Below are 922,746 nucleotides of genomic sequence, written 5' to 3'. Positions count from 1 at the left end.
CCACCTCCACATAGTCTTCGCTTTTGATGTACAGCGTGAGCGGGATGCCCGCCGCGTCGACAATCCGGGTAAGACCCGCTTCAACGCCCTCCGACGTCGTAAAGCCGGCGAGCGGCAGCACCATTGCCGTGCGATAGCGGGTCTGCGCGAGGATACGCGCCTGGTCGAGCATCTTTCCGTAGTCCGCCCCGATTGCCGGGATCACGCGCGTGTCGGGGCCCGCGGCATCGGCCAGCAAATCGAGTAAATCGCGATATTCGCTGACTGCTGTGTGATAGAGGTTCGCGTTGCCGCCATAGAGCAGTGTGCGTACGCCGCCTGCTTCGATATGGCGGATCAGCGTGGCATTCTGATCGGCGTCGAGTGCATGGTCTGCGCGGCGTGCCAGCGGCGGCACGGCCATGACCGAGGCCGCGAGTTCGCGATCGTCAAACGGAGATTCGTTCATCAGTGGACACCGGAGGAGTAGTAGCGTCTACGGTAGCATCTGCCCGGAAAAGTTGTCAAACAACTTTGCATGCGCGAATTGACAAGCCGACGCGTCCAACAAAAATGTCGAGGCGCAGCGGGAGACTTTTTGTATGACAATAGAAGAATAAGCGCCATTCGCGCTAAGCGATGATTTAGGCAGTAGAACCCAGCAGGTCCAGGTTAAGACACGGCATGGCGAATGGAGTGGTTTTGCCTGTTTATTTGGCATTCGCGGAATGCGACGTCAGGGCAATGGTCGTGCGGAGCCGAACCCCTTGCTGCTTGGGGGTTACGGCGTGGGTTCGCGGTATACGTAAATCCCGGGAGGGTGAATGCCCGCGTGCCGGTTTATTCGCGCCCGGTTAAACGCGGGTTAAAGCTGCGTATAGAGCGGACGGCCCCCGCTTGCAAAACAATTTTTAGTGATAGATTGTCCGCACTAAAGCAGTTGCACATAAAAACCTGTGCAAATAACCACAAAGGCTATTTGCGAGTCTGAGAGAGTGGAAATTGGCGCTACATTTTATCGAGCAGATGGCACCGCTACTGGACGCCGCCGACGAAGCGGAATGGTTTGGCGCGGTCGCGGGTCTCGCGGAGAGTTGGGGATTCGACCGGCTTCTGATCGCAATGCTTCCGCGCCCAACCATCAGGCTCGAAGACGCTTACATTCGCAGCACGTATGCACCCGCGTGGCGCCGTACCTACGACGAGCAGGGCCTCGTGCATATCGACCCAACGGTCGCACATTGCGCGGCACGCTCCACGCCGCTAGTGTGGTCGCCGGAAATTTTCACGACCGCTCCACAGCAGTCCATGTACGAAGAAGCGCGCGCCCACGGTTTGCGTGCCGGCGTGACACTGCCGATTCACGGCCCGAATCAGGAAGCCGGCATGATGTGCTTCGTGAACGACGCCAACCCAACGGACACCTTCTGGCGTCATATCGACGTGGTCTTGCCGAATCTGGTGCTGCTGCGTGATCTCGTGATCGACACCAGTCAGCGCCATTTGCATACACACACGCAGACTTTATTGCCCAAGCTGACGCCGCGCGAACGCGAGTGCCTTCAATGGACCGCGCGCGGCAAATCCACGTGGGAGATTTCCCATATCCTGAACTGTTCGGAAGCCGTGGTGAACTTCCACATGAAGAACATCAGGACCAAACTCGGCGTGAATTCGCGGCGCGCAGCAGCCGTGATTGCAACACAGCTGGGGCTTATTGACCCGGGTTGAGCAACGCCGCGGCGTCGCGGCTGTGAAGCACCCGCTCGGCGCGGCCGAGGTCGGCGTCGGAAACGGTTTTCGTGAAGTACAGGCCCAGCAGGATCGAGACGGGCGCCGGGATTTCCGCCCCGGACTCAAAGCGGCTGCCGCGCGACTGCGTGACGCCGAAGCGAGCCCAGAAGCGGCGCTGGCTTTCTTTTTTCTTTTTGCGGTACGCGATGATCAAGACCCGGTCTACCGCCGTGGACGGCTCCGCCGAACGCGTTTGAAGACCGGTTTGCGGTTGCCAGTGATTGTCTAGATGTTCCATTTTCGTGTCCGTCGGTTGAGTGCTGTTTCTGTCTCAAATTCTCCGATATCCGATAAGCATGCACACCTATCCAGGTAGATAGGTGGCGGAACGATTCAGAATGCATAAGTTTTCCTGCGTATTGGTTTCCCCAACACGTTCAGGAGAACGTCATGCAAACAGCGATCCGGATCGGAATGCGTCAAGAGTTCGACAACGAGGACATCAACGAGATGTACCGCCTGCGGGCACGGGTGTTTCACGGGCGGCTCGGCTGGGATATTCCGACCATAGCGGGCATGGAGATCGACGGCTACGATGCGCTGGGACCGCATTACATGCTGATCCAGGCCGACGACCGGCGCGTGCGCGGCTGTTGGCGTCTGATGCCGACCGAGGGGCCGAACATGCTGAAGGACACCTTTCCGCAGCTGCTGCATGGCGCCGCGGCGCCGGTCGGGCGGCATATCTGGGAACTGAGCCGCTTCGCGATCGACACCAGCGGCGAGGAGAAGTCGTTCGGCTTCGCCGACGTGACGATGCAGGCGATTCATGAGCTCGTGACATTCGCTGACCGCATGGGTATCACGCGCTATGTGACGGTGACAACGACCCCGATCGAGCGGCTGTTGCGCAAGACCGGAATCGAGATTAGCCGCCTCGGCTCACCACTGCAGATCGGCGTGGAACGCGCGGTAGCGCTGGATATCGCGGTGAGTCCGAAGACCCGCACGGCGCTCTTCGGGCCGATCGCCGCAGCCGCTTAGCTACTCTTCGCTGCTCCGCTGCTCTCGGCCGGCCGGGCTTCACCGTGGTGGTAACGGCCGGTCAGCCGGCGCACAGCGAGTCATGCGAAGCTTGCCTCACGAACCAAACATCCGTTCGAGCGCGTTTTCCAGGTGCGCTCGCATTGCCTGCCCCGCCGCTTGCGGGTCCTTGCGGCGGATGGCGTCGAGCACCGCCCGGTGTTCCGCCTGCACGAGACGCTGCCGCTCCACCGTTTTCACGAGCGACAGGTTGCGTGACAGATTCATGCTGAAGACGATCTGTTCCTCGATGAACGACATGACCGTGATGAAAAACGGGTTCTTCGACGCGCGCGCCACTGCCAGATGGAACATGAAGTCGTCGGACGCACCGATGCCGCGCGTCTCAATGATCCGTTCGAGCTGATTCCATGCGTGCTCGATAGCGGCAATGTCGTCGGCGTCGGCTTTGAGCGCCGCGTGCTCGGCCGCGCCCGCCTCCGTGACAATGCGAAATTCATAGCAGCGGCGGATGTCGGACAGCGTTTCGAGCGGCGCGAAACGCCGCACGTCCGGGTCGGGCCGCCGCGCGACTGTCGTTCCCGACCCATGACGCGTCACGATGATGCCGTCGGCCCGCAGCCGGGCCAATGCCTCGCGCACCGTGGGCCGCGAGGTCGAGAAGCGTTCGGCGAGCGCATGCTCGGTAGGCAGCCGCTGCCCTTCCTTGTATTCGCCTTCGAGAATGCGATTCAGGATGTCGCCGTAAATTTTGTCGGGCAAGCCCGTCGTTTTTCGCTCATTCATCGGCCGGGCGCATGCAGCTTGTCAGAGTAGATCCCGATTGTAAGGCAAACCCGAGCGGCATTCGCCGAGCTTCGGGCTCGCAGCATCGAGCAAAAAGCCGCCCGCGCGTCTTGGGGAACCGGCTGTCGTCCAGCGAGAGCAACGTCAAAATTTGTGAACCGGTTGATTTACATCCTGGCTGAAGCACGGTTTCTGAACGATTATTAAAGCTCGCAACCTGACCTGGAGCGGAAATGTACACTCGCATTCTTGTAGCGGTCGACGGCAGCCAGACTTCTCGCCGTGCTTTCGAGGCAGCGCTCGCGCTCGCAAGATCTAACGGCGCTGTTTTGCAGCCCCTGTACGTCGTCGAAAATACGCCAATGTATTTCGAGGCGCCGGGCTATGACCCTTCAATACTTCGCAATCGTCTCATCGAACAAGGGAAGGAACTCGGCGAGGAGTTTGCGCGCGAAATGGACGCGCAAGGTGTGAAGGGAGAGATCGTCGTCACCGAAGCGCCGTCGCTCGACGACGTTTCCACGGCCGTGCTGAAAGCCGCCGCCGACTTCAATGCGGACCTGCTCGTCATGGCACGCACGGCCGGCGCGGATTTCAGCGCCTGATTCTCGGCAGCGTCGCGGAGCGTTGTGTGCGCCAGGCTCGCTTGCCGGTGCTGCTGATCCCGTCCGCGGCAAGCAAAGCATCCGACGACGCGCAAACGCGAGACTGACGCCGCGAGCGCCATGCCAGCGCGCAACCGAGACTTTGGGAAGCCGGGGGCGCGATCGATGCTACGTCGGTCCGCCTCGCTGCAATGCGCGATGACTGACGTGGTCTTCGAGCAGGCGCCGCATGGTGGCCAGCAACGTGGGGCCGTCCACCGGCTTGCGCAGAAACCCGTCGAAGCTGACGAAGGCGGGAGGGCTCGGCTCTCCCGAAACGAGTATGAAAGCGACGTCGGCAAGCCCGGGCAGTGTGCGCAACCGGTGACACAGCTCACTGCCCGACATGGTCGGCATGCGCCAGTCGGCCACCACGACGTCGACAGGCGAAGCCATGAACTGAGTTAGCGCCGACTTACCGTCCAGCGCAGTTTTTACTTCGTAGCCCTCGGCGGAGCAGATCGCGCTCCATGCGTCCAACGCCTCGGCGTCGTCATCTACCAGCAGTACGGTTGCCATGTGCAATTGTCCTATCGCTTCGACGAACTGCTTCGCAACGTGCATGCCAACGTGCGCTACTCAGTTCGCGCCAATCGGCTTACGCGCCGCAAATATGATTGCGAAGCGGGAAACGGCGAGGCGGTCGCGTTGCAGCATGGTCATTGCCGCGCACGATAACCTCGCCTATTTCTGTTAACAATAGCAACTCAATTGCAAGCCGGCGGGCAAACTGCTTGACGGCGCAACTTCAGGCGCGTGCCAATGCGGCCACCACCAGGCGCTGCTGTTCTACGCGATGCGCGCGTATAGACGAATCCGCGCCCGATGGACTCTCGCGCCGGCACACGTCGAACACGCGGCAGTTCGCCGGAACCGCTCCCTCTATGTCATCGCGCACGAAATGCCATGCACCATGCTTCCGTTCCTCTTCCTGGGCCCACACCGCCTCGGCAAGGTTCGGATAAGCAGCGAGCGCAAGGGCAAGCTCGCTCGCCGGGAACGGGTACAACTGTTCGATGCGGACAAGCGCAGTCTGTGTGTCGCCGGAAGCATCGCGCGCCGCCTGCAAGTCGTAGAAAAACTTGCCGCTGCACAGCACGACGCGCGTCACGTCTTCGGGCGAAGCCGCACCACTGTCTTGCAGCACCGGAGCAAATGCACCGCCGATCAACTCGCCGACAGGCGAATGCGAGCGCACATTGCCATGGAGCTGCCCCTTCGGCGACATCACGACAAGCGGCTTCGGCTCGACGCTCAGCGCCTGCTCGCGCAGCATGTGGAACCACTGCGATGACGTCGACGGCATCACGACCTTCATGTTTCCGCCTGCGCACAGTTGCAGGAAGCGGCTGAGATACGCGCTCGAGTGCTCGGGACCGACACCTTCATGACCATGCGGCAGCAGCATCGTCAGTCCGGACGGTTGGCCCCACTTGTACTCGCCGGCGGCGATATATTGATCGATGATCACTTGCGCGCCGTTCACGAAGTCGCCGAACTGCGCTTCCCAGATAGCGAGGTGCGACGTGGACTGAACGCTGTAGCCGTATTCGAAACCCAGCACGGCCTCCTCGGTCAGCGGTGAATTGATGATGTCGAACTCACCCTGATGCACACCGAGATTTTGCAGCGGCACATGAGGCTCGGGCGCATCGGAAGTCGCGCCCTGCGAGTGCCACACTGCATGCCGATGCATGAAGGTGCCGCGGCCCACATCCATGCCGGAGATGCGCACACTGTGCCCGTCGTCGAGCAGACTTGCGTAAGCGAGGTTCTCGGCGAAGCACCAGTCGGCCGTGGCTGTTTCCGCTTCTACGCTCTTGTGCCACTTCGCCGTGATGTCGCGCACGAAGTCATGTAGCCGCAGCCCGGGCGGCGTGCGAGTCAACGCCGCGGTAAGCGACTGCACGCGGGCGAGCGACAGCGGCCGCGTGCGCTTGGTCCGCTTCGTGCCGTTCTCGCGCTCGGGGCGCTGCCGCGACAACGTTTGGGTGGGCGGCGTCAGAAGGTCTCTCAATGCATCGGCGCGCAACACGTCGAGTGGTGTTTCCTCGCCGATGGCCGCGTGATAAAGCTCGGTGACGGTCTGATGCGCCGAAATTGACGCTTGCTGCGACGGCTGCGTCAGCGCGGGAATATCGTGCTCCGAGTGACCCAGGCGCCGATAGCCGATCAGATCGATCACGACATCGGCTTCGTGCTCCATGCGGTACTGCAATGCGAGCTTCGCGGCGCGCAGGACCTCGTCGGGACGGTCTGCGTTCACACGGATCACGGGCGCGTCGATCATTCGCGCGACGTCCGTGCAATATGAATGCCCTTCGGCGTCCATGCGGTTCAGCGTCGTAAAGCCGATCTGATTGTTCACGATGACGTGTACCGTGCCGCCCAACGCGTAACCGTCCTTGCGCGTCATGTTCAACGTTTCCATCACGATGCCCTGGCCCGCGAATGCCGCATCGCCATGCACGACCACCGGCAGGCATCCAAAGCCGCGATGCTCGTCCCGGTATGCACGCGCCATCCCGCTCACGACCGGATACACGCTTTGCAGATGCGACGGATTGTGCGCAAGGAACATCGCGACATCGCCGTCGAGCGTCCGTCTGACGGTGCTGCCGCCGAGGTGATAAGGCAGATCGCGTTGCATGGCTGCGACATCGGAATCGGGATCGAGGCAATCGACGAGCTTCGCCGGATCGAAGCCCATCACGTTGACGAGCACATTGAGGCGCCCCCGATGCGGCATGCCCGCGAACACCTGCTGAACGCCTTGAGCGGCGGCGTGATCGACGATCGCTTCGAGAAGCGGCACGAGGCTCTCGCAACCTTCGAGCGAAAAGCGCTTTGCATGCTCGAAAACCGCCGCCACATGACGCTCCCACATTTCCGCGGCAATCAGGCGGCGCAACAGAGCGCGGCGCTGCTCGCGGGCGGGCAACGGCGCAAGCTGTTCCGACTTGAGCATTGCGGATAAACGCGCACGGCGCTGCGGATCGCGAATACCGGTCAGATCGAGGCCGATCGCGCCGCAATAAATGCGCCTCAGTTGCCGCTCCAGTTCATGCACCGCAGCCGACGGCGGCAGCAGTGGATTCTCGGCGCCGATCGGCTGCGCCGGGTCCAGCCCATGAAACACAGGGTCGAGCTCAGGCACTTCGGGCACGGGCGTGAGGCGCAGCGGGTCCAGCGACGCCTGACGATGACCGTGTTGACGAAACGCGTCGATGAAGCGCCGGACCTGCAACGTCCGCGCTACCGGCGACAGGTCGCCTGCCTGTTCGATATCCGCGCTGGCCGGTGAGCGTGAAAGAACAATCGATTCGGAAGAGACGTGGGACATGTTTGATAGCGTGCGGAAGAAACCGTTAGTCGGATTTCGCTGTCCGCATTGGGATGCTCGGGGCGCAAGCCCTCGACGGCAACATGACAGTTGGCCGCGATTTTCGGCAGACAGCGAAACGGAAAGGAACGCGATGCGGATGCGGGCTTGCAGAGCGCTCGGTCTTCTGTTGTTATCGAGCCGGTCCGCGCGACCGGCTCGTGTCTCCGTCCGTTGTCCGCCTGGCTTCTACTGCGGTGACATGCTCGCGTTGAGCCACGCGCCGGCCTCGCTCATGCCGTTCGTGTCGTTCGTGCGATGTGCGTGCGGTTGGTTCGCGGCGCGCCGTTGCTTCGCCGTGTCGCCGTTCAGCTTGAACGTGCTGACGGTATCGGTGAGCTGTTGCGCCTGGTCCTGCAAGGCCTGCGCGGCAGCGGCGCTTTGCTCGACGAGCGCGGCGTTTTCCTGCGTCACCTTGTCCATCTGCGTGACCGCATGGTTGATCTGCTCGATGCCTTCGCTTTGTTCCTTGCTGGAGGAGCTGATCTCCGCGACGATCTCCGTCACGTGGCGAATGCTCTTGACGACTTCGCTGATGATCTGCCCCGCGTCCTCCACCATCTTGCCGCCGGTACCGACCTGATTGACCGAGTCGGCGATCAGCTCCTTGATTTCCTTCGCCGCGACGGCACTGCGTTGCGCAAGCCCGCGCACTTCGCTCGCGACCACCGCGAAACCGCGGCCGTGCTCGCCGGCACGCGCCGCTTCGACGGCTGCGTTGAGCGCAAGAATGTTCGTCTGGAATGCAATGCCGTCGATCACGCCGATGATCTCGACGATCCTGCGCGACGATTCGTTGATCGCGCTCATCGTGCTCACGACCTGATTCACCGCGTTGCCGCCCTTCACCGCGACGTCCGAAGCACTCGACGCAAGCTGATTCGCTTCACGCGCGTTGTCGGCGTTCTGCTTGACCGTCGACGTGAGTTGCTCCATGGCAGCCGCGGTTTCTTCCAGCGAACTCGCCTGATGCTCCGTGCGGCTTGACAGGTCCATGTTGCCGCTCGCCACTTCGCGCGTTGCCTGGCTGATCGTGTCCGTGCCCTGGCGCACTTGCGCGACGATGCCGTGCAGATTGCCGGTCATGCGTTCGAGCGCGGTCAATAGGCGCCCTACTTCGTCGGTCGTATCCACATGCAGGTGATGCGTGAGGTCGCCCGCCGCGACCGCTTCCGCGAGACTCACCGCGCGGTTGATCGGCCGCGTGATGGTGCGCGTGATGAAGATGCCCGTGGCAATCGCAATCAGCGTCGCGATCAGTGCGAGCAAAATCATCTGGATCTTCGCGCGATGCGCTTCGCCAACCGCATCGGCCACGTCGCGCGCCATCCGCTCCGCCTGCACGTCGACCATCTTGTCCACGAGCAGGTAGTACGCGTCCTGAAGCCGCGCCATGTCGCCCTGATAGACATCGCGCGCTTCCTGCTGCTGGTTCTTGCTCACCAGATCGAAGAAAGTTTTCACGCTCACGCCGTAGGCCGAGCGTGCGTCGAACTGCTGCTTGAACAACGCCTTCGTGTCATCGCTCGTCAGATGCTTTTCAAGTTCCCCGTAGGCTTGCGCATTCGCTTTGCGGATGGCCGCATAGTCGTCCATATACTGCTTGGCCCTGTCCGGCGACGTAGTCAGCAGCAGATTGCTGAGAATGCCGTTCGCCTTGTAGCCGTTGCTCTTGATCTGATTGCTGAGCGCAATCAGCGTGTAGCGGTTACTGACGATCTCGTCCATCTTCGTGTTCGTGGACTCGAGATGCTCGATGCCCACGATAGCCGTGCCGACGAGCAGCGCGACCATCAGCGCGAAGGCGGAGCCGAGCCTAACCCCGATTTTCATATTCGAAATCTTCATGTGTCTAATTCCTTGCCCTACCGCACGATAAAAGTTGTCGCGAAGCAGCCGGCGCTTCAGCGTGAAAGGATGCGCCCTGTCTCGAGGCGGTTCACTTCGATGACCTTTGAACCACCGGCGCGCGCCGACGCGGGCGCGTGTGAATCCGCCCCTTCTCGTTGCCGCCGCTTTCTTCAGACAATATGACGACACAATCCGCGAAACCTTGAGAGTTGGTCGCAAGAGAAAGTGAAAATTTCGCCAAACGTTTGCGTCGACGTGGGAAAGGCGCTGTTCAGGCGAAAGGATGAGTGAGCGTAAGTGCCCCTCTGCGGAATGCGTGAGGACGCTTCAGACCCGTCGTCGAGGTCTGATATCGCTCAAGAGGCCTGAGCGCCGAAGCGCGTCATTTTGCCGCGAAACGGGGGACAGAGCCGGTGGGACAATCGGGGCATTACCCCTGACATTGGCTCAGACATGCTTACTTCTACCGCTGTTGTACACTCCGCCGGCGCCGCCGACTCCGTTGTTTCCCCCGGCCCCGCTGTCGGTTCGCCGCCCGCGCAGCGCAGCCGCCGCGCCACGCCGCGGGCCGCCGGACGCACCAGCACGCGCAGCGCCGCGCGCTGCTCCAGCTGTGCGATGCGTCAACTGTGCATGCCGCAAGGGCTGTCCCCCGACGAGTTGTCCAAACTCGAAACGCTGATCTGCTCCGCGCGCTCGGTGCATCGCGGGGACGCGCTGTACCGCAGCGGCGACCGTTTCGACAATATCTATGCGGTGCGTTCGGGCTCGATGAAAACCGTCATGGCGCATCGGGACGGGCGCGAACAGGTCACCGGGCTGCGACTTGCGGGTGAAGCGCTCGGCCTCGACGGCATCAGCGACGACCGGCACGCATGCAGCGCGCTGGCGCTCGAGGACAGCACGGTGTGCATCGTTCCGTACACGGCGCTCAAGTCACTGTGCCGCGAAATCGGCTCGATGCAGGAACGCCTGCACAAAATGCTGGGCGAGCAGATCGTGCGCGAAGCGGCCCAGATGATGGTGCTCGGCTCGCTTTCGGCGGACGAACGAGTCGCGGCATTCCTGCTCGACGTGTCGGAGCGCAATGCTCAACGCGGTTATTCCTGGGCGGAATTCAACCTGCGAATGACGCGCGAAGACATGGGCAGCTACCTCGGCATGACGCTCGAAACCGTGAGCCGCACCCTGTCAAGATTTCAAAAGCGCGGCCTGATCGACACGCAAGGCAAGCACATTCGCATCGTCGATCTGGACGGCTTGCGCCAGGTTTAAGCTCGACACGAGGGGCGCGGACCGCGCGGCCGCGTCCTTTGCCACGTTTTTTCGGCGGACCTTGCGCCTTGGCATGGCATCTGCAAGCGGGTACAGTCTTTGTTTAGTCCGTCCCCCGCAAGGAGACCCGGCGAAATGAACCGCGACCCCGGTCCACATCATCCGCTCGTCCAGCGTCTGAACGACGCGCGTCAGGTTACCGACGCCCTCTTTTCCATCGTCAAGCCCGAGTTCCTTTACGAGCGACCGATCCGTGAACGGCACCGGATCGTGTTCTATATCGGGCATCTCGAAGCTTTCGATCGTAATCTGTTCGATAAGCGCCTGTTCGATCTGCCCGCGTTCGATGCACAGCTCGATCAGCTATTCGCATTCGGTATCGACCCGGTAGACGGTGGTTTTCCCACCGATGAGCCTGGCGACTGGCCTTCGCTCGATACCGTGCGCCAGTACGGTTTGAATGCCCGCGGACAGATCGACCGCGAACTGCGGACGCTTACCGATTCCGCGCGAATCGATGCTTCGGGCCAATTGCTCAACGTGGCAATCGAGCATCGACTGATGCATGCCGAGACGCTTGCCTACATGCTTCACCAATTGCCGCTCGAGCAGAAGGTGACGGATCTGCGCGAGCCTGTGGTGACGGGTCCGGGGCGCGCGAACAGCCTGTCGCCGGTGGTCAGCGTGCCTGCCGGTTCGGCCGTGATCGGCATGCCGCGCGACGGCGGCCGCTTCGGCTGGGACAACGAGTTCGGTGAATTGCACGTCGACGTGCCTGCCTTCGAGATCGACCGCTATATGGTCACGAACGCCGCGTTTTGCGAGTTTATTGAAGCTGGCGGTTATCGCGAGCGGAAATGGTGGTCGGAAGAAGATTGGGCCTGGAAGGAAGCCGAGCACATAGAGCATCCCGCGTTCTGGTCTCGACGCGAGGCGAGCGGCCAACGCGGCGAATGGACGCTGCGCACGATGTTCGACGAAGTACCGCTTCCACCGGACTGGCCGGCGTACGTGAGCCACGCCGAGGCGAGCGCCTATGCGCGCTGGGCGGGGAAGGCGCTGCCGACAGAAGCGCAATGGCAGCGCGCGGCGCAGGGCGCGCCGCATGCCGGCTCGGGCAACTTCGACTTCCGCAGTTGGGACCCGCGTCCAGTCGACGCTTATCCGGACAATGTCAGCGCGTTCGGCGTGGAAGGCCAGTACGGGAACGGCTGGGAGTGGACTTCGACTTTGTTCGACGGGCTGCCGGGCTTCGAGCCGTTTCCGTTCTATCTGGGTTACTCGGCTAACTTCTTCGACGGCAAACATTACGTGCTGAAGGGCGGATCGGCGCGCACCGCACAGTGCATGCTACGACCGACATTTCGAAACTGGTTTCAGCCGCATTATCAGTACGTTTATGCGGGGTTTCGGTGCGTGAGTTGATGACGAATTAAACACGCACACGTCCCACGTTGAATACCTGCCCGCCTAACGAGCGCATAGAGAACGCTCAACGGGGCGGGCACTCGGGCCCGCGTTGCCGGGACGATCCATACGGTCTTCGCGCGGAGTCTTCCGTTTCGAAGCGGTTTGAAGCGTTTCGAAGCGGTTCGAAGCGCCGAGGCAAATCAGGTCACGATAGCGCGCCGTCCATGCCTTACCGGTCTAGTCATTTCGTAGCACCACTCGAGACTCTGTGCGAACCGTGGCTTCGCTCAGGTCATCATGCTTTTTCATGTCCCGCATCACACGAAAGAGATCGCGCATGGAATCGATATCAAGCAGCCTCGCGAACGTGAAGGTATCCTCGTAGGCCCGCATCCAGGGGATCATCGCGGACGCCACAGTTTTTCGACCTTGTGCGGTCACGACAAGCTGACGTTTCCGTCGATCTCTTTCGTGGGTGCTCGTAGAGATAAGCCCATGGCGAAGCAACGGTGCCAGATTGGCCCACATCTGATTTTCCATATCCGCGTTTGACAGAAGGATTACGCTCCCGCTTGGCAATATTCCGATGCTGCGGCGGGGCCGGTTGCAAGGCACCGAAATCGTCGTGACCATCGAGGTCTGAAAGCGAGCCACTGGTTAGCACGCTCCTGGCGATGCGAGCGTGACGGGCCGGCGCGAATTGCCGCGCGGAGTCACGAATCATGCAAGCCCGAATGTTTTCCTCAGACTTGCATCGACGGGGGCTGCCGGCATGAAACGCCGCAATCTCCTCAAAAGAGACGCCTGTCCCGCCGGCGTCAAACGCATTCGCCAGTTGCCTAGCGCGGCTTCAACAATTGTGTCTGCCACGCCATCGGGCGCGGGCGCACCTTTGACACTGTTGACGACTGCGCCGGATGCAAGTGCACGCTCGCAGTCATAGGCGGTGATTTTCAAACCCACCTGAGGCGCATTGACATCGAGATTGGTTCGGGTAAAGGACGGCTCGATGAGCGTTGCGCGGATGCCGAACTGGCGCATCTCGTGATCCAGCGTCTCGGTCAACCCCTCGACGGCATGCTTGGACGCCGCATAGAGTCCCATGTATGGCGCCGGCAAAAAGCCGAGCACCGAACTGATATTGACGATCCTTCCGCCACGTTGCGCCCGCATGTGCGGAAGCACTGCCTGGCTCGTACGCAGAATGCTGAATACGTTGGTGTCGAACAGCGCGGCAGCTTCGGTAACCGACGTTTCCTCCACCGCTCCGATCAGCGTCGTGCCGGCATTGTTGACGAGCACGTCGATGCGCGCGGCGCGATCGATGATCCTATGAATCGCGGTTCGAACGGAAGCATCGTCGCGCACATCCATCTCCACCAGTTCGACGCCGGCCAATGGCGGCGTCTTTGCAACGCTGCGCACGGTCCCGAATACGCGGCACCCGCGCTTCGTGAACTTCTCTGCTGTCGCGCGTCCGATACCAGACGACACACCGGTCACAACGACCACTTTGGAGTTGGGCATGACAGTTTCCTTCGATACAGTAAATTGATTGCGCTTTAACTGCGCGCGTCGAGCGCGTCCTGCAGCGTCAGTTCGGGAGGAGAGGCGTGCTGGTGGCTGGCGTTGTGCGAACCTGGTGGGCTGCCTGGCCGGATCCCGAACCAGATCGAATACATGGCCGGCAGGAACACCAGCGTCAGTACCGTCCCCGCGAACGTTCCGCCGATCAGCGTGTAAGCGAGCGTGCCCCAGAACACCGAATGGGTTAGCGGAATGAACGCGAGGATCGCGGCCATCGCTGTGAGGATCACCGGGCGCGCACGCTGCACGGTGGCTTCGACGACCGCGTGGAACGGGTCGAGTCCCGCCTGCTCGTTCTGGTGAATCTGTCCGATCAGGATCAGCGTGTTGCGCATCAGGATGCCCGACAGCGCGATGAGGCCGACCAGCGCATTGATGCCGAACGGCTGCCGGAACAGGACCAGCGTCGGCACGACACCGATCAGGCCCAGCGGACTCGTCATGAACACCATCACCATGGCGGAGATCGAACGCACCTGAAAGATGATGATGATCAGAGTGATCGCCAGCATGATCGGGAACAGCGGCAGCATGGCGGTCGTCGCCTTGCCCGATTCTTCGATAGAGCCGGCTTCCTCGATCCGATAGCCGCCCGGCAGCCTGGCCATGATGGGCTGAAGTTGCTTCGTGATCGCGGTCGAGACGTCCGGCGGCTGCAGGCCATCGGCGATATCGCCGCGCACCGTGACCGTGGGCACGCGATCGCGCCAGCGCATGATCGGCTCCTCCATCCGCACGTCCACCTTGCCGACCTGCGACAGGGGGATGCGCTGCCCGTTCGCGCCGGCCAGCGTGAAGTCGCCGAGCCGCGCGGGGTCGAGCCGCACATCGCCGGCCGAGCGGGCAATGACCTGCACGGTACGAATATCCTCGCGCACAGCGGTGACGGGCACGCCGGTGAGCAGAAACTGGAGCTGTTGAGCGACGGCGCTGGACGTCAGTCCCACCGCCTGTAGACGGTCCTGCTGCAACGTGAAGTTCAGCGTCGGCGAGCGCGTGCCCCAGTCGGCATTGACCGTGCGCATCATCGGACTGCCGTCCATCACCCGCTGAACTTCCGCGGCGATGCCACGAAGCTTGTCGGAATCGGGGCCTGTGACGCGATAGGCCACCGGGAACGGCGAATACGGCCCGAACACGAGTTGTGTGACCCGCACGCGCGCTTCCGGGGCGAGGCCGTGTGCGATGGCCTGACGCAACCGCTGCTTCAATGCATCGCGCTCGTCCTGGCTGTCCGTGCGGACCACGATCTTTGCGAACGACGGATCGGGTAGTTCCGGTCCCATGGCCAGATAGAAACGCGGCGCACCCTGCCCCACATAGGCGGTGACGATCTTCGCTTCCTTTTGCTTCGCGAGCCACGCTTCGACTTTGTCCGTGATAGCACTCGTCTGTGAAATCGACGTGCCATAGGGCATCTGCACCTCGACCAGCACTTCGGGGCGGTCGGAGATCGGGAAGAACTGTTTTTTGACGATCGCCATGCCGAGAATCGCGAGAACGAAGAGGCCGACGACCGAACCGGCGACGAGCCATTTGCGCGCGATCACGCGCGTCAGTAACCGGCGGAAGCGGTTGTAGCGCGGCGTATCGTAGATTGCGTCGTGACCGGCTTCGAACTTCCGGAAGTCCGGCAGCATCTTCACGCCGAGATACGGCGTGAAAACGACCGCGACGACCCACGATGCGATCAGCGCGATCCCCACGATCCAGAACATGTTGCTGGACGTGATGCTGGGTTCACAGCCCGGCACGCAACGGGCGGAATTGCTGGAGGGCGGCAATATCCCGGCCGCCCCTCGAATCGCGGGCACCGGATCGCCTGGTGAGTTGCTCAGGCGTCGGCCCGATCTGATCGTGGCCGAGCGTCGCCTTGCTGCATCCGACGCGCGCATCGGCGTGGCAATCGCTGAGTATTACCCCAAGCTGTCGCTTAGCGGACTGATTGGGAGCGCCACCTCAGTGGCCAGCGGCAACCTGTTCAGTAGCGGCGCCAATCAGGCTGCCGGCGTGCTGGGACTGCGCTGGCGTCTATTCGATTTCGGCCGCATCAATGCGCAGATCAATGAGGCCAAAGGGCAGGAAGCCGAGACGCTCGCCGCGTATCGGCTTACCGCATTGCACGCAACGGAGGACGTCGAGAATTCTTTCTCGGCACTCGTCAAGCGCGAGGAGCAGGCTGCCATTCTCGCGCAGGGTGTGAGCTCGCTCGGCCGCGCGCGGGCGGCCTCGTTCGCCGCTTATCAAAAGGGTGTAGTCAGCCTGATCGAAGTGCTGCAGGCAGACGACAACCTCTTACGCACCTCAGACGCGCGGGTGCAGGCGCAAACGGAATCGGCGCGCGCAGCGGTCGCGGCATTCAAGGCGCTCGGCGGAGGTTGGCAACCCACTGATCCAGAGGCCGTTGCAAGCCGATAGGCCCGCCGCTCCGGGTGGGCGCCATTGGCAGGCAGTCATGCTCGTCGGGCCACTGGAACTTGTCACAAAGCGGCTTGGCCGTTTTTTGCTTGCATCGTTAACGCGCGGCGTGCTCATGCTCGCGCAGCTCACCGGGAATCAAAGCGCGCTCGAGGCCACCATCGCTAAGCCATGCACGCGTCTTCTGCGCAGCTCGGTCGATCAGTTGCGCGCACTGCGTATAGTCGTAAGGCGAGACATCGAGTGGACACAACGGCGGAACGACATAGATCTGCGCATGCGTCGAATAGAACTCAAGGTCGCGCACGAGCTGGCGTGCGATGACGAGCGTCAGCGCATGCATAGCCTGCGCGATCACGCTACGCGGCGGCGCATGCAACGCACACGCGAAGCCGGCCGGCAGCACAATAATGCGCGTTGCACCAAGCGCGACCGCCACCGAGATCGGCGTGTTGTTGGCGACGCCGCCATCGATGAGATCCACGCCGTCAATACGCACCGGCGGGAACACGCCGGGAATAGCTGCGCTCGCCAGCACGGCGTTCACCACAGGACCGGTAGAAAGAACGATTTCGCCGCCGGTAAGCATATCGGTCGCGGCGATGTGAAGCGGCAAGGTCGCCTGCTCGATCCGCTGATACGAGAGATGCGTCTCCAGCAACTGACGCAACGCGTTCGCCTCGACGAGGTGCGCACGACTGCGCAGAATCATCGCGAGCAGTCCGAGCATGGAGAAAGGCATGATGTCCTGCCGCCGGATCTTGCACCAGAGCGCTTCGAGCATTGCTACGCCACCGGCGTCCGGTTGTCCGGCGAAATACGCTGCGTTGATCGCGCCTGCCGAGGCGCCCACCACGCAGCCCGGATGCTCACCGCGTTCGAGCAGTTCGCGCAGCATGCCAACCTCGATCGCGCCGAGGCTGCCACCGCCAGCAAACACGAAGGCGGTCAAACCCGAAAGATGGGAGTTCATGGTTGATTCGCAGTTCCCTGCATCAGTGAACTCACTCTCCCGACACTCAGCCGCCGCTCAGGATTCAAGCCAAAAACGTACATCGGCATGGTTGTCGTGTACCGAGTGCTGACTTCCGGCAGAACGTTGATTCGCTCCGCCATTAGCGATACCTTTACATCTATCCTAGTCGTCGAGTCCTGGTCAACGAGAGGAGAATCGTTTCGTGAAGAGCGCTTCGGCTTTCTCCTGCATCGTCGCCTTGAGCGCGATCCTCGGCGGATGCGGCAAGGAGGGTTCGCAAAACGCCACTGAGGCATCGGGCGCATCGGCGAGCCAGGCGCCGGTTCAGCCAGGGCTGAGCGCGAGCGGTCCACTCACCGCGTCGGGCGCGCAAGTGGCGGGCGCGCTGGGTACCGTGACCAGGACACAGTTGCCAGGGGAAGCAGCCGAGACACTGCGACTGATCAAAGCGGGCGGCCCCTTCCCCTTTGGGGACGACGGCGTACTGTTTCGTAACAGTGCGCTTTTGCTGCCGAAGCATCCGCGCGGCTACTACCACACATACACGGTTCGCACCCCGGGCTCGACGGATCGCGGGCAGCGCCGGATCGTGTGTGGTGGACCGCGCAGGCACACCGACGACTGCTATTACACCGACGATTACTACGCCAGTTTCAGGCGCATCGCAGGATGAGGACGGACGCTGATCCGCGAAATGGTCGACCTGTATAGCCAGGAGCGTTACCGCTGACTACAGGGGACCGTTGTCGACACTTGAGTGGAAAAAGGTTCGGGGCAATGACCCGGTCCATTCTGGATATTTGTTTCCTTTTCAACGCCTCGGGCAGTCCAGTGTCAAGACTATCCGTGCTCCCGATGTCCCGTCTGAGGGAAATCCCTGCCCTTTTATTCCCATTAACCGGGAATATGATTTTTGAAATTCCAGAACGGTCTGGCATTCTGCGCTCTTGATGGATGGTGGGTGGCGTGATCGTGAATGTGGAACGGGGTGTGACAGGGGCCGAACGGGTGTTGCTGGTGCTGGCCGCGCTCGCCAGTCATGGCAAGGCGATGTCGGTCAAAGATCTGCTAGCCGTGACCGGGCTTGCGCAAAGCACACTGTACCGTCAGATCGCGCTGCTCAAGCGCTGGGGTTTCGTCGCCGAAAACGCCGGGTACTACGCGCCCGGTCCGATCAGCTTGCAACTCGCGCTTGGCTTCGATGTGAATTCGCTGCTCGTCGAAGCGAGCCGCAGTGAGATGCAGCAGCTCGCGCGCGCGTCGCAGGAAAGCATTGGGCTGGTGGTCGCGGTCAGGCATCAGGTGATGTGCCTTGAGATGGTCGACAGCCAGCATTCGTTGCGCTGCTCGTTCGAGAAAGGCCGCGCCGTGCCGCTCAAGGCGGGCGCCTCGGCGAAATCCCTATTGGCATTCATGGCCGACCGGGCGCGCGCCGAAGTGCTCGACAGCGTGTTTGACAACGACCCCGTCGGCCGTGCCGCGATCGAAGCAGAACTTCAACAGATTCGAGCCCAGGGCTACGCCGTTAGCGACAGCGAAGTCGACCCGGGCGTGTGGGGAGTCAGCGCCCCGATCTTTCATCACAGTGGACGCAGCGCCGGCAGCAGCGCGTCGATCACGTTGATGGCGCCGTCAACGCGCGCTACCGGACGAGAAAGCCAATTGATAGACGGGACGCTACGTACGGCCCGCGCCATTTCCGAGCATATGCAAGTCAATTAACGGGACGAAGCTTTTCAATTTCATCCTTCAATTCGGGTCTCAAATCAACCGCATTACTTGATAGAACAACAAGGAGCCTACCCCATGAAGCTGCAACGACTGTTGTCCCTCGCATGCGTCACCTTCGCTGTGACGTTTGGCGGATTTTCCGGCGCGGCGTCAGCACAAACGCCGGATGTGCTGAACGTCGCCACCGACGCCACTTTCCCGCCGATGGAGTACACCGAGAACGGCGCGCGCACCGGCTTCGACGTCGATCTCATGAATGCGCTCGCGAAAGCGATGGGCAAACGCGTGCAATGGACCGACATTGACTTCAAAGGGCTGATTCCAGGTCTGATCGCGCATCGTTTCGACGCTGCGATCTCCGGCATCTACATCACGGACGAGCGCGCGAAAGTGGTCGACTTCACCGATTCGTACTACGCGGGGGGGCTGGCCGTGCTGGTCAAAAGCGATTCACCGATCAAGACGGTGACCGATCTGAACGGCAAGAAAGTCTCAGTCCAGGTGGGCACGAAGTCCGTGAACTTCCTACGCGATAACTTCCCGCAGATCAATCGCGTCGAGGTCGAGAAGAACCAGGAAATGTTCGACCTTGTGGGCGTCGGCCGTGCCGACGCTGCTGTGACGGGTAAGCCGGCTGCCTATCAAGTTGCGAAAACGCGCACCGGCTTCCGTGTACTCGACAAAACGCTGACGACCGAAGCCTACGGCATCGCCGTGCGCAAAGACGAGCCGCAGCTGAAGGCAGCCTTCAACACCGCGCTCGCCAAGATCAAGGCTGACGGCACGTATGCGGCGATCGTCAAGAAGTGGTTCGGCGCGAGTGCGCAGTAAGCGGCTGGACACACGAAATGGAACTTGATTTCTCGCCGGTGATTGCCGGTTGGCCAGACATCATGCAAGGCGCGTTGGTGACGGTCGAAGTGACCGCCGCGTCGCTCGCGCTCAGTTGCGCGCTTGGCCTGTTGATCGGCATCGGCCGGCTGACGCCGCAGCGGCGCATCGTGTACGGCTTCTGCACCGGTTACCTGACGTTCTTCCGCGGCACGCCGTTGCTTGTACAACTCTTCCTGCTGTTCTTCGGCCTCCCGCAATTCGGCATTCTGCTGCCGGCGTTCTTGTGCGGCATGCTGGGGCTCGGTCTGTATTCGGCCGCTTACGTATCGGAGATCGTGCGCGGCGCGATTCAGTCGGTCGATCGCGGGCAGATGGAAGCAGCGCGTTCGATCGGCATGTCGTCGGGGCAGGCGATGCGCGCGATCATTCTGCCGCAGGCCATCGTGCGGATGATCCCGCCGCTCGGCAACGAATTCATCGCGTTGATCAAGAACTCGGCGCTGGTGTCGCTGCTCACGATCGACGATCTGATGCATGAAGGCCAGAAGATCATCAGCGTGTCTTATCGTTCGCTCGAAGTGTATCTCGCTATCGCGCTGGTATATCTGGTATTGACGCAGGCGACCAATTACGCGCTGCATCGCGTCGAACGTCGTTTGCGCGTGGGAGGAATGGTGCAATGAATACCGTGGCCAGAGTCAACGAGCCCATCGTTAGCATTCGCGGTCTGACGAAATCGTTCGGCTCGCATACCGTGCTCAACGGCATCGATTTCGATATTCAACCGCAGCAGGTCGTGGTGGTGATCGGGCCGAGCGGCTCGGGCAAGAGCACATTTCTCCGCTGCTGTAATGGACTCGAACAGGCAGAAGGCGGCACGATCGACATTTGCGGGCATCGGTTAGTCGACCACGGCGAGATGCTCAAGGAGCGTTCGCTGAATGCTCTGCGCACCGAAGTCGGCATGGTGTTTCAGTCGTTCAATCTGTTTCCGCACCTGTCGGTGCTGCATAACATCACCGTGGGGCCGCGCATGTTGCGCGGCGCCAGCAAGGCGCAGGCCGAAGCGGCGGCTATGGCGTTGCTGGAGAAGGTCGGGCTCGCGCACAAAGCGCATGTGATGCCGGCGAGTCTGTCGGGCGGTCAGAAGCAACGGGTTGCGATTGCTCGCGCGCTGGCGATGCAGCCACGGGTGATGCTGTTCGACGAGCCGACGTCCGCCCTCGATCCCGAACTGGTAGGCGAAGTGCTGCAAGTGATGAAGCTGCTCGCGAGCGAAGGCATGACGATGGTGGTCGTCACACACGAAATGGGCTTCGCGAAGGAAGTGGCCAATGTGGTGGTAGTCATGGACGGCGGTGTGATCGTCGAAGCGGGGCCGCCCGCGGAGATTTTCTCTGCGCCATCACAGCCGCGCACACGCGCATTCCTGCAGGCGGTGTTGTCGCGCACATGAGAGTCCCATTCGATGACAAGGTGTGGGCGGGCCGTTCCGACGACGGCGAACCCGGCGACACGCGACGTGTTTTCAATCAGGTGACGCCGTTCGGTAACGCTGTGGACGTGCAGCGCGATGCGCCGGTGATCGTCGGCTTCGGCTCCGATGAAGGCGTGCGCCGCAATCAAGGCCGGATTGGCGCAGCGCATGCGCCGAAGGAATTGCGCCGTGCGCTGGCAGGCTTGCCGGCCAAATCGGCGATGGCGGCACTTGCCGACGTAGGCGACGTGGTGTGCGACGACGGCGACCTCGAAGCCGCGCAAGTGGAACTGGCCCAGGTGGTTAGCGAAGTGCTGGCGAGCGGTGGGCGGCCGTTGGTGTTCGGCGGCGGTCATGAGGTCGCGTGGGGTACGTATAGCGGTTTGCGGCTGCATCAGCAGCGTGAAGCCGACAATGCAGCTACGCCATTCGCATTGCGCAACTTGCTGATCATCAACTTCGACGCTCACTTCGATCTGCGCCAGAAGCGTCCCGCGAATTCCGGCACGCCGTTCGATCAGATCGCGCTTGACTGTGCGGAACGAGGGGTGCCATTCAACTATGCGTGCTTCGGTATCAGCGATCTCGGCAATACCGCTTCGCTATTCGCGCATGCGGAGCGACTCGGCGTGCACTACGTGTTGGACGTCGATATGCAGGAAACGCAACTGCCGCAGCGCCTGAATGAGCTTCAGAAGTTGCTCGACGCGGCGGACGACGTCTATCTGACGATCGATCTCGACGTGTTGCCGGCCGCCACGGCGCCGGGTGTGTCGGCGCCCGCTGCGCTGGGTGTACCGCTATCGGTTGTCGAAGCGATGGTGCTGCGCGTGCGGGCTACGGGCAAGCTGCGCGCGGCGGATATCGCGGAGTACAACCCGGCGCTCGATCAGGACAGGCGCACCGCGAGAGCGGCCGCCCGACTGGCGTACCGGTTGCTTTAAATCACGTCATCGCGGAATGGCCCGCTGAACACGAAGGCGAACGGCTGCAACTGGCCGACTTCCGTCTGATTGGCCATCCGCATTCCGTCAACCGCCATCAAACTATCTGGCGCGCCATATCGACTGGAACTGCGAGGTACGTGCATAAAAATCCCCGCCGCACGAGCCACGTGCAATTGGTCAGTACGACGAGGCTTTACGTCCCGCCACGGTCCATCCTGGAACGAACCGCCTCGATATGCGTGCAATCACTGCATCGGACACGGCGCGGGATGTGAACCGTCGAAACGGTTAAGGGATTCGATAGCTGCCGGTTTTCTTGCCAATGTAGTTGTACGTTCCTTTGTCGGAGGGCAAAGCGAGCACCTGCTGCCAGTTGAAGTGTCCTTCGATACCTTTGTATTTCCCGGTGCCGGAGCCGAGCGTTCCCTTGCCGATGGTCGAGCCGCCTTGATAAGTGAAAGCCTCAATGAACTTGTCGCCGTCCTTGTCCGAATACACGCAGTAACCGGTCGCGGTACCCGCGCTGAAACCCGCCTCCACGCAGCGCGCGGTCACGTTCCTCATCAAGGGTGAGTTGTTGTTGCTTGCCATCAATAGCGTCGCTTCAAACAGATAGACCGCGTCGTCGCCGCTGACGCTGATGTTCCTCACGTCGGCGCCGGCCGCGGTGTAGGTTGCTTCGATGTTGCCTTGCTTTGGAAGCGCCTGAGCCGATGCGGACGATACCCAGACAAGGTCCGCTATCAGTATGGCAATCAATCTGCCAGCATTGCTGTTGTTCATCATGGTCGTCATCCTCCACACTGTTTCATTACGTGCGCGGTCATATGAACAGGCGTGTGGCGTCCTCCGGCCCGACCGCTTCCCGGGGACGATGAATGCATATTTGACTGGTAGTTGATCGGACCGTGACGAGCGAATCGGCGGGTGAATGTCCGAGTGATTACGCACTTTCTTTTTATAGAGCTTTCCAACTGAAAGGTCTAGCGCATCCACTTCGCGCCCAGCGTTTCGGCCGACGTTCCCGGCACGGTGGCCGAATCGTACTAGGCAGAAGGCGAAGTCCGTGGAACCCGCGCGTCAGCGCGCCCTTTATCGATTGGAGCGCTCATGACAGCGCGTCAAGCAGTCCGTACCACGCCACTCCCACACTGATATAGAACCGCTGCAACGCGTGAAACGGAACCGGCTCGATCGACGTGGGTGGAAGCGGTAAGCCGCGTGTCGTCCCGCCGATTAAAGCGGCCAGATGTTTTCCTAGCGTCGTCGCCATCGCAATGCCGCGTCCGTTGTAACCAAGCGCGATAGTCATGCCTTCTGCCGGCACGTGCACGTGCGGCAAAAAATTGCGTGTGATGGCGATGCGACCGGCCCATCGGTATTCATACTCGATGTTTTTCAGCTGTGGAAACATCAACTGGGCGGCACGCTCGAGATGCACCCAATCCGCGGCGCTGCGAGGCTCGCGAAAGGGTCCACGCCCGCCCATCAGCAGACGCCCATCCGCATCCTTGCGAAAGTAGAGCAACAGTCGTCGTGAATCGGAAGCCACTTCGCCACCGGGCAGAATCGTTGCGCCAACGTCTTTGGGCAGCGGCCTCGTTGCGACGATGAAGCTATTCGCTGCGATCACTGATTGGGCGAGGCGCGGCCAAAGGCCATCGGTATAACCGTTGGTTGCCAGCAGCACCTGCTTCGAATCGATGAGCGAACCATTCGCCGCACGGATCCGCCATCCTTTCGGGCCGCGCTCGACGCTCGCGGCACGGGTTCCGCTGTGGATCGCCGCGCCTGCGGTTTGCGCCGCACGCGCGAGCCCACGTGCGTAGCTCAACGGATGCACGCTGCCCGCGCGCCCATCGACCCATCCGCCAACGAATGCGTCCGTGCCGAGCCGCCTCGCTATCTGCGTACGGTCGAGCAGTTCAACGGGCGCGCCGCGCGATTCCCACTGCCGCGCCCGGGCGTGAAGCACGCCGAGCAGCTTGCTCGAATGGGTGGGCTGAATCCAGCCGGCGCGCGTCGCATTGCACCGAATGCCGTGGCGCTCGATCAGGTCGAAAACCGAATCTGCGGCGCCGCCCGCCATTTGCACCAGTGCATCGCCATCGTGTGGGCCGTAGCGTCGAACGAGTTCATCGGGATCATATTTCAGGCCAGGAATCACCTGACCGCCGTTACGGCCGGACGCCCCCCAACCAGGCTCGTTGGCGTCGATCACACAGACCCGTATGCCCTGCTCCGCCAGATGCAAGGCCGTCGACAAACCCGTGTAACCGGCGCCGACGATCGCAACGTCCACCGTGACGGAACCATCGAGCGGCGGCGTATCGACGGCGGGTTCCGCCGTTGCCGCCCAGAGAGAGGGAGGCAACGGCTTTGCAACTTCAACCAGGCTCATGATGGTATTCAAATCCGGGGTGCTTCGGTAAGCGCGGGCATCTTGCCGAGAAACTCGCGTGTGCGAGGATTGCGCGGACGTTCGAACAGATCGGCGGCGGACCCTTCCTCATGGATCGTGCCGTCATGAAGAAAACACACACGGTCTGCCACTTCGCGCGCAAAGCCCATTTCATGCGTGACGACGATCATGGTCATGCCGTCGTCGGCAAGCTGGCGCATGACGCCGAGCACTTCGCCGACCAGTTCCGGGTCAAGTGCCGAGGTCGGCTCGTCGAAGAGGATCGCTTTTGGTTCCATGGCCAGTGCGCGGGCAATCGCCACACGCTGTTGCTGCCCGCCCGACATTTCGGCCGGGTAAGCGTCCATCCGGTGCGCGAGACCGACCTTGTGGAGCAGCTGCCGCGCCCGTTCGCGTGCCCGTGCACGCACTTCCTTCTTGACGAACACTGGACCTTCAAACACGTTTTCCAGCGCGGTTCGATGTGGGAACAGATTGAAGCGCTGGAACACCATGCCGACCTGCGCACGCAGTTCGTGGATCTGCTTCGAACCCGCGTCGACGGCGCAGCCCTCGACGGTGATCGCGCCGGCGTCATGGCGCTCCAGTCCGTTGATGCAGCGCAAGAGCGTGGATTTGCCTGAGCCCGAAGGACCGATCAGACACACGACCTGCCCGCGTTCGACGTTCAGACTGACGCCCTTCAGCACGTGCTGATCGTGAAATCGCTTGTGAATCGAATCGACCTTGATCATCGTTTTCCCTTCTGTCCGAGGCGGCTTTCGAGCCGCCGCAATCCAAAGACGAGCGGCAGGCTGAGTCCCAGATAAAGCATCGCGACCAGCGTGAATACCGTCATGTTCTGAAACGTCGATGACGCGATGAGCTGCCCGGCACGCGTCATTTCCGCGACGGTGATCGTCGAGGCGAGCGACGAGTCCTTGAGCATCATGACGAGCGTATTGCCGTATGGCGGCAGTGCGATCCTGAACGCTTGCGGCAGCACCACGCGCCGCATGATCATTGCGCCGCGCATGCCGATGGACTGTGCTGCTTCGATCTGCCCGTGATCGATCGCCTGGATGCCGGCGCGGAAGTTCTCCGCCTGATACACCGAGTATGCGATGCCAAGTCCGATGAAGCCGGCCTGGAACGCCGACAACTGGATGCCGAGATCAGGCAGCACGAAGTAGATATAAAACAGCTGAACGATGATTGGCAGTCCGCGAATCACGTTGATAAAAGCGGCTGCGGCGTGCGACACGATGCGGTTGCCGGACACGCGCATCAGCGCGAGCACCAGGCCGAGCGCGGTGCTCAGAATGAACGAGCAGAAAGTGATCTCGATCGTGACGACCGCGCCTTTCAGCAGGATCGGCAAGAATTCGACGGCGTTCTGGAAGAACATGGCGGGCAGTCCTTACTCTGAAGACAGCGTCATTCCACCTGCCACTTCTTGACGATCTGCGTCAGCGTGCCGTCGGCCTTGATCTTCTTGATGCCGGCATTCAACTGCTCCAGCGTGGCCGTGTCGCCCTTGCGCACGACGAAACACAATTGGCCTTTCACCGACGGTTGATATCCACTGACGAGGCGCAATTGCGGATTCGGATTGTGCTGAAGCTGATACGCAATGATCGGATGGTCGCCGAAGCCCGCCTTGATGCGGCCGAGCGCGACATCGCGCATGATGTCGGCAACTGAATCGTAGGTACGGACCTCCTTAAAGATGCCTTTCTTATTCAGCGCGTCGACGAACGCGGTGCCGACCTGGGCGCCGACGACCTCGCCCTTGAGGTCGTCCATTGACGTGTACTGGGCTTTGTCGTCGGCGCGCACGATCAGGCCTTCGCCATAGGAGTACACAGTGTCGGAGAAATCGACGACCTGCTCGCGCGCCGGCGTCTTCAGCATGGCCGCCGAAATGATGTCGATCTTCTTCGTGGTCAATGACGGAATCAGAGAGGAGAACGTGGTCTGCTCGATTTTCACGTCGAAGCCCGCAGCCTTGCCCGTCGCGGTAATCGCATCGACCAGAAGGCCCTGAATCGAATTGCTCTTCACATCGAGAAAGGTGAACGGCACACCGGTGGCCGTCGCTCCAATCTCGTAGGTGGTGGCGGCTACCGACAAGGCCGGCGCACCGGCGAGCAGCAAACCCGTTGCAAAGACACCGGCGAAGCGTTTGGCGAACTGGAACATGAGTCTCTCCACAAGTTGGACGACGGCCGATCAAAGGATCGGCGCCCGTTAGGTAACACATGGTATTCGAACCACAAATATCGATCCGAGTACTTTGTGTATCGATATGCGATATGATAGAGTCGATCTCAGGCGGAAACAATTAGGTGATTCCATGACCCGCAAGAACGTCGGCGCTGAGACGGAAGCGCCCCCGCAGCTCGAAGAAACGCCGGACGCACTGTTCAATCAGTCGCTGGAGAAGGGAATCGCCGTGCTCCGCGCGTTCACCGCACAGCGAAGGTCGATGACGCTGCCCGAAGTCGCGGAGGCAACGGCTATTACCAAAAGCTCTGCGCAGCGCATGATCTACACGCTGGAAAAGCTCGGCTATGTGAGGAAGCATCCGCGTACCAGGCGATATCAACTGGCGCCCCGCGTGATGCAGATCGGGTTCAACTACCTGGCCGCCGACACGCTGATCGACGTCGCCAATCCGTTTCTGTCCGAACTCACCAATGTCACCGGCGAGACGACTAATCTGACCGAGCCGGATGGTGTCGACATGGTCTACGTGGCGCGATTCGTGTGTACGAAATTCGTGCCGATTCATATGCCGATCGGCAGCCGCATTCCGATGTACTGCACGGCGTCGGGACGGGCGTATCTCGCGGCGCTACCTGAGAACGAGTCACGCACGCTGCTGCTGGCCAGCGATCGCGTCGCGCATACGCAGTACACCATCACGGATCTCGACGAGATCGAGGCGCGGCTCGCGCTGGGACGGCGTAATGGCTATGCGTCGAACCGCGAGGAACTGTTCATCGGCGATATGACGATCGCCGCGCCCCTGCTCGACGGGGAGCGCCGACCGGTCGGTGCGGTTCACGTCGTCGCGCCGACGAGCCGGTGGACGCCGGCGGAAGCGGAGGCACGGTTGGCACCCGCAGTAATCGATTGCGCACGTGGTATCAGCAATTCGATCAGGACGCTTGCCTAAGGGTGCGCCCACGTTCGGCTCGTCGCCGACACGCTGCAAGGAGCCGTCTGCGCGTCGGAGCGAGAAGCGCGGAGGAAGCTTCGGGCAGAAGCCTCACACCGCGCCGTTCTCTAGCATGCTTGCCGATAAGCACCAGGAAGAACTACTTCGAGCTGCGAACGAACCGAACCCCGCTCTCTGCGAGCCATCGATTTTGAATCTTATCCAGCAGCGGTCACTCATGAAGCGCCCACGGACGCCTGCGGTAAGCATCGCTTCGGACGGCGCCTTGCCCATTGCCAATTGCAGGTCCTGCGATGAACGTTCTTCAGTGCTTTCGCTGCAAACCGGACCGCACGCGACGACTGGGCTGGTATTCCCACCAATTGCGGCGACTCAGGCACACGGCACAACTGCACAGCACGGATAGCGCTTATGCAGCAGAATCACACGTGCGCCGCAATCAAGGGCATCCGGCCTCTGAATCCGAACCAGAACGAGCCACCGCACCTGACCCGCCGACATTCTTCCTAAAATTTGACCCCGAGGCGCCTTGTGGCACCGTACGCCGCCCGTACTGCCCGCAGAAACTGCTGCACTGCACATATTTTGTGCCCGAGAACATCAATAGGGGTTACCCGAATGCAAAAAACTATCAGAATATCGTCCTATCGCGTGTAGTGAAATTTTGCGGCAACGACTATCCTTCGATCCATGGAAGGCGGTGAGAAGACCGAACAGTCCGTCGGCACAGACGGCAGTTCATGGAGACAGACGTGAAGAACGACACGATCGATGCGGCTGAACGCGGCACTCGCCGTCGTGCCCGTGTTGCCCAGCCCGACCTCGAGCTGGTTGCCGTGCCGCGCGACGAATCGTTCAAGGTGTGGTCGCACGGCTATCCCTACAGAACTGTGCGCTGGCACTTTCATCCCGAGTACGAACTTCATCTCATCACCGCCACGACGGGAAAGTACTTCGTCGGCGATTACATCGGCGACTTCGCCGCCGGCAACCTCGTCATGACCGGTCCCAATCTGCCGCACAACTGGGTCAGTAATGTGCCGCGCGGCGAGCAGGTGAACGAGCGCTGTCTGGTGCTGCAGTTCGATTCCGAATTCGTCCTGCGCGCAATCGATGCCTTTCCCGAGTTCAGGAAGGTGACGGGCCTGCTCGAAGCATCGCGTTGCGGCGTGTTGTTTCCACCGGAGACGGGCGCCGCCGCCGAACCGATCATGCGGGAGATGCTGCACGCGCAAGGGATGCGGCGCATTGCGCTGTTCGTGTCCTTGTTCGGCCTGCTTCTTCAGAGCAGCGAACCGGTCAAGCTGGCAAGCGCGGCCTATCGAGCCGATCCGGCGCGCTACGCCGAGACGCGCATCAATCATGTGCTGACGTATATCGGCAAGAACCTGGCCCAGGAACTTCGCGAAGCCGATCTGGCAGGACTGGCGGGCCAAAGCGTGAGCGCATTCTCCCGGTACTTCCGCCGCCATACCGGCGTGCCCTTCGTGCAGTACGTGAACCGGCTGCGCATCAACCTTGCGTGCCAGTTGCTGTTGTCGGGCGAATTGAGTATCAGCGAGATCGGCTATCAGATCGGATTCAACAACCTGTCGAACTTCAACCGGCAGTTTCTGATGCTCAAGGGTATGTCGCCCTCAAGATGGCGCGCATACCAGCAAATCAACGCTGCAAGCGGGTCCACCGCGCCGAGTATGGCGTCACAACACATGGCGGCAATCGCCGCCACCCAATAAACAAAGGAGACACTCAATGAAAAAGCTTTCGAAAATCGTCGGCAGCATCAGCGCAATTACATTAGGGATGCTAAGCGGATCGGTGCTGGCGGCACCTTCAGGAACCGTCGCGTTTCTTATGCCCGATCAGGCATCCACCCGATATGAACAGCACGACTTTCCGGGCTTCAAGGCGACGATGAGCAAGCTGTGTCCCGACTGCAAGGTGCTCTATCAGAACGCGAACGCGGACGTCGCGACCCAGCAGCAACAGTTCAACTCGGTCATCGCGCAGGGCGCGAAGGTGATCGTGCTGGACCCGGTGGATTCGACTGCCGCGGCGTCGCTGGTTCATCTGGCGCAAAGCCAGGGCGTGAAGGTGATTGCCTACGATCGTCCGGTTCCATCGACGCCGGCTGACTACTACGTGTCGTTTGATAACGAAGGCATCGGCCGCATGATCGCCCAGTCTCTCGTGCAGCATCTGAAAGACACCGGCGTGCCGACCAGCAAAGGTGGCCTTCTGGAAGTCAACGGCTCTCCCACCGACGCCGCAGCGGGGCTGATCAAGAAGGGCATCCATTCCGGCCTCGCGTCCAGCGGTTACAAGACGCTCGCCGAGTACGACACGCCGGAATGGGCGCCGCCGAAGGCGCAGCAATGGGTCAGCGGACAGATCACGCGCTTTCAGTCGCAAATCGTGGGCGTCGTGGCCGCAAACGACGGCACCGCCGGCGGAACGGTCGCGGCCTTCAAGGCGGCCGGCGTGAATCCGGTGCCACCCGTAACGGGCAATGATGCGACGATCGCCGGTCTCCAACTGATCATTGCCGGCGACGAGTACAACACCATCCTGAAGCCGAGCGAGATCGTTGCGGCGGCGGCAGCCAAGGTCGCCGTCGGCTTCCTGTCCGGGCAGGCCGCGAAGGGCGAAACGACGCTCTTCAACACGCCCACGCAACTCTTCACGCCGACGGTCATCACGGCGAAGAACCTCAAGGCCGAAGTGGTCGACAAGGGTTTCGCGAGCGGGAAGACCTTGTGCACCGACCGTTATGCGGAAGGCTGCAAGAAGCTGGGCATCACCAATTAAACCGGCGCCGCGCCGGACGAACGGCGGCGCCGCATCGGTTTTTCATTCGTTCAAGCAGAGGTACGGTCCATGACTGACAACTCCACGAAGCCGCCCGTCCCGGGAAAGCTGGTGCTTAGTCTGCGCAACATATCCAAGCACTTCGGAGCGGTCTCGGCCCTGACGGACATCGAACTCGACGTACATGCCGGCGAAGTCGTCGCGCTGGTGGGTGACAACGGCGCCGGCAAATCGACGCTCATCAAGGTGCTGGCGGGCGTGCATCAGCCGAGCTCGGGCACGATCACCTTCGACGGCAAGGAAGTCACGCTCGCCAACCCGGCTGCCGCGCTCGATCTGGGCATTGCCACGGTGTTTCAGGATCTCGCGCTGTGCGAGAACCTCGATGTAGTCGCGAACATCTTCCTCGGGCGTGAACTGAGTCCCATGCGCCTGGACGAAGTTTCGATGGAGATGCGGGCATGGACCCTTCTGAATGAATTGTCAGCGCGCATTCCCGATGTGCGCGATGTGGTGGCATCGCTATCCGGCGGGCAGCGGCAAACCGTGGCCATCGCGCGTTCGCTGCTGCTCGACCCGAAACTGATCATGCTGGACGAGCCGACGGCTGCGCTGGGCGTGGCGCAGACCGCGGAAGTCCTGAACCTTATTGAACGAGTGCGCGACCGCGGGCACGCGGTGATCATCATCAGCCACAACATGGAAGACGTGCGCGCCGTGGCGGATCGGATCGTCGTGCTTCGACTCGGCAAGAACAACGGCGTCTTCTATCCCGACTCGTCGAATCAGGAGCTCGTCGCCGCGATCACGGGCGCGACCGAGAACGCAGTCTCGCGCCGCGCCGACCGGCGTCAGGCTCAAACGAATGCCGAGTGGGAGAATTAATCATGGGTAACCAGGTTCCGGATGCTCCGCAGGGAAAGCCGCAGAAGCCTGATCAGCCTTCTGCATTGCTGGATCGCAGCGACGTGCGCGTCAAACACGCCGCGGGCATCGGAGGCGCGATCTCGGCGTTCGTCGATCAGGTGAAGTCGGGTGATCTGGGTTCGTTGCCCGTCGTCGTTGGCCTCGTCATCATCTGGACCGTGTTCACGAGCCTGAACCCGGTCTTCCTATCGGCCAACAATCTGGTCAACCTGCTCTTCGACTGCTCGACCATCGGCGTCATCTCGCTCGGTATCGTGTGCGTGCTGATGGTCGGCGAAATCGACCTGTCCGTCGGTTCGATGAGCGGCTTTGCTTCAGCTCTCATGGGCATGCTCTGGGTCAACGAAGGCTGGCCGGTGGGACTGGCGATCGTTGCGGCCATCGTCGTGGGCACGATCGTCGGTGCGCTGTATGCCTCCTTGCTCAACCGCCTCGGGATGCCCAGCTTCGTCGCAACGCTGGCCGGATTACTCGCATTGCTTGGGCTGCAGCTGTATGTCCTCGGTTCAAGCGGTTCCATCAATCTGCCCTATGGTTCGGCGATGGTTAACCTCGGGCAGCTGATTGTGCTTCCGCCTGTCGTGTCATATGTGATTGCGCTCGTGCCGGGCGTCGTGACGCTGGTCCTCGGGATGCGAACGTACCAACGCCGCCGGGCATCGAATCTGTCGGCGCCGTCGATGAGCAGTCTGCTGACGCGCTGCATCGTCATTACCGTGCTGCTGGAAGTGGTGGTGGCGTATCTGAACCAGGGACGCGGCGTTCCGCTTCTGTTCGGCCTGTTCCTGGCGCTTGCGGTGGTGATGGACTACATGCTCAGACGTACGCGATGGGGCCGTTCGATGCAGGCAGTCGGCGGCAACAAGGAAGCCGCCAGACGCGCGGGGATCAACGTCAAGCGCATCTATATGAGCGCCTTCGTGACCTGCTCCGGTCTGGCGGCGCTCGGCGGGGTCCTGTCGGCAGCGCGCCTCGCGTCGGCCAGTCAGCAGGCCGGCACCGGCGACGTCAACCTCAACGCGATCGCAGCGGCGGTGATCGGCGGGACCAGTCTGTTTGGCGGGCGCGGCAGCGCGTACTCGGCGGTGCTTGGCATCATCGTGATCCAGTCGATCGCCAGTGGACTGACGCTGCTAAACCTGTCGTCCTCGCTGCGTTTCATGATCACGGGGGCAGTGTTGGCGATTGCAGTCATCGTCGATTCGCTTGCCCGGCAATCGCGCGTCTCTCACGGTCGCGCCTGAATTCAGATTTCCAGGAGACAGATGAATGACTGACACCATCAAAGGAAAAGTCGCGGCCATTACCGGTGCAGCGTCGGGCATCGGTCTTGCCTGCGCGCGTGAGCTGATCGCTCACGGTGCGAAGGTCGTGCTGATCGACCGTGCCAGGGAGCGCCTCGACACGCTATGCGCGGAGCTTGGTCCCGATGCATTGCCGATCGTCGCCGACCTGTTGAATCCGGCGGAAGTGTCGGGCCTGCTGCCTCGCATCCTTGATGCGGCCGGCGGCCTCGACATCTTCCACGCCAACGCCGGCGCGTACGTGGGCGGCGAGGTTGTCGAAGGCGATCCGGACGCATGGGACCGCATGTTGAACCTGAACATCAATGCCGCGTTCCGTTCGGTGCATGCCGTCCTTCCGCACATGGTCAAGCAGCAGTCCGGCGACATCATCTTCACCAGCTCCATCGCGGGCATGGTGCCGGTGGTCTGGGAACCCATCTACACCGCTTCGAAGTTTGCAGTGCAGGCTTTCGTGCACACGACGCGGCGTCAGCTCTCGAAGCATGGTGTGCGCGTAGGATCGGTTTTGCCGGGCCCGGTGGTGACGGCGTTACTGGACGACTGGCCGAAAGCGAAGATGGATGAGGCACTCGCATCCGGAAGCCTGATGCAGCCGAAAGAAGTCGCCGATGCCGTGCTCTTCATGCTGACACGGCCGCGCAACGTGACCATTCGTGACCTCGTGATCCTTCCGAATGCGGTCGATCTCTGAGGCCAGTCGGCCATGCCAGGGGCGCCGGTGCGCCTCGACTTCGACCCCAACGCTTCCTCAGGCAGTGAGCCATGACTTCTGATCACACGACCTTCGACGTAACGAACGCGCGGTTTGTCGTCGGAGTAGATGTCGGCACCGGCAGCGCCCGGTGGGCGCCGAAGGCGAGCCGGAAGCCTGTCTTGCTTATGTGTTCGGAACGTCGTCCTGCACAATGACGACAACCCGTGAGCCGGTGTTCGTGCCTGGCGTCTGGGGACCGTATTTCTCTGCGATGGTCCCGAACGCCTGGCTCAACGAGGGCGGCCAGTCCGTTGCGGGGGCGGCCATCGAAAGGCTGCTCACGCTGCACCCCGCAACCGCCGAGGCGCGAAGCCGTGCTGAAGAAGTGGGACAGTCGCTGCCGGCGATGCTGGCCAATCTCGCGACGCAGGCGTCCCACACATTGTCGGACGTCGTGAAGCTGGCGCAGGGCGTGCATGTGGTTCCCGAATTCCTGGGCAACCGCGCGCCGTTCGCCGATCCGCATGCGAGAGCGGTGATTGCGGGCCTCGGCATGGAGACCGACCTCGACAGTCTGGTATCGCTGTATATCGCGGGTATCTGCAGTATCGGATATTGCTTGCGCCAGATCATCGAGACGCAGGCGTCGGCAGGCGCACCGATCGAGCGCGTGATGATCAGCGGAGGAGCGGGGCGACACGATCTCGTACGTCAGTTGCTCGCCGATGCGACCGGCAAGCCGGTGCTGGCCACGCGGGCGGAAGAGCCGGTTCTTCTCGGCGCAGCGATTCTGGGCGCCGTAGCGGGCGGGCAATTCGGCGACGTGCAAACGGCAATGGGCGTCATGTCTCACGTTAACAAGGTCTATGAGCCCCACGGCGATATCAGTGCGTTGCACAATGCGCGGTTCGGTGCGTTCACCCGCTTGCAGGCGGTCGCCAGGGAGATTGGTTAGCCAGCCGTCGCGGGAAGTGAGATGACGGGTGTGGCCTGGAACGTGATGAGGGTGACGTCATCGAGCGCCGATGGAGTGGCAAACCGACGCAACATGCTCGACCGCCGAAGCATCGTGCCCCTATCCAGGAGCCAATTGCTTTCACGGAATGAGTTCGCCGCCACGCGTGTCCCTAGGCCGCCCGAACTCGACATATCGAACGTCTTGCCGACAGCCGGGAGCCGTCACGCAGTCGGTCGAACGAGTTGGATCGACGAGCTTGATTTCGTAACCCAAAGTGCTAAACAGCCCGCTCGAGTTCCCCACCCTGCGGAGCGACAGGTAGTCACCCGAACGGGTACAGCGTCCCGTTACTGCACCGCCGGACGCATCGTCGCAACCTGTTGTTCCTGCCGTGTTGAGCGAGAAGGTCACGTCGCTGGAGGTGGTGATCCAGACCACGAAGTCGCCGAGGAATCCGACGGCATGATTCAAATAGAAATTGCCCCCACCGCCCCACATCAATGAAATGGCGACTTCCGATGTCGCGGAGTTAGCAGCTAGTGCAGGATAAGCGTAAGCGTTGTTTGAGTTCCACACTTCGAGCTCGCTGGTGACGTTGAAGCTGCTATCGCTCAGTTTTGCGATGATCACATACGGTTGGGCGAACGTTGTGTCGCGCGCTGCGGTCCAGGCGAACCACAACTCGCCCGGTCGATGCACCGCGCTGGTGATGTTATCGCCCTTTGGTCGCGGCGCGTACCAATACTGGCCGTCTGGAGCCTTCGAGGTGTAGTCTGAGTTAGCGTAGCTATTGTGTGGCCTTGGCGCGCTCCAGAAATAGCGGTTGGATCCATCCGCCCAACTGAACACTCGCAAGTGACTATTGTCGTCATGGCCCGCCCAATACATCGTCCCTGTCGCATTCTGAGTCAGGTGAGAAGCTACCGCTGACTTTCCATTTTTGGGAGCCGTGAAATCCCAGGTCACAGTATTACCGGCGGGAAGCTGCATGTCCTTGTAGGAGATGCGCATGACGACAAGGCCGCCCGCTGTCACATCGTCGACTGATGCGTACAGGTAGCCATCCGATGTCGACAGATCGGGATAGTCCAGCCAGTCACTGCCCAATCCGAGGAAGTTTGAAGTGACATCGAACCAAGTCCAGGCCGTGTTGAAGTTGGCGGCAACATCGGCGGGTCTCGCCTAGGCTATCCGCAAGCGGTTTCCACCAGTCGGCTTTCCCGCTGAATCTTTGGGCTGGTTCGTCTGAATCAGCCAGACCACACGATCGATGCTCGGGATGTAATGAACCACCTGATCGCAGCAGTACCCGCCGTCGGGCTGATCGCCGAATACGGTTGACAAATTGGAAACGGTCGTAAATGTTGAACCACCATCAGTCGAGTACTTGAGGTAGAGATTCGCGGTAGCCAGAACCAGATTCGATGAAGTTCCCGATCCAACGGCGCTCGGGTCCGGCGGGAAACGATCTGCAATTCCGTTCGCGTTCGTGTTGATGATGAAGCCTACCGCTCCGTCGGGTGATGCCCCCGGATAAGACGTCAATTGCAGCGCTTGTGGGCTAGTTCCGGTGGCAGTATGAGGGAACAGAAAGCTCGGGGATCCGATCGGCGTGGGTGCGCGGTCTTCGTTATTCTCCGTTTGCGGCGGCTGTGGCAGCAGCGGGTAGGGCCCCTGCGTTGCACGGGTGGGACCAGTGTTGCTAGATGAAGTGTCCGATCCCGGTGCGGGCGGCGGTAGTTGCACATCAACTACGAAGTGAAATTCGTGACCATGCTCGCCCTTACCCCTTTCGTCCTCGTCTTTTCCATTCTCGTGCCGATCGTCGCGGTCATTGCCGCGATGCGTTCTGCCGAAGGTTCGTCCATCATATCGGCCTTGGACGAGCACCCTGTAAGTTTTTGCTGGATCGAGCTTGCGAACGATGAAGCTCAGATTAAGCACCTCCCGCTCGCCCGACGCAATGGTGCCGAGCGACACAGGCAAACGGGCCGGGCTCTCGAGATGTGCGCCTAAAAGTACGACGTCACGAATCACGACATTGCTAGCGTCAGTATCGCCAAAATTTTTGATGGGAAGCGCGACGAGTAGTACGGTGCTGTTTTGTACCGCCGCACCCGGCAACGTAGGACCCAGCGAAACGGTCGCGAATGCGTGGGTGCTCCATATAAACAATAGGAATACTAACTGATGTGAAAGCCGCGCAATAGGAACTCCGATCGTGCTCATCGCGGTCTCTCCTTTAATAATTGCGCGAAAGCATGCTACGCACGCTTCATCCATAAAGCAGCAAAACCGATAGCCTCAGGCATTCGCCGGCGCTTTCCGGTTCCTGTTGCCGAAATGCGTAAGCTACACGTTATGCGAACCCAAGGAAAGCGCAAGCCAGTGAGTTGTCGTGCACGCGCCAATATCCTGTCGGCGTCAGCCACGCACTCTGCTGTGATTGAATTTTGATTAGGGATAGTGTGCGGATCTCCGGAAGCGTATGTCGATTTCGCTCTGTTTGCCGCCAGGCGAACCAATGCCAATGCGACGAGATTCGGATGCAACCTTTGGGCCCACTTTCGCGCCGATCGCGATGATCCGTTTCATGGTCTCTCGCTCAAGCCTCGAGAGACGTTGCTGCAAAGTTTCTGAACTGCGTCGACGAGGTCCGGGGAAAGGCGCGCGAAAGAATGAGATGTTGAGTTAGCGTTGAAGTGGCCTACCGACCTGCGCTCGGCTCCTGCGCGCATAAATCACCACCGCTTTCTTGTCTTTCAGCAAGCCCTGCAGCCCACGCTCATCGAATGAAAACAGGATGTTCCGCTGAGAGACGACGTCGATGAAATGCTTCAGCTTGTAGGGAATGGAGAAATTCCACAGCGGCACGGAGAACAGCAGCGTATCCGCGTCGTGCAGCCGCTGCGCGAGATGCCGGATGTCCGCCCACGCCTGCTGCTGACCTTCGCTGAGCGGCGTACCGCTCAGGTCCGCGTACTTGGCATCGAGCGCGTCGCCGTTGAATTCCGGCAGTTCGGTCGCCCGCAGGTCGAGCATGCCGATCGGATGATCCGGGTGAGCGCTACGGTAGGTCTCCAGATAGGCACGTGCTACGTCGAGCGACGCAGTCCGCAGTTAGCGCGCATCTGCGGCGTCTGGGAAAATCAGACCGGCCGCAACCCGCTCGCGCGCACCACGCGCTCTGTCGCGCTCACGGCGGACGGCGAACTGCTGTTGGGCTACGCGCGCGCCATCCTCGCGCTCAACCGAAGTCGAGATCTAGTCACTCGTGGGATTGCTGCCCGCGCTGAATGCTGCCTGAACTTCGGCCACCGTCTGTTCAGGCGCCTGCAGATGCGGATAATGGCCCAGTTTAGGGAGAATCGTAAGCTTCACACCATTACGGTTCGCGTACTCAAGGCCCATCTCCTTCTTGATGTACATATCCTGTTCGCCCCACACAATCTTCACGGGTACCTTGAGATTTGCCATATTGGCTTCAAAGTGGTCCTGGTCGCGGGTAAACCAGGAGTAGTAGTGGTAGAAGGCATCCGCCGATGTGACATCGCCGCCCCAACCTTTCGCCATGTCATCCCTGAACTCCTGGCGCAACGAGTAGCGTTCCTCCGCCGACATGCCCCTGAAAAATGTGTTGGCCAGAATCTCGTCGCGGTTCCTGTTCATCGCGGCATGCACGGCGTCGGACGAAGGTTTAGCCTTCAGGCCCTGCAGGCTTCCATACATGTACTGTGGGCGATTGAACGGGGCAAAGTCGCCAACGATGATCTCCCTGGCGATATCCGGTTGTTCCAATGCCGCCAGCAGCGCAGGCAAGGCTCCGATGTCGGTCGCATAGATCACCAGCTTCGAACTGTCGATACCGGACGCGCGGATGTAGTCCTGCAGAACACGGGCGTAATCTTTCGGCGCATAGGAAAAGCGATCGGCGCCCGGACGCGAAGACTGTCCGTAGCCCGGCCAGTCAAACGCATGCACCTCATACTCGCTGGACAGGGATTCCGCGATCGGCTTCCACGCATACATCGTCTCCGGGAAGCCGTGCAGGAACAGTACCGTGCCCTTCGCATGCGCAGGCCGATAGACCATGTATCGCAGTCTGATGTCGGGATTGACCTGCAAGTCGCCGACTTCGATTTTTGGGGACGATGAAGAAGACGCCGGCACAATGCTGCAGGCGGATACGCCCATAGCGACCGCGGAGAAGATTGTCGCCTTCGTTAAAAGTTTGAACATGATCGTGGTTCTCGTCTAATGCTCACCTGACGCATACAGTGCGTAATGGCTGTTCAATGTTTCGGACTTCGAGACGTCTACACGACCCCAGCCCGGTCCTGCGGTGAATACCACTGGTCAATCTCGTCAGCCATAGCGGCGGACTGCAGGCGGGGCCCGTCACTGGGGCTGTATCGTTGAATTTCATGGTAGGCGCTCCTGTTATGGTTTGCTCGTGATACCCGCGTTAGCGGCATCGGTGAAGATCGATCCGAAGTTGTAGGCCAATACAGCGATCCTCGTCACCACGGACGAAGGTGGTGGGTACCACGATTCAGGCTACATCCAGCCCGTCGGTTTTTTCGGCGACGGCTCACGTATTCCCATGATCGCAGTTTCGAAGTATTCCGTAGGAGGACGAATTTAGCACGGCTACGCCGACCACGCGTCGGTGGTCAAATTCATCGAACGGAACTGGGGACTTCCGACGATTACAGAACGCAGTCGTGATAATCTGCCAAATCCTGTCCAGTGCCGCGATAACCCGTATGTGCCAGTAAATTCCCCCGCCACAGGGGACCTGTTCGATCTCTTCGAACTCCGACCAATTGTGATCGGTCCGCCTGATCGATGGGCGGCCGGTAGCAGATCAGGTGCCCGCCCGGGACCCAGAGGAGTTCGTTCGGCACTGCAGGCGCAACAAGCACGTAATGACCTCGTCCGCCGCAATTTCTTACGGGATAGGCGCGAGCCGGACGCTGCAGAGGCAAAAAGCCATTCGCCATACCTCGTGAAACCAGGAATGACGTCAACGGACCCCTTGAAGTGGGCAGCTACGGCCGTGGCCCGGTCCCCGCAAGATCAACAGATGCCGTCGCGCCGTCCGGTGGATGCGCGTCGCGGATCTCGCCCTCAGCAAGGTTTGCTGCGTCGCCCACGCGCCGGCAGCCGGCTACGAGGTAGTCCTGACCGAACTTCGATTCAGGTTCTACCCGGGCAACTTTGCCGCCAACACGTCGACCTTCTCGATCGTAGGCGGTTGCGCGAAGAGTTCTGGCGCCTGCGCCATCAGCGCCGCGGCGACACGCCCCGACAGGTGTGCTTGCCGACCTGCCTCATCGGGGAAGGCGTCGAAGATACCAAACGTCGACGGTCCCAGTCGAAGCCCGAACCACGCGATCGTCGACGGCTCTTCCTGGACGATCGGCAGACCGTCACGAAGGAAGCTTTCTACATCGGCTTCCCTCCCCGGCTTGGCTTCCAATCGAACGAACAAGGCGACATTGACCATTTTCAATCTCCTTCGAGTGTGTTGGTGATGCTACGCCACTTTGGCGGCGTAAGCATCCGTGACTCGCACCGGGTAGACCAGCGCGGCACCGACATTGACCGCAATCGCGACCTCCAAGGCCTCGACGATATGTTCGCGGCTGCCTCCTGTTTCACAGCCCGTCGTCCCCGTCGTGTAAACGCCGTTTCCCGGGTATTCTCGTCAAAGTCGGGAATTTCATAGTTTTCCGAACTTGCGGCAAGCATTGCTGCGTATTCAGTGGAAAACGGAATGGAGTGCGTATAGACCTCGCTGCCCTCTTCGTCGATCCAGACGAAGGTACGCACCGTTTCGAGCTGGACTTTGATCGCCTCGACGACGGGCAGAAAATCGGTGTGAACGAACAGTATCTCCACGCCAGCGTGATTGATCGTATAAGCGATCTCTTCCTGTGACAGGCGCACATTGACCGTCTGCAGGACGGCGCCCATCATGGGAACCGCGAAAGAGCATGCAAGATAACGGTGACTGTCCCAGTCCATCACTGCGACGGTGCGACCCGCATCGAAACCGGTCGGCGTTGCCCGTCCGGTCATAGCGTCTGACTAGTGCAATCAATGCGCGCCACCGGCGCGCATTGCCCGGTACTCCCGTCGCACGATGTCCATGAGTTCGGACACGGAAGTAAGCGCACTCTTCTGCTCGTAGGTCACCCGGCCTCGCTGCATCAACATGATGCGATCGGCGATATCGAGCGTCTGCGCATAGTTGTGCATGATCATGATGATGGAAAGGCCGCCCTTTTCCTTCAAGCGCGTCAGGAGGTCGACGATGAGCCCCGCTTCGCGTGCGCCCATCGCGGCGAGCGGCTCGTCGAGCAACAGAATCTTCGCATTGGAATACACGGCGCGCGCCACGGCGATGGCTTGACGCTGACCGCCCGAAAGGCGCTCCACGGGCACGTCCACCGAAGGCACATGCACGCCAACCGGAAACGGTGAGCGAGTGCCCTTGTATTGGCCGACTCGCGCGATACTAACTTCTACTCGAAAACAAATCGGCCACAACGGATCGCAACCAGCGGTTGCCTGCCTCGTGATGGTACTTCGCGTGCCAATGCTGCCGCACCGCGAATTTATCGACCGGAAACGGACAGGAATGGACCGCAATATCGTTCACTCTTGCCAGTGTTTCCCCGATGTTTCGCGGCAACGTGGCAATAAGATCCGTCGACTTGATGATTGACCCCAGACCGAGCATGCCCGGAAGCTCTAGCACTACATCGCGTTCTATGTTCTCGCGCAACAGCGCCTGCTCCAGCAATTGCGCGCCCGTCCCAGCGGCGATGATCACGTGCCCCTCGCTAGAGTACTGCTTCATGCTCAGTCTCGAGCGCACGCGCGGGTGATTCGGATTGGCGAGGCACACCCAATCCTGCATATAAAGCTGTTGCTGATACATCCCGCTGCCGAGCCACGGTACATGCCCGATCGCCAGATCGGCCTCGCCGGATTCCAGCGCGCGCTCCGTATTTCCATCGATTCTCGCGGCTTCCAGCCGAATGCCCGGTGCATGCGCGCGTACATGTGCCAGCATGCGCGGAAGCAGCGTGATGTGACTGGCATCGGTCATGCAAATGCGAAAGCGGCGCTTCGCCGTAGTCGCATCGAATGAAATTTCCCATGCGGAAAATCGGCGAAGCGATTCCAGTATCTCCCTGCACGGTCCGATCAGCGCGTCCGCCTGGGGTGTCGGCGTCATGCCGCCCGGCGTGCGGACGAACAGTGGGTCTTGCAGATGTTCGCGCAGACGTCCCAGCCAGATGCTAACCGTGGGCTGACTCTGTCCGAGTTGATCTGCAGCCCGCGTGACGCTGCGCACGTCGTACAGCAGATCGAATAGCTGGAGCAGCTTGAGATCGGGTAGCTCGGATGTGCTCATGGCGGTATTGTCCAACGCAATGCCGTCATTGTATCCATTGCATTGCGCCTAGGGGTCCATCCCCGTATCTTGATTTGGGCACGAAAGCGCGCCGTCGCTTGCGAACGGCCACGTTCGAGCCGCCAGAGATGCAGCCGACGATGCTGCTCCAGTCAATTCAAAATCAGGAGACGTTCATGGACAAAGGAATGCCGCGGCAAGGCGGCGCAATCGACGGGCGCCTGGATGAAAGAGCGCGCAAACAGGCACGGAAAGCGAGAGCGAGCGGCTGGATAGGTTCCGCGCTCGAGTACTACGACTTCTTTATTTACGCGCAAGCTGCGGCGCTGATTTTTCCTCAGATCTTCTTTCCCAAAGGCGATCCAAAAATCGCGATCGTGGCCTCGCTGGCGACGTATGGCGTGGGGTATGTGGCGCGGCCCATCGGCGCGTTCGTTCTCGGACATTGGGGCGACACCCACGGGCGCAAGACCGTGCTCCTGATTTGCATGTTCCTGATGGGCTTTTCCACGATGGCCGTTGGCTTTCTGCCCACGTATCAATCGGTCGGCATGCTCGCGCCCGCGCTGCTGGTGATTTTGCGCCTGGTTCAAGGCTTTGCCGTCGCGGGCGAAATCTCAGGCGCCAGTTCGATGATCATGGAACAGGCCCCATTCGGCCGACGCGGCTACTTCGCGAGCTTCACGTTGCAAGGTGTGCAAGCCGGTCAGATTCTGGCTGCCGCCGTCTTCCTGCCGCTTGCGTACTACATGCCGGAAGACGCCTTCGTCGCATGGGGCTGGCGCATTCCGTTCCTGCTCAGCGCGGTCGTCCTGATCGCAGGTTTCATCATTCGACGTGAGGTCGACGAAACGGCCGCATTCGCGAAGGAAGATGCGAGCGGTCAGGTGGCGCGTGCGCCAGTCCTCGAAGCGTTCAAGTACAGCTGGCCTGACATGCTTCGCGTCATGTGCATGGCGTTCATGAACGTGATACCGGTCGTCACCACGATCTTCGGCGCTGCGTATGCCGTGCAGCCCTCCTACGGCATCAACTTCCATGCGAGCGTGTATTTGTGGATTCCGGTGGTCGGCAACATCGTGGCGGTGCTCGTCATTCCGTATGTCGGCAATCTCTCGGACCGCATCGGGCGGAGGACGCCGATGATTTTCGGTGCGCTCTGTTCCGGTCTTCTTTCGTACGCGTATCTGTATGGGATCAGCATTCACAACCTGCCAGTTGCCTTTGTGATGTCGATACTCATGTGGGGCGTGGTGTACCAAGGCTATAACGCGGTCTTCCCCGGCTACTATCCGGAACTGTTCCCCACGCGCTTTCGCGTCTCCGCGATGGCGATCGCACAGAACATCGGCACGACCATTACCGCGCTGCTTCCCGCGCTCTTCGCGGCTGTCGCGCCGCCGGGATCGCACAATGTGCCGCTGATGATCGGCTCGATCACGCTGGGCGCCACGATCGTCTCGGCGCTGGCCGCATGGAGTGCGCGAGAAACGTATCGCGTGCGTCTCGACGACCTTGGAAAGAAAGACGCGGTGCCGATTCCGAAGGAACAATACGGTCAGCTTCGCGAAGAGGCATTGGGCGAAGCAAGACTCGCGAAAGCGCTCGTGCAAACGCGCTGATGCGCACGAACGGGCGCATCAGTCGATGCGCCCGTCCCCGCTCTTTTGTAAATGCAACACCAGGAGCCGCGAATGCGGCATCAAGTTCGATCCCGTCACATCAATACGAGAAAGCGCCGTGTTCCTGCGCCGGGCATGGGCCGAAGCATCAAATATCAGGCGGCGGCCGACACCGCCGCCCGCAGTCCGAGCGAATAGCTGTCGATGCCAAAGCCGCAGATCTGCCCCTTCACGATTTCGGCGAACACCGAATGATGGCGGAAGGCTTCCCGCGCGTGGATGTTCGACATATGAATCTCGACGATGGGCACCGTCAGTATGGCGAGCGCGTCGCGGATGCCATAGCTGTAATGCGTCCACGCGCCCGCGTTGATAAGCACGCCATCGACTTTATCGACGAAGGCTTGATGGATTCGCGAACACATGTCGCCTTCGCTGTTGGTCTGATAGCTTTCGACCGTGACGCCAAGCTCGTTGGCTAGCGCCTGAAGTTGAGCATCGATGTCGGCGAGCGTGGCCGTTCCGTATTGAACGGGATCGCGCTTGCCGAACATGTTGTGGTTGATGCCGTGCAGCATGAGGAAAGATTTCATCGGTTATCCGTATCCAGGTTTAGAGTGGCGTCGTCTCGACGACTGCGCCGGTTTTCGCGGCTTTCACGATCGCCTCGGTGATGCGCAGATTTTGCAGGCCGTCGCGCGCGGTGACGATTGGCTTTGCTTCGCCTCGCACGACTCGCCCGAAGTGTTCCATTTGATACTTGAGCGGATCGCCGCGCGTCATGTCGGCCACGCTGACATTGAACGGCTTCCACCAGGATCGATCCTCGGCTTTTGCGTAGGTCTTGAGGCGCATCGTCGGAATCGATAATGATCCGAAAGTGCCGGCGATCACATAGCAGTCTTCATCGGCATACGACGTATAGGCCGTGTTCTCTTGCGAGGTCTGTTCCCAACTGCGTGTGCTGGCGGCGGTATCCGACAAAAGAAACGTGCCGAGTGCGCCGCTCGCGAAACGCAAATTAACAGCGACGGTATCCTCGACTGCAAAACCGCGCGTCGCGTTTGACGAAAACGCCTGCACCGCCACGATGTCGCCGCACAGCATCCGCAGGTTGTGGATCTCGTGAATCATGTTGAGCAGGATCGGGCCTGCGCCCGGTTCCTTCCGCCATGGCGCGTCCGCGAAGTACTGATCGGGCTTGAAGAACATTGCGCTACCCATCACCGCGACAAGCGAGCCGAGCCTTCCTTCGTCGATGATCTCCTTCGCGCGCGCCATGATCGGACTGTGCGCGCGATGATGACCGATCAATACGCTCGCGCCGTAGCGGTCGACGTCGGCAACGAGTGCTTCCGCCTGCTCCACCGTGGGGGCGATCGGCTTCTCCAGCAGCATCGGCACGCCGGCCTGCATGCTCGAGCGCGCGTGGTCTACGTGAAGGGTGTTCGGCGTTGCAAGGACCACACCGTCGGGACGATCCTTCTCGAAGAGTTCGCCGAGCGAGCGGTAATGGGGCACGCCTGCTTTCGCGGCAATGGCGGCCGCCGCGTCGGACGGATCTACCACCGCCGACAGGACGCAAGTCCCGCTTTCGCGGGCGACACGAATATGGTCGAGACCGATGTATCCGGCACCCGCTACGGCGATACGCGTTTTCTTCATATCACTCTCCATGGCTTTCGGGGCCAGCGCGAATCGCCCACATCGAAATCAGATCGAACACGATACTGAATACAACGATCGGTCAGGTCGCGCCATTGGTATGTGCCTGAATCAACGTCGCGGCGAACGGCGCCCTGCTGCAATGACGACCGCGAGGTTGTAAGCCACGGCCGAACCGCGGCGTTTCCTCGTCACATCAATCGAGCGGAACGGTGAGACGGTCGATGATCGCGTGCGTGCGCGGACGAACGCCCCGCCACCATGCGAATGCTTCGGCGGCCTGTTCCACCAGCATGCCGACGCCATCGGCGATGCCTTGCACACCAGCGTTGCGCGCGAGCCGCAAGAACGGCGTGAGGCCCTTTCCGTACGCGAGTTCATAGGCTGTGCCGCTCGCGCTGAAGACGCCCGGCGGAACGGGCGGCAGTTGCCCGGTCAGGCTCGCGGACGTCGCGTTGACAACGAGGTCGAACTGTTCCATCGATTCAAGCTCCGCATAGCCGCACGCGGTGAGCGTTGCGTCCGCCGCCACCTCATCGACTAGCGCCTTCGCTTTCTCCACGTGCCGGTTGGCGATGACGAGTCGCGCAGGCCGCGCCGCGATGAAGGGGAGCAACGCGCCGCGCACCGCGCCGCCCGCGCCCAGGACAAGCACGCGCTTGCCCGCCATAGGCTGATGCAGGTTGATTTCGATGTCACGCACAAGGCCCACGCCGTCGAAGTTCTCCGCCACGATGCGGCCGTTCTCGAACTTCATCGCATTGACGGCCCCCGCCAGCGCAGCCCTTTCGCTGCGCTCGTCGGCCATGGCGAACGCTTGCAGCTTGAAGGGCGCGGTGACGTTCATGCCCTTGCCGCCCGCCGCGATGAGGGTTCTCACCGTATCTGCGAAGGCATCGGCCGGTTCCAGCGGCGCTTCGATGGCGCCATACGTCATGTCCTGTCCGGTCTCCTCTGCGAAAAGACCATGGATCAGGGGCGATTTCGTATGCCCGATCGGATTGCCGATTACCGCGTATCGATCGCTCATCACGCACCCGGTTTCGAAAACAGCACGCCATCGGTCTGCATCGCGTCGATTTCCGCTGCGCTAAAGCCCAGCGATTGCGCGACTTCCGCGTTGTGCTGACCGAGGTCGGGGCCGACTTCGCGGATGGACGTATCGCAGTCGGAGAAGCGGAACGGCAGGTTCGGAAGCCGCAGTTTTCCGAAGCGCGGATGCTCCTGCTCGATCACCATGCCGCGCGCGACGATCTGCGGATCGGCGACGACCTCATCGATGCGCTGAACCTTTGCGCTAGGGACATCGACGCTGTCGAGCAGCGCCAGAACCTCCGCAACGGAGCGCGCCGCCACCCACGGTTTCACGACCGCCAGAATGGCTTCACGATTTGCATTGCGGCCGTTCAGGCTATGAAATCGCGCATCGGCGCCGAAGCCGGCAGGACCGCCGTGCTGCTCGACGACCGTTGCGAATCGCTTCCACGAATCATCCACCTGGGCGGCGATGACGAGATCGCCATCGGCCGCGCGGAACACGCCATATAACGTCGATGTCGGCATGTCGTGACCCGTTTGCTCCGGCACCACGCCTTGCATCGTGTAGCACTGGACCGCGTATTCGTGCATGGAGAACAGCGTGTCGTACAACGCCATGTCGATATGCTGACCGCGTCCGCTCTTCACCCGGCCCAGCAGCGCGGCGTTAATCGCAGCAACCGCGTGAATGCCGGTGTACATGTCGCCGAGCGAAATGCGCATGAGCGGCGGCGGCTCGCCGGGATTGCCGATCATCTGCATGATGCCGCTCTTCGCCTCCGCGATGAGACCAAAGCCCGCGCGATGCGCGTCTGGTCCAGTGTGTCCATACGCCGAAATCGAGCAGTAGACGAGGCCCGGATTGCGTTCGGACAGCGCGGCATAGCCGAGGCCGAGCTTGTCGAGCGCGCCCGGCCGATAGTTCTCGATGAACACATCCGCCGAATCGCACAGACGCTGCACGAATGCCTTGCCGCGCGGATCTTTCATGTTGACGCTGACGCCGCGCTTGCCCATGTTGAGCTGCAGGAAATAGGCGCTCTGCTGATCGTCGAGAACCGTGGCGTGCTGACGACCGGCATCGCCGCTGCCGGGACGCTCGACCTTGATGACTTCCGCGCCGAGTGCCGCGAGGCATCGTCCGACATAAGGGCCGGCAAGAAAGTGGCTGTAGTCGACGACGCGAATACCTTCGAGGGGACGGGCTTGCATCAGTTCGCTCCCGGACGGCGCGGGATCATCAGACGATGCTCGCCGCGTTGAACGACTTCGCCGTTCTGGTTGATCAACTCGGAGGGCAATACGACGATGCCCCAATCCGGCTTGCTCTTGCTCGCACGCATGGAGCCGACGCGGAACTTCACATGCAGCACGTCGTTGACCTTGATCGGCAGCAGAAAGTCCCAGGTCCAGCCGAGCGACATGCCGGGCAGAAACCGATAAGCGCTCTGCGTCTTGAGACCATCGGCGATCGACAAGCCAAACAAACCGTGCGCGACGATGCAACCGAAGTGGCTCGCGTTCGCGTATTCCTCATCGACGTGGACCGGAGTTTGATCGCCCGTAAGATCCGCGTAGGCTAGGATGCGTTCTTTCGTGACGGTGTAAGTGGGGCTTACGCACTCGTCGCCTTCGCGCGCATCGTCCCAGTATTTTTCAGTGATGGTGCTCATGCTCACGCCTCCGCGCGTGGATCGATCGCCAGCGCCTGCGCGACGCACCTCGCCGGTTTAGCTTGAATGAGTTCGACGGCGAGGCCATCGGGCAGACGCAGCCAGTTGCGTCCCTGCGGCATTTCGGAAACGCCGAACGCTTGCGCGGCGGCAAGTGCGGCCTCCAGGTCCTCACACATCACGCCGAGATGCGCGAGCCGGCCTTCGGGGCCCTCATGCTGTGGCGCGCTGACGAACTGCAGACCGCCCAGCGTCCAGTACTGACGCGGCTCCTCGCGCGTGCCGTCGACTTCTCGCATCGTCATGCCGAGCACGTGTTCGAAAAAACGGATATGCCAGTGGATGTCCTTCACCCAGATGGCGACGTGTTCCAGATACGCTTTTGGTGCGCTCATGCTGCGGCTCCTTCGTTCTGGCGGTCCGTCATCGCTCGTTCGATACCCTTGATACAGGCGACGAGCGTCGAATTCACCGGCGTCGGCACGCCAAGCCGTTCGCCCCAGCGCACGACCGCTCCGTTGATAAAGTCGATTTCGGTAATCGAGGACTTTTCGAGGCTTTGCAGCATCGATGTCTTGAATGCGGGCGAAAGCCCTTCGGCGGCCATGGTCCAGGCGTCTTCGGCATTAGTGATTGAAAGCGTGACGCCGGCGGCTTTCGCGGCAGTCATCGCTTCATTGATCGCTGCGAGCGACGTCGCTTTCAGAACGGGCTCGTCGTAGAGCTGTCCGTAGGTGAGACGCGTGATGCCCGTGATCGCGCCCGTCGCGACATTGATGAGCAGCTTGTCCCACATCGTGCCGAGAATGTTGTCGCTGACGGTGGTGGTCAGGCCGGCGCTGTTGAGTGCATCAGCGATCGCTTGCGCACGGCTCGTGATGCGGCCATCGAGTTCGCCGATGATCGTGAGCTTGCCCGTTACGCCGGACTGGATATGGCCCGGCGCACGCAACACACCGCCGACATACGTCTTGCCAGCGAGCACGCGCTCACGTCCGACGATTTCGCTCAGCACATCTTCGTGGCCGAGGCCGTTCTGCAACGACAGCACGAGCGTTTCGGGACCGACGAGATCGAGCGCGCCGCGCATCGCCTGAGCGGTATGAAAGGACTTGACCAGCACGATCACGAGGTCGACGGGGCCGGCTTCCGCCGGATTCATCGTAGCGCGGACCTTCACGCGGCGCGTGCCGCGCTCGTCGTCGACTTGCAGGCCGTCACGGGACATCGCCTCGACGTGCGCGGCGAACCGGTCGACGAGCCATGTCTCATGGCCGCCTTCGATCAGCGCGGAGCCGATGGCGCAACCTAGCGCGCCAGCGCCGAGAAATGCGATCTTCATATCCGTCTCCTTGAATGGAAACGAAGATACGGCTCCGCGGCACATATTGGCAATGCAATGGCTTTAATAGCGGCATTGCATTTTGCAATATTGAGGTGGGTGGACAGGACAAGCTCTTTTAGTCGTTCAACCTTGACAACCACGTACCGCAATCGCAGCTGTTGACAGGCATCGACCGTTTCCTTGATCTACGAGATCTGCGCCAGCACATCGCACCGTTCTATAACCCGATGGGTCGTCCATCGATTGCCCCGGAGCTCATGGTCCGCATGTTGATGGTGGGTTATTGCTTTGGCGTCAGGCGCGCCCAGGTCGGCTTACGGTTTTTGGCAAACGTGCAAGATCGTCGCCGCTCGCGCTTATGTGCCCGCCTGCTTTGAGTACTCGTCCTATGCCAAGGCACAGAACAACCAGACCAGGGCGGGAGGAACCACCTTCGCTTACCGCGAACTGGGCCCGCACGGCGGCATTCCGCTGATCCTGCTCAACCACTGGGGCGCCGTGCTGGACAACTTCGACCCGCGCATCGTCGATAGCCTCGCCCGCAAGCATCGCGTTATTGCGATCGACTACCGGGGAATCGGTTCTTCCGGCGGCATTGCGCCCGTGAGCGTGGACGAGATGGCGCGCGACACCATCGCGTTGCTTCGCCAGCTCAAGGCGATCAAGGGCTGGGGCCAGCAGGCGCCGCAGGACCTCACTCACCTGCACATGCCTGTCCTGATCGCCAATGGAGACAAGGACATCATGGTGTCCACCGCCTTGAGCCACGATATGGCCCGCCGCATTCCCAACGCGCAGTTCGTCATTTACCAGGACGCCGGACACGGAGGCATCTGTCAGTATCACACTGATTTCGTGATCAAAGCGCTGGAGTTTCCGGCGCAATGAAGCCTTCGCGGTCGGCGACAGGTACCCAATATTGGATTTAGAACACCATGAAAGCGCTCACCTTCAAACGCTACGGCAAGTCACCCGAGATCGGGTTCACCGAAGTGCCCCGCCCCGCGCTAAAGCCTGATGAACTGTTGGTCCAGGTCCACGCGGCGGGGTTGAACCCAATCGACAACATGATTCCGACGGGAACGTTCAAGCCCGTCCTCAAGTTCGAGTTGCCCGCTACGCTGGGCAGCGATATTGCCGGTGTCGTGACTGAGGTCGGCAGCCGTGTGACGCGTTTCAAGCCGGGCGACGCAGTCTTTGCCAGCCTCTTCGACCTCGGTAGGGGCTCGATCGCCGAATTCGCGGCGGTGCCGGAGAGCGTTGCCGCGTCAAAGCCAGTCAATCTCGACTTTGTGCAGGCTGCGGCCGTTCCGATGGTCGCGCTCACCTCCTGGCAGGCGTTGAAGGAGCGCGCCAATCTTCGAGCTGGCCAGAAAGTGTTCATCCCTGCCGGGTCAGGCGGTATTGGCACGTTTGCGATCCAGTTGGCAAAGCACTTCGGCGCCAGCGTGGGAACGACCACCAGTACGGGCAACGTCGAACTGGTAACCAGTCTGGGCGCAGACGAGGTCATCGACTATAAAAAGCACGAATTCGAGAAGCTGCTGCGCGGCTACGACGTGGTGCTTGGCACTATCAGAGGTGATGCGATTGAAAAATCCATAGGCATCCTCAAACCGGGGAGCACGATTGTGTCTCTCATCGGGCCGCTGGATGCAGCGTTCGCCCGTGCCCGCGGGCTGAACTTTATTCTGAGGCTGGTATTCGGGCTGATGAGCCGCAAGATCATGCGGCTTGCGAAAACGCGGGATGTAACCTATTCATTTCTCTTCGTACGCCCCGATGGAACCCAACTCGCCCAAATCGGCAAACTCCTCGGGTCGGAACAGGTTCGTCCAGTGATTGACAAGGTGTTTCCGTTTGCGCAAGCGAAGGAGGCGCTTGAATACCTGGCCCAGGGACGCGCCAGGGGCAAGGTCGTCGTGAGGATCAAGTGAACTGCCAAACGGGTGACGGTTGACTGTGCCGAAACTTGCCCTGGCTTTTGAAGTGGCGAAGCGGCGACTGGGTCAAGGCTTAGTGGGAGCGTTGGCGCAAGGGCGATTCTCTGCAGAAGAGCCCTCCAGCTTTTTCATCGTAACCACTCGTCGGTCCAAGGGGTTCTGTTTGAGACAGGCGGGATCCAGCCACCGCAAAGGCATCGATCGAGATCGGCATTAGCGCTGGAGGCTGTGCGGCAGCGGCTGCAGCCAGATTGCGACGCTCGCCGAACGCCAGACGCGTTACGTCATGCTGGTCAAGATAGCCAGCAACGATGGCGAGACGGTCACCAACGCACTCATCAAACACGCCTCCAAACTGCCGCAGGAACTCTATAAGTCACTGACATGGGATCGGGGAACGGAGATAGCCGGGTACAAACGCTTTACTGTGGCCACTGATATCCCGGCGTACTTCTGCGATCCCCAGCATTCATGGCAGCGCGGCTCGAACGAAAATACGAATGGCTTGTTAAGGCAGTACTTCCCCCAACGGCACCGACCTGCCAATGTATTCGCAGGCCAAATTCAAAGCAGCGGCAAGGCGACTTGAACGAGCGTCCAAGAAAGACGCTGACCTACGAGACGCACGCCGAGGCGACAAGCGACACCGGGTCCTCGGGAAGACTTCTGAAAACCGGACGGCGTCGGAATTCGTCAGGGTCAGGTGACGATGGCAGGCCGTGGGTCATCGGATTACTATTCCGAAAAGTCGGCGAAAATTGGCGCGAGGTAACGATTTCGCTTGCCTGGTGACAACCTTCATAACAAGGCAATGCCTTCCCGCAAGCTTGCCCGGTCAGCTCCAGGCCACTGCCAGTGGACACACCATGCTTGGACCTTTGAGATTATTCATACTGCTTTGGTCGTTGGCGGGGATCGTGCCCACCGTGCATGCGATCACAATCGGTGTCGTCCTACCGGGCTCATCGCTTGTTTTCTACCAGACAATGCTCAAGGGAATACAACAGTCGGCCCATGATCGTCATGTAGATCTGCTGGTCCGCAGCCCGTCCGATGGTGAGTCGCTCAATACATCGAATATCCAGTTGCGCATTATCGATTACATGGTGACGCAGGGAGTCTCGGGTGTGCTACTGGCACCGGAACCATTGGGCAGCGACACGCGGGTTTCAATCTCTGTCCCTGTGGTCCTTGTCGATCGGTATAACGCCGACTACGACGGCCTCTCGACGGTATACACAGACAATTACGGCGCAGGCAGGAAGGCCGCGCTCAGCCTCGTACCGGTTTTGAAAAAGGGCGCCAAGGTGGCAATGCTGCGGCTCGCGCCCAACGTGAGTTCGACTTCCGCGAGAGAAAGCGGATTCTTAAGCGTCGCCCGCAGAGAGGGATGGGATGTGGTGATCGATACCTACGTCGGGTATCGACCACGCGATGCCGAAGCGCTGATCGCCGAGGCGATCAGCGCCTACCCGGGCCGCCTGGACGCCGTTTTCGCGCCGGCCGAACCCATCGCCTACGGCGCACTGCGGGTAATTGAAAACGCGGCAATCGGCCAGCGCCCGCGCCTCGTGATATTCGACTGGCGCCCGGAATTCCTGGAAGGCCTCAAAAGAGGAATCGTCTACGCCGCCATATTGCAGGACCCTTACCGCATGGGTTACCTCGCCTTGGCGTCGCTAGTCGAGGCACTGCAGGGCCATCCGCCGCCCCGCACTATATTCGTCGACGTGGTCACCGTTACGCCAAAAAACATGAACGACCCGGCGATCCGTTCGTTGCTGGCAAAGTACGCCAAATAAGCGGCGTGAGCCACGAGCGTGTTGAGTACCGCTTGACGGGGCAACCGTTGCCGCCGCTTGAATCCAGATGTCTGCGGCGATGCAAAGCGCCCATGTGAGACGTTTACCCGCTGCGAGTGCAGCCCGTCGCGGAGAGCACCTGAGCACGCGAACTCAGGATATACGCCGACATTGCCAGGTGCTGCTCACGCACCAGCGAGCATCGTTCCGCGACATCGCCGGTGCCCACAGCGGCAAGCATACTGCGCGCGCACTGCTGCCGAGGCACGCCCTTCTGTCGTGAGACCGTAAGCGATGAAGAGTTCCTCGCCCGGCTGGATATCCGACACCGCCTGAATGTAGACCCTTCCCTGATCCTCGACGGCCTCACAGTTGGCGACGCAGGCATGGTTGAGCCAGCGCGCGCTGTTGCCGCCAAGCGAACCGTCAATGACGCGTCCATCAGAGAGTCCAAAGAGGAACGTATGGCCCTCCTCCCCGAACCGGCGATGGCGACTTATCGCGCGCTTCCAGCTCATAACCGTGCCCGTGTACTCGAGGATGAGCTCGCCGGCACATAGGGGCTGCAGCGCGAAGACGCCGCGACCATGAACGCTCGAGCGGCGGACAGAAATTCTTTTCATCGATTGTTGAGACTGCAAATGTCGAAGTTGAGCTACCGCGGGGGAGGACTGGAACGAACATAGCGCCTCGCGCCTGCAAGCCCCGGTCGGGCACTTGACAGCGATCCGCGCCTGGTTCGTCCATCATCCCCAACGGAATTTTCAACATAATGGCACGATACAAAGAGAGCCGGCGCTTGAACTTATCACGGTCGAGCGCCTTTGCCCGTTTTGCGACGACGACCCTACTCTGACGCTCGGCGTTTGGCCGTCTCAATGTCTCCTATCAAAGTTCAACGGTCGCGCAAATGACGGTGCGTCGACGAAGGGAAACGGCTGGAGTTGGTCGGTCCCAGCCAACTCCGCGTGCTATCAGCCGTCCACTCCCAGTTCGCGCAGATCGCGACCGAGTTTCCGGCGAAGCAGATTCCTCAATGTGGAAGCATCAACGTATCCAACGCGCTCGGCCACGGTGTCGAGGTCGCAACCGTCCAGAACGAGTTGACGCGCACGCTGGACGCGCAGGTCCTGAAAGAACGCTAGCGGCGACTTGCCGAGCACGAGTTCCGTCCGGCGCTGCAACGTGCGCGTATGGACGTGGAGCGCATTCGCCGCATCGTGTAGTGAGAAACCGTTCGGAGGTTGTCGCGGGCCCATCGTTCAAAACGCTCGACCAGCGGATCGGCATGCGCCAAATAGTCCGGGATGCTGTATTGCGCTTGGGACGTTCGGTTGTCAAGCCCACCGCCACTGGCAGCCTTTACCTGATTAATCCGCAAGGCATCGTCGTCGGGCCCTCGGGCGTTGTCAGCACGGGCGGACGCTTCGTCGCGTCCACCCTGGATATCTGCAACGACGCCTTCATCAACGGCGGCGATGCACTCACGCTGGCGGGCAAGTCGGACGCGAGCGTGGTCAACCTCGGCAGGATCAGTTCCAGCGGCGGCGATGTGTTCCTGATCGCGCGTCAGGCAGTCGTCAACGCGGGCACGGTAAAAGCGCCCAGCGGCACGGTTGAACTGGCGGCTGGCGAAACGGTCCTGATGTCGGGCGAAACGGGAACCGTGATGGATGCATTGGCCTGTGCCATTTCGCTCCTTATGCGTTGGCCGGCAGCGGCGCATTCGCCGCCACCAGACCTTGCTCGCGCAACTCGCGCCAGAAGTCCGTGGGAATGACTTCCTTGACGGCCGCATGGTCTTCCGCGATGCGTGCCGGTTTGCTTGCACCGGGAATCACCGCCGCGACGACCGGGTTGGCCAGCACGAACTGCAACGCAGCCGCCTTCACGCTCACGTTGTGGCGCGCGGCGACGGCCTTGATGCGTTCGACCTTCGCGAGAATCTCCGGCGACGCCTTCTGGTATTCGAAGTTCGCGCCGCCTGCCAGCACGCCGGAACTGTACGGACCACCGGCGACGATCTCGACGTTCTGCGCGGCGGCGGCCGGCATCAGGCGCTGCAACGCACGCTCGTGATCGAGCAGCGAGTAACGTCCAGCGAGCAGAAAGCCGTCCGGCTTCGACTCAGAGAGGTCGAGCAGCAGTTCGCAAGGTTCGACGCGGTTCACGCCGAGCCCCCAAGCCTTGATGACGCCTTCGTCGCGCAGCCGCGTCAGCGCACGGAACGCGCCCGTACGCGCCGATTCGAAAACCGCAAGCCATTCGTCGCCGTAAAAGTCCTGCGCGACGTCGTGCACCCAGACGATATCCAGGCGGTCGGTCCCCAGGCGCTTCAGACTGTCTTCGACCGAGCGCAGCGTGGCGTCGGTCGAATAGTCGTTGACGATCTTGTTGGGAAGGCCAAATTCGAACACGCCGCCCTTCTCGCCCAGATCGCGCGCGCTCGCATCCTCTATTTCGTCCAGAACGACACGGCCGACTTTGGTGCTGAGCACATATTCGTCGCGCCGATAGTCGGTCAGTGCTTTCCCAAGGCGGATTTCGGACAGGCCCGCGCCGTATAGCGGGGCCGTGTCGAAATAGCGGACGCCCTGATCCCAGGCGGCCTTGACGGTCGCCAGCGCCTCCTCTTCCGGAATGTCCCGATACATGTTGCCCAGCGGGGCTGTGCCGAAACCGAGCTGCGTACCAGCCGGCAACTTATCCTTGATACTCATCGACTTGCTCCTTGTGTTGAGTTGGCAGCAAAAGTCTAGGTTGCAGGCTTAAGTCTGTCCAAGACATAATTAGATAGACTTGAGTCCCAGAAGGTCTTGCATGCTCGATATCCGACAGTTGCATTATTTCGTGGCCGTGGCTGAGGAACAGCACGTCGGCCGCGCTGCGGAACGGCTGCACATCTCGCAGTCGCCGCTCAGCCGCCAGATCGCCCAGCTAGAAGAACACCTCGGCTTGACACTGTTCGAGCGCTCGCAGCAGCGCATTCGTTTGACGACCGATGGACGGACATTTCTCGCCGAAACGCAGGCGTTTCTCACGCATGCGAAGCGCCTCGAATCGCTCGCGCGGCGGCTTGGGCGCGGCGACGAAGGCGGTCTGTGCATCGGCTATCTGGAGAACGCGATGCACTCCGGCGTGCTGCCCAACGCGCTGCGGCAACTCCGCACGGACAGGCCCGATGTGCACATCGCGCTCTACAACTACCACTCGGCCGAACAGCTGACAGGCCTGCGTCAGCGCAGCCTCGACATCGCACTCGTGTGCGATCCGCCACCGTCCGACGACCCGGATCTCGAAGCCGCGCAGGTGCTTGACGACCCGATGCTGCTCGCGATTCCGGTGGGCCATCCGCTCGCCGAAGCGGACCGTTTCACGCCTGAAGACCTGGCGGCGCAGAAGTGGATTGGCGTAATGCACACCGAAGGCGCGCTACGGCACGACAACTTCATCGCAGCATGCGCGAAGGCGGGCTTCACGCCCAATATCGCAATGGAAGCGACCGAGCCGCTGGCCGCGCTCGGGCTCGTCGCCGCCGGCCTGGGGCTCACCATGATCCAGCAAAGCCTGCGGCATCAGGCGCCGGCCGGCGTCGTGCTGCGCGAGCTGTCATGGTTCAGCTACCGCACGGCGCTTTGGGCGGCATGGCACAGGGTCAACCTGAGACCACTAGTCGAACATTTCCGCATCACGTTGCTGCATTCCAGCGGCAATGCAGACTGAGCAGACAGGTCATGCGATCGAGCGGCACGCACGGAGAAACGGTTATTCGGTCGTGAGGGAATATTGTGGGCACGGCATCGGACGCGAAATGCACGAGCTTCCTCAGGTGCTGCATTGGGGAAAGCCGCGAACCGGTCTGCTGCTGCAAGAAGGCATGGTATTTACCATCGAGCCGATGATCAACCAGGGCCGACATGCGGTTCGGACCGAAGACGATGGCTGGACGGTCGTCACGAACGATGGAAAACTCTCCGCACAATTGGAGCATACCGTCGCCGTGACCCGACACGGTGTGCGAGTCTTGACGTTGCGTCCGGAGGAAAGAACGTTGAACTGAAGTCCGCCGGGCGACAGAGATATCTTCACTTAAAGCGGGCCCGTCTCAACGGACGTCCGGCTCGATTGTGAAGGGCCATGCCTGAGCCAGTGCACCAGGAAGCTATCGCGCTTACCTCGCCCGCTACACGCCACGGGACAATATTAATTTCCTCAACACCGGCGACGGAAACCTGTGAAGTCGCGAACGATCATAGCGGCGAGCGCTCACGAGGCGGCAGTTTCGTATGGCTGCCCACAGACCGGGCACCTCCGTCCATGCACAATCGGTGCGTCGCTCAGCGCGGCTTGGCACTCACCTCGTCTCCTGGATATGCAATGGAATGGAAAAGCTTGCTAACTGAACTGCCGGTCTGGGTGATTGGCCGCTTGACCCCGCAGCGGCATGACCCTCATCGCAGTACGCCGCGCGAAATTCTTGTCCTTCGGCCGAACGATTTTGGTGAATTGCTGACTGCGACGCCGATCTTCGAGGCGCTCAAGAAACGCTTCCCGGCCACCCGTATCGTTGCCGGCATCGGCAGCTGGGGGCGTCCGATTCTCGAGAACAATCCCTTCGTCGATGAGATCGTCGAGATCGATGCACCATGGAACAACAAGATCGTCGAGAACCGCTCGCCAGGTAACGTCGTGCGTTTCCTGCTGAAATCGCCACAAGTCGCCGCACTGCGTAAGCGAGGTAGGTTCGATGTCGGCATCGACGTCCTCGGCAGTTACATGGGGGCGCTTCTAATGATGCGGCTTGGTGTGCGATACCGCATCGGCGTGCGCGGCTACCGCGGCGGCCACAGCGGGTGTCACGCTTACATTGAATTTGCGCGCCGTCAATCCGGTCGCGCCGCGCTCGCACAAGCAGAGTTGCTAGGCGCAACCGACCTTCCAGACGCTCGACCACAACTTTTCCTCACGGCAGCAGAACGAGCAAGCGCCATGAGGATCTGGTCCAGTGACTCCCCGGACATTCGCACGACATGGCGAGTGCTGGTCGGCGTGGGGGCGGGCGTGCCCACCAAAGCTTGGCATCCCCGTCAGTTTGGGGCAGCTCTCTTGCAGCTTGCGTCCGCATTGCAACGGTCGGGCGACCGCTGTGACATTCTTATAGTTGGCAGCGAGGCCGACAAGGCGCGTGCCAACGAAGCTATCGCCGCCGCCGGACCTGATGTTCCGGTGCGTTCGGTGGCAGGCGAGGTGTCGATGCGAACGGTCTTTGCGCTCGCCGAAAACGCGAATGTCGTCTTGACCAATTCTTCGATGCTGATGCATGTGGCTGCCGCCTCCCACCGGCCGACTGTCGCAGTGCTCGGCGGCAGTATCACGAGGCCGACGGTTCACGATGCGATCTGGGGATATCCGGAACACTATAAGAGCGTCTCACCGGATGTTTATATCGAAGGCCAACACGAAAAAAACTGGCCGAGCGTCGAGCGGGTTGTGGACGTCGTGCTGAGTGCATTGCGAACGCAGCGCACTTGCGTGAGTACGATGTAAGTTGAGCGTCCCTTCAGCGCCGAAAGCGCGACGACGTTCGACGATTTAACCAGTCATTAGCCAAACGGCCCTGCCCGATCCCAGTGCCCGTCCTATCGCACGGTCGCTCAAGGAGCCGTAGGTGGCGTCTCATCGGCCAGCGTGCGGCGCCCTGCTTCGAGGATTTCGTCGGCGAAGGCAGGATCGGCATCTGCAATCGCACGCGACAACACGAGCGCCCCGACCATCTGACTGAACGCCGCAATGGCATCCTGGCGGGTTTCTTCCGGCGTCGCGCCTTCCTTGGAAATCATGGCTGCAAACCGGTTGAGATACGCCGCCAGGCCGCGAGCGTAGGACACACGCGCGGCGGCGGACATCCGGGGAGCGTCGCCAACGAAGCCGGCCAGCGGGCACCCCGCCTCGATGTTGTCGCGGTGCCGGGTCGACAGATACCGCGCGGTTTGCTTGACGAGGCTACCGGCGTTCGGCGAATCCCCATAGTCTTGCATCGCCTTTTCCATCACCGCGGCGACCAGCGCGTCCTTCGACTTGAAGTGGTTGTAAAAGCCACCCTGCGTGAAACCGGCTTCTTTCATCAACTCCGCGAGCCCCACGGCGTCGACGCCGTGAACGCGAAACAGCCGCTCGGCGGCCGCGACAATCGCGCTCCGGTTTTCGGCGGCCTGTTGTCGAGACACACCCATCGCTTTCTCACTTAACCAGACAATCGCATCGATTAACACGCACAATGTCAATCACCATTGACATACCCGGGTCGCGTCGACACAATGCATTAAAAGACGATGTCGATCGACATTGACATAAGTCTAGCGGACTTCCGGGTGTGATGTGAGGCAACGCCGACGGCACGGTACACAAGGCAACACATGCAGATGTGCAAGGAAGTCTTTTAATCAATTCCCATGCGCCCGTTGAGCTGGCGCGCCTGCGATTAACCCTATGAAGGATTCATCATGAAAATCGACGGTTCTGTTGTTTTCGTAACGGGCGCGAACCGCGGCCTTGGCCTCGAGTTTGCGAAACAGGCGCTCGAAAGAGGGGCGCGCAAGGTCTATGCAGGCGCGCGCGATCCGGCCAGTATGACGCTGCCGGGCGTCGTGCCGGTGAAACTCGACGTGACCGATCCAGCGGCTGTCGCCGCTGCCGCCGAGGCGGCGGGGGACGTCACGTTGCTGATCAACAATGCGGGCATAGCACGGCTTGGCAGCCTGACGGACGACGGCGCGATCGACGCGTTGCGCGATCACTTCGAAACCAACGTGTTTGGCATGCTGGCGATGTCGCGGGCGTTCGCGCGCAACCTCGCCCGCAACGGCGGCGGCGCGATTCTGAACGTGCTTTCGGTCGCGAGCTGGGTAAACCGGCCGATCCTCTCTGGTTACGGCGTGTCGAAGTCGGCCGCGTGGGCGCTGACCAACGGCCTGCGTCATTCGTTGCGCGAACAGCATACGCAAGTTGTCGGGCTTCATGCCGGCTTCATCGATACGGATCTGACGCGTGGGCTGGAAGTGCCGAAGGCGACGCCGGCCGACGTCGTGCGTCAGGCATACGACGCAATTGAAGCCGGCGCGGAGGAGGTATCCACCGACGAGTTCACGCGAGAGGTGAAAGCCACGCTGTCCTCGGGCGTCTATCTCAACGAGCCGGTTGCTCACTAACGGCATCGAGAGCGCTCGTCTGTCGCATGCGAAAGCGTGCGACGGGCAGCATGACGAACGTCCACGTCAAATGACTCTTTGTGGCAACGGCAGCAATTAGCGGCGCCGGTCCCGCTCACGCACGCGCCCTTGAAATCTTCGCGAGTGACTGCTGTTTCCGGATGATATTGATCAAGCTAAGTAACGCCGGGTGGTTGTATCGACGGCCGCTGTAGTAAATGTGGAAAGGATCCTCAGCGCACGCATGCTCTTCCAGGACAACCCTCAGGGTATGCCGTGCCAGTTCATCGGCGATTCGGGCTTCGAGCAGATACGCTATGCCCATTCCTGCCTTGCACGCGCTGATCGTGGTCGCGGTATCGTTGATCGTGATCGACCCGGGCACTCGCACAGGGGTCGTCTTACCTGCAACGTTGACCTCCCAACGGTAGCTCGAATTGTCGCCGAGTAAAAGCTGAAGGCAGTTGTGATCGGCCAGTTCGCTGACATGACGGGGAGTGCCGTGTTTCTTCAGATATGCGGGCGACGCAGCCATCACCCATCGCTGCGGGCCGGTAAGCGGCACCGCAATCATGTCTTCCGGAACATGGTGACCGTAGCGCATTCCAGCGTCGTATCCTTCAGCAACGATGTCGATTGGCCGGTTATCGACCACGACCGTAAGCTGCACTTCGGGACACAGACGCGCGAATTCCGGCAATGCCGGTGCAACCAGCAAGTGGGCGGCATCCGCGAAAACATTGAGACGCAAAGAGCCGAGCCGCGCGGTACCCGGCGCTTCAAAACTCTCCAGAGCCGAGCCGATCTGATTGAAGCCTTCTTCCAGCCGGGAAGCGAGATCGAGCCCGGCCTCCGTGGGCGAAACCGCCCTGCTTGTGCGGTTGAGCAGCTTTGCGCCGAGGCGATCTTCCAGCCGCCGCATCGCGTGACTGACTGCCGACGGGGTCTGCCCTAGTTCAATGGCAGCAAGCCGGAAACTCCGGCACCTGACTATCGCGAGAAACAACCTTAAGTCTGCAAAATCGATCCGGTCGTTCTTTGCCATGGTGAATGCCGTTCATCGCTCCAGTGAATCCGTTTCATTCTACGGTATGTAATCATTTTCTTGGGCGGCGAACACCGCGCTCATGTTTGATCCATTCGGAGGAAATTCCATGCATGGACTTGAGCAAATACACATTGGCGATCTGAAAGATACGAGGGTTCTCGTCACGGGCGGGTCGACTGGAATAGGAGCGGCTGTTGTTCGCGCATTTGCCGCACACGGTGCGCACGTGGTCGCGCATTTCAACGAGAGCGAAGCGGCCGCGCAAGCGCTGCGAGCGGAATCACCGGAGCGCATTCACCTTGTCCAGGGCGACGTCAGCGAGCCGGGCGAAGCATCGCGGGTCGTGAAGGAAGCGGCGCAACTTCTAGGCGGACTTGACGGGCTCATCAATAACGCCGGCGGCATGTTGGGGCGGTTGGCATCTATAAGCGCCTCGGCCAGCCACTTCGAACAGGTTGTCAATCTGAACGCGAGATCGGTTTGGGAAGCAACCTCGGCTGCCCATCCGTTTCTCAAGGAATCCGGTGGTTACGTCATCAATACGTCGTCCATTGCTGCACGTACTGGCGGCGGCGCGGGAGCGGTGCTTTACGCTGCTTCAAAAAGCTTTGTCAGCAGTTTGACCCGTGGCCACGCAAAGGAATTCGTACACGACGGAATACGGGTCAACGCGGTAGCACCAGGACTCATACAAACGCCGTTCCACGACAAATACACGCCGCCGGAAATCCGGGCGTCGCAGACAGCCACGGTGCCGATGGGCAGAGAGGGCTTGCCGGAGGAATGCGTCGGTGCGTTCCTGTTCCTCGCGTCTCCCGCCATGTCGGGATATATCACGGGGCAGGTCATTGAGGTCAACGGCGGACAACTCATGCCATGAACGGAGAATCAAGATGAAACAGCGGAAATTCGGACACGCGGAAAGTAGCGTCTCTGAAATCGGGTTTGGCGCTTGGGCGATTGGAGGCTCATGGGGCGACGTCGCCGAGAGTGATGCAAAGGCCGCCCTGCATGCAGCGCTCGATAACGGTACAACCTTCATTGATACCGCCGACGTTTACGGCGACGGGCGTTCGGAGCGGATCATCGCGGACGTGCTCAAAGAACGATCAGGGCCGCGACCCTTCGTTGCGACCAAGGCCGGGCGGCGACTGGACCCCCACGTGGCGCACGGCTACACCGCAGCGAATCTGAATGCTTTTGTCGACCGGTCTTTGAAGAACCTGGATATGGAGCGCCTCGATCTGGTACAGCTTCATTGTCCACCGACCGAGGTCTATTACCGGCCGGAGGTTTTCGATGCGATGGACCGCATGGTCGCATCGGGAAAGATCAGCAGCTACGGCGTGTCGGTCGAGAAAGTCGAAGAAGGTCTGAAAGCGATCGAATATCCGGGCGTAAAGTCGGTACAGATCATCTACAACATTTTCAGGCAAAGGCCAGCCCGCTTCATTCAGGAAGCTCGTGACCGAGGCATCGCGGTCATTGTCCGGGTGCCTCTTGCATCGGGCCTGCTCACGGGAAAAATGACGCGCGAGACGACGTTTGCGGCCAATGACCATCGCCTTTTCAATCGTAATGGCGAGGCTTTCGACAAGGGCGAGACCTTTGCCGGCGTTCCTTATGACGTCGCTCTGGAAGCCGTCGACGAAATCCGCTCACTCGTTCCGCAGAACGCCACGATGGCGCAGTTCGCGCTTCGCTGGATTCTCATGAACGATGGAGTGACGACTGTCATCCCAGGGGCAAAGAACGCAGCGCAAGCCAAAGCAAACAGCGAGGCGAGCGAACTGCCGCCGCTGACTGATTCGGCCATGGCGGTCCTTCGCGCGCTATACCTGGAAAAGATCGCGCCGTTTGTCCATCAGCAGTGGTAAAGCCTCGTTGAGAACGTGAGACGATTCGGGGACCCACGCTACTCTCGATCGCTGCCCCCAGCGCACAGGGTTCGTCGTCGAAGCACCAGAAACCGTCGTCAACTGGCAGCGAGCGAAAGCCCGGGCAGCCCGCGTCACGCGAGGAACGCATTCATTGCCCGCCCGGCTGCTGCACGTCACACCGCAAACGCGGCTCAATGTCCGAAGTAAATCCGCCCGGCACCGTGCACCGATGCGGGCGCGCCTGCTTGCGACGTACCGTTCGTCGACACGCCCCAACCGACGTCGTATTCGCAGCAGTCAGTCCGGCTGACACCTTCGCCTCTGCGGTCTGGATGTCCGCGGGACACTGCGCGTCCGTCTGATGACCCAGCAGTATGCGGGCCGCTCCTTTGCGGCGACCGTCGCGCGCAGCGCCGACGCAATCGATTCTGTCAGCCGAACGCTGCGCGTGGAGATCGATGTCGACAATCGCGACGGCGCGTTGTTGCCCGGCGCGTATGCGCAGGTTCATCTTGCGTTGCGCACGCAACACCCCGCGCTTGAACTGCCGGTGAGCGCATTGCTGTTCAGACCCGATGGCGTCACGGTTGCGGTCATCGGACAGGACGGCCGCGCGCACCTTCGCAAGGTGACGATCGGCCGGGACTTCGGCACCTACGTTGAAATCGCGACCGGTGTCACGTCGACGGATCAGGTGATCAACAATCCCGGCGATGCACTCGCGGACGGCCAGCCGGTGCGCGTCGCCGCGCCCGCGGCACGGCACGGTTAAGCGATCCAGGAGACGGATCACGCTCACTCTTCTTCATCCATTCGCCCGCCGCAGCGCGGCTATCGTCACTGCCTGCGCGTTGACCGCGTGTTCGACCCTGCCCGCATATCACCAACCGCAAGCGGCCGTGCCCGCTCGATACGCAGGCGCGGCGGCGCCCGGCTGGAGCGTCGCTGCGCCAGCCGATGCCGAGCCGCCCGGCCCACGGTGGACGCTCTTTCACGACGCCGAACTGGATCAGCTCGAAGCGCGCGTCGATGTGTCGAATCAGACCGTGGCGAAAGCGGTAGCGCAGTTGCAGGCCGCCCGAGCGATGCTCGACTACCAGCGCGCCGGCTATGCACCCACGGTGACGGCGGGCGCGGCGCAGTCGCGCCTGGAGTCGCACCTCGCTCGGTGAAAGCGGGAACACAGCAACGAATACGTCACCGAACGCGCCGCCTACGCGGCCGCAAACGTCAGGATGAAGCGTGTGCTGGCCGCATCGCTTTCGGCATGCGCGCTGCCGCCGTGCAGTTCCATGATGGTTCGCACAATGGCAAGACCCAGCCCCGCGGAGCCGGACGCGTTCGGCTCGCTTTTGCGCGACGGGTCCACGCGATAGAAGCGGTCGAACACCCGCTCGAGCAAGGCCGGATCGATCGGCTTGCCCTCGTTCGCCACGGTCACACGCAGCGTATGGGGAGCCTCGGCGGGCGTCTGTGCACTCAACGTGATCATGGCGCCGCGCGGCGTATAGCGGAGTGCATTCGCAAGCAGATTGTTGACGGCGCGCCGAAATAGCTCGACGTCGGCGCGCAACTGGCCGCCGCCTGTCACGCGAATTTGCACGCCGGCTTCGTCGGCGACGCCCTCGAAGTATTCGGCGATGCGCGAAAGCTCTTGCTGTGCATCGACCTGCGTCAGCGTCTTGACGAATTGCGGATGCTCGGCACGGGCTAGAAACAGCACGCTTTCGATCATGCGGGACAACCGTTCGCACTCTTCGAGATTCGACGCGAGCACGGACTGATATTCATCGGCCGAACGTGGGCGTGCCAGCGCGACTTCAGTTGATCCGCGCAGATTGCCAAGCGGCGTGCGCATATCGTGGGCGAGGTCCGCCGTGTATTGCGACATCCGTTCGAAGCCGCCGTGCAGGCGGTCCAGCATCGCGTTCAGCGACACGATGAGCGCCGCCAGTTCATTCGGCGCACCATCGGCTTCGATGCGCGTGTCCAGTTTGTCGACGGTGACGGCGGCCGCGCTGCGAGCCATCGCGCGCAATGGACGCAACGACTCGCGCACCAGCAACCAGCTCATCAGGAACGCGAGCAGCATGCCCGCGAGACCCGCGACATGCAGCCGGTCGCGATACCGGTCGAGCAGAAGCCAGCGATCCGCCATGTTGCGCGCGATGATCACCGTCACCGGTGTGCCATCGCGCAACACCGCATCGGCGGCGAGTCCCCGCACGGGCACGCCCTGCGCGGTGCGCCACTCTGCGATGTCGGCTTCGGTGATGCGTTGAGAGGCGCCGATTCGTTTCATGAGCGCGGGCGACGGCGTCGCCGTGTCGGCAATGGCCGCCGTGTTGTGTTCGAGCAGCAGCTTGCGCTGCGAATCCCGCACTTCCATGGATAGCGCAAGGTTGCCCAGCACCTGGCTGGTCAGCCGGTCGCCGTGGCTGCGCAGTTCGTCGAGCGTATCGAGTTCTTGCGCGAGACGCCGCGTGTGCCGCGCGATCAGCACGATGTCGAGGTCGTCCTGCTGTTTAACCTGGCGGTCGATCGCGAAGTACAGCACGCTGCCGACCAGCGCGAACACGAGCAGCGTCGTGCCAGCGAACGCGAGTGCAAGCGTGGTGGTCAGCGAACGTGCGGCCATCAGTCCGGCTCTTTCGCTTCGATTACATATCCGACGCCGCGCACGGTCTGGATCAGCTTGACGGGAAAAGCGTCGTCGATCTTCGCGCGCAAGCGGCGAATCGCCACCTCGACCACGTTCGTATCGCTGTCGAAATTCATGTCCCACACATATGAGGCGATCTGCGTGCGGCTCAGCACCTCGCCCTGGCGGCGCAGGAGCAGTTGTAACAGCGAGAACTCGCGTGGCGTCAGATCGATACGCGTTGCGCCGCGTTTCACGCGCCGCCGGTTGACGTCCATCTCCAGGTCGCCGATGGCCAGCAGCTCGCTCTCCCGCGGCGGACCGCGCCGCGCCAACGTACGCACGCGTGCAAGCAGTTCGACAAATGCGAACGGTTTGACGAGGTAATCGTCGCCGCCCAGTTCGAGGCCGCGCACGCGGTCGTTCACGTCGTCGCGCGCGGTAAGGAACAGCACCGGCGTGGCATGAGTCGCGCGTAGTACTTTCAGCACGGCCCAACCGTCCATTGTCGGCAGCATCACGTCCAGTACGATCACGTCGTAGTCCTGCTCCTGCGCGAGCAGCAGGCCGTCGGCGCCGTCGTTCGCGAGGTCGACGGAATAGCCCGATTCTTCCAGGCCCTTTTTCAGGTACGCGCCTGTTTTCGGCTCGTCTTCGATCACCAGGATACGCATCACCAGCTCCGACGTCATTGGGTCAATCCCGGCATTCTAAGGGACTGGCGAATGTTACCGAAATGTACCGCCGAGCCGCAGTGTTCGACAGGCGCCGCCTCGCTCTGGCTCCCTCGGCGAGTGCCTACCGATATGTGCACGCCTTTGGCAATGGCTGTTGCCATGATGAAGCGGGCGAATGGGACGTGGACTGCTTCCGCGCCCCGTCAGCACGACACCGACAAAGGCGCGCAGCGCTACATCTCACCCGGGGGCAACGGAACTCGCGCCGAGCAAAGGCGTATGTCCGGTATAAGACGGCAACCCCGACAACACGCCTTTGAAATCGCTCAACACATCGCCCACTTCGAGCCCCTTGTCGCTTAGCCGGAATTGCCGAATGGAGCGTTCATGCATGTTGGTCCGGCTTTTGACGACGGACACCGCAGTCAACACCGAGCCTTCTGCTTCGAAGAACCTGAACAGCAGCAACGCATCGCTCAGGTAGCTCACGTCGAGATTGCTCTGGGTCTCTCCGATGATGCCGTGCTGACCGAGAACGAGCAGGGACATGACACCCCGCTGGTTCAGATAGGTCAATAGCTCGTGCATCTGGAGCATCAGGTATTTTTCGCCAGGCATCGCCTGCAGATACGCATTGATGCTGTCGATAGCCACCACGCGCGCACCGTGCGTCTCGACCGTCACCTGGACGCGGTGAGTGAATTCGCCTGGCGACAGCTCTGCTGGGTCTATCGGCTGGATCGACAGCAGACCGCTTTCCAGATGAGGCGAAAGATCCATGCCGAGCGCCGCTGCGCGACGCAGTAGCGTGCCGAGCGTTTCGTCGAAGAGATAATAGACGGCGTGCTCGCCCCGTTCGAGTGCCGTCTGTATGCACCTGAGCACGGTAGTGGTTTTGCCCGCGCCCGACGGGCCCACCAGCAAAGTATTCGTTCCGCGTGCAAGGCCGCCGCCCAGCAGCGCGTCGAGTTCCGGCACACCGGTGGAAAGGTTTTCGTAGTCGAACTCTGCGTGTCGATGCCCGGCCACCAGCGTCGGAAAAACCTGGATGCCCCCGCTTTTCAACGTGAAGTCATGAAAACCTCCCTGAAAGGCCACGCCGCGCATCTTGACGATGCGCAGACGCCGACGCTGCGTGCCGTATTCGTGCGTCATCTGATTCAGGTTGATGACTCCGTGCGCCAGACTGTGCAACTGCACGTCGCCGGCTTCGGAGGTTTCGTCGTCGAGGAGCAGCACGGTGCAATTCCGGTTGCCCAGAAACCGCTTGAGCGCGAGTAACTGCCGGCGATAACGCAGTGGACTCAGCGACAGAAGCCGTAGTTCGGACAGGCTGTCGAACACCACGCGTGCAGGACGAAGTTGCTCGACCTGTCGCATCACGTTGCGCACCGTTTCGCCGAGTTCGAGCTCGGCCGGATTCAGCACTGTCTGCTGGTATGCAGGCGTGAGCCCTTCGTCGCTCAATAGCTCGACGAGTGCCAGGCCGTCGAGTGACCATCCGTGCGTCGCGGCCACCGAACGCAGCTCCGTAGCGGTTTCGGACAGCGTGACGTAGAGACCGGTGTCGCCCTGGCGCTGACCTTCGAGCAGGAACTGCAGTGCAAGAGTCGTCTTGCCCGCACCGGGCGGCCCTTCGACCAGATAGACCCGGCTTGCCGTAAGACCGCCGGCCAGGATCTCGTCGAGGCCGGCAACGCCGGTCGATACGCGGTGGTCCATGTGACTGCCACGGAGGTCAGAACTTTGATTTTCCATGAGAGGTAAAAAGACGCCGGCTGTCCCGGCCTCAGAGTCAGGAAGAACGTCGGGAACCGCGTGCCGCAGGACGTGTGCTTGCAACGCCGCCAGCCGGCAGGCCATGTTCGCGCGCCCAGATGATCGCCTCGCTGCGGCTGTGCACACCGAGCTTTGCGTACAACGTACTCACGCGACTGCGGACGGTGTTCGGAGCCACGCCAAGTCTCGTGGCAATTTCCTTGTCGGCAAGGCCCTCGCAGATCAGCGCGAGAACGTCGCGCTCGCGCGGTGTCAGGTCGGAGATCGCCGCATCGACCTTACCGGGTGCCGTACCGCTGCGGATATGGCGAAGCTTGTCCAGAATCGACCGGCTGAACCACGAAGCGTCCTGCATGACGGCTTCGATCGCGAGAAGAAGTTCGACCTCGGTGCGTTTGCGCTCGGTGATGTCCTGAAACACCATTAGCACGCAGTCGTCGCCATGAATGGGCACCGACTCGGCGGAGATCAGGCAGTCGACCGCAAGCCCGGCCCGGGTGCGCACCTTGAACTCGACGTTGCGCAGATTTCCCGACGTGGCGAGCGTCCGCTCTATGTTCGCGTGCGCATCCGCCGCGTCCCAGAAGGTCGATTCCTCGAGCGTGTGACCGACAAGTTCTTCAGCCGCGAAACCCGTGGCATCGACAAACGCCTGGTTCGCCTCGAGCAGCGTAAGCGAATCGCGGGCATATACGATGGTCGGGATCGGGGCCATCCTGAACGCATTGGCAAATTGTTCCTCGCTGCGCCGCAGCGCTTCTTCGGCCTTTCTGCGCGGCTCCAGATCCATAAACGTGAAGAGCATGCACCGTTCGTCGGCGAGATCGATCGGCTGTCCCGCGACGATAACCAGCTTGGACTCCGAGTCCGCGAGGCGCAGCAACGCTTCCATTTGCGGAATGGTCTGCCCTGCTGTCAGGCGCTCGACCGCCAGTTCTTTTTGCGACGCATTTTCGAGGACATCGAGTTCATAGACTGAACGCCCGATTACCTGCTCGCGCGTATAGCCCGTCATCTCGACAAAGCCGCGATTGACCTTGATGAAGCGAAGATCGCTGAGCCTGCAGATCACGGCAGGCGCTGGATTTGCGCCGAAGGTCTTTTCGAAGCGCTCCTCGGCACTTGCCCACTCAGTCGCATCGTGCAGGATGAGCACGAGACAGTCAGGCTCGCCGTTCGTATCGGTAATCACCAGACTTCGCACGCGATGAACCCAGCGAGGCTCGACTTGCCCGGCGGGTGCGACCTCCACCAGTACGTCGCTAAAGGATTCACCGGCGACCACGCGGTCGATCGGATAGCTGCCTGGTTCGATGCGGTGATTGTTCCGGTAGCGAAGCTGAAACCTTTGCCGGTACTCGGACACGTTTCGCCCGAGTTCCTCGATGCTGCTTGCTCCATGCATGTCGAGGGCGGCCTGGTTGGCCCAACGAATGCTCTGGTCGGGTTCTATGAGAATGACCCCTTCGCTCAAGCCTGCGATGATCTGCTGGAGCTGACGGCGGTCGGTTTTCGGGCGTTGCACGGAAGCGTCCATCGCGGCTGCCTGTTCTGTTCGGGCGCCGCGTCGCGGCAAGGTTCAAGGACGAAAGCGCCTGCGGCGGCACACCGGCGGGCTCGCCGGTTGCGACCGCCTGTCGAGTCGCGCAGACGCGTTGGGAATCATCAGGAAGCGTATGCGCAGCAACATGCAGCACGTGCGGACATGGTGTTCCGAGCACGTTCGTTATTGCGAGATTATCAGGGATGTAATTACCGACCGGTAGCCGCAAATGCACCCAGAGCCTGGGAGCAATTGCATGTTGACATCGAATGATTCGCCCCTCTTAGCGTGCGAAGTGCCGGTCCGCGCGTGTTCGGGGAACTTTCCCCGCGCCGCTCTTCCTTACCTTATGAAAGACAGCGATTTCGGTTGACGTAACACGGGAGGCAAAAAATGGACAACCGACGAGGAAGGACGGCACAGACCAGTGAAGCGCGAGGCTCCGTGAAGGAGGCGATCGGCAAGGTGATCGGCGACGCCCATGCAGAGGCGGAGGGTGCGGCCGAAAAAAAGGCCGCGAAAGAACGACGCAGGCAACGACTCACGCGTGAAGAAGAGAGGCGCGCCCACGCAGGACCTCGATCACGCTCGTAGCGTTGCGCTGCCCTCGGTACGCTCGGGCGCACCTCATTGGGAACCTAAACTCGGAGCAGTTCCCGAATGGCTCTGAAGAGGCCCCTCGGCTCGACGGGCTTCGGCATATGCAAGTCGAAGCCCGCCTGCAATGCACGCGACCTGTCTTCTGGGCGCCCGAACGCTGTCACCGCGATCGCCGGCGTTCGATTGCCCTGCTGCCGCAGTGAGCGGATAAGCGAATAGCCGTCTTCGTCCGGCATGCCGATGTCTGAAAGAATGACGTCGAACTGCTCGTCAACGATCTGCTGACGCGCTTCGGGCGCCGATTCCGCACCGCGCACCGCCGCCCCAGCGGACTCCAGTACGGCAAGCATTGCATCACGCACCTCCGCTTCGTCTTCGACCAGGAGCACCCTGATGCCGGTGAGCGCCTCGTCGCGAGACGATGACACTATGTCTGCCAGAGGGCGTCCAGCCGGTGCTCCCCTATCTTCGGCCAGCAGAGGAATGTGAACGACGAAAGTGCTCCCGCGCCCGTCGCCTTCACTATGTGCCGTGATCGATCCGCCATGCAGAGTCACAATGCTCTTCGCTATTGCGAGGCCAATACCGAGCCCGCCGAAGCGGCGTGTCGTTGCCTGTGAAGCTTGTGCAAATGGCTCGAATACGTGGTTGATGAAGGAAGCCGGAATACCCGCGCCATTGTCCTCAACCCGTATCTCTGCCCAGTTGCCGGCGCGAATGGCAACGATATCTATTTTCCCTTCAGCGCCCGAGTATTTCAGCGCATTGCTGAGGACATTGGAAAACACCTGACGAAGCCGGAGCGGGTCGCCCTCCACGAGCAGTGTGTCTGCCAGCCGCGGCACGATCTCGACTCGTTTAGCGCCCGCGGCCAACTCAACGTCGCTGATCTCGGCGATAAGCAGCGGCACGAGGTCCACCTCGCTCGAGTTGATGAACAGCTTGCCGGCGGCGATGCGGCTAAGGTCGAGCAGGTCGTCCACAAGCCGCGTTTGCAGTTCGACGTTGCGGTCTATCGCCTCGATGCCGCGAGCGAGCAGGTCAGGATCGGCGTTTTCGTGTTTCAGAAGGTAGAGCCACGATTGCATCGCGTTAAGTGGCGTTCGCAACTCGTGAGACACCGTAGCAAGAAAGGCGTCTTTGAGTTGATTGGCATGTTGCGCCTCGAAGCGCAACAGCCGCTCGTTTGTCAGAAGCCGGTCGCGCTCCATTTCAAGCGCTTTGTGCGATGAAACGTCGATGGTGATGCCGTCGAACTGCAACGGCCGGCCAGCTTCGTCGACATGTGTCCGCCCCTTGGCACGGATCCATCGGATATCACCCGAGGGCGAAGCAGTTCGGTACTCGATGTCGTAAGGGACGCCTTCGTTGACAGCCTTCTCGATAGCGGCTCGCGTTTTTTGCCGATCGTCCGGGTGAATCCTTGCATAGAAGAGGTCAAAGCCCACCTCGGCGTTCGCAGGCAGCCAGAAGTGTTCCTTGCACTTGACGTTCCAGATTATTCGGTCCAGCGGGATCGGACAGTGGAATGTGCCGATTTCGGCCGCCTCGATCGACAGGTCCAGACGCTCGCGTTCTTCCGTGAGACTTTGCGCATTTATTAGCGTTTCTTCGACATCGGTAATCATCCCCACCCATTCGTAGATCGCGCCGCGCTCGTCGTGCGAGCCCGCCGCGCGTATCTGGCAACGCCGGTACGTCGAGGATGCGGCGTGCCACAGTCGCACGTCCGCGCGGTACGGCCCATCTGTCTCAAGTGACTTATTCAGCGCTGTCTGTGCCGCAAGCCGATCGTCCGGATGGATCATCTCGGCCCACCCATAACCTTGGTGCTTTTCCCACGGCTGCCCCGTATAGCTTTCCCACGAAGGTTGCGGCACCACGAATCTGCCCACAGCGTCGCACACGTAGGCCGCCGAGCTGGCCACCTTCACCAGCGCGTGATATCGGGCCTCCAACAGCAATCGGCGCAATTCCGAATCGTCACGAGCGTCGACATGGGCCGTCGCCGTCGAAGTGTCATCGCTCCGGGCCGCGGCGGCGCCCTCGCACTTTCTGCCCGCCGGTGAAACTTCGCCCGGCGCGTCTTTGGACTTGACTAGCACCAGCATTGCCGGCGCGATGCCGATGGCATCTCCAACGGAGAGAGGATTGAATTCGACGCACCATGTGACGCCCGATTCAAAACCAGGAGCGTCCGGCGCGACGTCCGCATCGATCGAAGCGTCGGCAATGATGACGCTCTCCGTCCGATGTTCTTCGAGTGCTCGCGTCGCGGCCGCCAGGAGTTTTCCTCGCCACGCCTCTCTCGACAGAACCGGCAGCTTCTCGATGACGAGCGAAACAAACTCCTTGGACACCGGCGGTGACGGGCGGTAGTCGAACAGGTCACTGAAACGAACGTTAGCTTCAATTACGGTTAGGTCGCGAGCGAGCACTGCACATGCAGCGGGGTTCGCCTCTAATAGCGCGACAGCCAATGCTCTAGTGTTACCAGACATACCCAGTTCCACAGCAATCGAAATCTTTCAAAAGTTGCCTGCTCAACGGTCTCCACCACCTGCACAACGCGTTCGCGGGTGCCGTTGGCGCTGGCATGATTGAACGTATCCACCACCGGCCGAGCTCGATAGGCGCTGCGCTTCGTCATGTGTCATTGCGCACAGACAATTGCGGTCAGCACCATCGGAATCACCGAATGAGTGATGGCGCGGCTGCCCGCCGCAGCCAGTTCACGCTGCACCGACTCGGACGAACCGAACACGACCACGCCATAGATTGGTGCGGACGCTGGCTTGCCGGTGCCGGCCTCGAAAAGCGGATCGTCGGGCTGATATCCAAAAATCGCCTTCACCCGGAAACCGAACGCAGTCAGATGTGCACCGCGGGTGGGACGAAACGCGTTGACTGAATCCTGCTGAACGCGGCTCGCTGGCGTTTCTATCGATTGCAGATTGAGCAGTTCCTCGACGAATTCATGCGGCGTGCCCTCGCATGCCATTTCCTGGTCCAGTGCATGACTGAATGCCGGTGTCGGTAAAAAGAGGACGGGCGTCAGCAGCCACGAAAAGAGTCGCATTGGGTACTTTTTCAAAGTCATGGTCACCGCCGGTTGTAGTCCTTGTCTCGCATCAACGATAACCGCATGCAACCGGCCTGGCTGCAAGGCCAGCATTATTTGTACCGTCTGGCTATCGTCCGTCGCAATCGGGCAAACATTCGCGCCCACCTATCGACAAACCCACGCATGACGCGCGTTATCGGCCCGGTGCGGCAGTGGCCTGCACGGCGCGCTGCCGGGCTCCTTGCGCATGCAATGAATTGTCTGATGACCCTGGTTTTCAGGAGCGCAACCGACTTTCAGCGATTTCCAGGTGACGCACTGTTCGACGGCAAGCAACACAAACGCCCTTCCACAGCCCCCTCCGCTCGCGTCCATTATTGATCGACCTCGAATGCAGATGTCCATCTCCCGCTCTTTATCTCAAGACGGACAACGACAAAAATGCGGTCAGTCATGCCAGTCGTCTCGCTGACTTCTGTTTCGCGGACCGCCCCGGCGCCACGACATGCGCCTCGTTAACGAGAGCTATGGATCTCGACACGCAAGAACTCGAACCCCGCAACGCGAGTCAGACGGCTCCGAAGCTGATCATCCCGCAACTTGGCCGGCTCTATCGACTCTTCGATCCCGTGTCATACGCCGTACTGCGACTTGGTTTCGGCCTTGTCCTGCTCACCCACGGACTTCCGAAGGTGCTCGGCCGCTCTCATGGGTCAGCCTTGCCGCGACGTTCACCAGCGAGCGCCCACGAACCGGTTCTTCATCGCTGCGTCGCGATCGCTTTAGCGGTTTGTCCGCACGCACGACGTCACGACCAACCGACGTGAACCCGGGTAAACGCCCATTTGATCTGGCGATGCCGCGATTTACTGTATCGATACACTAAATCGATACAGTGGCGCGTTCCGTCGTGCCGCGCTCGACAACTCGTCCGCCCTTAGAGCGGCATCCAGGAGACAACACCATGCATTCCATTTCCCGGCGACGGTTCCTACAGACGGCCTCGGCAGCCTCGCTCGCCGCCGCGGGCGCGGGCTTTCCCGCGATCGTGCGCGCCCAGCCCGCGGCCACGTTACGGCTGTCATCGTCGATGCCTCCGAACGAAAACGCCGCGCATTACGTGTGGTATCAAAACCTCGCTGCGAACCTGAAAGCGAGCGTCGGCGATCAGATTCGAATCGACTATTTCCCGAACAACCAGTTGGGCAAGGAAAGCGACGTGGTTCAGCAGGTGAAGGTCGGCGCGGTCGACATGATGGTCACCGGCTCGTCGATCTGGGCGACCGTGCTGCCGGAGCTCGGCATGCTCGATCTCGGCTATGTGTTCGACAGCTTCGACCATGTCGGGCGCGCCATGGACGGCACCGTCGGCAAGTCGTTCGACACGATGCTGCAACAGCGTGCGGGCTGCTCGGTCGTCACCTGGGGCTATTCGTTCGGCGCGCGCAACGTCTTCACGAAGAAGCCCACTCAATCGCTTGCCGATATCAAGGGCGTGAAGCTGCGCGTGCTGCCCACGCCCGCCTTCATGGAAACCTTCAAGCTGATGGGCGCTGTACCGACGCCCATTCCCATCGGCGAGTTGTACATGGCCGCGCAGACAGGTGTCGTGGATGGCTTCGAGCACGACTGCGCGACCGTGCTCGCGAGCAAGTACGACGAAGTCGTGAAGTCGTGCTGGCAAACGCAGCACGTCTTCAGCCCGCTCGTCGTCGCGATGGGCCGCCGCGCGCTGGCGAAGATTCCGGAGAATTTGCGCCCCGCGTTCCAGAAAGCCGCGCAAGACGCGACCGTGAAGCAGCGCGTCGCAGCCATCCAGACGGCGGCCCGCGCAGAGCAGGAGTTGAAAAAGCGCGGCATGACGTTTTATCCGATGTCGAAAGCCGACCGCGACACCGCGCGCGGAGAGATGCAGTCGCAGTTGTACGCGAGCTTCTCGAAGCAGTATCCCTCGACCGCGCCGCTCTTCACCGTCATCGCCGCAGCGCGCGGCTAACGAGGCAGGCACACCATGACCACTTTCTCCGCGACGCCCGGACCGGAAACGCAACTCGCCGCACCGGGCTTCGGCCATGAGACCATGCTCGCGCGCGGCCTCGCACGTCTCATGCGCTGGATCGAATACCTGTGCGCGGCCGTGCTCGCGGCCGATGTGCTCGTGGTGTTCCTCTCCGTGATCTACCGCTACTTTCTGCACGATCCTTTCGACTGGGCCGAGGAAGTCGCCGGCGCGCTGCTGATCGTGCTGGTGTTCTTCGGCGCCGCCACGGTGCTTGCGCGCAGCCAGCACGTCGGCGTCGACCTGTTTCGCGGCATGCTGCCAAGGCGCTGGCAGCCCGCGCTCGTTCATGTAGGGCACTGGGTGATCGTGGGCGTCGCGGGCAATCTGTGCGTGTCGTCGTGCCTGCTGCTGGTCGATTCGTACGGTCAGATGACGCCGAGCGGACTCCGCGCGTGGATCAACGTGTATCCGCTCGTCATTGGCAGCGTAGTCATGGCGGTGTTCGCGCTCGCCAACGCGGTGAACGGCGCACGCAAGACCGTGCTCGGCACATTGATAGGCTGCCTGTTGCTCGCGGCGGCCGTGTTCGCGTGGAACGCGTTCGTGCCCGCTCACGCGATCAAGCCCGGCTTCCTGCTGATGGCCGGCTTCGTCGGCGCACTGGTGCTCGGCGTGCCGATCGGCTTCGTGCTCGCGTTCTCGGCGCTGCTGTACTTCCTCGCGGAACCGTCCCTGCCGATGCTCGTCTATTCGCAACAAGTGATGGCCGGCACCGACCATTTCGTGCTGCTCGCAATTCCGTTCTTCGTATTAGCCGGCCTGTTGATGGAAACCAATGGCATGTCGTCGCGCCTCATCGAACTACTGCTGCGAATTTTCGGGCGCGTGCGTGGCGGGCTCGGCCTCATCACGATCATGGCCACGGCCTTCTTCTCGGGTGTGTCCGGTTCAAAGCTTGCGGATATCGCGGCGGTCGGCGGTGTCGTGATGCCGGCTGTGCGCCAGAGCAAGGAAGATCCGAACGAAGCCGCAGCGTTGCTCGCCTGCAGCGCCGTGATGGCCGAAACCATTCCGCCGTGCGTGAACATGATCATCATGGGCTTCGTCGCGAACATTTCGATCGCGGGCCTGTTCCTCGCGGGCGTGGTGCCGGCCGCGGTGCTTGCCGTGGCGCTGGCGATCGTCGCGGTGATTTTCGGGCGCCGCATCAATCTCGCCGATGCGCTCACCAATCCTCGCGCGTGGATGCCGCTGCTCGGCGGCGCGCTGGTCGCGCTCGTCATGATCACCATGATCGGCAAGGGCGTGACGTCGGGCATCGCGACGTCGACCGAGGTGTCCGCATTCGCCGTGGTCTATGCGCTTATCGTCGGCTGGCTGGCGTTTCGCGAGCTCACGCCGAAATCGGTCGCACGGGTAATCGTGCGTTCGGCATCGATGGCGAGCAGCATTCTGTTCATCGTCGCGGCGGCCTCCAGCGTGTCGTTCGCGCTGACCATCGAGCAGATTCCGGCGCTCGTCTCCGATTCGATGATCGCCTTCGCGCATCAATACGGCCCGACGATGTTCCTGCTGCTTTCCGTGCTGATCATGATCGTGTTCGGCGCGGTGCTGGAAGGCGCGCCGGCGCTCATCATCTTCGGGCCCCTCCTTACCCCGATCGCCACACAGCTCGGCATCAACCCGCTGCATTTCGGCACGGTGATCGTCGTCGCGATGGGACTGGGTTTGTTCGCGCCGCCGGTCGGCCTTGGCCTGTTTGCGACCTGCGCCATCACCGGCACGGAAATGAAGGCCGTTGCGCGTCCTATGCTCAAATATCTGCTGGTGCTGTGCATTGCACTGGTGGTGCTGATTCTGGTGCCATCTTTTTCGTTGTGGTTGCCGACCCGGCTCGGCCTGTAGCCGGCAGATGCAAAACCTTATGAGCACCATTCAGGATGTCGCCCGCGAGGCCGGTGTTTCCGTGAGCACGGTATCGAACGTGCTCAACGGCCGCACCGACCAGATGCGCCAGGAAACGCTCGCGCGCGTGCAGGCCGCGATGAATTCGCTGCAATATCGGCCGAGCACGCTCGCACGTCAGCTCAAGACGGGACAGACGCCGCTCATCGGACTGCTGGTGCCGTCCATCGCCAATCCGATGTATGGCTATATCGCACGTGAGGTCGAAACGTACGCACAGGAGCGCTACGGCTATCGCGTGATGATCGGCAACACGTATCGCGATCCGGCGAAGGAAGCGTCGTTCTTCGAAGATCTGCTGTCGCAAGGCGTGCGGCGTGTGATCGTGATCTCGTCGCTTGCGAACGAGCGCCATCTGGAAACCGCCGTCGAACGCGGCATGGTTGTCGTCAGCTACGACCGCCGCGCGACCGAAGGGGAGACGACGCGCGTCGAACACGTCACGCCGGACAACTTCGAAGCAGCGCGCATCGCGACGCGCCATCTGATCGCGCACGGCCACACGCGGCTCGCCTTCGCCACGTTGACCGGCGTGACGATGAGCCGCCGCGACAAGATCAACGGGTTTCTCTCGGCAGCACAGGAGGCAGGGCTAGCAGAGGAGGCGCGCGTGCTCGACAGCGGCCCGGTGAACGAATACGGCGATTCGATGATCGCGGAGAACGGCCGCGCGCTCGCGCGCCTGCTCTCGCAAGACGGCGCGCGCCCGACCGGCATCGTCGCGGTCAACGACCTGATGGCGCTCGGCCTCATGGCAGGCTTGCGCGAGTGCGGATTGCGCGTGCCGGAAGACGTATCGATCGTCGGCATGGACGGGCATTTCCTCGCGGCGATCTCGAACCCCGCGCTCACGACCGTGCAACTTCCGGTGCCGGCGATGGCCGCCGCGATGGTCGAGCGAGCGATGCGTCCGCACGACGAACCCATGCCCGCATCGGAGCAGGCGCTCTTCGGGGATATCACGCTCGTGGAGCGCGAATCGGTCGCGCGCCCGGGCAAAACTGCGGCGAAAGCGAAGCAAGCCAGAAAGACAGGATAAGGACATGAACAAGGTATTCGTGAGTCATCCCCGGCACATGCTGGATCATTACTTCGGCGCGCGCGCGGCGGCGGCGCTCGCGAAGTTCGCCGACGCCACGTACAACCCCGAAGATCGCGAGCTGACGCTCACCGAACTCGTCGACGCCGCGCGCGATGCCGATGTCATCATCGCTTACCGGCAGACGCCCGCGCCGCGCGCGTTGTTCGAAGCGCTGCCGAAGCTGGCCGCCTTCGTGCGCTGCGCGGTGGATATCCGCACCATCGATATAGATGCCGCGAGCGAACTCGGCGTGCTCGTCACGCAGGCGAGCGCAGGCTTCGTACCGGCTGTGTCGGAGTGGGTGATCGGCGCGATGCTCGATCTCGCGCGAGGAACGACCTCGTATGCGCAGGCGTATCACCGGCATGAAGCACCTGCTCCGAAGATGGGCCGCGAGTTGCGCGGCAGCACGTTCGGCGTGATCGGTTATGGGCAGATATCGCGCTACCTGTGCCCTCTCGCTTCGGCCTTCGGCATGCGCGTGATCGTGTCCGATCCATTTGCGACGATCGACGATGCGCGCGTGCAGCAGGTCGGCCTGGACGATCTGCTCGCCGAGTCGGACTTCGTCGTATGCCTTGCGCCCGCCACGCCGCAGACAGCGAACCTCATGAATGCGCAAGCCTTCGCTGCAATGAAAGCTGGCGCGTACTTCATCAACGCGGCGCGCGGCGAACTCGTCGACGACGCCGCTCTGCTCGCCGCGCTGGAGCGGGGTCATCTGGCAGGATGCGCGCTCGACGTGGGCCGCGCAGCGGATCAGATGCCATCGCCCGTGTTGGCGGCACATTCGCGCGTGATCGCGACGCCGCATATCGGCGGGCTGACGCCGGGCGCCATCGAGCATCAATCGGTGGAAACCGTCGCGCAAACCGAAGCACTGTTTCAGGGCCGCATGCCCGCCGGCGCGGTGAATGCGGCGCACGCATTTCGCGTCTGGGGCTTTGCAATGCCGACGGACGCCCGATGACCCGTCCGATCGATTTCGAAGGCGCGTGCGATTGCCACATCCACGTGTACGAGGAAGGCTATCCGCTCGCGGCGAGCGCGACGTTCACGCCGCCGCCGGCACCTGCTTCGGCATATCGCGAAGTGCAGCGCGCGCTCGGTTTGTCGCGCGCGATCGTCGTGCAGCCGACGGGGTACGGCTTCGACAACCGCTGCACGCTCGCGGCCATTGCGCAGCTCGGCAACGGTGCGCGTGGCGTCGGGGTCGTGCCGCCCGACGTCAGCGATGACGAATTGCAGCGCCTGCACGACGCCGGCATACGTGGCGTGCGTTTCATGATGCTTCCGGGCGGCGTGCTGCCGTGGGATGGGCTCAAGCCTATGTCGGCGCGCATCGCACCGATGGGATGGAATATCAACCTGCAACTCGACGGCCACACGCTGCCTGATCATGAAGCGCTGCTGGCGAGCTTGCCATCGAATCTCGTCATCGATCATCTCGGCAAGTTTCTCGCGCCGGTCACACCGGAAAGCGACGGGTTCGCGTCATTGTGCCGCCTGCTCGACGGTCCGCGTTGCTGGATCAAGCTGTCCGCCCCATATGAAAGCTCGCGCAACGGCGCGCCTGATTTCGACGACGTGTCGTGGCTCGTGCGCACGCTCTCGACGCGTTTTCCGGAGCGCGGCGTGTGGGCATCGAATTGGCCGCATCCGAACGTAAAGCCCGTGCCCGACGACGCGTGCATGCTCGACTGGACGATGCAGGTAACGGAAAGCGACGAGGTTCGCCGCAAGATACTCGTCGATAATCCGGCTGAGTTGTACGGGTTTTAGGCGAGGCTGCAGCGCATCTTGAGACGATTGCGCAATTTGTTGAGCGCGCCCAGCGTTCAGTATTTGCGGGCCGGGTTCTACAGTACGTCATCGATCGCGCGAAACCGGAACAGCGGAGCGCGACGCAACTTCTGGAGGATCGGTGATGGACAGCAATCGTGGCTCGGTACCAGTTGCATTCTTCGGGATCGCGGTGGGCGCGCTGGCGCTCGCCAACCTGTGGCGCGTGGCGATCAGGCTATGGCACTTGCCGGCCGCCATCGGAATCTTGACGACGGTGGCCGCGTTAGTCGTGTGGCTCGCCATTCTCGTCGCCTACGGGCAAAAGTGGCTGACCCGCACTGCCGAGGCTCGTGCGGACATGCAGCATCCCGTGCAGTCGTCGTTCGCGGCGCTCGGACCGGTGTCGAGCATGCTGGCCGCGCAGCTTTTGCAGCCGCACGCATATCGCCTGGCGCTCGCGCTGTTCGGCGTTGCCGTGGTCGCGCAACTGGCACTCGGCGTGTATCTGCATGGACGACTCTGGCAAGGCGGACGCAAGCCGGAACTCGTCACGCCGGCTATTTACCTGCCGACCGTGGCGCCGAGTTTCGTTGCGGGCACGGCGGCGGCGGCCTTCGGTTTTCATCAACTGGCCGGGCTATTCTTCGGTGCGGGCTTGCTGTCCTGGCTTGCCATCGAATCGCTGATTCTGCATCGTGCAGCCGTGCATGAACCCCTGCCTGAAGCACTGCGTCCGACCCTCGGCATTCAGCTCGCGCCGCCGGTGGTGGGTGGCGTGACTTACCTTGGCCTGACGAGCGGCACGCCTGATCTGTTCGCGCTGATCCTGCTCGGTTATGGCCTTTATCAGGGGTTGTTGCTGTGGCGGTTGCTGCCGTGGATTCGTCAACAGGCTTTCGTCCCTGGTTACTGGGCCTTCAGCTTCGGTGTCGCCGCTTTACCGACGATGGCGCTGCGTATGGTCGAACGAGGCACAACAGGTGCAGTCGAATGGGCCGCACCGGTTCTGTTCATTCTGGCCAATGTGATCGTCGCGATTCTGGCGGTCAAGACGCTTGCCTTGCTGCTGCGAGGCAAGCTGATTCCGCCGGCCGCGGCGCCGGTTGTGGGCTCTCAATCGGCAGTGCAAACACCGGCTGATTTGCGAGTGACGCGGGCGGGTTAGGCCGACGGCGCGTTTGTTACCGGATAACTCCGTCGATAGCAAGATCGGTCGACCGACGCAAGATGTTGAGGGACTCGGCGGACCACTACAACCGTCCAGAGCTACTGAGTCACCTGATCGATCGCACACCGACTCCGCACATTCATGGACGTGTCGCTCACGGCAAGCCGATCCAGGAGCAAGGCCCGGACGAGCTGCGCACCGCATTTGCCTGAAAGCATGGCGACTTAATCACGGCGCGCGCATTAACCGTACATGTCTTTCTTTTAATTAACCCTCTACATGCGACGACCGCACATTGGGTGGTTTGCGTTCAAGCATGTTAGGAGCCGCCGGGAATGGCTGCTGACCCGTCAGATTCAGGTGGAACACGACTGCATATTCACCTACTTTTTAGTGCATCCGCCCGCAGTAGATGTGTCAGACCGCGCAGTGTGCGAGCGTGCGTACACATGCGGGACTTCGTGAAACTCCACTGCGCTGAGTTCACTCGCGGTGTAGCCACGGCTCGATATCCGAGCAGTCCCTGCGCACGCGGTTCATCTTTCTATTACACAGCGCCCTGGTACATGCGCTTGGAAACCTCACTTCCTGGAAACAGGCAATACAACTGTGCCTATCACTACGCACGCATCCCGCTCATCGTCATAGACGGCGCGCGCGATCGCGTTGCCATTGATTGTGAACCTCGCTTCATCGCCAGTCGGAGAACCTATGTCAGACACCATTCCGCAATCGCTATCTCGCCGCCGCTTTGTCAGCTTGGCAACGGCTGCCGTTGCTGCGGGCTCGCTCAGTCCGCTTGCTTTTGCGCAAACGAATCGACCGATCATTGACGTTGCCCAGGCGACCGACGGCGACACGACCGCTATTCGTGCGCTACGCGTGCATGTACCTGAATCGCAACTGAGCGACTTGCGACGACGCATCAAGACGACGAGATGGCCAGAGCGTGAGACGGTCGCCGACGACTCTCAAGGCGTACCGCTCGCCATGCTCGAGGAACTCGCGCGTCATTGGTCGACCGATTACGACTGGCGCAAGGTCGAGGCAAGATTGAACGCGCTACCGAATTTCGTCACAGAGATCGATGGGCTGGACATCCACTTCATCCATGTTCGTTCGAAACATGAAAACGCGATGCCGCTTGTGGTCACGCATGGGTGGCCCGGGTCGGTTATCGAGCAGTTCAAGATCATCGATCCGTTGACCAATCCGACGGCGTATGGCGCGAGTGCATCGGACGCCTTCCATCTAGTGATTCCGTCCTTGCCGGGTTACGGATTTTCGGGCAAGCCCACGCAAACGGGCTGGGGTCCCGAGCGTACGGCGCGTGCCTGGGCGGTGCTGATGAAGCATCTTGGTTACGCGAAATTCGCGGCGCAAGGCGGCGATCTCGGCGGTGTCGTCTGCAACGTCATGGCGAAACAGGCGCCGGCTGAATTGTTAGGTATCCATGTGAATTTTCCCGCAACCGTGCCGCCCGAAATCGTCAAAGCGCTTCAGGCGGGCGACGCGCCCCCGCCCAACCTTTCCGCTGACGAACGGCATGCCTACGAGCAGCTCGCCAGTGCGGCAATGAAGCGACGCGCCTACGCACTGGAGATGGGTACCCGTCCGCAGACGTTGTATGGCATCTCTGACTCACCCATTGGCCTGGCGGGCTGGCTGCTCGATCACGGTGACGGGTACACGCAGCCGGCGGCGGCGTTGACCTCAGCGGTGTTCGGTCGGGACGTGAACGGTGAATCGGCAGGCGCAATGACACGGGACGATGTTCTCGACGACATCACGCTCTATTGGCTGACCAACACGGGGATCTCCGCGGCGCGTTTTTACTGGGAGTCGCACTTCAATTTCACTGCAGCTGCCGACGTGTCGGTGCCGGCCGCAATAAGTGTCTTTCCGCGTGAGAACTATCAGGCGCCGCGCAGTTGGGCAGAGCGGGCGTATCACAACCTCATCTATTACAACCGTCCCGAGAAAGGCGGACACTTTGCGGCGTGGGAGCAACCCCAACTGTTCGCGCAGGAGGTTCGCGCCGGTTTGAGACCTCTGCGCGCGTAATCGGACTTGAAGGCGAAGGCCGGGTATGCCGACCGCATGAGACCCAGGCTCTGATGGCGGCTAACGGTCTTAAGCCCGCCGCACTGCAAAATCAGACCACCCTGAGTGCCGCCGCAGCAACGCTTGCGAAGTACCAGCAGGCGCTCGAGAGCAATGCCCGTACGGGCGAGGACGCGCAGGCGGTGGCGACGGCACTGGTGTCGTCAAATGCAACAACTCATTCTCCAGCGGCCCGATCTCGCCAATGCACAGTTCGACTTCCAGTCGGACAACGGCGCAATCAAGGTAACGTCGGGCACACTAAGCGACAGTGACCGGGCGTGGCTGCAAAACCTGATGAACAGTAACGGAGCCCTTGTTCAGGCCGTCCGGTCATTTCACAGCGACCTCGTGGGCGGCTATTCGGCCTGGGCAAACGCTGACGGCAACCCATTGACGGACGCGCAGTTCGACGCGGTCAGCAAGCGAGCGGACGGACTCGTCAGCTTCGTTAGCCTGTTCAGGCAGATGGGGGCCAACAGCAAGGTGCCCAACGCTGACGACAAAGACATTTACGCCCTTAACGGAGCGAAGATCGATCTGACGCAAGATCCCGGCAGTGCAGTGGGTCTTCCCGGCTTCATGCAAAGTGCGCAGGCAGTTGCGAACGGGGCCGACGTAGCAAAAACGCCTTTCGGAAACTTTTATGGGGCCGAAAAATTCAACATCTTCGAGCAAAACGTAAGCAACACCTGGTCGATACAGATTCCGTTTTTCCCTTCTGATGCGACCTCGCTCGGCATGCATGAGACTGCCTGATGCGGCAACTTGAGATTTGCGGAGCAAAGTTCCTTCGTTATATGTGCTGCTGCTTGCAGAACCTTCAATAACAACGCCGGGGCGCAACAGGACATTCATGATGACCGCGCCGCCGCCAGCCACCCGATAAACATCATGCGTCTTCGTTATATCGCTGCGGTTTGCGCAGCCTTTCCTTTGCTTAGCTGCGTCAGTGTGCACGACCACCGTACCGGGGAACAACAGTTGTCCGATCTACGCGCGGCAACCGACGCATTGGTCGGCACTTACGAAGTAGTGGACAGCCGGATGAACAACCATAACTTCACGAGCGTAGTGGTTCGGAAATCCATTGGCACCTACGGTCCAAACGTAGCAATGATGGTTGGCGCCTCTCAGGCTGCCGTCTTGTACGGCAGCAAGAAATGCCGTGGGTATGTTGCGCAAGCTGCGTCGGATGCATCCGTTATGTGCGACGCACCGGCGTACGGGATCAGTTTCTACACCCTCGGCCCAGTGCCGGACTGGGACCGAACGATCAGAAGCGGTGGCGTCATCAAATCGTTTTCGGACATGACAGTGCCGCCTGGCGCTCTTCTTCTGCAATACGACGAAAGCAGGACCGGTCGGGCGCATTATCTGGTGCTGGCGAAGAAAACGGCGCCGTAGGACGTTGACACCGGTTTTGTAGGCCGGAGCAGTTTCCCGATTGGAGCAGCCCCAAGAATCCTCCGGCACATCCATGCGGATTTATTTGCATGGAGCCACGCCCCGTAAAATACTTCGGACCCGGTAATTAATTTAGCCAAACGTTTGCGCGCCTGCTTTGCCCCGGAACAGCGCCCAACTGCAGGCAACTGATCCCAGGTGCGGCGGCAAAAAATGAGGAGCGGAAACGAATGCCCTTCCGGTAGCCGCCGAAAGTTTTTTTTCGGAAACTTACTGACGCTCGCGGTCTACCGCTAACAACCCCCAACACTGTTGCGAGCGGACGACACCTCGCAAAGAGTCAGCGTCCGTTTAATTTAACCGAAATATGATTGCGCCCGCGCCCACGAACGCGCTATCCCCGCGGGCCGCCGACCATACATGGCGACTCGCTCGATAAACAGGCACACGGAGATTCCCGGTGAATAAGACTATTACGAGCGCCATCGGCGGCGCACTTCTGGCCATCGCTGCGCAATCCGCTTTCGCGCAAAACTCGGTCACGCTGTACGGCATCGTCGACACCAGCATCCGCTATCTGACCAATGCGAATGCAAACAACGACAGTGAAGTCGCGATGGGCGTCGGCCCGATCACCGGCAGCCGTTGGGGCCTGAAAGGTAACGAGGATCTGGGCGGCGGCCTATCCGCGGTCTTCCGGCTCGAGAATGGTTTCAATCTCTGGAACGGCCAGTTCGCGAGCTCCGGCACGCTCTTCAACCGGATGGCCTATGTGGGCTTGTCCAGCAACAAGTACGGCATGGTCACGTTCGGCCGTCAGAACACGCCGCTGTTCGATCAGCTCGGCAACGTCTACGACCCGCTGACGGTTGGCAACTACGACCAGGATGGATGGCTGCCGGGCGCACTCGGCTATGGACTGCGTCAGAACAACTCGGTCAAGTACAGCGGCCAGTTCGGTGGTTTGAATGTGGAAGCCATGTACAGCTTCGGCGGCGTGGCAGGCAGCACCGGCGCGAACAACATGTATGGCCTGACGGCGTCGTACACGTACGGCGGCCTGTCGCTCGACGCGGGCTACCAGCAGAACAGCGACGCGAACAACCGCAAGTTCAACGTGGTCAACGTGAGCGCGGTCTACGCATTCAGCACGGTCAAGGCATACGCCGGCTGGCTGCACGCGCAGGACAACACCGGCATGGTCGACCTCTTCATGGCTGCGGCAAACTCGCCGGCAGCAGGCTGGACGACGCCGGTGACCAACACCAATCGTATCGACGACGGCTTCTATCTCGGCACCACGTGGCAAGTCACGCCGCCGCTGCTGCTGACCGCCGCGGCCTACTACGACCACTCGCGCAATGCGCTGAACGCTGATCAAACCACGCTTAGCCGGGGCACGCGCTACTCGGGCGTGCTGCTCGCCGAGTACTCGCTGTCCAAGCGCACTGAAGTGTATGGAACGGTCGACTTCATCCGCGGCACCGGCGCGGCAACTGCGGACTTCCCGGGCCGCAACAACCAGACAGGCGTCGCCGTGGGTCTGCGCAACATCTTCTAACGCCCCGGTCCACTCCCGGACCGCTGCCGGAGATGATGCATACGCCGGCGGGCGAGTGAAGCGCGGCATAGCTGCTCATGTGCCGGGTTTCACGGCAGCATGATTGCGGTGACGCGTGGAATTACCCCTTTGCCAGAAACTGCAAAAGCTCCTCGATGGCCACGGGCTTCGAGAAGAAGTGGCTAAACCCGGCCTCGGCTGCTTCAGTCCGAAACGGCGCAGTGGAATAGCCGCTCAAAGCAATTAATTTCAGCGTTCCCAACGCGGGCTTGGCGAGCAATGCCCTCGCCACGTCGAATCCCGACATATCGGGCAGGCCGAGGTCCACCACGCCGACCGTCGCAGGGAAGGTCTCCGCGAGTTGCAGCGCCGACGCACCGTCGTATGCGACTCTGCACTGGTGCCCATGCATGTCGAGCAGCGCAGCGAGGGCATCGGCCGAATCGCGGTTGTCGTCCACCACCAGCACGTTGTGCTCGACCCTCGCCCACGGCGTTTCCGCGCCGTCGACAGGATCGTCGCGGGTCGCCTGCGCCTCGACGACCGGCAGCGACACGACAACCCGCGTTCCCTTGCCGGGACCGTCGCTGTACGCTCTCACCGATCCGCCGTGATCGTGCACGAGCCGCTGCACGACGGTCAGCCCGATGCCGAGTCCGGCATCCTGCCTGCCGATTCCAATCGTCGCCTGGGCGAAGAGATCGAACACGTGAGGCAGCATGTCGGGATCGATCCCGATGCCGCGATCCGCAACCGCGATCGTAACCTCGCTGTCCGTGTTGGTGACCGTGATTGCGATGGTGTCCGGCTGCGGTGTGTATCGCGCCGCGTTGTGGATGATGTTGTTGAACACTTGCTTCAGCCGCGCGATATCCACGCGAACCGAGACAAGCTCCGCTGGATAGTCGATCCGTACTGTGTGACCCCGCCGTTTGATTTCGGCCAGAGCCATCTCGATCCCGCCGTCGATAAGCGAATCGATACGTACCACTTCAGTCTGAAGTTCGACCTTGCCGCGCGTAAGCCGTGACACGTCGAGCAGATCTTCGACCATCCGCGACAGTTGCGCAGTCTGCCGTGCGATCACAGCAAACGTGTGGCCGGACTCGCTCGTCCCGGCACGCGCTTCCAGTTCGAGCGACAACGATATGGCTGCCAACGGATTTCGCAGCTCGTGGGCCAGCATGGCGAGAAACTCGTTCTTGCGGAGATCGGCTTCCTCGAGTTCGGCACGCTTGCGACGAAGCTCTTCGAGCGCGAGAAGCATTTCGCGGTTCTGCTGCTCGAGTTCTTCAACGGGAGTCTGAGCTTTGCGCTGAGTGAGTTGGCCGACGAGCGCGCCGAGTGCCCGCACCGAAAGACGTGCCGTGCCGCGAGGCAGGAACATCTCGAGCGTTACGGTGGTACCTTTGCCCGCCTGCGACTGCACAAAGAAGCCATCCATCATGCGTTGACTGCCCGGGATACCCACCCCCGTGACGCCCGGCCGAGCGCTGGGATCGACCAGCAACGCATCGAGATTCGCGATGCCCGGCCCGTTGTCGCTAATTTGCGCGACCACGCACTGGGTCTCCGCCGCATCGGTGGCGTCGCCGACAAAAAAGGTCAGCATGCCGCCGCCGGCAAACTGCACCGCGTTGCACGCTATCTCGGAGACGGCGGTGATAAAGCGCGTGCGCTGCAAATTGTCGAGGCCGAACAGTTCGCCGATCTGACGTGAACGATCGCGCACCGTGACGAGGCTCAGATTGGAACTGACGGGCGTCGCGAGGATTCTGTGTCGCATGTCAAATCGCCTTTACGACAACGACTGTCGCGTCGTCCGCATCGCGGGCGAAGTCGCGGTGCAGCACGCTGGCGATCAGGCTCGGGTGCCGGTTCGTCAAACCGGGATGGCGGCTCAGATTCCAACGCGTGGACAGGCCGTCCGTGGTGGCGATGAACACACTGCCCGGTATCCAACGGGCTTCCCCCGGGCGAACGGCGCGCATGTTGTAGCCGACGGTGCCGTCCATGGAAAGCAGGTGCTGCGCGCTATCGCCGGTATGAACGACGCTCACGATATTACCGATGCCCGCGAACGACAGAACCGCGCTTGCGGGTTCGAATTTCGCAATCGCCATGACTGCGCCGCGCGTCGCCTTGATGCCGGAATGAACGTCGCGCATGACGTCCGCGGGCAGTGCGACCGGATCGGCTGCCATGAAAACGTCGACGGCACGGCGCGACGCCTCCGCCGCGAGCGGCCCATGACCGAGGCCGTCGAGCAATGTCACCCACATGCTGTCCGGCGTATGGCGCACGGCCCATGCGTCGCCGCTTACGTCCTGGCCGAGCTTCGGCGTGGACCTCGCGCCAACCTGAAAGGGGGAAAGCTTTGTGGCTGGCTTATCGGCAACCCGCGCGAACAGAGCCGTGCCGTTACCGGTGACCGAATAGATGTCGAAGAGCGCCGAATGACGGGCGATCGTTCCGAGACCGGCGCCAAGGCTGCCGCCCGTCGAGAATCCGTCGGAACACGCGGCGCCGAGATTGACGATACCCGGACCGCGGTCGAGTGCGATCACGTCGAGACTGCTCGCGCCGCCTTCCTCGGCACTCTTCAGCACGATTTCGCCATGCCCCGCGTACTTGAGGATGTTGGTGGCCGCCTCGGTGACGATCAGCGCGGCGTCGGCCTGCGCTTTTTCGGCCAGGCCGAGCGACTGCGCCATCTGAACCGCGCGCCTGCGCGCGTCTGCCACGCCGCTCTTGTCGGCCAGGGTTAGCGTCGTTTCCATTGAATGATGCTCACTTTGGTCCCCACGCCCACTGTCGACGTAATGTCGAACTCATTGACGAGTCGGCGTGCACCGCCTAATCCCAGTCCCATGCTTTTGGCGGTGCTGAACCCGTCCTGAAGCGCCCGCTCGATATCCGGAATACCCGGCCCCGTGTCTTCGAAAACGAGCTTGATGCCAATACGGCCGTCGCGCTGGACTTCGGAGATGGTGAGTTTGCCCCCTCGCCCGTGCACAAGCGTGTTTCGCGCAAGCTCGCTCGCCGCCGTGACGAACTTGGTTCGATCGAGCGTGCCGAAGGCCAGCCGCGTCGCCCACTCCTGAACCGTCTTGCGTGCAAGGTTCACCTGATCGGCCGTTCGAACCTCGAGGATGGATTCGCTTAAGGTAACGATGAGGGATCTCCCGCGTCTTCGAGCGACCTGCGCAGCAAGGCCATTCCCTTGTCCACGTCGAGCGCCGTGCGGATACCGTGCAACGACATGCCCAGTTCCACCAGCGTAATTGCTACAGCAGGCCGCATGCCCACCAGCACTGTGGTGGCGTCCATTACCCGCGCCATCGCTGCGATATGCCCCAGCGTGCGGCCAATGAAAGAATCGACGATCTCCAGTGCGGAGATGTCGATCAACACGCCTTTTGCATGCGTACGCTCGATCCGGGACGTCAAATCGTCCTGCAAGCTCATCACCAGCTCGTCATGCAGCTCTACTTGAATCGAGACGAGAAGGAATTCGCCGAGCTTGAGGACCGGGATCTGCTCCATCTCAGTTGTCCTGCTTTGCGGTAGCGATTTTTGTGACCGTCATGCCGACTCGTCGCAAAGCGATTTTCAGCGCTTCGGCGAGCGTTGCCTTCGTGACGACGTCACCGAGGTCGACGCCAAGGTGGACGATAGTTTGCGCAATCTGCGGACGAATCCCGCTGATGATGCACTCCGCGCCCATTAGCCGAGCGGCCGCGACGGTCTTGAGCAGATGCTGCGCGACCAGCGTGTCGACGGTCGGCACGCCGGTGATGTCTATGATCGCGATCGCCGCCTCGTTATCGACGATGGAGTCGAGCAGGCTTTCCATGACGACCTGGGTACGTTCGCTGTCGAGCGTGCCGATTAGCGGCAGCGCGACGATGGAGTCCCACAAGCGCACCACCGGTGTTGTGAGATCCAGCAATTCTTGCTGCTGGCGCTCGATGATCTGCTGGCGGCTCGCCTGATACGCTTCAATCGTGACGAGCCCGAGGCTGTCGAGAGTCTGAGTAAGCTTCCACAACTCGTCGCCGAGCGCTTCCAGGTTCTTGCCGAGTGACTTGCGCAATGCTTCGAACAGCGGCTTCTTCAATGAAAAAATGAAAGTGGCAGTTTCTACCGGGGAAAAGCCTTGTATCACGCGCTCCCGGGACAACGCAGTCAGATGAGCGCGGACCGCTTCCCAGGCCTCTCCGGACAACTGCTCGTCGTAGGCGCTTTTGACTGCGCTGGCAAACAGCGCGAGAAACGCACGCGATGAGTCGCGCACGGTAGCTTCCGAGACGACACCTTGGCGCACTCCGCCGGACATCTGCCCGGCCACCCACGCTTTCAGAACGGCTTCTTCATCTTTTTCAAGGATCGTTGCCAAGTCATTTTGTTCGGTCAAAGTCCGCTCCTGTATTCGTGTCAATTGGACAGAGCGACATCATACCTGCGGGCTGTCGGTTCCGTTCCATTCAACCCGTCCAATATGTTGGGCGGAACCACACAACGTGCTGACCGCTCGATGAACGTGTTTCCCTGACAAGCGGTGCGTGTGTCATCCCGCCGACGGGGCACGGCCCTTGCGCCCTCTGCATTGCTGCGCCGCGTGACATCGCGCCGGTTCGCATCGCCGGTAGACGCCGGAGAATTTCCGGCACACGCAGCCACGTGCCGCGGGTGGTGACCGTGTCACACCTTCACGCGTCCACCACTTATTGAACATCCGCTTCGCCTGGAGGCAACTGATGGATATGCCTGAATCGGCCAAACCCGAGGCGCAATCCGCCGACCGCGCGGAGCCGTCTGACGCACCCGATGCGTCCGACGAATTGCGCCTCACTGCCGTGCAAGAACAACTGAACGTTGACGTCGACAGAATCGAGACTGGTTCAGTCCGGGTCCGCAAGGTCATCCAGGAGGAGACCAAACCGGTTTCCGTCACCCTGCGCCAGGAGCACGTTGAAGTCCGGCGCGTGCCGATCAGTCGGCCCGTCGATGAGCGCTACGCGCCGCGGCAGGAAGGCGACACGCTCATCATTCCGGTCTTCGAGTATGTGCCGGTAGTAAAAATGCAACTCATGTTGAAGGAAGAGGTGCACGTAACGACCATCGAATCACAGCAGGAAGCAGTTCGCGAGTTCACTTTGATGTCCGAAGAATTAGTGATTGAGCGGCGGGAAGGCACGGACGGCGAGTGGAAACCAGAAACGGACACCGAATAGCGCGTCCTGGGAACGGTCGTTGCGCGACAGGCGACACGCGTTCCACTTGGACTTGCGTAGGACTGGTTCATTCTTTAGGGAGATCGGCAATGACTCACACTATCATCGGCGTATTCGATTCGTTCGCGCAGGCAGAAGCCGCAAAGAGCCGCCTGGAAGCAGAAGGCGTTGCGGCTGCGAACATGGCCGTCCATGCTCAGGACGCAGGATTCGGCGCGTCCGCCGCGACCGATACGGGCCTCGGGACGACACCGGTCCCCGCAGCAGACGTCACTGGCCACGAGCACGAAGGCGCAATGGGCCGCATCGAACATTTTTTCAAGCGGCTCTTCGGCGACGACGACCGCCCGGAAGAAGCCGGCCACTATCAGGAAGCCGTACGTCGCGGCGGTGCATTATTGTCTGTGGAGGTGAATGACGAGTCGTCTGTGGAGAGAGTGCAAGAGGCGTTGTATGCCGCGGGCGCTGTCGACATCGATTCGCGCGTCGCACAATGGCGCGGCGCGGGCTATGCCGGATACGACCGCAATGCGCCCGCATACACGAGCGATGAAATTGCTGCCGAACGCCAGGCGTTTCCGGTCGTACAGGAATCGCTCGAAGTCGGCAAACGCGAAGTGTCAACGGGAGGCGTACGCGTTTATTCGCGCGTCACCGAAACACCCGTTAGCGGAGCGGTTACCCTGCGCGAGGAGCACGCCACAATAGAACGGCGAGCGGTGGACCGCCCCGCAACTACGGCCGATCTGACCGAAAGTTCTGTCGAGGTTCGCGAAACTGCGGAGCAGGCCGTGGTCGCGAAGACAGCCAGAGTCGTTGAGGAAGTGGTGGTTGGCAAGGAGTCGAGCAGCCGCACTGAAACTGTCAACGATACAGTGCGTGGCACTGAAGTCGAGGTCGAGCGGGTGGAAGGGACCGACAAGACCGCGCGCCTCGATGAGGTCGGGAAGAAGCCCCTCTAACGTGTCGCTGGGAGCAAGCGGACAGTAGCCGCTTGCTTCGCAACGGATGGCCTTCCCCAGACATGCCGTCATCGGGCATCGACTCTTCAAAGAACGGTGAGGCCGGTTGCGAAATAGAGAGATCGAACCGGCCTTGCCTGCTCCCCAAAAAGACCGACGCGGTAGATGCCACTCCGACGCATTCAAACTGACGAGCCTGTGCCGAGCTTCCGGACGTACCGCCGCTTCGCTTCACCGAGCGCGTCTCATCCTCCGAGTTGCTGGACGTCCGCAAAGTCGGTCTTTGCGGTGCTCTCATTGCCGCTCCGTCGCGCCCTCATCATCTGGTTACCCTCCGAGTCAATGGAGTGCGCAACTCCTGCAGTTGGCCGTCTTAGCTCGCTGGGATCACGAGAGGTTCACTGTGCCAGCATGGACCATCGGGCACAGACGGTGCGTCAATAGGGGCGTACTGGAGCCATTCTCATGAACATTCCAAAGCTATCCGACCGGGCACCCCGGCCATGGACTGCGCGCCGGGTGCCGGTCAATGGAGCACGATTGCGCGTGCTCGTCGTCGACGACAACCACAATGCGGCCCTTGCGCTGGCCGCCTATCTGTCGCTGGAGGACCTGGAGTCCCGGGCTGTTTTCGGCGGCAGCGACGCAATCGAGGTCGGCATTGCATGGGTCCCGCACGTCATCCTGATGGATATTTCGATGCCGCACTGCAACGGCTATGAGGCGGCTCGCGCGCTGCGGCGCCACACGCGTACCACCGGTATTGCAATCGTTGCCCATACCGCGTTCGACGAAATCGAAGTGCGCCGGCATCTGACCGACAGCGTGTTCGATGGTTACGTGCAGAAAGGCTGGCCGCCCGGCCACTTGCTCGCACTCATCACAAAGCTCGCGCAGTGATTAAACGGTCCGACCGCAAGCTACGTTTCGCGAGCCCGGCGACGGCGGGCAGTGCGATTGAACGGCATTAGCGCATAGTCCTCCATGTTCGACGGCATAGGGTATGAGCCGCTCCCTGACTTCACTTGCTGATCTCGCTGCGCATGGTCGAGACGTCGCGCGTTGCAACCGGCCGGGCCTCGTTACCCCAGGCAGTGCGCACGAAGCTCAACACTCTGGCGATCTCTCTGTCAGTGAACTGATTCCTGAACGCCGGCATCTCGCGATGTATCGGTCCATTCAACGTCTGCGGACTGCTGCCGCCCTCGAGAACGAGCCGGATCAGCGACGACGTGTCCGACGCGAGTACTGCCGGATTGCCCGCCAGCGCCGGAAATTTTTGTGATTCACCGCGCCCGTCGGCTTGATGACACTTGGCGCAAAACGACATATAGAGTCCGGCCCCGGGGCGCTCCACCTCACCCGCCTTCAACGACACAGCCGTCTCCTGTACCTTCTGCGTGTTTGGCGTGTAAGCACCGGACGTCTCGCGCGCGGGGAGGCTCTTAAGATATCGTGCGACCGCGTTCAGGTCGTCGTCGCTGAAATATTGCCCGCTGTCCTCGACCACTTCCACCATGCTGCCAAATGTCACGACATGCACATCCACACCGTGGCCGGACCTGAGAAAAGAGGCGATGTCGCGCGGCGATAGACGCCCTAGTCCGGAACCCGGGTCGCCGGTGAGGTTCGGCGCGAACCAGTGATCGTTCGTTCCGCCTGTGAGGTACAGCTTCGACGACTCGTCGTAGCCGCGCTCCTCGAACCCGGGGCCACGAGGCGTGTGGCACGCGCCGCAGTGGCCGAGCGACTGCACGATGTAGGCGCCTCGATTCCATAGCGCGTCGTGCTTGCCGTCGGGAATGAAGCGCTCGTGCCGTACGAACGCAAAATCCCAGAAGGCCAGGCCCCAGCGCTGGCTGAACGGGAACGGCAATTTCGTTTCAGGCGGCCGGTGCGCGACCGGCTGCACGCCATGCATGATGTACGCGTAGAGGGCGTGCATATCCGTGTCGTTTATCTTGGTGAACGACGCATAGGGCATGGCCGGGTAAAGCCGCTTGCCGCCGGGGGCCACGCCGTCGCGCAGCGCGCGCTCGAAGTCGGCATAGCTGTAGCGGCCGATTCCGGTTTGCGGGTCCGGAGTGATGTTCGTCGAATAGATGGTGCCGAACGGCGAGCCCATCGCGAGGCCACCGGCGAACGGCGCGCCGTGCTTCGGCACGGTATGACAGCCAGCGCAATCGCCAAGCTTCGCGAGATATGCGCCACGCGAAATCGACGCGGGGTCTGGCAGTGCAACAGCATCATCGATGTCGGGCGAAGCTGGCTGCGCAAGGCTGTATGCGCACAGCCCGACCACCGTCATCATGGCGAGCGTCAGAACCAGGGCGGTGAACGCGGCGCGCGGCCGGATCCGTTTCATATCGGTCATCGCCACGCGCTGCAAGGTGAGACGAGCAGTACGGCCAATCCCGCCGTGACCACGCCGACGAGAAAGAGCAGGCTGAGTATGAGCCCTGCCATCGCGAGAAAACGTGTTCTCCCCGCTGCTGTGTCGGACTCGGAAGCAGCAGAATCGGGGCGGGCGCCGCGCGCTATCCGCCAGCTTCGCCACGCCACCCACACACCCGCGATACCGACCAGCAGCGCGACGATACTCATCACGTTCAATGCCGGCACCAGCCACGGCCATTGAGGCGCCGGGAGCGCAGTCCGATGCGGGAAACACGCCTGGGCGGCAAGCGTCTCGCCAATTTCCGTCTGCAACCCCCATGCTGCGGCTGCGCCCAACAGACCGAACAGCATCATCAGCGCCCCGCCACGCCGTGGATATGGGTTCAGACGTGCGGACGTGTTGCCGGCGGCTCGCCGCGCGGTCGCCGGGTCCGGCTCCGCGGGCGACTTCTGATAAAGCTCTGCGGCTAACATCATCGCGCTCCTAGAAAAGAAAAGGCGTGACGTACAGCGTGGTAAAAATAAAGAGCCATACGACATCGACGAAATGCCAGTAAAGGCCGCCGATTCTCAGCGCAGCACAACGCTTTTCGTCAAGTAACCCAGCGCTGTCCAACCCAGCAGGCAAGACAGCACGACAAGTCCGACTAGCACGTGGATCACGTGAAAGCCAGTGATCGTGAAGTACAGCGATCCGTAAATATGCGTCGCGATGCCGTACGGGTGGTCGTGCCACTCCTTCATCTGAATGCCGACGAAGACGACGCCGAGAACAATCGCCAACGCCATCGACGCCACTGCCCAGCGGATTCTGCGCCGGCGCACCAGGCGCTCGCACAACCAGACGAACACACTGCTCGAGAGCAGAACACAAGTATTGAGCGCGCCGATGCCGATCTTGGGCAGTCCTTCCGGTGGCCAGTGCATCTCGGTCTGCGAGCCGAGGTACAGATATGAAAAGATCAGATAGCCGAAGAGCGACGCTTCGGTGATGACCGTCGCCATCATGCCCCACCAGCCGCTCGATAATTTGCCTGCGCTGCCGACAGGAAGAACCGGCACGCTATCCGTGAGCTCACTCATGACCGGCTCCCGAATCCTGCACCGGCTCCGGTTCCCGCTGTATCAGCAATCGCTCGGGCCACAGCCAAAGCAGAATCGCCGCGCCGCACGCCGCCACCATGGCCCCCGCAAAGATCCAGGTGCGCAGCAGCATGGCGACGAACAGCAGCGCACTGAACAAACCGAGGAAAAACGGGGCGTAGGAATCTGTCGGCATCTTAAGGATGATGTCCGGCCTGGCATCGAGCGATGTCGTGCCGAGCGCCTCCCGGCCATGGTCGAGCAGGAACCCTTCATCGAGCTTTGAACGGCCGCCCTCTCCGATCCGGTCTTCCCACAGCGGATTGCGGCTCGCCACGACGGGCACGACAGCGAAGTTGTAGGGCGGGGGCGGCGACGGTACAGACCATTCGAGCGACGCGCCGTCCCAAGGATTGTCGCCGGCCGGCGCACCGCGCCGCAGGCTCACGGCCATGTCGATCAGAAAGATGAGAATGCCAATAGCGAATATGAACGAGCCGACGGTGGTGATCATGTTGGTCGTGTCCCATCCCATGTTCGCCGGGTAGGTATAGATCCGACGCGGCATGCCGAGGAGGCCCGAGATGTGCATCGGGAAAAAGCCGACGTTAAAGCCGATAAAAGTGACCCAGAACGACAACTTGCCCAGCCGCTCACTGGTCATCCTGCCGGTGAACTTGGGAAACCAGTAATAGATGCCCCCGAGCACGGGAAATACGTTGATGCCGAGCAGCACGTAGTGCAGGTGAGCCACGACAAAGTAGGTGTCGGTCAGCTGCCAGTCGAATGGCACCGCCGCGGTCATCACACCGGAGACGCCGCCAATCACGAACATCAGCACGAAGCCCGCGAAAAACAGGAACGGCACGCGATAGATCGGCCGTCCAAGCCAGATCGTTGCAATCCATGCGAAGGTGGCGACGGCGCTCGGGATCGATATCAGCGTACTTGCGGCGCCAAAGAAAGCGAGCGCGAGCGGCCCGATCCCTGTCGCGAACATGTGATGAATCCAGACCACGAACCCGATCATCATCGTGGCGACGGTCGAGATGGCAACGGGTGTGTAGCCAACGAGTGGCCGGCGGCAAAACGTCGGCAGCGCATCGGAAACGATGCCCATGGCCGGCAGCACGACGACATATACCCACGGATGAGCGAACATCCAGAACATGTGCTGCCATAGCATCGGCCGGCCGCCATCGGTGACGTCGAAGAAGTGCGTGCCGACCTGGCGGTCCAGCCACAGCATGAGAAACGCAAGACTGACCGAAGGCACCGCCACCAGGTTAGCCGCCGACGCAGTCAGCGTGCCCCAGACCAGAATGGGCAACCGGTCGATAGACATGCCCGGTGCACGCATGCGCAGTAGCGTAGCGACGAAGTTGACCGATCCAACCGTTGTCGACACACCGAGCAGCACCATACCGAGCGCGTAGACGTCGATGTTCGGTCCGGTGTTGTATTCGAGACTCGCGAGCGGCACATAATTGAACCAGCCGGCGTTGGGCGCCTGACCGAGCGGAAAGCTCGCATAGAGAAAAATGCCCGCGAAGAGGAAGACCCAGAATGACAGCGCGTTAAGACGTGGAAATGCCATGTCCCGCGCGCCGAGCACGAGTGGCCACAGGTAGTTCGAAAAGCCGGACAGCACTGGTAGTGCGTACAGAAAAATCATCGTGATGCCGTGCATCGTGAAGAGCTGGTCATACTGCTCCGGCGACAGCAGATGTGCGTTCGGCCGCGCAAGCTGTACGCGCATGATGAGCGCCTCGATGCCCCCCGCGATCAGAAAGACAAAAGCGGTGACGATGTAGCGCAGGCCGATCTGCTTATGGTCCACCGTCGAGAGCCAGCCGCGCCAGCCAGGTTCGCTTTCCCACAGTTCGCGCAGACGCTGCTCGCGCTGCGAACCTTCCGGCATGCGGCCGATTTCCGGTCGGCGTGCAAGCCGCAGGTCGGGCGTGTCGGGTGCAAGGTCGGCCATGTTCTTCCTTGTCGGATAGGGACGCTCTAGTGGAGCGTCGCGAGATAGGCGGAGAGCGCAGCGGCATCCTGCACGTTCAGCGTAAAGCTGGGCATCAGCGAATCCGGTTTTATCTGTTGTGCGTGCTGGATCCAGTCGAGCAGGTGCGTCGGAGTATTGGTCAATGTGCCCGCTGCAAGCTGCTGGCGCGAGCCCACATGCGTGAGGTCCGGGGCCTGTGCACCGGCCGCGTCGCTACCCCGTACCGCATGGCAGCCTGCGCAGCGATCCATGAAAAGCTTCTGACCGGTTCGCATCTGGCCGTCGGCCGGGAGAGCCGCCTGACGGATCTGCGTGCCACGCCACGCATCGAAATCCGCCTGCGGCTGCGCGATGACATCGAATGCCATGTGCGCGTGCTGCGGGCCGCAAAACTGCGTGCACTGACCACGGTAAACGCCTGGCGCGTCCGCCTCTATCCATTGCGTGTTGACCTGCCCCGGAATGGCCTGGGTCTTGCCGGCAAGGCGCGGAACCCAGAACGCGTGGATCACGTCCGCGCTTTTGAGACTGATCTTGACCGGCACGCCAACCGGAATGTGAATTTCGTTGGCTGTCACGAAACGATGCGCCGGCTCGGCGTCGTCGCCGTAGTCGATCTTCCACCACCAGTCGTACGCGGTGACGGTGATAGTCAGGCCCGGTGTGAGCGAAGGTTGCGCGACCGCCTCCAACGTGACGAGCGTGTAGAACAGCGACACCAGCAATGCGAGCGTAGATACGCCCACGCCGATGTAGACCCACCCCATTCCGCCGCCTTCCTTGCCCAGCACTCGCTGCGCGGTAGCCGGTCGCCGCCGCATAAGTGCGCCTGCCAGCAGGACAGCAATGATGACGACAACCGCGACACACATGGCAGTCAGCCCCCAGCCAAGATGCATGGTCGGTGTCGCCGCGGGGCCGGCGGAATGCAGGAAATATTCGAGAGGCGCTTCGGCGTGCGCAAGCGGCGCGGCAGTAAGCGCCGTCAAAAGTGCAAGCTTGCACCCGCTCGGAATCAGCGCGCGCCGCAAGACAACTCTCCACGCGCGGCGAGCGCTTCGATACGATCCGCGGTGCGGTAGGCGATCGCCTGAATCGTCAGCGACGGATTGACACCGCCTACGGTAGGAAACACCGAACCGTCGCAGATCCATAGGTTCGGTATGTCCCAACTGCGGCAATCGCTATTGACCACGCTCGTGCCCGGATCGTCGCCCATACGCGCGGTGCCGTTCAGATGGCAGGTATCGTTTTCCTCCTTCCAGATTTCATGTGCGCCCGCAGCCTGCAGATGCCGGTCCATGAAGTCGAGCGCGTGCCTCACGAGGCGCTTGTCGTTATCGCACAGTGAATACGTGACGCGGGCGATCGGCAGGCCGTATTGGTCTTTCTCGTCAGCGAGCGTCACGCGGTTACGCTCCTGCGGCAGGGTCTCGCCTACGATCTTCAGGCCTGCCTGGTGATTGTATTTCCCCATCTCATGAAACCCCACGGATAATTGACGGGGCCGGAGATTTTCAATGCGTCTTCGACCCAAGCGTAGTAGTGCCACATCTCGCGCCAATCGAGCGGCCAATCCGCGCCGTAACCGAGCTTCGTGCGCGCCTTGAACCATTCGGGCCGAAAACGCAGCGACACCATTGCAAAATGCACGGTGCTGCCGCCGACCGCCTTACCGCTGTTATTTTTGCCGAGGCGCAGTGGGGTATCACCGTCGACGATGCGCTCGTCGGTCCAGTAATCCTTCTCCTGATGCGTTTCGTCCGAGGCAAACTCTTCGAGTGGACGCCACCAGGCGCCGGCGTCGAAGGCGACAACCGAGAAGCCCTTTTGCGCGAGCCGGCACGCCAGCGTGCCACCGCCCGCACCGGTGCCGACGATCACGTAGTCGACGGCTTCGTTCTGCGGATACTGCCGCATAGGCAGCCATCCGCCGGCCCGGTGTACGTCCGGCGCCCGGCCGTCCTTACCGCGAGGCGTGTGCAACGCGTCATCGAACACGTTCGTTCTCCTTGCGGGCCTGGTCTTCGCCGCCCGGCGCGGCTTCGACCGCTTCCCACGGATCGCGTCTTCCGGCGACCAGCCGCACATAGCCGCGCGGACTCGCGGGCCCGCCAAAACCTATCTCGCTCCACGAAGCAGGATGCGAGTAGTACGCGCCGCAAATGTCGTGCAACACCCGATCCGCAAAGAAGAGTTGCGGCGGCATATCGCGCCAGGCAGCGTGGGTCAGCTCTGCCTTCTGCATTTTGGTAATCAGCGTGTCCTGCTCGCAGTTGTCGAGCTGATGAAACAACAGGTCATATCACAACGTGATGCATTGCAAAATTCTTGCCTGGGACCGCGAGTAGCCTCTTGCGGCGTGGCGGCTTGCGGCAAGCGCTTGTTTCGGCTTCGCATGACGTAGCGGCTGAGTAAAGCCCTGCGTTGCGCTTGTAAAAACCGTCGAACGATGTAACTTCGATGGAGTATGCGCTCACCGCACGAGCCGTAGGGGCGTCGTTGCGCTGCGGAGGTGGTTCAGGTTTAGCGACTGCGCCGGACGCATAGCCGGGCTCAATGTGATGCGAGCTCTATTCGCGCTGCGCAATCTTTCCCTATCAGCCAATTGGCACCGACGCTTATCAGCTATGCTCGCCGCTGCCTGCACGAGACCTCGGTACCGATCGCACGAAATAAAATGTAAGGATTTGAGCGATGCTGCCAGTGTTCGGAGCATCTCGACTCGTCTCGATGGTTGATCATTGGCGACAGTTGAGCTTTGCAATGCCGCGTCGCCCCGCATCTTTCGAACGGAATACGCCCTCTAACGCGGGCACGCCACTTTCAAATAGAACTGAAGAGGAACCCGTGAACAGGTTGATTCAACCAGTCATCATATTGGCTGCCACACTCAGTTCAAGCATCGACTGCGGCGCGATGGCAGTTGCTTCGCAGCATTTCGGCCTCGCAGGATCGGACTCGGCCTATGCTTCGCAGCAGGACCAGGTACGGCCGAAGTTTCAACAAGCTGACGCGGGGAAGCGCTCATCTTCCCAACTATCGACGTGGATCTCCGCGGCGCCGCCCGCTGTGGCGGTTGTTGAACGGCCAACGCTGGTCAACCTCCGGCAAGACCAAGGTGAGGCTCTGGGTGCCCAAGCCTGGTTCCCCTCTCCGGACCACCAATATTGGAACCGCCCAACCACTTCGCCGGATGACTCGCTCTCGTTCGAAAACGCGCCCACGTATCTGCGTTGGGACTGCATTGCGTTCTCGGCATGGTCCATTGTCTTGCTGTCTATTGGTTTCGGATTTGCAGCGAGCTGGGCAATAGGGCGGCCGCTACGCAGTCTGTCGACAGCCTTCAGCAAGGTTGGCAGCGCATACCGTTCCCACGAAGTCATTCCGGAAAGAGGCCCAAAGCAGTTACGGCAACTGGCGCGGATATCCAACCAATTGCTCACTCGCCGCATCGACTCAAGTGCAGAGCAATCGTCTACCCTCGCGGCCCTGGAACTTCATCTCGAATCGCACGCGGCCCGCCTGCGTGAGCGTGCACTTCTGGTGAAAGAATGGCAGAAACGCGTAGCGCTCGTAGAAGATATCGACCTGTTCTCGCATCTTGCCAAGCAGTTCGTCGAAGGGACTTGGTCCTCAACCAGGCGGCATACCGATCTGTGCGTGGAAGCATTCATCCATGATCGATTCGTGATGACAAGCTCGCTGGACGCCGACCTGTTCATCTGCACTTTCGAGGCGGGCGCAGGATTCACGCTGCCGCGCCCGCTTCTGGAGCGCGTCATGTTCAATCTGGTCGACAATGCGCTGGATCATGGAATTCCGCCGATCGAAATTAGAACCTCGCGAACGCGTGCCGAGTGGATATTGAGCATAAGGGACCACGGTGCAGGAATCACGCAGTCCAGGTTGGCAGATGCAACTGCAGCGTTCGTACGCCTCGGCAGCGGCAACGAAAGCGGACGTCATTGGGGACTGGGGCTGGCTCTGGTCAAAAAACTCGTCGCAAGCGCGGGAGGCCATCTTATTCTTGGCAATCATCCCGGCGGCGGACTGATAGCGCGCCTGGTGTTCCCGAGAGGCGAACGGATATAGCCGGCATGTTCTCGTCTGCTGACAGGATCGGGAATCAGAAATCAGCATGATTTCGGCTGATCTCGCGAAAGATCGACTGCCGGCAACTTCGAAAGCGAACCGGATCTGCACGCCGCCGTGCAATGTCTCCACACGATGTGCCCTCGACCGGGTAAACAGCCGCGCCACAAGCAGACTTCCATCACCTTGCGCCTCTGCACCGACCGATAGTTGAAGCTTCCTTTACACAACAGGCCTACACTGAAAGGAGTACAGATCTGAGGAGCAAAGCCATGGTCGAAGCTACCCCACAAAGCACCTTTCACGGCCTTCCATTGACTCCGGAGCAGGATGCAGAGGTCAGGCATTACATAAAGAGGAAAACGCAGCACGGCACGCCGTGGGACACGGCGGAGTTGAAGGCCATGCTTGACGACATGCTGCAACCTCCGAGCGACGAAGACGGAGGATCGGGCGCAATTGTCAGTGAAACCAGGGCAGCCACGGAGCGCGCGACAGCTTCCGTCGACGAGGCCATGGAACCCATCGAGGCAAGCGAGGAGCGTCATGCTGCCGCCGAAGCGGAAGGAATGAAGGGATTCCGACTCTAAGTATTAACCCGTGCGGCCAGTAGGCTGGCGCGATCTACGGTTCAAAAACTGCATGAAAAGCTGTCGTGGTACTCCGGTCCGATCCCAAAGCGGACCGGGGTCCAACACATCGAGGTTTCGATCCGTTCGCAGAACTGCCCGGCAGTGTCGTGAGCATGCGCCCACCCGCGCCCCGGAGACTGATAGCGAATGTCGGCAGAAGTATGAAGCCCCATCAAATCGAATAGTGATTTTGTGGACCGCGGACATACTGCGTTTTCGCAATTTCCAGTAGTTTCTCGCGATATTCGTCGAATGCCACGAGAACCGACCGTTCGTCGGATCCGAGTGCCGGCTGCATACCTTTTAGCGTTGCGCAGTCAACCTGAAACGTGATTTCCCGGGAATCGTCATATCCCCAGAAAAGTACGCAATGCCGCACGGGATCGTAGCTACGGCTCGGATTCGGAAAATGGAGAGCCACGACTAGTCCTTTGCCGGCTTCGCTGAATATCGCCACTTGTCCGCGGTAGAGTCGATAAATGAATAACTGACGCGCCTTTGTTCTGCCCGGTTAGCGTCGGCCGCCTCGAACGCCTGAGCCTGCGCCCGGCGGTCCCGGTGATAGGCGGTCTCATTCGCCGCGGGAACAACGAGCTTTTTTATTTCTGATCGCATGATTACCTCTGAAAGACCGGTCCATCTAATGCCACCGGTCTATTCACTGTATACCCCTTCCCGCCGTCCGAACTCCTTTTATTGCCTTGCGCTTGTACGTCTCGTGCTGTGCCGGCCCGTGAAAACGAGCTGTGTCGATGCCAGTAATCCCGCCGAAATAGTAGACGTCTGCCCGCAGCGGGAACGCGGGCAACGGCAGGAGGCGGAATCGTATTTGCGGCCGAAGCAGCAGGCTTACCAGCAGAGTCCAATGCGGACCCACACACTCAACCGCCCATCATTGCGGAGTGCTGGCGCGGATTTTGCTGCCGTGCCAGTGGCACAGGCCTTGAGGCCCGCGTGACAAACCGCTGACAGGGCGCTGCCCGGCACAAACACAATGACTGATTTCGCACCGCCCCTCGGGGATCTTTCAGGAGAGGAGTCTTTCCAGCTTCTCGTGGCAGGCGTTAGGGATTACGCGATCTTCATGCTGGACGCGGAAGGTTTTATCAAAACGTGGAATGCAGGCGCCCAACGCTTCAAAGGCTATGAAGCCAAGGAGATTCTGGGCCAGCACTTTTCCGTTTTTTACACGGGGAGTGACCGGACTGGCGGCCGGCCGGCTCTGGCGCTGCGAACTGCGCGCGACGAAGGGAAATTCGAGGACGAAGGCTGGCGGGTCCGAAAGGACGGCAGCCAGTTCTGGGCGAGCGTGGTGATCGATCCGCTGCGTGACGATTCCGGCAACCTCATCGGCTTCGCCAAGATCACGCGCGACATCACGGACCGGAAGATGGCCCAGGAAGCGTTGCGTGAAAGCGAGGAGCAGTTCCGGCTGCTGGTTCAGGGCGTCACGGACTACGCGATCTACATGCTTTCGCCAGCCGGCGAGGTGACTAACTGGAATGCCGGCGCCGAACGGATCAAGGGTTACACACGCGACGAAATTCTCGGCAAACATTTCTCGTGCTTCTATACCGAAGACGATCGCGCGAGCGGCCTGCCCGCGCTGACGCTCTCGACCGCCGCCGCGGAGGGCCGGGCCGAGCGCGAAGGATGGCGGGTCCGCAAGGACGGCACCCGCTTCTGGGCCCACGTGGTGGTCGATGCAATCCGCGACGGCGCAGGCGAGCTCGTCGGCTTTGCGAAAGTGACGCGCGACGTGACGGAACGCAAACAGGCAGCCGAGGCGCTCGAGCGCGCCAACGCCGCGCTGTTTCAATCACAGAAGATGGAATCGCTGGGCAAGTTGACTGGCGGCGTCGCCCACGACTTCAACAACCTGCTGGCGGTCATGTCGAACGGACTCGACGTGCTGTCGCTGCGTGTGCAGGACCACGCCGATCTGAGGATGCTGGAAACCATGCAACGCGCCGTCGCCCGGGGCGCGACGCTGACGCAGCAGTTGCTCTCATTCGCGCGGCAGCAGCCGCTCAAAGTCGAAAAATGTAATCTGAACGCGGTGATCCGCGGCTTTGAAGCGGTCCTTCGCCGCGCGGGAAACAGCACGATCGAGCTGGAAATAAGACCGGAGCCGCGGCCCCGGCCTGTCTTGCTGGACGTAGCCCGCTTCGAGTCCGCGCTGCTGAACCTGATCGTCAATGCGCGCGACGCAATGCCCTCCGGCGGAAAGATCGCGATCACCGTTGAAAATGTCGAAGTCCGCGAAGGCACGGTTGGCACGCTCGTGCAGGGCCCGTATGTCAGGGTCTCCGTGGCGGACACCGGCTCGGGAATGCCTCCCGAGGTTGTGGCGCGTGCGTTTGAACCGTTCTTTACCACCAAGGAGGTGGGCAAGGGCACCGGCCTTGGCCTGAGCCAGGTGTACGGCTTCATCTCGCAGTCTGGCGGCGACGTGGTGATCCGCAGCGAACCGGATCAGGGTACGGTCGTGAGCATGTATCTGCCCATAGCGAAAGGCGCACCGGGCGACGCGGACCCCTTAGCGGGCCCGACGCTCGATACGGTGCTGGTCGTGGAAGACGAACCGGATCTGCTGGACGCGACGGCGGCGCTGTTCCGCAGCCTCGGATACGAGGTGCTGACTGCCAGCAACGGGGCCGAAGCAATGAACGCGTTGGGTCGTCGCGAAGATATCCGCGTTTTGTTCACCGACGTCGTGATGCCCAAGGGAATCGATGGCATCCAGCTCGCGCGTTCAACGCGCGATCTCCGTCCTGAGATCAGGATCGTGCTTGCATCGGGGTATCCTCTGCCCGCCCTCAAGGCACAGCACGGCAATCTCGACGACTTCGCGTTTATCCACAAACCGTATCGGCTAGCCGATCTCGTGCGAACGCTGGGCATGGCGACGTAGCCGCAGGCTGCGTTGCGGGTTCCGTAATATGGCCGTACTGTTGACGCACGCGTTACGCGGCGCGACCACAGCGAGGAAACGGAACCGCTAATCTGATATGACCTTCCGGAGGAAAACATGGCAAACGTCGAACAATTCAAGGACGATCTGGAAAATAACGCTGACGGCCTGGTGGGCGGAAGCCGGGGCGACTTCATGGAAGCGGTGGGCGAGGCCGTGTATGCCCGCGTCGAAAGCCACCAGCTGGATGGCATCATTTCAGCGTACCTGACGCTGCAGGAGGTGCTGGATGAGAACGCGGACAACCTCGACGACGAGGCCGACGAGGCGATCCAGAACGCTACCGACGAATTCAATGAGACGGTCGGCAAAATCCTGGGTGTGTAGTCGTCGGCCGCCCGTGATAGCCCGCTTCTGACAGAAGTCGTTCGTGACCGCGCCGAGCGGTCATTCACACATCGGCACGGGCGCCAGGTCAGCGCAAAGACGAAAAGCTTGCGCGAATTTCCTGCGTGAAGATCTGAGGCTGTTCCCACGCCGCGAAGTGCCCGCCCTTGGGAAGGCGGTTGTAATGCATCAGCTTAGGGTACGCCTGTTCCGTCCAACTGCGCGGCGCGGCGTAGATCTCGTCGGGAAAGACGCTCACGGCGACCGGAATCGGTACATGTTTCGGCGCGAAAAAATTCAACTTGTTCTCCCAGTACAGCCGCGCCGACGAGATCGCCGTGCCCGTCAGCCAGTAAAGCGTGACGTTGTCCAGAACGTCGTCGCGTGTCAGCCCTTCCGGCTGTCCATCGAAAACGCGCGCGATCATCGCCTGGCTGCTCGCGTCGTGATCCAGCATCCATGCGGCAGAACCGATTGGCGAGTCCTCGATGCCGTAGAGCGTCTGCGGACGGTTCGCCATTTCGAGCGCATAGCCGAGCCCGTGCTTGTAGAAGAAATCCAGCTGATCGAATGCATGCTTCTCGTCTTCTGACAGACCGGCCGGCGCGGGCTTGCCGTATTTCAGCGCATCGGCGATGTCGTCGGGCACAGTGGCCGGCATGTTCGTGTGAATCGCAAGCAGACCAGGCGGCGTCAGCAGCGCCATCTGCTCGGTCACGGCATTGCCCCAGTCGCCGCCCTGCGCGACATAACGCGTGTAGCCGAGCCGCTGCATCAGCACGACCCACGCACGAGCGATACGCCCGGGATCCCAGCCGCTCGACGTCGGTTTGCCCGAAAAACCATATCCGGGCAACGACGGGATCACGACATCGAACGCGTCCGCTGCAGTTCCGCCATGAGCGGTCGGGTTCGTCAGCGGATCGATAATCTTCATCTGCTCGATGATCGAACCCGGCCAACCATGAGTGACGATCATCGGCAAAGCGTTCGGGTGCCTGGACCGCACGTGGATGAAGTGAATGTCGAGCCCGTCGATTTCGGTGACGAACTGCGGCTGAGCGTTGAGTTTCGCTTCGACCTTTCGCCAGTCGTAGTCAGTGGTCCAGTAGCGCGCGAGGCGCTGCATCGTCACGAGCTGCACGCCTTGCGTTGCGTCGGAGACAGTTTCGCGCGTGGGCCACTTCGTCGCCTTGATGCGCCGTCGCAAGTCCGCGAGTTGCGCGTCCGACGCGTGAACGCGCAACGGACGCAGAGCAGTCTTGTCGCCGCCGCCCGGCTGCGAGGTGCTCGTGATAGCCGTATCGGCAAACGAGAACCGTGGCGCTGAACCCGCGGCGGCGACGGCTGCCGCCGCACTTATGAATTTGCGGCGCGAAGAGACTTCGGGAAGAATGTCGTCTGACATGCCGACTCCTGCTTGAGGTTCGATTGCCTGCTGCGATGGACGATGCGCAATGCACGACGGACTATGCTTTCGCCGCCGCAAGCAGCACGTCGACGATCTGACTGGTGAACCGGGTGTCGCCCGCTTCGACATGCGCCGAGAGGCGCGCAGTCACTTCACTGCACGAACCAGCGGTTGCGATGCGGGTCGCTGAACGTGGCGAACGAGGCATAACTCTTTCGCTCGGGTTGGGCGCCGCTCACGCGATTCTCTCCGTCGCTGCGATGGAACACGCCGCCCGCGTCATGGCACGCTTCGCCGATTTCCACGCTCCGGCGCAGCAAGTCGGCGCGCGCGGCTTCTATGTCGGCCACGACAAGGTAGTGCCCGCGGGCCGACGCCGGCGCCGCACCGATTACATTACTCCCAAACATGACGAGCATCCAGAACCTGGCGGCCTGAACTCGATCACGCGGTAGCTGTTATCCGCTTTGAAGTCGACGTCGAGCCGCCATCGCAGCCCGTCATAGAACGACTTGGCGCGATCCGCGTCGGACACGGGACTCACTACGAACTCGAGATTCATGCCGATCGGGCGTGATCTCCTCGTTCGAGTCATTGACGGTCCGCGAGAAGGAAGTAATGAAAACGGGTCGTTACAGGCATGTTGAACAAGCAGATTGCCTATGAGCCGAACCTCAGCGAGATCACCGTGAAGATCTATCGCGGGCACGTCATGAAGAAGATGGCGTCGCACACCTGCCCGATCTTGTCAGAAAGGCCGAGGCGCTCGGCATGGAAGCCACGCGCGGGAATTCATCGGCACTTCTCATGGCCGCGAGCGGCATAGCAGCGGCAATCTGCCAGATTCCTGCCGGCCTGATCGTCGACGCAGTTCGCGTGAAGCGCATGTTGATCGCGATATCGGGTTTGCTGGTCGGAGCCGGATGCATTCTGATCGCGTTTTTCCCGAAGCTGCCAACCGTGCGCGCCGCGCAGATCACGCTCGGCGCAGCGTCTGCGATCATTCCCCCCTGTCTTGCCGCGCTGAGCCTTGGCGTGGTCGGTCACCGTCTGATGCCCGCGCGAATAAGCCGCAACGAAGGGTTCAACCACGCAGGGAACTTCACGGCCGCGATCCTGGCGGGCGGGCTTGGACAGTATGTCGGCGTCAGATGGCTGTTCTACCTCGTATGCGGGTTCGCAGTAGTGAGCGCCCTCGTGGTCCTGTTGATCCAACCGAAAGAAATCGACCATGAGCTTGCGCGCGGTGCAGACAGCACTTCGGATGAGCACACGCGCCACAATCCGCTTCCGTTCTCGACGCTATGGAAGAAGCGTGACCTGAAGGTGTTCATCGTCTCGGTGCTGCTTTTTCACTTCGGCAACGCGGCTATGCTGCCGCTCGCGGGCCAGGTCATCGCCAAGGTCCATCCGGGAATGGATGTCATCGCACTAAGCGCGTGCGTGATCGCGGCGCAACTCGTCATGGTCGCAGTCGCTGCGGGTGTGGGCCGAGCGCTACGCAGGGGAATTGGACGCAAGAGCGTATTCCTCGTTGCGCTGGCTGTCTTGCCGGTGCGAGGTGTCTTCTTTTATATGACGAGCAGCCCCTATGCGGTGGTCCTGATCCAGTTACTCGACGGGATTGCTGCCGGCATCTTCGGCGTGATCGGCGTGGTCATCGCGTCAGACGTGATGCGAGGAACGGGGCGGTTCAACCTCGCTCAGGGTCTGATGGCGCTTGCGGTCGGGATAGGCTCGGCGCTCAGCAATGTCACGGGGGGATATGTCGTCGAGAAGTTCGGCTTCGCGACGGGCTTCCTCACCCTGGCTGCAATCAGCGTCTTCGCGCTAGTCTTTTTCGCAGTGTTCATGCCAGAAACGCGGCCCGACGATGCTACCGAAAGCACTCCGGGCGCGCGGCCGTCAGAATTGGTTTCTGCTCGCGGCTGATTGCACAAAAAATGAATGCATGTGCTTGTGATTGCGGTTGGCCAAGACTCAGTCATAACTTGTTATATGCAATTTCAATGGTTACAATTTAAATCAGGTAACTGGAGAACGCCTGATGCCCGCCCAAGAATTTCTGATACTTGCCGACGACCCCGCGCTGGATTTTCTCGACACTCTCGCGCAAGGTGAAGAGGGGCCGGTGGAGTACCTGGCAACCAATAAAGACGTGATAGCCTGGTTGAAGAGAATGGGATATCTCGGCGAGCGGCACCAGCGCGCCTTTCCGCGTGACGTTTTGGCGGACACAGCGCGGGCGTTGAGGGAAATGATCCGGAAACTGGTTATGCAGCGCAAACTTGGCAAGAACGTTGATATCGGCGCGCTTAACTCTTTTCTAATGCACGGCAGATACACAGTGCAGCTCGCGCGGGCAAGCAACGGCACTTTGGAAGTAAGAGATCACTTTGATATCGACACGCCTGAACAGCTTTTGGCGCCGATAGCCCGGGCTGCTGCGGAACTGATCGCGACGGGCGACTTCGATCTTGTTCGCAAGTGCGAGGCAGACGAATGCGTACTATGGTTCTATGACAGAACCAAAGCACATCGTAGACGGTGGTGCAGCATGGCCCTTTGCGGGAACCGTCACAAAGTAGCCCAATTTCGCCTGCGTCAGAAGGACAACGCGGAACTCGAGTAAAGCGCTCGGTGGGCAAAACCTCCTTCCCCACCGCGACCTTCCGATAACGAGAACCGCGTCATTCACTTTTAAAGCACGCTCGGCCTTTCTGACAATAGGCTGCTGCGCCCTGTTCGTCGTGCATGTCGCCCATTTCTCTGTTCGCTCGGTTCGTCCCGGCTGCGGCCAGTCCGAACGACGATACACCGCGAATCACGAAAGTTTGCCAAGCAACTCGTTGATCGCAGACGCAATCTCTTGCGCATGCGTTTCAACTGCGAAGTGTCCGGTATCGAGCATCGTTACCGTTGCTTGTGGGATATCACGGCGGAACGCCTGAGCGCCAGGCGGAATAAAGAACGGATCATGCCTGCCCCAGATAACCAGCGTGGGCGGTTTCACGTCGCGGAAGAACTTCTGGAACGTCGGATACATCTTCACATTCGACGCATAGTCCAAAAACAGATCCAGCTGGATATCTTTCTGGCCTGGACGCTCGAGCAGCGCCGCATCGAGTGTGTAGGACTCCGGCGCGATCGAGTCCGGATCCGATACGCCGTGCATGTACTGAAACCTGGTTCCTTCGAAGTTCAGCACTGCGTCGTGCACCACTTGCCGGTTCGCCGCCGAAGGTTCGGCCCAATACTTTCTAATCGGCGCCCAGGCGTCGCCCAAACCTTCTTCGTACGCATTGCCGTTTTGCGAAATCAGCGCGAGCACGCGGTCAGGGTACTTCAGTGCCAGACGAAAGCCGGTCGGCGCTCCATAGTCGAACACGTAAATCGCGTAACTGGTGAGTCCGAGCTTGTCGACAAATGCCGCCACTGTCTCCGCCAGTGCATCGAACGTGTATTTGTAGCCACGCGACGCCGGAACGTTCGTAAAGCCGAAGCCCGGTAAGTCTGGCGCGATTACCCTGTAGCGGTCTGCGAGTCGTGGAATCAGATCGCGATACATGTGGGATGACGATGGAAAACCGTGCAGAAGCAGGACAACCGGTGCGTCCTTCTCGCCTGCTTCCCGATAGAACATATCGATGCCATCCGCCTCGACACGCTTAATCGATACAGATGGAATGTGATTTCCGTTTGACATGGTAGACCTCCAGTAGAGACGCAAGATCGAGTCGGCTACGCTGCGAGTTGTGGTCTCTATCCTAGACGTCTCTTGTAACTTTTCAAAGCGGTTTTTAATGGTTACGACACATGGGACTGTACCGTTGCCCCTGGATCAACGTCTTTGTCATGCCCTCGCATTGACCGCCGCTTCAGCCGTTGCGATCACCAATGAGCGAAGCGCCAATGGACAAGGGTCAATCCAGCGATGAATGCGTCGGACCGGCCGGATTCTGCAATCCATACTTCGGCGGTGAGCAGCGGTGTTAGTGACTACAATCACAACTTGATCCGCGTATTGCTCACCGCAGGGGGCGAACGATGTCGAATGGAGAAATGAGCGTCGATCGGCTGACCGCATTCACGGACGCAGTCTTCGCGGTCATAGTCACGATCATGGTGCTGGAGTTGAGGACCCGATCACGCGACGTTCGCGGCTCTTAGGCCTTTATGGCCGTCGGCCGTCAGTTATGCGGTGAGCTATGGGTTCATTATCATTATCTGGATCAACCATCATCACCTGATGCAATTCGTGCGTCGCGTCCGACGCTGCGATTGTTATGGATTAACTTCATCCATCTTTTCCTCGTATCGCTGCTGCCTTTCGCGACGGCGTGGATCGCCGCACCACGCTTGCCTCATCGCCCGTAACGTTTTACGCAGGACTGTTTGTCTGCCTCGACATTGCCTACAATGTTTTCGAGCGCAAGATATTGCGCTCACCCAGATGCCTCGGAACTGCGTGCATCCACGCGGCACATGACGAGGCGCAGGTCAGTCGCAGCCCTTGTGGGCTTCGCGACCGCTACGCTGGTTGCGAGCTTCGCGCCGCGCGTCAGCTTCGGTCTGATATGTGCTGCCCTCATGCTTCACTTGCGGCCAGGTATCTCTGGCCGTGGGTAAGGTTCGTCGAGGTACGCATCCATCAACCGCGCCCGATCGTTCAAAGATCGATCACCACGTTGCCCCGCGGTCTGCAGCAGCAGATCAACACGTTCCCGCGTGCCGGTGGATCGAGCGGATCAGGGTCGTAACTGATGGAACCGGAGACTAGTCCGCTCTCGCAGTTGTGACAGACGCCCGTGCGGCACGACCATCTAACGGGCACATCGCATGCCTCGGCCAACTCCAGAATGCTTTGATAAGTCGAGCCATTCCAATGTGCAGCAATGCCACTGCGTGCGAACGAGACTAGTGGACCGGTGTTGGCCTCGTCTACGGGACGATGTGGCGTTCGTTTCTGCGAATCGACGATACCAGGATTCAACGACTCTCCGCCGTTGAAGGTTTCGGCATGGAGCCGCTCCGGCGCGATGCCCAAAGCAGCCAGCGCTTTTTTCATGTCCACCATGAAAGGCGCCGGTCCGCAAAGATAGACGTCCGCTTCAGGAGGAACGCCGATCTCGCTGAGGATGTGTTGCGACAGTCGCCCGGTCGCGTCGAAATCGTCACCGAGCCGGTCATGCGGTCCCGCCGCGGTATAACAAACGTAGCTGCGGCCATGCACGAGCGCGAGCATAGAGCGCCGCGCTTCCGCGGCAAATGGATGATGCTGCCGGTCACGCGCCGTGTGCAGCCACAAGACCTGCCGCGTCGAGTGTTGCGACGACAGCGCGTGCAGCATAGCCAGAACAGGTGTTGCGCCGATTCCTGCGCTAAGCAGCACTATCGGGCCGTCTCCAGGTTGCAGGACAAAGCTTCCACGCGGCGAACTGACATCGAGCGTATCGCCTGCCCGCACGTTCTGGCGCAACCAGGCTCCAGCCAACCCATTGGGCTCGATTTTCACGCTGATCCGGTAACTTCCTGTCGACAGCGCGCTCGATAGCGAGTAGCTGCGAAAGAGCGGCGGCCCGTCCGCCGTCGGTTGAAGACGCAGCACAACATACTGGCCTGGCAAGGCCGGTTGCAGTTGCCCGTCCGCACTTTTCAGCGTGAACGACACGACGTCTGCGGACTCCTCTTCGATAGTGGCCACCGTGAGGGGCCGGAATCCCGGCTGAACCGCGTGGCGCGCCGCCGCGGGCGCCAGCCCGGCGTTTCCACTGGCGGAGCCCGTCGTGCGGCTTTCGAGTAACGCCTCGAACGAGGAACGCCATCCCGGCGACAGCGCTTCGATCCGCAACGCCCGTTCGAGTAGATTCCGCGGATGATCCGGCGAATAGAGCAGCGCGTTGATCTGCGCGACGGTCATTTGCTCCTTTGCCTCGTCGACTTTCACTATCTCATCGGCCGCGCCCACTTCGCCCTCATGCACGACGCGGAAATAGAACCCAGGTCTTCCACTGGATGTGAGCAACGCCGGCATTCGCGGCTCGTTCGTTCGGATGCCGACGCGATAGCAGGTGACGCGCGGTTGCGTCACCTCGAACAGCGCGCTGCCGATCCGATAACGGTCGCCAATGCACACCTGCGTGTCGGGCAGTCCTTCAACCGTGAAGTTCTCGCCGAAGTGTCCGTGCACGAAGTCGGACCTGTTCAGCTCCTGCTGCCAGTGTCGATACGAATCGATCTGATAGACGAAGACAGCGCGCTGCTCGCCACCGTGCCCCGCCAGGTCACCTTGACCGTCGCCCGCCAGATTCAGCCGCGCCGCCCAGCAACGACCTTGCACGGGACTCTTCCAGATGCCGGTGTGAACAGTACGGCCTTTCCACTCGATGTCTCGCGGAAGTCCAACATTCACCGATAGCAGTCGAACCATTGTTTGCTCCGCAGTTGGGCGAGCTCGCGACTGCACGCCGCCGTCAATGACGTTTGCGACCGGGCAAACACCTTGTCGACCATCAGGTCGCGATCGGGGCCGTGCGCAATCGCTGTCTGGCCTGGTTCAAGATGGAGTTGCCGGCCGTCGAGATGCAAGATGACCATGTCCGGCGCAAAAGAACATGATGTCGGCAATGCGGCGCACCTCGCTGTAGCTCTCGCGGTAGCACCATGCTGCGAGACATGCCTCGCCGATGCCGCAGTAACTACAGATCCGGTTGTAAGAGTAGAACGCCTGGTATGCGACGGGCTTGAGTTCTGCCGACTTCGACCGTGAATAGTAGGCGGCACATAGAGCCGGCGCAACGACGGCCGCTAAGCGCTATGGTCAAAGGGCGTCGTCACGTAGGGCCCAGGCGCCTGATAATTCCGCTTGATCGAAAAAGTAGTAGACGACTGGTCTACTGGTCTATATAGTCCACACATGGCTACCGCAAACATCACTGAGTCGGCTGACACTCGCGAGAACATCATCGCCGTCGGACAGCGAATCATCGGCGCGAAAGGTTTTTCAGCCGTGGGGCTGAACGAGATCCTGTCCGCCGCGGGCGTGCCGAAGGGTTCGTTTTATCACTACTTCGGTTCGAAAGATGCGTTCGGCGTGGCGCTGCTCGAAAGTTACTTCGACGAATACCTGGCGGACCTCGACAGTACGCTGGGCGAGCCCGGTTTGACGGTGGCGCAACGCCTCATGAATTACTGGCAGATCTGGCAGGACACTCAATCATTCTCCGACTGTCAGGGCAAGTGTCTTGCTGTCAAGCTCGGCGCGGAAGTTGCGGATATGTCCGAAGCCATGCGCGCCACGCTGAAGCGCGGCACGTCGGGCATCATCGAACGGTTGGCACGCGCTATTCAGGCCGGCGTGGAGGAAGGCTCCCTTTCGGTCAGCGAAGACCCGTCGAGCGTCGCGCAAAGTCTCTATCAGCTTTGGCTAGGCGCGAGCGTGATGGTCAAGATTGTGCGCAATCTGCAGCCGTTCGAGACAGCCATGGCGAGCACCCGGCTGATGCTTCACCCGGTTTCCGGCTGAGAAGCAGGTAACAAGCGGCACTTCGGCGAAGTGTCTTTCTTAGGCTTTTTACCAGACGACTGGTCTACTATGTAGCAGGCTCAACGTCCCACTCAAAGGAGAAGCAACATGAAAGTACTGATGGTTCTGACCTCGCACGATCAGTTGGGCAACACAGGCCGCAAGACCGGATTCTGGCTCGAAGAACTGGCAGCGCCTTACTACGCTTTCAAGGACACCGGCGCGGAAATCGTGCTTGCGTCGCCGCAAGGCGGGCAGCCGCCGCTCGATCCGAAGAGCAACGAGCCGGCCAATCAGACCGACTCCACCCGTCGCTTCGAGACCGATGCAGCGGCGAAGGCGCAACTTGCGGCCACGGTTCGCCTCGACAGTGTTTCGCAGGCGCAGTTCGACACGGTCTTCTATCCCGGCGGCCACGGGCCACTGTGGGATCTCGCGGAAGACCGGCATTCCATCGAATTGATTCAGTCGTTCATCGCAGCCGGCAAGCCCGTTGCGCTTGTGTGCCACGCGCCGGGCGTGCTGCGCCATGTCACCACTCCGGATGGCAAGCCCCTGGTTCAGGGCAAACAGGTGACGGGCTTCACGAATTCAGAGGAAGCCGCGGTGGGGCTGACCGAGATCGTGCCGTTCCTCGTGGAAGACGAACTCAAGGCCAAGGGCGGCATCTATTCGAAGACCGAAGACTGGGCGCCGTATGTCGTCACAGACGGTCTTCTGATTACCGGTCAGAACCCTGCTTCGTCGTCGTCCGCGGCGGCGACTCTGATGAAGCACCCGGCACTCGTTGCGCGATGACGAAAGCAGACTCGGCGGCGCGGGCTGTCATATGCCGGCCATATGACAGCCCGCGCCGCCGTATGGCAGCTTATGGCGGTCGCGCCGCCAACGTTGTCGCCGGTGTCGCCCGGAGTGGCACCCCGCTTTCACTTACCGCCGGTGACATCGAGGAAAGTGCCGGTGATGAAAGAGGCCTCGTCGCTTGCGAGCCATAGGATTGCCCGCGCAACCCTCCTCGGGCTGCCCGCCTCTTCCCATTGGAATCGAGTCTTTGACGCGATCCACTCGTCCTGGCTCGCCGCCGCTAGCATGCATGTCAGTGTAGATGTGGCCGGGGCGAATACAGTTGACGCGTATCCCGTCCCGCGCAACTTCCTTGGCGAAGCCGGTAGTGAACGTTTCAACGGCGCCCTTCGATGCAGCGTAGTCGACATATTCTTTCGGACTGCCAAGCCGGGCCGATGCCGATGAAATGTTGATCACGACGCCGCCTCGTCCTTTGTAGCGATGCGACATCCGCTTCACCGCCTGTTGCGCACAAAGGATCGGGCCTATCGAGTTGACCGCAAAGATACGCTGCATCCGGGCGAAATCGAGATCCTCTAGTCTGGACTGCTGCGCAATCATCGCGGCGTTGTTCACCAGTACATCGATCCTGCCGAACTTCCGGTCAATCGCGGCAAATAGCTGAGCGACCTGCTCGGGATCCGCGCTATCTGCACGCACGGCTAAAGCCCGGCGCCCGACAGCTTCGACATCGGCCGCGACGGTAAGGGCGGCAGACTCATCGGAGACGAAGCTGATCGCTACATCGTAACCTCGTGCGGCAGCAAGCCGCGCAGTCGCCGCGCCTACGCCACGCCCTCCGCCCGTTGTCAGAATCAACGGGGCCTGCGAAACACTATCATCGAGTGAACCTCCATATGATGGTGCGATATTGATTGGGACTGAGACCGGGCCGATGCGGGCTGTTGACCAGGAGCCAAGCGTGCGCCGCGAACGAACTCACGTCGTGCGCAAATGCTGCCGAAGGGCAAGCGCCAGTGGCAAGACGGCCAGCGCCGTGGCCGCCGTCGCAATGGTGGCACCGTGCACACCGATTTGATCGCCGAGAAACCCGTAAGCGACCGGAGAGAGCGCTCCCGACGCGATGGTGCCGGTATAGAAAAGCGCAAACGCTCGCTCGGTACGCTCGACCGAAGTCAACTCCGGCACCGTGCCGTATAGAACGGACGACGTCCCGTTGAGCATCGCGCCAAGCAGCGGCAACAAGACCATGGCGGGCGTCAGTGGGAGGTAAATCACGGCAAGAATCAACCCTGCAGTACCGCCTTCGGTCGCGAATACAGTACCGATTACGCCCACGCGAGCGCCGAGCCAGCCACAAACGAACTTGCCGGCGGCGCCCCCAATGAAGACGAGCGCGAGCGCCGTACCCATCATCGGTTGCGGTATGCCTTTCGTTTTCAGGAGAAATGGCAGGAAGGTCAATAGGCCCATCCGCACGGCTGTGTCGAGCACGCCGATCGTGAAGAGCAGTGAGAAGCCGGATCGCGAATCGTTGCTGTGCTGCGTTGACGTTTTCTCCATGGAAGCACCGTCGCGCGGTATCGATGGGAGAAAAAGTGCAATCACTGCCGCCGCTAAAACGCCAACGATCGACACGGCCCAAAGCGCATGGCGCCACGGCATGATGGTAATGAGAAGCGAGATAGCCGCCGGAAGCGCGGATTTTCCGAGGTCGCCCGAAAAATTGTAGACGCTGAGCGGACCTCGGGCGTTGCGTCCATACACGCGCGAGACTGCTCCTGAAGCCAGCGGATGCTGCGTGCTTGAGCCACCTCCGGAGATGGCGAGCGCGACACATAAGCCCACCAGGGTTCCAGACATGCCGGCGACGGCATAGCCGAGCGCGGCGAGAAACGTGCCGAACGCAAGTGTCGCGCGCGTGCCGAATGTGCGGGCGAGGCGTCCAGCGGGCAATTGCAGCGTCGCCATGGTTCCGGCGTAGACGCCGCGCAAAATCGCCAGGGCGCCGTAACCGAGTCCGAACTCCGCCTGCCATACGGGCAGCAACGCGTAGATCATGTCGGTGTACCCGTCGTGCAGCGCGTGCGCCATGCACGAGAGCCACAAGACGCGCGTGCGTGAGACGGAACTCGACTGACCGGGTCCGTCAGTTACATCCGTCGTAGGGGAGGAGAAAGAGAAAAGTCTCATAGTCCAATGGAATGGCGCAAGGTCGGGCCATCGCGACAGCTGGCGAGTTTCGTTACAGGAGACCCCTAGTCTAGGTTCGTCCAGAACCCGCCACAACTGACGTAAAATTGGGTCAGACGGGAGAAAAAGTCACCACATGGGTACAAACAAACGCACAGAGAAAGACGCGGAAAAGTTGCCGCCATTGAATGCGTTGCGGCACTTCGAGGCGGTCGCCCGCCTTGGGAGTTTCGCCGCTGCGGCGAGCGATCTGCACGTCACCCACTGGGCAGTCGGCAAACAGATCCGGTTGCTGGAAGACTGGTTCGGCGTTCCGCTCTTTGAGCGCCGCTCTCGCGGCGTCGTTCCTACCGACCAGGGCGCGGCTCTGCTCAACGATGTAGAAGGTGCATTTGCGCGGCTGAGCAGCTCGGTCACCCGGTTGCGCCACAAATCGGTTACGCGTCGTATAACCGGTGTAGTACGCGTGAATACGCTGGCGAGCTTCGCGTTGTGCTGGCTGATACCGCGCCTGGCAGATTTCCAGGCGCGCTACCCGGACATCGAAGTTCGGCTCTCGACGACCTCACGCAAGTTGCGTTATGTCGGCGATGCCTTCGACGTCGGAGTGCGCTCAGGGCCCGAGGACGCAGCAGGCCTCATGTCAACCACGCTGATGCCCGACTTGCGTCTGCCCGCGTGCAGTCCAGCGGTGCTGAAAAGCCACCCGATCAGGACGGTCGCCGATCTGCGAAATCACACGCTCCTTCACTCAACGAGCACCCGTACAGCCTGGTCCGACTGGTTACGGGAGGCCGGCGCACCAGGCTTGCAGGGTGCGCACCATCTCGACTTCGATCATGTTTTTCTCCAACTGGGCGCAGCAGCTGAAGGCCTTGGCGTAACGTTGGCGTCGCTGCCACTCATCGAGCGCGAGATAGCCACTGGGCGTCTCGTATGTCCGATCTCAGAGCCGGCAGGGCGCGGACCCGATTACACGTTGGTCGTGAACACGGATCGCGCGGACGACGACGCGGTCATTGCATTCAAGAAGTGGATCGTGACGGCGGCGGCGCAGAATTCGGCGGAGCCAGGTCCAAGCGAACGTGCGCGAAAAAATCGTCCAACTACGCCTCGCACGGAACGATCGCGGCGTTAGTTGTCGACGCGGGACGTGACATCGTCGACAATCGTCAATCGATCAATCGATCAATCGGTCAATCTGCGACATAAGGATTCGCCGAAAATGCTTGTACGTCTACTTTGCAAACAGGACGCACCTTCGTTCCACTCGCTTCGCCTGTGCGGACTCAGAGAAGCACCCACGTCTTTCGCGTCCAGCTACGAAGAGGAAGTAGACCGTTCGGCTGACGTCATTGAAAGCCAGCTGGCGACACGCAACGACCGCGGAGTATTCGGTGCTTTTGAAGGCTCGCGTCTGATAGGAATAGCCGGACTCGGACGCGAGAACCGGCGAAAACTGAATCACAAGGCCTTCCTGTGGGGCGTATATGTCGCGCCCGACATGAGGGGTTCAGGCGTTAGCAAAACGCTCGTCGCCGAGGTGCTCGCCTTCGCGCGGTCCATCCCTGAGATCACACAGGTGAACCTGACCGTGAACGCAAACAACCCGGCGGCAATTCACGTTTATACGTCGCTCGGGTTCGAGCAGTTCGGGCGGGAGCGAAACTCCTTGATGGTCGACGGACACACGTACGACGAGGTACACATGTCACTGCATTTCGGCAGTTAAGCGCAGTTGACCTATTGGAGTCGGGCACAGGTTGGACGGTTTCAGCGCCCGCCTGTCTACTCGAGTACATTTACTGCACGGTAATCGTCTCCTTCATATTCGGATGTATGCTGCAAAAGACCTTATAGACTCCCGGCTTATCGAACTTGAACTGGTAAGTGTCGTTCTGATCGAGCGCGGCTGAGCGGAAGAGACCCGCATCGTTGACAACAACGTGCGGTTCGCTATCGAGGTTTTTCCAGGTCACGGTCGCCCCGGCTTTGACCGTAAGCGACATCGGCGAGAACATAAAATCCTTGATGACAACAGCGTTGGACTGCTGAGCTTGCACGACGGCGGAAATAGCACACATTGCAATGAGCATCGCCACTCCGACACAGATAACAAAGGCGTAGCGAAAGGTAGTCGTTTGCATGATTGGATCCTCGTTGGTAGCCAGGGTCTTGCGCTCAGACGAGCGTCGTATCGGCGAGCGTCGCTCTCACTGGATGCCGCATGATCTTGACGCTCGTTACGCCCAGCATCCGTGGGAGTTCTGCACTGGACACCGTAAGCGGCCCGGGTCCGGGCCCGTTGCCAGCTGTCGGCTGCGGATAGGCTGTCGAGCGAGCGGTATGGAAAGTAACGTTGCCTTCCACTTTCGATACGATCTGATGGATATGGCCGTTTAGCACGGTCACCGACCCGAAGCGCTTCAGATAACTCATGGCCTGCCCCGCATCGCCAGTACCCCAACCCCACGGTTCGTAGATCGTCCACATCGGCATGTGCGCGAAGACAACGATCGGCGTGCTCGAAGAGCGGCCCTTCAGATCTTTCTCCAGCCACTCGAGTTGCTCGTCGCCCAGGCTTCCCAGGCCATTAGGCTTGAAGTGCATGACGTTGACGAGACCAACAAAATGCACGCCACTGTGGTCGAAGCTGTAGTAACCCTTGTTGTCCGACGCTTGACCGAAACGTTTGAAATACTCTGCCCCGGGTCCATCGGTAACATCATGCTCGCCCGGCACGGTGTGCAGTTCGGTAATGTTCAGGCCCGACATCAGCTGCGCCGCGAGGTCGAACTCCTCAGGCTTCGAAAGATGCGTGATGTCGCCTGTATGAATCGTCAGCGCCGGTTTGACGGGCATCGCGTTGACGAAATCGATCGTCTGCTTGAGCGTCCCCGCGACGTCCGGATTCGCTTCCTTTTTGAAGCCAATGTGTGAGTCGCTGATCTGCAGGAAGAGCGGGACTCCTCCCGAACCTGCTGAAGCGTCCTTGGGTGTGGCCGCGAGGGCCAAATCCACCGGCAAAAGAACACCGCCGGTTAATACGAACACGGTGCCCACGCCACCGAACGCTAAACATTTAAGTACGCCCCGGCGCGACGGATCGGATGGATGATCTGACGACATATTCACCTCACAATGGATTGACGAGGCAGGCGGCTGGACCAGCCGGCTGCGTTCAATCAGTAGACTGCGGGGGAATGTGATTTATTCCATGGCGGTCGCTGCGTCGGATTGGGGATGCCGCAGTTCAGCATGTCAGTGCATAGCAGAGGCGTGTTGCACGTCATTATCTTTAGCAACCCGAAATAATAAAGATCCGTTTGACATTACGCGTTCCGTTTCGGAATGTTCATGACGACCGGCGCAACAACGCAATGGCCGGGATTCCGTCGCACCGCTGCGATTACAACGCGCGTGCAGCGCTGCGGCTACAAAGCGGGATGCGCAAGCAGAGTCGTTACGAAGCCGTTCAGTTCCGCTTTACCGGCGTCGGAGATCGCCCAGTAATTCATCCCCGCGACGCTCCAGTGGGCGACGTGATAACCCTTCTCCTCGTAAATGCGCGGCGGCGGCGCGCCTGCATCGTTACCTGGCCACACGTAAAGATTGACCGGGTGCAACTTGTAGCGATACACCATCACCGCAACCGACCGGCCGTTCAGATAATCGAGCCGGCCACCGATCAGCGGATATCCCTGCTGCGCGAGATCGACTACTGGTGGCGCAAAATCGAGCTTCCCGTCGAACCAGGGCTTGACCGTATGCCGGTCCGTTGAGATCACGTCGGAGAGATGGTTGACCTGCAATGAGCGAACATGACTGTCGACGAGCTCCTCCGTCAGGCGCGTCTCGCCGGAGGGCGCCGCGACGAACAGACTCGCGCCTCCTACAAGCGCGACAATGCTCAACGCCATCGCGCCAACCGGTGACCAACCGAGCGACCGGCCCGCGGACCGCCCGCCGAACCGATCGCGCAGCCGTTGCCAGAGCGAGGGGCGCCCAGGCAGCGCAGCCTTGATCCGTTTCACCAGCTCTGGCGGCGCATCCATGCGCAAATCCGCCTGCCTGAGCTGCGCGTTGACCTGACGATCTTGCTCGTAAATCCGTCGGCATTCCTCGCAGGTTGCGAGGTGGCGTTCGAAATCAAGCGATTCCGACAGGCTCAGTTCCTCGTCGATATAGCCTGGCAGCAGTTGCAACGCCTGTTCGTGATCCATCATGCCTCCTCATCCGTCGGTGCGAGCAGTAATGCGAGTTGCCGGCGCCCGCGCCCGAGGCGAGACATCACAGTGCCCATCGGAATGCCCACGATGGCCGCAATCTCCTTGTACGACAAATCTTCCAGTTCGCGCAGCACGATCACTTCGCGGTACTCCAGGCTCAGACTCTGCAATGCCTTGTGCACCCGTTTCCGGCTTTGACTGCGGATCAGCACGGCTTCCGGACCGTCGTCCCGATCAGCGGTGCCGGTTTCCAGGCTATGCATTTCTTCCTCGAACATCGTGGTATCCGCCGTGTGACTCCGGTTCTGGAGGTACCACGTGTAGAAGGTATTACGCACGATGCTCAAGAGCCACGCGCGCGCGTCATCCCCGCGAAATCCGCCAAAGAACCTGAACGCGCGAAGGTACGCCTCCTGGACCACGTCCTGTGCATCCTGGTCGTTATGCGTGAGCCAACGCGCAACGTTGAAGGCCGAATTCATATGAACTAACACGAGCTTCTCGAAGCGCTGCACGGTAATCGGATCGGCCATCTCTCGGAATCCCTGCTGTAACGGCAAAGTGTGACCGACCAACAGCAGACTGCCGGCGTGTCACTTTTATTCCCGAAGTGCAAAATCCATCTGGTGCTCGTACGAGACTAGCCTAACGGCTACGGAAGGCACAAGGCTGATTGCCTGATCGGCGCCGCCGTACTATAAGGCGACGCTTTCCAGCCGCGCCGCCAGAAACTCCACGAACAGACGCGTGCGCGCGGGCAGACGCCGCGTGGGCAGCCATAGCGCCTGCAACGGCAGGGGAGACAGTTCGTAGTCGGTCAGAACAAGTTCCACGCGGCGCTGCTGCACGAGGTCGCCGATCTGCCAGTACGCGGCCCGGCCGATGCCGAGACCACTCGCCACCGCGTCTTTCAGCGCCGCCGTGCTGTTGCTTTCGAAGCGGCCGCGCACCTGCACCGACTCGTCCTCGCCGCGTTTGCTGCGGTAACGCCACAACGAGGCCTCCGGCAGCGCCGAACGCACTACGCAATCGTGCTGCTTGAGATCCGCAGGCCGCACCGGACGCCCGCGCGCTTCCAGATAGGCAGGCGAGGCGAACGTCACGCGACGGATCGTGCCGAGCCGCCGCGCAATCAGATTCGAGTCAGGCGTCGCAGGGATTGGTCAACGATCTCGCCACCTCGGTGGGACTCGGCCGTTGGGCCAATCTCGTGACCATGCTTACGCTCGCCGGCTACTCCGCCGGGCTGCTGCTTCTGGTACCGCTCGTCGATCTGTTGCCGAATCGCCGGCTCATCATCGCGACACTCGGTGCGCAGGTGGTGTCGTTGAGCGTGGTCGCCGCCGCCCGCGAGCCGGTAGCATTCCTGATCGCGTCGTTCTTCGTCGGCTTGACGTCGAGCGCAATCCAGATGCTCGTGCCGGTAGTCGCTTCGCAGGAGCAGGAGGCGGATCGCGGTCGCGTGGTCGGCGACGTGATGAGCGGGCTGATGCTCGGCGTGCTGCTGTCGAGGCCGGCGGCGAGTCTGATCGCCGGCGCGCTCGGCTGGCGCAGCTACTATGCAATCGACGCTGCCGCGCTCGCAGCGATGACCGCGTGGCTCTGGACGCATGTACCGGAACGGCGTCCCGTGCACCGTAGCTCATATGCGGCGCTGATCGGCTCGCTGCTGCATCTGATTCGCGACGAGCCCGTGCTGCGGCGCCGCGCGCTCTATCAGGGCCTGCTGATGGTCTCGTTCAACCTGTTCTGGACCAACGTCGCACTGAAGCTCGCGAGCTGGCCGCTTCGCCTCGGCCATACCGGCATCGGCCTGTTCGCGCTCGCCGGCGCGGGCAGCACGATCATCGCGCCGGTTGCGGGACGCCTCGGCGATCGAGGTTTCGACCGACAAAGCACGATCGCCTTCCACACGATCGTCGCGCTCGCGGCCGGCATTGCGCTACTCGGAGGCAGCGACCGCTTGTCTCCTGCCGCTTCGCTGGCGCTGCTAGTCGTCGCTGCACTGCTGCTCGACCTCGGCGTGATCGGCGATCAGGCGTTGGGGCGCCGCGCGGTCAACCTGCTGAACCCGCATGTTCGCGGCCGCGTGAACGGCCTTTTCACTGGACTTTTTTTCGTCGGCAGCGCAATCGGCGCGCTGCTCGCCGGACCGGCGTGGGCGCATGGACACTGGACAGGTGTGTGTGTCGCTGCCGCCCTGTTCGCCGTGGCGGCCGGTGCTCTGCATGTGCTGCAAACGCCGGCATCCGCACAACCTGCACCGCCCGCACCGCCCGCAAGCGAGCATCGGCCCTGAAACCGAACTCTTAAACTGGAGGACCCGACCATGGACGCAACCCGCTCTACCTTCCGCTATCCGACCGTCAACGTGGATGGCGTCGATATTTTTTATCGCGAGGCCGGCCCGAAAGATGCGCCGACTGTTCTGCTGCTGCACGGCTTTCCGTCATCCTCGCGCATGTACGAATCGCTGATGCCGTTTCTCGCGCGCGAGTTTCATCTGATCGCACCGGACTATCCGGGCTTCGGCAACAGCGAAGCGCCCCCGCCGCATCGCTACGCGTACACGTTCGACAATCTCGCGCGATCCATCGAACAGTTCACCGACGCGCTCAAGCTCGATCGTCATGTGCTCTTCATGGCCGATTACGGCGGCCCGGTGGGATTCCGTCTTGCGATGGCGAGGCCGGAGAAAGTGACCGGCATCGTGGTCCAGAACGCAGTCGCGCATGAAGAGGGGCTCGGGCCGTTGTGGGAAACGCGCAAAGCGTTCTGGAAAGACCGCGCCCAGCACGAAGACCGCTTATGGCTCAATCTCGCGTCGCCGGATGCATTGAAGGGGCGCCACGTGGGCACGAGTCCCGATCCACAACGCTACGATCCGGACAACTGGCGCGACGAGCAACACTTTCTGGCGCGCCCCGGACAGGCTGCGATCCAGACCGATCTCTTCTACGACTACCGCACGAATCTGGAATCCTATCCACGCTGGCAGGCCTGGTTGCGGGAACACCAGCCGCCGACGCTCGTGACGTGGGGCAAATACGATCCGTCGTTCACGGTGTCGGGCGCGCATGCTTACCAGCGCGATGTTCCGGACGCGGAAGTGCATGTGCTCGATGCGGGCCACTTCGCGCTCGAGGAGGCGACTGACGGGATCGCCACGTTGACGCTCGACTTTCTGCGGCGTGTGCATCGCACAGAGTGATGACGTGCTTACAAGAGCGTGCAACGGTGCCGGCGTCTCGTGGCTCGGCATGGTGAACACTTTTCGCTATCTGTGCGCGTCGACCTCGTTTCGGGTCAGTGAGGCAACCAGCGCGGCCACCGTCGCACGGCTATCGCCGCCGGCCCCGGCGGCATAGTCGCCTCCTAGACGCGCACCGCGACTTTCTTCACGAAGGTATCAACCGGCGCCAGCGCCTCTCCATCCGCGCTGCGCAGTGTCACCTTAGGCACCGGTCTGCCGCTTGCACGGTCGATCAACTGCGAGCGCTTTTCGCCGCGTCCGAACAGGTTGCCTTCGCCCCACTGCCGCAACGTGACGATCACCGGGAAGAGCGCTGCACCCTTCGGCGTCAAAATGTACTCCTGATATGCGGACCCGTCAGATGCGGCGACAACTTCAAGCACTCCCGCTTCGACGAGGCGCCGCAGCCGGTCGGTGAGGATGTTGCGCGCAATATCCAGGCTCTCCTGGAATTGCCCGAAACGGCGCACGCCGTCGAATGCGTCACGCACGATGAGCAGCGCCCACCGGTCCCCTACGATATCAAGTGCTCGTGCGACCGGGCACGACGAATCCGCAAGACTCTTACGCGCAGCCATCTGCGACACCTCCTTTTGACCGAGCCATTATCGTTCAGCCCGCGCGCCACACGAAGAGGTGAAAACTCCGCCGCGCTCGAACCAGTTGCATTTTAAAACAAGCGTGAATACACTTCACCTAGTTTCATTGTGCAACTACATATCAGTTTGCGTAAAGGCGATACATGGATTCTGGATGCACACAGTGCGTTGTGAAGGACCGGCCCAAGTCAGGCGAAGTGCAGGTGCGGCATGCCATACCGGCAGCGCTGGTTCTACTCCTCGCAGTGTGTTGCGCGATGAGCGTCGCCAATGTCTACTACGCGCAACCGCTTCTCGACGCCATTGCCGCAGACTTTGGTATCCAGCAGGCCGCGGTCGGCGGGGTGATCACCGCAACGCAACTCGGTTGCGCGTTGGCGTTGCTGCTTCTCGTCCCGCTCGGCGATCTCCTGAACCGGAAACGCTTGATCTGTGCGCAACTGATACTGCTGGCCACCGCATTGACCATGACCGGAATGGTGGGCTCGCCGCTCATGCTGATGATCGGCATGGTCGGAGTCGGCATGCTCGGTACCGCCATGACGCAAGGACTCATTGCATACGCAGCGGCGCTTGCGCACGAATCGGAGCGCGGCCGCGTGGTCGGCGCTGCTCAAAGCGGGGTCGTGGTCGGTCTGCTGATGGCTCGCTGCTTCGCGGGCCTCGTTACCGATCTTCTCGGCTGGCGGTCGGTCTATCTGATATCGGGGCTGTTGACAATCGTCATGCTGATCGTGCTGCGGATCGCGTTGCCGGCGCCACGCGTGAACCCCGTCAAAATGAGCTACCCGAAATTGCTACGGTCGATGGTTACCCTGCTTGCGTCGGAACGGGTTCTACAGGTTCGTGGCACCATCGGGCTCCTCATGTTCGGGGCATTCAGCACCTTCTGGAGCGCTCTTGTATTACCGCTCAGCGCATCACCGTTTGCTATGTCGCATACGCAGATCGGCGCCTTCGGGCTGGTTGGCGCAATCGGGGCGTTGGCGGCAGCCAGAGCCGGGCGCCTTGCCGATCGCGGCCTTGGGCAATGGACTACCGGGGCGGCGCTCGTCTGCCTGCTCATGTCGTGGATACCGATTGGCTTCATGCAACACAGCATGCTGGCGTTGATCGCGGGCATCGTGTTGCTCGACATGGGTGGCCAGGCGGTTCATGTCATCAACCAGAGCATGATCTTCCGGCTTCGGCCTGAAGCACAAAGTCGCCTGGTCGGTTGCTACATGCTCTTTTATTCGGCGGGAAGCGGTCTCGGCGCGGCAGCTTCTACCTACGTATATACGCGCACGGGGTGGGTCGGAGTCTGCACGCTTGGCTTTGCGCTCAGCATGGCCGCGTTCCTGATGTGGGCTGTAACGCTGGCTCTCGCGCAGGCGCGTCTCGCTCGATAACTGAGGCTTTCGTTTCGCAACCGGTCGTTGCCCGGGCAAGCCAACTCGACTTTGAGCGCCGACTTGTTCACCACAATCGGCCAGGTTCGGTGAACGGCGCGATCAAAGCCGCGGTCGCTCGAATCGCCGCGCGGCATTCCGCACTCCTCTGCCGACGCACAGGCAATATCGTGCGCTTGCTGACTCATCCGCCGCGCAAAACGCCCGTACACTTACGGTTCCGGACGCACGTCCGCTACGGGAGACCCGCGCATGCCGACGATTGCCCTGATTATCCTGACGGTCGCGGTAACGCTCGTCGTCGTGCTCGTAGTCGCGAACCTGACGAGCGGCGAGAAGAAGATCGAGCACAAGATCGAAAGGCTCTACGCGAGCGACGATCCTCAGTTCACCCGCTCAATGGGGCTGCTGCTCGGGCCGCCCGTTGTCGGGGGCAATCACTTCCAGGTGCTCGTGAACGGCGACGAGATCTTTCCTTCGATGATGGAAGGCATCCTCTCGGCGCAGCACACAATCACCTTCGAAACTTTCATTTACTGGTCCGGCGCGATCGGCGAAAAGATTGCGCATGCATTGTCCGAGAAGGCGCGTGCGGGTGTCGCGGTGCATGTGCTGCTCGACTGGGTCGGCTCGTCGAAGATGGATAAGCGCTATCTACAGATGCTGCGCGATGCGGGTGCCGAAGTCATCCAGTATCACAAGCCGCATTGGACGGGTCTCGGCCGTATGAACGATCGCACACACCGCAAGCTGCTCGTGATCGACGGACGCATCGGCTATACGGGCGGCGTGGGTATCGCCGACGAATGGACCGGGCACGCGCAGGACGAGAAGCACTGGCGCGACACGCACTTTCGCGTCGCAGGCCCGGCGGTCGGACAGATGCAGGCTGTCTTCATGGACAACTGGGTCAAGGCAACCGGAAACGTGCTGCACGGCTCGCCATACTTTCCAGAGATCGACGCCGCGGGCGACGGCCTCGCGCATATGTTCAGCAGCTCGCCCTCGGGCGGCAGCGACGACATGCAGCTGATGTACCTCATGGCGATCACCGCCGCGACGCATTCCATCCACCTGTCGAGCGCGTACTTCGTGCCCGACAAGCTGACCATCAACGCAATTGTCGAGGCCGCGAAGCGCGGCGTGAAGGTGCGCATCATTACGCCGGGCAAGCATATCGACACGCGCACGGTGCGCGAGGCGTCGCGTGCCTGCTGGGGCGACCTTCTTGAGGCAGGCGTCGAGATATACGAGTACCAGCCAACGATGTTCCACTGCAAGCTGATTGTGGTAGACGAGTATCTGGTGTCGGTCGGCTCGACGAACTTCGACAGCCGCTCGTTCAAACTCAACGACGAGGCCAATCTCAACATCTACGATCGCGATTTCGCGCGCCAGCAGACGGCGATTTTCGACAACGACGTCGCTCGCGCGAAACGCATCACGCTCGACGACTGGCGCCGTCGTCCGCTCGCCGAAAAGCTGCTGGAACGCGCCGTCGCGCTGCTCGATCCGCAGCTTTGACGATTGGGTCGCCGCGTCGCACTCGCCTACTTCGACCTGCGGGCGCCGTGATATGCCGCGGTCCGCCGCTTGCTGCAACTATGCTTTAAACGGCGCGCCGCCTGAGCAATGGGGAGACGCGCTTCGTTCCCGGGTAAAAGGCGGTAAAGGCAGTTAAAGCCGGTCGCAGAACCGCCCGGGTCGACAGGAATTCACTTACTTGGCTATCTCCCTCATGGAAAAACGCGCAATCATCATCGGCGCAAGCGGTATCGTCGGCAGCAATCTTGCCAACCAGTTGCGCTCGACCGGCTGGAACGTGGCGGGCCTCTCGCGCGGCCGCACGGCCGTGCCGCCCGGCATGGAAGCCATCACCGCCGACCTGACCTCCGCGCAATCCGTTAGCGCGGCGCTAGCCGGCAAGACTTTCACCCATGTGTTCTTCACCGCGTGGGCGCGGCAAGCCACAGAGCAGGAGAACATCCGCGTGAACGGCGGCATGGTGCAGCATGTGCTGGACGCGCTCGGTACGACGGGCACATTGCGGCACGCGGCACTGGTTACGGGGCTCAAGCACCATCTCGGACCGTTCGAGGCATATGCAACGGGCGCCGTGCCCATAACACCGTTTCGCGAGGAGCAGGGACGTCAGAACGTCGATAACTTCTACTACGAGCAGGAAGACCGCCTGTTCGATGCCGCCGCGCAATACGGCTTCAGTTGGAGCGTGCATCGTCCGCACACGATCATCGGATTCGCGATCGGCAATGCGATGAACATGGGCATGACGCTCGCCGTCTATGCAACGCTGTGCAAACACACGGGTCAGCCGTTCGTCTTCCCGGGCTCCGCCGCGCAATGGGAAAGTCTCACCGACATGACCGACGCCCGCCTTCTCGCACGTCATCTCGAATGGGCCGCCACATCGCCGAATGCGCGCAATGAAGACTTCAACGTGGTCAACGGCGACGTGTTTCGTTGGAAATGGCTGTGGCCGCGACTCGCGGAATACTTCGGCGTTGAAACGGCACCGTTCGACGGCGTCGTGCGTCCGCTCGAAAACCACATGCAGGATGCGGGCAAGCAATGGGCCGACATTGCCGCACAGTTCGATCTGCGCGAAAGCGATATCGGCAAGCTCGCGTCCTGGTGGCATACAGACGCAGATCTGGGGCGTCCAATGGAAGTGCTGACCGATATGACGAAGAGCCGCAAGGCCGGATTCCTCGATTATCAGAGCACGCCTGACGCTTTCTTCGAACTGTTCGACCGGCTCAAGGCCGAGCGGCTCATTCCGCGTTGAGCCGAAGCGCGAGAGCGGCTGCGCCGCGCCGGTCACGTCATCAACGTCGGCGATCGAATAGTGGCGATGCGTGGCTTGCGGCCGCCAGTTCGGCGGCTGCCGCGATTAGCGTCGAGCCGAGGCTCGCCATGCGCTTCTCGTCGAGCCGCACGAGCGGTCCCGCTATGCTGATCACGCCCATGGCGGGATAACCGCGTCGCAGGACGGGCGCGGCCATCGCCGTCATGCCGGGCGCAAACACTTCGTTGATGGTTGCATAGCCGCGCTCGCGCGCGGCGTGAACGAATTTCAACAAGCCGGCAATTGTAGTCGGCGCGTTCGGGCCGTACTGTTTGGGCTGCCCGAAGCCTTGCCGCGAGACGAGTTCCAGCGCCCGCTCGTCGGTCATCGTCATCATCCAGGCGTGGCCCGTGGCGCTGCACGACAGGATCGTGTCCATGCCCATGTCGGGGTCGTAGCGCAGGCCTTTCAATGCGCCTTGCGACTTGGCGACCCACGTCAGCCTGTCGCCGTCGACTATTGCAAGCCGCACCAGTTCGCCCGATTTTTCGGCGAGGCGATCAAGGACGGTCTGCGCGATATCCACGATCCCCGATGTCGCGAGATACCCCAACCCCAAGCCGACGAGCTTGGTGGTCAGCACATAGTCGCCGTGCTCGCGCAACTGCCGCACATAGCCGCAATTCTTCAAATCGACCAGCAGGCGGTGACACGCGCTGCGCGGAATATCGAGCTCATCCGCGATCAGCGCGAGCGGTGTGCCTTCCATCTGCGTGGCCAGAAATTCAAGGACCGCCATGGTGCGTTCTGTGACGCCGGGCATATCTATCTCCAGAGATCCGCGTGCTTCAGCGGAGTGCGGTGAAGTCGAATGGTTGCACGATATGAAACGAAATTCCACCCTGGAATAGCGTCCCAACCACCAATGCTAATCTTGGTTCACGAGATTCCCGAAGCACCCCGGAGTCCCGGCAAACAGCAACGTATAAAGCGCGGGAGCAGTGGACGGCGGCGGCCGTCCGCGCTTCCGCCATATTCCGCACGGCATGTTTCGCACGGCGGCAGGTCAAGGAGACAACATGGCACATGACGCACAACACAGCTCGTCTGCGGCGATGCGCACCCGCGCGGTAACCGCCGCCGCAGTCGGCACCGCGCTGGAGTGGTTCGATTTCACGCTCTACGGCGCATTGGCCGCAACGGTACTTCCCAAACTGTTTTTCCCGTCGATGGACTCGACTTCCGCGTTGCTGGCTTCGCTGGCAACGTTCGGCGTGGGTCTCGCCGCGCGTCCGCTCGGCGCGATCATCTGCGGACACCTCGGCGACAAGCTCGGGCGCCGCAACCTGATGCTTGGCACGGTCACGGTGATGGGTCTGGCGTCGATGCTGATGGGTTTGCTGCCGACCTATGACAGCATCGGCGTATGGGCGCCGATCCTGCTCGTCGTACTGCGCATTCTGCAAGGCTTCGCGCTGGGTGGCGAATCGACTGGCGCGCAGCTGATGGCCATCGAACACGCCAGCGCGGATCGCCGCGGCAAGTATTCCGGCCTGCTGGGCTTGTGCTCGCCGCTGAGTCAGATCATGGCGAACGGCGTGCTGCTACTGCTCGCCTCCACGATGTCGGCGAGCGCGTTCGACTCGTATGGCTGGCGCATACCGTTTGTGCTGAGCTTCGAGCTGGTGATTGTCGGCGTATATATCCGCCTGAAGGTCAGCGAGACGCCGGCCTTCGTCGAGTTGCGCAAAACGGAAGTTGTGCATGTGAGCAGTCCGCTGCGTGACGCGCTGCGTCTGCACTGGCGAACCGTGCTGCGCTGGATGCTGTTCTTCTGCGGACCGGCCGCGATCTTTTATCTGATCGTCGTGTTCTCGCTCAGCTACATCACGAAGACGCTTGCCATCCCGAAGCAAACCGGCTTTCTGCTGTTGATGGGCGCGAACGTCTGCGCGATTGTCGGAGCGCTCGCGGGCGGCATGCTGAGCGACCGGATCGGCCGTCGCAAGGCGCTCGCCATCGGTTCCACGGCGACCTTGCTGATGCTGTTCGTCTACTTCCAGATTCTCGACACGAAGAGCTTCCTGCCGATGCTTGCGGCCATGGGCTTTTTCCTGGGTTTCACGCAGTTCCAGAGCGGCATTCAACCGGTCGCATTCGCGGAAGCCTTCCCGACTAACGTGCGCTATTCCGGTTCGGCCCTCGCATATACCGGCGCGAACCTCATCGCAGGTGGTCCGATGCCCGTGCTCGCGGTGTGGCTGTTCTCGGTTTGCCACGGTTCGCCGTGGGGCGTGGTGGCCGTATGCGTCGCGTTCAACGTCATTTCGCTGATCGCGATCCTGACGGCGCGCGAAACGCTCGGCATCGACATGAATCGCACCGATTCCACTTCCGCAGTGACGGGCGATTCGAACTATGTATCGGCTGGCATCGGCAACGGGCGCCACACTTGATGCCCGTCGCGCCTTCGCATCACGCATCACGCAACGTCCGCTTTTATGAAACAGGCAAACCGATAATGACTGACCTCGTCTATGTGCTGAATGGCTCGAACCTGAACATGCTCGGCAAGCGCGAGCCGCATCTCTACGGCGCGATCACGCTTGCGCAGATACAGCAGCGGGTCGAGGCGCTCGCTGAGCAACTGGCGCTGACATGTGACTTCCGCCAGACCAATAGCGAAGCGACGCTCGTCGACTGGTTGCAGGAGGCGTTCGAGCGCAACGCCGCAGTGATCATCAATCCGGCGGGCTTTTCGTTTGCGTCGGTGCCTGTCTTCGATGCCGTCAAACTTATCCAGCAACCGTTGATCGAGCTGCACATCACCAACATTCATAAACGCGACGAAACCTATCGGCACTCGCTGATTTCGCGCGCAGCCACGGGCGTGATCTGCGGTCTCGGTGCGAATGGCTACCTGGTCGCATTGCAGGCGATGGCAATGGCGCTTGGGAAAGCGCCGGCATTCGACTAACGGACATTACCGTCCACGGTCAAGCTTGCGTGCGCGGGCAACTGCCTCGATATGCTGGTCCCACGGAGCCGGAGATGGAAAGATCTCGGCGAGAAACGCAACGAACGCCTTCACGTTCGGATTGCCGCGCCGGCTCTCCGGCCATAGCGCGGTCAGCGGAAAGCGGGCGTGCGCGAACTCGTACATGACCGGCACCAGTTCTCCGCGCTTCATATACGGCGCCGCGATATACGTTGCTGAAAGGCCGATGCCGCCGCCCGCCACCAGCACCGCTGCAACTGCGTCGCTGACGTCGATGGTAATGGGCGCGTCCGGCGCAATCTCCAGCACACTCTTGCCCGTCTGGAATGGCCAGCGCGCTTCCTGACCGGTGCTCTGGTAACGGAAATTCACGCACTCGTGTGCCTGAAGCTCGTCCGGATGCCGGGGCTCGCCGCGTCGACGCAGATAGTCGGGCGATGCGAACGTGCATAGCCGGTGCGGCGCAAGGTGACGCGAGATCAGCCGCGAATCGCCGGGGTCGCCAGCGCGTATTGCGATATCGACGCCTTCCGCTATGAGGTCCACATACTGATCGCCGAGGCGCAGATCGACATTGACCTTTGGATACCGCGCGCGAAAGGCGGGCAGCGCTGGCGCGAGGATATGAACGCCAACCGGCAGCGGTGCGGTGACCTTGATGGTGCCGGCGGGTTCCGCGCGGGCGGCGACCACCGCCTGCTCGATGTCTTCGGCTTCCCGCAGCAGGCGCTGCGCGCGCTCGAGCAGGTCGCGGCCTTCCGGGGTCAGCGTGAGCGAGCGCGTGGTCCGGCTGAAGAGTCGCAGCCCGAAATGCTGTTCGAGCCGCTGCACGCTCTTGCTGACCGCCGACGGCGAAACCGACAGCGCCCGCGCCGCCGCTGTGTAGCTGCCGAGCGAAGCAGCTCGCGCGAAGGCAATCAAGCCCGTTAGCCGTTCAAGTCCGATTTGTTCCATGATGGCACGATTAAAGCGAATTTCAGCTCAATTATCAAGGCAGCAGCTTCAATTTAATCTGTTCTCCAACGACGCCGCAGTGGCGTCTTCAACGGAGAACAACATGAGCAACGCATCGAGCATCGGCACTTCCAGCAACCTCGCAGGCACGACCGTGGTGATTGTCGGCGGCACGTCGGGCATCGGTCTCGCGGCCGCGACTCAGGCCAAGGCCGCCGGCGCACAGGTGATCGTGGTCGGGCGCAATGCGGCCAACACGGAAGAAGTGGCCGCGAAGCACGGCTTCGACGGCTGGCGCGCGGCTGACGTTACCGACGGCGCTGCGCTCGAAGCCGCGCTGCGCGACATCGCGCGAGTCGATCATCTGGTGCTGCTCGCTGGCACCTTCGTAGCGGGAAAGATTCGCGAGGCCGAGGTCGACTATCTGCGCCGCGCCTTCGACGAGCGGATCTGGTCCGCGGTCGATGCGGTCCGCGCGGTTGGCGACCGCTTGAGCCAGGACGGTTCGATCACGCTGATTTCAGGCGCGCTCGCCGACCGCCCCACCGCATATGGGACGGCAGTGCTCGCCGCTGCTTCCGCCGCGATGGAGGCTTTTGCCCGCGGCCTTGCGCTGGAACTCGCGCCGGTCCGCGTCAACGCGTTGTCGCCCGGGCCGATCGACACACCGATCTTCAGCAAGGCGCTCGGCGCCAACCGCGACGCAGTTGTCGAGTCAATGCGCAATTCGCTGCCGCTGAAGCGGTTAGGCACCGCGGACGAAGCAGGCGCGGGCGTCCTCTTCCTCATGGCCAACGGCTGGATGAACGGGGCGACGCTTAACCTCGACGGCGGATCGCGGCTTGTGTGAAAGCGTGCGGGCCAAGCGCATGCGAACTGGTCGCGCTCGTTTTGCTCGACCAGGCGTTCCTGAATGGCATCGAGCGATTTCGTTCGACGGTAGCCGGTCAGCGAGCCGCGGCCGCCCATGCTTCGGCATCGGCACCAGCCGGAATGTGCATCGGGGCTGACGGATCGGTCGCGGCGCGCCACACCGCTTTGGCGACGTCCTCCGCATACGTGATCTGCGAGGACGTATCCGCGAACTGCGCAAAGACCTTCTTGCCGAGATCCTCGTACGCCTCATGCTCAAATCCGTGCATGTTGGTGCTCGCGTTCTCGCCGAAGCGGGTATCGGGCGCGCGGCCCGGCAACACCAGACGCGCCCGCACGCCGAATTGCTCGAGTTCCAGCGCCATCGACTCGGTAAAGGCATTCACCGCTGCTTTGCTTGCGCGATACGCGGCGAGCAGCGGCAGTGCCCTCAGCGTGACGCTCGAGGTCACGTTGACGACCACGCCGGCTCCGCGCTGCCGGAGTTGCGGCAGCACTGCCTGCGTCATTGCGATCGTGCCGAAAGTGTTGGTCTCGAACACCTCGCGCACCGTTGATAGTGGAGTCAACTCAGCCGGAGATGCCGCGCCGACACCCGCATTGTTGACGAGCACGTCGATCGGTCCCGCCGCCTCTACGGCCTCGCGGATGCTGTTCGGGTTCGTGACGTCCAGCGCCAGTATGCGCAGGCGCTCCGAAGGCGGCAGCACGTCCGCGCGCGGCGTGCGCATGGTCGCGACGACGCTCCAGTCATGAGCGAGAAAATAGCGGGCAATCTCGCGACCGAAGCCGGAAGAGCAGCCAGTGATAAGCACGGTTTGCATCGAAACTCCTGTGGGAAAGGTTGGCGACTGCTCGCATGATAGATTGCCCGCGCCGTACTCGCTACAATCAAACGTCCGAAATTCATTTGCGAGAGTCCGACCGTGACCGACCCACTGGCCGAAGTGGTGACGCTGCTGCAACCCAGTGCGCGGTTCTCGAAACTGGTTTTCGGCGCGAGCCCCTGGCGCATCAGTCGCTCCGACGCGGGGCAACCGTTCTATTGCGTAATACTGGAGGGCGGATGCCGCATCGCCATCGACGGGCACGATCCGATCGAACTCACGTCAGGCGACTTCGTGCTGATTCCCGCGGCCTACGGCGTCGCGATGTCGAGCCTCGAGCCTCCACCGCGGGGCATCGAAACGCCCGCGCCCGTCGCGCTCGGAAATGGCGAATTTAGAATCGGCGCGCCTGGCAACAGCATCGACGCACGAATGATGGCGGGGCACTGCATCTTCAGTTCACCGGATGCGTCGCTGCTGGTTTCGCTGCTGCCGCAACTCGTGCATGTGCGTGGCGAACAGCGGCTCGCGACGCTCGTTGACCTGGTGCGGGAAGAATCGCGCGAGCAGCGGCCCGCGCGTGAAGTCGTGCTCGCGCGGCTGCTGGAGGTGTTGCTGATCGAGGCGCTGCGCTCGTCCGCAAAAACGAACGCATCGCCTGGTCTGGTTTGCGGGCTCTCGGACTGCCGACTCGCTGCCGCGATTCGCGGCATGCACCAGCGCCCTACGCACTCGTGGACGGTCGCCGAGCTTGCGAAAGAGGCGGCGCTCTCGCGCTCGACGTTCTTCGAACGCTTCAGTCGAGAGGTCGGCGTAGCGCCGATGCAATATCTGCTCACCTGGCGCATGGCGCTCGCAAAGGACATGCTGCGACGAAACGCGGGGCGTATCGCGGAGATTGCAGAGCGCGTCGGCTACAGTTCCGCGAGCACGTTTAGCGTCGCCTTCACGCGGCACGTCGGCCGGCCGCCAACCCAATATGCGCGCGACGAGCAGGCCGCCGCGGACAAGGATGCATAACGGGTTGTGCCTGCAGGCCTCGCGCCGCATCGGTCAATGATCTTGACAAGCCATGCCCCGCCGTCTAGTTTACCGGAAAATCACCTCCAATAAACTGGAACATGGACGTTCATCAGATCATCGCGCGACGCATTCGCGAACTGCGCGACGCAAAAGCGTGGTCGCTGGAGGCGCTTGCGGAGCGAAGTTCGGTGAGCCGCTCCAACATCTCGCTTATCGAGCGCGGGGAAAGTAGTCCAACCGCAGTCGTGCTCGACAAACTCGCCACCGCACTCGGCGTTCCGCTGGCATCGCTCTTCGAGCATCCAGATAATGCTTCAGCAACCGAGCTTTCGCCGCATTCGTCGCTGCGCGATCAGCCGGTATGGAGAGACCCCGTATCAGGATACATACGGCGTAACGTGTCGCCGCCCGCCTGGTCGCCTATCCAGTTGGTCGAAGTAGATTTTCCGCGCGGCAAGGAAGTGAGTTACGACACGAGCGCGCGCGACGCCGATATTCATCAACAGATATGGCTCATAGACGGCTCAATGGAAATCACCGTGGGAGATCGGCAATGGCAGCTCGAAACCGGCGACTGTCTCACCATGAAACTGGACAGCCCGATTCGTTTTCGTAACACGTCGCGCCGGCGCGCCCGCTATCTCGTAGCGCTGTGCAGTTTGCCCCTCGACTCACGGAGCGCAAGATGACTGAAACAATAGCCGTTCGGCGTATTGGCGCTGACGAAGCAATGAGCTACGCCGATCGGCTCGCCGATCTACTGATCGACTGCGTTGAGGGAGGCGCGTCAGTCAGCTTCATGTTGCCCATTTCGAAAGAGACTGCGTTGCAATTCTGGAAGCAGGTGGCCAATGGCGTGGCGCGCAACGAACGAATTCTTCTTGTCGCTGAATCTCCAGACGGCAAGCTCGTCGGCACTGTGCAACTGGTCACTGCGCTACCTGAAAATCAGCCGCATCGCGCGGACGTCGCGAAGATGCTCGTATGCCGTGCAGCGAGGCGCCAAGGCATTGCCGCGCGGCTCATGACCGCCGTCGACGAAGAAGCGCGGCGTGCCGGCAAGTCCGTGCTCGTGCTCGACACGGTCACGGGCGGAGACGCCGAGAGACTTTACGAACGTGCGGGCTGGCAGCGCGTGGGAGAAGTGCCCAACTATGCGTTGATGCCCGACGGAGAATTTTGCGGTACGACGTTCTTCCATAAGCAACTGCCGTAGGCATTCAGCGCTGAATCCGATACCGCGTTACTCTGTACACCGGCACAGGGCAACTCGCGGAGAGAACATGATTGAAGCAATGGACATTGGCGCGCTCGCAGCCCGCACGCTTCGCGGGTACTCGAATCAGATACTGATGGGCGCTAACGATCACGATGTGCATCTGAGCGTCATGGATGCGCCGTTTGTCTGGCACTTCCATCCGGATTCGGACGAAACGTTTCTCGTGATCGAAGGCACGCTTATCATCGACTTCGAAGACGGCCCGGTGGAATAGCGAGCCGGTCAGTTGCTGACAGTGCCCGCGGGCACGCGACATAGAACGCGGCCGTTAGGGGCGCGTTCCGTTAATCTCACGTTTGAAAGGGCCGATGCGGCCACCGTTGAATGCGATGCGCCCTTTGAGCATCGAATAACGGATCAATGATCGGCGAGACCTGATACTCGTTGCACGCGCCGGCTAATAGCGTTGCATCCTTGCGGCTATCTAGCCGGCGCGTCGACAACAGACCCTCACGCTTCGCCAGGCTTCTGCAATCCGTCTTATGGAAGCTTGCCGAGACACGCGCTGAATTCATCCTTGGAGAAAGCACGAAGCGTTTGGGTTTTCACATTTCCCGCTGAACCTAGCGCAAGGCCGAACGACAAAAAGCTCTGCTCGTCCGGTGCTTCAACGATGGTGACAATGTCGAATTGCCCCATCGTCCAATAGATCTCCTTCATTTCACAGCCGAAGCTCCTGGCCATTTCCGCTGCCTGACCAGCGCGTTGCGCGCTGTTCTTTACGTTGCGTATGCCTTGGTCAGTAAATTGTGCAAGAACAACATATGTCGCCATGACGTTTCCCCTTACTTCCAGCCGGGACCCAGACGCGCAAGACGAACGCGAACGGCTCCGCGCTCACGCTCCTTTGCCAAGCATCCCGCGCGTAAGCCAAGTATATGCAACCGATCTAGTGAAAAATCGTCGATTGCTAGTCATCAGTTACGCTAAGTAATTGTCTTCCGATTAAAAATGTGCTGCGCAGAATCGCTTGCGCGTTAAGTGCCGATCGAAACGTAGAGAAGCACCATCGGCGCTTTCGAGCCGCCCGGCGTCGGCGCACGTAGCGGCACGCCGTAAGTGCAGCGGAAATCGACGAAACGCGACCATTGGAAACGCACCCCCGCGCCGACGCTGACCAGTGACCCGTTACTCATCTCAGCAGGTTGATCGATTCGATTCCACACATGGCCGGCGTCGATAAACACAAAGGGCTGCGCCGCCGCGCTGCTTGTGCCGAACGGCAGCGCGGGCGCGCGCAATTCGGTCTGCACGTTCCAGCCACGATCGCCCAGCACGACATACGGCTCGTAACCTCGCACGCTGGACTCTCCGCCCAGCCCCATTTCCTCGCTTGGCAATAGCGTATTCGGCGTCCACTGGAACGCGCCTCGCCCGCTCAATGTGAATCCGCCGCCGAGCGCGAAAGCTCGCTGAGCAGCGAGTTGCAGATACGCGTAGCGCACTGTCGCGCCGTGCCGCGCCGTGGCGAACGCCGCGTCGTTGTTGGAGCTGTCCAATCTGCCGGGACTTGCCACAAGCGTTGCGGAGGCATGTGCTGCTCCCGCATCGCCCGGCTTGCTGAAGTCGTACGTCAGCAGAAACTGGTGTATGTGCGTGTTCGAGTTGAACACCTGAAAGCCGCCGAATTCCAGATCGTTATTACTGCGCTTGAAGTCGTACCCGAGCTGGACGAGTTGCGCCGCATCCGTTGTCGTCGGCAAACGCCAGTCGTAGCGGAAACTCATCTGCGCCGAAATGCCGGTTTGCCCATAACTGTCCGGCAGGCGCGGCGTGCTTTGCGCATAGACGCCGAACAGTTCGATACTGTTGTGCCACGGCAGCGGCGCGATATAGCTCAGCGCGTGGGCCGCGAAACGCGCGCGGTTGGCGCGTCCTTCAATGTCCGGATTGCCGCTGAAAAAATCATTGCTGGCCGTGAATTGATATGCAATGTGCTGGTCGAGCCCGAACAGATTGCCGTAGTCGACGCCTGCGAAAAAACGGTCGCGACCGAGGTCGCGCACGCCCGCGTTGTCGTAGCCGGCGTTCACCCGCAGCGGCAGACGGTCGTCGGTCTGCAAGATGACGTCGGTCGAATTCGCCGCTTCTCCGGGCGCGAAGACGGCATCGACGCGTCGATAGGGATTTGCGTTGAGTACGGCCAGACCCAGCGACACGTCCGATTGCAGGATCGGGCCGCCCGCTTCGAGCGGCATTTCGCGCTTCAGCAGATCGTCGGAGAAGTAGCGGTTGCCGCTCGTGCGCAGTTGCCCCAGGCGAAATTCCGCGACCGCGATATGCACGACGCCCGAGCTTACGTCCTGCTCAGGCACATAGACATCCACGAGCGGCTTGCCGGCCGCGCGATAACGCTCGACCACGGCGCGGCGGATCTCGGCAAGCCGTCCGAAGGTGAGGGGCTTGCCGAGATCGGTCTCGAACGTGCGGAGAAAAGCCGCGTCCAGTACCGGCAAGGATTCAGCGGCAATGCCTGGCTGTGCGGCTGCCGCTGGCGCGGTCGCGCCCGCGGGTTCGAACACCAGACCTTCGAGCTTCGTCACCGCGATCTGCGCGGAATCCGCTTCGGACTGCGCGGGAGGTTGCGATGGCGCACTGCGCGGAGTCGGCGGCGCCGGCCGCGGAGCAACGTCGCGCCAGGCCTGCGCGAACACGGGCGAAGGCTGAAGAGCCGCGACGACGCACGACGTCAGCAGCGCCCAACACGCGGGCGACACGCGCGCCGGTTCATCCGCGAATGAAGCGCGCCGCCTAATGCGCAAGCTGCCAGCGCAACACGGGTTGCGTCGCGCCGGACGGCATCGCCCACACGCCGTTCGCTCCGAAGTCATAGCCCGCGAAATTCGCCGGGTCGCTCATCTGCGCGGTGGTTAGCCCGTTCGACGGCGGCAAGCTCCCGCCACTCGCGGGCTGCCCTGTCGTCTCCTTGTTCCAATAGACGTCCTGCGCGAGCGTGCCCGAGCCGAACGCACTCACGCCATGCGTCGGCATGCTTCGCGTTTGAACCGCGCCTGTCGCAAACGACTGCGTAACGGTTCCGTCGTTGATACCGACAAGTGCGCCGCCGTACCCCGTCAAGAAAACCGGACTCACGCTGCCCGTTGCATACGACTGCGCGATGGAACCGAGGTTGTAGCCGACGAGTCCGCCGTTCGCGTCCGAGCCAGAGATCGCGGCACTGCTCCACGAGCGCTCAATGCTGCCTTCGTTGCGGCCTACCAGCCCGCCGAACGTGGTGCCGTTCTGAAAGAGTTCCGAGGCCGCGCCGGTCGAATGCGCGTTCGCGATGACGCCCTGGTTCACGCCGGCGAGCAGCCCGCTGCCCGAGTGGCTCGTGTTCACCGAACTGTCTTCCACGCCGACGTCGCGCAACACGCCGGCCTGGCCGACAAGACCAAAGAGACCCGACGAATAATCCTTGCTGAAGTCGGCAATCTCGATCTTTGCGTTACGCACGTTGTGCCACATGCCGTCGAACTGGCCGGTGAAGGGCGTCGTATGGTTGCCGATCGGTGTCAATGTATAGCCGGTCGCGTCGATGTCCGTGCCAAGCGCGTAATTACCCGCCAGGTCCTGCGAAATGTTCTGGAGGTCCGTTACGTTATTGACCAGCTTGTAGGCCGTGATCTGCGTGACCTGGCCGCTGCCGGCCGGGGCGGTCCATGCCGGATTGCCCAGCAGCGTGCCGGCGCTGTACGTCCCGTTCATGTCGTAGAGCGCATTGACGATACCCGTGCTGCGTGACCAGTCGATCACACCGCGATTCGCCACGCTGCCGCCGTTGTCGACACTCGCGGAGTCCGCGCGCAACGTCAAACTTCCGCCGCCCTGATTGCCGATGGTTGCACCTTGCGCGACCGTCAGGTTGCGATACGCCGCAAGCGTCAACGAGGCGTTGCCCTGCCAGCCGATTCCCGAGTTCACGTCGATGTCGCCGGTGCTGCCGTTCGCGCCGGTCGTCTGCAGGTTGACCGATGTGCCGGTGCCGAGGCTCGCGGAGAGCGCTTGCGCCGCGTTGCCGTCTACGGTGAATGCAGGCGTCGCAATGTTCCATTGGTTTGCCCGCACCGTCGCGCCGCCGGTGGGAAACGCCAGCGTGTCCGCGCTCATGTCGACGGTGCCGCCGGTTGCCTCGATCGAGCCGCCCGGCTGCAGCGTGCCATGTCCCGCGACCAGCCAGACATGTCCGTCGCGTGTGGTCGTGCCTGTCGCACGGATCGCTTCGTGATTGCCGGCGAGCGCGTAGATGTTGCCGTCGACGGCCTGCAGGCTGACCTGCGCCGCCTGGATCAAGCCGCGATTCGTGATGGTCCCGCCCGCCCCCTGCTGGTCCGGTTGCACGAAGACCTGTCTGCCCGAAGACGAGTCCTGCAGCAACACCTGCTGCGCGACTGCCAGTTCCACCGTGCCGTTCGGCGCGCTGATAGTGCCGGAGTTGGTGACCTGTTGTCGCGCGATGAGAAACACGTCGCCGGTGCCGGATGCGATCGTGCCCATGTTGACGATGCTCGCGCCGGAGTTGCCCGCGAGTGTCAACGGGTGGCCGTTCATGAAAGCGTCGGTGTCGACGACGTCGAGCGTCGACGCGACGAAACGACCGTTCGTCGAAATCACGCCCCTCGATCCGACAACGATGCCTTGCGGATTGATCAGGTAGACGCTGCCGCTGGCCGTCAGCGTACCCATGATGACGGACGGAGAGCCGCCAGTGACCCGATTGAGCGTCGCGCCGTTACCGTTGGCGAACACGACGCGGTTGCCGGCGCCTATCGAAAAGCTGTTCCAGTCGACGACGCCCCGGCCCGGACCCTGATTGATGGTCAACGTCGTGCCGTCGCCGCTGATGGAGCCGTTTCCGCGGACGAAGCTTCCGCCCGCAGGCAGCGCACCCGCGCCGCGCGCTTCGATTGAAGCGACGCAGCACAGCAGCGCCGCGGCAAGCGGCAGAAGCGCAATGCGCGCGCCCCGCCGACGTGAGTTTCCCAGGTCATACCCTGCCGGCGAAGTCTTGATCATCACGTCTCCTGTCCCACTCGATGGGCGCCGCATTGTCTGATGTCTTGCGGTTATGGCGCGTCAGTACCGCTGCACGCACGACGTATTATTACAGTCGGTTTCAGGAGCACAATGAGCAGAGGTGAGCGGGATATCCACGGATCGTGCCTAAACGTCTGCAGAATTGGCCACCGCATGAGCAGTGAGTGCGGCACTGCAACGCGCAATCCCATGATTTCCCCTATAGCAGTCAGGCACCGTGCAAACGACGATTAACTTCGCGTAGCCCGTGCAGGGCGGCGCTTCAATCTCACTTGGATCCGAGCAGACGTCCTCCTGGAAGCAGTACGAACAGTGCGATTGATAACGCAATGAGCAACAACGATATTGCCGATCAGGTTCCGGCCCTGGTGTGGACTGCCGAAGCGCGCGGAATCGTCACCTATGCCAACCTCGCCTGCCGCACATATCTCGGCAATCCGTTCGCACCCAATACAACGTTGCACTGGGACCAGTTCGTTCTCGAATGCGACGTCAAGAAAGTGCACGATGCATGGCGCACCGCGCTTACCGATGGGGAGAGCGTGAAGGTGAATGCGCGCCTGCAGCGTTTCGACGGCAAATACCGCTGGCACAAACTGCGCATACGGCCGATCTTCGACGACGCGCGCATCGTGTCCGGCGCATGCGGCATCGCGATGGACATCGACGACTTCGTGAAGGCCGGCGAAGCCTACGAGGTCGGCGAACGGCGTCTGCGCTTCGCGCTCGACGCGGCGCGTGTCGGCGCGTGGGAATGGGACATGGGCAGCCGCACCGCGCGAATCAGCGCTCAATTGGCGCAGATCTACGGCCTCGATCCCCAGCAGGCGGAAGTGCCGCTGCAATGGTTGTTCGACAGAATCCCCGAAAGTCATCGCGCCTGGTTCGCGCGCGAGCTGACCGGCCGCTTGCATCAGTGCGTGCCTTTCGAACTGGACTTTCCAGTCCAGCTCGCCAATGGACAGCGCTTGTGGCTTCGAACACGCGGCGAAACCGACTGCGGAACCGGCTCGGAAATCGAGCGCGTATTCGGCGTGACATACGACATTACGGAACAGCACGACGCGCAGACAGAACGCGAACGCAGCGAACAGCGCTATCGCGCGCTCGTCGAAGCGAGTTCCGAACTAACCTGGATAGCGGACGCACAGGGGAATACGCATCAGCTTGGCAACTGGCAGTCATTCGCGGCGCAGGACGGGCTGAGCGCGGGCTGCGAATGGCTCGACCTCGTTCATCCCGACGACCAGGAAAGCGCCCGCGAGCAGTGGTCGCGGATCGTGAAGGCCGAGATGCCCGCCTCGATGACGTTCCGGCTGCGCCGGCGCGATTCCAGTTGGCGGACCCTGGTCGCGAGGGCCGCGCCTTTACGCGATGACGACGGCACGTTGCGCGAATGGTTTTGCATGGCGACGGACGTCACCGACGAGCGTGTCGCAGCCGCCGCGCTCGAAGAGCGCAATCTGCGTCTACAGGTCGCTATGCGCGCCGCCAGAATGACGATTGGTTATCTGTCGCTCGATTCATGGACGGTCTGCTGGGACAGCGTAGACGCAGTGCCCAGCATGCCAGCCGCGCCGAGCGCGCTCACCTACGACGCAGCGCTTCATCGCGTGCACGCCGAAGACCGCGCGTCGGTGGACGCAGCGATGCGCCGCGTCGCGCTCACTGGCGAATTCGACAAGCCGCTGGAATTCCGCATCTCGTTGGGTAGCAGGGAAAGCTGGCTGCAAAGCCAGGCCGTGTTGCAGCGCGACGCCGACGGCCGCCCGTGGCGCGTAATCGCGAGCGCGGTGGATATCACGCAGCGCAAGACGCTGGAACTCGCATTGCGCGAAACGGACCGCCGCAAGGACGAGTTTCTCGCGATGCTCGCGCACGAACTGCGCAACCCGCTCGCGCCGATGCGCAATGCCATTGCACTACTGCGTCGAGAAAAAGAAGCCGGCATGAAGGCCGGCGAACTGGTTGGCATGCTGAGCCGGCAGGTCGATCACATGGCACGACTCGTCGACGATCTGCTCGAAGTCTCGCGCATCACGCACGGCCGCATCGTGCTTCGACGCGAGCCGCTACTGGTCGGCACCGCGGTTTACGGCGCGCTCGAAACGGTGTCGTCGATGGCGAGCTCGCGCGGCCAGCACCTCACCGTGCGGCTGCCGCCCACGCCGGTCTGGCTGCACGCGGACCCGCTGCGCCTGTCGCAGATTCTCGTCAACGTGCTGAACAATGCGTGCAAGTACACCGACCCCGGTGGCAACGTGTGCGTGACCGCGCTCGCCGACGAACGCTTCGCGACCGTCACCATTGAAGACAACGGCAGCGGCATCTCGCCCGATCTTCTGCCGCATATTTTCGATCTGTTCGCACAGGGCGAGCGAACGCTGGACCGGGCGCATGGTGGCCTCGGCATCGGCTTGTCGCTCGTGAAGAAGCTTGTCGAATTGCACGGCGGCTCGATCGACATTACGAGTCCCGGGCCCGGCCGCGGCGCCACGGTTTCGATCAGGCTGCCGCTCTGTCACGCGCCCGAAGTATCTGCGCCGTTGCACGACGAACCGTCGGTTGCGGGCCTGTCGCATGCGGAGCGCGCTTCGCTGCATGTGCTGATCGTCGACGACAACAAGGACGCCGCCGACTCACTCGCACTGCTTTGCGAGAGCGAGGGTTATCGCGTCAACGTTGCGTATTGCGCCAACGACGCCCTCGCGATAGCCGAGGCCGAGCCCGTCGATGCAGCGTTGCTCGACATTGGGCTGCCCGATACGGACGGCTATGAACTCGCCCGGCTGATCCGCCTGAAGGGCGAGGTCCGGCCGGTGCTGATCGCGGTAACGGGGTACGGCCAGGCGGACGATCATCTGCGCGTGCAGGCCGCTGGATTCGACCATCATCTCGTCAAGCCGGTGGACATTGAATATCTGATGTCGCTGCTCGCGGAAATGTCGCCGGCTGCGGCGTCGCCCCACGTGGAGTGACCTGCTCACTTTTGCGCAAGACACGCTCCCGCCTTCGCGACCTGGTCGGCGCTGACGGCGGGCGCCCGATTACCCCCAGCTCGAACGCACGGACGCGGCTTTGCGACTCGCTGTATGAAACGCCGGCGGCGCGTGGCGGTCCAATTGACGTTCAAATGGGAGCACTGCGCCAAGGGAGTTTATGACTCACACGAGGGTACGCTTGCGCAACACCTGGCGCTTGCTGGCCGCGCTCGTGCTCAGCGGATCGGCCATGTGGATCGCGAATCCTGCGTGCGCCGTCAACGCCATCGCGCAATATGGCGAGCCCAGGTACCCGGCGGACTTCAAGCACTTCGAGTACGTGAACCCCGACGCACCGCGCGACGGCACGCTTGTCCTCGCGAACCCGAATCGCCTGACGAGCTTCGATAAATTCAATCCATTCACGCTGCGCGGCAATCCCGCGCCCGGACTCGGGCTAATGTTCGAGAGCCTGACGACCGGCAGTTCCGACGAAGTCGCGAGCGCGTACTGCCTGCTCGCCGACGACATCGACGTAGCGCCGGATGGCTTTTCGACAACCTTTCACATCAATCCGGAAGCGCGCTTTTCGAATGGCGACGCAGTCACGGCCGAGGACGTCAAGTTCTCGTTCGACACGCTGAAGAGTCCGCAGGCTCTGCCGCAGTTCTCGGTGTACTTCGGGCAGATCGCGCGGGCCGTGGTCGTCGACCGGCTCACGATCCGTTTCGAGTACAAGGTCGCGACGCGCGAAATGCCGCTGCTCGCGGGCGGAATCCCGGTGTTTTCGCGCAAGTGGGGCATGAGGCCGGATGGCACGCGTATTCCCTTCGACCAGCTCGCGTTCGAGAAGCCGATTGCGAGCGGAGATTACCTGATCGACAAATACGACAACGGTCGCACCATCAGCTATAAGCGCAACCCCAACTACTGGGGCGCGTCGCTGCCGGTGCGCGTGGGCACGCACAACTTTGCACGCATCGAATACAAACTGTATGCCGACGCGGTCGCGAAGCTGGAAGCGTTCAGGGCGGGCGAGTACGACGTTCTCGTCGAGAACGTCGCGCAGAGTTGGGTGCGGCGAGATGTCGGCAAGCGCTTCGACAGCGGCGAGCTGATCAAACGCGAGTTTCCTCACCACAACGGCGCGGGCATGCAAGGCTTCTTCATCAACTTGCGACGGCCCATTTTCCGCGACGTGCGGGTACGTCAGGCACTCGATCTCGCGCTCGACTTCCAGTGGCTTAACCGTCAGCTTTTTTTCGATCAGTACAAGCGTACCGGCAGCTTCTTTGCCAACACAGACTTGCAGGCGACAGGAAGGCCAGGCGAAGGCGAGCTAGCGATTCTGGAGCCCCTGCGCAGACAGCTGGACCCGGCCGTGTTCGGTGACATGCCGCAACAGCCCGACACCGACCCGCCAGGTTCACTGCGCGCCAATCTCGTCAAGGCGCGCCAACTGCTGGCGCAGGCGGGCTGGACGTATCGCGACGGTGCGCTGCGCAACATGAACGGGCAGCCGTTCGAGTTCGAACTTCTCGAGGACAGTGGCGGCGGCACGTCAATGGAGCCGGTCGCCGCCGCGTTTGGCCGCAATCTGCAGAAGCTGGGGATTACGATGAATTTCCGCACCGCCGATTTCGCGCTCGTTCAAAAGCGTCTCGACGCGTTCGACTTCGACATGACAACCGTGCGTTTGCCCGATGTCCAGGTGCCGGGTACCGAACAGCTTTCGCGTTTCGGCAGCAAGTATGCCGATCAGCAGGGCTCCGATAACCTGGTCGGCGTAAAGTCGCCGGCTATCGATGCCATTCTGCAACGGGTCGTATCGGCGCAAACGCATGAGCAACTTGTTGACGCGACACACGCGCTCGACCGGGTATTGATGAACGGCTATTACGTGATCCCGCACTGGTATTCCGCAAGCCACCGCATCGCATACCGTAACGACCTCGGATATCCCGCGAAGCTCCCGCTTTATTTCGCCGCCGACGAATGGGTGCTGTCGACCTGGTGGAAAAAGCGTTCGGCTAATGCGAAATAGAGGCACGATACTCAGTGCCCGTTGCGCGGTTTCTAACGGTTAGACGGGGGCATCCACTGATGGATGCCCCCGTCCTTCCTTACCGGTCGAGCTGCTGAATGCCCGCGAGCCGCCACGCCTGGTCGCCCTGTGCGCCGCGGACAATGTTCCACACTTCCTGGAACGGCTGGGCAGTCGCTGCGCCGTCTTCGCGCATCTGACCGTAAAAGCGCACGCTGACGAGTGTCTCGTCCGCGGTGCTTTCCACGCCCAGCACTTCGGCATCCAGTTGCGGTACTTCCGTACGATTCGGCTCGCTACCGCGGCTTTCCAGATCACGCTTGATCTGCGCGAACATCTCCGGCGTGGTCAATTCGAACAGGTCACCTTGCTCGTTGCGGTCCCATGCGCCTTGCAGACGCATGAACGTGCTTTTCGCCGAAGCCACCAGCTCGGCCTGATCGAGCCCGAGCGGTTGCACGGGCGCCTTCACCGTGCCCGCTGCTCCGGCCGGATTCGTCGCGGCGCGTCGCATGCCGAAAAAGTTCGTGTCCGGCCGCGCGTGACCGGCCTGGTTGTGGAGCGGCGAGCCATTGGTCTGCGACCGGTTCGTGGCGCCGTGTCCATAAGCCAGATCCGGGCGGCGCCGATTGGCGATGAACCTGAACAGCATCACACCGGCAACGACCACGAGGCCGATCAACAGCACGTTCGACAGCATTTGCGCGAGCCCCGCGCCGAGGCCAAGTGACGACAGCAGCGCGGCAATACCAAAGCCGGCGGCAAGGCCTGCCAGCGGACCGAGCCAGCGGTTGCGCGCCGGAGTGGCGGCCGGCGCCTGTGCGGACTGTTGCGTCGGCTGAGCTTGCTGGCTTCGTTGCGCCGGAGCGGACGGCGACGCCATCTGCGACTGGCGCCCAATGCTTTGACTGCCGCCGACGCGCTTCGCTTGTGCGTCGTTGGCCGCGAGCGCGCCTAGCGCGAGCACGCCCGCGAGACCGAGCGCTACGGTGCCGCGTGTCACCTTGCCGGCAACGCGCCGCAAGTGATCGACAGTTTGCTTGTACATATAAACCTCTCTTGATGTGTCAGGGGCCGCCCGCGCCGCGCGTCATCTTCTCGCGACTACCTTACGGACAGTAAGACTTTTCGAACGCAGAAACTGTGCAACGAATGACATAGGTCACCTGTGTCAGCTTCGATGAGCCGCCCGCTGACGCCTCGGGACGAGCCTTGAATCTAACCGAACGGGAGACAACGGAAAATTCGTATTTTTGTTGCTGATCGTTCGCAAAAACCGTAACGTCGCGTAATCGCGGGAGGACGCGTGAACTTCAAGCATCTGTATTACTTCTGGGTTGCGGCACACGCGGGCGGCATCGTCCGTGCGGGTGAGCAACTGCACATCACGCCGCAAACGCTGAGCGGGCAGATCAAACTGCTCGAGGAAGCGCTGGATAAAAAGCTCTTCAAGAAAAGCGGGCGCACGCTCGAACTAACCGATGCCGGCCGGCTCGCGCTCGATTACGCCGACGAAATATTCTCGCTAGGCTCGGAACTGGAAAGCGCGGTGCGCCGCGAGCAGGAGGCCGGCACGCAATCCCGGTTTCGCGTCGGCATTGCGGACTCGGTGCCCAAGGCGATCGCGTACCGGCTGCTGGAACCGGCGCTGAGCGCGCCCGCTTCGCTGCGGGTGATCTGTCACGAAGGCAAGCTGCACGCGCTGCTCGCTCAACTGGCCGTGCACCGCCTCGACCTGATCATCGCGGACGCGCCCATTCCCGCCGACGTCAATATCAAGGCGTTCAATCACCGGCTCGGCCGTTCGACCCTAAGCTGTTTTGGCGCTGAAGCGCTACTGCATGGCGTGCGGAAACGCTTTCCCATGTCGCTCGGCCAGTTGCCGCTGCTGCTGCCCGGCACCGAATCGGCGGTGCGCCGCAAGCTGGATCACTGGCTCGCATCGCGCGCTATTTCACCGCGCATCGTCGGCGAGTTCGACGACAGTGCGATGGCACTTGCGTTCGGTCGTGAGGGCCGCGGCCTGCTATTCGCGCCGACGGTCCTCGAGAACCAGTTGCAGGCCGAACATAAACTCACGACCGTCGGGCAAATCAACACCATCGTCGAGGAATTCTTTGCGATCTCGATCGAACGCCGCATCAGCCATCCGGCTGTCGCGACGATCATCGACGCGGCGCGCAGCGAACTATTCAATGCGTAGCGTCGCGCGCTCTTCGACGCAAACCATGTGACCACCGCGCAACTATTTGATTTATCTGGCGTGCGGTGCGGACTCGACCGTCGGGCAAGGGATAAAGAATCCGCTTGGACAGCCGTTATGCGAACTATGGCGCTGCCTGGCAAGCGCCCCTATCTCGCGCTTAACGAACCGTCGAATCCAATAATGAACCGTCTGACATTGAAACAGAAGTTATGGGTGCCCCTGCTGCTTTGCTGGGCGGCGCTGCTGATCGTCACCGTAGTGAATGCGTTCGAAGCACGTAGCGCACAGATGGACGCACGGCGCTCCGCGCTGGCCGATGTGACCGACATGGCGGCGTCGATTGTCGCCGACTACGCGAAGCAGGCAGACGCCGGCAAGCTTTCCGTCGACGAAGCGAAGCAGCAAGCCATCGCTCGCGTCAATGCGCAGCGCTACGGCACCTCGGGCTACGTGACGATTGTGCGCAGCGACTCGGTGATGGTCGCGCACCCGATGAGCCCGCAACTCAACGGCAAGGACATGAGCGGCTTTCGCGACGCCAAGGGCAATGCGCTGTACCACGACATCGCCGCGGCGGGCGGCTCGGCGGGCGGCGCCGGCTATCTGCGTTACTGGTGGCCGAAGCCCGGCGACACGAAGCCGAGCGAGAAAATCGGCTACGTGAAGCGCTTTGCGCCGTGGAACTGGGACTTCATCGCCGGCGCCTACATGGACGACATCCAGGCGCAGTTCTACGCGACTCTGCTGCGCTCCGGCGGCATGCTGCTGGTGCTGGGCGTGCTCGTGTCGTTCGTCGCGTCGCGCGTCGTGCGCAACGTGTCGCGCTCGATTGGCGGCGAGCCGTCCGCCGCGGCCGAAATCGCCATGCGCATTGCCCGCGGCGATCTGGCCACACCTATCGACTTGCGCCGCGACGACACCTCCAGTTTGCTTTTCTCGCTGCGCGAAATGCGCGATCAGCTTGCGGCCACCGTCGCGCGTATCAAGAATTCGGCTGAAACGATCACGGTCGCCTCGAAGGAAATCGCCGCGGGCAACCTGGACCTGTCGAGCCGTACCGAAGAACAGGCCGCGTCGTTGCAGCAAACCGCCGCCAGCATGGACGAACTCACCAAGACCGTCACGCAGAACGCCGGCAACGCGGCAACCGCGTCCGAACTGGCGAAGGACGCATCGAGCATTGCCGCGCGCGGCGGCGAAGTCGTCAACGACGTCGTTCAGAAAATGGCCGGCATCACGGACAGTTCACGCAAGATCGGCGAGATCATCAGCGTGATTGAAGGTATTGCGTTCCAGACGAATATTCTCGCGCTCAACGCAGCTGTGGAAGCTGCACGCGCCGGCGAGGAAGGCCGCGGCTTTGCGGTCGTCGCGGGTGAGGTCCGCAATCTCGCGCAGCGCAGCGCGACGGCCGCGAAAGAGATAAAGGTGTTGATCGACCAGTCGGTCGAGCAGGTCGGCGAAGGTTCGACGTTGGCCGGGAAAGCAGGCAGTACGATTGGCGAAGTGGTCGAGGCGGTGCGCCGCGTCACGGCGATCATGAACGAAATCTCCGCGGCGTCGAAGGAACAGAGCTCCGGCATCGGCGAAGTGAACCTGGCGATTCGACAGATGGACGACGTCACGCAGCGCAACGCCGCGCTCGTCGAACAGGCCGCGGCCGCAGCGGGTTCGCTCGATGAGCAGACCGAGCACTTGCGCGAGGCTGTCGCGGTGTTCAAAGTCGGCCAGCACGCCTGATCTGGCTGTTGCGTTCAGGCGGTCCGCGCATAAAAAAAAGGTGCCGCGAACGGCACCTTTTTGTACAACAAGCAGCTTCTGCTGAAGCTTAGAAGCGGTGACGCAGACCGACCGTAGCAGCCGTCTGGTTCTTCGACGACGACGGAGCTTGCGTGATGTCGCCGCTGTAGATCGAAGCAACACCGCCGTCGCCCATTGCGTGCTGGTACACGGCTTGAGCGTACACGTCCGTACGACGCGACAGCGAGTAGTCAGCCTGCAGGCCGATCTGGTGGTAGCGAACCGACGTCGAGCCACCGTTTGCGGCAGTGCCATAGCCCTTGCCGTCGGTGAACGTGTACGCCACGCCCAGGCCGAGAGCCGGGGTCAGGTTGTACTTGCCGTTAACTTCGTAGTTGTTAGCGCGCAGCGATTGCTGAACGCCTGCAACGTTGTCGATACGCGATTGCGTCCATGCCAGACCGACAGTTGCCGGGCCGAAAGCGTACGAACCTGCTGCGCCGAATTCACGTTGACGGAAGTTGCCCGTTGCGCCCAGGAAGCCGCCGTCGGTCGCGCCGCCGTTGCTAGCCGTGCCAGCAGCGTTCGTTGCGCCCGGGTTGTTCTGCTGTGCGTAAGCAGCGCCCAAACGCAGACCTTGCCACTGGTAAGCAGCACCGAGGCTGTATTCGCGGTTGTTTGCGAATGCGCCAGCCTGGTTCGAGAAGCCGTACGTGCCGCCGAACGTGAAGCCAGCGTAGTTAGCGCTCGAGTACTTGACCGAGTTGTTAACTGCGAAGCCGCCGTTCGTGTTCAGGTTGTCGTTGTTGAACGGGTGCGCGAAGTACGTGCCGCCCCAGCTGCCCGTTGCGGTCAGCGGTGCCAGGAAGTCTTGCGCTGCGTCGTATTGACGGCCAAGCGTGACCGAACCGAATTGCGCGCTCGACAGACCGACGAATGCCTGACGGTTGAACATGCCGTTGTTGTTCGCGAAACGGCCGTTGTTGACGTTAAAGCCGCTTTCCAACGTGAAGATTGCCTTCAGACCGCCGCCCAGGTCTTCCGAACCGCGCAGGCCGAAACGGCTCTGTTCGATGCCGCCGCTGCCGGCTGCCCACTTCGAGTTGTGAGCAACGTTGCTCGTGTAGGTCACGCCAGCGTCCAGCAGACCGTACAGGGTGACGCTGCTTTGTGCGTGAGCGACGGAAGCGAACGATGCGGCAACCGCAACGACGATGAGACTCTTTTTCATGCGTGGGACTCCTGTTCGATAAATTTCGCGGGGGAGCGGGACCAGCCTCGGCAGTACGCGAACGTGCCGCCGCCCTTGTCGCCGAACCGTTCTGGCCCGGCCGGGGCACCCACTAAACGAAGCGTGAGTGTAGGGGGCCACCCTGGTAGCGAGCGCCCGCAATTCGCACAACACGGTCTTGCCGATTTGGCAATAATCGATTGCCCTTAGGGGCTAAGTCTTTGTTTTTGGGAATTTTATTCGAATGAGGGACAGGGCATTCGCCTGCGCCGGACATAAAATCTTTGCAACTTTTCAATAACTAAAGTTGTGCGAATGCAACAGCTTGTAATACGCGCGAAGTAATGCGCGGCGTGGAAAACCGCACTTCTAAACGTATTGCTGATGTTTAATTGAGCAGTGCCGCAGCCGCTATGGGCGAGCGATCAAACGTTTGCAATTCCGGGGAACTTAATCGCCCCAATATAGTCCGCTTAATCCGCGCTTATTCGTATAATCGGTTATCACGGCATTCAGAGGCTTTGATTAGCGCGGTTATTAGCCCCGAACCGCGGGTGATGTGCGCAATCAGTATGTACGGGGCTCAATGGGCTCCGCCTGGGCCAATAACAAACCGCCCCTAAGGCGGCCGTGGCTAAATTGCGGCGCAGATGCCGCATGAAATTACATATGTATGGCTGGTAAGTGAAGCCTTCAGCACGGGTGTGTCCGGAGGTGAACTGCGGCGCCGACCGCCGCGTGACCAACCCTGTGCTGAAAGCGGACGGCAATGCATCGAACAGCCTTCCATCTAAATTAACGGCACGGCCGTGCGCCTTTTCACGCGTAGTTTCCCTAATTCCAGCAGCGCTGCTGCCATGGTCTACGGTCGCGGGCGCGATCGCCCTACCGAGCCGTCATCGTCTGGAGCGCTGCCGGGGGCCAGCGGATCGGTGTCCGGCGGCGTGCCGGGCAGCGCACGCGGCTGATCTTCGGGCGCGTCCAAGGGTTGGTTCGAAGGGTCGGCTACGGGATCAACGGTCGGGTCGGTTTGCATGACAGGCTCCTGGGGACGGGAAGGGCTCCCGCTAGCAGCATCGCACCGATATTCCTGCGAAGGGCGCTCGCGGCGCTTCTGGTGCCCGCCGTGGCCACCAATGTAGAAATTGCCCTGCTCGCTAGTGAAACGTTCACGCGCCGTCAGTTCGGCAGCGCGCACGCATCAACGGCGATCCCGACCGGGGTGCGATGGATCGCTGGCGACGCCAGTGAGAAACGGCTCCAGACCGAATAGCCACGCAAAGCAGAACGTCACGCGCACAAGCAGGCCAAGCTGGCGGCGAGGCGCCCGCTCGCTCACGCCCGCAAGCGGAGTCGCGAGCAGAGGTCGAGACTGGGAAAAATCAGTAGCGGTCTGGTCAGGTTGCATGGTTGTTCTCGTTATTAATACTGTGTGGGCACACGGCCTGAGCAAACACTGTGCCACTTTCGACGTGGCGGTTCGCGCGCCTAAGAGCACCATGCGGCGATGGTCAGTGTTTACCCGTCAACCGTGTTTTCGAGCTTGCGCGTGCAAGCGAGGCGACACAGAATGTAAGCGCTATCATTCTTATCTGTGAAAAGGCTTGCCCGGAACGGCCGTCGCAACAGCTGCGGCTTCCGCCTTCAATGTAAGCGCTAACATCAAGTGATGGTCATCTGCATTGGAAGCACAACCGCAACGGAATCAAGCGCCGAACGCCACACCCGAAGGGGCCACAGACCCTAAGCCAGCGCCCGCCAGATGCGCCGCGCAACTCCCGGCCGCCCGACATCGCATCGGTGCGCCCCGCCTAGCTGAAACGCAACATGAAACGGAGACAACGATCATGAGCGCAACCCCGAGCCACGAGCAGCCCCCTCCGAAAATTCGCCGCGCCCAGGTCGTGGCGCTCACGCTGCTGATGGTGAGCGGCATCGTCAACTATCTCGATCGCGGAACGCTCGCTGTCGCCAATCCGTTGATCCGTCACGACATGGGCCTGACGCTCGGGCAAATGGGACTGCTGCTGTCCGCATTCTCGTGGAGCTATGCGCTCTTCCAGTTGCCGGTCGGCGGGCTTGTCGACCGGATGGGACCGCGCAAGCTGCTCGGCATGGGGCTAATCGTGTGGTCACTCGCGCAGGCCGCCGGCGGCTTTGTCTCGACATTCGGCTGGTTCGTGCTTGCGCGGATCGTACTCGGCATCGGCGAAGCGCCGCAGTTTCCGTCGGCGGCTCGCGTGGTCAGCAACTGGTTTCCGTTGCGCGAACGCGGCAAGCCGACCGGCATCTTCAACTCGGCGTCACCACTCGGAACCGCGCTCGCGCCGCTCTGCCTCTCGGTGCTCGTCGTGAACTTCCACTGGCGCTGGGCGTTCATCGCGACGGGCGCGGCCGGTCTGATCGTTGCGGCCGTTTGGTTCGCGGTTTATCGCGACCCGGTCAAGGCGACCATGAGCGAGACGGAGCGCCGCTATCTGGAAGGCGATGAAGCGGACCGCAAGCCGGCACCGGCCGTCACATTCGCCGAATGGCGCTCGCTGTTCTCGCACGGCACCACGTGGGGCATGCTGATCGGCTTCTTCGGCTCCGTTTATCTGAACTGGGTCTACCTGACATGGCTGCCGGGCTATCTGACGATGGAGCGTCACATGAGCCTGATGCACACCGGTATCGCCGCATCGGTGCCGTTCTTCTGCGGTTTTCTCGGCTCGCTCACAGCCGGCTGGTTTTCCGATCTCATCACGAGCCGCAGCGCGAGCCCGGTGGCGAGCCGCCGTAACGCCGTGGTCATCGCAATGCTCGGCATGGTCGCGTTCACGATTCCGGCCGCGCTCGTCGAGAGCAACGTGCTGGCAATCGTGTGCATCTCGGTCGTGATCTTTCTGGCCAACGCCGCATCCGCGAGTTCGTGGGCGCTCGCGACGGCGGCCGCACCGCCAAACCGCGTCGGCTCGCTCGGCGCGATCCAGAATTTCGGCGGTTTTCTTGGCGGCGCACTCGCGCCGATTTTGACCGGCTATATCGCGCAAACCTGGTCGTTCGTGCCGGCTTTGCTGACTGCCGCGGGCATCGCGTTTATCGGCGCGATGAGTTATCTGCTGCTGGTGCGCAAGCCGATCGCCGACGCGCCCGCCGCAAACGAGACGCTCCAGGCACCAGCATGAGCCGTTTGCCTCTCGCCCGACCAATCAATATCTTCTGGAGTACAACAGCATGACAATCGCGAAGCAACCCACCGTGTCAATCGAAGGCATTGTTCCCGTGATGCTGACCCCGTTCGACGACTCGGGCGCGATCGACTATGCCGGCCTTGAACGTCTGATCGAGTGGTATATCGCGCAGGGGGCCGACGCGCTCTTTGCGGTCGCTCAGTCGAGCGAGATGCAATTCCTCACGCTCGCGGAGCGCGGCGCGCTCGGGCGGTTCGTCGTCGAGAAAGTCGCGGGGCGGATTCCTGTCGTGGTGTCCGGCCACATCAGCGACGATCCGGACGCGCAAGCCGAAGAACTGAACGTCGCAGCAGCGACGGGCGCACAAGGCGTTGTGCTAGTCACCAATCGGCTCGATCCCGCTCGCGAAGGGACGCAGGCGTTCGCCGCGAATCTGAAGCGGCTGCTCGCGCGTCTTCCGTCCGACATGCCGCTCGGTCTCTACGAGTGTCCTGCGCCGTATCGACGACTTCTTTCGGATGACGAACTAAAGCTATGCATCGACACCGGCCGCTTCATCATGTTAAAGGACGTGAGCTGCGATCTCGCGACCGTCAAGCGCCGTGTCGCGCTAGCGCAGGGCTCGCCGTTGAAGATCCTCAATGCCAACGCGGCGATTGCGTGGGACGCGATGAAAGCCGGTTCGGCAGGCTTTAACGGCGTGTTCACGAACTTTCATACGGACCTGTACAAATGGCTGCGCAACGACGCCGCCCAGGACCCTGCCCTCGCAGATGAACTCGCGACGTTCCTCGTGCTCGCCGCCGTCTCCGAATCGCTCGGCTATCCGGCGCTTGCGAAGATGTATCACCAGCGCATCGGCACGTTCAACTCGATTCGCTGCCGCGTAATCGACTACGACGTGCGCGAAAGGTTCTGGGCGGTGGATGCGATACTCGACAAGATCGTGGCCGGCACCGAGCATTTCCGCGCCCGCATCGCGGCACTGGAGTCGAGCCGCTAGCGCTTGCGCGATCCTCGCGCGATCGCCGCGACTACGCTACGAGTGACGCGACGGTAAGATGTCAGGCTTCCAGCTTCACCCCTGCTTTCCGAACTCATGTCCGACACGCCCGACACACCAGACACAGCCGGCTTCGCCGCCACAGCCCGATCCCAGACGAGCCGCGTGCGCCGCGGAACGGGCCGCACAGTGCTGTCGGATGTCGCGAAACTCGCGGGCGTGTCGACGGCGACCGTATCGCGCGTCTACAACGAGCCGGAGAAAGTATCGGCTGCGGTGCGCGAGCGCGTCGAACAGGCGGCGCTCGCGCTGAACTGGTTTCCCAACGCCGCGGGGCGCGCGCTTGCGTCCACGCGCAGCCACATTGCCGGCATCATCATTCCCACGCTCGACGACCAGGTGTTCGCCTCGCAGGTAAGCGGCATGCAGGCCGCGTTTGCGGCGCGCGGCATCACGCTCGTTCTCGGCTGCTCGAACTACGATCCCGCGCAAGCGCTCGTGCAGGTGCGCGCGATGCTCGCGCGGGGCGTCGAGGCGATGGCAATCGTGGGCGAAGCTCATCCGCCAGAACTCTTCGATGCGTTGCGGCTCTACCGAGTGCCGTATGCGGTGACTTACGCGTATCGCAAAGAGAGTCCACACGTTTGCATCGGCTTCGATAATTTCGCAGCGTATGTGCAGATGACAGAACATCTGATCGCGCTCGGTCATCGCTCATTCGCGGTGTGCATTCAGCCGACGCGCGACAACGACCGGGTGCAGGCGCGCGTCGCCGGCATTCGCGCGACCCTCGAACGCCATGGCCTCGCGGTGCGGCCCGAACACATGTGCGAGGGCGAATCCACAATCGCATTCGGGCGCCGCAGTCTGCGCTCCATCTGGCAAGCGGCGAGCGAACGCCCGACTGCTGTTATCTGCGGCAACGATCACATCGCGCTTGGCGTGCTGCGCGAAGCGGAAGAACTCGGCATTGCGATACCGCACGAGCTTTCCGTAACGGGCTTCGACGATCTCGAGATCTCCAAAGAGATTCACCCCACGCTCACCACGATGCGCGTGGATACCCATGAAATCGGAAAGCTCACCGCGCAACATCTGCTCGACATGCTGGACGGCAAGCGGGCGCAACGCGGCCACGAAGTACGCGCGCTACTGCAGGTTAGAGAGTCGACGGGGCCGGCGTCACGGTAGGACAACGTTGAGTGCCGCCATGCGCGCAGGTACATGGATCAGATGACGCAGCAGAACGCTGCGCTAGTCCAACAGGCGACGAGTCCGCTTGCCACCGTCGCGCAGCTTCATCTGGCGTGAGCGCGCGACAAACAGCGACTGCAACGACTCATACACTGTCCGCGGCTGCCATGTCGTATGCGCGCCGCAACCGCTTTGCGCCTTCTTCGATATCGGCAATACCGGGCGCCGCGAACGACAAACGCAGCGATGCAGGGTCGAGCCTGTCCGCGAAAAATGCCTTGCCCGGAACGAACATGACCTTGTTGTCGATCGCCCGCTGTAGAAGCGCGGACGCGTCGATGCCTTCGATACGCGCCCAGACGAACATGCCGCCCTCGGGCCGATGAAACTGCAGCGTATCGCCGAACTGCGAGCGCAGCGCTTCGCATAGCGCTTCGCATTTGCGCCCGTACATTGCGGTAATGCGCGGCAGGTGTCGTTCGAGCGCACCGTCAGACAGATATTCGGCGGCAATGGCTTGCGTCCACGGGGCACTGCACAAGTCGACTGTCTGCTTTGCAATCACACAACGGCGCGTGATTTCGGCCGGTGCAATTGTCCAGCCCACGCGCAGTCCAGGCGCGACGATCTTCGAAAGGCTCGCGAAATGAACGACCCAGTCACGTGAGCCCTCCACTTCGGCCGCAAGGGAGATGATCGACGGAACCGCGTCGCCCGAAAAGCGCAGATCGCCGTAGGGATCGTCTTCGACGATAAGGAACCTGTATTGCACCGCAAGCCTGAGCAAGGCGATGCGGCGCTCCCGCGTGATCGTTGCGCCGGTCGGATTCGCAAACGTCGGGACCGTATAGAGCAGCTTTGGTCGCGCGAACGTACCCGACGCCAGAAGCGTGGCGAGGCGGTCGACGTCGAGGCCGTGTGCATCGACAGGCACGGTAACGACTCTGGCCTGCTGGAGCTTGAGCGCCTGAAGCGTTGCCGGATACGCAGGCTGTTCGGTTAGCACGACATCGCCGGGACTCACCAGCACGCGAAGCAGCAGATCGAGCCCCTGCTGGGAGCCCGTAGTCACCAGCATTTCGTTCAGCGCGCATGGCACGCCGCGATGCGCCATCAGGTTCGTGAGCTCGTGCTTCAGACGCGGCAACCCGTCGGTCGGCCCATACTGCAGGCAGCAGTTCGGGTCCTGATAAGCGCGCGCTGCGGCCTGCTGCAAACCGTCGACGTCGAACAGATCGCTAGCGGGATACCCGCCGGCGAATGAAATCATGCCCGGCTCGCCCAGATACTTGAACAGTTCGCGAATGGGAGAGCCAGAAGGATTCTGGAAAGGCGCGGTGAATTCGTACATGTTATCGGCGGCTGAGCCCCGGTCGTTCAGGCATTGTCGTGGCCGGCCTACACCACGTTTTTTTCCACGATGGGACGGTTTTCGAGCAAACGGTCCCAGTTCAACGAAGAGAGATCGAGCGACACGTATCGTCCATTCAGAATCAGTTCGCTCACGCCGCGGCCCGTTGCGGGGCCTTGCTGAAGACCGTGTCCGCTGTAGCCGTTTGCGAACACGCAGTTTTCGATTTGCGGGTGATAGCTGATGATCGCGTTGTGGTCGAATACGTTGTACTCGTAGTAGCCTGACCAGCAGTTCTCGACACGCAGCGCTTCGAACTCAGGCACGCGATGCGCAAGCGCCGGCCAGATGACGTCGTCGAAAAGGCGGTGATCTACCTCGTCGAGCGGCAGATCGTCAGGATCGTTATCGGCGGCCGGCGATGTGCCGCAAATGTAGGTCTTTCCTTCCGGTCGGAAATAGACGCCGGTCGGATCGATCAGCAACGGACAGGCCGCGAGGCGAGCCGGAGACGACACATTGAAAATGCTGCGACGGCGAGCAAAGACCGGAATGTCGATGTCCATCATTCCGGCGATCTTCCGCGTCCATGCGCCTGCCGCGTTCACGACCGTATCGCATGCATAGCGCTCGCCATTGCTGTCGATTATGTGAGTGATCTTGCGGCCCTCGCGAACCACACCGGTCACGTCGGCGGCAATGTAGCGCGCGCCAAGCGACTGCGCTTTCTTGCGAAGTGCCTGCACGAGGCCATAGCCGTCGAACCATCCTTCACCGCTCTCGCCGAAGGCGCCCGACATGAGATCGGCCACATTCAGCCACGGGAACCTGGCCTTCAGCACTTGCTGGTCCATCAGATTGATGTCCGCGCCAAGGCTCTTCTGCAACGCGTGATTTTCACGCAGCGTTGCGTCGCCGGCGGCCGTGGCGAGGAACAGGTAACCGCCTTCGTGCAAATCGATCGAAGGCTTGTTACCGTCCACTTCAAGAAGCTCGCCGATATTGCGCAGAAATTCGATACCGTACAACGACATCTGAATAGATAGCGGCGTGGAGAACTGCTGCCGGATCGAAGCAGCCGATAATGCCGACGACGACTTCGCGTAGCTCGGATCACGTTCGATAACGGTCACGGAAACCGTCGGATCGGAAGCGCGCAAGAAGTAAGCAATGGAACTGCCGATAACGCCGCCACCGACAATAACGACTTGTGAACTCACGACTCGCTCCAGGTTGCACATGACCGGGCGGCCCCGGACAAGGGCCCGCCGACATACAGTGGCCGACTTGTCCGACAGGGCCGCAACGACAGCTTGCAGAAAAAACGGCCGTGGTTAAACAGCCGTGTACATGCAGCGCAAAACGCTCAGCCGATGTTGAAATCGATGCCCTGAGCGAGCGGCAGTGCCGACGAATAGTTGACGGTGTTGGTCGCGCGCCGCATATAGGCCTTCCACGAATCGGAGCCCGATTCGCGGCCGCCGCCCGTTTCCTTTTCGCCGCCGAACGCACCGCCGATTTCCGCGCCGCTCGGTCCGATGTTCACGTTGGCGATACCGCAGTCGCTGCCCGACGCCGACAGGAATCGCTCTGCTTCACGCAGGTCGGTCGTGAAGACGCATGACGAAAGACCATGAATCGCTGCATTGTTTCCGCCGATCGCGTCAGCAAAGTCGCTGTACTTGAGCACGTAGAGAATCGGCGCGAAGGTTTCCTTCAGTACGACCGACGTTTGCGAAGGCATTTCGACGATTGCCGGGCGAACATAAAAGCCCTTCTCATTGCCGGCCACCGCATGGCGCTCGCCGCCGAACACCTTGCCGCCTTCGCTCTTTGCCTCTTCGAGCGCCGCTTGCATGCGGTTGAACGACTGTTCGTCGATCAGCGGCCCCATCAACACGCCCTGCTCCAACGGATTGCCGATCACGACCTTGCTGTATAGCGCCTTCAATCGTTCGACGGCCTTGTCGTACACGCTTTCGTGAACGAACAGGCGGCGCAGCGACGTGCAGCGCTGACCGGCCGTGCCGACCGCAGAAAAGACGATGCCGCGCAGCGCCAGTTCCATATCGGCGCTGCCGGAGACGATGCCCGCGTTATTGCCGCCGAGTTCGAGAATCGAGCGGCCAAAACGGCGCGCCACTTCGACGCCGACCGCGCGGCCCATTTCCGTGCTGCCCGTCGCGCTCACGATATTGGAACGCGGATCGGCAACCAGCTTGGCGCCGACATCGCGGCCACCGTTCACGACGCGCGTGAGGCCTTCGGGAGCGTCGCCGAATTCCTTCAACGCGTCTTGCAGGATCTTGTCGACTGCAAGCGCGGTGAGCGGTGTCTTTTCCGACGGTTTCCAGATGACCGCATTGCCGCAAACCAGCGCAAGCGCCGCATTCCACGACCACACGGCTGCGGGAAAGTTGAACGCGGAAATGACGGTGCACACGCCGAGCGGATGCCACGTTTCAGCCATGCGATGGCCCGGCCGCTCCGACGCGATGGTCAAGCCGTAAAGCTGACGCGACAGCCCGACTGCGAAATCGCAGATGTCGATCATTTCCTGCACTTCGCCCAGGCCTTCCTGAAGAATCTTGCCCGTCTCGAGCGTGATGATGCTGCCGAGCGCGTGCTTCTGCTCGCGCAGCTTGTTACCCAGAAGACGCACCAGTTCTCCCCGGCGCGGCGCCGGCACGTTGCACCAGCTTGCGTAAGCCTTTTGCGCGTCGGCCAGTGCGGCGTCGACCTCGGCAACTGTCCTGCTCGCTACGCGGCCGATGAGTTCACCGTTGATCGGCGAATGAACGGCAATATCGCCCGCTTCCGCGAGATGGGAAATGCCGAGTTCCGAGAGAATGGCGGATGCTTTCACGATTGAGACCTCTTTGAATTTCCAATACGAAATTTTGGTACGTTCGGAAACTATACACGCGCGGGTTTTTGCCGGCAACACCAACCACTCTCGGTGCGGCCCTTGGTTAGCAAGCAGAATTTCTGATAGGAAATGACGGCTTGCGGTTGAATCGGCTTGAGATACGCCCTACTGTGCCGCGTTTGCGGTCATTTTGAAAATGCCTTGTGCATTACCGGCGTCAAAACGCAGGTCCGTGACCCAGCTACGCGATGTCTGATCGAACGTGCGCTTGCGAGTAATGAACTCATAAAAGGAGCCGGGCACCGTACGCGTGACGAGCTTGTCGCCAGCGGATCGGAATTGACGCTCGACCGTATCCGCACGATAGGCGGTCTGGAATACGCGGCCGGAGCGCGAGCGCTCGACCTCGGGCTTCATGGGACGCCCCTTGCCTTTCTCTTCGTCCGACAGCGTGAACACGTCTTCGACGCGATCCGTCGCGTGATTGAAGGCGTTGCCTTCGGTAGCGATCCACGCCATTTCCGCTGACTCGCGCAACAGGACTTCGTAGTCCGCTTCGCTCGGCAGAGCGTGCTGGCGAGCGAACGCGCCGACAATGACCGGCAGCAGCTTGTGAGCTGCGTCGATAGGAAGCGAGCCTTCACGCTCAAGCTCCCAGAGTTGCGAAACGGCGAGCGGCGTCAACGGATCTTTCGACGAATTCACTACGTTAGTGACCGCCTGCTGGAATTCGCTGGAGAAGCGCTCGGGATGCAACTCGCTCACGAAGAACTGCGCGATTTCATCCGGCGCGTCTTCATGCGCATACGCGCGGCCGGTCATGCCCAGCTTGTCGAGCGGATAGCGGCCATTCAGCCTGAACCCAAGCGGACGCAGGATGCGGGTGAACGCCGCCTCGCCAGGCGGTAGCGCCCCATTGCTCTCCCACCGCACGGTGCGCAACGCGCCATGATCGAAATACACAGATCCGCCGTTCGCGATTGCTTCGGTCGTATAGGCGCGCCCATTCGGCGAACGCTCCAGCAGATCCTCGAACAAGGCCATGTTCATCGCCTGCGCGAGTTCGGCGCGCGTCACGGTGCCGTCTTCCCAATCCGCGAGCGCGCTGGGGAATCTGAGCGTTGTAAAGAGCGACTCCGTTTTAGCGGGACCAAGCAGTTTCAGTAACAGGCGTTCAACGTTCGAATTGCGCATTTGCTTTTCTCTCGGGGCGCACCGCCGCAGCGGAAGGTGTTCAACGACGGCATACCAGAACCGGTAGCCAAAGGGACAAACCAAGGAATAGCCAAGCTTGTGTAAACCGCATTATTCAAAGTGTTGCAAGCGGCGTAAAGCGAGATTAAATTGCCACTTGATGACTTTTCGGAATTAACATGCGCAAGTTCAAGATTCCCGGCACGAGCGCGTTGCTGGCCTTCGAGGCCGCGGCGCGGCACGAAAGCTTCACTCATGCTGCGAAAGAGTTGTTCCTCACGGAGAGCGCGGTCTCACGGCAAATCGCGACGCTCGAATCGAATCTTGGCGTGCGCCTGTTCGTTCGCTCGAAGCAGCGCGTGATGCTCACTCGTGCCGGGCGTCTGTATGGCACGCAGGTGCGCCGCGCGCTGGAGAATCTGGATCGCGACACGCTGTCGATCATTGCGCACGGCAGCGGCGGCGGTTACCTCGAACTCGCGGTGCTTCCCACGTTTGCGTCGCAATGGCTGATTCCGCGAATGAAGGACTTCAACGATCGCAACCCGGACGTTCGAATCAACATGGGTGTTCGCACCGACCCGTTCCCCTTCGATGAGTCGCATTTCGAGGCCGCCATTCACTATGGCAAGCCGACCTGGCCGGGCACCTCGTCGGACTATCTGTTCGGCGAGGAAGTGGTGCCGGTCTGCGCGCCGTCACTGCTTGCGAAGCCCGTCAGGAGAGCACACGAATTACTGAACTACCCGCTTCTCCATTCGACCACGCGCCCCGACGCCTGGTCCCGCTGGTTCGCGAATCTCGGCGTAGAAGATAACGCCACAATGCAAGGCGTCCGGTACGAACTGCACTCCATGCTGATCAGTGCCGCTGCCGCTGGGCTCGGCGTCGCCCTCGTTCCAAAATTTTTCGTCGACGAACAGCTCTCGCAACTCGGCCTCGTTATTCCGTTCTCGGCCACCACGGTCGAGGAATCCGCGTACTACCTGGTCTACCCGACAGAGCTAAGTCACGGCAAACCACTCGAACTCTTCAGGACCTGGCTGATCGAGGAAGCCGGCGCTTATAGCGCGCCAAGGCGCTGACGCGGCGCGTCACGGGCCGTTCACGGCATGGCGCTTGCGCAAGCGGAAGTGCCGGGCGATGTGCTCGGCACCAGGCGACCTCTTCCCTCTCTGCAGGAGACATCATGAAACTTCTCACGACACAAGACGGCCTGCCTCGGCTGTCATGGGGCCCGATTTTCGCGGGCGTTATTCTCTCAATGATCGTCTATCTGGTCATGAGCGTGCTAGGCACGGCTATCGGCGCGTCGTTGCTCGCGCCGATGTCCAAACCCGACCCGCTGCAAGGCTTCGGCTTCGGCTCCGGCGTGTGGGTAATCATAACGACGGTTCTCGCGGTCTTCGTCGGTTCGTACTACGCAGGACGGTGCGCGCCCGTGCTGGGGTGGCTGCACGGCCTGCTAGCATGGGCTGTGATGACGCTGTTCATCCTCTACGGGATGACTTCGCTCATCACGGGCGCCGTTAGCACTGCGGGTAGCGTCGCGGCAACGAGTGCGCAAGTCGGCGCGACCGCGGCCAACCAGGGAGGCGGGACCAACTCCATGGTCGACACCGCCAAGCAGCAGATGCAGTCGGCCATCGCGTCGGCAGCGTCGATGGCGTCCAGCCCCGAAGCCGGACAACAGGCGCGCGAAGCCGCTGATACGGCTGCGCGCGGCGTCGCTCGCGCGAGCTGGTTCTCTTTCGCGGCGCTGATCGTCGGCGCGATTATCGCGATCGTGTCGGGCAGTGCGGGTTTCCGCCATCAACCGCCCATTGAAGAAAGCGGCGGCTCGGCCGTTGGCCGCAACGCAGTACCGGGCAACAATCGCGTTGTTTCGCCGCGAAGCAGAGCCTGAACTGCAACTGAGAGAGACAGCGTGCGGCCCGCGTTGGGTTGCATGCCGTCGTATGCACTCGTGTGTCGTTGTGTGTCATCGCGTGTGAAGATGTGTTAAGCCTGACTGTCGGCAAATCGTGTAAATTGCAACGATCGGTAACCAGGAATATCTAACAGTTGCTGTCGCAACGGAAAAGACCTCGGCTTCCGCTTGCGCCTGATGCTGTGTGCATTTTTCCAAAAGAGCGCTGCAGGCATTACCCATCTGCCAATAATCGACCTGATTGGTTATTTGTCGCATTTGGACTAATGTTTAAATAGCTCTTGGTTAGACAACAAGAACGAACGTTGCGAGGTGGGGCATGGTCACTTTAATAGACCTGGAGATCGCGCATCTTGCGCGAGTAATGAGCGCGTCAATGGCAGGAGATCTCGCGGGGCCGATCCTGCCGGCCGCCTACTGGCGCCTGCGGCTTCATCGGCTGCTCGATTCGCAGCACCTTACGAACGCGCAATTGCGTTCGCTCGACCTTCTTCTGCTGCGGCTCGACGAACTCGAAGCGCAAGCTTCGAATAGCACCGCCCCGCAGATTGCAATCAGCACGAGCTAGCAGACACGGTGCCGCGATAAGCCGGCATCGGAGAATTTTCAATGCATTTTCCCGATGCATGGCATGGCTTTGAATCGCGAATTCGCGGCAAAGCGTAAGGGAACTGCGGCTGTGCGCCACGCGAATGCACGCAAAACATTGCTAGTTGTGCGAGCAACAGTCGGCAAGATTTCGTATGCGCGCCGGTGACTGCGGCCAGCTAACATACAAACCTGACGGATTTAGCTCTGGTTGTCCGTTTCAGTGCCCCGCAACCTTCAACCTGCTAGTTCCCAGGAGATAGTCAATGAGTAAATCCCGCATATTTCTCGCGTCGATGATGAGCGCGGGTATGCTGGCTTCGTCGCTCGTTCTCGCACAACCGCCGCACGACAACCCCGGCAAGGGCGGCGACCACGGTCACGGAGAGAGTCACGGCCATGGGTCCAACCATGGTCACGAATCGAATGGTCATGGCCACAAGCAGGTGCCGCCCGGACACAGTCCCGACGGCCCAGGCAACTCCGCGAACGCGCCCGGACACTGGCGCAAGGGCGATCGCCTGCCTCCCGAATACCGCGACCGTCAGTATGTGATCGACGACTGGCGCGCGTACCGGCTGGCTCCGCCGCCGCGTGGCTATTCGTGGGTCGGCGTTGGCGGCGACTATCTGATGGTGCAGATTTCCACGGGAATCGTCCTGCGGGTCGGGCCATAAGCACCGATTGTCCGGCCGTTGCATCGGTCGGTCATAATGCAACGCGAGCATGGCGATCAGAGATCGTTAGGCTCGTCTATCGCTGTCGCCGACCCGAGGCGATTTCATAAATCCAATCCTGCGCGTCAATGCGCAACAAAGCTGCATCCAACTGGCTGTTCAACCACCTTCGCCTCACATCGCGGGCCCGGCAGTGGCCACACGCACACCCCTGCACACGATGTACGCCACGCGCAGCCATTAAAGAACCGTTGGCGCGGCGCCGTTATACCAACCACGTACCGTGAGCCGGCGTGGCGCGCTTGCGCCGCGGCGGCCACCCGTCTTCTCATGCTGTTTCGATGCGCGATGAAAAGCGCATAAGTACTGGCGCGAGGATTATTTTCGAAGGACAACATCGACAACTAGCCTTCATACTCTGTCACTTCTTAGGCGGACTATTCCGACAGCGGAATCGGAAGTTCGTCAGACACCGGATCGATGCATGACTGCCGTCCTTGCGACGGCCATTTCCGCGTAGCGCCGCACGCGGATCATGTGGAGCCTACTTTGTAATGAGTTATACCCCAGTCGTTCCGTTCGCCCACGACAAGGCCGACTCCGGCTCTTTCGTCGGCGGCGCACCAGCCTTTCGCCAACTGGTCCGGATGATCGATCGGGTTGCTCCCACCGATCATCCGCTGCTGATTTTCGGGCCGACCGGTTCTGGCAAGGAGCTCGTTGCGCGCCGTGTTCACGCGCACAGCCTGCGCCAGGATCAACCATTCGTCGACGTCAATTGCGGCGCGATTCCCGAACATCTCGTCGAAGCCGAATTGTTCGGGCACGTCAAAGGCGCATTCACCGGCGCGGGCGAAAACCGCCAGGGGCTTTTCCAGCAGGTTGGCAAGGGCACGCTGCTGCTCGATGAAATCGGCGAATTGCCGCTCGCGATGCAGCCGAAACTGCTGCGCGTACTTGAAACGCGCACATTCCGTCCGCTGGGATCGTCGACCAGTCTGCACTTTGCCGGACGCGTGGTTGCCGCGACGCACCGCGACCTGCGCGAACTCGCGCGCGCGGGACTCTTCCGCGAGGATCTGTTCTATCGGCTCGCGGTCTTCGTACTCGCTGTGCCGGGACTCGAGCAGCGCGTCGAGGATATCCCCGCGCTCGTCAACCACTTCGCGTTGCAACACACGCGCCGCCTGGAGTTTGCGCCGGCTGCGCTGCGGCGTCTTGCGCAGCACTCGTGGCCTGGTCATATCCGGCAATTGCGGAACCTGATCAGCCAGTTGAGCGTGCTCGCCGAAAGCACGGTCATCGACGTGGATACGCTCGAGCCGTTTCTCGCCAACGAGACCAGCGGGCCGGTGTCGCGCGCGAGTCTCGCCGACATGCTGATGCAGCTCGAAGGCCGCGACAAGCTCAGCGCCGCCGAGGACCTGCTGATCGACCGCGCGCTAGAACGGACGAGCGGCAACAAGAGTGCGGCCGCCGCAATGCTCGGCGTGGGTCGCAAGACAATCGAACGACGTCTGAAGTCGCGAGAGGAACATCACCGCGAAGCGCGCAAGTGCCTGGAGCATGCAAGCGCGTTGATCGAAGAATCGAAATTCGCCGAAGCAATTCCGCCGCTGCGCCGCTGTCTCGACGTGCTGCAAACGCCGAACGAACAGGATGCCGTGCGCCGCCTGCAGTTCGACGCCTACCGCCTCCTAGGCATGAGCTTGCGCAGCGTGCACGGCTGGCTGTACGCGGAGGCCACGGCCTGCTACGCCGCGGCACTGGCGGTAGGCGAAGGCGTCTGCACCCCCGCTGAAATCGCCGCGATCCAGTTCGGCATCTGGACCACGCAGTTGACGACGCTGCAACTCAAGCAGGCTCGCGCAACCGCGCAGAACATGCTGGAGCGCGCGCAGAACGGCGGCGATCGCGTGTCGCTCGACGAAGCCCACGTCGCGATGACAAACACGCTGTTCTGGCTCGGCGACAGCGAAGAAGCGCTCGCCTGTCTCGCGCGCGGCAATCTGCTCGGCGTGGGGCGCAACGACATCCGCACCGGCTCGCAAGGGATCGACCTCGCGAGTCTCGCGTTGACTTTCGAAGGACTCGCGGCCTTCCAGATCGGCGCCTTCGGACAGGCACGCCGCGCCATGGAAATGCTGATCCTGCGCACCTCCGAACCGGGCGTGCACGCGCTCGCTCACGTGGTCAATCTGCAGGGCGCCGCGTGGCTCGCCGCATTGTTCGATGACGTGGACCGGCTGGGTCGGCTTGCGAGCGAACTGGAGTCGGTGTCGATCGCGCACGGCTTCGCGTTCTATCGGGGCGTCGGGCAGGTGTTGCGCGGCTGTCATCTCAGCGCGCTCGGGCAGTCCGACGAGGCGGAAACTGTCATGCTCGACGGCTACGATAACCATGTCGTTTGCAATGGCGGTGCGCTGTTCTATTCGTTCAAGACGTGGCAGCACGGGGAATTGCTGCTGCGCGCCGGCCGCGCGAAAACGTGCGAGGCGATTCTGGCGACGGCCATCGACGAGACGCTCGCCCGTCAGGAGCGCGTGTATCTGGGCAAGCTGCTCGTCACGCGCGCACGCGCGCAGTGGGCACTCGGCGACGTGAACGCCGCGGAACTCGGTCTGCGCACGGCGCTGTCGACGGCACTCGCATTCGGCTCGGTACCTGGGCGCGTGGATGCCGCGCACCATCTCGCCGACTTGCTACGCTCGACTGGCCGCGTCGCCGAAGCTATCGAGACGCTCGAACGCGGCCTGCGTTCGTTGCCGACGGATGCAACGCCCCGCGTCGCCGGCGCCGCGAATCTGCTTGCCGAACTCCAGCAACATGCTTCGTTCCACAACTACACTAAAGGAATCGTAAATGGCATATGAGCTAAGCCGGGAAGATCTGGAACCGCTGCTACTGGGCGCAGCTTTCTTTGGCAGCGGCGGAGGCGGCACCATCGAATCCGCACGGCATCTGGCTGCGCATTTCGTGGCCGGCGACTACTACCGACCGACACCGTCAAGGTCGTCTCCGTCGATGAAGCCACCGAGGGCGCGGCAGTCATGGTCGCCTATCTCGGCGCGCCCGAGGCGATCAACTCAGCGACCTACCCGCTCGGCCCCGTGACGGCGGTGCAGAACGTTCAGACCCGGCTCGCCTCGCAATCCACGAAACTCGCCTATGTGATGCCGCCGGAAAGCGGTGCGCTGGGCTTCACGGTGGCCGCGCTGGTGGCGGCGAAACTCGGCCTTGCGGTCATCGACGCCGACGGCGCCGGGCGCGCGGTGCCCTCGTTGCCGATGCTGACCTTCGCCGCTGCGGAGATCGATCCGCGGCCCGCGTTCCTCGTGAGCCAAGGCGGCCTGTGCGTCGAACTGGACGTGACGCCGCGCGGCGGCAGCCAAGGCGCGCCGACTCATCAGCGGGACGTGTCGGCGATTGTCGAACAGATGATGCGCCCGGTCGTGGCCGATCCGGAGTTCGGCCAGTTCGGCGGACTCGCGATGTGGGTGATGACGCCGGGCGATATCGGCCGCGCGACGCCGATTCGCGGCACACTGACACGCGCGCTGGACCTCGGGCGTGCGCTGCTAAGCGGAGAGATCGGCAGCGCCCGGCAGATGACCGGCTATCTCGCCGAACGTTGCGGACTTGCGGCGCGGGCAGTTTCCGAGCCGGGCGAACTGGTCTCGGCCAAGTCGATACGAGCGGCGGCTTCGACGTCGGCAAGATTCGCATTCAGGCCGGGCAGCATACCTACACGGTGATGTATCAGAACGAGTCGCTACTCGTATGGGACAGCACGTGTGCGCAACCGGTCGTGCTTGCGCCCGACAGCGTCGCGTATTTCGTCGGCGGCGAGGGACAGTCCATCTTTAGCAACGGCGACCTCGTGAATGGCGATGGTTCGCTGAATCCGGCGATCGGCAAACGCCCCGTGACGCTGATCGCCTGGCGCCCCGAAGCCGAATTGCGCAAACCGGGCCTCATTCTCGACAGCTTCATGCAGTTGCTGAACTCGCTTGGCTACCTTGGCCCTTACGTGCCGCTTGAATCGCTGCAGTCCGCACGCAAGGTAGACGCATCTTGAACTCGCCCATCCGCATCTGCGTGCTCGTGCCCGTCGCCACGTCTCAGTACAACGACCGCATCATGAAGGCGATTGCGCCGGTCGTGCCGCCCGACGTCGAGGTGGAGATTCGCAACATTACCGCGGGCCATCCCGATATCGAGAACCGCACGAACTGGCTGCAGAACGGCATGCCGGTGGTCGAGCTGGCGCAGACCATCGCAAACGACGGCTTCGACGGCATCTGGCTGACCGACTTCGATATGTGCGGCGTCGAAGCTGCGCGCGAAGTGATCGACATTCCGATCATCGGTGGTTTTCCGGCGTCGGCGTTTACGGCCCTCGCGCTCAGCCAGCGCTTCTCGATCGTCACGATCCTGCAAAGCACGCTCGCGATGCAGCGGGGTCATCCGCAAACTTACGGCATAGAGAACACCTTCGCGTCGATTCGCGTGATCGACTGTCCTGTCGCGCAGCTGGAAAACATCGACGTCGTGGTGGTCCGCACCTTCGAAGCGGCGTTAAAAGCAATCAAGGGACGACGGCGCCCAGGCGATTCTGCTCGGCTGTACGGGATTCGTGGACGTCGCGAGCCGGGTCTCGACGCTGCTCGGTGAGGCGCTCGGCGCTTATGTGCCGGTGATCGATCCCAATCAGGCGGGGTTCAGCTTCCTCGTGTCGCTGGTGCGTATGCGCGTGCGCCCGAGCAGGCTGACGTACAGCAAGGTCAGCCTGCAGGCGTAGGTGCGTCCCTCCTCTGTCCGCTTTCGTCCGGCGCGGCGTGCGTTGCCGCGCCGGATGTCCCCTCCGCGCCTTTCGTGGTCCCCGCGTTCTTCCACCAAGCTGCCGAGTGTCCTCCCGCACCGGACGAAATCGCCCCATTACGCGCGCCGAGTGTCCATCTGGACGAAAACGACCAACTTTGACCGTCCATCTGGACGGGATCGACCAACATACGCAAAGCGGATGGGCCGACGCGCCCGCGCATATGCCATCTCAACATATGGCACGACCATTGCTTATACGAAAGCAGGTGGCCGGAAAGCTGCGAACGAACTTGTCCGAATGACCGGGGAGCCTGAGAGACCAAACAAGATCGCGCGTTGCAATGTGTTCGGCGTTCTACGCCCGCGTGGCCGCGTCCGTTACGGGACCGCCGACACCGCGGATCGTGCGATCGCGATTCATCGTTGCAAGCCGTCGTTTAGTCATACGAACGAATGCGTGCAACGCCGATCGACGCCAAGGGCAAGCGCCGTTGGCGCCAGACTGAGAGAGGGCTGTGCTGTTGTAGCGGTGACCGTGTAGAAAGATGGCGACCATGCTCCCCCAGAGGAGCGGCTCGCAATGCGTGGCACTGAATAGCGGAAAATCTTTTGGCTATGCACCGAAGATCCGCTGCGGGATTGGTCCGGCCGTCGTTGCCTTTCCTCCGGGAAAAGGCTGCGACGGCTCACCCTGTTGTAATGAGTCGCGGAAAACGAGCTGCTTGAGCAGCCCTACGCGGCGTCAGATTTCAACGACGTCGTGACCAGACCAGACTGGCCATCCACGGGGGTCAACAATGCACCACCACATTTTCGAAAGCGAGCTTGTTCACCTCGAGCGCGTGATCTCATGGGCGTCCCAGAAGCCTTTTCCAGCTACCTATTGGCGCGACCGCGTCGAACATCTGAAGACGAGTCCGCAAGCACCCATGTACCGTAACCGCATCGCCCGCCTGGCGCGCCTCGTCGCAGAACTCAACGGATAACTGCGGCCTTTGGTCACTGTTTGCTCGTCAGCGGGTCGCTGCGCGTGTGTCGGGTGCCTTGCCGGCTACCAGCAGCGCGATTGTCGCGACGCAGAAAACGACGCCTGCATGGAAGGTAGCCGCAGCCCCGAACTTGTCCCACAACTCACCGGCAATGACGCTCGAAAGCAGTGTGACGACGCCGCCCAGCAGGTTGAAGAAGCCGAACGCAGTGCCGCGTAATTGCGCCGGCGCGGTGTGAGAAACCATGGTCGCGAGCAGCCCTTGCGTCATGCCCATATGCAAACCCCACAATGCGACGCCGAGCAGCACGATGCCCCAGTGGCTGCCGTGTGCGAGCACGAGGTCCGAAGCGCTCAGCACGACGACGCCCGCAATCAGCAGCCACGTGTGACTTGTCGTGTCCGCGAGTTTGCCGAACGGATAGGCCGACAGCGAATACACGATATTCATCGCCACCATGACGAGCGGAACCAGAGCGATGGGTACCCCACTGCCCATCGCACGCAAAACGAGAAATGCTTCGCTGAACCGAGCGAGGGCAAACACAGCGCCAATGGCGACGACCCACCAGTAGCGAGCCCCCAGCTTCTTCAGATTCTCGAGCCGCACAGGATTGACGCGCTTCGCTCCCGCTTCACGCGCCGGCTCGTGGATGCCGAACGTCAACAGCGCGACGGCCAGTACGCCAGGTATGACGGCGAGCCAGAAGGCAAGCCGGAAGTTGTCTGCCCACACCGACATGATGACCACCGCGCACAGCGGGCCCAACACCGCACCGATGGTATCGAGCGACTGACGCAAGCCGAACGCCGCGCCTCTCAGGTGGACAGGCGTGACGTCCGCCACGAGCGCGTCGCGCGGGGCACCGCGGATCCCCTTGCCGATTCTGTCGATGACGCGCGCGCTCACCACCACGCCGACGGTCGGCGCAATCGCGAAGAGCGGCTTGCTCAACGCGCCCAATGCATAGCCGGTCACCGCGAGCCACTTGCGGTTCCCTAGGTAGTCGCTAAGCGCGCCGGAGAACACCTTCACTATCGGTGCGGTTGCTTCGGCAATGCCTTCTATCAGGCCGATGGTCGCCGCGCTCGCACCGAGGCTCACTGTCAGGAACATCGGCAAGAGGCTATGGACGATCTCCGACGAGATGTCCATGAAAAGGCTCACACCGCCGAGTACCCAGACGCTTCGAGGAATGCTCGCGAGCACGTCGATTCGGAATCTGGCTTGCATGGGCGAGTTACCTTTGCAATAGGAATCGCGACAGCGCGCTAAGCCGGCAGAGCCAGATCACTTACTCCTGACACTGCACGTCTTTCCTCGGCACGGCGATAAGCACCGGATACGTGCCGTGATCCAGCTCCACGCGCGCGACCACGGTGATCATCGTGCTGTCAATCTGATCGTACACGCTCACCTGTTCGCGCTTAAGCGTGGTGATGCCGGTACATGCGGACGCCCGGCCTTCGTCGGAAATGCGGCACTGAATCGGGTTGTCCGCGATGTAGCGGTATTTGTCCCGCTCAGGCGTCGCGAGATATTCGCGAACGCTCTGTTCCGACCCGCCCACACCCGTCACTTTTCCGATCGCACATTGCAGTGCGGCTGTCTCGCCGTTCGCGGACGTTTGAGCGTTCGCGGCAGTACTCGCGGCGGCGGCCGCAAGGATCAATGCAAAGTGGTATCTCATCGCACATTTCACGTTTATCGGATTCAAGTGCTGAATTGTAAAGGCACCTAGGGCCAGCGTGCCGCGAAGCCAGCGGCTGCATCAGCGTGTCACGGTCCGGAGCGCCGTGGCGACGCGCGATCCGCGCGATCCACTGGCACGACGATGCGGGCGAATCTGCATTGCGCTCGCGCGACTCGTTGGCACACGTGATGCTGCGCACACGATATGGCCCACCGTTCGCAAACAACCCAGAAGGAGTCACCAATGACCGAAACGCCAACGCCTCAAAAACCCGATCCGCAACAGTCCGAAATTGGTCGCGGCACGCCGCCCGCGCGCACGCCGGAGTCGCTTCCCGAAACCGACGTGCAGCCAGACCAGCAGCCGGTGCGTGACATACCGGGCGTAGGTGCGCCCGGCAGTCAGTCGCCGGCCCCGTGAAGCGCCGCCCATAAGCGCTTCGGCATGCCGATTGCGCATTCACAAGACACACGCGATGGCGGCATCGCGTGAACATTCCGCTTAACGCCGGAGGCACTCATGGCGAACGACAAGACCGAAGGAATCAAGGAAGAGCTGAAGGGCATGATCAACAAGGGAATCGGCTCGATCACCGGCAACGAAGACAGGAAGCTCGAAGGCGAAGCACAAATCACCGAAGGCGATAACCGCAAGGATCTCGGCGATCAGCGTGAAAACGCCGAAAAGGGCAAGACGGACCCGGGCAACCCGTCGAATCTTTGAATGCGTTGTCGCGCTTCGGCTGCCCCCGGGCATTTCACCGACCACCGAACTGGCTCGACGGCTCTTCGTACACGTCAAGGTGGCGGCGCCGAGGTAGGCGAGCCAGGCATGATCAACCTGCGCGAGCATAACCGGGTAACGCACATACCAGCATAAACGCTTGCCTAGTTGCGCTCGCGCGCAGTGGCTACGATGGGGCGCACCGTCCAAACGAATAACCATCACGGAGCCCATCATGAAGCGTTTTCACATTGCACTCGCTGTTGCGAGCCTCGACGAATCGATTGCCGACTACAGCCGCCGGCTCGGACATTCGCCCGACGCCGTCGTGCCAGGCAAGTACGCCATGTGGCGAACCGACCTGCTCAACTTCTCGATCAACGAGAAGCCGGAGCAGGCGGGTCAACTGCGGCACGTCGGATTCGAAGACGATACCGCCGACGCGTATTCAAGCAGCGTCGATGTGAACGGACTCGAGTGGGAGCTGTTTTCAGCCGCTGAACAGGATGCGCGGATCGTCAGCACGTATGGCGTAGCTGTGCGCTCGACGCGAACGTAGACAGCAGCGTCACGCGCGTGCCGGCGGGAATGAGTCTCCGGCTCACGATCGAGCTGCCCGGAACGTGGCATAACTCTATACATCGCGCGTGACCACCCCAGGCACGCACTCCTGGCGCAGAAGTTGCATCGTGCCACGCCAGCACGACCCCGGCAAAACGACCGGGTCCCAACAGGAGGAGACAATGCGCGGTGACACTTATCACGCTGTAACGCCAATCGCCCCTCACGGGGATTGCTGGCTCACGCCGTCGATTCAAAAGTCCCATGAACGCTCGGAAGTCTTCGGTTTGAGCGCTTCTACGCGCCCCGACTACGACGTGCTGCCCGCCGCCGACCTCGCATTGAAGCTGGAGCAGAACCGCATTCTGTGCGCGCACGCGACGCCCGTCATGGAGACGCTGCATGAGCAGATTGTGAACACCCAGAGCATGATCGTGCTAACCGACGCCGAAGGCCTGATCCTTCATTCGATCGGCGACGACGACTTTCTGCGGCGCGCGGAGAAAGTCGCTTTGCGCCCGGGCGCGAACTGGGCAGAGGACCGCCAGGGCACCAATGCGATCGGCGTGGCGCTCGCCGAGCGCAGCCCGACCGTCGTGCACGGCCAGCAGCACTATCTCGCGGCTAACCGGTTCCTGACCTGCTCAAGCGTGCCGATCCTCGATCCTTACGGCGATCTGATCGGCGTACTCGACGTCACCGGCGACCACCGCAGCTATCATCAGCACACCATGGCGCTGGCGAAAATGTCGGTGCAGATGATCGAAAATCACCTGTTTGCAAATACTTTTCGCGAGACGTTGCAGATTGCTTTTCACGGGCGCCCCGAGTTTCTCGGCACGTTAATGGAAGGCATTGCCGCGTTCACCTGCGACGGCCGCTTCCTGTCCGCGAATCGCAGTGCGCAGTTCCAACTGGGTCTGCCGCTGGCCGGACTGCGGGCGCATACACTGTCGTCGCTATTCGGCCTCACCAGTGCACAGTTGATGGACCGACTGCGCATGCACCGCGACCGCCATCTGTCGCTGAACTTGAGCAACGGCGCGGTGGTTTGCGCGCATGTTCAATTCCGGCGCACCACGCTCGCCGACGAGCCGGCGGCGCCGCGCGCGCAGGCCGAAGCGATACCGCAGCGCCGCGACCAGTCGGCGGCGTCTGCGACTCCGCTGTCGAGGCTCGGCTACCTCGACACCGGCGATCCACAGGTCGCAGCGGTAATTGCGAAGGTGCGCAAGGTGATCGGCAAGAACATTCCGATTCTGATCACCGGAGAAACAGGCACCGGCAAGGAACTGCTCGCTCAGGCGATCCACAACGATTCGCCGCGCCGTGCAGCGCCCTTTGTTGCGGTGAACTGCGCGTCGATACCCGAAACATTGATCGAATCGGAACTGTTCGGCTACGAAGAAGGCGCATTCACCGGCGCGCGGCGCAAAGGCGCGGTCGGCAAGCTACTGCAGGCCGACGGCGGAACCCTATTCCTCGACGAAATCGGCGACATGCCCTATCCGTTGCAAGTGCGGCTACTGCGCGTGCTGCAGGAGCGCCTCGTGAATCCGCTTGGCTCCGCAAAGTCGATCCCGGTCGACGTCGCCATCATTTGCGCAACCCATCGCGATCTGCGCGCCATGATCGCGGAGAACCGCTTTCGCGAAGACCTGTATTACCGGCTCAATGGACTGGTGGTCAAGTTGCCTCCGTTGCGCGAGCGCACCGATCTGTCGGCGGTGATTCAGAAGATGCTGCATTGTGCGTCGGCCGAGAACGCCGACGGCCAGCCGCTCAGCGTTGCAGACGACGTGATGAGGCTGTTCGAGCGATGCGCGTGGCCAGGCAACTTCCGGCAACTCGGCAATCTGCTGCGCACTGCGGCCGTCATGGTGGATGCCGACGGCGAAATCCGGCGCGAGCATCTTCCCGATGACTTCTTCGACGATCTGCGCGCCGTTGGTCCGTCGTCACCGCGCCCCGTCGATGCGCCGCCGCTCGCGAGCGGTCGGCTTCACGACGTCGCGGCCAGCGTGATCGCGAACGCGGTGGCGCAGCATGGCGGCAATGTGTCGGCGGCGGCTCGCACGCTTGGCATCTCGCGCAATACGATCTATCGCAAGCTGCCGGCGCAACACGCGAACAATAGCGAAGACGCTGCGTAAATCGCGCTGCAGCACTGCACGCGTTGCGTTGCGTTGCGTTGCGTTGCGTTGCTCCATTCTGGAACACTGCTGTGCTGCAATTGAGCAGCGCGTGACCTTCGAGCCAGACGCAACGCGCCGCATCGGCGCGTTGCAAAGCGCGTTGATCCACCGTCATGTTTTCGGTCGAGATGCAGCGCTTTGTCCGGTGTTTCGATAAGGCCGAAACCCATGCTGACCTGCTCGGCATAGACCTTGCGTTTGATACATGACCGCTTGCACGAAGCGGTTCTTGAATCACTTGTCATATCCAAGGAGACATCCATGCAGTGGACTACACCCGCCTATACCGATCTGCGCTTTGGTTTTGAAATCACGATGTATATCGCCACTCGCTGAAGCAACGAGAAAACGCCGCCAGGCGAGTCATGATGCGCGACTCGCCTGGCGGAGTCAGTAGGATAGCTTATCAAATCAGAGGTCCGCGCTTCGATTGCAGCGCCTCCTTCTAACCGATGCACCTACTGCGAAGTACCGGCGTTCAGCGGTCTCGACGACGCTCTCGCATTGTCGTCCGTCAGCTTGCTGCCGCCAGCGCTGTAGCCGTTCGAATACAGCAGGAACGCCATGATGTCCGCGTAGTCTTGCGGCTTCATCTTGCCCGGACGATCTGCTGGCATGTTAGTCGCCATGTATCCGTAAACGCCGCCGATGGTCAGCTTCGCATTCGCCGCCGGCGCGAACGACGGACCGCGCAATGCGGGCGCATTCAAGCCTTGCAGATCCGGACCATGGCACTTAGCGCACGCGCTCGAGTACAAGGTCTTGCCGTGCGCCACCTGCGACCGGTCGAAGCCAGGCGCGTCCACTGATACGGTTGCATCGACCTTGATGAATCCGCCTTGCTCGAGTTCACGACCGCCGGCACGCGTGATTCCCCACGCGGTATCGGCATGGCGCGGACCGTCGCGATAAGCAAACCCGGCAACCGCGGCAACCGCCGCTGCGTCCGGCACCTTCGCGTGCGCTGCGCGAGGCAGCGTCCAGGCGCGCGTCAACGTTGCAAGCCTGCCGTCGGACTCCATCTTGCGTAACGCCGCGTCGATACGCGGCTGCACCGCGGCACCGCTCTTGCCGAACGCGAATACCAGATGCCAGTCGGCATACGCAGAAGCAGCTTGCGCGATCCTGAAGCGCCGCTCCGGATGCGTTTTCGTATAAGCGACGACAGCCGGATACCAGACGATCGCACGTTGCGCATGGCCTGTTGCGACTGCATCGACGGTAAGCTCAGCGGTGTTCTCCAGATCGAGCCTGACGTTCGGCTGCTGCACGGCGATCAACTGCGCGGGGCTCGCATAAGTTGCCGCGACGATCTCGGCACCGCCTGTCTGCGCGGCCGGCTCATGCAGGGTCACGCTCACATAGCCCGAGTGCAGGTAAGCGCGTGAGAAGGTCAGCTTACTGTCGGAGCCATCCGCGACCGTAGAGCGCGGAAAGCCGGCAATCACGTCGCATTTACGCGCGAGCGCCTTGTCGAGTTCTTTCAGCGACACACCGTCGTCGTCGCTACTGGCGAAGCCGCCGGGAGCGAGCGCGAGCGCGATCCCCGCCGTGCGGAACGCTTCGCGCGCAACCGCTTCGTCGAGTACTGTCGACGGGCTGCCCGGGAACGTGCAAACACGCACGCCGGCGCTGGCAAAGACCGGCATGGATGCGCCGGTGGCCAGCAACACACTGGCGAGAGCAAAGGAATTGAGTCGAGTCGTCATGATCTTGCTTCCGGGAAAGGCGTGGCCGCTGCGCTCCGTCTGCTTACGCTAATGCACTGGGCAGTCGGGTGCGGCGGCCGCATCAACATTAGCTGTGGTTGAGTGCGAACACGTAGAGCGTGCCGCCGCGTGGGATCTTCTCCGCGGCCTTCGCCATCGGACCGCCCCAGATCGGATTCGCGCCACCGTAGCCGGCGAGAATGGCGACATACTCCTTGCCGTCCACCTCGAATACCGACGGCTGCGCCACGATTCCGCTTGCGAGTTTCGGGCTCTTCCATAGCACCTTGCCGGTCGCCGAGTCGAATGCGTACAGATAGCCGTCGAGCGAGCCGCTGAACGCAATGCCGCCCGCGGTCGTCGCCACGCCGCCATTCCATGGCAGCTTGCTCCAGTGACTCCAGAGTTTCTTGCCCGTGCTGACGTCGATCGCCTGCAGTTCTCCGTAGCCCTTGCTTCCCGGTTCCGGCTTGATCTCGAAGCCCTCGCCGAGGTACGGCAGCCCTTCCATGTAAGTCACCGATTTGCCGGACAGCGACATACACGCATGCAACGCGGGAACGATCGCGATGTGCTTGTCCGGATCGTATGAAACCGACCACCAGTTTTTGCCGCCGAGGAAGCTCGGACATGTTTCGATCGTCGTGCCGGTCTTCGGATATTTCGACGGGTCCTGAATCGGGGCGCCGTCGGCTGTATAGCCAGTGACAGTAGTCGCTTTGACGAAGGGCTTGGCGTAGATCAGCTTGCCGGTGCCGCGGTCGATTGCGTGAAAGAAGCCGTTACGGTCCGCGTGGAGAATTGCGTCGTAGTCCTTGTCCTGATACTTGATGTTGGCGAGCACCGGCGTGTTGACGCCGTCATAGTCCCAGGTGTCGTGTTTGGTGTACTGGTAGTGCCATTTGAGATCGCCGGTTTTCGGATCGAGCGCGAGCAGCGAGTCCGAGTACAGATTGTCACCCGGCCGCAGATCGGCGAGCCACGGTCCGGGATTGCCCACGCCCCAGTAGAGTGTTTTCGATGCCGCGTCATACGTGCCCGTGAGCCACGCAGGGGCGCCGCCATGTTCCTGCATGCCGTCGGGCCATGTGTCGGCTCCCTTCTCTCCAGCCGCTGGTACGGTGAACCGCTTCCACAGCACGTTGCCGTTGTCCGGATTCAATGCCGCGATGAAACCGCGCGCACCATATTCCCCGCCTGCGCTGCCCACCACCAAGGCGCCGTCGAGCGCGAGCGGCGCAAGAGAGAACGCGTACCCGAGCCCGGGCTCGAACATCGCCTTGCGCCAGGCCAGCGAGCCCGTTTGTGCATCCAGTGCGACGACGTCGCCGTTGAGCATCGCGACATAGACGTTCTTGCCGTACAGCGCGACGCCTCGGTTGATCACGTCGCAGCACGCCGTCTTGAACGACTCGGCGCCGAGCTTCGGCTCGAATTTCCAAAGTTGTTTGCCGCTTGCTGCATCGAACGCATAGACGTTGTCTTTCGGCGTGGTCACGAACAGATAACGGCCATTGACGATCGGCGTCGCTTCAAAACCCTGTTGAAGCTCTGCTGGAAACTTGTAGCTCCAGACCTGTCTCAGCTGCTTCACATTCGACGTGTCGATCTGCTTGAGCGGCGAATGCGCCTGCCCGTTATAGGTGCGGTAGTACGTCAGCCAGCCTGGGTCGCTTTGCGCGGCTGTCAGACGCTCATAGGTGACGGCCGGATAGTCGTCGGCCATGGCGACCGGTCCGCATAACAGATTGACGGCCGCGGCGACACTTATCGCAAGCGTCGCTGGCCGCATCGTCGAAGTAGAACGAGCTTTCATCCTTGTCTCCTTGTCGACCAGAGTTCGCGCCTTGGCGCGTTACTCTGGTCCCATGCAACCGGTTGCGGTCGACCAGAGTTCGCACAAAGCAGTTGCTCCGGTTGATGCCACATGGTTGATGTTGAGTTATCGACGTGAAGCCGCGGTGGCGTCATCGTCTGGGGAACGCAGGCTGGCTGCGAGTCGTTCAAGGCAAGTCGCATGCCATTGGGGCAGCGCTACGGCGCAAGACGCGCCAGGCCGGGAACGATCGGGAGTGACGATAGGAATAAGCACGCTTCGCAACGTGACTAACGTTGTTGCACGCTGACGCAATAGACGGTTGATGTGTTGCTAAAAAAGACAGCGCCGCAACGCTGTTCCTCGCCGATGTGACGACTCACGCCGACAGTTGCTTCGACAAGGCGCCGCAAGACTTCGCTCAACGACAGCGCACAACTCGTTCCGAGCGGTCGAACCTAGCAGAGGCTTCGACGCCTCACGTAACCGACGACGCCAGCGCAAACGCCTTCTGCAGGAAGTTCGCTGTCTTTGCCGGCGCGGCTTCGATGCGTGAGGCCAGCACGAGCCGGATCGAGATGGCGTTGCCGAGCACGTCGGTATAAGCGACGCCTTCCACCTGTATCTGACACACAGAAGCCGGCACCAGCGAGACGCCAAACTCCGCAGCAACCAGATTCACCACCGACGAAAGCTGCGGCGCCTGCTGTCCCGCGATCGGCTCGAACCCGGCTTCCCTGCATGCTCCGACAATGACGTCGTGCAGCGTGGGGCTCGCCTCTCGCGGAAGCATCACGAACGGGTCTTCAGCTAATGCGGACAGCGCGATTTTGCGTTTCTTCGCGAGACGATGCGTTGCCGGCAATACGACCCGCATCGGCTCGATCGCAATGTGGTGGAACTGCACGCCCGCCGGCGACTGGCTGCCGAGACGCACGAAGGCGACGTCCACGCGGCCGTCGCCGAGATAGGCGAGCAGTTGTGCGGTGTTGCCTTCGGCAAGCGTGAGGGTGACGTTCGGATAGTCCTGCCGATAGCCGCGAATCAGCTTGGATACGACAGGATTGAACGCTGCGGACCCGGTAAAGCCGATGTTGAGCTGCCCGATTTCGCCACGGCCCGCGCTCTGCGCCTTTTCGACCGCAAGCCGGGTGTCGTGCAGGATGCGCTTTGCGTCGGCGGCGAATGCCTCGCCGGCCTCTGTCAATACGACGCCGTGACCGGTGCGGCGAAACAGCCGCACGCCCATTTCGTCTTCCAGAGCGTGGATCTGCTGGCTGAGCGGCGGCTGCCCAATGCCAAGTCTTTCGGCCGCGCGAGTGACGTTGCGTTCTTCGGCGACGGCGAGAAAGTAGCGAATATGACGCAGTTCCATCTGATATCTAAAAAAGCTATTTCAGTAAGACGCGATAGATATTGGACAGTATATCAGCGGTGCGACAAAATATCGCTATCGCGCGGTCCGTCCTATACATCCTCCCGCAATACAGCGCCGTTCGATCATTAAAGGATGAGGTAGGACACGATTCGCGCCTATATCGGAGCGAGCGGCGGTGAGCGCCGTTGTGTTTATCTAAAGAGGCAAAGGGGGTCTACTGTGGCTGACACATTAAAAAAACCGAGGCCGGAATTCCGGAACATCGGTATCGGGCAGATATTGACGGCGTACCGCCTGCCGCTTGCGGGGCGCGTGTCGATTCTTCATCGCTTGAGCGGTGGTCTGCTGTTTGTTTTCCTTCCGTTCCTGCTGTACCTCTTCGACCAGAGCCTGACTTCCGAGCTGAGCTTCGAGGTCTTCAAGGCCTTTCTCTCCGGCATCATCGTCAAGCTCATCACGCTGGTGCTCGCCTGGGCGTTCCTGTTCCACTTCTGCGCAGGCATCCGTCACCTCGTGATGGACACGCACCGCGCGGTCAACAAGGAAGGCGGCAAGCAGACCTCCATCGTCGTGTTCGTCGTGTCCTCGCTTCTCACGATCGCCTTCGCGGCGAAACTCTTCGGAGCATTCTAAAAAAATGGCAGCCCCTAACCGAATCGGTCCGAAGCGTCTTGTCGTCGGCGCGCACTACGGTCTGCGCGACTGGCTCGCGCAGCGTATCACCGCCGTCGTGATGGCCATCTACACGGTGATCCTGCTCGCCTGGTTCTTCGGCGCGCGCGACTTCTCCTACGAAGGCTGGGCCTCGATCTTCGCCACCCAGTGGATGAAGCTCGCCACCTTCGTCACGCTGCTCTCGCTGTTCTATCACGCGTGGGTCGGCATCCGCGACATCTGGATGGACTATGTGAAGCCCGTTGGCATGCGCCTGTTCCTTCAGGCGCTGACCATCGTCTGGCTGCTCGCGTGCGCGGGCTACGCTGCGCAGATTCTCTGGAGAGTGTAAAAGAATGGCTGCAATCAGGAATACTCTGCCGCGTCGCAAGTTTGACGTGGTCATCGTCGGCGCGGGCGGCTCGGGAATGCGCGCGTCGCTGCAACTGGCGCGCGCGGGCCTGTCGGTGTGCGTGCTCTCCAAGGTGTTCCCCACGCGCTCGCACACGGTCGCGGCGCAAGGCGGCATCGGCGCGTCGCTGGGCAACATGAGCGAGGACAACTGGCACTACCACTTCTACGACACGATCAAGGGCTCCGACTGGCTCGGCGACCAGGACGCGATCGAGTTCATGTGCCGCGAAGCGCCGAACGCCGTGTACGAGCTCGAACACTTCGGCATGCCGTTTGACCGCAACGCCGACGGCACGATCTACCAGCGCCCGTTCGGCGGCCACACCGCGAACTACGGCGAGAAGCCCGTGCAGCGCGCGTGCGCTGCCGCTGACCGCACCGGTCACGCGCTGCTGCACACGCTGTACCAGCAGAACGTCGCGGCGAAGACGCAGTTCTTCGTCGAATGGATGGCGCTCGATCTGATCCGCGACGCCGAGGGCGACGTGCTCGGCGTGAGCGCGCTCGAAATGGAAACGGGCGACGTCTACATCCTCGAAGGCAAGACGACGCTGTTCGCCACGGGCGGCGCGGGCCGCATCTTCGCGGCCTCGACCAACGCGTTCATCAACACCGGCGACGGGCTGGGCATGGCGGCGCGCTCGGGCATCGCGCTGCAGGACATGGAGTTCTGGCAGTTCCACCCGACGGGTGTGGCCGGCGCGGGCGTGCTGATCACCGAAGGCGTGCGCGGCGAAGGCGGCATCCTGCGCAACTCGAACGGCGAGCGTTTCATGGAACGCTACGCGCCCACGCTGAAGGATCTGGCGCCGCGCGACTTCGTTTCGCGTTCGATGGACCAGGAGATCAAGGAAGGCCGTGGCGTTGGTCCGAACAAGGACCACGTGCTGCTGGACCTGTCGCACATCGGCGCGGAGACGATCATGAAGCGTCTGCCGTCGATCCGCGAGATCGCGCTGAAGTTCGCCAACGTCGACTGCATCAAGGAACCGATTCCGGTGGTGCCGACCATCCACTACCAGATGGGCGGCATTCCGACGAACATCCACGGCCAGGTGGTGGGCACGGCGAAGGGTCACGAGGAGCCGGTCAACGGTTTCTATGCCGTGGGTGAATGCTCGTGCGTGTCGGTGCACGGCGCGAACCGTCTGGGCACGAACTCGCTGCTCGATCTGGTGGTGTTCGGCCGCGCGGCGGGCAATCACATCGTCAAGCACGTGCAGGAAATCAAGAACCACAAGCCGCTGCCGGCGGACGCGGCGGACTTCGCGCTGTCGCGTCTGGCGAAGCTCGACAGTTCGTCCTCGGGCGAGTACGCGCAGTCGGTCGCCAACGACATCCGCGGCACGATGCAGAAGCATGCGGGCGTGTTCCGCACGTCGGCGCTGCTGTCAGAAGGCGTGGAGGCGATCCGCGAGGTGGCCGCACGAGTGGACAATATCCACCTGAAGGACAAGTCGAAGGTGTTCAACACCGCGCGCGTCGAGGCGCTGGAAGTGGCGAACCTGATTGAAGTGGCGCGCGCGACGATGGTGTCGGCCGAGGCGCGCAAGGAAAGCCGCGGCGCGCATGCGCAGAACGACTTCGAGCATCGCGACGACGAAAACTGGCTGCGCCATACGTTGTGGTTCAGCGAAGGCGACCGCCTCGACTACAAGCCGGTGCACATGCAGCCGCTGACGGTCGAATCGGTGCCGCCCAAGGCGCGGACCTTCTAAGGCACAGATCAAGGGAATTCAGAAATGGCCAAGCGTACATTTGAAATCTACCGCTACGATCCGGATAAGGACGCGGCGCCGCGCATGCAGTCATACGAGATCGAGATCGACTCGCACGAGCGCATGCTGCTCGACGCGCTCGTCAAGCTGAAGGCTGTGGACGAGACGCTGTCGTTCCGCCGTTCGTGCCGTGAAGGCGTGTGCGGTTCGGACGCGATGAACATCAACGGCAAGAACGGTCTGGCGTGCCTGACGAACCTGAACGACCTGCCGCAGAAGATCGTGCTGCGACCGCTGCCGGGGCTGCCGGTGGTGCGCGACCTGATCTGCGACTTCACGCAGTTCTTCAACCAGTATCACTCGATCAAGCCGTACCTGATCAACGACACGCCGCCGCCGGAGAAGGAGCGTCTGCAGTCGCCGGAAGAGCGCGACGAGCTCGACGGCCTCTACGAATGCATTCTGTGCGCGAGCTGCTCGACGTCGTGCCCGAGCTTCTGGTGGAATCCGGACAAGTTCGTGGGCCCGGCGGGTCTGTTGCAGGCGTACCGTTTCATCGCGGACAGCCGTGACGAGGCGACCGGCGAGCGGCTCGACAATCTGGAAGACCCGTACCGTCTGTTCCGCTGCCACACGATCATGAACTGCGTCGACGTCTGCCCGAAGGGGCTGAACCCGACCAAGGCGATCGGCAAGATCAAGGAATTGATGGTGCGCCGCGCTGTCTGAAAGCGCTGTCTGAAGCACTTCCGATAGAAGTCATCGGCATATCATCGCGTTTGCCCTGGGGTCTCGTTCTGAGACTCCAGCGCCACCCACATCTCGCAGCCACAGTCTGATCGCCCGCAACTCGAAGGCGGTCAGACGCGGCACACGCTCAAGCTCTTACAGATAGCTGCAAACGTAGTCGAGCGTTTCGATCACGTCGATGTCGAAGCGGCTCTTACCTGGGACCGAAAACGACTCGCCCGCGCCATAGGTTTTCCACTCGTCGCTGCCTACGAGGCGGATGCGGCACTGGCCGGCTTGCACTTCCATCAGTTCGGGCGCGTCCGTTCCGAAGTTGAGCGTGCCCGGCAAAATCACGCCCAGCGTCTTGCGCGTGCCGTCCGCGAACAGAACGGTGTGCGAAACGCACTTGCCGTCGAAATAGACGTTGGCACGTTTGATAACGGAAACCTGATCGAATTGCGTTGCGGCCGTCATGGCGGTCTTCCTATGAATCGTCGTGAAGGGATGCGTTGGCGCCGCGTTGCGGCAGCCTGCTGTGCGCGATCTGCGCCGACCGTCCGCTCAAGCTTTCAGTCGGGCGCAACCCGCCATCATACAGACGTCGCGCAATGACATCGGCATGACGCCGAACATCAATCAGGCTTACGCCAGCGCCCCGAATCCGGACACACGACTACCGGTTCGCCATTCAGCAATACTTGCTCTTCATCCGGCTGCGAAGTGCTCAAAGGCGCAACGTCGAACTCGATTTGAAGCGCGCGTGCGACATGTACGTCTTCGATAGGAAGCTCCCACGTCAAGAATATCTGCACGCTGTCCCGATCCGGCGTGAAGTCCTCAATGTTGAAGCCGCTGTTGCCGCGTCGGATCACACCATGCGGCTGGCCTGTGTCGAATATCACGGCCGTTCCGCGGGTCAACGGAATGCGTTGCCCGGTAGAGGCGAAATGAAGGTCGAGCCCCTTGTCGGCGCTCAGGAACAAGTTGCAGAACGCCGCGCCGCCATATTGCATGGCGTCATGGTGATACCTCGCGCCGCGGCAAGCCATTAAGGCCACGTCGCTGGAGGCGAGTACGCCGGGCAATCCGAGCGAGCGCGTCCAGTCCGACATCGCCTGAACGCAGAGCGTGTAGTCCGGCCAACGCATACGTGTTCGCGCGAAAGGCATGACTTCGACATCGCCGGGATCGAGAACCATGCGCGACGACGTCTCCCTCTCCCAATCAACCAGCACACGCTGAGGTGGCTCGGGCACGTCGACGATGCTCGACAGCACGATGTCGCTTACGCGTCGCGTGCGGATGGCATCGCCACTCGAAAAACAGGAGATCAGCATGTGTGGCGCTCAATGCATTGGGAGGACCAATCATCCGCACATTGTAACGATAGTGAGCTGTTCGCTCGCGCTGCGGCGACAGCCAAGCGCGTGAATGCCGCCGCGAAACCGGCGAGACTGCATGTGGCGGGCGCGCTGACGCTTCATTGCTGCGCATGCTTCGCTGCGTCTTCGATCACCGCGGCCACTTCCTTGGGACGCGATTCATAGACCGAGTGGCTTGCACCCGCCAGTACCGTGGTATGGCTATGCGCGCGCTGGTAGTAGAAGCGCTCGAGGTCCGGATTGATGATCTTGTCGTCGGCCGCCACGATGCCCCAACTCGGCTTCATGGTCCAGGCGGCGACCGTGATCGGTGCGGAGAAGACCTTGGCCGCCGTGAGAATCTGCGAGCGTGACTCGAACTGCGCTTCCTTGAGCGGCAGATCGGCTGCGAAATCTTTCGCGAAATCCGCGGGATTCAGATACGTGTAACCGTCGTCCGTCTTCTTGATGGCGCCTGCCTGCTGCGACGTGTAGCTGGGCATTCTCTTGCCGAGATCGCTTTCGTCTTCGCCCACTGCCGGCGCATGAGCCGCGACGTACACCAGCCCCGCTACTTTCGGATCGACGCCGGCCTCGGTGATTACCGAGCCGCCATAACTGTGCGCAACCAGAATGGTGGGACCGTTCTGCATGTCGATGACCCGCTTCGCTGCGGCCACGTCGTCGTCGAGCGAAGTCAGCGGCTCCTGCACCATTGTGACGTGGTAGCCGTCTTTGGTCAGGATGTCATAGACCGGCCTCCACCCCGAGCCGTCGACCCACGCGCCATGAACAAGAACGATATTGCGGATCGGCGCTTTGGCGGGTTGTGCGTCCTGCGCCATTGCGCCGGCGGACGCGAATATGCATGCGGACAAGGAAAGAACCGTTGCGGCTAAAGGCAAGATTTTCACGGCGAAACTCCATTGATAACGATCGGATAGCGAGTTCGGATCCTGTGCACGACTGCATGGTCCACAGGACCCGACTAGCGGCACTTAACTACCGGCGTAAAGGTTGCAGAAGCTAACGGGGCCGACGCAGGCGGACTGCATCGCGGTGTGCGACGGAGCGCCCGACGCCGAGCTGCCACTTTGTGTGACACCGCCGACGGACTGCATCGTCAGTTGCTGATCGCTTTGTGCCGCGACCTTTGCTTCCGCTGCCTGGACATCTGCCGGGTAGTTCACATCGTCACCGCTGGTGGGCCGATATCCGGCATGCTCGACCCGCACGAGATCCGCACGAACTTCCGCACGGGTGACCGGAGCGCTGCTTTGAGCGAAGCTGAGGACCGGGGCGCCGAGAGTGCAAACGGCGAGAGCGAGACTTACGAACAATTTCGACATGATTGATACTCCTTCATTAAGTTAACGGTTCGCGGCGGGAAGCCGCGGATCAAATCATTCTGCACAGACCGGCAGGATCATTCCCGTCGGACATAAATTACTATCGGACTCCTAACTATCCAACCTTCCAGTGTCACGGGTCGGCGTTCGTTCCTTCGAACTTCTTTCTCGTGGGGTTCCGGATTAATGCGTTTGCATCTGGCTACATAGGGGCAAACACAAGGCCTCGACGTTTATTCCAAAGTTTTTCGAAATCGATCGACCGCGGCGCTCACCTCCCGGCGAAGCGTTAGCGGGCGGCGCTCAAGAGCGCATAAAGGAAAACGCAAGGAACGGGATTGCGAGCCCGCGCACGATAATCTAACGCCTGTTCGTTTCCGCGACTCAGTGGCAGAATCGGCATGGTCTTATGCCGTGGAGCATCAATGTATGGAAGATCTCAACGATCTGGTGGCCTTCATGGCCGTGGCACGTGAGCGAAACTTCACGCGTGCGGCTGCGCAACTGGGTGTCTCTCAATCAGCGTTGAGCCGCACAGTACGCGGTCTCGAACAGCGAATGGGCATGCCGTTGCTGATGCGCACCACGCGCAGCGTGTCGCCCACGGACGCCGGCGAGAGATTGCTGGCATCCATCGGACCGCGATTCGAAGAGATAGAGGCGGAGCTCGATGCGCTGCGTGCGATGACCGACCGGCCCGCTGGAACCGTGCGGATCACGACGACCGATTACGCGGCAAACACGTACGTCTGGCCGCGGGTGCAGACGCTGCTGCATCAGTACCCGGAGCTGAAAATCGAACTGCTGAACGACTATGGGCTATCGGACATCGTCGCTGATCGCTACGACATCGGCGTGCGGCTCGGCGACCAGGTGGCCAAGGACATGATCGCAGTGCGGATTGCACCGGATATGACGATGGCAATAGTCGGCTCGCCCGGCTACCTTCGCTCAAGGCCCGTGGCGAGGAAGCCGCAGGATCTGACACTGCACAGTTGCATCAACCTCCGACTGCCGACAAGGGATTCGTTGCTCGCGTGGGAACTGAGCAAGGGACGGCGCGAATTGCAGGTTCGGGTCGAGGGTCAACTGACCTTCAATAACGTCTACCAGATGGTCGACGCGGCGCTCGCGGGCTTCGGACTCGCTTACGTGCCCAAGGATCTTGTCGAACAACACGTCAAGGCCGGCCGCCTTAGTTTCGTTCTCGAAGACTGGTTTCCCACGTTCGTGGGGCATCACGTCTATTACGCAAGTCGCCGTAAATCGTCCACGGCAGTGCAGCTCGTCGTGGACGCGCTGAAGTCGGGCTATCGCCGCGTGGCAAAGTGAAAATGTCGCGTTTATCTAGAACTGCGCGACTTGCGGAATCATGGCAGCCTGGCCACGCAACACGCCTGAGTCGTCGAACAATTGCCACACCGTTGCGTGCTCGATCCAGAAACGCTGCCCGGACTTCGTAATGCGAATACCACGATACCCGGTGACGAAACCGTCACGCGCTACCTGGTCCAGGAACGCCTGGCGCTCCCCACGTTCCGGAAGTTCCGCCGACAGCCGCGAGCGCAGAGAAGTGATCTCGTCCCAATCGTATCCGAAGACCGCTTGAGCTTTGGAGTTGCCATAGATGAATACCGGGTCGGCCTGCGTATCGTGCGCGAGAAGGCCAAAAGGCGCCGATACGTAGAGCCATGCAGCGCCCTCGGCGTCGCTCATATCCGCGGGCACCAGCGATTCACCGAGCAAACGGCGATAACTGTTCGTGAGGAGGCGGAAAAATTCGACATCCGTCTTCAGTGACATAGTGTGTTGCTCCAAATCTGTTTCCCAAAAGCAGTGCAGTGGGACCATGTAAATACCGCCCGTCGTTACACGTGCGAGCTTACGCAAATCACGTCCGCGATACAACCTTGGGCGAGGTCAGATATGGAGCAGTTACGACGCGATGAACCGTGGACTCGCGGCATGACGCAATCGCGGCGCTGTTGCCGCTGCAAGACCCTGGCGTGGTGAAGTCTGTTCACAACGCCTGGTTATCCTTATCGAATCGCATCGATCAAATTCGACGTGCCATCGTCATGCACTCGCTGTCTCTTGCGGATAGCGGTAATATCGCGAGACCGGCCGCCTCAATCCAAGGTTTTCGCGCAGCGTGCGTCCCTCGTATTCGCTGCGGAAGAGACCGCGCCGCCGAAGCTCGGGCAGGACTAGTGCAATGAAATCATCAAGACTACCGGGCAGCAGCGCGGGCATCACGTTATAACCGTCTGCGCCGTAGTTGACAAAGCGGTCCTCGAGCGCGTCGACAATCTGTTCCGCGGTGCCGACCAATTGCCAGTGCCCGCGCGCGCCCGCAACGCGCAGATACAGTTCGCGAATCGTCAGATTCTCTCTACGCGCGAGTTCGATCGTGAGCGACTGACGGCTCTTGCTCGCGTTCGTCTCCGGCAACTCGGGAATGGGACCGTTGAGCGGATAGCCGGATAGATCGAAGCCTCCCGTCAGCGTCGATACGAGCGCGAGCCCTACGGCAGGATCGATCAGCGACTGCAGCATATCGAACTTCTCGCGTGCCTCGTTCTCTGTCTTGCCGACAATCGGCATTACGCCCGGCATGATCTTCAGATCGTCCGGTTCACGACCGTATTGGGCCATGCGTCCTTTCACGTCTGCATAGAACTCGACCGCGTCGGCCAGCGTCTGCTGCGCCGTGAAGATGACCTCCGCCGTGCGCGCCGCGAGCGCCTTGCCCGCGTCTGACGAACCCGCCTGCACGACGACGGGCTTGCCCTGGGGCGAGCGCTCCACGTTCAGCGGTCCGCGCACGTTGAAGAATTCTCCGCGATGATCCAGCACATGACGCTTCTCCGGATCGAAGTAGCGACCCGCATCCTTGTCGCGCAAGAAAGCGTCGTCGTCCCAGCTATCCCACAGTCCGTCCGCGACTTCGGCGAACTCGACGGCACGCTCGTAGCGCCTGGCATGCGCGAGATGCTCGTCGAAGCCGAAGTTCTTCGCCTCGTGCGCGCTCGACGATGTGACGAGATTCCAGCCGGCCCGCCCTCCGCTGATGTGATCGAGCGAAGCGAATTTGCGTGCGATGTGATACGGCTCGTTGAACGTCGTTGATGCCGTGCCTACCAGACCGATGCGCTCCGTCACTGCAGCGAGTGCCGACAGCAGCGTAAGCGGCTCGAACTGCGCGACGTAGCTATGCGCGGTGCGGCTAAGAAAGTCGACATTATCCCCGCGCGTGCCCGCGCCATCGGCAAGAAAGATCAGGTCGAACTTCGCTGCCTCGGCGGCTCGCGCGAGCCTCACGTAATGCCGGAAATCGCTACCTGCGCCCGCGTGTGAGTCGGGATGACGCCAGGCGGCGATGTGATGTCCCGTCGGGTAAAGAAAAGCGCCGAGGTGCAGTTGTCCGTTGCGTTCGCTCATGACTTTCCTGATTCGTTAGTTATGTTAACGTTTCGAATTCTGCGGCTGCAAGACCGCGCGCGTGACTGCGGATATGTCGACAGGTCAAGCATCCGAGTATAGAAACCGTACCGCTTACCGATAACAACCGATTTGCGCTTACGTTATTCACGTGAGTGCAATTACGCGCCAGCGCACCGCCGCGTCTCTGCCTGATGGATGACGAAGCAAATCACGCCTGCGCGCTTAACGATCGCTGGATTCGTTCTTTGACCCCTGCGTTTTCGCGTCACCATAATTGGCGTCCTCCGCGTTCTCCCTTCAGGACAGGAAACCGATCATGCCAACCCTCGCTCTATTCAAGCGTCTTGCCGTCACGGCGGCGTGCGCAACGTCGATGTCTGTTCAGGTCGCTCAGGCCGCCGACAGTCCCGCAGCAAAACCGCAGCAGACGATACACATTGGCTTCGTACCGGGACCGTACGCAGACGAGTTCCGTCAGGGCGTCGAGCCGCAACTGGTCCGCAAGGGCTACACGGTGCGTTACGTGGAGTTCATCACGGGCCTCGAAGCGAATCAGGCTGTGTATAGCGGCGAAATCGCCGCCGACGTGATGCAGCGCAGCGTGTATCTGAAGTCGTATAACGACCGCAACCGAACTGATCTGGTTCCCGTCGTTCAGGTGCCGACGCCGCCAATGGGGCTCTATTCGACAAAGCACCGCACGCTTGCCGACGTTAAGCACGGCACGACTGTCGCTGTCCCAAACGATCCGGTGAACCTGGAGCGGGCGCTGAAGATCTTGCAGAACATCGGCTGGATACGCATTCGTCCGAACCCAAATCCGGTGGACTTGACCGAGCACGACGTCATTGCAAATCCGGCGGGCATCCGGATTGTGCCGCTCGAATCGGCACAGGCCCCGCGCGCGCTCGAAGATGTCGACTACGCGGCAATCCAGGGCAACTTTGCGATCGCGAGCGGTCACAAGCTATCGGATGCGCTCGCGCTCGAGCAGATGACCTCGCCGTATGTAAACCAGGTGGTGGTGAAGGCAGCAAACCGCAATTCGCGCGCGATAACCGACATTGTCACGGCGTACCAGTCGCAGGAATTCCGCAATGCGATTCTGGGCAACCGTTTCTATGACGGCTTTCGGATGCCGGACTACTTCAACCGATAAGGGGGCGCGAGAAGCGCTTGCGATTGTACCGACACACGAGGCGCCCTAAAAAACCAGAACGTTCGACGCAAAGAAAAAGCCACCCATGAAGGGTGGCTTTCAAATGTTTGGTGGGCCTCCCGTGAGTCGAACACGGCACCAACGGATTATGCTAACCAGCTACGGCTTTCGCCGCCCCTTTCGGGTTTGTGGTCTGGACTGTCTCTTGTCTTTACGACCTGCCCGTTCAGTCTCTACACGTTCTCTCAAAGAGAGCTTCGCTCGGGATTGCCACGCTGCGAGAACAGCAGAGGTTTCCCCGAATTTGAGCAGTTCTACCAAGGGGCAGAGCTAACTTACCCCAAGGCAACCCATTCATGACTCACCATGCCGTGCTGCGTGGTTTAGGTGAGTCTTTGCTAAGTCCGCTGCTCTAACCAAGCATGAGCTAGAGGCCCTGAGAACTCGAGATTTTACCGTATCTGAAGCTATCAACGTACAGGATGTTGCGCGGCCTGTTCGTCGATTGGCCGCCATACTACACGAAAAAGGGGCCTCCGCAACCGCTCCGCTTTTACGGAACAACTGGGAGACCCCTTCAAACTGCTGCTTACTAGCGGCTACGTCATTTCCGACTAACCACGCCGGCCAACCTGTCGATCAGTTCCCCTCAAGGAACGACTTGAGCTTGTCCGAACGGCTCGGATGACGCAGCTTACGCAGCGCCTTTGCCTCGATCTGACGGATCCGCTCACGCGTGACGTCGAACTGCTTGCCGACCTCTTCGAGCGTGTGATCGGTGCTCATCTCGATACCGAAACGCATGCGCAGCACCTTCGCTTCACGCGGCGTCAGCGAATCGAGCACGTCTTTCACGACGTCGCGCATACTCGCGTGCAACGCGGCGTCTGCCGGCGCCACGGTGTTCGTATCTTCGATAAAGTCGCCCAGATGCGAATCGTCGTCGTCACCGATCGGCGTTTCCATCGAGATCGGCTCTTTCGCGATCTTCATGATCTTGCGGATCTTGTCTTCCGGCATTTCCATCTTCTCGGCCAGCGTTGCCGGATCCGGCTCGAGGCCGGTTTCCTGCAGAATCTGACGCGAGATGCGGTTCATCTTGTTGATCGTTTCGATCATGTGAACCGGAATACGGATCGTGCGCGCCTGGTCCGCGATCGAACGTGTAATGGCCTGACGGATCCACCACGTTGCGTACGTGGAAAACTTGTAGCCACGACGATATTCGAACTTGTCCACCGCCTTCATCAGGCCAATGTTGCCTTCCTGAATCAGGTCGAGGAACTGCAAACCGCGGTTCGTGTACTTCTTCGCAATCGAGATCACGAGACGCAGATTCGCCTCGGTCATTTCGCGCTTCGCCTGGCGCGCCTTCAGTTCGCCGGCCGCCATCTGACGGTTGGTTTCCTTCAGGTCCTTCAGCGGCAGCACCACACGCGCCTGCAGATCCAGCAGACGTTGTTGCTGCTCGCGAATGGCCGGAATATTCCGCGTGAGGATCGCGCTATACGCATGACCTTCGCTGACGATCTTGTCAGCCCACTCGAGGTCCGTTTCGCTACCCGGAAAACGCGCGATGAATTCCGCACGCGGCATGCCGCACTTGTCGACCACCGTATGCAGAATCTGACGCTCGACCTGGCGCACCTCGTCCACCTGCGCACGCAGCGTGTCGCACAAACGCTCGACAGTACGGGCGGTGAAGCGGATCGTCATCAGCTCGTTCTGGATGGTTTCCTGCGCCTTCAGGTACGACTTCGACTTGTAGCCTTCCTTCTCGAACGCGCGACGCATCTTGTCGAACCATTCGCTGATCAGGGCGAATTTTTCGAGCGACGCACGCTTGAGCGCTTCCATTTGCGCTGCGTTGGCCGTGGCCTGCGCGGTGCCGTCGTCTTCTTCCTCGTCCTCTTCGGCTTCTTCCTCTGCTTCCTCGTCCTCGCTTTCGATCGCTTCCGCTTCCTGCACGGAGAAGCCGTCCGCGTCTTCAGCGTCGGCGTCGATCAGGCCGTCGACCAGTTCGTCGATGCGGATTTCCTCGTTCGCGACGCGCTCTGCCATGGCCAGAATGTCGGCGATCGTAGTCGGACACGCGGAAATGGCCATCACCATGTGCTTCAGGCCGTCTTCGATCCGCTTCGCGATTTCAATTTCGCCTTCGCGCGTGAGCAGTTCGACCGTACCCATTTCACGCATGTACATGCGCACCGGGTCGGTCGTGCGGCCGAATTCCGAGTCGACGGTGGAAAGCGCAACTTCGGCTTCTTCCTCGACTTCGTCGTCTGACGAAGCGGCGGGCGCGTTGTCGTTCAGCAGCAGCGTTTCGGCGTCGGGCGCCTGCTCGTACACAGCCACGCCCATGTCGTTGAACGTGCTGATGATGCCTTCGATCGCCTCGGTCTCGGTGAAGTTGTCCGGCAGGTGATCGTTGATTTCAGCGTACGTGAGGAAACCGCGCTCCTTGCCGAGCTTGATGAGCGCGCGCAATTTGGAACGGCGCTCCTCGAGTTCCTCCACCGTGCCGGGCGCCGACGAAGAGAACGCGTCTTTCAGGAGCGCCTTTTCCTTGGCACGACGGTCGCGAGCCTTGGCCTTTTCCACTTTGCCGGAAGCGGCCACAGGGGTTTCTTCGCTCTGGGTTGCGTCGTCATCGACGGGTACTTCATTCAGCTTTTTCGTCATGGAGTTCGCCGTACCGGCTGTAGTCTCGACTCGCGGCTGGTGGACAACAGCCGGTTGAACCGTGGATACTGGAGTCTCGCGCACTGCCGCATCGTCCTGCGCGACAGCCGCTTCCCTTGCGCTTCTGACACCCGGTCGTTTCGCGGCCGGAGGTGGTACAGTTTTCGCCGCCTTCGCGACCGCCTTTACGACCCCCGCCGGCTCCGCTCGCGCGGCCAAGGTGGTCGAAGACTTCTTCCCGGCAGCCGGTGTAACGCTAACGGCAGACGCTTTCCTGGCGGAAGAATCTAACCTGGCCGAAGTGACTTTTGTGGTCTGCTCCCTGGAGCGTGGGCCGGGTGTGTTCTTTCCGCCTGTAGTCTTTGCCATCGCATCGCCTTTTCGCCTTTGCTAGGAAAACCCTTTGAAAAACAAACCGCTGGAAACCTTTTATTATACCACTCAGGTTTCTGCGCTTCCCGCTACAAGCCAAGCTGGCGCTTCATGTCAGCCCGCTTCCGATTGAGTTCCGCAAGCTCCGCGAACTCTTCCGGCGTGTGCCGGGATTGTCGTGAAAGCTGATCGAGACGATCGCAATAAGCGTCGTATCGCATCTTCAGAATCGCCGCTTTCAGCTCCTCCCCGACGATTCTCTCCTGCTCGCGCCGCTCTTCTATGACGGTCGCATCTTCCGGGTCCTTCAGCAACAAATCCCGGACATTTTCATCATAGTCCAGAATTTTGCGAAAGATTTCCTCGAAAGTTGGGGCGTTTGCGCCGTTTCGCAATAGGTCGGAGAGCAATTGAAACTCCGCCGAATCGCCGAGTGCGCGCGCATGCGTCGTCACTTCTTCGAACAGTTCGCCATGCCGCGTCACGGTGACAAGCGCCTGTTCGGCTTCCTCGTCGAGCACCGCGACCGTGCGCGGATACATCACAAGATTGCGCAGCGTCTTCTCTTCGATGCCGGTCACGCTGCGCCGGTCCTTACGAGCCGGCGCCGAACGCGCCGCCGCCGCGATGCGCGAGTCGACCTCACAGAGCGCGGCGACCTCGTCGAACGGCACGTCCAGCCGGTCGGCGAACATATGCATGATCTGCGCGCGCAGCGCATTGGCCGGCAGCGCCTGCAACAGCGGCTTCGCGTCGAACAGCGCGCGCGCACGGCCTTCCGGCTGGTCCAGCTCCTTGCCGGCGAGCACCTCGTTGAGCATGAACTGCGAGAGCGGCATGGCGCGTTCCACCTGGTCGGCGAACGCCTCGGTGCCAAACTCGCGGACGTAGCTGTCCGGGTCGTGTTCCGCCGGCAGAAACAGGAAGCGAATGGTCCGGTTGTCAGCCGCGTGCGGCAAACAGGCGTCCAATGCCCGGCGCGCGGCGCGCCGGCCCGCTGAATCGCCGTCGAAACTGAAGATGACCGTGTCGGTCTGGCGCATCAATTTCTGCACATGAATCGGTGTGCAGGCTGTGCCGAGCGTGGCGACCGCGTTCTGAAATCCCAATTGAGCCAGCGCGACCACATCCATATAACCTTCGACGACCAGCACGTAGTGCTGTTCCCGAATCGCGAGACGGGCCTCGAAGAGCCCGTACAACTCGCTGCCCTTGTTAAATAGAGGCGTTTCCGGCGAATTCAAATACTTCGGCTCGCCGCCGTCCAGCACCCGGCCGCCGAAGCCGATTACCTGTCCCTTCACATTGCGTATCGGGAACATGATCCGCTCGCGAAAGCGGTCATAGCGGCGATTCTGGCCCTGCGCGTCCGATTTCTCGCTAACGATCACCAGACCCGATTCGACCAGGGAATCGTCGCGATAGTTCGGAAAAGCCGCTTCCAGGTTCTGCCAGCCGTCCGGCGCGTAGCCCAGCCCGAAGCGGGCGGCGACCTCGCCGGTCAAGCCGCGTTTCTTCAGATATTGAATCGCGACAGGCGCGCCGCGCAATTGCTTGCGGTAGTAGTCGCAAGCCGTCTGCATGACGTCGGAAAGCGCGGTGGTAACTGCCTTGGAGGCCGCCGGTGCATAGCCGCCCGAACCGCCGCCTCCATAGCCGGGCGAAGGCTCGTTCGGCACCGTCAACCCGACGGATTGCGCCAGTTCGTTGACCGCCTCGGGGAACGACGCGCCGACGTGCTCCATCAGGAAACCGATTGCCGTTCCATGAGCGCCGCAGCCGAAGCAGTGATAAAACTGCTTGGTCGGGCTCACCGTGAACGAAGGGCTTTTCTCGTTATGAAACGGACAAAGCCCCATGAAGTTCGCGCCGCCCTTCTTCAACTGCACATACCGCCCCACCACGTCGACGATATCGACGCGGTTGAGCAGATCCTGCAGGAATGACGGAGGGATCACGGTAAATGACGCCAGCTTAGGAGCTCGATACCGCGCGCGCCGCCCATGGCGGCCGCGCGGGCCATAACGCGCGGTTTACTTGGCGAGCGCAGCTTTGACTTGCGCGGAAACGGCCGTCATGTCGGCACGCCCGGCGAGCTTCGGCTTCAGCACGCCCATCACCTTGCCCATGTCCTGCGGGCCGGCCGCACCGGTTTGCGCGACCGCGGCCTGCACTTCGGCGACTATTTCCGCCTCGGACATCTGCTCGGGCATGTACGCCGACAGAATAGCCAACTCGGCCTTTTCCTTGTCGGCGAGGTCCGTGCGGCCGGCGCCTTCGAACTGGCTGATCGAGTCTTTACGCTGCTTGATCATCTTGTCGATCACGGCAGTGATCGCCGTGTCGTCGAGCGTCACGCGCTCGTCGACCTCACGTTGCTTGATCGCGGCGAGCAACAGGCGAATCGTGCCGAGACGCTCCGTTTCACGTGCCCGCATGGCGGCTTTCATATCGTCGTTGATCCGGTCCTTGAGGCTCATCACTCACCTGAATGCGTTGAAGATTGAAAAACCGGCCGAGTGGACTGCATCGACATGCACCAACACGAATACCCGCTTGGGACAGCTTCCTCAAGCGGGTTGGCGCAATGTGCGTAGTGGATGCGACCCTGCCGGCTGGTCCGATAAGACCGTGTTTTCCGTGGCAGCACCCGTTGTGCCGTCACCGGTTGGATGTCGCCGCTCCGTTTGACCAGAACAGCGGCAACGCCAGAATCAGTAGAATTTCTTTTGCAGCATCTGGCCACGCAGACGCTTGAAATGACGCTTCACCGCAGCCGCCTTCTTGCGCTTACGCTGAGCCGTAGGCTTTTCGTAAAACTCGCGCGCCCGAAGTTCCGTCAACAAACCGTTTTTCTCCATGGTGCGCTTGAAACGGCGCATGGCGACTTCAAACGGCTCGCTGTCTTTTACGCGGATCGTCGTCATTTTTCAATAACGGAACTTTGTAAAGGTTCAGGAGTATAGCAGAGCTTTCGCACAAAGCCATTGCGCCGTCAAGCCCCCCGGGCGTACTCCGCAGCGGCCTCACCGGCCGCCACGCCTGACGCCCAGGCCCACTGAAAATTGTAGCCGCCGAGCCAGCCAGTCACATCGACCGCCTCGCCGATGAAGTACAAGCCCGGTGCGCGGGCGCTCATCATCGTGGTGGACGAAAGGTCGCGCGTATCCACACCACCGCGGGTCACTTCGGCCTTGCGGTAGCCTTCGGTGCCGTTAGGCGTGAGCGTCCAGCGCGACAATGCTTCACCGACACGGCGAAGCACCTTGTCCGGCAGGTCGGCCACGCGAGCTTCGGCGGGAATCTGATGGGTCTCCAGCCACACGTGGGCGAGCCGCTGCGGCACCCATTCCGACAACAGATTCGCAATCTGACGCCGCGTCCCGGTCTTCGCTTCGAGCAAGGCGGCGGCGGCGTCCCGGTCCGGCAGCAGATCGATGTGGATCGGCTCGCCCGGCTGCCAGTAGCTGGAGATCTGCAGCACGCCCGGCCCGGAAAGGCCGCGGTGCGTGAGCAGCAGGTCCTCTTCGAATTCAGCGCCGGATTTCTTGTTGCCGGTCGCGATCCGTACCTCGAGCGACACGCCGGAGAGCGCCGAAAACGGCTCCCAGTCGGCGGCGGCGAAGGTGAGCGGAACGAGCGCGGGGCGCGTGTCGATGAGCTTGTGGCCGAACTGCTTGGCAAGACGATAGGAAAAATCGGTAGCGCCGATCTTCGGAATCGACAACCCGCCCGTAGCGACAACAAGCGCCCGCGCCGCGATTGGACCGGCGTTGGTGTCGAGCGTGAAGCGGCCTTCCACGTCCTGCCTCACATGTTCGACCGACAGCGGCGCACGCCATGCGACCCGTCCCGCGTCGCACTCGTTTTTCAGCACGTTGATGACGGCGTCGCTCGACTCGTTGCAGAAAAGCTGCCCTTTATGCTTCTCGTGCCACGTCACATGATGCCGCTTGAGCAGCGCCATGAAGTCGCGCGGCGTGTAGCGCGCGAGCGCCGAGCGGCAAAAATGCGGATTCGCCGACAGATAATTGGCCGGGCCCGCATACAGGTTCGTGAAGTTGCAGCGGCCGCCGCCGGAGATCCGGATCTTCTCCGCGAGGCGCTGCGAGTGATCGATCAGCACCACGCGCCGGCCCAGTTGCCCGGCCACCGCCGCGCACATCATGCCGGCCGCGCCCGCGCCGATCACCGCAATATCGTAGGATTCCATGGGGCCGCATTGTACCTGCGCGCCTGCGGCGACTTGCCTCGCACTGCTATACTTTGAAGCTTACCTTTTTGGATTTCGGGTGCGTCCAAGCGCCCGTTTCAGCCCACCAGACATGCTCGTTCTCGGCATCGAAAGCTCCTGCGACGAAACCGGCCTCGCGCTCTACGACACCGAGCGCGGCCTCCTCGCGCACGCGCTGCATTCGCAGATCGCAATGCATCGGGAGTACGGCGGCGTGGTGCCCGAGCTGGCATCCCGCGACCATATCCGGCGCGCGCTGCCCTTGCTCGAAGAGGTCATGGAGCGCGCGGGCACGGCGCGCGGCGACATCGACGCGATCGCCTACACGCAAGGGCCGGGGCTCGCGGGCGCGCTGCTGGTGGGCGCGAGCGTCGCCAACTCGCTCGCCATGGCTTGGGACAAGCCGACCATCGGCATTCATCACCTTGAAGGGCATTTGCTGTCGCCCTTGCTGGTCGACGAGCCGCCGCCGTTTCCATTCGTCGCGTTGCTGGTGTCCGGTGGCCATACGCAATTGATGCGCGTGACAGACGTAGGCGTCTATGAAACGCTGGGGGAAACGCTCGACGACGCTGCGGGCGAAGCCTTCGACAAAACCGCCAAGCTTCTCGGCCTCGGCTATCCCGGCGGGCCGGAGGTGTCACGAATGGCCGAATTCGGCACGCCAGGCGCGGTGGTGCTGCCGCGCCCCATGCTGCATTCCGGCGATCTGGACTTCAGCTTCAGCGGCCTTAAAACGGCCGTGCTTACGCACGCAAAAAAGCTCGGCGGCGCGAATATCTGCGAGCAGGCGAAAGCGGATCTGGCGCGCGGCTTCGTGGACGCTGCCGTCGAAGTGCTGGCAACAAAGTCGCTCGCCGCGCTCAAGCGCACGAAGCTCAACCGTCTGGTCGTGGCGGGTGGCGTGGGTGCGAACCGGCAGTTGCGCGAGGCACTTTCGGCCGCCGCGCAAAAGCGCAACTTTTATGTGCATTACCCGGACCTGTCGCTGTGCACGGACAACGGTGCAATGATTGCGCTCGCAGGCGCGTTGCGGCTGCAACGCTGGCCGGATCAGTCGGGCAAGGACTACGCGTTTACGGTCAAACCGCGCTGGGATCTGACGTCGCTCGCACGCTGAACGCTTCGCGAACCGCGCGTTACGCCGAGAAAAAAGCCGCTCGTTAGAGCGGCTTTTTTGTTGCAATCAAGAATTCAAGGCGACGGAGGCGACGCGTCAACCCAACCGCTTATCGCGCTCGATCACGGCATACGCGCTGTGATTATGAATCGACTCGAAGTTCTCAGCTTCCAGCACGTATGCGACGATCCGCTCATCCGCGTTCAGACGCTGTGCGACGTCGCGCACCAGGTCCTCGACGAACTTCGGTTTTTCATACGCGCGCTCAGTCACGAATTTTTCGTCCGGACGCTTGAGCAAGCCCCACAGTTCGCACGACGCCTCTTCCTCGGCGATACGGATCAAATCTTCCACCGCGACCTCGCCCGCCAGTTCCGCGTTGATCGTCACGTGCGAGCGCTGGTTATGCGCGCCGTACTGGGAGATTTTCTTCGAACACGGACAAAGGCTCGTGACCGGCACGAGCACCTTCAGGAACAGACGGGTCTCGCCGTTACGCGTGTCGCCGGTCAGCGTCACTTCGTAATCGAGCAGGCTCTGCACGCCGGACACCGGCGCCGTCTTGTTCACGAAGTAAGGGAACGACACTTCGATGCGGCCCGCCTCGGCCTCGAGTTTCGTAAGCATCGCGGCGAGCATCTTGCGGAACGTAGCCGGTTCTAGCGGCGCCTTGTTCTCTTCGAGCAATGCGACGAAGCGCGACATATGCGTGCCCTTTTGCTCTGCGGGCAAATGCACGTCCAGGTTCCACGTGCCGATGGTCGGTTGCGCCTCACCGCTTTGTGCGCGGACCGTCAGTGGATGGCGCACCGCCTTGACGCCGACCCGCTGAATCGGAATCTGGCGGGTATCGGGCGTGCTTTGCACGTCTGGCATCACGAAGGCGGGGTTCATCTGATTCATGTTCTTGTCCTTTCAGGAAGACGCCGACCCGCCGCAGGCGTGCAGCTCCGCAGACATCCCCGCCCCGGGAGCAACTTCCCTGCGGTTGAGGCTAGCCCATGACGGGCTTTTGCGGAGCGGCGGGTTCGGGAGTCCTCAGCGGCCGCGCGGAGCAGAAACCGCAACGGCAAACGCCGGCCCCTGCCGGCGTTCGATGATGAGCCACGCACGGGCCCATCGACTCAGGTTAGAGGCTCCTATTGCCACCATGGCAGGCGACGGCGCAATACGCGGTGCGGGGCTTTGCGGCTTCGGCACGCTCAATCGACACACTCAATCGTGCTGCTCGATCAACCCGCCTTAAGCGACACGCTTGACCGACGACTGGCCTGCCACGGCACCGCTCGACAAAAAGCGTTCGCGAATCGACTTCGCGATGCCCGTGGCGTCGAGGCCGCACGCGGCGAGCAGCTTGGCCGGATCTCCGTGATCGATGAAGCGGTCAGGCAGGCCCAATTGTAGTACCGGCCGCATGACCCCACTCTCGAGCAGGGCTTCGACGCATGCCGAGCCCGCACCGCCCATCACGCAGCCTTCTTCGACGGTGACGATAGCGTCATGCGTTTCGGCGAGTTGACGCACGAGGTCGGCGTCGAGCGGCTTCACGAAACGCATGTTGGCCACGGTGGCGTCGAGTTGCTCGGCAGCTGCCAGAGACGGCGCGACCATCGTGCCGAACGCCAGAATCGCGATGCGCTTGCCCGCGGGTTGCGACGTTTCGCGGCGCACCTCCCCCTTGCCGACAGGCAGCGCCGCCATTTGCTTGACGGTGGCCACGCCGGTGCCCGCGCCGCGCGGGTAACGCACGGCCGTCGGACACGACTGCTGCAGCGCCGTGTACAGCATCTGCCGGCATTCGTTTTCGTCGGACGCGACCATCACCATCATGTTCGGGATGCAGCGCATGAACGCGAGGTCGTAAGCGCCCGCGTGCGTCGCCCCGTCCGCGCCGACCAGACCCGCGCGGTCGATCGCGAACACGACCGGCAGATTTTGCAGCGCGACGTCGTGAATCAATTGATCGTAAGCGCGTTGCAGGAACGTCGAGTAGATCGCGACGACAGGCTTCATGCCCTCGGCGGCGAGACCGCCAGCGAAGGTGACCGCGTGCTGCTCGGCGATACCCACGTCGAAGTAGCGGTCCGGGAAGCGTTTCTCGAACTCCACCATGCCGGAGCCTTCGCGCATGGCCGGCGTGATGCCGATCACGCGCGCATCCAGTTCCGCAGCGTCGCAAAGCCACTCGCCGAACACCTGGGTGTAGGTTTTCTTCGACGGCGCGACAGCCGGCTTGATGCCTTCAGCCGGATTGAACTTGCCCGGGCCGTGATACAGCACCGGATCAGCCTCGGCGAGCTTGTAGCCCTGGCCCTTCTTGGTGACCACGTGCAGGAATTGCGGACCGCGCAGTTCCTTGATGTTTTGCAGCGTGGGGATCAGCGAATCGAGATCGTGACCGTCGATCGGGCCGATATAGTTAAAGCCGAATTCCTCGAACAGCGTGGCCGGCACGATCATGCCCTTCGCGTGCTCTTCGAGCTTGCGGGCCAGATCGAGCATGGGCGGCGCGACGCGCAGCACGCGCTCGACGCCCGCACGCGCCGCGGCGTAAAAGCGGCCCGACATGAGACGCGCGAGATGGCGATTGAGCGCGCCGACCGGCGGCGAAATCGACATGTCGTTGTCGTTCAGGATGACGAGCAGGGGCACGTCGTCTTCGACGCCGCCATTGTTCAATGCCTCGAAGGCCATGCCCGCCGTCATTGCGCCGTCGCCGATCACGGCGATGCCCATGCGGTTATCGCCCTGCAGCTTGCTAGCGACCGCCATGCCGAGTGCCGCCGAAATCGACGTGCTCGAATGCGCGGTGCCGAACGTGTCGTACTCGGACTCGTCGCGTTTCGGGAAACCGGAGATGCCGCCCAACTGGCGCAGCGTGTGCATTCTGTCGCGGCGGCCCGTCAGAATCTTGTGCGGATACGTCTGATGGCCGACGTCCCACACAATGCGGTCGCGCGGCGTGTCGAACACATAATGCAGAGCAATGGTCAACTCGACCGTGCCGAGGTTGGACGAAAGATGGCCGCCCGTCTGCGACACGCTGTCGAGCACAAAGGCGCGCAACTCGTCGGCAAGCGGTTGCAATTGGCGGCGATCGAGGCGGCGCAAGGCTGCCGGGTCGTCGATGGTTTTCAGCAAGTCGTACATCGTCGTTCCATTGTAGGAAAACTTACGCGCCCGCACTTCATACATGCGCCTTGTGGGGACGGCGCGCGGCGGCGGGCTTTCGCGTTCAGCTGACCCGGTTCACCACCAGATCTGCCAATTCGGCAAGGCGCTGCGCGCGCGCACCGAACGGCGCCAGCGCGGCGTGCGCGTCGCTGCGCAACTGCGCTGCGAGCGAACGCGATGCGTCGAGCCCAATAATCGACACGTAGGTCGGCTTGCCGTCCTTCGCGTCTTTACCTGCTGTCTTGCCGAGCGTCGCGGAGTCGGTCGTGACGTCGAGAATATCGTCGACGACCTGAAACGCGAGGCCGACCGCGGCCGAGTATGCGTCGAGCGAACGCATTGCGTTCGCGTCCGGCGCTTCACCCGCCAGCGCGCCCATGCGCACCGCTGCGCGCAGCAACGCGCCGGTCTTCATGCGGTGCATGGTTTCGAGTTGCGTGCGCGTGAGCGTGTGACCGACGCTAGCAAGGTCGATTGCCTGACCGCCGCACATGCCGATGGAACCGCTAGCAAGAGCCAGTTCGCGGACGAGCGCCGCCTGCTGCGCGGGCGCCAGAACCTCGGAAGTCAACGCGACGAACGCCTGCGACTGCAACGCGTCGCCGACCAGCAGTGCCGTAGCTTCGTCATATTTGACGTGTACCGTGGGTTTGCCGCGGCGCAGGGCGTCGTCGTCCATGCAGGGCATGTCGTCGTGCACGAGCGAGTACACGTGGATCATTTCCAGCGCCGCCGCTGCCGCATCCAGGCACTCGGCGCGCGCGCCGGTCAACTCGCCTGCTGCATGGCACAGCAGCGGGCGAACCCGCTTTCCGCCGCCCAGCACCGCGTAGCGCATCGCCTCGTGCAGCTTTGCGGGCTCCGTTGTTTCAGCCGGCAGGTAGTGTTCGAGTGCCGTTTCGACGCGCTCGAGCACCGAGCGCGTCCATTGTTCGAATGTCATAGGTCGTCCCCGCTTTCAGTAGCGGCTGTTCCTGCGGTATTCACGGGCAGTGGCTTGAGCGTCTCGCCGTCGAGCACGCGCACCTGCTGCTCGACTTTCTCGAGCTGCTGCTGGCAAAACGCCACCAGAGCCGCGCCGCGCCGATAGGCGGAGAGCGACTCTTCGAGGCTGAGATTGCCGCTTTCCATGCGCGCAACGAGCCCTTCCAGTTCTGCCTGCGCCGCCTCGTAATTCTCAGGCAGCGACGTGCTGTCGACGCCTTCGGCCGGCGCCGCAGCAGTATCGTTCGACGCGGTCTTCGCCATGAATAGTCGCAAAATTAAAACAAGTCGGACATTCTACGGCAAAAGAGACAAATCCGACTCGCCAGCCGACCTTCAGGCCGCCCGTACGCCCCTCGCCGCTCTGTCAGTCTCGCAGAAAAAAAACTATTGGTCTGCGGCGAAAAGGCCGAACTTTCTCGACATTTTTGACCCAAATCAGTGACTTAACTGTCCCAGGAAGGGGGAAACAGGTATAATCTCGGGCTCCCTAAATCGAATCTTCGATGGTTGGGTTGTTCACTGCTTTCACGTCTTCATCGGGAGTGGGAATGTCCAATCTGAGCAATGCATTGCAGTTGCGGTCTGTTCACAGCCAACTGCCAGTCACGGCTTACTTTGACGAAGCGCTTCTAACGCGCGAAATCGAAACCCTTTTCAAGAAAGGTCCCCGTTACGTCGGGCACGATCTCATGGTGCCGGAAGTGGGGAATTATTTTGCCTTGCCCAGCGAGAGCGAGGGGCGGGTGCTCGTTCGTAACCAGCAGTCGCAAGTGGAACTGCTGTCGAACGTGTGCCGCCACCGGCAAGCCATCATGCTCAACGGCCGCGGCCAGGCGGAGAACATCGTCTGCCCGCTGCATCGCTGGACGTACGATCTGAACGGCCAGCTTCTAGGCGCTCCTCATTTTGCGGACAATCCTTGCCTGAATCTCGGCGCCACGCCGCTGCAGAACTGGCAAGGGCTGCTATTCGAAGCGCAGGGCCGCAACGTCGCACGCGATCTGGCCAGCCTCGGCACGAAACAGCACTTCGACTTCTCGGGCTTCATGTTCGACCATGTCGAAGTGCACGAGTGCAACTACAACTGGAAGACCTTCATCGAGGTCTATCTGGAGGACTACCACGTCGCGCCGTTCCATCCGGGCCTCGGCAGCTTCGTCAATTGCGACGACCTCACGTGGGAATTCGGCGAGTGGTATAGCGTGCAAACGGTCGGCGTCCACAAGGACCTCGAGCAGCCGGGCAGTCCTACCTACCGCAAATGGCACGACGAAGTGCTGCGTTTTCGCGGCGGCAATCCGCCGGAGTTCGGCGCGATCTGGATGGTGTACTACCCCGGCATCATGATCGAATGGTATCCGCACGTGCTGGTCGTATCATGGCTGATTCCGCGCGGACCGCAGAAAACCACCAACGTGGTCGAGTTTTATTACCCTGAGGAAATCGCGCTGTTCGAGCGTGAGTTCGTCGAAGCGGAGCGCGCTGCCTATATGGAAACGGCTCGCGAAGACGACGAAATCGCCGAACGCATGGACGCAGGTCGCCGCGCGCTAATGGAGCGTGGCGAGTCACAAGTGGGCCCGTACCAGAGTCCAATGGAAGACGGCATGCAGCACTTCCACGAGTTCCTGCGGCGCGAGTTGGGCACGATCTGACTGCAGCCTCGCTGCAACTCACTCGCGTTTGCATCAACGCATGGAAAGACGGGCTTCGGCCCGTCTTTTTTTGTTTAGACTAACGAGGTAGCCCGGCCATCCGGTCGCGTCACGAGACCGCCGGCAACGGAGCCGCCATCGCCCGCATCGAGGAGACATCATGCCCCACACTCACTACACCACTTTGATCTCCGCGACGAATCTCGCCGAACGACTCGCCGAGGCGCCGGGCAGCGTGTTCGTCATCGACTGCCGCTTCGACCTGGCCGACCCGGAAGCCGGTGAAAAAGCCTATCTCGCGGGACACCTGCCCGGCGCGCATTATCTGCATCTGGACCGCGATCTGTCCGGGCCGAAGAACGGCGCGAACGGGCGTCACCCGTTGCCCGACCGTGCGCGGCTCGTCGAAACGCTCGAATCGCGCGGGTTGAAGCAAGGCCAGCAAGTCGTCGCCTATGACGCGCAAGGCGGCATGTACGCGGCGCGCGCCTGGTGGCTGCTGCGCTGGCTCGGCCACGACGCGGTGGCGCTGCTCGACGGCGGGCTGCAGGCGTGGGAAGCCGCCGGCCAGCCGTTGACGCAAGACGTGCCGCCGCAAAACACCGGCGACTTCAAAGCTGGCGCCCCGCTTTCCGTCACCGTCGACGCGAACATGGTCGAGCGCAATCTCGGTTCCAAAGAGCGCGTGGTGGTCGACGCACGCTCGGCCGATCGCTATCGCGGCGAGAACGAGACGCTGGATGCCGTTGGCGGTCATATTCCGGGCGCGCTCAATCGCTTCTTCAAGGACAACCTGACGGCTGACGGCCGCTTCAAGCCGGCTCACACCCTGCGCGGCGAGTTCACCGCGCTACTAGGCGATACGCCGCCGGAACATGTCGTCCTGCAATGCGGCTCGGGGGTGACGGCCTGCGTCAATGCGCTGGCGATGGAAGTCGCCGGTCTGCACGGGGCAGCGCTCTACCCGGGCTCCTGGAGCGAATGGAGTTCTGATCCCAAGCGGCCCGTCGCAACCGGCCCGAATCCCTAAGCGAAGCAAAGCGCCGCCAGGAAAGCAGAAGGCCGTTGCCGCTCACAAGCGGCAACGGCCTTTTTATGCGTTGCATGCGGGGGAACGCGGCAGCCCGAACGAGTTGCAGCGGCAAGTTCACGCGCGAAGCCAAAGCCGCACATGCGAAGCTCAAAGGCGGGAGTTCAAACTTCAAACCACTCCATGCTGCTTGAGCCAAACCAGCGTCCGACGCCAGCCGTCTTCCGCGTCGGCCTTCTTGTAGCTCGGCCGGTAGTCCGCGAAAAACGCGTGGCCTGCATCGTCGTACACAACGAATTGCGAACCGCGCGCTACCTGCGGCCCTTGGGCAATCGCCTGCTTCATCTGCTCGAGCGAATCCTGCGGAATGCTCTGGTCCTGCAAGCCGTAGAAACCGAGCACCGGCGCATGAAGATCCGCCACGCGGTCGAGCGGATTCGTGGGCGTAGTTGCCGTTCGATCGCCGGTAACGCGCCCATACCACACGGCCGCCGCCTTGAGCCGCGGATTATGCTCGGCGTACAGCCACGCGATGCGGCCGCCCCAACAGAAGCCCGTCACGCCCAGCCGGTTCAGATCGCCGCCGTGCCCGCCGGCCCACGCGACCGTCACGTCGAGATCGGCCAGCGCCTGTTCGTCCGGCACTTTGTTCAAGATCTGCTGACTGATTTGCTGGATGCTCGGAAGCGCCATCGGATCGCCTTCGCGGACGAACAGATCTGGCGCGATAGCCAGATAGCCGAGCTTGGCGAAACGCCGGCACACGTCGGCGATATGCTCGTGCACGCCGAACGCCTCATGAATGACGATGATCACCGGCAGATGCGTCTTGCCCTTCGGCTGCGCGCGGTAGGCCGGCACGAGCGTGCCGCCTGAACGCACGGCGATCTCGCCGGCTTCCAGACCTTCGCTGTCGGTATGGATAGTTTGCGCCGACACCGGCAACACGGCGGCAGCAAAGCCGGTGCCGATCGCGGCCTTGATGAAAGTACGTCGGTTGAAGGGAACGTGCGGGACCAGGCTGTCGACATCGGGATTCAGCATGCGGGCGCTCCTCGTTGAACGGTGGAGGCAACAGGATACGCCTCGCGCGCGTCCTGTTGCAGATGCAACCTCTCTGTAAGGCGCGCCGTCAGTGCAGCTTGACCCGCGGTAAGGTCGTGCGCCGCAGCCAGTGCGCGAAGGTGTCGAGCACCATTCGAGCGTAGCCGTGTAGCGCGGCAATGTGCAGCCGGTACAGCGACATGTACATGAAGCGCGCGAACAGTCCTTCGATCAGCATATTGCCGCCAATCACGCCGCCCATCAGATTGCCGACCGCGCTGAAGTGTCCGAGCGAGACCAGCGACCCGAAGTCGCGATAGGTGAATTCCGGCAGCGGCCTGTTTTCAAGCCGCGCGGCGAGCGCCTTCAGCAGAAAACTCGCCTGCTGATGCGCGGCCTGCGCGCGCGGCGGCACGTTCCTCTCGTTACCGGGCCACGGGCAAGCAGCGCAATCGCCGAGCGCGAAGACGTTGTCGTCGATCTCGGTTTGCAGCGTGCGGCGCACGTTGAGCTGACCGAGCCGGTTGACCGGCAAGCCGTCGAGCTGGCTCAAAATAGCCGGCGCCTTGATGCCTGCCGCCCACACCGTCAGATCAGCACGCACTGTTTTTCCGCTCGCGGTGCGGATGATGCCGGGCGCCACCTCGGCCACGGTCTCGCTCGTCATAAGCTTTACGCCGAGCTTGGTGAGCAGCTCGGCGGTGGCCGTCGATACACGTTCCTGCAGAGCCGGCAAAATGCGCGGCCCTGCTTCGATCAACACAATGCCCACGTCGTGCCGCGGATCGAGTTTGTGCAGACCATACGCGGACAACACCTGCGCCGTATTGCGCAACTCCGCCGAGAGTTCGACGCCCGTCGCGCCGCCTCCGACAATCGCCACCTGAATGCGCGGCTCGGAAGAAGGCGAAGTGCCCACTCCGGATTCGACCGGCTCATGCGCCTGATGCTCGGCCCGCATGCAAGCCGCGATAAGGCGCTTGCGAAAGCGCTCGGCCTGACTGACGGTGTCGAGTGCCAGAGAGAACTCGGGCGCGCCTTTCACGCCGAAGAACGCCGTCGTACTGCCGATCGCGATGACCAGCGTGTCGTACTCGAGCTGGCGTTCGGGCAGGAGTTCGGCGCCGTCGTCGTCGACTACGGTGCCGAGCGTGAGACGCCGGTTCGCGCGGTCGAGGCCCGTCAGCTCGCCCTGCTGAAACTCGAAGCCATGCCAGCGCGCTTGCGCGGCATATTCGAGTTCCTGCGTGAACGGGTCCATACTGCCGGCCGCCACTTCATGCAGCAGCGGCTTCCAGATGTGGGTCGGATTGCGGTCGACGAGCGTGACCTGCGCCCGCGTACCGGCTTTGTTCTTGTGACCATAGCGATCGCCCAAGCGAGTTGCCAGCTCCAGTCCTCCTGCGCCTCCGCCAACGACGATAAACCGATGCATTGAACTCTCCGTATTTGCCGATGGGTTGTGCGTCGTGATCGCGCGCGAGAGGCACGCGTCTTTACCGATTGTCCGCGAGCAGCACGGTTTGTCACAAGCCGCCAATACGCATATGTGACATGCACACGACGATATCGCGCGCCGTCACACAGGCGTCAATGTGCTTCCTCCCAGTTGAGTCCCGCGCCCACTTCGGCGACCAGCGGGACTTTCAGCGCGGCGACACCGCACATCAACTCGGGCAGACGCTGGCGCACTTCGGACAGTTCGGCGTCCGGCACTTCGAGGATCAGTTCGTCGTGGACCTGCATGATCATGCGCGTGCCGATCTTCGATTGTTCGATCCACTTCTGCACCGCGATCATCGACAACTTGATCAGATCGGCGGCCGTGCCTTGCATTGGCGCATTGATGGCCGCGCGCTCCGCGGCCTGGCGACGCGGACCATTGCCGCCGTTGATCTCCGGCAGCCATAGCCGGCGGCCGAACACCGTTTCGACATAACCCTTCGCCTTCGCACTCAAACGCGTCTCGTCCATATAGCGAGCGACGCCCGGATAGCGCGCGAAGTAGCGGTCGATATAGAGCTTCGCGGCGTCGCGCGTAATGCCCAGGTTCGACGCGAGGCCGAACGAACTCATGCCATAGATCAGACCGAAGTTGATGACCTTCGCGACGCGCCGCTGATCGTTCGACACTTCGAGCGGCGTCACGCTGAAAATCTCGGACGCAGTCGCGCGGTGAATGTCTTCTCCTTGCGAGAACGCGCGCAGCAACGATTCGTCGCCGGAAATGTGCGCCATGATGCGCAGTTCGATTTGCGAGTAATCCGCCGAGACGAGCTTGTGCCCCGGCGGCGCAATGAAGGCCTCGCGAATACGGCGGCCTTCGCCGGTGCGCACGGGAATGTTCTGCAGGTTCGGATCGTTCGACGCAAGGCGCCCCGTGACCGCAACGGCCTGTGCGTAATTTGTGTGCACGCGACCGGTTGTTGCGTTGACCATGCGCGGCAGCTTGTCGGTGTAGGTCGACTTAAGCTTCGACAAACCGCGGTGTTCCAGCAGGATTTTGGGCAGCGGATAATCTTCGGCCAGCTTCTGAAGTACTTCTTCGTCGGTGGACGGCGCGCCGCTCGGCGTCTTCTTCACGACTGGCAATTCGAGTCTCTCGAAGAAGATCTGACCGATCTGCTTCGGCGAGCCGAGATTGAATTCGCCGCCGGCGAGCACATACGCCTCGCTCTCCAACTGAATCAGACGCGCGGCGATTTCGCTGCTTTGCTGACGCAATTTTTCCGCGTCGATCAAAACGCCGGTACGCTCCATCTTGCGCAATACGCGCGACGTGGGCACTTCGATGTCGCGATAGACATGCTGCAGCGCCTGCTCCGCAGCAAGCTGCGGGTACAGCGCCTGATGCAGACGCAATGTAACGTCGGCGTCTTCCGCGGCGTATTCGGCGGCTTTGTCCAGTGCGACTTCGTCGAAACCGATTTGTTGGGCACCCTTGCCCGCGACGTCTTCGTACTTGATCGTCTTGATGCCGAGATGGCGCAACGCCAGGTTGTCCATGTCATGCGGACGATGCGATTCGAGCACATACGATTGCAGCAGCGTGTCATGTTCGACGCCGTGCATCTCGATGCCGTAATTGGCCAGCACCTGCTCGTCGTACTTCAGATGCTGACCGACCTTCTTGTGCTCCGCGCTTTCGAGCCACGGCTTGAGCCTTGAAAGCACTTCGTCGCGCGGCAGTTGCAAGGGCGCGTCGGGTCCGCGATGCGCGAGCGGCACATAAGCGGCATGGCCCGCTTCTACCGACAAAGACAGACCCACGATTTGCGCGATCATCGGATCGAGCGACGTGGTTTCGGTGTCGAACGAAGTCAGCTCCGCAGCGTTGACTTTTTGCAGCCACGCATCGAACTGTTCCCACGTTTGCACGGTTTCGTAGTGGCGCTCGTGATCGACGCTAAGCGCGGGCGGCACGTCGGTTTCCGGCCCTTCCACCGCATCGGCAATTTCGACCTCACGCAGCCAGGTCTTGAACCCGTGGCGCGTAAAGACATCGCGCAATTCTTCGCGCGATTCGGGCCGGCTCTGCAAATTCTCCTCGATCGACGTGAGATGCCCGGTCAGATCGCAATGACGCTCCACGGTGACGAGCTTGCGCGCCATCGGCAGAAAATCCAGAGCACGTCGCAGATTGTCTCCTACCGCACCTTTAATCTCGTCTGCATGTGCGACGATGCCATCTAGCGACTCAAATTGCGACAGCCATTTGAGCGCGGTTTTCGGCCCGCATTTTTCGACGCCGGGCACGTTGTCGACGGTATCGCCGATCAACGACAGGTAGTCGACTATGCGCTCCGGGGGGACGCCGAACTTCGCAAGAACGCCGGCGCGGTCGAGTTTTTCGTTGGTCATCGTATTGATGAGGGTGACATGATCCGACACGAGCTGCGCCAGATCCTTGTCCCCGGTCGACACGATCACGTTCATGCCACGCTTTTCCGCTTCGGTGGAAAGCGTGCCGATCACGTCGTCGGCTTCCACGCCGTCGATCATCAGAAGCGGCCAGCCGAGCGCGCGCACGGCCACATGAATTGGCTCGATTTGCCGCGAGAGATCGTCCGGCATGGAGGGACGATTCGCCTTATAGTCCGGATACCAGTCGTCGCGAAACGTTTTGCCCTTGGCGTCGAACACGCACGCGCTATACTCTGCTGTGACTTCCTTGCGCATGCGCCGCAGCATGCTGATCATCCCGTAGAGCGCACCTGTGGGACCACCATCGGGCCCGCGCAGATCAGGCATCGCATGGTAGGCCCGGTACAGATAACTCGAACCGTCGACCAATAGCAGGGTCTTACCTTCAAGGCTTCGTTCTTCAGGCATTATGACTAAGAGAAAAGTGATTCCGAGTCTGCGATCACTCGCAGATCAAGAGCGCGCAACGGCAAAAAAGGCCCGCGCATCGTGGCAGATGTTCACGATTATGGCAGAGTTTATCGAGGCGACCGAGTACCTCTCGGAGATCCGCCCCGCTGTCAGCATCTACGGTTCAGCGCGCCTGAAACCCAGCTCGCCGTACTACAAACTCGCCACGCAAATCGCCCGCAAACTCTCCGATGCAGGCTTCGCCGTGATCTCCGGCGGCGGTCCAGGCATCATGGAAGCCGCAAATAAAGGCGCTCATGCAGGCAAGGCGCCTTCGGTCGGGTTGAATATCGAGTTGCCGCATGAGCAGTCCGGTAACCAGTGGCAAGACATCTCACTGCGCTTCCGTCATTTCTTCACGCGCAAGGTCACGTTCGTGAAGAATTCCGATGCCGTGATCGTGATGCCCGGCGGCTTCGGCACGCTCGACGAACTCGCGGAAGTACTCACGCTCATTCAAACCAAGAAGTCGCGCCACGTGCCGATCATTCTGGTGGGCGCGGAGTTCTGGGAAGGTCTGCTTGCGTGGTTCAAGAACTCGCTCACGCCCATGGGCCTCATCAATCCGACGGACATCGACCTGATGCAGGTGATCGACGACCCGGACCAGGTGCTCGAAGCGGTGCTCAAGTTCTACGAAGATCGCGAAGGCGCCGAGCCGCAGCCCACCAAGTCGGAAGAAGACCGCATGTTCTATCTGTAACGTGCGAGCGCAGCGCTCGCGCGCAAAACTGCTTGATCACTCATTCAAGCGGGCGGCCTCAGGGCTGCCCGTTTGCGTTTGCGCCTGATCAGTTTGATCGCCTTGCGCCTGCAACCATTCGCAGAATTGCGCAACGAGCGGCGCATGGGCAACCTCTCTTCTTGCGACCCACCAATAGCCGCGCGCGTCGATGCGCGGCCCCGCCAGCGGCATCACGAGCCGGCCGGACGCGAGTTCGTCGGCAAGTAACGGCAATGGGCCCAGTGCCACGCCGAGTCCATCGACTGCGGCCTGCAAGGCCAGATAGAAGTGATCGAACGATTGCTTCTTCCGGCATTTCGCCGTCACGCCCGCCGCCGATAACCAGTTGCCCCAAGCATCGGGCCGCGTGTCGGAATGCAGCAGCACGTGTCGCGCGAGGTCGTCGGCCGTCTTGATCGGCGAGCGCTGCAGCAGTGCGGGACTGCACACAGGAAGCTCGCTCTCGCCAAGAAACCGGCCGCTCACACAGTTCGGCCAGTGAGCCGGGCCTCGCCTCACCGCGACGTCGAAACTATCCAATGTTTCAACCGGCGCGTTCGACGTCGCCAATCGCAACTCTACGTTTGGCACCTTGCGCTGGAATTGATGCAGGCGCGGCAGCAGCCATTTCATCGCGAACGTGGGCAGCGCATTCACCCGCAGAACGTGAACGACGCCGGTGTCGCGCAATTGGTCGGTGGCGTGCGCGATGCTGTCGAACGCAGCCTGCACGGTTGCCAGATAGCGGCGGCCGGCGGCTGTCAAGCGCACGCGCTTGCCGTGACGCTGAAACACCTGCACGCCGAGCCACGACTCGAACGCGGCGACTTGCCGGCTGATTGCACCGTGCGTCACATGCAGTTCGTTCGCCGCGGCGGTGAAGCTTTCGTGCCGCGCCGCTGTTTCAAAGGCGCGCAGCGCGGGGAAAGGCGGGAGATTACGTGCCATGCTTGTGATTGTAGATCACAAAGACGCGCGCAAAAATCGTTTTGCCGCGTGGCGTTTCGGAGCTAACCTCTTGAGCTTGAACGGAAAGCGAAGCGCCATGGACCACAATCTCACCTCACTCGACTCCGCCGCAGGGCCGAGGCCCACTCTGCGGGAAATCTTCGGCGGTTTTCTGGGCTTGGGGCTCATCTCATTCGGAGGCGCGCTGCCGCTCGCGCGCCGCGCGCTTGTCGAGCAACGCCGCTGGTTGAACGTGGAAGATTTCACCGATCTGCTGGGGCTTTGCCAATTTCTGCCGGGCGGCAATGTGATCAATCTCTCGGTAGCCGTCGGCATGCGTTTTCGCGGAATCCCAGGTGCGCTCGCTGGATTGCTCGGATTGATCGCCGGGCCGTCGCTGGTGGTGATCGGTCTTGGCGTGCTGTACGAGCGCACGCAAGACGACCCGCACGTGCGTCATCTATTCGCGGGCCTTGCGGCGGCCGCGGCCGGCCTTCTGATTTCAATGGCCGTAAAAATCTTGCTGCCGCTGCGCAACAAGCCGATGGCCGCGCTCATCGCCGCCCTCGGCTTCATTGCTATCGCGATCATGCGGCTGCCGCTGTTGCCCACCATGCTTGTGCTGACGCCGCTCAGCATCTACGTTGCATCGAGGAGCGCACAATGAACGACACGCTCGTTTCCCTCGCCATCATTTTCAGTCAGCTTTCGCTGCTCGCATTCGGCGGCGGCAACACCATTCTTCCGGAGATGCAGCGTCAGGTAGTCGAGGTGCATCACTGGATGCCAGCCAGCGAATTCAGCGCGCTCTTCGCGCTTGCCCAAGCCGCGCCAGGGCCCAACCTGATGATCGTCACACTGATTGGATGGCACGTGGCCGGCTGGCCTGGCATGCTGGTGACGTCGATCGCGAAGTTCGGGCCGTCGTCGATCGTGACGATACTCGCGCTCCACGCATGGGACCGCTTCAAGGACCGGCCGTGGCGACGTTATGCGCAGTTGGGGCTGGTGCCGGTCACGGCAGGCATCGTCGCGGCGAGCGCGGCGCTGATCGCGCAAGCGTCGGATTCGACGGCGATTGCGTGGGCAGTCACGGCGGCCACAGCCGCAGTCGCACTCAAGACACGCATTCATCCGCTATGGCTGCTGGCCGCCGGCAGCGTGATCGGGCTGACCGGCTTTGGGCAGTAGACACTCGGCTGATGCACCTCGCTCACCCGCCGATCCCACGCGCAAACCGGAAAACCGCAGGCTGAAAAACGCCCAGCGCCCCGCTTACTGAAACGCCACCTCGGCAAAGCTGCGCAGCTTGCGACTATGCAATCGATGCAGCCCGTTCTCGCGCAAAAGCTCCATGGCTTTTACGCCGATCTGCAGATGCTGGTCGACCTGCGCGCGATAGAACTGATCGGCCATGCCGGGCAGCTTCAGCTCGCCGTGCAGCGGCTTGTCGGACACGCATAGCAAGGTGCCGTAAGGCACACGGAAGCGAAATCCGTTTGCGGCAATGGTCGCGCTTTCCATATCGAGCGCGATCGCGCGGCTTTGCGACAGCCGTTGAACCGGCTCACGATGATCGCGCAACTCCCAGTTGCGGTTGTCCACACTCGCTACAGTGCCCGTGCGCATAACCCGTTTGAGTTCCACACCGTCAAGCTGCGTGACCTGCGCAACCGCGCGCTCCAGCGCGACCTGCACTTCAGCGAGCGCCGGAATCGGCACCCATAGCGGCAGATCGGCGTCGAGTACGTGATCTTCGCGCACATAGCCGTGCGCGAGCACGTAGTCGCCGAGGCGCTGCGTATTGCGCAGTCCCGCGCAGTGGCCCAGCATGATCCACGCATGCGGACGCAGTACGGCGATGTGATCGGTGATGGTCTTCGCGTTCGACGGCCCGACGCCGATGTTGATCATCGTGATCCCGCTGCCGTCCGCGCGCTTCAGGTGATACGCGGGCATTTGCGGCAGACGCGGCGGCGCCGTGCCTTCCTGCGCCTGCTCGCCGAGATTCTCGTTGTACATCACCACATCGCCCGGTTCGACAAACGACGTGTATTCGCTGCGATAGGCGCGCAGTTCCTCGTCGTCTGTACGGGCCATCATGGTGCGGCCGAGTTTGACGAACTCGTCGATATAAAACTGGTAGTTCGTGTACAGCACGTAGTTCTGGCAATGCGTGGGCGAAGTCGCTGTGTAATGCTTCAGCCGATGCAGCGAGAAGTCCACGCGCGCCGCCGTGAACAGCGCGAGCGGATGCGGCTCGCCCGCCAGCGGCTCATACGTGCCGTTGACGATACGGTCGTCGAGCAGTGCGAGGTCGGGCGTGTCGAACACGTCGCGCATCAGGAAGAGGCGCTCGCGATCCAGATCGCCTTCGAGGTGAATGCCCTCGGCAAACGCAAAATGAATTGGAATCGGCTGATTCGACACGCCGACTTCGATCTTCACATGATGGTTCTTCGCGAGCAGACGCAATTGCTCGCGATAGTAGTTGCCGAACAGATCGGGCCGCGTAACAGTGGTCTCGAACACGCCGGGGCCGGCGACAAAACCGTACGAGCGGCGCGAGTCGATATGCGTGTTGACTTCCGTGCAGACGCGCACGAACGGGTAGCAGGCACGCACGCGGCGTTCGAACAGTTCGTTGCGGCGATAGCGCGCGAAGGCGTCGCGCAAGAAAGACGTATTGGCTTCGTAAATGGCCGACAGGCGTGTGACGGCCTCGGCAGCGTCGTCGAAGGATTCGGTCGGGAAGCTGTTGGCGGGAGTTTGCACCGCACGTTGATTGGTATCGTTGTTCATCTTCATTCGCCTCTATTGATGAGACGACATTACCACGGAACCCATGATCGCCAAATGACGTCGCCGCGCCCGCAGCACGCGCCGCCGCGGGGGCGCGCGAGATTGCGGGCGCGCCGCGCTAAAGCGGCGCAAAATAAGGCGATTGCGCCCGTGGCAGAAGCTGGATTTGCTAGAATCGGGGCACCATTCCGGAGAATCACCATGAAGCCGCTCCTTCCCGTCGCCGTTGCACTGGCCCTTGCCTTTGGCAACGCCGCGATGGCTGCCCAGCCTGTCGACGACACTCCGCCCCCGGGCGCGCCGCAGTCCGCCAACGAACGCGCCGGCCTGCCCGATCTGGAGAAGATCAACCGGCCGGCAGCCGAGGTCAGCTCGAAGGTGGAAATCAACGTCCCGCGCACGCCGAGCTTTCACGAGCGCAGCGGGAACGGCACAGAAATCACCGAATACCGCGACAAAGGCAAGCCCGTCGAAATCAACGTCCGTTCGAACCTGGGCACGCGCTACCAGATGAGCGCGCCGCTCGATACGTCGCCCACCGTGCGCGACAACGGACGCGCGAGCACGCGTCTGCCCTCGGTGAACCTGAGGTACTGATGCATGGCGGAGCGCCGGCGCCGCTCCTTATCAATGCCCTCCGCCGGCGCGCGTCGCCGGTGCTGTGAGCTTGAGTTCCGCATCGCGCCAGGGTTGCGCTGAACCCCGCAACTGTTCCACCGACCCGCCTGAACGCACGCTCCACACTGCTTTCACCACCGCACGTAGCCCGCTGGCCGCACCGCGCCAGCCCGACCAACCTGACCTGACGTTTCCCGCATGGCTGTCTTCACCGCTGTCACCGAATCCCAACTAGCAGACTGGATGCGCCATTACGATCTCGGCGAAGTCGTCGAATTTCGCGGCATTACGTCCGGCATCGAAAACAGCAATTTTTTTCTGACGACGACGCGCGGCGAATACGTCCTCACCATCTTTGAAAAGCTGACGGCCGGGCAGTTGCCGTTCTATTTGAACCTGATGCGCCATCTTGCGGCGCACCGCGTGCCCGTGCCGGACCCGATGCCGCGCGAGGACGGGTCGCTGTTCGGCATCCTGCACGGCAAGCCCGCCGCTATCGTGACGAAACTCGAAGGCGCGCCGGAACTGGCGCCGGGCGTCGAACATTGCATTGAAGTCGGACAGATGCTTGCCCGCATGCATCTAGCCGGGCGCGATTACACCGGCTATCAGCCGAACCTGCGTAGCCTGCCGTGGTGGAAGGAAACAGTGCCGACCATCCTGCCGTTCCTCGAAGGCGAGCAGCGTGAATTGCTGTCGTCCGAGCTCGCGTATCACGAGGCGTTCTTCGCGTCGGCGGATTACGCGGCGCTGCCCGAGGGCCCCTGTCACGCCGACCTGTTCCGCGACAACGCTATGTTCGCGCATGCCGCGCCCGAGACCGGTCACGAGGTGCGCCTCGGCGGCTTCTTCGATTTTTACTTCGCCGGCTGCGACAAGTGGCTGTTCGACGTCGCCGTGACCGTCAACGACTGGTGCGTCGATCTCGCCACGGGCAAGCTCGACCACGCGCGCACCGAGGCCATGCTGCGCGCGTATCAGACCGTGCGTCCCTTTACCGTCGAAGAAAACCGTCACTGGGGCGACATGCTGCGGGCGGGCGCATACCGCTTCTGGGTCTCGCGCCTGTATGATTTTCATTTGCCGCGCGCGGCCGAACTGCTCAAACCGCACGATCCCGGCCATTTCGAGCGCATTCTGCGCGAGCGCCTGTCCGGCGTAGCACTACCAGGCATTCATACCTCATGCAACTGATCGAAGTCCCCGCGAAAACCGGCTATGTATGGTTCCGGCAAGGTATCTGGCTGTTCCGCAAGAATCCGCTCGCGTTCCTCACGCTGTTCTTCACCTATCTGCTGGTGATGACGCTCGTTGCGCAAATCCCGCTGATCGGCAGCGTGTTGCCGCTGGCGTTTATTCCAGGCGTCGCCGTCGGCTTCATGGCCGCATGCCGCAATACGATCGCCGGCAAGCCTGTCTTTCCGACAATCCTCGTGGATGGCTTCCGTTCGTATGGACCCGTGGTCGCCCGGCGGCTGATCGTGCTCGGCGTGTTCTACGTAATCGCGATGGCGGTCGTACTCGCGGGTTCGGCACTCGCTGACGGCGGCATGTTGCTGAAGGTGATGCTTGGCGCGGGCGCGGCAATGGACCCTCAGGCAGTCGCCAACAGCAATATGCCGCTTGCCGTGGTCACGGCCTTCGCGTTCTACATTCCAGTGGCCATGCTGTTCTGGTTCTCGCCCATTCTCGCGGCGTGGCACGATGTACCGCCCATCAAGGCGATGTTCTTCAGCCTCGTTAGTTGCTGGCGCAATCGCGGTGCATTCATCGTGTTCGGCGCGCTGTGGTTTGCAGTGGCCATGACGGTGTCGCTCGGCTTGTCAGCGTTGATGCAGGCGCTCGGCGCGGGCGACTTCGCGTTCGCCGTATTGATGCCCGCCACGATGATCGTCACGACCATGCTGTATTGCTCGTTCTACGCGACATATCGCGGCTGCTACGGCGTGCAGACGCCGCAGACGCCTGATCTGCCGACTACACCGGCCGCTTGAAAGCCTGGCGCCGGTTGCTGTTCGCAGCACGGGCGCTCGGTTGCCCACGGGCCGGCTGCTTCCGTCGCCGCGCCCGCTTCTCGTAGCCCGCCTTTGCGTCTCATAGTCGTCAGTGTGCGCCGATTTGCGGCACAATGGTTTGCACTCAATCTATTTGCGTGCACTCCTTTGACACGAGATGCATCATGACCCAGCGCCCCGCTTTGCCATTCACGCTCGACGAGCAACTGTGCTTCGCCCTCTACTCCACGTCGCTGGCGATGACCAAGGCCTACAAGCCGCTTCTCGACAAGCTCGGTCTCACGTATCCGCAATATCTGGCGATGCTGGTGCTATGGGAGAGCGACGACGTCACGGTCAAGGGCATGGCCGCGCGCCTGAACCTCGATTCGGCGACTGTCACACCCCTGCTCAAGCGCCTCGAGACGCAAGGTCTAGTGGAACGGGTGCGGGGAGTGGAAGACGAGCGTCTCGTCTACATTCGGCTCACCAAGGCCGGCGCAGCGCTCAAGCGTCAGGCCCGCGAGGTGCCCGCCGAAATCTTTTGCGCCACCCAACAGTCGCCCGAATTCCTGCTGCGTTTGCGCGACGATCTGACTCGCCTGCGCACCACGCTTAACGACTACATGGATAACGAGTAGCGCCGAGGCAAAAGGCTTGCCTATCGACGCGATGCAAAATTTCATTTGTACACAAATGATTTGTGTACTATTCTTATCACATGCCGCTTCATTAGCACCGCGCCACGACGGCGGGTAGCGCGAAGCGGCAACATGCAGACCTTCATAACCCAGATCAAGGAGCAGCGCGATGAACATACTCTACAAAGCAAGTGCAACGAGCACCGGTGGGCGCGACGGCCGTGCAGTATCGTCGGACAATGCGTTGGACGTTAAGCTCGCGGCGCCGCGCGAACTGGGCGGCAACGGCGCAGCAGGCACGAACCCCGAGCAGTTGTTCGCGGCCGGCTATTCGGCATGTTTTCTCAGCGCAATGAAGTTTGTCGCAGGTCAACACAAGCAGACGTTGCCTGCCGATACTCAGGTCACTGCAGAAGTCGGCATCGGTCCGAACGACAAGGGCGGCTTCGCACTGGACATCGATCTGCGTATCTCGCTGCCGGGTCTGGATGCAGATGCGGCTAGAGAACTGGTCGACGCCGCTCACCAGGTTTGCCCGTACTCGAACGCTACGCGCAACAACGTCGCGGTTCGTCTGCAAGTCGCGTAAGCTGCCACGTCGGCGAGTCGCTAACGGCTCGCCGGATAGGCGCGGCGCATCCAGGCCGGCCTCATCCGCGCCCGCCTCTCGACGCCGAGGGCGGGCGCGCAGCCATTTTCAGCTCAACTTGCCGATGACACGCGTCCGACGACTGAACGACACCTTCGACACCGGCCTGGTCTGGTTCCGCCGCGACCTGCGCAGCGCCGATAACGCCGCGCTCTACTACGCGCTCAAGCATTGCGAGCGCGTCTGGTGCGTGTTCGTGTTCGATACGACGATCCTGCAACCGCTCATTGATAAATGGCAGACGCGTCATCCGGGCACTCAGGCGCAAGATCGCCGCGTCGAGTTCATTCTTGCGTCGCTGCGCGAACTGGACGAAGCACTGCGCGCTCGCGGTGGCGGGCTCGTCGTGTTGAGCGGCGATCCAGCCGATCTCGTGCCGAAGCTCGCCAACGAGCTTCAGGTCGATGCCGTATTCGCGAACCACGACTACGAACCCGTTGCAATCGAGCGCGACGAGACCGTGCGCGAGCGTCTCGCCGACGCGGGACGCCAATGGCTGACCTTCAAGGACCAGGTGATTTTCGAGCGCGCCGAATTGTTGACTGGCCAGAACAAGCCATTCACGGTTTTCACGCCGTACAAGAACGCGTGGCTCAAGCAACTGACGAGCTTCGATCTGAAGCCTTATCCAGTCGAAACCTACGCAAATCACCTGGCAAAGCCGCCGGCAAGGCTAGACCGGCAGCTACCGACGCTCGATCAACTGGGCTTCGCGCCCAGCAATCTCGGGGAGCTCGAGTTGCCCACCGGCATGAGCGGCGCCCGGCTTCTGCTCGACGACTTCCTCACGCGGATCGACAGCTACGCTGAACGGCGCGACTTTCCGGCGGCCAAGGGTCCCAGCTATTTGTCGGTGCACTTGCGCTTTGGCACTGTGTCGATTCGCACACTCGCGCGGCTCGCTCATGAAATGTCCCTGCAACCGGACGGCCGGGGCTCGGCCACGTGGCTCTCGGAACTCGTCTGGCGGGATTTCTACTTCATGATCCTGTCGCATCACCCCAGGCTGGCGGGCGGCGCGTCGTTCAAGGAAGAGTACGACCGCCTGCGTTGGGAGCAGGGCCCGGAAGCGGATGAAGCGTTCGCCGCATGGTGCGAAGGCCGCACCGGCTATCCGCTGATCGACGCGGCCATGTTGCAGCTCAACAGCACCGGCTACATGCATAACCGTCTGCGCATGGTGACCGCGAGTTTTCTGGTGAAGGACCTGGGCGTGGACTGGCGGCTCGGGGAGCGCTATTTCGCCGACCAACTGAACGACTTCGACTTCGCGGCGAATAATGGCGGCTGGCAATGGGCTGCGTCGACAGGATGCGATGCGCAGCCCTATTTCCGGATCTTCAATCCGGTCACGCAGTCGGAGAAATTCGATGCCGACGGCCGGTTCATCAAACGCTATTTGCCGCAGCTTGGGAAGCTGCCGGCCAAATGGATCCACGCGCCGTGGCTGGCAGGCGCGGAACGGCTCGCACAATGCGACGTTGTGTTGGGCAAAGATTACCCGGCGCCGATCGTCGACCACGCGCAGGCAAGAGACCGGACGCTAGCTCGTTTTGGAAAGTGAGCGCACGCTCACAGTAGCTTGTGACACAGCCGGAAAGCGGCTGTCTGTAGCAATACTGGCTTGGAGCCGACACTTAGGCCCTTCGCCCGGCACCGGCGTCATTCGCTACCGCCGATGCTTCAACTAGCGCGCAGCTTAGTGCTGGCTCATCCACGACGGCTGACGAAAGTTCGCGTCGCGATCCAGCTTGCGCATGCGGAATTCGAGGTCGTATAGATCGGTCGCTTCGGCGAGGAATGCGTCAGCGCGTTCTTTCGCGAGTTGTTCGGGCGACTTGGTCAAAAACAGGAACAGGCGGGTAAGCAGGTACATGATTAGAGCCTCGGCAATGAGTGTAGGCATTAACGCCTAGGGGATAACCCGTATTATAGGGAAAACCCTAGGGTTACGCCATCACTCATTTCGAGGTGTTGCTCAAAAGTCACCGTGCGGGCGCAGAGGCCTCTGCCGCAATGCTTTCGTCGACACCCGCGCCCACCCGGCGCTGATGCTTGAAGAACTCCCACACCATGGCGCTGGCGTCCGGGCCCTTCGCGGAATGGAACGGCACAGAATCGTCGCCGCCGCTCCAGGCGTGCCCCAGGCCTTGCACATGACACACGCGCACGACGCGCCGGCCGCTCCGGAAATAGTCGCGCAGCGTCATGCCGCCTTTTCGGTCTTCGCGCATTTCACCCGATTTGCGCGCGCCTTTTTGATCGATCATCCGATTCAGACGCAGAAACTGCGTCACAAGCTGGTCGGCGTTGACCGGCGCAACGACATGATCGGCGTCGCCATGGATGATGAGCGCCGGCATGCCAGGATAGTGCGCCACGTCCGCGATCTCGTCGACGAGTTCGGCCGGATCGCGCCGCGCGCCGCGCCGCATCACGTCCATCGCCGTAATGCCGGAGCGAGCCTCGCCAAAAGCCGGCCCCGAGTGCAGCGCGACCGCCGCAAAGCGCTCCGGAAAATGCAGCGCCAGCAGCGCCGTGAGCCCCGCCCCCGCAGAAATTCCAGCGACATACACGCGCTCGCTGTCGAAACCGTGCTGGGCCACCAGCGCATCGACGAGCGACACCACCGCCCGCGCCTCGGCACCACCCGCGCTTTCGCCCGCGTCGTACCAATGCCAGCAGCGGTGCGAATGCGCATGCTTCGACTGTTCAGGATAGACGACGGCAAAGCCGTAGCGGTCCGCCAGCACGTTCATGCGCGTGCCTTGCGCGAATTCGTCGATGGATTGCGTGCAGCCGTGCAACATCACAAGCACCGGCATGGTTTCGAGAGCGTGGCCCGACGGAACGTAGAGGCCATATTGGAGATGATTGACCAGCCGGCCCGGCGCCGCGGGCGCCGAATGGAACGAACGTGTCCACGATCCGCTCGCCCAGGCCGCAGCGCGCGGACGCACTCGCGATTCGCGCGCGGCCGCGTGCGGCACTTCGCGTTTGACGGGCGAACGTAGCGCGGCAGACTTCAACGGGCGAACTTTCGTCGACGGCTTGGTGGACGCCGGGCGGGCCGGGCGCTTGGTGGCGCGCTTGGCGGTCTTGTTGGCGTGCTCGGTTTGAATCGCAAGCAGGCGCTTGAGGCCGCGGAGCCAGATCTTCGATAAACTTTTTGCCATCGGCGCAAAACCTCGCAAAAAGGGCAGGATTGACGAATGCAAATGCATTTCTTGTGCAATGCACAATAACATCAATCCTCAGGCGATGCAGAAGCTGCCTGGCGAGTCCGCCAACGCTGCTTACTGCACTAAACCTTGTCCCCGGCCGCCATCAAAGCCTGTTAGCGCCTGTTAGCCGCCTAACATCCGGGAGCAAAAAGCGTGTCTGGGCGGCGCGAGCCGTCGCTAGCCGCCGTCTATACTGGCGGTTGCCTGAACGCGTCGGCGCTTAGCCTCGCTCGCGCGTTTAGTGAGATATCAACGATTCTATGCGGCTCTGACCGCCTTTTCTCGATGCCCGACCTACCAGCCCAACTGTGGTACTCGATCACCAGCCTCGGCGGCGCCGGCATGACGCTGCCGCTGGCGTTCGCCATCGCGTTGTGGCTCGCGGTCGGCTATACCTGGCGCATGGCAGCGGGCTGGCTGCTGCTGCTCGGCGCGGCAATCGGCGTGGTGACGGTCACGAAGCTGGCGTTCCTCGGCTGGGGTGTGGGCGTGCGCGAGCTCGATTTCACGGGCGTAAGCGGCCATGCAATGCTCTCAACGGCCGTCTATCCAGTCGCCCTGTTCCTGATGTTGCTGCGCACGCGGCCGTCCGTCCGCGTGCTGGGCGTTTTACTCGGCCTGGCTGCTGGCATGGCGGTGGGCTTGTCGCGCGTCGTGCTGAGCGCGCACTCGCCTTCGGAAGCAATCACCGGGTGTCTCGTCGGCGCGCTAGCCGCGCTGTTGTTTGTGCGGATGGCATGGAACGCCGTTCCCGAGCGGCTTTCCGTGCTTCCAGTCGCGGTCAGTCTGATGGCACTTGCTGTACTGATGCACGGCGTTCACGTGCCGACTCAGCGCTGGGTGACGCACATCGCGCTAAAAGTGTCCGGCCACGACCGGCCATTCATCCGTGCAAAGTGGAAGGCCGTGCGCAATGTCCGGCCGGCCGCTGCGCCAATCTCGCAGACGCAGACGCGAAACGCGCTCGCGCCGCCGCGCTCGCTCGAAATCTAAGCCCTTTCGCGCCTCACCATCTGCCTTATTTGCGCCGCGGCATTCTCGTCATGCCAGCGCTATAACCTCGTCTATATTACGATGTGGGTTTAATCACCGTTCCGGCGCGCACCGGACTTTCAGACGTTCATGACACTGCCCCGCCGCCTGCTGAAACAAGCGCTGCTTATGACCGGCGCGATTTCTATTGCCTTTAGCGTCAACGCGCGCGCCGATGAGCTGGTAGTGTCCGCCGCCGCCAGCCTGACCAATGCGTTCACGGCAGTGAGCGAAGCCTTCGAAAAGCAGCACGCCGGCACCAAGGTTCTGCTCAATTTCGGCGCTTCCGACGTATTGATGCAGCAAATCGCCAAAGGCGCGCCCGCCGACGTTTTTGCGTCAGCAGACCAGAAGGCCATGGACAAGGCCGCAGCGGACAAAGTCATCGTACCGGCCACGCGCAAGGACTTCGCGGCCAATTCGCTCGTCTTGATCGTGCCGGCCGACAGTCGTTTTGCGCCGACCAGTCTCAACGAACTGACATCGTCGAATGTGAAACGGATCGCGTATGGCGATCCGGCCTCCGTGCCGGTCGGCCGCTATACGCAAGGCGCGTTGCAGGCCGCCGGCGTGTGGGATGCCGTGAGCGCCAAGGCCGTGCTCGCGGCGAACGTGCGTCAAAGCCTCGACTATGTGTCGCGGGGTGAAGTGGACGCCGGTTTCGTGTTCGGTACCGACGCCGCAATCGTGCCCGGCAAGGTTAAGGTCGCGCTGACCGTGCCGACGCAAACACAGATCACCTACCCGATCGCGCAAGTGGAGGGTAGCCGTCATGCAGCGGTCGCGCAGGCCTTCGTAAGCTTCGTGTTGTCGCCGGCCGGCCAGGCGGTGCTGGCGAAGTATGGTTTCAAACCGGCCCACTAACGTACCAATCCCGCTTCCTCGATCAACGTCGACAACGGACCGCAGACGATCATGCAACAGGCCTGGATTCCGCTGATGCTGTCACTCAAGGTGGCGGGCTGGGCAACCGCGCTCAATCTGGTGTTCGGTGTCGCCGCCGGATTCGGCCTGTCGCGCTGGCGCTCGGGCGCCCGTGACGTCGTCGATTCGTTGCTGACGCTGCCGCTCGTCATGCCGCCCACGGTGCTCGGTTATTACCTGCTCGTGCTGCTTGGGCGACGCGGCGTGGTCGGCGCCTGGCTCGACCGCTTCGACATCCAACTGGTGTTCACCTGGCAAGGCGCGGTGATCGCGTCGACGGTGGTCGCGTTCCCGCTCGTGCTGAAGTCGGCGCGCGCCGCCTTCGAAGCCGTCGATCCCCAGCTCGAACGCGCCGCGCGCACGCTCGGCGTCAGCGAAACAGCGGTCTTCTTTCGCGTGAGCCTGCCGCTTGCCGCGCGTGGAATTCTCGCCGGCGGCCTGCTCGCGTTCGCGCGAGCGCTCGGCGAATTCGGCGCCACGCTGATGATCGCGGGCAATCTGCCGGGCCGCACGCAGACGCTTTCGGTCGCGGTCTATTCAGCCGTGCAAGCGGGCGACGACGCCACGGCGAACTTCCTCGTGATCGTGACCTCGGTAACGTGCGTCGTGATCCTGCTGCTCGCCGGCCGCCTCGTGCCGCAACGCACGCTTCTCGCTTACCGCTGACATGCCACTCGACGTCGACGTCCGCAAGACATTCGTGAGCGCCGAGCGCCGCTTCACGCTCGACGTCGCCTTTACTGCGACCACGCAGCGCGTGGTGCTGTTCGGCCCGTCCGGCGCGGGAAAGACTCTGACGCTGCAGGCGATCGCCGGCCTGTTACGTCCCGACGAAGGCAAGATCACGCTGCACGGCAATGCGCTATTCGACAGCAAGCTCGATGTAGATCTGAAGCCGCAGGCGCGCAAGGTCGCGTACCTTTTCCAGGACTACGCGCTGTTTCCGCATCTGAACGTGCGCCAAAACATCGGCTTCGGCTTGCAGCGCGGCTGGTTCAATGCGCGCGCGCGCAGCGGCCATGCGCAGATCGATTACTGGCTCGACGCGCTGGAGTTGCGCGGTGTCGCCGGGAATTATCCGGCGCAACTTTCCGGTGGACAGAAACAGCGCGTCGCGCTTGCGCGCGCGCTCGTCGCGCAACCTCAACTTCTGTTGCTGGACGAACCGTTCTCGGCGTTGGACAGCACGCTGCGTCAGGGCATGCGGCTGGAGCTGTCAGAGCTGCAAACACGGCTTGATATTCCGATGGTGCTTATCACGCACGATCCCGACGACGTGGCCGCCTTCGGCGATCAGGTCGTGCAGATCAGCGACGGCCGCGTTCGCGAAAACCAGGCGTTCAGCGGCTACGCACGCAGCGAGACGTGATGGGCGCGCTTTGCCCTCGCCTTTGCCCGAACCTTCAATCTTTCACGCCAAGTATCACGCTGGATGCCTTGAACACGGCGACCGCGCTCGCGCCTTGTGCGAGACCGAGTGATTCAGCGCTCTGGTTGGTGACCACGGCAGTGATGACCGCGCCGCCTTCGAGCACGAGTGACATCTCCGCATTGACCGCGCCCCGCTTCACGCTTTGCACGGTGCCCCGTAACTGGTTGCGAGCGGACAGTTTCAGCGGCGCGCCGCTTTCCCCTTCGACTAACAGCACGACCCACGACGCCTTGATCAGCGCGAACGCCGCAAAGCCGACCGCGAGGCCCAGCGCTTCGGTGCTTTCGTGCGTGAGGACGGCGACGATCGTGTGGCCGCCGGGCAGCGTCAGCGAGACTTCGTCGTTGATCGTGCCGCGCGCGATATGCGATACGGTGCCGTACAGCTGATTGCGCGCGCTGGTTTTTACGCCGATACGGCCGATCAGATCCCAGTCCGTCGCGAAACCTTCGATCGCAGCGCCCGCGCGCTCGAGAAAGCGCCGATGTTCGCGCTCGACCGCGCGAAAGGTCTCGATAAGCTTCAGCGCGCGCGGCGTCAGCGTGGTGCCGCCGCCGCCCTTGCCGCCAGTCAGGCGCACCACGAGCGGCTCGCCGGCGAGGTTGTTCATTGCGTCGACGGCGTCCCATGCGCCCTTGTAGCTCATGCCGACGGCCTTCGCCGCGCTGGTGATGGAGCCGGTCTCGCCGATCGCCGCGAGAAGCGCGATTCGCGACGCGCCACCGAGCGTATTGGCGCCCGCCTGGAACCAGACGGAACCGCCGACTTCCAGCGGTTCGTGGGACGGATCGTTGAGCTCGGGTGCCATGGCGAGGAGCGGTCGTTGAATGATCGAGGACAGCGGACCATTATAGCTACCGGGTGCTGCGCGCCTCGAAGGCTAAAGGCTGCGGAGGCCTGCGCGTCCGCCTTGTCGCCGCTTGCGCAGCGCGCCCGGCGGGCACGCGGGCATCGCGCAAACCGTAACGGCAAAAAACTGCCGCGACGCCCCGGCGGCACCGGTCGAAGCGCCGCCGCTCAAAGCGCGTATTGGGCGATCCCGTTGCCGAACGACCAGTTCTCTTTCAAAACTTCGACGAGGTTGATCAGCACATCCTCGCGCCTGAGCCCGGGCGACTCATGCAACTCGTCGACCATGCGCTCGTAAAGCGCCTTTTTCTGCTCCAGCGTGCGCGTGTTGTTCAGCGTTATCTGAATCATCACGAGGTCATCGGTTCGCTGGACGTTCAGATACTGGTTGTCGTACACAAAATTGTCCGGCTCGTGCTCGGTGATCAACATGAAGATGTCGTCTTTCGGCACGTTGAATGTGGCGACGAGCGCGCGCTGGATGCTGTCTGTAAGTGCCTTCCGATATTCGGCGGGCTTGCCGGCGCGCAAAGCGATTCGGGTAAGCGGCATGACTATCTCCTCAGGTGGTGGATACGTGAAGACAGCTTAGGCCGGCTGAGCCATAATGAACATATATTGCTGGCTATTTCATCTATGTTCGATCGAAATGAAGGTCCTTGATCTCGATGCCGTCCGCGCGTTCGTGCTTGTCGCCGATCTGTGCAGCTTCACGCGCGCCGCCAATGCGCTCGACACCACGCAATCCGCCGTCAGCCTCAAGCTCAAGCGCCTCGAAGCGCATCTGGGCAAGCAGTTGCTGGAGCGCACGCCCCGCGTGGTGCGTCTTTCCGTCGATGGCAAAGCGTTTCTCAGCGCGGCCCGCGACCTGTTGAACGCGCATGAGCGGGCGCTGGGGTCGCTGTCGGTTGAGCGTCGGCGGCTTGCACTCGGCTTGAGCGAACATGTTGCGGGGCCCGAACTGCCGCAACTGCTGGCGCGACTGAACGCGCACGATCCGGGGCTCGTGGTCGAGCTGCACCTTGGCACGTCCGCTGCGCTGCTCGCCCATTTCGACGAGCGCCGTCTCGATGCGGTGATCGTCCGGTATGGCGCGGACGAGCCTCCGCGCGACGACGCCCAGGTGCTGTTCAGCGAGCCGCTCGAATGGCTGGCAACGCCGGCGTGGCTGCCGCGGGTCGGCGAGCCATTGGCGCTCGCGCTGTTGAGCCCGCCGTGCAATGTGCGCGATGTCGCGCTGCGTACGCTGACGGAGGCGTCCGTGGCATGGCAGGAGGTTTTCGTCGGTGGCGGCGTCGCGGTTGTCGGCGCGGCGGTGGCCGCGGGACTCGCGGTGTCGCCACTTGCGCGCAGAGTAGCGCCGCGCGGTTTGATCGATGTCGGCGCCCGGCTTGGGCTGCCGCGACTGCCTGAATCCCGCGTGACGCTGCACTCTCGCGTGAGGGACGAGCGTTCGAAGGAAACGCTGCGGCTGGTGACGAACGGGCTGGCGAGCGGGTGAGCGGCTAGAGGACGCGGTGCGCGTGGGGTTGGCCCGCTAACACCTCGCCGCCGATGGCCTACACCCGCGCGTTCACAACTCAGTGCAAAATCGGCGGGAGAGAGCCGCTGCGGGCTGTCGCCGGATTCCCGGCTGCTGCCGTCTGATCAGCGCCGGCATTTGTGACGGGCGCCGAGGAACGCGGCTCGATCCCCGCCGACGTTCCCGCCGCACTCCGCCTGCTCCCGGCGTCATTAATCGGACCGGCATCCGCGGCGTGATTTTGCACCGTATCGGCGCGCATGGCCTTCGACTGACCGGGTTGCGTCTGCACCACGTGCGCACGGGCTTTCGTGCCTTGCGCGACGACCGCTGCCTTCTGCTTCGCCTTGCCTCCCGCCGCGTCGGAAGCTTTGTTCGCGCCGGTGGCCGTCACATGCTTGACGCCACCGTGCTTGCTCGACTTCTCCGCCCGACCGGCCGCCGACGCCGACGCCGATCCAGATGCAACGCCCGACGTCGCATGCTTTCCAGCGGTCTTCGTCGCCGTCTTCGAAGCGCCCTTCCCATCCCGCACGGACTGCCCGGTGCCCGCGCCGTGCTTGCCATGCGCGCTTGCCTCAGGCAGATTCCACACTTCCGTATAACCGCCCGCCATGGCCGCGCCGGACACGCACCACACCGCAATCGCCGTTGCTGCTACTCGAAACCACATCTGCTGCATCTCCTGAAATCTTTGCTTTCGTGACGAGCCGGGATTATATTCCCTTGCAAAAATCCGGTTTTGGACTAGTATAAGCAATAAGTACATATAAGGACTTACCCGCTCATGGCACATGCCGCCCGCGCCACCCAGCCCGAAGCGCCTCTGCGTCGGCCGAATTCGGAACCGTCGTTTGCAGAAATGTCTGCGGCTGGTTTGCGCGCGTTCTTCAGAATCGCGCAAGATTGGGATCTAAGCGCCGACGAGCAGATCATGCTGCTCGGTTCGCCAGGCCGCTCCACTTACTTCAAGTGGAAGCAGGCGCCGGAAGCGGCGCGCGTCGGTCGCGATACGTTGGAGCGCCTGTCGCTGCTGCTCGGCATCTACAAGGCGCTGCAAATCCTGTTGCCGCAACCGGGCACAGCGGACACCTGGATCAAACGCCCCAACAGCGCACCGCCGTTCGGCGGCCGTCGCGCACTCGACCGCATGCTGGCGGGCAATGTCAGCGACCTCGTGGCCGTGCGCCAGTATCTCGACGCAATGCGAGGCGGCTGGGCGTGACAGAATTGCATTGGCAGGACCGCTGGCGCAGCGCGCCTCTGGATTGGTCGCCCGCGTATCGCGTTATTCCCACCCGTTTTCCGGCCGTCAATCTGTTCGATCGGGTCGCATCGCCGGAAGATTTCGACGCGCTATACGCGCTCGAAGCAATGACCAACGACCGTCTGCGCACCGAAGTCGGCGAACTCGATCTCGTGCCGCGCGAAGAACGGCGCTTTGGGCCGGGCTACGGACCGATCATGGCCGCGCTCACGCATCTGAATCCACTGGGCAGCCGCTTTTCCGACGGCACCTACGGCGTGTTCTATTGCGCCCGCTCCCGCGCCACGGCCATAGCCGAAACGCGCTATCACACGGGCAAATTTCTGGAAGCCACCGCCGAGCCGCCAATGCGTCAGCAAATGCGTCTCTACACTGTCGTGGCGCAAGGGGAAGTGGTCGACCTTCGCGGCGATCCGAAGCTCGATCTCGCAGTGCTCTCTCCCGACGACTATCTCGCCGGTCAATCGCTCGGCCGTGCGGTGCGCGAGGCGGGAGCGCCGGGCATCGCGTATCCATCGGTGCGGGACGCTGAAGGCGAATGCCTTGCTGCATTCAGGACAACGCTGTTGCGCGACTGTCACCACGCGGCGTATCTGGAATACAACTGGAACGGCACGAGCGTGGATATGGTGTTTGAGCTCAACCAGGTCGGCTGACAGCTTCTTGATGAGCGCCTCGTCAGGGCAGCGCCAGCGCCGCCGCTCCTTCAGCCCGCGCCTCTTCCACTGAAATGGACCAGCGCCGCAGCGCTCGGGGCTCGACGATAGTCAGCCTGCCGCCAGGGCCGAATGCGCCCGTGTCGATGAACACCTGCGCGCCGATCTGCTTGATGTCGCGCATCGGCGTATGCCCGCAGTAAGTCAGCGACAAACCACGCTGCCGTTGCGGATCGCCGTTGCCCATCGCGAGATCACGTCCCCATAGCAATTGCTGGCGCGTGTCCGCGGAGAAATTGCCCGCGTCGAGCTCGGCGTCGGTGCCGAAAAATTCGGCATGCAGAACATTGAAGCGCTCAGGCCCGCTGCCCACCACGCGTGCGAGCGGCAGCGTGCGCAGCCGCTCGGCGTAGCGACGCAAACTCTCGTCGGGCAGATTGGCTGCCCACGCGCCGCCAATGCCGTACCACCATTGCCGCCGCAAGCGGCCATCGGCGACGGCGCACAGCGCGTCTTCGTGATTGCCGAGCACGGCGAAAAACCACGGCTTGTCGAGCAGAGCCAACGCCTGTTCGGAATGCTCGCCGCGATCCACCAGATCGCCGACTGAAAAGAGCCGGTCACACGCGGGATCGAACGAGACGAGGCGCAGCAGATAGCGCAATGCATCGACACAACCGTGCAAGTCGCCGACTACGAAGTCGCGGCCGCTCCGGTTGGCCGGATGGTGCTGAACAGAGGTGTCGAGTACGGAAGCCATAGGTTCATGATAATGCGCAATCCCCAATGCGTATGCGCGCTGCCTCTCGTAGCGCGGCAGGAGAAAGCGCAAAGTTGACAGGAAACACGCGAAAACCCACGCGTACGCGGCAGAGTTTGCCGAAAACAGCCTGTTTGCGGGCGCCCTCTTGCTGGCTTCGCGTTTTGGCAACTTCCGTTGCCTGAGAAGCCAATGTCACGCCCGCACGAACAGGAGTCCGACCAGGATTCGCGGCTGAAAGTTGCGCTGGCAAATGGCGCGGGGGCCTGCATACGGGTTCGACTGAAAGCCGCACGCAAAGCCGTTGTAAGCCGCTATGCGTGCGAAGCGCCCGTTCGTCAGCCGACGCAGCACACGCGAGTAGAATCCGCGACACGCCCGCCCTCCCGCACTCCTTTTATGCTCACAAAATATTATCCGCAAACGCTTCGCAATCGTCCGCGCATGCTGATCGCCCTCGCGATCGGCGTCGTCGCTGCCATGTTGACGCCGGAACACACGCGCCCGATGGTCCGCGTGCTGGTCGGCTGGGACACGACGGTGTGGACTTACCTGGTGCTGATCTGGGCGCACATGGCCGCCGCCGATACAGGCCGCGTGCGGGACTTCGCGCGCCGTGACGACGAAAACGCAGGCGTCGTGCTGTTCGTGATCTGCATGGCGACCATTGCAAGCATTGCCGCGATCGTGCTCGAACTTGCATCGGCCAAAGGCACGGCGGGCGCGTCGACGGTATGGCACTACGCGCTGACCGGGCTCACGCTGATGGGCGCGTGGTTCCTGATTCCGACCATCTTCACCCAGCACTACGCACGGCTCTACTACGATACCGACGCACCCGAGACGCCGCTTCTGTTTCCGGATCATTCGCTCACGCCGAACTATTGGGACCTTCTTTATTTCTCGTTCACGATCGCGGTTGCCTCGCAAACCTCCGATGTCGTGCTGCGCTCACGTCCCATTCGGCGAGCCGCGCTCGCGCAATCCGTCTTGTCGTTCTACTTCAACGTCGCCGTGCTCGGCTTGTGCGTGAACATCGCGGCCGGCCTCCTCGGTTCCTGATGTTCGGATGTTCACCGCCGCGCGAAGGCGGCACACATCAACACGACGTGGAGCGCCACGGCGAGCCATGAGGCGCGCTTGCCTCTTCCAGTGACGGCGCTTGCCCGTCCCACAGCAAGTCTCGTGTAAAACGCGGACCACCTCCGCCCGTTTTACACGCGCCCGCAGCCTTCTCCGGCGCCGCGCCGACTTTGTTGCCGCAGACCTTCCCATAGGGGCACTCCATCGCCCTGCATCGCCCCCTCGCGACAATCCACTGGCACAGGCCTTGCTGACCTTCGCAGACGGTTCTGGCCGGCTCGCCCCGACGCCTGGCGTCTGTACACCCGTAACTGGCCAGCGGCGTGACGATCTTTGCACTACATTGACCAGTACGCGCCCCCGTCTTCGGAACGCGCGGCCTCCGGCGGCCTCCGGCTCTGGAAGCCCAATGAGCGCTGTGATCGCTTGCCACTTGCATCCACACCGCAGCAGGACAAATCTGGAAACGACCGATGGAATCTCCAAACGGGTACGCGCCGCGGATCTATTTTTTTCATTCACTTCTGGTTGGACCGCTTGACGCGTGGCCTGCGCAGTTCGCCCACGCGGCCGCGCTGGGCTTCGATCACGCGTTGATCGGCAGTCTCTTCGAACCGGGCCAGGCGAGCCACGGGCAGGTCGTGGGCAACCATGCGCGGCTGCATCCCGTGTTCGAAACCGAGCAGCCCGCCGTCGACGCTATCCGCACGCTCGCAGGCGAGGCGCGTCAGCAAGGCCTCACGCTGCTGGCCGATCTGGTGATCGACCGGGTGGCCGCCGATGGCGCACTCTACGCGGAGCATGCGGACTGGTTCCATCCGCTGGAATCCGAAGAGGCGCGACTAGACCCACGGCATGTGCATCGAGAGGACAACGTCGCCTATGCGAATTTCGACGACGCCGGCAAGCGTGCCGCGCTAGCCGACTGGTGGACGCAGCAACTGCTCGCGCTCGCCGACGCGGGTATCGGCGGTTTCCGGTTCGATTCACCGCACCGCGTCCCCGCCGAGGTCTGGCGGCAGTTGCGCGATGCCGTGCGCACCGCTCATCCTGATGTGCGCTTTCTCGCGGCGACGCCCGGCCTTGCCCGCAGCGATCTGCTCGGGCTCGAGGGCGCGGGCTTCGACAGCGTGTTCTCGTCGGTGCGCTGGTGGGACTATCGCGCGAGCTGGATGGTGGAAGAGCATGCGGTGCTCGCGCGCATCGGCGGCCCGATCGCGTTTCCCGAAGCGCCTTACGGCACTCGCCTCGCCGCCGAGTTGAGCGATCCGCACGATTCGAGCATCGTCGAACGCGCCTATCGCCGCGCGTTGTTCACGGCGTCCGCCATCGGCACCGGCTGGTTGATGCCGATGGGCTTCGAATACGGCGTGAGTGAACCGATGTCGCAAACCCGAGGCGACGCGTCGCAATTCGCACTGGCTTGCCAGGCCAAAAAATTCGACCTGACGCCGCAGATCAAGCGCGCCAATGAACTCGCACGCACCGCAAGAGCGCTGCACGCGAACGGGGAATTGCGCGCGTTGAGCGGGCCCGGCGCACCTGCCGCGGTGCTGCTGCGCGCCGATCAACCCGACCTGCGCGATGCCAGCGAGGCGGTTCTCATCGCGATCAATCCCGAACTCGGCGCGCCTGTGCGCGTCGATCCGGCGCGTTTTCTCGCCAGCGTGCCCGGCAATTTCACGCGCTTTGTCGCTCTGGATGCGCCAGGCCGCGCCGCGCCTGCGGCTTTGACGCCGTTCGCGCTGGCACCCGGCGCCGTGCGCCTCTTCCAGGCGTTGGCGGAGAAGCCGATCTGTCTTGCGCCGCCCATCGACAAAGCGAACAGCAAGCGCAGCGGCCGCAAGACCGTGCTCGAAGCGATCAATGCGCCGCGCGTGGCAATCGAAAGCGTGACGCCTTCCGTCGACAATGGCCGCTTCGCCGCCAAGCGCAGCGTCGGCGAGCGTGCTGAAGTCAGCGCCGCGATTTTCGCCGAAGGTCACGACAAGATCGCCGCCGCCGTGCTGTGGCGCGCCGCCGACGAGAACACCTGGCACGAAGTGCTGATGACCCCGGCGCAACCCGCGGGCCTCGACATCTGGAAGGCGCGCATTCCGCTCGATCGCATGGGGCGTCACGAATTCACCGTGATCGCCTGGCGGGACGACTTTGCTTCGCTCGTCGAACATGTGGAGAAGAAGTTGAAGGCGGGTCAAACCGTCGAGACCGAACTCGATGAAGCCGCGCATCTGTTCGCGCTCGTACTGGCCGAAGTCGAAACGACCGAAGGTGCGGTCATCGAACCGCTCAAAAATATCGTCGAGCATTTCGCCAAGGCCGACGACGAAACCAAACTCAAGCTGCTTCTCGATGCGGGCACCGCGAAGGCGATGATCGCCGCGCGGCATCGTCCGTTCCTGAGCCGCGATCCGGTGACGTACAAGATCGACGCCGAGCGCACTGCCGCGCGCTTTGCAAGCTGGTACGAGATCTTCCCGCGCTCGATGAGCGACGACGAATCGCGCCACGGCACGTTCGCCGATGTCACGACGAAGCTGCCGCGCATTCGCGACATGGGCTTCGACGTGCTGTACTTCCCGCCGATTCATCCAATCGGGCAGTCGAATCGCAAAGGCCGGAACAACACGCTGAACGCACAGCCCGGCGACGTAGGCAGCCCGTATGCGATCGGCGGGGCAGAAGGCGGACATACCGCCGTGCATCCGCAACTCGGCACGCTCGACGACTTCAAGAAGATGCTCGCCGCCGCGCACGCCCATGGCCTCGAAATCGCGCTTGACTTCGCGGTGCAGTGCTCGCCGGATCATCCGTGGCTGAAGGAGCATCCCACGTGGTTCGCCTGGCGTCCCGACGGCACGCTGCGATATGCAGAAAATCCGCCGAAGAAGTATCAGGACATCGTCAATCCCGACTTCTACGCTCACGACGCGAAGCCCGACCTGTGGCTCGCATTGCGCGACGTGTTCCTGTTCTGGATCGACGCGGGCGTGCACATCTTCCGCATCGACAACCCGCACACCAAGCCGCTGCCCTTTTGGGAATGGGTGATCGCCGATGTGCGTTCGCGCCATCCAGACACGATCTTCCTGGCCGAAGCATTCACGCGTCCGCGCATGATGAACCGGCTCGGCAAGATCGGCTTCTCGCAGTCGTACACGTATTTCACGTGGCGCGAGTCGAAGCGCGATTTCATCGAGTATCTGACCGACCTCACGCAAACCAGCGCGCGCGACTTCTACCGGCCCAACTTCTTCGTGAATACGCCGGACATCAACCCGCGTCATCTGCAATCGCAGGGACGCACGGGCTTTCTGATTCGCGCGGCGCTCGCTTCCACGCTTGCCGGTTTGTGGGGCGTGTATAGCGGCTTCGAACTTTGCGAGGCGGCTGCGTTGCCGAACAGCGAGGAATATCTCGACTCCGAGAAGTATCAGTTGCGCGCGTGGGACTGGAACCGGCCAGGCAACATCACGGCGGAGATCACCGCGCTGAACCGGATTCGCCGTGCGAATCCCGCGCTGCAAACGCACCTCGGCCTCACGTTCCTGCCCGCGCACAACGACAACATCCTGTTCTTCGAGAAGGCAACCGAAGCGCGCGACAACGTGATACTCGTCGCCATCAATCTCGATCCGTTCAACGAACAGGGTGCGGACATCGAGTTGTCGTCGGAGACATTCCAGAAATGGAATCTGCACGATCACGGCGCACTCGAAGTGACCGATCAGATGACGAGCGCGCGTTTTACATGGCACGGCCGCTGGCACCATGTGCGGCTCGGCCCCGGCCAGCCTTTTTCCATCTGGCACATTGCGCCGCTCGGGGGCCTGCCCGCCGAGCGTCCCGATGAAGCCGACAGCGACTCGACCAGCGCCCTTCACGCAGACGCTGGCAACCCTACCCCGACGGAAGGTGCGATATGAAGCGTGACGATCCCTCACAGAGCACGTCGCAAGCGCATGCAAGCTCGACAACCGCCGCCGCAGCAAAGGCGCGCGCGCGCCGCCGCGGCAAGCCGGCCACATTGAGCGACGATCCGCTCTGGTACAAAGACGCAATCATTTACCAGGTGCACATCAAGTCGTTCTTCGATGCGAACAACGACGGCGTCGGCGATTTCCCCGGCCTTATCGCGAAGCTCGATTACATCGCCGAGCTCGGCGTGAACGCGATCTGGCTGCTGCCGTTCTATCCGTCGCCGCGTCGCGACGACGGATACGACATCGCCGATTACCGCAACGTGCATCCTGACTACGGCCAGCTCTCCGACGTCAAGCGCTTCATTCAGGAGGCGCATGCGCGCGGCATCCGCGTGATTACCGAGCTCGTGATCAACCACACATCGGATCAGCACCCGTGGTTTCAGCGAGCGCGCCGCGCGAAGCCGGGTTCGAACCATCGCAACTTCTATGTGTGGTCCGATACCGATCAGAAGTATCAGGAAACACGGATTATCTTCATTGACTCGGAGCCCTCGAACTGGACGCACGATCCGGTTGCGGGCGCTTACTACTGGCACCGCTTTTACTCGCATCAACCCGATCTGAATTTCGACAATCCGGCCGTGCTGCGCGAGGTGTTGCAGATCATGCGCTTCTGGCTCGACATGGGTATCGACGGGCTGCGGCTCGACGCGGTGCCCTATCTGGTCGAACGCGAAGGCACGAACAACGAAAACCTGCCGGAAACGCATGCCGTTCTGAAGAAGATTCGCGCGACTATCGACGCGGAATATCCGAACCGCATGCTGCTCGCCGAAGCGAACCAGTGGCCGGAAGACGTAAAGGAATATTTCGGCGACGAAGACGAATGCCACATGGCATTCCACTTCCCGTTGATGCCGCGCATCTACATGTCGATTGCGAGCGAGGACCGCTTTCCGATCACCGACATCATGCGGCAAACGCCGGACCTCGCCGCCTCGAACCAGTGGGCAATTTTCCTGCGCAATCACGACGAGCTGACGCTCGAAATGGTCACGGATTCCGAGCGCGATTACCTGTGGAATACCTACGCGAGCGATCGTCGCGCGCGCCTTAACCTCGGCATTCGCCGCCGCCTCGCACCGCTGATGGAGCGCGACCGCCGCCGCATCGAGTTGATCAATTCGCTGCTGTTGTCGATGCCGGGCACGCCCGTGATTTATTACGGCGACGAGCTAGGCATGGGGGACAACATCCACCTCGGCGACCGCGACGGCGTGCGCACGCCGATGCAATGGTCGTCGGATCGAAACGGCGGCTTTTCGCGCGCCGATCCCGAACAACTCGTGTTGCCGCCCGTGATGGGTTCGCTCTACGGCTTCGACGCGGTGAACGTCGAAGCGCAAAGCCGCGATCCGCATTCGCTCCTCAACTGGACGCGGCGCATGCTCGCCACGCGTCGCGCGAAACAGACTTTCGGACGCGGCACGATCCGCTTCCTGAAGCCGGAAAACCGCAAAATTCTCGCGTACCTGCGTGAGATGCCCAACGAGCCGCCGATTCTTTGCGTGGCGAATCTGTCACGCGCACCGCAAGCAGTGGAACTCGACCTGTCGGAATTCAACGGCTCGGTGCCGATTGAAATGACCGCCGATTCTGTGTTCCCCCCGATCGGCCAGTTGACTTATCTGCTGACGTTCCCGCCGTACGGCTTCCTGTGGTTCATGTTGTGTCCAGGCGGTCAGCGTCCGACCTGGTCGCAGGCGCACCCGGAGCCGTTGCCCGAATTCGTCACGATCGTGATACGCGAGGGCCAGGTCGGACCGACGCCGGAAAACGTGCGGCTGCTCGAATCCGAAGTGCTGCCTTCGTGGTTGAGCCGCCGCCGCTGGTTTGCATCGAAGGATCAGAAGATGCATGCGGTACGGCTCGCCGCGTTGACCACGATCCCCAACGGAGGCTTCGCCTTCACCGAGATCGAAGCCGATGTCGGCGATCACACGGAACGTTATGTGGTGCCGATCGCAATCACGTGGGGCGGCGAGACCACCACGCCGCTGTTCCTTCAACTTGCGTTGGCGCGTGTGCGGCGCGGCCGCAATGTCGGGCATTTGACCGACGCATTTGCGTTGCCGATCTTCGCGCACGGCGTAATGCGCAAGTTGCGCGAACGCGCGGTCATACCGACCGTGCAGAAAAGCGAGATCAGGTTCATTCCGACCGAGCGTTTCGCTGAACTCGAGAATCTCGGCGAACGCCCTGAGATTCGCTGGCTCGCGGCGGAGCAAAGCAACAGCTCGCTCATCATTGCAGACGCCGCGGTGCTGAAACTGGTGCGGCGCCTCGTGAGCGGCATTCATCCGGAAGCGGAGATCAGCCGCTATCTGACGCAACTCGGCTATGCGAACACCGCGCCGCTCTTTGGCGAAGTGGTGCGCGTCGATCCGCAGGGGGTGCCGCATACGCTCGCGATTCTGCAAGGGTATGTCGACAATCAGGGCGATGCCTGGAACTGGTCGCTCGATCATCTGCGCCGCTCGGTGGACGAACTCGCGATCGCCGTCGACACAGACGCGTCGTCGACGCCCGACCGCGGCAACGAGGTTATTCTGCTGGAAGGCTACGCGTCGTTGGCCGGCATCATCGGCAGACGCCTTGGACAGCTGCACGTCGCACTCGCTTCGCCGACCGACGACCCGGCGTTCGCACCCGAAGCGGCGAGCGCCGATCAGGTGAAGGCATGGGTCGACGGCACACAGTCGATGCTCGCGAGCGCGCTCGACCTGCTCGCGCCGCGCGTCGAACAGATGCTCGATGCGGAGACGAAAGCCCTCGCGCGAAGCCTGGTCGACCGGCGCACCGCGCTCGTCGAGGCCGTCAACAAACTGGTTTCACCCGACACGCAAGCACAGCGCATTCGCATCCACGGCGACTTCCATCTGGGCCAGGTGCTGGTCGCACAGGGCGACGTCTATCTGATCGACTTCGAGGGCGAGCCGGCGCGCTCGCTCGAAGAGCGTCGCCAGAAGTCGAGCCCGCTGCGCGATGTGGCCGGCCTGATGCGTTCGTTGTCGTACGCGAGCGCCGCGGCGCAGTCCACGATGGAAAGCGCGCCGCAGCAGACCGCGGATCGCAAACGTACCCTGTTCGACCGTTTCCGCGTGCAAGCCACGGAGACATTCCTGAAGGAATACCGCGCGGCCATCGCCGAAGCGCCGACGCCGCTCGTCGCGCCGGAGGCGGAACAGGCGCTACTCGATCTGTTCCTGATCGAGAAGGCCGCGTATGAAATCCGCTATGAAGCGGCCAATCGCCCGGCATGGCTCAGTTTGCCGGTGCGCGGACTAGCCGCGCTCGCAGGCCGTTTGCTCGGCGACAAGAGCACGTCGCACGATCCGTCAACCCAGGCGCCAGACGCCGCCACACCGCCTCATCCGGCCGAGGGCGACTATGAGTGAACACGATCCGGCCGCAGGCCTCCAGCCGCTCGATATGGACGCGCTCGTCGAAGCGCGTCATCCCGATCCTTTCTCGCAACTCGGCCTGCATCAGACGGACGTCGGTCCGGTGGTGCGCGCGCTGTTGCCCAATGCGACGCACGTCAGCGTGATTTCGCGCGCCGACGGCTCGTTGCTCGGCGAACTTCAGCAGTTGCGTCCGGGCCTTTTCGCAGGCCGCGTGAGCGCGGCGGTGCCATATCGTCTGCGCATCGACTGGCATGGCACGGAGCAGGAAATCGAGGACACGTATTCGTTCGGCCCCGTTCTCGGCGACGAACCGCTCGGGCGTCTCGCGGGCGGCGATCCTTATGCCGTGCTCGAATGCCTCGGCTCGCGTCCAATGGAAGTGGACGGCGTGCCCGGCGTGCGCTTTGCCGTATGGGCGCCGAACGCGCGGCGCGTCTCGGTGGTGGGCGACTTCAACGCGTGGGACGGCCGGCGTCATCCGATGCGCCTGCGTCATCAGGCGGGCGTGTGGGAATTGTTCGTGCCGCGAGTCGGGCCGGGCACGCGCTACAAATACGAGCTGCTCTCACGCGACGGCCATCCGCTGCCGCTGAAGGCCGACCCTTGCGCGATGCAGACCGAGAAGCCGCCAGGTACGGCGTCGGTCGTCGCACATGTCGACGAGATCGAGCAGTTTCCGTGGAGCGATCACGAATGGATCCAGTCGCGCGGCGAAAAGCAGACGCCGCGCTCGCCGATTTCGATCTACGAGGTGCATGCGGAGTCGTGGTTGCGCATCGCCGAAGAAGGTCAGCGCGGCCTCAATTGGGAAGAACTCGCCGAGCGTCTGATTCCCTATGCGAAGACCATGGGCTTCACGCACGTCGAGTTCATGCCGGTCGCGGAACATCCGTTCGGCGGATCGTGGGGCTATCAGCCGCTTGGACAGTTCGCGCCGTCCGCGCGCTTCGGCAAACCCGAGCAGTTCGCCGCCTTCGTCAACAAGGCGCACGAGGCCGGACTCGGCGTGATTCTCGACTGGGTGCCAGCGCACTTCCCGAACGACGCGCATGGCCTCGTCCAGTTCGACGGCACGCCGCTCTACGAGCATGCCGACCCGCGCGAGGGCTATCACCAGGACTGGAACACGATGATTTACAACCTCGGTCGCAACGAGGTGAGCGCGTTCCTGGTGGCCTCGGGCCTCGCCTGGCTTAAGCGCTATCACGTGGACGGCTTGCGCGTGGACGCCGTTGCGTCGATGCTGTACCGCGACTATTCGCGCGCAGCCGACGAGTGGGTGCCGAATATTTACGGCGGGCGCGAGAACCTCGAATCGATCGCGTTCCTGAAGCGCCTGAATCATGAGGTGGGTTACGTGCCTGGCGTGCCCGGCGCGATCACCATCGCCGAGGAATCGACCGCCTGGCCGGGCGTGACGGCGCGCGTCGAGGACGGCGGTTTGGGTTTCCACTTCAAGTGGAACATGGGCTGGATGCACGACACGCTGCACTACATGCAGGAAAATCCGGTCTATCGGCAGTACCACCATCACAACATGACGTTCGGCATGGTCTATGCGTACTCCGAGCGCTTCGTGCTGCCGCTTTCGCACGATGAAGTGGTGCACGGCAAAGGCTCGTTGCTCGGCAAGATGCCCGGCGATATGTGGCAGAAGTTTGCCAATCTGCGCGCGTACTTCGGCTTCATGTGGACGCATCCTGGCAAGAAGCTGCTTTTTATGGGCTGCGAGTTCGGCCAGATCGCGGAGTTCGATCACGACACGTCACCGCACTGGCATCTGCTCGACGACCCTCATCACCATGGCGTGCAATTGCTGGTGCGCGACCTGAACCGTCTGTACAACCAGGAGCCGGCGCTGCATCTGCTCGACAGCGAGCCCGGCGGCTTCGACTGGCTGGTCGGCGACGACAGCGCCAACAGCGTATTCGCGTATCGCCGCACGGACGGCGCGGGCCGCGAACTCGTCGTGGTGTGCAACATGACGCCGGTGCCGCGCGTCGGCTATCGCATCGGCATGCCGCGCGAAGGACGCTGGTCGGAAGTGCTCAATACCGACGCCGGCGTGTACGGCGGCTCGAATATGGGCAACGGCGGCGTGATTCATACCGAGGCGATCTCGAGCCACGGCTGGCCGCATTCCGCCCCCCTGACCCTGCCGCCGCTGGCGACGATCGTGCTGCGCGCCGATTGAGCGGAGACTGACAGGGAACCGGCTGCGATCGGGCGCGTCCCGATCATGCCGAAGCGAGCGCGCGGCCGCGTGATAACCGGGCCGCGCGCTCGTTGCATGAAGGCCCGCGATAGCGCTGCATCAAACAGAACAAGGAAGGGGAACCATGTCGCATGCAATGCCCGACCGGCTTCTGCCTGGCTCGCCGTATCCGCTCGGAGCCAGTTGGGACGGCCTTGGCGTCAACTTTGCAGTGTTCTCCGCGAACGCGCAGAAAATCGAGCTTTGCCTGTTCGATCCCACGGGCCGCAAGGAAATCAGGCGCTACGCGCTGCCCGAATGCACCGACGAAGTGTGGCACGGCTATCTGCCGAACGCGCATCCGGGCACCGCTTACGGCTTTCGCGCGCACGGCCCATATCAGCCGCAGCATGGGCATCGTTTCAACCCGCACAAGCTGCTGCTCGATCCGTACGCGCGCAAGCTCGTCGGGCAATTCCGCTGGTCGGATGCGTTGTTCGGTTATCGCGTGCATTCGAATCGCGCGGATCTTTCAATCGACCGGCGCGACTCGGCACCCGCGATGCCCAAATGCGTCGTGATCGACGAAGCGTTCGACTGGTCGCACGACAAGCGCCCAAATGTGCCGTGGGGCGAAACCGTTATTTATGAAGCGCATGTGCGTGGCGCGTCGATGCTGCGCGCCGATTTGCGTCAGCACGAACGCGGCACGTTCGCGGCGCTGTCGTCGCCGGAATTTATCGAGCATCTGCTGAAGCTCGGTGTGACCGCCGTCGAACTGCTTCCCGTGCATGCGTTTCTGAACGACCGCTTCCTGGTTGAACGCGGCCTGCGCAACTACTGGGGCTACAACACAGCGGCGTTCTTCGCGCCCGAGCCGTCGTATCTGAGCACGCACCGGCTCGACGAAATGCGCATTGCCGTGCGCCAGTTGCACGCGGCCGGCATCGAAGTGATTCTCGACGTGGTCTACAACCACACCTGCGAAGGCAACGAAATGGGCCCGACCGTCTCATGGCGCGGCCTCGACAACGCAAGCTACTACCGGCTGATTCCCGGCGACGAACGGCACCATATCAACGACACCGGCTGCGGCAACACGGTGAATGTGCCACATCCGCGCGTGCTGCAAATGGTGATGGATTCACTGCGCTACTGGTCGACGGCGTTCAATATCGACGGCTTCCGTTTCGATCTCGGCGTGACGCTCGGGCGCGAGCAGCATGGTTTCGATCCGGGCTCGGGTTTCTTCGACGCGTTGCGCCAGGACCCGATCCTCTCGCAACGCAAGCTGATTTCAGAGCCATGGGACATCGGTCCGGGCGGTTATCAGCTTGGCAATCATCCACCGGGTTTTGGCGAATGGAACGACCGTTTCCGCGATACTGTGCGCCGTTTCTGGCGCGGCGACGCGGGCCTGCGGCCGGATCTCGCAGCGCGCCTGACCGGTTCCGCCGATTTCTTCAACCGGCGTTTCAGGAAGCCGTGGGCGTCGATTAATTTCGTCTCGTCGCATGACGGTTTTACGCTTGCGGACATTACTGCGTACGAGCACAAGCACAACGAGGCGAATCGCGAAGGCAATAACGACGGCCACAACGAGAATTGCAGCAGCAACTGGGGCGTGGAAGGACCGACCGACGACCCGGCGATTCTCGAAACCCGGAGACGCGTGGCGCGCTCGATGATGGCCACGCTGCTCGTCGCACTCGGCACGCCGATGATGCTCGCCGGCGACGAATTGTTGCGCACGCAGAACGGCAACAACAATGCGTACTGCCAGGATAACGAAATATCCTGGATCGATTGGGAAGCCGCGCAATCGCCGGTCGGCCGCCAGATGACCGACTTCGTCGCGCGCGTGATCGCGCTGCGCAAACAGCATCCGCTGCTGCGCGAAACGCGTTTTCTGTTCGGCGACCGTGAAGTATTGCCGGGGCTGTTCGACATCGGCTGGTTTGACGAGAAAGGCGATCCGCTGACGATCGAAGCCTGGCAGGATCCGGAAGGACGCGCATTCACATTGCGGCGCGCGGGTCCGGGTCTTAACGGCGAAACGGAAGTATTGTTGATGATGCTCAACGCGAGTGCAGAAGCGCTGCGTTTTACTCCTCCGGCGCCGCACCTGGAATGGCACGTGCTGTTAGACACTGCGGATACGGAAAGCGCGCCGCGCCGGCTCGCCGCGTCGGATATCGAAGTCGCGGCGCATGGCCTCGTGATACTCGCCGCGCAACCGGTCGGCGAGGCCGATTGGCAAGCGGGATGGAAGGCCGGCGCGCAGCATGGGCCACGTCTGTTGACCGCCCTGCCTCCCGATCCCGGCGAGCATCCGCCGACGAGCGACTCGTCGCCGACCACGTAGATCGCGGCGGCGACGCGCCAACGGCGTGTGAGCAATCCGACAGCAAAACCGAATGGTGAAGAGTCATGTCAGAAAATCCAATCGACCCACACGCGCATCATTACGCTCATTGCCTGCCATTTGGCGCGCAATTGCTGGGTCCCAAAGGGACGAGCCCGCGCACGCGGTTTCGTTTCTGGGCGCCGTCGTGCAAAAGCGTTCAGGTGGAAATCGAGAACGGCCCCGCGCAAGGCGCGCATGAAATGACGCCTGGGGGAAACGGCTGGTTCGAAACGAGCGTAGAAAGCGGCGCGGGCACGCTCTATCGCTTCCGTCTGGACGACGGCAATGCGGTGCCCGATCCGGCGTCGCGCTTTCAGCCGCAAGACGTGCATGGTCCGAGCGAAGTCATCGACCCGCGCGCGTATCGTTGGGAACATACGGACTGGCATGGCCGTCCGTGGGAAGAAACGGTGCTGTACGAACTGCACGTCGGCGCAATGGGCGGCTATGCAGGCGTGCAGAAGCGCTTGCCGGCGCTCGCCGCGCTTGGCGTGACGGCCATCGAACTGATGCCGTTGAACGATTTTCCCGGCAAGCACAATTGGGGCTATGACGGCGTGCTGCCGTACGCGCCCGACTCCGCATACGGCCGTCCCGAAGAACTCAAGGCGCTGATCGACGCCGCCCACGGTCTCGGCCTGATGGTGTTTCTCGACGTGGTCTACAACCACTTCGGACCGGACGGCAACTACCTGCATGAATACGCGCGCTCGTTTTTCCGCGAAGGCACGCATACGCCGTGGGGTCCCGCAATAGACTTCGCCCGCACTGAAGTCAGCGACTTCTTCACGGATAACGCCATCTACTGGATCAACGAATATCGCATTGACGGGTTGCGTTTCGACGCCGTCCACGCCATCGACAATCACGCGTGGCTGCGTGAGCTTTCCGACCATATCCGCGCGCACGTACAGCATGACCGCCATGTGCATCTCGTGCTCGAAAACGAGCACAACAGCGCGAACCTGCTCGAGACGCACTTCAACGCTCAGTGGAACGACGACGCGCACAACACGTTGCACGTGCTGCTGACCGGCGAGACCGAAGGCTATTACCACGCCTACGAAGATCAGCCGATTCGCCGCCTCGCGCGCGTGCTGTCCGAGGGCTTTGCGTATCAAGGCGATCCGTCGCCGATTCATGACGGTGCGCCGCGGGGCGAATCGAGCGGGCATTTACCGCCGACGTCGTTCGTGATGTTCCTGCAGAACCACGATCAGATCGGCAATCGCGCATTCGGCGAGCGCCTGCGCAAGCTGACCTCTGACGACGCATTGCGCGCGGCGACCGGCTTGCTGCTGCTGTCGCCGCAGATTCCGCTGCTGTTCATGGACGAGGAATACGGCTCCACGCAGCCGTTCCTGTTCTTCACCGACTACACTGGCGATCTCGCCGATGCCGTGCGCGAAGGACGCCGCCGCGAGTTCGCGCGCTTCTCGTCGTTCAGCGATGAAAAACGCCGGGCGCAGATTCCCGATCCGAACGACGCCAGTACGTTCGCCGCATCGTCGCCGCCGGAGCCCGCGACCGCGACGGCACAAGCGCAGGACGACGAAGCGAAAGACCGGCTCGACTGGATGCATTTCTACAAGTCCGCGCTGACGGTACGCGCAAAACTGATAACGCCGCGACTGAAGCACGGCAAGTCGCTCAACGCAACGGTGCTCACCGACGAGAACGGCGCTGACGCGAATGCGTTGATTGCGCGCTGGAAACTCGGCGACGGCGAGACGCTGTCGTTCGCGCTCAACCTGTCAAAGCAGAGTGTGCCGTTCAACGACGTGCCCGCGGGCAAGGTCATTTTCGAAACGCCGCCGCGCGTGCGCGAACAGATCGATGCGAACGTACTGCCGCCCAATGCGTTCGTCGCATGGCTGACCGGCGACATCAACGACTACGCGAGCGGACACGATGCTCGCATTGTCGGCAAAGAGGAGCGCCGCACGTGAGTACCCGACGCCCTAACGATACGATAGCCACACTCGCGACGCGCGCCGGCTTCGAGGTGGAGTGGGAAGACGCGCATCGCAAGGTGCATCGTGTGCCCGAGAACACGCTTGCAGTGCTGCTCGAACGGATGGGTTTGCCATGCGGCAATGCCACGCAGATCCGCCAGAGCGCCGCCGCGCTCGACGCCGAACTGTCGGGCCGCAAGCTGCCGCCGCTCATGACCGCCGAAGTCGGGCGCGGCATAGCATTGCCTGCGTCGGCGCTGAAGTCGGGCAGCCACTACCGGATCGAACTGGAAAGCGGCTCGATCATCGACGGACGCTTTACCGCGCCCAAAGGCGAGCAGGCCTTGCTCGCGCCAATCGACGAACCCGGCTATCACACACTCGTCATTCACGAACAGCGCGTGACGCTCGCGGTCGCGCCGTCGCGCTGCTATACCGTCGCCGACGCGTGGCGCGCCTTGCGCAACGACGACGGCGATGACGACGCGAAGGCTCCGCCGCTGTGGGGCATCGCCGCCCAGCTGTACGGTCTGCGACGCACGGGCGATGGCGGCATCGGCGATTATTCGGCGCTTTCGCAAATCGCGGCGCAAAGCGCGAAGCACGGCGCGCATGCGCTTGCCGTCAGCCCGACGCACGCCATGTTCAGCGCTGAGCCAAGTCGCTTCAGCCCGTATTCGCCGTCGTCGCGTTTGTGGCTGAACGTCACGCATATCGATCCGGCCGCCGTGTTCGGAGCAGACGCTGCACGCGCCGCGATAGAGGCCGCGCAGGCGGCCGACGCATGGACGCAACTCGAAGCCTTGCCGCTGATCGACTGGCCGAACGCCGTCGTGCTGAAGCTGAAAGTCTTGCGCGCGCTGTTCGAGAATTTCTGCACCCAGGAGCGTGCGCAAGGCGGCGCGCAGGACACACCGCGCGCGCTGGAATTTCACGGATTTTGCGAACGTGCGGGACGTGCGCTCGAAGACCATGCGCGTTTCGAAGCGCTACAGGCAGCGCAACTCGCACAAGGCGGCAACGGTCATTGGCGCAATTGGCCCGAAGCCTTGCGCGATCCGCGCAGTCCCGAAGTCGAGGCGTTCGCCGAAGCGAATCGCCATGAAGTCGACTTCCATCTGTTCTTGCAATGGCTCGCGGCCAAGGGTTTGTCGCACGCGCAGCACACGGCGCGCGAGGCAGGCATGGCCGTCGGTCTGATCGCCGACCTCGCGGTGGGATGCGACAGCGCCGGCAGCCATGCGTGGTCGTATCGCGACGACATGCTGCAAGGCGTGTCTGTCGGCGCGCCGCCCGACCTGTTCAATCAGGCCGGTCAGAGCTGGGGCCTCACCACTTTCTCGCCGCGGGCGATGCGCACGCAAGGCTTCTCGGCTTTCATCGACATGCTGCGCGCCGCCTTTGCGCATGCCGGCGGCATTCGCATCGATCACATTCTCGGTTTGCGGCGTCTGTGGCTCGTGCCCGAAGGCGAAAGCGCGCGCGACGGCGCTTATCTGCGCTATCCGCTCGAAGACCTGTTGCGTCTGATCGCGCTCGAATCGTGGCGACATCGCGCAATCGTGATCGGCGAAGATCTCGGGACCGTGCCGCCCGGCTTCCGCGAACGGCTCGACGACCATGGCCTCGCCGGCATCCGCGTGCTGTGGTTCGAGCGTAGCGAGGACGGCACCGGCTTCAAGCCGCCGCAGTCCTGGGACCGCAACGCGGTCGGCACGACCACCACACACGATCTGCCGACCGTCGCCGGTTGGTGGCTCGGCAGCGACATCACATGGCGCAACAAGATTGGGCAGACGACGGCGCGCGCCGATGGCCGAGATCCGGAAGAAGCCGCGCAGGAAGAGCGCGCGAGCGACCGCGCCGAACTGTGGCGCGCATTCCAGCAAGCCGGCGTCGCCGCGCCTGATGTTAAAGCGCCGCCGCCCGAGAGTCCGCCCGTCGATGAAGCCCTCGCATTCGTTGCGGCGACGCCAGGTCCGCTCGTCACATTCCCGCTCGAAGACCTGCTCGGTCAGTCCGACCAGCCGAACCTGCCGGGCTCGATCGACGAGCATCCGAACTGGCGCCGTCGCGGAAACCTGTCCGTAGACGAGATGTTTGCAGACGACAATTTCTGCGACCGGCTTCTCGCCGTCGACCGGGCTCGCAGCACCGCGACCGTTTCCACTCCATCAGCCAACACTTCTTCGGGGCCTGACACGCCATGACCGTCCCGCGCTCCACTCTTCGCCTCCAGTTTCACCGAGGCTTTACGTTCGACGACGCCGCGAAGCACGTCGACTATTTCGCGGCGCTCGGCATCAGCCACGTGTACGCGTCGCCCATCACCACCGCCGAGCCCGGCTCGATGCACGGCTATGACACCGTCGACTACACCCAGGTCAGCGCCGAATGCGGCGGCGAGGCGGGCTTGAAACGCCTCGTCGACAAACTTCACGCGCATGACATGGGGCTGATCGTCGACATGGTGCCGAACCATATGGGCGTCGGCGGGTCGAGCAACGCATGGTGGCTCGATATCCTTGAATGGGGGCGCCATAGCGCCTATGCCCGTCACTTCGATGTCGACTGGCATTCGCCCGATCCGGCTTTGCGCGGCAAGGTGTTGCTGCCGACACTCGGCGGACCCTATGGCGACGAACTCGCGTCGGGCCGCATCGCGTTGCACTTCGCGGCAGATAGCGGACGCTTTTATGTCGGCTACGGACCGCACGTGTTTCCGGTATGCCCGACCGATTACGCGTCGATTCTGCAGAGCGCCGACCGCGCCGATCTCAGCGCACTTGCCGAGCGCTTCCATGGACTGACGACGCAGCCCGCCGACCAGCCGCGCGCCGCCGAAGGGCGCGACATCCTGCGTGAGTTCGTCGCGCAAAACGGCAAGTCCGCAATCGATGCCGTGATCCAGACGTATTCCCCCGAAGATCCGCTCACGCGCGATCGCCTGCACCGGCTGCTCGAGCGTCAGCACTTCCGTCTCGCGTGGTGGCGCACCGCCGCCGACGAAGTCAACTGGCGGCGCTTCTTCGATATTTCGACGCTCGCCGCTGTGCGCGCCGAGCGGCCGGAAGTGTTCGAGGCCACGCATGCGCTCGTCTTTCGCCTGTATCAGGAAGGCACAATCGACGGTCTGCGGATCGATCATGTGGACGGGCTCGCAGAGCCGCGCGAATACTGTCAGAGGCTGCGGCAACGTCTAACAGAGTTGCGCGACACCACGCCGTATGTGGTCGTCGAAAAGATTCTGGCGCGCGGCGAACCGCTACGCGACGACTGGCCGGTGGACGGCACTACAGGCTACGATTTCATGAACGACGTGGGCGCGCTGTTGCACGACCAGGCAGGCGCAGAGCCGCTTGCGCAGGCATGGACCGAACTCACGGGCCGCAGCGCGAGTTTCGCGGACGAGGCACTCGTCGCACGGCGCAAGGTTCTTGCGGAGAATCTCTCAGCGGAACTCGACCGCGCGGCGCGAGCGCTGCATCGCATTGCGCGCGACTCGCTCGCCACGCGCGATTACACCTTCACGACATTACGCCGAGTGCTCACCGAACTGGTCGTGCATTTTCCGGTGTACCGCATCTATCCGCAAAACGGTCTGCGCAGTGCCGCCGATAATGTGTTCTTCGAGCAGGCGCTGGCCGGCGCGCGCGCGGCGCTTTCGCGCGCCGATCATGGCGTGCTCGAGCGCGTCAATGCATGGCTTGGCGGCAGTGTGGACGAAGCGCCCGCAGGGCGACATGCCCATGCCCAGCAAGGACAAAACGGCGCGCCGCCGAACCATGCGGGTTCGGCACGGCGCACCGCGCAGACGCTGTTCTCGCAGTTGACCGCGCCGGTTGCCGCGAAGGCCGTCGAAGATACCGCGTGCTATCGCTACGGCCGGCTGTTGTCGCGTAACGAGGTGGGGGCCGATCCGGGCGAATTCGCGTTGTCGGTCGAGCAGTTTCATGCGGGCAATGTCGAGCGCTCACAGCGCTTTCCTCACGCAATGCTCGCAACAGCTACACACGATCACAAGCGCGGCGAAGACGTGCGCGCACGGCTTGCGGTACTCAGCGAAATCGCGCACGAGTGGAGCGCGACCTCGCGCGCATGGTCGACGTTGAACGCGCCGCACCGGCGTTCGCTCGAAGGCAAGCCGATCAGCAGCGTTGGCCAGGACACTAGCTACGACTGGGCGCCCGGCCCCGCCGCTGAAGCGATGCTGTATCAGACGCTCGTCGGTTGCTGGCCACCCGATCTCAAGCCCGACGACGAAGCGGGCGTCAAGGCATTGGCCGAGCGCGTCGCGCAATGGCAACTGAAGGCGCTGCGCGAAGCCAAGCTGCAAACCAACTGGTTCGCGCCCGACGAAGCGTATGAAGCCGGTTGCCGCGACTTCCTGTTCGACATTCTTGCGCCGCAGCGGCGCGACGGCTTCCTCAAGGAGTTGGCCGCGTTCGTCGCACGGATTTCACGCGCCGGCGCGCTCAACAGTTTGCAGCAAACTGTCTTGCGGCTCGCATCGCCTGGGATTCCGGATCTTTATCAAGGCACCGAGTTGTGGGACTTCAGTCTCGTCGATCCGGACAATCGCCGGCCCGTCGATTTCGAGCAGCGTGCAACCTGGCTTGCGCAAGCGCCGCCGTCGGAGTTTCTGTCGATGTGGCGCAATGGACGTGTGAAGCTCGCCGTCGTGCAGCGAGTGCTCGCACTGCGTGCGCATCTGCCGGAGTTGCTGAGTCAGGGCACGTACCAGCCACTGACCGTGCGGGGCGCGCATGCGACGAATGTGATTGCGTTCGCGCGGCGGCATGGCAATGCGTGGGCTGTCGTCATAGCGAGCCGGCTCGCGGCCGGCTTGCTCGGCGTAGAAAGCGATCTGCCGATGGTCGATCCGGTGAAATGGCAAGACACGGCGGTCGAGATGCCGTCTGATCTGTCCGCGCGAGCCTTGTTCGACTGGCTGAGTCCGGCCGCGCCGAAGGTCGATGAAAGCGGCCTGCTGTACTTGCGCGACGCGCTTGCGGCAATGCCAATTGCGGTGCTCGTCGAAGACGGCGTGCCGCGCAGTTGAGGGCGTCCTGACTGTCGGCTTGTCGAACCAGAACGAAGGCGTTGGAGTCGCGAGACTCTAACCGCCTTCGTCGTCGAACACCTTCGGGTACACGCGTACCAGCACGATGCGCGGACCCTTCATCTTTTTCACGACGACGTCGAAGCGATCGAACTCGACGCGCTGCCCTTCTGTGGGCAGATCGTTGAGGGCCTGAATGACGAGGCCGCCAACCGATTCGGCCTTGCCTTCGTCAATGTCGATACCCAACGCGCGCTCCAGCGACACCACCGGCAAGCTGCCCTTGCCCATCAACGTGCCGTCGTCCATGCGGGTCCAGTCGGCGTCGCCCTGACGGAATTCGTCGTGAATCTGGCCGACCAGCGCGCCGAGCAGGTTGTCGAGCGTGAGGAAACCGATAGGCTTCGAGTTCTTGTGACCGACCAGCGCAAAGTGCGGCGCGCCTTTGCGGAAGCGGCGAAACAGTTCGAGCGCCGGCATTTCCGGCTTGACGTATTGAACGGGGCGCGCGTACTGCGTGAGATCGTCGAGCGTACTGCCGGCATGGCGCGCCAGCAGCAGATCCTTCAAATGGATCATGCCGGCCACGCGCTCGCCGGAGGCGTCCTCCAACAACGGATAGCGGCTAAAGCGATGCCGCGCCACAACCTGCATGTTCTCCCGCAGCGGCAAGTCGAGCCGCAAGCCGATCATTTCATACGACGGGCGCATCAGGTCGGACACCGTCATGCGCGAAAAATCCAGCGAATGCGCGATGGTGTTCCACTCGTCCTGGCTATACGCGTCTTCCGGCGCGCCGCGTTCCGACGCAACGTTCGTGCGGCGGCTGCGCAGGATCAGCTTCAGTTCGTCGGTGGAGTAGTGCGAGTCGTGTGCATGGTCGGCGTTCAGGCCGGCGAGCTTCAGCACCGCATTGGCACTCGTGTTGAGCACCCAGATGGCCGGATACATCGCCCAATAAAAGCCGTACAACGGCGTGGCGGCCCACAGCGAAACCTTTTCCGCTTCGCGAATTGCGAGCGACTTCGGCGCGAGTTCTCCCACCACGATATGCAGAAACGAAATGCAGGAGAACGCAAAGAAAAGCGAAATGCCGTGGATCAGCTTTTCGGATTCCACGCCGGCGAGGCTGAAGAGCGGCGTGAGCAGTTCGGCAAACGCAGGCTCGCCGATCCAACCCAGGCCGAGCGACGCGAGCGTAATGCCCAGCTGACAGGCCGAGAGATAGGCGTCGAGGCGGCCATGCACCTTGGCGAGCAGACGGCCGCGCATGCCATGCCTTTCGGCGAGGCTCTGCACGCGCGTCTGCCGCAATTTGACCAGACCGAATTCGGCGGCAACGAAGAAACCGTTCAGGGCGACGAGAAACAATGCACCGATAAGGGCGACAACCTGGATCAAAGCGGACGGCTCCGGCGACAAAAGTTGTCAGTATAGAGGTTGAAAGCTCGCCGAAAAGTTAAACGCGAACCACACGCGCGGGGCGTGGCCGTTCATCTGGCCGACGACGCGCTCAACGGAACGCGCAATGCGAGCGTGGCCGGCGCGGCTTCAGTGGCGTCATGCTGATCGAAGCTGCCGCCATGCGCTTGCGCGACACGCTTGCTGAGCGCAAGTACCCACGCGATGCGATTCGCTTCCCGCGTTTCGCGGGCCTGCTTGCGCGCGAACGCTTCGAGCACATGAGGCAGCGATGGATCGTCCAGTGCGGCGCTCGTCACGTACGTGACAGCCGCATGCCAGCTGGTTGCATCCGCGCGCGATTCAAGCGTGACAGTCGCACCTTCTGCGCTGGATTCGACGGCAAACGTGAGCATCAGCCACAGCGCGGCGGCGAGCCGCTCCCGATCGCCATTCAGTTGCTCAGTGGCGAGCTGCGAGTTGATCGCGATCTCCACGCGTCGCGAACGCGCGAGTCCCGAGCGCACCTCTTCGGCGGTTTCATGGAGTAGCGGATGAAGCGGGAACGGCTCATAAACGAGCGCGAGCGATTTGGTCTCGGCGCGCGTGGCGTCGACGATCGTCTCAAGGAGCTTGACCTGCTGGTCGACGCCATTGCGGATGCCGGTGACCGCGCGCTGCGAATTGGGATCGTTGGGGTCGAGCTTACGCTCGAGCACGTAAGCCCAGCTATGAATAGCGTTCAACGGACCACGCAGATCGTGCGATACCAGCGAGAGCACGTGGTCGCGCATGAACAGCGCGGATTCAGCGCGCAAGTGCGCGGTGCGTTCGGATACGGCGAAGCCGGAAGTCACCGGTTGTGCGCCAGGGGACCCGGTTGAAGACGTTGTCACGATCGACCTCTCTGGCAATGCATGATGATTGGGAAAGCCCCATTATAGGCATGCCGCCGGGCGCCACCACCCTGGCCGGATGGACGGCTGGAACGCAATCGTCGTGCCACGCGGCATTGTTCGACCGCACTGCGCCAACGCGCCTACAATGTCGGTTTTACGTTTTTGAACTGAGGAGCGACACATGTCGACTGTGACTACCGAATCCGGCTTGAAGTATGAAGACATCGTTGAAGGAACGGGCGCGGAAGCGGTTGCTGGCAAGACCGTCAGCGTGCACTACACCGGCTGGCTGACCGACGGTCAGAAGTTCGACTCGAGCAAGGACCGTAACGACCCGTTCGCGTTCGTGCTGGGCGGCGGCATGGTCATCAAGGGCTGGGACGAAGGCGTGCAAGGCATGAAGGTCGGCGGCACGCGCAAGCTGACCATTCCGCCGCAACTCGGCTACGGCGTGCGGGGCGCGGGCGGCGTGATTCCGCCCAACGCAACACTCGTGTTCGAAGTCGAATTGCTCGACGTCTGAATCGTCGTTTGCTTTTTGCCATTGCGCATTTCCGATGACGCACGCCGCCGTTACCGCACCCAGCGTTTCGCTGCGCCGCTTCGAAGCGGCGCAAGCGTCGGACGTGCACGACTTTCACCAGGTCGTGCTCGGGCTCCACGGCGCGATGGTGATGTCGGTGGACGGTGTCGCGCAACAAATCGACGCGCACTGCGCCTGGCTCATTCCCGCGGGCGCGCGGCACGATTACGCCGGGCTCGGCGAGAACCGGCAGTTGGTGCTGGATCTTCCGGCTACGACGCTCGCCGTGCCCGAGCGTCTGTTCGACCGCGCGCGGGCCGTCACTGTCGACGCGCCGCTCACTGAACTCATTCAGCGCATTGCGTCGCGCGCCGCGAACGGTTTGCCGGCGGACGATCTCGACGCCCGTCGTTTCCATTGGGACGCTGCCGCACGCCTGGGCGCAGCCCTGGTGGCGGGCGCGGCGATCAAAGGCACTGAAGCCCCGGCCGCCGGACTCGACTTCGCCAGAATCGACCGCTGGCTGCGCGCGCATTTATCAGACCCGCTGCGTATCGCCGATCTCGCCGCGCATTGCGGCTTCGGCATGCGGCGCTTTCACCAACTTTTTATCGAAGCGTTCGGCGAAACGCCGCATCGTTATTTGCAGCGGCTGCGGCTCGATACGTCGCTCGTGCTACTCGCCGATCCACGGCTCTCGCTGACTGACATCGCGTTGGACATCGGCTTCGGCGATCAAAGCGCTTATACGCACGCGTTCACGCGACGGTTTGGTCTCGCGCCCGGCCAGTGGCGCGCGTTGCGGCATTGAGCGTCGCGCCGCTGAGCGTTGACCCAATGACGCGGCGAACCGCCAGGCATTGACGCATGAAAAAGGCGCGCTGACTGACAAGCTCAGCGCGCCATGTACTCACACTTTTCGATAACGCAGACTGCCTCAGCCTGCTAGACCGCGCTCCAGATCGGCGCGGATATCCGCTGCGTTCTCCAGCCCCACGGCGAGACGAATCAAGCCTTCGGTAATGCCTGCGGCAGCGCGTGCTTCGGGCGTCACGCGGCCGTGTGTCGTCGTCGCGGGATGGGTGATGGTAGTACGCGTGTCGCCGAGATTGCCGGTGATCGAGCAGATTTTCGTGCTGTCGATCACACGCCAGGCGTTCGCTCGCATCTGTTCCGGCGTGTCGCCCTCTAACTCGAACGAGACGATCGCGCCGCCGGCCTTCTGCTGACGCATGGCCAGCGCGTGTTGTGGATGCGACTCGAGGCCAGGATAAAACACGCGATTCACAGCGGGATGGTTATCGAGCCAGCGTGCGATTTCAAGCGCATTCGCCGACTGCTTTTCGACGCGCAGCGACAGCGTTTCCATGCCCTTGAGCAACACCCATGCGTTGAAGGCGGACAGCGTCGGCCCGGCGCTCCGCACGAACGGAAACACCTTTTCCATGATGAACTTCTTCGAGCCGACCAGCGCGCCGCCCAGCACGCGCCCCTGGCCGTCGAGGAACTTGGTGGCCGAATGCATGACGACGTCGGCGCCAAGCTTCAGCGGCTGTTGCAAGGCCGGGCTGCAGAAACAGTTGTCGACCACGAACAACGCATTTGCGGCTTTGGCGATCTTGCTGATTGCTTCAATGTCGGCGATCTCGGTCAGCGGATTCGACGGCGTTTCGAGGAAGAACATCTTCGTCTCCGGACGCACGGCGTTTTTCCACGCGTCCAGATTCGTCGGATCGACAAACGTCGTCGTGATGCCGAACTTGCTGAAAATCTGCGAGAACATGCCGAGCGTCGAACCGAACAACGCCTGCGAACTGACCAGGTGGTCACCCGCTTGCAGCGTGGACATCACCACGGACATGATCGCGGCCATTCCGGAAGCAGTCGCCATGCACGCTTCGCCGCCTTCGAGCGCGGCAAGACGGTCCTGAAACATCGAGACGGTAGGGTTGGTGAAGCGCGAATAGGTGTAATAGTCCTCGGAATTCTTGAAGCGCTCGGCTGCGTCCGCGGCACTCGCGAAGACGAAGCTCGACGTCAGGAAAATCGCTTCCGAATGCTCGTTGAAGTCGCTGCGCACCGTGCCCGAGCGGACTGCCAGCGTGTCGAAGTTCAGGGAGTCGTCCATGTTCGTTGTGGTTTCCAATGTTCCATGACTGCGTTCGGTGCGCGGTTTGTATGCGGTTGATATGCGGCGAAACCGCGGCCGAACGGCAGCAACAAAAAAGCCCGCTTCTGTGCCGGCGCTTTTGCGTCGGTACAAGCGGGCTTCATGTGCGGGGCAAAGCTGGAGCGGAGGCGGATGGTTGCAGCTTGTCCACCATTCGCTTTAGCTGTTTTGGGTTGCCCCGCGTCCGCAAGCTGAGATCAAATCGACGCAAGCTGTCATGCTAACACGCTCGCGGCGCGGCGTGCAGCGAGGCGCGCCATGCCGCGAACGGCAGTTCTGAAGTCAGCCCACCGACAACTGCAAATGCAGCTGCGAGCGCGCTGGGCCGCCGCCGTCGATCGCTTCGCTCGCGGCGTCGCGATCAGACTGCGACGACGGTGCGAGACGCGCGGTTTCGATGCGGTCGAGATACTCCGTGGTCACGTCACCGGTCACGTAGTTGCCGTCGAAACACGACGCTTCGAACTCCTTCAGCGCCGGGTTGATGTCGCGCACGGCTTGCTTGAGCGCGTCGACGTCCTGATAGACGAGATGGTCCGCGCCGATCATGCGTGCCACTTCTTCGTCCGAGCGGCCATGGGCGACGAGTTCACCACGCGTCGGCATGTCGATACCGTAGACGTTCGGGAATTTCACCGGCGGCGCCGCCGAAGCGAAAATCACCTTGTTCGCGCCGGCATCGCGCGCCATCTGCACGATTTCATGCGAAGTGGTGCCGCGCACGATCGAGTCGTCCACGATCAGCACGTTCTTGCCCTTGAACTCGATGCCCATGGCATTCAGCTTCTGGCGCACCGACTTCTTGCGCACCGCCTGGCCCGGCATGATGAACGTGCGGCCGACATAACGGTTCTTGAAGAAGCCTTCGCGATACTCGACGCCCAGCTTCTTCGCCACCTGCATTGCGGCCGGACGGGACGAGTCGGGAATCGGCATCACAACGTCGATTGCGACGTCAGGCAGCTCGCGCCTGATCTTTTCGGCGAGGTAGTCGCCCATGCGCAGACGCACGTTGTAGACCGGCACGCCGTCGAGCACTGAATCCGGACGCGCCAGATACACGAGCTCGAAGATGCAGGGGTTCAGGCTCGGGTTCGTCGCGCACTGCTGCGAATGCAGATTGCCTTCGATGTCGATGAAAATCGCTTCGCCCGGCGCGATATCGCGCACGAACTCAAAACCGATACCTTCGATCGCCACCGACTCCGACGCGAGAATCCACTCGACGCCTTCCGCCGTTTCCTGCTTGCCGAGGCAAAGCGGGCGAATGCCGAACGGATCGCGGAAGCCGAGCAGGCCGTAGCCGGCGATCAGCGAAACGATCGCATACGAACCCCGCACCCGGCGATGCACACCCGACACGGCCTTGAAGAGGGCAGCCGGATCCAGTTGCAGGCCCGAGCTCGAAAGCTGCAATTCGTGCGCTAGCACGTTGAGCATGACTTCCGTGTCGGAATTCGTGTTGATGTGGCGGCGATCGATGCGGAACATCTCATCTTTCAGCTGCTGCCAGTTGGTCAGATTGCCGTTGTGCGCGAGGATGATGCCGAACGGCGCGTTCACGTAGAACGGCTGGGCTTCTTCTTCGCTCGACGCCGAGCCGGCGGTCGGGTAGCGCACCTGGCCGATGCCGGTGTTGCCCGGCAGGCTGCGCATGTTGCGCGTGCGGAACACGTCGCGCACCATGCCGTTGGCCTTGTGCATGTGGAAATTGCTGCCGTTCGCCGTGGCGATGCCGGCGGCGTCCTGACCGCGGTGCTGCAGGAGCAGCAGGCTGTCATAGATCAGCTGGTTGACCGGAGAATGGGAAACTACGCCTACGATGCCGCACATGGCATGTCCTTCAAAGGTACGAAATTCGTCAGAGCGGCCGGTGCCTCGCAAGCGCACGATATGACGCGACGGGTTCGCGACATGATGTAGAGGCAGCCGGTTTGAGCCGGATTCCTGCGGCGTTCCTTGGACACTCATTTGCTCGTCACACGCGGACGTAGGCAGCGAGCGTCTCCGGAAGCAGCGGTTTCATTACGTGCACGCCCTCTACCGCATATGGCCGCAGCAAGGCGTTGCGCCAGAATTCCTGTTGGGGCAATTCGGTCAAGCCTGCAAGGGCGACCAGAATCAGCACCAGAACGACCCCACGCACGAGGCCGAACATCAAACCGAGCGAGCGGTCCACGCCGCTCAGGCCGGTAGCCTGCACGATGCGGCTAAGCAGCGCGTTCAGCACGCTCGCCACCAGCACCGCACCGATAGCCACCAACGCGAAGGCCAGCAGCCACTGCGTCAACGCGCCGCCCGGCCACGTGGACGGAATATACGGCACGACATAACCGACGAAGCGGCACGCAATGAAAAACGCCGCGATCCAGCCAATGAGCCCGAACACCTCGGACAGAAAACCGCGCCATGTGCCGCGCAAGGCCGATAAACCGATTACCGCCACTACAGCGTAGTCGAAGGCAGTGAACATCGCTCGCTTACTGTGCCGCGCCGTTGTTCACGCCCGACGCCAGGCCGGCCTCGCGAACCTTTGCAATTGCGGCACTTGCCGCTGCCCGGTCCGCGAACGGCCCGGCACGCAAAAGCGTGAGCGATGTGCCGTCAGCCTGCTTCCGATGTTCGGTATATGCGGGCACTCCGGCCGCTTTCAACTTGGTCGCCCAACTGCGCGCGTTCGCTTCGTTTGCAAAAGCGCCGAGCTGGACGGCAAAACGGCTGCCAGGCGGCGAGGCCGGCGTGCCGGAATTCGCATCCGTACTGGCGGCGGAGTTGGATTCCTCCGCCGATGGCGCCGCGGCCGTTGCATTGCTGTGCGGTGCCGGCTTGGCGGCCGGCTTCGCCGCAACTGCTGGCGCTGCGGTGGCCGGCGCGGGTGCGGGCGCAGGCGCGGAGTTGGCGGCGACGGCGGGCGCCTGCGGCTTCGCAGCCGCTCTGGCGGCAGGCGCCGGATTCGGGTTCGCTTCCGCCGGCTTGGCGTCCTGCTTTGCTTCCTGGGTTGCGTTCTTCTTTGCGCCGCCTGACTGCGTTTGCGCGGCGGTGGTAGCGGGCGCAAGGCCCGAAGCCGCGAGCGCTGCGTCGGGCGTCGGATTGTCCGGCGCTACGCCCGCCTGAGTGTCTTCTTCGCGCCGCGCGAGCTTGGGTGCCGGGCGACTCGGAATGTCGATGGAGATGTCGTCGGTAACAGGTTTCGGATGCGAGTCCAGCACCATGGGCAGCACGACCACCGCCGCCACGACCATTGCGATTGCACCAACCAGCCGACGCCGCGCGCGCTGCTTTTCGGGCAACGTGGGGTCGAGCAGCATCGCATCGGCTTCAACGGTGCGCTCCGTGCGGCGGGTCCGCCGCTCCACGCGCTCGCTACGGGCAGCCCGGGTGGAACTGGTGTTTGCGTCGCGCCGGCTGCGCGCGTCGTCTTTCTTGCCGAACGAGAAAATTCCCATGAATCGCTTGGTTCGAGCGTGGCGCCCGTTCAGTGTTGCTGCGATTTACGGTAGGACATGACGCCCGCTACCGTATAGAAGCTGCCGAAAACCACGATTCTATCATTCTCTGACGCCCGCTTTAGCGCATCTTGGTACGCCTCGGCGGGCGTGGCGTAGCGCGTCACCGTGCTGTCGGCGCTGTCGCCCACGCCTTGCGCGTGCAAGGCGGCTTCCAGTTCTTCCGCCGATGCCGCTCGCGGCGTCGGCAGATCGGTCACACACCAGTGATCGATCTCGCCCTTCAGATGCGCGAGCACGCCGGCAATGTCCTTATCGCCCATCATGCCGAACACACCGTAGGTGTACGGGAAAAAGCCCATATTGCCGAGGTTCTGGCTCAGCACGGCGGCCGCATGCGGATTGTGACCGACGTCCAGCACGACTGCCGGCTTGCCCGGCAGAACCTGGAAACGCCCGGGCAATTCGACGTTCGCGAGACCGAGCCGGATGTCCTGGGCCGAGACCGGCAGACGATCGCGCAGCGCCTCCAGACCGGCCAGCGCCGCGGACGTATTGATCAATTGATTCGCGCCCCGCAACGCCGGATAGGCGAGCGCGGACCGGCGCAGCGTCGGGCCGACGTAGCTCCATTGCTGGCGCTCGCTGCCGGCCTGCCCTTCGTAGCGAAAATCGCGGCCGAATAGCCACAATTCGGCGCCAATCTGCTGGGCATAGTCGATGAGCGTTTGCGGCGGAACCGGGTCCGCGCAGATCGCCGGCCTGCCCGCCCGGAAAATGCCAGCCTTCTCGAGCGCTATTTTTTCTCGCGTGTCGCCGAGATATTCGGTGTGGTCGATGTCGATGCTCGTGATGATCGCGCAATCGGTATCCAGAATATTGACCGCGTCGAGGCGGCCACCCAGGCCGACTTCGAAAATCACCGCGTCCAGTCCGCGCGACGCAAAGAGGCTCATGATCGCCAGCGTCGTGAATTCGAAGTAAGTGAGCGAGACGGGCTCGGGAAGGCTCGCTCGTGCGGTTTCGACCTTCTCGAAGTGCGACAGCAGATCGGCGTCGCTCGCCATCTGGCCGTTTATCCGCGCGCGCTCGTTAAACGACAGCAAATGCGGCGAAGTATGACAACCTACGGCAAAACCGGCGCGCAGCAGGATCGATTCGAGAATCGCGCACGTCGAGCCTTTACCGTTCGTTCCGCCAACCGTGATCACCGGGCACGCGAACGACAGCTGCATCGCGTCGCGGACCTGACTGATGCGCGCGAGACCCATGTCGATGCCGACCGGATGCGCGGATTCAAGGTGCGTGAGCCACGCGTCGAGGGTGGGGAATGTGGTCATCGGGAGAATCGCGAGAAAATCATTGAGCGGTGCGACGAACATGCGCGGGACGGCACATGGTGCTGCAGGTGAGACCGTGATTATCCCGGAAATGACAGCGCGCCGCTTGATTGCTCACGCGGCGCGCTGTTTTTACTGCTTTTCGACGAGGACGGCGTTCGACGGACCGTGCCGGTCAAGCGCCGCTTACGCGACGGCGTCCGCCGGCTGATGGCTCAACAGCGCCATTAATTGCGCGAGTTCTTCGCGCAGCTTGCGACGGTCGACGATCATGTCGATGGCGCCCTTCGTCAGCAGGAATTCGGCGCGCTGGAAGCCTTCCGGCAGCTTTTCACGCACAGTTTGTTCGATCACACGCGGGCCGGCGAAGCCGATCAGCGCCTTCGGTTCCGCAATCACGACGTCGCCGAGGAAAGCGAAACTCGCCGAGACGCCGCCCATGGTCGGATCGGTCAGCACCGAGATAAACGGCAGCTTGGCTTCGGCAAGCTTGGTCAGCATGGCGGTGGTTTTCGCCATTTGCATCAGCGAGAGCAGGCTTTCCTGCATGCGCGCGCCGCCCGAAGCGGTGAAGCAGATGAACGGCACTTTTTGCTCGAGCGCGTTCTGGGCGCCGCGCGCGAAGCGCTCGCCGACCACCGAGCCCATCGAACCGCCCATGAACGAGAATTCGAAACAGGCCACGACGACTGGCAGCGTGTGGATCGCGCCGCCCATGACGACCATTGCGTCGGTTTCGTCGGTGTCGTCCATCGCCTCTTTCAGGCGGTCGGGGTACTTGCGGCTGTCCTTGAACTTGAGGGCGTCGACCGGAACGATTTCCTGGCCGATTTCATAGCGGCCTTCCGGATCCAGCAGGCCGTCCAGCCGCTCGCGCGCGCCGATACGCATGTGGTGATCGCACTTCGGGCAAACGTGCAGATTGGCCTCGACGTCGTTGCGGTACAGCACGGCTTCGCACGACGGGCACTTGATCCACAGGCCTTCCGGAATCCCCTTGCGGTTCTTCGGGTCGGTTTGTTTGATTTTCGGCGGTAGCAGCTTATCGAGCCAGCTCATATTCAATCCTTCTGGGGTCAACGGTCGAGCAAACGGCGGGACAAACCCCGCCGCTCGCACTACAGACGACAAAATTACTGTTATCGGGCGGTCGCGACGCTATCGAGCGCCTCGCGCACTTCGGCGACGAAGCGCGTGAGCGTCCCGGCGGCGGCTTCGGGAGCCGTCTGCTCGAGCAATTGCACGATACGGCTGCCGATCACAACGGCATCGGATACTTCGGCCACGAGACGCGCCGTTTCGGCGTCACGGATGCCAAAACCGACGCCCACCGGCAGGGGCACGCGCGACTTGATCGCCGGGATTTTACTCGCGATGCTGGAAACGTCCAGATTTGCTGCTCCGGTCACGCCTTTCAAAGAGACGTAATAGACATAGCCGCTGGCTATTTTGCCGACTTCCGCGATACGTTCGTCGGTCGAAGTGGGCGCCAGCAAAAAGATCGGGTCGATGCCCGCGGAACGCATTTTTTCGGCGAAGTTAGCGCATTCTTCCGGCGGATAGTCGACCACCAGCACGCCGTCGACGCCCGCTTCGTTCGCTGCCTTCGCAAAGGCTTCCGCGCCCATGCGTTCGATGGGATTGGCGTAGCCCATCAGCACGACCGGCGTGGTGTCGTTGGTCTCGCGGAAGCGTTTGACGTCCGCGATCACGCGGCGCAGCGACACGCCGTGTGCGAGTGCCCGCTCGGACGATTGCTGGATGACCGGACCGTCCGCCATTGGGTCGGAAAACGGCACGCCGAGCTCGATCACATCGGCGCCGCCTGCGGCAAGCGCGTGCATGAATTCGACCGTGCGGGCCGGATCGGGATCGCCGGCCGTCATGAAAGGAATCAGGCCTTTTTTGCCTTGCGCGGACAGCGCGGCGAACGTGTTCTTGATACGGGACATGGAGTTATTCTCGATTGAGCTACTGCGCTGGCGCTCGGCGCGTTGCGTCATTGGACTTCGGTTTGCCGCTGAGCCTTGGCTTTGGCCGGCCGACGCGTTGCGGGCGCGGCAGCAGCCGCGCTCACGCGTTCGCGCGCTATCGCGCAGTAGCTTTCATTGATCTCATAGCCGACGAATTCGCGCTGCTGGCGGGCGCAAGCGACTGCGGTGGTGCCGCTGCCCATGAAAGGGTCCAGCACGCGGCCGCCCTTCGGACAACTTGCCAGCACCATTCGCTCGACAATCTCCAAGGGCTTTTGCGTGGGATGATCGACGCGCTCGGCGTGTTGCCGGTGCAGCCTCGATACAGACCAGACGTCCTTCGGATTATAGCCAAGCTCGAGCCACTTACTGCCCTCGAACAATTTTCGCGAACGCGCCTTCTTCGTGACTGCATCGTACGGGATGCGGACGGGATCGAGGTCGAAATAGTAATCTTTCGACATCGCGAAAAAGCCGATGTTGTCATGCACCGAAGTAAACCGGCGCACCGTTCCGCCCATGCTCGGCACGCGCCGGTCCCAAATGATTTCGTTGATCATCGTGAGTTTTGTCTTCAGGAAGCTGAAGATTTCCGGCGCGTACTGCCACGTGCAAAAGATATAAAGCGAGCCCGACGGCTTGAGCTTCGGGATTGCCAGCTCAAGCCAGCCGCGCGTCCAGGCCAGAAAATCGTCGCCGGTTCGCATGTCGGAGTCGTTGCCGTAATCCTTGCCGAGCCCATATGGCGGATCGCATAGGATCAGGTCGATCGACCCGTCAGGAATGTTCGCTACATCGATCAGAAAATCGCGGTTCAACAACTGGATGCCCGCAGGCACCTGCGGCAAAAGCAAAGCAGGCGCCTCCGGCGTCAGAAGTTCGCCGGCCGGCGTTATTTCAGCGGTCGCCGGTTGCGGCTCGTCGAACTCGTCACGCATCGTTGCGGCGCTCAGAACTGAATGCCCGATCGCTCGGCGACCGTGTGCATGTCCTTGTCGCCGCGGCCCGACAGATTCACCAGAAGGTGCTTGTCCTTGGGCAACGTCGGCGCGAGCTTCGTGGCGTAAGCCAGCGCGTGGCTGGACTCCAGCGCCGGGATGATGCCCTCGATGCGGCAGCAGTCGTGGAACGCCTTGAGCGCTTCTTCGTCGGTGATACCCACGTATTGGGCGCGGTTGATCTCTTTTAGCCACGCATGCTCTGGCCCGACGCCCGGGTAGTCGAGACCCGCCGATATCGAATGGGTCTCGATGATCTGGCCGTTCTCGTCTTGAAGCAGATAGGTACGGTTGCCGTGCAGAATCCCGGGACTGCCGCCGATCAGCGAGGCCGCGTGACGGCCCGACTCGATGCCGTCGCCCGCTGCTTCCACGCCGATAAGCTGGACCGCCGTGTCGTCGATGTACGGGTAAAAAATGCCCATTGCGTTCGAACCGCCGCCAACGCACGCGATTACCGCATCCGGCTGGCGCCCGATGAGTTCGGGCATCTGCACCTTGCACTCATCGCCGATCACACGCTGGAAGTCCCGCACCATCATCGGGTAAGGATGCGGCCCCGCCACCGTGCCGATGATATAGAACGTGTTTTCAACGTTCGTCACCCAGTCGCGCATTGCTTCGTTCAGCGCGTCCTTCAGCGTGCGCGAACCCGACTCCACCGGCACTACCGAGGCCCCGAGCAGCTTCATCCGGTAGACGTTCGCGGCCTGGCGGCGCACGTCTTCGGCGCCCATGTAGACCACGCATTCCATGCCAAAGCGCGCGGCGATGGTCGCCGTGGCGACGCCGTGCTGGCCGGCGCCGGTTTCGGCGATCACGCGCGGTTTGCCCATGCGCTTGGCCAGCAATGCCTGGCCGATCACGTTGTTGATTTTGTGCGCGCCGGTGTGATTAAGGTCTTCGCGCTTGAGGAAAATCTGCGCGCCGCCCAGCAGTTCGCTCCAACGCTGCGCGTGGTAAATCGGCGACGGCCGGCCAACGAAGTACTTCAGTTCGCGCTCGTATTCGGCGACGAACTCCGGGTCTTTCTGGAATTTCTCGTAGGCAGCACGCAGCTCGTCGAGCGCGTGGACCAGCGTTTCAGCGACGAATACGCCGCCAAACTGGCCGAAGTGGCCTCTTTCGTCAGGCAAGTTGTACATGTGATCACTCATATCTGGCGCGCGGCATTCTGCTGAGGCGCCGCGCCGCGAAATCATCCGGCATCCGCCGCGCGCACCGCGCGCACGAATGCCGCCATCCGGGCGTGATCTTTCACGCCCTTGGCGCCCGGTACTTCGATGCCGCTCGAGACATCGACCGCGTACGGGCGCACGCGATGGATCGCGTCACTGACGTTTTGCGCGTTCAACCCACCACTCAAAACGGCCCGACGCGCGAGCTCTGCTGGAATAAGTGACCAATCGAAAACCTTCCCGCCGCCGCCATAGCCTTCGACATGGGTGTCGAACAGAAAGCCGTTGGCGGCTGAATAGTTGAGAGCCGATTTTACCAAATCGGCCGGTTGAGTATCCGCCGCAACTCGCAGCGCGCGCAACCAAGGCAAACCCGCAACGCTGGCGAGCGATTCGCATTGATCCGCCGTCTCGTCGCCGTGGAACTGCAACAGCGAGAGCCCGACGTTGCTGACCACCTCGTGCATCCAGTCGGGCGTGGGGTTCACGAACAGGCCGACCACCGAGACAAACGGCGGCACTTGATGCACGAGCTCGACGGCCTTCGCGACGCTCACTGAACGCGGGCTCGGCGGATAGAACACGAGGCCGATGGCGTCGGCGCCGAGATCTATCGCGTGGCTGATGTCGGCGGGTGTCGACAGCCCGCACAGCTTGATGCGCGTGCGCCGCGGAATGGCTTGCTCAGGCGCGCCAGCGGCGGCTTCATTCGCGAGGCTGTCGGACCCGTGATTTTCAGAGTTCATGATTGTGCCTGCTCGTTCCATACGGTACTCCACGGCACGCTGCCGGTACGCGGCGCGGGCACCGCGAAGTGCTCAGGATAGCCCACTTCCGCAAGATACAACCCGTCCGGCATGAAGGTCGGCGCGGCGCATTCGCGGTCGCGGCTCGCGAGCACTTCGGGCATCCACGCGACTGGCCGTCGACCCTTGCCGACATAGACGAGGCACCCCATCAGGTTGCGCACCATGTGATGCAGAAACGCGTTCGCCCGGAAGCGGAAATGAATGAAGTCGCCCTGTTGCTGAATATCGATCTGGTACAGATGCTTGACCGGCGTCTTGGCCTGACACTGCGACGAGCGGAACGCCGAAAAATCGTGTTCACCGATTAAGTGGGCCGCTGCCGCCCTCATCGCGTCTATATCTAGCGGCGTGTGCACCCAACCGGCGCGCGCTGCCAGCATCGGCGAGCGCACCGGATGCACGTACAACAGATAGTAATAAGTGCGCTCGAAAGCCGAAAACCGCGCGTGGAACGCTTCGGGCATCGGCTTCGCCCACTGCACGGAGATCGTCTTCGGCAAAAACGAGTTCGTGCCGCGGATCCACGAAATGTCCGCTCGATCGAGCTCTGTATCGAAATGCACGACCTGGCCGAGCCCATGCACGCCCGTATCCGTGCGGCCGGCTACGACGGTATGCACCGGCGTCTGCGCGAATTCGCGCAGTGCCTTTTCGAGCTCGTCCTGAACCGTGTTGCCATGCGGCTGCGACTGCCATCCGCAGAACGCCGAACCGTCGTACTGAACGCCTAAAGCAATCCGCTTCACGACAACGGAGCGAGCGTCGAGAGCAACGCGCGGGCATCGTTGCGCGTGGCCGGATCGTTTGCCTCGATCACTTCGTTAATCAGCGTGCGTGCGCCGGCCAGATCGCCCAGTTCGATGTACTCGGCCGCCAGGTCCAGCTTGTTGCGAGCGATGCGGGCAAGGTCGGCGGGCGTGAACGCCGGCAGCGGCTGAGCCGGGCTTGGCGGCAACTCCAGGTCGAAGTCGAGCTTCAGCGCCCCGAAGCCCGCTGTGCCCAAGGTGCCGGCACCGAGACCTGCCACGGCAGCGCGGCCGGCGGTCCCGGCTGCGATTTCGTCGGCGGCATGCGGGGCTTGCTCGGCATCCGGCGGCAAAACGGCTTGGCGCGCCGTCGCTTCCTGAGACGCGACGGGCTGTGTGCTCAGCGACTCCGGTGCATGAATGGTTTCTGCCGCCGACTCCACGCGCGGCGGCAAGGGCATATCGAGACTGCCGAATGCATCGAGGGCGTCGCGCGGGAAGTCTGCCGGCGCCTGGACACGCGGCTGGTCGGCCGCTGCCGGCTGCGCGGGCAAGTCGATGTGGTCGTCGTGGACTTGCGTGGTCGTCGACGGAGTCTGAGGAGTCAACGGCTCCATCGGCTCTTGCGGCAACGGCTCGTCGTCCCATTCCAGACGATGCGAAAGCGGTTCCGGCTCCCACGCGTCGTTGACCGGTTCGAGCGGCGCACGCGGCAGCGCGTCGGCGCCTAGTTCGGCGGCGGCGTCGAGGCTGGCGATCGTCGTCGCGTCGTCCAGTTCATGGTGGTGCTGGGCTGGTGCCAGTTCGGATTGTTCCAGCGCAGCGGCTTCCCCCGGCGCGGCGTGGCCGGCGCTCGGCTGGGCGTTCGGCGCTGACAAGTCCGCCGATGGCTCGTGCTCCGCGGCTGGTTGCGCCGTCTCGCGTGCGACCGCAACCTCTTCAGCTGCGCGTTGCGCAGTATCCGGCTCCGCTGCTCCTTGCTCTGCCGCTTGGCGCGCTTCAGCTTCGCGCGAAGCCGCCGCGCGAATTTCCGCCTCACGCTCTGCGGCGACGCGCTCCGACATTTCACGAGCGGCGGCTTCGCCCTCGGCAGCTTCCCGCTCGGCGGCGGCCATCGCGGCCGCATGCTGCGCGGCGGCGGCGTCCGCGTCGGATAGATTGGGCTCGACCACGTCGTCTGCAGGCACAACCCGATTTGGCGGCTCAGCCGCCCCAGGCGCCGCTATGCCGTCCACTGACGCATCGCGTTCCGCCTCTGCCAGCCGTTCACGCTTGCGCCGGCCAAGACGCAAGGCGGTCAGCAGCACGACCAGCGCGGCGCCGATCGCCGCGCCGACAGCGAGGTTCGTCTGCGAAATGCCAGTGTCATTCGACGGGGTCATTGCAGTGCCCGGATGACCGGGCACGACCGCCGCAGACGACGCGCCCGCCGCCGGTTGTGCGCTGCTTGCAGGCGGCGCGACCGGTGCTGCTGGGGACTTGCCGATGCCGTGCTTCTGCAACTCCATCAGCACGCGATTCTTGAGCGCCAGCAACTGCTGCAAGCTCGACACTTGCGCGCGCGGCTGCGAGGCCCCAGCGGCTGCGGTTGCCTCGCTTGCCGAGGGCTGGACCGAGCCGGCCCACACATGCGTGCCGCTTGCAGCCGATGCAGCTTGCGACCCGGCAGCTGGCGCCGACGATACCGCGTCGCTCGACGCAACGGAGCTTGCGTCGCTCGCCGAGCCTTGAACCGCAGGCGCGGCCGGCGTCGCAGCTCGTGTAGCGGTGCTTTGCCCGCCCGCCGCACTTGCCGTTGCTGCATTGCCCGGCGCAGCGCCACTTGCGACAGCTCCGACTGCTGCATTCGACGACGAGCCACTGTCAGCAGCCGGCGCCGATGCCGGACCCGCTGCAGACGCGGCAAACGCGCCCGACGCGTCCAGCGCCGGCACGCTCAGCACGGCGACCAATCGCATACGATTCGGATCGTGGCCCATGAAGGCGTTCGGATTCGCGTCGAAGAGCGCGCGGGCCGCGCGTGCGAGCGTGGCGCGGTCGTGTGACTGGGTGACGGCAATCGCCACGTCGTTGAGCGACTGACCGGGCTGAACCGTATATTGGCCGCCAGTCGCAGAGGAGACAGACGCGGACCCGGAAGCGGATACCGAAGCGCCGCCCGGCGCACTCGCGGCGTCGCCGGGCGCGGCTATGGCGGTGCTCGAAGCGGCGCCCGTCAACATCAACGCCAAAGCGGCTGCGACCGCAAGGCGGCCGGTATCTGGGCGCGCAAACATGGCCCGAAGGGAAGAGAGTCGAAGATTCATCGGGACTCCTGGCGCGTCAGCGCGCGGCCCTTTTTTGCGGTTATAAAAAGACAAGATATTCGGAGCACACAAATGAAAAAAGCGCCGCGCAAGCGCGACGCTTCTTGAGTTTTCTACGCGTCGTGACCGCGTAGTTTACTTTACTTGTCGAGCACAATGCGAAGCATGCGGCGCAGCGGCTCGGCTGCGCCCCACAACAGCTGGTCGCCGACCGTGAATGCCGACAGATATTCGCCGCCCATGGCCAGCTTGCGCACACGGCCGACCGGCACCGTAAGCGTTCCCGTCACCACTGCCGGCGAGAGGTCGCGCATGGACGCTTCGCGCTCGTTCGGGACAACCTTGACCCAGTCATTGCCCGAAGCGAGGATGCTGTTCACTTCGTCGAGCGGCACGTCCTTGTTCAGCTTGATGGTCAACGCCTGCGAGTGGCAGCGCATTGCGCCGATCCGCACGCACAGACCGTCTACTGGAATCGAGCCCGGCGTACCCATGGCCGGCTTGCCGAGAATCTTGTTGGTCTCGGCGCCGCCCTTCCATTCTTCCTTCGACATGCCGTTGCCGAGATCCTTGTCGATCCACGGAATCAGCGAGCCGGCGAGCGGCACGCCGAAGTTGTCTGTCGGCATGCGGTCGCTATTCATGGCGGACAACACGCGGCGGTCGATATCGAGAATCGCCGACGACGGATCAGCCAGATCTTCCTTGGCTGCGCCGTATAGCGTGCCCATTTGTTGCAGCAGTTCGCGCATGTTCTGCGCGCCCGCGCCCGACGCGGCCTGATACGTCATGGCCGTCATCCAGTCGACGAGGTTTTCGCGGAACAGGCCGCCGAGCGCCATCAGCATCAGGCTGACCGTGCAATTACCGCCGATGAAATTCTTTTGCCCCTTGACCAGCGCGTTCTTGATCACGTCGAGGTTGACCGGATCGAGAATAATGACCGCGTCGTCCTTCATGCGCAGCGACGAAGCCGCGTCGATCCAGTAGCCGTTCCAGCCGGCCGCGCGCAGCTTCGGGAACACTTCGTTCGTGTAGTCGCCGCCCTGGCAGGAGATGATTGCTTCGCACTTCTTCAGGTCTTCGATGCTTGTTGCATCTTTGAGCTTGGTCTCGTTTTTGGCGAACGACGGCGCGTTGCCGCCCGCGTTGCTGGTGCTGAAAAACACCGGTTCGATCAAGTCGAAATCGCCTTCCTGTTGCATGCGTTGCATCAGGACGCTGCCGACCATGCCGCGCCAACCTACGAGACCTACGTTCATGACTTCATACCCTTCGAGTGGAAACTTCCCCGCATCTTTGCCCGCAGTGACCGCGCGGGGAAGATGAGCGGGCACGACGGACGATCAGCGCTTCGTGATCGTTTTCGGGGTAATCGTTTTAATGGATGTTGCGGTGGTAATGGCGAGCTCAACCACACGGGCCGTTTTGCCGTGCAGTTTCGAAATCGAGGAGATTTGAGCCATTTGTGCCATCGCTACAATATACACGAAAACCGGAATCCGGCGACGTCAATGTCCGTCGCTGCCGTCCGTATAACGCGCGAATCGGCCTTTTTGAAGGCCGATTCGCGTTTTTGAGGCTGGTTAATGAGCTGACTGATGTTTCGTCAAGCCACGCGCGCACCCGGAAGCTGGTCCGGGCGTGAGCGGTAGTTACAGCGCCGCGACAACGGCGTCGCCCATGGCGACAGTGCCGACCTGCTTGCAACCGGGCGTCAGAATGTCGCCGGTCCGGTAACCTTGTTCAAGCACCTTCTTCACCGCATTTTCGATGCGATCCGCCTGCCCGGCCTTGTTCAGCGAATAACGCAGCATCATGGCAGCCGACAAAATGGTTGCCAGCGGATTCGCGACGCCCTTGCCCGCGATGTCCGGCGCGGAACCGTGCGACGGCTCGTACAAGCCTTTGTTGTTCTTGTCGAGCGAGGCCGACGGCAGCATGCCGATCGAGCCCGTGAGCATTGCCGCTTCGTCGGAGAGAATGTCGCCGAACATGTTGCCGGTCACGATCACGTCGAACGATTTCGGCGCCTTGACGAGTTGCATCGCGGCGTTGTCGACGTACATGTGCGACAACTCGACGTCCGCGTATTCCTTCGACACGTCGATCATGACGTCTTTCCAGAATTGCGACGTTTCGAGTACGTTGGCTTTATCCACCGATGTGAGCTTCTTGCCGCGCTTTTGCGCCGCTTGAAACGCGACGTGGGCGATGCGGCGCACTTCGGGCTCCGAATAGCGCATCGTGTCGAAGCCTTCCTTCGAGCCGGCAAACAGGCCGTCCGGCGCTTCGCGCACGCCGCGCGGCGCGCCGAAGTAGATGTCGCCGTTCAGTTCGCGCACGATCAGGATGTCCAGACCCGAAACGATCTCTTCCTTCAGCGACGAAGCACCGGTCAATTGCGGATAGCAGATCGCCGGCCGGAAGTTCGCGAACAATTGCAGATGCTTGCGCAGACCGAGAATCGCCTGCTCGGGACGCAGCGCGCGCTCGAGCGTGTCGTACTTCCAGTCGCCGACGGCGCCGAACAGAATTGCGTCGGCTTCCTTGGCGAGCGCGAGCGTGGAATCGGGTAGCGGATGACCCTTCGCTTCGTAACCCGCGCCGCCAACCGGCGCTTCTTCCAGTTCAAACTTTTCGCCAAGCACGTTCAGAACCTTCACGGCCTCTTTGACGATTTCGGGACCGATGCCGTCGCCCGGCAGCACTGCGATCTTCATGCGAATTCCTTAGTGATTTTCTTCCAGGCTTCGAGCCTGAGCTACAGACGCGCCTCAAGCATTCAAGCGCATTCAAGCGCATTCAAGCGCGCAAGCCTTAACCGACGATGCGATGAGCGAGCCACGGCTGCTTCGCAATACGCTCGGCTTCGTACTGGCGAATCTTGTCCGCGTGACGCAGCGTGAGGCCAATGTCGTCGAAACCGTTCAGCAGGCAGTACTTGCGGAACGCCGCGACTTCGAACGGATACTCGGTGCCGCCGTCCGAGGTGCGTACGACTTGCGCTTCGAGGTCGATGGTCAACTGGAAACCGTTGAACGCATACGTTTCGTTGAACAGGTGATCGACCTGCTGTTCGCTCAGCACGATAGGCAGCAAGCCGTTCTTGAAGCAGTTGTTATAGAAGATGTCGGCGAAACTCGGCGCGATGATCGCGCGAAAGCCGTATTGCTGAAGCGCCCAAGGCGCGTGCTCACGCGAGCTGCCGCAGCCGAAATTCTTGCGTGTGAGCAGCACCGAAGCGCCCTGATAACGCGGCTGGTTCAGCACGAAATCCGGATTCAGCGGACGCTTCGAATTGTCCTGACCCGGCTCGCCGTGATCGAGATAACGCCATTCGTCGAACGCATTCGGACCGAAACCCGTGCGCTTGATCGACTTCAGGAATTGCTTCGGAATAATCGCGTCCGTGTCGACGTTCTCGCGATCGAGCGGCGCCACGACGCCGGTGTGTACGGTGAATTTATCCATGACGCTTGCGCCTGTTTCAGGACCGGGCGATGCGCGTGGCGGCATGAAAGCCGCTCGCCGCATCGCCGGCAAAAATCAAAAACCGGTTATTTTTCAGCGTGATTGCTGATCGAATTGCCGAGGTGCGACATGTCCTGCCCAAATCCGTGCACCGTGTTGCAGCCGGTTAGACCGAGCAGTAGCCCAGCCAGAGTACCGAGCGCGAAGCGGCGCAGTAGAGCGGTGCGATTCATGTTCTTCATCATGCGATTTATCCCAGCTTGCGAATATCGACAAAATGCCCTTCGATGGCCGCGGCTGCGGCCATGGCGGGGCTCACGAGATGGGTACGGCCACCGGCGCCCTGACGACCTTCAAAATTACGATTCGACGTGGACGCGCAACGCTCGCCCGGATCCAGCCGGTCGGCGTTCATCGCGAGACACATCGAGCAGCCTGGCTCACGCCATTCGAAACCGGCGTCTGTGAAGACCTTGTCGAGGCCTTCACGTTCCGCCTGCGCCTTCACCAGACCCGAACCCGGCACGACCATGGCGAGGCGGATGTTCGGCGCGACGGGACGACCCAGCTTCTTCACGACGTAAGCCGCGGCGCGAATGTCTTCAATGCGCGCGTTGGTACACGACCCAATGAAGATTTTATCCGGCTTGATCGACTCGATCGGCGCGTTCGGTTCGAGCGCCATGTATTTGAGCGCGCGTTCCATTGCATCGCGCTTGCCCGGGTCTTTCTCGCGCTCGGGATCCGGCACGCGGCCGTCTACGGCGGTGACCATTTCCGGCGACGTGCCCCACGTGACTTGCGGCACGATGTCTGCCGCGTTGAGTTCGACAACGCGGTCGAACTGCGCGCCTTCGTCCGACTTGAACTGTTTCCAGTACTCGACCGCGTGATCCCACTCCGCGCCTTGCGGCGAGAACGGGCGGCCTTTCAGATATTCGATGGTAGTGTCGTCGACCGCGACCATGCCGGCGCGCGCGCCCGCTTCGATCGCCATGTTGCAGACCGTCATGCGGCCTTCCATGGACAGCGAACGGATCGTCGAGCCGCCGAATTCGATTGCGTAGCCCGTGCCGCCCGCCGTGCCGATCTTGCCGATGATCGCGAGCACGATGTCTTTCGCCGTGCAGCCGCGCGGCAGCGGGCCCTCGACCTTCACCAGCATGTTCTTGCTTTTCTTCTGCAAGAGCGTTTGCGTGGCGAGCACGTGCTCAACTTCCGACGTGCCGATGCCGTGCGCAAGCGCACCGAACGCGCCGTGTGTGGACGTATGCGAGTCGCCGCAGACGATCGTCATGCCCGGCAGCGTGGCGCCCTGTTCCGGCCCGATGATGTGCACGATGCCCTGACGCAGGTCGTTCATCTTGAACTGCGTGATGCCGTAGGCGTCGCAGTTCGAATCGAGCGTATCGACTTGCAGCTTCGAAACCGGATCGGCGATGCCGTGGCTGCGGTCCGTGGTGGGCACGTTATGGTCCGAAACGGCCAGGTTCGCGCTGATGCGCCACACCGGACGCTGAGCCAGCTTCAGACCTTCGAACGCCTGGGGGCTGGTCACTTCGTGCAGCAAGTGACGGTCGATATAGAGAATCGTCGTGCCGTCTTCTTCCGTGTGGACCACGTGTGTGTTCCACAATTTGTCGTAGAGAGTCTGTGCCATGGTATTCGGGGTAGTAATGACTGCGGGCTGACTGTGTCGATCGATTATGCCACGCAAACTCTCGCCCTGGGCCGTCCAGCAACGGAAAAAAGCGATAGAAAACAGAGAGTTGGGTGGTAGTGTCGATACCTGTATCGACGTTACCCTGATGAGCGAGGAGATCTTGGTGGTTGTTTGAAGGCGTTTGATCGCGTCGAGAAAATGCTCGTCTGGGCGCTAACATGGACGAGTCGCGAACAGCAATGAGAGGCTGCTCCATGAATGCATCGATCATCTCCGCACTGGCTGCACTCGTTGGCGCTGCAATCGGCGGCCTCACTTCCGTTCTGGCGTCATGGCTGACCCAACGCACCCAGGTTCGCGCGGAGTGGCGGGCGCATGACCGCGTCCGGCGTCAGGAACTCTACAAGGGGTTCATCGAGGAGGCGACCCGGTGCTACGTTGACGCGCTGCAACACAGCAAGCCGGATCTGAACGCGCTTGGCAGCCTCTACGCCAAAATCGGCCGGATGCGAATCCAGTCGTCACGCGATGTCGCAGACGAAGCCGACGTGATCGGACGCAAGATCGTCGACAGCTACCTCGCCCCAGACAAGTCCTTCCTCGAAATCCGCGAGATGCTCGCGGACGGCTCGGTCGATATCCTCAACAACTTCAGCGACGCATGCCGCGCTGAGTTTGCATCGCTTCGCGCGCAACTGGATTGACGCCCGCTCGCACCGTTCAACGCGGCATGAGCTCGACGGGTGCTTCGGCGCGATAGCCGCCGCCAAGCGACTTCGTCAACGCAATTTCCTGACTGAGCATCTGCCCTTTGAGCGTGAGCAGTGCAACCTGCTCGGCGATCACCGGCTGGCGCGCTTCGAGCGCCGCGAGCCGGCTTGTCAAACCTCGTTGATAATGGGCTTCGACGCTGTCCCTTGCGAATGCAACCGATTCGATCCGCTGCTTCTGCAATTCGGTCTCCGCATCGAGCGCCTGCAGGCGGCTGCCTGTCTGCGCGACATCGCGTACCGCGTTGAGAACAGCCTGGTTGTACTGCTCGATCAGCAGGTTGCTGCCCTCGCGCGCGCCGCTCAGGTTGGCGTTGAGCCGGCCGCCGTCGAAGATCGGCAGATACAGGCCCGGTATCAGGTTGATCTGCTGGCTTGCGTGCGTAAAGAGGTCCGCCAGATGCAAGGCGTTGTAGCCGAAGAACGCCTTAATGTCGAAACTCGGATAGAACGCCGCTTTCGCGGCGTCGATCCGGTCGAACGATGCTTCGACATACCAACGCATCGCCTGCAGATCGGGCCGCCGCGCAAGGAGTTCGTATGAAAGCGTCGTCGGTAAAGCCGGCTTCGAGCGTGGCAGCGCGACAGGCTCGATCGCCGGCAAGCCGTTGGGTCCCGCACCAGCCAGCGCTCGCATCGATTCGCGAAACTGCCTGATCTGTCCTTGCGCCGCCACAGTCTGCCGTTCAATGGCCAGTTGCTGAGCTCTTGCTTCTTCCAGTAGCGTGCGGGATTCGAGGCCCCGCGCCGCACGAGCTTCGTGCGCCTCTACCGAAAACTGCGCCACTTCATGCGATTCGTCTAGCAGATCGAGAAGCTGGTAAGTCGTCTGAATGCCATAGTAAAGCTGCGCGACATCCGTCGAGATTTCGAGTTCGACGGCGGACGTCTCGGCGAGCCGGGCATTGCTCACGCCGAGCGACGCCGCGACTTGCGCGCGTTGCTTGCCCCAGATGTCGACCGTGAGACTTGCGCCAAGTCCGACGACGCCCTCGGTGTACCACGGGCCCGTCAGCCCCAACGCCGGTTCGTTCATCGCGAACGGGCCGATGAAGCCGTTCGCGGAAACATGCTCGCGATCCAGCAAGGCGAGTGCGACTACCTGAAGGTTCGACCCTGTCCTGACAAGCTCGACATCCGACCTCGCTTGGGCGACGCGCGTGCGCGCAATCAACATCGTCGGCGCATCGCTGAGCGCCTGATCGATCAGCGCGCCGAGCTGATCGTCGTGATAACGCGTCCACCAGCGCGCCGCGGGCCAACCATCTCGCGCGAGATGGATGTCGTCGGCGAGGTTGATCTGCTCCGGCGAAATCGCGGGATACGGCGTGCCGTTGTGATGGATCAGCGCACAGCCCACCAGGCTGCTGCACAGCCATCCTGCGACGCAGAAGGCGGCGCCATGCCAGGACGACACGCGAGAGACCGATTGCGCTTTCATGATCCTACGGCCTGTGAAACAGGCGCCTTAACGGATGCCGCAACGCTCCAGTCCGGCAACCCGGCGACCTGCCGAGCCAGATGTTCCGCTGCAGCAACGAGTGGCATATCGGCCAGTTGGGCCGGTTCGGCGGCTCGCGCGGCGAACTCCATGCGGCGCGGCGCGCGGGCGTCGGGCGGGCTGGCCGCGAGTTCATCCGCATACCGGTTCAGTTCGACGAACGCCTGTTCCCAGGTCGAGCGCACGGCGTCGATCGTTGGTGGGCTCCACGATCCCGCTTGCGCCACCAGCGTGTTGCGCAACGCATCGCCCGCCAGCATGATCTCGCGCCCCTGCGCGAGAACCGTTTGTGCGCGCAGCGTCAGTTGGGTCTGTTCCGTCTCCTGCCAGCCCGGCTCGAGGGCGACGCGCGAGAGCGTCGCCTCGCAATCGGCCAGCACAGCCCACGTCTGCAACTGGCGCTGGGCGTAGGGAAATTCATCGCGCCTGTCGGCGTCTGCACGCGCTGCGCTCAGATGTGCGGCAATCGCGCGCAACATGGTGGCCAGCTTCTGCCGCAGCACGTCACCTTCGCCCTCGCGCCAGAACGACATCTGCACGAAGGTCGCCACGCCGACGCCCAGCAGAATACCCACCATCCGGTCGCGGATTTCAGTGAGATTCGTGGTTGGGCCGAACCGTTCGAGCAGCGCGAGCGAGAAGGTGGACATCAGCTGGATGCTAGCGTAGCCGATCCGCTCCGACCCAGCCGAGATCCATGCCGCGAACGCGACGACCGGCAACGTCATCAGCAACAGGCCGACGATGTCGTCCAGATGCGGAACGACGAACACGACCATGAACAGCGCGAGCGCACTGCCGGGGACGGCCCCCGCCAGCCTAAGCAACGCGCGCTGCGTCGATGCGCCGAGGCTCGGCAGGGCGACGATCACGCAGGTCAGCATGATCGTATGAATGCCCTGCAGTCGACAGCGTTGTAGAACACATAGCAGATCAGAACGGCGAGCAGCGTCTTGAGCGAAAAGCGCATGTACGCGGGATTGGTCCATGCGTCGGGCGCGAGCATCGGCTCGCGCGCGGACGGCTTGCCGGGTTCCTCGCCGCTCGCGACGAGATCCGCGTAGGCATGCAGCGCCCGCTGCAACTCGGCTAGCGCGGGCACCAGGTCGACTGCACTGCGTTCTTCCGGTGCAGCGGCGCCGACGTAGCGATAAGCCTTGCCCGACGTCACCGATTCGTCGAGCGCCCTAACGTTCGTGTGCAGCTCGCGCAATATCGCGAGTCGCGCCGCAGATGTCCCGGCTAACGTATCCGGCAATTCGCTCGCGCCGCGATAGAGACGGGACACGGTCGCGACGCATGCCAGCTGCAACGCCTGATGCTCGCAATAGTGCGGATCGCGCATCGTCGCAAACCGCAGCAGCTTCTGCAGCGCGAGCGCGCCTTGCTGAACGGCGGCTAGCGCGATTGGCGCCGCGTTCGTGGTGCCGTCTATCAGTTGCGTCAGGCGCGTTTGCAGCGCCGTGAGTTGCCGATGGATTTCCGCCTTGAGCTGCAATTGCGGCTCCGCGGGTAACAGCAGCGTATTTACGACGAGCGTTAGCGCGATCGGATAGTTCACAGCGACCCAGACCCACAACACCGCGCGGATCAGGACGTCTGCCTGATCGGTGCGATCGACGAAGCTCTGCACATAAATGACGACGATAGCGACGATGAAGAACACCACGCCGATCTTGAGCACACGAATGAGATACACGCTGCCGAAAAAAAGCAGACTCGCGGCCACGATGCGCAGCAACGGGTAGTCGAAGGTGAATTTCAGCAGCAGGATCGACAGGCCGATGGCGAGCGTCGATCCGACGATGAACATCGCATCGACCAGCCGCGTCAACACCACGTTCGATTGCGTGACGTAGAACACCACCAGCAGCGATAGCGCGAGCTCCGGCACTTCGAGCGTCATCGACCCGATGATCACGATGGCGCTCGTCAACATGCAGCGCAACATCACGTTGAGCCGCCCTAGAAAAGGCGCAAGCTCGCGCTTCAGGAAATCGCCCGCGTCGCCGAGCGTGGCAGGCATAGGCGGCAGATATTGGGTGGCGGCCATGGGCATCTCAATGGCCTGCGCCGTCGTTGCAGCGTCCGCGTTCCAGCACGGCCACCGCCGACGTACCGACGCGAAACAGTTCAGGGTTCGGATTGTCGACCCGGATCTTGACCGGAAAGCGCTGCGACACATGGACCCAGTTAAGCGTGCGTTGAATGCGCGGTAATCCACCGGGTAGTGCCAGGCCGCCTTCATCGGGCGCGACGCCATAGCTGATCGAATCGACGCTGCCCTTGAAGCGCTGACCTGTATCGCTCATCAGATAGACGGTGGCGGGCGTCCCGCTCCTGATGCCCTTAAGTTCCGTCTCGCGAAAGTTCGCGACCACGTACCAGCGGCGCGTGTCGATCAAGGTGAAAACGGGTTTAAGCACCGACGCGAACTGTCCGGTCGATGTCTTCAACGCCACAATGCGTCCGTCGAAGGGCGCCCGCACCGTCGCATATTCGAGGTTCAATTCGGCGATCGCGATCTCCGCCGTCACGACGGCACGTTGCGCGACCAGCGCGTCGACGCCGCTTACCGCCGCTGCCGCCTGCTGGGCCTGTAGTTGCGCGGCGCTGAGTTCGGCTTGCGTCGCGCGTTGCGCGGTGCGCGCACGGTCGACGTCTTCCGCCGACACATAACCATGGGACAACAGCGGCTCCATGCGGTGCAGCGTATCGGACGCCTGGCCGGCTGCGGCTCGCGCGCGCTCGACGGCCGCGCGCACCGACTGCGCGTTGTACTGCTGCGCATTGACCGTGCGCTGGGTCAGCTCTATCTGGCGGTCGAGCGCGACGAGGGATGCCTTGCCTCGAGTGAACGCATCCTGATACGGACGCGGATCGATGCGGAACAGCAGATCGCCCTGTTTCACCGCCTGGTTGTCTCGCACAGCCAGTTCGACGATGCGTCCGTTGACCTCGGGCACGACGTCGATCGTATCCGCGTAGACGTAGGCGTCGTCGGTGCGAGGCGCGCGGTCCAATTCCCGGATGACGAACAACGCCAGCAACAGCGTCAATACGACGAGGACGATGGCAGGCCATGCTCTCTTCTTTGTGCTGCTGACAGTTGTCGCCATTGCATCACCTGAAGGAGAGTCAACGTTGGAACAGCATCAACCAGACAGCGAGCGACAGGAAAGCGACGAGCGCGGGATACGCCACGGCTGATGGCGTCATCAGATGATCTGCCTGCAAGCGCCTGAGAAGCAGATAGATGATGACACTGAGTACAACGCCCGCGACGATACAGAACAGCCAGTCGGGGAAGTACGCGCCGAGCAGGCTAAAAGATGGCGAACCGGAACAACCCGATATGAAAACAGCCGTGATCGCGGTAATGCCCGTCGTCAACTTCGGACATTCGCCTCCGACAAGTGGCATAGGTTGCTCCAAGTCGTCAGTGTCGTTGGAATCGATGTCACGCTTTACGGCTTCATCAGCGCATTCTGCCCCAACTTTCCACGTTACGGACCGCCATGGACGCTCCCATTCGGGGTTTATACCGCACACGATGTTTGTCTGCCCGGCCACTGCCGAAGCGCGGCATGAGCCATACAAGGAAGTCCGCTGCTTTGTGCCGCGGCTTGAATTCAGCATTCAGCGTTCGGATATCAGTAAGTGTCTCCTTCATATCTCCCCGATATGGATATAGCTTCGCCCGGAATAGATATTCTTTGGAGAATTTTGATGGGCAAGAAATCGTTTTTGACGATGCCAGCGATAGCCGGTTTGCTGCCAAACTCGTCAAGCGGTTGAAGAAGGAAGCTGATGCGGAAATCGTGGGATTGCACGTCAAGCATACAGCTCGCAGGGGAGCGCGATGCGTGCCTCTCGATGCGAGCGGTCGCGCGCAAGCGTTACGTTTTGAGACGGTCGAGCAGTCACTCGCGGCTTGAACCGGATCGTCATGGGCTGCAAAACTTGGAACTTTGCGGCGCATGACGGGGCAACGGTGTTCGCGCCTGGTCGCCCGATTCATTGGAAACGCAATGCACGATGGATGACCACCTTACCTCAGGGGCAGCATCATGCCCGTCGGAGGCCATCGGGGCGCGACAGTTCCGATGTTCGAAGCGGTGCAGTGCGATTAGAATGCGATGAACCCACGGTTTTCGCACGAGCGACGCCTTTTGATCCGACGCGCATAGAAGGACAAAAAAATGGAACGACAGTCCGACTCTCGTCCGGCCCGCCCGACAGATGCCGGCCCCCGACAGCCTGCACCGGCTCACCTCGCTGACATGCTTGATAGCTTGAGCGACGGATTCATGTCGATCGACAGGTCGTGGCGCTTCACCTATCTCAACCATACAGCTGAACGATTTTTGCAGCGGGACCGGCAAAACCTGCTCGGACGCGACGTATGGCAGTGTTACCCGGACCTGGTAGGCTCCGGCTACTATCGCGTCTATCAGGAGACGGCGGCAACGGGTCTCCCCGGCCGGCACACTGACTACTACGCACCGCTCGGCACGTGGTTTGAGGTTCGCTCATTTGCCCACGACGACGGCATTACAGTACTCTTCCGCGACGTCACCCGCGAACGCGAGCACGCGGCGCAACTGGAGTTCGAAGCCAGTCACGACTACCTGACCGGTTTGGCCAACCGGCGCAAATGCATGGAAGTCCTATCACGCGCGGTCGCTGAGGCTGCTTCATCGGGCTCCAGGCACGATGCTTCCGAAGCGGTGCTGTTTATCGACCTGGACCATTTCAAGGAAGTCAACGACGCATTCGGTCATGCTATTGGCGATGAACTGCTGCGCGGCTTTGCGAAAAGGCTGACAGCAATTCCCGACCCTGCTTTTTTCGCCGCGCGCGTAGGGGGCGACGAGTTTGTTCTGTTGTTACGCAACACTACTGAAAGCGCGGCAGAAGCGTTCGCGCATGCGCTGCTTGGCGAACTTGCAGCGCCATTCGAAGTATCCGGGAGATCCGTCTCACTGTCGGCTAGCATCGGTATAGCGCTGCTGAGAGAAGCGCCGGGTTCAGCCGAGACGTTGCTGAATCATGCCGACGCGGCCATGTACGCAGCGAAGTCATCTGGCCGTTTTCAGGTGCGCTCGTACGACAGAGCACTCGACCGGGGCATGCGTGAGCGCCTTGCCTTGCGCATGGAACTTCGTGAAGCGTTTGAGGCGAACCAGTTCGAGCTTCATTTCCAGCCTCAGATAGCACTCTCGAACGGCTCTGCAATCGGTGCCGAGGCGCTGCTTCGCTGGCGTCATCCTGAACGAGGCTTGCTCACTCCGCACGCATTCCTGGGAGTGTTACTTGAGTCCCCGTATGAAGGAGCGCTCGTCGAATGGCTGCTCAATGCAGTTTGCCAGCATATTGCTGCATGGCGACGGCAGAGCATATCCGTACCGCGGGTCAGCCTCAATCTGTCGGCTCGGCAACTTCTGAGTGTGGGACTTACAGATAGGATTCTCGATATCGCGAGGGAATACGACGTTTCCCCCGCAATGCTCGACATTGAGGTCACGGAAGATTGCCTGGTAAGCGATATCGAAAAGGCAACGTCCGTCCTATCTGCGCTGAAGCAAGCGGGCATATCCACATCGCTGGACGACTTTGGCTCTGGATACTCCAGTCTCGGCTATCTGGTCCGACTGCCTATCGACACGCTGAAGATCGACAAGTCGTTTGTTCGAGCACTGGCCGAGTCACAGAAGGCGTCGGCGGTCATTCGAGGCATTGTCGGTCTCGCGCGTTCGCTGGGCATGAAAACTATCGCGGAAGGCGTCGAGTGCCAACGCCAGATCGCAGAGTTGAAGGACGCCGGGTGCGATGCCATTCAAGGTTATCTAGTCAGCCGCCCGCTTGACTCGAAGGCTTTGGCGGAATTCATGCTGCGCTTGTCATAGCGCCAAATTGAAGTGATGTTCGCGCGCTGTCGGCGCCATGCGATTCGCAGGGCCCCGAACGGAAGCGCAGCAACTGCTGGCGGCCGCCTTCATGCTCACCTTCAGTATCCGGCTCAGCAGATTGACGAAGTCGAGCGGGACTTGAGCTTGCAACTGCGTGACGCTGACAATGCGGCCCGCCTGCCGTGGCGGTGTCGTCGGCGGTCTACAGGCGAAACACCGCGACCGTTTCGTTCAACTGCCGCGCCTGTTGCTCGAGCAACTGCGCCGCTGCCGCCGCCTGCTCGACCAGTGTTGCATTCTGTTGAGTCGCCGTATCCATCTGCGCTACCGCGTGAGCGACCTGTTCGATACCCGAGCTTTGCTCGGACGAGGCAGCCGATATCTCGCCCATAATATCGGCCACGCGCTTTACACTGGTAAGGATTGCCTGCATGCGGCCGCCTGCCTGGTTGACCAGCGCGCCTCCCGCCTGCACCTTTGCGCTCGACGTCTCGATCAGTTCCTTGATCTCCTTCGCCGCCGCCGACGAGCGCTGCGCAAGTGTACGCACTTCGGAAGCCACCACTGCGAATCCCCGTCCCTGCTCACCCGCACGCGCGGCTTCGACAGCCGCATTGAGCGCAAGGATATTGGTCTGAAACGCGATCCCTTCGATGATGGCGATAATGTCGCCGATGCGCGCAGAACTCTGATCGATCTCGGCCATAGTCGTCACCACCCCCTCCACCGCGCTGCTGCCATGGTGGGCCGTTTCTGTAGCGGTGGTCGCGAGCGTCAGCGCCTGCGACGCGTTCTCGGCATTCTGCCTAACGGTACCGGTCAGCTCTTCCATACTTGCCGCCGTTTCCTGCAATGACGCCGCCTGCTGCTCCGTGCGCGAAGACAAATCGAGGTTGCCAGAGGCGATCTGTCGTGCGGCCGTTGCGATGGTGTCGCTCGCCCGGCGCACAGCGTTCACCGTGCTCGCGAGACCGTCGCGCATTTGCGAAAGGCCGAGTAGTAGCGCGCCCATTTCATCTGGATAACGAACTTCTATTCGTTGCGACAGATCACCCGCCGCGATCCGGTCAAAGTGTTTCAAGGCCTCGTCGAGCGGGCCGCTGATCGCGCGGCGCAGCGACACGAAGGTCAACGCGCCGGCGAGCAAGCCGAGCACCGCAGTACCAATCGTTATTGCGCGAAATTGCCGGAAGCCAGCTTCGGCGTCAGCGTATCGTGCCTTTGCCTCGTCGCGTTGCAACTGCTTGAGATTCGCACTTGCCGTGACATAGTCGGTATTGGCCAAAGCGATCTTCTTCAACGCAAGTTTGACGGCAGCGCTGTCCATGCCCTTGACCGAATCCGCGAAAGCATCCAGGTCATTCTGCACCTGGCTGCGCTTTGCGTTGACCACAGCAGCGAGACTGCTTTCAGTCGACGTGGCGGGCAAAGACAGGTATTGCTGCCAGGCCTCCATGCCTTGCCCTTTGAGCATGCGATAAGTAGCCACGTCTTTGTCGACGGTCGGTGCTGTCGGATCGAAAGCGATCCGGTCGACGGTCGTCCGCTCGCGGCTGATCGACAGTTCCGCATCGCCGATCAGCCGTGTGCTGACGAGCCGGTTTTCGTACGTCTCGCGGTTGGCGTCGTTGCTGCGCGCCATACCGGTCACGCCGAGCGCGCCGATGACGCTCAGCAGCACCGACAGCGAAAGTATCGCGACGCCAAGTCGCGTGCGTATGGACAGTTTTGGCATCTTGTTACCCTCGTGGGACGCTCGAACCGTCGAGCGGGCGCTGCGTCATTTCTCCATCCACGAGCCGCATCAGCCCGAGCGGATTGCCGTTCTGCAGCGCCTGCGGCAGCAGTTCGTCCGGGTAATTCTGGTAGCACACCGGCCTCAGGAAGCGGTCGATAGCGAGCGTGCCGACCGAGGTGCCGCGCGCGTCGGATGTAGCGGGCCACGGTCCACCATGGACAATAGCGTCCGACACTTCGACGCCGGTCGGATAGCCGTTCACGAGCAGACGGCCAGCCTTTTCCTCAAGCCGCTCGATCAGCGTGCGATGCGCCCGGAGATCGTCGGGCGAGGCAATCAGCGTGGCCGTCAGTTGACCGCGCATTGCCGATGCAAAGCGCGATAGCTGGTCGGCGTCATCCACTTCGACGACGACCGTCGCCGGCCCAAAGATTTCTTCTTCGAGGGGTCTGCCGGGATCGAACAGCAGACTCGCGTCGGCAATGAGGAGTTGCGGAGCAGCTTGCCGGGCGTCACTTTGCGCGGATGCGTGGATCCGGATGCCGGCATGGCCAGAGGCGCGCTCGACCGCCGCGTTGAAGTTCGCGAAAATGCCTGGGTTCAGCATGGTCTGCGGCGTCTGCCGCTGGATCGCGCGGCTCAGATGGCCGACAAACGCGCTGAAGTGCGCTGAACGCACGCCTAGAACCAGCCCAGGGCTCGTGCAAAGCTGCCCGCAACCGGTCGCCACCGAGGCCGCCAGTTCGTTGGCGATCGCCTCGCCCCGCTCCTCCAGTGCGCCATTCAGCACGAACACCGGATTTACGCTCGACATCTCCGCGAACACCGGAATCGGCTGCTCGCGAGCCGCCGCGAGATCGCAAAGCGCACGCCCGCCACGCAGTGAACCGGTGAAGCCTACCGCCTGAATGCCGGGCGCTTGCACGAGGCGCGCGCCAACGCGTTCGCCGTAGATCATGTTGAAGGTTCCCGCCGGCATGCCGGTGCGTTGCACCGCCCGTTCGATCGCGTCCGCCATGTATTCGGCTGTGACGAGATGGCCGGAGTGGGCCTTGACCACCACGGGGCAACCGGCCGCCAGCGCGGACGCGGTATCGCCGCCCGCAACCGAAAACGCCAGCGGAAAATTGCTCGCACCGAACACCGCCACCGGGCCGAGACCGATCCGGTACTGGCGCAGATCGGGACGCGGAATCGGCTGCCGCTCGGGCAAGGCCCGGTCGATGCGCGCACCGTAAAAGTCGCCGCGGCGCAGGACCGTGGCGAACAGCCGCATCTGATTGCTGGTGCGTGCGCGTTCGCCGACAATCCGGCCGTTGGGCAGTGCCGTTTCGCGCGTCACCTCGGCGATGAAATCGTTGCCGAGCGCATCGATCTGTTCTGCAATCGCGTCCAGGAAGTCGGCGCGGGCGCTGGCAGGTAACGCGCGATAGCGCGGAAATGCTGTGGCCGCGGCTTCAACCGCGGCGTCAATTTCTTCAGCGGTCGCTTGCGCGAAGGCTACAGGATAAGTCTCGCCAGTCGAGGCTGAGAGGCTGTGCAATGCGACGTCGCCACAGGCACTGCGCTGGCCGCCGATGTAGTTGTGGCCGAGAACGGTTGCTGTCATTGGCTTTTTCCCTGGGAAATGGCAGAGACCGGCCCGCGCCGGCCGTGACATGGCCGCGCGACGCCAGAAGAGGATGAAAGTGAGGGCGGCTGAATAAACTGTGGCGTCAGGCCGTCAGCAAGAACGGCGCGCCCGCCGCCTGCGCGACCTCGCGGATCTTCTCGCGCAACGAATCGGGCATCGGTATGCCCTGCTCGCTGCGCTCCACACGCGTAAGACGTTCAGGATCCCCTGGGATCAACACTGGCTGAGAAGGGTCGGCTGGCTGGCTGCCGCGCAACGCGTCGATCACAGCGTCGAGATCGGCGTGGTATTCCTCGATTGGACGGAATGCCGCAGGATTCATCGCCAGAAAAAAATGTCCGATGTTGTCGGGCTCGTCGCTCTTTTGCGTACGGTTGCGAATCGGGGAGAACGAACCGCCACCCAGTGTGCTGCCGAGAATCTGCGCAAACAGACCCAAGCCGTAGCCCTTGTGGCCACCAAGCGTGCGGCCCTCGCCGCCGAGCGGCGCGAGGCCTCCGCCCAGGCGTTCGAACAGCAGCCGGTAGGCTTCGGCGGAATCGGTCAGCGTGTTTCCGTTCGCGTCTAGGGCCCAGCCCGGCGGCAATGGCTTGCCCTGCAACGCATAGACCTTGACCTTGTTCGAGGCGACCACGCTGGTCGACATGTCGAGGATCACGGGGGGATGCCTCCCTGCAGGCGTCGCGAAGGCAAACGGATTGGTGCCGAGCATCGGCTCGGCACCGAAAGTCGGCACCACCGTCGCAAGGCGCGTCGAGCACGACACCATTGCGATCAGACCGCGGTTTGCCGCCATCTCGGCGTAGTAACCGGCCGCGCCGAAATGCTGCGAATTGAACACGGAGACCGCGCCCATATCGCACGCCAGCGCTTTTTCGATTGCCAGTTCCATCGCCATGCGCGAGGTGGGATGACCCATTGCGGCGTTGCCGTCGATCAAGGCGGTGGTCGCCGTCTCGCGCACGATCCGCGGGCTCGCCTTCATGTCGATCTGGCCCGCGCGATACAACTGATCGTAGAACATCAGCATCGAAATGCCGTGCGAGTCGATGCCCTTCAGATCAGAGTCGATCAGGATGTCGGCCGACGCCGCGACCTGTTCGGGCGACATGCCCCAAGCCTGCAGGATGACTTCGATTTGCTGCTGTGCGATTGCGGCCCCGACGCGGGGCATAGTGTCTGCCATGACTGACCTGCTAAACGAAAGAATTGAATCGGAAAATTCGGCCGGCGTGCCGCGCAGCCAGCCGGTGTGTCGCTTCAACGCTATTGGGTGACGGACGCCGCCGCGGGTCCGTTGCGTCCGGCAAGCCCAAGCCGCACCCAGACCACCAGCGCGCCAGTGCCGAGCAATAGCAGGCTGAAGGCCGGTACCAGCATCGGTGCGGATGTGCTGCCCGTCACCTTGCCGACCCATGGCATGATGTTTTGCGCGAGAAAACCGCCGACGCTGGAACCCGCGGCAATCACCGCGAGCGCCGCAGCGCCGCCCGCGCCCTTCATGAACGACGCCGGCAGCAGCCGCGGCGGCAGCGCCCAGAAACAAGGAATCATCAGATACAGACACGGCGCGCCGAGCGACAGCGCTGCAAAACGGATCACATTGCTGAACGGCCCCACGCTCGCGACAAACAGCAGAATGCCGAGCAAGGCCGCGCAGAAGGCGGCGATCAGCACACGGCGCGGCGTTTTGAGCCGGCGCGGCAGCCAAAGCAGCATCAGCGAAGTGATGAACCACGGAATCATGTTCAGCAGGCCGTTGACGCCGCTCGTCACGCCGAAGCCTTTGACGAGTGTGGGCAACCAATAGGCGATGCCGTAGATCGCGATGGATATCGTCCCGTAACCGATGCTGAACAGCGCAACGGTGAAGAGCGCGGCCCACGACCAGCCAGTGCCGCCTGCAAGTCGGGCCGCGGGCGGGTCGGCGCGCAGTCGGGCTTCGACGATCTCCTTCTCGGAGGTGGTGAGAAACGCTGCGGCCTTCGGACCATCCGGCAGGCAGTACAGTGTGACGAAGGTCAGCAGCACCGCCGGCGCACCCGTGGTCAGGAAGACCCACTGCCAGCCAGCGAGCCCCGCCACGCCGTGCAATTCAAGTGAGAAGCCGCCGATCAGCGAGCCGAGCATATTGCCCATGCTGCTGCCGAGCGTCAGCAGGCCGACTATGCCCGTGCGCTGCCGTTCCGGAAACCACATGCCCAGATAGAGGATGATCCCGGGATAAAGACCTGCTTCGGCTGCGCCGAGAAGAAAACGCAAAATCTGGAACGCGAGAACCGACGGCGTCCAGGCCAGCAGCAACGTGGCGACGCCCCACGTGAACATGATCCTCGAGATCCAGCGGCGCGCTCCGAAGCGATGCATCATCAGATTGCTCGGCACCTCGAACACCAGGTAGCCGATGAAGAACAGCGACGACGCAAAGCCGTACGACGCCTCGCTCATCTTCAAGCTGCCAAGCATCTGCAATTTCGCAAAGCCAATGTTGGCGCGGTCGATATACGCGATCAGAAATATTGCAATGAGCAGTGGCACGAGCCGCCACGCTATGCGGGTAAAAAGTTGTTCTTCACTGCTTCGGTCAGTCACTGTCGCCTCCATGGCGGGCCGCTGTTGCGCGGCCCATCGTCAATACGAATAGGGTGTGCGGTCTCGCGCGGCGAGCCGCACGGACCTCACTGTTCTGAGCGGACACCGTTGCGCGGCATCGGGCATCTTCGCGGCTCAGGTGCCGTTTTCCTTTCTCATAGACCCGAGCCGTTGCCGGCCAGGCTATCCTTCCACGCCTCGAATTCGACGCGCGTCGCGTCGTCCGGCGGGTACAACCCGAAGGTGGGGCGGCCGGCGCGCACCTGTGCGTCGACCCAGTCTTCGAACACGGTCATGGCGGCCGCTTCTTCGGCGATCTCGTTGGCCAGATGCGCCGGAATCACCACCACTCCTTCCGCGTCGCCGACGATGATGTCGCCCGGGTACACCGCAACGTCGCCGCACGCGATTGGCACGTTCAGATCAACAGCATGGTGATGAATCAGGTTAGTCGGTGCCGACGGCCGCGCCGCGTAGCATGGAAAGTCGAGGTTCCGCAGATCCGGGGTATCGCGAAAGCCGCCGTCGGTGACGACGCCCGCGACACCGCGCATCATCATTCGCGTGATCAGAATGCCGCCCGCGGACGCCGCGCGCGCGTCCTTGCGCGAATCGACCACCATCACGTGACCAGGCGGAATTTCCTCCACGCCACGCCGTTGCGGATGGCCGCGATCCGAGAACACGCCAATGTGATCGAGATCCTCGCGGGCCGGAATGTACCGCAGCGTGTACGCTTCCCCCACCATGCGCGCTGCCGCCGGGTTGACCGGCAGCACGCCTTGCACGCAGACGTTGTTCAAGCCACGCTTGAAGAGCGCAGTGGTCAAGGTTGCCGTGCTGACATTGCGCAGGCGGGCGCGGTTCTCGTCGGACAGCGGGCTCGCGAAAGTCTCAGAGGTCACAGATTTGCTCCTGGTTTCGGTAAGTGGTGGCGTTGGCGGGCTTTAGAACTTGTGGCGAACCGCGAAACGCACCGTCGCCTGCTGATTACCCGACGAAGGAGTCAGGCCGTTGAGCGACGCGCGCGCCGCATGGCCCGTCGAATCGGTGCCGGACGCATGCTGGAGGACGCCGATCAGGTAGAAGTCGGTGCGCTTTGAGACAACGTAGTCGGCGCTCAATGCACCCTGGTGATACTTCGCATCGTTCGCTGCGCCGCCGTCGGTATAGTTGTAGGCTGCGCCGACCGACAGTGCCGTCGTCAGCTGATACTGGAAGCTGAGTTCCGCGCTATTGAATGTCGCGGTGCCGCCCATCCCAGCCGGATTGAGCACCGAAGCCGCGCCGCTCAAATGCTTGTACTTCGTGTTGGAGTAGATCGCACCGACGGTTGCCGCGCCAATGGCGTACGTCGCGCCCGCGCTGATGATTTCTTCGCTTTGTGCCGACGCATACCCGTTGATGACCGGGGAGCTGCCGAAGTTGTTTGTGGCCGCTGTAGCGCCGACTGCGGTGCCAAAGAACGATGCGTTCGGGTTGCGCGCGCTCAGGTAGCCGACACCGACATTGAGCGGGCCGCGCGCATAGCCGGCGCCGATCGAGTAGATCTGGTTGCCCGCCATGCTGCCCGGCACGCCACCGAAGCTATACATGCCTTCGGCCGTGAGACCTGCGTAGCTGGGCGTGCGGTACTTGACCGCGTTGTTCACGCGATTGGTATTGTTGAGGTTGTCGAGGTCGCCCGGATGCGCGCCGATGCTGCCCGAGAACATCGCACTCGGCATGAGCGGATGGATGTAGTCGACCACAGGGTCGTACTGGCGGCCGAGCGTCACCGTGCCGAACCGGCCCGACAGTCCCACGTAAGCCTGCCGACCGAACAGCAGCGAGCCCTGTCCCATTTTGCCGTTGTTCACGTCGAAACCGCTCTCGAGCACGAACAGCGCCTTCAGGCCCCCGCCCAGATCTTCGACGCCTCGCAGACCCCAGCGGCTACCGCTCAGAATTCCGCTCGACAGGCTGTACAGATTGTGGCCGTGACCCGGACTTGTTTGTACATTGCTCGTATAGTTAATGCCCTCATCGATGATGCCGTACAGCGTCACGCTGCTTTGCGCGTGAACCGGCGCCGATGCCGCTGCGGCAAGCGCCGCGAATGCAAGGGCCGCACGCGCGGAAAATGGCTTCGATGATGATGTCGTTGCGAAAGGCTTATGCACTGCCAGGTCTCCAGTCACTTTTGTGGTTCCAACGAGGGAAGGATTGCGCTTTGCCGATGCCCGGCGCACGCAACAGAGGATCGGATGAGGCGATGACCCGCCTCATCGGCGAAAGTAAATTTTTATTCAGTAATCCTTCTTGTCACGCGGGCTTCAGAATGCGGTCGGCGATCATGGCGCCGATCGGTATCGCGGACGTCGCCGCCGGCGAAGGCGCGTTGCATACGTGCACCATGCGAGGCGTGTCGGCGAACAGGAAATCATGTACCAGCGTGCCGTCGCGCATCACGGCTTGCGCACGAATGCCGGCTTCGTACGGCAGCAGATCGTCGACGGTCAGCGAGGGGCAGTATTTGCGGCACTGTTCGAGATAGCCCCGCTTGAACAGCGAGTTCTTCATCTCGCCCATGCCCGACGTGAAATTGCGCCCAATCGTTTTCCAGAAGCCCGGGAAGGTTGCGTATTGCGCAACGTCACGCAGATTGACGGAGAACTTAGGATAGTTTTCGCGGCCGAAACCGAGTACGGCGTTCGGTCCGACCGTAACGCTCCCGTCGATCATCCGCGTGAGATGCACGCCGAGAAACGGCAGATCCGGATCGGGAATCGGATAGATCAGATGCCGCACCACATTGTTTTTGGAGGCCGGCAAGCGGTAATACTCGCCACGAAACGGCACTATCTGATGATCGATCTTCACACCCGCAAGCCGCGCCAGCCTGTCTGATTGCAGCCCTCCGCAGGCCACCAGTCTTTTTGCTTGCCAGTGAGCATCGTCCGCGCCGACCGTGACGCAATCGCCACTTTCTGCTATCGAAGTAACGCGCGTGCCGAGTCGGATTTCGCCGCCTGACTTTCTGATGACTCGCGCCATCGCTTCGCATACCTGACGATAATCGACGATCCCAGTCGTGTGGACAAAGAGCCCGCCCATACCAACGATGTTCGGCTCGCGCCGCTGCAGTTCCGCGGCATCCAGCCGCTCGACGCGCAAACCATTCTGCTGCGAACGCGCGTGAAGAGCCGTCATACGCGACAGTTCGAGCGGATTGGACGCGACCAGCAACTTGCCGCACACCTCGAAAGGGATGCCGTGCTCGGTGCAGAACGTCTTGGTCGCCTCGGCGCCGCGCTTGCACAACTCGGCCTTCAGGCTGCCCGGCTGATAGTAGATGCCCGCGTGGATCACGCCGCTGTTGTGCCCGGTCTGATGTTTCGCGAGCGACGTTTCCTTCTCCAGCAACAGGAGTGAGGCCGAGGGCTCCCGCCGCAACAATTCCATGGCCGTCGCAAGTCCGACAATGCCGCCACCGATGATGCAAAAGTCGTAGGTCATATTGCTTTTTTGCGAACGAAGCGTACGGCTGCTTTTTCGTCCGTTTATCAGGTTGTCAGACTAAGTAAAGACAAAAAGAGACGTCTCTCGGCACGGGTTCGAAGCACCCACGCGAGGGAGCCTGTAGGTTTCAATCGCCGGAAGGTAACTCGATCTTCTGACGCTTCGCAGCAGCACGCAGATGCCGCTCGGCAAACTCGGCGGCCGCAAGATGGTCGCGACGCTTGATCGCGTCGTAGAGTTCACCGTGCTCCTGGCGCGCGTAGTCCCCCGCCTGACTCGCAGTGTTGGCCCACTGCGCGCGACGCACCGCGACCAGCTGGCCGCGCAGGAAATCATGGAACGCAACGAAATACTCGTTCTTGGTAGCTGCGGCTATGGCCCTGTGAAACGCCACATCGGCCGCGGAAGCAGCGTCGAAATCATTGCGCCTGGTTTCCATCTCGCGAATCGCGTCGCTCATCCGCTTCAGATCTTCCGCCGTGCGCCGGCGCGCTGCGGTCATTGCCGCCTGCGTTTCGATCCATAAACGCATTTCAAACAGCTGTGCAAGGTTCAGTTTCTGGCTGCCGCCGCCCGGCAGCCGGAAAACCGTGCCGGACGGTGTCTGCGATATAAACGATCCTGCTCCCCGCCGGGCCACCAGCACGCCGTCGGACTTCAACTGGGCGATTGCTTCGCGCACCACCGAGCGACTCACGTTGAGCCGCTCCGAGAGTTGCTGCTCGGTCGGCAGACGCGATTCGGCGGGGAAATGACCTGCGTCGATCTCCGCGCGGAGCGCACTTACCACACGTTGCACGAGCGAATCAGGACGTTCCAGTTCAAGCATCAACATTGCCTCATTGATCAGGTTGTCAGACAATATCGGTAACTTCGCGGGATGTCAAGGGCAGGACGTGCGTCCAATGCAATAGGAATCGGTCGTCGAGGATTTCTTCCTTGTCCTAATCCGACTTCGACGCGCCCTTCTTGCTCGCCGACTTGCCCTTTTGTTTCCGTGGGCTTTGGTTCAGCTTCGACTGTGGTCAGCGTCGCCTTGTCTGCGCTCTTGTGGAAGGCGCCTCCGCCCCGCGCCGCTGCGGTCCGCACTCCGCGATCTATCTGGATTTGCACAATCGCCCGGATGTGCTCGCGCGAAGGCCCGGTGAAAAACAACGACCTCGTCTATCCGGTTCAGGAATTCGGGACGAAAGTGCGCCTTTGACCCGTCCATTAGCTTCTCGCGGACATCCTTCTGCAAAGCGATTCTTGTCTCTTTTCTCGAGGTTCTCCATGATGATCGACGCATCGAGATTGCTGGCCGAATGTTCACCGTGTTGCTAAAGTCGGCTACGCAGCCCTTGCATCGGTGAGCCTGCCGTCGCCGAAACTTGCAGCAGCGCGTTGCTCACATCCCGATGCGCCTTCTCGATCTCGTCGCGGCAGTTCTCTGGCGGAATCCGGGCATTCACGGCTCTTCTTATAGACCACGTCGTAGTCTGTCACTGGACGCCCCGGTCGAATCCCCACGCCTGATACGCGCCGTTCGCATTGATTGTCTTGCACTCAAGGAGTAGCAAATGCCTCGCGAAATCATCCGTGTCGAACCATTGTCCAGCTGGCTCGAGCGCTGGAAGGCGCCGACCTCCGTCGCAACGCGTCATGGCGACACGCTTTATGTGTCCGGCTTGCCGCCATTCGATCCGCAGACCGGCGAGGTGCTCGATACCCCGATCGAACAGCAAACTCAACGCGTGCTGGACCAACTGAAGCTCTGCGTTGAGACAGGAGGATCGTCGCTCGATCAGGTGCTCAAGTGCAATGTCTACTGCACATCGGTCGAGATGTTCCCGGTCGTCAACGAGATTTATGCGCGTTTCTTCGGCCCACAGCCGCCGGCACGAATTTTCATTAACGTGCCAGCGTGGCCGGGACGTTTCGACATCGAGATCGACTGCGTAGCAGCGGTTTGATTCACTGAACGCGTGATCGTGAGGCCGCCTGGTTCGAACACACGGGCGAGCATGACGTTCGGCATGATCGCGGCGATTCGCGTACATCCAGCATCTTGCACGCGGGATTCGTTATCGAACCGATCGATTTATCGTGAAGTTCAGAAAGCCCGCGCGGCTCGGCTCTTAAGCCGCCCCGTCCCAGCGAAGATCGAAGTAGAGATGCCGCAACCAAACGCGTCCGGTGGGGCGAAGCACATCACTTGCGCGGCTGGATGATTGCCAGGGCGAGCCCCGCTCCCGCGAACGCGCATGCAGCGGACACCAGCGCGACGGCGCGCAGCGCGTCGACGATGGCGCCGGCTTCCGCCTGCGCCGCGAGTGTCTGCTGCGGCGTAGGGGCATCGGTGGCTGCGGCGCCCGCTTGCGCGTCCAACCGCAGTAACGCGGTCTGGCGTGCATCGTGAGGAACGTGCAGTTCGTCTAGCCGCGCCGACAGCGCCGCGTCGTGCGACCACACAAACACAATGCCGAGTACCGCAACCGCCAGCAGGCTCGCGACGCGTGCGACCGCGTTGTTGATGCCGGAGGCGACGCCTGCGCGGTGGCCCGGCACTGAGGCCATCACGGTCGTCGTGAGTGGTGCGACCGTGATGGTCATGCCGAGCCCGAGCACGGCGAGCGCGGGGAGAAACCCGGCCCAATAGCTGCCTCGCACGAACGGCAGCGCGAGCATCGCAAACCCGATTCCGGCGATGCCCGGGCCAGCGCTCAATAGGGCCCGCGAACCGAAGCGGGTCGTCAGACCGCCAGTCAAGCGCGACAACACGCCGATGATGACCGGCACCGGCAGCAACGCCGCGCCCGCTTCGGTGGCGGTGTAGCCATGCGCGCGGATCAACGTGAATGGCAGGAAGAAAAATGCGCCGCCCAGACCGAAGTAAAGCAGCAGTGTGACGAGGTTCGCGCCGGTGAAATCGCGCGAGCGGAACACCTCGAGCGGCATCATCGGGTCACGGCTCTTCGCTTCGATCATCACGAATGCCGCCAGCACGAGCACGCCAACGCCGATCGCGCACATTACGAGCGAATGCGCGAAGCCACGCGCCGATGCCTCGGTCAGGCCATAGGTGAGTGCGGCGAGCCCCGCTGCCGCACTCAGCGCGCCAGGCCAGTCCAACTGTTGAGGCGCATCGAGCTTGCGGCTGTTCGGCACCGACGAAATCGCGAGCGCAATCGTCGCCGCTGCGAGCGGGACGTTGAGAAAGAAGATCGCGCGCCACGACAACGCGTCGACGAGCAAGCCGCCGGCCACTGGCCCCAGCGCCGAGGTAATCGCGCCGACACCCGCCCAGGTGCCGATTGCCCGTCCGCGCTCTTCGCCGTCGAATACGGCACCGATGATCGCGAGACTGCTGGGCACGAAGAGCGCAGCGCCAATGCCCTGCACCGCACGCCCGGCGATCAGTGAGCCCGCGTTCGGCGCGAGCCCACAAGCGGCCGACGCCAGCGTGAAGACCGCGATGCCCGCGACGAACACTGTACGGCGGCCGAGCTTGTCGCCCATCGACCCGCCCACCAGCACGAGCGACCCGAGAAAGAGAAGGTAGGCATTGACGATCCACTGCATCGCCGCGACGCTCGCGCGGAGCTCGGTCTGAATGGCGGGCAACGCGACGTTGACGACGGAGCCGTCGATAAACGCCATGCTCGAGCCGAGGATCGTCGCGGCGAGCGCCAGACGCTTGCGCCGGCACGGACTGTCGAGCGCGGCGGGCTGCGTGCGGACGATGAGCTCGTCGCACGGGCTCGCTTGCGCAGCGATGACGTGCGCGGCGTGTGGGTCGTTACGAAGAACTCGCGGGCCGGCCATGCTCGCTCCAGTGCAGGTCGATGGTGACTAGCATAGCAACTGGGGCGTGCGACCGCAGGCGCGACCTGTTGGTCGCGGCATACTCATCTGCGCGGTCGTCAGACCTGGAGCGCTGCCCGCTTGTGCGCACCCTGTGCTGCGCTGGCAGCTAGCGCACCGAACCTGACCCGCGCCGTCCAGTCACCAAAGGTCACACTTCGGTTGCTCAACCAAGAAACTCGATCACCATCCGGTTGAAGCGGTCCGCATGCTCCCACTGCACCCAGTGTCCGCAGCGGCCGAAATATGCATCTCGGCGTTCTGCATGCCGGCAACCAGACGCAAGCCGACATCCATCGGCCGATCGGTGCCGTTGCCGTTGCCGTTGCCGTTGCCGTTGCGATCGTATCGCGGGAACGTGTACTGGCAAGCCTGAATGTCGTGTTCCTTTCACGGGCAGTCACGCTCGCGGAGGCGAAACAGCGCTACGTATCAGAACTCCAAACGGCGGCACGCGAAATGGTAACGGCGCTGGAATCAGAGTCTGCACCGGACCGTGCGAAAGAAGACTGATGAGGTCACGTTATCCGCGACGCCATGATTGATGCAACGCCAATCGCGCAACCTGGCCGATTCTTGTACTCACCCTGGCGGATCCCGCTTTCGATGTGCACCACCCACGCGCGTGCGGACAATTGGAAGAATCGGTGCCGATGAATCGCTGGATCTTTCCGCTCGCCCTGACATCAGTAGCGGTCCGGAAGCATGAGGACACGATCGGAGGCATTCTCGATCTTGCCGGATTAGCGGGGGTCAATTGTCGCCCTGCTCGCCTTCGGCGGACCGTACCCCTTGCTGTCGCTGCGCGTGCGCCACACGATCACGCTCCGCTTGGGCGGCGGCCGTTGCGTCGACCGGGTCATCACGCTGCCGCATCAGCCAGTAGACGCTCCCCAGCGCCACCAGCGCAAACGCAAGCGCCGCGATCTGGGCGGGCGCACCGGCGGGATCGAGAATGATGAATTTGCGGGCGATCGCCAGCAGCGCAACGAGAAGCACCGTTTTGACCTGCACGATGTGATCGCGCCGTGCCATCACGCGCGTAATCGAATGTTTGAACTCCATAGCGATCAGCAGCGTCATGACCATGCCGAAAACGGTCTGATACACCGCGTGATCCAGCGGGTTCAGCGCGTTCGAAACCAGCAATGAAATCACCGCGCGAATCAACTGCCAGAGCGACACGAGGATGATGATAGAAATCACCACGCTCAGGACATGCGCGACAAGCTGCTCGAATCGTTCATAAAAGGTGAGCAGATCCCACTCTACGCGCAACGCATCGAGATCGTTGCGCAGCCTGCTTTTCTTCCTTTCCATGATCTTGGCTCCGGAGCGGCCGTCGCTGCACCGCGAACGCACCGCAGGCTCCGGACAACCGTTCTAAGATCGGGTGCCGGTTGACTTGAAAAGGATCGGTCCTTTTCACACCGGTGTCTTTCGGCTTTCTGCGCATTTTTCCGACGGGCGGCCTCGCGGCTCGCCTACGCGTGATCTGTCCGCACAACTGACGGACTGTCCAAGCATACCCGGATTAACGACTAGAGGCCCACCGATACCGAAGACCGTCCGAACCGCTGAGCAGATTCGCGTCCACGACGATCCAGCCGCAATGGCTCACGCCGGAGGAGGCGGTGCGCGACGGCGTCGAACGGGCCACGCGTTTCTTCGATCACAAGCTGGAACATTCGCACGACCCGATGTAATGGAACGATTGGCGGAAAGCGGACAAAACCCAGGAGTATCGCGAAAGACGCCCGCACACCATGTGCTCAAGATGGACGAATATGGCGAACTGCGGTTATGCCAATGCGGCCGCCTGCCGGTGAGCCGAGTGAAACGAAAGAAGCTCATGAACGTCCTCAAAGGCGGATAGCATGTCCATGGTCAGAATCTACGGACCCATGCGCAGCGCAAATGGCTACGCGATACGCGACTTCCTGCATCGGAGCGACATTCCGTTCGAATGGATCGAACTGCGCAGCGATAAAGAAGCTGAGGAACTGGCACACGTTCAGCATCTCTCCGATTCGCGCTTGCCGGTTTGCGTCTTCCACGACGGCACGCGGCTCGAATGTCCCACCATCCGGCAAATCACCGAGAAGCTCGGCTGGTTTGCAAGTCCATCCCGCGAGGCCTACGATCTCGCGATTTACGGCGCGGGCCCAGCGGGATTGAGCGCGGCGGTGTACGGTGCATCGGAGGGATTGCATACCGTACTGGTGGAGCGTTGGGCACTGGGCGGTCAGGCAGGCAGCAGCTCGAAAATCGAGAACTACCTGGGCTTTCCACAGGGCCTAAGCGGCGCGGAGCTCGCCGAGCGGGCGCGCGTTCAGGCCATCAAGTTCGGCGCCGAAATCCTGCTGGCCCGCGCCGGCGTGCACGCGGAGTTTCCGCCAGGCCTTGGCATCGTGTATCTGGAAGACGGCACACGTATCACGGCGCGCACGTCTATCTGCGCGACCGGTGTGGCATATCGCACGCTGGCTCTGGCGGGTGAAGAGCGCTTTCTCGGCGCGGGTCTCTATTACGGCGCCGGTGCGAGTGAGGCCGAGCTGATCCACGGCGAAGACGTATATGTGGTGGGCGGCGGCAATTCGGCGGGACAGGCCGCCATGCATTTTTCGCAATCCGCCAACCGCGTCTATATGCTCGTGCGTGCCACATCGCTTAAGAACACGTTGTCCCAGTACCTGGTGGATCGCATCACGTCGGCGCCGAACATCGAAGTGCGCACGTGCACCGAAGTTACCGCGCTCGCAGGCAATGACGTGCTGGAGGAGATCACGCTGACCGATGTCCGCACCGGACGGCAAAGCACGGCAAGGACGAATTGGCTATTCGTCTGCATTGGCGGGGTACCGCAGACCGAATGGGCGCAGGAGGTCGGCATTGTCCGCGATGAAGGCGGCTATCTCGTGACCGGTCCCGACCTGCAGGAATATCGGGCGAATTTGAACTGGCCGCTGGAACGCGCGCCGCTGCATCTGGAAACATGTGTGCCCGGCGTATTCGCAGCAGGCGACGTGCGTCACGCGTCGATCAAGCGCGTGGCGTCGGCGGTCGGCGAGGGGGCAATGGCTGTCGCGCTGGTGAATCGCTATCTCAATAGCGCCTGAGCGGACGCGCGGCCTTGATCCGCGCGCGTCTCGCGTACCTTGTCCGAGGAGGACGATCATGACCCCTGCTTGCACGCACCAAGGCGCGGCCCGCATTTTCCACACGTCCATCGACTATTGCGAGGACTGCGTGGAGCTCGGCCAGCCGTGGGTACATTTGAGGCTTTGTCTTTCATGCGGACACGTCGGCTGTTGCGATTCGTCGCCGAACCGGCATGCAAGCAAACATTTTCACGCGACCGGCCATCCGCTGGTACGTTCAATCGAACCCGGCGAAACGTGGATCTGGTGTTATCGCGACGAGATCGTCGTAGGTGAACTTGAATCGTGACGGCAACGCCGGCCGCACGTGCGGCCGGCGTTGCGTTCTTCAGCATGCCGGTGTCACGCATGCGCCGGTGCTTGCTTCGGCGCCTCGCTGGGCGCTTCCGTAGGCGCTGCTCCTTTCTGCACACGCACCGAACGCGTACCCGAGTCGTAGGTCATTGTGACCTTGTCGCCGTCGCGCACGTCGCCACGCAGCATCGCATCGGCGAGTTGCGATTCCACTTCAAGCCGAATCTTGCGTTTGAGCATCCGGGCGCCGAACTCGGGGTCATAGCCGATCTTCGCGAGGTAATCGCGCAACGCATCGTCGAACGACAGATCGATGCCCTGGGCCAGCGCCGTACGCCGTACACGCGCGAGTTGGAGATCGACGATGCTGCGAATCTGCTCCTTGCCGAGCGCATGAAACACAACCACCTCATCGACGCGATTGAGAAACTCCGGCCTGAAATGATGCCGCAGGATCTCCATCAACCGGTCGCGCAGTTCAGGATAGTCGAGCTGCTTCGAGTCGGCCTTCATGTTGTCCTGAATCAGTTGTGAGCCGACGTTGCTCGTCGCGATGATGACCGTGTTGGTGAAATCGACCAGACGTCCCTTGCCGTCGGTGAGCCGCCCTTCGTCGAACAGTTGCAGCAGAAGGTTGTGCACCTCCGAGTTCGCCTTTTCGATTTCGTCGAGCAGCACCACGCAATATGGCCTGCGCCGCACGCGCTCGGTGAGTTGCCCGCCTTCCTCGTAGCCGACATATCCGGGCGGCGCGCCAACCAGCCGTGCCACCGTGTGACGCTCGGAATACTCGCTCATGTCGATGCGCACCAGCGCGTTCTCGTCGCCGAACACCGAAGCGGCAAGCGCCTTTGCGAGTTCGGTTTTGCCCACACCTGTAGGCCCGAGAAAGAGGAAGCTCGCAGTCGGCTTGCCGGCTTCCGTCAAACCGGCGCGCGAAAGCCGCACGGCTTTGGCGACCGCGGAGACGGCTTCATCCTGGCCGACCACGCGCTCCTTCAGGCGGTCTTCCAGTCGCAACAACTTTTGACGGTCCTCAGCCGTGAGTTCAGATACCGGTACGCCCGTGAGCGACGAAACGATCTGCGCAATGTCCTCCGCCGTCACTTCCTGCGAACTGGTGCCGCGCTCCTTCTTCCACGTTTCTGTGGCTTCATGCAGGCGCTTCTGTTCGGCGACGAGCTGTTCTTCCAGTTCCTTGGCCTTATCGAATTTCTTTGCAGCGCTGGCCGCGTCCTGTTCCTGTTTGATGCGGCGGATGCTCGCCTCGACATCGTGCAATGGCTGCGGACGCGAATTCGACGAAATGCGCACGCGTGCTGCGGCCTGATCCAGCAAATCGATCGCCTTGTCCGGCAAAAAGCGCGCGGCGATATAGCGGTCCGAGAGCTTTGCCGCAGCAACGACCGCCTCTTCGGTGATTTTCACCTTGTGATGCGCTTCGAGCCGGTCGCGCAGGCCACGCAGAATTTCGATCGTTTCCTCGACGCTCGGCTCAGGCACCATGACTGGCTGAAAGCGCCGCTCCAATGCAGAGTCCTTCTCGATGTACTTCTGGTATTCGTTCAACGTCGTCGCGCCCACGAGGTGCAGCTCACCACGAGCGAGCGCGGGCTTGAAGACATTGCCGATATCCAGACCGCCTTCCCCGCCGCCCTGGCCGGCGCCGACAATGGTATGCAGTTCGTCGATAAACACAACCAGACGGTCCTGGTTCTCGATGATCTCGTCCAGCACCTGCTTCACGCGTTCCTCGAACTCGCCACGATACTTCGCGCCTGCCACGACGCTGTTGATATTCAGTTCCACCACGCGCTTGCCGCGCAGCACTTCCGGTACCTGGTCTTGAGCAATGCGTTGCGCGAGGCCTTCGACGATAGCGGTCTTGCCCACACCCGGTTCGCCGATCAGCACCGGATTGTTCTTGCGCCGCCGCGCGAGCACTTCAATGGTGGTTTCGATTTCCTTGTCACGGCCGATCACCGGATCCAGCTTGCCTTGACGCGCAAGCGCGCTGAGATCGCGCGCGTACTTGTCGAGCGTTGGCGTGGTGGAGCGGCCTTCCATCTTGCCGTCTTCGGCACCCTTGCCGACCACCTTGACTGCTTTTTGCCGCAGCGATGGCGACGACAGCCCGAGCTTGCGCAGCAATTCACCGGCAAAGCCGTCTTCTTCCTCGACGAGCCCAATCAGAATGTGTTCCGGTCCGACGTAGCTGTGGCCCAGTTCCAGCGACGCCTTCAACGCATTTTCCAGCGCACTTTTGGCGCGTGGCGACACACCGAACTGCTCGTTGTCGCTCGGCTCCTTGCGGGTGCCGCGAGGCGCGGTCTGGTCGATGGTCTTCTTGATCTCTTCGGGATCGAGCTTGAATTCGCGCAGGATTTCCTGCACGACATTGTTATCGGCGAGCGCCAGCAACAGATGTTCCGTATCGACTTCGTTCTTGCCGTATTCGGCGGCTGCTTGCGCCGCGGCTTGCAGGCGGTCCAGACCGCCCTCGCTCAGGTACGTCTGCAGGTCCACCGCTTCGCGCGCCCGGCGATGCCGGCGCGTGCGGCCGCCTGGCTGTGCGCCCGCTGAATCGCCGGCTTGCCCGCTGCCGGTGCCTGTGTCCTGATCCGCGCCGCCGGATTGTCCGGGCGCGCGTCTGACCCGTGACCGGCTACCGCGGCCGTCTTCCATCTGTGGCCACATGTCGTCGAACAGACTGTCGAAAAGTCCCCCGTGAAAGAGGGACTCGAGCGGCGACAGGCGACGCTGATTGCGCGCCATAAACTCCATATAGTGCTCATCGCACAGCATCAGCTGACGGCGTTGACCGTTTTCGGTGATCGTGATCTGCGAGGTCGCGGGCTTTCCGCAAACACTGCACTCGGCCATGATGATCTCCTGTTCGTCCGTGAGCGCGTCGCTTCCCGGGCGGGTAAGGGGTGGGTGGAAAATATCTGTTCCGCTCCGTGGCGACGCGTACCGCGACTTTCCGCTGCGGCACATAGTCCACTTGCGCTAGCACCGCGTGCCGCCGCGCGTTGGGGCAACTGGCTCAGCAGCTTGCCCAGAAGCAACGGCACTTCATGCTCGGTCGCTGCCGCTTCCCGTTCCTCGTCGCGGCCGGGCAGCACGGCTTCGACCGCGAGCGTTCCGTCCGGTTGCCAGAATTCGAAGATCTGCTGTTCGCCTCATCCATTTGTTACGGTATCCGAACTAGCGTGCCGGCGCCGCGCGGATTTTCATTTGATCTCAATGCGCCGCTTCGCTGCCGGTTCTCCGACCGCTTTGGGGACCCGCAGCGTCAGCACGCCGTTTTCAAATCTGGCCTCTGCCCGATCGAGATCGACGCCCGCGGGCAGCGGGACCGCGCGCTGAAAGTGTCCGAACGACCGCTCGACCCGATAGCATCCCTGTTCTTCGCTCGTCGATTCCAAGCGCTTTTCGCCGCTGATGATCAGCATGTCTTCAACCACTTCGAGTTCGACGTCGTCGCGGGTCATGCCGGGCAATTCGGCGACAACACGCAGTGCGTCGCCTTCGTCGGTGACATCGATCCGCGGTTGAAACTCGCTGGCGCTGAAGTCGCCGAACCAGCTTCCGAGCGGTCCACGGCCGCCGAACGGATCGCGTATCAACTCGGCCAACAGATGAATCGGATCGGGCAGCGGCCAGCTGGCAGGCGCAAGCGCTACCTGCGCAGCAGCGGCTGCCGCCGGTGCCCCGTTACCCGTTTGCGTGCCGCCAGTCTGTTGCGCATTTGGCCGCGCGCTTTGCTGACTGGTGTGCGGCGCACCGGCGCTGCCCGATGCGCTTTTTTGCGCAGGGTGCGAGCGTAGAAACCGGAACGGGTTCCATTTGTCGAGATCGAGATGCATGTGATTCTCCCTACGTGAGGTACGCCAGTGCCAGACCTGAGGCTGGACCACTGGAGAAGACGGGCGGTCCATTCGACCTCCGGATGCAAGGTTGGCCGCGGGCTTGACCTTGTGACCCACGAGTTCCGTGAGCGGTGCGCTTACGGATGCAATGGCGCGTGTGGCTCGCGGGTCAGGCCGTCATGGTGCCAGGCACGCGCAGTGATGCCGAGTACGAACAGCAGCGCGCCCGTGAACAACGCATACACGCCGATCAGCCAGACAAGCGCTAGTGCGCCGGCGCCCGGAAAGAGCAGCACGAGGATGCCAAACAGCACGGAGAGCACTCCGGTGAGCACCAGCATCCACGCATTGCGCAGACGCTTGTGCAGCCGCGTTGCCGCGATCAGATCGAATACGCCGGTGATAATCGCGTTTGCGCCGATGACGGCGATCAGCACGAGTGTGGTAATTCCCGGCACTAACGCGGCTATCACACCGGCGCCGATGCTGCAGATGCCCAGCAGCAAGGGCACCCACCAGCCGGCGTGCGTCGTGCGGTAGCGGATGGCCGCGACAATCGCGACAATGCCGCCCGCGATTGCGTAGGCGCTAAAGAGGGTGATGAGCAGTAGCAGAGTGAGACCCGGCCAGAACAACGCCAGAATGCCGAACAGCAGCGCTACCGTGCCACGCAGAATGAGCATCCACCAAGCGCGCCCAAGCAGTTCATCCATGAGGATCTCCAAGCTCTACCGTCAGGTGATGAACTTAAGTCTAGGCTCCATGCATCCGCGATTCTTTCGCGTTTCTGCGAGGCGTTTCGCAATTCTGCGTTCATTCAGGACGCGTGCTGAACGGCATCCATATTGGCAGCCCGGATGCACCAAAATGACTCGATCCATCACAGCATTTTCTATAGCGGCTCGCCGTGAGGAGTTCTAACATGAACTGATGCAGCGCACGGTCTGGCATTCGCGTCTTCATTGCCGGCCCGGCGTCGCACCGTCAACACGAAAACTAAGGAACGTCATGAAAACGAATCTGCTTGTATGGCTGGTCGCGTCGTCGCTCGGACTCCCTCTAAGCGCGCACGCGCAGGTGGCCGGCGCCCAGCCGCTTGGTATCAGCGTGGAAGAGTCGACCGCGATCGTGGCAGGCTGGAGCGTGAGAAAGTCGATCATGGACAAGCCAGTCTTCAACGAGAAGGGTGAGCGCGTCGGCGTCATTCATGACATTATCGTGGCACCGGACCGGTCGGTATCGTTTGCAATCGTCGCGGCAAACCAGTTTTTGGGGGTGTCGCATCACGACGTGGCCATTCCGATCGAGCAGCTTGATTTCAACAATGGCAAACTGGTGCTTGCCGGTGCGACGAAAAGTGCGATCAAGGCGCTGCCCGAGTTTCAATACGCAAAGGTACGCGCGACACCTAAGGCAAGGTCCGACTATAGCGAGCATCACTGACCTATGTCTTGCATCGTCCGGGATCGGTACATTGGCGCGCGGCACATCCGTTGCGATTGAGCGGTGCGCCGATGAATGCGCTGCGGGGTGACTATTCGTTGCGCAAGCCGCCCTACCTTTCAGACTGTCATCGGTCAGTCCATAGAGCGATGTCGCTCTGAGCCTCTATATGTAGTCGGGATCGTAATGATCGATAGGCTCCATTCGAGCGCGATCGCCGTACTCAAGCCAGGTCAAATTGATGTTTCCAGATCGCGGACGCGGGTGCAGTGAGCAAGACATACCGCTTCGCGAGCCGGACCGCCTTCGAACGCTGCGCAATACCGGGCGCAAGCGTCAGCTTGCAGAATGCCTTCAGGAACGATGGATTGCTTTGCATCCGGGGCATCCGCGTGTCAAGCGTCATCCGGGTTGACCACCAATAAAGCAGCAACTCCCTCAACGAGGTCCGGTTGCTTCTGCCCATATTACGAATCCGCCTTAAGCAGCCTTGAATTCGGCGTAAGCTTAGGTATGCGACGAGGCAAGGAGACTTCTGCTTATCATGACGCAAGCAATAAGATCGACCCCGGATCACGAATTACGCTGCCAACCCATGAGCGTCGTCGTCACCAATGGCGGGCTGAATTGGGTGCAGGGATGTCGGCTCGTTATACCGACGGGTAGCACTGTCGTGCAGGCTGCGGGCTGCGACGACCGCGGAACGAGTCACTCCATCCTGATAAGCGCACCATTTGTCGCAGTTATTCCTGGGGCGGCGCAGTTGGCCACGAGCGCTGACAACGACCCCAAGGGATGGGTTATCGCACTCAAACCGAGCGTACTTGGGCAAGTCTCGCAAGAAGCGTTTGGCGCCGTGCCGAAATGGTCCAGGTCTTGGGATCCGTTCCTGCGCGAGGCCGCGGATACATTGGGTGCTTTGGATCATGCGGATCTTATCGACGCTGCCTGCGCCGACGCTTTTGCCGATGTCATTTCGGTGCACATCGCTCTGCGCTACGGGCACTGTGCTGGCGCGGTCGAGCCGGGCATGCCTATCACGCGTCAAATGCTGGCTCGCATTCAAGCCTTCGTTCATGACAACATAGCCGAAACCATTTTGGTCGAGCAACTCGCAGTTCTGGTGCACATGAGTGCTTCAAAGTTTGCGCGCGTTTTCAAAACGGCGACAGGTAACCCGCCCCATCTGTACGTGACACTCGAACGAGTGAAATTTGCCAGGACGATGTTGTGCGAGGAGACCATTCCGCTCGTTGACGTTGGCGCGCGAGCGGGGTTTCAGACCCAGCAGCATTTCACCGACGTGTTTCATAGATATACCGGAGTGACGCCGCGCGCATTCCGGCTTTCCCACCGGAACGGCGGTAGCTGATTCATTTAGCGAAGCTGCGAGCAAGCAAAAACCGCGGCACTTCCGCCCTCGCGAATGAACAGAGCGACACGAGTCTTCCCGTCAGGAATCGATGGTGATCCGGTTGTCGACCCGCATCACACCGGGGGCAAGCCATGCAACCCGCTCGGCTTCCTCACGCTCGGCCCATGAGCGGACCGTGCCGCGCAGGACGGCCTTATTGCCTTCGGCCTCCACCGTGATGTGCTGTGCGTCGACTTCCGCGTTGCGCTTGAACGCGTCCTCGATCTTGCGCTTGAGGTCGTCGGGCTAGACCTTCGGCTTGATCTCGATCTCGTTCGTCAGGCCGGTTACGCCGCTCGCCCGCAGCGCCGTGTCGGCCGCGCGGCGGCGCTGGTAGTCCCATTCGACTTCGCCCTTCAGCGTCACATGTCCGTGCCTGACAACCGCCTTGATGGTGTCCGCCGCATCAGGCAATTCCGCCTTCAGTAGGGCAATGATCTCGCGCACGATCTCCGGATCGGACGGCTTGTTGATCAGAGGCAACCTCACCTCCACATCGTTTGCGACCCCCCTCACGCCGCGCACTCGCGTCGCGTCCTCTTCGGCCTTGCGTCTTTGCCGAAAGCTACGCGCGAAACCGCACCGTCCTTGACCGCAACCCCGATATCCGATGGATCGATGTCTGGATCCCACTTCAGTTCGTACTCCACGTCTTGTTTGAGGTCTTCGTCGGTTCTCATCGCGCTCCTCGTCGGCTTATTGATGAACTAACCCGCGCACGCGGGCCACGCCCAGCGCCACACGCATCGGTCCACGATCGGGCAACGGTACGACGCGCCGGGCCGATTTTCTTCCGTACGCCTGCGCCGTTTTGCGGAATGCCACCGTAGGTTCACATCTGAAAGCCGCAGCAGAGCGCAGACATCCGACACGTCTTCGCAGGAATGAGGAAGAACTGCAACCGTCAAGAACCTAGTCTTGAAGTCATCGTCATCGCGTCAATGGCCTCGTCAACATTCCAGGGTGCGCGCCGGGCGGGACATGCAAGGTTGGCTGGCACCGCCGCTGTTTTGCGGCGCTGAGCTCGGATTCAACCGTCTTACCGCGGAACGTCTGGGCTTATTTCCATAGAAGAGGAGCAAATCGATGAGCGATCTAGTCGTTGTAAGCTTTAAAGGCGAAGAGACGGCCGACCAGGTGTTGACCAAACTCCTGCAGATGCAAAAGGAGCACCTGATCGACCTTGAGGATGCCTGTATCCTGGTCCGCAGCGCGCAGGGCAAGGTACACCTCAAGCAAGCCGTCGATCTCGTCAAGATCGGCGCGCTCAGTGGCGCGGCTTGGGGTGGTCTGTTTGGTGCGCTGGTTGGGGTCATGTTGCTCAATCCGCTCGTCGGGCTGGCAACAGGCATGGCCATCGGAGCTAGTACGGGCGCGCTGTCGGGCGCGCTCTCGGACTATGGAATCGATGACGATTTCATGCGTTCGACGGGCCAGAACATCGAGCCGGGTTCGTCGGCGCTCTTCATCCTCGTGCGTCGCGTGAATTTCGACAAGGTCCTGCCTGAACTGCAACCTTTCGGCGGAAAGGTATTAAAGACATCTCTCACCAACGAGCAGGAGGAACGCCTGAAAAAGGCGCTAGAGAGCCTGAACAGCAGTGGCACGACAGCATGAGCATCCCGCTGCCACGCCGTCTTGGAGAGACACGATGAGCATTGCATTAATTGGCGCCACCGGCCGCACCGGCCGGTTAGTCGCGGACAAATTGCATCGTGCGGGCATTCCGTTTCGTGCATTGCTGCGTAACGAAGCGCAGAGGGCCCACTTCGAAGGCCTCGGTGCGAGCCCCGTGATCGTCGACTTGACGCAAGACTTCTGCGCGGCGCTCGCGGGGGTTCACACGGTTATCTTTGCCGCTGGATCCGCTGAAAGCGAGGGCGCCGAGCAGGAGCGTCAGATCGACCGGGACGCGATCATCAAGGCGGTGGATTGTGCGAAGCAGTATGGCGCGGACCGCTTCATCGTCGTCAGCGCGTTGCTGGCATACGACCCTGAACGCGCCCCAGATGCGCTTCGGCATTACGCCCAGATGAAGCGCGCAGCAGACGATTATCTGATCGGCAGTGGTCTCGATTATCTTGTGCTGCGTCCCGGCACACTGACCATGGAGCCGGGTACCGGGACGATTGAGATAGTGACCGACCCGCAGTCCGCTCGCGCCCCCGTTGCGCGCGAAGATGTTGCCGATGTCGTGCTCGAAGCGCTGAAGGTGGGCCTTGTCAACAAGATCGTCGGATTTGCCGGTGGCGGCAAACCGATCAGCGACGCGTTGGCCGCGCTCCGTTGACGTTGTGCGCCGCGCCGGAGAGGTTCTCGTCAGTGCAGAACTGTCGCGCGCCTCTCATCCAGATTGTTCCGCCAATACGAGCCAGACTTGAAGTGGCGCCGTCCGCGCTCGAAAACAAAGCCATGCGGGCCGCCGCGATGGAGAACTCCCATGCCGAAGACCGTTTTCTCCGCCGAGCAGATTCGTGATGAAACGCAAAGTCGCGTGGCAAAAATAAGCGCGGACATACCGGAAGAACTGCGCGTGCGCATACCGCTGCCCGAACGGCACCCGCCCGATGCCGCCGGCAGGAACTGGAATATGGTGCCGCTCAACGAGCAAGGCACCGACTTTGCCCACGACGTCCGGCGCATCGTCGAAGACATGCGCACCGAGTTCGTTCTGCCGGATTGACGCCGCAATGCCGCGACGCCGCAGCATCGCGTAACCGGTTGGGTTGAACGAGGTCGGGCACACAACGGCTTGTATGGTTGGGCGATGAGTTCAGAGAGTGAATCGGACTGCATGAGGCCGACACTGCTCCCCATGCATGCGCAAGCCGCTGCGCCGGGACGCTTATCCGAAGTTTCAAACACCGGCGATCAATGCACGGTCTTGTAACGGTGAGAGACCGCATGGCGGCAGGATCGTGACACATCTGGGCAGAAACCGGAAAGAAGCGCGCGCGGAACACAACTAGAGTGGCTGTGAGCGGAATCATGTCGATGTGATCTGACGCCGACGCCTCGAAGCGTCTATGGCAGTACCTTTCGGGCTGAGTCAAAAACGCAAGGAGCGAATTTATGTCGGATACGGAAACCATGCCCGCCGAAGCTGGGCAGAACGACGAGCAAATCCCGTTGCGCAAGCTCTTCGAACCCGTCAAGGTGGGACCGTACAACCTGCGTCATCGTGGCGTGATGGCGCCGCTGACGCGTTCGCGCGCGAGCCGGCCAGGCAACATACCGACTCAGCTCAACGCCTGCTATTACGCGCAGCGTGCATCGGCCGCGCTCATCATCAGCGAGGCGACGCAGGTGTCGATGCAAGGGCAAGGTTATGCATGGACGCCTGGGATTCATAGTCGCGAGCAGGTCGAAGGCTGGCGGCTCGTGGTGAACGCCGTGCACGAGGCGGGCGGGTTGATGTTCATGCAGCTCTGGCACGTCGGACGCATATCGCACCCCTCGTTGCAACCCGATGAAATGCTGCCGGTTGCGCCGTCTGCGCTCCAGCCGAAAGCAGAGGCGTTCATCGAGAACGAGCGCGGCGAAGGTGTCGTCGCGCCCTGCGTCACGCCTCGCGCGCTGCAGATCGAAGAGATGCCGTATCTCGTGCGCCAGTATTTCAGGGGTGCGCGCAACGCAAAGGCGGCTGGTATGGACGGCGTCGAAGTGCACGCAGCGAACGGGTATCTGCTCGACCAGTTTCTGTTGTCGGGCACGAACCGCCGCACGGACGAATACGGCGGGTCGAGCGAGCGCCGGGCCAAACTGCTGTTCGAGGTGATCGAGACGGTTTGCGAAGTGTGGGGACCCGAAAGGGTCGGGGTACGGCTCTCCCCTCTCGCCACCTTCAACGACATGCATGACGACGATCCCGAGGCAACCTTCTCTTACGTCATCGAGAAGCTCAATCGATACGGGCTCGCTTATTTGCACATCGTCAATCCCGCACTGGCGGCGACCGGTGAGGATGTCGCTTTCACGGAGCGTGCGAAACGCATGAGCGAGATGATACGCCGCACCTATCGCGGTGTGCTGATGGTCGCGGGCGGGTTCGACGCCAGCAGTGCGGAAAGATGGCTCGAGGATGGCAAAGCGGACCTGATCGCGTTCGGACGCCCGTTCATCGCCAATCCCGACCTGCCGGAACGCCTCCGCTCGCACGCTCCGCTCAATTCGCCGGATCCGTCCACGTTCTACGGAGGCGGCGAGCGTGGGTATACCGACTATCCGTCGCTCGCGCAGGAGCGCGGGGAGGCCCCACGGTCCGTCATCGACGGGCGCTGGAGATAGACTGTCGTTGACCGGCGAGCTCGCCGGCCTCACGCGACGATTTGCGATGGCCGCGGAGTCGGCGACCGATCATGCTGAGAGGCGCACCATGGTTGTCACTACTTGGGTTGTCGTTGCCGACGGCAGCCGTGCACGAATCTTCGAGACACCTGGACTTAAACTGGACTTGCGGGAAATCGAAGACCTTGTCAATGTCGTCCCAAGTGGACCGGCGCTGACCGAGAAGGATCGCGAAAAATTTGCGAAAACTGTCGCCGACTACGTCGAACAGGGTCGGCTTCATCACCGGTACCAGCGACTGCGATTTGCCGTGGAGCCGAAGTTTCTCGGGATGCTGCGCGCGCGTCTGAGCGAGGAGACGCGTCAGATGATTTTCGAAGAGATCAACGAAGATCTCTCGGCGCTTGATGCGCGCGAAATTCAAGCGCACCTGAGAAAACATTGACGGAGAGCTGCACGGTCGTAGGCCGCATTCAATGCGTCATCTATTGAAGGCCTAGGTCACGAGATGAACGTCTCTCTATCAGGGCTTTTCCTGCTTGCTTCCGACAATGCCTCCGACAATATCGGCCATCGTCAAGTGGACGAGCGCCAGCACGCATCCAGTTTTCCGCTCGCCCGGTTGCCGCGCGATCAGTGTCCACGGGAGGGTTCACCCAAAGATCGGCTTACCGCGTTCAACGGTGAGCTGACGGATGCGCTGAGCCGTCGCGACGATATCCACGTCCCGTTCACCGATGTCGTGATGCCCAGGGGAATCGATGGCATCCAGCTCGCGCGTTCGACGCGCGACCTTCGGCCGGAGGTCAGGATCGTGCTTGCCTCGGGGTACCCTATTCCCGCCCTCAGGGCACAGTACGGCCATCTGGACGACTCCGCATTTACCCATAAACCGTACCGGCTGGCCGATCTCGCCCGTATGCTGGGTATGGCGACGTAGCCGCGAGTTGCGTTGTGCTTCGTCGGCCCTGCCAGTTCTGTTGACGGTCGCCTTGCGTGTCGCGATGATAGGGAGGAAACTCTATCGCCAATCCAATATGCTGCTCCGGATTTCGATGCGTTGGCTATGCATCCGGTGAACGGGGCTTCCATTGCTACAATCACCGTCGTCGGGCGGATGAGTCTGCGACAGCTGTTCCAGCAGGTGGTTACACCCCGCAGACCCGGTTCTCATAAAGGGAGGACCAACCGCAGCCGGGAACCAAACGCTATTCTGCTTCTTCAAGGAAGGACATGCGACTGGCGGATTTTATCGCGCGCGATATCGAGCGTATCCTGGTGCAGTGGGAAGCGTTCGCCCTGACCTTGCTGCCAGCTGCAGTGGGCATGGATTCCCTGGCTTTACGTGATCACGCCCGGCCGCTGCTTGAGGCGGTGGTGGCCGACCTGTCGACCTCGCAGACCAGGCAAGCGCAGGCGCAGAAGGCATGGGGGCGTGCCCCGCAGGTCGAGGGTGCGCCGCACACCGCGGCACAAACGCACGCCATTCTGCGCGCGCGAAGCGGTTTTAACATCAACCAGTTGGCCGCCGAATACCGTGCGCTTCGCGCGAGCGTGCTTCAGTTGTGGATGGATGATTGCCTGCCTGAAGTGCCCCACCTGGACGACATCATCCGTTTCAATGAGGCGCTGGACCAGGCGGTTGCCGAATCGGTCCGTTCTTTCAGCGCCGAAGTGGAGCGGGAGCGCAACCTGTTCCTCGGGATGCTCGGCCACGACATGCGCAGCCCGCTACAGACTATCCAGGCGACGGCTTCACTGCTTACAAGGATGAATGCCGGCGAAGGTGTATCGGCCGCCGCAAACCGTTTGATCCGTACCGGTGCCCGGATGCAGGCGCTGCTCGACGATCTGAGTGATTTCAACCGGACTGAGCTGGGTCTGGGAATCAGGATCGCGCCGACCGACGTCGACCTTGTGAACGTTCTTGCCGACGAGACGGACCAGTTGCGTGCGGCTCATCCCGACCGCCTCATCGTGCTGGAGGCACCCGCCAGCCTGCGGGGGGTGTGCGACGGTCGACGTCTGCAGCAGGTGCTGGGCAACCTGGTCGTGAATGCAATCAGGTATGGCGCGCTTGACACGCCGGTGCGGGTGGTGATGACAGGCGACGAGACGGAAATCCGGTTAGAGGTGAGAAATGCAGGTGACGCCATCGAACCTTCGCTGCTCCAACGGATGTTCGACCCGCTCCAGCGTGGCCCGGATGCCGGAGCCGCGCAAGGCGGCAGCCTCGGTCTCGGACTGTACATCTCCCGGGAAATTGCCATAGCGCACGGCGGCACGATCGAGGTGCGGTCGGACGAACGGGAGACTGTCTTCACAGTGCGCCTGCCCCGACAGGCAGTTACCGGACAAGCGCGGTGATTATCGCGAGCAGTTGGCCGGGTGGACAGCTTTTCCGCGCATAACCGTCGCAGTCAGTCCCGGTGAGCCGGAGGTGCGCCTGAGCCTCATCCAGCGTGGCATGCGCAATAACAGCGATTGCGCCGGTACGGTGTCCAGCCGCAGCTTGGCCGCTTCGTCGCCGTTGCACACAGCTTACAAAAAGTGGCTCACTCGTGGATGTTTTGCTCGCAATCCTCCCAGTACCGAAACGGATCGCGATGTTGTGGATAGTGCAAATCGAGCCACGCGGTCAGCATGGTCCAATCTGGATGGTTGGTACCAGTTCGGGCGGACCAGTTCGACGACCTCTGAAGAATCCGACCGTTCGCGCGATCGCGGACAACCAGGCTGCCTAGTCCGCTTGAACTGTTCGCCTGTGACTCAACCAGATACCGCGGCAAAATCCTGAGCTCAGCATCTTCGGCCCACCCGTAAAAGGCGCGGACCACGCCGGAAGGATCTCGCAGCTCGATGGGTCCATTTCCCGGGCGAACGGCGGTCCATCCTTCAGGAAACTCAGTGACAACTTCGCTCTTACCTTCCCTCACCCACTTCACGCGCCATGCCTTCGCCATCGACTCCCGAATGCGGGATACAGACTCGTAGCCAGCAGGCAGTTCGATCGCCATTGGAAGAGAAATGAGGTTGTCTTTCCAGAGTTTGGTCTCGTCGTCGACGCGCTTGACCACGTCGAACACCCCTGCTTCGAACGGGTTCTCGGGCCGGCTCGATGCGCTCACCTTTCCGGCAGGCAGTCCCTCGAAGAGGCGCTCAGCATCATGGCGGGTAAGTTTTGTCTTTCCTTTCTTCATTGGCTTCTCTGCAGCAAGGTTGTCGCGAACGCCTACGGTATAACGTCCGGGTATGGAGCGCTCCACATAGGATCAGAGGGTGTGTGTGCGGACCGGAAATTATAGGCCGCTCGCTAGCCCTCTCTTTTGCACTGCGGTTATCGAGAGAAGGAGACCCTAGAACCCGGGAACCAACACCGTATCCGACTTGAACGCACCTTCGGGCTAAGCGTGTTCAATGGCAGCTCCCACCATGCAACCGGCGTGAGAGCGTCACTGGAAACCGCACGAACCCTGTTTTGGAAGCGACTATGCGCCGCCCCAACTGCCACGCTGCTAGGCCCAGTACTTCATGGCTGTCCCAGACCACCTGGATAACGGCGCGGCGCCACAATGCGCTCGATTTGAATTATTTTCCAAGCGCCTGGTCGCGAATGAGTCGACGGCCGCTGCGAGCGCTTCGATATCGAATGGCTTGCGAAGAAAAACATTCCATAGTCCAGCTGTATCTTGCGGCGGCGATCGCGCCGACATCATGATGATGGGAATCAGGGCCAGCGCCGGATAGCACCGAAGCCGCTCACACAAGACGTTCCCATCCATGTGCGGCATGTTCCAGTCGGTAACGATTACATCAGGAAGACAACGACTTGCGATTTCCAGCGCCCGCTGTCCATCGTCGGCGAGTACAACGTGATGGCCTCGTCCCTCCAAAACAACTTGAAGAAGCCATAGCGAATCGGAATCGTCATCGACGATCAGGATGACAGACATAGCGAGAGCCCAGTTGCGCTCTTTATTTCCAGCAACGGCTATGCCATCCCGCTGGCCGCCGGCTGTCCCGTCATTGTGAAAGCGCACGACGCGCATCCCGGCGCGTCACAACTGATGGGCCGCGTGATTCAGCAAGCCGTCAGAGATTCGGGCCTGCACGAAGGAGTGTTTTTTCGGGTTCGCGGCGGCGGTAATGAAATTGGCGAGGCACTGGTCGATCACCCGCTCATCAAGGGTGTGACGCTCACAGGCTCGGAAGGCGGCGAAATGGGGCTATCCCGGCGCGCACAGCAACGTCCGGATCCGATCCCGGTTTTCACCGAAATGACGAGCGTCAATCCGACTTTCGTGCTCCCGGCTGCGCTTGCTGCGCGTGGCGCCGAGATCGGCCATGGTTTTATCGAGCGTAACTGATCGCGATCGCCGGGCAGTTTCGCGAGCAGCTCTCTGCAAGATACAGCTCGATCGAGTCGATCATCCGCTCGCCGCCAACCTGTTGCCCGTTCTTGAGCGCCGCACGGGACGCATCGTCATTAATGCGTTCGCGCATCCGCGAGAAGTGTCGTACGCATCGATTCATGGCGGACCATTTCCCGCGACGTCGGATAGCCGCTTCTTCTGCTACCAAGGCTTGCCGGATGAACTGCTGCCGGAAGCGTTGCAGCGTGACAATCCGCGCGGCATCTGGCGCCTCACCGATGGCCAACTGTCCCTGGGGGAGATCTCTCAAGACCTGGAGATCCCATCACCCGTGTGCGAATGTGACTCGATATGACTGACAAGAGCCCGGCGATCCAAATGTGCGGAAGTCGGCTAACCCGAATACCGTCGCTTCGATACAACAGCGACTCGAGCGGTGGGATAAAGCACGGAATCGTTGCGCCTTGCGGGCTGGGATATCACGAGAATTGTGGCGAATTTGTGGCGGATTACTTCAGAAAAACGCAAAGGTCCAATCCAGACCGGAAGTGAGGCGTGCTGCGCGGGCGGTTCTATACTCGTCACGCTGTTTTCTGACGCAGTTCCAACACGCTAGAGTTAATTCATGAAAAAGATTCGCATCGCCCTCGCTGTCTCCGTTGCGCTTGCTGCATCGGCCGCTCATGCACAGACCTCGGTTACGCTGTACGGCCTCATCGACGCCGGCATCACGTACACGAATAACGTCGGCGGAAGCGGCCGGGTCGCGCTGGCGAGCGGCAACATCAGCGGTAGCCGGTTCGGCCTGCGTGGCACGGAAGATCTCGGTGGTGGTCTCAAGGCCGTCTTCGTGCTTGAAAACGGTTTCAACGTCAATAACGGCACGCTCGGCCAGGGTGGCCGGATGTTTGGTCGTCAGGCGTATGTCGGCCTGAGCAGCAGCACTTTTGGTACGGTCACGTTGGGCCGCCAGTATGACTCCATGGTCGATTTCGTCGCGCCGCTGTCTGCCACGGCAGGCCCGTTCGGTGACTCGGGTTTTGCGCATCCGTATGACAACGACAACCTGCAGCATAGCGTTCGCTTCAATAACTCGGTCAAGTTCACCAGCCTCGACTATGCCGGCTTCAAGGCGGGTGGCATGTATGCGTTCAGCAACAGCCAGAGCGGCTTTGCTGTCAATCGTGCGTACAGCGCGGGCGCCAGCTACAAGTCCGGCGGCTTGAACGTGGCTGCCGCCTACTTGCAGGTCAATGGTTCGGGCGCTTCGAATCCGAATACCACGGGTGCCGCTGATCCAACCGAGTTCAAAGGTGGCCTGACGTCGGATGTGCAGCGTACCGCCGGCGCGGGCGTGAGTTACGGCTTCGGCCCTGCGACGGTCGGCTTTGTCTACACGCACAGCCAATATCAGAATACGAACGCGTTCGGGCTGAATAATGGCGGCGCTCATTTCGACAACTACGAACTCAATGGCAAGTACGCACTTACGCCAGCGCTCATGCTCGGCGTTTCTTATGCCTACACGGATGCGCATCTGAGTGGTGCAACGTCGTTCGGCGCCGATCCGAAGTGGAATCAGGTCAACGCGATTGCGCGCTACTCGCTGTCCACGCGTACAGAGCTGTATGCCGAGGCCATGTACCAGCATGCAACGGGCAACAAGAACGTCGCAGTCATGTACAACGCAGGCGGCGCTTCATCGACGGGCAATCAGGTCATGGGCTCGGTCGGTATATTGACGCGCTTCTGAAGAAGCCTGACGTAAAGGAGTTAGCGACTTTCTCCGCGTAGTATTTGAGCCCGTCCATATGGACGGGTTTTTTTCGACCAGGTGCAGGCGCGCGGGCGATATCGATGTCACACGTCTGCTCTTTCTCGAAATCGCCAACTGGCGCGTCACCGCTCGTCACAGATCTTCGTCATGCGGCCGTGTACGGCACGTTTGTGGCCGACCCAAGCCCTTGGATCACTTCCCTGGTCGACGCCCGGCGCGAACCATCGGTCGTCGTGTTATCACGCCCGCCGCGATCCGGCCTCAAATGGACCATGATCTGGAGGACGCTCAACCGAACGTCGCCATTGGTCCAGCGCGCGTCAACGGGGCCCTTCGAAGTCATCGGAAATCACTCGATACAGTTCATCATTCGCTCAACGCGATTCTGAATGCGCCTGCCTTTTGTCCGATATTCGTTTGGCATCCGCAAAGATTGTGGATTACGCTCCTCTTTGCTATGCGACATTAAAGCGTGGCTGACTCACGAAGTCACAATTTCGCGGACTTTCGTGCACCCCTTCTGCACGTGCCTGCCGACACCGAGCAAAACTACGGCTTGGTGAAGCGTTTCGCCAGTTAACTACTTGGCCAACGACGAGGCTTTCTCGCATCCTGTTCGCCAAAGCCAATAGCACCGACGGCCCTCTTTCTTTCATCGCTCGTTTTCGCAAACAGCGGCAGCTCTATTACTGCACCGATTCTCTAATTCCATTTCGTTTGAATTGGGCGCCTCATCCCGCCAGGCAATGGGCCCCTGCGCCGTGATGTTTCGCGCCTGATTCGGTGACAAGGAGATTATCGTGAAGATCAAACAATTCAGCATTCTGTCTGCAACCGCCGTGGCGCTTCTCTTGCTCAGCGGCGCCGCGCAGGCCGGCGGTCCCGGTGATCACGACGGACACGACGGACACGACGGACATGACGGACGCGGCGGCTCACGCGGCCTTTGTTCGAACGCAACGCTCAAAGGACCGTATGCATTCACCGGTCATGGAGAAATCATCGGATTGATAGGACCGAACAATAAAGTTGCTCCCTATGCCTCCACGTCGATTCTCGATGACGTCGCCCTCGTGACCTTCGATGGCATGGGCAGCTTCACGCGCACCGACTTCGGCATGATCGGCGGGCTGCCGAAAGGAGGCCTGACGACGTTCAATCCGAACCAGATCGGAACATACTCAGTGAACTCCGATTGCACCGGCACCATGAAAATCACTTATACCGCCGGGGGAGCCGTGCCGGCGGGTGTCGAAACCGACCTGAACATGGTCATCGCTGCGGATGGGACGCTCGTCGAATCCGTTGTTTACAGGGCGGTCACTGTCTCTGGCATGAGCGGAGACGGCTCGGTAACGTGCCCGCAATATTGCGAGCAGGCTGTGCAAGAAAATTTCGAGGGGAAGAAGATCGTTGTGTACGGCTTCCGCTAATCGGGTTCGAGATGGGGCTCACGCTCGCTGAGGCGCTTGCCATGAGCGGCGCTGAGCCCGACCGGCCGAAAGTTCGTGGTCCTTTAATTCCGGCGCCGTCTGCCTGACGATACGGTCGCTTGCCCGAGTTCTCGCGAAGGCCGCCCGTGCTCGCGATGCCGGTGGACATCAAGGCCATCAACATGATCACGACTGCTTTGGGAGGCCGAACGCCGTCAGCTTCGACGGTTTGCACGAACAAGACGTAGCTCGATGTATCGCTTCTACTTCGTGTCCCAACATCGCGCCAACGATACTGCGTGTGCTCGGGCTCGATCCGAAGCTGCTCAACGCAGTGGTACTGGAGGGCACGCAGCCGTTGCCGGGTTTCGACGCACGAAGGTTCTAGACGGCTCAGGCAGATGCTCAAGACTTATGCACGACGCGATCTCGCTACCCTGCCGTACAAAATCCTCTTGAACGCGGACGGGCGACGCTCAGCGCTCCGCGAACATCAGCAACGGCTTGGCGTCGTGTGCGGCGCGCTCGGCGGCTGTGAAGGCTTCCTGTGCACGATCAAGGCGGTAGCGGTGAGCTGCGGGCGGCTTCAAGGATCCATCGGCGATACGATCGAGCAGACTGCGCAGCGTCTGGCTGCCTTCATTCACCCCCTTGCGTGCGAGCCACGAGAAGATAAACCAGCCGCGTACCTCGGCAGCTGAGTAGACAAGCGCAGGCGCGAAAATCGGCATCTCGAACGCCGCCTGGTCGGTCTGGCGATGCGACGACAAGGCTCCATACACAAGCAGGCGTCCGTTCGGGGCCAGCTGACGCGCAAGCGCGGCGCCCGTGCGGCCGGCGACGCAGTCAATCGCGCTCACGATGCCATTGCCGCCAGTGGCATTGGCCAGCTGCTCGGGCCAGCGTTCGTCAGCCGTGCTTAGCACGACGTCGCCGCCAAGCGCCTGAATCTCGGCGACCTGCTCGTCACGGCGTACAAGGTTGATGGTACGGAACCCCTGCGCTTTCGCAATCTGCAATACGAGGCGACCGACCGTCGACCCTGCCGCGCTCTGGACCAGCCAGTCGCCCCGTTCGAGCTGGTGCTCGCACATCGTCATTGCCCAGGCCGTCATCGGGTTGATCAAAGCCTGTGCGGCGTCCTCATCGGAAATCGCCGTCGGTACGGATATCGCGCGATCGGCTGGACTGATGACCTGCTCTCTCCAGGTTCCCGGCACATCCAGCAAGACAACGCGCTCTCCCACCCGGGCGCGTGGCACGTCGCTGCCGACGGAGTCGATGATTCCAACACCCTCGGACCCGGGCGACGCTGGCAGTTCAGGCTGACGGTGACGGGCGAAACGTCCACGAATGACGTGCAGGTCAGACGGGTGCACGGGCGCCAGGAGCATCTTTACGCGGACTTCAGCGGGACCGGGCGTGGGCTCTGGCACATCACAGCAGCGAACCACCTCTGACGGATCACCATTGCGTTCAATTATCAAAGCCTTCATGCGCCTTCTCCTTCGCTTCAACTAGCTCGGGTTATGACCGTCGTTACGTATCCATCAGGCTATTAAGACGGTACGTCAGAGAGAGACATCCAGACGACTGGGAGAGACAGCGGTGAAAGCCGGGCTTTCACCGCTGCCGGTCCAGTGCAACCTCTGAACAGCTTCAGACCTGACTGCGCCATTCAACCTTCGCTCGGGTCATACGGCGACGCCCGGTTTTCAAGCTTCCATTTCTTCTCAGCTACGGTATCGGGACGAGGTGGGCGAATGCCATCGATCAACCACAGCTGTTGCGGCGTTTCGCCGACATGCAGTTCGTAGTGGTAGCCCCGCTCCTGGACGAATGGCGCAATGGCCGCGTTCGCCTTGCGCAGCCATGACTCCGTCCACACGACGTCGTTGGCGATATGTCTGGCGAAATGATCGAGTCGGATTCTGACGAAATCGCCTCGCGATTCGCCTCCATGAAAAACGAGTCTTTCGGCTGTTCATGAAACAGAACGCCAACGTAGAAGGGAGGAATAATGTAAATACCGGTGATTCGTTTCGCCATCTCCTGCTTGTCTTCAGCCGAGTAGGCACCGGGGGGATGATAGATATTCCACAAAGGCATTTTTGTCTCCATGCATCAATAGATGCCGCGTTTCTTATGTCAGAACATCCAGGTCTCTTGAAAGACAAGATGAACCAGACATGAGTGACGCGGCGTTACAGATAGCCCAAGGATAGGCTACCGTTTGAAATCAATGCTTTCGCAACGCAGCATTGATTGCGACTCATCGCACAGAAGTACGATCACATCGTCGTTCCCGTTCTATTGGCGACGGGAAAGGCCGAGTATGCTGCGAGCCTCGTCAGGTGTTGCCACCTTCCCGCCGATGCTTTTGACAATACTGACCGCGCGCTTGACCAGCGACGCGTTGCCCGGCGCGAGTTGCCCTTTCGCAAGATAAAGGTTGTCCTCCAGGCCGACGCGGACGTGCCCGCCGAGAATCACGCTTTGCGCCACCATCGGGAATTGGGCGCGCGAGATGCCGAACGCGGACCAGCGGGCGTTCTCGGGTAGATAGCGTTTCATCTGCAGAAGGCTCTCCGTGTCGGCAGACGCGCCCCAGGGCACGCCAAGACACAACTGGAACAGCGGAGCCTGCAGAATGCTCTGCGTTTCGATCAGGTGGCGCGCAAGTCGCACGTGGCCGAGATCGAACACCTCGAGTTCCGGCTTCACGCCTGCTTCTTCGATCAGGGTTGCCATCGTGATCAGATGGTCCGGAACGTTCACGAATGCGCGACTGCCGAAGTTCATGGTCGCGATGTCCAGGGTACAGATTTCCGGACGCAACTCGAGCACATGCCTCACGCGCGCCTCTGGGGTCATCATCGTACTCAGTTCGCTTCCCCGATTCGGGTCTTCGTCGCTGGGAACAAAACGTGCGCCTGGGCCCGTCGTCAGATTGATCAATATCGGGCACCCGCTATCGCGGATGCGCGAAACGACTTCTCCGTAGAGCGCCAATTCAGTGCTCGGAACGCCAGTCCTGGGATCGCGAACGTGAATGTGCGCGATGCTCGCACCGGCTTCACATGCAGCTATGGCCTCATTGGCGATCTGCTCGGGCGTCACCGGCACTGCAGGGTTAAGCCGCGGTGTATCGTCACTTCCTGTGAGTGCACAACTGATAATCGTCTTGCTTGTCATGATGTTCGTTCAAAGGAGATAGAAATCAGGCGCCGCCGTCCCGCGCTCAGGCCGCCCGCGCGGGGCCGAACGGTGCCGCACCAACTGGCGCAACTCGGATCAGCTTTTTGTTGACGAACTCGTCGAAGCCCAGTTGAGAAAGCTCCCGGCCAAAACCCGAGCGCTTGACACCGCCGAACGGCAGTTCCGCCGCCGTGCCGAACGGCTGATTGATGAACACCATGCCGCTGTCGATTTGCGCGGCGACACGCTCGCCGCGCTCGGTATCCGCGGTGAACACCGACGCACCGAGACCGTACGGCGTGCCATTGGCGAGCGCGATTGCGGCGGCTTCGTCCTCGACAATGTGGAAGGCGGCAACCGGGCCGAACAACTCTTCGGCGAAGACGGGATTCTGTGGCGAGATGTCGGTCAGGACGGTCGGTTGCAAAAAGAAGCCCGGGCGCTCGACGCGCTTTCCACCGCATACGATGCGTGCGCCGTGCGAAGCCGCGCGATCGATCTGCTCAAGCAGCAGCTTCAACGCACGCTCCGACGAAAGTGGGGCGACAGCGGTCGCCGGATCCGCTGGATCGCCCATCGCAAGCGCTGCCATCTGCGTGGCAAAGCCTTTGAGGAAAGCGTCGCCGCGCGTCTTGCCGACCACGATGATTCGCTTGGAACCTACGCAGCACTGACCTGCATTGAGCATGCGGCCCGCGACCGCGCTTTGGATCGCCCAATCGAGCGGCGCATCTTCAAGCACGATGAACGGGTCGCTGCCGCCCAGTTCGAGCACGACCTTCTTCAGATTGCGGCCGGCGCGCTCGGCGACGGCGGCGCCGGCACGCTCGCTGCCGGTCAGTGTCACGCCCTGGACGCGCGGATCATCGATGACGCGGCCGGCCTGGTCGATCGAGATAAACAGATTCGTATAGACGCCTTCGGGCGCTCCTGCTTCCTCGAACAACCGGGCAAAGGCCAACGCGGATTGCGGCACGCTTTCGGCATGCTTGAGCAGCAGGACGTTGCCGACCATCAGTTGCGGCCCGGCCACCCGCGCGATCTGGTAGTACGGAAAGTTCCACGGCTCGATGCCGAAGAGCACGCCGATCGGCTCGATATGCACGGCTGCGCCGGGCGCTTCCGCGAGCGGGCGCGGTTGGAGATACGCGTTCGCATGCTTTGCGTAGTAGTCGAGAATGTTCGCCGACGATTCCACTTCCTTGCGCGCTTCGCCGCTGCGTTTGCCCATTTCCAGCGTCAGATAGCCTGCGTATTCCTCGGCCCTCTCGCGCAACAGCGCTGCCGCGCGCGACACAATGCGCGCCCGATCGCTGACGGGACGGCGCCGCCAGTCAGTTTCGAAAGCGCGCTGCGCAGCAGCGAGCTTCGTTTCAAGCAACTCGTCGGAGATGTCGTCGTAAGTGGCGAGCAGTTCGCCGGTTGCAGGATTGGTCGTCGTGTATGGCATGAAGTTCTCCGCGAAAGGTTGGCATCGGGTCATCGCATTGGCTCATGCTAACACCGTTAACACCACTGTTGACCAACTTTTTGTGGCCAGGAAAAACCCTCATTGATGTTTATGTTAACGCCGTTATCATAGTGACATATCTTCTTTCAACTAGGGGAAGCGAAAATGGCGAAGGGATATTGGGTGGCAGCGTATCGGGCGGTCCATGACGCAGGCAAGCTCGCCGCGTACGGCGTCCTCGCAACACAAGTGGTGAAAGCCGCGGGCGGCAAATTTCTGGTGCGGGGCGGCGAAGTCGTTGCGTTCCAGGCTGGTCTCAAGGAAAGGACCGTCGTGGTCGAATTCCCGAGCTTCGAGCAGGCGCTCACCACGTTTCAGAGTGAGGCTTATCAGGAAGCGCTGGCGGTACTGGGGGACGGCGCAGAAAGGGACGCACGGGTCGTTGCAGGCGTCGATGATTCAAACGCTGCCGCGTAGCTACCGATGCCGTAGTCTGCAATCACCGCTCGGCCTCGATCGACCCAAATGTTATCGGAATTAACATGCAGGTTGAAGAGTATCTGTACCTGACGAAACGGAGCAGAAATGGACGAATCAATTGTTCAGAAGGAAATCAAAGGCGACGTGACCGTCGTTACGATGAACCGTCGCCCGCACAACCTGATGGGTCCGACGCTGTATCGTGCGCTACTGGACGAATTCGATGAGGCAGTGAAACGCGGCTCGCGAGCGATCCTGCTGCGCAGTGGTCTACGGCACTTCTCAGCCGGCGCTGAGGTCGCGCTTTTCCCGGATCGCATTGCCACGCAAGGTAAAGCGCTGATGGATCCGCTCGAGGTGCTGCGGGGCTTCGAGACTCTGCCAATCCCGATCGTTGTCGCGGTGAACGGCACCTGCCTTGGCGGCGGATTCGAAGTGGCGCTGGCCTGTGACTTCAGCGTCGTCGCCGAATCGGCCAAGATCGGCTCGGTTGAGGTCGCACTCGGTTTGCATCCTCTGCTCGGCGGCATTCAGCGTCAGGTGATGCGAGCCGGTCCAGCACGCGCAAAAGAACTCGCGTTGCTCGGCCGCCGTTACGACGCGGCCACGCTGGAACGCTGGGGTTTGATCAATCTCGTTGTGCCCGACGACAAGCTCGATGAAGTGGCGCTGTCGGTTGCGCAGGAACTGGCCGCAGGTCCGACCATCGCGCATGCCGCCACCAAACAACTCGTGCGTGTCACGGTCAACGAGGGGGTGGCTGCTGCCGATGAGGCGATGTTCGAACTGCAAAAGCCGATCTGGGCATCGCAGGATCTCAAACGTGGACTGGAGGCCTTCGATAAGGCTGGCCCCGGTACTGCCGTTTTCCAAGGGAATTGACATGGCCGGACCGCTCGAAGGACTCAAGGTCGTCGATTTTTCCCGCGTGCTGGCCGGTCCGCTGTGCGCGCGGACGCTAGCCGATCTTGGTGCAGACGTGATCAAGATCGAGCCGCCGCGGCCCGACGTCTCGCGTGCTGCATTCCCGAATCGCGACGGCATGTCCGGCTATTACGCTCAACAGAATAGCGGCAAGCGCAACATCAGCATCGACTTGAACGTGCCAGGCGCACGTGAGTTCGTGCTACGCCTGTGCGACGAAGCTGACATCATCGTCGAAAACTTTCGGGCAGGTACGCTCAAGGGCTTTGGACTCGACTACGACACGCTTTCACTGCGCAATCCAAAGCTGGTTTACGTATCCATCACAGGCTATGGCCAGCGCGGCCCGTGGGCTTCGCGCATGGCCTATGCGCCGACCGTGCAGGCCGAAACGGGATTCACGCACAACACGCTTCGACATTTCGACAGTGCGAGGGACGGCCGCCGATGGACCGATCCCCTGTCGCACGCGGATGTCTATGCGGGACTGCAAGCGACCATCGCCGTGCTCGCGGCAGTGCGCAAGCGTGAAGTCACCGGGCGCGGCCAATACATCGACGTCGCCATGGCGGCCGTGATGTTGTCGATCAACGAGCGCGCTCACCTTGATCTCGCGGGTGTCGATACGGGCGCCGAGCCGGGCATTCTCGGTGCCGCCGACGGACCACATTTCGTCGGTCCTGGTGGCGAAGAGTTTGTCGCGGCGCAAAGCATCGTCGGCAGCAACACGTTTCCAAATTACTTGCGCGCAATGCGCCGTATGGACCTTGCGCAGGATCCGCGTTTCAGCACCGCTGAGCGCCGCCTGCTGAACTACAAGGTACTGCACGCAGTGATCCAGACGTGGATGCTGTCGTTCCGCGATCTCAAGACGCTCGATGCGCAACTCGACGAGGCCAAGATCGCCATTGGCCAGATTCGTACGCTGAAGGAGTTGGCCGGGACTGATTGGGCCAGACAATGGGGTGCGGTGCACGAGATCACAGATCGCCGCGGCGGCTCGTATCTGATTCACGGCTATCCGTGGCACTTTTCAGACGATGAGCTTGAAATGCGCGACGCTCCCGCGTTTCGCGGCGAGCACAACGAGCAGGTGTTCCGCGAAGCGGGCCTGGCGGATTCCGAAATCCGCAATGCGATCGATACCGGCATTCTGGTCGGCGGACCACCATCGACCACCAACACTATCGTTGCCGTCCCTGCGGAAGCGAGTGTGTCGCAGAAGTGACGGAGGATCTTCGATCGTGGGCCTTCTCAGCGGTAAGTCGCTAGTGCTCGGCGTGCCGTTGATCAGTTGCGCCGCTAACGTCGCCGGCTTCGTTGCGCCTTTTCTGATCGGGTATGTCCGCGGCACAACGAGAACTTGCGCGAGCGTGTTCAGCGGGCGCGAGGTACTTGCGCGAGCGCGTGCGCTGAGCACCGAAAGGCAGCTTTGCGCTCCGAACTCCAGGGGCAGCCACGCAAGCGATGTAGCCTCACGCCCAGCCGCGCCACCGAGCCGCTAGAATGCGTGTAGTAACACGCGCCCGTTTAGCGCGCGTTCGCGATATTGCGAGCCTCTGTGCGCAGATTTTATAATCGATTCCTTATTTTGCTCCACGAACGAAGGCCACGTGAGTCCTAAGTCATCTATTGCGAAGAATGCGGACTACCACCATGGGAATCTGCGCAACGCCCTCATTGAAGCGGGGCGCAACGCGCTCATGGATCTATCAGCACAAGACTTGAGCCTGCGTTACCTCGCGCGCATGGTGGGCGTATCAGAAGCCGCGCCCTCGCGACATTTTTCGGGTATCGACGAATTGCTGGCCACGATTGCGGCGAGTGGTTATCGTGACCTCGCTGCGCTGCGCGTCGCGATCCGTGACAGTGAGGATACGGCGCTTGCCAAAGCTTATCGGATGATGCGGGTGTATGTTGAGTTCGCGCAGCGCCACAATGGCCTGTTCGGCCTGATGATCGGGCCTCGCATCGTGGCGCATCAAGCGTATCCAGAACTGATCGAGGAAAGTAACAGGTCTTTCGGGTTGTTTTCCGAGACCATTGAGGCGCTGGCCCTCGAGACTGGATGGACCCAGGCCGATCTCAAGCTGGTGACCCATGCCGCGTGGAGCATGGAACATGGTCTCGCCACGCTGGTCCTGGCCAACCGCGCGCCGCGGGCGGACGCCAAAGTCGCGATGCCGAAGTTGATCGATTTTGTCTTGATGACCTTGCTTAGCGCGATCGCGGCCGGTCCCGATCATCTTCAGCGCGTGATCCAGCAATGCGCAGCGTCGGGGAAGCCAGTGGGTACGCGCACGGCTCGCAAGCGCGCCAAAGCGTAGCCGTCGTCGCTGTCGAAGTGGCGGTCCGGGTGTGAATAGACTGAACCGGAGCGGCCTTTGCAACATCGACGAGCCAGAATCAGATCGTTCCGAACAACGCCCTCGGCCGATCTCTTAGCGTGCCCGCCAGCAACCGCAGCGCGCTCACGAGCTGATCGCGGCTCGATGCACACGCGAGATTGATACGCACGCCGTGCTCGATTTCCGAACGATCCACCGCGAACGCCGACGACGGCATGACCACCACGCCGCGCGCCTTCGCGTTGGCGGCGAAATCATCGGCCCGCCAGGGCGGCGGCAGCTTGAGCCAGACGAACATGCAGGCGGGATCGGTCTGTAACAACGACTGCGGCAACAACTCCCGCGCGAGCGCCTGACGCGCGCGAATCTCCGCGAGCTGCGCATCCATGATGTGGCGCGCGGTACCGTCCTCGATCCAGATCGACGCGATCAGCATCGACATCGGCGCGGGCATCCACGCGGTCGTGCGCACGGCTTCTGCGCACAGCGCGGAACTGTCGGGCGGACTCGCCAGATAGCCGAGCCGCAGCCCGGGCGCGAGAATCTTCGACGTCGCGGCGATATGGAAGGTCAGCTCCGGACACAGACTCGCGAGCGTCGGCAGACGCTGAGACACCAGTGGTCCATATACGTCGTCTTCGATGATCGCGACACCGTGCCTGCGCGCGATGTCGACGAGCGCCATCCGGCGTTCGAGACTCATCGTCGTGACAGTCGGATTCTGCAGATTGGGCACCGTGAAGATCGCCTTCACCGGCATGCGTCGGCATGCGGCGTCGACTTCATCTGTCAGCAGGCCGTCGGCGTCGCTCGGAATGCCGACGATCTCGAACTGGAACACGGGCGCAAGCGCTTTCAGCCCGTAGTACGTGAGCCGGTCGGCGAGGATCACGCCGTCCGTGCCGATCAGACTGTTCAGCACGGCATACAGGCCGTGCTGCGCGCCGCTCGTGACGACCACGTGCCCGGCATCCGGCGTAAATCCAGGCGCTGCCATCCAGCGCGCGCCAGCCGCGCGCGCCCACTCGGGGCCTTGTGGCGGCTGGTATTCCTGCAATTGCGCATAGCGTGGATCGCGCGGCAACTCGGCGAGCGTGCGCGCCAGACACTCCAGAAATTCGCCCGTGGCCGGCCGGTTCACCGTCAGGTCGATGGCGGCATTGTTCGCCGCGCGGGCCGGTTCGACGCTTGGCATCGCGCCGCCCGTCACTAGCGAGCCGCGTCGCTTGCTGCCGATCACCAGCCCGCGCAACTGCAACTCCTTGTAGGCACGCGACACCGTCGACACGTTGATGCCCAGTTCGGTCGCCAGTTGCCGCTGCGGCGGCAGACGGCTGCCGGGCGGATAGATGCCGCTGCGGATTTCGCTCTCGATCGAGCTCGACACTTCGATGTAGGTCGAGCGCTTCGCCTGCTCCGGCGTGCCGTTGGCCGCGCGGGCTGCCTCTTTGCCAGAAGTCATAAGATCGACTGTCTCCATACAAACCGGCTTTGTCCGCAATTGTGCGGAGGTGTGGCGATTCTATACCAGACTCGCCCGAGCGTAAGCCTTCCTGACGATCGGACGCAGCTATGGGCTCGTGGCGAAGACTGTGCCCGACACCATCCAGGGAAAATGCCAGGACCACACAACAAGCGTTTTAATTGCACACAAAAATTATTGTGTGATTCTAGATACCAGAGTTTGTCTGGTGTCGGGCGTGTCGCGATGCCGCCAGGCATTGTTCAGGAATCAGCCAGCAGGAGTGTTCGAATGCGTGCTCCACAGTCCACGGTTTCCGACGCTACGCCCAAACTCGGCGCGGCTTTACGTCAGCGGCACGTCACGATGATCGCGCTCGGTCTCGCGGTGGCGTCGGCGGCATACTGCTGCTGGCAAAGCGTGTAACCGACGGCGGCACCGCGACGGGCTACCTGTCGCCGATCGGTGAACAGGCGATGGAAGGGCACAAGTAATGTCGGAGATCGCCATCGTCGGCGCGGGATTCATCGGCCTTGCCAGCGCTGCTTCGTTGATGCGCGACGGGCATCGGGTCACGCTGTTCGATCCGTCCGGCGTCGGACAGGGCGCATCGTTCGGCAACGCAGGGACGTTCGCGCATTACGCGTGCATTCCGGTGAACAACCCGTCTGTGTTCCGTGATCTGCCGCGCTACCTGTTTTCGGGCGACAGCCCGTTCAGGCTGCGCTATCAGTACCTGCCGCACCTGGTGCCGTGGCTCGCGCGCTTCATGATGAGTTCACTGCCGCGCCGCTATGAGGCGAGCGCGGCCGCGCTCGCTGCGCTGCTCGCGCAAGCGCAAGAAGGCTATGCACCGTTGCTGGCGAACGCCGAACTCGCGCGTTTTGTGCGGTCGCGTGAATGCCTGTATCTCTACTCCAACGCAGCTTCGTTCGACGCGGCGCGTCCCGCGCTCGATCTACGCAAGAAGCTCGGTGTCATCTTCGACGTGCTGGGCCGCAACGAGATTCGCGCGCTCGAACCATCGCTGGCGCCGATTTTCGAGCGCGGCGTGCTGTTCAGCGACAGCTGGCATTTCTCGGATCCGCAAGGCTTCCTGCAAGCGCTTTTTGAGCAACTGGCGGTGCAAGGACTGACGCTGGAGCGTTCGACTGTCAGCGCAGTGGAGCCTTCCGGCGATGGCGCGAGCGTGACGGCCGATGGGGTCACGCGGCGCTTTGGCCATGTGGTCATCGCTACGGGCGCGCGCTCCGCGAAGTTCGCGCGGCAATGCGGCGATGTCGTGCCGCTCGATACCGAGCGCGGCTATCACGTGCGTTATCCGGGCGCGCAGCAACTCATTTCGCGGCCTGTCGGCTGGGCCGAGCGGGGCTTTTACATGACGCCGATGAGCGACGGTATCCGCGTCGCGGGAACCGTCGAATTGGGCGGCTTCAGCGACACGCGCAACCGCTCGCTGCTCGACCTGTTGACGTTTTCATCGCGACGCGCGTTGCCCGGGCTCGAAACGCCGGACAACAGTTGGCTCGGCTTTCGTCCGACCTTGCCCGACGGTGTGCCGGTGCTCGCGCGTTCACGTGCAAGCGAGCGTGTGATCTATGCATTCGGTCACCAGCATCTTGGGCTCACGCTGGCCGGCGTGAGCGGGCGGATCGTCGCGGACCTCGTTGCGCGTCGTGCGCCTCCGCTCGATCTTGCGCCGTATGCGGCGACGCGTTTTGGTGTTTAGCAAAGGACAAAACTGCGAACAACTCAACGGACGCAGCAGCGCCAGGTTCCAGTTTCATTGACCCATACGTGGGACGGTTTCGAAGCGTCGCGCATCGAACCGCTCGCTCGACACAACGCGCGACGTGACATCTCGCAAGGAGCGCATCATGAATCGCCGCAACTGGCTGTTGAGTTTCGCCGTCTGCCTACTCGGTGCACAGACGCCGTTTGCGTCGGCGGCCGATCCGGAAGTCGTCAAGATCGGTTTTGTCGGGCCGTTAACGGGCCCTGTTGCACGGGTTGGGAAAGACCTGCAGTACGGCGCGCAACTGGCGCTCGATGAAGAAAACGCCCGACATCCGACTGTCGGCGGGAAGCCCGTCAAATTCGTGCTCGACGTGCAGGACGATCAGGCCGATCCGCGCGTTGCGATCCAGGTCGCGCAGAAGCTGGTCGACGATGGCGTGGTCGGCGTGATCGGCCATTACAACTCGGGTTGCAGCATTCCGGCGTCGACGGTCTATCACCAGGCAAACGTTGCGATGATCACGCCGGGCTCGACCAATCCGCAATTGACCAAGCAGGGATACAAGAATGTGTTTCGCACGATGGGCCACGATGGCATCGGCGGCGTGGTCGCGGGACATTTCGTGGTGGAGCAGATGAAGGCGAAGCGAATCGGCATCATCGACGACCGCACGGCGTTCGGCCAGGGTCTCGCCGACGCCTTCGAAAAAGGCGCGAAGGAAGCGAACGGCAACATCGTCGATCGCGAATTTACGAACGACAAAGCGGTCGATTTTCGCGCCATCCTGACGGTGTTGAAAAGCAAGAACGTCGACTTGATTTTCTTCGGCGGTCTCGATGAACAGGGCGCAATGCTGATCAAGCAGATGCGCTCTCTGGGCATGAACGCGCAACTGTTCGGGGCGGGCGCGTTGAAGAGCAATGCGTTCCTGCAGATCGCCGGCACGGCGGGCGACGGCACGCAGGATCTGGAACCCGGTCCCGCGCTCGACAAGCAGCCGGCTGCGCTGGATTTCGGCAAGCGTTACAAGGCGCGCTTCAACCAGGACGTGGAACTGTACGCGCCGTTTTCGTATGACGCGGCACTGGCGATGATCAAGGGGATTCACGCAGCGAATTCGCTCGACCGCGCGAAGATCGTCGATAGTCTGTCGAAGGTCAGCGTCACGGGCGTGACCGGACAGATCGCGTTCGACCCGTACGGCGATCTGATCAAGCCGCCGTATACGCTGTTCCAGGTTCAACAGGGTCAATGGAAGAGCATGAAAACGCTGGGAGGGAGCGGCGCCTGATTTTTATGAACACGCCGTCCTCGATCTGATATTCAGCCGGTCATGGCTGCCAACGCTGTCGCTTCGAAAGACTGTTTTCTTCGCCACAGGTTTGACCCTCACGGTTGGTGCCATGCCCATAAACCGGGCCGGGGTTTGCCCGGCCCGTTGGAGTGCTTTCCTGTCGGTTCCTGATGAGTTCTCCGACGCACAGCCACGAAGCGTTCCACGCAGACGCGAAGAAATACGCAAGACGCGATCTGCAGCCATGCTTCAACAGGTTGAAACCGCACTCCTTCCCACATCGAGCCGCCTATTGATCAGAAACCTTCGATTGAAAAATTAAGTTAGCGCCTGCTTTATTGTTCTTGTCAGATAGCTACCAGCGCACACCGCCCTGACAGGTAAGTAACGCACACTAACGAACAAGATTCGATGCCCACTGCGTTCGCCCATACCGTCAAAGAGAGCTTCACGACGCTCACGCCGACGGCCAAGCGCATTGCCAGCTATATGCTGGCGAATCTCGACCGGCTCGGTCTCGAAACGGCCGATCAGATCGCACAGCAAACAGGAACGAGCGGCATTTCCGTTGGACGCTTTCTGCGCAGCGTCGGCTATCGCAATCTTGATGATCTGAAGCGCGAGTTACGCGGTGCGCAAACACGTCCCTGGTTCATTACTGACCGCCTGGATGCTTATCGCAGCGAGCGCCATCAAGAAGACGCGCAAGGCATGAGTCCGCAAGGCGACGCACTCGCCCGGTCGATGGAACTGGAAGTCGACGCCGTACGCTATGTCTATCAGCTTGCACGGAGCGAAGCGTTTGGGCGGGTCGCAGAGCGTATTGCCACTGCGGACGCCGTTTACATCGTCGGCATTCAATCGACCCGCGGCATATCGAATGCGTTCTTCAGCTACCTCGAATATCTGCGGCCACGTGTGTTCTATTCCGACGGTATGTCGGGCTCGTATGTGGATTCACTGAACTCCGAGTTTGCTTCGCCCTACCTGATCGTGACGGACACGCGCGCCTATTCACGAATCGCACGCCGTTATTGCGAAGCCGCGACGCAGCGCGCCATCGCCTTCGCGCTCGTCACCGATCTCTATTGCCCCTGGGCGCGCGACTTCAACTGCGATTTATTGCAAGTAAAGACGGACGTCGGCCAGTTCTGGGACTCGCTTGCGCCGCTCACGTGTCTCTTCAATCTCCTGCTCAGTTCGATCGTCGAATGCCTCGGCCCGGCCATCGACGGGCGCGTTGCGCGCAACCGCGAACTGCAGCGTGAACTCGATCAGTTCGAATTCTGACCCCCATGACAGACATCCCTCGCCTGATACATATCACGCACGACACGCATCGCGTGGATATCGACCTCGTTTATGCAACGCCCCGCAACTTCACGGGCAAGCCGATCTACCGCGAAGCGCATTGCCTGCTGCTCGAACCCGCCGAAGCTGCATTGCGCAAAGCCGTCGAGCTCGCGGACAGCGCAGGTATGACGCTGCGCATCTTCGACGCCTACCGGCCGCCGCAAGCGCAAAAGGTGCTGTGGGACTTTCTGCCCGACCCGACCTACATAGCCGAACTGGGCCGCGGCTCGAACCATAGCCGGGGCACGGCCGTCGACCTCACCCTGATAGACGGCGACGGTCAACCACTAGACATGGGCACCGGTTTCGACGAGATGGTGAAGGCTTCCGAGCATTTCCACCCGGGCTTGCCGCAATCTGTGCAGCGCAATCGCCTGCTGCTGCTCGGCATCATGCACGCGGCCGGCTTTGCCCACATTGCAAGCGAATGGTGGCATTACGAATTGCCTGGGTCGCGCGCGCTGCCCGTGATAGACAACAGCGAAAGCGGCCCGTTGAAGTTGATGTGACTTGATAGGTTCCAGGCTGTCCGTTTGCAGGTTCTCTTCCTTTACATGCGGAGCAAGTATGAATCTGGTTTTGCGCAATGCGCTGGCAGCGGTCGCGGTGGCATCCGCACTGACATTTTCCATTTCGATGACAGGCAGCGCGCTCGCGGCGACGCCGAAAGACATGCTTGTCATCGCCACGACGCTCGACGAATTCTCGACGCTCGATCCCGGCGAAGTCTACGAACTGGTGCCGGAAGAATATGTCGCGAACACCTACGACCGCCTCGTACGCGTCGACCTGAAAGACCCGTCGAAATTCAACGGGGACGCCGCGCAATCCTGGACCGTGAGCCCCGACGGACTCACATTCACCTTCAAGATCCGCCCCGGTCTCAAGTTCCACTCCGGCAACCCTCTGACAGCCGATGACGTCGCGTGGTCGATCCAGCGCTGCGTGCTTCTCGACAAGGGCGCTGCCGCCGTGCTGCAAGGCATCGGGCTCACCAAGCAGAACGCGCTCGACAAAGTCAAAAAGATCGACGATTCAACGGTCAGCATCACGACCGATCAGAAATACGCGCCGACCTTCGTACTGAATGTTCTGGGCGCGTGGCCCGCTTCCGTGCTGGATAAAAAACTGCTGATCTCTCATCAGAAAGGCAATGACTTCGGCAACGAATGGCTGCGCACGAGCGAGGCGGGGTCGGGCGCCTACAAGCTGGTGAAATGGACCGCCAATGACAGCATCATTCTGCAGAAGTACGACGATTACCGCGTGCCGCTTGCCATGAAGCGCATCGTGCTCCGCCACGTTCCCGAAGCATCGAGCCAGCGCCTGCTACTCGAAAATGGCGATGCGGACGTGGCGCGCAATCTGAGCCCCGACGACCTCGCTGCATTGACGAAGTCGAACAAAGCTCACGTGACGGCCGTGCCGCAAGCCACCTTGCTGTATCTCGGCTTGAACGTGAAGAACCCGAATCTCGCGAAGCCCGAAGTGCAGGAAGCAATGAAGTGGCTGATCGATTACAACGGCATTCAGACGAACGTGGTGAAGACGACCTATAAGGTTCATCAAACGTTTCTGCCGGAAGGCTTTCTCGGCGCGCTCAACAGCAACCCATATCACCAGGACGTCGCAAAGGCGAAGGCGCTGCTTGCCAAAGCGGGTTTGCCGAACGGCTTCAATGTGACGATGGACGTGCGTAGCACCTATCCGTACAACGAGATTGCGCAGGCGGTGCAAGCCAATCTGGCTCAAGGCGGAATCAAGGTCGAGATCATTCCCGGCGATAACAAGCAGACGCTCGCAAAGTACCGCGCGCGCCAGCATGACATCTACATCGGCGAATGGTCTGCCGACTACATCGACCCGCACAGCAATGCGCAGGGCTTCGCGTGGAACCCGGACAACTCCGACAAGTCCTCGTACAAGATGCTCGCATGGCGCAATTCGTGGGACATTCCCGATCTGACTAAACAGACGAACGCTGCGCTTGCCGAATCGTCCACTGCAAAACGCGCACAGCTTTATCAGGCGATGCAAAAGGACATGCTCGCGCATTCGCCGTTCGTTATTATGTTCCAGCAGGTATCGCAGGTAGCGATGCGGCCAGGCGTGTCGGGACTTGAAGTCGGGCCGATCAACGACCTGGTTTCGTACCTGCATGTGAAGAAGCAATAATCGCCCGGCGGCGTCCGAACCATGTCGACAACGTTGACTCCTATCGACCGCATTCGTGCCGCAGTCGCGCGCCGCGCGAGCGTGCGCTGGGCGCTGCGGCTGCTGCGCTGGGCGCTGACGCTCGCCATAACCTTCACGGGCCTGCTTGCCGTAACGTTCGTGATCGGCCGCAAGGTGCCCATCGACCCGGTGCTCGCAATACTCGGCGATCGTGCGTCGGCCGCCGCCTATGCGGCAGCGCGCATCCAGTTGGGTCTGGATAAGTCTCTCGTCGAGCAATTTCTGATCTACGTGAATGCGGTATTGCACGGCAACCTGGGCATGTCGCTGCTGACAGCCAATCCGGTACTCGACGACATCCGGCGCGTGTTTCCCGCCACGCTCGAACTGGCCACCCTCGCGACCATCGCCGGCGTGCTGGTCGGTGTGCCGCTCGGGGTCGTGGCCGCGACGCGGCATAACCGTTGGATCGATCACGTTGCGCGCTTCGTGGGCCTCATCGGCAGTTCCGTGCCTGTGTTCTGGCTCGGGCTGATGGGGCTGCTGCTGTTCTATGCGAAGCTGCATTGGGTGTCGGGTCCTGGGAGATTGGACCCGGTGTTCGACGGCATGGTGGAGCCGCGCACAGGCAGCCTGCTCGTCGATTCGCTGATGGCCGGCGAATGGGATGTGTTCTTCAATGCCCTCTCGCACGTGGCGTTGCCTGCGGCGATACTGGGCTATTACTCCGTCGCGTATCTGAGCCGAATGACGCGCTCGTTCATGCTCGATCAATTGAACCAGGAGTACATCACGACGGCGCGCGCGAAGGGAGTGCCCGAGCGGCGCGTCGTGTGGGTGCACGCCTTCGGCAACATCGCGGTGCCGCTGCTCACGGTGATCGCGCTTTCGTATAGCTTCCTGCTGGAAGGCTCGGTGTTGACCGAGATCGTATTCGCATGGCCGGGCATCGGCTCGTATCTGACGGGTGCGTTGCTCAATGCCGACATGAACGCCGTGCTTGGCAGCACGCTTGTGATAGGCGCCACTTTCATCGCGTTGAATCTGCTCACCGACGCGCTCTATCGCGTGTTCGATCCACGCGCCCGCTGATGCAACGGAGACTATCGACGTGCGTCATCCTCTTGAACATTCGACGCAGGACTGGCCGATGAATGCCGCGCGTCTCACCTGGAAGCAATGGCTGCTCACCGATACGCCCGCGTCGCGCAAACAGGCAGCGTTGGGCCTCGCCTATCGACGCTGGCGGCGTTTCGCGGGCAATCCGCTATCGGTATTTGGTTTTGCGATCCTGATGGTGCTCGTCATCGTCGCGATAATCGGACCGTGGATCGCGCCGCATGATCCTTTGCGCCAGGTGCTGTCGGACCGGCTGCTGCCGCCGGGCTCTGCATCGCACTGGCTCGGCACCGACCAGCTTGGGCGCGATATTCTCTCGCGCATCATCTACGGCTCGCGCCTCACTTTGTCGATCGCCATACTCGTGGTCGTCGTGGTGGTGCCAATCGGCCTCATGATAGGCACGACAGCGGGCTTCTTCGGCGGCTGGGTCGATAACGTGCTGATGCGCGTCACGGACATCGCGTTGGCGTTTCCGAAAATCGTGCTCGCGCTCGCCTTCGCTGCAGCGCTGGGACCCGGTGTGATCAATGCCGTGATCGCCATCTCTATCACGGCGTGGCCCGCATATGCACGTCTCGCTCGCGCCGAAACCTTGAGGCTCGTGCAGGCCGATTTCATCCAGGTTGCGCGTCTGCAAGGCGCGTCGAATCTGCGCATTCTGCTGCGCTATGTGATGCCGCTATGCATGTCGTCCGTGATCGTGCGAGCGACGCTCGACATGGCGGGCATCATTCTGACCGTGGCGGGTCTGGGCTTTCTCGGGCTTGGTGCGCAACCGCCGAGTCCCGAATGGGGCTTCATGGTCGCTTCGGGGCGCAACGTGCTGCTCGATTCATGGTGGGTCGCCACGTTGCCGGGCTTCGCGATTCTGCTTGTGAGCCTCGCGTTCAACCTGCTCGGTGACGGATTGCGCGACGTGTTCGATCCGCGTCATGGAGACTGATATGCACACGAGCGAAGCGGCCCATCCGCTGTGTGAAATCGACGACCTGCGCATCGCGTTTCGCGCGCATGACGGCACGCTGAACGAGGCGGTACGCGGTCTGTCGCTCACGTTGAAAAAGGGCGAGCGACTCGGCATCGTCGGCGAATCGGGCTCGGGCAAATCGCTCACGGGCCGCGCCCTGCTCGGCTTGTTGCCGCCCGCCGCGCATTGCACGGCCAAAGGGCTACGCTTCGACGGCCAGGACATGCTGGCGATGCCGGCCCATAGACGCCGTCGCTTTTGCGGCTCGCAAATGGGGATGATCCTGCAAGACCCGAAGTATTCGCTCAACCCGGTCATGACCGTCGAGCAGCAGATGCGCGAAGCATTCGCGCTGCATGAGCCAAAGCTTGGCCGTCGTGCAATGCGGGCAAAGGTCGTTGCGGCGCTCGAGTCCGTGCATATTCGCAACCCTGAACGCGTCGCCCGCTCGTATCCGCATGAGTTGTCGGGCGGCATGGGACAACGTGTGATGATCGCGATGATGGTCTCGACGGGTCCCCGCCTCCTGATCGCGGACGAACCGACGAGCGCGCTGGATGTGCTGGTCTCCATGCAGGTGCTGGCCGTGCTCGATGAACTGATCGAAAAGCATCAGACAGGCCTTATTTTCATCAGTCACGACTTGCCGCTTGTCATGTCGTTCTGCGATCGCGTGGTGGTGATGTACGCCGGTCGCGTGATCGAAACCTGCGCGGCGCACGACCTGGTCAACGCCCAACATCCCTACACGCGCGGGCTGCTTGCCGCGAATCCGCCGCTCGTGGATCCGCCCGTCGAATTGCCCGTGCTCTCGCGCGACTCCGCGTGGCTCAACGACTCAGGCGAACAGCAAGGAGCGCCGTTATGATTCGCGTCGATGCACTGACCGTGCGCTTCAGGACGGCCGCGGGACTCGTCGATGCGGTTCGCGGCGCAAGCTTTCATGTCGAGGCGGGCGAGGTATTCGGTCTCGTAGGCGAATCGGGCTCCGGCAAGTCGACCATTCTTCGCGCACTGAGCGGACTCGCACCTGTTGCAGAGGGGTCCTTGCATATCGCCGGTTCGGATCGCGACATGCGCAGGCGCGATGTGCAGATGGTGTTTCAGGACCCATATGGCTCTCTGCATCCGCGCTTCACCGTCGACGAGACGCTGCGCGAGCCGCTGCGTATCAACGGCATTGGCGACCATGAAGCGCGGATCGTCAATGCGCTGCGTGAAGTCGGCCTGAATCCGTCATTTCGCTTCCGCTACCCGCATCAACTGTCGGGCGGGCAACGACAGCGGGTGGCGATAGCGCGAGCGTTGATCGTCGAGCCGCGCATCTTGCTGCTGGATGAACCGACGTCCGCGCTCGACGTCTCAGTGCAAGCCGAAATTCTTAACCTCTTGAAGCGCCTGCACCGCGAGCGGAATCTGACGATGATCCTCGTCAGTCACAATCTCGCTGTGGTCGGCTTTCTGTGCTCGCGCGTGGCGATCATGCGCAACGGAGAGATCGTTGAAGAGCTCCCTATAGAAAGGATTCGAGCGCAGAAGGTAGAGAGCGAGTACTCGCGCAGCCTGTTGCTCGCGACAGGCGGTTATCAGCGCAAGGTCGCGGAAGCATTCGGCGTGGACGCGTCGTTATGAAGTAAAAATGCCGGCAGAAACCGCCAGCGCTCAGCCCTTACGCGATCCGCTGCATATAACTAGGCAGATCCGGATCGGGCAGCACGGCGAGGACCTTCAATCTCTGACGTGTACGCGTTTCGCCATGTCGAAGGTGCAGGGCAAGCGCCGTTGACGCCGCGGCGAACTCCCCGCGCAACAGCAGTTCAATGACAGTCCGATGCTCCGTCAGCGTGCTCATTTCAGGATGCAGCCGGAACGCATCGTAGAAAGCGTGATTCACGATCAGAGGCATATGCGCGTGGCTGATGGTCGCGAGCAGCTTGCGGTTCGGCGCACCGCTCAAGAACGTATCGTGAAGCGTGACTTCCAGGTGGTACAGCGCGGTTGCATCGACGGAATCGGGGTGTTCTATCGCGCGTTCCACGTCCCGCAGTGCCGCTTCGAGCTGGCCGCGCGACAGCGACGGCGCGCTCGCCAGCAACGCCGCCGGCTCAAGCAATGTGCGCAACTCGTAATCCTGCCGCACGGCGCGAGCGGTGAGCGGTCCGCACAGCCAATGCGAGTACGCGGACTTCTCGACCAGCCCCCGGTCACGCAGCCGGTTGAGCGCTTCACGCACCGTTCCGCGACTCACGCCGAAGACTTCGGCCGCATTGCTTTCGTCGATACGAAAATGCCCGAACACGATGCCAAGCGAGATGGCGGCTTCTAGCGAGTCGTAAATGCGCTCGCTGTTCGAAGGAATATCGAGTGGTTCGGGAGGACGGTCGAAGCCCAGCGTGTCTTCGGAGATCGGCGCGCGCAGCGGCTCGGGCGCGCTGCCATCCGCGTTCGCCACGAGATAGCCCCGTCCTTCGAAGGTGAGCAACAGGCCGCCGGCGTGCAGCATCTCGAACGCCTTTCTTACCGGCACGCGGCTCGTGCCAAAGATGCGCGCGACCGGTCCTTCCAGCAGAACGAGTCCCGGCGCGATATTGCCGAGGGCAATGGCTGACTTTAGCCGATCGTGAATCACGCGGTAACGCAACCGGTTGTCGGATTCGGGCGATACGTCCACGGAATCGGTCGGATGGACCGGGTCTGCGGTCAGCGGCGCCGCCGGCCGATGCGTGGCTGTATCTGAGCGAGAAGATCGGGAAGCGCCTGCGCGTCTTGTCATCGTCAAACGAACTTCACCGTCAGGACCGCATGAACTCGGTCCAGCGGCGCACCAGGTAATTGTGCTCATCCATCACCGAGTCCCATACGGCGACCCGGCTCATACGCGCGACGTAGCTGCCCCCGTCCCGCATCTGACCCGCGGGCACGAGATGTTTGCTTATGGGACCGGGGAGATCGGCCGACGCGCGCGCACCATCGTACCAGTATGCCCATTCGTTGGCTTCCATGTGTGCTCGCGATTGCTCCGGATTCGAAATGTAGAAGCCTTGCCGGGCGACCGTCGCGCCGGCCCAGCCCTCCAGCCACCAGTTCAGATACTCATACGCGGCGTCCAGCACGCGGCCATGCGCGAGACGCGATATGCCGATGCCCCCGAACCACGCCCGGTACCCCTCACGTGGGCGCGCCAGCCTGAACTTGAGGCCCGCGCGCTCCAGTTCGACAGTGGCGGGCGACCAGATGCTCTGAATCGCCACCTTGTTAGCGATCATCAGTTGCGCGGCTTCGGCGAAGCTCGACCAGAATCCTGCGAAATGCCCGCGCCGCTTGAAGTCGATCAGAATCGCGATCAGCCCGTCGATTTCCTCGATGCTCAGATTGCCGATGTCGTCAAAGCGCATGAGCCCGCTGGCTTGGACGGCGAGCGCCGCATCGATGGCGCCGATGGCTGCGTCCGCCTGCAACGCGACGCGACCCGCGAGTTCGGGCGCGAGCAGCCAGGCCCAACTCTCTTCGCCTCCGCTGAGCGAAGCAGGCATGGCATCTTCCAGATAGACGAAGCTGTCCGCGTTGTGCGTGAGCGGCAGCATGCTGATGCGCTCGCTCGGCTTGCGGGCGAGGGAGCCGTCCGGCTGAACGTAGAGCCGGTCGGCAGGCGTGCAGCCCGCACCACTGAGCTTGCCCGTCGCGTGGCTTGCGGGTGCGCGGCCGATGCGTCCCGTGCGCGGCAACACGTTGACTTCGTCCCAGCGGCGAATGCGCGCGAGTTCTATAGGTTGCAGCGCATGAGTCGGCCACAGGCAATCGAGACTGTGGAACCACTGGTCATAGAGCTCGTAGCGGTCTGGGTGCATCGCGCCGTCGCGCTGCACGGCGCCTCCATCCTGAACGATGAAGCGCAGCCGGATGCCCAGATCCTGCTCGGCTCGTTTGCGGATGTGCTCCTGAAGCGTAACTGTCGTGCCGAGCACGCGCAGCTCGACCCTGGATGGGTGCACGGCAGGTGCGGGCAAGCTCGAACGGGCGGAGTTCAATCTATTAGGGCTTCGGCTGTTTGAAGATGCCGGCACAGGCGCCGGTAGGATGCGGCCACCGCGTCTCGCGTGAGTCCTTGCGCAATGATGACAAGGCGCGAACGAGGCGCTTCATGCTTGCCGGCGCCTGGCCACGCATCGAGATGCAAAACAGGATGCACGAGATGATGCACTGCATGCACCACCACCGGTTGGCTCGCGCCGGCAAGCGCGAGAATGCCTTTGACCCGCAAAATGTTATCACCGTGGCGGTTGAGCAGCAGCGTCAGCCACAGCGTGAAGACGGGCCAGTCCAAAGGCTCGTCGAACTCGATGCAAAACGCTTCCAGCGACGCAAGTCCTTGACGGTGCGCGGGCGTCGCGCTGAGACGCGAGAGGGGACTGCCTCCCTGGCGGGGCTCCTGTGCGGTCATGCCCGTGCGCCGGACAAAATCCGCGAAGTCGTGCGCGTTCCCCGCCGGGTCCAGTATGACCGACGCATCGTCCGCGCATGTGCGGCGTGTGATGCTCGCGGCCGGGTTCAGTTGTGCGAGCGTTGGTTCGAGCACGTCGAGCGCGGCAGCGCCGGCAAGGTCCGCCTTGCTGACGACGATACGATCTGCAGCCGTCACCTGCGCGAGCCATTCCGGATGCCGCGCGCGTTGCTGACCGGCGTTGACGGCATCGACGACCGTAACGATCGCACCGATCGAATAATGGCTCGATACCACGCGATCGCCGAGTAGCGTTGCAACGATCGGCGCGGGCGTCGCGAGACCGGTTGTCTCCAGTACGACGCGCGAGAACGGCGGCACCTCGCCGCGAGCGCGCCGCGAGAACAGCGTGGCGAGCGCTTCCTTCAGTTCGCCGCGTATCGCGCAACAGACACAGCCGTTCTCGAGCAGCACGGTCTGCGCATCTACCTCGCCGATCAGCAGATGGTCGAGCCCGACCTCGCCGAACTCGTTGACGAGCACGGCCGTATCGCGCGCGACTTCGCCCTTGAGGACGTCGGCGAGCAAGGTCGACTTGCCGCTGCCGAGAAAGCCCGTGACGATAGTCACCGGAATCACGTCATAGGCGAGGCTCATGGCTGCGCCTCGTCTTCGGCGAACATCGTGAGCGGGTCAAGCGGACGGCCGAGCATGGTCTCGGCGGCTTTCCATATCTGCATGAAATCGTCGACGATGATCTGCGCGCCCGTCGGCGAAGACAGCACGAAGGACTGCCCGTGAAAATCCGCGAGCTTGAGCCGAAAGCTCGCGAGCACACGGTTCGCATGCGCCACCTGCACATACCGCTGCCGCCGCGCGCTCGCGCTCTCGCCCGCTGCCACGGTGTTGGACCAGTGACGCCCGCCGCCGAGCAATCCGCACATGCCGCACATTGCACACTCCTCGCCCGTTAAGGCATGACGTCGCCGGAATTCGGGCCGAGCGTCTGTCCGACGAACAGGTTGCCGCCCGGGTCGGAGGCGAGCAGCACGGCCGTCGGTGCGACCTCCTCTGCTTGGCCGAAGCGCCGCAACGGCAATTCCTTCGACTTCGTTTCCTTCCATGATGCGCTGATTCCATCCACGAGGGGCGTCTCGATTGGACCCGGCGCGATGGCGTTCACCAGCACGTTGTCGGGAGCGGCTTCGAGCGCGAGGGACTTGGTGAAGCCGATCACGCCGGCTTTCGCCGCGGCATAGTGCGTGAGTTCGGCACCGCCCTTGATGCCGAGTTGCGACGCCACGTTGATGATGCGGCCCCAGCGTTGCGCGATCATCGACGGCAGCGCGCGCCGCGAGCAAAGGAAGACGCTTCGCAGATCGACGCGCAGCATGTCGTCCCACATCTGGGTGGTGAGGTCCGTACAGCGTGCCTGCGTCAGCATGCCCGCGTTGTTGACGAGAATGTCGATACCGCCATAAGCCGCGATGCAGCGATCGACGATGCCGTGCGCGCCCGTCTCGTCGCCCACATCGGCGACGATGGTTTGAACGTCCACGCCGCCTGCGCGGCAGGTATCGGCGTGAGCGGCAAGCCGCGCCTCGTTGAGGTCCGCGAGCACGAGGCGCGCGCCGGCCTGTGCGTAAGCGAGCGCGATGGCGGCGCCGATGCCGCTCGCCGCACCCGTCACGACCGCGCGGCGGCCGTCGAGTGAGAACATTGATGCCATGTTGATGAGCGTCCTGTGTATGTCCTGAACGAAGGCTCAGCCGGGCCACCGCACCGTGAGACCGCCGTCCGCGATGATTGACTGCCCGGTAATGTACGAGGCGTCCTCGCTTGTCAGATAGCGGATCAGCGAAGCGATCTCTTGCGGTCTGCCGACACGTCCGAGCGGAATACCTTTGGCCGCCTCGCGCAGGCCGTCCGGTCCGAGTGAATTGACCGCGTCTAGCGATTGCGGCGTTTCGATGAGACCAGGGATTACGGCGTTGCAGCGGATGTTGCGCGGCGCGAGTTCCATCGCGACGGCGCGACACAATCCGGGCACGCCCGCTTTGGCCGCCGAGTAATGCGTATGGTTCTCCCATCCATACACTCCACCGGCAATCGACGACACCGCGACCATTGCGCCGCCGTCCCGCATGTGGCGCGCCGCCGCGCGAAACGTGCGCATGACGCCGGACAGATCGACATCGAGCATTTGATGCCACTGCTCGTCGCTCATTTCCGTGAGCGGCGATGCGCGCAGCAGGCCCGCGTTGGCTACCGCGTAATCGATGCGGCCAAAGCGTTCCACTGCCGCGGACGCGAAGGCCTCCACCTGATCCGCCGAGGTGACATCGACTGCCTGCATCAGACATTGGCCGCCCGCTTGCTCGACGGCCCGTACGGTCGGCTGCGGGTCGTGCGGATCGCCAGGGAAATACCCGCCCACGACGGCGACGCCGGCTTGGGCATACGCTACCGCGAGCGCCTGCCCGATGCCGCTCGCCGCGCCCGTTATCAAAGCTACTCTCACAGAGATTCTCCGGTCGGATTACCTGGTTTCGGCGGGGTTGACGTGCCGCGCGAAAAGAATGAGGACGCCGGACAGAAAGCACGGGACCGCGCCGAACCACAGCGCGGCGTGCAGCCAGTCGCCGCCGTGATTGAGCATCCAGGTGACGCCCACGCCGGCGAGAATGGCGCCGATCGGACCCATCGCGTGAACGATCGAGCTACCGGTGCCGCGGATGGACGTGGGATAGCTTTCGCCGATAAAGAACAACGCTGCCGAGTACGGTCCTATCAGGAAGAACAAGCCCAGGCTATAGAGCGCCACCACGACGCCGGCGCTGCTCGGACCGAACAACATGCCGGCAAACGAAAGACCGCCGAGCATCCAGCCGATGGCGAGCGTATTGCGCCGGCCGATCTTGTCGCCGATGAAACCGTGGCTCAGATAACCGCAATAGCCGATCACATTCGACAACACGAGAATCAGCAGGGAATTCTCGAACGAAACGTTATGCACGCGCGTCAGCACCGTCGTGCCGAGCACGCTGAACACCTGAATAGCCGACCAGTTGAGCAGGATGCCGCCGCCGAGCACGAGCGTCGCGCGTAGCGCATTGCCACGAAACGCTTCGGCGAGACCAGCGCGGCTATGCTCTTCGTAATCGACCGAATGCGCGCTCGCGAGCGTGCGAGCTTCGCCGTCCTTTCCTGTTTCGCGCAGCTGTTTGATGCGCTTATGCAGCAGAAACTGCGGACTTTCTTTGAGGCGCCGCGTCATGAAGAAGATGACGATCGCGGGAAACGTCGCGAACACGAAGCAACCCTGCCAGCCGATGCGCGGCAACAGAAGCGCGGTCAGCCCGGACGCGATTAGCGCACCGATCGGCCAGCCGCCTTGCACGAGGCTGTAGATGAAGCCCTTGTTGCGGTTGAGTTTCGGGTCGTTGGCGGCCGAGTAGAGCTCGTTGAGATACGTGGCGTTGACGGTCTCTTCGGCGTAACCCAGGCCCGACAGTGAGCGGATCAACACGAGCGGTACTTGTCCCATCGCCCCGCCGACCACCGTGAGCCCCGAGCACAGCGCTGCGCCCGCAACCGTCCACAGCAGGCCGGCTTTACGGCCGAGCCTGTCGAGTAACGGCCCGATCCCGAACGCGATCACCGCCGTGCCGATCGCGACCAGCGTGGCGATCTCCGCCTGCGCCGCGGCGTCCCAGCCGTAGTGCTTGCCGATCTCCGGCAGCAGCGTGCCGAACAGAATGAAGTCATAAACGGCGAACACCCACGCGAAGAACGCGACGACGGTCGCCCGCTTCACGTCGGACGGCAGTATCTGCTCCAGCTTGAAACCGGAAGCATACAAAGGATTTTCTTTCATCGTGGCGCTCCTTTGGAGCTCGGGAGTGGACATGGTCGGGACTCGCCTTGGTCGGACTTGCGGTTGTAATCAGGATTGACGAGGCTGACGCCGCAGGAAATCGTCGGCAATTTCGTCACAGGTGCAAAAGCGCACGCCCTCGTGCTTGCGGAAATGGGAAATCAGGCGTTCGAGCATGAGCAGCACTTGAGCGCGGCCGGAGACGTCCGGGTGAATCGTGATGGGGAACACGGCGTAGTCATGTTCGCGATACACCCAGTCGAACTGGTCGCGCCACATCTCTTCGATGTCGCGCGGATTGACGAAGCCGTGGCTGTTCGGCGCCTTCTTGATGAACATCATTGGCGGCAGGTCGTCGAGGTACCAGTTCGCCGGGACTTCGACGAGATCGGTTTCGCGCCCGCGCTGTAGCGGCTTCATCCATGTGTCCGGATGCTTGCTGTAGTCGATCTTCGTCCACGAGTCGCCCACGCGCACGTAGTACGGGTGATAGTCGTTGTGCATCAGACTGTGGTCGTACTTGATGCCCTTCTTCACGAGCAGCTCGTTGGTCACGTTGCTGAATTCCCACCACGGCGCGACATAGCCGGTCGGCCGCTTGCCGCTCAGTTTCGTCACCAGATCGATGCTGCGATCGAGCACCGCTTCTTCCTGCTCGGGCGTCATCGCGATTGGGTTTTCGTGGCTGTAGCCGTGAATGCCGATCTCGTGTCCGGCATCGGCCACCGCCTTCATCTGCTCGGGGAAGGTTTCAATCGAATGCCCGGGAATGAACCAGGTCGTCTTGATCTTCTCGCGCTCGAATAGCTTGAGCAGGCGCATCGAACCGACTTCACCCGCGAACAGGCCGCGCGAGATGTCGTCGGGTGAATCTTCGCCACCGTATGAGCCGAGCCAGCCCGCAACCGCATCCACGTCGATGCCGAATGCGATCAGAATTTCCTTAGCCATCTTCAGTTCTCCTTTGAGCAAATCAATCCAGGGTGACCGTCTGTTCGACGGCCAGCGCGAGCGCGATGAGCGCATCGTCGTCGTTCTGGGCGCGCATCAGTTGCACGCTGGTAGGCAGTCCCGCCGCGTCAGCGCCAGTTGGCATCGCGAAGGCGGGCGTGTCGAGAAAACTGCCGGGCATGGTCATGGACAGCGTCGCGGCATTAACGTGTGCAAAGCGCTGCGGATCCGCTTCGAGCGGCGCGCATTCCGGTGCGACATGGGGCACGGTCGGCAAGAGCAGTGTGGCGTCGCCGATGTCGGCGCCGAACTGCCCGAGCAGGCGGCCGCGCTCCGCGAGCAGCTCGGCAAGGCGAGACGCTGGCACGCCGCGGCTTGTCTCGAGCCGCGTACGCACGCGCTGGTCAATGCGCACCGCATCGCCGGAGTCGAGCACGCCGCGATAGGCCTCGAACGCTTCAAGGGAGCCGAACCAGCCCCGCGTCGCGATGAGTTCGCATGCCGCATCGAAAGCGGGCAGCCGCACTTGCTGGATACGCGCGCCGGCCTTCGACAGACGCGCCACGAAGTGCATGAAGTTGTCGCCGACGTCGTTCGTCACCGCGAAGCGCGATTCCCAGCCCAGCGGCACGACGAAGCGTTGCCCGCGCAAATCGGCGAGCGCGCGGGGCAAATCGCGCCCGCGCACGACGGCGTCGAACGCCGCGCAATCGGCGACGCTGCGTGCGAGCGGTCCACAGGTATCGGCCGATTTCGAGAGTCCAATGATGCCTTGCTGCGGATAGCGCGCGCTGCTTGCGCGATATCCGACCACGCCGTTTAGCGCGGCGGGTATGCGTATGGAGCCGGCCGTATCCGTGCCGACCGCGATCGGCACGACGCCCGCCGCGACGGCAATCGCCGCGCCCGACGACGAGCCGCCCGGAACGCGATGGCCACCGCCTTCGACCGTCGCATCGAGAGCGGAATTGAACGGCGTACCGAAGTGCGGATTAAGCCCGAGCCCGGAATACGCGAATTCGCTGAGGTTCGTCTTGCCGATGCACACGAAACCCGCGCGCGCGCCTGCGGCGACCAACGGCGCATCTGCGATTGCCGGCGGCCGGACGCGGAACAGTGCCGAGCCCGCCGTAGTGACGCTGCCCGCGACGTCGAATAAATCTTTCCAGGCAATCGGCACGCCGTCGAGCGCGCTAGCCGGGCGCTTTTCGCGCCAACGGGCGGCGGCAGCGCGTGACTCCTCAAGCGCGCGAGTCTCAGTGACGTCAATGAAGGCAGCGTTGCAAGCGCGCGCGTGGGCAATCGCTTCACGCACGACGCCTTCGATCTCTACCGAGCCCTCGCAATAGGCACAAGCAAGGCCGACGGCGCCGCCGCGCCGCGCCAACGATGGGACATTCAAATCAGTTCTCGCTTAAATTGTACTTCGTTGACAACATACGTTTACGGTGACGAGGTCAAAAAAAAACAGCAACTCAGGGATTACCCTCGGTTGCTGTCACTTCAGCCGTAAAAGAGGCCATCGGCAGGGGCCGAACTCAGAGAATCTTTTTAAAGCAGCGATCTCCGGGTTTCAGGACGCGAGCGCCAACCAGAAAGATCGTTGAGAGAGACTGGACACCTCAGAGCCAGATCGAGACCCTGGCCAACGAGATTGCAACGATATGTCCATGACAACAAGGAGTTACGTCGTTTTGCCAGAACAGACTTCGTTTGCAAAGAATCAAGGCGCGGTTGTTGCTGAAGCATGCGACGCGCGACCGGCGCACCCGAACCGACCGGCTCGCGGGTATGCTCCGAAATGCATCGCGGTAGCGAAGTAGCCCTTAGTTAATCAAAACGGTAGTACTCACACTCTTGGGAGGTCAGCATGCTTTCCTTCATCGGTACGGTGATCGTAGGGCTCGTCGTCGGATTGATTGCACGGGCGGTGAAGCCCGGAGACGACAGGATGGGGCTCATCATGACCATCATTCTCGGTATTGCCGGCTCGCTGATTGCCGGCTATATCGGGCGTGCGCTCGGCTGGTATCAACCGGGCCAGGCGGCGGGCTGGATTGCGTCGGTGATTGGCGCGATCATTCTGCTGGTCATTTATGGCATGGTGCGCCGGCGGACCTGATCTCTCGCGCATGACGCGCCTACGTTGGCGAAGCGAAAAGGGCCCGCTCGGGGTGTGAGCGGGCCCGGCAGATTAGTCGGTTCAACTGGCGAGCGAGACTGGATCTGGCGAGGCGGTTCGCTTACCGCCTCTCATTCGACAGCTCAGCGCGATAGATCGAAACCGAGTTGCGCCCGCCCAAGCGGCGTCAAATCGCTTTCCTGCGCCCGTCCGATGAAGTCCGTCTCGAAGTGGTCGGCCGGAAAGTCTGGGGGGCTTTCGCCGCGCAAGAAGCTCGGCAACTGACGCTTCAGATAAGCCTCGTTTTTCGCGCACCACGGCGCGGACGCGATGTACATCACGTTGCTGTAGCCGCTGCCGCGGTGCGTGTCTTCGACCGAATGAACGACGTCGCTGTGCCAGAACACGGCGTCGCCCGGCTGCATGTGGGGGATCGGCGTCACCGCTTCGAGCAGCAAACTGTGCCACTCCGGCTTGATCGACAGCGCGCGAGCGGGTTGAGCGCCGCACAGTTCGTCGTCGGGAACGTCGTCCTGCAGCGCGCGCAGAATCACGTAGGCCATGACGTTGGCGATCGGAATCAATTGCAGCGTGCCGTCGCCGGGGCCTTGCGGCGTCAGCGCGGTCCAGCCCTGGAAAGTGCGAAACATCGAGCACACGGCCGGCGATGGAATTTCCTGAACATCCGGCCGATACGCGGCGTCGAACGGATCGTATGCGCGCCAGTTGCCCGCCAGCACATGCCGATACACCTTCTGAAAATTCGGATCGAGCCAACGCTCGACCGAGCCGCCATCGACGTGCGGCGACAGCCCCAGCGACTCGGAACCGGGCGGCCGACGACGAATGCGATCCGCGTAAACAGGCACGCGCTCGGGATCGAAGTGCCGCCTGCCTTCGCTTTCCGACGTCCACAGGCGATTCAGGAACACTCGCGTGTTCGTCAGTTGTTCCGACTGACGGGCCGCCGTTTGCGGCTTCGACCAGTAAATGCCGTAAATCTGCGGCTTGCTCGACGACAGGTTGCCGAAATACCTGTCTTCCGCGCGATTCGCGAGCTTGGCGTCGAGGTCGTTGCGCTCAACGTATTCGGTGATTTCGTCGTTCCAGTCGCTAGCTTGCTGCCGGTCGAAAACGCCGCGCACGACGCATGCGCCGCGAGCTTTGATGCCGAGGATCGTAGCCTGATCGACGTCGCCGGAAACGACTGACGAATAGTCGAACACGGGAATCGCATCGCGGCCCTGCGCGCGGTCGCGCTGAATCGCGTCGACCTGCCGACGGATCGCGCCTTCGATTTCGTCGAAAACCTGCTTGTAGTTCGGCAGCGCAGCGCGCAGCGCGCGCTTGGTGGCGCGAACCGCCTCGGGAAGATTGTCGATGATGAGTGGCATGGTTTGTCTCCTTGAAGCGGTGGGTGTGGTGTTCTCTCATTTGAAGAGTAAGGACGTTCGGCCGTCGCGGAACATACTCAGCGGCCAGATGCCGATACAATTCAGACATTCGCCGCGACTCCCCGCCGTGCGGCCAGGTAGCCCACCGTGAAACCTCAATACGAACGCGTCACCATTCCCGACGGCTGCTCCGTCCGCGTCTACCACCGGCAGCTCGCGCAGATACCGTTCGAGCGGCATCACCATCCCGAATACGAACTCACGCTGACGATGAACAGTCGCGGCCGCCGCTTCATTGGCGATCACATCGCCGATTACAGCGGCGACGATCTCGTGCTCGTGCCGCCGGACATGCCGCATACGTGGGCGTCGACTGAGCCGATCGATGCCGACGCTCCTCAGGTGGCGATTGTCGTGTGGTTCAGCGGCGACTGGGCGCGCCGTATGGCGGACTGCTGCCCTGAGTTCGCGTCGCTGCGCACGCTGCTGCGGCGCGCTGCGCCGGGGCTGCGGTTTTCGAGCGAGGCCGCGACGCTGATGCGCGAGCGAATGGAAGCGTTGCTCGATCAGTCGCCGCGCGTGCGGCTTGGCGCCGTGCTGGATGCGCTGGCGCAACTCGCGGAGGCGGAATCCGAGCCGTTGGCGTCGCCGGCTGCACATAGAGACGGAACGAGAGGACACGGCGTACAGGGCGATAACGCTTTGCGGTCCGGCGGACCGGACCGATCCACCAACTCAGCCAATTCGGCCGAAGCCGGAAAGCGCCCACTCGCGCGCACGGCGCCCGCGACGCCGGGCGGCAGCGCATCAGAGGCAGAGCGTCTGAACCGCGTGCTCGATCTGCTCGACAGGCGTTTTCACGAGCCTCTGCGCATCGCGGAACTGTGCGAGGTGGCCAACCTGTCGGAGCGCTCCTTGCACCGCTACTTCGTGCGGCATCTCGGCGAAAGCGTGGGACGCTATCTGAGCCGGTTGCGGATCGGCTACGCAACGCGGCAACTGACGGACACCACGTGGCCCATCGCGCTGATTGCCACGAAAGCCGGATTTCCAAACCTGGCCAATTTCAATCGGCAGTTTCTGTCCGCGCGCGGCATGACGCCGAGCGCATATCGACGCTTCTTCGAAACCCACGGCCACCCGCCGAAAGATGCGGCGACGGCGCCGCACAATCTGCAAGCGCGTCCGCCGTCGCTCGAAAGATCGGGACGACGGCAACGAAGTGCACCATCGGCTTGAACAGCCCGCGCGACGAATGGCTCGCGGCACACCTGCGCCTCGAAATAAAAACGCCCCAACGGTGTAACCCGTTGGGGCGTTTTTCTCTTAAAGCCTCAGCATCCGCCTTTGCCCGTAGCAAACCTCCCTACGGGCAGGCGAATTCAAACCCAATCAACGTTGCGCAATCGGCTTCGCTTCACGTTGCGTGTCGCCGATAAACAGCTGACGCGGACGGCCAATCTTCTGTTCAGGATCGGCGATCATTTCGTTCCACTGCGCAATCCAGCCGACCGTACGTGCCATCGCGAAGATACACGTGAACATCGACGTCGGGATGCCGAGCGCGCGCTGCACGATGCCCGAGTAGAAGTCGACGTTCGGGTACAGCTTGCGCGACACGAAGTATTCGTCTTCCAGCGCGATCTTTTCGAGTGCCATGGCCAGCTTGAACAGCGGGTCGTCGTGCAGGCCCAGCTCGTTCAGCACTTCGTGGCAGGTTTCGCGCATCAGCTTCGCGCGCGGATCGTAGTTCTTGTACACGCGGTGGCCGAAGCCCATCAGCTTCACGCCCGAGTTCTTGTCCTTCACCTGCTTGATGAACTCAGGAATGTTGTCGACCGAGCCGATTTCTTCCAGCATGTTCAACGCGGCTTCGTTCGCGCCGCCGTGCGCCGGGCCCCACAGACAGGCGATACCGGCTGCGATACACGCGAACGGATTCGCGCCCGACGAACCGGCGAGACGCACGGTCGAGGTCGATGCATTCTGTTCGTGATCCGCGTGCAAGATCAGGATACGGTCAAGAGCGCGCACCAGCACGTCGTTGACCTTGTAGTCTTCGCACGGGTTCGAGAACATCATGTGCATGAAGTTCGCGCTGTACGACAGGTTGTTGCGCGGGTACGCAAACGGCTGGCCGATGCTGTACTTGTACGCCATGGCCACCAACGTCGGCAGCTTCGCGATCATGCGGATTGCCGAAACTTCACGGTGACGCGGATTGTTGATGTCCAGCGAGTCGTGATAGAACGCCGACAGTGCGCCGACTGCGGCGACCAGAATCGCCATCGGGTGCGCGTCGCGACGGAAACCGCGGAAGAAAAAGTGCATTTGCTCATGCACCATCGTATGGTTCGTGACGGTCTTCACGAACTCGTCTTTCTGCTGCACGTTGGGCAATTCGCCCTTCAGCAGCAGGTAGCACGTTTCCAGAAAGTCGGCGTTTTCCGCGAGATTGTCGATCGGGTAGCCGCGGTACAGCAGTTCGCCTTTATCGCCGTCGATGTAGGTGATCGCCGAATTGCACGCCGCCGTCGACATGAAGCCAGGGTCGTACGTGAACTTGCCAGTCTGGCCGTACAGCTTGCGGATGTCGATCACGTCCGGGCCGAGGGTGCCCTTGTAAATCGGCATTTCAACGCTCGGCGAGTTATCGCTGAACGATAGCGTGGCTTTAACATCTGACGGGGTCATAGCACATCCTCAATCGAAGTATGTAAACAGGGTTTCGATAATTGCACGCCTGGAACAACGCACTCGCGGCGCTCAAGCGTTGCGCAGCAGCTCCAGGACCCGGATCACATCCGGGTCGGCAAGCTCGCCTTCAGGTTCCTTGCGCGCGAGAAGCAAGTCCATCAGGTCGTTATCGCTCAGCTCGAGCAAGCGCGTAAGTGCGCCCACATCTGCATCGCTGAGGTCATGCTCATATCGGCTGAAAAAACGTTCGAAAATCAGATCGTTTTCCAGCAGGCCTCGCCGAGCGCGCCAGCGAAGGCGCGCTCGGCGGAGAGGGTCGGACTGATGCGATGGATCGTTCATGTCAGTACGTACCGGGCCGCTCCCAAGCGTACTGACCGCCCCTTGAGGCAGCGAACGATTGTGAGCGTGGGGGTTATTCATCCTAGACAGCGCGGCGCACCATCAATTCCTTGATCTTGCCGATCGCCTTGGTCGGGTTCAGCCCCTTCGGGCAGACGTCGACGCAGTTCATGATCGTGTGGCAGCGGAACAGACGGTACGGGTCTTCCAGATTGTCGAGCCGCTCGCCGGTCGCCTCGTCACGGCTGTCCGCGATGAAACGGTACGCCTGCAACAGACCCGCCGGGCCCACGAACTTGTCCGGATTCCACCAGAAGCTCGGGCACGACGTCGAGCAGCTCGCGCACAGAATGCATTCGTAGAGGCCGTCGAGCTCGTCGCGCTCTTCCGGCGACTGCAGACGCTCCTTCTCCGGCGGCGGCGTGTCGTTGATCAGGTACGGCTTGATCGAGTGATACTGGTTGAAGAACTGCGTGAAGTCGCAGATCAGGTCGCGCACCACCGGCAGCCCCGGCAGCGGTCGCAGCACGATCTTCTGCGGCAGGTCGTTCAGGTTCGTCAGGCACGCCAGACCGTTCTTGCCGTTGATGTTCATCGCGTCCGAACCGCACACGCCTTCACGGCACGAACGGCGGAACGACAGCGTCTCGTCCACAGCCTTCAGCTTGACGAGCGCGTCGAGCAGCATGCGCTCGTGCGAGTCGATCTCGATCTCGTACGACTGCATGCGCGGCGCCGCGTCCTTATCCGGATCGTAGCGGTAGATTTCAAATGTACGCTTGGCCATTTCTGAATTCCTTTGATCTGTGCCTTAGAAGGTCCGCGCCTTGGGCGGCACCGATTCGACCGTCAGCGGCTGCATGTGCACCGGCTTGTAGTCGAGGCGGTCGCCTTCGCTGAACCACAACGTATGGCGCAGCCAGTTTTCGTCGTCGCGATGCTCGAAGTCGTTCTGCGCATGCGCGCCGCGGCTTTCCTTGCGCGCCTCGGCCGACACCATCGTCGCGCGCGCCACTTCAATCAGGTTCGCCACTTCCAGCGCCTCGACGCGCGCGGTGTTGAACACCTTCGACTTGTCCTTCAGGTGGATATTGTCCACTCGTGCGGCCACCTCGCGGATCGCCTCCACGCCTTCCGAGAGCAGCGCCGACGTGCGGAACACGCCCGCATGCTTCTGCATCGTGCCGCGGATGTCGTTGGCGACCGACTGCGCGTACTCGCCCGAGGACGAACTGTCGAGCTTCGCCAGACGCGACAGCGCGAAGTCCGCCGCGTCCGCCGGCAGCGGCTTGTGGTTCTTGATTTCCTGCACGTGTTTGACGATGTGATTGCCCGCCGCGCGGCCGAACACCACCAGATCGAGCAGCGAGTTCGTGCCCAGACGGTTCGCGCCGTGCACCGACACGCACGAGCATTCGCCCACGGCATAGAAACCGTTGACCGGCTCCTCGTGACCCTTCGCCGTGCCCACCACCTGGCCGTGGATGTTCGTCGGAATGCCGCCCATCTGGTAGTGGATGGTCGGCACCACCGGAATCGGTTCCTTGATGCAGTCGACGTTGGCGAACTTCAGCGCGATCTCGCGGATCGACGGCAGACGCTTCATGATCGTCTCGGCGCCGATGTGCGACAGGTCCAGCAGCACGTGGTCCTTGTTCGGACCAACGCCGCGGCCTTCCTTGATCTCCTGGTCCATCGAGCGCGAAACGAAGTCGCGCGGCGCCAGATCCTTCAGCGTGGGCGCGTAGCGTTCCATGAAACGCTCGCCGTTCGAGTTGCGCAGGATGCCGCCTTCGCCGCGCACGCCTTCGGTGATCAGCACGCCCGCGCCGGCCACACCCGTCGGGTGGAACTGCCAGAACTCCATGTCCTGCAGCGCGATGCCCGAGCGCGCGGCCATGCCCAGCCCGTCGCCGGTGTTGATAAACGCGTTGGTCGAGGCCGCGAAGATGCGGCCCGCGCCGCCCGTGGCGAACAGCGTCGTCTTGCCTTCGAGGATGTAGACGTCGCCCGTTTCCATTTCGAGCGCGCTCACGCCGAGCACGTCGCCCTCGGCGTCGCGGATCAGATCGAGCGCCATCCATTCGACGAAGAACTGCGTCTTCGCCGCGACGTTCTGCTGGTACAGCGTGTGCAGCAGCGCGTGACCGGTGCGGTCAGCGGCAGCGCACGCGCGCTGCACGGGCTTCTCGCCGTAGTTCGCGGTGTGGCCGCCGAACGGGCGCTGGTAGATCGTGCCGTCGGCGTTGCGGTCAAACGGCATGCCGAAGTGTTCGAGCTCGTACACGGCGTTCGGCGCTTCGCGGCACATGAACTCGATCGCGTCCTGGTCGCCGAGCCAGTCGGAGCCCTTGATCGTGTCGTAGAAGTGGTAGTGCCAGTTGTCCTCGCTCATGTTGCCCAGCGACGCGCCGATGCCGCCTTGCGCCGCGACCGTGTGCGAGCGCGTGGGGAACACCTTGGAGAGCACGCACACCGACAGGCCCGCGCGCGCCAGTTGCAGCGACGCGCGCATTCCCGAGCCGCCCGCGCCGACGATGACCACGTCAAACTTGCGACGCGGCAGAGTATTCCTGATTGCAGCCATTCTTTTACACTCTCCAGAGAATCTGCGCAGCGTAGCCCGCGCACGCGAGCAGCCAGACGATGGTCAGCGCCTGAAGGAACAGGCGCATGCCAACGGGCTTCACATAGTCCATCCAGATGTCGCGGATGCCGACCCACGCGTGATAGAACAGCGAGAGCAGCGTGACGAAGGTGGCGAGCTTCATCCACTGGGTGGCGAAGATCGAGGCCCAGCCTTCGTAGGAGAAGTCGCGCGCGCCGAAGAACCAGGCGAGCAGGATCACCGTGTAGATGGCCATCACGACGGCGGTGATACGCTGCGCGAGCCAGTCGCGCAGACCGTAGTGCGCGCCGACGACAAGACGCTTCGGACCGATTCGGTTAGGGGCTGCCATTTTTTTAGAATGCTCCGAAGAGTTTCGCCGCGAAGGCGATCGTGAGAAGCGAGGACACGACGAACACGACGATGGAGGTCTGCTTGCCGCCTTCCTTGTTGACCGCGCGGTGCGTGTCCATCACGAGGTGACGGATGCCTGCGCAGAAGTGGAACAGGAACGCCCAGGCGAGCACCAGCGTGATGAGCTTGACGATGATGCCGGAGAGAAAGGCCTTGAAGACCTCGAAGCTCAGCTCGGAAGTCAGGCTCTGGTCGAAGAGGTACAGCAGGAACGGAAGGAAAACAAACAGCAGACCACCGCTCAAGCGATGAAGAATCGACACGCGCCCCGCGAGCGGCAGGCGGTACGCCGTCAATATCTGCCCGATACCGATGTTCCGGAATTCCGGCCTCGGTTTTTTTACGGCTTCAGCCATGCTAGACCCCTACTTGTAGTCACACTAATCCGCAATTTTAGCGCCTTTTCATATCGCGCTGCAGCGAAAACCCCGACAGGTCCGTTACAGCACGCGCAATAAAGGCACCGTTAAAAGGCGCGTGTGTGGGACGCCGCGCCTTCATTCAGCCCGATTCAGCTTAGATCGTTCTGATAGTAATACCCGGTTGTGACATACCAACCTCGCCGGACTTCCACCGGCCGGTCACCGTAGGTATAGGACACGCGCTCGACCGACAGCAGCGGGAACCCCGGCGGCACGTGCAGCAGATCGGCCACCGACGGCTCCGCCGCGACCGCGCGGATTTTCTCCGTAGCACGGATCATGCGGGTGCCGAACTCCGTCTCGAACATCGCGTACAGGGGACCCTTGTACTCCGACAGCCGCTCGAGCGTCAGGCCGCGAAATACTGCGCCAGGCAGCCAGATTTCGTCGAGCACGGTAACTTCGCCGTCGAACTGGAGCAGACGTTTGATCAGCACCACCGGATCGGCTGGCTTCAGGTCGAGTTGCCGGGCGATGTCCGCGGAGGCGCGCAGGCGCCGGCACTCGAGCAGGCGGCTCACGTGCGGATGCTCGGCGCCGTCATCGGCCAGTAACCGGAGAAAGCGAAACTGCGCGCGATCTTCGTTGTGCGTCGCAACGAACGTGCCTTTACCCTGGCGGCGAACGAGGAGATTCTCGGCGGCAAGTTCGTCGATCGCTTTGCGCACCGTACCCTGGCTGACCTTGTATCTGGCCGCCAATTCGACTTCACTAGGAATGATCTCGCCGGGCTTCCATTCGCCGCTTTCGAGGCTCTGCGTTATCAGCCCCTTGATCTGCTGGTACAGAGGACTAAAAGTGGGTGACGCAGAGGGGACGCTCGCGGATACACCTTCGCCAGCGGCCGCTTGACCGTTCGGATTCGTGGTGTTGGCCGGGTTGGAATTCATCCGCGCATTTCATCATAAAGGGCTGGGCCGCGTCCAGCGTTTCCCCCGCGATAGATATGTCTTATATAAGACATAAGATAAGGTTGACTTTGCGTCTGCCGACTCCTACACTCCTTGTCGAGCAAGGGTTTGCGGGGTTTTTCGGCGGTTGCGATCTGCATTTGTTTCGCAGCGCCGCGACGCACCGGCAGCCACTCTGCACCATGCTGTTCCCACGCAGTCCAGGTTTCGATTCGCCGCCATTCGTTGGTCAGACGCTTGCCGAAACGCGCTGTTTGCAGGAGCCCGCACCGTGCAGCGGCTACCAGGCGCCTCGATTGTCCGCTCCCGCTCTCTTAGGGAAATACCGGGCCGCCCCAGGTTTTCGCGTGCGGGCCGGACCGGCCGCGAAACGGCGGCTCGAGAGGGCTCAGCAGTACAGGTTTCCGGCATGGCGGTCCTGGCGCAACGCCGCTGTCGGCCCGCAATTTATGGGCTGACAGTGGGCGTCCGTAAACAGTGAATTCCGCCGTGTTTCACAACGCTTCGAGGAACGCGCATATAGAATGGCGTTTTCCCTAGCGTCTAACGCATCGTCCTGGAGATTTCTCAATGGCTAAGCCCGCAAAGCGCGTTGCCGTCACCGGCGCCGCAGGTCAAATTGCTTACTCCCTGCTGTTCCGCATCGCCAATGGTGATCTGCTCGGCAAGGACCAGCCGGTTGTGCTGCAACTGCTCGACCTGCCGCAAGCGCAAGGCGCCGTCAAAGGCGTCGTGATGGAACTGGATGATTGCGCATTCCCGCTGCTGTCGGGCGTCGTGATCACTGACGACCCGAAGGTCGCATTCAAGGACGCCGACGTCGCCCTGCTGGTCGGCGCGCGTCCGCGTTCGAAGGGCATGGAGCGTAAGGACCTGCTGTCGGCCAACGCTGAAATCTTCACGGTTCAGGGTAAGGCACTGAACGAAGTCGCAAGCCGCGACGTGAAGGTGCTGGTGGTCGGCAACCCGGCCAACACGAACGCCTACATCGCGATGAAATCGGCGCCCGATCTGCCGAAGAAGAACTTCACCGCCATGCTGCGTCTGGACCACAACCGCGCGCTGTCGCAACTTGCTGCGAAGTCGGGCAAGCCGGTCGCTTCGATCGAAAAGCTGGCCGTGTGGGGCAATCACTCGCCGACCATGTACCCGGACTTCCGCTTCGCAACCGCAGAAGGCCAGAGCCTGACCAAGCTGATCAACGACGACGAATGGAACCGCAACACGTTCATCCCGACCGTCGGCAAGCGCGGCGCGGCGATTATCGAGGCGCGCGGTTTGTCGTCGGCAGCGTCGGCGGCTAACGCTGCAATCGACCACGTGCGCGACTGGGTGCTCGGCACGAACGGCAAGTGGGTCACCATGGGTATCCCGTCGGACGGTTCGTACGGCATTCCTGAAGACATCATCTACGGTGTGCCGGTGATCTGCGAAAACGGCGAATACAAACGCGTGGAAGGCCTGGAAATTGATGCGTTCTCGCGCGAGAAGATGGACGGCACGCTGCAAGAACTGCTGGAAGAGCGCGAAGGCGTTCAGCATCTGCTCGGCTAAGCACCTGATGCAGAACAACCGGAACTCCGTAGCTTCATCGCAGCGGGTTCCGGTTTTTTTCGTGCAAATCGGGCGAAGCGAGCCAATCAGGCGCTTCGAGCGTTTCGCACCTGATTCGAACGCGTTTTGCCTGTCTGCCTGCACGACCGGACAGAACGCGCCCGAATCGGTTTTCCCTCAACAAAACCCACGCCCCTGACGCCGAAGATGCGCGCCCTCACACCCGCCGAAGTGCTGTTTGACGGCGAAGTGCCGCCCGCTGTGCTGCCTGCCTGCGACCACTACGCCGGCAGCGAAAAGCTGATGCTGAAATCACTCGCGTTACAGCAGCAACTTGGCCCGGTGTTCGACATCACGCTCGACTGCGAAGACGGCGCGCAGGTCGGCCGCGAAGCGGAGCACGCGGAACTGGTCGCGTCGCTGCTTGGCAGCGAGCATGACCGCTTCGGCCGCGTCGGCGTACGGATTCACGACTTCGACCACCCGCACTGGCGCGACGACGTCCGCCTGATTCTGCGCGCGGCAAAGCGTGCGCCTGCCTACATCACACTGCCCAAGATCCGCAACGTACCGGACGCCGCCGAAATGGTCGCGTTTATCGAGGCCACGCGGCGCGAGCTTGGCGTCGCCATGCCAGTGCCAGTGCAGTTGCTGGTTGAAACTCACGGCGCGCTGACGCGTGTGTTCGATCTTGCCGCGTTGCCCGGCGTCGAAGCCTTGAGCTTCGGCCTGATGGACTTCGTTTCCGCGCACGACGGCGCGATCCCCGACACCGCAATGCGCTCGCCCGGTCAGTTCGATCATCCGCTGGTGCGCCGTGCGAAGCTTGAAATCTCGGCTGCCTGCCATGCGTACGGCAAGGTGCCGTCGCACAACGTCAGCACCGAAGTGCGCGATATGAGCGTGGTTGCAAACGACGCGGCACGCGCACGCAACGAGTTCGGCTACACGCGCATGTGGAGCATTCACCCCGCGCAGGTCGAGGCGATTGTGGCCGCGTTCGCGCCGCGCGACGAAGAGATCGCCACCGCCACCGAAATTCTGCTTGCCGCGCAGTCCGCCCAATGGGGTCCCACGCGCCATCACGACACGTTGCATGACCGCGCGAGCTACCGTTATTACTGGTCGGTGCTGCGTCGGGCGCAATCCACCGGTCGGGCCGTTCCGCAAGATGCAGCGCCGCTTTTCGGGGAAGCAGCGCAATGAGCAAACAAACAGGAGAGCGCGGGAGATGAGCGAGACAACGCAAACCGCTGGCGCACAAGGCGGCTTCAAACCAAAGAAATCCGTCGCGCTGTCCGGCGTGACCGCGGGCAACACGGCGCTTTGCACGGTCGGCAAGACCGGCAACGACCTGCACTATCGCGGCTACGACATTCTCGACATCGCGGGCAATTGCGAGTTCGAGGAGATCGCGTATCTGCTCGTGCACGAAAAACTGCCGACCCAGGCCGAACTCACCGCCTACAAGACAAAGCTCAAGGCGCTGCGCGGCCTGCCCGCAAACGTGAAGGCCGCGCTCGAATGGATTCCCGCGGCCGCACATCCAATGGACGTGATGCGCACCGGCGTCTCGGTGCTCGGCACCGTGCTGCCGGAGAAGGACGATCACAACCTGCCCGGCGCGCGCGATATCGCCGACAAGCTGATGGCGTCGCTCGGCTCGATGCTGCTGTACTGGTACCACTATTCGCACAACGGCAAACGCATTGAGGTGGAAACCGACGACGATTCGATCGGCGGCCACTTCCTGCATCTGCTGCATGGTGTCGAGCCGCCGAAGTCGTGGGTCGATGCAATGCATGTGTCGCTGAACCTGTATGCCGAGCATGAGTTCAACGCGTCGACGTTCACGGGACGCGTGATCGCGGGCACCGGTTCTGACATCTATTCGGCGATCACCGGCGCAATCGGCGCATTGCGCGGACCCAAGCACGGCGGCGCGAATGAAGTCGCGTTCGAAATCCAGTCGCGCTACCAGACGCCGGACGAAGCGGAAAGCGATATCCGCCGGCGCGTCGAGAACAAGGAAGTGGTGATCGGTTTCGGTCACCCGGTCTACACGATCTCGGACCCGCGCAACAAGGTCATCAAGGAAGTGGCGAAGAAGCTTTCGAAGGAAGCGGGCAGCATGAAGCTATTCGATATAGCCGAGCGCCTTGAAACAGTCATGGCCGAAGTGAAAAAGATGTTTCCAAATCTCGACTGGTTCAGCGCCGTTTCGTACCACACGATGGGCGTGCCGACGGCGATGTTCACACCGCTTTTCGTCATTGCACGCACGGCTGGCTGGAGTGCGCACATCGTCGAGCAGCGGATCGACAACAAGATCATCCGCCCGAGCGCGAATTACACCGGACCTGAGAATTTGAAGTACGTGCCGCTAAATAGGAGAAAATAGCGGTCGCTGTGCGCTGTCAAGGCGCGTGCAGTTCAACCCCGCGGCCGCCAGGACCGGTAGCCCGCGCAATGTTTAACTGAAATTAGATAGAAAGGTTTTCTCCATGAACAAGCTGTTGATCGCCGCCGTCGTCGGCGCCCTGTCCACCACAATGTTGACCGTCGCGACCGACGCCGCCGCAGAAACGGCGACTGGCGCAAAGCCGGCTGCCAAGACGGCCGTTGCAAAGCGCCCGCAACCGCGCCGCCTCATCAAGCGCAAGGAAAATCCTTCCAAGGAAGCCAAGGTCGATCCGGTACCGGAAGGCGCGGAAAAGTGGTCGTGCAAGGAAGGTCTGGCTTTCGAACTGAAGGGCGACATGAAGCGTGACCAGATCGTCACGGTTCACTGGGCGAACAAAAACTACAACCTGCCGCGCGAAGCGACCACCACGGGCGCAGACCGTTTCCACGACGCCGCGACGGGCATGGATCTGGTCGTGATTCCGACCAAGGCCATGCTGTTCCAGGACAAGGACAGCTCGCGTCTGGCCGACGAGTGCCAAACGGCGGCGATGGCGCAGGGCGCACCCGCCCCGACGCAGTCGAACGCAATCAACAAGATCGGCAACTAATTACGTCGTCAGGAAAGCTCCCCGATGTCCGCTCCGATTTCCAACGTGCGACCCGATCCGGACAAAGTCCTGGTCGATATCGTCGACTACGTTCTGGATTATCAGATCGACGGCGCGCTCGCGCTGGAAACCGCGCGTCATTGTCTGATCGATACGCTCGGCTGCGGACTCGAGGCGCTGACCTACCCGGCCTGCACCAAGCTGTTGGGACCCATCGTGCCGGGCACGATCGTCCCCAACGGCGCAAAGGTGCCGGGCACGTCGTTTCAGCTCGACCCCGTTCAGGCCGCCTTCAACATCGGGGCCATGATCCGCTGGCTCGACTTCAACGACACCTGGCTCGCCGCCGAATGGGGTCATCCGTCGGATAACCTGGGCGGAATCCTCGCGACAGCCGACTGGCTCTCGCGCACTGCCATCGCAGCCGGCAAAGCGCCGCTCACGATGAAAGACGTGTTGATCGCAATGATCAAGGCGCACGAAATTCAAGGCTGTATCGCGCTCGAAAACTCCTTCAACAAGGTCGGGCTCGATCATGTATTGCTGGTAAAGCTCGCGTCCACGGCGGTGGTGGGTCAATTGATCGGACTCACGCGCGACGAACTGATCAATGCGGTCTCGCAGGCGCTCGTCGACGGGCAAGCGCTGCGCACGTACCGCCATGCGCCGAACACTGGCTCGCGCAAATCGTGGGCCGCGGGCGACGCGACCTCGCGCGCAGTCCGTCTCGCGCTCATTTCGAAGACGGGCGAGATGGGCTATCCGTCGGTGTTGACTGCGAAAACGTGGGGCTTTTACGACGTGCTCTTCAAGGGCAACGAGTTCAAGTTCCAGCGCCAGTACGGTTCCTATGTGATGGAAAACGTGCTGTTCAAAATATCGTTCCCCGCCGAGTTCCACGCGCAAACCGCCGTGGAAGCGGCGATGTCGTTGCATGCGCAGCTTGAACTCCAGGGCAAACGTGTGGAAGACATCCGCAAGGTCACGATCCGCACGCACGAAGCCGCGCTTCGCATCATCGATAAAAAAGGTCCGCTCAACAATCCGGCCGACCGCGATCATTGCATTCAGTACATGATCGCGGTGCCGCTAATCTTTGGCCGCCTGACGGCTGCCGATTACGAGGATTCGGTCGCGCAAGACGCGCGTATCGATGTGCTGCGCGCAAAAATGGCCTGCGTGGAAGACGCGCAGTTCACGAAGGATTACCACGATCCCGAGAAGCGTTCGATCGCCAATGCACTGACGATCGAATTCAACGACGGATCGCAGTTCGACGAAGTCGTAGTCGAATACCCGATCGGTCACAAGCGTCGTCGCGAAGACGGAATTCCGTTGCTGGTCGAGAAGTTCAAGACCAACCTCGCGCGCCGCTTCCCGGTCAAGCAACAACTGGCGATTCTCGACGTGTCGCTGGATCAGGCACGGCTCGAAGCCATGCCGGTCAATGAGTACGTCGATTTGTACGTCATCTAGGTTAAGTACTGTAGTTCCGCGATCAAACCAAGGAAAACACCATGGCCCACAACCTCCACAAAACGCTCAAGGAATTCGACAGCGGTTCCGGCAAAGGCAAGTTCTACTCCCTGCCGCAACTCGGCAAGGCACTGAACATCAAGATCGACCGCCTGCCGGTTTCGATCCGAATCGTGCTGGAATCGGTGCTGCGTAACTACGACGGCAAGAAAATCGCCGAAGAACACATCACGCAACTGGCGAACTGGAAGCCGACCGCTGCTCGCGTCGACGAAATCCCGTTCGTCGTGTCGCGCGTCGTGCTGCAGGACTTCACCGGCGTGCCGCTGCTCGCCGACATCGCGGCAATGCGCGGCGTGGCCCAACGCGTGGGCAAGAATCCGAAGTCGATCGAGCCGCTGGTCCCGGTCGATCTGGTGGTTGACCACTCGGTGCAGATCGATCACTTCCGCGAAAAGAATGCGCTCGATCTGAACATGAAACTGGAATTCCAGCGCAACAACGAGCGCTACCAGTTCATGAAGTGGGGCATGCAGGCATTCGACACGTTCAAGGTCGTGCCGCCGGGCGTCGGTATCGTTCACCAGGTGAACCTGGAGTACCTCGCACGCGGCGTGCACAAGAAGGCCGAAGGCGCGGACACCGTGTACTACCCGGATTCGCTGGTCGGCACCGACAGCCACACCACCATGATCAACGGTATCGGCGTGGTGGGCTGGGGCGTGGGCGGCATCGAAGCTGAAGCCGGTATGCTCGGCCAGCCGGTGTACTTCCTGACGCCGGACGTGGTCGGCGTGAACCTGAAGGGCAAGCTGCGCGAAGGCGTGACGGCCACCGACCTGGTGCTGACCATCACCGAACTGCTGCGCAAGGAAAAGGTCGTCGGCAAGTTCGTCGAGTTCTTCGGCGAAGGCACGCGTTCGCTGTCGCTGCCGGACCGCGCGACGATCGGCAACATGGCGCCGGAATACGGCGCAACGATGGGCTTCTTCCCGGTCGACGAAAAAACCATCGACTACTTCAAGGGCACGGGCCGGACCGACGCTGAAATCTCGGCGTTCCAGAACTACTTCAAGGCTCAGAACCTGTTCGGTATTCCGAAGGAAGGCGACATCGACTTCACGAAGGTCGTGACGCTGGATCTCGGCACCGTCGCGCCGTCGCTGGCTGGCCCGAAGCGTCCGCAAGACCGCATCGAAATCGGCAATGTGAAGTCGACCTTCAGCGACCTGTTCTCGAAGCCGGTGGCGGAAAACGGCTTTGCGAAGAAGGAAGCCGATCTGGACGCGCAATACACCACGAGCAACGGCGTGAACGTGAAGAACGGCGACGTGCTGATCGCCGCAATCACGTCGTGCACGAACACGTCGAACCCGAGCGTGCTGCTGGCCGCCGGCCTGCTCGCGAAGAAGGCTGTCGAAGCCGGCCTCACGGTCGCTCCGCATATCAAGACGTCGCTGGCTCCGGGATCGCGTATCGTCACCGAGTACCTGACGAAAACCGGCCTGCTGCCGTATCTCGACAAACTGGGCTTCACGCTGGCCGCTTACGGTTGCACGACCTGTATCGGCAACGCGGGCGACCTGACGCCGGAACTGAACGAAGCGATCACGAAGAACGACATCGTCGCGGCAGCGGTTCTGTCGGGCAACCGTAACTTCGAAGCGCGTATTCACCCGAACATCCGCGCGAACTTTTTGGCCTCGCCGCCGCTGGTCGTGGCCTACGCTATCGCCGGCAACATCACGCGCGACCTGATGACCGAACCGGTCGGCAAGGGCAAGGGCGGCAAGGACGTCTACCTCGGCGACATCTGGCCGACCAGCGACGAAGTCAACGAACTCCTCAAGTTCGCGCTGGACGCGGACGCGTTCCGCAAGAACTACGCGTCGCTGACCAAGAAGGGCGACCTGTGGAGCAAGATCGAAGGCGAAGAAGGTCAGGTCTACGACTGGCCGAAGTCGACGTACATCGCCGAGCCGCCGTTCTTCGGCAACGATTTCTCGATGACGCCGGCCGACAGCATCGCGGCAGTCAAGAACGCGCGCGCACTGGGCATTTTCGGTGACTCGGTCACGACCGACCACATCAGCCCGGCCGGCTCGATCAAGGAAGACTCGCCGGCAGGCAAGTGGCTGAAGGAAAACGGCGTGCAGAAGGCCGACTTCAACAGCTACGGCTCGCGCCGCGGCAACCACGACGTGATGATGCGCGGCACGTTCGCGAACGTCCGGATCAAGAACCTGATGATCCCGGCGAAGGCAGACGGCTCGCGCGTGGAAGGCGGCCTGACGATTCATCAGCCGAGCGGCGAACAACTGTCGATCTACGACGCGGCGATGAAGTACATCGACGCCGGCACGCCGACCATTGTGTTCGCGGGCGAAGAGTACGGCACGGGCTCGTCGCGTGACTGGGCTGCAAAGGGTACGCAATTGCTGGGCGTGAAGGCTGTGGTCGCACGCAGCTTCGAGCGGATTCACCGTTCGAACCTGGTCGGCATGGGCGTTCTGCCGCTGCAGTTCAAGGGCTCGGATAGCGTGCAATCGCTCGGCATCACCGGCGAAGAAACGTACGACATCGAAGGCCTGGGCGCGGACTTCAAGCCGCAGCAGGAAGTGACGCTCGTGGTTCGCGGCAAGGACGGCAGCGAGAAGCGCGTTCCGGTGCTGCTGCGTATCGACACGCCGATCGAAGTGGACTACTACAAGCACGGCGGTATTCTGCCGTTCGTGCTGCGTTCGCTGCTGGCTGCTTAAACATAGCGGCAACGCAAACAGCTTGGCTGTTTTGCAGGGGCTGCGTCCTGTGGAGGGCGCAGCCGACTTTCAAAGCCCGACCTTGGTCGGGCTTTTTTTTCGTCGATTATTGCTGTGCGCGACCGGGCTGGAAGGCGGCGGGGTTGTCGGTGATCCGGCGCTGCGTCATGCGCGCATTCCAGTCGATGTCACCGGGCACCGGCATGCTTGCACGCGTACTGACATTCGCGCGCCGCTGCTGCGCGGCCCAATCGAGCAGTGCGGCACGTTCCGCGGAATCATTCGCAGACGATTGCGCTGCAGTCGATTCCGGCTGCTTCGACAGCGAGAGACGCACCGGCGACCCGATGGAACGACTCGATGCTGCACGCTGTTCGATTTCTGCGCCGATCGCGGCAGCCACTGCAGGAGCCACTGCGGCCGAGCGATGGATTCTTGCGAGGCGGTCAGCAGCGGCGGTATGGCGGGACGTGCTCGCGGAACCTTGCAGCCCCTCGCGCTGCGACAAGCTCACCGTTTCGGCGCGATGCATGTGGTCCGGCACCGGAGCCTTTATCGACGACGCCGCCGCTTGCGTAAGCGGTGAATGCGTGTCTAGTGCTATTGACGCAGTTTTGGCCAGCTCAGGCCGAACATCCGCTAACGGATGCACTATGACGGGGCCGGCTTGTATCGCCGCCGTAGACGGTCTCGCCGCTGTTGTGAAGCTGCTGGCGACCTCGTGCGTGGAACAGGTCGCCAGCAGCCATGCGAGCGCTATGCTGCAACTCACGAAGATGGCCGCGCCCAGAATATGGTCTGACCGTGACGAACTCGGACGTGTGTTATCGGCGTGGAGATAGCGCCTCGCTTCAGCCAATTGCTCATCGAACGGGTTCGGATCGTCTCGCCGCTGCGGCAGCTTGTAGAGAAACAGAAATTTTGCGTTCTGCGGAATTCGACCGCGACGGTTCGCGGACGCTGCATATCGCGGTACGCCGGGAATTGCCGGTTGAGGGGCGCGTTGCTGTGTGTGCGACGCCGACCGTCGCCAGGAGCCGAAAGGCGGCGGCAACCCCGACAGCGGACGCGAACTGGGAAGCGCCAGAGCGCCCTGTATCAAGGCCAGCGGCCTATTCATGGTCGTGTGCTCCGGTATGGATAAAGCGCTGCTTCCAGTTGCGCGATCAAAGTTCTTGACCGTGCTATGAGCGCGTCAATAGCGCCGGCATTGCGCTCAGACGGCGAGGTACTCGCGTGCCGCAGTGCGTGCATCAAATGCTGTGCGCCCACGAGACCCACGGCGCCGCTCACTCTGTGCAACAAGGCCGGCAATTGGGCCGATTCGAGTTCGCAACGCAGGTCGTGGAGGCGGTCCAGGTCGTCGCGCATCGCTCGGCACCAGCCGTTCAGAAACGCATCGAGGTCGATGCCTTCTTGGGCGAGCGCGTCGAGATAGCGGAGTTCAAAGGGTTCAAAGGACTCGGAGGGCTCGGAGGGCTGGACAGGCTCAAAAGCACGGCGGAAATTCGTCTTATCCATACCGCAAAATCTAATCGACCAACTTGTGCAACGAAGCAAACTCGATTAGTGCAGCCAGCGACGACAGCCCGAGTTTTTCCTGTATACGGCCCTTGTAGGTACTCACCGTTTTGTCGCTCATGAACAGCGCGTCGCCGATCACCTTGTTCGACATGCCTTTCGAGAGCATCTGCAAAATGACGAGTTCCTTGTCGGAGAGCAACATGATTCTGCCCTCGTCACCGCTCGGCGACACTCCCGGCGTAATGCTCGCGCCGTTGGGCGCGACCGGAAATACGGTGTAGCCGGCCAGCACCGCTTCCACGCCGCGCATGATCTCCTTCATCTCCTGCGACTTGCCGACAAAACCGTGAACGCCTGAGCGCATTGCGCGCGGCGCAAAAGTGGCCGGGTCGTGCCCGGACAGCACCATCACACGGATAGAGGGATGCACGAGCTTGAGACGCGGAATTACGTCAAGCCCGCTGATGCGCGGAATGTCGAGGTCGAGTATGACGAGGTCGGGCTTGTACTGGCGAGCCATTTCGACGGCTGTCTGACCGTTGTCCGCCTCGATCACTTCTTCGACGCTCAGCAATTGCATCAGTTGCAACCTGACGATCATCCGGAACGCTGGGTGGTCGTCGATAATCAGAATAGTTGACATGTATCGCGTATCTCCTGAAAAACATCCATTGCCGGTTGCGGTCCACTGCGACCGTCTGCTGGCCATGCGCCCGCTTGCGTGTTGCGGCTACGACGTCCGGCGGCGATACAAAAGGCTCATTAGGAAGCAGCAACGACGAGTTCGATCTCCACACGGCGATTCGGCGCGAGACATCGCACCAGATCATCACGCCCGGTTTGTCGGCACTCGACCAGTTGATTTGCGCTGGCCAGGCCACGAATCGCAATCGGCGAGGTAACGCCGCGAGCGCGCAAGTACCGCGCTACCGTTTGTGCACGTTGCAGCGACAAGCTCTGGTTATGTGCGTGGTCGCCGAGACGGTCGGTGTAGCCGGTGATTTTCAGTTCGCGAAGCGCCGCATCCGCTTTTAGACCGCGCGCCACTGCGTCCAGCTCGCGTCGGCCGGCGGGCAGCATCGCGACATCGTTGCCGCCGTTGAAACGGAACAAAGCGTCGGCGCGCAACGTGACTGTGCTGGGCGACTTCCCGCTCGGCGCCGCTGCGCCCGCGACTACGTCCTGCTTGCATTGCAATGCCCTTTCAGCCGACTTACGCAAGCTGTCCTGAACGTCTGGTAGCCGATTTTCGGCACTGGAGAAGCTTCGCATCCATGCGTCGTGTCCGGCTTGCATCAGTTCCACTTCGGCGCATGCGAGCGGCGGTTGCGCCTCGTGACATGAGGCGACGGCTGGGTCCGACTTGATGGTATTGACGATCTGCCAAAAATCGGGCCGCACGGTGGACACGGTGCGCAGCGCAGGATTAGCAGCAGATACCGGTGTGCCGCTTTCCAGACCCATGGTAATGGTCGCCGCCTGGCCGATGGCCTCTTCGACGAAACCCCAATGGTCGCCAGACTGCCGCGTTTGTTGAGCGGCGTTGATCCAGCATTGCGCCTTTGCGCGAAAGTAGCCGTTCTTTTCCGGCGGCAGGCGGTCGAGCCGCGCTTGCAACGAGGCTAGCGCCGAAGCGCTGTTTGGGACGAGTGCGTACGTTTGGACCCATTGCGGGTTGACAGCGCCTGCCGCCTCGTCTTGCGAGGCGCCAACGCCGGATGTGAGCAGAGTGGAATCCTGGATGCCGAGCCGTGCGCGCGCGGCGTGGTCCGCGCAAGCTGTTAGTGTCAGCGCGCACACAAGCACGGTTAGCGGGGTTTTCATTAAATGTCTGCGTCTTGCGCATCTTCTTATCGAGGGATAAAAGTATGACGAGACGGACAAGCCCGCGGAATGGGATGAATCTTAGAACGATGTCATAAGTTGTCGAATGGCGCGCTGCGTCAATGAAGCTGGCGATATATGTCGACCCACGCTCATGTCCTGACCGCCCGCGCCGCGTTGCGGCCACGAAGCCACTCCAGCGCCAGCAACAGGCAGGTCGAGAAAACGATCAGGATGGTAGCGAGCGCCGCAATAGTCGGGCTGATATTTTCGCGGATGCCGGTGAACATCTGTCGCGGCAGCGTCGTCTGATCGGCGCCGGCGAGGAATAACGTGACGACGACTTCATCGAACGATGTCGCGAACGCGAACAGCGCGCCGGAAATCACACCCGGCGCAATCACAGGCAGCGTGATGCGGAAGAACGTCTTCACCGGATTGGCGCCGAGCGACAGGCTTGCGCGCACGAGGTTGTAGTTGAAGCCCTGCAACGTCGCGGCCACCGTCGTCACGACGAACGGCACACCGAGCGACGCGTGCGCGAGAATCAGCCCGATATAGGTATTGGCGAGACCGAGCGGCGCAAAGAACAGATACATGCCCACGCCAACTACGACCACCGGCACGATCATCGGCGAAATGAGGATTGCCATCAGCAAGCCCTTGCCGCGGAAATTCGCTTTGGTGAGTCCAATTGCCGCTAGTGTCCCCAGCACGGTCGCAACCACCGTCGCGGACGGCGCGACGATGAAACTATTCTTAGCCGCCATGCGCCACTCATCAGACGCAATCAGATTCTGATACCAGCGCAGAGACCAGCCCGGAATCGGATACACCAGAAAAGTACTCGATGAAAACGACAGCGGCACGATCGCGAGCACGGGCAGAATCAGATACAGCAGCGTGAGCACGGCGAGAGCGCGCAACGCGAAATACCATACGCGCTCAACCAGCGACGTATGCGGCGCGAACAGGGGCTTGGCAAGTTTCATGTCGGTGGGCTCCGTTCAGCCAAGGCTCAGCGATGAGCGCGTGAAGCGTCCGTAGATCGCATACAGCACGAGCGTGGCGGCAAGCAGCAGCGCGCCGAGCGCGCATGCCATGCCCCAGTTGATCGTCACGTTGGTGAAGTACGCGACGTAGTAGCTGACCATCTGGTCGTTCGGTCCGCCAAGCAGCGCCGGTGTGATGTAGTAGCCAATCGCCAGAATGAAAACCAGCAACGCGCCCGCGCCGATGCCCGGATAAGTTTGCGGCACATACACACGCCAGAATGCGGCGAACGGATGACTGCCGAGCGAAACGGCCGCGCGTTGATACGTGGGCGGGATGGACTTCATCACGCTATAGAGCGGCAGGATCATGAACGGCAACAGGATGTGCGTCATCGAAATGTACACACCGGTGCGGTTGAACAGCAGCGCGAGCGGATCGTGCAGCAAGCCGCTGCCGATCAGCGCCTTGTTCACGAGCCCTTCGCTCTGCAATATCACGATCCATGCGGCGACGCGGACGAGGATCGACGTCCAGAACGGAATCAGCACGAGAATCATCACGAGGTTCGCGCGACGCTCGGGCAGCGTAGAAATCCAGTATGCGAGCGGATAACCGAGCAGCAGCGCGAAAAACGTGACGGCCGCGCCGATCACGAAAGTACGGCTGAAAACGGCGAGATAGATCTGCTGGTCGGGATCGGTCGGGATGATGTGGCCGAACGCGTCCTGCTTGTGGTCGAGTGAAGCGAGCAGATAAAACGGCGAATACGGGCTGCCGTTCTTCGCGATGGCTTGCCAGTACGCGATATTGCTCCAGCGTTCGTCGAGTTCGGCGAACTTCGCGTGGAACTGGGCGGGCGTCAGTTGCAACGGCTTGTTGTTGTCGTCGACGAACGGCATGGCGCGCGCCGACTTGGCGACTAGTGACCGATAACCGGGAATCTCCACATTGAGCCGTCGCGCGAGCGCACCCATTCCGTCGCTGTCGGCGATCGCGGTCAGATCGGTCGCCAATGCAGCGTATGCGGCATCGGGCGGCGGCGTCTTGCGATCCCACGTGCTCAATGCGCTGAGCGTATGCGGCAGCGCGTTGACGACTTCCGGATTCTGCGCGGCGCGCGTCAGCAATGCGCCGATCGGCACGACGAAGATCAGCAGCAGGAAAATCGCAAGCGGCGCAATCAGCAGCAACGCTGTGGCGCGCTTTTTCGCTTCCGCGGCCTTCAGTTCGCGCTTGAGCCGGCCGATCGATTCCGGCGTCGAATCGGCGGCGATCGTCATCGTAGTCACACCCGTTCTCCTGTCGACGGGAGTTAGTGCTTTAGCACTTACTCCTGTCCCATGCAAAGCTGTCGACGGGAGTTAGTGCTTTAGCACTTACTCCCGTCCCATGCAAAGCTGCCGACGGGAGTTAGTGCTTCAGCACTTACTCCCGTCCCATGCATTCAAACCCACGCGCACCGACCTCACGCCCTGCGCGTGCTTCCTCACATCACCCGCTCCCTACTTCGAAGCCCACGACGAAAAACGCTGCTCCAGTTCGTCGCCATGATCGGTCCAGAACGACAAATTCTGCAGGACCGCGTTCTTGCCGTTGGCCGGCGAGTTGGGCAGGTTCGCAAGCGTCTTGGCGTCGAGCGCCTTGATCGCCGCCACGTTCACCGGACCATAGGCGATGTGGTGCGCGTAGTCCTGCTGCGGCTTCGACGAAAGCGTATAAGCGATGTACTTCTCGGCGAGCGCCTTATTCGGCGAGCCCTTCGGAATCGCCCAGTAGTCGAGGTCATAAATGCTGCCGTTCCACACGACCTTCAGGTTCTTGCCTTCTTTCTGCGCGGCGTCGATCCGACCGTTGTACGCCGTCGACATCACCACGTCCCCAGCCACGAGGAATTGCGGCGGCTGCGCGCCCGCTTCCCACCACTGGATGTTCGGCTTCAACTCATCGAGCTTCTTGAATGCGCGGTCCTGTCCTTCCTTGGTCGCCAGTACCTTGTAGACGTCTTTCGGTGCAACACCGTCGGCCATCAAGGCAAATTCGAGGTTGTAGCGCGCGCCCTTGCGCATCGCACGCTTGCCGGGGATCTTCTTCACGTCCCAGAAGTCGGCCCAGCCCGACGGCGCGGTCTTCAGTTTGTCGGCGTTGTATGCGAGCGCCGTAGACCACACGAAAAAGCCGACGCCACAAGCTTGCGGCGATTCCGGAATCAGATCCGACTTCTTGCCGATCTTCGACCAGTCGAGTTTCTCGTACAGACCTTCGTCACAACCGCGGCCGATGTCGCCTGACTCGACCTCCACCACGTCCCAGTTCACGTGCTTGGCCTCGACCATCGCCTTGACCTTGGCCTGCTCACCGTTGTATTCGACGGCGGTCACCTTGCTGCCGCTCTGCGACTCGAACGGCTGGTTGAAGGCCGCCTTTTGCGCGTCCCCGTTCGCGCCGCCGAAATTCACGACCGTCAGTTCGGCCGCATTGACCTGCGCCGTGCCGAGCGCGAGCGCCACAGCACCGACAGCGACGGCGCAGCGCGATTTCCCGATCTTGTTCATGGTGTGTTGCTCTCCTTTGGTGGTGGTTTCAAGCATCATTCATGCGACTTTTTTATGTGCTGCCGACCGCTCTTCTCATGCAATCATGCGCGCGTTTCGCGCAATCACGCCCCCGCGAATACCCGCAGATGCTCGGGCGCAAACTCGAGCGCGACGGGCGAGCCGGGTGCAAAGGTATTGAGCGCATCGGTGCCGAGCGGCACCTTGACGAAGCACTCGTCCTGTTGCGGCAAGCCGCAGCGCATGCGCACGTGATCGCCGAAATAGATGAGTCCGCGCGCTTCGCCGCTGAGCGCATTGGCGCCCGCCCGCGCCGCGCCGTTGTCGCGATTCGCGAGCTTCATGCGTTCAGGCCGGATGCATGCGACTGCCGGCGTGCCCGCCCGCGCGCCGCCGATGTTGCGGCCAGTGAGCCGCGTACCGTCGACGAGGTGAAACTCGCAATACTCTCCATCCACGTTTGCGATCGTGCCGCGCAGCTTGTTGCTGTCGCCGATGAAGTTCGCGACGAACTCGTTGCATGGCGATTCGTAGAGACGGTCCACGGTGTCGAGCTGCTGCACGATGCCTTTGTCGAACACGGCGACGCGATCGGACATGGTCAGCGCCTCGCCCTGATCGTGGGTGACATACACGAACGTCACGCCGAGCTTCTCGTGCAGCGACTTCAGTTCGTACTGCATGTGTTCGCGCAACTGCTTGTCGAGCGCGCCGAGCGGTTCATCCATCAGCACGAGCTTGGGCTCGAACACGAGCGCCCGCGCGAGCGCGATGCGCTGCTGTTGTCCACCGGAAAGCTGCGCCGGATACCGCTTCGCGAAGCTCTCCATGCGCACCATCTTCAGCGCGTTGTTCGTGCGATGAGCGCGCTCTTCTGCGGAGAGCTTGCGCACCGTCAGCGGATACGCAACGTTCTGCTCGACGGTCAGATGCGGGAACAGCGCGTAGTTCTGAAACACCATGCCGATGTTGCGCTTGTGCGGCGGCACGGTGTTGAGCAACGTGCCGTCGAGCCAGATCTCGCCGCCGGTGGGAAATTCGAAACCCGCGAGCATCATCAGGCAGGTGGTTTTGCCGGAACCGGACGGCCCGAGCAGCGTCAGGAATTCGCCCTGATAGATGTCCAGATCCAGTTGTTTGACGACCAGCGTTTCGCCGTCGTACGTCTTGCGCACGCCTCGAAAGCTGACGATCACTTCATCCGTTTTCATCGCCGTAGTCTCCTCTGCCGGTCCGGCCGGCTGCCTTTGATAAACAGCGGGCTTGCATCAACTGCGTGGCCCACTATAGACCGTTACGGTTCTACAATATGGAACCATTTCATTATTCCGGATAGAACCACTTGGATACGATCATCTTGTCGGATTGGCTCGCCGCCAGGCTCGATCGCGCGGCCGCCGAGCCGATCTACCGGCAGACTTTGCGGCTGATGCAGCAGGCGATCCTCGCCGGCCAGTTGCCGCCGGGCACCAAGCTGCCAAGCTCGCGCATGCTCGCCGAAGACCTCGGCATCGCGCGCAATACGGTGCTGCATGTATACGACCAGTTGACCGCCGAAGGCTATGTGATCTCGACCACGGGCAGCGGGACGTATGTCGCCGACACCCAGCCGGACACAGCCGCAGTCAACGCGCGGCGCAAGCCAGCGGTCGCGGCGGTGGACTCGCAGGGCAAGCCGGTCGCGGTTCCGGGCAAGACGGCAAAGCGCGATCTGAACGATCTGTCCAACCGCGGCCGGCGCCTGATCGGTCAAGCCGGCGTGTCTGCAAAACAGTGGGGCGCGTTCATGCCGGGCGTGCCCGACGTCGCCGAATTTCCAGCGCGAACCTGGAGCCGCCTGCAAGCGCGCTTGTGGAAAGAAGCGAATCCCGATTTGCTGACCTATGCGCCGGGGGGCGGCTACCGGCCGCTGCGCCGGGCGTTGTCCGACTATTTGCGGGTCGCGCGTTCGGTGAATTGCACGCCGGATCAGATCATCATCACTACGGGTATTCACCAATCCATCGATCTCGCGGTTCGACTGCTGACCGACGTGGGCGACCGCGCATGGGTCGAGGAGCCGTGCTATTGGGGCGCACGCAGCGTATTGCAGTCGTCGGGGATCACACTCGTCCCGGTGCCGGTTGACGAAGAAGGCCTCAATCCGCGCGAGCAGGATTTGCAGCAGCCGCCGCGTCTCGCGCTGGTCACGCCGTCGCATCAATATCCGCTCGGCATGGTGATGAGCCTCGCGCGCCGCCGCACGCTGCTCGAATACGCGCGCCAGCACAACGTGTGGATCATCGAAGACGACTACGACAGCGAGTTTCGCTACGGCAGCCGGCCGCTGGCATCGCTGCAAGGTCTCGACGACGCGGGTCAGGTGATCTATGTCGGCAGTCTCGGCAAGATGCTATTTCCCGGCTTGCGCATGGGCTACATGATCGCGCCGGAGCATCTCGTCGACACATTCCGTATGGGCATCGCCGAGCTTTATCGCGAAGGTCAGCTGATGCAGCAGGCGGTGATGACAGACTTCATCATGGACGGGCATCTCACCTCGCATGTCCGGCGAATGCGAGCGTTATACGGCGAGCGCCGGCAGATTCTGATCGATGCGATTACCGCGCGCTTCGGCAACGAGCTGCCCGTCATGGGCGACGAGGCCGGTTTGCATCTCGTGCTCGGGCTGCCCGATCATGCCGACGATCGCGCGGTAACGGCGGCAGCGTTCGACGCCGGCGTGATCGTGCGGCCGCTCGCGAGCTACTACAGCAGCGATCCGCCCGCCATGCGCGGACTGCTGCTCGGTTACGCGTGCGTGCCGAACGAAAAGATCGGACCCGCGTTCGATACGCTCGCGCGCGTGATAGAGCAAACGGCGCTGAAGAAGCCGACGCGCGCGGCGTGAGGGCGAGGCGCCTGGAAGGCGTGAGTGCAATACTCGCGGCCGGCTTGAGCGCAATGCTTGCGGCGAACCCCGAGTACTAAGCTCAGGGCAACGCCGACAGCCGCCCCGAACTACCACGCCGCACGTCGCTCACTTCAGCCCGAAATCGACTCGCGTGGTCGCACCTTTATCATTGATGCCGTCTGCGTCCAGCTTCGGTGCGACGATAAACACGCGGCTGCTGTCTATCTTGCCGTCCAGATACTGCTGCACGCTCTGCGCCCGCTGTTGCGCGAGCTGCCGCAAGCTGGCCTCGTCGATGGGCGCGTTGGCCGCGAGCGCGCTTTTCATGTCGTCGTCGGGCACGCTCTTCGTGAGGCCGACGATATTGCGCGGCTTCTTGAAGTCCGCAGATTTATACGCCTTCGTCAGGTACTTGTCGTATTCCTTCGGATCCACGGAGACGCTCGACAACTCCACGCTCTGGCCGTTGCCCACCACGTCCTTGATTTTCTGCTGTTTGACGAGGCGGTCCACATAGCGCGCGCGCAATGCGGGCTCGTCGAGCTTCGGATCGACGCGGCCGATCAGGTCCATTTTGATCGACGGTTTGGAGCCGAGCGCCTTCACAATCGTGTCGAGCTTCTTGTTGTCGTCTTCCGTGAGCTGCGCCGAGCCGGGTTCGAATTCCACATAGCCCAACTCTTCGCCACTCCCGCCGAACGCATGGGCGATCAGCGAGAACGGCGCAGTTACCGCCTTTTGCAGCAGATTGAGCACCGCATGCCAGATCAGCCCGCCAACGCTGAACTCGGGATTCGATAACGAGCCTGACACGGGTAGATTCACGTCGATTTCACCGCGCGAATTCTTGAGCAGCGAAATGGCGAGCCGCACCGGCAATTTGGTCGCCGTGTCGTTTTCGACATGATCGCCGAACGTCAGTTGATCGATAAACAGATGGTTGTCCGCATTCAGCTGATCGTTCTCCAGCTTGTAATGCAGATCGACGTTCAACTTGCCCTTGGTAATCGGATACCCGGCATATTTCGCGGAATATGGCGTGAGATTAGTCAGTTCGATGTCGTGCGCGCTCGCGGTCAGATCGAGCGCCGGCTTCGCGATCAGCGGATTGACGGTGCCGCGAATGGACAGCGGACCGTTGGCCGCCAGCTTCGCCGCGATTTCGACAGGCGCAGACGTGGTCGACTGTGTGCCGAATGCGCCTACCGTGCCTTGAATGCCGACCAGGTTCGCCGTGTAGTTCGGCTTGATGAAGTTATCGGTGTACGTCACGCGGCCTTGCTGCAAGACGAGCTGGCCGAAATGCAGCTTGACCGGGCTTTGCGGCGGCGTTGCGGCCGTCACTGTCGCGGGCGCAGCGGACGACGCAGGAGCGGACGCGGACGCCACCACGGGCGCCGACGCGGCAACGACAGCCGACGCCGTCGGCGGCGTCAACGGCACGGGCTCCGCACCGCCCTTGTTGTTCTTGTCGCGCGTGAGCGACTGCGCTGCGCCGGTTTCATGCGCGACCACGTCGGTGAGATTCAGCTTGCCTTGTGCGTTGAGCAGCACGCGTCCATAGAACCTCGTGAAGGTGACGCGCTCCGCGTCCACCGACGTGCCGTGCTCGTCGTAATCCGCCTTCAGCTTGGACAGTGCGAGCGAGCGCCATCCCGCGAACGCGTCCGAGGTTGCCTTGTCGAGCATCCGAACATCGACAAGCGCAACGTCGCCGCGATAGCTCGCCTTCAACGACTTTGCCTGGCTCAACGCAAGATCGCCGCTGGCATTGAGCAGCGCGCTCGCGATCGCAGCATTCAACTTGCTGCCGAAATACGGTTCGAAAGCCGCGGCGTCGAGCCGGTTCGCGTTCACCTTGACAGCGACCTTTAGCGGCGTTGCGGTAACGTCGCCCTTGAGGTCGAGCGTGCCTTTTCTGTTTAGCGTGGCTTGCAGTTCGACCGGCAGCGGGCGGCCGAGGTCGTCGCTGATCTGCTTCACTTTCAGCTGCAGCGGCGTGATGCCCAGTTTCACCGGCTGCGGCGTGGTGTTGTCGGTGAAATTGGCTGTGGCGTCTTTGACATTCAGTTCGCCGATCTTGTAGCGCCACGCCGGTCCTTCGGCTTGTGCTTTCTTCGCCGCATGGATCGCCGTGCGCGCCGGCTCGGCCTCATGAGAACCCGCGAGCGCCGCAAGGTTGATGCTGCCGTCTTGCAGGCGCTGCACGTCCACGGCAAGGCCCGTGGTGTCGACGCTCGTGACGTCGGCCGTGCGGGCATTCAGGTCCACCTGCTTGACCTTCACGCTGCCTTGCGCGAGCGCGATCAAAGGCTCCTTGCCGCCGCGCGCCGCCACCTTCAACGAACGCATATCGAGTTGCGTATCCGCGACCATCACGGCAGCCGGCGACTTTGCCCAGTTCGCGCCGATATTTGCCGTCGCGGACAGCGCGCCGTCCGTCACTTGGGCAGCGGTCGCGGCGTCGAGATACGATTGCAGCAGCGGCAAATTCAATGACTTGAGGTCGAGCTTCGCGCTCGCGGTTTTAGCGGCGAGGCTCAATGCACCGGCCAAGCCGAGCGAACCACCGCTGCGCTTCAAGTCGGTATTCAGCGTGTAATGCGCGGGCGCGGTGGCCAGCGTGGAAAAATCGGTCAGCGTGACAGCGAGTTTTTCCAGACCGACGTCGACGGGACGCGATGCGGCTTCATCTCGCACGTTCACCGTACCGTCATTGAGCACGAAACGTTTGATCGATAGATCGAGCGGCGGTGCGGGCTTCGCGGCGTCTTTCGTCGCATCGGGTTTCGCGGCATTTTTCGCGTCACTTGCGCTCGATGCCGCCGCCGGCGCGCTCGCCTGGGATCTCGCCGCAGCAGTTGCGGATGCAGCCGCCGATGCGCTCGCCGATTCGGCCGCCGCCTTCGCAGCAGCTGGCGCGGGCGCGAACATCCGCTCCACGCTCAGAACGCCGCTTCTGTCACGCGCGAGATTCGCGCTCGGCGCGTCGATACGAATATCGTCGAAATGATAGAGGCTCTTCAGCGGCTCCAGCGTGCGCGCGGCGACATGCACGGCGCGCGCTGCGAAAAACGGCGCCTTGCTCTGGTCCTGCACGTTGACGTCGTTCAGATCGACGGTGCCTGCAACGCGCAGCGTCGGCGCGTCGTTCGACATGACGAAGTTCAGCTTCAGATCCGTGGACAGCTTGCCCGACTGCACGATCACCGGTAGCTTGGTCGGCACGTACGAGATGAGGCGCGGCACGTCTAGCCCGTCGAAGCGTAACGACACTTCCGACTCACGCGACGCAGCGAACGGCTTCGTCTTGCCGTCGATGGCAAGCGGACTGCCGTCGATCCGCGCGCGCAGCAACGGCTCGACGAAGATATCGGTTTTGGACGGCAACGTGGCGATAAACGGAATGCCAAGCTTCCATTGATCGATTACATGAGTCGCGCCGAGCAGTTTGTCGTCGAATGTGATCTGGCCGTTCTCAAGACGAATGTTCGACACAGAAAAGAGCGTCGGCTTGGTATCGGGCGCGCTCGGCTGCTTCGAAAATTTCTCGATCAGATCGGTGAAATTAAAGCGCTGCGCGTCATAGCGAACCACATGGAAGCGCGGCGAGTCGAGCTGAACTTCGTCGATAATCGGCGCTGCGCGAAACAGCGAACTCCACGACGGCTGCACGATAAGCCGCTCGATATCCACGAAATTGCCCGCACCGCCGCGTTCGCCGATATGTACGCGATCGGCTTCGAGTTTGAGCGTATAGGGATTCAGCGCAATGCGGCCGATAGTTGCGGGCCGGTCGAGCTGCTTGCTGAGTTGCTGCTCGGCGATGTGGCGAATCAGCGGCGGCGCCGCGAAAAAGCCCAGCAGACCGAACAATACGATGAAGATCAGCAGACCTGTGATGACGCGCCGTGTGCGCCGCGACTGCGCGACGTCGCGCATGGTCCGCATGGAAGAGGCGAATGATGCTTTATTGATGCTTGCCATGCTCGGTTTTGGGTAATGCGGCGGCAAGCCCGCCGCTAAACGAAAATCCCGCAAGCGGCAGTATAAGTCGTGAATCTTTCGTGGGATAGAAATGTAAGCTGAGCTTACACAATAGCTCGCACTATAAAGCCGCGCGTCCGTCACTCACATGGCGCCATGTGAGTGACGGACGCGCTGACCGGCCTTCGAATCTCGCGGACTGCGTGCTCAGCCGACTCGTGCGGATTACTGACGCACGACGGCCGGCGGTTGCCAGGTGCCGTCGGTGGCTTGAGGCTTCGGCGCGTACAAACGCAGCACCAGTTGCAGATCGGCGCGCGGCGCCGGCAGCCAGTTGCCGCTCTTGCCGCGCGTGGACGACACGGTCACGTCGAGCGATCCATCGCGATTGCGGCGCGCGCCGTTGCGATCGCCAACCGCGATACGAGCCGGTGCGCTTTCGCCGAGCGCGCCGTCTTTCGTGTATGCGGTAATCGACCAGAAGCCGCGCACCGGCGGCAACTGATCCGGCGCAAAGTGAATCACGTAGCGATTCGCGCCGTTGAGCGCGTGACCGTCGCTGTCCTGAGTGACGACCGCTCGCACTTCGTCGTCTTTCGTGCCGATGCCGGGTTGCGCATATGCAGCGTATGCGCGCAGTGCGTAGTCCGGGCCGTAGTTGCCCACGCCATCGCCGAACCAGCTCCAGCCATTGCCGGTCAGCAAGTTCGACGGCGGCGTCACCACGCGTTCGTGACCATCGGCGAGACCGGCTGCAATCGCCTCCGATGCGGCAGGCAGCTTGACGGGCTGGTCCGGCGTCACACCGAGGTCGGAGAGGATTTTCAGCGCATGCGGATCGGCGGGCTCCGGCGGGTTGTCGGCCAGCGCCTGCGCGAGCCGGTTGAAGAAGCCGTTCGCGTCGAGCGCTGCGACTTGCGCGGCAGGCGTGCCCGCTGCGCTGCCGGTAGCGGCGGCATCGGCGTTGCTACGCGGCGGCGCAATGGACACCGAACGCGCGTCGCCCGCATAGACGGAAAGCGGCGCGACGCGGATCGCCCGTTGCAGCTTGCGAACCGCAGTGAGATCACGCGTGCCGTTCGACTGAATGCGCACGCTCACCCATGCGTTGCGGGTTGGGACATCGACGCGCTTCACGTTTTTGGGCAGATCGCCCTGCCAGCCCGGTCCGACGAAGGCGATGGCTTGCGCCTTGATGCCGGCCGCGCGGGTGGCGAACTGATCGCTCGTCGACCAGACCACGTTGGTCCACATGTCGAGCACACGGGCGTCGACGTAGCGGCCATGCGAGTCGGGCAGCGCGACAATCACCGGCTCCGCGCCGACATCCAGCCAGCCGGTTGAATCCAGCGTATCGAGGCTCGGCTGCATTGGATTGGCCGCGCCGATTGGCGGCAGCGCCTGCGCATGGCGCAGCGTATTGAGCGGCGCCCGACCGGGTTCGGTGCCGACTGCCGCGTCGCGCGCGACGCCCATCAATACCAGTGGATAGCCGAACAGGTATGAATCGGCGACTTCGTCCTTGATCCAGCCAGTGGATTTTTGCGTCGTGGAAGGCGTCGACGCACAACCGGTGAGAAATGCGAGGCCCGCGAACGATGCGCAGGTCCAGTAATTCAAAAACAGTGCTCGGCGATTTTTTATCATTCGTTCAGTGGGCGGAACGTGCTGAAAGGGAGACGCCGGCGCGAGCGCAACGGTGCTCGCGCGGTCTCCCCAAAACCAGCGCAGCCAGTCCGCGTCGCATCGCCGACAACATCGCGTTGTATCGTATCCGCGCTTGTCAGGCAAGCGCAAAGGCGTGAATAGCGTTTTGTTTCCGACGCGCGGCTCGAATTCCGGCGACGGCGGCTCGCCGCCTGTTTCGGGTATGTCACGCAGTCCCGTTTCAGGCATGTGCTTGACTTTCCCATCATAGGAAGGTCGATACTAGACTTCACCATGCGGCCCAATGCCGTCGCGAGCCTGAACCGCCATGACCGAACTTGCCACTGCCCCACACGACACCGACGCCGCCCCGACCCGTTCCGCCGAACTCGAAATCGGCGGGATGACCTGCGCCTCTTGCGCGATGCGCGTCGAAAAGGCGTTGTCAAAGGTGCCGGGCGTCGCCTCCGCGTCGGTGAATCTGGCGACCGAAACCGCAAGCGTGAATCTGACTGCAGCCGCAGCCGGTTCGGACGCGCTGATCGCCGCCGTCAAGAAAGCCGGCTACGAAGCGGCGCTGGTCGCGCCGCCGGATGCAGCGCCGGAAATAGCCGATACCGACTTTGCCAGCACCCCCGAAACGACTGCTGCCGCCGCTGGCGCCGTCGTCACCACCGCCGCCGAGCGCAAACGCAGCCAGACGCGCCGCGAACTGGCAGCCGTGCTCGTCTGCGCTTTGCTGACGTTGCCGCTGGTCGTGCCGATGCTGGGTGAATGGTTCGGCGTGCACGCAATGCTCGCGCCGTGGCTGCAATTCGGCCTCGCGTCGATCGTGCAGTTCGTGTTCGGCGCGCGCTTCTATCGGGCGGCTTATCGGGCCGTGCGCGCCGGCGCGGGGAACATGGACTTGCTGGTGGCGCTCGGCACGTCGGCGGCCTATGGCATCAGCGTGTATCAACTGGCAACGCATCCGGACGACGCGATGCATCTTTACTTCGAAGCGTCGGCGGTTGTCATCACGCTGGTGCGCTTCGGCAAATGGCTCGAAGCGCGCGCCAAGCGCCAAACCACCGACGCGATCCGCGCGCTTCAGGCGCTGCGTCCCGACCGAGCCCGCATTCGCGTCGGCGCGGGCGAGCGCGAAGTGCCGCTCGCCCAGGTCAAGGTGGGCACGGTCGTGATCGTGCGGCCGGGCGAACGCGTTCCGGTAGATGGCGCGGTGCTGGAAGGCCGCACTCACATCGACGAATCGCTGATTACCGGCGAAAGCCTGCCGGTAGCCAAACAGACGGGCGACGCCGTGACCGCCGGCTCCATCAACGGCGAAGGCGCCATAGCGGTCACGACCGCCGCGATCGGCGCCGAAACGACGCTCGCGCGGATCATTCGCCTCGTCGAGAGCGCGCAGGCGGAGAAGGCGCCGATCCAGCGACTCGTCGACCGCGTTAGCGAAATCTTCGTGCCGGCGATCCTGGCCATTGCCGCGCTCACGCTGATCGGCTGGCTGCTGGCTGGCGCCGGCGGCGAAACGGCGATTCTGAACGCGGTCGCCGTGCTGGTGATCGCCTGCCCGTGTGCGCTCGGACTCGCGACGCCCGCGGCGATCATGGCCGGAACCGGCGTCGCGGCGCGGCACGGCGTCCTCATCAAAGACGCCGAGGCGCTGGAAACCGCGCATCGAGTGAATGTCGTTGCGTTCGACAAAACCGGTACGCTGACGATCGGCCAACCTTCGGTGACAGCGTTCGAACCGGTCGGCAGCATGCGGCGCGACGAAGCACTGGCGCTCGCCGCCGCAGTGCAGCGTCAAAGCGATCACCCGTTGGCGCGAGCCGTCGTGAAGGCGCATGAAGCGGCGGGGACCGGCGCACGGGCGCTTACTGCGAGCGCCGCACGGGCCGTAGCCGGCCGCGGCGTCGAAGCGGACGTCGACGGCCGCACGCTCGCCCTCGGCAGCACGCGCTGGCTTCGCGAGCTTGGCGTCGGCCTGTCGCCGGAAGCCGAAGCGCGCGCTCGCGAACTCGAAGCCGCGGGCAATACCGTGTCCTGGCTCATGCAGCGCGATTCACAGGCGAGCGTCGCGCTCGCGCTCATCGCATTCGGCGACACCGTGAAGTCGACGGCGCGCGCCGCTATCGAGAGGCTCAGGGCAATGGGCGTCAAAAGCGTGCTCGTCACCGGCGACAATCGGGGCAGTGCGGCGAGCGTTGCACAAACGCTCGGCATCGACGAATTCCATGCGGAAGTGCTGCCGGACGACAAGGCCCGCGTGATCCGCGACCTGAAAATGCGCAGCGCGGGCATCGTCGCGATGGCCGGCGACGGCATCAACGACGCGCCGGCACTGGCCGCCGCGGACATCGGCATCGCCATGGCAACCGGCACCGACGTCGCCATGCACGCAGCGGGCATCACGCTGATGCGCGGCGACCCGGCGCTCGTCACCGACGCGATCGATATTTCGCGCAAAACCTGGCGCAAGATTCAGCAGAACCTGTTCTGGGCGTTCGTGTACAACCTGGTCGGCATTCCGCTCGCCGCTTTCGGCATGCTGAATCCGATGCTCGCCGGCGCGGCGATGGCGTTCTCCAGTGTCAGCGTCGTCACGAACGCGCTGTTGTTGCGCACATGGCGGGCGAAGGTATGACGCCAGGGCGCTCCTTTCGAGCGCCCGCAGGCGCTTGCGCTGCGCCTCACTATTACAGAAAGCTTCCACTTTTCTAAAGAAAGCGTTGATCGCGGCCGTAAACAAGACACGTTGCCGGATAGTGCCTGTGCACTAACCGTGCCTCGTTTGTCCCTCTTACTCCGCATACGCCCATGGAATTTCTCTCTTTGCGCCGCGCCAGTGTCGGCGCCCGGCTCGCCGTACTGTCATGCGTGCTGGTGGCGTTGATTTTCGCCTCCTTCACGTGGGCGCTCACGCGCAGCGCCGGCAAGCAGGTCAGTGACCAGGTGCTCGAGCGCATCGCCGAAAAGGACCGCTCGATCGCCGCGATGATCACGTTGTTCGACAAGGCGTTGTCCGCCGAAGTCGACCGTTCGACGTCGATGTTCGCGAGCTTCCTGCCCACTACCTACACGCTCGACGAAACGCAGAAGATCGACGTGAACGGTGTGGCCACGCCCACCTTCAAGGCTGGCGACAAAGTCCTGAACATGGATTTCAGCATTCCCGACCAGTTTCTCGAACGCAGCGGCGCAGTGGCGACCATCTTCGCCCGCACCGGCGACGACTTCGTGCGCGTCACGACATCGTTGAAGAAACAGGACGGCTCGCGCGCGATCGGCACGCTGCTCGACCGCAAAGGGCCGGCTTATGCGCTCCTCGTCGCGAACAAAACGTACACGGGGCTCGCAGCGCTATTCGGCAAGCGCTGGATCACGCAATACCGGCCGGTTACCGATGCAAGCGGCCGCGTGATCGGCGCGCTCTTTGTCGGCGTGAACGTCGACCAGGAAATCCAGCAGGTCGAAGACGGCATTCGCAAGCTGAAGATCGGCGACAGCGGGTATTACTTCGTGCTCGACGCGTCGAAGGGCGCGGATCAGGGCAAGCTGATCGTGCATCCGGCCGCCGCCGGCAAGGTCGCGGACAATGCGAACGCGCCGTATCAGCAGATGCTCGACATGAAGGAAGGCCGGCTCGAATACAGTTCCGCCGACGCCACGCTCGGCGAGCAAGGCGCGCGCGGCAAGTTCGTCTCGTTCATCACGGTGCCGGAATGGCAATGGCTGGTGGGCGGCATCGCGCCGCGCGATGAAGTGATGGCCGATATCACCGCCACACGCAATCGCTTCCTGCTTCTCGGCTTCGTGCTGGTCGGCGTGTTCGCGGTCGTGTTCCTGTTTGCAGTGCGGCGCCTTGTCAGCCGGCCGCTCGATGAAGCCGCGAAGGCATCTGAGCGCTTCGCTTCGGGCGATCTGAGCGTGCGCGTGGCAAAAGGCGCGAGTAGCCGCGCCGACGAAATTGGCCGCCTGATGCGCTCGATCGACGGCATCGGCGAAGGTCTTGCGCGCATTGTTTCGCAAGTGCGCAGCGCGTCGACCGATATGTCGCACGGCACCGAGAAGATCGCCACGGGCAGCGGCAATATCGCGTCGCGCATCGCCACACAAGCGAGCAGCCTCGAAGAAACGGCAGCGAGCATGGAGCAGATCACGTCGACGGTGCAGCAGAACGCCGACCACGCGGCACAAGCGAACACGCTCGTCACGCGCGCGGCGGACGCAGCGCTCGAAGGCGGCCGTGCAGTGGAACGTGTCGTATCGACGATGGGCGAGATCAGCCGCTCGTCGCAAAAGATTGCAGAGATCACGAGCGTGATCGAAGGCATTGCGTTCCAGACCAACATTCTTGCGCTGAACGCGGCCGTCGAAGCGGCCCGCGCAGGCGAGCACGGCAAAGGCTTTGCGGTGGTCGCCTCCGAAGTGCGCGCGCTCGCGCAGCGCAGCGCGGCTTCGGTCAAGGAGATCGAAGGTCTGATCGCCGAATCGACGGCGACCGTGCAAAGCGGCTTCCGGATTGCCGAGCAGGCCAGCACGACGATGCAAGGAATCGTTCAGCAGGTCGGTCAGGTCCGCGCGATCATGGGCGAAATCAGCGTTGCGTCGCGCGAACAATCGGGCGGGATCGAGCAGGTCAACCTCGCGGTCACGCAGATCGGCGAAGCCACGCAGCAAAACGCGACGATTGTCGGCGAAGCGGAAGACGCGGCCGCCGAATTGCGCGATCACGCCGCGCGACTTGCGCAAGTGGTCAGCGTATTCAAGCTGGAAAGCGGGCGGGACTGAGTCGCCGCGGGATCGCGGCCGGGTTGCAGCAGACTTGCAGCGGCATCGCGGGTTTGCGGCTCGCTCGACGACGCGGTGTCGGCTGCGTCGTTCAAACGCATCTGCGGGTCGTCAGAATTCGACGTCCAGTTCGTCGATCTCTTCCACTTCCTGCTGCGCGTCCGCGATCCATTGCTGCATATCGGGCAAAGCCATGATGCGCTGCCCGTATTCCGCGATATGCGGTTCGAGCTTCACGTCGTATGTCACGAAACGCGTCACGACCGGCGCATACATAGCATCGGCCGCGGTGCGCTCGCCGAACAGGAACGGACCGCCGTACTGCTCCAGACACTCGTTCCAGATAGTCACGATCCGGTCGATATCCGATTGCGCGCGCGCCCAGACTTTGAAGTCGGGGAAGTGGGCCTTGAGGTTCATCGGCAGCGCGGAGCGCAGCGAAGCAAAACCCGAATGCATCTCGCCGCAAATCGAGCGGCAATGAGCACGCGCGCGAATGTCTTTCGGCAGCAATAATGCTTTGGGCCTGACTTCGTTCAGATATTCGGCAATGGCGAGCGTGTCCCAGATCTTGATGCCGTCGTGAAATAGACAAGGCACGAGAATCGACGGCGAAAGAAGCAGCAGTTCGGCGCGCGCCGCCGGATCGTCGATGGGCATCACGATCTCTTCGAACGGCAAGCCGCTGAACCGCGTCAGCAGCCAGCCGCGTAGCGACCACGACGAATAATTCTTGCTGCTGATGGTAAGCGTGGTATTCGCCATACGTATCTCCTCCTGATGAGGCGTTAGACCGCCGCCCGACGGCACGCATGCACGCTGCCGTGCGCCGTTGCACCAAAGCGCGGCAAGTTCGGCCCGTTCTCACGACGCGCGCAAATGCTATGCCAATGCGTTGCCGCGGCCGGTATGTGCAAACGCAATGGCATGTGACTTGCCTTCTATTCGGGCTCCTTCCTTTGAACGCTCGCGCGCGGATGCATGAACCTGTTCGCCTATCCCACCTATCAAGCCTTCGCGGACATGATGCTGCCCATGCGTCACGGCGCGGCGCTAATGAACCATTCGCTCGACACGTGGCCCGCGTTCGGCGCCACTTCGCATGGACGGTCACTTCGCGCGGCTTGCGATCTGCTGACGCTCGCGGGACTCACGCCCGTGCGTCCGCCGTTCGAAATCGACAGCGTGATGATGGAAGGCAAGCCTGTCGCGGTCGTCGAGGAGGTCGCGGCACGTACGCCGTTCTGCTCGCTGCTGCACTTTCGCAAGCAGACGACGGTGCCGGCGCCGCAGCCGCGCGTGCTCGTCATCGCGCCGATGTCCGGCCACTTCGCGACGCTGCTGCGCGGCACCGTGCGCACCATGCTGGCCGAGCACGACGTCTACATCACCGACTGGCATAACCCGCGCGACGTGCCGCTGAGCCAGGGCCGCTTCGGCTTCGACGAATTCGTGCAGCACGTGATCGACTTCACCGGGACGATTGGACCCGGCGCTCATCTGCTCGCCGTTTGTCAACCGACCGTTGCGGCATTAGCCGCCGTCGCGCTGATGGCCGACGACGACAATTCCGCGCAACCCGCCAGCATGACGTTGATGGCAGGTCCGATCGACACGCGCATCAATCCGACGCGGGTCAACGAACTGGCGAAAAGCAAGCCGATCGAGTGGTTCGAGAGAAACCTGATCAGCGCGGTACCGTTCGGCTTTGCTGGCGCGCATCGGCGCGTCTATCCGGGATTCGTGCAGCTGACTGCATTCATGTCGATGAATTTGAGCCGGCATCTCGACTCGTTCGAAACCATGCATTACGAACAGGCCAAGGGAGATCCGGCCAAAGCCGACACGATCCGCTCTTTCTACGAAGAATACTTCGCGACGATGGACCTGACCGCCGATTTTTATCTGGAAACCGTCGATACGGTTTTTCAACGGCACGCGTTGCCGTTAGGCGAACTGACAGTGATGGGCCGGCTGGTCGATCCGTCGACAATACGCCGTACCGCGTTGCTTACCGTTGAAGGAGAAAAGGACGACATCTGCGCGGTCGGACAGACGCTCGCCGCACAGGACATGTGCGACAAGTTGCGGCCGTACCTGAAGACACACCATGTGCAGACCGGTGTGGGGCATTACGGCGTATTCAATGGGCAGCGATGGGAGCGGCAGATCTATCCGCGAGTGCGGGCCGTGATTTACGACAACGAACCTCGCGCCGTGCTGGTGAGTTCGCATGCGCGTACGATCCGGCCGGTGCCCGCCGCCGCGGCCGTTGCCGCTGAACTCATGGCCGCGGCGCCAGTTGCGTCCGCGGTGGATTCCGTGGAGCAGATGGATGCGAAAGCGGTGGTTGTATCGGACACGCCGGATTCGGGGAAAAGCAGCGCTACCGCTTCGACTGCGAAGCCGCGGGCATTACGGCCATCGCGCCGACGGCCGCCGGCAACGCAGTGAAAGTGCGCTCGCTCGGTCTGGACACGACGCTGTCTATGCGGTCGGGCGGAACATCTGAAACATGTTGCCGATTTCGGCGTAGTCCCCGCGATAGCCGGCGCGCATGATCGGCTGCGCGGCGTGCGTATCGAACAGACCGTCCTTGAGATACGCCTCGTTGATGTGCACGCCGACCACCTGGCCGAGCGACAGATAGTTGTCCATCGGCTTGCCGTGGAGACTATGCAACCGCACCACCTGCAGCAGTTTGCATTCGAGCGCGGCCGGCGATTCGGCGACATGCGGCACCTGCACGTTGCGCCCAGGCGCAGGCGTGAGCCCGGCGAGTTCGAATTCGTCGACGTGCGGCGGAACGGGCGCTGACGAACGGTTCATCTGCTCGGCGAGCGGTTTGGTCGCCAGGTTCCAGACGAACTCGCCGGTCGCTTCGATGTTGGCGACGCTGTCTTTGCGACCTTCGCTGCAAAACCCGATGATCGGCGGGAAGCTCGCGAACGCGCCGAAGAAGCTGTAAGGCGCGAGGTTCAGCGTGCCTTCGGTGTCGCGCGAGGAGATCCAGCCAATCAGGCGTGGCGCGACGATGGCTTTGAACGGGTCATGCGCAAGATTGTGGCCGGCGGCGGGGTCGTAAAAGTAATGGGACATGGAGCGGAGCGTGGGAAAGGCGACGGGTATTTATACCGCAGAGTCACGGGAGACACATTGGACCGCACCGAAAACTCGCGATCATTGCCTTACGACGCCACGACAGCTACCCGTCTTGTCGCGGCATTTGCGCGAATGCCGAGACTTCGTTCGTTACCCTTGCGCAATGACGCGCTTGCGCCCTGCCTTGACTTGCGCGAGGTGTGCGTCGTCCCAGTCATGGAAACCCGCGCCGCTGCGCACGCCGACACGCCCCGCCTGCACCTGCTGACGCAACAGGTCAAGCACGTTTTCGTCTTTCGCCAGTTCGGGCATCAGATGCGTGGAAATGTCGAGGAAAGTATCCAGCCCGCCCATGTCCGCGGCTTCCAGCGGCCCGACTATCCCCCACCGGCGCCCCAGCGACGCCTTCATCACGCGATCCACCACCTCCGGTGTCGCGGCACCCGAGCGCACGATATTGAGCGCCTCGCGCAACACAGCGAACTGCAAACGGTTGCCGACGAATCCAGGAATCGCTTTTGTGAGAACCACCGGCTCCATACCGATTGCGCTCATCAATTCCGCGGTCTTCGCCGTGACGTCGGGTGCGGTCGCGCTTCCCGGCACCACTTCGACGAGCGGAATCATGTGCGGCGGATTCCAGAAATGCGCGATCACGAAACGCTCTTTCGCAGCCAACGGCGCGACGAGCTGATCCGGCGGGAAGCCGCTCGTATTGCTGGCGAGAATAGCGTCGGGGGCGAGCAGCGCAGCCAGCTTTTCATACAGACGGTGCTTCAACTCGAGCACCTCGGGAATCGCTTCGATCACGAAATCCGCCGAGCGCATTACGTCCAGTTCCGCGTGAGTCTCGATGAGGGCGAGCGCGGCCTGCTTCGCCTTCGAGTCGATGCGGCCGGCGTCGACCAATTCGTCGAGCACCGCTTCCACCTTCGGCGCGACGCTCGCGAGACGCGCCGCGTCCACGTCGTGCACGACAGTCCGGTATCCGTGCAATGCACTTTGCGTCGCGATGCCGACCCCCATCAACCCTGTCCCGACTACACCAATCACTTCCTTCGCTGCCTTGCTCACGACCGCTCCCTTGCTGACATCGATGAAAGCGTTAGAGGATAGCGCAGTACGCAAATCGACAATGCCGAATGCGGCAAAGCCGGCCTTCCGCGAGGAAGAGCCGGCTTTGCCGGGTTCACGCCGTCAGAAGCGGCGCGGTCATGCGCGAATTAGTAGCGCGGAGGCGGACGATGTTCGTCGCGACCGTGGTGACGCGGATCATAGTCACGCGGATGATGGCGCATCCAGTCGTCATGATCCCAATAGCGGTGACCGTCGTAATAGCGGTCGCCATGCCAGCCGATGTTGATCGACACGCCCACCGGCGTCATGTGCGGCTCGCCATAAACGACCGGCCCCGGACCGCGTTCAACGATCACGCGTTCCTGTGCAGACGCGCCGCCGGCTGCCAGCAAGGCGCCACCGGCGAGCACAGCCGCGATGATCGAACGCGAAGTTTTGTTGAAGGCTTTCATAGTTCTCTCCCGTCAAAGTTGAATCGAGCCGGCGCCCTGCAGATCGGGCCTCGAAGTTCTGGCCCGCGAAAGACGCCGTGCGCTTGAAACCAACTTTAGCGACGCAACTCGCATGAAGACGTGAGCACTTGTAAGCGCACATTTCAAAGAAAGGGACCGATTGTGGAATCGACATTTCCGTCACGACGTCCGTCCGCATAAGACTTTCGGGGCACATCGTCCGGCTTGCCGGAGGCCGCCATGTCAGGCGCCGTTACATTCATTTCGGCCGGGAAATATTCGACGGGAAGAAAGCGCCGCCCGAAGAACAAAGGATGCCCGGACGAAACAAAGCCACGGCGCGCTTTCGCGGACCGTGGCTTGAATGACGCACGCGCATTGACATGCGCACCCGGCGCGAGGACCGCGCCCGGCTACAGGTTTGCTATTAGTCGGACAGCTTGATGCCGAACAGCGTGGCTTGTGCCTTGCGTTGGCGCTCCGCTTCGCGCGAACGCGCTGCGTACGAGTAGTCCGTATCCAGCGGCAAGTGGGGCGACGCAAAGAGGTCGCTGACCTTTTGGAACAATGCAAAGATGAAGCTCATGGCGACTCCCGGTTGGTTACTGCATTTGCTAGGGTTTTCCCTTGAGAATAATTATAGGGTTTTCCCTAGGAAAAAGCTAGTGCAATGCAGCAACAAAACGGTGCGACGCGGTGTCGTGTCCTCTACGGGCTGATATTGCGTTGCAGCATTACAACGTCCCCGTTTTTTAACGGCTCAGGATGTGGCATTGCATATGGAAGCGGAGTCGGGCCTAGGCTTCGTGTTGGCTACGCGGCGCCTGGTTCGCCCGCTGTTGCGCGAACTGCCGCCGGCAAGCCGCTGCCATCGCATAGCCGCTCGGCTCCCCAAAAGCAGAAAGGCCACCCGCAAAGGGTTGACGAGGGCGCTCAGACGCCATTCGCTGCAAGGCGCGTTTTTAGCGGCGAGCATGGAGGCCGCCGCCGCGAACGGCGTCTCGCGGGCGCGGCAGGCGCTCTCAGACTTTCAGTGCGAGTTCGCCGTTTTCGACTTGTGGATGTGCCGCGCGAGCACGGCGCGCTGGCCGTTCGCGGATGCCGGAACTACGGGCGCTAGCTGCGATTGTGGTGCCGCGGGCGCCGGTGCGGCCGTCGGCGGGGGGCGCACGGCTGCATTAGCCATTGCCATTTGCGTGTCAAGCATGCTGGCCATCGCGGTCTGCTGGCTTTGCATCATCTGTTCGATACGATGCTGTTGCGCGGTGGTTTCACGGGTGAGGCGCATAAGAAGCATGGTCTGCGTGATGCCGATCGCCACCGTCATGAGCAGCGCGCCGACCACGATTGAAAGCATCCATTTCATGCGGCGCGAATGGTCCGTCGCTGCAAGGCGCTGGTCGGCGATCACGCCGTACAGCGCGTCGACGGTGTCGGCAAAGGCCGTCGCCCGCGCGCGGTCGAGTTCCGGCGCTGCGCGCTGCGCAGCAGCGGCAGCGGCTTCCGCGCGTTGCGCTTCCTGCCAGGGCGCGGCGAACGCTGCGCCCGTGCGGGCGGATGGGGCCGAGGCCGCCGAAGGCGTCGTTTCGGGCGCGGTCTGCGTTGTCTTACGCACGGAGGCGCCGGTGGCAGTGTTCCGCGTTGTTTCGAGTGCGGATGAGCCGGTGGTCGGGCTTCGCGTCGTTTCGCGCGTGGGTGCGCCGGTGGCCGTACCAAGCGCCGTCTCGCCGGTGGAGGCGCCGGTGGTCCGGCTTCGCGTCGTTTCGCGCGTGGATGCGCCGGTGGCCGTACCAAGCGCCGTCTCGCCGGTGGAGGCGCCGGTGGTCCGGCTTCGCGTCGTTTCGCGCGTGGATGCGCCGGTGGCCGTACCAAGCGCCGTCTCGCCGGTGGAGGCGCCGGTGGTTCGGCTTCGCGTCGTTTCGCTCGTGGATGCACCCGTGCTCGTGCTTCCCGTCGTCTCCTCAGAGGATGAGTCCGTGCTCGTCGTTGACGTTGCCTCACGCGCGGATGCGCCCGTGGCCGTCGTCTCACGCGTTGACCCGTCCGCCTGGTCCGATCGGTTCGCGTTGCGCCCCGAAGCCGGCGTCGCGTCCAACCCATCAACTCCGCCGTGTACGCTAGCGGCGGACTCTTCAGCCAAGTCCGCCGGACCTGCAACCGCCGCACCCATCTGCCTGCCCGGAGCCGAACGCTGCAAAGATTCGCCGCCTGCCCCCGACTGAGTGCCCGCCGCGGAATCCACCATCTCAACACCCCGCTCGGCTGCCTGACGCAGCGCGGTGACACTGCGCGCCACCGTCGCGGCGGCCATGGCGGGAGACAGCGGGGAAGCCGCCTCGCGCGCCGACATTACTGCCTCATTCTGGTCAGCCCGATCCGCAGCCGACACCGGATGCGCAGCGTCTGGCGCGGCCACCGTCGAAGGCTCGATTTCCAGCCCGCTCAATTGCGCGTCTATCCCGGCCGGCTCATCGGCCCTGGCTGCTCGAGGCGCACGGCGCGCCGCTTTTGCGTCCGCTGACATGCTGTCGGTCGGCGTATCGAGAGCGCCCACGGCGGCGAGCACCACATCGGGCAGTTCGAAGCCGTGCAGCGTGCCCTGGCGGATGTCGATGTTCATCGCTTCCAGCGTGGCACGCGTGGGATCGTCGGGGAAGAGGTCGAGCGTGCTGTCGTCGCGCGAGACGTCGCTCAGTTGCGCGAGGCGTTGTGCCGAGCGCGCGGCGCGCGCCAGCTTTTTTTCGGTTTCGGTCGAGACGGTGGCCTCACGCCGCTTCTTCGTGGAAGCGTCGCGCCGAGGCCGGGATTGCGTGGATACTGCGGAATCTGCCATAGAGAAAGGAGCGGTCGTCGCCGGGGAGCGGGCGCCGGCACCGCTCGTCAATGCCATTGGAATTTTTCGAGACCGCATTGTCGCATGGCGTCCACCGCCACCAAAGCCATTCGCCGACGATTTTCCGGTTTCAAGCCGATGCGTCGTCCTGCCTGAACTCCCTGACGCCGCGCAGTTGGCGCAAGCGCGTGCAGATCGGCTCATACTCGACATTCGACACGCGATTCAGCGTAATCATGACCTCGTCGCATTCGGGTGTTTCGTCGCTTTGCTCATGACGAATTGTTTGACACGCGGGCTGGCTGCGCCGAGCTCGTCGTGCGGCGAGTGAAACGTCATGGTGCCGCGCTCGACGAGCATGGTCACCTGCGGCGCTGCTTGACGGTGATGAACCGCCGCTCGAGCGGCTTGATGCCCGCGAGGATAATCAGAATGATGATGGTCGCCGCGATCGAAGCCGTGTAGAGCCCGCCGCCGACCGCGAGCCCGATTGCGGCAACCTTCTTGAAATTATTTGAGCGTTTTCCTTGTCGACTTTGGGCGCCGGCTGCGATCCGTTTCCATTATGCTAAGCCGCAGGCCGCCGCTGCACCCACGTCTGCCACCACGGCATGCGTGTCGGTGCCGGGCCGGCAGTTGCACTACCGCCTGACTCACGCTCGCTTCCACGGGCGCTTTGGAACACCGCGTTTGAACATGACTATGTCCAGCAAGAACCCTGACGCCGCCCCGACCATCGCGCTCGCCGCGGGACTGCGCGAGCACTTCAACAGCGTGATCCTGCCCATGTGGCGCGGGCCCGGTTTCAACGGAGCGCTCAAACTGCCGTACGAAGCGCTCAGCGCGGAACATCACCGCCCAGAGCCCGCGCAACGCTATCGGGCAATGGCCTGCGCGCGCCAACTCTTCGTGTTCTCCGAAGCCGGCGACGCAGCTCATGCGCAAGTTCTGTTCGATTCCCTCACGCACACTTTTCAGGACACGAAACACGGCGGCTGGTTCTACAGCGTCGATGAGCAAGGCGCTCCGCTCGACACCGCGAAAGACCTGTACACACATGCGTTCGTCGTCTTCGCCTGTGCGGAATATGGCCGCCGCTCCAGCAATCGCGACGCGCTGGAAATCGTGCATCGCACGTCCGCGCTGATTCAGTCGCACTTTGCCGCCGAAGACAACCTCTTCAATGCTGCGCTCACCGCCGACTTCACCACGGTGACCGGCACACCGGTTCAGAACCCGTTGATGCATCTAACGGAGGCCTGGCTCGCGGCCCGCGAAGCCACGCACGACAACGCTTTCGACGCCGCACTGGGGCGCCTGGCCGGCGCGGTCGCTCGTCACTTCGTGCATGCGCCGTCGGGCTGCATCGCCGAATTGCCGATCGGCACCGACGACAATCGCCTCGAGCCGGGCCATCAGTTCGAATGGTTCTGGCTGGCCAAGCGGGCGGGCGCGCTATTTGAGCGCTCAGAGCTTATGGAAACACTGACGCGCGCATTCGACTTCGCGCAACGTAACGGCGTGGACCGAGAAACGGGCGGCGTCTGCGCGTCACTCGACGAAGACGGGCGGATCAAAGACCCGACTCAGCGCATCTGGGCGCAAACGGAATATCTGCGGGCACTCGCGAGCCACGACGAAGCCGTCGTGCGGGCGGGTCTGCCGCGGCAAATCGAACTGTTCCAGCAACGTTTCTTGCGACCGCAAGGCTGGTACGAATGCAAAACTTCAACGGGTGAAATAGCGCGCGCCGACATGCCGTCGACCACGCCTTATCACCTTGCAACCGCATTTGACGCGTTGCCGGCCTGACACGGCAGGCCGACGCAAGGGCGAGGCGAACGGTCTTTTGCGGCCGTCTTGCGCTCTGGCAGGATCCGCCAAACATTCGCCGCGGGGCGACTCGCTCAGGCCGCCCGGTCGTTCAATACTCTTCCCGCTGCCAAGGGCCCCAATCGCTGCCGGCGGATCTCGATCGCATATACGTTGCGCTTTGGCCAGTAGGCGTCTCCGAGGTGTCGCCTTCCGGCTTGCGGTCGGTGGTGTGGAGGGCAAAAGCCTGGCGGTCGTCGGCATCGACGGTGATTCGGCCGACGGGGTCCGGTGCGCCTTCCTGAGGTGTTTTAGACTCCAATACCGCGAGATAAGGGGTCAAACGGCTCCAGAACGACGTAAGTTCTTCTTGCAAATAATGTGTCAATGTTTTTCCCGGAAGAGTAATACAAGCAGTTTACCCTACCCGGAGGCACGTCCTTTTTCGTGCCCTCGACGCCTCGAAAAGGCCGAAGCCGGGGAATACCCGAATACTGGTTGGTTGGCGTCCGCCATAAAGACGTGATACAACTCGTACTTCGCGCTCGATCTCGATTTGAGAAATAGCGGTCGCGAATGCAATACACAACATTTACTGGATCAAAAATGGCAACAGGTACTGTGAAGTGGTTTAACGATGCAAAGGGCTTTGGTTTCATCACGCCGGACGACGGCGGCGAAGACCTGTTTGCACACTTTTCGGAAGTTCAAGGCAGCGGCTTTAAGTCCCTGCAGGAAAACCAGAAAGTGTCGTTCGAAGTGAAGCAGGGCCCGAAGGGCAAGCAAGCTGCGAACATCACGCCGGCCTAAGTACCAACGGTACGTTGAGGCACGCGTAGGCGCTTGCGCCTAATACAAAAATGGCCCGCGGAAGCGGGCCATTTTTCTTTTCCGGCTGCCCGATTTTTGAGCGCGAACCGTTCAAATCGCGCGCATTCCCGACAACGCAAATTGCCCGAATTCCGCCGGCGTTTCGTCGATCTGTTGTGTGCGCAACACAGCCGCCGAAATTTCGAACACGGAAACCGCCTGCTTCAATTGCTGAGTCTGTTGATGCAGCGAAGCCGCCGCTGCCGCTGCCTGCTCGACGAGCGCCGCGTTCTGCTGCGTCATCGCGTCCATCTGCACGACCGCCTGGTTCACCTGCTCGATGCCCGTGCTTTGCTCGAGCGATGACGCGCTGATTTCCGCCATCATCTGCGTCACGCGCGAAATCGAGGCGGACACGTTGCTCATCGCTTCGCCGGCATGCTCGACGAGCGCCGAGCCGCCCTGAATCTCGGCAACCGATTCGCTGATCAGCGTCTTGATTTCCTTGGCCGACTGCGCGCTGCGCTGGGCCAGTCCGCGAACTTCGCCTGCCACGACTGCAAAGCCGCGGCCCTGCTCGCCCGCCCGCGCCGCCTCGACGGCCGCGTTCAGCGCGAGAATATTGGTCTGGAACGCAATGCCGTCGATCACCGAAATAATCTCGGCGATCTTGTCCGAGCTTTGCGCAATGCCGCGCATCTTGTCCACCACCTTGTCGACCACTTCGCTGCCGCGCGAGGTCGCCTCCAAGGCCGTCTCGGCGAGCGCATTTGCTTCGCGCGCATGATCGGCGTTCTGACGCACGGTGGCTGTCAGTTCTTCCATGCTCGACGCAGTTTCTTCGAGCGATGCCGCCTGGTTTTCAGTGCGCGCGGAAAGATCCGCGTTGCCGGTCGCGATTTCATCGGCGCCGAGGTGAATCGAGTCGGCGGACTCGCGCACTGTCTGCACAGTGCGCGCGACGCTCGCCTGCATCTTGGCAAGGCCTGAGAACAGCCGGCCGATTTCGTTGGTGCCGCGCGCGGTGATCGGCTGATCGAGACGCCCTTGTGCGATTCGGTCGAAGTGACGGCCCGCTTCCTCGAGCGGTGCGACCACGCCACGGCGCAACGCCATATGCACCGCGAACGTGCCTCCAACCAGCGCCAGCAGAATCACAATGCTGACGACCCGAAACGTGGCCATGCGGGCGTCGATGGAATCGAGCGACGCGCGGCTCGCCGCATTGCCGAACTGCGTGAAGTTATGCAACTCGGTCAGATAGCCGTCCTGAAACGATTGCGTCGGCTGGTCGAGAAACGCCTGGATGTTGTTTGCGTCCAGGAACTGCGCCAGTTCCGTGAGCGCGCCGTGCAGCTTCTTGTAGCGCTCGGCGAGGGCTGCGGCACGCGCGCCGTTTTCGTCGCTGGTCTTTGGGGCGCTCATGAACGCGTTGAACGATTGCTCGGCGGCCGTCAGCTGCTCGCGCGCATGCTGAACAATTTCGGTCGGCTCGGCGCCGCCGCGCACCATGCGCGTACCGGCACGCGACAGGTTGATGCGGGCGTCCATCAGATGCTGCGTGGTTTCGTTGACGGCATCCACCTGCTTGAGCGCGATGTTTGAAAGGTCGCCGACGTCGTCATGGGTTCGTGTCAATGACCAGAAACCGAGACCGACCGTGACAAGCTGGAAAACGCAGAATGCGGCCAGGACACACAACAGGCCGGATGCGACCTTGATCTTGCTGAACATCGTGAACACCTGAAGGCAGAGAATTACGGGGAGCTACCTCAGGGTTAACGGCAGCACCATTCTTTGCTTAAGGTCAAAGTCGCCAAAGATCGTCTTACGTCGCATTAACTACGGCCAACGTCTAGATTCCCACCATTGCACGCATCAATGCCGGGCAGATATTTCCGATTCACCTTGACGGCGCGCGTTGGCGCTTCCTAGAGTGGGTAGGGACTGACGAACGTACGCCATTGCGCACTGCCACTGCGGGCCTTCCTCGAAGGAATCACAATGACCGACCTACTCGACCGGGCGCGCGGCGCATTGCACGCCCAGCCGTTCAGCATGCTGTTAGGCGCAGAGCTGATGTACACGGGCACCGACGAACTGACGCTGAGCCTGCCGATCCGCGACGACTTGCGGCAGCAGCACGGCTTCGTGCACGGCGGCGTAATCAGCTACCTCGCCGACAACGCGCTGACCTTTGCCGGCGCACTGTCGCTCGGGCCGAAGGTCGTGACGGGGGAATACAAGATCAATTACTTGCGCCCCGCGGTGAACGGCACGCTGATCGCGCGAGCGAAGGTGGTGTATGCGGGCCGCCATCAGGCGACCTGCCAATGCAACATCTTTGTAATGGACGGCAACCGCGAGAGAATCGTCGCGGTTGCGCAAGGCACCGTCAACCGGATCGGGGAGAACGGCGACCACGAACCGGCGAATTGACGCTAAACCTTCAAGCGCCCGCCGCCGGCTCCCAATGGCTTACTCCGCCGCGTACGTCTTCTGCGTTTGTTCGCCGAGACCTTCGATGCCGAGGCGGATCGTCTGGCCGGGCTTCAGGTACACCGGATTCGGCTTAACGCCCATACCGACGCCCGGTGGCGTGCCGGTGGAAATGACATCGCCCGGTTGCAGGCTCATGCACTGCGACACATACGAGACGAGCTTGGCAACACCGAACACCATGGTCTTCGTGCTGCCGTTCTGATAGCGGTGACCGTCCACTTCAAGCCACAGGCTGAGGTTCTGCGGATCGGCGACTTCGTCGCGCGTGACCACCCACGGACCGATCGGGCCGAACGTGTCGAAGCCCTTGCCCTTGTCCCACGTGCCGCCGCGTTCGATCTGCCATTCGCGCTCCGACACGTCGTTGATCACGCAATAACCAGCGACGTAATCGAGCGCGTTCGCTTCGTCGACATACTTGGCCGGTTTGCCGATCACCACGCCGAGCTCCACTTCCCAATCGGTCTTCTTCGAGCCGCGCGGAATTTCAACGTCGTCGTTCGGACCGGAGATCGCGCTCGTCCACTTGTTGAAGATGACCGGCTCAGCGGGCACAGGCAGATTCGACTCGGCCGCGTGATCCGCGTAGTTCAAGCCGATGCAGATGAACTTGCCGATCTTGCCGACGCACGGGCCCATGCGCGGATTGCCGTCAACAACCGGCAGCGAAGCCGGGTCCAGCGCACGCAGCCGGGCGAGGCCCTCGTCGGTCAGCGCCGCACCGTCAATGTCGGCAACTACGCCGGACAGATCGCGAATCTTGCCTTGCGCGTCGAGCAAGCCCGGCTTTTCCTGGCCTTTCGGCCCATAACGAAGCAGTTTCATCGTTGCACTTTCCTCTCGGTTCAGTGGTGTTCGGTTGATACGTCAGTGCGCCGGCTTATGACGCCCTATGTTTAGTGTCAGTTCGACCAGCCGCCGTCGATCACATGTGCGTGGCCCGTGGTGAACGCCGATTCGTCCGACGCGAGATAGAGCGCCAGCGCAGCAATCTCTTCGGCCTTGCCGATGCGGCCCATGGGCTGGCGAGCGACGAACGCCGCCTGCACGGCTTCGAGCGTAGCGCCTTGCGCCGCGGCCTGCGCCGCGATCCGCTGTTCGAGCGACGGCGACGACACGGTGCCCGGGCAGATCGCGTTACAGCGTACACCACGCGTGACGAAATCCGCGGCAACCGACTTGGTCAGCCCGATCACCGCCGCCTTCGACGCGCTGTACGCAAAGCGATTCGGCACGCCCTTCACGCTCGACGCCGCCGACGACATATTGATGATCGAGCCGCCGCCGCGCTCGAGCATGGCGGGCAGAAATGCGCGGATCATCCGGTACATTGCCTTCGCGTTGAGGTCGAACGCAAAGTCCCAGTCTTCCTCGCTGCATTCCAGGATCGAGCCCGCGTGCACGAAGCCTGCGCAATTGAACAGCACGTCGATCGGGCCGACTTCTGCGGCCAACGCCTTGATGGCCTCGCCATCGAGCACGTCTAGCTTGCGCGCTTCGACGGGCTTGCCCGCGAGCCCGTCAATGCGGATGTCGGTGGCGATCACGCGCGCGCCTTCGCGCGCGAACATTTCGGCGGTCGCGAGGCCGATGCCCTGTCCCGCCGCGGTGATCAATGCTGTCTTGCCGGCCAGTCTTTGTGTCATCTACGACTCCAGTTGAATGGGCTAAATGTGTTGGTCACGTCACAGTCGATAAAACGCGGCGGCGTTGCCGCCGAAAACCGCTTCGCGCTCGCCGTCGTCAAGCGACGCAAGCAGCGTGTTGGCCACCGAATGCCACAGCAGATAATCGCCGTTCAGTTCGAGCACGGGCCAGTCGCTGCCCCACATCAGCCGCGCGGGGCCGAACGTAGCGAGCAGGTGCTCGACGTATGGGCGTAGTGTCTCTTCGGTCCAGCCCGGCGATGCTTCGGTCGCGAGCCCCGACAGCTTGCAGTGCACGCCCGGCAGCTTCGCGAGCCGCGCGATCGCATCGGCCCATGTTTGCCAGCCGGCTTGACCGTAGCGGATGGGCGGTTTCGCGCCGTGATCGACCACGATGCGCAGCGACGGAAAACGCCGCGCGAAAGTTTCCACATGGTCGACATGCCGCGCGTAGATCAGCGCGTCGAAGGCGAGGTCATGCGCGATCAGCGCTTCGATTGCAGGCGCGAGATCGGGATTCGCAATCCATGTATCGTCGGGCAGGTCTTGCAGCATGGGCCGCACGCCCTTGAACTTGGGCTCCTGCGCGAGCGCTTCGATCAACGCCGGAGCGGTAGGCAACAGGAGCGGCACCCAACCGACCACGCCGGCAATGGACGGCTCCTCGCGCGCAATGTCCAGCAGATAGCGCGTTTCGTCGATGGTCGGCGCCGCCTGCACCACAACCGTTCTCTCGATGCCCGCTCTGTCCCGCAACGGTTTCAGATCCGCCGGGCCGAAAGGACGGTACAGAATTTCGAGCTCCGGCGTAAGCCATTCATAATCACCGCGAGCGGGGTCCCAATAGTGCTGATGAGCGTCGATATGCATCTTCACGTTCAGTTCTCTGGCGCGGGCGCACGGCGGTCGAGCAAGCCTTCATCGCGCAAGGCGGACCACAAGGCCGCCGGGATCGGCAACTCGAACGACGCAGCGTTCTCACGCAATTCGTCGGGACTGCGCGCGCCGGTCAGCACGGTGGCGACCGCCGGATGCGCATACGGAAACTGCAAGGCTGCGGCGGCGAGCGGCACGCCGTGGTTGCGGCACACTGTCTCCAGTCGCGCGACCCGCTCAATGACTTCGCGCGGCGCCTCGCCGTAATTGAATTTCAGATCACCTTCGACGCCGCGCGCCAAAATGCCCGAGTTGAACGCACCGCCTAACAGGATGCTGACGCCGCGCTGTTCGCACGCTGGCAAGAGGTCATCGAGAGTCGCCTGTTCGAGAAGCGTATAACGGCCCGCGAGCAACGCGCAATCGATATCGAACTCGGCCATCGCGTCGAGTATGACGGCGCCTTCATTGACGCCGAGTCCCACGGCCTTGACCGCGCCGGCCGAGCGCAGTTCGTCGAGCGCGCGAAAGCCGCCGCCTTCGGTCAGTTGCCGCCAGTAGTGAGGATTGTTCTCACCGTGCGTGACCCGCCCAATGTCGTGGACCAGCAGAATGTCTATCTCGACGATGCCGAGGCGCTGCTGGCTATCTTCGAACGAACGCAGAATACCGTCGTGCGTGTAGTCGTAGATCGCTTCGAAGGGCAGCGGCTCCTGCCAGCCTTCGCTGCCGTCGTAGGGTGTGGTGCGCGCTACGAAACGGCGGCCCACTTTCGTTGACAACACATATTCGCTGCGTGGATAGCCGCGCAAAGCGTCGCCAAGACGATGCTCCGCTTTCGTGTGGCCGTAATGCGGCGCGGTGTCGAAATAGCGCACACCGGCGTTCCAGGCGGCCGCGACAGTGGCGTGTGCCTCTTCGTCGGACAGATCGCGGTAGAGGCCGCCGAGCGGCGCGGTGCCGAGACTCAATCCGGTTACTTGCAACGCGCTGCGGCCAACGCGGCGGCGCTGCTGGATTTTTGAACCGTTCGTTGCAGTCATTGAGCATGTCTCCTTCTTGCTCCGGTCGCATGCAAGTGTTTGCTGTTGCATGTCCTTTTATCACACGGCAAGGGAACGCTCAGTGCGGCGCCACAGCAACCACACGCCGAGGCGCGGCCGTTCCCGACGGCAAGCACGCTGGCCCGACCGGCTCGAATGTCTTGTACGTAAGGATGAATTCCTGATGACCCAGCATTTCCGACTTGGAAGGCGCGCCTTGCGACACCGCCACCGTCTGCTCGAACACTTCGCGTCCCACTTCGTCGACCGTGCCGCGGCCTTCCAGGATGCGGCCTGCGTCCACGTCCATGTCGCCAGCCAGGTTGCGATACGTGGCAGGATTCGCGCATATCTTGATGACCGGCGAAATCCCCGAGCCGACCACCGAACCGCGTCCGGTCGTGAACAGAATCACATGCGCGCCGCACGCAATCAGTTCGCCGATTTCCGCGTTGTCGCTAATGTTCGGAAAGCCGAAACGCGGCTCGCCGTCCGGCACCACATCGAGCAGATAAAGGCCACCGGTCGGCGGAATATCGCCCGGCTTGACGATGCCCGCAATCGGCGACGCGCCGCTTTTCGCATACGCGCCTAGCGATTTTTCTTCCTGCGTGGTGAGGCCGCCGTCCGCGTTGCCGACCGCAAAACTGCCGTGGCCGAGAATCGAGTAATAGCGCGCCGCTTTCGCGACGCACGCGACAATCGCATCGCCGAGTTCCGGTCGCGCCGCGCGGGTCTTCATATGAAACTCGCAGCCCACCAGCTCGCCCGTTTCCTCGAAGATGCAGGTCGCGCCCGCGTCGATCAGATGATCGAACGCGCGGCCCACCGCCGGATTCGCGGTGATGCCGCTCGTGCCGTCCGAGCCGCCGCAGATCGTGCCGATCACCAGTTCGCTGAGCGCCATCGGCACTTTCTTTTGCTCGGCGAGTTGCTTGCGCGCGCCGCGAATCCAGTCGACGCCATATTGAATCGTGCTGCGCGTGCCGCCCTTTTCCTGAATCGTCAACACTTCGACGGGCCGGCCGCTCGCGCGCACCACGTCGACGAGATAGTGCTTGTTCATGCTCTCGCATCCCAGCGAGACGAACAGCACTGCGCCGACGTTCGGATGTGTAGTGAGCCGCTCGAGCATTTTCTCCGCGTATTCATTCGGATAGCAGCCCGGAAAGCCGATCAGATGAACCGGCGGCTCGCGCTCGGCGGAAGAGTCGGCGAGCGTGTCGTCGAACGCGTCGAGCGGCTCGCGAAACTGTGTGACGATCTCGCGCGCCACGTGATGCGCGCACTCGACCAGATACGCGACCGCGACCACATTGCGGATGCCTTTGCGGCCGTCGCCGCGCGGATAGCCTTGCAGCATCGGCTGCTGCGCGGAGGCGGTTGCTACGGAAGTGTCAGTCATGGTCGTTCCAGCGCAGCGCGAGGCCGCGTCGTTGTGCGAGATCAGTGATGTACGAATTGATGGCCGGCGTCGTGCGTATAGGTCGGCAGGTAATCGCTTTCGAGGTTGTGCGTATGCAGATGCGCGCCGCGCTGCACCGCTTCCGTCACGTGGCCGATCACTGCGCCGTAGCGCAGCACCTTGTCGTCCTTCGCGAGATCGCGGCGCGCTACCTTGTGCCCGAGTTCGATGGTTTGCGAGAGAGTCACGCTCTCCCCTTCAATCTCCACTTGCGTGCCGGCGTCGAGACGCGCCGCCGCGATCAGACAGTTGTCCTCGGGACTCAGCAGGATGAGACGCGAATCGGTTTGCATTGGGCGGCTCGTCAAATGAGTTCTCAGTTAGACCGTGGCAAGCGATGTTCGGGACATTCCCGCGTAATAATTCACCAATGAACGTATTATTCATATGCGGACTTTTCGAAGTCAAGGAAAGTGCACTGCACCAATGGTCCGTGTTTTCCCTGGACGCATCCGCTCGCACGGAACAGGCCGCCGCACTTACACTCAAGCGCCAGGTACCAGAACAGCCCACGGAATTCCCTCACGATGGACGCAGAAGACAAAGACGATGCCGACCGTTATCGCGCTCCTGCGCTCGACAAAGGTCTGGACATCCTGGAGTTGCTTGCCGAGCAGAAGGAAGGCCTCACGCGCGCCGAGATCACGAAGCTGCTAGGGCGCAACGCGAGCGAGATGTACCGCATGCTCGAACGTCTGGTCGCCCGGCAATACGTGGTGCGCTCCACGGGCGGCGATCGTTACTCGCTGAGCCTCAAGCTGTATGCGCTCGCCCATCGTCATCCGCCGATGAGCCGGCTCATCTCTGAGGCGTTGCCGCTCATGCAACGTTTCGCGGATGCCGCCGAACAGTCGTGTCACCTTGCCGTGTACGACCGCGGCAATCTGCTTGTCATCGCGCAAGTGGACGGACCGGGAACCTGGGGCATGTCGGTACGGCTCGGATCGCGAGTCGGCTTGATCGACACCGGCTCGGGCCGCGTGATGCTCGCGTTCCAGACTGTCGAACAGCGCGCGCAGATGCTCGCCGAGCACACCAAGGTCAAGGGCGAAGTGACGATAGACCGCGACGCACTCGAAGCCGCATGCGAACGCATTCGCGCGGCGGGTTTCTCGCAGAAGGACAGCCAGCAGACATTCGGCGTGACGGACGTGACGTTCCCGATTCTGGGCCCATCCGGCCAGGCGATCGCGGCGCTCACGTGCCCGTATCTGAAGCGTATCGACGAATACGTCGCGCCCACGCTCGCAGCCGCAACCACGCTGTTGCGCGAGACGGTTCAGGCGCTGTCGATGTTCAGCGAGAAGGTTGTTTGACGCGTGGCCACCTGATCCATATTCGCGCGGCTTCCTGACTTGATGCGGGCCGCTCGCGCACATGGTTTAGAATGGCGACCCTCTCAAAAATGTCGCCGCATGAATCCGTTCATGCGCGCCCATCGATAAGCAATGGCGAAACTTCTGACCGATTCCGAATTCCAGCGTTTTTCCGAGCTCCAGCAGAAGCAATCGAGCTTCACGATCACGCCTGAAGAAGCCGACGAACTCCGCGACATCGTCGCTCATGCGCAGAAGCGGCGCGACGACCGCGCGGCAGCGATGAAGAGCATCGAGACTTTCATCCAGCAATTCGACATTAGCCCCGACGAACTGTTTTCGCCGGAGCAGATTGGTGAAGCTGCGCGCACGTATGGCCTGATTCCCGCAGCCAAGAAAGAACGCGTGCTGCCGCCGTCGTTCACGTTCAACGGCAAGCCGTATCAATGGACGACGCGTCAGTTGCCGGACGATATCCGCGTGCCGCTGTTCGATGCATTCAAGGCGGGGCAGTCGGTGAAGTCGTTTATCGCGACGCCGAAGGATTCGAGCCGTTGCGCGGCGACGATCGCGCGGCTCGAACGCGAGACCGGTGTGGTGTACGCGGATGCGTGGCTGGAAGAGTTGGCTGTGACGCGAGCGCAGGTCGATGAGGCGACTGCCAGACTGCCTGCCTGATCGTTGTCCCGAATCCGATTGCCGCGACGATGTGAGGCCGTGGCCTGACCTGCGAACGTCATGAAAGATCGCCTCCTGTTGCGGAGGCGGTCGCATCTTCGAATCAACGCGCGCTGCGCACAGTCGCGGCGCTCTTCTCCTGATCCGCGTCTGTGTCCAACGCCATCCGGAAACCCACCACACTCGGATCTTCCGTCGGCGTGATCGTGAAGCCGCTCGATCTGGCGAGCGCGATCATTGCAGTGTTCTCACGCAGCGCCTCGCCGACGAGCCAATGCGTGCCGCGTGCACGCGCATACCGGATGATGCGGTCTGTCAGCAACCGGCCAAGCCGTCGCCCTTTCTGATCCGAACGAATGGCAACCGCGAATTCCGCAGTTTCGTTATCCGGGTCCGCCACCGCGCGCACCACGCCGAGCGTGCGCGAGAGACCCTCGTCGCTTTGCACCGTCGCAATCAGCGCCATTTCACGGTCGTAGTCGATCTGCGTCATGCGCGCGAGCTGAGAATGATCGAAGCTGCCTACGGCACCGAAAAACCGCAGCCGCAAATCCTCGGGCGTCATCGCTTCGACGAGGTCGTGATGCGCGGCCTCGTCTTCAGGGCGGATCGGCCGCACTGTTATACGCGCACCTTGCCAGTCGAGCGTCTCCTCGAAGCGGCGCGGATACGGCATGATCGCAAGGCGGCTGCGCGTCGGCGCGATGCTCAGCGTAGGTGCGACAACCGTCACATGATCGCGATACACGCGCAGCGTAAGCGTGAGACCAACGATTTCCCTGACGTCGCAGACGGCTTGCGAGAGCGCCGTCAATGCGGCCAACGCAGGCTCCGGCGCGATCAGCCGCGCATACGGCGAACGCGTGACGATGTCGCGGGCGAGCGTCGGATTGAGCGGCGGCAATCCGTAGAGGCGCAGCGGCTCGGAAACGCCATCGGCGGAAGGCGCCGTGAAACTGAAGACCGGACCGAAGTTGTCGTCGTCATGAAGCTCCACGACGATCTCGACTACCGGCTTGGGCGCAGACACCGCGTCGGTTTCTGTGCAGTCGGATTCGCGCGAAGCTGGCGCCGCGTCGGAACGCTCGTCCACCCCCGCTGTATCCGCTGTCCGCGCTGTTTCTATTACGAGCCCGAAACGTCTCAGCAAGTCCGCTGCAGCTTCACCGGTTAATTCGCGCTCGCCCGCGGCGAGCGCGGCGCGAGCTTGTGCCTGCGCGGCGTCGATCGCGTCGGGGACTTCGGCTGGCAAGCCCTCTGGCGTCTGCATCAGCAATTCGCGTCCCATCCGGTAATCGACAAGGCGCGCGAACGCGCGGGCGAGCCGCTGCGGCGTCGTGTGAACCGGAATTCCTTGCGCATGCAACGCGTCGCGCGTAGCGGCGTCGAGTCCGCCAAAGAAGCATGCGAGCAGACCGCGATACGCGAACCGCTGATTCGCGATCAGCGCCTGCGCCACCTCGCCGACCGGCGCGCCATGCGTCGAGGCATGCACGACGAACGCCGTGCCGGTGCCGCGATGCTCGGCGAGCAGCTTGAGCGCCGTGCCGAAGTGCTCAGGACGTGCGTCGTCGCCGAGTTGCAGCGGGTTGCCGCCCACTGCGTGCGGCAGCGCCTGCTGTAGCGCCTGCGACGCTTGCTCCGGCCACGGCGCGAGCGTATCGCCAGCGGCGGCGAACGCGTCGCACGCAAGCGTCGCGAGGCCGCGGTCGCTGGTGATCAGCGTCGCGGTCGCGCCCGCCGCCACGCGGCCCACGCCGAGGGTTTCGATTTCGTCGAGCAGGTCGTCGAGCGCGTCGACGCGTACCATGCCGGCGCGGCGAAATGCGGCGGTGTAAAGCGCGTCCGCGGGATCGTCGCGGCCCGAGCGCAGAGCGAGCACCGGCTTGTTGCGCGCCGCCGCGCGAGCCGCCGACATGAACTTGCGCGCCGCCCGCACGCTGTCGAGTTCGAGCAGAATCGCGCGCGTGCCCGGGTCGCTCGCCAGATAGTCGAGTACGTCGCCCGCATCCACATCCGCCTCGCCGCCGAGCGCGACCGCGTGCGAAAAACCGAGGCCGCGCGCATGCGCCCAGCCGAGCACCGCATTGGTCAGCGCGTTCGACTGCGAGACCCACGCCACGCCACCCGCCTTCACAGAGCATGAGGGCGCGCCGAAATGCGCGCGCAGCGCCGGCGTCACTACGCCGAGACTGCCCGGTCCGACGATCCGCAACAGATGCGGCCGCGCCGCCGCGAGCGCTTGCCGCAGCGCGAGCCTGTCGTCGTCGCAACGGGTCTCGCCGACAATGATCGCCGCGCGCGTCCCTAAACCGCCGAGCTTATGAATGATCGAAGGCCAGCTCGCCGCCGGCGTGCAGATCAGTGCCACGGTGGGCGCTTGCGGCAAGTCGCCGACATCGCCGATTACCGGATACCCGCTCAGCGTTTCGTATTTCGGATTGACTGGCCACAGCGGGCCCTCGAAGCCGCCTTCCAGCAAGCGCGACCACACCATCGCGCCGGTGCTGCCCGGCCGTTCCGAGGCGCCGATCACGGCGACAGATTTTGGTCGGAATAACGCGTCGAGATTGCGAACGGTCACAGGCGCTCCGCAGATGAAAATGGCGCGCCGCTCGGGCGTCGACGCGCGCGTGTTCCTCAGCATAGGCGAAGCGCGGCCATTGCGCGGCGCTTCTCGCGCATGAGCCGGAGCCATGTCAACCGAACGTTGATCGGCGCCACCGCGCATCGGGATTTTTTTAGCGCGCGCAGGCAAAATACAGCGCTTCAGTGCGACAATTGCAGGCGATTCGCGCGCCTTCATATCGGCCGCACTGCCCCGCACGATCCAAGAGACAGAAGGTGAGGTATGCGACGCTTGCCATCGCTCATCGCGTTGCGCTTTTTCGAGGAAACAGCGCGCCACATGAGCTTTAACCGCGCGGCGAGCGCACTATGCGTGACGCAAGGCGCCGTCAGCCGGCAAATCAAGCTGCTCGAGGAATCGCTCGGCGCGAAGCTGTTCGAGCGCGATCACAAAGGCATTCGCCTGACGCCCGTGGGGCTGCAATTCCTGCCTTGCCTGTCGGACGCGTTCGACACCATCGAGCGCGGTTTCCGGCAAATCACCGCGGCAAAGGGCCGGCGGCGTCTCGTGGTGGCCGTACCGCCTACTTTCGCGACGCAATGGTTCTCGCCGCGGCTAGGCTCCCTTGCTGACGAGATGCCCGACGTCGAATTGTCGATTCGCACAGAGCCGACCGCGGACTGCCACTGCACGATCCGCTTCGGCCGTCACGCATTGCCCGACGCACACTCCGAATTGCTGATGACCGAGCGCCATGCGCTGGTGGGCGCGCCGATGCTGCTCGGCGAGCCGCTCGACAGGCTGCTTGAACACATGCCCGCGCTGCACGTGCTGCACAACGACGCGAGGCTGGACCTGTGGCCGAACTGGCTCGCCACGGCGGGGCTGCCCGCGCGTTACGCGGATAACGGCATTGAATTCTCGACGCTCGAACAGGCGATCCGCGCCGCGCGCAAAGGCGCGGGCCTGGCTATCGTCGACAGAAATATGATCGTCGAGGAACTGGCGGACGGCAGCCTCGCGCAGTTCTCCGATGTCGAAGTGGCCGGCCCGTTCGGCTACTGGCTCGACGTCGCGCCGCAGCACGCCGCCCTCGAATATGTGCAGGCGTTCGCGGGGTGGCTGCGAGAGCAAGTGCTAAAAATGGGCTAGCGGCCATTCCGCCTGATGGCGAGCCGAGCGCGAGCCTCAAATAAAAAAGCCGCGTGCATGACACGCGGCTTTCTCTGATCCCGGCAGACGCCGCCAGCCAGATGCGCTAGCGGACTGAGGGCGTCAACTCGTCACATTGCCTTCTTGAACGGCGCGCCCGAATGCTCGCGCAACTCGTTGAACACGATTTTCGGCCATGCCTTCTGCGCAACTTCGATCTCCGACACATGCGAGGCCAGATACGTGGGCGCGTCGGATGCATCGAGCGCGATGCGTGCGGCGTATGAGTCGGTGAAGCGGCGCAGTTCCGCGGCGTCGTCGCATGTCACCCAGCGGGACATGCGGTACCGCGCGGGCGCCATGCGCACGTCGACCTTGTATTCGGTCGACAGTCGGTGCGACACGACTTCGAACTGCAGTTGGCCGACCGCGCCCAGAATCATCAAACCGCCCACTTCGGGACGGAACACCTGAATCGCGCCTTCCTCGCCAAGCTGCTTGAGCGCCTCGCCGAGTTGCTTTGCGCGCATCGGGTCGACCACTTCGACGGTCTGGAAAATCTCCGGCGCGAAGAACGGTAGCCCGACGAATTGGAGCGCCTCGCCTTCAGTCAACGTATCGCCGAGGCTCAGCGTGCCGTGATTGGGAATACCGATGATGTCGCCTGGATACGCCTCACTCACCGTCTCGCGCCGCTGCGACAGGAACGTCACAACGTTATTCGCGCGAAAAGTCTTGTTCGAACGCGTCACCTTCACCGCCATGCCGCGCTCGAAACGCCCCGAACACACACGAATGAACGCCACGCGGTCGCGGTGCGCCAGATCCATGTTCGCCTGCACCTTGAAAACGACGCCGGTGAATTTGGGCTCGTCCGGCATGACCGGACGCTGCACCGTCATGCGCATCGACGGCGGCGGCGCCAGGTCGACCAGCGCGTCGAGAATTTCCTTCACGCCGAAGTTGTTGATTGCCGAGCCGAACAACACCGGCGACTGCTGACCGGCAAGAAACTGCTCGCGGTCGAAATCGGGGGTCGCGCCGGTAATCAGGTCGATCTCTTCCTTTGCCTTGGTCCAGCTATGGCCGAAACGGCGCTCGCCTTCTTCATCGCTCAACGCTTGCAGCGTTTCAACCGCACCGCCGGCCGTGTCCTGACCGGCGCGGAACACACGAACCTGGTCGCGCTGGATGTCGTAGACGCCCTGGAATTCCTTGCCCATGCCGATCGGCCACGTGAACGGCACCGCCGCGACGCCGAGATGCTGCTCGATCTCATCGAGCAGTTCGAGCGGCTCGCGCACTTCACGGTCGAGCTTGTTGATGAAGGTGACGATAGGCGTCTTGCGGCTGCGGCAAACTTCGAGCAGCTTGAGCGTCTGCGCTTCGACACCGTTCGCGCCGTCGATCACCATCACGGCCGCATCTACCGCCGTCAGCACGCGGTACGTGTCTTCGGAGAAGTCTTCGTGGCCCGGCGTGTCCAGCAGATTAATAACGGCGTCGCCGTACTCGAACTGCATCACCGAACTCGCGACGGAAATGCCGCGCTGCTTTTCGATTTCCATCCAGTCGGAAGTCGCATAGCGATTGCTCTTGCGACCCTTCACGGTGCCCGCGATCTGAATCGCGCCCGAAAACAGCAGCAGCTTTTCGGTCAGCGTGGTTTTGCCCGCGTCCGGGTGGGAAATGACCGCAAAGGTGCGGCGGCGTTTAAGTTCGGAGACTGACATCAGGTCTGGCGGTCACGGATAGGGGTTCGGCGGTCTTCGGAAGCTTGTGGCCTCCGGGCTGCCGCGCGTGGCGCGGCGGCGTCGAGCTGCGGGAGTCGGGTCGGGAACCCGCATCACTATGGCAACCGGGCCGCGTCGGAAAACAGGTCGGGAACGAGCGTTCGACAATACGGATAATCGCCAGCGCAGAACAGCGCAGGGAACGAATGATACACGCCGGGACGACGGACGTGGGAAAGCCGCCCGCGAGAGGCGGGCGGGCCGGTGCAACTGTTAGAACGGTTCGGCAAGCGGCGGAGCGACTGCCTTTGATCCCGGAACCGCGCCGCCGCCTGGTTACACGCTTCGGTCTTTTAGCCGCCGCTCGCTTCGTTCAGTGTCAAATGCCGGGTCTCTGGCGCCCAGGCAATCGAAACGATCATGCCGACCAGCAGCACGGCCGCGAGCACGAACATCGTGATGTGAAAGCCGAGCGTGGCGATGCCGAGCGGCAACAGAAACGTACCCACTGCGGAGCCGAGACGGCTGCAAGCAATGGCCAGTCCGACGCCGCAGGCGCGCACTTCGGTGGGAAAACACTCGGGCGGGAACACGCCGACCAGGTTTGAGAATGCCGACATGGTCAGCGTGAAAATGCCGAACGCGACGATCATGGCGAGCGTCGCCGATTCCGGCAGCAGGCTCAATGCGATCAGCGACACGCACGTCACCGCGAACGAGCCGATCAGGAAAACGCGCCGCGGCAGCTTAATGGTGAGCCAGATGCCGATCAGCGCGCCAAGCACGAGAAAGCCGTTCAGCAGCAAATCCGCGCCTGAATCGTTGTTCAGATGAATTGCCTTCAGGATCGTCGGCAAGAATGTGTAGACCGCGAAGTATGGAATCACGAGGCAAACGAAAAACGCGCAGTTGAAGACAGTCCGGCGAATCAGGTCTTTCTCGAAGAGACGCATGAACCCGCCAGCCGTTTGCGCGTGCTGGTCATGAGCGCCGTCGAGCGTGACGTTCTCGCCGAAGTGCTTGAGCACGACTGACCTGGCCTCCGCAATCCTCCCCTTGCCGAGCAGCCAGCGCGGCGACTCGGGCGTGCCCATGCGCAACACCAGCACGATGAGCGCCGGAACGCCCGCCGACGCAAGCAGCCAGCGCCATGCATCGGGCGAGGCGTCGGCGTAATGCATGCCCAGCACGTTCGCCACCACGTAACCGATAGTCCATACGACGCTGAACGACCCGAGCAATGTTCCGCGATGCTTACGCGGCGAGAATTCCGCAAGAATCGCGTGTCCCACCGCGAAATCGCCGCCCATGCCGAAGCCGATCAATACGCGCAGCAAGCAGAGTTCGAAAGGCGAGTGCACATAGAACTGCGCAAACGCGGCCACGGTGATGATGACAAAACTCATCAGAAAGATTTTTTGCCGCCCGAGCCGATCCGACAGCCAGCCGAACACCAGGCTCCCGAAAAAAATGCCCATCAGCGCGGAACTGCCGATCATGCCCATCCAGAATGCGTCGAGCGGCATTTGACGATTCATCGCGGCCAGCGCGTAGCCGATCGTGCCGAGCGCGAAACCTTCGGTGAAGTGCGCCCCGAACGTGAGGCCGGCAATCTTCACGTGGAACGCGTTCAACGGCACGTCGTCGATGGAAATGGGACGGTTCGCGGACGGTGCCGCACCCGCGAAAGTGGAGGCGAGGCCGAGAGGGCTCGCCTGGACATCCTGATTACTCACGCTGTCTCCTTGATTTATTGGCTTTTTCGGACGGACAACGCCATGCGTTCCCGCCCGTATGAAATCTGACGATCAGCGTCCGAGGCCGCCCATCATCATGTATTTGAGTTCGGTGTATTCATCGAGCCCGTACTTCGATCCTTCGCGGCCGAGGCCCGATTGTTTGACGCCGCCAAACGGCGCGACTTCGGTGGACAGAATCCCTTCGTTGATACCGACCATGCCGCTTTCGAGCGCCTCGCCCACGCGCCATGCTCGCGCCAGATCGCGCGTATAGAAGTACGCCGATAGCCCGAACGGCGTTGCGTTGGCGGCGGCGACGGCTTCGTCCTCGGTCTTGAAACGAAAACACGCGGCTACCGGTCCGAAGGTCTCTTCCTGGGCAATCAGCATTGAACTGGATGCGTCGACAAGAACCGTCGGCTCGTAAAACGTGCCGCCAAGCGCGTGCGGCTTTGCGCCGGTCAACACCTTCGCGCCCTTCTGCAACGCGTCGGCCACATGCGCTTCGACCTTCGTCAGCGCGGCCTGATTGATCAGTGGCCCTTGTTCGACGTCGCCTTGCAACGCGTTGCCCACGCGCATCTTGCGCGCCGCCTGCGCGAGCGCCAGCGTGAACGCATCGTAAATGCCGTCCTGAACGTAGAAGCGATTGACGCACACGCACGTTTGTCCCGTGTTGCGGAACTTGGATGCCATCGCGCCTTGCACCGCGGCGTCGAGATCCGCGTCGTCGAACACGATGAACGGCGCGTTGCCGCCCAACTCCAGCGAGAGCTTCTTCAACGTATCCGCCGACTGCTTTGCGAGCAGCTTGCCCACGCGCGTTGAGCCCGTGAAAGAGAGCTTGCGCACTACGTCGGATTCGGTGAGCGCGCCGCCTATCGCGACGGCATCGCCGGAGATCACGTTGAACACCCCGGGCGGAATGCCCGCCTTGTCTGCCAGCACGGCCAGTGCAAATGCCGACAACGGCGTTTCCTCGGAGGGCTTGAGCACCATCGTGCAACCGGCCGCCAGCGCGGGACCGGCCTTGCGCGTGATCATCGCGAGCGGGAAATTCCACGGCGTGATGGCCGCGACTACGCCGACCGGTTCGCGCGTCACGATGATCTTCGCGTTCGGATTCGGGCTCGGAATCACGTCGCCATATGCGCGCTTCGCTTCCTCGGCGAACCATTCGAAGAAACTCGCCGCATAGCCGACTTCACCGCGCGCTTCGGCCAGCGGCTTGCCTTGTTCGCGAGTCAAGAGCTCGGCAAGCGCATCGCGATGCTCGAGCATCAACTCGCCCCAACGCTTGACGCGCGCGCCGCGCTCTTTAGCCGTCAACGCTCGCCACGCGGGAAACGCCCGTTCCGCGGCGGCAATGGCTTGTGTCGCCTCCGCCGCGCCGCCTTTCGCCACTTGCGCGATGACTTCGCCTGTCGCGGGATTGAGCACGGGATAAGTGCTCGCGCTTTCGTACCACTCACCGCCGATGTAATGCCCTGTCCGGAGAAATTCGTTCATGCCGCTTTCTCCAGCTTCTCGACGAACCCGCCTTGCGCAAGCCTCGGCTCGCGCGCGATGCGCTTGGCTGCGGTGTAGTCGTTGATCAGATCGCACGGCGTGTAGTTGCGTTCGAGCTCGAAGACCTCTTCGTCTGACAGCGCCGTGCCGAGCGCGGCGATAGCGCTGTCGAACTGCGCCGGCGTGTCTACGCCGACCAGCATGCTTGCCACGCCTTCGTGCCTGAGCACCCACGACTGCGCGATCTGCGCCGCGGACACGCCGCGCCGAGCGGCCACGCGCGCCACCGACGCCGCAATCTCGCGCGACACGTCATCGCCATACATTTGCGCGGTGAAAAAGTCAGTTTGATTGCGCGTGGAGTTGGCGTCGCTTGTTAGCAACCCGCGCGCAAGCGGACTGAACACGGACACGCCGACACCCTGATCCCGGCAATATGGAATCATCTCGCGCTCTTCCTCGCGATACGCGAGGTTCAGCTGCAACTGCATGTTGATCGGCTTATGCCAGCCGTTGCGCTCGCAAACCTGCATGATCTTCGCGAACTGCCACGTGTACATGGTGGACACGCCGATATAGCGCGCCTTGCCCGCACGCACAATGTCGTTCAGCGCGCCCATGGTTTCCTCGACCGGCGTATTCACGTCGAAGAAATGCAGCATATAGATGTCGACGTAATCCATCCCGAGGCGCGTGAGCGACCCGTCGATGCCGTCCATGATGTGCTTACGCGAATGACCACCCGCGTTCTGGTATGCGCCCATGTCGTAGCCGACTTTGGTCGTCACGACAATCTCCTCGCGGCGCGCGAGGCGCTTCAGAATGCGGCCGACGACTTCTTCGCCGACGCCCGTCGAATAGAAATCGGCGAGGTCGATGAAATTGACGCCGGCTTCGAGCGCATGGCGAACGATCGGCTCGCTGCGCGCTTCATCGAAAATCCAGGGCTTCCATTGGGGCGTGCCCATGTTCATCGTGCCCAGGCACAGACGCGAAACCTTCAGGCCGGATTGGCCGAGGCGAATGTATTTCATGAAACGTGTCTCCTTGCAGATCGGATACGGCTGCTTTCAATCCACGCCGCGATCAGCGTTGTTTGGGGGTGTAGAACGGGTTCGAGACGTCGCGCGCGGCGGCGAACACTTCGTCACGATGCGGCAGGCCTTTCATCGCCGCGAGGATCCCGTTCCTGCAGGCGCGGTAGTTGTTTTCGAAGACGGCGTCGAGATCGTCGGTCGCGGGATTGACCCAGTTCGCGGACACGACAACCCAATCGTTCTCCGCTTCAGGAGGCAGCGTGCCGTTCTCCAACGACTCCGCCACCGCCTTCGCAATGCCGGCTTGCGACGCGCCCCAGGTTGCGTTGCCATGGAAGTCGCTGCCGATCTGCGCCTTGTTCACGTAGAGCGTCAAAGGCTTGGTCGGCACGCCCGGACGCGCGATCACGACGAACGGTGCGTGACCCGCGGAAGGCGTCGCCAACGCGGTGGCAAACGCCTGGCCCGCCGGACCGTTACGCGGGCCGACCAGCACGTTGATATGCGCGAGGTTCACGCCAGGTCCTTCGAATCCTTCGCCGATGAAAAGTTGTTTGTCCGTCGCTACGCTCATGGTCTTTCCGTCGAGTTGAGTGGATGACCGATTGTGGCGTTCGGCATCCGCGACCATGTATCGATGAGTTTTGATCCCGGGTATGAGGCGAACTCAACTCCGGGTTTGTCCGGACGGCATAGAGAAAGCGGTGAGTTCGCGCAAAGCGCGACGCACACAAAGGTGAGGGTTTTCGGGACTTGCGATGTCGCGCCGTGCAGAACGGCAAAAGGTGAGCACGCGTGAAGAGGTTCTTGCACCATCGACGCCGCGTGGGTTGCGCATCGTCGTCTACCGAGCGAACGAAGAACTACGTTCGTATAGCCGTGAACGATTCTTCGTACAGCCTGGGAACGCCCGCCAGCAAGGGCCAGCGCGGGTTTTGGACATGTCGGTGAGGCGCCACCCCTTCGTGACACTCACCTCGGGTCCGGTGCGCGCGGCGAAGAAACCAGGCTCACCGAAACAAAGCCGAAGTATGTAGACCGCAGGTCCCGGTCTACTTTGCAGATTCCAGATTTAATCTAAAGGTGAGCGTTTTCGGGACCTGGTAGCGGTGCAGAAAAGAGCGGACGCAGCATCACTTCAGCGATGCGAACTACACGACGCCTGTGAAGCGCACCGCGACGCCACCCTACACTTCGATCAGAAAGCGGTCGCGATTCTTGCCCGCGAGCCAGGCAGGCGAGCGCCCGCGGCCGCTCCAGGTCTCGCCGGTTTTCGGGTTGCGATACTTCGCGACCGATGGGGCTTTGCGCGCCACGGTGCGTGTGTTCGCGAAACCGAGCTCCTCGGCGGTCAGGTCGTACTCGGTAATCTTCTGTTTGATGTCGGCGATCGCTTGCGCGACCTCCTTGTCGCGAGCCGCCGCAACTTCCTTGTGAAGCTTTTCGAGCTGAGCGGTCAACTGCTTGTATGAGGCCATCGCGAATGCTCCCGTTGATTGTGGCGAACCGAAGTGCGGACGCTATCAGACAAATAATGCGCCGGATAGAGAGCCCTTCATTGTCCGGCGCTAAAAGTGCGGTCGGTCATCGCCGAAGCACGCGCACTCAATCGTCAATCGCATCGTACACGCGGCGCTCGAAGTCGATTGCCATGGGAAACGGCTCGATCGAACGGCGCTGGATCAGCATGATGCCGATCAGGTCCTCGGCCGGATCGGCGAACCAGCTTGTGCCAAAAGCGCCTGGCCAGCCGAAAGAGCCGGTCGAGCGATAGCCTTGCGGCAGTTGCTGCGCCGGATCGTCGACGATTGACAAGCCGAGGCCGAACCCTTGGCCCGCCCACATCACATGACCGAATGCCGGAAGGCGGCGTTGATCGCGAGTCAGAAAATTCGAGCGCATCAGATCGACCGAGCGATGCGACAGCAAGCGCACGTCGCCGACACGTCCACGCCGCAAAAGCAGCTGCGCGAACTGCAGATAGTCCTGAGCGGTGGAGACGAGCCCGCCACCGCCGCTCTGAAAGCGCGCCGGATTCGCCCAGCGGCTCGCCGACGCATGATCTTCGACCACGCGCCGCCGCGTCTCCGGATCGACGCCATATGCGGTAGCGAGGCGCGGGAGCTGCGGCTTTGGCACCCAGAACGCGGTGTCGCGCATGCCCAGCGGCTCGAAAATGCGCGTGCGGAAAAACTCGCCCAGCGGCATGCCGCTCACTCTCGCGATCAGCGCGCCGAGCACATCGGTGGCGATGCCGTAGTGCCAGCGCGAGCCGGGCTGAAACATCAGCGGCAATTGGGCGATGCGCGCGAGCCACGCGTTCGCGTCGCCGTGCCCATCGACGCCGTTGAACGCCGCCGCGTAGGCTTGCGCCAGCGGGCCGGTCGCGGTGAAGTGGTAAGCGAAGCCCGCGCGATGCGTCAACAGATCGAGCACGGTAAGCGGCGTACGCACAGGATCGGTCTCATCGAGCGGGCCGCCGGGATCGCGCAACACGCGCGGCGCCGACAGCTCAGGCAACCACTGCGCGATGGGCGCGTCGAGAGCGAGCCTATCCTCTTCGATCAGCATGAGAATGGCGGCGCTCGTCACTGGCTTGGTCATCGACGCAATGCGGAACAGCGTGTCGCGCTCCATCGGCAGTTGCGCGGCTTCGTCGCGCAGACCGAGCGCCTCGAAGTAGCCGGTTTCGCCGCGGCGCCAGACTAGCGCCACCACGCCGGCCACATCGCCTCGTTTTACGTAACCCTGCAAGGTGCTCGTCAGGGCTGTCAGCCGAGCTGACGAAAATCCAGCTGGTTGCATGTCGATGTTGTGTCCTGGCTTAAGCGTCGTCGATTGAAGATTATGAAGTGGCAGCGAGGTTAGAGCGCACAGTGCGGGTCAGGCTTTCTGGCGCTCCTCCAACGCCGCGAGTGCGGCATTAAGTCGTTTGATGCGATTGGCCTGTGTCGGCATGCGAACCGAGCCGGAAACCGAATCGATGCGATTACGCCAATACGACAGCGGTATGCGGTCTTCGGCGGAAATGTGCGAAATGACGTGCTCGAGATGTTGGATGTCTTTTTCGAGTTGGTGATGATTCATTCTTTTCCCCGGGATACTCGTTGACTTAATTCGAAACGCAATGAAAAGCACAACTGTGCCGTTTCTAACGTCCATTTCCGTTAGTCGGCAACTTCTTCCTCGCTTCTGCCTTGCGGTCTCTTCATCCGGCAAAAGCTGCTGGTCGCACGCGCTGGCGAACCTCTGAAAACAGAATACTGCCGCGGGATTTCACGTTCCGTTACCTGGCGCACTGACTTCGCTTCAGTGCAAAAAAATACCGTGACTTTTATGGATGTCGATCCATTAAGAATAAGAACCGACGTCGCCAATTAATATGCGCGACGCATGGACATGCGTTTCGCCTTTCAGGCATTAGACGCATATATTTATGACGGCCGTGCACTTTTGAAAAGTGCCTTGGCGTAATAGTTAGCCGCTTGAAGGCCGAAAGCATTTTGATGCAAAAATTATGCGCGACCGGCGTGCGAATTGGGCTACACAGCCCGCACAGGACTTGCGGACCGAAGGCTGTGGAACACTGTAGGACCGCATCCGCAATGGCGCGGCCGCGAAGCCGTCACTTTGCGCGGCAGGCGTAGATCAGGTTGAGCGTGCCATTGTTCGTGGACTGGCGAACCGTGTCGAATGCGCCGCCGCAGCTTGCGGCAGCCTGCTGCGCACAGGAGTCGGAGCCCGCCGGACATTCAACGAGTGTGGTGGCGCGGCCGTCCGGCAAAAACAGCGGCGCGCTGCTGCTGCAACCACCCAGTGCTGTGCTCGCTGCGACGGCCAGCATCACGCAGGCACGGCGCGCGAAGAATGAGAATCTGCGGTTCATGTGAAACCCCGATCACGTCTTGTTTTTGGATCACGCGATTGTGCCACGCGCCAATTGCGCTGCGTGACCCAATGAAGGCCGGCTTTGTCAAATCTCGATGCCGTGCGCCGCAATCTTTTTGTATAGCGTTGCGCGCCCCATGCCGATCTGCGCGGCGGCGTCGATCACACGCCCGCCGTTGACGCGCAATGCATCGCTGAGAAAACGCTTCTCGAACGCCGCCATTGCCTCGTTCCAGGACGACGGTCCCGTCGCCGCATTTCCCGCTTCGCTATCAGCCGGCGGCTGGGCGTCCGGCACGCGCTGTATCGCGCTGAGTCCGCCGCTCTGCCCCGAACCGACAAACGGCGCGAGCGCACGTGCGTCGATCCGTTCGCTGTCGGAGAGCATCACGGCCCGCTCAAGCGTATTGCGCAGCTCGCGCACGTTGCCCGGCCATGCGTAGGCGCACAGCAGGCGCAATGCGTCGTCCTGCAACTCGTAGTGACTGCCGCCGCGCGCCTGCGTCGACAGGTCCTCGAGCATTGCGTATGCGAGCGCTTCGATGTCGGAAGCGCGCTCGCGCAAGGGCGGTGCATGGATCGTCAATACGTTCAGGCGATAGAACAGGTCCGCGCGGAAACGTCCCGCCGCCACGAGCGCGGGCAAGTCGGCGGAGGTCGCCGCGATGATCCGCACGTCGGCGCGAACGATCCGGTTCGAACCGAGCGGCTCAAACTCCTTGTCCTGCAATACTCGCAGCAGCTTGCCCTGCAAGGGCAGCGGCATATCGCCGATTTCGTCGAGGAAAAGCGTGCCGCCGTTCGCCAGTTCGAACTTGCCGACGCGGCCCTTGCGATCGGCGCCCGTGTACGCGCCGGGCGCCGCGCCGAAGAACTCGACTTCGAGCAACGTGTCCGGAATCGCTGCCACGTTCACCGTCACGAGCGGCTGGTTCGCGCGCGCCGAGCCACCGTGGATCGCATGTGCGAGCAGTTCCTTGCCGGTGCCGGTCTCACCCAGCAAAAGAACTGGCGATTCGAGTTGCGCCGCACGGCGCGCCTGGCGCTTGACTTCCAGACTGGCCGCGCTCGTGCCGACAAAGCTGCCAAATGTGTACTTGGCCCGGCGCGCCTGCGCGAGCGACTGGCGCGTCGCGATCAATTCTTCCTGCACGCGCGAATAGTGCGAAAAAAGCGGCGTGAGCGCCTTCAGTTCGTCAAACAGCGCGAAACCGACGGCGCCTACGGTTTCGCCCGCGTCGTCTTTCAGCGGCAGACGTGTGACGACGAGCGGCTCGCGATCCGTTTCGAGAATGTCGAGCAAAATCGGCTTGCCCGTCTTGACGACTTCGCGCATCAGGCTGTTTGGAATCACCGCTTCGCAGTCCCGGCCGATCGCCTGCTCGGGATCCGCAAAGCCGAACCGCGCCGCATACCGCTTGTTGATCCAGACGACGCGCGCCTCGGCGTCGACAATGAACGTGCCTTCGCTGAAGTTCTCGAAAGTGCGGAACAGCGATTCCATTGCGCGGCGCAGGACGTCGCTGTAGGTAGCGGGAAGCCCCGCCCAGTCGTTCATCATGTTGTCGCTGTCTCCGGCTATCGTTGTACTTGTCGCTTGTCTCAATTCGTGGACAAGCTTATCTCAATGAAGAGATCGCCGACAAGCCCGAACTGCAATGGTTCGGCAGTGACGCCGGTGTCCGTGGTGGAATTCGTGTCCCCGTTTGGAGACGTTTAGGTACAATCTGCGGCAACACGTCTCCTGGTTTTGTCCGCTTTGGCCCGGCGCATCAGCGCGCGAGCCGTTGTCGGGCGCATGGCATGGAACCTGCATTCGCGGGCGCCATGCCGTGTCTGGCTGAGACGGCGTACACGTAGAACAAACCAAGCTTCTGGAGACTCAATGTCCTTTGTCATCGTCCTTGCCGCGCTGGCGTTTCTGATGTTCGCCGCGTATCGCGGCTACAGCGTTATTCTGTTCGCCCCGATCGCCGCACTCGGCGCTGTCCTTCTGGTCGATCCGGCCGCCGTCGCACCGGTTTTCACCGGCATCTTCATGGAGAAGATGGTCGGCTTCGTCAAGCTCTACTTCCCTGTATTCCTGTTGGGCGCCGTGTTCGGCAAGGTCATCGAACTGTCCGGTTTCTCGGAGTCGATCGTGGCCGCCGCGATTCGCTACATTGGCCGCTCGCGCGCGAACGCCGTGATCGTCGCTGTGTGCGCACTGCTTACCTACGGCGGCGTGTCGCTGTTCGTGGTGGTGTTCGCGGTCTATCCGTTCGCCGCCGAGCTGTATCGCCAGAGCAATATTCCGAAGCGCCTGATGCCTGGTGCCATCGCACTGGGCGCGTTCTCGTTCACGATGGATTCGCTGCCGGGCACGCCGCAAATCCAGAACATCATTCCGACGACGTTCTTCAAGACGACCTCGTGGGCCGCACCCGCGCTCGGCGTGATTGGTTCGCTCTTCATTATCGTGGTCGGCCTGAGCTATCTTGAATGGCGCCGCCGCGCCGCGATGGCAACCGGCGAAGGCTATGGCACGGAACTCGTCAACGAGCCGGAGCGCGTCGAGTCGAAGCAGCTGCCGCATCCGTTGCTCGCAGTCGCGCCGCTGGTGCTGGTCGGCGTCGCGAACTTCGTGCTGACTCGCTGGATTCCCACGGCTTACGGCACTTCGTACACCGTCGCGCCGGATATCCTTCCGGGCGTTCACACGCCGGTCACCACGACGATCAAGACGGTCGTAGCGATCTGGGCTGTCGAAGGCGCGCTGCTGCTCGGCATCGTCATGGTCGTGCTGACGGCGTTCGGCCGGGTGCGTGAGCGCTTTGCTATCGGCACCAAGGCCGCGGTGGCGGGCGCACTGCTGGCGTCGCTGAACACGGCTTCCGAGTATGGCTTCGGCGGTGTCATTGCCGCATTGCCGGGCTTCCTCGTGGTTAGCGACGCGCTGAAAAGCATTCCGAACCCGCTCGTCAATGCAGCCGTGTCGGTCAGCTCGCTGGCGGGCATTACAGGTTCCGCGTCTGGCGGCATGAGCATCGCGCTCGCGGCCATGTCGGACGTGTTCATCAAGGGAGCGGAAGCCGCGCATATTCCGATGGAAGTGCTGCACCGTGTGGTCGCAATGGCAAGCGGCGGCATGGACACGCTGCCGCATAACGGCGCCGTCATCACGCTGCTCGCGGTGACCGGATTGACGCACCGTCAGTCCTATCGCGACATCTTCGCGGTGACGGTAATCAAGACGCTGGCTGTTTTCTTCGTGATCGCCGTTTATTACACGACCGGGCTCGTTTAAGCGCGAGCTTGCAGGGGACGATGCCGGCCGCCTCGTCGGCATCGTGAGTTTTGATCGGTTATCTTGTCAGCCCGACACTCGAAGCCACCACCGGCGCCCCCCATGAGTTCAACCCCCGCATTCTGGATGATCCCCGGCGCCCCTACGCCGGTCGGCCCGTTTTCCCACGCCACTGAAGCCGACGGCTGGGTTTTCCTCACGGGCCAGATGCCGACCTCGCCCACCGACGACGCCGCACCGCTTCCCGAAGGCGTAGTCGCGCAAACCAGGCGCGTGATGGACAACCTCGTGCTGGTTCTGAAGGGTCTCGATCTCGGCCTGCAACACGTGGTCGCCGCGCGCATCTTCCTGACGGAGTTCAAGCGCGATTACGCCGCGATGAACGAAATTTACCGGGTGTACTTTCCCGCCGACGCGCTGCCGGCGCGAACCTGCATCGGCGTGACCGCTTTGGCGCGCGACGCGCTGGTGGAAATCGACTTCATCGCACGACGGCCCGGCTAATCCGCAACCGTGCGCACGGTCAATGCGTGGACGCTTCGTCGACGCCGTAGTGATCGCACAGAGCCTCGTGCAACGACACGGCGCGCTCGTCCATTTCGGTCGTCCAGCTTTCGCTGTCGTTGCACAGCCGCTGCAACTGCCTGCATTCTTCGACGAACCTCGGCTCCTGCACGATCACGAACGCGCCGCTCGCGCTATGCGCCCAGCCGGCCAACGCCTGCCGGTCTTCTTCATCGACGATGGCGAGTAGCCGCGGCAGATCGTTTTTCAAGTGCTCCTTGAGCATGGAGGTATAACGCGCTTTGTCGTCTGCGGCGAGTGTGAGGTCTGCTGGCACAACGGACCTAGGAGCGGCAGCCGGTGCCGCTTTTCCCTGCACGGCAGGCGCCACCGCGAGCACTGCAGCCTGAAGTTCGCCCAACGAAGCGGGCTTCGACACGTAACCGCTGAAACCGCGCTCATGCCAGCTTTGCGGTTCCTGATTTTCGGCCACTGCGCTGAAGGCAAGCACCGGCACGTCGGCGTCCAGCTTACGCAGCGCGGCGAGGAACTGGTAGCCGTCCATGGCCGGCATGTGGATGTCGGTCAGTACGACGTCGAAACGCGTCCGTTCGAACAAGCCGAGCGCCTGTTTGCCGTCACCGGCGATGGTCGGCGCGCACCCGAGCGTGGCAAGCTGTTCCGCGATCAAGGTTTGAATCAGCGGATTGTCTTCGGCGACGAGGATGGTGAGGCCTTGCAACGCTGGAAGCGTCGTCAGCAAAGGCACTGCCGCGGACGCTGTTGTCGAGGTGGCGCCTGCCGGGGCTGCGGGCACCTCGGAGGCCGCCGCGACGGGTGTGCCCTCGACAGCCAACTCGATGGCAGCCCGGACTGCCGTTCCGCTAAATTCCGTCACTTCGAGCACGCCTTCCCCGCGCATTTGCGGTAGTTGCCGACCCCCTCGCGTCATCCAGACAGCAGGCACCGGCTGCAACGCTCGCAGCGAGGCAATGACATCCAGGTCGTATGCGCCCGAAACGATCAGCGCCTTTGGGCGGTTCGCTTGCAGCCACGCTCGCGCGGCGGCGAGCGCAGGTACGACGTGCGCGCTCCAGCCAAAGTGCTCGAGCCATCGGCCGAGCAGTTCGGCGACCTGGGAATCCTGACACAGCGCGAGCAGCATTCCGCGCTTTTCCACCACGGGCGCCGGCTTTTCATCCGGCGGGGCAGCGAGCGGAATCGATACATTGAATACGCTGCCGACGCCCGCGACGCTCTCGGCCGAAATCGTGCCGCCCATCAACTGACAGAGGCGCGCACAGATCACGAGTCCGAGACCGGTGCTTTCCGCGCCGCGCGACGCACCGGCCTCGCCTTGCACGAACGGCTTGAAAAGCCGCGTGACCAGCTCCTGGGTCATGCCCGGCCCGGAATCCGAGACGCGGCAACTAAGGACCGGACGGCCTTGCGCATCGTCGACAAGGTCAGCTTGCAGCATGATCTTGCCGCTTGACGTGAACTTGAACGCGTTGCTCAACAGATTGTTGACGACCTGCGCGATCCGCATGCGGTCGCCGATAACCGTCCGGTCGAGCGCCGGCGAAGGCAGTGAATAGAAACGGATAGGGCGATCGCCGGCCATAGCCGCATAGGAAAGCGCAATGCTCTCGTACGTATCGAGTAGAGGAAACGGTTCGCGCACCAGAAGCATTTCGCCGGCATCGATCTTGGAAAAGTCGAGAATATCGTTGACGACGCGGCGCAGCGCATCGCCCGCCACATTCAGCGCGGCGAGCCGCTGCGCATGCACTTCGAGCCCCGGCGTGCGCGCGAAGAGTTCGAGATTGCCGAGCAGCGCGTTCAGAGGCGTGCGAATCTCGTGGCTCATCGCGGCGAAGAAGTTGGTGCGGGCGCGCATCATCGCTTCAGACGCCTGTTGCGCGTGTCGCAACTGTTGTTCGAGCGCGTGCTGCGCCGTCACATCGAGAATCGCGCAGAACAACACGTTGTCGCCTGCATAACGAGCGGGCGCGTAGGTGAATTGCAGGAATTGCGCGGGCGCGGCGCCAGATTCTGGCGCCCCGGCTGCCTGCGCATTCGCGGGCATTGGAGCCGCAGGCTGAGATGGCGGCTGCGCCGGCGCGACAAAAGCGGCAATCCGTGCGAACGCGGCGGCCGAAGCTTGCTCCGGTGCCTGCGCGAGAAACTCGGCGGCGATATGCGGCGGCAGCCGGCTTGTGCCGGGCTCGATTTGCAGCAGTTCGGTGGCGAGCGCGTTCGCCGTCAATATCGAATAGTCGCTGCGCCGCACGATGCACAGTCCGATCGGCGTCGCGCTTACCAGAATGTGGTTGAGGGTATCGCTTTCCAGCGCGTGCGAAGTCTCGGCAAACGCGTTGCGCAAGAGCCGCAGACCGAACAAACGCGCGGTCAACGCAACGGCCAGCATGACCACTAACGCAAGGCTGCCGATCACGGCAAGTTGCCAGCCCAGCGCCGCGGCCAGCCCGCCCCAAGGCACGTAGCCGACGAGCGAGCCGAAGCCCGGCATGAGCGGCTCGTAAAAGATCGCGCCTTCGCGGTCATAGTGAAAAACGTGAGGCGGAGTCGCGGCCACTGCGTGTTGCAGCATCGCGCCGGTTTGCGCGTCCAGCGCAGCGGAAGACACAAGAATGCGGCGATCGGGTGCCATGAGCAATGTCGCGCCCGCGCTGCCGGGCGGGGCGATGCGCGCGGCGAGCACAGTGAGCGGAATGCTCGCGCTGATCAGCGTGACAGGCTTGTCGCCCTCGTAGTACGCGCTTACCGCCGAGATCACCGGCGTGTTTTGCAGGGGATCGCGATATGGTCCGACCCACAGGCGCTCACCCTTGCCCGGCACGCGCTTACCGGTTTGCGACTGCAGTTCGCGCTCGATCGTCTCCCTCAGCACACCGGCGAGCGCCGCTTGCTGAGCCGACGTGGCGGAGCGCGCCGCCCCGCTGTTCGGACCGGTCGCGGAAGCCTCCAGCGAAGGCAGGATCACGGTGTAGTCTTCATCGACGCCGATCAGCGTCGCCCGCTGTTCGAGTTCGAACGCCTGTTGCGTGACGAGGGTGGATTGCGCCAATTCGTAAAGCCGCCCCAGTTTGTCGCCGAGTTGCGCGCCCCATGCGGCGCGAGTGGACTGCCCAATGACCACGTCGAACTCCGCGTCGACTCTGTCCACCTTGCCGCGCGCCGCGCCCGTCTGCGCGATCGATTGCTCCACTGCCTCGGGGGCGCGCCGCACGTCAGTTGCGCCGTAGTAATAGTCGAGGGTATATTCGGCGCGCCGCAGGAATGACTCTTCTCGATGCAGCAGCAACGACAGGTCGGTTGCATTCTGCGACGTGAACGTGCGGCGATATTCCAGCTGCTTGAACGCCGCCACCACCGCGATTACCAGCGCAAAAACAGCCACCATCAGCATCAATGAGCCGATTGTCGCCAGGTATACCCGCTGCTGGCGCTTCGCCGTCTTCGCGAGCGACGCGAACGCCTGCCCGAGTGACTCTTGAGTACGATCAAGGATTTTCTGCATCGGATCACATGCGTGCGGTTCGCGCAGGCAGACCACTGCGATCTTTGGCGGACTGCGTCTGCTGGCCTATATCGGCGCAGTGTAGTCGCTTTGACGGTGTCGCGCGATGCATCCGGCACCTTTAACGCGACCTGCCGCCAAGGCGTCCCCGAACTCTGCATTAACGGCGTCACGGGCATAAACCTGAGTGGATTAGTGGGAAACCCTCAAGGCGCCCGAACTTCATGCCGTTATTCCTTGCAACAATGTAAGACCGCGCACTGTGCGGCGTGAGCATCAGCAAGGAAAGTCATGCGCAATAACCAGCCTGTCACCGGGCAAGAGTACGAATTCCCCTCGTCGCAAATGCTTGTTTCCGCGACCGACCTGACCGGCCGCATCGAATATTGCAATCCGGCTTTTATCGCCGTGTCGGGCTACACACATGAAGAGCTCGTCGGCCAGCCGCACAATCTGATCCGCCATCCGGACATGCCGCGCGAGGCGTTCGCAGACATGTGGGCAACGATTCGCGATGGACGTCCGTGGACTGCGCTCGTCAAGAACCGCCGCAAGAACGGCGACCACTATTGGGTGCATGCGAACGTCACGCCGGTGGTAAAAAAAGGCGCCGTGGTGGGCTATCTCAGTGTGCGTGTGAAGCCGGCGCGCGACGCCGTGCGCGCTGCCGAAGCGTTGTACTCCCGCATGCGCGCGGGCGAGGCGCGCGGGGTGGAGCTGCGTCGCGGCGTGGTCGTGCGCACAGGATTGCCTGGCCGCCTGCAAGCGCTGACGCGTCTGCCCGTGGCGACGCGCGCCGCGGCCGGCTATGCGCTCACACCGCTCGCACTGGCTGCGGCCGGCGTCGCGGCGTGGCAAGGCACGCCGCCCACGCCGTTCTGGATCGCGTTCGGCGTGGCCAGTGCCGTCAGTCTCGTTTCGTGGCGTCTCTTGGCGCGGCATGTGGCTGCGCCGGTGCGCGACATGCGCGGCTTTGCGACCCGGCTCGCCGCGGGCGATCTGACCGTCGATCTGGAGGTCGCGCGTCACGACGACCTGGGCGATGTGCTGCAAGCATTGAATCAGTTGAAGGCCAACCTGGCCGCGATCGTCTATGACGTGCGCGAGCAGATCAACGGCATGCTCGATAACGCACGGGAGATTTCGAGCGGCAACGTGGACCTCGCTCGCCGTACGGAACTGCAGGCCGCCTCGCTCGAAGAAACCGCCGCCACGATGGAAGAGCTGACGACCACCGTGCAAGCGAACGCCGACGCCAGCGTGCGCGCGCTCGACCTCGCGAAAGACGCGCAGGCCGCGGCGGCCGAAGGCGGCAAGATCGCAGGCCAGGTCGAGCAGACCATGGCGGGCATCACGGCCGCATCGCGGCGCATTGCCGACATTACCGGCGTGATCGACGGCATCGCTTTTCAGACCAACATTCTGGCGCTGAACGCCGCCGTCGAAGCGGCGCGCGCGGGCGAAGCCGGCCGCTCCTTCGCGGTGGTCGCGAGCGAGGTAAGGATGCTCGCGCAACGTTGCGCGGCGTCGTCGAAGGAAATCAAGTCCGTGGTCGAGGCGAGCGCGGCGGAAGTGGCGGCGGGCACCGACCTGGTGGCGCGCACCACGTCTCAAATGCGCGCAATCGACGAAGCGGTCGAGCGGGTGTCGTCGATCATCGTGGAAGTGGCGAACGCGAGCAGCGAACAGGCCGAGGGCATTCGCCAGGTCAACCAGGCCGTTTCGCATCTTGATGGCGCGACCCAGCAGAACGCCGCGCTCGTCGAGCAGGCGGCGGCCACGGCCCAGCGTCTCGCCGCGCAGGCCGATGTGCTGAGCGAGGCGATGCGTCTCTTCACCGTTGCCGACACGGCATCTGCATCGCGCGTTGTTGCTCGCACGCGTCAACGCGTGCCAGCCGATGCCGCGCACGAGCCAGCATCTACAGTGACGCTTCAGCATGCGCGGCGCGATGCTCACGATGCGGAGCACGACGAGGCGGCGTTGGTTGCCCATTGATGCGGGATCGAACCCGCGTTGATCCCGCATTGATCCCGCATTGATCCGATAGATCGGCATTACTACTACCTCGACAGCGAGATATTGGCGCCTCACCATGCAAGCGTCGCTGCCCAATGGATGTATGGACAGGCTGACCCGAGTAACAACGGCGTTCACCGGCCCGTCTCAAACAGACGGGCCGTTTTTTTTCGCGCGATCTATGCTGTTGGAGCGCGGCGCATCGATGCGCGCCTTCTTGCTCGCCGATTTATGCCGCTTGGTTTCGACGGAGGCACAGATGATCGACTCCAACTCGCGAGGCGCCGCTTCGCACGATCCGTTGTCTTTGCATTTAACTGCCATGGCGCGCAACAACGCATGGTCGAACCTGCGCCTTTACCGCGCATGCCTGAGCTTGACCGACGAAGCATTCGCCGCGCGCCGAGTGAGCTTCTTTCCTTCGTTGCAACTCACGTTGAATCACATCTTGCTGGTTGACCGGTACTACTACGACGCGCTGATCGCCGGCGGCCAGGGCCTCACGATTTTCGACGACGAACTGCCCTACCCACGCGCGACGCAACTGTGGGACGCCCAAGCGCAAAGCGATCGCGACCTGCTGGCCTTTTGCGAGTCGCTGACGGGCACCGATTTGCACCGCGAGGTGGAGATCGACCGCGGTCCGTCGGTTGGCATTCAACGGGAGAGCATCGGCCGCGTGCTGCCTCATCTCTTCGTGCATCAGATCCATCATCGCGGACAAGTTCATGCGATGTTGAGCGGCACCGCCGCGGCGCCGCCACAACTCGACGAGTTTTTTCTCGACGGCGACGCGCCGCTGCGCGCCTCGGAGATGCTGGAACTGGAGCGCATGCGCGAAACCCGCAACCGGCCGTTGTAGCGGGGCGACCGGCAGGGCATTGCATGCGGTACGGCGAGCGCATCGTATCGAGCATTGCTTCGGGCGTTTTTGCCGATGGTCCGTGCGCCCACTCTCGCGTTGCCTAACCATGCCGCGCGTCACCAGCATGACAGTCTCGAAGAAGAACTGCACCGCCACGGGGCACGAAAAATGCAACCGTCGTCGCGACGAGTCGCGTTAAACTCATTGTCATAGCTGAACGCCACTGCATGTACCCGGCTCGCGGCCCGCGGGCTCAGGCGCACCGCGGCGTTCGGGCAAGCAGGCGCGCGCATTGGTCAATAACCCAAGCGTGAACATTGCGCGACAGACGGCGCGTCATGCTGCCCGTACAATGATTCGATCAACAACGGATTAAGGACAACTTCGATGCGCACTACCGGGTCCTCCGGGTCAATGGCCCTGCTCACCGAATACGACGACGCAACCGGGCGCGAACTGCGTTCGCTGCGCCTCGAGTCGACAGAAGACGGCAAAGGCATCCTTCTGGTCGAGGTCGATGAGCGCAAGCCCGGCATACATCGGGAAGTACGCTATGAAATCACGCCGGCCGAGCTGATTGCGGCCATTCGCGCGCACGGTGCCGAGTTGCCGGGCGAGCAGCACAATCATCGTCAATAGCGCAATCGCGCGGCGCAGCGCATTGGCGTGATCGCCGCGTGGGCAGTTGAGTGCGCGGCACTGCAGGTGCCGCGCACCGTTACCGGCATCTTCGCGCGCCACGTCGTTTCAGGCTGCGCGAGCTTCAATCGTCTTTCATTTTGTTCGGGTCGCGCTGGGTTCATATTTGCAGCGCGCACGGCTCGCGGACCAAGGGTGCGGCGGTAACGCTTCCAACCCCCGAATAACCGGGGTATTTCAAGGGCTTTTCACGCCTTGAAAATGGTCCATAATCGCTCCATTCTCCTTTGCTTCCCTACTGCGCGCCGTGCCTGAAAAGGCCGCGGATGTAAGTCGATGCTACATGATCTCGTCGAGCAATACGGACCGGCGCTCATTTTTGCCAATGTGCTGGCGGCCTCTATCGGCCTGCCGGTACCGGCCATGCCGTCGCTCGTGTTGTTCGGCGCAATGGCCGCCATGCATCCCGGCTCGGTCGGTACGCAACTGCTGCCGGTACTCGTGCTGTCCATATTCGCGACGCTGATCGGCGACAGCGCGTGGTATCTGGCCGGCCGTTTGTACGGCGGCAACACACTGAAAACCATCTGCCGTCTGTCGCTGTCGCGTGACACGTGCGTTAAGAAAACCGAGCGGTTTTTCGGGCGCTGGGGCGTGCGCGTGCTGGCCGTCGCCAAGTTCGTTCCCGGCCTGTCGATCGTGTCCATCCCAATGGCGGGCGCAATGGGCACGCGTTATCGCACGTTTCTCACCTACGACAGCATCGGTGCCGCATTGTGGTCGGGCACGGGGCTTATCGTCGGCGCGTTGTTCGCGCGTCAGATCGACATGGTGTTCGCCGCCGCAGGGCGCCTCGGCCGAACTGCGGGCGCGGTTGCTATCGGGCTACTGCTGTTGTATGCGGCGTATCGCTGGATTCGCCGTCGTCAGTTGATCAACAAGCTCGCGTCCGCTCGCATGGAAGTTGAGGAGCTCGCCACGCTGGTCGCGGCGGGCCAGACGCCGGTGCTGTTCGACATTCGTTCGCACGAGAAGCGCAAGCTCGATCCGTTTGTGATTCCGGGCTCGCAATTCGCCGATGAGCGGCAGCTCGATCAGATCGTCGCCACGTATCCGCGCGACCAGAAGCTGGTGATTTACTGTTCGTGTCCCAATGAAATTTCGGCCGCATGGATGGCCAAGCAGTTGAACGAAGCAGGCTTTAACGACGTGTTGCCGTTGCGCGGCGGCATGGAAGCCTGGCGCGACTCCGGCAGGCCCGTCGAGGCTTTGCCCGGTATGCCGCCGCCTGAGGCCTCGGTCGAGCACATCGCGCCGAAAGCGGTTTAATGCCGCGGCGCATCCGCTTGCGCGCTTTCGCGCGCGCGCCGCTGCGCCTTCGTTCAGTCAATCAATGAACACCGAAGGAGCGGCTCAATGCTTTCCGTTTCAGAACCCGAAGTACAACCCGAAGCGGTAGTCGCCGACGCGCCGTTTTCGAATCTGTCCACGCGCATGCATCAGATGTTCCCCGCGCTCACCGCGGCGGAGATCGATCGCGTGCGCCGGTTCGGCGAACCGAGCCACTGGGAAGCGGGCGAACTGCTGTTCGAGACCGGCCACACCGGTCCTGGCATGTTCGTGCTGCTCGAAGGGCGCGTGAAGGTTTATCAACGCGACGGCATCGGCCGTGAAGTCGTGATCGGCGAACACGGGCCGGGGCACTTCCTCGCCGAAGTCGGTCAATTGTCGGGACGCCACGCGCTCGTCAACGGCATGGCGCTTAGCCCGGTGCGAGCGTTGCTGATTCCGCCGGAAAAACTGCGCGCACTGCTCGTGGCAGAAGCCGAACTGGGCGAGCGCATCATGCGCGCGCTGATTCTGCGGCGCGTGTCGCTGATCGAAAAAGGCGCGGGCGGGCCGATCCTGATCGGCAGCAGTACCGACGCGCGGCTTGTGATGTTGCAAGGCTTTCTGTCGCGCAACGGTCATCCGCATTCCACGATCGACGAATGCGACGAGGACGCGTTGCGTCTCGTCGAGCAATTCGGCGCGCAGCAGGAAGACATGCCGCTCGTCATCTGTCCGGACGGCTCGGTGCTGCGTCATCCGAGCATGCCGGAACTGGCGACCTCGCTCGGCTTGTTGCCCGATCTGGACGCCTCGCTGGTCTATGACGTCGCGATCGTGGGCGCGGGACCGGCCGGGCTTGCCACCGCCGTGTATGCGGCGTCCGAAGGACTCTCGGTGATCGTGCTCGATAGCCGCGCGCCGGGCGGCCAGGCCGGTGCGAGCTCACGAATCGAAAACTACCTCGGCTTCCCGACCGGCATTTCGGGTCAGGCGTTGGCCGGACGCGCGTTCGTGCAGGCGCAGAAATTCGGCGCGCACGTGGCGATTCCCGTCCACGTAAAGGCGCTGCATTGCGGTGAGGCGCCGTACCGGCTCGAACTGAAGTGCGGCGGTCATATCAGCGCGCGCACGATCGTGATCGCGAGCGGTGCCGTGTACCGGCGCCCCGCGCTCGAAGGGCTCGACCGTTTCGACGGTCGAGGCGTCTACTACTGGGCGTCGCCCGTCGAGGCGAAGCTGTGTAAGCGGCAGGAAGTCGTGCTCGTGGGCGGCGGCAATTCGGCCGGCCAGGCGATCGTCTATCTGGCGACGCATGCAGCGAAGGTCCACGTGCTGATCCGGCGTAGCGGCTTCGAAGCCACCATGTCGCGCTATCTGATCGACCGCATCCGCTCGCTGCCGAACGTCGTCGTGCATCCGAATTCGGAGATCGGCCAGCTCGTCGCGGACGAAAGCGGGCTCGCGTCGGTCGCTCTGAAAAAGTCCTTGCCCGATGGCACCGACCACATCGACACGCGGCATCTGTTCCTCTTCACCGGGGCGGACCCGAACACCGACTGGCTGCGCACTTGCGGCGTCGAACTCGACGAAAAGGGCTTCGTGCTGACGGGCACCAGTGCGGACGGCGCGTCGGCATGCGATCTCGCAACGACCGTGAAAGGCGTGTACGCGATCGGCGACGCGCGCGCGGGCTCGACGAAGCGCGTGGCGGCGGCGGTCGGCGAAGGCGCGGCAGTGGTCGCGCAAATTCACCAGATACTGGCGGTTTCAGCGGACGAAGCAGTCGCATCGGTGGCTTGAGCTTGGGCTTCGGCGAGGGCCGCCGCATCGACACGGCGGCACATAGCGGAAACTGCGAGCCAAGCTGTCAACCAAGCTGCCGGGTAATGCTCTGTTACACACGCCTTCAACTCGTTGCACCTGCTTTTCTTTCTGTCTCGTAATATCCACGTCAGCCATTCGACAGTGAATGGCCGATCGTTTGGAAACAGCAATCGTCTTGCTGGGACACAGGAGAGAAGCATGAACAAACGCGCGATCTTCTTCGCCGCCTTCGGACTTGCCGCCGCCTGCGCATCGACTGCCGCTTCTGCTCGCGTCGACGTCGGCGTGTTCGTCAACACGCCGGGGCCCATATACGCCGCGCCACCCGTGATGTACGCCCCGCCGCCGGTCGTCTATGCACCTCAGCCCGTCTACGGCTACGGCTACCGCGACGACTACGACCGGGACCGCCGTTGGCATCACGATCATGGCCGTCATCGCGGCTGGGACAAGCATCACGGGCGCGGCTGGTAGGTTTTCAGCGCCTGTGTCGCGGAGGAAAAAGTACGGGCGGCGCCTCACTGGTTGTCGTGTCGGCGACGTGGCGCGTCCGAGCGCGGCCGCTCACGTGTCGGCAATAGGCGGTTTTAGGCGGCTCATTCGCCGCTTCCCCTGCCGCTCACTTGCCATCACCCTCGTCCAACCGCCGCTCATTTGCCGGCCACCTCACCCTCAGCCACGGCCAATCCACGGCTCACCCGCAATTTCGTCCCGTGCACCACCTCTACGCGCAGCGCGCCCGCATCAACCGCTGCGCTGCATTCACGCTACAGTAGCGTCTGCTGATTCAGGCCAGGCTCGCGCCTTCTCATCGCAGTCACTCACTGAACAACCTCCGCGTGAAGACTCTTCCGCTTTCCGCCGCCCGCACGCTGCATCTGGCCGCACAGGGTCTGCTGACACCGCCGCGCCGCAAGGCCGTGAAAGCCGACGTGCTCGACGCGATCCGCCGCATGGCGCAATTGCAGATCGACACGATTCACGTTGTCGCGCGCAGCCCTTATCTCGTGCTCTTCAGCCGGCTCGGCGCCTATGCGCAGCAATGGCTCGACGAACATCTCGCCGAAGGCAAGCTGTTCGAATACTGGTCGCATGAAGCGTGTTTCGTGCCGATCGAAGACTACGGCCTGATGCGTCATCGCATGCTGGACCCGAGCGGCATGGGCTGGAAGTACGCGTCCGACTGGCACAACAAGCATCGCGACGACATTGAGAAGCTGCTGGCGCACATTCGCGCCACGGGCCCGGTGCGTTCGGCGGATTTCGCTCGCGAGTCGGGCAAGGGCAACGGCTGGTGGGACTGGAAGCCGGAAAAGCGTCATCTGGAAGTGCTCTTCGCCATCGGACAACTCATGGTGGCCGAGCGGCGCAACTTTCAGCGCGTCTACGATGTCACCGAACGGGTCTTGCCGGATTGGAACGACGCACGCGATCTGCCATCGCCGCATATCGTCACCGATGAACTGCTGCGCCGCACTTGCCGGGCGCTCGGCATCGCGCGGGTCGACTGGGTGGCGGATTATTACCGTCTGCCGCGGCGCCCGTATCGTGACGAGCTTCATGCGCTTGCGGACCGCGGCGAATTGATTCCCGTGCAAGTGGTTGGCTGGAAGCAGGACACGTTCGTGCATCGCGACCTCGCGCCCATGCTCGACGACGCCGCGAGCGGCAAGCTCGCCTCGACGGTGACGACGGTACTCTCGCCGTTCGACCCTGTGGTGTGGGACCGCAAACGCGCCGCCGCGCTATTCGACTTCGACTATGCGATCGAGTGTTATACGCCGGCGGCGAAGCGCAAATACGGTTACTTCGTGCTGCCGCTGCTGAGCCGCGGGCGGCTGGTAGGCCGCGTCGATGCGAAGGCGCACCGCGCGCAGGGCATTTTCGAGCTGAAGTCCGTGCATATGGAAGCGGGCGTGCGTCCGAGCGCCCGCCTCGCCGGCGATCTGCGGCGCGCGTTGCAACGGTGCGCGGATTGGCACGGCACGCCGCAACTGCAAATCACGTCGGCCGCGCCGGAATGGCAGGAAGCATTGAGCGTGAATGAATGCTTCGAAGAGTAAGCGCGCCGCCGTCCTGCGCAGTCAATGCAACGCCGACCACGCAAGCGACAGCGAAAAGACGCCGAGCAGGATCGACGCGCCGCGCTGAATCTTCGCCGGGTCTAGCCAACGCAGCTTGCCGCTGCCCAGCGCCGCGCCAAAAGCGATCCACGCGAGCGCAATCGGCACGAGCAGGCACGCAAAGATCAGCATGGCCGAGAGATAAGCGGACCAATGCGCGAAAGCAGCGGCTGGAAAAATGGTGCCCGCGAACAGCAAGGCTTTGGGATTGAGCAGCGTCGCAATGAACAACGTGCGCATGCCGCTCGCGCGCTGCGTCGAGTCCGGTAGCGCGACCGCCGCCCGCCACATATCGACGGCCAGCCACGCAATGTACAAACCCGCCGCCACGCGCAGCAACGCGGGCAGCCACGGCAGCGCATGCGCGGCTTGCGCCAGAAACCGTCCCCAGACGGAAATAGAAACCAGGTAGCCGGCGAGTTCAGCGGCGATAAGCGGCAACGACCGCTGCAGGCCCTGGCGCAAACCTGCCGACGCAAGCAACGTATTAGTAGGCCCCGGCGTGATCAGTACGACGACAATGCCGACGGCCAACAACGCGGTAGCGGACGCAGAGAACATGAAAAAGGCGCAATGTTGAGAACAGTGCGCCTTTTTATCACAGACGGCGACCTGACCAGCACTTGGCGCCGAAACGCGACGAGGGACCGCTGTCGCCAACGGTTAGCCGTTAAAGACCAAGCACTAATCGCCAATCGCCAATGGCGACCGCAAAGGCGCGGCACCGTTCAGTGTTCCAGCTTCGCGCGCAGTTCCCGCGCAGCTTCAAGCAGCCCTTCATACCCCGAACGCGCGTGTTCGGGCAAATCCGGATCGCCGACAAACGTGCCCAGCGTTTCGATCAGGCTGTACAGAATGCCCTTTGCAGCACCCGACGCAATGCTGCCGGACGACACCTGTTGATCCACGTGACTGAGCGCTGCGTCGAGGTTTTCCAGATTGGGCCGGTCGCCCGTGGGCGGCGTAGGCGTTACGTCTTCCGTCATGATGAAGCGTCTCTCCGTTTGAAGCGTCGGTAAACGAGCGATCCTTTCACGTTGTTATATACCCATCGCGGGTTGCCGTCTATTCGTGATCGGCGCGGACACGACCCGGATTAAGGCGTCCACCGATACATCAGGATTTTTGCGCGCGCGTCGTCTTCAACCAGTATCACGTACTCGCCGTTGTCGCGTCTCACGGCGCTGATGCCGAGATAGACGTCCACCCATCCGCTCGTGTTGCCCACGCTCGCGCCCGGCGTCATATAGCCGACTGGCTGACCTGTGTGCGCGTCGTAGACATCGACCTTCGCCGTGTACAACTCGGCCACGAAGATATAGTCGCCGGCCACCGCGACGCCGACCGCGGTTGTCTGCGGATTGCTCTGCGTGTTCCACGGCAGCGAGACCGCGTACTGCTGCGTGGGCGTGCCCGAACTCCAGTTGTCGTAACGCGCGAGCACGGGGCCGGCCTCTTTCCAATGCGTCGCGTCCCACGGAATGGCGCTCGTAAAACCGGACAGATACATGGTGTCGGATTCCGCGATGTAGATTAGCCGGGCCAGCCGGGTGAACGGCTGCGGCATCGCAAACATTTTGGAACTCGCGTAGGTGTAGATCGGATTGCCCGCTGAGTCCAGCCCCTGCAAAGGCATCTCGCGAATGCCGCTCAGCGGTGTCGCAAGCCAGACATTGCCCGGCGCGTCCACCCACCAGAAGCCGTTGCCGACCGTGCTACCGGTCGACGGATTGCTGCTTATCTCGCTGACGTCAACAAGACCGTTACCGTTGACATCGCGCCACAGCCATTCGCCATAGCCCGGCTGGCCCGAAGGCCACGTGCCCGGCAGCGGATTTTGCGCGAGCAGTCCCGACGGAATCGCCGTCTCGCCATGCGCGGCGTCGAAACGGTAGACGTTCAGATAATGCGCGCCTGGATCGAGCGTATAGAGAAACGGCCGGCCGTTGATCCTGCGCACCATCGGCTCGCCGCGCACGCCGCGCGGCTGGTGAAACGTGGGATCGTCGGGATAATCGAAGCGATTCAGCGTGAACCCCGCATACGACCATTCGCGGCCGACAGGCTGGTTGTAGTCGAGCGTGAAGCGCTTCGAACCGGTGTACACCGAAGCCGGCGTGGCCGGATCGAAGGCGGCGCTGTCCACGAACGTCAGGCCGTACAGCCGCCAGTTCAACGCATGCGAGTTGAACACATAGCTTTCGAGAATCGCACCTTGACCGACAGATGCAGAGCCCGCCGGCCGCGGCCCTTCACCGTTTTGCGCGACATATAGATTGCCCGCCGGATCGAGCGCGATTCCCGTCATGCCGTTGAAGCGCCAGTTGCCCGGCACGCCCTTGACTGCATGAAAAATACCGTTGCGCGTGCCGACCGGTGCGGCCGCTCGCGGTTGACCGTTGGCGTCCTTGTTGAAGACGAGAATCTGCTGCGACGGCCCATTATCCGCGACGAGAATTTGCCCTGCCGGCGTAACGGTGATGTCGGCCGGAATCGCGCCGGCGGGCAACGGCAAGGTGCCGGCGAGCGCGGTGCCGTCTGCGGTAAAGTGCAAGATAGTTAGGCTTCCGGACGATATGCCGCTTATCACCCAGAGCGTCGAATCGGTGTCGATCGCGATACGTCCTGGCGAGCTCACGCTCCACGAGCGCAATGGCTGCATCGTATTGGCGTTCAAAACGACAATGCGGTTCGCGTAGGTGTCGCAGAGATACAGTTCGCTGTCGGTGGCGGCAAGTCCGCGGATGGCCGCGTCGGTCCCGGTCGTTACCGTATCGACGGGCAGGAAGCTGTTTTTCGTTGCGTTCGCGCTATTACCGACGCCGGCACTGAACGGCACGCCCGCCGAGAGATTCGTCAGCGTACGGCGCGTGATGCCGAACCACTCCTGGCCCGCCGGCGGATAGTCCGCGCCGACCAGCTTGTTGTTCTCGCTACCAATCGACATTGCCGCGTACAGATAGGTGTGGTTGACCGCGACGGCATCGCCGCCCGCAGCGCCCCAACCATGCGTGAAACCGGCGACGGCGATCCTGTCGCCCCCGCGATACGCGGCGATCTCACTGCCGCTCTCGTCCCACGGCGCGTTCGTGAAAACAGTACCGTCGGGGCCCACTGCGATTGCCTGGATATCCTGCTGCACCCACTTGCCGTCGCCGAAACCGAAACTATTGCCGATCCATGAGGTGGTGTAGGTGAGCTGCGACTGCGCGGATGCAGTAAGCGGAAGAAGGCTATGGCAAAAAATGAATGCTGCGCCGAGGCGCGAGAGGAGTTTCACGACAGTGTTCCCTTGCAAGTGACGCTTTTATCCTCGCATAGAAAACATGTGAATTAATTGATAAAAAATTGGCTATAAATATTCGAAAAAATAAATATCCCGCACGCATAAGAGCGTGTGGAATGCCAGTTCTTCTGCGGCCTCACTGCTTTATGCGACAGAAGCGGTCAGTCTCGTCACGCCGCGCCAATAGATTACCAATATGGTTTTCTTCAAATCCTGTTTCTGAATTCCATTTCCGCAAAGGCGCACCTTTGTGCGCATAAACTCCGCGTTCATCAGGCGTGGCTGCGTCGCCCGAAAATGCGCCGCGTCATATCAAACGCAACCAGATTGCCGGCTACCACCAGCAGCAATCCAACCACAGCCAATGCGGACCACTGATAGCCTTCGAATACCGTCGACACCGCCAGCGCCACGATCGGAAACAGCACGGTCGAATAGGCCGCGCGCTCGGGCCCGATGCGCCCGACTAGCATCAGATATGCGGTAAAGCCGATCACCGAGCCAAACACCGCGAGATACGCCAGCGCGCCGAGATAACGCGTGGACGGTTCGATAGCGAATGGGAAGCCGGCGAGCGCGCTTCCTACTGTCAGCACGCTCGCGCCGATCAGCATCGCCCAGCTATTGGTCGCGAACGGGTGCAACCCCATCGACTGCATGCGGCTCGACAACAGATTGCCAGCCGAAAAGCACAACGTGCCGAGAAACGCGATACCAAGCCCGAGCCATGCGGCGTGGTCGCCGAGATGTCCGCTCATCTGCTGAACGAAGAGACAGACGATGCCGACGAGGCCGAGCATCGCGCCCGCAATCGCCGACGGCTGCAGCGGACGCCCCATGAAAAGCCGACCGTTGATCGAATTGAGAAGCGGCGCGGTGGAGAACACCACTGCAACGAGTCCGCTCGGCACAACCTGTTCGGCGTAGTAGAAGCACAGGAAGTTGACGCAGAACAGCGCGAGCCCTTGCGCGAACAAAAATCGCCACGCGGCGCGCGGCGGCCACATCGGCCGGCGCATGATGCGCAACAGCGCGAACAGCACCAGTGCGGCGATCCAGAAACGCCACGCGATGGAGACCGGCGGCGGCACCTCGCCCAACTGCCATTTGATCGCGATCCAGGTGGTGCCCCAGATCAGAACGGTAACGGCATAAAGCGACAGATTCATGGTCAAGCCTGCAACAGCGGATACGGGAGCTCGACTATGCGGCAACGCAGGCGCCCGGACTTGTCCAGGATTGCGCATTTTTGGCGGCGAACCGCGAGCGCATATGTCCCGGGGAGCCGCCGGCCGTATACTCACGCCTATAGCCCGCAAGAATGACATCAGTTCCGTGAATCCGAGCCCGCCCGTCCCTGTGAATGACGCTACTGAAACGCCATTTGGCATTCAGTCGGTGTGTCACACGCTCGGCAGTTCGAACGCGAACCTGGACCGCTTTGCGTGGCTCGGTGACGGTCTGGCGATTGCCGTGTGGACGCGCGACACAGAGGTCGCCGAGACAGTCTACGAGCGCCCGGGCCACCACACCCTCTCGTGCTATCTGGATGGCGGCTATCGCACCGAGCGGCAGAAAATGCCGGGGCGTTACGGCGCGCCGTCGCGGCTATGCGCATTGCCCGGCGATCATGAATCGCGCTGGTGGGTGCGCGGCCATATGCATTTCATGCACCTCTATTTCCTGCCTGAGCACTTCACGCAACGCGCTGTGCAGGAACTGGACCGCGAGCCGCGCGAGTTGACGCTCGCCGATCGCACGTATTTCGAAGACGCGCGCATTGCCGGTTTGTGTCAGTCGCTCGCGAACGAGCATTGGGACGATGCGGACGGTTTGCTGCGCACCAACGAAACCGCGCATGAAGTGCTGAGCCTGCTGTTGCGCTCGCAAGGCGTGCGCCGCACCGGCCTGGCGCTGAAGGGCGGTTTGTCGGTCGCGACCAGACGGCGTCTGCGCGACTACATCGAGAGCCATCTTGCAGAGCCGCTCACGCTCGGCGAACTTGCAGACGTGGCGGCGCTGTCAGAGTTTCACCTTGCGCGCATGTTCCGCACGTCGTTTGGAATGCCGCCCGCTGCGTGGATCGCGCAGCAGCGGCTCGAACGCGCGCGCACGCTGTTGCACACCACTTCTCTGCCGCTTCTGCAGATCGCCGCACTATGCGGGTATGCAAACGCGAGCCACTTCAGCCACCGTTTCCGCGAAGGCGTTGGCGTGTCGCCAACCGCATATCGGCAGGCTGTCCCGGCTTGAGCGCGTCATTGCAGCGCCATCGCAAGCACACGGGCCACATGAATGGCCTCCACACCCGCGCCGTCGTGAATCTGATGACGGCAACTCGTACCGTCGGCGACCATGACGGTATTGCCGTCGATCTTGCGCACCGCCGGCAATAGCGACAACTCGGCCATGGCTTGCGATGTCGCATAGTGTTCCGCTTCGTAGCCGAAGCTGCCGGCCATTCCGCAGCACGACGATTCCACCGTCGATACCTTCAACTCAGGAATCCATTTCAGAACGGTTTGTACCGGCGTAAAGGCGTCGAACGCCTTCTGATGACAATGGCCATGCACTAGCGCCTGCGGCGTGTCCAAGGGCTTCAACGCAAGCTTCAGGCGACCGGCCTTTTCCTCACGCACCAGAAATTCTTCGAAGAGGAACGCCTGTTTTGCGAGCCGCTGCGCTTCGTCGCCGAAGCCGTAGTGCAAAAACTCGTCGCGCAACGACAGCAGGCACGACGGCTCCAGACCGACAACCGGCACGCCGCGCTCCACGAAAGGCTTGAAGAGATCGAGCATCCGCCTCGCTTCGTGCTTCGCTTCGTCAACGAGGCCCGCTGCGAGGAACGTGCGGCCGCAGCAGACCGGCCGCTCGCCTTCGCGCATGTTGAAGTGCACGGTGTAGCCCGCCGCCTCCAGTACCTTCTGCGCGGCCCTCGCGTTGTCGGGCTCCATGTTGTTATTGAAGGTGTCGACGAACAACAGCACCTCCTTTAGCGCGGCGCCATGCGCGCTCACAGTGGGCCTTGCGCTCGACAGGAACGACTTTTTAAAGCGCGGCAAGCTCCGTTCGCTCGCGAGACCGACCGCGCGCTTGAACAACGCTGAGACGAGCGGCACATTATCGGCAAGCGCGATCAAACCGGGCATGCGGCTCGCGGTTGCGGCGTAGCGCGGCATGAAGGCGACGAGCTTGTCGCGCAGCGTCAGACCATGTCGCTTGACGCGCGCGGCGCGCGCCTCGATCTTGAACTTCGCCATATCGACGCCCGTCGGACAATCGCGCTTGCAGCCCTTGCATGACACGCAGAGATCGAGCGTGTCCTTGACTTCGTCGCTCGCGAGGCCACCCTCGCCTAGCTGACCGGAGATTGCAAGACGCAAGGTGTTCGCGCGCCCGCGCGTGACATGCTGTTCGTCTTTCGTCACGCGATAGCTCGGGCACATCGTGCCTGCATCGAATTTTCGGCAGTGGCCGTTGTTGTTGCACATCTCGACGGCCTTCGCGAGACCGCCTGCGAGGTCGTTGCCGCTGCCCGGTGCGGTTTCGCGGCCAGTCAGCGGATCGCGCTCGACATTCCATGCGGACCAGTCGAGCACCGGTTCAACGGGCCGTTCCCGATAGCCGGGCGCGAAACGGAAGTAGCGCGCGTCGTCCATTTTCGGCGGACGCACCATCTTGTCGGGATTGAAGCGGTTATCCGGATCGAACAGCGCCTTGATTTCGCCGAACGCCTGGTTGAGTTTGGGACCGTATTGCCACGCGACCCATTCTCCGCGGCACAGGCCGTCGCCGTGTTCCCCGGAATAAGCGCCCTTGTATTCGCGCACTAGCGCCGCGGCTTCCTCGGCAATCGCGCGCATTTTCACCGCGCCGTCGCGGCGCATGTCGAGAATCGGCCGCACGTGCAGTGTGCCGACGCTCGCATGCGCGTACCAGGTGCCCTCAGTGCCATGCCGATGAAACACCTCCGTCAACTGGCTTGTGTACTCGGCGAGACGTTCGAGCGGCACCGCGCAGTCTTCGATGAAAGACACCGGCTTGCCATCGCCCTTCATGCTCATCATGATGTTGAGGCCGGCCTTGCGCACTTCCCACAGCGCCTTTTGCGCGTTCATGTCCGGCATTTCCACCACTGAGCCAGGCAGCCCGAGGTCGGCCATCAATTCGCCAAGCTGCCTGAGCGACTCGAGTTGCGCGTCGCGCGATTCGCCAGCGAATTCCACGAGCAGCACCGCTTGCGGCTCGCCGACCAGCGCCTTTTCGACCACCGGACGAAAAGCGGGGTTGCTCATCGCCAGATCGATCATCGTGCGGTCGACCAGTTCCACCGCGACCGGCTTCAGCTTGACGATGTGCTGCGTCAGATCCATCGACTGCCAGAAGGTCGGAAAGTTGACCACGCCCAGCGTTTTATGCGCGGGCAACGGCGCGAGCTTCAGCGTCAACTGACGGCTGAATGCGAGCGTGCCTTCCGAGCCGACCAGCAGATGCGCGAGGTTCGCCACGCCGTCGTCGGTATAAGCGCGCGGATTCTGGCAGTCGAACAGGTCGATGTTGTAGCCGGCCACGCGGCGCAACACTTTCGGCACGCGCGCCACGATTTCGTCGCGCTCGCGTTGCGCGATCTGCTTAACGCCTTCGAATATCTGCTGCAAACGCGCACCTTGCGGCGCATCGCGCAACGAAGCGAAACGTGCTTCGGTGCCGTCGGCGAGAATCGCGTCGATGGCTTCGACGTTGTGCACCATGTTGCCGTATTCAATCGAGCGCGAGCCGCACGAATTATTGCCCGCCATACCGCCGATCGTGCATTGCGCCGCTGTCGACACATCCACCGGAAACCAGAGACCGTGCGGCTTGAGCCACGCGTTCAGATGATCGAGCACGACGCCCGGCTCCACCGTAACCGTGCGCGCCTCTGCATCGAAGTCGACGATATTGTTCAGCCATTTGCTCGTGTCGATCACGAGCGCTTCGCCGACCGTTTGTCCGCATTGACTCGTGCCCGCGCCGCGCGCGAGCAGCGGCACTTTTTCGCTACGCGCAATTTCAAGTGCGATGCGCAGATCGTCCTGGTCGCGCGGCACCACGACGCCGACGGGGATGATCTGATAGATCGAGGCATCGGTCGCATAACGTCCGCGGCTTGCTGCATCGAACAGCACGTCCCCACGCAACGACTTACGCAGATGTTGCGCGAGCGGCGTCATCAGGCGCGCCGCGGACGGCACGAGATGAATCGGCTTGACCAGCAAAGCGGAAGTGGGATTCGTCATAACGTCGGTGCTGTTGCAATAGGCAGAAAACGCGGCGAAGCGCAGCAAACCGCCGCGAGCGCCGGAACGGTCAATACAACGTGACGCTTACCGACGGCAGTCCTTCGATGCGTCCGTGCGCCGTGCCCGCGCTTCGTGGGAAGAACATGCCGGTGTACGAACCGGTTGTCACGACCATTTCGGGCGTCACGCTGATGCCACGCGACGTCGCGTGATTGACGAGCCACGTGAGCAATCGGCGCGGATCGCCTGCGGGATTGGCGGGCGTCAATTCCACGATATCGCGTCCGTTGAAATCGAAATGCAGCGCGGGCGAGGCAAACGGGAAGCTCTCGTCATACGGCATGAATTCGCCCACGACCAGCGCGCCGTGGTTCTGCAAGTCCGCGAGTTGCGCGAGCTTGTCGACGTCGGGCCAGGCGGCGAAACGGCTCGCGACGATTTCGATCGTCGCGCCGAACAAACCGATTGCCGCATGCACTTCGGCTTCGCTATAAGGCGTTGTGGAGGGCTCGAAGCAGCGGCCGAAACGAAACGCGATTTCCAGTTCCAGGCCCAACGGCGCGAAGACCGCGCGCGGCACAGTGGCGCCGTCGGGGTACCGGTCGACGGCCGGCAACGGCGCGCCCTGGATCGGCCCGCTGTCGGACTTGGCGCCGATCTTCCAGCCGCCGATGCGCGCGCCAGCAATGGCCAGTATCTCATGCTGGACCGCATACGCCGCGTCGGCGTCGGCCGGCGTGTTATTGAGCGGAAGGTTGGCGAGCGTCGCATGATCGCGGCGTGCATCGGCGAGTAAGCGGCTTAGAGGCGATGTGGTGAGCTTCATGGCGTCGGCGTGAGAGGACCTGAGCATCGCTTACACGCCCATGCGGGGCGAGACCTGCCCCTTGTCCGCGGGATCGCCTGCGAACTTGCTCTCCGGTTGCATGCGGAACGCGAGCACGACACCAATCGCCATCAACAGCATACTGCCGACGAACGGCAACTCCCAGCTGCCGAAGTAGTCGATCAGGAAGCCGCCCATCACGGGCGAGATGATCGCCGCGAGCGCCGAGCCGGTGTTCATCATGCCGCTCGCCGTGCCTGCGGCTTCCGGGGCGATGTCCATCGGGATTGCCCACATCGGTCCAATCGTCATCTCGGCGAAGAAGAAGCCCGACGCGAGACACGCCATCGACAGATACACGTTGTGCGTGAACATCAGCGGAATCAGCGACAACAGGCAGAACAGCATGCACACCGACACCATCCAGCTACGTGCCCGCTTCAGGCTGCCGGTGCGCGTATAGATGAAGTCGGTCACGATGCCGCCGAGCGTATCGCCGACCACGCCGGCGAGGAAAACCGCCGAAGCGAAGATCGCCGACTTCTTCAACTCCAGGTGATAGCTGTGCAGGAAGTATTGCGGAATCCAGCTCAGGAAGAGCCACAATGTCCAGCCGTAGCAGAAGTACACGATCGTGACGGGCGCCATGCGGCGAAACAGCTTGCCCCAAGGCACGCCCGCGGACTTTACTTTCGGCGCGGGCAATACTTCGAGCTCTTCAGTCGTGATACGCGGGTGATCTTTCGGATGCTCGGTGAACGTCAATGCCCACACGACCACCCACAACAGGCTGAAGGCGCCGCAGATATAGAACGACTCGCGCCATCCCCAATTCGCCATGACGAGCACGATGAGGCCAGGCGCGACCGCGTTGCCGATGCGCGACGCAGCGTGCGTGATGCCCTGCGCGAAGCCGCGTTTTTCTTTCGCGACCCAGCGCGCCATTGCGGATGTCGCAGCGGGGAACGTCGCGCCTTCACCGAAACCGAGCAGCACGCGCGCTGCCAGCAGCGAGATGAGGCCGCCCGCGAAACCGGTCAACAACGTGGCGATTCCCCAGACCGCGCCGCACGCAAGCAGCGTGCGTCTTGCGCCGAAACGGTCGCTCACCCAGCCGCCGATAATCTGAAACAGCAGATACGGATACGCGAAAGCCGAGAACACCAGGCCGACTTCCGTATGGGAAAGATGGAATTCCTTGCCGAAGCCCACGGCCGCCGTACTGACGTTGACGCGGTCCAGGTAGGTGATGAAGTACATGATGCAGAGCATCACTAGAACGATACTGGTCGCACTGGTCACACGAAACCGCTTCATCGTCTCTCTCCATTTGCATGTGTCGACGGCGCGCCTCACATGACGCGCTTCGTCGTCGCCCGGCGGTTGGCGCCGCCGGGACATCGCATTGTTCAGGGCCGCGTTCTGCGCGCGGCTTCGTGATGGAACTGACTTCGTTGATGCCTGCTTTCGTTGCGGTCTGCTTTTCTCGATGCGTTGCTGCGGCTCGTCGAATGCGTCCGGTGTTGCGACGCGGCCCGCGCAGCCTGTTCTGCCGCTTCGTTCAGGCTGCCGCCTTCAAACCCGATGCTTGCGTCGGCTCGCTCAACCACTCCATCGCGGCAGGCAAGCCGCTTTCCTTGAGCGGCACGCCCGCGAGCCGTAAGCCCATTTCGCAACCGGCGAGCGTGGCGAGCAGCATCAAATCGTTGCAATCGCCCAGGTGACCGATGCGGAACATGCGGCCTTTCATCTTGCCGAGACCCGTGCCGAGCGACATGTCGAAGCGTTCGTAGATGAGCTTGCGAACCGCGTCGGCATCGACGCCGTCGGGCACCATCACGCCCGTCAGCACCGGGCTATACACAGCTGGATCGGCGCACTGAATCTCAAGGCCCCAGGCGCGCACTGCGCGGCGAGTCGCCTCGGCAAGACGCTCGTGACGCGCGAAGACGTTGTCGAGCCCTTCGTCGAGAATCATTTCGAGTGCTTCATGAAGCCCGTACAGCAGGTTCGTGTTCGGCGTGTAGGGCCAGTAGCCCGTCTTGTTCATCTCGACGATTTCGCTCCAGTCCCAGAAACTGCGAGGCAACTTTGCATGCTTGCTGGCGGCCACGGCTTTCGGCGAAATCGCGTTGAAGCTGATGCCCGGCGGCAGCATCAGGCCCTTCTGCGAGCCTGAAACGGTGACGTCGACGCCCCACTCGTCGTGGCGATAATCGGCGCAGGCAAGGCCCGAGATGGTGTCGACGAGCAACAGCGCGGGGTGGCCTGCGGCGTCGATTGCGCGTCGCACGGCGGCGATATCCGAAGTCACACCCGTGGACGTTTCGTTGTGCACGACGCACACCGCCTTGATCGAGTGCTGCGTGTCGTCGCGCAGACGCGCTTCGATCATTTGCGGCTGAACGCCGCGCCGCCAGCCCTCGATGCCGGGCAAGCCAAGAAACTCAGGCTTGAGCCCCAAGCTTTCAGCCATCTTCTTCCAGAGCGTTGCGAAGTGCCCGGTCTCGAACATCAGCACGTGATCGCCGGGGCTCAACGTGTTCGAGAGCGCCGCTTCCCATGCGCCGGTGCCGGACGCCGGATAGATCACTACGGGATGCTGTGTCTTGAAGATCTTCTTGATCCCGTCGAGCACCTTCAGACCCAGTTCGCCGAACTCAGGGCCGCGGTGGTCGATGGTCGGATAGCTCATCGCCCGGAGGATGCGATCGGGCACGGGGCTCGGCCCCGGAATCTGCAGAAAGTGACGGCCGGCGGGATGAAAATCTAACTTCAGCATTGTGCTCCTCCGATTGAATTTTGCATGCAAAAAACTATATCAGACGAACCTGGACCAATGAAAGACGAAAATCGCCTTTGCGCACAGGTGTTTACCCGCGCTATTTCGTTGCGTGCGGCGATCCGATAAAATCAAGGCAATGTCGCATCGAGGAAGTTGTATGCAAAATTCGGAATCTGAGGGAAGTTTGCCCACGCCGGCCGTGTTGCCGAAAGTGGAGCGTCAGCGTTTGCACGACACGGTCGTGGAGCACATCCGCCGGTTTATCGTTGAAGGCGTACTTGAGCCTGGCAAGAAGCTGAACGAGCGCGAGTTATGCGAAACGCTCGGCATTTCGCGCACGCCATTGCGCGAGGCGCTCAAGGTGTTGGCCGCTGAGGGGCTGATCGAGATTTCGCCGAACCGGGGCGCGTCGGTGTGGAAGATGTCGGAGGCCGAGTTGCGCGAGACGTTCGAGCTGATGAGCGGTCTCGAGGCTTTTTCGGGCGAACTGGCGGCCGAACGGATGACGGCGGCGGAGCTCGCCGAGATCAAGGCGTTGCATTACGCAATGCTCGCTTGCCGCACGCAAAACGACCTGGCTGGGTACTACAGCCGGAACCAGGCGATCCACGACAAGATCAATGAGGCCGCGCGGAATTCAGCGCTCCGACAAACTTATATCGCGGTGAACCGGCGCTTGCAGGCGCTGCGCTTCCGGTCCAATTTTCAGGTTCCGAAGTGGGACAGCGCCATTCACGACCACGATGAAATGTTGAAGGCACTCGAGGCACGGGACGGGAAGAGGCTCAGTCAGATTCTTCGGCAGCATCTGCTTGATAAGCGCGATGCGGTCTTGCAGGTGCAGTCGAGGGAAGAGGCGGCGGGGTCGGGGTTGAAGGCTTGAGGGGGTGAGGAGGCGATCCCGCCAGTATGTTGGATCGAAATAGCGGAGCTTTTTGCGCGGTGGCAGGTCAGATTCTTTGGACGCGTATGCACACAGGCGGACAGTAGCGCCGCCAAAGGCAAGAAGTACGGTTTAGCCCTTCTCGTTCTACGACTTACCTTTTTTCTCTGGGCGAGCCATAACCACACCTTCGGGAGCGATGTCGGGGTACGCTCGCCACAATGGCTCGAGTAAGAGGTACAGGCCGCCGGCGATTTTGCCAGCCTCAGAGCGAAACGCTTCGAACTCATCTTGTGAGCACCGCTCCTGAATTATCCTCATGGCATTTTCCACCGAATTGAAGGCGTCTAATAGTTGTGTGCTTACCGCTGTGGCCGTTGTTTTGTCAATTTCGTTGTCCAACACACCCTCCTTAACAGCCTTGATCGGCTTTACATTGATTCATACATCGGAAGAAGTTCACGCCATAGTTCCCAGCCGGAGTTGGTAGCATCGTATCGGTGCACCTGACCTGGCAATTCTCGTGAACTTCCCGGCAACGTTTGTTGGGTGGTTTACCATAGGCACATTTATCGAAACCCGAGTCGTCGCTCTGGAAGAGTTGCGCGTACAGAAGCGACCGTTTCGATCTACCGCCCTGTTCGGGTACTAGTACCGGGAAAGGAAGCTGCTCCTGCGCCGCTACCTGCAATTCAGGCACATCGCCCTGTATCGGTTGACCTGCGTTCGTAACAGTGAGTCCGCGGTAGAAGAGCTTCCAAGCGAATTTGGCTTTAGCGAAAACATAGCATTCCGGACATACCGGCACTAAAGTTTTTTGGGCACTTGCCTTAAGCCCGCTGCTCAGCCCCGAACGATTCGGCGGAGGTCCCGCGGGGTCTGCCCCAGCTTCATAGTTGGCAATCCACTGGTCCACTTCACCATCGACAACTAGTTGCGCCGCGCCTCCATTAATGGCGACCGTGCCGGCCCGAGCTGCGACCCGGCCATCCGGACTGTAACTGTAGTCCACCGTCAAAACGCGCTTTAGACCGCCCGTTGATGCAATCCCATCTTCGTTGTATGTGAACCGGCTAACGCGTCCCCGCTTGTCGTAAGTGAAGTGAGCTTCGCGATAGTTGCCGGTCACCCGCGTTACACGATTTGACGCGTCCCGATCGAATTCACCGAGGATCCAGCCCGTGACTAGCCCCTGAGCTATATCGAGGTTGCCGGTTTCATCGGAAGAGTAAGTCCAGTCCTCAGTCTTGACACCATTCACGTAGACCGTCGCTCGCTTCAGACGGTTGTCCGCGTCGTAAACAGCGCCGACTGTCAGCTTGTTTCCCGTGCTGGTTGCATCGAATCCGCTCGCTCCTGTTGAATCAGAAGTATCGAATTCGCTGTATCCCGTCACATTGCCATTGGCGTCGTATACAAAGGCACGCTTTTCGTGGGGCTTGCCACTAACGAAGGACGTAGCGAAGCAGCGTCAGCATATTGCACTGATGTGATGACAGTGCCCGTCGCACTGCTAACGGCTGCTCGCACCGGTCTGCCTGCAGAGTCGTAGGAATATGTGGACGCACCGTCGGGTGCCGTTTTCTGAAGGAGGTTCCCACCGGCATCCAATGTCCGGTTCTCGGTGCCGTCCGCCGTACTTCCCCCCGTCAACCGCAACATGCCCGCGATGGACGCAAACGTAATGTTGCCAGAAATGCCTGCCCCCGAGATCGTTGTCGAACCGCTGCCGTAACTGAGCTGAACGTTCCGCGTAGTGTCCGGATGCGTTACCGAGGTGGCACGCCCCATGGCGTCGTATGCCCATGTCGCGATACGTGCACCGGTTTCGTCTACGACTCCTGTCAAGCCATTCTTGAACCTTAGATCGTCGTATATGTAGCGACGCACGTAGCCGTCCGGCCATGTCGCCGACACAAGATTGTTATTTGCGTCATACCCATATTGGGTAAGTCCACCACTTGGATCAGTCATGCGGTAGAGACGGCCCTGACTGTCGTACTCCAATCTGATTGTCAGTAAGTCATAGTTCGGGCGCCCACTTGCAGCGTGTTGATCAATCTTGATCAGTCGGCCTGCACCATCGTAGCTGCGCGTCCGTGTGAAACCCGTATGGGTTACCTCGGCCAGCAAGATACCTTGTCCTGAATACGACTCGACGGTACCCGTCAACATATCGGTTAAAGCCCATCCAACACTATTCTGGAGGAGAGCAAGCCCGGTAAAACTTGACGTTTTCCACTGTCCGTTTGAGAGCACAAAAGAGACCGGTTGGCCGTTTGCGCGATAGGCGATTACCTTCGGTGAAGTACCCGTCGCCCCGCTCACGTTTAGTTGTCTTTGCCAATTACTTATCCACACAGGGCCCAAAGCCGTCGCTGTCTTCAGAAACGGCAAAGAAAGATAACTTCGCGTGAACGTCAACGGAATTGCATCACCGCTGCGGAAGTCATTTTCTGTTAAAGCGACCTTGCCGTTGGCCGGGTAGACAGGATCAGCGACCGGACAAGAATCATCAGGGCCAGCAGGCGTCGAACACCACTGATCAATCAAGGCAAGGTCGTTTCTACATGCGTAGGTATCCAATCCGCCCGGGTGTTGCTCGTTACGTCGAGCTTGCACGTCTGTGATCCAGGGGTTGCGCCAGAGTTTGCGTAAAGCGTGAAACAGTCGACTCCATGAGCACTGAACGCAAGCGTTAGCAGTGAGAGTAGGGCCAGCATGCGGGATGCCAAGCCTGCCGCCTGCGTGAAACTTCGGAAGTCTTTCATCGTCATCCCTTCTAGTTGTACTTGTTCAAAGCACGACCACCGTACAGGGACATTGCAATGCAGAAATCCGACAATTCTTAAAATTACAGTTTGCTTTGCTCGCGCAAAGCGGGGCTCGCGAGCACTGACAGCGCATGTAGGAAACCATCCGCGCACCTGTCAGACTTTGCATCTAGATATCGCCGGGTCGCTCGATCTGCGCAGCCTCCGATAACAGCGCACATCCTGATCGCCGCGCCCCGGATGAAAGGCATTGCGTGCCTGCTCCATCGACATCGACGGCACGATGCACCCAACCCGACGTCCACAGTTGTCGGATTCGAACGGAACAGATGTTGCGGCACTTGTGCGCGAGGATAAACTTATCCCCAGTTTTTGTTCACAAGTCCGTGGATAAGTCTCTACCCACAGCGCTGAACCCCACGCCATTAGGCTTCGCGAGCCATGTGAGGGGAAATTGAGCATTCCCCACACGCCGCCAAACATCATTCCCCCACGTTTCCCCACACGCTGCGGTGCGGGGAAACTGCCTTTCCCCTCAATGGGAAAGGGCCGACATATTAGACATGTGTTCTGCAAAGCATTCAAGCTAACGGCGATTCAGGTGCCGCCTCTACAAGTCACTTGTTGAAGCAGAAAGCTGACGGGTTGGTTGTGCACGCTGCGGTGCACACACGATGGGAACGCCAGCAACATTCCCCACGACGCGCGCGATGATAGGGCTACAGCTCCCAGCGCTGTCCGTCTTCCGTGACCAGCCAGGGCGTACGGCAGCACGGGTCTTCAAGCACCGGGATGCCATTGAATTCGCACCCGTCATACTGGACGCCGGAATGTCGCATGTGCAGGTCATCACACAGCGCGCGCTTGTGCTCAGGATGAGGAACCAGTTCCAAGGGTTCCTCGCCCCGGTACTCTTTCAGATACCGGTAAAGCCCATCCGTGATAAAGGCACAGGCGCTCATGCCTGGCCGGAAACTCGACGTCATAAATCACACCCCATGATTTTTGCCGGTTCACGCCGCCGCTTCTGCGGGGGCGCGTCTGGCTGCCTTCGGCGCATGCTTGCGTGCCTGCCAGAGATCGTAGTCGAGCTGCATCCCGAGCCACAGGTCAGCCCGACCACCTCGCCATTACGTCACACACCAGCGGGTGACGCCAATGTGACGCCACCGATGTCCCTTCAAATCGCTATCAACCTTCTGAAAGCTTGCCTAACGGGCTTTCCGTGAACGTCATGTACTGTTTGAGATCAGGTTGGCCCATTGACAAAAGCTTGACGATCCCGCCACCGAACCTGCGCACAAATTCGTCATCAATGTTGAAGTTGATCTCGTCCAGCAAAACAGGTATTTCACTTGCCCCCTTCAAAGCTGAAGACAGCCTTTCAGGCATGACGCACTGCAAGATCAACTGTTGGCGATTCTCGTCGTACGTCACCACTATTGAACACGGCGGAAACTTAGTCATTTAATACCCCCGGCACTCTCGATAATCGTTCCACGCATTCTGCTTGCAAAGCGCTTTCCCTTTTTCGCCACCCATGACGTAGGCGAAGTTATCGCACCGCTGCATCTCCACCTCGTATTTGGCATGGCAGTATGTTTCACGCCACTCGTTATCCCCACTGCTGCCACATTTAACCATTCCACCGTTATCGCTGCCCCCTTTGGACAGGCTGCCTGCGGTCACAATTGACTAGCGCCAGATGGAGGCGTGACGTTCTGTCCCGAATCGTAGACTCGCAGTCGTTTGGTCACGCCTTAGCGGATCATCTCACTGGGTGGCAACCGTCTGAACGGTTTCTCTCCCTCAACGCTAAGTCCGTATCTCAGTCGGTGATTCCGCTCACTCTTTGCCCCTCGGGAACCAGGTCAGGGTGCTCCTTGTATATCGGTATAAGTGCCTTCTCGAAAACGGTGTACATCACCTCTCCAACTGCAATTTTGAACTTCTCCAGTTCGTCGGCAGAACACCTTGTCTGCACAAGGGAAACAGCATCGTCGAGGGCGCCATTTATCGCCAGCATCCGTTCGCTCACTTCAAGAGCCAATGTTCTGTCGTGGATCATCTCTTTAATTCCTTCGCAAACGATTCGCATCAAAATCTTGCAGCCAGAGCGACAGTGCCCTGACGGCAAGATGGTAAGCACGGCTGGCCTCAAATTCTGGGGCATCCTCTCAGTTCAGCACAGTCATTGACACAGTTCCAGAATTTAATTCCGAAGTCGCCAGTTGGTAATGCCGTAATTGAACATTTTTCTCGACAAGCCGTCCTAACGGCGTTGCAATCAGAATCGTCTTTGCATTTGACAAATCCTGATGCTTGTACGGTATCGTTCGGGAATATTTTTGCATACAGCGTGCTCCGCTGGGACAGGTTTGGAGTCAACACCGGAAACGGCAGTTGGTTCTGCGCTGCGACCTGCAGTTCCACCGGGCTATCTGCGACAGGCTTCCCGGTCTGCGCATTGATGTAAAGGTCGTGGAGGAATAGCGACCACGCCGGGAAGGCCTGGATAAAGCCGCATTGAGTACAAAGAGCGCTTATGGTCGCAGTCCCGTCGGACGCGAGCGATCTCGTTCACGTCATCGACCACATCACCGTCCTCATCCAGCAGCTCGACCACCACGCCGACCCACTGCCAGTCGTCGTTGCACCAGCCGCGCACGAATTCGAAGTCACGCCGCACGGCTTCCGCCGTGATTTCTCCCCTGGTCAGGGCTTTGCCGGTCGCAGAGCGGTCGTGTCCCGTACTCCACCTTGTCCTGCCGGATGCCGTTCTCGACGTGATACGTCGCCTTGCGCACGACCCGCTTCCCGGCAAGTGACCTGATGAGCGCCGCCTTCTCCTCATCGCTGAGTCCCCAGCCATCGCGGCGTGCGATCTTCATCGTCTCCTGCACGTCGTAGTAGCGACGCGAGTCGCGATCCTTAGTCAGGACTCGGCGCGACAAGCGCTCCGGCGAGATCGTGTTGCGTGTTGCGTTACAGGAAAAACTTATCCACAGTTTTTGTTCGCAACCCTGTGGACAACCTCAGCAAACCAACACCAAGTAGTTGATGGCACACCGCAATCCCGCGCCGTCTCCGCAACAGTCAACCCGATACAGCATCGCTGGAAAGAACGCCCCTCACCGCACCCCATCCTTGCGCCGCAGCGACTCCGGCAACCCACGCAGCACGATCAATGCACAAATCACACTCATCGTGCCGATCACATACAACGCCGGCGTAGTGCTGCCGGTCAGATCCCGCACGCGCCCAACCATGATCGGACTCACGATTCCCCCGAGCTGACCCAGCGTATTGATCAACGCGATGCCGCCAGCCGCGCCGGCCCCTGTCACCAGTTTAGGCGGCAGTGCCCAGAACGCCGGGATAGACGCCACCACACCTGCGCCCATCACGGCCAATGCGACGATCAGGAAGCCGGTCTGCTTATCGAAGAAACCCGCGGCAAAGAATCCGATTGCCGACATCACGAGCAGCCCGAAAACGAACTTGCGCCGCTCCCCGGTTGCGTCGGACAGACGCCCCACCACGACCATGCAGATCGCACCGCATACATAAGGCACCGCCGTGAGCAAACCAATCAGCGTCGAATTGTGCGTGCCGGCCACGCGGATTAGATGCGGCGCCCAGAAATTTAATCCATACGACGCAACCTGAATCAGAAAGTAGACGAGCCCCAGCGTGAGAAAGCCTGGCGTCCTGATCGCTCCGAGCAGCGAATGCCCGGTGTCGGGATGACGGCTTTGCTGCGCGATCTGCTCAGAAAGAAACGACTTTTCGGCGGGAGACAGCCAGCTCGCGTCCTCGATACGGTCCTTCAACAGCTTCAGCACGAGATAACCGAGCAGCACGCAAGGCAGCCCACCGAGCAGGAACAGCCAGTGCCATCCGGGCATCCCGAGCACGCCGTTCATATGCCCGATGACGAGCCCCGCAAGCGGCGCACCGACCAGCCCCGAAAACGCCGACGCGAGAAAGAGCATCGACGTGATACGCCCACGATAGCTCGGCGGAAACCACAGCGTGAGGTAATACAGCACGCCAGGAGCGAAGCCCGCTTCCATTGCGCCGATCAGAAACCGCAGCCCGTAAAACTGCCATTCGGTATTGACGAAAACCATCGCCGCTGTGGCGAGGCCCCACGAAATCATGATCCGTGCAATCCAGCGCCGTGCGCCAACCTTATACAGAAACAGATTGCTTGGCACTTCGAACAATACGTAGCCAATCACGAACAGGCTCGCGCCAAGACCATACGCGGTGTCGGACAAACCGAGATCGCTTTGCAACTGGAACTTAGCGAAGCTGATATTGATGCGGTCGAAAAACGCAAACAGATAGCAGATCATGATGAGCGGCATCAGCCGCCATGCCACTTTGCGGATGATTGCCGCCGCGCCGTCCGCGCTTTGCTCGCGGCCGCCGGTTGCGATTGCGCCGAGGTCACTCATGTTCGTCTCCAATGCCGGATTCGGCGATGCCGTCCGGTCGTTTAGTGGATCAAGGAAGGTTAGATTTGCAGCACGTAGTCCGGCACCGGATGCAGGTCGCTGTTGCGCCCGGCCTTCGCCACCTGCCCGGGAACGTCATGCCCGAGCAGATCCGGCAGTGCCCGCGACAACGCAAGCAGCTTCTCCAGATCGATGCCGGTCGGGATGCCCATCTCGTCGCACAGATTCACCAGGTCTTCCGTGCAAATGTTGCCGGATGCACCCGGCGCGAACGGACAGCCGCCGAGGCCGCCCAACGCGGCGTCGAAGCGGCGCGCGCCGGCTTCATACGCAGCCAGCACGTTCGCGAGCCCAAGTCCGCGCGTATTGTGAAAGTGGAGCGTGAGCGCGGAAGGCGTCACGCGTTCAAGCACTCGCGTCACGAGCCGCGTCACCTGGCGCGGATTCGCCATGCCGGTCGTATCCGCGAGCGTGATGCCCTCGATGCCCATCTCGCGATACGTATCGACAATGCCGACCACGCGGTCTTCGTCGATCGTGCCTTCGAACGGACAGCCGAACGCGGTCGCCACGGAGGCATTGAGCAATACGCCCGAGTCTTTCACGTGACGCACGATGTCGCCAAACGCCGTCAGCGACGACTCGCAACTCATGCGCATATTCGCGCGGTTGTGTGTCTGACTTGCCGACATCACGAGGTTCAGTTCATCCGCCTTCGCAGCCAGCGCGCGCTCGGCGCCCTTGAGGTTAGGCACCAGCGCCACATAGATCACGCTCGCCCGGCGCTCGATCTGCTGGAACACCGCCTCGCCGTCACGCAACGCCGGAATCGCTTTCGGCGATACGAACGAGCCCGCCTCGATGCGCGTGAAGCCCGCCGTGGAAAGCGCGTTGATCAACGCGATCTTGTCGGCGGTATCGACCCATGTGGGTTCGATCTGCAAGCCGTCGCGCGGTGCGACTTCCTGCACGATCAGCTTGTCGGCGGGTTTGGTGTTCAACGCACTGTTCGATGCGTGGCTCATTGCACGGCTCCTTCGCGGCGCAGCCGCTCGATTTCTTCGGTTGCAAATCCGAGTTCGCTCAACACGCTGCCGGTATGTTCGCCAAGCGCGGGACCTTGCCAGCGCACCTCGCCTGGCGTATCCGACAACTTCGGCACGATGCCCGGCATCTTCACCGATGCACCGCCAGGCAGTCGCGCCTGCAACAACATGTCCCGCGCCTGGTAGTGCGGATCGGACACGATGTCCGCGACCGAATAGATGCGTCCTGCGGGCACTTCGGCGCGTTCCAGCGCGGCCAGGACCTCGTCGGTGGAATGGTGCGAGGTCCATGCGGCGATGGCCTCGTCCAGCATCGCGCAATGCCTGGCGCGGCCGTCGTTGTGAGCTAATGCGGGATCGTCGGCGAGATCGGCGCGGCCGATCGCCTGCATGAGACGCCGGAAAATCGGATCGCTGTTGCCTGCAATCACCACGTAGCCGTCGTCTTCGGTGGGATACGTGTTGGACGGCGCAATGCCCGGCAAGGCGCCGCCGCTGCGCTCGCGAACGTGACCGAGCAGGTCGTACTCGGGCACGAGGCTTTCCATCAGATTGAAGACGCTTTCGACGAGCGACACATCGACCACCTGGCCCTCGCCCTGTCCCGTCTTCACGCGAAGCAAGGACATCAACGCTCCGATCACGCCATGCAGCGACGCGAGCGAATCGCCGAGACTCACGCCGACGCGCGCCGGCGCGCCGTCCACTTCGCCCGTCGTGTAGCGGATGCCGCCCATCGCTTCGCCGATCGCGCCGAAGCCCGGCCTGTCGCGATACGGACCCGACTGTCCATAGCCGGAGATACGGACCATCGTGAGCTTGGGGTTGATCGCGTGCAGCACGTCCCAGCCGATGCCGAGCTTTTCGAGCGCGCCCGGACGCAGATTTTCGATTACAACATCGGCCTCGGCCGCAAGCCGCTTCACGATCTCGACACCATCCGCCGATTTGAGATTCACGCAAACCGATTTTTTGTTGCGCGACTGCAGATACCACCAGAGCGAGGTGCCCTCATGGAGCTTGCGCCATTTGCGAAGCGGATCGCCGGTTTCGGGCGCTTCGATCTTTATCACGTCGGCGCCGAACTCGGCCATGAGGCGCGCGGCGAACGGCGCGGCAATGAGAGTTCCGATCTCGACGACGCGGATACCCTGAAGGGGTCCACCCATGTGCTGTCTCCAAAGCAGTTTTCTGTTGAGAGACAGCTTGCAGGCATGCCGCGGCAGCGTCCAACCGCAATTCGCCAACGACCGTTCGCGAACGGCGAACGCTCACCTGCGGCGCGGATTCATGCCGCCGGGGCTTGCCGAACGTCCGACGCTTCGACCGAACGCAGATGATCGAACAGCAGACGGCTCACCGGCGACAACGCGTCGACGTCGCGCACGACCAGCACGAGGCTGCGTTCCGACCACTCGTCTTCGAGTGGCGCGCCGACCAGTCCAAGCGGACGGCCCATGAGTTGATAAACTTTTTGCGGCAATACGCCGACGCCCATGCCGGCTTGGACCATCCGGCAAACCGCGTCGAAGCCCGGCACGTGAATGCGCAGTCGCAACGGCTTGCCGGCCTGGCGCGCGGCCATATGCGTGCGTGCGTTGATGGAACTCGCGGCGTGCAGGCCGACGTGATCGCCGTCGAGCGTTTCCGCGAAAGCAACGCTTTTGCGCGTAGCCAAAGGATGATCGTCGCGCATCACAAGCACGAGCGAATCGTGCCGATAATGCTCGACGTGCAAGTCGCGCGTGTCGGCGTCGCCGGAACAGATGCCGAGATCGGCCAGGCTGTCGTCCACTGCTTCGACCACGCCACCGCTCGGCCGCTCTTCCAGATCGAGCTTGACACGCTCGTGCTCCAACTGAAACGCGCGTAAATCTTCCGGCAAGAATTCGACGATCGCCGACAGGTTGGCCATCATCCGCACGTAACCGCGCACGCCGCTCGCGTGGCCCGCGAGTTCAATACCGATGTTCTCGATATCGCGCATCACGCGCCGCGCGTGATGCAGCAGCGTTTCGCCGGCCGGCGTGAGCGACATGCCGCGCGCGTTGCGTTGGAACAGCGTGGCGCCCACCGCCTGCTCGAGTTCGAGCAGGCGCTTACTCGCAGCCGAAACAGCAATCGCCTCGCGCTCCGCGGCGCGCGTGAGCGTGCCTTCCTCGTAGACGGCAAGGAATAGTTGAAGCGTCGTGAGGTCGAGCTTGCGAAGAAGGTTCTTGATCACCATGGCGTGGCGCCGGGAGTTCTGTCAGTGCTAATCATCCCATATGCAGCCGCACAGTCGCCGTCGCCAGACTGCAATCATTCCAGGCCGAGCCAGCAACTCCGTGTGAAAATCCCGCAACGACAACGCGGGCACTGATTCGAGAAACATGAATGCGTTCAGTCATGACCATGAGTTGAGTCCTTGATTGCGCGAATGAACGGAACCGCTCGACGTGCAGCGCGAAAACGCGTTTGGTATGCTGGTCGCCGGGCATTTCATGCGGCTCCACCGTTCGTTCGATCAAGTCCAGTATTGATCAACGCGCTTGCCGCGATAATCGCCGCGAACGGTCGAACACGGCCAATCGCACGGCGTCGGCTGCCATGGCTCTCGCAGTTAGCCCATCGTCAAAGGAATCATTCGATGCCCACCGTCGCGATAGCGATTTTCCCCGGCGTGCAGGCGCTCGACGTCGCCGGGCCGGTCGATGTGTTCTCGGAAGCGAACCGCTTCGTCACGCCCAAAGAGCGCTACGAGGTCACGCTGCTGAGCGCGGAGCAAGCGCCGCTGCGCGCGTCGAACGGCATGACGCTAATCGCCGACGCCACGTTCGATCAAGCTCGCGAGCCGTTCGATCTCGCGTTGGTTGCGGGCGGCCCCGCGCTGCCCGAAGGCGAGCCGCCCTCGGCACCCTTGCTCGACTGGTTGACCTACGTCGCGCCTCAATGCGGACGTTACGGTTCCATTTGCACCGGCGCTTTCGCGCTTGGTCATGCGGGCCTGCTCGATGCACGCAACGTCACGACACATTGGCAACACGCGGCCCAACTCGCTGCGCAGTTCCCGAAAGCCCGCGTCGATTACGACCGCATCTATCTGCGCGATGGCCAGTTGGTGACGTCGGCGGGCGTGACTGCGGGCATCGATCTGTCGCTCGCGCTCGTCGCCGAAGACCATGGTTCGCACATTGCGCTGGCAGTGGCGAAGCGGCTTGTCGTATTCGCGCAGCGGCAAGGCGGCCAGTCGCAATTCAGCCCGTACCTCACGGCACCCGTCGACGAAACATCGCCGGTCGCGAAAGTCCAGGCGCATGTAATGGAGCGCATCCACGAAAGCTTTACGGTCAAAGAACTCGCCGATGTCGCGGGAATGAGCGCCCGTAATTTTGCGCGCGTGTTCGTGCAGGAAACGGGCGTGACGCCGCATGAGTTCGTCGAGCGCGCCCGCGTGGATGCAGCGCGCAAGCTGCTCGAAAGCAGCGGCGCTGCGCTAAAGACGATCGCCTACGATTGCGGTTTCGGTACGGCCGACCGCATGCGGATCGTCTTCATGAAAAGAATCGGCGCAACGCCGATGCAATATCGCGAGCGCTTTCGGGCCACCTGAATACCGTCCATGAGCCGCGCCGCTGCGCGCGAGAAACATGCATGAGAAGATAACGCCCTGCTCAAGCCAATGCTCAAGGAACGACATGAACCTCTCCTCTCCGATTCGCGCGATCGTCACCGGACACACGCGCGGCCTTGGCGCGGCGATCGCTGAACAACTGCTGGCACGCGATATCGCGGTGCTCGGCTTATCACGCTCGCGTCATGCATCGCTCAAACAGCGTTTTCCCGCACTGCTCGAAGAAACCGAACTCGCACTCGCCGATACTGCACGCGTCGCTCAATGGATTGCGACCGATGCTTTGCGCACATTCGTCAGCGGCGCGGACACGGTCCTGCTGATTAACAACGCGGGCATGGTGCAGCCAATCGGTCCGATCGAAGGACAAGACGTGGTGGACATTGCCACTGCCGTCAGCCTCAACGTGGCCACGCCGCTCATGCTGGCAAGCGCGCTCACCGCTGCAAGCCCGGACGCGAGCGATCGGCGCATCATGCATATTTCGAGCGGCGCGGCGCGCAATGCTTACCCCGGCTGGAGCATTTACTGTGCGACGAAGGCGGCGCTCGATCATCACGCGCGCGCCGTCTCGCTCGATGCGAACCGCGCGCTGCGCATCTGCAGTCTCGCGCCAGGTGTGATCGATACGAATATGCAAGCGGAGATTCGCGGCACCGGCGTCGAACAGTTCCCCATGCGTGAGAAGTTCCAGGACCTCAAGCGCAACGGTCAGCTTTCCACGCCCGAGCAATGCGCGGCTCAATTGCTCGACTACGCACTTAGCGATGCATTCGGTGAAACGCCCGTGGCCGACATCCGCGAAATTGCGAAGCCGGCCTGATGCGTCGCCAGTATCGTGGCTCCCGAAAAACCTCACCTTTGAGCGCACGCGGCGATGATTCTCGTGCTTTTGCGACGGGTCATCGCGCGAATCACGCTCTTTATTCGGGGAGTTTTTCGCGCGTTGCTTCGCTACGTGCTGGTAGTGCAAAGGCGGACCTCGCGCTCCCGAAAAATCTCACCTTCGGCACGAAGTGATCAACGCTTCCCAGATGCCAGCGTTTTCCGCACTCCCGAAAACGCTCACCTTTCGCACTGAGGGACAGGCCGCAAAGCCATACTGTGCGGGGCGCCGCTTCGCCCAAACAGACGATTCCCGAAAACTCTCACCTTTCGGATGCGCGAATGATCTGGATACCCAGGTAAGACGCTGTCGCACGCGATTCGATACAGAAGGACTCGTGAGCGGCGAATCGTCCGACTACAGCAACGGTGAGGCGGCCTGAGTCTGACCGCTCACGGTCGATGCAACGGCCGAGGCGCTCCCGAATTCCCTCACCTCTGCGCCAGCGACGCAGGCCGTGGAGCCTGCTTGCACCACCGCGCCGGCTGGACTTCTAGCAAATTTTCCGCATTTTTGCAGCGAGAAGCGTAGCTAGCCGAGCGTTTCGACCTGTCGCCCACTCCCTCCCGAAAAGCCTCACCTTTGCCCTCGCGCTCGTGCATCAACTCGCGAGCTTGCGAAACGTCTCGAGAACCGCGTCGCCTTTAAATGGCTTCACGATCCAGCCTTTGACACCCGCCGCCTTGCCGCGCTCTTTCATCGCGGGACTGCTTTCCGTTGTCAGCATGATGACGTTGACGGTCTTGTTCGCGAGTTCGCCGCGAATCTTTTCGACCATCGTGAGGCCGTCCATGTTCGGCATGTTGACGTCGCTGATCACGAGCTTGATGCCCGGACTAGCCTTCAGTTTCGCGAGGCCGTCCTTGCCGTCCACCGCGGTGTCCACATCGAGACCGTTCTTCTTCAGAAAGCCGGCCACTTCGTCGCGCACCGTGCCTGAGTCATCCACTACCGGAATTTTCGACATACGTTTCCCTTCATCAATCCGTCAGAGATCAAAACAGTTCCAGCTCGCCGCTGGTTTCTTCAGTGGCGCTCGTGTCCGCGATAAAGTCGAGAGGCGCGTACGCGCAAACGCATAGGGTCGCCCCAAGCAATCTCGCTCATCATGGCCTGCATCCGGCTGAGTGGCCGCGTGATCTGACGGTAGAGCAAAGCGCCGATCGAAGTCAGCAGGATAATCGCGATGCCGGTCACGACAGCAATGGCCGTCGTCGTGGTCGCCAGTGTCGCGTTCAGCGCTGTGATCGCTTCGTCCTTCTCGCGGTTCTTCTCCACACGCAGCGTTTCGACAATACCCTCGAGTTCGTCTCGATACTGTGCGACGTTCGCAAACAGATACGCCTGCGCGAGTTCATTCTTGCCGTCGGCTTTCTAAGCGATGACTACAAACTTTTCTCCGCATCCGAAGCCGCAATTTTATTTCTCAAGTTTTGGGCGGCTATGCCGTTGCAGGGGGTCCGTTGCGTTTCGTGTCCTCACCATTTACTAGCTCGAAGGCGGAACGCGGGGTAGAGTCCGCCGCTCCCGAATATCCTCACCTCAAAGATAAGGTGCGGCCACAGGTACGCACATTCTCACCCCCTGTCTCCCGAATGTTCTCACCTGACAGCGCTGGCGTGATTTCAGCTGCCCTCCCATCCGCCGCCCAACACCTTGTACAACGTCACGAGATTGGACTGCCGCGACAGGACGTCCGTCGCGAATTGCTGTTGCGCCGTGTAAAGCGTGCGCTGCGCATCGAGGAACGTGAGGAAACTGTCCGTGCCCGCCTTGTAGCGCGCCTCGGCAAGCGTGTAGTAGTTCTGCGCCGACGTCACGTATTCGCGGTCCGCCTGCACCTGATCCACATAAGTAGCACGCGCCGTGAGCGCATTCGACACCTCTTTGAACGCTGTCTGAATCGCGCTCTCGTAGTCGGCGACCTCGATCTGCTTCTCGATCCTTGCCACATCGAGCGATGCCTTGTTGCTGCCGTAATCGAAGATCGGCACCGAGACGCTCGGCGCGAACGCCCATGCGCCGGTGCCCGCCTTGAAGAGATTCGAGAGCGTCGAACTCGACGTGCCGGCTGTCGCGGTCAATTCAATTTTCGGAAAGAACGCCGCGCGCGCCGCACCAATATTCGCGTTCGCGGCCTTCAACGCATGCTCGGCCTGCAAGATATCCGGACGACGGGTGAGCAGCAGCGAAGGCACGCCCGCACCGATGTCCGCGAACATCGACTCGTCGTCGAATGCGCGCGCAGGCGGCAAGTCGCCGGGAATCGGTGCGCCGATCACAGCGGCGAGATTGTTGCGGTCTTGCGCGACGGCACGCCGGTACGACGCAACACTTGCCTTCGCGCTCGCGAGCGAGTTCCGCGCCTGTTGCACGTCGAGGAGCGATGCATTGCCGAGTTCCTGCACGCGTTTCAGGTTTCGACGCCGACTTCGGGCGTCGTTTGCGGTGGGCCGTGGCCGGACTTGTCGCCGCAAGCCGCCAGCATCAGAGTGGCGGCGACAGCCGCGGCAAGAATCGCGAAGCGGGGCGCGCGCGTCGGCGATAACAACACCTTGGAAAACCTGGCATGCTCGGGCATCCTTCGACCGGATTCGACAAAGGGCCGTCTGGTATGCGTCGTGGGTTCAGTCGGAGCCACGCGACGCCGCGCCAGCGGCAAGGCATGGCCCAGCATAATGAGAGGCGTCTTACGGTGGCTTAGGCAAGCATTACGGGCTGTAACGCAACTCGCGCAACTCGCGCAATACGCGCAATTCGCGAACGCAAAGCAGGGGCGCGCCGAATGAACGGCGACGTCGTAATAGACGGTAAGCTCGCAGAAGAATCGGGAAGCGCCGGTGCCGCGCAATTCGTTATATTTGTGTAAGGCGGCGGGCGCTGCGCCGTCGACAATGTCCACATTGACCCGGGTTCAGCTATGTCAGACGCGCCCCTCCAGGTTCTACTGGTCGACGACGACGCCGACCTGCGTGACCTGCTGCGAACCTCTTTCAGCAACGCGGCATTGAAATCTCCGTGTTGCACGACGCCAACCATCTGGCACGCCGGCTCGAACGCGAACGGCCGTCGATCATCGTGCTCGATCTGATGATGCCGGGCGTCGACGGACTCAGCGCGCTCCGGCAACTGCGCGCGAGCGGCGACACCATTCCGGTGATCATGCTGACGGCGCGCGCGGACGGCGTGGACCGCGTGATCGGCCTCGAACTTGGCGCCGACGATTACCTCGGCAAGCCTTTCATGCCGCAGGAATTGCTCGCGCGCATTCACGCGGTGTTACGGCGGCACTCGCAACCGGCGGCGTCAGTCGCGGCGCCGCTCGAAAAGCGCGAAGCGCTGCGCTTCGGCAGCTTCCGTCTCGACTTCGCGAGCCGCACGCTGTTTCGGGGCGACGAGCCGCTCAAGCTGACCGGCAGCGAATATGCGTTGCTCGAAGTCCTCGCGCAACATCCGATGGAAACGCTGTCGCGCTCGAAACTCGTCGACCTGCTGCATGGACCGCATTCTGAAGTGACCGAGCGCGGCATCGACGTGCCGGTGTGGCGCCTGCTCGAGGACGATCCCGCCAGCCCGAGACGCATCCAGACGGTACGCGGCATCGGCTATATGTTCGTGCCCGGCAGCAGTGACGATGAAAAATCCCTTTAACACGCTGTTTGGCCAGCTCGCGTTGATGACGGTCGGCCTGATTGTGATCGTCCATCTCACTTCCTTGCTGCTCGTGGACCGTGAACGCGGCCAGATAGACACCGGACATGCGCAGCGCGCGCTGCTGCTTGCGATGCAGGCGCAGCACGAAAGCGCGGTCTCCGCTTCGCAACTCTCCGCGACGCTCGGGGTAGTGATCGTCAATGCGAGCGATGCCATTCCATACGGTTGCCCGGCGCCGTGCCGGAACACGTATGGCCCGTTCGAAAACGCCTTGCGCGCGAAGCTGCCGCCGGCAAGCGAGGTCGTTGCGGACGCCGGCAATGGCAACCTCTGGGTGCGCTATGCGGGCAACCCGGCGTGGCTCAAACTCGAAAACTCGATGCTGCCTGCGCGCCGCTTCCTCGGCGCATCGGCCATGATGCTGGTGTTCGCCGTGATCCTTGCGCTGGCCGGCGCGTGGTATCTGCAACGGCCGCTGCATCGTCTGGCGATCGCCGCGCGCGAATTCCGCCTCGGGCACCGGGCGCCGGTCGTGCCGGCGAGCGGTCCGCGTGAAACGAGGGAACTCATCGACGATTTCAACCAGATGGTGCATGAGCTCGCCCAAGCCGAACAGGAACGCGCGGTGATGCTTGCGGGTGTCGCGCATGACTTGCGCGCGCCGATCACGCGGATGCAGGTGCGCGCGGACTTGCTGCCGGACGAAGCCAATCGCAGAGGCTTCTTGCGCGACGCCGAGTCGCTGTCGCGCATCGTCACGCAGTTTCTGGATTTCGCGCGAGGCCCGGAACGACTATCGCGCCGTGCGGACCGTCGCCATGGCCACCGCCCGGACCACCACCGCCAGGACCGCCGCCGCCCGGCGGCGGCCCCCACCAGCATCCATTGAGGCTTGCGCTCAAGGCGGCGAGTGTCGCAATTGTCGCGATTGCCAACAGCATTTTCATACTTTCTCCTTCGATTGATTCACAGTCACGCAGGGCTGCCCGTTGCAATTCCGGCAGCAGCGCTGCGACTGAGTCCGCAAGTTATCAATCAACGAAAGATGATGTTTTACGGCGCCGTTACAACCCGCGCGTGAAATGCGCTGCTTCATGCAAGCGCATCGGCATCTCGAGCCGCGGTGCATGCGGCATACATGGCATGTTCATGCGCGGCGGAATTGCGGTTCGCGCGTTCACGCTTTGTTTGAATATGGAAGTGGATGTAAGGAGATTGGGCGCGCACAAGGTGTGGGAGTCTGATTGTCAGGTACCTCCTGGAATGGCTCACCTTTGCGGCAACCTCCTGGAACTCCTCACCTTTGCGCGTGACGCCGGGTGACAGCGCCGCGAGGAATGCTCAAAGGTGCGGCGCAAATCCTGGCATGACTCACCATTGCGCACTTGGCGCCCTCTCCTGGAACGTCTCACCTTTGCGTGGACGACGCCGAAAGGTGATACCGTCTCCTGGAATTCCTCACCATCCTGGAATTGCTCACCTTTGACGGCGGCATGCGCACAGTCTGTTTTGTCCTACGACGCGTTATCTCGTCAGCTTGACGACGTTCGAAAGCCCCGGTCCCGGTGATGAGCCGAAGCTGTAAGTGGAGCGGCCACTGCGCTTGGCCACATACATGGCCGCATCCGCGACGTCGAGCAGTCCCGCGACTGTCTGAACCCGGTCGGGAAAGGTGGCGATGCCGATGCTCACGCCAATCGCAAAACGACCGCCATACTCTTTGTCACCGACTGCGCGAACGCTTGAAACCAGGCGGTCCGCGAGTTCTCTTAACCTGGAGTCGTCACCGCAATCGGTCGCCAGCAGAACGAACTCGTCGCCGCCGACACGAGCGAGCATGTCGTTCTGGCGCGTCGCCGTGCGCAGCGATTCGGCGAGCCGACGCAGCAGTACGTCGCCGGCGCTGTGGCCCATCGCGTCGTTGACATTCTTGAAGCCGTCTATGTCGAGATACAACAGCGCGATGCGCCGCGAGGCGGCCTCATCGTCCGAGAGTGCGTCGATGGCGGAAAGCAGGCGGCGGCGGTTCGGCAGTCCCGTCAAAGTGTCCTGCGCCGCTTGCTGATTGAGTGCATTGGAATACGCATGCACCCTGGCGAACGCGCGACGCTGTATATAAACCGTATAAACCATCAGGCAGCACACCAGCACAGCGATTGCTACCAGCGCAGCGCTTCCGAACACGAGGCGCTGGTGCGCGTCTTCTGTGGCCACCCTTCGTCTTTCGCGCCAGTCGTTCAGCAACAGGCTGAGGTCCTGGCGCAGACCGTCCATGTAGAGCTTGCCTTCGTTCGTCTGCACGAGTGCGACGGCGGCTGTGCGATTGCCGCTGCGAGCCAGTTCGATGGTGCGCGCGAGTTCCGTCACCTTGTCGGTCTTTGCGTGCTCGACGCGGCGAACCAGTTCGAGAGATCTCTCGTCGCTGCCCGCCGCCTGCTGCAAGCGCAGCACGGTGTCGTCAAGATCGCGGATGCCCTCGCGGTAAGGTACGAGGTAACTTTCGTCGCCCGTCAGCAGATAGCCCCGCTGACCGGTCTCCGCGTTCTCCAGATCGTGCAGCACGCGGTTGGCTACGCCGAGCACGGCGAACGCTTCCTCGTCGCGCAAACCGTCGGCGACGATGATCCTCGCTTCATACACGAAGAGGCCGGCGGCGATCAGCAAGCCAAGGGTCATGCTGACGTACAGCACAATGAAACGGTTACGATCGGCTTTCGCGGAGCGAAACAGACGCGCGGGCACAAGAGCTCCAGGGCGGTGGGGGAAAGGATGCAATCATACTGGAGAGCCATGACGGGTTCTCGTCGGGGTGGCAAGTGAACCGCCAGGGCCGCTTCTTGTTCGTTGTTCGCCGTTCGTCAAACACATGAACTGCCCGCTACCCGCACGGCCTTGCGCTCATCACGGCAGTTGCCGTTTGCCGGCAAACGCGGCGGCGTGATCACTGCGGAACGGCGAAAATTTCCACTGAAGAATCGTTTCCTGTACTACCTGTGCGACGCTCAAGTAACGCTTGGGAGCGCGGCTTCGTGGAGGCTCGCGTGTGGGGTGCATTTAATCAGAAGAAGGCTTACCAAATCCTTGCGAATAACGCTTCACTTCGCTGACAACCTTGCCTATTTTCATAGAGCCACCAGCGAATCCGCAGCCCCTTGCGGCGCACTCCACACAGACTTTGCATAAGCTCCGCACGCCTGATGCGAGACCGCTAGTGCGCAACCTTCGCCGACGCCGGCGGTTGAGCGCAGGCGCAGACCGCCGTGAACAACAGCCGCGTCCGCTCATATGATCTTTTGAAGGAGACAGCAATGAGCACGAATCTCTCGGTGGTTAAAGGTGCATACGAGGCGTTTCAGCGGGGTGACATTCCCGCGATACTCGAGGTCATCTCGGACGACGTGGAATGGCGTGTCGTCGGACCCGCTTCGCTGCCGTTTCCAAGAGAATGCCGCAACAAGAACGAGGTGGCCGCGTTCTTCAAGTCGCTGGCGGAAAGCGACGACATCGCAGTATTCGAAGCGCGCGAATATATCGACGCCGGTGACGATATCGTCACGCTAGGCTTCGTGAAAGGTACGATCCGTTCAACGGGCGAAGCCGTTGAAAGCGAGTGGATTCACGTCATGACACTCAAGAACGGCTTGCTGACGCGTTTTGTCGAATTCTTCGATACGGCATCGAGAGGCGGCCACTAGCCCGAGGTTGCGCGGGACGCGGCTAGAACTTCACCTTCACCTGGAAGCCGATAGTGAACGGAAGGTCGTCGGAAGGAATCGGCGGGATAACGATGAAGTTTGCGCCGACGCGCTTGTACTCGACCATGACGAGCGGCGCGAGCACCGGTCCGATTGTATGGTCGCGGCCGAGTCCCCAATTGCCATAGTTGTAGCCGGAGATGACGCCGCCCATCGCCGCGATTCGCACAATGCCCCAATGCAGGAAATCGGGCGACCAGACGCCGCCGCCGTAATACGACGGCCGGCGCAGCGAATTGCGAAAGCCGCCGGCCGTCAGCGCCCATTGATTGTTGAGCCAGCATTCGACGCCAAGCCCCGGATTGAACTGCTCGAAATGCTTGTCGGGGTCCGGATTGATGTGATACGAGCCCAGCATTGCGTCGACCCAAACGCCGCCCTCGCACCAGTTGCCTGCGTGTGCTGCCGATGTCCCGAGGCCCGCGACGAGCGCGAACAATGTGTGGCTAATGTGCTTGCGGATGTCCTTGCCGATCTGCCGAAGATGCATGTCCTCTCCATCACCGGTCGAGCGCCGGCGTGATGCTGTTTGGTATTTGTGCGTGCCGCCCGTCGCGCACTGTACCGCAAGCCACTCATGCGATGTTGAAGACGCACTCGGGCTTGGGGGCACAAGACGTGCCGGCAAGCAGCAGCACAACCATAACGGAGGACTGATGGCAAAGCGGTGAAGGCGACGCGCCCGCCTTCACGTTGCGTGGGAAATGTCTAGAGCCCGAGATCGGAGAGACCGGGATGATCGTCGGGACGGCGGCCGAGCGGCCAGTGATACAGCCGGTCCGCTTCACGAATCGGGAGGTCATTGATGCTCGCGTGACGGCGCGCCATCAATCCGTGTTCGTCGAACTCCCAATTCTCGTTGCCGTATGAGCGGAACCAGTTGTTCGAGTCGTCATGCCATTCGTAGGCAAAGCGCACGGCGATACGGTTATCGGTGAACGCCCACAACTCCTTGATCAGACGATAGTCGAGCTCCTTCGCCCATTTGCGGCGCAACAGCCCGACGATTTCCGCGCGGCCATGCGTGAACTCGACGCGGTTGCGCCACACGCTGTCCGGCGTGTACGCGAGCGACACGCGTTCAGGATCGCGGGTGTTCCAACCGTCTTCAGCGGCGCGTACTTTCTGGATCGCGGTGTCGCGTGTGAACGGCGGCAGCGGTGGGCGGCTTTCGATTTGATCGGCCATGAGGTTCCTCGCTATATGGTCAGGTTGCGGTCAGATTGCGGTCCGCCTGGCAGGCGGGGGCTTGCTTGAAGATTGACGTGAGGCTTTGCTGTTAGCGGATGTATTGGGCTTGCCGCTCGATTGAGCGTCGAGCAAAGTTTGAGCGACGGCTTGCGCGTCGAGCGCGGCGTCCGGCTCGCCGCTTACCAGTGCGACAGCGATCGCGCCGTCGAGCAAGACCAGCCACTGCCGCGACAAACGCGCGGCGCGCCTTTCATCCACGTTCGCTTGCGCAACGAACTCGTCGCATTGGGTTCGCACAAATGCCAGCAGACGTTCCTTGTGTTCACGCGCGACGACGCGAATCGGATCTTCCGCCGAAGCGATTTCGCCGGCCGCGTTCAAAAACGCACAACCGTGAAAGTCCTCCGACGCGAACCATTCGCGCAATACATCGAACATGCCAAGCAGGCGTTTGCGCGCGCTCGTGCCGCCGCGCTGCTGCGTGCCTGCGATAAACCAGTTCATCCAGCGTTCGTCGCGCCGTTCCAGCGCGGCCGCGACGAGTGCGTCTTTCGATTCGAAATGTGTGTAGAAGCTTTTGCGCGCGGTGCCTGACTGCTTGACGATCGCATCCACGCCGGTTGCGTGTATGCCTCCCGCGTAGATCAACGCTTCCGCGGCGTCTAGCAGGCGCTCGCGTGGACCGGGTGCTGCCGCTTCTTCAATCCGAGTATGAGTAGCCATGTGCGAAGAGTAGAACGATCATTCTCCCTCGTCAAGTACTACCGCATTTTGCGTGCGGCTACCGCCAACTGTTATCTTGATCGAGATGAGTCAACCGGAAGCCATTGATGAATATATTCACTGCCCGCGCCATCGTCGCGCGCGCTTTGCTCGCTGCAACCCTGCTCTATGCAACGGCCTGCACGCCATTGCAAGTGCTCACGCATTCGGTCAGCCAGAATGAGGCGCGCGTGCCGGTTGGGCGCTACGATCTCGACCATGATCATTGCAGCATTACGTTCGACGTCGAACACTTCAAGTACTCGCGCTTCACGATGCGTTTTGACCGCAAGAAAGGGCAGTTGGACTGGAGCGAAGGCGGGCTTGAACGGAGTAGCGTGTCAGTTACGATCGACGCCGCGAGCATCGACACGAATGTGCCGCTGCTCGACAAAATGGTGAAAAGCCCGAGCCTGCTAGACGTGGAGCGCTATCCGGAGATCCGTTTCGTGAGTACGAGGTTTGAGCGCACCGGCGAATCTCGCGGCACGTTGACGGGCGAGCTGACCATTCACGGCGTAACGCAACCCGTCACGCTCGACGTCACATTCAACGGTTTCGCACCCGACCCGCTAACGAAAAAAGACACGCTCGGCTTTTCCGCAGAAGGGCATATCAGCCGCGCGAAGTTTGGGCTCGCGACATGGTATCCAGCTGTCGGCGACGACATTCACGTGCGCATTCAGGCCGAATTTGGCAGAACGCCCGCAGGCGCTTGAGCGCGCTGCGGGCGTGTATGACGCGGCGAGCGGCGAGCCTGTGTGCTACGCCGAAGTCCAGTCGAGAATGACTTTACCGCTTTCGCCGGAAAGCATGGTCGCGAACGCTTGCTGATAGTCGTCGACCTTGAAATGGTGCGTGAGGATTGGCGACAGGTCGAGACCGCTCTGCAGCATCGCGACCATCTTGTACCACGTCTCGAACATCTCACGTCCGTAAATGCCCTTGATTTCGAGGCCTTTGAAAATCACCTGGTTCCAGTCGATCGCCGTTTGCGCGGGCGGAATACCGAGCAGCGCAATCTTGCCGCCGTGGTTCATTGCTTCGAGCATGCCGGTGAACGCGCCCGGAACGCCCGACATTTCGAGGCCGACGTCGAAACCTTCGGCCATGTGCAGATCGGCCATCACGTCGCGCAACGATTCACGAGAGACGTTCACGGCACGCGTCGCGCCCATCTTACGAGCAAGGCCGAGCCGATAATCGTTGATATCGGTAATCACGACGTTGCGCGCGCCGACATGCTTCGCAATCGCCACGGCCATGATGCCGATCGGCCCGGCGCCCGTGATCAGCACGTCTTCGCCGACCAGATTGAACGATAGTGCGGTGTGCGTGGCATTGCCGAACGGGTCGAAGATCGCCGCGAGGTCGTCGGAGATCTCGGGCGGAATCTTGAATGCGTTGAACGCCGGAATCACCAGATACTCGGCGAACGCGCCCTCGCGATTCACGCCGACGCCCACCGTATTGCGGCACAGATGCCGGCGCCCGGCGCGACAGTTGCGGCAAAATCCGCAGGTAATATGGCCTTCGCCCGACACGCGGTCGCCAATCGAAAAGCCGCGCACTTCGGCGCCCATTTCAACAATTTCGCCGACGTACTCGTGACCGACATGCATCGGCACAGGAATGGTTTTTTGCGCCCAGTCGTCCCACTTCCAGATATGAATGTCGGTGCCGCAAATAGCGGTGCGCTTGATACGGATCATCACGTCGTTATGGCCGACTTCGGGCATTTTGACGTCAGTGAGCGTCAGACCGGGCGCGCGCTCGAGTTTTGCCAATGCTTTCATATGCGTCCCGTTTCAGATGACACCGAGGTCGCGGCCGACGCGCGCGAATGCATCCACGGCGCGGTCGATCTGTTCGGTTGTATGGGCGGCGCTCATTTGCGTACGGATGCGCGCGCGGCCCTTCGGTACGACCGGGAACGAAAAGCCGATCACGTAGACACCTTCGTGCAGCAACGCATCGGCCATTTTCGAAGCGAGTTGCGCGTCGCCGAGCATCACTGGAATGATTGGATGTTCGCCGGGCACGAGCGTGAACCCGAGCGCGCTCATCTTGTCGCGAAAGTGCGCACCGTTCTTGCGCACGCGCTCGCGTAGTTGCGCACCTTCGTCGCTTGCCAGTAGTTCGAGCACTTTCAGCGATGCCGCCGCAATGCTCGGCGTCAGCGTGTTGGAGAACAGATAGGGGCGTGAGCGCTGCCGCAGCAAGTCCACGATTTCCTTGCGCGCGGCGACATAGCCGCCCGATGCGCCGCCGAGTGCCTTGCCGAGCGTGCCTGTAATGATGTCGACGCGCGACAGCACCCCGCAATGTTCCGGCGTGCCGCGCCCGTGTTCGCCGACAAAACCGACGGCGTGCGAATCGTCGACCATCACGAGCGCACCGTAACGATCGGCGAGATCGCAGATGCCGGCGAGGTCGGCGATGATGCCGTCCATTGAAAACACGCCGTCTGTTGCAATCAGCGTGTAGCGCGCGCCCGCGGCGGCCGCTTCCTGTAGCTTCGCTTCGAGATCGGCGAGATCGTTGTTCTTGTAGCGAAAGCGCTTAGCTTTCGAAAGCCGCACGCCGTCGATGATGCTCGCGTGATTCAACTCGTCGCTGATGATGGCGTCGTTCTCGTCGAGCAGCGTTTCGAACAGACCGCCGTTGGCGTCGAAACAGCTCGAGTAGAGAATGCAGTCGTCCGTTTGCAGAAATTCGGCGAGCGCGCTTTCGAGTTGCTTATGCACGGTCTGCGTGCCGCAAATGAAACGCACCGACGCCATGCCGAAGCCGTCGTTGTCCAGCCCTTGCTTCGCGGCCTCGATGAGCCGCGCGTCGTCGGCGAGGCCCAGATAATTGTTCGCGCAAAAATTCAGCACGCCTGTGCCGTTGGCAAGACGAATGTCGGCCGATTGCGGGCTGGCGATCACGCGCTCGCTCTTGTAAAAACCGTCGGCGCGGATCTGCTCCAATGTGCCGCGCAGATGGGCGAGATATTGTTCACGCATGAACCGGGCTCCTGAATGGGTGATAGGCGGGTGCAGACGCCACCGCTTTGGGCACGCGCGACATGGGCGGACCCGAGGCGACCTGTTATAGTCGCCTGTCAGTTTTATCGGATTTTTTCGTTTTTCCGAACTAAAATCCGGTATGTCGAACAACTCTAAACGATGGATCTGGAAATGGCAAGCTCGGGTAATCGCCGTGCGGCGGCTGGCGCGGCGTCCACTCCCCATGCAATCGCGGCTCCCGCAATCCCGGCGCCGCCGCGCGTCGGCGAGCAGATTCAGCGTTTGCGCGCCGAACGGCGCATGACGCTCGAGGATCTGTCGCGTGCGGCCGGCGTGTCGAAATCCATGCTTTCGGAGATCGAACGCGACAAGGCGAATCCGACGATCGCGGTGGCCTGGCGGTTGACCAACGCGCTCGGAGTCAGTCTCGATTCGCTGTTTGCGCCGCAAAAAACCCCGGAAGCGATCGCCGTCGCCGGGCCACACGAAATCCCTACGCTGAGCGGGCACGATGCGAAGTATCAACTGCGGGTGTGGGGGCCGATCGAGTTGGCCGGCAAATTCGAGTGGTACGAGTTGACGCTTCAGTCGGGCGGGGCGCTTGTGTCGAACGCGCACGAACCCGGCACTCGTGAACATCTGACGGTGCTGCAAGGATCGATTGAAATTGAGGCAGCCGGCACCACCAGGCGCCTCAAGGCCGCGGACACGGCTCGCTATGTTGCGGACGAGCCGCACGCGATCCGCAATGCGGGCAAGGGCGAGGCAAAAGCATTGCTTGTGGTGATCCACGGCTGATCCGCTGTCTCACCGTAGCAATTTCGTCAACCGGCGAGAGAGTCGCCGACGGAATCGCGGCGTGTCAGAGGTTGCGTCGAACACTGTATATTTGTACAGTACAGGTATCGACTGGAGCCGATAATGAACGACCTGACGACCGAGCCAACCGACCGCGCTCTGGCCGCGCTGCGCTATCAAACCGCGGCGCGCGATCTCGAATATATCGTCCGCCATATCGCCGCGCGCTATATCGCGCAGCAAGTGCCGCTCACCTGGCGCCTGCTGCATGCGATCGAGGCCGAGGCGCTTGCGGACCTTGGATTTGCCAGCCGGCATGACGCACTCATGCTCGGTCTGTTCCAACGTCCGTCCGACCTTCCTTATCCGGAAACCGACGAGGGCGTGGACTTCGGCACGTCCACCGCGCTGCCCGCGGTGTTCGCGTTTGCCGTCTCCGCTTACGAGCAGGCGGTTCGCAACGCCGCGAAAGGCACATCTCAACCTGCCGCACATAAGCGGGTACAAGCTTGGGGCGACTGACCGTCTGCTTCGACAGTCGAGTCTACAATGTGCGCAACTAACTGAACGATAGCGCATGTCGCCTCCTCATTTATCCGATCCGGTTCCGCGTCCGGATCCGTCCACCGATCTTTTCGATCAGCAACGCGAAGACTGGCGCCGCGATCCAAAAATCGCGTTCGACGCCTGGCTTGCGAAGCAGCATTTCAGGCGTTCCTCAGCGCAGGTTTATCAGGCGCAGTGGGGACTTTTTCTCGAATGGTTGGCCACGCGTCAAAAGACGTTGATCACTGTCGACACGCAGAGCATCGCCGATTTTGTCGCTGGCCTCGATATACGTAAGCCGCAGCGCGTGCGCTATTTGCGCTTGATCGAGCGCGTGCTGGATCATGTGCGCGAAGTCGAAGCATCGTCTACCAATCCGGCTCGCTTCATCGCCCAGGATGGGGAAGCCGCGTGGCGCAATGCACGCGAGAACGAGCCGACCGGTTTTCTTCACCATGCCGAACGGGCCGCATTGATCGCGCATCTGTTTTCGCCGCTACAGGGCTTGTCCAAGGCACAGTGTTGGAAAGAACGGCGCGACCGCGCATTGATCGCCGTGTTCCTTGGCGGTGGGCTGAAAACCGGCGAGGCCGCCGCCTTAGCAGTTAGCTGCAAGACATCGGGCTCACCTTGGTTGACGATCGACTCGGCAAACCCGACGCTCATGCGGCGCACGCGGCTAGCGCCTTTCGCGTCGGCGATACTCGACGCATGGCTCGCTGAGCGGCGCCTGGCGAACCTTGCCGGCAATCTGATTTTTCCGGCGTCGCCTTCTGGCAGGCCAATGCACAAGGCCACGATGCTTCGTGCCGTTGATGCGCTCGTCGACGCGGCAGGAATTGCCGCGTCGCGTACATCGCGCGCGAGTCCGCAAACCTTGCGCAATACGTTTGCTGCTGATCTGTTCGAAAGCGGAGTGGAGGCGGAACTAGTCGGACAATGGCTCGGATTTGTGCAGGCCGTATCTGCGAATCGTCTCTATCGCGCCTGGCAAACATGGACGAAACAGCACGATTTACGCGTCATAGACGAACCGGATCCTGCCGCGCCGCTCTTGCCCGAACCTCGCATGGACGGGCGTTTCACGAGAACGCCGGGTGAGGCGAAGTCCTGAAACTTCTCACGTTTGGCGTCCCGAATTTCCTCACCTTTGCCGAAGGGCGCCCTTGCTTCACGCCGATGGCGAAAGCGAGTCGCTGGACAAAAACCGGCTGACGGCCTCCAGCCGTGAATCGCCGAGCCCGGATGAGTGCTCGCATTCCGGACACTGCAGTTCGAACCGGTGATCGACCTGCGAGAGTTCGGGCTCACCTTCCTCGCACTTCGGACAGCGCAGCGGCAAGCGCACATGGCCATCCGCTGCGGTTCCAATGGTCCGCAATTCGTCGCTCGTGAGGCGGCCGCCTTCAACCAGCGAGCAAAGCAAACTGCCGATCCCCGGGTCGATACCCTGCTGGCCGCGCAGAGCCGCAAGTTCTTTTGTCAGTGCGTCCACCTCGTCCGACTGTTCGCGCAGTTGGGCATCGAGCCGATCGCCCCGCGCCTTGGCTGCCGCAAGCTGTTGAATGAACTCGAATTCCTTTCGACTCGCGTCGCGCACGCCGGACTGATAGGTAGCGGCCATGCTGCGTAGCGAATCGAGTTCGACAAGCATCGGCTTCACTCGGCGCTCGGCTTCCGCGACGGCGTCTTTGATCTGCTGCGCGTAGTGTTCGGTGCTTTGGCGCAATTCCACGTGTAGCGCGTCGATGCGATCGCGCAGCGTCGCGTTCGTCGCCTGTTCCGTGTCGAGGCGTTGGCGGAGTGTTTCGTTTTCACGTTCCAGCCGACGCGCCGTTGCCTGCAGGCCTTCATGGTGGGCGGTGCCGTGCGTAGTGATGGTGGACAGCTCGGCTTCCAGCGCGCGAGCGCGTTCCCACGCGGCTTCCGCCCGTTGTTCACTGCGCTTGATTGCATCTTCGGAAGCGTCGCGGCGGATTTCTGCCTCGAGTGCGCGTTGTTCCGCCGAAGCGATTTGCGCGCGCGACTCCTCGCGCTCGGCGTCCAGTGTGGTGCGCGCGTGCGCGACGGCTTCTTCGAAGAGTGCGCCCAGCAATTCTCCGGCGCGCTCTTCCAGAACTTTCGGGATGGCTCCCGCGCCGACTTTGACTCGCGAGACATTACGGATGCGTTCCCAGAAGTGGTCGATGTCCTTCGGTATGTCGCTCGCGCTGCCCGTCTGGGTGAGATCACGCACGGCTGCCATCGACGGCCGTATGCCCAGGTCGAAAAATAGTCGCTTGCAGGCATGTAGTGACAATTCCTGGCGGCGGCTGCCGCGAGATCGCATGGCATCAAGCTCTTCGCGGATGGCTTGGCGTTCGTCGTCCACATTCATATTGTGCTCACTGTTGCGCTGATTGGACGAATAATAACAATCTACGTAGTGAACGATACGATTTTCTGACGATGCGTTCCCTTGCGCCTGTTGTGCGTGCAGCAGGGCGCAGTTTGCAGATGCAGAGTCACGTGGATGAGGATGCTTCGTGAAACAAAACTAAAACCAACGCATAACCCATTGTAAACAAAGGTCGTTTGCGATTGCCACTTTGATACCGCACTGTTTCACGATACGCAAGCTACAAGCGTTAAGGATTGGGATTGTTCCAAGGGCTCTCCGGTTTGGGGCTAGAGAGTAATAAAAGTAAACACCTTTGAACCCAAATTAAAAACGTTAACGCCAAAGCAAAACCTTACCTGGCGGGGCGTTCCGCCCGGCAAGGTGAAGCTTTCCGGGAGAGTTGGTGAGGGTCTGCGGGAATCCGGAGTGATGAGGTTCGGGGAGCGCGGTGAGCAGGTCCGGGATGTATCGTGAGCGGGTTCAGGGGACCCCTTCGCAGAGGACGTCACGCCAAGGTGAGTTTTTGCAGGACCGGTTCGACTGATCGCGCCCGCCAGGTCGAGACAGCAATTCCAGAAGCCGTAAGGATCAAGGTGAGCGCTTTCGGGAAGGTTGCTGTGCCCTGTTTTTGACCCTGTTCGAGCCGCAAAAAACCTCGAGGTGAGTGAAGACGGGAGAAAACGCCGACGAAAGGTGAGGCTTTACAGGGCCTTGGTGGCCATTTTGCCTTGATTTTAGGCATTTGGAGCCTTGAGGTGAGCTTTTGCGGGACGTGTCCACCCTCCAGGCGGCATCTTTCGGGCGGCGACGGCGAATTCGGAGTCATCGGCCGATGCAAAGGTGAGGAGATTCGGGAGGTGGTCGTCAGTTCGCCTCGTTGCTTCCGAAAAGTTGACCAGGACAAGGGGAAAGGTGAGGCTTTTCGGGGAGCTTTTGGACGGGTTTGCGGCGCAAAGGTGAGGAAATTCGGGGGCGCCATGACGCTTATCGTCCGGAAAAGTCCTACCTACGGCCTTTGGCCACCAGTTTATCGGCGGCGTTTGGATGGCAACGGTGAGACTATTCGGGAGCGGCCCAGCCGTCATTGCAGTTGGAAGAGGAGAGCAATCTGGCCTTAAGGTGAGATTTTACGGGAGGGGCGACGCTTGCTACGTACAGCATTGCGGCGATTTTGGTTGATATAACTGGTTGAAAATAAAGGACAATTTGCTCGGTTTTCGCAAAGTGAGGCTTTTCGGGAGGTGTGCGAGCAGTAGCCGCTGACGTGGCGCTGCGTTCCAAGGTGAGGTTTTTCGGGACTCTTTGGAAGGACTTTTGTCGCTTCGCCCTAAGGAAACCCACGCCGTTTGGAGCATTGAACCGATCTAACGGTGAGCTTTTACAGGGGCTGGCGAAAGCGGTTGCTGTTGACGCCGAAGTGTCCGCCGCGCCGAAGGGCGGGCTCCTGCCGAAGAGGTCGCAACGCGCAAGGCCACGCGAATCTAGTCGATCTGCGCATCGCGGGGGTCACCGCCCGCGTGACCGGCACGAGCATCGCCGTAAAAAAGATGGAATTTTTTGAGGTGAGAAGGTTCGGGATATTGCGCTCCCCTTTGAGCCGACGTGACAAACACCGTGTTTTTTCGCAGCCCGCGACACTAAAGGATTGCCGGAACCTGGTGCCAAACGGCGAAGGTGAGGGTTTTCGGGAGTCGCCGGAGGTGAGTTGCGTCGCGTAAACTCGCTTCACCCGCAATGGTGAGATCCACGCTATAGACGTGTATCACCGCAGTCGGTATGCTCTCGCCAAATCCCTCCTTGACCATACGCATGGCCACGAAGCGCGCCAAGAAAACCGATGTAGTCAGCCCCAGCTCGGCGGAATTGCGCAAGGCCGTCGAGGCGATCGCGATTCAGCCGAAGAGCGGCAAGATCACGCTGCTGACACGCAAGCTGTTCAATGTGCTGCTCGCGGTCGCACAGCAAGCCGATGAATCGGGTGATACCTATCGCGCGTTACTGTCGGACATCGTCGCCAACTCTGCGTTTGACTCCAACGACACTGCTCTCGTCAAGGAGCATCTGCGCCGGATGGTTTCGGTTCAGGTCGAATGGAGCACTGGTACGTCCAGCCAGAAGCCCGGCCGGAAGTGGGGCATCTCGACGCTGATCGCCGACGCCGAAATTCTCGAAGATCCGACTACTCGCCGGGTCTGGGTGGAATTTTCGTTCGCGCCGAAGATCAAGAAAAAGTTGCTCGATCCCGTGCAGTATGCGCGTCTTAGCCTGCAGTTCCAGAGTCAGTTGCGCAGTAGCGCGGGACTCGCGCTGTACGAAATCTGCGTGCGCTATCTGACCAATCCAAGCCATCTGACGATGCGCGAGTCGTGGGAGTGGTGGCGCCCTATCCTCTCCGGCACGCCGGACACGGAAGCGGGCGACGAAGCAAAGCGCGAATACAAATACTTCAAACGCGACTATTTGCGCCCCGCAATCGCCGAGGTGAACGCAGTCACGAATATCTTCGTGGAGCTGATCGAGCACCGCGAGGGCCGGCGCGTGGCCGAAATCCAGTTCCGCGTGACCGAGCGCAAGCAGCCTATGCTGGCTCTCGACGAACATCCGAACGTGTTCGACAGCACGCTGGTGGACCGGATGGTCAAGATCGGTATACCGCTGAAAGAGGCGCAAACACTGTACGCGGACAGCGAGGAAAACCGCATCCGTGCGGCTTTGCAGATGACCGAGCAACGCATGCGTAGCACGTCGTTGCCGCCGGTCCGCAGCGCGCCAGCGCTGTTCAAGGATGCACTAAAGAAAGGGTACGCGCCGCCCGTCGAGACGGTTGCGTCTGCTGGTAGCGCTAAGGCTGCGGTCGCGGCGCCTGCGGACGATCTCAAGGCGCGCCTGTTGGGCGAGTATTCCGCGTATCGTCGCAGGGAAGCACGCGAGCTCTACGACGAACAGGGCGAGTCCGAGCGGGACATTGCACGGCAGTCGTTCGAGGAAGAAGAGTTGCCGGGGTTGGGCGCCCACATGCGCGACGACTGGCGCCGCCGCGGGCTCGACTCGAAGATCGTCGAAACGGCGTTCTTCGATTGGCTGGCTCGCAAGACGTGGGGCGAGCCGACCGACGGCGATCTGCTCGCTTTCACGCTAAGTCAGTCCCGCGCGGCCTGATAGCCGGCGCACTGTCGGCGATGTTGGACGCAGCGGCGCATCTGCCCGCGACCGCTGCCCCACCGCTCGTCAGCGGCTGTTACTTCAACATCTTTTCGATCTGGTGAAGAATGTCGTCGCGCTTTTCACGCGTGAGGCCTTTGAGGCGCAATTCGATGCGGTCCTCTCCGTACGTCTTCAGGTCGCCGACCGACACTCCGTCCAGCTTGACTTCCAGCCGCTGCGCATAGCGCTGGCGACCTGCCGGTTTGGTGCTTTCCTGCGCAGTCGCCCTGCCCTTGACGATGTCGGCAACCTGCCGCGTGCTTAGGTCGTCAGAGAGGATCTTGTTGATGAGACGCAGCGTTGCGTCGGCACCGCGAGCCGCGTGATAGCGGCCGACCTGATACGCCATGTTGGAGCCGAAACGGTCGGGCCGCGCGACCATCTCATGCATGACGGCTTCGGGCAGCTTGGCAATCGACAACGCTACCGCAACCGTCGACTCGTCCAGACCAAGGTGCTCGGCCAGCTCTTTCTGGCTCTGGAAATGGCGGTCGTCCAGAAAGCGTTTCCAGACTACAGCGTTGTCGAATACTGTCTGCGAATCTCGCTGGACGTTGAGGTCGTAGCCGAGCTTGTAGCTCTGGATTCCGATTGGCAGATCGATAACGATCGCCTTCACCGATTCCTTGTTTGCTTCCTTTAACGCCCGCACACGTCTGCCGCCGTCGCTGACAAAGTAGGTTCCTGGATTGTCATAGTCAGGAATGACGTGGATCGCCTGCTGTTGCCCTTGCTTCGCCAGATTGACGGCGAGTTCGGCAATCGATGACTTCACATAGAAGTGCCGCGGATTGAAGGGACTTGGCTTGATGGTCTTCAGCGCAAGCTCGATGACCTGGCCGGGGCGATATCCGTGTTCAACTCTCCATGCTCGATAAGCGGCGGACTCGTTTTCGATGTCGGCAGTGTCGAGATCGGAATTGGTTTGCGAGACTACGGCCGAAAGCGGTCGTACGGTGCCGTCGGGGGCTTTCGAGGCGTTGTTCTTGACCAGACCGTCAATGGCGTTCAGTCGATCTAGCGCCGTTCGCTTCTCGCTGCTGGTCGTATCAGGACGTGCTTGAAAGCCTTTGGCAAATTGGGAGGGTTTCATTCAGGGTCCTTTATGCGCATAAATTCACGGGAGCAAGGCGGCGATCTCATTCGCGCACGCCCGTACTTCGATGGCGGCGAGCTTGGCGCCGCGATCGCTCATCTGTAGCACTGTTTGACCCAATGCCATTGCCTGCTTGTAGGCTTCGCGTGTGGGAATCTGGGTCTTGAGGAGGGGAAATCCAAGTTCCTCTAACGCCCGCTTCAGCTCGCGCGTCAGCATGCGCTTTTCTTCCGTCTTGTTGAGCAGAAAAACTGCGCGCAGGTCTTCGTTCATCACTTGCGCTTGCTGGACAAGTTTGACTAAGCCGATGCTCGACCAATAATCGGCAGGCGACGAAGACGTCGGTATGACGGCAACACTCGCCGCGAGCAGTACGACGCCCGAGACTTTTTCCGTAATGGAAGGCGGGCAGTCGACGACGATGATGTCGTAGTCGGCAACAAACTTCTTGATCTCACGGTGAATCTGGCTGCCGGCTTCGGAAAGATTGACGACGGGGAACGGGATGCCGGTGTCACCGTCCGACGATGCGCTGGCCCAATGAATCAGTGTGTTCTGACCGTCTGCGTCCACGACCAGGACTCGTTTTCCTTTTTCATGGAAAGCCGCCCCGAGATGCATCGCGATTGTGCTCTTCCCGACCCCACCTTTTTGCTGAGTTACCGCGATGATTTCAGCTGCCAATGTTCACCTCCTCTTTTTAAGCGCAGATGGATTTTACCTGGAAGAATTCGTATTTCAATCGTTTCTTTTGAATTGAGATGGAAATAGCCGTTCAGCCAGGTTTATGCGCATAAAGATAGATTGCGACGCACGCGGAGGGCGAGGGTCGGGGCGTGGGTGTTCGGGGAATGCTCTGGGGTTGCCCTGCGAGTCCGTCTTGGCGGAACTTGTCAGTGCGGTCGTGGCGCGCTATTTGGTGCGATGACGGGCGCTTCAAATAGTGACTCGATCGTCCAACTGCCTTTGCCCGGCTCGTCGCACAAGCTTATAGGCTGGCACGGCGCGTTGACGGGAACGTCTAGCCGAAGCGTGCTTGATCGCAACCGGCCGTCGCTCGGTTTATGCGCATAAACTCCCGTAGCCTCTGTGAAGTCCACATGGTGTTGCTCGCTGCTTCATAGTGGCGAGTGGACTGCGTGTCCTGTCGCATGACGAAAGCCACGCACTGCCCGCCAGATCCGGGACCACGGTTTCCAGACAGACGGGCGGCGCGTGAGTAGGGGCCAAGAAGTCGCGAGTCGTGAATCAAATTCCCGAACCGCAGGTGCAGTGACATCAACGGGGCGAAGCTTGGCAGCTTTATGCGCATAAACCTGCTTTCCCCTGCACCGTAGTAGACAGACGAGACGGGGATTTAGATCGGTCCGCGACTCAGGTAGAGCGGTCCGGCTTCGGCATCGAGGACGCTTAACGAAGCTGCCATGTCACCCACTTTGTGCTCAAGCGGGGATCTGTCTGCATCAAAGGCTTTCGCATTTCTGACCGGCCGCTTGGCAGCGACGCCGGACACACCTTCGCGATCCCTATGTTTAACATGGCGACGACGCGTCCCGCCGTTCGACGGGCACCCAGTCAGACCTTATGGAACTGAAAAGCAGGGCGAGGTGGGAATGCCCCAGAGCCATCCGGTAGCGGGATAAAATGCAACTAGCACGTCCCCGAACGGACCAGCCTGACTCCCGCTAGCAACCAATCCGACCATGATCACCATCTACCACAACCCCCGCTGCTCTAAGAACCCTTAACAAAATGAACGAAGGGGCTGTTAACCCGCGACGAATGCTGTTAACCTTTTCATTGTTTCGACGACGAAAAGGATATGGCCAAGCCGATACTCGACGACGACCTTTGGGCACTCATCGAACCGTTGCTGCCCCCTCCCAAGCTACGGCGAACCCGTTTTCCAGGGCGCAAGCCGCTCGACAATCGTGCGGTGCTCACGGGCATCCTCTTCGTCTTACAGACGGGCCTGCGTTGGGACCTACTGCCTCGCGAGATGGGGTGCGGCAGCGGCATGAGTTGCTGGCGTCGTTTGCGTGACTGGCAGGCCGCTGGCGTTTGGGACCAGTTGCACGAGGTGCTGCTCGCGCGATTGCGCGCAGCCGACCAAATCAATTGGTCTCGCGTCATCGTCGATTCCTCTTCAATCCGCGCTGTGGGCTCAGGTCAAAAACAGGACCGAATCCCACAGACCGCGCGCGACCCGGTTCAAAGCACCATCTCATCACCGAGGCGCAAGGCATCCCGCTCGCGGTGATACTCACCGGCGCCAACCGTAATGACGTCACTCAACTCCATACGCTGGTTGAGGCTATCCGGCCCATCAGCGGCAAGCGCGGCAGACCACTATCGAAGCCTCGGGTCGTTCAGGGCGACAGAGGCTACGACCACGACAAATATCGACGTCCACTGCATGCTGCCGGCATTGCAACCGAAATCGCTCGGCGCGGTCAGCCTCATGGTAGCGGTCTAGGCAAAACACGCTGGGTCGTGGAGCGGACTATTTCGTGGCTTCACAACTTTCGCCGACTGCGTATTCGCTTCGAGCGCCTCGCTTTCATCCACGAAGCCTTCATGAAAATCGCCTGCTGCATCATATGCTGGCGACATCTGCAAAAGTCATTCTGTTAACGCCTCTAAGTCCCGCGCGACCTGCGAGCTGATTACCAGCACTTATAGCGACGGCGAAGAAACCGTAGAGATCATCGAATACTTGGATCATCCGCTCACCGTCGTCCAATTACAGCGGCTGAATATCCAACTGGCCTGTCCGGTGCGCGCCATGATCCGCGACACCGAGTCCGCATACGACGCATTGGGTCTTTCCGATCCCACGTTATCCGACGCTCAGTTATACGAAGCATTGGCTGCGAATCCAATACTTCTGCAGCGGCCGATCATTGTGCGAAACGGGCGTGCAGTGATCGGCCGTCCACCCGAGAATGTGGCGAGCTTATTCGTTTGAGGCAGCACCAACGCGCAAAAATGAAGTGGACCGGATGGCCCCGAATGCAATGCAGTGCAATGCGGACGAGACCTCCACGGCCAGCGTCACATCCTTGCGCAACTGTCTTCGCGGCCATGATCTGCAGTCCACCTGAACCTGTCGGCGATCCGCTGGCGTTCCGTGCAATATGCTTGCATCGACGGGCTCCCGAGTCCCCTTACACGGACTCCACCAAGTGCAATGACACTCGGCGTCGAGGCCGTGAATCGGCGCCCGTTGAATTGCCGCCCACGCCTATGTAACAACAACGCGCCCAAGCCCGCTAATGTCGACTTCGTCCGATCGACGTAGAGCGCGAATCGTTGTTGAACCTCGCGAGCGCCCTCGGCAGCGACACGCGCCCGCAGAATTGACCGCACTGGCAGTAATTAACGCAGACCTGTCACTTCCTGACACGCTACGCCACCTACACTAGCGCAGCAGCAACAGATGCGTCGCACTCCAGCGCGAGCGCGTCTTAAACATAAAACGGAGTCCGAATGCTTGAACTACGACCGTCCTGTGAGGGATGCGGAAAGTCGCTGCCGCCGAACGCGTCCGATGCCATGATCTGCACCTACGAATGCACTTTCTGCGAAGTGTGCGCGCTGACGAATTTGCGCAATGTATGCCCCAACTGCGGTGGGAATTTCGAGCGTCGACCGATACGCACGCGAGCGCAGTTGGCAAAACATCCGGCGCGTAGCGAACGAACCGCCGTTGCGATCGACGAAGCCTCGCACGCCGAGTTCTTCGAGCGTTATCGCAATACGCCCCCCGGCGAACGGTGACGCCCCCCGAGCACCTCCGTGACACCGCTAGAAGCGCACCGCGAGCACACGGCGAGCACACCGCGAGCACACCGCGAGCACACCGCGAGCACACCGCGAGCACACCGCGAGCACACCGCGAGCACACCGCGAGCACACCGCGAGCAACCCAGGCAACCCAGGCAACCCAGGCAACCCAGGCAACCCAGGCAACCCAGGCAACCCAGGCAACCCAGGCAACCCAGGCAACCCAGGCAACCCAGGCAACCCAGGCAACCCAGGCAACCCAGGCAACCCAGGCAACCCAGGCAACCCAGGCAACCCAGGCAACCCAGGCAACCCAGGCCCACCCTCACCGCAACCCCACCGCCACCCAGCATCAATCCTCGCCGTTCATCCCGCCCGGCGCCGAAATGCCGCTCATGGTACGAGCAGCTTCACGCAGCAGTCGAATCTGCTTGCGATAATTGCGGCAGCCGCTGCATGTAGGCAGATGCAGCCGAATGGCGACCCATTCGCCCGTCGTCAACGGACGATCCAAGGCGTCGGACAGCAGCCGGGTGATGTTCTTACATTTCCCCATTTGCATCCTCGCTAGATAGGCCCTTCTCGCTCAGGCAGGTGCGCAAGCGCAGGCGCGCGCGATAAATCAGCACACTGCAATGGTTGGCGGTCATCTGCAATTCCGCGCAGATTGCATCGGTGTCCAGGTCGAGAAATTCGCGCATCATGAAAACCCGCCCGATGTGCTCGGGCAGGTGCTCAACGCACGCCTCGAAGAGCGCCCAGAATTGTTGCTGACGCAGCGCCGTTTCGGGCGTCGGCCAAGGGCGCGGCTTAGTCCGTTGCGACCAGTGGCCGTTGTCCTTGAACAACTCGCGATCGAGTAGCGCCTCGCCATCGAGTTCCGATTCAAGGGCAGAGAGGTTCACCGTGCGTTGCCGGGTGCGCAGCGTATCGACGAGTTTGTGCCGCAGAATGCCGAACACCCACGTCTTATGCTCCGACTGCCCAGCGAACCGGTCGGCCTGGGTCCAGGCGGCGGCCAGCGCTTCTTGGACAGCGTCTTCGGCAGCGGCGGCATCGCGCAGTTGCAAACGGGCGAAGCGCACGAGGTCGCGACGGAGCTGGGCCAGATAAACGGGATCGTCGAGTGCCCCTCCGCTCAGTTGCCTCACGGCAGGCTCCGCTGCACGTTCCGCGAAACGCGCGCGCGGTCGTTTGGATGGTTGTCGCTCATAAGCGGGGAGTTCGTCTCGCACAGGGTTCTGGCACGAGCGCCATTCTGCCGCAGCTTGCCGCGCAAGCGAATGGGTATTGGACATGCTCGGCTCTCCTATGCGAGGACTTGTAGGCGTTCGTCGCGCGGGGCGGTCATCTTATGACAAACCGAAATCAATTATTGCGGAAAGTGAGAATAACGCCGGTGGCTCGGGCCCGAGACGAGCCGGCCCCGGGCAAACGCACGCCAGTCACGGCGATGCGGCGTAGTGGACCAGCCGCAACCCGCGCATTATTTCAGCTACTGAAAAGAAGTCTTCCCGTCTACCCCATTTTTAGGCAGACACCGAATCGCTATTCTTCGGCCATCGATCGCACCAGATCGCCAGCCAACACCACGAGGAGTAGCACCATGAAACGCATCCTGTCCGCCCTGATTGCTTCCGTCGCTTTGTTCGCCGCCGCTTCCGGCGCAGCCCAAGCGGCCGCTCCGGCGCAGTGCAACGGCCCGGCATCGTACTGCAACGTGTTTTTCGGCAACTAAGCTCCGGCTAATGGCCGGATGCATCATGCATGCACCAGCGGCGGACGGCGGGACTCGTTGACGCGAGCTGACCAAAGCAAGAAAGGGCGCCGATTAGGCGCCCTTTTTTCGTCCCGCCTTCAACATGAAACTGAACGCAGTCGGGTGAGCCAACCAGCATCTCCGCGCCCAGCCAACGCCGTGCGCCCCCATCCCTGCTTTTCGACACCTGCGCGCTGGTGCACGTCGCGTCGCGTTCCGCGCCTTTCGGGGAATCGCCGCCGCAAACGCGTTTCAACGAACGCCGTTTCCGCCCGTAACCCACGCGGCCACCGCCTCAATGTGCGATACACCCCGCACCTTCACCACTCAGAATTGATCGCAGAAAAACAGCCGCTGCCTCCAGATGGAGTAGGCCGGAGGCAGGCTTGATTGACAAGGCAAAAGTAGCAGTTATCCACAAGGTTATTCAGTAAAACTGTGGATAACTTTTGCGGTTGCCGCGTTATCCACCGCGACAGCATAGAGCCGCCGCCCTTTTCCGCCACTTCGCTCCATTGCGGCGCTACCAGGCGCCTTGGATCGAGCTTTTTGCCTATGATGACAGTCCGTACCCTTTGCGCGTCGAGCGCCTCATTCGAGGAAGCGAATCATGGCCGTACACATTGCAGTTGTAGTCGGCAGTCTGCGCCGCGAGTCGTTCAACCGTCAGCTGGCGCAAGCTGTCGTCTCGCTGGCCCCGTCCGACTTTACGTTCGAGTTCATCGACATCGGCTCATTGCCTCTCTACAGCCAGGAGTACGACGCGGATTATCCCGAAGCCGGCAAGCAACTCAAACAGCGGGTTGAAGCCGCCGATGGCCTGCTGTTCGTCACGCCCGAATACAACCGCTCGATCCCCGGTGTACTCAAGAACGCGCTCGACTGGGGCTCGCGCCCGTGGGGCACCAATTCCTGGGGTAGCAAGCCGGGCGCGGTGATCGGCACCTCGGTGGGTGCGACCGGTTCGGCCCTCGCGCAGCAACATCTGCGCAATGTACTGGCTTATCTCGACGTCCCGCTGCTCGGTCAGCCCGAGGTGTTCATCAAGCACGATCCCGCGGTCATCAATGAGAAGGGCGAGATTCTGAATGATGGGACGCGCAAGTTCCTGCAGACTTTCGTCGACCGCTACGTTGACTGGGTCAAGCGGCATAACGCTGCCTGACGTTTTCAGCCTCGACCGATCGATCGACATAAACGCGGCGGCGTCGCCATAGCCTCCCGGCACGCCGCCGCTGCCGCTACCCCCGTTCCTGCTCCTAGACGTGGTGATGCCCGGTCACGCGCTCCCAGCCGTGACGCACGGCAAGCTTGAAGCGCTCCCAGGTGCTATCAGGCGAGGTTGTTTCCCAATGACGCCGTGCTTCCGGTTCAACGTCGTCCCACGCTCTGTCCCGATAACGCACGTCCTTGCCGATTTCCGCACCGTAGCGGTAGGCCGGCACGTAGTCTTCGTAACGCGCGTCGTCGGCGGCGTACTGCTCGTCGTAATGCGTGCGGAAATCTTCTTCGTACTCCAGGTATTCGTTCGGAATCTGGCCGCTCAGGCCGGCCGTCGGTTGCGCCGCGCCCGAAACCACTTCGGACGGCTGCATTACAGCACCCGAACCCGGCGCCGAGCCGGCGGCAATCGCGCTGCGTCCCGCATCGGGCGCTAGCGGGTCGAACAGAGGGTCGCGCAGCGGATCGGTGGCGGCGCTTTCTGTGAGTGGCGGCGGGACGAACGGCTCCGCGTCGGTGCTTCGAGGCGAAGTCGAATACAGCGGATCAGCAGTCGTAGCAGCCGGCCCGCCGCTTGCACTGAAAGTGGGAGAGGCAGGTGTTCCCACACTGCCCGGTGTTGCTGTCCCCGTTCTGACGGATGTCGGCGTGTCACGGACCGTCGATGTCGTCATTCCGGGTTCGGGTCCACGCGGCGTTCCCGGCGTGACCGCGCCGATTCCCAACTCGTCGAGTAACGAATGCTCGCGGGCACTCTCCGTGGCCGATTGCGTGCCCCAGTCCGGCGAACGCTCGCCGATATCGGTCGCGCCAAGCCGCGTTAGCGTGTTGCGAGCGAGTTCCGCGTGGGATTCACTGGCAGCGTCGATTACGACGAGCACGGCGCCCCGCCGCACGGCTTCGGTGTAGCGCGCGGTCTCCGGCGCCCGCGAGCCGCTGGTAAAGAGGCTCGACAGGAAGCGCTCGACGTTCGCGAGCACTCCCGAACCGGCGACCTCGGCGGTTGCGGAATCGACTGACGGTTCGGCGTTGGCCTGCAAGTCGATTGTGTCGCGCGCGAAACCGGTCTGTACTAGCGTGTCCCGAGCGGTCTCGGCTTCAGGATAGGTGCTGAATAAACCAATCACGGTATGTCGCATGGCTGTCTCCCGTTTTTGGATAGGACGGACGGCGCGGCACGCGCCATCCCCGACTATCTGAGGTATGCCGCAACGTTCATGCCGGGGGCCTGGTTCAGGCGCCGCACGGCCCGCCGCTGTGGGTTGGCGCGGAGCGTTTTGTCCGAACGACGCAGCAGCCCGCCCTCCGTGCTTTTTACAATTCAGCGCAAATAGAGCAAAGCCGCGAGCGGGAGCGGGCCTGAAACCCGTGGGTCAACGGTCTTATTGCACGTGATGCGTGGCCGGATCGAGCCCGCTCTGGGCAAGTTCACGCTGGATTCCCTGCAGAAGACTTTCGAGCAGGGCAATATCGAAGGGTTTGGACAGCACGCGCACGTTCACATGCCGTGCCCGATCGAGTTCTTCCGCATAGCCGGTGACGAGAATGACGGGCAGTCTGGCATCCAGCGTCCTGATTGCCTCGGCCAGATCGATGCCGTTCAGGGCGCCCGGCATATGAATATCGGACAGCACGAGTTCGAACGGCACGGGCTCGCCGGTACGCGCCTGCTGCGCGTGAGCGTCGCGCAGAAGACGCAGCGCCATGTCCGCATTGAAGACGGATGTGACCTGGTGGCCCATCATCTGCAGCAACGCTTCGGTACCTGCCGCCACTTCCTCGTTGTCCTCGACGAGCAGGATGCGCAGGCCGTGCAGCGTGCCATGATCTTCTGCGCCTGTTTCCACCGGCCCGTCGACCGCCAACTCTTGGGTCGCGCGCGGCAAATACAGCCGCACCGAAGTGCCGGCACCCACCGCGCTGTCGATGGCGGCCAGCCCGCCGGAGCGCTCGCAGAAGGCAAACACCTGCGGCAAGCCGAGCCCCGTGCCCATGCCCTTCGCCTTGGTGGTAAAGAGCGGCTCGAAAGCGCGCGCGAGCACCTCGGGCGCCATGCCGCCACCGGTGTCCTCCAGCGACACCTGGACGAAGTCGCCTGTCAGCGGAAAGCCGTCTTCGTGACGGAACGTGATGTTGGTCGCGCGCACGGTGAAGCGCCCGCCATTGGGCATGGCGTCGCGCGCGTTCACAGCGATGTTGATGAGCGCGAGCTCCAACTCGGCAACGTCCACTCGCATCGGCCAGACGCCGGCGCCGATATCCATCACCAGCGAAACCTTGGCTCCGAGCGACGCGCGCAGCAGGTCCCGGCATGCCGGCAGCCAACGCTCGAGCGCGACCGTTTCATTGCGCAGCGGCTGCTTGCGCGCGACGCCCAGCAACTGCCGTGTGAGCGACTGGCCGCTCTTCAGCGCCCGCTCCATGGCCGACAACTCGCGGTCCAGCCCCGGCGCGCCGCGCCGCCGTGCGATCTGCACGTTGGCGGAGAGAATCATGAGCAGATTGTTGAAGTCGTGCGCGACGCTGCCCACCAGTGTGCCGAGCGCTTCCATCTTGCGCGACTGCCGGTACGCCGATTCGATCGAACGACGCATCGACGCTTCCGCCTGCCAGCGTTCCCACGCCTCTTCCTCGGCGCCGAGCCGCCGCAGTGACAGCCAGATCACGCACCATAGCGCGACGGACGGCGTGAATATAGACAGGATCAACACGGCCAGGTGCCGATACCAGGCGGCCCACATCGCCGATGCGCGATACCCGCACATCACGTACACCGGATAAGAGCCGACGTGCCGGAACGCGACGATCATGTTGTCGCCGTCGATGTTCGAGCGCATGTGCGTGACGCCGGCGCGCCGCCCCTGGTTCATCGCCTCGGCGAACGGCGAATCTGCCGCGACGACCGCCGGTTCGCGCGGCCGACGCGGATAGTGCGCGAGAACCGCGCCGTCGGAGCGAACGAGGGTCATGGTCATCGGCGCGCCGTCGTTGCCGCCGAGCAGTTCGCGGTAGAACGCGTCGAAATAGCTCGGGCGCAGCGCGACCGATACCACGCCGGCAAACGTGCCGTCGGGCGCGCGCCGTTCCACGCCGGTGTTGAACACCTGTTCGCCGGCGACATGCCCCGTCATCACCTTCGACACGTGCTCGAGGTCACGGCCGTCGCGAAGGCCGACGAAATCCTCGCGCTCGCCGATGGAAACCGGCGGCGCCGGATAAAACCGGCTGCTCACGAGCAACGCGCCGTCGCGGCCGAAAATGGACACGGCGGCCACTTGCGGATAGCCGCCGCCCATCGTCCGCACTTTGCGGTGAATGGCGGCCTCGCGCGCGCGAATGCCGTCATCGTCCAGGCCTTCAGTCAGATCGACGATGCGCGTGTCGAGCGTCTCGTTCATGTCGAAGACCTTCAGCGCATGTTCCTCGGCGACGCGCACGGTGCGCAGCGTCATGTTGGTGGCGTCGGCTTCGCGGGTTCGCAGGTCGCTGAACGCCATTGCCGCGACGTAGAGGCACGGCAGCACGATCGCGGCGACGAGCAGCGCGATCAACGTCATTCGGCGAACCTGGAAGTTCTGCTCCGGTACTGCGGGAAACACAGCCTCATCCTGCCCATCAGCGGAAAGGCGGCTCGCTCTATGCGGGTCGAACCGGTCTTGGGTCATTTGTTAAACGCTCAGGTCTTTCGCGGCTGGGAGGACGGCGGATACGAGAAGCATAGTCGCAGAATCGCGGTAGAAGTTACCGTTATTCATAACGCCAGACATTTGGACGCCTATTCATTGGCCTTTTAAAACAGTGAAGATTTGAGAAGCGCAAACGTACACAAAAGTATAAACGGTACGGAAACTATTATTATGCGGGGCGTATTTTTTCAAATCTTGGCGGAGTAAGGCAGATATTGTTAGCCGGACGAAAATACCGCGTATTGCATTTCGACTGGTTTGCTTTGAGAATCGACTCAATGACAAAAAGTGCGTCCGCTACGTTCGAACGCATACGCCGCGAGGGCATCGGATCATGCGTTTACGCGTGAGTGCCGGCGTTCGCGGAGACCACGCGCGCGGCACAGGACCAGCCGATCCAACCAGCCGCGCCTCATCTACGGGGTAGGCTCACATGCCGGTCATAACCGTCGTCCAGCGCACGCAGTCTTGCGTGCGCCATGGTTTCGCCAGACGCGCGTCGCCGCGCAACCTCCCCGCGCGACCGCAAGCAGCCTCCCACCCAGACGACGCGCAGCTCGCCGCTTGCCAGACTCCGCCCTAAAGGAATTCCGCTATCCGCCGTTAACCCGTACGAGCTTATTCCGTCTTTCGACCCGCCATGCCTTTGCCAATCGTGATCGCCGATGATTCATTGCTTGCCCGCAAGGTGCTCACCAAGGCTTTGCCGCCGGACTGGGACGTCGACGTGTCGTACGCCTCCAACGGACGCGAAGCGCTCGCTTTGTATCGTCAAGGGAAAGCCTCGGTGATGTTCCTCGACCTGACCATGCCGGAAATGAACGGCTATCAGGTACTCGAGGCATTGCAGCATGAGGATCTGAACACCTTCGTCATCGTCGTCTCAGCCGATATCCAGCCGATGGCCCAGGCGCGCGTGCGCGCGCTCGGCGCCGCGGCGTTCATCGCCAAGCCCGTGACGCCGGAGGCGGTACTGCCCATCCTCAAGGAGTACGGGTTGTATGTCTGAGCCAGTCCTCACCGAAGATCAGCGCGACGCGCTGCAAGAGGTCGCCAATCTGGCGATGGGTCAAGCCGCGACACGTCTCGCACGGCTGCTCGATTCTTTTATCGAATTATCGGTGCCGCGCGTGAGGGTGGTGGCCGTCAGTGAGGCCGCGCAAGCGCTGCGGGACATGACCGGTATCGAAGACCGGGTAAGCGCGGTACGCCAGGGCTTTCGTTCCGACATCAAAGGCGAGGCGCTGGTCATTTGCCGCAGCGACAGCGTAGAGGACTTGTGCGCGCTGGTGAGCGACCCGTATTCGCGCTCAGCCTACGAAGCGGTGAGCCAGAAAGAACTCATGTTCGACGTGGCGAACGTGCTCACCGGCGCGTGCGTGTCGTGCATTCTCGACCAGCTCGGCCGCACGCCCGTGTTCTCCGCGCCCGGCCTGCTGGGCGACGCATTGACGCTCGACGAAGTGTTTCAGCCCGGCGTGCTGCAATGGGAAGTCGCGTTGCTCGTCGAGGTCAATTTCGCGCTAGAAGACCAGAGCTTCCGCGCGCATCTCGTGATGCTGATGGCGGAAGAATCCATCCGTCACATGAACGACGCGCTCGATGCGTTGCTGTCCAGCCTATGAGCGCGCCTATGGAGTCTTTGAGCGATCTGGTAGTCGAGCGGGTGGGCTTCGGCATCTTCGTGCTCGACCGTGACATGAACGTGCTGATGTGGAACCGGTTCATGCAGGACCACAGCGGGCTGTCCGCGGAGCAGGTGGTCGGCAAGTCGCTGTTCACGCAGTTTCCGGAACTGCCGCGAGTGTGGTTGTCGCGCAAGATCGAAAGTGTCTTTCAGCTGGGCAGTTTCGCGTTCAGTTCGTGGGAGCAGCGTCCGTATCTGTTCAAGTTCGACCATGACCGGCCGATCACGGGCGGCGTCGATTACATGCAGCAGGACGTCACATTCATGCCGCTCACGCGCGATCGGGAGGTGGTGGCCGTTTGCGTGACCATCTCCGACGTGACCCATGTGAGCATCGTGCAGCGTGAGCGCGAGGAGGCTGTCGCCAAGCTGCAGGAATACGCCGACCGCGACGGACTGACCGGCATTGCCAACCGCCGCTTCTTCGAGGCGCGGCTGCTCGACGAATATACGCGCTGGCAGCGCTATGGCGGCGACATGTCGGTGCTGCTGTTCGATCTCGATCACTTCAAGAAGATCAACGACCAGTTCGGCCACGGCGTCGGCGATACCGTTTTGCGCGTGATGGCGCAGCGCGTTGCAGGCGTCGTGCGGGCGCAGGACACGTTCGGGCGTTTCGGCGGCGAAGAGTTCGCGTTGCTGCTGCCATGCACGCCGCTGGAGGACGCCATGCGCGTCGCCGAAAAAATCCGCCGCACGATCGCCGACACGCCGGTCGAAGTGCAGGGCACGAGCGTGCCCGTGACGGCGAGCGTGGGCGGCGCGGCCGCGCGTGCCGGCTCGCCCGCGTATGACGTGCTTATCAACGAGGCCGACGCGGCGCTCTACAGCGCGAAGCGGCAAGGCCGCAATCGCTGCGTCGCGTTGACTTGAATGGTCATGATTGATGTCCGCTCATAGCGCTCGGGTCGCGCTGGAGAAGCCGGTTGTATCCGCCGTGTCACGCGCCGCACGCCGCACCGGGTTCGCCGATCGCAGCGGCTTGCGTCGGTCATTGCTCTGTGGAAACTGCGTCGTCGGACAAACGTTGTTATACTTTTCGCCGTTTCCGGCATCCCAGCCGTGTGTTTCGCGCGTGTCCGCGCGCGCGGGCCGCCCGCCCTGCGGAGAGGCATAAAAATTCCTGTACGCCTTTCAGCGGGCGCCCTCCTGCGGAGATCGTCTTGGCTGTATCCAATCTTGTCGTGGACGATACTGAAATCGACGCCGCTGCCGCCACGTCCGGCAGTTCGTTCTATCTCGCAATGCGCATCCTGCCGGCCGCGCAGCGCGACGCGATGTATCAGGTCTACGCTTTCTGCCGCGCTGTCGACGATATCGCCGACAGCGACATGCCGCGTGCCGAACGCGCCGCCGCGCTCGAGCGTTGGCGCGCCGACATCGACGCGTGCTATACCGGCTCGCCGCGCGCCTCGTTGCGCGCGCTGACGCGGCACATTCACACGTTTCATCTGCAGCGTGAGGATTTTCACGCAATGATCGACGGCATGGCGATGGATGCCGCCGCCGACATCTGCGCCCCCGACGAGGCCACGCTCGACCTGTACTGCGACAGGGTCGCGAGCGCGGCGGGCCGTCTATCGGTGAGGATATTCGGGATGCAGGAGGAGCCGGGCCGTTTGCTGGCGCACCATCTCGGCCGTGCGCTTCAGCTTACGAACATTCTGCGCGACATCGACGAAGACGCCGGCATCAACCGTTGCTATCTGCCGCACGAGTTGCTGGCGCGCGAAGGCATCGCGGTGAAGAATCCCGCGCAGATCGCCGACGATCCCTCGCTGCCGCGCGTCTGCGCAACGCTCGCTGAACGCGCGAAGGAGCACTTCGCCGCGTCCGACGCGATCATGGACCGCGAGCCGCGCAACCAGGTGCGCGCGCCGCGCATCATGTCGGGCGTGTACCGCGTGCTGCTGGAGCGCACACTCGAACGCGGCTTTGACATTCCGCGCACGAAAGTCAGCAAGCCGAAGCTGCGCATGCTGTGGATCGTCGCGCGTTACGCGCTCTTCTGAGCCGATGCCGAGACTCGTACACGTGGTCGGCGCGGGCCTCGCCGGCCTGGCCGCCGCAGTGCAGTTGCAGCGGCGCGGCGCGCGAGTCGTGCTTCACGAAGCGGCCCAACAGGCCGGCGGCCGTTGCCGTTCGTACTACGACGCCAAGCTCGGCGCGACGATCGACAGCGGCAATCACCTGATGATGTCGGGCAACGCCGCCACGCTCAATTACGCGCGGGCTATCGGCGCCGTGGACGAACTGACGGGACCGGCGTTGCCCGAATTCCCGTTCGTCGACCTGGCCACTCATGCGCGCTGGACCGTGCGCCTGTCCTCGGGACGGCTCCCCTGGTGGATCTTCGATCAGAACGCGCGCGTGCCGAACACCGGCCCGAGCGATTATCTGAGTTTCGTGCCGCTGCTTTTCGCAAAGCCCGGCCGCAGCGTCGCGCAAGCGGTACGCAGCAATGGCCCGCTGTGGGACCGCCTGCTCGCGCCGTTGTTTCGCGCAATGCTCAACGTTGAGCCGCGCGACGCGTCGGCGGCGCTGACTGCCGCGATGGTGCGCGAGACGTTGATTGCCGGCGGGCTGGCGTGCCGGCCGCTCATCGCGCGGAACGGTTTGAGCAGCGCTTTCGTCGATCCGGCCTTGCGGCTGTTGCAGCATGGCGGCGCGACGATCGAGATCGGCTCGCGGCTCGAAAAAATCCGGTTTGCGGCGAACGCGAGCCGCGTAGAGGCGCTCGATTTCGCGGAACAGAGCGTCGCGCTCGACGCAAACCAGGCTGTGATTCTGGCCGTGCCGCCCGACATCGCGCAGACGCTTGTCCCCGGTCTGAGAGCGCCGGCCCGTTTTGCCGCGACGCTCAGCGCGTATTTCGCCGTCGAACCGCCGTTCGGCTTGCCGCCCGTCACCGGTCTCCTGAACGGCACCGCGCAATGGCTGTTCGCGTCCGACGGACGGCTGTCCGCTTCGGTTTATGGCGCCGAGCATGTTATCGACGCGCCTCGCGAAGAACTCGCGGCGCGTTTGTGGGCCGAGGTGGCTCAGGCGGCCCATCTGCCCGCCACGCCGATGCCGGCCTGGCAGATCGTGGTCGACAAACGCGCAACATTCGCTGCGTCGCCGGACCAGGAAACACTGCGTCCCGGCACGCGCACTCGCTGGAACAATCTGATGCTCGCGGGGGACTGGACGGCTACCGGCCTGCCCGCGACGATTGAAGGCGCGATCCGCTCCGGCCAGAAGGCCGCGGATACGTTGCTGAATCAACCGATGGAACGCCGATGAACGATTTATCTCATGCCCACATGCTGGGCGCCCTCATGCCCGAATCCGCCGACGAAGCGCGAGGCGCGCCGGCCGTTGCGAGCGATGCGCCGCACGCGCCTACCGCGTCTGCAGAGTTTGCCGGGTCTGCCGCGTCTGCCTCTGCGCTCGACGCTGCAATCACGCGCGCAACCGACGCGATCCTCGCCGCGCAAAAGCCGGACGGCCACTGGGTCTACGAACTTGAAGCGGATGCGACGATTCCCGCCGAATACGTGCTGCTGGTCCATTACCTCGGCGAAACGCCGAACGTCGAGCTGGAGCAGAAAATCGCGCGCTATTTGCGCCGCATCCAGCTGGCCGACGGCGGCTGGCCGCTCTTCACCGACGGCGCACTCGACGTGAGCGCGAGCGTGAAGGCGTACTTCGCGTTGAAGATGATCGGCGACCCTGTCGACGCCGAACACATGGTCCGCGCGCGCGAGGCGATTCTCGCGCACGGCGGCGCCGAGGCGGTGAACGTCTTCACGCGGATTCTGCTGGCGCTGTTCGGCGTGGTGTCGTGGCGCGCGGTGCCCATGATGCCCGTGGAAATCACGCTGCTGCCCATGTGGTTTCCGTTCCATCTGTCGAAGGTGTCGTACTGGGCGCGGACCGTGATCGTGCCGCTGCTCGTGCTCAATGCGAAGCGGCCGCTCGCGCGCAATCCGCGCCGCGTGCGCATCGACGAATTGTTCCGCGGCGCGCCGGTGAACACCGGCATGCCGCAGCGGGCGCCGCATCAACATGTCGGCTGGTTCCGCTTTTTCCGTGTCGTGGATACGGTGCTGCGCGCGGTCGACGGTCTGTTTCCGAAAGCCACGCGCGAGCGAGCTGTACGCGAGGCGGTGGCCTTCGTCGATCAGCGGCTGAACGGCGAAGACGGCCTGGGCGCGATTTTCCCGGCCATGGCCAATTCGGTGATGATGTACGACGTGCTCGGTTATCCGGCCGACCATCCGAACCGTGCCATTGCGCGTCAGTCGATCGAAAAGCTGCTCGTTATCAAGGATGACGAAGCATATTGCCAGCCGTGTTTGTCGCCCGTGTGGGACACGTCGCTTGCCGCGCACGCGTTGCTCGAAACCGGCGAAGCGCGTGCCGAACAGGCCGCCGAACGCGGCCTCGCGTGGCTGCGTCCGCTGCAGATTCTCGACGTGCGCGGCGACTGGATTTCGCGCCGGCCGAACGTGCGGCCTGGCGGCTGGGCCTTCCAGTACAACAACGCGTATTACCCGGACGTCGACGATACGGCGGTGGTCGCGATGGCCATGCAGCGCTCGGCCGCGCTCACGCAGTCGAGCGTCGATCGCGAGGCGATTGCGCGCGCGCGCGAATGGGTCGTCGGCATGCAGAGTAGCGACGGCGGCTGGGGCGCGTTCGAGCCCGAGAACACGCAGTATTACCTGAACAACATTCCGTTCTCCGATCACGGCGCGCTGCTCGATCCGCCGACCGCGGACGTGTCGGGTCGCTGCCTGTCGATGCTCGCGCAACTCGGCGAGTTGCCGCAGAACAGCGAACCCGCGCAACGTGCGCTCGACTACATGCTGAAGGAGCAGGAGCCCGACGGCAGCTGGTATGGCCGTTGGGGTTTGAACTACATCTACGGTACGTGGACTGCGCTGTGTTCGCTGAACGCGGCCGGCATCTCGCACGACGACCCGCGCATCAAACGCGCCGCACAGTGGCTGCTGTCGATCCAGAACGAAGACGGCGGCTGGGGCGAGGCCGGCGAGAGCTACAAGCTCGACTACCACGGTTACGAACGCGCGCCGAGTACGGCTTCGCAAACGGCGTGGGCGTTGATGGGCCTGATGGCGGCGGGCGAGGTGAATCACGAGGCGGTTGCGCGGGGCATCGACTATTTGCAGCGTGAACAACGCGAGCACGGCTTGTGGGACGAAACGCGTTTCACCGCCACCGGGTTCCCGCGCGTGTTCTATCTGCGTTATCACGGCTATCGCAAGTTCTTCCCGCTGTGGGCGCTGGCGCGTTTCCGTCATCTGAAGCGCAACGGGCTCACGCGCGTTGCCGTCGGGATTTAACGGATGCTTCGCCCAACAGCGCCGTCCGCCGATGCAGTCGGCAACAGCTTGCCGGTCATCGTCGTAACGGGCATGGCGTTCGAAGCGCGAATCGCGCGGGGCCAAGGCGTCGAAGTGGTCTACGCGGCGCGCGCCGATCTGCTGGAACGCGCGCTCAGCGCAGCGGTGGCGCGCGGTTGCTCGGGGATCGTCAGCTTCGGTACGGCGGGCGGCTTGGCGCCGGATTTGAGGCCGGGCGCGCTCATTGTCGCTGACGCCGTCGAAGGTCCGTTCGGCCGCGTTCCTACCGATCCGGCCTGGGCGAACCGGCTTGCCGCCGCGCTGGCGACCGGACCGCTCGCGTCACGCGTGCGACGTGGTTCAATGGCCGCAGTAGCGGCTCCGCTCATGTCCGCCGACGACAAGCGTGCGCTGCATCGCTCGACGGGTGCATTGGCTGTGGATATGGAGTCGCATCTTGCTGGCGCGATGGCCGCCGCCCGCGGGCTGCCGTTCGCCGTGTGCCGTGCGATTGTGGATCCGGCGTGGCGCACGTTGCCGTCGGCAGCGACCGCAGGGTTGCGCGATGACGGCAGCACCGCGCTTGCGCCGATCCTGCGCGAGCTGATGCGGCAACCGTCGCAGATCGGCGCGCTGATTCAGGTGGCGATTGATGCGCGTGCGGCGCGCGTCTCGCTGGTGCAGGCCCGGCAAGCGCTGAGTGCGGGTGTGGCGTTGCCGAAGTTGGCCTAGCGCTTGAACAGCATAGACGCACGCTTGGGGCGTGCGCGCACCGATCCTATTGCGCAGCCGGCGCTGACGCCGGTTGCTGATTGCCGGCAGGCGCATGCGTCGTAGGGATAGCCGTGCCCGTGGCGGGCGCTGAAGCCGCAGTTGGCGCTGTTGCCGGCGCCGCGGTTGTCCCCGCCTTTGCCCCCGTCGTTTCACTAGCTGGCACCGCGCCCGCCGCGCCGCTTGCCGGCGCGGCCGACTCACCTGGATCCGTGTAATTCGGCGCGCCCGCCGGTGCGCCCGCGGGTGCGCCTGTAGCAGCACCAGACGCCGCGTCCGGAGTGTCAGCCGTATCGCCCGGGTCTGCGTAGTTCGGAAGCGTCGCCGGCGCGCCGGCCGCGGCGCCCTTCGCCGGAATCGTCGCACCGCCCGAGTCGTCCTGATCCTCGTATTCCGGCAGCGGCGCCGCATTGTCGCCGGTGCCGCGCAGACGCGCCCGCCGCTGCTGCGTATAGGCGTCCCGCACGAACGAGTATTTATCCAGCGCCGCTTGCTGAAGAAGATCCGTCGCGCCCAGCAGGTCGGAGCGAACGCTCACGAACTGCAGCACGTACAACGGATTGCGCACCGCCGGCTCCATATAGTTCAAAGGATTGAACTTCACGTCCACCACCAGCCCCATGCTGTCGCGCACGGTGCTCGGCCCGAAAAGCGGCAAAACCAGATACGGTCCCGATGGAATGCCCCAGTGTCCAAGCGTCAGGCCGAAATCCTGATGATGCTTCGGCAGCCCGGCCGGCGTCGCCCAATCGAGCAGGCCGCCAAGGCCGAAGGTGGAGTTGAACGCGAAACGGACGAGGTCCTCGGTCGCGTCGGTGATCTTCAACTGCAGCAGCGCGTTCGCGGCGTTGGTCAAGTCACCCAGGTTCGAAAAGAAGTTGCTGACGGCAGTGCGCAACGGCTGCGGCGTCACCTTCTGATAGCCCTTCGCGACGGGCACCGCGACGTAGCGGTCGAGCCCGTCGTTGAAATTGAACACCGCCCGGTTCATCGGCTCGAACGGGTCGCCGGGCTTGCGGTCAGGACCGGTTGCGCAGCCGGAGATGAGGCCGGTGGCAGCGAGCGCCAGCACGGTGGTACGCAGTTTCATGCTTATATTCCTTTGTGCTTCGCGCGACGTGGGCGCGGCTTGCCCATCAGCACGGGTTGGAAAACCACTGCACCGATGAGTGTGCAAAACAGCGACAGCGCCAGCAGCCGGCCCATGCTGGACGTCCCCGGATGATGCGATAGCCAGAGGCTGCCGAACGCCGTCGCCGTCGTCGCCGCGCTGAACAACACCGCGTGTGTCAGGCTCGACTGCAACAGGCCGGTCTGCCCATTGCGCCACGCCATCACGAAGTAAATCTTGAACGCCACGCCGACGCCGAGCATCAGCGGCAATGCAATGATATTCGCGAAGTTCAGCGGCATGCCGAACACCACGCACAACTCCAGCGTGACGAGCGCCGACACAAGGAGCGGAACCAGCGTGCGCAACATGTCGCCAACGCGCCGCAGCGCGATCCACAGCAGGATCGCGATGGACAGCAGCGCCCAGCACGCGGCCTGCAAGAACGCCTTGATGATCGTATCCGCGGAATGAAGGATCGAGATCGGGCCGCCTATCGCGCCGGGCTCGGCCTTTTTGACTGCATGCGCGAAGCGGGCGAGCGTGGCGTCGTCGTTCGGATCGGTGCCCGGCTTCACCTTCGGCGCGATGTCGACGAGGGCGCGGCCGTCCTTCGACACCCAGCCCTTCGAGATTTCCTTCGGCAGATTGTCCCGCGTGATTTCGGTCGGCTGCAGCAGGTTTTCCAACTGCTTGAGCGCAATGCGCAGGGTCTCGGACATCGCGTTTTCCGCACGGTCGCGTGTGGCGGCGTCGGCGGCGGCGAGCTTTTGCAGCGTGACCGACAGATGTTGCGCTTCGGCGGCGCCTGGGCCGGGATGATCTTCGGCGGCGAGGGAGAGCTGGTTCGACGCGCGCTTGAGCGCGGCGACGCGCACGGCGTCCGTGGCCTGCGGCGCGGGTTGCTGTTGCAGCGCGGGCAGCAATTGCTGGGCGGCGCTTGCGATCAGCATCATCTTTTGTTGCTGCTGCGCGGGAACAAAGGTGTCCAGAGTCGTGACACGGCCCACTTCGGGCAACGCGCGCAAACGCTCGGCCATGCGATCGGCGTCGGCGACCGAGGGCGCGAGCACATGCACGTTGTTCACCGCGGCCTCGGGCGAATCTTTCAGCGACAGCAGCGTGGCCATCGACTCGGTATGCGGATCTTTCAGATGCAGCGGATTGAAGTCGAAGTGCAAACGCGTGAGCAACGGCGATGCGCCGATCACGACGATCAGCGTGCCGATCAACACGGGCTTGCGGTGATGGGCGAGAAAGTCGTCGACGGGTGCGAGTTGCTTGAAGCCCGGCGACACGGCCTCACCCGGCGGGTTGAAGATCTTCAGCAACGCGGGCAGCAGTGTCATGTTGGTCAGATACGCGACGAACATGCCAACGCCGGCGATCTCACCCAACTCGGACACGCCGCGGTACGCGGTCGGCAGAAACGAGAAGAAACTCAACGCGACCGCGACCGCTGCGAGGGTGAGCGGCACGCCGATGCTGTGCGCGGTATGGGCAAGGGCGGCGGAAAGACGGTCGTCGCGATTGCGCTCCTCGCGATACTTGACGCCGAACTGCACGCCGAAATCGACGCCCAGCCCGACGAACAACACCATGAACGCAACCGAGATCATGTTCAGCGCGCCGACCATCATGAGGCCGAGCGCGGCGGTGATCGCGAGTCCAACGAACAGCGTGATAAAGACGGCGGCGATCATGCGTCCTGAGCGCAGCGCGAGCCACAAAATCACCAGCACGACGACGAAGGTGCCGATGCCGTTGAGCACCGCGCCGTCTTTGACTGACGCGAACTCTTCGTCCGCGAGCGGCTGTTCGCCGGTCAGACGGACGGTGGCGCCGTAACGCGAGTCCAGATGCAGCGAGGCCGCCGTATCGCGAATCGCCTGCGAGGCGGTTGCGCCCGGCTCGAGCGCATCGTAGTTCACGACCGGCTGCACGACCACGAACGCGCGCGCCGGATTGGTCGCCGCGCTTTTGTCGACGAACGCGCGCCACGAGAAAGCGGCCGGCTTGCCGGCCAGCACGAGGTCCAGCGTGTTGGCGCTTTGCGACAACAGGCGGCTCATGTCCGGGAGTTTCACCTGACCGATCTGCAGCGGCAGCAGCAAGCTCGTGGTGAGCGTGCCCGCAAGGCCGGTGAGGCTGGGGTCGTGCGCGAGCGTGTTCACGAGCGGGCGCGACTGCACGAGCTGCGACGTGGTCGACATGACTTGTTCGGTCGATGGGAACAGCAGGCCGTTGTGTTCGAAGAACGGCCCGCCGGCGGGCTGCGAGACCGCGACGAATTCCTTTGGCTCCGCTTTGAGCGCCGCGGTCAGCGCGTTCGCCGCGGCGTCGGCAAACTCTGGCGCGCGCGCCTCGACGACGACCAGCACCGTCTCCCCGCGATCGGGAAAAGCCTGGTCCATCGCGTGCTCGAGCGTGGACCATTCCTTGTCGGTTTCGATCAGGCGGCTGATGTCGGTGTTGATCTTGAAGTGATGCGCGACATAGATCCCGCTCAACACGGCGAGCACGATCGACAGTGCGATGATCCGCAACGGATGGCGCACCGAATAGGCGACGAGGCGGACAATAGATGACTTCAGCATGTAGGCGAACTTGGCCTTATCACGGGTGGCATTTTGACGAAAGTGCACAAGTATACAGAGCCAGAGCAAACCGGATCGTATTCGGCAGCAATGCGCGTAGCAAATGCGGCTCCCGGTGCAGCATGAAAGGGCGGGAACGCAATGTCGGTATACTGGTCTATCCAGCTTTCGCCCCGATCTTGCGGGTCGGCGGCGCACACTCTTTCCGGGTCTTGTCCAGCGTATGAAACGTTATCTGTCTGCTTTTCTAGCCGCAGCCGTAGTCTCAACGGCTGCCTATGCGCAAAGCGCGCCCGACGCGGTGGTAAAAAGTGCCGTCGAGGGCACCGTCTCAGCCATGAAGGCCGATCCGCAAGCCCGCGGCGGCGATATGGCAAAGATCACGCAACTGGTCGAGACGCGCTTCGTGCCGGCAACGGACTTCCAGCGCACCACGCGCATCGCGGTCGGCAAGGCATGGAGCACCGCCACCCCCGAGCAGCAAAAGCAGCTCTATGAGCAGTTCACGCTGCTTCTCGTGCACACCTATGCTTCGTCGCTTTCGCAGTTGCGGGACCAGGACGTCAAGTTTAAGTTTGCGCCGGTCAATGCGCCGGGCGCCGCGAAAGACGTCGTGGTGCAGTCGCATGTGATCAGCAATGGCGGCGACGACGCAATCGACTACCGGCTTGCCAAGGGCCCGTCCGGCTGGAAGATCTACGACATCAACATGATGGGCGCATGGCTGATTCAGGTGTACCAGACACAGTTCGCCGACCAGCTTTCCAAGGGCGGGGTCGACGGTCTGATCAAGTTCCTCACCGCGCATAATGCACGCAGCGGGGGGTAAGCCGGACCGGCAAGCCGATTGCCTTTGAGGCACGAGCTAACCAGCAAAAGAAAAGCGCGGTGGCCTTTAAAGCCACCGCGCTTTTTTATGCGTGGTCATGCGTGGTTATGCGTCGCGGCTCCGGAGCGGCGCCAAGACCGCCCCGATTCGACGCTCAGTGTGCAGCCGTAGCCGTCTGCACCTTGCTGCCCTTGCCAGCCACCTTGATCTCTTCGAGCTTGATCTCGACGTGGCGTGAGAACACGTATTCAGCCGGGCGCTGCTTGTCCAGAGGAATGTCCTTGGTAAAAGCACCCGAGGTCTTCGGGCCGCGCAGGCTGACCTTCAATGCCTTCAGCGGATGCGCAACCGTATCCATCACGGCCGTGGCTTCAAAGCCGCAGTGGACCATGCAGTCGGCGCACTTTTCATAGTTGCCCGTGCCGTAATTGTCCCACTCGGTAGTTTCCATCAATTCCTTGAAGGTCTTCACGTAACCTTCGCCGACCAGATAGCACGGCTTCTGCCAGCCGAACACCGTGCGCGCCGGGTTGCCCCAAGGCGTGCATTCGTAGGTCTGATTGCCGGCGAGGAAGTCGAGGAACATGGCCGACTGGCTGAACGACCAGTTCTTGCCATTGTTGCCGCGCTTGAAGATTTCACGGAACAGATGCTTGGTCTTGTCGCGATTCAGGAAGTGCTGCTGATCCGGCGCGCGCTCATACGCATAACCCGGCGAGACGGTGATGCCGTCCACGCCCATCGGCCCGACCGTGTCGAAGAAAGCGGCAACGCGCTCCGGCACCGCGTCGTTAAACAGCGTGCAGTTGATGTTCACCCGGAAACCGCGGCGCTTCGCTTCCTTGATGGCCGCGACCGCCTTGTCGTACACGCCGTCTTGCGACACCGAATGGTCGTGCATCTGCTGATCGCCATCCAGGTGAACCGACCAGACGAAGTACGGATTCGGCTCGTAGTCATCCATCTTCTTTTCCATCAGCAGCGCGTTCGTGCACAGGTACACGAACTTCTTGCGCGCGATGATGCCCTTTACGATCTGCGGCATTTCCTTGTGCAGGAGCGGTTCGCCGCCTGCAATCGACACTACAGGCGCGCCACATTCGTCGACGGCGCCAAGGCATTCTTCAAGCGACAAACGCTGATTCAGGATGGGGTCCGGATAGTCGATCTTGCCGCAGCCATTGCAGGCGAGATTGCAGCGGAACAGCGGCTCCAGCATCAGTGCGAGCGGGTAGCGTTTGTTGCCGGAAAGGTGTTGACGCATGATGTATGCGCCGACCCGGACTTTCTGTAGCAGCGGAATAGACAAGACGTCCTCCTTAAACTTCGCGTGCGGCGAGTGGTTGCATCAGCTTCGATGGCAACTTGAATTCAACTTTCTCTTCACGGCCCGCCATCGTCGTGACATCGACGGGCCCCATTGCGCTTAGCGCATCGATTACGTTTCTGACCATTTCTTCCGGCGCCGAAGCGCCGGCCGTGATGCCGATGGTCTGCGCATTCGCAAACCATTCCGGCTTCACTTCTGAACCGTCGGCGACGAGATAGCTCGCCACGCCGCTTTCGCTGCCGATTTCGCGCAGCCGGTTCGAGTTCGAGCTGTTCGTTGCGCCCACCACCAGCAGCACGTCCACCTGCTTGCTCAACTCGCGCACCGCGGCCTGGCGGTTTTGCGTCGCATAGCAGATGTCGCGCGTGTCGGGGCCGACGATGTCGGTGAAGCGGCGCTGCAAGGCGTCGATAATGCCACGTGTGTCGTCCACCGACAGCGTGGTCTGCGTGACATACGCGAGCGGCGTGTCGACCGGCAGGTGCAGATGCTCGACCTCGGCTTCACTCTGCACCAGCAGCACCTTGCCCGGGATCTGGCCGATCGTGCCTTCAACTTCCGGATGCCCGGCGTGGCCGATCAGAATCAGCGTGCGCCCGGCGCTCACATATTGACGCCCTTGCACGTGCACCTTGGTGACCAGCGGGCAAGTTGCGTCGAGCACGTCGAGACCGCGGGCTTCCGCGTCGCGCTCAACCGTTTGAGCGACGCCATGGGCGCTGAAAATCGCCACGGCGCCTTGCGGCACTTCATCCAGTTCTTCGACGAAACGCGCGCCTTTCTGGCGCAGATTATCGACCACGTGACGATTGTGGACAATTTCGTGGCGTACATATACGGGCGCGCCGTGCTGCTGCAGCGCCCGATCGACAATCTCGATTGCACGGACAACGCCCGCACAAAAGCCGCGGGGTTGGGCAAGGATGACTCGCATAAGTTGGCGGACTCCGACTGACGCGGGTTTCGAGGAAGTCGGAAATTCTGACTTTATCGCCGCGACCATCTAATTAGTTGACGTCTTGAGCTCCGGCGACGTGCCGGTACAGCAAAACCAAACGCGCATTCTAACGCTATCAGGCCGGCTTTGCTTTGCGGGGGCCGCTACGGTGTTGGGCGCACGCGGCACATGCCCTCGCCTCGCCACAACTCATGCGGAAAAAATTGCACGCTGCACCGCTTTGGCGGAACCCTTAAACTACGTCGTCCTGTGAAGCGCTCGCGCCTCGCAATACAAATGATTCGACGCTTGCTGGAAATCGAGGGTAACGCTTAATGGGGTTGATGGCGGTGATTCTGTTTTTTCTTTCGTGTTTGTCCCTGCTGATCTGGATCGTGCTGCTGTTCGCCCGCGGCGGCTTCTGGCGCGCGCGTCCCGCCGCGCCGCTTACGCCCGAACCGCGCAGCGCATGGCCCGGCGTGGCCGCCGTGGTGCCTGCCCGCAATGAAGTCGATGTGATCGCGCAGGCCGTTACGACGCTGCTTCAGCAGGACTATCCCGGCGAATTTCATGTGATCGTGATTGACGACCACAGCACCGACGGCACCGCCGACGCTGCCCGCGCAGCCGCATTGCAGCTGCAGTGCCCGGACCGTCTGACCGTTCTGAGCGCGAAGCCGTTGCCGCCGGGGTGGTCCGGCAAGGTGTGGGCGCAGTCGCAAGGCATCGAGGCGGTACGCACGCTTGGCTTGTCGGCCGGGTTTCTGTTGCTGACGGACGCCGATATCGGTCATCCCGCGGAGGCCGTCACGCAACTCGTCGTCCGTGCCGACGTGGAAAAGCGCGATCTCGTCTCGCTGATGGTGCGGCTACGCTGCGATTCGTTCTGGGAGAAAGCGCTTATTCCGGCCTTCGTTTTCTTCTTTGCGAAGCTGTATCCGTTCGCATGGGTCAACAATCCGCGCAATCGCACGGCGGCTGCGGCTGGCGGCTGCATGCTCGTGCGGCGCAGCGCGCTGGAGGAAGCGGGCGGCATCGAATCGATCCGCGCTGAACTGATCGACGATTGCAGTTTGGCGGCGCGCATCAAGCATCGCGGCACCGGGCGCCATCCGATCCGGCTCGACGTGGCGGCGCGAAGCGTGTCGCTCCGCCCTTACGATAGCTGGCGCGACATCTGGAACATGATTGCGCGCACCGCGTTCACGCAATTGCATTATTCGCCGTTGCTGCTGGCGGGCACGCTTGCCGGCATGACGATCATCTACCTGATGCCGCCGGTGGCCGCCCTCGTGCTCGGACCGACGGGCTGGCCCGCGTGGCTCGCCTGGGCCGCCATGTGCTGCGCGTATGCGCCGATGCTGAGCTATTACCGCCGCTCGCCGCTATGGGCGCCGTTTCTGCCGCTCGTCGCGCTGTTCTATGTGGGGGCGACGTTTGCGTCGGCGGTGCGCTACTGGCGCGGCAAGGGTGGGCAGTGGAAGGCGCGGGTTCAGGCGCCCGTGCAGGAACGTTGACGCGTTCGCGCGCCACGCTAAAAAGGGTGGCCCGAGGCGGTAACGAAAAAGCGGCGCTCTGCGCCGCTTTTCTTTTAGCCCTTTGTAAGCAGCATATAGAGTTGAATCACCATGTCCGGTGAAAATGTAAACGGCACCCAGCCGTGACCGGTATGGCGCAATACCAGCAAACGGTCGCCGTTCGACTGCTTCTGCACGGCCATGACCGGATTTTTCGTCGACACGAAACGCCAGCCGGGCGGAATGCCCGGTGGAGGTTCCGGCGTCATCGAGGCGCGCGCGTTCGACAGTTCCTCGATTAGCTGGCCGATCTGCTCCGCGCGCAATGCGACGGTCTGACCGCCGATGGTCATGGTGATTTCATTCTGCGCCGGACGATTGATTTCCAGCGTGGGCAGAGCCGGGGGCGCAGCGGTTTCCGCTTCGGCTTCGCTGACCGCGGCCTCGGCTTGAGCTTCAACTTCGACCGTTTCCGCTTCGACTTCCGGCACGGCATGTTCAGCCGACGCCTGCTGCGCGTCAGCCTGGTCGCGGGTCTCGGAGATGCTTTGGGCCTGCGGGGCCACGACAGCCTGAATGAGCTGATCGACGCCCACTTCGAGCGCGCCGAGCTGTTCGTGAAGATTCATGCGAGATTTCTCTGGTAAGAGCCGCGATTTTAACTGCTGCGCGTAGGCTTTACCTTCCGCAATTACAGCGACGTTGTAACAAAATGCTCGCGCTATGGCTTGAGATAGCCCGCATGCCGGAACCAGTCGAGCGCATCGCTCAAACCCTCCCGATACGGACGCGCCCGGTAGCCGAGTTCGCGTTCCGCCCTGGCCGAACTGAAGTACATCTTGTTCTTCGACATCTTCAATCCGTCGACGGTGACGAATGGTTCGCGCTTCGTGAACTTCGCGACCGCTTCCGCACCCATCGCGAGCGGGTAAAGCGGCCAGCGCGGCAAGCTGATGGTGGGCGCCCTGCGGCCAGTGAGCGCCGCGATGTCCGCGAGCATCTGCTGAAGCGGCAGATTTTCGCCGCCGAGAATGTAGCGTTCACCGATTTTGCCGCGCTCGAGCGCGAGAAAGTGCCCGGCCGCGACGTCGTCGACATGCACGAGGTTCAGCCCCGTATCGACGAAAGCGGGAATCTTGCCGAGCGCCGCTTCCACAATAATGCGTCCGGTCGGCGTCGGCTTGACGTCGCGCGGCCCAATGGGGGTGGACGGGTTGACGATCACCGCCGGCAGGCCGTCCTTGGCGATCATGCGTTCCACCGCGCGCTCGGCCAGCACCTTGCTGCGCTTGTAGACGCCGATGGCCTGATCGGCTTTGAGCGGCGATGTCTCATCGGCTGAATTGCCGGAGCTCGTCACCTTGAGCGTGGCCACGCTGCTCGTGTACACGATGCGCTCGACGCCTTCCTTCAACGCGGCGCGCATGGTCGCCTCGGTGCCTTCCAGATTCGAGCGCTCGATTTCGCTCGGGTCCGGCGCCCACAGCCGGTAATCGGCGGCGACGTGCAACAGATAGCGCACGCCGCGCAGCGCGCTGCGCATGGACGCTTCGTCGCGCATATCGCCGACGACGATCTCCGCGTCGAGCGACTCGAGGTTCTGACGCGGACTGGTGGCGCGCACCAGCACTCGCACCTTGAAGCCCTTCTGTTGCGCGATGCGTGCCACCGACGAGCCGACAAAGCCGGATGCGCCGGTCACGAGCACGAGATCGCCATTCTGTTCGGTCATTCTGTTTCCGTTCCCTGCGTGACAGTCGGGGGATTGTACGTGGCGCGCGGGCGCCGCGTCGCCCACGCCCCGCGCACTGAGCGTTGACGACCTTCGACGCGGTCATTTCAACCCACGTTCCGCAAGCAGGCTCGCCGCGACGCGACTAGAATGCCGGCTTGAAAGACTGTGAGGAGAGAACGGCATGGCCCCTGATCTGGATGAGCGGATCGAAACGTATTACGTGCGCGTGCGCGGTACCGTGCAGGGCGTCGGCTTTCGTCACGCGACCGTGCGGCAGGCGCACGCGCTGGGCATCAAGGGATGGGTTGCGAATCTCGACGACGGCTCGGTCGAAGCCATGTTGCAGGGCACGGCGAACCAGGTCGACCGCATGCTGTCGTGGCTGCGGCACGGACCGCCGGCGGCGCGCGTCACCGAAGTGGCCGGTGAAGAGCGCGTGACCGAGAAACGCTACGAGCGGTTTGAACAGCATTGAAGGGCGTTTAACCACATCGGCCACGGTGAGAGCCCGCCGCCCCTTTAGCCGTTCGGGGCTATCGCGCTATCAGCAGGCTTTCGGCAAATCCCCACTCGTTTTCCAGCCACTGGTGGCTGCACGCGAAGCCCGCATCGTCGGCGATCGCGGGCATTTCGTCGGCGCGATACTTGTGGCTGCTCTCGGTCCAGATCGTTTCGCCTGCCTTGAGCGACACCGTCAAATTCGCGGCGCCGATATGCGCGGTGACGTCACGCGTTGCACGCAAATGCATCTCGATACTGCGCGCGTCCGGATTGAAACGCGCGACGTGCTCGAATGCGTCGAGAGGAAAATCGCCGCCGAGTTCGCGGTTGATCCGCGCGAGCAGATTCAGGTTGAACGATGCCGTGACGCCGATCGCGTCGTCGTAAGCGGCGATCAGCATGGGCGTCGGCTTGATGAGGTCGGTGCCGAGCAGCAACGCGTCGCCGGGCGCCAGCATGTTGCGGATGTCGCGCAGAAAGCGCGTTGCCGCCAGTCTCCCGAAATTGCCGATCGTGCTGCCGAGAAAAAGCACCAGTAAGCGCTCGGCGGTTGCACGCTTTTTGCTGACTTCCGCAAGACCAGCCAGATAATCGCGCTCATAACCGACAATAGAAATCCGCTCGATGTCGCCTAGTTCGCGCCTGCACAACTGCAACGCGGTGCGCGAAATTTCAATGGGGCAGTAAGAAGTGGGGCGCTTTTTACACAGCGCTTCGAGAATGCGGCGCGTTTTGCGGCCGCTGCCGCTGCCGAGTTCGGCGACGGTCACGTCGTGCGGAAGGTGCTCGACAATGTCCACCGCGTGCTTCGCTAGCAGCCGCTCCTCAGCGCGTGTCACGCCGTATTCCGGCAGCACGGTGATCACTTCGAATAACGCGGAACCGACTTCGTCGTACAGATACTTCGAAGGCAACTCTTTCTGCGGTGTATGCGTGAGGCCGGTGCGGACGTCGGCGGCGAAAGCGGAGCGTTGATCGGGTGATGCGTCGTGCGAGAGGGCTGGCTGGGTCATGCTGGCTCCAGTAGTCACATTCGATGAGCGGATGGGTGGCCGGAGGCCGCACGCGTAATCGAAGCCGATTGATGCGTGCTGCGGAGGAAGCGGGCCGTCATGCGGGCCCGGCTCGTTGATGTCGCAAACGCTGGTTGCAAACGCTGCAGCAGAAGCTGGAAGCAAGATTCGCGCTTGAGCGACGGAGTTGCCTTGTCGAACGCGCGCGGGTGTCTCCCGCGCGCGTGAAGTTATGTTCTAGTTCATCGACGCGGGTTCTGCACGGATTAATTGCTGCCGCAAGAACGAAAGCAACGCGTGGTGTGCCCATGCCGCGTCGATAATCCGGCTAGAATGCCCGGCTTGCATCGCCGGATAAAACTACAAAAAGCGGCGCGCGACACGCGCTGCGGCTCACGGACCTTCACTTCGAATGACAACGACAATCGTGGTGCGCCGCCATGTTGCGCCGCATGCGCATGCGCTGGCGCCGCACGGCAAAGCTCTCGCACAGCGGGGCGCACGATGAATCACTATTCGCCCAAACGCGGCATTGCCTTATCGGTTAGCGCCTGCGCGATGTTCGCGCTGCTGTCGGCCTACGCGACGCTGCTCGCACCGCTCACCGGCCTGGATATTTTCGCGTGGCGTATCGTCTGGACCGTGCCGGGCGCACTGCTGCTGGTTGCCTCGCGCAAGCGCATGCCGATTTTGAGGCAGCTTCTTTACCGGATGGTGACGCAGCCCGCACTCGGCGTCGCGATGCTCGCCGCCGCGGCGTTGCTCGGCGCGCAATTGTGGGTGTTTCTGTGGGCGCCGCTGCATGGCCGCATGCTTGAGGTATCGCTCGGCTATTTCCTGTTGCCGCTCGTGATGGTACTGGTCGGGCGCTTCTACTATCACGAGCGTCTCGACGGTTTGCAGTGGGCAGCGGTGATGTGCGCGGCCGCGGGCGTGGGTCATGAACTGTGGGTGACGGGCGCTTTCTCGTGGCCGACGTTGCTCGTCGCGCTCGGCTATCCGCCGTACTTCGTGTTGCGGCGCAAAATCAAACAGGATTCGCTCGCACTGTTTACCGTCGAGATGATTTTGCTGCTGCCTGTGGCAGTGGCGATGATCGTGACCGGCGGGTCACTCACGCTGATCTCGGGACGCCTCGACATGTGGCTCCTGCTGCTGCCGGGGCTTGGCGGGTTGAGCACGCTCGCGCTGGCTTCGTATCTGACCGCGAGTCGTCTATTGCCCGTCGCGTTGTTCGGCATTCTTGGCTATGTCGAGCCGGTATTGCTCGTGCTGGTGTCGATCACGTTGCTCGGCGAAACGTTGAGTGCCGCGCAATTGGCCACGTACATCCCGATCTGGATCGCGGTCGTGCTGACAGCGTTGCACAGCGTGCGGCTCGTGCGCTTTGCATGAGATCCAGGCACCGGCGACAGTTCCAGGCTGCGCGCATTACTCGTGCGCCGCCGCGCGTTGTTCGTTCGTCGGCGTCGGCCCCAGCTCGCTTTCTATCGCTTCACGGAGCGCAGGCCGCCAGCCGATGTAGAACAACGCTTCGGCCAGCACGAACAGTGGTCCGATCAGAAGGCCGATCACGTCGTCGACAAAAGCCGGCTTACGGTGCTCGTAGGCAATGTGGCCGATGAACTGAAACACCCAGCCGATCGCGAAGAGTCCCACGCCGGTTGCCAGCCAGATCGAGGTGGACTGCGCCGCGATCCACTGGCCGAACGCGATGCAAAGCGCGGATACCGCTGTCATCAGCAAGCCCAGCGACACGTCGAGCACCAGGTAATAGAGCGTGGCCGCGGAGAACAACAGCCACGTGGGCGATAGGATCAACGGCGGCGCGGCGAGCGCGAAAGCCGGACGGCTCAACAGCACTGCCAATGCAAGCACGATCATTGGGATGCCGATGAAATGCGTGGCGATATTGCGCCGGTCGCGATGGTAAGCCGCATATTGCGTAAGCTGTTGCCTCAGCGTTCTCATGGATGCCGCTCCTGGGTCAAAGCCAGCATAATCGCGGCGATTGGAATTTGAAACCATCGGGTAGCCGACAATCGGAACAAGTGCGATTCAATGACCGCAAGTCGTCCTCGTACTCAGCTTGCCGCGCTGCTTTCAGACAGTGCATGGTTTCGCTCGGCCCCGGCCGCTTTGCAGGCCCAATTGATCGGCGCGGGCCGAATCGAGCGCCTCGCCGCTGGCGAGCGTCTCTTCACGCGCGGCGATCCAGATGACGGCATCTATTGCGTGCTTGGCGGCGTCGTGCGAATCGGCGCAGCGAGTGCGAGCGGCAAGGAAGCATTGCTTGCCTTGATCGAACCGGTGAACTGGTTCGGCGAGATTGCGCTGTTTGACAATCGTCCGCGAATGCACGACGCGTATGCCGAACGCGATGCCGAACTGTTTTATGTGACGCGCGCCGCACTCGCCGGGCTGCTCGAACGCACGCCTGCGTATTGGCACACAATCGGCTTGCTGCTCACGCAAAAACTGCGTCTCGCCTTCGACGCGATAGAAGAAGCCGCGTTGCTGCCCACCGCGCAACGCGTAGCGCGGCGGCTGTTGTTGATGGCTGGCGGATATGGCGAGGCGGGCACCATGCGGCGCGTTATCAACGTGCCCCAGGAAGATCTCGCGATGATGCTGGCACTGTCGCGGCAGACCATCAACCAGGTGCTCAAGCAGTTTGAAACGCAGGGCGCGGTGAAGCTCGGCTATGCGGAAATCCGGATAGTCGACGAGCGCAGACTTCGCGAGCTTGCGCAGTTGAACCTAGGTGCACATTGACGGCTTGAACGCGGCTTCGCCGCGCGATTGCCATAGATTGCTACTGTTCCGACAACGCGAAAGCTGGCATAAAAAAAGGCGAGTCATACGACTCGCCCTCCCTGAACGGCATTGCCCGGCTTCGATTATTTGCTTAATTCTTCTAATGCATGCGTGGCCGGTGCGTGCCGGAACCGTGCACGTGTTATTGCGTTTTGGTCGTGCCGGTCTTGGCGCCGTCAGCGCTCACTGGCGCATTGTTGGCCTCTTGCGCGCCGTCCGTTTTCGTTTTCGCCGCGCTGGAATCGGCAGGAGTCTTCTTCACTGCGTTGTGTTTCTTTGCGGTGTGCCTGGAAGAAGTCTTCACATGCGACTTCGCGGTCGTGCTCGAAGGTGCTTTCGCGTGAGTGGTGGCTGCGGTGTCATTCGACGCGCCGGTTTGCACGGAGGTGCTTGCCTTGAGATTCGCCTGGCCCGCGGGCTGCGTTGCTTCGGACGGTGCCGGTGCGGCCGTTTGAGCGAAAGCGGTTGACACGAGCAGAGCGGAAGCGAGAGCAGCGAAAAGCGTCTTCATGGTGTGACTCCTTGTTGAACCGGTGGATTCCTGTTTCGCGGCTGGATTTGTTCAGCGCTGCCGGTTTAACGCAGTCCGGAGGACAGCAGTTGACGATGTTCTGGTGACAAAACGTAACCGCAGAAACATATCGTGCTGCTGACTACTCTTCCGGCCTTCCCGCTCTCGACGCTACACGACTCCAAACGTTAGTTGAATGGATTGTCCACGACACCCGGTTTTGCATCCGGTTCGTCCTTCACTTTAGCGGGCAGCCCCGGATGCGCCTGCAAGGCCGCGACGATTGCATCCACCGCTTCCTTCAATGCGAGCGCGGCCTTCAGCCCTCGCTGGTCTTGCGTCAGTTCGAGCGTGCCATTCAGCACGACGCGCTTTGTGCCGTTGCTCACGGTCATTGCGTCGCCTTGAATGTTGAGTACGTCGTCGTCGTTCGAATAGGGTTTAAACACCTTTGAGTCCTCCCGGTCGCTGATCCTTGAGGTTCTCCGGAATGCCCGGAAAGCGAATGCCCGATGCTGCTTCAAGTTCGTGAATCGTTCTGATTTCGTAGCGATTCGTGGACACATTGTCGACCACTACCGCGAACGCCAGTTGCCGCGAAGGTACGTAGACGACCTTGAACAACTGCGTTGGAACGAACACGCGCGTGGGTCCGATTGTTTGCAGTTGCTGGCCGCTGAACATCGGACCCGTGACGACATACGTGTCGTCATAAGCCATGGCGATTTTACGCACTGACGTTTCGATGCGCGCCCACAGCCGTTGATTGTTTTCGCGATTTTGCGGCACAGCGTTTTATGCAGACCAAAGGTGTTCATTTATCTCACTATCCCCTGTGTACCGGCAGTTTTCGGTTTTGCTTTTATGTCTTTGTTTGTCAACGTCTCTTCTCCTACTGGGGGGTGTGGGGGGCCAAAAAGTTATCCACAGGCGAGTCCCAGATGCGACCGGTGTACACGAGAACTTCATTGGAGAGTCGACATGTCGTCGACTTTGAGAGTGGATGACGTAAGCTCTTAACGAAGATTGTTTGCTAACGTAAAGTATAGGGATTCTTCTTCCTGATAAAACACTCATGAAACTGAAGGTCGCAGTTGCAGCATCGTTCACAAGCCTCGCCATCTGCGGTAGATTCGCAAACCTCGGGTACGCAAAGTCACCGTTGTCAGGATTGTTGCGCTGGGATTCCGATTCAATTGCCAAGCCAACCGGCTTCCAAAACAGCGCGTCGTATCAATTGTGCTTCGTCCCAGACGGCGCGAGTTGCCAAGACCTTTTGGTAAGTACAATCGACCGGACGCAATCGAAGTTGCGGGTTCAAGCGTACTCGTTCACGAGTGCCCCGATTGCAGCAGCCATAAAGCGCGCAAAGGACCGTGGCGTTGACGTCAAGGTCATCCTCGACAAGAGCCAAGTCTCGCAAAGGTACAGCGGCGCTACATACCTCCGTAACGCCGGTGTCGACGTAGTCATAGACACGAAGCCCGCGATTGCGCACAACAAGGTCATGATTTTCGATGACGAAGGCGTCTTCACCGGCTCGTTCAACTTCACGAAATCTGCGCAGGAGCGTAACGCGGAGAACGGGATAATCATCCGCGGCGACACCGCGTTGACGAAGACGTATCTTGCGAACTGGGAGAAGCGCTACAGCGTTTCAAGTCGCTATTGAATACCGCGTATGTCGGGCCTGCACTTCGGCCGGGTCTGCCATTTTCCGAACAGAAGGGAGTTGAACCTTGCGAGGCCCGAAGTTTTGTGACGCTCACGCGGAGCTAGGCGGTGGCGGCGCAATCGTACTCGTGCTGCACTTATAGAGTCTGCGCCGCAAGGAGCAGCGTCTGTCGCGCTACCGGACTTGACCGCTGGCTTGAATTCTCGCCGTGAGCAGCCTACCCTAGACCTCACGACCATCGTGGGTCGAAAACCAAGCGAGGGCGGCAATGAGCGGATTACGACGTGACATGGTGAAGCGGATAACGGCACAAGTAGGACAACCCATCGCTGCGCAGCTAGGACATACCGGCAAGTCAACAGTGCACCACTACGTGAAATACATCACAAGCTTGCACGAAGCCTGCCAACGGGACTTCGTCGGCCAATTCTTGAATGGGGTTTTCGATGAGAATTGTGATTCACCGGGGCGCGAGACCCTCCACGAAACAACAATGGGAGTTTGCCCGCCCTTGAGCCCGCTTGACCGAATCTGCGAGGCTGGACCGTGCCTATCAGCGTCCGACACGCTGTGGGACCCGATAGCTTGGGATTTTCCCGACAGCATGTACTACGCAAGCGCGCAGTTTCATTCCAACCTGGTTCGCTGTTGGAGCGACCTAGACCGAACAAGCCAACTGGCCGCTCACTTCGCGGCGCGGGAATTCTGAGCGAGATTTTGGTCCCGTTAGAACAGATTCCTGCCCAGCCGCCCTCGTCCTAGACGAGAGCCCGGCAGTTCTTTCGCATCGAGCCGATGCGACTGCACCTGTCAGCCACCAGCGCGCACGCGACAACTGTGTCCGGACCTGTACCTGCAGCAGTGGGTGTTCGACCCGAAAAATGGAGCCCGTTGGTATCGGTGTGGCCAAACGCGTCTCGGGTTCCTGCTTCCGAGCTGCCACGGCAGAGAGTGGCTCGCCCACGACTGAGGTCTTGGGGGCGCTAAGGGCGACACGGCGTGGCGACACCGCTGGCCGCTGCTGGGGTGACCTTATCCAATGGCGTTCAAAGCTAATAAGGGCAACGGCTCAGGGGCGACGTCGAGATTTTTAAGTCGGATGTCCACCCGGACAGACTAGGGCGCCTTCTTCCTGGAATGTGGCTTCTTGGCAAGACGCTCACACATCTCGCCAAACCACCTTCTGACCAAGATTTGGTCTTCAAGAGACAGTCGTTCGAGCAGCGATGCCACCTCCTGAGCTGTGTCGCTCGACCGCGTGGACCCGCGCTGTAAAAGCTCGACCGCTGGCACCGACAACACTTCAGCCAACTCGTACAAACGAGGCAACGTCGGAAGAACGATACCCCGTTCGAAGCGGCTGATAGTCTCGACGGTAACTTGAAGTCGCTCGGCTAGAACTTCTTGTGTGTATCCCCGCTCGGCCCGGATGCGAGCGAGCGCGGCCCCAAGTTGACTGGCCAGGTTGTGTTCTTTTTTCGATGTCACTACTCAACATTCTGTGTCGTTGGTCGACACATATAGTCTCCTCATCTGGCAATAAACGTAACGGCATGGTATGTTGATATAAGACATGATGTGTCTGGTTGTTAATTTAACAACTCCCAGCTGTACCCCAACTATTCGGCCCGTGTGATGCTATTCACTAACAGCGACTGGGAAGAGTCGCATCCCGTAAAGGCGGCTATCGTGCAACCACTCACCGCGTGGCGTTGCATCGGATGGTCAGACCTCACATTAAATTTCTTCGTCGCGGCGACTCCTGACCGCCAAGACCTCACAAGCCCGGACGGCTGGGTCGTGGATGGCGCTGAAGCCTTGATTGAACTCGTTTTGCACTTGAGCGATGTTCGCTTTGCTGTTCACGTGATGGCTCGCAAAGAGGCGCATGCTTCAATCACCTTGTGTCGGGTCACTGGATTGTGGAAAGAGCTGGAGGACGAAATCTTTGGCACCGCGGGCTACTGGTACTCGACCGCCGACGGTCACACGAGACCCTGTTCTCCTATCACGGTTGCGAAGTCTGCGGAGATACCACAGTTGATGAAGCTGATGAATTTCGAAAACACATGAGCAAGTCGGTGCGGAGTCGTCTAATCCTGCGCCGAGCAATATTTGAATAGCAACACATAGGAACAGATATGCCACGGTCCGGAAGTAATGCGAAGGACAACCCGCTGTTAAACGGCACCGACGTGCGACATGTCGCGCGGAACGCCGCCGTTGCAGCGATGGTGTCGGACCCAACAGGCGCAGAAGCTCTTCTTTTCCTGTCCGATGCGGAAGTCGGGCGCCTCTTCAAAGCACACCTCATTCAAGTCATCGGTACCGCCACGTTGTCGAACTTGGACCTAAGCTCGACTCGTGAAGAAGACGAGAATCAACGCCGCTTGACCAAACGCCGACTGTCGGAATTCTCGGGTTTGACCAACCTCTCTGCGGCAAACATAGAGCGGTACTCCCTTGTTCTTCAAGGAAGGCTGCTACCTGCAGAGGACTTCTGCAAAGCCGCAGGCATCACTGAGCAAAAACTGAGCGAAGACGTTGCGTCGTACCGGTTGTTCACTGTGGAATTCGAGTCTTACCAGTATTACCCAATTTTTGCCCTATCGAATCTAATTAACAGCAGGGATTTCTCTAGGGTGGTGCGGCGTCTAGGGGACTCGACAGGCTGGAGTAAATGGAAATTTTTCACGACGCCATCAAAATCGCTTGGGGGCCTCACGCCGCTGAGACTTCTGCAGCGCGATGAGGTGGAGCGCGCACTTGCCGCAGCCGATGAATTCAAAGCCCTAAGTGCGGTGTTCTTTAGCATCACAAGAACAACGCCGGTCTCTAACTAACTCGTGCCGTCATGAATTCAATCACGACCAAGGAAGCGCCGATGTCACCGCCTTCCCGCCAAAAACGAGACGTTCCATCGCCCGAAGAGGCGCGGCTTGCACAGATAGACCACGCGATTCATTGTGCAGTTGTGGCTGCCCTCCTGGTTGACCCTATAGGCTGGAACGCGCTTCTCGAACAGCTTTCCGACGAGCAACTCGGGCGCATGTTTAAGAATCGACTGTGGAAAGTCATTGGCGTGTCGACGATACTGAACCTAGACCTCCCTTCGATGCGTGACGAGGGCGAGAAACTACGCAAGGGCGTTAGCCGTAAAACGAAACTGCGAACATCTGAAAACGAGGATGCGATACAGAGCGAATCGACAAACTCCGAGCGCTACGACCTCGTGCGTCAGGGGAAGTTCCTGCGCACGGACGACTACCTTGGGGCTGCAGATGTCACAGAGAAGAAACTGAGCAAATCCCTCGCTTCAGGGAAAGTCTTTAGCGTTGAGCTCGAAGGAGAGGGGTACATTCCCGCATTCTTTCTCTCGCCCATGATTCATCACAACGACTTCGCGAACGTCCTACGTAACCTTGGTGATACATCGGGTTGGAACCGGTGGGACTTTTTTACCACTCCAATAGAGGCGCTTCGTGGTTCGACGCCGCTCCAATTTCTCGCGCTTAACAAGGTCAAGCCTGTGCTGAGAGCCGCTGATGAATTTGCGAAGTCGCGGCACGCTGACGCAGACGATTTCATGTCTATCGCAGAAGTGGCGAAGCTGCTATTCGTTTCCCGTGCACATGTGGTGAAGCTGCTCGTGCAAGGGAAACTCAAGCTTCACCACAAAACGGGGAACAACCAATTCGTGATGAAGGCGTCAGTGCTGAACTATCAGGCCGAACAGCGTGCTGCAGCAAAAGCCTACCAAGCTTCAACACCCGAAGAAGAATGAGCCGAATGCGACCAGTTGGGCCGAACGCCAGGTTAGACGGCAAACGCTCACACCTGGCTTAACGGAGCCGATGATGACAATGCCACATGAGCGCACGAAAGCCGTTGTTGAGACGCGAAAGTTGTTGCAGCTGCTCGCTTCTTCCGAACATGTAGCCAGCCACAAAGGCATTCACGCTATCGCGGTACGGCTACCTCGGCACTACCCGCTGGACATCCACCTCGACATTTCTGCTGTAGCACTGCCGGGAGTCTGGGCGACCCCTGAAAATTGGCAAGTTGGCGCAGTAGCGACGTTCAGCAATATGGGAGCAGATGATGACGATGAATCCGCATCCCGCGCGGCCCGGTATGTCAATCCGCTTTAGATTCCCGAATCCTGAAGTCTGAGGCCGAACCATGAGCAATGACTCAAAACCGACGGCACTGGTGCTGGACGAACCGACACCGACTCTTTTCGTTGACTACGACGGAACGCTCCACCGGGGTCGAGGACTCCTGGATGTCAGCGGCAGTATTTCGCTCGACACTGGCAACGCCCCGTTCGAATTCGCTCCTTTGCTTGCAAGTCTGCTCGAACCATATCCACAGGTTGAAATCGTCCTGACATCCTCATGGTTATACAAACTACCGCTCGAGACAGTCGTTTCATATTTGCCAAAGCAATTAGCGCTGCGTGTTGTTGGTTCGACTCGCGGATACAAGGCTAGGTTTGGCTATCTGCAAGACGGCTCTGCTCGAACGTACATCATTCGCTCGTACGTGTTTGAGCACAAGTTGAAACACTGGCTTGCTCTCGACGATGCGGTCTTCGGCTCGTATCATCTGAGCACGGACTTCCTCGACCTGGAGCAGCATCTTGTGTTGCTCGATAGTCAGCTCGGAGTTAGCGCCCCCGAAGCTCAGCAGAGAATTATTGATTGGTTGATTGAGGTGCACAGGGCAAACGCTTGACTGCAGCGGAGAGCTTCCACCTCACTGGGTGAAAAGGCCGTGGCCGTGCATTGGACCAGGCACCCGCTGACCAACCCAGCCCTTGGATACTCAGATGCTTTGACGCCTTTGTGGCCTCGAGCCCGGCAACAGCAACCCCGTTTACAATCGATGCGTTGATGGCAGTAGTAGCGCCAGTAAGCGACTAGTAGCAATGGACTTGTTCCCTGGCTAACAGATTCGTAACGCAAAGGAATAGAGGCGTCTCAATAGTGGGGCGCCTACCCGAACATTCAAGGGGAAGTTCATGGCTGAATCGCGACTGACAACCAGAGGCCGTACCACCGTACCCGCCGTGGTCAGGAAAGCGTTAGACATGAAGCCGGGCACGCGGCTGGTACGGCATGTCATGCCCGATGGCAAAGTCCTGGTACGGGCAAAATCGAAGTCGCTTCTGGAGCTGGCGGGAACCGTGGAATCCCCGGTCCAAGGGGTGACCATCGAGGACATGAAAGCGTGGCGACGGTACCGCGCGTAACGTGGGTGCATCGAAGCGCCTGAGAACACTTCCGACAATCACGAAAGAGCTCATCTTGACGGTCGTTGCTTCAAGCAATAAATTGGGCCTCTCGCTTTTTCCAGATGGCAAGTGAATGTCCGCGGCGCAAGGCAACTCAATAGATAACGGGATTTGGTTTACCGAAGTAGCGCCGCCGACACATCTCGCTAAAACTTGGGCCGCGGTCACGCGTCAAAATTATGAATGTATGCGCTCGCGTCAAATCTCTTTTAACTCAGCGCATGCAAAGGCGCCTGCTTAGTCGCGAGAGCGCGAAAGAGCTGCTGCTTGCCGATGCAGTTGCGGGGCTCAACGATGAAAAAACCGGGCGCGCAATCAGCGAGGCCGAATTTCGTCGACGGTTTCGACGATGAAGACGAGCGCAAGGGACGCCAGCGCACACATCGCATTCACGGCCCGTTAAATTAATGCATCTGCCTTTCAGGCCTTCGGTAGTCGTCGCATTGTAATGGGAGTACAGAGCTGACCGATTCGCAAGATGAAAAGCTGAAGAAAGCCGCCGGCTGGCTGCGAGAAGCCGACGGACTTCTCATCACCGCTGGCGCAGGAATGGGCGTCGATTCGGGCCTTCCTGACTTTCGCGGACGAGACGGCTTCTGGCGCGCTTATCCAGCCCTTTGGAACCAAGGCCTATCGTTCGAAGACATGGCAAACCCGGCGAGATTTGCGGAGCATCCGAAACTGGCATGGGGCTTTTATGGACATCGTCTGAAGCTTTATCGTGAGACCGTTCCGCACGAGGGCTTCGCAATTTTGCGCAAATGGGCGGACCGCATTCGTCACGGGGCCTTCGTGTTCACGAGCAACGTCGATGGGCAGTTCCAAAAGTCCGGTTTTCCAGCAGACCGCGTTCACGAACGCCACGGGTCGATTCACAGACTTCAATGCCTAGAGGGTTGCTCCACAGATACGTGGTCGGCAGACGAATTTCATCCGCTTGTAAATGAAAAGACGTCCCAGTTGGAAAGTCCGATGCCCCGTTGTCCGCGTTGTGGTGCCCTTGCGCGTCCAAATATCCTGATGTTCGGGGACTGGGGATGGGTTGATGTGCCCTATGAAAAGAAAGGGGAGCGCCTGGCGGCCTGGATTTCATCTGTATCGAAGCCGGTTATTGTGGAACTTGGCGCAGGAAGAGCCTTGCCGACGGTACGACGGTTCAGCGAGCGAAACGCGCGCGAACGGCTCATTCGAATTAATCCCCGGGAACCAATCACCAACCCTATGCATGGTGTTGGACTCACGGGCGAAGCCGCCGCAACAATCAAGCTGCTTGAGCTGGCAGTTGGGTGACGTCGAGCGCTTCCATTAAGTTTTGAGTTGTTCTTCGCCGTGAGTGTGTTCGTCGCTCCTATCAGCGGTCAAACTCCTTCGTCTGCTCCGCTTCTTCGAACATCTTGCCAAGGCCCGTGGGCACAAGGATGAGAGACCTGTCTGCAGAGTCGCGTTTTTCAACTATGGCGAACGCTTCGGAGATGATTTTGTCCACGTCTTGCCGCAACAATGTCACGTCGAACGGTAGGTATGCTGCGAACGGGTCCCAGTCGAAGCAGCCAACAACCACCGTCTTCCAGGCGTCGTGAGGTAACGTCGCCATAAACTGAACTAGGCCTTCAAGCGCGGTAATCGAATTCATCAGCAAGCCAAACGGGGGGCGCCCCAGCCTCTGGCAACGAATGGTCAGCGCGCGGTTGGCAGCCGCCGCGCTATATCCGCTGCACTCGATGGCATCATTTGCAGGTGTCAAACCGCGAGCCTTGAAAGCGTCCCGGAATCCTGCGATACGCATTTCAGTCGCATATTCATTGGCTACACCGCCCAACAGGACCATCTCACCCGTCGAATGGCCGCGCGCCAGCAATTTCTCAATCAGGACGCCGGTTATCTCCGCCGCTCCTTTGCGATGGTCCGTAACAACCGACGGCGCTCCATCGCCTGGCAGGTCAAGGTTGATTGAAGGCACGTTCGCGGCTGAACAGAGGTCGTTCAGCGGCGTCGGATTCCGCACACCGGCAATGAATAGCAACTCAACGCGTTGGGACAGAAGTGTTTCAGTAACACTCACTTCCACTGCCGGGTCGCGCTGGGTTCCAACGACTATAGGGCAGAGTCCGCGGTTACGAGCCTGGTCTTCAAAGGTCTGAGCAAGTCCTGCAAAAAAACGGTTCCGGTAGTGCGGAAGAACCATCCCCGCGAGTCCAGAGCGCGACAGCCTGAGCCCTCGCGCTTTCATGTTGACGTTGTACCCAAGCTGCCGCGCACATTCGAGAATTCGATTCGCCGTCTCCTCCTTGATGCGATACCGGGCCCAGTTGCCGTTCAACACCATGCTCACCGTTGAAGTTGAAGAGCCGGTCTTTTCTGCGATGTCGTAAATCGTGGACTTTCGTCCGGGGTTGCTGCCTGCCATCAACGTGACTCCGAGGGCATTTCCGCCGTTCATGTGCTCTGAAGGTAACCGTTCCGCAAAAAGTGCCGTACCAGGGTAACTCCGGGGTCGACCGATTTGCTGAATAGATTCAGCATACACCAACCCGAATTGCTGAATGGATTCAGCAAAAGTTTAGCAAAGTCAGAAGCGGGTTTTCCTAACACTCATCGGGCGTCTGCCGGGTAGGTCGGGCGTCCAACGGAGGAGACATGTTCAAGAACATCATCCGCACTTTGGGCGCAGGCGCGGTCGCGTTGGCTTTGACGACAGGCTTCGCATCGGCCTCACCTGACAAGCCGGTAATCGGGGTGGTCGTCAAGATTGGCGGCATTCCCTGGTTCAACGCGATGGAAGCGGGAATCAAGAAGCGTGCTGACCAGCTCGGCGTCAAGGCATTCATGGTCGGACCGACAAGCGCAGACCCTGCGCTTCAGGTGCGTGCTATCGAAGACCTGATTGCGCAGCACGTAGACGTCATTGGCGTAGTGCCGAACGACGCGCAGGTGCTGGAACCTGTACTTCAGCGCGCCCGGGCAGCTGGTATCAAGGTCATCACGCACGAGTCCCCGAAGCAGCAGAACGCGGACTGGGACTTTGAATTGGCCTCGGTCAAAGGCTTTGGCGATGCATACGGAAAGCGTCTCGGCGAGGCGCTGGGCGGAAAAGGCGAGTATGCAGTGTTCGTCGGGTCCTTGACCGTACCACTCCACAACGCCTGGGCGGACGCGGCAATCGCCTATATCAAGGCCAACTATCCTGGAATGACCCTCGTTGGAGACCGCTACGGCGTCGCTGAAGACGTGGATGCCTCGCGCAAAACAGCGCTCGACCTGATGCGTGCTCATCCTAACTTGAGAGGTATCCTTGCATTCGGCAGTCAGGGACCCATTGGGGCAGCCCGCGCCGTTGCCGAGCAGCAGGCAAAAGGAAAGGTGCTGGTCCTCGGACCGTTCTCGCCTGGACAAGGCCGAAAGCTCGTTCACGATGGCGTGCTGAACGGCGGGTATATGTGGAATCCGGAAGTCGCTGGCGAAGTGTTCGTGACGCTGGGCACGATGCTCGCGAAGGGACAGCCGATTAAAGACGGCACGAATATCCCGGGTCTGGGCGTCGTTCATCCCGTTGGCCACAACCTGATTGTCGACAACCTGGTGGACCTCAACGCCAAGACCGTGGACGACCTCGCAAAGATGGGCCTCTGAGCGTAATTCCTTGCCGAACGGGTGAGCGCGGCGGCAAACCGCTTATCCGGAAGTAACCGGCGCGACACGTATGGTCGGCCGGTTACGTGAAAGTGCCATCGGAGCGTTTCCATGAGTCATCCAGCTTCCACCAACCCCCTTCGTTCTGAGCATGGGGTGGCGAATACGGCATCGGCCGCGGTTGACGCGGACCGCGCGCCACTGCTCAAGCTCGAGAACATCTCCAAAATCTTCGGCGGCGTTAAGGCGCTGCGGGCCGTGAAGTTCGACATCATGCCCGGCGAGGTACTATGCCTCGCCGGCGAGAATGGCTGCGGCAAGAGCACCATCATCAAGATTATCAGTGGGGTCTATCAGCCGGAACCGGGCGCGGTGATGCTCATGGACGGTGAGTCAATCGAAGGCTTGGACCCGGCGAGAGCCCGTGACCTAGGCATTCAGGTCATCTGGCAAGACCTGGCGCTTTTCCCCGAAATGACCGTCGCGGAAAACATCGCTTTCGAGCAGAACCTCGGGTCTCGTCCGCGCATCGTCAGCTACGGGAAGATGAAGGAAGCGGCTCGCCGAATTCTTGAAAGACTCGGTGTCTCCATCGACCTCAACCGCTCGGTTCGCTCACTATCTATTGCCCAACGGCAGGTCGTGGCAATCGCCAGAGCGCTTGTTCGCGATGCTCGACTTGTCTTCATGGACGAGCCGACGGCCTCGCTCAGCCACGCTGAGACAGAAGCTCTGCTGAAAATTGTCCGGCGACTTTCTGCGGATGGCATTGCAGTAGTGTTCGTCAGCCATCGGCTCGCCGAAGTGCTGGATGTCTGCACCCGCGTGACGGTTTTCCGCGATGGGCAGTACGTTGGCACCTTCCCCACCGGAGGGATGACCCAGACCCGTCTTACCGAACTGATGACGGGCCGCACCTTCGACTACGAAGTACGTACGACCGACTTGTCGAAAGCACCGGTCGTACTGGAGGTACAGGGCTTGTCACGCGCACGTCAGTACCACGACGTGTCGTTCAAGGTGCGACGGGGCGAGATTCTCGGTGTCACGGGACGCCTTGGCGCAGGCAGAACGGAAGTTGCATTGTCGCTATTCGGAATGACACGTCCAAATGCGGGCTCCATCCTGCTCGACGGCAAAGCCCTGTCCGTACGCACAAATCGTGATGCCATCCGCGCAGGAATTGCATATGTATCTGAAGACCGTCTCCAACTCGGACTCGTGCAGCCGCAATCAATCGGCGACAACACGGTGGCTGCGGTGCTCGACGACCTTCTAGACAGTACTCATCTGATTGCTGCCAAAAAGCGAAACGCGCTGATTCAAGACTGGATTCAACAACTGGCCGTCAAAATCGGAAAGCCCGACGATGCGGTCTCCACCTTGTCGGGTGGCAACCAGCAGCGCATCGTGCTCGCGAAGTGGCTGGCAACCAACCCGAAGCTCCTGATTCTGGATTCGCCCACCGTAGGCGTCGACGTCGGCGCTCGGGCAGGCATTTTCGCCATCATTCACAAGCTCGCTTCTGAGGGAATGGCCATCCTGCTTATCTCCGATGAGATTCCAGAGGTCTACTTCAACTCCGACCGGATTCTGCACATGCGCGATGGACGCATCGTTAAAGAGTACGTGCCGGGAACGACAACGATGGAACAAATCGAGCGAGACGTCCATGCCTGATTTTCGCAAACTCGGAATCGGTTCGATTGAGGCCCTGCTGATTCTCGTTATCGCCATCATGGTGATTGGCCTCAGCCTTTCAACCTCGACATTCCTCACGGCGCCAAACCTGTTCGACGTGCTCAACCAGAGCTCCGTCAACATCATTTTTGCAGTAGGGCTGCTGGTCGTGCTGATTGCCGGTGGCATTGACATTTCATTCGCCGTCGGTGCATCGGTGGTTCAGTACCTTACTGCATTGACCGTGATGCGACTTGGCGGTGGCAACTGGGCGCTCGGCTTCATCGTGTCTGCTTTTTTCGGATTTCTGCTTGGCTCCATCAACGCCACGATTATCTACAGATTCCGCATCGTCTCGATTGTGGTGACGATTGCCACCTTCAACGTGTTTTTCGGTGGGTTGATGTTCCTCACCGGCGGGGTCTCCATCTACGACCTGCCGGACTGGTGGACGGACAGGGTATCGCTCATCCATTTCAGCACCGCCAGTGGCAATGCGAACCTCGCACTGCCTGTGGCCGTGATGGTCGTCATGGTCTTCGCGACCTGGTTTTTGTTGCGACGCACGACAACAGGCCGACAGCTCTACGCAATGGGCGACAACCCCGAAGCAGCGCGACGCGTAGGGGTCAACATTGGCGCCATGCACTACATCGCCTTCGGCTGGCTCGGCATGATGGCCGGCATCGCCGGACTGATGCAAGCCCACTACGTACAGGAAGTTGTTCCGAACGCGTTTTACGGACGTGAACTGGATGTGCTCGCTGCTGTGGTGCTCGGCGGTGCGAGGCTGGGCGGTGGGCGCGGCACGATTCTCGGTGCCATCCTCGGCATTCTTCTGACCGCCATCACCGCAAACGGCTTGAACCTGCTGGGCATCTCGCCGTACGCGTTCAAGATGATTATCGGAGCCATCATCCTCATCGCCATTACGTTGTCGAGCGGCGGCTTCGCCAAGCTCGTCGGTGCGCGATTCACGTCTCAAAGCGTAAAGGCCTCGTCATGAACACCTCTACATCTCATCGCTCTTTCGCGCCGCATGTACCAGCGGACGTCGCCGGGCTGCTTGGATTCCTCGTTCTGGTCATCGCGGTCCTGAGTTTCGCATCAGACCGATTTTTTTCGGAGAGCACCTTCGTCTCGGTAGCGTTCCAGTTGCCAGAACTCGGCTTCTTTACGCTGGCCATGCTGATGCCGCTGATTTCCGGTGGCTTCAATCTCTCGGTGACTTTCACTGCCAACATTTCTGGCCTGGCGATGGCGTGGGTGCTTCGAACATACGGCGGAGCAGATGCGGGCGCGATAGCCATCATCCTGGGCATTGCTGCCGCATTGGCAACTGGCGCCGCCGCGGGTTGGGTAATGGGGGCTGTGATTGCTCGCACAGGAGCGAGCCCAATCCTCGTCTCTTTGTCGATGATGATTTTCTTGCGTGGGCTGGGCGAGTTCCTGACACGCGGAGGCGACATCTCGGGGTTCCCGCCGTTTGTGCGCGAAATGGGTAACGGTGTCTTCCTTGGCGTACCCATTCCTTTGCTGATTTTTCTCGGCTGCGCATTGCTTTGGCACGTCGTGATGACCCGGTCGCGGTTGGGCTTTGCCACCCGCATGATTGGGTCGAACCTTGAGGCGACGCGGTACTCGGGCATCCAGACAACGCGTGCGGTTACCCGAATTTACATGCTATCGGGGCTGATGTGCGGCGTTGCGGGCGTGGTGATGGCGGCCCAGTTCAATTCGGTTCGCGTTGGCCATGGCGAAGCATTTCTCCTCATCTCCGTGCTGGCATGTTTCCTCGGACGCGTTGACCCGTTCGGTGGCTTCGGCCGCGTGGTACCGGTCGTTATCGCCCTCGTAATTCTGCAGGTCATTGCCTCCGGCCTCAATCTGCTCGGCGCCAATCAGCATCTGGCGACTGCGTTGTGGGGCGTCTTCCTGCTTGCTGTGATGCTCTTCCGTTGGGCGTGGGCGAACGGCATTTCGAAAACCTTGGTCCGCAAGCGCGCGACCGCAACTGAAGGAGTTACACAATGAACAAGCTCGGCGTACACGCACTGGTTTGGGCTGGCGACCTCACGCCGGAGTCGACGCGCAAGGTTTTGAGTTCGACGAAAGAAGCCGGCTTCGACCTCGCGGAACTGTCGCTACATGGTCCGAAAGTTATGGACGTCGCCCTGACGCGAGACCTGCTACAGGAATTCGGGCTCGAAGTCGGTTGCTCGCGCGGCCTTACGTTCGAGGCAGACGTGTCGAGTGAAGATGCTGCGACGGTCGCCCGCGGGGTGGCGATGCTCGAGGAGGCAATCACTATCACCTCCGAAATTGGCGGCAAATATTTCGGCGGCATCCTGTACGGTGCGATGGCGAAATACAGCGCGCCGGTCACGAAGAAAGGCCGTCAGAATGCAATCGACTCCATCAAGCACATTGCAGATTTTGCGCTCAAGAAGGACGTGAAGCTGGGCCTCGAAGTCGTCAATCGCTACGAAAGCAACCTGCTCAACACGGCATCTCAGGCATTGGCATTGATTGACGAAGTCGGCGCGCCAAACGTCGGTGTTCACCTCGATACGTATCACATGAACATCGAGGAATCTGACTTCATGCAGCCGGTGCTCCTGTGCGGCGACCGCCTCGCTTATGTTCATATCGGCGAAAGCAATCGCGGCTACCTCGGCTCAGGGACTATCGACTTCTCTCAGTTCTTCCATGCGCTCGCGATGGTTGACTATAAGGGTGTCGTCACGTTCGAGAGCTTCTCGTCGACAGTCGTCAACGAACAACTGTCCAACGCGCTGGCTATCTGGCGCAACTTGTGGGACGACGGCATGGACCTGGCTAAGCATGCGCGCGAGTTCATGGCTGGCGGAATCAACGCCGCGGCAAAGGCGAAGGCGCATCACTGAACACGCGGCTTGCACGTAGCGCGGCAGCAGACGTGTCGGGATTCTGAAACACGGGCCGCCACGTGGCGTCGGCGTGCAATGCACGCGCTCCCGATGCTTGAAAAAATATCTGGATGATGTCCATGATTGAAGACCGTTATTTGAGCCGGCTGCGGCAGTTGACCAAAGGCGGACGTCGTCACATTCTCGGGCTGGTCGGCGCGCCGGGGGCCGGAAAATCGACCCTTTGCCAGGCAATTCTCGATGCGTTCCCTGGGAAAGTTGTGATTGTCCCCATGGACGGTTTTCATCTGGCGAACGTCGAGCTTGTACGCCTCGGTCGGGCATCCCGTAAAGGTGCCGAGGATACATTCGACAGCGCAGGCTATGTCGCGCTGTTGCGTCGGCTGCGCGAGCAGCGTGATGGCGAAACGGTCTACGCACCTACTTTCCGCCGCGAGATAGAAGAGCCCATCGCCAACGCGATTCCGGTCGCGCCCGATACGCCGCTCGTCATCACGGAAGGCAACTACCTTCTGTTCGAGCACGGCCACTGGAAGGGTGTCCGGGCCCTGCTCGACGAAGTCTGGTACGTCAACGTCGACTCGGCTGTGCGCCAGCAAAGGCTCGTCAGCCGTCACATGAGCTTCGGTCGTGACGCGGACTCAGCGAAACAATGGGTTAAGCACACCGACGAGGTCAACGCGCGCTTGATTGATGCCACGCGAGACCGGGCGGATGTCCAGTTCAGTTGGTCATCGTAGGGCGAGCTAGTCTGGACCTGGGCGCAGCAGTTATTGCGCTGCGCGGCCAGTTGGGATGCGGATTTTTGGTGAAGCGGACTAAACGACATGATGGATAAAATCGAGCGCTGGAAGCTTGGCTGGGAATACGGCGAGGCGGAGGTCCAGTCGCTGGGTGGAATGCTTGCACCCGTGCGTTTTGACATTGGCGAAGGACGCTCTGTCTCTCCCATGCAGGTGGCCCCCTGGGCTGATGACGGCCGCCAGCACGGACTTATGCGTGCGCTGCGCGGTGAATGGCCCTGTCTGCCGTTTGGGATGATTGAGGCGCCTGCGGGCCTTCCTGCTGAGTTTGGTCATCGCGAGGCCAGTGACGGCTGGGTTCACGGGTACGGTGCAAATCACATGTGGACACTGGTGAAACAGACCACCCACATGCTCTTGCTTCAAATCGCGTATCCGGCCGACAGTGCAATTGAAAAACTTGAGCGTAAGGTCGAAGCGGACCCGAATACGCCCGCCTTGCTGGTTTCGCTTACCGTGCACGCACGGCGCGATGTCGTGATGCCGTTCGCTCTGCATCCGACTTTCGCCATCCCCGACGGGGGCGTGGAGGTTATTGCCTGCGCCAGCCAGTCCATCTATAGCTATCCGGTCCCGCAGGAACCCGGCATTTCGCAGATTCTGCCCAACCGTGCGTTCGCGTCCCTGACAGAAATCCCGGCGACGGAGGGTCCGATGAACGCTTCCCGACTGCCATTGGCAGAAGGCACCGAAGAGCTGATGCAAATTTCCGGATGTGAGCCACCTTTTATCTTGCGGTATCCAGCGGAGCGTGCGGATGTGAGCCTCGACTGGAACGCCGGGGAGCTACCCGATGTGTTGCTATGGATTAGCAATGGCGGGCGTACTCACGAACCTTGGTCGGGACGACATTTCGCTGTGGGTGTCGAGCCCGCCAACAGTTTTTTCGACCTCGGTCGAGTGGTGACTCCTCCTGCCAGCCATCCGCTCGCCAACCGTTCCGGCTTGGCCTTCAAAGCAGACACGCCGCGGACAATCACGTACCGTTTGTCAGCACGGGCACTGTGAAAACGAAGTTCATTTTTACGCTGGGGGCGCGCGCTATCTGGCGACCGTGCGTGCACACAAGAAAAAGGCGTAGGAGATTTAATCATGCCGTGCTCGAAGTCGCGAAAATTGGCTGGCTCAAAAGGGCCTCGCCTCCACAAGCAGGTCCTGCTTCCCCTACCAAGCGACTATGTCCGCGACCAATCGTTGGCTTGTCATCTGGCTCTTAGCCGGATAGTCGGAGACGGAGCTCGCAAGTAGTCAAATACCGAGGCAGCGGCCGAGCTGTATCGCGTTCAATCAGAGTAGCCGACTGGCCGTTTCTGACATGCGTCGGAGCAACGCGGAGCTAGTTTTGAGATGCGGGCTTTTAGCCCGCCGTCCTCACGATGCTCGAAGATGATTTTGCACTCGGAGACACTATTGACCTGCGGCCCGCATTACGACCTGCCTATGACCGTCCGGATGCTGGGCGAGGAGGTCCGCCAGCACGCGCAGCACTTCCGGGTGATGGACCATGCCTAGATGGCTGACGTCCTCGACCTCAATGTTGCGGTGGTTCGTTGACCCGGTCGAGACGCATCCTTCCCACGCGACAATTCCGTCCGTTTTTGAGTAAACCGAAGCGGACGGAACAGGCGCAGTCGCATCTGAACACCGCGTGGGAGCGTGATTTATTGGAGGTATGCCACTGCTCAACATGTTCAGCATCCATCCGGCATGAGTGGCGTCAGAGTTGTCGGCAACAGGTGTCGCCAGCGTGATGACCTGGCGCACCAGTTCCGGATATTTCGCGGCCAACTGACGGGCGTAGACCCCGCCAAAGCTCCAGCCGAGCAGTGAAACCGAACGCCGATGCAACGCATGTATCTGCCGCAGATGGTCACCCAGCCGTTCGAGCATCAGGTCATTGTCGGCACCCGGCCCAAAGTTGACGCCTTGTTCCCAATCGTGGACTTCGTAGCCCAGTTGTTGCAGGCGCTTGCGCAGGTCCGACGTCGCGACCCCGCTGACACCCAGACCGGGAAATACGAGTACCGGATGACCGTCACCGTGCGGCAGCGGGGCAGCCAGCGGAGCCAGACCGGCAACGTAGTCAGCTGCCGCGCGAAGCGGTTCAAGAACGAGAAGTGTTGCGGAGGGTGGCGTGAGTTCAACGCTTTTCATTGCATCTCCAGGGGGACGTATGCAGGGCACCCTAAGTATGCGCCCGTATTGCTGCACCGCAGCGTAAATATATCAGATGCCACAGTTCAGTTGTCCCGCTGTTTCGGTGAAAAGCCTGTCACGCCCTGTTGACAAGGGAGAGAGGCGCACAAAAAGCTCAAAATGCGCAAAATAAGAGTTTGACTTCATCGAAATTGCGGTTATGATGAAACTCATATTGCTGCGATGCAGCATTTAATTCGGGCGACATACGGCCCTACTTTATTGGAGTCGAACATGAACACCCTCATCCCGGAACAAACGATTACTGCAACCAAGGCAAGCCTTGACACGACTTTAGCTCTCGCGAGCAAGGCTTTTCAGGCGTTCGAAAAGCTTGTCGAGCTCAATGCGCAGACGGTCAAGACGACGCTTGCCGAGGCGCAAGAATTCGCTGGCAAATCCCTAATTGGCAAGGCGCCGCAAGCAGCTTTTGCAGTTCAGGAAAACCAGTTGCGCGCCGGTGTCCAAAAGACTCAGGCCTACTGGACGCACGTGAAGGAAATCGTGTCGAGCACCCAGGCTGAATTCGAGGCGGTGGCCAAAGCGGTCTTCAAACAGCCCTCATTTGACGCGAAGACGTGGTTCGACAACATGTCGAAAAATGCACTGCCGGGCGGCGACGCGGTTTTGGCCATCTGGAAGTCGAGTCTCGGCGCAGTGGGGCAGTCAGCTAGCGCCGCGTATGCAACTGCCACGAAGGCGACTAAAAACACCGTTGAAACTGCTGTCAGCGAAGCGTAGTACTCGCTCGCGCTTGGAGACCAACACTGTGGTGAGAAAGTCTGCGACGAACGCGACGATGTACCTCCAAGTCGAGCAGTAGGGGTGAAAGTCCCGGTCGAAAGACCGGGACAACCCAAATGGAACGAGGGAAATCAGCCTGCGTGCGCGAAAACGTCCTGGCGCCTAAGCCTGACAGTCAAGGCAACCGAAGAGGGGTCCGGCCGCTAACGCGCCTCGTAAGCCGTTACCTCTTCGGGCGTTTCGTAGATATACGTCGCGACGTTGCGCCGTTGCAGCGCATCACCTAGTTTCATCCGTAGAAAGCTGCTCGTGGTGTATCGAGTCACATCCGAGTAAAAGCGGGAGACGAGCCCGGTCACCATGTCCGAATACCCGTACGTTGTGCACTGCAAGTGAATAAGTACAACCCGTGGTGAACGACATACAGTCTGCGACGACGGCCGCGATGGCTAAACCCCGATGCATCAGACTTGGCGACACTGTACGCAATACTTGATGACAGGGACCGGCCGTACTACGAGTATCGGCTCGCGGCATACCGGTGTGAACAATTTCGAACCGGTTCCTGCTCGATAAAAGCGGCTTCTAGTAACATGGCGGCGTTGATTAAGCACCGCAGTGAACCAGGCATCGAATAGCAGGCATCGAATGGACATTTTCTACTACGGGCAGAAGCTTGAGCAGAACCTCAAGAACGGCCAAGTCGGCTACTTTGGCTCCAGGAATACGAGAGTCATTCAACTCGCAGAGCGGTTGCCAAAGCGCATTTGGGTATTCAAAACCCCGAAGGGGATGAAAGGGTCTATCCAGTCGGTCGGCTCGCTGCTTCTGAGCGATGAACCACGCGTAGCTGTGGCTACCGACTACCCCAATGTCATTTACTACGTCCCGTTCTCGCCTGAATCCGTGATGTTCACGGATTCAGATACGCAAGAGCGCATCCAGGAGGTCTCTGCCTATTTCCAGTATCGCTTCCACTCTGCGTTCAGTGCCAATTTCAATGGCGATGCCGGGGTGCAAGCTATGGAATCGAATGTCGTCCGCGGGTTTGAAGCGCTGGTTTCTGATTGGAGCACATGCTAGATGCTGGAGCGCGCCAAGGACCGCCGGAAGGTTCAGCCCATCAATCCGTTTGCGAAGACTTGACGTCACGGAACGGCTTCCGTTGCATGTCGGAAATGAGCCAAGCCGTCGAGTTGACATCAATTGCAGAAACCGGTTGGGTAAATGAATGGTAGATTTTTACATGAGGAAGGTCGTAGATGCCGCTGCCCTCCCGTTCGTTGCAGATATCGCAGCCGGAGCGTTGAACTGGACAGCGGTCGTCCACTTTTTGCTGTAGACGAGGTGCAGCGCCGGTTGGGCGTGCCCTCCCCGCGGACGCGTTGCGCCACGCGCCTCTAGGTCCGCTGCATCGGGTTGATTGGCAGCTGCAGTGTGGCCAGTGAATCTCACGAGGCGGTGCGCTTCGTCATATTGTCCGCCGGTAGCATCCCGGCAAGGCCTCTACAAAGAAATCTGCTTGCAGCGCAGCTACAACCTGCACGTCGTACTGGGCAAAGTCGCGCACACAGGCTTCTAGCAGGACTTCGTCGTCGAGAAAGAAGTTTCCCGAACACTCTTCGGCGGGGCGCGTCAGGATATAGTGGGCCGCGTCGGCGACTAGGCTCTTCGGCGACATGCATGCATACGGCGAGGAAGGCGTGCGCTTTGCCAACGCGACTTTGCGACGAACTCTTTCAATGCCGCGAGCGCCGCCCGGCATTCTGTCGCCCTGTTTCCGAACACCTCCGAGACTACCTATCGCGAGGTATCTCCGACTTTCTCGATGCTTTCTTCAATTCGGGCAAGGACTTGGTCACTGCTCCTGGCAGAAAGTTGTATTTGCCGGTGACCTACCCTCCGAACTCGGATTTGTCGTCCACAGTTCTGACGCTCCGGTATGCCAACGCAGCCATCATCTCGACCCAATTGTCTAGCCGTTTAATGGCATCAATACGTTCGCTTGCGCGAAGGAGTGCTACAGCAGTCCGGAGGGTTCCGGCTTTTTTCCGAAAATGTGTTTTCCGATTTGCGCGAGCAAATTCCAGCCTCGTGGGACCTACAATAAACAGGGTTATGTTTTAAAAGGCTTGCGTAAGTTATTCGCGAAAATCTTTCGAATTCTAGTCGTTTGGAAAGTGAAAATGAAACGAGGCGTAAAGGCAGCTGTTCTTATGATGTTTCTGCTTGGTAGTGTGGCTGCAATGGCTGATACCAAACTGACTGCGGAGGAATGTAACGATTATCCGTTCAAGCCGGTCGTCGGTGAGATAACCCACGCCCAGTTGATGCAGGAGCTGGCGGAGCTGGAATCCGTTGGATACGACCCCCACAGAATCGATTACTACTATCCCAATAACCTGCAGGCAGCACAGGGGCGATTGCATGCGAAGTATGTTGCGGACTGCGCACCGGCGATGGGTCGAGGGAGCTGACGCCGCCTGAATTTCTTCGCACTGGATGAAAGCCGGGCAGTTCCTGGATGGCCGATTCCAGCTCTGGATAGCTCCCGGCGGTGCGATGAGGAAGGCGAGACACTGCTGAGACGCGAAATGCGGAATAGCGCCTAGGGTAAATTGGAGGGCGGCCTCAAAAGCGAAGTGCAACACCTATCTCGTATAAGGTGTCGCAATGCCCGACCAGACTTCGTACCAACAGCTTCAACCTGAAGAACGCGTCGCCATCGCAAGCCTGCGGCTACAGGATGTGAGTATTCGGGCCATGGCCCGAATACTCGGGCGCTCGCCGGCCACCGTGAGCCGTGAACTGACTCGAAACAGCTCTGCTGCTGGCTACGCATCGGTGCCGGCTGAAGCGCTCAGCGCCGCCCGCCGTAGCGCGGGCCGCCGCCCCGCGAAGCTTTGCCTGCAAAGCGTCTGCTGGCGCATCGTTCTCACCCTGCTCGATTGGAAATGGTCGCCCCAGCAGATATCGGGCACACTCAAGCGTATGTATCCGACCGACCCGACCCAGCAGGTTTCGCACGAAACCATCTACACGGCCATCTACGCCCAGCCGCGCGGCGAACTGCGCCGTCAGCTCATTGCCTGCCTGCGCCACGGCCACAGCACGCGTATGCCGCGCACACGCGGCACAGACAGGCGCGGACAGATTCCGGATATGGTCAGCATTCATGTGCGGCCGCCCGAAATCGAAGACCAACTGCTGCCTGGTCATTGGGAAGGCGACTTCATCAAGGGCGCCGGCAACCAATCTTCGGTCGGCGTTCTGGTCGAACGGACCAGCCGCCTGGTGCTGCTCGCCAAGATGGAAGATGCCACCGCCGCTTCAGCGTTGGCGGGCTTCTCTGCCAAACTCAACTCGATTGCCGCGCCCTTGCGACAAACCTTCACCTACGACCAGGGCAAAGAAATGTCGCGGCATCAAGAACTCACTCCTGCCACTGGCGTGCGCGTCTACTTCTGCGACCCGCACAGCCCCGGGCAGCGCGGGACCTGCGAAAACACCAACGGATTGCTTCGTCAATATTTGCCTAAAGGCACCGACCTATCGGTCTACAGCCAAGACGAACTCGACGCCATCGCCGACAGCCTGAACAGCCGGCCTCGCGCGACTCACGCGTTCCATTCTCCATTCGAGGTCTTCGCCTCCACGCTCGCCTCAGCGAGCCAGCCTCACGGTTCTAAACACTAGATTCCGTGTGTTGCACTTGAGTTTGAAACCGCCGAGGATGGCAGAAGACTTCAATCGTCAAAGTACCTACGATGCGGTCGGAGGACATCTTTGGGGATAATCTAATTCTTCACTCAGTGCCGGAATGGAATCTTGTGGCGGCATGCCAGAGACAAAGATTCGAAGCGGCGCGAGAAGTGCAAGGCGATGCAAGGTGGACCCGCACTGCAACGTATTTTTGAGGGAAGTTATAAGCCGAATGTCGGCGCCCGAGCCATCGGTGGGGACGTAGTTGGCCCGCATCCGGGCTGGCGAGAGACGTGATAGCGTCGACCAGGTACTTCATTGCCTTAGGTCCGGCGGCGGCCTCGTCCGGTTACGACGTGGACCTCGGTTCCGGCCAAGGCCACCCTCTCTTCTCGTTGCGGGCCTTCACATCCAACGCCGTCGATGCAGCCAAGAGCGGTGCCTCAGCCGGACCTGCTTTATGTTCAGCATCGCGGAATGCTTCGGCCGTAGCACCCCCGTTCGTATGAGAAAGCCCCGAGCCGAACCAAGCCACCTTCGTCTGCACGTAGCCGATATACAAGTTCCAGCCGTCGGGGTTGCCATTAAAAAGGTTGTGTTGAACAGTTGACGCCAATGCGTCCCGGTTAAGCTCCGCCTCAAGCAGCGCCTTGGGCCAGATGGAGAATGCCGTGGCTGCGCCTTGGGTGAACTCTGCCACCGTCAGATTTGGCGACAAGGCCCGCAGGAATTCGATGTTCTGCAAGGAATCATTTCCCTGCACGAGTTGCATCACCGACGCGTCCGGTTCACTCGCCTTGGCAACAAGCCTAAAGCGCCGAGAACGTCGCCAAGGTGGAGCAACAGTTCTCTCCTATCAAATCGTTCGTCCATGCGGTCCATCCGTTGATTGATACCTGGTTTGGCGCATTTTTGGGGAGCACCGCTTTACCCCGTTGCCTCAGATGCCGACGTCTCTTCGACGTTTTCTGATTGCAAGGACCAGCCGTGCTGTCAGCTATCGGCGAGTCGGTATCGCCACTCGTGGAGCGGCAGCCCCCCAAATATCACGAGTCGCGGTCAAGATTTCTCTCTTCTCAGTACATCCCACGCCGAAAGGACAAATGCGAACCGAAGTTCGCATTTACACCCACAACGCAAAGGGAGAACAGCAGTCTTACTGAACGGTAGACACCGTAGCGACGAACTGCTTTGCCGCCTTGTTGGCCGATTCGTATGTAGCGTTCGCTGCAGAGAAAATCGACTTCCAGGCAGCTATAGCTGTTTCGCTTCCTGCAGGCGCGTTCTTTTTCAGGTTCTCGACGAATCCCTGAGCATCTTGCTGGAGTTGCTGGCCCTGCAAAGCAGCAGCGGCTGAAATTTCGCTTTGCACCTCGGACACGATTTCATGAACGCTGCGGCCGTACGCGACCATCTTTTCCGCAGCAGGCTGGGAAATGCTTGCTTGCAGTGCGAGCAGCGCCCCCGGGTTGCCGGCCGAAATGACTTTGGACACGATTTCCTGACTTTCAGCAACAGCCGCTTTAGTGGCCTGCAAATTCAACGCGACCAGTTTTTCAAAGCCGGCGAATGCCTTGTTCGTGATGCCAAAAAATGCGTCCATGTTGGCCTGCTGGGCGGCAATCAACTGCTGGGGGGTGAGAGTGCTCATCAATGCTCCGTAGGTAAGGCGGCAAGGGACGATGATTGAAAACGCATACGCCGAGTCGACCAAAGATAAAATGCTGCATTGCAGCATTGGTCATTGTACGTGTCGACACAGGGAAGTCAAACGATTTCGCCGGGGGACGCACGCGTTGGAATGGAATTAACGAAACCCTGCAAGACGCTCATGATGGCAACCTCCCGTTGGCGCAGCCATAGTTGCAACGACCGTGCCGACGGAGACAGTAGTTTGTGGGCTACCATTCGAGCGGGGCTGGCTGCTTTGTTGATGCCCAGCGTGAGCGGGGGAAAGGACGACTCGACGTTGGGTTGGGACAAACGAATACTGAGGAAATCGCGGAGCCGTCCACATAGGAACCGGGAAATTATGCTGTCCGGCCGGATGCCGCTTTACCCAGGTGTGTCGTGGCGAAACCATCCCGGTGGTGCGTTGGGCGGCATTCGTCCGGGGTCATTCTCCAGGACAGCGAGCCGCATCCGTTAATTCCTTTTGACTGGTTCAAAGCGAAATACGAGCGGACGTACGGAGTCCTACCGGGGGAACGTTTCAGCGGCCGCCATGCCCGCCTCCGCCGCCATGTCCTCCCCCACCTCCATGTCCGCCCCCATGTCCGCCATGCCATCCACCGTGCCCGCCATGCCATCCGCCGTGCCAACGGTACCCGTACCGGTGATAGCCATACCAGCCAGCCCAGGTGCCGCAATCGCCCCAAATACTGCAGGCCCCGTACCCCGGCCCATAGAAAGGATAACCGTAGACCGAATTGTATGGCTGCGCATCTCCATATGGCTGTGCATCTCCATATCCTGGTGCGACGGCGCAACCACCTAAACTCGCTGCAACGGCGAGCAACGCAACTAACTTACGCACGAATCTCTCCCGAAGCTGACCGCGAGACACGTCGCGGGGGCGGAGAGCAGCGGGAGTGGTTCCGGCAGCCGAAACCATCGAAAGAATGCTTGCTGCAAGTGACCTGTCGGGTGTGTGTTTGGGTTCGCGATTTGATAGGCATGGTGAGTTGAATTTCCTGTCGTAGCTATTTCGGTGCAGTCGCCGTAGCGCTACTGGCCGGGCAAAGACGCTGCTCATGCGCCAGCGGCGAAACAGAAACTTTGGACGTCAGTCGTAGCCACTACGATGGCAAGAAACAGTTAAGACGGACTTAAAAAACAGTTACGCCCTTGTAACCACGACCGGGGCGGTAAACAAAAAATGCCGGCGCCCAGGCAACGAAGCAACGAGCCGTCACATAGCGTTTCAAATGTATGGGTCTTGCAAGTTGGAAGGTCCGTGGAGTCGCCACGTCTTTGCTCTGTGCGTCAACGGCTGGGTCGCGTCCGACGTTTTGTCAACCGAATACGAACCGTGACGTAATGCCGCATTCGGCGGCCTGGCTTCAGGTGCGACCGGGCGAGGTAAGCTGATATCTATTTCAACCCTCGAAAGTGCTGCTTCGAGGGTCTTGCCGGAGCATCGACTTACCGGCGACTCCGGCGCGTTCTTCGCCTCACGTCCGAGTCAGATGCCCAGCGACGCAAGTGCTGGTTCTTCGACATCCGTTCAACAGAATTTCAGGTCCTCTCGTGAACGGCCGTCTATTACGGAATCAATTGCAACTCACGCGAAACACCCCATCATCGATTGCGCGTTAGCGCTGCGGTGATGGCTAGCAGATGGACTACCGGCTTACGCAAAGACAGTGACTACGCGTCCCATTCCGGCGCAAACGGCGGAGTCACGAAACGGTGGTTCTTCGGCAACACCGCAATGGCGTGCCGGTCATCATCGTCGAGCTTCACCGCCAGCGCGTCGAGATTGGATTTCTGACTTTCTCGGCGTCGAGCCTTAGGAATGACGGCCACCCCGTCCTGTTCCAGAAGCCACGCAAGAGCAACCTGGGCAGCGGTCACGCCATGCTTGACACCGATTCCCTGAAGTACGGGGTCGCTTGCTGCACGGCCTTGTGCAAGCGGGGCATAGGCGACGAGCGGAATGCCTTTCTCGCGCAAGTAGCTCAGCATTTTCGACTGGTCTAGAAACGCGTGGTATTCAATCTGGTGGCAGGCGATGGGTGCACCGATTTCCTCGATGGTTTTTCGCAGCATCGGCACGTTGAAATTGCACACACCGATTGAGCGAACGGTGCCGTTCTGCAGAAAGCCTTGCATTGTCTCCATGACGGCGCCGAGGTCCATGTCACGCGACGGCCAATGCACCATGTACAGGTCGACATAGTCGACACTGAGCTTCCCAAGGCTGGCGTCCAGTGCGCGACGGAGGGACTCCGGCTTGAGGTTCTCGTGCCATACCTTGGTCGTCAGATGCAGTTGCTTCCGCGCAAGACCCGAGGCAGCAATTGCGGCGCCTACAGCTTCCTCGTTCTGATACATCTCGGCAGTGTCGATGTGTCGATAACCGAGCTCCAACGCGCTCTCAACTACCGGTTGGCAATCTCCACCGGGCATACGGTACGTGCCGAACCCGAGGCGCGGCAGTTCAATGCCTTGTGTCTTCAAAGCTTCCATTAATGCTCTCCCAAGCTGGTTCAGGTCTGCAGCGCAAGCCGCCGCATCATTCAGGAGGACAATTTCTCATTTTTTGATTGTTGAATAAAGTACGTGCTGTTCAAATCACCCGTGACTAAACTATCTGAATGACACGCACCTCGGAGAGGGGATGACATTTGATGGTCGGCTGTTTTCTGGCATCACCGTACTCGCCGCAGTCGCGGAGAGTGGCAGTTTCGTGCGCGCAGCAGACGCTCTCGGATTGTCGCCATCGGGCGTTAGCCGCGCTGTCTCACGCCTCGAGAAGCGGGTAGGCGTGCGGCTGCTTGACCGTACGACACGCTCGCAGACGCTGACCGACGAAGGGAGGCGTCTATATGACGCAGTTGGCCCGCATCTGACAGGCATTGAAGAGGCGGCTTCAGCAGCGTCGGGTTCAGCGAACGTCGTGCAGGGAAAGCTTCGTGTTAACGTCGACCCATTCTTTTCAAGGACGGTGCTGGCGTCAGGATTGCCAGCGTTTTTGGCACACCATCCTGACCTTTCGCTCGAACTCATCATGCGCGACGACGTTGGCGACCTCGTGGCAGATGGATTTGACCTCGCCGTGCGCTTTGGACCCCCGCCAATGGGAACACTGATTGCACGGAAGCTCCTCGAGACGCGCATCATTACGGTCGCGTCTCCGCGGTATGTGGCTGAGCACGGGAAGCCAGGAAATCCGGAGGAGGTGAGCAAGCATCAGCGAATCATGTTTTATAACCCGGTGACGGCCAAGCCCTTTGAGTGGGAATTCCATCGGGGTAAGAAGGTCGCGGAGATACCCGCAGAGGGGCGCCTGCTCGTGTCGGACGTGGAAACCATGCTCGGTGCGTGTATCGCCGGCGCTGGCATCGCCCAGGTGATGGAAATTGGCGTCGAGCAGGTGATGCGCGATGGCTTGCTCGTGGACCTCTTCCCGGACTGGTCGGACGAAAGATTTCCGCTGTACGCACTTTTTCCGTCACGGCGCCATCGAGCTGCGAAAGTTGAGGCATTCATTAATTTCTGCCTCGAGTCATTATCCGCGGCCGCACCCGTTACGCACCGTCAGATAGGTCTCCGGGGAACGGCGGCAGCGCAAAAACTAAGGCGCGCACGTCATCGCGTCCATGACAATTGATATCAAGCCGAGTACGGAGTAACTGGCAATGCCGCAAGACTCAACCCGGCTCTCTGGCACGACTTCCACTTCTGACTCGCTCTTCGTGCAGTTCAAGGCACGTGGTCTCCTTCTGGCCGCCTTTGTTGGCTCCATCTGGTTGGTTTTTTTCCTGTCTGCTGCGCTGCCATTCCTGCATCTGAACCGGCACGGCGTCGTGCCGCGCACGCTTGGCGAGCTGCAGGGCATCCTGTTCGCCCCATCGTTGCACGCAAGCATGATGCACCTGGTAGCCAACACTGGTGGACTGCTCATCTTGGGCTGGCTGTGCACCTGGCCGCGCATCGCGAACTTCTGGCAGGCGACAATCGGTGCGATGCTTGGTGCTGGATTGTGCGCGTGGCTGCTCGGCGCGCCCTACACGGTGCATATCGCCCAGCTCATCTTGAGTAGCCAGATGAAATGAAGGCCTGTGCGTCCTGGGCAGAGAAAAAAAAAAGCCCCTCAGACTTCCGTCACAAGGGGCTTCCTTTTCGGCGCCCCGGTTTAGAGAGCGGCGTCCTTCAGCTTCTTCAGCGGGCGCACTTTCAGACGCACCGAAGTGGGTTTCGCGGCAAACCACTTGTCTTCACCCGTGAATGGGTCCTTGCCGAAGCGCTTCTTCTTTGCCGGCACGTCCTGAGCAACAACCTTCAGCAGACCCGGCAGCGTGAACTCCTTCGCGCCCTTCTTGTGGACCGACGCGAGAACTGTTTCTTCCAGAGCGGCCATCAAAGCCTTCGCCGCTTTCGGCTCGACACCTGCGCGCTCGGCAAGATGGGTAGCAAGCGAAGCCTTCGTGAACGAATCCTTGATGGGCTTCAGCGGCGTGGCAGCGACCGCCTTCTTCGCGGCAGGAGTCGCCGCCTTTTTTACCGTCGGCGCCTTCGCCTTTTTCTCGGCCGGAGTCACCTTCTTCGGAGCCGGCTTTGCTGCAGCTTTCGTTGCCATAGATTCCTCGTCATTGGTCAAAGGTTGGCCCGGGGTCCTTGCCTTTGCGTAGTCACCGACAATGCGCAAAGGTCCAAATCCTCAGGCTGGCGCTAGCGTAGCAATTCGCATTTGAATCCGCAACGGACGAGGCCCTGAAACAAGGGGTTTGGGGCAGAAGGAACGCAAAAACGGCGACCTGTACCCCTCCCGAGGAGGCGGCGGTCACGAAAACAGCTACGCGACAGGGTTTGACGCAGGGGCATGCATGAGGGGCGAACCACTCGCGCGAGTCCAGCTTCGGGTGCCGGAATCGGCAATGATGCGTGCGAGCGCTTAAGGTGATTGGTGTTTGCTGAAGGATGTTTATTTTTCTATGGCTTAAGCGCAGGGTCATTTTCCGGCAACCCTGAATGCACCCCTCGAGTTTACTCAGCAAGGTCGAACAGCATTGTAGTTCCGACGTAGGTGGTCACGTCGAATTCGCCATTGCCTAGCTTCCGAAGAGCATTATGGTGACGGTCTGTGAGCCACCGGTCGCCGCCAGCTTCTCGCAAGACATGACGGAAGCCGCGCACGTCTTCCTTGCCTGAAAAAATCTCGATGTATTTGTCTGCATCCAGTCGGCCGGCTTCAGCCGCGGCAGCGAGGCTATCCATCACCCATGACAGACTTGGGTTATGAGGTCTTGCCAGCAGTTCCGCAAGCTTGATTGGTGTCAGAGTTTGGTTCTTATGGTCCCACCCGCCGTACTGAATGCAGGCGCTGGCCACCCGCAGCCCTTCTTCGGTCTCGAACATAAGGGGGAAATGAGGGATGTATCCGTTAATCGTTGCCATCGACGTCCTCGATTTCGATTGTTGTTTTCTACCGGACTGAGCGTCCGGCTAGCGTTGATTACGGCATCAACGTGGCGGTCCTTGAGCGACAAACGTGAATGGCGATTTCTACGACTGGAATGCGGCGTGCAAAGCATCGACTTGGATGCTTCACAAGTCATAGCGCCTGCGAAACTATCTCGTCCAGTTGGGGATGTTGCGTGCGTCGACTCTTGAAGACAGTTCTGCTATTTGAAACTTCCGCCAATGTTCCTCAAGACGTAATCGACAACAGCTAGCGGACGACTCATACGCATGGCATAGTGGGGACATCTCAAAGGGAGAGAGAAAATGGCAACTTTAGAATCTATGCAGGCAAAAATTAAAAAGCTTGAGCAGCAAGCCGAGGCTCTGATTGCGAAACAGTCGTCGGCCGTTATCGAGAAAATTCGCAAGCTGATGGCAGAACACGGCCTGACGGCTGCGGACATTGAGGGGCATGCTGGCGGCAAGCGAGGTGCGAAGAAGGTTGGAGCGAAGACTGCCGACAAGACGCGTGATGCCGCTGCGAAATACCGCGACCCAAAGAGCGGAGCTACGTGGTCAGGGCGTGGCCGCGCCCCCGGTTGGATTGCGACGGCAAAGAATCGCGACAGGTTCTTGGTGGATGGAGGCACGGTGACGGCGAAGCCGGCTCCTGTTAGCAAAGCGAAGGCTGCTGGCAATTACGTCCGCGGTCCGCAGCCTGCGCTTTATCGTGACCCAAAGAGTGGCGCGACTTGGAGCGGGCGTGGGCGGGCGCCGACGTGGATTGCTAAAGCCAAAGACCGAAGCAAATTTTTGATTGCAAGTGGTGCTGAATCGACTGTTGCTGCGACGGCCAGTGCTGTGAGCAAGGCGAAGGCTGTCGGCAAAAAGACGGCGTCGAAGTCGGGCGGTGCGACTGTGGGCAAGGGGCAGCCAAAAGGTCCGCAGCCGGCCAAATATCGCGACCCGAAGTCTGGCGCTACCTGGAGCGGACGCGGTTCGGCGCCGGCGTGGCTTGCTGGTGCCAAAGACCGGGCGAAGTTTTTGATTGATGGCGTTAGCGGAGTTGCGGATTCTGCCGCTGCGAGCAAGCCGAAAGCCGTCGCGAAGAAGCCCGCGACAACGACTGCCGTAGCGAAGAAGGCACCGGTGAAGAAATTGGTTGGCGCGAAAGAGCCGATTACGAAGTTGCCTGTCGCAACCGCGCCAGAAGCTATGACTGCTCAAGCGACCGCGTAAGCCAGGACACAGAGCTCGCTTTTCGTTGCGTCGGGAGGCGCGATTAATGGGGTCTACCGCGAACGGGCCCGCAGTGCGTCCAGACGCGCGGCGCATTTTGCGTTCGAACCACCGCGCTTGTAGGCCTGCGTCGCCTTCGCACTGTCTGGAACGACGTCGCCGGGAGCACTTCTGTCCCAGTGCCCCTCCCAGTACAAACCAAGGTTGTACGCGGCTGACCGGTGTCCAAGCTCCAAGGCCGTGGCATACATGTCTTTGGCCATCTCGAGGTCGGCGTCCATGCCGCGACCAAGCCGTGCACTGTCCGCGAGCGCTGCTGCCACCAGGCCTCGCAGAGGCTCGCTCGCCGTATCGTCCTTCAGCACGTCGCCCAGAATGACGTGCCCGGTCTCGTAGTCCACTGGCCCACCTGTCCCGCTGACAAGAGACAGTGCAAGCGCGACCCGAAGAGAAGGGTGCCGGTGAGGGCCAACCCGTTCAATCAGACGCCGGCCGAGGTGAGGCGCCCCCGAGAGCGGGCTTGTGAGCAGGCCATTCGCAATGGCCGCGATAGATTCAAGTGAAAGAAATCCAACCTTGTTTGCCGACACAACGTGCCGGAAGAACCTTTCCACATCGAGTGCTGGGTCGGCCTGGCGAAGTTGTGCCCACTCGCGTTCAATTTGGCCCAACCAACTGGAATCTACTGACATCAGATTTGGGCGTCCTTTGGTGAGTAATGAGGACGATGATACCTCACCGCACCTCTCGCCTGCGCCCCGTCATTGGTTGGCGACGCTCGTCAGGTACTCGAATGTAGGCGCACTCAAGACGGCGGCGGGGCGCGGATGTCCCGCTGCTGAATCTTAAACGTACGTGAAGTCGCCGAGTTGGGACTTGAGATAACGACCGGCACACATGAACATGACGCCGGACTATTTCGGCAGTTGAAGTTCAAACCGGCGGAGAGGCGTTCCGCATCTTCACGAGCGGCTTCCTCGCCCGCCGGGTGACACCATCGTTAATCGTCGTGCATGGCTGAAAAAGAACGCCGACGAGATTCGAAAGGCGTTGGAGTTTGAGCCACGCTGACATCTTATGTTGAAGTTCATCGACATGACTTGACCTTCACCCACGTTTTACTTGACCTTCACACACAGCCAACTTGACCTCCACCCACATATTGCTTGACCTTCACACACGGAAATTGGGTATCCACTTCTGAAAACTCCGCTGTAGCCAACGTGTTTTCTCGGTCGAATGTTCCGGTAATCATATAATCTTTAATCTGTGTAATTCTCTATGCGCAAGCGACACGGTCCACCGAGATGAGCTCGCAACAACGTCTCTGCTCAATCCTTACGCTTGTTTGTACCCAGCTGATTTCCTGGCGCGAAAGATAATGGCAGCCAGGACAGAGCGATGGTGCGCGCGGCGTCGCTCCCATCATTAAATGGGTGCTAGCTGCTCATTCACTCGGGATGCGGTTCCCTACTTCAAGTCACTTGGCGCTAAAGCGCACTCCCTGGCTGCCCTGTCGATGACGGAAAGGGTATGGGCCACCGCTCCGCGTCTGCGCATCACATCGCGTATCTGCTGGCTGGGGCCACTGCCCGACGTTCGCCAAGCGGACTGCTGCTACGAGCGATTGAACATCTCAGAGGGGAGCGCTAGCGACATCCATACTGTGACGGCTTGAGCCCGCGTGCAGCACACTACCTTCCGCACGACCAAGTGTTCTTCATGCGGTGGGGACGGCTCGTCGGTCCAGTGAGAGGATGGCTGGCCCACCGACTGCTCGGTGGACGCTCCCACTAGACCTCAGTGCCGTAGTCCATGCGCTACCGTTCCGTTAGTGCGTCAGGAAGTCCAGCGCCATGCGATTGAACTTGTCGGCGTGTTCCCACTGCGCCCAGTGCCCGCAACGATTGAAATATGGAGCTCGGCGTTCAGCATGCCCCACAGCAGCCGCCGACCAACGCCCATTGGGACGAAGCGGTCGTCGCGCCCCCAGACGATGAGAGGCGGCGCCTTCACTTCGGAGAGGCGGTGGCCAACATCTGGAAACTGCTTGGGATTTGCGGCGAGACTCTTCGTAAAGTTTTCAAGATGCTCTTTCTGCGCGAGCATGTTCTCGAGTCGCGCCTGGAACAGCTCTTCAGTCAAATTGCTCGCGTCGAACACGAAGACGTTCATCATCTTCTTCAGGTTTTCAATCGTCGGTTCACGATACAGACCCTGTAGCAGCTTGATGCCTTCGGTCGGCATCGGAACGAACTGACTCGAACCACCTGTGCCGCCGCCCATCAGGATGAGCTTGCCCACGCGCGATGGATTGGCCATCGCGAAGGCGACTTGGCTGTGGCCACCCATCGAATTGCCGATAATGTGTACTGGACCTTGCACGTCGATAGCGTCGAGCAGTCCCTTCAGAACTCGCGCATTCAGCTCTGAGCGCGAACTCGTACAGACAATGGGGTCGCTCTTGCTCCAACCCGGACAGTCCATCAGGATGACCCGATAGCTACGTGTCAATCCGCCCAGCATTCTCCGAGCGCCTGCCAGAGCTAACCGATGAGGTCCGAGAAAAAATCATAGGCCGGAGCGTGGCAATGTCGCCGTCTCCGGACTTTCCCTATGGGCGCATACACAGGCCGACGGCACTCGCGCAGGCTCGAGGCGGCCCGAACCTATGCCTGGCATGTATCTGCGAGCGCCGCGTCCCATCTATTGACAATCACCGGAGGTGCATCCATTACCAAAGGTAGGGGAAAGACGGCAGAAAATGTAGCTGGCCGGTCCTAATTGGCGATGTACGCTGTCACAACTGCAACAAACATTGCTGATAAACACTTCAGCGGGCAAAGATTTCAGGTTCTTCAGAATAAATCGCAATTTATTTCTCTGTTCGACTTGTCTGTCTTTACTTGCGAAATGGCTTTCGGCGCCCGGGGCGTTCGACAGCCGCAATGCTCATCCTTGACCTGCAGGGGAACCCGACAGTAGGCGCTTATCCCGCTTCGCCGGTTCGTTTCCTCAGGTATGCAGGCTTTTGAACTTGCCAGTCGGAATGACAGAATGTCCCCAAATCTCACTTTTGCATCGGAAGAAGCCGCATATCCAGCCGCAGCTACAGGCTCTATGCCTTCAATCGCGCCGGCTGTATCCATGCCCGTGAATGAAATACTCACGGTTCAGAATCTTTCCAAAATCTTTGGACCGAAGCCCGAACGCGCAGCCGAAATGCTTCGGCAAGGGCTTGGGCGCAACGAAATCTTCCAGCAGACCGGCAACATGGTTGCGGTTGACAACGTAAGTCTCGGTGTTCGGGCAGGAGAGATTTTCGTGATTATGGGGCTCTCGGGCTCTGGAAAATCAACATTGGTGCGACTTCTGAATCGGCTGATTGAACCAACCTCGGGCAAGGTTGTGCTGGAGGGCCATGACATTGCTCCAATGTCGACGCCGGAATTGCGAGAGGTGCGCCGTAAAAAGATGGCGATGGTGTTCCAATCATTCGCCTTGCTTCCCAATCGCAGTGTCATCGACAACGTTGCTTACGGGCTCGAAGTTGCCGGACAAAAGAAGACGGAGCGATACGAAATTGCACGCAAATCACTCGTTCGAGTCGGGCTTGGTTCATATGAAAAGCTACTTCCTGGCGAACTGTCGGGCGGCATGCAGCAACGGGTCGGTCTGGCACGTGCGCTGGCCGTAAACCCTTCCGTGCTTTTGATGGACGAGGCATTTTCAGCGCTTGACCCGCTTATTCGGTTCGAAATGCAGAACGAGCTATTGCGCTTGCAGAAAGAGGAGCAGCGCACCGTAGTCTTCATCTCGCACGATATTGAAGAGGCAATCAAGATTGGCGGACGAGTTGGAGTGATGAAAGATGGCCGGCTCGTGCAGGTCGGTACGCCAGCAGAATTGATTCAATCACCAGCCGACGATTACGTCCGCGAATTTTTCCGCAATGTCGATGTCTCGCGCTTCCAGAAGGCATCCAGCCTTCTTTCAAGAATCGACCGTGGGGTAATCAAGTGCGACTGCGGTACATCCGCTGACCGCTACACAAATGCGCTGCTCGACGCTGGAGTCGAGTGGGGCTATGTCTGCGATGAAGCGGGTCGATACCAAGGGTGCGTAACGTATGCGTCGTTGCGCAAGTGCGGAAGCGCGCCGATTCGTGAGGCCCTCCTGCAAGACGTCCCTGCCGTGTCGACGGACGCTGACCTTCACGAACTGTCGACCATTGCACTGAACCAGGAACACGACGTACCGATTGTTGACGGAGCTGGCATGTTCGCTGGTGTTGTGTCGTGTCGAACGATTTTGAAACAGGTTATGCAACGGAGGGCGGCATGAACTCGTCATTTATCGGGCTCGCGGCAGAGCACGGGGTCAACTTTCTCTTCCAGCATTTCCGGGGCGGATTTGACGCGTTCTCGGCGGTCCTTGATGCTGTCGTCAAAGTTCTTCAGGATGGGCTCGCAGCGGTTCCTTTTGTGGTCATGCTGGTCGGTTTTATGGCAATTGCGCTGTGGCGAAAAGGAGTTGTGTTCGCAGCCTTCGTCGGCGTTGCGCTTTTCACAATCAACTTCATGGGGCTTTGGGCACAAACGGTCTCTACTCTGGCGCTCGTCATTGCCGCGACGTTCTTCAGCTTGTTGATAGGTATCCCGCTCGGAATCTGGGGAGCGCGTAACGGCCGTGCGGAGGTCGTTTTACGCTCATTACTCGATTTCATGCAGACGATGCCAGCATTTGTGTATCTGATTCCTGCAGTGATTCTGTTTGGACTTGGGCGCGTGCCCGCTGTTCTCGCAACGATTGTCTTTTCGATGCCGCCGGTGGTCCGTCTCACTACGCTTGGCATCAAGCAGGTTCGAGAGGAGTTGATGGAAGCCGGGCGGTCGTTTGGCAGCACGGATTCTCAACTGTTGTGGAAGATTCAGCTTCCAAATGCGTTGCCGTCCATTATGGCCGGCATCAACCAGACCATCATGATGGCGCTGTCCATGGTTGTCGTAGCGTCAATGATTGGAGCAGGAGGACTGGGTGAGTACGTCCTAAGCGGGATTCAAAGACTTGACATCGGTATCGGATTTGAAGGCGGTCTTGGAGTCGTCCTACTCGCCATTATCCTTGACCGTCTAACGGAGAGCTTTGGCGTTAAATCCACGAAGAAAAAGAGGAAACCTCAGGCGACCAAGCAGACGGTGCCCGAAACCGCCCAAGCGCAGCCTTGAGTAGTTCTGCGCGGGGGGAAGCTGGCATCCCTCCGCGCAATCTCGCAGCACTGTCCCCGCAGCTACGGTGAATCAAAAAGAAATTCTCTCGATAATAAAGGAGTACTACATGAAACCCATATTCTTTAAATCCTATGCCGTGAAGGTAGCCGTGTCGACGTTTTGCGCTCTTGGACTTAGCTACGGCGGTATGGCGGTGGCAGCGGACCCGGTGAAAATCACGATTACGAATTGGGCAGACGTTCTTGCAGTTGCAAATGTGGCCAAATATGTCATGGAAACGAAGCTGCAACAGCCCGTGACGTTTGTTCAGGCGGACATCGGCATTCAGTACCAGGGCGTTGCTCGGGGGGATGTGGACCTGATGGTGGGTGGCTGGCTGCCCGTAACGCACGGAACTTACTACGCGAAGTACAAAGACAACATGGAAGACGTCGGCGTCATCTACACCGGCGGAAAGAACGGCTGGGCCGTCCCCGCTTATGTGCCGGAGGCCGAACTCTCGTCGATTGCCGACCTTAACAAGCCAGACGTGAAGAGCAAGCTGAACGGCACGATTCAAGGAATCGAGCCGGGCGGCGGCCTGATGCAGGCTTCCGAGAAAACCATCAAGGAATACAACCTGGCAGGCTACAACCTCCAGTCTTCGAGTGAGGCCGGAATGCTTGCCTCGATTCAGCGTGCAACCCAGTCCAAGAACTGGATTGTCGCCACAGTCTGGAGTCCCCACTGGCTCTTTCAGAAGTACCCGATGCGCTACCTGAAGGACCCCAAAGGTACGCTCGGTGGCGAGGAACAGGTTCACGGATTTGCATCGAAGCAGTTCGCGGGCAAGTTTCCGCGGGCCGATGTGTTCATGAAGCATTTCAAGCTGACGCTTGCTGACGTGGAAGCGATTGAGTTGGAGGGCAACTCCACGAACGACTATGCCACCGCTGCGAAAAAGTTTGTCGACGCGCATCCGGACAAAGTCAAAGCCTGGCTGCAACAGTGAGAGAGGATACCGGCGCAACTGCTATTCAGTATCGGCGGGCGCGTCCGGATTCTGCAGGCCACGGTCGCCACTTTTGCGCGAATGGCCGCATTTCGGTCATCACGCCGTGCTCTCGTTTCGACGGTTGAAGTCAAACGCGCCCTTGATTTTCACGGAGTATGTCTGTGACAGCTGACCTTCGATTTTTCTCAGAGAGCCTGCAAGACCGCGACCCGGTTATCTCTGCCGAAATCGTGCTCGAACTACGACGGCAGCAGTTTCAGATAGAACTGATTGCGTCGGAGAACATTGTCTCGACGGCAGTGATGCAGGCTCAGGGTACCGTGCTTACTAACAAGTACGCGGAAGGTTACCCATCGAAGCGCTACTACGGCGGCTGCGAGCATGTGGACCGCATTGAAGCACTTGCAATCGACCGTGCGAAGGCGCTATTCGAATGTGAATACGCCAATGTACAACCGCATTCCGGCGCGCAAGCTAATGGTGCGGTGATGCTTGCGCTCTTGCAGCCGGGCGACACTGTGCTTGGCATGTCGTTGGACGCAGGGGGACACCTGACGCATGGGGCAAACGTTGCGCTCTCTGGGAAGTGGTTCAACGCGGTCCAATACGGCGTCAACCGTGAGACGCTTCGCATCGACTACGAAGAGGTTCGCCGACTCGCTGAGACGCATCGTCCCAAGCTCATCATCGCTGGTTTCTCGGCGTATCCGCGCTCCTTGGATTTCGCGAAGTTTCGGAAAATTGCGAACAGCGTTGGGGCTCTGCTGATGGTCGATATAGCGCACATTGCGGGAATCGTAGCTGCAGGCCGGCACGACAATCCTGTGCGCTTCGCGGATGTAGTGACGTCAACCACTCACAAGACGCTTCGTGGTCCGCGAGGTGGTTTCATCCTCACAAACAACGCCGATATTGCGAAGAAAGTGAATTCGGCGGTCTTTCCAGGTATGCAGGGTGGCCCGCTGATGCACGTAGTTGCCGGGAAGGCTGTCGCCTTCGGGGAGGCGTTGCGCCCCGAGTTTACAGAGTATATCGACCGGGTTCTAAAGAATGCCCAGACACTCGCCGAAGTCTTGAAGCTCGGCGGAGTGAGCTTGGTAACGGGGGGAACCGAGAACCATCTTCTTCTCGTTGACCTCCGTTCGAAAGGCCTGAAGGGAGCAGACGTTGAAAAAGCGCTCGAGCGCGCCGGCATTACCTGCAACAAAAACGGCATCCCGTTCGACACGGAAAATCCGACGGTCACGTCAGGCATCCGTCTTGGCACGCCCGCTAGCACCACTCGTGGCTTCGGACGCGGCGAGTTCGAGGAGATTGGCACGCTCATCCTCGAGGTCCTGGCGGCGCTGGAAAGGGAGCCGGCAGGCGATGAATTCGTAGAGCGGGCTGTCCGCAGCAAGGTCCGAGAAATCTGCAGCCGGTTCCCAATCTATTCACACATTGATGCGTTGGTCTAGCTCCGTCACCGGACCGGTTGACTAAGTTAGCACCGACCAACGAATGATTTTTAACACACCGGCACTGAAAGAAGCTGCACCGCCCGTTTCTATTACCGTTTGACGTCGGCGGTGATGCTTTCAGTCAGTGTCTGAAACAGGAGAATTTCGAATGAGCTTCGAGGGAGTACACGCGCCTTTAGTCACACCGTTCAAATCTGACGGCGAAATCAACCATGAATTGCTGGCACAGCACGCTGTCGACCTGGCCGGCCGGGGCCTTTCTGGCCTCGGCGTAGGCGGTACAACGGGCGAATACTACGCGCTCAGTTTTGACGAGCGTGTTCGTACCTTTCACACTGTCGCGGACGCAGTCGGCGGGAAGACAACGCTTACGGCGGGCATTAACGCGACCACCACCCGGGAATCTGTCCGCCTCGGGCTCGAGGCCAAAAGCGCTGGAATCAAGGCATTGCTGGTAGCGGCGCCCTACTACGCCCAACCGACGCAGGATGAGCTCTTGCAGCACATGCTCGCGATTGATGACACTCTCGACATGCCCATCATGCTTTACAACTTTCCGGCGCGAACGGGCACAGACATTAGCGACCCTTTGCTGGAAGAGCTGCTCAAGCGTCCGAACTTTGCCGCCATGAAGGAAAGCACGGGCGACGTGTCACACCTGCATCACCTGGCCACGCACTTCAAGGACAAGCTTGTCCTGAGCTGCGGCATGGACGACCAGGCGCTCGAATTTTTCGTGTGGGGCGCGCGAAGCTGGGTCGGTGGTGCGGCCAACTTCCTTCCCGAGGTACACGTCGAGCTCTTCGAGGCGTGCGTCAAGCGGCGTGATTTCGTCACCGGGCGCGAACTGATGACACAACTGCTGCCAGTGCTTGAGCTGCTCGAGCGGGGCGGTAAATTTATCCAGTATGTCCGTGTCGGCTGCGAGTTGGCAGGTAAGCAGGTTGGTAGCGCTCGCGCACCACTGGGCGGGCTCACCGATGACGAGCGCCGCGAATTCACGAAGATTGTGCAGCCCCTGCTTCGCAAGGGAAGTTAACTTGAATGGCCTCGAAATTCGAATTCGGTCGCTTGCCTGCAGCTGATGGAGTAAATGGCTGGTGGGAAACACTCCCACCACCCGCAGCTGTGAATCAATTTCTGGGCAACAGGAGATTTGACTTCGCGGTGGTCGGCGGAGGAATCACAGGGCTATGCGCTGCCCGGCGTCTGGCTGAGCTGGCACCCGAGGCCTCCGTCGCACTCATCGAGGCCGACCGTATTGGCCGCTCGACTGCTGGCCGCAATTCGGGTTTCTTCGTCGACTTGCCGCATGACATAAGCAGTGAAAGCTACTCGCGCAGCGTTGACGCTGACAAGGCCGATGTACGGATGCAGCGTCACGGCATTGACTACGTCAGGTCAATCGTTCGAAAACAGAACATCGACTGCGACTGGCGCGACGACGGTAAATATCACGCGTCAGCCAACAAACGCGGGAAGGACGCGCTTGAGCATTTCGCTTCTGGCTTGAAACGCATTGGCGAAAGATTTGAATGGCTTGATGAAGACGCCATTGCAAAGGTCACTGGTACATCCTTCTATCACGGAGCCGTTTTTACACCGGGATGCAGCACTGTCCAGCCCGCCGCCCTGATGCGAGGGCTGGCCAGGACCATGCCGTCCAACGTCGAGGTGTTTGAGCTTAGTGCCGTTCGCGGACTCGAACAGGGGGCGTCCGGGCGAGTGCTCTCCTTCTCAAACGGGACGCTCACCGCCGGCAAGGTAATTCTTTGCACCAACGCGTATGCAGCAACCTTTGGGGAAAATCCGAACGGTTTGCTGCCGGTGTACACCTTTGCTTCGCTGAGCCGAAGGATGACGCCGTCGGAAATTGAAGCGCTTGGTGGAACGAATTCATGGGCGCTGATTCCGGCAGACCCGATGGGAACCACCGTTCGCCGCTTGGGCAGCGACCGGATTTGCATTCGGAATCACTTCGCCTTTCGGCCCGGACTAGAAGTCTCGGCGGCAGACCTGCGCAAATCGAAGCATCTACATCAACGGTCTTTCGACCGACGATTTCCAATGCTCAAGGATGTCACCCTTGAATACACATGGGGCGGTGCACTTTGCCTGTCAGCAAACAGCGGAGCTCTATTCGGGAAGACCGATGGTGGCCTGTATCAGGCGATTGGCTGTAACGGACTGGGCCTTAGTCGAGGGTCGGCATCCGGAAAGGTCATTGCGGAATACGCTCTTGGGCTATCAAACGAAATGATTCGGCAATTGCTCAGCCAGCCCCATCCCCGTCCGCTCCCAATGCGCCCAATCGCGGACGTCGCAGTTTCGACGGCGATATGGTTCAAGGAACGCTCGGCCGGAGTTGAACTTTAATTCATTGAGGATAGGAAATGACGACACATCAGGAATGGAAGCAAAAGGCCGATGCTTTAAAGCTGGATGGCCGTGCCTTCATCGCAGGCAAGCGCTGTCCTGCGGTATCTGGCGAAACGTTCCCGACGTTGAATCCATCTAATGGGAAGGTGCTCGCCGAAATAGCGCGATGCGACTCGAAAGACATCGACTTGGCCGTCGTCGCTGCGAGAGAGGCGTTCGAAAGCGGCATCTGGTCGAAAGCCGCACCGTCACATCGAAAGTCGGTGTTGTTAAAGCTGGCTCAGCTCATTGAAAACAACACGGACGAACTGGCGATACTCGAGGCTATCGAAGCAGGTAAGCCTGTCGCAGAGTGTCTTGGTTTGGATATTCCAGAGTCGGCCGCGTGTATCCGCTGGCACGCGGAAGTCACGGACAAGCGATACGACGCGCTTTCGCCTTCAGGCGCCGGGGTCGTCAGCATGATTACCCGTGAGGCAATCGGGGTGGTTGGCGCAGTCCTTCCATGGAACTTTCCCGCGCTGATGCTGGCATGGAAAATTGGTCCGGCGCTGTCCGTGGGTAACAGCGTAATCGTCAAGCCTGCCGAGCAGACATCTCTTGCGACATTGCGCATCGCAGACCTCGCGCTCGAAGCGGGCGTTCCCCCCGGGGTGTTCAGCGTCGTGACCGGCTTCGGAGAGAGCGCTGGGCAAGCGCTCGGCCTTCACGACGACGTCGACCTCATCGCCTTTACGGGTTCCACGGAGACCGGCAAGCGCTTCCTCCGCTATTCCGCCGATACAAATCTTAAGCGAGTGATTCTGGAATGCGGTGGGAAAAATCCCCAGGTGGTATTGCCGGATGTCGCCGACCTGGACGCTGTAGCGGAGAACGCGGTCGCTGCCGCGTTCTGGAACATGGGCGAGAACTGCAGCGCGGGTTCCCGCTTGCTGGTCCACGCGAGCATGAAGGACGCCCTGCTAGAGAAGATTAAAGCGGTCCTGGAAGGGTGGCGAACAGGTGAGCCACTCGACCCAGACGTGAAGCTCGGGGCGTTGATTGAGCACAAACACTATGAGAAGGTCCTGGGTCACATTGAAGCTGCCAAGGCGGAAGGCGCCCACGTTGTGGCCGGAGGAAATGCGGTCTTCGTCGAGAGCGGTGGCTGGTTTGTTGAACCGACCATCTTCGACAAGGTGACCCCTGACATGAGCATCGCAAAGGAGGAGGTCTTCGGGCCGGTGCTTTCCGTTATCGAGTACAGCGACATTGACGACGCAGTCAAGATAGCCAACGACACGTGCTACGGGTTAGCTGCGTCACTGTGGACTGACAACGTCAATCACGCGCACAAGGTGGCAAGCAGAATTCGCGCGGGAACGGTGACCGTCAACTGCTTCGGAGAGGGTGACCTCGCGACACCGTTCGGCGGGTTCAAGCAATCAGGCTTCGGCGGCAGGGACAAGTCTATCTACGCGCACGACCAGTACTGTGAACTCAAAACGACCTGGATAAAGCTTAGTTAGGCAGGCCAGAACACGCAGGAAAGCCGGACTATTTGAAACAACCAGCGCGGGACGCAATGAGAATCCCGCGCGTTTATCTCTCTATATTATGCGACTTGGATTCGTCGGAACAGGAGCCATAACGCGTGCAATCGTGACAGGGTTGACGCACGCCAAGGCACCCTTTGAGCATATCTATCTCTCCCCCCGCAACACCGACGTTGCAGCGGGTCTCGCAGAACTGGATTCGCGTGTTTCCGTGTGTCCGACGAACCAGGATGTACTCGATTCAAGCGATGTGGTCTGTCTAGCTGTTGTTCCGCAAATCGCAGTTGACGTATTCAAAGAGTTACGCTTCGTCGCACGACACCACGTTATCAGCTTTCTCGCGGGCGTTTCGATTTCGGATTTGAAGCAGATGGTCGGACCGGATAGCGCAATCATTCGCGCCATACCACTGCCTGCGGTCGCTGCTCGAAAAGGAAGTACTGCAATCTGTCCGCCAGATGAAATTGCGAGTCTGCTCTTCTCGCACGTCGGCACGTCAGTGGAAGTGAGCGACGAAGGAAAATTCGACGCCCTGTTCGCTGTCACGGCAACCATGGCCAGCTTTTATGCTGTGATGGAGACGCAGGCAGTATGGCTGGAAAAGCAGGGGGTCGACTACGAGTCAGGACGAGCATATCTAGCGGCTTACTACGATGGCCTTTCCTACGAAGCTACCACAGGAAAGGAGCCATTTTCTGCTCTCGTTCAGTCCTCAATGACTACCGGTGGCATTAACGAACAGCTCCACAAAGAGCTGTCCAGCACCGGTACCTACTCTAACTACTCGGCTGCACTGGACAATGTGCTGAAACGCATAAAAGGAAGCTAGCTGCCTCTGCGGGTACCCGTTAGCTTTAAATCCCACCCCCGCGGAAGTTCTAGGTGCGGAAGCGCTCCGGGTTTTCCCTGTCAGCAGGAATGCGGAATTGGATTGCCATGGCGAGCGCGAAAAATGAAAATTTGTCGGTGTAGAGTTTAACTATCCGCGGATTCGCGGTCATTTCCCAGTTCGACCGCCCCGAGGGTGAGGACAATGCAGAAGAAGCAACTGTTCGCCGATAGACTGCTCGCGCAAATGCCGTCACTGCGGGCATTGCGCTGTTTCGTGACCGCTGCACGCTATGAAAGTTTCACACAGGCGGCAGAGGTTTTGTGCGTTACACAAGCCGCTATTAGCAGACAAATCAAGGAGCTCGAGGACGCATTGGAGGTTGCCCTCTTTGAGCGAACAGGACGCCACATCGCACTTACCGATTCCGGGCGCATCTTATACAACGCCTCGTACCTTTCGATTATGAATATCGCCGAGGCTGCCGAGGCAGTGCGCCGTTCTGACAAGCACGCGCTAAGCGTTTGCGTCTCACATACGTTTTCTTACCTCTGGCTTGCGTCAAGGTTGCCACGCTTTCGCAGAGAGTTTCCGGAAATCAAGCTCAACGTGACTGTCACTGAGCACTTCATGGAACTGGACGAGGCCATGCAGCCGGACATCATCATTACAAAGAATCCGCCTCGGGAGCAGGAGTACGACGTGGAACCATTCTTCCATGACGTGATTTATCCGGTCTGTAGTCCGCGCTTCTTCGAAAACCATTTTCAAGGCAAGACATTGAAGCCGCTCGACCCACTCATGCATCCGACCTTGCACCTGTCACTGCTCGGGCGAGCCCAAGTGTGCGAACACGTGGACTGGCGCGTGTGGCGAAACTGGTTTCAGCAAGGGGATGGCTCGGACCGGTTCGCGCCAGGCGACCATTTCGAGAGCAACGATTATCGGCTTCTTGTCTCCATGGCCGAGGCAGGAGAAGGAACCCTCCTCGGCTGGCATCACCTGGTCCATCGCCAGGTTGAGCAAGGAACGCTTGTCCGTCCGGTGCAAGACGCCATTGTTTTTCACGATAGGCATCATTACCTCATCAGCCATAAAAATACGAGGGGCCGGCCTGAATTCCTGAAGTTTCGCGAATGGCTCATGGCAGAGGTCGAAGAAATGATGAGTGACTGGCCGAAGGAGCCGGCCGACCCGACACAACACGGCAGCCGCTCGATGGATAGCAACCTGTGAACTCAGCGAGCTAACGGAAACCTTCTCCAACTTGAGCTCGACATGGAATTCAATGCAGCGCTGCCGCGCGTTGAGTCCGGCATAAGGCAAGCGTCCCCGGTTCGATTCGGAATCGTGTTGCTTCCCAATTTCACTTTGACCGCGTTCTCAGGGTTCGTTGACCTTCTACGTCTTGCTGGTGACGAAGGCGATTTGAGCCGTCCAGTTCGCTGCGCCTGGTCTATTCTCGGCGAGTCACTCATTCCCGTCCGGGCGAGTTGCGGCATCCAGGTGACGCCGTGGACAACGTTCGAAGAAGCAGGACGACTAGACTATGTCGTAGTCGTCGGAGGACTACTGCACTCGGGGTCATCTGCTAGCCGGGCGACGTTACAGTTTATCCGTGACTCGTCGGAGACATCGGCGACTCTTGTTGGCATGTGCACGGGCGCATTTGCCCTGATGCAGGCGGAGGTGATGACCGGTTACCGGCTGTGCGTTAGCTGGTTTCACTACTGGGACTTCATCGAGCGATTTCCACAGGCAGACGAACGTAACCTCGTGGCTGACAGACTCTTCGTGATTGACCGCCGAAGGATTACATGTTCCGGCGGCCGTGCATCCATCGACGTCGCGGCGGCTATCTTGCTCCGTCATTTCGATGCGACGATTGTGCGCAAAGCACTTCGCATATTGCTGGTAGACGATGCAGATAAAGGAAACGCGCCGCAACCGGCGCCGCCGGGACTAAGACCTTCTACTCACCCGAAAGTAAAGCGTGCCATCTTGTTGATAGAGCAGCACATCGGACAGCCTCTGAGCTTGGGCGAACTTGCGCACCGACTTGAAATGTCAGTGCGCCAGCTTGAACGCTTATTCAACGGCGAAATGGATACCACTCCGCTCACCTATGGACGCCAGCTACGGCTTCGAACGGCCGCCTGGCTGCTGACCAGTTCAGACAGAACTGTCACTGAAATCGCGTCCTCATGCGGATTCTCGGATGCGTCTCATCTCGGGCGGGAATTCAAGAAACAATATGGAGAAGCTCCGAACGCCTTTCGAGCGCATGGTGTACAGCCGCCTACAGGCGTATCAGCGTAGCCTTTGCGGGTTCTGTCGCAATTGGCCGGAGCGGGACCTCCAGCTCGATTGAGCTGAACGTTCTTCTACTCTCGGCTGACGTCGATGAGCAATGGTGGACAGCCCCAAGCCGAGGTTCCTGACCCAGCCTATGCGAGCTTCCGCTTAGCAGGTCTCGGCACGCATCAGTAACACCTCTTGCGCAATGCCACGATGCACACGGGTACCTTCGGAAAATTTCAACAACGCATCCCAGCGATGTGTCGCAATCCTTCTAGCTGAACGCACCCGAGTTCGATGGAATAGCAGTTCGGATAACTTCTTTGGCTACCACCATCATGTTCAATCGCACTAGCAGCACTGTTGCAAATGTCGACCCAGAGCTTTGGACCGCAATCCAAAACGAGAACCAGCGCCAGGAAGACCATATCGAGCTGATTGCGTCCGAGAACTACACGAGTCCCGCAGTTATGGCAGCTCAGGGTTCGCAGCTTACAAACAAATATGCAGAAGGCTATCCTGGCAAGCGCTACTACGGTGGATGCGAATACGTTGATGTCGTGGAGCAGTTAGCAATCGACCGCGTGAAGCAGCTGTTCGGTGCCGAGACCGCTAACGTTCAGCCGAACTCGGGCTCGCAAGCGAACCAGGGGGTCTTCTTTGCGATGCTTAAGCCAGGCGACACCATCATGGGACTGAGTCTCGCGCATGGTGGACATTTGACGCACGGCTCGCCCGTCAACATGTCGGGCAAGTGGTTCAACGTCGTCAGCTACGGATTGAACGAAGCGGAAGACATCGACTACGACGCTGCGGAAAAACTTGCACAGGAACATAAGCCAAAACTCATCGTTGCCGGCGCCTCGGCTTTTGCACTTCGCATCGATTTTGAGCGCATGGGGAAAATCGCGAAGTCGGTTGGCGCTTATTTGATGGTCGACATGGCTCACTATGCTGGACTGATTGCCGCTGGCCTGTACCCGAATCCCGTCCCACACGCGGACTTTGTCACCACTACGACGCACAAGAGTCTGCGCGGCCCGCGCGGCGGCGTCATTCTCATGAAGGCGGAATTCGAAAAGCAGATTAACTCCGCCATCTTCCCTGGCATTCAAGGCGGCCCGCTCATGCATGTGATTGCGGCAAAGGCCGTTGCCTTCAAGGAAGCGTCGTCGCCTGAGTTCAAGGACTATCAACAGCGCGTGTTAGACAACGCGCGCGTCCTCGCCGAGACGCTCGTCAAGCGAGGCCTACGCATTGTGTCAGGCCATACCGAAAGCCACGTGATGCTGGTAGACCTGCGCGCCAAGAAAATTACCGGCAAGGCAGCAGAGGCGGCACTTGGCGCAGCACATATCACAGTGAACAAAAATGCGATTCCGAACGACCCGGAAAAGCCGTTCGTCACCAGCGGCGTGCGCCTTGGTTCACCTGCGATGACCACCCGTGGCTTTGGCATCAAGGAAGCCGAGGTCGTCGGCAACCTGATTGCCGACGTGCTGGAAAGCCCCCAAAGCGAAGCAAATCTGGCCCGTGTCCGCGCTCAGGTTGCCCAATTGACGAAGAGATTCCCCGTCTATAACTGAGGCCCGGCTCGCCTGCTGCGCGGGTGCAGGCGAGCGACATCTGTCACTTGTGGTGCGATTCCAGAAGGTATCGGAAAGGTCGACCCGAGCCCCTTCTGTTGTGAGCGGCGTTCGTTTTTGGCGATGGTCATTGAGAAACAACAGAGGGGGAGAGAAGATGTCGTTTAAAAGGATGTTCAACACTGTCGAGACGCATTCCGGTGAACCAATGCGCGTTATCACCGGAGATGTTCCCCATATTCCGGGGGACACCGTCTACGAACAGATGAAATGGCTCGAGAAGAATGACGACCAGATTCGCAAATTGATGCTACGAGAGCCCCGCGGCTATCCGCCTGTGTGCTCTTTAGCCTTGCAACGTTTTTTGGGTCAATCGCTTTGCTGCCAGGCATGCAGTCCTCCGCAGAACCGTAGTGCTGTTGTCGGGTAACTAAAAGACGGCCGAGGACCCTTGGCTCAAGATAGGCAGGGAATCGGCAGGCAGCGAGCGAAGACTCTCTGATGGGTAGGTGTGCCGTTGTTACGGCACGCAGTCAACTACCTAGAGTTCAAGCACGAGGTCTGAAGTGGGACGGCTACAACAAAGGAGACGTAAGCCCTTCTGAACTTCGCGTTCGCGGATGCCTCCGTTGTGTTTCATGTCAACGGTGCCTTCGAGCACCCTGGTCTTGCAGGTACCGCACATGCCTTGACTGCATGACGAAGGGATTGCGACGCCCGCTTTCCTGGCCGCGGAAAGCACCGTTTCCCATGCGTTCATCGTGAAGGTTTTCGATGACCGCGAGAGCTTGACTGTGAAGGTTTCCTGAACGGCTTCCTGCTTTGGCGCCGCGGGCTCGTCCGCGACTCCCGCGGAGATGTCGAAGCTTTCCTGGTGATAACGTGCGGGGTCGTGACCGCCCTCACGGAGCAAATTCCTCATGGCACCCATATATCCAGCGGGTCCGCAGGTGAAGACATCACGTTCCGCGTAGTCCGGCAGCCAGTCCGAAAGAAGCTGCATGCTCAGGCGGCCTGTCGCGCCGGTCCAGTGTGCTTCTTCACCGACGCCTTCGCATACGAAAAAGACCTTCAAACGCGGCGACAGTTTGGCCAGCCGCTGCAGCTCATCGCGGAAAACAATATCCGCAGGCGTCCGGGCGCTGTGCACAAATGCAATGTCGCGGTCGATTCCAAGGTCGACGCTCGCACGGGTCATCGACATTAACGGAGTGACTCCCGAGCCAGCGGATAAATAAAGCATCTTTGGCGCACTCGATGCCGTGGACGTGAACGCTCCAGACGGGCCGTAGGCGCGCAACTGGGTCCCCGGCTTCATATTTTCATGCAGCCAGTTCGACATCACACCGCCCGGCACGCGTTTGACTGTAATCGAGACCAGGTATGGACGCGTCGGAGGCGACGAAATCGTGTAGCAGCGTTCAACGGATTGGCCGCCCACACTTCCCGACACGGTCATGAACTGCCCCGGCTCGAACCGCACAGGCAAACCGTATTCAGTGCGAAACTCAAAAGTTCTGACGTCGTGTGTTTCGTCGACAACACGGCAACAAGTCAACGTCTGCTGCTCACTACTTGGCCACTGCCTGGCGCCGCTTTCCCATGTGTCGGTGGTACAGAGGCGGTCTACAGAATGCGACGCCGGCTTGAACATTGTTTCCACAGAGTTCATGACGATGACTCAGCTTAAATACCGTGGGCGTTCAGACGGGACGCGTACCAGCGCGAAAACTGGTCGACATAAGCCTCAGTGAACGGCGAAAACATGCCTGGCGCATAGGCCGGGTCTTGAGTACCTTTGTGTGTGATTTCAACGAGGTGCTTATCCTGTGTGTTCGTCGCAACCCAGACCTCGGTCAAATCCTTTAGGTTGTAATCCACCCCTTCGACGGCATCGGCGTGGACGAGCCATTTGGAGCGCACCAGCGTCTTGTTTGGGGCGAGCGGAATGATGTAGCTAATCACCGCATGGTCGCTCATGACGTGCGTCCACGAGTTGTGCGTCCACATGTGCGCATCCCCGAGGTCACGCCGCGTGATGTTGCCGAACAGCTTCGTGCAGGCAACCTTGGTGCTTATGGTTTGAGACTCGCCATCTCCGGCAATTACGAGCTGCTGCGTCCGGAACTGGGTAACGGCCTCGCCCTCAAGCCACTCGACGGACTCGCTGACAAATCCCTCACTCTCCCAACTAGCTTGGCATGTGGCATTACGCGCCTTGTATTCTTCAAGCGCACGCAGAGATTCTTCACTGAGATTTTCGGGGCAAAAGCCAAAATCCTCGGGCAGGAACGAAGCGGTCAGTTCCGGATGCGTGGCTTGGCAGTGGTAACACTCGCGGTTGTTCTCGATGACCAGCTTCCAGTTGCCTTCCTCAATAATTTCCTGTTCGAATGCAATCTTCGTGTTCGTCAGGTCGTAAGGCGCGAAGCGTGGCGCCATGGTGGCCTCTAGCTTCGAAATATCTTTCGGCGTGTTTTCATCGAGACAAACGAAGATGTGCGTTCCGACAATTTTCGTGTGGACTGGAATCAGGCTGCGGCAGGTCGGGTCGAAATCCTTGCCCATGTGCGTCGTGTTGCGCAAGGCGCCATCCAGGTCGTACGTCCATTGGTGATACGGGCACACCAGCATACCGACTGTCGACCTTACGGCTTCCTTGAGGCGTGCCCCGCGATGACGACAAACGTTGCGATACGTCCGAATATTCTCGTCGTCGTCACGGACAATGATGATGGAGGCCTTGCCAATATCAACGGTTGACACGTCACCTGGCTCGGGGACGTCCGCCGTGACACCGACCAGAATCCAATGCTTATGGAAAAAAACTTCGACGTCCGTTTCGAAAACGTCCTGGCGACCGAACAGCTCCCCGGGCATGCCGTGACCTGCTTCCCGGCTACGGATTAACTCACCATGGGACTTGATATGTACTTCGGCCATCGCTCTCCTCCAACAGTCAGGGTCTCGGGATTTCGATTGTTCCCGCTATGAACCCAGTATTGGATTGACGAAAAAGAGCGTCAACGCCATTTATTTTCGGTCTGGCATGAGTTTAAGTTATGCAGCACCGGAGATGCGGCACACCCTTGTTGGCCGGGCCTTTGCGGCCGTTAAACTTCGGAAGCGTCTTCGCGAAGCCAGTCTATGAGGCCGTCTATCGCTGGCGTGATGGTGCGTCCGTGAGGCACCACGACGAAGTATGAATCGCTAACCTTCAACGAAGCGAGTGGCAGCCTCACAAGTTCACCCGCTGCCAGCAGGTCATGGACGAGCCGGGCCCAGCCGAGTGCAACGCCTTGGCCGAAGCGGGCCGCCTGGATAGCGTCGGTATAGAGGCTGCATCTCAGGGCTAAATTAAGCCGGGGGGGTGAGAAACCCACCGCACGAAACCACTCCTCCCAGCCCATCCAGCCCTCAGAGGTGGAGTCCGATGCAATGAGCGCCGCACCAGCCAGTGCCTCCAGCGATGCGGGCGCTTCTTGTGATTCCAGCCATCTCGGGGAGCAGACAGGAAACACTTCTTCGTCGAACAAGAAAGTTGCCGTGCCGTCCCCCCATTTTCCACTTCCATACCGTACCGCGACATCGATTTCCTTGTGCCGGAGGTCGGAGGTAAACATGTGGGTCGAGATGCGAAGGTGAAGCTGCGGCTGCGGCTGCGATTTGTTTAACGACGAAAGCCTCGGCAGCAAACGAAAGTGTGAAAACGCGGCCGTTGCTGCAACCACGAGCTCCTGGCGGGTGGGGCCACTTGACAATCGGTCGAAGACGCCGGCGATTTTCTGCATCGATTCTGCAACGACAAGGTACAGCTCTTCGCCCTCGTCGGTGAGTTCGATTGACCGGTGGAGGCGGTGGAATAGCCGGATGCCCAGCGTATCCTCCAGAAACTTGACTTGCTTGCTCACCGCAGCCTGCGTCACACCGAGCTCATCCGCTGCAAGGGTGAAACTGCTGAGTCGTGCAACCGCCTCAAACTCGACAAGAGCGGTAACAGACGGAATAAGACGCCGATAGCCCTTGGTTGCGGCCGACCCAGGTTTCATTTTTCCGTTGGTTAGCATGTGCAGTAGCACCGATTGTATCAATCATGTGAGCCCAGTCATGGGGGCCGTATGTCGCGACAGCCGGCCGCCTATAGACAGGTTGAACTACAGCTCCGACTCGCTATTCGTCACAACCAGCACCGTACATCCTTCCCGCGAGTGCGACCAGTGCGACGTGCCTGCGGGGTAAGTCACGACCTGATGCGCGGTGATGTCCGTGCCGTCCTGGTCGGTGTACACGCCGTTCATAATCAGCAGCAGCTCGGTTGATGTGTGCGTATGCAGAAGTGACCGGGCGCCAGCGTCGAGGCGCATCCAATAGCTGGTCCACTTGCCGGTCTCGTCGTCGACAATCGGAATAATCCAGAATCCAGGTTGGCGCTTGCCTTGAATCATCATGGGCTTCCACTCACTCTCACTGAATGTGAGAATGAGTCGACCGTCGGGTGTCAGGGTGCCGACTGTTTCAGTTTCTGGTGCCACTTTCGAATCCTCAGTGTTGGATAGTTGTAGACACATCGGGTTGAATCGCACGCCTGCTCCAAACGGAGTTGCCGTCAATGCACCTATGTGCCTTCATTCCTCGGCGTCTGCGAGACTTGAGCAGACGATGCCCGGCGTAGATGCTAACGTCCCGCTGGCGCGTTGTTGTCCTATCTGGAGCAGAGTTATGCCGGCGAATGTGAGAACGATGGCTGCAAACTCTAGGAGGCCGAACCGTTCTCCAACTGCCCAGCCGATTAACAGCGCCACGGCCGGCGCCATGTAATTTGAACCGGACGAAGCGACGGCACCAAGTTCCTGAAGCAAGTAGTAGTAAATCAAAAACGCTACACCGGTGCCCAAAATCCCAAGACCAATAACCACTCCTGCAGTTGCCCGCCAGTTTTGAAGAATGTGGCCTATCCCCGTGAAATCAGTCAAAGCGCCGAGGACAAGGAGCGCGAGTCCCATCTGCCACGTCGCCAATGCAAGCGGCGGCAGGTTTGACGGCGACAGGAATATGCGCACATATATGTACGACAATCCCAAGACGATAGAACTTGCCAGTACCCAACACATGCCGGTCAAATCGATATGACTGTTACCGCTCTCCCACGGACGCGCGATGAGGACAATGCCGGCGAAACCAAGGACGACGCCGGCCGCCATTAAGGCATTGAGCTTCTCGGTCCGCAGGAACAGAAATGAGAATATGGCTGCGAAAAGAGCGATTGCTCCGCCCAGAACGCCTGCGATGCCGGAAGGAAGGACGGCCGTGCCTTTAATGATGGCCGTAAAGTAGAAAGCGGTGGCACCGACGGCCATAACAAGAAAGTGCGGCAGCAGACGCAACTGGCTACGTGCGATTGCTCGCTTGTGCCATGCGGCTATGGCTAGCGGTACGAAACCGAAAAGCACGCGCAAGAAGGCCACTTGCATTGGGCTAATAAATTCTGTGGCCCATTTCATGTATATGAAGTTGGAACCCCAAAACAGACCGAGCAAGACAAAAGTAATCCGGGTGAGTCTCATACTTGGCGGTAGCACGAAGAATGGGCCACCCATGAGTGAATCATGGCGTGCCCCTACCGGATAGGATGAAAGCGGCATCGGCCTATGACCGTTGCGTCATTTGAGCGCGATTTTCGTAGCTACTTGTCTGCGCCCGACGTCGATACTGTTGTAGTTGTACGGTCGCACCGTCGGGCCACTCACTCTCGTTGTCGTTTCGAATCTTCTGTGGCGCGAATACTTAGCAATGTGTCCACGGAACCAATGTGCGAGCGTAAGACTATCGGTATCCGGCGGGTTGGCGGCGTAGTTCTCTGTCGTGGGCGTATCGGTTCTATCAGAGGGCTGTGCAGTCCTGTTGAATAGAGGTACGGTCAAACAAAAATGCGATTCGACGACAAAGTGACCGCACAACGCTGACGATGATTCATGACTAGGAGGAGCGTGCTCGATGAGGTCAGTGAAGTATATTTGTGCGTCGAGCAGCAGGAAAATCGATGGAAAGCTCGACGAGGATACAGCTTGGTTCGAATTCCATCAGGTTGCCCATCTGTTCGGTATGAGTCTCGAACAGGCGGCCAAGGTACTCCGGCAAGCGGGCATGACCGGTGACATTGAGGCTGCAAAAGACGTCAGGTCGTCCGGCCGCAGCAATTTCCTGTTGAGTCATCGGGCAGTTGTCGCGGTCGGATACCAAGTCAACTATGGTCGGGCGACAGCCTTCCGTCACTGGTGCGCCTCGGGTCTCACTGTCCTGTTCGGATAAATATGGTCTTTACAGTTCGACAAATCTCGTCGACAACGCAAATCAGCCAATGCTGGAGGATTTTGGCGCTTCAAACCTGGTTATCAACCCCCGCGCGCGCCCATCCGAAGCCGATTTGCTCCGCCGCCGACTCTGAGTCTACAACGCCGAGGATGCCCGATGCTTCCAGGCGTTCGCGTTCGAGACCTGCCGCCTGTTCTCGAAGCACATGCCCCCATAAGATGTAGCCCCCTGTAGGTCTCACTTTCCATTCGCGTTCGACCTCAGTTCAACCCTGCTTGCTATGGGACTCCGAGTGTCGGGTGTCGATACCCGCCATCTTCAACGTCGCATCAATCATTTTCAGCTCCCGCCCGAAATCGAGCGGCCACTCTTCACCATCGCACCGGACGGTCATGCCGTTGTGCCTCGGAATCAGATAACGAGCCTTGTGCAGGGCCTCGACAAGCTTCGAGGAGTTCTACGCGCCTATGGTGCGCAGCCCTTAATTGGTGTATTGCCGGGACGCTGGTTGCCCGGACCTGCGGCATGCGAATTGCGGCTAGCCGTACGCGGGCTCACACCTTCCGGTGCTAACGACCGCTCTGGTTTTGAGGAGACGACCATGCGAGTTTCGACAAAAGGATTTTTGATTTCAGCATTCATTCTCGGTGTTTCAGCGAATGTATATGCGCAAGGTGCGGGCGGAGGAGGAGCCGCCGGTGGTCAAGGTGGCACGGGCATGAGTAAGCCGAACGCAGGTGGCTCGACCGATACGGTGTCTGGCGCTTCCGGGGCTAATACTATGGCACCCGCCGGAACGACGTCGCACAAAAAGATGCATAAAAAGTCGAATGCCGCCATGTCGGCATCGGCCCCCACTCCGGGTTCAGGCGGCAATTGACGGATAAGGGACGGTGGTCATTTCAACGCGCGTTTCGACAGCCGTCCAGTCCAACCCTCGCTCTCCGTGCTGTCTGCGCATTGGAAGCGGTGGCTCGCGGCCTGTCGCAACGTCCCCCGCGAGCCTTTCAACATTGACCTCTAGCGCGCGGTAGCAACATGCGCGCTGACCTTGATAGGCGGCGCCTCATCGTCGAATGGCGGACTAGCCGCGAAGCATTGCACTACATCAGGCCGGAACACCATGCAGTAAGTCGAGCCTCCGTACTGAAGTATCCCAGCTCATCGCCTTTCGCGACTTGCTGACCAGGAAGCGCCTCAGTAACGCACGACGACACATCGGCCATGCCCACAAATACGCAGCCAACAAGGCCAATCGCCGGGTCGTCGCAGTCGATGACGATAACGGCGCGCGCTGCAACCGCAGTCGTGTAACCCGGTGAGTCGTTGAGCCCGCCCGGGTCAATACCCTCCGATTCAGCCTCAGAATAATAGCTTCCATCGACGTGCTACGCCTTTACTATCCTGCCGCTTACCGGCGCGTGCCATCGATGATAGTTGAATGCACTCAAGAAGGCCTGGCACACGCTTCCACCCACAAACTGGCGTGCCAATTCGCGTTCGCGCGGTGAACATTTCCTCCAGCGAATAGGGTTGAGATTTAATCCAGAAGCGGTCGCGGAGTTTGACGTCGTGTTGGATATTGTATGGAGAGGCTTTGCACGCGCTGACGATGATTTTGGAATTCTCAGGTTCAGCGACTGGTCGCGCGTCGGGAAGGAAACGGCGAGTGAAGAAGCTGTCCACGATTCGAAGCCCCAGTGGGGTTTATCCGGGTCGCAGACAAACTGCGATAGCCCGAGCTGGTCTTGTGCCTCAGGAGAAAGCCACCCTTCAGGAGCCGATGAGTTCAGATACTCGCGCGAATACGGCCCGTTCAGAAAGCCAGACCAGACGTTGAGAACCTGCTTTAGCTTGGCATTCACGACGGGGTCGCGAAAAAGAGCGTATCCGGAGGGCATGCACATAGGCCAATCGAGGACCGCGTTCAACGGACAGTGAATCAAACCGGCTTCACTAAAGGGCGGTGCATAGGTCATCAGGTAGTCGACGATGTCCATCAACTCGTCGCTGGAGGAATATCCAAGTTCGTGCCCAGCTTCAATCGCGTCTGTAAGGGCCCGAGTCAGGTCCATACGTAGCAGTGGGTCGCCGTCGATGAGCATCGCCAGCTCTTGCACGGCCGACGCGCCGGGAGCCAAGCCCGAGCGCTCGCGCGCTTTCTGGCCAGGTTCTTTCTAAATGCAATGAGCTCGGCTTCCTTGCGCGTTAGCCAGCCGCCTAGACGGCGGCGTTCTTCAAGTACGGTTTCTGTGCGACCGGGCATGTGCTGCTCCTTCAGTCTTCGATGCTGGCGGATAGCAAGGAGCCAGCCTGACGATTTCCCACTTTGCATCAGGGTACAGGCTAAGCGCCGCTGGGTACCTTCGTGCTCCAGCGGCAAATGCGTCACCGGCAAAACCTTCCATTACGGCTACGCCGCTGTCTTCAGCACGACCTTGGTCCATCCTTCATCTCTGGCGTCGAAATGGGCATACCCCTCTGCCGCCTTTCTGCGGCTATGAGGTCGCGCAGCTTCCAGTTATGGGCCTTCACGTTCGCCTGGCCCGTCGCGATATGTAATTCAATGCCATCAATGCGCGGCATCATCCAGTCGGTCACAATGAGACCTGGTATCTCGACAGCAGCGGCAGCCAGCGCCGCCTGCCCGTCTGGCGCCGTGAGCATGCGGAATCCTTCCCGCGCCAGCAGCCATCGAAGGGGGCGCAGAACGTTTGGGTCTTCATCCACAAGAAGTATCGTCGCCAATTTTATGGACCGCTTTCGCCTAACAGGTTAACCTATTGGTCAGACAATAAGCGTTCCTGGTCTGGTCGCCGCTGCTGACGGCCGCGCTGCCCCCATTGGTCTTTGTGGCGCAGCGACTACAATTTATCTATGCGGCAATTTTTTCCGCTCATCGATGGTGCAAGTTACAACTTGGAGGCCATATGGTCGGAGCGGCGGCGCCCTCCGCAGTGGACCGCGCACGCTGCGCGGGCACAATTGCCACGACAGCGCTTGGCACGCGCCCCCATCGACCGCCCGATTTCGCTGCTGAAAGCGAATCGATGCATCGTCTGGCGCGAGCGCTGACCGCGTCGGATGGCGCTGTCCTCCAGACGCTCTCGGACATGGCACTTGATTTGTGTGAGGCGGGTAGCGCAGGCATTGCGTTGCTGGAACGCGGCACCGACGGCCCACCGGTCTTCCGCTGGGCCGCCGTCTCGGGCAAATGCGTCGCCGCTGTAGGTACTGCGCCTCCGGTGGAAGACAGCCCGAGCGGCATCACGCTCGATTTGGCTACGGGGCAACTGTTCTCGTTTCCCCAAAACCACTTCGCATGTCTGCAGCATGTTGTCCCCGAGATTATCGAAGAACTGGTCGTACCGATTCCTGGCGAACCGGAACCATGGGGCACTGTTTGGGTGATGTCTCACGACAGGGAGCACCTGTTTGACTCCGAGCACCTCAGAATCCTGACCAGCCTCGCGAACTTCACCTGCGCTGCGCTCACCATAACGCGGGCAAAGGCTGATGCTGAAGCCCGCGCGGCTGAAGCGGAGGCAGCGAGGAATGCACTGGTTCTGGCTGAAGCACGCAAGGACGATTTCATTGCGACCCTGAGCCATGAGTTGCGCAATCCCATTGCCCCGATTGACAGCGCCCTGACTGCAGCGCGGAAGCTCGCTTCAGACAATTCCGCCGTGTTGTCGGCTTTGGGTATCGCCGACAGGCAGGTTCGGTTATTGAAACGACTCGTGAGTGACCTGCTCGACGCGTCCCGGATACGGCACGGCAAACTTTCCGTCCGTCCCTCCTACGGGTTACTTCAAGACATCGTGGGGGACGCGGTGACGGCGATGAAAGCTGACGCCAACAACGGTCAGCATCGACTGCATATCATTGTTCCGCCGTATCCGGTGACCGTCCACGCGGACCCCGCCCGTCTCACGCAGGTTGTGTCGAATCTGCTGTCGAACGCGGTGAAATACACGCCCCCCGGCGGCGACATCACTCTATTGGTAGAGGCACCAGACCTCAGCACCGGGTCGATACACGATTCATCGGCCCGCACTGCGGTCATCACGGTGAGGGACAACGGCGCTGGCATTCCATCTTCGTTGCTGCCACACGTCTTCGACATGTTTGCCCAGTCGGCTTCGGCGCGCCGGCATGCGGGAGGCGGACTCGGAATTGGACTGGCCGTCGTGAAGCATCTGGTGACGGCACACAACGGCACAGTCACAATTGCGAGCGCTGGCGAAGGCCAGGGGACGGAAGTCAGCCTGCAACTCCCCATCGTCTGCGAAAGCACGGGTGAGGTCACCCTCATCGCGAGGCGCACGATAGCACCAATGCGCATCCTCCTTGTAGACGACAGCGCAGACGCGACGGAGGCAGTAGGCACCTTGCTGGAACTGGAGGGGCACGAAGTGAAGCGCGCACAGAGCGGGCCCGACGCGCTCTCGATAGTCAAGTCATTTACTCCGGATGTTGCCCTGATTGACATCACAATGCCTGGCATGGACGGTCTTGAGCTTGCGCAACTGCTTCGTCTGCGGGCGCAGTGCTGCCTGACGAAGCTGGTGGCATTGACGGGCTACACCGATGCCGCCGGCAGACTCCAGACGGACGAACGGATATTTGACGGTCATCTGACCAAGCCGCTGTCGCTCGATGACCTTGCAGATGTTCTACGACCTTCGTAGAGGTGAGTCAGCCGATGACAAACGACGGGAGACAGTTTCACACGACAGTTGCGCTGGCATGGACACTCCGCTCGAGGGCTACATGGCTGCATGCGAGAACGCGTTCATTTGCGCTGCGCAGCTGCAACACCAGGGCCACCTCTCCGAGACAGCCCGCTTCCTTGGCATTTCCTGCAAGAGCTTGGGAGAAGATACGCGAGCATGCGACTGCGGCCGGGCCGGTTCATTAACCGCATTCGCAGGTGCGTCGGCTTGCAACGGGAGTACGCGCATGGAATCTCACGATAAGGACGGGCCAATCGAGACCCGACTGGTGCAGGTGCGTGGCCAGGTGCAGAGCATCGGCTATCGGGGAGGCCTGTGTACGCAGGGCGACAGCGCTAGGCGTCACAGGCTGGGTCCGCAACCGGATGGATGTTTCGGTAGAGGCGATGCTGCAGGGCTCGCCCGAGCAACTGGCGGAGATGTGCGTGTGACTCAGCGAGGGTATGTCCGCAGCGCTTGTCGAGGAGCTTGAGTTTACCGAGGTGCAGCCACCGTTTCCCCGCTTTGACAAGTTCGAGCGGCTGCCCACCCTGTAACGGCAAGCAAATCGGACAATAGGGGAAAACATGCGGTTTCCAGCGTAACTTCTTGTAAGTGCTGACGCGACCAGCGCCGGCCGCCTCCTAGAATGACATTCTGCTTCGTTGCAGCCAACAGCACTGTTAGCGAGCGCAGGGTCCGAGCGGATTCTTTTATCATCGAGTAGCGAGCGCATCCAGACGCTTGCACGCGCGAGCAGTTCCACTGCCGACCTTGACATCGAGCCTCGTCTCCTTTTTCCCGATGGATGCGTCAAGCACCTCCATGTGGTTGCACATGCAACCAACGAGCACGCGAATAATAAGCAGTTCATCGGGGCCGTGACGGACGTGACGCAGGCGAAGCAAACAGAGGAGCAGTCAAGGTACGCGCAAAGCGAACTTGAGCGCGTAACCCGGGTAACTGCATACCTTCGTACGATGGCACTGAACGCTGTCGCAGAGTAATCTGCAAACAAAAGAGGCGCGGCACCGACCGCACGTCATCCCGAGAGAGAGAGTAATCGAGGGCCCCATCTTGCAAATCTCGCCTGTTGTTTCGATTGTCGACGACGATAAGGCCGTCCGTGTTGCGTTAAGCAGCCTCATCCGGTCGCTTGGCTGGCAGGTGCGCATGTATGAGTCGGCAGAAGAATTTCTTGCATCCGGGCAGGCCGCCCATACCTCCTGTCTGATTTCTGACATCCGCATGCCCGGGATGTCGGGTATCGAGATGCATGAGCGCCTTCGTGCTCAGGGACATGCCCCGGCCACCATCTTTATCAGCGCATATCCGACGCCGGCATTGCAGGCAAAAGCGGCGAGTAACGGCGCACTTGTGTTGCTGCAGAAGCCTTACCAGGCCACTGCACTGACTCACTGGCTCTCGGTCGCTCTCGGAAATCCCTAGCGAATCATCGACGCTGTACAGAAGTGCTAACGCACGACGGCGGTCATCATTGAGCGCCGTCGTGCAGACGGGGCTGGATACCAAGGGATTCGGCCTTGCGGACAAGGTCTGGCATGGAGCGCGCATTCATCTTGCGCATCACCTGTCCACGGTGAACCTTGACCGTGATTTCGCTCAGGTTCATCTCAGAGGCAATCTGTTTGTTCAGCAGGCCGGACAGCACAAAGGCCATCACCTCTTTCTCGCGTGGTGACAGGGATTGGTACGAGGCGCGCAAGCCGGCTAACGCGGCTTCGGCCGCGAGCCGCTCGCCGTCCCGCGCCAGGGCCTGGGCAACTGCGTCGAGCATGTCCTGTCCTTGAACGGCTTGGCAAGGAAGTCCAGCGCGCCGGCCTTCATCGCCTTCACCCCCATCTCGATGTCTCCATGACCGGTCATGAATACGACGGGAATACGCATGCCGCTATTGACGATTTCCTGGTGAAAAGCCATGCCGCTTTTCCCGCGGAGCCGTACGTCGAGGATGAGGCAGCTCGGCCCGGCGGAGTGAGGAAAACGGAGAAATTCGTCCGGGGACTCGAACGTTTCGACGCGCAAGCCGACTGAGCGCAAAAGCGTGTCGAGGGCCTGCCGGATTCCCTTGTCGTCATCGACGACATAGACGACCGGACCGTCGCCTCCTGCGGTTCCAGTCGTCACTCGGTGGGTCGGACCAGCAGTCATCTGGGTACCTCGCGAAGCCGGAACGCGGTCGCATTACATCGCATGACAGTGGAGTGGGTACTCACCATCGCCGGACAGCGCGGCAAACACCACGGTACCTTCCAGCAGAATCACCGGCAACCCATCGAAATTACCTACGAGCCAGAGCCACCCGCTGACGAATCGAGGAACGAGCACCGTTTCCCCGGTGGATGCCCCGCCCCGACGACTACTGATGAATGGCCGACGTTTCGCGACCGTTCCCGGCGGCCGCAAGCTGATGCGCGTGCACCCCGGGACGCTAGGCATCCGGTTTTCTGAAGTAAGCTATCTGCAGTAAAGGCGCGCCGCATGTTGCGTCGCATCAGACCCCGGAGGTGGTTATGAAAACGCTGGATGCAACGTCGCGCGCGGGCGGCGTCGTTGCGGTGGCGGTCCTGTCCGCAGCTTTGTCCGGTTGCTACTACTACGTGCCCTACGGCTATGTTCCGTACGGCGAAGGGCCGGCGGCGGCGCCGCAGTAGCAATATCCTTTCTCGATGATTGACGCAGCCGCGACCGGTGCGGCCGCGTCAGATGTAACTGCACCGACGAACACCTATATCGCACCAGCCGCGCCCGTCGTCGTCGTGCCTGCGTATTACCCCGTCGCGTATCCGTACTACGGCTGGCCCTCGTGTGGGGACCATCGGTGTCACTGAGCTCCGGCTATTGGGGCGGATGCTGTTACGGGGGGCCGGCACGGCTACTGGGGCCACCGCGGCTACTAGGGCCACGGATATCGGGGCGGTTGGGGCGGTCATGGCGGCTGGGGTGGCCACGGATACCCCGTGCGTGGTATGGGGCGGCGGCGGCCATTACCGGGGCGGTGGCGGAGGCCACGGGCATTCGCATTGACCGCCAGGATTGATGCGCTCGTGTTCAACAGTTCCCCGACAGCTTGAACCTGTGGGTGAACTGACGCAGGACACCAACGCGGGACAGCGGCGTCGCGTAACGTGCAACTGGGTGCCAATTAATTGCTGTCGCCGGAATAGGATGCCTGTTGGACATTCTTGGCCTCGCCCGCATTTTCACATGCATGACGTGATGTGGCCATCCAGCTGCATAAAGAGAATCCGCCAGCCGAGAGGCTGGCTCTCCAGCCGAAGGCAACGCCGTGGAAAGTAAAGGCGCAGACCCAGCTGGGATGCGTCTGCGTTTCAGCTTTTTCGCCTGAGAAGCAGGTCAGCTACTCTTGCTCGGGCTGCAATCTCCCGGATGCCCCGTCGAGTGGACCGTCTAAAGAAAGGACCGTGACTGCGGCCCTATCCGCAAATGAGCGGCGCCTCGCGCGCTCTAAGCCCTGGCCACCGGCTTGCCGGCTCTGTCCATGACGTTCACAGCCTCCTTCGCCGCAGCCCTGGCCTGCCCATGCAATGCGTTAGCTGCGTCCCACATTGCCCCGAAGCCCTTCGACCAGAAAGCGGTAATCGCTTCGTTTCCCGCCTGCGGGTTTTTGGCGAGATTATCGATAATTACTCGAGTCTCACGAACGTACTCGCTGGCCAGCTTTTCACTTGACGCGAGCAGTTGACTTCGCGTCTCTGTGGCAATTTCATTCAGATGTTGCCAGTAGGCTTGCGCCTTCTTCGTGGTCGCTTGCGATTGCCGGGACTGCAGTTCGAAGAATGACTGAGGGTCCTTGGTAGAAAGAGCAGCGGCCTCCGCCACCACGGCCTCATTCTCCAGAATCGAAGCTTTGGCCGCCTGCAGGTTCAATGCGACGAGCTTTTCGTAGACCTCAAAAGCCGTATTAAAAAATCCATAAAGGACCTCACCGCCGACCTTCTGTGCAGCAACTATCTGTTCGGGGACTTGCGTGTTCATCGGTTTTAACTCCAGGGTTGAATAAAGCCGCTATCGACTGATTCGGTCGGTCTTGAGGCGCGCCCGACCCCCGGCTGGAATACGTGCACCATCATTCGGAAGTGACCTAAGACTGCGGGGCTGCAGCGCGCACGGTTGCGGCCCTGCCGTACGCAAGAAGGCAGGTATCGAGGGCAAGCTTTACATTGAACACTGAACGGCCACGCACGCCTTCGCGGCCACGAAACTCCACGGTGCCGTCAGCACCCACGACAATCACTTCCTCCGCTCCGCTGCACAGGTAGGCGTGAGTCCGGCTGTCGAGAGTGGCTGCGCAGACGGCATTGCCGAACAGCCCTTTGCATCGTTGAACCACTTCACTGTACCCGTCTGCATCATCTGGTTCCAAAGAAGTTAAAGAAAGTCACCCGGCAGAACAAATTTTTTGAGATGCGCTGCAGGCGCTGTTGCGCGCTTGCGGACGCCTACGAGAAAAGCTATTGGTGTTTCCAGAGAAAGACGTCACTTAGGCGTGCGAATGGACGTCTGGTTTTCAAAGCATACCCGATGTGATGATTCTGTTCCACCGCAAAGCACGCGGCTGCGCCATTTGCTCGTGTCACGTAAGTCAGCCATTTTGAGGTGTGCCCATCAGATACCCGCTGTGTCGATGGAGCATTCTCAGGCAGCCTTCATTCGATGCTAGAAATCTGTGGGCGCGCTGGCTAGCCGGTCAAGCAATCGCTGTAACCGTTCCTGTTGCGTTTGCATCCGCCCCGGGGTCGCACATGCCTGAAGGACCCGACCACGCCAGTAAGCCTGAGCGAACAATGAATCTGCACCCTCAGCGCACAGGACATGCTCAAGATGCGTGATTGCAGTGTCAAGGTTTTGAGGCGTGTACGGGCTCACCCAAGCGCCTGCTTTATCGGGGGTTTTCACTGTGTCCTCCCATTTATATAGGTCTTTCCGACTAACGGCGCATCTGCAACGAGTATGTCCTGCTGGAAGCTGACAATTATTTGCCAGACGTTTAGAATTTCTTTCTAAACGTAATACAAGATACAGCAAACAGAATTGCTGAATCCCAGGGTTTACCCACCAGGCAAACGTCCCCCACTACTTTTTAGTTCTACGCACACATTCATATGAGGTATAAGGCCGTGGCAGTCTCGCAAAAAGGGAGCCCGCGGTAACCTGGCTTTGACCGATTCACCCTGGCAATCAGACGTCACTTTCGGTGTCGGCATCGCAACGCGGACCCTGGAATGCGGCTGCCATCCAGTTTCTTAATCGCTGACGTGTCGCACTGACGTGACAGTTCATCGAGATACCCGGGGGTAGCACCGGGACGGTTATTGACGCCTTTTGGGGGAGACCCATTCGGGGAAGCTCGAACAGGCTCTGTCATGCACTCTGGCGGACCCTGAGGGTTTCAATTCGCCTGCGCGTTGGGCGCAGTTGCCGGCGGTAAAACGGGGGCACGGGATTTAATGAGGTGCAACGATTTGCTGCGAATTATTTATTGTTTGACGCCATTGCGCTGGCGGGGGAATAGTGAGTTGCCCAAAGCACGACATGGCGTCATGAGGCGGTCATTGCGAACGCGTAACGTTATTCGACGCTGCGAACCAGTCGGCACCGGGTTGCATAAAAATATAGTCTGAGAGACGTCAAGCAAGATGAATCGACATACCCAAAGTATTGGTCACCTTGAGCGTAGCGCCGAGGACAACCGCCTCAGGCGCGCCCTCGCCGCACGCCTCGACAGGGCACTCGAACGGGCCGGCGTCAGTTCTGCACGCGCAGCGAGGTGGCTGGGCGTGACTGAATACGACGTGCAATACTGGCGGCGCGGAATAACCGTCCCGCCGCTGAACGCCTGTATGCGTCTCGCCACCGTCCTCAATCTCGACGTTCACTGGCTTTGCACAGGGCAGCCTCAGGTCGCCTGATTCACATTTTGTGGCAATCATGGGCCAAGCGAGCTTCTCTGCCGTTGATGCGTGTAGGTTCTGACGTTCGCAGCCCGGTCGGCATCGCTTTCGCAACGATGCCACTGAGCGCATTTCTGATGCGGCACAGCAGGTGTTTTCGCAGAACCCGGAGGTATCGATGTGAAGGCACCAAAGCGGACGGGGGCGTTCGACGAAGCACCGCGCCTGAATAAGTACGAGATTGTCGAGAGGCGCCTCGCATATCGCCAGCATGCTGTACGAGCAAAGCATGCTCGCGGCGGTTAGGGAGACCATTCTGGAGTTCAAGGCCTTGCACGGGCGCGACGACCTGAGGACATTTGCGCATGCCCATCTCGGAAGACTGGAACAGCGCGGGAAGGCGGCTGCGGGCAACGGGCTTCGGGAGTTTATAGAGCGTGGTCGCCTGCCAGAGCAGACACTCAGCGCACCGACCAGACCTGTGTCTACTCGCAAGCCCGTGCCCAAAAGTGGCGAAGTACTCAATCAGGGAAGGCTAGCAAGTGTGAAACGGGTGATGCTGCGTGAATGACGTCGAACAGCACAGCGGAACAGAGCCTCGTCGGATTGTCCGAAACCACTGCCTTGCAGTAGGGGCTAGAACGGACAAACGCTCATTGACCTGTGACGGGAGCCGTCGTATAAAAAACGCGCAAGGGGCGTCAGGCGATGTCCCACCAATTAATAAGGAATGGGCATGGCAACCGGTACTGTGAAGTGGTTTAACGATGCGAAGGGCTTTGGCTTCATCACGCCTGATGATGGTGGCGAAGACCTGTTTGCTCATTTTTCTGAAGTGAAAGCGGCGGGCTTCAAGTCACTTCAGGAGGGGCAAAAGGTGAGCTTCGAGGTCAAGAAGGGACCAAAGGGCAAACAGGCATCGAATATTCAACCAATCTGACGCGTCAGCGCGCGGGCTGTCGCCGAAAGCATGGTCCGACTCGGTCGGCAATCCTGCTTTCAGCTACGAGCCGTTTGTGAGCGTGCGCGGGAAATTCACCGGCATCCGTACGCGTCAGGCCCGGCCTGGCGGTAACACTGGCTGTGGTGGTTATCGCTTTCCCCCAAAATGGCCATGAGGATGAGGAACCCCAAATAGACGGGCTGTCACATCACACGCACTGATAAACGTCGCTCGATGGACGCACCGCTTATCGACGTGGTGCGCACGTTCGGTCCTCTGATGCAGATGGGGCTGCCTGACGAACGCCCCGGCGTCTTCGTGAAGCGGGACGCCGTTCACACCGTTCAAGATTGTGGGGTTGTGAAGCGACTGGTTTTCAAGGACCAGTCGTCGCTCGATGTTCGATACGCTGGACCGTGCAGCGACCTCTACAACGAATGAACGTCGCGTCACGCCCACCAGTCGTCTGGCAGGGCTCATCCAGCAGCAGCGCGCTCTGACTTGTTCAGGCGCCGCCCAATAACGTCGAGGGTGACTGCGCACTGCAGTGCCTCGCTTTTTCGATGAAGGCAACGGGCACTCATGCTACCTGATTCAGTTTTCCGTGAAGTACTGCTGCGAATGGTTGTCGCAGTGCTTGTTGGTTGCGTCGTTGGTGTGGACCGCAATCTGCGTGGCAAACCTACCGGTGTGAAAACGCTGGGTCTGGTTGCGCTCGGTGCCTGCCTCGTAACCATGGCCGGCGCAGGCTTTGCCCTAAGCGGAGTGGGGGTTGATGCAAATGCCTCGCGCGCCATTCAGGGCATCGTGACTGGAGTTGGATTTCTGGGTGCCGGGGTCATCGTTCAGAACGGCGGGGATGAAAAAGTTCGCGGGCTTACGACTGCGGCGTCCATATGGGTAACAGCAGCTCTGGGGATTGTCTGCGGTGTGGGTGCATGGTCTGTCGCCCTCATAGCTACCTTGCTTCTGGTCCTTCTGCTGGTTTTAGGTCGTCCCTTGGAGCGTGCACTACACCGGCGGTGGTTGAAAATGCCACAGGACGACCGCGATTCCATTACGAGACATGAGGAATAGTGCCGCAGACTTCCGGGCCGGAGCCGTTCCTCCGGCTTCGTGTCCGTTCGCTTGTGACGTGATTGCAAGCATTTCTATAGTGGATGGCATGGCTAGGGACATCGCGCCTACCTTTGCCGGTCACGCCCGTAGCCAACCGGTCGAGAGTGACGTCAGAATCGCCGGTGTGGCGCGACAGTCTGGATGAGAGGCGCGCGACAAACAGGATGAGAATGTCGCGGCGAGCTTGATGATGCCGTTGTTGATTGACGCTGACAAGCGATTAAAGTTGATTGACGCGCGTTCGTTGATTGACGCTGGGCAATGTCGGATTAGAGTGTGCGTCAGGCGACGCGTGTCATGATTCGTTCTCTGGAGTCGCAGGCATGCCGACATTGTTTGGCGTGGCATAGCGCGCAGGGCGTCCTGGCCCCTGCTGTTTGCGCTGCATGGCGGTGCGCCGCCGGTAGCTTTCGACATTCATCTCGAAGATGGTCGAATGATGGACCAGCCGGTCGACCGCGGCCAGCGTCATGGCGGGGTCGGGGAAGACCTTGTTCCAGTCACCAAACGGCTGGTTGGCGGTTAGAAGAAGGGATCGGCATTCGTATCGGGCGCTGATCAGCTCGAATAACACGGAGGTTTCGGCCTGATCCTTGGTGACGTATGCAAAGTCGTCGAGAATGAGCAGGTCGAAGCGGTTCAGACGGTTGATGGCGGCTTCGAGCGCCAGCTCGCGACGTGCAACCTGGAGCCGCTGCACAAGGTCGGAGGTGCGGGTGAACAGGACCTTCCAGCCTTTGTCCAGCAGGCTCAGTCCGATGGCCGACGACAGGTGCGACTTGCCGCCGCCAGGCGTCCCGACCATGATCAGGTTGGCGCCGTTGCGCAGCCACCCATCGCCGGCACACAGTGCCGAGACCTGTGCTTTGGAGATCATTGGCACTGCATCGAAATCGAAGGTCTCCAGCGTCTTGCCCGGTAGCAGCCGGGCCTCCTTCAGATGGCGTTCAATACGACGTCTATCGCGTTCGGCAATCTCGTGTTCGGCCAGCGCCATGATCAGGCGTGCCGCGGGCCAGCCCTCCTTGTCGGCGCGCTCGGCGAAGGCTGGCCAGATCTGTTTGACAGCGGGTAGCCGCAAATCGTTGAGCAGCAGCGACAGGCGGGTAGCATCGAAATCGTGGCTCATGCTGTCATCTCCTGATCCAGGGTAAGCAGGGCTTCGTAGTCGCGCAACGAAGCCAGTTGTACGTGCACTTGTGGGACAGCTGCCGGATCCGGAGCAAAACGCGAGCGCAGTTCGTCCAGATCGGGTAGTCGACCATCGGCCAGGTTCTGTTCGAGCGCATGGGCCAGCTCGGCCTCGCAGGCGCGCTCGTGAGCCAGGCTCAGCAACTCCACCATGGTCTTGCACGCCGCGCGCGAGGACAGTTGCTCGCACAGGCGATCGAAGGTCAGCCGATAGGCCTCGCGCGGGAACAGCTGGTCGCGGTACACAAGGTTGAGCAGCGCCATCGGCTTGCGGCGCAGCGCGTGAATGACATGCCGGTAGTCAATGACGTGGCCATGCTTGCCGCTGGTGCCTGGGCGGCCACGCCGCAACGTCATCAGGGCCGTGCCGCCCAGGAACAGTTCCAGCCGGTCGTCGTACAGCCGCACCCGCAACCGGTGGCCGATCAGCCGCGACGGAACGGAATAGAAGACCTTGCGCAATACGAAACCGCCGGTGGAGGTGATGTAGACACGCGTTTCCTCGTAATCGCTGGTGCGCGTGTTGGGCAGAAGCTGCAGGAACGGCACTTCCGCCTTGATGCGCTTGCCATTACGCGCGTTGATGCGGCTGACGATCTCGTCGATGAAGCAGCGATAAGCGGCAAGGTCGATGAACTCGACGCTGCCGCGCAGCAGCAGCGCGTCGCGGATCGCACTCTTGAGGTGACCATGAGGACTCTCAATGGCGCCGTTCTCGTGTGCGACTCCACGGTTGTTGCGCGTGGGCTGCATGCCGTAGTGAGCACATAGGGCTTCGTAACGCGTGGTCAGATCGTCGCGCGCATCGCGATCCAGATTGCGAAACGCCGCCGACAGACTGTCGCTGCGATGCTCGAGCGGTGCTGCGCCAAGTGCCCAGAGCGCGTTCTGAAGCCCTTCGGCGAGGGCAACATAACTCTCGCCACCGAGAATGACGTGAGCGTGTTCAAAGCCCGAGCAGGCCAGACGGAAGTGATACAGGCGATGGTCCAGCGCGGCGCCGGCCACGGTGACGCCGAGAGCCTGCATCTCGGTGAAATCGGACAGCCCGAGCCGACCGGGCTGATGTACCTGGCGAAACATGACCTCGCGTTCCTCGCCATGCAGTGCCCGCCAGACGCGGATGCGCCGCTCCAGTGTGCGGCGCACGTCACGTGAGAGCTGCGGATGGCGCCGAAGCATCTCTTCCAATACTGCAACGGGCCGGATGCCTGGAGCGGAGGTCAGTAGTGGAACAATCTCCGCGTCGAAAATCCCGGCCAACGGATCCGCGCGCCGGCGCTCGCGCGGCGCCTTCTTCTGCGATGGCAACCGTGGATCCTCTTCGATGCGGTAGGCGGTGGCGACGCTAAACCCGGCCCGGGCAGCCGCCTCGGGTGGCGCTTCCTTGAGTCTGTGCTTCATGTAGAGCCTCATCTGGTGGTCGTTGACGTGGCGTCCGGGCACGGCGCACCTCCCATGGCATGGAAGGTTTGTTCATACCCGATCTACCGCGACTACCAAAAAAGCTCCCGGTGAAGGTCGCCTCCTGGCGCGGCATGGCGGCAGCGGTTCCGGGCTACGCCCGTTCCCGCTGCCGCCATGCCCGTTCTCTCATCCTGACTGACGCGCTCCTCTCATCTTGATTGACGCGCGGCACGCCGGAGCAGCGGCAGTCGATGCCCCGTGCTTCGCGATACCGCCATCTCCTGGGTTGCGAGCGACAAAGCGGGGTTCGCTACCGGTGCAGACTTTTCGCGGAATGGTGGTCTGCACTTGGGTTTGGCATCGAACCCGACGGGGAAAAGCGCGGCTCGAAATCTCGTGGCTCTGGCGCTCACAATGTGGCGCTGGAGCACCTGCATGATGGGCGAGAGCGAAGACATTGCACGAAGGCGCAATCGAGGGCGGTCTCCCCATGCATCGGACATACGGTTAAAGAGATTTCACCATTGAGGCGGCGATGGAGTCCGTCGGCGGAATTCCTCGAGCAAGAGGTCTTTCCGTGCCGGTCGGATACGTCGCCGTCGTCCACATTTTCCAACGCACCGGTTCCGCAACGATTCAGCCGTCGCGCTTCGGTTGGGACAATGGCTGTCCGTTCGCTACCGAAGCCGAACCACTCATGCGCGGCTGTGGCGCTGCGCAGCGCGTTGTCGACGGCATGCTACTCGCAGGCACGCGACGGCCAACGCGCTGAGCGTGCGTTCCGTTTGCCTTGACCTGTGTGAAGCAGCGGCGTCGTTGTCCAGTGTGATTTCCTCCGTTTATGGGATTTGCGAAGCCGGAGAGAGGTCAATGTCCTTATCAACAGGGGGGAACGCTACAAACGAGCCGTTGCTTCAATGTAGCTGAAGGTAGTCCCGCAGCTCGGCCAGTTCTTGAATCACTGGTACGGGCTGACCCAACGTCTTCCGCGTGATGGGTTCAGCCGATAGCCGACTACAAATACTCCAGCTTCGAGTCCTGCCTGAGCGCCAGCGAGGCTATGTTCGACCAGCAAACACCGACCCGGGTCGATGCCCATCAACGAGGAAGCGTGCAGAATCAGCCCCGGGTCAGGCTTCCATGACTGCACTTCGTAGGCGCTCACTATCCGGTCGGTAAAGTGAGGCAGCAGCCCGGTCACTCCAAGGCACTTCTCCAGCTTGTCCCTCGGGCCATTCGATGCAACGCATTTCTCAATGGTAATTGCGCTTACCAACTCAACCGCGCCGTTCATCGGTTTCAACTCTCGCGAGAACAGCTGAGCGCTTCGAACTCGATACTCCCGGGTAAAGTCTTCGATGCTTCGACACGGATAATCTTCGAGGAGGGTCTGCGCAAATAGCGCAAACCGACAACCTCGAAAACGCTCGAGTATCTCGTCGTCGGCTACTGCCGTACCGGCATCAGCCAGAATCTGGCCGATTGCCTTGGCAGACAGCGTCTCGCTGTCCACCAGCGTGCCGTCGATATCAAAGATGATTCCATCGAATTTCACGGCGAATCCTGAACATTGGCTTGTCGCACGTATTTTACAAGCACGCGAAATACAGTCGCCCAACTTGTTAGGGTTGCGGTAACTCTCGCGCATCTTGACGTCAGCGAAGTTAAAGCGCCCCTGCCGCAAATAGACCAACGATAGCAGCATTCCGTTACTACAATCCACCTTAGACAGAGCCCGCCGACAATATGGGCATGGGCAGACCACTAAACCTAAATCTTGACCTGCGCGCGCGAGCCGAACTGCTCACATACCTTGAGGCGGGCGATGCCGACTAGCGGGCTGTCCGTAACGCGTCCACTACGATAGTCAGCGCCTTCGAGTATTCACGGCGATTGGGATAAAAGATGTGCAGTCCGGGGAACGTTGGATACCAATCTGGCAGCACCCACAGCAGGCGACCTGCGGCGACATGTGGTTCCGCAAGGTCCTCTGGCACGAATGCCAGGCCTGCCCCGTCGATTGCTGCGTTCAACATCTGATACGCACCGTTAAACGTGAATTGTCCATCGACCCGCACCTGGATGTTTCGAGCGCCTTTTTTCAGCTCCCATGCATAGACTCTGCCGCGCGTTGGCAGGCGCAGCCTGATGCAATCGTGATTTATGAGGTCCTTTGGGTGCTTCGGCGCGGGACACCTCGAAAGATAGCCCGGCGACCCCACGATAGCTAACCGGGCGTCTTGACCTATCCTCACCGCAATCATGTCCTTGGCGACCTGGTCTCCCCATCGCACGCCAATATCGAAGCGGTCAGTGACAATGTCCGTGAGACCGTAGTCGACCACCAGTTCAACCTTTATATCCGGATACTGTGGAAGAACCTTTGCGAGACGTGGCCAAAGGACAGTATCTATCGCATAGTCCGTGGCGGTAATCCGGATGGAGCCAGCTGGTTTGTCACGCGTCTCTACAACCGCAGCGAGTTCACTTTCGATTTCTTCGAACCGTGGAGCAACGGATTGCATCAGGCGTTCGCCAGCTTCAGTCGGCGCCACGCTCCGGGTAGTGCGGCTGAGAAGTTTGACACCCATCCGTTCTTCCAATGCTCGCATCGAATGACTGAGCGCACTCTGGGACATGCCCAGCTTGGCAGCGGCGCGAGTGAAGCTTCCCTCGCGCGCAACCGCAATGAAAGCAAGAAGGTCAGTTACGTTCTCACGTAGCATTCATGCACCTCATTCATAAGTCTATGCCGATTTTACGCTCTAGTAGACGAGTGCATCGGCATTCAGAATTCCCCTTGAGTAATCTTTGATATTGGGAGCTATATGTCGGACAAACCTACGGCCGCTCGCCAAGCCTTCGGTGCCGTTGCTCCGAAGCTGGCTGAGCTAAGTGATGAGGTCCTCTTCGGCGATGTGTGGGAGAGGCCCCAATTGTCGAAGCGAGACCGCAGCCTCGTGACATGCGCGGCGCTCATCGCTCTTGGGAAGGTTGAGCAGATGAGCTTTCACTTTCCACTTGCCATCAGAAACGGCGTCACACACGACGAACTCGTTGAGATGACGACGCATCTTGCCTTCTACGCTGGATGGCCAAGTGCGATGTCCGCCGTGACGAAGCTCAAAGAGCTCTTTCCAACATCAACCGAATAAGGAGTAACACATGCATTTGAAGCGACCTGGTTCGCAGCCGTCGATAAAAGGCCCGGCTGAATGGTTCACTGGAACTGTGCGCATCGACCCACTGAATGCACCGGAACCGCCTGCGCGTGTCTCATGCGCAAGCGTCACATTCGAGCCCGGCGCTCGCTCGAACTGGCATACCCATCCGCTCGGTCAAACACTCATCGTGACGGCAGGCTGCGGTTGGACGCAGTGTGAAGGCGAGTCAATTGACGAGATTCGCGCTGGCGACGTCATCTGGTGCCCGCCGGGTCACAAGCATTGGCATGGCGCGTCTCCGACCACCTCGATGACGCACATAGCGATTCAGGAAGCACTGGACGGCAAAAACGTCTACTGGCTGGAGCCTGTCACGGACGAGCAGTATCTGATTGGTCCGCGCTGATGCAGCTTGGCGGCGCCATGGGTGCCCGCGGCCATGGAAGCGTAGGCAGGAAGACAAACGACGGTAGTTTCACGGTTTTTGAGAAGTATCAAGCTTGATGAAACTTCTTGATACCAGGCCACCGGCCGCGCCAATGTTCCGATAAACACTTTTCTTCGGCGACTGACGCGCTTCTTTCTGGCCGCGCTACAGAAGCTTAGTCCACAAGAGTCGCAGAAGCCGCCTCCGCGCTAGCCGTGGCTATCTACCCACGCCCGACACCACGAAAGGCCTACCAGCTCTGCTTCTTCGTCAGTATCGAAAGCGCCGAGCACCCCGGATACCTCGACGACCGTGGTGTCGCGCGTGACCGTGCCGCTCCCTGCGAATTTCGCCGGCTGTGGGATGCCTTCCTGCTGCAAGATGGCATGACCCCACAGCGTGTATCCACGGTATTTCTCAGTTTGCATCTATCGACCTCGAAGGCCCTCTTAACCATTCTTCTCGATGATTGCCGAGTTCGCGCGACTCGGCAAGCAGCTACTGCTTGAGGCGTTGGGTCTCGATTCCAGCCATCTTCAAACGTGGCGCCAATCATTTTCAGGTCCTAGCCGAAATCAAGCGCCCATTCCTCGCCGTCGCACCGGACGGTCATGCCGTTGTGCATTGAAATCAGATAGCGCGCCTTGTAAGCATCGTTTCATGCAGAGACCCAGCGGCGTTCTGCAACGCATTTCCCTCTAGCAAACGTCCTGTCTTTTTGTGAATGCCCTTTGGTGAAGTTGAGCCCCGCCTTATCCTGAGCGAGGCCTTCAGACACGTTCCAAGCATCATGAGATGCCCCTCGGAGCCAGCGTCGCCCGTCAGCCGTTCGCCTCAGGGCGCTAACTTCGCCACCCTGTCCGGTATCTCAAGGCTATCCCACAGTACCGGCTGTCCCGCGACCGCTGCCGTTGATGTCCGACCAGTCGCGCGGCTGCACCGCAGAATAGGCAGCACTATGTATACCGCGCAACAGGATTGATGATTTCGCATTTGAAAGCGCGCTCTCTAAAACCTGCCTGCGGTCGTTGGAGATTTGGCTGAAAAATTATTTCTGCGGACTGGTGGTGAGCCCCGAGACCATGAACTTGGACGATGTCTGCTGCACTATAGAGGAGCAAGAAACGAGATTTTGCTTCCCTATAGTGCATCAAGCGATATCGGACTCTCGCGAGCGTATGGGACCCTGCGATGCTCACATTCTCATAAAGAAAATGGCATGGGGATGTGCGAGGGCCATCTCCGTGTGTTGCGGCATGCTCGATGCCGCCGACATCATTGGTGTTAGCAGCGAACTCCATAGTGCGCTTGATGCACTTCTTCACCTTCACGCTACCTCGGCGCTGTCGGTAAAGGATTCGTTTGAGTCGATGAGCCTCCAACGCGCCCTTCATTTGTATCCGGCCGCAGGTTAGATGCCGGCCGCGGTTGAACTGTCGTGCCGATACCAGCAAGCCGGCCGCGGTCCCGCGAAAAAAGCGCCTCGCAACATCCGCGGGGCCCGTTTGCGACCTCAGCGAGCGGCTCATCATCGATTCCCGCGAGGTGCAGCGTTGCCGCGCCCACCGCCTGACGGATTTCCAGTCGTACTCGGCCAATTGCCACCTGAAGAGCCACTTCCCGACCGGCCGCCGCTCCCGGCCGATTTGGCCCCGCTGGACGAGCCCTTCGATGCACCGCCCGAGTTGCCGCGCGCGCCACCTTGGCTGCCGCCTGTCCCTTTGCTCATCGCCGCCTCCATCGAACATGTAGGGTGCTGCTAGCCGCTTCCGATGAGCCGGATTGCGCATCGGAAACGAGACCATCACACCACGATACTCTCAGGGCGTAGCTTCCGCGAATCTTTGGATACTCTAGTCGGCGAAGACGCGGACGCGCCGGGTCAGGCGCGGTGCCGGTGGATAGCGGTTCTACTTGGTCTGATACCGGCAGCAGTTGCCAAAGGGAAAGGCCGTTCCTTCGGCGCCTGGTGGCTGTATGGAGCAGCACTGTTCATTGTTGCTCTGCCTCACTCACTACTCATGAGGTCCAGTCCATCCGGTATCGAGCGACAACATCTGGCTGATGGAATGAAGAAATGCGGCCATTGTGCCGAATTCGTCAAGCATGATGCAAACGTCTGCCGCTACTGCGGGCGTGACGTCAAACTTGCTGCGTGATTGCCGGCCACGAACGACGCGCGACAGAATGAACGGGCGACCGGCGCAGCGAACGCGACGCCTCCATAGCGCGGTTGTTCGCCGGTGGTTTCGACCAGGTGATGAAGTCGCGCATCTACCGGCAACAGTTCGAGGAGGTGTTCCTGTCCTCGATACCGCGCATGAATGCGCACTCGCTCTACGTCGGCCTCGGGCCCACGCCGCACGCCGCACGCCGCCTTGCAACACTGCGTCGACGCGGCGCTCATCAGGCAGGACCAGTTCCTCGGCAGCTTTCCTCATCCGTCTACGAGCGTCGGCGACCAGGTGCCGTTCTTCCTGCGGGAAGACGAGCGAAAGCATCACGGCGGGCAATCCACTTCTGTCGCGCTCGGACTGTTGACCAAGCGTATGCGCGCATGAGCGTCGCGTCCTCGACATGGCGGAAGCACGTCACATAGGGCGCGCGGCGCCGCGCCCACTCACCCGGATAGAATCGGGAGATGCTCGCCGACAGGTGTCCCATGACCAACGACCGTGCGCTCAAGCCCGTGTTATTCCCAGAGACCTCCGCGGAAGGCTACTTCGTGTATGTTTGAGCGTGGGTCCGCCGTTGGGTCACCGGTAGTGTCGATATATGCTGCGCTCCACGGAACGCCAGCCGAGTGGGTGAGAGCCGGGCCGCCGCCGTCCAGGAGTCTGGTCGTGTGAGAGTCGTTGCCGCCTCCCGTAAGCGACCGGGAGAGCTGGGCCTCCGCTTCGACCCCTTCCTCGAGCTGCCCCTTCGTGCCCTTGTTCAGCATCGCCACGATAGAGCCGATAATTTCGAGGTGGCTCAATTCCTCCGTGGCAATGTCAAACAATAAATCTTTGCGGCCCGGGTCGTCTTCGCCGACTGCCTGTGTGAAATACCTGCAGGCGGCAGCCAGTTCGCCTTGCGGCCCGCCGAATTGTTCCAGTAACAGATTGGCGAGGCCTGGATTTGGCGCTGCCACGCGGACGGTGTACTGAAGCCGTTTGTTGTGCACGAACATGTCACTTCTCGTAGAAAGCCCGACGTCACGAGCTACCGGTGGCCGGACGTACCGTCAGTGAATTCGGTAGCGTATTCGGGCTCGTTTTAACCACGAACAGCGGGGCGCTGCATCGGCCACGCCGCACCCTATCGGGCGTCCGGGTCTCGGAGCAGACTGCTCCGGCGAATGTGCAGCTCGGGCCCCACGCTATGAAAGGCACTGCCCTCGCTATCTGACATTTATAGTGCCGAAAAGCAGATGACGAAGTCACTTCCCAAGATGGCGCGGGCGGCCACCAGTCCTGGCCTTCGGTCGGCGTTCGAGACGCACCTGGAAGAAACGCAAGGCCAGATTGAAAGAATTGACCAAGTCGTCGAGGCCAGCGGCATCAAACTCAAGCGCATCAAGTGCGTTGCCATGGAGGGTCTCGTCGAAGAAGGCCAGGAGCAGATTGCCGAAATCGAGAAAGGCCTGGTTCTCGACACGGCCCTCATCGCATCAGCGCAGAAAGTGGAGCACGACGAAATAGCATCGTACGGCTCTTTGATTGCGCTGGCCAAACAGCTTGGTGAAACGGCTGCCGTCGAGCTTGCGAACGACGGTCGCCGTCCCCGTCCATGGAATGGCTCGCATGTCCGAGAGACTCTTCGATGATACGAATGAGTAAGGACATATCCACGGGCAGGCGGCACGGGAATTGCGCGAATCGACGCAGCGGGGGTTGCACCGACTGGTCGCTTTGCACACGATGGGGACCATCATGCGAGTTGCCATGAAAGGATTGCTGTTGTCCGTATTCATTTTGGGTTTGTCCAGCGCCGCCTACGCGCAGGGTGCGGGCACAGGTGGTGGTGGGGGCGCTGGGGGAGGCCAGGGCGGCACCGGAATGGGAACGCCGAATGCCAGCGGAGCCACGGCGTCACCATCTGGCGCATCCGGCGCAAACACGATGGGGAAGTCAGGCGACATGTCGCAAAAGCAGACGAAGCCGAAGATGCAGAAGAAGGGAGGAATGGATGCACCTGCTTCCGACAGCGGCGGCATGAACAAGGCCTACTGATAGCGGCGCTGTTGCAGAAGCGTCCCGCGTGATTTGCAAGGTCGAGTTCCGGTCAGGAGACGGCGCACAGCAACAACGGAAGAACGCGCCGTGTGCATGGCGCCGCCGAACGGTTCGTCTACAGAAGTTACGACTCCCTTGGGTGGTCGACGGCGCGGCTCCTCCTCAGCGTCCGGTTTCCGTCACTTAGGCAGCCGGCTCTTTGGGTCAGTTCCGCTCCCGTTGGCGGCGGACTCTTCCTCGTCTATCTGGGCCCGGGCCTGCTCCTAGTACTCGTCGGCGCATCCCTCGAGGCTGCCGTCTTTTTCCCAGAGCTCGTAGGCACGCGCACGAATCTTCTCTTCCCGCGAAACGTTGTCCATTGCAGTTTCTCCGGTAGATTATTCACGAACAGCCACACATGATGTCGCTTGGATATTGCGCCCTGCTTGGCCCTTTGACCCGTCTTCACGTCGAAGCTGACCTTCTGATTCTCCTGCACTGTCTGGAAACCTGCTGCGCTGAGGCAAACAGGTCGAAGTCTGCCGTGGTACGTAGGTCAATCCGGGTAAAACGCCGCGTCGGACCGCTCGATATTGCCCTAGTACCCCCTTCCGGGCCTCGTCACACCATCGCCGATGTGACGACCTCAACTCGTTGTCCAGCCTCGCAAGCTATTTTGCTTCGCGGACGGAGGGCAAAGCTGCGATGTGGTGTTCGGCGTCTGCTCCGGGGCCGTCCGTTATGCTGTCAGACGCTTTCCCGTCGTGCCCAGCACCGCCGCGGGATTAGTGTCCAAAAAAAATGTCACACGTGTGCCGTGATGAGCACGTCGGACGAAGCGTCTGCTGCCCGCCCGATTGGCTGCGTGACGCTCGCATACCGTCGAAAGACGACTCGACGTTTGGCGCACCGGTCGGGCCGGCTTGTTGCCGTGCTGCCAAAGGGTCCGCTTGCGGGGCCGGGGACTCGAATAGGTTGACCTCCTCTTGAGAATAGGCATACGCCGGGCCCGTTTGGACCAGTAGCCATATGGCATTTACTGCTATTGCCAGGCGAGCATTCATGTTGCCTCCTTGTCAAAGGCGCTCGGGTGACGACCTCCAGTAAGTTCAGCAACTCCAATGACCATGAGGCCAGCGTCCGCCGCAACTGGAAATGCGCTTCCGAGTGGTACGTGTTTGTCGGAAACAGCAAACGAATAGCCGTTCACCGGTGCGGAGCCGTTTCACCCGGGGGCGACTTTATTGAGAAGTTATAGAGAAGGGTTAGTCACTAAGGATGATTGCTTAGTGTCGGCAGACGCGCGTCAAATCAGACATCGGTGCACAAGGATGCCCGTGGGACTTTGTAGGTCGGCGGCGGCGGTAAGGTGTAGCCGCAAGCTGTGTTATAGGCATCATCCCCGCAAAGTTCTAGTCTGCAACACGACTTCTGACGGAAAGTTAAATTGCGGCTTGGGCCGCACTTTACTCTTTGCGAAGTTCATCTTGTGCCGCTCTTTACTCCTTGCGAAGTTCATCTTGTGAGCGCGCCGGCAACCACGTAAAACCAAGTCCGGCGCGCTCAAGCGACAAAGGCGAAACCTGACATTCAGAGCGGGCCGCATAAGACGCCGCGCCGTTATCACCGGTTTTCTCCAGCCAAAAAAACCTTGTGTCGTAGCTTTACTCCGGCGGTCCAATAAGCCGGCATTTGCGCCACCCGTCAGGCGGCGAGACGGTATGCGTTCGGCCTCGCGGTGGAGGCACTCACGCGCCACGCACGCAATTCATCGATGTTGAAAGGCTTTGCAAGGACTACGGTGCCGCCGAGTTTTGCCCGTTCAATTTCGTCCGGGTAGCCGGTTACCCAAGCAATTTTTACGGTCCATCTTCTTCGGACCTGCCCGGCAAGGTCGATGCCGCTCATCTTGCGGGCATCTGCACGTCGGAAAGGGATGAAGTCAAATGCACCGCCGGCGGCGAGCACGTCGAGCGCTTCGTCGGCCCTATCAACACCACTTTCCGGCAGGCAATCCCTCCTCTGCACGCTGACCAGTAGAGGCCCGCTCGCGCTGTTCGTGCACCACCGTCCAGCCGCACTCCCGTTGACGAATAATTGTGCGATGAAAAAATTCACGACTGCGGGTCTCTCATTTTTTTATGAACACGATGTAAAGCACAAGCTCACTGTCCACGACATTCTTAAGAATGTATGGCGGGCTGGCATCAAGGACTTTCACTTCGTCAGTCTTGTACTGGCCGCCCTCTTTGCGACCGTCGGCGTAAATACGCTGAAATTTGCCCCCTTTGATGGCGCGCACGACGCGAAACGGTCGGGGGATGTTCGGACTTTCCGCTCCCGGCTTGAAAGTGTTCTCTGCGACTTTCACTTGTTCATTTTCCGCGAACACTTTCTATTCCATTTTCGACGCGGTCCCAGTCTCTTGCGCCGGGGCGGCACCGCTGCCGAGCACCAGCACGGAGGCTGATAATAGTCCGACGAAAATTCTCGATGGTGTCTTCATTTTCTTCTCCCTTTCTTGGACCCGTTCGGATAGGCAAAACATTGAGCGGATGCGACGCTTTGCGCGGTTTGAGGATGGCAATCGAAGAGTAGAGCGTTCGCACGGAAAAGCAAACGAATTTGAACCTCAGTCTTGCCTGCAAGCGCTCGGACACGACGATTGTCCAAAACAGGACTAGACTACTGTAATCATCGGTGGTGCCCGGGCAATGTACCTGCGCTCGCTGGCCCCTGTTAAGGAGTACCTTGTGGTATTGCTAGACGTTTATAGTAGAACCCACGAGCTCGATGAACAGTCCATCGGTGCTGTAGCAGCTCGCCTCGAAGCCCGCTCTAGCAGCGTGAGGTATATGGGCATGCTGCACGAGTACCTCGATGTCGCCGATGTTGGGGGCGCAGAGCATGTCTTGGCTCTTGGCTGTGGCACTGGAGTGGAAGTGCGTGAGCTTATCAGGCGCCCAGATTTCCACGGAAAAGTGACCGCCATTGATATCAGCGCTGAGCTCATCAACAGGGCAAAGGCTTTTGCCGCCCAAGAGGGTCGCGGAGAGCGGGTCGAGTGGCTAGTGGACGATGCGCAAAGCTTGAATTTGACTACGGCCTTCTTCGACCTTGTCATTGCGCATACGTTGGTCAGTCACGTACCGCAGCCTAAAAGAGTACTCCAAGAGGCAGCGCGAGTGGTTAGGCCCGGCGGCACGGTCATCATATTTGACGGGGACTACGCCACGCTGACATTCGGACCGGACCGCGAAATGGACGAAAGAATAATCACCGCGTTAATCACTAACCCGCGCGTCATGCGAACCATGCCCCATCTTCTTCGCGATGTCGGGCTCGAGCTGGCCGATAGTCGGGGTTGGGTTCTCACCGAGATTGGACGGGCCGACTTCTTCCTCGCGGCGCTGCAGTCGTTCTCCGTCCTTTTGCCGAAGACAGGTGTAGCCACGCCTCAGGAGGTCGAGGCGTTTGTCGCCAGCCAACGAGAGGCTAGTGAAAAGAACACCTTCTTCGCTGGGTACAATTACTACGCGCTGATTGCAAAGCGCCCTCTTTAGGAGGCCTGCCGGCGGCCTTTCAGCAAGGCATAGTTCGGTCAACGACCTCCATCCCTCCACTTAACGTGGTAAATGGTCGGCAGAATGTGAAGGTTCTGTCCGAGTCAGCCTGGCGAATGTCTTGCACATCTGCAGCAACTCCCTACGCTAGTGCGCAAGCTTCGGGTACTCCGCTCAGTATCCGAGTAAGCCATTGGGTTTGAGGTTACGCAGGAGCATAAGCTGACGAGGTGCACTTCCTGCGTTGAACCGAAAGCAGCTTGGATGTTGGTGCTTCTCCGCGCGGAACGACGCGATTCAAGAAGGCGTCGGCCCGAGTTCGCAATATGAAGAACCTGAGAGAAGACAATTGGGGCAGCCATCCGAGAAAGCGCCTACCCGGTCGAGCGCACGGGTCGAAGCAATGCTGTCACCAGGCTGGGCTAACGCTGTCCGGGCCCTGGTGCTCGCATTGGCGGTGACGACGGTGACGAGCCTTGTCAGCAGGACGCTCAAGGCGACGGCCGGAGAACTCGCTCCAATCTGGCTGACCAATGCCGCCCTGCTTGCGCAAATGATGGTGCCACCGCACAGACAGCGATGGTGGGCATTTGCCGGGGGCGTACTGGGCTATCTAAGCGCCAGCCTTCTGGCTGGTGAACGTCTATTTGTGTCCGTCTCGTATCTGTGCGCCAACCTCCTCGAGGTGCTGGTTGCGTTGGCATTCGCCCCACCTCTCTCGACGGTCGCCGAACTGTTTTGTCCGAAGTCTCTCGTGAAATTCATGGCCGGTGCAGTGTTGCTCGCGCCGGCTGCGTCCGGACTGCTGGTGGCCGCGATGCTGCACGGACAGCCAGTTGGCCACGCGCTGCAAAATTTTCGTAACTGGTTCCTCTCGGATGCCTTGAACCTCGCCATATTGACGCCCGCCGCTGTCGTCTTCTGGACCGGGGAGGTGACTCAACTGCTGCGGGGCGAGCGCGGGCGGAAGACAGGGTGCCTCCTGCTCCTGGTTTGCGTCATCACGACGGCCGTATCCGGGCAAAACCACTTTCCGCTGTTGTACTGGGCGCTCCCGCCCATTGTGCTGCTGGCGTTTCAGGCAGACCTCGCAGGCTTGATGGTTGGATTGCTCCTGTGCCTGGGCATTGCGGTGTCGTTCACCGTTCGCGGGTCGGGACCACTCTCGACGTTTCCCTATGGGGGCATGCAAAGCCGTATCTTTGAGCTGCAACTTTTTCTCGTCGCTGCGTTGGGCATTGCAGTACCTATCAGCGCCACGCAGGCGCGGCGTAGCCGCCTCCTTGCAGTGCTCCGTGACCTCGAGCAGCGATATCGGATACTGGCAGAGAATGCGACCGATGTCGTCATGAGCATGGCGCTCGATGGCAGGCTTACGTACGTTTCACCACGCGCTATGGCCGTGACAGGAATTGCCCCTGAAAACCTTGTCGGTTTGCACCTCCCGGACCTGGTTCTGTCCGACGACCGCGATGCCCTTGCTACAGCAATTGAGAGCATGGCGATGGGTGCGACCGAGGCTTCCCGGGTGATTCGCTTCCAGCGCACGGATGGCCGGGTCCTATGGATGGAAATGTACCTTCGCCCTGTCATCGAAGGGATTCGCGGCAAGCCCCAGGCACTCACGGCGACAGCGCACGACATTACGGAGCGCCGGGCGGCAGAGCAGCGCCTTGCAGATGAACGAAGTCAATTGCATGCGTTTGCCTTCCGGGACGGACTGACCGGCGTTTTTAACCGCCGATACTTTGACCGCGAACTGGCACTTCAATCGCAGCATGACGCCCGCAAAAAAGCCCGCGGTTTTGTCGCGGTTATCATGGTCGATGTCGACAGATACAAGAGCTACAACGACCGATATGGCCATCAGGCTGGCGATGAATGTTTGCGCGGGGTAGCGCAAGCTATTGCATCCTCGGCGAAACGTACTGGAGACATCGTCGCGCGCTACGGTGGGGATGAGTTTGCGTTGATTCTGAAGGACACGGACCCGGATGGAGCACGCGTAGTTTCCGAGCGTATCCGGCAGGCCGTTGAAAGTCTCCAGATTCCGCACATCGCGTCCCCCGCCGGCATTGTCACGGTTAGCTGCGGAGTGGCGGCGCAACGACCGGACAGTGGCGGAGACAGCCTTAATCTGGTTATGGCCGCAGACAGAGCGCTATATGAGGCAAAGCGGGGAGGACGGAACCAGACTTGTGTGGCCGGGGCCGACGACGCAGATGACCCATGACGGTGACGCGGACATGCACGCTGGCTTTTTCAGCACCGCGACTTTGCCACGCTTCATCGCACGGCGGGAATTACAACACCGTTCGTTCCTGTAAAGGCCGCGGGGTTGCATGCGGGTCTGTGCGAAAACGAAGAAGCAGGCGCAATACATATGCGGTAAAACCAAAAACGGTTCGCCCGTCGCGGGTCAAACCGTTTCTCACCTAGGCCAGCCTTGACGGCGCGAAAGGCTTAGTCATGCGAGCGGTAGTCATGGTGAGGCTGAGCATGGTGCGGCTGAGGATGGTGCGGCTGACGATGGTGCCGCGCAGGGGCGTGCCGGCTATCTTGATGCATATCGGCGAACGACACCGCGGGGGCTGCGAACGCGGCTACGATGAGGACGGCAAGAGTCTTCTTGAAAACGGGTTTCATGTAAATCCAGGTGGAAGTTAGGGAGTGTCAGACCAGAAGAGCGATGCAATGCCTCGAATCACTGCGATGCCTGCACATTTTAGCGGAATCGCTGGCGAGGCGAGCAGGCGGCACCCGGTCGTCAGCGCGCGGAGAAACTTCCGGTGTGCCATACTCGAACCGAAGCGACTTTCCGTTGTCTGCACAAGAAAGTAGTGCGTCAGCGATTCGTGACGAGAGTAAGAGCGATGACAAAGAAAAAAGCCCCATCAAATGAGGCGTTGGCACTTGAACGGGTCGTCAGTGCCGCGCGAGAGGTGTACGCGGCCTCAACAGCGCTCGAGGCGCACTTCGGCGAGGAGGGAGGTCGACATCCGTCTTCACTGGAACTCGCGAGATTCGCTGCCGCCATGCAGGAACTGCGAGACGCCCGCGAAGCGTTCGATGTGCTGGTCTCCGGCAACCCCGCGCCGCGTCGTTGAATTGACCGCGCCCGCATAGGATGACACGGCAGGTCACGCAACCGGGGTATGCAGTGACAAAGCGCGCTCCATAATGGTGCGGCGCCTCTCCCCTCAAGAGCCGAGATAGCACCAGAGGCCGTCAGTGAGAAAAGTCTGCAGCGTGCAGCTTTATCGGCTCGGCCGAGCCTTTAAGTACTTTTCGTTCAACAGCCGCGGCAATCCGCTTGTATCCATCCGTATAAGCTTTAAGAAGGCGAGTGTCGTTTGCGCCGATGGGCGCCCAGAAATACTGTTCGAGCACATCCCGCGTAATTGAACATCGCACCACACGCCCACGGGCGAATGCGACGAACTCAACGAGATTTCCGTCCATTGAAACGTTGGCTTCTACAGCGGGAGTGGTATCCATGACGGCATTGGTTCGTTGTTGACTTAGCGGACCGGCAGTCCGTGGAGAAAGAGCGTCGAAGGCTCCGCTGGTAACAGCATAAATCAAACATCGACCCGTAACATTTTCGACATCTGGCATATTCTTATAGCGTGCCAGTCCGGCGGTCCGTTCGACCCTGTTCAGGCCTCTGGCTGTCCGCGTCTACCTCATCCAGTTCTGCGGCATTTGCGAGATTCTTCACATGCGCAGTCGAGACGCGTTGAAACTTCGCAACTGGCTGTGGGGGATGTCAGCCTGTGTTTTCGTCTGTTGCGCGCGTTCGTCTGCTGGATGTCATGTGCACAGGTACCTCCCTCGCCCGGAATATGGCGACCAGCGATTCCGGGCGCTCGGACGCGGGCTTTCCGCATGCGAGCAATTCGTGCTCAAACGCTCGCTGGAGTAAGTCGGGCACGGCGTCGCTTAGCGCCTGCGACACACGGTCGAGCGTTTGCCTCCTTCCGTCATCGAGAACAGTTGATAACAGCGCCGCGAGTTCTTCCGTCAGTGCGGTGGCAATGGACGCGAGCTCTGGTTTCAGGTCGTCGCGTAGAGTCGGAATTTCCGATGGGTTGATGCTCCTCAATGCAGACTTGCGCTTTGCGGCCATTGTGGCCCCCCAAGGTCTGTCGATAGCATGCACCGGGGTCGTGACCGTGCCCGGAGCCGTTGAATACTCAACAACTTGCACAACCGGGGTCAGCAGTACCCGGCTAACCAAGATGCGATTGCCGGAGCGCGCGGCGATGACCTAATCACACGGCGCCGCTAGCGCCGGCATATATTGTTAGCCACCGGTCCCGGGCGGGAACACCTGCCATGCGCCATCATCGTGCCGGAAGAAAAAAAGCCCAATCGACCACAGCGGTTTCGCTTCCTGCCGGCGCTTTCTTCGCAAGGCTGTCGACAAAAGCCAGCGCATCTTGCTCGTACTGCTTGAGTTGCGCGTCGGCGACCGCCGCGAACTCGGCTTGAGTGCCGGAGATGATTTCGTAACCGTGGCGCCAGTACGACTGTGCCTTTTCTATGGCGGGTTGAGCGTGGCTTGCCTGTTGTGCGAACAACGCGTGCGGCTCTCCGGCTAAAAACGCGTTGACCAGAATTTCCTGATTTTAGCGAGGCTCGATTTGACCGCTTGCACATTCAGCTCAACCAGCCTTTCGATGCCGCCGAACGCTTTGTTGAGGATAGCAACCATAGTTTCGACGCTGGTTTTCTGCGTGGCGACTAATTGTTCAGGGGCAAGACTGCTCATCACTAACTCCAGGGAGGAGACGGGCCAAATATCCGGGAGACCGATGAACGGAGTCCCGAGCCATTCGTCGCGGAGCGGGAACCGTTGGTGAGATGTAGCAATATCGGATTCTAGGGTTGAGTGCATGAATGTCAATCGTTCGTTCAGCAATGGCGGCGAACGGTGCGTGAACGCACAGGCAAATCCCTTGCTGATGCTGAGGCGCAAACGTTATCTAAGTGAAAACCCGGTCTAAGGCGCGGTTCTCGTTGAGAATCGGAAAATGACCGTTTCCTCAGGCGAGTGCGATGCGGTAAAGAAAGGCACCCATCTTCGGGATGAATTTCGGCATGCTATCGAATATGAGAAAAGTCGTCGCCTCTGGTTTGCATCCCTGTCCGGCTGCGGTGACCGTGCTGCCAACGGTTCACCTGACTGCAGGTGAACGCGTTGCAAAGATATTTTCGTTTCGGTGGTTCAGGCAGCGGCGAAGATTCTGGTATCTCATCGTGGTCTACCCGGGACGCAGTTTCCAAGCGCGAGCCGACGTCGACGAGCCCTGTCAGTCACGCCCCTATTGAAGAATCTGGCAAAAAGAACGGTCGGTCGTTCATGCTTGGCATTACGGATTAATTAAAATTGTCTGTGCGATTCTGCACATTCCCCGACTGGAAAGAAGCGGAGAGCGAGCTTGATGTAGCGCAAAGATTTTCGCAGACTTATTTTTCACTTGACGTCGATGTGCATGCGGATAAATAGTTGTGCATACAACCGTTGCGCAAGTTCGTGGTCGAGGTGACGAGCGGGGCAACACGGAGTCACAAGGCTGTCATGACGAACACGTAACTTCATTCGACGCCGCGAATGCGTTGGCGCTGAAACGCATAAAAAATAAAAGCTGAGAGACGTTAAACAAGATGAATCGACACGCCACGAATATCGGTCACCTCGAGCGTAGCATCGAGGACGACCGCCTCAGGCGGGCCTTGGCTGCCCGCCTCGACCGGGCATTCAAACGGGCCGGCATCAGCTCGGCGCGCGCAGCGAGGTGGCTGGGGGTGAATGAATACGAGGTGCAATACTGGCGACGCGGAATCACCGTGCCGCCGTTGAACGCCTGTACGCGTCTGGCCGCCGTCCTCATTCTCGACGTTCACTGGCTTTGCACGGGGTACGCTCAGGTCGCCTAGTCCGCATTTCGTGGAGATGGCGGAGTATGGAGTCGGCGTGCCGTGCATCCGTATTTAGCCCTGTGCTGTCAACTCAGTCGGACTGGCGCGCGGCGACGCGCCAGCCGGCATGTATAAATCGACGCGGCAGGCGCTTGCCGGAAAGCCGGGGTATCGATGTGAAGGCAGCTAACCGTAAACGGTCGACTGATGACGTCCGGCGCTTCAATGGTTGCGAGATGGAGTTGGCGCGAGGCGCCTCGCATATCGCGAGCATGCTGTACGAGTACAGTATTCAGGCAGCGGTCAGGGAAACCCTTCTCCAGTTCGAGGCGTGTCACGGCCGCGAGGACCTGAAGGGATTTGCATATGCACTTCTCGAGAGACTGGAGCAACGCTGCAGGCCGGAGGCAGTCAAGGTGCTTCACGACTTTATCGAGCATGGTTGCCTGCCAGAGGAGCCCCGGCATGCCGCCCAGACCCCAGGTCTACCCGGAAAACCATTGTCACAAAGCAGCGACTCACGCAGTCACGGATGAGTCAGGTGGGCGCAACGACCGAAGCTCGCTGAACACCACCGGACGGTGCGGTGGAAAGAAGACTCGTCCGGCGCCCTCGTCGGAAACGCAGGGTAGTTTCAGGCAAAAAATTTGTTGGTCCATTAACCGTAACAAGAGCCGGGGTAGAACATGTCAAAGCGAATCGCTTACGTAACCGGGGGTATGGGTGGAATTGGAACAGCGATATGCCAGCGGCTTCACGAGGATGGCATGACTGTCGTGGCGGGGTGCGGACCCAACTCGCCGCGACGTGAGCGGTGGATGGCCGAGCAGGCCGCGCTCGGATTCGCCTTTATCGCCTCTGAGGGCAATGTCGGCGACTGGGAGTCGACGGAAGCCGCTTTTGCGAAGGTAAAGAAGGAGGTCGGTGAGATTGAGGTGCTGGTGAACAATGCTGGTATTACACGGGACGGCGTGTTTCGCAAGATGTCACGTGAGAACTGGAACGATGTCATCGAAACGAACCTGACGAGCCTCTTCAATGTGACCAAGCAGGTCATCGAAGCGATGGTCAGCAAGCAGTGGGGCCGCATCATCAACATCTCGTCGGTCAACGGGCAGAAAGGCCAGTTCGGCCAGACCAACTACTCGACTGCGAAAGCCGGCATCCACGGCTTCACGATGTCGCTTGCGCAAGAGGTGGCGACAAAGGGCATCACGGTGAATACCGTTTCACCGGGGTACATCGGGACCGATATGGTTCGTGCGGTGCGCCCCGAAGTGTTGGATGCAATCGTCCAGAGCATCCCGGTGCGCCGTCTTGGCGAAGCCACCGAGATTGCCTCGATTGTTTCGTGGCTTGCCAGCGACGAAGCGGGCTTCGCCACAGGAGCCGACTTTTCGTTGAACGGCGGCCTGCACATGAGCTAGCAACCGCCGACGCCTGAACCCGCACGAAAGCGGCTGCCCCCGGCGTACGCAACCGAGCGCCGGAGACGCGGAAGCGCCTCGCGCGCGATGCTTTTTTGCGCTGCAAGTATTCCCCGACGGCGCGCAGGGGGATTCAGAAGCGTCCCGCACCGGGCGCGCACCTGGGTAGCGGTGTGGCACCGGACCTGGCGTCGAGACAGTACGCCACCAATTTCACCCACACTCACGGAGACCCACATGCGCGATGTGCCATGCATCGAACCAGCTTCACACGCCGCAGGCTCAAAGACACTGCGTTACCTTGAGCGCGACGCCCAGAATCCCGGCACTGCCCTCGTGTATTGGCTGGAGAAAGCGGAGCCGACATGCGAGGCGAACTTCTTCGAAGCGACGCGAAAATTTTGTTCGCTGATGCAACTCGTTCTTCCTGATGAGCGCCCGGGCGTGTTTGTAAACCGGAGCGCCGTCCATGCCGTTCAGGATTGTGGCGTTGTTAAACGGCTCGTTTTCAAGGACGGGTCCTCGCTCGAGGTCCGATACAGCGGGTCTTGCAGTGACCTCCACGACGCGTGAGAAGGAAGCGGCCGAAGCGTTTCGGTGCTTCCTTTCCATCAGTGCACTTACGCTGGCTCATTCCCGCGCTTGCAGTCGAACGGCGCAATGCGACAGTCATGTGTCGCACCGCCTGCCGAAAGCGCCTATTGCTGGTAGCAGATTCATCGTGTGAAAAGTTGGTGGCTCAATTGGTGAATGCCGGTGTTGCAAATTACCAGATGCCCATTGGGCCGATTTGATTTACAACGCGGCGAACGGTGGGAATTGTCCGCGAGCGTGCGTTGCCGAACGTATGGAAATGCCGCGACGCTACAGAGTGCAACGTCTACCGGAAGGCTTTAGCACCCCATGGACTCCCAGCCATTCAGTTATAAACAGCACGTAATTGTGCCTTTCGCATCAGTCTCGAAGCTCGGCTATGCGGCAAGCGTATTTGTCACCCGCCCGACCGGGAAGTGCAGCGCATTCGGAATCCTCGCCCATTTCGTTTCGGAGAATGCCGCGCTCCAGTATGCCGCTGCTTATGCTAAAGCTCACATTGACGGCACAACGTCGCGGAAACCGCCGTTCAGTCGGATTCGGTCTGTCCAGCGACCATCTGGCGGCCGAACCTGCGTGACGAAAACCTAACAGTAGGCGCCTAATGCAATGCACGTATCAGTATCGGGGCTTCGTGGCGACTGTTGAAGTCGAGCTGCTGCCGACCGTTATCGTCGCGGACCCGGTTGTCGCGTCGGGAGGTTTCCTGGTAAAGGCTGGCGTGCGTCATCCGCCGTCCGGGCGGCAATTGCCTCCGGCTCTCCTGCCTGACTCAGGCGAACGGCCTTTTGCCACTGAAGCAGAGGCCCTGATGGCCGGATTTAGCTTCGCTCAACGGCTGATTGAAAACGCGGTCGAACAACCGTGAGAGTTTGCCGCTCCGCAGCGATGCGAAGAGTTTTTGTGCTCATCACGTCGCATGATGGTGGCGAGGAGCCGTTCGTGCATTTCGCCAAGGTTCAGGCAAAGGCTGTCACGAGAAGCAAGGCCAGACGGGTAAGCACGCGCCCAAACATACAGCTCATCTGACACCGCAGCGCACTCGCTGTCGCGTAGCCACAGCATGCCATGTCGGTTCTCATCGGACACCACCCCGCGTGTGGTTTGACCTGTCACCAGTCACCGGCACCCAGGTCGGGTCGCGTGCCGGGCCCGAGCCATTGACCGGCAGCACAGTCGAAATGGCATGCTTGAATACGAGTTGCACGGCTGGACCAGACTCCAGTAGAACGGCAAACTGGTCAAAGGCGGTCAGTTGACCGCTCAGTCCGATGCCATTCACGAGGAACACCTTCACGGCGGCCTTGTCGTCTATGAGTATCCGCAAAAATCTTCTTGTACGTCCGACAGTGCGGTCATGTTCGAGGCCCGAGCGATAGGTTTTTCGATTGTACCGGCGATACCTGGAACCGCCAGCCAGCCCAGATAAATTGCGTTATTGCGACCCCGCGGTTGAGCCGCAGCGCGCGAATACGAACCGTCACCGGTTCTCCGCTCTTTGCGGACGTCTGATTGTCGGTCTGTGGTTAATTGGATACTGCGCGAACTGGCTCACATCGGCGGGCTTGGGCACATGGATATCGACGCGCGACTCGAGGGCTGCGTTTCCGCCCGCGTCATCGGCATGACCGATAATCGCCACGAAGGTCGTCGCGGGCGAGGCGCTGGAAACGCCGATTCACAGGTATGTCAAGGTTCTGTCGGAGTCCGCCTGGCGAATGTCTTGCACGTCTGAAGCAACTCCCTACGCTAGTGAGCATGTTCTGGGTACTCCGCTCAGTATCCGGGTAAGCCATTGGGCTTGCGGTTACGCACGAGCACACGCTGTCGAGGCGCACTTCCTGCGTTAAACCGAAAGCAGCTATCTCGGTTACATATGGAAGTTTCCCGAACAGGCTTACCGATACTGAATCAACGGTAAACGCTGAATTGGTGGACTTCGCACCAACGGTTACCGGCGGATGACTTGAGGTCGACTGGTCGCATATTGGTGCTTCTTTCGCGATAGCCCGGGCGAACGACGCAATTCAAGGAGGCGTCGGCCCGAGTTCGCAATATGAAGAACCTGAGAGAAGACAATTGGGGCAGCCATCCGAGAAAGCGCCTACCCGGTCGAGCGCACGGGTCGAAGCAATGCTGTCACCAGGCTGGGCTAACGCTGTCCGGGCCCTGGTGCTCGCATTGGCGGTGACGACGGTGACGAGCCTTGTCAGCAGGACGCTCAAGGCGACGGCCGGAGAACTCGCTCCAATCTGGCTGACCAATGCCGCCCTGCTTGCGCAAATGATGGTGCCACCGCACAGACAGCGATGGTGGGCATTTGCCGGGGGCGTACTGGGCTATCTAAGCGCCAGCCTTCTGGCTGGTGAACGTCTATTTGTGTCCGTCTCGTATCTGTGCGCCAACCTCCTCGAGGTGCTGGTTGCGTTGGCATTCGCCCCACCTCTCTCGACGGTCGCCGAACTGTTTTGTCCGAAGTCTCTCGTGAAATTCATGGCCGGTGCAGTGTTGCTCGCGCCGGCTGCGTCCGGACTGCTGGTGGCCGCGATGCTGCACGGACAGCCAGTTGGCCACGCGCTGCAAAATTTTCGTAACTGGTTCCTCTCGGATGCCTTGAACCTCGCCATATTGACGCCCGCCGCTGTCGTCTTCTGGACCGGGGAGGTGACTCAACTGCTGCGGGGCGAGCGCGGGCGGAAGACAGGGTGCCTCCTGCTCCTGGTTTGCGTCATCACGACGGCCGTATCCGGGCAAAACCACTTTCCGCTGTTGTACTGGGCGCTCCCGCCCATTGTGCTGCTGGCGTTTCAGGCAGACCTCGCAGGCTTGATGGTTGGATTGCTCCTGTGCCTGGGCATTGCGGTGTCGTTCACCGTTCGCGGGTCGGGACCACTCTCGACGTTTCCCTATGGGGGCATGCAAAGCCGTATCTTTGAGCTGCAACTTTTTCTCGTCGCTGCGTTGGGCATTGCAGTACCTATCAGCGCCACGCAGGCGCGGCGTAGCCGCCTCCTTGCAGTGCTCCGTGACCTCGAGCAGCGATATCGGATACTGGCAGAGAATGCGACCGATGTCGTCATGAGCATGGCGCTCGATGGCAGGCTTACGTACGTTTCACCACGCGCTATGGCCGTGACAGGAATTGCCCCTGAAAACCTTGTCGGTTTGCACCTCCCGGACCTGGTTCTGTCCGACGACCGCGATGCCCTTGCTACAGCAATTGAGAGCATGGCGATGGGTGCGACCGAGGCTTCCCGGGTGATTCGCTTCCAGCGCACGGATGGCCGGGTCCTATGGATGGAAATGTACCTTCGCCCTGTCATCGAAGGGATTCGCGGCAAGCCCCAGGCACTCACGGCGACAGCGCACGACATTACGGAGCGCCGGGCGGCAGAGCAGCGCCTTGCAGATGAACGAAGTCAATTGCATGCGTTTGCCTTCCGGGACGGACTGACCGGCGTTTTTAACCGCCGATACTTTGACCGCGAACTGGCACTTCAATCGCAGCATGACGCCCGCAAAAAAGCCCGCGGTTTTGTCGCGGTTATCATGGTCGATGTCGACAGATACAAGAGCTACAACGACCGATATGGCCATCAGGCTGGCGATGAATGTTTGCGCGGGGTAGCGCAAGCTATTGCATCCTCGGCGAAACGTACTGGAGACATCGTCGCGCGCTACGGTGGGGATGAGTTTGCGTTGATTCTGAAGGACACGGACCCGGACGGAGCACGCGTAGTTTCCGAGCACATCCGGCAGGTGATTGAAAGTCTCAAGATTGCCCACGTCGCGTCCGGCGCCGGCACTGTAACGGTTAGCTGCGGAGTGGCGGCGCAACGACTGGACCATGGCGCCGACAGCCTTAATCTGGTTATGGCCGCAGACAGAGCGCTATATGCGGCAAAGCGGCGAGGACGGAACCAGACTTGTGTGGCCGGGGCCGACGACAAAGATGACACAGGATTGTGAGGCCGACAATGCACAGCGCACCTCGGATAGCGGCCCTCTGTACCTGACGTAGAGAGTACGGTTCGCCCGCAGTTTGACGGAGACCTCAACGTGCTTTCAAGTAGGCTGCTCGAAATGTGTGGATTGGTGGAGTGGCAGATTGCGTGCGCGCTGGATGCGCTTAATACCTTCGATATCGCTCGTGTGGAGCAGGTCATCGAGGGGGCACGCCGTCTTAACGCGATGGAGATAGAACTCGACGAAGAAGTTAGCAATATCATTGCTGGTGGACAACCGGCCGCTCGTGACCTGCGACTCCTGATGGCTACTTCCAAGTGCGTCACCAACCTCGAGCGCGCTGAAGCCCGGAAAATTGCGAAACGGACGCGCCGCATCGCCCAGGACAACGAACGCGCGAAGCGTCAACATCGCTCAAATCAAGCTTTCCGGCGAAATGGCTGCACACATTCTTCGCAGAGCGCTGGACGCATTCGCGCGGATTGATAACGTTGCAGCAGCACAGATTGTCGGGGAATGATGAAGCCATTGATAATGAGTTCCGGGCCTTTGTGCGCAGGCTGCCCCGCTTCGATGGCTGTTCGCGCTTTGCTACGGCGCCGACAATGAAATGATGACAATCCTTCCCATAGGCCGAAGTGGACGATATCTCGAGCGAGATTGGCCTACTGGTCGAGTACAGTCGGCCAGCAGCAACGCCTCGTGTAGTTCCTACGGAAGGGCATAAAGCTTTGTAACATGCTTTCGTGGGCGGCGTCTCTCCTCTGAGGCGGACCCGCCCACCCTCTCAGAAGAGGTACATACCAGCCACAAAAATCACGCCTGAGAATAGAAGCGCCGTCACGCAGTAGCCCATGATGTCTCGAACGCCCAAACCGGCGATAGCAAGTGCAGGCAGTGCCCAGAACGGCTGCGCCATATTCGTCCACGCCTCGCCATAAGCAATTGCCATCGCGGACTTCCCGAGGTCCGCGCCGAGCGCTTGCGCCGCCGGCATAACGAACGGTCCCTGCACTACCCAATGACCGCCGCCCGATGGCACTGCGAAATTGATTAGCGCTGAGCTCAGGAACGCCAGAAGCGGAAATGTGTGGACGTTCGCGATGTCGACAAACCACTTCGTGATTACGCCGGCCAGTCCGGAATGGTCCATGAGGGCCTGAATACCCGCGTAGAAGGGGAACTGAATCATGATGGCGGACGCCCCCTTCGCTGCGCCGGCTACAGCGCGCGCGTATGCCATGGGCGTCTTGTGCAGCACAATACCTGCCGCGAGAAACGCGAGGTTGACGGTATCGATATCAAGTACGAAGCCTTTTTTAACGAATCGGATTACCAGAAACCCGGCGCATAGTGCGGCCACAAGGAACGCTAGTACACGGCTTTCCTCCATCCGCTCGGCCATCGTTGCATTAGGAGCAAGTTTGCGCTCAACGCTCGGTGGGTCCTGCAAAAGGACCGGGTCCACCGTGACGACGTCCTCCGGTTTCGGCATCATCAGTCTCGCCAGAATCGGCAAAAGAATGATGAGGCCGATGGTAATAAACGCGTTGTAGCCAGTGAAAATCGTGTCGGAAACCGGAATCAGCCCGACTGTCTTTTCCATGGGATTGCCCTTGGTAGCTGCAACGAGCGGGACCGACCCGGACAGGCCACCATGCCACGTCAGGAACCCCATGTAGGCGCTTGCGACGAGGAGGCGGTAGTCCGTTCCCGGAACGCGTCGAGCGACCTCACGAGCAAGCATCGCACCAAGCACCAGACCGAATCCCCAATTAATGGCGCAGGCAACCGCTCCTACGAACGCAACCAGCATCACGCCTTGCCCAGGTGTACGCGCGGAGTTCGCCAAAGCAACCAGCGTTCGCTTGACTGGGCCGGAGCTCGCCAATGCGTGACCGGTCACAAGAATCATCGCCATCTGCATCGAGAACGCGAGCAGGTTCCAGAAGCCAGAGCCCCATAGCATCACAAGGTCGGCCGGAGCCTTCGGCGTCAAACCAAGCGCCAGCGCAAAGGTCACGACGGTCAGAAGGATGGCAAAAATCAGAGGGTCGGGCAAAACCCGGTGCACCACCTGAGTAAAAAAGGCCGAAATTCGCTGAATCAACTGCCTGCTCCTGGTCACCAAAGATGAAATCGACCAACTGTCGTTGTTATGGGCGGTAAGCCGCGCGGCGATTCTTGCACACAACGAAAAATCCTGCAGCGACGAACGCCACGACTTTGCAGGGGTAAAGATAGAATTGATTGATAGAGCCGCCCTCGGCAGAATTCATGCATTGCACAAACAGACGGGCTTTCGTGAAGCATAGAAGCAACGACCATGACGAGCCGACCTCGTGCATGCGAGTAGGGCACGAAGAGGCGACGACGTCGTCACAATCGTCACTATCGGCGGCGATTGAGACCGAACTGATTGACTCGCTTCTGACAACCGCGCTATGGATTGCCAGCTTTGCAGGACTGTTGTTCGTCGAAGGTCGGGCGTACTGGGATGGGATATGTGCATGGGTCCTGTCGAGCGCGGCGCAACCAGCAACGCCATTGGCGCGCCTGAACATGCACCCGACGGCGACTTCAAGCTGTTCCGCAGTTCCGCCTTTACGTCCCGAATTATTAAAGATTTGTGAAATCCGACCGTAATAGTAAAGACGTGGGTGGCACATAGCGTTCAGCCTGCCACTCGAACAGGTAGTCGGAGAACAGCGTGACATTTAAGGCGGCATGGCACCCTAAAAAAAGCAGTGCGAATCGGTTTCGGGACGATGCGGGCGCAAACCCCGGTGCCTGCGCAGCACGAAACCAGCAGTTCCTCTCTTATTTCCTCTTCCGATATGGTCAACACAGGTCGCCACCTCTGGGATGCATCTTCATTGCTATTGCTGCCGCAGTTGGCATCGGTGCACTGGTGCATCATGCAGCCAGTGAAGCGGCGATTACCGTACGGCTTGCCTTGTCCATTGCGGCAGGCGTCGCGGGGTTCGCGGCTGTTTGCAGAAAGCTTGGCTCTGACTACGCCCAGCAGTGTGCCGCTGTCGCGCTAGCAAGTGGACTGTTAAGTTCGAATCGCGACTGCCTGAAGCTGCTGTCTGCAGATGGAAAAATGTTGTGGGTGTCAGAGCATGGCGCCACATTGATGGAAGCGGAGTCACCGGAGCAACTGGCCGGCGCGGACTGGCTGAATTTCTGGAGCGCGGACGACCGCACAGCGGCGGAAAACGCCTGCAGTGGCGCGCTTGCAGGGAAGCGCACATCTTTCACTGGAGTCTGCGCCACCACCAAGGGACGTAAGAAATGGTGGAACTCCACGCTGTCGCCAGTTACTGGCAAGGACGGCACAGTTGTCGCGCTTCTTTGCGCCTCGGAAGATGTCACCCAGCAATGCGAGTTGCTGAAAACACTTCGCGAACGTGATGAGCTGATGCATGAGATGGAGTCGCATGTGCGGCTTGTATTTTATTCATATAGCCCGGATTTCGAACGCTTCCATCATGTAAGCGCAGGGGTTGAGCGCGTGTTCGGCATTACGCCTACAGAGCTCAGCAGGAGGCCTTCCGCGTGGCTCGAGCTGGAGTTGCCTGAGGACCTGGAACCTTTGCGCGCCGAGATGCGTCGCATCGCATCTGAAGCGGCCGAAGGCCGGTTCGAATACCGCATCCGACGCCCGGATGGTTGCCTGTGTTGGATTAGAAGCACGGCTTACCCCGTCCGCGATGAGTCCGGAGACCTGGTGCGCATTGTTGGGGTTAGCGAGGACATCACGCTAGAACAGGAACGCCTGGAGGCACTTGACCGTTTAGCCTACACCGATGGACTGACGGGCTTGGCTAACCGTAGCGCCCTTGTTCGGCGGATGAAGACGCTTTGCAGACAGAACGTCCCCTTCGGTCTCATGTTTATTGACCTCGACCGATTCAAAGTGCTCAACGATACGCTGGGCCATACTGCCGCTGACCGTCTCTTGAAGGACATCGCGGAGGTCATCCAGGGAGCACTTCCTGCCGATGCATGCATTGCGCGCCTTGGAGGAGACGAGTTTGCGGTAATTATCAGCGGCGAGACGGACAAGGACACGCTGGCAACGTTGGCGCAATCTCTTCTCGGCGTATTTTCGAGCGACGTTCGGAAAGCCAACGCTGAGCCGTTCGTCACGGCGTCTATCGGCATTTCTCTGTTTCCTGAACACGGCCGGGACCACGAGGCGCTCCTCAAAAGCGCGGATATTGCAATGTATGGGGCAAAGAAGGGTGGGCGCAACGGCTTCAGGTTTGCCGACCAGGCGTCCAGCGATGTACTTGGAGATTTTGAACTGGAACGCAGCCTGCCTAAGGCGCTCGCGTCCGAGCAATTCGTCCTTCATTTCCAGGGTATCCACGAGCCAGCTTCCCTGGCCGTGAAAGGCGTTGAAGCGCTCCTTAGATGGAACCATCCAACGCGAGGCATGGTGGGACCCTGCAGCTTCATCCCGATACTCGAGGCGAGCGGGTTCATCGTGGAAGTTGGGGCATGGGTAATGGATGCGGCCCTGGCTCAACTGGCGGTCTGGCGGACCGCCGGAAAAAAGGGGCTTTGCATCTCGGTGAACGTGTCAGCGCGCCAGCTCAGGGATGACACCATCGTCGCCGTAGTTGACGAGGCGCTGCGCAAGCATCAATTGCCGCCGCGCTGCCTTGAAATCGAACTGACTGAAACTGCGCTGATGGAGAACCCGTCACTCGCGCAGAAGACGCTTCAAGCGCTGAAGCGCCTTGGCGTGCGTATCGCTATCGACGATTTCGGGACGGGCTACTCGAGCCTACGCTATCTGGCTGACTTCTCGCCGGACACGGTGAAAATTGACCGTTCGTTTACGGCGCGGCTCGGTTGCGACGCAGCTACCGCGTCGATTGTCCGGGGCATCATTCAGATGTCGCACGAACTAGGCATGAAGGTGACGGCCGAAGGCGTCGAAACGGAAAAGCAGTTACATGCCCTGCGCGACGCAAGCTGCGACCATGTCCAAGGATATTTTCTGACAAAGCCCACAAATGCGGAGGACCTTGTTGATGCATGTCGCTCGCTGGTGATGCACGGCCAAACTTCCGTATCTTCGTTTGCGGCGGATGGTCAGGACTGACTGTGTCAATGCGTCCGTATGGCGCCTGGAACAATCCTCGTCAAATCTCACGTTCCATTCTGACAGCTGGCTTTCGGTAAGACGCATGCCGGTTGACTCGTCATCGTGCGCGATTCCTACGAGCGGGGCGCCCGCTGCGCCGAGGCACGCCCGTTGCGCGCGTGGCCCAGGTGACACCGTATTTTTGCGCCATGTCCACTCTGCGGCTGGTCGATGACGATTTGGAGAGTTTGTGGGCCGCTGCAGCTTGCGCTGGAGAGCCGGGGCCATCGTGTCCGTCTTGCAGAAAGCGCAGGTGATGCTGCGAACGCTCGCCCACGAACCCGCAAGCTTCGTGGTCACCGACTTCGAGATGCCGGAGATGAATGGAGCCGAACTGTGCAGACGATTGCCGTGCCAGCCTGTATTCGCCCAGCTACCGATTGTCCTCATGTCGGCGGCGCCTGAACCGACGGTTGGGCCGCCGTCTTGGACAATGAATCTCCGCAAGCCAGTGGACCTGTCCTTGCTGTTGCGTGCGCTTGACTGTTTCGTTGCGCACCGGCTGACCGCGACGTCGGGCAGCAGCCCCGAAGCGGACCGGCGGCCTCGCGCTGGCAGCCGGTCGACTCCCGCTGCCGGCCGAGTGATGACGGAGCCCCTTGAAATAACACATCCGTGGCAAGAAGCCGCGTCAACCGTCTTCACGCTAGTAAGCGCCACGTTCAGCGCAAACACGAATTTGGGGGCGAGATACACGGAAGCTACGACGGAGATTGCGCAGTGGTGGCGGCTTGGTATTGCACCCTAGCCGGCTCATCGGGGCACTTTGGTGCGGTGAGGCCCGTGGGCAACGGGATGTCAAAGCCAGGGAAAGCGCGACTTCCTCTTCGTGGACGGTGCGCTCGACGTGAAGCGTTGAAAGGCCGTGCCATGGGCGAGATTGACTACGAAGGAAGCTAGGAAATACATGGAGTGGTCCGAGATAGGAGAATTGCGATGTGATTTATTTAGGTGTATGAAGCATGCTACAACGTCCAACGTCCCGAAAACTGCAGCCACAGTAAAACCGTCTTCAACTTAAAGTTGACAATCAGCGCGTCTACCTCGGAGAGAGCGGTGCGAACAGTTCTCGCTGAGCGCAGGCGCGCATACCTCCCAGTCACTGCGGATGCACCCCGAAGCTTTGCGCAGCGGCGCGGCTCGGAGCCGGGTCTCACGGCGCTTGAGGCGGCACCATCCAGGAGGACATTGCGGAAACGTCATGGACATGGATTCAGCAAACGTCGTACCGATGCTAGCAGCATCTGCATGGATACGGGCTTAAGCAAAAACTCGTCCCCTAGTGTCGCATCGGCAGGGTCCAGAGGGTCAGCGCTGGTGAGAATGACAGGAGTCCGCGCGAACTTCCGTCCGAGCTTCAAGTGGCGGAGAAAATCAACGCCATACATTATTGACGTCGACCGGTCTGTGATGATGAGGTCAGGCTTTTCCCCGTTAGCGGCGAAAAGCCCCTCACGGCCATTGTTTGCGGTCAGGACTCGATAAGCTTCCAATTGAAGGATGCGTTTCCATGCGGTCACGATGCAGCGTTCTTCATCCACGACTAGAATTGTTTTCATTTTTGCTTGCGGCAAGAGGATATGGGACGTACCGGCATCGCATTCGTCACGCATCTGCCTGACCGCCGTTGTTCGGGTTCCAATGATTTGGGAACGATGCCCGTAGCTATCCATTGGCGAGCTGTTCCCTTCTTCCGAAAAGAGTGAAGCAGTAATCGCACGAAAGGTCGCATACCCAAGACTCGCGGCTACTGGACGCAGATTGCGCAGAGGTCGACGGTACGGCGATAGATGTTCCTGCCAAGCCACGGCACGAACGTGTACTCCGAATACGCGTTGCTTCCGACATATATCCAGTTATGCAGAATAGCTGACACGATGATTCCTTGAGACGTAAAAAAAGGGAACGAGTTGGGCCCAAATGCGATGTTGTCGTCGGGCCGAACAGCGAGCTTTGCGGTGTCATAACGGCGAGCGCTGTCTCGATGAGAAAAGAGTAGGTTTTGCCGGAGGGCAAATCTACTCTACGGTAGGATAGGTCAGGGCTGCGTTAGCGTAGCTTGCTTATACGGGCGTATAAACGCACCGACGATTTTAGAGCGGCGTCGAGCCGCGAAATAACGGAAGACATTGGTAGGGAATGCGAAGGAGACCACATGTTCGCCTATACCTGGAACTGCCAGCCAGTCCACAGGTGGTGTTTTACTGCGACTCAAGGGCGTCGGCTCGCGCTTGCGCAATCTCGTCCGGGTGGTGCCGGTTGTAAGCGTCCGACAGCTGGGAGCATAGCTGGGCAAGTGACGCAAGGCCCGCCGCCTGGTCTGCGTGCTCTACCTGTCCTGCGTTGAGCACGTCATCAAGAACCGGAGCGAGACGACGCAGTCGCACAAACATCGCGGCATCCAGTTTCATTTTGGACCTCCTGTGGCCAGATGAGCGAACCGCACCGTGAGACACTCCGCCTCAGGCGATGCTTCACGAGTGAGGTATGCCTTCCATTGCTGGCGTATCGAGGTGACCGGTGAAGGCGACGACCCCACTGTGACCTGCGGACTGTGCAGCCGAAGCAGTTCGAGCAGGCGCGAGGCTGCAAAAGGCTTTCTGAGAAACGCCGACACCCGCAGGTGGGGCGGCGGTGTCGCCAGCGCTGAGTTCAGAAGGACAGGAATAGTTGCGAACGCAGGCTCGGCCTCAAGCGCGCCGATGAGGGCGGGACCGTCCATGACCGGCATCATGAAATCAGACACCACAATGTCCGGACGCCTTCGGCGTGCTGCCTGCAGCGCTTCACGCCCGTTCGACGCAGTCATAACCTCGTAACCTTCCCCGCAGACCAATATCTCAAGCGCCTTAAGCAGGTTCATGTCGTCGTCGACCAGCAATACCGTCACCATGGCACGGCCCCAAAGCGATGGGTTTTCACTTCTCTGTTTGCCGGCAACAGTTATTTCGTCGCTCGCGCACATTGCAGAGGTCGAATGCCCGCTGACTTGCGGAGCTTGCGCTGTCATCACGGCGAGCGCTGTCACCATGACACAAGAGTAGGCGTTGGCGAAAGGCGAATCTATTCTACGGTTGGATAGGCCGACGCCGCGTTAGCGTAACTCGCTTATACGAGCGTATAACCGCGGTGAGAAGACTTATCGAGCGGTGTCATACTGCAAGAAACAGGAAAAAGCGCTCCGCGCGTGTCGGACCGATACAGCGCTTCCCTGTTCACCCCGGGCAGTATTTTTTCATTCTGCAATTAACGCAGAAACGAAAACCGAACAGTCGGAGAAGTCGAAGGCGTCGGCTACTATCCGGCGACCGATGCAACCGGCAGGTGCAGTTACGCTAAGGGGAGACGTTTTGTGCGGGCACTAGGTTCTTCACATGAAAGCAGAAGCTTGGGGTACCTGGCGACATTGTGGCTTGGAGCCTGTATCGCGCTCGGAGCCGTTACTGCAAGCTGTGTCATTCTGGAGCAGGAAGCGAGCACCGCTGGCTTCTTCCTTCTGGTTGCCGTTGTTCTCCTGTCCCTGCTGGACAGCTTCATCTCATCGGTCATTTTCTCGGTGGTTGGCGCGGCGCTACTCAACTATTTTTTCACGGAACCCATCAATAGCTTCGGCATTAGCAACACCGCGGATTTATTTTCCCTTGTTGCCTTTCTCGTCACATCACTCGCCATCACCACCCTTGTCAGGCGGATTCGCCGCGTTGAGAAGACGCAGCGCGCCCAAGCACAGTTGCTGGAGCTGACGCACGACATCATTATCATGCGCGATAAGCATGACATGATTACTTACTGGAATCAGGCAGCAGAGACACTCTATGGATGGAAGAAGGAAGAGGCGGTTGGGAAGTTCATCGACGAACTTCTGAATTCCGTGTTTCCGCTGCCTCGCGAGGAGCTCCAGCGCATTTTTCTTCGCGACGGCCAGTGGGAGGGCGAGTTGATTCACACGCGGCGGGACGGCACCGAGATAATCGTGACGAGCCGCTGGGCCCTGCAGCGCGACGGTGCGGGAAACCCGTTGGCCACGCTTGAGACCAACAACGACATCACGCGGCGCAGGCGCGCCGAGGACCTGCTTCGAAAGAGTGAGGCACAGTACTTCGCCGAAGCGCAGAAGCTAAGCAGGACTGGCAGTTTTGGACGGAATTTCTCGAGCGGCGAAGTCTTCTGGTCCGAGCAGACTTTTTCCATCTTTGAATACGACCTGGAGGTCGCGCCCACCATTGAGCTCGTCAGGCAGCGGGTGCATCCGGACGATATACCCGTGTTCGAGGAGACGCTTGCAAAGGCGAGCAGTTCCACTGCCGACTTTGACATCGAGCATCGTCTGCTTTTTCCCGATGGACGCATCAAGCACGTCCGTGTAGTTGCACATGCAACCAACGACCAGCCGAATAACAAGCAGTTCATCGGAGCCGTGATGGACGTGACGCGGGCGAAGCAAACCGAAGCGCAGTTGCGGCATGCGCAAAGCGAAGTGGAACGGATAAGCCGGGTAACGGCGCTTGGTGAGCTGAGTGCATCAATTGCTCATGAAGTGGGGCAGCCCCTTTCCGCCATCGTAACGAACGGTGAAGCATGCCTGCACTGGCTGCATCGCCAGCCTCCGGACATGGAAGAAATCGAGGGTTGCGTGAACCAGATGACAGACCAGGCAAATCGGGCTGCAGAAATCGTGAAACGTGTGAGGGCGCTCATGAAGGGTGCGCCGCCGGACCGGGCACCGATTGCAATCAACGACGTGGTCGAAGAGGCGACTGCTGTTATCCGGCGGGATATTGAGCGCCACGGTGGCCTGCTGACACGTCGTCTTGCCAGCGGGCTGCCGCTGATACTGGGCGACCGTGTGCAGCTCCAGCAGGTGCTCGTCAATCTCATCATCAACGCAATGCAGTCGATGGCGAGCGTCAGCGGCAGGCGCGAACTTACCGTCCAGTCCCGCCTTGACCCGGAAGGCAATGTTGTCGTCGCAGTAAAGGACTCGGGCCCTGGCATCCAGGAAGCCAATCTTCAGCAACTCTTTGAGCCGTTCTTTACGACACGCAGTGCCGGCATGGGAATGGGCCTTGCAATCTCCAGTTCAATTGTTGAAGCCCACCGTGGGCAAATCTGGGCCTCAAATAATCGTGACGGCGGCGCAACCTTCTCGTTCAGTCTTCCGCCAGCCATCAAGCAGGAAGTGCGAGAGTGATACACGGGGCGACCGGCGCGTAGGTGGTTCGGTTCACATATGCGTTCGTATCATGTCGCTGAACGCCGTTGTCAAGTAAGCTGTTAATCAGGAGAGGCGGACGGCACCGACCACACGTCATCCCGGGAGAGAATGATTGAGGGCCCCATTTTGCAAGTCACGCCTGTGGTTTCAATTGTCGACGACGATAAGGCCGTCCGTGTTGCGTTAAGCAGCCTTATCCGGTCGCTTGGCTGGCACGCGCGCATGTATGAGTCGGCAGAAGAATTTCTTTTGTCTGGCAAGGCCGCTGATACCGCCTGCCTGATTTCCGACATCCGCATGCCCGGGATGTCGGGTATCGAGATGCATGAACGCCTGCGTGCCGAGGGACATGCTCCGCCCACCATCTTTGTCAGCGCCTATCCGACCCCGGCATTGCAGGCAAAAGCGGCGAATAACGGCGCACTGGTGCTGCTGCAAAAGCCTTATGCGTCTGCTGAGATTACTCACTGGCTGTCGGTCGCTGTCGGAAACCCTTAGCGAATCATCTACGCTGTGCAGAAGTGCTAACGCACGACAGCGCTCAGTGATGGCCGCCGTCGGGCAGACGGGGCTCGATACCGAGGGACTCGGCCTTGCGGACAAGGTCTGGCACCGAGCGCGCCTTCATCTTGCGCATCACCTATCCGCGGTGAACCTTGACCGTGATTTCGCTGAGGTTCATTTCGGAGGCAATCTGCTTGTTCAACAGACCGGATAGCACGAAGGGCATCACCTCCTTCTCGCGCGGCGAAAGGGAGTGGTACGAAGCGCGGAGACCGGCTAATGCAGTTTCTGCCGTGAGCCGCTCACTGTCCTGCGCCAGGCATGAGCAACCGCGTCGAGCATGTCCTGGTCCTTGAACGGTTTGGCAAGGAAGTCCAGCGCGCCGGCCTTCATTGCCTTCACCCCCATCTCGATGTCTCCATGACCGGTCATGAAGACGACAGGGATACGCATGCCGCTACTGACGAGTTCCTGGTAAAAGCCATGCCGCTTTTTCCGCGGAGCCGCACGTCGAGGATGAGGCAGCTTGGCCCGGCGCAGCGAGGAGACCGGAGAAATTCGTCCGGGGACTCGAAAGTTTCGACGCGCAAGCCTACAGAGCGCAGAAGCATGTCGAGAGCCTGCCGGATTCCCTTGTCGTCATCGACGACATAGACGACCGGACCGTCGTCTCCTGCGGTTTTAGTCCTCATTCGGTTGTCAGACCATCCGTCATCCGGGTACCTCGCGAAGCCGGAACGCGGTCGCATCACATCGCATGACAGTGGAGTGGGTACTCACCATCGCCGGACAGAGCGGCAAACACCACGGTACCTTCCGGCAGAATCACCGGCAACCCATCGAAATTACCTACGAGCCAGAGCCACCCGCTGACGAATCGAGGAACGGGCACCGTTTCCCAGTCTGTGTTCCGCCCCGACAACTGCTGATGACTGGCCGACTTTTCGCGACCATTCCCGGCGGCCGCCAACCTGACGCGCAAGTCCTTGAACCCGAGACGCTTAGTCGTACGGTTCCAGTCCGGCTTCCACAACCGCATCAAGGTAACCCGACGCAAGCATGGCGTAGTTGTAGCAGTCACCGCCGAACCGGCGCGCTTTCGCGCGGCAGGTCAGTGCATCAAATACTGCCCGCTCTTCGCCGGCGAACATGTCGGGCGACGTCGCACATACGGTCGCATCCGCTAGGCTCGCGCACTGCGGGGTACGGCATGTCATTCCGTCATGTGCCCGGCAGCTGGCGGGTGTGGCAGTCCATCGCTCATTCAAGGCTGGCACGTCCAGCAGGCCCAGCACCGGTTCACCCTCGTGAAGCAACGCAATCAGGGTGCCCCACAACGGCAGGCCGATGATAAAGCTTGCTGTGCCGTCGATGGGGTCGACTACCCACACGTATTCCGACTGCAACTGAAGCTCGCCGTATTCCTCGCCGAGGATGCCGTGGTGCGGAGACGTTGCGCGAATCGTTGCAGGCATTTGTGCTTCTATCGACGTGTCTGCGATGGTTACAGGGCTGCGGTCAGGCTTGGTCCCGGTATCGGGATGGCGCCGGAAGTACGACATGGAGACGGCAGCGGCATCGTTCGCCAGCCTGGCTGCGAACATCGGAAACCCGGACAGTGCGATTTCCATGAGAGGACACTCCCTGCGACAGGGTGTTAGTGGACCGACTGCCAGCGCGAGACCGCTTTGAAACACTGTACGGCTTGCAGCATCGAAAAAGTCTCGCGTAGGCCGGTATTTGATTCAATTTCGGATAGCCCTTCGCCTGGCCGTGCTGCCCGGCCGGGGCGGTCTTCGCCTCGTGGGCGAGCTACGAGGCCGTCGGAGCAACACGACTCCGCCAGAAATACCCCTTGAGCGCGGCGCGCAGAAAATAACCGCCGTGCGTCTGTACGGAGGCACCGCAGCCGTTGCCGGAAAGAGCTTGCCTCGAGTCGGTAGGGCCATCAGTGCTTTCATTTAAGTGCATCGCCTTGAGGCGCTGCCTCGTCCGGCGGTACGTCGCCAGGAGAAGGTTCGGCAGGCGTTTCTTCGTCCGGAATGTCCTCGTCCGGCTCGGTGCCGGGAACGTCGCTCTGCTCACCAGCCGTCTGGTGAGTAGCTTCGTCCGACCCGATTCTAGTCACGCCACCGGTCGACCGCGGGTCACTTGCCGGAAACGTGTCTTCGACGGCGTCGTCGACGGTTTTTTCGGATTTGTCGTCCGGAACGCGCTGCTCTGTCAGCTGGTTTGCCATGGTGGACCTCCTGAAGGTATGTGTCCAACATAGACGCAAGCCGCGTTCCGCGCTCACCGTCATTCGGGTGCGCCTGTGCTTGAGGTAATCGACAAGCGGAGATATGTTTGAGCGGAACGGGCGCGGCCCGCACGCCATCGCTGCTGCTGTCCTGGTCGGCGGGATTGCACTTCGGCGGTTGCTGTGCCGGTTGTCCGCGGTGGGACCGCTCCCGTGGATGGTTCGCTCCCGTTGAAGCAAGCAACTGCCGCGCGAACGGATGGTGTTGCCCCCTTCGTGCCGCGCAACCCATGCTGGGTATGTGTCATCTTCAACGGTCGCTGAGGGAAGGTCCGGTCCTTGCGCGGACGGCCTATGTCCCGTAGTGTTGACGAGTCTGCTGAATCCCCCTGAAAAAGCTTGCGAGGATGGACATGGATACGCAAATGACCGAAGAGGAACTTCGTTCGCTAGCCTACCGATTGTGGGAGGAGGCTGGATGCCCCGACGGTCGCGCAGATGAATTTTGGGAACAGGCGCGGCAGCAACTCTGCCCGGATGGCAGTCCCACGCAAGCTGACAGAGCGAACGACTCCGATGAATTTGTCGACGCTCCGGAAGTGGCGCCGAGCGAACGGACACCCATTGTCAAGCCCGAAAGCGCCTGAGGCGAATCGACCATGGCGAACTGAAAGGCGATGTCCAGCAAGGCGCGGGACAAGCCAGGAAAGACGCCGGTGACGCCAAGGAAGCGTCGAAGGACCATCCGACGCGTCACCATTAGCCGCATGCTTCGTTGCGCTGGGTCAATCCATTGACCCAGCATCAACCGCTCGTCTGGACGCCCAAACCCCGAACTGGGCCGCCGGTGCGGGCGATGAATGCGTGCCTCACTGTGCCTCTGGTTACCGGTACCGATAGCGCGAGGTAGCAGATTGAAACGGCGCGTTTCTGCCATCATGTCGCCTGCTCGACCGGCACCGCCTGCTAATTAGACAGACTTCGACGCTGACGATGCTGTCGCCGAGGCCGGGCCGGGGCGCGTTGGGGACCTTGAATCCCGATGAATGCCACGACTCGAAGGTCAGACCGTCGTCGTGGGTTGGGGCTAGGGCCAACCCTTTCCCTCGCCGGGCGCATTCCGCTCCGGCGGCGGCGCGACCCCGACTGGACTGTCTTCTTGTGCGGCGTCCGGCAACGGCTCGGCCCACGAGTCCCTTCTCAGCAAGGAAAGCCCGGTCCCGAACCACTTCACCTTCACATGGCTGTTCTCAACATTTCAAAAGTAACGACGATGGCGGGCGACAATTTATACAGGCCGGGCGAAATGGTGAAAGTGTCCCGCATCTACTCGTCGCACATGTTGACGGGAAGGACACTTTCGAAGTCACAGGGGTCGAGGCGAACGCTTTTCCCCAACGCGCAGTGGCAACGGCGCGCACTTCGAACTGAAATACGCGGCATTCGCACAAGCGTGGCCAGTTGCACGGCACGGAAGCTCAAAAACTGACCGCACCGTCCTGAGCAGCAGGATGTTCGACGGCTTCGGCGACCAGTGGATTTGCCTAGGTCTCGAAGTTTGCTTCTGCCAGCGCTTCGCGGTCGAACGTAGGATTTGGACTGTCCATGATTACGGTCGCTTCCTTGTTGCGGGTATTTCCGCTGCTGCAAGGACCGTACTACCTTTACTGACATGGTTTCGCCACCGCTCGGGCTCGAGGCTTGCTGCGAGATTTCGGGAAGGCACCGTCCATGCGTCATCGGTCCGCGGAGGCACACATGAAAGACAAATCGCAGTCGATAGGCGGGGTGACAACTGGGGGCAATTTACCGCAGCGCTGGGTCCAGTGGGGCGTGCTGCGACCGACGCAGGGCGCAATTGGCTATGTCCAGGTACAAGCCAAGAAGGCGAGCTACCGCGAACTCAAACCTGAGAAAAGGCGCTCGTTCGCTGAAGAGCAGGCCATCGCGGCAGTCCTTGGGCCATCAGGGACGCTTCATGTAGTCGACCATCATCATTGGGCGCGTGCATGGTTTGACATGGGCTTGCCGGAAGCGCCCGTGCGCATCAGGGAAGACTTCAGCGGGCTCACTGACGAGCAATTTGTGAAGACCATGTCGGAGCGGGGCTGGTTGCATCCCTTCGATGAGCAGGGACGGAAGTTTCCGGTGTCTGACCTGCCTCAATCTATTGAGACGATACCTGACGACGTTTTCCAGAGCCTGGCTGCTTTCGTACGCACAGCGGGCGTCTTCGAAAATCCTGGCGAATCCAACGCGAAGTTCGCTTGGGCGGAATTTCTCAGGAAGCGGGTTGCCGTGCGCCGCTCGACCGTCGATGGCTTTGCACTCATGCTAGCGGACGCTTGCGCGGCCTGCCGGTTGCCTGAGGCGAAGGGGCTGCCGGGCTATATCTCCAGTAAGGGGCCCACACCATGACGAGGCGGTACACTCTGGAGGTCCTCGCCGAGGACGAAGGCCTGGTAGACCGACCCAGCAACGCGAGCTTTACGCTGGCGTCGCGCACCAGCGAGAATGGGGTGGCGGTCACCGTGCTCGAGACGCTGGATGAGGCGCTCGCCGCGCAGTGGACGCAGATACTCGACGATAACGACCGTGCGCATGTCTCGCGCGTGCTGGAAGGTGACGACGTCATATCCGACCAGAGCGTGCGAAGCCCGAGCTGGAGCGCAAAGTAGTCGAGCATGGGCGATGACTGCGAATGAGAGCAACGCGTGCGCCAAGCCAGTGATGCCGCGAGCGAATCGTTACGTGTACCGTTCACCGTCTAGCAGTGCGAGGTGTCCATGTCCGACTTGCAACGATGTTAATGTTGGTCGCCTGTCTGTGGTCAAGTTCGAGCGCACCCGATAAGCCAGATTTGCTGTCTTTTGCGGCCATAACCGACGAGCCGCCGCCGGAGTTCGCAGCAGCGGGCTCCCACAGATACTTGCGCCGGCTTTTTCACGCCGAAAAGGTCACCCTTCCAAGGCAGGCATCATAAAGACGTAGAAGCGTTTTTAACCCTTGGCTTGACCGACCCGCTTGCCCGTCCTGCCGATGACTTCCAACCAACGCTGCCTGAGGCGAACCTTGCGCCTGCGCGCATTGCATTCGGTTGCTACGCGATATGGCCGCAGCGCTTGATGTAACTGAATGGCTGGACGCGCAGGGGCGCCCTGAGCCCGCTCATGGGCGTACGGTGCTGAGACTGGCCCAACAAAAAACGGGAGGGAGCAATGGCAACAGAGCACGTTTTCGTCCTCATGCTTGAGAATCGCTCGTACGACAGTATCTTCGGCCTGTCGGCTTTTGCTGGCCATCTACCGGGCGGTGGCGCCACGACGGCCAACGGTTTGCCGGCGCAACCGATTGTCAACTTTGGCCGGACCGGTACGCGCTATCAGTTGGGCAGAGGCTCGCCGTATGCGCTCGGCTTTGACCCGGGCCATGAATTTACCGATACCTGCGTCCAGTTGTGCGGCTTGCCCTCCGCAAGCGCGGATATGGTTAGAAGCGATTCGCTTGTCCTGGCTCAACAGGCTACCCACCCCTGGCTGTAGACCCGTCGACCACCGGGTTCGCCGCGACATACGAGGACCACGCTGACGTCGTCGCGGATGCGTTCAGCGCGTTCACTCCCGACCAGTTGCCGGTACTTAACTTCCTCGCCAGGCAGTTCGGCGTATGTGACAGCTGGTTCGCGTCAGTACCCGGTCCAACCTGGCCAAACCGTTTTTTTGCAGTCGCCGGCACGTCCGATGGACTTGACCACTCGCCTAGTGACGCTGAGGTGCTCGAGGCCATCTTTCTGAATGCCCCAATATTCAAGTTCCCGAACGGCACGATATTCTCCAAACTCGCCCCGACAGACTGGCTCATTGTGCAGGGCGACGTTGCCCAGACGCGTGCCATCGCTGGCATGCAGAGACATCTAGACCGTTTTGTCGGAATGGGGATGCTGTTGTCCCAACTCGCCGCTGGCTCTCTGAGTTCGAAGTTCGTGTTCATAGAGCCCACGTACGACGCGAAAAATGATTTCCGCAACGGTGACTCGATGCATCCTGCAGGCGACGTACGCAAGGGCGAAGCACTCGTTAAAACGCTATACGATGCTATCAGTGGCTCCAGCCTGTGGCCCAGCAGCATGTTCGTCGTCGTGTTTGACGAGCACGGCGGCTTTTTCGACCACGTGCGTCCTCCCCCATGCGTGCCGCCGGGCGCCAGCGAGAATCCGAAGCTCAAGACGGCACAACTTTCCTTTCGACCGCCTCGGTGTGCGTGTCCCGGCTCTCGTTATCTCACCGTATGTTCCGGCGGGGACTATCGACCATACGCAATATGACCACACGTCGATATTGAAAACTGTCGATAAGGTGCTTGGATTGAACGGCTCGCTGAATCTCACTGCCCGCGTGCGTGCTGCCGCCGACTTTTCGAAGATGCTGGCATTGCCGGCCGCACGCCCGGACATTCCACCGTGCCCATCGCCTATCGCTGTTGGAACTGACCGCCCGTCCAGCGCCGGCGCGCCGCGTGCCAAAGACCCATTCCTACCGCTCTACGCGCATCGGTAGCATGCGGAATGCTTCGCGGAAGTTGGACGTTCGCGTTCGGTTTCAGTTGGCCAAGACTTCCTTGTCGAGCCGGTCAAGGGATACATGGCGTACATCGCGGCCCTTGACCACATAAACAACGAACTCAGCGATATTGGTAGCGTGGTCCCCGATACGCTCAATGGCCTTCGCGATGAACATGTATTCCAGGCCAACCGGAATTGTCGGGGGAGCTTCTGTCATCTGCATGACGAGCCTGCGTCCGAACGCATGGAACGAGTTGTCGACTGCTTCGTCGTCGCGGACAATCTGCCCGGCCGCCACGGCACCCATCCGCGCGAACGCATCGAGAGCCCTGCGCAGAATCATCAAGGCCAGCTCGCCGGACTTTCTTAACTCCGTCGTATTGATGGTCCCTGTCTCGCCGCTCTCATGAATTCGCCGAAGCCGTTTCGCAACCTTGCGCGCCTCATCACCTGCCCGTTCGAGGTTGGTAACACACTGGCGCGCTGGGCAAGGCAGCCCCAATGTGTCTCCCCGAGGCCCCACCCAGTGACGACCACACGGTGGCCTTCGCTGGACGAGTACTCAAGAGTGCCGACGCCGTCAACGCCGGCGACCATCGGCCACGCGCGCACGACAGGACTGCGGTTGGCAATCGCCAGCCCGTCTTTATAGTTGATGCCGGAGTGCTATATGCGTACCAGAACTTCGCCCTCTGCGAGAGGATTGCTCTCGGCGTTGTCCTCAAGACGTTTTAGTTGCGCGCTGAACTGGTCGCCATCTTTGTTCAGGAAAACAGCAGTGATGGACATGTCAGTCTCCAGAAAGATGCTTGCTGGGAGGTGCCTGACCTAGGTCAGCTTGGACGTTGCGTCGACGCGCCACACATTCTCGTCCGCCGGCTCGCGGTGCCAACAGTTCGACCATTTTCGCGGGCGTGAAACCTAGTCTCTCTAGCTTGCCGCGCCTGACAGCATCGTCAATGGTCTGGTCGCCGAAAGCAGAGCGAAGCTTTGCCATGAACGCCGCAATTTCTGGCGAGGCTTTGCGGGGCAGTTGCGCCCCCTAAAGTACAACAACGCAAGTTTCGCGGATTGACTCACCGCGCAATGGGCGTCGACGAGAAGCGCAGCCATTCTGCAGACAATCACAGCCCCGTGCGTCCATACGGCCAAACCAATCCTCCTAGCTTGCCCTCTGTCCGGTTGGCAAGAATGTATTGAAGCTTTTCTAGCGAAAGAGGCTTCGTCAGGTGGTAGTCGAAGCCTGCAGCAAGCGCACGCGACTTATCGGACTCAGCCGCGTATCCGGTCAACGCGACGAGCGTGATGTCAGAGAGGGTCCCGTCAGCTCGAACGGCGCGTGCGACGTCGAAACCGTCAACGTCTGGCATCCCGACATCGACAATTGCCACCTCCGGGCGAACTTCCGCCATAAGGCGAATGGCGTCGCGCCCGTTGCTCGCAGTGGTGACGTCGTGCCCTTCGAGCTCTAGCAGGATGCCGAGGGACATCAAGGCGTCCCGGTTGTCATCCACTAGAAGCAGGCGCACGGGACTGAGACCCAAAGCCTCGGCAGTCTCTTTAGGTTGGTCCGGCGCCGACGGGGCGCGGAGTATTGGCAGACGTAGGGTTACCGCGGTTCCCGCGCCTGCTCCAATGCTTTCGAGCGATATTGTCCCGTCATGCAACTCGACCATGCGCTTGGCGACAGCGAGGCCAATCCCAAGTCCCCCTTCGGCTCTTGCGTGGGCCTGAGCGGATTGGGCAAACAGTTCGAAAACGAGTGGTTGCACCGAGCTGTCTATGCCAATGCCGTTGTCCTGGACCGTGATGACTACCTGGCCGGCCGGGTCCAGGCTGCCTTCATCCGGGTGGACACTGACGGTCATCTCGATGGTTCCGCCGACCGGCGTGTACTTCGCAGCGTTCGACAGAATATTGCCCAGGACTTGACTCAAACGAACGTGGTCCGCTCGAACAGGAACAGGCGCATCAAGCCCGCTAACCTTCAATGTATGCCGACGTGAGTCGAAGTGATGCCTGACCGCCGCTAACGCGTCAAACGCAATCTCGTTAAGGGACGTGTCGCTGTGTTTGATGGTAAGTTTGCCGTGCTTTAATCGCGCAGCGTCAAGCAGGTCATCGACCAGCGTTCGCAGATGCCTTACCTGCCTTTGGGCAACGGTTAATATCTCTACCGCCTTCGCGTTGTCGGCACACAAACGTTTGGCCGCGCCAATAGCACTGTCAATTGGAGCCATCGGATTGCGCAGTTCGTGTCCAAGCATGGCGATGAATTCACTATGTCGCCGGTCACCCTCAATGCCGCTGTCGCGCGCGTCAACGATAGTTAGCGCTGTCCCGGCGAACACAGCAAGATTCGAGAGCAGCCGGACATCCTCGCGGTCGAACTGACGTTCATCGGAGTGGGACACCACCCATATCGCGCCCAACTGAGCTTCACCGCCAGGTATGGGGACGACGACACCTTCAGTAACTTTGACGCCGGGAATCTGGAGGCAAGCGAATTGGTCCTGTGGTCGGACAAACAATTGGGGCGCTCCTGCCTTAGCGCTACCCCGCAAGGGCACTCGTTCCATGCCGTCGCCTTACCCTGCAGGTCAGCGCAGAGGCCTGCGACCGCCAACCACCGGAAATGCCGACTATCGCCAGCCCCCTCAACTAGGCTGATACCTGCGCTGCCTGCACCACAAATCGACTGTGCCGTCGCCGCGATTTCTTGCAGCAGAGTGGCCCTCGGCCCTGTCTGGGCCTTGGCGAGCCTAACTAGCGCACTGTTTTCCAGGGCATAGTCCGGCTGCCTTGCTCCCCGGCCGGCGAGTTCGTCTTTGTTGGGGTACGCGGTATTGCTTTCCATGAAGTCCAGAGCAGCTTCTGACGTTGAAACGAAACTGCGAGACCACAGCGGTATAGTGATTTGCAATCGTCAGATGACGACTGGCTTAGTCAAGGATACACGGACGGTCGCGATACTTTGCTCCAGGCCCGAAACTTGACCTATTTTGCGCGGACCCTGCGGAGATGACCGTAGAAGTCGCTCACCTCACTCGGACGCGCGTTCATCGAGTAGTGTTGGATTGCTACGGGCGAACGTTCTACGGCCAGCAGCGCTCATTGACAGGTTGCCAGCGAGCAGGCGGTCGACCCGCAAAAGCTGGCGACGTGATGCTGGTTGTCAGTCGCGCTGCTACAAACGCGTTGACAGTCTGCAAGAGCTTCTGGAGGTCGGCCGGCTTTTGAAAAAAAGCTGACCAGCAGCCTGGGGCGGAGCCCGGCTCGGCCGTAGCAGAGAGCATCACAATTGGCAAATGCGCGAACGCAGGTTGGCATCTGACTCGTCTGCACAGCTCCGCCCCGTCCATCTCAGGCATTTGCCAGTCAGTAACGATTAGCGCGGGCATTGGGTGCAGGACAGTCCGCAGCGCTTGCGCCCCGTTTTGCGCAATTAGCACGTGATGGCCCCCGCTTTCGAGTGCCAGTTGGAGCGCCCACAGGTTATCGGCGTCATCATCAACGAGTAGAACAGTCGACATGGCTCGGCAAGCTTAAACATTTTCTTGGCTTACGCAACAGCCATGCCTCCCATGGAACGGATGCCTTTGTACGCGAGGCTACGGAATCCAAATCGTCACGTTCACAATCGAGCCGCCCTGGTCACCGGCCGTCGTCGAGCACCTGCCGACCGTGCAAGATTGGCTTGCTGATAGCAATGAGTCCAATCTTGGAGCGCAATGCAGCGCGCACCTTCCGTCATTCTCGGGCGGCTCGAAGTTAAGCATTCCTCCCCAGCGTCCACAGGTAATCCGAGCGGCTATTCCACGCTCGGCCGGCTCGGAACGTCGCTTGCTTAGTCGTTGTTCTCAACCATTTAAAGGGGAAGGACAATGGCGGGCGACAGTTCATACATGCCGGGCGAAATAGTAAAAGTTTCGGGTATCTATTCGGTCGTGCATGATGATGGGAAAGACACCTTCGAGGTCACCTGCGTCGAAGGCGAACACTTTCCGCCAACACGTAGCGGCAAAGGTGCGCATTTCGAACTGAAGTACGCAGCGACGCATTCACACAAGCATGGTGAACTGAAGGGCACCGAAGGGCGGAGCTAAAACAGGTTCTAACGTCGGCGCGTCGCAGAGCGATACTTTGACGGTGCGCCTATAACCTTTGGCGTTCGAGCGATGGGCGGACGGAAGTCTGGCCGGCTCCACGGCGCTGCCACTAAAGCCTGTGCCTCCGGCGGTTAACCCGCGCGGAAATCTACCTTGATTTGGGCGTTCTTCGACTGCAGCCATGGTCACGACTCGCACGGCGGCGTCTTCACCTCTCAGCCGCTACCAGAAAATGCGGGATTTCGGAGCTACGCCCGAACCTGCACCATCGCCCCCCGCCACACGCAGGTCGGCGGGCCGTGATTTCGTCGTTCAGAAGCACTGGGCGAGTCGCCTTCACTACGATTTCCGGCTTGAGCTGGATGGCGTGCTGGTTTCGTGGGCTTTACCCAAGGGGCTCTGTTACGACCCAAAGGAAAAACGGATAGCCATCCACGTGGAGGACCATCCGGTGGAGTACGCGACATTCGAAGGAACGATTCCACCTAAGCAGTACGGCGCTGGCACCGTAATAGTCTGGGACCGCGGGACGTGGGAGCCAGTCGGTGACCCCAGAAAAGCATTGGTTGCCGGCAAGCTGATGTTTGAGCTCCATGGCGAGAAACTCGCGGGCTTGTGGGAACTGGTCCGCATATCCAAGCCAGACGACAAACAGGACCAGTGGATGCTCTTCAAGAAACGCGATGCATGGGCACAACCGCTGGCGAAATACGATGTCATCAAGGCGCTTCCAGACAGCGTCACCAAGAAGCCGCTGGGGCTGCTCGAAGAGCGGGAGCCTAAAGTCGTGCGACCGGCGCGCAGGAGCAACCTGGAACTAGACCTGTCTGCCGCCACGAGCGCGCCGCTCCCCGCCAAACTCGAACCGCAGCGCGCGACGCTGGCTTCGTCGCTACCGACGGGTGGCGACTGGATAATCGAATCGAAACTCGATGGTTACAGAATGCTCGCCCGCGTCGACAAGGGGCGCGTGAGGCTGTTCACGAGCGGCGGACACGACTGGACGAAGAAGCTCCCAAGTCTGGCTGCAGATGTGGCAAACCTGCCACTCTCCAGTGGCTGGCTTGACGGCGAAATTGTCGTGCTGAGCAACGGGCTGCCAGATTTCGGCGCTCTCCAGGACGCTATAGATGGCGCGAGGAACCAGGAAATAATCTATTTTCTGTTCGACCTCCCGTACTTCGATGGGATGGACCTCAGGGAGGTCCCGCTGTGGGCGCGGCGCGCGCTGCTTTCAAAAATGCTCAAAGACGCAGGCGAGCGCATCCGGTTCAGTCAGGACTTCGACGCTCCGGTGGCGAACATATTCGAAGCGGCGGCTGGTCTTGGCCTCGAAGGCCTGATGTTGAAAGGTCGCGACTCGAGATACGAGTCGGCAAGGACCCAGACATGGCTTAAGGCGAAATGCCGGCTGCGACAGGAACTGGTTGTCTGCGGCTTCACCGCTCGAGGAGGCAAAGACGGTGAAGTCGGCAGCCTTCTGCTCGGATATTACGTCGGCGACCAGCTCCATGACGCCGGCAGCGTTGGCACCGGCTGGAACGCCCGGACAGGCCGGGAGCTGTGGCTTCGCCTGACACCGCTCGAACTCGATGCAACGCCATTTGACGTGGCCGTCTCAAAGCCGAGCCGTTGGTCCAGGCGTGCCGCCGGCGCCGAGCGCTGGGTTCGCCCAGAGCTTGTTGCCGAGGTCGAGTTCGCCGAATGGACTGCGGACGGTGTTGTGCGGCAGGCGTCGTTCAAAGGGTTGCGCGTCGACAAGCCAGCGCGACGCGTCGTCCGGGAGGCCGGTGAGACTCTGACGCCAACCCCCGGCCCTCAGGTGAAGGTCACGCACCCTGAGCGTATCGTCGACCCGACAAGCGGCGTTACTAAGCTGGATTTGATGCGGTATTACGAAACTGTTGCCCAATGGATGCTTCCGCACCTGAAGGAACGGCCGCTGGCCATGGTCCGCGCGCCCACTGGCATCTCTGGTCAGCTGTTTTTCCAGAAGCACGCTGAGAAGACTGCCATGCCGGGCCTGAAGGCCCATGACCGCAATTTGTGGCTGAATCATCCGCCGCTACTGACTGTCGATACCGCTGATGCATTGATGTCGGCGGCCCAGATGAATGTCGTCGAGTTTCACACCTGGAATTCCACGGTCCTGCGAATCGACAAACCCGACCGGGTCATCTTTGACCTCGACCCGGGCGAAGGCGTCAAGTGGAGACAGATTCAGGAGGCGGCAGTGCTTGTGCATGCGTTGCTGACTGAACTGGAGCTGAAGGCTTGGCTGAAGACAAGTGGAGGCAAGGGCCTGCATGTTGTCGTGCCGCTGACGCCCCGGCTGGACTACAAATCGGTGAAGGCGTTTTCGCAGGCGTTCGTCCGGCATCTGGCGAAGACCATCCCCGACCGATTTTCGGCAACGTCGGGCGCCTCCAACAGAATTGGCAAAATCTATGTTGATTTCCTGCGCAACGGCAAGGCGCAGACGACTGCCACGGCATTTTCTGCGCGGGCCCGCCCGGCAATGGGTGTCTCGATGCCAGTGTCTTGGGAGCAACTGCCCGACCTGAAAAGCGGCGCGCACTGGACGGTGCAAACAGCGAGAGAGTATCTTAGCTTTCAGACGGGTGACCCGTGGGAGGCATATTGGTCAACGCGCCAATCACTGGCGTCAGCCGTCAAGCGTCTGCGGTAGGACGTCTGTCGGGCTGCAAACGGTCTGAGGGCTCGAAGCTATGTGCATGGGTAGTAGCAGAGATAGGCGCATCCCATGCTGTGTTGCGCAGGGGTGGTCCCCGGAAACGGATGGTGTCTAAGCACGCCTGCGGATTGCCGCCGGCCGGTCTCAGGAGAATCTCATGGCAGCGCGTTCCATCGCATCGCTGACGCTTTCCTTCGGTCTGGTGTCCATACCGGTGAAGCTATATTCGGCTACGGACAGCGCTGCCGGCGTTGGCTTCAATCTCCTGACGCCGGAAGGCGGCCGGGTCAAGCAGCAGTACATATCCGAGGCTACCGGTGCCGTTGTCGCCCGCGCCGACATGAAGAAGGGCTACGAATTCGAAAAGGGCCAGTTCGTCGTCTTCACTCCCGACGAACTGAAGGCGCTGGAGGAAGGTGCGAGCCACGTGGTGGAGATTGTCTCCTTCGTCCCGGAAAAATCGGTCGACCCGCTGTACCACGACAAGGCGTACTTCATCGCTCCGGACAAACGCGGCGGCAAGCCCTATAGCCTGCTGCAACAAGCTATGCGAGAAAGCGAACGCTGTGCGCTGGCGAAATGGTCGTACAAGGGAAAGACTCGAATCGTTCAGATACGGCCGGCGGAAGATGGTATGGTCTTTCAGCAATTGTTGTTTGCCGATGAAGTGCGCGCGCTGAGCGATTTGCACATTGAGCAAGTCACTGTTAGTGATACGGAGCTGAAGCTAGCACTTCAAATCATCGACCAGGTATCGGAAGACGCATATGACCCGACCGCGTACGAAGACGAAGAAAAGAAGCGGATTCTCGAAGCCATCGAACGGAAAATTGCAGGCAAACAGATTGTGTCTCCGGAGACGCCAGCAGAGGAGTCCGGTGGCCAGGTGATAGACCTGATGGAGGCGCTGCGAGCAAGCCTAAGCGCCAACAAGACGAAAAGAGCCGCTCCGGCGAAAACGGCTGTAAAGACGGCTGCACCGAAAAAGGCTTCGCCAGAGGAAGTTGAAGCGCTCTCAGCCAAACCTCGGCGGCCTGTCAAACGAGCCGCTCCGAGAGTCGACGTGAAAGAGGCGCCGCCGGCAAAGGTTCGAGCTCGCAAGTGAACAGACGAAATCTGTCACAGGACTATTCGTTGCGAAGCCTTCAGTCCCTACTGGGCGTTTCGCGCCGAGTTCTATCCGGATTGATTGACGCGGGCTTTGTCCATCCCGCGCGCGGCCGCCGGAACGAACTCCGGTTCTCGTTTCAGGATGTCGTGCTCCTTCGCACCGCATTCCAACTGCAATCGGCGAAGGTGTCATCACGAAAGATTCTGAAGGCGCTTGCCAAGCTGAAAGCCGAACTCCCTGACGAACTTCCGCTGTCTGGAATCCGAATCACATCGGTCGGTGAATCGGTGGCTGTCAGGTCAGGACAGTCCCAATGGGACGCGGCCTCGGGCCAGCACCTGCTCGATTTCGAGGTTGCACCTATCCGAGGTGATGTCGCGTTTCTGGACGCGGCACCGCGAAACCTGGCGAGCCGGGAAGAGCAGGCAGAAGAATGGTTCGCACTTGCCGAGCAACTTACCGAAACAGATGCGGTCGGTGCGGAGCAGGCCTACCGGAAAGTGCTTGAGCTTGCACCATCACCGCACTACGACGCATATACCAATCTGGGCGTATTGCTATGCGAGGCGGAAACGCGTTGCGATGAGGCGTTGTCCATTTTTGACGCAGCGTTGGAGCACTTCACCGATGACGCGTTACTGCACTTCAACCGCGCCGTCGTTCTCGAAGAGCTGAAACGCTATGACGCGGCGGCAACAGCCTATCAGCGATGCATAGAACTTGACCCGACACATGCCGACGCTCATTTCAACCTGGCCCGGCTGAGCGAGATTCGCGGCGACAAACAAGGACTCGTCAGGCACCTCAGTGCTTATCGTCGGCTGGTTGGCTGATTCGGGGCCGTCCGGAGGCAGAGCACGGTGGCCGGATTTGCGGCATGGGAATTGCGGCGCGCCGTACGCGGGCTCACACCTTCCGGTGCTAACGACCGCTCTGCGCTTGAGGAGACGACCATGCGAAGCTCGACAAAAGGAATTTTGATTTCAGCATTGTTTATCGGTATTTCAGGGGCTGTATACGCACAGGGCGCGGGTGGCGGTGGCGCTGCCGGCGGGCAAGGTGGCACGGGCATGAGCAAGCCAAGCGGAGGTGGCTCGACCGAGACAGTGTCAGGCGCGTCAGGGGCGAACACCATGGCACCGTCCGGCACCACGTCGCACAAGAAGATGCATAAAAAGTCAAACGCCGCCATGTCGGCATCGGCCCCGGCTCCAGGCTCAGGCGGCAATTGACGGATAAGGGACGGTGGTCATCATTTCAACGCGCGTTTTTTCGACGGCCGTCCAGTCCAATCCTCGCTCTCCGTGCGTGCTGTCTGCACACTGGATGCCGTGGCTCGCGGCCTGTCACAACGTCCCCGCGAGCCTTTTCAACATCGACCTCTAGCGCGCGGTTGCAACGTGCGCGCTGACCTTGATAGGCGGCGCCTCGTCATCGAATGGCGGACCAGCCGCGAAGCTTTGCACTACATCAGGCTGGAACACCAGGCAGTATGTTGAGCCTCCGTACTGGAAGTATCCCAGTTCATCGCCTTTCGCGACCTGCTGACCAGGAAGAGCCTCGACGACGCATGACGACACATCGGCCATGCCGACAAATATGGAGCCGACGAGGCCAATCTCCGGGTCGTCGCTGTCGATGACGATAACGGCGCGCGCTGCAACCGCAGTCGTGTAACCCTGTGAGTCGTTGAGCCCGCCCGGGTCGATACCCTCCGACTCAGCCTCGGAATAGTAGCTTCCATCGACGTGGTACGCCTTTGCTATCCCGCCGCTTACCGGCGCGTGCCAGCGATGATAGTTGAATGCACTCAAGAAGGCCTGGTACACGCTTCCACCCACAAACCGCTGTGCCAATTCGCGTTCGCGCGCGGTGAACATACTCCCTCCGCCGCCTTTTCGAGTGGTAACTGGTGGGAAATGATTTCAGATGGCTTCGCTTTCCCTGCGGCTATGAGGTCGCGCAGCTTCCGGTTGTAGGCCTTCACGTTCGCCTGGCCGGTCGCGATGTGTTGACCTTTCATCCAAAGCTGGCCGAAGTCGAGCGCGAGTTGGCCCTTCCTGGCGAGAGCGTCTTCCGCTTTCGGGTCCTCTGCGACAAAAACGCCGACGACGCCGATACCACCAGTCGGCCGCACCGCCTTGATAAGGCTGTTCATTGTCGCGTTCGGCACTTCGTGGCCCTTGCAACTGCACTGGTATCCAACGCATTCGCAGCCTCGGTCTGCGCCTTCGCCGCCGGTCAGCTCCATCACCTGGTCAGCCGACGAGCCATCGCTGTCATCAATCGGGATGGCGCCGAGCTTTTCCGCGAGCGCCAGCCGGTCCGTATGGGTATCGACCACCATGACTTTGCTTGCGCCTTTTATTGATGCGGAAAGAGCGGCCATCAGTCCAACCGGTCCGGCACCGTAGATGACTACACTGTCGCCTGGCTCGACACCGGAAAGAACTGTCGCGTGATAGCCGGTGGGAAAAATATCCGACAACATCACGTAGTCACTCTCTTTTTCTTCGGCGTCTGGCGGCAGGACGAGGCAGTTAAAGTCGCCGAACGGAACACGAAGGTATTCAGCCTGCCCTCCGCTATATGGGCCCATGCCCGCAAACCCGTACGCCGCGCCCGCGACCCCCGGGTTTGCGGTCAGACAGAATCCGGTCAGTCCCCTCTCGCAATTCTTGCAAAAACCGCAGCCAATGTTGAAGGGAAGGCATACCCGGTCACCCACCTTGATGCGCTCGACGCCTTTTCCGACCTCGGCGACAACGCCGAGATTCTCATGGCCCAGGATACGCCCGCTCTCCATGTTTGTGCGACCTTCGTACATGTGCAGGTCTGAACCGCAGATGTTGGTGGTCGTGATTTTTACAAGGACGTCGGTCGGCTTCTCAATTTTAGCGTCGGGCATTTCCTTCACGACGACTTTGCGTGGCCCCTCGTAAACAAGCGCTTTCATTTTCCCATCCATTGAAATTGGCGGCACTGCCCTTCGGACAGCCTGGCAACCGGTTCAGCATCCCCCCTGCCTCAAGGTGTCGGCATGGTTGGCTGTCGACTGGTCCAGCAATTGCTAAGTGTCAAAATCAGCACGCGCCGGATATTCAAGCGCCGGGGAGAATACGATGTCGGCAGACACTGGGGAGGACCCAAAAAAACGTCACGGAGCATAAGATTGAGGTTGGAAAAGGTCAGGTAACAGAGAAGATGTCACGCGAGGCCTTCAGGCAGCGATTCATGGCAAGATTTTATGACCCTGCGTTTCGTAGCGAAGACGCGTCGCCTGGACGGCTCGAAGAAATCGCATGGGATGCGTATGCGGAAGGACGGAAGTCCCCCATCACGGCCAAGGCCGGACCGGGACTCGCTGGCCCAGACTACGATTTATCTGTCGAATGGCGTGATGCCAGCGAGCGAATCAAAACTGCGCAGCGCAAACAGGCCGACCCGTCATCGGCGAGTCGCGTTCTCATCGTCAATGCATCATCTCGCAACGACTATTGGTATCCGGGCGAGATGTCGAAAAGCTTTCGTATATCGAAGCTTGTCCAGACGACGCTCGAGTCGAAGAGCATTGAAGTGGACCTGCTGGACCTGTCGCGCCTCACGTCGGACCGCGATTTACACATCCACCCCTGCAAGGGCTGTGTCTCAACGGCTATGCCTCTTTGTCACTGGCCGTGTAGCTGCTATCCCAATCACTCGCTCGGGATGGTGAACGACTGGATGAACGAGATATACGAGCGCTTTGTGTCGGCCTACGCCGTCATTTTCGTCACACCGGTGTGTTGGTATCAGGTGAGCAGCCCGCTCAAGCTCCTGATGGACAGGCTTGTATGTGCTGATGGTGGAAATCCCGGCCCGACGAGCACGCACGGGAAAAAGGCGGAAGAGGCGAAAAAGCTGGAACTTGCTGGGTGGGACTATCCGAAGCACCTCGCAGGTCGCGCCTACGGACTGGTCGTACACGGCGACGTCGCGGGCACAGAAGGTTCTCGCCGTGCGCTGACTGACTGGCTGGACTGGATGGGCTTTGTTGAAGCGGGAGGCAAATCCCGTCTCGACCGGTTTATCGGCTATTACGAACCCTATGCAACGAGTCATGCCACCCTGGATGCAGGCGACGATATGCAAAAGGAAGTGGTGAATGTCGCGCTTGCCGTTGCGAACGCCGTCACCGCCATCAGGGCGGGCATCCCACTCGAAACATTGAGACCACACCCGCTGGCCGGCGACATACAACAAATGCAATAAAGGTCTCCCGACAAGACCTCCATCACCGCCATGAGTTATCAGCAAGCCAACGTCTTTCTTTAGAGTGCGCATACTTCCATGCAGCGTTCTGCCAACCCGAATGCATACACTTGCGCAAACTTCGCGGCTTCGGATTCGGAGCGGGCAAGAATGGCACCCGCCTATAATGACTATCACAAGGTGGGAAGCGCCGTCGCGGCGAACTGCCGGAACGTAAGCGGAGGTCGGTTGCGGTCGGATGCGATGCGACGGTTGCAGAAGTTGTAGTGGGCTGGAGCAGCAGTTTGCTCCGCAGTTGCATGCTTTGAGGCTCAACAATGAGGCGGCGTCGTGACTACAGACTCCAATAAAAGCAGCATTGCTGCGCTGACGCTGGCTGCCATTGGAATTGTGTACGGCGACATTGGAACCAGTCCGCTTTACACAATGAAGGAGGTATTCGCGAAACATCACGGTCTTTCGCCTGTTCCTGTCAATGTGCTGGGGGTGGTCTCGCTGATTTTGTGGGGCCTCATAATCGTGATTTCGCTCAAGTACGTAACTCTTGTTTTGCGGGCGGACAACCGAGGGGAAGGCGGCATTATGGCGATGACCGCGTTAGCGCTATCGTCGGTCACTCAGAAATCCCGTTGGTACTATCCGGTGATGCTACTTGGCATGGTCGGCGCAGGGCTGTTTTTCGGCGACGGTGTGATTACGCCAGCCATTTCAGTCTTGTCGGCCATTGAAGGGTTGGAAGTGGCCGCGCCTGCTCTTAAGCCGTATGTTATCCCTGTGACATTGGCCGTTCTGGTTGCACTGTACTCGTTGCAGCGCAGGGGCACAGCGGGTATCGGAAAATGGTTCGGCCCGATTGTGCTGGTCTGGTTCATTACGCTTGCTGCGATGGGCGTTGCTAATATCGCTAAGAACCCGGTCATTCTGATTGCCTTCAATCCGCTCCACGCCCTCGGCTTTCTCATCCACAACGGGTGGTTCGCCTTCGTCGCCCTCGGTGCGGTTGTGCTGGCGCTCACCGGTGCGGAAGCGCTGTATGCTGATATGGGCCATTTTGGCAAGAAGACAGTTCGCTTGGCCTGGTTCTCTATCGTCGCTCCCGCGCTGGCACTCAATTACCTCGGGCAAGGCGCGTTGTTGTTATCGAATCCGGCAGCGGTTTTGAATCCTTTCTTTCTGCAACTTGGCCCTTCGAGCGTCTATCCGCTCGTAGTGCTCTCGACGATGGCGACCGTTATCGCATCGCAGGCGACAATCTCTGGTGCATTTTCAGTGACTCAGCAAGCTATTGCGCTGGGCTTCCTGCCCCGCATGCGCATCCGCCAGACCTCTGAAAGTCAAAAGGGGCAAATCTACATCCCACTCGTCAATTGGCTACAGCTCGCGGCTGTCATATTGGCCGTTGCGGGATTCGGCTCGTCTTCCAATTTGGCTTCGGCCTATGGCATTGCTGCGACCGCTACGATGTTGACGACGACGCTGCTGACGTTCTTCGTTGTTCGTTTCGGCTGGAAATTTCCGCTGTTGCTGTCGGTCGCAGCGACCGGATTCTTTTTGATGATTGACGTCGCTTTGTTCTCTTCCACGAGTTTGAAAATCATTAGCGGCGGCTGGTTTACGCTAACAATCAGTGCGCTGATGGTCATGCTCATGCTGACGTGGCGAAGGGGGCGCGAACTGGTATTCCAAAGCCTCCAACGCCAACTCATCCCTCTCGACGACTTCCTCCAGTCTCTATTCATCAATCCACCGCTACGCGTGCCTGGTACGGCCGTCTTCTTCCGTGCTGAAGGTGACGGCGTACCCCATGCGCTGTTGCATAACCTGCTGCATAACCAGGTGCTGCATGAACGAACGATATTTTTGACTGTGTACGCCACCGACATCCCCAGAATTCCGGAAAGGGAACGCATCAAGGTGGTCCCGCTTGGACACAACTGCTATCAAGTCAACGTCTACTATGGGTTCTCGGATGAGCGCGACATACCGCACGCTTTGCAAAAAGGTCGGCATGCTGGACTCTCGATTGACCCGATGCAAACGTCCTTCTTTATCGCCCGCCAGACAGTCCTCGCCACGCCGAAAGCCGGCATGGCGCTATGGCGGGAGGCCTTGTATTCCGGGATGTCTCGCAACGCTCGCGACGCGGCTGATTACTTCAAGATTCCGCCCAATCGGGTCATCGAACTGGGAGCGCAGGTAGAGATTTGAAGGGTAGTGCCGACCCGAGCGAAGAGTTTCGGCTCCGTCCTTGGCTACATCACGTTGGAAAAGTGGCGATAGTTGGCTGTACAGCGCTCGGAACGAGGCCAATCGCTCCACGAGCATTGAGCGCCGGCCTTCGTAAGGAACGAACGCCTGCGAGATAGGTGGCGGGGTGCGCAACATCCAAAAAAGTCTCCATCCGGTCTTAACCAGCCGAAACGCGCGGCTTCGAGGGCAGCGACGACGGTTGGCACGGCGGGGCCTATGATGAAATGACCGAGGAGCGGGAATCGCGCCTCCTAACCGAGAGGAGGGGAAATCATGGACACTCAGGACACTGAATGCAGCGTTTGCAGCGTCAGTGAGATTATCGGCACCAGCCCGAACTCCTGCGAAGATGCCTCGCGGAATGCTGCGGAACTCGCTGCGAATTCGCGACGTCGACATCATCAAACGGCGGCGCCGTTCGTGCACGGAGGCCCTCGCGATTGCCCTGCAACCTACCCCCGTTCTGCTGTCACGGCATGCGCCTCTGTCGCGCGGGTCACTTACCGAAGTTGCGACTGCAAGTCAGCGGAAGGAAGTGCTCGTCTGAACTCATTATGGTATGTCACGCATGAACGCGGTAACGTCGTGCATAGACGTTGCGTTGCAGGGCCGCGGCCCGGCAAGTGCTTGTCATGACAGCATCGAACAGAGGCATTCATGTGCTACTCCGCCCGGGTCGTAGCAGACTACCGAAAATTTGTGCGCACCTTTGGCGCCATCATGGACATCCACGAGTTCGCCCGACTGTTCTTCGAGCGCGCAGAGGGCATCAGCAAATCCAGGATACCGAAGGCCATGGAAGACGCCTTTTCTGAACCGCAGGATGACGCAGAGCGCGAAATCAATGCTGTCATCGCCAGGTACGCTTCGGCGCAGGCTACCAAACTCGAGCAGGAGTTGTTCAAACAACGTAAGCGGTTGGCCGATGCCGAACGCACGTTGCAGACGAAGGTAACCAAAGCAGCAACGGAAAGTCAGCGAATCGCCAACGACAAAATCGCCTGGACCAGGGGCAAACTCGAGGACATGCAGCGAACCCAGCCACAACCGCGGGACTCTCGCATCTTTCCCGGACACTACGCGCCTGTCATGGTGATGGAAGACGGCCAGCGCCTCGTGAAACCAATGCGCTACCAGTGTCGCATTGCTGGTAAGCCCGCCTTCTACGATGTCAAATACCCCGGAACTTACAATGCGCGCAGGGATAGTCTCGAGGGTTTTTGGGCGCCATGCTTTGGACGCACGCATGCCGTCCTTCTTGTTGAAGTTTTCTACGAAAATGTGAGCAAGGCAAAGTTCGAAAACACGTTACTTGAGACTCACGAGCGCGATGAGAATGTCGTTCTCGAGTTTCGTCCGAGCAACGGCGAGCTGATGCATGTTGCCTGTCTGTGGTCGCGGTGGAGCGCGCCAGGCCGGCCGGACCTGCTTTCATTCGCCGCCATAACAGATAAACCTCCGCCAGAAGTAGCTGCAGCAGGACATGACCGGTGCATTGTTCCCATAAAGCCTGAGAACGTAGATGCATGGCTCAACCCGGACCCAGAGAATTTGGAGGCAATGTACGCGATTCTTGATGACAGGGACCGGCCGTTTTATGAGCACAGGTTGGCGGCCTAAACGGATAATGTTGTCCCGCTAGCTGAAGGGACTTAGCTGCGGGACCGCGTAAAAGAAAACTCTGTCGCCGTAACCTGTGACCGCTCGCGGAGCATGTGGGTCATCCCGCGGCTTACTTTTCGGCATGTGAAATTGATGACTGGCCCACGGTGTGAGAGACTTAAACTCAAACTGACTCAGCCATGACGCAGATACGCTCACGCAGACAGACTTGAGGAGCTGACACCTTGGCGCAACTTATACAGTCATTGTCGGAGCTGGCGTATCTTATTGTGCACCTATTCAGCAGGTAGTCGTGGCTCATTCTGCTGGGTCGAAGATGCCTGCGATTCCGACGTAAGTCGTCACGTCGAGTTCAGCATTACCGAGCTTCCGAAGAGCGTAATGGTGACGGTCGCTGAGCCACCGGTCGCCGCAAGCTTCTCACAAGACATGGCGAAACGCGCGCACATCCCACCTGCCTGCAAATATCTGCTCGATGTATCTCTCTGCGTCCAGCCGCCCGGCTTCAGCTGCGGCGGCGAGGCTATCCAACACCCAATGCAGCGCGGGATTGTGGCGCATCGTCAACAGCTCCGCCACTCTGATTGGCGACAGCGATTTGCTCTTGTGGTCCCATCCGCCGTACTCAATGCAAGCGAGCGCTGGCAATTCGCTGGCGGCGGGCCCGTTGTCGGCTAAACCATCTGCGCGGCGTCGGGTCCACAGGAGGTTGATTGAAGTTCGCTTTTTCTCGCGAGAGCTCCGAAGCTTGATGTGTGGCAGCTATGCTTGATGTAACTTGCAGCACATGCGGCGTTCCCGGTGTGCTTGAGCACCGGGATGCCCGCCCAAGGTGTTGGGAAATATAAGCGCTTGGTTTTGGGCGTACTCGAACTGATGGCCTGCTTTTCGTGCAACGTATCAGCCGCGGCGTTGCCGCTTTCGGTCTGGAAGCGGACGCACCGCTCGAGGCGTAGTCTTACTTGTCAACGGTGAAGTGCTTCGCCACCGACCAATCTGAATCAGGCCCCGATGCGCTCGACTTTCACCAAATGGTTGTTCATCGTCTACCTTCTCGGTAGCGGGACGCTGTATTCGATGCTCATACTGCTCCTGTTTCCTTTCGTCGGAAGGGCTGGACGATACTGGTTAGCAAAACAATGGTGTCGAGCACTGGTGTTCGTGATGCGCTGGCTGCCGGGAGTCTCATGTTCGATAGAGGGGCTTGAAAATATTCCTGAAGGGCCAGCGATACTACTTTGCCGTCACGAATCGACCTGGGAGACGCTCGCGTTTCTTGCACTTTTTCCACGGCGCATCAGTTTTGTTTTCAAGGAAGAGCTTCTTCGCATTCCCTTTTTCGGATGGGTGCTGCGTGGCCTCGACATGGTCAGTCTGAATCGCGGCTCTGCTCGGCAGGCTCACCAGGCCGTGACGCAGGAAAGCGCTGAGAGACTGGCGAAGGGAGATGTCGTTGTCATTTTTCCGGAGGGAACTCGGGTGCCACATGATGCGCCCTTGAGGATGACATCGGGAGGCGTTCGATTGGCTTGCGCGACTGGCGTGCCTGCTATTCCTGTGGTTCTCAACGCGGGCAAAATCTGGCCAGCGAAAGGCTGGCCCAGCGGCGGTGGACAGATTCGTGTGGTTGTCGGTCCGGCATTCTCTCCTCGGAACCTGTCACAGCAGGAACTGAGTCGAGCCGTCCACGAGTGGATGAAAGATGAACTGCTGCGGCTTTGATGCGCTTAATGCGGGATGAATCCCGCGGGGTCCCGGGTGAGTTTCGGACCCCTGCAGCGAGTTTTACGAAACGTACGATTTCTGGTGAAGGCAAGTGCTGCGGTTGTTGGCCTCAGGCAATTACTGGTTTGCCCCCATGCGTTTTAGCGCTCGACGAGCCGATATTCCCTTCGTCGACAATGACGTCGACAAAAACGCATCAGGGGAAATCGTGAAGGCAATCATCCGTGTCGGTACACGGCGGCGGTCCTTCATTGACGTAGTTGAGCAGATACGTACAGGGATTGCGCTTGGGGGCACAACGCTGGACCGATTTCCGTTTGGTAGGTCCGTAGGGGCGTATTCTCGCAGGATGGCGGCAAACGTTTCATCGACCGCCTACGGACGCAACGGTGCGATTTGGTGCGCGGAGGTGGGCCATGTATTCCGACATCAGGGAGTGGAGTCGAGTGCGGCGCCGCGTTCTCCGCGGCGGCGAATCAATACGACATGTTGCTTCCACGGAGAAAATTAGCCGGAACACGGTCCGGAAAATGGTGCGGCTCGAAGTTCCCCCTGGATATCGAAGGACCGATGGTGTCGGACCCGTCGTTCAGCGACCAATTCCAATTCCATGGCATGCCGTTCAAAAAGTCGTGCGTTCGCTGTCAGAGCGTGACGCCGCACGATATCTTTGTAGCGTGTTCAATCGCGAATTCGGGCAATGCGCCCCGAATGTGGAAATTCTACGAGCTTGTGAATTGGGCGTTGCCACTGCACATCGCGCTGCGGCGGAGCGACGGACAGAACGGTGGCTGAAGTGGGTCTATCAAGTCGACCAACGTGTCGACACCCTGGATGGGGACATTGGCCTGGAGCAACGCTCTCACCTTCTCCGAATGCTTGAGCCGGAATCCAAAAGCCAGCGCAACAAATCGCTGGTTGTTCTTGCGAACAACGCAGGTTTTTCCGCGCACGCGATTGCCACGCACCTGGCGATTAGCAGAGCTTCTGTCCGCAAGTACCTCAGCGCGTACAAGGCTGGCGGTCTCGACGCGTTGTTCGCACGCAAGGCCCGCTCGCGCCTCCAGGACAATGAGAACCTTCGCAAGGCAGTCTTCGGTTTGCTGCACGAGCCGCCCAGCCAGTCTGGCATCAACCGAACGAGTTGGAAATTAGCGGACTTGAGAGGCGTCCTCGCCGACCGTGGTCACGATGTCAGCATTGATGCGATACGAGGAATCATTCATTCAGGTGGTTACCGCTGGAAATCGGCAAAGGTTGTCTTGACGAGTACCGACGGGCAGTATCGCGAGAAGCTTGAACATATCAAAACGGTGCTGTCCCAGCTTAAGCCAGACGAGCGATTCTTCTCAATCGACGAGTTCGGTCCGTTCTCGGTCAAGACGAAGCCCGGGCGGATACTTGTGGCGCCTGATGCGCAACCGTCGGTGCCGCAGTGGCAAAAGTCCAAAGGCTGTCTGATTTGTACGGCGGCGCTCGAGCTATCTCGCAACCAGATAACTCATTTCTACTCAAGCGCGAAGAACACCGACGAGATGATTTGTATGGCAAAGACGTTGCTCGCCGAGTATAAAGACGCGCGCAAGCTGTATCTGTCTTGGGACGCGGCATCGTGGCACCTATCGAAGAAGTTATCTTCGTTCATCTCAGAGCATAACGCCGCCGCAGACCTGAGCCGGGAACCGTTGCTCGAACTGGCGCCATTGCCGGCGAGCGCGCAATTTCTTAACGTTGTCGAATCGGTCTTCAGCGGGATGGCCCGAGCAATCATTCATAACAGCGATTACGCCACGGCAGACGCCGCAAAGTCGGCAATCGACCGGTATTTTGCCGAACGCAATCTGCACTTTATGAATTATCCAAAACGCGCTGGGAACAGCATATGGCGGATGGAGCGTACATCAAGCGAGTTCTCAGAGGCCAACAATTGCAAGGATGCGGCGTATCGTTAAACCGGCAAAGTACGGGGCCTGTCTATTCACAACCGAAGTGGAGGTAGCACGTGAGCGGAGGGCATGGCATAGTGCGAGCAGTTCAACGGGAGAGAAGAAAGATGGCAACTCTGGAATCTATGCAGGCAAAAATCAAAAAACTGGAACAGCAAGCCGAAGCGTTAATCGCAAAACAGTCGTCGGGCGTCATCGAAAAGATTCGGAAACTGATGGCAGAGCACGGCCTCACGTCTGCTGACATTTACGCGCACGCAGGCGGCAAGCAGCGCGCGAAACACGCGGCGGCAAAGACCGCCGCGAAGTCCGCTACGTCTGTTGCCAAATACCGGGACCCGAAAAGCGGCGCAACGTGGTCCGGGCACGGGCGCGCGCCACAGTGGATTGCGGCTGCTAAGAACCGCGACAAATACTTGGTCGATGCGGGTGCCGCCGCAGTGAAGCTGCTGCCTGCCAAGGAGGCGAAGTCGGCGGGAGCTTATGTTCGCGGTCCTCAGCCAGCGATGTACAAGGACCCAAAGTCGGGCGCGACGTGGAGTGGTCGCGGCCGCGCTCCGGCGTGGATTGCCAACGTCAAGGACCGTAACAAATTTCTGATTGCAGGCGGCGCTGAAGCAACTGTTGCGACGACCGCAGGTGCTGTGAACAAGGCGAAGGCTGTCGGCAAGAAGGCCTCAGAGACGGTCGGTGTGGGCGCTGGAAAAGGGTAGCCGAAAGGTCCGCAGGCGGCCAAATATCGCGACCCGAAGTCTGGCGCTACCTGGAGCGGACGCGGTCCGGCACCGGCGTGGTTGGCTGGTGCCAAGGACCGCAGCAGATGTCTGATTGCAGGCGGCGCCGAGGCGACCAGTGCGGGGGCTGCGAGTAAGACGAAGCCTTCGGCCAAAAAGGCAGTTGCCAAGAAAGCCGTCGTCAAGAAGGTTGCGGCGACAAAGACCGCACCGACGAAGAACGTTGCGGTGAAGAAAGTGGTTGCCGAGAAGGCCGTCAGCGCGAAGTTTCCGGTTAAGAATCTAGCATTCGGTGAAATCGACCTGGTGCGCGCTCGGAATCCCACCAAGCCCAGTCAGAGAAGAGGCAATGAGAGAAACGATTTTAGAAATTCTTGCTGAGGGCGGCTCCATCCGTCTATTTGGCGAACGCCGCGACAAAGGCTGGCTTTTCACTTTGGATGTAGCGGATAACTTCGCGGCGATGGTAGGTCGGGAGACCCTACAACCTTTCGCCCCGACCGAGTCGTGGTCAGAAGTTTTGCAGCTTTTGAATCCATACCCTTGGCACGATTTTCATCCAGAAGTGGTGCATCCCGAATTCAGGCAAGACGTGATGGCGGCATTGTCGTCTCGGCGCTCACAAGGGGACTCGGATTCATTCGCCGCCAAGGCTTGGAACGACGCTTGTGATTCATCGACGGGCACTCCTTTGCAACCAAGCAGCCAGGGCTCCGGGCAGGCCGCTTCGCCACTAGCGCAATCGAAATTGAGCATCGTCTATGTTTTGAGCAACGCCGCAATGCAGGGAATCATCAAGATAGGACGCACCAGTCAATCGGATGCGCATCTCCGCATCGCTCAGCTATACACGACTGGCGTTCCCCTGCCGTTTGACCTTGAATACGCGTGCAACGTACCCAACGCCGATGAAGTTGAAAAGGCATTACACATTGCGTTTGCTCCTCATCGACTGAATCCCAAGAGGGAATTTTTTACGATGGAGGCCGGGCAGGCCATAGCAATCCTCAAGCTGCTGCATAAGGAAGATGTGACGCAAGAGGTCGCGGCTCAACCGGACAATTTGGACGCAGAGTCAGTCTTGGCCGCAAAGCAAGCCAACGCGAAACGGCCGCGCATGAACTTCGAGGAGATGCGCATTCCCCCGGGTTCGGAGCTTAAGTTCACAGACGGTGACGCTTCCGTCACCGTGGCAGGTCCCAAGAAAGTTTTTTACGAGGGAGAAGAAGACTCGCTGACCAACGTAACTAAGAGTCTTTTAGGGTTGGAATATGCCGTTCAACCAAGTCCGTACTGGACATGGAACGGAAAATTGCTCAAAGACATATACAACGAGACGTATGTGCAGAGTTGAGGCGTTTGGGTCCTGCGCTGCTGCTGTTCGACCTGCCGCTTCGAGCGATATTGCTTACCTGCATCCCAAAGCTCCGCCTGTTCAAAGGACCGCAGCAGATTTCTGATTGACGGGGCTGCAGCGGTCGCGTCGGAAGCTGGCACTGCGAGCAAGCCGAAAGCCATCGCGAAGAAGCCCTCGACAAAGAAGACGGCAGCGAAGAAATTGGTTGGCGCCAAAAAGGTGGGCGCGCGGACGAATGTCGCGGCCGCGCCGGAAGCTGCGGCTGCTTAAGCAACCGTGAAAGCGAGGACTCGGAGCCCGCTTTTCGTTGCATCGGCACGCGCTGTCGGCGTGGTTTACCTCAAGCGGGTCCGCAATGCGTCCAAACGGGCGGCGCATTTTGCCTTCGAACCACCGCGCTTGTAGGGCCTGTGCCGCCTTTGTACTGTCGGGGACGACGTCGCCGGGAGCACTTCTGTCCCAGTGTCCCTCCCAGTACAAGCCAGGATTATCCGCGGCCACCCTTGTACGTTGTCTCTTCCTCCAACGTGCCTCTGATTGCTTCATGGTGGTTGGCATAGCACAAATGACTCCGCCCGTTTGCTTCCCCGCGGAATCGTTGGTTAATGTAGGGGTACGAGATTTCGAACTTCGACGAGCGGGTCGGCAGCCGCAAGCTCTTGACACCGCTGCCAATCGTTGCCGCCAAGCGTCGGGAATGCACCTACCAGCAAAGTCATCGCCTTCACCGTCCGCTGACGCAGTTGAGCTCGCGACTCCACATCGACCAAACCTGTATCGTATTCGTGTCCTTGCAGCTCATCCAGCAAGCCGCGCAACGTCGGGAATAGCGTATCCACGCACGACCCAAAGTGCGCAACCGCACCCAAGGTCAATAGTTCGCAGATGCTGGTGAGAACTGCGTCCAGTCGTCCGTCTAATCGCAGAGTAATCGCATTGACAAGTAAAGATAGGTACTGCCGCGAGGCTGCCGACGGCTGCCTGTTGCGAATCAGCCAGTGCCCCGCGGCATGCATTGCAGTGGTGAAATTCTGTTCTGTTGCCGAAGCGATAGATTCCGTCGCTATGCGCAAGACTATGGAGGTTCGGTCTGGCCACCAGTGCAGTGCCGCGAACAGGAACTGGGGCATCGGCGCGCCGAGCTGCCGACTGGCTTCCCACATCTCGGATAACCATTCCGGTATGGATGCGGCCAAGGCATCATCCCTTGAAATATCTGGCGTGACTATACGTTGGAGAACGTGCCCCAAGAGTCTCATTCGCCTTATAAGAAGCGGGCGGGAAAAACCGTCTTCGTTTTCTGCTGCAGCTTCCCCAACGAGACGACGCCCTTCCCTTATCCACCACGCGCGAAGATTGTCCGAGACTGCAAGCAACTCATTTGAGGTCCACGCAAACACGTTCCTTACGTTGCGGGTGAGAAGTATGTTCGTTAGCAGATTCTCTTGACGTGGCGTGATGCTTCGCTTCTGTACACCATCTTCCTCGAACCTTTCGACAATATCCGCCAACGGCTGAGCTAAAACCCAGGATTTGAAAATCGCTTGCTTATTTATTCGCTGTGGAGCGGGCCAAGTCAATAGTGCACCATGGTAGAAGCCAGGTACCGTGGCGGGGAGGGTCCCGGTTGGCACACCGCCCCACACCAAAGCCGCAAGTGCACGTGATTGAGAGACACTAAGTAGTTGGTGCGTAAAAAGCCAGTCCAGACGGCCCAGATGAAATGCCATCATGGTCTCGTCGTCCTTAGCCAATCTCGCGTCGTCGAGTGCTCCGTTGGCAACCGATAACCAATCTTTCTGGGTGACGTCGACGGGGATTCGGTCCATCAGTTCCTGAACAACCCGAGGCCATCGGCTCATTCGAGATAGAGTCTCTGGCTGAGGCTTCAGAGCGATAAGCGCCGAGAGAAATGGCGTGACAACCTCTGGTCGCAGCGCGCACAGCACGCGGTGGAAGTAGTCTTTGAAGTGCGCGTGGAGTCCATCCTCGTGTTGCACAGATGGCAAATCGTGCCAGCGGAGAAACCTGCGTAACGCGTCCAATGCCACGTCTTGGTCGAGCCTGCATAGCAATCTTGAAATAAGCTCAAGCGCAAAGATAATCTTGTGCACCTTGGCGGCAGGAAGCGAATCGTGACCATTTGTTAAATTCGCGTCTGCGAGCGCAAATGCTCGATGGATTAGGATTTCCGCGGCGTCTCGTGACAGTCGACAGACATTTTCCCTAGTCAGCGCGTCAAGCGTCGTGAAGCGGTGCGTAGCATTCGCCCGTAACAGTACCCTTATCGTGCTCTCAACTGGATTGGTGGTCGACAAAACAGTGAACGCTTCTATCAGGGTCCGTGCCGAGAGTGCCAATTCGCCAAATCGAGGCACATAGCCGGACATCTCGACCATCCTGACGTACGAAAATGCGGCAGCAAGCGCGTCTTCCGATATGCTCACGCGATGATGACGAGACACGGGCTGCGGCCCGTCAAAGTTAAATGTTGCTTCAGTCAGTATCTTCGCGAACCTGCCAAACTCCCGCTGTATCAACTCGATTTGGTGTTCTGGATGGTCTGCGCTTTCCCGTGCGTGTGCCTTACGCGGAATGGCTTTCGGAGGTGTCGGAGCGTCGAGCTGGATGCTGCTCGTCTGGGAAGCGCCGTCTACAATTGCCCCAATACGGGGAAGCTCGGCAAAGCGGGCACCCTGCCGGTTGCTCCATTTCGATTCTGAATAATCACTCGCAGTACTTGCTACGCGAAGTACCAGCTCCGCCCAGTGTTCGCGCGACACCAGGTACGTCGTCTCGCCATCGGTCTGGATGGCGGAGCGGATTTTATGCAAGCCAGCCTGCGCCAGACGCTGTCCACGTTCGGTGTCACCTAACTCCCCGAACAGCGCGCCAGCCCGGACCAGCCAGTAAGGGTCCGCTGTATCCGCGTATACGTACCAATTTTCGAGAACTTCGCGTGCCTCCTCATGCTGGAAACTCTCAAGCTGGAAAAGAGTTTCCTCATAGCGCATCCAGCGTAGTGTCTCTGAACCACGCCCTCCGCTTACCCGATTCAAAAACTCCTGCTTCCAAAACTCGAACTTCGCGGCGTCTCGAGTCTCCCGGAAATAGCGTATCAGCGCTACGGCCAAGCCCTCCCAGTGCTGCCGGGTTTCCGCGGTACCATACGAGAAATCCTCCGTGAAGTCCCGCGGAGCCAGTTTAGCTGACTCGTTACGGTAAAGTTCGACCAGCGCCAATTCGTAATCGTCCGCATGCGCTTTGGTAAGCGGCGCGAGCGTCGTCTCAAGTATCCAGTTCACTTCAAACAGATATACCAGTCGCAACTCAGGCGACATGCTGCTGCCATGCTTCTGGTAAAGATGTCTCGAAAGCACAGCACCGCATCGACTAGCTACCCGCTCGCGATTGCCTTCCGGCGCCACGAGCCACCCCGGATAATCCAAGCGCACTTCGCGCGCACTTCGGGCCCACTCGATAAGCTGCGCCACGGGATTCGCGTCCAAGGTATTGGGCATCCGATAACCCTCTCCCCAAGCTGCGGGGCGCGGAGGCGGCTGACCGTGCCAAAAATCGAGAAGTGCACCGAACGCATCCTGTATCCAGTCTTCGGCGCCTGCGCTCGCAAGCGTTCCGATTGGAATAGGGAAGATTTTCCGTTCCTCAAGTATGAGTCGCTGCCCCTCAGTGACCGGCTCCAACGTAATCAGGTAAATGGGGGGCGCCTGCGGACCCAGCCGGTCACGTGTCCATCCGCTCCATTCGATAAAGTTCGGGTCATCTCCAGAGAAACCCAGAAGACAAAAGACATTTTCCAGCATGGACTGCTGGACCATATTGACGAACGGCGCATGTTCCCGTGGATAGCAGCGGTAGTCCTCCTCCGTGATGATGAGCGGAGCACTTGCGCGCAGAGTCCCGTGTAGCTTCACAATTCGCGGCGTACCATTGCTTCGCGAGAATGGCAAATCTGCCGACACTTTTACAATTTGGTATCGACGTTGAATGCTCGGCGTGAGTTGGCGTCGGTCAACCTCTAAGGTTCTCTCCAGCAGAGTGTCGTAGTTCGTCGTAAAGACATCCGCCCACGGTAGTGATAGAAGTCGAGTGTGGAGATGGCCAGGCTCCGTGCAACCTTCGTCAGGGAGCAGGTCATGCAAACGCGCGTCGAGTTGCGCGCGCCCGAGAACGGCAGCGTATTCCTGCGCCAATCGAAGGCTACCGCTCGTTCCCGCGAACCGATGTCCTTCACGCGCACGAACTACCGCGCTCGGGTATAGGTCTTCTAGTAAGCCATCCACGAGCGCACGCCAACCGGGAAGTCTCCACCCACCAGACGCGTTCCGACTAAAGCCCGCACCTATCATCACCGTAGCATGACCGCGACTGAGCGCGTCACGGATACGGTAAAGGTGTACCCCGTTTTGCACCGACTCAATAAGCCTATCGGTCGTGCGCGAAACACTCTTATCTCTTGTCATTTTGCAATCGCTTCTTTTAGCTGCCGCTGTTGTCCTACGTGACCTCAGGTGAATCGTCACAAATGCACTAACAGCGTATGACTAGGAATGATGCACGTCTTCGCTCCAGAGAGCGCTTCCCGAATCGGTTGATGAGGTCGTTGTCGGTAGTGAGATATTCAATGATTGCTTCGACCACCCGGTCAACGTCCTCAGCATCCAACAATATTTCTTTTAATGCCTTCCAGTCGAGAAGCGCAATGGCTTGCTTCATACTTTTCTCGTTAATGTATGCATTCTTGCCGGGCATAGTGTCGTCGAGGCAACGCCGTCAACGACTAATCACTTCATCTGACGTCTTGGCGCCCCCTCGTGCTGCCGCCATCTCCACAACCCATCGAGAATGAACATCGGCGAGGAGTTCTGGTGGCAGATAGGGACGTAAGCGGCTCAGCTGGGCCGTTTGTCCACGCTCGTGCGTGTGAGGCATGATGGTGAACTGGAGCTGCCGGTCAGGTGGCGGAATTCGGCGGACTGGCTCGCGTGTGCAGCTTGTCGGCCACACACCAAGGCAGGAGCTCGTCGATGCGGTTGATTTTGTGATCGGCGATGTGGGTCAGTACATAGTCCAGGTAGGCACGCGGATCGATGTCATTCAGTGCGCAAGTGCCAATCAGGGCGTACATCGCGGCTGCCCGTTCGCCGCCGCTGTCTGAGCCGGCGAATAAAAAATTTTTCCGGCCCAGGCTTACACAACGCAGCGCGTTCTCAGCGATGTTGTTGTCGATCTCGAGCGTACCGTCTTCGCAATACAACGTCAGTGCGCTCCACTGGTTCAGCGTGTAGTTGATCGCCTTGGCTGTATCGGACTTCGACGATAGCGTTTCAAGCTTTGCCCTGAGCCACGCTTCGTAGATTTGAAGCAGTGGTCTAGCTTTCTCCTGCCGTATTCGCAGCCGTTCGGCGGCCGGCCTGCCGCGAATGGAGGCCTCGATGTCATAGAGGCCTCCAATATATTCGAGTGCCTTTTGTGTCGTGTCAGATGGTGTGCGCACGTGGATGTCGTAGAACTTTCTCCGCGCGTGGGCATGACATGCCGCCTCGCGTATCGAGCCATCGCGGAACAATTCGTCGAAGCCTGCGTAAGCGTCCGCTTGCAGAATCCCTTTGAAGCTGGCGAGATGGGTTTGAGGATGGATGCCTTGCCGGTTCGGCGAGTATGCGAACCAGACCGAAGCCGGTTGCGTCGAGCCGGAGCGGCGATCGTCGCGCACGTAGACCCACAGCCGGCCGGTGCGGGTCTTCCTGCTGCCCGGTGCGAGCACCGGGATCGGCGTGTCTGCCGCGCGTCAATCAAGATGAGAGGAGCGCGTCAGTCAGGATGAGAGAACGGGCATGGCGGCAGCGGGAACGGGCGTAGCCCGGAACCGCTGCCGCCATGCCGCGCCAGGAGGCGACCTTCACCGGGAGCTTTTTTGGTAGTCGCGGTAGATCGGGTATGAACAAACCTTCCATGCCATGGGAGGTGCGCCGTGCCCGGACGCCACGTCAACGACCACCAGATGAGGCTCTACATGAAGCACAGACTCAAGGAAGCGCCACCCGAGGCGGCTGCCCGGGCCGGGTTTAGCGTCGCCACCGCCTACCGCATCGAAGAGGATCCACGGTTGCCATCGCAGAAGAAGGCGCCGCGCGAGCGCCGGCGCGCGGATCCGTTGGCCGGGATTTTCGACGCGGAGATTGTTCCACTACTGACCTCCGCTCCAGGCATCCGGCCCGTTGCAGTATTGGAAGAGATGCTTCGGCGCCATCCGCAGCTCTCACGTGACGTGCGCCGCACACTGGAGCGGCGCATCCGCGTCTGGCGGGCACTGCATGGCGAGGAACGCGAGGTCATGTTTCGCCAGGTACATCAGCCCGGTCGGCTCGGGCTGTCCGATTTCACCGAGATGCAGGCTCTCGGCGTCACCGTGGCCGGCGCCGCGCTGGACCATCGCCTGTATCACTTCCGTCTGGCCTGCTCGGGCTTTGAACACGCTCACGTCATTCTCGGTGGCGAGAGTTATGTTGCCCTCGCCGAAGGGCTTCAGAACGCGCTCTGGGCACTTGGCGCAGCACCGCTCGAGCATCGCAGCGACAGTCTGTCGGCGGCGTTTCGCAATCTGGATCGCGATGCGCGCGACGATCTGACCACGCGTTACGAAGCCCTATGTGCTCACTACGGCATGCAGCCCACGCGCAACAACCGTGGAGTCGCACACGAGAACGGCGCCATTGAGAGTCCTCATGGTCACCTCAAGAGTGCGATCCGCGACGCGCTGCTGCTGCGCGGCAGCGTCGAGTTCATCGACCTTGCCGCTTATCGCTGCTTCATCGACGAGATCGTCAGCCGCATCAACGCGCGTAATGGCAAGCGCATCAAGGCGGAAGTGCCGTTCCTGCAGCTTCTGCCCAACACGCGCACCAGCGATTACGAGGAAACGCGTGTCTACATCACCTCCACCGGCGGTTTCGTATTGCGCAAGGTCTTCTATTCCGTTCCGTCGCGGCTGATCGGCCACCGGTTGCGGGTGCGGCTGTACGACGACCGGCTGGAACTGTTCCTGGGCGGCACGGCCCTGATGACGTTGCGGCGTGGCCGCCCAGGCACCAGCGGCAAGCATGGCCACGTCATTGACTACCGGCATGTCATTCACGCGCTGCGCCGCAAGCCGATGGCGCTGCTCAACCTTGTGTACCGCGACCAGCTGTTCCCGCGCGAGGCCTATCGGCTGACCTTCGATCGCCTGTGCGAGCAACTGTCCTCGCGCGCGGCGTGCAAGACCATGGTGGAGTTGCTGAGCCTGGCTCACGAGCGCGCCTGCGAGGCCGAGCTGGCCCATGCGCTCGAACAGAACCTGGCCGATGGTCGACTACCCGATCTGGACGAACTGCGCTCGCGTTTTGCTCCGGATCCGGCAGCTGTCCCACAAGTGCACGTACAACTGGCTTCGTTGCGCGACTACGAAGCCCTGCTTACCCTGGATCAGGAGATGACAGCATGAGCCACGATTTCGATGCTACCCGCCTGTCGCTGCTGCTCAACGATTTGCGGCTACCCGCTGTCAAACAGATCTGGCCAGCCTTCGCCGAGCGCGCCGACAAGGAGGGCTGGCCCGCGGCACGCCTGATCATGGCGCTGGCCGAACACGAGATTGCCGAACGCGATAGACGTCGTATTGAACGCCATCTGAAGGAGGCCCGGCTGCTACCGGGCAAGACGCTGGAGACCTTCGATTTCGATGCAGTGCCAATGATCTCCAAAGCACAGGTCTCGGCACTGTGTGCCGGCGATGGGTGGCTGCGCAACGGCGCCAACCTGATCATGGTCGGGACGCCTGGCGGCGGCAAGTCGCACCTGTCGTCGGCCATCGGACTGAGCCTGCTGGACAAAGGCTGGAAGGTCCTGTTCACCCGCACCTCCGACCTTGTGCAGCGGCTCCAGGTTGCACGTCGCGAGCTGGCGCTCGAAGCCGCCATCAACCGTCTGAACCGCTTCGACCTGCTCATTCTCGACGACTTTGCATACGTCACCAAGGATCAGGCCGAAACCTCCGTGTTATTCGAGCTGATCAGCGCCCGATACGAATGCCGATCCCTTCTTCTAACCGCCAACCAGCCGTTTGGTGACTGGAACAAGGTCTTCCCCGACCCCGCCATGACGCTGGCCGCGGTCGACCGGCTGGTCCATCATTCGACCATCTTCGAGATGAATGTCGAAAGCTACCGGCGGCGCACCGCCATGCAGCGCAAACAGCAGGGGCCAGGACGCCCTGCGCGCTATGCCACGCCAAACAATGTCGGCATGCCTGCGACTCCAGAGAACGAATCATGACACGCGTCGCCTGACGCACACTCTAATCCGACATTGCCCAGCGTCAATCAACGAACGCGCGTCAATCAACTTTAATCGCTTGTCAGCGTCAATCAACAACGGCATCATCAAGCTCGCCGCGACATTCTCATCCTGTTTGTCGCGCGCCTCTCATCCAGACTGTCGCGCCACAGCGTGTCATCCGCGTGCAGCTTGGCGGCCGACACCGTATAGCGGCGCAGCGCCTCTGTTAGCGGTGCGCACAGCGCCTCGCACTGGCCGACCCAGCGGCCCATGCTGGCCCGGTCAAGCGTCACGCCGTCGCGGGCCGCGATCGTCGATTGCCGGTACAACGGCTGGTGGTCTGCATACTTCGAGACGAGGATGTCTGCCAGCAAGCTCGGATGGGCAATGCTCCGTCCGATCGGCAGGCCGGGCATCGGCGGCTGGGTGATCGTGCTGCAGCATGGGCAAACCAGTTTGCGGCGGATCGTGCGAATGACCTTGAACGCGGCTGTGACCCGGGCGAGTTGTTCGGACACGTCCTCGCCGAGCACCTGCATTGGTTGACCGCAGTCCGGGCAATTCGATTCGGGCTCGAGTACATGATCCTCGCGAGGCAGATGTACGGGAAGCGCTTGCTTCGAAGCCGCTTCGTCCGTCGTTGCGTTCGAAGTAGACGCATTTGCACCACGGGCCTGCGCACGCTGCACATCCACAACGCCGCGCCCGGCGGCCAGATCCTCAAGTTGAGTCTCGAGCGTCTCTATTTGCCGCTGCAGCTGCTCGGACTTGCGACCGAAGTGCATGCGCCTGAGCTTGTCGATCTGTGCCTTGAGCTGCTCAATCTCGACATCGCGTTCGGCAAGCAGACTACGGGCCTCGACCAGCAAGGCCTTCAGGAGTTCGACATCGTCAGGGAGATCGGCGCCGCTCGACATGCGCCGTAGTTTACGAGTCTGCCGCGCGGTTTACAACATCGATAATGCGGCGGTGCGACGGGGCTGTCGCCAGTCGATGCCCTCAAGCAGCATCGACAGTTGTGCAGAGCTCAGATGGACCTTCCCACCGTCGGCCTTGGGCCATATAAAACGGCCTCGTTCAAGCCGCTTCGCAAGAAGCCAGATTCCGTCCTCCGTGGCCCAGAGAATCTTTACCAGATCGCCCCGACGGCCCCGGAAGATGTAGACGTTGCCGCCCAGTGGATTCTCTTCAAGCGCGGTTTGCACCTTCGCTGCCAACCCCTGAAACCCGCATCGCATATCGGTAACGCCTGCGGTGATCCAGATGCGCGTGCCTGCCGGCAGGGAGATCATGAGCGCAGACTTCCCAACACGATCCGCAGCGTATCGGCATCGACCAGGCCGTCCACTTTAACTACCACACGACCGATCCGGATCTCGATCGCGCCGACAGGTGGTACAGGCTTCGCGCTCTGCACTTGCGCTTCTGCCGGAGCTGATGCCATGACCTCCGTCGGCGAGTCGCTTAGCAATACGACCGGAATGAGCCCGGCAGATCGAGCTTGCTGATCGGCCAGATATCGCCGCCGCCAGGTGAACAGCATGTTCGCGTTGATGCCATTCTCCCGGGCCAGCTTTGCGACTGATACGCCAGGCTCGCAAGCTGCTGCTGCCAGTCGATCACGAAGCTCCCGGGGGTAGTTAGGGCGTCCCGTACGGGAACCCGGCTTCTTCTCTGCAGACTGTGTCAAAGTGGTGCCCATCAGATCGGAAATGATGGACATCACTTTGAAGTCTCCCTCAGCCACCGTCTACAACGGCCCGCACGAGCCGCTTACATAGGGACCATGGGCAGGAGTTGCGCTCCGCGACGCCTCGTACCACGTCGTGTAAACGGGATTTTGAGTCGAGACGCATATCCCGACGCTCGAAGAACGACGCCGAGCATCGGCTTCATCGAAGGCGTTCGCGATAACCGGGTTCCAGCGCGCGTAAGAAAAGCCGGTCGACGGATGATGGACGCTTGCGAGGGGCACGCTGCCACAAAGCGGCTTCAGGATTGGGCTAAGGCGCTTACTGAAAGCAATGACAACATCTGGCTGCAGTGTGCCGAGCACATCGAGGAAGGCCGCTTTGCCGACGTCCCATGATTCAGCAGGAGGGGCGACGCGGGCGGCAGGCATGAAATCCTGGAGGAAGTTGTAGTAGCAGACGCGCTCCCAGAAGTCCGCCCGTTCCTGTGTTGTGAAGCGTGACGCACATGCAGCGTCGCTTACCGCGGTGACGATTCGAGCGAAGTGCGGATGTTTACGAAGTCGCGCCGTTGCGTCCGGATGCTTAAGCCGTTGACCGAGTGCCTTCACGAGTTCAGGTGTCGCCGTCGGCCGCTCGCTCCGTTTGCTGCCATAGTGGGATTCAGCAACGATGAGCACCCGCAAACCACGAAAACCCTCGGTCTCGTACTTGGAGCCAATCCACGGCATGAAAATCACGTTGCTCATTTGATAGGTCGTGTGGAGGCGCGCAGTGCCATGCTATACAGGTTTGGCGCCGAAGTCGCCGGCTGCTTCAGTCCGGGAGCTAGGACGGCAAGTTGATTCCGGAGCCGATGATTTCGAACGGGTATCTGTGCCAGCCTATCAGGCGTGGTTGTCTTGTAGACAATAACGCGCTCGTATCCTTGAGAGGCACAGGCCAATAGCCTGTCGAGAGCGTGGCACTCGTTCAGACGCCGGATTGGAGCCAGGTACTTCTCGCCTTCATTCTGCGCAATCAAGAGAGTGATGTGCTGGAGCTGAAAATATGACGGTCGCACGCATCGACTCGGGATTCGCGTAAGCAAAGCAGCTTTGAATGTCTCGTTGGTGGTCGCATGGCATGCTGGTCTCTTCAAAGCTCATTTCGTCCTTTCAATCCCAAAAGTGCGTCACTTTCGCCCCGCAGGCAGGGCAAATTTGGGCCACCCTTGGAACATCTCTATGACATATAGGACACTCCGAGTAAGCGGAGGGATTTCCGTTCGCATCGGGACGTATTCGCGCGCGGAAGGTGAACTCGCTGTTATAGGTTGGCACAGGCTTACTAATACTGGGCAGAGCCTCACCCACCGTCGGCCTGTCCTCTAATTTATTTGAATTGACCGGAGCACATTCCCTGCAATCCTGCCAGTTACCCAACCAGCAATTAGTTACGCAAACAAGTTTTTGGCAGGCTGCACATCGTCGTCTCGGGGAGTGAGGTATACAGCCGCACCGCTCGCATCGTTCCTTCATGGTTCATTTCCTTAAACGGACTGAACCATCCTCGACAACCGCTACCTTCTGAACTCGTCCATGGGTCAACGCCCGAGAAATCCGTGCTCCGGCCTCGGCAGTTGTCCGGGCCACACCCAGCAACCGGCAAACCGCTTTTGCCAGTCCATCTTGCGACGTGCCGCCTTGCTGCATCAGGATGTACACGGCCGCATTACCCAGTTCTTCGAGGCTAATCTCGTCGATACCGCGGCGCGTTTCGGGGTCGCTTCCTGGCACCCGGATACCCTCCCAAGTGCTCGGATTGGCATGCTCCGGCCAATAGAAAGTGATGCCGTTGCCCGTCGTACAGACCGCCTGCCTTGGCACCAATGCACTCAAATGAGCCTCGATGCGGCTACCGACCCTGGACAGCCCCCAGGCCCGCGTTACACGCTTGAATATCACCGCCTGCGATACTGGCCCTTCCGTTTCAATTACCTGGAGTAGCTGACCAGCCAAGGTCGACATCGAGCCGCCCTCGTAGAAGAGGTCCGGATTGCCTTTGTCCAAGCTGGTCAGTTCGTATTCGGGAAGCTGCGTGACAGGAGCAACCGGCTCCGCGGCCGATTCGCCCCTGGCATACAAGGCGTGCACATTTTCCTCATGCGCAGCCTCTTCTGGCAACTCAACAACCGGCTCATCCTCCGTCGGCACCGTCTCTACCAATTCCTCCAGTCGCGCCACAAGCTTTCGCATTGGCTCTTCTGGATTCAGCCACCAGTCGGTAGACCAGATGCGATACAGCTCCCAGCCTAGCCCTTCAAGGACATGCTGGCGGAGCCGGTCACGGTCGCGCGCCGTCGCGCCGGAGTGATACATGGCTCCATCGCATTCGACGCCCAGCAGATAGCGGCCCGGCGCACGTGGGTCGACCACGCCAATATCAATCCGGTATCCGGACACGCCGACCTGAGGGTGGACCGTCCAACCTTTCTCACGAAGGGCGGAAATCACCTGCCGCTCGAACGGGCTATCGGGCTCCCGTCCAGTCGGCATACTTTGTTCAACCAAGGCGCGTGGGCCTCGAATGGCGAACTCCAGATAGGTCTTCAGGTCGCGTACGCCGGCGGCCCGGACCCGCGACAGGTCAATCTGCTCGGGAAGCAGCGTGCTAAAAATCACGACGCCGACGCGGGCACGCGATACGGCCACGTTGAGACGCCGATGGCCACCCTCCAGATTCAACGGCCCAAAGTTGAGACTGACCTTGCCCGATGCATCCGGGCCATACGTAATGGAGAAGAAGATGATGTCCCGCTCATCACCCTGGACGTTTTCCAGGTTCTTGATGAACAGCGGCTCCTCCGCCGCCTGCGCAATAGCCTGGTCCAGTTGCTGAGATGCCCGGCGGCGTTCATCCAGCATCCGCTCAATCAGGCTTTGCTGCGCCTGGTTGAAGGTCACTACGCCGAGCGTCAGATGCCGCTTCGCCGAGTCCAGATAGTGCCGCTCAATCGCCTTGACGATGGCATCGGCCTCCGCCCGATTGGTTCGCGAACCACCGCGGTCATAGACACCCTGTACGCGTTCAAAGCGCACGCTGTGGTCGTTTGTGACCGGCGACGGGAACGTGACCAGTTCGTTGTCGTAGTACGTGACATTGCTGAAGGTAATTAGCCCTTCATGCTTGCTTCGGTAGTGCCAGTTCAACCGCAGTTCAGGCAGGCCGATACTGAGACATTCGTCCAGGATGCTCTCCAGGTCCTGAACATCGTCGCTATCCGCTCCATCCTCCGAGTCATCGGACCGGGAGAAGAAGCTTGTCGGCGGCAGTTGCTTCGGGTCACCGACGCAGACGAGCTGCTTGCCGCGCGCAATTGCACCGACGGCATCCCACACCGGAATCTGGGAAGCCTCGTCGAAGATGACCACATCGAACTGGGCGTGCGACGCGTCCAGATACTGGGCGACCGACAAAGGTGACATAAGCAGGCATGGCTTCAGCCGGGTCATCAGGCTCGGCAGATTTTGCACCAGTTGCCGAATCGGCATGTGTTTGCGCTGCTTCTGCAATTCGCGCCGCAGCTTTCCCAGTTCAGAATCAGCGCCAGGCACAACCTCGACGCTCGCCGGAATCTGGCCCGCTAGTTTCGCGGCGATATATTGCTGGGTCAGCTTCTGGAAACGCTCGTCGGCCTCCTTGAACTCAGCAATCTTGCGGTCATGCTCGGCACTCGAGAAGTTGCAGAGCACGGGCTCCCGGTCAATCGCCTTCCGCAGCCACCAGCTCTGGTAGCTGTATTCAAAGAACGTCGCCACAGTGGACAATGGCGCCTCGCCGACCTCCAGTGCATCCACAATACCCTGCAACCCGCTGCTGACTGCATTGGCTCGGGATTTCCGCCACAGGCACCACGGCTGCAGCTGCCGCGAAGCAGATTGCCATCCTTGAAGCAAGCTCAACAGCCGAGGAATCACGCTGGCGGCAGTCGGGTCAAGTCCGAGGTCAGCGTGACAGTGTCCAAGCTCAATGACCCGGCGGAGTTGAGTCATGACGTCCCGATAACAATCGCGGTACGACAACAAACTGGAGCCAAGAGGCATGTCAGCCTTCAGCATGCTCCGATTGTCGGAAACAAATGGCTGCAGCTTTGCGCGGAGCGTCTGGGCCAACTCGATGTCGTTGCCCGCAATTGCCGTTACCGCGTCCGCGAAGGAAGTCGCCCACCGCTCGACCGACTCGACGGCGCTCCAGTCCGTCTTCGACGCAGCGAACGCTTCATGCAGCAGTTGCGACGCATCATGAGACATAGACTCGATGACCTTGTCCTCGGCATTGACGGCGGTCAATGCCGTAATGACGGCCGGAACATCCCCACCTTGTGGGCGACGCTGGTCCTGTCGATACAGACGCAATCGTCCGGTAACCGCGCGTTGAGCAAACAGGCTCTTCGGCCACCAGGTATTGGTTGCCGCCGCCCACTGCAGCTTCAGCTCAGACGCATTCAGGGTCGCGACGTCGTCCACGTAGTGTTTGCTCAGCGGCTCCCATGCCTGATTGCGCGCAAGACCATGCTGCCGAAGGTTGGCAAGTCGGTTGCGAGCGGACTCGTCATGCGCCGACCGGGCAACCTCGACCGGAACGGTGGGCGCGGCGGAAAGCACGTCGGCTAGTACATCGAATTTCCCCAGCCCATTCAGGGAGAAAGCAACTTTGGGAAGGCCCAACTGATTCAGCAGGTTCGATGCAGCCTCATCCAGCTTCTTGATTTGGGCTTCAAACGTCGAAATCGCGTCGAGAAACTCTTGCTGCCATGACGGCATCCATTCGGTTTTGTGGACGACTGCCAGAGGATGGTTCTTCAAACCGGTTAACTGGCCGGCCAGAGCGCCCATCTGGCGGGAGGTCTCACGCAGTGCCTCGAGCTGTGTGCGGTTATGTACATCTGCATCGGCCCACGGCATCGCGCCAGGCCGCATTTCCGCATGCTGCAGGCTGGTTCCGATGGCCTCGTAAACGGTCAGGTCATTTGGATAGGTGCGATGCAGCGCACGCGCGACCCCATTGAGGTCAGTGCGGAGCGTCAGGAGTCGTTCGGACTCTCGCTCCCAGTCCTTCACCGTGCGTGCACCGGCGGCATCAAGTGCGACGCCTAGCTGTTTCAGGACATCCGCTTTCTTTGCCTTGGACGAATGCAGCTCAAGACAAAATGGCCCCAGGCCAAGACTGCTAAGCCGGCGATGCACCACCTCCAGCGCAGCCATCTTCTCCGAGACGAATAACACTGTCTTCCCGGTGGCCAACATATGGGCAATCAGGTTCGAGATAGTCTGGCTCTTACCCGTCCCAGGTGGGCCTTCGATGACAAGATTCTTGCCTTCAGCGGCGACGCAAACGGCACGCAACTGTGACGAGTCCGACAGCAACGGCGTGAACAGGTCTTGAGGCCGGAACTTCTCGTCCAGGGTGCTGGGCTCGAAGCCCGTCGCGCTGTCAGCAAACGCCTTACCGGGATTGTTAATCAGATGGGCAACAACACTGTTTTCCCGGAGCTGCTTCTGACGGTCCTGGAGGTCCTTCCACATCAGGTACTTCGTGAACGAGAAAATACCCAGATGGACCTGCTCCTTGACTTCCCATCCTTTCAGCTCGCCGACATGCAGCCGGAAGGTCTGCAGAATCCGGTTCACGTCGATGCCACGGTCATCGGTTGGCAAAACGTCGAACGACGGCGGCTTCAGGCTGAAATCCTGCTGCAGCTTTTGCAGCAGCGTCGGGTTCACGAGTGCGTCGTCATCGTGACGAACCAGGCGGAAACCACTCCGGACGGACTGGCGGGACAGCGTAACGGGGATAAGCAGAATCGGAGCCAGATGGCTGGATTCGGCATCCTTGCTCTCCCGCCATTCCAGCATCCCAAAAGCCAGAAACAGCGTATTGGCGCCGCCTTCCTCCATTCCCGTGCTGGCCGCTCGGAATATCTCGAGAAGCCTGCCTTCCAGAGCTTCCTCCTCGATGTCCGTGACGATTTCGTTCCGGCCAAGCGCGTCGGTCGCCAAGTCATCCATTGCCGCCGTACCGTTTCGGCCGGCGTACACATTGGCATCGCGACCATCCGAGCCGGACATCATCTTCGGCTTCGCACGGACGCGGAATTCGTTTCCATCCGCAAGCCGGTCTTCCAGCGCACCCGGGTCAGGGCAAATGACGCGCAGCGTGGTTTTGGTCGGCTTGAAATTCAGGAGCTTGTTTCGGAGCGTCAAGTCGAGCAGTTTGCTCTTCCATTTCGCCAGGCGTCCTTCTGGTGTTTCCGGTGTTACATCGTCACGCAGCGGTATGACGACCGGGTCCAACGGCGGCAACTGCGGCACGTCCTCGATGATGGGTGTTTCGGCCTTGGCAATCGGGACAGTCTGCTCATCGACCTGCGACGAACGGGATGGGAGTGGGCGAATCTGGACTTCGCGTGCGCGCCGGACATCTACGGCATACGCGAACCCGGCTTCGTCGTTCAGGTGTTCCTCGCCGCGAGTGCAGGCCCAGCGAAGGGACGGTTTCTGACCGCCCGCCACGCCGGTGGTCTCGAAGACCATGAACTCGCCGGATTTCACCCGCTTACGAACTGCCTGAACATCGTCCACCAATGCAGTCGGAAAGCTGGTCTCTATCAGCCAAACTCCAACCCAGGCATGGCCTTCCTTGAACAACACAACGGGGTGCAGACCGGCCTGCTCCAGGCAAGACGCGAACAGCATGGCGAGGTCCAGGCAGGTCGCAAGCTTGCCATCCAGGATGCGTTCTGGCGTCCGGATTTTCTGGCCGTCATTTCCGAACGATGCAGGCGGATTGGAGTATTGGATGTCCTCGGCAACTATCGTGCTGTAGATAGCCGATGCCTGCTTCCAGACCTTCTCGCGATTCTTGGACTGATATCCGTTCATGGACAAGTCGGTCGACGTCTGGCGCAGCAACCCGGAGGCTCGAGCGAGAAGCTTGTCTATGACCCGCGAGTTCGGCATGCAAAACGCGGCCAGCAGTTCGGGTAATGACCGCGCGCCGGCCCACTGGTCGTAGGCTAGAACATCAATGTTGTGCGTTGCCCTTACGAGTTCAGTTTCCTGAACACGCAACGATGCCGTGATAACGGCACGCTCAGACTCATCGAGCTGGCTGAAATATTGGTGGTCAGGACGCAGGTCGACAGGTGCCAGACGGCGGCTCTCGCCAGGCGCCAATGCCTCGAAACGGAAACGTGCGCTCTCGGCAAAAGCCGGCACACATTTGACGAGCAGTTCGACATCGGAGAGTGTCGACTCGCCATCGTTCGTGACCAAAATTTCACGGATGACCGGAACGTTGTTCTGAATCGCCGCATACCCTATCGTCAGGTCGGCGGTAACCTGAACGCTCGGTAGCTTCACGTCGGTGTCGGTCGTCAAATCCTCAGCGTCGTCTGCCTGTCCCTGCGTCATCACCCCGTTCCTCATTATTCGTACTCGGTTCAACCGAAGCGCCATTACTGTGGGCGACGTCATCCAGGTTGAACCATGATATTGACTGCGCTATTACCTCTGATTCTTTCGCAAGGAGTCTATTCTCTTCTTGCAAATGCGAATTGCGTGCAAATCTCTTTTTTGTGCATTCGCTAGGTTCGGCCGATATTACGCCTTTTTTACCGTCATCCTGGGAAACCGGCTGAACCTCTGCACAGCTACGCTGAAGCTTGCCGGCATGGCGATTCGATTTCGGTCGTACGGGTCAAAGAGCCGTGGTCCATAGGACGCCTCCTGCGGTCCGAAAATCTCAGCCTCAGCCACTGTCAAGGTATCCTAGGACAGCTTGACAGTCGACTCGAATCTCATCTCATGATGCCAATAAAGACCGGCGCTGTTAACGCACGAAATTCCGGATACTCCGCGCGCCATACAGTCACTATCGTTCCGGTATCTGAAAGGGGGCGCCGCGATGAAGCCTAGGGCTATGCTGCGAGACGATGAAGGATGGCTGTACGTGATGCACAACCCTGCCTTTCCTGGTGTCGTAAAAGTGGGGCGCACGCAGCTCCTTCCCACGGTCCGCGCCGCACAGCTTTCAACGACTGGAGTAATCGGAAAGTTCGATGTCGCGTACGAGGCGTTGACGTTCGACCACACGCGCTTCGAGGCAACCGTCCACAGACGACTATCTTGGTGTCAGGTGGAGAGAGAGTTCTTTCGGTGCGATGTCGGCGAAGCCGTGGCAGCTATTCAACATGTTGCCGGCCCGAAAATTTCATTCGAGAGAGGTACCGGCGCGGCAGCGACGGCCCGCGATACTGAGCATACTGTCGTCGCATCCTGCGACTATTTTTGCAATTGGGTTCGCTCGCTTGAAGAGTCAAACGTAGGATTCACGACAAGCAGCCGATTACATCAGTATTGGCTCCTCTCCCGCCCACAAGACATTCCGGAGCCGGCTTCGATGAAGGCGATGGTCCAGAGCCTGAAGGCTCTCGGATATCGGCATGTCAGACAGGGCGGGTCTGGTTTGAGAGGATTCTCGGGCTTGGCGGTGCCCCACACGTAGCCGCGGATGAGGGTCTTCGCGCCGCAAATGTTGAAGGGCACAGCGAGCTTGCGAAGGATTTGAAAAGACCGGAATAAATTCTTGATTGCAAGCGGCGCTGAAGCGGCGGTCGCGGCGAGTGCAGGTGTTGTGAGCAAGGCGAAGGTCGCCGGCACGAAGGCGGCGTCAAAGTCGGTCGGCGCGACTGCGGTCAAGGGTCAACGCAAAGGTCCGCAGCCGGCGCTTTACCGTGACCCCACGTCCGGTGCGACTTGGAGCGGGCGCGGGCCGGCGCCTGCGTGGTTGGCTGGTGCCAACGACAGGACGAGTTTTTTGATTGATGGCGCCAGCGGAGTTGCGGATTCTAGCGGTGCGAGCAAGCCGAAAGCCGTCGCGAAGAAGTCCGTGACAAAGACGGCGGTAGCGAAGAAGGCAACTGCGAAGAAGGCACCGGCCAGGAAATCGGTTGTCGCCAAAAAGGTCGTTACGAAGCCGGTTGTCGCGGAGGCACCGGAAGCGGCGCCTGCTCAAGCAACCGTGTAACCGAGCACGCAGAACTCGGTTCTCGTCGCGTCGACAGGAGCGATTGTCGTGGCTTACCACTAACAGGCACGCAATGCGTCGAGACGGGCGGCGCATTTTGCATTCGAACCTCCGCGCTTGTACGCTTGTGCCGCCTTTGCGCGGTCCGGGACGACGTCTCCAGGAGCACGCCTCTCCCAGTGCCCCTCCCAGTACAAGCCAAGGTTGTATGCGGCCGCCCGGTGTCCGAGCTCCAAGGCCGTGGCATACATGTCCTTGGCCATCTCGAGGTCGGCGTCCATGCCGCGACCAAGCCGTGCACTGTCCGCGAGTGCTGCTGCCGCCAGGCCTCGCAGAGGCTCGCTCGCCGTATCGTCCTTCAGCACGTCGCCCAGAATGACGTGCCCGGTCTCGTAGTCCGCTGGCCCACCTGTCTCGGTGACAAGAGACAGTGCAAGCGCGACCCGAAGAGAAGGGTGGCGGTGAGGGCCAACCCGTTCAATCAGACGCCGGCCGAGGCAAGGCGCCCCCGACAGCGGGCTTGTGAGCAGGCCATTCGCAATGGCCGCGAGAGATTCAAGTGAAAGAAATCCAACCTTGTTTGCCGACACAATGTGTCGGAAGAACTTTTCCACGTCGAGCGCCGGGTCGGCCTGGCGAAGTTGTGCCCACTCGCGTTCAATTTGGCCCAACCAACTGGAATCTACAGACATCAGATTTGGCGTCCTTTGGTGAGGGATAAAGACGATGATACCTCACCGCTGCTGTCACCTGACATCATAGGCAGGGCGCGGCCGCGTTCGCTGCAGCTCAAGGCGGGACACTGGTCTGTACGGTTGCTGCTGCGAGTGCATCAACGGCGCTTTCGGCTTTGACATCAAGTCGTTACGCGGCATGTCAGCAGGTTGTCCACAGCCTTGCCAACAAAAGGTGGGGATAACTTGGCAGATGCAGCGAAGGGGCCGATTGCAACACACCGCCGGTGTCGTCGACGTCCGCGCATGCGTTGCTTATCGCCGTGCTCCTGGGTATCGCGCTGCTTACCTTGGCTAGCCAGATTACACTTAGGCCCGTGCGCCTCAGGCATAGAAGCAAAAAAGCCCATCAGACTTCGGTCGCGAGGGCCTCCCTTTCCGGCGGTCCGGTTTAGACCGCGGCGTCCTTCAGCTTCTTCAGCGGGCGCACTTTCAGACGCACCGAAGCGGGCTTCGCCGCAAACCACTTGTCTTCACCCGTGAATGGGTCCTTGCCGAAGCGCTTCTTCTTTGCCGGCACGTCCTGAGCAACAACCTTCAGCAGACCCGGCAGCGTGAACTCCTTCGCGCCCTTCTTGTGGACTGACGCGAGCACTGTTTCTTCCAGAGCGGCCATCAAAGCCTTCGCCGCTTTCGGCTCGACACCTGCGCGCTCGGCAAGATGGGTAGCAAGCGAAGCCTTCGTGAACGAATCCTTGATGGGCTTCAGCGGCGTGGCGTCGACCGCCTTCTTCGTGGTAGGAGTCGCCGCCTTCTTTACCGTCGGCGCCTTCGCTTTTTTCTCGACCGGAGTCGTCAACTTCTTCGGAGCCGGCTTTGCTGCAGCTTTCGTTGCCATAGATTCCTCGTGGTCAAAGGTTGGCCTGGGGTCCTTGCCTTTGCGTAGTCACCGACAATGCGCAAAGGTCCAAATCCTCAGGCTCGCGCTAGCGTAGCAATTCGCATTTGAATCCGCAACGGGCGAGCCCCTAAAACAAGAGGTTTTGTGCAGAAGGAACGCAAAAACGGCGACATGTACCCCTCCAGAAGAGGCGCTGCGTTCATAAGAGAAGCGCGGCTTATTCGGCTGGGGTCAAAGAGACTTGCGATGCCTACGTAGGTTGTCGCGTCGAGTTCGGCATAGCCGAACCCTTTCGAGAGCGTTGGTGGTGGCGGTTATCTAGCCAGTGGTCCAGACCCGCGGCTCTCAGAATGAGCCGGAAGGCGCGCAAATCCTCTTTGCTGGCAAACAACTGCTCGATGTACCCCTCAGTAGAATCTCGTTCTTACCTCAAAGAGTGCAGTCTGAGTTCCGCGCGGCATCACGACCATGGAAACGGCGGCGGGAGGGATGGCCATGGACACGAACAGGGGTGTTTAGTGCGTCGTGAGTACTGGACCCCTCGCCCGTGAGACGGTCGTACCAAACCGGCGGGATAATGTAGTGCGAAAAAAAGTGATGGGAAAAGATACAAAAATATCGCTATTTTGATATTTTTGACGGGGAAATACTTTGTCCCGAGAAAGCAACTGACTCTCGGCCGGTGCCTAACGTTGACCGGCATTGGCGAAACTATCGGTTCCGAATGCGCTCACTAAAGGCGGCTTCCGCGGTGACCGGACCGAGTTTGGGGATTTCAATGAATTCTGTACAAGCAACGTCAATCGCACCGGCCGCCGCTAACCCGGTGGCATCGGGCGAGACGCCAATATCAAAACGACTGGATGCTCTACCAGTCGGCGGCTTTCATTACCGGATGATGGCTATCATCGGTGCGGGGCTTTTTCTCGACGGGTTCGAACTGGCACTCGCCAGCGGTGTCCTTGGCCAACTCGTCCATCTGGGGTGGAGTAATCTGAAGTACAACGGCTACTTCGTCACTGCCACGTTTATCGGCTTCATGATTGGCTGCTGGGCCGCTGGCATCATCGGCGACAGGCTCGGTCGTCGCGCGAGCTACCAGTTGAACCTGGCTATCTTCGGAGGCGCGTCCCTTCTTGCCGTTGTGGCGCCAAATATCGAGACCCTCATTGTGTTGCGGTTTGTCATGGGCGTCGGGTTGGGTGCGGAGCTGGTGCTCGGGTTCGCGACGCTTGCTGAGTTCGTCCCGCCCGGCAAGCGCGGTCGGCTTGTCGCGACACTGTCCTTCATTGCGCAGTGCGGTGTGTTCCTGTCCTCGCTGGTCGGCCTCTGGGTCATTCCGAATCTGGGCTGGCGCTACATGTTCCTTATCGCCGGCGTGTGTGCCGCTGTGGTCTGGTTCATGCGGAAATTCATGCCGGAATCTCCGCGCTGGCTTGAGAGCAAGGGGCGTTATGAAGAAGCAGACGCCATCGTTCGAAAAATCGAGGAATCCGTCGGCAAGACTGTCGCGCTGGCGACCGTCAGCGCCCAAGGGCCCGTCACAGCGGCTTCTTCATCCAGCCAGGGGAGCGTCGCTGACCTGTTCAGCAAGGCCTATGTCCGTCGGACGGTGATTGGCATCGCTACCCTCTGTGTGATTCAAATCTGCCTGTACGGTATGGTGAGCTGGCTTCCCACTTTTTTTGTACAGCAAGGATTCGACATCGTAAAGTCCTTGAAGTGGAGCATGGTGATGACGCTTGGGGGGCCAGCGGGCGGTCTCATCGGATTGCTCCTTGCGGACAAGGTGGGTCGCAAGCCGATTCTCGTCTGCGCGGCGCTGGTGGCGATTGCGTTGTCCTACGTTTACGTCCAGACGCGTGCGGAGACTCTTCTCATGGGACTGGGTTTCCTCCTGCTCACGTCGTTTTACGTCATCGTGGTGGTGGGCCAGGCTGTCTATGTATCTGAACTCTTTCCGACCAGCATCCGTATGCGCGGCACCGGCTTGTGCAGCACCGTCGCTCGTGTGGTGGCCGCATCCATCCAGTTCGCCATCCCGCCGCTGTTTGCATGGGGTGGCATCAATGCCATCGTCGGCGCAGTCGGAATATCGTTGCTAGTGTTCGCCCTGATTGTCCTGTTCGTGGGTGTTGAAACAAAAGAGAAATCACTCGAAAGCATTGCTGTCTAGTGTTCGCCGAAGCGGATTTTGAGTCCAGTCAAGAGGAAGTAACGCCGTGTCCAGTATCGAGTCCACAGAACTGAAGGTGAGCTGCCTCGGCAGTTCAGCGGTTCTTTGTGAAAGTCTGGGGCCGCTCGACATCACATGCCAGGCGAGATTCTGGGCTTTGGCGCAGGTAGTATCCCGTTGGCCAGAGGTCGCCGAAGTCGTCCCCGGAATGAACAACCTGATGGTCGTGCTGACGCAGGGTGAGGCCGAACCCTTGGGCGTCGTTGAAAAGGTCCGACGTGAGTGGCCGCACGTGGCGCCGGCGCATGCTAAAGGCAAGGTAGTTGAGGTGCCGGTTGTGTACGGCGGAGACGGTGGTCCTGACCTTGAGTTCGTTGCCAGCCACACTGGAATCGATGTTGAGACCGTTATCAAGCTTCATACTCAACCGGACTACACGGTGTACTTCCTAGGTGCCCACCCCGGTTTTGGATACCTTGGCGGACTTGATTCGAAACTCCACACGCCGAGACTCGATAAGCCTCGGCTAAGCGTGCCGGCCGGCTCCGTCGCGATTGGTGGGGTTCAGACGGGAGTGATTGCCCTCACTTCACCGAGCGGCTGGCGGTTAATCGGACACGCGGAGCAGGATTTCTTCGACCCGTACAGGGAACCGCCGGCGCTGCTGACGCCCGGCGACACGGTCAGGTTTCAATGTATACGGGCCGAGAGATGATTGAGATTCTCTCTACCGGTCCCCTTTGTTCTGTGCAAGATGCCGGGCGCCGAGGATACAGACAGTTGGGTGTCGGCCTGGCAGGCGCGATGGACCAAATCGCATACCGTGTCGGCAACGTGCTGGTGGGCAATCCCCAAGGGCTTGCCGGAATAGAAGTAACCGTCTTTCCATTCAAGGCGCGTTTTTCGGGCTCAGCGATGGTCGCGGTAACCGGCGCTGACTGTAACTCGACAATAGCCGAGAAGTCGCTACCGCCGTGGTGGTCTTTCGAGGTCAGCGAGGGCGACGTACTCACGCTTAGTCCGCCGAAAACCGGAGCACGAGCGTATATCGCTGTCTCCGGCGGAATTGAAGTCGCGCCCGTGTTGAACTCGAGGAGCACCGACATCAAGGTCGGCTTCGGCGGCTTCCAGGGGCGGTGCCTGAAACGAGGAGATATTCTTTCTGTCGGTGCGACTGATGCTGACCGGACACGAGTGAAATGCCCGGGCTTTGGCGTGTTTCCCCCGCAGGCGACCCTCCAGGTTCCGAATGGCGGGAGTGTCGCTTCCAACGGAGTTGACCAATCGAAGGTTACTCGGGTCCGGGTCGTTGCGGGGCCAGAGTATGGCGAATTCACTGACGGTGCGAAGAAATCCTTCTGGTCGACGTTCTGGTCTGTGACGCCCGAGAGCAATCGGATTGGATACCGGATGGAAGGACCGCGGATTGAACTGCGCAAACCGTTGCAACTGCTTTCCCATGGCATCCTCCCTGGCGTCATCCAGGTTCCTCCGTCCGGCAAGCCGATTGTCATGATGAGCGACGCCCAGACGTCGGGCGGGTATCCAAAAATCGGAACAGTGATTGAAGCCGACCTGTGGCGTCTCGCTCAGGCTCCTCTAGGCAGCCGGGTCAAGTTTGAAGAAGTCGAGGTCGAAGATTCGATAGCAGCTGCGAAAGAACTGGCCAGCTATGTGCAAGCGATTGAGAACTCGCACTGGAGAACCTTGTGGAAGTAGCGGCTATCCGGATGCTCATGAAGCAACTGTTCCAGTCAACCGTTGACGAGCTTGAAGTCAATGGGGCCGGCATCGCTTTATGCCTGAAGCGGGATGTTCGGGAAGATGCCGCTCCCAAAGCTGGTCCGGCTGCTGAATCGGTGACACCGATTTCAGCCGGCGCCGCGCCGGTGTGCACAATCGTTGTGCAGTCTCCGGCCATTGCAAATTTCGTCGCGAGTCATCCTCTGCGTGACCTCGCCTTCTGCAGGTGCGGAGATACGGTCAAGGCCGGAGATGTTATGGGTTTGGTTGCCTACAGCAGCTACTTCCCGGCTGTTACGGCGAAGCAAGGAGGCCTGGTGAAGTCCATCCTTGTTCGCTCTGGTGCCGTGGCTCGATTTGGTGACGGTCTTTTTGAAATCGAAGTGGTGGAGTGAGACCAGAATGAATTTTGTCGACTTGAATTCGGATATGGGTGAGGGTTTCGGCCCATACGAGATGGGTGACGACGAGGCGATGCTCGATATCGTGTCTTCAGCCAACATCGCGTGCGGCTTCCACGCCGGCGACCCGGACATTATGCATCGCACTGTCGTTGCGGCCCTCGCACGAGGAGTCGATGTCGGTGCGCACCCCGGATTCAACGATGTGTGGGGCTTTGGCCGACGGACCATCGTCGGCGACAGCATCAAAACCATCGAGAATCTCATCGCATATCAGATTGGCGCGTTGCGGGCAATTGCATATGCAGCCGGCTATAAGGTCACGCACTTCAAGACCCACGGAGCCCTTGGCAACCTGATGTTCAAGGACCGGGAAATATCCGATGCCATCGCACGGGCTGTGAAAGCAGTGGACCGCGAGCTGCTGTATGTCATTCCTCCGAACACCGAAGGCGAGCGCGCAGGCGAGAGAGCCGGTTTGCATGTGCTCCGGGAAGTTTTTGCGGACCGTGCGTACACCGACGAGGGACACCTTGTGTCACGGCGTCAGGAAGGGGCTGTCATCCACGACAAGGATGAAGCCGCCGAGCGAGTTGTTCGAATGGTCGAGGACCGCTGCATCACTACTCATTCGGGCAAGCGAATTCCGGTACAGGTCGACAGCATCTGCGTTCACGGAGACACAGCAGGGGCCGTAGCAATGGCGTTCGCGGTGAAGACCAGGTTGCTCCAGACCGGTGTCGAGATTCGACCGTTGTCCAAGACATTCAAGGTGTAATCGTTCGCGCCAATCAATTCCATTCGGGTGAAATTTTCAAGACTGGATATATCGGTGTACTGATTGTGCTAAAAGAAGGTGGCAGTCTGCCACAAGCTTGAGGAGATGAAAATGAAGAAGATGACCATTGGGGTTGCCGCGGCGCTTGGTCTCGCTTGCGGTACGGCATGGGCGCAGTCGAGCGTGACGCTATATGGACTTATCGACGAAGGTATTCGGTTCAGCACCAATCAGCCTTCGCCAAACGGCCCTGCGAACAAACTTTATATGTCAGAGGGCATTGGGACCGGCAACCGCTGGGGAATCAAAGGTTCGGAGGACCTCGGCGGCGGCACCTACGCAATCTTCGACTTACAGAGCGGATTCAATCCGGCGACAGGTACGTCAGACCAGCAAGGCCAGCTGTTCGGTCGGTACGCCTATGTTGGGATTTCAAACACCAAATACGGAACACTCAAGCTCGGCCGACAGTATGGCACCGGCTTCGACTTTATCGCGACGTTTGACCCGGTCCAGGTGGGCAATCAGAACCCGGTGGACTGGGAAATCTTCCTGCTCGGTGTGCGCTTCGATAACACCGTGCAATATTCAAATACGTGGGGGCCGGTATCCTTCGAACTTCAGCGCTCGGTCGGTGGCGAGCCTGGAAGCGTAAGCCAGGGAAGTACAACGGCTCTTAACGCTATTTATACGGCGGGTGGTCTTAAGGTAGGCGTACTTGGCCAGCAGTCGAAGGACTCTGCGAACCACAATATGTATGCGGGAAGCCTGGGCGTTCGTTATGCGTTTGCGAAGGCGATTCTGTACTCGTATTACATTTACACGCGTCGCGACGCGGGATTCGAAATCGCCGCTAACAATACCGGTGGTGCACTCGCAAATACCAACATCATCGGCAATTCGGCGACCGTCGCAGGGCCCGCGACTCAGACCAAGGCACGCATCGACAATCTCGTGAATCTGGGCGGAAGCTACATGCCGGCATCAGACATCACGTTCACTGTTGGCGGCCTATACGACCACGTCACTAACGTAGCAGGCTCTCAGACGGGACACATTGCCTCTTTCTACGGCATCGCGGACTATCTTCTCTCAAGACGTACGGACGTATATCTTGAAGTTGACCACAGTCTGTTGGGTGGCGCGGAGGTAACCGACCCGAACAGCCCGATTGGTACGTTTGCAGGTGAGAACAATAGTACGAGCGCGATGGTCGCATTGCGAACACGCTTCTAAGTCGGGCTTTAAAACTCACGCAATGCCTTGCGTCTTGGCTGCCTTCGCCCAACAGCGCTGTCGGGCAGACGGACGCATTAAACCGTTCTGACGGGCATTAACCGAACTGTCTAGAACCGGGAAGTGGATTTAGAAAAAGTCAGAGAGTTGATTGAGCTCGTCTCTGAGTCTGAACTCTCAGAACTGACCCTGAAGGAGGGCGAGGATTCGGTTCGTCTTGTCAAGCGCTGCCGGTCTTAGTCGTTCGAAGCGCAGGCTGTCGAAACTACCCGGCGGGAGAGCAGTGGTGCAAGTAGCCTCTCTCTCGCCGTCGATAATCGTGAAGTAGCTGCTGGAGACGGACGCCTTTGTCTCTGGGGGCGCAAGCATTCACTATCTCGAGTCCCGGTTGAACACCGCGAAGCATCGTTGACCCGCATCGAACCTGCAAGACTCTGGACCAAGGACGCTCTTGTGTTTCGGGACGCTAAAAGCATGAAGGGGCCGCGCTCCGGCGCGCTATTGTTTTAGCGAAAGTGGGCCAGAGAGAACGGCTCGAGGTCCATATTCGGCTTTTTTCGCGTGACATGATTGCGGCCACAGCCCGGGCGCCGACGAGCAGCCCGCGTTAATCCGATATGCCAATGCCCGTAAGAATAGTACGAGTCGGGATTGACCTGCCCCAGACTAACCATGGGAATTCCACTATTTCCGTACGCGTGCGGAGCTTCGACTCGGCTCGCCCGGTTGCAGGAGTAACGAATTGAAGTCGCAGCAGGCGGCCGCGAGCTTGGCTATCTCGCTGTTGAGCGTGTACGCATGGTCGGCTCGATACATCGCGACATATTCGATTGGGGGCAGTGGAGGAGTCGTCCGGATAATTCCAAGTACGCCATCGTCAACTAAGTACTGAAAGCAAGCTTTTGGAAGGTAGGTGACGCCCATGCCGGACCGCGTCAACCCAATCTGTGCAATCAGATTATTGCTGGAAAGGAGTTTCGGTGCGCTGACGCCATTTTCCTGCAGGAACCGCCCATATGTCATGCCCGTGCCGGAGAGATTCCCTTGGGTTAGGAGAGGAAACCGGGATATCTCGGAAAGGGGGATTGCTCTTTTCCCGGGCACCAGTTCGGGGACGCATATCCATGCGTTCTCGACCGATGCAAGCGAAGTCGAGACGAAGCGTTCGCTAGCCTGCGCCGCCGGAACAATAATGAAATCGACCGTATCGGCGGTCAACCGGTCGCGTAGCGTCGCGCTCAACTCAACTTCGGCTTCAACGATGACTTTGGGGTAGTCGCGTTTGATAGCAGCAATAAGGCGAGGCAGCCAGGTCAACGCAGTGAGCTCGGTTACCCCTAGTCGTAGCCTGCGGACAAGTACCTCTTTGGCACTAACACGCTCCACAATGTGGTCTCGCCGTTCCAGTAGTTCCTTGGCGTAGATAAAAAGCTCTTCTCCCTTTTCCGTGAGGCGCGCGCTGCGGTGCGTGCGGTCAAAAACGGCCAGGTCGAATGTACTTTCCAATTCCTGCACCCGTTTGGAGATGGCAGACTGGCTGGCGTTGAGCTTGCTTGCGGCGCCTTCAAACGAGCCCAACTGGACAATCCAGTACAACGCTTCAATCTGCTTGAAGGTCAGCATGTCCTTCTCCGATACATGAGAAAAGGAGATATTCTACGATAGAAAAAAATCGCTTTTTCGCGCTGTTTTGAGGACTTATCGTTCACTTCGCTGCGCCATATGGCGTCCCTGACGGAGTCAGCTATGAGTCTTCCCGGTTTTCGCGTCAATCCTGCACCTCAGCTTGCGCCCGCATCAGTCGTCAAGGCACTCGAACATGTGGTCGCACCGCAGCTGAGCGACAACCTCGCCCGCAGTATTGGCATCGCGGGACTGACGCGCTACAACAGGGCCGGCAAACTCATCGGAACCGCATTCACGGCGAAGTGCCGTCCTGGCGACAACCTGGTACTCTACAAGGCACTGACTATGCTGCAACCGGGTCACGTCCTGGTTACCGATGGCGGCGGTGAGTCGAATAACGCGCTCGTGGGTGAACTCATCAAACTGCACGCGCAAAAGCTTGGTTGTGTCGGTTTCGTCATCGACGGTGCGATTCTCGACGTCGCTTCGTTTGAAGACTTCCCATGTTACGCGCGCAGTGTCATTCATCGTGGACCATACAAGGATGGCCCAGGCGAACTGAACGTTCCCGTGTCTGTCGGCGGTCAGGTAATCAATCCTGGCGACATCGTCGTTGGAGATGAGGATGGTGTTGTCAATTTTGCGCAGGCGGATGCTGACGAACTGATTGCGGTCGCCGCAAAGCGGAACACGAAGGAACAGGCGATTCAGGCAGAAATCGCGACGGGACGTTGCGAGCAGGAATGGATTAATCAGATTCTGGTCGCCAAAGGTCTGGCCGAGTAATCGCAGGGCATGCAGAGCGCGACACATGTCTAATACCAGTCCGAACGGATTAACCGTATCAAGCCTTCTCCAAGCATGGCCGCGAAAGCACTTGTGGACAAGCTTCGCACACAGGGGCGCCAAATCATCGACTTTACGAGTGGGGAGTCGGATTTGCCGACACCTCCACATGCTATCGACGCAGCTATCCTCAGCCTTCTTATAACGCAGCGCAAACGACCATCGCAAATCATGAAAGAATCTATCGGCTCGCTCTTTCCGGAGGAGCTCACTCGCGAAATTAAAGCCCGTTTCCATCACGTTGACCACGATTTTGATGGCAAGGCGCGGTTGTTCTTCGACAATGCCGGTGGGTCATTTCGACTGAAGGCAGCTACTGAGCGGTCGGCTAGTGTGGATGCAATTCCGGATTGCACCGAACGCATGCATCATGCGGCGCGACATCTGCAAGCAATTCAGACCGAGGGCACGGACGACTTCCGATTCATCCTGAATGCGACTGGGGGCACCGTTTTTGCCTCTCTCACCGCGTCCGGAGCCATGTTCGACATGGTGCGCGCCATTGCCGAGAATGTCCCGGGCACCAACCTTGTCACTACCACACTGGAACACCCGTCGTCGTTCGACGCGGTGTCTTACTACGCCCAGCACCTTAACAAGGAGCTTCGGGTCGCAAAAAGCAATCCGGTCACGGGCGGTATCGACGTAGAGGATGTGGTCATGCTCATCGACCAGAATACGTGCTTCCTCAGCGTGATGTATGCATCGAACATCTCCGGCGCCAAAATCGACATCAAGAACATCGTTCGGCGAGCTCGAATGATTAAGCCGGACCTCTATGTCATCGTCGACGCGGTCCAGCATGCGCCGCACGGCGTGATTGACCTGGAAGACACGCCAGTCGATGCCCTGAACATTGCCCCGTACAAGTTTTTTGGGTGCAGAGGGTCGGGCATGTCCTGGCTGTCAAATCGTGCCGCGAGACTTCCGCATCATAAGCTGAATGGCAAGCCGATAGACTTCTGGGACCTTGGAAGTTCTGCGCCGGCACAGTTTGCCGTCATCACGGCGATTGTCGACTACGTCTGCTGGCTTGGAACGCACTTCACCGGAGCCACGGACCGGCGGGCCAGATTCGTCGCAGGCATGCACAATATTGAGCTTCATGAGCGCGCTTTGTTGTCCCGCATGCTTGACGGCAGTCTGGACATTCCTGGGCTGAGACGGATTAACGGCGTCAAAGTGCTGCTTGACCACCCTGATTTGACGAAGCGGGATTTAATAGTGGCAACTGCGTTCCAGAACCTGTCTCCGGCCGACGCTGTGCGCGAATATGAGAAGCGTGGTGTCGTCGTTTATGAGCGGGTCGCGACGAGCCTGTATTCCAGGCGCATGCTCGACTCGTTCGGTATAGATGGCGCAATTCGCGTATCGCCCTTGCATTGCCACTCTGGGGCGGATATCGACCAGTTCCTGACCATCACCGCTCAAATCGCCAAGCTCTAGGTAATCGAATTGGCTGAACACCCGGCGCAGCAGTGGCTTTGCGCTCGCACAGGCGCATCAAGCGCAGGACGCGTACATCGAAGCAATCTCTTCTAGACGCTGACCACGTAAAAAAAATCTAACTGCATAGCGCCGACAGACTTCGGAACGTGGCACCGGTCATTCTAGCCGTTGCTATCCACCCAGGCTCGCGCCCAGTCAAGTCCCGCGAGCTGAGCCTGCTTGTCTGTATCAAAAAACATCAAGAACGCCCGAAGCATCAGCTGATTTGTTGCATCGGGTAATAGTCCTGCTTGCCGCGTACCGCTCAGGTTGAAGGATATCTTCCTGCTGAAGAATGGCATGTTCGCGCAGCCGAACCGATTTGCGCAACTGGTTGGCGTTCACCCCAGCCTTTAGGGCGAGGCAGACAGCGATGCGCCTGGTTGCAGGCAGGCGTCGACCGCCGCTTGTCTGCGGGGGCGAAACTGCGCTTGCCGCCGACACACGTGTCACCCGCAAGGGCAAAAAGGTGAGGTCATTCTCGGTCATGGATTGCGTCCGCAACTTTGGGTTGCGGACACCATCGTGGACTTTCTCAAACGCAGAAGCTTGGGTGCGCGAAAACTAGCGCTTACGTTGCTCGCTGTGCCGCCGCACGCTGCGCCGCCGCACGCCACGTTTTACGACCCCGTCTTCGCCGTCGTCACGCACCGCTATCCGCGAAGCTTCCGAACCAAAATCACGCTCATCACGCTGGTCGCTGGATTCGCCAGCACGGTCTTCATACCGTTGACCCAGTTTTTGGTTGGCTCGGTGGGGTGGAGGACGTCACTCGTTGTTCTCACTGCCCTAAATCTGATTATCTGTCTGCCTATTCATGTGCTGACAATCCGTTCTTCGCGCGCTGACCCGGGCGCCCGGCCGACCAATGGCGCGGTAAAGCTGGCCAACGACGCAGCCACACGTCGCGCGCTTCGTTCTCCAATTTTCTGGGCGCTCGCGGTGTGCTTCACAGCCTACTACGCGACGTTCGCGGCGCTCACATTTCATCTGGTGCCGCTCATGGTCGAGCGCGGCGTGTCGAACGCCGTGCTGGTAACAACCATGGCGCTCATCGGTCCGGCTCAGGTAGCCGCACGAGCCGTCTGGTTCACCTTCGGCCGAACGGTTCATGTTAGTACCGTGGGCATCATCATCGTGACGCTATTCCCGCTGTCGACCGTTATCCTGATAAGTGCTGGTCACTCGGCCGCGCTCCTATGGCTGTTCGCGCTTTGCTACGGCGCTGCGAATGGCATGATGACTATCCTGCGCGGCACCATCGTGCAGGACCTGATGTGGACAGAAGACTACGGCGCGGTCAGCGGTATGCTCTCGTTCCCGTCGAATGTCGCCAAGGGAACAGCACCGATTGCCGCTGCCAGCATCTGGAGCTTCACTCACGGTTATGTAGCTGTTGAGTGGACCGTGTTTCTCGTCTCGATACTGTCAGCAATCGCGTTCTTTGTGGCTGTTCGGGTCAGCCGCCACGCTCAACCTATGGCCGCCTGACATCGCCTCCGAAACCATCAAGGACAACGTCGACTATGAAGATACGTTCCGCACGAAGTGATGACCTTGATGCCATCAAAGTATTGCTCGTGGAAAACAGGTTGCCGGCGGTCGACATCACCGCTATTGGACTCAACGGCTTTTTGGTCGTAGAGGACGCAAACGGAGGGTTCATCGGGTGCGTTGGTCTCGAGAAATCCGGGACAAGTGCGCTGCTGCGGTCACTCGTCGTAGCGAACAACGCTCGCGAGAAAGGATTGGGTCGCCAATTACTGGCTTACGCCGAGAACCTTGCGCGGGCCGATGACATTTCTGAATTGTGGTTGCTGACGACGACCGCCGCCGAGTTCTTTCAACGGGCCGGCTATGTCGTAGCAGACCGGACCACTGCGCCAGCTGAAATCCGAGCAAGTACGCAGTTTGCAATGTTGTGTCCAGCATCGGTGATTTGCCTGAGGCGCGTGCTGGAAAGTGTTCCTACAAAGAGCGTCACGCGCGCTTAAAACTGAAGGTTAGCCGGGGGTGTCCACCCACGCGCGCGCCCAATTGACGCCAATGCTTCGTGCTTCATCTTCTGTTCTACACGCCGCGAGCACACCCGAACTCTCCACGAGCTTCGTACCCTTCGTGATGGTTCCGCTCGCCGCATAGCCGTCATGCTGAGGAATCGCGTGGCCCCAAATGCTGTATCCCTTGTAGGTGTCCGGTTCCATCTTCGGTCTGTGCTTGGAACGAATCCGCGCGTCAATTTGAGACTGCACTGTTACATCGCTTCCAGATTTTGGCAACAACGGGAGATGCGTATTGAACTGTCATTGCAGAAGTAAAAAGCTGCTCGGGCCGCGCATCGCCTTCATCGTTGGGTTCATGCTCTACGACCGCGCGAGCGATTTCACGCGCCTCGGCGACAACTTCAATCCGCTCCAGCCAGCTTGCCGTCAACGCGTTCCGTTGCAGCCAGATACGGGTGGACTCCACAAGGTGGTCATTGCTGAGCCAGTCCCCTTGCAAAGAAAGGGCTGCGACGTCGCTAACAGCGAGGTAGCAGCAAAGCACCGACTTGTGCGCGTCTGTAAGCAAAGGCAATCCGACGATGTCTTCAAACATGGCCCCCTCCAAGCTGGGCATCTGCTATGGGCATGAGTGCGCGTGCCGTTTCTGAACCACACGCATTTTGCGCCCGCTGGCGTCGGCTCGGCCGGCCGAGAAGCTGATTCCGGCGGCCACGCGCGAGCGGGCTGAATCGGTGGAGGATACTGTACATTCATACAGTATTCTCCGCAATCATGACTGCGAGCACGACCGCCCTTGAAAGCATCCATCGCTGTGGCGGGCGTCCCAGCTCGCGCAAGGGCGCGGCCGAGTATTGGACGCGGGTTACCCTTCGCTTTCGGCGGAGCTTCCGGATGGCGGGTGGCCGCTAGGCGGGCTGGTTGAGCTGCTTGTGCAGCAAGGCGGCGTAGGCGAACTCCGCCTGCTCCAGCCGGCATTGAAGTTAGTCGACGCCCGATGCGTCGCGCTGCTGCAGCCGCCCCACGCACCGCACTGCCTCGGTCTGGCCCACATCGGCGTGCCGATTCAGACGGTGATGCATATAAAGGCGCCGAAAACGGCGGACGCGTTGTGGTCGGCTGAGCAAATTCTTCGAAGTGGCAGTTGCGGCGCCCTGTTGTATTGGACTCAGCACGTCCAAGCCTCATCGCTGCGTCGCCTTCATCTAGCCGCTCAGGCTTCGGACACGCTTTTCGTTATGCTGCGCCCGCTCGCTGTCGCGCAAGATGCGTCGCCCGCGATATTGCGACTTGCTCTAAAGGCCGCCGCGGGAGGCCTTACCGTCGAAATAGTTAAGCGTCGTGGTCCCGTCGGTATCGAACCACTTACCATCCAATTGCAACCGACACCTGTGCTTCTATCGACACGGGGCCGCACCGTCAGACCAATTGCTCCAGTGGCCGTTCCACGTGTCCCGGCGGAGCTGGCGCATTGAGGCTAATCAAGTAGCGACGCCTGTTGCCATCACTTCTCGGCTTGGGCCGCGACGCTCTTGGCGGCAACGGGAAGGGCTCGTCGCGGCGTGGCGGTTAGCGAGCGCCTCGCGTTTGAAAAGTAGCGGCCTGATTCGGGCCGCTTCCAGCGAATGCACTTGTGTCTAGGCTGCACTGGAAGTGCGGCACAACTGGTGCTCCACGCCGCCAAAGCCTCCTCCTCATCATCAACCAGCAATACGCTTGTCATACCCAGTTGTCCAGGCCGCAACATAATGTTTGGCAGCCTGCGACTGGTCAAAGTTCACACAAAATCTCGTCGAAGTTGCACGCCCGTCGTGCTCGCGTCGTTTCAGAGAATGCGTATCATTGGAAAACAAAACGGAGGCATTGATGTGCTACTCGGCCCAGATTCAAGCTGACTATCGCAAATTCGTACGCATGTTTGGCGCGACAATGGACATCCATGAGTTCGCGCGCCTATTCTTCGAACGCGCTGAGGGTGTAAGCAAGGCGAAGATTCCGAAGGCGATGGAAGATGCGTTCGCCGAACCACAGACCGACGCCGAGCGCGAAATCAAAACATCAATCGACCGATTCAACGCCGGGCAGGTGACCAACCTCGAGCAGGACCTGTTCAAACAACGTAAGCGACTGGCAGACGCGGAACGGACACTGCAGACAAAGATAACCAAGGCTGCTACCGCGAGCCAGCGAATCGCCACCGATAAAATTGCCTGGACGCGCGGCAAGCTCGGTGACCTTCAACGCACCGAGCCAAAGCCGCGTGACTCGCGCATTTTTCCGGGCCACTACGCGCCCGTGATGGTCATCGAAGACGGGCAGCGTATCGTGAAGCCGATGCGTTATCAATGCCGCATTGCTGGCAAACCCGCGTCCTACGACGTGAAATACCCCGGCACATATAACGCCCGTCGAGACAATCTTGAAGGCTTTTGGAAGCCGTGCTTTGGATACACGCACGGCGTGATGCTCGTCGATGTGTTTTATGAGAATGTCAGCAAGGCCAAGATGGAGGGGACGTTATTCGAGACTCACGAGCGAGACGAGAATGTTGTTCTGGAGTTTCGCCCGAGTAATGGCGAGCTGATGCATGTCGCATGCTTGTGGTCGCGCTGGTCGGCTCCTGGCGAACCAGACTTGCTCTCATTCGCGGCCATTACGGACGAACCGCCGCCGGAGGTTGCAGCGGCAGGTCACGACCGCTGCATTATCCCTATTAAGCCGGAACATATAGACGCTTGGCTCAACCCGGATGCGTCGGACTTGGCGGCAATGTACGCCATACTTGATGACAGGGACCGGCCGTTTTATGAGCACAAGTTGGCGGCCTAAACGGGTAATGTTGTCCCGCTAGCCGAAGGGACTTAGCTGCGGGACCGCGTAAAAGAAAACTCTGTCGCCGTAACCTGTGACCGCTCGCGGAGCATGTGGGTCATCCCGCGGCTAACTTTTCGGAATGTGAAATTGATGACTGGCCCAGGGTGTGAGAGACTTAAACTCAAACTGACTCAACGATGACGCAGATACACTCACGCAGACAGACTTGAGGAGCTGACACCTTGGCGCAACTTATACAGTCATTGTCGGAGCTGGCGTATCTTATTGTGCACCTATTCAGCAGGTAGTCGTGGCTCATTCTGCTGGGTCGAAGATGCCTGCGATTCCGACGTAAGTCGTCACGTCGAGTTCAGCATTACCGAGCTTCCGAAGAGCGTAATGGTGACGGTCGCTGAGCCACCGGTCGCCGCCAGCCTCTCGCAAGACATGGCGGAAAGCGCGTACATCACCCCTGCTTGCAAATAGCTGTCCGACGTATCGCTCTGCATCAAGTCTCCCTGCCTCTGCGGCCGCCGCCATGCTATCCATCACCCATGACAGACCCGGGGTATGAGGTCTTGCGAGCAGTTCCGCAAGCTTGATTGGCGTCAGAGATTTGTTCTTGTGGTCCCACCCGCCGAATTCGAGACAGCCGCTCGCCATTCGTTGACCTTCTTGGGTTTCGAACATGAGTGGGGTCTCGTCGCTTCATACTTTCGCTTGTACGTCGTGGTATGAGTAACGGACGCGGGCGTAGTCAGATGGGGGCTGAATTTCTGGGGGCAGGAGTTCGGCATCTCCGTCTGCGAGCTTGCGTCCATGAACGACCAGCCGCAGGCGCGACAACAATCGGTTTCTTTCAGTGATGAGGTCGGTCGATGAATTGAACCATTGTTGTTCAATCGTATTGACGGAGAGCGTCAGCGCTGCCTCGAAATCATCGCGTTCGTGACTCGGCATCTGCGAGTAGTACATTGCCACCGGGTAGTCAAACGCACAGGTCGCCGGAGCAAACAGGTAGACCTGGTGCTCGTTCTTGCCGTAGTTCCAGTTGGTCCATCGGTCGAAACACATTGACCACATTGCGCTAGCCGCGCTTTCTTCCACCTCTTGCGCGAACGTCGCCATGATGCTGGCTATTGGTTCCGCAGACCTCTTCGAATAGCTCAAATTAACCGCCGATACAAAGGCGGTCCAGTGGGACATTTGCAAGGACGCGAGCGCTTTGGGTAAGGCGATGCACATCAGAGACCCGCTATACGGCGCCCGTAGCAAAGCGTCCATCCACCCGGCCCAGGCGGAAGTATCTGCTGCTTGCAGAAGTAACTGGCGCAGCAGCTCGTCCCAGTCGTGAGCATTGCTGCCGCGCCGATGTGCGTTCTCTATATCGTCAATGCTGGCATATTTCAGCCACATGACGGGGACGCTGAGGGCGAGCGCGGGGAAGTCGTCTTGAAGGGTGAAACGAACCAGCAAGGCGAGAAAGACACTATCGTTGATGGCCATTGCCTCAGCGAGTTTTGCTGGGTCGAGTCGCCACAGCAGTCTTACCGCGGACCAAAGCGACGCCCGCGGCTCGGGCATGACGTGCGGAAGAAGATGACTCACCTTGAGGAAATTTCCCCGCTGCGCCGAGGCTTTTATTTCTTGCTCTGCGTTGGGGATACGGTCGTGTCCCGGCATAAAGGAACCTACCTCCGCTTCGCAAATGAGATGGTACAGCTCGTCTGCCAGTGCATCATTTCCCAATTGCGCCGCGACTTGTCCGACGTCGACCGAGTCGAGCCCGAGCGCGTCTATCGTATACAGCGACGTGGAAAGCTCAGCGAACGCGATGGGATTGGACGGAGACCAGTGGCGCAGGCGCTCCAGGACAGCGCGCACCCCTGCCTCCCATGAGGCGCGTGCTGTTTCGTCGCACTGCACATTCACGAGAGAGCGATGGCGCAAAAACGGGAATTGCGTCGCAAGCTGTTGCCCGAGACTTTCGAACGTATCGGGTGCGAGTTCCCCGCCGTTTTCGAGATACTCGACCACTTGCGCCATCCCTGTCGGCAACGTGGACGGGCCGGCGCCGCAAGCAGCGGCAAACACCTCGGGTGCGATACTGACGAAGGCTTCGTTCATGGCGTCTTCCAAACAACGTATTTCGGGGCATCGAGCAAATTCCACAGTTCAAGGAAGGCCTCGCGGATTAGCTCGCCGTCAGGGACCTTCTGAAGAATGTGGTGCTGCCGCCCTAGGCTGTTGACCGATGTTCCCAGAGACCACGCCATGGCGCCACCGGACGCGCCCGGGAATATTAGAAATCGGTCGTGAAAGGGCCAGCCAGCTCCGCCCGCGCGAACCCGGAACTCAAGGTTGAGTCCCTGACAGTTGCCCTTAGACTGCTCAAGTACGTTTCTTTGCTCTAGCTGCCATGACAGGCGGCTTGCGCCCTTTTGACCGCCGGTGCACTCGTGCGCGGCATTGGTGGGCGGGTCGTCCGGCCTCTTTCCGCAGTGCTTGCAAACCTTGGGTGTCTTTCCATCGCTCAGTCCGCGCAAGTCCGCGCCAGGCCATGGGCACAAAAATAGAGTGCTAAGCACGTCGTTGGCAGCAAGGTATGGGTCCCACAGCCATACGCCGCTCTCGCCATGCGTATCCATTAGCCACCGTACATCGGCCAAAGCTCGGCTTCGGCCCGCGTCAGGCGCGCCCTTGTACTGAACAAATTCTTTGCGGCTCTGCAGCGCGGACAGGCTGTCTCGGAAAATCCGTTTGGAACGCCAAGGCTCGCGCGGATTCGAACCAGGTCCGCTCGCGGCGGGCGGAGGGTCGTCCCGGAGTACCAGGGTGAATAGCTCAGCTTTGCCTCCTTCCGCGGGTGGCGCGAGGAACTCGCGCGTTTTCGGATTAATGGTGTGACTGGTCACACTGAACTGACCGCCGAAGAACGCGCTCTGGGCTGATGCGCCTAGGATAACGTCATTCACATCGTCCCAGACAATGTAGCGTGCGCCGGTTCGCTTCGAATGAATGGGAAGGCTCGCTGGGCCAGCAGTGACCGCCGTCGATGCAAAGTTCTCTATGGTCGAATCTTCATAAACCTCCCAGGAGACCCGAAGGGGACGCGCAGATACGTCCGGGTGCCATGTAGGTCCGAAAGCAAAGTTGCCACCCTGATTTCCGCCAAACTTGATGGCAGCCACTGTCACCGGCAACTGGATGAGCACATTACCGATGCGGTCAGAGAGACCATCGATTCCCATTGGCACATAAGGCCGTACGAGTTCTGCAAGCTTTCTGAGCAAGTAGGGCTCATCGAGCAGAAAGCGATGTTCCGACTTCTCTCGGTCGAACAGTTCAAGAACGTGTGAACCATCGAAGAAGTTGTTTTTTAGGATGCCATTCCACGGATGTGGCTGGTACGAGTCTGCGGGCACGAACTGCGGAGGAACGGCAGTCAGCTTCCCGACTTTTAGGGGTGACGATGCGGGCTTCCATTCTCCAGTTGAGTCCAGCCTGTGAAGCCCCTCGACAACCTGCTCGGGACTGACCCGAAACCGTGAGACGCCAAAGTCCCAACCTGTTGACGGCAGCGGGATGCGTGTGCCATTGAGGAAAGGCAGCTTGGGAATCGGCCCTAGGACCTCGGGCTCCGCTACTAGCAGACTGAGAAAGTTGGTAGCAGGTCCCTTCTTGTAGAACCCAACAATCTCGGTGACCTCAAAGCTACGATACGTCCCAATAAGGCCTGACTTCAGCAGCTTTTCAAGGTGCGCTATCTGTTCTTTCATTCCCCAAGACATGGCCCTTTCCGTTGCGTTGTAATTCGCGTCGCTGCGATGTTCTCATTTGCTTGGCCGCGCTACATGGAACACCCGGCCGCGCAGAGAAGTGTACATTTTCGGCAGCGTACGCGCACCACGCCGGCTGCTATGCATCTTCCACGTTGCTCGAACGAACGGAGCCCTAATGCCGGTTTGTTACGGAACAACAACCTCGCGGAGGACGGCGGGTGACAAAACCCGGTCAGGGGAACAGATTTTGTTTCTTAGCAACTGGTCTCGCGGAATGGCGGCACGAACGCGGTAAGATTAAGGATAATTCGGCGCTGAAACGTATTTTCGACGAAACTTATAAAGCATTTTCCGTAATCTTGTGACAACCTATCTAGACGTTCCTTTCAAAGAGAAAGACGAAGCCAAGGCGCTTGGCGCCAGATGGGATGCGGGTGCTCGCAAGTGGTATGTACCCGAGGGTACGGAAGTTGCGCTGTTCAGTGCCTGGTTGCCTGCGTCATTGAGGTCCGCAAGTCCTGTTTCCGTCCCTTCGTCTGAGCTGACGCCTGCCGTCGAGGTTGCTGGCCGGGAAGTCGCGTTACCGAAGAAGGGCGTCACGCTTTCGCAGCTACTTGCTGGCGTCGCGCAAGCGGTTGCTCAGGCATTCAAGTCCGGCGTCTGGACCATCGTGGAAGTTGTTGAGGCCCGAACCAAAAACGGCCACGTCTATCTTGAGCTTTCTGAGCGCACGCCTGAGGGCAGTGTATTAGCATCAGCCAGAGCGACCATCTGGGCCAATGTCGCCAACAAAATTCTCCCTGAGTTCGAACGAGCCACAGGTGCCAGCATCGCTTCCGGCATCAAACTTCTGGTTAGGGCAAAGCCGGTCTTTAAGCCGCAGTACGGCTTCAGTATCGAGATTGATGCCATCGACCCCGAGTACACGCTGGGCGACCTCGAGGCCAGAAAGAGGGAAATTCGAACGCGGCTTCAGCAAGAAGGAATATTCGACGCCAACAAAAAGCTGCCTGTGCCGTGGGATTTCAACGCTGTTCTTGTCGTTGCTCCGAAGGGGGCTGCCGGGCTGGGAGACTTCCAGGCCGAAGCCAATCGCCTTGAGCGCTTCGGTATCTGTCGGTTTATCTACGCCTCTAGTCGCTTCCAGGGAGAAGGGGCCGCTCTGGAAATACGGGTTGCACTGCTAGATGCACTGAAGAACTGGAACAGCTCGGGTAATCCAGGTCCCGATGCTGTGGCAATCATCCGAGGTGGCGGAGCCGTCAATGACCTGGCTTGGCTGAACGACTATGAGTTGGCCAAGACCATTTGCAGCCTGAAAATTCCTGTCCTGACTGGGGTTGGGCATGAGCGTGACAGCACCATTCTCGATGAGGTGGCAAATATCCGGTTCGACACGCCCAGCAAGGTGGCTGCGGGCATAGAGCAGGTTATCAAAAAGCGGGTTGAGGAAGCCAAAGCGAATTTTGAACTGTTGACTACGCAGGCAACAAGAGTTGCAAATGCCTCAAGAGCTGTACTCGATAAAGACTTCACAGCCATACAGTCCGGTGCATTCAGGCAGATTGCGACTGCGAAACAGACCGCGTCCGAATTGATGGGTGAGCTTCAACTCGGGGCAACCAGCACGGTTCATGACGCAAAAGACGATGCCAGAAAACTGGTGACGGATGTTCGGCATGACGCCTACCAGTTGCTGGCGATGGCAAAGCGCGACGTGCCAGGCACGTTCTCAGAAATGAAGGCAGAGGCCAGCAACGTTGTGAGAATGGCACGGGCAGTCACGACGACCCGGCTTGAGGCAATTCATGACCGGACATTGTTGGATGTTTGTAGAGGCCGGGAATCTGTTGAGCAAGGCTTGCAAGATGTCACGCTGTCAGCACGACAAATAGTTACTGGCGCGCGAATGGCCGCGATGTCGCTGTTTCGTGAAGTGGCCGGGCAGGGACCTGAGAAAACGTTGGGGCGCGGTTTTGCCATTGTGCGAGATGAGGAGGGTAAGCCTGTTACGTCTGCTACCGATGCAAAATCGGGTGATGGGCTGGAAATCGAGTTTAGGGACGGCCGTGTAGCCGTCCGGATAAAATAAGGATTGCGAATAGATGAGTGAAAAATCCTTCAAGCAGGCATATGGGGTGCTGCAAAAGCACGCCGAAACTCTGCGGAATCAACAGGAACCAAACATCGACGACCTGCTGACTATCGTCACGGAGTCGGTTGCCGCGTATAAGGTGTGCAAGGAGCGCATTGATGCGGTTGAGACGGCTCTCGAGCAAGCGCTTAGTGGAGCAGGGGTTGGTAGCGCAGAACCGGTCGCGATGCAGCCAAGAGACTCGGCACCAAGTGATGATGACATCCCGTTCTGACGGGCCGGGTGGCAACGATGAACCGTGCCAACCCATTGAATCCGTAAGTTTCCCATGGAAGGTGGGGCTGATGCACGTCGGCGGCCGACGCTATCGAGAGACGCTGCGGCCATCGACGTGTCGTCGCTGACACGATTACCAAGCGCTTTGGAACTGGCCGCCGTCTGACTTTGGTTTTGCGGTAGGTGGAGCTACCTGAATCGTGATTGGGATTGGGAAGTCGACACCGATAAGCACTGCCTCTCCCTGTTTCAGGCTAGGCAAGAACGCAGACGACGACTTGTCAATTTCACCGCACGCACGTTCCACAACCTCCCGGTCACGGTCGTTAGTTAACCGATGAACAATGAGCGTGCCCATCTGGCTAAGGACTCCCTCGGTAATATCGCGTGGCCGCTGCGTCGCAAGGCAGATATTCAACCCATACTTTCGCCCCTCTTTTGCGACAAGCTCGAAAGCGTCAAGTTTTGCAGCGAAATCGTCAGAACCGACCCTCTTTCCAAGAAAGTTGTGAGCCTCGTCGACGAAAGCAACAGTCGGCTTCCGGTAGAAAGCGCCGCTGCGAGCAAGGCCGAGAATCTGACGGCCAATGGCGTTCGCGACGACCTCGCGCGCGTAAAATTCAAAGCCGACATCACTTAAATCGATGCGCAAGAGGCGTGACGGCCCGCTGAGAAACGACTCAATCTCATCGAGCACCGATGACGTCGCGAATTTTCTATTGAAGACACACGACAGGGACGGCGAACCTAAGACGGCACGAATTCGCGTGGTCAAAGGAATGCAAAACGAGAACTCGCCACTTTCTCCGCCCCACCTAGTCGGGTCCTTGACGCCGGGCCCCCTGCCGAAGGCTTCTGGATAGACGCATTCCTGTTCCAATTGTTCGGGCAGGAGGCGCACGTCGAACGGCTGTCGCGGGTCATCCAGTTTTTCAGCGTTTGCGCCAGCCGAGAGCGCGGCGCCATAGCTAGCCTTTGCTTGACCAATTTTCTCGATAAAGCCCTTGGAGAACGTCTCAGGCTCGAGCTTGGCAAGCCGAAGACTACGAATCGCCTCTTTGAGCTTAGGTCCCTGTACTTTCCCTGAGGGCTCGAATAGCGCAAGGAAGTCTGACTCCGTGAAATTCTCTGCCGGCAGCCAAACGGGGGATGAACCAGCGCTCGTTACTCGCGGACTGCCGAGGTGGATATGAGCGGCGTTTGCATCTGCTATGTCTCGGTATTCGCCCGTAGCGTCCAGAAGAATGACTTTCGAGTCGAATCGCAGACACTCTTCGAGCAGGCGCGCTGTTGTCCAACTCTTTCCTCCACCGGTCGCGCCAAGAACAGCACAGTGTCGTCCGAACAGCACTTCTGGAGTCACGCGGACGGGATGCTCACCATCCGAGGTCGAGGTGCCCAACTCCAGAAGCACGCGGCTCTGAACGCCAGGATTTTTGCTGGTCAGTTCTGGCAATAGCGATATGAATTCTCCTGGCGCAGAGTATGCCCGGTCTCCTAGTCGAGGGTACGCGTCGACGCCAGACTCTACCCGAAGGTCGTGAGGACGTATCGAACCAAGCAGTTGGATATGCCCGACTGCGTCCAAGCCGCGTGCCCCCGAGTAGTCTTGGGTCACCTCGCTGCGGTCACGCTCCGGTAGACGGACTTCCATGACCCTACCCAACAAAATCCTTTGTTGCCCCTCAATGAGTACGAGTTCTCCGACCTCGCCTCGGCCGTAACGCGACGCTCCGAAGTAAGCTCCGCTCGTATCACCCGCGTTGCTGAGGTTTAGCTTAACACCTTGTGCCGAGACGGAAACTACAACGCCTAGGTGCAGGTCCGGCCAAAGCAGCCCGGTTGAACATAGTTGGTCGTACGCCCTAGTCATACTCAGCCTCGCACTCGGCGTACAGCGTTAGCCATCTGTTCGGCCGGCGTGAGCGCTTTCAGGTCGGGAATGAGTCCCGCAAAATCTTGGAACGAGGCATTGATGAAGTAGACGGGCAGACCCTTCTTGGCGAGGTCGGACAGCTCGTGCCAATAGTTTTCGCGCATGTAGTCGCTGTCGGTGTGGTCAACCGCGCAAAAGTCAGCGACGAATACTTTCAGACTGGGGTTACTCTTGATGGCTGAGACGAGCGGTTCAGATAAATGGTCATCGTTGAATCCGAAACCAGAAATTACGACGCAGGTGTTTGGCTTCCTCAGGCTGTCGAGGAACCTTGACAGAAGTTCGAGATGAGGCTGGACGAAGGCCTGCTGGTACTTGCCCTTGGTCGGATAAATCAAGCACGCATGCGCCGGGTCAGGCGCAGGTTTTTCATGCACGTCGCCCTTTGAATCTCGTTCCCAACTGACCGAGCCATGCAGCTTAGCAAGATGAATTACACCTTCTAGAAATTCCTGTGATTCGTCACTGCGTCGGACAAAGTCGTATTGAAAATAGCTTGGGTCAAATCTTCGATGACGTCCGTAAGAGAACCCATCAACAACCATCATTCCTAGATTCGACGCTGCCACTTCGAAACAGAGGTCGTAGTTGGTTGTGAAAATTTTTAGACGCGCATCTCTGGTTCTTCTGCGAGCAATTTTTTGCAGGAAAACTTCGTGACCACTCAGATTCGCCTTTTCAACGAACTCCGAGCACATCCTTAATATGGTGGCCTTGCAGCGCACTATAAAATTGCTAACCTGCTCGTCATCGTAAATGCTGAGGTAGGCGTCACAGCGCGATAGGAAATGCTCAATGTTCGCGTTGTCAAAAGCAAAACCCACCTTTTCGCAGATAGCATTGGCTTCTGCGGTCAGTTCAATTTGTTGGCTGCTTTGCTTGCACATTGTCGCAACCCACAGGTCGCCCATGCTGGGGCCATTTACACCCCCCCTGAGGGAGGTGCCACTTCCGGCAAGGACAATGGGATTGGGCATCTGCAATCCGCTCGTCAGCGCATCGGCGAGTTGTGTTCGGTTTCTGCTCAGAGCGTCCTGCTCCTCGGCACTTAGAGCTCCTCCTACCTCGCTACGACACGACTTCATCGCTCGCTCGTCCAGTGGTAGCCACCGTTCGGAGCCCGGCTTGCGGAATGCGAGCATTCCGGGTTCAATCCTGCCCGCCTTCTTAACCGATGCGCCGCCGGATGCGTTTTCGACGATATCCACAACTGCCCCCAGAATGGTTTTGTAACAGCGGATTCTGCCGGCAATTCTACCTGTAGGCGGCAAAGCGAGGCTGCATGCGTACCAGCCGCATTGAGGCCACATCGCGGCGTCCTATGACGAGGCCACGAAAGTATCGTGTCCCTGAAGCTGGCCCGAGGTGGAGTGGTCGCGGACGGCGGGCTTCGTCTTGACTAAACACTACTTCCCCCTGAAACACAGTACCTGCGGCGCGTTGAATATAGGCGTCAGTGGCGAGAAGCGAAGCACATTGTTGGATGCCTCTGTAAATCCGCCTGAAGGCTCTCCACCAGGCGAGTCCGGCACATAGCTAACGATTACAGCTAGTATTTAAAGTCGGGAACGTGGGAGCCGGGCGCGCGAAGGAGACGACGAATTTTCCGCTATCAATAGCCCGATGGGCGCCGGCTTTAGCAGTAGCACATCCCATGATTTTCACCTGTGTCTGGCGGCAGCGCCGCCCACAGCATGCGACCCGGATGGTGGCCGTGGCAATCTCACTTCAGACGTCGGCACAACTCCAGCCCATCAAGGCGCGGCATCATCCAGTCAGTCACGATGGATTTGGAAGCTGGATGACGGTGGTGCCCAGCGCTGCTCGCCGTCTTGTGCCGTGAGCACGCGATATTCTTCGAACTCGACCAGTAGTGGAAGCGGGCGCAGACTTGGGGTCGCCATCAACGAGAAGTATCGTCGCCAAGATATTGTCATTTCTCTTAGCCGGAGGGTAAGAGGTTGCCCCCGCTGCAACAAGCGGGCCTGGCTTCGGAGTACCATCATTGCAGAGCCGGCGCTGCCGGCATGGCTGTTGTGCCACTAGGAATGCACGCACGGACTAAAATTCAACGGCCATTTTTTCCCACACCCACGAGAGAAATTACAACCTGGAGGCTACATGGCCGCACCGGCTGTGTCATCAGCAGCTGAGGTCGCACTGCGCGCGGGCACCCTGGTCACGGAGGCGCTCGGCGCACGCCCGCATCGTCCGCCCGATTTTGCCGCTGAAAACGAATCACTGCATCGCCTGGCACGCGCACTGACCTCCTCTGACGGTGACGTGCTGCAGACGCTCTCGGATATGGCACTTCGTCTCTGCGAGGCGGGCAGCGCAGGTGTTGGTTTGCTGGAAAGCGATACCGCCGGCGCCCCAGTTTTCCGCTGGGTCGCGGTTTCGGGTGAATGCGCCGCGGCCGTGAACACCATAACCCCGCTTGCGGACAGTCCAAGCGGCATTACGCTCGAACTAGCTGCGGGACAATTGTTTTCGTTTCCTCAGCGCCACTTCGCATGCCTGGAGCATGTCACCCCCAAGATTGTCGAGGAACTGGTCGTACCGATTCCGGGTGAACCTGAGCCGTGGGGCACCCTGTGGGTGATGTCTCACGACGAGGCGCATCTTTTCGACGCTGAGGGGCGCAGAATCCTGAGTAGCCTCGCGAACTTCACCTGCGCGGCGCTCACGATGACCCGCGCGAAAGCTGAGGCCCAAGCTCGTGCAGAAGAAGCGGAGGCGGTAAGGAATGCGCTGGCGCTGGCAGAAGCGCGGAAGGACGACTTCATTGCATTGCTGAGCCACGAACTGCGCAATCCGCTTGCTCCTGTTGACAACGCCATGATGTCGGCACGAAAACTGGCTGCCGACAACCCGGCGGTGACGTCTGTCCTGGCTATCGCCGACAGACAGTTTCGGCTCCTGAAACGACTCGTAAGCGACCTGCTGGATGCTTCCCGGATACGGCATGGCAAGCTTTCTGTTCGTCCTTCATACGGCTTACTTCAGGATATTGTCGCCGATGCGGTAGAGGCGATGAAGACTGACATCAGCGATGGTCAGCATCAGCTCCGCGCCATCCTGCCGTCGTATCCAGTGACCGTCCACGCAGACCTCGTGCGTCTTACGCAGGTTGTGTCGAACCTGTTGTCGAATGCGGTGAAATATACGCCGCCCGGTGGTGACATCACCGTACCGGTGGAAGCGCCGGACCTCCGCGCCGAGCCGACACGCGGCCCGTCGCATCGCAATGCGGTCATCAGGGTGAAGGACAATGGCACAGGCATTTCAGCGTCATTGCTACCGCACGTCTTTGATATGTTCGCCCAGTCGGCCTCGGCTCGAACGCATGCAGAAGGGGGACTCGGAATTGGACTGGCCGTCGTGAAACATCTGGTGACGGCGCACAACGGCACCGTCGACGTTGCGAGCCCGGGCGAAGGCCAGGGAACGGAGGTGACGGTACGACTGCCCATCGTCTGCGAAGGCGCGGGCGAGTCGACCGGTACCACGCCGCGCACCATGGCACCGGTTCGCGTCCTCGTTGTGGACGACAATGCGGACGCGACGGAGGCGCTTGGCATACTACTGGCAATGGAAGGTCACGAAGTGAAGTGTGCGCAAAGCGGGCCCGACGCGCTCTTGATAGTGGATTCGTTCACGCCCGACGTCGCCCTGATTGATATCACGATGCCCGGCATGGATGGCCGTGAACTCGCGCAGCTGCTTCGTTTGCGTGCCCAGTGCTCCCTGACAAAGCTGGTCGCATTGACCGGCTCTTCCGATGTCGCCAGTAGCGAGCAGACTGACGAACGCGTATTTGACTGCCGTCTTGTCAAGCCGCTGTCACTCGATGACCTGGCGGATATCATGCGGTCGTAGCGGGCGGTCAGCGGATGGTGCCGATGGCGACGGTACCATTCGCAGCGAGGACCGGCCTTCATATGTTCGATTGGGTCAGCCTGACCACCAGCCAGTCCACCGGTCGCGGGCTGCCACAACGGAAGCATCTCTGACGAATTCACCATATCGACCATCCCGAAAAGCGCTGGCCCGGTCCGCCGTTCGAGAGGCGCTCTGCAGACTGGCGAGCAAATCGCCAACTCCGCATCAATCGTAATGGCCTTCACGAAAACGGCCGCACCTCGGTCACATCCCGTCCTCCCTCTACGCGCCATCGGACTGCGCCAGGCACGTGCGGTTCCGTCCAGCACGCTTGGCGGTATAAAGCGCGCGGTCTGCAGCTGCAACCAGACGGCTGCCGTCACCGCCATCGTACGGTTGTTTTGCAGCTACGCCACAGCTAACGGTGACAATGCCGGCACCACACGCCAAATGCCTGATTTGCAAGCCTTCAACAGCCCTCCGGATGCGCTCGCCGACGAGTAGCGCTCCTTCGTGGTCGGTATTTTTCAGAACCAGCGCGAATTCTTTCCCACCGTATCGGGCAAAGACGTCTGTCGGCCGCTTGACCGAAGCGGCAATGGTTTGCGAAATCGCGCGCAAACCGGTCGCGTGTGGCTCAAGCTTTCCGGGCCCTATCTAACCAGTAAGGCCGAACAACCGCCGTACGAAGACTTGGCGCAGAGTATTCTCGCGCTGACTAAAAGGTTTCCAGAACGTCTGGTGTGGGGCACCGACTGGCCGCACGCGACCGAAGAGCACAAGCCCGACGACGCGAAAATGCTGGACTGGCTTGCGTCGCTGCTACCGTCTTCCGAGCTAGAGGCAAGCACGTTTGTGCAAAACGCGGCAGAGCTGTACCAGTTCTGGGAGACCCGAAGAAAGCGGAGCGTTCTCGCAGCGACGTTGGGTCGGGCGTTGAGAGCCTCACGTTTCGTCGACATACGGCCTGCTGCTGCCGAGGGGTGCGATGTGAATCCGATGAATGGCAGCCTTCTCTCATGGCTACGTGACGCCGCCCGACCCGCCGAAAAGCAATTCGCAAGGTGACGCTAAAGGGCCGGTGAAGCCACAACCCCAGACGAGACAGAGGAGCAAAGGGACTCGTTCAATGTCCTTCAGAAAACAGCGCCTCTTGCACCATAGCGTGCGGAGCGGCACGCTTATCCACCAGAAACTCGTTGCGGTCCTTGCCGGCAATCCAGGCGGGCGCTCGCCCACGGCCGCTCCACGTTGAGCCGCTTACAGGGTCGCGGTACTTTGCTGCAAGCTCATTTGGTTGAGCGCCTGGCATGCGACCCATCAACTCGCTGACGGAGATGCCGTACTCACGCATCTTTTGCACGACTTCGTTCAACACGAGGCGGGTCTCTCGTTCCTTGGCTTCGGCCAGTTGCTTGTTCAATGCTTCCCGTTGTGCGCGCAGTTGACCAATTTCAATGCTCTGATATGCCATATGTTTTGAATTCTGTCGCCGATATTCCCGTCGATTGATTTCGGCGGATGGTTCGTGATTATAGGCGGTCCAGTTCACGAACAACCGTCTGCTGATTATCGTGCAGCAGACTTCAAAGCTGAGTCGGCTACTGGTGCGTGACAGGAGCGGTAGCCGCCGACGCCAGGTGATTCCGGGTCTATCCGACGGTGGCTGGACGTCAATCAGGCAAGGACTCGCGCCAGGTGAGCGGGTCGTGACGCAAGACCCGTATCTTCTCTTTCACTAGGACTTCGCTACGCGTTACCAGCACACCGACTGACGCTCCTCTGCCAACAAGAAGATGCTCAAAGATATCGTTAAGCGGCCGCTGCTTTGGGTCATGCTGTATGCATCGCTGATTGCCTACAGCATCTATGCGCTCCTCAATATCCACGCCGAGGTCCTGCCGCAGTTCAACATGCCACAGGTGAGCGTTGTCGCCCAGTTGCCCGGAGCTACGACTCTCTGGACCTGGAGGGGCTGATTGCGCGGCCCGTCGAAGCCGAACTGTCGTCGCTCTCGTCATTGAGCGACGTGCGGACGGTCGTGGGCCAGGGTTCGGTCAAAATTGAAGCTCTATTCATGCAAGGCACCACCGCTGCAAGTGCGTTGCAGTAAGTCAACGGTGGCCGTAGTCGCCGAACGTGCGGATGACCATGAGATGCTTTTCGCATGGCATGGTCAAGTATGACGCGCTCTACGCGTGGTGTCGCGACCGTCAGAGCGAAACGCACGGCTGGCCGCCGGCGTCGTAGAAACGATGGCACCGGAGCAACATCGTGATTTCCTCGAACATGTTATTGACGCTCCGGGTCTTCGCCGCTGCGGCGCTTGCAATTGTCGTATTTGCATTTGTTTCAAACCGCACAAACGGCACAGAGCAAGCGGTCGAAGGCCCCAGTCTACCTCTGCAGAAGGTCGTCGATGTGCCGCTCGGTGGCGGGACAACGCGCTTTGACTACGAAAGCATCGACTCCAGCTGTCATCTGCTATTCATCGCGCACCTGGGCGATAGCGAAGTCGTCGCATTCAGCACGGAGATGTCTCGCGTCGTCGGGCGCGTCGGCAACGTAAGTTCGGCTCACGGTGTGCTGACGATTCCTGAACTGGGACGCGTCTATCGGACAGATATGGCGGCGACCGGCAGGAACCTCTCACGCTGCAGTGGATGTCGAACCTTAATGCAATAAGCGGCCGATTCCCGCTCAGGGGTAGGTCGAGGGCACAGACCTTTCTGCGCGCAGCCTGCTTTCCCTTGCCTCGCCCAACGTCGCGGCCGTGGCGCTGCCGGTGCTGCGGAAGCTGAACAACGGTGTGCCGTCATCGCTGGTTTTCACGCGGCCCGGCAACATCCGCGACGAACCCGACGTGGTGCGCTTCTGGTCAAGTGGCTACGCAGTAGAGAACAGTGCGTCAGCCACTCCAATCTGGGTCGGTTCCTTCGCGAACGAACGGCTGTTTCGCCCGTCGTGGCCAATCAATATCCTGCGAGCCGACAACGAGGAAGTGACGAGGCTCAATGCTCACGACAACTGGGGCGCAGGCCTCGGAGCAACCGTACTGGCCAGGGTGGATTGTCATGGCGTTGCGGTGGCGCTGCTGGCGTCACCCGAGGAATGAGTGTCGCGTCGTTGCTTCGTTGCGTGCGTGTGTTGGACGTACTCAGGAAGAAATCGTCGCGCTCTCAGTCCAATAGTGAGTCTGTCAATCAGCTAGTAGCAGCGACAGGTCCGGAAGCGCTACGCCAAGGTTTGTAATAACAAGAGTGCGTTGAGCGACAGGACCGCAGTCGCTGCTACCGTGGCCAATATGGTAGTGAACGTGCGGTTCTTGCGAACGCCCATGATGTCCTGTCGACAACTGAACCATAGCAGCGCCACCATCGGAAACGGCAAGGCAAGACTCAACACGACCTGGCTAATGACGAGCGCATTGGTCGCGTTCACCCCGAAACCAACAACGACAAAACTGGGCACCATTGTCACGACCCTTCGCACCCAAAGCGGGATACGAAAGCCAATGAAGCCCTGCATAATCATCTGGCCAGCCATCGTGCCCACGACCGAACTTGATATTCCGGAGGCGATTAGGGCAAGGAGAAAAATGCCTGCAGCGCCTATGCCCAGCAGCGGTGCCAGTGTATGGTATGCCGTCTCGATTTCTGCGACATCAGGGTGTCCCTCGTGGAATGCGCCGGAAGCCATGATGACCATGGCCATATTGATAAGACCTGCGGTGGCCAATGCGATGACGACCTCGAGGTTCGAATACGCGAGCAGCGTGGTGCGTTCAGCTTCTGTCTTTGGGAGCACGCGACTTTGAGTCAGCCCCGAATGGAGAAACAGCGCATGTGGCATGACTGTCGCGCCAATAATGCCGACAGCAATAGTGAGCGCCTCTGAATCCGGAAGGCGCGGTGAGAACGTATGAACGAAGACTGCCGGCCACGCAATTGGCACGATGGATAGTTCGGCAAGGTAAGACAAGCCAATCACACCGACCAGTCCCCCAATTGCAAGTTCGAGTGGACGGAAACCGGCACGCTCAAACAACAGAAGCGCATAGGTCACGAGAGCGGTGACAACCATGCTGACAAACAACGGCATGTGGAACAGCAGGGACAGTCCGATTGCTCCGCCCAGAAACTCGGCCAAATCCGTGGCCATCGCGGCCACCTCGCTCACGCCCCACATGAGAAGGACGAGGGGCTTCGGGAAGTGTTCGCGGCAGAGCTCAGCGAGGTTTCGTCCGGTAACTATCCCCAGCTTCGCTGAAAGCGCCTGAAACAGCATGGCTATCAGATTCGCCAACAGCACGACCCAGAGGAGCGTATAGCCGTACTTCGCGCCAGCCTGAATGTTCGTCGCGAAGTTCCCCGGGTCCATGTAGGCGATTGAGACGACCACCGCCGGGCCGAAAAATGGCAGGAACACCCGGGCGCCTCGACCTTCGAGCCGCTCCCGCATCGCCGATGTCGTTCGCTCCGTCAGCGTTTCACGTTTGTCCTTGCGACGAGCGCGGTCGTCCATTGCCACTCCAGCGAGTCATCTGCTGCACGCACTGCGGGTGTGCAGTCCATCGCACTACAACGTCATTTGCCGGCGTTTTTCGCCTGCCACTTGTTCATCCATGCAATTTCGTCATTTTGCGCCTTGATGATTTTCCTCGCAGACGCTTCATGTCGGGGTCCCTGCCGTACTTTAGCTGCACCTTCGCCATATCCGTGGCGCCCCGATGATGCGGAATCATGTGAGCCAAAAAGTCCTTGTCGGTGTCGCTACTCAGACGAACGACCGCGAGCGCTTTTGGGGATGGCGTCATCCGGTTCGGAACGGTTGCAAATCGCAAGCGCTTCCCGGCTTGTGCTCGGGCTGGCGATGCGTCGCATATCGCCCGAAATGAGCAAGGGTTAAAGTTAATCTGCGAGCCGTCGTAAACGTTTGTGAGGGCCAGATGAAGGGAGGCAGTGTTGGCTTCCGGCGAGATTCCAATCTTGGCAAGCAAATGTGAGCTGGCTGCCTGTAATTGTCGGGGCACAACCGGGCGGCTGCAAGGCGAGATAACTCGAGTGCAACATCTAAGGCGTGGCGTTTTAAAGGACCTGATTGAGAGATTGACTCGCGTGCCCAGGTCAAGCAGGTGGATGCGGAACGTGGATATGCTCGCTGCATTAGGGGCATCGGCCGCGTGTGCCGCCTCGTGCGTCGCCGTGGCGCTTGGGACGGGACCTGCCGTGGTTGTGGGGTTTTCGTCCTTGGGCGTTTTCGCCGGCGGCTACCTGGCGGTGCGGCTGCAACAGTGCAGGCGCACTGCTCATACGACGGAAGAAGTGACGCGTGGGCTGTTACGGCCTGAAGAGCGGACGCGTCAGCAGCAGCTCGAGATATTGGCGCGATGCGACGGGCTGACCGGCCTGCTTAATCGCCGCGCGATGTTGAAGGCCCTATCTAAGCATTGCCAAGGTGCATCGCCCTTCGCACTGTTGCACATCGATTTGGACCGCTTTAAAGTGCTCAACGACGCGGCTGGTCACTCCACCGGCGACAGCGTAATCAAGGAACTCGCCAGAAGTATCCGAGACACTGTCCCGGAGAATGCGGTGATATCGCGTCCAGGTGGCTCTGACGAATTCGCGGTTATCGTGCCGGAAGAGAACGACCGCGAGGAGATTGAGCGACTGTGCCAGCGTCTCCTTGCTCGCGCCCGCCGGCCGTTGCCCGCTGCGGGCCAGACTGTTTCTGTAACCGTTTCGGTTGGAGCGGCGCTTTTTCCGGAACATGGAGATTCGCCGGAAGCGCTCTACACCAGTGCGGACCTTGCGATGCAGGGGGCGAAGCGCGCCGGGCGTGACAGGTATCGGCTATTCGGGGCGGGAGAACAACGTGAACGTGACCGCCTGCAACTGGAAGGAGAGTTGCGCGAAGCGGTGCGGCATAACCAGTTTGTGCTTTTCTACCAGCCCCAGTTTTGCGCCAGGTCAGGACGGCTGACTGGCATGGAAGCCCTCCTCCGCTGGAACCACCCGAAGCGGGGCCAGGTGTCTCCTGGAGCGTTTATTCCGCTTCTGGAAGAGACCGGCTTTATCATCCATGTCGGATATTGGGTGGTCCAGGAGGCTATCGGCGCGTTATCCGCGTTTCGCAAGACAGGTGCACATGACATCTGTCTGTCGATTAACGTTTCAGCCAGACAGTTTCACGATACCGGCCTTGTCAGTGCCATCCGGCGCGCTCTGGAAAAGCATCACATGAATGGCTCGCAACTTGTTGTCGAAATCACTGAATCTACAATAATGCAGAGTCTTGAACGCGCGCAAAAAATCCTCGCGCAGCTCCGGCTCCTGAACGTGCGCATCGCTATTGATGACTTTGGCACGGGTTATTCAAGCTTGAGCTACGTAACCAGGTTCCGGCCGGATATCCTGAAGCTGGACAAGTCGCTTGTGGATGACGTCGCTACCGACCACGCAGCCAACGCTGTAGTCCATGCCGTCATCGAGCTGGCGCATAAACTGAACATAGTCGTCGTTGCTGAAGGAGTAGAGACGGAAGCTCAGTTGGACATCTTGCGGTCAGCGAAATGCGATGAAATTCAGGGATACCTGCTTGGCAAGCCCGAACCATACCAGATTCTATCGGGGCGATTTCCGGACCAGGGCGTTGCGTAACTGCCCCGGCGAGTCATGTACCGCGGATGTACCATGCGTCTGGGTGCGCAAAGACTGGCTGGACGAGGTGCAGCTGGATGCGGCCAGGCGTCGACGTCGATGTCGACACCATCAATGGTCTCAATGGTTTGCATCCGCTCTCCGCGGGTGATGGGTATGGGTCACAGTCGCACATTGCATCGGCTAACTGAGGGATACGTCACAGGCCACTTCGGGTGAGGAACGAAAATGTCGGGCAAGCATATTCTCAGCCAGTTTGACGCTGACCTGAACCTGCTTTCAAGTCCTGGTTTTATATATTGCGCTTTCTACTTGGCATTGCCGAAGTCGGCTTTTCCCCGGTATCGTTCTCTACCTGACGTACTGGTATCCGGCCGAGCGCCGTAGTCGTGTCAACGCGCTTTTCATGATGGGCATCCCCGTTGCAGGGGTCATCGGCGGCACGCTGTCGGGCTGGATTATTCGGGCATTTAATGGCGTGCACGGCCTCGCAAACTGGCAGTGGCTATTCCTGCTGGAAGCCATCCGCTCCATCGTCCTTGGCGTCATCAAGCTCATCTATCTGCCGAAAGGGATTCGCGCCGCAAAGTGGCTCACGGAGCCCGAGAAGAAACTTCTTGAGAAGATTGCGCAGGACGGTGCTGGAAAGCGGCACGCCACGATAGGAAGTGTCCTCGGCAACGGCCGAGTGTGGTTCATGGCCGCCATCTACTGCTGCTGCATGATGGGTCTCTATGGCGGGGGCTTCTATTTGCCGACACTCATCAAGGCTGCCGGAGTGAAGGATGTGCTCGATGTTGGCATGCTGACCGCCATTCCTTACGGATGCGCGATTGTTGTCATGCTTCTGATTGCACGAAGTGCAGACAGGCTGCGTGAGCGTCGCTGGCATTTTGGGGCCGCCGGCCTCATGGCAAGCGTGGGTCCCCTGCTTGCAACGGTCTCTGGTTCGAATGTTGAACTTGCGATGATTGCCCTCACGCTCGGCACGGCGGGCGTACTCGCAACGATGCCAGTCTTCTGGGCGTGGCCGAGCGCCATGCTTGGCGGAAGCGCAGCGGCTGCGGGCATCGGACAGCTTGGGTGAGTGCCCGGATGTCTTCGTCTTCTTCGATATCGCCGACGAAGGACTTGTCAATCTTTAGGGTACTGATGGGAAAGCGCTAATGTACGCAAGGTTGGCGTAACCGGTCCGGAAATCGTCTAGCGCGACGTCTGACCCTACCTGAACCCGCCGCCAGTCCGGAGTTCGCGCGCTACCGCGAGTCAATTGGCTTCGAGTCGCGCCTGCGCTATCTGCGCATTCTGGCCGGGGTGCTGGCAAGGGTACTGCAGTACACACACCTGCTGATGCATCTGCTGGCAATAAGCGCTCAAGGGGTTAAAAATGACAGCCGCCACATCTAGGTGCTACTGCTTTGGTCGTGAAGGATTTGACCTGACCGGACAATTGAATGCCGACGTTGTGACTGCGACTCCCGGACGCACCCTTCGAAGCAAACGCATCGGCAGCCGACAGACCCGGGTTGCTCGCCCTGATAGAGCCATCGCAGACCGAGCTGTGATTTGGAATTGCGAGTGACTCGGCGCGCGGCTAACAAACCGTTACATGACAAATGCCTGCAGCTTCAGCCGTCGGTTTTTTGGTCGCCTACATTGCGTGGCTGGTATCGGACCGCTCGGGCGGACTGCGTAACTTGAACTCGTAAATACAAAGTAGGTAGGTATGGCTCTGGTTGTGAAACCGAGGCGCCCTGACGGAGCGCCGGCACCCATTGGACTCAGGCTGCGTCGGATGCTGACTGCACATGAAATCGCGACGCTCCTGCTGCTACTTAATGCACCTGTCGAGGTGATGGCTGCGACGCCGGACGTAGGGGCGCTTCAGGAAGTCGGGCTGGTCCAACTCGTTGAATCAGAACAAGGCGAAGCCCACGTTCGCCCTTACAGCGGAAGGAAATGCTGTTTTGCGCGTGCTGGGCGCCGGATGATTCTGATTCAAAGCGAAACATGAGCGGGCGTATGGAGTCAGAGCAGGGAAACGTTTCAGCGGCCGCCATGCCCGCCTCCGCCCCCATGTCCTCCCCCACCGCCATGTCCACCATGCCAGCCACCGTGCACACCATGCCATCCGCCGTGCCAACGGTACCCGTGCCAGTGATAGCGGTACCAGTGATAGCCGTACCAGCCGCCCCAGGTGCCGCAATCGCCCCAAATACTGCAGGTCCCGTACCCCGGCCCGTAGAAAGGATAGCCGTAGACCGAATTGTATGGCTGCGCTTCTCCGTATGGCTGTGCATCTCCATATCCTGGTGCTACGGCGCAACCAGCCACGCTCGCTGTCACCGCGAGCAACGCAATTAACTTACGCACGAAGCTCTCCCGAAGCTGACGGCGAGACACGTCGCGGGTGCGGAGAGCCGCGGGAATCGTTGCGGCAGCCGAAACCATCGAAAGAATGCTTGCTGCGAGTGGGCCTGTCGGGTACGTGTTCGGGTTTGCGATTTGATAGACATGGTGGCTTGAATCTCCTTTCGTAGCTATTTTGGTGCCGCCGCCGTAGCGCTAATTGCCGGGCAAAGACGCTGCTCATGCGCCGGCGGCAAAAGAGAAGCTTTGGGTTGTGAGTCCTGGCAACGATGGCGTGCAAGAGTTAAGACTCGCTTAAAAAGCAGTTACGCCCTTGTAACCAGGGCCAGGGCAGTAATCAAAATCGCCCGCGTCCCAGGCAACGAAGCAACGAGCCGTCACATAGCGTTTCAAATGTATGGGTCTTGCAGGTCATAAGGTCCGTGGAATCGCCACGTCTTTGCTCTGTGCGTCAACGGCCGAACGGCGCCCGACGTTCTGCCAACTGAATACGAACCGCGACGTAATGCCGCATCGCGCGGCCTGGTTTGACGTGCGACCGGGCGAGGCAAGCTGATACCTATTCAACCCTCGAAGCTGCTGCTTCGAGGGTCTTGCAGCCGCAATGGACGTTATGCGAACGGGTTTGAAGCACGGACGAGAGCAGCGGACGCCTTGCACGACTCCGGCGTCGGATTACCTTGAACCGGACACGGTGAGGCGTTCATCGCACCAATTTCCTATTGGATGCTTGGCAATTCAGGCCGCGTGCGAACGTTGCGGCGTGCAATTGCGGACGCGCTCGCCCTGTTGCCAGGCCTCGACCGTGACCGGCCGGTCCGGCCGCCAATTCCTTTGCTGCGGCCTTTGTTGCGAAAAAACTGGTGCGGCCATCGATGAGACAACAATGCCGACCAGCAGCAGTGCCATTGGTTTCATGTTCGCTACCAGCGGCGATAGTCGTCATGTCCGCGCGAATACCAGTCGCGCCTGCTCCAATAGCGGTGTCCGTCCCAATACCGGTCACCATGCCAGCCGATGAAGAGCCCAAGGCCCGCGATGACTGACGCTGGTGCGTAGGCGGGCGGCGGTGGCGCATATACAGGCGCTGGCGTCACATACACGGGCGCCGGAAGCCCGATATTTACTCCGAGATGGACTTGGGCCATCGCTGCGCCCGAAAGAGTCAGCGCGATTGCGCCGAGCCCTAGCGAAAACGTCAGGTGTTTGAACATCATTTCGTCGCCTCATTGCTCGATTTGATGCTCCCACTTTACGAGCACATCTGCCCGGCCGAGTTACGGACCTGTAACCGCCAATGGGGCAGTAAACAAAATCGTCGCATCTACAGAACGAAGCAATCGTGTCGTCATACAGCGTTTCAAATGTATGGCTCCCGCAAGCCCGAAAGGCCCACGGAATTGGCCCGTATTTGGTCTGTGGGTGAACCGTTGGGCGGCGGTGATGATGCGGCACACGGACGACGCTTGTACCGTCCATGTGGCCGACCCCGCACGTCAGAGTCAAGACCTGAAGCAGAAAGGCACGATTGAAACGCTCGTCGCGTTTTAACGTAGTGACCGGTTTCGAATCCGTCGGACTGCTATGTGAGTATGTGCGGTCAAGCTCTCGCGCGCACCATACACGCGCGACGGCAACCAGCCTTGGAATGGGCCTGCATTTCATCGTGAAAAGCATTTGTCCGCAGCTAATGCGTGGCGCTGACGGCTCTATTTCGCTATTGCATCGCTACCAGATGTGAGTCTGCCGAGGAGACCTTGGCCGCTACGCCGGCGCTTCTGCGAGGGCGAGAGTTCGTTCAGCTTTGAGCAGGCCGCCCACCATTCTCGCTTCGGCCTTGGCGATGCCACCAAGCGATGCCACTGACAACTGGCGGCCAAAGGTTTCGAACGCCCGGCATAACCGTGCATAGTCGACATCACTCATTAGCCATACGCCGCCTTCTTTCTCCGTAGCGTCGATATGCAGCATCGCCGCGTGCGCCCATTGTATGTACTCAATTTCGTCTCGATGGTATCCGAGCCGACCCAGCTCTTCGGCAACGAGTAATCGTCGGCCCAAAGTCGTAAACAGCGCGCGCGAGCCATGACCTCGCCGGAACGCGTCCAACCCTGTGTAGCACTGTAAAAGCATTGTTTGCGTTACGGGCTCGTGTGCAACCCGACTGAACGTAAGCGCTCGGAGCAGCGGTGATATGGCAGTTCGGGTGTCGTTTCGGGTTCGCGATTTGCTAGACATGATGGGGTGAATATCCTTCCATAGCTATGACGCGCGATGCTGACACCTTGCAATTTTCTTCTGGTCCGTAGGTGTACTGGATGGGGCATACTGCTCATGCATCCATTGACGCGAATTCGGAGTAGAGAACGACATCACAGGCATAGTCCACTCGGCTAACGTCGACTCCGACCTCAAGATATCGCAGGCCCGGGCTTCGGCGCGCCTGCCCTCAAAATATGCACCTGACCTGCAGCCACACCCTTCCAGGCCGTGGCTGACTCTCCCAGGGAAGTCCCATATCGCGATGTGCTTACTCATCTGCTTGCCCTCGGGACGTTGCACAGAGGGACAGTCCGGGCGAGCGTAATTGTCGACCGCAAACACGGGAGCTAGTTCAGCAGGGACCTGACGTCGAGTACCTGGAGCCACGGGTCGGTTCAGAGCTAGTGCATCACTGTGACTCGAAAGCGTCGAGTCGCGCTTGCGCAATCTCGCGCGGGTGTTGACAATGGTACGCATCGAACAGTTCTGAACATAGCTGCGCAAGTGACGCAAGGCCCGCCGCCTGGCCTGCGTGCTCGACCTCTCCTGCGTTGAGCACGTCATCGAGAAGCGGAGCGAGACGACGCAGTCGCACAAACATCGCGGCATCTAGTTTCATTTTGGACCTGCTGTGGCCAGATGAGCGAAGCGCACCCTGAGACACTCAGCGTCAGGCAATGCTTCACGAGTGAGATATGCCTTTCCATTGCTGGCGTATCGACGTGACCGGTCAAGGCGACGACCCCACTGTGACCTGCGGACTGTGCAACTCAAGCAGTTCCAGCAGCCGCGAGGCTGCGACCGGCTTTCGGAGAAACGCCGCCACTTGCAGGTGAGGCTGCGGTTTCGCCACTGCTGAGTTGAGCAGCACAGGAATAGTTGCGAAGTCAGGCTCAGCCGCGAGCGCGCTTATGAGGGCGGGACCGTCCATGACGGGCATCATGAAATCGGACACCACAATGTCGGGACGCCTTCGGCGTGCTGCCCGCAGTGCTTCATGCCCGTTCGATGCAGTCGTAACCTCATAGCCTTCGCCGCAAATCAAAACCTCAAGCGCCCGAAGCAGGTTGATGTCGTCGTCGACCAGTAATACCGTCACCATGGCACGGCCCCAAAGCGGTGGGTTTTCACTTCTCTGTTTGCAGGCAACGGCTGTTCCGTTGCTCGCGCAAGTTGCAGAGCTCGAATGCCCGCTGACTTGCGGAGCTTTTTGCGCCGTCATCACGGCGAGCGCCGTCTCGATGAGACAAGAGTAGGCTTTGGCGAAGGGCCAATCTATCCTACCGTTGGATAGGCCGACGCCGCGTTAGCGTAACTCGCTTATACGAGCGTATAACCGCAGTGAGGAGACTTGTCGAGCGGTGTCATACTGCAAAAACAGGCGATACCGCACCGCGTCCAGGACCGACACAGCGCCTGTCTGTTCGCCCGGCAGATTTTTCATTCTTTAATTGACGCATGATTGACAACCGAACAGTCGGAGAAGTCGAAAGCGTCGGCCGGTATCTGGAGACCGATGCAAGCGGCTGATGCAGTTGCGCAAAGGGGAAACGTTCTGTGCCGGCACCAGATTCTTCACGTGAAAGCAGAAGCTTGCGGTATCTGATGGCGTTATGGCTTGCAGGGTGTATCGCCCTTGGAGCCGTTACTGCAAGCTGCGTCCTTCTGGACCAGGAAGAGAGCACCGCCGGCTTCTTCCTTCTGGTTGCCGTTGTTCTCCTGTCCCTGCTGGACAGCTTCATCTCATCGGTCATTTTCTCGGTGGTTGGCGCCGCACTGCTTAACTATTTTTTCACCGAACCCATCAATAGCTTCGGCATTAGCAACACCGCGGATTTATTTTCCCTTGTTGCGTTTCTCGTCACATCACTCGCCATCACCACCCTTGTCAGGCGGATTGGCCGCATTGAAAAGACTCAGCGCGCGCAGGCGCAGCTGCTGGAGCTGACACACGACATTATTATTGTGCGCGATAAAAATGACGTGATTACGTACTGGAATCAGGCAGCAGAGTCGCTCTATGGATGGAAGAAGGAAGAGGCGATGGGGAAGTTCATCGACGAACTTCTGAGGTCGGTGTTCCCGCTGCCTCGCGACCAGCTCCAGCAGATTTATGTTCGCGACGGCCAGTGGGAGGGCGAGCTAATTCACACGAGGCGCGATGGCACAGAGATAATCGTGACGAGCCGCTGGGCCCTGCAGCGCGACGGCGCGGGAAACCCGTTGGCCACGCTTGAGACCAACAACGACATCACGGAGCGCAGACGCGCCGAGGACCTGCTTCGAAAGAGTCAGGCGCAGTACTTCGCCGAAGCGCAGAAGCTAAGCAGGACCGGCAGTTTTGGCTGGAATTTCTCGAGCGGAGAGGTCTTCTGGTCCGAGCAGACTTTCTCTATCTTCGAATACGACCCGGCTGTCGCGCCCACCATCGAACTCGTCAGGCAGCGGATGCATCCAGAGGATATACGCGTGCTCGAGGAGTTACTTGCACAGGCGAGCGGTTCCAGTGCCGACTTCGACATCGAGCATCGTCTGCTTTTTCCCGACGGACGCACCAAGCACCTCCGTGTGGTTGCACACGCAACCAACGACCAGCCAAACAACAGGCTGCTCATCGGGGCCGTGATGGACGTGACGGGGGCGAAGCAAACAGAGGAGCGGTTGCGGCATGCGCAAAGCGAACTGGAACGCGTAAGCCGGGTAACGGCGCTTGGTGAGCTGAGTGCATCAATTGCCCATGAAGTGGGGCAGCCCCTTTCCGCCATCGTAACGAACGGTGAAGCATGCCTGCGCTGGCTGCATCGCCAGCCTCCGGACATGGAAGAAATCGAGGGTTGCGTGAGGCAGATGACAGACCAGGCAAATCGGGCTGCAGAAATCGTGCAACGTGTGAGGGCGCTCATGAAGGGGGCGCCGCCGGACCGGGCACCGATTGCAATCAACGACGTGGTCGAGGAGGCGATTGCTGTAATCACGCGGGATATTGAGCGCCAGTGTGGCCTGCTGACACGTCGTCTTGCCAGCGGGCTGCCGCTGATACTGGGCGACCGTGTGCAGCTCCAGCAGGTGCTCGTCAATTTAATCACCAACGCTATGCAGTCGATGGCGAGCGTCAGCGGCAGGCGCGAACTTATCGTCCAGTCCCGCCTTGACCCTGAAGGTAATGTTGTCGTGGCAATAAAGGACTCGGGGGCCGGCATCCAGGAGGCCAATCTTCCGCAACTCTTTGAACCGTTCTTTACGACACGCAGTTCCGGGATGGGAATGGGGTTGGCTATTTCCAGTTCTATTGTCGACGCGCACCGTGGGCAAATCTGGGCCTCCAATAACCCTGAAGGTGGTGCGACGTTCTCGTTCAGCCTTCCGCCAGCCATGACGCAGGAGGTGGTGCGAAAGTGACGCAGGGCGACCCGCGCGCACATGGTTCGGTTCACATATACAGTCGTACGATGTCACTGAACGCCGTTGGGAAGTAATCTGCTAATCAGGAGAGGCGGGCGGCGCCGACCACACGTCATCCCGAGAGTGAGAGTAATCGAGGGCCCCATTTTGCAAATCATGCCAGTTGTTTCGATTGTCGACGACGATAAGGCCATCCGTGTTGCGTTAAGCAGCCTCATCCGGTCGCTGGGCTGGCAGGTGCGCATGTATGAGTCGGCAGAAGAATTTCTTGCATCCGGGCAGGCCGCCCATACCGCCTGCCTGATTTCCGACATCCGCATGCCCGGGATGTCGGGTATCGAGATGCATGAGCGCCTGCGTGCCCAGGGACATGCCCCGGCCACCATCTTTATCAGTGCATATCCGACGCCGGCATTGCAGGCAAAAGCGGTGACTAACGGCGCACTCGTGTTGCTGCAGAAGCCTTACCAGTCTGCTGTCATTATTCACTGGCTCTCGGTCGCTCTCGGAAACCCTTAGCGAATCATCGACGCTGCGGAACTGCTAACGCACGACGGCGCTCAGTGGTGACCGCCGTGGGGCAGACGGGGCTGGATACCAAGCGATTCGGCCTTGCGGACGAGGTCCGGCATCGAGCGCGCGTTCATCTTGCGCATCACCTGTCCCCGGTGAACCTTGACCGTGATTTCGCTCAGGTTCATTTCGGAGGCAATCTGCTTGTTCAACAGACCGGACAGCACAAAGGCCATCACCTCCTTCTCGCGTGGTGACAGGGATTCATACAAGGCGCGCAGGCCGGTTAACGCAGTTTCTGTCGCGAGCCGCTCGCTGTCCCGCGCCAGAGCCTGGGCCACTGCGTCGAGCATGTCCTGGTCCTTGAACGGCTTGGCGAGGAAGTCCAGCGCGCCGGCCTTCATTGCCTTCACCCCCATCTCGATGTCTCCATGACCGGTCATGAAGATGACGGGAATGCGCATGCCGCTATTGACGATTTCCTGATGAAACGCCATGCCACTTTTCCCGCGCAGCCGCACGTCGAGGATGAGACAGCTTGGCCCGGTGGAGTGAGGAGACCGCAGAAATTCGTCCGGGGACTCGAACGTTTCGACACGCAAGCCTACAGAGCGCATAAGCAGGTCGAGAGCCTGTCGGATTCCCTTGTCGTCATCGACGACGTAGATGACGGAACCGTCGGCTGCTCCTGGCTTATCTGACATTCGGTTGGTCGGACCAGCAGTCATCTGGGTACCTCGCAAAGCCGAAACGCGGTCGCATTTCATCGCATGACAGTCGAGTGGGTACTCACCATCGCCGGACAGCGCGGCAAACATCACGGTACCTTCCAGCAGAATCACCGGCAACCCATCGAAATTACCTACGAACCAAGGCTAGAGCCGGAGCCAGGGCCATCCGCTGACGAACCGAGGAACGAGCACCGTTTCCCCAGTGTGTGCCCCGCCCCCAACGACTACTGATGAACGGCCGACGTTTCGCGACTGTTCCCGGCGGCCGCAGCCTGGTGCGCATGAATCCCGCGACGCTAGTTATCGTGTTGTCTGAAGGAAGCTGACTGTAGTAACGGCGCGCCGCATGTTGCGTCGCATCAGACCCCGGAGCTGGCAATGAAAACGTTCGATGCAACGTCGCGCGCGGCGGCGTCGTTGCTGTGGCGGTCCTGTCCGCAGCTTTGTCCGGTCGCTACTACTACGTGCCCTACGGCTACGTTCCGTACGGCGAAGGGCCGGCGGCGGCGCCGCAGCAGCAATATCCTTTCTCGATGACCGACGCAGCCGCGACCCGTGCGGCCGCGTCAGATGTGACTGCATCGCCGAACACCGATATCGCACCAGCCGTGCCCGTCTTCGTCGCGCCTGCGTATTACTCCGTCGCCTATCCGTACGATGGGTGGCCCGCGTGGTGGGGACCGTCGGTGTCACTGAGCTTCGGCTATTGGGGCGGATGCTGTTACGGCGGGGGCCGGCACGGCTACTGGGGCAACCACGGCTACTGGGGTCACGGATATCGGGGCGGTTGGGGCAGTCATGGGGGCTGGGGTGGCCACAAATACCCTGGGCGTGGTATGGGCGGCGGCCATTATTGGGGCGGTGGCGGAGGCCACGGGCGTTCGCATTGAACGGTAACAGAGACGCCCTCGTGTTCAACAGTTCCCCGACAGCTGAGCCTGTGGGTGAACTGGACGCAGCTCGCCAACGCGCGGCAGCTTCGGACCATGCGGTGACCCGTCTCAGCCTCCGCTGCACGTCGACGAGTCTTTCAGCACCTCCACTAACAATGCCAATTGACGTATGACGTTAAGGCTAACTCTCTGCCAGCGGAAGAGTTCGGACGTCGAAACGTGATTACTGAGTGAGCCTAGGCGACGGCACGTCCAGCGCGACTGAAGCGACGCCCCGGGCTCCTGGGGCTCCGCTGCTTCGATTAAGTCCTTGGTGGCATTGTCGACTTTGTCCTTCGCGTCGTACGCGGCGTATTGAAATGCCTGCTGAACGCGTCCATGGTTATACTTAGGTATTAATCTGTAAAACCAACGTACAGGCAACGCCATTTAATAATATCGTATTACATAAGAAGAGTGTTGGCAGCGCCGCGAACTTCGCGTAATAGGGATATTGAATGAATGTGCTCGTCGTCGACGATAATGAATTCGTCGCGGACAGTCTGGCTTTCCTGCTGGACTGCATTGGTCACCACGCCGTTATGGCGCCCGACGGGGAGACTGCGCTGGAGCTGCTTCATGCCGGCGCTTTCGACCTCGTGTTCCTGGACGAAAACCTGCCCGGCATCAAAGGCAGTGCGGTCGCGCTGTCGCTGCTGGACAGGCCGGCCTCCCGCCGGCCCTTTGTCGCCTCCATGACAGGTGACAGCGATAGCATCGAAGAGTTGGCCCGACTCTTCGATGTGTGTCTGCAAAAGCCATTCTCTCTGGAAACGCTGATGCGCGTCATCGCAGACGCGCGGAACAACAGCAATGCGCGCTGTCTTCTGGCAGCCTAGAGCGTGTTAGGCACTTTGCATACTCGGTGCAGCATGAACGAGCATGAGCATGGCGAAGACGACGAAGTGCAGGCCTGCCAAGGTTTCGGGCAGGCGCTCGTAGTCGCGTGCCAGCCGCCTGAAGCGGTTGAGCCAGCCGAAGCTGCGCTCGACCACCCAGCGGCGGGGCAGCAGCACAAAGCCCTTCTTCGCCTCGGACAGCTTGATGACCTGCAACTCAATGCCTTCCGCGCGCGCGGCCTGCGCAGCAGTGTCGCCCGTATAGCCCTGGTCAGAAAATGCTAGTTTCACCGTCTGACCGGTTACGTGCTGAACCTGACGCGCAAGCTCGGCCACCTGCGCGCGCTCCTGCTCGTTGGCCGGCGTAATGTGCACCGCGAGCAACAGGCCCAGCGTGTCGACAGCCATATGAACCTTGCTGCCTCGCTTGCGCTTATAACCATCGTAACCCGCACGCGGACCATTTTCGCATGTGGACTGCAACGTGCGCCCATCCAGGATAACCGCACTGGGCTGGCCCTGACGCTGTTGCGCCACGCGCAGCACCGAACGCAAGTCGTTGACCATCGCCTCGAAGCAACCCGCGTTCAGCCAACGTTGCGTTTGCTGGTAAACCAGTTCCCACGGCGGGAAATTGGTCGGCAGCATACGCCACGCTGCACCGGCTCGCGCCATCCAGCGCAGCGCGTTGAACATTTCGCGCAGTTCGTATCGGCGCTGCGGTGCGTCTTCGTTCATCAAGGTCAGGTACGGAGCGGCGAAGCTCCATTCCTCGTCCGAAACATCCGTCGGGTATGGCTTGCGTGCTGTCATCGCGCCAGGTTACCAGGTCTGACAGAAAGTGCCTAACACGCTTTAGCCCCCGTCATATCCGCAGTCCACCAACAGGACGACGAATTCCTCGCCGCCGCATGGTAGCCCTATGGACGCCCAGCCACTCAGTTATAAACAGCACGTAATTGTGCCTTTCGCATCAATCTCGAAGCTAGGCTATGCGGCAAGCGTATTTGTCACGCGCCCGACCGGAAAGTGCCGCGCATTCGGAAGCCTCGCCTATTTCGTCTCGGAGAATGCCGCGCTCCAGTATGCCGCTGCGTATGCAAAAGCTCACATTGACGGCACAACGCTGCCGAAACCGCCGTTCACGCGGATTGGGTCTGTCCAGCGGCCATCTGGCAGCCGCACCTGCGTGGACCATAACCTAACAGTAGGCAGGTAATGCAACGCACGTATCAGTATCGGGGCTTGGTGGCGACTGTTGAAGTCGAACTGCTGTCGGCCGTTATCGTCGCGGAGCTGGTTGTCGCGTCGGGAGGGAAGCAAGGCCCAAAGGGTAAGCAGGCGGCCAACCATACAGCTCATCTGACACCGCAGCGCACTCGCTGTCGCGTAGCCACAGCACGCCTTGCACGCGTGGGCGTGCAGTCATGTTCTGAGGTCAAGCGATAGGTCCCTCGCTTGTACCGGTGATACCTGAAGCCGCCAGTTAGTCCAGAGGAGGTGTGTCACTGCGACTCGAGGGCGTCGAGGCGCGCTTGCGCAATCTCGTCCGGGTGTTGGCAGTGGTACGTGTCGAACAACTGTGAGCATAACTGAGCAAGTGAATGCAGCCCGACGGCCTGGTCTGCGTGCTCGACTTCTCGTGCGTTGAGTACGTCGTCGAGAGCCGGAGCTAGACGGCGCAATCGCCGGAAAGTGGCGTCGTCAAGTTTCATGGTGGACCTCCTGTCGTCAGCTGGTGGAACACAGCCTCAGCTGACCAGTCCCAAGGCGTTCCTTACGCTTGACCCGCCGGGCTTTTGAATGTCCTGAGCGAACTCCAACTAATTTCGTACTGTCTCTTCCGTCGACCATCCTAGCATTACGGCGCCGACCTCGTACTGTCGCATCGGTCGTGGTCCCTGTCGCTTAACTGGCCCGAAGAGAAGGTGGTCACACACGCTTCGTTATCGTGGTCAGGCATGCGCGGGCAATCTAACTTCGCTTGAACCTTGCAGAGTGCTGCATTCGAGCTGTATTCGCGTGCGGTGAGTGTGCAGGAGAGGGGGCTGGAGCGCCCGAGTGCGCGTGAACGACCTCAAGGTATTCCAGCGGAACCCGCTCAAGCCGTTCGGGCCGCCGTTCACCATCCAGCGGGAATTCGATGCTTACGTGCTTTCCCCTGGGCTCATACGCTATGACCTGCCCGACCCGGCCTCGAAACCGGCTTGCCGAGCGGTCATCGAGTGCACTCAGGCGAGCAGCAGTGAATACCACGGAAATCTTTTTTCTTACCGGCGGCATAAGCAGTTCCCTAATTCATTTGTTCAGAGGATAGGAAACGCGCGTAGTTGGCGCAAGGCAAAAAAAAGGGGTCCGCACCCCATGCCGTTTTGTCGTACGGCGGCGTAGTTTCGAATTGTTGCGAGCGATTGTCGACTCAACGGCGTTTACGGACCGGCCGACGTTGCATGCCGGGAGGCGTTTCTCCGGTTGCGGTGAAGTTCTCGCAAGGCAGGTCGCACTTCTTTGAAGGCAAGCCAGTAATTCGATGTTAGATGCCGCAATACGGAGTGCTCTCGCGCCTTATGTGCGGTTTGCGCTTTGCTCCCTGTCAGGGTGACTGCTGCGTCCGCCGCCAATGTAACGGGAACACCAAGCGTCGCGTGAAGCACGGCAAAGCCAAAAAAGCTCCGCGCGCTAATGCGTCAAATGGTCGAGCGAGCGATTTGCCTCGCTTGCAAATCTCATCCAATCGCTATGTCCACGTGCGCGATTCCCCGTCAAAAACTTGACCTCGCACATCCGTTATCGTGACTCGTGCAGCACGAATGCCAGCATGGGCGATAAGGCTTCGGGCGACGTCGCCACAGGCGTCCTTCGAAGGCATTGGTTGCAACGCCAAGAGCGTATCGCGCATGACGTTGTAGTCGACAACGTCAGCAATTTCGTCACGGCTGGAATTCGAAGCATGAAGTTCCACGAGGATTTCGACATCGACCCTGAGGAGACCTTCGATATAGGGAGGACGCCATCCTCTCAGAAACAGACGCCGGCAGGAAACCAGGTCTTCGAGTGAAAAGCTCATGTGTCAGCGTGGCCCGAAAAGAATTGCGCCCGCTGTACGTCAGAGATGAGTCTCGGCTACGTCTGTCTGCCGCGCACCATCGGAGAACCCAGCGTCTGAACGAGGGTCCCCATTACGAGCGCTGAAAAGAACCCTCTACCGGCATCAATAAGTTGGAGGCGATATAACCCACACAACCACCGCCTCGGTCTGCCCCCGGTTCGCCCATCTGAATGGCTCTCGGGCAATCCGGAAACTGTCGCCTGGGTTCAAATGGAAGCAACTGTCGCCAATCCACACTTCCAGTTCGCCTTTGACCAAGTACCCCTCTTCTTCGGTCTCTCGGAGCGTGGCCTCGGGCAACACTGCACCGGGTTCGAAGGTGCTGAGGAACATCTCAAAAGCGCCACCGATGTTTGGGGATAGTAGCTCTTCTACCAGACCGTCAGTCATCGAGCCAAGGCGACGACGTGCGCCCGAACGGACCACCCGTCCAACCTCCGCAGCTGGTTTCGTGTCCGCGACAAAGAACCAACCGAGGGGCACGCCCAAAGAATGAGCAATGCGCTTTAAATCGGAGATTGAAATCTCGGCCCGGCCGCGCTCGAGTTGACTGATGAAGCTCACCGAGCGCCCTGTAGCGAGCGCAATCTCAGCCAGAGTTTTCGCTCTTGCTTTTCTGAGCTTTCTGATTTCGTGCCCGAGCGCGACCCGGTCCATCGCAAGGTCACCCGCTGGGTCAAAGGACTGAACGTCCATCGCACTTCGCGCCATAAGTCGCCTCAAAAATTCTTACAGCTGCATCCCAAAGGATTTTTTGTGCAAAAAAACGCGGCTTTAAAAAAATAAACCACAGAATTTTTCTGTACGTAAAACTCATTTTACATTTTTCTTGGAGGGTCGTGAAGCGAGGGCGTTCGGCGGTCCCTGGAAGTCCGAGATGCAGCGAGGGTCGCCGGCGCCAAGCACGGATGACACCGGCGACACAACCGCTCCTTCTTCTACAGTGCGGTCTGCCGCGCTGCGCTTCGTTGACGAAGCCATTCCATGGTCAAGAGCAGAAGACTTGAGAACACAATCAAAATCGTTGCCAGCGCAGCGATAGTCGGTGTGATGTTCTCGCGGATGCCGACGAACATTTGCAACGGTAGAGTTCCCTGCGTCGGGCCGGCGAGGAAGAGCGTAATAACGACATCATCAAATGACGTCGCGAAGGCGAACAAGGCTCCAGAGCTGACCCCCGGAGCGATGATGGGAAGCGTCACCGCAAAGAAGGTCTTGAACGGTGACGCGCCCAAGCTCAAGCTTGCTCTCACGTAGTTGTGGTTGAAACCGGCAAGCGTCGCGTTCACGGTGACCACGACGAAAGGCGCCGCGATGGCCGTGTGGCCGAGAATGAGTCCGAGGTAGCTGCCTGCAAGGCCCCATCGTGCGAACAATAGATACATGCCCACTGCTGTGACAATCACAGGAACAATCATCGGCGAAATCAGCACGCCGATGAGCAAACCTTTCCCTTTGAATGTTGACTTGTTCAGCCCCAGGGCGGCAACCGTGCCAAGGATTGTCGCCAGAAGCGTGGCCAAGGGCGCGACGATGAAGCTATTCCGTCCAGCCCGAAGCCAATCGACCGAAGTGAACAAGTTCTCGTACCATCGCAAAGAGAAGCGATGGATGGGGTACACGAGGAACGTATTGTCGTTGAACGACAGGGGGATTATCACCAATATCGGCAGAACCAGAAAAAGCAGGATGAGTACGTTCCAGGACCGCAGAAGGTAGTGCCATCCGATTTCGACCGACGATGTGTAAGGCGCGAAGCGCGCCACGCTGGTTTTCATAGTATCAGCCCACCTTGAGTTCTTTGCCGACAATCTTTCGGTACACGCCGAAGAGAATCAACGTGATGACGAGCAACACCGCACCCAACGCGCAAGCCATACCCCAGTTGAGCGCAACGTTAGTGAAGTACGCGATGTAGTAGCTGACCATCTGGTCACCCGCTCCTCCGAGCAAAGCAGGCGTGATGTAGTAACCGAGCGCCGTGATGAACACCAACAGTCCGCCCGCACCCACTCCCGGAAGCGTCTGGGGAAAATAGACTTTCCAGAAGGCGCCGAAGGGATGACTCCCCAGGGACACGGCCGCCTTCACATAGCTGTTCGGCACGGACTTCATGACGCTGTACAGCGGCAATATCATGAATGGAAGCAGAATGTGGGTCATCGAGATGAGCACACCGACTCGGTTGAACAGCAAAGGTAGCGGCGACGAGATGAGGTCCAGCGACATGAGCCCCTTATTGACCAATCCCGAACCCTGGAGAATCACAATCCACGCCGAAATTCGAACCAAAATCGAAGTCCAGAACGGCAGCAGGACGAGAATCATGACCATGTTCGCCTTGCCGGCCGGCAAACCCGCAATCCAATAGGCGAGTGGGTATCCAAGCAACAGCGCGATGAGCGTCACGTATCCGCTAATAACAAACGTCCGCTTGAACACCTCTTGGTAAGCCGAATGCTCGACCGGCACAATCTTGCCTTCGGCATCGTGGCGGAAATCGAAGGTGGCGAGTAGATATTGGCTCGTGTACCGCGAGGAATCGCGAGCAATAGCCCCCCAAAAGCCGGCATCCTCCCACCGCTTGTCAACTTCGATGAGCTTGGCTTTGACTTCAGCTGCAGGGAGCCTCCCGTCGTTGTCACCGAACGGAAGTGCTGTGGCCGTTCTATAGAAGAGTGACCGGAACCCCTCTTTCTGTCCGTTCAGTCTCGCCGCGGCGTTTCCGGACTCGTTGTTACCTCCATTACGCTCCATATCGAGCACCAGTGCTCGATATGCTTCATCTGGCACCGGGGTTCCCTTCTTCCAGTTGCGCAATACATCGGTCGTACTAGGAAGCGCGTCAACGACCTCCGGGCTCTGAACCGACCGGGAAATCATCGACGCAACTGGCATGACGAAAACGAGAAAAATGAAGACTGCCAATGGCGCAACCAATGCCAGTGCTCCGGCATGCTTGCGCAGATTGACATTTCTCAGTGACCGCTTAAGCTCGCGCCTCTGCCAGTCGTGGTGTCGCTGAGTCGTTAACGCGCTCATTGTCTGCTCCATGCACGTATGCACCCGCGGGTGGTGCATACGCGTGTCGTCGTTTTACTTGGCTGCCCAGGCGGTGAAGCGCTGCTCCAGCCCATCCCCATGGTCCGTCCAGAAGTCCACGCTGCCAGCGATTGCAGTTTTGCCGTTCTTGGGTGAATTCGGAAGATTTGCAAGCGTAGTCGCATCAAGGAGCTTAAAAGCCTCCTTGTTCGTCGGTCCGTAAGCGATGTGCTTCGAGAAATCGGCTTGGGCTTGCGGCTGCAATGTGTAAGTGATGTATTGCTCGGCAGCCTCCTTCGACTTCGTGCCCTTCGGAATTACGAAGTAGTCGAGGTCATAGATGCTCTGGTCCCAAGAAATGGATAAGTTCTTGTTTCCCTCGCGCATCGCCGCGTCAACGCGACCGTTGTATGCCGTAGACATCGCCACGTCGCCGGCCACAAGGAACTGAGGAGGTTGTGCGCCGGCTTCCCACCATTGAATGTAGGGTTTCAACTCATCCATCTTCTTGAAGGCTCGGTCCACTCCTTCCTTTGTTCCAAGAACCTTGTAGACATCGCTAGGTGCAACGCCGTCAGCCATGAGCGCGAACTCCAGGTTGTATCGTGCCTCCTTTTTCATCCCGCGCTTGCCGGGAAACTTCTTCGTATTCCAAAAGTCTTTCCAGCCCTGAGGTGCCGACTTGGTGGTCGCAGGGTTATAGGCGAGGACAGTCGACCAGACATAAGTGCCTGCGGCGCACGGTGTGACGGCCTCCGGAATGAGGTCGCCTTTCTTGGCGATTTTCGACCAGTCGAGCTTTTCGAACAGCCCGTCCTGGCAGCCTCGTCCCACGTCCGCGGGCTCTACTTCGACGACGTCCCACGTGACGCTCTTCGCGTCTACCATAGCCTTGACCTTAGCCATGTCACCGGTGTACTCAACAGCGGTCGCGGAGACACCGCTGGTCTTCGAGAACGGTTCGACCCACGCCGCTTTCTGGGCGTTTCCTGTCGCCCCACCATAGTTCACAGCGGTAATGCCGTCGGCCATAGCAGCGGCAGAACAGGACATCAGAACAGCGACGCTGACAGCGCTTTTGAGAGGGTTCATTTCTCTACTCCTCATACAGTGGTTTGGACGTAAACACGACTAGCCGAAGATTCTCAGATGGTCTTCGTGGAAAGCTAAATTGATACGGCTTCCAGGCTGGATATGCGCTGCTCCGTCCTGTCCGAGAGGAACCTTTACGATGCACTCTCCTTGGTCTGGAAGACGACACCGCAACCTGACGTGGTCGCCGAAGTAAATCATCCCAAGCGACTCGCCGTTGATGACGTTTTCGCTGCTCACGTTTCCGTTGACGATTGACAGGCGCTCCGGTCGAATTACACCGGTAGCCTTGCTGCCGACATTGAGTCGACCTACGTTGCGAGCTCGCACCGTGGTTCCATCGGAAATTTGAAGGTTGCAATACTCGCCGTCAGCGTTGACAACCGTGCCTCGGACCGTATTGCTGTCTCCAATGAAGTTCGCAACGAAGAGATTCGTGGGTGACTCGTACAGTGAATCAACCTTGTCAAGCTGTTGAATAATGCCCTGGTCGAACACCGCAACCCGGTCCGACATCGTTAGAGCTTCGCTTTGGTCATGCGTGACATAGACGAAGGTCAACCCAAGCGACTCGTGCAGCGCTTTCAGTTCCAGCTGCATGTGCTCGCGCAGCTGTTTGTCCAACGCGCCGAGTGGTTCATCCATAAGCACCAGCTTCGGATTGAAGACGAGCGCCCGAGCCAACGCTACCCGCTGCTGCTGACCGCCCGACAGTTGTCCCGGCATTCGCTTGCCAAGCTTTTCCATGTTCACCATCCCGAGTGCACGTTTGATACGCTTACCGCGTTCATCAACGGGCATCTTTCTCACCTTCAGCGGGTACTCAAGGTTCTCCTCCACGGTCAGGTGTGGGAACAAGGCGTAGTTCTGAAACACCATCCCGATGTTACGTTTGTGCGGCGGAATGCGGTTGAGGAGTTGGCCGTCCAGCCAGATTTCCCCCTCGGTTGGGTACTCGAATCCCGCCAGCATCATCAGGCACGTCGTCTTCCCGGAACCCGAAGGACCGAGCAACGTCAAGAACTCGCCCTTTTGAATGTCAAGGTTCAGGTCCTTGACGACGAGTGTCTCTCCATCGTAGGTCTTCCGGACGCTACGGAAGCTCACGAAAGTGTTGCCTTGGCTCTGCATAATCGTTCCTTTGAAATTCTCAGGTCCAACGATATAATGCTATGTATCCCTTACTTAATGCGCGGGGCAGCGTCGAAAATGCTTTGGTCTGGTGCATCCATCCACTAGAACCAGGGTGCATCGTGACGCTCGAACTAGACTTACGTCTCCTCTGTCACTTCGACGCGGCGGGCGGCGGTCCCCCGACCGACAATCCGGCTCGCGGGACCGCAGTCTAAAAGGTCAGCGCTTTTCGAGAGCCGCGGTCAACTGCGGCAATACTTCGAAAAGGTCACCAACGAATCCGACGTCCGCCAGCTGAAAGATTGGGGCCTCCGGGTCCTTGTTGATTGCCACAATCGTTTTGGAGTCTTTCATGCCGGCAAGATGCTGGATAGCGCCGGAGATACCCACTGCGACATAGAGGTCAGGCGCCACTACTTTCCCAGTTTGACCAACTTGAGAATCGCTAGGAGCGAAACCGGCGTCCACAGCCGCCCGCGACGCGCCTACCGCCGCGTGAAGGCGGTCAGCGAGTGACGTGAGAAGGTCGAACGACTCCTTCGAACCCATCCCTCGTCCACCAGAAACAACGACAGAAGCGGTCGTAAGCTCCGGTCTGTCGCCGGTCGTGATTTTGTTTGCCACGAAGGTGGATACGCCGGCCTCACTTGAGTACGAAATCTCATCAACCGGAGCCGCCGTCTCGCGATTGCCCGCAGCGGCGAACTTCGTTCCGCGCACCGTAACGACCTTCCTCCGGTCACACGAACGGACGACCGCAGTAGCGTTGCCGGCGTAAATCGGACGCTCGAACGTGTCTTCAGAGACAACGGCCGAGATTTCAGAGATTTGCGACACGTCGAGCAGCGCCGCGACGCGGGGAAGCACGTTCTTCCCATTGCTCGTGGCGGGCGCCACCACAAAGTCGTAGTCTTCCGCAAGCTGAACGAGCAGCGGCGCGACATTCTCCGGGAGGAGATTGGCCAATGCGGCTGACTGGCACAGCAGAACCTTGTCGACGTCGCTAATCTGCGCCGCTTCCTTAGCGACTGCGGCGCAACCGGCACCGGTGACAAGAATGTGAACGGTACTGTCCATCTGACGTGCAGCAGTAATCGCATTGCGCGTCGCTGGGTTCAACGTCGCGTTGTCATGGTCGGCGAAAACGAGGGCGGCCATTTCAGTGTGTCTCCAGTGCAAGTTTCATCTCAGCCGCCAACTCCGCGACCGTTGCGACCATCTTTCCCGCTTGGCGCTGCTCCGGCGGCAGGACCTTGAGGACAGTCATTCTCGGTGCGACATCGACACCCAAGCTCTCCGGCGTTACCGTGTCGAGCGGCTTCTTTTTCGCTTTCATGATGTTCGGCAGGGAGGGATGCCGTGGGTCGTTGAGCCGGAGGTCGACCGTTGCGATTGCGGGCAGCGACAGTGCCAACTCCTGCGTGCCCGTATCGATTTCGCGGGTCACCTTGAGCTTTTGACCTTCGGTGACCAGTCCAGAGAGGGACGTTCCTTGCGCCCAACCCAACAGCCCGGCAAGCATTTGCCCCGTCTGATTGCAGTCGTCGTCGATAGCTTGCTTTCCAAGCAGGACGAGCGAAGGCTTCTCTTGGTCGATGACTGCGCGCAACACCTTCGCAACTGCAAGCGGCTCAGTAACGACGTCTGTGTGTACGAGAATTGCTCGGTCGGCGCCGACTGCGAGCCCAGTGCGCAGTGTCTCGGACGCTTTTTCAGGTCCGACCGAAACCACGATGATTTCGCTGGCAATGCCAGCTTCTTTCAAGCGCACTGCTTGCTCCACCGCGACTTCATCAAATGGATTGATAGACATCTTCACGTTGTTCGTGTCGACGCCAGTCTGGTCGGATTTGACTCGGATGTTGACGTTGAAGTCGACCACCCGTTTGACAGCTACCAGTACTTTCATCTCAGTTACCTTCAATGGATTGAGTCATATGCCCGGCGGTTAAGCCAGGCTTGAAGATGGTCACGATTTGATTCGTACGTTTTTGGGGTCGTAAAAGGGAGCCAGGCTGGCCTTAGCTGGAACCTTTTGCCATGCGACCTCGATTTCGAATTTGGAAGAAGCAAGCCAGTCTGCAGTGACGCCGTCCGCGTTGTTCACGTAGCCCATGCCGAGCGAGCCTCCTACCCGATGTCCGTACATGCCGGATGTAATTGACCCGACAATCCTTCCGTTACACCAGATGGGTTCTTCGTGATAGAGAAGCTTGCTGGGGTCTTCGAGCTGAAACTGGACCATGCGGCGGGTGAGCGGTCCTGCGTTCTTCACTTCGCGCAGGACGTCAAGACCGATGAATCCGCCCTCTTTTTCCCAGCCAACGCAGAAGCCGAGACCTGCTTCCAGCGGGTTATCTTCAATGGTCAGGTCATGTCCCCAGTGGCGATACCCCTTCTCGGTGCGGCAACTGTTCATCGCGTGATAGCCTGCCAGCTTGAGACCAAAGGCCTCGCCCTCTCTAACCAGCTCCTCGTAGACGTGCAACGCGAACTCCACCGGGATATAGATTTCCCACCCCAGTTCACCGACGAAGGTGATGCGGCTCGCCCGGACACGTGCATAGCCAATCTGAATTTCACGCGATGTAGCGAACGGAAAGGCGTCGTTCGACAGGTCTTCTCCAGACACCTTCTCCAGCAAGGCTCGGGAGTTCGGGCCCATGACGCCAAACACTGCGAGACTGGACGAGATGTCGGTGGCAACGCAGCGTAGATTCTCAGGAATGTTGCGCTGTAACCACGAAAAATCGCGCGTCTGAGTCGCACCAGCGGTGACCACCATGTATGAGTTGGTCGCGATGCGAGTAATGGTCAGGTCGGCTTCCATTCCGCCTTGCGGATTTAGCCACTGTGTATAGGCCATCTTGCCGAGCGGCACGTCAACTTCCGAGACGCTAATCCAGTTCAGGGCCTTGGTCGCGTCCGGCCCCTGTACGAGAAATTTGGCAAATGACGTCTGGTCGAAGAGGCCGACTGCATCTCGAACCGCCAAACACTCTGCTGCGGAATTCTTAAACCAGTTCTGCGGTCCCCAGTCGTACTCGTACTTAGCGGTGCTGCCGGGCTCTGCATACCAGTTGGCACGCTCCCAACCGGAGATTTCTCCCATTACCGCTCCCGCGGCGACAAGCCGGTCGTGCAGCGGAGAACGCCGGGCACCGCGCGCCGTATCGAATTGCCTGAACGGCCAGTGCATCGCATACAACAAACCGAGCGTCTCAGTCGTGCGGTCATGCAGGTACTTCTTCGTTCCCTGGAACGGGTGCATCCGACGGACGTCTACGTCCGACAGGTCCATGGGCGGCCGCCGGTCGCGAATCCATTCCGCGAGCGCCTTTCCTGCGCCGCCAGAGCTCTGAATACCAATTGAGTTGAAGCCGCAGGCTACAAAAAGGTCTTTGACCTCCGCCGTCTCACCAAGCAAATATCGGTCGTCGGGCGTAAAGCTCTCAGGTCCGTTGAAGAACGTTTTGATGCCCGTGCTCTCCAGTGCCGGCACGCGGTTGGCCGCGTTCATCAGAATCGGCTCGAAGTGGTCGAAGTCGTCCGGCAGTGCATCAAAACAGAAGTCCTCTGGGATACCGCTCATACCCCACGGTTTCGCAACCGGTTCGAACGCACCCAGCAAAAGTTTGCCCGCATCTTCTTTGTAGTAAGCGCACTCATCAGGAACACGCAACACAGGAAGGTTGTTCGGAAGACCGGCTACTGCCTCCGTCACAATGTAGAAGTGTTCTGCTGCGTGAAGCGGAATCGAAACGCCAACGGCGGCAGCCAGCCCGCGCGACCACATACCCGCTGCCAGCACTACGGTCTTGGCTTTGATAAAACCTTCCTCGGTCTCAACACCGACCGCTCGGCCGTTCTCAACCAACAGCTTCTCAACTTTCAGGTTCTCGACAATCTTCGCCCCTCGCATGCGAGCACCCTTTGCGAAGGCTTGCGTGATGTCCGTCGGGTTTGCCTGCCCATCCTTGGGGAGAAAGACCCCACCCACGACGCTGTCGAGATTGAGCATTGGCCACAGGTTCTTGATGTCGGACGGACCGACTACCTGGACATCCAAACCGAAATTTTTCGCCATCGACGCGCCTCGCTTCAGTTCCTCGAAGCGTGACTCGTTGAGCGCAAGGCCGATTGACCCGTTTTGCTTAAAGCCGGTCGCTTGACCGGTTTCTCGCTCCAACTCATAGAGCAGGTCCGATGTGTATTTCGCCAGCTCGGTCATCTGCCTGCTGTTTCGAAGCTGACCAATCAGCCCAGCCGCGTGCCACGTCGTACCGCATGTGAGATGGCGCCGCTCGAGCAACACGACATCGGTGATGCCCAGCTTGGTAAGGTGATAGGCAATCGAGCATCCAACGATGCCGCCCCCAATAATCACCACTTCGGCCTGGGTAGGAGTCCTATTCGACATTTTGTGTCTTTCCGTTGTCTGGCATTTTCCGGTCGGATTACGCCTTCAGCTTGCTGTTGTCCGGGTCGTAGAGCGGTTCCGACGCCACTACTGCACGGGTAAATTTGCCAAGAATCTCAATCTCAAGCTCGGTTCCAGGGACTGCGTTTTCGGTAGAGACGAAGCCCAATGCAATGGACTGTTTGATTCGATGCCCGAATCCTCCCGAACTGACGTATCCCACGACCTTGCCAGTCTTGTCCCTTACCGCAGCTCCAAAGCAGGCATCGGCATCAGTTTCGTCGACCAGCATGGGTACAATCTTCTTCGTTACGCCCGACGCTTTTTGTTGCTCGAGCTTTGACCGACCAATGAATTGCGTGTCTTTCTTGAAACTCACGAAGCGGTCCAGGCTCGCTTCCAGCGGCGTTGTCTCAATGGAAATATCCTGTTTCCACGAGCGATAGCACTTCTCAAGACGGAGGGAGTCAAGGGCATAGATACCGAAGTCCCGCAAGGTGGGTTCAGCAGCATGAATCGCGTCATATACCCCGAGCATCGAATCCATCGGCACATGCAACTCGTATCCCAGTTCGCCGGTGTAATTGACACGGAATGCCCAAAGTCCATTTCCGTTCACGGCAGCAGGCTTCGCCTGCATCCAGGGGAAATCGCTGTTATTCAGAGAGATGTCAATCACCTTCGCTAGGACGTCGCGAGATTTTGGCCCGACCAACGAGAGCGTTCCGTAAGCGTTGGTCTGCTCCGTCATTTTGACGCTGCCGTCTTTTGGCAGATGTCTGTTTAGCCAGTCGCGGTCGTGCCACTCCCCAGTCGAAGCTGAGATGACCCAAAGTTGATTCTCGGCAAGGTGCGCTATGGTCACTTCGATAAGAACGCCGCCTACCGCATTGCACATGTACGACAGACCGACTCGCCCAACGGCGGGCACGCGGCCGGTAATCATCGTGTCAAGCCAGGCAGCCGCTCCAGGTCCTGAAATCTCGAAGCGACTGAAGCCCGTCAGGTCGATTAGCGCGACGTGGTTCATGACTGCATCGCACTCTTCAGCGACAGCGTCGAACCAACCGGGTCTGGAAAACGTCGGCTTCGCCGCTGCATCATCCTGCTCGCGGACATACCACGTCGGACGCTCCCAACCGTTGCGCGCACCGAACAGCGCACCCTTCGCCTGCAGTCGACCGTTGGTAGGCGATGTCTTCGCGGGCCGTCCAGCCGGACGCTCCTCTTGAGGAAAGCCGATTGCGTACTCGTTCTCGTAGACCTCGATTGCCTTAGCTCGGGTGTATTCGGCGTCGGCGTGGGCCGTGAAGCGTCGTGGGTCGCAGGACCAAAGCTCCCATTCCGGTTGGCCGTCAACAATCATGTCCGCCAACAGCTTCCCCGCGCCACCGGCCTGCGTGATACCGAAGGAGAAGGCGCAGGCTTCGAATGCGTTCTCGACATTCGGCACCGGTCCAATCAACGGGTTGCCGTCTGGTGTGTAGGGAACGGGTCCATTGATGACCTTCTGGATGCCGGCATCAGCAAGCATCGGGATGCGAGCGCACGCGTCAGCAATATAGTTTTCGATGCGGTCCAGGTCGTCACCAAAAAGCTGGAACGAGAAATCTTCGGGCAGGCCATCAATCCACTGCGCTTTCGCGCGCTCGCGCTCGTACGGCCCGAGCAGCAGCGCATTGCGCTCTTGGCGCAGGTAGTAGCTTTCCTCCGGGTCACGCAGCAGCGGAAGAGGCTTACCCCGTGCCTTCAACTCATCGATTTCTGCAGTAATAAGGTACTGGTGTTCTAGCACTACCGAGGGGATGCTTCGGCCCATCATGTCGCCAATCTTGGGCGCGTAATAGCCCGCAGCGTTGACGATGATGTCCGCATCGATGATTCCGAGCTTACATTCGACCGTCCATCCAGCTGTGTCACGTTGACGAAGACCTGTCACAGGGCAATGCCGGAAGACTCGCGCTCCACCATTGCGAGCAGCTCGGGCGAGCGCCTGGGTGAGTTGCGCCGGGTCGATGTCTCCGTCGCGCGGGTCCCAGAGGGCGCCAACCAACCCATCCAGTTCGATGAACGGATAAATCTCTTTCAGCTGAGCCGGGGTCAGCATCTCAAAAGGGACGCCAATGTAGGCGCCTCGGGCCATCACTTGTCGATACTCTTCCATCCGCTCGCCTTCATGCGCAAGACGAACAGAGCCGGTGACGTGATAGTTGATGGGGTACTCTGCCAGCTCACCGAGCCGGGTGTAAAGGTCGGCGGAGTACGCCTGCAATCGCATGATTTCCCCGTTTCCGGAGAACGTCGGCACGTTACCGGCTGCGTGCCAAGTTGAGCCGGCCGTGAGTTCGTTCGCTTCCAGCAATACGACATCTTTCCAGCCTCTAAGCGTCAGGTGATACAAGACGCTGGCGCCAACAGCTCCTCCGCCAATCACGACAACACGAGCGTTTTTAGGAAGGTCAGACATTACGTGCTCCAGATAAATATTTGTCTTTCAATCAGTAGGTTGGCGGGGCAATCACCCAGACAACGACCGCGTCGATGTTTCCGCGGTTTGCCCAGCGGAAGGGCTCTCTGGCAATCCGGAAACTGTCTCCAGTGTTCACCTGGAAGGCGTGCTGGCCAATCCAAATGTCGAGCGTTCCCTGCACGACGTACCCTTCTTCCTCTGTGTCACGCATCTCGGCACGGTTTAGCGCTGAACCGGGCGAGAAAGTGCTCAAGAAGGGTTTGGAACGCGCCACCGATGTCGGGTGAAAGCAGCTCTTCTCGAAAGCCATCGTTTACCGTCCCGAGCTGTCGTCGCGAGCCTGCTCTTACTATCCGTCCCAACTCTCCTCCTGGAATCTCGTCTGGCATAAAGAACCAGCCGACCGGAACACCCAGTGCGTTAGCGACACCTTTGAGGTCGCCGATAGACGCTTCAGCACGACCGCGTTCGAGTTGACTGATGAAACTCACCGAACGCCCAATCGCATGTGCGAGTTCAGCTAGTGGTTTACCCCGCGCTTTTCGCAATTTCCGAATTTCCTGACCTGGCGCCAACCCTTCACTCACCGTGGGCACCGCCTTGTCTCCCTTGTCCAGCCTTGCTGCAAGCGCATGGTCTTCCATGCATCACCTCCTGCAACGTTGCCGTCGTATTGTGATTTGAATATATGAGCATCAAAAACTTCTTGCAACAAAAACTTTGGCCAGATAATTTTTCAAACAGAGAAAGCCATCGCTTTTTTCGCGCTATGCTTAAATGGCTTGTTGCAAAGCATTTTTTAGGAAAAACCCTCATGTCCCCCACGCCTTCGTCTCGTCAAGCACATGCCCCTCGGTCATTCGTTCTGAAGGTTGCGTGCCCCGGAACACGCGGCATCGTTGCCGCCATCGGCAACTTCCTCGCAGACCGGGGTTGCAATATCACTGAGATGGCCCAGTTCGACGACGAGCAACAGGGCCGATATTTCTCTCGCGTTGTATTCAGGACGGACACGAACCCGGCGCCGACTCTCGAAGAGCTTCGAGATGCATTTAAAGCAACCGGGTCACGTTTCGACATGGATTGGGAGATGCGCGGGCAGGACGAGAGCGCGCGCGTGCTCATCATGGTGTCGAAGTTCGACCATTGCCTCGAGGACCTGCTCTATCGCCAGCGCATGGGCGAAATGCCGATGACAATTCCGGCCGTTGTGTCCAATCATGAAGCGCTTCGTCCGCTCGTAGAACGTCACGACATCCCCTTCCACTTCTTACCCGTAACGCCCGAGACCAGGGCTGAACAGGAAGCGAAGCTGCTCAAAATCGTCGCGGACACGAGAAGCGAACTCGTGGTGCTTGCGCGCTACATGCAGGTGCTGTCGGACGACCTCTGCCGGAAGCTTTCCGGCAAGGCCATCAATATCCATCACTCATTCCTCCCCGGTTTCAAGGGCGCCAAGCCATATCACCAAGCATTTGAGCGCGGCGTGAAGCTCATCGGTGCAACGGCGCACTACGTGACTGGTGACCTCGACGAGGGTCCAATCATCGAGCAGGTCGTTGAGCGCGTCGACCACACCTTCCAGCCGGACCAGCTCGTCGCAGCAGGCCGTGACTCTGAGAAGCTAGCGCTCGCCCGGGCCGTGAAATTCCATATCGAAAGCCGAGTGTTCCTCAACGGCAATCGCAGCGTGGTCTTCAAGTGAAGCCGATGGCATTGATGCTATCCAACCGAACGCGACGGTCACGTTGTGTCATTCGCGAACCGCTGAACTCGAGGAGGAAGTCCGCCGAGCTGACATCGTGGTTGGAGCGGTCGGCAATCCTCACACCGGTCGCATGAAATAGAGCATTGCAGACTCAACAGCCGCTTCGATGAGGGCCAAAAAGCGGAACGATAATGGAAGAGGCGGAAGAACTCCGCTCTCGGCGCAGACCTCGCTGGAGAAAAACTTAGAGACCGCGGACGATGGCGTCGGGCGCAAACTCAGGTGCGACCTGCCAGTAACAGACGCTGTGTCGTCCCGCGTCACCGGAATGGCCAGTCGGCGGCGGCTGTGTGCGGCCAGTGACCCTGACTCCGAAGCGCTTGGAGACTTGAATAAGTTAGTCTCGGGCGTCGTGGGAACGTCCACCCACGTCTTGCCGTCATGCAAGCGGTAATGAAGGCCCAGCGCGGCGAAGACTGCTCGGCACGCCGGAAAAAGGGCGCTTATTTCTTGAATGGAGTCCCAATGCGGGCGACGCGTAGGGTCCGGAGATGCGGTAGATGCAGGAAGTCGGCCATGCTTATTTAAGCTGAGAGCTGTAAGGCAGCGTTTTGACGTAGCTTTCCATGTAAGCCCAGTCCGGCTCGCCGGCGTCCGTTACCGGAAGACTTATAATCGAAGCCGGCATGCGGATTGGTCTCCACTTCCGGCCGAACCCCCAGCGATACTTATCCGCCCGAATTACCGTAGCAAGGAACAATCCCAATGCTGGAGAAAGCTCAACATTCTCTTCTTTCAGATAGAGTGGATTAACATCATGGGTGCACGTAAATTCGGTTGGCTGATAAAACGCTTCTCCTACTGAGCCATTATTTGAAACCGTGATGCACCCCCCGGGAAAAAGTTTGCGGCGAATCGGCTCATCCGGATTTATCGAGCCATCCTTGGAGTATTTTTGCAGATTTTCGCGAGATATATGTGATGTCACCCCGTTGTTGTATTCCGTGGCCCCGATAAATGGGACGCATTCCGAGCCCGTTGAAGTCGGAGGTTTCTTGTTGTAGTAACCCTTTTTGATTTCGAATACTTCGTCGTATCTGAAAGCCTTCCAGGCCTTCGGTGCTAGCTCGGGAGGAGTTTCTGTCAAGTTCGGACAAGAGGCACCTTCAAACTTCGAGACGTTAGTGGAGTCTGCCCATTCAGGTCTGTCGATAAGGTCCGGGAGGGCTAAGTCCTTCAGCGTTCGGTTTGCTTGGCGGCCGAAGCCGAATCGAAACCGGTTTGCCGTGATGCACATGACCCACCAGAGTTTTTCTTGCTCTGTCATGGGGTTCCTGGGGGTCAAAACCATGACATCACGACCACAGTAGTAGGAACTCGGCTGCAAGAACGCAACCCCTGCACCTCCTTGCCCTCCGAGAGCGACGCTGATGGTGCCTGCGGCAGCCGGGACCAAGCCCGTGATGGGGCTTACGCGAGCTGTGACGCCGTTGTTCCGCGCTGCTCGCCCGACGAAGTTCACTGCGCCCGGCGCAGTCGATTGTTCCAGACGGTTGAGCTCTAAGCTATGCCCATAATCAAGCGTGAAGAGTTCATTAATCCTCGGCATCAACAGACTCCTCTTGCTCTTCGCCACTCTCTTGTCCGAAGAGTTTGAACAGAGCGTAGTTCTGAACGACTTTCTCGAAGTCAGTTTGCGACAGAACTGAGTAATCTGTTTCCATGTAAGCTTCTGCGCACCACTCATCAGCAGGCGTGACCGCCTGCATGACGCTTTCACCCGCATGCACCTCTCGATTTCGGTACATGTCCACCCACCGGTCACGTATCTCTGGCCAAGTGCCGTTATGGTCAGTTCGACCTTTGTGCTTGGTCTTAATGAACCCATCTTCGCGCCAGTAGCCAAACCAAGTTTTACGGCCTGATTTGGCGTGGGGCTTGCCTGCAATCCACACCATGACGCAGGTTACGGTTCCCACAGGATAGAACAACTCCTGCGGCATCGACATCACCGCATCCAGCGTGTGGTGTTTCATGAGTTCTTCGCGCACCGAATTAGGCTTGATTGCAGAAGACATCGGCACGATGGCAATACCCATGGAGCCAGATTCCAAGCACTCCAACATCTGCTTGACGAAATACAGCTCGTGCAATTCCGCGTCACTCTTAGACTGTGCATACGGAGGGTTCAGCATGCCGACATTCGGCTTCATCTTTTTGACTGCCTTGATGACGGCATCGTCAAAACAGCTCGCTTGATGCAGGTTCGCCTTACCATCACCGCGTAGAATCATATTGCTAGCGGCCAGAGCGAACATCTTGGGATTGTCTCAATGCCAATCAGCCGGTTTTTCTTGATGTCAGTTCGCTCTTCCTCCGTCATCGCCTTCTTCAGCATGTGCTGCATTGCAGAGATAAGGAAACCGCCCGTACCAGCGCAGATGTCGAGCACCTTGGAATCAGGACTTACGTTGGCAATTAGAGAGAACAGTTCGGCAACGTGCCGGGGCGTTAGCACAATACCTAAAGACTTCTTGTCACCGGCGGTGTACTTCAAGAACTCACCATAGAACTGACCGACCACATCGAAGTCGTGATAGACGTTGATGTATGGTCAGACGTTATCGCAGATGCGGGTGATGATTTCCTTGAACACCCCGTCCGGATACTCTTTGGCTGTTTTGCTGTCCGGCTTGCCAAGGTTCGGATGTACGGCAATCGTGGAATACGGCTGCAGCATCGTGTCCTTTTTGGCTTGCGGAATGTCGGCTTTGTCCAGCTCTTTCTTGATGGCGCCCAGCCATGCTTCCTGGACCTCTTCGGCAGGCAAAGCGCCAAAAGTCTTCATGAAAGTGGCGTTCATCAACGCAATCAGGGTGCCACTGACGAGCAGAGGCTTATCTTCTTCTGAGATTTTGGCCTTTGTCCAAATCAGTTCATGAAGCTCCTTGGAGAAGGCCAGCAGGTCGGAATGGCGTTTCTTCGCTACGTCCGGGTCAAAGGATGCCAAACGGTAGTAGTCGTCGTAGGGAATGATGTGGGTAACAGGAGTGCCGCTTTCATTTACGAGCTCCTTGGCATCCGAGCTGCCAGCCGGGACCAAGAGGTTGGACACCTTCATGGAGCTGGCCGTGGTGCCGCTCACTGCGACGGCGACTACGGTGTAGTGCGCGGCAAGATGCTTGGCGTAGTGGAGCACGCCGTCGACGGCATATTCGGCAGGCTTATCTCTAGCCGGGCTCTCATGCTTCTTCACGTCCGGCTTGCACTCGAACACTATTAGGAACGCGGTGTCTTTTAGATTAGAGATGATAAATTCAGGATAGCCATTATTACCCTTCGCGTTTTTGCTCGCCTTGGACAATAGCGCCTTGACCTTGGCAATCTCCGACTTTTGCTCCTCTAATGTGATGCCGTTATCCGGCTCGCTATAGCCAAAGGCGCGTAACTTGTCGCGCACCAAGGCTTCCGTCTTACGCTCGTTCGCCATTCAACACCCCGTTTCGATTTGGGGCGGATGGTATCGCGCGACCTTTTAACAGTCAATTCCGACATCCAAGCATAGGTACGCCCAGCGGAACCTCGACGCATACTCCGCCCCCGTGTAAGTGTCCGTGTCGAGTCTCATGACCCCAACGCTGATTAAAAAAGAGCGCGGCCCGCGAATCCAGTGGCGTGAGCGATTTCCCAGTGCACCGGGCGGATTTCCAGTGAAAATGCGTAATTGATGCCTGCCAGCACGTCGTAGTCGATGCCAGCAGCAGCCGCAGCCGATTTGCGTGCAATCTCATCGGCAGCGCGCTTGGCGGTGCGGTCATCGCAGGCTGCGCCGGATTGCTCGCGTAGGTGGGCGAGGTGCGGGTCGAGCATCGTCACGATGAATCTACCACTGAGCACGGCGAGCATGCCGTAGCGGAAGAAGTCGTTGCCAACCTAGGGCTGGAGGCTCGGGAACTGGTCGTGCAGCTGGGTGAAGACGTGCGGCAGGCCGGCGGTTGCTGCCAGCGTGGCGGTGTAGAACTGGGCCGTCTTGGACTCGAAAGAGGCGATGCGCGAGGGGACGGCGACGGTGAGAGTATTCAGGAACATGATTGCTCACAAGCGGTTGGATTTATTGCTCGTGTAGCGACTGCAGGCGTGTTTTCTAGCGCTAGAATCCTGAAAACATGGGCGGGGAGTTGCGATGGCTGGCAAAGAAGGGGCGATTGACCCGTTTGAGGCGATGCACGCGAAGGGAGACGCGTACATTCGGCAGATGGAGGGGCGTATCGGTGTCCCTGAGGGAACGTTTCATGCGCTCCGCGATGATGATAACGACTGGTCGTTCCTCATCAAGCTACAAGCAATCGTGGAGGCGGGGATTGTAAGAATCGTGACGCGAAAGATTGGCGCGGACGAGCTAATGCCTTTCGTCAGTCGCCTTGCCGTGGACGGGACGACCAGCAAGCTAAAGCTGGCTCTCACCCTCGGAGTAATGGACGAACCGCAGGCGAAGTATGTCAGGCAGTTGGCCAACATCAGAAATCAGTTCGCGCATTCAATTGAGAACATCGCTGGGTCGCTGGGTGCTTATGTGGCGGCACGCCCAGCGGAATGGCGTAGGGATTTTGCTCGCAACTGTACTGCCTTATACGTACCGCTTCCGGCGAGCGTTGTGGACGAGACCGAGTGGACTGGGGCGCTCTGCCGCGAGATGTTGTGGGGCGGCGCGATGTATTTGCTGACCAAGCTGCTCGTCCACGACTTAGAGGCAGAGTCCGAGCAATGGCGCAAGCAATTGATGGAACTGATGGTTGAGAACAGGGTTCTCAAAGACAGTGAACTGCCGGCAGGCCCGGCTTTGAGCCTGCATAGCCTTTTTCAGGGTATCCCGCCGAACACGGAGGGGTAAAAGCAAAGGGTCTGGCCGGCGGTCAACCGCCGAACGATTTCAGCTTCTTGTCGCGAAGAACTTGAGCAGCATTCCAGCAGAGGTCTCGAGGCCGCGGCCTCGCTCGCACTGTAGACAACGTGCTGCATCTAATGACCATCAAGGAACTCGCTCGTCTCGAGGCACCAGCTGTCGTCCATGCGGACCATGGGCACGCCGCCGGTGCCATTGGTGACGCGGAGGTCATCCATAGTTCAGCCTCCGATTGAAAATGTCAGTTCACTGCTGCAAAATTGCGTGTACGATACTGTATAAACATACAGGTTTTCTGATGCCACATGTCCAGCGCTACTGTCACGGCCGAAGAGATACATCCGTCCCTGTGGCGTGCGTCTCAGCTCGCGCGTGGCCGTGGCCGGGTCATTGAGACCGGCTATCCCGCGTTGTCTGCCGAACTTCCCGGAGGGGGCTGGCCGGTCGGAGCGCTCGTCGACCTGATGGTGCAGCAAGCCGGCGTGGGTGAATTGCGGTTGTTGCGCCCGGCGCTCAGTGCCTCGGGAAATCGACCGGTTGCATTCGTTCAGCCGCCGCATACCCCGGACGGACTTGGACTTAGCTACATCGGACTTTCCATTGAGCAGGTCCTGCGGGTGAAAGCGCAAAAGACTGCCGATGCGCTCTGGTCAACGGAGCAGATTTTGCGGGCGGGAAGTTGCGGTGCGCTCATCTTCTGGGCGCAATACGCGCAGGCCTCATCGCTGCGGCGCCTGCATTTGGCGGCGCAGTCATCCGAAACACTCTTCGTGATGGTCCGGCCGCTGGCAGCGGCACAGGATTCATCGCCCGCCCTGTTGCGGCTTGCTTTAAGACCATCAGCCGACGGTTTGACCGTCGACATCGTGAAACGACGAGGGCCAGCGCGCGCAGAGCCTCTGTCGATTCCCCTTCAACCCACACCTGTATTGCTTTCCCGACATGCGCGTCTTTCTCGCCGTCCACTTGCCGAAGTTGCCGCTCGAGGTGTTCCGACCGAAGTGGTCATCTGAGCCTGCGCAGGGGAGTGCAGTCCTGGAGAAAGACAAAGTGGTAATTGCTGACAATGCGGCGCGTGCAGGCGGCGTGCGCCTTGGGATGAAGCGTGGCGGTGTGCTCACACTGTCGCCCGAGACGGAAATGCATGAGCGTGACGTGGGGCGGGAAGCAGCGGCACAGCGCGAAGTGGGTGTTGCCCTGATGCGCTTCTCACCCGAGGTCGCCTTGCTTGACGAAGCGACCGTCGTGGTAGAGGTCGGCGCAAGTCTGCGACTTTTTGGCGGGTTGCTTGCGCTGTGTCGGGAAGCAAAGACTGTTCTCGGGACACTCGGACTCACCGCGCGCATCAGCGCTGCGCCTACCGGCCAGGGCGGATGGCTACTCGTAAAGTTTGGGAACCGACGCGTGCTCAAGCTCGCATCGCTTGAGCAACGGCTGGCCGCTTTGCCGATGATGGCCGTTCCCGAGGTCCGCCAGTTTGGAGAGTGGTTCTCGGGGCTCGGCTGCGAAACCATTGCCGACGTACGGCGCCTGCCGCGGGCCGGCCTGCAGCGAAGATGCGGTGAACATCTGCTTGATTCGCTCGACCGCGCGTTCGGCACGGCCCCCGAGCTATTTGACTGGCTCGAACTGCCGCCCACTTTTTCCGCCCGCATAGAAATGCCCGACCGTCTCGAGCATGCGGACGGCGCAGTGTTTGGTGCGCATCGTCTGATTGTGCAGTTGTGCGGCTGGCTATGTGCGAAGCAAATGGCAGTCACGGCCATCAAGCTGCTGCTGGAGCATGAACGTGGGCGCGACGCCATCGAGCCGACAACCATCGACATCGCGTTGGGCGAGCCGACGTGGAAAGAAGAACATCTTGTCCGGCTACTCAGAGAGACCCCGCAGAAGACCCGCAGACATACGAGATGATTTCTGCCGCGGACACCGTTGGCGTGTTCCAGATTGAGTCGCGAGCCCAGATGAGCATGCTGCCTCGCATGAAACCGCGTACCTTCTATGACCTCGTCATTGAGGTAGCCATCGTCAGGCCAGGACCGATTCAGGGTGGTGCTGTCCATCCTTACCTCCAACGTCGTCAAGGCTTCGAACCCGTGACATATCCGAGTGATGCGCTTAAGACGGCGCTTGGGCGGACGCTCGGGGTCCCGATTTTTCAGGAGCAGGTCATGCAGGTGGCCATCTTGGCTGCCGGTTTTACAGCCGGCGAGGCTGACCAGTTGAGACGGGCTATGGCCGCCTGGAAGCGGAAAGGTGGTCTCGAGAAATACTACGACCGTATCGTCAACGGGATGCAGGAGCGCGGCTACGACCACGCTTTCGCAGAAGGTATCTTCGAGCAAATCAAGGGCTTCGGTGAGTACGGTTTCCCTGAAAGCCATGCTGCCAGCTTCGCGCTCCTCGTGTATGCGAGTAGCTGGCTTAAGTGCCATGAACCCGAGGCATTCCTTGCTGCCATGCTCAACAGTCAACCGATGCGATTCTATTCGCCGTCTCAGCTTGTGCAGGACGCACAACGCCATGGCGTGAACGTGCTGCCAGTTGACGTTGCTGTCAGCTGCTGGGACTCTGCTCTGGTGAGGCTGGCAGACAACGACCGCCGGGCCGTCCGACTCGGCCTGTCGCTCCTGCGCGGCATGAAGGACGGCGCCGCAGAGCGGATTGAAAATGCCAGAGCCGTGCGTCCGTTCGAAACCGTCGCTGACCTAGCTCGCAGAGCGAAGCTGGACCGAAAGGACCTCCACGTTCTTGCGGACGCCAACGCACTCGCTTCGCTGGCCGGCAATCGCCGTGAGGCGCTCTGGCAGTCGGTCGCCGCCGTTCCTGACAAGGACATGCTTGCCGCAGCGGCGGTGCAAGATGAAACGCCCGAACTGGGCGCACCGACCGAAGCGAACGACATCGTAGCGGACTACAGGTCTGTTGGACTGACCTTAGGGCGGCATCCGCTGGAACTGCTCCGGCCGCAACTGCTCGCAAACCGGCTGATGCCAGCGTCGACACTGCGTACCTATCGGGACGGACGGTTGGCACGAGGGTGTGGACTTGTGACAGTACGTCAACGGCCGGGGACGGCAAAGGGCGTCATGTTCGTGACGCTTGAAGACGAGACTGGCAACGTCAACGTTATTGTTTGGCCGAGCTTGCTGGAGAAGCAACGTAAGGAGGCGCTTGGTGCATCATTACTGGCGGTCTATGGGATATGGCAATGTCAGGGAGAAGTTCGACATCTAGTCGCGCAAAGGCTTGTTGATATGTCTAATCTCCTCGGTGGATTGACAAGCATGAGTCGAGACTTTTGTTGAGCTCTAGTGTGGAGGAATGCATGCCTTGAATAAAACGGATGCATCAATCGATAATACTACGGTTCGTCACCTGCTTAAGGCATTGATTGTTGTCGAAAAAAAGTTTGATGGGCAACGTTCAGAAAGCCCACAACGTTCGGAGCGCACTGCATGCCGACTAGAGTCAATCATTACGTCCCCCAGTGGTACCAATGCGGTTTCCTCGCGCCGGGCGCATCAAAATTTGTGGTGTTGGACAAGCACCCGGAAACCAAGACGCTAGCAGACGGCCGCATTGTGCAAACGCAATCGCCCATACAGCACTGGGGGACCAAACGCTGCTTTCATGAAGTAGATTTGTACACGACTTTCTTTGGCGAAGACGTCAACGACGAAATTGAGCGCCTCCTTTTTGGCCCAATCGATGCTAAAGGCGCCGACGCAGTGAGCGCATTTTTACGTGGCGACCCCGTGCAAATGCATCATCTGTTCCAAGATTTCTTTTCGTATCTGGATGCACAGAAACTAAGAACGCCGAAGGGACTCGACTGGATAAGAGCGTCATATCCGAAACTCAGTCATCTCGAGCTAATGCAAGAGATGCAAGGCCTGCGGTTGATGTATTGCCAGATGTGGGTGGAATCAGTGCGAGAGATTGTCACCGCTGAGGCATCGGACATCAAGTTCCTGCTGACAGATAATCCGGTGACAACGTACAACCCGGCTCTGCCGCCAAGCGCGAAAGAATGTGACTACCCATACTCGGCTCGTGCCGAACTCGCTGGGACGCAGACCATATTCCCACTGGATGCAAACACCTGTTTGATACTGACGCACGTCGAATGGGCGAAAAATCCTGACGCGGCGAAACCGACCTCAAAGCGGACCAATGCGCGCTTCCGTGGGACAGGCTATGTGCACACTCACGCGCACATACGAACGCGCGCACTTAAACGGGAAGATGTTGCTGCAATCAACCTTGTGCTTAAAGAAGGAGCGAAACGCTATATTGCGGCAGCGGATAAAGCATGGTTGTATCCTGAACAGGTGTTTGCCGGCCCGTGGGAAACCATCAAAAACGTTCTTCTCCCCAAAGATTTCCTTTGGGAATTCGGCGGCGAGATGTTTATCAAGTTCGAGGATGGGCATGTCCATCATCAGGACGCTTACGGTCGAACGTCGGGGGCTCACAAATATCTGCGCAGGAAAACCGTTCGCACTGACTTGGCGTCGGACGAGGCTTGTGGTTGTGGCAGCGGTCGAACTTACGACCAATGTTGCCAACATATTCCGCTGGAACATCGTCCTAACTGGGAGGTTTTTGGAATACGTGAGCGAAATTTGATGTTCTGCCGGGCTGTCGAGCACATCTTGGGGCTCGATGGGGACAAGACATGGGAAGACGTTCGAAAAGGCATTAGCAACGAGCAGGTCAAGCAAATACACGAAACTCTGGCCATGCTTTGGCCGGCCGATACAAATTTGGCTGAATTGCTGCCCAGACCTCGCAGCGACACTTTCCGCGCCGTCTATATGGGGGCACTCGATGCGCGGATGGCCAACATTGTCATCGTAGGCATGCTTTCATTTTTCGACGAAATCGTAATTGCTAATCCGTTCGTGAATCCCGCGATTGTTCGGCCCGAGTTCAACCCGATACAGTCACCAGATTCCCACAAGGTCAATACGGTAGAGAACGTGCTTTTGATGCTTTCTCTCTGGCCGTCTATAGAAAACGGTATGGTCCATGTGGTTCCCGACATCGGAGACTACGATTTAGACTATGCTCAATCATCGATGAGTGCAGCGGGCGTCCGAATTAGCGGTGAAGATAAAATTGTTGCACGCGAGGATTCTCCACGCCTTGCCTTATGGATGTACAAGACGCTGATTGCGATAAATCGAATGCCCGTGGGAGCCTTGGCGTGTCACTTCAAGGCTGAGCGGCCGAAGAGTTCCCCTGAGGAAATCACAAAACTGGTCGCCGCAATAGAAGAAACGATTGCCGAAGACCCCTTCGCGTTGTTGCAACCGGCCAGCGAGGGAGAGCACGGAAGCTTCCTGGTCCAAAAGGGATTTGCTCTTGAATCCGGACTTTTCTTTGCTACGCTAACTGGCGCAGTTTTGTATACGGACTATCGCTCGCTGTGGCAACACGCACATCGACATGCAACAGAACATCTAGGACAAACTGACAGCGGCCTTAAACTCGCCATAGAGGCATGCCAATCCATTGAGATACCAATGGATTCAAGTGCAGAAGAAATATTTGATGATAGAGAGAGCGGTAAGTCCGAGCCGTTACGCGCCGTCATGAGGGACATCGTAGAATCTGCTCGACAGCATCTCGATTCCGCCTGGGAGTCAGAACTGGAGATGAAAATCGCAAAAGCAAACAAACTGACCGAGGTCGAGTTAGCCGCTTCATCACGCAGTGCGTCGGCTCGAGTGCTTGCCTCGTTTCCAATCGCAGGCTTCCACAGGCCTGCAATCTGGCGGCACCTGCTGACGTTCGGTCAAGCGCATCATATCCAGCCGGTCCCCGCGGCGTTCCTTGTAGAGTTCACTTAACCGCTCTAGGCCGTTGATACTTTGTGGTGTGCCGAGCACACCGTTTGCATCGTATCAAGTCGGCCTGTGCTCTCGGATTTTGCGAAGCAGATTTGCATATAGCGAAGGAAGCCCTTGTCGTCTTTATCGAGAAAGTATCCTGGCCTTCACACGATTGAATTGCCTCTTCGAGTTTTGGGTCATCCCCGTAAAAATACGAGCCAGAGCATTGATTCTTGACCGGGGCAGTTGGGATGAATTTTCTCCGGTCAATGTTAAATATCTTGATTGTTGCGTTCCCTTCATCCCTTGTAAAAGCTTTCAGATAACAACGTGGTACGAAATGCTGATTCTTGTTTGACCTAACTTCGACATAAAAGAGGCGGTTTTGATGGCAATCGCCGCAGTGGCGGACGTCGCGCCAGCGATTGAGGACCTCAAGATATGCCTTGTTAGAAATCGGACCGACACGCCGTTCGTAACGTCAGATGACCCGGCCGTGGCGTCGAACCGATGGTACCTTGAAGACCGCCGCGCTCTTGGCTGTTCATTTGGCCTGAACGCAGCAGGTCTAATCACCTTGCTTCCACTTACACGAGACATCCTTTGCCTTGCATACGACGGTGATGTGTACAGCATTCAACACAATCGTGGCTGGGTCGACGTTCGCAATGCACGGGATGTGAAAGCTCTAAATCAGCATCAGAATCTATTTGCCCGAAGTCGCGTCAGAAAGAGACTTGGATGCGCAGTATGCGCATTGTATAAAACATCGACTCGCCGTTAGGCACAAGGTCAACTATGCCGTGCTTGATTCCTCACAGGGCGGATATGACCGGTTTGTCGTTACTCAGCCAAATGAGGCCACACGCAGCGGCGATGCACTGTTACATACCCAGACCCTGCACCCGAAGCCAACCAGATGGCCAAGCTTGCTTCGCTGGCGGGCCTCGGGCGCGGTCTACGGCAACGGCACCGGCGTTAATACATCCGCAATTCGCACGCTTTGTCTTCGGATAGCACAAGTCCTTTTCTAAGAATACGTGCCCGATAGTCGACGGGGTCGATGCCGCTAGCTGAGGAGTTGCGTAACATTGAATCGACCAAGTTGCGTATCATCGAATGTGCTTAGGAGCCGTCGGTAAAGTGGCGGAAAATCATAACTTTGGCAATCAGACCGCACAACGCTCGCTAAATGGCCACCCATACAATTAGTTCATTTGGTCCAACCTCCAATCCTTGGACGCTAGCGGGAGACATGGCGTCCAGACAAGCGATTGCATCGCTGCGTGGTTATATTTATCAGCTCCATGCCTCCCTAGCCTCATGGATGCGGCTCCCGGCGGATGGTGAGTTACATCTTGAGGTTGCTGAAGACTATGCTGAGTTATTGACCTCATGTGGCGAACGTGAGCAGAGCCTCCGTGCCGTGCAAGTCAAAGACACACGCGAGTCAGGCTCGATTACGCTCAATACGGCCGATGTCCTTAAAGCTATAGAAACGCTTTTTTCGCTCCAGGAAAGCAATCCGGGTCGGCCGATATTCCTGACGTATTTAACGACGTCGTCCGTTGGGAAGGAGCTCAAAAATCCGCTTGCCAGTGGAACGCCAGCCCTCGAACTTTGGCTCACGGCGGCAAACGGGGGCGACGCGACGGAATTGCATGACGCCCTCCGCGCGAGGTTTACCGATGGACCTCTTGCCGCTTTTCTCAACTGTTGCTCTGAGACCGAGCTCCGGGGCCGCTTGTTGAAACGGCTTAATTTTGCATGCGGCCACCCATCGTGGGAGGAACTCGAGGCGGAGGGGCGCGAGTATCTGGTTGAAATTCGAAATGAGGTCCGGGCAGGGGTAAGCGCAGCTCGCGGAGCTTACGATGTCCTTTTGGCAGTGGTACTTCGGCGAGCTTTGCAACCCAAGTCGCGCATGTTGAGTCGTCAATCGTTCGTTGATGCCTTTGTTGACGCAACTGCTGTCGCCGTACCGTCGCAACAGTTTATAGACCTAACCGACGAGCTACTACGTTCGAAGACGGTGACTGCTCTGCCTGAGCCGCTGCCGAAGCCTGAAGTCATCGATTTTGCTTACGTAACGAGTGCAGCAAGAAAATTGGGAGACAGCAGCAGACCGCCAAGACTACTCACTCTCTTTCCTGACGCGTCGTCCCGTGTGCGATGTGCGTTGGATAAGCTTTCCGAATGTGAGCGATGGGTAGTTGGCGAGGCTACAACGAGCTCAAAGCAGCCCGAGCGCCTAAAGCTTTCAGACCTTGTACAGCATCAAGAGCTGCACCACATTGTTTACGCCGGACCGGGAGCGGGCAAGAGTCATGCTCTGTCGCGGCTAGCAGCCGGTCGACTAGGGCAGTCAAACGGAACGAGTGAGACTCACGCATCCCCGGATGGCGGGAGCGAAAGAGATTCGGACTTCGAGGTCTCGGCGAAAGACGAAATTGGCGAGACGATACCGCTCCTGTTGCCCATCGGAGGCGTTAGAACCGCGGATGAGGTGCTGCAGCAACTTCGAACGCTCCTACCTGCTGTTAATTTGGACGATGTGCTGCAAAGCACGCGTGTTTGCATATTGCTGGACGGCTGGTCGGAGTTTGGGACAGGAGAGAATTTTTCGCCACGCGCTAGCCTTCTCCGTGCTCTCGCAGGCGCTCGGGTCGTCGCATGTGCTCGGCACCGTGACGCGAGCGATACGTCGCTTAAAAGCTGGACTCTCGAACAGCTCGAGGTGGCACAAATCCGTGTAGCGGTCGAGCAGTCATTCGACGGCTCATGGCCACCAAGTGAAGAGATGGTAGGCCTGCTTCGCTTTCCTCTCATCCTCTCGCTCTATCTACTTTTGGGCGGGTCAATGGCAACAACCGGCGACCTTATAGCGCATTTTCATCGACATCTTTCGCAGAATGCACCAGAGCAATTCGAAGCGGCGCTTACGGACGCGGTTTCTTTGATTTCACTTTCTGGAGAGCGGTCGTATAACAAATTTATCTCAGCGCTGCGCACAGCTGCTGCTGAGCGGGGAATTGTCGAGCCATTGTCGGTGTTGCGGCAGCTCGGGACCATCACGCAGCGTGGGAACACCACCGTCGCGGTGCATGACCTCTACTGGAGCTGGCTTGCGGGTGTCGGGTATCTGCGCGAATCACGGGTCGACCAAGCCGCCCTTCAGTTGGACACGCGCGAGAGTTTAATGCTCGCTCTCGAGTCGGGAGAATTCGTCGAAAAATCAGTCGTAATTTCGGCCGCGGTTGCGGATGCGTCACTGGCTGCGACTCTTGAGTCCTATCGTGTGCGCTCGTCGATGGAGCCCATTCTCTCCACAAAGTTGGAGGCGATGTTTGAGCATCAGTGTCTTTCAATCCGATGCCGTGCCGCCATCGCAGGTATCTGCTCGGGGAGAGCGACGTACATTAGAAGAGCGCTAGAGGTTATCAATCAACTAGCGAGCGAAAATCTATACGTCCCCGATGTTGTCGCCGCTCTTAACTCTGGAAACATCTTCGCACATAGAGCCGTGCTCGCGCAGTGGCTCGGCGGCCCTGGAACCCAAACATTTATTGAAGCAATTTCGACTGTCGGGGACGAAAAGTGGATGCCTTGGCTAGAGCAGATGTTCCATCGCAATCTGCTGGAGCCCAATCTGGCGCTGGCGGCAGCGTTAGCGTGCGGCACAGGGATGCCAGCGTGGTGTGTGACGCACATGCCATATCTTCTTTTATCGTCACCATGGCTCCTCAGATTCGCCTGTGGCAAAGGAGCTAACCGCCAGCTCGCGCTCTGGCTGGCAAGGAATTATCCGCAAGGGGAAGATACTCAAATCGGGGCTTGGTTCCAAGTCAATGATGTTTTGGTTTCGCTTGGCGATGACGCAGTTTTCGAGGAACTGCTTTTACGTTTTCCCTCGATGACGAGGCGCGCTCAAGAACTCCTTGGAATGGCTGTACCGAGATTTGGTGACCATTGGGTTGCTCAATTTCAGAAGCTCGCATTCGCGGAGCCTGGCGCAAACCATCATCATCGATTAGCTGAAACTCTCAGCCTGGAGGTGGATGATGCGACGGCGCGCGAATGGATTGCGCGTGGCTACTATCTTCTAGGTTGGAGGGTTTTGGTTGCGCGACGTGGGCACGAGGTGTTACCTGAGTTGCTTGCGCAATTGCCGGCTTCCTTCGGCGGCCAACCTCGTGTGCTCGCTCTTGAGGCCATCGCATTGCTCGATGATGCCCCGGAATCGCTTCTCGCGGACTTGAATTTAAGGTTGTTCAACGAGACGAGCCAACGCCTTGGCATTATGCCCAAGGTCGGCGAGTCCCTTATATTCGTGGCAGCAAAGGTCAAGAGGCTCGGGATGGCATGGCTCATCGGGCAAATCTTACGCAACCCGAACATCTTTGGAGGCTATCACGCCAAGCTTGTATTGAAAGAGTACATTTCCTGGAAGGAGGAAACCGGGCAGACGTTGACTCTTGACCCCTCGATGGGTCAGGTTTCCTTCGAATGTTGGTACGCACGTATCCGCTTTGTATCGAGTTGGGACGAGCACATGTCGCCGGAGGCCCTGCGGCTTGTTCCTGATGTCGCAGTTGAGGCTGTCCTTGAGACATTCGCCAACGACGATGAAAAAGCAGAGAAAATACTGTCCCGCCTTGATGCGTTGCCGGATTATAGCGACGCTCTCTTCGAGAGGATGATTGCGAGTGAAGGTTTGACCCGGTACATTCCGAAGGTGTTCGGCAATGTGATGACCTCATTCCCACCGAATCAGATGTTGCGTCTCGCGCAGTCAGACCTTTTGCAACCGGACGTGCTTTTCCACTCGCTGAAAGCTGTCAATGACGTTGCGTTCGAACAGGCGCATTTCCATCTGCTGAAGCGAGCTATTGGAACTCCACTTAACCTCTATAGCATCCGTGCAGTTGCGGACATGTTGCGAGGTTACTCTCGTGAAGCTCTGTTCTCGCTCGTTCAGCCGCTACTTTCTTCGGATTATGTCGCTGAGAGCGATATTTTGCAGTGGCTGCTTCGCGAGACTGGCTACTCGCGGCGTGAATTGTTGACTGATGAACAAGGAAAGTGGCTACATTAACTTTAAGGGCTTCAGTGCTGCGCCGAGCGTTGCATCGGATATGAAAAGTTTTTTCTAGACTTGCTATGCCGCGATGGCTGGGCCCGTAGCTGTATTCATTGCAAGCGAGAAAGCCTGCGAACTTGAGACAGCTGAGATAGCGTTCGTAGGTCCGCACGGCTAACCCTCAAGATTGTCGCGGCGAGCGTTGTACGTCCCCGGATATTGATGTCGCAGTTCGCGGGCTTTCCGGCAATGCGGCATTGATAGCGCATCGGCTTGATGACTCGCTCGCCATCATCGCCCAGGCGACCGTCGGTGTGGCGGCCGTTGCATTAGCTGGGACGTTGCGTGCGACGCCGGCTTCACGCGACAGGAAGTAAGTGCGGTCATGTCGAATATGGCCTTTAAAATTTTTCCTCGGATACCCTTGGCGTTCGCGCAGACGACGCTGAATCTCGGCCAATCCGATGCGCGTTGATAAGACCATCGAGGGTGTAGTGGACTTCTTTGAATAGTGTGCCGCTCGATAGTTGTCGAAGCGACTGCGCATTCTCTTCAACGATGAGCGTTCTCGTCACGGCGGACTTTCGTCCGAATCGTCTCCGGCCCGGCCCACCCAAGGAAACGCTATCCATGAAACAAGGCTGGCAATCAGACTACCTACACGTCATAGTGCTCACCGCCAGTTGTCGGATTCCGTGCGTCCAGACACGGACGCACGGCGGAGTCGAGCGCTGTCAATGTGCACCTGCCGCACAGCAACGGCGTCGCAAGTTAGGCCGCGTCCGCGAAATATTCATTGTCCGGCCCAAGCCAAGGTTCGAGTTTCTTCTTCGCGGCCGCCACAACTTCGGGCTTAAACTGACTCGGATGCCGCAGAACGACGAACTCCAAAGTTCGGTCGAATAACCCCGCCTCTTGCATACGCGCGAATCCTTCGGTGTTCGGGTTAAGAACCATATATTCGACGGCGCCCACTGGCCCACGGTTGCCTATGGCCTTTCGTGTGTTTCTCGCCTTTAGGTTTTTGCCATGCACTATGAACAGCACCTCTTCGTATGCGAATACGGTCCCCCAAATGTCTCGAAGTAGGGGGTCTGTTATCCCTTCCGCGTCAAGCAGCAACTCCAATGCCGTGACGCCGCGCGGCAATCGCAAGGTTGGGTCTTATGGCGTCAACATTCTTTGCAAACTGTATGCAGTCATCGCGGGTCTTGAGACGGGTCACGCGGTTCAAATCTTCAGGACTCAGCGGCGTCGGCTTGTTCATGTTTTCCTCTCCAAGGAGGTTAGTTTTCAGATGAGACCTACCAGTTAATCGACACTGTCGTCGCCCCGCGTCGCTTCAGCTCGGCGACGATTTCATCTATTGGCGCGTCGCGGAGCAATCGGACGTCTGTTTGAGCGTTAGGGCTCTCACGGGAAACCGATGGCGCGGGAACTGCCGCATCGGAAGAAGCAGCTTCATCGGGAAACAACACCGCGTTGAGCTTCTCCCACGTCTGCAATCCGGGAAGCGTTGCATTGCTAGTCGAAGCTTTTGTGCAGTCGATGGGCGTTCGCGCTGACTATGGGCCATTCATTCAAACGATGAGTCGTTGGTTCCTTCTAGAAGAGCTCAACGACCTCGATGAAGAATGGATACCGATTCAAATTTCGGGGCGGTTTTACAGAGGACAATCTAAGGTGGCGCTGACAAACCATCTGGCATCGCTCGCACGTTCAGGCTGCAAAGAACTGACTACGTTTGAGCGTAGTTGGATTGCTTCAGCACTAGACCTCGAGCGCACAGAGAAATAACCGTGCTGGCGCGCTCAGACAGCAATCTAATACGGTGCTAGTTCCTGAGAGTCAGGCCCGAGTATGCCGACTCGCGCAAAGCCGGGAGCCAGCGCGAGACTGCGAGCTGGCATCGACCGCTCCCGCGTTGAACTCTGGCCACTTGCTCGAAAGTGTCATCTGCAACTCCATTAGTTCAAAAGTCCGAGGGTGCATATGCAAACGCGTTCCTGCTATTCATTGAGGGCGCTTTCTCCTCGCGGAGATATGGCTCACATTTGACCCGCTTGGTAAATCTGGTTGCTGTGCCTTTGCGAGTTGTCGTTGTAGGTCGCGAACCGTGCGCATTGTCTCCGTTTGTCCTGCCTTAAGCTGGAGTTCCATAGCAGCCACTCGAGACATCGCCAATCGTACTGCCTCGTGGAGGTCAAGATTGTCTCGACGTAGCTGGCGATTTATCTCTTCGAATGACGTCGCGGGTTTCGTGCTTTCAGAGTATTTGCGAATCTGATTGCGTATTTCGGGGTATGCGCATTCGTCGTGTCCGATAAGTGTCCGAGAGCATCCCGCTTCCTTTGCCACGGTAGTCGGATTTATCCTCAGCTTGCCAGCTCTCGCCTTTTTCGCGAGGCCAGCATTCTTAGGCGAGCCGTCCTTCAGTCGCTCGAGTGCATCCAATAAGTCTTTTTCAACGCGCGTCTGAATCGATTTCATAGCTTCGACCTCGCGGAAGGGCTCCGCGCGGGCAGCCGCGGGAGCTCTATTCCGAGAAGCCGCAGGATATTCTCGGCGACTTCCGCGCGTCGGCGAATGACGCGAAACCCGGCTGACAGCTCGCTCTGCTTAGCATCGCGCCAAGCAGTCGCGTTTTCAACGTATCGGTCTATCCAAAAGTCAGAATGCTCGCGGTCTATTCCGAAACAAGCACAGCCCGCACAGAGGTCAGGTTCTCTCGTCCTATAATTCGGTTCCTTGACGCTCCAATGAAGCGTACCCGCTACTTTGTGACACTCGGACTGCAACGGAGCAATGGGAATAAAGCATTTACCTGGAGGGGAAAAGAACACTCGAATGTTTCGACGCTCACACCACTCTTGAAGGTTTTTGATACCCTCCGGGTTACTCGTGTCACCAATTACCTCGCGTATCACATCGGCGTATTTATCGAACAGCTTGGCGACTCTTCCCGCGCAAGGCTCTTCACCGACGATTCGTCGATACATAAATCCTGCAGCGGCGCGCGACTGCTGTGAGTTGCGTTCGCGCAACAGGTCAGGATTATTTGAAAAGTAAGCATCTTCCGTTATAGCGACTGAAGCGTGCTTGAATTGTGTTGCAACGGCAGCCTTCATTCTCCGGTCAGTCCGGATAACATACATCGCGTAGGATTTCCGCCATTGGTACGTCTGCAGGCACTGACCCTTCGTCTCGCGATATTTGGACAAATCCTCGCCGAGTTCGCTTTTGTTTGGGAGCGATGAGAGGTCTACATTCCTTGAAATGAAATTGCGTTGAGCGTTACGGACTATCCAAGCACTAGAGTGAACAATGCTAGTTCCATTTAACGGAAGCGAGTGCGAGCTCCTCATGTTGACTAGGAGCCACTTGCCTACTTCTGAAGGCGCCATGCTACGCCATGAATCAAAGAGCTTTTGTAAGCACCAAATGGCTTTAACAGGGCCTGGTACAAAGGTTGACCCAATTGGTCGCGCCCCAGCAAGCCATTCTTCTTGAATCGGCGAGGGATGACCTTTTTTTAGAAGGCTGCGCATAAAGTAGAGCTCGGTCATGCCCGAAATGGAACGTTTCACGACAATAGTGCTATGACTTTCGCTGTCTAGGCGACCTGATGCAGGAAGTGACCGCAATTCGCCCATGCGAATACCAGATTCGCTTTGGATGGTTATCGTGCAGGCTCCAAGGAGGTCGCACATCAACACACGGACTTGCTGTACAGGAACCCAATAGTGTGTATGCTTTCGCTTCTTACCGCTAACTGTGGAATATGGCCTTACAGGCTCATACCAGGGTTCTCCCGTCTCGGGGTCGTTAGAGAATATAAAATCACCAAATTCAATCATCCCGGAGTAGGTCAGTCTTGCCCCGCCTTCCTCATCATCATCGGATTTTGAGACGAATTTCATGCAATATTCGAGTAGTCTAATGATGTCGTCCGCGCGATGCTCAATCCATCGGTGGGCTTCATTCATAGCTGGAATCGCCACTTCATCGGGAAGCTGTGGAATACTTTTACGGATGAAGTCAAAGATGGTTTTGGTAAACTTCAATGACGTCATACCTTCTAATGGGTCTTCCGGAAGACCAGAAAGACCAATCTCTTCAAGCGCTGGTGATTGTCCCCATAGGCGACTCCAGACATTGACTACTTTATAGAGAGGACCAAAACCCTCGACACTGTCATCTTCCGATTGTGTATCATCAAATTCGTCTAACTCGTCATCCGTTTTTCCCGAAAGAAAACTTGCTATCCAATCGTCAATGAATTCTTCAAAGGCTGTGCGGTCGAGTGTGGAGAGGTTAGCGTGATGACGACGCACCATCCATTCCACAATCCGTCGTATTCCAGACATGAGTGACGGGGCGTGCTGTACAGAGATTGGCTTGCCGGAGCGACAATCATTCAAGCAAGAATCCACGACGCGTTTCCATAAATCTAGCAAAGAAGTGTTGGAGTCATCTGTGAGATACGTTCCGTCCGGCAGTGACACTCTCCAATTGATAGATACTTCCTTCGAAAATTGCCATACATCTTCTTCCCATTTGGAAAACTCGGAAACGTAGTGCCCGTCCGGGCTCTTAAGCCGGTAGAGAAGTGTTGGCGAACTGCTGAAGTGTCCATCGCATTGGACTCTGGATTTCTCAGAATGAATCATTCTGGCCTCGGCATGGGAGGTATATCGACTTGCTTTGCTTCACGTATTGCCCGTTCGGAAAAGCTGGGTATCCACTTTTCAACGAGCCTCTGCTTAACTGGTAGCCACCGTTGTAACCAAGTTTTAGGGTCTAGGGAGCGCTGCGCATTGTCTATGGCTTCCAGTAACCCCAATGTATACGCACAAGACAAGGGCGAGTTGAGGTTAACGCCACCAAGAGGACAGGCTGGGCAGCGTCCGTACCCTTCGCATAGTTCACCTTTGGTCGTGTACGGGCTGTCATATGGGTCCGCGCACGTCCAGCCCGGAGTTGCGCAATCAACATCAAATTCCTCTGGATGGTCGCGGGGGTCTATCTTTCCGTCCGTCTTCCGCCAACGGTCGCGCCGGCTATGGACCGCACCAAGGCGCTCGTATTGCCTCTTTTTCTCCGCATCGCTTCGATAACTTCGTGAAGTTGTATCGATGTGCGTATGATTGCCTTGAATACTTGCTAGTCTGATGTCACCATTGAATTCCTCAAACGTGACATCAAGAGACGTCGGGCGCAGCATGTCGAGAGTGAAATGCTCTAGGTCGTGCCGCTCACGAAATCTTCTCAAAGCATCTGCCCATCCTTGAGGAGTAGCCGTTCCGTCCAACCCAGTAAATGAAGAAATCCCGTTCTTACTTTTTGGTGTACTAAATATAAAAAGTTTATCGCTAACACCAAAATAAGAAAAGCTACGAAGATTGCTCGTCCAATTTAAGAGGTACCCGTACATGAAGTAAGGGTTGTCCGGCTCGTTATCGATAGGAATATATACGGGTTGCCGCTTATGCGAACGGGGTTTGAACGCGTTTGCCAAGAGGTCAGCCTCGATATCGTCGTCGACGGCCTCTGGTGCATCGCCGGACTCATTTTCATCGTCGGGCTGTGGTTCATCGTTAAAAAAAACGAGATAGGACGACAGTTCGCGAACGACTGTGAAGTCACCGAGGCGTGCGTCTAGGACCGTGCTCGCGTTGTATGAAAGAGCCAAAGCCATGAGCAGCACAAATGGAACGAGCCCTTCTGGACGAGGAAAAATCAGCCCCCTTATTTCACTAATTGTTGTATTGTATTTACTTAAGATATAGCGGTAGGTGTCTGGGAAACAATCCGAGTGAATCGTTGGGCTCTTGAGAATTTCTCGGTAGATATCGAGTACAATTTTTTCATACTCACGGTCTCGCCGAAGCGTGTGGTAGCCATCATTCTTTTTTGAATTTGAATCGACCTCATCTTCTTCGATGATTCTCTGAATCTCTCCTCTTCGTCGTACTAAATCGACAATCTCGTCAATGCTTGCGACTCTAATTCGCGTTGCGAGGTCGTCGTCAAGAATTTCTTTCTTTTTTACACTGCGTGTTCGATGTGGCCAGGGGTTTGACTTGAAACGAGGCCGTTGAGGTATTGACGATTTCCAATGGCTATCGGATGCTATTTTTTCAAAAACAGTTTTTACATACAAATAGTTCTCTGCTCGAGTGGATTCACTCCATCGAGATACGCCGTCTTTTTGTTGATTCAGCCACGTCTCAAAATGTGGAATGATGTCCGAGCAAAATTTGTCAAGACCAATTTCCAGTAGTCCTTCAGAATTCAGAAACTCTACAATTCCATTGCGTAATCGTTTGGTGTAGTTGGTCGCTGTCTTGAAATTTGGCCGCGAGCCGAGTTTCCTCAAATGCCCGTCAAACAATGCGCGCCCTATTTTGGTGAGCGGCATGAGGAACTGTAGGTCAAGTACAAAAGGCTTGCCGCCATGCATAACAGCCGGAAAGACTACGACGAATGGAGTTTCCTCGTACGGGGTACGTGCGACGGCCTGAATAATTCTGACATTGGCGTGGTCGGCGGAGCCGTCGGTGCCTTGGTGGATTTTGTCCCTAACGAAATTCGTTGGAGAGCGCTTCTTCTTAGTTGCCATTGAAGCGCCTCCGGGTTGCGTAGAAGGTTCTCCTGTTTACTTCTCGCCGCTCGCCAGGGACAACCTTAAGATAAGTGTTCATGGTTGTCGAAAGATGCTTATGTCCAAGGAGGGCTTGAATCAACTTCCATGGTTCCGAATTTCCAGATTCCTTCTCTGAGTAGTATTTCCAAACCGCAAAGGTATGTCGTAAATCGTGAAATCGATGAGATGCAAGCTGCGTTAGATATTTTTCACCCGTCACCGGGTCAATCTTTTCCACAGAGCTCGTGAGCCCCGCACGTATGCAAGCCGTATGAAATGCATTTGAGAGCACATCGGCGCTTATGGCTTTACCGGCATGCTGACGCGCGTCGGAGCCGTTAACGAACAGGATGGTGTGCTGACGCTGCTTATCTGCAAGCCAAGACCTTGTGGCTTCCGTCATAGCCTCACGGCGTTCACCGTCAATGTAAAGATGTAGTTCCTTCACCAGATACATCGGAATGTACACATTTCGGGCGACAAGCCGCTTTGTTTGTGTGACTCGCAGTTTCACTTCAGCATGTGCTGGAGCAGTATCATCAAATCTGAGGTCTACGATTTGATGAATTGTCAGCTTCGCTACCTCGTCAACTCTGAGACCAGTGGCGAGTGCGAGCTCGGCGGCGAGGCGGTTCCTCGTTGGGCGTTCATCAACTCCGTGCTGTCGTTTCGACGGTAGAGGTCCGAGGACATCTCTGACGCGGTGCCACTCCCTCTCAGAAAGAGGGCGGACAACATCGTTTTGGTCGTCGCCGGGTAACAGGATGTTGTCGTCGTCCGGAAGAGTACCGAAGTCAAAAAGTATGCCGCGGCGTTGTAGCCAGTCGCCGTAGTGCAGCGCGCGATTCACGCGCCTAGTGCAAGTTCCATCGGAGAGAGTCTCGTGTGTCTGCTTGCTGACTCGCGCGAACAGTTCATCGCGGTAGGCGGAGACCTCGTCAATCGTAAAGTCATGCAAAGCCCTCGGGACGCTTTCCTGCGTGCCGCCTTCTTTTGAAATGCTGTCATGTCGCTCAGCCTCACGGGACCTGACGAGGTACCGCAGGAAGTCGACCAAATCATACGCAGCAGCGTCGACAGAGTGAATAGACGTACGCTTTCGTTTGACCTTCAGTCCAGACCCCCTTGCTCTGCGAAAAGTTGAGTCAAGGTACCGAAGCGCTTGGCGGTCTACCTCCAGATTGTCGTCGTCAACAATGAAGGGAAAGCTTGGGGGAAGGGCGTATTTGGCCTCTGGGAATTCGTTGCTGAGCTGAGCTGCCCGGTAGACGGTAGGGTTCATGGGTCCCCCTCGGTACGATGTCTACAGCATAGGAGATTTTCTGCAGAAGTGAACAGAAAAAACGCTCGCCTAATACGGGGATAAGGGTCGGTTTGCTGTCGTAGGCTGAAGCGAGCTGAAACGCTCGAGGAGGCAAGTTGCGCGCGGCTTTTCGGTCGGTTGGCTAGACTTCAAAAGCTGAAGCTGACTGAACAGATTTGAGTCCGCATATGATGTTCGCGAGTGAAAACGACTGCGCCATGGCTTGCTCATTCCAGCGATTTCCCGCGGGACTCATATGTCCGCGATCAAAGCCGCTGCGCTTGTAATCCGCGAGCGTTGCGCCTTCGCCGTCGGGCAAGCGCGCGTCTTCGAAGAACTTGTTGGTACGCACCATGTCTTTAGCGGCTTCGATATGGTCGCGCGTCAGGTGTTCGGCGGACCACAATGGACCGTGTGTGATGCCCGAATGCATGACGGCGAAATCGCTATAACAAAGCATGCGCGCTTTGGGCGCCATCTTCTGATTGGTCAGAACCGGCCATTGCGCATTCGGTGTGAACTGGGTGCAGGAGGGCGCCGCAATTGCGTGAGCGGCGACCACAACGAGCAGACTGGCGAACCACTTCTTCATGGGTTGATCGGTGAAAAGAGAGGGGCGCAAAGTATAGCGTTGAGCGTGGCTATTGAGCGATGTAAAACGGGTGGGAGAGCGTAGAGACGAGCGGCAATGCAACGCTCGCGCGCCGAAGCAGGTACATGACGCGGTGTCGCACGGGCAAAAAAAATGGGCCGCCTTGCGGCGACCCGAATGCGTGGACTTCCGACACTACGCACGCAAACTTAAGGCAAGCTTAAATGCATGCGTCGCGGAAACCGGTCCATTAGATCGTGAAGAGCGGACAGTGCGGAGTGGCGGGTCGAACGATTCCACCCGCGCGTCCTGCGACGCGCGTGTGGGAACATCGACCGAGCAGAAAGGACGCTGGAATTAATTGCCGAACACGCTGTTTTCAGCGCGGACGTTTTGACGATCGACCGCTTGCAAGCGCCAGAAGCCGCTGGTTGGCGCACGATTGCGCACGGCGGTCCACGCCGCGTCGCCTTGAGCGGCGCTCACGCGCTGCTTACGGTCGACGTGCAATCCACGCAGCGTACACAACGGCGCGTCCGTGCTCGGCGCGCACAGTGTCGTCACGCCGCCTTCGTCGCGTAATTCGCCCCACGGGGGCAGATCGATCCCTTGATGCGCTTCCCTCGACCACCGGCGTTGGTCGGTGTCGAGCCATAGCACAGCGTAGTCATGACTGACGGTGGGATCGGAACCGTTAATGAGAATGGTCAGGCGCATGTCAGTTCCGTGCAAAGTACTCAGAATAGCTTTAACAGTCTATGTCGCGACGCCGGTTATTCAAGGCAAATGGTAAGACTTGTGCACAAAAAATCCGACGCTGGATACACACGGCTGTACCATGTTTGCGTCGCGATCCGGCCTCCGCTTTCCACCCGCGCGAACTTGGTCCTTCGTTGTCGCTGCACCGATCCTGGAGACGTGGCATGCAGCTTCGATTTCCGCGTTTTGTCGCGCTGGCCGCGTGCATAAGCGCGGCGCCGGCGCCTGGTTTTACAGCGGATAACGCGCCGTTCGCCGAGCCCGCGCCGATCGTCTACGTATCGGACTTCGAACTGGACGTCGCGAACGTCGCACCGGACAGCGGCCCCGGCCAACGCGTGCGCCGTCTGCGAGGTCTATTGCCGAGCGGGCCGGGACCGTTGGACCACGACGCGAATCCGCAGGAACACGCAAAGAACATCGTCAACGAAATGGCGGAGGCGCTCACGGCCGATCTGCGCCAGGGCGGCGTCGACGCACGGCGCATCGCTTCTGGTCAGACTTTGCCAGCCGCGGGCTGGCAAGTGCGCGGTGTGTTCCTGAGCGTCGACGAGGGCAACCGTCTGCGGCGCGCCATGGTCGGTCTGGGCGCCGGTCAGAACGACATTCAGGTCGCGGTGTCATGCGACAGTCTTGCATCGGCGAATTTGCCGCCTCTCTATGAAGCCGTGGAAGAGGCCGACAGCAAGCACGCGCCGGGCGCTGCCATCAAGCTCAATCCATACGTGATCGCAGCGAAGTTCGTCATGGCAAGCGGCGACGAGAAGAAGACGATCAAGAAAACGGCTCAACAGATTTCCGAGGCCGTAGTCGCCAGGCTTCACGCCGCCGCGCAGTGATCGTCAGGCCAGATCTAGCGGCGCGGTCAAATCGCCAAGCGGCGCCAGACCGTTCCTTGCGAACGCGCGATCGCGCGCCACGACGCCGTCGAGCGGCGCGAGTCCATGCACGCGGCTGATCAGGCGAAGAATCGAGTTCGTGTCGTACACGGTGTGATCGATATAGCCTTTTTTAGCGAGCGGTGAAATCACCAGCGCCGGAATCCGCGAGCCCGGGCCCCAGCGGTCGCCGTTCGGCGGCGCGACCGGATCCCACCAGCCGCCGTTTTCGTCGACGGTGACAATCACGACCGTATTAGCCCATTGCGGACCCTTCTGAATATGCTCGATCACGCGTGAGATGTGCCGGTCGCCGGATTCGACGTCCGCGTAGCCGGCGTGCATGTTCAGATCGCCCTGCGGCTTGTAGAAGGTTACGGCGGGCAGACGTCCCGCGTCGATGTCGGCGATCAGGCGGTTGGTCGATGCGTCGCTGCCGAGGCCCGCATCACGCAGATATTTGCGCCGCGCCGGCGTGCCAGGCGCGTAGTTGGCGAAATAGTTGAACGGCTGATGGTGATACTGGAAATCGGGCACGGCGCCTGTGTCCTGATGTTCCAGCGCGTATTGCCATGCCCCGCTGTACCACGCCCAATCGACGCCCTTGTCCGTGAGACGGTCGCCGATCGTCGCGTAATTCTGTGGCGGCAGCACCCGCGGATTCGACGCATCCGCGAAAGCCGGGTTGCCGCCTTCCGCCGGGCGCACGTTGCTCGGCTGGTACGGCGGTGCCATTGTATTCACGGCATAGCCGTCGGCGGTAAATGCGCCGTCGTTGACGAATTTCGGCGGACCGTCGAGTGCCGATGCCGGCGAGTCCGGCGCGATCTTCAGCCGCGCGCCGGTAAGGTCGTCGCCCTCGACTACGGAAACCATCTTCCTGGCCGGGCTATTGTGCACGTCCGGATAGAACGGCGCCTGCGCCGAGATCAGGAAAATGTGGTTCAGCCACGAGCCGCCAAACGCGGCCATGAAAAAGTTGTCGCATAGCGTGTATTGCTGCGCGAGACTCCAGAGCTTCAGCGTGTCGGCGGAGTTTCGGTAATGCCCCATGACGAGCCCGCCCGAATCGCCCCACGCCGCGAACTGGTTGTTGCGCCCGGCGTTGATCTGCATCTGGTTCTGATAAAAGCGATGCACGAGATCGCGCGTGATCACGCCAGTGGGCAATGGCGCGCCTTGCGCATCGGTCAGGTGGAAAGGTCCATTGCGCAGATTGCCGATGTCCTTCTGGCCGATCATGTAGCGCTTGCCGTCCACCTCCTGCGCCTGTGGCACAAGGCCGCCCCAGATGGCAGGCAGGCGCGGCATCGGCGTCTTGCCGTCGCGGTCGAGCTGCAGATATCGCTCGGCGGTTACTGCATCGAGCGGATGCTGGATGCCTGGGAAATTGCCATAGAGGTTCGCGAAGCTGCGGTTCTCCGCGTAGATCACCACGATTTGCTTGACCTGGTCGCGCAGCGCGGCGTCGAGCCGTAAGTCCGCGGCGGTACGCGGTGCTACGCCGCTCGCGGCTTGTTCGGTCTTGCAGCCGGTCAGCGCGAGTCCGATGCCGACGGCCGCAAGGCCGGTAAGAACGCGGCGGCGCTCGGGATTGTGCGGATCGTCTGCGGCGTTGGAGGCGTTGTCCGGACTCTCGAGGTTCGGCGGCAGGGAGGAGTCGTGGTCTGTCATCGGTCGGTTCCGAAGTGTGCGTGACGAGTTCAAGTGCGGCTCGGGGCGGCGCGCGAAACGCCGGCGGAAGCTACGATTCGCTGCGGATACGGCTGGACGTACAGTTGAACTACTGCATCAATGGACGCGGCGGTTTTGCGGCTAAGGCAATCGGCGTTTGACGCGCCAACTGTTGTGCGTTGCATCGACGGCGAGAAGTAACCAATGTCTCGCGTTGACAGGGTGGCGCTTCTGCGTCGCATAGCCGTCTACTGTCAATTCGAGTTCGTCGTGCGCTCGCAGATGACAGGTGGCGTTAGCGCCGGAGCCGTCTGCGAACTCGACGACCGCGACCACCGCGGCGGCCCCTCGCTCGGACTGCGGCAAGTGCGCTATGCGCACCGCACACCCAGGATAGAGATGCGAATCGGCAACCTGAATCTGCACGGAATCAGACATGAGCGTGGCCTCCGGACGCTTGAGCGGAACGAAGGCGTGGCAGCGGGGCCTCGCGCAGCGGACCGCATCAAAGCATAGCACCGCAAAGACGCTATGATGCTGATCTGACCTCGATGAACAGCAGAAAACGGCCTTGTCGGCGCTGTAGTTGGCTGCCGCCACGCCCTTAAAATTCGTAATGCCCGTAGTCACGATCGACGGCGTTCGATTGTGCTCGTTTGCATACGCTGCACCGGCCTTGAACGGACCGTTCGCATAGCTGAGCGCAAAACTCAACGTCTTGCCGGTCGAGAAGTTGGTCGTGTTGCCGAGGCCCATCATCGCGCCGAACGAAAAGCCGTTGAAACTCGCGGATCGGAACTTCACCGAATTGTCGAACGGCGCGACACCGGTGTCCGCGAGCTCGTCGATATTGCCGGGGTGGAACGCGTACCAACTGGCGGCGAGAAAAGCCGTGCTCAGCGGACCCAGCACATCAGAGCTGAACGGCGTCTGATGGCCGAGTGTGACCGTGCCGATCTTGTCCGAACTCAGACCGACAAACGCCTCGCGATTGAATGGCGTGCCCGACTCGGCGAAGGCTCCGGTGTTCGTATGAAAGCCGTTCTCCAACTGAAAGATCGTCTCAGGACCGCCGCCGAGATCCTCCACACCCTTCAGGCCCCAGCGGTCCGGCTGCATGTTGCCCTGTTCCTCGATCCACTTCGAGTGGCCGCCGACATTGCTGATATACGCGATCCCGGCATCCAGGCTGCCGTATAGCCGTGCGCATGGGCGTGGCCGTTTCGTGCCGTTGTCCGGCCTACCTGAAGCGCACCATGGCCGTCGCGATGTTGTGGATCACGTGCGGCTTCATTCAGTATGGTCTCTCGACCTGGCTGCCGACGATCTATCGCACGATTTGTCACGCGCCGCTGCAACTGGCGCTGAATCTGGCGGTGGCCGCTTCGGTGCTTGGCGTAATCGGATCGTTGACGTGCGCGTTGCTGGTGGACAAGGTGGGCCGCAAGCCGATTATCACGGCTTATGTGTACACACCGGGGATGTATCCGACCAGCATTCGAGCAATAGGCTGCGGTGTCGGCGGCGCGTGGCTCAAGGTCGCGGCCATTTTTTCACCGGCCATTGTGTCGAAGACGATGATCGGCGGCAATTTGCAGGTGGCGTTTTATATTCTTGCCGCAGTGCCGTTCCTTGCGGCGGTGGCGGTGCATTTTCTGGGCATTGAGACCAAGGGTAAGGTGCTCGAGCAGTTGGAAGCCTGAAGACGGGTTTCGGTGCGCGGTGATGTAGTGCCGCAATTGCAGAGGACGAAAGGCGCACTGGGTGGTGCGCCTTTTGTTTTTTGAGGTGCCCGGCATTTGCTGCACCACGCTGCACACATCACATCTGTTTCCGATACACCACAAACCCCGACTTATCCGCCACCGTGTCATACAACCGCATGGCGGTGTGATTCGTCTCATGCGTTTGCCAGTACACGCGTTGCGAACCATCAGCCTTCGCACGCGCATACACCGCTTCGATCAGCGCGCGGCCCACGCCCTTGCCGCGCTCGGACTCCAACGTGTACAGGTCTTGCAAATAACAGATCGGTCCCGCCAGCGTCGTATGACGGTGATAAAGAAAATGCACGATGCCGATCAACTCGCCATGACGTTCGGCGACCATCGCGTGCATCGGCTCATAAGCGTCGAAGAAGCGGCCCCACGTTAGCTGAGTGATTTCTGGCGGCAATGCAGTTTCGCCGGAGCGGCCATAGAACGCGTTGTATGCGTCCCAGAGCGGCAGCCATGCATCGAAATCGTCGTGTTTGACGGGGCGGACCTGAATGGTGTTGGACATGCGCGGCTCCTGGTTATCTCGACAGGCAAACCGTCAGCATAAAAAAATTGGGCCGCTATTGTTAGCTCCACCGCGCGGCTCAATTTTGGAGCCATGCGTCCGGGAGCGCGAGACGAAGCGCTAATGCGAGCGCTGCTTGATGCCCCAGCGCCCGTCCTGCCAGGTCACGATCCACACATTGCGATGCTGCGTGATGATGGACCCGTCGGCGCGAATACGCTACGCGCAGATGCGCGCCCATACAGTTTCGGCTCTGAGCCATTGAACCAGCGCGGTGTCGTCATCGCTTTCAAGCGCATGCGCGACGCGAAGCCCCACCGCCGCGCCGAATTGGTAGCCGTGCCCCGAACAGCCGCACACCGCGAGTGTCTTGCCGACGCGCTTCGAAAAGAACCGCTGGTCCGCCGCGAACGTGTAAGCGCAGGTTTCCACCTCGGTGACCGTGTATTCGTCGATGCGGCTAAACGGCGGCGCGAAGAGTCGACGCAAACGGTGCCCTTCGCCGGGCGCCGCAGTGCGGTCGGTTCCGGCATCCGGCACCGGTTTCTTCAGTGCGCCCGCGCCGAACTTCAGATCGGCACCGTCGATTGGCGGCAACACGTAGCCATTGCTCGAACCGCCAATGTCGACGATCGCCGGTGCGTTCGACCACGCGTTCTCCAGGTCCGCCGGCGGCGTCAGATATGCGACGACGTTGCGGTGAATCGCCAGGTTGTCGGCAAGCGCGGGAAGGAGCCGCAACGTCCACGCACCGGCAGCTACCACGAGCCGATCCGCCTGGACCACGGTGCCGTCGTCGATATGCACGAGCGCCGTGGGCGCATCGATTGCAACCGCCTTCGTATGCATGCGAATGTCGACGCCGCGCATTCTGAGCCACGCTTTGACATCGTGCGCGATTCGCCCGCTGAAGAGCGCGCCTCCGTCACGATCGAGATACGCGTAGCGAAACGTGGCGGCGTCGAGGAATGGGTAACGCTCGGCGGCTTCGCGAGCATCGAGCCGTTCGTATTCGAAGCCCACGCGGTCGAGGCTCATACGCAATTGCTCGGCGCTGTCGCCTGGGGATTGTGAAATGCCGAGCGCGCCGCAATTCGCATAGTGGGAAACGCCGAGATCGTCCCATAGCATGTCCCAACTATCGAACATCTCAGCGATGCTCTCCGCATAGCCGTCGGCGCCGTCATGCGCGCGGCAAATCATGCCATGCGCGTCACGCGACGCGGCAAGCAGACTGGGTATCGAGCCCTGCTCGATCAACGTGATGTCATGGCCCAGCTTGGTGAGCGACCACGCCGTGCTTAAGCCGACAATTCCAGCGCCAACAATTGCCACCCGCATACCAATCCTCCGGTCGGTTGAACCGGGTCAAGTCTAGCGCGGGAAAATAATTGCTGCGTTGAGTAAGTCGAAGTCGATTCAGCCGACAATTTGCATTGCATAAAACGGCGCCCGTCCGTGCGCCGCAGCGTTCAGTGCTTCCGATGCGAGGCGTCGCGAAGCGTGTTGCGGACTTTCTTAGCCGCGAAGAGCGGCACATAATCGAACACCCGCGCGTCGTGGCGATAGTCGGCCAAGGTGTCGGCATACATCTTGGAGACAGTTTCCGGCGGCGTATCCGTTTCCTCTGCAATGCTTCTGACCACTTCGTCTACGTTTGGCTCGGGTTGCGACATTGTTTATCTCCAGACAAGCAGCGGTTGAACGGGCGAGCCCGGCGATGCGCGGGATTTTATTAGAGGATGCGATTCGCGCCGCCGCCAATTGAATCGGTCTATCGCGCGCCATCTGCCACAGAGATTTTTTTCTTGCGGTGCGAATTTCACTGACTTAGTGCGAGCGCCTGGCACCGAGGCGGCTTGAAATAATCGGAAACAGAACATTAAGCGAGTTGCGGAATAAAACGGCACACTCAGGGGTTCTTTTCTCCTGAATGGCACGCTGCGGAACGCCGCCCAATAGAAAGCCTGGCAACGATCCTCTCTCAGGCCGCACCACTTATGAACATCCACGCCGAACCCTTGATTAACCAGACCGGAACGCCAGCGCGCTCACGCTACACGCGCACGGCGATCACGCTGCACTGGCTTGTTGCGCTGCTGATGATCGGCAACGTTGCGCTCGGTCTGAGCGCGGATTCGCTGCCCGACGACTGGGTGCGCCCGGTAATCAATACACACAAGTCCATCGGCATCACGGTGCTCAGTCTCGCGCTCATGCGCATCTTGTGGCGCGTGTCGCACAAGCCGCCGCCGCTGCCGCGCGAGTTTCCGTCGTGGGAGAAAGTCGCTGCGCATCTTGCGCACTTTCTGCTCTATCTGCTGATGATCGGGCTGCCGCTCTCCGGCTGGTTGCACGATTCCGCATGGAAGGACGCGGCCACGCATCCAATGCGTCTGTTCGATCTGTTTCCTTGGCCGCGTATCGGCTACGTGATGAACCTTGATCCCGCACTGAAGGAAACGCTGCACGACCGCTTTGGCGCGTTGCATACGTGGCTGGGCTACGCGCTGTATGCGTTGCTTGCCATGCATATCGGCGGCGCGCTGAAGCACCAGTGGATCGATCGAAAGTCGGTTCTGAAGCGCATGATGCCCTGAGCACCGCTTCACTTATTCTCTAAACCGCAGCAACGACCGGCCCGCTAGTTACCTTGAAACAAAACCTGGAACAGGCGTTCGCGCTTACGTCGCCCCGTATCGTGCCGCGTGGCACGACGCTTTCGAGCACGTTGATTCACGCAAGCGTCGTTGCCGTGTGGCTGCTGCTATTCGCGCGTGCCTTCTTTCTGCAAGGCGTGGTTGCGTGGTCCACAGGTATCGCGTACGTGATCTACGACACCGTGCTGCTCGCGTTCGTCACGTGGAAAGCGTTGCCGCTCATGCGTCGCGCGGCGCCGCTCGAGCCTGACTACGATCGGCGCTGCTTGCCGGACATCGGCGTGGTTGTCGCGTCGCATAACGAGGCGGCCGTGCTGCCGGTCACGATTGCGGCGCTGTTACGGCAGGTTCACGGCCCGGCGCAAATCGTGATTGCCGACGACGGCTCCACCGATCACACACACGCGCTGCTCACCGAACGCTTCGGCCTCGTCGCGCCGGCCGAGGGCACGTTGAGCGCGCCCAGTTCGCTTTATCCCAATCTCTTCTGGCTGCGTATGCCGCACGGCGGCAAGGCGCGCGCGCTGAACGCCGCGATCACCGTGATGAGCACGGACACCGTAATGACCGTCGACGCCGATACGCTTCTCGACGACGACGCCACTTACGCAATGCGCGCCGCTTTCGCAAGCGACCCCAAGCTCGTGGCCGCGGCCGGCATCCTGGTGCCGGTTTGCGGCAAGTCCGCGTCGGGCCGTGTGCTGCAATGGTTCCAGACCTACGAGTACATGCGCAATTTCATCGCGCGCTTTGCGTGGATGCGCGCGGACAGTCTGCTGCTGGTCTCGGGCGCCTTCGCTTCATTCAGGCGCGACGCGCTGCTCGACGTCGGCGGCTTCGATCCGCAGTGTCTCGTCGAAGACTACGAGCTGATACACCGGCTGCGCCGCTATTCGGTCGATCATGGCCTCGGCTGGGACGTGCGAGTGGTTGGCGACGCGCATGCGCATACCGACGCGCCCGACAACCTCGGCAGCTTCCTGCGCCAACGGCGGCGCTGGTTCGCCGGGTTCCTGCAAACGCAGTACTGGAACCGCGACATGACCGGCAATCGCCGTTATGGAACGCTCGGCATGCTGATGCTGCCCGTGAAGGCGCTCGACACCATGCAACCCATCTACGGCCTGACCGCTTTCGGATTGCTGCTTGCGTTTGTGTTCGGCGGGCACGGTGCAATCGTCGTGTCGATCTTCAGTGTAATCGGCCTGAAAACGGCGATCGACCTGGCTTTCTACCTGTGGAGCGTCCATCTTTACCGGCGCTGGACCGGCAAGCGCAGCGGCTCCAGTATGGGCATGGCGATGCTGGCTGCCATCGCCGAGCCGTTCACTTTCCAGCTGCTGCGCCACCTCGGCGCGGCGCTCGGCTGGCTGCACTTCCTACGCGGCGGGCGATCGTGGGGCGCGCAGCGCCGCACTGGGCTCGTCGCTCGCGACGAGGCCTAGCGGCGCGGTGTTTTGACCCCGCCGGACCCATGCCGTACGCGGTTCGAGTAGACTGACGACGATCACGGCCGCGAGATGCGGCCGCCTACTTTATCCGCACGTGCACGGAGGCTCTACACTATGCATGCTGTTCCCCCGCTCGAACAAAGCACCGTCGAGGCGTCCTCAACGCATGCGACATCGCCTAAAGCCGCTCCCACGCTGGGCCACGCGGCCAACGACGCGCCGGTCCGGGACCTGCGCCGCGTCGGCATACATCCCGACTACTGGTATCCGCTCGCGTGGTCGCACGAAGTAAAGCGTGGCAAGACACATGGTGTGACGTTTGCGGGCGATCCGATCGTGCTCGCGCGCACCGAATCCGGCAAAGCTTTTGCGCTCGAAGACCGCTGCGCGCATCGTCAGGTGCCGTTGCACCAGGGCGTGGTCGATGGCGAGTCGATTCGTTGCGGCTACCACGGTTGGACCTATGACTGCTCGGGCAAGTGCATCGACGTGCCGTACCTTGGACGTGAGCGTTTGCCGAACGGCGTGCGCTCGTATCCGTGCCGCGAAGTGGAAGGCCTGATCTTCGTATTTCCCGGCGACCCGGCAATGGCCGAGATTCGCCCGCTGCCCACACTCGGTTCCGTGTCCGACAAGAAGTACAAGACCCGGCGCTTTGGCCGTCCTGTGAATTGCCACTACTCGTTCATGCACGAGAACCTGATGGACATGAACCATCAGTTTCTGCACCGCCGCCAAATGGGGCAGATGCGCGCGCGTTCGCTCGGGCGGCGGCGCGGCGAAGGCTGGGTCGAAGTCGATTACACGTTTGCGCGCATGGCCGGTCAGCAGCCGATTGGCGAGGCGATCGTGTTCGGCCAGAGCCGCAAAACGGGCGGCGACAACGACAAAGACGTGATGACGATCCGCACCGAGTATCCGTATCAGACGCTGCAGATTCGCACGTCCGAGCAGACGCTCGTCATGGACCTGTGGATTGTCTACGTGCCGCTCGATCGCGAGCAGCGCACCAATCGCACTTTCGGGCTGCTGTCCATTCGCAAGCCGGGGTTTCCCGGGGCGCTGAACCTCGCGTGGCCGCTGCTGGTGTGGTTCACTGAGCGCATCTTCAGGGAAGACCGCGAGATCGTCGAGGCCGAGCAACGCGCGCACGATTCGCAAGGCGCCGACTGGAACCACGAAGTGTTTCCGGTCATCAACGAACTGCGTGCGTTGCTGCGCGAAAGCGGCGCGCCGGATCAGGTGGTGGGTGCGGGCACCGGCGACACGGAAATCATCCGCTTCTGGGACTCACGCAGCGGTAGCCCGCTGGCGAAAACCTGAGCGGCGAGCGGCAGGCGGCATTTCCGCCTCGCCGCGAATTAGTTCATCTCCATCGCGTAAGTAATCCGGTGCGGTCGACCGGCGATAATGGCAACCAGGTGGTAAGCGGGTGGCAACCGATACGCGCGGGTTTGCGCAGATCGGCATGCGCCGCACCGAGACCCGTGTACCATTTCGCTTTTTGATTCCTAAAGACCGCTCCGTGACCACGCAACAATTCCCCGCCGCATCGCGCAAACCCCTCACTCTCCTTCAATTGCTCGGCATCATCGGCGCCGCCGGGCTGATCGCTTCCGTTTTGCTCAATCTGGTGGTGTAACGCCGTTATGTACAAGAAGGGCGTGGCGGTAGAAATCCAGTTTTGCCCCGAGCGACTCAACGACGGCGCGGGCGACCCCTACTGGATCGACCTGACGCAAGACGAAGCGCAGCGGCTACTGGCAACCCTGCAAACGCGTTTCGCCGTGGACAGTTCGGGCACGCAGGCGCCGCTCGTTGTCAGCCTGGACGACACGCCGGCCTTGCAACAGCAAAGCACGCCGGAGTCTGCGGCCGTCATCGCCGCTTCGGCGGACGACTTCAAGCAGTGGGTCTGCGTGATCTGCGGCTGGATTTACGACGAAGCCGCCGGCTTGCCCGAAGACGGCATCGCGCCGGGCACGCGCTGGGCCGACATTCCTGCCGACTGGCGCTGCCCGCTGTGCGATGTGGGTAAGGAAGATTTCGCGCTAGTCGAGTTCTAGGCGTCGGGGTAATCGGCGCCCACGGTAGTCGCTTCCCACGCATCGAAGTCGCCGCGCATGAAGTCGAGCTTCTTGCGCGCCAGTTCCAGCGCGGTCTTGCCGAGCAGCAAACGCAGCGGCGGGCGCTCCGACAGCGCCGCGTCGATTATCGCTTGTGCCGCGCGCACCGGATCGCCGGCCTGCTTACCGCTACGCGCTTCGGTCTGCTTGCGCCGCTCGCCGGCGGTGGCCGCGTATTCGTCGATAACGGTCGCCGACTGCTTGATTGACGGACCGGCCCAGTTGGTTCGGAACGGACCGGGTTCGACGATCAGCACGTCGATGCCGAGCGGCTTGACCTCGGTGGCGAGAGATTCGGACAAGCCTTCCACCGCGTATTTCGTCGCATGGTAGTAACCGGTTGCCGCAAAACTCGTGAGACCGCCAATCGACGATACGTTGACGATCAGGCCGCTGCGCTGCTCGCGCATGACCGGCAACACCGCCTTTGTGATGTCGACGAGACCGAACACGTTCGTCTCGAACATGGCCCGCACTTCGTCATCTTCGCCTTCTTCGATCGCGGCCAGGTAGCCATAACCTGCGTTGTTCACGAGCGTGTCGATGCGGCCAAAACGTTGCGTGGCTTGTGCGACGACGTCTGCGATCTGCGCGCGGTTCGTGACATCGAGCGGCAGAACGAGCGCACGCTCGCCGTGCGGCTCGGCGATGTCTTTTACTTTGGATTCGTCGCGTGCGGTAACAACGGCGCGCCAGCCTCGCTCGAGTACCAGTTTTGCGAGTTCGCGGCCAAAGCCCGTCGAACAACCGGTGATCAGCCAGACGGGATTGTCTCGATTCATCATGTGGGAAAACTCCTGTTGATGTTCTGCCAGTTTGCCTTGCGCCTTTCGTTTGACTAACGCCTTGAATGTTGTTCGCGCCCGGCAGGGGGCTTTAATTGTAGTCGTTGGGCGGCGGCCTCGCTTTGGTGCGCCTCGACAAACCCGGGCGAACGCTTCGTCGATCTGCCCCGCTCGATGCCCGCGCCGCAAGTGGCGTCGTTTCAACGCGATCTCACCGTACGTGTGTACGAGGCGATCATGGTCGCCAGTTCCTGAGCGGCGGGCGTGAGAGGAATGGCCGCGCGTTGCAGCAGGCAGACGGTCTGCTCGATGGCGCGCTCGCGGACGTCAATCACGGTGAGCGCACTCGCAAAAGGCCCTTGCTTCGCGATAATCGACGACTCCAGCGACAGGCAATCCGTGGCGCCCACGAGGTGCAACGTCTCGTACAAGCCTTCCACGGTCGCGACGATTTCAGGCGGCGGCAAGCCATGACTTTCGAACAGATGACTCAGGCGGTTGACTTGCGGATCGTCGGTAAGATTCGGCGAGCGCGTCGCAATCCACGCGCACCCGGTGAGTTCCGCGAGCGTTCGCGCGCCGGCTTTCGGATGACCCTTGCGGCAGACAATGACCGGGTCGGACGGATAGAGCGGCACGACAGAGAGATCGGCTGTATCGGTATGTTTCGACACCAGCGCGAGCGCGAAGTCCAACCTGCCTTCACGAATCCACGAGATCATCATGCGCGAGGTGCCGGTGCGCAGATGCAGCGCGACCTGCGGGAAGCGCGTGCGGAAGTCCATCAGCACGGGTGCCAATGCGTCGACGAGCGGCTCGGTGGTCATGCCGAAGCTGACCTCGCCCGCGTAGTCGCCGCGCAATTGCTGCACTTCCTGCTCGGCGCGTTCGCATTCGCTGATGATCGCGCCGGCGCGCTGCAACAGCCGCTGGCCCAGCGCGGTCAACGCAATGCCGCGATTGGTGCGGATAAACAGCGTTGCGCCCAACATCGATTCAAGGTTCTGCAGCTGCTGCGTGATGCCGCTTTGCGCGACGCCCAACGCGCGCGAGGCTGCACGCAGGCTGCCGTGTTCGGCTACTGCCTTGGAGGCTCGCAGTTGGGAGATGGTCAACGCCATGTGAGCGTCCGTGTGGTAGTTCGCAGGGTGGCGCGGGTACTCCACCGCCGGGGCCGCGTCGGTGATCGGCAAAGGTGATCATGATAGTCGGAACGGGACTTCTATGGAGCGCGGCACCCGCATACGATGACTTGGCCACGATCCGTCCACTCGAACCTTCCGCTCCCATGAAACTTTCGCTGATGATCCTCACCGCCGCGCTGACGTTTAGCTGCGGCGTGTTTGCCGCTGAGTCGGGCACGCTGCGCCTGGGCATCGACCCGAGCTATCCGCCGATGGACTCCAAAGCGCCTGACGGCAGCCTCAAAGGTTTCGACGTCGATCTCGGCAACGAAATTTGCCGCCGCATTCAGGCACGTTGCCAATGGGTCGAACTCGAATTTTCGGGGATGATCCCGGCGCTTCAGGCACGCAAGATCGACGCGATTCTTTCCTCGATGGCGATCACGCAAAAGCGGGAACAACAAATACTGTTCACGTCGAAGCTCTTTCAATTCAAATCGCGGCTGATCGCGCGGCAAGGCTCGCCGCTCGCCGCGGGCCTGCAGGCACTCTCCGGCAAACAGATCGGCGTGCAATCGGGCACGCAGTTCGAAGGCTATGCGCTCACGAACTGGGTGCCGCTCGGCGCACATGTCGTCGCATACAAGAGCCAGGACGAAGTATTCGCCGACCTGCAAAACGGACGCCTGGACGGCGCATTGCTCGGCTCGGTGGAAGCGGATTTCGGTTTTCTGCGCACACCGGCCGGCAGGGGCTTTGCGTTTGTCGGCGAACCGCTTTCAATGGGCGATCGCGGCACGGGCATCGGCTTGCGCAAGGACGAGACGGCGATACAGGCGTCGATCAACGCTGCGATCGCCGCCATGTTGAAAGACGGCACCTATGCGCAGATCGCAAAGAAGTACTTTGACTTCGACCCATACGGCAACTGATGTCCGCGCGTCTTGCTCTTCAACCGAAAGCTTTCCACTCATGAACAGGCAATCGCATCCGCTTCTTTCGCCGGCTATCGGCACGCACCGCGAACTGGTGTCGTTTCACTTCGGCCCGGTTGGCAGCGGGGAGAAGATCTATATTCAGTCGTCGCTGCATGCCGACGAAACGCCGGCAATGTTGACCACGGTTCTGTTGAAGCGGCGTCTCGTCGAACGCGAACAGCAGGGCGCACTGAATGCCGAGATCGTGCTCGTGCCGGTGGCCAATCCGGTCGGACTCGGGCAATACATACTCGGGCAGTTTCTAGGGCGCTTCGATCTTGCGAGCGGCAAGAACTTCAACCGGCATTTCCTGCAGTTTCCCAAGCTGATTGCGCGGGCTCGCGAAGCGCTAGGTGCCGATGCGGCGGAAAACGTGCGCATTGTTCGTCGGTTGATTGCAGAGGAACTGGCCGCGCAGAAACCATTGACCGAATTCGAGTCTTTGCAATTTGCAATGCTCAAGCTCTCATTCGATGCGGACGTCGTAATCGATCTGCATTGCTCGCTCGAAGCCGCGATGCATCTGTACACGAGCGAGGCGGCGTGGCCGCAATTCGAACCGTTCGCGCGTTATCTTGGCGCACAGGCCTCGTTGCTCGCAACCAACTCGGGCGGCGAGGCCTTCGACGAAACGCACAGCCTGTTGTGGTGGCAATTGCAGCAGGAAATGCCCGCCGACAAGCCGGTGCCGAACGGCGCGATCGCCGTAACGGTGGAATGCCGCGGTCAGCGCGACGTTTCATACGAAGCGGCACAGCAGGATGCCGATGCGATCGTCGATTATCTCGTGTGGCGCAAAGCTGTTCGACTTGAAGCGAAGCCGCTGCCGCCGCTGTTGACCGCCGCCACGCCGCTTGCGGGCAGTGAGCAGTTCTATGCGCCAGTGAGCGGCATCCTGATTCATCGCGCGAAAATCGGCGACACGATTCGCGTGGGGCAACCGCTGTTCGATATCGTCGATCCATTGACCGACGAAACGTCCACGCTCACGAGTCACACGGAAGGCGTGTTCTATATGCGTCGCGCGATCCGCTTCGTGACGGCGGGCGCGCCGCTGGGTCGAGTGACGGGAGCGCGGCCCTTCAGAACAGGCGTGTTGTTAGGGGCGTGATTGGCGCCAGCATGCGAAGAGACTTCGGCAAGACGCGCAGACAACACGGGCCCAGCCGAAGCCTAAGCTTCATACGCTGTTAATTTGCCACCAGCACCGGCGCGATTGCAGCCGGATCGCTGATACTGGGTCGGCCATTTTCGACATGACCTGCAACGCGGCGCAAGAAACTCTCGTCGTCGTTACTGGTCACCGTCAAGTCGTACCAGTGATGGCTCGCCGCGAGCACCCATGCCTCTTCGATATGCGCTCCGGCCGGCACCAGCACCGGGCGCGGGCGCGCGCCATACGCATTGTCGGTCACCGTCAAGCGCGCGAGCTTGCCGCCCTTGTTGCTGAACTTGAGGAACACGTTGCCGTTCGCAACATCGTATTGCACCTTGACTTCGGGCTGAGCCGGCTTCTCGTTGTGATGCCCCCCGCCAAACTGCGATGCCTGCGTTGCCCCTTGCGCGGTTGCCGCTACGTTGCCCGCGAATTTGCGTACGAAACCGTTCGGGCCGAACACTTCGAATGCATATGCGCCGTTAGTCGCCGTGAGATCGAACGACTCGCTGAGCGACTTGCCTGCCTCAACGGTGTAACGCCACGGACCGTCCGTGCGGTTCGTCGAGTACACATAGAAGTGCGCGCCCTGATCGCCGGTGTTGCCGATAGAAAGTTCGAACGTGCTCTTCTTCGCGTCGGCCTGGCCGTTCACATGCAGTTCGTACGGCAATGCGCGCGCGAAGCGGATGCCGCCTTCCTGCGGGTCGATCGCGCCCGGCGTCGCTGGGACGGTCGGCTTCGGCTGCGTCGCGCATTGGTTGTCGGCAATGGTCTTGTAGTTGCTCGTGTCGGGCAGCGGCGGCACCTTCGAATCCGGTGTGCGGAAATCGAACGCCGTCGTCAGGTCGCCGCACACAGCACGACGCCATGCGGTTATGTTCGGCTCGTACACTCCAAAGCGCGTTTCGATGAAGCGGATCACTGACGTGTGATCGAACACCTGCGAGCATACGAAACCGCCCTTGCTCCACGGCGAGACGATCGTCATGGGCACGCGTGGGCCGAGGCCGTAAGGCAGGCCGTCGGCCGTATAGCTGCCGCCGCGACCCGGGTTGACCACGTTGTGAATTTCGCCTTCGGTGCTGACCGTCGACTTGCCTTGCGCGGGCGTGGTCGCGGGCTGCGGCGGCACCATGTGATCGAAGAAGCCGTCGTTCTCGTCGTACATGATGAAGAGCACGGTCTTGCTCCACACCTCCGGGTTCGACGTCAACGCATCCAGAATCTGTGACGTGTACTCGGCGCCGTATGCGGGCGTGTATTGCGGATGCTCCGAGTACGCAGCCGGCGGGCACAACCATGAAACTTGCGGCAGCTTGTTGGCGAGCACGTCGGCTTTCAGATCGTCGATGGTGCGCACCGTTTGCGCGCGTTCATACAACGGCGAGCCCGGCTGCGCGTTGATGAAGTTGCTGAAATTCTGCAGGATGTTGGTGCCGTAATTGCCGTTCAACGGATCGGAGCCGGTCAGCCCTTGCTGATAGACCTGCCACGAAATGCCCGCGGCTTGCAGGCGCTCGGGGTACGTGGTCCACGAAAGCAACTGATAGTTCGGCGGGCCGTCGCCGTCCACCCAGTCGTTGTTGTCGAGGAGCGGCCCGCCGAACTTGCCGGTTGGGTCCACGGTGCCGGTCATCAGATACGAGCGGTTCGGGTGCGTCGGTCCCGGCAGCGAACAGAAGTATGCGTCGCACACGGTGAACGCATCGGCGAGCGCGTAGTGGAATGGAATGTCGCCGCGCAGGTGATAGCCCATTGTCATGTCGGTCTTGGTGGCGGGCCACTGGTCGTAGCGGCCGCCGTCGATCGCGGCATGCGTCTTGTACCAGCTGTGATCGAGGTCGCCCACGCATTGCGCGCTCGTCGTGGACGTATCCAGATGGAACGGCAGCACAGGTTTCGTCGGGTCCGCCTTCGACGGTTGATACCACACCGGCTTGCCGCTCGGCAGTGGAATCGGGAAGCGGTCGTTGTAACCACGCACTCCGCGCAAGTGGCCGAAGTAGTGGTCGAACGAGCGGTTCTCCTGCATGAACACGACGATATGTTCGACGTCGCGAATGGTGCCCGTGCGCGAAAACGCGGGAACGGCCAACGCATTGCGGATCGACTCAGGCAGCGCGGTCAGCGCGGCGGCAGCGCCGGCGGATGAAGCCACGGTCTGCAGGAAACGGCGACGGCTATTTGATGTCATCGAATATCACCTTCTGCGGGGGGAAAGAATAGCGCGCCGAGCGCGCCGGTGGAATCGGTCACTTGCTGTTCGCGCTGTCGCCGGGTGCGTAATGCATGACGGGCGCCATTTGCTGGCTGTCGGCGGCGAGGCTGGCTTGCATGTTCTGCGTGATCGCGTCGGCCGCGAGGGCGGGGTTTGCCGCGAGCGTCGACGACGCGTTGAGAGGAAATGCTGGCGAAGATGCTGCAGGAGTCGCCGCGTTGTTCGTCACAACGCCCGGCGATGAAGACGCATTACTCGACGCGGAATCATCCGCGCCGCAGCCGGTTAGCGCTAACGTTGCGAGCGCAACGAACAGCGCGCCAATGAGGCGTATGTCTGTTCTCATGTCTGCATCCAGTTTCGTGAAAGCGGATGCAGTCTCCAACCCTTTCAAGAAATAATTGTGAAACGTTTGCGAGTGGGAAAATTGACTCGCGGTTGTGAGTTCTTCGAAAGGAATCGGAAAGTGATAAGTAGGAGAATGGACACGTTAGCGCCATCTGCTTGACTTTCAAGCACACGGAAACATAGCAACCGCCTTGCACGAGTGCTCACGCCATGACACGCATTGAACGACCTTTCGACATGACGCGTCTCGAAGACGAATGGCTCGAAGCGGACGGCTTCGGCGGCTTCGCATCGGGAACCGTGGGCACGCTGCGCACGCGCCGTTACCACGCGTTGTTGTTGACGGCCACGCGAGCGCCGGGCGGCCGCATCGTGCTCGTGAACGGTATCGAGGCGTGGCTCGAAGCGCATGGCGAGCGTTATCCACTGAGCATGCAACGCTATGTGCCTGATGTGCTCTATCCCGATGCGGCGTCGAACGTGCTCGACTTCACCACGGAACCCTGGCCGACATGGCGCTTCCAGTTCGATACGGAAACGCTTGTCACAGCCGAGGTGTTCGTCAGCAAGGCGACGCGCGAAACCGTATTACGCTGGCGGTGGCAGCGCACGCAAGCAGCATCGCAAGCAGGTGCGCTTACGTTGAAAGTGAGGCCGCTGTTATCGGGCCGCGACTATCACGCGCTGCATCACGAGAACGCCGCGTTCGACTTCAGCGCTCAAGCCGGCAACGATGCCGGTTGCGTAAGCTGGCAACCGTATGGAGATCTGCCGCGTATTCATGCGACGACGAACGGCGTCTACACGCATGCGCCCGACTGGTATCGCAACTTCTGCTACGTTCGGGAGCGTGAGCGCGGGCTCGATTTCAGCGAAGACCTGGCAACGCCCGGCGTCTTCAGTTTCAATCTCGCAGATGCAGATGCAGATGCAGACGCAGTGATGATCCTCAGCGCGTCGGATACGACGACCGCACACGCTGCGGCGTCGAGCCATGCCGATCAATTGGCCGGCGTCGAACAACAACGCCGCCATGCCTTCGGCTCGCGTCTGCAACGTTCCGCCGACGCCTACGTCGTGCAGCGTAACGAAGGCCGCACAATACTCGCGGGTTTTCCATGGTTCACCGACTGGGGCCGCGATACGTTTATCGCAATGCGCGGCTTGCTGATTGCATCGGGCCGTCTCGACGCTGCCGAGGCGATCCTGCTCGAATGGTCCGAAACTCTGTCCGAGGGCATGCTGCCTAACCGCTTTCCCGATTACGGCGATGCTCCGGAATACAACTCCGTCGATGCATCGCTTTGGTTTATCGTCGCCGTATACGACTATCTGTCGACGAGTCATGCGAGCGCCGCAACCATGAAGCGTCTGCAGCAAGCGGTCGAAGCGATCCTCGCGGGTTATACGCAAGGCACGCGCTTCAACATCAAGGCATCCGCGGAAGATGGTCTGCTATGTGCAGGCGTGCCCGGCATGCAGCTGACGTGGATGGACGCGAAGGTCGGCGATTGGGTCGTCACGCCGCGTATCGGCAAGCCGGTGGAAGTACAGGCGCTGTGGATCAACGCATTGCGCATTGCAGCAACGTGGAATCCGCAATGGCAACGGCTGGCCGAACAGGCGTTGCAAGCGTTTCTTAAACGCTTCATCGATCCGTCCACGCAAACGCTTTTCGACAACATCGACGTGGATCATGTGACCGGCACCGTGGACCGCTCGATTCGCCCGAACCAGATTTTCGCGGTCGGCGGTCTGCCTTTTGCATTGCTCGAAGGCGCGGCGGCGCGCGCGGTGGTCGATCAAGTTGAAGCGCAACTGCTCACGCCGCTCGGCTTGCGCACGCTTGCGCCGTTAGACCCCGCTTATCGCGGCCGCTACAGTGGGGCGCCGTACGAACGCGATGGCGCCTATCATCAAGGAACGGCGTGGCCGTGGTTGCTCGGGCCATTCGTCGAGGCCTGGTTGCGCGTGCGCGACAATTCACCAGACGCGCGCCGGGAGGCCCGAACACGATTTCTCGATCCGCTATACGCGCATCTCGATCACGCCGGGCTCGATCACATTTCCGAAATAGCCGACGGCGACGCGCCGCATGCGCCTGCCGGCACACCGTTTCAGGCGTGGTCGCTTGGAGAACTGCTGCGTATAGAGCACCTGCTTGCCGGGTTGGATCGCACCGGCGCGTAAACCGCGCTACGATGTGTGTCTCTCCGCCAAGCCCGACGCAAGGATGCTGTCATGCCACCGCTGCGCGCTGCCAGTCTGTTGGACACCACTGAAGGCTCACGCCTGCATTCGGCGGATTGCTCCCACTGGCAGCGCTGGGGACCGTACCTCAGCGAGCGCCAATGGGGCACCGTACGTGAAGATTACAGTGCGGACGGCACAGCGTGGGACTACTTTCCGCACGACCATGCGCGTAGCCGCGCGTACCGTTGGGGCGAAGACGGCATTGCCGGTTTCGGCGACGACACGCTGAGCTGGTGTGTGTCGCTTGCGTTGTGGAACCGCAAGGACCCGATCCTGAAAGAGCGGCTCTTTGGCCTCACGAATGCGCAGGGCAATCATGGCGAGGACGTGAAGGAGTTGTACTTCTATCTGGACGGCACGCCCACGCATTCGTACATGCGCATGCTCTACAGGTATCCGCACACCGCTTACCCGTATCAGGATCTGATAGAGGAAAACGCGCGACGTGGCGGCGACATGCCGGAGTACGAGATTCTCGACACCGGTGTATTCGACGACTTGCGCTATTTCGACGTGCAGGTCGAATACGCCAAGCACGCACCGAACGACATCGTAATGCGCGTGACAATAGAGAATCGCGCGGATGAGCCCGCGTCGCTCGATGTGCTTCCGCAAATCTGGGCGCGCAATTCGTGGTCGTGGAAAGAGAACACGGATAAGCCGTCGCTCGTTGCGGGCACCGACCATAACGGCCACGCGCAGTTGATCGGTCATCAGCATGGACAAGAGCCGATCGTCGTGACGGCCTGGTCGAACGACGTGCCGCAACTCACATGGCTGTTCTGCGAGAACGACACCAACGTGAAGCGCCTCTACGACATGGAGGCGGAAGGTCCGTTCAAAGACGGCTTCAACGATTACCTCGTGCATGGCGACCAGCAAGCTGTGCGTCGCGAGCGCGGCACGAAAGCCGGCGCGCATGCGCCGATTGAACTCGCTCCGCACGGCCGCGCGGTGGTCTACATGCGTTGGCGTCCGGAAGCGAGCCCCGACGAAGTGCCGCTCAACGCCGATGCGCTCTTTGCGAAGCGGATCGGCGAGGCCGACGAATTCTACGGCGCGCTGCAACACGACATGGATGACCCCGACGCGCGCCTGGTGCAGCGTCAGGCGCTCGCGGGCATGCTATGGTCGAAGCAGTATTACCGGTATGACGTGCATCGCTGGCTCGAAGGGGATCCTTTGCAGCCGAAGCCCGCGACCGCGCGCAAGCGCGGGCGCAACGCGGACTGGATGCATCTGTGCAACGCCGACATCGTGTCGATGCCGGACAAGTGGGAGTATCCGTGGTACGCGTCGTGGGATCTCGCGTTCCACGCAGCGGCGTTCGCGCTGATCGATCCCGCGTTCGCGAAGCGTCAGTTGCTGCTGCTGGTGAAAGACCGCTATCAGCATCCGAATGGACAACTGCCCGCCTACGAATGGGCGCTCGGCGACGCGAATCCGCCCGTGCACGCATGGGCTGCCTGGCGCGTCTATGAGATCGACCGTGCGCTCACCGGCAAGCCGGACCGCGATTTCCTCGAACTGGTCTTTCATAAGCTGCTGCTCAATTTTTCGTGGTGGGTGAATCGCAAGGACGCCGACGGCCACAATATTTTTCAGGGCGGTTTTCTCGGCCTCGACAACGTGGGTATCTTCGATCGCTCGTCGCCGTTGCCAACCGGCGGTCACATCGATCAGGCCGACGGTACCGCGTGGATGGCCGCTTACGCGCTCGACCTGATGCGTATCGCGCTCGAACTCGCGTATGCGAACCATGTGTTCGTCGATATCGGCGTGAAGTTTTTCGAGCACTTCCTGTACATCGCGCAAGCCGTGAGTTGCGACGACGGCTGCGATACCGGACTCTGGGACAGCGAAGACGAGTTCTTCTACGACAAGCTGCGCCTGCCTGACGGCAGCAGCATTCCCATGCGTGTACGTTCGATTGTCGGGCTCATTCCGCTTTTCGCGGTGCACGTGCTCGAAGAGCGTTTGCATGGTCACTTGCCTGGATTGCGGGATCGGCTTGTCTGGTTCCTCAGGCATCGTCCGGACCTCGCAAAGCTGGTCTCGCGCTGGAACGAACCGGGCAAGGGCAACGCGCTGCTGCTGTCGGTCTTGCGCGGGCATCGTATGAAAGCGCTGCTGCGGCGCGCGCTCGACGAGAGCGAATTCCTCTCCGATCATGGCGTGCGCGCGCTGTCCCGATACCATCGCGATCATCCGTTCGTCTTCAACCACAACGGCAACAGCTTTACCGTCAAATACCTGCCGGCAGAATCGGATACGCGCGTGTTTGGCGGTAATTCGAACTGGCGCGGTCCGGTGTGGATGCCGGTCAACTATCTGTTGATCGAATCGCTATACGAATTTCACCGCTATTACGGCGACGAATTCCGCGTCGAATATCCGACCGGTTCGGGCCAGAAGTTCTCGCTGTGCGAAATCGCCGACGAACTCGCCCGCCGCGCGACAACGCTGTTCCTGAAGAACAAGGACGGCGAGCGCCCGGTAATGGGTGCTTATCCTTTGCTGCAAGCCGACCCGCGTTCGAGCGATCTGGTTCTGTTCCATGAGTATTTCCACGGCGACAATGGACGCGGCGTCGGCGCTTCGCATCAAACGGGCTGGAGCGGACTCGTAGCGCTGCTGTTACAGCCGCGTGTCATGGCCGCTTCCGGCAGCGTGCCGCTCGCGGGCGAGGCGGGGCGCGCGCCGATTCCGACTGCGCCGTCGGCACCGGCACGAGAGGTCGAGCCTGAAACGGCGTCTGCGTTGGCGACCAGTTCCGTCAAATAGCGCGCTATCGTTTTGAACTGTGTGGCTGCGGGCGTGGTCTTTCAAGTATTGCCACGTCCGTTTCATTGGCTTCTTCAAGTGAATCCCATGCCGACTACACCGAATCCTCAAGCCGCTAATCCTTCGAACGCAGACGCTAAGGGCAACGTTGCTGTCGAGCGGAGTTGCAAGGTCAGTGCCACTGCGCACGGTGAGCCGCCGTCGCCTGCGGGCAAACGACCCGCGCCGCCTTGCACGCTGGTGATCTTCGGCGCGGGCGGCGACCTTACGAAGCGCCTGCTGATGCCCGCGCTTTACAACCTCGCAGTGGACGGCCTGCTCGACGGCGGCATGCAGATCGTCGGCGTCAATCATGGCGCGCGGGAGACGGGCGAGTGGCGGGAAGACCTGCACCAGTCGCTGCAAAAATTCGCTGCCGACAAGGCCAGCACCTTTCACGCCGGCAAGCTGGATGACAACGCGTGGGACTGGGTCGCGCAACGCCTCGAGTACATGGCCGGCGAATTCGAGACGCCCGACACCTTCGCGCGGCTCAAGCAGAAACTCGCCCAGGCGCCGGGCGGCAATGTGATTTTCTATCTGGCGGTCACTTCGCGTTTCTTCAAACCGATCGTCGAGCATTTGGGCGAGGCAGGTTTGCTCAAGGAAGGCGATGGCTTTCGCCGCATCGTGATCGAAAAGCCGTTCGGCACCGACCTGGCAACAGCGCGCGATCTGAATGCGCATATCCTTTCATACGCGAAGGAATCGCAGATTTATCGCATCGACCACTTTCTCGGCAAGGACACGGTGCAGAGCATTCTTGCCGTGCGCTTCGCCAACGCGCTATTCGAGCCGGTATGGCGGCGCGAATATATCGACAGTGTGCAGATCACGGCGGCCGAAACAATCGGCGTGGAAGGGCGCGGCAAGTTCTACGAGCAAACCGGCGCGTTTCGCGACATGGTGCCGAACCACCTGTTCCAGTTGCTCGGCATGGTCGCGATGGAGCCGCCCAATTCATTCGATGCCGAAGCCGTGCGCGATAAGAAGGCCGAAATTTTCGACGCCATCTTGCCGCTGACGCCGAACGACGTCGTGTTCGGTCAATACGAAAACGGCACCACGGGCGTGGGTTATCGCGAAGAGCCGGATGTTGCGCCTGACAGCACGACTGAAACATATGCCGCCGCGCGCGTGTTCGTAGAAAATTGGCGCTGGGCTGGCGTGCCTTTTTATCTGCGCACGGGCAAGCGGCTTGCCGCGCGCCGCACGGAAATTTCAGTGCAACTGAAACCCGTGCCGTTCCGTTTGTTCCGCGACACGCCTGTCGACGCGCTTACGCCTAACGTGCTGACTTTGCGCATCGACCCCGCGCACGGCACGAGTTTCGACTTCAACGTAAAAACGCCGGGCCCGGTGATGCAGATCGGCCCGGTACAGTCTTCGTTCGATTATGCCGATTTTTTCGCGGAACGCGCGAACGTAGGCTATGAAACGCTGCTTTACGACTGCATGCTGGGTGACGAAACATTGTTCCAGCGCGCCGACAGCATCGAAACGAGCTGGTGCGCGGTAGACGATGTGTTGCATCCGAAAGCCGGCGGCGCGGTTCCGGTGCACGGCTATCCGGCCGGCAGCGAAGGACCCGCCGAAGCAGATGCGCTGCTGGCGCGCGACGGCCGCGCATGGCGTCCGTTGAAAGCAAGCGCGGTCCAGAAGAAGTAATGCCATGAAGCACAACCACACATATGGGGTAACCGTGGCGACATCCAAAGCAAAGGCGGCGAACGCGGCAAAGGCTGCTAAGGCGGCGAATGCGGCGAATGCGGCAAACGCGGCAAACGCGGCAAACGCGGCGAATGCGGCGAATGCGGCGAATGCGGCAAAAGCCGCACAAGCAGCAACGAGCGACGAGCGGATTCTCGCAATCGACGTCGGCGGCACCGGCTTGAAAGCGGCAATCATCGACGCGGACGGCCAGATGCAAACCGAGCGCGTGCGTGTGGCGACACCGCATCCGTGCACGCCGGATCAACTCGTGGATGCGTTGGCGAAACTCGTGGAGCCGCTGATCGGAAAAGCGCCGCCCGCGCTGATGTCGATCGGCTTTCCAGGCGTGGTGCGCAACAACCGCATTCTGACGGCGCCGCATTTCGGCGTGGAAGGTTGGCACGACTTTCCGCTTGCCGATCTGCTCGCGCAAAAGCTCGGCGGTTTGCCGGTGCGCATGATCAACGACGCCGAGATGCAGGGCTTCGCCGCGATAGAGGGCAAAGGGATTGAATTCGTCCTGACGCTCGGCACCGGAGCGGGAACGGCGCTCTTTCGCGACGGCGAGTTGATGCCTCATCTGGAACTTGCCCACCATCCGGTGAGCAACAAGGGCGTTGCTTACGACGAGTACATAGGCGACGCAGCGCGCGAAAAAGCCGGGAATAAGCGCTGGAACCGGCGCGTCGAAAAAGTGATTCGAATTCTCGATTCGCTCGTGAATTTCGATAAGTTGTGGATCGGCGGCGGCAACGCGGCACGCCTGAAATTCGAATTGCCTGCGAACGTGGCGACGGTTTCGAACGATGCGGGCATTGAAGGCGGCGCGCGGTTATGGCATCCACGGTCGGTGCGCGAAACGCGGCAGCTTCCCGAAGCGAATGCACGCACTGGCGAATTCGAATAGTTTGAACTCGCGCCAATTGCAAATAGCCCGGAGCAAGCAGCAATGATTCGAAAGAGTTACGTTGGCGCTGCGCGGCGCCTGATGTCTGCCAGCGTGGGCATGATGCTCGCCTTCACCGTGACTGCTGCATATGCGGCTGAGGCGTTCACGTTGACGTCGCCGGGCTTGACCGACGGCGGAACACTGGAATCGACTCACGCGGCTAGCGCCAATAACTGTGGCGGCGGCAACGTGTCGCCGGCGTTGCAATGGCGCAATCCGCCCACAGGCACTAAAAGCTATGCGGTGACGATCTTCGATCCTGACGGCGCGAAGGGTTTAGGCATCGTGCATTGGGTGCTATACGGCATTGCGCCTTCCGTTACCTCGCTGGGCGCGGGAGCCGCACCGCCGCCAGGCAGCGTCGCGGGGACGAATCGCACCGGTGGCCCGGGCTATTACGGGCCATGCCCGCCGGTCGGTGATGTGCCGCATCACTACGTCGTGCAGGTCTATGCGCTCGATGTCGCGCCGGACGCGTTGCCGGCCGGCTTGACCAGAGACGCGCTGTTCGCCGCAATGAAAGACCACGTGATTGCGGCAGCCAGCACAGTGCTTCGATACGGGCGATGATCGCGGCTGACTTGTTGCCGGCGGTCCGCCGCCACGTTTAGCGCGCCGCGTCGCCCCACCGATATTCGACGCTGGCCTCGTCGAGTTGCTTCTTGATGTCGGTGTCCAGCACGAGTTCGGACGCCGCCAACGTATCGTTCAATTGCTCGGCGCGGCTCGCGCCGATAATCGCCGACGTGACGAGTGGGTTCGCCAGCACCCATGCAAGCGACATGCGCGTCAGCGACTCGCCGGTCGGCTCGACAATCGCTTTCAGCCGCTCGATCGTCTCGAACTCGCGTTGGTGCCAGTACCGCTCCTGATACATGGCGCCCGCCTTGCCGACGCTTTCAGTGAAGCGGCCCGATGTGGGCGTTGCATCGAGCTTGTGCTTGCCGGTCAGCAAGCCGCCCGCGAGCGGGTTGTACGGTATGACTGCAAGTTGCTCCTCCGCGGCCAACGGCAGCAGTTCGCGTTCGATCTGGCGGAACAGCAGGTTATAACGCGGCTGCACCGAGACGAAGCGCGCCACCCGCAGCACGTCGGCGCGACCGAGCGCACGCGCGAGCCGATACGCAAGAAAGTTCGACACGCCGATGTAGCGCGCTTTGCCCGAGCGCACGATCACGTCCAGCGCTTCGAGTGTTTCGTCGAGCGGAGTGTTCGCGTCGTCGGAATGGAGTTGATAGAGGTCCACGTAATCGGTGCCGAGACGCTGCAGCGAGGCGTCGATTGCATCGAGCAGATGCTTGCGCGACGCGCCCTGGTCCCATGCCGAAGGGCCCATCTTGCCGACTGCCTTCGTGGCCAGAATGAAGCGGTCGCGCTTGCCCTTCAGCCAGCGCCCGACGATTTCCTCCGTGCGTCCCGTATTGCCCTCGCCGCCGCCAAGCGGATAAACGTTGGCCGTATCGATGAAATTCACGCCGGCGTCGGCGGCAGTATCGAGAATGCGGCGCGAAGCGTCTTCTTCGGTTTGCAGGCCGAAGGTCATTGTGCCGAGACACAAACGGGAAACAGTCAGGCCAGTGCGGCCGAATTTGCGGTATTGCATGCACGACTCCGAAATTGAACGAAACGGGTTGCGATAGGGGATTCGGCAAGAAGCGTGCAAAGAGGATAAACGCAAAACGATAGTTGCGTTCGCAGGCGCGCACGCATGCATTGCAAACGTAAGCTGCGCGCTTGCCCGCTTGAAAATGGCCGCTCGCGCTAGAATCGTTGCAGCGCATTTGCTTGCCGCTTCAACCGGATTCCGACGATGACACGCCCAGCCGCCGCAGTTACGAACCACGCCACGAGCCAGACCGCAAGCCAAGCCCAAAGCTTGGTGGATGCCGCGCTCTCCACGCGCCGCTCGGTCCGCGCATTTCTGCCGACGCCCGTGCCGCGCGCGGACATCGAGGCGATTCTCGAAGTGGCGAGCCGCGCGCCGTCCGGCACCAACACGCAGCCGTGGAAAGTCTATGTGGTGACGGGCGACTCGCTCGCGCGTCTGTCGCAGGCCTTGCTGACGGCTTACGATCATCCGGAGCGCGACACGCTTTATCGCGAGGAATATCCATACTATCCGCGCGAATGGGTGTCGCCTTACATCGACCGCCGCCGCAAGATCGGCTGGGATCTGTACGGACTGCTCGGCATTGGAAAGGGCGACAAAGCGCGCATGCATGAACAGCACGCGCAGAACTATCGCTTTTTCGGCGCGCCGGTGGGTCTTTTCTTCACCATCAACCGCGTGATGGAGCGCGGCAGCTGGCTCGATTACGGCATGTTCATGCAAGCGATCATGACGGCGGCGCGCGGGCGTGGCCTCGACACCTGCCCGCAGGCCGCGTTCACGCCGTTTCATCAGGTAATCGCGGCTCAACTCGATCTGCCGCCCGAGGAGCAACTGGTGTGCGGCATGTCGCTCGGTTTCGCAGACGAAAGCGCGCCGGTCAACGCACTGCGCTCCGAACGAGAACCGGTTGAACGATTCACGCGGTTCCTCGATTGAACGCCTGGCGATAAAACGGCCTGTGGTTCGGGCGCGTCCCACTACGTACGAAGGAGTCGAATAATGAAAACATCGCGCCGCCATTTTTTATTGCTGGGCGTGAGCGCAGGCTCGTCTCTCATGATTTCGCGCGCGGCATTTGCCGCCGGCGCGAACGCACTCAGCGAGGCAGACCCGCAGGCGCAGGCGCTCGGCTATAAAGACGATGTGTCGAAGGTCGACAAGGCGAAGTATCCGCAGTACGCAGCGGGCCAAAACTGCGCGACATGTTCGCTGTTTCAGGGGAAAGCTACCGACGCGTACGGCGGCTGTACTCTGTTCGGCGACAAACAGGTCGCCGCGCGCGGCTGGTGCAGCTCGTACACGAACATGTGAGCCGCGAGCCGCCGCGCTTTCGTCATATCAACGCGGCGAGCAGGAGCTCATGTGAGCGGCCGATCCACACGGCGGCGTCGCGGTGATCGCGCAGCGCGTCGCCGGTATTCGGGTGCACGAAAATGTCGAGCGCGCCGTGATTGAGCGTCAGCCAGCCAATCAGCTCGCCGAACTGCTCGTGAGCGAAAGCCATTTGATACGACCACATGGGGTGCGGCCCGACCGGGCGCTCGTGAAAACGGCCCATCTGCAGCTTGCCATGCCAATGCGCTTCGATCTGCTCACGAAACGCCCAGGCGCTGTCGCGCGTCGCGGAGTCGAAATAGACATGCGCGTGCCAGCTTTGAATCGCGGAGGTGTCACGAAGAGTCATGATGAGCCTGTGGTGTGTCAGTCGTTATCCGCCATTTATTCTGCTTCAGTTTCCGTCGACGCGCGCGGCGCGCGCCTCATGTGAAACTGTCTTTCGTCCTCGCCCACGATTTCGAAACCGAGCCGCTCGTATAGGCGCTGCGCCGGGTTGCCTTTGAGCACCGTTAGCGCGACGGGCAATGCGTCGGCGACGGCAGGGCGCAGGGTTATCGCAGCTTCGTCGTCGGACATGTGGGAGCGGTTCCGGGTGCGGGTCCCGTTAGTAAGAATTGGCGCGAATTGTCACGCTGCCAGTGCTTTTTTACCATGCTAGCTTGTTCCAGTGCGCGCGCTTGCGCAGAGAATGTGGGTTGTTCGCCGCTCGCGCGGCTCACGAAAGCCGGATGCGGCGCCGTGACTTTAGCCGCGATGCATCAGGCGCCGCCGATGTTTGCCGCTCACGCGACACGCTGTGCACGCGCGCTCTGCGTGCCGCCGGAGCGTGAGCGCAGCGCGTTTCGGTTTGATTGGCATGTGCCTTGCTTTTGCCCTACCCGCGGATTGCTACGCGCGCAGGTTCGAGACTTTGCGTGCGACACGCCGAAACGCCGGGAAACGGCGCCACTTGGCATACAACGAACAATGCTAAACACGAAACCACATGTTCTGACGCACGCGATTGATGGCGACGCGATGACGCTCGTCTTCTATCCCGACACAGGCTGCCTGCGTTTCGCCGATTCACGCGGTGTGGTGTGCCACGAACTACGGCCGCCGCATTCCTGGTTTGCGATTTCGTCCGCGTTGCGCGAAGTGCGCGGCGGGACACACTCGATGTCCGAAGGCTTGAGTACGCTATTGCATGACTTCTGTGTGAAACGCTCGTGGTGGCTGAGCGGCCGAGCGCGCATGCCCGCATCGGCGAGCGCGCGAGCGTTTCCGCCGGCGCTTCGCCTCGCGCCCCGGCCCGCGTCTACGCTGGCGGTGTCGTCGGGAGATGCGGACATGCACGCGCCGTTGCGTTCGCTCACGATGAACGTGGCGGCAGCACAGTAGCGAATTCATCAGCCGAAAGATCGATGCCGGTTTGCGTGTCTATTCAGTTTTGTTCGGTGTCGTCCGTTTCAGTACGGCGGACGGCATAACCAACTTTGCGAGGTGGGCCATGGAGATTATCGAGCTTGAACCTAGCGTCTCGGCAGACGGGCGCGCGGTGATTTTCCAGCTTTCGGCGCGAGGACGAGACCTCGAATGCGCGGTGACGCGTGAAGCGCTGGAGCAGCATTTCTGGCTGCAACGCGGCGCTGCCGAGGACCGCATGCTGAAAACGTTTGCGGATGGCCGCAAACGCATCACAGCCGTCGCCGAAAGAAAAATGCTGGCACGTCCGGGAGATAGAGTCCTGTTGACGATCAGCGATTTTGCCGCGCGCTGATGGCGGTTCATCGCTGTGCACGCATCGTCCGCGTGACGTTGCGTGCGCTCTCGTCGCGCTGATTCTTGTGCGAGCGGGCGCTCGATCGCGCCGTCGCTCGCCGGCTTGTTCCGCCATTCGCGCGTGAGCCATTCACGCGGCTTCCGCATCCGTCCTGCATGCGTCCCCGATTGTTACGCCGATTCGTCAAACTGGCGCGGCAAATCCCTTCCTTTTGCCCAATTGCCTGAGCGCTCGCTCGCATAAACTGTTTTCCATGGAGCGACAAGTCACCGAGCTCCATCGACGCGGTCTTCTCCCGCGTTGTTTTGAACCGTACCGTTGATGGCACTTTGCCGCGGTGTTCCACGCGGCAGGGCAGTAACGCAGCACGAAGTAGAAGCAGAACAATGGCGCAGTAGCAGGTGACGTAGCAACAACCGTTTTTGCAGTGCTGGTAGTAGTTGACCTGGCAACGACCGTTTTCCAGTAACAGTTGAAGTCGCAACGAAAGTCTCAGCAGTAGAAGTACAAGTACAGAAGATGTCTTCGCAACAGCAACATAAGTAGCAAGACAGGCAGTAACAGCGTTTCAGTTTAGATGGTCACAGGTCGGCGAGCATCCACGCGCGAGCACGACTCTTCCATCCTGTCCGGCCCTGTTCTCTCGCGGGAACAGGGTTTTTTTTCGTCGATGCGATGAAGGCGCGCGACCTTCGCGTTTTAAGCCGGACTTAATATTCGCTTGCCATCATGCTTACACAGACTCACATTAGAGGCTGTCCAGCCGCCAGCGCATCGGCGGCACTCGTCGCCGGGAAATCATACCGATCGTGCGACGAAGCCGAGAGTTAGCGAAGGAGGTGAAACCTATGTCCAGTAAATCGCGAGTCCGCAAACACAATCCGCCGGCCATGTCGCCGCTGTTGCGTGCGCTGACCCAGAGCCGTAGCACGCACGAGCCGGTTACCGCTGCGATGCTTCTGCAGTGCTATGCGGCGCTCGACGCGTTCGAGCACGGCCACGGCTCGCGCGATCTGCACATGACGTTGAGCCGGCATTTGCTCGTGTCGCAGGAGCTTGCGCGCCTCGGCCTCGGCGAAGACGTTATCGACGATATCGAGAGCGGCCACGCCGCCATGGTCCAGTTGGACAGCCGCGAACAGAGAACCGGCGCGTGGACACTCAATGACGACGAATACGCACGCCTGTGCACGTCGCTCGCGATTCTGGACGAGCAATTGTCGGTGGCATCGTTGAGCGAGATCGCAAACGCTCAGGCGCGAATGATCGAAGGCTTGATGCGGTCCGCGCGGACGAGAGCAATCGCCGAAGCGGTGCTCTGAGCGGCAAAACCGCAAAACGCAAAGCCGCAGATAAAACAAACGCCCCACGCGGGGCGTTTTTTTATGCAGCGCCGGTTAATCGTTGTACTGCGTGACATCGTCATAGCTGATCCAGTTCTGATTGCCGCCGAGTTCAACCAGACGCGAGCCGCCCGAGGTCAGCGCGGGGAACGGACAATTCGTACACGTGCGAGCGCCTTGCGAATTGGTTCCGGCGCTGACAGTCGTTTGATACTGCCCGAACGTGGTGTTATTCGGCTTGCCCACTGCGAAATCGCCGCGCGGTGTCGTTGGATTGAAAACGATGCGTATGTTTTCTCACACTTTTATCGGCCGTTTATATGGCGGCTAATGGCGCGTGGGGAGAATACTTCAAATCGGCGCAAGCGTGCCGCGCGGCAAAAGTAAATCCGCAAAACCGGGGAGCTTACGAGTCTCCGTAAGAGCGCGCGGCTCCCCGCCGATTAGTCCGCGGTTCAGTCTTACCGGAACGATTCGCGCTTGTTAGACTGGCTTTCCGCGCTCACCCCAGGCGCGTTTTTCTGCCGCCGTACGACTGCCGGGCGCCTGTCCGCAGCGCAATTCATTGGAGACGCCATGTCTTATATGCTGCTGATTGTCGAGCCTCCGGAACAACGCATCGAGCGCGGCGAGGCGAAAGGCCGTGAAGTCTACGATCAGATGGTGCGTTTCGCCGCCGACCTCAAGGAGCGCGGCAAACTGCTCGCTGTCGAATCGCTCACCTCTTCTCGCGACGCCGTGCGGGTGCAGGTGCGCGACGGACAGCCGAAACTGCTCGACGGACCCTTCGCAGAAGCAAAGGAAATGGTCGGCGGGTTTTTCCTTCTCGATTGCGACTCGCGCGAGGAAGCGGTGGCCATTGCGCAAGCCTGTCCGGCGGCGACCTGGTGCACTGTCGAGGTACGCAAGCTCGGCCCGTGCTTTGCATAGGCTATCTGCGTCTCTTTGCTCGGGGTTTTCCCCAGGCGCCCGACGTATCTGTCGAATCGCTCGCGCATTGCTCGTCGTGTGAGTAAGAGCAGGCGAATGCGCCACGCTCAACTACACAACCTCAAACTTCACGACGAAAGGAGAAACGGCGATGCGATTCATGATCCTGGTGAAGGCGACTGCCGCGACCGAAGCCGGCGAAATGCCAGAAGCGTCCCTGATGGCCGCGATGGGCGCGTACCACGAAGAACTCGCCAGGGCAGGCGTGCTGCTGGACGCCACCGGCTTGCAGCCCAGTTCGAAAGGATGGCGCGTTCGCTACAGCGGCGGTCAGCGCTCGGTAATCGACGGTCCGTTTGCCGAAACAAAGGAATTGATCGCTGGCTACACGCTGATCCAGGTGCGTTCGCGTGAAGAAGCGATGGAATGGGCGCGGCGTTTTCCCGCGCCGTTCGGCGAACAGGCTGACGGCGAAATCGAAGTGCGGCAACTCTACGAACTCGACGACTTCGAGCCGAGTGCGGAAATCGAGCGCTTTCGTGAACTGGAAGCGGGCCGCCGCTGATTCCACGCCAACCGATTACTGGACTCCATCATGCATAAGCAGATCTTCGTCAATCTCGCGGTCGATAAACTCGAACGGTCAAAGGCATTCTTCAGCGCACTCGGTTTCAATTTCGATCCGCAATTCACTAACGATCAGGCGGCGTGTTTGATCCTCGGTGAAAATCTTTACGCGATGCTGCTGGTCAAGGACCTGTTCAAGTCCTTCACGCGCAAGTCGCTTTGCGATCCGAAGGAAAGCACCGAAGCGCTCGTAGGCCTGTCATGCGAAAGCCGGGGCGAGGTCGATGCGCTCGTCGCCAAAGCGCTCGCTGCGGGCGGCACCGCGCCCCGCGCGCCGCAGGACTACGGCTTCATGTACGGCCACGGTTTCGAAGACATCGACGGGCATATCTGGGAGCTGATCTACATGGACCCCAACGCGAAGGCGCCGGGCTGAGCCTGTGACGAAACTGGCCACTCACCGTGCCATCGAGGCAGTCTGGCGGATCGAGTCCGCCAAGGTCATCGCCTACGTCGCGCGGATGGTGCGCGACGTCGGGCTCGCCGAAGAGCTGGCGCAAGACGCGCTCGTGTCGGCACTCGAACATTGGCCCGACGCGGGCGTGCCCGACAATCCCGGAGCGTGGCTGATGGCGACCGCAAAGAATCGCGCCCTCGACCGCTTGCGGCAGGAAGCGTTGCACGCGCGCAAGCGCGAGGAGCTGGGTCACGACCTGGACGCGCTCGAGGCGCATGTCGTACCGGATTTCGTCGATGCGCTCGACGCCGCGCGTGCCGACGATATCGGCGACGACCTGCTGCGGCTCGTCTTCACCGCATGCCATCCGGTGTTGTCCACCGACGCGCGTGTCGCGCTTACGCTGCGTTTGGTCGGCGGCCTGACGACGGACGAGATCGCGCGCGCCTTTCTTGTGCCGGAACCGACCGTCGCGCAGCGCATTGTTCGCGCGAAGCGGACGTTGTCGGCGGCGAAGGTGCCGTTTGAAGTGCCGCAGGCGGAAGCGCGTGCGCCAAGACTCGCGTCGGTGTTGCAGGTGATCTATCTGATTTTCAACGAAGGCTATTCGGCGACGGCCGGTGACGACTGGATGCGCCCTGCGCTCTGCGAAGAAGCGCTGCGGCTCGGGCGCGTGCTCAGCGGTCTCGTGCCTGACGAAAGTGAAGTGCACGGCCTTGTCGCGTTGATGGAAATTCAGGCGTCGCGCACACATGCGCGCACCGATGCACACGGGCGCGCCATTCTGTTGCTCGATCAGGACCGAAGCCGTTGGGACCCGCTACTGATCCGTCGCGGGCTGGCCGCGCTCGACACCGCGCAGGCGCTTGGCGGCGCGAGCGGGCCGTACGCGCTGCAAGCCGCGCTAGCCGCGTGTCATGCCCGCGCGCATCGAGCGGAAGACACCGATTGGGCGCAGATCGTCGCGCTGTACGACGCGCTTGCCCAAGTCGCGCCGTCGCCGGTTGTCGAATTGAATCGCGCGGTCGCAGTGGGTATGGCGTTCGGGCCGGCGGCAGGCCTAGAGATCGTGGATGCGCTCGCGGCAGATGCGGCGCTCGCCAACTATCACTGGCTTCCGAGCGTGCGCGGCGACCTGCTCGCGAAACTCGGTCGCATGGATGAAGCGCGCGCGGACTTCGAACGTGCTGCCGCGATGACGCGCAACGCACGCGAGCGCGAGTTGTTACTTGAACGCGCGCGTGCGGTGATGCAGTAGGCTGCGCAACTTTGTGCGCATAAACCCGCCATAGCCACGGCACCGGGCGCGGCCGCGCGCCGACGATTGCGTCCTGCGAAGCGCAGTGCGAGGCGTTACCGAAGACGCCATAGAACCCGCTAGCGGATCAACTGACGCACGCCCAGCGCGATGATCACGCCGCCGCACACCCGGTCGACCCATGCCTTGCTGCGCCGGTACGCGGACGCGATCCGAGAATGCGACAACGTCAGCGCAACAAAGCCATACCAGCTGCTTGCCACGACGAACACCATGCCCAGCATCGCGACGAAAGTGCCGACGCTCTCATGCGGCGGCGCCGCCGACGAAAACACCGCGGCAAAAAACGCGACTGACTTTGGATTCGCGATATTGGTCGCGAAGCCTTGAGCGAACGCCTGACGGACGCTGCCGCCAGGTGCCTGCGCATTCTGTTGCGGCTTGCCTGCAGAAGCCTTGAAGATCAGCCGTCCGCCGAACCACATCAGATAAGTGGCGCCGGCCACTTTAACGGCGAAGGCCAGCCACGGAAACGCCGCGAACACAATGCCGACGCCGAGGATCGCGCAACTCGCCCAGAACAGATTGACGAGCACAATGCCCGCCACCACCGCAAGCGCTTCGGTGCGTGTGGCGGAGGTCGCCTTATGCGCGACCGCAACGAAGTTCGGACCGGGAATCACGACGCCGGCCACATACACGGATAACACGCCGAGAACGGCTGAACTGTCTACCACGCGAAGCTCCGGTCAAGCCGAGAAGAAGGCCACTGCACCGGTCGCGACGCCCGCTGCAGCGACCACGAACGACACATTGCGCAACCACTTCTTTCGCGTAAGCAGCGTGATCGCGCACAGAGCGATGGCAACCTGAATCAGCGTAGTGGCCTGCGCCCAGCGATGATGGCCATGCAGCAGCGTCTCGCTCTTCGCGTCGTTGTCGAGCACTTCTTTTTCGATCGCTTCAGCCTTTGCGCGGATCGGCTCTTTTTGCTGCTTGTACTTGTCGACATCCGCGAGAAATTTCGCATGCTCGTCGGAATTGGCGACCGACAGCGCCGCGCCCAGCTCCGCGAGATTCTGCTTTTCGCCCTTGGCCTGGTAGTAGTTCCATTGGTTCGAGGCTTCGGTCTTCTTGATCGCGGCTTCGTTCTTGTAGTACAGCGCGAGGTTTTCGCTGTTTCCGCTTTGATACGCGCACAACGCGCCAATCGTCGCGAGGACCGCTGTTATCACGGCCATGCGGCTCCCGAAAGAGTCAGCGTCGTGGTGGCCGGTGTGCTGCACCGCATGGTCGTGCGGACCATGCACTTCATACTCTTCAGGCATCAGATTCTCCGAGGCAAACTCTTTTGTCATATCCGGGGCTCGCGTGGACCCGGCGGCCTCAATCTTAGCGTGTGACGCCTCGACGATGGAGAAGCGCGATTTCTGCGAGCGCTTCGGTGCTTCGGTTCAGGTGCGATGGCCCATCCATAGCAGCAGGAGCGACAGCGTCACGACAGAGCCTACCGTCGATAACAGAATTGTGCGCGATGTGATGTGCGCTTCGCGTTCGTAGAACTCGGCTAGCATGAACGGGCCGGTGCCCGTGGGCAGCGCCGCGAGCACGACCGCCATTTCGACCAGCGCGGGTGAGAGCCGGAAGACATGCGCCGCGAGCCACCATGTCAGCGCGGGCTGTACGACCAGCTTGACGAGCGTCAGCAGCAACGCAATGCCGCGCGTACCTGATTCGAACGGACGCTTTTCGGCGAGGAACAAGCCGAGGCTGACCAGCGCGCAAGGACTGGCCGCGCCGCTCAGCAACTTCAGGAACGTCTCCGCGCTTGGCGGCATCGCCACGTGCAGACCGGCAAACAGCGCGCCGGCAATCGGCGAGACGATCAGCGGGTTGCGCGCCAGCGAGCGCAGCACTTTCAAGCCGAGCCTGTGCGGTGTGCGTTCGGTCTGCAAGCCGACTTCGATCAACACGATGGCGCCTGCAAACAGCACGCATGCGACAAGTATCGTCGCGATGGTGGTGGGTGTCAGGCTCGCCTGGCCGAACGCAATCATGCCGAGCGGAAAGCCGATGTAGCCGGTGTTCGGATACGACGCGGCGATCGCGTCGACGCTCGCATCGGCGAGATGCCGACCGCTCAGCAGCCGCGTGACGAGAATCACAGCAAAGATGCCAGCGCATGCAATCGAAAACGTGACGACAAACGCCGGCTGGTATAACTGCTCCCACGTGGCGCGCGCCATGGTGTCGAACAGCAGCGCGGGCAGCGCGAGCCAGACCACGAAGCGATTGAGCTCCGATGCCGAGTTTGGCCCGAGCACGCCGCGCCGCCGACAGGCAAAGCCCGCGAATATGAGGCCGAAAACGGGGAGCAGGATTTCGAGAGTGGCTAACATCGGTGGGAAGCGCGCGAGCGATACGGCTTGGGAAAGAGCGACCCGACAGCGTAGTGATTTGCGTTGATACAATCAAATACCGTTTTTTGCTTTCGACGATACCTTTTATGCATCGTCACTCAACTCAGGTAAATCAGGCAAGTCAGGTGGAAATGTGATCGACATCAAGCCGTTGCGCTACTTCGTGACGCTTGCCGAGACGCGCCATTTTGGGCGGGCGGCGGCGCGCCTGAACTTGTCGCAGCCCCCGTTGAGCCGCCAACTCGCGGCGCTGGAAGCGAGCCTCGGCGTGACGCTGATCGAGCGCAGCGCGCGCAGCGTCACGCTGACCGCCGCGGGCGAGCGCTTTTACGCGGATGCAAAGGCGATTCTCGCGTCGGTCGAACAGGCGGTGAGCAATGCGCAGGCAGCGGCGTGGGGGCGACGCGGGCAAGCTCGCCATTGGCTTCACGATGTGCGCCGCCTATAACGTCGTGCCGGGCTACGCACGGGCGTTCGGCGCGGCGTACCCCGAGGTCGCGCTGAATCTGCGGGAAGTGGTGTCGAACGATCTGGCCGCGCAGGTGGTGGCGGGGCACATCGACGCTGCGATCATGTTTCCTCACGTGTCCGACAAGGGACTCGCCACGCGCACGGTTTTGCGCGAGCCGCTTTGCGTCGCGTTATCGCGAGGTCACACGCGGGCTCGCGCGCGGCGGCTCCAGATCGCGCAACTCGCCGGCGAGCCGTTCGTGCTGGCTTCCGCGGAAGTGGCGCCCACTTTACGCGCGACGATTCTCGACCATTGCCGCTCAGGCGGCTTCGAACCGGACATTCGCTTCGAAGTACAACTGCAACAGACGGTGCTGAGCCTCGTCGATGAAGGGGTGGGCGTCGCGCTCGTGCCCGCTTCCATGCGCAAGGCGCAGCTTGCCGGCGTGGTGTTCAAACCGCTGGTGGACGCGCCGTTGGTCGAACAGGTGCTAGCCTGGTCGCCGGCGAACCGGAATCCGTGTCTGGCGCGGTTTCTGGAGTTGGCTTGAGTGCGGCGTGGGCAAGCGCAATAATTCTTTTCGGCGAGGAATCTGCGATCATCGAACGCACTCGCCTTCGAGCTAACTCGCCGCTTCGCTGCTCTTTCAATGCCGACACAGCCGCCCACCCTGACCACCGCCCGCTTGATCCTACGCGCTCATACGCGTGACGACTTCCCCGACAGCCACGCGATGTGGTCCGATCCCGAGGTGACCCGATATATTGGCGGCAAGCCTTCTACGCGCGAAGAAGTGTGGGCGCGTTTGCTGCGCTACGCCGGCCATTGGGCGATGCTCGGTTACGGATATTGGGTCGTGTGCGAGAAGGAAAGCGGCCGTTTCGTCGGCGAAGTGGGGTTTGCCGATTATCAGCGCGATATCGAACCTTCGCTGGCGGGCACGCCGGAAATCGGCTGGGCTTTGAGTCCCGCACTACATGGCCACGGTTATGCGACGGAAGCCGTGCGTGCCGCGTTGAATTGGGCAGACGAAACATGGCCAGAAGCGGAGACGGCTTGCATCGTTGCGCCGGAGAATGAAGCCTCGCTGCGAGTCGCACACAGGGTCGGCTATCGCGAGCACCTTCGCACGACATACAAGGGGCAGCCGACCATCATGCTTCGGCGCGCACCTCGTGCGACGACATAAGCCGGCGCGAAGCCGGCTTATTCAACCCATCGAGCGTGTGTCACCGAGCGTCGTTAGACGCTGCTTTTTGCCGCTCGATCAGATCCGCTAGCCGCTCGATCTGCCGGCCTTCGGCGTCGAAGTTCGTGTTATCCAGCCAACGCGTATAGCTGGGACGCAGCGCGGGCCATTCTCTGTCGATAACCGAAAACCATGCGGTGTCCCGATTGCGCTGACGATAAACAATCGCCTGGCGGAAGATTCCCTCGAACGTGAAGCCATAGCGCAACGCCGCAGCACGCGACGGCTCGTTCAGCGAATCGCATTTCCATTCGAAGCGCCGGTAGCCGAGCTCGTCAAACACGTATTGCATCAGCAGGAACATGGCTTCGGTCGCCACGCGCGTTCGCTTCAGACGCGGCGAGTAGGTCACATGCCCCACTTCGATCACGCCGTTCGCGGGATCGATCCGCATCAGCGCCAGCGTGCCGACCGCTTTCCCGCTTGCCGCGTCGATCACCGCGTAGTGCAGCGGATCCGCCGATGCAGCGATGCGCGTCAGATGCTCACGATAGGCGTCGACCGTTTCAAACGGGCCGGTTGCGAGATAGGTCCAGTCACGGGCATCGGCTGCCGAGCGGTATGCGTCGAACAGATCCGCCGCGTGAGCTTCGACGTTGACCGGTTCGATCCGGCAATAGCGGCCGGCTACCGGCGCCCGCGCGGGCGGCCTCGCGCCGTTCCAGTCGGGCAGCGGGGCTCCGATCGGCTGTTCGAACGCGTTACGTCGGGGTTCCATGTCTGCACTCCTGGCGTCTGGGGTTATCGTTGGTCACAGAGAACATCATGAACGATACGGCAATCGTGGTATGTTAAAAAGATCCATCGTAACCGCATCTGATAGGTCCAGCCGTCCATGATCGAGATTATTGGCCCGCTTGCTCATACAGCCGCGAACCGCGGCGTCGGCGCTGGCGTCGGTATCGGCGACGCACAGAAGCCCGCGCCGCTGCAGAAGCAATTGATCGAGCGTTTGCAGCAGGCGATTCTCGGCGGGCGCTTGCCGGCCGGGTCGCTGCTGCCGTCGTCGCGACTGCTTTCGGCTGAAATGGGCGTGTCGCGCAACACCGTGGTCATCGCCTATGAGCACCTGGCGGCAGTCGGTTACGTGGTGGCCGACAAGAAAGGCACGCGCGTAAGTCCGCTGTCGAGCCGCGCGGCGCGTGGCGAGCCGCCCCCACGATCTGCCCCGCCGAAAGTGGCCTACGCGGCCCGCGTCGGCCAGTTCACGGCGACGCGCACGCATGTGGATGCTGCGTTGCCGCTCACGCCTGGCACACCGGCGCTGGACCGCTTCCCGTTGGCCGCATGGCGGCGCGCGCTGGAACGTTCGATGGAGCGCGCGCTGCCGCTCGCGCTCGGCTACGGCACGCCGGCGGGTGAGCCGGCGTTGCGCGACGCCATTGCCGCGCATTTGCGGATGGCGCGCGGCGTGCGCTGCGAAGGCTCGCAGGTCGTGATCACCGAAGGCGCGCAGGAGGCGCTGAACCTATGCGTGCGCCTCTTCACGAATCCCGGCGACGTCGCGTGGATCGAGGACCCCGGTTATCGCGGCGCGAAGGCGGCTTTCAACCAGGGCGATCTGACAACGGTACCCATGCCCGTCGACGTTGAAGGCATGTCCGTGCGGTCCGGCGCATGGCGCGCGCATCCGCCGAAACTGATCTACACGTCGCCCGCGCACCAGTATCCGACGGGCGCGGTGTTGTCGGTGGCGCGGCGGCTGGAATTGATCGCCGAGGCGCGCCGCTGCGGCGCGTGGCTGATCGAGGACGATTACGACGGCGAATTCCGCTACGCCGGCGAACCGATTGCGAGCATGCAAGGGCTCGTCGACGACGCGCCGGTTCTGTACGTCGGCTCGTTCAGCAAGACGATGTTCCCGGCGCCGCGCATCGGCTTTGTCGTGTTGCCGCAGGCAATTGCCGCGCACGTCGAGGTGGCCTTGTACGAAATGCTGCGTGGCGGGCATCGGCTGGAGCAGCTTGCGCTCGCGCATTTCATGGAGAGCGGCGAGTTCGGGCGGCATCTTGGCCGCATGCGACGGCTGTATCGTGAGCGGCAGCAAGCGCTGCGCGAAGCGCTTAGCGAACACTTCGCGTCGTCGGAGATACTGGGCGGCGATTGCGGTATGCATTTGACACTTCGCATGCCGCCGGGCATCGACGATCAAGCGCTTATCCAACGCGCGTTTGCGAAAGGGTTAAGTCCGCGTGCGCTTTCGGGATTCGCGCTTGAGCCGCACGCCGGAACGAACGGCCTTGTAATCGGCTATGGAAATACCTCCGCGGAGGAACTGGCGCCGGCCGTGCGGACCCTGTCCGAGCTCGCTGCCGGCATGGAAAAACCGCGTCGGCGCCGGGCGTAAGTTTTAGCGTTTGTCCGCGCGGCCCATGTCGCGCTATCGTGTCGTTTATGCGCGGCGATTGCGAACAGGCAATGTCGACGGATCGCCCGCATCATGTTCCGCGCGCCGTCTGGTGCGCGCCGCCGGATGGCTGTGCAGTCCGGGCATGAAGCATCCCTTTGGTGTGGTTTTCTATGACGATTTATCCGATTGGAGATGACATGAAGGAAATCGAACCGACCCCGTGGTTTGAACTGGCCGCTGACTTGCCCGCGCGCGACGGCTGGTACGAGGTGCAATTGGCGAGCGGGGACACGGCATTCGCCAGATTCGGCAAGGGCGAGTGGACCGAGAAGCCGGACGATGAGTTCACGCACTGGCGCGGGCTTTCCGCAGATCCATCGCAGGCGGGTGTAGGCGACGCTGAAGGCGAGGCGACAGCAGCCGCCGACGGTGCCGAAGCCGCCGCTGATGCCGGCGCCAAAGGCGCAGACGAACCCATCGACGCCGAGGCCACCGCGGCGAACGGCGTACGAGCTGCATGGAACGCGTTCTTCCCCGGACTTGGCGAAGAGCAGCACAAACCGGTGGACGCGATTCCCAACGGAAAAGCGCCGCATTGATGCAGGCAAGGGCGGCGGCTCACGGGTTGCCGCCCTGACACATCAGACCTTCGGGCAAAACAAAGTATGAAAGTTACGCGGGAACCGGTGGCATTGCCACGCGCCACGCAGTTACTCAATCATGGGCCGGTCACCATTGTCACGAGCGCGCATGAGGGCCGCTCGAACGTCATGGCGGCTTCATGGGCAATGCCGCTCGACTTCGACCCGCCCAAGGTAGTGGTCGTGGTGGACAGCCGCACGCTGACGCGGCAATTGATCGAAGCAAGCGGTGTGTTCGGTCTGCAACTGCCGAGCCGCAAGTTCGCCGCGCAGACGCTTGCCGTGGGCACCAACGCGGGGCTGGAACTCGACAAGTTCTCGGCCTTCGAACTCGAAACGTTCTCTGCGGAAAAAATCGACGTGCCGATGCTGGCCGGCTGCATCACGTGGATGGAATGCAAGGTGATTCCCGACGATAGTCAGCGGCACGATCTGATTATCGGCGAGGTGGTGGCGGCCTACGCGGACAGCCGCGTGTACTCGAACAACCGCTGGAATTTCGGCGACGATCCTGATCTTCGCACCTGCCATTACGTCGCCGGTGGGACGTTTTTCGCCACGGGCGACGCGTTCGAAGTTTCGCCTGCGGCAAATGCTCTGAGTGCGTCGCCCGCGAGCCGGTAACGAACCCATTCGCTTTGCGCGCTCGCGCCGATCGATTCATAGAAGCCGATTGCGGGCGCATTCCAGTCGAGCACGCTCCATTCAAAGCGGCCACAGCCGGTCTCGCATGCGATGCGCGCGAGGTGGCGCAGCATCTGTTTGCCGGCGCCGCTGCCACGCGATTTCGGCGATACGTACAGGTCTTCCAGATACAGGCCTTTCTTGCCGAGCCACGTCGAGTAGGAAAAGAAATAGACGCAAAAGCCGATGGGCTCGCCGTTCATTTCGCAGATGAGCGCCGTGGCTGTCGATGCGGGGGAGAAGAGGCTTGCTTCGACGTCTTGCACTGTGGCGACGACTTCGTGCTCGGCCTTTTCGTACACCGCGAGTTCGGTGATGAAGTTGAGGATGAGCGGGGCGTCGGCTGAGACGGCGGGGCGGATGTGGATGGTCAAGGGTGGGTGCGCGGATGCGGCTGTCTGGGTCAGAAAGTTGAAGTTTACCCGGGATGCGTAGGCCGCGGATTGAGCGCGTCGTGACCTATGCCCAGTCTTACCAATTACCCCCTACATCTTACAAACAGCCTGGCGAAGCAATTTCGCTCAGTGGGCTCCGAGGAAGGGGCAATGTGCGCCTTCGTCGGAGGCTCGCGGCTACCCGTTAACCGGTGAAGGCTTTTCGACTATTTGCAATGTGGTCCAGTTTGGGCCCTGCAATTCGCCGTCCGCCCAACGGATGAACTCAAGTTCCAAGAGCCGGTTCGCCGGGTCCGCAAACAGCAAGACGCAGACAGGTTCGCCGTCCGCATCAGCCAGCCTTCCCTCAAATGGGAAAGTGTGCTGGCCGATATAAGGGGGCCGTTCGTAGCCGTCGATGTGAAACAGGATCAGAGACTCGTCCTCAAGCTGCGGCTCCGCGTGAGCGTTCGCCAGGTCGGAAAGAAGTTTTATGGTTTCCGCTCGCGAGAGCCGAGCGGCAATAAGCTTGATGAAGGTCTTTTCATTCTCGGTCAGTTCACGAAGCATCAATGCACCACGAAGATTGTTCCCACGCTGATCTGACCGTCGGCTCGCATGTAAGAGGCCTTTTTTGCCGAGCCAAGTCGCGAGTCCGGTGATGAAGTTGAGGATGAGCGGGGCGGCGGTGGCGGGGCGGATGTGGATGGTCAAGGTCGCGTCTGTTGTTGCGTTGGATGCATGCCGATTGGCGCTTGGCGAGGACATGGCGTATTGGATCGCCTGAGGCCCCGTTAAACTTTCAACAGGAAGCATAGCAGGGACAGGCCTAGCGTTCTTCCACGTCGATCTGTCACCATTCGTCACAGAGACGTGGCGCGTATTCGCGCGGCATGCCAAAGCCAATCAACGAGCAATTCATCACTCCGCTTCAGTAAAGATGAGAGACCTTCAGCCTGTTGTCCCATCGCGAGTTCAGGTACTCAACTGCGAGGCGGCGGTGGCACTGGTGGGGTTTGTCCTCACTGCATAGCAAGCATCCGTGATCGAACAGCGCAATGTCCAGATTGCTTTCCACACGCCGTTTGGCGATTAACTCTGTATATGCGTCAGCGTAACTGGCCCACGTCATCTCTTTGTCCTGATACCGCCTCAGTGTTCCTTTCTCTGGAGCCAGGTCTCGTAGCTCCACAAATTCAGCGCCAAGCAGCTCAAACAGAAAGAATTTCAAATCCGCCTTCTTTGCAAAGCCTGCCAGCTGAGATGTATTGTTCAGGCGGACGTCAAGAAGTGTTCGCACACCAGCCCCGCGAAGCAAGCTGAAGAACTTCTCCGCAGTCTTGTTTGTGAACCCAATGGTTGAAACGTCGATGTTTGTCATCTTGCCTGGCGTCCTCGGTTCGGCATTTCCGGTCAGTCCCAGTCACCTTTGCAAAGGCAACCATATCTCAAACCCGCCCATGCCACTAACCGGATCAAATTTCTCGTCATAGCGCTCGAAGTTCGGCGCATCGGCGGGAAGGTGTCCCGACGCCGGCAGCCACTTGTTCCAGATCGTGTTCCAGGTGCGCCGCACCGTCGACACATGCTCGCGATGACTGAACACCGCATACCTGTGCGCAGCAATGCGCAAGCGACTGAACTGGTCGGGCAACGCTGAGAAATCGCTGACTTCGACGCCGCACAGGTAGTCCATGTTGCCGGCGTCATCGGCGTTGTAGCAGACGCCATACGCCACGTCGCCCACCTGGCCAGGCACTTTGCCGAAGTACTGATTAAAGCGCTGCCACTGCGATGGAATCGCGGCCGAGCTCTCGCATGTATAGCGCGCGCTCAAACCGGCGACGAGAAACGACTTGCCGTCCTCAAAGCGCGGTGGCTCCAGATTCGTGAGAAGAGTTTCATCCATTTTGATCGGCTCCACGATGACGAGATTGTCCGAATCGCCACGCGAGCGCAGCGCTTCGGGCGTGAGTCCGAATTGCTCGCGAAAGGCGCGAGTGAATGCTTCATGAGAGCCGTAACCGGTGTCGATGGCAACCGTCAGTATGTCCGGCGCACCATTAGCGAGCCGTCGCGCAGCTTCGCTCAAGCGACGCGCTCGCACGTAGCGCATGACCGGTACGCCGGTCGCCGCCTCAAAAGCACGGGCGAGGTGAAACCGCGACACGCATGCACAGTTGGCGATGTCGTCGAGCGTGAGTTCGTCGGCAAAGTGGCTCTCGATAAACCACAGCGCTTTTCCAACCGGATTCATAGCGACTCTCATGTGAGCACGAAGCCAGCTTAGCCAGCCGCGCGTAGCCGCGTTTGATCGTGCTTGCTGTTTTTCAATCGACGCAAGCAACACAGCTGACTCATGCGCTCAGCCAGCGCCCTGCGCGATGCTCAGACGTTTTCCGCAGCGGCCGCATTGCCCGTAGAGCGAGGACGCTCAGCCGAGGATAAACCGTGCCCATCGTCCACATCGGCATGAGTAGCGGCATCTGCACCGCCCGGCCGTCCAGCACGCAGCAGCAAGCCGCCAATCACGCCCGCCGCCGCCGCGAAAATCGCGCCGAAGGCAAACGCCACGTGATAGCCGCTGTTGAGCGCGGCGAGCACGTTTCGTGTCGCCAGCATCTCGCCGCTGCGCGCGGCCGCGAGACTCGCGAGCACCGCGAGGCCCAGTGCGCCGCCCATCATGAACGACGTATTGACGATGCCCGACGCAAGCCCCGAGTCGGCGGGATCGACGTCGCTCATTGCGGCGAGCAGCATCGGATTGAAGGCGATGCCCGCGCCGAAGCCGAGCAGCATCATGCCCGGCAGCACATCGAGCACGAAGCTGCCACCCACGGGCGCGCGCGCGAACAGCGCGAGGCCGCACGCGGCAACAAGCAGCCCCGCCGTGAGCGGAATACGCAGGCCGAAGCGCATGACCACACGCGCCGACAGACCCAGCGAGAAGAACGCCATGATGAGGTTGGCCGGCAAAAACGCGAGCCCGACTTGAAGCGGTCGATAGCCCAGCACGCGCTGCAAATACAGTGCGGAAATAAAGAACCACGCGAACATCGCGGCTGCCCACAGTACGCCGACGACATTCGCCGTGGCCACGTTACGCAGACGGAACAGGCCGAGCGGCATCAGCGGATGCTGAACGCGTGATTCGATGATCAGAAACGCCGCAAGCAACGCAAGCGCGACGAGCAACAAGCCGAGCGTTTGACCCGAAGTCCAGCCGCCTTCATTGCCGTTGACCACGGCATACACGGCGAGCATCAGCGAAACGGTGACCGTCACCGCGCCGGCCACGTCGAGCCGTCCGCCGTGCGCATGACCCCGTGCGGAAGGCAGCAGCGCGACGCACAGCGCGTACACGGCAATGCCAATCGGCAGATTGACGAGAAAAATCCAATGCCAGCTGAGCAAGTTGGTCAACAGACCGCCGAGCAGCACGCCGATGCTGCCGCCGCCCGCGCAGACGAAGCCATAGACGCCCATCGCTTTCGCCCGTTCGCCGGGCTCGGTGAACAGATTCATGATGAGCGACAGCGACACGGCGGACACGATAGCGCCGCCCAAACCCTGAACGGCGCGCGCGCACACGAGCAAAATCCGCGAGTTCGCGAGGCCGCACGCGAGCGATGCCACGGTGAACAGCGTGATGCCGCCGAGAAACAGCCTGCGATGACCGTACAGATCGCCGAGCCGTCCGCCCAACAGCAGACAGCCGCCGAAGGTCAGCATGTACGCGTTGACGACCCACACGAGCGACGTTTCCGTAAAGCCCAGATCCGCAGCGATAGACGGCAAAGCGACGTTCACGATGGTCGTATCCAGCACGATCATGAGCACACCGAGGCACAGCACGATCAGCGCGAGCCAGCGTTTGTTGCCGTGAATGAAATGGGTCATGCGAGGGCTCCTGTGCCGCGGTCGATGGAGATTGCCGGCGGCTTCGAGCATAGGTAGGCCGTTTCAATGCGATGCCGGACGGGCTCGCCGCCCGGCGCGATGTTGATCAACGCGAGGTTGATCAAGCTATTGGCAAGTTGTCGAGGGCGAGGGTTTTTTCAGTCTAGCACTCGCGAGTTTTGCGTCACAACTACGAATTCCTGGGCGGGTGGACTTTCTTTGACGTCCAAGCTGCCTCGAGACGGACTCAGACGCAAGTCGCCGATTCTGCAATTTTCCTAACGTTGCCGGGAATCACGACAGGTACGCAGGCAACTTCTCACGCAGAGAAGGGACGAATGGCGGGCTGATTTCAATCGAGTGCAAGCTGACCGTAGTTTTAAGAGTTGTCGCATGTAAAGATATTCAAATCTCCTTAACAGTTGCTACGCCGACGCCGGCCATAACTAGCAATTAAAAGGAGAAACGTGAGCGCGTGGAAACGTATAGGCGCATTGGTGGATCGACGTGTCCGCTTTATCGCCATGTCTTATTTGTTGATGTTCGGTACTTACGTCAACGCCGCCACTTACATGCAGTGCATGCAGGTCTATCAGAAGTCGTTGGGTATTCCTGGAACGCCGACTTGCGCCATACAGGTGGCAGGCACAGCACCCATGTCTAACGGCAACGATGATCCGTACAACGCAATGAATTACTACAACTGCCCCAATGCATCGAACTGGATCGCAGACTATTGCGGCGGTGTGCCGGTTCCCCCGCAGCCGGACGATTCCTGTCCTGTGGGAGATCCCGTGCTGCCAGCAAAGGGCAATGTCACGCTTTCGGAAGCCGACTTTGCTAGCGGCGATGTTTCCCCTCTCGTGTTTAGGCGCACCTACCTTTCGAAGCCGTTTGACACCGCGCAGAGCATGATGGGGCGCAACTGGGTCAACAACTGGCAGCGGAGGATTGATCTGGCCGGGGCGAAGGCAAGCGTACCCCACATAGTTGCCTATCGTGGTAACCAGCAACCAGTGACGTTCGATTGGAGCAATGGAGCGTGGACGACAGAAGGAAATAGGGCGCTTTCGCTGACGAAAGCTGGTGACGGCTACTTCAGATTGAAAGACGAACTACTCGGTGTCACCGAAGGTTACTCGGATACCACGGGCAGGTTCGAATTCGAGCGTACGCGGACGGGCATTATTCGCAAGCTTGCGTACGACGATAGGCAGCGGGTGGACTCGGTGGGTCAATGGCCCGTCGATAACACGGCGCAGTCGTCAATGACAATCTCTCTGACTTACGACAGTAGCGACCGCATAACGAGCATGGTACGTCCGTCCGGTCAAACCACGAGGTATTCGTACGATGCCAAAGGAAATCTTGCTTCGGTGACGCAACCGGACGGTTATGTTCATCAGTACCTGTACGAAGATGCGCGCTTCCCCAACGCTTTGACTGGAATCAAGGACGAATCGGGGTCTCGAACCGCAACGTGGACCTATGACGACAGCGGACGCGCGATCTCCGTCACACATCCCGATACGACGCGCAATACGACGTTCAGCTACGGTCGCGGCAGCGCGACGCTTACTGACATGTACGGCGTAAGCACTTACGCATTCGATGTCCTCGATAGCTTGCGTCCTCGTTCAATCGCCACGCCAGGCGGGATGGTAACGCGCAACTGGGACGCGGCCGGCAATCTGAAGCAGAGACAGACGCCTGATGGCGATGTCCAGTACACATGGGATAGTGCGAACCGGCCCACCCGGGCGGTCGCGACGATCGGTGGAAAAAAGACCGTGACGACCATTGAGTACAACGATGGCACTTCGTTGCATCCCCACGTCGTGGCTACGCCGGGTAAGGTCCGGGCTTTTGTCTACGATTCGAGCGGCAACGTCACCGGTTACGCCGAAACTCAAACAACCGATCTGACGGGCGAGCAGGGAATGCAGGCCGTTGGGACAGGCAGCCAGTTGACGGTCGGTGCACGTTACGACGGCGCCGGCCGGCTTCTGTCGGCCACAGTCATGCAGGACGGCAAGACGCTTGAAGATTGGAGTTACACATACGACATACGAGGAAACATCGCGACGACGCGCGACGCTGTCTCGGGTTGGCAAATGCGAACGCTGGCTCGTGACGCCTCGAATCGCGCGGCGCAGATTGCAGGAAATAGCGGTCAGGCAGGCATCAGCTACGACGTGCGCGGGCGCGTATCTCTTTCGAATACAACGAGAAACCGAGCGCCGCCAACGGCCAGCAGACGCGCTATCTGGCGGTTCAGTATGGTTACGGTCCGGACGGCAGCGTATCGAAGCGTACGGCGATAGTTTCAACGAACGGAGGTTTTCCGCAGACCATCAGCGATGCCGAAATCGATGTCTGGCTCACCAACTGGGAGCTAGGTAATGATCCGATTTCGCCGCCTGCAAATGTCACCGGACTCAGGTCTGGATCGAACACATCTATTCCACCGCTCTGCGTCGAATGCTACATGACGTGGAAAGCCAAGCTCGCGGGCAAGCTTTTCGGCGATGAGTTGAGCGCGACGCTGCCTGAGTGGAGCGAGGCCTCAGAGCTGATGCTGAACGATCAATCGCAGGTTCCTTATCCAAGCCTAGTGCCGGACTTGTCGGCTCCTGCAAAGCGGTCGGCGCTTTATAGTGCGCTGTTCGCGGCCGGAGGCGACGGCGGGGGGATGGTTAAATGTAGTGGGAGAGAAGCTCATGAAAGCGAGTGCTTCGCGCAGTATGATGCTCACATGTCAATGTGCAATGCGATAGCGCCGTACATGGGAGGAGCGCGAGCCATCGCTCTGTGCAAGCAAAAGGCATTTCAAATCTATCAAGAATGTAGAGGTTATTAATGGCTAACCATCCACCATATTCTGTAGTTCTGACCTACCTCGAAGACCGTCAAGAGTTCTCCTTACAGGCCATTGATCGAGCCAAACTAACGTCTGTCGTCGCAGGCGCGCTCGAGATTCCTGTTCTGCTCGACGAGCACAAATTTAACCTTGACGATGCATTCGCGCGACGGCTCGGTGCGGCAATGCTGGCCCTGATCGCACTTGGTCAACCCGCTATCGAGCAATACATGAACATTACCAAAGATCCAATCGAATAGCCGCAAGTAGCCGCGAATAGGATGACTTGAAACCACGCGGACTGGGAGGGGCCAAGAACAACTTGGCCCTCCCCCTATGTGCACGGCAATTTACAAGCCAATGCTCGATGTCATGCGCCTCGCGCTGTGGTGGGTGCGAGCACCCCAGAGATGCCAAACATGCCGAGGATCTTGATGGCGAAACATCAACCGTATGATGTAGTCTTAAGCTACACGAGCGATCTTAAACAGTTGGTCGTACGTACCGTAGAAGTTGCAAAGCTCGCTCCGCTGTTGGCTGAAAGAATGGAGCTGCCTGTTTGGGATGAAGGCGACTCAACGATTGACGACGAGTTCGCTCGACGGCTTGGAGTCGCCATGCTCAACCTCATCGCTTTGGGTCAACCGGGCATTAAGCAATACATGAGGGTTACGCAAGACCCGACCGGCAGCCCGCCAAGTCCTCCAGGCAACAATTCATAAGAAAGTGACTCGGAGCCATAAGTAAAAAGGGCGGACAGGTTGTCTGCCCTTTTTGCTTCTCATCACGCTTGGCTAGCCTGATCCGGAGCGTCCCTCACCCCCACCCACAATCCCATACTCCCCACCCCTCTCCAACGCCCGCCGATACGCCGCGCGCGCATGAATCCTCTCCGGAAACGCGGTCACCGCAGGCAGTTGCATCCCGCCCCGCGCTGTCGCCACTTCGAGCGGAAAACTCATCTGCACATCCGCGGCAGAAAACTCATCACCCGCAAACCAGGCGCTCTTACTCAATTCCTCCTCGATGTACCCAAGATGCAGCTTCAACTGCCGACCAGATATTCGATAATCGCGCCCGACTCGGCAATGGTCAGCCCATCATCGGTAATAACCGGCGACTTGCCGAGCGGATGCACCGCGCGCAACTCGGGCGGCGCGAGCATGGTTTTGTGATCGCGCTCGTAACGCTTCACCTCGTACGGCACGCCGAGTTCTTCGAGCAGCCACAAGACGCGTTGCGAGCGGGAGTTATTCAAATGATGGACGGTCAGCATGGGTCGATAGGTTGTGGCCAATGGAACGTCACATCATAAGGATATTGCGCAGAGACAGGCCTCTAGCAGCATGCCAACCTGGTCACACTCGCGACTTGCTTCCCATCAATTCATTCGACGGCAACGTTTCGTCCAGCAATTTGCGTGCGCTTTCAATGCCGGCCACCGGCAGTCCCTTGGGATCGAGCAACCCCACCTGGACGAGCACGCTAGCCTGATCCCAATAGATGTGCTCGTTATAAAGCTTGTCGCCGCGGAAGCACACGACCGCGAGCATCGGCACCTCGAAATATTTTCCCGTTGGCGCAACGCCTGGCAACAGCCAGTCAATTTCGCAACTATGCGTGCAGCTGAAAATGAATTCGTCGACGATACGGTCTGCGCCGATGGTCCGCGAAATCGGAATCAGCTTTGTATCAGCTGGATTCGAGTTGACGAAGTGATGTGTATAGAACCGCTTGAGGTTGTCGTGGCCGACACCGCCTGTCATGGTCGGCACGTGATTGACGTAAGGCTGCGCGACCATTGTCGGCATGACCGATCCCACGTCGCGCGTGGCGAACTCGTGATAGCAATGCGCCTCCCACAGCGCGTTCAGATCGTAGACCGGTCCCAGCACTTTGCGCAGCAGCGCAAGCGTTCGCGAATACGCCATCATCGCGGCGGGCTTGTCGTATTGCGGACGCGCGGGCGCCGCAAACGCATGATCGCAACCGGGGTACACATATTGCTCGATTTGCGGGCGTGTGCGCAATGCAGCGCTGATTCGTTCGCGCGTTTCGGGCGGACAGAGCGCGTCGTTTTCGGGGAAATGGAACACCATAGGACAGCGCACGGCCGGCACTTCGTCCAGATATGCATCGAGGCCCACGCCGTAGTAGCTCACTGCACAATCGACATCGGTGCGCGCCGCGCTCAGGAATGCGAGCTTGCCGCCCAGGCAGTACCCAACCGCTCCGACCTTGCCGGCCTGCTCGGGCATCGCGCGCAATGCGGCAATGGTGGCCGCGATGTCGTCGACGGCGAGATCGGTGTCGAACCGACTCAGGTAGTCGAGCGCCTGCTTCATGTCGGCTTCGCCGTAACCCAGTTCGATGCCCGGCTTTATCCGCCAGAACAGATCGGGCACCAGCACCACGTAGCCTTCCTCGGCGAAGCGGTCGGCCGTCGCCTTCATCGTGTCGTTGATGCCGAAGATCTCCTGCAGCAGAACGAGCCCCGGGCCCGAGCCTTGCACCGGACGCGCAACGTAGGCGTTGAAACGACCGCCGTCCTGGGCGACGACTTCAATGAAAGAGCCTGCCATGGATGTGTCTCCTGAGGTTTGCGAGCAATAGCGAGGAAGAGGCTACGCCATCGTACGCAATTCGAAGCGCTTGAGTTTGCCTGTTTCAGTGCGCGGCAGTGAATCGACAAAAGCGACGACGCGCGGATACTTATACGGCGCCACCGCATTCTTCACGAAGTCCTGCAGTTGCGCGACGAGATTGTCGTCGCGCGTATAGCCGGGGTTCAGCACCACGAACGCCTTCACGATTTGCCCGCGCGTTTCATCCGGCACGCCTACTACGCCGCATTCCGCCACCGCTTCATGTTGCAGCAAAACGCTTTCTACCTCGGGACCCGAAATGTTGTAGCCGGCTGAGACGATCATGTCGTCGGCGCGCGCCTGGTAGAAAACGTAGCCGTCTGCGTCGAGATAGACCGAATCGCCCGGCAAATTCCAGCCGTCCCGCACGAATTTCAATTGCCGTTCGTCTGCGAGATAACGGCAACCTGTCGGCCCGCGCACCGCGAGCTTGCCGATCGTGCCGGGCGCCACGGGTTGCATTGCATCGTCCACGGCTTGCACGACGTAGCCCGGCACCGCGCGGCCAATTGCATGCGGTCGTATCTCGTCACCCTGCGCCGAAATAAAAATGTGGATCAACTCGGTGCCGCCAATACCGTCGATCATGTCGATGCCAGTGGCGTCGCGCCACAAACGCCGCGTCGAATCGGGCAACGCCTCGCCAGCCGACACGGTTTTTTGCAAGCTCGACACATCGTAACGCGCGACGAGCGGTGCCATCTGCCGATAGAAGGTCGGCGCCGTGAACATGATGGTTGCGTGAAAGCGCTCGACCGTCTGCAATAGCGTCTCGGGAGTGAGCTTCTCGATCAATACCGTCGACGCACCCACGCGCAGCGGAAAACACAGCAAGCCGCCGAGCCCGAATGTGAAGGCGAGCGGCGGCGTGCCGCAGAATATGTCGCTCGCCGAAGGCTTCAGGACATGACGCGGAAACAGATCGCACATGGCGAGCACGTCGCGATGAAAATGCATGCAGCCTTTCGGCGCGCCCGTCGTGCCGCTCGTGAATGCGATCAGGCACACGTCGTCGGCTGCGGTATCGCATGCGGCGAAGTCGACGGGCTTGTTGACCGCGAGCGTATCGAGTGAATCCACTGCGTCGTCATGAAACAGCAGCGTTTGCTTCAGGTCAGCACAATAAAATTCGTCCTGCGGATTGCTGCAACGCGCGAGTTCTTCGGTCAGGCGCGCATCGCACAGCGCGGCACTCACTTGCGCCTTTACGATGATCTGCTTCAACTCCTTCGCGCGCAGCAGCGGCATGGTCGGCACGGCAACCAGGCCCACCTTCAGCGCAGCGAGTGCAGCAACCGCCATTTGCAATGTATTAGGCCCGCGCAACAGAATGCGATTACCCGGTTGCAAACCCATCTCATCGACGAGCACGTGCGCGCTGCGATTGACCATCGCAAGCAATTCGTTGTAGCTCGTAGCACGCGGCTCGCCGTCGACCAGTGACCAGACAGCTGTACGCTCGCCATGACCTGCTTCGATCGTCCTGTCCAGAAGTTCCGTCGCGCAGTTGAAACGCGCCGGATAAGCGACATCTGGATTGTCGAGCAGAAAAACAGGCCATTGATCCTGCGGCGGAAGATTGTCGCGCGCGAAAGTATCGACGTGTGCTGACGGTTCCATCGTGGTCTCCCCGGTTTCAAGCCGGCTCTATGCGCTTCAGTTGACGAGGGCTGCGTGTCCTTACTGCGGAACGACGGCGGTTGCTTCGATCTCGACCTTGGCTTTGTCTTCGATCAACGCGACCACTTGCACTGCGCTCATTGCGATGTCGTAGTCGCCGATCAACTCGCGAAACGCACGGCCTATTTCCTTTAGCGAAGCGAGGTACTCGCGCTTATCAGTCACGTACCACGTGAGGCGCACCAGATGCTCGGGCGTGCCGCCCGCTTCGTGCAGCACGGCCAGTACATTCTTGAGCGCCTGAATAGCCTGGCCCGCGAAGTCGGAGGTCTGAAAGCGCGCCTCTTCATTCCAGCCGATCTGGCCTGCAATGAACACTTGCGTGCCGACTGCCGCGACGCCGTTCGCGTAACCGCGCGGCTTGACCCAGCCGGCGGGAAGAAGAGCTTTTTTCATGTGCGTTGCGCCTCGCTGAATTCGGACTGTGGAGCGAATCTCGCCAGTGCGTTGACGATGTCGGTAGGAATGTCGATCGAACGGCCGCTTTCCAGCGAGGTTGTGACGAGCACCTGCTTTGCTTGAAACCGCGCCTCGCCGTTGCAGTGACCGAGAATATCGATGGTGATCGAGCGCCGGCCAATTGCGGCAACGGTTAGCGTCAGCATGATTGTCTCGCCCATCTGACTGGGCCGCGAAAACTCGCACTCCAGTTTGACGATCGGCAGGCCGATCCGGCGCTGGCTGATCATCTGCGCATAGTCGACGTGCAAACCCTCGTTGAACCAGTCCTCCACGAGGGCATTGGTCATCACCAGATATTGCGGAAAGAATACGATGCCCGCAGGGTCGCAGTGCGAAAAGCGGATACGTATGGGCCTTTCGAAGTGCGTGGTCATTTCGCGTGTTCTCCAGCGCTTGCCGCCGCATGCTCTTTCAACAGATCGCGGCCCACGATCAATTGCTGCACTTCCGTCGCACCTTCGTAGATACGCAGTGCGCGAATCTCCCGGTACAGCATTTCGACGGCGACGCCGCTTTGCACACCCATGCCGCCGTAAAGTTGAACGGCGGCGTCGATCACCTGCTGGGCGCCTTCGCTCGCGTGCCACTTGGCCATGGCTGCTTCGCGGGTCACGCTTTCGCCCTGATCGCGCAACCATGCCGCGCGATAGACGAGCAGCGCACTACTGTCTATGGTCAACGCCATTTGCGCGAGCTTCGCTTGCGTCAGTTGAAAATCGCCCAAGGTCTGGCCGAACATTTTGCGCGATGCCGCTCGTGCCAGTCCCTCGGCCATTGCATGTCGCGCGAAGCCGAGCGAAGCAGCCGCCACGGAGGTGCGGAAGATATCGAGCGTGCGCATTGCCAGCTTGAAGCCTTCGCCGGGTGCGCCGAGCATCTGGCTGCGCGGCACGCGCGCGCCTGCGAAATGCAGGCGCGCAAGGGGATGCGGCGCAATCACGTCGATGCGTTCGGCGATTTCCAGTCCCGGCGTATCTGCATCGACAATGAACGCGCTTATGCCGCGTGCGCCGGGCGCTTCTCCGGTGCGTGCAAAGACCACGTAAAAATCGGCAATGCCACCGTTCGAGATCCACGTCTTGTCGCCGTCGAGCACATAGGCGTCACCGTCTTCGCGTGCTGCGAGCGACATTGCAGCGACGTCCGATCCGGCTTCCGGTTCTGACAACGCGAACGCCGCAATTGCGGTGCCGTTCGCCACGCGCGGCAAGTAGCGCGTTTTCTGTTCATGCGTGCCGCCGAGCGAGATCGCGCCGGAGCCGAGCCCTTGCATCGCGAGAGCGAAGTCGGCGAGGCCCGAATGCCTGGCTAGCGTTTCGCGCAGCAGACAGACGGCGCGCGTGTCGATCGTGTCGCCGTGGCCGCCATAGCCCACGCCGCCCACGCCATATTTCAACCAGCCGGCAGTGCCGAGTTCGCGCACCAGTTGACGACAGGTGGAATCCACATCGCCGTGTTCAACGTGCGATAAATTCGCGCGACACCATGCTTCGATACCCGCAGCCAGTTCGCGATGACGTGGCTCGAAAAAAGGCCACGCGAGCGCACTGTGCAGATCCACTTTTCTTTCTGCGCTCAACTCAGTCTCCCTCGAACACGGGGCGCGACTTCGCGGCGAACGCCTGATAAGCGCGCTCGAAATCGCGAGTACTCATGCAAATGGCTTGAGCCTGCGCTTCGGATTCAATCGCTTCGTCGATGCTCATGCTCCATTCCTGGTGCAGCATCTTCTTGGTGATGCCGTGCGCGAAGGTCGGACCGGCGGCGAGATCGGCCGCAAGCTGTTGCGCCTCTTCGAGAAGTCCAGAAGGCTCGCAAAGCCGGTTATAGAAGCCCCATGCGTAGCCTTCGTCGCCGCTAGCGGAGCGTCCCGTGAAGAGCAGTTCGGCGGCGCGCCCTTGACCGATGATGCGCGGCAGGATCGAGCACGCGCCCATATCGCAACCCGCGAGGCCGACGCGCGAAAACAGAAATGCGAGCTTGCTGCGTGCGGTGCCGAGACGCATGTCCGAGGCCATCGCGAGAATCGCGCCCGCGCCGGCGCATACGCCGTCGATCGCTGCAATCACCGGCTGCGGACAATGGCGCATAGCTTTGACAAGGTCGCCTGTCATGCGCGTGAAGAGGAGCAGTTCAGGCATCGGCAGATCGATCAGCGGTGCGATGATGTGGTGCACGTCGCCGCCCGAGCAGAAGTTTTCGCCCGCGCCGTGGATCACAACGGCCTTCACGTCGGTCGCATACGTGAGCTGGCGGAACAGATCGCGCAGCTCGGCATACGATTCGAAAGTAAGCGGATTTTTGCGCTCCGGCCGGTTCAACGTGATGGTCGCGACTTTGTTCGCGACCGACCAGCCGAAGTGCTGCGCTTCGTAACCTGCGAGCGTCAGGCGATTACCGGCCAACAGCGCGTCGGCATTTGAATGTGGCATGTTTGTGTCTCCTGTCGCTGGGCGTTAGTCTTTCAAACTGTCCAGCAGATGTTTCTTCAATTTCCCGAGCCGTTGATGCGTACGCGACTTTTCCTCGAGACTGAGCCCGCCGAATAGTTCAACGACCCATTGCTCATGCGCGACCGCCATCCTGTCGAACGCTTTGCGGCCTGCGGGCGTAAGGCACACGCTGATCGAGCGGCGATCGTTGGGGTCGGTATCGCGCGAGACCAAACCTTCTTTCTCCAGCTGATCAGTAATGCCGGTCACGTTGCCGCCCGTCACCATCAGGCGTCGGGACAGTTCCGTCATCTTGAGTCCTTCGGGATGACGCTCGAGTTGGGCCATCAGGTCGAAACGCGGCAACGTAGTGTCGAATTCGTTACGCAGACGCTTGCGCAGTTCGGCTTGCACGAGGTTCGTCGTGGTCAGCATGCGCAGCCACAAACGCAAGCCCATGTGACTGTCCGCCCCGGTGCTCATTTCCAGATCCACGACGTTCTCCGCGGGCTTCGCAACGCCTTTCCGGTGCGCTTTTGTTTCTGCTGCCTTCGCGTCGTTTGCTGCAATCTTCTTGACGTTGACTGACCTGGTCACATTACTTCTCCACCGGAGATGGAAACGGATTGCCCCGTGATTGCATCGGAACCCGGTTGACACAGCCACAGCACGGCATTGGCAACCTGTTCCGGACTCACGAAGCGATGTTGCGGATTCGAGCGAAGCAGGCTTTCGCGCGCCTGCTCTTCCGTGCGCGACGTCTTGCTGGTGATTTGCTGGAGCGACGCGTGCAGCAGTTCGGTCTCGGTATAGCCGGGGCAAACGGCGTTGACCGTCACGCCCTTTGTGGCGACTTCAAGCGCGAGCGAGCGCGTGAGACCGATCACGCCGTGCTTCGCTGCGCAATATGCGGCGACATACGCATAGCCAATTTGACTCGCCGTACTCGCCACGTTGACGATGCGCCCGTGTCTGCGTTCGAGCATGCCCGGCAGCACGGCGCGCGTGCCGAGGAAAACGCCGGTGAGGTTCACGTCGAGCATGCGCTGCCATAGCGTCATGTCGGTATGCGTGAACGGCGCGGCTTGTGCCTGGCCCGCGTTGTTAATGAGTATGTCGACGGCGCCAGCTTCGTTGAATGCTCTTGCAACGGACTCTTCTTGGGTGACATCGACGGTAATGCATGCAACGTCGCCCCATGCGCGGCATTTTTCACGCTGAGCTTCTAGCCGCTCTAAATTGCGGCCCATCAGCGTAACGCGCGCGCCGGCCTGCAGCAGCGCTTCGGCAATGGCGGCGCCGATGCCGCTGCCGCCGCCGGTGACAACGGCATGTTGTCCCGCGAGGGAGGATTGAATCGAGTTCACGTGGTTCCTTCCGCGCGCTGTGCGCGCTCTTGCGCCGAGAGGCCGGCATTGGCCGCAACCTGCGCGCGTTCACGTTCCAGATTGCGTTCGAGTTGCGACTTCGCGGCGGTGTACTGGTTCGGCCATGTCACGTCGAAGTAGCCTATTTTTGCGGCCTCGTTCAACGTCCACGATGGATTCGCGAGATGCGGACGCGCGATCGCGCACAGATCGGCGCGGCCCGCCGCGATAATGCTATTCACGTGGTCCGCCTCCGAAATCGCGCCCACGGCAATGGTTGCGATGCCCGCTTCGTTTCGTACGCGGTCGGCGAACGGCGTCTGGAACATGCGGCCGTATACGGGCCTTTCGTCTTTGCTGACCTGACCCGACGACACGTCGATCATGTCTGCGCCCGCTCGCTTGAACGCGCGCGCGATCTGCACGGCGTCGTCGGGCGTGGTGCCGCCTTCGACCCAATCGTTCGCTGAAATACGCACCGAAATTGGCTTGTCCTGCGGCCAGACTGCGCGAATCGCCTTGAAGACCTGCAGCGGATAACGTAGACGGTTCTCCAGCGAGCCGCCGTATTCGTCGGTGCGGTGGTTGGTCAGCGGCGAGAGGAAGCTCGACAGAAAATAGCCGTGTGCGCAGTGCAATTCGAGCCAGTCGAATCCCGCTTCGGCCGACATCTGCGTCGCGCGCACGAACTGCGCTTCTATTTCGCGGAGCTCGTCGTGGGTCGCTTCGCGCGAATGCTGGCTGATGCCCGGCAAATACTGCTGCGGCGATGCCGAGACGAGCGGCCAGTTGCCTTCGGCCAGCGGCTGGTCGATGCCTTCCCAGGCCACACGCGTCGATCCTTTCGCGCCGGAATGCCCGAGCTGGATGCCGATCCTGGCGTTGGACTGACCGTGCACGAGATCGACAATACGCTTCCATGCGGCGAGGTGCGCCGACGCATACATGCCGGGGCACCCGGGCGTGATGCGCGCTTCGGGCGACACGCATGTCATCTCGGTCATAACGAGCGCGGCGCCGCCCATTGCGCGTGCGCCGAGATGCACCAGGTGATAGTCGCCGGCGATTCCGTCGACGGCTGAGTACTGTGCCATTGGCGAAACGACAACGCGGTTCTTCAGCGTGACGCCGCGCAACGTGAATGGAGTGAACATTGGCGGGATGGAATGTTTTTGCGGCGCGCGCTCTACGCCTGAACGCCGTGCGAGCCAATCTTCGAAGCTGGACACATAGCGCGCGTCGCGCTCGCGCAGGTTCTCATGCGAGATGCGCTGCGAGCGCGTGAGCAGCGAATAAGCGAACTGGTCCGGCTCGAACGATGTGTAGCGGTCCACATGCTCGAACCATTCGGTCGAATTGCGGGCGGCGTTCTGAATGCGCAATACGTCGACGCTGCGCACGTCCGTGTAATGCTTTAACGCGGCATGCAAATCGCCAGGATGCGCGCCGATGCTATTGGCGAGTTCGATCGAATCTTCGAGCGCGAGCTTGGTGCCTGAGCCAATTGAGAAATGCGCGGTGTGCGCGGCGTCGCCCATTAGCACGACTGGCGTTTGCGTGCCGTCGGCATTGCTGCGCCAATGCACCCATTCTTCATTGACGACGCGCGGGAAACGGATCCATTGCGACGAGCCTCGCAAATGCGCGGCGTTCGACAATAGCGCATTGCCGTCCAAATACTTCGCGAAAAGCTTTTCGCAGAATGCAATGCTCTCTTCCTTGCTCATGTCGTCGAGTCCGGCGGCGCGCCACACACGCTCCGGCGTTTCGACAATGAACGTGGACGTTTGATCGTCAAAACGATAGGCGTGCGCCTGAAACCAGCCGAACTCCGTTTCTTCAAACGCGAATGTGAAGGCGTCGAACAGCTTTCGCGTGCCGAGCCAGACGAAGCGGCAATCGCGCATGTCCACATTGGGCTTATAGGTCGACGCGTATTTTTGACGAATTGCGCTGTTCGCTCCGTCGCACGCGACGATGAGATCGGCGTGGTATTCGGTGTCGTCGGTGACCTGCGTTTCGAACACGAGCTTAACGCCCAGTTCCTCGCAACGTGCCTGCAGGATATTCAGCAGGCGCTTGCGACCTATGCCGCAAAAGCCGTGGCCGGACGAGCGCACCTGGCGTCCGCGGAAATGGATTTCGATGTCATCCCAATGATTGAACGCGTCGAGTATTGCGTCGGCGCTTGGGGCGTCGGCGGCGCGCAGGTTGCCGAGCGTCTGGTCGGAGAACACCACGCCCCAGCCGAATGTGTCGTACGGGCGGTTGCGCTCCACGACGATGACCTCGTGCGCCGGGTTGCGGCTTTTCATCAACAGGCCGAAGTACAGCCCGGCCGGGCCGCCGCCGATACAGACAATGCGCATGCTGGTCCCCACTGTGAACTTTGCTGGTGGGATTAATTTAGGCCTAGATAGTTTAGGTGTCAAGTAGTTGTGCGGATGAAGGTGCTGGACAACGCCACAATGGGTACTTATCGGCACCCGATCGAAGGCGCCATTTGCGTCGTGATGGCTGCTGTCACTGTCGACGAATGTACCTTCCCGATCCAACTCGACCGGTTACGACCGCAAAAGGGCTCGAACGGAGCACGCAATACTGTCCTACGATGAGGGATGCGGAGCGCGCGGACCGTTCGCCGGATACAACCCATAGCGCAGTTCCGTGACTCAAGCGCATCCCGAATGCGGGTTCGAAGCGTCACGAACATCTGTAAGCGCACCGGTCGCACGGCCGGTCCGCGTCGCGGGCAGTAACCAGGCAAGGGTTGATTATGGCAAGCGGCATTGCGGCTGTGCGACGGGGCGAAACATCGCGGCGCGGCCGCCGTTCTTTGGATGCCTCGGCCCTTGGGTCGATTGAAGGCCTTGGTTGGATTCCCATCGCGCTCACTGCCGCGGCCATCACGAGGGGCCGCTCGGCCGCGCCTACGAATGGGACTTTAAGACCGTGGACCGGCCCGGCGAGGGCATCAGTTGGCGCTCGCTCCTCGACGCCACGATGCCGAACGAGGGATCGGTCCGCTTCCACCCCGCCCCCGCGGATCGCGGCACCGTCGACACCCTGCACTTTCGCTTCGACGCGCCCCGTTACGCGCTTGCCGGCACGGTCCTTGAAACTCCCCGGAACCATGCCCTTGGACTTGGCCGCCGACGGGGCGCTGCGGCGCTTCGAGGGCCTCGTCGAAACCGGTGAGATCCCGACCACTGGGCGTCAGCCCGCTGCTCGCGCCGACACGCGCTAAGGCGATCAGGACATGCGAGCACTTTACTGGAATGGCGTGAACGGCATGCGCGTTGGCACGGTCGAGGATCGCGAGATCGTCGACCTCCACTCCGCCATTCCGCGCGTCCGCCTGTCCGCGACATGCGGCTCGGACCTGCGCTTCATCGACGGCTACATTCCCACCATGAAGCCCAGCGACGTGATCGGCCACGAGTTCATGGGCGTGATCGACGATATCGGCCCCGAAGTGAAGCGCGTAGCGAACGGCGACCGTGTCGCGATTCCGGCATTGATTGTTTGCGACCAATGCTGGTATTGCCAGCACGACCTTTACTCGCTGAGCGACAACACGCATCTCGAGCCCGAGCTGCAGGCGCTGCTCCGCGAGGACATCATGGCCTGCGGCAAGGGCGGCAGGCTCCCGGCTCCTTGCGCCCGCCCACAAGGGCGAGCTAAACGCCGCCTACCTTGCCACGCACCGCTTCTTGCTCAGGGCCGCGCCGCGCGGCTACGACATGTTCAAACAGAAGACAGACGGCTGTGTGCACGCGGCGTTCGCCCCGTAAAGGTTGCCGTCCATCGCAAGCCCGCCACGCAGAGGAGGTAAGCATGACCAGATTCACAGCCGCGTCAGCCGCAGTGGCGATGATGCTCCTCTCCCATCCAGGCTTCGCACAGCAGCGCGCCGGTCCATCTCAGGGCACAGCGCAACTGCAGCAGGTCGCCAGCTTTGAGCACCAGGTGACAGGAGTGACCGTTTCGACGGATGGACGCATCTTCGTCAACTTCCCGCGGTGGACGGAGGAAGTTACGCAGGTAATCCGCTTCGACGAAAAGGTCGCACCTCAGGGCAGCTACCTGAACGATGTGCGGTTTTCGCCGGATGGACGACATGCTTACCTGACCGATGCCGGGGCCAAAGGCGCTCTCGTTGTTGTAGATCTACAGACGGGCAGGGCTCGACGCGTCCTTGACGGCCACCCGAGCACCCAGCCTGAAAAGGATGTTGTGGTGAAGACCGATGGGCAGGAGTTGCGCCGGTCCGACGGACGTGGAGTCGAATTCGCCGCTGACAGCGTCGCGCTTTCTCACGATGGGCGCACGCTCTATTGGAAAGCCCTGACCGGCCGGACCCTCTATCGCATCACCACGGATGCCTTGGAGAACCCACGTCTGTCCGAGAAGGACCTCGAAGCTCGTGCGGAGCCTGTCGCCGAAACCGAGCCGACGGACGGTCTTTGGATCGACAGGCGCGGGAGGCTTTATCTGAGCGCGATCGAGCAAGATGCAGTCAAGGTGCGCGAAGGAGATCGCATCACCACCCTCGTACAGGACAAGCGGCTGCGCTGGCCCGATACATTCTCGGAGGGATCCGACGGGACCATCTACGTTACTAGCTCCCACATCCAGGACATGAGCTGGTTCAAGCCCGAGGCCGGCCCGCGCCTTGAGACGCAGTTGTGGCGCATCGAGGAGACGCGCGCGCGGCAGTGACGCGGAGGCGGGACCAGTACATGCTGCCTGTTTCGACACCGGTCGACTATTCGCTGTCCGGCATCGGCCCATAAGGGTGACGCGAGGCGAGCGCAGTAAGCAAAGCACGGCACGATCGATTCGGACGACAACGTCAATTTTAGCAGTTCGTCCATTTAGTTGGGACTGCTACAGGAAACATTTACCTTTTTCGGAAAGGAAGAAAGCTGCTGTGTGTCAGAACGGCATTGGCACCGCCAACAAAGCAGAGCGGGTTTGAAGGAGAGACCAGAGAAGCTCCCGCAGGTATTGCCCGCGGGCCTTGCAGACACATCGCCGGCGGCCGGGCACTTCATGCGGCGCAGGCTTTGAAAGCTGTTTTTCAGGAGCAAACTATGAAAGCCGTTGTTTATCGCGGTCCGCGCCAGGTCGCAGTCGAAAACGTGCCGGACCCAAAAATCGAACGACCGACCGACGCCATCGTCAAGATCACCACTACCAACATCTGCGGTTCCGACCTGCACATGTACGAGGGCCGGACCGATTTCGAGCAGGGCCGCATCTTCGGCCACGAGAATCTGGGCGTGGTCCAGGAAGTAGGACCGGCGGTCGAGCGGGTCAAGCGCGGGGACTGGGTGTGCCTGCCGTTCAATGTCAGTTGCGGGCATTGCAAGAACTGCGAGCGCGGCCTGACGGCGTTTTGCCTGAGCGCAAACCAACCGGGCATTGCCGGCGGCGCTTTTGGCTTTGCCGACATGGGGCCATGGTCGGGCGGGCAGGCCGAATACCTGCGGGTACCATGGGCCGACTTCATGTGCCTGAAGCTTCCGCCGGATGCGGAGCAGAAGCAGGTCGACTACGTGATGTGCGCCGACATCTTCCCGACCGGTTGGCACGCGACCGAACTGGCCGGCATGCGGCCCGGCGACGCGGTGCTCATCTACGGCGCCGGACCGGTGGGGCTGATGGCGGCGTACTCGGCGATGATCAAAGGGGCCTGCAGCGTAATGGTGGTGGACTGCCATCCCGACCGGCTTAAGCTGGCGGAGTCGATCGGCGCGATCGCGATCGACTATTCAAAGGAAGACGCGGTGCAGCGGGTCATGGACCTGACCCATGGAAGAGGTGCCGACGTGGGTTGCGAGTGCGTCGGCTATCAGTGCCACGATCCGGCTCCTGAACGCCAGGAGCGACCCAACCTCACGATGAACAATCTGGTCTCATCAGTGAAGTTTACAGGCGGGATCGGGGTGGTCGGCGTGTTCGTTCCGGAGGACCCGAACGCAGCGGACGAACTTGAGAAGAAGGGGATGATCGCATTCGAATGGGGCAAGTGCTGGTTTAAAGGCCAGCACATCGCCACCGGCCAGTGCAACGTCAAGGCCTACAACCGGCAGTTGCGCGATCTGATCCACGCGGGCCGCGCGAAACCATCGTTCATTGTTTCTCACGAATTGAAACTCGAGCAGGCGCCTGATGCCTACAAGCACTTCGACGTGCGCGAGCACGGCTGGACGAAAGTGGTCATTCACCCCGGAGGCTAACGGAGCCAGTAGGGTGGTCTCCATCACCGCGGCCAACGCTTGCGAGAGACGACGGCGAAGGTGATGGCGATCGCCCCACCCTGGGCGTGGCTATCGTCTTCCGGGACGAGGTCAGCGAGGCGGGAGCGACGAGAGCGGCGTTCCTGACTGGTCGAGTACTGCCGCGCCAAATCAGGTTCTCCCGTGTCGTCGCCTACTGCGACATCTGCGAGGCTCGGCCCACGTGGTTGACGCTTGGAGCTTGTCGAAGCCATTGGTAGTCGCTCACAGGAAGATATACCCGTATTGAACGACTCGGCCATCGATTAGTAAAATGAATGATTTGATCGATGCGATAACCGCGAAGAATGGAACTCAAGCTGCTAAGGACGTTTTTGTCCGTCGTCGAACTGCGTCATTTCGGGCGGGCGGCGGACGCTCTGCACATGAGCCAGCCGGCGTTGAGCAAACAGGTTGGCGCACTAGAGGCGAGTTTGGGCGCGAAGTTGTTCGAACGGGGTCGTCATGGCGCGGAGCTAACGCCGTTCGGGGAAATCTTCTTGCCCGATGCACAAGCGCTCGTCGGCGACGCGGACGAGATTCTCGCGCGTGCGCGAGAGGCAGGCAGCGGCAGGCGCGGACATCTGCGGATCGGCATTTGCCTGTCCGTGCTAACCATTGCGCCGCAGATCATTGCCGACTTCCGTCAGCAATATCCGGGCATTGCCATCGCGTTGAGCGACCTGTCTTCCGATGAGCAAACCCGCCGCATTCTGGCGGGAAAGCTAGATGTGGGCTTTATGCGGATGCCGTCGGTCGAGGGTCTTTCGTCGGTTCGTGTGATTGACGAAACACTGGCCCTGGCGTTACCCCCGGGCCTGGAGCGTGTGCGTCTTCCTGCCGATTTTGGCAAGCTGAATGACATGGGTTTCCTGGCGTTGCGGCGTGGGCGCGGGCCTGGACTCGCTGCTCAAGTCGACGCCTGGTGTCGCGAACAGGGCTTTGTACCTAATGTGACACAACAAGCCGATGATGTGCAGTCTGTATTGGCATCTGTCGCCGCAGGAGTCGGCGTCGCATTTGTGCCCTCGCGCGCGCAACATCTGCTCCGGAACGCTACCGTCCTGCCCCTCAGCGGAAGGCAAGCGAAATGGCGCGTGGGGCTTGTGTGGGCGGACGCGCGGAAAAATCCAGTTACTTCACGGTTCGTCCCCTTCGTGCGCGCAGCGCTGAAAGGCTTCTAGTTCTTCTTCCTGGCGCTGACCTTGTATTTTCATCGTCGACGACTGTCGTTTCGATGGTGCCGCGCAATGACTAACCCCTCATAGGCAAGACAAGCGGTCGATTCGCGGGATTGTTGACGTTCTCGATACCTCGTTGTCAGAGGGCCGGCGCGTGCAACTGCCTTTCCTGATCATCGCATTGTGACCACTCAAACTGCGCGTCAACCCGAGTTCCGCGCGACCGTCCCCGCGATTCCAGAACCGACTTTCTGAGCCCTTGCGCCATGCCCAAACTTCTCCCGGTATGCGGCCGGACTCGTGAGCGCGATACGTCGGAAGTGCCTGCGCATCGACTCCTCCGAGCCGAACCCAGCTAATTCGGCGACGCGGCCAATCGGCAACGGCGACTGTGCTTCGAGCATCTCACGGGCCGCCGCCACGCGTTCACGCACAAGCCATTCGTACGGCGCCATGCCGGTGGCGTCATGAAATTGCCGTTGCAACGTGCGCGGACTCATTGCAGCGCGTTCTGCTAGCGAGCGCAGCGTGTGCGGCAAAGCAGGATGCTGGCGCACCCAGTCCATCAACCTGGCCAGGCGCCCGCCCTCGTCCTGCGGCATTGGACGCGGCACGAACTGCGCCTGACCGCCCTCCCGATGAGGCGGCACCACGAGCCTCTGTGCGACCCGATTCGCCACCGCTCCACCGTAATCGCGTCGCACCAGATGGAGCAGCATGTCCAGCCCCGCTGCGGACCCCGCCGACGTGATGATCTGTCCTTCGTCGACATACAGCGCATCGGGCTGCACGCGCACTTGCGGGTAGCGCTGCTGCAGTTTCGCGGCGTATCGCCAGTGGGTCGTCACAGTCTTGCCGTCGAGCAAGCCGGCCGCTGCCAACACGAACACGCCGGAGCAGATCGAGCAAAGCCGCGCTCCACGGCGGTGAGCATTGCGGAGCTTCTTCAGCAGCGCCTCGGGCGGCGATTCGTCCGCATCGCGCCAACCCGGCACCACGATGGTGTCTGCGCGGTCGAGCAGTTTGAGCGTGTAGGGCGCGGCGACCGTGATGCCGCCCGCGGCGCGGAGCGGCCCGGGCTCACTCGCGCAAACCGCGAAACGATACCAGTCGACGCCGAGCTCCGGACGTTCGAGCGCGAACAGCTCGGTCACGCAGCCGAATTCGAAAGTACAGAGCCGGTCGTAAGCCAGCGCGACGACGAGATGATTGTTCATGGCGTGATGTTACCGGAGATTGACGATTACGCCACTTAACCGGTTCGCGACTCGACGCCAGAATGAGGCTCCTGGATCACTTCGCCAGGCGCTATGTTCATCCGAAGACTTATGCAGAGTTCAAACATGTCGACTACCAACGCCATCACCGCCGTGCCCCCCGCCGACAGCGCAGCCGCGCTTGCCCACTTCCGCGCGGCGCTGCAATTCGAGACCGATTGCTCCGATGTCGCCAGCGCGCTCGCGAGCGGCACGCCCGGATTCGTGCTGCTCGACGTGCGCAGTCCGGCGCTGTTCGCGCAGGGCCATGTGGCGGGCGCGCTCAATCTGCCACACGGCAAAATCGTAGAGTCGAAGCTGGTGAACTATCCGCCTGATACGGTTTTTGTCACGTATTGCGCGGGTCCCCATTGCAACGGTGCCACACGTGGTGCCATACGGCTTGCTCTGCTGGGGCGGCCGGTGAAGGTAATGATCGGTGGGATCACCGGATGGCTCGACGAGGGATTCAGCCTCACGGTGAGCGAAGTCGAGTGGCCGCGTTAGACGGTGCAGAGCCGCGCGTGTCCCTATGCCGCCGCTGCTCAGTAACCCTGCCAGTCGCATTTGCTCTCATCGCCTGTCCACTGTCGATTGTTGCCGTTAGAACAACATGGTGAACACTTTCGCGGTGCTACTGGCGTTCGCCACCCCTAACTACAATGCGTCACACGCTCGGTCGAAAGGCGAGCAACCGAAGCGCGCGAAATTCGTGGTCGTGCTCGTGAGCCGCGCCGTGCAGTGCGGCTTACCCCCCTCAATCAACAGGACTATTGAAGATGAGCGAAACAACCTGCAATATGCAGCCCGTTACCGCCAACCTTGGCAAAGAAGGTTCAGGCGAACTCGTGCCTTCCCGCTATGCCGTGCGCGTGGGTGACGTCGACGTGGTGCTGATCAGCGACGGCGTTCTGCCGCTGCCGACCTCCACCATGTCCACCAACGTGAGCGAAGCGGACCGCAACGAATGGTTGGATGGCCGTTTCCTGCAACGTGACATGTTCGACTGGGCGCTGAATGTCGCGCTCGTGCGCAGCGGCGAACGCCTGATCCTGGTCGACTCGGGCGTAGGCGACGGTTTCGAATACTTCTCGCGCGCCGGTCGGTCGGTGATGCGCCTGGAATCGGCCGGCATCGACCTGGCTGCAATCACCGATATCATGATTACACACATGCATATGGATCACGTTGGCGGCCTGAACGTCGATGGTGTCAAGGCCAGGCTGCGCCCGGACGTGCGCATTCACGTGTCGCGCGCAGAAGTGGAGTTCTGGAAAAATCCGGACTTCAGCAAGACGGTGATGCCGGAAACAGTTCCTCCCGCGCTCCGCAAGGCTGCTGCAAAGTTCGTGAAGCTCTACAGCGAAAACATCGTGCAGTTCGATCAGACCGTGGAAGTCGCAGCGGGCCTATCGGCGCGCGTAACGGGTGGCCACACGCCGGGGCACTGCGTTGTGGATGTTGCATCGAAAGGCGAGAAGCTGACGTTCGTAGGCGACGCGATTTTCGAAGTCAACTTCGACAATCCCCAATGGCAAAACGGCTTCGAGCACGATCCTGAAGGGGCTGCGGACGTGCGCATTTCGCTGTTCAACGAAGCCGCTAAAACCGGCGCCCTGCTGGCCGCAGCGCATGTCGCGTTCCCGTCCATCGGTCACATTGCAAAGAACGGTGATGGCTTCCGTTTTGTGCCGGTTCAGTGGGACTATTGATTGATTCTGGACTATCAGTCGTCGTCGTATAGATTGCATTGACGAGTGTCGGAAAACCGCCGCGAGTTCACAAGACTCGCGGCGGTTTTGTCGTAAAACGACGAGCCGCCCGCACTCTGGCAGCGGCCATGTTGCCGCCGCTGTAACCAACCTTATTGTCTCGGATCACTGGCCCGCGAGTCGTCGAAAGTTATTCGGCGTGGCTTGCTGCGACGCACACGAGGTGGATCGTGTGAGGATTTTGCGCGTCTCGTCACCGTTGCCACGCAGTCAGTACCGTTTATATGGGGAGAACAGCATGGCCGCACTCGTCGACTACCCCGCCGTTCTGTTGCGGTGTCTGCATTTGCGGCTGGACGATTATCGGACTCGCGATCCCGGGGAGCGTCACGAATCGGCCGGGATAGGGCTGCTGTCGAGGCGGAGTTATGGCGGCTCGCGACGCAGGCGGCGCGCGACCAGCCGACGCCAATAGGCGCCACGGTCGTCACCGGAATGAACGACGTGCTGAATTCACAGGACTACGCGGAGGCGCTCGCATCAACCGTATCCCCGTACGAGCCTGGTCTTTGATGTTCGTCATCGGCATGCTTGGTTGCGGCGTGCAGGGATATGGCGCGCGGGGAAGACTTCGAAGAAGTCTATTGCTCGTCATTTTGCCCGCGACCGTTTCGTTATCGCTTGCGCCTATAGCGGACATCGATAGTCCGCGCGGCGGGCTGACCCACGTCCAGCCGCAAGACCTTCCGCGGTTGCTCAAAGCACTTGAGCATTAGCGGTGCCATGCCATTTGATAAGCATGTCTGATCAAGGCGCGGGTCACCGGAACCTCTGCGCGTGCCGGCGGTCAATATGAGATGTCGCCCTTTTATCAGGGGATGCCAAATGACTGCCACTCAACCGGGGGCTGCGCCCCTCTCCGAAGAGGACGCGCGGCGCCAGCTGCGTCGCGCCGTCATCGCCAGCACGATCGGTACTACGATCGAATGGTATGACTTCTTTCTCTACAGCACGGTCACAGGTCTCGTTTTCGCGAAGCTGTACTTCCCGCAATCGGACCCGTTGGTCGGCACACTTCAAGCTTTTCTCATCTATGCGGTCGGCTTCATAGCGAGGCCGGTCGGCGCGGCCATTTTTGGGCACTATGGCGATCGCATCGGGCGCAAGGCTACGTTGATCGTCACGCTGCTGCTGATGGGGCTCGCCACGTTCGCCGTCGCATTTGTTCCTACTTACGCGTCGATCGGCATCTGGGGCGCCGTCATACTTACCGTGCTGCGCTTCATTCAAGGCGTCGGCGTGGGTGGCGAGTGGGGCGGCTCGGTGTTGATGTCGATGGAATGGGCCCGCACGAACGCGCATCGTGGCTTCGTCGCATCGTGGCCGCAATTTGGCGTACCGGCAGGGCTGTTTCTCGCTAACCTCGCCGTGCTGGCCATGAGCGCGCTTTCCGGCGACGCTTTCGTCACGTGGGGCTGGCGTGTGCCTTTTTTCCTGAGCATCCTGCTGGTCGGGATCGGACTTTATATCAGGCTGAACATCCTCGAGACGCCGATCTTTGCGAAGCTTCTTGCCGAGCGCAAGATCGAAAAGACGCCGATGCTCGAAGTGTTGCGCCGTCAGCCGAAAGACATTCTTCTTTCGGCCGTGGCGCGCATGGCTGAGCAGGCGCCGTTCTATATTTTCACGGCCTTCGTCTTCACGTATGGCGTCACGACACTCGGCGCGTCGCGCGATCTGCTGTTGACCGCAGTGCTAGTGGCGTCGGTGCTGGAATTCGGCACCATTCCGCTGTTCGGCCATGTGTCAGACCTGATTGGACGTCGCCGCATGTACATGATCGGCGCCGCCGCGGCCGGCTTGTTCGGTTTCCTCTATTTCGCCATGGTCGACACGCGCAATCCGACGTTGATTTTCGTGGCCATCGTACTCTCGCTAGTACCGCACTCGATGATGTACGGCCCTCAGGCCGCATTGATCGCCGAGTCGTTTACCGGGCGACTACGATACAGCGGCGCATCGCTCGGTTATCAACTCGCCTCGGTGATCGCGGGCGGTCCTGCGCCGCTGATCGCGACCGCGCTCTTCGCTTACTATCACTCCGGCTACGCAATTGCGATCTATGTGTTTGTTTGCGGAGTGCTCAGCCTGATCGCCGCTTCGCAACTCGGCGACTACACGAACAAGGACATTTCGCAGGAGTATGACGAGCCGCGCTCGATGGGCGACAGCGGACACGGTCATCGTCACGCCTGATTCGCACGGTGCGGCGCAGCAAGGCCCGCCGCACCGTGTAACTCGCGCGTTGCCGCCGGTGCTGGCTTATCCAATGGCGGCGACGCCTTCATGGTGCCGGCGCTTTCCGGCACTACGTAGTGTGACGCGCCAGCCCATAGGTCTGTGAGATCATGCAATTCTCCATACGGATTGCGTTCTCACATGCCGACTTCCGCGACCACCCACGGCAGTTCGCTTTCGCTTGGCAGCGTCGGCACCATCCTTGCCTCGATGTTCTGCTTCGCAGTGGTCGATGCGTTGGCCAAGTCTGTCGCGCTTCAATATCCGGCGAACGAGGTCACGTTTTTCCGCATGCTTTTCGGCCTGTTTCCCGCCATTTCGCTGTGCTGCGGAGGAAGCCGGCCGCTGTCCGACCGCGTGCGCAATATCGACATCAAAGGGCAGACCGCGCGTGCGACCGCGCTCCTCGGCGCCTCGGCTCTGTTCTTCGCCGGCTTGCCTTATGTGCCGCTTAGCGAAGCGGTCGCGCTTGCCTATTCCGAGACGCTGATCGTCATTGTGCTGGCTCCGCTGATGCTCAACGAGCGGTTGACACCACGCGGCGCCGCGGCCGCGATTGTCGGTTTTCTGGGCGTGCTGCTCGTGGTCCGGCCGGGCGGCGCCCAGACGTCCTGGCTGGGACCCGGCATCCTGATGGCAAGCGCGTTCTGCGGCGCGCTTTCCATCGTCCAGATCAAACGCATTCGCCCGACCGACGACTCCGCCACCACGGTTCTCTTATTCACGGCGATGGGCACCGTGGTCATGGGCTGCACGTTGTTCTTCAAATGGCGCACGCCTTCGGTGGACGCACTCCTCGTGATGGCCGCGCTCGGCGTCTTCGCGACAGCGGGGCAAATGCTGATGACGGTAGCCTTCCGTCGCGCGGATGCAGGCGCGCTCGCTCCCTACAACTACACGAGTATCGTCTGGGCTGCGCTGTTCGGCTATGTACTGTGGGGCGAAACGCTGGAGCTTCTGTCGGTGGCCGGCATATTAACGATCGTGGGCAGCGCCATTGCGGTCGCGGTGCGCCGCAAAGCGCCCGAAGGACCTCTCGCCTGATGAGACGGCCTTCGGGGAGCCGCATGCAATACAACTTGCTGCTAACCGGCGAATCGTGCCGCAAATGCAATCGCCACGGTTCGCCGCGATCCGCGGCCAGTTTCCACCGTCGCCGGTCAAGCCGCGTTGTAACGCGGCGCCGGCGCATTGGTCGACAACAGCGGGAACATCGCGCGGCGCGCAGCCTCGTAGTCGTCCCACTTCTCGACCGCATGCAGCGACGGAATGGTGACCAGCTCGCCGCGATCAAAGCCGACCAGCGCTGCGTCGACCATGTCGTCGGCGGACATCACGATTGCCTTGTCGAGGTTTTCCAGCGGCAGACCACCCGTCTGCCAGAATTCGGTCGCGGTCGCGCCCGGCAGAACCGCTTGCACGTGAATGCCCTTGTCGGCCAGTTCGTGATTTAACGACTGGCTCAAGGCCAGCACGAACGCCTTGCTGCCGCCATACACGCCGTTGAGAACCTCCGGCGCGATAGCCACGACGGACGCAATGTTGATCAACGCCCCCTTGCCTCGCGCGACGAAGCCGGGCACGGCCGCATACGTGAGCCGCGTCAACGCGCTGACGTTGAGGTCGATCAAGCGCTGCATTGCATCGACGTCACTGTCGACTAGCGGCGTATGCGTGCCGACACCAGCGTTATTGACCAGAAGGGTAATGCTCGCGTCCTGTTTCAGTTTCGCTTCGACTGCCGCGAGGCCGGCTTTGTCGCCGAGATCGGCGTCCAGTATCTCGACGCTGCGGCGTGTTTCGGTCGTGATGCGACTGGACAGCGCGGCAAGGCGCTCGCGGTTGCGGGCAACGAGCACGAGATCATACCCACGCCGCGCGAGGCGGTCCGCGTAGATTGCACCGATGCCCGACGATGCGCCCGTAATCAGCGCGGTGCCCTTGTATGCTTCAGTCATGATGTCACTCCTTTGCGATAAATCGTTGATGGCGTGACGGAATTCTGTCCCGTTTTGACGGCGGCGCAAATGACATATATGGTTAGGTTTCAGGACATACACTTAGACGGAGAATTGACATGCACCGCGTGGGATATTTGCTGAGCGACGGCTTCCAGGTCATGGCGATCGCCACGCAAGCCGTTTTCGAATACGCGAACATGGTAGTGGGCGAGCCGTTCTATCAGGTGGAGAATTTTTCGCCTGCGGGCGGCGAGGTGCGTTCGTCGCTAGGTATGACCGTGAGCACGAGTCCGCTTAAATCGCGCCGTCAAACGGACACGTGGATCGTCGCGGGCGTCAACGATCCGCTGGCGTCGCCGGCGCCCGAAGACGTGCTCGCGTTTCTACGCAAAACCGGGCCGCGCGCACGGCGTATCGGCGGTATTTGCACAGGCGGCTTCGTGGTTGCTGAGGCGGGTCTGTTATCGCAGCGTCGCGCCACAACGCACTGGGCTTACGCACGGGAATTGCAAAAGCGCTTTCCCGATGTTCGCGTGGAAGACGACCGCATTTATATAGTCGACGGTCCGATCTGGACGTCGGCCGGCATGACTGCCGGGCTCGATCTCGCGCTTGCGATGGTCGAAAAAGATCTCGGCGCCGAGGTGGCGCGCTCCGTTGCGCACAAGCTCGTCATGCATCAGCGGCGCTCGGGCGGCCAATCGCAGCATTCGGAAATGCTCAACCTCGCGCCAAAGTCGGACCGCGTTCAGAGCGCGTTGAACTACGCCCGTGAGAACCTGAGCCGGCCACTTACTGTCGATGAACTGGCCGGCAAGGCGAACCTGAGTCCGCGTCAGTTCAGCCGTGTGTTTACGCTCGAAACGGGCCAATCGCCGGCGCGTGCTGTTGAAAGCCTGCGCCTCGAAGCCGCGCGCCTGATGATCGAGCAAAGCCGTCATCCGCTCGACGTCATCGCGAAAGAGACCGGCTTTCGCGACCGGCGCCATTTGCGCGAGGCGTTTATACGCGGGTTTGGACTGCCGCCGCAGGCGGTGCGCCGCGAAGTGCGTAGTGCCACGTGAAAACGCACGCGGTTCGCGGCACCAAGGCAGCGCCAATTAGCTGACGTCTCCCGTCTCGCGTTCCGGACGGCGCACGGCGCGCACCTTCCCGCTGTTTCCGCCACCGCAAAAGAACTGCCCGCTGCCGTCGGACTCGAGGCCCGACACGCCGACGCCCTCGGGCATCTCAAGGCTTTCCAGTACCTCGCCGGTACGTGGATCGACGTGCCTCAACTCGCTTGCATCGTCTTCCCAGGTGCCGTGCCAAAGCTCGCCGTCGACCCACGTGACGCCCGTTACAAAACGGTTCGACTCGATGCTCGAAAGCACCGCGCCGGTCTCTGGATCGACCTGATGGATTTTGCGCTCGCGATACTCGCCGACCCACAACGATCCCTCGGCCCACGCGAGTCCCGACGCGCCATTGCCTCCCGGCGCAGGGATGCTCGAAAGCACGCGGCCGGTTGCCGGGTCGATCTTGTGGATGCGGCCCGCGGCAATCTGAAAGAGATGCTGGCCGTCGAAGGCCGTGCCCGCATCGGCGGCGATTTCGATTGCGCGCAGAGTCTGGCCGCTCGCGGGATCGAATGCGTTCAACGTCTTGCCCGTTGCAATCCAGACCTGCTGGCCGTCGTAGGTGACGCCAGCCACTTGCTGGACGTCCGGGAACGGACCGTATTCGCGGATGATAGTGGCGTTTGATCGATTCATGCTGTCATCCTAATTGAGCGTGACGGGCGAGGGGAGTAACAACGTTGTCGCGAATCCGGACGCGGACGGGGCCATCCAGCGGCGCGCCCGTCCTCGACCAAACGACTGGGCTTTGCCAACGGCCGCGAGCGAATCGAGTGTGCGCTGCACGGTGCGCTGGCTTGCGCCGAGTGCGAGCGCGAGCGCGGAACTCGACCACGACTCGCCATCCGCGAGCAGCGCGAGCATTGCCGCATGAGCCTCTTCGACGGGCCGCGCGAGTACCCGAACCTCCTGCCCATCGCGTGGCGCCAATGCAAAGCCACGCGGCGTCGCGCTTATGTCGGCCAGGGTGCCGAGCATCGTGCGAAGCCGGCCGATCTCCACCCGCAGACGCGCGCGATGCGAGTCATCGGCAAGTCTCGTTCGGAATGCGCGTGCGATCAGCGCGTCGCGCGGCACATCGGCGGGCCATGCCACCGCAAGCTGGTACGCGAGATTGAACAACACCGGGCGCCTTGCCAGCGAGACGGCCGTGCCGGACTTCTGCACGACATTGCGACAGGCGTCGACCACGAACGCGTTCGACATCAGCAGTGCTTCAACTTCGTCAAGCAGCAGCAGCCGTTGTTCGCCGCGTGCGATCAGGCGCGCGGCTGGCAGGTTCATCGCATGCGATGCGCTTTCGACCTCGGCAATCAGCGCGGGAATATCCGCAGCTTGCGCCGCGTGCCTGGCTCGTGCGAACGCGGCGCGAGCCTTGTTGGCCTGCAAACGCCGCAGCGCGATGCCCGCCACCATTAGCTGATGCGCCGCCCTCAGCATGGGCGGCAAAGGCGCGAAATCGAGCGCGCCGAGCATGCGCTCGGCCTCGTCGACATGTCCGATCAGAACGAGCCTGCGAACCTCCAGATAGCCCGCATGCGCGGCATTGGCGCGGTCGCCGTGCGCTTCGAGCGTCGCGCGCGCAGCGCCGAGCGCTTTCGCCGGCCACGCAAGATCGCGCGACGCCAGCGCGATCTCTGCCTCCGCCACGACACATCTTGCGCGTGCCACGGCTTGCTTCGAACCGAACGCGCGCGCCGCGCTTCGCACGAGCACCTTGGCCCGGATGAAATCGCCCAGTTGCGCCATCGCGATGCCGCGAAGCGCGAGCGCCGGGGCGTCGTCGCGTAATGCGACGCGCTTCAATGCGCCGAGCGGATCACCGGCAGCGAGCGCCTGCGCGGCGGCCTTGATCAGCGGGTCCATGTTGATTGAAATCGCGCCACACTTGTCACTCCCACCGTCCGGAATCCCGATACTAATCTAGCACGACCGCCAACCAGTACGTCGTATCGAAAGCGATCGAGCGACGAGTGAAACCGAACGGAGAGAACCATGACCACGACACATACGACCGGGACGCGCGAGCAGTGGCTGGCAGCGCGCCTCGATCTGCTCAACGCGGAAAAAGAACTCACGCGACGCAGCGACGAACTGGCGCGCCGACGCCAGGAATTGCCCTGGGTCCGCGTCGACAAGACGTACCGATTCGAGACCGGGCAGGGCACGGCATCGCTTGCCGACCTGTTTGGAGGACGCTCGCAGCTTCTCGTCTATCACTTCATGTTCGGGCCGGACTACAAGGCAGGGTGTCCGTCTTGCTCGTCGATTGCGGATGGCTTCGACGGCATCGCGATTCATCTGGCCAATCACGACGTGGCGCTGACGGCCATATCCCGCGCGCCGCTCGCGAAGCTGCAGGAATACCAGCGGCGCATGGGGTGGACGTTTCCGTGGGCTTCGTCGGCGGGCAGCGACTTCAACTTCGACTTCAACATCTCGTTCACCGAGGAGCAGCAGCGCGAGGGCACCGTCGAATACAACTATCAGCGCGGCCGTCATGCAATGGACGCGGTACCGGCTCCGGAGCCCGTCGCGCAATTCGCAGCGACATGCGGTACCGATGCATCCACCTACGCGCGCGACCGGCCAGGACTGAGCGCCTTCGTGCTCGAAGACGGCGCGGTCTACCACACGTATTCCACGTACGCGCGTGGACTGGACGGCCTGTGGGGCATGTACCAATGGCTCGACCGCGCGCCGAAAGGCCGCAATGAGACCGGCATCTGGTGGCGTCGTCACGACGAGTACGAAAAGCGCTGAGGTGCGTGATGAACTTCGGGGGCGCAAGCCAATGCGGCGACTTCGCGACGCGAGAGTTCGGCACGCGCGCTTCTCGTTCGCGCGCTATCTTTTACGGTGTCTGCGCGTTGCTATTTGCACTCAGCGCGGCGGCAACCATCGTTGCATGCGTGTCCATGTCGACCATGGGCGACATGCCCATGCCCGGCGACTGGACCATGTCGATGATGTGGATGCCCATGTGCGGCCACACGTGGCCGGGCATCGCGGTATCGTTCGTCGGCATGTGGGTCGTCATGATGATCGCGATGATGCTGCCGTCCCTCGCACCCGTGTTGTGGCGATACGGTGAGGCGCTTGGCAGAGCGGGGCACGCGCGAGCAGGGCTTATGACGCTGCTTGCCGGCGTCGGCTATTTCGCTGTGTGGGCCGCGCTGGGTGCAGCGCTCTTTGCGCTCGGCGCGACGTTAGCGGCGCTTGAGATGCAGATTCCCGCGGTTTCTCGCGCTGTTCCCGTTGTAGCCGGCGTAATCGTGCTCAGCGCGGGCGCGTTGCAACTCACGGCGTGGAAGGCGCACTATCTTCGCTGTTGCCGCCAGGCGGCGCCATACCGCCTTCATGCATTGCCGACGCGCGCGGTTGCCGCGATGCAATACGGTGTGCGCTTGGGCGTCCATTGCTGTTTCTGCTGTGCAAGCTTGACGGCGTTGCTTGTCGTGTCCGGCGTGATGGAACTGCGTGCAATGGCGGCCGTCACGGTCGCTATTACGCTCGAACGCGTGGCGCCGCGCGGTGAATTCATCGCGCGAGGCTTCGGGTTCGTGATTGTCGGCGCCGGTTTGTTTATGATCGTGCGAGCCGCCTCGCTCGTGTAAAGACCTGTATTCAACATCAGAAAACTCATTCGATGACCCGATACGTTGCTCTTCTGCGCGCCGTGAATGTCGGCGGAACCGGCAAGCTTCCCATGGCGGAATTGCGGACTATGTGCGAGTCCGTTGGCTTGACCAACGTACGGACGTACATTGCAAGCGGCAACGTGGTGTTCGACAGCAAGCTTGCCGAGGCATCGGTGAAAAGCCGGCTCGAGCGTCGCCTTGAGGAGTACGCGGACAAACCGGTGGGCGTCGCGGTGCGAACCAGCGAGGAACTTGCGCAGGTGCTGACCGCTAATCCGTTCAAGTCCGCCGCGCCGAACCGGACGGTCGCGATTTTTCTCGACACAGCGCCGCCTGCCGACGCGCTCACTCACGCGAGCGGCCAGCGCGAAGAAGAAATGGCGCTCGGCACGCGCGAAATCTATGTGCACTACAACAACGGAATGGCGGATACGAAGCTAAAAATCCCGGCCGCCAAAACGGGAACCGCGCGCAACATGAACACGGTTGCCAGGCTTGTGGACATGGCGAATGAGTAGCGCATACGGCTTGCGGCATCGGCGGAAATAAAAAAGGGCGGCACGCGTGGTGCCGCCCGCTTATGAACCGCCAATTGCCAGATCAGCGCGCTTAGCGCACCTTGCCCGCCTTCCACGCCGACAGCAACTGCTCGTACTTGACCGTCTCGCCCTTTGGCTTCTCGTTGCCGAGCTTCTTCCACGGCGCGTGTTGGTCGGACAACCACTTAGACGGATCGCTTTGCGCATTCAGCTCCGGCGCGCACACCTTCATGCCGGCGCGTTGCAAACGGGACAAAACCTGGTCCATTTCCTTCGCGAGGTTATCCATTGCGGCCTGCGGCGTCTTTTCGCCGGCGACTGCCGTACCGACGTTTTTCCACCAGAGCTGAGCCATCTTCGGATAGTCGGGCACGTTATTGCCGGTCGGCGTCCACGCGACGCGTGCCGGGCTGCGATAGAACTCGATCAGACCGCCGTACTTGTCGGCGTTTTTCGTGAAGTAGTCGCTATGAATGTCGGAGTCGCGAATGAACGTGAGACCGACTATCGACTTTTTCAGCGACACGCTCTTTGCCGTCACAAACTGCGCATACAGCCAGGCTGCGGCGCGCTGATTGGCCGGCGTCGACTTGAAGAAGGTCCATGAACCGACGTCCTGGTAGCCGTTTTGCATGCCGTCTTTCCAGTACGCGCCGTGCGGCGACGGCGCCATGCGCCACTTCGGCGTGCCGTCCGGATTCGTCACATTGCCGGGCTTGAGCATCGACGCGGTAAACGCCGTGTACCAGAAGACCTGTTGCGCGATCCTGCCTTGCGCGGGCACCGGGCCCGCCTCGCTGAAGGTCATGCCCGACGCCTCCGGCGGTGCGTATTTCTTGAGCCAGTCGATGTACTTGGTCGTCGCGTAGACCGCCGCGGGACTGTTGGTGCCGCCGCCGCGCGACACCGACGCGCCCACCGGATGACAGCCGTCCGGCGTCACGCGTATGCCCCATTCGTCGACCGGCATGCCGTTCGGAATGCCCTTGTCGGCTTCGCCCGCCATTGAAAGCCATGCGTCCGTGAAGCGCCAGCCGAGCGACGGGTCTTTCTTGCCGTAGTCCATATGACCGTAGACTTTTTCACCATCGATGTTCTTCACGTCGTTCGTAAAGAACTCGGCGATGTCTTCGTACGCGGACCAGTTTACCGGCACGCCCAGCTCGTAGCCGTACTTCGCCTTGAACTTGTCCTGCAAGTCCTTGCGCGCGAACCAGTCGGCGCGGAACCAGTAAAGGTTTGCGAACTGCTGGTCGGGCAGTTGATAGAGTTTCTTGTCCGGGGCGGTCGTAAAACTCGTGCCGATGAAGTCTTTGATATCGAGGCCCGGGTTCGTATACTCCTTGCCTTCGCCCGTCATGTAATCGGAAAGCGGCACGATCACGCCGTAGCGATAGTGCGTGCCGATCAGATCGGAGTCGGAAATCCAGCCGTCGTAGATGCTTTGCCCGGATTGCATCGACGTCTGCAATTTTTCGACGACGTCGCCTTCCTGGATGATGTCGTGCTTCACCTGAATGCCGGTGATTTCAGTGAATGCTTTCGCGAGTGTTTTCGATTCGTAGATGTGCGTGTCGATAGTTTCCGACACCACGTGTATCTCCTTGACGCCTTGCGACTTCAGTTTGGCAGACGTGTCGACGAACCACTTCATTTCGTCCATCTGCTGCTGTTTCGAAAGGGTGCTCGGTTGGAATTCGCTATCGACCCATTTTTGCGCTTCGGGCATACCCGCTTGTGCCTGATTCGCAAGGGCACCTGACACGATGCCTGCCACTGCGAGCGCGACGATCCGTCTCCTCTGTTGCATGGTCTTCTCCTGTGTCTTTCGTGCCCCTTGAATCTGGCCGGAGCCCGCTCGGGGCATCAGCGGAACCGGGAGTTGCCAGCCTTCATTGCGTGTGTATGCGCGTGCGTGTCTGCGTGCGCCGACTCGCTAGCCTTTCCACATGATCGCGAGCAGAACGAGCACCGAGGCCGCGAATCCCGGCCACGAGTTCGAGCCTTCGGCGCTAATGCCGATCCATGCGAGGTTCACATACGCCGCCGCGAGCAGACCGATGAACAGACGGTCGCCGCGTGTGGTCGAGATGGGCAGAAAGCCCTTGCGTTCAGTCGTCGGCGAGCGCAGTTCCCACATGGTCATGCCGGCCAGCATCACGACAATGCAGCCGAAGAAGAGCGCCACTTCGGGCGTCCAGTACATCCACGTGAACATCAGACTCTCCCCATCGCAAAGCCCTTCGCGATGTAGTTGCGCACGAAGTAGATCACTAGCGCACCTGGAACGATGGTCAGCACACCCGCCGCTGACAGCACGCCCCAGTCCATGCCGGCCGCCGACACCGTGCGTGTCATCACCGCCGCGATCGGCTTTGCGTTCACGGAGGTCAGCGTGCGTGCGAGCAGCAGTTCGACCCAGCTGAACATGAAGCAGAAGAACGCCGTGACGCCGACGCCCGACTTGATCAGCGGCAGGAAGATCTTCACGAAGAAAGCGGGGAACGTATAGCCGTCGATATACGCTGTTTCGTCGATTTCGCGCGATACGCCCGACATGAAGCCTTCGAGAATCCACACAGCGAGCGGCACGTTGAACAGCATGTGCGCAAGCGCAACGGCAATGTACGTATCGGTCAAACCGACGCTCGAATAGAGCTGGAAGAACGGCAGCAGGAACACGGCGGGCGGCGTCATCCGGTTGGTGAGCAGCCAGAAGAACATGTGCTTGTCGCCGAGAAAGCGGTAGCGTGAGAACGCATAAGCGGCAGGCAGCGCGACGAGCACCGACATCACCGTATTCATCAGCACGTAGACGATCGAATTGATGTAGCCCCAGTACCAGGACGGATCGGTGAAGATGATCTTGTAGTTCTCGAACGTCACGTGCTGCGGCAGCGTGGCGAACGTCGACATGGTTTCTTCGTTCGTGCGCAACGAGATCGACAACATCCAGTACAGCGGAATCAGCGCGAACAGCATATAGACGACGAGCACCAACGTGCGCATCCAGCGGCGCTTATCCTGCATGTTCGTCTCCTTCCGCAGCGGGGCCGCCTTTGCCTACACGGCTCATCCAGTTATAGAGAATGAAGCACAGCAGCAGGATGATGAGGAAATAGATCAGCGAAAATGCGGCGGCTGGGCCCAGGTCGAACTGGCCGACCGCTTTTTGCGTCAGGTACTGGCTGAGGAACGTCGTCGAATCGCCAGGACCGCCGCCGGTCAACACGAACGGCTCCGTGTAGATCATGAAGCTGTCCATGAAGCGCAGCAGCACGGCGATCATCAGCACGCCGCGCATCTTCGGTAGTTCGATGTAGCGGAACACGGCAAAGCGGCTCGCGCCGTCGATTTCGGCGGCCTGATAGAACGCATCGGGAATCGCGCGCAGGCCCGCATAGCACAGCAACGCGACGAGCGGCGTCCAGTGCCAGATGTCCATCACCAGCACGGTGAGCCATGCGGCCGTGGGGCTCGCCGTGTAGTTGTAGTCGAAGCCGAGGCTATTGAGCCAATAGCCAAGCAGACCGATATCCGGGCGTCCAAAGATTTGCCAGATCGTGCCGACCACGTTCCATGGAATCAGCAGCGGCATGGCGAGTATGACGAGCGCCGCGGATGCGCGCCAACCTGAAGCCGGCATCGCAAGCGCGAGGCCCACGCCGAGCGGAATCTCGAACAGCAGCACGCAAGCGGAAAATATGATCTGCCTGCCGAGCGCGCCGCGCAGATCGGGATCGGTCATGATGTTGCGAAACCACTCGGTGCCGACGAACACATGCTGTGTCGGGCTGATGATGTCCTGCACCGAATAGTTGACCACGGTCATCAGCGGCAGGATCGCGGAAAACGCGACGCAGATAAACACGGGTACGACCAGCAGCCACGCTTTCTGATTGACGGGCTTGTTCATCGCGCGGCCCCTTCGGAGATGCGTGTGTCGATTCTTTCGTCGTTGCAGAAGAACACCGTTTCAGGCGCGGCGAGGCGCAGCCAGGCAGGGCCGTCCACCACGCGAACATGCGGATCGAGCTTCGTGTTGAACAGATGGCCGTCGCATTGCGCTGTGACGAGCTGATAGTTGCCGAGCTGTTGCGCGCGCAACACCTGCGCCTTGACCGCGCCCGCTTCGCTTTCCTGGGCGAGCCGCACGAACTCAGGGCGAATGCCCAATGTGAGCGCGCCGTTTGTGTGCTGGTGCGCGTCTCTTAGCGTCGCGAGTGTGCCGGCGTCGAGAGTGAGCCGCTGCGCGCCGATTCTCGCGCCGTCCGCGTCAAGCTCGATTGGGCAAAGATTCATGCCGGGGCTGCCGATGAAGTAGCCGACAAACGCGTGATCCGGCCTTAGAAAAAGCGCATCGGCGCCGCCCTTCTGAACGACGCGACCGTTTGTCATTACCACGACTTCGTCAGCGAAGGTGAGCGCCTCGACCTGATCGTGCGTGACGTAGATGAGCGTGAGCTTGAGCTGCTGATGGATTTTCTTCAACTGCCGGCGCAACATCCATTTCATGGCCGGATCGATCACGGTCAACGGCTCGTCGAAAAGGATCGCTGCGACGTCCTGGCGCACGAGGCCGCGCCCCAGCGAAATTTTCTGCTTCGCGTCCGCTGCGAGGTTGCTCGCCTTATGTGGCAGATCGCGCGTCATGTCGAGAATTTCGGCCACTTCGTGCACGCGCTTTTTGACTTCGGCTGCCGGCATTTTGCGGTTGCGCAGCGGAAACGCGAGGTTGTCGAACACGCTCATGGTGTCGTAGATCACCGGGAACTGGAACACCTGAGCGATGTTGCGCTCGCGTGCGCCCAGCGCGGTCACATCGCGCCCGTCGAACAGTACCTTGCCCTCGGACGGCTTGACGAGACCCGACACGATGTTCAGCAACGTGGTCTTGCCGCAACCAGACGGTCCGAGCAACGCATAAGCGCCGCCGTCTTCCCAGACCATGCTCATGGGTTGCAGCGCGTAGTCGTCGAGCGTCGCCGGCTTTGGACGATACGCGTGCGCGAGATTCTGGAACTCAATGCGCGCCATAAGCCGCCTCCGGGCTGGATACGAGCTTCGTATCCGCGCCGAACACAAACAGTTCGTCGGGGTCGATGAATACGTCGAGTTGCGTGCCGAGTTCGATCTGATGCACGCCTTGCAACTGCGCGACGAGATCAATGCCGCCATTGAGCGTGTGCAGGTGCAGATAGGTTTCCGAGCCGCTCAATTCGGCAAGTTCGAGCCGGCATGGAACGGCGATCGCACGCGATGTCTTCGCTGCAAGACGCAGGTGCCCGGGCCGGATGCCGATGCGGCATGTGCCGTTCACAGCGGTGCCGCGGCGGATGGGCACGTCGATGCCGATCGGCAGTCGCACGCTGCCGTTACCGTTCATTTCGCTCGTGAGCATGTTCATCGGCGGATCGTTGAAGACGGCTGCGGCGCCCACGTTGACCGGCGCGTTATAGACGTCGAGCGTCGGACCGAATTGCAGCACGCGGCCTTTATCGACGATCGCGGTATAGCCGCCGAGCAGCAGTGCTTCCAGCGGCTCGGTGGTCGCGTACACCACGGTAGTCTTGCCGTCCGCGAAAAGCGTGGCGAGCTCCATGCGCAATTCTTCGCGCAGCTTGTAGTCGAGATTGACGAGCGGTTCGTCGAGCAACACGAGCGATGTGCGCTTCACGAGCGCACGGGCCAGCGCGCACCGCTGCTGCTGGCCGCCTGACAGTTCGCTCGGCCGCCGCTCCAGCAGATGCTCGATATGCAGTTTGGCCGCGACTTCCTGCACGCGTCGGCGGATTTCGGCGGGATCGGTCTTCTGTAACTGGAGCGGCGAGGCGATGTTCTGAAACACCGTCATCGCCGGGTAGTTGATGAACTGCTGATAGACCATTGCAAGGTTGCGCTGGCGCACACTGACGCCTGTCACGTCCTGACCGTCGACGAGCACGCGGCCCGCACTTGGCCTGTCCAGTCCCGCCATGACGCGCATTAGCGTGGTCTTGCCTGCCTGGGTGGGGCCGAGCAACACATTGATGGCGCCTGGCACGAGACGCAAATCCACGCCGTACAGATACGGTTGCCCGCCAGAAACGACACTGACTTGCTCCAGTTCCAGGACCAAATTGCTCTCCTTTCAGGCGCGAGATATGTCTGTGTGTCTGTGCGCCGTCCGCAGAGCCTGAGCTTCGCGGCGGGCATCAATTGGTTTGCACTCTGATTACATGCAGCAAACAGAATGTCCCTTTTGTTGGTTTGCGTTTAAATCGGGGTTAACCTTACGAAAGGCGGAAATAGAGAACCTTGTCGATTTGGGTGTCCGTAAGCCTCGGCCAGCAGCCTTCCGCTTTCTCGGGATGCCCAACAATTGGGAAAGGCGATTTACGCCGACTCCTGGCCGATTTGACCTTTCGACTTATGTTTACGTGATAATCGGGACCCACGCTGCCCGTTCGATTCACTAACCATTAAAAATGCGTAGGTCATGGCTTTTAGCGAACCAAGGTCTCCATTTTTCAGGTGGATCGTCTCTTCCGCTCAGAACCTGAGCGCCGAGAACCGGCAGATGCTCCTCGCCAATCTTTTCACGCGCACGTCGTCAATCGTGTTTGCGTCGATCTGCGAAATCAGCGTCTGCGCGACTGCCTGCTATCTGTATCCAAACCTGCTATATGCGAGTTGGACCGGCGCCGTTGTTGCGCTGCTCATGGTGCGTCTCTGGCTTATCTGGCTGTGTCGCCGCTGTAGCGCGCGCAATTTGCCCACGCCTACCTCCGCGTTTGTGCTGGCGAGTATTCTGTGGAGCGCGTTGTTCGGCTTCGGCAATTTGCTCTGCAATATCAGCGGCGACGCGACGCTCTTTCTGCTTGGCAACGTTTGCGCCGTCGGCGTCGTCGGCGGGCTGGCCGGACGCAATGCGGCCACGCCGCGGCTCGTCATGCTGCAGATCCTCTTCATTCTCGGTTTGCTGGGAGTTGGCGCGGCGTTATCGCCCGGCTCGGGAAAACTCGTGCTGCTGTTTCAGGCGCCGTTCTGTGCCGCTGGTTTTCTGACCGTTGCGCTTCGCAGCAATCGCGATACGGTCGCGCTGCTGCTCGCGCGGGAGAACAGTCAGAGGCTCGCGCATCACGATAGCCTTACGGGCTTGCCGAACAGGGCGCGCATTAATGATTTGCTGCTGGAGCGCACGGCGGTGGGCGCGTCGCATCGCGAGCCATTGTTCGCTGTTCTATTGATCGACCTGGACGGCTTCAAGGCAATCAACGACAGTCTCGGTCATGCCGCCGGCGACCAGATTCTTCAGGAGGCCGCGGTCCGCTTGCGTGAAGTGCTGCCTGCCACCGACATCGTCGGACGGCTTGCGGGCGATGAATTCGTAGTCATTTCAGAAGCACCCGACCCGTCCCGCGACGTGCGCGTGCTGGCGGACAGCATCGTCAAAACGCTGGCTCGGCCCTTCGCGTTGAGTGAAGCGCTCGTTCATATCGGCGCGAGTGTGGGGGTCGCGCTGTGTCCCGAGCACGCTTCGACCGGCCCGCAGTTGCTGATTTGCGCCGACCGCGCGTTATACGCGGTCAAGCGCAGCGGCAAGAGCGCGTATCTGATTTTCGACGCGGAGCAGCATGTATCCGACGAAAACCTGAGCCTGCTGCGCAGCGACCTGGAAGGAGCGCTGCGTTCGTTCAGCGGACTGCGCATGGAGTATCAGCCGATTGTCGATGTGGCCAGCGGCTTTGTGACGGGCCGCGAGGCGCTGATTCGCTGGACGCACCCGACACGCGGCGAACTGTCGCCCTCGGCTTTCATTCCGACTGCGGAGCGTACCGGCCTCATCCTCGCGCTCGGCGAATGGGCGTTATTGCAGTCCTGCAAGGAAGCGGTCATGTGGCGCGACAAGGTTCCCGTTGCGGTCAATGTATCGCCGGTGCAATTGCGTGAAGAGACGTTCGCCTCGATCGTTGCGGGCGTGCTTCGCAAGACGCGGCTTCCGCCCGAGCGTCTTAACATCGAGGTGACGGAGACGGTGCTGCTGAACGACGACGTCGTGACCCGGCGCAATATCTCGCGGTTGCGCGCATTGGGTATCGGCCTTGCGCTCGACGATTTCGGCACTGGCTTCTCGACCATGTCGACGCTCGTGCGTTTTACATTCGACAAGCTGAAGATCGACAGTTCGTTCGTCAAGGAGTCGGTGCATCGACGCGAATCTGCCGCGGTCGTGCGAGGCATCGTCGCATTGGCGCGCGAAATCGGCATGCCGACCACGGCCGAAGGCATCGAAACGGAAGAGCAGCTCGACTTCGTGCGCCGTTCCGGCTGCACGCACGCGCAAGGCTTTTTACTCGGCAGACCGGTGCAAGGCTGCGAGATCGCGCGCATCGACGAAAAGCTGCCCGCGCAATCGGCGAATCCGGCTTAAGCGGGCACTACCGGTTTTTGTCGTAAGCGGGTCAGCGAAACAAAAAGCGGTCTCTTTCGCATCCGTGGCGAACAGCAACGGTAAGCGTATGCTGCGCATCATGAGGCGGCGGAATACGTCGCCTACATCCGACAGTGGGGGACATGTGGACTCGACTCTCAAATTCCAGCTACGGCTCACCGTCTCGCCAGAACTTGCCAGCGCCTTGCGCGCCGATTCTTCCGGCGCGGCGCAGGTTGCGCTTCAGAGGATTCTGCATCGGCATAACGCGACCGTGATTTGTCAGTACGACGCATTTGCGGACTACGTGAGCGAGGCGGAGCGGCTTGGTATCGAGAAATATTCGCTTTATCAGTGGACACGCGAGACGATCGAAAACCCGGAGAAGAAAGCGAAGTACCTGCGGTCGTTCACGATCTACGTGAATGGCGAACAGATCTACGACGAGCAGACGGCCGATGAGATGGAGACCGCAATATTGGCGCTATGCAGTGAGAGTGGCGCATCGAGCGGCATTAGAAGCGGTATCGAACGCATTTCGAAGTTCGATACGAATCCTGCCAACAACCCACAGCCGCCGAGGCATTAGCGTTTGGCCGTTTTCATTCAACTGTCACTGTTTCGCGACTAGGATCAATGGTCAAAGACGCCAGTTCTTCCTACCCACAAAACACAGACATGTCGAACACAAAAAACGCTAAGGCTTCGCCAGCCGATCAGGGCGCTTCCATCGTTTCGCGTCGCGGGTTCCTGAAATTCGCCGGCGCATCGGGTCTCGCTAGCGCCGCCAGCGCGCTCTCAACAGCGCGCGCCGCGAGCGGCACGCCAGACGGCACACCCGAGCAGGTACACCTGACCTGGGGCAACGATCCATCCAGTGAAGTCACGGTGTCGTGGGCGTCGCTCGCGGCGGCCGTGAAACCGCATTTGCGCATTGGCCGGGTTGGAGAGGGCAAACGGATCGTGCATGGCGTGCAGACCACGTACACCGACGGCCTCAACGGCGAAGTGGTATTCAACTATCACGCCCGCTTGCGCGACCTCAAGCCCGATACGAGCTACGAATACGAGGTCACGGCCGATAACGACAGCAACGCGGCGCAGCCCTTCAGCGGCGGCTTCCGCACGGCGCCGCGAGGCCGCGCACCGTTTCGGTGGACGAGTTATGGCGACCTCGCCACGCCGAATACCGGCTGGGTGCTGTCGTCGCCGCAAAGCCGCTTCGCGGTGCAGGCGGTCGAGCGCTTTCAACCGCTGTTCCACCTGCTCAACGGCGACCTTTGTTATGCGAATCTGAACCCGACACAGCAGCCCGAAGTGTGGCGCGACTTCGGCAACAACTGTCAAAGTTCGGCCGCGAATCGTCCGTGGATGCCATGCCCCGGCAATCACGAGATCGAGTTTCACAACGGCGAGCAAGGGTTCGCGTCGTACCTCGCGCGCTACACGTTGCCTGACAATCACACGCGCTTTCAGGGGCGCTGGTACAGCTTTCGCGTGAGCTCGGTGCTGTTCATTTCGCTCGATGCAGACGACGTCGTCTATCAGGACGCCGCCGCGTTCGTGGCCGGGCCGGCACCGCTCGTGCCGGCAGCGAGCACGGGCAATCCGCCGATCGAGCCGGGCACGTCATTCTATGTGCGCGGCTACAGCGGCGGAGAGCAAACGCGCTGGCTCGAGAAGACGCTCCGCCATGCGGCCCAGGACGACGACGTCGACTGGATCGTCGTGCAGATGCATCAGGACGCGTTGAGTTCTTCGAAGACGGGCAACGGTTCCGATAAAGGCATCCGCGAAGCCTGGCTGCCGCTGTTCGACCGCTATGGCGTGGACCTCGTGCTATGCGGCCACGATCACGACTACGAGCGCAGCTATCCCGTGCGCGGCTGCAATCACAACAAGGGCACCGATATCGCAACCGGTCGTCCCGTCGATACATTGCAGCCAAAGCCGGTGATGTCGGCGATTTCCGCGGGGGCGTCGACATTCGATACGAGCCACGGCACGATCCACCTGATTCTCGGCGGTGGCGGTACGAGCGCGCCGCTCGACGTGTATGGCGTCGACGCGGGCACTGGCCTGCCGCAAGCGCGCATTTTCACGCGACCTAACCGTCCGGTTCCGGGCAGCACCGCAGGCACGTTCGTGCGGGCGAGCGCCGATGCGCTCGAAGATGCGATCTGGTCCGCGCAACGCGATACCGGCACCGGCTACGGCATCGCCGTGTTCGATCATGACCCGGGCCATCCGGGCGGCGAGACGACCATCACGATGAACTACTACCACGCGCCCGGCGCGGACCAGACGCCTACAGCGGACTATGAACTGTTCGAAACCATCGAACTGAAAAAGAAACGCAGGCGCTGACGCGCAAGCGGCTGCAAGAGCCAGGAGACGGCGCGGCAGGATTTGTTACACGTCTTACCGGTATGCGATGAGGCGGTTACAGAAGCCTTTCGGATCGCCGGTTATACTCGCGCCGTCTCATAAAAACCAAAGACCTCTTATGTCGAAGCGAATTCTGAAAATTGTGGCTGTTGCAGCGCTCACGAGCGCGGCGTCGTTCTCGGCTATGGCCGGCGATATGAACAATGCGCTTGGCGGCGCGCTCGGTGGCGTAGCGGGTGCTGCATTGGGCGGCGCGGTCGGCGGCAGCACGGGTGCTGTGATTGGCGGCGCGGTGGGCGGCGGCGCAGGCGGCGCGGTGACGTCGAACCGCCGTGAGCGCACGGGCGCCATCGTCGGCGGTGCGCTGGGCGGCGGTGCGGGCACCGCAGCCGGCAACGCCATGGGCGGACGTGGCGGCGGCCTGATCGGCGCAGCGTTGGGCGGCGGCGCAGGCTCCGCGCTCGGCGGCAATATCTCGCGCTCCAACTCGTATGCCGACGACTACTCGCGCGATTATCGTTCGGGCAAGAAGCGTCATAAGCATCGGCACTACGATTAAGCGGTGGACCTGGGTGCTTCTGGACCACACCGGCAATACAGGTGCGGCCCACGCACTCACGACTTAGAACCGCCCGATGTAAACGCAAGCACCGCTTCCCTGAAGCCGGTGCTGCCATACACTTCGTCGATCAGGTCCTCATCGTCGAGTCGTTGTTCGACGACGATGCGACGCAAGCTCTCCTTCACCGCTTTCTGCGTGACGGGCGAGAGCGCCATCAACCGTTGCGCGAGCGTATGCGCTGCCTCCTGCAGCAGGCCAGGCGCGCAGACCTGATAGACGTATCCGCAGGCCAGCGCTTCGTCGGCCGTCAGATAGTCGGCGAGCAACAGCATCTTTTTGACGCGCGGCGTGCCCAACGCCGCCTGGAGCCGCGCGATGTTGCGCGATGAAAGCGTATTGGACAGCGTCTTCGCAATGGGAGCACCAAAGCGCGATGCGTCGCTGCATACGCGGAAATCACAGGCCGTGGCAAGCGCCAGACCGCCACCCACGGCCCAGCCGTCTATCACCGCTATGGTGGGCTTCGCGATTCGCTCGACCGTGCCGATCACGCGCTCGACGAACGCTTCGTACGCAACGCCGTCGCGCCCATCGCGGAAGTCCGTGAAATAGCCGATGTCCGTGCCGGAGATGAAAGATCTGCCGCCGGCGCCGCGCAACAAGATGCAGCGCACGTCGCTGTTCGCTTCACACTGCGCGACGAGTGCGAGGAGCGACTCGTACATGTCGAGCGTCATCGCGTTGTGCCGCTCAGGTCTGTCGATCACGATTTCCGCCGCGCCCGAACCGTCGACGCTGAGGCTAACCAGTTCGCTCATGACGCGGCTCCGTTGATCTCCGCGAAGATCTCGTCGTTATGTTCACCCAGCAGCGGCGGATGGCGGCGCACGGTCGGCGGCGTGCCGAGCAGCTTGACGGGAAAGCCGATGTTCTTGACCTTGCCCTCGTTCGGATGGTCGATTTCCATACACATGTTGCGATGCCGCGCGTGGTCGCTTCCGAATGCTTCGGGGTACGAAAGAATCGGTCCTGCTGGTATGCCGGCCGCGAGCAACACGTCCACCCATTCGCTGCTGTCGCGCTTGGCGAATTCCTGCTCCAGCACCTCGATCATCGCCTCGCGATTTTTCAGGCGCAGCGACACGGTGGCGTAATCGGTATGGTCGATCAGATCCGGCCGCTCCAATACGTTGCACAGCTTTGTCCACAGTTTCTGGTTCGTTGCGCCCATCACGAAGTAACCGTCACGTGCCTTCACCGCCTGATAGGGCGCGCTCATCTTGTTGCTCGTGCCGAGCGGCGTGGGCGGCAAGCCAGTGCCCCAGTAGTCCGACATGTCCCAGATCGAGAAGGCCATGATGGAGTCGAACAGCGACGCGTCGATATGCTGGCCTTCCCCGGTTTTCTGCGCACCGATATAGGCCGACAGAAGACCGTACACAGCGAACAGCGCACAGCCGATGTCGGCCACCGGTACGCCCGCCTTTACAGGCTTGCCGCCTTTATAGCCGGTCACGCTCATCACGCCGGACATGGCCTGCGCCATCAGATCGAAGCCGGGCCGCGACGCCCATGGTCCGCTCTGCCCGAAGCCTGAAATGCTCGCGTAGACGATCTTGGGGTTGATCGCCTTGATCGACTCGTAGTCGATCCGCAAACGCTGCACGACGCCGGGGCGGTAATTCTCCACGATGACATCAGCCGTTCTGGCAAGCTTATAAAACAACTCGCGTCCCTCGTCACTCTTCAGGTCGAGTGTGACGGAGCGCTTGTTGCGGTTGAGGTTAAGGAACCCCATGCTGTCGGGGCCCTTCATCTTGAAGCCCATCGAGCCGCGAGTCTGATCGCCTTCGGGCGGTTCGACCTTGATGACGTCCGCGCCCAGGTCGGCCAGCATCATGCAGGCGAACGGGCCCGCCATGACCTGGCTCACGTCCAGCACGCGAATGCCTTGCAGTGGTAGATGCCTTGATTCCGTCATGTCGAGCTTCCTCCTGGATAAGTGGCTGTGTTGTAGCTCCACTGTCGCCGAGTGCGAGGGCTGCCGCAAGAATCGCCCCGTCATGGCTGGTTTCGCGGTTCGCGAAACCGTCGCCCGTGGTCGTTCGGCTAGGCGCTGCCCGCCAGCAATTGAGCCACGACGTTGCGCAGCGTTTGCTCCTGCGCGTGCCCTTCGACGCAGGACAACACGTAGCTACGCCGGGACCAGTCTGCGTCGAGCTCGACGGAAGCGAGCGAATCCTCGGGATGGAAGCTCTGTAAGACATCGGGCGGCATCAAGCCAACGCCGAGACCGTGGCGCACCATGGCAAGCATCGTGTCGAAGCCGTTTACCGTGAAGTTGTTCGGGAACAGCCGCCCGCGGCTGCGATATGCGCGCTCGACTGCGGACAGCACCGCCGAGCCCTTGCCCAGACTGACGATGGGAAGGTCGAGGATATCGTCGACGCCCACGGGCTGCCGCTCGAATTCGAAATGCGCGCGGCTATACACCAGCACGAGCCGATCATCTCTATACGCGGACTTGTCCAGATCCAGAAAGCCGCTTTTCTTCTCGTAGATGCCCACGTCGATCACTTTATCGCGCAGCAGTTGCTGCACGATTTTGCTGTTTTCCTCGACGATTTTCAGTGCGATGCGGGGGTACTTGCGCTGGATCGCGGCGATTTCGCGAGCGAGGAACTGAATGACGACCGCTTTCGGCGCGCCGATGATGATGCGTCCGTCGAGACCATGATTGAGCGCCTGCGCGTCGCCTTCCATGCGGTCTATCAGGTTGTCGATCTGCCGGACATACTCCACTAACTTCGCGCCTGACTCGGTGATGTCCACGCCGTGCGGCACGCGCCTGAAGAGCTTCGCGCCAAGTTGATCTTCCAGGTCCGACACGCGCCGCGACGCTGCCGCGACTGCCAGGCTCAGCTTGTCGGCCGCGCGCGAGATGCTGCCTTCTTCCGCAATGGCCAGGATCAGCCGGACGGTTGTCGTGTCGAATTTCACTTTGTCTCCACTTAAATCGAACGATGATGGGCGCGGGCGTTGCCCGATAGTTTAGTGCGCCGCGCTTCCGTTGATTCACGCCGCCGCATTGCAGCCGTGCGATCACACGGATCGCGTGGCGGATCGATCGCCGCATTGGCCATAGCGTCCTAACGATAACGAAAACGCTATCGCCACATACCGTTTCGACATTGGAGCTCTTGCGTTCGCATCCGTACACTTGTCATTCAGTATGTGCATACAAGTACAGCGCCACGCTGCACCGCACGATGCATACCGACAACGACGAATGGCCATTAACGCCCATCTAGACGGAGACACGTTTTGGACAAGCCCACCACTTCGCTCACGGCCGCCGCAGTGCGTCCCGCTCGCTTTAACTTCCGTTGGAATGTGCTCATCTGGTTGCTGATCGGCGGGATTATCAACTACATCGACCGCGCAAGTCTTTCGATCGCAGCGCCGGGCATGATTCAGGAACTTGGCCTGACACGCACGCAGATCGGCCTGCTGGGCAGCGTATTTGCATGGACGTATGCGGTTATGCAATTGCCGGCGGGCTGGGTGATCGACCGCTTCGGTGCGAAACGCGCTTACGCGTTCGCGATGATCTGGTGGAGCGTCGCCACGTGGCTCACCGGTGTGGTCGGATCGATCTCCGGACTCATCGTGATGCGCGCGTTGCTCGCGGTCGGCGAGGCGCCGTGCTGGCCGACTTCGGCGAAGATTACTGCCGCGTGGTTCCCGGCGAAAGAGCGCGGCTTTGCGACGGGCGTATGGGATTCGTCTTCGAAGTGGGGGCCGGCGATCGCGCCGGCCATGCTGGTCGCGCTGATGGTCGCGTTCGGCTGGCGCTCGCTCTTTCATGTGACGGGCGCTTTCGGCATTGCCTTTGCGCTACTGTTCCTGATGTTGTATCGCAATCCGGTGGACAGTAAGCGTCTTTCGAAAGATGAGCGCGAATACATCGAAGCGGGTGGCGGCGGTCATGAACGGTCGCTCGTCAATTCAAAGCTGCGGTGGCGGTCGTTGTTCGCGCGACGCAGCGTGTGGGGCATGATTCTCGGCTACTTCTGCACGATCTGGCTGTGGAATATCTTCCTCGTGTTCTTGCCGCTCTATTTGCTCGACCGGTTCCACATTTCGTTCGCGCAGCTTGGTGTGTATGCGGGCATTCCTTGGGCGGGTGGCGCCCTCGGCGAGATCGCGGTTGGCTATCTTGCGAAGAAGATGGTGGATCGTGGATTTGCGTCGCCGATTGCCGCGAAGCGGTTATTGATTGCATGCTGCGCGGTGGGCGCCGCCGCGTGCGCAATTGCGCTGCCGTTCACTCACGCGTTGAACATCACCCTCGCTTTATTCACCGTCGGACTCGCGTTCATTGCGGCCGTGGTCGGTTCGGCGTGGGCACTGGCGGCGGACATTGCGCCGTCGTCGATGATTGCTTCTGTCAGTTCGATCCAGAACTTCGGCGGCTATTTCGGCGGTGCGTTCTCGCCGGTCGTCGCCGGGTTCATCGTGGACCGTACCGGTTCGTATGCGCTTGCCTTCATCTCAGGCGGCGCCATTGCCGGATGCGCGGCACTGTTCTACTGGTTCATGGCTCGCGAACCGATCGTGGAGGACGAGACTGCCTGAACAACACAGTGCGAGAAAAGGCCCGCCGTCCGGGGAACGGCAGGCCGGAGGTCGACAGACGGAGTAGTCGTGGAATAGCGTCCACGGCCTCCGGCGAAAACACCGCCGAACTCAGTTGCTGACGAAGATGCGCGCCGAACACCTCGGCGGCTTCGGATGCCGCAGCGCGAAAACCACTGTTGCCTTCAGATAGCGGGGTTTGCTGCCGCAAACAAAGCGGCCGTCCGCTTGAGCAGTCCGCGCCTATTGCGTGCCCGGCTGCCTCTGCGCGCCGGAAGCAGGCGTCACCCGGGCGGACTCCTTTACCAGCTGATCGGTCATCGCAGCCGCGACAGGATTAGAGTTGCGCCGATTGATCGGCTCGCGATCCGTCACGGACGACGGCGGCGGCGACGGAGACGCGGGCGGCGGCGGCAATGACGGATCGAGCTTCGCCGACTCGCGGACGAGCAACTCCGTCATCAAGGCGCCGACGTCGTTCGAACCGTGGTGGCGCAGATCTTCATGGCTCCGTGCGTCCTCCGCATGCTGCGTGGCCTTGGATCTGGCGCTGTAGCGTTGAGGTTGCGGTTGAGGTTGCACCTGCGTCTGCGTCTGCGGTTGTGCGGGTTGCGCGAGCTGTGCCTGAGGTTGCATCTCCGCCGCTGGGATGTTCGACAATGTGGTGGCCGGTGCCGCCGTGGCTGCAGGCATCGTCGGCATAGGCGCCGCCGGTGCGGACGCCCGCACATCCCCGCCACTCACAATCGTGCCGTAATTGGTTTTCGCGCTCGCATTCGCGCTTGCGTCCGGTGAACCAGGGCGCGCGATACTGCCCGCAATCACATGGCTTTCGCCGTAGGAGCGCGAATCGGTCGTGTCGGGCGCGGTCAGGGCCGCCTCGGCTGGAGGCGCCGACTTCCTGTCCTCGCGCGGATAAAATAAATAGCCGCAGACCACCAGGTCCGCTAGCACCAGACCGATAATCAACGTCTTGCCGGTATTCGTCATATCTAAACTAAAGCTTCATCCAAGGCAGAGTAAGGTCCATGATAAACGACGACTCATTGCCTCACCGTGAGGCACTCGGCTGCAATCATGCAGGAGCGGCCAGCGTCGACGCATTACGTGGATCGTACGAAAGAGTTTCTAGAGAAGTCGGCCGTTTGTCACCCGCCGCTATTCAACTTTTTGGGCCATCTTTTGCGGACATGTGGCGCTATTTGTAGAGGCGAGCGTTGGCGCCTGCGCATCTTTCGGAGAGACCGCGACGCATCGGGGCATTAAAGGCGCGTCGGGCATTCTCTGTTACGCTCCTCGACTCATGGCCAACACGCACAAGGAGCGTCAAATGAGCAAGGGGTATTGGGTAACCACGTATCGCAAGATCAACGACCCGTCGAAGCTGGCCGCCTACGGTCAGTTGGCGGGCCCCGCCGTGGCGGCTGCAGGCGGCAAGTTCCTCGTGCGCGGCGTCGCCGAAGAAGTTCACGAGCAAGGCCTGAAGGAGCGGACGGTGGTGATCGAGTTCCCGTCCTATGAAGATGCGGTCGCCGCGTATGATCGCGACGACTATAAGAAGGCGCTCGCAGCTTTGGGCGATGCAGTGGAACGCGACCTGCGGATCGTTCGCGGCGCTGAATAACGCTGTTTATGGCGGCCGACTCGTCGACCGCCATGACTACTGCGCTGCTGCGGGCGTTGCACGTCAGCGCGGTCTGGTCAGATCTACTTCACCGCCCCCAACGCTAGCCCTTTCACCAGATACCGCTGCAACCACGCAAAGACGATCGACACCGGCAACGTCGCGCAAAGCGTAGCGGCCATCACCAGATGCCACTCCACCACATACTTGCCCGCGACCATATCGGTTACCTGCACGGTGAGCGTCTTGTTCTCCGGCGAGCGGATCAACGTGTAGACAACGGCAAACTCATTCCAGGCGTTGATAAACGTGAAGATCGCCGTGACGACGATCGCGGGCACGGCAAGCGGCAGAAACACCTTGAAAACGGCCTTAGTGCGGCCGCATCCTTCGAGCCACGCTGATTCTTCAAGATCGCGCGGCACCGTTTGAAAATACGACGACAGCATCCAGACAGCAAATGCGATATTGAACGCCGCATAGGAGACGATGACGCCGATTTTCGAATCAACAAGATTGCCGTCGCCATAAGGAATCATGGCCGCGAGCCTGAACAGGCCGACCACCAGCAGAATAGGCGACAGCATTTGCGTGACGAGCAGGAACTGGCGATACGTTCCGCGTCCGCGGAACGGGAACCGCGCCAATGCGTAAGCCGCCGGCAGGCTCACTGCGAGCGCGAGCAGCGTCGAAAGCAGGCTGATTACCGTGCTATTGCGCAGCGCCACGCCGAAATTCGCGGCCTTCCACATATCGACGAAATTGCTCCATTGCCAATGCACCGGCAGCCAGCGCGCCGGGTACACGAAGATCTCGGAAGCAGGCTTCAATGCGGTGAACAGCATGACGGCGAAAGGGAACAGCACGACCACCACGAGCGGCGACAATGCGAGCCAGCACCACAGCGAGCGCTTCGCTTTTGCGCTGAGCGTCATGACGGTTCTCCTTCTTTCGCGGGCTGCAAACGCAGATACGCCATTGAGAAAACGAACAGCATGACCAGCATGATGAGCGAAACGGCCGCGGCCTCGCCTGGACGTCCGAGCCTGAAGCCGAGTTCATACAGATACGTGACGAGAATATGCGTGCTGTTATTGGGTCCGCCCTGCGTCATCACCCAGATAATCGGGAATGAGTTGAACACATAAATGACGTTCAACAGAATGGTCATGTTGATGAAGGGCCGCAGCAACGGCAGCGTCAGCTTGCGGAACTGCTGCCATGCGCTGGCGCCGTCGATGCGCGCCGCTTCGTAGATGTCGCCGGGCACCGACGACAATCCGCCGAGCAGAATCGTTACAGTAAATGGAATCGATACGAGAATGCCGACCGCGATCTCCACCGGAAACGCAAGTTCGGGAGTCGCGAGCCAATGAATCGGCCCGCCGATCAAGCCGAGGCGCTGAAGCGTGACGTTGACCATGCCGTAGTCGTCGTTGAAGGCCCAGCGCCACACAACGGCAGTCATGGTCAACGAGACGGACCACGGCAGCATGACAATCGTTCGCGCGACGCCGCGTCCATAGAAATCCTGATTCAGCACGAGCGCAACGGGCACCGAAATCAGCACCGTGCCGCCCACCACGAACACGGTCCAGACTATCGTACGCCTCGCCGCTGCGAGAAACGCGGGGTCGCCGAAGATCGTGTAGAAGTTCTGCAAGCCCGTGAAATCGCGAATTGCGCCGAAGCGCGACACCTCATGCAGCGATTGCCAGACAATGTTGAAAATCGGATAGCTGATGATAAAAAGCGCCAGCACGAGGCTCGGCGCAATCAGCAACCAGGGCGCTTGCAGGCGTGAAGAAGCGGAACGGCTCATACGTGCTCGATCGTGAGACGCGCCCGCACAACGAAGCGGGCGCGACGGAATGGGCCGAATAGTCGATAACGGTCGATAACGGCCAGCATGACGGCCGGAATGCGCGCCGCGCTTTGGATCCGGCTGCGATTGCAGCCCCGGCGGCGCGCGTCCCGTGTGCAGCGAACTACCGCAATCTCACCGCGTAGCGCCGCTCAATGACCGAGCGACTTGTTGGCTTGCGTGGCCGCCGCATTCAATGCGTCAGCGGGCTTGGCTTTACCCAGATAGATCGACTGCATTGCGTCGGTCACGGCCTTCGCGGTGTCTTCCCAGCCTGTCACGGTCGGCGCGAAGCGGGCCGTTGGCAGCAATGCGACGAATGCTTTGGTATCCGGATCGTTGAACGCCGGGTCCGACGATTCAGCCTTGGTGGTCGGCAGGAAGCCCTCAGTGGTCGTGAACTCGACACGCGGTTCCTTCGTGAACAGATAGTCGAGGAACTTCCATGCGGACTTCTTCACCTTCGAGTTCTTGAACATCACGATCGAGTCCGTGACCGCGTAGGTGGCATGCGTGGTGCCCATCGGAATCGGATCGATGCCGTACTTGAGGTTCGGCGCTTCCTTCTTGATCTGTTTGGCGAGGAACGGTGCGGAGATCATCATTGCAACGCGGCCTTGCTTGAAGAGGTTCTGCACGTCTTCGCGGCTATAGCCGGTTACGCCAGGCTGCGTCAGGCCTTGATCGATCAGCGACTTGTACAGCGTCGCTGCCTTGATGCCCGCGGGCGAGTTGAACGCCGCCTTGTTGTCCTTGCCGATTACTTCACCGCCGTTCGTCCACAGTGCATAGTAAAAGTAGACGTCCGTTTCGATTTCCTTGCCCTGCAGGCCGAAGCCGGCAATGCCTTGCGCTTTCAGCTTCTTCGACGCTTCGATTACGTCGTTCCATGTTTTAGGGCCGTCGGGATAGCCGGCTTTCGCAAGCAGGTCCTTGTTGTAGTAGAGCGCTCGTGCGGAAGCCGCAATCGGCAGGCCATAGACCTTGCCGTTGATCTCGCCCGGCGCGAGGAACGGACCGATGAAACGGCCTTTGAAGCTCGCATCCATGTAGCCGTCGAGCGGCTCCGCCACGTCGTCCTTCACGAAGTCCAGCAGCCAGCGCGTGCCCACGATCGCGAGATCGGCGTTCGCGTTGCCGGAAATATCCGTCTGAAGTTTCTGTTGCAGCGTGTCCCAGTTCACGTCCTCGATCTTGATGGTCGTGCCGGGATTGGCTTTCTCGAAGTTGCGAGCCATCTTTTCGAAGTACGGCGCGGTCGCATCGCTGTAGTGCGCGACGGTCACGCGAACCGTGTCGGCGTGGGCCGCCACGGCAATACCTGCAAACGCGAGCGCCACGGCAACTTTGCCGAGCGCGAGGGAAGCACGGGCATGCAACGACATTTCTCTCTCCTGTGTCGACCTGGTTAGTGCTGTCGCACTTGCCAAGGTCCCATCAACGATTGGTGGGATGGTCCGCTGCCGTCGCCGGCCGCTGTGGTTGAATTGTTTGAAAAAATCCTACACGGCTAAAAATGCGTTGTCACGTAGGGTCTGCGATATTTCGTTCAAGGTGGTTTTGTGCATAAGATGCCTGTAGAGAAGGCATATTCTGCGTGCGGCATACGGTACGAAACCCAATATTCGGGATGACGAAGGGTGGCGCAGCTTCCATGCTGTAATAAATTTACAGACGATTTGGATCAGCGCGGCAAGCATGAATAGCGAGGGCGAAAATGAATCGTGTGGTGTTGGTGACGGGCGCTTGCGGCGGCATCGGCAGCGTGTTGTGCAAGCGTTTCGTCGAGCAGGGCGACACCGTGCTCGCGCTCGACATCGATGCGTCGGCGCTTGAGCGCTTGACGAAGCAACTCGGCGAAACGCAGGTCAGCCCGATTGCGGTCGATCTCGGCGACGCGGCTGCGGTGCAGCAAGCGGTTGCAGCCGCCGTGGAAAAACGCGGACCGGTGGATGTGCTCGTGGCCAATGCGGGCGCGGCCGAAGGTTTGACGCTCGCCACGACCGATGCCGCGAGCTGGCAGCGCGACATTCATCTGAACCTGAACGGCACCTATCACACCGTCGAGGCCGTGCGTTCGTCAATGATCGAGCGTAAGAGCGGAGCGCTAGTGCTGATCGGTTCGGTGAACGGTTTGGCCGCGCTCGGGCATCCCGCGTATAGCGCGGCGAAGGCGGGGCTGATCAGTTACACAAAAGCGCTTGCCGTGGAATTGGGCCGCTACGGGATTCGCGCGAACATCGTCTGTCCGGGCACGGTCAAGACGCAGGCATGGCAGGCTCGCGTCGACAAGAACCCGCAGGTGTTCGAGGACCTGAAGAAGTGGTACCCGTTGCGCGATTTCGCAACGCCTGACGATATCGCCGACGCGGTGCTGTTTCTCGCTTCGCCTATGGCCCGCGTGATCACCGGTGTAGCGTTGCCCGTCGACGGCGGACTGATGGCCGGCAACCGTCTGATGGCTCAAGAGTTGACGCTCGAATCGCTTTGATAGAAACCGCAAGACGATGAGGAAAGCATGGCAGCAGTGCAACTGAGCGGCATCTTCAAACGCTATGGCGACACGCAGGTCGTGCACGGCATCGACCTTCATATCGACGACGGCGAGTTCGTCGTGCTCGTGGGCCCGTCGGGCTGCGGCAAAAGCACGTTGATGCGGATGGTCGCGGGGCTCGAGGAGATCAGCGGCGGCGACCTGATGATCGGCGGCACGCGCGCGAATAATCTTGCGCCGCAACAGCGCAATATCTCGATGGTGTTTCAGAGCTACGCGCTTTATCCGCATCTGTCGGTGTATGAAAATATCGCTTTCGGCCCGCGAATTCGCAAGGAGTCGCCGGCAAATTTCAAGCCGCGAATAGAGGCCGCCGCGAAGATGCTCAATCTCGGCGGCTATCTCGACCGCTTGCCGCGCGCATTGTCGGGCGGGCAACGCCAGCGTGTGGCGATGGGCCGCGCGGTGGTGCGCGAGCCGTCGCTGTTTCTGTTCGACGAACCGCTGTCCAATCTCGACGCAAAGCTGCGCGTGCAAATGCGCACGGAGATCAAGGCATTGCATCAACGCCTGAAAAACACGGTGATTTACGTGACGCACGATCAGATCGAGGCCATGACGATGGCTGACCGCATCGTCGTGATGAACGCCGGGCGGATCGAACAGATTGGGCGTCCGCTAGAGCTCTACGATCACCCTGCGAATCTTTTCGTCGCAAGCTTTCTCGGCTCGCCGTCGATGAATTTCGCCGAAGGCGTCCTCGTGAACCGCGCGCAAGGCTCGGGACTCGCATTGAAACTCGCGGACGGTGGCGAGATCGTGCTCGAAGGCGCGCCTGCTTCGGCGACGGTCGGCGCGAAGGTCACACTAGGCGTGCGGCCCGAACACATCGAGACAATGACGCAGACGCCCGATGCGGCGATGCAAGTGGAAGTCGTGGAGCCGACTGGCGCCGAAACGCATCTGTACGGGAAGATAGGCGGCGATACGTGGTGTGTGACGACACGTCAACGTTCGAAGGTCGAGCCTGGTGAGCGCGTCACGCTGCGCTTGCCGGCCGCTCACATTCACCTGTTCGATACGGAGAGTGGGCGCAGACTGGTCTGAGCCGCGTGTTGCCGTTTGAGGCTGCGACCGACGCGGATTCATTTAACCCTTAAGGAACATCGGGTGTCCGCACCGAACTTGATTCCCCACATCCGCAGCGCACTCGCCAATTTGCGGCCCGCCGAACGCAAGGTCGCGGACATGGTGCTGAGCGACGTCGACTTCGCGATGCGCGCGAGCATTACTGAACTTGCGCAGCGCGCGGACGTGTCGGAGCCTTCTGTCACGCGATTTTGCCGCGCGATTGGCGCGCATGGTCTGCGCGACTTCAAGATGCAGTTGGCGCAGAGCGTGGCGGGCGGGTTGCCGTATGCGTCGGCGGCGATCGCGCGCGACGACGACGTGCAGACCTTGATGGACAAAGTGGGCGAGGCCGCCGTCGATGGCATTACGCATGCGCGAGGCGCGCTGGATCCGGCGGTGGTCGAAAGCGCCATTGCCGCGCTTTCGAGCGCACGACGCGTGTTCTTCTTCGGCGTCGGCTCGGGTTCGGGGCTAGTCGCGCAAGACGCGGCGTTGCGGTTCTTGCGTCTGGACATCGCAGCCACGGCTTTTACCGACGGTCACTTGCAGCGGCTGTATGCCGGCATGATGGAACCTGGCGACGTCGCCTTTGCCATTTCGCATTCAGGACGCAGCACGGAGGTGAACGAAAGCATCCAGATCGCGAAGGAGCGCGGCGCGACGACGATCGCGCTCACCAATGTCGGCTCGCGCCTCGCGTGGCTCGTGGATATACCGCTGCTGCTGCGCGTGCCGAGCCCGATCGATCCGAATACGCCCGGCGTCTCGCGGCTCGTGCATCTTTGCATCATGGACGCGCTTGCAATCGGCGTCGCGCTCAAGGCGGGGCCGAAGACGCTGGAGAAGATGCGGCATGCGAAGGCGAGGCTGTCGTCGCATGAGCCGCAGACGGGGGATTAGGGGCTCACCCCGCCCCCATCCATCCAAACCTCCGCGACAACCTCAACGTCGCCGCACACAGCGTCTGCGCGGGCTCGCCCGTCGCGTCGCTGTCGAAGCTGCCGCTCGGCCCCATCAACGCGAGCACGAGGCAAATGCTGCCGGTGTGGTCGAACACAGGCGCCGCCAGCGTGTCGATGCCGGGCACCGGCCGGCTCAGCGCACTGTCCATGCCGCCCGCGCGAATCTGCGCAAGACGCTGCGCGTACGCTTCCTTCAGCTTTGGTCCGTGCTTGTCGGCAAGAGCATCGGCAGCGTTCGCGCCCGCCAGCCGCAAATGATCCTGCGCGAGCAGACCAGCACGTACATCGTCAGCCACATAGGCGGCGAACACGCGGCCGATCGCCGTATTCACCAGCGACATCACCGTGCCCACCCGCAAGCTCACATGCAACGGCCGCGCCGATTCCTCCAGCCGCACGACGGTCGGCCCAAGCGGACCGAGCACCGCCATTGCGACGCTCATAGCCGTCGATGCCGCCAGTTCGACCACTTCCGGCCCGGCTTCACGCGTCGGCGAAAGTCGCTGCAGGCCGATCAGACCGAGTTCCAGCGCAAGCGGCCCGGCTTCGAAACAGCCGGACGCATCGCGGCTCAGCAAGCCGATTTTCAGCAGACTCACCAGATGCGGGAACGCTTTCGCCGGCGGCATCCCGGCTGCGGCGGCGAGATCGCGCAATGTCAACGGCCGCGCCGCCGCGACGAGCGCGGCCAGCAGGTCGCCGGTGCTGTCGAGCGACTGAATGCCGCGCTGCGGCTTCGCATCAGCGGAAGCGGGCGGTAAAGAAGAGGTATCGGCAGGAGCGGTCACGGTGCGGTCGATACAAGCAGGGAAGATCCGGCGGCAAGCTCACCGCCGATGTCGCGAGCCGCTGCGAGCAACGCGCGAGCGACGGGGCCATCGGCGGCCACGTCGATTGCGCCAGTCGAGCCGATCACCGTCAACGCCAAGGCCAGACGACCGTCGTGAGCGAACACTGGCGCGCTCAGGCTGCTGATGCCCGGACTCGGCGCGTCGACGCTGCATTCCAGGCCGCGCGCGCGGATCTTGTCCAGCACCGCCTGAAAAGCGGCGTCTTCGCTCGATTTGGTGGACGTGCTTTGCGCAGGGCCCGACTGATTTGCCCACATCGTTTCGAGCGTCTCGCTCGGCAGATAGGCGCAAAACACGCGTCCCGTGGACGTGGCCGGCAGCGACATCACCGTGCCCACATGCAGATTTACATGCAATGGAAATCCCGCATGTTCGTAGCGGACGATGGTCGGCCCCTGCGGCCCCGCAATACAGATCGCGACGCTGAATCCGATCGCTTCGGCCAACGCGGCCACGCGCGGCATGGCCGCGCGAAATGCCGGTTGATTCTCCAGATGCAACAGACCCAGGCGCAACGACAACGGACCGGGCTCGTAGCGGCCGGAGAGTTCATCGCGCTTGATGAGGCCAAGGCGGCTCAAGCTGACCAGATACGCGTGCGCCTGCCCCGGCGCGAGTTCGGCGGCGGCGGAGAGGTCCGACAGTGCCAACGGTGCGCGCGCCCGCGCCAGCGCGAGCAACACCCGGCCGCCGACTTCAACGCTTTGAATGCCACGCTGCGTCTTGCCGCCGTCCGTCGTCTGGCTGCCGCCCGAGCCTTTGCTCGGGGCTGGTTTCGCTGCTTTGCCCACGCCTGTGTTTGTCCGAAAAAGCGTCCATGTTAACCGAAGCCCGGCTGCAAACCTCGCTGTTCATACCTCCATCTCAGAGGGCGGAATATTTGCGTATAGCGATAGATTTCGCTATTGACAAATAAACTGACGCGGCCATAAGATGCATTCACCCCGATTCACCGGCGCAGTCACAGAGTCAAAAACGGGGCGAGACAACCTTCAATACCGCCAGCCCGCGCCGAGGCGCGCCGCCGGCCGTCTCGCCTCACGTCCAACTTTTGAGGGAGACAAGCATGGCAAAGGCGTTCGCATCCCAGGCCGATCTGGAAGTCAAGAAAGTCACGTGGACGCAACTGTCCGAGAACGCGTACGCGTACACGGCGGAAGGCGATCCGAACTCGGGCGTGATCATTGGCGACGACGGCGTGCTGATCGTCGATACCACCGCCACGCCGGCCATGGCGCAAGACCTCATCGCGAAGATTCGCAGCGTGACCGACAAGCCCATCAAATATGTCGTGCTTTCGCACTATCACGCGGTGCGCGTGCTCGGCGCGTCGGCGTATTTCGAGGAAGGCGCGCAGGAAATCATTGCGAGCCGCGGCACATACGAGATGATTGTCGAGCGTGGCGAAGCGGACATGAAGTCGGAGATCGAGCGCTTCCCGCGTCTTTTCGCCGGCGCCGAAAGCGTGCCGGGCCTGACGTGGCCGACGCTCGTGTTCGAAAAGGAAATGACGCTGTTCCTCGGCAAGCTCGAAGTGCGCATCGCGCATCTTGGCGCGGGCCACACGAAGGGCGACACGGTGGTGTGGCTGCCGTCGCAGAAGGTGCTGTTTTCCGGCGATCTCGTCGAATACGACGCGGCCTGCTATTGCGGCGACGCCCAACTCGAACAATGGCCCGCCACGCTCGAAGCATTGCGCGCGCTCAATGCGGAGAAACTCGTGCCGGGCCGCGGCCCAACGCTGACCACGCCCGAAGACGTCAACAAGGGCCTCGATTACACGAAGGATTTCGTCACCACGCTGTTGCAGCAAGGTCGCGAAGCGGTCGCACAGAAGCTCGATCTGAAGGCCGCGATGGCGCACACGCGCAAGGCAATGGATCCGAAGTTCGGGCACGTGTTCATTTACGAACATTGCTTGCCGTTCGACGTCTCGCGCGCTTTCGACGAAGCGAGCGGCATCACGCATCCGCGCATCTGGACTGCGCAGCGCGACAAGGAAATGTGGGACGCACTGCAAGCCTGATCTGCATACGAATAGAAGCTGATAAAAGCAGGCAAGCACAGCAGAGCAAAGCGGAGACGGACGGAGACACAAGATGAGCATCAACTACCAGACACTGTCGTTCGAATACCGGCCGTGCCGCGAACAGAACGCGCAAGACATGCACAGCGGCGCGGAGCAGACGGCCTATCCGGTAATCGTGGTCGGCGCGGGCCCGGTGGGCCTCGCCACGGCGATCGACATCGCGCAGCAGGGCGTGCCGGTCGTACTTGTGGACGACGACTGTTCGTTGTCCACGGGCTCGCGCGCGATCTGCTTCTCGAAGCGCTCGCTCGATATTTTCGATCGGCTCGGATGCGGTCAGCGGATGGTGGACAAGGGCATCAGCTGGAATGTCGGCAAGGTGTTCCTCAAAGACGATCTCGTCTATTCGTTCAATCTGCAGCCGGAAGCGGGCCACCATCGGCCCGCGTTCATCAACTTGCAGCAGTATTACGTCGAAGGCTTCCTGCTCGAACGCGCGCAGCAAATGCCGAACATCGAGATTCGCTGGAAAAGCAAAGTGGTCGGTGTGCAACAAAGCGGAACGCCGGGAACGTGCGACGCAGCGGTGACGTTGACCGTCGACACGCCCAACGGTCAGTACGCGTTGCGCGGCCGCTATGTGGTCGCCGCCGATGGCTCGCGTAGTCCGATTCGGCATCTGATGGGACTCGACAGCAAAGGCGTCACATTCAAGGATCGCTTCCTGATCGCCGACGTGAAAATGGAAGCAGACTTTCCGACCGAGCGCTGGTTCTGGTTCGATCCGCCGTTTCACCCAAATCAATCGGTGCTGCTGCATCGTCAGCCGGACAACGTGTGGCGAATCGATTTCCAGCTTGGATGGGACGCCGATCCGGTGCTGGAAAAAACGCCGGAGCGCGTCATCCCACGTGTGCGCGCGTTGCTCGGACCCGACGCAAAGTTCGAACTGGAATGGGTCAGCGTCTATACGTTTTCGTGTTTGCGCATGGAGCGCTTCCGGCACGGCAACGTGCTGTTCGCGGGCGATTCCGCGCACGGCGTGTCGCCGTTCGGCGCACGCGGTGCTAATAGCGGCGTGCAGGACGCGGAAAACCTCGCATGGAAGCTGGCGATGGTGCTTGAAGGTAAAGCATCGGACGCGTTGCTCGACACGTATGCAAGCGAACGCGAATTTGCCGCCGACGAAAACATCCGCAACTCGACACGTGCCACCGATTTCATCACACCGAAGAGCCCCGTGAGCCGCGTGTTCCGCGACGCTGTCTTGAAGCTCGCGCGTCATCATCCGTTTGCGCGACAACTGACGAACAGTGGCCGCCTGTCGGTGCCCGCAGTGTTGAGCGACTCGCCGCTCAATACGCCGGACAGCGACAGCTTCGAAGGCTCGATGGTGCCGGGCGCTGCCTGTGTTGATGCGCCGGTGCAGGCGGCGCGCGAACCGGCGTGGCTGCTCGCTCATCTTGGCCAGCAATTTACTGGCGTGCTGTTCTGTGGCGAACATGGCATCGACGCGCAAACCGAAACTGCGTTAAATACCCTTCGCACAGGCGCGATTCCTTTGAAACTCGTTGTGGTCACGCGTGGCGAAGCGCCGACGCCCGCGATAGCGGACGTGAAGATTGTGCGCGACGCGGAAGGCCTGGCGAGCGCGCGCTACGACGCGCAACCGGGAACGTTCTATCTGATCCGGCCGGACCAGCATGTATGCGCGCGCTGGCGGCGACTCGACGTGCCCGCGGTGGAGAACGCGTTGAAACGCGCGTTGTGCGTCGAAGGCACAGCCTGAAATCACCGCACGCGTAGCGATAAATAGAATCTGGAGACACAACATGGCACTGAACACGCAACCGAATCTCGCGCGTCCGGACGATTTCTACGAGGCGCTGATTGACATGCATCGCGACCTCGACGACGCACAAAGCCAGTCGGCGAATGCGCAACTCATTCTGTTGCTCGCCAACCATATCGGCGATCACGCGACGCTGCTCGAAGCGATCCGGCTTGCACGCGAAGGCGTGGCTGATGCAGCGACGCAAGGCGGCGAGACTCATCCACTCGCGGCGTGATCCACCCTACATGTAGCGTGAACGCGCAGCCGGCTCGTCAGGTCGCGCGCACTTCATCACGACCGTAGGGCGGTTCCGCGCATTCGCGCGCCGTCACCCCAGCAGACAACAACGCGGTGCATCAAGACGCCGGACCCGTGGGTCCGTTGGACCCTTCACGCCTCATGTTTGGAGATAACCGATGAGTCAATCCCTTGCACCCGCGCTCGAGCCGAGGTCAGGCACTGCCGCGCATGACGATTTGCTGTATCGCAAAGTATCGCTGCGTATCATCCCGTTTCTGTTTCTCTGCTATGTCGTGTCATTTCTGGATCGCATCAACATTGGCTTCGCGCAATTGCAGATGAAGCATGACCTCGGTTTCAGCGACGCCATGTACGGTCTCGGCGCCGCCGTGTTCTACATCGGCTATGTGCTGTTCGAAGTGCCCAGCAATCTCCTGCTTTCGCGATTCGGCGCACGCCGCACGTTCACGCGGATCATGCTGCTCTGGGGCGTGGCGTCGGTCGGCATGATGATGGTGTCGACGCCCGCGCATTTCTATGTGCTGCGCTTCATGCTTGGCGTCTTTGAAGCGGGCTTTTTTCCGGGCATCGTGCTGTATCTGACCTATTGGTATCCGGCGCGGCGGCGCGCGGCCGTGCTGTCGGTTTTCTTCGCGGGCGTCGCGGTTGCCGGCGTGCTCGGTGGCCTGGTGTCGGGCTGGATCATGCGTGATATGGGCGGCGTGCTCGGTCTGTACGGCTGGCAGTGGATGTTCATGATCGAAGGCGCACCCGCCGTCCTGCTTGGGCTCGTCGCCGCGTTTTATCTCGTCGACGGCCCGCAGCATGCAAAATGGCTCACCGCTGGCGAGAAAGCGCGACTAATCGCCCAACGCGATGAGGACCGCACGGCATCGTCGCATTCATCACACTCGTTCATGCAGGCTTTGCGCAATCCGCGCGTCTACCTGTTCGCGTTCATCTATTTTTCGTTGACATGTGCGTCGTTGACGCTCAGTTTCTGGATGCCGCTGATGATTCGCGACTTCGGCATTCGCGATGTTCTGGCAATCAGTCTCTACAGCGTCATTCCGAATGCAATCGGGGCGGTCGGTCTGGTGTTGATCGCGCGTCATTCCGACCGGCGGGCAGAGCGTCGCCGGCATTTCGCGGTATGCACGATTGGCGGAGGCATTGCGCTTTCGCTTTTGACGCTGCATTTAAGCAGTTTTCCAGCGATGCTCGCGATTCTGTCGCTCGCTACGGTGCTGATCTTCTCTGCGCTGCCGATCTTCTGGACCGTTCCTTCGAGCTATCTGTCAGGCGCCGCGGCGGCGGGCGGCATCGCGTTGATTAGCAGCATCGGCATCACGAGCGGCATAGTGAGCCCGTGGGTGATCGGGCAGATCAAAACACACACCGGCAGCATGGATAGCGCGCTTTATCTGCTCACCGGATTGCTGTTCGCGAGCGGTGTCGCGCTGTTGATCGGCGTGCCGAAAGAGGCAAAGAGGGCGTAGGATCCCGCCGCTCCGAATAGAAGCCATCATGTAGAGTCGCGGTAATTCCATTGCGCTCAATTCTTCCGATGCCTGCCACCGTCGAACCGCTTGCGCTTCAGCATCAAGGGCCGCCCGACGTTTCGTTGTGGCGGGTCGATCTGTGTTTCGACGCGTCGCTCGATGCCGTGGCGTTCGCGTCCCTCAGCCACGACGAGCGCGAACGAGCGCACAACTTCCGTCGCCGCGAAGACGCGCTGCGCTTCGCCTCGACCCGCGCGGCGTTGCGCGAATTGCTCGCGCAACGCATGGGCGTCGAAGCTCATGCCGTGCGCTTCGCACTCGATGCAAACCGGCGCCCACGGCTCGCGGATTCGACAGCGCCCGATTTCAACGTCTCCCATGCGGGCGCCTTTGGTTTGATCGCGATGTCTAATGTGCGGCGCGTCGGCGTCGATATCGAACAGCACAGCGACAGGTTCGACTGGCGTTCCATCATGAAGCTAACGCTCGATCAAGACGAGGCTGCGTGGATCGAGCGCCTCAATCCTTCCGAACAGATGGCTGCGTTCTACGACGCATGGACGGCGAAGGAAGCGCTCGTCAAAACGACAGGCGTGGGCATCACGCGAGGCTTGCAGCATCTCGCCGTGCTGCCGCGCGAAGGCAATCGCGTGATGCTGCGCAATGCGCCATTGCGCACGACATGCGTGAGATATCCGCGCAATGGATAGCGGCGCCGCATGGCTATGCCGCGTGCGTCGCGTGGTCGCTGTCGCCGTCGCTGGCGCCGCTTGCGCCGTAACACGCGGGTTGTCGGTGCACGCCTTGCCGCGCGTCATAATGCAACTAACTGTCAGCCCCGCACCCCGTCTCCCGGTATGATGGCGAAGCGCGACAAAGCCGAGAACCAGAACCGCTTAGCAGCAATGCCTCTCCATCCACACTAGCCCATGCCGACAAACCCGTCCGACGCTGCCGCATCCTCCATGGCCAACCACGCGGTGCAGCGCGTTCCCATGTTGATGCTGGCAACCGCGTTGTCGTTGGGAAGCGCGATCGCGCTGGGCCTCGCGCGCTTCGCCTACGCGCTGCTATTACCGTCGATGAAACTCGACCTCGGCTGGACCTTCGCTGAAGCCGGGGCGATGAATACCGCGAATGCGCTTGGCTATCTGCTCGGCGCGCTGGCTTTCCCACGACTCGCGCGTCGCTGGCAGGCAGACAAACTGTTCGTGGCCGGCTGCGTGGCCACTGCGCTTCTCATGGCGGCCTGCAGCCTGCTTGCCGACACCAATTCGCTGCTCGTATTGCGCGTGATCACTGGCGCGAGCAGCGCTGCCGTTTTCATTAGCGGTGGCGTGCTCGCCGCGCGGCTTGCATCGGCGAGCCCGCGCGATGCGGGCCTCGTTCTGGGCTTGTATTACGGGGGCACGGGATGGGGCATTGTCGCTTCGTCAGTACTGGTGCCGTTGACCATTCTCAACCGCGTGCATGGCTGGCAGTTCGCCTGGTTTGCATTGGCTGCCGCATGCGCGGCATTCAGCGTTGCCGCCGTCGGCGCGGCACGCAAGATCGAGGGCGTGCACGCGGTGGCGGCACCGGCGCACCTGGCTAATACAGACGACGCCCCGCGCTGGCCGCGTTTCGTTCGTGCGCTCGGCGGCTATGCTCTGTTCGGCGTCGGCTATATCGGCTACATGACGTTCATTGTCGCGTTGTTGCGCAACGCGGGCATGAGCGCCACTGTCGTCACGGGTTTTTATCTGTTGCTCGGTATCGCGACGGTGCTTTCCGCGCGCCTGTGGTCAGGGTTGCTCGACCGCATGCGCGGCGGTCAGGCGCTCGCCGTGCTCAATGCGTTGCTTGCGGTCGCGACCCTGTTGCCCGCGCTGTTCACCCAACCGTGGATCGCGTTTGTATCGGGCGCGCTGTTCGGCGCGACGTTCCTGTCCGCCGTTGCATCGACGACGGCGTTCGTGCGCCACAACCTGCCGACGAGCCACTGGGCAAAAGGCATCAGTGCGTTCACGATCGTCTTTGCGTTCGGACAGATCGTTGGGCCGATGGTGATCGGCTGGGTGTCCGACGGAGCAGGTCTTGCTCGCGGCCTCATCTATTCCGCGCTGTTGCTGGCGGGCGGCGCTGTGCTCGCCGCATGTCAAAGACCGCTGCGCCAGGATTGAATGCGCACGTTGAATGCGAGCGGCGGCTGGTTATACCTGCACCGATGGAATGCTCTTCATACAGCGCAGCGCAAACATCGAGCGGCTATGACGAATGCCCGCGATCTTGTATAGCTTTTCGCGCAAGAAGCGCTCATAACCCGCGGTGCCATCTACAGCTACCTTGACCAGGTAATCGTAATCGCCCGACACCAGGTACGCTTCGAGGACTTCGGTGAGTGTCGCGAGTTCGGCGCCGAAGCGCGCGAGCGCATCGTCGTCGTGACGGTCGAGCGTCACTTCGAGCAGCACGATATCCGCAAAGCCGAGCTTCTGCTGATCGAGCAGCGCGACATAGCCGCGAATGTAGCCTTCGTTTTCCAGTTGACGTGTGCGATTCCAGCATGCAGTGGTCGACATGCCGACCAGTTCGGCCAGCTCCGCATTGCTTAAGCGCGCGTTCTTTTGCAATGCGCGCATGATCCTGCGGTCCTGATTGTCCAGCGCGCGATTTTTGGGGCTCATGGCCGACCCGGAAGGTTGTTCGTCCAACTCTGATTCTATCGGAAGAACGTCCTGAGAGTCGCTACACCGCGTGTCGCATTCGGAAGCCTATCCAGAGTGGCGGCCGGTATATTTTCAGGGTGCATTCGTGCCCGGGACAACCGTCAGGATCGCCAACAAGCCGGCGCCATTCGCGGCCACAAGCTGCTACGGCTATATCGCTGCTTTTACCGAAGGCGGCAAGAGAGAAACTGCGACGCTACCGTATCGCAGCGAAGGCTCGCTCGGACACGAATGCATGTACCGCAACGAGCATCGAAACCGCATCAAGACCCGCATGAAAAGACGCGCGGCCACATACGGGCCGCGCCACGGGATAGGTTTCGAGTGATCAATGGAAGATGAGGTAAAGAATTACCAGCACGATTACCGGAACACCGAGAAGCCAGCCAAGTAGGTAAGGCATGATGTATCTCCTTTCGTATCGGGTTGGAACACGAAAGAGATTGAGCATCTTGCGTGCCCGGGTATCTGTGATCGCTGCATGTCGGCGCCCAGCATGCGCGAAAGCCCCATAAATCAAGGCAAATTCTCACGCAACACGATGCTGAACTGCACCGGTTTCACGTCGCTCATCGCATCGCGCTTATCGCGCACGTTGCGGAAAATCCGCAAACAGCTTCCCACCATTGCCTGCGGAGTCTGTGTGATCAATGCGCCCATTGTTCCGTCGATTAGCAAGGCTCGCGTGTCCGGCGTCAGGCCGTGCCCGACGAAAAGAATCTTCTGTTCCGAGCGCGCTTCGACGATGGCGCGCGCCACGCCATCCGATCCGCCGACACTGTTGTAGATGCCGGCGAGGTCCGGATGCTGCTCCAGCAGCTTGCGCGTCTGCACATAATTGCGCTCGCTATCGTCCTGTCCTTCGCGCAGTCCAATTACGCGCACTTGTGGAAACGTGGATCGCACGCGCCGGCTTGAGCACCATGCTGCTGTTAGCGCCACTGGACGCAATGCATCTGGGAAAGCTCGGCCCGCTCGATGCGATTGGCGTGGCGGGCGCGGCGCGTACGATGTCGCCGGATCAGCAGCGAGCCGAGCTCGCACACGTCGGTCAGGCGTTTGCCAAATTCGGCGTGCGCGTGATGCACTACAAGGTGTGTTCGACTTTCGATAGCGCGCCGGGAACGGGCAGCATTGGCGTGGCGATTCGCACGTTGCGCGACTATTGCGCGAACCCGCTTGTTGCAGTGATTGGCGGACAGCCCAGTCTGCGGCGCTATTGCGTGTTTGGTGACCTGTATGCAGCGGCGGGCGCTGACGATGGCGAATCGTCCATCTATCGAATCGATCGTCATCCGACCATGAGCCGGCATCCCGTTACGCCGATGAGCGAGGCGGACCTGCGCGTGCATCTGCAGCGGCAGGGCGTGGATAACGTGCAGTCCATCGACTGGCGCTGCTATGCGGCAGGCGACGCCGCGCTGCAAACAGAGCTGCAACGCCGGCTCGCTTTGCGGCCCGACGCTGTGCTGTTCGACGTGCTCGACGATTCGCATCTTTACGCGATTGGGCGCTTGCTGACGCATCAGGCGAGAAGCGCCGCCCCGCTGCTTGCGGTAGGCGCGAGCAGCGTCGCGCAGGCGTATGCCTCCGCGCTCGGCCCATCGGCTGCAAGTGAAGCAGCGCCGCAGCGCGAACGGTTGGCTCGTGCACGCAGTCCGGTATTCGCGTTGGCCGGCAGCCTGTCGCCGTTGACCGAGGTGCAGATCCGCGCCGCGCATTCATATCGCCACATTGAACTGGACCCGCCGCAGATGACGGGTGAATCAGCACACGGGTATCTAACGGCGCAAGTGGCAGTAATCGCCGATGCGTTGCGCAATGGAAGCAATGTACTGGCCTTCACGTCGCGGCGTGAACCGGGCGCTATTGAATCGTCCGGCGCGTTACCGCAACTCGCTCACGCTTGCGCGGCATTGCTGAGGCAAGTGCTCGACGCGGTGAAGTTACAGCGTGTCGGCATTGCGGGAGGTGACACGTCGAGTATCGCGGTGCGAGCACTCGGCGCATGGGGTTTGTCGTATCTTGCGCCGCTGTCGGCCGGCGTGAGCGTGTGCCGTGTCCACGCCGACAGTCCGCAACTGGATGGTATCGAGTTGATGCTCAAAGGCGGCCAGATGGGCGAGACAGATCTATTCGAAAAACTGCTCGAAGGTCATGGCGACAACGAGCATACCGACCTCTAACCATTGTCGACGAATCCCGGATAGAGCGTCATGCCGCCGTCGACAAACAGAGTTGTGCCTACAACATAGTCACTTTCATCGGATGCGAGCCAGACGGCAGCCTTGCCGATGTCTTCCACTTCGCCTACCCGGCCATAAGGGATCAGTTGCAATAGTTTGTCGCGCGCCGCGCTCGTGTCCCACGCGTCCCGATTGATCTGCGTGCGAATCGCGCCGGGTGCAATCGAATTCACGCGAATGCGTTCCGGTGCCACCTCTTGCGCGAGTGACTTCATGAACATCTGAACGCCGCCTTTCGACGCGGCGTAATTGACATGTCCGGCCCACGGAATCACCTCGTGGACCGAACTCATGCAAATGATCTTGCCAAGCGCTTTCGATACCGATGTCGGCCCGCGTCGACGGAATTCTTTTACGGCTGCCTGGGCGGTGAGGAATTGCCCCGTCAGATTGGTGGCCAACACCGTTTGCCAATCGTCTAGCGTCATCTCCGCAAAAGCGCTGTCCTTCTGCAAACCGGAATTGGCGACGACGATATCCACTGTGCCGAAGCGAGCGCGGCAGGCTTCGAACATCGCATCGATATCAGCGGGATTCGATACATCCGCTTTAACCGCGATTGCAGCGCCGCCTGACTGATTGATTTCATCAGCGAGTTTCTCGGCCGATTCAGCGTGCGAATGATAATTCAGAGCGACGGATGCGCCCGCATCGGCGAGCGCCTTTGCAACGCCATAGCCGATGCCCGAGCTTGCGCCCGTGACCAGCGCGAATTGATTGGCGAGTAACTTTTCCATCGCTATTCCTCGGGGTTGAACGAGCCTTTCGTCTATGTACGAATGTAGCGAGGCCGCCGGATTTGCGCGCAGTTCACTGCATCGCGATCCGGCGGCCGGGCCTGCGTGGACTTATTGATGATGTGACCGCGTCACGGAACGGCTATACCACGCCGGCGACCAGCAGCACGATCACGACGATCAGCACGACGCCGAGACCACCCATCGGTGCATAGCCCCATGAACGGCTATGCGGCCACGTCGGCAACGCGCCAATCAGGAGAAGAATCAGCACAACCAGAAGAATAGTTCCCAGCATATATGACCTCCGCTTGGTTGATGGAGCTGCCTTTCGGTGGCCTCACACTCCAGATTGTCGTGCGAGGGACCAGGCAGCGTCGTGAACCTGTGGGAGCAAGCGTCGTGCCCAGCGCGGAAAGCGGGCGGTCCGCCGTGTTGGCTGCTCACATTGCGGTCGTAGGTAAGCTCCTGATGCGCGAAACGATGATGTCCGCGATGAACGCAATGGCGAGCGCGACGGCGCCAAAAGCAAAGATCAGCGCGTAGTTGTTATGCGAGTGCGAGAACAGATACGAATAGCCATAACCACCGAGCGCCTGGAACAGCGCAAATGCGGTCGTCGCACGGCTCCACGAGGCCCGTTGCTCAGTGTGATCGTGCGGCACCAGTTCGTGAATGCGACCGAGCGCGAGCGGCACGATACCCGGCGTGAAGATGCCGAGAATCACAGTCGACAACCCAAGGACCCATGCATTGCCGGAAAGCGCGAGCATGGCAACGGCCGCCGCTTGCAGCAGCAGTGCAACGCGATAAGCCTTGCCGTAACCGATACGATGCGCAACGTTGCCCGCGATGACGGGTCCCACGATCGCGGCAAGCCCATAGAGCACCCAGTAGTCCGCGCCAATTGCCGCGCCTCGACCGAGGCCGCGCGCCACGTAATCGACGAGCAGGATCATTGCCGGCACGAGTCCGAGCGCGTTCGCTGCATATTGCGCATACAGCACACGCAGCCCGAGATCACTGGCGCGTGAGGCGTGACGATTGCCGGCTGCTGCAAGGGGTGCAGGCGGATTCGTCGACGGCCAGCCGAACCAGCTCACCGCGGTCAATGCGAGCGCGACTGCGCCAAGACCGAGCCATGCCGTTCGCAGCCCGAAGTGCAGCAGCTCGGGAATGAGCGTTCCAGACGCTGCAATGCCAAGACCCAGTCCGAGAAAGATCATGCCGCTGACAAAGCCGCGACGCGGCGCGGGAATGTGCGGAAGAATCGAAGTCGCGACGAGCACCATGATCGCGCCGCCGGAGATGCCCGAAAGCAGACGCCACGCGAAGAACCAGCTGATCGAGAGCGGATATGCGCAGGCGAAGAAGGCGGCGGTCACAACGGCCATCAGCAGGCGCAATGCGGTGCGGTTCGATAATGCCGACGCAAGAGGTCGGCCGATCAACGCACCGATCAGATAGCCCGCGAAGTTGGCGGCGCCGAGTGTCACTGCCTGTGACGACGTGAACCAGTGCGCCTGAATCAGTGACGGAATCAGAGGCGTATAGGCAAAGCGCGCGAGTCCAATTGCGACGAGGCTGCCGCACAGCCCGGCGAGCGTCGCGTAGAGCGAACGGGCGTCGAGCGATGTAGAGCCCGAAGAGGTCAATGAGGGCGCTGAAGACATGACGACTCCTTTACCGGCCAACGTGCTTAACGTCGTGTCGGCTGTGGGTGAAAATGCGATGGTGTGCGCCCCGTTAGGCGCGTGACTTAGACGCCGTCGGGTTTGGCCGGTAGCGCGGGCAAGCCAAGCAGCGCGAGAGCGGTTGCGGCAGCGCTCGTCAGCTGATCTCGCTGCGGATCGACCCGCGCTAGCACGCGCATGCCTAGCACCGTGGCGAGCAGATGAGTGGCGGCGTCGGCGGCGGAAACGGTGGCCGCGATTGCGCCGCTCTTTTGCGCCGCGAGAAGGCAACGATAAAAGAACTCACGAATCTCGGCGATCTCGGTCGCGACGAGCTTACGAAATGCTTCGTCCTCCGATGAAATTTCCAGCGCCGAATTAACCAGCATGCAGCCGCGTTTGTGCGGATCGGAGACAGACCGCTCGATTGTTTCGTCGAAGAAACCTGTAATGGCTTGGGCCGGTGCCACCGTGCTCTCGAAGCGCCTGATGCGCTCGCGCAGCGTGCAGTCCAGGTAGTGCTCCAGCGCGCGCAGATACAGCCCGCGCTTGTCGCCGAATGCGTTGTACAGGCTCGGCTGGGTGAGACCCGTCGACCTGACCAGATCGCGTGTGGAAGTCGCCTCGTAGCCCTTGAGCCAGAAGGTCGCGCTTGCTGCTTCGAGCACCTCTTGCTCGTCGAAACCACGAGGTCGCGCCATGATCAATGTCCTTTACCGCCTGCCTGGCGGGTTCTGTATCGTGCGATATAGAACGGGATTATATATCGATCGATACAGAACGCAAGGGCGATTTTAGAGGGCGCGTATCGGGACCGCCGCACCCTGCCAGCAGGCGCGCGGCGCGGCGGTTTCCAATTGCGGACATCTCAAGCGTCCTACAGATAGGTGCCTTTAATGCGCCCCTCGAAGATGGCGGTGTTGAGGTCGAAGTCGTCGACGTGGCCCGAGGCGCCGCCGTCGACTGTGACGACGACGGAACGGCCCCCGCGCACGAGTTTCATCTGCTCGGCGTCGAGCGTGGTTTCCTCGCACGCCGCGTCGGCGCAGCGGGGCAGGTCCTTGATGATGACGGTGGATTTCATGGCGATACTCCTTGAAGAGGGCGGGCGAGCACGGCAGGGCGCTTGCATCTGTTTCTGCAAGGTGTATGCCAATTTTGGTTCGATGAACGCGGAAGGTGTCGTCTCGTCGGCAACACGGCGCCAGGCAACGAGCTGCGCGGCACGGCCGCAAGAAGCGCATTCCGAGGAGCGAAAGATCGAAGCGAAGTGTGCGGACGTAGCCCACAGGTCGCGTCCGCAATGTTGGCCCGCGAGCACGCGGGCGGCGCTGGGCAACGGTCCGCTCGCTAGGCCCCGCGCGACAAAAACAGAAGCGGCACGCGTCGATGACGCATGCCGCCGCACTGCTGATGTGAACGCGAATCTAGCCGCGCCGTCTGTCGCGCGTCGCAGCCACCTTTCCGATGGTGTGATGCGCGGCCGGAAAGCCGGGCGGATACTCGACGACCCGCGCGGATACCGGCACGAGTGGCGAGGCGCTTGTCGAACGCGCGCCAATGCGTGCACCGCCGACAATGGCGGCCATTGCCTCGCGGTCGAGTTCCACGCTGTCCGTGAGGTCGTTGATGAGAAGTCTGGCCATGGTGTGTTCGCCGAAGAAGCCGCGCGGTGGGACCGTGCAATGGTCTCGTCTGCGCTCGCGGGTGTCGTCAAGTGTGATGAGGTCTCGTCGCACCATAAGTATAGGAAATCTGTTTTGTGCCTGCCTGGCGGATATGGGCAGGCGGCAGTAGGGGAGCCGCCGGTCCTTCGCTACTGCCCGCCGTCAAACCGATCGCGCCGACGTTATTGAGCGCGGCGACACTTACATATTGCAACCGGGTGAGGTTCTGCTTCACCGAGACGTTGACGTTGGCAATGCCGCTTAGGCCGCCTACAGAAGGGCACGCCGCCGGTGCCGCCGGACACCGCCGACATCGCGGACGGTCGAGTTCACCGGCTCAGGAAAGATTGCGAATCAAGAGGGATGACATGGTGTTTCTCCAACGTTGCGCGGAAGAAGAAAGCGATTGGCGCGAGGCGAAGCGGCCCAAAGAAGCGGCCGGTTCGCCTCGCCGCTTATCACATGAAAATGTTGTTGGTCGACGTGACCGACGGATTGATCGTCGAGGTGATGTCGGCAGCGAACGCAATGTTGTTGCCGTTGGCGTTCTGGATGTTGAGCTCGTTGCTGATCAACTGCGTCGCGTCGACCTTCTTGCTGTAGCTCGGCGCGTAGAGCGGGCTGAAGTTGAAGTAAGACCTGGACGGACCGAAGCCGCCGCGCACGGCGCTCATCGCCTTGCTGTCGAGTTGTTCGGTGATGGACAGGTCTTTGATCATCAGCGTGTTCATGGTGGGTCTCCTGAAATGGAACGTTGCAGCTCTGCGGTTGGGTTCGAGCAACTTGTCTGCTCGAGCGTCACTAATGCATGGCCCGTGCCCCATTTAGTCAAGGTTCCTAATAAAAGTATCGGGGCCCTTGTGGCCGTGGCTCGCGGACCGACTCGCCGCATTTGCAGCTATACGCGGCGAGCGGCGCATTCACAGCGAGTGGTGGCAGTCGCCCGACAACGCCTGTCGTTCTGTTGGAGCGTGCCAAACATCGGCCGCTCACGCATGGCGCGGAGCAATCCTGGTTTGCGAAAGCGCGGGCCGGGAGCTAGTATCGAAGCGGCACATGTAACTGGTTACGAAAGCTTTCCTATCGGCCAAAGGAGCTTCGGTCGCGTGCGATTGGGGTCTACGGCAGCGGCGGCATCTCGCACAAAATGGCTAGCCTTGCGCGTGTAATTCACGACTTCCAGAACGGCGAGCTGTCCCGTGACGAGTTCGTCGCTCAACTCGACAGCACGTTGGTGACCGGAGGCCTCGGTCCCACGCAGCTGCTGGATATGCTCGGCGCCGCGCATCGTAAAGCGCCGCTGCCGGAGGACATTTACGTCGAAGTGCGGCGGCGGATCGAGCAGTTGCGAGTTTCGAATGTGGCGGCTGGCGGCGACGAAACCGGTATACAAACTACGGTTGAGATTCCATCTGTGCGCTCCACAGGCGCAATGCCTGCGAGCATTGGAGCGGGTGCGTCCAACGCATCCGGCGCGTCGGGACATGACCAGATCAAAGGCACCGGCGACACGCTGAACAACCGCTTTGTACTCGAAGAGTGCTTGGGCGTCGGTGGAATGGGCACCGTCTATAAGGCGCTGGATCTGCGCAAGCTGGAGGCGTCGGACAGAAAGCCCTATCTTGCGATCAAGGTTTTGAACGTTCAGTTTCGCGGCAATCCGAACTCGCTCGTCGCGTTGCAACGCGAGGCACGCAAGGCACAGGTGCTCGCGCATCGCAACATCATCACCGTGTACGACTTCGATCGGGACGGGCCTATCGTCTATCTGACGATGGAGTATCTGTCCGGTAAGCCACTAAGCCAATTGCTGCGCACGCCGGGCTACCAGGGCATGCCTGTACGGGCGGCGTTGCCCATCGTGCGCGGCATGTGCAGCGCGCTCGCGTACGCGCACGAACGCGGATTTGTGCATTGCGATTTCAAACCGGCCAACGTCTTTCTCACGACGAATGCCGAAGTGAAAGTGATCGACTTCGGCATCGCTCGCGTGTTTCAGCGGCCGGAGGAAGAGAGCGATGCAACGGTCTTCGATCCTGGGAGCCTTGGCGCGTTGACCCCCGCGTATGCGAGCCCGGAAATGATCGAGCATCGCGAGCCCGATCCGCGTGACGATATTTATGCGCTCGGCTGCATCACGTATGAGCTGTTGACCGGGCATCATCCGTTCGACCGGTTGTCCGCGACGCAGGCGCGCAACTCAGATTTTAAGCTGCAACGGCCGGCGAATCTCGATGCAAGGCAGTGGCGCGCGCTGCGCGCCGCGCTTTCGTTCGACCGCGCGACGCGCATGCCGAGCGTCACGCGCTTTATCGCGGAGTTCGACAACGAAGCGCGCGCCGAAAAATCCGGTGCGTTGGCAAAGGCGGGGCTCGCGGGCTTCGCGGTAATTTGCGCCACGGCTGTCGGCGTGTACGCGTGGAAGTCGGCGCCGAACCGTCAGAGCCAGGGGCAGTTGGGCGCGGGCTCGTCGCAGGGACGCGTCGATCGGGGCGCTCCGTTGTCGACGCAAGCGAGCGCAGCGGTGGCGACAGCGGGCTTGGCGTCGACGAGTTCGTCAACGGGCGGGCCAACGGTGGCGTCAACGGGACCGTCAACGAATGCACCAACGAACGCGTCGACAACTGTCTCACCGCCCGCACCACCCCCCGCACCAAAGCCCGCATTAACACTCGCCGCCGTCACGCCGGTGCTCGCGCAAGTGCCCTGTTCGGCGTTATCTGCTTCGACGCAGGATCACACGTTGACGGTGCGCGGCTATGTCTCGCAACGCTACGGCACAGCGCGTCTCAAGGATGGGCTGACGGCGCTGCCCGGCGTGGATGCGCTGAAGCTCGAGGTCGAGCCCGTCGCGGACGATAAGTGCGACACCGTGAAGGCGCTCGCGCCGTACTGGACGCAGAACTGGCAAGCCGGTCACATCGCCGGATTGCACGTGCGTCCGCCCAGCGGTCAGTTGAGTGAGGGCGATCCGCTGGTTGTCGACGTGAGCACGCCCGGCTATGACTCATACGTGAATCTTGACTATTACCAACTCGACGGTAACGTGGTTCATATGGTGCCGAGCCCGCGCGCGAAGGACAATCAGGCGCCACCGCGTTATTCGGCGACGATCGGCAGCGCAGGCGACTGGGTTATTTCGAAGCCGTTCGGTTCGGAGATGGTCGTGCTTCTGATCACGCCCGCGCCGCTATTCGACAAGCCGCGCCCTGAAGCGGAATCGCGCGCCGAATATCTACGAGCACTCGACGCACGCCTCGCCCAGATAGGCGCGAAGTACGGCCGGGAGCGGATCGTCGCTGACTTCGCGCCGATTACCACGAAGCCTCACGCGCCATGAACGGCGCGTGCTCTCTGCTTAACCGTCAAAAGCGGTCATAGCAGCGCATCACTTCAATTCTTTGACCACGCGGAAGCCGTCTTGCGATTGGCGCACGCCTGCGCTGTATTTGAAACGTGTCGCGCTGAGCATGTAGCCGCTACCTTCGCGCCACGAGCCGCCACGAATCACGCGCATGTCGCAAGTGGGGCTCTCCCACGCGCGGCCATCTGCGGGTGCGGACTGGTATGAGTTGTGCCAGCAGTCGGCGGTCCATTCCCAGACACTGCCGTTCATATCGTGCAAGCCATATGGATTCGGGGCAAAAGAGCCTGCCAGCTCGGGGCCCTCCTTGTGCCACGGCTCGCCGCAATCCTTACAGTTGGCGTTGCCCTTGCGCATCTGATCTCCCCACCAGTAAGCCGTTGTCGTGCCGCCACGATCGGCGTATTCCCACTCCGCTTCGGTGGGCAGACGGTACGGCTTGCCGGTAGTTTTGCTGAGCCACTTTACATACTGTTGCGCGTCATCCCAACTGAGGTCGCGGGCGGGAGCCGTCTTGTTCGCATTCGTTTCGGGAGTGAGCTTCGGGCACGCGTTCGCGGCGACGCATGCGTTCCACTGCTCGACTGTCACCTCATACTTGCCGATAGCGAACGGTGCACCAATCGTCACGTGATGAACGGGTTTCTCTGATGGATCGTCGCTGCTGCTGCCCATCGAGAACGAGCCGGCGGGCAACGCGATCATGATCGGACACGCCGCGCAATCGCGGCTTTCACCTGCGACCGGCGCATGCGCTACGGGCTTTTGCGTGGCTGCCGTAACAGGCGGCGTTCCCGGTGCAGCGGCACTCGCAGCGGGCGGCGCAGAAACGGCGCGCTGCCGATCCGGCGTCGCCGTGGCGGGGGGCGTTGCAGGTGTTGAGGGACGCGCGGCTTGAGGCGCCGGTGTAGCCGATGGCGCTGCCGGTTGCGCGACGGACGGCGCGGGCGAAGCGGCCGCAGGCGCATTCGATGCCGCCGCCCGCAAGCGATCTATGCGGGCATGCGCGAGCGTGGCGAAGCGCCCATTGGGATAGGCCTTCAGATACGCTTCATAGTCGCCGGGATAGTTACTGTCCTTGATCGAATTCCAGAACGTGATTTCGTATTGTTCACTGCTGTCTTTTGGCAGAATGCCGCGGCTGTGCAGTGTTACGACAGCATCGTCGCGGCTCGCGACATATGCGGCAGACACTTTAGCCGCTCTATTTCCCGCATCTGCCGATGCCGTCAGCGACGACGCAATCCACGGCCTTTGCTCGCCGCGCGTTACGTCACGCACCCGGGACGCAACGTTCGCAAGCAGGCTCATCAGAGGTTGTGCCGGTGCTTCGTCGAGTGCCCGCAGCAATGCATGTGTGTAGATGCCATGGTGTAGGCCGTCCGCCGCAAAACCACCAGGCGCGGTTGCATATGCAACGACAGTGTTTGGCGCAAGCGCCGACGCATCCGGCGCAACAGCGGCGGCGAACGGATTGTCGAGACAGGTATCGAGAAATACGAGGTTGAGTTGGCCCTCGCGTGAGTGCATTGCTTGCAAGACGTCATTCAGGTCGACGGCCTGGCGAAGCAGCGAGGCCGGCGAACGCATGTCGAGTCCGGCGGGAATCAGCAGCGTCTGCCCGCCGATCCGCATGCCGTGACCGGCGAAATAGAATAGACCGACACCACCTGCACTCAAACGCTCGCGTAGTTCGCTAATCGCCCGCTGCATCACCGCCGGTGTTGCATTTGAAAGCACGGTCACGTCGAAGCCGAGCGCACGCAATCTTTTGCCGACAGCTTGTGCGTCGCGCGGCGCGTTTTGCCTTATGACGTCGTGTGAATTGCCGCCATACTCGCCATTGCCTATCACGAGTGCGATGCGTACCGCGCCGGGATAATCGCGTTCGGATGCGAACGGCGCGATTGCTCGGTCTGCGGGAATCGCCCGGTCCGTCGCGCCGGTGCTTTCACGCGGCGCGGCGGCAAATGTATTGCCGCAATCCACCAGAATGGCCCCGGCCATCCACATCAGCAGGAATATTCGCCACATCTTCGCATCCTGTTTGTTCCGGACAGAACATAGGCATTCGCGCACAGCACCGTTCGCCGCTATACGTCGGCGTCGTACCTACCGTCGGGCACGTATGGGACCTGACGACGCCCGTTGGACCATCCGCATTGCAACGTATCAACAACCATAGCACGCACTTGGCGGGTCACAACCAACACTTCTACCGAGTGCGCTATACGGTTAACGAGTGTGGCGTATCTTTTTGGCAAGTTACGTCCTAAGCTGATTCACAAAGCAGCGCGGCACGGTCGTTTTAACTACGCGGCAGCCGCCTCGCGTGCGCGCCGCGAACGCAGCAGCATTGCCCCGCACTGCCTTGCGCAGTCGAGGTGGCCACGACCGCTCTTCGGGAGAGTGCGCTATGCGAATAACCAACGTCCCCGCTGTTCTCAACCGGAGTCTAACGGCCGCAACGCGGCTGCATGCATGGCGTACGGTTTCGGGCACTGTGCTCGCCGTGATGATCGGCGGCGCGGCGCTGCCCGTCGCCGCATTCGGCGCATCGACTGCATCGCCCACCGGTGCCGAGGAGTACATCATCTGGCCGCCCGACGGCGCCGTGATTCATGGCGGCAAGCTGTGGGTGCGCATGGGGCTGCGCAACATGGGCGTGTGCCCGAAGGGCGTCGTGTTTCCGAACACAGGGCATCATCATCTACTGATCGACACGGACCTGCCGGCGCTCGACCAGGAAATTCCATCGGACCGCAATCACCTGCATTTCGGCGCGGGTGAAACCGACGCGCGTATCGAGTTGCCACCAGGCAAGCACACGTTGCAACTGATTCTGGGCGATCACAATCACGTGCCGCACACGCCGCCCGTGTACTCGAAGAAGATCACCATCACCGTGCAGAAAGACTAGCGCGACCCGCGCGTTCATCGCGGACTGCTCAGGACGGAGAGACGTTCATGTATAAGCTCATCGCAGTCGCGGCGCTGGTGGCGTCGGCGACATGGGGCACGGCGGATTTAGCCGTGGCGGCGGGAACCCCGGCGCCTGCCGGCGCATATGCCTATATCGGCTATCCAAACGACGGTCAGGTGGTGGCAGCCAATAAGCCGTTTCGCGTGTGGTTCGGATTGCGTTACATGGGCGTGGCGCCAAAGGGCGTCAAGTTTCCGAACACAGGACACCATCATCTTCTGATCGACACCGACCTGCCGCCACCGGACCAGGAGATACCCTCAGACCGCAATCACCTGCATTTCGGCGCTGGTGAAACGGAGACCATGATCCAGCTGCCGCCGGGCAAGCATACGTTGCAGCTACTGATGGGCGACTACATGCATGTCCCGCACGATCCGCCGGTGTACTCGAAGAAAATCACCGTCATCGCGCGTTGACGTGCAGCGCGCGTGGCATCAACACCGAGCGGCCAGGTGTCACGCGATGACCAACCATCGCACGCCGGTTGTTGGTTGCAATCCATCAGGTCGAGGCAGACGCATCTTTGCCACCGGCGGTATTTCAAGGCCGTACTTCCCGGCGAACCCTTTGCTCGAGGCGCGTCTGCAGATTTCTTAGGATAGGGAAACGAAACTGGCACAGCGTATGCGTTAGTGATGCACGAGCAGACAAGATGCTCGAACCCAGACCGCAAGACTGCGACCTTCCCTTTCGGGAGATTTGCCATGAACATGCTGATGATCGAAGACCTGTCCATCACTGAACACCTCGACAGCAAGGCGATGAGCGCGGTGCGTGGCGGCACCGGCTATATGTATCCGTCGTCGTTGTACTTGAACTTTGCGCCGGTGTTTGCGCCGAACAACAGCAAGAAGGTCGATGCGACTCAACTGATCAGCACGACGATAAACATTCAGAACGCCAACTGTAACAACGCAGCCTTCGTTGCCGGCGTGACGACCACAATCGATCCGCACGTGACGTCCAATAACAACATCTACATGTCGTAAGCGGCGCGAGCAGACGCCGCCGCCTGCCGGCCCGTGCGTCCGCCCGCACCGATCCTCAAATGTTCGCGCGTCCAATCGTTCTTTTCACGCGACACCTCGTTACCGCACATCTCCGAGCCCATGTTCATGCACTGCTTCGATGGTGAAGCGGCGCCCGAGATGCTTTACTTGAAGCGTGCGCTTGCGTCGTGCAGTGGAGTGGGCGTCATCGGAGAAAATCGTGTCAGCGTTGCTTGATTCACTGGTCCGTCAGCGCTCGTTCAATCACTCCACCGCGGCGACGTTGCGCGGCCTGTGCGCGGCAACTGTATGCGCATTTTCATTGTGCGCGTGCGTCGACGTCAGCATGCCGGACTACAAGCGGCCCGATACGCCCGCCAAAGCGTCGTGGTCCGATCACAAAGGTTCACCGGTATCAGCGGCGGCCACCATCGAACCGGAATGGTGGAAGGGCTTCCACGATTCCACTCTAGACTCGCTGATCGATAAAGCCATTAGCGGCAACTTCGACATCAAGGTGCTGGCCGCTCGGATCGACGTGGCGAGCACGCAAATAGGCGAAGCCAAAGCCGGCGCGCTACCGACGATGGATCTCGGCGCCGGCGCAAGTTTTCAGAAGACCACCGGGCAGACGTTCACGAAGCAGTACAACGTCGCGGCGCAGGTTAACTGGGACATCGATATCTGGGGCAAAGTCGAAAAGGGTGTGCAGGCGCAAAAAGCGGAGTTCCATGCGAGCGAAGCCGACTGGCGCGCCGGCTATCTGGAACTGGTGTCGAATGTGTCCAGCACCTATTTCCAGTTGCTTCAGTTCGACGACCAGATAGACCAGCAGCAAAGAACGCTCGTTACCAACCGGCAAATCCTGACGATCTACGAAGGCCAGCGGCGTAGCGGTCTCATCCCGCAGACGCAGGTGCTGCGCCAGCAGGCAGAGATCAATCGCCTGACGAATCAACTGCTCGAACTGAGGCGCTCGCGCGATCTCGCTAATAACGCGCTGTGTACGCTGATCGGCGTACCTGCAGGCGAGTTTCAATTGCCCAAAGGCCATCTGCAGCAGCGCGTGCAACTGCCTGTGGTACCCGACGGCCTGCCCGCGCAACTTCTGGCGCGGCGCCCCGACGTCGTGGCCGCGGAGTTTAGAGTTCTGGAGGCGTACGACCTCGTCGGTGAGGCCAAGCTCGCGCAACTGCCGACGATCAGCCTGACCGGGCACGGCGGCACGGCGAGTTTCGCTCTGACTGATCTGCTCAAGTCGTTCACGTACGGCTTCATGCCGAGTATCAACATTCCACTGCTCGATCCCGCGGTGCGCGCGCATGTGAAGGTGACGCAGGCGCAATCGACAGTTGCGGAGCAGCAATATCGTGCAACGGTCATGGGCGCATTCGAGGAAGTGCAAAACGCCTTGGTCAATCTGAACGCGCATAAGGCGCAGCGAGTTGAATTGCAGCAAGAGGTGGATCGTCTGCAAATCGTGGCTGATCAGATCCAGTCGCAACTGAGGCTTGGTCTCGTGTCGCAACTGGAAGTATTCGAAACCGAGCGGACGCTGCTCGAAGCGCAGCAATCTTTGCTGGCCAACCATGAATTGATTCTGTCCGATACGGTACTGCTTTATAAGGCACTCGGCGGCGGCTGGCCAAACGTCGACGTGCAGGCGCAAGTGAAACAGCAATAGAGCAGCACAGCGGAAGTAAAGGAGCACTGAGCTAATCCGCAATGTGGCGGGCGTGAACCTTATTCGAGCTTCACACCGGGCGCCCATTGGCTTCATAACCGACGACAGGGAATTGACACTCACGATGCGTGACTTACAATCGTTGGGGAGCCGGCTTTGCAATGGCTCGCTAATAAAAGACCTTCTCGCCGTCGTCCTTCGTGCTGAATCCGCTGTGCTCTGGCAGCAGCGGGTAAACGATTAGTGATCCGGATAAAATGGCCGACGGTGGAACACCCATTGCAGAGGCACGCGCGACCGTCGAATCCGCCTTCGACGTGCTGTTGTCTCCGCTTGCCTCCGGGCAACGTCCTGCGCTGGACGCAATCCGCATTGTCGACAACCTGTTCGCGATTGGACGCAGCGAAGCGCCGTTCACCGATTACCCCGCTGAGCGGATCGCGCGTCTGTCGCGCCGTCACGCGCGGGTGTTCGTCGAGCACGGCGCCATTTATGTTGCGGACCTCGAGAGCAAGAATGGCACGACGGTAAACGGCATTGCGGTGCGTCAGACGCCGGCGCGTGTGCGGGCAGGCGACGAACTGTGTTTCGGCGGCGAGCTGTGTTATCGCGTGAGCATTGAGCCGCGCGCGCGCATCGTAGCTGCGAGCAGCACGACCCACGCGCCCGCCTTGTTACTCGTGCCACAGCGCGACGACCTCGAGCTCCAGCCGATTGAAGTGCAAGCGTTCCCGTTTCTCGTCAGCAAAGCCGATGAAGTCTTTTCGCGCTACAAGGACCGCTACCCGCATCAGGTCAATTACATCTCGCGGCGACACGCGCATATCTTTCTGAAAGGCTCGGAGCTTTACGTCGAAGACCTCGGCAGCACGAACGGCACATTCGTCGGCGGGAAACGCCTCGACGAATCCGCGCTGCCGCTGGCGGACGGCGATGTAGTTGCATTTGGCGGAGACCACTTCGTCTACAGGGTGACGCTGCAAAAACCGCCCGAAAACGAGCCGACCGTGACGCAACTGCTGCTCAATCCCTCTGTCGACGAAGCCGCGGACCCCGACAAAACGACGTTCGTGGGCGCGGCGCATTCGTTTCTCGACATCTTTTGCGTGGATCCGGCGCGCCAACGCGAGGACGAGATCAACGAGGCTGCGCACGCGTCGTCCGCACAAGCAAGGCGCGCGTCGTCGGGCGGCGGGGCGGCGGCGGGTGTTGCCAAGGGCGCTAATGGCGGGCACGGTGCGGACAGCGTCGCGAATGGGTCGGATAACAGCCTGGGCGCGAGCGTCTCGAAGCGCAGGCAGCGCCGCTGGCGCCTCGTCGCGAGTGAACTCGGCAAGGCATTTGCGGGCGACGATCGTGCGGGCATGCGGCGCGCCGCTGCGTGGGGCGGCGTGGCCGTCGTGCTGTTCGGATCTATGGCGTTGGCGCTTTATCTGCGCGGATCACCCGAGCGCGAGGTGAAAAATCTGCTCGCGAGCGGCGACTATACGAGCGCCGTGAAGTCGGCGAAAAGCTATCTGGCGAGTCATCCCGCCGACACGAAAGTCAGCGCGCTTGCGAGTGAAGCGCTGCTCAAGGGAAGGCTTCCTGGCTGGCTCAATGCACTGCAAAAGGCCCAATTCGAACAGGCCGACGCGATGCTTGCCGACATGAAGTCGTTGAGCGCGAACAATGTTGATGCTGCGTCGTTGCTCGGCGAACTGAAATGGGTGGGCGATCTGGAGCGCTTCGTGGCGGGGCGAGGCGGCGTCGAAGCGCCGATCCACATGTACGCGGATGAAGCGACTATAGGCGGCTTGTTGCAACGCTGGGACGACGATCCGAAGAGCCATCAACGTGCTCTCGACAGAATCGCGTCATATGTACCCGTTTTTTCGGAACCGTACGCGCAGGCCATGAGCCATCTGCGCAAGCTGGAGAGCGACGATTCAGTCTATCTGGCTGCAATTGAACGGTTAGACGGGACGATTCGCACCGAGTTGGCGCGTGACAAACCAGCAGCGCTGCCGTCTGTACTGGATGACTATGCGCAACGCTATCCGCGCCTCGCGGGGCTCGACCGTGTGCGCGACGATTTGCGCCAATACACCGCTTTGCTCGAAGCCACGCTGGCCCGCGAATTGACTTCGCTGCTTTCGCTAATGAAAGCCGCACGCTTCAGCACACCGCCGTTTCAGGAGCAATATCGGCAACTGGCCGCAACGCGTCTGCCATCGTCAGATGTAATCCAGCGGCTCGACGCGGTAGCCCAGGCATGGAAGCGCGGCGACGCGCAACAGGCGCTGGCTGGATTGCAGTCGATGCCGGCCGGTCCATGGTCCGATATGCTGGCCGCTGAACTCGCTCGTAAGAAAGCGTTGCTCAGCCAATACAGCGACTTGCAAAAAACGCGTGGCGGCAAGGATTACGACCAACGTCTGTTGTCCTTCTATGCGAGCCTCGATCCGTCGGCGGATGTGTGGTTCGCGCACTCGATAGAGAAGGACGTCGCCGCGTTGCACGATAAAGCACTGGCGCGCGCTCAGGACCTGATGCTGCGTGCGCAGAGCCTGTGGAAGCAATATCGCGCGAGCGGCTCCATCGGTGGCACACAGCGGCTCGAGGCCGGCATCTCGCCGGGATTTCGCAATGAGGCGCGTTTGCTCTCCGATGCTCAAACCGCGGCGCAACAGGGCATGCGCATCTATTCGCAGTTGAAAGCGGACCATCCTGCCGACTTTGACCGCCTGCTCGCGGATATCGAAGCCGAAACAAGCTTGCAGCGCCGCTCGCTCACTGAATTGCGCATGGTGCTGGATCCCGGTCTTCTCAAGGCGAAGCTGGCGTTGATTGGAGGCGAGCAGAGTGAAACGCGACAGTCACCCTAGGCCGCTTTCGGAAGCGCTGGAAGATCACAGCGTCGAAGGCATCGCGATACTGACCGCTGAGCCGGTGCGGCTCGCGCGTGCGCTGATCTGGGCGATGGTCGGGTTGGTGGTGGCGGGACTCTTGTGGTCATTCGTGGGACGCGCGGATGTGATCGTCAGCGCGCAAGGCACGCTATCGCCTGATTCCGAAGTGCGCCGCATCTATGCGCCTATCGACGGCGAACTGGCCGACCTCTATATCGCCGAGGGGCAGCCCGTGTCGAAGGGCGACGTGCTCGCACGGCTGAACGCGCGCGGCGCTATCGAAGCCGCGAGCAATGCGTTGCAGGCGCAATTGAAGCTCGAAGATGCGGAGCGGGACTGGAAGCAGTTTCCGCAAAAGAAGGCGCTACTGGAACGAAGAGCCGCCGCACTCAAGGCGCAAATGGAAGTCGAGGCCCGCCTGCATGAAAATCGCGTTTCGGAAGGCACCACGAAACTCGCGGAGGGGCAGAAGGCGGAACTCGACGAAGCGCGCAGCGTACTCGATAACGCGCGGCGCGTGCGCGAGGCGGCGCGCCAGGAACTGGACCGCTATTCACAGCTGTTCGCGCAGCCGGGCGGCGGCGGAATAGCCGAATTGCAGGTCGAGCAGAAGCGAACCGCTGCGATGGAGGCGGATAACGCCTACCGCGTCGCGCAATCGAAACTTGCCGAACTCGACTTCCGTTTGAGCCACGAATATGCAAAGGCGAATGCGGAACTGGAAACAAGCGGCCAGCAAACCACCGACCTTCAGCTTCAATACGACGCGGCGGTGCGCGACGTCACCGACGTCGAAGACAAGTTGCGGCTGCAACTACAGAGCGCGCGGCTTGTGTCGGAAGCCGCCGCGCGGATCCGTTTCGAGAACATCGACAAGGACAATTTCCTGCTGATTCTCGCGCCCGTTTCAGGTGTGATTACCGACGTAACGTCGACTCAGCGCGGCGACAAGATTCAGGCGAACTCGCCACTCGGCGGCGTCGCGCCGAAAGACGCGAAGCCCGTTTTGAAGATCGAGATTGCCGAACATGACCGCGCGTTCCTGCACGAAGGCCTGCCGGTCAAGCTCAAGTTCAACGCGTTTCCGTATCAACGTTACGGCTTGATCAGCGGCACGCTCGCTTACATTTCGCCGGCCACCAAGCCTTCATTGCAGGACAAACAGCCGGTTTATGAGGGTCGCGTCACGCTCGATAAAAACTACTACGAGATTGCCGGCACGCGTTATCCATTGCGTTACGGCATGACAGCGAGCGCGGAGATCGTGGTGCGCGAGCGGCGGCTAATCGACCTGGGTCTCGATCCGTTCAGACAGGTGGCGGGTTGACCGTGCGGATCACACATCAACCATGGGAGCGGAGAACATGACCGCGATAGTGCGAATCGATGATGAAGTTGTCGATGTCGGCGAATTCATTCGTCTTCTTAAACTGACTGGCCAGTTTGAAAGCCTGATAGAGCAGATCGTGCGCGACAAGCTCACCGTGCATGCGGCGAAGAAGCAGGGCATCGCAGTCAGCGCCGACGAGATCCAGCAGCGCGCCGACCAGTTCCGCCGCGTGCGGGGCTTGCATCGTGCGGCCGATATGAACCAGTACCTGGATGTACTCAACGTGAGCCTCGACGAATTCGAGGTGTTCATTACCGATGGGTTGTATCAGGAGAAGATGCTCGAGGAGGTCGGCAACGACGCCGCCGTCAGAGACTACTTCGCGCTGAATTCACCTAAGTTCGACGCGATCGAGGTGAGCCACATCGTGCTCGATAGCGAAGGCAAGGCGAAGGAAATGATCTCGTATCTGCACGACGATCCCGACAGTTTCGCCGACATGGCTCGCGAGCATTCCATTGCCGATACGCGTGAGGCGGGCGGCGTAATAGGCAAGGTGCTGCGCGGCTCATTGAAGCCGGATATCGAGGCGAAGATCTTCAATGCTGCAGTCGGAGATCTGCTCGGGCCGTTCCCATCAGCTGATCGATCGTGCTTTGAAATCTTTGCGGTGACGGCCAAATATCCAGCCACGCTCGACGCCGATGTCGCCGCCGAAATCAGGCGCCTGTTACGCGAAAGCTGGCTGATCGCGCGTGCGCAGGAACATGTGATCGAGGCGCGCTAGCCGGGCGCAGCAACTGAAAAAGCCGAATCGAGGTCCGCAAGCTTATGGATGCACCCCAGACCGCACCATCCGCCGCCGAGTTTCTCGCCTCGGTGGAAATACTGTCGCCTTTTTCTCGCGATGAGATCGACCGCCTGGCTGAATATGCACAGGCGCGCTTTTATTCGTTTGGCGAAACGGTGTGTTCGGCAGGGGAGACCGCCGACGGTTTATACGTGATTCGTTCGGGCTCGGTGCGCATCTTTGTCGAGGAGAACGGCAAGGAAACGAGCATGGGAGTGCGCAAGTCGGGAGAAATCTTCGCCGATATTGCGATGCTCCGTACGTATGTGCATGAAGCCTCGGTGCGGGCGTCGGCGAAGACGGAGTTGCTGTTCATCCCGCGCGCCGCAATCGAGCCGGTGATCACCGGCAATCAGGCAGCACTCGCTTTTGTCGCGAGCTATGTGGCGATCAATTCGGCCGGCGGCTTTGTCGCACAGTTGTTCGATTTGCGCGGCAAACTGAACAAGGCCGAGCTTGAAGAATACGTACGCAGCGTGGGTGTGAAACGTGTGGCCGCAGGCAAGGAGATTCTCAAGCAGGAAGCACGCGACGACCGGCGCTTATACGTGGTGCGTCAGGGCGAAGTGCGCATCGTTCGGCATGAAGAAGGGCGCGACTATACGCTCGCCGCGCTCGGCGAAGGCGAAATATTCGGCGAGAAAGCGTGCTTGATGCGCCAGGAACAAATGGCCTCCGCGGTTGCTTCGACAGATGCCCGGCTGCTGGTTATTCCCGAGCGCACGGTTCATTTCATTCTTGAGCGCAATCCCAAACTGCGCGAGGTACTGGACGAACGCATTCGTTACGTCGACCGTGAATTACAGCGGCAGAAGCGGCTTGAGCAACGCCGTAAGTTGCCGCTGATGCTGGACCTGCAGAGCAAGCCCGAGTTCGGCGAAAAGGTAATCAAGCGCTTTGCGCTGGTCGAACAGGCCGAAGAAATGGATTGCGGCGCGGCATGCCTCGCCATGATCTGCCGTCACTACAGCATTCCGATGACGCTCGGCAAATTGCGCGAACTCGCCAATGTGACGACGCAGGGCGCGACGCTCGACAGCCTTGCCCGTGCGGGCGAATCGCTCGGCTTCACCGCGCGTGGCGTGCAATGCACGTTCGATTCGTTACGTGGATTCGATCTACCGTTCATCGTGCATTGGGAGGGCTACCACTATGTGGTGGTGTATGGGCTCTCCACTGAGTACGTATGGGTCGCGGACCCGGCGCTGGGCTTCCGCAAACTGACCGTGGAGGATTTCGAGCGCGGCTGGAGCGGTACTTGTCTGCTGTTCACGGGCGGCCCTCACTTGCTGCAAATGTCGGCGGCGCGTTCGCCGTGGATACGCTTTGTAGGCTACCTGAAGCCGTACAGAAAGATTCTGGGGCACCTCTTTCTCGCGACGTTTGTGATTCAGGTACTCGGCGTGATCCCGCCGCTCATCATCCAGAACATTCTTGACGGCGTAATCGTGCATCAGAATGTGAGCTTGCTGCATCTGCTGATAGGCGGCCTCATTATTTCGAATGTGTTCTCGCAACTCATGTCGTCGATTCGCGCCTACCTCGCCAATTTCATGGTGCGCAACATGGACTTCGCGATGATGTCGCAGTTCTTCAAGCACACGTTGTCGCTGCCGTTCTCGTTTTTTGCAAAGCGTAAAACTGGCGACATTTTTGCGCGTTTTCAGGAAAACCAAACGATTCGCGCATTTCTCACGGAATCCACCGTGACGACAGCATTGAATCTGCTGATGGTGTTCATCTACTTCACGATCATGTTCGTCTACAACGTGAAGATGACGCTCGTGCTGATCGGCTTTGTCATTCCTATCATGGCGCTGACCGCGTTGGCCACCCCCAGAATCAAGAATTATGCGCGTGAGGTTTTCACCGCGTCGACAGAATCGAAGTCGTTCCTGATGGAAGCACTGGCCGGCGTCGAAACGGTCAAAGGCATGGGCATCGAGCGGCCCGTCCGTTTGCGCTGGGAGAAGAAATACGCGAAAGCGCTGGAAGTGCAGTACCGTGCGCACGCTTTCAATATTCTCGTTGGGCTCGGCAGTCAATTGCTGAACGCTGCGACCACGATCGCGATTCTGTGGGTCGGCGCGAATCTCGTGCTCGCGCGCGAGATGACAATCGGCCAGTTGATTGCATTCAATGCATTCATGGGAAGCGTGCTCGGCCCCTTGATGGGACTCGTCGGCTTATGGAGCATGCTTAATGACGCGGGCGTCGCGATGGAGCGCCTTGGCGATGTGCTCGACATCGAGCCGGAACAGAGGCCGCAGGATTTGCCGTCACGCGTAATGTTGCCCGAACTGCAGGGCGAAATTAGCCTGAGCGGTGTCTACTTCCGCTACGGCGATGACGATGCCGCTTATGTGTTGGAGAACATCAGTTTCGACATCAAGCCGGGCGAACTGGTGGCGATTGTCGGACGCAGCGGCTCCGGCAAAACGACGTTAGCCAAGTTGCTTGTCGGCTTTTACACGCCGACCGAGGGCAAGATGTCGATTGACGGTTACGACATCGGCGTGGTCGACAAAGCGTATTTCCGCGCACAGATCGGCTATGTGATGCAAAGCAATCTGCTGTTCTCGGGCACGATTGCCGAGAACATAGCAAGCGGCGACGACGCACCGGACCGCCGCCGCATCGAGGAAGTCGCCAGAATGGCGGATGCACACGCGTTTATCAGCAAGATGCCGCTCGGCTACGAGCAGATTGTCGGCGAACGCGGAATAGGGTTGTCTGGCGGTCAGATCCAGCGGCTGTGCATTGCACGCGCGCTATATCACGATCCACGCCTGCTGGTATTCGACGAAGCCACGTCTGCGCTCGATTCGCAGTCGGAGAGCAACATTCTCGGCAATATGCACGACATTCTGAAGGGCCGCACCGCAGTGATCATCGCGCATCGGCTGAGCACGATCATGCGTGCCGACAAGATCCTCGTGCTCTATGAAGGGGCAATCGTCGAACAGGGCCGTCATGAAGAACTGATCCAGCGCGGTGGCATGTACTACCAACTGGTTCAGAAACAACTGAGTACGTGATGATGAAGATACTCGACCAGATTGAAGACATCAGTCCGGCTATTTCATATGCGGGCTTGATCGAGCGAATAGAGATTCTGCGCTCGACACTGCGGTGGTCGTCGCGGCTGGAGCGCACGGATATCGACAAGCTGCTCAGGCAAGCCACTTCGCTGCGCGACGAGGTCATGCAACTCTCGCACAAGGAGCGCTTCGTGCAAGCCGCGGTGGCAGCAGAGCCCGAACAGCGCGCCGAGCAGTCGCGCGGTGCACGCAGGCAGGCGCTGCTTGAGCGCAGTTTCATTTTCGAGGGGACGTTCGGCGACAATCCGCACCTGCTCGAATCGCTCGAAATCGCCGAGAAAGCAGCGCCGACCGACTTGCCCGTTCTGATCGACGGTGAAAGCGGAACCGGCAAAGAGTTGATGGCCAAAGTCATTCACGCCAACGGATCGCGTTCGGATAAGCCGTTTATCTCCGTGAACTGCGGCGCGATTCCGGACAATCTGCTGGAATCGGAATTGTTCGGTCATCGCAAGGGGGCGTTTACGGGGGCTTCGAACGACCGTAAAGGGAAATTCGAAAGCGCGCATACAGGTACCATTTTTCTGGACGAGATCGGCGAGTTGCCGCTCGCGGGCCAGGTCAAGCTACTGCGCGTGCTGGAAGCGCACGAGATTCAGCGCGTGGGTTCCGACGAAACCATTGCAGTCGATACGCGCATAGTCGCAGCAACGAATCGCAATCTGCGCAAGCTCAGCGAAGAAGGCAAGTTTCGCGAGGATCTGTTCTATCGGCTTAGCGTCATTCACGTGACGCTGCCGCCGCTGCGCGAACGCCGCGACGAAATTCCGCTGTTGATCGCATGGTTCGGTGACGAGGCGGCCGGCACGCTCAAACGCAGGCCCGTCAGATTAACGCCGCGTTTGCGGGACTTTCTGCTTAATTACGCATACCCCGGCAACATCCGCGAGTTGCGCAACGTGATGTATCGCATCTCGTGTCTTGCCGGGGATATGGCGGACATGGATCACCTGCCGACCGATATGCGGCCCGCGGCGCCCGGAGCAGCGGCGTTGCAAAGCGGCGCGAACAGTACAGGGCAACAACCGATCAGCGTGGCTAACCTGATGTCGCTAAGCGATGCGAAGCGCGCCGCGAGCGACGACGCGGAGAAAGCCTTTCTCGAGCGCGGACTGCGCGAAGTGAACGGCACGGTTGCCGAATTGGCGCGGCGCATCGACATGAACCGCTCGCATCTGCAAATGCTGCTGAAGAAGCACGGCCTGCATTCGAAAGACTTCCGGAACCGTAACGTTCCGTCCTCGAACAGGAATGGCGCCGTCGAGCACGCCGAGGACGACGGCGAAGGCGACGCATAACGCCGCCAGCCGTCGATGTCGAGCGGCGAGCAGCTCACGGCGCCGGGTTCAGAAGCGTTTTGTCCGCTGCGTGAGGGTCTTCGGCGCGTACCACGACCGCAGTAATGTTGTCGCGGCCGCCGCGCTCCAACGCGAGGCTCACCAGCTGATCGGGCGCGTTGCCGTGTGCCGCCGTGGACAACACGGATAGCATGTCCTCTTCGCCGATCTCGTTGCTCAGGCCATCGCTGCAAAGCAGGAAGATATCGCCGTCCGCGACTTCGATCGCATCGTCGTCGAGTTCGAGCAGGTCCGTCGCGCCCACGGCGCGCGTGATCATATGCTGCGCGGGATGATGCCGCGCTTCTTCGTCGGTAATCACGCCAAGGGACTTGAGCGCTTCCACCTGACTGTGGTCGCGCGTGAGCTGGCGTAACTGTCCGTCGCGAAGGAGGTAAAGGCGGCTGTCGCCGGCCCACATATAACCGCAAAAACGATCGCAGGCGAGAAGCGCGACGACCGTGCTGCCGATGCGCTGCACCTGGCGGCGCGCGGCCTCTTCTCTCAACTGACGATTAGCGACCTGCAAATGTGCGCGTGCGTCGGCCATGAACGCCCTCATGCTGACGGGCGAGGCGAGCCGCTTCAATTCGTCGATGACGATGCGGCTCGCGAGATCGCCGACCGCATGTCCGCCCATGCCGTCGGCGACTGCCCAGCGTCCGAGTTCCGACTGGTCGAGGCAGGCGTCTTCGTTGATTTCACGCACGCGCCCCGCGTCGGAGCGCGCGGACGACGTCCATCGGAATAGGCTCGCACAAGTCACAACGGCTACACCATATCGTTTCTGCTGCGTGCGTCGGGAGAGACACTGATGTTCGAGTTCGCGCCGGTATTGCGCACGTCGACCGACTGGAACTGGTTGATCATCTGGTTAGCATAGAAGTTGTTGGAAACCTCGTACAGGTTCACGACCGGTCCAATGCTGGGTGTTTCCCGCACATAAGGTTGAATCCAGCCATACACCCACGGCGCTCCGCCGCCGCCGCGAATCGCCGCCATTGCTTTACGGTCGAGCGCGAGGTTGAGTGAGAGATCGTTCACAGAAATAGAAGCCATGTCGTTCTCCGGTTGACCGCGTGCGCAACGCGCGCGAATTTCAATGGATCTGGACAGAGACTGTGCAAGTGCTATGCCAATCGATGCGCGACGCGATGTGGATCGCTGCAATGCGTTGACTGGCCGGCGGTTCCGCTGATCCGGGCGCTGTGCGACCGCCGCAGCGCCACGCCATAGGTCGGCGCGCGGCCAACATGCGCGCTTGCGAACCGGTGTGGTGCCCAACACATTCCTGGCGCGTGGGCTGCATCACAGCTGCATCCTGAATCGCCGGTCTGGCTGTGGCGCAGAGAGCGCCATACGCCAACACATCGGCATATTTTCTGTCGCTTACTAGCCCACAGTTTTCTTCGTCAAGAAGGCGGTGTTCAGCGGAAAGCCCTACAAACAAAGGCTTTTACGCACATGGCCCGGATGATGCAAAAGACCTCGCAACAGTGTTGGAAAAACTAAGCGAGGCCAGCCATGAACACGATCCATCTTAAGACGAGCGACACCCGCGGCGATTGGATGTCCACGATCGACTTGCCGATCGGCTCGCATCTCGTGTCAGCCCGCTGCGGTTATGAGCATCACGGCATCTACGTGGGCAATGGCCGTGTGGTTCATTACGCAGGCTTCGCCGGTTCGGTGCATCGCGGACCGGTCGAAGAAGTCGACCTCGATCGCTTCGCGGCAGGGCATCCGCTTTCCATTCGCGCGACTCCCCGTGCACGTTATGTCGGCGATGAAGCGGTGCGCCGCGCGCGCTCACGTCTCGGCGAAAACCACTACCGCCTGCTGACCAACAACTGCGAGCACTTTTGCGCGTGGGTGTTGCTCGGCGAAAGCCGCAGCGAACAGGTGCATTGCAGCTTGCGCCATCCGCGTACCGGCATGCATGTGCTGATGTGTCTCGTGAAAGCATTCGTCGAAAACGGCGCAAACAGCGGACGGCTTGCCGCACAGCTTGCGTGAGCTATCGGATCGACCTCGGGAATTCAAGCGTAAAGGAATGAAGGAGAACCATCATGGCTGCCGCTGAAAAGACCTTGCACTGGGCCGTCGACAAATGGCTCGCACCCACTCCGTCGATGCCCGCACGTGTAGTGGAGTTTTGCCACCACGCTTCACATCAGCGGTTCGTGCGTGTCGAAGCGCTGCGCCCGAGCGGCCTGTTGTCCATCTTCTTCTTCCGTCACGACGATGGCTCGTGGAACGTGTTTCCGCCGCAAGCAGAACGCCCTGCCATGAACGGCTATCGTCGCACCGGGCTTTGCTAACGCTGCATTGGTGCAGCCGCTTCCTTGATGAGCCACTGGCTGAACAGCAGCATCGCGGGCGTCATCGCCTTGCCCTTCAGCCATGTCAGCCAGTAACTGCCAGCTTGCACTTCGACATCGAACGGTCGCACGAGGCGGCCCGTGTTGATCTCGCGATCGAACATCAGCGCGGGCGCCAGCGCGATGCCCGCGCCTTGCATGGCCGCTTCGACCATCAGCCGGGACGAATCGAACACCGGCCCGCGAATTGGGCGCGGCGCAATGCCGGCGGCTGCGAACCAGTTGATCCAGTCGTCCGCGCGGTACGAACGCAACAGCGTTGCGTCGACGAGATCGGCTGGCGTGGACAAACGCGCGGCGATCTCGGGCGTGCATAGCAGCGCGAGCGGCGCGTCGAGCAGGCGTGTGGCGAGTGACCCGGGCCACGTGCCGTCGCCGAAACGGATCGCGAAGTCGAGTCCCTCAGTGGCGAGATCCACCAGATTGTTATTGGTCAGAAGCCGCAGTTCGACAAAGGGATGTGCATCGCGGAACGATTTCAGCCGCGGCATCAGCCAGCCGACCGCGAACGTGCCGACCACACCGACCGTCAGCACTTCATGAAAGTGACCCCCATCGAACTGTTTGAGCACCGCCTCGATGCGATCGAATGCGTCGGTCAGCACGGGGCGCAATGCAAGACCTTCATCGGTCATCGCAAGGCCGCGTGGCAGGCGCTTGAATAGCGTGGTGCCAAGACGTTCTTCGAGCGTTCTGACCTGCTGGCTGACGGCGGCCTGCGTGACGTTCAGTTTGAGCGCGGCGCGGGTGAAGCTCAGGTGCCGCGCGGACGATTCGAAGGCGCGCAGCGCATTGAGCGGAAGATAAGGTCTCATAGCCGAGGCATAAGTTTTTCTTGTGAGCGCACTAACTTATCATCGTTTGTCAGTGAAAGCTGGAAAACCGATAGTTGCGGCTTCACACAAGGAGCTGCAATGATCACGAGAAGAAAATTCGCGCGCGCGATGCTGGGGGTTTCGATAGTTGGCGTTGGCGGCGTTGCTAGCGCCGTGTGTCGAAGCGGCGATGCATGGGGCAAAGACGCCGGACCGATCAAGCGCACCATGGCGGCAACGCCGCGGCAAGAGTTCGCAAAGGCGGATACGATCCGCGCGCGGCTGCAGCAGATCGAAGCGGATAGCGGCGGACGGCTCGGTGTGTCGATCGTCGACACGGCATCCGGCCTGCACGCCGGCTTACATGCGGATGAACGCTTTCCGATGTGCAGCACGTTCAAACTGCTGGTCGCCGGCGCGATATTGGCGCGGGTCGACCGAGGCGAAGAAGACTTGCAGCGGCGCATCGTCTACTCGCAAAGCGAGCTTGTGTCGAACTCGCCGGCGACATCGAAGCATACTCATGAGCGCACTGGCAACGCAGGATGAGCGTCGCCGATCTGTGCAAGGCGGCCGTTACGCTTAGCGATAACACGGCCGCCAACCTGCTGCTCGCGAGCTTTGGCGGCCCTGCCGCGTTGACTGCATTTGCGCGCAGTCTGGGTGACGGCATCACGCGTCTGGACCGGAATGAGCCCACGCTTAACGAGGGGACGCCCGGCGATCCGCGCGACACCACGACGCCGAATGCAATGCTCGGCAATCTGCGCGAGCTGGTGCTGGGCGAGCATTTGACTTCGTCGTCGAGAGCGCAATTGCTCGCGTGGCTCGCGGCCAATGAGACCGGCGGCGAGCGGATTCGCGCAAAACTGCCGAAAGATTGGGGCGTAGGCGATAAGACCGGCACAGGCGATCACGGCACTGCAAACGACGTAGCGATTGTGTGGCCGCCAGGACGCGGCCCCATTCTCGTCGCGGTCTATCTGACGGGAACTGCAGGCGACGCCGCGCGTTGTAATGCGGCGATTGCGGACGTCGGCGCGCTAGTGGCGCAGTCGGTTTAACGGCGGCGCGAACGGCTTGGGCTTTTACCCCGAAACCCGCTTGAGCATGGTCAGCAGCGCGTCGAATGAAATGGGCTTGCGCGCGTACTGGATAGACGGATTCGGCTGCACGGGAATGTCGGCGGCCGCGCTGCAAAGAATGACCGGAATGTTGCGCAGGTCCGGATCGGCGTAAAGCGCTGCGCACAGTTGCAGGCCTGACATGACCGGCATCATGCAGTCCGACACGATAACGTCCGGCCGGGTCCTGCGTATCTGCTCGAGCGCGGCCGCGCCATTCGACGCGGTCAGCACCGTATAGCCGTGACGTTCGAGCAGCAGCCGCCATACCGTGAGGATGTCGAATTCGTCATCCACAACCAGAATGGTTTTCATGGGGGCTACGCCGGTCGCCGCGGCTGCAACGTCGCGGACAAGCCTGACGCCGAAGACACCGCGGCGCTAAACGGGCTTTCAATGACATCCAGCCCCTGCGAGGAGATTACGAGCTCATGTGTGGACGGATCATGAGCGCTTTCGCGCTGCTTGACGATTGAGATTGCACGCCGCAGTCCTGCTTCGGTTTCGGCGTAGCGCAACAGTACGAGATTTTCCGTGAGTGCCGAAACACGCGTGCTTTTCGAATTGCCGTGGTCGGGGTAAAGCGGCATTTCTTCGGTCACGAGCGTCGTGATGCCGGCTTCGCGCAACTGATGCAGCAATGCGTTCAGGAACAGCCCGAAGCGCTCGACGCGCAAGGCGGAATCGCGGAAACCCTCCACGCCGTCGATCACGATGCGTGTTGCCCCAATCTGTCTGGCCGTGGCAAGCGCGTTAGCGGCGATTTCGTCGACGGCCAGTTCAACCGCCGGCTGCCATTGAATGACAAGACGGCCGTCCTGGTACGCATCGTTGAGCGGGATCGAAACGGCCTCGGCTTTGCCGAGCAGTCGTTGCGGTCCTTCGTAAGAGCCGAGGTATAGGCAACGTTCGCCGCGCGCGACACCCGCCGCAAGAAATTGCAGGCAAAGCATGGTTTTGCCAACGCCCGAGGGCCCGATCAACGTCGTGGTCGAGCCTTGTGACAGACCCCCGCCGAACATGATGTCGAGATGCGGCAAGCCGAAACTGATCCGGGTTTTCAGATCCACCGGTCCGCCCGGCGGGGCGCACTGCGATTCGAGACGAGGAAACATCAGGAGCCCGCTCTCGGCGATACGAAAGTAGTGCTTGCCCATCAGATGATCGCGCGCGCGCAGTTTGTGTACTTCGATTTCACGGGCGCGACGCATGCCGTCGCTATAGCGGTTGAGTTCGATCAGGCCGTCGACCAGCGTGTGTTCAGGATGCGGCTCGTTGCCGGACAGCGGCGCGAGGAGCAGCGTCGTACAGTCCATTGCGGCGACGAGAGCATTGAGTTCGTGAATGAACTTGGACAACGACAGTTCGGTCTCGCTGAACTCGCGCGCGCTGCGAAAGCCGTCGATGATCATCAGGCTCGGCCGATAATCGTAGATGCTCGATGCAATCAGTTTCAGGAAGCCGTCCAGACCGTCCTGCATGAGTTCGTGATAACCGGAGACGAAAAGCATCTGCTGCGCGACTGCCTTTTCGTCGAAGAAAGTCAGGCGCTTCAGGTGCGCAAGCAACTTGTCGTGCGATTCGGCGATCAGGGTCATGTACAGCACCTTCTCGCCCCGGCTTACCCGGTGAAAGCCGATCTGGCTGGATAGAATCGTCTTGCCCGCGCCGGCCATGCCTTCGAGAAGATAGACGCCGCCCTGGACCAGACCGCCGCCAAGAATCTCGTCGAGACCGGGCACGCCCGTTTCAACGTTGGCGCGAAGAGAGGTCTGAGATTCGTGAATAGTCATTGTGCTGTGTGGTTGAAATGCAAAGACAAGCGGCTCGCTGACGTCCGCCCGCAACCTGAACTTACCTCGTGAGCAATGTACGTTCCCGGTTTTTGTCCGGCCTTGACTCATATGGAGGACTGGATGCCCGCAATTCTACGTGTCCGTCAAGCGCTTGACCACGGGCATATTGCCAGGTGTCAGCGGACGAGTGAGTCGATCGCGTTCCGATACGAACGCAGCAAAGCCGACCAATAATGGAAAAAGTCGTTCTGCGGGGCGCACAAAGTACAAAACAGGTACGTGGAGCGCTACTTAACCGCATGGCTTTCGTCTGCCGGCGAGCGATTACCTGGTCATGCCAGGGCCACGCTTCGCGCGCTCATTGGCGAGCGGCTATATTAGCCATCCTTAATAAAAGTTTCTCTGGCTGTCGATGCTATCCACGCAGGTTGCGGACAAAAGTTTCGAGGTGGCGTTGCACTGTGCCGGCCGCTTCGAATTCGATGCCTTCGAGCATCTGCTTTTCGATCGATTTAACCGCCTGCTCGCATTGACGCAGCACGGCCCGTCCCTCGTCGGTTAATTGCAGCAGCACGATACGGCCATGCGTGGGATCCGGCTCGCGGCTCACCAAGTTACGGCTCGCCATTGCGTTCATCACCTCGTTTGCCGACTGCGGTGTAATGAACGAGCGTTCGGCAAGCTGCGCATTCGACGCTTGCCCCTTCGCTTCGAGAACGGACAGCGCGGTAAATTGCGCGAGCGTCAAGCCGAGCGGCGCGAGCGCTTCGCTCATCCGGCGCCGCAGGATGCGGTCGAGACTGCCTATCACATAGGTCAGGCGCAGGGCCGGCCGGCGAGTACGGGTAGTGGCGGCTTCGAGAGTCGAATTCTGGTTTTTGCTCATTGTCGGCACGAGGTTCAGGCTATCCCGCATCTTATCGCGGCTTGCCGTATACAATTCGGCACCGCCTGAATTTTGCCAATACTGACATCGCACCCATGCCGAATCCGACCCGGGCTTTTCTTCTCGGCCCGCTCCTGAAAGGCGTTTCACGCTCGTTTTACCTTACGCTGCGCGTGCTGCCAGTGGGAATGCGCGACCCGATCGGCCTCGCCTATCTGCTCGCGCGTGCCGCCGACACGATCGCGGATACATCGCTGGTGGCGCCGGAGCAACGCCTTCAGTTACTGCTGGCGTTGCGCGACCAGGTCAACGGTGTAGCGAGCGACGGTGCACTGTTCCAGCGCATGGCCGCGGAAGTCGCGGGCCAGCAGAGTCAGTCGGACGAGAAGGTGCTGCTGGAATCGCTCGGTCCCGCGCTCGACATACTGGCCCAGTTAAATGAATCGGATCGCAAGGCCGTGCGCGGTATCGTTTCTACGCTGACCGAGGGCATGGAGTTCGATTTGCGCACGTTCCCCGACGAACGTTCGGGCCGCATCGCGGCGTTGCGCGAATATCCGGAGTTGGACCGCTATACGTATCTCGTCGCGGGCTGCGTCGGCGAATTCTGGACCACAATGACCTACGCGCATATGCCAGGCACGCTGAAAGAGCGGCCCGAGACAATGGCGAGTCGTGGCGTTCGATTCGGCAAGGCGCTGCAAATGACCAACGTATTGCGCGATTGCGGAAAGGACTTGCGTATCGGCCGCTGCTATCTTCCGCAAACATTGCTGGATCGACACGGCTTGAGTCCACAAGACCTATTGTTGCCGGCCAATTCGCTGCGTGCGCGTCCGCTGATGATCGAGCTGTTGCGCACAACGCTCGATCATTTCCGTGAAGCGCTCGACTACACGCTCGCCATTCCCGCGTTTTCCGTGCGCTTGCGGCTTGCGTGTTTGTGGCCGATTCTGATCGGCCTCGAAACGCTGCTGCTGCTCGTGGATAACGAAGCGTGGCTCGATCCGCAAAAAGTGTCGAAGGTGCGAAGGAGCACGGTGTATCGAATCATTGCGTCGTCGCTGCTGCTGGTCGGCTCGAATGCGCTGGTGCGTCAGTCGATAGAGCAGCGCATCCGGCAGATAGAAGCGCGGTTTTGACCCAACTCGTGTGTGGTCCAACGTACTGATTAAAAGCATGCCGGGCCGTAGTTTGATCGACAAATTCTTTGTCCGATCAGACTCACATGGCGCCGCCCGACAAACAGCATTGCGACACACTCGACCTGATCCGGGCATTGGCGGCGGGCGCTGTTTGCATCAGCCATCTGCGCAATCTGATGTTCGTCGACTACAGGTCGAGCGTGGGACTGGGCCTCGCCGGCAAGGCGTTTTATTTCGTCAGCAACTACGGGCACACGGCCGTCATCGTATTCTTTCTGCTGAGCGGGTACTTTGTCGGCGGCTCGGTGCTGCGCCAGGTCGCCGCCGGTACATGGAGCTGGCAGCGCTACCTGACTGAACGCTTAACGCGCCTCTGGGTCGTGCTGGTGCCGGCGCTGCTGCTAACGTTGTTCTGGGACCGCCTTGGTATCCAGCTCGCGGGCGGACCTTTCTATCTCGGGACTGAAGGGACATTCGATCAACAGATCAACGTCGCATCGCATCTGGGCTGGGCGACGCTCGCATGCAATCTCGTCTTTCTGCAAACCTTGGCGTGCGGCACATACGGATCGAATGGGCCGCTATGGAGCCTCGCTAACGAGTTCTGGTACTACCTGTGGTTCCCAGCATGGGTCGTGCTGTTACGCCGCCGACGGGGACTCGGCGCCTTTGCGGTCGCCGCATTTGCGCTCGGTACGATGATCGCGTTCCCGTCGCTGCTGAGCGGTTTCGGATTGTGGCTGCTCGGCGTGCTACTCGCGGTGTTCGAAAAGCGTTCGCCCGTGCATTCCAAGCGCCCGGCCTTACCGTGGCTTACGCTCATAAGCGGTGCGGTGTTTATTGCTGCGCTTATTTGTACACGCCTCTTTCTGCTCGATAACGACTGGATCGTCGGCGTGCCTTGCTTTGTGTTCCTTCGCTGCGTTCTGCTCGAGAATGTTCGCTTGCGTCCAGCGGTGTTGTCGCGAGCCGCAATTCTGTTTTCCAGATTTTCCTATTCGCTGTATCTCACGCACTTCTCGTTCATTCTATTTGTGGCTGCGGTCGGCTTAAGGCACCGAATCCCGTTCGATGCAAAAGGAGTACTCGTGCTAATTGGAATGCTGGTTGCCTGCTACGTGTACGCTTTCGCGGTTTATCTGTTGTTCGAGCGGAACACGCGGCGCGTGCAGCAAGGCATATGGCGGCTGCAGTCCGGGCATACAAAGCGGGATGCAACAGCAGCGCATGCGCGCCAGCGCGGCACCATGACCTGACCTGGCTTGATCTAACCTGCATCAGTAGATAGGCCAAAATCGGGAAACCCCTAAGACCGTGTGCCGATGGTTCGCGTTAGTCTCTTCGAAAGAGGAGACAATCCATGAGGCAGGCGTTCAATATTGCGGTGGTGCTGTTGCTCGGCTATCTAATGGCGGATCGGGCGCTGATGCGCGCGCAGGCGGGCGAAGTCGGGACGATCACATGCCATCAGGGCGCGGAACTGGTCAAGGCCAGCGCGCTCAAGAAGGGCTTTGGAGATGTGGGCGCGAGCAGCCAGGGTGAAAATTTCCTGTCGAGCTGCCTCGTTACCGGGCGCGGGCAGGTGGGCGATCTGGTCGCTCGCGATTGAGTTGGTCGATTCGGCTGGCGGATTAGCTGTTGCACACGCAACCGTTGGCGTCGGCAAAAAAAGCGCCTGGACCGACGGGTCCAGGCGAAGTCATCGGTAGCCGATGACGGAGGTAACGGATAACAAACTGGCCCATGATCGGAACAACCGGTCGCGGGCCTATTCTTTTGCAACGGCTCAGACAGCTGGCGCTTTGCGGCATGGCGGGCGGCGGACTGCGGCGACCTCCGCCGCGCCTCGGGTCGACGTATCGCGTGATTTTCTGCCGGTTCACCAACCCGGTTGCCGGATCTGGCTGCCGGGCTTAGTTACCGAAGTAAATCGACTTGGCGCCAGTAGCCGACACCGCGCGGCCGGAGTCCGAAGAACCGTTTGCAACACCGCCATAGCTCGACACAGCCGGCTGCGCAGTGCCGTTCTGCGCGGCGACGCGAGCTTCTGCGGCCTGAATGTCGGCCGGGTAATAAGGATCCGAGCGGGTCGGCTCATAGCCGGCTTTTTCGAGTTGGATCAGTTCCGCGCGCACCTGAGCGCGGGTCACGGGCTGGTTGGACTGCGCAAACGAAGCGACAGGAGCGGCCAGCACAGTGGCGATAACAACGGCTTGAATAAGTGATTTCATGATGAACTACCTCCAGTTCTGTCTTTATCGCGCTACGAACCTTGTTGTTCGCAGCCAGTGATTACATTGTAGGTTTGCACACTGGAGAGAGTAATGGCGCTTTTCGGTAAACTTCGTTGCTGAAATTGAGATAAACGGACGGCGGCAAGCCTGGCCGTTTATCCTTCTGACGCGCCGGGAACCCGGCGTGTAGCTGCTCTCATTCGCTGCGGGTGTGCACGGCTTCGTTGGCCCGCTGGGACAGCCGCGTAAATGCGTGGCTGGTGCGCTCGTCCCGCAGATCACGGACCTGATAGAAGTCTTTGCTAAGCCACTGCCCCAAGCCGATCAACGCGGAACCCAGCACGCTTTTCACGCGTACCCAGCCGTTGTCCGCGCGCGCAAGACTTGCCGCTGATACCACTGCATATGTCTCCAATCGGTCGAGCTCGGTATGTAGAAAGTCCGCGAAATGGTGGAGCCCACGCTGATTGTTGTTCGACGCCTTCTTTTCCAGTTCCACGTGCTCCGGAATGAGCGATTGATTACTCACCCGAATGAACTGAGGCGTGTCGGCGCGGGGCGTGCCGTTGGTGCGGATCGCCAGCCCGACGCTTGCCGAGGCTTCCGTGCGTTTGCCGAGCGGAGGCAGGCCCCACTTGTCGCCGAGATATCTCAGCACGCTGCAATGGTCGAATTGCGCGTGGCATACACCACCGTCGCACCACGGAGACACGAGGAGGGCGGGCACGCGTACGCCTAGCCGCTTGAAGTCGAACATGCGCGTATATTCGTCGGGCGCGACCGAGTCTGACGGCGGCGGCACGTGGTCGTAGAAGCCACCGTGCTCGTCGTAAAGGATGACTAACAATGTACTTTCCCACAACGGCTGATTCGAACGCAATGCGTTGTAGGTGTCCGCGATCAGCTTTTCCGCCTTCATGACGTTATGCGGCGGATGATCGTCGTTCTGTGCCTCGCCGAAGTACTTGGGCTCTATTAGCACGAACTCCGGAAATGCATCGGCCGGCCCTGCCGCATCGGGAAAGAAATTGTCGAAATAGCGGTAATTCGCGAGGTTCTCGGCTTTGCGCTGATTCTTGAATAGCAATGACGCGGGAAAGTCGTAGAAATAGACCGTCCAGGTTTTTTTAGCGTCGTTCAGGCGGTCAAAGATCGTATCCTGATCCTGCTCCGTGTACCACCTGGGATTGAGCGCGTCGAGGCCGGAAGGCATTCCCACCTGCCCCTTTGAAGTGCCGGACAACGCGAAGTAGCGGTTGGGCCACGTCGGGCCGGGCAGCGATGAAAACCATCTGTCGCAAACGGTGAACTGCTCTCCGAGCGCGTGCAGCGCTGGCAGAAAGCCACGCGGATAGTAGCCCATGATGTCCTGCCGCGCGGCAAGACTGCTCGTTGGATAATCCTTAACGAAGGAGCGCACGAATCCGCTGTTGTTCGAGTCGATCTGGCTTAGCACGGCCGAATGCCCATGATCCGGATCGAGCTTCATTTGCCGTGCGCGCGTGGGACGAGGGAAGAATGTGTGGCCTTTGCCGTCGTCGTTTGTTTTTGACGCAGCGTTGCGTACGCCGTCCAGATCCTCATGCACTTCGTCGAGGCAGCCCAGCATCTGGTCGAAAGAATGGTTTTCCATGAGCAGAAGAACCACGTGGCGAATCGGGTCGTTCTGCGCATGTGCTTGTTGTTGTGCCGCGTTGCCGAATTGGACGTCGCCCATGTGCATCGCTCCACCAGTCTTATGCAAGACTGAACATGTGAGGTCTCAGTGTTGCAAACGTAGCGCAAAAAAGCGCTGCGACGAAAGCCCTGTACCGCTATGAGGCGCCAGAGAAAATCGGCCCTTGCCCACCGGGCGCCAACGGGTGGAACACTTCCGCGTGCGGCGTGGCAGTGGCCATATGCGCTGCTGCAACTGGCGGCGTTGCGGGTTCTCGCAAAGTCACTGCGCTGTCTGGTGTGATCGGGACGCTCGGTTTCGCGAGCAGTTCAGTCTTTCTCATCGATCCAACCGACGTGCCGAAGTAGTAGCCGATGATGCTGATCCAGGCCGTGCCCAGTGCCCCGACGATCACGTTGACAAGATCCTTGTTGACTCCAGGCAAAGGCTGGAAAGCCATCAACAGCAGGATGCCGAAGAAGCCGGCGGTGACTGCCATCGCGAGTACCTTGGGGACCCAATCGCCGTTGGCGAGCGACATTGCGCGTGCGCTGGCGCGGTCGCTGGTTTCGATACGCGCCATGTCCGTCTCGTGAGCAAGCCGCGCCTGTGCGGCGGTCACCACTAGTTGCTGTAACTGCAGCGCGTTGGCGCCTTCCGCCTGCCGGATCTTCTCCAGCGCGCCCGGATCGCTCAATGCGCGCTCAACCTCAGCGGGATCGATGGGCGTGCCGAGCGAGTGAGAAATAATCGCGGCGGCGGCCGATACGCCGATACCGACAGGCCCGCCGATAAGCCCGGCAAGAAGCGGGGCGGTGCTGCCAATATTCGTCGCTACTTTCGACCAGTCCATCATGCTGCTCCCAGAAGAAGATTGGAGGCCATTCGTTCCGTCCAGCCTCGGCTAAAACTCGACCACGCATGAAGATTCCTCAGATACCGCAGGCGATAAGCTGCGAATCGCATCACAAATTTCATGGGGTCCGTGTTCTTCACTGCCTCTAATGTGTCCGGCCCGAATTTGCCGTCTTCTATCGCGCCGGACGCTTTCTGCATCCACAGCACGACAAGTCCGCCGTTATAGTTCGCGTCGAAAATCTGGAAGGCCACACGCGGATCGAGTTCGTCGAGATGCAGCGGGTTCCAGTACTTTTGTTTCGCGATGTGCCTGGCGGTATCGAGCGGCAAGTCCTTCATCGCGCCGTTATATCCCTGGCTGCGCGCGACGTGGGCTGTGACGCCCCACATCGTCTCGCCCCCCGGATCGGCCGGATTGAAGGAGTAACCGCCTTCACTTCCGATCAGCGCCTTGAATGCATCCTCGAAGTTCTCCATCGATGGTCTCCTCGCATTGAGTGTGGTGACGAACAGGTCGTGCTTCGGTCAAGCAATTGGCATTGCGTTCGGGCCAACGTCGCGGCTCGCTGGTCGCGAAGCTTCCAGGCGGTAATCTGCCGGTGGATTTAAAGCCGGTCGCACGCGTGCATCGTGTTTTGCCTGGCCAGCGTTGTTGCGATCCTGGAACGCCGCGCCGAATTGCGCGATGCGAGTCTCTCTCGCTGACAATGCGCCTGGGTCGAGCCGGAATGCTTGCGTGAACTTGCTCGCTGCGCCGCTCAGATCGCCCTTCTTGTTTAGCGCCCTGCCCCATTCCGCGTAAGAGGGCGCGAGGTCGGGACGCAGGGAGACGGCGCGCGATAGCTTCTCTATGGCTTCGTCGTATTTGCCGATCGCGATGAGCGCTTCGCCCCAATCGTGGAGATTGTCGACGGAGTCGGGTTTCATTCGATACGCCTGCCTGAATGCATCTAGTGCTTCCACGTAACGGCCTGAATGCAATGACACGTCGCCGAGAAGACGCAGGTTTTCTGCTGTGGTCGCCTTACTCTTTGCTGCGGCTCGCAGTGTGTCAAGTGCATCGTCTAGCCGATGCTGCTGCTCGAGTGCGATGCCGAGGCTCGCGCGCAAAATCGCCGAGTCCTTATAGATAGTCAACGCTTCGCGCGCCTGCTGCTCGGCTTCTTTCGCGAGCCCTTGACTGGCGAGCAACCATGATTTGCCGGCAAGCGCCCATTCGCTTTGTTCGGAAGCGGGCATCGCCAGGACTTCGTCATAGATCGAGACAATGTCGCCGTAATTGCAGTGCGCGAGTGAGCACTTCGTTTTCTGCACTTCGGAAAACAGATGGCTGGCGAGTATGTTCGGCTCGGCAAGGCGCATGGCTTTGACCGCAATGTCATGCACGAACGTCTTCAGATCGCTTCCTTCAAACCGCACCGTGCTCTCGCGGGAGTCGAAAGGGCCGCCTTCTATCTGTACGTGCGCGACATATGAGTCCGCGCCGTCGTCGAGCCTGGCGATGCCGACGTGAACCACTACGTCCTTGCGCTTGACGATGCATTTGATAAAACGGACCGTGGACGCATAAGACATGTCCTGACCGGGAAGCTGGATGTCGGGCTGCGCGTCGTTATCGGCCATCGTATCGTGCGGAATCGACTCGGCGTCCCGCCCGATCTGCCTCATTGCGGACATGATCCGCTCAGCGAGGAAATTGGACGTATAACCGCGTGTCACTAACGATTGCGGCGCTTCGACCGGCGGCACCAGCAGTTGCTGCGTGAGCACGCCACGTAGGACAAGACAGAAGAACGCGATGGCGAGGAACGCGAAGACCCACGGCAAGACATACGGGCACAGTTCTTTCGGACCGCGACCGATAAAGCCCGCAGTTCGCAGACCGAGCCCAATCACGCCGGAGAAGTGGTGACCATTACGTCGACGTGCGCTGCTTCCATGCAAAGGACGGCTTCGCGAATGCATCGACCGGCGTTGCGTTTGCACACTCGACATGACTCACCTCGGCTCGTTCGATGTTGGGAAGCGCGCGACTTGCGGTGGCCGCTGTTATGCATCGAATGTGCCATGCGCGCCAACGGATCTGTGAACGGCATCTGCGGAGGCCGCTGGGCCTATCGCAAAGACATCTGCGAAGAAGAGTGTCGTGCGTCGGCCAACTACAAACGCGTCAAAGTGTGCTGACGGCCAACAGCGTTCGCGAAGCCAGATGGGGGTGCGCACGAGCGAATCGCTCGCGTGAGCGGGGTCATTAGAATGCAAAAATGCCGTTCGGTCACTCACCGAACGGCATTGTTTTTACCGCCGCGCTTTCACACGGCAAGGTGGATTAGGTCTAGACGGCTGCCGGCCGCCATTTCAACAAGCGCTGCTCGACTGCGGTCAACAAGTAGTCCGCTGCCAACGCGACCACGGCCAGCACGATCATCGCGGCAAACACGCCGCTTGCGTTGAACGCACCTTGTGCGGTGGAAATCAGCAGGCCGATACCTTGTTTCGAGCCGAGAAATTCGCCGACCACTGCGCCGACGAGCGCAAAGCCGAAGCTCACATGCAAGCTTGCAAGAATCCAGCTCAATGCCGAGGGAATCACAACCGACGTGGTCACCTGACGGCGCGACGCTCCGAGAATCTGCGCATTCGCGATCATGTAGCGATCCGCTTCACGCACGCCCTGAAACGCATTGGCGAACACGACGAAGAACACCATCACCACGGCGAGTGCAACCTTCGAAGCCATGCCGAGGCCCAGCGCAATCACGAACACGGAGCCGAGCACCACACGCGGAATCGAGTTGGCGATCTTGATGTAGAGGCTGAACACGTCCGACAGCAGCTTGTTGCGGCCGAGCAGAATGCCGCAAAACACACCGGCGACGGAACCGATAATGAAGCCGAGCCCCGTCTCTTCGAGCGTGACCCACACCTGCGTGAGAAGCGGGCCTTGAGACGTGCCGTTCACGAACCAGTCGACGATCTGATCGAAGATCGCGGTCGGCATCGAAAAGAAGAACGGGTCGATCCACTTCAGGCGCGCGGACAGTTCCCAGCCGCCGAGCACGATCACGAGCACGGCGATACGCAGCGCAATCACCAGCGCCTGACGCTGCCGGATACGTTTTTGCGCGACCCGTTCGACCTGCGCGAGCGACGCGGCGTCGATGCCCGAGGGCATCATCTGTTGAGGGGTAGTAGACATGTTTCGCTTTCCTTGATTAACCGATCTGCACTTCTTCGCGCAGGTCGTGCCAGATGTCGCGCGAGATTTCAATGAAACGCGGGTCGTAGCGAACTTCCGACGTGACGCGGGGACGCGGCAGATCGATCTCGTAGACCTTCTTCAGCGTGGCGGGGCGCGCGGTCAGCACGAACACGCGGTCTGCGAGTGCAATCGCTTCCTCGAGATCGTGCGTGACAAACACGACCGACCCGGCGCCGCCCCACAACTGCAGCAACTCGTCCTGCATCAACGTGCGCGTTTGCATGTCGAGCGCGGAGAACGGTTCGTCCATCAACAGGATTTCCGGCCGGTTGATGAAGGTTTGCGCGAGCGCCACGCGTTTGCGCATGCCGCCGGACAGTTGATGCGGATAGTGCTTGCCGAACTTGTCGAGGCCGACACGGCGCAACCACTCGTTCGCTTCTTCGTAGGCGGCGGATTTTGAGCGGCCGCGATACAGCGGACCGGCCGCGACGTTGTCGATGACCGAGCGCCACGGGAACACCGCGTCTGCCTGAAACACGAAGCCGATGCGCGGATCGATGCCGTCAACCGGTGCGCCCATTACGCGCACTTCGCCGGTAGTGGGCTTGAGCAACCCCGTAATCATGCTGAGCGTGGTGGATTTACCGCAGCCCGTAGGCCCGACAATCGCGACGAACTCGCCGCGCGCCACCGACATGCTGAAGTCGCGCAACGCGATTGTTGCCTTGCCGTCCGGAGAAATGAAACGGCAGGACACGTTGCGCATTTCGATTGCAGGCGTCTCGCGTGACATAGGTTGGTTCATCGGCTGGTGCCTCGCAGATTGCTTGATGTGGATGACGTTACTTCGCCGCGGTCTTGACCGGCGCTGCCACGAAGTCGTTCGTGTAGGTCTTGGCGAGGTCGATGTGCTTGCCCTTCACCGAGGGATTGAAAGCGGAGAGCACTTTCAACACGGTTTCCGGGCCGTCGGCGGGCATCTTGCCGTCCTTCGTGAACATGGGCAGCGACGCCTTCAATGCGCCGACGTAAAGGTCCTTGTTATTGCCGTAGTAGTCTTTCGGCATCTTGGCCGCGATTTCTTCAGCGCTATGCGTGGCGATGAAGTTCAGAGTCTTTGCGAAAGCGTGTGAGAGCTTCGCTGCGTCGCTCTTGTGCGACTCGGCCCACGCGCGTTGCACGTAGAAGCTCGAAGCCGGATAGGTGCCGCCGAGCGCTGCGCGCGTGCCTTCGAGCGTGCGCATGTCGACCAGTACTTTCGCGTCGCCGGTCTTCAGAAGTTGCGACACCGTCGGCTCGGTCGTCATGCCGGCGTCGATGCGGCTCTGTTTGATGGCCGCGATAAAGCTATTGTCGGCGCCTACTGGCAACAGCGTGTATTGCGTGGACGGCACACCCGCGCGTTGCGCAAGATATTGCGTGAGGAAGCTTGTCGAGGAGCCGAGGCCGGTCACGCCGAGCGTCTTGCCTTTTGCATCAGCCATGCTCTTGAAGCTGTCTGCCGCTTTCGTGGAGACCATTTCGACTTCGCCCGGCACCTGGCCGAAGATCACCAGCGCCTGCACTTCCTTGCCTTTGCTCTGCAGATCGATAGTGTGATCGTAGAAGCCCACTACGCCTTGCACCGCGCCTGCGAGCAGTTCGTTCTCGGCATCCACGCCCGCCGGCTGCGAGAGAATTTCGACGTCGAGGCCTTCTTCCTTGAAGTAGCCGAGTTGTTCAGTCAGCTTGGCCGGCAGGTAAATGATCTTGGTGGCGCCGCCAACCATGATCGTGAGTTTCTCCGCATGAGCGGCGGCCGAAGCTGCGGCAAGGGCAAACGCAACACCGGACACAACGGCAATCTGGCGCAAGGTACGCATGAGGCAGTCTCCTGGGGTTTGGCCGCCGCCCTATGGACCATGCGGCGCTTTTTGAGTGAATGACGGCGATTATAGAAATCGGAAACCTTCTGGGAGCTTTCGACGGTGTCGGCAAATAGTGAGTGTTAACCCCGAACCGCCCGAAATCGTGCTGCAAACCGCGCGCAGCGCATGCCGCCGAAGCTCCAGGTAAAAACATGGAACTGTATGCTGCGAACCGCACGCGATACGCGCAGCGTCCTATTTTTACGGCACAATCGACGCCCTGACTCTCGCCGTTTGCGCCATGAAGCTGCTGCTCATCGAAGACAACCCCACGCTCGCTCACTGGCTCGCGAAGATGCTGGAACAGGAGGCATTCGCTCTGGACGCCGTGCAGGACGGCGACGCGGCGGACCGTTTGCTGCGCACGAATCACTATGACGTGATCCTGCTCGACCTCAATTTGCCGAAGCTGTCGGGCAAAAACGTGCTGCGCCGGCTGCGTCAGCGCGGCGACGCGACTCCCGTGCTGATTCTGACGGCGAGCGGTTCCATCGACGAGAAAGTGGAGTTGCTCGGCGCGGGCGCCGACGACTACCTGGTGAAGCCATTCGAAGTGCGCGAGTTGATCGCGCGAATCAAGGTGGCGATCCGTCGTCAGTCGCCGTCGAAGGCGAGCGAAGTAGTGTGCGGCGACCTTGCATTCGACATCGATACGCGCCAGTTCACCTTGAAGGGCGCGCCGCTGAACGTCACGCCGCGCGAGCGCTCGGTGCTCGAAACGCTGATCCTGAGACTGGGCAAAACGGTGACCAAGCCCGCCCTCGTCGACGCGATCTTCACGCTCGCTGACGAGCCAAGCGAAGACGCGGTGGAGATTTATATCTCACGCTTGCGCAAGAAGCTCGACGGCAGTTCGGCGGCCATCGTCACGCTGCGCGGGCTCGGCTATCTGCTGCGCAAGAAAGAAGATGACCAATAGTTTGCGCGTCCGATTGTTATGGTGGTTGCTGGTGCCGCTCGCATTGTATGTGTTCGTGACCGGCAAGGCCGAGTACGACAATGCCCGGCGAACGGCCGATCTGGTGCAGGACAATCAGCTTATTTCGTCCGCGCGAATGATTGCGGGCGAGGTGGAATGGGTCGACGGTTTCCTGCGCGTGGACGTACCGCCAGCAGCGCTCGAGATCTTCGCGTCGCCTTATCGCGATCAGGTGTTCTACAGCGTCAATGTGGACGACCGGCAACTGCTCGCGGGTACACCGGATTTTCCGCCGCGTCCCGCGCAAGCGGCCGATACGCCGGACCACTACGACACCGCGCTATACGGCCAGAACGTGCGTGCCGTTGGACTGGTACGGCTCATGTACGACAACGGCGCGACGCGCCGCGTGCGCGTCACCGTTGGCAAGACGGTGCGTTCGCGCGACGCAATGGCCGAACAACTATGGCAGCCGCAACTCGTGCGGCAGATCGAAATGATCGCGCTTGCCGTGGCGCTCGTGTGCATCGGTCTGACCTTCGAATTGCGTCCATTGATGAAGGTGAAGGACGAGGTCGCCGATCGCGATCCGATGCAACTCGAACCGATTCGTGTGGACCGTCTGCATACGGAATTGCGGCCGATTGTCGAAGCGATCAATCAGTGCATTGCGCGCCTCGGCGTGCAGGTCGCCGCACAACGCCGTTTTATCGCCGACGCTGCTCACCAGCTGCGCACGCCGCTCACGCTGCTCGGCACCCAGTTGCAGTTCGCGCGGCAGCAAGGCGGCCTGAATGCCGCGCTCGATGAAGCACTGGCCGCCATGCATCGCAGCAACCGTTCAATGGTCGGACTCACCAACAAGCTCTTGCTGCTCGCTCAGGCCGAGGCGGCGGACAACCGGCAGGTGATCGTCGAAACGGTGGATCTCGTGCCGTTGGCCATGGAAGTGGTGGAAGACCTCGCGTTGCTTGCGCAGGGGCGGCAAATCGATCTCGGCGCGGAGCTTTGCGATATCGCGCCGGTGGCTGGGCACCGTGGCCTGCTTCAGGCGCTGATCGTCAATCTCGCGGAGAACGCGATCCGCTACACGGGCAGCGGCGGGCACGTCACGGTCGCGGTGACCGCCGATGCGCACAGGGTTACCGTTAGCGTGATCGACGACGGCCCCGGCATTCCAGCCGAGTCTCGCAGCCGCGTATTCGAACCGTTCTTTCGCGCCTCGACCGATACGGAGGGCACTGGCCTCGGGCTCGCCATCGTGCGCGAAATCGCGGACGCGCATAAAGGCGATATCGCGCTTGAACCGGGCGAGGGCGGCAAAGGCGTGCATATCACCGTTTCTTTTCCGCGCGCGGCGTCGGGGCAGTCGCGCGCAGGTTAGCAGCGCCGGCTATCGCGGCCGCCGGCGGCTGTATCGCGTTGAAAATCTCGCGCTCGCTGCTGTGCCAGTGTGCAAGTCAAAACGTATCAAAAGGCAGCGTTGTAAATCGCCAGTGCATCGGCCTCGCTGACTGGCCGCGGATTATTCACGAGTAGTCGCGTTTGCAACATCGCGTCGCTGGCCATGCGTCCAAGCCCTTCACGCTCGATGCCGACATCGCGCAGTCGCGCCGGAATCGCTGTGGCGGCGATCATCTGTTCGAGCTTTTCGATCAGCGCCTGGGTCTTTGCTTCGGCGCTGCCCGTCGCTCCCGGCACGACCACGTCGGCCAGTTCCGCGTAAAGATGTGCCGCCGGTTCAGCGTTGAAGCGCAACACATGCGGCAGCACCAGCGCATTGGAAAGCCCGTGCGGCACGTGATAAATGCCGCCGATCGGATAGGCAAGCGCGTGCACCGCAGCCACCGGCGAGTTCGCAAATGCCTGTCCCGCGAAAGTCGCGCCGAGCAGCATTGCCTCGCGCGCTTCGCGATTGCTGCCGTTTTCGCACGCGGGCAGCAGGTTGCGCGAGAGCAGTTCAAGCGCCTTTATCGCGAGCATGTCGGATACCGGGTTCTTGAGATGCGCGGACGTATACGCTTCGATCGCGTGAACCATGGCGTCGATGCCGGTGGCCGCCGTGGCGGCAACGGGAAGCCCGAGCGTGAGTTCGGCGTCGAGAATCGCCAGATCGGCGATCAGTTGCGGCGCGACGACGCCCATCTTCTTGGCCTCGCCGACTGTGACAATTGACACGGCTGTGACTTCGGAGCCGGTTCCCGCGGTCGTCGGCATCTGTACGAGCGGCAGGCGCTGCTCCGTCACCTTGTTCACGCCATACATTTCACTGAGTTGCTGCTGTTGCTGCGGAGCCAGCACCGCGATGAGCTTGGCGACGTCCATCGACGAGCCGCCGCCCAAGCCCAGCACGATCTCGGCACCGGCGCTGCGCGCACGAGCCGTCGCTTCAAGCACGATATGTTCTGGCGGATCGGCGATTACGTCGTCGATCACCGTCGCATTCCAGCCATGCGCCGCGAGATCGGCAAGCGCCGGGTCCAGTAAGCCGCTCTTGTGCAGGAAGCCGTCCGTCACGACACACAGACGTTCAAGCGCCGGAAACTGCGCGCGCAACAAAGCGCCGAGCCGACGAGCCGCGCCGAATTCGACTATCAGCGTGGGCACCGTTTGAAAGCGGAATGCGTTGGTCATGCTGCTTCTCCCGGCACCATATGGCTCGACACTTCGCGTCGCTCCAGCAATGGAACGATTGTGCCGAAACCAAGACGCTGAAAATGTTCGGTATCGCGATGCTCGGCGAGGCCGCCCGCATCGCTGTACTGTTCGAGGATCACAAAATGGTCAGGCTCGAGCGGCGAGCGGAAAAATTCGTAGTAGAGGTTCTTCGGCTCCGCGCGAGTGGCGGCGGCGAGCTCGGTGAGATGCTCCACGATCGCGTTGCCGTTGCCGTTGCCGTTGCCGTTGCCGGGCTTGGCGAAATAATGCGCGATCACCTGCAGGTAGGCATTAGCCATCAGTTACTCCAACAAGACAGTAGTAGAAATCTCACAGTGCGACGCCGATGTCACCGCGCGCCGCCGATATTGCCGATATTGCCGATGCGGCGTGGACGCGGCGCAGAGCATCAGTTGTACCAGATTCGGATCGGCGGTTGAACGGCGAACCCGTCGTCCTTCTGCGTTCCCCAAGCTAAGCCATCAGATCTGCAGGGCCGTTCGAAGCGTATTTTGAGAATGATTCGCGTTTACGTTAGATTGTGATCGTGTTTTTCGAGAGAACAAGCATGCGCGCCGCCGATAAGGGATGTGCGGGCAACGTCGAGTGCACGGAAGCACTGCGCGAACTGACGCGCCGCCGCTCGCTTTCACGATTTGGGCGCGCACATGGACGAGGCGGCTACGTCCAGCGCCGCATGACCGGGCGCGCCAGAACAGCGCCGGTACGCGGCTTCATCCAGGGGAATTCTTATGACCATGCTTTCGACTCCGCGGCCCACGCTCGCCGATCTTGCTATCGAGCCGGGGCTACCCACTGTCGTGTCACCGCGTACGGGCGGGGACATGCCGTCGAACGACGCCGCGCCGCTGCTGCATGCGATTGTCGACGAGACGCTCGAACGCGCCGGCGGCGTGCTCTTTTCAGGCTTCCGGGTTGATTCGATCGATGCGTTTCAAGGTTTCGCGGCATCGTTCGGGCATCCGTTGATCGGTTACGAATTCGCGTCTACGCCGCGCAGCCAGGTTGAGGGCGCGGCGCATACGTCGACGGAATATCCGCCGCATCGCTCGATCCCTTTGCATAACGAGCAGTCGTACACCCGCGAATGGCCGTTGCGGATCTGGTTTCACTGCGCGCTTGCCGCGCGTTCCGGCGGCGCGACGCCGATTGCGGACAGCCGCACGATTTATCGCGCGCTCGATCCCGCGCTCGTCGAACGGTTTGCGAGCCGCGAACTGCTATACGTGCGCAACTTCGGGCAAGGGCTCGATTTGCCGTGGCAGCAGGCCTTCGGCTCGGACGATTCAGCCGTCGTGGAGCGCATTTGCCGCGCGCGCGGCATTGAATGCGAATGGCGCGACAGCGAAGACGGCGAGTTGCTTCTGCGCACCCGTGAACGTTGCCAGGCGGTGGCGCGGCATCCGCGCACAGGCGAAAACGTGTGGTTCAACCAGGCGAACCTGTTCCATCTTTCGTCGCTCGATGAAGACATGCAGGATGCACTGATCGACTCTGTCGGCCTGGAAAACGTGCCGCGCAACGTGTATGACGGCGACGGCGCGCCGCTCGAAGCCGACGCCCTCGCGCAGATTCGCGGCGTGCTCGACGAGCAGCGAGTGGTGTTTCCCTGGCTGACCGGCGACGTGCTGATGCTCGACAACATGTTGACGGCGCACGCACGCGACCCTTTCGAAGGACCGCAAGGTGGTCGTTGCAATGGCACAGAGTTACCGTCAAGGCGATACGGTGTAGCGGGGAATGGCAGCCGCGGCACCATGTTCAGCGCACGATCACGCCGACGGAGGCGGGCCAGCGTTATTGCATACCATTCGCATTAAGACAAAATTTCGGCGTGTGAGTCATCTATAAGACATATGTCTTTAGACGTAAGCGAAATCGCTGAAAGCCTTGCCTGGCGGGCCTCGTGTCACTTTCGCCGGCTTTGTCGGCATGTTTGTTTAGCAGCGGACAGTGGAAAACGCGCATATACTCACGGTCGGGCCGTAAAAAGTAGTGCTGCGGGTCGCGCTTCGTTTTGCTGCTTCGTCGCAACTCGCTGGCTCAGCGCGTCCAACGCTCTGTCTCTCACTTCACCTAGCAAAGCATCAAACATGTCCACACCGCCGAAGATCATCTACACCCTGACCGACGAAGCGCCTGCTCTGGCGACTTACTCGCTGCTGCCGATCGTCAAGGCGTTCACGCGCTCGTCCGACGTGATCGTTGAAACGCGCGATATCTCGCTTGCTGGCCGGATCATCGCTGCATTTCCGGACTACCTGACCGCGGAACAGAAGGGTTCCGACGATCTGGCGGAGCTGGGTGGACTCACAACGCGCCCGGAAGCAAACATCATCAAGCTGCCGAACATCAGCGCGTCGGTGCCGCAACTGAAGGCCGCGATCACCGAATTGCGCGATCAGGGCTACAAGCTGCCGCCGTATCCGGACGTCGCCACGACCGACACGGAAAAAGACGTCAAGGCACGCTACGACAAGATCAAGGGCAGTGCGGTCAATCCCGTGCTGCGCGAAGGCAACTCCGACCGCCGCGCGCCGCTGTCGGTGAAGAACTACGCACGCAAGCATCCGCACAAAATGGGCGCATGGGCTGCGGACTCCAAGTCGCATGTCGCGCACATGAGCGGCGGCGATTTTTACGGCAGCGAAAAATCGGCGCTGATCGCAGCGGCCGGTGCGGTGAAGATCGAACTGACGGCTGCCGACGGCACGAAGACAGTTCTGAAGGAAAAGACGCCGGTGCAGGCGGGCGAGATTATCGACGCGTCGGTGCTCAGCAAGAACGCACTGCGCAGCTTTATCGAAGCGGAAATCGCCGATGCCAGGAGCAAGGGCGTGCTGTTCTCAGTGCACCTGAAAGCCACGATGATGAAAGTGTCCGATCCGATCATCTTCGGTCACGTCGTGTCGGTGTTCTACAAAGACGTGTTGACCAAGCACGCTGACGCGCTGGCGCAAGCGGGCTTCAATCCGAACAACGGTATCGGCGATCTGTACGCGCGCCTCAAAGATCTGCCGGCCGAAACGGCTGCGCAGATCGAAGCCGACATCAAGGCTCAGTACGAACAGCGTCCGCAACTGGCCATGGTCAATTCGGACAAGGGCATTACGAGCCTGCACGTGCCGAGCGACGTGATCGTCGACGCGTCCATGCCGGCCATGATTCGCGAGTCGGGCAAGATGTGGGGCGCGGACGGCGCACTGCACGACGCCAAGGCCGTGATTCCGGACCGTTGCTACGCGGGCGTGTATCAGGCAGTGATCGAAGACTGCAAGAAGAACGGCGCATTCGATCCGGTCACGATGGGCACGGTGCCGAACGTCGGCCTGATGGCACAAGCCGCTGAAGAATACGGTTCACACGACAAGACGTTCCAGATTCCGGCGAACGGCCTGGTTCGTGTGACCGACGCAAGCGGCGCTGTGCTGATCGAGCAAGCGGTGGAAGCGGGCGACATCTGGCGCATGTGCCAGACCAAAGACGCGCCGGTGCAGGACTGGGTCAAGCTCGCGGTGAACCGCGCGCGCGCCACCAACACACCGGCCGTGTTCTGGCTCGACGCGGCTCGTGCACACGACGCGCAGATCATCAAGAAGGTCGAGCAGTACCTGAAGAACCATGACACGAACGGTCTGGACATTCGCATCATGACGCCGGTCGAGGCAACGAAGTTCTCGGTCGAGCGCATCCGCGCCGGCAAGGACACGATCTCGGTCACAGGCAATGTGCTGCGCGACTACCTGACTGACCTGTTCCCGATCATGGAACTGGGCACCAGCGCGAAGATGCTGTCCATTGTCCCGCTTATGGCAGGCGGCGGCATGTTCGAAACGGGCGCGGGCGGTTCGGCGCCGAAGCACGTTCAGCAACTCGTTGAAGAAGGTTTCCTGCGTTGGGACTCGCTGGGTGAATTCCTGGCGCTGGCAGCGTCGCTCGAACATCTGAGCAACGCGTATCACAACCCGAAGGCCCAGGTTCTCGCGAAGACGCTGGATCAGGCAACCGGCAAGTTCCTCGACAACGACAAGTCGCCGGCGCGCAAGGTTGGCGGTCTTGACAACCGCGGCAGCCACTTCTACCTCGCGATGTACTGGGCGGAAGCACTGGCCGCGCAAACGGAAGACGCCGCGTTGCAGGCGCAGTTCGCCGGCGTGGCGAAGGCAATGGCCGGGAACGAAGCGAAGATCCTCGAGGAACTGCGTGCAGCGCAAGGCAAGCCGGTGGATATCGGCGGCTACTATCGTCCGAAGGTCGAACTGACTAGCAAGGCTATGCGCCCGAGCGCCACGCTGAACCAGATCGTGGACTCGATCGATTGAGGTGTTCGGCCATGTGCTGACCCGTGTGAGAAGCGACGCAGGTGATAATGCACCTGTGCACGCTCTTGAAGACGCAGCCGGGCACACACCTAACGCCGCACAGAAAAGTAAGCGGTAAGCATGACGATGGCGCTCTCGAGCGCCATCGTCGTTTCTGGCTGCATCACGCGGACGCGTGTAGTGCGGTCCATCAAACGTGAACGATTTCCCAGTCGCTCAGTTTCTCCGGAATTTCGAGCGTCGAGGTGTCGACTTCAGACAGATGCGGGCAGGTCAAACCGCGCGCGAGATCGTCAGCCGCTTGTTGCGGGCTGGAAAACTCGCCGAGTTTGTCGTTGCCGTAGGATGCTTCCCAACCGTCCTCGCCCGGCAAAATGTAGAACGCTCCTTCAGTCGATCCAAAGCGAAAGCCTTTCATTTTTAGTCTCCCAATTGCCAATAAAAACCGCTGCGCAATGGCGGCTCCTTGCGTGGGATTCGGGGACCTGTTCGACACCGTTCTGTCGCATCCAATCCACTGCACCGCATGAAGCGCCTGCTCTTGTAAAAGAGTCTATGTCAGCGGGCGGCGGCGCAAGCGGTTGCCAAGAGGTTCGTTGGAATGAAAAATATAACGAAAAATCAGTAGGTTGCGCGTTTCATTTTGCGATGTGCAACGTGGGGCGACATTGCGAAACGGCGGCTTTGTGCCACGCACCACGATTTTTTACGAGGCAAGGACGCATGTCGCATCGTGAAATTTCGGGGGTCTCGCAGATACACACCTGTACGCGTTCAGGACCGGCCTCGCGACAGCACGCGCTCCACGAACGTCAGCATCACCCTATTGAACAGCACCGGTCTTTGCAGCGGCGCGAAATGACTGACGCCGGGCAACAGGTTAAAGTCCGCGCCGGGAATGGCGCCGGCGAGATATTCGGCGTGCTCCTGTTTGATGAACTCGTCGTGTTCGCTCTGCGCGATGACAACCGGCACGCGGATTCGCGCGAGGTCGTCAGCGAAATAGTTGGGCTCGGTCTTCATCATTTCGCTGACGGCGGCGACGAATGCATCGAAGTCGTCGGGCGTGGCGGAAAGCTGAGCATAGTCCTGACGGTGCCGGCTGAAACAGCGGTCGATAACCGGCGTCGCTACAAATTCTTTTGTGCCGCCGGGATCCATGTTGCAGCCGAAGAAGAACACGCCCGCAACGCGTTGCGGCGCCACCATGCCGAGCACCATCGCCACACACGCGCCGTCGCTCCAGCCGACGATTGCCGCGCGTTCGAGCGCGAGCGCGTCCATTACGGCGAGGACGTCGGACGCCATCAGTTCATACTTGTACGGCCGCGCATCGCGCGTGCTGCGGCCGTGACCGCGGCTGTCGATTACCACCACGCGGTGGCCAGCAGCGAGGAGCGCCGGCACCTGATAACCCCAGTTGCCGCTGTGGCCAAGTCCGCCGTGCAAAAGAATCACTGCCGTGCCGCTGCCGTGAGACGCGTACCAGATTCGCGCGCCTTCGTGCTCGACCCAGCCCGACTCGTTCGACGCGGGCAGCGGCGGCGCGCCGTGCGCTTCGAAGCGTTCAAGCGAATCGTCGTTCGGTTCCGGGAAAGCTGCCATCGTCGTCGTCTCCTCTTTCATGCAAGCACTGTCATCGCAAGCGCCAGCGTGCCAGCACAGCGGCGCGCATAGCAACAAACCTACGAGATTCTGCTTGCCCCTCCCCGCCTTGCCGATTCTCGCGAATACGCCGCAAGCGCCCAATCGCCGTTCACTGCGAGTCGAACTTCTCAATCAGCATCGCAACGAACGTCTCCGTGACGCGCGGCAACGTGCGCCCACGCTTCTTGATCAGCGCGATAGGGCGCGTGAACGCCGGATCGTCGACGGGACGCACCACGAGCTCAGGCTCCGCCCTCACTTCGCGCGCCGACGCGGGCAGTATCGTCACGCCGAGCCCCGCACGAACCATTGCTACGGCGCTCATCATGTAGGTCGGCTCGCAGGCAATCTCCGGCAGGCAACGCGCGCTGGAAAACGCGCTATCGACAACCGCCCTCACACTCGTGCCTTGCGCGGTCAGCACCAGCGGTGTCGCTGCAAGATCGGCAAGCGTGATGCGCCGCCGCTTCGCTAACGGGTGCCGCTTCGGACAAACGACCACCAGTCTGTCGATGCCCGCGTGTAGCACTTCCAGGTTCGCGTCGTCCAGAGCGCCGCCGGTCAATCCGATATCGGCCTCTTCGTTACGCACCAACGTATTGACCATGCTCGCGACCACATCGCGCACCTCGAAGCTCACGCGCGGCACGGTTCTCTTCAGGTCTTGAACGAGTTCGGGCAGCGAGCTTGCCGCGAAAGTCGGCAGGCAGGCTATCCGCACGGTGCCGCTCGCGCCGTCGCCGAGTGCGCGAGCATCGATCAGCACATGCTCCATGTCGTGCAGCGACTTTTGCAGAAGTGGCAGCAGATCGCGCCCCGTCGGCGTGAGCGCGACATTGCGACTGTTGCGGTCGAAAAGCCGCAGGCCCAGCGTTTCCTCGAGGCGCCTGATCTGCACCGTCAATGCGGGTTGCGAAAGATGCAGCCGCGTCGCCGCTTGTGTGAAGCTGCCCGTTTGCGCAACCGCGATAAACGCGCGAATGTCCCGAAGATTCAGATCCATGGCAATTTGTAATTGCTGCAATCAATTCATTTCAATTGCTTTATCAGTGACCTGAACTTACGCTGGATCGCAGTAAAAAACAACATTGGAGACAAGCACATGCTGCCATTACTGGGGCTGGCCACCATCGTCGTGCTGCTCGGCGCCATTCTGTCGAAACGCATGTCGCCGCTGGTGGCGCTCATCATCGTGCCGATTGCCGCGTCGTTGATCGGCGGGTTCGGCTTTCAAACGAGCAAGTTCGTGATCGACGGGCTCAAGGGCCTGGCGCCGGTCGTCGGCATGTTCGTGTTCGCGATTCTTTACTTCGGCACCATTACCGACGCGGGCACGCTCGATCCGATCATCGACCGCATTCTCCGCGCGGTCGGCACGCGGCCCACGCGCATTGTGATGGGCACCACGCTGCTCGCGCTGCTGATCCATCTGGACGGCTCCGGTGCGGTCTGCTTTCTCGTCACGATTCCCGCGATGCTGCCGCTCTACGACCGTCTGAAGATGGACCGGCGCGTGCTGGCCGCAGCCGTTTCGATGGCGGCCGGCATCAACTTCCTGCCATGGACCGGACCGATGATTCGCGCGTCCGCTTCGCTGCATCTGCCCATCTCGGCGCTGTTCAATCCGCTGATTCCGGTGCAGGCAATCGGCCTCGTGTTCGTGTTCGGCGTTGC

Annotated in this window: 808 protein-coding genes and 67 pseudogenes (2 of these 875 running past the window's edge); 423 read left to right on the top strand and 452 right to left on the bottom strand. The window is 60.7% G+C overall.

All coding sequences use genetic code 11. The features are described from left to right. Positions 1 to 448, bottom strand: a pseudogene (locus tag RW095_RS17395) (dihydrodipicolinate synthase family protein) (it extends 507 nt beyond the left edge of the window). A 557-nt stretch (positions 449 to 1,005) separates the two neighbouring features. Here RW095_RS17395 and RW095_RS17390 point away from each other — a divergent pair. Further along, positions 1,006 to 1,710, top strand: coding sequence for a helix-turn-helix transcriptional regulator (locus RW095_RS17390; protein ID WP_317017183.1), 705 nt, complete (start codon positions 1,006 to 1,008; stop codon positions 1,708 to 1,710). Here the strand turns inward: RW095_RS17390 and RW095_RS17385 are convergent. Then, positions 1,694 to 2,011, bottom strand: coding sequence for a helix-turn-helix domain-containing protein (locus tag RW095_RS17385; RefSeq protein ID WP_020066662.1), 318 nt, complete (start codon positions 2,009 to 2,011; stop codon positions 1,694 to 1,696). The two genes, RW095_RS17390 and RW095_RS17385, sit on opposite strands and share 17 nt — an antisense overlap. A 152-nt stretch (positions 2,012 to 2,163) precedes the next feature. On the opposite strand from RW095_RS17385, the gene RW095_RS17380 reads away from it, so the two are divergent. Continuing rightward, a complete protein-coding gene (locus RW095_RS17380) occupies positions 2,164 to 2,757 on the top strand; it encodes an acyl-homoserine-lactone synthase (RefSeq protein WP_110403842.1) in 594 nt (197 codons plus the stop codon). 96 nt (positions 2,758 to 2,853) lie between these two features. On the opposite strand, the gene RW095_RS17375 is transcribed toward RW095_RS17380, so the two are convergent. After that, a complete protein-coding gene (locus tag RW095_RS17375) occupies positions 2,854 to 3,543 on the bottom strand; it encodes a FadR/GntR family transcriptional regulator (protein ID WP_128596337.1) in 690 nt (229 codons plus the stop codon). Between the two features lie 233 nt (positions 3,544 to 3,776). Here RW095_RS17375 and RW095_RS17370 point away from each other — a divergent pair. Then, positions 3,777 to 4,255, top strand: a pseudogene (locus tag RW095_RS17370) (universal stress protein). Positions 4,256 to 4,316: 61 nt separating this feature from the next. On the opposite strand, the gene RW095_RS17365 reads toward RW095_RS17370, so the two are convergent. The 3 genes from RW095_RS17365 to RW095_RS17355 form a co-directional block, all read right to left on the bottom strand. Next, positions 4,317 to 4,706, bottom strand: coding sequence for a response regulator (locus RW095_RS17365; RefSeq protein WP_128596336.1), 390 nt, complete (start codon positions 4,704 to 4,706; stop codon positions 4,317 to 4,319). A 229-nt stretch (positions 4,707 to 4,935) separates the two neighbouring features. Then, the gene (locus tag RW095_RS17360; protein ID WP_317017177.1) at positions 4,936 to 7,530 is read right to left on the bottom strand and encodes a 2-oxoglutarate dehydrogenase E1 component; all 2,595 of its coding nucleotides are present in this window, start codon (positions 7,528 to 7,530) and stop codon (positions 4,936 to 4,938) included. Between the two features lie 228 nt (positions 7,531 to 7,758). Next, positions 7,759 to 9,417, bottom strand: coding sequence for a methyl-accepting chemotaxis protein (locus tag RW095_RS17355; RefSeq protein WP_317017176.1), 1,659 nt, complete (start codon positions 9,415 to 9,417; stop codon positions 7,759 to 7,761). Between the two features lie 621 nt (positions 9,418 to 10,038). On the opposite strand from RW095_RS17355, the gene RW095_RS17350 reads away from it, so the two are divergent. Together RW095_RS17350 and RW095_RS17345 are read left to right on the top strand one after the other, a co-directional pair. Further along, the gene (locus tag RW095_RS17350) at positions 10,039 to 10,695 is read left to right on the top strand and encodes a helix-turn-helix domain-containing protein (protein ID WP_128592652.1); all 657 of its coding nucleotides are present in this window, start codon (positions 10,039 to 10,041) and stop codon (positions 10,693 to 10,695) included. 135 nt (positions 10,696 to 10,830) lie between these two features. Continuing rightward, on the top strand, positions 10,831 to 12,120 hold the full coding sequence (locus RW095_RS17345; RefSeq protein WP_317017175.1) for an SUMF1/EgtB/PvdO family nonheme iron enzyme: 1,290 nt from the start codon (positions 10,831 to 10,833) through the stop codon (positions 12,118 to 12,120). Positions 12,121 to 12,342: 222 nt separating this feature from the next. Here the strand turns inward: RW095_RS17345 and RW095_RS17340 are convergent, their stop codons facing one another. The 3 genes and pseudogenes from RW095_RS17340 to RW095_RS17330 all read right to left on the bottom strand — a co-directional run. Further along, positions 12,343 to 12,633: a hypothetical protein gene (locus RW095_RS17340; RefSeq protein ID WP_317017173.1), complete on the bottom strand. Its 291-nt coding sequence runs from the start codon at positions 12,631 to 12,633 to the stop codon at positions 12,343 to 12,345. Positions 12,634 to 12,825: 192 nt separating this feature from the next. Continuing rightward, positions 12,826 to 13,632, bottom strand: a complete 807-nt coding sequence (locus RW095_RS17335; protein WP_317017172.1) for an oxidoreductase — start codon at positions 13,630 to 13,632, stop codon at positions 12,826 to 12,828. A 35-nt stretch (positions 13,633 to 13,667) separates the two neighbouring features. Beyond that, positions 13,668 to 15,419 (bottom strand): annotated as a pseudogene (locus RW095_RS17330) (efflux RND transporter permease subunit); the annotation flags it as partial. Here RW095_RS17330 and RW095_RS17325 point away from each other — a divergent pair. After that, a pseudogene (locus RW095_RS17325) lies at positions 15,415 to 16,110 on the top strand (TolC family protein); the annotation flags it as partial. The pseudogenes RW095_RS17330 and RW095_RS17325 sit on opposite strands and share 5 nt — an antisense overlap. Positions 16,111 to 16,207: 97 nt before the next feature. On the opposite strand, the gene RW095_RS17320 reads toward RW095_RS17325, so the two are convergent. After that, positions 16,208 to 17,083, bottom strand: coding sequence for a patatin-like phospholipase family protein (locus RW095_RS17320; protein ID WP_317017171.1), 876 nt, complete (start codon positions 17,081 to 17,083; stop codon positions 16,208 to 16,210). 205 nt (positions 17,084 to 17,288) lie between these two features. Between RW095_RS17320 and RW095_RS17315 the strand changes: the two genes are divergently transcribed. From RW095_RS17315 to hutG, 6 genes are all read left to right on the top strand, one after another. Beyond that, entirely contained in the window at positions 17,289 to 17,759 is a 471-nt protein-coding gene (locus RW095_RS17315) for a ribonuclease domain-containing protein (RefSeq protein ID WP_317017170.1), read from the top strand. 281 nt (positions 17,760 to 18,040) lie between these two features. After that, entirely contained in the window at positions 18,041 to 18,808 is a 768-nt protein-coding gene (locus tag RW095_RS17310; protein WP_317017168.1) for an IclR family transcriptional regulator, read from the top strand. An 84-nt stretch (positions 18,809 to 18,892) separates the two neighbouring features. Continuing rightward, complete coding sequence (locus RW095_RS17305) at positions 18,893 to 19,648, top strand: transporter substrate-binding domain-containing protein (protein WP_317017167.1); 756 nt, start codon at positions 18,893 to 18,895, stop codon at positions 19,646 to 19,648. Positions 19,649 to 19,665: 17 nt separating this feature from the next. Further along, the gene (locus RW095_RS17300) at positions 19,666 to 20,334 is read left to right on the top strand and encodes an amino acid ABC transporter permease (RefSeq protein WP_317017165.1); all 669 of its coding nucleotides are present in this window, start codon (positions 19,666 to 19,668) and stop codon (positions 20,332 to 20,334) included. Next, a complete protein-coding gene (locus RW095_RS17295; protein ID WP_317017164.1) occupies positions 20,331 to 21,107 on the top strand; it encodes an amino acid ABC transporter ATP-binding protein in 777 nt (258 codons plus the stop codon). Before RW095_RS17300 ends, RW095_RS17295 begins: the two co-directional genes overlap by 4 nt. After that, positions 21,104 to 22,072 carry a formimidoylglutamase gene (gene hutG, locus RW095_RS17290; RefSeq protein ID WP_317017163.1) on the top strand — a complete coding sequence of 323 codons (969 nt, stop codon included), beginning with the start codon at positions 21,104 to 21,106 and terminating at the stop codon, positions 22,070 to 22,072. The genes RW095_RS17295 and hutG overlap by 4 nt, the downstream gene beginning before the upstream one ends. A 291-nt stretch (positions 22,073 to 22,363) precedes the next feature. On the opposite strand, the gene RW095_RS17285 is transcribed toward hutG, so the two are convergent. The 5 genes from RW095_RS17285 to RW095_RS17265 all read right to left on the bottom strand — a co-directional run bounded on the left by RW095_RS17285 (position 22,364) and on the right by RW095_RS17265 (position 26,678). After that, the gene (locus tag RW095_RS17285; protein ID WP_317017161.1) at positions 22,364 to 22,861 is read right to left on the bottom strand and encodes a hypothetical protein; all 498 of its coding nucleotides are present in this window, start codon (positions 22,859 to 22,861) and stop codon (positions 22,364 to 22,366) included. 322 nt (positions 22,862 to 23,183) lie between these two features. Beyond that, positions 23,184 to 24,476 carry an NAD(P)/FAD-dependent oxidoreductase gene (locus RW095_RS17280; RefSeq protein WP_317017160.1) on the bottom strand — a complete coding sequence of 431 codons (1,293 nt, stop codon included), beginning with the start codon at positions 24,474 to 24,476 and terminating at the stop codon, positions 23,184 to 23,186. A gap of 8 nt (positions 24,477 to 24,484) precedes the next feature. Then, positions 24,485 to 25,231, bottom strand: a complete 747-nt coding sequence (locus tag RW095_RS17275; RefSeq protein WP_317017158.1) for an amino acid ABC transporter ATP-binding protein — start codon at positions 25,229 to 25,231, stop codon at positions 24,485 to 24,487. Beyond that, the gene (locus tag RW095_RS17270; protein ID WP_317017157.1) at positions 25,228 to 25,884 is read right to left on the bottom strand and encodes an amino acid ABC transporter permease; all 657 of its coding nucleotides are present in this window, start codon (positions 25,882 to 25,884) and stop codon (positions 25,228 to 25,230) included. Before RW095_RS17270 ends, RW095_RS17275 begins: the two co-directional genes overlap by 4 nt. A 29-nt stretch (positions 25,885 to 25,913) precedes the next feature. Next, on the bottom strand, positions 25,914 to 26,678 hold the full coding sequence (locus RW095_RS17265) for a substrate-binding periplasmic protein (protein ID WP_317017155.1): 765 nt from the start codon (positions 26,676 to 26,678) through the stop codon (positions 25,914 to 25,916). Between the two features lie 154 nt (positions 26,679 to 26,832). Between RW095_RS17265 and RW095_RS17260 the strand changes: the two genes are divergently transcribed. The 7 genes from RW095_RS17260 to RW095_RS17230 all read left to right on the top strand — a co-directional run bounded on the left by RW095_RS17260 (position 26,833) and on the right by RW095_RS17230 (position 34,351). Beyond that, complete coding sequence (locus RW095_RS17260; protein WP_317017153.1) at positions 26,833 to 27,657, top strand: IclR family transcriptional regulator; 825 nt, start codon at positions 26,833 to 26,835, stop codon at positions 27,655 to 27,657. Positions 27,658 to 28,412: 755 nt separating this feature from the next. Next, positions 28,413 to 29,396 carry an AraC family transcriptional regulator gene (locus RW095_RS17255; RefSeq protein ID WP_317015369.1) on the top strand — a complete coding sequence of 328 codons (984 nt, stop codon included), beginning with the start codon at positions 28,413 to 28,415 and terminating at the stop codon, positions 29,394 to 29,396. A gap of 16 nt (positions 29,397 to 29,412) precedes the next feature. Next, the gene (locus RW095_RS17250; protein WP_317015367.1) at positions 29,413 to 30,468 is read left to right on the top strand and encodes an ABC transporter substrate-binding protein; all 1,056 of its coding nucleotides are present in this window, start codon (positions 29,413 to 29,415) and stop codon (positions 30,466 to 30,468) included. A gap of 69 nt (positions 30,469 to 30,537) precedes the next feature. Continuing rightward, entirely contained in the window at positions 30,538 to 31,353 is an 816-nt protein-coding gene (locus RW095_RS17245) for an ATP-binding cassette domain-containing protein (RefSeq protein ID WP_317015366.1), read from the top strand. Between the two features lie 2 nt (positions 31,354 to 31,355). Then, entirely contained in the window at positions 31,356 to 32,639 is a 1,284-nt protein-coding gene (locus tag RW095_RS17240) for a sugar ABC transporter permease (protein WP_317015364.1), read from the top strand. 25 nt (positions 32,640 to 32,664) lie between these two features. Continuing rightward, positions 32,665 to 33,393: an SDR family oxidoreductase gene (locus RW095_RS17235; RefSeq protein ID WP_317015363.1), complete on the top strand. Its 729-nt coding sequence runs from the start codon at positions 32,665 to 32,667 to the stop codon at positions 33,391 to 33,393. 151 nt (positions 33,394 to 33,544) lie between these two features. Next, positions 33,545 to 34,351 carry an FGGY-family carbohydrate kinase gene (locus tag RW095_RS17230; protein WP_317017152.1) on the top strand — a complete coding sequence of 269 codons (807 nt, stop codon included), beginning with the start codon at positions 33,545 to 33,547 and terminating at the stop codon, positions 34,349 to 34,351. A gap of 141 nt (positions 34,352 to 34,492) precedes the next feature. On the opposite strand, the gene RW095_RS17225 is transcribed toward RW095_RS17230, so the two are convergent. The 3 genes and pseudogenes from RW095_RS17225 to RW095_RS17215 all read right to left on the bottom strand — a co-directional run. Beyond that, the gene (locus tag RW095_RS17225) at positions 34,493 to 35,461 is read right to left on the bottom strand and encodes a hypothetical protein (RefSeq protein WP_317017150.1); all 969 of its coding nucleotides are present in this window, start codon (positions 35,459 to 35,461) and stop codon (positions 34,493 to 34,495) included. Positions 35,462 to 35,536: 75 nt separating this feature from the next. Next, positions 35,537 to 36,583: a hypothetical protein gene (locus RW095_RS17220; RefSeq protein ID WP_317017148.1), complete on the bottom strand. Its 1,047-nt coding sequence runs from the start codon at positions 36,581 to 36,583 to the stop codon at positions 35,537 to 35,539. A gap of 501 nt (positions 36,584 to 37,084) precedes the next feature. Next, positions 37,085 to 37,474 (bottom strand): annotated as a pseudogene (locus tag RW095_RS17215) (FMN-dependent NADH-azoreductase); the annotation flags it as partial. On the opposite strand from RW095_RS17215, the pseudogene RW095_RS17210 reads away from it, so the two are divergent. Next, positions 37,462 to 37,609 (top strand): annotated as a pseudogene (locus RW095_RS17210) (LysR family transcriptional regulator); the annotation flags it as partial. The pseudogenes RW095_RS17215 and RW095_RS17210 sit on opposite strands and share 13 nt — an antisense overlap. A 9-nt stretch (positions 37,610 to 37,618) precedes the next feature. On the opposite strand, the gene RW095_RS17205 reads toward RW095_RS17210, so the two are convergent. Continuing rightward, the gene (locus RW095_RS17205) at positions 37,619 to 38,593 is read right to left on the bottom strand and encodes an alpha/beta fold hydrolase (RefSeq protein ID WP_317017147.1); all 975 of its coding nucleotides are present in this window, start codon (positions 38,591 to 38,593) and stop codon (positions 37,619 to 37,621) included. Positions 38,594 to 38,831: 238 nt separating this feature from the next. On the opposite strand from RW095_RS17205, the pseudogene RW095_RS41490 reads away from it, so the two are divergent. Further along, positions 38,832 to 39,170: pseudogene (locus tag RW095_RS41490) on the top strand (alkaline phosphatase family protein); the annotation flags it as partial. 390 nt (positions 39,171 to 39,560) lie between these two features. Here the strand turns inward: RW095_RS41490 and RW095_RS17195 are convergent. From RW095_RS17195 to RW095_RS17180, 4 genes and pseudogenes are all read right to left on the bottom strand, one after another. After that, positions 39,561 to 39,863, bottom strand: a complete 303-nt coding sequence (locus tag RW095_RS17195; RefSeq protein ID WP_317017145.1) for a putative quinol monooxygenase — start codon at positions 39,861 to 39,863, stop codon at positions 39,561 to 39,563. A 144-nt stretch (positions 39,864 to 40,007) separates the two neighbouring features. After that, positions 40,008 to 40,402: pseudogene (locus RW095_RS17190) on the bottom strand (AMP-binding protein); the annotation flags it as partial. 54 nt (positions 40,403 to 40,456) lie between these two features. Beyond that, positions 40,457 to 40,831, bottom strand: a pseudogene (locus RW095_RS17185) (ATP-binding cassette domain-containing protein); the annotation flags it as partial. A gap of 46 nt (positions 40,832 to 40,877) precedes the next feature. After that, the gene (locus RW095_RS17180; protein WP_317017144.1) at positions 40,878 to 41,783 is read right to left on the bottom strand and encodes a LysR family transcriptional regulator; all 906 of its coding nucleotides are present in this window, start codon (positions 41,781 to 41,783) and stop codon (positions 40,878 to 40,880) included. A 188-nt stretch (positions 41,784 to 41,971) separates the two neighbouring features. On the opposite strand from RW095_RS17180, the gene RW095_RS17175 reads away from it, so the two are divergent. Next, entirely contained in the window at positions 41,972 to 43,405 is a 1,434-nt protein-coding gene (locus tag RW095_RS17175) for an MFS transporter (protein ID WP_317019875.1), read from the top strand. A 155-nt stretch (positions 43,406 to 43,560) separates the two neighbouring features. On the opposite strand, the gene aroQ is transcribed toward RW095_RS17175, so the two are convergent. From aroQ to RW095_RS17140, 7 genes are all read right to left on the bottom strand, one after another. After that, a complete protein-coding gene (gene aroQ / locus RW095_RS17170) occupies positions 43,561 to 43,998 on the bottom strand; it encodes a type II 3-dehydroquinate dehydratase (protein ID WP_128583988.1) in 438 nt (145 codons plus the stop codon). Between the two features lie 19 nt (positions 43,999 to 44,017). Then, positions 44,018 to 45,070, bottom strand: coding sequence for a Gfo/Idh/MocA family protein (locus RW095_RS17165; RefSeq protein ID WP_317017141.1), 1,053 nt, complete (start codon positions 45,068 to 45,070; stop codon positions 44,018 to 44,020). A 196-nt stretch (positions 45,071 to 45,266) separates the two neighbouring features. Further along, the gene (gene aroE, locus RW095_RS17160; RefSeq protein ID WP_317017140.1) at positions 45,267 to 46,100 is read right to left on the bottom strand and encodes a shikimate dehydrogenase; all 834 of its coding nucleotides are present in this window, start codon (positions 46,098 to 46,100) and stop codon (positions 45,267 to 45,269) included. After that, on the bottom strand, positions 46,100 to 47,320 hold the full coding sequence (locus RW095_RS17155) for a CaiB/BaiF CoA transferase family protein (protein ID WP_317017138.1): 1,221 nt from the start codon (positions 47,318 to 47,320) through the stop codon (positions 46,100 to 46,102). Before RW095_RS17155 ends, aroE begins: the two co-directional genes overlap by 1 nt. Next, the gene (locus tag RW095_RS17150) at positions 47,320 to 47,781 is read right to left on the bottom strand and encodes a MaoC family dehydratase (protein ID WP_317017137.1); all 462 of its coding nucleotides are present in this window, start codon (positions 47,779 to 47,781) and stop codon (positions 47,320 to 47,322) included. Before RW095_RS17150 ends, RW095_RS17155 begins: the two co-directional genes overlap by 1 nt. 2 nt (positions 47,782 to 47,783) lie before the next feature. Beyond that, on the bottom strand, positions 47,784 to 48,176 hold the full coding sequence (locus RW095_RS17145; protein WP_317017135.1) for a VOC family protein: 393 nt from the start codon (positions 48,174 to 48,176) through the stop codon (positions 47,784 to 47,786). Beyond that, positions 48,173 to 49,123 (bottom strand): ketopantoate reductase family protein, encoded by a 951-nt coding sequence (locus tag RW095_RS17140; protein ID WP_317017134.1) that lies wholly within the window; start codon positions 49,121 to 49,123, stop codon positions 48,173 to 48,175. Before RW095_RS17140 ends, RW095_RS17145 begins: the two co-directional genes overlap by 4 nt. 89 nt (positions 49,124 to 49,212) lie before the next feature. Between RW095_RS17140 and RW095_RS17135 the strand changes: the two are divergent. From RW095_RS17135 to RW095_RS17115, 5 genes and pseudogenes are all read left to right on the top strand, one after another. Continuing rightward, a pseudogene (locus RW095_RS17135) lies at positions 49,213 to 49,425 on the top strand (IS5/IS1182 family transposase); the annotation flags it as partial. A 61-nt stretch (positions 49,426 to 49,486) separates the two neighbouring features. After that, positions 49,487 to 50,014, top strand: coding sequence for an alpha/beta fold hydrolase (locus tag RW095_RS17130; protein WP_317017132.1), 528 nt, complete (start codon positions 49,487 to 49,489; stop codon positions 50,012 to 50,014). Positions 50,015 to 50,061: 47 nt separating this feature from the next. Beyond that, positions 50,062 to 51,063: an NADP-dependent oxidoreductase gene (locus RW095_RS17125; protein ID WP_317017131.1), complete on the top strand. Its 1,002-nt coding sequence runs from the start codon at positions 50,062 to 50,064 to the stop codon at positions 51,061 to 51,063. Positions 51,064 to 51,295: 232 nt separating this feature from the next. Then, positions 51,296 to 51,702 (top strand): annotated as a pseudogene (locus RW095_RS17120) (IS30 family transposase); the annotation flags it as partial. 284 nt (positions 51,703 to 51,986) lie between these two features. Then, positions 51,987 to 52,871 carry a substrate-binding domain-containing protein gene (locus tag RW095_RS17115; RefSeq protein WP_317017129.1) on the top strand — a complete coding sequence of 295 codons (885 nt, stop codon included), beginning with the start codon at positions 51,987 to 51,989 and terminating at the stop codon, positions 52,869 to 52,871. Between the two features lie 185 nt (positions 52,872 to 53,056). Here the strand turns inward: RW095_RS17115 and RW095_RS17110 are convergent, their stop codons facing one another. Next, positions 53,057 to 53,494 (bottom strand): SET domain-containing protein, encoded by a 438-nt coding sequence (locus RW095_RS17110; RefSeq protein ID WP_317017128.1) that lies wholly within the window; start codon positions 53,492 to 53,494, stop codon positions 53,057 to 53,059. Between the two features lie 351 nt (positions 53,495 to 53,845). Next, positions 53,846 to 54,213: pseudogene (locus RW095_RS17105) on the bottom strand (helix-turn-helix domain-containing protein); the annotation flags it as partial. A gap of 3 nt (positions 54,214 to 54,216) precedes the next feature. Here RW095_RS17105 and RW095_RS41485 point away from each other — a divergent pair. Further along, positions 54,217 to 54,537, top strand: a pseudogene (locus RW095_RS41485) (two-partner secretion domain-containing protein); the annotation flags it as partial. Positions 54,538 to 54,571: 34 nt separating this feature from the next. Here RW095_RS41485 and RW095_RS17095 read toward each other — a convergent pair. Continuing rightward, positions 54,572 to 55,591: an aldo/keto reductase gene (locus tag RW095_RS17095; protein WP_317017127.1), complete on the bottom strand. Its 1,020-nt coding sequence runs from the start codon at positions 55,589 to 55,591 to the stop codon at positions 54,572 to 54,574. Between the two features lie 100 nt (positions 55,592 to 55,691). Here RW095_RS17095 and RW095_RS17090 point away from each other — a divergent pair, with 100 nt between their 5' ends. The 3 genes and pseudogenes from RW095_RS17090 (at position 55,692) to RW095_RS17080 (ending at position 58,418) form a co-directional block, all read left to right on the top strand. After that, complete coding sequence (locus tag RW095_RS17090; protein ID WP_317017126.1) at positions 55,692 to 56,594, top strand: LysR family transcriptional regulator; 903 nt, start codon at positions 55,692 to 55,694, stop codon at positions 56,592 to 56,594. Positions 56,595 to 56,601: 7 nt separating this feature from the next. Further along, a pseudogene (locus tag RW095_RS17085) lies at positions 56,602 to 56,931 on the top strand (M24 family metallopeptidase); the annotation flags it as partial. A gap of 317 nt (positions 56,932 to 57,248) precedes the next feature. Next, positions 57,249 to 58,418 carry a glycosyltransferase family 9 protein gene (locus RW095_RS17080; RefSeq protein WP_317017125.1) on the top strand — a complete coding sequence of 390 codons (1,170 nt, stop codon included), beginning with the start codon at positions 57,249 to 57,251 and terminating at the stop codon, positions 58,416 to 58,418. A 107-nt stretch (positions 58,419 to 58,525) separates the two neighbouring features. Here RW095_RS17080 and RW095_RS17075 read toward each other — a convergent pair whose 3' ends face one another. Then, a complete protein-coding gene (locus RW095_RS17075) occupies positions 58,526 to 59,104 on the bottom strand; it encodes a TetR/AcrR family transcriptional regulator (RefSeq protein ID WP_317017123.1) in 579 nt (192 codons plus the stop codon). Positions 59,105 to 59,374: 270 nt separating this feature from the next. Here RW095_RS17075 and RW095_RS17070 point away from each other — a divergent pair, with 270 nt between their 5' ends. Continuing rightward, on the top strand, positions 59,375 to 60,079 hold the full coding sequence (locus RW095_RS17070) for an SDR family oxidoreductase (protein ID WP_317017122.1): 705 nt from the start codon (positions 59,375 to 59,377) through the stop codon (positions 60,077 to 60,079). A gap of 115 nt (positions 60,080 to 60,194) precedes the next feature. On the opposite strand, the gene RW095_RS17065 is transcribed toward RW095_RS17070, so the two are convergent. Beyond that, complete coding sequence (locus tag RW095_RS17065) at positions 60,195 to 61,124, bottom strand: LysR family transcriptional regulator (RefSeq protein ID WP_317017120.1); 930 nt, start codon at positions 61,122 to 61,124, stop codon at positions 60,195 to 60,197. A 109-nt stretch (positions 61,125 to 61,233) separates the two neighbouring features. Here RW095_RS17065 and RW095_RS17060 point away from each other — a divergent pair, with 109 nt between their 5' ends. The 4 genes and pseudogenes from RW095_RS17060 to RW095_RS17045 form a co-directional block, all read left to right on the top strand. Next, complete coding sequence (locus tag RW095_RS17060) at positions 61,234 to 62,007, top strand: SDR family NAD(P)-dependent oxidoreductase (protein ID WP_317017119.1); 774 nt, start codon at positions 61,234 to 61,236, stop codon at positions 62,005 to 62,007. A gap of 13 nt (positions 62,008 to 62,020) precedes the next feature. Next, on the top strand, positions 62,021 to 63,004 hold the full coding sequence (locus tag RW095_RS17055) for an aldo/keto reductase (protein WP_317019874.1): 984 nt from the start codon (positions 62,021 to 62,023) through the stop codon (positions 63,002 to 63,004). A 352-nt stretch (positions 63,005 to 63,356) separates the two neighbouring features. Then, positions 63,357 to 63,779, top strand: a pseudogene (locus RW095_RS17050) (efflux RND transporter periplasmic adaptor subunit); the annotation flags it as partial. Positions 63,780 to 63,795: 16 nt separating this feature from the next. Then, positions 63,796 to 64,155 (top strand): annotated as a pseudogene (locus RW095_RS17045) (RND transporter); the annotation flags it as partial. Positions 64,156 to 64,220: 65 nt separating this feature from the next. Here the strand turns inward: RW095_RS17045 and RW095_RS17040 are convergent. From RW095_RS17040 to RW095_RS17005, 7 genes are all read right to left on the bottom strand, one after another. Next, on the bottom strand, positions 64,221 to 65,645 hold the full coding sequence (locus RW095_RS17040) for a heavy metal sensor histidine kinase (RefSeq protein WP_317017117.1): 1,425 nt from the start codon (positions 65,643 to 65,645) through the stop codon (positions 64,221 to 64,223). Continuing rightward, complete coding sequence (locus RW095_RS17035; RefSeq protein WP_317019873.1) at positions 65,645 to 66,322, bottom strand: heavy metal response regulator transcription factor; 678 nt, start codon at positions 66,320 to 66,322, stop codon at positions 65,645 to 65,647. Before RW095_RS17035 ends, RW095_RS17040 begins: the two co-directional genes overlap by 1 nt. A gap of 243 nt (positions 66,323 to 66,565) precedes the next feature. Further along, positions 66,566 to 68,047 (bottom strand): ATPase domain-containing protein, encoded by a 1,482-nt coding sequence (locus RW095_RS17030; RefSeq protein WP_317017116.1) that lies wholly within the window; start codon positions 68,045 to 68,047, stop codon positions 66,566 to 66,568. A gap of 73 nt (positions 68,048 to 68,120) precedes the next feature. Next, positions 68,121 to 69,641, bottom strand: a complete 1,521-nt coding sequence (locus RW095_RS17025; RefSeq protein ID WP_317017114.1) for a helix-turn-helix transcriptional regulator — start codon at positions 69,639 to 69,641, stop codon at positions 68,121 to 68,123. Between the two features lie 644 nt (positions 69,642 to 70,285). Next, positions 70,286 to 72,748, bottom strand: a complete 2,463-nt coding sequence (locus RW095_RS17015) for a hybrid sensor histidine kinase/response regulator (RefSeq protein WP_317017112.1) — start codon at positions 72,746 to 72,748, stop codon at positions 70,286 to 70,288. Continuing rightward, positions 72,709 to 72,897 (bottom strand): hypothetical protein, encoded by a 189-nt coding sequence (locus tag RW095_RS17010; protein WP_317017111.1) that lies wholly within the window; start codon positions 72,895 to 72,897, stop codon positions 72,709 to 72,711. The genes RW095_RS17015 and RW095_RS17010 overlap by 40 nt, the downstream gene beginning before the upstream one ends. Positions 72,898 to 72,900: 3 nt before the next feature. Continuing rightward, positions 72,901 to 73,347, bottom strand: coding sequence for a hypothetical protein (locus RW095_RS17005; protein ID WP_317017109.1), 447 nt, complete (start codon positions 73,345 to 73,347; stop codon positions 72,901 to 72,903). 928 nt (positions 73,348 to 74,275) lie between these two features. On the opposite strand from RW095_RS17005, the gene RW095_RS17000 reads away from it, so the two are divergent. The 10 genes from RW095_RS17000 to RW095_RS16955 all read left to right on the top strand — a co-directional run bounded on the left by RW095_RS17000 (position 74,276) and on the right by RW095_RS16955 (position 86,383). Beyond that, complete coding sequence (locus RW095_RS17000; RefSeq protein ID WP_317017108.1) at positions 74,276 to 75,307, top strand: TRAP transporter substrate-binding protein; 1,032 nt, start codon at positions 74,276 to 74,278, stop codon at positions 75,305 to 75,307. A 15-nt stretch (positions 75,308 to 75,322) separates the two neighbouring features. Further along, complete coding sequence (locus RW095_RS16995) at positions 75,323 to 77,218, top strand: TRAP transporter large permease (protein ID WP_317017107.1); 1,896 nt, start codon at positions 75,323 to 75,325, stop codon at positions 77,216 to 77,218. Positions 77,219 to 77,237: 19 nt separating this feature from the next. After that, on the top strand, positions 77,238 to 78,317 hold the full coding sequence (locus RW095_RS16990; RefSeq protein ID WP_317017106.1) for a LacI family DNA-binding transcriptional regulator: 1,080 nt from the start codon (positions 77,238 to 77,240) through the stop codon (positions 78,315 to 78,317). A gap of 4 nt (positions 78,318 to 78,321) precedes the next feature. Then, the gene (locus RW095_RS16985; RefSeq protein WP_317017104.1) at positions 78,322 to 79,329 is read left to right on the top strand and encodes a hydroxyacid dehydrogenase; all 1,008 of its coding nucleotides are present in this window, start codon (positions 78,322 to 78,324) and stop codon (positions 79,327 to 79,329) included. Further along, positions 79,326 to 80,141: an amidohydrolase family protein gene (locus RW095_RS16980; RefSeq protein WP_317017103.1), complete on the top strand. Its 816-nt coding sequence runs from the start codon at positions 79,326 to 79,328 to the stop codon at positions 80,139 to 80,141. Before RW095_RS16985 ends, RW095_RS16980 begins: the two co-directional genes overlap by 4 nt. Before the next feature lie 145 nt (positions 80,142 to 80,286). Beyond that, positions 80,287 to 81,309 carry a dicarboxylate transporter/tellurite-resistance protein TehA gene (gene tehA, locus RW095_RS16975; protein ID WP_317017101.1) on the top strand — a complete coding sequence of 341 codons (1,023 nt, stop codon included), beginning with the start codon at positions 80,287 to 80,289 and terminating at the stop codon, positions 81,307 to 81,309. A gap of 714 nt (positions 81,310 to 82,023) precedes the next feature. Further along, on the top strand, positions 82,024 to 83,376 hold the full coding sequence (locus RW095_RS16970) for an epoxide hydrolase family protein (protein ID WP_317017100.1): 1,353 nt from the start codon (positions 82,024 to 82,026) through the stop codon (positions 83,374 to 83,376). A gap of 207 nt (positions 83,377 to 83,583) precedes the next feature. Then, entirely contained in the window at positions 83,584 to 84,174 is a 591-nt protein-coding gene (locus RW095_RS16965) for a hypothetical protein (protein WP_317017098.1), read from the top strand. Between the two features lie 9 nt (positions 84,175 to 84,183). After that, positions 84,184 to 84,822, top strand: coding sequence for a hypothetical protein (locus tag RW095_RS16960; RefSeq protein ID WP_317017096.1), 639 nt, complete (start codon positions 84,184 to 84,186; stop codon positions 84,820 to 84,822). Between the two features lie 460 nt (positions 84,823 to 85,282). Then, positions 85,283 to 86,383 (top strand): porin, encoded by a 1,101-nt coding sequence (locus RW095_RS16955; RefSeq protein WP_317017095.1) that lies wholly within the window; start codon positions 85,283 to 85,285, stop codon positions 86,381 to 86,383. Positions 86,384 to 86,504: 121 nt separating this feature from the next. Here RW095_RS16955 and RW095_RS16950 read toward each other — a convergent pair whose 3' ends face one another. The 5 genes from RW095_RS16950 to RW095_RS16930 are packed head-to-tail and all read right to left on the bottom strand — an operon-like array spanning position 86,505 to position 90,800. Next, the gene (locus RW095_RS16950) at positions 86,505 to 88,169 is read right to left on the bottom strand and encodes an ATP-binding response regulator (RefSeq protein WP_317017093.1); all 1,665 of its coding nucleotides are present in this window, start codon (positions 88,167 to 88,169) and stop codon (positions 86,505 to 86,507) included. 1 nt (position 88,170) lies between these two features. Further along, positions 88,171 to 89,163 carry an ATP-binding SpoIIE family protein phosphatase gene (locus RW095_RS16945; RefSeq protein ID WP_317017092.1) on the bottom strand — a complete coding sequence of 331 codons (993 nt, stop codon included), beginning with the start codon at positions 89,161 to 89,163 and terminating at the stop codon, positions 88,171 to 88,173. After that, complete coding sequence (locus tag RW095_RS16940) at positions 89,148 to 89,510, bottom strand: anti-sigma regulatory factor (protein ID WP_020066791.1); 363 nt, start codon at positions 89,508 to 89,510, stop codon at positions 89,148 to 89,150. Before RW095_RS16940 ends, RW095_RS16945 begins: the two co-directional genes overlap by 16 nt. 35 nt (positions 89,511 to 89,545) lie before the next feature. Further along, positions 89,546 to 89,929, bottom strand: a complete 384-nt coding sequence (locus tag RW095_RS16935) for an STAS domain-containing protein (protein ID WP_020066792.1) — start codon at positions 89,927 to 89,929, stop codon at positions 89,546 to 89,548. Between the two features lies 1 nt (position 89,930). Further along, on the bottom strand, positions 89,931 to 90,800 hold the full coding sequence (locus RW095_RS16930; RefSeq protein WP_317017089.1) for an STAS domain-containing protein: 870 nt from the start codon (positions 90,798 to 90,800) through the stop codon (positions 89,931 to 89,933). A 343-nt stretch (positions 90,801 to 91,143) separates the two neighbouring features. On the opposite strand from RW095_RS16930, the gene RW095_RS16925 reads away from it, so the two are divergent. The 3 genes from RW095_RS16925 (at position 91,144) to RW095_RS16915 (ending at position 93,482) form a co-directional block, all read left to right on the top strand. After that, on the top strand, positions 91,144 to 91,620 hold the full coding sequence (locus tag RW095_RS16925) for a YsnF/AvaK domain-containing protein (protein WP_317017088.1): 477 nt from the start codon (positions 91,144 to 91,146) through the stop codon (positions 91,618 to 91,620). Between the two features lie 89 nt (positions 91,621 to 91,709). Next, positions 91,710 to 92,582: a YsnF/AvaK domain-containing protein gene (locus tag RW095_RS16920; RefSeq protein WP_317017086.1), complete on the top strand. Its 873-nt coding sequence runs from the start codon at positions 91,710 to 91,712 to the stop codon at positions 92,580 to 92,582. Positions 92,583 to 93,047: 465 nt separating this feature from the next. Next, a complete protein-coding gene (locus tag RW095_RS16915) occupies positions 93,048 to 93,482 on the top strand; it encodes a response regulator (protein WP_317017085.1) in 435 nt (144 codons plus the stop codon). Positions 93,483 to 93,603: 121 nt separating this feature from the next. On the opposite strand, the gene RW095_RS16910 is transcribed toward RW095_RS16915, so the two are convergent. The 7 genes and pseudogenes from RW095_RS16910 to RW095_RS16880 form a co-directional block, all read right to left on the bottom strand. Beyond that, the gene (locus RW095_RS16910) at positions 93,604 to 94,947 is read right to left on the bottom strand and encodes a c-type cytochrome (RefSeq protein ID WP_317019872.1); all 1,344 of its coding nucleotides are present in this window, start codon (positions 94,945 to 94,947) and stop codon (positions 93,604 to 93,606) included. Positions 94,948 to 94,952: 5 nt separating this feature from the next. Then, on the bottom strand, positions 94,953 to 95,456 hold the full coding sequence (locus RW095_RS16905) for a hypothetical protein (RefSeq protein WP_317017083.1): 504 nt from the start codon (positions 95,454 to 95,456) through the stop codon (positions 94,953 to 94,955). 7 nt (positions 95,457 to 95,463) lie between these two features. After that, positions 95,464 to 96,062, bottom strand: a pseudogene (locus RW095_RS16900) (cytochrome c oxidase subunit 3). Further along, positions 96,055 to 98,046 carry a cytochrome c oxidase subunit I gene (gene ctaD / locus RW095_RS16895; protein WP_317017082.1) on the bottom strand — a complete coding sequence of 664 codons (1,992 nt, stop codon included), beginning with the start codon at positions 98,044 to 98,046 and terminating at the stop codon, positions 96,055 to 96,057. Before ctaD ends, RW095_RS16900 begins: the two are co-directional and overlap by 8 nt. 26 nt (positions 98,047 to 98,072) lie before the next feature. After that, a complete protein-coding gene (gene coxB, locus RW095_RS16890) occupies positions 98,073 to 99,098 on the bottom strand; it encodes a cytochrome c oxidase subunit II (protein WP_317017080.1) in 1,026 nt (341 codons plus the stop codon). After that, positions 99,083 to 100,068 (bottom strand): annotated as a pseudogene (locus tag RW095_RS16885) (GMC oxidoreductase). The gene coxB and the pseudogene RW095_RS16885 overlap by 16 nt, the downstream one beginning before the upstream one ends. Then, positions 100,058 to 100,372, bottom strand: a pseudogene (locus RW095_RS16880) (gluconate 2-dehydrogenase subunit 3 family protein); the annotation flags it as partial. The pseudogenes RW095_RS16880 and RW095_RS16885, both read right to left, overlap by 11 nt. 545 nt (positions 100,373 to 100,917) lie before the next feature. Here RW095_RS16880 and RW095_RS16875 point away from each other — a divergent pair. Beyond that, complete coding sequence (locus RW095_RS16875; protein ID WP_317017079.1) at positions 100,918 to 102,162, top strand: sensor histidine kinase; 1,245 nt, start codon at positions 100,918 to 100,920, stop codon at positions 102,160 to 102,162. Positions 102,163 to 102,434: 272 nt separating this feature from the next. Continuing rightward, positions 102,435 to 102,752: a hypothetical protein gene (locus tag RW095_RS16870; RefSeq protein WP_317017077.1), complete on the top strand. Its 318-nt coding sequence runs from the start codon at positions 102,435 to 102,437 to the stop codon at positions 102,750 to 102,752. Positions 102,753 to 102,966: 214 nt separating this feature from the next. Here RW095_RS16870 and RW095_RS16865 read toward each other — a convergent pair whose 3' ends face one another. Then, on the bottom strand, positions 102,967 to 103,215 hold the full coding sequence (locus tag RW095_RS16865; protein WP_317019871.1) for a DUF1488 family protein: 249 nt from the start codon (positions 103,213 to 103,215) through the stop codon (positions 102,967 to 102,969). Positions 103,216 to 103,788: 573 nt separating this feature from the next. Here RW095_RS16865 and RW095_RS16860 point away from each other — a divergent pair. Beyond that, positions 103,789 to 105,708: a hybrid sensor histidine kinase/response regulator gene (locus tag RW095_RS16860; protein WP_317017076.1), complete on the top strand. Its 1,920-nt coding sequence runs from the start codon at positions 103,789 to 103,791 to the stop codon at positions 105,706 to 105,708. 117 nt (positions 105,709 to 105,825) lie between these two features. Then, positions 105,826 to 106,095, top strand: a complete 270-nt coding sequence (locus RW095_RS16855) for a hypothetical protein (protein ID WP_027778714.1) — start codon at positions 105,826 to 105,828, stop codon at positions 106,093 to 106,095. Between the two features lie 88 nt (positions 106,096 to 106,183). Here the strand turns inward: RW095_RS16855 and RW095_RS16850 are convergent, their stop codons facing one another. Together RW095_RS16850 and RW095_RS16845 are read right to left on the bottom strand one after the other, a co-directional pair. After that, positions 106,184 to 107,503: an epoxide hydrolase family protein gene (locus RW095_RS16850; protein WP_317017073.1), complete on the bottom strand. Its 1,320-nt coding sequence runs from the start codon at positions 107,501 to 107,503 to the stop codon at positions 106,184 to 106,186. A 155-nt stretch (positions 107,504 to 107,658) separates the two neighbouring features. Continuing rightward, positions 107,659 to 107,916 carry a hypothetical protein gene (locus RW095_RS16845; RefSeq protein WP_317017071.1) on the bottom strand — a complete coding sequence of 86 codons (258 nt, stop codon included), beginning with the start codon at positions 107,914 to 107,916 and terminating at the stop codon, positions 107,659 to 107,661. 230 nt (positions 107,917 to 108,146) lie between these two features. On the opposite strand from RW095_RS16845, the gene RW095_RS41480 reads away from it, so the two are divergent. From RW095_RS41480 to RW095_RS16835, 3 genes are all read left to right on the top strand, one after another. Continuing rightward, positions 108,147 to 108,332, top strand: coding sequence for a LuxR C-terminal-related transcriptional regulator (locus tag RW095_RS41480; RefSeq protein WP_394365089.1), 186 nt, complete (start codon positions 108,147 to 108,149; stop codon positions 108,330 to 108,332). After that, positions 108,278 to 109,438: an MFS transporter gene (locus RW095_RS16840; RefSeq protein WP_394365088.1), complete on the top strand. Its 1,161-nt coding sequence runs from the start codon at positions 108,278 to 108,280 to the stop codon at positions 109,436 to 109,438. The genes RW095_RS41480 and RW095_RS16840 overlap by 55 nt, the downstream gene beginning before the upstream one ends. A gap of 115 nt (positions 109,439 to 109,553) precedes the next feature. After that, positions 109,554 to 110,138, top strand: coding sequence for a CGNR zinc finger domain-containing protein (locus RW095_RS16835; protein WP_317017070.1), 585 nt, complete (start codon positions 109,554 to 109,556; stop codon positions 110,136 to 110,138). 192 nt (positions 110,139 to 110,330) lie between these two features. On the opposite strand, the gene RW095_RS16830 is transcribed toward RW095_RS16835, so the two are convergent. After that, on the bottom strand, positions 110,331 to 111,212 hold the full coding sequence (locus RW095_RS16830) for an alpha/beta fold hydrolase (RefSeq protein WP_317017068.1): 882 nt from the start codon (positions 111,210 to 111,212) through the stop codon (positions 110,331 to 110,333). A gap of 341 nt (positions 111,213 to 111,553) precedes the next feature. Here RW095_RS16830 and RW095_RS41475 point away from each other — a divergent pair. Then, positions 111,554 to 111,995: pseudogene (locus RW095_RS41475) on the top strand (TMEM175 family protein). Between the two features lie 180 nt (positions 111,996 to 112,175). On the opposite strand, the gene RW095_RS16825 reads toward RW095_RS41475, so the two are convergent. Beyond that, positions 112,176 to 113,936, bottom strand: a complete 1,761-nt coding sequence (locus RW095_RS16825) for an MOSC domain-containing protein (protein WP_317017067.1) — start codon at positions 113,934 to 113,936, stop codon at positions 112,176 to 112,178. Positions 113,937 to 114,422: 486 nt separating this feature from the next. Between RW095_RS16825 and RW095_RS16820 the strand changes: the two genes are divergently transcribed. Next, positions 114,423 to 115,031, top strand: coding sequence for a TetR/AcrR family transcriptional regulator (locus RW095_RS16820; RefSeq protein WP_317017065.1), 609 nt, complete (start codon positions 114,423 to 114,425; stop codon positions 115,029 to 115,031). A gap of 108 nt (positions 115,032 to 115,139) precedes the next feature. Next, complete coding sequence (locus tag RW095_RS16815) at positions 115,140 to 115,829, top strand: type 1 glutamine amidotransferase domain-containing protein (RefSeq protein ID WP_317017064.1); 690 nt, start codon at positions 115,140 to 115,142, stop codon at positions 115,827 to 115,829. 128 nt (positions 115,830 to 115,957) lie between these two features. Here RW095_RS16815 and RW095_RS16810 read toward each other — a convergent pair. After that, a pseudogene (locus tag RW095_RS16810) lies at positions 115,958 to 116,747 on the bottom strand (SDR family oxidoreductase). A gap of 69 nt (positions 116,748 to 116,816) precedes the next feature. Further along, the gene (locus RW095_RS16805) at positions 116,817 to 118,031 is read right to left on the bottom strand and encodes an MFS transporter (protein WP_394365087.1); all 1,215 of its coding nucleotides are present in this window, start codon (positions 118,029 to 118,031) and stop codon (positions 116,817 to 116,819) included. 136 nt (positions 118,032 to 118,167) lie between these two features. Here RW095_RS16805 and RW095_RS16800 point away from each other — a divergent pair, with 136 nt between their 5' ends. Continuing rightward, complete coding sequence (locus RW095_RS16800; RefSeq protein WP_317017061.1) at positions 118,168 to 119,169, top strand: LysR substrate-binding domain-containing protein; 1,002 nt, start codon at positions 118,168 to 118,170, stop codon at positions 119,167 to 119,169. An 87-nt stretch (positions 119,170 to 119,256) separates the two neighbouring features. Beyond that, positions 119,257 to 119,763, top strand: a complete 507-nt coding sequence (locus RW095_RS16795) for a GNAT family N-acetyltransferase (RefSeq protein WP_317017059.1) — start codon at positions 119,257 to 119,259, stop codon at positions 119,761 to 119,763. 70 nt (positions 119,764 to 119,833) lie between these two features. Here RW095_RS16795 and RW095_RS16790 read toward each other — a convergent pair whose 3' ends face one another. The 5 genes from RW095_RS16790 to RW095_RS16770 form a co-directional block, all read right to left on the bottom strand. Then, positions 119,834 to 120,127: a cupredoxin domain-containing protein gene (locus RW095_RS16790; RefSeq protein ID WP_317019870.1), complete on the bottom strand. Its 294-nt coding sequence runs from the start codon at positions 120,125 to 120,127 to the stop codon at positions 119,834 to 119,836. 85 nt (positions 120,128 to 120,212) lie between these two features. Next, on the bottom strand, positions 120,213 to 121,160 hold the full coding sequence (locus tag RW095_RS16785; protein WP_317017058.1) for a metallophosphoesterase family protein: 948 nt from the start codon (positions 121,158 to 121,160) through the stop codon (positions 120,213 to 120,215). A 305-nt stretch (positions 121,161 to 121,465) separates the two neighbouring features. Beyond that, entirely contained in the window at positions 121,466 to 122,257 is a 792-nt protein-coding gene (locus RW095_RS16780) for an anti-sigma factor family protein (protein ID WP_317017057.1), read from the bottom strand. Next, a complete protein-coding gene (locus RW095_RS16775; RefSeq protein ID WP_317017056.1) occupies positions 122,254 to 122,793 on the bottom strand; it encodes a sigma-70 family RNA polymerase sigma factor in 540 nt (179 codons plus the stop codon). The genes RW095_RS16780 and RW095_RS16775 overlap by 4 nt, the downstream gene beginning before the upstream one ends. Positions 122,794 to 122,955: 162 nt before the next feature. After that, complete coding sequence (locus RW095_RS16770; RefSeq protein WP_317017054.1) at positions 122,956 to 123,363, bottom strand: substrate binding domain-containing protein; 408 nt, start codon at positions 123,361 to 123,363, stop codon at positions 122,956 to 122,958. A gap of 56 nt (positions 123,364 to 123,419) precedes the next feature. Between RW095_RS16770 and RW095_RS16765 the strand changes: the two genes are divergently transcribed. Together RW095_RS16765 and RW095_RS16760 are read left to right on the top strand one after the other, a co-directional pair. Beyond that, the gene (locus tag RW095_RS16765; protein WP_317017053.1) at positions 123,420 to 124,559 is read left to right on the top strand and encodes an MFS transporter; all 1,140 of its coding nucleotides are present in this window, start codon (positions 123,420 to 123,422) and stop codon (positions 124,557 to 124,559) included. 30 nt (positions 124,560 to 124,589) lie between these two features. Next, positions 124,590 to 125,471, top strand: a complete 882-nt coding sequence (locus RW095_RS16760; RefSeq protein ID WP_317017051.1) for an alpha/beta fold hydrolase — start codon at positions 124,590 to 124,592, stop codon at positions 125,469 to 125,471. Between the two features lie 164 nt (positions 125,472 to 125,635). Here RW095_RS16760 and RW095_RS16755 read toward each other — a convergent pair whose 3' ends face one another. Beyond that, entirely contained in the window at positions 125,636 to 126,091 is a 456-nt protein-coding gene (locus RW095_RS16755) for a winged helix-turn-helix transcriptional regulator (protein WP_317017049.1), read from the bottom strand. A 164-nt stretch (positions 126,092 to 126,255) separates the two neighbouring features. Here RW095_RS16755 and RW095_RS16750 point away from each other — a divergent pair, with 164 nt between their 5' ends. From RW095_RS16750 to RW095_RS16740, 3 genes are all read left to right on the top strand, one after another. Further along, positions 126,256 to 127,503: an MFS transporter gene (locus RW095_RS16750; RefSeq protein WP_317017048.1), complete on the top strand. Its 1,248-nt coding sequence runs from the start codon at positions 126,256 to 126,258 to the stop codon at positions 127,501 to 127,503. A gap of 252 nt (positions 127,504 to 127,755) precedes the next feature. Continuing rightward, the gene (gene cls, locus RW095_RS16745) at positions 127,756 to 129,027 is read left to right on the top strand and encodes a cardiolipin synthase (RefSeq protein ID WP_317017046.1); all 1,272 of its coding nucleotides are present in this window, start codon (positions 127,756 to 127,758) and stop codon (positions 129,025 to 129,027) included. A gap of 214 nt (positions 129,028 to 129,241) precedes the next feature. Continuing rightward, on the top strand, positions 129,242 to 130,309 hold the full coding sequence (locus RW095_RS16740) for an SDR family oxidoreductase (protein ID WP_317019869.1): 1,068 nt from the start codon (positions 129,242 to 129,244) through the stop codon (positions 130,307 to 130,309). A 40-nt stretch (positions 130,310 to 130,349) separates the two neighbouring features. Here RW095_RS16740 and RW095_RS16735 read toward each other — a convergent pair whose 3' ends face one another. Then, positions 130,350 to 131,132: an IclR family transcriptional regulator gene (locus tag RW095_RS16735; protein WP_128584264.1), complete on the bottom strand. Its 783-nt coding sequence runs from the start codon at positions 131,130 to 131,132 to the stop codon at positions 130,350 to 130,352. Between the two features lie 256 nt (positions 131,133 to 131,388). Between RW095_RS16735 and RW095_RS16730 the strand changes: the two genes are divergently transcribed. Both RW095_RS16730 and RW095_RS16725 read left to right on the top strand, forming a co-directional pair. Beyond that, positions 131,389 to 132,765, top strand: coding sequence for an MFS transporter (locus tag RW095_RS16730; protein ID WP_317017044.1), 1,377 nt, complete (start codon positions 131,389 to 131,391; stop codon positions 132,763 to 132,765). 65 nt (positions 132,766 to 132,830) lie between these two features. Next, complete coding sequence (locus RW095_RS16725; protein WP_317017042.1) at positions 132,831 to 133,286, top strand: type II 3-dehydroquinate dehydratase; 456 nt, start codon at positions 132,831 to 132,833, stop codon at positions 133,284 to 133,286. A gap of 6 nt (positions 133,287 to 133,292) precedes the next feature. On the opposite strand, the gene RW095_RS16720 is transcribed toward RW095_RS16725, so the two are convergent. Then, positions 133,293 to 134,261, bottom strand: coding sequence for a LysR family transcriptional regulator (locus tag RW095_RS16720; protein ID WP_317017041.1), 969 nt, complete (start codon positions 134,259 to 134,261; stop codon positions 133,293 to 133,295). A gap of 103 nt (positions 134,262 to 134,364) precedes the next feature. On the opposite strand from RW095_RS16720, the gene RW095_RS16715 reads away from it, so the two are divergent. Then, entirely contained in the window at positions 134,365 to 135,111 is a 747-nt protein-coding gene (locus RW095_RS16715) for an SDR family oxidoreductase (RefSeq protein ID WP_317017039.1), read from the top strand. Between the two features lie 97 nt (positions 135,112 to 135,208). On the opposite strand, the gene RW095_RS16710 is transcribed toward RW095_RS16715, so the two are convergent. Then, entirely contained in the window at positions 135,209 to 135,958 is a 750-nt protein-coding gene (locus tag RW095_RS16710) for an SDR family oxidoreductase (RefSeq protein ID WP_317017038.1), read from the bottom strand. A 102-nt stretch (positions 135,959 to 136,060) separates the two neighbouring features. On the opposite strand from RW095_RS16710, the gene RW095_RS16705 reads away from it, so the two are divergent. The 4 genes from RW095_RS16705 (at position 136,061) to RW095_RS16690 (ending at position 138,477) form a co-directional block, all read left to right on the top strand. Next, positions 136,061 to 136,981, top strand: a complete 921-nt coding sequence (locus RW095_RS16705; RefSeq protein WP_317017037.1) for an AraC family transcriptional regulator — start codon at positions 136,061 to 136,063, stop codon at positions 136,979 to 136,981. A gap of 101 nt (positions 136,982 to 137,082) precedes the next feature. After that, on the top strand, positions 137,083 to 137,673 hold the full coding sequence (locus tag RW095_RS16700) for a helix-turn-helix domain-containing protein (protein WP_317017035.1): 591 nt from the start codon (positions 137,083 to 137,085) through the stop codon (positions 137,671 to 137,673). Then, positions 137,670 to 138,200 (top strand): GNAT family N-acetyltransferase, encoded by a 531-nt coding sequence (locus RW095_RS16695; RefSeq protein WP_317017034.1) that lies wholly within the window; start codon positions 137,670 to 137,672, stop codon positions 138,198 to 138,200. Before RW095_RS16700 ends, RW095_RS16695 begins: the two co-directional genes overlap by 4 nt. A gap of 67 nt (positions 138,201 to 138,267) precedes the next feature. Continuing rightward, complete coding sequence (locus RW095_RS16690; RefSeq protein WP_317017033.1) at positions 138,268 to 138,477, top strand: cupin domain-containing protein; 210 nt, start codon at positions 138,268 to 138,270, stop codon at positions 138,475 to 138,477. 266 nt (positions 138,478 to 138,743) lie between these two features. Here RW095_RS16690 and RW095_RS16685 read toward each other — a convergent pair whose 3' ends face one another. The 3 genes from RW095_RS16685 to RW095_RS16675 all read right to left on the bottom strand — a co-directional run bounded on the left by RW095_RS16685 (position 138,744) and on the right by RW095_RS16675 (position 143,279). Further along, complete coding sequence (locus RW095_RS16685) at positions 138,744 to 139,037, bottom strand: GYD domain-containing protein (protein WP_128585808.1); 294 nt, start codon at positions 139,035 to 139,037, stop codon at positions 138,744 to 138,746. Positions 139,038 to 139,240: 203 nt separating this feature from the next. Further along, positions 139,241 to 140,980, bottom strand: coding sequence for a ShlB/FhaC/HecB family hemolysin secretion/activation protein (locus tag RW095_RS16680; protein ID WP_394365086.1), 1,740 nt, complete (start codon positions 140,978 to 140,980; stop codon positions 139,241 to 139,243). 34 nt (positions 140,981 to 141,014) lie between these two features. Continuing rightward, positions 141,015 to 143,279, bottom strand: coding sequence for a two-partner secretion domain-containing protein (locus RW095_RS16675; protein ID WP_317017032.1), 2,265 nt, complete (start codon positions 143,277 to 143,279; stop codon positions 141,015 to 141,017). 350 nt (positions 143,280 to 143,629) lie between these two features. On the opposite strand from RW095_RS16675, the gene RW095_RS16670 reads away from it, so the two are divergent. After that, positions 143,630 to 146,278 carry a hybrid sensor histidine kinase/response regulator gene (locus RW095_RS16670; protein ID WP_317017030.1) on the top strand — a complete coding sequence of 883 codons (2,649 nt, stop codon included), beginning with the start codon at positions 143,630 to 143,632 and terminating at the stop codon, positions 146,276 to 146,278. Between the two features lie 253 nt (positions 146,279 to 146,531). Next, a complete protein-coding gene (locus RW095_RS16665) occupies positions 146,532 to 148,325 on the top strand; it encodes an extracellular solute-binding protein (protein ID WP_394365154.1) in 1,794 nt (597 codons plus the stop codon). A 79-nt stretch (positions 148,326 to 148,404) separates the two neighbouring features. Here the strand turns inward: RW095_RS16665 and RW095_RS16660 are convergent, their stop codons facing one another. Further along, positions 148,405 to 149,373, bottom strand: coding sequence for a Tim44 domain-containing protein (locus RW095_RS16660; RefSeq protein WP_317017028.1), 969 nt, complete (start codon positions 149,371 to 149,373; stop codon positions 148,405 to 148,407). Positions 149,374 to 149,631: 258 nt separating this feature from the next. Here RW095_RS16660 and nhaR point away from each other — a divergent pair, with 258 nt between their 5' ends. Both nhaR and RW095_RS16650 read left to right on the top strand, forming a co-directional pair. After that, on the top strand, positions 149,632 to 150,528 hold the full coding sequence (gene nhaR / locus RW095_RS16655) for a transcriptional activator NhaR (protein WP_317017027.1): 897 nt from the start codon (positions 149,632 to 149,634) through the stop codon (positions 150,526 to 150,528). 183 nt (positions 150,529 to 150,711) lie between these two features. Continuing rightward, on the top strand, positions 150,712 to 152,271 hold the full coding sequence (locus tag RW095_RS16650; protein WP_317017026.1) for a methyl-accepting chemotaxis protein: 1,560 nt from the start codon (positions 150,712 to 150,714) through the stop codon (positions 152,269 to 152,271). A gap of 88 nt (positions 152,272 to 152,359) precedes the next feature. Here RW095_RS16650 and RW095_RS16645 read toward each other — a convergent pair whose 3' ends face one another. Both RW095_RS16645 and RW095_RS16640 read right to left on the bottom strand, forming a co-directional pair. Then, positions 152,360 to 153,502: a porin gene (locus RW095_RS16645; protein ID WP_317017025.1), complete on the bottom strand. Its 1,143-nt coding sequence runs from the start codon at positions 153,500 to 153,502 to the stop codon at positions 152,360 to 152,362. A gap of 1,201 nt (positions 153,503 to 154,703) precedes the next feature. After that, entirely contained in the window at positions 154,704 to 154,910 is a 207-nt protein-coding gene (locus RW095_RS16640; protein WP_317017024.1) for a hypothetical protein, read from the bottom strand. A gap of 439 nt (positions 154,911 to 155,349) precedes the next feature. Here RW095_RS16640 and RW095_RS16635 point away from each other — a divergent pair, with 439 nt between their 5' ends. The 3 genes from RW095_RS16635 to RW095_RS16625 all read left to right on the top strand — a co-directional run bounded on the left by RW095_RS16635 (position 155,350) and on the right by RW095_RS16625 (position 158,869). Next, on the top strand, positions 155,350 to 156,669 hold the full coding sequence (locus RW095_RS16635; RefSeq protein WP_317017023.1) for an MFS transporter: 1,320 nt from the start codon (positions 155,350 to 155,352) through the stop codon (positions 156,667 to 156,669). A 49-nt stretch (positions 156,670 to 156,718) separates the two neighbouring features. After that, on the top strand, positions 156,719 to 157,678 hold the full coding sequence (locus tag RW095_RS16630) for a dihydrodipicolinate synthase family protein (protein ID WP_317017022.1): 960 nt from the start codon (positions 156,719 to 156,721) through the stop codon (positions 157,676 to 157,678). Between the two features lie 96 nt (positions 157,679 to 157,774). Next, a complete protein-coding gene (locus RW095_RS16625; RefSeq protein WP_317017021.1) occupies positions 157,775 to 158,869 on the top strand; it encodes a LacI family DNA-binding transcriptional regulator in 1,095 nt (364 codons plus the stop codon). Between the two features lie 148 nt (positions 158,870 to 159,017). Here the strand turns inward: RW095_RS16625 and RW095_RS16620 are convergent, their stop codons facing one another. From RW095_RS16620 to RW095_RS16605, 4 genes are all read right to left on the bottom strand, one after another. Then, the gene (locus tag RW095_RS16620; protein ID WP_317017020.1) at positions 159,018 to 160,223 is read right to left on the bottom strand and encodes an aminotransferase-like domain-containing protein; all 1,206 of its coding nucleotides are present in this window, start codon (positions 160,221 to 160,223) and stop codon (positions 159,018 to 159,020) included. A 47-nt stretch (positions 160,224 to 160,270) separates the two neighbouring features. Further along, positions 160,271 to 161,443 (bottom strand): NAD(P)/FAD-dependent oxidoreductase, encoded by a 1,173-nt coding sequence (locus RW095_RS16615; protein ID WP_317017019.1) that lies wholly within the window; start codon positions 161,441 to 161,443, stop codon positions 160,271 to 160,273. Positions 161,444 to 161,589: 146 nt separating this feature from the next. Next, the gene (amaB, locus tag RW095_RS16610; RefSeq protein WP_317017018.1) at positions 161,590 to 163,089 is read right to left on the bottom strand and encodes an L-piperidine-6-carboxylate dehydrogenase; all 1,500 of its coding nucleotides are present in this window, start codon (positions 163,087 to 163,089) and stop codon (positions 161,590 to 161,592) included. A 168-nt stretch (positions 163,090 to 163,257) separates the two neighbouring features. Further along, positions 163,258 to 164,286: a DUF1338 domain-containing protein gene (locus RW095_RS16605; RefSeq protein ID WP_317017017.1), complete on the bottom strand. Its 1,029-nt coding sequence runs from the start codon at positions 164,284 to 164,286 to the stop codon at positions 163,258 to 163,260. 179 nt (positions 164,287 to 164,465) lie between these two features. Between RW095_RS16605 and RW095_RS16600 the strand changes: the two genes are divergently transcribed. From RW095_RS16600 to RW095_RS16560, 8 genes and pseudogenes are all read left to right on the top strand, one after another. Next, a complete protein-coding gene (locus tag RW095_RS16600; protein WP_317017016.1) occupies positions 164,466 to 165,371 on the top strand; it encodes a LysR family transcriptional regulator in 906 nt (301 codons plus the stop codon). A 104-nt stretch (positions 165,372 to 165,475) separates the two neighbouring features. Further along, positions 165,476 to 166,192, top strand: coding sequence for a YrzE family protein (locus RW095_RS16595; protein ID WP_317017015.1), 717 nt, complete (start codon positions 165,476 to 165,478; stop codon positions 166,190 to 166,192). 343 nt (positions 166,193 to 166,535) lie between these two features. Continuing rightward, on the top strand, positions 166,536 to 166,784 hold the full coding sequence (locus RW095_RS16590) for a hypothetical protein (RefSeq protein WP_317017014.1): 249 nt from the start codon (positions 166,536 to 166,538) through the stop codon (positions 166,782 to 166,784). A 286-nt stretch (positions 166,785 to 167,070) separates the two neighbouring features. Then, positions 167,071 to 167,481 carry an RcnB family protein gene (locus tag RW095_RS16585; protein ID WP_317017012.1) on the top strand — a complete coding sequence of 137 codons (411 nt, stop codon included), beginning with the start codon at positions 167,071 to 167,073 and terminating at the stop codon, positions 167,479 to 167,481. Positions 167,482 to 168,035: 554 nt separating this feature from the next. Beyond that, positions 168,036 to 170,354, top strand: a complete 2,319-nt coding sequence (locus RW095_RS16580) for a sigma-54 dependent transcriptional regulator (protein ID WP_317017011.1) — start codon at positions 168,036 to 168,038, stop codon at positions 170,352 to 170,354. Further along, positions 170,344 to 171,559: pseudogene (locus RW095_RS41470) on the top strand (S-methyl thiohydantoin desulfurase domain-containing protein). The gene RW095_RS16580 and the pseudogene RW095_RS41470 overlap by 11 nt, the downstream one beginning before the upstream one ends. Continuing rightward, a pseudogene (locus RW095_RS16565) lies at positions 171,556 to 172,282 on the top strand (aspartate/glutamate racemase family protein). The pseudogenes RW095_RS41470 and RW095_RS16565 overlap by 4 nt, the downstream one beginning before the upstream one ends. 820 nt (positions 172,283 to 173,102) lie before the next feature. After that, a complete protein-coding gene (locus RW095_RS16560) occupies positions 173,103 to 173,291 on the top strand; it encodes a hypothetical protein (protein WP_317017008.1) in 189 nt (62 codons plus the stop codon). Between the two features lie 27 nt (positions 173,292 to 173,318). Here the strand turns inward: RW095_RS16560 and RW095_RS16555 are convergent, their stop codons facing one another. Further along, positions 173,319 to 174,527 (bottom strand): MFS transporter, encoded by a 1,209-nt coding sequence (locus RW095_RS16555; RefSeq protein ID WP_317017007.1) that lies wholly within the window; start codon positions 174,525 to 174,527, stop codon positions 173,319 to 173,321. Between the two features lie 61 nt (positions 174,528 to 174,588). Then, positions 174,589 to 174,984 (bottom strand): hypothetical protein, encoded by a 396-nt coding sequence (locus RW095_RS16550; protein ID WP_128595112.1) that lies wholly within the window; start codon positions 174,982 to 174,984, stop codon positions 174,589 to 174,591. Positions 174,985 to 175,230: 246 nt separating this feature from the next. On the opposite strand from RW095_RS16550, the gene RW095_RS16545 reads away from it, so the two are divergent. From RW095_RS16545 to pqqA, 5 genes are all read left to right on the top strand, one after another. Continuing rightward, complete coding sequence (locus tag RW095_RS16545; protein WP_317017006.1) at positions 175,231 to 175,407, top strand: hypothetical protein; 177 nt, start codon at positions 175,231 to 175,233, stop codon at positions 175,405 to 175,407. A 99-nt stretch (positions 175,408 to 175,506) separates the two neighbouring features. Continuing rightward, on the top strand, positions 175,507 to 175,710 hold the full coding sequence (locus RW095_RS16540) for a CsbD family protein (protein WP_317017005.1): 204 nt from the start codon (positions 175,507 to 175,509) through the stop codon (positions 175,708 to 175,710). A gap of 235 nt (positions 175,711 to 175,945) precedes the next feature. Further along, entirely contained in the window at positions 175,946 to 176,269 is a 324-nt protein-coding gene (locus tag RW095_RS16535; protein WP_317017004.1) for a VOC family protein, read from the top strand. Between the two features lie 184 nt (positions 176,270 to 176,453). Then, positions 176,454 to 178,424, top strand: coding sequence for a sigma-54-dependent Fis family transcriptional regulator (locus tag RW095_RS16530; protein WP_317017003.1), 1,971 nt, complete (start codon positions 176,454 to 176,456; stop codon positions 178,422 to 178,424). A 303-nt stretch (positions 178,425 to 178,727) separates the two neighbouring features. Then, positions 178,728 to 178,802, top strand: a complete 75-nt coding sequence (pqqA, locus tag RW095_RS16525; RefSeq protein WP_033379411.1) for a pyrroloquinoline quinone precursor peptide PqqA — start codon at positions 178,728 to 178,730, stop codon at positions 178,800 to 178,802. A gap of 122 nt (positions 178,803 to 178,924) precedes the next feature. Here pqqA and RW095_RS16520 read toward each other — a convergent pair whose 3' ends face one another. From RW095_RS16520 to RW095_RS16510, 3 genes are all read right to left on the bottom strand, one after another. Continuing rightward, a complete protein-coding gene (locus RW095_RS16520; protein WP_317017002.1) occupies positions 178,925 to 180,175 on the bottom strand; it encodes a c-type cytochrome in 1,251 nt (416 codons plus the stop codon). Positions 180,176 to 180,263: 88 nt separating this feature from the next. After that, a complete protein-coding gene (locus RW095_RS16515; protein ID WP_317017000.1) occupies positions 180,264 to 181,991 on the bottom strand; it encodes a methanol/ethanol family PQQ-dependent dehydrogenase in 1,728 nt (575 codons plus the stop codon). Between the two features lie 478 nt (positions 181,992 to 182,469). Further along, positions 182,470 to 183,366, bottom strand: a complete 897-nt coding sequence (locus RW095_RS16510; protein WP_317016999.1) for a LysR family transcriptional regulator — start codon at positions 183,364 to 183,366, stop codon at positions 182,470 to 182,472. 222 nt (positions 183,367 to 183,588) lie between these two features. On the opposite strand from RW095_RS16510, the gene sdhC (RW095_RS16505) reads away from it, so the two are divergent. Genes sdhC (RW095_RS16505) through RW095_RS16490 form a run of 4 tightly spaced genes read left to right on the top strand, consistent with a single transcriptional unit; the run spans position 183,589 to position 186,884 of the window. Continuing rightward, on the top strand, positions 183,589 to 184,002 hold the full coding sequence (gene sdhC, locus RW095_RS16505; protein WP_317016998.1) for a succinate dehydrogenase, cytochrome b556 subunit: 414 nt from the start codon (positions 183,589 to 183,591) through the stop codon (positions 184,000 to 184,002). 4 nt (positions 184,003 to 184,006) lie between these two features. Then, the gene (sdhD, locus tag RW095_RS16500; protein ID WP_128592245.1) at positions 184,007 to 184,375 is read left to right on the top strand and encodes a succinate dehydrogenase, hydrophobic membrane anchor protein; all 369 of its coding nucleotides are present in this window, start codon (positions 184,007 to 184,009) and stop codon (positions 184,373 to 184,375) included. 4 nt (positions 184,376 to 184,379) lie between these two features. Then, positions 184,380 to 186,155 (top strand): succinate dehydrogenase flavoprotein subunit, encoded by a 1,776-nt coding sequence (gene sdhA / locus RW095_RS16495; protein WP_317016813.1) that lies wholly within the window; start codon positions 184,380 to 184,382, stop codon positions 186,153 to 186,155. Between the two features lie 24 nt (positions 186,156 to 186,179). Further along, positions 186,180 to 186,884 carry a succinate dehydrogenase iron-sulfur subunit gene (locus RW095_RS16490; RefSeq protein WP_134963614.1) on the top strand — a complete coding sequence of 235 codons (705 nt, stop codon included), beginning with the start codon at positions 186,180 to 186,182 and terminating at the stop codon, positions 186,882 to 186,884. A 156-nt stretch (positions 186,885 to 187,040) separates the two neighbouring features. On the opposite strand, the gene ppnP is transcribed toward RW095_RS16490, so the two are convergent. The 4 genes from ppnP to RW095_RS16470 form a co-directional block, all read right to left on the bottom strand. Continuing rightward, complete coding sequence (gene ppnP, locus RW095_RS16485) at positions 187,041 to 187,361, bottom strand: pyrimidine/purine nucleoside phosphorylase (RefSeq protein WP_317016997.1); 321 nt, start codon at positions 187,359 to 187,361, stop codon at positions 187,041 to 187,043. Positions 187,362 to 187,519: 158 nt separating this feature from the next. Next, entirely contained in the window at positions 187,520 to 188,224 is a 705-nt protein-coding gene (locus RW095_RS16480) for a hypothetical protein (RefSeq protein WP_317016995.1), read from the bottom strand. Between the two features lie 143 nt (positions 188,225 to 188,367). Next, complete coding sequence (locus tag RW095_RS16475; protein ID WP_394365153.1) at positions 188,368 to 189,093, bottom strand: alpha/beta hydrolase; 726 nt, start codon at positions 189,091 to 189,093, stop codon at positions 188,368 to 188,370. A gap of 153 nt (positions 189,094 to 189,246) precedes the next feature. Then, positions 189,247 to 189,597, bottom strand: coding sequence for a DUF4148 domain-containing protein (locus RW095_RS16470; RefSeq protein WP_317016992.1), 351 nt, complete (start codon positions 189,595 to 189,597; stop codon positions 189,247 to 189,249). Positions 189,598 to 190,026: 429 nt separating this feature from the next. On the opposite strand from RW095_RS16470, the gene RW095_RS16465 reads away from it, so the two are divergent. Continuing rightward, positions 190,027 to 190,929: a LysR family transcriptional regulator gene (locus tag RW095_RS16465; protein WP_317016991.1), complete on the top strand. Its 903-nt coding sequence runs from the start codon at positions 190,027 to 190,029 to the stop codon at positions 190,927 to 190,929. A gap of 15 nt (positions 190,930 to 190,944) precedes the next feature. On the opposite strand, the gene RW095_RS16460 is transcribed toward RW095_RS16465, so the two are convergent. Together RW095_RS16460 and RW095_RS16455 are read right to left on the bottom strand one after the other, a co-directional pair. After that, complete coding sequence (locus tag RW095_RS16460) at positions 190,945 to 191,400, bottom strand: MEKHLA domain-containing protein (protein WP_317016989.1); 456 nt, start codon at positions 191,398 to 191,400, stop codon at positions 190,945 to 190,947. Between the two features lie 273 nt (positions 191,401 to 191,673). Further along, positions 191,674 to 193,038 (bottom strand): LLM class flavin-dependent oxidoreductase, encoded by a 1,365-nt coding sequence (locus tag RW095_RS16455; protein ID WP_317016988.1) that lies wholly within the window; start codon positions 193,036 to 193,038, stop codon positions 191,674 to 191,676. Positions 193,039 to 193,414: 376 nt separating this feature from the next. Between RW095_RS16455 and RW095_RS16450 the strand changes: the two genes are divergently transcribed. Beyond that, positions 193,415 to 194,200, top strand: coding sequence for a MetQ/NlpA family ABC transporter substrate-binding protein (locus RW095_RS16450; protein ID WP_317019867.1), 786 nt, complete (start codon positions 193,415 to 193,417; stop codon positions 194,198 to 194,200). A 639-nt stretch (positions 194,201 to 194,839) separates the two neighbouring features. Here RW095_RS16450 and rpoD read toward each other — a convergent pair. The 5 genes from rpoD to RW095_RS16425 form a co-directional block, all read right to left on the bottom strand. Further along, complete coding sequence (gene rpoD / locus RW095_RS16445; RefSeq protein ID WP_317016986.1) at positions 194,840 to 197,251, bottom strand: RNA polymerase sigma factor RpoD; 2,412 nt, start codon at positions 197,249 to 197,251, stop codon at positions 194,840 to 194,842. Positions 197,252 to 197,343: 92 nt separating this feature from the next. Next, on the bottom strand, positions 197,344 to 199,212 hold the full coding sequence (gene dnaG / locus RW095_RS16440; RefSeq protein WP_317016985.1) for a DNA primase: 1,869 nt from the start codon (positions 199,210 to 199,212) through the stop codon (positions 197,344 to 197,346). 75 nt (positions 199,213 to 199,287) lie between these two features. Next, positions 199,288 to 199,734, bottom strand: coding sequence for a GatB/YqeY domain-containing protein (locus tag RW095_RS16435; protein ID WP_027802972.1), 447 nt, complete (start codon positions 199,732 to 199,734; stop codon positions 199,288 to 199,290). Positions 199,735 to 199,968: 234 nt separating this feature from the next. Further along, positions 199,969 to 200,181 (bottom strand): 30S ribosomal protein S21, encoded by a 213-nt coding sequence (gene rpsU / locus RW095_RS16430; RefSeq protein ID WP_317016983.1) that lies wholly within the window; start codon positions 200,179 to 200,181, stop codon positions 199,969 to 199,971. A gap of 68 nt (positions 200,182 to 200,249) precedes the next feature. Next, positions 200,250 to 201,467 carry a BaiN/RdsA family NAD(P)/FAD-dependent oxidoreductase gene (locus tag RW095_RS16425; RefSeq protein ID WP_317016981.1) on the bottom strand — a complete coding sequence of 406 codons (1,218 nt, stop codon included), beginning with the start codon at positions 201,465 to 201,467 and terminating at the stop codon, positions 200,250 to 200,252. Positions 201,468 to 201,579: 112 nt separating this feature from the next. Here RW095_RS16425 and tsaD point away from each other — a divergent pair, with 112 nt between their 5' ends. Next, positions 201,580 to 202,608, top strand: a complete 1,029-nt coding sequence (tsaD, locus tag RW095_RS16420) for a tRNA (adenosine(37)-N6)-threonylcarbamoyltransferase complex transferase subunit TsaD (RefSeq protein WP_317016980.1) — start codon at positions 201,580 to 201,582, stop codon at positions 202,606 to 202,608. Between the two features lie 96 nt (positions 202,609 to 202,704). On the opposite strand, the gene folE2 is transcribed toward tsaD, so the two are convergent. The 4 genes from folE2 to RW095_RS16400 all read right to left on the bottom strand — a co-directional run bounded on the left by folE2 (position 202,705) and on the right by RW095_RS16400 (position 207,030). Further along, positions 202,705 to 203,511 carry a GTP cyclohydrolase FolE2 gene (gene folE2, locus RW095_RS16415; RefSeq protein WP_317016978.1) on the bottom strand — a complete coding sequence of 269 codons (807 nt, stop codon included), beginning with the start codon at positions 203,509 to 203,511 and terminating at the stop codon, positions 202,705 to 202,707. Positions 203,512 to 203,850: 339 nt separating this feature from the next. After that, positions 203,851 to 205,758 (bottom strand): 1-deoxy-D-xylulose-5-phosphate synthase, encoded by a 1,908-nt coding sequence (gene dxs, locus RW095_RS16410; RefSeq protein ID WP_128597953.1) that lies wholly within the window; start codon positions 205,756 to 205,758, stop codon positions 203,851 to 203,853. Positions 205,759 to 205,843: 85 nt separating this feature from the next. Continuing rightward, positions 205,844 to 206,725: a polyprenyl synthetase family protein gene (locus RW095_RS16405; protein ID WP_201703382.1), complete on the bottom strand. Its 882-nt coding sequence runs from the start codon at positions 206,723 to 206,725 to the stop codon at positions 205,844 to 205,846. Beyond that, positions 206,722 to 207,030 carry an exodeoxyribonuclease VII small subunit gene (locus RW095_RS16400; RefSeq protein ID WP_317016976.1) on the bottom strand — a complete coding sequence of 103 codons (309 nt, stop codon included), beginning with the start codon at positions 207,028 to 207,030 and terminating at the stop codon, positions 206,722 to 206,724. Before RW095_RS16400 ends, RW095_RS16405 begins: the two co-directional genes overlap by 4 nt. 287 nt (positions 207,031 to 207,317) lie before the next feature. Between RW095_RS16400 and RW095_RS16395 the strand changes: the two genes are divergently transcribed. Both RW095_RS16395 and RW095_RS16390 read left to right on the top strand, forming a co-directional pair. Continuing rightward, a complete protein-coding gene (locus tag RW095_RS16395) occupies positions 207,318 to 208,424 on the top strand; it encodes an aromatic ring-hydroxylating oxygenase subunit alpha (RefSeq protein WP_317016974.1) in 1,107 nt (368 codons plus the stop codon). Between the two features lie 160 nt (positions 208,425 to 208,584). Then, entirely contained in the window at positions 208,585 to 209,454 is an 870-nt protein-coding gene (locus RW095_RS16390; protein ID WP_317016973.1) for a sulfurtransferase, read from the top strand. Positions 209,455 to 209,625: 171 nt separating this feature from the next. Here RW095_RS16390 and RW095_RS16385 read toward each other — a convergent pair whose 3' ends face one another. From RW095_RS16385 to polA, 3 genes are all read right to left on the bottom strand, one after another. Further along, the gene (locus RW095_RS16385) at positions 209,626 to 210,498 is read right to left on the bottom strand and encodes a dienelactone hydrolase family protein (protein WP_317016971.1); all 873 of its coding nucleotides are present in this window, start codon (positions 210,496 to 210,498) and stop codon (positions 209,626 to 209,628) included. 88 nt (positions 210,499 to 210,586) lie between these two features. Beyond that, complete coding sequence (locus RW095_RS16380; RefSeq protein ID WP_128585769.1) at positions 210,587 to 211,933, bottom strand: NAD(P)/FAD-dependent oxidoreductase; 1,347 nt, start codon at positions 211,931 to 211,933, stop codon at positions 210,587 to 210,589. A 155-nt stretch (positions 211,934 to 212,088) separates the two neighbouring features. Then, positions 212,089 to 214,830 carry a DNA polymerase I gene (gene polA / locus RW095_RS16375; protein WP_317016969.1) on the bottom strand — a complete coding sequence of 914 codons (2,742 nt, stop codon included), beginning with the start codon at positions 214,828 to 214,830 and terminating at the stop codon, positions 212,089 to 212,091. 1 nt (position 214,831) lies between these two features. Here polA and RW095_RS16370 point away from each other — a divergent pair, with 1 nt between their 5' ends. Then, a complete protein-coding gene (locus tag RW095_RS16370; protein ID WP_020071009.1) occupies positions 214,832 to 215,575 on the top strand; it encodes an LOG family protein in 744 nt (247 codons plus the stop codon). Positions 215,576 to 215,611: 36 nt separating this feature from the next. On the opposite strand, the gene RW095_RS16365 is transcribed toward RW095_RS16370, so the two are convergent. Continuing rightward, on the bottom strand, positions 215,612 to 216,544 hold the full coding sequence (locus tag RW095_RS16365) for a transcriptional regulator GcvA (RefSeq protein WP_317016968.1): 933 nt from the start codon (positions 216,542 to 216,544) through the stop codon (positions 215,612 to 215,614). A gap of 97 nt (positions 216,545 to 216,641) precedes the next feature. Between RW095_RS16365 and RW095_RS16360 the strand changes: the two genes are divergently transcribed. Both RW095_RS16360 and RW095_RS16355 read left to right on the top strand, forming a co-directional pair. Then, positions 216,642 to 217,211, top strand: a complete 570-nt coding sequence (locus RW095_RS16360; RefSeq protein ID WP_317016967.1) for a chromate transporter — start codon at positions 216,642 to 216,644, stop codon at positions 217,209 to 217,211. Next, the gene (locus RW095_RS16355) at positions 217,208 to 217,735 is read left to right on the top strand and encodes a chromate transporter (RefSeq protein WP_317016965.1); all 528 of its coding nucleotides are present in this window, start codon (positions 217,208 to 217,210) and stop codon (positions 217,733 to 217,735) included. The genes RW095_RS16360 and RW095_RS16355 overlap by 4 nt, the downstream gene beginning before the upstream one ends. 84 nt (positions 217,736 to 217,819) lie before the next feature. Here the strand turns inward: RW095_RS16355 and RW095_RS16350 are convergent, their stop codons facing one another. Continuing rightward, positions 217,820 to 219,346 (bottom strand): AMP nucleosidase, encoded by a 1,527-nt coding sequence (locus tag RW095_RS16350; RefSeq protein ID WP_128585773.1) that lies wholly within the window; start codon positions 219,344 to 219,346, stop codon positions 217,820 to 217,822. A 201-nt stretch (positions 219,347 to 219,547) separates the two neighbouring features. On the opposite strand from RW095_RS16350, the gene RW095_RS16345 reads away from it, so the two are divergent. The 6 genes from RW095_RS16345 (at position 219,548) to RW095_RS16320 (ending at position 224,812) form a co-directional block, all read left to right on the top strand. Beyond that, positions 219,548 to 219,943, top strand: coding sequence for a hypothetical protein (locus tag RW095_RS16345; protein WP_020071014.1), 396 nt, complete (start codon positions 219,548 to 219,550; stop codon positions 219,941 to 219,943). Positions 219,944 to 220,162: 219 nt separating this feature from the next. Continuing rightward, positions 220,163 to 221,158 (top strand): homoserine kinase, encoded by a 996-nt coding sequence (locus RW095_RS16340; protein WP_317016963.1) that lies wholly within the window; start codon positions 220,163 to 220,165, stop codon positions 221,156 to 221,158. Next, complete coding sequence (locus RW095_RS16335; RefSeq protein WP_317016961.1) at positions 221,149 to 221,958, top strand: BPSS1780 family membrane protein; 810 nt, start codon at positions 221,149 to 221,151, stop codon at positions 221,956 to 221,958. The genes RW095_RS16340 and RW095_RS16335 overlap by 10 nt, the downstream gene beginning before the upstream one ends. A 185-nt stretch (positions 221,959 to 222,143) precedes the next feature. Further along, positions 222,144 to 222,599, top strand: a complete 456-nt coding sequence (locus tag RW095_RS16330; protein WP_128597965.1) for a MarR family winged helix-turn-helix transcriptional regulator — start codon at positions 222,144 to 222,146, stop codon at positions 222,597 to 222,599. 169 nt (positions 222,600 to 222,768) lie between these two features. After that, positions 222,769 to 223,188 carry an organic hydroperoxide resistance protein gene (locus RW095_RS16325; RefSeq protein WP_027779541.1) on the top strand — a complete coding sequence of 140 codons (420 nt, stop codon included), beginning with the start codon at positions 222,769 to 222,771 and terminating at the stop codon, positions 223,186 to 223,188. 124 nt (positions 223,189 to 223,312) lie between these two features. Next, entirely contained in the window at positions 223,313 to 224,812 is a 1,500-nt protein-coding gene (locus tag RW095_RS16320) for a cryptochrome/photolyase family protein (protein ID WP_317016959.1), read from the top strand. A gap of 135 nt (positions 224,813 to 224,947) precedes the next feature. Here RW095_RS16320 and RW095_RS16315 read toward each other — a convergent pair whose 3' ends face one another. Continuing rightward, positions 224,948 to 225,124 (bottom strand): DUF3563 family protein, encoded by a 177-nt coding sequence (locus RW095_RS16315; RefSeq protein ID WP_084530981.1) that lies wholly within the window; start codon positions 225,122 to 225,124, stop codon positions 224,948 to 224,950. A gap of 109 nt (positions 225,125 to 225,233) precedes the next feature. After that, positions 225,234 to 226,424: an extracellular catalytic domain type 1 short-chain-length polyhydroxyalkanoate depolymerase gene (locus RW095_RS16310; RefSeq protein ID WP_317016957.1), complete on the bottom strand. Its 1,191-nt coding sequence runs from the start codon at positions 226,422 to 226,424 to the stop codon at positions 225,234 to 225,236. A gap of 333 nt (positions 226,425 to 226,757) precedes the next feature. Here RW095_RS16310 and RW095_RS16305 point away from each other — a divergent pair, with 333 nt between their 5' ends. The 4 genes from RW095_RS16305 (at position 226,758) to RW095_RS16290 (ending at position 229,797) form a co-directional block, all read left to right on the top strand. Continuing rightward, the gene (locus tag RW095_RS16305; RefSeq protein WP_317016956.1) at positions 226,758 to 227,465 is read left to right on the top strand and encodes a phosphatase PAP2 family protein; all 708 of its coding nucleotides are present in this window, start codon (positions 226,758 to 226,760) and stop codon (positions 227,463 to 227,465) included. 129 nt (positions 227,466 to 227,594) lie between these two features. Beyond that, positions 227,595 to 228,368 (top strand): molybdate ABC transporter substrate-binding protein, encoded by a 774-nt coding sequence (gene modA / locus RW095_RS16300; protein ID WP_317016955.1) that lies wholly within the window; start codon positions 227,595 to 227,597, stop codon positions 228,366 to 228,368. A gap of 51 nt (positions 228,369 to 228,419) precedes the next feature. Further along, a complete protein-coding gene (modB, locus tag RW095_RS16295) occupies positions 228,420 to 229,094 on the top strand; it encodes a molybdate ABC transporter permease subunit (RefSeq protein ID WP_317016954.1) in 675 nt (224 codons plus the stop codon). Between the two features lies 1 nt (position 229,095). Then, positions 229,096 to 229,797 (top strand): sulfate/molybdate ABC transporter ATP-binding protein, encoded by a 702-nt coding sequence (locus RW095_RS16290; protein ID WP_317016953.1) that lies wholly within the window; start codon positions 229,096 to 229,098, stop codon positions 229,795 to 229,797. 34 nt (positions 229,798 to 229,831) lie between these two features. Here the strand turns inward: RW095_RS16290 and RW095_RS16285 are convergent, their stop codons facing one another. Then, entirely contained in the window at positions 229,832 to 230,668 is an 837-nt protein-coding gene (locus RW095_RS16285; RefSeq protein WP_317016952.1) for a TOBE domain-containing protein, read from the bottom strand. A gap of 209 nt (positions 230,669 to 230,877) precedes the next feature. Next, positions 230,878 to 231,261, bottom strand: a complete 384-nt coding sequence (locus tag RW095_RS16280; RefSeq protein WP_317016951.1) for a tautomerase family protein — start codon at positions 231,259 to 231,261, stop codon at positions 230,878 to 230,880. Positions 231,262 to 231,358: 97 nt separating this feature from the next. Between RW095_RS16280 and RW095_RS16275 the strand changes: the two genes are divergently transcribed. After that, complete coding sequence (locus tag RW095_RS16275; RefSeq protein ID WP_317016950.1) at positions 231,359 to 232,210, top strand: LysR family transcriptional regulator; 852 nt, start codon at positions 231,359 to 231,361, stop codon at positions 232,208 to 232,210. 79 nt (positions 232,211 to 232,289) lie between these two features. Here RW095_RS16275 and RW095_RS16270 read toward each other — a convergent pair whose 3' ends face one another. Next, positions 232,290 to 232,904 carry a hypothetical protein gene (locus tag RW095_RS16270; protein WP_317016948.1) on the bottom strand — a complete coding sequence of 205 codons (615 nt, stop codon included), beginning with the start codon at positions 232,902 to 232,904 and terminating at the stop codon, positions 232,290 to 232,292. Between the two features lie 114 nt (positions 232,905 to 233,018). On the opposite strand from RW095_RS16270, the gene RW095_RS16265 reads away from it, so the two are divergent. Then, positions 233,019 to 233,456 (top strand): MbcA/ParS/Xre antitoxin family protein, encoded by a 438-nt coding sequence (locus RW095_RS16265; protein WP_128588642.1) that lies wholly within the window; start codon positions 233,019 to 233,021, stop codon positions 233,454 to 233,456. Then, on the top strand, positions 233,453 to 234,154 hold the full coding sequence (locus tag RW095_RS16260; protein ID WP_317016946.1) for an RES family NAD+ phosphorylase: 702 nt from the start codon (positions 233,453 to 233,455) through the stop codon (positions 234,152 to 234,154). The genes RW095_RS16265 and RW095_RS16260 overlap by 4 nt, the downstream gene beginning before the upstream one ends. Positions 234,155 to 234,176: 22 nt before the next feature. On the opposite strand, the gene RW095_RS16255 is transcribed toward RW095_RS16260, so the two are convergent. Next, entirely contained in the window at positions 234,177 to 234,914 is a 738-nt protein-coding gene (locus RW095_RS16255; RefSeq protein WP_128588638.1) for a metallophosphoesterase, read from the bottom strand. 399 nt (positions 234,915 to 235,313) lie between these two features. On the opposite strand from RW095_RS16255, the gene RW095_RS16250 reads away from it, so the two are divergent. The 8 genes from RW095_RS16250 to treY all read left to right on the top strand — a co-directional run bounded on the left by RW095_RS16250 (position 235,314) and on the right by treY (position 255,008). Further along, a complete protein-coding gene (locus tag RW095_RS16250; RefSeq protein ID WP_317016944.1) occupies positions 235,314 to 235,976 on the top strand; it encodes a DUF1345 domain-containing protein in 663 nt (220 codons plus the stop codon). Positions 235,977 to 236,470: 494 nt separating this feature from the next. Continuing rightward, positions 236,471 to 239,923: a maltotransferase domain-containing protein gene (locus tag RW095_RS16245; protein ID WP_317016943.1), complete on the top strand. Its 3,453-nt coding sequence runs from the start codon at positions 236,471 to 236,473 to the stop codon at positions 239,921 to 239,923. Next, on the top strand, positions 239,920 to 243,381 hold the full coding sequence (treS, locus tag RW095_RS16240) for a maltose alpha-D-glucosyltransferase (RefSeq protein ID WP_317016941.1): 3,462 nt from the start codon (positions 239,920 to 239,922) through the stop codon (positions 243,379 to 243,381). Before RW095_RS16245 ends, treS begins: the two co-directional genes overlap by 4 nt. After that, positions 243,374 to 245,584 carry a 1,4-alpha-glucan branching protein GlgB gene (gene glgB, locus RW095_RS16235; protein WP_317016940.1) on the top strand — a complete coding sequence of 737 codons (2,211 nt, stop codon included), beginning with the start codon at positions 243,374 to 243,376 and terminating at the stop codon, positions 245,582 to 245,584. The genes treS and glgB overlap by 8 nt, the downstream gene beginning before the upstream one ends. A gap of 145 nt (positions 245,585 to 245,729) precedes the next feature. After that, positions 245,730 to 247,949 (top strand): glycogen debranching protein GlgX, encoded by a 2,220-nt coding sequence (gene glgX / locus RW095_RS16230; protein WP_317016938.1) that lies wholly within the window; start codon positions 245,730 to 245,732, stop codon positions 247,947 to 247,949. Positions 247,950 to 248,014: 65 nt separating this feature from the next. Beyond that, positions 248,015 to 249,940, top strand: a complete 1,926-nt coding sequence (treZ, locus tag RW095_RS16225; protein WP_317016937.1) for a malto-oligosyltrehalose trehalohydrolase — start codon at positions 248,015 to 248,017, stop codon at positions 249,938 to 249,940. Then, a complete protein-coding gene (gene malQ, locus RW095_RS16220) occupies positions 249,937 to 252,156 on the top strand; it encodes a 4-alpha-glucanotransferase (RefSeq protein ID WP_317016935.1) in 2,220 nt (739 codons plus the stop codon). The genes treZ and malQ overlap by 4 nt, the downstream gene beginning before the upstream one ends. Next, complete coding sequence (gene treY, locus RW095_RS16215; protein WP_317016934.1) at positions 252,153 to 255,008, top strand: malto-oligosyltrehalose synthase; 2,856 nt, start codon at positions 252,153 to 252,155, stop codon at positions 255,006 to 255,008. The genes malQ and treY overlap by 4 nt, the downstream gene beginning before the upstream one ends. Positions 255,009 to 255,065: 57 nt before the next feature. Here treY and RW095_RS16210 read toward each other — a convergent pair whose 3' ends face one another. Both RW095_RS16210 and RW095_RS16205 read right to left on the bottom strand, forming a co-directional pair. Continuing rightward, positions 255,066 to 256,409, bottom strand: coding sequence for a hemolysin family protein (locus RW095_RS16210; RefSeq protein ID WP_317016932.1), 1,344 nt, complete (start codon positions 256,407 to 256,409; stop codon positions 255,066 to 255,068). Between the two features lie 92 nt (positions 256,410 to 256,501). Then, positions 256,502 to 257,305, bottom strand: a complete 804-nt coding sequence (locus tag RW095_RS16205) for a sensor histidine kinase (RefSeq protein WP_317016931.1) — start codon at positions 257,303 to 257,305, stop codon at positions 256,502 to 256,504. A 184-nt stretch (positions 257,306 to 257,489) separates the two neighbouring features. Between RW095_RS16205 and RW095_RS16200 the strand changes: the two genes are divergently transcribed. Further along, a complete protein-coding gene (locus RW095_RS16200; RefSeq protein WP_006047612.1) occupies positions 257,490 to 257,831 on the top strand; it encodes an FKBP-type peptidyl-prolyl cis-trans isomerase in 342 nt (113 codons plus the stop codon). A gap of 34 nt (positions 257,832 to 257,865) precedes the next feature. Continuing rightward, on the top strand, positions 257,866 to 258,642 hold the full coding sequence (locus RW095_RS16195) for an AraC family transcriptional regulator (RefSeq protein ID WP_317016925.1): 777 nt from the start codon (positions 257,866 to 257,868) through the stop codon (positions 258,640 to 258,642). A 126-nt stretch (positions 258,643 to 258,768) separates the two neighbouring features. On the opposite strand, the gene RW095_RS16190 is transcribed toward RW095_RS16195, so the two are convergent. The 17 genes from RW095_RS16190 to leuC form a co-directional block, all read right to left on the bottom strand. After that, complete coding sequence (locus RW095_RS16190; RefSeq protein ID WP_317016923.1) at positions 258,769 to 259,959, bottom strand: O-succinylhomoserine sulfhydrylase; 1,191 nt, start codon at positions 259,957 to 259,959, stop codon at positions 258,769 to 258,771. A gap of 324 nt (positions 259,960 to 260,283) precedes the next feature. After that, positions 260,284 to 261,834 carry an amidophosphoribosyltransferase gene (gene purF, locus RW095_RS16185; protein ID WP_020071046.1) on the bottom strand — a complete coding sequence of 517 codons (1,551 nt, stop codon included), beginning with the start codon at positions 261,832 to 261,834 and terminating at the stop codon, positions 260,284 to 260,286. A gap of 145 nt (positions 261,835 to 261,979) precedes the next feature. Further along, positions 261,980 to 262,474 (bottom strand): CvpA family protein, encoded by a 495-nt coding sequence (locus RW095_RS16180; RefSeq protein WP_317016921.1) that lies wholly within the window; start codon positions 262,472 to 262,474, stop codon positions 261,980 to 261,982. A gap of 7 nt (positions 262,475 to 262,481) precedes the next feature. Further along, positions 262,482 to 263,447, bottom strand: a complete 966-nt coding sequence (locus RW095_RS16175; RefSeq protein WP_317016920.1) for an SPOR domain-containing protein — start codon at positions 263,445 to 263,447, stop codon at positions 262,482 to 262,484. A 29-nt stretch (positions 263,448 to 263,476) separates the two neighbouring features. Further along, positions 263,477 to 264,787: a bifunctional tetrahydrofolate synthase/dihydrofolate synthase gene (gene folC / locus RW095_RS16170; protein WP_317016919.1), complete on the bottom strand. Its 1,311-nt coding sequence runs from the start codon at positions 264,785 to 264,787 to the stop codon at positions 263,477 to 263,479. A 186-nt stretch (positions 264,788 to 264,973) separates the two neighbouring features. Further along, positions 264,974 to 265,846, bottom strand: coding sequence for an acetyl-CoA carboxylase, carboxyltransferase subunit beta (gene accD, locus RW095_RS16165; RefSeq protein ID WP_012428630.1), 873 nt, complete (start codon positions 265,844 to 265,846; stop codon positions 264,974 to 264,976). An 80-nt stretch (positions 265,847 to 265,926) separates the two neighbouring features. Then, the gene (trpA, locus tag RW095_RS16160) at positions 265,927 to 266,739 is read right to left on the bottom strand and encodes a tryptophan synthase subunit alpha (RefSeq protein WP_201703367.1); all 813 of its coding nucleotides are present in this window, start codon (positions 266,737 to 266,739) and stop codon (positions 265,927 to 265,929) included. A 47-nt stretch (positions 266,740 to 266,786) separates the two neighbouring features. Further along, on the bottom strand, positions 266,787 to 267,698 hold the full coding sequence (locus tag RW095_RS16155) for a DNA-methyltransferase (RefSeq protein ID WP_317016915.1): 912 nt from the start codon (positions 267,696 to 267,698) through the stop codon (positions 266,787 to 266,789). 11 nt (positions 267,699 to 267,709) lie between these two features. Beyond that, on the bottom strand, positions 267,710 to 268,903 hold the full coding sequence (trpB, locus tag RW095_RS16150; protein WP_317016913.1) for a tryptophan synthase subunit beta: 1,194 nt from the start codon (positions 268,901 to 268,903) through the stop codon (positions 267,710 to 267,712). Between the two features lie 53 nt (positions 268,904 to 268,956). Then, complete coding sequence (locus tag RW095_RS16145; protein ID WP_394365085.1) at positions 268,957 to 269,703, bottom strand: phosphoribosylanthranilate isomerase; 747 nt, start codon at positions 269,701 to 269,703, stop codon at positions 268,957 to 268,959. Beyond that, positions 269,679 to 270,491, bottom strand: coding sequence for a tRNA pseudouridine(38-40) synthase TruA (gene truA, locus RW095_RS16140; RefSeq protein WP_317016911.1), 813 nt, complete (start codon positions 270,489 to 270,491; stop codon positions 269,679 to 269,681). The genes RW095_RS16145 and truA overlap by 25 nt, the downstream gene beginning before the upstream one ends. Further along, the gene (locus RW095_RS16135; protein WP_317016910.1) at positions 270,488 to 272,797 is read right to left on the bottom strand and encodes a FimV/HubP family polar landmark protein; all 2,310 of its coding nucleotides are present in this window, start codon (positions 272,795 to 272,797) and stop codon (positions 270,488 to 270,490) included. The genes truA and RW095_RS16135 overlap by 4 nt, the downstream gene beginning before the upstream one ends. A 140-nt stretch (positions 272,798 to 272,937) precedes the next feature. Beyond that, positions 272,938 to 274,059, bottom strand: coding sequence for an aspartate-semialdehyde dehydrogenase (gene asd, locus RW095_RS16130; RefSeq protein WP_027805102.1), 1,122 nt, complete (start codon positions 274,057 to 274,059; stop codon positions 272,938 to 272,940). 393 nt (positions 274,060 to 274,452) lie between these two features. Continuing rightward, on the bottom strand, positions 274,453 to 275,520 hold the full coding sequence (gene leuB, locus RW095_RS16125) for a 3-isopropylmalate dehydrogenase (protein WP_317016906.1): 1,068 nt from the start codon (positions 275,518 to 275,520) through the stop codon (positions 274,453 to 274,455). 97 nt (positions 275,521 to 275,617) lie between these two features. Next, a complete protein-coding gene (gene leuD / locus RW095_RS16120; RefSeq protein WP_128597984.1) occupies positions 275,618 to 276,271 on the bottom strand; it encodes a 3-isopropylmalate dehydratase small subunit in 654 nt (217 codons plus the stop codon). 86 nt (positions 276,272 to 276,357) lie between these two features. After that, on the bottom strand, positions 276,358 to 276,516 hold the full coding sequence (locus tag RW095_RS16115; RefSeq protein WP_020071059.1) for an entericidin A/B family lipoprotein: 159 nt from the start codon (positions 276,514 to 276,516) through the stop codon (positions 276,358 to 276,360). Between the two features lie 5 nt (positions 276,517 to 276,521). Then, on the bottom strand, positions 276,522 to 277,931 hold the full coding sequence (leuC, locus tag RW095_RS16110; protein WP_317016904.1) for a 3-isopropylmalate dehydratase large subunit: 1,410 nt from the start codon (positions 277,929 to 277,931) through the stop codon (positions 276,522 to 276,524). 257 nt (positions 277,932 to 278,188) lie between these two features. Here leuC and RW095_RS16105 point away from each other — a divergent pair, with 257 nt between their 5' ends. After that, positions 278,189 to 278,638: a hypothetical protein gene (locus tag RW095_RS16105; protein WP_317016903.1), complete on the top strand. Its 450-nt coding sequence runs from the start codon at positions 278,189 to 278,191 to the stop codon at positions 278,636 to 278,638. A 16-nt stretch (positions 278,639 to 278,654) separates the two neighbouring features. Here RW095_RS16105 and RW095_RS16100 read toward each other — a convergent pair whose 3' ends face one another. From RW095_RS16100 to RW095_RS16080, 5 genes are read right to left on the bottom strand one after another with little or no spacing between them, the layout of a single operon-like run. Then, positions 278,655 to 280,145 carry an MdtP family multidrug efflux transporter outer membrane subunit gene (locus RW095_RS16100; RefSeq protein WP_317016901.1) on the bottom strand — a complete coding sequence of 497 codons (1,491 nt, stop codon included), beginning with the start codon at positions 280,143 to 280,145 and terminating at the stop codon, positions 278,655 to 278,657. Next, positions 280,142 to 281,089, bottom strand: coding sequence for an FUSC family protein (locus RW095_RS16095; RefSeq protein WP_317016900.1), 948 nt, complete (start codon positions 281,087 to 281,089; stop codon positions 280,142 to 280,144). Before RW095_RS16095 ends, RW095_RS16100 begins: the two co-directional genes overlap by 4 nt. After that, positions 281,083 to 282,258 carry an FUSC family protein gene (locus RW095_RS16090; protein WP_317016898.1) on the bottom strand — a complete coding sequence of 392 codons (1,176 nt, stop codon included), beginning with the start codon at positions 282,256 to 282,258 and terminating at the stop codon, positions 281,083 to 281,085. The genes RW095_RS16095 and RW095_RS16090 overlap by 7 nt, the downstream gene beginning before the upstream one ends. A 7-nt stretch (positions 282,259 to 282,265) precedes the next feature. Next, entirely contained in the window at positions 282,266 to 283,324 is a 1,059-nt protein-coding gene (gene mdtN, locus RW095_RS16085; RefSeq protein WP_317016897.1) for a multidrug transporter subunit MdtN, read from the bottom strand. Between the two features lie 19 nt (positions 283,325 to 283,343). Beyond that, complete coding sequence (locus tag RW095_RS16080; RefSeq protein ID WP_317016895.1) at positions 283,344 to 283,628, bottom strand: YtcA family lipoprotein; 285 nt, start codon at positions 283,626 to 283,628, stop codon at positions 283,344 to 283,346. 293 nt (positions 283,629 to 283,921) lie between these two features. Between RW095_RS16080 and RW095_RS16075 the strand changes: the two genes are divergently transcribed. Together RW095_RS16075 and RW095_RS16070 are read left to right on the top strand one after the other, a co-directional pair. After that, a complete protein-coding gene (locus RW095_RS16075) occupies positions 283,922 to 284,143 on the top strand; it encodes a hypothetical protein (RefSeq protein WP_317016894.1) in 222 nt (73 codons plus the stop codon). A 264-nt stretch (positions 284,144 to 284,407) separates the two neighbouring features. Next, positions 284,408 to 286,114, top strand: coding sequence for a putative bifunctional diguanylate cyclase/phosphodiesterase (locus RW095_RS16070; protein ID WP_317016892.1), 1,707 nt, complete (start codon positions 284,408 to 284,410; stop codon positions 286,112 to 286,114). 205 nt (positions 286,115 to 286,319) lie between these two features. Here the strand turns inward: RW095_RS16070 and RW095_RS16065 are convergent, their stop codons facing one another. From RW095_RS16065 to RW095_RS16025, 9 genes and pseudogenes are all read right to left on the bottom strand, one after another. Next, positions 286,320 to 287,852, bottom strand: coding sequence for a methyl-accepting chemotaxis protein (locus RW095_RS16065; RefSeq protein ID WP_317016891.1), 1,533 nt, complete (start codon positions 287,850 to 287,852; stop codon positions 286,320 to 286,322). A 4-nt stretch (positions 287,853 to 287,856) separates the two neighbouring features. Beyond that, a complete protein-coding gene (locus RW095_RS16060) occupies positions 287,857 to 289,464 on the bottom strand; it encodes an aldehyde dehydrogenase (NADP(+)) (RefSeq protein WP_317016889.1) in 1,608 nt (535 codons plus the stop codon). A 106-nt stretch (positions 289,465 to 289,570) separates the two neighbouring features. Then, a complete protein-coding gene (locus RW095_RS16055; protein ID WP_317016888.1) occupies positions 289,571 to 290,674 on the bottom strand; it encodes an Ldh family oxidoreductase in 1,104 nt (367 codons plus the stop codon). Between the two features lie 80 nt (positions 290,675 to 290,754). After that, the gene (locus RW095_RS16050) at positions 290,755 to 292,092 is read right to left on the bottom strand and encodes an MFS transporter (protein WP_394365084.1); all 1,338 of its coding nucleotides are present in this window, start codon (positions 292,090 to 292,092) and stop codon (positions 290,755 to 290,757) included. 143 nt (positions 292,093 to 292,235) lie between these two features. After that, complete coding sequence (locus RW095_RS16045; protein ID WP_317019866.1) at positions 292,236 to 292,958, bottom strand: ribonuclease activity regulator RraA; 723 nt, start codon at positions 292,956 to 292,958, stop codon at positions 292,236 to 292,238. A gap of 69 nt (positions 292,959 to 293,027) precedes the next feature. Further along, positions 293,028 to 294,242: a porin gene (locus RW095_RS16040; RefSeq protein ID WP_317016885.1), complete on the bottom strand. Its 1,215-nt coding sequence runs from the start codon at positions 294,240 to 294,242 to the stop codon at positions 293,028 to 293,030. A gap of 142 nt (positions 294,243 to 294,384) precedes the next feature. Continuing rightward, on the bottom strand, positions 294,385 to 295,578 hold the full coding sequence (lhgO, locus tag RW095_RS16035; protein ID WP_317016883.1) for an L-2-hydroxyglutarate oxidase: 1,194 nt from the start codon (positions 295,576 to 295,578) through the stop codon (positions 294,385 to 294,387). Positions 295,579 to 295,708: 130 nt separating this feature from the next. After that, the gene (locus RW095_RS16030; RefSeq protein WP_317016882.1) at positions 295,709 to 296,410 is read right to left on the bottom strand and encodes a FadR/GntR family transcriptional regulator; all 702 of its coding nucleotides are present in this window, start codon (positions 296,408 to 296,410) and stop codon (positions 295,709 to 295,711) included. A gap of 239 nt (positions 296,411 to 296,649) precedes the next feature. Next, positions 296,650 to 296,999, bottom strand: a pseudogene (locus tag RW095_RS16025) (AAA family ATPase); the annotation flags it as partial. Between the two features lie 141 nt (positions 297,000 to 297,140). Here RW095_RS16025 and RW095_RS16020 point away from each other — a divergent pair. Then, positions 297,141 to 297,533: a RidA family protein gene (locus tag RW095_RS16020; RefSeq protein WP_317016881.1), complete on the top strand. Its 393-nt coding sequence runs from the start codon at positions 297,141 to 297,143 to the stop codon at positions 297,531 to 297,533. Positions 297,534 to 297,771: 238 nt separating this feature from the next. Here RW095_RS16020 and RW095_RS16015 read toward each other — a convergent pair whose 3' ends face one another. Both RW095_RS16015 and RW095_RS16010 read right to left on the bottom strand, forming a co-directional pair. After that, a complete protein-coding gene (locus tag RW095_RS16015; protein ID WP_317016880.1) occupies positions 297,772 to 299,385 on the bottom strand; it encodes an MFS transporter in 1,614 nt (537 codons plus the stop codon). Between the two features lie 205 nt (positions 299,386 to 299,590). Next, positions 299,591 to 299,724, bottom strand: a pseudogene (locus tag RW095_RS16010) (2-hydroxy-6-oxo-6-phenylhexa-2,4-dienoate hydrolase); the annotation flags it as partial. Positions 299,725 to 299,751: 27 nt separating this feature from the next. Between RW095_RS16010 and RW095_RS16005 the strand changes: the two are divergent. Beyond that, positions 299,752 to 299,937 (top strand): annotated as a pseudogene (locus RW095_RS16005) (DNA-binding transcriptional regulator); the annotation flags it as partial. Positions 299,938 to 300,177: 240 nt separating this feature from the next. On the opposite strand, the gene RW095_RS16000 reads toward RW095_RS16005, so the two are convergent. Continuing rightward, positions 300,178 to 300,744: a phosphate-starvation-inducible PsiE family protein gene (locus RW095_RS16000; protein WP_317016878.1), complete on the bottom strand. Its 567-nt coding sequence runs from the start codon at positions 300,742 to 300,744 to the stop codon at positions 300,178 to 300,180. A 254-nt stretch (positions 300,745 to 300,998) separates the two neighbouring features. Here RW095_RS16000 and RW095_RS15995 point away from each other — a divergent pair. The 3 genes and pseudogenes from RW095_RS15995 to RW095_RS15985 form a co-directional block, all read left to right on the top strand. Continuing rightward, positions 300,999 to 301,130 (top strand): annotated as a pseudogene (locus RW095_RS15995) (DUF6566 family protein); the annotation flags it as partial. A gap of 171 nt (positions 301,131 to 301,301) precedes the next feature. Continuing rightward, entirely contained in the window at positions 301,302 to 302,543 is a 1,242-nt protein-coding gene (locus RW095_RS15990; protein WP_317016877.1) for an NAD(P)/FAD-dependent oxidoreductase, read from the top strand. A 58-nt stretch (positions 302,544 to 302,601) separates the two neighbouring features. Further along, the gene (locus RW095_RS15985; RefSeq protein ID WP_317016875.1) at positions 302,602 to 302,874 is read left to right on the top strand and encodes a UBP-type zinc finger domain-containing protein; all 273 of its coding nucleotides are present in this window, start codon (positions 302,602 to 302,604) and stop codon (positions 302,872 to 302,874) included. Between the two features lie 53 nt (positions 302,875 to 302,927). Here RW095_RS15985 and RW095_RS15980 read toward each other — a convergent pair whose 3' ends face one another. From RW095_RS15980 to RW095_RS15970, 3 genes are all read right to left on the bottom strand, one after another. After that, the gene (locus tag RW095_RS15980; protein WP_317016874.1) at positions 302,928 to 305,762 is read right to left on the bottom strand and encodes an ATP-dependent Clp protease ATP-binding subunit; all 2,835 of its coding nucleotides are present in this window, start codon (positions 305,760 to 305,762) and stop codon (positions 302,928 to 302,930) included. Between the two features lie 350 nt (positions 305,763 to 306,112). Beyond that, positions 306,113 to 306,748, bottom strand: coding sequence for an Hsp20/alpha crystallin family protein (locus tag RW095_RS15975; RefSeq protein WP_317016872.1), 636 nt, complete (start codon positions 306,746 to 306,748; stop codon positions 306,113 to 306,115). Between the two features lie 140 nt (positions 306,749 to 306,888). Next, entirely contained in the window at positions 306,889 to 307,464 is a 576-nt protein-coding gene (locus RW095_RS15970; RefSeq protein WP_317016871.1) for an HdeD family acid-resistance protein, read from the bottom strand. A 295-nt stretch (positions 307,465 to 307,759) separates the two neighbouring features. On the opposite strand from RW095_RS15970, the gene RW095_RS15965 reads away from it, so the two are divergent. Further along, positions 307,760 to 308,194 (top strand): PRC-barrel domain-containing protein, encoded by a 435-nt coding sequence (locus RW095_RS15965; protein WP_128597014.1) that lies wholly within the window; start codon positions 307,760 to 307,762, stop codon positions 308,192 to 308,194. A gap of 223 nt (positions 308,195 to 308,417) precedes the next feature. Here RW095_RS15965 and RW095_RS15960 read toward each other — a convergent pair whose 3' ends face one another. Continuing rightward, entirely contained in the window at positions 308,418 to 308,573 is a 156-nt protein-coding gene (locus RW095_RS15960; RefSeq protein ID WP_317016869.1) for a hypothetical protein, read from the bottom strand. Between the two features lie 216 nt (positions 308,574 to 308,789). Between RW095_RS15960 and RW095_RS15955 the strand changes: the two genes are divergently transcribed. Continuing rightward, complete coding sequence (locus tag RW095_RS15955; protein WP_317016867.1) at positions 308,790 to 309,566, top strand: AraC family transcriptional regulator; 777 nt, start codon at positions 308,790 to 308,792, stop codon at positions 309,564 to 309,566. An 81-nt stretch (positions 309,567 to 309,647) separates the two neighbouring features. Here RW095_RS15955 and RW095_RS15950 read toward each other — a convergent pair whose 3' ends face one another. The 3 genes and pseudogenes from RW095_RS15950 to RW095_RS15940 form a co-directional block, all read right to left on the bottom strand. Continuing rightward, on the bottom strand, positions 309,648 to 309,788 hold the full coding sequence (locus tag RW095_RS15950) for a BON domain-containing protein (RefSeq protein WP_394365152.1): 141 nt from the start codon (positions 309,786 to 309,788) through the stop codon (positions 309,648 to 309,650). A gap of 66 nt (positions 309,789 to 309,854) precedes the next feature. Further along, entirely contained in the window at positions 309,855 to 310,091 is a 237-nt protein-coding gene (locus RW095_RS15945; RefSeq protein ID WP_317019864.1) for a BON domain-containing protein, read from the bottom strand. Between the two features lie 45 nt (positions 310,092 to 310,136). Then, positions 310,137 to 310,241: pseudogene (locus RW095_RS15940) on the bottom strand (hypothetical protein); the annotation flags it as partial. Between the two features lie 453 nt (positions 310,242 to 310,694). Here RW095_RS15940 and RW095_RS15935 point away from each other — a divergent pair. The 7 genes from RW095_RS15935 (at position 310,695) to RW095_RS15905 (ending at position 316,262) form a co-directional block, all read left to right on the top strand. Then, positions 310,695 to 311,225 (top strand): DUF1269 domain-containing protein, encoded by a 531-nt coding sequence (locus tag RW095_RS15935; RefSeq protein ID WP_317016866.1) that lies wholly within the window; start codon positions 310,695 to 310,697, stop codon positions 311,223 to 311,225. Between the two features lie 34 nt (positions 311,226 to 311,259). Then, complete coding sequence (locus tag RW095_RS15930) at positions 311,260 to 311,898, top strand: SDR family oxidoreductase (RefSeq protein ID WP_317016864.1); 639 nt, start codon at positions 311,260 to 311,262, stop codon at positions 311,896 to 311,898. 150 nt (positions 311,899 to 312,048) lie between these two features. Then, complete coding sequence (locus RW095_RS15925; protein WP_317016863.1) at positions 312,049 to 312,291, top strand: hypothetical protein; 243 nt, start codon at positions 312,049 to 312,051, stop codon at positions 312,289 to 312,291. A gap of 389 nt (positions 312,292 to 312,680) precedes the next feature. Then, entirely contained in the window at positions 312,681 to 313,895 is a 1,215-nt protein-coding gene (locus tag RW095_RS15920; protein ID WP_317016861.1) for an alkene reductase, read from the top strand. A gap of 88 nt (positions 313,896 to 313,983) precedes the next feature. After that, a complete protein-coding gene (locus tag RW095_RS15915) occupies positions 313,984 to 314,340 on the top strand; it encodes a host attachment protein (RefSeq protein ID WP_317019863.1) in 357 nt (118 codons plus the stop codon). Between the two features lie 63 nt (positions 314,341 to 314,403). After that, a complete protein-coding gene (locus tag RW095_RS15910; protein WP_317016860.1) occupies positions 314,404 to 314,835 on the top strand; it encodes a hypothetical protein in 432 nt (143 codons plus the stop codon). A 293-nt stretch (positions 314,836 to 315,128) separates the two neighbouring features. Continuing rightward, a complete protein-coding gene (locus tag RW095_RS15905) occupies positions 315,129 to 316,262 on the top strand; it encodes a sensor histidine kinase (RefSeq protein WP_317016859.1) in 1,134 nt (377 codons plus the stop codon). Positions 316,263 to 316,450: 188 nt separating this feature from the next. On the opposite strand, the gene RW095_RS15900 is transcribed toward RW095_RS15905, so the two are convergent. Beyond that, positions 316,451 to 317,095, bottom strand: a complete 645-nt coding sequence (locus RW095_RS15900; protein ID WP_317016858.1) for a hypothetical protein — start codon at positions 317,093 to 317,095, stop codon at positions 316,451 to 316,453. Positions 317,096 to 317,410: 315 nt separating this feature from the next. Next, on the bottom strand, positions 317,411 to 317,935 hold the full coding sequence (locus tag RW095_RS15895; RefSeq protein ID WP_317016857.1) for a response regulator: 525 nt from the start codon (positions 317,933 to 317,935) through the stop codon (positions 317,411 to 317,413). Between RW095_RS15895 and RW095_RS15890 the strand changes: the two genes are divergently transcribed. From RW095_RS15890 to RW095_RS15875, 4 genes are all read left to right on the top strand, one after another. Then, complete coding sequence (locus tag RW095_RS15890; protein ID WP_317016855.1) at positions 317,924 to 318,262, top strand: aldehyde dehydrogenase family protein; 339 nt, start codon at positions 317,924 to 317,926, stop codon at positions 318,260 to 318,262. The genes RW095_RS15895 and RW095_RS15890 overlap by 12 nt on opposite strands. Continuing rightward, complete coding sequence (locus RW095_RS15885; RefSeq protein ID WP_317016854.1) at positions 318,240 to 318,623, top strand: hypothetical protein; 384 nt, start codon at positions 318,240 to 318,242, stop codon at positions 318,621 to 318,623. The genes RW095_RS15890 and RW095_RS15885 overlap by 23 nt, the downstream gene beginning before the upstream one ends. A 270-nt stretch (positions 318,624 to 318,893) precedes the next feature. Continuing rightward, on the top strand, positions 318,894 to 320,021 hold the full coding sequence (locus tag RW095_RS15880; protein ID WP_317016853.1) for a porin: 1,128 nt from the start codon (positions 318,894 to 318,896) through the stop codon (positions 320,019 to 320,021). Positions 320,022 to 320,845: 824 nt separating this feature from the next. Continuing rightward, positions 320,846 to 321,478, top strand: coding sequence for a hypothetical protein (locus RW095_RS15875; protein WP_317016852.1), 633 nt, complete (start codon positions 320,846 to 320,848; stop codon positions 321,476 to 321,478). Positions 321,479 to 321,954: 476 nt separating this feature from the next. On the opposite strand, the gene RW095_RS15870 is transcribed toward RW095_RS15875, so the two are convergent. From RW095_RS15870 to RW095_RS15855, 4 genes and pseudogenes are all read right to left on the bottom strand, one after another. Further along, complete coding sequence (locus RW095_RS15870; protein ID WP_317016850.1) at positions 321,955 to 322,974, bottom strand: zinc-dependent alcohol dehydrogenase family protein; 1,020 nt, start codon at positions 322,972 to 322,974, stop codon at positions 321,955 to 321,957. Positions 322,975 to 323,156: 182 nt separating this feature from the next. Beyond that, a pseudogene (locus RW095_RS15865) lies at positions 323,157 to 323,527 on the bottom strand (tautomerase family protein). A gap of 261 nt (positions 323,528 to 323,788) precedes the next feature. Beyond that, complete coding sequence (locus RW095_RS15860; protein ID WP_317016849.1) at positions 323,789 to 324,673, bottom strand: BKACE family enzyme; 885 nt, start codon at positions 324,671 to 324,673, stop codon at positions 323,789 to 323,791. Positions 324,674 to 324,719: 46 nt separating this feature from the next. After that, positions 324,720 to 326,126, bottom strand: coding sequence for an NAD-dependent succinate-semialdehyde dehydrogenase (locus RW095_RS15855; protein WP_317016847.1), 1,407 nt, complete (start codon positions 326,124 to 326,126; stop codon positions 324,720 to 324,722). Between the two features lie 165 nt (positions 326,127 to 326,291). Here RW095_RS15855 and RW095_RS15850 point away from each other — a divergent pair, with 165 nt between their 5' ends. From RW095_RS15850 to RW095_RS15835, 4 genes are all read left to right on the top strand, one after another. Continuing rightward, positions 326,292 to 326,603 (top strand): DUF1330 domain-containing protein, encoded by a 312-nt coding sequence (locus RW095_RS15850; RefSeq protein ID WP_317016846.1) that lies wholly within the window; start codon positions 326,292 to 326,294, stop codon positions 326,601 to 326,603. Positions 326,604 to 326,711: 108 nt separating this feature from the next. Further along, positions 326,712 to 327,488: an enoyl-CoA hydratase/isomerase family protein gene (locus RW095_RS15845; RefSeq protein ID WP_317016845.1), complete on the top strand. Its 777-nt coding sequence runs from the start codon at positions 326,712 to 326,714 to the stop codon at positions 327,486 to 327,488. A 1-nt stretch (position 327,489) separates the two neighbouring features. Continuing rightward, positions 327,490 to 328,758 (top strand): CaiB/BaiF CoA transferase family protein, encoded by a 1,269-nt coding sequence (locus RW095_RS15840; protein ID WP_317016844.1) that lies wholly within the window; start codon positions 327,490 to 327,492, stop codon positions 328,756 to 328,758. A 475-nt stretch (positions 328,759 to 329,233) separates the two neighbouring features. Then, a complete protein-coding gene (locus tag RW095_RS15835) occupies positions 329,234 to 329,857 on the top strand; it encodes a TetR-like C-terminal domain-containing protein (protein ID WP_317016842.1) in 624 nt (207 codons plus the stop codon). A gap of 79 nt (positions 329,858 to 329,936) precedes the next feature. On the opposite strand, the gene RW095_RS15830 is transcribed toward RW095_RS15835, so the two are convergent. Beyond that, on the bottom strand, positions 329,937 to 331,340 hold the full coding sequence (locus RW095_RS15830) for an aminotransferase-like domain-containing protein (RefSeq protein WP_317016841.1): 1,404 nt from the start codon (positions 331,338 to 331,340) through the stop codon (positions 329,937 to 329,939). Positions 331,341 to 331,631: 291 nt separating this feature from the next. Here RW095_RS15830 and RW095_RS15825 point away from each other — a divergent pair, with 291 nt between their 5' ends. The 10 genes from RW095_RS15825 to RW095_RS15780 all read left to right on the top strand — a co-directional run bounded on the left by RW095_RS15825 (position 331,632) and on the right by RW095_RS15780 (position 341,621). Next, a complete protein-coding gene (locus RW095_RS15825) occupies positions 331,632 to 331,766 on the top strand; it encodes a hypothetical protein (RefSeq protein ID WP_317016840.1) in 135 nt (44 codons plus the stop codon). 67 nt (positions 331,767 to 331,833) lie between these two features. Next, entirely contained in the window at positions 331,834 to 333,069 is a 1,236-nt protein-coding gene (locus RW095_RS15820) for an NAD(P)/FAD-dependent oxidoreductase (protein WP_317016839.1), read from the top strand. Positions 333,070 to 333,217: 148 nt separating this feature from the next. Continuing rightward, positions 333,218 to 334,369 carry a branched-chain amino acid ABC transporter substrate-binding protein gene (locus tag RW095_RS15815; protein ID WP_317016837.1) on the top strand — a complete coding sequence of 384 codons (1,152 nt, stop codon included), beginning with the start codon at positions 333,218 to 333,220 and terminating at the stop codon, positions 334,367 to 334,369. 414 nt (positions 334,370 to 334,783) lie between these two features. Beyond that, positions 334,784 to 335,662 carry a sap1 transcriptional regulator SapR gene (gene sapR / locus RW095_RS15810; RefSeq protein ID WP_317016836.1) on the top strand — a complete coding sequence of 293 codons (879 nt, stop codon included), beginning with the start codon at positions 334,784 to 334,786 and terminating at the stop codon, positions 335,660 to 335,662. Between the two features lie 5 nt (positions 335,663 to 335,667). Continuing rightward, positions 335,668 to 336,234 (top strand): D-alanyl-D-alanine dipeptidase, encoded by a 567-nt coding sequence (gene ddpX / locus RW095_RS15805; protein ID WP_317016835.1) that lies wholly within the window; start codon positions 335,668 to 335,670, stop codon positions 336,232 to 336,234. Between the two features lie 58 nt (positions 336,235 to 336,292). After that, on the top strand, positions 336,293 to 337,900 hold the full coding sequence (locus RW095_RS15800; protein ID WP_317016834.1) for an ABC transporter substrate-binding protein: 1,608 nt from the start codon (positions 336,293 to 336,295) through the stop codon (positions 337,898 to 337,900). Between the two features lie 21 nt (positions 337,901 to 337,921). Further along, positions 337,922 to 338,992 (top strand): ABC transporter permease, encoded by a 1,071-nt coding sequence (locus RW095_RS15795; RefSeq protein WP_317016833.1) that lies wholly within the window; start codon positions 337,922 to 337,924, stop codon positions 338,990 to 338,992. Between the two features lie 58 nt (positions 338,993 to 339,050). After that, positions 339,051 to 339,965, top strand: a complete 915-nt coding sequence (gene nikC / locus RW095_RS15790) for a nickel transporter permease (protein WP_128584451.1) — start codon at positions 339,051 to 339,053, stop codon at positions 339,963 to 339,965. 1 nt (position 339,966) lies between these two features. Continuing rightward, positions 339,967 to 340,857: an ABC transporter ATP-binding protein gene (locus RW095_RS15785; protein ID WP_317016831.1), complete on the top strand. Its 891-nt coding sequence runs from the start codon at positions 339,967 to 339,969 to the stop codon at positions 340,855 to 340,857. Beyond that, the gene (locus RW095_RS15780) at positions 340,854 to 341,621 is read left to right on the top strand and encodes an ABC transporter ATP-binding protein (RefSeq protein ID WP_317016830.1); all 768 of its coding nucleotides are present in this window, start codon (positions 340,854 to 340,856) and stop codon (positions 341,619 to 341,621) included. The genes RW095_RS15785 and RW095_RS15780 overlap by 4 nt, the downstream gene beginning before the upstream one ends. A 37-nt stretch (positions 341,622 to 341,658) precedes the next feature. On the opposite strand, the gene RW095_RS15775 is transcribed toward RW095_RS15780, so the two are convergent. From RW095_RS15775 to RW095_RS15735, 9 genes are all read right to left on the bottom strand, one after another. Continuing rightward, positions 341,659 to 342,660 (bottom strand): GntR family transcriptional regulator, encoded by a 1,002-nt coding sequence (locus RW095_RS15775; protein ID WP_317016829.1) that lies wholly within the window; start codon positions 342,658 to 342,660, stop codon positions 341,659 to 341,661. A gap of 121 nt (positions 342,661 to 342,781) precedes the next feature. Beyond that, positions 342,782 to 343,981, bottom strand: a complete 1,200-nt coding sequence (locus RW095_RS15770) for an ABC transporter substrate-binding protein (protein ID WP_317016828.1) — start codon at positions 343,979 to 343,981, stop codon at positions 342,782 to 342,784. A 32-nt stretch (positions 343,982 to 344,013) separates the two neighbouring features. Next, positions 344,014 to 345,087, bottom strand: a complete 1,074-nt coding sequence (locus RW095_RS15765) for a CobW family GTP-binding protein (RefSeq protein ID WP_317016826.1) — start codon at positions 345,085 to 345,087, stop codon at positions 344,014 to 344,016. Then, entirely contained in the window at positions 345,084 to 345,383 is a 300-nt protein-coding gene (locus tag RW095_RS15760) for a hypothetical protein (protein ID WP_317016825.1), read from the bottom strand. The genes RW095_RS15765 and RW095_RS15760 overlap by 4 nt, the downstream gene beginning before the upstream one ends. Before the next feature lie 17 nt (positions 345,384 to 345,400). After that, a complete protein-coding gene (locus RW095_RS15755) occupies positions 345,401 to 346,159 on the bottom strand; it encodes an SDR family NAD(P)-dependent oxidoreductase (protein ID WP_317016824.1) in 759 nt (252 codons plus the stop codon). Between the two features lie 36 nt (positions 346,160 to 346,195). After that, complete coding sequence (locus RW095_RS15750; protein ID WP_317016823.1) at positions 346,196 to 346,951, bottom strand: SDR family NAD(P)-dependent oxidoreductase; 756 nt, start codon at positions 346,949 to 346,951, stop codon at positions 346,196 to 346,198. Positions 346,952 to 346,969: 18 nt separating this feature from the next. Next, a complete protein-coding gene (locus tag RW095_RS15745) occupies positions 346,970 to 348,307 on the bottom strand; it encodes an MFS transporter (RefSeq protein ID WP_317016822.1) in 1,338 nt (445 codons plus the stop codon). 69 nt (positions 348,308 to 348,376) lie between these two features. Further along, positions 348,377 to 349,258, bottom strand: a complete 882-nt coding sequence (locus tag RW095_RS15740; protein WP_128584440.1) for a polysaccharide deacetylase family protein — start codon at positions 349,256 to 349,258, stop codon at positions 348,377 to 348,379. A 22-nt stretch (positions 349,259 to 349,280) separates the two neighbouring features. Beyond that, positions 349,281 to 350,660 (bottom strand): amidase family protein, encoded by a 1,380-nt coding sequence (locus RW095_RS15735; RefSeq protein ID WP_317016821.1) that lies wholly within the window; start codon positions 350,658 to 350,660, stop codon positions 349,281 to 349,283. Between the two features lie 468 nt (positions 350,661 to 351,128). Between RW095_RS15735 and RW095_RS15730 the strand changes: the two genes are divergently transcribed. Further along, entirely contained in the window at positions 351,129 to 351,380 is a 252-nt protein-coding gene (locus RW095_RS15730; RefSeq protein WP_214883518.1) for a GlsB/YeaQ/YmgE family stress response membrane protein, read from the top strand. A gap of 143 nt (positions 351,381 to 351,523) precedes the next feature. Here the strand turns inward: RW095_RS15730 and RW095_RS15725 are convergent, their stop codons facing one another. Further along, entirely contained in the window at positions 351,524 to 352,774 is a 1,251-nt protein-coding gene (locus RW095_RS15725; RefSeq protein ID WP_317016819.1) for a DUF1479 domain-containing protein, read from the bottom strand. A 147-nt stretch (positions 352,775 to 352,921) separates the two neighbouring features. Here RW095_RS15725 and RW095_RS15720 point away from each other — a divergent pair, with 147 nt between their 5' ends. Further along, the gene (locus RW095_RS15720; RefSeq protein WP_317016817.1) at positions 352,922 to 354,013 is read left to right on the top strand and encodes an AraC family transcriptional regulator; all 1,092 of its coding nucleotides are present in this window, start codon (positions 352,922 to 352,924) and stop codon (positions 354,011 to 354,013) included. A 153-nt stretch (positions 354,014 to 354,166) separates the two neighbouring features. Here the strand turns inward: RW095_RS15720 and gltA are convergent, their stop codons facing one another. From gltA to RW095_RS15685, 7 genes are all read right to left on the bottom strand, one after another. Continuing rightward, on the bottom strand, positions 354,167 to 355,468 hold the full coding sequence (gene gltA / locus RW095_RS15715) for a citrate synthase (RefSeq protein WP_317016816.1): 1,302 nt from the start codon (positions 355,466 to 355,468) through the stop codon (positions 354,167 to 354,169). 72 nt (positions 355,469 to 355,540) lie between these two features. Then, positions 355,541 to 355,813 carry an FAD assembly factor SdhE gene (locus RW095_RS15710; protein WP_128584448.1) on the bottom strand — a complete coding sequence of 91 codons (273 nt, stop codon included), beginning with the start codon at positions 355,811 to 355,813 and terminating at the stop codon, positions 355,541 to 355,543. An 82-nt stretch (positions 355,814 to 355,895) separates the two neighbouring features. Next, positions 355,896 to 356,600, bottom strand: coding sequence for a succinate dehydrogenase iron-sulfur subunit (locus tag RW095_RS15705; RefSeq protein ID WP_134963614.1), 705 nt, complete (start codon positions 356,598 to 356,600; stop codon positions 355,896 to 355,898). Positions 356,601 to 356,624: 24 nt separating this feature from the next. Next, positions 356,625 to 358,400, bottom strand: coding sequence for a succinate dehydrogenase flavoprotein subunit (gene sdhA, locus RW095_RS15700; RefSeq protein ID WP_317016813.1), 1,776 nt, complete (start codon positions 358,398 to 358,400; stop codon positions 356,625 to 356,627). A 4-nt stretch (positions 358,401 to 358,404) separates the two neighbouring features. Next, a complete protein-coding gene (gene sdhD / locus RW095_RS15695) occupies positions 358,405 to 358,773 on the bottom strand; it encodes a succinate dehydrogenase, hydrophobic membrane anchor protein (RefSeq protein WP_128592245.1) in 369 nt (122 codons plus the stop codon). 4 nt (positions 358,774 to 358,777) lie between these two features. Beyond that, complete coding sequence (gene sdhC, locus RW095_RS15690) at positions 358,778 to 359,191, bottom strand: succinate dehydrogenase, cytochrome b556 subunit (RefSeq protein WP_317016812.1); 414 nt, start codon at positions 359,189 to 359,191, stop codon at positions 358,778 to 358,780. Positions 359,192 to 359,346: 155 nt separating this feature from the next. After that, positions 359,347 to 360,147: a GntR family transcriptional regulator gene (locus tag RW095_RS15685; protein ID WP_317016810.1), complete on the bottom strand. Its 801-nt coding sequence runs from the start codon at positions 360,145 to 360,147 to the stop codon at positions 359,347 to 359,349. Positions 360,148 to 360,738: 591 nt separating this feature from the next. On the opposite strand from RW095_RS15685, the gene RW095_RS15680 reads away from it, so the two are divergent. From RW095_RS15680 to acnA, 6 genes are all read left to right on the top strand, one after another. Beyond that, positions 360,739 to 361,722: a malate dehydrogenase gene (locus tag RW095_RS15680; RefSeq protein ID WP_027780667.1), complete on the top strand. Its 984-nt coding sequence runs from the start codon at positions 360,739 to 360,741 to the stop codon at positions 361,720 to 361,722. A 207-nt stretch (positions 361,723 to 361,929) separates the two neighbouring features. After that, positions 361,930 to 362,928 carry an HpcH/HpaI aldolase/citrate lyase family protein gene (locus tag RW095_RS15675; protein WP_317016808.1) on the top strand — a complete coding sequence of 333 codons (999 nt, stop codon included), beginning with the start codon at positions 361,930 to 361,932 and terminating at the stop codon, positions 362,926 to 362,928. Between the two features lie 25 nt (positions 362,929 to 362,953). Further along, complete coding sequence (prpC, locus tag RW095_RS15670; RefSeq protein WP_317016807.1) at positions 362,954 to 364,123, top strand: bifunctional 2-methylcitrate synthase/citrate synthase; 1,170 nt, start codon at positions 362,954 to 362,956, stop codon at positions 364,121 to 364,123. Positions 364,124 to 364,226: 103 nt separating this feature from the next. Further along, a complete protein-coding gene (locus RW095_RS15665; protein ID WP_128585845.1) occupies positions 364,227 to 364,736 on the top strand; it encodes a hypothetical protein in 510 nt (169 codons plus the stop codon). A 24-nt stretch (positions 364,737 to 364,760) separates the two neighbouring features. Beyond that, positions 364,761 to 366,212 (top strand): bifunctional 2-methylcitrate dehydratase/aconitate hydratase, encoded by a 1,452-nt coding sequence (locus RW095_RS15660; protein ID WP_317016805.1) that lies wholly within the window; start codon positions 364,761 to 364,763, stop codon positions 366,210 to 366,212. A gap of 41 nt (positions 366,213 to 366,253) precedes the next feature. Further along, entirely contained in the window at positions 366,254 to 368,971 is a 2,718-nt protein-coding gene (gene acnA, locus RW095_RS15655) for an aconitate hydratase AcnA (RefSeq protein ID WP_317016803.1), read from the top strand. Between the two features lie 106 nt (positions 368,972 to 369,077). Here acnA and RW095_RS15650 read toward each other — a convergent pair whose 3' ends face one another. The 8 genes from RW095_RS15650 to RW095_RS15615 form a co-directional block, all read right to left on the bottom strand. Then, positions 369,078 to 369,503 (bottom strand): hypothetical protein, encoded by a 426-nt coding sequence (locus RW095_RS15650; protein ID WP_317016802.1) that lies wholly within the window; start codon positions 369,501 to 369,503, stop codon positions 369,078 to 369,080. Between the two features lie 584 nt (positions 369,504 to 370,087). After that, positions 370,088 to 370,492, bottom strand: a complete 405-nt coding sequence (locus RW095_RS15645; RefSeq protein ID WP_317016801.1) for a hypothetical protein — start codon at positions 370,490 to 370,492, stop codon at positions 370,088 to 370,090. Between the two features lie 10 nt (positions 370,493 to 370,502). Next, positions 370,503 to 371,138 carry a response regulator transcription factor gene (locus tag RW095_RS15640; protein WP_317016800.1) on the bottom strand — a complete coding sequence of 212 codons (636 nt, stop codon included), beginning with the start codon at positions 371,136 to 371,138 and terminating at the stop codon, positions 370,503 to 370,505. A 119-nt stretch (positions 371,139 to 371,257) separates the two neighbouring features. Further along, entirely contained in the window at positions 371,258 to 372,319 is a 1,062-nt protein-coding gene (locus RW095_RS15635; protein ID WP_317016798.1) for an OmpA family protein, read from the bottom strand. A 152-nt stretch (positions 372,320 to 372,471) separates the two neighbouring features. Continuing rightward, positions 372,472 to 373,311: an ABC transporter permease gene (locus tag RW095_RS15630; RefSeq protein WP_317016797.1), complete on the bottom strand. Its 840-nt coding sequence runs from the start codon at positions 373,309 to 373,311 to the stop codon at positions 372,472 to 372,474. Between the two features lie 15 nt (positions 373,312 to 373,326). Then, the gene (locus RW095_RS15625) at positions 373,327 to 374,604 is read right to left on the bottom strand and encodes an ABC transporter permease (RefSeq protein WP_317016795.1); all 1,278 of its coding nucleotides are present in this window, start codon (positions 374,602 to 374,604) and stop codon (positions 373,327 to 373,329) included. Between the two features lie 213 nt (positions 374,605 to 374,817). Continuing rightward, the gene (locus tag RW095_RS15620; RefSeq protein WP_317016794.1) at positions 374,818 to 375,867 is read right to left on the bottom strand and encodes an ABC transporter substrate-binding protein; all 1,050 of its coding nucleotides are present in this window, start codon (positions 375,865 to 375,867) and stop codon (positions 374,818 to 374,820) included. A gap of 104 nt (positions 375,868 to 375,971) precedes the next feature. After that, positions 375,972 to 377,078 (bottom strand): ABC transporter ATP-binding protein, encoded by a 1,107-nt coding sequence (locus RW095_RS15615; RefSeq protein ID WP_128598011.1) that lies wholly within the window; start codon positions 377,076 to 377,078, stop codon positions 375,972 to 375,974. Between the two features lie 131 nt (positions 377,079 to 377,209). On the opposite strand from RW095_RS15615, the gene pdxR (RW095_RS15610) reads away from it, so the two are divergent. Continuing rightward, a complete protein-coding gene (pdxR, locus tag RW095_RS15610) occupies positions 377,210 to 378,757 on the top strand; it encodes a MocR-like pyridoxine biosynthesis transcription factor PdxR (RefSeq protein WP_317019805.1) in 1,548 nt (515 codons plus the stop codon). Between the two features lie 129 nt (positions 378,758 to 378,886). On the opposite strand, the gene RW095_RS15605 is transcribed toward pdxR (RW095_RS15610), so the two are convergent. Both RW095_RS15605 and RW095_RS15600 read right to left on the bottom strand, forming a co-directional pair. Beyond that, on the bottom strand, positions 378,887 to 382,747 hold the full coding sequence (locus RW095_RS15605; protein WP_317019804.1) for a DUF748 domain-containing protein: 3,861 nt from the start codon (positions 382,745 to 382,747) through the stop codon (positions 378,887 to 378,889). A 225-nt stretch (positions 382,748 to 382,972) separates the two neighbouring features. Then, entirely contained in the window at positions 382,973 to 384,394 is a 1,422-nt protein-coding gene (locus RW095_RS15600) for a DUF1254 domain-containing protein (protein WP_317019803.1), read from the bottom strand. 328 nt (positions 384,395 to 384,722) lie between these two features. On the opposite strand from RW095_RS15600, the gene RW095_RS15595 reads away from it, so the two are divergent. Together RW095_RS15595 and RW095_RS15590 are read left to right on the top strand one after the other, a co-directional pair. Then, a complete protein-coding gene (locus tag RW095_RS15595; protein WP_317019802.1) occupies positions 384,723 to 387,041 on the top strand; it encodes a heavy metal translocating P-type ATPase in 2,319 nt (772 codons plus the stop codon). A gap of 173 nt (positions 387,042 to 387,214) precedes the next feature. Further along, positions 387,215 to 389,188, top strand: coding sequence for a methyl-accepting chemotaxis protein (locus RW095_RS15590; RefSeq protein ID WP_317019801.1), 1,974 nt, complete (start codon positions 387,215 to 387,217; stop codon positions 389,186 to 389,188). 111 nt (positions 389,189 to 389,299) lie between these two features. Here the strand turns inward: RW095_RS15590 and RW095_RS15585 are convergent, their stop codons facing one another. Next, the gene (locus RW095_RS15585) at positions 389,300 to 389,953 is read right to left on the bottom strand and encodes a glutathione S-transferase family protein (protein ID WP_317019800.1); all 654 of its coding nucleotides are present in this window, start codon (positions 389,951 to 389,953) and stop codon (positions 389,300 to 389,302) included. A 216-nt stretch (positions 389,954 to 390,169) separates the two neighbouring features. Between RW095_RS15585 and RW095_RS15580 the strand changes: the two genes are divergently transcribed. After that, entirely contained in the window at positions 390,170 to 391,642 is a 1,473-nt protein-coding gene (locus RW095_RS15580; protein ID WP_317019799.1) for a polyhydroxyalkanoate depolymerase, read from the top strand. 33 nt (positions 391,643 to 391,675) lie between these two features. Here the strand turns inward: RW095_RS15580 and RW095_RS15575 are convergent, their stop codons facing one another. From RW095_RS15575 to RW095_RS15550, 6 genes and pseudogenes are all read right to left on the bottom strand, one after another. Further along, positions 391,676 to 392,287 (bottom strand): flavin reductase family protein, encoded by a 612-nt coding sequence (locus RW095_RS15575; protein WP_317019798.1) that lies wholly within the window; start codon positions 392,285 to 392,287, stop codon positions 391,676 to 391,678. Between the two features lie 153 nt (positions 392,288 to 392,440). Continuing rightward, a complete protein-coding gene (locus RW095_RS15570) occupies positions 392,441 to 393,364 on the bottom strand; it encodes a 3-hydroxyacyl-CoA dehydrogenase family protein (protein WP_394365141.1) in 924 nt (307 codons plus the stop codon). A 149-nt stretch (positions 393,365 to 393,513) separates the two neighbouring features. Beyond that, positions 393,514 to 393,819 carry a hypothetical protein gene (locus RW095_RS15565; protein WP_128598020.1) on the bottom strand — a complete coding sequence of 102 codons (306 nt, stop codon included), beginning with the start codon at positions 393,817 to 393,819 and terminating at the stop codon, positions 393,514 to 393,516. Positions 393,820 to 394,246: 427 nt separating this feature from the next. Beyond that, positions 394,247 to 394,405 carry a hypothetical protein gene (locus RW095_RS15560; protein WP_164853818.1) on the bottom strand — a complete coding sequence of 53 codons (159 nt, stop codon included), beginning with the start codon at positions 394,403 to 394,405 and terminating at the stop codon, positions 394,247 to 394,249. Positions 394,406 to 394,849: 444 nt separating this feature from the next. Next, entirely contained in the window at positions 394,850 to 396,652 is a 1,803-nt protein-coding gene (locus RW095_RS15555; protein ID WP_317019797.1) for a hypothetical protein, read from the bottom strand. A 130-nt stretch (positions 396,653 to 396,782) separates the two neighbouring features. Further along, a pseudogene (locus tag RW095_RS15550) lies at positions 396,783 to 397,152 on the bottom strand (MgtC/SapB family protein); the annotation flags it as partial. Positions 397,153 to 397,354: 202 nt separating this feature from the next. On the opposite strand from RW095_RS15550, the gene RW095_RS15545 reads away from it, so the two are divergent. Continuing rightward, complete coding sequence (locus RW095_RS15545; protein ID WP_317019861.1) at positions 397,355 to 398,464, top strand: AGE family epimerase/isomerase; 1,110 nt, start codon at positions 397,355 to 397,357, stop codon at positions 398,462 to 398,464. Positions 398,465 to 398,576: 112 nt separating this feature from the next. Here the strand turns inward: RW095_RS15545 and RW095_RS15540 are convergent, their stop codons facing one another. Further along, the gene (locus RW095_RS15540) at positions 398,577 to 398,852 is read right to left on the bottom strand and encodes a hypothetical protein (RefSeq protein ID WP_128591976.1); all 276 of its coding nucleotides are present in this window, start codon (positions 398,850 to 398,852) and stop codon (positions 398,577 to 398,579) included. Between the two features lie 218 nt (positions 398,853 to 399,070). Here RW095_RS15540 and RW095_RS15535 point away from each other — a divergent pair, with 218 nt between their 5' ends. Further along, positions 399,071 to 399,274 carry a cold-shock protein gene (locus tag RW095_RS15535; RefSeq protein WP_006047528.1) on the top strand — a complete coding sequence of 68 codons (204 nt, stop codon included), beginning with the start codon at positions 399,071 to 399,073 and terminating at the stop codon, positions 399,272 to 399,274. Between the two features lie 111 nt (positions 399,275 to 399,385). Here RW095_RS15535 and RW095_RS15530 read toward each other — a convergent pair whose 3' ends face one another. Continuing rightward, the gene (locus RW095_RS15530) at positions 399,386 to 401,008 is read right to left on the bottom strand and encodes a methyl-accepting chemotaxis protein (protein WP_317019796.1); all 1,623 of its coding nucleotides are present in this window, start codon (positions 401,006 to 401,008) and stop codon (positions 399,386 to 399,388) included. 270 nt (positions 401,009 to 401,278) lie between these two features. Between RW095_RS15530 and RW095_RS15525 the strand changes: the two genes are divergently transcribed. Next, positions 401,279 to 401,713: a PaaI family thioesterase gene (locus RW095_RS15525; RefSeq protein WP_317019795.1), complete on the top strand. Its 435-nt coding sequence runs from the start codon at positions 401,279 to 401,281 to the stop codon at positions 401,711 to 401,713. A gap of 39 nt (positions 401,714 to 401,752) precedes the next feature. On the opposite strand, the gene RW095_RS15520 is transcribed toward RW095_RS15525, so the two are convergent. The 6 genes from RW095_RS15520 to RW095_RS15495 all read right to left on the bottom strand — a co-directional run bounded on the left by RW095_RS15520 (position 401,753) and on the right by RW095_RS15495 (position 407,114). Beyond that, positions 401,753 to 402,601: an ureidoglycolate lyase gene (locus tag RW095_RS15520; RefSeq protein ID WP_317019794.1), complete on the bottom strand. Its 849-nt coding sequence runs from the start codon at positions 402,599 to 402,601 to the stop codon at positions 401,753 to 401,755. Positions 402,602 to 402,678: 77 nt separating this feature from the next. Then, the gene (locus RW095_RS15515; protein WP_020068577.1) at positions 402,679 to 403,422 is read right to left on the bottom strand and encodes an SDR family oxidoreductase; all 744 of its coding nucleotides are present in this window, start codon (positions 403,420 to 403,422) and stop codon (positions 402,679 to 402,681) included. Between the two features lie 39 nt (positions 403,423 to 403,461). Then, positions 403,462 to 404,292, bottom strand: a complete 831-nt coding sequence (locus RW095_RS15510; protein ID WP_317019793.1) for an amidohydrolase family protein — start codon at positions 404,290 to 404,292, stop codon at positions 403,462 to 403,464. An 8-nt stretch (positions 404,293 to 404,300) separates the two neighbouring features. Then, a complete protein-coding gene (locus RW095_RS15505; RefSeq protein WP_317019792.1) occupies positions 404,301 to 405,341 on the bottom strand; it encodes an aldo/keto reductase in 1,041 nt (346 codons plus the stop codon). A gap of 79 nt (positions 405,342 to 405,420) precedes the next feature. Then, positions 405,421 to 406,746: a UxaA family hydrolase gene (locus tag RW095_RS15500; protein WP_317019791.1), complete on the bottom strand. Its 1,326-nt coding sequence runs from the start codon at positions 406,744 to 406,746 to the stop codon at positions 405,421 to 405,423. A 41-nt stretch (positions 406,747 to 406,787) separates the two neighbouring features. After that, a complete protein-coding gene (locus RW095_RS15495; protein ID WP_317019790.1) occupies positions 406,788 to 407,114 on the bottom strand; it encodes a UxaA family hydrolase in 327 nt (108 codons plus the stop codon). Between the two features lie 219 nt (positions 407,115 to 407,333). Here RW095_RS15495 and RW095_RS15490 point away from each other — a divergent pair, with 219 nt between their 5' ends. Continuing rightward, a complete protein-coding gene (locus RW095_RS15490) occupies positions 407,334 to 408,122 on the top strand; it encodes an IclR family transcriptional regulator (RefSeq protein ID WP_317019789.1) in 789 nt (262 codons plus the stop codon). 132 nt (positions 408,123 to 408,254) lie between these two features. Continuing rightward, positions 408,255 to 408,800 (top strand): hypothetical protein, encoded by a 546-nt coding sequence (locus RW095_RS15485; RefSeq protein WP_317019788.1) that lies wholly within the window; start codon positions 408,255 to 408,257, stop codon positions 408,798 to 408,800. Positions 408,801 to 408,903: 103 nt separating this feature from the next. On the opposite strand, the gene RW095_RS15480 is transcribed toward RW095_RS15485, so the two are convergent. After that, positions 408,904 to 411,384: a bifunctional acetate--CoA ligase family protein/GNAT family N-acetyltransferase gene (locus RW095_RS15480; RefSeq protein ID WP_317019787.1), complete on the bottom strand. Its 2,481-nt coding sequence runs from the start codon at positions 411,382 to 411,384 to the stop codon at positions 408,904 to 408,906. A 267-nt stretch (positions 411,385 to 411,651) separates the two neighbouring features. Between RW095_RS15480 and RW095_RS15475 the strand changes: the two genes are divergently transcribed. Then, on the top strand, positions 411,652 to 412,521 hold the full coding sequence (locus RW095_RS15475; RefSeq protein ID WP_128598034.1) for a LysR substrate-binding domain-containing protein: 870 nt from the start codon (positions 411,652 to 411,654) through the stop codon (positions 412,519 to 412,521). Positions 412,522 to 412,652: 131 nt separating this feature from the next. Here RW095_RS15475 and RW095_RS15470 read toward each other — a convergent pair whose 3' ends face one another. The 10 genes from RW095_RS15470 to RW095_RS15425 form a co-directional block, all read right to left on the bottom strand. Beyond that, complete coding sequence (locus RW095_RS15470) at positions 412,653 to 414,254, bottom strand: peptide chain release factor 3 (protein ID WP_317019786.1); 1,602 nt, start codon at positions 414,252 to 414,254, stop codon at positions 412,653 to 412,655. A gap of 353 nt (positions 414,255 to 414,607) precedes the next feature. Continuing rightward, positions 414,608 to 415,990 carry an MFS transporter gene (locus tag RW095_RS15465; protein WP_317019785.1) on the bottom strand — a complete coding sequence of 461 codons (1,383 nt, stop codon included), beginning with the start codon at positions 415,988 to 415,990 and terminating at the stop codon, positions 414,608 to 414,610. Between the two features lie 72 nt (positions 415,991 to 416,062). Then, a complete protein-coding gene (locus RW095_RS15460; RefSeq protein WP_317019784.1) occupies positions 416,063 to 417,502 on the bottom strand; it encodes an NAD-dependent succinate-semialdehyde dehydrogenase in 1,440 nt (479 codons plus the stop codon). Further along, complete coding sequence (locus tag RW095_RS15455; RefSeq protein WP_317019783.1) at positions 417,499 to 418,536, bottom strand: aldo/keto reductase; 1,038 nt, start codon at positions 418,534 to 418,536, stop codon at positions 417,499 to 417,501. Before RW095_RS15455 ends, RW095_RS15460 begins: the two co-directional genes overlap by 4 nt. 52 nt (positions 418,537 to 418,588) lie before the next feature. Continuing rightward, positions 418,589 to 419,113 (bottom strand): formaldehyde-activating enzyme, encoded by a 525-nt coding sequence (fae, locus tag RW095_RS15450; protein WP_317019782.1) that lies wholly within the window; start codon positions 419,111 to 419,113, stop codon positions 418,589 to 418,591. Positions 419,114 to 419,726: 613 nt separating this feature from the next. Beyond that, complete coding sequence (locus RW095_RS15445; protein ID WP_128584022.1) at positions 419,727 to 420,017, bottom strand: H-NS histone family protein; 291 nt, start codon at positions 420,015 to 420,017, stop codon at positions 419,727 to 419,729. A gap of 127 nt (positions 420,018 to 420,144) precedes the next feature. Beyond that, complete coding sequence (locus tag RW095_RS15440; RefSeq protein WP_317019781.1) at positions 420,145 to 421,344, bottom strand: serine hydrolase domain-containing protein; 1,200 nt, start codon at positions 421,342 to 421,344, stop codon at positions 420,145 to 420,147. Positions 421,345 to 421,422: 78 nt separating this feature from the next. Beyond that, a complete protein-coding gene (locus tag RW095_RS15435; RefSeq protein WP_128584024.1) occupies positions 421,423 to 421,626 on the bottom strand; it encodes a hypothetical protein in 204 nt (67 codons plus the stop codon). Between the two features lie 538 nt (positions 421,627 to 422,164). Then, positions 422,165 to 422,425 (bottom strand): hypothetical protein, encoded by a 261-nt coding sequence (locus RW095_RS15430; RefSeq protein WP_317019780.1) that lies wholly within the window; start codon positions 422,423 to 422,425, stop codon positions 422,165 to 422,167. Between the two features lie 87 nt (positions 422,426 to 422,512). Next, positions 422,513 to 423,988 (bottom strand): sigma-54 interaction domain-containing protein, encoded by a 1,476-nt coding sequence (locus tag RW095_RS15425; protein ID WP_317019779.1) that lies wholly within the window; start codon positions 423,986 to 423,988, stop codon positions 422,513 to 422,515. A gap of 324 nt (positions 423,989 to 424,312) precedes the next feature. Here RW095_RS15425 and RW095_RS15420 point away from each other — a divergent pair, with 324 nt between their 5' ends. Beyond that, on the top strand, positions 424,313 to 425,713 hold the full coding sequence (locus RW095_RS15420; protein ID WP_128598040.1) for a GntP family permease: 1,401 nt from the start codon (positions 424,313 to 424,315) through the stop codon (positions 425,711 to 425,713). Between the two features lie 102 nt (positions 425,714 to 425,815). Beyond that, complete coding sequence (locus tag RW095_RS15415; RefSeq protein WP_027779984.1) at positions 425,816 to 426,217, top strand: RidA family protein; 402 nt, start codon at positions 425,816 to 425,818, stop codon at positions 426,215 to 426,217. A 19-nt stretch (positions 426,218 to 426,236) separates the two neighbouring features. Here RW095_RS15415 and RW095_RS15410 read toward each other — a convergent pair whose 3' ends face one another. Beyond that, positions 426,237 to 429,761 (bottom strand): response regulator, encoded by a 3,525-nt coding sequence (locus RW095_RS15410; RefSeq protein ID WP_317019778.1) that lies wholly within the window; start codon positions 429,759 to 429,761, stop codon positions 426,237 to 426,239. Positions 429,762 to 430,052: 291 nt separating this feature from the next. Here RW095_RS15410 and RW095_RS15405 point away from each other — a divergent pair, with 291 nt between their 5' ends. The 7 genes from RW095_RS15405 (at position 430,053) to RW095_RS15375 (ending at position 438,503) form a co-directional block, all read left to right on the top strand. Beyond that, positions 430,053 to 431,759 carry a methyl-accepting chemotaxis protein gene (locus tag RW095_RS15405; RefSeq protein ID WP_317019777.1) on the top strand — a complete coding sequence of 569 codons (1,707 nt, stop codon included), beginning with the start codon at positions 430,053 to 430,055 and terminating at the stop codon, positions 431,757 to 431,759. A 280-nt stretch (positions 431,760 to 432,039) separates the two neighbouring features. After that, the gene (locus RW095_RS15400; protein WP_317019776.1) at positions 432,040 to 432,642 is read left to right on the top strand and encodes a DinB family protein; all 603 of its coding nucleotides are present in this window, start codon (positions 432,040 to 432,042) and stop codon (positions 432,640 to 432,642) included. A 390-nt stretch (positions 432,643 to 433,032) separates the two neighbouring features. After that, complete coding sequence (locus RW095_RS15395; RefSeq protein ID WP_027779988.1) at positions 433,033 to 433,284, top strand: hypothetical protein; 252 nt, start codon at positions 433,033 to 433,035, stop codon at positions 433,282 to 433,284. A gap of 336 nt (positions 433,285 to 433,620) precedes the next feature. Continuing rightward, entirely contained in the window at positions 433,621 to 434,613 is a 993-nt protein-coding gene (locus RW095_RS15390) for a DedA family protein/thiosulfate sulfurtransferase GlpE (protein WP_317019775.1), read from the top strand. A gap of 87 nt (positions 434,614 to 434,700) precedes the next feature. Then, positions 434,701 to 436,416, top strand: coding sequence for an FAD-dependent oxidoreductase (locus tag RW095_RS15385; RefSeq protein ID WP_317019774.1), 1,716 nt, complete (start codon positions 434,701 to 434,703; stop codon positions 436,414 to 436,416). Positions 436,417 to 436,638: 222 nt separating this feature from the next. Then, a complete protein-coding gene (locus RW095_RS15380) occupies positions 436,639 to 436,914 on the top strand; it encodes a hypothetical protein (RefSeq protein WP_317019773.1) in 276 nt (91 codons plus the stop codon). A gap of 365 nt (positions 436,915 to 437,279) precedes the next feature. Next, positions 437,280 to 438,503 carry a winged helix-turn-helix domain-containing protein gene (locus RW095_RS15375; RefSeq protein WP_317019772.1) on the top strand — a complete coding sequence of 408 codons (1,224 nt, stop codon included), beginning with the start codon at positions 437,280 to 437,282 and terminating at the stop codon, positions 438,501 to 438,503. Positions 438,504 to 438,524: 21 nt separating this feature from the next. Here RW095_RS15375 and RW095_RS15370 read toward each other — a convergent pair whose 3' ends face one another. The 4 genes from RW095_RS15370 to RW095_RS15355 form a co-directional block, all read right to left on the bottom strand. Next, positions 438,525 to 439,124 carry a LysE family translocator gene (locus RW095_RS15370; RefSeq protein ID WP_317019771.1) on the bottom strand — a complete coding sequence of 200 codons (600 nt, stop codon included), beginning with the start codon at positions 439,122 to 439,124 and terminating at the stop codon, positions 438,525 to 438,527. Positions 439,125 to 439,291: 167 nt separating this feature from the next. Continuing rightward, the gene (locus RW095_RS15365; protein ID WP_317019770.1) at positions 439,292 to 439,549 is read right to left on the bottom strand and encodes a hypothetical protein; all 258 of its coding nucleotides are present in this window, start codon (positions 439,547 to 439,549) and stop codon (positions 439,292 to 439,294) included. A gap of 110 nt (positions 439,550 to 439,659) precedes the next feature. Beyond that, positions 439,660 to 441,843 carry an NHL repeat-containing protein gene (locus tag RW095_RS15360; RefSeq protein ID WP_317019769.1) on the bottom strand — a complete coding sequence of 728 codons (2,184 nt, stop codon included), beginning with the start codon at positions 441,841 to 441,843 and terminating at the stop codon, positions 439,660 to 439,662. 278 nt (positions 441,844 to 442,121) lie between these two features. Next, on the bottom strand, positions 442,122 to 443,018 hold the full coding sequence (locus RW095_RS15355; RefSeq protein ID WP_128598048.1) for a DMT family transporter: 897 nt from the start codon (positions 443,016 to 443,018) through the stop codon (positions 442,122 to 442,124). A gap of 166 nt (positions 443,019 to 443,184) precedes the next feature. Between RW095_RS15355 and RW095_RS15350 the strand changes: the two genes are divergently transcribed. Then, positions 443,185 to 444,102 carry an AraC family transcriptional regulator gene (locus RW095_RS15350; protein ID WP_317019768.1) on the top strand — a complete coding sequence of 306 codons (918 nt, stop codon included), beginning with the start codon at positions 443,185 to 443,187 and terminating at the stop codon, positions 444,100 to 444,102. Positions 444,103 to 444,107: 5 nt separating this feature from the next. Here the strand turns inward: RW095_RS15350 and RW095_RS15345 are convergent, their stop codons facing one another. The 4 genes from RW095_RS15345 to RW095_RS15330 all read right to left on the bottom strand — a co-directional run bounded on the left by RW095_RS15345 (position 444,108) and on the right by RW095_RS15330 (position 450,739). Next, the gene (locus RW095_RS15345) at positions 444,108 to 447,128 is read right to left on the bottom strand and encodes an FAD-binding and (Fe-S)-binding domain-containing protein (RefSeq protein WP_317019767.1); all 3,021 of its coding nucleotides are present in this window, start codon (positions 447,126 to 447,128) and stop codon (positions 444,108 to 444,110) included. 70 nt (positions 447,129 to 447,198) lie between these two features. Beyond that, positions 447,199 to 447,984 carry a 2-keto-4-pentenoate hydratase gene (locus RW095_RS15340; protein ID WP_317019766.1) on the bottom strand — a complete coding sequence of 262 codons (786 nt, stop codon included), beginning with the start codon at positions 447,982 to 447,984 and terminating at the stop codon, positions 447,199 to 447,201. 3 nt (positions 447,985 to 447,987) lie between these two features. After that, on the bottom strand, positions 447,988 to 449,274 hold the full coding sequence (locus RW095_RS15335; protein WP_317019765.1) for an MFS transporter: 1,287 nt from the start codon (positions 449,272 to 449,274) through the stop codon (positions 447,988 to 447,990). Positions 449,275 to 449,518: 244 nt separating this feature from the next. After that, positions 449,519 to 450,739, bottom strand: coding sequence for a pyridoxal-phosphate-dependent aminotransferase family protein (locus RW095_RS15330; RefSeq protein ID WP_317019764.1), 1,221 nt, complete (start codon positions 450,737 to 450,739; stop codon positions 449,519 to 449,521). A 160-nt stretch (positions 450,740 to 450,899) separates the two neighbouring features. Between RW095_RS15330 and RW095_RS15325 the strand changes: the two genes are divergently transcribed. After that, on the top strand, positions 450,900 to 451,625 hold the full coding sequence (locus RW095_RS15325; RefSeq protein ID WP_317019763.1) for a GntR family transcriptional regulator: 726 nt from the start codon (positions 450,900 to 450,902) through the stop codon (positions 451,623 to 451,625). A gap of 147 nt (positions 451,626 to 451,772) precedes the next feature. On the opposite strand, the gene RW095_RS15320 is transcribed toward RW095_RS15325, so the two are convergent. The 11 genes from RW095_RS15320 to RW095_RS15270 all read right to left on the bottom strand — a co-directional run bounded on the left by RW095_RS15320 (position 451,773) and on the right by RW095_RS15270 (position 462,135). After that, positions 451,773 to 452,027 carry a hypothetical protein gene (locus RW095_RS15320; protein ID WP_317019762.1) on the bottom strand — a complete coding sequence of 85 codons (255 nt, stop codon included), beginning with the start codon at positions 452,025 to 452,027 and terminating at the stop codon, positions 451,773 to 451,775. 10 nt (positions 452,028 to 452,037) lie between these two features. Then, on the bottom strand, positions 452,038 to 453,021 hold the full coding sequence (locus RW095_RS15315) for a hypothetical protein (RefSeq protein ID WP_317019761.1): 984 nt from the start codon (positions 453,019 to 453,021) through the stop codon (positions 452,038 to 452,040). Beyond that, positions 453,018 to 454,247, bottom strand: coding sequence for a DUF6531 domain-containing protein (locus RW095_RS15310; RefSeq protein ID WP_317019760.1), 1,230 nt, complete (start codon positions 454,245 to 454,247; stop codon positions 453,018 to 453,020). Before RW095_RS15310 ends, RW095_RS15315 begins: the two co-directional genes overlap by 4 nt. Positions 454,248 to 455,118: 871 nt before the next feature. Beyond that, the gene (locus RW095_RS15305) at positions 455,119 to 455,385 is read right to left on the bottom strand and encodes a hypothetical protein (protein ID WP_317019759.1); all 267 of its coding nucleotides are present in this window, start codon (positions 455,383 to 455,385) and stop codon (positions 455,119 to 455,121) included. Positions 455,386 to 455,590: 205 nt separating this feature from the next. Next, complete coding sequence (locus tag RW095_RS15300) at positions 455,591 to 455,866, bottom strand: hypothetical protein (RefSeq protein WP_317019758.1); 276 nt, start codon at positions 455,864 to 455,866, stop codon at positions 455,591 to 455,593. Positions 455,867 to 456,227: 361 nt separating this feature from the next. Then, positions 456,228 to 456,467 carry a hypothetical protein gene (locus tag RW095_RS15295; protein ID WP_013591288.1) on the bottom strand — a complete coding sequence of 80 codons (240 nt, stop codon included), beginning with the start codon at positions 456,465 to 456,467 and terminating at the stop codon, positions 456,228 to 456,230. Between the two features lie 610 nt (positions 456,468 to 457,077). Then, complete coding sequence (locus RW095_RS15290) at positions 457,078 to 457,353, bottom strand: hypothetical protein (RefSeq protein WP_317019757.1); 276 nt, start codon at positions 457,351 to 457,353, stop codon at positions 457,078 to 457,080. A 177-nt stretch (positions 457,354 to 457,530) separates the two neighbouring features. Beyond that, positions 457,531 to 458,862 carry an MFS transporter gene (locus tag RW095_RS15285; protein WP_317019756.1) on the bottom strand — a complete coding sequence of 444 codons (1,332 nt, stop codon included), beginning with the start codon at positions 458,860 to 458,862 and terminating at the stop codon, positions 457,531 to 457,533. Positions 458,863 to 458,921: 59 nt separating this feature from the next. Then, positions 458,922 to 459,887, bottom strand: coding sequence for a hydroxymethylglutaryl-CoA lyase (locus RW095_RS15280; protein WP_317019755.1), 966 nt, complete (start codon positions 459,885 to 459,887; stop codon positions 458,922 to 458,924). Beyond that, positions 459,884 to 461,077 carry a CaiB/BaiF CoA transferase family protein gene (locus RW095_RS15275; protein WP_317019754.1) on the bottom strand — a complete coding sequence of 398 codons (1,194 nt, stop codon included), beginning with the start codon at positions 461,075 to 461,077 and terminating at the stop codon, positions 459,884 to 459,886. Before RW095_RS15275 ends, RW095_RS15280 begins: the two co-directional genes overlap by 4 nt. A 119-nt stretch (positions 461,078 to 461,196) precedes the next feature. Next, the gene (locus tag RW095_RS15270; protein ID WP_317019753.1) at positions 461,197 to 462,135 is read right to left on the bottom strand and encodes a LysR family transcriptional regulator; all 939 of its coding nucleotides are present in this window, start codon (positions 462,133 to 462,135) and stop codon (positions 461,197 to 461,199) included. 402 nt (positions 462,136 to 462,537) lie between these two features. On the opposite strand from RW095_RS15270, the gene RW095_RS15265 reads away from it, so the two are divergent. Together RW095_RS15265 and RW095_RS15260 are read left to right on the top strand one after the other, a co-directional pair. Continuing rightward, positions 462,538 to 463,500: a GlxA family transcriptional regulator gene (locus RW095_RS15265; protein WP_317019752.1), complete on the top strand. Its 963-nt coding sequence runs from the start codon at positions 462,538 to 462,540 to the stop codon at positions 463,498 to 463,500. A gap of 85 nt (positions 463,501 to 463,585) precedes the next feature. Beyond that, positions 463,586 to 464,344, top strand: a complete 759-nt coding sequence (locus RW095_RS15260; protein WP_317019751.1) for an SDR family oxidoreductase — start codon at positions 463,586 to 463,588, stop codon at positions 464,342 to 464,344. Between the two features lie 664 nt (positions 464,345 to 465,008). Here the strand turns inward: RW095_RS15260 and RW095_RS15255 are convergent. The 4 genes and pseudogenes from RW095_RS15255 to RW095_RS15240 form a co-directional block, all read right to left on the bottom strand. Beyond that, a complete protein-coding gene (locus tag RW095_RS15255) occupies positions 465,009 to 465,374 on the bottom strand; it encodes a response regulator (protein ID WP_317019750.1) in 366 nt (121 codons plus the stop codon). Between the two features lie 83 nt (positions 465,375 to 465,457). Continuing rightward, positions 465,458 to 465,781, bottom strand: a pseudogene (locus RW095_RS15250) (chemotaxis protein CheA); the annotation flags it as partial. Positions 465,782 to 466,032: 251 nt separating this feature from the next. Next, positions 466,033 to 466,815 (bottom strand): annotated as a pseudogene (locus tag RW095_RS15245) (efflux transporter outer membrane subunit); the annotation flags it as partial. A 5-nt stretch (positions 466,816 to 466,820) separates the two neighbouring features. After that, positions 466,821 to 467,084 carry a hypothetical protein gene (locus RW095_RS15240; RefSeq protein WP_317019749.1) on the bottom strand — a complete coding sequence of 88 codons (264 nt, stop codon included), beginning with the start codon at positions 467,082 to 467,084 and terminating at the stop codon, positions 466,821 to 466,823. Between the two features lie 243 nt (positions 467,085 to 467,327). Between RW095_RS15240 and RW095_RS15235 the strand changes: the two are divergent. Then, positions 467,328 to 468,058 (top strand): annotated as a pseudogene (locus tag RW095_RS15235) (response regulator). After that, on the top strand, positions 468,042 to 468,950 hold the full coding sequence (locus RW095_RS15230; protein ID WP_317019748.1) for a HAMP domain-containing protein: 909 nt from the start codon (positions 468,042 to 468,044) through the stop codon (positions 468,948 to 468,950). Before RW095_RS15235 ends, RW095_RS15230 begins: the two are co-directional and overlap by 17 nt. Positions 468,951 to 469,585: 635 nt before the next feature. Here the strand turns inward: RW095_RS15230 and RW095_RS15225 are convergent. Then, positions 469,586 to 470,803: a diguanylate cyclase domain-containing protein gene (locus tag RW095_RS15225; RefSeq protein WP_317019747.1), complete on the bottom strand. Its 1,218-nt coding sequence runs from the start codon at positions 470,801 to 470,803 to the stop codon at positions 469,586 to 469,588. A gap of 566 nt (positions 470,804 to 471,369) precedes the next feature. Here RW095_RS15225 and RW095_RS15220 point away from each other — a divergent pair. Next, positions 471,370 to 471,756: a nuclear transport factor 2 family protein gene (locus tag RW095_RS15220; protein WP_317019746.1), complete on the top strand. Its 387-nt coding sequence runs from the start codon at positions 471,370 to 471,372 to the stop codon at positions 471,754 to 471,756. Positions 471,757 to 471,778: 22 nt separating this feature from the next. Here RW095_RS15220 and RW095_RS15215 read toward each other — a convergent pair whose 3' ends face one another. From RW095_RS15215 to RW095_RS15205, 3 genes are all read right to left on the bottom strand, one after another. Next, the gene (locus RW095_RS15215; protein ID WP_317019745.1) at positions 471,779 to 472,306 is read right to left on the bottom strand and encodes a lipoate--protein ligase family protein; all 528 of its coding nucleotides are present in this window, start codon (positions 472,304 to 472,306) and stop codon (positions 471,779 to 471,781) included. 218 nt (positions 472,307 to 472,524) lie between these two features. Then, positions 472,525 to 473,004, bottom strand: coding sequence for a nuclear transport factor 2 family protein (locus tag RW095_RS15210; protein WP_317019744.1), 480 nt, complete (start codon positions 473,002 to 473,004; stop codon positions 472,525 to 472,527). Between the two features lie 30 nt (positions 473,005 to 473,034). Next, positions 473,035 to 473,730, bottom strand: a complete 696-nt coding sequence (locus tag RW095_RS15205; protein ID WP_317019743.1) for a TetR/AcrR family transcriptional regulator — start codon at positions 473,728 to 473,730, stop codon at positions 473,035 to 473,037. A 107-nt stretch (positions 473,731 to 473,837) separates the two neighbouring features. Between RW095_RS15205 and RW095_RS15200 the strand changes: the two genes are divergently transcribed. Next, complete coding sequence (locus RW095_RS15200) at positions 473,838 to 474,488, top strand: YceI family protein (RefSeq protein WP_317019742.1); 651 nt, start codon at positions 473,838 to 473,840, stop codon at positions 474,486 to 474,488. A 45-nt stretch (positions 474,489 to 474,533) separates the two neighbouring features. Here RW095_RS15200 and tdh read toward each other — a convergent pair whose 3' ends face one another. Continuing rightward, entirely contained in the window at positions 474,534 to 475,565 is a 1,032-nt protein-coding gene (gene tdh / locus RW095_RS15195) for an L-threonine 3-dehydrogenase (RefSeq protein WP_317019741.1), read from the bottom strand. Positions 475,566 to 475,577: 12 nt separating this feature from the next. Next, positions 475,578 to 476,777, bottom strand: a complete 1,200-nt coding sequence (locus RW095_RS15190; protein ID WP_128598068.1) for a glycine C-acetyltransferase — start codon at positions 476,775 to 476,777, stop codon at positions 475,578 to 475,580. A 174-nt stretch (positions 476,778 to 476,951) separates the two neighbouring features. On the opposite strand from RW095_RS15190, the gene RW095_RS15185 reads away from it, so the two are divergent. The 3 genes from RW095_RS15185 to RW095_RS15175 all read left to right on the top strand — a co-directional run bounded on the left by RW095_RS15185 (position 476,952) and on the right by RW095_RS15175 (position 479,238). Further along, the gene (locus RW095_RS15185; protein ID WP_317019740.1) at positions 476,952 to 477,578 is read left to right on the top strand and encodes a helix-turn-helix domain-containing protein; all 627 of its coding nucleotides are present in this window, start codon (positions 476,952 to 476,954) and stop codon (positions 477,576 to 477,578) included. Between the two features lie 123 nt (positions 477,579 to 477,701). Continuing rightward, a complete protein-coding gene (locus RW095_RS15180; RefSeq protein ID WP_317019739.1) occupies positions 477,702 to 478,100 on the top strand; it encodes a DUF2471 family protein in 399 nt (132 codons plus the stop codon). Between the two features lie 55 nt (positions 478,101 to 478,155). Beyond that, complete coding sequence (locus RW095_RS15175; protein WP_317019738.1) at positions 478,156 to 479,238, top strand: tyrosine-type recombinase/integrase; 1,083 nt, start codon at positions 478,156 to 478,158, stop codon at positions 479,236 to 479,238. Positions 479,239 to 479,295: 57 nt separating this feature from the next. Here the strand turns inward: RW095_RS15175 and RW095_RS15170 are convergent, their stop codons facing one another. Next, positions 479,296 to 480,501, bottom strand: coding sequence for a DNA-binding protein (locus RW095_RS15170; RefSeq protein ID WP_317019737.1), 1,206 nt, complete (start codon positions 480,499 to 480,501; stop codon positions 479,296 to 479,298). Positions 480,502 to 482,313: 1,812 nt separating this feature from the next. On the opposite strand from RW095_RS15170, the gene RW095_RS15165 reads away from it, so the two are divergent. Then, positions 482,314 to 483,663: a replication initiation protein gene (locus tag RW095_RS15165; RefSeq protein WP_027779032.1), complete on the top strand. Its 1,350-nt coding sequence runs from the start codon at positions 482,314 to 482,316 to the stop codon at positions 483,661 to 483,663. A 79-nt stretch (positions 483,664 to 483,742) separates the two neighbouring features. Here RW095_RS15165 and RW095_RS15160 read toward each other — a convergent pair. From RW095_RS15160 to parA, 3 genes and pseudogenes are all read right to left on the bottom strand, one after another. Then, a pseudogene (locus RW095_RS15160) lies at positions 483,743 to 484,618 on the bottom strand (ParB/RepB/Spo0J family partition protein); the annotation flags it as partial. Between the two features lie 65 nt (positions 484,619 to 484,683). Continuing rightward, positions 484,684 to 484,801 (bottom strand): annotated as a pseudogene (locus RW095_RS41465) (ParB/RepB/Spo0J family partition protein); the annotation flags it as partial. A gap of 24 nt (positions 484,802 to 484,825) precedes the next feature. Continuing rightward, entirely contained in the window at positions 484,826 to 485,488 is a 663-nt protein-coding gene (gene parA, locus RW095_RS15155; protein WP_006047459.1) for a ParA family partition ATPase, read from the bottom strand. A gap of 1,138 nt (positions 485,489 to 486,626) precedes the next feature. Between parA and RW095_RS15150 the strand changes: the two genes are divergently transcribed. The 3 genes from RW095_RS15150 (at position 486,627) to RW095_RS15140 (ending at position 488,584) form a co-directional block, all read left to right on the top strand. Beyond that, positions 486,627 to 487,438 (top strand): IS5 family transposase gene (locus RW095_RS15150; protein WP_317017800.1). Its coding sequence is split into 2 segments (ribosomal slippage): positions 486,627 to 486,975 and positions 486,975 to 487,438, totalling 813 coding nucleotides; the frame shifts between segments, so codons are not numbered across the junction. Beyond that, entirely contained in the window at positions 487,416 to 487,772 is a 357-nt protein-coding gene (locus tag RW095_RS15145; RefSeq protein WP_317019860.1) for an arsenate reductase family protein, read from the top strand. The genes RW095_RS15150 and RW095_RS15145 overlap by 23 nt, the downstream gene beginning before the upstream one ends. A 521-nt stretch (positions 487,773 to 488,293) precedes the next feature. Then, a complete protein-coding gene (locus tag RW095_RS15140) occupies positions 488,294 to 488,584 on the top strand; it encodes a DUF1272 domain-containing protein (protein WP_317019735.1) in 291 nt (96 codons plus the stop codon). 358 nt (positions 488,585 to 488,942) lie between these two features. Here RW095_RS15140 and RW095_RS15135 read toward each other — a convergent pair whose 3' ends face one another. Further along, positions 488,943 to 489,152 carry a zf-HC2 domain-containing protein gene (locus tag RW095_RS15135; RefSeq protein WP_317019734.1) on the bottom strand — a complete coding sequence of 70 codons (210 nt, stop codon included), beginning with the start codon at positions 489,150 to 489,152 and terminating at the stop codon, positions 488,943 to 488,945. Further along, positions 489,133 to 489,888 (bottom strand): RNA polymerase factor sigma-70, encoded by a 756-nt coding sequence (locus RW095_RS15130; protein ID WP_394365140.1) that lies wholly within the window; start codon positions 489,886 to 489,888, stop codon positions 489,133 to 489,135. Before RW095_RS15130 ends, RW095_RS15135 begins: the two co-directional genes overlap by 20 nt. Positions 489,889 to 490,196: 308 nt before the next feature. Here RW095_RS15130 and RW095_RS15125 point away from each other — a divergent pair, with 308 nt between their 5' ends. Further along, complete coding sequence (locus tag RW095_RS15125) at positions 490,197 to 490,328, top strand: hypothetical protein (RefSeq protein WP_317019733.1); 132 nt, start codon at positions 490,197 to 490,199, stop codon at positions 490,326 to 490,328. Positions 490,329 to 490,959: 631 nt separating this feature from the next. Continuing rightward, a complete protein-coding gene (locus tag RW095_RS15120; RefSeq protein WP_317019732.1) occupies positions 490,960 to 491,514 on the top strand; it encodes an NADPH-dependent FMN reductase in 555 nt (184 codons plus the stop codon). Between the two features lie 94 nt (positions 491,515 to 491,608). Here RW095_RS15120 and RW095_RS15115 read toward each other — a convergent pair whose 3' ends face one another. Further along, a complete protein-coding gene (locus tag RW095_RS15115; RefSeq protein ID WP_317019731.1) occupies positions 491,609 to 492,709 on the bottom strand; it encodes a hypothetical protein in 1,101 nt (366 codons plus the stop codon). Positions 492,710 to 492,952: 243 nt separating this feature from the next. Continuing rightward, the gene (locus RW095_RS15110) at positions 492,953 to 495,235 is read right to left on the bottom strand and encodes a hybrid sensor histidine kinase/response regulator (protein ID WP_317019730.1); all 2,283 of its coding nucleotides are present in this window, start codon (positions 495,233 to 495,235) and stop codon (positions 492,953 to 492,955) included. A 661-nt stretch (positions 495,236 to 495,896) separates the two neighbouring features. On the opposite strand from RW095_RS15110, the gene RW095_RS15105 reads away from it, so the two are divergent. From RW095_RS15105 to RW095_RS15075, 7 genes are all read left to right on the top strand, one after another. Then, positions 495,897 to 496,265, top strand: coding sequence for a response regulator (locus RW095_RS15105; protein ID WP_128585483.1), 369 nt, complete (start codon positions 495,897 to 495,899; stop codon positions 496,263 to 496,265). Continuing rightward, the gene (locus tag RW095_RS15100; RefSeq protein WP_128585484.1) at positions 496,258 to 496,881 is read left to right on the top strand and encodes a chemotaxis protein CheC; all 624 of its coding nucleotides are present in this window, start codon (positions 496,258 to 496,260) and stop codon (positions 496,879 to 496,881) included. Before RW095_RS15105 ends, RW095_RS15100 begins: the two co-directional genes overlap by 8 nt. Continuing rightward, the gene (locus RW095_RS15095) at positions 496,878 to 497,816 is read left to right on the top strand and encodes a GGDEF domain-containing protein (protein ID WP_317019729.1); all 939 of its coding nucleotides are present in this window, start codon (positions 496,878 to 496,880) and stop codon (positions 497,814 to 497,816) included. The genes RW095_RS15100 and RW095_RS15095 overlap by 4 nt, the downstream gene beginning before the upstream one ends. A 290-nt stretch (positions 497,817 to 498,106) precedes the next feature. Further along, the gene (hpnD, locus tag RW095_RS15090) at positions 498,107 to 498,955 is read left to right on the top strand and encodes a presqualene diphosphate synthase HpnD (RefSeq protein WP_317019728.1); all 849 of its coding nucleotides are present in this window, start codon (positions 498,107 to 498,109) and stop codon (positions 498,953 to 498,955) included. A 4-nt stretch (positions 498,956 to 498,959) separates the two neighbouring features. Continuing rightward, positions 498,960 to 500,228 carry a hydroxysqualene dehydroxylase HpnE gene (gene hpnE, locus RW095_RS15085; protein ID WP_317019727.1) on the top strand — a complete coding sequence of 423 codons (1,269 nt, stop codon included), beginning with the start codon at positions 498,960 to 498,962 and terminating at the stop codon, positions 500,226 to 500,228. Continuing rightward, positions 500,225 to 502,294, top strand: a complete 2,070-nt coding sequence (shc, locus tag RW095_RS15080) for a squalene--hopene cyclase (protein WP_317019726.1) — start codon at positions 500,225 to 500,227, stop codon at positions 502,292 to 502,294. The genes hpnE and shc overlap by 4 nt, the downstream gene beginning before the upstream one ends. A 3-nt stretch (positions 502,295 to 502,297) precedes the next feature. Continuing rightward, on the top strand, positions 502,298 to 503,026 hold the full coding sequence (locus RW095_RS15075; protein ID WP_317019725.1) for a phosphorylase: 729 nt from the start codon (positions 502,298 to 502,300) through the stop codon (positions 503,024 to 503,026). A gap of 46 nt (positions 503,027 to 503,072) precedes the next feature. Here the strand turns inward: RW095_RS15075 and RW095_RS15070 are convergent, their stop codons facing one another. Both RW095_RS15070 and hpnN read right to left on the bottom strand, forming a co-directional pair. Beyond that, the gene (locus RW095_RS15070; RefSeq protein WP_317019724.1) at positions 503,073 to 504,155 is read right to left on the bottom strand and encodes an MlaA family lipoprotein; all 1,083 of its coding nucleotides are present in this window, start codon (positions 504,153 to 504,155) and stop codon (positions 503,073 to 503,075) included. Positions 504,156 to 504,157: 2 nt separating this feature from the next. Further along, positions 504,158 to 506,773, bottom strand: coding sequence for a hopanoid transporter HpnN (gene hpnN, locus RW095_RS15065; protein WP_317019723.1), 2,616 nt, complete (start codon positions 506,771 to 506,773; stop codon positions 504,158 to 504,160). Between the two features lie 223 nt (positions 506,774 to 506,996). Here hpnN and RW095_RS15060 point away from each other — a divergent pair, with 223 nt between their 5' ends. Further along, positions 506,997 to 507,602, top strand: coding sequence for an MlaC/ttg2D family ABC transporter substrate-binding protein (locus tag RW095_RS15060; RefSeq protein ID WP_317019722.1), 606 nt, complete (start codon positions 506,997 to 506,999; stop codon positions 507,600 to 507,602). A gap of 154 nt (positions 507,603 to 507,756) precedes the next feature. On the opposite strand, the gene hpnH is transcribed toward RW095_RS15060, so the two are convergent. Together hpnH and ispH are read right to left on the bottom strand one after the other, a co-directional pair. After that, positions 507,757 to 508,911, bottom strand: a complete 1,155-nt coding sequence (hpnH, locus tag RW095_RS15055) for an adenosyl-hopene transferase HpnH (protein ID WP_128584532.1) — start codon at positions 508,909 to 508,911, stop codon at positions 507,757 to 507,759. Between the two features lie 10 nt (positions 508,912 to 508,921). After that, a complete protein-coding gene (gene ispH / locus RW095_RS15050; RefSeq protein WP_128584533.1) occupies positions 508,922 to 509,866 on the bottom strand; it encodes a 4-hydroxy-3-methylbut-2-enyl diphosphate reductase in 945 nt (314 codons plus the stop codon). A gap of 347 nt (positions 509,867 to 510,213) precedes the next feature. On the opposite strand from ispH, the gene RW095_RS15045 reads away from it, so the two are divergent. Continuing rightward, the gene (locus RW095_RS15045; protein WP_317019858.1) at positions 510,214 to 511,386 is read left to right on the top strand and encodes a glycosyltransferase; all 1,173 of its coding nucleotides are present in this window, start codon (positions 510,214 to 510,216) and stop codon (positions 511,384 to 511,386) included. Between the two features lie 74 nt (positions 511,387 to 511,460). Here the strand turns inward: RW095_RS15045 and RW095_RS15040 are convergent, their stop codons facing one another. Both RW095_RS15040 and hpnA read right to left on the bottom strand, forming a co-directional pair. Then, positions 511,461 to 512,015 (bottom strand): hypothetical protein, encoded by a 555-nt coding sequence (locus tag RW095_RS15040; RefSeq protein ID WP_317019721.1) that lies wholly within the window; start codon positions 512,013 to 512,015, stop codon positions 511,461 to 511,463. 92 nt (positions 512,016 to 512,107) lie between these two features. Continuing rightward, on the bottom strand, positions 512,108 to 513,118 hold the full coding sequence (hpnA, locus tag RW095_RS15035) for a hopanoid-associated sugar epimerase (protein ID WP_317019720.1): 1,011 nt from the start codon (positions 513,116 to 513,118) through the stop codon (positions 512,108 to 512,110). A gap of 184 nt (positions 513,119 to 513,302) precedes the next feature. Here hpnA and RW095_RS15030 point away from each other — a divergent pair, with 184 nt between their 5' ends. Next, on the top strand, positions 513,303 to 513,596 hold the full coding sequence (locus tag RW095_RS15030; RefSeq protein WP_128584536.1) for an acylphosphatase: 294 nt from the start codon (positions 513,303 to 513,305) through the stop codon (positions 513,594 to 513,596). Between the two features lie 58 nt (positions 513,597 to 513,654). Here the strand turns inward: RW095_RS15030 and egtD are convergent, their stop codons facing one another. Then, entirely contained in the window at positions 513,655 to 514,635 is a 981-nt protein-coding gene (gene egtD, locus RW095_RS15025; RefSeq protein WP_317019719.1) for an L-histidine N(alpha)-methyltransferase, read from the bottom strand. Between the two features lie 504 nt (positions 514,636 to 515,139). On the opposite strand from egtD, the gene rarD reads away from it, so the two are divergent. Then, positions 515,140 to 516,030 carry an EamA family transporter RarD gene (gene rarD, locus RW095_RS15020; RefSeq protein ID WP_317019718.1) on the top strand — a complete coding sequence of 297 codons (891 nt, stop codon included), beginning with the start codon at positions 515,140 to 515,142 and terminating at the stop codon, positions 516,028 to 516,030. Between the two features lie 36 nt (positions 516,031 to 516,066). Here the strand turns inward: rarD and RW095_RS15015 are convergent, their stop codons facing one another. Continuing rightward, on the bottom strand, positions 516,067 to 516,606 hold the full coding sequence (locus tag RW095_RS15015; protein ID WP_317019717.1) for an Mpo1 family 2-hydroxy fatty acid dioxygenase: 540 nt from the start codon (positions 516,604 to 516,606) through the stop codon (positions 516,067 to 516,069). Between the two features lie 90 nt (positions 516,607 to 516,696). Between RW095_RS15015 and RW095_RS15010 the strand changes: the two genes are divergently transcribed. Then, positions 516,697 to 517,410, top strand: coding sequence for a Crp/Fnr family transcriptional regulator (locus RW095_RS15010; protein WP_317019716.1), 714 nt, complete (start codon positions 516,697 to 516,699; stop codon positions 517,408 to 517,410). A gap of 184 nt (positions 517,411 to 517,594) precedes the next feature. Here the strand turns inward: RW095_RS15010 and RW095_RS15005 are convergent, their stop codons facing one another. From RW095_RS15005 to RW095_RS14995, 3 genes and pseudogenes are all read right to left on the bottom strand, one after another. Beyond that, entirely contained in the window at positions 517,595 to 517,963 is a 369-nt protein-coding gene (locus RW095_RS15005; RefSeq protein ID WP_317019715.1) for a hypothetical protein, read from the bottom strand. Positions 517,964 to 518,151: 188 nt separating this feature from the next. Continuing rightward, positions 518,152 to 518,412 (bottom strand): hypothetical protein, encoded by a 261-nt coding sequence (locus tag RW095_RS15000; protein ID WP_317019714.1) that lies wholly within the window; start codon positions 518,410 to 518,412, stop codon positions 518,152 to 518,154. Then, positions 518,405 to 518,758: pseudogene (locus tag RW095_RS14995) on the bottom strand (DNA/RNA non-specific endonuclease); the annotation flags it as partial. The gene RW095_RS15000 and the pseudogene RW095_RS14995, both read right to left, overlap by 8 nt. A 280-nt stretch (positions 518,759 to 519,038) precedes the next feature. Between RW095_RS14995 and RW095_RS14990 the strand changes: the two are divergent. After that, complete coding sequence (locus RW095_RS14990) at positions 519,039 to 519,635, top strand: phospholipase D family nuclease (RefSeq protein ID WP_317019713.1); 597 nt, start codon at positions 519,039 to 519,041, stop codon at positions 519,633 to 519,635. Positions 519,636 to 520,754: 1,119 nt separating this feature from the next. On the opposite strand, the gene RW095_RS14985 is transcribed toward RW095_RS14990, so the two are convergent. Beyond that, entirely contained in the window at positions 520,755 to 521,126 is a 372-nt protein-coding gene (locus RW095_RS14985) for a helix-turn-helix domain-containing protein (RefSeq protein ID WP_317019712.1), read from the bottom strand. Between the two features lie 201 nt (positions 521,127 to 521,327). Here RW095_RS14985 and RW095_RS14980 point away from each other — a divergent pair, with 201 nt between their 5' ends. From RW095_RS14980 to RW095_RS14950, 7 genes are all read left to right on the top strand, one after another. Beyond that, positions 521,328 to 521,711 (top strand): hypothetical protein, encoded by a 384-nt coding sequence (locus RW095_RS14980; protein WP_317019711.1) that lies wholly within the window; start codon positions 521,328 to 521,330, stop codon positions 521,709 to 521,711. A 68-nt stretch (positions 521,712 to 521,779) separates the two neighbouring features. Continuing rightward, positions 521,780 to 522,481: a hypothetical protein gene (locus tag RW095_RS14975; protein WP_317019710.1), complete on the top strand. Its 702-nt coding sequence runs from the start codon at positions 521,780 to 521,782 to the stop codon at positions 522,479 to 522,481. 11 nt (positions 522,482 to 522,492) lie between these two features. Further along, on the top strand, positions 522,493 to 523,422 hold the full coding sequence (locus RW095_RS14970) for a helix-turn-helix domain-containing protein (protein ID WP_317019709.1): 930 nt from the start codon (positions 522,493 to 522,495) through the stop codon (positions 523,420 to 523,422). Further along, a complete protein-coding gene (locus RW095_RS14965) occupies positions 523,376 to 523,789 on the top strand; it encodes a BPSL0761 family protein (RefSeq protein WP_317019708.1) in 414 nt (137 codons plus the stop codon). Before RW095_RS14970 ends, RW095_RS14965 begins: the two co-directional genes overlap by 47 nt. 31 nt (positions 523,790 to 523,820) lie before the next feature. Continuing rightward, positions 523,821 to 524,375 carry an HAD domain-containing protein gene (locus tag RW095_RS14960; protein ID WP_317019707.1) on the top strand — a complete coding sequence of 185 codons (555 nt, stop codon included), beginning with the start codon at positions 523,821 to 523,823 and terminating at the stop codon, positions 524,373 to 524,375. 286 nt (positions 524,376 to 524,661) lie between these two features. Continuing rightward, entirely contained in the window at positions 524,662 to 524,892 is a 231-nt protein-coding gene (locus tag RW095_RS14955) for an AbrB/MazE/SpoVT family DNA-binding domain-containing protein (RefSeq protein WP_317019706.1), read from the top strand. 591 nt (positions 524,893 to 525,483) lie between these two features. Next, positions 525,484 to 526,224: an SIR2 family NAD-dependent protein deacylase gene (locus RW095_RS14950; RefSeq protein ID WP_317019705.1), complete on the top strand. Its 741-nt coding sequence runs from the start codon at positions 525,484 to 525,486 to the stop codon at positions 526,222 to 526,224. A 61-nt stretch (positions 526,225 to 526,285) separates the two neighbouring features. Here the strand turns inward: RW095_RS14950 and RW095_RS14945 are convergent, their stop codons facing one another. Then, positions 526,286 to 527,341, bottom strand: a complete 1,056-nt coding sequence (locus RW095_RS14945) for a LacI family DNA-binding transcriptional regulator (protein ID WP_317019704.1) — start codon at positions 527,339 to 527,341, stop codon at positions 526,286 to 526,288. A gap of 230 nt (positions 527,342 to 527,571) precedes the next feature. Here RW095_RS14945 and RW095_RS14940 point away from each other — a divergent pair, with 230 nt between their 5' ends. The 7 genes from RW095_RS14940 (at position 527,572) to RW095_RS14910 (ending at position 534,964) form a co-directional block, all read left to right on the top strand. Further along, on the top strand, positions 527,572 to 528,564 hold the full coding sequence (locus RW095_RS14940; protein WP_317019703.1) for a substrate-binding domain-containing protein: 993 nt from the start codon (positions 527,572 to 527,574) through the stop codon (positions 528,562 to 528,564). A gap of 111 nt (positions 528,565 to 528,675) precedes the next feature. After that, positions 528,676 to 530,244, top strand: a complete 1,569-nt coding sequence (locus RW095_RS14935) for a sugar ABC transporter ATP-binding protein (RefSeq protein ID WP_317019702.1) — start codon at positions 528,676 to 528,678, stop codon at positions 530,242 to 530,244. Further along, entirely contained in the window at positions 530,237 to 531,250 is a 1,014-nt protein-coding gene (locus RW095_RS14930; protein WP_317019701.1) for an ABC transporter permease, read from the top strand. Before RW095_RS14935 ends, RW095_RS14930 begins: the two co-directional genes overlap by 8 nt. Further along, positions 531,247 to 532,278, top strand: coding sequence for an ABC transporter permease (locus tag RW095_RS14925; RefSeq protein WP_317019700.1), 1,032 nt, complete (start codon positions 531,247 to 531,249; stop codon positions 532,276 to 532,278). The genes RW095_RS14930 and RW095_RS14925 overlap by 4 nt, the downstream gene beginning before the upstream one ends. Continuing rightward, positions 532,275 to 533,150 (top strand): sugar phosphate isomerase/epimerase family protein, encoded by an 876-nt coding sequence (locus RW095_RS14920; protein ID WP_317019699.1) that lies wholly within the window; start codon positions 532,275 to 532,277, stop codon positions 533,148 to 533,150. Before RW095_RS14925 ends, RW095_RS14920 begins: the two co-directional genes overlap by 4 nt. A 122-nt stretch (positions 533,151 to 533,272) precedes the next feature. After that, positions 533,273 to 533,893 (top strand): nucleoside/nucleotide kinase family protein, encoded by a 621-nt coding sequence (locus tag RW095_RS14915; protein WP_317019698.1) that lies wholly within the window; start codon positions 533,273 to 533,275, stop codon positions 533,891 to 533,893. Between the two features lie 87 nt (positions 533,894 to 533,980). Beyond that, positions 533,981 to 534,964: an aldose epimerase family protein gene (locus RW095_RS14910; protein WP_317019697.1), complete on the top strand. Its 984-nt coding sequence runs from the start codon at positions 533,981 to 533,983 to the stop codon at positions 534,962 to 534,964. A 399-nt stretch (positions 534,965 to 535,363) separates the two neighbouring features. Here the strand turns inward: RW095_RS14910 and RW095_RS14905 are convergent, their stop codons facing one another. Continuing rightward, a complete protein-coding gene (locus RW095_RS14905) occupies positions 535,364 to 536,110 on the bottom strand; it encodes an esterase/lipase family protein (RefSeq protein ID WP_317019696.1) in 747 nt (248 codons plus the stop codon). A 276-nt stretch (positions 536,111 to 536,386) separates the two neighbouring features. Between RW095_RS14905 and RW095_RS14900 the strand changes: the two genes are divergently transcribed. Next, on the top strand, positions 536,387 to 536,893 hold the full coding sequence (locus RW095_RS14900; protein WP_317019695.1) for a phasin family protein: 507 nt from the start codon (positions 536,387 to 536,389) through the stop codon (positions 536,891 to 536,893). Between the two features lie 651 nt (positions 536,894 to 537,544). Further along, complete coding sequence (locus tag RW095_RS14895; protein WP_317019694.1) at positions 537,545 to 537,979, top strand: hypothetical protein; 435 nt, start codon at positions 537,545 to 537,547, stop codon at positions 537,977 to 537,979. A 388-nt stretch (positions 537,980 to 538,367) separates the two neighbouring features. Here RW095_RS14895 and RW095_RS14890 read toward each other — a convergent pair whose 3' ends face one another. Continuing rightward, positions 538,368 to 538,577 carry a hypothetical protein gene (locus RW095_RS14890; protein ID WP_317019693.1) on the bottom strand — a complete coding sequence of 70 codons (210 nt, stop codon included), beginning with the start codon at positions 538,575 to 538,577 and terminating at the stop codon, positions 538,368 to 538,370. A gap of 505 nt (positions 538,578 to 539,082) precedes the next feature. On the opposite strand from RW095_RS14890, the gene RW095_RS14885 reads away from it, so the two are divergent. Further along, positions 539,083 to 539,373, top strand: a complete 291-nt coding sequence (locus RW095_RS14885) for a DUF4148 domain-containing protein (protein ID WP_317019692.1) — start codon at positions 539,083 to 539,085, stop codon at positions 539,371 to 539,373. A gap of 196 nt (positions 539,374 to 539,569) precedes the next feature. Then, a complete protein-coding gene (locus RW095_RS14880; RefSeq protein WP_317019691.1) occupies positions 539,570 to 540,592 on the top strand; it encodes an IS30 family transposase in 1,023 nt (340 codons plus the stop codon). A gap of 355 nt (positions 540,593 to 540,947) precedes the next feature. On the opposite strand, the gene RW095_RS14875 is transcribed toward RW095_RS14880, so the two are convergent. From RW095_RS14875 to RW095_RS14860, 4 genes are all read right to left on the bottom strand, one after another. Continuing rightward, positions 540,948 to 541,370 (bottom strand): hypothetical protein, encoded by a 423-nt coding sequence (locus tag RW095_RS14875; RefSeq protein ID WP_317019690.1) that lies wholly within the window; start codon positions 541,368 to 541,370, stop codon positions 540,948 to 540,950. A 384-nt stretch (positions 541,371 to 541,754) separates the two neighbouring features. Further along, positions 541,755 to 542,249: a TIGR01841 family phasin gene (gene phaP, locus RW095_RS14870; protein WP_317019689.1), complete on the bottom strand. Its 495-nt coding sequence runs from the start codon at positions 542,247 to 542,249 to the stop codon at positions 541,755 to 541,757. Positions 542,250 to 542,794: 545 nt separating this feature from the next. Beyond that, positions 542,795 to 542,944, bottom strand: a complete 150-nt coding sequence (locus tag RW095_RS14865; RefSeq protein ID WP_317019688.1) for a hypothetical protein — start codon at positions 542,942 to 542,944, stop codon at positions 542,795 to 542,797. Positions 542,945 to 543,967: 1,023 nt separating this feature from the next. Continuing rightward, positions 543,968 to 544,789: an aldo/keto reductase gene (locus tag RW095_RS14860; RefSeq protein ID WP_317019687.1), complete on the bottom strand. Its 822-nt coding sequence runs from the start codon at positions 544,787 to 544,789 to the stop codon at positions 543,968 to 543,970. 151 nt (positions 544,790 to 544,940) lie between these two features. On the opposite strand from RW095_RS14860, the gene RW095_RS14855 reads away from it, so the two are divergent. Both RW095_RS14855 and RW095_RS14850 read left to right on the top strand, forming a co-directional pair. Beyond that, positions 544,941 to 545,933 carry a LysR family transcriptional regulator gene (locus RW095_RS14855; RefSeq protein WP_317019686.1) on the top strand — a complete coding sequence of 331 codons (993 nt, stop codon included), beginning with the start codon at positions 544,941 to 544,943 and terminating at the stop codon, positions 545,931 to 545,933. A gap of 28 nt (positions 545,934 to 545,961) precedes the next feature. Then, positions 545,962 to 546,378, top strand: coding sequence for a hypothetical protein (locus RW095_RS14850; protein ID WP_317019685.1), 417 nt, complete (start codon positions 545,962 to 545,964; stop codon positions 546,376 to 546,378). Between the two features lie 80 nt (positions 546,379 to 546,458). Here the strand turns inward: RW095_RS14850 and RW095_RS14845 are convergent, their stop codons facing one another. Together RW095_RS14845 and RW095_RS14840 are read right to left on the bottom strand one after the other, a co-directional pair. Next, positions 546,459 to 546,902, bottom strand: a complete 444-nt coding sequence (locus RW095_RS14845) for an HU family DNA-binding protein (protein WP_317019684.1) — start codon at positions 546,900 to 546,902, stop codon at positions 546,459 to 546,461. 407 nt (positions 546,903 to 547,309) lie between these two features. After that, positions 547,310 to 547,720: a ParB N-terminal domain-containing protein gene (locus RW095_RS14840; RefSeq protein ID WP_317019683.1), complete on the bottom strand. Its 411-nt coding sequence runs from the start codon at positions 547,718 to 547,720 to the stop codon at positions 547,310 to 547,312. A 330-nt stretch (positions 547,721 to 548,050) separates the two neighbouring features. Here RW095_RS14840 and RW095_RS14835 point away from each other — a divergent pair, with 330 nt between their 5' ends. Beyond that, entirely contained in the window at positions 548,051 to 548,965 is a 915-nt protein-coding gene (locus RW095_RS14835) for an H-NS family nucleoid-associated regulatory protein (RefSeq protein ID WP_317019682.1), read from the top strand. Positions 548,966 to 549,018: 53 nt separating this feature from the next. On the opposite strand, the gene RW095_RS14830 is transcribed toward RW095_RS14835, so the two are convergent. Then, complete coding sequence (locus RW095_RS14830; protein WP_317019681.1) at positions 549,019 to 549,366, bottom strand: hypothetical protein; 348 nt, start codon at positions 549,364 to 549,366, stop codon at positions 549,019 to 549,021. A gap of 515 nt (positions 549,367 to 549,881) precedes the next feature. Between RW095_RS14830 and RW095_RS14825 the strand changes: the two are divergent. Continuing rightward, positions 549,882 to 550,033 (top strand): annotated as a pseudogene (locus tag RW095_RS14825) (proline racemase family protein); the annotation flags it as partial. A gap of 763 nt (positions 550,034 to 550,796) precedes the next feature. Here RW095_RS14825 and RW095_RS14820 read toward each other — a convergent pair. Further along, positions 550,797 to 551,467: pseudogene (locus RW095_RS14820) on the bottom strand (alpha/beta fold hydrolase); the annotation flags it as partial. A gap of 555 nt (positions 551,468 to 552,022) precedes the next feature. Between RW095_RS14820 and RW095_RS14815 the strand changes: the two are divergent. The 12 genes from RW095_RS14815 (at position 552,023) to RW095_RS14760 (ending at position 565,707) form a co-directional block, all read left to right on the top strand. Beyond that, the gene (locus RW095_RS14815) at positions 552,023 to 553,309 is read left to right on the top strand and encodes a quaternary amine ABC transporter ATP-binding protein (protein WP_317019680.1); all 1,287 of its coding nucleotides are present in this window, start codon (positions 552,023 to 552,025) and stop codon (positions 553,307 to 553,309) included. Next, positions 553,306 to 554,193, top strand: coding sequence for an ABC transporter permease (locus RW095_RS14810; RefSeq protein WP_317019679.1), 888 nt, complete (start codon positions 553,306 to 553,308; stop codon positions 554,191 to 554,193). The genes RW095_RS14815 and RW095_RS14810 overlap by 4 nt, the downstream gene beginning before the upstream one ends. A gap of 109 nt (positions 554,194 to 554,302) precedes the next feature. Continuing rightward, the gene (locus RW095_RS14805; RefSeq protein ID WP_317019678.1) at positions 554,303 to 555,187 is read left to right on the top strand and encodes a glycine betaine ABC transporter substrate-binding protein; all 885 of its coding nucleotides are present in this window, start codon (positions 554,303 to 554,305) and stop codon (positions 555,185 to 555,187) included. A gap of 158 nt (positions 555,188 to 555,345) precedes the next feature. Next, on the top strand, positions 555,346 to 556,647 hold the full coding sequence (gene glyA / locus RW095_RS14800; RefSeq protein ID WP_317019677.1) for a serine hydroxymethyltransferase: 1,302 nt from the start codon (positions 555,346 to 555,348) through the stop codon (positions 556,645 to 556,647). A 151-nt stretch (positions 556,648 to 556,798) separates the two neighbouring features. Then, positions 556,799 to 557,689, top strand: coding sequence for a dihydrodipicolinate synthase family protein (locus RW095_RS14795; protein WP_317019676.1), 891 nt, complete (start codon positions 556,799 to 556,801; stop codon positions 557,687 to 557,689). Positions 557,690 to 557,694: 5 nt separating this feature from the next. Then, the gene (locus tag RW095_RS14790) at positions 557,695 to 559,026 is read left to right on the top strand and encodes an NAD(P)/FAD-dependent oxidoreductase (protein ID WP_317019675.1); all 1,332 of its coding nucleotides are present in this window, start codon (positions 557,695 to 557,697) and stop codon (positions 559,024 to 559,026) included. Between the two features lie 17 nt (positions 559,027 to 559,043). Beyond that, positions 559,044 to 560,537 (top strand): aldehyde dehydrogenase, encoded by a 1,494-nt coding sequence (locus RW095_RS14785; protein ID WP_317019674.1) that lies wholly within the window; start codon positions 559,044 to 559,046, stop codon positions 560,535 to 560,537. An 88-nt stretch (positions 560,538 to 560,625) separates the two neighbouring features. Then, complete coding sequence (locus tag RW095_RS14780; protein ID WP_317019673.1) at positions 560,626 to 561,393, top strand: pyrroline-5-carboxylate reductase; 768 nt, start codon at positions 560,626 to 560,628, stop codon at positions 561,391 to 561,393. 204 nt (positions 561,394 to 561,597) lie between these two features. Further along, complete coding sequence (locus tag RW095_RS14775) at positions 561,598 to 562,629, top strand: LysR substrate-binding domain-containing protein (RefSeq protein WP_317019672.1); 1,032 nt, start codon at positions 561,598 to 561,600, stop codon at positions 562,627 to 562,629. A gap of 42 nt (positions 562,630 to 562,671) precedes the next feature. Beyond that, positions 562,672 to 563,712, top strand: a complete 1,041-nt coding sequence (locus RW095_RS14770; protein WP_317019671.1) for a GlxA family transcriptional regulator — start codon at positions 562,672 to 562,674, stop codon at positions 563,710 to 563,712. Positions 563,713 to 564,029: 317 nt separating this feature from the next. Continuing rightward, entirely contained in the window at positions 564,030 to 565,277 is a 1,248-nt protein-coding gene (gene glyA, locus RW095_RS14765) for a serine hydroxymethyltransferase (RefSeq protein ID WP_317019857.1), read from the top strand. Between the two features lie 157 nt (positions 565,278 to 565,434). Next, positions 565,435 to 565,707, top strand: coding sequence for a proline racemase family protein (locus RW095_RS14760; protein ID WP_317019670.1), 273 nt, complete (start codon positions 565,435 to 565,437; stop codon positions 565,705 to 565,707). Between the two features lie 111 nt (positions 565,708 to 565,818). Here the strand turns inward: RW095_RS14760 and RW095_RS14755 are convergent, their stop codons facing one another. The 6 genes from RW095_RS14755 to RW095_RS14730 form a co-directional block, all read right to left on the bottom strand. Further along, the gene (locus tag RW095_RS14755) at positions 565,819 to 566,949 is read right to left on the bottom strand and encodes a hybrid-cluster NAD(P)-dependent oxidoreductase (RefSeq protein WP_317019669.1); all 1,131 of its coding nucleotides are present in this window, start codon (positions 566,947 to 566,949) and stop codon (positions 565,819 to 565,821) included. Between the two features lie 14 nt (positions 566,950 to 566,963). Then, complete coding sequence (locus RW095_RS14750; RefSeq protein WP_317019668.1) at positions 566,964 to 568,220, bottom strand: aromatic ring-hydroxylating oxygenase subunit alpha; 1,257 nt, start codon at positions 568,218 to 568,220, stop codon at positions 566,964 to 566,966. Between the two features lie 170 nt (positions 568,221 to 568,390). Continuing rightward, a complete protein-coding gene (locus RW095_RS14745; protein ID WP_317019856.1) occupies positions 568,391 to 569,326 on the bottom strand; it encodes a LysR substrate-binding domain-containing protein in 936 nt (311 codons plus the stop codon). Positions 569,327 to 569,431: 105 nt separating this feature from the next. Beyond that, entirely contained in the window at positions 569,432 to 569,845 is a 414-nt protein-coding gene (locus tag RW095_RS14740; RefSeq protein WP_394365151.1) for a cupin domain-containing protein, read from the bottom strand. Between the two features lie 57 nt (positions 569,846 to 569,902). Continuing rightward, a complete protein-coding gene (locus RW095_RS14735) occupies positions 569,903 to 570,874 on the bottom strand; it encodes a DMT family transporter (protein WP_317019666.1) in 972 nt (323 codons plus the stop codon). 403 nt (positions 570,875 to 571,277) lie between these two features. Further along, positions 571,278 to 571,490, bottom strand: coding sequence for a hypothetical protein (locus RW095_RS14730; RefSeq protein ID WP_317019665.1), 213 nt, complete (start codon positions 571,488 to 571,490; stop codon positions 571,278 to 571,280). Between the two features lie 391 nt (positions 571,491 to 571,881). Between RW095_RS14730 and RW095_RS14725 the strand changes: the two genes are divergently transcribed. Then, positions 571,882 to 572,469, top strand: a complete 588-nt coding sequence (locus RW095_RS14725; protein WP_317019664.1) for a hypothetical protein — start codon at positions 571,882 to 571,884, stop codon at positions 572,467 to 572,469. A 140-nt stretch (positions 572,470 to 572,609) separates the two neighbouring features. On the opposite strand, the pseudogene RW095_RS14720 reads toward RW095_RS14725, so the two are convergent. Both RW095_RS14720 and RW095_RS14715 read right to left on the bottom strand, forming a co-directional pair. Then, positions 572,610 to 573,855 (bottom strand): annotated as a pseudogene (locus RW095_RS14720) (phosphatidylserine decarboxylase family protein). A gap of 161 nt (positions 573,856 to 574,016) precedes the next feature. Next, a complete protein-coding gene (locus RW095_RS14715; protein WP_317019663.1) occupies positions 574,017 to 574,319 on the bottom strand; it encodes a response regulator in 303 nt (100 codons plus the stop codon). 200 nt (positions 574,320 to 574,519) lie between these two features. On the opposite strand from RW095_RS14715, the gene RW095_RS14710 reads away from it, so the two are divergent. The 3 genes and pseudogenes from RW095_RS14710 to RW095_RS14700 all read left to right on the top strand — a co-directional run bounded on the left by RW095_RS14710 (position 574,520) and on the right by RW095_RS14700 (position 577,753). Next, positions 574,520 to 576,280, top strand: a complete 1,761-nt coding sequence (locus RW095_RS14710) for a hybrid sensor histidine kinase/response regulator (protein ID WP_317019662.1) — start codon at positions 574,520 to 574,522, stop codon at positions 576,278 to 576,280. 271 nt (positions 576,281 to 576,551) lie between these two features. After that, positions 576,552 to 576,861 (top strand): annotated as a pseudogene (locus RW095_RS14705) (acylphosphatase). Between the two features lie 520 nt (positions 576,862 to 577,381). After that, complete coding sequence (locus tag RW095_RS14700) at positions 577,382 to 577,753, top strand: response regulator transcription factor (RefSeq protein WP_317019661.1); 372 nt, start codon at positions 577,382 to 577,384, stop codon at positions 577,751 to 577,753. 46 nt (positions 577,754 to 577,799) lie between these two features. Here RW095_RS14700 and RW095_RS14695 read toward each other — a convergent pair. Then, a pseudogene (locus tag RW095_RS14695) lies at positions 577,800 to 578,476 on the bottom strand (response regulator transcription factor). A gap of 362 nt (positions 578,477 to 578,838) precedes the next feature. Here RW095_RS14695 and RW095_RS14690 point away from each other — a divergent pair. Then, a complete protein-coding gene (locus RW095_RS14690) occupies positions 578,839 to 578,979 on the top strand; it encodes a hypothetical protein (RefSeq protein ID WP_317019660.1) in 141 nt (46 codons plus the stop codon). An 814-nt stretch (positions 578,980 to 579,793) separates the two neighbouring features. On the opposite strand, the gene RW095_RS14685 is transcribed toward RW095_RS14690, so the two are convergent. Continuing rightward, positions 579,794 to 580,324: a phasin family protein gene (locus RW095_RS14685; RefSeq protein WP_317019659.1), complete on the bottom strand. Its 531-nt coding sequence runs from the start codon at positions 580,322 to 580,324 to the stop codon at positions 579,794 to 579,796. Positions 580,325 to 582,511: 2,187 nt separating this feature from the next. Here RW095_RS14685 and RW095_RS14680 point away from each other — a divergent pair. The 4 genes from RW095_RS14680 (at position 582,512) to RW095_RS14665 (ending at position 584,260) form a co-directional block, all read left to right on the top strand. Next, complete coding sequence (locus RW095_RS14680; protein WP_317019658.1) at positions 582,512 to 582,811, top strand: hypothetical protein; 300 nt, start codon at positions 582,512 to 582,514, stop codon at positions 582,809 to 582,811. 165 nt (positions 582,812 to 582,976) lie between these two features. After that, positions 582,977 to 583,180 carry a cold-shock protein gene (locus tag RW095_RS14675; RefSeq protein WP_317019657.1) on the top strand — a complete coding sequence of 68 codons (204 nt, stop codon included), beginning with the start codon at positions 582,977 to 582,979 and terminating at the stop codon, positions 583,178 to 583,180. A 237-nt stretch (positions 583,181 to 583,417) separates the two neighbouring features. Then, positions 583,418 to 583,624, top strand: a complete 207-nt coding sequence (locus RW095_RS14670) for a hypothetical protein (RefSeq protein ID WP_317019656.1) — start codon at positions 583,418 to 583,420, stop codon at positions 583,622 to 583,624. 141 nt (positions 583,625 to 583,765) lie between these two features. Beyond that, the gene (locus tag RW095_RS14665; protein WP_317019655.1) at positions 583,766 to 584,260 is read left to right on the top strand and encodes an MgtC/SapB family protein; all 495 of its coding nucleotides are present in this window, start codon (positions 583,766 to 583,768) and stop codon (positions 584,258 to 584,260) included. A gap of 337 nt (positions 584,261 to 584,597) precedes the next feature. Here the strand turns inward: RW095_RS14665 and istB (RW095_RS14660) are convergent, their stop codons facing one another. Both istB (RW095_RS14660) and istA (RW095_RS14655) read right to left on the bottom strand, forming a co-directional pair. Continuing rightward, entirely contained in the window at positions 584,598 to 585,431 is an 834-nt protein-coding gene (istB, locus tag RW095_RS14660) for an IS21-like element helper ATPase IstB (RefSeq protein WP_317014949.1), read from the bottom strand. Next, complete coding sequence (gene istA / locus RW095_RS14655; protein ID WP_449406524.1) at positions 585,428 to 586,939, bottom strand: IS21 family transposase; 1,512 nt, start codon at positions 586,937 to 586,939, stop codon at positions 585,428 to 585,430. The genes istB (RW095_RS14660) and istA (RW095_RS14655) overlap by 4 nt, the downstream gene beginning before the upstream one ends. Before the next feature lie 240 nt (positions 586,940 to 587,179). On the opposite strand from istA (RW095_RS14655), the pseudogene RW095_RS14650 reads away from it, so the two are divergent. Further along, positions 587,180 to 587,254, top strand: a pseudogene (locus RW095_RS14650) (beta-ketoacyl-ACP reductase); the annotation flags it as partial. A 604-nt stretch (positions 587,255 to 587,858) separates the two neighbouring features. Here RW095_RS14650 and RW095_RS14645 read toward each other — a convergent pair. Next, positions 587,859 to 588,455 (bottom strand): HAD-IA family hydrolase, encoded by a 597-nt coding sequence (locus RW095_RS14645; protein WP_317019654.1) that lies wholly within the window; start codon positions 588,453 to 588,455, stop codon positions 587,859 to 587,861. A 277-nt stretch (positions 588,456 to 588,732) separates the two neighbouring features. Beyond that, positions 588,733 to 589,626: a LysR family transcriptional regulator gene (locus RW095_RS14640; protein ID WP_317019653.1), complete on the bottom strand. Its 894-nt coding sequence runs from the start codon at positions 589,624 to 589,626 to the stop codon at positions 588,733 to 588,735. A gap of 102 nt (positions 589,627 to 589,728) precedes the next feature. Here RW095_RS14640 and RW095_RS14635 point away from each other — a divergent pair, with 102 nt between their 5' ends. Both RW095_RS14635 and RW095_RS14630 read left to right on the top strand, forming a co-directional pair. Next, the gene (locus RW095_RS14635; RefSeq protein ID WP_317019652.1) at positions 589,729 to 590,055 is read left to right on the top strand and encodes a carboxymuconolactone decarboxylase family protein; all 327 of its coding nucleotides are present in this window, start codon (positions 589,729 to 589,731) and stop codon (positions 590,053 to 590,055) included. Positions 590,056 to 590,065: 10 nt separating this feature from the next. Beyond that, positions 590,066 to 590,470: a (R)-mandelonitrile lyase gene (locus tag RW095_RS14630; RefSeq protein ID WP_317019651.1), complete on the top strand. Its 405-nt coding sequence runs from the start codon at positions 590,066 to 590,068 to the stop codon at positions 590,468 to 590,470. 230 nt (positions 590,471 to 590,700) lie between these two features. Here RW095_RS14630 and RW095_RS14625 read toward each other — a convergent pair whose 3' ends face one another. Then, positions 590,701 to 590,919 (bottom strand): hypothetical protein, encoded by a 219-nt coding sequence (locus tag RW095_RS14625; RefSeq protein ID WP_317019650.1) that lies wholly within the window; start codon positions 590,917 to 590,919, stop codon positions 590,701 to 590,703. A gap of 1,896 nt (positions 590,920 to 592,815) precedes the next feature. On the opposite strand from RW095_RS14625, the gene RW095_RS14620 reads away from it, so the two are divergent. Beyond that, positions 592,816 to 593,052 carry a hypothetical protein gene (locus RW095_RS14620; protein WP_317019649.1) on the top strand — a complete coding sequence of 79 codons (237 nt, stop codon included), beginning with the start codon at positions 592,816 to 592,818 and terminating at the stop codon, positions 593,050 to 593,052. A 167-nt stretch (positions 593,053 to 593,219) separates the two neighbouring features. Here the strand turns inward: RW095_RS14620 and RW095_RS14615 are convergent. After that, a pseudogene (locus tag RW095_RS14615) lies at positions 593,220 to 593,663 on the bottom strand (manganese catalase family protein); the annotation flags it as partial. Between the two features lie 201 nt (positions 593,664 to 593,864). On the opposite strand from RW095_RS14615, the gene RW095_RS14610 reads away from it, so the two are divergent. Continuing rightward, complete coding sequence (locus RW095_RS14610; protein WP_394365150.1) at positions 593,865 to 594,299, top strand: YciE/YciF ferroxidase family protein; 435 nt, start codon at positions 593,865 to 593,867, stop codon at positions 594,297 to 594,299. Between the two features lie 118 nt (positions 594,300 to 594,417). Further along, on the top strand, positions 594,418 to 594,705 hold the full coding sequence (locus RW095_RS14605; RefSeq protein ID WP_317019647.1) for a hypothetical protein: 288 nt from the start codon (positions 594,418 to 594,420) through the stop codon (positions 594,703 to 594,705). 266 nt (positions 594,706 to 594,971) lie between these two features. Here RW095_RS14605 and RW095_RS14600 read toward each other — a convergent pair whose 3' ends face one another. The 3 genes from RW095_RS14600 to RW095_RS14590 form a co-directional block, all read right to left on the bottom strand. Next, positions 594,972 to 595,067 carry a DUF2934 domain-containing protein gene (locus tag RW095_RS14600; RefSeq protein ID WP_317019646.1) on the bottom strand — a complete coding sequence of 32 codons (96 nt, stop codon included), beginning with the start codon at positions 595,065 to 595,067 and terminating at the stop codon, positions 594,972 to 594,974. A 1,324-nt stretch (positions 595,068 to 596,391) separates the two neighbouring features. Next, a complete protein-coding gene (locus tag RW095_RS14595) occupies positions 596,392 to 596,805 on the bottom strand; it encodes a hypothetical protein (protein ID WP_317019645.1) in 414 nt (137 codons plus the stop codon). A gap of 13 nt (positions 596,806 to 596,818) precedes the next feature. After that, on the bottom strand, positions 596,819 to 597,079 hold the full coding sequence (locus tag RW095_RS14590) for a hypothetical protein (protein ID WP_317019644.1): 261 nt from the start codon (positions 597,077 to 597,079) through the stop codon (positions 596,819 to 596,821). 322 nt (positions 597,080 to 597,401) lie between these two features. Between RW095_RS14590 and RW095_RS14585 the strand changes: the two genes are divergently transcribed. The 3 genes from RW095_RS14585 (at position 597,402) to RW095_RS14575 (ending at position 601,357) form a co-directional block, all read left to right on the top strand. After that, complete coding sequence (locus RW095_RS14585; protein ID WP_317019643.1) at positions 597,402 to 598,250, top strand: methyltransferase domain-containing protein; 849 nt, start codon at positions 597,402 to 597,404, stop codon at positions 598,248 to 598,250. Between the two features lie 451 nt (positions 598,251 to 598,701). Further along, entirely contained in the window at positions 598,702 to 600,483 is a 1,782-nt protein-coding gene (locus RW095_RS14580) for a bifunctional diguanylate cyclase/phosphodiesterase (protein ID WP_317019642.1), read from the top strand. 640 nt (positions 600,484 to 601,123) lie between these two features. Beyond that, positions 601,124 to 601,357 (top strand): hypothetical protein, encoded by a 234-nt coding sequence (locus RW095_RS14575; protein WP_317019641.1) that lies wholly within the window; start codon positions 601,124 to 601,126, stop codon positions 601,355 to 601,357. A 121-nt stretch (positions 601,358 to 601,478) separates the two neighbouring features. Here the strand turns inward: RW095_RS14575 and RW095_RS14570 are convergent, their stop codons facing one another. The 3 genes from RW095_RS14570 to RW095_RS14560 all read right to left on the bottom strand — a co-directional run bounded on the left by RW095_RS14570 (position 601,479) and on the right by RW095_RS14560 (position 603,024). Beyond that, positions 601,479 to 601,748, bottom strand: a complete 270-nt coding sequence (locus tag RW095_RS14570) for a DUF1488 family protein (RefSeq protein ID WP_317019640.1) — start codon at positions 601,746 to 601,748, stop codon at positions 601,479 to 601,481. 848 nt (positions 601,749 to 602,596) lie between these two features. Then, positions 602,597 to 602,869 (bottom strand): TIGR01841 family phasin, encoded by a 273-nt coding sequence (phaP, locus tag RW095_RS14565; RefSeq protein ID WP_317019855.1) that lies wholly within the window; start codon positions 602,867 to 602,869, stop codon positions 602,597 to 602,599. Beyond that, positions 602,851 to 603,024: a phasin family protein gene (locus tag RW095_RS14560; protein ID WP_317019639.1), complete on the bottom strand. Its 174-nt coding sequence runs from the start codon at positions 603,022 to 603,024 to the stop codon at positions 602,851 to 602,853. Before RW095_RS14560 ends, phaP (RW095_RS14565) begins: the two co-directional genes overlap by 19 nt. Before the next feature lie 1,837 nt (positions 603,025 to 604,861). On the opposite strand from RW095_RS14560, the gene RW095_RS14555 reads away from it, so the two are divergent. From RW095_RS14555 to RW095_RS14545, 3 genes are all read left to right on the top strand, one after another. Next, on the top strand, positions 604,862 to 605,602 hold the full coding sequence (locus RW095_RS14555) for a 3-ketoacyl-ACP reductase (RefSeq protein ID WP_317019638.1): 741 nt from the start codon (positions 604,862 to 604,864) through the stop codon (positions 605,600 to 605,602). 237 nt (positions 605,603 to 605,839) lie between these two features. Next, a complete protein-coding gene (locus RW095_RS14550) occupies positions 605,840 to 606,175 on the top strand; it encodes a hypothetical protein (RefSeq protein WP_317019637.1) in 336 nt (111 codons plus the stop codon). Positions 606,176 to 606,800: 625 nt separating this feature from the next. Further along, positions 606,801 to 607,064, top strand: a complete 264-nt coding sequence (locus tag RW095_RS14545) for a hypothetical protein (protein WP_317019636.1) — start codon at positions 606,801 to 606,803, stop codon at positions 607,062 to 607,064. A gap of 210 nt (positions 607,065 to 607,274) precedes the next feature. Here the strand turns inward: RW095_RS14545 and hfq are convergent, their stop codons facing one another. Next, positions 607,275 to 607,523: an RNA chaperone Hfq gene (gene hfq, locus RW095_RS14540; protein ID WP_317019635.1), complete on the bottom strand. Its 249-nt coding sequence runs from the start codon at positions 607,521 to 607,523 to the stop codon at positions 607,275 to 607,277. A gap of 806 nt (positions 607,524 to 608,329) precedes the next feature. Between hfq and RW095_RS14535 the strand changes: the two genes are divergently transcribed. Both RW095_RS14535 and RW095_RS14530 read left to right on the top strand, forming a co-directional pair. After that, complete coding sequence (locus RW095_RS14535) at positions 608,330 to 610,165, top strand: bifunctional diguanylate cyclase/phosphodiesterase (RefSeq protein WP_317019634.1); 1,836 nt, start codon at positions 608,330 to 608,332, stop codon at positions 610,163 to 610,165. Positions 610,166 to 610,279: 114 nt separating this feature from the next. Beyond that, positions 610,280 to 610,725, top strand: a pseudogene (locus tag RW095_RS14530) (phosphate signaling complex PhoU family protein); the annotation flags it as partial. Positions 610,726 to 610,949: 224 nt separating this feature from the next. On the opposite strand, the gene RW095_RS14525 reads toward RW095_RS14530, so the two are convergent. Then, positions 610,950 to 612,272 carry a TIGR00366 family protein gene (locus RW095_RS14525; RefSeq protein WP_317019633.1) on the bottom strand — a complete coding sequence of 441 codons (1,323 nt, stop codon included), beginning with the start codon at positions 612,270 to 612,272 and terminating at the stop codon, positions 610,950 to 610,952. A 400-nt stretch (positions 612,273 to 612,672) separates the two neighbouring features. Between RW095_RS14525 and RW095_RS14520 the strand changes: the two genes are divergently transcribed. The 3 genes from RW095_RS14520 (at position 612,673) to RW095_RS41460 (ending at position 616,071) form a co-directional block, all read left to right on the top strand. Then, positions 612,673 to 612,795: a hypothetical protein gene (locus RW095_RS14520; RefSeq protein ID WP_317019632.1), complete on the top strand. Its 123-nt coding sequence runs from the start codon at positions 612,673 to 612,675 to the stop codon at positions 612,793 to 612,795. 77 nt (positions 612,796 to 612,872) lie between these two features. Beyond that, positions 612,873 to 615,281, top strand: coding sequence for a sensor domain-containing protein (locus tag RW095_RS14515; RefSeq protein ID WP_317019631.1), 2,409 nt, complete (start codon positions 612,873 to 612,875; stop codon positions 615,279 to 615,281). 298 nt (positions 615,282 to 615,579) lie between these two features. After that, positions 615,580 to 616,071, top strand: coding sequence for a PleD family two-component system response regulator (locus RW095_RS41460; protein WP_394365149.1), 492 nt, complete (start codon positions 615,580 to 615,582; stop codon positions 616,069 to 616,071). Between the two features lie 451 nt (positions 616,072 to 616,522). Here RW095_RS41460 and RW095_RS14510 read toward each other — a convergent pair whose 3' ends face one another. The 4 genes from RW095_RS14510 to RW095_RS14495 form a co-directional block, all read right to left on the bottom strand. Then, on the bottom strand, positions 616,523 to 616,996 hold the full coding sequence (locus RW095_RS14510; RefSeq protein ID WP_317019630.1) for a response regulator: 474 nt from the start codon (positions 616,994 to 616,996) through the stop codon (positions 616,523 to 616,525). Positions 616,997 to 617,070: 74 nt separating this feature from the next. Beyond that, positions 617,071 to 617,199 carry a hypothetical protein gene (locus RW095_RS14505; RefSeq protein WP_317019629.1) on the bottom strand — a complete coding sequence of 43 codons (129 nt, stop codon included), beginning with the start codon at positions 617,197 to 617,199 and terminating at the stop codon, positions 617,071 to 617,073. Positions 617,200 to 617,524: 325 nt separating this feature from the next. Then, positions 617,525 to 617,734: a hypothetical protein gene (locus tag RW095_RS14500; protein ID WP_317019628.1), complete on the bottom strand. Its 210-nt coding sequence runs from the start codon at positions 617,732 to 617,734 to the stop codon at positions 617,525 to 617,527. Then, positions 617,731 to 618,354, bottom strand: a complete 624-nt coding sequence (locus RW095_RS14495) for a response regulator (protein WP_317019627.1) — start codon at positions 618,352 to 618,354, stop codon at positions 617,731 to 617,733. The genes RW095_RS14500 and RW095_RS14495 overlap by 4 nt, the downstream gene beginning before the upstream one ends. Positions 618,355 to 618,711: 357 nt before the next feature. Between RW095_RS14495 and RW095_RS14490 the strand changes: the two genes are divergently transcribed. Beyond that, positions 618,712 to 620,514 (top strand): ATP-binding protein, encoded by a 1,803-nt coding sequence (locus RW095_RS14490; RefSeq protein ID WP_317019626.1) that lies wholly within the window; start codon positions 618,712 to 618,714, stop codon positions 620,512 to 620,514. A gap of 132 nt (positions 620,515 to 620,646) precedes the next feature. Continuing rightward, the gene (locus RW095_RS14485; protein WP_317019625.1) at positions 620,647 to 621,036 is read left to right on the top strand and encodes a response regulator transcription factor; all 390 of its coding nucleotides are present in this window, start codon (positions 620,647 to 620,649) and stop codon (positions 621,034 to 621,036) included. Between the two features lie 43 nt (positions 621,037 to 621,079). On the opposite strand, the pseudogene RW095_RS14480 reads toward RW095_RS14485, so the two are convergent. The 3 genes and pseudogenes from RW095_RS14480 to RW095_RS14470 form a co-directional block, all read right to left on the bottom strand. Further along, positions 621,080 to 621,734 (bottom strand): annotated as a pseudogene (locus tag RW095_RS14480) (response regulator transcription factor). Between the two features lie 309 nt (positions 621,735 to 622,043). Next, positions 622,044 to 622,673: an inositol monophosphatase family protein gene (locus tag RW095_RS14475; protein WP_317019624.1), complete on the bottom strand. Its 630-nt coding sequence runs from the start codon at positions 622,671 to 622,673 to the stop codon at positions 622,044 to 622,046. Between the two features lie 326 nt (positions 622,674 to 622,999). Further along, positions 623,000 to 623,281 (bottom strand): hypothetical protein, encoded by a 282-nt coding sequence (locus RW095_RS14470; protein ID WP_317019623.1) that lies wholly within the window; start codon positions 623,279 to 623,281, stop codon positions 623,000 to 623,002. A gap of 425 nt (positions 623,282 to 623,706) precedes the next feature. Between RW095_RS14470 and RW095_RS14465 the strand changes: the two genes are divergently transcribed. From RW095_RS14465 to RW095_RS41450, 7 genes and pseudogenes are all read left to right on the top strand, one after another. Beyond that, complete coding sequence (locus tag RW095_RS14465) at positions 623,707 to 623,928, top strand: DUF2934 domain-containing protein (protein ID WP_317019622.1); 222 nt, start codon at positions 623,707 to 623,709, stop codon at positions 623,926 to 623,928. Between the two features lie 1,111 nt (positions 623,929 to 625,039). Beyond that, on the top strand, positions 625,040 to 625,699 hold the full coding sequence (locus RW095_RS14460) for a ParB/Srx family N-terminal domain-containing protein (protein ID WP_317019621.1): 660 nt from the start codon (positions 625,040 to 625,042) through the stop codon (positions 625,697 to 625,699). After that, the gene (locus RW095_RS14455) at positions 625,696 to 625,959 is read left to right on the top strand and encodes a hypothetical protein (RefSeq protein WP_317019620.1); all 264 of its coding nucleotides are present in this window, start codon (positions 625,696 to 625,698) and stop codon (positions 625,957 to 625,959) included. The genes RW095_RS14460 and RW095_RS14455 overlap by 4 nt, the downstream gene beginning before the upstream one ends. 131 nt (positions 625,960 to 626,090) lie before the next feature. Beyond that, a pseudogene (locus tag RW095_RS41760) lies at positions 626,091 to 626,207 on the top strand (SOS response-associated peptidase family protein); the annotation flags it as partial. Between the two features lie 292 nt (positions 626,208 to 626,499). Continuing rightward, complete coding sequence (locus tag RW095_RS14450; RefSeq protein ID WP_317019619.1) at positions 626,500 to 626,823, top strand: alkaline phosphatase family protein; 324 nt, start codon at positions 626,500 to 626,502, stop codon at positions 626,821 to 626,823. Further along, positions 626,814 to 627,605: an alkaline phosphatase family protein gene (locus tag RW095_RS14445; protein WP_317019854.1), complete on the top strand. Its 792-nt coding sequence runs from the start codon at positions 626,814 to 626,816 to the stop codon at positions 627,603 to 627,605. The genes RW095_RS14450 and RW095_RS14445 overlap by 10 nt, the downstream gene beginning before the upstream one ends. Next, a complete protein-coding gene (locus RW095_RS41450; protein WP_394365139.1) occupies positions 627,538 to 627,837 on the top strand; it encodes an alkaline phosphatase family protein in 300 nt (99 codons plus the stop codon). Before RW095_RS14445 ends, RW095_RS41450 begins: the two co-directional genes overlap by 68 nt. A 42-nt stretch (positions 627,838 to 627,879) precedes the next feature. Here RW095_RS41450 and RW095_RS14440 read toward each other — a convergent pair whose 3' ends face one another. The 4 genes from RW095_RS14440 to RW095_RS14425 form a co-directional block, all read right to left on the bottom strand. Continuing rightward, a complete protein-coding gene (locus RW095_RS14440; RefSeq protein WP_394365138.1) occupies positions 627,880 to 628,344 on the bottom strand; it encodes a phosphate signaling complex PhoU family protein in 465 nt (154 codons plus the stop codon). 164 nt (positions 628,345 to 628,508) lie between these two features. Continuing rightward, positions 628,509 to 628,631 carry a hypothetical protein gene (locus tag RW095_RS14435; RefSeq protein ID WP_317019618.1) on the bottom strand — a complete coding sequence of 41 codons (123 nt, stop codon included), beginning with the start codon at positions 628,629 to 628,631 and terminating at the stop codon, positions 628,509 to 628,511. A gap of 335 nt (positions 628,632 to 628,966) precedes the next feature. After that, positions 628,967 to 630,373 (bottom strand): hybrid sensor histidine kinase/response regulator, encoded by a 1,407-nt coding sequence (locus tag RW095_RS14430; RefSeq protein ID WP_317019617.1) that lies wholly within the window; start codon positions 630,371 to 630,373, stop codon positions 628,967 to 628,969. A gap of 564 nt (positions 630,374 to 630,937) precedes the next feature. Beyond that, positions 630,938 to 631,375 carry a response regulator gene (locus RW095_RS14425; protein WP_317019616.1) on the bottom strand — a complete coding sequence of 146 codons (438 nt, stop codon included), beginning with the start codon at positions 631,373 to 631,375 and terminating at the stop codon, positions 630,938 to 630,940. Positions 631,376 to 631,726: 351 nt separating this feature from the next. On the opposite strand from RW095_RS14425, the gene RW095_RS14420 reads away from it, so the two are divergent. The 4 genes from RW095_RS14420 (at position 631,727) to RW095_RS14405 (ending at position 636,590) form a co-directional block, all read left to right on the top strand. Beyond that, positions 631,727 to 631,948 carry a hypothetical protein gene (locus RW095_RS14420; protein ID WP_317019615.1) on the top strand — a complete coding sequence of 74 codons (222 nt, stop codon included), beginning with the start codon at positions 631,727 to 631,729 and terminating at the stop codon, positions 631,946 to 631,948. Between the two features lie 184 nt (positions 631,949 to 632,132). After that, a complete protein-coding gene (ligD, locus tag RW095_RS14415; RefSeq protein WP_317019614.1) occupies positions 632,133 to 634,640 on the top strand; it encodes a DNA ligase D in 2,508 nt (835 codons plus the stop codon). A 163-nt stretch (positions 634,641 to 634,803) separates the two neighbouring features. Continuing rightward, positions 634,804 to 635,751, top strand: coding sequence for a non-homologous end joining protein Ku (ku, locus tag RW095_RS14410; RefSeq protein WP_317019613.1), 948 nt, complete (start codon positions 634,804 to 634,806; stop codon positions 635,749 to 635,751). Beyond that, the gene (locus RW095_RS14405) at positions 635,748 to 636,590 is read left to right on the top strand and encodes a tetratricopeptide repeat protein (protein ID WP_317019612.1); all 843 of its coding nucleotides are present in this window, start codon (positions 635,748 to 635,750) and stop codon (positions 636,588 to 636,590) included. Before ku ends, RW095_RS14405 begins: the two co-directional genes overlap by 4 nt. Before the next feature lie 549 nt (positions 636,591 to 637,139). On the opposite strand, the pseudogene RW095_RS14400 reads toward RW095_RS14405, so the two are convergent. Then, positions 637,140 to 637,637, bottom strand: a pseudogene (locus RW095_RS14400) (phosphatidylserine decarboxylase); the annotation flags it as partial. Further along, positions 637,568 to 638,713, bottom strand: a complete 1,146-nt coding sequence (locus RW095_RS14395; protein ID WP_317019611.1) for a glutathione-independent formaldehyde dehydrogenase — start codon at positions 638,711 to 638,713, stop codon at positions 637,568 to 637,570. The pseudogene RW095_RS14400 and the gene RW095_RS14395, both read right to left, overlap by 70 nt. 248 nt (positions 638,714 to 638,961) lie before the next feature. Here RW095_RS14395 and RW095_RS14390 point away from each other — a divergent pair, with 248 nt between their 5' ends. The 3 genes from RW095_RS14390 (at position 638,962) to RW095_RS14380 (ending at position 643,878) form a co-directional block, all read left to right on the top strand. Then, positions 638,962 to 640,008 (top strand): flavodoxin family protein, encoded by a 1,047-nt coding sequence (locus RW095_RS14390; protein WP_317019610.1) that lies wholly within the window; start codon positions 638,962 to 638,964, stop codon positions 640,006 to 640,008. 330 nt (positions 640,009 to 640,338) lie between these two features. Further along, complete coding sequence (locus RW095_RS14385) at positions 640,339 to 642,216, top strand: potassium transporter Kup (RefSeq protein ID WP_317019609.1); 1,878 nt, start codon at positions 640,339 to 640,341, stop codon at positions 642,214 to 642,216. 699 nt (positions 642,217 to 642,915) lie between these two features. Beyond that, complete coding sequence (locus RW095_RS14380) at positions 642,916 to 643,878, top strand: SOS response-associated peptidase family protein (protein ID WP_317019608.1); 963 nt, start codon at positions 642,916 to 642,918, stop codon at positions 643,876 to 643,878. Positions 643,879 to 644,301: 423 nt separating this feature from the next. On the opposite strand, the gene RW095_RS14375 is transcribed toward RW095_RS14380, so the two are convergent. Further along, entirely contained in the window at positions 644,302 to 644,442 is a 141-nt protein-coding gene (locus RW095_RS14375; protein ID WP_317019607.1) for a hypothetical protein, read from the bottom strand. A 450-nt stretch (positions 644,443 to 644,892) separates the two neighbouring features. Here RW095_RS14375 and RW095_RS14370 point away from each other — a divergent pair, with 450 nt between their 5' ends. The 5 genes and pseudogenes from RW095_RS14370 (at position 644,893) to RW095_RS14350 (ending at position 649,640) form a co-directional block, all read left to right on the top strand. Then, positions 644,893 to 645,603: a lysophospholipid acyltransferase family protein gene (locus tag RW095_RS14370; RefSeq protein WP_317019606.1), complete on the top strand. Its 711-nt coding sequence runs from the start codon at positions 644,893 to 644,895 to the stop codon at positions 645,601 to 645,603. A 419-nt stretch (positions 645,604 to 646,022) separates the two neighbouring features. After that, the gene (locus RW095_RS14365; protein ID WP_317019605.1) at positions 646,023 to 647,558 is read left to right on the top strand and encodes an IS630 family transposase; all 1,536 of its coding nucleotides are present in this window, start codon (positions 646,023 to 646,025) and stop codon (positions 647,556 to 647,558) included. A gap of 50 nt (positions 647,559 to 647,608) precedes the next feature. Further along, positions 647,609 to 648,265 carry an H-NS family nucleoid-associated regulatory protein gene (locus RW095_RS14360; RefSeq protein ID WP_317019604.1) on the top strand — a complete coding sequence of 219 codons (657 nt, stop codon included), beginning with the start codon at positions 647,609 to 647,611 and terminating at the stop codon, positions 648,263 to 648,265. 30 nt (positions 648,266 to 648,295) lie between these two features. Continuing rightward, positions 648,296 to 648,667: pseudogene (locus tag RW095_RS14355) on the top strand (H-NS family nucleoid-associated regulatory protein); the annotation flags it as partial. Beyond that, positions 648,636 to 649,640 carry a GIY-YIG nuclease family protein gene (locus RW095_RS14350; RefSeq protein ID WP_317019603.1) on the top strand — a complete coding sequence of 335 codons (1,005 nt, stop codon included), beginning with the start codon at positions 648,636 to 648,638 and terminating at the stop codon, positions 649,638 to 649,640. The pseudogene RW095_RS14355 and the gene RW095_RS14350, both read left to right, overlap by 32 nt. A 605-nt stretch (positions 649,641 to 650,245) precedes the next feature. Here the strand turns inward: RW095_RS14350 and RW095_RS14345 are convergent. The 3 genes and pseudogenes from RW095_RS14345 to tnpC all read right to left on the bottom strand — a co-directional run. Next, complete coding sequence (locus RW095_RS14345) at positions 650,246 to 653,857, bottom strand: SIR2 family NAD-dependent protein deacylase (protein ID WP_317019602.1); 3,612 nt, start codon at positions 653,855 to 653,857, stop codon at positions 650,246 to 650,248. A gap of 337 nt (positions 653,858 to 654,194) precedes the next feature. Continuing rightward, positions 654,195 to 654,380: a hypothetical protein gene (locus tag RW095_RS14340; protein ID WP_317019601.1), complete on the bottom strand. Its 186-nt coding sequence runs from the start codon at positions 654,378 to 654,380 to the stop codon at positions 654,195 to 654,197. 238 nt (positions 654,381 to 654,618) lie between these two features. Then, positions 654,619 to 655,452: pseudogene (gene tnpC / locus RW095_RS14335) on the bottom strand (IS66 family transposase); the annotation flags it as partial. Between the two features lie 186 nt (positions 655,453 to 655,638). Between tnpC and istA (RW095_RS14330) the strand changes: the two are divergent. Both istA (RW095_RS14330) and istB (RW095_RS14325) read left to right on the top strand, forming a co-directional pair. Further along, positions 655,639 to 657,150, top strand: a complete 1,512-nt coding sequence (istA, locus tag RW095_RS14330; protein WP_449406524.1) for an IS21 family transposase — start codon at positions 655,639 to 655,641, stop codon at positions 657,148 to 657,150. Beyond that, positions 657,147 to 657,980 (top strand): IS21-like element helper ATPase IstB, encoded by an 834-nt coding sequence (gene istB, locus RW095_RS14325; protein ID WP_317014949.1) that lies wholly within the window; start codon positions 657,147 to 657,149, stop codon positions 657,978 to 657,980. Before istA (RW095_RS14330) ends, istB (RW095_RS14325) begins: the two co-directional genes overlap by 4 nt. Positions 657,981 to 658,111: 131 nt before the next feature. Here istB (RW095_RS14325) and RW095_RS14320 read toward each other — a convergent pair. The 5 genes and pseudogenes from RW095_RS14320 to RW095_RS14300 all read right to left on the bottom strand — a co-directional run. Further along, a pseudogene (locus tag RW095_RS14320) lies at positions 658,112 to 658,900 on the bottom strand (IS66 family transposase); the annotation flags it as partial. Between the two features lie 30 nt (positions 658,901 to 658,930). Next, complete coding sequence (gene tnpB, locus RW095_RS14315; RefSeq protein WP_006051687.1) at positions 658,931 to 659,275, bottom strand: IS66 family insertion sequence element accessory protein TnpB; 345 nt, start codon at positions 659,273 to 659,275, stop codon at positions 658,931 to 658,933. Then, complete coding sequence (tnpA, locus tag RW095_RS14310) at positions 659,272 to 659,706, bottom strand: IS66-like element accessory protein TnpA (RefSeq protein WP_317015778.1); 435 nt, start codon at positions 659,704 to 659,706, stop codon at positions 659,272 to 659,274. Before tnpA ends, tnpB begins: the two co-directional genes overlap by 4 nt. Before the next feature lie 27 nt (positions 659,707 to 659,733). Beyond that, positions 659,734 to 660,423 carry a hypothetical protein gene (locus RW095_RS14305; protein ID WP_317019599.1) on the bottom strand — a complete coding sequence of 230 codons (690 nt, stop codon included), beginning with the start codon at positions 660,421 to 660,423 and terminating at the stop codon, positions 659,734 to 659,736. Positions 660,424 to 661,197: 774 nt separating this feature from the next. Next, positions 661,198 to 667,173, bottom strand: a complete 5,976-nt coding sequence (locus RW095_RS14300; RefSeq protein ID WP_394365148.1) for a DUF3320 domain-containing protein — start codon at positions 667,171 to 667,173, stop codon at positions 661,198 to 661,200. 448 nt (positions 667,174 to 667,621) lie between these two features. On the opposite strand from RW095_RS14300, the pseudogene RW095_RS41445 reads away from it, so the two are divergent. After that, positions 667,622 to 667,897 (top strand): annotated as a pseudogene (locus RW095_RS41445) (GIY-YIG nuclease family protein); the annotation flags it as partial. Between the two features lie 170 nt (positions 667,898 to 668,067). On the opposite strand, the gene RW095_RS14295 reads toward RW095_RS41445, so the two are convergent. Next, on the bottom strand, positions 668,068 to 668,415 hold the full coding sequence (locus RW095_RS14295; RefSeq protein WP_317019936.1) for a hypothetical protein: 348 nt from the start codon (positions 668,413 to 668,415) through the stop codon (positions 668,068 to 668,070). Between RW095_RS14295 and RW095_RS14290 the strand changes: the two genes are divergently transcribed. Next, positions 668,351 to 668,743, top strand: a complete 393-nt coding sequence (locus RW095_RS14290) for an H-NS family nucleoid-associated regulatory protein (protein ID WP_317019853.1) — start codon at positions 668,351 to 668,353, stop codon at positions 668,741 to 668,743. The genes RW095_RS14295 and RW095_RS14290 overlap by 65 nt on opposite strands. A 59-nt stretch (positions 668,744 to 668,802) precedes the next feature. On the opposite strand, the gene RW095_RS14285 is transcribed toward RW095_RS14290, so the two are convergent. Continuing rightward, positions 668,803 to 669,435 (bottom strand): SEL1-like repeat protein, encoded by a 633-nt coding sequence (locus RW095_RS14285; protein ID WP_317019597.1) that lies wholly within the window; start codon positions 669,433 to 669,435, stop codon positions 668,803 to 668,805. Between the two features lie 433 nt (positions 669,436 to 669,868). Then, positions 669,869 to 670,315 (bottom strand): HU family DNA-binding protein, encoded by a 447-nt coding sequence (locus RW095_RS14280; RefSeq protein WP_317019596.1) that lies wholly within the window; start codon positions 670,313 to 670,315, stop codon positions 669,869 to 669,871. Positions 670,316 to 671,096: 781 nt separating this feature from the next. Between RW095_RS14280 and RW095_RS14275 the strand changes: the two genes are divergently transcribed. The 6 genes from RW095_RS14275 (at position 671,097) to RW095_RS14250 (ending at position 676,652) form a co-directional block, all read left to right on the top strand. Beyond that, on the top strand, positions 671,097 to 672,494 hold the full coding sequence (locus tag RW095_RS14275) for an MFS transporter (RefSeq protein WP_317019595.1): 1,398 nt from the start codon (positions 671,097 to 671,099) through the stop codon (positions 672,492 to 672,494). Between the two features lie 46 nt (positions 672,495 to 672,540). Continuing rightward, positions 672,541 to 673,209 (top strand): 5-oxoprolinase subunit PxpB, encoded by a 669-nt coding sequence (pxpB, locus tag RW095_RS14270; protein ID WP_317019594.1) that lies wholly within the window; start codon positions 672,541 to 672,543, stop codon positions 673,207 to 673,209. Continuing rightward, a complete protein-coding gene (locus RW095_RS14265) occupies positions 673,188 to 674,213 on the top strand; it encodes a 5-oxoprolinase subunit C family protein (RefSeq protein WP_317019593.1) in 1,026 nt (341 codons plus the stop codon). Before pxpB ends, RW095_RS14265 begins: the two co-directional genes overlap by 22 nt. Before the next feature lie 17 nt (positions 674,214 to 674,230). Next, positions 674,231 to 674,632 carry an acetyl-CoA carboxylase biotin carboxyl carrier protein gene (locus RW095_RS14260; RefSeq protein WP_317019592.1) on the top strand — a complete coding sequence of 134 codons (402 nt, stop codon included), beginning with the start codon at positions 674,231 to 674,233 and terminating at the stop codon, positions 674,630 to 674,632. 7 nt (positions 674,633 to 674,639) lie between these two features. After that, on the top strand, positions 674,640 to 675,416 hold the full coding sequence (locus RW095_RS14255; RefSeq protein WP_317019591.1) for a LamB/YcsF family protein: 777 nt from the start codon (positions 674,640 to 674,642) through the stop codon (positions 675,414 to 675,416). Positions 675,417 to 675,527: 111 nt separating this feature from the next. After that, the gene (locus RW095_RS14250) at positions 675,528 to 676,652 is read left to right on the top strand and encodes a porin (protein WP_317019590.1); all 1,125 of its coding nucleotides are present in this window, start codon (positions 675,528 to 675,530) and stop codon (positions 676,650 to 676,652) included. A 684-nt stretch (positions 676,653 to 677,336) separates the two neighbouring features. On the opposite strand, the gene RW095_RS14245 is transcribed toward RW095_RS14250, so the two are convergent. Beyond that, positions 677,337 to 678,275 (bottom strand): LysR family transcriptional regulator, encoded by a 939-nt coding sequence (locus RW095_RS14245; RefSeq protein ID WP_317019589.1) that lies wholly within the window; start codon positions 678,273 to 678,275, stop codon positions 677,337 to 677,339. A gap of 99 nt (positions 678,276 to 678,374) precedes the next feature. Here RW095_RS14245 and RW095_RS14240 point away from each other — a divergent pair, with 99 nt between their 5' ends. Together RW095_RS14240 and RW095_RS14235 are read left to right on the top strand one after the other, a co-directional pair. After that, a complete protein-coding gene (locus RW095_RS14240) occupies positions 678,375 to 679,064 on the top strand; it encodes an RraA family protein (protein ID WP_317019588.1) in 690 nt (229 codons plus the stop codon). 231 nt (positions 679,065 to 679,295) lie between these two features. Next, complete coding sequence (locus RW095_RS14235) at positions 679,296 to 680,570, top strand: aminotransferase class V-fold PLP-dependent enzyme (RefSeq protein ID WP_317019587.1); 1,275 nt, start codon at positions 679,296 to 679,298, stop codon at positions 680,568 to 680,570. A gap of 164 nt (positions 680,571 to 680,734) precedes the next feature. On the opposite strand, the pseudogene RW095_RS14230 reads toward RW095_RS14235, so the two are convergent. Then, a pseudogene (locus RW095_RS14230) lies at positions 680,735 to 680,942 on the bottom strand (hypothetical protein). A 195-nt stretch (positions 680,943 to 681,137) separates the two neighbouring features. Between RW095_RS14230 and RW095_RS14225 the strand changes: the two are divergent. Continuing rightward, complete coding sequence (locus RW095_RS14225) at positions 681,138 to 682,103, top strand: MFS transporter (RefSeq protein WP_394365136.1); 966 nt, start codon at positions 681,138 to 681,140, stop codon at positions 682,101 to 682,103. A 35-nt stretch (positions 682,104 to 682,138) separates the two neighbouring features. Beyond that, complete coding sequence (gene arsN2, locus RW095_RS14220; protein ID WP_317019586.1) at positions 682,139 to 682,606, top strand: arsenic resistance N-acetyltransferase ArsN2; 468 nt, start codon at positions 682,139 to 682,141, stop codon at positions 682,604 to 682,606. A gap of 9 nt (positions 682,607 to 682,615) precedes the next feature. Here arsN2 and RW095_RS14215 read toward each other — a convergent pair whose 3' ends face one another. Both RW095_RS14215 and RW095_RS14210 read right to left on the bottom strand, forming a co-directional pair. Next, positions 682,616 to 682,816, bottom strand: coding sequence for a hypothetical protein (locus tag RW095_RS14215; RefSeq protein WP_317019585.1), 201 nt, complete (start codon positions 682,814 to 682,816; stop codon positions 682,616 to 682,618). 31 nt (positions 682,817 to 682,847) lie between these two features. Next, complete coding sequence (locus RW095_RS14210) at positions 682,848 to 683,210, bottom strand: hypothetical protein (RefSeq protein ID WP_317019584.1); 363 nt, start codon at positions 683,208 to 683,210, stop codon at positions 682,848 to 682,850. A 217-nt stretch (positions 683,211 to 683,427) separates the two neighbouring features. Between RW095_RS14210 and imuA (RW095_RS14205) the strand changes: the two genes are divergently transcribed. Together imuA (RW095_RS14205) and RW095_RS14200 are read left to right on the top strand one after the other, a co-directional pair. Continuing rightward, on the top strand, positions 683,428 to 684,090 hold the full coding sequence (gene imuA / locus RW095_RS14205) for a translesion DNA synthesis-associated protein ImuA (RefSeq protein ID WP_394365147.1): 663 nt from the start codon (positions 683,428 to 683,430) through the stop codon (positions 684,088 to 684,090). 391 nt (positions 684,091 to 684,481) lie between these two features. After that, positions 684,482 to 685,444, top strand: a complete 963-nt coding sequence (locus RW095_RS14200) for an SOS response-associated peptidase family protein (RefSeq protein WP_317019852.1) — start codon at positions 684,482 to 684,484, stop codon at positions 685,442 to 685,444. Between the two features lie 300 nt (positions 685,445 to 685,744). On the opposite strand, the gene RW095_RS14195 is transcribed toward RW095_RS14200, so the two are convergent. From RW095_RS14195 to RW095_RS14185, 3 genes are read right to left on the bottom strand one after another with little or no spacing between them, the layout of a single operon-like run. Further along, positions 685,745 to 686,119: a hypothetical protein gene (locus tag RW095_RS14195; protein ID WP_317019582.1), complete on the bottom strand. Its 375-nt coding sequence runs from the start codon at positions 686,117 to 686,119 to the stop codon at positions 685,745 to 685,747. A gap of 18 nt (positions 686,120 to 686,137) precedes the next feature. Beyond that, positions 686,138 to 687,556 carry a hypothetical protein gene (locus RW095_RS14190; RefSeq protein ID WP_317019581.1) on the bottom strand — a complete coding sequence of 473 codons (1,419 nt, stop codon included), beginning with the start codon at positions 687,554 to 687,556 and terminating at the stop codon, positions 686,138 to 686,140. After that, the gene (locus RW095_RS14185) at positions 687,553 to 689,220 is read right to left on the bottom strand and encodes a VPA1262 family N-terminal domain-containing protein (protein WP_317019580.1); all 1,668 of its coding nucleotides are present in this window, start codon (positions 689,218 to 689,220) and stop codon (positions 687,553 to 687,555) included. The genes RW095_RS14190 and RW095_RS14185 overlap by 4 nt, the downstream gene beginning before the upstream one ends. Positions 689,221 to 689,572: 352 nt before the next feature. Between RW095_RS14185 and xseA the strand changes: the two genes are divergently transcribed. Next, complete coding sequence (gene xseA, locus RW095_RS14180) at positions 689,573 to 691,303, top strand: exodeoxyribonuclease VII large subunit (protein WP_317019579.1); 1,731 nt, start codon at positions 689,573 to 689,575, stop codon at positions 691,301 to 691,303. A 13-nt stretch (positions 691,304 to 691,316) separates the two neighbouring features. Further along, the gene (gene xseB, locus RW095_RS14175; RefSeq protein ID WP_317019578.1) at positions 691,317 to 691,580 is read left to right on the top strand and encodes an exodeoxyribonuclease VII small subunit; all 264 of its coding nucleotides are present in this window, start codon (positions 691,317 to 691,319) and stop codon (positions 691,578 to 691,580) included. A gap of 135 nt (positions 691,581 to 691,715) precedes the next feature. Here the strand turns inward: xseB and RW095_RS14170 are convergent, their stop codons facing one another. Both RW095_RS14170 and RW095_RS14165 read right to left on the bottom strand, forming a co-directional pair. After that, complete coding sequence (locus RW095_RS14170; RefSeq protein WP_317019577.1) at positions 691,716 to 693,038, bottom strand: ATP-binding protein; 1,323 nt, start codon at positions 693,036 to 693,038, stop codon at positions 691,716 to 691,718. A 419-nt stretch (positions 693,039 to 693,457) separates the two neighbouring features. Further along, a complete protein-coding gene (locus RW095_RS14165) occupies positions 693,458 to 694,726 on the bottom strand; it encodes an SIR2 family protein (RefSeq protein ID WP_317019576.1) in 1,269 nt (422 codons plus the stop codon). 913 nt (positions 694,727 to 695,639) lie between these two features. Here RW095_RS14165 and RW095_RS14160 point away from each other — a divergent pair. Next, the gene (locus RW095_RS14160; RefSeq protein ID WP_317019575.1) at positions 695,640 to 697,397 is read left to right on the top strand and encodes a hybrid sensor histidine kinase/response regulator; all 1,758 of its coding nucleotides are present in this window, start codon (positions 695,640 to 695,642) and stop codon (positions 697,395 to 697,397) included. Between the two features lie 285 nt (positions 697,398 to 697,682). Here the strand turns inward: RW095_RS14160 and RW095_RS41440 are convergent, their stop codons facing one another. After that, entirely contained in the window at positions 697,683 to 698,021 is a 339-nt protein-coding gene (locus tag RW095_RS41440) for a diguanylate cyclase (protein ID WP_394365135.1), read from the bottom strand. Here RW095_RS41440 and RW095_RS14155 point away from each other — a divergent pair. Continuing rightward, complete coding sequence (locus tag RW095_RS14155; protein WP_317019574.1) at positions 697,914 to 698,468, top strand: amidohydrolase family protein; 555 nt, start codon at positions 697,914 to 697,916, stop codon at positions 698,466 to 698,468. The genes RW095_RS41440 and RW095_RS14155 overlap by 108 nt on opposite strands. A 58-nt stretch (positions 698,469 to 698,526) precedes the next feature. On the opposite strand, the gene RW095_RS14150 is transcribed toward RW095_RS14155, so the two are convergent. Beyond that, on the bottom strand, positions 698,527 to 698,874 hold the full coding sequence (locus RW095_RS14150) for an H-NS histone family protein (protein WP_317019851.1): 348 nt from the start codon (positions 698,872 to 698,874) through the stop codon (positions 698,527 to 698,529). A 322-nt stretch (positions 698,875 to 699,196) separates the two neighbouring features. On the opposite strand from RW095_RS14150, the gene RW095_RS14145 reads away from it, so the two are divergent. The 4 genes and pseudogenes from RW095_RS14145 (at position 699,197) to RW095_RS14130 (ending at position 700,515) form a co-directional block, all read left to right on the top strand. After that, positions 699,197 to 699,379 (top strand): hypothetical protein, encoded by a 183-nt coding sequence (locus RW095_RS14145; protein ID WP_317019573.1) that lies wholly within the window; start codon positions 699,197 to 699,199, stop codon positions 699,377 to 699,379. 162 nt (positions 699,380 to 699,541) lie between these two features. Further along, positions 699,542 to 699,650: pseudogene (locus tag RW095_RS14140) on the top strand (chromate resistance protein ChrB domain-containing protein); the annotation flags it as partial. A gap of 24 nt (positions 699,651 to 699,674) precedes the next feature. Then, positions 699,675 to 700,085 carry a hypothetical protein gene (locus RW095_RS14135; RefSeq protein WP_317019572.1) on the top strand — a complete coding sequence of 137 codons (411 nt, stop codon included), beginning with the start codon at positions 699,675 to 699,677 and terminating at the stop codon, positions 700,083 to 700,085. Between the two features lie 88 nt (positions 700,086 to 700,173). Then, a complete protein-coding gene (locus RW095_RS14130; RefSeq protein WP_317019571.1) occupies positions 700,174 to 700,515 on the top strand; it encodes a hypothetical protein in 342 nt (113 codons plus the stop codon). Positions 700,516 to 700,634: 119 nt separating this feature from the next. On the opposite strand, the gene RW095_RS14125 is transcribed toward RW095_RS14130, so the two are convergent. Together RW095_RS14125 and RW095_RS14120 are read right to left on the bottom strand one after the other, a co-directional pair. Continuing rightward, positions 700,635 to 701,924: an Nramp family divalent metal transporter gene (locus RW095_RS14125; RefSeq protein WP_317019570.1), complete on the bottom strand. Its 1,290-nt coding sequence runs from the start codon at positions 701,922 to 701,924 to the stop codon at positions 700,635 to 700,637. Positions 701,925 to 701,986: 62 nt separating this feature from the next. Continuing rightward, positions 701,987 to 702,171, bottom strand: a pseudogene (locus RW095_RS14120) (DUF305 domain-containing protein); the annotation flags it as partial. A 382-nt stretch (positions 702,172 to 702,553) separates the two neighbouring features. Here RW095_RS14120 and RW095_RS14115 point away from each other — a divergent pair. The 3 genes from RW095_RS14115 (at position 702,554) to RW095_RS14105 (ending at position 706,076) form a co-directional block, all read left to right on the top strand. Then, positions 702,554 to 704,062 carry a putative bifunctional diguanylate cyclase/phosphodiesterase gene (locus tag RW095_RS14115; protein ID WP_317019850.1) on the top strand — a complete coding sequence of 503 codons (1,509 nt, stop codon included), beginning with the start codon at positions 702,554 to 702,556 and terminating at the stop codon, positions 704,060 to 704,062. Positions 704,063 to 704,348: 286 nt separating this feature from the next. Continuing rightward, positions 704,349 to 705,149, top strand: a complete 801-nt coding sequence (locus RW095_RS14110; RefSeq protein ID WP_317019849.1) for an MFS transporter — start codon at positions 704,349 to 704,351, stop codon at positions 705,147 to 705,149. A gap of 708 nt (positions 705,150 to 705,857) precedes the next feature. Next, on the top strand, positions 705,858 to 706,076 hold the full coding sequence (locus tag RW095_RS14105) for a hypothetical protein (RefSeq protein WP_394365134.1): 219 nt from the start codon (positions 705,858 to 705,860) through the stop codon (positions 706,074 to 706,076). A 1,094-nt stretch (positions 706,077 to 707,170) separates the two neighbouring features. Here the strand turns inward: RW095_RS14105 and RW095_RS14100 are convergent. From RW095_RS14100 to RW095_RS14085, 4 genes are all read right to left on the bottom strand, one after another. Further along, complete coding sequence (locus RW095_RS14100; protein ID WP_317019935.1) at positions 707,171 to 707,341, bottom strand: hypothetical protein; 171 nt, start codon at positions 707,339 to 707,341, stop codon at positions 707,171 to 707,173. A 14-nt stretch (positions 707,342 to 707,355) separates the two neighbouring features. Then, the gene (locus tag RW095_RS14095) at positions 707,356 to 707,646 is read right to left on the bottom strand and encodes a hypothetical protein (RefSeq protein WP_317019848.1); all 291 of its coding nucleotides are present in this window, start codon (positions 707,644 to 707,646) and stop codon (positions 707,356 to 707,358) included. Positions 707,647 to 708,196: 550 nt separating this feature from the next. Next, positions 708,197 to 708,670: a hypothetical protein gene (locus tag RW095_RS14090; RefSeq protein WP_317019569.1), complete on the bottom strand. Its 474-nt coding sequence runs from the start codon at positions 708,668 to 708,670 to the stop codon at positions 708,197 to 708,199. 754 nt (positions 708,671 to 709,424) lie between these two features. Next, a complete protein-coding gene (locus RW095_RS14085) occupies positions 709,425 to 709,916 on the bottom strand; it encodes a response regulator (protein WP_317019847.1) in 492 nt (163 codons plus the stop codon). A 371-nt stretch (positions 709,917 to 710,287) separates the two neighbouring features. On the opposite strand from RW095_RS14085, the gene RW095_RS14080 reads away from it, so the two are divergent. Together RW095_RS14080 and RW095_RS14075 are read left to right on the top strand one after the other, a co-directional pair. Next, positions 710,288 to 712,093 carry an ATP-binding protein gene (locus RW095_RS14080; protein WP_317019568.1) on the top strand — a complete coding sequence of 602 codons (1,806 nt, stop codon included), beginning with the start codon at positions 710,288 to 710,290 and terminating at the stop codon, positions 712,091 to 712,093. A 159-nt stretch (positions 712,094 to 712,252) separates the two neighbouring features. Further along, complete coding sequence (locus RW095_RS14075) at positions 712,253 to 712,615, top strand: response regulator transcription factor (RefSeq protein ID WP_317019846.1); 363 nt, start codon at positions 712,253 to 712,255, stop codon at positions 712,613 to 712,615. Between the two features lie 41 nt (positions 712,616 to 712,656). Here RW095_RS14075 and RW095_RS14070 read toward each other — a convergent pair whose 3' ends face one another. Then, a complete protein-coding gene (locus RW095_RS14070) occupies positions 712,657 to 713,337 on the bottom strand; it encodes a response regulator transcription factor (protein ID WP_394365146.1) in 681 nt (226 codons plus the stop codon). A 381-nt stretch (positions 713,338 to 713,718) separates the two neighbouring features. Between RW095_RS14070 and RW095_RS14065 the strand changes: the two are divergent. Both RW095_RS14065 and RW095_RS14060 read left to right on the top strand, forming a co-directional pair. Next, a pseudogene (locus RW095_RS14065) lies at positions 713,719 to 714,230 on the top strand (hypothetical protein). Positions 714,231 to 714,730: 500 nt separating this feature from the next. Continuing rightward, positions 714,731 to 715,111 carry a response regulator gene (locus RW095_RS14060; protein WP_317019566.1) on the top strand — a complete coding sequence of 127 codons (381 nt, stop codon included), beginning with the start codon at positions 714,731 to 714,733 and terminating at the stop codon, positions 715,109 to 715,111. A 6-nt stretch (positions 715,112 to 715,117) separates the two neighbouring features. On the opposite strand, the gene RW095_RS14055 is transcribed toward RW095_RS14060, so the two are convergent. Both RW095_RS14055 and RW095_RS14050 read right to left on the bottom strand, forming a co-directional pair. Then, entirely contained in the window at positions 715,118 to 715,924 is an 807-nt protein-coding gene (locus RW095_RS14055; protein WP_317019565.1) for an IS5 family transposase, read from the bottom strand. Positions 715,925 to 716,616: 692 nt separating this feature from the next. After that, positions 716,617 to 716,826, bottom strand: coding sequence for a hypothetical protein (locus RW095_RS14050; RefSeq protein ID WP_317019564.1), 210 nt, complete (start codon positions 716,824 to 716,826; stop codon positions 716,617 to 716,619). Positions 716,827 to 717,929: 1,103 nt separating this feature from the next. Between RW095_RS14050 and RW095_RS14045 the strand changes: the two genes are divergently transcribed. Next, a complete protein-coding gene (locus RW095_RS14045) occupies positions 717,930 to 718,169 on the top strand; it encodes a hypothetical protein (RefSeq protein ID WP_317019563.1) in 240 nt (79 codons plus the stop codon). A gap of 153 nt (positions 718,170 to 718,322) precedes the next feature. Here the strand turns inward: RW095_RS14045 and RW095_RS14040 are convergent, their stop codons facing one another. The 11 genes from RW095_RS14040 to RW095_RS13995 form a co-directional block, all read right to left on the bottom strand. Beyond that, the gene (locus RW095_RS14040; protein WP_317019562.1) at positions 718,323 to 718,916 is read right to left on the bottom strand and encodes a helix-turn-helix domain-containing protein; all 594 of its coding nucleotides are present in this window, start codon (positions 718,914 to 718,916) and stop codon (positions 718,323 to 718,325) included. Positions 718,917 to 719,158: 242 nt separating this feature from the next. Next, the gene (locus RW095_RS14035; protein ID WP_317019561.1) at positions 719,159 to 719,998 is read right to left on the bottom strand and encodes an ABC transporter permease; all 840 of its coding nucleotides are present in this window, start codon (positions 719,996 to 719,998) and stop codon (positions 719,159 to 719,161) included. A gap of 4 nt (positions 719,999 to 720,002) precedes the next feature. Further along, positions 720,003 to 721,262, bottom strand: coding sequence for an ABC transporter permease (locus RW095_RS14030; RefSeq protein ID WP_317019560.1), 1,260 nt, complete (start codon positions 721,260 to 721,262; stop codon positions 720,003 to 720,005). Positions 721,263 to 721,316: 54 nt separating this feature from the next. Further along, positions 721,317 to 722,369: an ABC transporter substrate-binding protein gene (locus RW095_RS14025; protein ID WP_394365133.1), complete on the bottom strand. Its 1,053-nt coding sequence runs from the start codon at positions 722,367 to 722,369 to the stop codon at positions 721,317 to 721,319. A 24-nt stretch (positions 722,370 to 722,393) separates the two neighbouring features. After that, positions 722,394 to 723,485 (bottom strand): ABC transporter ATP-binding protein, encoded by a 1,092-nt coding sequence (locus RW095_RS14020; RefSeq protein ID WP_317019558.1) that lies wholly within the window; start codon positions 723,483 to 723,485, stop codon positions 722,394 to 722,396. A gap of 222 nt (positions 723,486 to 723,707) precedes the next feature. Further along, the gene (locus tag RW095_RS14015; protein WP_317019557.1) at positions 723,708 to 724,646 is read right to left on the bottom strand and encodes an electron transfer flavoprotein subunit alpha/FixB family protein; all 939 of its coding nucleotides are present in this window, start codon (positions 724,644 to 724,646) and stop codon (positions 723,708 to 723,710) included. A 1-nt stretch (position 724,647) separates the two neighbouring features. Continuing rightward, the gene (locus RW095_RS14010; protein WP_317019556.1) at positions 724,648 to 725,397 is read right to left on the bottom strand and encodes an electron transfer flavoprotein subunit beta/FixA family protein; all 750 of its coding nucleotides are present in this window, start codon (positions 725,395 to 725,397) and stop codon (positions 724,648 to 724,650) included. A 60-nt stretch (positions 725,398 to 725,457) separates the two neighbouring features. Further along, positions 725,458 to 727,908 (bottom strand): GcvT family protein, encoded by a 2,451-nt coding sequence (locus RW095_RS14005; RefSeq protein WP_317019555.1) that lies wholly within the window; start codon positions 727,906 to 727,908, stop codon positions 725,458 to 725,460. A gap of 37 nt (positions 727,909 to 727,945) precedes the next feature. Beyond that, on the bottom strand, positions 727,946 to 730,375 hold the full coding sequence (locus RW095_RS14000) for a GcvT family protein (RefSeq protein ID WP_317019554.1): 2,430 nt from the start codon (positions 730,373 to 730,375) through the stop codon (positions 727,946 to 727,948). Between the two features lie 31 nt (positions 730,376 to 730,406). Beyond that, positions 730,407 to 730,589: a cupin domain-containing protein gene (locus RW095_RS41435; RefSeq protein WP_394365132.1), complete on the bottom strand. Its 183-nt coding sequence runs from the start codon at positions 730,587 to 730,589 to the stop codon at positions 730,407 to 730,409. Continuing rightward, positions 730,582 to 731,022, bottom strand: coding sequence for a helix-turn-helix domain-containing protein (locus RW095_RS13995; protein WP_317019553.1), 441 nt, complete (start codon positions 731,020 to 731,022; stop codon positions 730,582 to 730,584). The genes RW095_RS41435 and RW095_RS13995 overlap by 8 nt, the downstream gene beginning before the upstream one ends. Positions 731,023 to 731,192: 170 nt before the next feature. Here RW095_RS13995 and purU point away from each other — a divergent pair, with 170 nt between their 5' ends. Next, a complete protein-coding gene (purU, locus tag RW095_RS13990; RefSeq protein ID WP_317019844.1) occupies positions 731,193 to 732,083 on the top strand; it encodes a formyltetrahydrofolate deformylase in 891 nt (296 codons plus the stop codon). A 43-nt stretch (positions 732,084 to 732,126) separates the two neighbouring features. Next, a complete protein-coding gene (locus RW095_RS13985; RefSeq protein ID WP_394365131.1) occupies positions 732,127 to 732,225 on the top strand; it encodes a hypothetical protein in 99 nt (32 codons plus the stop codon). Positions 732,226 to 732,666: 441 nt separating this feature from the next. On the opposite strand, the gene RW095_RS13980 is transcribed toward RW095_RS13985, so the two are convergent. The 6 genes from RW095_RS13980 to RW095_RS13960 all read right to left on the bottom strand — a co-directional run bounded on the left by RW095_RS13980 (position 732,667) and on the right by RW095_RS13960 (position 736,175). Next, positions 732,667 to 733,695, bottom strand: coding sequence for a restriction endonuclease subunit S (locus RW095_RS13980; RefSeq protein ID WP_317019552.1), 1,029 nt, complete (start codon positions 733,693 to 733,695; stop codon positions 732,667 to 732,669). Further along, complete coding sequence (locus RW095_RS13975) at positions 733,682 to 734,404, bottom strand: N-6 DNA methylase (RefSeq protein WP_394365130.1); 723 nt, start codon at positions 734,402 to 734,404, stop codon at positions 733,682 to 733,684. Before RW095_RS13975 ends, RW095_RS13980 begins: the two co-directional genes overlap by 14 nt. Next, positions 734,377 to 734,670, bottom strand: a complete 294-nt coding sequence (locus tag RW095_RS41430) for an N-6 DNA methylase (protein WP_394365129.1) — start codon at positions 734,668 to 734,670, stop codon at positions 734,377 to 734,379. The genes RW095_RS13975 and RW095_RS41430 overlap by 28 nt, the downstream gene beginning before the upstream one ends. A gap of 30 nt (positions 734,671 to 734,700) precedes the next feature. Next, positions 734,701 to 735,576 carry a hypothetical protein gene (locus RW095_RS13970; RefSeq protein ID WP_317019551.1) on the bottom strand — a complete coding sequence of 292 codons (876 nt, stop codon included), beginning with the start codon at positions 735,574 to 735,576 and terminating at the stop codon, positions 734,701 to 734,703. 152 nt (positions 735,577 to 735,728) lie between these two features. Beyond that, complete coding sequence (locus RW095_RS13965) at positions 735,729 to 735,962, bottom strand: hypothetical protein (RefSeq protein ID WP_317019550.1); 234 nt, start codon at positions 735,960 to 735,962, stop codon at positions 735,729 to 735,731. A 57-nt stretch (positions 735,963 to 736,019) separates the two neighbouring features. Continuing rightward, complete coding sequence (locus tag RW095_RS13960; protein WP_317019549.1) at positions 736,020 to 736,175, bottom strand: hypothetical protein; 156 nt, start codon at positions 736,173 to 736,175, stop codon at positions 736,020 to 736,022. A 94-nt stretch (positions 736,176 to 736,269) separates the two neighbouring features. Between RW095_RS13960 and RW095_RS13955 the strand changes: the two genes are divergently transcribed. From RW095_RS13955 to RW095_RS13935, 5 genes and pseudogenes are all read left to right on the top strand, one after another. Continuing rightward, positions 736,270 to 736,977 (top strand): hypothetical protein, encoded by a 708-nt coding sequence (locus RW095_RS13955; RefSeq protein ID WP_317019548.1) that lies wholly within the window; start codon positions 736,270 to 736,272, stop codon positions 736,975 to 736,977. A gap of 317 nt (positions 736,978 to 737,294) precedes the next feature. Beyond that, on the top strand, positions 737,295 to 738,002 hold the full coding sequence (gene imuA / locus RW095_RS13950) for a translesion DNA synthesis-associated protein ImuA (RefSeq protein ID WP_317019547.1): 708 nt from the start codon (positions 737,295 to 737,297) through the stop codon (positions 738,000 to 738,002). Further along, positions 737,932 to 738,870 (top strand): annotated as a pseudogene (locus tag RW095_RS13945) (Y-family DNA polymerase); the annotation flags it as partial. The gene imuA (RW095_RS13950) and the pseudogene RW095_RS13945, both read left to right, overlap by 71 nt. Positions 738,871 to 738,872: 2 nt before the next feature. Continuing rightward, positions 738,873 to 740,297: pseudogene (locus RW095_RS13940) on the top strand (helix-hairpin-helix domain-containing protein); the annotation flags it as partial. Positions 740,298 to 740,447: 150 nt separating this feature from the next. After that, entirely contained in the window at positions 740,448 to 742,847 is a 2,400-nt protein-coding gene (locus RW095_RS13935) for a DUF4238 domain-containing protein (RefSeq protein ID WP_317019546.1), read from the top strand. Here the strand turns inward: RW095_RS13935 and RW095_RS41425 are convergent. Then, positions 742,840 to 743,286 (bottom strand): DUF4238 domain-containing protein, encoded by a 447-nt coding sequence (locus RW095_RS41425; protein WP_394365145.1) that lies wholly within the window; start codon positions 743,284 to 743,286, stop codon positions 742,840 to 742,842. The two genes, RW095_RS13935 and RW095_RS41425, sit on opposite strands and share 8 nt — an antisense overlap. Here RW095_RS41425 and RW095_RS41420 point away from each other — a divergent pair. After that, positions 743,218 to 743,613 (top strand): DUF4238 domain-containing protein, encoded by a 396-nt coding sequence (locus tag RW095_RS41420; RefSeq protein ID WP_394365128.1) that lies wholly within the window; start codon positions 743,218 to 743,220, stop codon positions 743,611 to 743,613. The two genes, RW095_RS41425 and RW095_RS41420, sit on opposite strands and share 69 nt — an antisense overlap. A gap of 471 nt (positions 743,614 to 744,084) precedes the next feature. Continuing rightward, positions 744,085 to 747,924, top strand: a complete 3,840-nt coding sequence (locus tag RW095_RS13930) for an NACHT domain-containing protein (RefSeq protein WP_317019545.1) — start codon at positions 744,085 to 744,087, stop codon at positions 747,922 to 747,924. A gap of 162 nt (positions 747,925 to 748,086) precedes the next feature. Here RW095_RS13930 and RW095_RS41755 read toward each other — a convergent pair. From RW095_RS41755 to RW095_RS13895, 8 genes and pseudogenes are all read right to left on the bottom strand, one after another. After that, positions 748,087 to 748,205: pseudogene (locus tag RW095_RS41755) on the bottom strand (SOS response-associated peptidase family protein); the annotation flags it as partial. A gap of 475 nt (positions 748,206 to 748,680) precedes the next feature. Then, on the bottom strand, positions 748,681 to 748,884 hold the full coding sequence (locus RW095_RS13925) for a hypothetical protein (RefSeq protein WP_317019544.1): 204 nt from the start codon (positions 748,882 to 748,884) through the stop codon (positions 748,681 to 748,683). 136 nt (positions 748,885 to 749,020) lie between these two features. After that, positions 749,021 to 749,176, bottom strand: coding sequence for a hypothetical protein (locus RW095_RS13920; protein WP_317019543.1), 156 nt, complete (start codon positions 749,174 to 749,176; stop codon positions 749,021 to 749,023). A gap of 1,219 nt (positions 749,177 to 750,395) precedes the next feature. After that, positions 750,396 to 752,579, bottom strand: coding sequence for a hypothetical protein (locus RW095_RS13915; protein ID WP_317019542.1), 2,184 nt, complete (start codon positions 752,577 to 752,579; stop codon positions 750,396 to 750,398). Continuing rightward, positions 752,576 to 754,531: a hypothetical protein gene (locus tag RW095_RS13910; RefSeq protein WP_317019541.1), complete on the bottom strand. Its 1,956-nt coding sequence runs from the start codon at positions 754,529 to 754,531 to the stop codon at positions 752,576 to 752,578. Before RW095_RS13910 ends, RW095_RS13915 begins: the two co-directional genes overlap by 4 nt. Further along, positions 754,521 to 755,837: a tyrosine-type recombinase/integrase gene (locus tag RW095_RS13905; RefSeq protein WP_317019540.1), complete on the bottom strand. Its 1,317-nt coding sequence runs from the start codon at positions 755,835 to 755,837 to the stop codon at positions 754,521 to 754,523. Before RW095_RS13905 ends, RW095_RS13910 begins: the two co-directional genes overlap by 11 nt. A gap of 208 nt (positions 755,838 to 756,045) precedes the next feature. Continuing rightward, positions 756,046 to 756,450 (bottom strand): annotated as a pseudogene (locus RW095_RS13900) (DNA/RNA non-specific endonuclease); the annotation flags it as partial. Positions 756,451 to 756,807: 357 nt separating this feature from the next. Beyond that, on the bottom strand, positions 756,808 to 757,167 hold the full coding sequence (locus tag RW095_RS13895; RefSeq protein ID WP_020068677.1) for a DUF3564 domain-containing protein: 360 nt from the start codon (positions 757,165 to 757,167) through the stop codon (positions 756,808 to 756,810). Positions 757,168 to 757,373: 206 nt separating this feature from the next. Between RW095_RS13895 and RW095_RS13890 the strand changes: the two genes are divergently transcribed. Next, positions 757,374 to 758,048, top strand: coding sequence for a DUF4410 domain-containing protein (locus RW095_RS13890; protein ID WP_317019539.1), 675 nt, complete (start codon positions 757,374 to 757,376; stop codon positions 758,046 to 758,048). 3 nt (positions 758,049 to 758,051) lie between these two features. Here the strand turns inward: RW095_RS13890 and RW095_RS13885 are convergent, their stop codons facing one another. From RW095_RS13885 to RW095_RS13875, 3 genes and pseudogenes are all read right to left on the bottom strand, one after another. Further along, positions 758,052 to 759,761 (bottom strand): acid phosphatase, encoded by a 1,710-nt coding sequence (locus tag RW095_RS13885; RefSeq protein WP_317019538.1) that lies wholly within the window; start codon positions 759,759 to 759,761, stop codon positions 758,052 to 758,054. Positions 759,762 to 759,902: 141 nt separating this feature from the next. Then, positions 759,903 to 760,199: a hypothetical protein gene (locus RW095_RS13880; protein ID WP_317019843.1), complete on the bottom strand. Its 297-nt coding sequence runs from the start codon at positions 760,197 to 760,199 to the stop codon at positions 759,903 to 759,905. 132 nt (positions 760,200 to 760,331) lie between these two features. Continuing rightward, positions 760,332 to 760,961: pseudogene (locus RW095_RS13875) on the bottom strand (porin); the annotation flags it as partial. Here RW095_RS13875 and RW095_RS13870 point away from each other — a divergent pair. Further along, positions 760,937 to 761,464, top strand: a pseudogene (locus RW095_RS13870) (MFS transporter); the annotation flags it as partial. The pseudogenes RW095_RS13875 and RW095_RS13870 sit on opposite strands and share 25 nt — an antisense overlap. Positions 761,465 to 761,582: 118 nt before the next feature. On the opposite strand, the gene RW095_RS13865 reads toward RW095_RS13870, so the two are convergent. The 3 genes from RW095_RS13865 to RW095_RS13855 all read right to left on the bottom strand — a co-directional run bounded on the left by RW095_RS13865 (position 761,583) and on the right by RW095_RS13855 (position 763,720). Further along, positions 761,583 to 762,044 (bottom strand): GNAT family N-acetyltransferase, encoded by a 462-nt coding sequence (locus tag RW095_RS13865; RefSeq protein ID WP_317019537.1) that lies wholly within the window; start codon positions 762,042 to 762,044, stop codon positions 761,583 to 761,585. A 219-nt stretch (positions 762,045 to 762,263) separates the two neighbouring features. Continuing rightward, positions 762,264 to 763,385 carry an NAD(P)/FAD-dependent oxidoreductase gene (locus RW095_RS13860; protein WP_317019536.1) on the bottom strand — a complete coding sequence of 374 codons (1,122 nt, stop codon included), beginning with the start codon at positions 763,383 to 763,385 and terminating at the stop codon, positions 762,264 to 762,266. Between the two features lie 131 nt (positions 763,386 to 763,516). Continuing rightward, a complete protein-coding gene (locus RW095_RS13855) occupies positions 763,517 to 763,720 on the bottom strand; it encodes a DUF3562 domain-containing protein (RefSeq protein ID WP_128584562.1) in 204 nt (67 codons plus the stop codon). A 324-nt stretch (positions 763,721 to 764,044) separates the two neighbouring features. Here RW095_RS13855 and RW095_RS13850 point away from each other — a divergent pair, with 324 nt between their 5' ends. From RW095_RS13850 to RW095_RS13830, 5 genes are all read left to right on the top strand, one after another. Then, a complete protein-coding gene (locus tag RW095_RS13850; protein ID WP_317019535.1) occupies positions 764,045 to 764,644 on the top strand; it encodes a cytochrome b in 600 nt (199 codons plus the stop codon). A gap of 53 nt (positions 764,645 to 764,697) precedes the next feature. Next, positions 764,698 to 766,149 (top strand): glycosyltransferase family 2 protein, encoded by a 1,452-nt coding sequence (locus RW095_RS13845; protein WP_317019534.1) that lies wholly within the window; start codon positions 764,698 to 764,700, stop codon positions 766,147 to 766,149. A gap of 120 nt (positions 766,150 to 766,269) precedes the next feature. Beyond that, positions 766,270 to 767,478, top strand: coding sequence for an aromatic ring-hydroxylating dioxygenase subunit alpha (locus RW095_RS13840; RefSeq protein WP_317019533.1), 1,209 nt, complete (start codon positions 766,270 to 766,272; stop codon positions 767,476 to 767,478). A 109-nt stretch (positions 767,479 to 767,587) separates the two neighbouring features. Next, positions 767,588 to 767,797 (top strand): hypothetical protein, encoded by a 210-nt coding sequence (locus RW095_RS13835; protein ID WP_317019532.1) that lies wholly within the window; start codon positions 767,588 to 767,590, stop codon positions 767,795 to 767,797. 7 nt (positions 767,798 to 767,804) lie between these two features. Continuing rightward, the gene (locus RW095_RS13830) at positions 767,805 to 768,221 is read left to right on the top strand and encodes a rubredoxin (RefSeq protein ID WP_317019531.1); all 417 of its coding nucleotides are present in this window, start codon (positions 767,805 to 767,807) and stop codon (positions 768,219 to 768,221) included. On the opposite strand, the gene RW095_RS13825 is transcribed toward RW095_RS13830, so the two are convergent. Then, a complete protein-coding gene (locus RW095_RS13825) occupies positions 768,218 to 769,066 on the bottom strand; it encodes an oxidoreductase (RefSeq protein WP_317019530.1) in 849 nt (282 codons plus the stop codon). The genes RW095_RS13830 and RW095_RS13825 overlap by 4 nt on opposite strands. Positions 769,067 to 769,266: 200 nt before the next feature. Further along, complete coding sequence (locus RW095_RS13820; RefSeq protein ID WP_317019529.1) at positions 769,267 to 770,187, bottom strand: LysR family transcriptional regulator; 921 nt, start codon at positions 770,185 to 770,187, stop codon at positions 769,267 to 769,269. 167 nt (positions 770,188 to 770,354) lie between these two features. On the opposite strand from RW095_RS13820, the gene RW095_RS13815 reads away from it, so the two are divergent. Beyond that, positions 770,355 to 771,122 (top strand): transporter substrate-binding domain-containing protein, encoded by a 768-nt coding sequence (locus tag RW095_RS13815; protein WP_317019528.1) that lies wholly within the window; start codon positions 770,355 to 770,357, stop codon positions 771,120 to 771,122. A 40-nt stretch (positions 771,123 to 771,162) separates the two neighbouring features. Continuing rightward, positions 771,163 to 772,278, top strand: coding sequence for a succinylglutamate desuccinylase/aspartoacylase family protein (locus RW095_RS13810; protein WP_317019527.1), 1,116 nt, complete (start codon positions 771,163 to 771,165; stop codon positions 772,276 to 772,278). A gap of 79 nt (positions 772,279 to 772,357) precedes the next feature. Here the strand turns inward: RW095_RS13810 and RW095_RS13805 are convergent, their stop codons facing one another. Together RW095_RS13805 and RW095_RS13800 are read right to left on the bottom strand one after the other, a co-directional pair. After that, positions 772,358 to 774,520 (bottom strand): phosphocholine-specific phospholipase C, encoded by a 2,163-nt coding sequence (locus RW095_RS13805; protein ID WP_317019526.1) that lies wholly within the window; start codon positions 774,518 to 774,520, stop codon positions 772,358 to 772,360. A gap of 58 nt (positions 774,521 to 774,578) precedes the next feature. Further along, positions 774,579 to 774,890 (bottom strand): hypothetical protein, encoded by a 312-nt coding sequence (locus RW095_RS13800; RefSeq protein ID WP_317019525.1) that lies wholly within the window; start codon positions 774,888 to 774,890, stop codon positions 774,579 to 774,581. 212 nt (positions 774,891 to 775,102) lie between these two features. Between RW095_RS13800 and RW095_RS13795 the strand changes: the two genes are divergently transcribed. From RW095_RS13795 to RW095_RS13775, 5 genes are all read left to right on the top strand, one after another. Then, complete coding sequence (locus RW095_RS13795) at positions 775,103 to 777,082, top strand: amylo-alpha-1,6-glucosidase (RefSeq protein ID WP_317019524.1); 1,980 nt, start codon at positions 775,103 to 775,105, stop codon at positions 777,080 to 777,082. A gap of 51 nt (positions 777,083 to 777,133) precedes the next feature. Further along, positions 777,134 to 779,929: an MGH1-like glycoside hydrolase domain-containing protein gene (locus RW095_RS13790; RefSeq protein WP_317019523.1), complete on the top strand. Its 2,796-nt coding sequence runs from the start codon at positions 777,134 to 777,136 to the stop codon at positions 779,927 to 779,929. Between the two features lie 87 nt (positions 779,930 to 780,016). Further along, positions 780,017 to 781,636: a glucose-6-phosphate dehydrogenase gene (gene zwf, locus RW095_RS13785; protein ID WP_317019522.1), complete on the top strand. Its 1,620-nt coding sequence runs from the start codon at positions 780,017 to 780,019 to the stop codon at positions 781,634 to 781,636. A gap of 4 nt (positions 781,637 to 781,640) precedes the next feature. Continuing rightward, positions 781,641 to 782,588, top strand: a complete 948-nt coding sequence (locus tag RW095_RS13780; protein WP_317019521.1) for an ROK family protein — start codon at positions 781,641 to 781,643, stop codon at positions 782,586 to 782,588. A gap of 42 nt (positions 782,589 to 782,630) precedes the next feature. Continuing rightward, positions 782,631 to 783,200: a YbhB/YbcL family Raf kinase inhibitor-like protein gene (locus tag RW095_RS13775; protein WP_317019520.1), complete on the top strand. Its 570-nt coding sequence runs from the start codon at positions 782,631 to 782,633 to the stop codon at positions 783,198 to 783,200. A gap of 37 nt (positions 783,201 to 783,237) precedes the next feature. Here RW095_RS13775 and RW095_RS13770 read toward each other — a convergent pair whose 3' ends face one another. Then, positions 783,238 to 784,233: an aldo/keto reductase gene (locus RW095_RS13770; protein WP_317019519.1), complete on the bottom strand. Its 996-nt coding sequence runs from the start codon at positions 784,231 to 784,233 to the stop codon at positions 783,238 to 783,240. Positions 784,234 to 784,440: 207 nt separating this feature from the next. On the opposite strand from RW095_RS13770, the gene RW095_RS13765 reads away from it, so the two are divergent. Beyond that, a complete protein-coding gene (locus tag RW095_RS13765) occupies positions 784,441 to 785,178 on the top strand; it encodes a nitroreductase (RefSeq protein ID WP_317019518.1) in 738 nt (245 codons plus the stop codon). Positions 785,179 to 785,241: 63 nt separating this feature from the next. Then, a complete protein-coding gene (locus RW095_RS13760; RefSeq protein WP_020068722.1) occupies positions 785,242 to 785,553 on the top strand; it encodes a high-potential iron-sulfur protein in 312 nt (103 codons plus the stop codon). 22 nt (positions 785,554 to 785,575) lie between these two features. On the opposite strand, the gene RW095_RS13755 is transcribed toward RW095_RS13760, so the two are convergent. After that, positions 785,576 to 785,926: a DOPA 4,5-dioxygenase family protein gene (locus RW095_RS13755; protein ID WP_317019517.1), complete on the bottom strand. Its 351-nt coding sequence runs from the start codon at positions 785,924 to 785,926 to the stop codon at positions 785,576 to 785,578. A gap of 35 nt (positions 785,927 to 785,961) precedes the next feature. Continuing rightward, positions 785,962 to 786,129: pseudogene (locus RW095_RS13750) on the bottom strand (GNAT family N-acetyltransferase); the annotation flags it as partial. 417 nt (positions 786,130 to 786,546) lie between these two features. Between RW095_RS13750 and RW095_RS13745 the strand changes: the two are divergent. The 3 genes from RW095_RS13745 to RW095_RS13735 all read left to right on the top strand — a co-directional run bounded on the left by RW095_RS13745 (position 786,547) and on the right by RW095_RS13735 (position 788,664). Next, on the top strand, positions 786,547 to 786,960 hold the full coding sequence (locus RW095_RS13745; protein ID WP_317019516.1) for a hypothetical protein: 414 nt from the start codon (positions 786,547 to 786,549) through the stop codon (positions 786,958 to 786,960). 109 nt (positions 786,961 to 787,069) lie between these two features. After that, positions 787,070 to 787,339 (top strand): DUF1488 family protein, encoded by a 270-nt coding sequence (locus RW095_RS13740; RefSeq protein WP_027778246.1) that lies wholly within the window; start codon positions 787,070 to 787,072, stop codon positions 787,337 to 787,339. An 851-nt stretch (positions 787,340 to 788,190) separates the two neighbouring features. Next, the gene (locus RW095_RS13735; RefSeq protein ID WP_317019515.1) at positions 788,191 to 788,664 is read left to right on the top strand and encodes a hypothetical protein; all 474 of its coding nucleotides are present in this window, start codon (positions 788,191 to 788,193) and stop codon (positions 788,662 to 788,664) included. A 75-nt stretch (positions 788,665 to 788,739) separates the two neighbouring features. Here RW095_RS13735 and RW095_RS13730 read toward each other — a convergent pair whose 3' ends face one another. Next, positions 788,740 to 788,931, bottom strand: a complete 192-nt coding sequence (locus RW095_RS13730; protein ID WP_317019514.1) for a hypothetical protein — start codon at positions 788,929 to 788,931, stop codon at positions 788,740 to 788,742. Positions 788,932 to 789,261: 330 nt separating this feature from the next. On the opposite strand from RW095_RS13730, the gene RW095_RS13725 reads away from it, so the two are divergent. The 4 genes from RW095_RS13725 (at position 789,262) to RW095_RS13710 (ending at position 791,897) form a co-directional block, all read left to right on the top strand. Continuing rightward, on the top strand, positions 789,262 to 789,615 hold the full coding sequence (locus RW095_RS13725; RefSeq protein ID WP_128585271.1) for a YciI family protein: 354 nt from the start codon (positions 789,262 to 789,264) through the stop codon (positions 789,613 to 789,615). 151 nt (positions 789,616 to 789,766) lie between these two features. Continuing rightward, a complete protein-coding gene (locus RW095_RS13720) occupies positions 789,767 to 790,180 on the top strand; it encodes a YciI family protein (protein WP_317019513.1) in 414 nt (137 codons plus the stop codon). Positions 790,181 to 790,210: 30 nt separating this feature from the next. Then, complete coding sequence (locus RW095_RS13715; protein ID WP_128585269.1) at positions 790,211 to 790,618, top strand: VOC family protein; 408 nt, start codon at positions 790,211 to 790,213, stop codon at positions 790,616 to 790,618. 4 nt (positions 790,619 to 790,622) lie between these two features. Next, positions 790,623 to 791,897 (top strand): RNA polymerase sigma factor, encoded by a 1,275-nt coding sequence (locus tag RW095_RS13710; RefSeq protein WP_317019512.1) that lies wholly within the window; start codon positions 790,623 to 790,625, stop codon positions 791,895 to 791,897. A 119-nt stretch (positions 791,898 to 792,016) separates the two neighbouring features. Here RW095_RS13710 and RW095_RS13705 read toward each other — a convergent pair whose 3' ends face one another. The 3 genes from RW095_RS13705 to RW095_RS13695 form a co-directional block, all read right to left on the bottom strand. Further along, positions 792,017 to 792,634: a LysE family translocator gene (locus RW095_RS13705; protein WP_317019511.1), complete on the bottom strand. Its 618-nt coding sequence runs from the start codon at positions 792,632 to 792,634 to the stop codon at positions 792,017 to 792,019. A 12-nt stretch (positions 792,635 to 792,646) separates the two neighbouring features. Further along, complete coding sequence (locus RW095_RS13700; RefSeq protein WP_317019842.1) at positions 792,647 to 793,225, bottom strand: DUF4337 domain-containing protein; 579 nt, start codon at positions 793,223 to 793,225, stop codon at positions 792,647 to 792,649. A 126-nt stretch (positions 793,226 to 793,351) separates the two neighbouring features. Beyond that, positions 793,352 to 794,296 carry an AEC family transporter gene (locus tag RW095_RS13695; protein ID WP_317019510.1) on the bottom strand — a complete coding sequence of 315 codons (945 nt, stop codon included), beginning with the start codon at positions 794,294 to 794,296 and terminating at the stop codon, positions 793,352 to 793,354. 154 nt (positions 794,297 to 794,450) lie between these two features. On the opposite strand from RW095_RS13695, the pseudogene RW095_RS13690 reads away from it, so the two are divergent. Next, a pseudogene (locus RW095_RS13690) lies at positions 794,451 to 795,318 on the top strand (LysR family transcriptional regulator). 99 nt (positions 795,319 to 795,417) lie between these two features. Further along, positions 795,418 to 795,957 (top strand): GNAT family N-acetyltransferase, encoded by a 540-nt coding sequence (locus RW095_RS13685; RefSeq protein WP_317019509.1) that lies wholly within the window; start codon positions 795,418 to 795,420, stop codon positions 795,955 to 795,957. 40 nt (positions 795,958 to 795,997) lie between these two features. On the opposite strand, the gene RW095_RS13680 is transcribed toward RW095_RS13685, so the two are convergent. Next, positions 795,998 to 796,735: a GNAT family N-acetyltransferase gene (locus RW095_RS13680; RefSeq protein WP_317019508.1), complete on the bottom strand. Its 738-nt coding sequence runs from the start codon at positions 796,733 to 796,735 to the stop codon at positions 795,998 to 796,000. Positions 796,736 to 796,852: 117 nt separating this feature from the next. Here RW095_RS13680 and pdxR (RW095_RS13675) point away from each other — a divergent pair, with 117 nt between their 5' ends. From pdxR (RW095_RS13675) to RW095_RS13665, 3 genes are all read left to right on the top strand, one after another. Further along, positions 796,853 to 798,364 carry a MocR-like pyridoxine biosynthesis transcription factor PdxR gene (pdxR, locus tag RW095_RS13675; RefSeq protein ID WP_317019507.1) on the top strand — a complete coding sequence of 504 codons (1,512 nt, stop codon included), beginning with the start codon at positions 796,853 to 796,855 and terminating at the stop codon, positions 798,362 to 798,364. 200 nt (positions 798,365 to 798,564) lie between these two features. Beyond that, the gene (locus RW095_RS13670) at positions 798,565 to 798,966 is read left to right on the top strand and encodes a hypothetical protein (RefSeq protein ID WP_317019506.1); all 402 of its coding nucleotides are present in this window, start codon (positions 798,565 to 798,567) and stop codon (positions 798,964 to 798,966) included. 66 nt (positions 798,967 to 799,032) lie between these two features. After that, the gene (locus RW095_RS13665; RefSeq protein ID WP_317019505.1) at positions 799,033 to 799,632 is read left to right on the top strand and encodes a flavin reductase family protein; all 600 of its coding nucleotides are present in this window, start codon (positions 799,033 to 799,035) and stop codon (positions 799,630 to 799,632) included. Here the strand turns inward: RW095_RS13665 and RW095_RS13660 are convergent. The 5 genes from RW095_RS13660 to RW095_RS13640 form a co-directional block, all read right to left on the bottom strand. Further along, complete coding sequence (locus RW095_RS13660; protein WP_128589118.1) at positions 799,539 to 800,066, bottom strand: GNAT family N-acetyltransferase; 528 nt, start codon at positions 800,064 to 800,066, stop codon at positions 799,539 to 799,541. The two genes, RW095_RS13665 and RW095_RS13660, sit on opposite strands and share 94 nt — an antisense overlap. 198 nt (positions 800,067 to 800,264) lie before the next feature. Next, positions 800,265 to 800,780, bottom strand: coding sequence for a DUF6984 family protein (locus RW095_RS13655; protein ID WP_317019504.1), 516 nt, complete (start codon positions 800,778 to 800,780; stop codon positions 800,265 to 800,267). A 217-nt stretch (positions 800,781 to 800,997) separates the two neighbouring features. Beyond that, positions 800,998 to 801,447, bottom strand: coding sequence for a DUF488 domain-containing protein (locus RW095_RS13650; protein ID WP_317019503.1), 450 nt, complete (start codon positions 801,445 to 801,447; stop codon positions 800,998 to 801,000). Between the two features lie 42 nt (positions 801,448 to 801,489). Then, positions 801,490 to 802,323 carry an AraC family transcriptional regulator gene (locus RW095_RS13645; protein ID WP_317019502.1) on the bottom strand — a complete coding sequence of 278 codons (834 nt, stop codon included), beginning with the start codon at positions 802,321 to 802,323 and terminating at the stop codon, positions 801,490 to 801,492. A 131-nt stretch (positions 802,324 to 802,454) separates the two neighbouring features. After that, entirely contained in the window at positions 802,455 to 803,966 is a 1,512-nt protein-coding gene (locus RW095_RS13640; protein ID WP_317019501.1) for a DHA2 family efflux MFS transporter permease subunit, read from the bottom strand. Positions 803,967 to 804,433: 467 nt separating this feature from the next. On the opposite strand from RW095_RS13640, the gene RW095_RS13635 reads away from it, so the two are divergent. The 4 genes from RW095_RS13635 to RW095_RS13620 all read left to right on the top strand — a co-directional run bounded on the left by RW095_RS13635 (position 804,434) and on the right by RW095_RS13620 (position 807,548). After that, a complete protein-coding gene (locus RW095_RS13635; RefSeq protein WP_317019500.1) occupies positions 804,434 to 806,290 on the top strand; it encodes a DUF6531 domain-containing protein in 1,857 nt (618 codons plus the stop codon). 164 nt (positions 806,291 to 806,454) lie between these two features. Then, positions 806,455 to 806,826: a hypothetical protein gene (locus RW095_RS13630; RefSeq protein WP_317019499.1), complete on the top strand. Its 372-nt coding sequence runs from the start codon at positions 806,455 to 806,457 to the stop codon at positions 806,824 to 806,826. Next, entirely contained in the window at positions 806,826 to 807,086 is a 261-nt protein-coding gene (locus RW095_RS13625; protein WP_317019498.1) for a hypothetical protein, read from the top strand. The genes RW095_RS13630 and RW095_RS13625 overlap by 1 nt, the downstream gene beginning before the upstream one ends. A 174-nt stretch (positions 807,087 to 807,260) precedes the next feature. Then, positions 807,261 to 807,548, top strand: coding sequence for a hypothetical protein (locus RW095_RS13620; RefSeq protein WP_317019497.1), 288 nt, complete (start codon positions 807,261 to 807,263; stop codon positions 807,546 to 807,548). 72 nt (positions 807,549 to 807,620) lie between these two features. Here the strand turns inward: RW095_RS13620 and RW095_RS13615 are convergent. The 10 genes and pseudogenes from RW095_RS13615 to RW095_RS13570 form a co-directional block, all read right to left on the bottom strand. After that, positions 807,621 to 808,102 (bottom strand): annotated as a pseudogene (locus RW095_RS13615) (glutathione S-transferase). Between the two features lie 82 nt (positions 808,103 to 808,184). Then, positions 808,185 to 809,408, bottom strand: a complete 1,224-nt coding sequence (locus tag RW095_RS13610) for a dienelactone hydrolase family protein (RefSeq protein ID WP_317019496.1) — start codon at positions 809,406 to 809,408, stop codon at positions 808,185 to 808,187. A 42-nt stretch (positions 809,409 to 809,450) separates the two neighbouring features. After that, on the bottom strand, positions 809,451 to 811,091 hold the full coding sequence (locus RW095_RS13605) for an AMP-binding protein (protein ID WP_317019495.1): 1,641 nt from the start codon (positions 811,089 to 811,091) through the stop codon (positions 809,451 to 809,453). A 60-nt stretch (positions 811,092 to 811,151) separates the two neighbouring features. Further along, positions 811,152 to 811,547: a RidA family protein gene (locus tag RW095_RS13600; RefSeq protein ID WP_317019494.1), complete on the bottom strand. Its 396-nt coding sequence runs from the start codon at positions 811,545 to 811,547 to the stop codon at positions 811,152 to 811,154. Then, positions 811,544 to 811,987: an acyl-CoA thioesterase gene (locus RW095_RS13595; protein WP_317019493.1), complete on the bottom strand. Its 444-nt coding sequence runs from the start codon at positions 811,985 to 811,987 to the stop codon at positions 811,544 to 811,546. Before RW095_RS13595 ends, RW095_RS13600 begins: the two co-directional genes overlap by 4 nt. Beyond that, entirely contained in the window at positions 811,984 to 813,192 is a 1,209-nt protein-coding gene (locus RW095_RS13590; RefSeq protein ID WP_317019492.1) for an acyl-CoA dehydrogenase family protein, read from the bottom strand. Before RW095_RS13590 ends, RW095_RS13595 begins: the two co-directional genes overlap by 4 nt. Position 813,193: 1 nt before the next feature. After that, positions 813,194 to 814,045: an enoyl-CoA hydratase family protein gene (locus RW095_RS13585; RefSeq protein ID WP_317019491.1), complete on the bottom strand. Its 852-nt coding sequence runs from the start codon at positions 814,043 to 814,045 to the stop codon at positions 813,194 to 813,196. Positions 814,046 to 814,069: 24 nt separating this feature from the next. After that, positions 814,070 to 814,642 carry a MarR family winged helix-turn-helix transcriptional regulator gene (locus tag RW095_RS13580; RefSeq protein ID WP_317019490.1) on the bottom strand — a complete coding sequence of 191 codons (573 nt, stop codon included), beginning with the start codon at positions 814,640 to 814,642 and terminating at the stop codon, positions 814,070 to 814,072. After that, a complete protein-coding gene (locus RW095_RS13575) occupies positions 814,639 to 815,412 on the bottom strand; it encodes an SDR family NAD(P)-dependent oxidoreductase (RefSeq protein WP_317019489.1) in 774 nt (257 codons plus the stop codon). The genes RW095_RS13580 and RW095_RS13575 overlap by 4 nt, the downstream gene beginning before the upstream one ends. After that, entirely contained in the window at positions 815,409 to 817,781 is a 2,373-nt protein-coding gene (locus RW095_RS13570) for a bifunctional salicylyl-CoA 5-hydroxylase/oxidoreductase (RefSeq protein ID WP_317019841.1), read from the bottom strand. The genes RW095_RS13575 and RW095_RS13570 overlap by 4 nt, the downstream gene beginning before the upstream one ends. A 923-nt stretch (positions 817,782 to 818,704) precedes the next feature. On the opposite strand from RW095_RS13570, the gene RW095_RS13565 reads away from it, so the two are divergent. The 4 genes from RW095_RS13565 (at position 818,705) to RW095_RS13550 (ending at position 822,880) form a co-directional block, all read left to right on the top strand. Then, on the top strand, positions 818,705 to 819,247 hold the full coding sequence (locus tag RW095_RS13565; RefSeq protein WP_317019840.1) for an alcohol dehydrogenase catalytic domain-containing protein: 543 nt from the start codon (positions 818,705 to 818,707) through the stop codon (positions 819,245 to 819,247). A gap of 2 nt (positions 819,248 to 819,249) precedes the next feature. Next, entirely contained in the window at positions 819,250 to 820,134 is an 885-nt protein-coding gene (locus RW095_RS13560) for an SMP-30/gluconolactonase/LRE family protein (RefSeq protein ID WP_317019488.1), read from the top strand. A gap of 374 nt (positions 820,135 to 820,508) precedes the next feature. After that, positions 820,509 to 821,657, top strand: coding sequence for a glutathione-independent formaldehyde dehydrogenase (locus tag RW095_RS13555; RefSeq protein ID WP_128584521.1), 1,149 nt, complete (start codon positions 820,509 to 820,511; stop codon positions 821,655 to 821,657). A 347-nt stretch (positions 821,658 to 822,004) separates the two neighbouring features. After that, a complete protein-coding gene (locus tag RW095_RS13550) occupies positions 822,005 to 822,880 on the top strand; it encodes a LysR family transcriptional regulator (RefSeq protein WP_317019487.1) in 876 nt (291 codons plus the stop codon). A gap of 200 nt (positions 822,881 to 823,080) precedes the next feature. Here the strand turns inward: RW095_RS13550 and ftrA are convergent, their stop codons facing one another. Further along, a complete protein-coding gene (gene ftrA, locus RW095_RS13545; RefSeq protein ID WP_317019486.1) occupies positions 823,081 to 824,094 on the bottom strand; it encodes a transcriptional regulator FtrA in 1,014 nt (337 codons plus the stop codon). 126 nt (positions 824,095 to 824,220) lie between these two features. Here ftrA and RW095_RS13540 point away from each other — a divergent pair, with 126 nt between their 5' ends. The 4 genes from RW095_RS13540 (at position 824,221) to RW095_RS13525 (ending at position 829,187) form a co-directional block, all read left to right on the top strand. Then, on the top strand, positions 824,221 to 824,640 hold the full coding sequence (locus RW095_RS13540; protein WP_394365127.1) for a rhodanese-like domain-containing protein: 420 nt from the start codon (positions 824,221 to 824,223) through the stop codon (positions 824,638 to 824,640). 272 nt (positions 824,641 to 824,912) lie between these two features. Further along, the gene (locus tag RW095_RS13535; RefSeq protein ID WP_317019484.1) at positions 824,913 to 825,845 is read left to right on the top strand and encodes an MBL fold metallo-hydrolase; all 933 of its coding nucleotides are present in this window, start codon (positions 824,913 to 824,915) and stop codon (positions 825,843 to 825,845) included. An 885-nt stretch (positions 825,846 to 826,730) separates the two neighbouring features. After that, entirely contained in the window at positions 826,731 to 828,101 is a 1,371-nt protein-coding gene (locus tag RW095_RS13530; RefSeq protein WP_317019483.1) for an MFS transporter, read from the top strand. Positions 828,102 to 828,284: 183 nt separating this feature from the next. Next, positions 828,285 to 829,187 (top strand): DMT family transporter, encoded by a 903-nt coding sequence (locus tag RW095_RS13525; protein WP_317019482.1) that lies wholly within the window; start codon positions 828,285 to 828,287, stop codon positions 829,185 to 829,187. Positions 829,188 to 829,303: 116 nt separating this feature from the next. Here the strand turns inward: RW095_RS13525 and RW095_RS13520 are convergent, their stop codons facing one another. After that, positions 829,304 to 830,101: an SDR family NAD(P)-dependent oxidoreductase gene (locus tag RW095_RS13520; protein ID WP_317019481.1), complete on the bottom strand. Its 798-nt coding sequence runs from the start codon at positions 830,099 to 830,101 to the stop codon at positions 829,304 to 829,306. Positions 830,102 to 830,220: 119 nt separating this feature from the next. On the opposite strand from RW095_RS13520, the gene RW095_RS13515 reads away from it, so the two are divergent. Beyond that, on the top strand, positions 830,221 to 831,168 hold the full coding sequence (locus RW095_RS13515; RefSeq protein WP_317019480.1) for a GlxA family transcriptional regulator: 948 nt from the start codon (positions 830,221 to 830,223) through the stop codon (positions 831,166 to 831,168). Positions 831,169 to 831,204: 36 nt separating this feature from the next. Here the strand turns inward: RW095_RS13515 and RW095_RS13510 are convergent, their stop codons facing one another. Then, positions 831,205 to 831,858, bottom strand: coding sequence for a Vgb family protein (locus tag RW095_RS13510; protein ID WP_317019479.1), 654 nt, complete (start codon positions 831,856 to 831,858; stop codon positions 831,205 to 831,207). Between the two features lie 9 nt (positions 831,859 to 831,867). Then, positions 831,868 to 833,088, bottom strand: coding sequence for a helix-turn-helix domain-containing protein (locus RW095_RS13505; RefSeq protein ID WP_317019478.1), 1,221 nt, complete (start codon positions 833,086 to 833,088; stop codon positions 831,868 to 831,870). Between the two features lie 129 nt (positions 833,089 to 833,217). Between RW095_RS13505 and RW095_RS13500 the strand changes: the two genes are divergently transcribed. The 3 genes from RW095_RS13500 to RW095_RS13490 are packed head-to-tail and all read left to right on the top strand — an operon-like array spanning position 833,218 to position 835,381. Continuing rightward, on the top strand, positions 833,218 to 833,985 hold the full coding sequence (locus RW095_RS13500; protein ID WP_317019477.1) for a DUF899 domain-containing protein: 768 nt from the start codon (positions 833,218 to 833,220) through the stop codon (positions 833,983 to 833,985). 8 nt (positions 833,986 to 833,993) lie between these two features. Further along, on the top strand, positions 833,994 to 834,839 hold the full coding sequence (locus RW095_RS13495; protein WP_317019476.1) for a DUF2182 domain-containing protein: 846 nt from the start codon (positions 833,994 to 833,996) through the stop codon (positions 834,837 to 834,839). A gap of 32 nt (positions 834,840 to 834,871) precedes the next feature. Further along, a complete protein-coding gene (locus RW095_RS13490; protein WP_317019475.1) occupies positions 834,872 to 835,381 on the top strand; it encodes a DUF1697 domain-containing protein in 510 nt (169 codons plus the stop codon). A 91-nt stretch (positions 835,382 to 835,472) separates the two neighbouring features. Here RW095_RS13490 and RW095_RS13485 read toward each other — a convergent pair whose 3' ends face one another. The 6 genes from RW095_RS13485 to RW095_RS13460 form a co-directional block, all read right to left on the bottom strand. After that, positions 835,473 to 837,212 (bottom strand): ABC transporter substrate-binding protein, encoded by a 1,740-nt coding sequence (locus RW095_RS13485; RefSeq protein WP_317019474.1) that lies wholly within the window; start codon positions 837,210 to 837,212, stop codon positions 835,473 to 835,475. 126 nt (positions 837,213 to 837,338) lie between these two features. Further along, positions 837,339 to 837,620, bottom strand: a complete 282-nt coding sequence (locus RW095_RS13480; RefSeq protein WP_128598187.1) for a DUF2160 domain-containing protein — start codon at positions 837,618 to 837,620, stop codon at positions 837,339 to 837,341. Next, a complete protein-coding gene (locus tag RW095_RS13475) occupies positions 837,620 to 838,432 on the bottom strand; it encodes a carbohydrate ABC transporter permease (protein WP_128584506.1) in 813 nt (270 codons plus the stop codon). The genes RW095_RS13480 and RW095_RS13475 overlap by 1 nt, the downstream gene beginning before the upstream one ends. Next, positions 838,422 to 839,318 (bottom strand): carbohydrate ABC transporter permease, encoded by an 897-nt coding sequence (locus RW095_RS13470; RefSeq protein ID WP_088175542.1) that lies wholly within the window; start codon positions 839,316 to 839,318, stop codon positions 838,422 to 838,424. Before RW095_RS13470 ends, RW095_RS13475 begins: the two co-directional genes overlap by 11 nt. Next, entirely contained in the window at positions 839,315 to 840,439 is a 1,125-nt protein-coding gene (locus tag RW095_RS13465; RefSeq protein WP_317019473.1) for an ABC transporter ATP-binding protein, read from the bottom strand. The genes RW095_RS13470 and RW095_RS13465 overlap by 4 nt, the downstream gene beginning before the upstream one ends. Further along, complete coding sequence (locus RW095_RS13460) at positions 840,426 to 841,520, bottom strand: ABC transporter ATP-binding protein (RefSeq protein ID WP_317019472.1); 1,095 nt, start codon at positions 841,518 to 841,520, stop codon at positions 840,426 to 840,428. The genes RW095_RS13465 and RW095_RS13460 overlap by 14 nt, the downstream gene beginning before the upstream one ends. A gap of 360 nt (positions 841,521 to 841,880) precedes the next feature. Between RW095_RS13460 and RW095_RS13455 the strand changes: the two genes are divergently transcribed. From RW095_RS13455 to RW095_RS13440, 4 genes are all read left to right on the top strand, one after another. Continuing rightward, positions 841,881 to 843,815, top strand: a complete 1,935-nt coding sequence (locus RW095_RS13455) for a putative bifunctional diguanylate cyclase/phosphodiesterase (RefSeq protein WP_317019471.1) — start codon at positions 841,881 to 841,883, stop codon at positions 843,813 to 843,815. A gap of 145 nt (positions 843,816 to 843,960) precedes the next feature. Continuing rightward, positions 843,961 to 844,404 (top strand): hypothetical protein, encoded by a 444-nt coding sequence (locus RW095_RS13450; protein ID WP_317019470.1) that lies wholly within the window; start codon positions 843,961 to 843,963, stop codon positions 844,402 to 844,404. Positions 844,405 to 844,493: 89 nt separating this feature from the next. After that, positions 844,494 to 846,182, top strand: coding sequence for a purple acid phosphatase family protein (locus tag RW095_RS13445; protein ID WP_317019469.1), 1,689 nt, complete (start codon positions 844,494 to 844,496; stop codon positions 846,180 to 846,182). 139 nt (positions 846,183 to 846,321) lie between these two features. Beyond that, complete coding sequence (locus tag RW095_RS13440) at positions 846,322 to 846,762, top strand: hypothetical protein (protein ID WP_317019468.1); 441 nt, start codon at positions 846,322 to 846,324, stop codon at positions 846,760 to 846,762. A gap of 56 nt (positions 846,763 to 846,818) precedes the next feature. Here the strand turns inward: RW095_RS13440 and RW095_RS13435 are convergent, their stop codons facing one another. The 3 genes from RW095_RS13435 to RW095_RS13425 form a co-directional block, all read right to left on the bottom strand. Beyond that, the gene (locus RW095_RS13435) at positions 846,819 to 847,583 is read right to left on the bottom strand and encodes an enoyl-CoA hydratase (protein WP_317019467.1); all 765 of its coding nucleotides are present in this window, start codon (positions 847,581 to 847,583) and stop codon (positions 846,819 to 846,821) included. Further along, positions 847,580 to 848,746: a CaiB/BaiF CoA transferase family protein gene (locus tag RW095_RS13430; protein WP_317019466.1), complete on the bottom strand. Its 1,167-nt coding sequence runs from the start codon at positions 848,744 to 848,746 to the stop codon at positions 847,580 to 847,582. The genes RW095_RS13435 and RW095_RS13430 overlap by 4 nt, the downstream gene beginning before the upstream one ends. A 128-nt stretch (positions 848,747 to 848,874) precedes the next feature. After that, positions 848,875 to 849,765: a LysR family transcriptional regulator gene (locus RW095_RS13425; protein ID WP_317019465.1), complete on the bottom strand. Its 891-nt coding sequence runs from the start codon at positions 849,763 to 849,765 to the stop codon at positions 848,875 to 848,877. 324 nt (positions 849,766 to 850,089) lie between these two features. Between RW095_RS13425 and RW095_RS13420 the strand changes: the two genes are divergently transcribed. Then, on the top strand, positions 850,090 to 851,403 hold the full coding sequence (locus tag RW095_RS13420; RefSeq protein ID WP_317019464.1) for an MFS transporter: 1,314 nt from the start codon (positions 850,090 to 850,092) through the stop codon (positions 851,401 to 851,403). Between the two features lie 243 nt (positions 851,404 to 851,646). Here RW095_RS13420 and RW095_RS13415 read toward each other — a convergent pair whose 3' ends face one another. After that, a complete protein-coding gene (locus RW095_RS13415) occupies positions 851,647 to 852,393 on the bottom strand; it encodes a hypothetical protein (protein ID WP_317019463.1) in 747 nt (248 codons plus the stop codon). Between the two features lie 340 nt (positions 852,394 to 852,733). Here RW095_RS13415 and RW095_RS13410 point away from each other — a divergent pair, with 340 nt between their 5' ends. After that, on the top strand, positions 852,734 to 853,027 hold the full coding sequence (locus RW095_RS13410) for a DUF1330 domain-containing protein (protein WP_128584095.1): 294 nt from the start codon (positions 852,734 to 852,736) through the stop codon (positions 853,025 to 853,027). A gap of 83 nt (positions 853,028 to 853,110) precedes the next feature. On the opposite strand, the gene RW095_RS13405 is transcribed toward RW095_RS13410, so the two are convergent. The 3 genes from RW095_RS13405 to RW095_RS13395 all read right to left on the bottom strand — a co-directional run bounded on the left by RW095_RS13405 (position 853,111) and on the right by RW095_RS13395 (position 856,276). Continuing rightward, positions 853,111 to 853,962 carry a carbohydrate ABC transporter permease gene (locus RW095_RS13405; protein ID WP_317019462.1) on the bottom strand — a complete coding sequence of 284 codons (852 nt, stop codon included), beginning with the start codon at positions 853,960 to 853,962 and terminating at the stop codon, positions 853,111 to 853,113. Further along, positions 853,959 to 854,849 (bottom strand): carbohydrate ABC transporter permease, encoded by an 891-nt coding sequence (locus tag RW095_RS13400; RefSeq protein WP_317019461.1) that lies wholly within the window; start codon positions 854,847 to 854,849, stop codon positions 853,959 to 853,961. The genes RW095_RS13405 and RW095_RS13400 overlap by 4 nt, the downstream gene beginning before the upstream one ends. 194 nt (positions 854,850 to 855,043) lie before the next feature. Beyond that, on the bottom strand, positions 855,044 to 856,276 hold the full coding sequence (locus RW095_RS13395; RefSeq protein ID WP_317019460.1) for an ABC transporter substrate-binding protein: 1,233 nt from the start codon (positions 856,274 to 856,276) through the stop codon (positions 855,044 to 855,046). 332 nt (positions 856,277 to 856,608) lie between these two features. Between RW095_RS13395 and RW095_RS13390 the strand changes: the two genes are divergently transcribed. From RW095_RS13390 to RW095_RS13380, 3 genes are all read left to right on the top strand, one after another. Next, positions 856,609 to 857,382 (top strand): SDR family oxidoreductase, encoded by a 774-nt coding sequence (locus tag RW095_RS13390; RefSeq protein WP_317019459.1) that lies wholly within the window; start codon positions 856,609 to 856,611, stop codon positions 857,380 to 857,382. Between the two features lie 27 nt (positions 857,383 to 857,409). Then, entirely contained in the window at positions 857,410 to 858,492 is a 1,083-nt protein-coding gene (locus tag RW095_RS13385; RefSeq protein WP_317019458.1) for an ABC transporter ATP-binding protein, read from the top strand. A 63-nt stretch (positions 858,493 to 858,555) separates the two neighbouring features. Further along, positions 858,556 to 859,416 carry a MurR/RpiR family transcriptional regulator gene (locus RW095_RS13380; protein ID WP_128596169.1) on the top strand — a complete coding sequence of 287 codons (861 nt, stop codon included), beginning with the start codon at positions 858,556 to 858,558 and terminating at the stop codon, positions 859,414 to 859,416. 4 nt (positions 859,417 to 859,420) lie between these two features. Here RW095_RS13380 and RW095_RS13375 read toward each other — a convergent pair whose 3' ends face one another. Continuing rightward, positions 859,421 to 860,266, bottom strand: a complete 846-nt coding sequence (locus tag RW095_RS13375; protein ID WP_317019457.1) for an IclR family transcriptional regulator — start codon at positions 860,264 to 860,266, stop codon at positions 859,421 to 859,423. Further along, the gene (locus tag RW095_RS13370) at positions 860,263 to 861,120 is read right to left on the bottom strand and encodes an IclR family transcriptional regulator (RefSeq protein ID WP_317019456.1); all 858 of its coding nucleotides are present in this window, start codon (positions 861,118 to 861,120) and stop codon (positions 860,263 to 860,265) included. The genes RW095_RS13375 and RW095_RS13370 overlap by 4 nt, the downstream gene beginning before the upstream one ends. 275 nt (positions 861,121 to 861,395) lie before the next feature. Between RW095_RS13370 and RW095_RS13365 the strand changes: the two genes are divergently transcribed. From RW095_RS13365 to RW095_RS13340, 6 genes are all read left to right on the top strand, one after another. Next, positions 861,396 to 862,355: an MBL fold metallo-hydrolase gene (locus tag RW095_RS13365; protein WP_317019455.1), complete on the top strand. Its 960-nt coding sequence runs from the start codon at positions 861,396 to 861,398 to the stop codon at positions 862,353 to 862,355. A gap of 73 nt (positions 862,356 to 862,428) precedes the next feature. Beyond that, entirely contained in the window at positions 862,429 to 864,147 is a 1,719-nt protein-coding gene (locus RW095_RS13360) for an FAD-dependent oxidoreductase (protein WP_317019454.1), read from the top strand. Positions 864,148 to 864,190: 43 nt separating this feature from the next. Continuing rightward, entirely contained in the window at positions 864,191 to 864,427 is a 237-nt protein-coding gene (locus RW095_RS13355; RefSeq protein WP_128584087.1) for a DUF2783 domain-containing protein, read from the top strand. A gap of 181 nt (positions 864,428 to 864,608) precedes the next feature. Continuing rightward, positions 864,609 to 865,931 carry an MFS transporter gene (locus RW095_RS13350; RefSeq protein WP_317019453.1) on the top strand — a complete coding sequence of 441 codons (1,323 nt, stop codon included), beginning with the start codon at positions 864,609 to 864,611 and terminating at the stop codon, positions 865,929 to 865,931. 68 nt (positions 865,932 to 865,999) lie between these two features. Next, positions 866,000 to 866,644, top strand: a complete 645-nt coding sequence (locus RW095_RS13345) for a 4'-phosphopantetheinyl transferase family protein (RefSeq protein WP_317019452.1) — start codon at positions 866,000 to 866,002, stop codon at positions 866,642 to 866,644. A 255-nt stretch (positions 866,645 to 866,899) separates the two neighbouring features. Next, a complete protein-coding gene (locus tag RW095_RS13340) occupies positions 866,900 to 868,096 on the top strand; it encodes a YbfB/YjiJ family MFS transporter (protein WP_317019451.1) in 1,197 nt (398 codons plus the stop codon). A 30-nt stretch (positions 868,097 to 868,126) separates the two neighbouring features. Here the strand turns inward: RW095_RS13340 and RW095_RS13335 are convergent, their stop codons facing one another. Then, positions 868,127 to 868,600, bottom strand: coding sequence for an Lrp/AsnC family transcriptional regulator (locus RW095_RS13335; protein ID WP_027778161.1), 474 nt, complete (start codon positions 868,598 to 868,600; stop codon positions 868,127 to 868,129). A 558-nt stretch (positions 868,601 to 869,158) separates the two neighbouring features. After that, positions 869,159 to 869,548, bottom strand: a pseudogene (locus tag RW095_RS13330) (substrate-binding domain-containing protein); the annotation flags it as partial. 17 nt (positions 869,549 to 869,565) lie between these two features. On the opposite strand from RW095_RS13330, the gene RW095_RS13325 reads away from it, so the two are divergent. Beyond that, on the top strand, positions 869,566 to 870,828 hold the full coding sequence (locus RW095_RS13325) for a four-carbon acid sugar kinase family protein (RefSeq protein ID WP_317019450.1): 1,263 nt from the start codon (positions 869,566 to 869,568) through the stop codon (positions 870,826 to 870,828). On the opposite strand, the gene RW095_RS13320 is transcribed toward RW095_RS13325, so the two are convergent. The 7 genes from RW095_RS13320 to RW095_RS13290 all read right to left on the bottom strand — a co-directional run bounded on the left by RW095_RS13320 (position 870,825) and on the right by RW095_RS13290 (position 875,696). Beyond that, positions 870,825 to 871,625, bottom strand: a complete 801-nt coding sequence (locus RW095_RS13320) for an SDR family oxidoreductase (protein ID WP_317019449.1) — start codon at positions 871,623 to 871,625, stop codon at positions 870,825 to 870,827. The two genes, RW095_RS13325 and RW095_RS13320, sit on opposite strands and share 4 nt — an antisense overlap. A gap of 142 nt (positions 871,626 to 871,767) precedes the next feature. Next, on the bottom strand, positions 871,768 to 871,923 hold the full coding sequence (locus RW095_RS13315) for a DUF3309 family protein (RefSeq protein WP_128584074.1): 156 nt from the start codon (positions 871,921 to 871,923) through the stop codon (positions 871,768 to 871,770). Between the two features lie 145 nt (positions 871,924 to 872,068). After that, the gene (locus tag RW095_RS13310) at positions 872,069 to 873,298 is read right to left on the bottom strand and encodes a YbfB/YjiJ family MFS transporter (protein WP_317019448.1); all 1,230 of its coding nucleotides are present in this window, start codon (positions 873,296 to 873,298) and stop codon (positions 872,069 to 872,071) included. A gap of 86 nt (positions 873,299 to 873,384) precedes the next feature. Continuing rightward, complete coding sequence (locus tag RW095_RS13305) at positions 873,385 to 873,999, bottom strand: TetR/AcrR family transcriptional regulator (protein ID WP_317019447.1); 615 nt, start codon at positions 873,997 to 873,999, stop codon at positions 873,385 to 873,387. Positions 874,000 to 874,175: 176 nt separating this feature from the next. Next, the gene (locus RW095_RS13300) at positions 874,176 to 874,382 is read right to left on the bottom strand and encodes a hypothetical protein (RefSeq protein WP_317019446.1); all 207 of its coding nucleotides are present in this window, start codon (positions 874,380 to 874,382) and stop codon (positions 874,176 to 874,178) included. A gap of 343 nt (positions 874,383 to 874,725) precedes the next feature. After that, positions 874,726 to 874,944, bottom strand: a complete 219-nt coding sequence (locus RW095_RS13295; protein ID WP_317019445.1) for a hypothetical protein — start codon at positions 874,942 to 874,944, stop codon at positions 874,726 to 874,728. Between the two features lie 479 nt (positions 874,945 to 875,423). After that, the gene (locus RW095_RS13290) at positions 875,424 to 875,696 is read right to left on the bottom strand and encodes a hypothetical protein (protein WP_317019444.1); all 273 of its coding nucleotides are present in this window, start codon (positions 875,694 to 875,696) and stop codon (positions 875,424 to 875,426) included. Between the two features lie 416 nt (positions 875,697 to 876,112). On the opposite strand from RW095_RS13290, the gene RW095_RS13285 reads away from it, so the two are divergent. Then, complete coding sequence (locus RW095_RS13285; RefSeq protein ID WP_317019443.1) at positions 876,113 to 878,305, top strand: serine/threonine protein kinase; 2,193 nt, start codon at positions 876,113 to 876,115, stop codon at positions 878,303 to 878,305. A gap of 48 nt (positions 878,306 to 878,353) precedes the next feature. Here the strand turns inward: RW095_RS13285 and RW095_RS13280 are convergent, their stop codons facing one another. Next, complete coding sequence (locus tag RW095_RS13280) at positions 878,354 to 880,363, bottom strand: SUMF1/EgtB/PvdO family nonheme iron enzyme (protein WP_317019442.1); 2,010 nt, start codon at positions 880,361 to 880,363, stop codon at positions 878,354 to 878,356. 382 nt (positions 880,364 to 880,745) lie between these two features. Here RW095_RS13280 and RW095_RS13275 point away from each other — a divergent pair, with 382 nt between their 5' ends. From RW095_RS13275 to RW095_RS13265, 3 genes are all read left to right on the top strand, one after another. Beyond that, positions 880,746 to 881,249, top strand: a complete 504-nt coding sequence (locus RW095_RS13275) for a DUF4399 domain-containing protein (RefSeq protein WP_317019441.1) — start codon at positions 880,746 to 880,748, stop codon at positions 881,247 to 881,249. Positions 881,250 to 881,296: 47 nt separating this feature from the next. After that, entirely contained in the window at positions 881,297 to 881,731 is a 435-nt protein-coding gene (locus RW095_RS13270; protein ID WP_317019440.1) for a DUF4399 domain-containing protein, read from the top strand. A gap of 288 nt (positions 881,732 to 882,019) precedes the next feature. After that, positions 882,020 to 882,304, top strand: coding sequence for a hypothetical protein (locus RW095_RS13265; protein ID WP_317019439.1), 285 nt, complete (start codon positions 882,020 to 882,022; stop codon positions 882,302 to 882,304). On the opposite strand, the gene RW095_RS13260 is transcribed toward RW095_RS13265, so the two are convergent. Continuing rightward, positions 882,292 to 882,432, bottom strand: coding sequence for a hypothetical protein (locus tag RW095_RS13260; protein WP_317019438.1), 141 nt, complete (start codon positions 882,430 to 882,432; stop codon positions 882,292 to 882,294). The two genes, RW095_RS13265 and RW095_RS13260, sit on opposite strands and share 13 nt — an antisense overlap. A 92-nt stretch (positions 882,433 to 882,524) precedes the next feature. Between RW095_RS13260 and RW095_RS13255 the strand changes: the two genes are divergently transcribed. The 6 genes from RW095_RS13255 (at position 882,525) to RW095_RS13230 (ending at position 893,458) form a co-directional block, all read left to right on the top strand. Then, entirely contained in the window at positions 882,525 to 883,988 is a 1,464-nt protein-coding gene (locus RW095_RS13255; RefSeq protein WP_317019437.1) for an efflux transporter outer membrane subunit, read from the top strand. A 257-nt stretch (positions 883,989 to 884,245) separates the two neighbouring features. After that, positions 884,246 to 886,855, top strand: coding sequence for an FHA domain-containing protein (locus RW095_RS13250; RefSeq protein ID WP_317019436.1), 2,610 nt, complete (start codon positions 884,246 to 884,248; stop codon positions 886,853 to 886,855). Beyond that, a complete protein-coding gene (locus tag RW095_RS13245; RefSeq protein ID WP_128584063.1) occupies positions 886,833 to 888,206 on the top strand; it encodes an HlyD family efflux transporter periplasmic adaptor subunit in 1,374 nt (457 codons plus the stop codon). The genes RW095_RS13250 and RW095_RS13245 overlap by 23 nt, the downstream gene beginning before the upstream one ends. A gap of 37 nt (positions 888,207 to 888,243) precedes the next feature. Further along, positions 888,244 to 888,996: a peptidylprolyl isomerase gene (locus RW095_RS13240; protein WP_317019435.1), complete on the top strand. Its 753-nt coding sequence runs from the start codon at positions 888,244 to 888,246 to the stop codon at positions 888,994 to 888,996. A gap of 44 nt (positions 888,997 to 889,040) precedes the next feature. Then, positions 889,041 to 892,097 (top strand): peptidase domain-containing ABC transporter, encoded by a 3,057-nt coding sequence (locus RW095_RS13235; protein ID WP_317019434.1) that lies wholly within the window; start codon positions 889,041 to 889,043, stop codon positions 892,095 to 892,097. Further along, positions 892,097 to 893,458, top strand: a complete 1,362-nt coding sequence (locus tag RW095_RS13230) for a sigma-54 interaction domain-containing protein (RefSeq protein ID WP_317019433.1) — start codon at positions 892,097 to 892,099, stop codon at positions 893,456 to 893,458. The genes RW095_RS13235 and RW095_RS13230 overlap by 1 nt, the downstream gene beginning before the upstream one ends. 34 nt (positions 893,459 to 893,492) lie before the next feature. Here the strand turns inward: RW095_RS13230 and RW095_RS13225 are convergent, their stop codons facing one another. Both RW095_RS13225 and RW095_RS13220 read right to left on the bottom strand, forming a co-directional pair. Then, positions 893,493 to 894,263, bottom strand: coding sequence for a PP2C family protein-serine/threonine phosphatase (locus RW095_RS13225; protein ID WP_317019432.1), 771 nt, complete (start codon positions 894,261 to 894,263; stop codon positions 893,493 to 893,495). Between the two features lie 5 nt (positions 894,264 to 894,268). Further along, complete coding sequence (locus RW095_RS13220) at positions 894,269 to 894,556, bottom strand: hypothetical protein (protein ID WP_013342362.1); 288 nt, start codon at positions 894,554 to 894,556, stop codon at positions 894,269 to 894,271. Between the two features lie 465 nt (positions 894,557 to 895,021). On the opposite strand from RW095_RS13220, the gene RW095_RS13215 reads away from it, so the two are divergent. Together RW095_RS13215 and RW095_RS13210 are read left to right on the top strand one after the other, a co-directional pair. Next, positions 895,022 to 895,513, top strand: coding sequence for a lecithin retinol acyltransferase family protein (locus RW095_RS13215; protein ID WP_128596192.1), 492 nt, complete (start codon positions 895,022 to 895,024; stop codon positions 895,511 to 895,513). Between the two features lie 53 nt (positions 895,514 to 895,566). Further along, positions 895,567 to 895,818 carry a hypothetical protein gene (locus RW095_RS13210; protein ID WP_128596193.1) on the top strand — a complete coding sequence of 84 codons (252 nt, stop codon included), beginning with the start codon at positions 895,567 to 895,569 and terminating at the stop codon, positions 895,816 to 895,818. Here the strand turns inward: RW095_RS13210 and RW095_RS13205 are convergent. Next, positions 895,815 to 896,693, bottom strand: coding sequence for a LysR family transcriptional regulator (locus RW095_RS13205; RefSeq protein WP_317019431.1), 879 nt, complete (start codon positions 896,691 to 896,693; stop codon positions 895,815 to 895,817). The two genes, RW095_RS13210 and RW095_RS13205, sit on opposite strands and share 4 nt — an antisense overlap. Positions 896,694 to 896,822: 129 nt before the next feature. On the opposite strand from RW095_RS13205, the pseudogene bla reads away from it, so the two are divergent. Then, a pseudogene (gene bla / locus RW095_RS13200) lies at positions 896,823 to 897,757 on the top strand (class A beta-lactamase). A gap of 24 nt (positions 897,758 to 897,781) precedes the next feature. Here bla and RW095_RS13195 read toward each other — a convergent pair. The 3 genes from RW095_RS13195 to RW095_RS13185 form a co-directional block, all read right to left on the bottom strand. Continuing rightward, positions 897,782 to 898,132: a response regulator gene (locus RW095_RS13195; RefSeq protein ID WP_317019430.1), complete on the bottom strand. Its 351-nt coding sequence runs from the start codon at positions 898,130 to 898,132 to the stop codon at positions 897,782 to 897,784. 5 nt (positions 898,133 to 898,137) lie between these two features. Then, positions 898,138 to 899,610: an ATPase domain-containing protein gene (locus RW095_RS13190; protein WP_128596196.1), complete on the bottom strand. Its 1,473-nt coding sequence runs from the start codon at positions 899,608 to 899,610 to the stop codon at positions 898,138 to 898,140. Positions 899,611 to 900,028: 418 nt separating this feature from the next. Continuing rightward, positions 900,029 to 900,529, bottom strand: a complete 501-nt coding sequence (locus RW095_RS13185) for a MarR family winged helix-turn-helix transcriptional regulator (protein WP_317019429.1) — start codon at positions 900,527 to 900,529, stop codon at positions 900,029 to 900,031. Between the two features lie 65 nt (positions 900,530 to 900,594). On the opposite strand from RW095_RS13185, the gene RW095_RS13180 reads away from it, so the two are divergent. The 3 genes from RW095_RS13180 (at position 900,595) to RW095_RS13170 (ending at position 903,253) form a co-directional block, all read left to right on the top strand. After that, a complete protein-coding gene (locus RW095_RS13180; RefSeq protein ID WP_317019428.1) occupies positions 900,595 to 901,641 on the top strand; it encodes a squalene/phytoene synthase family protein in 1,047 nt (348 codons plus the stop codon). 68 nt (positions 901,642 to 901,709) lie between these two features. After that, positions 901,710 to 902,900 (top strand): acyltransferase family protein, encoded by a 1,191-nt coding sequence (locus RW095_RS13175; protein ID WP_317019427.1) that lies wholly within the window; start codon positions 901,710 to 901,712, stop codon positions 902,898 to 902,900. 104 nt (positions 902,901 to 903,004) lie between these two features. Then, positions 903,005 to 903,253, top strand: a complete 249-nt coding sequence (locus tag RW095_RS13170) for a hypothetical protein (protein WP_317019426.1) — start codon at positions 903,005 to 903,007, stop codon at positions 903,251 to 903,253. Positions 903,254 to 903,557: 304 nt separating this feature from the next. Here the strand turns inward: RW095_RS13170 and RW095_RS13165 are convergent, their stop codons facing one another. The 8 genes from RW095_RS13165 to RW095_RS13130 all read right to left on the bottom strand — a co-directional run bounded on the left by RW095_RS13165 (position 903,558) and on the right by RW095_RS13130 (position 911,460). After that, a complete protein-coding gene (locus RW095_RS13165; protein ID WP_128596201.1) occupies positions 903,558 to 903,875 on the bottom strand; it encodes a DUF4148 domain-containing protein in 318 nt (105 codons plus the stop codon). A 199-nt stretch (positions 903,876 to 904,074) separates the two neighbouring features. Continuing rightward, on the bottom strand, positions 904,075 to 905,595 hold the full coding sequence (locus RW095_RS13160; protein WP_317019425.1) for an alkaline phosphatase family protein: 1,521 nt from the start codon (positions 905,593 to 905,595) through the stop codon (positions 904,075 to 904,077). A gap of 97 nt (positions 905,596 to 905,692) precedes the next feature. Further along, entirely contained in the window at positions 905,693 to 906,388 is a 696-nt protein-coding gene (locus RW095_RS13155) for a hypothetical protein (RefSeq protein WP_317019839.1), read from the bottom strand. Further along, positions 906,388 to 906,870: a glycoside hydrolase family 108 protein gene (locus tag RW095_RS13150; protein ID WP_317019424.1), complete on the bottom strand. Its 483-nt coding sequence runs from the start codon at positions 906,868 to 906,870 to the stop codon at positions 906,388 to 906,390. Before RW095_RS13150 ends, RW095_RS13155 begins: the two co-directional genes overlap by 1 nt. A gap of 48 nt (positions 906,871 to 906,918) precedes the next feature. After that, positions 906,919 to 908,388: a tetratricopeptide repeat protein gene (locus RW095_RS13145; RefSeq protein WP_317019423.1), complete on the bottom strand. Its 1,470-nt coding sequence runs from the start codon at positions 908,386 to 908,388 to the stop codon at positions 906,919 to 906,921. Between the two features lie 340 nt (positions 908,389 to 908,728). Next, the gene (locus RW095_RS13140; RefSeq protein WP_128596204.1) at positions 908,729 to 909,592 is read right to left on the bottom strand and encodes an ABC transporter permease; all 864 of its coding nucleotides are present in this window, start codon (positions 909,590 to 909,592) and stop codon (positions 908,729 to 908,731) included. A gap of 16 nt (positions 909,593 to 909,608) precedes the next feature. Continuing rightward, the gene (locus RW095_RS13135; RefSeq protein WP_027778126.1) at positions 909,609 to 910,403 is read right to left on the bottom strand and encodes an ABC transporter ATP-binding protein; all 795 of its coding nucleotides are present in this window, start codon (positions 910,401 to 910,403) and stop codon (positions 909,609 to 909,611) included. 37 nt (positions 910,404 to 910,440) lie between these two features. Beyond that, positions 910,441 to 911,460, bottom strand: coding sequence for an ABC transporter substrate-binding protein (locus tag RW095_RS13130; RefSeq protein ID WP_317019422.1), 1,020 nt, complete (start codon positions 911,458 to 911,460; stop codon positions 910,441 to 910,443). 286 nt (positions 911,461 to 911,746) lie between these two features. Between RW095_RS13130 and RW095_RS13125 the strand changes: the two genes are divergently transcribed. Both RW095_RS13125 and RW095_RS13120 read left to right on the top strand, forming a co-directional pair. Next, the gene (locus tag RW095_RS13125; RefSeq protein ID WP_027778124.1) at positions 911,747 to 912,424 is read left to right on the top strand and encodes a response regulator; all 678 of its coding nucleotides are present in this window, start codon (positions 911,747 to 911,749) and stop codon (positions 912,422 to 912,424) included. Next, complete coding sequence (locus RW095_RS13120) at positions 912,414 to 913,808, top strand: sensor histidine kinase (RefSeq protein WP_317019421.1); 1,395 nt, start codon at positions 912,414 to 912,416, stop codon at positions 913,806 to 913,808. The genes RW095_RS13125 and RW095_RS13120 overlap by 11 nt, the downstream gene beginning before the upstream one ends. A gap of 86 nt (positions 913,809 to 913,894) precedes the next feature. On the opposite strand, the gene RW095_RS13115 is transcribed toward RW095_RS13120, so the two are convergent. Beyond that, a complete protein-coding gene (locus tag RW095_RS13115) occupies positions 913,895 to 915,058 on the bottom strand; it encodes an iron-containing alcohol dehydrogenase (protein WP_317019420.1) in 1,164 nt (387 codons plus the stop codon). After that, positions 915,055 to 915,381 (bottom strand): putative quinol monooxygenase, encoded by a 327-nt coding sequence (locus tag RW095_RS13110; protein ID WP_317019419.1) that lies wholly within the window; start codon positions 915,379 to 915,381, stop codon positions 915,055 to 915,057. The genes RW095_RS13115 and RW095_RS13110 overlap by 4 nt, the downstream gene beginning before the upstream one ends. Positions 915,382 to 915,834: 453 nt before the next feature. Here RW095_RS13110 and RW095_RS13105 point away from each other — a divergent pair. Continuing rightward, positions 915,835 to 916,837, top strand: a pseudogene (locus tag RW095_RS13105) (TauD/TfdA family dioxygenase). Between the two features lie 359 nt (positions 916,838 to 917,196). Next, entirely contained in the window at positions 917,197 to 919,425 is a 2,229-nt protein-coding gene (locus tag RW095_RS13100; RefSeq protein ID WP_317019418.1) for an NADP-dependent isocitrate dehydrogenase, read from the top strand. Positions 919,426 to 919,615: 190 nt separating this feature from the next. Here the strand turns inward: RW095_RS13100 and RW095_RS13095 are convergent, their stop codons facing one another. The 3 genes from RW095_RS13095 to RW095_RS13085 form a co-directional block, all read right to left on the bottom strand. Further along, positions 919,616 to 919,843, bottom strand: coding sequence for a hypothetical protein (locus RW095_RS13095; protein WP_128585098.1), 228 nt, complete (start codon positions 919,841 to 919,843; stop codon positions 919,616 to 919,618). A 356-nt stretch (positions 919,844 to 920,199) separates the two neighbouring features. Next, positions 920,200 to 921,030, bottom strand: a complete 831-nt coding sequence (locus RW095_RS13090; protein WP_317019417.1) for an alpha/beta fold hydrolase — start codon at positions 921,028 to 921,030, stop codon at positions 920,200 to 920,202. Between the two features lie 151 nt (positions 921,031 to 921,181). Next, on the bottom strand, positions 921,182 to 922,075 hold the full coding sequence (locus tag RW095_RS13085) for a LysR family transcriptional regulator (protein ID WP_317019416.1): 894 nt from the start codon (positions 922,073 to 922,075) through the stop codon (positions 921,182 to 921,184). A 99-nt stretch (positions 922,076 to 922,174) separates the two neighbouring features. On the opposite strand from RW095_RS13085, the gene RW095_RS13080 reads away from it, so the two are divergent. Beyond that, on the top strand, positions 922,175 to 922,746 hold the beginning of the coding sequence (locus RW095_RS13080; protein WP_317019415.1) for a CitMHS family transporter. The gene runs 733 nt beyond the window's last position; 572 of the gene's 1,305 nt are visible here — the first part of the coding sequence; its start codon is at positions 922,175 to 922,177; its stop codon lies off the right edge, out of view.

It is taken from the genome of Paraburkholderia kirstenboschensis, assembly GCF_032806925.1.
Taxonomy (GTDB): domain Bacteria; phylum Pseudomonadota; class Gammaproteobacteria; order Burkholderiales; family Burkholderiaceae; genus Paraburkholderia; species Paraburkholderia kirstenboschensis.
This window is presented reverse-complemented; position numbering and strand designations above follow the sequence as displayed.

Excerpts from the sequence above, each read along its gene's own strand:
- RW095_RS17390 (WP_317017183.1), top strand. The coding sequence starts at position 1,006 with ATGGCACCGCTACTGGACGCCGCCGACGAAGCGGAATGGTTTGGCGCG.
- RW095_RS17385 (WP_020066662.1), bottom strand. The coding sequence starts at position 2,011 with ATGGAACATCTAGACAATCACTGGCAACCGCAAACCGGTCTTCAAACG.
- RW095_RS17380 (WP_110403842.1), top strand. The coding sequence starts at position 2,164 with ATGCAAACAGCGATCCGGATCGGAATGCGTCAAGAGTTCGACAACGAG.
- RW095_RS17375 (WP_128596337.1), bottom strand. The coding sequence starts at position 3,543 with ATGAATGAGCGAAAAACGACGGGCTTGCCCGACAAAATTTACGGCGAC.
- RW095_RS17365 (WP_128596336.1), bottom strand. The coding sequence starts at position 4,706 with ATGGCAACCGTACTGCTGGTAGATGACGACGCCGAGGCGTTGGACGCA.
- RW095_RS17360 (WP_317017177.1), bottom strand. The coding sequence starts at position 7,530 with ATGTCCCACGTCTCTTCCGAATCGATTGTTCTTTCACGCTCACCGGCC.
- RW095_RS17355 (WP_317017176.1), bottom strand. The coding sequence starts at position 9,417 with ATGAAGATTTCGAATATGAAAATCGGGGTTAGGCTCGGCTCCGCCTTC.
- RW095_RS17350 (WP_128592652.1), top strand. The coding sequence starts at position 10,039 with ATGCGTCAACTGTGCATGCCGCAAGGGCTGTCCCCCGACGAGTTGTCC.
- RW095_RS17345 (WP_317017175.1), top strand. The coding sequence starts at position 10,831 with ATGAACCGCGACCCCGGTCCACATCATCCGCTCGTCCAGCGTCTGAAC.
- RW095_RS17340 (WP_317017173.1), bottom strand. The coding sequence starts at position 12,633 with ATGTGGGCCAATCTGGCACCGTTGCTTCGCCATGGGCTTATCTCTACG.
- RW095_RS17335 (WP_317017172.1), bottom strand. The coding sequence starts at position 13,632 with ATGCCCAACTCCAAAGTGGTCGTTGTGACCGGTGTGTCGTCTGGTATC.
- RW095_RS17320 (WP_317017171.1), bottom strand. The coding sequence starts at position 17,083 with ATGAACTCCCATCTTTCGGGTTTGACCGCCTTCGTGTTTGCTGGCGGT.
- RW095_RS17310 (WP_317017168.1), top strand. The coding sequence starts at position 18,041 with ATGGTGGGTGGCGTGATCGTGAATGTGGAACGGGGTGTGACAGGGGCC.
- RW095_RS17305 (WP_317017167.1), top strand. The coding sequence starts at position 18,893 with ATGAAGCTGCAACGACTGTTGTCCCTCGCATGCGTCACCTTCGCTGTG.
- RW095_RS17300 (WP_317017165.1), top strand. The coding sequence starts at position 19,666 with ATGGAACTTGATTTCTCGCCGGTGATTGCCGGTTGGCCAGACATCATG.
- RW095_RS17295 (WP_317017164.1), top strand. The coding sequence starts at position 20,331 with ATGAATACCGTGGCCAGAGTCAACGAGCCCATCGTTAGCATTCGCGGT.
- hutG (WP_317017163.1), top strand. The coding sequence starts at position 21,104 with ATGAGAGTCCCATTCGATGACAAGGTGTGGGCGGGCCGTTCCGACGAC.
- RW095_RS17285 (WP_317017161.1), bottom strand. The coding sequence starts at position 22,861 with ATGATGAACAACAGCAATGCTGGCAGATTGATTGCCATACTGATAGCG.
- RW095_RS17280 (WP_317017160.1), bottom strand. The coding sequence starts at position 24,476 with ATGAGCCTGGTTGAAGTTGCAAAGCCGTTGCCTCCCTCTCTCTGGGCG.
- RW095_RS17275 (WP_317017158.1), bottom strand. The coding sequence starts at position 25,231 with ATGATCAAGGTCGATTCGATTCACAAGCGATTTCACGATCAGCACGTG.
- RW095_RS17270 (WP_317017157.1), bottom strand. The coding sequence starts at position 25,884 with ATGTTCTTCCAGAACGCCGTCGAATTCTTGCCGATCCTGCTGAAAGGC.
- RW095_RS17265 (WP_317017155.1), bottom strand. The coding sequence starts at position 26,678 with ATGTTCCAGTTCGCCAAACGCTTCGCCGGTGTCTTTGCAACGGGTTTG.
- RW095_RS17260 (WP_317017153.1), top strand. The coding sequence starts at position 26,833 with ATGACCCGCAAGAACGTCGGCGCTGAGACGGAAGCGCCCCCGCAGCTC.
- RW095_RS17250 (WP_317015367.1), top strand. The coding sequence starts at position 29,413 with ATGAAAAAGCTTTCGAAAATCGTCGGCAGCATCAGCGCAATTACATTA.
- RW095_RS17245 (WP_317015366.1), top strand. The coding sequence starts at position 30,538 with ATGACTGACAACTCCACGAAGCCGCCCGTCCCGGGAAAGCTGGTGCTT.
- RW095_RS17240 (WP_317015364.1), top strand. The coding sequence starts at position 31,356 with ATGGGTAACCAGGTTCCGGATGCTCCGCAGGGAAAGCCGCAGAAGCCT.
- RW095_RS17235 (WP_317015363.1), top strand. The coding sequence starts at position 32,665 with ATGACTGACACCATCAAAGGAAAAGTCGCGGCCATTACCGGTGCAGCG.
- RW095_RS17220 (WP_317017148.1), bottom strand. The coding sequence starts at position 36,583 with ATGAGCACGATCGGAGTTCCTATTGCGCGGCTTTCACATCAGTTAGTA.
- RW095_RS17205 (WP_317017147.1), bottom strand. The coding sequence starts at position 38,593 with ATGTTCAAACTTTTAACGAAGGCGACAATCTTCTCCGCGGTCGCTATG.
- RW095_RS17195 (WP_317017145.1), bottom strand. The coding sequence starts at position 39,863 with ATGGTCAATGTCGCCTTGTTCGTTCGATTGGAAGCCAAGCCGGGGAGG.
- RW095_RS17180 (WP_317017144.1), bottom strand. The coding sequence starts at position 41,783 with ATGAGCACATCCGAGCTACCCGATCTCAAGCTGCTCCAGCTATTCGAT.
- RW095_RS17175 (WP_317019875.1), top strand. The coding sequence starts at position 41,972 with ATGCCGCGGCAAGGCGGCGCAATCGACGGGCGCCTGGATGAAAGAGCG.
- aroQ (WP_128583988.1), bottom strand. The coding sequence starts at position 43,998 with ATGAAATCTTTCCTCATGCTGCACGGCATCAACCACAACATGTTCGGC.
- RW095_RS17165 (WP_317017141.1), bottom strand. The coding sequence starts at position 45,070 with ATGAAGAAAACGCGTATCGCCGTAGCGGGTGCCGGATACATCGGTCTC.
- aroE (WP_317017140.1), bottom strand. The coding sequence starts at position 46,100 with ATGAGCGATCGATACGCGGTAATCGGCAATCCGATCGGGCATACGAAA.
- RW095_RS17155 (WP_317017138.1), bottom strand. The coding sequence starts at position 47,320 with ATGCAAGCCCGTCCCCTCGAAGGTATTCGCGTCGTCGACTACAGCCAC.
- RW095_RS17150 (WP_317017137.1), bottom strand. The coding sequence starts at position 47,781 with ATGAGCACCATCACTGAAAAATACTGGGACGATGCGCGCGAAGGCGAC.
- RW095_RS17145 (WP_317017135.1), bottom strand. The coding sequence starts at position 48,176 with ATGAGCGCACCAAAAGCGTATCTGGAACACGTCGCCATCTGGGTGAAG.
- RW095_RS17140 (WP_317017134.1), bottom strand. The coding sequence starts at position 49,123 with ATGAAGATCGCATTTCTCGGCGCTGGCGCGCTAGGTTGCGCCATCGGC.
- RW095_RS17125 (WP_317017131.1), top strand. The coding sequence starts at position 50,062 with ATGAAAGCGCTCACCTTCAAACGCTACGGCAAGTCACCCGAGATCGGG.
- RW095_RS17110 (WP_317017128.1), bottom strand. The coding sequence starts at position 53,494 with ATGAAAAGAATTTCTGTCCGCCGCTCGAGCGTTCATGGTCGCGGCGTC.
- RW095_RS17095 (WP_317017127.1), bottom strand. The coding sequence starts at position 55,591 with ATGAGTATCAAGGATAAGTTGCCGGCTGGTACGCAGCTCGGTTTCGGC.
- RW095_RS17090 (WP_317017126.1), top strand. The coding sequence starts at position 55,692 with ATGCTCGATATCCGACAGTTGCATTATTTCGTGGCCGTGGCTGAGGAA.
- RW095_RS17080 (WP_317017125.1), top strand. The coding sequence starts at position 57,249 with ATGGAATGGAAAAGCTTGCTAACTGAACTGCCGGTCTGGGTGATTGGC.
- RW095_RS17075 (WP_317017123.1), bottom strand. The coding sequence starts at position 59,104 with ATGGGTGTGTCTCGACAACAGGCCGCCGAAAACCGGAGCGCGATTGTC.
- RW095_RS17070 (WP_317017122.1), top strand. The coding sequence starts at position 59,375 with ATGAAAATCGACGGTTCTGTTGTTTTCGTAACGGGCGCGAACCGCGGC.
- RW095_RS17065 (WP_317017120.1), bottom strand. The coding sequence starts at position 61,124 with ATGGCAAAGAACGACCGGATCGATTTTGCAGACTTAAGGTTGTTTCTC.
- RW095_RS17060 (WP_317017119.1), top strand. The coding sequence starts at position 61,234 with ATGCATGGACTTGAGCAAATACACATTGGCGATCTGAAAGATACGAGG.
- RW095_RS17055 (WP_317019874.1), top strand. The coding sequence starts at position 62,021 with ATGAAACAGCGGAAATTCGGACACGCGGAAAGTAGCGTCTCTGAAATC.
- RW095_RS17040 (WP_317017117.1), bottom strand. The coding sequence starts at position 65,645 with ATGGCCGCACGTTCGCTGACCACCACGCTTGCACTCGCGTTCGCTGGC.
- RW095_RS17035 (WP_317019873.1), bottom strand. The coding sequence starts at position 66,322 with ATGCGTATCCTGGTGATCGAAGACGAGCCGAAAACAGGCGCGTACCTG.
- RW095_RS17030 (WP_317017116.1), bottom strand. The coding sequence starts at position 68,047 with ATGGACCACCGCGTATCGACCGGCGTTGCCGGCCTCGACGAGATCCTG.
- RW095_RS17025 (WP_317017114.1), bottom strand. The coding sequence starts at position 69,641 with ATGGACGCTTCCGTGCAACGCCCGAAAACCGACCGCCGTCAGCTCCAG.
- RW095_RS17015 (WP_317017112.1), bottom strand. The coding sequence starts at position 72,748 with ATGTCTGGTAACACTAGAGCATTGGCTGTCGCGCTATTAGAGGCGAAC.
- RW095_RS17010 (WP_317017111.1), bottom strand. The coding sequence starts at position 72,897 with ATGACGAAGCGCAGCGCCTATCGAGCTCGGCCGGTGGTGGATACGTTC.
- RW095_RS17005 (WP_317017109.1), bottom strand. The coding sequence starts at position 73,347 with ATGACTTTGAAAAAGTACCCAATGCGACTCTTTTCGTGGCTGCTGACG.
- RW095_RS17000 (WP_317017108.1), top strand. The coding sequence starts at position 74,276 with ATGCATTCCATTTCCCGGCGACGGTTCCTACAGACGGCCTCGGCAGCC.
- RW095_RS16995 (WP_317017107.1), top strand. The coding sequence starts at position 75,323 with ATGACCACTTTCTCCGCGACGCCCGGACCGGAAACGCAACTCGCCGCA.
- RW095_RS16990 (WP_317017106.1), top strand. The coding sequence starts at position 77,238 with ATGAGCACCATTCAGGATGTCGCCCGCGAGGCCGGTGTTTCCGTGAGC.
- RW095_RS16985 (WP_317017104.1), top strand. The coding sequence starts at position 78,322 with ATGAACAAGGTATTCGTGAGTCATCCCCGGCACATGCTGGATCATTAC.
- RW095_RS16980 (WP_317017103.1), top strand. The coding sequence starts at position 79,326 with ATGACCCGTCCGATCGATTTCGAAGGCGCGTGCGATTGCCACATCCAC.
- tehA (WP_317017101.1), top strand. The coding sequence starts at position 80,287 with ATGGACAGCAATCGTGGCTCGGTACCAGTTGCATTCTTCGGGATCGCG.
- RW095_RS16970 (WP_317017100.1), top strand. The coding sequence starts at position 82,024 with ATGTCAGACACCATTCCGCAATCGCTATCTCGCCGCCGCTTTGTCAGC.
- RW095_RS16965 (WP_317017098.1), top strand. The coding sequence starts at position 83,584 with ATGCAACAACTCATTCTCCAGCGGCCCGATCTCGCCAATGCACAGTTC.
- RW095_RS16950 (WP_317017093.1), bottom strand. The coding sequence starts at position 88,169 with ATGCGACACAGAATCCTCGCGACGCCCGTCAGTTCCAATCTGAGCCTC.
- RW095_RS16945 (WP_317017092.1), bottom strand. The coding sequence starts at position 89,163 with ATGGAAACGACGCTAACCCTGGCCGACAAGAGCGGCGTGGCAGACGCG.
- RW095_RS16935 (WP_020066792.1), bottom strand. The coding sequence starts at position 89,929 with ATGGAGCAGATCCCGGTCCTCAAGCTCGGCGAATTCCTTCTCGTCTCG.
- RW095_RS16925 (WP_317017088.1), top strand. The coding sequence starts at position 91,144 with ATGGATATGCCTGAATCGGCCAAACCCGAGGCGCAATCCGCCGACCGC.
- RW095_RS16920 (WP_317017086.1), top strand. The coding sequence starts at position 91,710 with ATGACTCACACTATCATCGGCGTATTCGATTCGTTCGCGCAGGCAGAA.
- RW095_RS16915 (WP_317017085.1), top strand. The coding sequence starts at position 93,048 with ATGAACATTCCAAAGCTATCCGACCGGGCACCCCGGCCATGGACTGCG.
- RW095_RS16910 (WP_317019872.1), bottom strand. The coding sequence starts at position 94,947 with ATGAAACGGATCCGGCCGCGCGCCGCGTTCACCGCCCTGGTTCTGACG.
- RW095_RS16905 (WP_317017083.1), bottom strand. The coding sequence starts at position 95,456 with ATGATGTTAGCCGCAGAGCTTTATCAGAAGTCGCCCGCGGAGCCGGAC.
- ctaD (WP_317017082.1), bottom strand. The coding sequence starts at position 98,046 with ATGGCCGACCTTGCACCCGACACGCCCGACCTGCGGCTTGCACGCCGA.
- RW095_RS16870 (WP_317017077.1), top strand. The coding sequence starts at position 102,435 with ATGGTCGAAGCTACCCCACAAAGCACCTTTCACGGCCTTCCATTGACT.
- RW095_RS16860 (WP_317017076.1), top strand. The coding sequence starts at position 103,789 with ATGACTGATTTCGCACCGCCCCTCGGGGATCTTTCAGGAGAGGAGTCT.
- RW095_RS16855 (WP_027778714.1), top strand. The coding sequence starts at position 105,826 with ATGGCAAACGTCGAACAATTCAAGGACGATCTGGAAAATAACGCTGAC.
- RW095_RS16850 (WP_317017073.1), bottom strand. The coding sequence starts at position 107,503 with ATGTCAGACGACATTCTTCCCGAAGTCTCTTCGCGCCGCAAATTCATA.
- RW095_RS16845 (WP_317017071.1), bottom strand. The coding sequence starts at position 107,916 with ATGTTTGGGAGTAATGTAATCGGTGCGGCGCCGGCGTCGGCCCGCGGG.
- RW095_RS41480 (WP_394365089.1), top strand. The coding sequence starts at position 108,147 with ATGTTGAACAAGCAGATTGCCTATGAGCCGAACCTCAGCGAGATCACC.
- RW095_RS16840 (WP_394365088.1), top strand. The coding sequence starts at position 108,278 with ATGGAAGCCACGCGCGGGAATTCATCGGCACTTCTCATGGCCGCGAGC.
- RW095_RS16835 (WP_317017070.1), top strand. The coding sequence starts at position 109,554 with ATGCCCGCCCAAGAATTTCTGATACTTGCCGACGACCCCGCGCTGGAT.
- RW095_RS16830 (WP_317017068.1), bottom strand. The coding sequence starts at position 111,212 with ATGTCAAACGGAAATCACATTCCATCTGTATCGATTAAGCGTGTCGAG.
- RW095_RS16825 (WP_317017067.1), bottom strand. The coding sequence starts at position 113,936 with ATGGTTCGACTGCTATCGGTGAATGTTGGACTTCCGCGAGACATCGAG.
- RW095_RS16820 (WP_317017065.1), top strand. The coding sequence starts at position 114,423 with ATGGCTACCGCAAACATCACTGAGTCGGCTGACACTCGCGAGAACATC.
- RW095_RS16815 (WP_317017064.1), top strand. The coding sequence starts at position 115,140 with ATGAAAGTACTGATGGTTCTGACCTCGCACGATCAGTTGGGCAACACA.
- RW095_RS16805 (WP_394365087.1), bottom strand. The coding sequence starts at position 118,031 with ATGAGACTTTTCTCTTTCTCCTCCCCTACGACGGATGTAACTGACGGA.
- RW095_RS16800 (WP_317017061.1), top strand. The coding sequence starts at position 118,168 with ATGGGTACAAACAAACGCACAGAGAAAGACGCGGAAAAGTTGCCGCCA.
- RW095_RS16795 (WP_317017059.1), top strand. The coding sequence starts at position 119,257 with ATGCTTGTACGTCTACTTTGCAAACAGGACGCACCTTCGTTCCACTCG.
- RW095_RS16790 (WP_317019870.1), bottom strand. The coding sequence starts at position 120,127 with ATGCTCATTGCAATGTGTGCTATTTCCGCCGTCGTGCAAGCTCAGCAG.
- RW095_RS16785 (WP_317017058.1), bottom strand. The coding sequence starts at position 121,160 with ATGTCGTCAGATCATCCATCCGATCCGTCGCGCCGGGGCGTACTTAAA.
- RW095_RS16780 (WP_317017057.1), bottom strand. The coding sequence starts at position 122,257 with ATGATGGATCACGAACAGGCGTTGCAACTGCTGCCAGGCTATATCGAC.
- RW095_RS16775 (WP_317017056.1), bottom strand. The coding sequence starts at position 122,793 with ATGGCCGATCCGATTACCGTGCAGCGCTTCGAGAAGCTCGTGTTAGTT.
- RW095_RS16760 (WP_317017051.1), top strand. The coding sequence starts at position 124,590 with ATGGACGCAACCCGCTCTACCTTCCGCTATCCGACCGTCAACGTGGAT.
- RW095_RS16755 (WP_317017049.1), bottom strand. The coding sequence starts at position 126,091 with ATGGCTGCGCGTAAGAGTCTTGCGGATTCGTCGTGCCCGGTCGCACGA.
- RW095_RS16750 (WP_317017048.1), top strand. The coding sequence starts at position 126,256 with ATGGATTCTGGATGCACACAGTGCGTTGTGAAGGACCGGCCCAAGTCA.
- cls (WP_317017046.1), top strand. The coding sequence starts at position 127,756 with ATGCCGACGATTGCCCTGATTATCCTGACGGTCGCGGTAACGCTCGTC.
- RW095_RS16740 (WP_317019869.1), top strand. The coding sequence starts at position 129,242 with ATGGAAAAACGCGCAATCATCATCGGCGCAAGCGGTATCGTCGGCAGC.
- RW095_RS16735 (WP_128584264.1), bottom strand. The coding sequence starts at position 131,132 with ATGCCCGGCGTCACAGAACGCACCATGGCGGTCCTTGAATTTCTGGCC.
- RW095_RS16730 (WP_317017044.1), top strand. The coding sequence starts at position 131,389 with ATGGCACATGACGCACAACACAGCTCGTCTGCGGCGATGCGCACCCGC.
- RW095_RS16725 (WP_317017042.1), top strand. The coding sequence starts at position 132,831 with ATGACTGACCTCGTCTATGTGCTGAATGGCTCGAACCTGAACATGCTC.
- RW095_RS16720 (WP_317017041.1), bottom strand. The coding sequence starts at position 134,261 with ATGGAACAAATCGGACTTGAACGGCTAACGGGCTTGATTGCCTTCGCG.
- RW095_RS16715 (WP_317017039.1), top strand. The coding sequence starts at position 134,365 with ATGAGCAACGCATCGAGCATCGGCACTTCCAGCAACCTCGCAGGCACG.
- RW095_RS16710 (WP_317017038.1), bottom strand. The coding sequence starts at position 135,958 with ATGCAAACCGTGCTTATCACTGGCTGCTCTTCCGGCTTCGGTCGCGAG.
- RW095_RS16700 (WP_317017035.1), top strand. The coding sequence starts at position 137,083 with ATGGACGTTCATCAGATCATCGCGCGACGCATTCGCGAACTGCGCGAC.
- RW095_RS16695 (WP_317017034.1), top strand. The coding sequence starts at position 137,670 with ATGACTGAAACAATAGCCGTTCGGCGTATTGGCGCTGACGAAGCAATG.
- RW095_RS16690 (WP_317017033.1), top strand. The coding sequence starts at position 138,268 with ATGATTGAAGCAATGGACATTGGCGCGCTCGCAGCCCGCACGCTTCGC.
- RW095_RS16685 (WP_128585808.1), bottom strand. The coding sequence starts at position 139,037 with ATGGCGACATATGTTGTTCTTGCACAATTTACTGACCAAGGCATACGC.
- RW095_RS16675 (WP_317017032.1), bottom strand. The coding sequence starts at position 143,279 with ATGATCAAGACTTCGCCGGCAGGGTATGACCTGGGAAACTCACGTCGG.
- RW095_RS16670 (WP_317017030.1), top strand. The coding sequence starts at position 143,630 with ATGAGCAACAACGATATTGCCGATCAGGTTCCGGCCCTGGTGTGGACT.
- RW095_RS16665 (WP_394365154.1), top strand. The coding sequence starts at position 146,532 with ATGTGGATCGCGAATCCTGCGTGCGCCGTCAACGCCATCGCGCAATAT.
- RW095_RS16660 (WP_317017028.1), bottom strand. The coding sequence starts at position 149,373 with ATGTACAAGCAAACTGTCGATCACTTGCGGCGCGTTGCCGGCAAGGTG.
- RW095_RS16650 (WP_317017026.1), top strand. The coding sequence starts at position 150,712 with ATGAACCGTCTGACATTGAAACAGAAGTTATGGGTGCCCCTGCTGCTT.
- RW095_RS16645 (WP_317017025.1), bottom strand. The coding sequence starts at position 153,502 with ATGAAAAAGAGTCTCATCGTCGTTGCGGTTGCCGCATCGTTCGCTTCC.
- RW095_RS16640 (WP_317017024.1), bottom strand. The coding sequence starts at position 154,910 with ATGCAACCTGACCAGACCGCTACTGATTTTTCCCAGTCTCGACCTCTG.
- RW095_RS16635 (WP_317017023.1), top strand. The coding sequence starts at position 155,350 with ATGAGCGCAACCCCGAGCCACGAGCAGCCCCCTCCGAAAATTCGCCGC.
- RW095_RS16630 (WP_317017022.1), top strand. The coding sequence starts at position 156,719 with ATGACAATCGCGAAGCAACCCACCGTGTCAATCGAAGGCATTGTTCCC.
- RW095_RS16625 (WP_317017021.1), top strand. The coding sequence starts at position 157,775 with ATGTCCGACACGCCCGACACACCAGACACAGCCGGCTTCGCCGCCACA.
- RW095_RS16620 (WP_317017020.1), bottom strand. The coding sequence starts at position 160,223 with ATGTACGAATTCACCGCGCCTTTCCAGAATCCTTCTGGCTCTCCCATT.
- RW095_RS16605 (WP_317017017.1), bottom strand. The coding sequence starts at position 164,286 with ATGCGCAATTCGAACGTTGAACGCCTGTTACTGAAACTGCTTGGTCCC.
- RW095_RS16600 (WP_317017016.1), top strand. The coding sequence starts at position 164,466 with ATGCGCAAGTTCAAGATTCCCGGCACGAGCGCGTTGCTGGCCTTCGAG.
- RW095_RS16595 (WP_317017015.1), top strand. The coding sequence starts at position 165,476 with ATGAAACTTCTCACGACACAAGACGGCCTGCCTCGGCTGTCATGGGGC.
- RW095_RS16590 (WP_317017014.1), top strand. The coding sequence starts at position 166,536 with ATGGTCACTTTAATAGACCTGGAGATCGCGCATCTTGCGCGAGTAATG.
- RW095_RS16585 (WP_317017012.1), top strand. The coding sequence starts at position 167,071 with ATGAGTAAATCCCGCATATTTCTCGCGTCGATGATGAGCGCGGGTATG.
- RW095_RS16580 (WP_317017011.1), top strand. The coding sequence starts at position 168,036 with ATGAGTTATACCCCAGTCGTTCCGTTCGCCCACGACAAGGCCGACTCC.
- RW095_RS16560 (WP_317017008.1), top strand. The coding sequence starts at position 173,103 with ATGCACCACCACATTTTCGAAAGCGAGCTTGTTCACCTCGAGCGCGTG.
- RW095_RS16555 (WP_317017007.1), bottom strand. The coding sequence starts at position 174,527 with ATGCAAGCCAGATTCCGAATCGACGTGCTCGCGAGCATTCCTCGAAGC.
- RW095_RS16550 (WP_128595112.1), bottom strand. The coding sequence starts at position 174,984 with ATGAGATACCACTTTGCATTGATCCTTGCGGCCGCCGCCGCGAGTACT.
- RW095_RS16545 (WP_317017006.1), top strand. The coding sequence starts at position 175,231 with ATGACCGAAACGCCAACGCCTCAAAAACCCGATCCGCAACAGTCCGAA.
- RW095_RS16540 (WP_317017005.1), top strand. The coding sequence starts at position 175,507 with ATGGCGAACGACAAGACCGAAGGAATCAAGGAAGAGCTGAAGGGCATG.
- RW095_RS16535 (WP_317017004.1), top strand. The coding sequence starts at position 175,946 with ATGAAGCGTTTTCACATTGCACTCGCTGTTGCGAGCCTCGACGAATCG.
- RW095_RS16530 (WP_317017003.1), top strand. The coding sequence starts at position 176,454 with ATGCGCGGTGACACTTATCACGCTGTAACGCCAATCGCCCCTCACGGG.
- RW095_RS16520 (WP_317017002.1), bottom strand. The coding sequence starts at position 180,175 with ATGACGACTCGACTCAATTCCTTTGCTCTCGCCAGTGTGTTGCTGGCC.
- RW095_RS16515 (WP_317017000.1), bottom strand. The coding sequence starts at position 181,991 with ATGAAAGCTCGTTCTACTTCGACGATGCGGCCAGCGACGCTTGCGATA.
- RW095_RS16510 (WP_317016999.1), bottom strand. The coding sequence starts at position 183,366 with ATGGAACTGCGTCATATTCGCTACTTTCTCGCCGTCGCCGAAGAACGC.
- sdhD (WP_128592245.1), top strand. The coding sequence starts at position 184,007 with ATGGCAGCCCCTAACCGAATCGGTCCGAAGCGTCTTGTCGTCGGCGCG.
- sdhA (WP_317016813.1), top strand. The coding sequence starts at position 184,380 with ATGGCTGCAATCAGGAATACTCTGCCGCGTCGCAAGTTTGACGTGGTC.
- RW095_RS16490 (WP_134963614.1), top strand. The coding sequence starts at position 186,180 with ATGGCCAAGCGTACATTTGAAATCTACCGCTACGATCCGGATAAGGAC.
- ppnP (WP_317016997.1), bottom strand. The coding sequence starts at position 187,361 with ATGACGGCCGCAACGCAATTCGATCAGGTTTCCGTTATCAAACGTGCC.
- RW095_RS16480 (WP_317016995.1), bottom strand. The coding sequence starts at position 188,224 with ATGCTGATCTCCTGTTTTTCGAGTGGCGATGCCATCCGCACGCGACGC.
- RW095_RS16475 (WP_394365153.1), bottom strand. The coding sequence starts at position 189,093 with ATGGCGCAGGACGCACAACCCGCCAAAGCGCCGATCCGCAATATCGTT.
- RW095_RS16470 (WP_317016992.1), bottom strand. The coding sequence starts at position 189,597 with ATGTCGAAATTGTTCGTAAGTCTCGCTCTCGCCGTTTGCACTCTCGGC.
- RW095_RS16465 (WP_317016991.1), top strand. The coding sequence starts at position 190,027 with ATGGAAGATCTCAACGATCTGGTGGCCTTCATGGCCGTGGCACGTGAG.
- RW095_RS16460 (WP_317016989.1), bottom strand. The coding sequence starts at position 191,400 with ATGTCACTGAAGACGGATGTCGAATTTTTCCGCCTCCTCACGAACAGT.
- RW095_RS16455 (WP_317016988.1), bottom strand. The coding sequence starts at position 193,038 with ATGAGCGAACGCAACGGACAACTGCACCTCGGCGCTTTTCTTTACCCG.
- RW095_RS16450 (WP_317019867.1), top strand. The coding sequence starts at position 193,415 with ATGTCTGTTCAGGTCGCTCAGGCCGCCGACAGTCCCGCAGCAAAACCG.
- rpoD (WP_317016986.1), bottom strand. The coding sequence starts at position 197,251 with ATGGCAAAGACTACAGGCGGAAAGAACACACCCGGCCCACGCTCCAGG.
- RW095_RS16435 (WP_027802972.1), bottom strand. The coding sequence starts at position 199,734 with ATGAGCCTCAAGGACCGGATCAACGACGATATGAAAGCCGCCATGCGG.
- rpsU (WP_317016983.1), bottom strand. The coding sequence starts at position 200,181 with ATGACGACGATCCGCGTAAAAGACAGCGAGCCGTTTGAAGTCGCCATG.
- RW095_RS16425 (WP_317016981.1), bottom strand. The coding sequence starts at position 201,467 with ATGGAATCCTACGATATTGCGGTGATCGGCGCGGGCGCGGCCGGCATG.
- tsaD (WP_317016980.1), top strand. The coding sequence starts at position 201,580 with ATGCTCGTTCTCGGCATCGAAAGCTCCTGCGACGAAACCGGCCTCGCG.
- folE2 (WP_317016978.1), bottom strand. The coding sequence starts at position 203,511 with ATGAATCAGATGAACCCCGCCTTCGTGATGCCAGACGTGCAAAGCACG.
- dxs (WP_128597953.1), bottom strand. The coding sequence starts at position 205,758 with ATGTACGACTTGCTGAAAACCATCGACGACCCGGCAGCCTTGCGCCGC.
- RW095_RS16405 (WP_201703382.1), bottom strand. The coding sequence starts at position 206,725 with ATGACATTCGAACAATGGACGCGCTCGGTGCTCGAGCGCGTCGAAACG.
- RW095_RS16400 (WP_317016976.1), bottom strand. The coding sequence starts at position 207,030 with ATGGCGAAGACCGCGTCGAACGATACTGCTGCGGCGCCGGCCGAAGGC.
- RW095_RS16395 (WP_317016974.1), top strand. The coding sequence starts at position 207,318 with ATGTCCAATCTGAGCAATGCATTGCAGTTGCGGTCTGTTCACAGCCAA.
- RW095_RS16390 (WP_317016973.1), top strand. The coding sequence starts at position 208,585 with ATGCCCCACACTCACTACACCACTTTGATCTCCGCGACGAATCTCGCC.
- RW095_RS16385 (WP_317016971.1), bottom strand. The coding sequence starts at position 210,498 with ATGCTGAATCCCGATGTCGACAGCCTGGTCCCGCACGTTCCCTTCAAC.
- RW095_RS16380 (WP_128585769.1), bottom strand. The coding sequence starts at position 211,933 with ATGCATCGGTTTATCGTCGTTGGCGGAGGCGCAGGAGGACTGGAGCTG.
- polA (WP_317016969.1), bottom strand. The coding sequence starts at position 214,830 with ATGCCTGAAGAACGAAGCCTTGAAGGTAAGACCCTGCTATTGGTCGAC.
- RW095_RS16370 (WP_020071009.1), top strand. The coding sequence starts at position 214,832 with ATGACTAAGAGAAAAGTGATTCCGAGTCTGCGATCACTCGCAGATCAA.
- RW095_RS16365 (WP_317016968.1), bottom strand. The coding sequence starts at position 216,544 with ATGGCACGTAATCTCCCGCCTTTCCCCGCGCTGCGCGCCTTTGAAACA.
- RW095_RS16360 (WP_317016967.1), top strand. The coding sequence starts at position 216,642 with ATGGACCACAATCTCACCTCACTCGACTCCGCCGCAGGGCCGAGGCCC.
- RW095_RS16355 (WP_317016965.1), top strand. The coding sequence starts at position 217,208 with ATGAACGACACGCTCGTTTCCCTCGCCATCATTTTCAGTCAGCTTTCG.
- RW095_RS16350 (WP_128585773.1), bottom strand. The coding sequence starts at position 219,346 with ATGAACAACGATACCAATCAACGTGCGGTGCAAACTCCCGCCAACAGC.
- RW095_RS16345 (WP_020071014.1), top strand. The coding sequence starts at position 219,548 with ATGAAGCCGCTCCTTCCCGTCGCCGTTGCACTGGCCCTTGCCTTTGGC.
- RW095_RS16340 (WP_317016963.1), top strand. The coding sequence starts at position 220,163 with ATGGCTGTCTTCACCGCTGTCACCGAATCCCAACTAGCAGACTGGATG.
- RW095_RS16335 (WP_317016961.1), top strand. The coding sequence starts at position 221,149 with ATGCAACTGATCGAAGTCCCCGCGAAAACCGGCTATGTATGGTTCCGG.
- RW095_RS16330 (WP_128597965.1), top strand. The coding sequence starts at position 222,144 with ATGACCCAGCGCCCCGCTTTGCCATTCACGCTCGACGAGCAACTGTGC.
- RW095_RS16325 (WP_027779541.1), top strand. The coding sequence starts at position 222,769 with ATGAACATACTCTACAAAGCAAGTGCAACGAGCACCGGTGGGCGCGAC.
- RW095_RS16320 (WP_317016959.1), top strand. The coding sequence starts at position 223,313 with ATGACACGCGTCCGACGACTGAACGACACCTTCGACACCGGCCTGGTC.
- RW095_RS16315 (WP_084530981.1), bottom strand. The coding sequence starts at position 225,124 with ATGTACCTGCTTACCCGCCTGTTCCTGTTTTTGACCAAGTCGCCCGAA.
- RW095_RS16310 (WP_317016957.1), bottom strand. The coding sequence starts at position 226,424 with ATGGCAAAAAGTTTATCGAAGATCTGGCTCCGCGGCCTCAAGCGCCTG.
- RW095_RS16305 (WP_317016956.1), top strand. The coding sequence starts at position 226,758 with ATGCCCGACCTACCAGCCCAACTGTGGTACTCGATCACCAGCCTCGGC.
- modA (WP_317016955.1), top strand. The coding sequence starts at position 227,595 with ATGACACTGCCCCGCCGCCTGCTGAAACAAGCGCTGCTTATGACCGGC.
- modB (WP_317016954.1), top strand. The coding sequence starts at position 228,420 with ATGCAACAGGCCTGGATTCCGCTGATGCTGTCACTCAAGGTGGCGGGC.
- RW095_RS16290 (WP_317016953.1), top strand. The coding sequence starts at position 229,096 with ATGCCACTCGACGTCGACGTCCGCAAGACATTCGTGAGCGCCGAGCGC.
- RW095_RS16285 (WP_317016952.1), bottom strand. The coding sequence starts at position 230,668 with ATGGCACCCGAGCTCAACGATCCGTCCCACGAACCGCTGGAAGTCGGC.
- RW095_RS16280 (WP_317016951.1), bottom strand. The coding sequence starts at position 231,261 with ATGCCGCTTACCCGAATCGCTTTGCGCGCCGGCAAGCCCGCCGAATAT.
- RW095_RS16275 (WP_317016950.1), top strand. The coding sequence starts at position 231,359 with ATGAAGGTCCTTGATCTCGATGCCGTCCGCGCGTTCGTGCTTGTCGCC.
- RW095_RS16270 (WP_317016948.1), bottom strand. The coding sequence starts at position 232,904 with ATGTGGTTTCGAGTAGCAGCAACGGCGATTGCGGTGTGGTGCGTGTCC.
- RW095_RS16265 (WP_128588642.1), top strand. The coding sequence starts at position 233,019 with ATGGCACATGCCGCCCGCGCCACCCAGCCCGAAGCGCCTCTGCGTCGG.
- RW095_RS16255 (WP_128588638.1), bottom strand. The coding sequence starts at position 234,914 with ATGGCTTCCGTACTCGACACCTCTGTTCAGCACCATCCGGCCAACCGG.
- RW095_RS16250 (WP_317016944.1), top strand. The coding sequence starts at position 235,314 with ATGCTCACAAAATATTATCCGCAAACGCTTCGCAATCGTCCGCGCATG.
- RW095_RS16245 (WP_317016943.1), top strand. The coding sequence starts at position 236,471 with ATGGAATCTCCAAACGGGTACGCGCCGCGGATCTATTTTTTTCATTCA.
- treS (WP_317016941.1), top strand. The coding sequence starts at position 239,920 with ATGAAGCGTGACGATCCCTCACAGAGCACGTCGCAAGCGCATGCAAGC.
- glgB (WP_317016940.1), top strand. The coding sequence starts at position 243,374 with ATGAGTGAACACGATCCGGCCGCAGGCCTCCAGCCGCTCGATATGGAC.
- glgX (WP_317016938.1), top strand. The coding sequence starts at position 245,730 with ATGTCGCATGCAATGCCCGACCGGCTTCTGCCTGGCTCGCCGTATCCG.
- treZ (WP_317016937.1), top strand. The coding sequence starts at position 248,015 with ATGTCAGAAAATCCAATCGACCCACACGCGCATCATTACGCTCATTGC.
- treY (WP_317016934.1), top strand. The coding sequence starts at position 252,153 with ATGACCGTCCCGCGCTCCACTCTTCGCCTCCAGTTTCACCGAGGCTTT.
- RW095_RS16200 (WP_006047612.1), top strand. The coding sequence starts at position 257,490 with ATGTCGACTGTGACTACCGAATCCGGCTTGAAGTATGAAGACATCGTT.
- RW095_RS16195 (WP_317016925.1), top strand. The coding sequence starts at position 257,866 with ATGACGCACGCCGCCGTTACCGCACCCAGCGTTTCGCTGCGCCGCTTC.
- RW095_RS16190 (WP_317016923.1), bottom strand. The coding sequence starts at position 259,959 with ATGGACGACTCCCTGAACTTCGACACGCTGGCAGTCCGCTCGGGCACG.
- purF (WP_020071046.1), bottom strand. The coding sequence starts at position 261,834 with ATGTGCGGCATCGTAGGCGTAGTTTCCCATTCTCCGGTCAACCAGCTG.
- RW095_RS16180 (WP_317016921.1), bottom strand. The coding sequence starts at position 262,474 with ATGTTCACTGCCTTCGACTACGCTGTAGTGGCGGTAATCGGTTTATCG.
- RW095_RS16175 (WP_317016920.1), bottom strand. The coding sequence starts at position 263,447 with ATGGGAATTTTCTCGTTCGGCAAGAAAGACGACGCGCGCAGCCGGCGC.
- folC (WP_317016919.1), bottom strand. The coding sequence starts at position 264,787 with ATGACCACATTCCCCACCCTCGACGCGTGGCTCACGCACCTTGAATCC.
- accD (WP_012428630.1), bottom strand. The coding sequence starts at position 265,846 with ATGAGCTGGCTCGATAAGCTGCTACCGCCGAAAATCAAACAAACCGAC.
- trpA (WP_201703367.1), bottom strand. The coding sequence starts at position 266,739 with ATGTCCCGTATCAAGAACACGTTCGCCGCGCTGTCCGCGCAAGGCAAA.
- RW095_RS16155 (WP_317016915.1), bottom strand. The coding sequence starts at position 267,698 with ATGCGTGACGAGTTCGACGAGCCGCAACCGGCGACCGCTGAAATAACG.
- trpB (WP_317016913.1), bottom strand. The coding sequence starts at position 268,903 with ATGTACAACTTGCCTGACGAAAGAGGCCACTTCGGCCAGTTTGGCGGC.
- RW095_RS16145 (WP_394365085.1), bottom strand. The coding sequence starts at position 269,703 with ATGGAACGAGCAGGCACAATCATGAACTCTGAAAATCACGGGTCCGAC.
- RW095_RS16135 (WP_317016910.1), bottom strand. The coding sequence starts at position 272,797 with ATGAATCTTCGACTCTCTTCCCTTCGGGCCATGTTTGCGCGCCCAGAT.
- asd (WP_027805102.1), bottom strand. The coding sequence starts at position 274,059 with ATGAACGTAGGTCTCGTAGGTTGGCGCGGCATGGTCGGCAGCGTCCTG.
- leuB (WP_317016906.1), bottom strand. The coding sequence starts at position 275,520 with ATGAAGATCGCAGTGCTGCCGGGCGACGGCATCGGTCCCGAAATCGTC.
- leuD (WP_128597984.1), bottom strand. The coding sequence starts at position 276,271 with ATGGATAAATTCACCGTACACACCGGCGTCGTGGCGCCGCTCGATCGC.
- RW095_RS16115 (WP_020071059.1), bottom strand. The coding sequence starts at position 276,516 with ATGATGAAGAACATGAATCGCACCGCTCTACTGCGCCGCTTCGCGCTC.
- leuC (WP_317016904.1), bottom strand. The coding sequence starts at position 277,931 with ATGGCACAGACTCTCTACGACAAATTGTGGAACACACACGTGGTCCAC.
- RW095_RS16105 (WP_317016903.1), top strand. The coding sequence starts at position 278,189 with ATGAATGCATCGATCATCTCCGCACTGGCTGCACTCGTTGGCGCTGCA.
- RW095_RS16100 (WP_317016901.1), bottom strand. The coding sequence starts at position 280,145 with ATGAAAGCGCAATCGGTCTCTCGCGTGTCGTCCTGGCATGGCGCCGCC.
- RW095_RS16095 (WP_317016900.1), bottom strand. The coding sequence starts at position 281,089 with ATGCTGACCTGCGTGATCGTCGCCCTGCCGAGCCTCGGCGCATCGACG.
- RW095_RS16090 (WP_317016898.1), bottom strand. The coding sequence starts at position 282,258 with ATGGCCGCCACCCAATATCTGCCGCCTATGCCTGCCACGCTCGGCGAC.
- mdtN (WP_317016897.1), bottom strand. The coding sequence starts at position 283,324 with ATGGCGACAACTGTCAGCAGCACAAAGAAGAGAGCATGGCCTGCCATC.
- RW095_RS16080 (WP_317016895.1), bottom strand. The coding sequence starts at position 283,628 with ATGCCACTTGTCGGAGGCGAATGTCCGAAGTTGACGACGGGCATTACC.
- RW095_RS16070 (WP_317016892.1), top strand. The coding sequence starts at position 284,408 with ATGGAACGACAGTCCGACTCTCGTCCGGCCCGCCCGACAGATGCCGGC.
- RW095_RS16065 (WP_317016891.1), bottom strand. The coding sequence starts at position 287,852 with ATGCCAAAACTGTCCATACGCACGCGACTTGGCGTCGCGATACTTTCG.
- RW095_RS16060 (WP_317016889.1), bottom strand. The coding sequence starts at position 289,464 with ATGACAGCAACCGTTCTCGGCCACAACTACATCGGCGGCCAGCGCAGT.
- RW095_RS16055 (WP_317016888.1), bottom strand. The coding sequence starts at position 290,674 with ATGGCAGACACTATGCCCCGCGTCGGGGCCGCAATCGCACAGCAGCAA.
- RW095_RS16050 (WP_394365084.1), bottom strand. The coding sequence starts at position 292,092 with ATGGAGGCGACAGTGACTGACCGAAGCAGTGAAGAACAACTTTTTACC.
- lhgO (WP_317016883.1), bottom strand. The coding sequence starts at position 295,578 with ATGACCTACGACTTTTGCATCATCGGTGGCGGCATTGTCGGACTTGCG.
- RW095_RS16030 (WP_317016882.1), bottom strand. The coding sequence starts at position 296,410 with ATGCTTGAACTGGAACGTCCTGATTCGCTCGTGCAACGTGTGGTAAGT.
- RW095_RS16020 (WP_317016881.1), top strand. The coding sequence starts at position 297,141 with ATGCCTCGCGAAATCATCCGTGTCGAACCATTGTCCAGCTGGCTCGAG.
- RW095_RS16015 (WP_317016880.1), bottom strand. The coding sequence starts at position 299,385 with ATGGCCGGCCCGCGAGTTCTTCGTAACGACCCACACGCCGCGCACGTC.
- RW095_RS16000 (WP_317016878.1), bottom strand. The coding sequence starts at position 300,744 with ATGGAAAGGAAGAAAAGCAGGCTGCGCAACGATCTCGATGCGTTGCGC.
- RW095_RS15990 (WP_317016877.1), top strand. The coding sequence starts at position 301,302 with ATGTCCATGGTCAGAATCTACGGACCCATGCGCAGCGCAAATGGCTAC.
- RW095_RS15985 (WP_317016875.1), top strand. The coding sequence starts at position 302,602 with ATGACCCCTGCTTGCACGCACCAAGGCGCGGCCCGCATTTTCCACACG.
- RW095_RS15980 (WP_317016874.1), bottom strand. The coding sequence starts at position 305,762 with ATGGCCGAGTGCAGTGTTTGCGGAAAGCCCGCGACCTCGCAGATCACG.
- RW095_RS15975 (WP_317016872.1), bottom strand. The coding sequence starts at position 306,748 with ATGCATCTCGATCTCGACAAATGGAACCCGTTCCGGTTTCTACGCTCG.
- RW095_RS15970 (WP_317016871.1), bottom strand. The coding sequence starts at position 307,464 with ATGGATGAACTGCTTGGGCGCGCTTGGTGGATGCTCATTCTGCGTGGC.
- RW095_RS15965 (WP_128597014.1), top strand. The coding sequence starts at position 307,760 with ATGAAAACGAATCTGCTTGTATGGCTGGTCGCGTCGTCGCTCGGACTC.
- RW095_RS15960 (WP_317016869.1), bottom strand. The coding sequence starts at position 308,573 with ATGCAAAGCAATCCATCGTTCCTGAAGGCATTCTGCAAGCTGACGCTT.
- RW095_RS15955 (WP_317016867.1), top strand. The coding sequence starts at position 308,790 with ATGAGCGTCGTCGTCACCAATGGCGGGCTGAATTGGGTGCAGGGATGT.
- RW095_RS15935 (WP_317016866.1), top strand. The coding sequence starts at position 310,695 with ATGAGCGATCTAGTCGTTGTAAGCTTTAAAGGCGAAGAGACGGCCGAC.
- RW095_RS15930 (WP_317016864.1), top strand. The coding sequence starts at position 311,260 with ATGAGCATTGCATTAATTGGCGCCACCGGCCGCACCGGCCGGTTAGTC.
- RW095_RS15925 (WP_317016863.1), top strand. The coding sequence starts at position 312,049 with ATGCCGAAGACCGTTTTCTCCGCCGAGCAGATTCGTGATGAAACGCAA.
- RW095_RS15920 (WP_317016861.1), top strand. The coding sequence starts at position 312,681 with ATGTCGGATACGGAAACCATGCCCGCCGAAGCTGGGCAGAACGACGAG.
- RW095_RS15915 (WP_317019863.1), top strand. The coding sequence starts at position 313,984 with ATGGTTGTCACTACTTGGGTTGTCGTTGCCGACGGCAGCCGTGCACGA.
- RW095_RS15910 (WP_317016860.1), top strand. The coding sequence starts at position 314,404 with ATGAACGTCTCTCTATCAGGGCTTTTCCTGCTTGCTTCCGACAATGCC.
- RW095_RS15905 (WP_317016859.1), top strand. The coding sequence starts at position 315,129 with ATGCGACTGGCGGATTTTATCGCGCGCGATATCGAGCGTATCCTGGTG.
- RW095_RS15900 (WP_317016858.1), bottom strand. The coding sequence starts at position 317,095 with ATGAAGAAAGGAAAGACAAAACTTACCCGCCATGATGCTGAGCGCCTC.
- RW095_RS15885 (WP_317016854.1), top strand. The coding sequence starts at position 318,240 with ATGGTTTTATCGAGCGTAACTGATCGCGATCGCCGGGCAGTTTCGCGA.
- RW095_RS15880 (WP_317016853.1), top strand. The coding sequence starts at position 318,894 with ATGAAAAAGATTCGCATCGCCCTCGCTGTCTCCGTTGCGCTTGCTGCA.
- RW095_RS15870 (WP_317016850.1), bottom strand. The coding sequence starts at position 322,974 with ATGAAGGCTTTGATAATTGAACGCAATGGTGATCCGTCAGAGGTGGTT.
- RW095_RS15860 (WP_317016849.1), bottom strand. The coding sequence starts at position 324,673 with ATGACAAGCAAGACGATTATCAGTTGTGCACTCACAGGAAGTGACGAT.
- RW095_RS15855 (WP_317016847.1), bottom strand. The coding sequence starts at position 326,126 with ATGCCATACACGACGACCAATCCTGCAACCGGCGAACTGCTCGCCACT.
- RW095_RS15850 (WP_317016846.1), top strand. The coding sequence starts at position 326,292 with ATGGCGAAGGGATATTGGGTGGCAGCGTATCGGGCGGTCCATGACGCA.
- RW095_RS15845 (WP_317016845.1), top strand. The coding sequence starts at position 326,712 with ATGGACGAATCAATTGTTCAGAAGGAAATCAAAGGCGACGTGACCGTC.
- RW095_RS15840 (WP_317016844.1), top strand. The coding sequence starts at position 327,490 with ATGGCCGGACCGCTCGAAGGACTCAAGGTCGTCGATTTTTCCCGCGTG.
- RW095_RS15835 (WP_317016842.1), top strand. The coding sequence starts at position 329,234 with ATGGATCTATCAGCACAAGACTTGAGCCTGCGTTACCTCGCGCGCATG.
- RW095_RS15830 (WP_317016841.1), bottom strand. The coding sequence starts at position 331,340 with ATGACTTCTGGCAAAGAGGCAGCCCGCGCGGCCAACGGCACGCCGGAG.
- RW095_RS15825 (WP_317016840.1), top strand. The coding sequence starts at position 331,632 with ATGCGTGCTCCACAGTCCACGGTTTCCGACGCTACGCCCAAACTCGGC.
- RW095_RS15820 (WP_317016839.1), top strand. The coding sequence starts at position 331,834 with ATGTCGGAGATCGCCATCGTCGGCGCGGGATTCATCGGCCTTGCCAGC.
- RW095_RS15815 (WP_317016837.1), top strand. The coding sequence starts at position 333,218 with ATGAATCGCCGCAACTGGCTGTTGAGTTTCGCCGTCTGCCTACTCGGT.
- sapR (WP_317016836.1), top strand. The coding sequence starts at position 334,784 with ATGCCCACTGCGTTCGCCCATACCGTCAAAGAGAGCTTCACGACGCTC.
- ddpX (WP_317016835.1), top strand. The coding sequence starts at position 335,668 with ATGACAGACATCCCTCGCCTGATACATATCACGCACGACACGCATCGC.
- RW095_RS15800 (WP_317016834.1), top strand. The coding sequence starts at position 336,293 with ATGAATCTGGTTTTGCGCAATGCGCTGGCAGCGGTCGCGGTGGCATCC.
- RW095_RS15795 (WP_317016833.1), top strand. The coding sequence starts at position 337,922 with ATGTCGACAACGTTGACTCCTATCGACCGCATTCGTGCCGCAGTCGCG.
- nikC (WP_128584451.1), top strand. The coding sequence starts at position 339,051 with ATGAATGCCGCGCGTCTCACCTGGAAGCAATGGCTGCTCACCGATACG.
- RW095_RS15785 (WP_317016831.1), top strand. The coding sequence starts at position 339,967 with ATGCACACGAGCGAAGCGGCCCATCCGCTGTGTGAAATCGACGACCTG.
- RW095_RS15780 (WP_317016830.1), top strand. The coding sequence starts at position 340,854 with ATGATTCGCGTCGATGCACTGACCGTGCGCTTCAGGACGGCCGCGGGA.
- RW095_RS15765 (WP_317016826.1), bottom strand. The coding sequence starts at position 345,087 with ATGAGCCTCGCCTATGACGTGATTCCGGTGACTATCGTCACGGGCTTT.
- RW095_RS15760 (WP_317016825.1), bottom strand. The coding sequence starts at position 345,383 with ATGTGCGGCATGTGCGGATTGCTCGGCGGCGGGCGTCACTGGTCCAAC.
- RW095_RS15755 (WP_317016824.1), bottom strand. The coding sequence starts at position 346,159 with ATGGCATCAATGTTCTCACTCGACGGCCGCCGCGCGGTCGTGACGGGT.
- RW095_RS15745 (WP_317016822.1), bottom strand. The coding sequence starts at position 348,307 with ATGAAAGAAAATCCTTTGTATGCTTCCGGTTTCAAGCTGGAGCAGATA.
- RW095_RS15740 (WP_128584440.1), bottom strand. The coding sequence starts at position 349,258 with ATGGCTAAGGAAATTCTGATCGCATTCGGCATCGACGTGGATGCGGTT.
- RW095_RS15730 (WP_214883518.1), top strand. The coding sequence starts at position 351,129 with ATGCTTTCCTTCATCGGTACGGTGATCGTAGGGCTCGTCGTCGGATTG.
- RW095_RS15725 (WP_317016819.1), bottom strand. The coding sequence starts at position 352,774 with ATGCCACTCATCATCGACAATCTTCCCGAGGCGGTTCGCGCCACCAAG.
- gltA (WP_317016816.1), bottom strand. The coding sequence starts at position 355,468 with ATGACCCCGTCAGATGTTAAAGCCACGCTATCGTTCAGCGATAACTCG.
- RW095_RS15710 (WP_128584448.1), bottom strand. The coding sequence starts at position 355,813 with ATGAACGATCCATCGCATCAGTCCGACCCTCTCCGCCGAGCGCGCCTT.
- RW095_RS15705 (WP_134963614.1), bottom strand. The coding sequence starts at position 356,600 with ATGGCCAAGCGTACATTTGAAATCTACCGCTACGATCCGGATAAGGAC.
- sdhA (WP_317016813.1), bottom strand. The coding sequence starts at position 358,400 with ATGGCTGCAATCAGGAATACTCTGCCGCGTCGCAAGTTTGACGTGGTC.
- sdhD (WP_128592245.1), bottom strand. The coding sequence starts at position 358,773 with ATGGCAGCCCCTAACCGAATCGGTCCGAAGCGTCTTGTCGTCGGCGCG.
- sdhC (WP_317016812.1), bottom strand. The coding sequence starts at position 359,191 with ATGGCTGAAGCCGTAAAAAAACCGAGGCCGGAATTCCGGAACATCGGT.
- RW095_RS15685 (WP_317016810.1), bottom strand. The coding sequence starts at position 360,147 with ATGAATTCCAACCCGGCCAACACCACGAATCCGAACGGTCAAGCGGCC.
- RW095_RS15680 (WP_027780667.1), top strand. The coding sequence starts at position 360,739 with ATGGCTAAGCCCGCAAAGCGCGTTGCCGTCACCGGCGCCGCAGGTCAA.
- RW095_RS15675 (WP_317016808.1), top strand. The coding sequence starts at position 361,930 with ATGCGCGCCCTCACACCCGCCGAAGTGCTGTTTGACGGCGAAGTGCCG.
- prpC (WP_317016807.1), top strand. The coding sequence starts at position 362,954 with ATGAGCGAGACAACGCAAACCGCTGGCGCACAAGGCGGCTTCAAACCA.
- RW095_RS15665 (WP_128585845.1), top strand. The coding sequence starts at position 364,227 with ATGAACAAGCTGTTGATCGCCGCCGTCGTCGGCGCCCTGTCCACCACA.
- RW095_RS15660 (WP_317016805.1), top strand. The coding sequence starts at position 364,761 with ATGTCCGCTCCGATTTCCAACGTGCGACCCGATCCGGACAAAGTCCTG.
- acnA (WP_317016803.1), top strand. The coding sequence starts at position 366,254 with ATGGCCCACAACCTCCACAAAACGCTCAAGGAATTCGACAGCGGTTCC.
- RW095_RS15650 (WP_317016802.1), bottom strand. The coding sequence starts at position 369,503 with ATGCATCGCGCCGAAACGGTGAGCTTGTCGCAGCGCGAGGGGCTGCAA.
- RW095_RS15645 (WP_317016801.1), bottom strand. The coding sequence starts at position 370,492 with ATGGATAAGACGAATTTCCGCCGTGCTTTTGAGCCTGTCCAGCCCTCC.
- RW095_RS15640 (WP_317016800.1), bottom strand. The coding sequence starts at position 371,138 with ATGTCAACTATTCTGATTATCGACGACCACCCAGCGTTCCGGATGATC.
- RW095_RS15635 (WP_317016798.1), bottom strand. The coding sequence starts at position 372,319 with ATGAAAACCCCGCTAACCGTGCTTGTGTGCGCGCTGACACTAACAGCT.
- RW095_RS15630 (WP_317016797.1), bottom strand. The coding sequence starts at position 373,311 with ATGAAACTTGCCAAGCCCCTGTTCGCGCCGCATACGTCGCTGGTTGAG.
- RW095_RS15620 (WP_317016794.1), bottom strand. The coding sequence starts at position 375,867 with ATGAACAAGATCGGGAAATCGCGCTGCGCCGTCGCTGTCGGTGCTGTG.
- RW095_RS15615 (WP_128598011.1), bottom strand. The coding sequence starts at position 377,078 with ATGAAAACGGATGAAGTGATCGTCAGCTTTCGAGGCGTGCGCAAGACG.
- RW095_RS15605 (WP_317019804.1), bottom strand. The coding sequence starts at position 382,747 with ATGGCAAGCATCAATAAAGCATCATTCGCCTCTTCCATGCGGACCATG.
- RW095_RS15600 (WP_317019803.1), bottom strand. The coding sequence starts at position 384,394 with ATGATAAAAAATCGCCGAGCACTGTTTTTGAATTACTGGACCTGCGCA.
- RW095_RS15595 (WP_317019802.1), top strand. The coding sequence starts at position 384,723 with ATGACCGAACTTGCCACTGCCCCACACGACACCGACGCCGCCCCGACC.
- RW095_RS15590 (WP_317019801.1), top strand. The coding sequence starts at position 387,215 with ATGGAATTTCTCTCTTTGCGCCGCGCCAGTGTCGGCGCCCGGCTCGCC.
- RW095_RS15585 (WP_317019800.1), bottom strand. The coding sequence starts at position 389,953 with ATGGCGAATACCACGCTTACCATCAGCAGCAAGAATTATTCGTCGTGG.
- RW095_RS15580 (WP_317019799.1), top strand. The coding sequence starts at position 390,170 with ATGAACCTGTTCGCCTATCCCACCTATCAAGCCTTCGCGGACATGATG.
- RW095_RS15575 (WP_317019798.1), bottom strand. The coding sequence starts at position 392,287 with ATGTCCCATTACTTTTACGACCCCGCCGCCGGCCACAATCTTGCGCAT.
- RW095_RS15565 (WP_128598020.1), bottom strand. The coding sequence starts at position 393,819 with ATGAAAGCCTTCAACAAAACTTCGCGTTCGATCATCGCGGCTGTGCTC.
- RW095_RS15560 (WP_164853818.1), bottom strand. The coding sequence starts at position 394,405 with ATGAGCTTCATCTTTGCATTGTTCCAAAAGGTCAGCGACCTCTTTGCG.
- RW095_RS15555 (WP_317019797.1), bottom strand. The coding sequence starts at position 396,652 with ATGGCAGATTCCGCAGTATCCACGCAATCCCGGCCTCGGCGCGACGCT.
- RW095_RS15545 (WP_317019861.1), top strand. The coding sequence starts at position 397,355 with ATGTCCAGCAAGAACCCTGACGCCGCCCCGACCATCGCGCTCGCCGCG.
- RW095_RS15535 (WP_006047528.1), top strand. The coding sequence starts at position 399,071 with ATGGCAACAGGTACTGTGAAGTGGTTTAACGATGCAAAGGGCTTTGGT.
- RW095_RS15530 (WP_317019796.1), bottom strand. The coding sequence starts at position 401,008 with ATGTTCAGCAAGATCAAGGTCGCATCCGGCCTGTTGTGTGTCCTGGCC.
- RW095_RS15525 (WP_317019795.1), top strand. The coding sequence starts at position 401,279 with ATGACCGACCTACTCGACCGGGCGCGCGGCGCATTGCACGCCCAGCCG.
- RW095_RS15520 (WP_317019794.1), bottom strand. The coding sequence starts at position 402,601 with ATGAAACTGCTTCGTTATGGGCCGAAAGGCCAGGAAAAGCCGGGCTTG.
- RW095_RS15515 (WP_020068577.1), bottom strand. The coding sequence starts at position 403,422 with ATGACACAAAGACTGGCCGGCAAGACAGCATTGATCACCGCGGCGGGA.
- RW095_RS15510 (WP_317019793.1), bottom strand. The coding sequence starts at position 404,292 with ATGCATATCGACGCTCATCAGCACTATTGGGACCCCGCTCGCGGTGAT.
- RW095_RS15505 (WP_317019792.1), bottom strand. The coding sequence starts at position 405,341 with ATGACTGCAACGAACGGTTCAAAAATCCAGCAGCGCCGCCGCGTTGGC.
- RW095_RS15500 (WP_317019791.1), bottom strand. The coding sequence starts at position 406,746 with ATGACTGACACTTCCGTAGCAACCGCCTCCGCGCAGCAGCCGATGCTG.
- RW095_RS15490 (WP_317019789.1), top strand. The coding sequence starts at position 407,334 with ATGGACGCAGAAGACAAAGACGATGCCGACCGTTATCGCGCTCCTGCG.
- RW095_RS15485 (WP_317019788.1), top strand. The coding sequence starts at position 408,255 with ATGGCGAAACTTCTGACCGATTCCGAATTCCAGCGTTTTTCCGAGCTC.
- RW095_RS15475 (WP_128598034.1), top strand. The coding sequence starts at position 411,652 with ATGCGACGCTTGCCATCGCTCATCGCGTTGCGCTTTTTCGAGGAAACA.
- RW095_RS15470 (WP_317019786.1), bottom strand. The coding sequence starts at position 414,254 with ATGTCAGTCTCCGAACTTAAACGCCGCCGCACCTTTGCGGTCATTTCC.
- RW095_RS15460 (WP_317019784.1), bottom strand. The coding sequence starts at position 417,502 with ATGAACGAATTTCTCCGGACAGGGCATTACATCGGCGGTGAGTGGTAC.
- RW095_RS15455 (WP_317019783.1), bottom strand. The coding sequence starts at position 418,536 with ATGAAATACATTCGCCTCGGCCAATCCGGCCTGAAGGTTTCGCGTCTG.
- fae (WP_317019782.1), bottom strand. The coding sequence starts at position 419,113 with ATGAGCGTAGCGACGGACAAACAACTTTTCATCGGCGAAGGATTCGAA.
- RW095_RS15445 (WP_128584022.1), bottom strand. The coding sequence starts at position 420,017 with ATGGCCTCATACAAGCAGTTGACCGCTCAGCTCGAAAAGCTTCACAAG.
- RW095_RS15440 (WP_317019781.1), bottom strand. The coding sequence starts at position 421,344 with ATGCAACCAGCTGGATTTTCGTCAGCTCGGCTGACAGCCCTGACGAGC.
- RW095_RS15435 (WP_128584024.1), bottom strand. The coding sequence starts at position 421,626 with ATGAATCATCACCAACTCGAAAAAGACATCCAACATCTCGAGCACGTC.
- RW095_RS15430 (WP_317019780.1), bottom strand. The coding sequence starts at position 422,425 with ATGAACCGCAGATTCTCATTCTTCGCGCGCCGTGCCTGCGTGATGCTG.
- RW095_RS15425 (WP_317019779.1), bottom strand. The coding sequence starts at position 423,988 with ATGATGAACGACTGGGCGGGGCTTCCCGCTACCTACAGCGACGTCCTG.
- RW095_RS15420 (WP_128598040.1), top strand. The coding sequence starts at position 424,313 with ATGTCCTTTGTCATCGTCCTTGCCGCGCTGGCGTTTCTGATGTTCGCC.
- RW095_RS15415 (WP_027779984.1), top strand. The coding sequence starts at position 425,816 with ATGAGTTCAACCCCCGCATTCTGGATGATCCCCGGCGCCCCTACGCCG.
- RW095_RS15410 (WP_317019778.1), bottom strand. The coding sequence starts at position 429,761 with ATGCAGAAAATCCTTGATCGTACTCAAGAGTCACTCGGGCAGGCGTTC.
- RW095_RS15405 (WP_317019777.1), top strand. The coding sequence starts at position 430,053 with ATGCGCAATAACCAGCCTGTCACCGGGCAAGAGTACGAATTCCCCTCG.
- RW095_RS15400 (WP_317019776.1), top strand. The coding sequence starts at position 432,040 with ATGATCGACTCCAACTCGCGAGGCGCCGCTTCGCACGATCCGTTGTCT.
- RW095_RS15395 (WP_027779988.1), top strand. The coding sequence starts at position 433,033 with ATGCGCACTACCGGGTCCTCCGGGTCAATGGCCCTGCTCACCGAATAC.
- RW095_RS15390 (WP_317019775.1), top strand. The coding sequence starts at position 433,621 with ATGCTACATGATCTCGTCGAGCAATACGGACCGGCGCTCATTTTTGCC.
- RW095_RS15385 (WP_317019774.1), top strand. The coding sequence starts at position 434,701 with ATGCTTTCCGTTTCAGAACCCGAAGTACAACCCGAAGCGGTAGTCGCC.
- RW095_RS15380 (WP_317019773.1), top strand. The coding sequence starts at position 436,639 with ATGAACAAACGCGCGATCTTCTTCGCCGCCTTCGGACTTGCCGCCGCC.
- RW095_RS15370 (WP_317019771.1), bottom strand. The coding sequence starts at position 439,124 with ATGTTCTCTGCGTCCGCTACCGCGTTGTTGGCCGTCGGCATTGTCGTC.
- RW095_RS15365 (WP_317019770.1), bottom strand. The coding sequence starts at position 439,549 with ATGACGGAAGACGTAACGCCTACGCCGCCCACGGGCGACCGGCCCAAT.
- RW095_RS15355 (WP_128598048.1), bottom strand. The coding sequence starts at position 443,018 with ATGAATCTGTCGCTTTATGCCGTTACCGTTCTGATCTGGGGCACCACC.
- RW095_RS15345 (WP_317019767.1), bottom strand. The coding sequence starts at position 447,128 with ATGACGAATCCCACTTCCGCTTTGCTGGTCAAGCCGATTCATCTCGTG.
- RW095_RS15340 (WP_317019766.1), bottom strand. The coding sequence starts at position 447,984 with ATGCTCAGGTCCTCTCACGCCGACGCCATGAAGCTCACCACATCGCCT.
- RW095_RS15335 (WP_317019765.1), bottom strand. The coding sequence starts at position 449,274 with ATGAAGCGGTTTCGTGTGACCAGTGCGACCAGTATCGTTCTAGTGATG.
- RW095_RS15330 (WP_317019764.1), bottom strand. The coding sequence starts at position 450,739 with ATGCTGAAGTTAGATTTTCATCCCGCCGGCCGTCACTTTCTGCAGATT.
- RW095_RS15325 (WP_317019763.1), top strand. The coding sequence starts at position 450,900 with ATGCAAAATTCGGAATCTGAGGGAAGTTTGCCCACGCCGGCCGTGTTG.
- RW095_RS15305 (WP_317019759.1), bottom strand. The coding sequence starts at position 455,385 with ATGACGTCGAGTTTCCGGCCAGGCATGAGCGCCTGTGCCTTTATCACG.
- RW095_RS15300 (WP_317019758.1), bottom strand. The coding sequence starts at position 455,866 with ATGACTAAGTTTCCGCCGTGTTCAATAGTGGTGACGTACGACGAGAAT.
- RW095_RS15295 (WP_013591288.1), bottom strand. The coding sequence starts at position 456,467 with ATGATCCACGACAGAACATTGGCTCTTGAAGTGAGCGAACGGATGCTG.
- RW095_RS15285 (WP_317019756.1), bottom strand. The coding sequence starts at position 458,862 with ATGAGTGACCTCGGCGCAATCGCAACCGGCGGCCGCGAGCAAAGCGCG.
- RW095_RS15280 (WP_317019755.1), bottom strand. The coding sequence starts at position 459,887 with ATGAGCCACGCATCGAACAGTGCGTTGAACACCAAACCCGCCGACAAG.
- RW095_RS15275 (WP_317019754.1), bottom strand. The coding sequence starts at position 461,077 with ATGGGTGGACCCCTTCAGGGTATCCGCGTCGTCGAGATCGGAACTCTC.
- RW095_RS15270 (WP_317019753.1), bottom strand. The coding sequence starts at position 462,135 with ATGGTGATCAAGAACCTTCTTCGCAAGCTCGACCTCACGACGCTTCAA.
- RW095_RS15265 (WP_317019752.1), top strand. The coding sequence starts at position 462,538 with ATGCCCACCGTCGCGATAGCGATTTTCCCCGGCGTGCAGGCGCTCGAC.
- RW095_RS15260 (WP_317019751.1), top strand. The coding sequence starts at position 463,586 with ATGAACCTCTCCTCTCCGATTCGCGCGATCGTCACCGGACACACGCGC.
- RW095_RS15255 (WP_317019750.1), bottom strand. The coding sequence starts at position 465,374 with ATGTCGAAAATTCCGGTAGTGGATGACTCAGGCACGGTGCGCGACGAA.
- RW095_RS15240 (WP_317019749.1), bottom strand. The coding sequence starts at position 467,084 with ATGCTGGGCCATGCCTTGCCGCTGGCGCGGCGTCGCGTGGCTCCGACT.
- RW095_RS15230 (WP_317019748.1), top strand. The coding sequence starts at position 468,042 with ATGAAAAATCCCTTTAACACGCTGTTTGGCCAGCTCGCGTTGATGACG.
- RW095_RS15220 (WP_317019746.1), top strand. The coding sequence starts at position 471,370 with ATGAGCACGAATCTCTCGGTGGTTAAAGGTGCATACGAGGCGTTTCAG.
- RW095_RS15215 (WP_317019745.1), bottom strand. The coding sequence starts at position 472,306 with ATGCATCTTCGGCAGATCGGCAAGGACATCCGCAAGCACATTAGCCAC.
- RW095_RS15210 (WP_317019744.1), bottom strand. The coding sequence starts at position 473,004 with ATGGCCGATCAAATCGAAAGCCGCCCACCGCTGCCGCCGTTCACACGC.
- RW095_RS15205 (WP_317019743.1), bottom strand. The coding sequence starts at position 473,730 with ATGGCTACTCATACTCGGATTGAAGAAGCGGCAGCACCCGGTCCACGC.
- RW095_RS15200 (WP_317019742.1), top strand. The coding sequence starts at position 473,838 with ATGAATATATTCACTGCCCGCGCCATCGTCGCGCGCGCTTTGCTCGCT.
- tdh (WP_317019741.1), bottom strand. The coding sequence starts at position 475,565 with ATGAAAGCATTGGCAAAACTCGAGCGCGCGCCCGGTCTGACGCTCACT.
- RW095_RS15190 (WP_128598068.1), bottom strand. The coding sequence starts at position 476,777 with ATGCGTGAACAATATCTCGCCCATCTGCGCGGCACATTGGAGCAGATC.
- RW095_RS15185 (WP_317019740.1), top strand. The coding sequence starts at position 476,952 with ATGGCAAGCTCGGGTAATCGCCGTGCGGCGGCTGGCGCGGCGTCCACT.
- RW095_RS15180 (WP_317019739.1), top strand. The coding sequence starts at position 477,702 with ATGAACGACCTGACGACCGAGCCAACCGACCGCGCTCTGGCCGCGCTG.
- RW095_RS15175 (WP_317019738.1), top strand. The coding sequence starts at position 478,156 with ATGTCGCCTCCTCATTTATCCGATCCGGTTCCGCGTCCGGATCCGTCC.
- RW095_RS15170 (WP_317019737.1), bottom strand. The coding sequence starts at position 480,501 with ATGAATGTGGACGACGAACGCCAAGCCATCCGCGAAGAGCTTGATGCC.
- RW095_RS15165 (WP_027779032.1), top strand. The coding sequence starts at position 482,314 with ATGGCCACGAAGCGCGCCAAGAAAACCGATGTAGTCAGCCCCAGCTCG.
- RW095_RS15140 (WP_317019735.1), top strand. The coding sequence starts at position 488,294 with ATGCTTGAACTACGACCGTCCTGTGAGGGATGCGGAAAGTCGCTGCCG.
- RW095_RS15135 (WP_317019734.1), bottom strand. The coding sequence starts at position 489,152 with ATGCAAATGGGGAAATGTAAGAACATCACCCGGCTGCTGTCCGACGCC.
- RW095_RS15130 (WP_394365140.1), bottom strand. The coding sequence starts at position 489,888 with ATGTCCAATACCCATTCGCTTGCGCGGCAAGCTGCGGCAGAATGGCGC.
- RW095_RS15125 (WP_317019733.1), top strand. The coding sequence starts at position 490,197 with ATGAAACGCATCCTGTCCGCCCTGATTGCTTCCGTCGCTTTGTTCGCC.
- RW095_RS15120 (WP_317019732.1), top strand. The coding sequence starts at position 490,960 with ATGGCCGTACACATTGCAGTTGTAGTCGGCAGTCTGCGCCGCGAGTCG.
- RW095_RS15115 (WP_317019731.1), bottom strand. The coding sequence starts at position 492,709 with ATGCGACATACCGTGATTGGTTTATTCAGCACCTATCCTGAAGCCGAG.
- RW095_RS15110 (WP_317019730.1), bottom strand. The coding sequence starts at position 495,235 with ATGACCCAAGACCGGTTCGACCCGCATAGAGCGAGCCGCCTTTCCGCT.
- RW095_RS15105 (WP_128585483.1), top strand. The coding sequence starts at position 495,897 with ATGCCTTTGCCAATCGTGATCGCCGATGATTCATTGCTTGCCCGCAAG.
- RW095_RS15100 (WP_128585484.1), top strand. The coding sequence starts at position 496,258 with ATGTCTGAGCCAGTCCTCACCGAAGATCAGCGCGACGCGCTGCAAGAG.
- RW095_RS15095 (WP_317019729.1), top strand. The coding sequence starts at position 496,878 with ATGAGCGCGCCTATGGAGTCTTTGAGCGATCTGGTAGTCGAGCGGGTG.
- hpnE (WP_317019727.1), top strand. The coding sequence starts at position 498,960 with ATGCCGAGACTCGTACACGTGGTCGGCGCGGGCCTCGCCGGCCTGGCC.
- shc (WP_317019726.1), top strand. The coding sequence starts at position 500,225 with ATGAACGATTTATCTCATGCCCACATGCTGGGCGCCCTCATGCCCGAA.
- RW095_RS15075 (WP_317019725.1), top strand. The coding sequence starts at position 502,298 with ATGCTTCGCCCAACAGCGCCGTCCGCCGATGCAGTCGGCAACAGCTTG.
- RW095_RS15070 (WP_317019724.1), bottom strand. The coding sequence starts at position 504,155 with ATGAAACTGCGTACCACCGTGCTGGCGCTCGCTGCCACCGGCCTCATC.
- hpnN (WP_317019723.1), bottom strand. The coding sequence starts at position 506,773 with ATGCTGAAGTCATCTATTGTCCGCCTCGTCGCCTATTCGGTGCGCCAT.
- RW095_RS15060 (WP_317019722.1), top strand. The coding sequence starts at position 506,997 with ATGAAACGTTATCTGTCTGCTTTTCTAGCCGCAGCCGTAGTCTCAACG.
- ispH (WP_128584533.1), bottom strand. The coding sequence starts at position 509,866 with ATGCGAGTCATCCTTGCCCAACCCCGCGGCTTTTGTGCGGGCGTTGTC.
- RW095_RS15045 (WP_317019858.1), top strand. The coding sequence starts at position 510,214 with ATGGCGGTGATTCTGTTTTTTCTTTCGTGTTTGTCCCTGCTGATCTGG.
- RW095_RS15040 (WP_317019721.1), bottom strand. The coding sequence starts at position 512,015 with ATGAATCTTCACGAACAGCTCGGCGCGCTCGAAGTGGGCGTCGATCAG.
- hpnA (WP_317019720.1), bottom strand. The coding sequence starts at position 513,118 with ATGACCGAACAGAATGGCGATCTCGTGCTCGTGACCGGCGCATCCGGC.
- RW095_RS15030 (WP_128584536.1), top strand. The coding sequence starts at position 513,303 with ATGGCCCCTGATCTGGATGAGCGGATCGAAACGTATTACGTGCGCGTG.
- egtD (WP_317019719.1), bottom strand. The coding sequence starts at position 514,635 with ATGACCCAGCCAGCCCTCTCGCACGACGCATCACCCGATCAACGCTCC.
- rarD (WP_317019718.1), top strand. The coding sequence starts at position 515,140 with ATGAATCACTATTCGCCCAAACGCGGCATTGCCTTATCGGTTAGCGCC.
- RW095_RS15015 (WP_317019717.1), bottom strand. The coding sequence starts at position 516,606 with ATGAGAACGCTGAGGCAACAGCTTACGCAATATGCGGCTTACCATCGC.
- RW095_RS15010 (WP_317019716.1), top strand. The coding sequence starts at position 516,697 with ATGACCGCAAGTCGTCCTCGTACTCAGCTTGCCGCGCTGCTTTCAGAC.
- RW095_RS15005 (WP_317019715.1), bottom strand. The coding sequence starts at position 517,963 with ATGAAGACGCTTTTCGCTGCTCTCGCTTCCGCTCTGCTCGTGTCAACC.
- RW095_RS14990 (WP_317019713.1), top strand. The coding sequence starts at position 519,039 with ATGAAACTGAAGGTCGCAGTTGCAGCATCGTTCACAAGCCTCGCCATC.
- RW095_RS14975 (WP_317019710.1), top strand. The coding sequence starts at position 521,780 with ATGCCACGGTCCGGAAGTAATGCGAAGGACAACCCGCTGTTAAACGGC.
- RW095_RS14970 (WP_317019709.1), top strand. The coding sequence starts at position 522,493 with ATGAATTCAATCACGACCAAGGAAGCGCCGATGTCACCGCCTTCCCGC.
- RW095_RS14960 (WP_317019707.1), top strand. The coding sequence starts at position 523,821 with ATGAGCAATGACTCAAAACCGACGGCACTGGTGCTGGACGAACCGACA.
- RW095_RS14955 (WP_317019706.1), top strand. The coding sequence starts at position 524,662 with ATGGCTGAATCGCGACTGACAACCAGAGGCCGTACCACCGTACCCGCC.
- RW095_RS14950 (WP_317019705.1), top strand. The coding sequence starts at position 525,484 with ATGGGCGTCGATTCGGGCCTTCCTGACTTTCGCGGACGAGACGGCTTC.
- RW095_RS14945 (WP_317019704.1), bottom strand. The coding sequence starts at position 527,341 with ATGGCAGGCAGCAACCCCGGACGAAAGTCCACGATTTACGACATCGCA.
- RW095_RS14940 (WP_317019703.1), top strand. The coding sequence starts at position 527,572 with ATGTTCAAGAACATCATCCGCACTTTGGGCGCAGGCGCGGTCGCGTTG.
- RW095_RS14935 (WP_317019702.1), top strand. The coding sequence starts at position 528,676 with ATGAGTCATCCAGCTTCCACCAACCCCCTTCGTTCTGAGCATGGGGTG.
- RW095_RS14930 (WP_317019701.1), top strand. The coding sequence starts at position 530,237 with ATGCCTGATTTTCGCAAACTCGGAATCGGTTCGATTGAGGCCCTGCTG.
- RW095_RS14925 (WP_317019700.1), top strand. The coding sequence starts at position 531,247 with ATGAACACCTCTACATCTCATCGCTCTTTCGCGCCGCATGTACCAGCG.
- RW095_RS14920 (WP_317019699.1), top strand. The coding sequence starts at position 532,275 with ATGAACAAGCTCGGCGTACACGCACTGGTTTGGGCTGGCGACCTCACG.
- RW095_RS14915 (WP_317019698.1), top strand. The coding sequence starts at position 533,273 with ATGATTGAAGACCGTTATTTGAGCCGGCTGCGGCAGTTGACCAAAGGC.
- RW095_RS14910 (WP_317019697.1), top strand. The coding sequence starts at position 533,981 with ATGATGGATAAAATCGAGCGCTGGAAGCTTGGCTGGGAATACGGCGAG.
- RW095_RS14905 (WP_317019696.1), bottom strand. The coding sequence starts at position 536,110 with ATGAAAAGCGTTGAACTCACGCCACCCTCCGCAACACTTCTCGTTCTT.
- RW095_RS14900 (WP_317019695.1), top strand. The coding sequence starts at position 536,387 with ATGAACACCCTCATCCCGGAACAAACGATTACTGCAACCAAGGCAAGC.
- RW095_RS14895 (WP_317019694.1), top strand. The coding sequence starts at position 537,545 with ATGGACATTTTCTACTACGGGCAGAAGCTTGAGCAGAACCTCAAGAAC.
- RW095_RS14890 (WP_317019693.1), bottom strand. The coding sequence starts at position 538,577 with ATGTCGCCGAAGAGCCTAGTCGCCGACGCGGCCCACTATATCCTGACG.
- RW095_RS14885 (WP_317019692.1), top strand. The coding sequence starts at position 539,083 with ATGAAACGAGGCGTAAAGGCAGCTGTTCTTATGATGTTTCTGCTTGGT.
- RW095_RS14880 (WP_317019691.1), top strand. The coding sequence starts at position 539,570 with ATGCCCGACCAGACTTCGTACCAACAGCTTCAACCTGAAGAACGCGTC.
- RW095_RS14875 (WP_317019690.1), bottom strand. The coding sequence starts at position 541,370 with ATGCAACTCGTGCAGGGAAATGATTCCTTGCAGAACATCGAATTCCTG.
- phaP (WP_317019689.1), bottom strand. The coding sequence starts at position 542,249 with ATGAGCACTCTCACCCCCCAGCAGTTGATTGCCGCCCAGCAGGCCAAC.
- RW095_RS14865 (WP_317019688.1), bottom strand. The coding sequence starts at position 542,944 with ATGGCTATCACCGGTACGGGTACCGTTGGCACGGCGGATGGCATGGCG.
- RW095_RS14860 (WP_317019687.1), bottom strand. The coding sequence starts at position 544,789 with ATGGAAGCTTTGAAGACACAAGGCATTGAACTGCCGCGCCTCGGGTTC.
- RW095_RS14855 (WP_317019686.1), top strand. The coding sequence starts at position 544,941 with ATGACATTTGATGGTCGGCTGTTTTCTGGCATCACCGTACTCGCCGCA.
- RW095_RS14850 (WP_317019685.1), top strand. The coding sequence starts at position 545,962 with ATGCCGCAAGACTCAACCCGGCTCTCTGGCACGACTTCCACTTCTGAC.
- RW095_RS14845 (WP_317019684.1), bottom strand. The coding sequence starts at position 546,902 with ATGGCAACGAAAGCTGCAGCAAAGCCGGCTCCGAAGAAGGTGACTCCG.
- RW095_RS14840 (WP_317019683.1), bottom strand. The coding sequence starts at position 547,720 with ATGGCAACGATTAACGGATACATCCCTCATTTCCCCCTTATGTTCGAG.
- RW095_RS14835 (WP_317019682.1), top strand. The coding sequence starts at position 548,051 with ATGGCAACTTTAGAATCTATGCAGGCAAAAATTAAAAAGCTTGAGCAG.
- RW095_RS14815 (WP_317019680.1), top strand. The coding sequence starts at position 552,023 with ATGTCCCCAAATCTCACTTTTGCATCGGAAGAAGCCGCATATCCAGCC.
- RW095_RS14810 (WP_317019679.1), top strand. The coding sequence starts at position 553,306 with ATGAACTCGTCATTTATCGGGCTCGCGGCAGAGCACGGGGTCAACTTT.
- RW095_RS14805 (WP_317019678.1), top strand. The coding sequence starts at position 554,303 with ATGAAACCCATATTCTTTAAATCCTATGCCGTGAAGGTAGCCGTGTCG.
- glyA (WP_317019677.1), top strand. The coding sequence starts at position 555,346 with ATGTCTGTGACAGCTGACCTTCGATTTTTCTCAGAGAGCCTGCAAGAC.
- RW095_RS14795 (WP_317019676.1), top strand. The coding sequence starts at position 556,799 with ATGAGCTTCGAGGGAGTACACGCGCCTTTAGTCACACCGTTCAAATCT.
- RW095_RS14790 (WP_317019675.1), top strand. The coding sequence starts at position 557,695 with ATGGCCTCGAAATTCGAATTCGGTCGCTTGCCTGCAGCTGATGGAGTA.
- RW095_RS14785 (WP_317019674.1), top strand. The coding sequence starts at position 559,044 with ATGACGACACATCAGGAATGGAAGCAAAAGGCCGATGCTTTAAAGCTG.
- RW095_RS14780 (WP_317019673.1), top strand. The coding sequence starts at position 560,626 with ATGCGACTTGGATTCGTCGGAACAGGAGCCATAACGCGTGCAATCGTG.
- RW095_RS14775 (WP_317019672.1), top strand. The coding sequence starts at position 561,598 with ATGCAGAAGAAGCAACTGTTCGCCGATAGACTGCTCGCGCAAATGCCG.
- RW095_RS14770 (WP_317019671.1), top strand. The coding sequence starts at position 562,672 with ATGGAATTCAATGCAGCGCTGCCGCGCGTTGAGTCCGGCATAAGGCAA.
- glyA (WP_317019857.1), top strand. The coding sequence starts at position 564,030 with ATGTTCAATCGCACTAGCAGCACTGTTGCAAATGTCGACCCAGAGCTT.
- RW095_RS14760 (WP_317019670.1), top strand. The coding sequence starts at position 565,435 with ATGTCGTTTAAAAGGATGTTCAACACTGTCGAGACGCATTCCGGTGAA.
- RW095_RS14755 (WP_317019669.1), bottom strand. The coding sequence starts at position 566,949 with ATGAACTCTGTGGAAACAATGTTCAAGCCGGCGTCGCATTCTGTAGAC.
- RW095_RS14750 (WP_317019668.1), bottom strand. The coding sequence starts at position 568,220 with ATGGCCGAAGTACATATCAAGTCCCATGGTGAGTTAATCCGTAGCCGG.
- RW095_RS14745 (WP_317019856.1), bottom strand. The coding sequence starts at position 569,326 with ATGAAACCTGGGTCGGCCGCAACCAAGGGCTATCGGCGTCTTATTCCG.
- RW095_RS14740 (WP_394365151.1), bottom strand. The coding sequence starts at position 569,845 with ATGTGTCTACAACTATCCAACACTGAGGATTCGAAAGTGGCACCAGAA.
- RW095_RS14735 (WP_317019666.1), bottom strand. The coding sequence starts at position 570,874 with ATGGGTGGCCCATTCTTCGTGCTACCGCCAAGTATGAGACTCACCCGG.
- RW095_RS14730 (WP_317019665.1), bottom strand. The coding sequence starts at position 571,490 with ATGACTCAACAGGAAATTGCTGCGGCCGGACGACCTGACGTCTTTTGC.
- RW095_RS14710 (WP_317019662.1), top strand. The coding sequence starts at position 574,520 with ATGGTCGGAGCGGCGGCGCCCTCCGCAGTGGACCGCGCACGCTGCGCG.
- RW095_RS14690 (WP_317019660.1), top strand. The coding sequence starts at position 578,839 with ATGAAAACGCTGGATGCAACGTCGCGCGCGGGCGGCGTCGTTGCGGTG.
- RW095_RS14685 (WP_317019659.1), bottom strand. The coding sequence starts at position 580,324 with ATGAACACGCAAGTCCCCGAACAGATAGTTGCTGCACAGAAGGTCGGC.
- RW095_RS14680 (WP_317019658.1), top strand. The coding sequence starts at position 582,512 with ATGCTGTACGAGCAAAGCATGCTCGCGGCGGTTAGGGAGACCATTCTG.
- RW095_RS14675 (WP_317019657.1), top strand. The coding sequence starts at position 582,977 with ATGGCAACCGGTACTGTGAAGTGGTTTAACGATGCGAAGGGCTTTGGC.
- RW095_RS14670 (WP_317019656.1), top strand. The coding sequence starts at position 583,418 with ATGGACGCACCGCTTATCGACGTGGTGCGCACGTTCGGTCCTCTGATG.
- RW095_RS14665 (WP_317019655.1), top strand. The coding sequence starts at position 583,766 with ATGCTACCTGATTCAGTTTTCCGTGAAGTACTGCTGCGAATGGTTGTC.
- istB (WP_317014949.1), bottom strand. The coding sequence starts at position 585,431 with ATGAGCCACGATTTCGATGCTACCCGCCTGTCGCTGCTGCTCAACGAT.
- RW095_RS14640 (WP_317019653.1), bottom strand. The coding sequence starts at position 589,626 with ATGCTACGTGAGAACGTAACTGACCTTCTTGCTTTCATTGCGGTTGCG.
- RW095_RS14635 (WP_317019652.1), top strand. The coding sequence starts at position 589,729 with ATGTCGGACAAACCTACGGCCGCTCGCCAAGCCTTCGGTGCCGTTGCT.
- RW095_RS14630 (WP_317019651.1), top strand. The coding sequence starts at position 590,066 with ATGCATTTGAAGCGACCTGGTTCGCAGCCGTCGATAAAAGGCCCGGCT.
- RW095_RS14625 (WP_317019650.1), bottom strand. The coding sequence starts at position 590,919 with ATGCAAACTGAGAAATACCGTGGATACACGCTGTGGGGTCATGCCATC.
- RW095_RS14620 (WP_317019649.1), top strand. The coding sequence starts at position 592,816 with ATGCGCACTCGCTCTACGTCGGCCTCGGGCCCACGCCGCACGCCGCAC.
- RW095_RS14605 (WP_317019647.1), top strand. The coding sequence starts at position 594,418 with ATGAAAGGATTGCTGTTGTCCGTATTCATTTTGGGTTTGTCCAGCGCC.
- RW095_RS14600 (WP_317019646.1), bottom strand. The coding sequence starts at position 595,067 with ATGGACAACGTTTCGCGGGAAGAGAAGATTCGTGCGCGTGCCTACGAG.
- RW095_RS14585 (WP_317019643.1), top strand. The coding sequence starts at position 597,402 with ATGTACCTGCGCTCGCTGGCCCCTGTTAAGGAGTACCTTGTGGTATTG.
- RW095_RS14575 (WP_317019641.1), top strand. The coding sequence starts at position 601,124 with ATGACAAAGAAAAAAGCCCCATCAAATGAGGCGTTGGCACTTGAACGG.
- RW095_RS14570 (WP_317019640.1), bottom strand. The coding sequence starts at position 601,748 with ATGGATACCACTCCCGCTGTAGAAGCCAACGTTTCAATGGACGGAAAT.
- RW095_RS14560 (WP_317019639.1), bottom strand. The coding sequence starts at position 603,024 with ATGAGCAGTCTTGCCCCTGAACAATTAGTCGCCACGCAGAAAACCAGC.
- RW095_RS14555 (WP_317019638.1), top strand. The coding sequence starts at position 604,862 with ATGTCAAAGCGAATCGCTTACGTAACCGGGGGTATGGGTGGAATTGGA.
- RW095_RS14550 (WP_317019637.1), top strand. The coding sequence starts at position 605,840 with ATGCGCGATGTGCCATGCATCGAACCAGCTTCACACGCCGCAGGCTCA.
- RW095_RS14545 (WP_317019636.1), top strand. The coding sequence starts at position 606,801 with ATGCAATGCACGTATCAGTATCGGGGCTTCGTGGCGACTGTTGAAGTC.
- RW095_RS14535 (WP_317019634.1), top strand. The coding sequence starts at position 608,330 with ATGCTGTCACCAGGCTGGGCTAACGCTGTCCGGGCCCTGGTGCTCGCA.
- RW095_RS14520 (WP_317019632.1), top strand. The coding sequence starts at position 612,673 with ATGGGTCCTGTCGAGCGCGGCGCAACCAGCAACGCCATTGGCGCGCCT.
- RW095_RS41460 (WP_394365149.1), top strand. The coding sequence starts at position 615,580 with ATGCTGCGAACGCTCGCCCACGAACCCGCAAGCTTCGTGGTCACCGAC.
- RW095_RS14510 (WP_317019630.1), bottom strand. The coding sequence starts at position 616,996 with ATGGATAGCTACGGGCATCGTTCCCAAATCATTGGAACCCGAACAACG.
- RW095_RS14500 (WP_317019628.1), bottom strand. The coding sequence starts at position 617,734 with ATGAAACTGGATGCCGCGATGTTTGTGCGACTGCGTCGTCTCGCTCCG.
- RW095_RS14495 (WP_317019627.1), bottom strand. The coding sequence starts at position 618,354 with ATGGTGACAGCGCTCGCCGTGATGACAGCGCAAGCTCCGCAAGTCAGC.
- RW095_RS14485 (WP_317019625.1), top strand. The coding sequence starts at position 620,647 with ATGATTGAGGGCCCCATTTTGCAAGTCACGCCTGTGGTTTCAATTGTC.
- RW095_RS14475 (WP_317019624.1), bottom strand. The coding sequence starts at position 622,673 with ATGGAAATCGCACTGTCCGGGTTTCCGATGTTCGCAGCCAGGCTGGCG.
- RW095_RS14470 (WP_317019623.1), bottom strand. The coding sequence starts at position 623,281 with ATGGCAAACCAGCTGACAGAGCAGCGCGTTCCGGACGACAAATCCGAA.
- RW095_RS14465 (WP_317019622.1), top strand. The coding sequence starts at position 623,707 with ATGACCGAAGAGGAACTTCGTTCGCTAGCCTACCGATTGTGGGAGGAG.
- RW095_RS14460 (WP_317019621.1), top strand. The coding sequence starts at position 625,040 with ATGAAAGACAAATCGCAGTCGATAGGCGGGGTGACAACTGGGGGCAAT.
- RW095_RS14455 (WP_317019620.1), top strand. The coding sequence starts at position 625,696 with ATGACGAGGCGGTACACTCTGGAGGTCCTCGCCGAGGACGAAGGCCTG.
- RW095_RS14450 (WP_317019619.1), top strand. The coding sequence starts at position 626,500 with ATGGCAACAGAGCACGTTTTCGTCCTCATGCTTGAGAATCGCTCGTAC.
- RW095_RS14435 (WP_317019618.1), bottom strand. The coding sequence starts at position 628,631 with ATGTCCATCACTGCTGTTTTCCTGAACAAAGATGGCGACCAGTTCAGC.
- RW095_RS14425 (WP_317019616.1), bottom strand. The coding sequence starts at position 631,375 with ATGTCGACTGTTCTACTCGTTGATGATGACGCCGATAACCTGTGGGCG.
- RW095_RS14420 (WP_317019615.1), top strand. The coding sequence starts at position 631,727 with ATGGCGGGCGACAGTTCATACATGCCGGGCGAAATAGTAAAAGTTTCG.
- ligD (WP_317019614.1), top strand. The coding sequence starts at position 632,133 with ATGGTCACGACTCGCACGGCGGCGTCTTCACCTCTCAGCCGCTACCAG.
- ku (WP_317019613.1), top strand. The coding sequence starts at position 634,804 with ATGGCAGCGCGTTCCATCGCATCGCTGACGCTTTCCTTCGGTCTGGTG.
- RW095_RS14395 (WP_317019611.1), bottom strand. The coding sequence starts at position 638,713 with ATGAAAGCGCTTGTTTACGAGGGGCCACGCAAAGTCGTCGTGAAGGAA.
- RW095_RS14390 (WP_317019610.1), top strand. The coding sequence starts at position 638,962 with ATGTCACGCGAGGCCTTCAGGCAGCGATTCATGGCAAGATTTTATGAC.
- RW095_RS14380 (WP_317019608.1), top strand. The coding sequence starts at position 642,916 with ATGTGCTACTCCGCCCGGGTCGTAGCAGACTACCGAAAATTTGTGCGC.
- RW095_RS14375 (WP_317019607.1), bottom strand. The coding sequence starts at position 644,442 with ATGCGCCACAATCCCGCGCTGCATTGGGTGTTGGATAGCCTCGCCGCC.
- RW095_RS14370 (WP_317019606.1), top strand. The coding sequence starts at position 644,893 with ATGCGCTCGACTTTCACCAAATGGTTGTTCATCGTCTACCTTCTCGGT.
- RW095_RS14365 (WP_317019605.1), top strand. The coding sequence starts at position 646,023 with ATGTATTCCGACATCAGGGAGTGGAGTCGAGTGCGGCGCCGCGTTCTC.
- RW095_RS14350 (WP_317019603.1), top strand. The coding sequence starts at position 648,636 with ATGAGAGAAACGATTTTAGAAATTCTTGCTGAGGGCGGCTCCATCCGT.
- RW095_RS14340 (WP_317019601.1), bottom strand. The coding sequence starts at position 654,380 with ATGAAGCAAGCCATTGCGCTTCTCGACTGGAAGGCATTAAAAGAAATA.
- istB (WP_317014949.1), top strand. The coding sequence starts at position 657,147 with ATGAGCCACGATTTCGATGCTACCCGCCTGTCGCTGCTGCTCAACGAT.
- tnpB (WP_006051687.1), bottom strand. The coding sequence starts at position 659,275 with ATGATCTCCCTGCCGGCAGGCACGCGCATCTGGATCACCGCAGGCGTT.
- tnpA (WP_317015778.1), bottom strand. The coding sequence starts at position 659,706 with ATGTCCATCATTTCCGATCTGATGGGCACCACTTTGACACAGTCTGCA.
- RW095_RS14305 (WP_317019599.1), bottom strand. The coding sequence starts at position 660,423 with ATGAGCAACGTGATTTTCATGCCGTGGATTGGCTCCAAGTACGAGACC.
- RW095_RS14300 (WP_394365148.1), bottom strand. The coding sequence starts at position 667,173 with ATGGCGCTTCGGTTGAACCGAGTACGAATAATGAGGAACGGGGTGATG.
- RW095_RS14285 (WP_317019597.1), bottom strand. The coding sequence starts at position 669,435 with ATGTCTGTAGATTCCAGTTGGTTGGGCCAAATTGAACGCGAGTGGGCA.
- RW095_RS14280 (WP_317019596.1), bottom strand. The coding sequence starts at position 670,315 with ATGGCAACGAAAGCTGCAGCAAAGCCGGCTCCGAAGAAGTTGACGACT.
- RW095_RS14275 (WP_317019595.1), top strand. The coding sequence starts at position 671,097 with ATGAATTCTGTACAAGCAACGTCAATCGCACCGGCCGCCGCTAACCCG.
- RW095_RS14265 (WP_317019593.1), top strand. The coding sequence starts at position 673,188 with ATGTATACGGGCCGAGAGATGATTGAGATTCTCTCTACCGGTCCCCTT.
- RW095_RS14260 (WP_317019592.1), top strand. The coding sequence starts at position 674,231 with ATGAAGCAACTGTTCCAGTCAACCGTTGACGAGCTTGAAGTCAATGGG.
- RW095_RS14255 (WP_317019591.1), top strand. The coding sequence starts at position 674,640 with ATGAATTTTGTCGACTTGAATTCGGATATGGGTGAGGGTTTCGGCCCA.
- RW095_RS14250 (WP_317019590.1), top strand. The coding sequence starts at position 675,528 with ATGAAGAAGATGACCATTGGGGTTGCCGCGGCGCTTGGTCTCGCTTGC.
- RW095_RS14245 (WP_317019589.1), bottom strand. The coding sequence starts at position 678,275 with ATGCTGACCTTCAAGCAGATTGAAGCGTTGTACTGGATTGTCCAGTTG.
- RW095_RS14240 (WP_317019588.1), top strand. The coding sequence starts at position 678,375 with ATGGCGTCCCTGACGGAGTCAGCTATGAGTCTTCCCGGTTTTCGCGTC.
- RW095_RS14235 (WP_317019587.1), top strand. The coding sequence starts at position 679,296 with ATGAAAGAATCTATCGGCTCGCTCTTTCCGGAGGAGCTCACTCGCGAA.
- arsN2 (WP_317019586.1), top strand. The coding sequence starts at position 682,139 with ATGAAGATACGTTCCGCACGAAGTGATGACCTTGATGCCATCAAAGTA.
- RW095_RS14215 (WP_317019585.1), bottom strand. The coding sequence starts at position 682,816 with ATGGAACCGGACACCTACAAGGGATACAGCATTTGGGGCCACGCGATT.
- RW095_RS14210 (WP_317019584.1), bottom strand. The coding sequence starts at position 683,210 with ATGTTTGAAGACATCGTCGGATTGCCTTTGCTTACAGACGCGCACAAG.
- RW095_RS14200 (WP_317019852.1), top strand. The coding sequence starts at position 684,482 with ATGTGCTACTCGGCCCAGATTCAAGCTGACTATCGCAAATTCGTACGC.
- RW095_RS14195 (WP_317019582.1), bottom strand. The coding sequence starts at position 686,119 with ATGTTCGAAACCCAAGAAGGTCAACGAATGGCGAGCGGCTGTCTCGAA.
- RW095_RS14190 (WP_317019581.1), bottom strand. The coding sequence starts at position 687,556 with ATGAACGAAGCCTTCGTCAGTATCGCACCCGAGGTGTTTGCCGCTGCT.
- RW095_RS14185 (WP_317019580.1), bottom strand. The coding sequence starts at position 689,220 with ATGTCTTGGGGAATGAAAGAACAGATAGCGCACCTTGAAAAGCTGCTG.
- xseB (WP_317019578.1), top strand. The coding sequence starts at position 691,317 with ATGAGTGAAAAATCCTTCAAGCAGGCATATGGGGTGCTGCAAAAGCAC.
- RW095_RS14160 (WP_317019575.1), top strand. The coding sequence starts at position 695,640 with ATGGCCGCACCGGCTGTGTCATCAGCAGCTGAGGTCGCACTGCGCGCG.
- RW095_RS14150 (WP_317019851.1), bottom strand. The coding sequence starts at position 698,874 with ATGGCATATCAGAGCATTGAAATTGGTCAACTGCGCGCACAACGGGAA.
- RW095_RS14145 (WP_317019573.1), top strand. The coding sequence starts at position 699,197 with ATGCTCAAAGATATCGTTAAGCGGCCGCTGCTTTGGGTCATGCTGTAT.
- RW095_RS14125 (WP_317019570.1), bottom strand. The coding sequence starts at position 701,924 with ATGGACGACCGCGCTCGTCGCAAGGACAAACGTGAAACGCTGACGGAG.
- RW095_RS14115 (WP_317019850.1), top strand. The coding sequence starts at position 702,554 with ATGCTCGCTGCATTAGGGGCATCGGCCGCGTGTGCCGCCTCGTGCGTC.
- RW095_RS14105 (WP_394365134.1), top strand. The coding sequence starts at position 705,858 with ATGCTGACTGCACATGAAATCGCGACGCTCCTGCTGCTACTTAATGCA.
- RW095_RS14100 (WP_317019935.1), bottom strand. The coding sequence starts at position 707,341 with ATGGCACTGCTGCTGGTCGGCATTGTTGTCTCATCGATGGCCGCACCA.
- RW095_RS14095 (WP_317019848.1), bottom strand. The coding sequence starts at position 707,646 with ATGTTCAAACACCTGACGTTTTCGCTAGGGCTCGGCGCAATCGCGCTG.
- RW095_RS14090 (WP_317019569.1), bottom strand. The coding sequence starts at position 708,670 with ATGTCTAGCAAATCGCGAACCCGAAACGACACCCGAACTGCCATATCA.
- RW095_RS14085 (WP_317019847.1), bottom strand. The coding sequence starts at position 709,916 with ATGACGGCGCAAAAAGCTCCGCAAGTCAGCGGGCATTCGAGCTCTGCA.
- RW095_RS14075 (WP_317019846.1), top strand. The coding sequence starts at position 712,253 with ATGCCAGTTGTTTCGATTGTCGACGACGATAAGGCCATCCGTGTTGCG.
- RW095_RS14070 (WP_394365146.1), bottom strand. The coding sequence starts at position 713,337 with ATGACTGCTGGTCCGACCAACCGAATGTCAGATAAGCCAGGAGCAGCC.
- RW095_RS14060 (WP_317019566.1), top strand. The coding sequence starts at position 714,731 with ATGAATGTGCTCGTCGTCGACGATAATGAATTCGTCGCGGACAGTCTG.
- RW095_RS14055 (WP_317019565.1), bottom strand. The coding sequence starts at position 715,924 with ATGACAGCACGCAAGCCATACCCGACGGATGTTTCGGACGAGGAATGG.
- RW095_RS14050 (WP_317019564.1), bottom strand. The coding sequence starts at position 716,826 with ATGAAACTTGACGACGCCACTTTCCGGCGATTGCGCCGTCTAGCTCCG.
- RW095_RS14045 (WP_317019563.1), top strand. The coding sequence starts at position 717,930 with ATGGGCGATAAGGCTTCGGGCGACGTCGCCACAGGCGTCCTTCGAAGG.
- RW095_RS14040 (WP_317019562.1), bottom strand. The coding sequence starts at position 718,916 with ATGGACGTTCAGTCCTTTGACCCAGCGGGTGACCTTGCGATGGACCGG.
- RW095_RS14035 (WP_317019561.1), bottom strand. The coding sequence starts at position 719,998 with ATGAAAACCAGCGTGGCGCGCTTCGCGCCTTACACATCGTCGGTCGAA.
- RW095_RS14030 (WP_317019560.1), bottom strand. The coding sequence starts at position 721,262 with ATGAGCGCGTTAACGACTCAGCGACACCACGACTGGCAGAGGCGCGAG.
- RW095_RS14025 (WP_394365133.1), bottom strand. The coding sequence starts at position 722,369 with ATGAGGAGTAGAGAAATGAACCCTCTCAAAAGCGCTGTCAGCGTCGCT.
- RW095_RS14020 (WP_317019558.1), bottom strand. The coding sequence starts at position 723,485 with ATGCAGAGCCAAGGCAACACTTTCGTGAGCTTCCGTAGCGTCCGGAAG.
- RW095_RS14015 (WP_317019557.1), bottom strand. The coding sequence starts at position 724,646 with ATGGCCGCCCTCGTTTTCGCCGACCATGACAACGCGACGTTGAACCCA.
- RW095_RS14010 (WP_317019556.1), bottom strand. The coding sequence starts at position 725,397 with ATGAAAGTACTGGTAGCTGTCAAACGGGTGGTCGACTTCAACGTCAAC.
- RW095_RS14005 (WP_317019555.1), bottom strand. The coding sequence starts at position 727,908 with ATGTCGAATAGGACTCCTACCCAGGCCGAAGTGGTGATTATTGGGGGC.
- RW095_RS14000 (WP_317019554.1), bottom strand. The coding sequence starts at position 730,375 with ATGTCTGACCTTCCTAAAAACGCTCGTGTTGTCGTGATTGGCGGAGGA.
- RW095_RS41435 (WP_394365132.1), bottom strand. The coding sequence starts at position 730,589 with ATGCGTGACACAGAGGAAGAAGGGTACGTCGTGCAGGGAACGCTCGAC.
- RW095_RS13995 (WP_317019553.1), bottom strand. The coding sequence starts at position 731,022 with ATGGAAGACCATGCGCTTGCAGCAAGGCTGGACAAGGGAGACAAGGCG.
- purU (WP_317019844.1), top strand. The coding sequence starts at position 731,193 with ATGTCCCCCACGCCTTCGTCTCGTCAAGCACATGCCCCTCGGTCATTC.
- RW095_RS13980 (WP_317019552.1), bottom strand. The coding sequence starts at position 733,695 with ATGCCGAGGATTAATGAACTCTTCACGCTTGATTATGGGCATAGCTTA.
- RW095_RS13975 (WP_394365130.1), bottom strand. The coding sequence starts at position 734,404 with ATGTTCGCTCTGGCCGCTAGCAATATGATTCTACGCGGTGATGGTAAG.
- RW095_RS13970 (WP_317019551.1), bottom strand. The coding sequence starts at position 735,576 with ATGGCGAACGAGCGTAAGACGGAAGCCTTGGTGCGCGACAAGTTACGC.
- RW095_RS13960 (WP_317019549.1), bottom strand. The coding sequence starts at position 736,175 with ATGTTCCTGAATACTCTCACCGTCGCCGTCCCCTCGCGCATCGCCTCT.
- RW095_RS13955 (WP_317019548.1), top strand. The coding sequence starts at position 736,270 with ATGGCTGGCAAAGAAGGGGCGATTGACCCGTTTGAGGCGATGCACGCG.
- imuA (WP_317019547.1), top strand. The coding sequence starts at position 737,295 with ATGTCCAGCGCTACTGTCACGGCCGAAGAGATACATCCGTCCCTGTGG.
- RW095_RS13935 (WP_317019546.1), top strand. The coding sequence starts at position 740,448 with ATGCCGACTAGAGTCAATCATTACGTCCCCCAGTGGTACCAATGCGGT.
- RW095_RS41420 (WP_394365128.1), top strand. The coding sequence starts at position 743,218 with ATGGCAATCGCCGCAGTGGCGGACGTCGCGCCAGCGATTGAGGACCTC.
- RW095_RS13930 (WP_317019545.1), top strand. The coding sequence starts at position 744,085 with ATGGCGTCCAGACAAGCGATTGCATCGCTGCGTGGTTATATTTATCAG.
- RW095_RS13920 (WP_317019543.1), bottom strand. The coding sequence starts at position 749,176 with ATGAACAAGCCGACGCCGCTGAGTCCTGAAGATTTGAACCGCGTGACC.
- RW095_RS13915 (WP_317019542.1), bottom strand. The coding sequence starts at position 752,579 with ATGATTCATTCTGAGAAATCCAGAGTCCAATGCGATGGACACTTCAGC.
- RW095_RS13910 (WP_317019541.1), bottom strand. The coding sequence starts at position 754,531 with ATGGCAACTAAGAAGAAGCGCTCTCCAACGAATTTCGTTAGGGACAAA.
- RW095_RS13905 (WP_317019540.1), bottom strand. The coding sequence starts at position 755,837 with ATGAACCCTACCGTCTACCGGGCAGCTCAGCTCAGCAACGAATTCCCA.
- RW095_RS13895 (WP_020068677.1), bottom strand. The coding sequence starts at position 757,167 with ATGCGCCTGACCATTCTCATTAACGGTTCCGATCCCACCGTCAGTCAT.
- RW095_RS13890 (WP_317019539.1), top strand. The coding sequence starts at position 757,374 with ATGCAGCTTCGATTTCCGCGTTTTGTCGCGCTGGCCGCGTGCATAAGC.
- RW095_RS13885 (WP_317019538.1), bottom strand. The coding sequence starts at position 759,761 with ATGACAGACCACGACTCCTCCCTGCCGCCGAACCTCGAGAGTCCGGAC.
- RW095_RS13880 (WP_317019843.1), bottom strand. The coding sequence starts at position 760,199 with ATGTCTGATTCCGTGCAGATTCAGGTTGCCGATTCGCATCTCTATCCT.
- RW095_RS13865 (WP_317019537.1), bottom strand. The coding sequence starts at position 762,044 with ATGTCCAACACCATTCAGGTCCGCCCCGTCAAACACGACGATTTCGAT.
- RW095_RS13860 (WP_317019536.1), bottom strand. The coding sequence starts at position 763,385 with ATGCGGGTGGCAATTGTTGGCGCTGGAATTGTCGGCTTAAGCACGGCG.
- RW095_RS13855 (WP_128584562.1), bottom strand. The coding sequence starts at position 763,720 with ATGTCGCAACCCGAGCCAAACGTAGACGAAGTGGTCAGAAGCATTGCA.
- RW095_RS13850 (WP_317019535.1), top strand. The coding sequence starts at position 764,045 with ATGAACATCCACGCCGAACCCTTGATTAACCAGACCGGAACGCCAGCG.
- RW095_RS13840 (WP_317019533.1), top strand. The coding sequence starts at position 766,270 with ATGCATGCTGTTCCCCCGCTCGAACAAAGCACCGTCGAGGCGTCCTCA.
- RW095_RS13830 (WP_317019531.1), top strand. The coding sequence starts at position 767,805 with ATGTACAAGAAGGGCGTGGCGGTAGAAATCCAGTTTTGCCCCGAGCGA.
- RW095_RS13825 (WP_317019530.1), bottom strand. The coding sequence starts at position 769,066 with ATGATGAATCGAGACAATCCCGTCTGGCTGATCACCGGTTGTTCGACG.
- RW095_RS13820 (WP_317019529.1), bottom strand. The coding sequence starts at position 770,187 with ATGGCGTTGACCATCTCCCAACTGCGAGCCTCCAAGGCAGTAGCCGAA.
- RW095_RS13815 (WP_317019528.1), top strand. The coding sequence starts at position 770,355 with ATGAAACTTTCGCTGATGATCCTCACCGCCGCGCTGACGTTTAGCTGC.
- RW095_RS13810 (WP_317019527.1), top strand. The coding sequence starts at position 771,163 with ATGAACAGGCAATCGCATCCGCTTCTTTCGCCGGCTATCGGCACGCAC.
- RW095_RS13805 (WP_317019526.1), bottom strand. The coding sequence starts at position 774,520 with ATGACATCAAATAGCCGTCGCCGTTTCCTGCAGACCGTGGCTTCATCC.
- RW095_RS13800 (WP_317019525.1), bottom strand. The coding sequence starts at position 774,890 with ATGAGAACAGACATACGCCTCATTGGCGCGCTGTTCGTTGCGCTCGCA.
- RW095_RS13795 (WP_317019524.1), top strand. The coding sequence starts at position 775,103 with ATGACACGCATTGAACGACCTTTCGACATGACGCGTCTCGAAGACGAA.
- RW095_RS13790 (WP_317019523.1), top strand. The coding sequence starts at position 777,134 with ATGCCACCGCTGCGCGCTGCCAGTCTGTTGGACACCACTGAAGGCTCA.
- zwf (WP_317019522.1), top strand. The coding sequence starts at position 780,017 with ATGCCGACTACACCGAATCCTCAAGCCGCTAATCCTTCGAACGCAGAC.
- RW095_RS13780 (WP_317019521.1), top strand. The coding sequence starts at position 781,641 with ATGAAGCACAACCACACATATGGGGTAACCGTGGCGACATCCAAAGCA.
- RW095_RS13775 (WP_317019520.1), top strand. The coding sequence starts at position 782,631 with ATGATTCGAAAGAGTTACGTTGGCGCTGCGCGGCGCCTGATGTCTGCC.
- RW095_RS13770 (WP_317019519.1), bottom strand. The coding sequence starts at position 784,233 with ATGCAATACCGCAAATTCGGCCGCACTGGCCTGACTGTTTCCCGTTTG.
- RW095_RS13765 (WP_317019518.1), top strand. The coding sequence starts at position 784,441 with ATGACACGCCCAGCCGCCGCAGTTACGAACCACGCCACGAGCCAGACC.
- RW095_RS13760 (WP_020068722.1), top strand. The coding sequence starts at position 785,242 with ATGAAAACATCGCGCCGCCATTTTTTATTGCTGGGCGTGAGCGCAGGC.
- RW095_RS13755 (WP_317019517.1), bottom strand. The coding sequence starts at position 785,926 with ATGACTCTTCGTGACACCTCCGCGATTCAAAGCTGGCACGCGCATGTC.
- RW095_RS13745 (WP_317019516.1), top strand. The coding sequence starts at position 786,547 with ATGCTAAACACGAAACCACATGTTCTGACGCACGCGATTGATGGCGAC.
- RW095_RS13740 (WP_027778246.1), top strand. The coding sequence starts at position 787,070 with ATGGAGATTATCGAGCTTGAACCTAGCGTCTCGGCAGACGGGCGCGCG.
- RW095_RS13735 (WP_317019515.1), top strand. The coding sequence starts at position 788,191 with ATGTCCAGTAAATCGCGAGTCCGCAAACACAATCCGCCGGCCATGTCG.
- RW095_RS13725 (WP_128585271.1), top strand. The coding sequence starts at position 789,262 with ATGTCTTATATGCTGCTGATTGTCGAGCCTCCGGAACAACGCATCGAG.
- RW095_RS13720 (WP_317019513.1), top strand. The coding sequence starts at position 789,767 with ATGCGATTCATGATCCTGGTGAAGGCGACTGCCGCGACCGAAGCCGGC.
- RW095_RS13715 (WP_128585269.1), top strand. The coding sequence starts at position 790,211 with ATGCATAAGCAGATCTTCGTCAATCTCGCGGTCGATAAACTCGAACGG.
- RW095_RS13700 (WP_317019842.1), bottom strand. The coding sequence starts at position 793,225 with ATGCCTGAAGAGTATGAAGTGCATGGTCCGCACGACCATGCGGTGCAG.
- RW095_RS13695 (WP_317019510.1), bottom strand. The coding sequence starts at position 794,296 with ATGTTAGCCACTCTCGAAATCCTGCTCCCCGTTTTCGGCCTCATATTC.
- RW095_RS13685 (WP_317019509.1), top strand. The coding sequence starts at position 795,418 with ATGCCGACACAGCCGCCCACCCTGACCACCGCCCGCTTGATCCTACGC.
- RW095_RS13680 (WP_317019508.1), bottom strand. The coding sequence starts at position 796,735 with ATGGAACCCCGACGTAACGCGTTCGAACAGCCGATCGGAGCCCCGCTG.
- pdxR (WP_317019507.1), top strand. The coding sequence starts at position 796,853 with ATGATCGAGATTATTGGCCCGCTTGCTCATACAGCCGCGAACCGCGGC.
- RW095_RS13670 (WP_317019506.1), top strand. The coding sequence starts at position 798,565 with ATGAAGGAAATCGAACCGACCCCGTGGTTTGAACTGGCCGCTGACTTG.
- RW095_RS13665 (WP_317019505.1), top strand. The coding sequence starts at position 799,033 with ATGAAAGTTACGCGGGAACCGGTGGCATTGCCACGCGCCACGCAGTTA.
- RW095_RS13650 (WP_317019503.1), bottom strand. The coding sequence starts at position 801,447 with ATGACAAACATCGACGTTTCAACCATTGGGTTCACAAACAAGACTGCG.
- RW095_RS13645 (WP_317019502.1), bottom strand. The coding sequence starts at position 802,323 with ATGAATCCGGTTGGAAAAGCGCTGTGGTTTATCGAGAGCCACTTTGCC.
- RW095_RS13640 (WP_317019501.1), bottom strand. The coding sequence starts at position 803,966 with ATGACCCATTTCATTCACGGCAACAAACGCTGGCTCGCGCTGATCGTG.
- RW095_RS13630 (WP_317019499.1), top strand. The coding sequence starts at position 806,455 with ATGACGTGGAAAGCCAAGCTCGCGGGCAAGCTTTTCGGCGATGAGTTG.
- RW095_RS13625 (WP_317019498.1), top strand. The coding sequence starts at position 806,826 with ATGGCTAACCATCCACCATATTCTGTAGTTCTGACCTACCTCGAAGAC.
- RW095_RS13620 (WP_317019497.1), top strand. The coding sequence starts at position 807,261 with ATGGCGAAACATCAACCGTATGATGTAGTCTTAAGCTACACGAGCGAT.
- RW095_RS13610 (WP_317019496.1), bottom strand. The coding sequence starts at position 809,408 with ATGGCAGGCTCTTTCATTGAAGTCGTCGCCCAGGACGGCGGTCGTTTC.
- RW095_RS13605 (WP_317019495.1), bottom strand. The coding sequence starts at position 811,091 with ATGGAACCGTCAGCACACGTCGATACTTTCGCGCGCGACAATCTTCCG.
- RW095_RS13600 (WP_317019494.1), bottom strand. The coding sequence starts at position 811,547 with ATGAAAAAAGCTCTTCTTCCCGCCGGCTGGGTCAAGCCGCGCGGTTAC.
- RW095_RS13595 (WP_317019493.1), bottom strand. The coding sequence starts at position 811,987 with ATGACCACGCACTTCGAAAGGCCCATACGTATCCGCTTTTCGCACTGC.
- RW095_RS13585 (WP_317019491.1), bottom strand. The coding sequence starts at position 814,045 with ATGCCACATTCAAATGCCGACGCGCTGTTGGCCGGTAATCGCCTGACG.
- RW095_RS13570 (WP_317019841.1), bottom strand. The coding sequence starts at position 817,781 with ATGCGCATTGTCTGTATCGGCGGCGGCCCGGCCGGGCTGTACTTCGGC.
- RW095_RS13565 (WP_317019840.1), top strand. The coding sequence starts at position 818,705 with ATGCGCGTTGGCACGGTCGAGGATCGCGAGATCGTCGACCTCCACTCC.
- RW095_RS13560 (WP_317019488.1), top strand. The coding sequence starts at position 819,250 with ATGACCAGATTCACAGCCGCGTCAGCCGCAGTGGCGATGATGCTCCTC.
- RW095_RS13555 (WP_128584521.1), top strand. The coding sequence starts at position 820,509 with ATGAAAGCCGTTGTTTATCGCGGTCCGCGCCAGGTCGCAGTCGAAAAC.
- RW095_RS13550 (WP_317019487.1), top strand. The coding sequence starts at position 822,005 with ATGGAACTCAAGCTGCTAAGGACGTTTTTGTCCGTCGTCGAACTGCGT.
- ftrA (WP_317019486.1), bottom strand. The coding sequence starts at position 824,094 with ATGAACAATCATCTCGTCGTCGCGCTGGCTTACGACCGGCTCTGTACT.
- RW095_RS13540 (WP_394365127.1), top strand. The coding sequence starts at position 824,221 with ATGTCGACTACCAACGCCATCACCGCCGTGCCCCCCGCCGACAGCGCA.
- RW095_RS13535 (WP_317019484.1), top strand. The coding sequence starts at position 824,913 with ATGAGCGAAACAACCTGCAATATGCAGCCCGTTACCGCCAACCTTGGC.
- RW095_RS13530 (WP_317019483.1), top strand. The coding sequence starts at position 826,731 with ATGACTGCCACTCAACCGGGGGCTGCGCCCCTCTCCGAAGAGGACGCG.
- RW095_RS13525 (WP_317019482.1), top strand. The coding sequence starts at position 828,285 with ATGCCGACTTCCGCGACCACCCACGGCAGTTCGCTTTCGCTTGGCAGC.
- RW095_RS13520 (WP_317019481.1), bottom strand. The coding sequence starts at position 830,101 with ATGACTGAAGCATACAAGGGCACCGCGCTGATTACGGGCGCATCGTCG.
- RW095_RS13515 (WP_317019480.1), top strand. The coding sequence starts at position 830,221 with ATGCACCGCGTGGGATATTTGCTGAGCGACGGCTTCCAGGTCATGGCG.
- RW095_RS13510 (WP_317019479.1), bottom strand. The coding sequence starts at position 831,858 with ATGAATCGATCAAACGCCACTATCATCCGCGAATACGGTCCGTTCCCG.
- RW095_RS13505 (WP_317019478.1), bottom strand. The coding sequence starts at position 833,088 with ATGGACCCGCTGATCAAGGCCGCCGCGCAGGCGCTCGCTGCCGGTGAT.
- RW095_RS13500 (WP_317019477.1), top strand. The coding sequence starts at position 833,218 with ATGACCACGACACATACGACCGGGACGCGCGAGCAGTGGCTGGCAGCG.
- RW095_RS13495 (WP_317019476.1), top strand. The coding sequence starts at position 833,994 with ATGAACTTCGGGGGCGCAAGCCAATGCGGCGACTTCGCGACGCGAGAG.
- RW095_RS13490 (WP_317019475.1), top strand. The coding sequence starts at position 834,872 with ATGACCCGATACGTTGCTCTTCTGCGCGCCGTGAATGTCGGCGGAACC.
- RW095_RS13485 (WP_317019474.1), bottom strand. The coding sequence starts at position 837,212 with ATGCAACAGAGGAGACGGATCGTCGCGCTCGCAGTGGCAGGCATCGTG.
- RW095_RS13480 (WP_128598187.1), bottom strand. The coding sequence starts at position 837,620 with ATGTTCACGTGGATGTACTGGACGCCCGAAGTGGCGCTCTTCTTCGGC.
- RW095_RS13475 (WP_128584506.1), bottom strand. The coding sequence starts at position 838,432 with ATGCAGGATAAGCGCCGCTGGATGCGCACGTTGGTGCTCGTCGTCTAT.
- RW095_RS13470 (WP_088175542.1), bottom strand. The coding sequence starts at position 839,318 with ATGAACAAGCCCGTCAATCAGAAAGCGTGGCTGCTGGTCGTACCCGTG.
- RW095_RS13465 (WP_317019473.1), bottom strand. The coding sequence starts at position 840,439 with ATGGCGCGCATTGAGTTCCAGAATCTCGCGCACGCGTATCGTCCAAAG.
- RW095_RS13455 (WP_317019471.1), top strand. The coding sequence starts at position 841,881 with ATGGCTTTTAGCGAACCAAGGTCTCCATTTTTCAGGTGGATCGTCTCT.
- RW095_RS13445 (WP_317019469.1), top strand. The coding sequence starts at position 844,494 with ATGTCGAACACAAAAAACGCTAAGGCTTCGCCAGCCGATCAGGGCGCT.
- RW095_RS13440 (WP_317019468.1), top strand. The coding sequence starts at position 846,322 with ATGTCGAAGCGAATTCTGAAAATTGTGGCTGTTGCAGCGCTCACGAGC.
- RW095_RS13435 (WP_317019467.1), bottom strand. The coding sequence starts at position 847,583 with ATGAGCGAACTGGTTAGCCTCAGCGTCGACGGTTCGGGCGCGGCGGAA.
- RW095_RS13430 (WP_317019466.1), bottom strand. The coding sequence starts at position 848,746 with ATGACGGAATCAAGGCATCTACCACTGCAAGGCATTCGCGTGCTGGAC.
- RW095_RS13415 (WP_317019463.1), bottom strand. The coding sequence starts at position 852,393 with ATGACGAATACCGGCAAGACGTTGATTATCGGTCTGGTGCTAGCGGAC.
- RW095_RS13410 (WP_128584095.1), top strand. The coding sequence starts at position 852,734 with ATGAGCAAGGGGTATTGGGTAACCACGTATCGCAAGATCAACGACCCG.
- RW095_RS13405 (WP_317019462.1), bottom strand. The coding sequence starts at position 853,962 with ATGACGCTCAGCGCAAAAGCGAAGCGCTCGCTGTGGTGCTGGCTCGCA.
- RW095_RS13400 (WP_317019461.1), bottom strand. The coding sequence starts at position 854,849 with ATGAGCCGTTCCGCTTCTTCACGCCTGCAAGCGCCCTGGTTGCTGATT.
- RW095_RS13395 (WP_317019460.1), bottom strand. The coding sequence starts at position 856,276 with ATGTCGTTGCATGCCCGTGCTTCCCTCGCGCTCGGCAAAGTTGCCGTG.
- RW095_RS13390 (WP_317019459.1), top strand. The coding sequence starts at position 856,609 with ATGAATCGTGTGGTGTTGGTGACGGGCGCTTGCGGCGGCATCGGCAGC.
- RW095_RS13385 (WP_317019458.1), top strand. The coding sequence starts at position 857,410 with ATGGCAGCAGTGCAACTGAGCGGCATCTTCAAACGCTATGGCGACACG.
- RW095_RS13365 (WP_317019455.1), top strand. The coding sequence starts at position 861,396 with ATGGCAAAGGCGTTCGCATCCCAGGCCGATCTGGAAGTCAAGAAAGTC.
- RW095_RS13360 (WP_317019454.1), top strand. The coding sequence starts at position 862,429 with ATGAGCATCAACTACCAGACACTGTCGTTCGAATACCGGCCGTGCCGC.
- RW095_RS13355 (WP_128584087.1), top strand. The coding sequence starts at position 864,191 with ATGGCACTGAACACGCAACCGAATCTCGCGCGTCCGGACGATTTCTAC.
- RW095_RS13350 (WP_317019453.1), top strand. The coding sequence starts at position 864,609 with ATGAGTCAATCCCTTGCACCCGCGCTCGAGCCGAGGTCAGGCACTGCC.
- RW095_RS13345 (WP_317019452.1), top strand. The coding sequence starts at position 866,000 with ATGCCTGCCACCGTCGAACCGCTTGCGCTTCAGCATCAAGGGCCGCCC.
- RW095_RS13340 (WP_317019451.1), top strand. The coding sequence starts at position 866,900 with ATGGCCAACCACGCGGTGCAGCGCGTTCCCATGTTGATGCTGGCAACC.
- RW095_RS13335 (WP_027778161.1), bottom strand. The coding sequence starts at position 868,600 with ATGAGCCCCAAAAATCGCGCGCTGGACAATCAGGACCGCAGGATCATG.
- RW095_RS13325 (WP_317019450.1), top strand. The coding sequence starts at position 869,566 with ATGCTGCTGTTAGCGCCACTGGACGCAATGCATCTGGGAAAGCTCGGC.
- RW095_RS13320 (WP_317019449.1), bottom strand. The coding sequence starts at position 871,625 with ATGGAAAAGTTACTCGCCAATCAATTCGCGCTGGTCACGGGCGCAAGC.
- RW095_RS13315 (WP_128584074.1), bottom strand. The coding sequence starts at position 871,923 with ATGCTGGGAACTATTCTTCTGGTTGTGCTGATTCTTCTCCTGATTGGC.
- RW095_RS13310 (WP_317019448.1), bottom strand. The coding sequence starts at position 873,298 with ATGTCTTCAGCGCCCTCATTGACCTCTTCGGGCTCTACATCGCTCGAC.
- RW095_RS13305 (WP_317019447.1), bottom strand. The coding sequence starts at position 873,999 with ATGGCGCGACCTCGTGGTTTCGACGAGCAAGAGGTGCTCGAAGCAGCA.
- RW095_RS13300 (WP_317019446.1), bottom strand. The coding sequence starts at position 874,382 with ATGAAATCCACCGTCATCATCAAGGACCTGCCCCGCTGCGCCGACGCG.
- RW095_RS13295 (WP_317019445.1), bottom strand. The coding sequence starts at position 874,944 with ATGGCCAGACTTCTCATCAACGACCTCACGGACAGCGTGGAACTCGAC.
- RW095_RS13290 (WP_317019444.1), bottom strand. The coding sequence starts at position 875,696 with ATGAACACGCTGATGATCAAAGACCTGTCCATCACCGAACAACTCGAC.
- RW095_RS13285 (WP_317019443.1), top strand. The coding sequence starts at position 876,113 with ATGGCTAGCCTTGCGCGTGTAATTCACGACTTCCAGAACGGCGAGCTG.
- RW095_RS13280 (WP_317019442.1), bottom strand. The coding sequence starts at position 880,363 with ATGTGGCGAATATTCCTGCTGATGTGGATGGCCGGGGCCATTCTGGTG.
- RW095_RS13275 (WP_317019441.1), top strand. The coding sequence starts at position 880,746 with ATGCGAATAACCAACGTCCCCGCTGTTCTCAACCGGAGTCTAACGGCC.
- RW095_RS13270 (WP_317019440.1), top strand. The coding sequence starts at position 881,297 with ATGTATAAGCTCATCGCAGTCGCGGCGCTGGTGGCGTCGGCGACATGG.
- RW095_RS13265 (WP_317019439.1), top strand. The coding sequence starts at position 882,020 with ATGAACATGCTGATGATCGAAGACCTGTCCATCACTGAACACCTCGAC.
- RW095_RS13260 (WP_317019438.1), bottom strand. The coding sequence starts at position 882,432 with ATGAACATGGGCTCGGAGATGTGCGGTAACGAGGTGTCGCGTGAAAAG.
- RW095_RS13250 (WP_317019436.1), top strand. The coding sequence starts at position 884,246 with ATGGCCGACGGTGGAACACCCATTGCAGAGGCACGCGCGACCGTCGAA.
- RW095_RS13240 (WP_317019435.1), top strand. The coding sequence starts at position 888,244 with ATGACCGCGATAGTGCGAATCGATGATGAAGTTGTCGATGTCGGCGAA.
- RW095_RS13235 (WP_317019434.1), top strand. The coding sequence starts at position 889,041 with ATGGATGCACCCCAGACCGCACCATCCGCCGCCGAGTTTCTCGCCTCG.
- RW095_RS13230 (WP_317019433.1), top strand. The coding sequence starts at position 892,097 with ATGATGAAGATACTCGACCAGATTGAAGACATCAGTCCGGCTATTTCA.
- RW095_RS13220 (WP_013342362.1), bottom strand. The coding sequence starts at position 894,556 with ATGGCTTCTATTTCTGTGAACGATCTCTCACTCAACCTCGCGCTCGAC.
- RW095_RS13215 (WP_128596192.1), top strand. The coding sequence starts at position 895,022 with ATGAACACGATCCATCTTAAGACGAGCGACACCCGCGGCGATTGGATG.
- RW095_RS13210 (WP_128596193.1), top strand. The coding sequence starts at position 895,567 with ATGGCTGCCGCTGAAAAGACCTTGCACTGGGCCGTCGACAAATGGCTC.
- RW095_RS13205 (WP_317019431.1), bottom strand. The coding sequence starts at position 896,693 with ATGAGACCTTATCTTCCGCTCAATGCGCTGCGCGCCTTCGAATCGTCC.
- RW095_RS13195 (WP_317019430.1), bottom strand. The coding sequence starts at position 898,132 with ATGAAAACCATTCTGGTTGTGGATGACGAATTCGACATCCTCACGGTA.
- RW095_RS13190 (WP_128596196.1), bottom strand. The coding sequence starts at position 899,610 with ATGACTATTCACGAATCTCAGACCTCTCTTCGCGCCAACGTTGAAACG.
- RW095_RS13185 (WP_317019429.1), bottom strand. The coding sequence starts at position 900,529 with ATGCGGGATAGCCTGAACCTCGTGCCGACAATGAGCAAAAACCAGAAT.
- RW095_RS13180 (WP_317019428.1), top strand. The coding sequence starts at position 900,595 with ATGCCGAATCCGACCCGGGCTTTTCTTCTCGGCCCGCTCCTGAAAGGC.
- RW095_RS13170 (WP_317019426.1), top strand. The coding sequence starts at position 903,005 with ATGAGGCAGGCGTTCAATATTGCGGTGGTGCTGTTGCTCGGCTATCTA.
- RW095_RS13165 (WP_128596201.1), bottom strand. The coding sequence starts at position 903,875 with ATGAAATCACTTATTCAAGCCGTTGTTATCGCCACTGTGCTGGCCGCT.
- RW095_RS13160 (WP_317019425.1), bottom strand. The coding sequence starts at position 905,595 with ATGGGCGACGTCCAATTCGGCAACGCGGCACAACAACAAGCACATGCG.
- RW095_RS13155 (WP_317019839.1), bottom strand. The coding sequence starts at position 906,388 with ATGGACTGGTCGAAAGTAGCGACGAATATTGGCAGCACCGCCCCGCTT.
- RW095_RS13150 (WP_317019424.1), bottom strand. The coding sequence starts at position 906,870 with ATGGAGAACTTCGAGGATGCATTCAAGGCGCTGATCGGAAGTGAAGGC.
- RW095_RS13145 (WP_317019423.1), bottom strand. The coding sequence starts at position 908,388 with ATGTCGAGTGTGCAAACGCAACGCCGGTCGATGCATTCGCGAAGCCGT.
- RW095_RS13140 (WP_128596204.1), bottom strand. The coding sequence starts at position 909,592 with ATGTCTACTACCCCTCAACAGATGATGCCCTCGGGCATCGACGCCGCG.
- RW095_RS13135 (WP_027778126.1), bottom strand. The coding sequence starts at position 910,403 with ATGAACCAACCTATGTCACGCGAGACGCCTGCAATCGAAATGCGCAAC.
- RW095_RS13130 (WP_317019422.1), bottom strand. The coding sequence starts at position 911,460 with ATGCGTACCTTGCGCCAGATTGCCGTTGTGTCCGGTGTTGCGTTTGCC.
- RW095_RS13125 (WP_027778124.1), top strand. The coding sequence starts at position 911,747 with ATGAAGCTGCTGCTCATCGAAGACAACCCCACGCTCGCTCACTGGCTC.
- RW095_RS13120 (WP_317019421.1), top strand. The coding sequence starts at position 912,414 with ATGACCAATAGTTTGCGCGTCCGATTGTTATGGTGGTTGCTGGTGCCG.
- RW095_RS13115 (WP_317019420.1), bottom strand. The coding sequence starts at position 915,058 with ATGACCAACGCATTCCGCTTTCAAACGGTGCCCACGCTGATAGTCGAA.
- RW095_RS13110 (WP_317019419.1), bottom strand. The coding sequence starts at position 915,381 with ATGGCTAATGCCTACCTGCAGGTGATCGCGCATTATTTCGCCAAGCCC.
- RW095_RS13100 (WP_317019418.1), top strand. The coding sequence starts at position 917,197 with ATGTCCACACCGCCGAAGATCATCTACACCCTGACCGACGAAGCGCCT.
- RW095_RS13095 (WP_128585098.1), bottom strand. The coding sequence starts at position 919,843 with ATGAAAGGCTTTCGCTTTGGATCGACTGAAGGAGCGTTCTACATTTTG.
- RW095_RS13090 (WP_317019417.1), bottom strand. The coding sequence starts at position 921,030 with ATGGCAGCTTTCCCGGAACCGAACGACGATTCGCTTGAACGCTTCGAA.
- RW095_RS13085 (WP_317019416.1), bottom strand. The coding sequence starts at position 922,075 with ATGGATCTGAATCTTCGGGACATTCGCGCGTTTATCGCGGTTGCGCAA.